The sequence below is a fragment of the Ruminococcus sp. 8Y-12 genome, from assembly GCF_058119865.1.
The window spans coordinates 2,210,515-3,133,260 of sequence record NZ_CM176623.1; the positions used below are offsets into that span (position 1 = coordinate 2,210,515).

The 922,746-nt window shown below is 46.3% G+C and carries 766 protein-coding genes, 7 tRNA genes, 16 pseudogenes, 1 CRISPR repeat array, 4 riboswitches and 2 other annotated features (2 of these 796 cut by a window edge); of the genes and pseudogenes, 650 read left to right on the forward strand and 139 right to left on the reverse strand.

Going from position 1 to position 922,746, the window contains the following annotated elements; genetic code table 11:
- Together AC0THY_RS08125 and AC0THY_RS08130 are read left to right on the forward strand one after the other, a co-directional pair.
- A protein-coding gene (locus AC0THY_RS08125; protein ID WP_489993924.1) for a polysaccharide pyruvyl transferase family protein crosses the window boundary here: on the forward strand, positions 1-912 show its 3' portion. The gene continues 279 nt to the left of window position 1, outside the view; only the last 912 of its 1,191 coding nucleotides appear in the window; the start codon falls outside the window, past its left edge; its stop codon occupies positions 910-912.
- Positions 913-925: 13 nt separating this feature from the next.
- On the forward strand, positions 926-2,635 hold the full coding sequence (locus AC0THY_RS08130; RefSeq protein ID WP_489993925.1) for an ArnT family glycosyltransferase: 1,710 nt from the start codon (positions 926-928) through the stop codon (positions 2,633-2,635).
- Between the two features lie 83 nt (positions 2,636-2,718).
- Here AC0THY_RS08130 and AC0THY_RS08135 read toward each other — a convergent pair whose 3' ends face one another.
- Both AC0THY_RS08135 and AC0THY_RS08140 read right to left on the reverse strand, forming a co-directional pair.
- Positions 2,719-3,309 carry a sugar O-acetyltransferase gene (locus tag AC0THY_RS08135; protein ID WP_489993926.1) on the reverse strand — a complete coding sequence of 197 codons (591 nt, stop codon included), beginning with the start codon at positions 3,307-3,309 and terminating at the stop codon, positions 2,719-2,721.
- Positions 3,310-3,428: 119 nt separating this feature from the next.
- The gene (locus AC0THY_RS08140; RefSeq protein WP_489993927.1) at positions 3,429-5,285 is read right to left on the reverse strand and encodes a hypothetical protein; all 1,857 of its coding nucleotides are present in this window, start codon (positions 5,283-5,285) and stop codon (positions 3,429-3,431) included.
- Positions 5,286-5,591: 306 nt separating this feature from the next.
- Between AC0THY_RS08140 and AC0THY_RS08145 the strand changes: the two genes are divergently transcribed.
- From AC0THY_RS08145 to AC0THY_RS08200, 12 genes are all read left to right on the forward strand, one after another.
- Positions 5,592-6,572: a glycosyltransferase family 2 protein gene (locus AC0THY_RS08145; protein ID WP_489993928.1), complete on the forward strand. Its 981-nt coding sequence runs from the start codon at positions 5,592-5,594 to the stop codon at positions 6,570-6,572.
- Positions 6,569-8,929, forward strand: a complete 2,361-nt coding sequence (locus tag AC0THY_RS08150) for a polysaccharide pyruvyl transferase family protein (protein ID WP_489993929.1) — start codon at positions 6,569-6,571, stop codon at positions 8,927-8,929. The genes AC0THY_RS08145 and AC0THY_RS08150 overlap by 4 nt, the downstream gene beginning before the upstream one ends.
- A 14-nt stretch (positions 8,930-8,943) precedes the next feature.
- Positions 8,944-9,975 (forward strand): lysylphosphatidylglycerol synthase transmembrane domain-containing protein, encoded by a 1,032-nt coding sequence (locus AC0THY_RS08155; RefSeq protein WP_489993930.1) that lies wholly within the window; start codon positions 8,944-8,946, stop codon positions 9,973-9,975.
- A 23-nt stretch (positions 9,976-9,998) separates the two neighbouring features.
- Positions 9,999-11,123 (forward strand): glycosyltransferase, encoded by a 1,125-nt coding sequence (locus tag AC0THY_RS08160; protein ID WP_489993931.1) that lies wholly within the window; start codon positions 9,999-10,001, stop codon positions 11,121-11,123.
- Positions 11,124-11,258: 135 nt separating this feature from the next.
- Positions 11,259-12,572 carry a nucleotide sugar dehydrogenase gene (locus tag AC0THY_RS08165; RefSeq protein ID WP_489993932.1) on the forward strand — a complete coding sequence of 438 codons (1,314 nt, stop codon included), beginning with the start codon at positions 11,259-11,261 and terminating at the stop codon, positions 12,570-12,572.
- A gap of 18 nt (positions 12,573-12,590) precedes the next feature.
- Positions 12,591-14,477, forward strand: a complete 1,887-nt coding sequence (locus tag AC0THY_RS08170; protein ID WP_489993933.1) for a hypothetical protein — start codon at positions 12,591-12,593, stop codon at positions 14,475-14,477.
- 21 nt (positions 14,478-14,498) lie between these two features.
- The gene (locus AC0THY_RS08175; protein WP_489993934.1) at positions 14,499-15,524 is read left to right on the forward strand and encodes a glycosyltransferase family 2 protein; all 1,026 of its coding nucleotides are present in this window, start codon (positions 14,499-14,501) and stop codon (positions 15,522-15,524) included.
- A gap of 10 nt (positions 15,525-15,534) precedes the next feature.
- Entirely contained in the window at positions 15,535-16,437 is a 903-nt protein-coding gene (locus AC0THY_RS08180; protein WP_489993935.1) for a glycosyltransferase, read from the forward strand.
- Between the two features lie 8 nt (positions 16,438-16,445).
- Entirely contained in the window at positions 16,446-17,579 is a 1,134-nt protein-coding gene (locus AC0THY_RS08185; protein ID WP_489993936.1) for a glycosyltransferase, read from the forward strand.
- A gap of 25 nt (positions 17,580-17,604) precedes the next feature.
- Positions 17,605-18,678: a Gfo/Idh/MocA family protein gene (locus AC0THY_RS08190; RefSeq protein WP_489993937.1), complete on the forward strand. Its 1,074-nt coding sequence runs from the start codon at positions 17,605-17,607 to the stop codon at positions 18,676-18,678.
- On the forward strand, positions 18,678-19,244 hold the full coding sequence (locus AC0THY_RS08195; RefSeq protein WP_489993938.1) for an acyltransferase: 567 nt from the start codon (positions 18,678-18,680) through the stop codon (positions 19,242-19,244). The genes AC0THY_RS08190 and AC0THY_RS08195 overlap by 1 nt, the downstream gene beginning before the upstream one ends.
- Positions 19,245-19,263: 19 nt before the next feature.
- Entirely contained in the window at positions 19,264-20,394 is a 1,131-nt protein-coding gene (locus AC0THY_RS08200; protein WP_489993939.1) for a DegT/DnrJ/EryC1/StrS family aminotransferase, read from the forward strand.
- A gap of 119 nt (positions 20,395-20,513) precedes the next feature.
- Here AC0THY_RS08200 and AC0THY_RS08205 read toward each other — a convergent pair whose 3' ends face one another.
- Positions 20,514-21,770 carry a hypothetical protein gene (locus AC0THY_RS08205; RefSeq protein WP_489993940.1) on the reverse strand — a complete coding sequence of 419 codons (1,257 nt, stop codon included), beginning with the start codon at positions 21,768-21,770 and terminating at the stop codon, positions 20,514-20,516.
- A gap of 326 nt (positions 21,771-22,096) precedes the next feature.
- Here AC0THY_RS08205 and AC0THY_RS08210 point away from each other — a divergent pair, with 326 nt between their 5' ends.
- The 5 genes from AC0THY_RS08210 to AC0THY_RS08230 all read left to right on the forward strand — a co-directional run bounded on the left by AC0THY_RS08210 (position 22,097) and on the right by AC0THY_RS08230 (position 27,383).
- Entirely contained in the window at positions 22,097-23,398 is a 1,302-nt protein-coding gene (locus AC0THY_RS08210; RefSeq protein ID WP_489993941.1) for an oligosaccharide flippase family protein, read from the forward strand.
- Positions 23,399-23,401: 3 nt separating this feature from the next.
- Positions 23,402-25,333 (forward strand): hypothetical protein, encoded by a 1,932-nt coding sequence (locus AC0THY_RS08215; protein ID WP_489993942.1) that lies wholly within the window; start codon positions 23,402-23,404, stop codon positions 25,331-25,333.
- Between the two features lie 154 nt (positions 25,334-25,487).
- Positions 25,488-26,279 (forward strand): glycosyltransferase, encoded by a 792-nt coding sequence (locus AC0THY_RS08220; RefSeq protein WP_489993943.1) that lies wholly within the window; start codon positions 25,488-25,490, stop codon positions 26,277-26,279.
- 54 nt (positions 26,280-26,333) lie between these two features.
- Entirely contained in the window at positions 26,334-27,020 is a 687-nt protein-coding gene (locus AC0THY_RS08225; RefSeq protein ID WP_489993944.1) for a glycosyltransferase family 2 protein, read from the forward strand.
- A gap of 9 nt (positions 27,021-27,029) precedes the next feature.
- Complete coding sequence (locus AC0THY_RS08230; RefSeq protein ID WP_489993945.1) at positions 27,030-27,383, forward strand: DUF2304 domain-containing protein; 354 nt, start codon at positions 27,030-27,032, stop codon at positions 27,381-27,383.
- On the opposite strand, the gene AC0THY_RS08235 is transcribed toward AC0THY_RS08230, so the two are convergent.
- Positions 27,384-28,400, reverse strand: a complete 1,017-nt coding sequence (locus AC0THY_RS08235) for an acyltransferase family protein (RefSeq protein WP_489993946.1) — start codon at positions 28,398-28,400, stop codon at positions 27,384-27,386.
- Between the two features lie 225 nt (positions 28,401-28,625).
- On the opposite strand from AC0THY_RS08235, the gene AC0THY_RS08240 reads away from it, so the two are divergent.
- The 3 genes from AC0THY_RS08240 to AC0THY_RS08250 all read left to right on the forward strand — a co-directional run bounded on the left by AC0THY_RS08240 (position 28,626) and on the right by AC0THY_RS08250 (position 31,276).
- Positions 28,626-29,543 carry a glycosyltransferase family 2 protein gene (locus AC0THY_RS08240; protein ID WP_489993947.1) on the forward strand — a complete coding sequence of 306 codons (918 nt, stop codon included), beginning with the start codon at positions 28,626-28,628 and terminating at the stop codon, positions 29,541-29,543.
- Between the two features lie 32 nt (positions 29,544-29,575).
- Entirely contained in the window at positions 29,576-30,673 is a 1,098-nt protein-coding gene (locus AC0THY_RS08245) for an acyltransferase (protein ID WP_489993948.1), read from the forward strand.
- A gap of 174 nt (positions 30,674-30,847) precedes the next feature.
- The gene (locus AC0THY_RS08250) at positions 30,848-31,276 is read left to right on the forward strand and encodes a hypothetical protein (protein ID WP_489993949.1); all 429 of its coding nucleotides are present in this window, start codon (positions 30,848-30,850) and stop codon (positions 31,274-31,276) included.
- A gap of 286 nt (positions 31,277-31,562) precedes the next feature.
- Here AC0THY_RS08250 and AC0THY_RS08255 read toward each other — a convergent pair whose 3' ends face one another.
- The gene (locus AC0THY_RS08255; protein WP_489993950.1) at positions 31,563-33,755 is read right to left on the reverse strand and encodes a C1 family peptidase; all 2,193 of its coding nucleotides are present in this window, start codon (positions 33,753-33,755) and stop codon (positions 31,563-31,565) included.
- A gap of 17 nt (positions 33,756-33,772) precedes the next feature.
- Positions 33,773-34,693 (reverse strand): nucleotidyltransferase family protein, encoded by a 921-nt coding sequence (locus tag AC0THY_RS08260; RefSeq protein WP_489993951.1) that lies wholly within the window; start codon positions 34,691-34,693, stop codon positions 33,773-33,775.
- 147 nt (positions 34,694-34,840) lie between these two features.
- Here AC0THY_RS08260 and rfbB point away from each other — a divergent pair, with 147 nt between their 5' ends.
- The 7 genes from rfbB to AC0THY_RS08295 all read left to right on the forward strand — a co-directional run bounded on the left by rfbB (position 34,841) and on the right by AC0THY_RS08295 (position 44,530).
- Positions 34,841-35,923 (forward strand): dTDP-glucose 4,6-dehydratase, encoded by a 1,083-nt coding sequence (rfbB, locus tag AC0THY_RS08265; RefSeq protein WP_489993952.1) that lies wholly within the window; start codon positions 34,841-34,843, stop codon positions 35,921-35,923.
- A gap of 75 nt (positions 35,924-35,998) precedes the next feature.
- Positions 35,999-36,868, forward strand: coding sequence for a glucose-1-phosphate thymidylyltransferase RfbA (gene rfbA, locus AC0THY_RS08270; protein ID WP_489993953.1), 870 nt, complete (start codon positions 35,999-36,001; stop codon positions 36,866-36,868).
- Between the two features lie 143 nt (positions 36,869-37,011).
- Positions 37,012-37,566 carry a dTDP-4-dehydrorhamnose 3,5-epimerase gene (gene rfbC, locus AC0THY_RS08275; protein ID WP_489993954.1) on the forward strand — a complete coding sequence of 185 codons (555 nt, stop codon included), beginning with the start codon at positions 37,012-37,014 and terminating at the stop codon, positions 37,564-37,566.
- Between the two features lie 37 nt (positions 37,567-37,603).
- A complete protein-coding gene (locus tag AC0THY_RS08280) occupies positions 37,604-38,401 on the forward strand; it encodes an ABC transporter permease (protein WP_489993955.1) in 798 nt (265 codons plus the stop codon).
- Positions 38,402-38,430: 29 nt separating this feature from the next.
- Complete coding sequence (locus AC0THY_RS08285) at positions 38,431-39,720, forward strand: ABC transporter ATP-binding protein (RefSeq protein ID WP_489993956.1); 1,290 nt, start codon at positions 38,431-38,433, stop codon at positions 39,718-39,720.
- 18 nt (positions 39,721-39,738) lie between these two features.
- Positions 39,739-41,820 carry an SAM-dependent methyltransferase gene (locus tag AC0THY_RS08290; RefSeq protein WP_489993957.1) on the forward strand — a complete coding sequence of 694 codons (2,082 nt, stop codon included), beginning with the start codon at positions 39,739-39,741 and terminating at the stop codon, positions 41,818-41,820.
- Between the two features lie 43 nt (positions 41,821-41,863).
- Positions 41,864-44,530, forward strand: a complete 2,667-nt coding sequence (locus AC0THY_RS08295; protein ID WP_489993958.1) for a glycosyltransferase — start codon at positions 41,864-41,866, stop codon at positions 44,528-44,530.
- A gap of 55 nt (positions 44,531-44,585) precedes the next feature.
- Here AC0THY_RS08295 and AC0THY_RS08300 read toward each other — a convergent pair whose 3' ends face one another.
- Complete coding sequence (locus AC0THY_RS08300; protein WP_489993959.1) at positions 44,586-47,261, reverse strand: YfhO family protein; 2,676 nt, start codon at positions 47,259-47,261, stop codon at positions 44,586-44,588.
- 230 nt (positions 47,262-47,491) lie between these two features.
- Between AC0THY_RS08300 and AC0THY_RS08305 the strand changes: the two genes are divergently transcribed.
- The 12 genes from AC0THY_RS08305 (at position 47,492) to rpoD (ending at position 64,357) form a co-directional block, all read left to right on the forward strand.
- Complete coding sequence (locus AC0THY_RS08305; RefSeq protein WP_489993960.1) at positions 47,492-49,291, forward strand: glycosyltransferase family 2 protein; 1,800 nt, start codon at positions 47,492-47,494, stop codon at positions 49,289-49,291.
- 11 nt (positions 49,292-49,302) lie between these two features.
- Positions 49,303-50,436, forward strand: a complete 1,134-nt coding sequence (rffA, locus tag AC0THY_RS08310; protein ID WP_489993961.1) for a dTDP-4-amino-4,6-dideoxygalactose transaminase — start codon at positions 49,303-49,305, stop codon at positions 50,434-50,436.
- A 29-nt stretch (positions 50,437-50,465) separates the two neighbouring features.
- Entirely contained in the window at positions 50,466-52,289 is a 1,824-nt protein-coding gene (locus tag AC0THY_RS08315) for a glycosyltransferase family 2 protein (RefSeq protein ID WP_489993962.1), read from the forward strand.
- Between the two features lie 10 nt (positions 52,290-52,299).
- Entirely contained in the window at positions 52,300-53,259 is a 960-nt protein-coding gene (locus AC0THY_RS08320) for a glycosyltransferase family 2 protein (RefSeq protein WP_489993963.1), read from the forward strand.
- Positions 53,260-53,505: 246 nt separating this feature from the next.
- The gene (locus tag AC0THY_RS08325) at positions 53,506-54,906 is read left to right on the forward strand and encodes an undecaprenyl-phosphate glucose phosphotransferase (protein ID WP_489993964.1); all 1,401 of its coding nucleotides are present in this window, start codon (positions 53,506-53,508) and stop codon (positions 54,904-54,906) included.
- Between the two features lie 23 nt (positions 54,907-54,929).
- Positions 54,930-56,153 (forward strand): LCP family protein, encoded by a 1,224-nt coding sequence (locus AC0THY_RS08330; RefSeq protein ID WP_489993965.1) that lies wholly within the window; start codon positions 54,930-54,932, stop codon positions 56,151-56,153.
- Between the two features lie 5 nt (positions 56,154-56,158).
- Positions 56,159-57,076 carry a glycosyltransferase family 2 protein gene (locus tag AC0THY_RS08335; protein WP_489993966.1) on the forward strand — a complete coding sequence of 306 codons (918 nt, stop codon included), beginning with the start codon at positions 56,159-56,161 and terminating at the stop codon, positions 57,074-57,076.
- A gap of 13 nt (positions 57,077-57,089) precedes the next feature.
- On the forward strand, positions 57,090-58,916 hold the full coding sequence (gene glmS / locus AC0THY_RS08340) for a glutamine--fructose-6-phosphate transaminase (isomerizing) (RefSeq protein ID WP_489993967.1): 1,827 nt from the start codon (positions 57,090-57,092) through the stop codon (positions 58,914-58,916).
- A gap of 111 nt (positions 58,917-59,027) precedes the next feature.
- Positions 59,028-61,004, forward strand: coding sequence for a S1C family serine protease (locus AC0THY_RS08345; protein WP_489993968.1), 1,977 nt, complete (start codon positions 59,028-59,030; stop codon positions 61,002-61,004).
- Positions 61,005-61,258: 254 nt separating this feature from the next.
- Complete coding sequence (gene clpX / locus AC0THY_RS08350) at positions 61,259-62,701, forward strand: ATP-dependent Clp protease ATP-binding subunit ClpX (protein WP_489993969.1); 1,443 nt, start codon at positions 61,259-61,261, stop codon at positions 62,699-62,701.
- Positions 62,702-62,703: 2 nt separating this feature from the next.
- Positions 62,704-63,162, forward strand: a complete 459-nt coding sequence (locus AC0THY_RS08355) for a signal peptidase II (protein WP_489993970.1) — start codon at positions 62,704-62,706, stop codon at positions 63,160-63,162.
- 61 nt (positions 63,163-63,223) lie between these two features.
- Positions 63,224-64,357, forward strand: a complete 1,134-nt coding sequence (rpoD, locus tag AC0THY_RS08360; RefSeq protein WP_489993971.1) for an RNA polymerase sigma factor RpoD — start codon at positions 63,224-63,226, stop codon at positions 64,355-64,357.
- A 173-nt stretch (positions 64,358-64,530) separates the two neighbouring features.
- Here the strand turns inward: rpoD and AC0THY_RS08365 are convergent, their stop codons facing one another.
- From AC0THY_RS08365 to AC0THY_RS08385, 5 genes are read right to left on the reverse strand one after another with little or no spacing between them, the layout of a single operon-like run.
- On the reverse strand, positions 64,531-64,869 hold the full coding sequence (locus AC0THY_RS08365; protein WP_489993972.1) for an EamA family transporter: 339 nt from the start codon (positions 64,867-64,869) through the stop codon (positions 64,531-64,533).
- Entirely contained in the window at positions 64,862-65,212 is a 351-nt protein-coding gene (locus tag AC0THY_RS08370; RefSeq protein ID WP_489993973.1) for an EamA family transporter, read from the reverse strand. Before AC0THY_RS08370 ends, AC0THY_RS08365 begins: the two co-directional genes overlap by 8 nt.
- Positions 65,200-66,408, reverse strand: a complete 1,209-nt coding sequence (locus AC0THY_RS08375; protein WP_489993974.1) for an ATP-grasp domain-containing protein — start codon at positions 66,406-66,408, stop codon at positions 65,200-65,202. Before AC0THY_RS08375 ends, AC0THY_RS08370 begins: the two co-directional genes overlap by 13 nt.
- A 9-nt stretch (positions 66,409-66,417) precedes the next feature.
- Positions 66,418-67,356, reverse strand: coding sequence for a glycosyltransferase family 2 protein (locus AC0THY_RS08380; RefSeq protein WP_489993975.1), 939 nt, complete (start codon positions 67,354-67,356; stop codon positions 66,418-66,420).
- Between the two features lie 46 nt (positions 67,357-67,402).
- Positions 67,403-68,314: a S66 family peptidase gene (locus AC0THY_RS08385; RefSeq protein ID WP_489993976.1), complete on the reverse strand. Its 912-nt coding sequence runs from the start codon at positions 68,312-68,314 to the stop codon at positions 67,403-67,405.
- A 294-nt stretch (positions 68,315-68,608) separates the two neighbouring features.
- On the opposite strand from AC0THY_RS08385, the gene AC0THY_RS08390 reads away from it, so the two are divergent.
- From AC0THY_RS08390 to AC0THY_RS08440, 11 genes are all read left to right on the forward strand, one after another.
- Complete coding sequence (locus AC0THY_RS08390; RefSeq protein ID WP_489993977.1) at positions 68,609-68,848, forward strand: IS110 family transposase; 240 nt, start codon at positions 68,609-68,611, stop codon at positions 68,846-68,848.
- 243 nt (positions 68,849-69,091) lie between these two features.
- The gene (locus AC0THY_RS08395; RefSeq protein WP_489993978.1) at positions 69,092-69,484 is read left to right on the forward strand and encodes a VOC family protein; all 393 of its coding nucleotides are present in this window, start codon (positions 69,092-69,094) and stop codon (positions 69,482-69,484) included.
- A gap of 30 nt (positions 69,485-69,514) precedes the next feature.
- Positions 69,515-70,633, forward strand: a complete 1,119-nt coding sequence (locus tag AC0THY_RS08400; RefSeq protein ID WP_489993979.1) for an ROK family transcriptional regulator — start codon at positions 69,515-69,517, stop codon at positions 70,631-70,633.
- A gap of 19 nt (positions 70,634-70,652) precedes the next feature.
- Positions 70,653-70,982 carry a hypothetical protein gene (locus AC0THY_RS08405; protein ID WP_489993980.1) on the forward strand — a complete coding sequence of 110 codons (330 nt, stop codon included), beginning with the start codon at positions 70,653-70,655 and terminating at the stop codon, positions 70,980-70,982.
- Positions 70,983-70,986: 4 nt separating this feature from the next.
- Positions 70,987-71,184 carry a hypothetical protein gene (locus tag AC0THY_RS08410; RefSeq protein ID WP_489993981.1) on the forward strand — a complete coding sequence of 66 codons (198 nt, stop codon included), beginning with the start codon at positions 70,987-70,989 and terminating at the stop codon, positions 71,182-71,184.
- A complete protein-coding gene (locus AC0THY_RS08415; protein ID WP_489993982.1) occupies positions 71,181-72,224 on the forward strand; it encodes an NAD(P)-dependent alcohol dehydrogenase in 1,044 nt (347 codons plus the stop codon). The genes AC0THY_RS08410 and AC0THY_RS08415 overlap by 4 nt, the downstream gene beginning before the upstream one ends.
- A 15-nt stretch (positions 72,225-72,239) precedes the next feature.
- Positions 72,240-73,172: a class II fructose-bisphosphate aldolase gene (locus AC0THY_RS08420; RefSeq protein ID WP_489993983.1), complete on the forward strand. Its 933-nt coding sequence runs from the start codon at positions 72,240-72,242 to the stop codon at positions 73,170-73,172.
- Between the two features lie 67 nt (positions 73,173-73,239).
- Complete coding sequence (locus tag AC0THY_RS08425) at positions 73,240-74,361, forward strand: carbohydrate kinase family protein (RefSeq protein WP_489993984.1); 1,122 nt, start codon at positions 73,240-73,242, stop codon at positions 74,359-74,361.
- Between the two features lie 190 nt (positions 74,362-74,551).
- On the forward strand, positions 74,552-75,466 hold the full coding sequence (locus tag AC0THY_RS08430; protein WP_489993985.1) for a DMT family transporter: 915 nt from the start codon (positions 74,552-74,554) through the stop codon (positions 75,464-75,466).
- Positions 75,459-76,502, forward strand: coding sequence for a hypothetical protein (locus AC0THY_RS08435; RefSeq protein WP_489993986.1), 1,044 nt, complete (start codon positions 75,459-75,461; stop codon positions 76,500-76,502). Before AC0THY_RS08430 ends, AC0THY_RS08435 begins: the two co-directional genes overlap by 8 nt.
- A 14-nt stretch (positions 76,503-76,516) precedes the next feature.
- A complete protein-coding gene (locus AC0THY_RS08440; protein WP_489993987.1) occupies positions 76,517-76,672 on the forward strand; it encodes a hypothetical protein in 156 nt (51 codons plus the stop codon).
- A 77-nt stretch (positions 76,673-76,749) separates the two neighbouring features.
- On the opposite strand, the gene AC0THY_RS08445 is transcribed toward AC0THY_RS08440, so the two are convergent.
- Entirely contained in the window at positions 76,750-77,493 is a 744-nt protein-coding gene (locus AC0THY_RS08445) for a Sir2 family NAD-dependent protein deacetylase (protein WP_489993988.1), read from the reverse strand.
- Between the two features lie 242 nt (positions 77,494-77,735).
- Between AC0THY_RS08445 and AC0THY_RS08450 the strand changes: the two genes are divergently transcribed.
- From AC0THY_RS08450 to asnB, 3 genes are all read left to right on the forward strand, one after another.
- A complete protein-coding gene (locus AC0THY_RS08450) occupies positions 77,736-78,395 on the forward strand; it encodes a response regulator transcription factor (RefSeq protein WP_489993989.1) in 660 nt (219 codons plus the stop codon).
- Positions 78,392-79,762 (forward strand): sensor histidine kinase, encoded by a 1,371-nt coding sequence (locus tag AC0THY_RS08455; protein WP_489993990.1) that lies wholly within the window; start codon positions 78,392-78,394, stop codon positions 79,760-79,762. Before AC0THY_RS08450 ends, AC0THY_RS08455 begins: the two co-directional genes overlap by 4 nt.
- Positions 79,763-79,850: 88 nt before the next feature.
- Complete coding sequence (asnB, locus tag AC0THY_RS08460; protein WP_489993991.1) at positions 79,851-81,695, forward strand: asparagine synthase (glutamine-hydrolyzing); 1,845 nt, start codon at positions 79,851-79,853, stop codon at positions 81,693-81,695.
- Here asnB and AC0THY_RS08465 read toward each other — a convergent pair.
- Positions 81,665-82,903 (reverse strand): sensor histidine kinase, encoded by a 1,239-nt coding sequence (locus AC0THY_RS08465; protein ID WP_489993992.1) that lies wholly within the window; start codon positions 82,901-82,903, stop codon positions 81,665-81,667. The genes asnB and AC0THY_RS08465 overlap by 31 nt on opposite strands.
- Positions 82,884-83,573, reverse strand: coding sequence for a response regulator transcription factor (locus AC0THY_RS08470; RefSeq protein ID WP_489993993.1), 690 nt, complete (start codon positions 83,571-83,573; stop codon positions 82,884-82,886). The genes AC0THY_RS08465 and AC0THY_RS08470 overlap by 20 nt, the downstream gene beginning before the upstream one ends.
- Positions 83,574-83,783: 210 nt before the next feature.
- Here AC0THY_RS08470 and AC0THY_RS08475 point away from each other — a divergent pair, with 210 nt between their 5' ends.
- The 8 genes from AC0THY_RS08475 to AC0THY_RS08510 all read left to right on the forward strand — a co-directional run bounded on the left by AC0THY_RS08475 (position 83,784) and on the right by AC0THY_RS08510 (position 92,712).
- On the forward strand, positions 83,784-85,985 hold the full coding sequence (locus tag AC0THY_RS08475; RefSeq protein WP_489993994.1) for a DNA topoisomerase 3: 2,202 nt from the start codon (positions 83,784-83,786) through the stop codon (positions 85,983-85,985).
- A 193-nt stretch (positions 85,986-86,178) separates the two neighbouring features.
- Positions 86,179-86,874: a UMP kinase gene (pyrH, locus tag AC0THY_RS08480; protein WP_489993995.1), complete on the forward strand. Its 696-nt coding sequence runs from the start codon at positions 86,179-86,181 to the stop codon at positions 86,872-86,874.
- Positions 86,875-86,896: 22 nt separating this feature from the next.
- A complete protein-coding gene (gene frr / locus AC0THY_RS08485) occupies positions 86,897-87,451 on the forward strand; it encodes a ribosome recycling factor (protein ID WP_489993996.1) in 555 nt (184 codons plus the stop codon).
- Between the two features lie 66 nt (positions 87,452-87,517).
- Positions 87,518-88,225: an undecaprenyl pyrophosphate synthase gene (gene uppS, locus AC0THY_RS08490; protein ID WP_489993997.1), complete on the forward strand. Its 708-nt coding sequence runs from the start codon at positions 87,518-87,520 to the stop codon at positions 88,223-88,225.
- Between the two features lie 3 nt (positions 88,226-88,228).
- The gene (locus AC0THY_RS08495; RefSeq protein ID WP_489993998.1) at positions 88,229-89,035 is read left to right on the forward strand and encodes a phosphatidate cytidylyltransferase; all 807 of its coding nucleotides are present in this window, start codon (positions 88,229-88,231) and stop codon (positions 89,033-89,035) included.
- A gap of 83 nt (positions 89,036-89,118) precedes the next feature.
- Positions 89,119-90,270, forward strand: coding sequence for a 1-deoxy-D-xylulose-5-phosphate reductoisomerase (locus tag AC0THY_RS08500; protein ID WP_489993999.1), 1,152 nt, complete (start codon positions 89,119-89,121; stop codon positions 90,268-90,270).
- Between the two features lies 1 nt (position 90,271).
- Entirely contained in the window at positions 90,272-91,303 is a 1,032-nt protein-coding gene (gene rseP, locus AC0THY_RS08505; RefSeq protein WP_489994000.1) for an RIP metalloprotease RseP, read from the forward strand.
- Between the two features lie 140 nt (positions 91,304-91,443).
- A complete protein-coding gene (locus AC0THY_RS08510; protein ID WP_489994001.1) occupies positions 91,444-92,712 on the forward strand; it encodes a peptidoglycan-binding protein in 1,269 nt (422 codons plus the stop codon).
- A gap of 75 nt (positions 92,713-92,787) precedes the next feature.
- Here the strand turns inward: AC0THY_RS08510 and AC0THY_RS08515 are convergent, their stop codons facing one another.
- From AC0THY_RS08515 to AC0THY_RS08540, 6 genes are all read right to left on the reverse strand, one after another.
- Positions 92,788-93,702: a DMT family transporter gene (locus AC0THY_RS08515; protein WP_489994002.1), complete on the reverse strand. Its 915-nt coding sequence runs from the start codon at positions 93,700-93,702 to the stop codon at positions 92,788-92,790.
- On the reverse strand, positions 93,689-94,534 hold the full coding sequence (locus AC0THY_RS08520) for an AraC family transcriptional regulator (RefSeq protein ID WP_489994003.1): 846 nt from the start codon (positions 94,532-94,534) through the stop codon (positions 93,689-93,691). The genes AC0THY_RS08515 and AC0THY_RS08520 overlap by 14 nt, the downstream gene beginning before the upstream one ends.
- 134 nt (positions 94,535-94,668) lie before the next feature.
- Positions 94,669-94,741: transfer RNA gene (locus AC0THY_RS08525), tRNA-Ala, on the reverse strand.
- A gap of 183 nt (positions 94,742-94,924) precedes the next feature.
- Complete coding sequence (locus AC0THY_RS08530) at positions 94,925-95,389, reverse strand: hypothetical protein (protein WP_489994004.1); 465 nt, start codon at positions 95,387-95,389, stop codon at positions 94,925-94,927.
- Positions 95,390-95,404: 15 nt separating this feature from the next.
- Positions 95,405-95,965 carry a chromate transporter gene (locus AC0THY_RS08535; protein ID WP_489994005.1) on the reverse strand — a complete coding sequence of 187 codons (561 nt, stop codon included), beginning with the start codon at positions 95,963-95,965 and terminating at the stop codon, positions 95,405-95,407.
- Positions 95,962-96,549, reverse strand: coding sequence for a chromate transporter (locus AC0THY_RS08540; RefSeq protein WP_489994006.1), 588 nt, complete (start codon positions 96,547-96,549; stop codon positions 95,962-95,964). The genes AC0THY_RS08535 and AC0THY_RS08540 overlap by 4 nt, the downstream gene beginning before the upstream one ends.
- A 101-nt stretch (positions 96,550-96,650) precedes the next feature.
- Here AC0THY_RS08540 and AC0THY_RS08545 point away from each other — a divergent pair, with 101 nt between their 5' ends.
- The gene (locus AC0THY_RS08545) at positions 96,651-97,541 is read left to right on the forward strand and encodes a LysR family transcriptional regulator (protein WP_489994007.1); all 891 of its coding nucleotides are present in this window, start codon (positions 96,651-96,653) and stop codon (positions 97,539-97,541) included.
- Positions 97,542-97,621: 80 nt separating this feature from the next.
- Here AC0THY_RS08545 and AC0THY_RS08550 read toward each other — a convergent pair.
- Together AC0THY_RS08550 and AC0THY_RS08555 are read right to left on the reverse strand one after the other, a co-directional pair.
- Positions 97,622-97,695, reverse strand: a tRNA-Val gene (locus AC0THY_RS08550).
- A gap of 65 nt (positions 97,696-97,760) precedes the next feature.
- Positions 97,761-98,279, reverse strand: a complete 519-nt coding sequence (locus AC0THY_RS08555; protein WP_489994008.1) for a ferritin-like domain-containing protein — start codon at positions 98,277-98,279, stop codon at positions 97,761-97,763.
- A 310-nt stretch (positions 98,280-98,589) separates the two neighbouring features.
- On the opposite strand from AC0THY_RS08555, the gene AC0THY_RS08560 reads away from it, so the two are divergent.
- The 7 genes from AC0THY_RS08560 to AC0THY_RS08590 all read left to right on the forward strand — a co-directional run bounded on the left by AC0THY_RS08560 (position 98,590) and on the right by AC0THY_RS08590 (position 124,970).
- Positions 98,590-99,663, forward strand: a complete 1,074-nt coding sequence (locus AC0THY_RS08560; RefSeq protein WP_489994009.1) for a carbamoyl phosphate synthase small subunit — start codon at positions 98,590-98,592, stop codon at positions 99,661-99,663.
- Positions 99,663-102,869, forward strand: a complete 3,207-nt coding sequence (gene carB, locus AC0THY_RS08565; RefSeq protein ID WP_489994010.1) for a carbamoyl-phosphate synthase large subunit — start codon at positions 99,663-99,665, stop codon at positions 102,867-102,869. The genes AC0THY_RS08560 and carB overlap by 1 nt, the downstream gene beginning before the upstream one ends.
- A 406-nt stretch (positions 102,870-103,275) precedes the next feature.
- A complete protein-coding gene (locus AC0THY_RS08570) occupies positions 103,276-107,622 on the forward strand; it encodes an endo-alpha-N-acetylgalactosaminidase family protein (RefSeq protein ID WP_489994011.1) in 4,347 nt (1,448 codons plus the stop codon).
- 138 nt (positions 107,623-107,760) lie between these two features.
- A complete protein-coding gene (locus AC0THY_RS08575; protein ID WP_489992825.1) occupies positions 107,761-109,002 on the forward strand; it encodes an IS4 family transposase in 1,242 nt (413 codons plus the stop codon).
- 151 nt (positions 109,003-109,153) lie between these two features.
- Positions 109,154-111,802 (forward strand): fibronectin type III domain-containing protein, encoded by a 2,649-nt coding sequence (locus AC0THY_RS08580; protein WP_489994160.1) that lies wholly within the window; start codon positions 109,154-109,156, stop codon positions 111,800-111,802.
- Positions 111,803-112,170: 368 nt separating this feature from the next.
- Positions 112,171-118,644 (forward strand): endo-alpha-N-acetylgalactosaminidase family protein, encoded by a 6,474-nt coding sequence (locus tag AC0THY_RS08585; protein ID WP_489994012.1) that lies wholly within the window; start codon positions 112,171-112,173, stop codon positions 118,642-118,644.
- 347 nt (positions 118,645-118,991) lie between these two features.
- Complete coding sequence (locus tag AC0THY_RS08590) at positions 118,992-124,970, forward strand: endo-alpha-N-acetylgalactosaminidase family protein (RefSeq protein WP_489994013.1); 5,979 nt, start codon at positions 118,992-118,994, stop codon at positions 124,968-124,970.
- Positions 124,971-125,053: 83 nt separating this feature from the next.
- Here the strand turns inward: AC0THY_RS08590 and AC0THY_RS08595 are convergent, their stop codons facing one another.
- On the reverse strand, positions 125,054-125,923 hold the full coding sequence (locus AC0THY_RS08595; RefSeq protein WP_489994014.1) for a shikimate dehydrogenase: 870 nt from the start codon (positions 125,921-125,923) through the stop codon (positions 125,054-125,056).
- A gap of 287 nt (positions 125,924-126,210) precedes the next feature.
- Here AC0THY_RS08595 and aroD point away from each other — a divergent pair, with 287 nt between their 5' ends.
- From aroD to AC0THY_RS08645, 10 genes are all read left to right on the forward strand, one after another.
- Complete coding sequence (gene aroD / locus AC0THY_RS08600) at positions 126,211-126,963, forward strand: type I 3-dehydroquinate dehydratase (protein WP_489994015.1); 753 nt, start codon at positions 126,211-126,213, stop codon at positions 126,961-126,963.
- A gap of 210 nt (positions 126,964-127,173) precedes the next feature.
- Positions 127,174-127,953 (forward strand): sigma-E processing peptidase SpoIIGA, encoded by a 780-nt coding sequence (locus tag AC0THY_RS08605; RefSeq protein WP_489994016.1) that lies wholly within the window; start codon positions 127,174-127,176, stop codon positions 127,951-127,953.
- 12 nt (positions 127,954-127,965) lie between these two features.
- Positions 127,966-128,706 carry an RNA polymerase sporulation sigma factor SigE gene (sigE, locus tag AC0THY_RS08610; RefSeq protein ID WP_489994017.1) on the forward strand — a complete coding sequence of 247 codons (741 nt, stop codon included), beginning with the start codon at positions 127,966-127,968 and terminating at the stop codon, positions 128,704-128,706.
- A 236-nt stretch (positions 128,707-128,942) separates the two neighbouring features.
- Entirely contained in the window at positions 128,943-130,148 is a 1,206-nt protein-coding gene (locus AC0THY_RS08615; protein WP_489994018.1) for a response regulator transcription factor, read from the forward strand.
- 209 nt (positions 130,149-130,357) lie between these two features.
- Entirely contained in the window at positions 130,358-131,467 is a 1,110-nt protein-coding gene (locus AC0THY_RS08620) for an ABC transporter substrate-binding protein (protein ID WP_489994019.1), read from the forward strand.
- Between the two features lie 68 nt (positions 131,468-131,535).
- Entirely contained in the window at positions 131,536-133,065 is a 1,530-nt protein-coding gene (locus AC0THY_RS08625; protein ID WP_489994020.1) for a sugar ABC transporter ATP-binding protein, read from the forward strand.
- Positions 133,062-134,099, forward strand: coding sequence for an ABC transporter permease (locus AC0THY_RS08630; RefSeq protein WP_489994021.1), 1,038 nt, complete (start codon positions 133,062-133,064; stop codon positions 134,097-134,099). Before AC0THY_RS08625 ends, AC0THY_RS08630 begins: the two co-directional genes overlap by 4 nt.
- Entirely contained in the window at positions 134,099-135,112 is a 1,014-nt protein-coding gene (yjfF, locus tag AC0THY_RS08635) for a galactofuranose ABC transporter, permease protein YjfF (protein ID WP_489994022.1), read from the forward strand. Before AC0THY_RS08630 ends, yjfF begins: the two co-directional genes overlap by 1 nt.
- Before the next feature lie 129 nt (positions 135,113-135,241).
- On the forward strand, positions 135,242-137,014 hold the full coding sequence (locus AC0THY_RS08640; protein WP_489994023.1) for a sensor histidine kinase: 1,773 nt from the start codon (positions 135,242-135,244) through the stop codon (positions 137,012-137,014).
- Entirely contained in the window at positions 137,011-138,885 is a 1,875-nt protein-coding gene (locus AC0THY_RS08645; RefSeq protein WP_489994024.1) for a substrate-binding domain-containing protein, read from the forward strand. Before AC0THY_RS08640 ends, AC0THY_RS08645 begins: the two co-directional genes overlap by 4 nt.
- A 182-nt stretch (positions 138,886-139,067) precedes the next feature.
- Here AC0THY_RS08645 and AC0THY_RS08650 read toward each other — a convergent pair whose 3' ends face one another.
- The 4 genes from AC0THY_RS08650 to AC0THY_RS08665 form a co-directional block, all read right to left on the reverse strand.
- Positions 139,068-139,364: an IS3 family transposase gene (locus AC0THY_RS08650; RefSeq protein WP_489994025.1), complete on the reverse strand. Its 297-nt coding sequence runs from the start codon at positions 139,362-139,364 to the stop codon at positions 139,068-139,070.
- The gene (locus AC0THY_RS08655; RefSeq protein WP_489994161.1) at positions 139,327-139,785 is read right to left on the reverse strand and encodes an IS3 family transposase; all 459 of its coding nucleotides are present in this window, start codon (positions 139,783-139,785) and stop codon (positions 139,327-139,329) included. Before AC0THY_RS08655 ends, AC0THY_RS08650 begins: the two co-directional genes overlap by 38 nt.
- Complete coding sequence (locus tag AC0THY_RS08660) at positions 139,736-140,197, reverse strand: helix-turn-helix domain-containing protein (RefSeq protein ID WP_489994026.1); 462 nt, start codon at positions 140,195-140,197, stop codon at positions 139,736-139,738. Before AC0THY_RS08660 ends, AC0THY_RS08655 begins: the two co-directional genes overlap by 50 nt.
- Positions 140,198-140,292: 95 nt before the next feature.
- Positions 140,293-140,679 carry a hypothetical protein gene (locus tag AC0THY_RS08665; protein ID WP_489994027.1) on the reverse strand — a complete coding sequence of 129 codons (387 nt, stop codon included), beginning with the start codon at positions 140,677-140,679 and terminating at the stop codon, positions 140,293-140,295.
- A gap of 177 nt (positions 140,680-140,856) precedes the next feature.
- Between AC0THY_RS08665 and AC0THY_RS08670 the strand changes: the two genes are divergently transcribed.
- The 6 genes from AC0THY_RS08670 to AC0THY_RS08695 all read left to right on the forward strand — a co-directional run bounded on the left by AC0THY_RS08670 (position 140,857) and on the right by AC0THY_RS08695 (position 166,019).
- Positions 140,857-146,430, forward strand: a complete 5,574-nt coding sequence (locus AC0THY_RS08670) for a leucine-rich repeat protein (protein WP_489994028.1) — start codon at positions 140,857-140,859, stop codon at positions 146,428-146,430.
- Between the two features lie 224 nt (positions 146,431-146,654).
- Positions 146,655-153,032, forward strand: coding sequence for a PA14 domain-containing protein (locus AC0THY_RS08675; protein WP_489994029.1), 6,378 nt, complete (start codon positions 146,655-146,657; stop codon positions 153,030-153,032).
- A gap of 374 nt (positions 153,033-153,406) precedes the next feature.
- Positions 153,407-161,554: a family 43 glycosylhydrolase gene (locus AC0THY_RS08680; protein WP_489994030.1), complete on the forward strand. Its 8,148-nt coding sequence runs from the start codon at positions 153,407-153,409 to the stop codon at positions 161,552-161,554.
- Between the two features lie 171 nt (positions 161,555-161,725).
- Positions 161,726-164,827, forward strand: coding sequence for a family 43 glycosylhydrolase (locus AC0THY_RS08685; RefSeq protein ID WP_489994031.1), 3,102 nt, complete (start codon positions 161,726-161,728; stop codon positions 164,825-164,827).
- Positions 164,828-164,969: 142 nt separating this feature from the next.
- Positions 164,970-165,512: a Uma2 family endonuclease gene (locus AC0THY_RS08690; protein WP_489994032.1), complete on the forward strand. Its 543-nt coding sequence runs from the start codon at positions 164,970-164,972 to the stop codon at positions 165,510-165,512.
- A 189-nt stretch (positions 165,513-165,701) separates the two neighbouring features.
- Entirely contained in the window at positions 165,702-166,019 is a 318-nt protein-coding gene (locus AC0THY_RS08695; protein ID WP_489994033.1) for a hypothetical protein, read from the forward strand.
- Between the two features lie 596 nt (positions 166,020-166,615).
- Here AC0THY_RS08695 and AC0THY_RS08700 read toward each other — a convergent pair.
- Together AC0THY_RS08700 and AC0THY_RS08705 are read right to left on the reverse strand one after the other, a co-directional pair.
- Positions 166,616-166,999 carry a transposase gene (locus tag AC0THY_RS08700; RefSeq protein ID WP_489994034.1) on the reverse strand — a complete coding sequence of 128 codons (384 nt, stop codon included), beginning with the start codon at positions 166,997-166,999 and terminating at the stop codon, positions 166,616-166,618.
- A gap of 111 nt (positions 167,000-167,110) precedes the next feature.
- The gene (locus tag AC0THY_RS08705) at positions 167,111-168,493 is read right to left on the reverse strand and encodes a hypothetical protein (protein ID WP_489994035.1); all 1,383 of its coding nucleotides are present in this window, start codon (positions 168,491-168,493) and stop codon (positions 167,111-167,113) included.
- 462 nt (positions 168,494-168,955) lie between these two features.
- Between AC0THY_RS08705 and AC0THY_RS08710 the strand changes: the two are divergent.
- Positions 168,956-169,165 (forward strand): annotated as a pseudogene (locus tag AC0THY_RS08710) (Uma2 family endonuclease); the annotation flags it as partial.
- Positions 169,166-169,295: 130 nt separating this feature from the next.
- Positions 169,296-169,616, forward strand: coding sequence for a hypothetical protein (locus AC0THY_RS08715; RefSeq protein WP_489994036.1), 321 nt, complete (start codon positions 169,296-169,298; stop codon positions 169,614-169,616).
- A 201-nt stretch (positions 169,617-169,817) separates the two neighbouring features.
- Here the strand turns inward: AC0THY_RS08715 and AC0THY_RS08720 are convergent.
- Positions 169,818-169,890 (reverse strand) — tRNA-Ala (locus AC0THY_RS08720).
- 182 nt (positions 169,891-170,072) lie between these two features.
- The gene (locus AC0THY_RS08725) at positions 170,073-171,449 is read right to left on the reverse strand and encodes a TrpB-like pyridoxal phosphate-dependent enzyme (RefSeq protein WP_489994037.1); all 1,377 of its coding nucleotides are present in this window, start codon (positions 171,447-171,449) and stop codon (positions 170,073-170,075) included.
- Positions 171,450-171,492: 43 nt separating this feature from the next.
- Positions 171,493-171,736 (reverse strand) — a binding site (T-box leader).
- A 233-nt stretch (positions 171,737-171,969) separates the two neighbouring features.
- Between AC0THY_RS08725 and AC0THY_RS08730 the strand changes: the two genes are divergently transcribed.
- On the forward strand, positions 171,970-172,551 hold the full coding sequence (locus AC0THY_RS08730; protein ID WP_489994038.1) for a CDP-alcohol phosphatidyltransferase family protein: 582 nt from the start codon (positions 171,970-171,972) through the stop codon (positions 172,549-172,551).
- Between the two features lie 120 nt (positions 172,552-172,671).
- Positions 172,672-173,451, forward strand: a complete 780-nt coding sequence (sigG, locus tag AC0THY_RS08735; protein ID WP_489994039.1) for an RNA polymerase sporulation sigma factor SigG — start codon at positions 172,672-172,674, stop codon at positions 173,449-173,451.
- A gap of 11 nt (positions 173,452-173,462) precedes the next feature.
- On the opposite strand, the gene AC0THY_RS08740 is transcribed toward sigG, so the two are convergent.
- On the reverse strand, positions 173,463-173,726 hold the full coding sequence (locus AC0THY_RS08740; RefSeq protein WP_489994040.1) for a hypothetical protein: 264 nt from the start codon (positions 173,724-173,726) through the stop codon (positions 173,463-173,465).
- 173 nt (positions 173,727-173,899) lie between these two features.
- Positions 173,900-174,556: a phosphatase PAP2 family protein gene (locus tag AC0THY_RS08745; RefSeq protein WP_489994041.1), complete on the reverse strand. Its 657-nt coding sequence runs from the start codon at positions 174,554-174,556 to the stop codon at positions 173,900-173,902.
- Positions 174,557-175,038: 482 nt separating this feature from the next.
- On the opposite strand from AC0THY_RS08745, the gene AC0THY_RS08750 reads away from it, so the two are divergent.
- The 6 genes from AC0THY_RS08750 to AC0THY_RS08775 all read left to right on the forward strand — a co-directional run bounded on the left by AC0THY_RS08750 (position 175,039) and on the right by AC0THY_RS08775 (position 182,569).
- On the forward strand, positions 175,039-176,547 hold the full coding sequence (locus tag AC0THY_RS08750) for a 4Fe-4S dicluster domain-containing protein (RefSeq protein ID WP_489994042.1): 1,509 nt from the start codon (positions 175,039-175,041) through the stop codon (positions 176,545-176,547).
- Positions 176,548-176,731: 184 nt separating this feature from the next.
- Positions 176,732-178,222 (forward strand): hypothetical protein, encoded by a 1,491-nt coding sequence (locus AC0THY_RS08755; protein WP_489994043.1) that lies wholly within the window; start codon positions 176,732-176,734, stop codon positions 178,220-178,222.
- 183 nt (positions 178,223-178,405) lie between these two features.
- Positions 178,406-178,645, forward strand: coding sequence for an HPr family phosphocarrier protein (locus tag AC0THY_RS08760; protein WP_489994044.1), 240 nt, complete (start codon positions 178,406-178,408; stop codon positions 178,643-178,645).
- A 154-nt stretch (positions 178,646-178,799) separates the two neighbouring features.
- Entirely contained in the window at positions 178,800-179,522 is a 723-nt protein-coding gene (locus AC0THY_RS08765) for a DNA alkylation repair protein (RefSeq protein WP_489994045.1), read from the forward strand.
- A gap of 100 nt (positions 179,523-179,622) precedes the next feature.
- Positions 179,623-180,198: an HD domain-containing protein gene (locus tag AC0THY_RS08770; RefSeq protein WP_489994046.1), complete on the forward strand. Its 576-nt coding sequence runs from the start codon at positions 179,623-179,625 to the stop codon at positions 180,196-180,198.
- Positions 180,199-180,334: 136 nt separating this feature from the next.
- Positions 180,335-182,569, forward strand: a complete 2,235-nt coding sequence (locus AC0THY_RS08775; RefSeq protein WP_489994047.1) for an alpha-galactosidase — start codon at positions 180,335-180,337, stop codon at positions 182,567-182,569.
- On the opposite strand, the gene AC0THY_RS08780 is transcribed toward AC0THY_RS08775, so the two are convergent.
- Together AC0THY_RS08780 and galT are read right to left on the reverse strand one after the other, a co-directional pair.
- Positions 182,532-183,434 carry an AraC family transcriptional regulator gene (locus AC0THY_RS08780; RefSeq protein ID WP_489994048.1) on the reverse strand — a complete coding sequence of 301 codons (903 nt, stop codon included), beginning with the start codon at positions 183,432-183,434 and terminating at the stop codon, positions 182,532-182,534. The genes AC0THY_RS08775 and AC0THY_RS08780 overlap by 38 nt on opposite strands.
- A 59-nt stretch (positions 183,435-183,493) precedes the next feature.
- The gene (gene galT, locus AC0THY_RS08785) at positions 183,494-184,987 is read right to left on the reverse strand and encodes a UDP-glucose--hexose-1-phosphate uridylyltransferase (RefSeq protein ID WP_489994049.1); all 1,494 of its coding nucleotides are present in this window, start codon (positions 184,985-184,987) and stop codon (positions 183,494-183,496) included.
- A 486-nt stretch (positions 184,988-185,473) separates the two neighbouring features.
- Between galT and AC0THY_RS08790 the strand changes: the two genes are divergently transcribed.
- Together AC0THY_RS08790 and AC0THY_RS08795 are read left to right on the forward strand one after the other, a co-directional pair.
- Entirely contained in the window at positions 185,474-189,223 is a 3,750-nt protein-coding gene (locus AC0THY_RS08790; protein ID WP_489994050.1) for a diguanylate cyclase domain-containing protein, read from the forward strand.
- 66 nt (positions 189,224-189,289) lie between these two features.
- Positions 189,290-190,585, forward strand: a complete 1,296-nt coding sequence (locus AC0THY_RS08795; RefSeq protein WP_489994051.1) for a M18 family aminopeptidase — start codon at positions 189,290-189,292, stop codon at positions 190,583-190,585.
- 1 nt (position 190,586) lies between these two features.
- Here the strand turns inward: AC0THY_RS08795 and AC0THY_RS08800 are convergent, their stop codons facing one another.
- A complete protein-coding gene (locus AC0THY_RS08800; protein WP_489994052.1) occupies positions 190,587-190,844 on the reverse strand; it encodes a YlmC/YmxH family sporulation protein in 258 nt (85 codons plus the stop codon).
- Between the two features lie 234 nt (positions 190,845-191,078).
- Here AC0THY_RS08800 and nrdR point away from each other — a divergent pair, with 234 nt between their 5' ends.
- The 12 genes from nrdR to AC0THY_RS08860 all read left to right on the forward strand — a co-directional run bounded on the left by nrdR (position 191,079) and on the right by AC0THY_RS08860 (position 206,072).
- Complete coding sequence (gene nrdR, locus AC0THY_RS08805) at positions 191,079-191,528, forward strand: transcriptional regulator NrdR (RefSeq protein WP_489994053.1); 450 nt, start codon at positions 191,079-191,081, stop codon at positions 191,526-191,528.
- 257 nt (positions 191,529-191,785) lie between these two features.
- The gene (locus tag AC0THY_RS08810; RefSeq protein WP_489994054.1) at positions 191,786-195,337 is read left to right on the forward strand and encodes a DUF5717 family protein; all 3,552 of its coding nucleotides are present in this window, start codon (positions 191,786-191,788) and stop codon (positions 195,335-195,337) included.
- Positions 195,338-195,352: 15 nt separating this feature from the next.
- Positions 195,353-196,516 (forward strand): DUF5716 family protein, encoded by a 1,164-nt coding sequence (locus tag AC0THY_RS08815; protein WP_489994055.1) that lies wholly within the window; start codon positions 195,353-195,355, stop codon positions 196,514-196,516.
- A 24-nt stretch (positions 196,517-196,540) separates the two neighbouring features.
- Positions 196,541-197,332 carry a hypothetical protein gene (locus AC0THY_RS08820; RefSeq protein ID WP_489994056.1) on the forward strand — a complete coding sequence of 264 codons (792 nt, stop codon included), beginning with the start codon at positions 196,541-196,543 and terminating at the stop codon, positions 197,330-197,332.
- 100 nt (positions 197,333-197,432) lie between these two features.
- Positions 197,433-198,326 (forward strand): amino acid ABC transporter substrate-binding protein, encoded by an 894-nt coding sequence (locus AC0THY_RS08825; RefSeq protein ID WP_489994057.1) that lies wholly within the window; start codon positions 197,433-197,435, stop codon positions 198,324-198,326.
- A 77-nt stretch (positions 198,327-198,403) separates the two neighbouring features.
- Positions 198,404-199,054, forward strand: a complete 651-nt coding sequence (locus AC0THY_RS08830) for an amino acid ABC transporter permease (protein ID WP_489994058.1) — start codon at positions 198,404-198,406, stop codon at positions 199,052-199,054.
- Positions 199,055-199,065: 11 nt separating this feature from the next.
- Entirely contained in the window at positions 199,066-199,818 is a 753-nt protein-coding gene (locus AC0THY_RS08835) for an amino acid ABC transporter ATP-binding protein (RefSeq protein ID WP_489994059.1), read from the forward strand.
- Between the two features lie 165 nt (positions 199,819-199,983).
- Positions 199,984-200,688 carry a phosphoribosylaminoimidazolesuccinocarboxamide synthase gene (gene purC, locus AC0THY_RS08840; RefSeq protein ID WP_489994060.1) on the forward strand — a complete coding sequence of 235 codons (705 nt, stop codon included), beginning with the start codon at positions 199,984-199,986 and terminating at the stop codon, positions 200,686-200,688.
- Positions 200,689-200,753: 65 nt separating this feature from the next.
- A complete protein-coding gene (purF, locus tag AC0THY_RS08845) occupies positions 200,754-202,199 on the forward strand; it encodes an amidophosphoribosyltransferase (protein ID WP_489994061.1) in 1,446 nt (481 codons plus the stop codon).
- 52 nt (positions 202,200-202,251) lie between these two features.
- Positions 202,252-203,685: an adenylosuccinate lyase gene (gene purB / locus AC0THY_RS08850; protein ID WP_489994062.1), complete on the forward strand. Its 1,434-nt coding sequence runs from the start codon at positions 202,252-202,254 to the stop codon at positions 203,683-203,685.
- Between the two features lie 80 nt (positions 203,686-203,765).
- Entirely contained in the window at positions 203,766-204,650 is an 885-nt protein-coding gene (locus tag AC0THY_RS08855) for a LysR family transcriptional regulator (protein WP_489994063.1), read from the forward strand.
- Between the two features lie 147 nt (positions 204,651-204,797).
- The gene (locus AC0THY_RS08860) at positions 204,798-206,072 is read left to right on the forward strand and encodes an adenylosuccinate synthase (protein WP_489994064.1); all 1,275 of its coding nucleotides are present in this window, start codon (positions 204,798-204,800) and stop codon (positions 206,070-206,072) included.
- A gap of 104 nt (positions 206,073-206,176) precedes the next feature.
- Here the strand turns inward: AC0THY_RS08860 and AC0THY_RS08865 are convergent, their stop codons facing one another.
- A complete protein-coding gene (locus AC0THY_RS08865) occupies positions 206,177-206,776 on the reverse strand; it encodes an HAD-IA family hydrolase (RefSeq protein WP_489994065.1) in 600 nt (199 codons plus the stop codon).
- Positions 206,777-207,017: 241 nt separating this feature from the next.
- Here AC0THY_RS08865 and AC0THY_RS08870 point away from each other — a divergent pair, with 241 nt between their 5' ends.
- Positions 207,018-207,644, forward strand: coding sequence for a VTC domain-containing protein (locus AC0THY_RS08870; RefSeq protein WP_489994066.1), 627 nt, complete (start codon positions 207,018-207,020; stop codon positions 207,642-207,644).
- Positions 207,645-207,744: 100 nt separating this feature from the next.
- On the opposite strand, the gene AC0THY_RS08875 is transcribed toward AC0THY_RS08870, so the two are convergent.
- On the reverse strand, positions 207,745-207,957 hold the full coding sequence (locus tag AC0THY_RS08875; protein ID WP_489994067.1) for a hypothetical protein: 213 nt from the start codon (positions 207,955-207,957) through the stop codon (positions 207,745-207,747).
- A 243-nt stretch (positions 207,958-208,200) separates the two neighbouring features.
- Here AC0THY_RS08875 and AC0THY_RS08880 point away from each other — a divergent pair, with 243 nt between their 5' ends.
- From AC0THY_RS08880 to AC0THY_RS08890, 3 genes are all read left to right on the forward strand, one after another.
- Positions 208,201-209,244, forward strand: coding sequence for a threonine aldolase family protein (locus AC0THY_RS08880; RefSeq protein ID WP_489994068.1), 1,044 nt, complete (start codon positions 208,201-208,203; stop codon positions 209,242-209,244).
- Positions 209,245-209,361: 117 nt separating this feature from the next.
- Entirely contained in the window at positions 209,362-209,850 is a 489-nt protein-coding gene (locus AC0THY_RS08885) for a MarR family winged helix-turn-helix transcriptional regulator (protein ID WP_489994069.1), read from the forward strand.
- 22 nt (positions 209,851-209,872) lie between these two features.
- Positions 209,873-211,231 carry a citrate/2-methylcitrate synthase gene (locus AC0THY_RS08890; RefSeq protein WP_489994070.1) on the forward strand — a complete coding sequence of 453 codons (1,359 nt, stop codon included), beginning with the start codon at positions 209,873-209,875 and terminating at the stop codon, positions 211,229-211,231.
- Positions 211,232-211,256: 25 nt separating this feature from the next.
- Here AC0THY_RS08890 and AC0THY_RS08895 read toward each other — a convergent pair whose 3' ends face one another.
- The gene (locus tag AC0THY_RS08895; protein ID WP_489994071.1) at positions 211,257-212,198 is read right to left on the reverse strand and encodes a helix-turn-helix domain-containing protein; all 942 of its coding nucleotides are present in this window, start codon (positions 212,196-212,198) and stop codon (positions 211,257-211,259) included.
- Positions 212,199-212,391: 193 nt separating this feature from the next.
- Here AC0THY_RS08895 and AC0THY_RS08900 point away from each other — a divergent pair, with 193 nt between their 5' ends.
- From AC0THY_RS08900 to AC0THY_RS08915, 4 genes are read left to right on the forward strand one after another with little or no spacing between them, the layout of a single operon-like run.
- On the forward strand, positions 212,392-212,841 hold the full coding sequence (locus AC0THY_RS08900; protein WP_489994072.1) for a MarR family winged helix-turn-helix transcriptional regulator: 450 nt from the start codon (positions 212,392-212,394) through the stop codon (positions 212,839-212,841).
- Positions 212,835-215,000, forward strand: a complete 2,166-nt coding sequence (locus AC0THY_RS08905; RefSeq protein WP_489994073.1) for an ABC transporter ATP-binding protein — start codon at positions 212,835-212,837, stop codon at positions 214,998-215,000. The genes AC0THY_RS08900 and AC0THY_RS08905 overlap by 7 nt, the downstream gene beginning before the upstream one ends.
- The gene (locus AC0THY_RS08910) at positions 214,993-216,843 is read left to right on the forward strand and encodes an ABC transporter ATP-binding protein (protein WP_489994074.1); all 1,851 of its coding nucleotides are present in this window, start codon (positions 214,993-214,995) and stop codon (positions 216,841-216,843) included. The genes AC0THY_RS08905 and AC0THY_RS08910 overlap by 8 nt, the downstream gene beginning before the upstream one ends.
- The gene (locus AC0THY_RS08915) at positions 216,843-217,442 is read left to right on the forward strand and encodes a cytidylate kinase-like family protein (RefSeq protein WP_489994075.1); all 600 of its coding nucleotides are present in this window, start codon (positions 216,843-216,845) and stop codon (positions 217,440-217,442) included. The genes AC0THY_RS08910 and AC0THY_RS08915 overlap by 1 nt, the downstream gene beginning before the upstream one ends.
- Positions 217,443-217,453: 11 nt before the next feature.
- Here the strand turns inward: AC0THY_RS08915 and AC0THY_RS08920 are convergent, their stop codons facing one another.
- Complete coding sequence (locus tag AC0THY_RS08920; RefSeq protein WP_489994076.1) at positions 217,454-218,329, reverse strand: YitT family protein; 876 nt, start codon at positions 218,327-218,329, stop codon at positions 217,454-217,456.
- Positions 218,330-218,683: 354 nt separating this feature from the next.
- Between AC0THY_RS08920 and larC2 the strand changes: the two genes are divergently transcribed.
- The 5 genes from larC2 (at position 218,684) to AC0THY_RS08945 (ending at position 222,969) form a co-directional block, all read left to right on the forward strand.
- Complete coding sequence (gene larC2 / locus AC0THY_RS08925) at positions 218,684-219,889, forward strand: nickel pincer cofactor biosynthesis protein LarC2 (protein WP_489994077.1); 1,206 nt, start codon at positions 218,684-218,686, stop codon at positions 219,887-219,889.
- A complete protein-coding gene (locus tag AC0THY_RS08930) occupies positions 219,889-220,095 on the forward strand; it encodes a hypothetical protein (RefSeq protein ID WP_489994078.1) in 207 nt (68 codons plus the stop codon). The genes larC2 and AC0THY_RS08930 overlap by 1 nt, the downstream gene beginning before the upstream one ends.
- Positions 220,096-220,370: 275 nt before the next feature.
- Positions 220,371-221,171 carry an ATP-dependent sacrificial sulfur transferase LarE gene (gene larE, locus AC0THY_RS08935; protein WP_489994079.1) on the forward strand — a complete coding sequence of 267 codons (801 nt, stop codon included), beginning with the start codon at positions 220,371-220,373 and terminating at the stop codon, positions 221,169-221,171.
- On the forward strand, positions 221,168-221,434 hold the full coding sequence (locus tag AC0THY_RS08940) for an acylphosphatase (RefSeq protein ID WP_489994080.1): 267 nt from the start codon (positions 221,168-221,170) through the stop codon (positions 221,432-221,434). Before larE ends, AC0THY_RS08940 begins: the two co-directional genes overlap by 4 nt.
- Positions 221,435-221,454: 20 nt before the next feature.
- A complete protein-coding gene (locus tag AC0THY_RS08945; RefSeq protein ID WP_489994081.1) occupies positions 221,455-222,969 on the forward strand; it encodes an amino acid adenylation domain-containing protein in 1,515 nt (504 codons plus the stop codon).
- A gap of 88 nt (positions 222,970-223,057) precedes the next feature.
- Here AC0THY_RS08945 and AC0THY_RS08950 read toward each other — a convergent pair whose 3' ends face one another.
- Positions 223,058-223,276 carry a helix-turn-helix domain-containing protein gene (locus tag AC0THY_RS08950; protein ID WP_489994082.1) on the reverse strand — a complete coding sequence of 73 codons (219 nt, stop codon included), beginning with the start codon at positions 223,274-223,276 and terminating at the stop codon, positions 223,058-223,060.
- A gap of 160 nt (positions 223,277-223,436) precedes the next feature.
- Here AC0THY_RS08950 and AC0THY_RS08955 point away from each other — a divergent pair, with 160 nt between their 5' ends.
- From AC0THY_RS08955 to AC0THY_RS09005, 11 genes are all read left to right on the forward strand, one after another.
- Positions 223,437-223,673 carry a hypothetical protein gene (locus AC0THY_RS08955; protein WP_489994083.1) on the forward strand — a complete coding sequence of 79 codons (237 nt, stop codon included), beginning with the start codon at positions 223,437-223,439 and terminating at the stop codon, positions 223,671-223,673.
- A 484-nt stretch (positions 223,674-224,157) separates the two neighbouring features.
- Complete coding sequence (locus AC0THY_RS08960; RefSeq protein ID WP_489994084.1) at positions 224,158-225,360, forward strand: Ig-like domain-containing protein; 1,203 nt, start codon at positions 224,158-224,160, stop codon at positions 225,358-225,360.
- 34 nt (positions 225,361-225,394) lie between these two features.
- Positions 225,395-227,974 (forward strand): family 43 glycosylhydrolase, encoded by a 2,580-nt coding sequence (locus AC0THY_RS08965; protein ID WP_489994085.1) that lies wholly within the window; start codon positions 225,395-225,397, stop codon positions 227,972-227,974.
- Between the two features lie 571 nt (positions 227,975-228,545).
- The gene (locus tag AC0THY_RS08970) at positions 228,546-229,052 is read left to right on the forward strand and encodes an SEC-C metal-binding domain-containing protein (RefSeq protein ID WP_489994086.1); all 507 of its coding nucleotides are present in this window, start codon (positions 228,546-228,548) and stop codon (positions 229,050-229,052) included.
- Positions 229,053-229,123: 71 nt separating this feature from the next.
- Entirely contained in the window at positions 229,124-229,858 is a 735-nt protein-coding gene (locus AC0THY_RS08975) for a YdcF family protein (protein WP_489994087.1), read from the forward strand.
- Between the two features lie 16 nt (positions 229,859-229,874).
- Positions 229,875-230,426, forward strand: coding sequence for a TIGR01440 family protein (locus AC0THY_RS08980; protein ID WP_489994088.1), 552 nt, complete (start codon positions 229,875-229,877; stop codon positions 230,424-230,426).
- A gap of 12 nt (positions 230,427-230,438) precedes the next feature.
- Complete coding sequence (locus tag AC0THY_RS08985) at positions 230,439-231,551, forward strand: M20/M25/M40 family metallo-hydrolase (protein ID WP_489994089.1); 1,113 nt, start codon at positions 230,439-230,441, stop codon at positions 231,549-231,551.
- A gap of 2 nt (positions 231,552-231,553) precedes the next feature.
- Complete coding sequence (locus AC0THY_RS08990; protein WP_489994090.1) at positions 231,554-232,732, forward strand: MalY/PatB family protein; 1,179 nt, start codon at positions 231,554-231,556, stop codon at positions 232,730-232,732.
- 169 nt (positions 232,733-232,901) lie between these two features.
- On the forward strand, positions 232,902-233,795 hold the full coding sequence (gene cysD / locus AC0THY_RS08995) for a sulfate adenylyltransferase subunit CysD (protein ID WP_489994091.1): 894 nt from the start codon (positions 232,902-232,904) through the stop codon (positions 233,793-233,795).
- 2 nt (positions 233,796-233,797) lie between these two features.
- The gene (gene cysC / locus AC0THY_RS09000; RefSeq protein WP_489994092.1) at positions 233,798-235,624 is read left to right on the forward strand and encodes an adenylyl-sulfate kinase; all 1,827 of its coding nucleotides are present in this window, start codon (positions 233,798-233,800) and stop codon (positions 235,622-235,624) included.
- Between the two features lie 10 nt (positions 235,625-235,634).
- Positions 235,635-236,765: a hypothetical protein gene (locus AC0THY_RS09005; RefSeq protein WP_489994093.1), complete on the forward strand. Its 1,131-nt coding sequence runs from the start codon at positions 235,635-235,637 to the stop codon at positions 236,763-236,765.
- Positions 236,766-236,980: 215 nt separating this feature from the next.
- On the opposite strand, the gene AC0THY_RS09010 is transcribed toward AC0THY_RS09005, so the two are convergent.
- From AC0THY_RS09010 to AC0THY_RS09025, 4 genes are all read right to left on the reverse strand, one after another.
- Positions 236,981-238,588 (reverse strand): transposase, encoded by a 1,608-nt coding sequence (locus AC0THY_RS09010; protein ID WP_489993113.1) that lies wholly within the window; start codon positions 238,586-238,588, stop codon positions 236,981-236,983.
- A gap of 201 nt (positions 238,589-238,789) precedes the next feature.
- Positions 238,790-239,371 carry a hypothetical protein gene (locus AC0THY_RS09015; RefSeq protein WP_489994094.1) on the reverse strand — a complete coding sequence of 194 codons (582 nt, stop codon included), beginning with the start codon at positions 239,369-239,371 and terminating at the stop codon, positions 238,790-238,792.
- A gap of 73 nt (positions 239,372-239,444) precedes the next feature.
- Positions 239,445-240,413: a YbjQ family protein gene (locus AC0THY_RS09020; protein ID WP_489994095.1), complete on the reverse strand. Its 969-nt coding sequence runs from the start codon at positions 240,411-240,413 to the stop codon at positions 239,445-239,447.
- Entirely contained in the window at positions 240,406-240,528 is a 123-nt protein-coding gene (locus AC0THY_RS09025; protein ID WP_489994096.1) for a hypothetical protein, read from the reverse strand. Before AC0THY_RS09025 ends, AC0THY_RS09020 begins: the two co-directional genes overlap by 8 nt.
- 112 nt (positions 240,529-240,640) lie before the next feature.
- Between AC0THY_RS09025 and AC0THY_RS09030 the strand changes: the two genes are divergently transcribed.
- The 13 genes from AC0THY_RS09030 to AC0THY_RS09090 all read left to right on the forward strand — a co-directional run bounded on the left by AC0THY_RS09030 (position 240,641) and on the right by AC0THY_RS09090 (position 261,048).
- The gene (locus AC0THY_RS09030) at positions 240,641-241,015 is read left to right on the forward strand and encodes a GntR family transcriptional regulator (RefSeq protein ID WP_489994097.1); all 375 of its coding nucleotides are present in this window, start codon (positions 240,641-240,643) and stop codon (positions 241,013-241,015) included.
- A complete protein-coding gene (locus AC0THY_RS09035) occupies positions 241,012-241,914 on the forward strand; it encodes an ABC transporter ATP-binding protein (RefSeq protein ID WP_489994098.1) in 903 nt (300 codons plus the stop codon). Before AC0THY_RS09030 ends, AC0THY_RS09035 begins: the two co-directional genes overlap by 4 nt.
- Positions 241,889-243,952: a DUF6449 domain-containing protein gene (locus AC0THY_RS09040; RefSeq protein ID WP_489994099.1), complete on the forward strand. Its 2,064-nt coding sequence runs from the start codon at positions 241,889-241,891 to the stop codon at positions 243,950-243,952. Before AC0THY_RS09035 ends, AC0THY_RS09040 begins: the two co-directional genes overlap by 26 nt.
- 46 nt (positions 243,953-243,998) lie before the next feature.
- Positions 243,999-244,193 (forward strand) — a binding site (T-box leader).
- Between the two features lie 104 nt (positions 244,194-244,297).
- Positions 244,298-246,223, forward strand: coding sequence for a threonine--tRNA ligase (thrS, locus tag AC0THY_RS09045; protein ID WP_489994100.1), 1,926 nt, complete (start codon positions 244,298-244,300; stop codon positions 246,221-246,223).
- Between the two features lie 53 nt (positions 246,224-246,276).
- Entirely contained in the window at positions 246,277-246,591 is a 315-nt protein-coding gene (locus tag AC0THY_RS09050; protein WP_489994101.1) for a DUF1540 domain-containing protein, read from the forward strand.
- 612 nt (positions 246,592-247,203) lie between these two features.
- Positions 247,204-248,286 (forward strand): FtsH protease activity modulator HflK, encoded by a 1,083-nt coding sequence (hflK, locus tag AC0THY_RS09055; protein ID WP_489994102.1) that lies wholly within the window; start codon positions 247,204-247,206, stop codon positions 248,284-248,286.
- A 17-nt stretch (positions 248,287-248,303) separates the two neighbouring features.
- Positions 248,304-249,203: a protease modulator HflC gene (gene hflC, locus AC0THY_RS09060; protein WP_489994103.1), complete on the forward strand. Its 900-nt coding sequence runs from the start codon at positions 248,304-248,306 to the stop codon at positions 249,201-249,203.
- Between the two features lie 252 nt (positions 249,204-249,455).
- The gene (locus tag AC0THY_RS09065; RefSeq protein ID WP_489994104.1) at positions 249,456-255,080 is read left to right on the forward strand and encodes a discoidin domain-containing protein; all 5,625 of its coding nucleotides are present in this window, start codon (positions 249,456-249,458) and stop codon (positions 255,078-255,080) included.
- A gap of 250 nt (positions 255,081-255,330) precedes the next feature.
- Positions 255,331-255,828: a translation initiation factor IF-3 gene (infC, locus tag AC0THY_RS09070; protein ID WP_489994105.1), complete on the forward strand. Its 498-nt coding sequence runs from the start codon at positions 255,331-255,333 to the stop codon at positions 255,826-255,828.
- 52 nt (positions 255,829-255,880) lie between these two features.
- On the forward strand, positions 255,881-256,078 hold the full coding sequence (gene rpmI, locus AC0THY_RS09075) for a 50S ribosomal protein L35 (protein WP_489994106.1): 198 nt from the start codon (positions 255,881-255,883) through the stop codon (positions 256,076-256,078).
- 24 nt (positions 256,079-256,102) lie between these two features.
- Entirely contained in the window at positions 256,103-256,459 is a 357-nt protein-coding gene (rplT, locus tag AC0THY_RS09080) for a 50S ribosomal protein L20 (RefSeq protein WP_489994107.1), read from the forward strand.
- A gap of 156 nt (positions 256,460-256,615) precedes the next feature.
- Positions 256,616-257,542 carry an ArsR/SmtB family transcription factor gene (locus AC0THY_RS09085; RefSeq protein WP_489994108.1) on the forward strand — a complete coding sequence of 309 codons (927 nt, stop codon included), beginning with the start codon at positions 256,616-256,618 and terminating at the stop codon, positions 257,540-257,542.
- A gap of 50 nt (positions 257,543-257,592) precedes the next feature.
- Positions 257,593-261,048 carry a family 43 glycosylhydrolase gene (locus tag AC0THY_RS09090; RefSeq protein WP_489994109.1) on the forward strand — a complete coding sequence of 1,152 codons (3,456 nt, stop codon included), beginning with the start codon at positions 257,593-257,595 and terminating at the stop codon, positions 261,046-261,048.
- Positions 261,049-261,126: 78 nt separating this feature from the next.
- Here AC0THY_RS09090 and AC0THY_RS09095 read toward each other — a convergent pair.
- A tRNA-Leu gene (locus tag AC0THY_RS09095) sits at positions 261,127-261,210 on the reverse strand.
- Positions 261,211-261,375: 165 nt separating this feature from the next.
- Here AC0THY_RS09095 and AC0THY_RS09100 point away from each other — a divergent pair.
- The 3 genes from AC0THY_RS09100 to AC0THY_RS09110 are packed head-to-tail and all read left to right on the forward strand — an operon-like array spanning position 261,376 to position 265,249.
- Positions 261,376-261,891, forward strand: a complete 516-nt coding sequence (locus AC0THY_RS09100; RefSeq protein ID WP_489994110.1) for a ferritin — start codon at positions 261,376-261,378, stop codon at positions 261,889-261,891.
- A gap of 14 nt (positions 261,892-261,905) precedes the next feature.
- Complete coding sequence (locus AC0THY_RS09105) at positions 261,906-263,021, forward strand: 2-oxoacid:acceptor oxidoreductase family protein (protein WP_489994111.1); 1,116 nt, start codon at positions 261,906-261,908, stop codon at positions 263,019-263,021.
- The gene (locus tag AC0THY_RS09110; RefSeq protein ID WP_489994112.1) at positions 263,021-265,249 is read left to right on the forward strand and encodes a thiamine pyrophosphate-dependent enzyme; all 2,229 of its coding nucleotides are present in this window, start codon (positions 263,021-263,023) and stop codon (positions 265,247-265,249) included. Before AC0THY_RS09105 ends, AC0THY_RS09110 begins: the two co-directional genes overlap by 1 nt.
- A 290-nt stretch (positions 265,250-265,539) precedes the next feature.
- Here AC0THY_RS09110 and AC0THY_RS09115 read toward each other — a convergent pair whose 3' ends face one another.
- The gene (locus AC0THY_RS09115) at positions 265,540-265,818 is read right to left on the reverse strand and encodes a GNAT family N-acetyltransferase (RefSeq protein ID WP_489994113.1); all 279 of its coding nucleotides are present in this window, start codon (positions 265,816-265,818) and stop codon (positions 265,540-265,542) included.
- Between the two features lie 243 nt (positions 265,819-266,061).
- A tRNA-Leu gene (locus tag AC0THY_RS09120) sits at positions 266,062-266,145 on the reverse strand.
- Positions 266,146-266,302: 157 nt separating this feature from the next.
- Here AC0THY_RS09120 and AC0THY_RS09125 point away from each other — a divergent pair.
- The 8 genes from AC0THY_RS09125 (at position 266,303) to aspS (AC0THY_RS09160) (ending at position 275,322) form a co-directional block, all read left to right on the forward strand.
- A tRNA-Leu gene (locus AC0THY_RS09125) sits at positions 266,303-266,386 on the forward strand.
- Between the two features lie 200 nt (positions 266,387-266,586).
- Positions 266,587-267,111 carry an adenine phosphoribosyltransferase gene (locus AC0THY_RS09130; RefSeq protein ID WP_489994114.1) on the forward strand — a complete coding sequence of 175 codons (525 nt, stop codon included), beginning with the start codon at positions 266,587-266,589 and terminating at the stop codon, positions 267,109-267,111.
- A 25-nt stretch (positions 267,112-267,136) separates the two neighbouring features.
- The gene (locus AC0THY_RS09135) at positions 267,137-269,431 is read left to right on the forward strand and encodes a RelA/SpoT family protein (RefSeq protein ID WP_489994162.1); all 2,295 of its coding nucleotides are present in this window, start codon (positions 267,137-267,139) and stop codon (positions 269,429-269,431) included.
- A gap of 46 nt (positions 269,432-269,477) precedes the next feature.
- The gene (locus AC0THY_RS09140) at positions 269,478-270,110 is read left to right on the forward strand and encodes an MBL fold metallo-hydrolase (RefSeq protein WP_489994115.1); all 633 of its coding nucleotides are present in this window, start codon (positions 269,478-269,480) and stop codon (positions 270,108-270,110) included.
- Positions 270,111-270,194: 84 nt separating this feature from the next.
- Complete coding sequence (gene hemZ, locus AC0THY_RS09145; RefSeq protein WP_489994116.1) at positions 270,195-271,655, forward strand: coproporphyrinogen dehydrogenase HemZ; 1,461 nt, start codon at positions 270,195-270,197, stop codon at positions 271,653-271,655.
- Positions 271,645-272,250, forward strand: coding sequence for an HD-GYP domain-containing protein (locus AC0THY_RS09150; protein WP_489994117.1), 606 nt, complete (start codon positions 271,645-271,647; stop codon positions 272,248-272,250). The genes hemZ and AC0THY_RS09150 overlap by 11 nt, the downstream gene beginning before the upstream one ends.
- On the forward strand, positions 272,247-273,500 hold the full coding sequence (gene hisS, locus AC0THY_RS09155) for a histidine--tRNA ligase (protein ID WP_489994118.1): 1,254 nt from the start codon (positions 272,247-272,249) through the stop codon (positions 273,498-273,500). Before AC0THY_RS09150 ends, hisS begins: the two co-directional genes overlap by 4 nt.
- 16 nt (positions 273,501-273,516) lie before the next feature.
- The gene (aspS, locus tag AC0THY_RS09160) at positions 273,517-275,322 is read left to right on the forward strand and encodes an aspartate--tRNA ligase (protein ID WP_489994119.1); all 1,806 of its coding nucleotides are present in this window, start codon (positions 273,517-273,519) and stop codon (positions 275,320-275,322) included.
- A gap of 95 nt (positions 275,323-275,417) precedes the next feature.
- Here the strand turns inward: aspS (AC0THY_RS09160) and AC0THY_RS09165 are convergent, their stop codons facing one another.
- Positions 275,418-276,512 (reverse strand): hypothetical protein, encoded by a 1,095-nt coding sequence (locus AC0THY_RS09165; RefSeq protein ID WP_489994120.1) that lies wholly within the window; start codon positions 276,510-276,512, stop codon positions 275,418-275,420.
- A gap of 10 nt (positions 276,513-276,522) precedes the next feature.
- A complete protein-coding gene (locus tag AC0THY_RS09170) occupies positions 276,523-276,804 on the reverse strand; it encodes a DUF1294 domain-containing protein (RefSeq protein ID WP_489994121.1) in 282 nt (93 codons plus the stop codon).
- A 207-nt stretch (positions 276,805-277,011) separates the two neighbouring features.
- Here AC0THY_RS09170 and glyA point away from each other — a divergent pair, with 207 nt between their 5' ends.
- The 40 genes and pseudogenes from glyA (at position 277,012) to AC0THY_RS09370 (ending at position 323,907) form a co-directional block, all read left to right on the forward strand.
- The gene (gene glyA / locus AC0THY_RS09175; RefSeq protein WP_489994122.1) at positions 277,012-278,250 is read left to right on the forward strand and encodes a serine hydroxymethyltransferase; all 1,239 of its coding nucleotides are present in this window, start codon (positions 277,012-277,014) and stop codon (positions 278,248-278,250) included.
- Positions 278,251-278,533: 283 nt separating this feature from the next.
- Complete coding sequence (locus AC0THY_RS09180; RefSeq protein WP_489994123.1) at positions 278,534-279,994, forward strand: efflux RND transporter periplasmic adaptor subunit; 1,461 nt, start codon at positions 278,534-278,536, stop codon at positions 279,992-279,994.
- A complete protein-coding gene (locus tag AC0THY_RS09185) occupies positions 279,991-280,680 on the forward strand; it encodes an ABC transporter ATP-binding protein (RefSeq protein WP_489994124.1) in 690 nt (229 codons plus the stop codon). Before AC0THY_RS09180 ends, AC0THY_RS09185 begins: the two co-directional genes overlap by 4 nt.
- Positions 280,677-282,668, forward strand: a complete 1,992-nt coding sequence (locus AC0THY_RS09190; protein ID WP_489994125.1) for an efflux RND transporter periplasmic adaptor subunit — start codon at positions 280,677-280,679, stop codon at positions 282,666-282,668. The genes AC0THY_RS09185 and AC0THY_RS09190 overlap by 4 nt, the downstream gene beginning before the upstream one ends.
- Before the next feature lie 11 nt (positions 282,669-282,679).
- The gene (locus AC0THY_RS09195; protein ID WP_489990332.1) at positions 282,680-283,939 is read left to right on the forward strand and encodes an ABC transporter permease; all 1,260 of its coding nucleotides are present in this window, start codon (positions 282,680-282,682) and stop codon (positions 283,937-283,939) included.
- Positions 283,940-284,220: 281 nt separating this feature from the next.
- On the forward strand, positions 284,221-284,964 hold the full coding sequence (gene rpsB / locus AC0THY_RS09200; protein ID WP_489990333.1) for a 30S ribosomal protein S2: 744 nt from the start codon (positions 284,221-284,223) through the stop codon (positions 284,962-284,964).
- A 165-nt stretch (positions 284,965-285,129) separates the two neighbouring features.
- A complete protein-coding gene (gene tsf, locus AC0THY_RS09205; protein ID WP_489990334.1) occupies positions 285,130-286,062 on the forward strand; it encodes a translation elongation factor Ts in 933 nt (310 codons plus the stop codon).
- Positions 286,063-286,661: 599 nt separating this feature from the next.
- Entirely contained in the window at positions 286,662-287,474 is an 813-nt protein-coding gene (locus tag AC0THY_RS09210) for a hypothetical protein (RefSeq protein WP_489990335.1), read from the forward strand.
- A 132-nt stretch (positions 287,475-287,606) separates the two neighbouring features.
- On the forward strand, positions 287,607-288,428 hold the full coding sequence (locus AC0THY_RS09215; RefSeq protein ID WP_489990336.1) for a ParA family protein: 822 nt from the start codon (positions 287,607-287,609) through the stop codon (positions 288,426-288,428).
- Complete coding sequence (locus tag AC0THY_RS09220) at positions 288,406-289,320, forward strand: ParB/RepB/Spo0J family partition protein (protein ID WP_489994163.1); 915 nt, start codon at positions 288,406-288,408, stop codon at positions 289,318-289,320. The genes AC0THY_RS09215 and AC0THY_RS09220 overlap by 23 nt, the downstream gene beginning before the upstream one ends.
- Before the next feature lie 398 nt (positions 289,321-289,718).
- Complete coding sequence (locus AC0THY_RS09225) at positions 289,719-293,882, forward strand: SpaA isopeptide-forming pilin-related protein (RefSeq protein WP_489994164.1); 4,164 nt, start codon at positions 289,719-289,721, stop codon at positions 293,880-293,882.
- Positions 293,883-294,073: 191 nt separating this feature from the next.
- The gene (locus tag AC0THY_RS09230; RefSeq protein WP_489990337.1) at positions 294,074-294,415 is read left to right on the forward strand and encodes a hypothetical protein; all 342 of its coding nucleotides are present in this window, start codon (positions 294,074-294,076) and stop codon (positions 294,413-294,415) included.
- Positions 294,405-295,028, forward strand: a complete 624-nt coding sequence (locus AC0THY_RS09235) for a hypothetical protein (RefSeq protein WP_489990338.1) — start codon at positions 294,405-294,407, stop codon at positions 295,026-295,028. Before AC0THY_RS09230 ends, AC0THY_RS09235 begins: the two co-directional genes overlap by 11 nt.
- Positions 295,029-295,700 carry a hypothetical protein gene (locus AC0THY_RS09240; protein ID WP_489990339.1) on the forward strand — a complete coding sequence of 224 codons (672 nt, stop codon included), beginning with the start codon at positions 295,029-295,031 and terminating at the stop codon, positions 295,698-295,700.
- A gap of 1 nt (position 295,701) precedes the next feature.
- Positions 295,702-296,433 (forward strand): hypothetical protein, encoded by a 732-nt coding sequence (locus AC0THY_RS09245; RefSeq protein WP_489990340.1) that lies wholly within the window; start codon positions 295,702-295,704, stop codon positions 296,431-296,433.
- 8 nt (positions 296,434-296,441) lie between these two features.
- Entirely contained in the window at positions 296,442-296,651 is a 210-nt protein-coding gene (locus AC0THY_RS09250; protein WP_103241281.1) for a hypothetical protein, read from the forward strand.
- 885 nt (positions 296,652-297,536) lie between these two features.
- The gene (locus tag AC0THY_RS09255; protein ID WP_489994165.1) at positions 297,537-297,890 is read left to right on the forward strand and encodes a TnpV protein; all 354 of its coding nucleotides are present in this window, start codon (positions 297,537-297,539) and stop codon (positions 297,888-297,890) included.
- Between the two features lie 1,613 nt (positions 297,891-299,503).
- A pseudogene (locus tag AC0THY_RS09260) lies at positions 299,504-304,987 on the forward strand (DUF6908 domain-containing protein).
- A gap of 181 nt (positions 304,988-305,168) precedes the next feature.
- A pseudogene (locus tag AC0THY_RS09265) lies at positions 305,169-305,443 on the forward strand (DUF6664 family protein).
- A 142-nt stretch (positions 305,444-305,585) separates the two neighbouring features.
- Entirely contained in the window at positions 305,586-306,365 is a 780-nt protein-coding gene (locus AC0THY_RS09270) for a GIY-YIG nuclease family protein (RefSeq protein WP_489990341.1), read from the forward strand.
- Between the two features lie 84 nt (positions 306,366-306,449).
- Positions 306,450-307,703 (forward strand): HEPN/Toprim-associated domain-containing protein, encoded by a 1,254-nt coding sequence (locus AC0THY_RS09275; RefSeq protein ID WP_489990342.1) that lies wholly within the window; start codon positions 306,450-306,452, stop codon positions 307,701-307,703.
- Between the two features lie 171 nt (positions 307,704-307,874).
- On the forward strand, positions 307,875-308,846 hold the full coding sequence (locus AC0THY_RS09280) for a toprim domain-containing protein (RefSeq protein ID WP_489990343.1): 972 nt from the start codon (positions 307,875-307,877) through the stop codon (positions 308,844-308,846).
- On the forward strand, positions 308,843-309,037 hold the full coding sequence (locus AC0THY_RS09285; protein WP_489990344.1) for a DpnD/PcfM family protein: 195 nt from the start codon (positions 308,843-308,845) through the stop codon (positions 309,035-309,037). Before AC0THY_RS09280 ends, AC0THY_RS09285 begins: the two co-directional genes overlap by 4 nt.
- Before the next feature lie 17 nt (positions 309,038-309,054).
- Complete coding sequence (locus tag AC0THY_RS09290) at positions 309,055-309,540, forward strand: hypothetical protein (RefSeq protein ID WP_489990345.1); 486 nt, start codon at positions 309,055-309,057, stop codon at positions 309,538-309,540.
- A gap of 168 nt (positions 309,541-309,708) precedes the next feature.
- The gene (locus AC0THY_RS09295) at positions 309,709-309,819 is read left to right on the forward strand and encodes a DUF3789 domain-containing protein (RefSeq protein ID WP_103241242.1); all 111 of its coding nucleotides are present in this window, start codon (positions 309,709-309,711) and stop codon (positions 309,817-309,819) included.
- Positions 309,816-310,238 (forward strand): plasmid mobilization protein, encoded by a 423-nt coding sequence (locus AC0THY_RS09300; RefSeq protein ID WP_489990346.1) that lies wholly within the window; start codon positions 309,816-309,818, stop codon positions 310,236-310,238. Before AC0THY_RS09295 ends, AC0THY_RS09300 begins: the two co-directional genes overlap by 4 nt.
- A 1-nt stretch (position 310,239) precedes the next feature.
- Positions 310,240-311,712 carry a relaxase/mobilization nuclease domain-containing protein gene (locus tag AC0THY_RS09305; RefSeq protein WP_489990347.1) on the forward strand — a complete coding sequence of 491 codons (1,473 nt, stop codon included), beginning with the start codon at positions 310,240-310,242 and terminating at the stop codon, positions 311,710-311,712.
- Positions 311,687-312,616, forward strand: coding sequence for a PcfB family protein (locus AC0THY_RS09310; RefSeq protein ID WP_489990348.1), 930 nt, complete (start codon positions 311,687-311,689; stop codon positions 312,614-312,616). Before AC0THY_RS09305 ends, AC0THY_RS09310 begins: the two co-directional genes overlap by 26 nt.
- 6 nt (positions 312,617-312,622) lie before the next feature.
- The gene (locus tag AC0THY_RS09315) at positions 312,623-313,555 is read left to right on the forward strand and encodes a hypothetical protein (RefSeq protein WP_489990349.1); all 933 of its coding nucleotides are present in this window, start codon (positions 312,623-312,625) and stop codon (positions 313,553-313,555) included.
- A complete protein-coding gene (locus tag AC0THY_RS09320; RefSeq protein ID WP_172508492.1) occupies positions 313,552-313,779 on the forward strand; it encodes a hypothetical protein in 228 nt (75 codons plus the stop codon). Before AC0THY_RS09315 ends, AC0THY_RS09320 begins: the two co-directional genes overlap by 4 nt.
- Positions 313,780-313,794: 15 nt before the next feature.
- On the forward strand, positions 313,795-313,998 hold the full coding sequence (locus AC0THY_RS09325) for a hypothetical protein (RefSeq protein ID WP_120479941.1): 204 nt from the start codon (positions 313,795-313,797) through the stop codon (positions 313,996-313,998).
- A complete protein-coding gene (locus tag AC0THY_RS09330; protein WP_489990350.1) occupies positions 313,985-315,802 on the forward strand; it encodes a VirD4-like conjugal transfer protein, CD1115 family in 1,818 nt (605 codons plus the stop codon). The genes AC0THY_RS09325 and AC0THY_RS09330 overlap by 14 nt, the downstream gene beginning before the upstream one ends.
- On the forward strand, positions 315,802-316,143 hold the full coding sequence (locus AC0THY_RS09335; protein WP_489994166.1) for a glutamyl-tRNA amidotransferase: 342 nt from the start codon (positions 315,802-315,804) through the stop codon (positions 316,141-316,143). Before AC0THY_RS09330 ends, AC0THY_RS09335 begins: the two co-directional genes overlap by 1 nt.
- Positions 316,144-316,236: 93 nt before the next feature.
- Positions 316,237-317,076, forward strand: coding sequence for a VirB6/TrbL-like conjugal transfer protein, CD1112 family (locus AC0THY_RS09340; protein ID WP_489990351.1), 840 nt, complete (start codon positions 316,237-316,239; stop codon positions 317,074-317,076).
- Positions 317,077-317,093: 17 nt separating this feature from the next.
- Positions 317,094-317,459, forward strand: coding sequence for a PrgI family protein (locus AC0THY_RS09345; protein ID WP_103241232.1), 366 nt, complete (start codon positions 317,094-317,096; stop codon positions 317,457-317,459).
- Positions 317,452-319,788 carry a VirB4-like conjugal transfer ATPase, CD1110 family gene (locus AC0THY_RS09350; protein WP_489990352.1) on the forward strand — a complete coding sequence of 779 codons (2,337 nt, stop codon included), beginning with the start codon at positions 317,452-317,454 and terminating at the stop codon, positions 319,786-319,788. Before AC0THY_RS09345 ends, AC0THY_RS09350 begins: the two co-directional genes overlap by 8 nt.
- Before the next feature lie 116 nt (positions 319,789-319,904).
- Positions 319,905-320,321, forward strand: coding sequence for a DUF6075 family protein (locus AC0THY_RS09355; protein WP_489990353.1), 417 nt, complete (start codon positions 319,905-319,907; stop codon positions 320,319-320,321).
- Between the two features lie 2 nt (positions 320,322-320,323).
- The gene (locus AC0THY_RS09360) at positions 320,324-321,091 is read left to right on the forward strand and encodes a DUF6674 family protein (RefSeq protein WP_489990354.1); all 768 of its coding nucleotides are present in this window, start codon (positions 320,324-320,326) and stop codon (positions 321,089-321,091) included.
- Positions 321,092-321,189: 98 nt separating this feature from the next.
- Positions 321,190-321,984, forward strand: coding sequence for a class B sortase (gene srtB, locus AC0THY_RS09365; RefSeq protein WP_489990355.1), 795 nt, complete (start codon positions 321,190-321,192; stop codon positions 321,982-321,984).
- A 30-nt stretch (positions 321,985-322,014) separates the two neighbouring features.
- Positions 322,015-323,907 (forward strand): lysozyme family protein, encoded by a 1,893-nt coding sequence (locus tag AC0THY_RS09370; RefSeq protein ID WP_489990356.1) that lies wholly within the window; start codon positions 322,015-322,017, stop codon positions 323,905-323,907.
- Between the two features lie 236 nt (positions 323,908-324,143).
- On the opposite strand, the gene AC0THY_RS09375 is transcribed toward AC0THY_RS09370, so the two are convergent.
- Positions 324,144-325,028 (reverse strand): LysR family transcriptional regulator, encoded by an 885-nt coding sequence (locus tag AC0THY_RS09375; protein WP_489990357.1) that lies wholly within the window; start codon positions 325,026-325,028, stop codon positions 324,144-324,146.
- A gap of 428 nt (positions 325,029-325,456) precedes the next feature.
- On the opposite strand from AC0THY_RS09375, the gene AC0THY_RS09380 reads away from it, so the two are divergent.
- The 14 genes from AC0THY_RS09380 to AC0THY_RS09445 all read left to right on the forward strand — a co-directional run bounded on the left by AC0THY_RS09380 (position 325,457) and on the right by AC0THY_RS09445 (position 337,719).
- Positions 325,457-326,647, forward strand: a complete 1,191-nt coding sequence (locus tag AC0THY_RS09380) for an iron-containing alcohol dehydrogenase (RefSeq protein WP_489994167.1) — start codon at positions 325,457-325,459, stop codon at positions 326,645-326,647.
- Between the two features lie 22 nt (positions 326,648-326,669).
- Positions 326,670-327,149, forward strand: a complete 480-nt coding sequence (locus AC0THY_RS09385) for a flavodoxin (RefSeq protein ID WP_489990358.1) — start codon at positions 326,670-326,672, stop codon at positions 327,147-327,149.
- Positions 327,150-327,210: 61 nt separating this feature from the next.
- Positions 327,211-327,810: a hypothetical protein gene (locus tag AC0THY_RS09390; protein ID WP_489990359.1), complete on the forward strand. Its 600-nt coding sequence runs from the start codon at positions 327,211-327,213 to the stop codon at positions 327,808-327,810.
- A gap of 47 nt (positions 327,811-327,857) precedes the next feature.
- Positions 327,858-329,213, forward strand: coding sequence for an MATE family efflux transporter (locus AC0THY_RS09395; protein WP_489990360.1), 1,356 nt, complete (start codon positions 327,858-327,860; stop codon positions 329,211-329,213).
- 30 nt (positions 329,214-329,243) lie between these two features.
- Positions 329,244-330,011 (forward strand): NADPH-dependent oxidoreductase, encoded by a 768-nt coding sequence (locus tag AC0THY_RS09400; protein ID WP_489990361.1) that lies wholly within the window; start codon positions 329,244-329,246, stop codon positions 330,009-330,011.
- Positions 330,012-330,013: 2 nt separating this feature from the next.
- Positions 330,014-331,030, forward strand: coding sequence for an aldo/keto reductase (locus AC0THY_RS09405; RefSeq protein ID WP_489990362.1), 1,017 nt, complete (start codon positions 330,014-330,016; stop codon positions 331,028-331,030).
- Positions 331,017-331,853, forward strand: coding sequence for an aldo/keto reductase (locus AC0THY_RS09410; protein WP_489990363.1), 837 nt, complete (start codon positions 331,017-331,019; stop codon positions 331,851-331,853). The genes AC0THY_RS09405 and AC0THY_RS09410 overlap by 14 nt, the downstream gene beginning before the upstream one ends.
- 88 nt (positions 331,854-331,941) lie before the next feature.
- Entirely contained in the window at positions 331,942-332,709 is a 768-nt protein-coding gene (locus AC0THY_RS09415; protein ID WP_489990364.1) for a flavodoxin, read from the forward strand.
- A gap of 36 nt (positions 332,710-332,745) precedes the next feature.
- The gene (locus tag AC0THY_RS09420) at positions 332,746-333,426 is read left to right on the forward strand and encodes a DUF4405 domain-containing protein (protein ID WP_489990365.1); all 681 of its coding nucleotides are present in this window, start codon (positions 332,746-332,748) and stop codon (positions 333,424-333,426) included.
- Positions 333,427-333,535: 109 nt separating this feature from the next.
- Positions 333,536-333,946, forward strand: a complete 411-nt coding sequence (locus AC0THY_RS09425) for a winged helix-turn-helix domain-containing protein (protein ID WP_489990366.1) — start codon at positions 333,536-333,538, stop codon at positions 333,944-333,946.
- A 190-nt stretch (positions 333,947-334,136) separates the two neighbouring features.
- Entirely contained in the window at positions 334,137-334,901 is a 765-nt protein-coding gene (locus AC0THY_RS09430) for a sigma-70 family RNA polymerase sigma factor (RefSeq protein WP_489990367.1), read from the forward strand.
- 706 nt (positions 334,902-335,607) lie between these two features.
- Complete coding sequence (locus AC0THY_RS09435) at positions 335,608-336,150, forward strand: type II toxin-antitoxin system PemK/MazF family toxin (protein WP_489990368.1); 543 nt, start codon at positions 335,608-335,610, stop codon at positions 336,148-336,150.
- A gap of 25 nt (positions 336,151-336,175) precedes the next feature.
- Positions 336,176-336,358: a MerR family transcriptional regulator gene (locus AC0THY_RS09440; protein ID WP_159750662.1), complete on the forward strand. Its 183-nt coding sequence runs from the start codon at positions 336,176-336,178 to the stop codon at positions 336,356-336,358.
- A gap of 110 nt (positions 336,359-336,468) precedes the next feature.
- Positions 336,469-337,719, forward strand: a complete 1,251-nt coding sequence (locus AC0THY_RS09445; RefSeq protein WP_489990369.1) for a tyrosine-type recombinase/integrase — start codon at positions 336,469-336,471, stop codon at positions 337,717-337,719.
- Positions 337,720-338,202: 483 nt separating this feature from the next.
- On the opposite strand, the gene AC0THY_RS09450 is transcribed toward AC0THY_RS09445, so the two are convergent.
- Positions 338,203-338,631 carry a transposase gene (locus AC0THY_RS09450; protein ID WP_489990370.1) on the reverse strand — a complete coding sequence of 143 codons (429 nt, stop codon included), beginning with the start codon at positions 338,629-338,631 and terminating at the stop codon, positions 338,203-338,205.
- Positions 338,564-339,310 carry a transposase gene (locus AC0THY_RS09455; protein WP_489990371.1) on the reverse strand — a complete coding sequence of 249 codons (747 nt, stop codon included), beginning with the start codon at positions 339,308-339,310 and terminating at the stop codon, positions 338,564-338,566. Before AC0THY_RS09455 ends, AC0THY_RS09450 begins: the two co-directional genes overlap by 68 nt.
- A gap of 476 nt (positions 339,311-339,786) precedes the next feature.
- Here AC0THY_RS09455 and AC0THY_RS09460 point away from each other — a divergent pair, with 476 nt between their 5' ends.
- The 9 genes from AC0THY_RS09460 (at position 339,787) to AC0THY_RS09500 (ending at position 348,058) form a co-directional block, all read left to right on the forward strand.
- Positions 339,787-340,056 carry a YrrC family ATP-dependent DNA helicase gene (locus AC0THY_RS09460; RefSeq protein WP_489990372.1) on the forward strand — a complete coding sequence of 90 codons (270 nt, stop codon included), beginning with the start codon at positions 339,787-339,789 and terminating at the stop codon, positions 340,054-340,056.
- On the forward strand, positions 340,053-341,507 hold the full coding sequence (locus tag AC0THY_RS09465) for an AAA family ATPase (RefSeq protein WP_489990373.1): 1,455 nt from the start codon (positions 340,053-340,055) through the stop codon (positions 341,505-341,507). Before AC0THY_RS09460 ends, AC0THY_RS09465 begins: the two co-directional genes overlap by 4 nt.
- A 3-nt stretch (positions 341,508-341,510) precedes the next feature.
- Positions 341,511-341,789: an ATP-binding domain-containing protein gene (locus tag AC0THY_RS09470; RefSeq protein WP_489990374.1), complete on the forward strand. Its 279-nt coding sequence runs from the start codon at positions 341,511-341,513 to the stop codon at positions 341,787-341,789.
- Between the two features lie 432 nt (positions 341,790-342,221).
- Positions 342,222-342,350 carry a hypothetical protein gene (locus AC0THY_RS09475; RefSeq protein ID WP_489990375.1) on the forward strand — a complete coding sequence of 43 codons (129 nt, stop codon included), beginning with the start codon at positions 342,222-342,224 and terminating at the stop codon, positions 342,348-342,350.
- A 309-nt stretch (positions 342,351-342,659) separates the two neighbouring features.
- Positions 342,660-342,929, forward strand: a complete 270-nt coding sequence (locus AC0THY_RS09480) for a hypothetical protein (RefSeq protein ID WP_489990376.1) — start codon at positions 342,660-342,662, stop codon at positions 342,927-342,929.
- 144 nt (positions 342,930-343,073) lie between these two features.
- On the forward strand, positions 343,074-343,382 hold the full coding sequence (locus tag AC0THY_RS09485; protein WP_489990377.1) for a hypothetical protein: 309 nt from the start codon (positions 343,074-343,076) through the stop codon (positions 343,380-343,382).
- Between the two features lie 223 nt (positions 343,383-343,605).
- Positions 343,606-344,292 (forward strand): response regulator transcription factor, encoded by a 687-nt coding sequence (locus tag AC0THY_RS09490; RefSeq protein WP_489990378.1) that lies wholly within the window; start codon positions 343,606-343,608, stop codon positions 344,290-344,292.
- A complete protein-coding gene (locus tag AC0THY_RS09495; protein ID WP_489990379.1) occupies positions 344,289-345,383 on the forward strand; it encodes a sensor histidine kinase in 1,095 nt (364 codons plus the stop codon). The genes AC0THY_RS09490 and AC0THY_RS09495 overlap by 4 nt, the downstream gene beginning before the upstream one ends.
- A gap of 164 nt (positions 345,384-345,547) precedes the next feature.
- Positions 345,548-348,058, forward strand: a complete 2,511-nt coding sequence (locus AC0THY_RS09500) for a M13-type metalloendopeptidase (RefSeq protein WP_489990380.1) — start codon at positions 345,548-345,550, stop codon at positions 348,056-348,058.
- Positions 348,059-348,381: 323 nt separating this feature from the next.
- Here the strand turns inward: AC0THY_RS09500 and AC0THY_RS09505 are convergent, their stop codons facing one another.
- The 5 genes from AC0THY_RS09505 to AC0THY_RS09525 all read right to left on the reverse strand — a co-directional run bounded on the left by AC0THY_RS09505 (position 348,382) and on the right by AC0THY_RS09525 (position 363,206).
- The gene (locus tag AC0THY_RS09505) at positions 348,382-351,576 is read right to left on the reverse strand and encodes an ATP-binding protein (RefSeq protein WP_489990381.1); all 3,195 of its coding nucleotides are present in this window, start codon (positions 351,574-351,576) and stop codon (positions 348,382-348,384) included.
- A gap of 57 nt (positions 351,577-351,633) precedes the next feature.
- Positions 351,634-351,987: an Hpt domain-containing protein gene (locus AC0THY_RS09510; protein WP_489990382.1), complete on the reverse strand. Its 354-nt coding sequence runs from the start codon at positions 351,985-351,987 to the stop codon at positions 351,634-351,636.
- 3 nt (positions 351,988-351,990) lie between these two features.
- On the reverse strand, positions 351,991-355,578 hold the full coding sequence (locus AC0THY_RS09515) for a response regulator (protein ID WP_489990383.1): 3,588 nt from the start codon (positions 355,576-355,578) through the stop codon (positions 351,991-351,993).
- Positions 355,579-355,648: 70 nt separating this feature from the next.
- Positions 355,649-360,649, reverse strand: a complete 5,001-nt coding sequence (locus tag AC0THY_RS09520) for an ATP-binding protein (protein WP_489990384.1) — start codon at positions 360,647-360,649, stop codon at positions 355,649-355,651.
- A 4-nt stretch (positions 360,650-360,653) separates the two neighbouring features.
- Positions 360,654-363,206 (reverse strand): EAL domain-containing protein, encoded by a 2,553-nt coding sequence (locus AC0THY_RS09525; protein ID WP_489990385.1) that lies wholly within the window; start codon positions 363,204-363,206, stop codon positions 360,654-360,656.
- Between the two features lie 292 nt (positions 363,207-363,498).
- On the opposite strand from AC0THY_RS09525, the gene AC0THY_RS09530 reads away from it, so the two are divergent.
- From AC0THY_RS09530 to AC0THY_RS09590, 13 genes and pseudogenes are all read left to right on the forward strand, one after another.
- Positions 363,499-365,001, forward strand: coding sequence for a hypothetical protein (locus tag AC0THY_RS09530; RefSeq protein WP_489990386.1), 1,503 nt, complete (start codon positions 363,499-363,501; stop codon positions 364,999-365,001).
- Positions 365,002-365,072: 71 nt separating this feature from the next.
- Positions 365,073-367,331, forward strand: coding sequence for an ATP-binding protein (locus AC0THY_RS09535; protein ID WP_489990387.1), 2,259 nt, complete (start codon positions 365,073-365,075; stop codon positions 367,329-367,331).
- A 32-nt stretch (positions 367,332-367,363) separates the two neighbouring features.
- Positions 367,364-369,199: an extracellular solute-binding protein gene (locus tag AC0THY_RS09540; RefSeq protein ID WP_489990388.1), complete on the forward strand. Its 1,836-nt coding sequence runs from the start codon at positions 367,364-367,366 to the stop codon at positions 369,197-369,199.
- 98 nt (positions 369,200-369,297) lie between these two features.
- The gene (locus AC0THY_RS09545) at positions 369,298-371,442 is read left to right on the forward strand and encodes an ATP-binding protein (protein WP_489990389.1); all 2,145 of its coding nucleotides are present in this window, start codon (positions 369,298-369,300) and stop codon (positions 371,440-371,442) included.
- A complete protein-coding gene (locus AC0THY_RS09550; RefSeq protein WP_489990390.1) occupies positions 371,439-372,350 on the forward strand; it encodes a PDC sensor domain-containing protein in 912 nt (303 codons plus the stop codon). The genes AC0THY_RS09545 and AC0THY_RS09550 overlap by 4 nt, the downstream gene beginning before the upstream one ends.
- 253 nt (positions 372,351-372,603) lie before the next feature.
- Positions 372,604-373,170, forward strand: coding sequence for a transglutaminase-like domain-containing protein (locus AC0THY_RS09555; RefSeq protein WP_489990391.1), 567 nt, complete (start codon positions 372,604-372,606; stop codon positions 373,168-373,170).
- Positions 373,171-373,488: 318 nt separating this feature from the next.
- A complete protein-coding gene (locus tag AC0THY_RS09560) occupies positions 373,489-373,740 on the forward strand; it encodes a hypothetical protein (RefSeq protein WP_489990392.1) in 252 nt (83 codons plus the stop codon).
- Positions 373,728-373,955 carry a group II intron maturase-specific domain-containing protein gene (locus tag AC0THY_RS09565; protein ID WP_489990393.1) on the forward strand — a complete coding sequence of 76 codons (228 nt, stop codon included), beginning with the start codon at positions 373,728-373,730 and terminating at the stop codon, positions 373,953-373,955. The genes AC0THY_RS09560 and AC0THY_RS09565 overlap by 13 nt, the downstream gene beginning before the upstream one ends.
- A gap of 180 nt (positions 373,956-374,135) precedes the next feature.
- The gene (locus AC0THY_RS09570; protein WP_489990394.1) at positions 374,136-374,921 is read left to right on the forward strand and encodes an alpha/beta fold hydrolase; all 786 of its coding nucleotides are present in this window, start codon (positions 374,136-374,138) and stop codon (positions 374,919-374,921) included.
- Positions 374,922-375,135: 214 nt separating this feature from the next.
- Positions 375,136-375,243 (forward strand): annotated as a pseudogene (locus tag AC0THY_RS09575) (transposase); the annotation flags it as partial.
- A gap of 284 nt (positions 375,244-375,527) precedes the next feature.
- The gene (locus AC0THY_RS09580; protein WP_489994168.1) at positions 375,528-375,920 is read left to right on the forward strand and encodes a tyrosine-type recombinase/integrase; all 393 of its coding nucleotides are present in this window, start codon (positions 375,528-375,530) and stop codon (positions 375,918-375,920) included.
- Between the two features lie 779 nt (positions 375,921-376,699).
- Entirely contained in the window at positions 376,700-377,161 is a 462-nt protein-coding gene (locus AC0THY_RS09585; protein ID WP_489990395.1) for a ParA family protein, read from the forward strand.
- Positions 377,151-377,597 (forward strand): ParB N-terminal domain-containing protein, encoded by a 447-nt coding sequence (locus AC0THY_RS09590; protein ID WP_489990396.1) that lies wholly within the window; start codon positions 377,151-377,153, stop codon positions 377,595-377,597. Before AC0THY_RS09585 ends, AC0THY_RS09590 begins: the two co-directional genes overlap by 11 nt.
- A 2-nt stretch (positions 377,598-377,599) precedes the next feature.
- On the opposite strand, the gene AC0THY_RS09595 is transcribed toward AC0THY_RS09590, so the two are convergent.
- The gene (locus tag AC0THY_RS09595) at positions 377,600-378,487 is read right to left on the reverse strand and encodes a LysR family transcriptional regulator (protein ID WP_489990397.1); all 888 of its coding nucleotides are present in this window, start codon (positions 378,485-378,487) and stop codon (positions 377,600-377,602) included.
- Between the two features lie 111 nt (positions 378,488-378,598).
- Between AC0THY_RS09595 and AC0THY_RS09600 the strand changes: the two genes are divergently transcribed.
- From AC0THY_RS09600 to AC0THY_RS09620, 5 genes and pseudogenes are all read left to right on the forward strand, one after another.
- Positions 378,599-379,111 (forward strand): flavodoxin, encoded by a 513-nt coding sequence (locus tag AC0THY_RS09600; RefSeq protein WP_489990398.1) that lies wholly within the window; start codon positions 378,599-378,601, stop codon positions 379,109-379,111.
- Between the two features lie 4 nt (positions 379,112-379,115).
- Positions 379,116-379,526, forward strand: a complete 411-nt coding sequence (locus AC0THY_RS09605; RefSeq protein ID WP_489990399.1) for a cupin domain-containing protein — start codon at positions 379,116-379,118, stop codon at positions 379,524-379,526.
- A 40-nt stretch (positions 379,527-379,566) separates the two neighbouring features.
- On the forward strand, positions 379,567-379,884 hold the full coding sequence (locus AC0THY_RS09610) for a carboxymuconolactone decarboxylase family protein (RefSeq protein ID WP_256281999.1): 318 nt from the start codon (positions 379,567-379,569) through the stop codon (positions 379,882-379,884).
- 43 nt (positions 379,885-379,927) lie between these two features.
- Positions 379,928-380,539, forward strand: a pseudogene (locus AC0THY_RS09615) (aldo/keto reductase); the annotation flags it as partial.
- A gap of 6 nt (positions 380,540-380,545) precedes the next feature.
- Positions 380,546-381,145, forward strand: a pseudogene (locus tag AC0THY_RS09620) (SDR family oxidoreductase); the annotation flags it as partial.
- Between the two features lies 1 nt (position 381,146).
- Here the strand turns inward: AC0THY_RS09620 and AC0THY_RS09625 are convergent.
- Positions 381,147-381,545 carry a MerR family transcriptional regulator gene (locus tag AC0THY_RS09625; RefSeq protein WP_489990400.1) on the reverse strand — a complete coding sequence of 133 codons (399 nt, stop codon included), beginning with the start codon at positions 381,543-381,545 and terminating at the stop codon, positions 381,147-381,149.
- Positions 381,546-381,667: 122 nt separating this feature from the next.
- On the opposite strand from AC0THY_RS09625, the gene AC0THY_RS09630 reads away from it, so the two are divergent.
- The 5 genes from AC0THY_RS09630 (at position 381,668) to AC0THY_RS09650 (ending at position 384,674) form a co-directional block, all read left to right on the forward strand.
- Entirely contained in the window at positions 381,668-382,285 is a 618-nt protein-coding gene (locus AC0THY_RS09630) for a flavodoxin family protein (protein ID WP_489990401.1), read from the forward strand.
- A gap of 87 nt (positions 382,286-382,372) precedes the next feature.
- Complete coding sequence (locus AC0THY_RS09635; RefSeq protein ID WP_489990402.1) at positions 382,373-383,080, forward strand: flavodoxin; 708 nt, start codon at positions 382,373-382,375, stop codon at positions 383,078-383,080.
- Positions 383,081-383,226: 146 nt separating this feature from the next.
- Complete coding sequence (locus tag AC0THY_RS09640; protein WP_489990403.1) at positions 383,227-383,784, forward strand: aldo/keto reductase; 558 nt, start codon at positions 383,227-383,229, stop codon at positions 383,782-383,784.
- A gap of 45 nt (positions 383,785-383,829) precedes the next feature.
- Positions 383,830-384,318: an IS3 family transposase gene (locus AC0THY_RS09645; protein WP_489990404.1), complete on the forward strand. Its 489-nt coding sequence runs from the start codon at positions 383,830-383,832 to the stop codon at positions 384,316-384,318.
- Positions 384,219-384,674: a transposase gene (locus AC0THY_RS09650; RefSeq protein ID WP_489994169.1), complete on the forward strand. Its 456-nt coding sequence runs from the start codon at positions 384,219-384,221 to the stop codon at positions 384,672-384,674. The genes AC0THY_RS09645 and AC0THY_RS09650 overlap by 100 nt, the downstream gene beginning before the upstream one ends.
- Here AC0THY_RS09650 and AC0THY_RS09655 read toward each other — a convergent pair.
- On the reverse strand, positions 384,671-384,925 hold the full coding sequence (locus AC0THY_RS09655) for a hypothetical protein (RefSeq protein ID WP_489990405.1): 255 nt from the start codon (positions 384,923-384,925) through the stop codon (positions 384,671-384,673). The two genes, AC0THY_RS09650 and AC0THY_RS09655, sit on opposite strands and share 4 nt — an antisense overlap.
- Before the next feature lie 702 nt (positions 384,926-385,627).
- Between AC0THY_RS09655 and AC0THY_RS09660 the strand changes: the two genes are divergently transcribed.
- The 10 genes and pseudogenes from AC0THY_RS09660 (at position 385,628) to AC0THY_RS09705 (ending at position 391,767) form a co-directional block, all read left to right on the forward strand.
- Positions 385,628-386,497 (forward strand): AraC family transcriptional regulator, encoded by an 870-nt coding sequence (locus AC0THY_RS09660; protein WP_489990406.1) that lies wholly within the window; start codon positions 385,628-385,630, stop codon positions 386,495-386,497.
- 829 nt (positions 386,498-387,326) lie between these two features.
- Positions 387,327-387,509, forward strand: a pseudogene (locus AC0THY_RS09665) (DUF3795 domain-containing protein); the annotation flags it as partial.
- Positions 387,510-387,524: 15 nt separating this feature from the next.
- Positions 387,525-387,707 (forward strand): hypothetical protein, encoded by a 183-nt coding sequence (locus AC0THY_RS09670; RefSeq protein ID WP_489994228.1) that lies wholly within the window; start codon positions 387,525-387,527, stop codon positions 387,705-387,707.
- Positions 387,708-387,720: 13 nt separating this feature from the next.
- Positions 387,721-388,011, forward strand: a complete 291-nt coding sequence (locus AC0THY_RS09675) for a DUF3795 domain-containing protein (RefSeq protein ID WP_489990407.1) — start codon at positions 387,721-387,723, stop codon at positions 388,009-388,011.
- Between the two features lie 311 nt (positions 388,012-388,322).
- The gene (locus tag AC0THY_RS09680) at positions 388,323-388,523 is read left to right on the forward strand and encodes a hypothetical protein (RefSeq protein WP_489990408.1); all 201 of its coding nucleotides are present in this window, start codon (positions 388,323-388,325) and stop codon (positions 388,521-388,523) included.
- A 612-nt stretch (positions 388,524-389,135) separates the two neighbouring features.
- Positions 389,136-389,435 carry an ArsR/SmtB family transcription factor gene (locus AC0THY_RS09685; RefSeq protein ID WP_489990409.1) on the forward strand — a complete coding sequence of 100 codons (300 nt, stop codon included), beginning with the start codon at positions 389,136-389,138 and terminating at the stop codon, positions 389,433-389,435.
- Entirely contained in the window at positions 389,432-390,430 is a 999-nt protein-coding gene (locus AC0THY_RS09690) for a permease (RefSeq protein ID WP_489990410.1), read from the forward strand. The genes AC0THY_RS09685 and AC0THY_RS09690 overlap by 4 nt, the downstream gene beginning before the upstream one ends.
- 12 nt (positions 390,431-390,442) lie before the next feature.
- Entirely contained in the window at positions 390,443-390,793 is a 351-nt protein-coding gene (locus tag AC0THY_RS09695; RefSeq protein WP_489990411.1) for a thioredoxin family protein, read from the forward strand.
- Positions 390,794-390,799: 6 nt separating this feature from the next.
- Positions 390,800-391,117: an arsenate reductase/protein-tyrosine-phosphatase family protein gene (locus AC0THY_RS09700; RefSeq protein WP_489990412.1), complete on the forward strand. Its 318-nt coding sequence runs from the start codon at positions 390,800-390,802 to the stop codon at positions 391,115-391,117.
- A 35-nt stretch (positions 391,118-391,152) separates the two neighbouring features.
- On the forward strand, positions 391,153-391,767 hold the full coding sequence (locus AC0THY_RS09705; RefSeq protein ID WP_489990413.1) for a hypothetical protein: 615 nt from the start codon (positions 391,153-391,155) through the stop codon (positions 391,765-391,767).
- Here the strand turns inward: AC0THY_RS09705 and AC0THY_RS09710 are convergent.
- Positions 391,729-391,959 carry an ATP-binding protein gene (locus tag AC0THY_RS09710; RefSeq protein ID WP_489994170.1) on the reverse strand — a complete coding sequence of 77 codons (231 nt, stop codon included), beginning with the start codon at positions 391,957-391,959 and terminating at the stop codon, positions 391,729-391,731. The genes AC0THY_RS09705 and AC0THY_RS09710 overlap by 39 nt on opposite strands.
- Before the next feature lie 8 nt (positions 391,960-391,967).
- Here AC0THY_RS09710 and AC0THY_RS09715 point away from each other — a divergent pair, with 8 nt between their 5' ends.
- The 10 genes and pseudogenes from AC0THY_RS09715 to AC0THY_RS09760 all read left to right on the forward strand — a co-directional run bounded on the left by AC0THY_RS09715 (position 391,968) and on the right by AC0THY_RS09760 (position 417,134).
- Positions 391,968-393,290, forward strand: coding sequence for a zinc ribbon domain-containing protein (locus AC0THY_RS09715; protein WP_489990414.1), 1,323 nt, complete (start codon positions 391,968-391,970; stop codon positions 393,288-393,290).
- A 225-nt stretch (positions 393,291-393,515) separates the two neighbouring features.
- Positions 393,516-400,466: a S8 family serine peptidase gene (locus tag AC0THY_RS09720; RefSeq protein WP_489990415.1), complete on the forward strand. Its 6,951-nt coding sequence runs from the start codon at positions 393,516-393,518 to the stop codon at positions 400,464-400,466.
- A 9-nt stretch (positions 400,467-400,475) separates the two neighbouring features.
- On the forward strand, positions 400,476-404,006 hold the full coding sequence (locus tag AC0THY_RS09725) for a bacterial Ig-like domain-containing protein (RefSeq protein WP_489990416.1): 3,531 nt from the start codon (positions 400,476-400,478) through the stop codon (positions 404,004-404,006).
- Between the two features lie 479 nt (positions 404,007-404,485).
- Positions 404,486-404,865, forward strand: a pseudogene (locus tag AC0THY_RS09730) (TraM recognition domain-containing protein); the annotation flags it as partial.
- Between the two features lie 326 nt (positions 404,866-405,191).
- Positions 405,192-405,797, forward strand: coding sequence for a helix-turn-helix domain-containing protein (locus AC0THY_RS09735; RefSeq protein ID WP_489990417.1), 606 nt, complete (start codon positions 405,192-405,194; stop codon positions 405,795-405,797).
- 111 nt (positions 405,798-405,908) lie between these two features.
- Positions 405,909-406,691 carry a phosphatase PAP2 family protein gene (locus AC0THY_RS09740; RefSeq protein ID WP_489990418.1) on the forward strand — a complete coding sequence of 261 codons (783 nt, stop codon included), beginning with the start codon at positions 405,909-405,911 and terminating at the stop codon, positions 406,689-406,691.
- Complete coding sequence (locus AC0THY_RS09745; RefSeq protein WP_489990419.1) at positions 406,657-406,863, forward strand: Ig-like domain-containing protein; 207 nt, start codon at positions 406,657-406,659, stop codon at positions 406,861-406,863. The genes AC0THY_RS09740 and AC0THY_RS09745 overlap by 35 nt, the downstream gene beginning before the upstream one ends.
- A gap of 586 nt (positions 406,864-407,449) precedes the next feature.
- Positions 407,450-410,353: an InlB B-repeat-containing protein gene (locus AC0THY_RS09750; RefSeq protein ID WP_489990420.1), complete on the forward strand. Its 2,904-nt coding sequence runs from the start codon at positions 407,450-407,452 to the stop codon at positions 410,351-410,353.
- Between the two features lie 35 nt (positions 410,354-410,388).
- Complete coding sequence (locus tag AC0THY_RS09755) at positions 410,389-412,368, forward strand: InlB B-repeat-containing protein (protein WP_489990421.1); 1,980 nt, start codon at positions 410,389-410,391, stop codon at positions 412,366-412,368.
- Between the two features lie 131 nt (positions 412,369-412,499).
- Positions 412,500-417,134, forward strand: a complete 4,635-nt coding sequence (locus AC0THY_RS09760) for a bacterial Ig-like domain-containing protein (protein ID WP_489990422.1) — start codon at positions 412,500-412,502, stop codon at positions 417,132-417,134.
- Positions 417,135-417,342: 208 nt separating this feature from the next.
- Here AC0THY_RS09760 and AC0THY_RS09765 read toward each other — a convergent pair whose 3' ends face one another.
- Positions 417,343-418,101, reverse strand: coding sequence for a response regulator transcription factor (locus AC0THY_RS09765; RefSeq protein WP_418623121.1), 759 nt, complete (start codon positions 418,099-418,101; stop codon positions 417,343-417,345).
- Complete coding sequence (locus AC0THY_RS09770; protein ID WP_489990423.1) at positions 418,098-419,915, reverse strand: sensor histidine kinase; 1,818 nt, start codon at positions 419,913-419,915, stop codon at positions 418,098-418,100. The genes AC0THY_RS09765 and AC0THY_RS09770 overlap by 4 nt, the downstream gene beginning before the upstream one ends.
- Before the next feature lie 133 nt (positions 419,916-420,048).
- On the opposite strand from AC0THY_RS09770, the gene AC0THY_RS09775 reads away from it, so the two are divergent.
- From AC0THY_RS09775 to AC0THY_RS09850, 16 genes are all read left to right on the forward strand, one after another.
- The gene (locus AC0THY_RS09775) at positions 420,049-421,470 is read left to right on the forward strand and encodes an ABC transporter substrate-binding protein (RefSeq protein ID WP_418623123.1); all 1,422 of its coding nucleotides are present in this window, start codon (positions 420,049-420,051) and stop codon (positions 421,468-421,470) included.
- Between the two features lie 59 nt (positions 421,471-421,529).
- Positions 421,530-422,408, forward strand: a complete 879-nt coding sequence (locus AC0THY_RS09780; RefSeq protein ID WP_489990424.1) for a carbohydrate ABC transporter permease — start codon at positions 421,530-421,532, stop codon at positions 422,406-422,408.
- On the forward strand, positions 422,408-423,235 hold the full coding sequence (locus AC0THY_RS09785; RefSeq protein WP_418623126.1) for a carbohydrate ABC transporter permease: 828 nt from the start codon (positions 422,408-422,410) through the stop codon (positions 423,233-423,235). The genes AC0THY_RS09780 and AC0THY_RS09785 overlap by 1 nt, the downstream gene beginning before the upstream one ends.
- Before the next feature lie 4 nt (positions 423,236-423,239).
- Positions 423,240-425,690, forward strand: coding sequence for a glycoside hydrolase family 31 protein (locus AC0THY_RS09790; RefSeq protein WP_418623127.1), 2,451 nt, complete (start codon positions 423,240-423,242; stop codon positions 425,688-425,690).
- Positions 425,687-431,551, forward strand: a complete 5,865-nt coding sequence (locus tag AC0THY_RS09795) for a bacterial Ig-like domain-containing protein (RefSeq protein WP_489990425.1) — start codon at positions 425,687-425,689, stop codon at positions 431,549-431,551. The genes AC0THY_RS09790 and AC0THY_RS09795 overlap by 4 nt, the downstream gene beginning before the upstream one ends.
- 120 nt (positions 431,552-431,671) lie before the next feature.
- Positions 431,672-435,796 (forward strand): InlB B-repeat-containing protein, encoded by a 4,125-nt coding sequence (locus tag AC0THY_RS09800; RefSeq protein ID WP_489990426.1) that lies wholly within the window; start codon positions 431,672-431,674, stop codon positions 435,794-435,796.
- A gap of 87 nt (positions 435,797-435,883) precedes the next feature.
- On the forward strand, positions 435,884-440,266 hold the full coding sequence (locus tag AC0THY_RS09805; RefSeq protein WP_489990427.1) for a bacterial Ig-like domain-containing protein: 4,383 nt from the start codon (positions 435,884-435,886) through the stop codon (positions 440,264-440,266).
- 87 nt (positions 440,267-440,353) lie between these two features.
- The gene (locus AC0THY_RS09810; RefSeq protein ID WP_489990428.1) at positions 440,354-445,405 is read left to right on the forward strand and encodes a leucine-rich repeat protein; all 5,052 of its coding nucleotides are present in this window, start codon (positions 440,354-440,356) and stop codon (positions 445,403-445,405) included.
- A 571-nt stretch (positions 445,406-445,976) separates the two neighbouring features.
- Positions 445,977-446,051, forward strand: a complete 75-nt coding sequence (locus AC0THY_RS09815; RefSeq protein ID WP_489994171.1) for a hypothetical protein — start codon at positions 445,977-445,979, stop codon at positions 446,049-446,051.
- A gap of 178 nt (positions 446,052-446,229) precedes the next feature.
- The gene (locus tag AC0THY_RS09820) at positions 446,230-446,886 is read left to right on the forward strand and encodes a DUF1905 domain-containing protein (RefSeq protein ID WP_489990429.1); all 657 of its coding nucleotides are present in this window, start codon (positions 446,230-446,232) and stop codon (positions 446,884-446,886) included.
- Between the two features lie 64 nt (positions 446,887-446,950).
- Positions 446,951-447,289, forward strand: a complete 339-nt coding sequence (locus AC0THY_RS09825) for a hypothetical protein (protein WP_489990430.1) — start codon at positions 446,951-446,953, stop codon at positions 447,287-447,289.
- Between the two features lie 74 nt (positions 447,290-447,363).
- The gene (locus AC0THY_RS09830) at positions 447,364-447,822 is read left to right on the forward strand and encodes a GNAT family N-acetyltransferase (RefSeq protein WP_489990431.1); all 459 of its coding nucleotides are present in this window, start codon (positions 447,364-447,366) and stop codon (positions 447,820-447,822) included.
- 82 nt (positions 447,823-447,904) lie between these two features.
- On the forward strand, positions 447,905-448,609 hold the full coding sequence (locus AC0THY_RS09835; protein WP_489990432.1) for a response regulator transcription factor: 705 nt from the start codon (positions 447,905-447,907) through the stop codon (positions 448,607-448,609).
- Positions 448,599-450,011 carry a sensor histidine kinase gene (locus AC0THY_RS09840; RefSeq protein ID WP_489990433.1) on the forward strand — a complete coding sequence of 471 codons (1,413 nt, stop codon included), beginning with the start codon at positions 448,599-448,601 and terminating at the stop codon, positions 450,009-450,011. Before AC0THY_RS09835 ends, AC0THY_RS09840 begins: the two co-directional genes overlap by 11 nt.
- A gap of 128 nt (positions 450,012-450,139) precedes the next feature.
- Positions 450,140-451,024 (forward strand): ABC transporter ATP-binding protein, encoded by an 885-nt coding sequence (locus tag AC0THY_RS09845; RefSeq protein WP_489990434.1) that lies wholly within the window; start codon positions 450,140-450,142, stop codon positions 451,022-451,024.
- Position 451,025: 1 nt separating this feature from the next.
- Positions 451,026-452,252, forward strand: coding sequence for an ABC transporter permease (locus tag AC0THY_RS09850; RefSeq protein WP_489990435.1), 1,227 nt, complete (start codon positions 451,026-451,028; stop codon positions 452,250-452,252).
- Positions 452,253-453,109: 857 nt separating this feature from the next.
- On the opposite strand, the gene AC0THY_RS09855 is transcribed toward AC0THY_RS09850, so the two are convergent.
- Entirely contained in the window at positions 453,110-453,235 is a 126-nt protein-coding gene (locus tag AC0THY_RS09855; RefSeq protein WP_489990436.1) for a cyclic lactone autoinducer peptide, read from the reverse strand.
- A gap of 284 nt (positions 453,236-453,519) precedes the next feature.
- Here AC0THY_RS09855 and AC0THY_RS09860 point away from each other — a divergent pair, with 284 nt between their 5' ends.
- From AC0THY_RS09860 to AC0THY_RS09940, 17 genes are all read left to right on the forward strand, one after another.
- Entirely contained in the window at positions 453,520-454,257 is a 738-nt protein-coding gene (locus tag AC0THY_RS09860; protein WP_489990437.1) for a LytR/AlgR family response regulator transcription factor, read from the forward strand.
- Positions 454,254-455,546, forward strand: a complete 1,293-nt coding sequence (locus tag AC0THY_RS09865; protein WP_489990438.1) for a sensor histidine kinase — start codon at positions 454,254-454,256, stop codon at positions 455,544-455,546. The genes AC0THY_RS09860 and AC0THY_RS09865 overlap by 4 nt, the downstream gene beginning before the upstream one ends.
- 301 nt (positions 455,547-455,847) lie before the next feature.
- Positions 455,848-458,889, forward strand: coding sequence for an ABC transporter permease family protein (locus AC0THY_RS09870; protein WP_489990439.1), 3,042 nt, complete (start codon positions 455,848-455,850; stop codon positions 458,887-458,889).
- A gap of 4 nt (positions 458,890-458,893) precedes the next feature.
- Positions 458,894-459,550 (forward strand): ABC transporter ATP-binding protein, encoded by a 657-nt coding sequence (locus tag AC0THY_RS09875; protein ID WP_489990440.1) that lies wholly within the window; start codon positions 458,894-458,896, stop codon positions 459,548-459,550.
- Positions 459,551-460,029: 479 nt separating this feature from the next.
- Entirely contained in the window at positions 460,030-460,560 is a 531-nt protein-coding gene (locus AC0THY_RS09880; protein ID WP_489994172.1) for a DUF6431 domain-containing protein, read from the forward strand.
- Positions 460,463-461,893 (forward strand): DDE-type integrase/transposase/recombinase, encoded by a 1,431-nt coding sequence (locus AC0THY_RS09885; RefSeq protein WP_489990441.1) that lies wholly within the window; start codon positions 460,463-460,465, stop codon positions 461,891-461,893. Before AC0THY_RS09880 ends, AC0THY_RS09885 begins: the two co-directional genes overlap by 98 nt.
- On the forward strand, positions 461,886-462,128 hold the full coding sequence (locus AC0THY_RS09890; protein WP_489990442.1) for a hypothetical protein: 243 nt from the start codon (positions 461,886-461,888) through the stop codon (positions 462,126-462,128). Before AC0THY_RS09885 ends, AC0THY_RS09890 begins: the two co-directional genes overlap by 8 nt.
- Entirely contained in the window at positions 462,125-463,015 is an 891-nt protein-coding gene (locus AC0THY_RS09895; protein ID WP_489994173.1) for a DUF6618 family protein, read from the forward strand. Before AC0THY_RS09890 ends, AC0THY_RS09895 begins: the two co-directional genes overlap by 4 nt.
- Before the next feature lie 998 nt (positions 463,016-464,013).
- Positions 464,014-465,633 (forward strand): ABC transporter ATP-binding protein, encoded by a 1,620-nt coding sequence (locus AC0THY_RS09900; RefSeq protein ID WP_489990443.1) that lies wholly within the window; start codon positions 464,014-464,016, stop codon positions 465,631-465,633.
- Between the two features lie 40 nt (positions 465,634-465,673).
- Positions 465,674-466,804: a S8 family serine peptidase gene (locus AC0THY_RS09905; protein ID WP_489990444.1), complete on the forward strand. Its 1,131-nt coding sequence runs from the start codon at positions 465,674-465,676 to the stop codon at positions 466,802-466,804.
- A gap of 589 nt (positions 466,805-467,393) precedes the next feature.
- On the forward strand, positions 467,394-467,579 hold the full coding sequence (locus tag AC0THY_RS09910) for a CLI_3235 family bacteriocin precursor (RefSeq protein ID WP_489990445.1): 186 nt from the start codon (positions 467,394-467,396) through the stop codon (positions 467,577-467,579).
- Between the two features lie 110 nt (positions 467,580-467,689).
- Positions 467,690-468,955, forward strand: a complete 1,266-nt coding sequence (locus tag AC0THY_RS09915) for an acyl-CoA synthetase family protein (protein WP_489990446.1) — start codon at positions 467,690-467,692, stop codon at positions 468,953-468,955.
- 2 nt (positions 468,956-468,957) lie between these two features.
- The gene (locus AC0THY_RS09920) at positions 468,958-470,397 is read left to right on the forward strand and encodes a radical SAM protein (protein ID WP_489990447.1); all 1,440 of its coding nucleotides are present in this window, start codon (positions 468,958-468,960) and stop codon (positions 470,395-470,397) included.
- 4 nt (positions 470,398-470,401) lie between these two features.
- Complete coding sequence (locus AC0THY_RS09925) at positions 470,402-471,532, forward strand: TIGR04066 family peptide maturation system protein (protein ID WP_489990448.1); 1,131 nt, start codon at positions 470,402-470,404, stop codon at positions 471,530-471,532.
- Positions 471,533-471,552: 20 nt separating this feature from the next.
- Positions 471,553-471,843, forward strand: coding sequence for a hypothetical protein (locus tag AC0THY_RS09930; RefSeq protein ID WP_489990449.1), 291 nt, complete (start codon positions 471,553-471,555; stop codon positions 471,841-471,843).
- Between the two features lie 16 nt (positions 471,844-471,859).
- Positions 471,860-474,901 (forward strand): ABC transporter permease family protein, encoded by a 3,042-nt coding sequence (locus AC0THY_RS09935; protein ID WP_489990450.1) that lies wholly within the window; start codon positions 471,860-471,862, stop codon positions 474,899-474,901.
- A gap of 4 nt (positions 474,902-474,905) precedes the next feature.
- A complete protein-coding gene (locus tag AC0THY_RS09940; protein WP_489990451.1) occupies positions 474,906-475,562 on the forward strand; it encodes an ABC transporter ATP-binding protein in 657 nt (218 codons plus the stop codon).
- Between the two features lie 177 nt (positions 475,563-475,739).
- On the opposite strand, the gene glnA (AC0THY_RS09945) is transcribed toward AC0THY_RS09940, so the two are convergent.
- Positions 475,740-477,155: a type I glutamate--ammonia ligase gene (glnA, locus tag AC0THY_RS09945; RefSeq protein WP_489994174.1), complete on the reverse strand. Its 1,416-nt coding sequence runs from the start codon at positions 477,153-477,155 to the stop codon at positions 475,740-475,742.
- A gap of 235 nt (positions 477,156-477,390) precedes the next feature.
- On the opposite strand from glnA (AC0THY_RS09945), the gene cas6 reads away from it, so the two are divergent.
- The 11 genes from cas6 to AC0THY_RS10000 all read left to right on the forward strand — a co-directional run bounded on the left by cas6 (position 477,391) and on the right by AC0THY_RS10000 (position 496,411).
- Positions 477,391-478,299: a CRISPR system precrRNA processing endoribonuclease RAMP protein Cas6 gene (gene cas6 / locus AC0THY_RS09950; protein WP_489990452.1), complete on the forward strand. Its 909-nt coding sequence runs from the start codon at positions 477,391-477,393 to the stop codon at positions 478,297-478,299.
- A 17-nt stretch (positions 478,300-478,316) separates the two neighbouring features.
- Entirely contained in the window at positions 478,317-479,276 is a 960-nt protein-coding gene (locus AC0THY_RS09955) for a DUF6602 domain-containing protein (protein ID WP_489990453.1), read from the forward strand.
- Complete coding sequence (locus AC0THY_RS09960) at positions 479,266-480,942, forward strand: Cas10/Cmr2 second palm domain-containing protein (RefSeq protein ID WP_489990454.1); 1,677 nt, start codon at positions 479,266-479,268, stop codon at positions 480,940-480,942. The genes AC0THY_RS09955 and AC0THY_RS09960 overlap by 11 nt, the downstream gene beginning before the upstream one ends.
- Positions 480,905-483,013, forward strand: coding sequence for an RAMP superfamily CRISPR-associated protein (locus tag AC0THY_RS09965; protein WP_489990455.1), 2,109 nt, complete (start codon positions 480,905-480,907; stop codon positions 483,011-483,013). The genes AC0THY_RS09960 and AC0THY_RS09965 overlap by 38 nt, the downstream gene beginning before the upstream one ends.
- Positions 483,014-483,056: 43 nt before the next feature.
- Entirely contained in the window at positions 483,057-484,454 is a 1,398-nt protein-coding gene (locus tag AC0THY_RS09970) for an RAMP superfamily CRISPR-associated protein (protein WP_489990456.1), read from the forward strand.
- The gene (csx19, locus tag AC0THY_RS09975; RefSeq protein ID WP_489990457.1) at positions 484,426-485,043 is read left to right on the forward strand and encodes a type III-D CRISPR-associated protein Csx19; all 618 of its coding nucleotides are present in this window, start codon (positions 484,426-484,428) and stop codon (positions 485,041-485,043) included. The genes AC0THY_RS09970 and csx19 overlap by 29 nt, the downstream gene beginning before the upstream one ends.
- Positions 485,036-487,078: a TIGR03986 family type III CRISPR-associated RAMP protein gene (locus tag AC0THY_RS09980; protein WP_489990458.1), complete on the forward strand. Its 2,043-nt coding sequence runs from the start codon at positions 485,036-485,038 to the stop codon at positions 487,076-487,078. The genes csx19 and AC0THY_RS09980 overlap by 8 nt, the downstream gene beginning before the upstream one ends.
- Positions 487,079-487,255: 177 nt before the next feature.
- Positions 487,256-491,039: a CRISPR direct-repeat array (repeat unit 33 nt; unit sequence GTCACTTCCTTCGCGGGAAGTGTGGATTGAAAT).
- Positions 491,040-491,518: 479 nt separating this feature from the next.
- Positions 491,519-492,403, forward strand: coding sequence for a helix-turn-helix transcriptional regulator (locus AC0THY_RS09985; protein WP_489990459.1), 885 nt, complete (start codon positions 491,519-491,521; stop codon positions 492,401-492,403).
- Between the two features lie 200 nt (positions 492,404-492,603).
- The gene (locus AC0THY_RS09990) at positions 492,604-494,658 is read left to right on the forward strand and encodes an oxidoreductase (protein ID WP_489990460.1); all 2,055 of its coding nucleotides are present in this window, start codon (positions 492,604-492,606) and stop codon (positions 494,656-494,658) included.
- 14 nt (positions 494,659-494,672) lie between these two features.
- Positions 494,673-495,962 carry an aconitase X gene (locus AC0THY_RS09995; protein WP_489990461.1) on the forward strand — a complete coding sequence of 430 codons (1,290 nt, stop codon included), beginning with the start codon at positions 494,673-494,675 and terminating at the stop codon, positions 495,960-495,962.
- Complete coding sequence (locus AC0THY_RS10000; RefSeq protein ID WP_489990462.1) at positions 495,959-496,411, forward strand: aconitase X swivel domain-containing protein; 453 nt, start codon at positions 495,959-495,961, stop codon at positions 496,409-496,411. The genes AC0THY_RS09995 and AC0THY_RS10000 overlap by 4 nt, the downstream gene beginning before the upstream one ends.
- A gap of 207 nt (positions 496,412-496,618) precedes the next feature.
- Here AC0THY_RS10000 and AC0THY_RS10005 read toward each other — a convergent pair whose 3' ends face one another.
- Entirely contained in the window at positions 496,619-496,978 is a 360-nt protein-coding gene (locus AC0THY_RS10005; RefSeq protein ID WP_489990463.1) for a metal-dependent transcriptional regulator, read from the reverse strand.
- A gap of 203 nt (positions 496,979-497,181) precedes the next feature.
- On the opposite strand from AC0THY_RS10005, the gene AC0THY_RS10010 reads away from it, so the two are divergent.
- The 14 genes from AC0THY_RS10010 to AC0THY_RS10075 all read left to right on the forward strand — a co-directional run bounded on the left by AC0THY_RS10010 (position 497,182) and on the right by AC0THY_RS10075 (position 510,601).
- Complete coding sequence (locus AC0THY_RS10010; RefSeq protein ID WP_489990464.1) at positions 497,182-497,670, forward strand: Fur family transcriptional regulator; 489 nt, start codon at positions 497,182-497,184, stop codon at positions 497,668-497,670.
- 184 nt (positions 497,671-497,854) lie between these two features.
- The gene (locus AC0THY_RS10015; protein ID WP_489990465.1) at positions 497,855-499,225 is read left to right on the forward strand and encodes an MATE family efflux transporter; all 1,371 of its coding nucleotides are present in this window, start codon (positions 497,855-497,857) and stop codon (positions 499,223-499,225) included.
- A 32-nt stretch (positions 499,226-499,257) separates the two neighbouring features.
- Positions 499,258-500,196: a radical SAM protein gene (locus AC0THY_RS10020; RefSeq protein ID WP_489990466.1), complete on the forward strand. Its 939-nt coding sequence runs from the start codon at positions 499,258-499,260 to the stop codon at positions 500,194-500,196.
- Between the two features lie 141 nt (positions 500,197-500,337).
- Positions 500,338-500,550, forward strand: coding sequence for a FeoA family protein (locus tag AC0THY_RS10025; RefSeq protein ID WP_489990467.1), 213 nt, complete (start codon positions 500,338-500,340; stop codon positions 500,548-500,550).
- Positions 500,551-500,563: 13 nt separating this feature from the next.
- Complete coding sequence (locus AC0THY_RS10030) at positions 500,564-500,785, forward strand: FeoA family protein (RefSeq protein WP_489990468.1); 222 nt, start codon at positions 500,564-500,566, stop codon at positions 500,783-500,785.
- A gap of 118 nt (positions 500,786-500,903) precedes the next feature.
- Positions 500,904-503,087 (forward strand): ferrous iron transport protein B, encoded by a 2,184-nt coding sequence (gene feoB, locus AC0THY_RS10035; RefSeq protein ID WP_489990469.1) that lies wholly within the window; start codon positions 500,904-500,906, stop codon positions 503,085-503,087.
- Between the two features lie 54 nt (positions 503,088-503,141).
- Positions 503,142-503,279 (forward strand): FeoB-associated Cys-rich membrane protein, encoded by a 138-nt coding sequence (locus AC0THY_RS10040; protein WP_489990470.1) that lies wholly within the window; start codon positions 503,142-503,144, stop codon positions 503,277-503,279.
- A 378-nt stretch (positions 503,280-503,657) separates the two neighbouring features.
- The gene (locus AC0THY_RS10045; RefSeq protein WP_489990471.1) at positions 503,658-504,347 is read left to right on the forward strand and encodes a YkgJ family cysteine cluster protein; all 690 of its coding nucleotides are present in this window, start codon (positions 503,658-503,660) and stop codon (positions 504,345-504,347) included.
- Positions 504,344-505,288 carry a tRNA dihydrouridine synthase gene (locus tag AC0THY_RS10050; RefSeq protein ID WP_489990472.1) on the forward strand — a complete coding sequence of 315 codons (945 nt, stop codon included), beginning with the start codon at positions 504,344-504,346 and terminating at the stop codon, positions 505,286-505,288. The genes AC0THY_RS10045 and AC0THY_RS10050 overlap by 4 nt, the downstream gene beginning before the upstream one ends.
- A 40-nt stretch (positions 505,289-505,328) precedes the next feature.
- Positions 505,329-505,712 carry a hypothetical protein gene (locus tag AC0THY_RS10055; RefSeq protein ID WP_489990473.1) on the forward strand — a complete coding sequence of 128 codons (384 nt, stop codon included), beginning with the start codon at positions 505,329-505,331 and terminating at the stop codon, positions 505,710-505,712.
- 9 nt (positions 505,713-505,721) lie between these two features.
- Positions 505,722-507,425, forward strand: a complete 1,704-nt coding sequence (locus AC0THY_RS10060; RefSeq protein ID WP_489990474.1) for an ABC transporter ATP-binding protein — start codon at positions 505,722-505,724, stop codon at positions 507,423-507,425.
- Between the two features lie 5 nt (positions 507,426-507,430).
- Positions 507,431-509,269, forward strand: a complete 1,839-nt coding sequence (locus AC0THY_RS10065; protein ID WP_489990475.1) for an ABC transporter ATP-binding protein — start codon at positions 507,431-507,433, stop codon at positions 509,267-509,269.
- Positions 509,235-509,861, forward strand: a complete 627-nt coding sequence (locus tag AC0THY_RS10070; protein ID WP_489990476.1) for a DUF3786 domain-containing protein — start codon at positions 509,235-509,237, stop codon at positions 509,859-509,861. The genes AC0THY_RS10065 and AC0THY_RS10070 overlap by 35 nt, the downstream gene beginning before the upstream one ends.
- A 254-nt stretch (positions 509,862-510,115) precedes the next feature.
- Complete coding sequence (locus AC0THY_RS10075; RefSeq protein WP_489990477.1) at positions 510,116-510,601, forward strand: cytidylate kinase-like family protein; 486 nt, start codon at positions 510,116-510,118, stop codon at positions 510,599-510,601.
- 29 nt (positions 510,602-510,630) lie between these two features.
- Here the strand turns inward: AC0THY_RS10075 and AC0THY_RS10080 are convergent, their stop codons facing one another.
- Complete coding sequence (locus tag AC0THY_RS10080) at positions 510,631-511,656, reverse strand: PfkB family carbohydrate kinase (RefSeq protein WP_489990478.1); 1,026 nt, start codon at positions 511,654-511,656, stop codon at positions 510,631-510,633.
- A 257-nt stretch (positions 511,657-511,913) separates the two neighbouring features.
- Between AC0THY_RS10080 and AC0THY_RS10085 the strand changes: the two genes are divergently transcribed.
- From AC0THY_RS10085 to AC0THY_RS10165, 17 genes are all read left to right on the forward strand, one after another.
- Positions 511,914-512,876, forward strand: coding sequence for a beta-ketoacyl-ACP synthase III (locus tag AC0THY_RS10085; RefSeq protein WP_489990479.1), 963 nt, complete (start codon positions 511,914-511,916; stop codon positions 512,874-512,876).
- A 101-nt stretch (positions 512,877-512,977) separates the two neighbouring features.
- A complete protein-coding gene (mscL, locus tag AC0THY_RS10090; protein WP_489990480.1) occupies positions 512,978-513,412 on the forward strand; it encodes a large conductance mechanosensitive channel protein MscL in 435 nt (144 codons plus the stop codon).
- 88 nt (positions 513,413-513,500) lie between these two features.
- Positions 513,501-514,703, forward strand: a complete 1,203-nt coding sequence (locus AC0THY_RS10095) for an FprA family A-type flavoprotein (RefSeq protein ID WP_489990481.1) — start codon at positions 513,501-513,503, stop codon at positions 514,701-514,703.
- Between the two features lie 336 nt (positions 514,704-515,039).
- Positions 515,040-516,920 carry an ATP-dependent nuclease gene (locus AC0THY_RS10100; protein WP_489990482.1) on the forward strand — a complete coding sequence of 627 codons (1,881 nt, stop codon included), beginning with the start codon at positions 515,040-515,042 and terminating at the stop codon, positions 516,918-516,920.
- Positions 516,921-517,019: 99 nt separating this feature from the next.
- Positions 517,020-518,345, forward strand: coding sequence for an L-cysteine desulfidase family protein (locus AC0THY_RS10105; protein WP_489990483.1), 1,326 nt, complete (start codon positions 517,020-517,022; stop codon positions 518,343-518,345).
- Positions 518,346-518,388: 43 nt separating this feature from the next.
- Positions 518,389-518,997: an SOS response-associated peptidase gene (locus tag AC0THY_RS10110; protein ID WP_489990484.1), complete on the forward strand. Its 609-nt coding sequence runs from the start codon at positions 518,389-518,391 to the stop codon at positions 518,995-518,997.
- A gap of 77 nt (positions 518,998-519,074) precedes the next feature.
- On the forward strand, positions 519,075-520,313 hold the full coding sequence (locus AC0THY_RS10115; RefSeq protein WP_489990485.1) for a DNA polymerase Y family protein: 1,239 nt from the start codon (positions 519,075-519,077) through the stop codon (positions 520,311-520,313).
- Between the two features lie 19 nt (positions 520,314-520,332).
- Positions 520,333-520,647, forward strand: coding sequence for a hypothetical protein (locus tag AC0THY_RS10120; protein WP_489990486.1), 315 nt, complete (start codon positions 520,333-520,335; stop codon positions 520,645-520,647).
- Positions 520,648-520,842: 195 nt separating this feature from the next.
- The gene (locus AC0THY_RS10125) at positions 520,843-521,586 is read left to right on the forward strand and encodes an SDR family NAD(P)-dependent oxidoreductase (RefSeq protein ID WP_489990487.1); all 744 of its coding nucleotides are present in this window, start codon (positions 520,843-520,845) and stop codon (positions 521,584-521,586) included.
- Between the two features lie 132 nt (positions 521,587-521,718).
- A complete protein-coding gene (locus AC0THY_RS10130) occupies positions 521,719-522,579 on the forward strand; it encodes a polysaccharide deacetylase family protein (protein ID WP_489990488.1) in 861 nt (286 codons plus the stop codon).
- A gap of 149 nt (positions 522,580-522,728) precedes the next feature.
- Positions 522,729-523,052, forward strand: a complete 324-nt coding sequence (locus AC0THY_RS10135) for a PadR family transcriptional regulator (RefSeq protein ID WP_489990489.1) — start codon at positions 522,729-522,731, stop codon at positions 523,050-523,052.
- A gap of 63 nt (positions 523,053-523,115) precedes the next feature.
- Entirely contained in the window at positions 523,116-524,147 is a 1,032-nt protein-coding gene (locus AC0THY_RS10140; RefSeq protein WP_489990490.1) for a permease prefix domain 1-containing protein, read from the forward strand.
- A gap of 149 nt (positions 524,148-524,296) precedes the next feature.
- Complete coding sequence (locus tag AC0THY_RS10145; RefSeq protein ID WP_489990491.1) at positions 524,297-525,742, forward strand: NlpC/P60 family protein; 1,446 nt, start codon at positions 524,297-524,299, stop codon at positions 525,740-525,742.
- 179 nt (positions 525,743-525,921) lie between these two features.
- Positions 525,922-527,250: a type I glutamate--ammonia ligase gene (glnA, locus tag AC0THY_RS10150; protein WP_489990492.1), complete on the forward strand. Its 1,329-nt coding sequence runs from the start codon at positions 525,922-525,924 to the stop codon at positions 527,248-527,250.
- A gap of 311 nt (positions 527,251-527,561) precedes the next feature.
- Complete coding sequence (locus AC0THY_RS10155) at positions 527,562-528,110, forward strand: ANTAR domain-containing response regulator (protein ID WP_489990493.1); 549 nt, start codon at positions 527,562-527,564, stop codon at positions 528,108-528,110.
- 59 nt (positions 528,111-528,169) lie between these two features.
- A complete protein-coding gene (gene dapF, locus AC0THY_RS10160) occupies positions 528,170-529,003 on the forward strand; it encodes a diaminopimelate epimerase (RefSeq protein ID WP_489990494.1) in 834 nt (277 codons plus the stop codon).
- A 19-nt stretch (positions 529,004-529,022) separates the two neighbouring features.
- Positions 529,023-530,237, forward strand: coding sequence for an LL-diaminopimelate aminotransferase (locus AC0THY_RS10165; protein WP_489990495.1), 1,215 nt, complete (start codon positions 529,023-529,025; stop codon positions 530,235-530,237).
- Positions 530,238-530,312: 75 nt separating this feature from the next.
- Here AC0THY_RS10165 and asnA read toward each other — a convergent pair whose 3' ends face one another.
- Positions 530,313-531,323, reverse strand: coding sequence for an aspartate--ammonia ligase (gene asnA / locus AC0THY_RS10170; protein WP_489990496.1), 1,011 nt, complete (start codon positions 531,321-531,323; stop codon positions 530,313-530,315).
- Between the two features lie 586 nt (positions 531,324-531,909).
- Here asnA and aspS (AC0THY_RS10175) point away from each other — a divergent pair.
- The 4 genes from aspS (AC0THY_RS10175) to gatB are packed head-to-tail and all read left to right on the forward strand — an operon-like array spanning position 531,910 to position 536,480.
- Positions 531,910-533,241, forward strand: coding sequence for an aspartate--tRNA(Asn) ligase (gene aspS / locus AC0THY_RS10175; protein ID WP_489990497.1), 1,332 nt, complete (start codon positions 531,910-531,912; stop codon positions 533,239-533,241).
- A 21-nt stretch (positions 533,242-533,262) separates the two neighbouring features.
- Positions 533,263-533,556 (forward strand): Asp-tRNA(Asn)/Glu-tRNA(Gln) amidotransferase subunit GatC, encoded by a 294-nt coding sequence (gene gatC, locus AC0THY_RS10180; RefSeq protein ID WP_489990498.1) that lies wholly within the window; start codon positions 533,263-533,265, stop codon positions 533,554-533,556.
- A 13-nt stretch (positions 533,557-533,569) separates the two neighbouring features.
- A complete protein-coding gene (gene gatA / locus AC0THY_RS10185) occupies positions 533,570-535,045 on the forward strand; it encodes an Asp-tRNA(Asn)/Glu-tRNA(Gln) amidotransferase subunit GatA (RefSeq protein ID WP_489990499.1) in 1,476 nt (491 codons plus the stop codon).
- Between the two features lies 1 nt (position 535,046).
- Complete coding sequence (gene gatB, locus AC0THY_RS10190; protein WP_489990500.1) at positions 535,047-536,480, forward strand: Asp-tRNA(Asn)/Glu-tRNA(Gln) amidotransferase subunit GatB; 1,434 nt, start codon at positions 535,047-535,049, stop codon at positions 536,478-536,480.
- 990 nt (positions 536,481-537,470) lie between these two features.
- On the opposite strand, the gene AC0THY_RS10195 is transcribed toward gatB, so the two are convergent.
- On the reverse strand, positions 537,471-537,764 hold the full coding sequence (locus tag AC0THY_RS10195; protein ID WP_489990501.1) for a hypothetical protein: 294 nt from the start codon (positions 537,762-537,764) through the stop codon (positions 537,471-537,473).
- A gap of 1,085 nt (positions 537,765-538,849) precedes the next feature.
- Between AC0THY_RS10195 and AC0THY_RS10200 the strand changes: the two genes are divergently transcribed.
- The 10 genes from AC0THY_RS10200 to AC0THY_RS10245 all read left to right on the forward strand — a co-directional run bounded on the left by AC0THY_RS10200 (position 538,850) and on the right by AC0THY_RS10245 (position 549,060).
- Complete coding sequence (locus AC0THY_RS10200) at positions 538,850-540,211, forward strand: MATE family efflux transporter (protein WP_489990502.1); 1,362 nt, start codon at positions 538,850-538,852, stop codon at positions 540,209-540,211.
- Positions 540,212-540,324: 113 nt separating this feature from the next.
- Positions 540,325-542,457 carry an anaerobic ribonucleoside-triphosphate reductase gene (nrdD, locus tag AC0THY_RS10205; protein WP_489990503.1) on the forward strand — a complete coding sequence of 711 codons (2,133 nt, stop codon included), beginning with the start codon at positions 540,325-540,327 and terminating at the stop codon, positions 542,455-542,457.
- Between the two features lie 15 nt (positions 542,458-542,472).
- Entirely contained in the window at positions 542,473-542,880 is a 408-nt protein-coding gene (locus tag AC0THY_RS10210) for a C-GCAxxG-C-C family protein (RefSeq protein WP_489990504.1), read from the forward strand.
- Between the two features lies 1 nt (position 542,881).
- Positions 542,882-543,628, forward strand: a complete 747-nt coding sequence (locus AC0THY_RS10215; RefSeq protein WP_489994175.1) for a tRNA threonylcarbamoyladenosine dehydratase — start codon at positions 542,882-542,884, stop codon at positions 543,626-543,628.
- A 240-nt stretch (positions 543,629-543,868) separates the two neighbouring features.
- A complete protein-coding gene (gene trkA / locus AC0THY_RS10220) occupies positions 543,869-545,227 on the forward strand; it encodes a Trk system potassium transporter TrkA (RefSeq protein WP_489990505.1) in 1,359 nt (452 codons plus the stop codon).
- 15 nt (positions 545,228-545,242) lie between these two features.
- Complete coding sequence (locus AC0THY_RS10225; protein ID WP_489990506.1) at positions 545,243-546,682, forward strand: TrkH family potassium uptake protein; 1,440 nt, start codon at positions 545,243-545,245, stop codon at positions 546,680-546,682.
- 13 nt (positions 546,683-546,695) lie between these two features.
- Positions 546,696-547,574: an amidohydrolase family protein gene (locus AC0THY_RS10230; protein ID WP_489990507.1), complete on the forward strand. Its 879-nt coding sequence runs from the start codon at positions 546,696-546,698 to the stop codon at positions 547,572-547,574.
- Between the two features lie 135 nt (positions 547,575-547,709).
- Complete coding sequence (locus tag AC0THY_RS10235) at positions 547,710-547,997, forward strand: DUF2325 domain-containing protein (protein ID WP_489990508.1); 288 nt, start codon at positions 547,710-547,712, stop codon at positions 547,995-547,997.
- Between the two features lie 37 nt (positions 547,998-548,034).
- Positions 548,035-548,622 carry a DUF3793 family protein gene (locus AC0THY_RS10240; RefSeq protein WP_489990509.1) on the forward strand — a complete coding sequence of 196 codons (588 nt, stop codon included), beginning with the start codon at positions 548,035-548,037 and terminating at the stop codon, positions 548,620-548,622.
- Positions 548,623-548,631: 9 nt separating this feature from the next.
- Positions 548,632-549,060 (forward strand): flavodoxin, encoded by a 429-nt coding sequence (locus AC0THY_RS10245; protein ID WP_489990510.1) that lies wholly within the window; start codon positions 548,632-548,634, stop codon positions 549,058-549,060.
- A 7-nt stretch (positions 549,061-549,067) separates the two neighbouring features.
- On the opposite strand, the gene AC0THY_RS10250 is transcribed toward AC0THY_RS10245, so the two are convergent.
- Positions 549,068-549,457, reverse strand: a complete 390-nt coding sequence (locus AC0THY_RS10250) for a hypothetical protein (protein WP_489990511.1) — start codon at positions 549,455-549,457, stop codon at positions 549,068-549,070.
- 352 nt (positions 549,458-549,809) lie between these two features.
- Positions 549,810-550,799 (reverse strand): ABC transporter substrate-binding protein, encoded by a 990-nt coding sequence (locus AC0THY_RS10255; protein WP_489990512.1) that lies wholly within the window; start codon positions 550,797-550,799, stop codon positions 549,810-549,812.
- 544 nt (positions 550,800-551,343) lie between these two features.
- Here AC0THY_RS10255 and AC0THY_RS10260 point away from each other — a divergent pair.
- The 6 genes from AC0THY_RS10260 to AC0THY_RS10285 all read left to right on the forward strand — a co-directional run bounded on the left by AC0THY_RS10260 (position 551,344) and on the right by AC0THY_RS10285 (position 560,625).
- The gene (locus AC0THY_RS10260) at positions 551,344-554,715 is read left to right on the forward strand and encodes an immunoglobulin-like domain-containing protein (RefSeq protein WP_489990513.1); all 3,372 of its coding nucleotides are present in this window, start codon (positions 551,344-551,346) and stop codon (positions 554,713-554,715) included.
- A 321-nt stretch (positions 554,716-555,036) separates the two neighbouring features.
- A complete protein-coding gene (locus AC0THY_RS10265; RefSeq protein WP_489990514.1) occupies positions 555,037-556,950 on the forward strand; it encodes an OPT family oligopeptide transporter in 1,914 nt (637 codons plus the stop codon).
- 3 nt (positions 556,951-556,953) lie between these two features.
- Entirely contained in the window at positions 556,954-557,310 is a 357-nt protein-coding gene (locus AC0THY_RS10270) for a PqqD family protein (RefSeq protein ID WP_489990515.1), read from the forward strand.
- A gap of 176 nt (positions 557,311-557,486) precedes the next feature.
- Positions 557,487-558,209 carry a phosphatase gene (locus AC0THY_RS10275; RefSeq protein WP_489990516.1) on the forward strand — a complete coding sequence of 241 codons (723 nt, stop codon included), beginning with the start codon at positions 557,487-557,489 and terminating at the stop codon, positions 558,207-558,209.
- Positions 558,210-558,283: 74 nt separating this feature from the next.
- On the forward strand, positions 558,284-558,580 hold the full coding sequence (locus tag AC0THY_RS10280) for a YerC/YecD family TrpR-related protein (protein WP_489990517.1): 297 nt from the start codon (positions 558,284-558,286) through the stop codon (positions 558,578-558,580).
- Between the two features lie 113 nt (positions 558,581-558,693).
- Complete coding sequence (locus tag AC0THY_RS10285) at positions 558,694-560,625, forward strand: sensor domain-containing diguanylate cyclase (protein ID WP_489990518.1); 1,932 nt, start codon at positions 558,694-558,696, stop codon at positions 560,623-560,625.
- Between the two features lie 100 nt (positions 560,626-560,725).
- On the opposite strand, the gene AC0THY_RS10290 is transcribed toward AC0THY_RS10285, so the two are convergent.
- On the reverse strand, positions 560,726-561,352 hold the full coding sequence (locus AC0THY_RS10290) for a DUF1836 domain-containing protein (protein WP_489990519.1): 627 nt from the start codon (positions 561,350-561,352) through the stop codon (positions 560,726-560,728).
- A 214-nt stretch (positions 561,353-561,566) separates the two neighbouring features.
- Between AC0THY_RS10290 and pcrA the strand changes: the two genes are divergently transcribed.
- The 3 genes from pcrA (at position 561,567) to rlmD (ending at position 566,085) form a co-directional block, all read left to right on the forward strand.
- Positions 561,567-563,774, forward strand: coding sequence for a DNA helicase PcrA (pcrA, locus tag AC0THY_RS10295; protein WP_489990520.1), 2,208 nt, complete (start codon positions 561,567-561,569; stop codon positions 563,772-563,774).
- A gap of 92 nt (positions 563,775-563,866) precedes the next feature.
- The gene (locus AC0THY_RS10300; protein ID WP_489990521.1) at positions 563,867-564,112 is read left to right on the forward strand and encodes a hypothetical protein; all 246 of its coding nucleotides are present in this window, start codon (positions 563,867-563,869) and stop codon (positions 564,110-564,112) included.
- 341 nt (positions 564,113-564,453) lie between these two features.
- The gene (gene rlmD, locus AC0THY_RS10305) at positions 564,454-566,085 is read left to right on the forward strand and encodes a 23S rRNA (uracil(1939)-C(5))-methyltransferase RlmD (RefSeq protein ID WP_489990522.1); all 1,632 of its coding nucleotides are present in this window, start codon (positions 564,454-564,456) and stop codon (positions 566,083-566,085) included.
- 114 nt (positions 566,086-566,199) lie between these two features.
- On the opposite strand, the gene AC0THY_RS10310 is transcribed toward rlmD, so the two are convergent.
- Entirely contained in the window at positions 566,200-566,388 is a 189-nt protein-coding gene (locus AC0THY_RS10310) for a helix-turn-helix domain-containing protein (RefSeq protein WP_489990523.1), read from the reverse strand.
- A gap of 210 nt (positions 566,389-566,598) precedes the next feature.
- On the opposite strand from AC0THY_RS10310, the pseudogene AC0THY_RS10315 reads away from it, so the two are divergent.
- From AC0THY_RS10315 to AC0THY_RS10360, 10 genes and pseudogenes are all read left to right on the forward strand, one after another.
- Positions 566,599-567,895: pseudogene (locus AC0THY_RS10315) on the forward strand (IS30 family transposase).
- A gap of 457 nt (positions 567,896-568,352) precedes the next feature.
- The gene (locus AC0THY_RS10320; protein ID WP_489990524.1) at positions 568,353-568,574 is read left to right on the forward strand and encodes a helix-turn-helix domain-containing protein; all 222 of its coding nucleotides are present in this window, start codon (positions 568,353-568,355) and stop codon (positions 568,572-568,574) included.
- Between the two features lie 73 nt (positions 568,575-568,647).
- Entirely contained in the window at positions 568,648-570,453 is a 1,806-nt protein-coding gene (locus AC0THY_RS10325; protein WP_489990525.1) for a phosphoadenosine phosphosulfate reductase domain-containing protein, read from the forward strand.
- A gap of 11 nt (positions 570,454-570,464) precedes the next feature.
- Positions 570,465-571,349, forward strand: a complete 885-nt coding sequence (locus tag AC0THY_RS10330) for a DUF4007 family protein (RefSeq protein WP_489990526.1) — start codon at positions 570,465-570,467, stop codon at positions 571,347-571,349.
- Positions 571,350-571,366: 17 nt separating this feature from the next.
- Positions 571,367-574,966, forward strand: coding sequence for a restriction endonuclease subunit S (locus AC0THY_RS10335; RefSeq protein WP_489990527.1), 3,600 nt, complete (start codon positions 571,367-571,369; stop codon positions 574,964-574,966).
- Positions 574,967-574,976: 10 nt separating this feature from the next.
- Positions 574,977-576,122 (forward strand): aminotransferase class V-fold PLP-dependent enzyme, encoded by a 1,146-nt coding sequence (locus AC0THY_RS10340; RefSeq protein ID WP_489990528.1) that lies wholly within the window; start codon positions 574,977-574,979, stop codon positions 576,120-576,122.
- Between the two features lie 96 nt (positions 576,123-576,218).
- The gene (locus AC0THY_RS10345; protein ID WP_489990529.1) at positions 576,219-577,943 is read left to right on the forward strand and encodes a DEAD/DEAH box helicase; all 1,725 of its coding nucleotides are present in this window, start codon (positions 576,219-576,221) and stop codon (positions 577,941-577,943) included.
- Between the two features lie 11 nt (positions 577,944-577,954).
- On the forward strand, positions 577,955-579,748 hold the full coding sequence (locus tag AC0THY_RS10350; RefSeq protein ID WP_489990530.1) for an ATP-binding protein: 1,794 nt from the start codon (positions 577,955-577,957) through the stop codon (positions 579,746-579,748).
- 24 nt (positions 579,749-579,772) lie between these two features.
- A complete protein-coding gene (locus tag AC0THY_RS10355; protein ID WP_489990531.1) occupies positions 579,773-580,669 on the forward strand; it encodes a phospholipase D-like domain-containing protein in 897 nt (298 codons plus the stop codon).
- A 298-nt stretch (positions 580,670-580,967) separates the two neighbouring features.
- Positions 580,968-582,173: an IS256 family transposase gene (locus tag AC0THY_RS10360; RefSeq protein ID WP_489994127.1), complete on the forward strand. Its 1,206-nt coding sequence runs from the start codon at positions 580,968-580,970 to the stop codon at positions 582,171-582,173.
- 599 nt (positions 582,174-582,772) lie between these two features.
- Here AC0THY_RS10360 and AC0THY_RS10365 read toward each other — a convergent pair.
- On the reverse strand, positions 582,773-583,432 hold the full coding sequence (locus AC0THY_RS10365) for a transposase (protein WP_489990532.1): 660 nt from the start codon (positions 583,430-583,432) through the stop codon (positions 582,773-582,775).
- A gap of 438 nt (positions 583,433-583,870) precedes the next feature.
- On the opposite strand from AC0THY_RS10365, the gene AC0THY_RS10370 reads away from it, so the two are divergent.
- The 10 genes and pseudogenes from AC0THY_RS10370 (at position 583,871) to AC0THY_RS10415 (ending at position 590,085) form a co-directional block, all read left to right on the forward strand.
- The gene (locus AC0THY_RS10370; protein ID WP_489990533.1) at positions 583,871-584,464 is read left to right on the forward strand and encodes a tyrosine-type recombinase/integrase; all 594 of its coding nucleotides are present in this window, start codon (positions 583,871-583,873) and stop codon (positions 584,462-584,464) included.
- Positions 584,465-584,466: 2 nt separating this feature from the next.
- A pseudogene (locus AC0THY_RS10375) lies at positions 584,467-585,545 on the forward strand (IS91 family transposase).
- A 340-nt stretch (positions 585,546-585,885) separates the two neighbouring features.
- Positions 585,886-586,896: a hypothetical protein gene (locus AC0THY_RS10380; protein WP_489990534.1), complete on the forward strand. Its 1,011-nt coding sequence runs from the start codon at positions 585,886-585,888 to the stop codon at positions 586,894-586,896.
- Positions 586,886-587,080 carry a hypothetical protein gene (locus AC0THY_RS10385; protein ID WP_489990535.1) on the forward strand — a complete coding sequence of 65 codons (195 nt, stop codon included), beginning with the start codon at positions 586,886-586,888 and terminating at the stop codon, positions 587,078-587,080. The genes AC0THY_RS10380 and AC0THY_RS10385 overlap by 11 nt, the downstream gene beginning before the upstream one ends.
- A 26-nt stretch (positions 587,081-587,106) precedes the next feature.
- Positions 587,107-587,301 (forward strand): hypothetical protein, encoded by a 195-nt coding sequence (locus AC0THY_RS10390; protein WP_489990536.1) that lies wholly within the window; start codon positions 587,107-587,109, stop codon positions 587,299-587,301.
- A 371-nt stretch (positions 587,302-587,672) separates the two neighbouring features.
- Positions 587,673-588,020, forward strand: a complete 348-nt coding sequence (locus AC0THY_RS10395) for a DUF3795 domain-containing protein (protein ID WP_489990537.1) — start codon at positions 587,673-587,675, stop codon at positions 588,018-588,020.
- A 62-nt stretch (positions 588,021-588,082) separates the two neighbouring features.
- Positions 588,083-588,540: pseudogene (locus AC0THY_RS10400) on the forward strand (DUF1697 domain-containing protein).
- Between the two features lie 119 nt (positions 588,541-588,659).
- Entirely contained in the window at positions 588,660-588,974 is a 315-nt protein-coding gene (locus tag AC0THY_RS10405; RefSeq protein WP_489990538.1) for a GNAT family N-acetyltransferase, read from the forward strand.
- 57 nt (positions 588,975-589,031) lie between these two features.
- Positions 589,032-589,457 (forward strand): DUF3795 domain-containing protein, encoded by a 426-nt coding sequence (locus tag AC0THY_RS10410; RefSeq protein WP_489990539.1) that lies wholly within the window; start codon positions 589,032-589,034, stop codon positions 589,455-589,457.
- A gap of 64 nt (positions 589,458-589,521) precedes the next feature.
- A complete protein-coding gene (locus AC0THY_RS10415) occupies positions 589,522-590,085 on the forward strand; it encodes a YdeI/OmpD-associated family protein (protein ID WP_489990540.1) in 564 nt (187 codons plus the stop codon).
- A 370-nt stretch (positions 590,086-590,455) separates the two neighbouring features.
- Here the strand turns inward: AC0THY_RS10415 and AC0THY_RS10420 are convergent, their stop codons facing one another.
- Complete coding sequence (locus AC0THY_RS10420) at positions 590,456-591,067, reverse strand: TetR/AcrR family transcriptional regulator (protein WP_489990541.1); 612 nt, start codon at positions 591,065-591,067, stop codon at positions 590,456-590,458.
- A gap of 148 nt (positions 591,068-591,215) precedes the next feature.
- Here AC0THY_RS10420 and AC0THY_RS10425 point away from each other — a divergent pair, with 148 nt between their 5' ends.
- From AC0THY_RS10425 to AC0THY_RS10500, 16 genes are all read left to right on the forward strand, one after another.
- Entirely contained in the window at positions 591,216-591,689 is a 474-nt protein-coding gene (locus tag AC0THY_RS10425) for a GNAT family N-acetyltransferase (protein ID WP_489990542.1), read from the forward strand.
- Positions 591,690-591,871: 182 nt separating this feature from the next.
- The gene (locus tag AC0THY_RS10430) at positions 591,872-592,450 is read left to right on the forward strand and encodes a DUF1989 domain-containing protein (RefSeq protein ID WP_489990543.1); all 579 of its coding nucleotides are present in this window, start codon (positions 591,872-591,874) and stop codon (positions 592,448-592,450) included.
- 33 nt (positions 592,451-592,483) lie between these two features.
- Complete coding sequence (locus tag AC0THY_RS10435; protein ID WP_489990544.1) at positions 592,484-593,008, forward strand: GNAT family N-acetyltransferase; 525 nt, start codon at positions 592,484-592,486, stop codon at positions 593,006-593,008.
- Between the two features lie 384 nt (positions 593,009-593,392).
- Positions 593,393-593,590 (forward strand): hypothetical protein, encoded by a 198-nt coding sequence (locus tag AC0THY_RS10440; RefSeq protein WP_489990545.1) that lies wholly within the window; start codon positions 593,393-593,395, stop codon positions 593,588-593,590.
- A 91-nt stretch (positions 593,591-593,681) separates the two neighbouring features.
- The gene (locus tag AC0THY_RS10445) at positions 593,682-594,221 is read left to right on the forward strand and encodes a DUF1697 domain-containing protein (protein WP_489990546.1); all 540 of its coding nucleotides are present in this window, start codon (positions 593,682-593,684) and stop codon (positions 594,219-594,221) included.
- A gap of 26 nt (positions 594,222-594,247) precedes the next feature.
- Entirely contained in the window at positions 594,248-595,120 is an 873-nt protein-coding gene (locus tag AC0THY_RS10450) for a YwqG family protein (RefSeq protein WP_489990547.1), read from the forward strand.
- 331 nt (positions 595,121-595,451) lie between these two features.
- Positions 595,452-598,799, forward strand: a complete 3,348-nt coding sequence (locus AC0THY_RS10455) for a UvrD-helicase domain-containing protein (RefSeq protein ID WP_489990548.1) — start codon at positions 595,452-595,454, stop codon at positions 598,797-598,799.
- Entirely contained in the window at positions 598,799-599,965 is a 1,167-nt protein-coding gene (locus tag AC0THY_RS10460) for an HNH endonuclease domain-containing protein (protein ID WP_489994176.1), read from the forward strand. The genes AC0THY_RS10455 and AC0THY_RS10460 overlap by 1 nt, the downstream gene beginning before the upstream one ends.
- 102 nt (positions 599,966-600,067) lie before the next feature.
- Positions 600,068-601,501: an FAD-dependent oxidoreductase gene (locus tag AC0THY_RS10465; RefSeq protein WP_489990549.1), complete on the forward strand. Its 1,434-nt coding sequence runs from the start codon at positions 600,068-600,070 to the stop codon at positions 601,499-601,501.
- Complete coding sequence (locus AC0THY_RS10470; RefSeq protein ID WP_489990550.1) at positions 601,494-602,414, forward strand: hypothetical protein; 921 nt, start codon at positions 601,494-601,496, stop codon at positions 602,412-602,414. Before AC0THY_RS10465 ends, AC0THY_RS10470 begins: the two co-directional genes overlap by 8 nt.
- Positions 602,415-602,722: 308 nt before the next feature.
- On the forward strand, positions 602,723-604,141 hold the full coding sequence (locus tag AC0THY_RS10475) for an arabinose isomerase (protein WP_489990551.1): 1,419 nt from the start codon (positions 602,723-602,725) through the stop codon (positions 604,139-604,141).
- Positions 604,142-604,365: 224 nt separating this feature from the next.
- Complete coding sequence (locus AC0THY_RS10480; RefSeq protein ID WP_489990552.1) at positions 604,366-605,181, forward strand: MerR family transcriptional regulator; 816 nt, start codon at positions 604,366-604,368, stop codon at positions 605,179-605,181.
- Between the two features lie 221 nt (positions 605,182-605,402).
- Entirely contained in the window at positions 605,403-605,753 is a 351-nt protein-coding gene (locus AC0THY_RS10485; RefSeq protein ID WP_489990553.1) for a DUF2200 domain-containing protein, read from the forward strand.
- A gap of 103 nt (positions 605,754-605,856) precedes the next feature.
- Complete coding sequence (locus AC0THY_RS10490; RefSeq protein ID WP_489990554.1) at positions 605,857-606,438, forward strand: helix-turn-helix domain-containing protein; 582 nt, start codon at positions 605,857-605,859, stop codon at positions 606,436-606,438.
- Positions 606,439-606,561: 123 nt separating this feature from the next.
- Complete coding sequence (locus AC0THY_RS10495; RefSeq protein WP_489990555.1) at positions 606,562-607,017, forward strand: helix-turn-helix transcriptional regulator; 456 nt, start codon at positions 606,562-606,564, stop codon at positions 607,015-607,017.
- Positions 607,018-607,243: 226 nt separating this feature from the next.
- Positions 607,244-608,968 (forward strand): phospho-sugar mutase, encoded by a 1,725-nt coding sequence (locus AC0THY_RS10500; protein ID WP_489990556.1) that lies wholly within the window; start codon positions 607,244-607,246, stop codon positions 608,966-608,968.
- Between the two features lie 77 nt (positions 608,969-609,045).
- On the opposite strand, the gene AC0THY_RS10505 is transcribed toward AC0THY_RS10500, so the two are convergent.
- A complete protein-coding gene (locus AC0THY_RS10505) occupies positions 609,046-609,513 on the reverse strand; it encodes a TspO/MBR family protein (protein WP_489990557.1) in 468 nt (155 codons plus the stop codon).
- Positions 609,514-609,678: 165 nt separating this feature from the next.
- Here AC0THY_RS10505 and AC0THY_RS10510 point away from each other — a divergent pair, with 165 nt between their 5' ends.
- From AC0THY_RS10510 to AC0THY_RS10520, 3 genes are read left to right on the forward strand one after another with little or no spacing between them, the layout of a single operon-like run.
- On the forward strand, positions 609,679-609,894 hold the full coding sequence (locus tag AC0THY_RS10510) for a hypothetical protein (protein WP_489990558.1): 216 nt from the start codon (positions 609,679-609,681) through the stop codon (positions 609,892-609,894).
- A 32-nt stretch (positions 609,895-609,926) separates the two neighbouring features.
- Positions 609,927-610,538 carry a DNA-3-methyladenine glycosylase I gene (locus AC0THY_RS10515; RefSeq protein WP_489990559.1) on the forward strand — a complete coding sequence of 204 codons (612 nt, stop codon included), beginning with the start codon at positions 609,927-609,929 and terminating at the stop codon, positions 610,536-610,538.
- Positions 610,539-610,556: 18 nt separating this feature from the next.
- On the forward strand, positions 610,557-610,892 hold the full coding sequence (locus AC0THY_RS10520) for an MmcQ/YjbR family DNA-binding protein (RefSeq protein WP_489990560.1): 336 nt from the start codon (positions 610,557-610,559) through the stop codon (positions 610,890-610,892).
- 13 nt (positions 610,893-610,905) lie between these two features.
- Here AC0THY_RS10520 and AC0THY_RS10525 read toward each other — a convergent pair whose 3' ends face one another.
- The gene (locus AC0THY_RS10525) at positions 610,906-611,991 is read right to left on the reverse strand and encodes a CdaR family transcriptional regulator (protein ID WP_489990561.1); all 1,086 of its coding nucleotides are present in this window, start codon (positions 611,989-611,991) and stop codon (positions 610,906-610,908) included.
- Positions 611,992-612,197: 206 nt separating this feature from the next.
- Here AC0THY_RS10525 and AC0THY_RS10530 point away from each other — a divergent pair, with 206 nt between their 5' ends.
- Positions 612,198-613,346, forward strand: coding sequence for a glycerate kinase family protein (locus tag AC0THY_RS10530; RefSeq protein ID WP_489990562.1), 1,149 nt, complete (start codon positions 612,198-612,200; stop codon positions 613,344-613,346).
- Positions 613,347-613,580: 234 nt separating this feature from the next.
- Here the strand turns inward: AC0THY_RS10530 and AC0THY_RS10535 are convergent, their stop codons facing one another.
- The 3 genes from AC0THY_RS10535 to AC0THY_RS10545 all read right to left on the reverse strand — a co-directional run bounded on the left by AC0THY_RS10535 (position 613,581) and on the right by AC0THY_RS10545 (position 615,449).
- Entirely contained in the window at positions 613,581-613,988 is a 408-nt protein-coding gene (locus AC0THY_RS10535) for a VOC family protein (protein WP_489990563.1), read from the reverse strand.
- 48 nt (positions 613,989-614,036) lie between these two features.
- Positions 614,037-614,870 (reverse strand): helix-turn-helix domain-containing protein, encoded by an 834-nt coding sequence (locus AC0THY_RS10540; RefSeq protein WP_489990564.1) that lies wholly within the window; start codon positions 614,868-614,870, stop codon positions 614,037-614,039.
- 102 nt (positions 614,871-614,972) lie between these two features.
- Positions 614,973-615,449 carry an MGMT family protein gene (locus AC0THY_RS10545; protein WP_489990565.1) on the reverse strand — a complete coding sequence of 159 codons (477 nt, stop codon included), beginning with the start codon at positions 615,447-615,449 and terminating at the stop codon, positions 614,973-614,975.
- Between the two features lie 427 nt (positions 615,450-615,876).
- Here AC0THY_RS10545 and AC0THY_RS10550 point away from each other — a divergent pair, with 427 nt between their 5' ends.
- Positions 615,877-616,644 (forward strand): alpha/beta fold hydrolase, encoded by a 768-nt coding sequence (locus tag AC0THY_RS10550; protein ID WP_489990566.1) that lies wholly within the window; start codon positions 615,877-615,879, stop codon positions 616,642-616,644.
- Positions 616,645-616,776: 132 nt separating this feature from the next.
- On the opposite strand, the pseudogene AC0THY_RS10555 reads toward AC0THY_RS10550, so the two are convergent.
- A pseudogene (locus AC0THY_RS10555) lies at positions 616,777-616,872 on the reverse strand (winged helix-turn-helix transcriptional regulator); the annotation flags it as partial.
- A gap of 53 nt (positions 616,873-616,925) precedes the next feature.
- Between AC0THY_RS10555 and AC0THY_RS10560 the strand changes: the two are divergent.
- Together AC0THY_RS10560 and AC0THY_RS10565 are read left to right on the forward strand one after the other, a co-directional pair.
- Positions 616,926-617,219 carry a hypothetical protein gene (locus AC0THY_RS10560; protein WP_489990567.1) on the forward strand — a complete coding sequence of 98 codons (294 nt, stop codon included), beginning with the start codon at positions 616,926-616,928 and terminating at the stop codon, positions 617,217-617,219.
- Between the two features lie 327 nt (positions 617,220-617,546).
- Positions 617,547-618,032: a GNAT family N-acetyltransferase gene (locus tag AC0THY_RS10565; protein WP_489990568.1), complete on the forward strand. Its 486-nt coding sequence runs from the start codon at positions 617,547-617,549 to the stop codon at positions 618,030-618,032.
- Between the two features lie 66 nt (positions 618,033-618,098).
- On the opposite strand, the gene feoB (AC0THY_RS10570) is transcribed toward AC0THY_RS10565, so the two are convergent.
- Together feoB (AC0THY_RS10570) and AC0THY_RS10575 are read right to left on the reverse strand one after the other, a co-directional pair.
- A complete protein-coding gene (gene feoB / locus AC0THY_RS10570; RefSeq protein ID WP_489990569.1) occupies positions 618,099-620,255 on the reverse strand; it encodes a ferrous iron transport protein B in 2,157 nt (718 codons plus the stop codon).
- Entirely contained in the window at positions 620,246-620,503 is a 258-nt protein-coding gene (locus AC0THY_RS10575) for a FeoA family protein (RefSeq protein WP_489990570.1), read from the reverse strand. Before AC0THY_RS10575 ends, feoB (AC0THY_RS10570) begins: the two co-directional genes overlap by 10 nt.
- Positions 620,504-620,610: 107 nt before the next feature.
- On the opposite strand from AC0THY_RS10575, the gene AC0THY_RS10580 reads away from it, so the two are divergent.
- From AC0THY_RS10580 to AC0THY_RS10610, 7 genes are all read left to right on the forward strand, one after another.
- Positions 620,611-621,084 (forward strand): metal-dependent transcriptional regulator, encoded by a 474-nt coding sequence (locus AC0THY_RS10580; RefSeq protein WP_489990571.1) that lies wholly within the window; start codon positions 620,611-620,613, stop codon positions 621,082-621,084.
- A 66-nt stretch (positions 621,085-621,150) separates the two neighbouring features.
- Entirely contained in the window at positions 621,151-623,412 is a 2,262-nt protein-coding gene (locus AC0THY_RS10585) for a ribonucleoside-diphosphate reductase subunit alpha (RefSeq protein ID WP_489990572.1), read from the forward strand.
- Positions 623,413-623,428: 16 nt separating this feature from the next.
- Positions 623,429-624,472 (forward strand): ribonucleotide-diphosphate reductase subunit beta, encoded by a 1,044-nt coding sequence (locus tag AC0THY_RS10590; RefSeq protein ID WP_489990573.1) that lies wholly within the window; start codon positions 623,429-623,431, stop codon positions 624,470-624,472.
- Positions 624,473-624,575: 103 nt separating this feature from the next.
- Positions 624,576-625,337 (forward strand): nickel pincer cofactor biosynthesis protein LarB, encoded by a 762-nt coding sequence (larB, locus tag AC0THY_RS10595; RefSeq protein ID WP_489990574.1) that lies wholly within the window; start codon positions 624,576-624,578, stop codon positions 625,335-625,337.
- Positions 625,334-626,152, forward strand: a complete 819-nt coding sequence (gene larC, locus AC0THY_RS10600) for a nickel pincer cofactor biosynthesis protein LarC (protein ID WP_489990575.1) — start codon at positions 625,334-625,336, stop codon at positions 626,150-626,152. Before larB ends, larC begins: the two co-directional genes overlap by 4 nt.
- Before the next feature lie 79 nt (positions 626,153-626,231).
- Positions 626,232-626,325, forward strand: a riboswitch (NiCo riboswitch).
- A gap of 84 nt (positions 626,326-626,409) precedes the next feature.
- A complete protein-coding gene (locus tag AC0THY_RS10605) occupies positions 626,410-627,318 on the forward strand; it encodes a cation diffusion facilitator family transporter (RefSeq protein ID WP_489990576.1) in 909 nt (302 codons plus the stop codon).
- Between the two features lie 3 nt (positions 627,319-627,321).
- On the forward strand, positions 627,322-627,678 hold the full coding sequence (locus AC0THY_RS10610) for an MGMT family protein (protein WP_489990577.1): 357 nt from the start codon (positions 627,322-627,324) through the stop codon (positions 627,676-627,678).
- A gap of 37 nt (positions 627,679-627,715) precedes the next feature.
- Here AC0THY_RS10610 and AC0THY_RS10615 read toward each other — a convergent pair whose 3' ends face one another.
- Complete coding sequence (locus AC0THY_RS10615; RefSeq protein WP_489990578.1) at positions 627,716-629,077, reverse strand: MATE family efflux transporter; 1,362 nt, start codon at positions 629,075-629,077, stop codon at positions 627,716-627,718.
- Between the two features lie 193 nt (positions 629,078-629,270).
- Here AC0THY_RS10615 and AC0THY_RS10620 point away from each other — a divergent pair, with 193 nt between their 5' ends.
- Together AC0THY_RS10620 and AC0THY_RS10625 are read left to right on the forward strand one after the other, a co-directional pair.
- Positions 629,271-630,083, forward strand: coding sequence for a DUF368 domain-containing protein (locus tag AC0THY_RS10620; RefSeq protein ID WP_489990579.1), 813 nt, complete (start codon positions 629,271-629,273; stop codon positions 630,081-630,083).
- 68 nt (positions 630,084-630,151) lie between these two features.
- Entirely contained in the window at positions 630,152-630,721 is a 570-nt protein-coding gene (locus AC0THY_RS10625; protein WP_489990580.1) for an HdeD family acid-resistance protein, read from the forward strand.
- Positions 630,722-630,762: 41 nt separating this feature from the next.
- Here the strand turns inward: AC0THY_RS10625 and AC0THY_RS10630 are convergent, their stop codons facing one another.
- Positions 630,763-630,990: a hypothetical protein gene (locus tag AC0THY_RS10630; RefSeq protein WP_489990581.1), complete on the reverse strand. Its 228-nt coding sequence runs from the start codon at positions 630,988-630,990 to the stop codon at positions 630,763-630,765.
- A gap of 261 nt (positions 630,991-631,251) precedes the next feature.
- On the opposite strand from AC0THY_RS10630, the gene AC0THY_RS10635 reads away from it, so the two are divergent.
- From AC0THY_RS10635 to AC0THY_RS10685, 11 genes are all read left to right on the forward strand, one after another.
- Entirely contained in the window at positions 631,252-632,058 is an 807-nt protein-coding gene (locus AC0THY_RS10635) for a ZIP family metal transporter (RefSeq protein WP_489990582.1), read from the forward strand.
- A 17-nt stretch (positions 632,059-632,075) separates the two neighbouring features.
- A complete protein-coding gene (locus AC0THY_RS10640; RefSeq protein ID WP_489990583.1) occupies positions 632,076-633,053 on the forward strand; it encodes a leucine-rich repeat protein in 978 nt (325 codons plus the stop codon).
- Between the two features lie 13 nt (positions 633,054-633,066).
- Positions 633,067-634,419 (forward strand): vWA domain-containing protein, encoded by a 1,353-nt coding sequence (locus AC0THY_RS10645; protein WP_489990584.1) that lies wholly within the window; start codon positions 633,067-633,069, stop codon positions 634,417-634,419.
- On the forward strand, positions 634,416-635,924 hold the full coding sequence (locus AC0THY_RS10650) for an ATP-binding protein (protein ID WP_489990585.1): 1,509 nt from the start codon (positions 634,416-634,418) through the stop codon (positions 635,922-635,924). The genes AC0THY_RS10645 and AC0THY_RS10650 overlap by 4 nt, the downstream gene beginning before the upstream one ends.
- A 177-nt stretch (positions 635,925-636,101) precedes the next feature.
- A complete protein-coding gene (locus AC0THY_RS10655; RefSeq protein WP_489990586.1) occupies positions 636,102-636,710 on the forward strand; it encodes a hypothetical protein in 609 nt (202 codons plus the stop codon).
- A gap of 445 nt (positions 636,711-637,155) precedes the next feature.
- Positions 637,156-639,630: a hypothetical protein gene (locus AC0THY_RS10660; RefSeq protein ID WP_489990587.1), complete on the forward strand. Its 2,475-nt coding sequence runs from the start codon at positions 637,156-637,158 to the stop codon at positions 639,628-639,630.
- Positions 639,631-639,641: 11 nt separating this feature from the next.
- Positions 639,642-640,313, forward strand: a complete 672-nt coding sequence (locus AC0THY_RS10665) for an ABC transporter ATP-binding protein (protein ID WP_489990588.1) — start codon at positions 639,642-639,644, stop codon at positions 640,311-640,313.
- Positions 640,310-641,491 carry an ABC transporter permease gene (locus AC0THY_RS10670; protein ID WP_489990589.1) on the forward strand — a complete coding sequence of 394 codons (1,182 nt, stop codon included), beginning with the start codon at positions 640,310-640,312 and terminating at the stop codon, positions 641,489-641,491. The genes AC0THY_RS10665 and AC0THY_RS10670 overlap by 4 nt, the downstream gene beginning before the upstream one ends.
- Positions 641,492-641,604: 113 nt before the next feature.
- The gene (locus AC0THY_RS10675) at positions 641,605-642,447 is read left to right on the forward strand and encodes a basic amino acid ABC transporter substrate-binding protein (protein ID WP_489990590.1); all 843 of its coding nucleotides are present in this window, start codon (positions 641,605-641,607) and stop codon (positions 642,445-642,447) included.
- A gap of 20 nt (positions 642,448-642,467) precedes the next feature.
- Entirely contained in the window at positions 642,468-643,148 is a 681-nt protein-coding gene (locus AC0THY_RS10680; protein WP_489990591.1) for an amino acid ABC transporter permease, read from the forward strand.
- Between the two features lie 7 nt (positions 643,149-643,155).
- A complete protein-coding gene (locus AC0THY_RS10685; protein WP_489994177.1) occupies positions 643,156-643,881 on the forward strand; it encodes an amino acid ABC transporter ATP-binding protein in 726 nt (241 codons plus the stop codon).
- An 82-nt stretch (positions 643,882-643,963) separates the two neighbouring features.
- On the opposite strand, the gene AC0THY_RS10690 is transcribed toward AC0THY_RS10685, so the two are convergent.
- The 4 genes from AC0THY_RS10690 to AC0THY_RS10705 all read right to left on the reverse strand — a co-directional run bounded on the left by AC0THY_RS10690 (position 643,964) and on the right by AC0THY_RS10705 (position 647,427).
- Complete coding sequence (locus AC0THY_RS10690; protein ID WP_489990592.1) at positions 643,964-644,941, reverse strand: sensor histidine kinase; 978 nt, start codon at positions 644,939-644,941, stop codon at positions 643,964-643,966.
- Positions 644,938-645,702 (reverse strand): ABC-2 transporter permease, encoded by a 765-nt coding sequence (locus AC0THY_RS10695; RefSeq protein WP_489990593.1) that lies wholly within the window; start codon positions 645,700-645,702, stop codon positions 644,938-644,940. The genes AC0THY_RS10690 and AC0THY_RS10695 overlap by 4 nt, the downstream gene beginning before the upstream one ends.
- On the reverse strand, positions 645,699-646,622 hold the full coding sequence (locus AC0THY_RS10700) for an ABC transporter ATP-binding protein (RefSeq protein ID WP_489990594.1): 924 nt from the start codon (positions 646,620-646,622) through the stop codon (positions 645,699-645,701). The genes AC0THY_RS10695 and AC0THY_RS10700 overlap by 4 nt, the downstream gene beginning before the upstream one ends.
- 121 nt (positions 646,623-646,743) lie before the next feature.
- The gene (locus AC0THY_RS10705) at positions 646,744-647,427 is read right to left on the reverse strand and encodes a response regulator transcription factor (RefSeq protein ID WP_489990595.1); all 684 of its coding nucleotides are present in this window, start codon (positions 647,425-647,427) and stop codon (positions 646,744-646,746) included.
- Positions 647,428-647,725: 298 nt separating this feature from the next.
- On the opposite strand from AC0THY_RS10705, the gene cooS reads away from it, so the two are divergent.
- The 15 genes from cooS (at position 647,726) to AC0THY_RS10780 (ending at position 659,738) form a co-directional block, all read left to right on the forward strand.
- Positions 647,726-649,609 (forward strand): anaerobic carbon-monoxide dehydrogenase catalytic subunit, encoded by a 1,884-nt coding sequence (gene cooS, locus AC0THY_RS10710; protein ID WP_489990596.1) that lies wholly within the window; start codon positions 647,726-647,728, stop codon positions 649,607-649,609.
- 14 nt (positions 649,610-649,623) lie between these two features.
- Complete coding sequence (locus tag AC0THY_RS10715) at positions 649,624-650,070, forward strand: 4Fe-4S dicluster domain-containing protein (protein ID WP_489990597.1); 447 nt, start codon at positions 649,624-649,626, stop codon at positions 650,068-650,070.
- Positions 650,071-650,072: 2 nt separating this feature from the next.
- Positions 650,073-651,311: an NAD(P)/FAD-dependent oxidoreductase gene (locus AC0THY_RS10720; RefSeq protein ID WP_489990598.1), complete on the forward strand. Its 1,239-nt coding sequence runs from the start codon at positions 650,073-650,075 to the stop codon at positions 651,309-651,311.
- A gap of 258 nt (positions 651,312-651,569) precedes the next feature.
- The gene (locus AC0THY_RS10725) at positions 651,570-652,865 is read left to right on the forward strand and encodes a bifunctional folylpolyglutamate synthase/dihydrofolate synthase (protein ID WP_489990599.1); all 1,296 of its coding nucleotides are present in this window, start codon (positions 651,570-651,572) and stop codon (positions 652,863-652,865) included.
- Positions 652,862-653,029 carry a hypothetical protein gene (locus AC0THY_RS10730; protein ID WP_489990600.1) on the forward strand — a complete coding sequence of 56 codons (168 nt, stop codon included), beginning with the start codon at positions 652,862-652,864 and terminating at the stop codon, positions 653,027-653,029. Before AC0THY_RS10725 ends, AC0THY_RS10730 begins: the two co-directional genes overlap by 4 nt.
- 1 nt (position 653,030) lies before the next feature.
- Entirely contained in the window at positions 653,031-654,650 is a 1,620-nt protein-coding gene (locus AC0THY_RS10735; RefSeq protein WP_489990601.1) for a tetratricopeptide repeat protein, read from the forward strand.
- Positions 654,651-654,769: 119 nt separating this feature from the next.
- Complete coding sequence (locus AC0THY_RS10740; protein ID WP_489990602.1) at positions 654,770-655,105, forward strand: STAS domain-containing protein; 336 nt, start codon at positions 654,770-654,772, stop codon at positions 655,103-655,105.
- Between the two features lie 12 nt (positions 655,106-655,117).
- A complete protein-coding gene (gene spoIIAB / locus AC0THY_RS10745; RefSeq protein WP_489994178.1) occupies positions 655,118-655,564 on the forward strand; it encodes an anti-sigma F factor in 447 nt (148 codons plus the stop codon).
- Between the two features lie 12 nt (positions 655,565-655,576).
- Complete coding sequence (locus AC0THY_RS10750; RefSeq protein ID WP_489990603.1) at positions 655,577-656,293, forward strand: SigF/SigG family RNA polymerase sporulation sigma factor; 717 nt, start codon at positions 655,577-655,579, stop codon at positions 656,291-656,293.
- Positions 656,294-656,375: 82 nt separating this feature from the next.
- On the forward strand, positions 656,376-656,537 hold the full coding sequence (locus tag AC0THY_RS10755; RefSeq protein ID WP_489990604.1) for a hypothetical protein: 162 nt from the start codon (positions 656,376-656,378) through the stop codon (positions 656,535-656,537).
- Between the two features lie 19 nt (positions 656,538-656,556).
- Positions 656,557-657,183, forward strand: coding sequence for a stage V sporulation protein AA (locus AC0THY_RS10760; RefSeq protein ID WP_489990605.1), 627 nt, complete (start codon positions 656,557-656,559; stop codon positions 657,181-657,183).
- 64 nt (positions 657,184-657,247) lie between these two features.
- Positions 657,248-657,661: a stage V sporulation protein AB gene (locus AC0THY_RS10765; protein WP_489990606.1), complete on the forward strand. Its 414-nt coding sequence runs from the start codon at positions 657,248-657,250 to the stop codon at positions 657,659-657,661.
- Positions 657,662-657,833: 172 nt separating this feature from the next.
- The gene (locus AC0THY_RS10770) at positions 657,834-658,301 is read left to right on the forward strand and encodes a SpoVA/SpoVAEb family sporulation membrane protein (RefSeq protein ID WP_489990607.1); all 468 of its coding nucleotides are present in this window, start codon (positions 657,834-657,836) and stop codon (positions 658,299-658,301) included.
- Positions 658,302-658,368: 67 nt separating this feature from the next.
- Entirely contained in the window at positions 658,369-659,193 is an 825-nt protein-coding gene (locus tag AC0THY_RS10775; RefSeq protein WP_489990608.1) for an MBL fold metallo-hydrolase, read from the forward strand.
- Positions 659,194-659,225: 32 nt separating this feature from the next.
- A complete protein-coding gene (locus tag AC0THY_RS10780) occupies positions 659,226-659,738 on the forward strand; it encodes a nitroreductase family protein (protein WP_489990609.1) in 513 nt (170 codons plus the stop codon).
- A 39-nt stretch (positions 659,739-659,777) separates the two neighbouring features.
- On the opposite strand, the gene pdaA is transcribed toward AC0THY_RS10780, so the two are convergent.
- On the reverse strand, positions 659,778-660,590 hold the full coding sequence (gene pdaA / locus AC0THY_RS10785) for a delta-lactam-biosynthetic de-N-acetylase (protein WP_489994179.1): 813 nt from the start codon (positions 660,588-660,590) through the stop codon (positions 659,778-659,780).
- 168 nt (positions 660,591-660,758) lie between these two features.
- On the opposite strand from pdaA, the gene spoVAD reads away from it, so the two are divergent.
- The 12 genes from spoVAD to AC0THY_RS10845 all read left to right on the forward strand — a co-directional run bounded on the left by spoVAD (position 660,759) and on the right by AC0THY_RS10845 (position 671,349).
- Positions 660,759-661,769, forward strand: coding sequence for a stage V sporulation protein AD (gene spoVAD / locus AC0THY_RS10790; protein WP_489990610.1), 1,011 nt, complete (start codon positions 660,759-660,761; stop codon positions 661,767-661,769).
- Between the two features lie 45 nt (positions 661,770-661,814).
- Complete coding sequence (locus AC0THY_RS10795) at positions 661,815-662,171, forward strand: SpoVA/SpoVAEb family sporulation membrane protein (protein WP_489990611.1); 357 nt, start codon at positions 661,815-661,817, stop codon at positions 662,169-662,171.
- Positions 662,172-662,332: 161 nt separating this feature from the next.
- Positions 662,333-662,815, forward strand: a complete 483-nt coding sequence (locus AC0THY_RS10800; RefSeq protein WP_489990612.1) for an NUDIX hydrolase — start codon at positions 662,333-662,335, stop codon at positions 662,813-662,815.
- Complete coding sequence (locus tag AC0THY_RS10805; RefSeq protein WP_489990613.1) at positions 662,815-663,777, forward strand: RluA family pseudouridine synthase; 963 nt, start codon at positions 662,815-662,817, stop codon at positions 663,775-663,777. Before AC0THY_RS10800 ends, AC0THY_RS10805 begins: the two co-directional genes overlap by 1 nt.
- Positions 663,758-664,702 (forward strand): AEC family transporter, encoded by a 945-nt coding sequence (locus AC0THY_RS10810; protein ID WP_489990614.1) that lies wholly within the window; start codon positions 663,758-663,760, stop codon positions 664,700-664,702. The genes AC0THY_RS10805 and AC0THY_RS10810 overlap by 20 nt, the downstream gene beginning before the upstream one ends.
- Before the next feature lie 84 nt (positions 664,703-664,786).
- Entirely contained in the window at positions 664,787-665,356 is a 570-nt protein-coding gene (locus AC0THY_RS10815; protein WP_489990615.1) for a glycerol-3-phosphate responsive antiterminator, read from the forward strand.
- 216 nt (positions 665,357-665,572) lie between these two features.
- On the forward strand, positions 665,573-667,051 hold the full coding sequence (locus AC0THY_RS10820) for an NAD(P)/FAD-dependent oxidoreductase (protein WP_489990616.1): 1,479 nt from the start codon (positions 665,573-665,575) through the stop codon (positions 667,049-667,051).
- A gap of 2 nt (positions 667,052-667,053) precedes the next feature.
- A complete protein-coding gene (locus AC0THY_RS10825; RefSeq protein ID WP_489990617.1) occupies positions 667,054-668,358 on the forward strand; it encodes an NAD(P)/FAD-dependent oxidoreductase in 1,305 nt (434 codons plus the stop codon).
- Positions 668,359-668,360: 2 nt separating this feature from the next.
- A complete protein-coding gene (locus tag AC0THY_RS10830; protein WP_489990618.1) occupies positions 668,361-668,744 on the forward strand; it encodes a DUF1667 domain-containing protein in 384 nt (127 codons plus the stop codon).
- 27 nt (positions 668,745-668,771) lie between these two features.
- On the forward strand, positions 668,772-670,268 hold the full coding sequence (glpK, locus tag AC0THY_RS10835; RefSeq protein ID WP_489990619.1) for a glycerol kinase GlpK: 1,497 nt from the start codon (positions 668,772-668,774) through the stop codon (positions 670,266-670,268).
- Positions 670,269-670,439: 171 nt separating this feature from the next.
- Positions 670,440-670,820 (forward strand): BMC domain-containing protein, encoded by a 381-nt coding sequence (locus AC0THY_RS10840; protein WP_489990620.1) that lies wholly within the window; start codon positions 670,440-670,442, stop codon positions 670,818-670,820.
- A gap of 7 nt (positions 670,821-670,827) precedes the next feature.
- Complete coding sequence (locus AC0THY_RS10845) at positions 670,828-671,349, forward strand: EutP/PduV family microcompartment system protein (protein ID WP_489990621.1); 522 nt, start codon at positions 670,828-670,830, stop codon at positions 671,347-671,349.
- A gap of 112 nt (positions 671,350-671,461) precedes the next feature.
- Here AC0THY_RS10845 and AC0THY_RS10850 read toward each other — a convergent pair whose 3' ends face one another.
- The gene (locus AC0THY_RS10850; protein ID WP_489990622.1) at positions 671,462-672,361 is read right to left on the reverse strand and encodes a LysR family transcriptional regulator; all 900 of its coding nucleotides are present in this window, start codon (positions 672,359-672,361) and stop codon (positions 671,462-671,464) included.
- A 184-nt stretch (positions 672,362-672,545) separates the two neighbouring features.
- Here AC0THY_RS10850 and AC0THY_RS10855 point away from each other — a divergent pair, with 184 nt between their 5' ends.
- The 11 genes from AC0THY_RS10855 (at position 672,546) to AC0THY_RS10905 (ending at position 683,846) form a co-directional block, all read left to right on the forward strand.
- On the forward strand, positions 672,546-672,767 hold the full coding sequence (locus tag AC0THY_RS10855) for a MerR family transcriptional regulator (RefSeq protein ID WP_489990623.1): 222 nt from the start codon (positions 672,546-672,548) through the stop codon (positions 672,765-672,767).
- Positions 672,768-673,284: 517 nt separating this feature from the next.
- A complete protein-coding gene (locus AC0THY_RS10860; RefSeq protein WP_489990624.1) occupies positions 673,285-673,821 on the forward strand; it encodes a hypothetical protein in 537 nt (178 codons plus the stop codon).
- Between the two features lie 154 nt (positions 673,822-673,975).
- Positions 673,976-675,070, forward strand: a complete 1,095-nt coding sequence (locus AC0THY_RS10865) for a carcinine hydrolase/isopenicillin-N N-acyltransferase family protein (protein ID WP_489990625.1) — start codon at positions 673,976-673,978, stop codon at positions 675,068-675,070.
- A gap of 19 nt (positions 675,071-675,089) precedes the next feature.
- Positions 675,090-676,475 carry a phenylacetate--CoA ligase family protein gene (locus tag AC0THY_RS10870; protein WP_489990626.1) on the forward strand — a complete coding sequence of 462 codons (1,386 nt, stop codon included), beginning with the start codon at positions 675,090-675,092 and terminating at the stop codon, positions 676,473-676,475.
- A complete protein-coding gene (locus tag AC0THY_RS10875) occupies positions 676,450-677,205 on the forward strand; it encodes an ABC transporter ATP-binding protein (RefSeq protein ID WP_489990627.1) in 756 nt (251 codons plus the stop codon). Before AC0THY_RS10870 ends, AC0THY_RS10875 begins: the two co-directional genes overlap by 26 nt.
- A 12-nt stretch (positions 677,206-677,217) precedes the next feature.
- Entirely contained in the window at positions 677,218-679,566 is a 2,349-nt protein-coding gene (locus AC0THY_RS10880) for an ABC transporter permease (protein WP_489990628.1), read from the forward strand.
- Positions 679,567-679,614: 48 nt separating this feature from the next.
- On the forward strand, positions 679,615-680,226 hold the full coding sequence (locus AC0THY_RS10885) for a cyclophilin-like fold protein (protein WP_489990629.1): 612 nt from the start codon (positions 679,615-679,617) through the stop codon (positions 680,224-680,226).
- A gap of 177 nt (positions 680,227-680,403) precedes the next feature.
- A complete protein-coding gene (locus AC0THY_RS10890) occupies positions 680,404-681,270 on the forward strand; it encodes a DUF3737 family protein (RefSeq protein ID WP_489994180.1) in 867 nt (288 codons plus the stop codon).
- Between the two features lie 269 nt (positions 681,271-681,539).
- Entirely contained in the window at positions 681,540-682,154 is a 615-nt protein-coding gene (locus AC0THY_RS10895) for a LysE family translocator (protein ID WP_489990630.1), read from the forward strand.
- 19 nt (positions 682,155-682,173) lie between these two features.
- Positions 682,174-682,656, forward strand: coding sequence for a cyclophilin-like fold protein (locus tag AC0THY_RS10900; protein ID WP_489990631.1), 483 nt, complete (start codon positions 682,174-682,176; stop codon positions 682,654-682,656).
- 11 nt (positions 682,657-682,667) lie between these two features.
- The gene (locus tag AC0THY_RS10905) at positions 682,668-683,846 is read left to right on the forward strand and encodes a MalY/PatB family protein (protein WP_489990632.1); all 1,179 of its coding nucleotides are present in this window, start codon (positions 682,668-682,670) and stop codon (positions 683,844-683,846) included.
- A gap of 79 nt (positions 683,847-683,925) precedes the next feature.
- Here the strand turns inward: AC0THY_RS10905 and AC0THY_RS10910 are convergent, their stop codons facing one another.
- Positions 683,926-688,680, reverse strand: a complete 4,755-nt coding sequence (locus tag AC0THY_RS10910; RefSeq protein ID WP_489990633.1) for an EAL domain-containing protein — start codon at positions 688,678-688,680, stop codon at positions 683,926-683,928.
- A 562-nt stretch (positions 688,681-689,242) separates the two neighbouring features.
- Here AC0THY_RS10910 and cbiD point away from each other — a divergent pair.
- The 13 genes from cbiD to AC0THY_RS10975 all read left to right on the forward strand — a co-directional run bounded on the left by cbiD (position 689,243) and on the right by AC0THY_RS10975 (position 702,889).
- The gene (gene cbiD, locus AC0THY_RS10915; protein ID WP_489990634.1) at positions 689,243-690,403 is read left to right on the forward strand and encodes a cobalt-precorrin-5B (C(1))-methyltransferase CbiD; all 1,161 of its coding nucleotides are present in this window, start codon (positions 689,243-689,245) and stop codon (positions 690,401-690,403) included.
- Positions 690,404-690,435: 32 nt separating this feature from the next.
- Complete coding sequence (cobI, locus tag AC0THY_RS10920; protein ID WP_489990635.1) at positions 690,436-691,119, forward strand: precorrin-2 C(20)-methyltransferase; 684 nt, start codon at positions 690,436-690,438, stop codon at positions 691,117-691,119.
- Positions 691,120-691,878 carry a precorrin-4 C(11)-methyltransferase gene (gene cobM, locus AC0THY_RS10925; protein ID WP_489990636.1) on the forward strand — a complete coding sequence of 253 codons (759 nt, stop codon included), beginning with the start codon at positions 691,120-691,122 and terminating at the stop codon, positions 691,876-691,878.
- Entirely contained in the window at positions 691,879-692,934 is a 1,056-nt protein-coding gene (locus tag AC0THY_RS10930; protein ID WP_489990637.1) for a cobalt-precorrin 5A hydrolase, read from the forward strand.
- Positions 692,927-693,658 (forward strand): precorrin-3B C(17)-methyltransferase, encoded by a 732-nt coding sequence (gene cobJ / locus AC0THY_RS10935; protein ID WP_489990638.1) that lies wholly within the window; start codon positions 692,927-692,929, stop codon positions 693,656-693,658. Before AC0THY_RS10930 ends, cobJ begins: the two co-directional genes overlap by 8 nt.
- A complete protein-coding gene (gene cobK / locus AC0THY_RS10940) occupies positions 693,651-695,651 on the forward strand; it encodes a precorrin-6A reductase (RefSeq protein WP_489990639.1) in 2,001 nt (666 codons plus the stop codon). Before cobJ ends, cobK begins: the two co-directional genes overlap by 8 nt.
- Positions 695,651-697,063: a cobyrinic acid a,c-diamide synthase CobB gene (locus AC0THY_RS10945; protein ID WP_489990640.1), complete on the forward strand. Its 1,413-nt coding sequence runs from the start codon at positions 695,651-695,653 to the stop codon at positions 697,061-697,063. The genes cobK and AC0THY_RS10945 overlap by 1 nt, the downstream gene beginning before the upstream one ends.
- Positions 697,063-698,043, forward strand: a complete 981-nt coding sequence (gene cbiB / locus AC0THY_RS10950) for an adenosylcobinamide-phosphate synthase CbiB (RefSeq protein WP_489994181.1) — start codon at positions 697,063-697,065, stop codon at positions 698,041-698,043. Before AC0THY_RS10945 ends, cbiB begins: the two co-directional genes overlap by 1 nt.
- A gap of 25 nt (positions 698,044-698,068) precedes the next feature.
- Positions 698,069-699,211, forward strand: a complete 1,143-nt coding sequence (locus AC0THY_RS10955; RefSeq protein ID WP_489990641.1) for a pyridoxal phosphate-dependent aminotransferase — start codon at positions 698,069-698,071, stop codon at positions 699,209-699,211.
- Positions 699,138-700,658, forward strand: coding sequence for a cobyric acid synthase (locus tag AC0THY_RS10960; RefSeq protein ID WP_489990642.1), 1,521 nt, complete (start codon positions 699,138-699,140; stop codon positions 700,656-700,658). The genes AC0THY_RS10955 and AC0THY_RS10960 overlap by 74 nt, the downstream gene beginning before the upstream one ends.
- Complete coding sequence (locus AC0THY_RS10965; protein WP_489990643.1) at positions 700,655-701,293, forward strand: precorrin-8X methylmutase; 639 nt, start codon at positions 700,655-700,657, stop codon at positions 701,291-701,293. The genes AC0THY_RS10960 and AC0THY_RS10965 overlap by 4 nt, the downstream gene beginning before the upstream one ends.
- Positions 701,294-701,460: 167 nt before the next feature.
- Positions 701,461-701,637, forward strand: a riboswitch (cobalamin riboswitch).
- Positions 701,638-701,820: 183 nt separating this feature from the next.
- A complete protein-coding gene (locus AC0THY_RS10970) occupies positions 701,821-702,570 on the forward strand; it encodes an energy-coupling factor ABC transporter permease (protein ID WP_489990644.1) in 750 nt (249 codons plus the stop codon).
- 1 nt (position 702,571) lies between these two features.
- Entirely contained in the window at positions 702,572-702,889 is a 318-nt protein-coding gene (locus AC0THY_RS10975) for an energy-coupling factor ABC transporter substrate-binding protein (protein WP_489990645.1), read from the forward strand.
- 101 nt (positions 702,890-702,990) lie between these two features.
- On the opposite strand, the gene AC0THY_RS10980 is transcribed toward AC0THY_RS10975, so the two are convergent.
- On the reverse strand, positions 702,991-704,643 hold the full coding sequence (locus AC0THY_RS10980; RefSeq protein ID WP_489990646.1) for a sirohydrochlorin cobaltochelatase: 1,653 nt from the start codon (positions 704,641-704,643) through the stop codon (positions 702,991-702,993).
- Positions 704,644-704,804: 161 nt separating this feature from the next.
- On the reverse strand, positions 704,805-705,590 hold the full coding sequence (gene cbiQ / locus AC0THY_RS10985; protein ID WP_489990647.1) for a cobalt ECF transporter T component CbiQ: 786 nt from the start codon (positions 705,588-705,590) through the stop codon (positions 704,805-704,807).
- Between the two features lie 170 nt (positions 705,591-705,760).
- Positions 705,761-705,944, reverse strand: a riboswitch (cobalamin riboswitch).
- 86 nt (positions 705,945-706,030) lie between these two features.
- Here cbiQ and hemA point away from each other — a divergent pair.
- The 9 genes from hemA (at position 706,031) to hemL (ending at position 715,805) form a co-directional block, all read left to right on the forward strand.
- Positions 706,031-707,302, forward strand: a complete 1,272-nt coding sequence (gene hemA / locus AC0THY_RS10990) for a glutamyl-tRNA reductase (protein WP_489990648.1) — start codon at positions 706,031-706,033, stop codon at positions 707,300-707,302.
- Complete coding sequence (gene hemC / locus AC0THY_RS10995) at positions 707,292-708,194, forward strand: hydroxymethylbilane synthase (protein ID WP_489990649.1); 903 nt, start codon at positions 707,292-707,294, stop codon at positions 708,192-708,194. The genes hemA and hemC overlap by 11 nt, the downstream gene beginning before the upstream one ends.
- A gap of 180 nt (positions 708,195-708,374) precedes the next feature.
- Positions 708,375-709,367, forward strand: a complete 993-nt coding sequence (locus AC0THY_RS11000; protein ID WP_489990650.1) for a biotin synthase BioB — start codon at positions 708,375-708,377, stop codon at positions 709,365-709,367.
- A 9-nt stretch (positions 709,368-709,376) separates the two neighbouring features.
- Positions 709,377-710,330 (forward strand): ABC transporter substrate-binding protein, encoded by a 954-nt coding sequence (locus tag AC0THY_RS11005; protein ID WP_489990651.1) that lies wholly within the window; start codon positions 709,377-709,379, stop codon positions 710,328-710,330.
- A complete protein-coding gene (locus AC0THY_RS11010; RefSeq protein WP_489990652.1) occupies positions 710,320-711,114 on the forward strand; it encodes an ABC transporter permease in 795 nt (264 codons plus the stop codon). The genes AC0THY_RS11005 and AC0THY_RS11010 overlap by 11 nt, the downstream gene beginning before the upstream one ends.
- Positions 711,115-711,125: 11 nt before the next feature.
- Entirely contained in the window at positions 711,126-711,908 is a 783-nt protein-coding gene (locus AC0THY_RS11015) for an ABC transporter ATP-binding protein (RefSeq protein ID WP_489990653.1), read from the forward strand.
- Between the two features lie 107 nt (positions 711,909-712,015).
- On the forward strand, positions 712,016-713,563 hold the full coding sequence (gene cobA, locus AC0THY_RS11020; RefSeq protein WP_489990654.1) for a uroporphyrinogen-III C-methyltransferase: 1,548 nt from the start codon (positions 712,016-712,018) through the stop codon (positions 713,561-713,563).
- Positions 713,551-714,534, forward strand: coding sequence for a porphobilinogen synthase (gene hemB, locus AC0THY_RS11025; RefSeq protein ID WP_489990655.1), 984 nt, complete (start codon positions 713,551-713,553; stop codon positions 714,532-714,534). Before cobA ends, hemB begins: the two co-directional genes overlap by 13 nt.
- Positions 714,534-715,805 (forward strand): glutamate-1-semialdehyde 2,1-aminomutase, encoded by a 1,272-nt coding sequence (hemL, locus tag AC0THY_RS11030; protein ID WP_489990656.1) that lies wholly within the window; start codon positions 714,534-714,536, stop codon positions 715,803-715,805. The genes hemB and hemL overlap by 1 nt, the downstream gene beginning before the upstream one ends.
- Here hemL and AC0THY_RS11035 read toward each other — a convergent pair.
- From AC0THY_RS11035 to AC0THY_RS11050, 4 genes are all read right to left on the reverse strand, one after another.
- Positions 715,800-716,402 carry a LuxR C-terminal-related transcriptional regulator gene (locus AC0THY_RS11035; protein WP_489990657.1) on the reverse strand — a complete coding sequence of 201 codons (603 nt, stop codon included), beginning with the start codon at positions 716,400-716,402 and terminating at the stop codon, positions 715,800-715,802. The genes hemL and AC0THY_RS11035 overlap by 6 nt on opposite strands.
- Positions 716,380-717,951, reverse strand: a complete 1,572-nt coding sequence (locus tag AC0THY_RS11040; protein WP_489990658.1) for a sensor histidine kinase — start codon at positions 717,949-717,951, stop codon at positions 716,380-716,382. Before AC0THY_RS11040 ends, AC0THY_RS11035 begins: the two co-directional genes overlap by 23 nt.
- Positions 717,952-718,090: 139 nt before the next feature.
- Positions 718,091-720,064, reverse strand: a complete 1,974-nt coding sequence (locus AC0THY_RS11045; RefSeq protein ID WP_489990659.1) for an FtsX-like permease family protein — start codon at positions 720,062-720,064, stop codon at positions 718,091-718,093.
- Positions 720,061-720,828: an ABC transporter ATP-binding protein gene (locus AC0THY_RS11050; protein WP_489990660.1), complete on the reverse strand. Its 768-nt coding sequence runs from the start codon at positions 720,826-720,828 to the stop codon at positions 720,061-720,063. The genes AC0THY_RS11045 and AC0THY_RS11050 overlap by 4 nt, the downstream gene beginning before the upstream one ends.
- Positions 720,829-720,994: 166 nt before the next feature.
- On the opposite strand from AC0THY_RS11050, the gene AC0THY_RS11055 reads away from it, so the two are divergent.
- The 24 genes and pseudogenes from AC0THY_RS11055 (at position 720,995) to AC0THY_RS11170 (ending at position 750,887) form a co-directional block, all read left to right on the forward strand.
- Positions 720,995-721,666: a response regulator transcription factor gene (locus tag AC0THY_RS11055; RefSeq protein ID WP_489990661.1), complete on the forward strand. Its 672-nt coding sequence runs from the start codon at positions 720,995-720,997 to the stop codon at positions 721,664-721,666.
- Entirely contained in the window at positions 721,663-722,862 is a 1,200-nt protein-coding gene (locus tag AC0THY_RS11060) for a sensor histidine kinase (RefSeq protein WP_489990662.1), read from the forward strand. The genes AC0THY_RS11055 and AC0THY_RS11060 overlap by 4 nt, the downstream gene beginning before the upstream one ends.
- A 97-nt stretch (positions 722,863-722,959) precedes the next feature.
- Positions 722,960-723,643: an ABC transporter ATP-binding protein gene (locus tag AC0THY_RS11065; protein ID WP_489990663.1), complete on the forward strand. Its 684-nt coding sequence runs from the start codon at positions 722,960-722,962 to the stop codon at positions 723,641-723,643.
- 5 nt (positions 723,644-723,648) lie between these two features.
- Positions 723,649-725,859 (forward strand): ABC transporter permease, encoded by a 2,211-nt coding sequence (locus tag AC0THY_RS11070; protein ID WP_489990664.1) that lies wholly within the window; start codon positions 723,649-723,651, stop codon positions 725,857-725,859.
- A gap of 974 nt (positions 725,860-726,833) precedes the next feature.
- On the forward strand, positions 726,834-728,978 hold the full coding sequence (locus AC0THY_RS11075; protein ID WP_489990665.1) for a recombinase family protein: 2,145 nt from the start codon (positions 726,834-726,836) through the stop codon (positions 728,976-728,978).
- 277 nt (positions 728,979-729,255) lie between these two features.
- Positions 729,256-731,538 (forward strand): recombinase family protein, encoded by a 2,283-nt coding sequence (locus AC0THY_RS11080; protein WP_489990666.1) that lies wholly within the window; start codon positions 729,256-729,258, stop codon positions 731,536-731,538.
- Between the two features lie 778 nt (positions 731,539-732,316).
- The gene (locus AC0THY_RS11085; RefSeq protein WP_489990667.1) at positions 732,317-732,472 is read left to right on the forward strand and encodes a hypothetical protein; all 156 of its coding nucleotides are present in this window, start codon (positions 732,317-732,319) and stop codon (positions 732,470-732,472) included.
- Positions 732,473-732,760: 288 nt separating this feature from the next.
- A pseudogene (locus AC0THY_RS11090) lies at positions 732,761-734,010 on the forward strand (nucleotide sugar dehydrogenase).
- Positions 734,011-734,051: 41 nt separating this feature from the next.
- Positions 734,052-734,192: a hypothetical protein gene (locus AC0THY_RS11095; RefSeq protein ID WP_489990668.1), complete on the forward strand. Its 141-nt coding sequence runs from the start codon at positions 734,052-734,054 to the stop codon at positions 734,190-734,192.
- A 114-nt stretch (positions 734,193-734,306) separates the two neighbouring features.
- Positions 734,307-734,678: a hypothetical protein gene (locus AC0THY_RS11100; protein ID WP_489990669.1), complete on the forward strand. Its 372-nt coding sequence runs from the start codon at positions 734,307-734,309 to the stop codon at positions 734,676-734,678.
- Positions 734,679-734,708: 30 nt separating this feature from the next.
- A complete protein-coding gene (locus tag AC0THY_RS11105; RefSeq protein WP_489990670.1) occupies positions 734,709-735,119 on the forward strand; it encodes a glycosyltransferase in 411 nt (136 codons plus the stop codon).
- Positions 735,120-735,407: 288 nt separating this feature from the next.
- Complete coding sequence (locus AC0THY_RS11110) at positions 735,408-736,685, forward strand: glycosyltransferase family 4 protein (RefSeq protein ID WP_489990671.1); 1,278 nt, start codon at positions 735,408-735,410, stop codon at positions 736,683-736,685.
- A 9-nt stretch (positions 736,686-736,694) separates the two neighbouring features.
- Positions 736,695-737,270, forward strand: a complete 576-nt coding sequence (locus AC0THY_RS11115) for an acyltransferase (protein WP_489990672.1) — start codon at positions 736,695-736,697, stop codon at positions 737,268-737,270.
- A 5-nt stretch (positions 737,271-737,275) separates the two neighbouring features.
- On the forward strand, positions 737,276-738,313 hold the full coding sequence (locus tag AC0THY_RS11120) for an acyltransferase family protein (protein ID WP_489990673.1): 1,038 nt from the start codon (positions 737,276-737,278) through the stop codon (positions 738,311-738,313).
- Positions 738,276-739,181, forward strand: coding sequence for a glycosyltransferase family 2 protein (locus AC0THY_RS11125; RefSeq protein WP_489990674.1), 906 nt, complete (start codon positions 738,276-738,278; stop codon positions 739,179-739,181). The genes AC0THY_RS11120 and AC0THY_RS11125 overlap by 38 nt, the downstream gene beginning before the upstream one ends.
- A gap of 9 nt (positions 739,182-739,190) precedes the next feature.
- Positions 739,191-740,381 carry a glycosyltransferase gene (locus AC0THY_RS11130; protein WP_489990675.1) on the forward strand — a complete coding sequence of 397 codons (1,191 nt, stop codon included), beginning with the start codon at positions 739,191-739,193 and terminating at the stop codon, positions 740,379-740,381.
- A 2-nt stretch (positions 740,382-740,383) separates the two neighbouring features.
- On the forward strand, positions 740,384-741,352 hold the full coding sequence (locus AC0THY_RS11135) for a polysaccharide pyruvyl transferase family protein (protein ID WP_489990676.1): 969 nt from the start codon (positions 740,384-740,386) through the stop codon (positions 741,350-741,352).
- A 4-nt stretch (positions 741,353-741,356) separates the two neighbouring features.
- Positions 741,357-742,631, forward strand: a complete 1,275-nt coding sequence (locus AC0THY_RS11140; protein ID WP_489990677.1) for a glycosyltransferase family 4 protein — start codon at positions 741,357-741,359, stop codon at positions 742,629-742,631.
- On the forward strand, positions 742,618-743,910 hold the full coding sequence (locus AC0THY_RS11145; RefSeq protein WP_489990678.1) for a hypothetical protein: 1,293 nt from the start codon (positions 742,618-742,620) through the stop codon (positions 743,908-743,910). The genes AC0THY_RS11140 and AC0THY_RS11145 overlap by 14 nt, the downstream gene beginning before the upstream one ends.
- Positions 743,885-744,898 (forward strand): acyltransferase family protein, encoded by a 1,014-nt coding sequence (locus AC0THY_RS11150; protein ID WP_489990679.1) that lies wholly within the window; start codon positions 743,885-743,887, stop codon positions 744,896-744,898. Before AC0THY_RS11145 ends, AC0THY_RS11150 begins: the two co-directional genes overlap by 26 nt.
- A gap of 5 nt (positions 744,899-744,903) precedes the next feature.
- Complete coding sequence (locus AC0THY_RS11155; RefSeq protein WP_489990680.1) at positions 744,904-746,352, forward strand: flippase; 1,449 nt, start codon at positions 744,904-744,906, stop codon at positions 746,350-746,352.
- The gene (locus tag AC0THY_RS11160) at positions 746,352-747,440 is read left to right on the forward strand and encodes an acyltransferase family protein (RefSeq protein ID WP_489990681.1); all 1,089 of its coding nucleotides are present in this window, start codon (positions 746,352-746,354) and stop codon (positions 747,438-747,440) included. The genes AC0THY_RS11155 and AC0THY_RS11160 overlap by 1 nt, the downstream gene beginning before the upstream one ends.
- Before the next feature lie 438 nt (positions 747,441-747,878).
- Positions 747,879-749,171: an IS110 family RNA-guided transposase gene (locus AC0THY_RS11165; RefSeq protein WP_489990682.1), complete on the forward strand. Its 1,293-nt coding sequence runs from the start codon at positions 747,879-747,881 to the stop codon at positions 749,169-749,171.
- Positions 749,172-749,681: 510 nt separating this feature from the next.
- Positions 749,682-750,887, forward strand: coding sequence for an IS256 family transposase (locus AC0THY_RS11170; protein ID WP_489994182.1), 1,206 nt, complete (start codon positions 749,682-749,684; stop codon positions 750,885-750,887).
- A gap of 118 nt (positions 750,888-751,005) precedes the next feature.
- Here AC0THY_RS11170 and AC0THY_RS11175 read toward each other — a convergent pair whose 3' ends face one another.
- The 4 genes and pseudogenes from AC0THY_RS11175 to istA form a co-directional block, all read right to left on the reverse strand.
- The gene (locus AC0THY_RS11175; RefSeq protein WP_489990683.1) at positions 751,006-751,623 is read right to left on the reverse strand and encodes a transposase; all 618 of its coding nucleotides are present in this window, start codon (positions 751,621-751,623) and stop codon (positions 751,006-751,008) included.
- A gap of 162 nt (positions 751,624-751,785) precedes the next feature.
- A complete protein-coding gene (locus AC0THY_RS11180; RefSeq protein WP_489994183.1) occupies positions 751,786-752,133 on the reverse strand; it encodes a transposase in 348 nt (115 codons plus the stop codon).
- A gap of 203 nt (positions 752,134-752,336) precedes the next feature.
- Positions 752,337-753,113, reverse strand: a complete 777-nt coding sequence (locus AC0THY_RS11185) for an ATP-binding protein (RefSeq protein ID WP_489990684.1) — start codon at positions 753,111-753,113, stop codon at positions 752,337-752,339.
- Positions 753,114-753,158: 45 nt separating this feature from the next.
- Positions 753,159-754,067 (reverse strand): annotated as a pseudogene (gene istA / locus AC0THY_RS11190) (IS21 family transposase); the annotation flags it as partial.
- A gap of 352 nt (positions 754,068-754,419) precedes the next feature.
- Between istA and AC0THY_RS11195 the strand changes: the two are divergent.
- The 4 genes from AC0THY_RS11195 (at position 754,420) to AC0THY_RS11210 (ending at position 759,818) form a co-directional block, all read left to right on the forward strand.
- Positions 754,420-754,818, forward strand: coding sequence for an ATP-binding cassette domain-containing protein (locus tag AC0THY_RS11195; RefSeq protein ID WP_489990685.1), 399 nt, complete (start codon positions 754,420-754,422; stop codon positions 754,816-754,818).
- Positions 754,819-754,902: 84 nt separating this feature from the next.
- A complete protein-coding gene (locus AC0THY_RS11200; protein ID WP_489990686.1) occupies positions 754,903-755,538 on the forward strand; it encodes a CPBP family intramembrane glutamic endopeptidase in 636 nt (211 codons plus the stop codon).
- A 178-nt stretch (positions 755,539-755,716) separates the two neighbouring features.
- Positions 755,717-757,417, forward strand: coding sequence for a glycosyl hydrolase (locus AC0THY_RS11205; RefSeq protein WP_489990687.1), 1,701 nt, complete (start codon positions 755,717-755,719; stop codon positions 757,415-757,417).
- Positions 757,404-759,818 (forward strand): sugar-binding domain-containing protein, encoded by a 2,415-nt coding sequence (locus tag AC0THY_RS11210; protein WP_489990688.1) that lies wholly within the window; start codon positions 757,404-757,406, stop codon positions 759,816-759,818. Before AC0THY_RS11205 ends, AC0THY_RS11210 begins: the two co-directional genes overlap by 14 nt.
- Positions 759,819-759,906: 88 nt before the next feature.
- On the opposite strand, the gene AC0THY_RS11215 is transcribed toward AC0THY_RS11210, so the two are convergent.
- The gene (locus tag AC0THY_RS11215; RefSeq protein ID WP_489990689.1) at positions 759,907-760,386 is read right to left on the reverse strand and encodes a hypothetical protein; all 480 of its coding nucleotides are present in this window, start codon (positions 760,384-760,386) and stop codon (positions 759,907-759,909) included.
- Positions 760,383-760,592: a helix-turn-helix transcriptional regulator gene (locus tag AC0THY_RS11220; RefSeq protein ID WP_489990690.1), complete on the reverse strand. Its 210-nt coding sequence runs from the start codon at positions 760,590-760,592 to the stop codon at positions 760,383-760,385. The genes AC0THY_RS11215 and AC0THY_RS11220 overlap by 4 nt, the downstream gene beginning before the upstream one ends.
- Positions 760,593-761,007: 415 nt before the next feature.
- Between AC0THY_RS11220 and AC0THY_RS11225 the strand changes: the two genes are divergently transcribed.
- The 5 genes from AC0THY_RS11225 (at position 761,008) to AC0THY_RS11245 (ending at position 763,376) form a co-directional block, all read left to right on the forward strand.
- Entirely contained in the window at positions 761,008-761,328 is a 321-nt protein-coding gene (locus AC0THY_RS11225) for a PadR family transcriptional regulator (RefSeq protein ID WP_489990691.1), read from the forward strand.
- Positions 761,328-762,059: a DUF1700 domain-containing protein gene (locus AC0THY_RS11230; protein ID WP_489990692.1), complete on the forward strand. Its 732-nt coding sequence runs from the start codon at positions 761,328-761,330 to the stop codon at positions 762,057-762,059. Before AC0THY_RS11225 ends, AC0THY_RS11230 begins: the two co-directional genes overlap by 1 nt.
- Positions 762,056-762,802: a hypothetical protein gene (locus tag AC0THY_RS11235; RefSeq protein WP_489990693.1), complete on the forward strand. Its 747-nt coding sequence runs from the start codon at positions 762,056-762,058 to the stop codon at positions 762,800-762,802. The genes AC0THY_RS11230 and AC0THY_RS11235 overlap by 4 nt, the downstream gene beginning before the upstream one ends.
- Positions 762,803-762,821: 19 nt before the next feature.
- On the forward strand, positions 762,822-763,004 hold the full coding sequence (locus tag AC0THY_RS11240; protein WP_489990694.1) for a PspC domain-containing protein: 183 nt from the start codon (positions 762,822-762,824) through the stop codon (positions 763,002-763,004).
- A gap of 162 nt (positions 763,005-763,166) precedes the next feature.
- Positions 763,167-763,376 (forward strand): alpha/beta-type small acid-soluble spore protein, encoded by a 210-nt coding sequence (locus AC0THY_RS11245; RefSeq protein WP_489990695.1) that lies wholly within the window; start codon positions 763,167-763,169, stop codon positions 763,374-763,376.
- 66 nt (positions 763,377-763,442) lie between these two features.
- Here the strand turns inward: AC0THY_RS11245 and AC0THY_RS11250 are convergent, their stop codons facing one another.
- Positions 763,443-764,141: an ABC transporter permease gene (locus AC0THY_RS11250; protein ID WP_489990696.1), complete on the reverse strand. Its 699-nt coding sequence runs from the start codon at positions 764,139-764,141 to the stop codon at positions 763,443-763,445.
- Positions 764,138-764,869, reverse strand: coding sequence for an ABC transporter ATP-binding protein (locus AC0THY_RS11255; RefSeq protein WP_489990697.1), 732 nt, complete (start codon positions 764,867-764,869; stop codon positions 764,138-764,140). Before AC0THY_RS11255 ends, AC0THY_RS11250 begins: the two co-directional genes overlap by 4 nt.
- Before the next feature lie 306 nt (positions 764,870-765,175).
- On the opposite strand from AC0THY_RS11255, the gene holA reads away from it, so the two are divergent.
- On the forward strand, positions 765,176-766,153 hold the full coding sequence (gene holA, locus AC0THY_RS11260) for a DNA polymerase III subunit delta (RefSeq protein ID WP_489990698.1): 978 nt from the start codon (positions 765,176-765,178) through the stop codon (positions 766,151-766,153).
- A gap of 116 nt (positions 766,154-766,269) precedes the next feature.
- Here holA and rpsT read toward each other — a convergent pair whose 3' ends face one another.
- Entirely contained in the window at positions 766,270-766,533 is a 264-nt protein-coding gene (gene rpsT / locus AC0THY_RS11265) for a 30S ribosomal protein S20 (protein WP_489990699.1), read from the reverse strand.
- A gap of 219 nt (positions 766,534-766,752) precedes the next feature.
- Between rpsT and gpr the strand changes: the two genes are divergently transcribed.
- The 3 genes from gpr (at position 766,753) to lepA (ending at position 770,911) form a co-directional block, all read left to right on the forward strand.
- On the forward strand, positions 766,753-767,706 hold the full coding sequence (gpr, locus tag AC0THY_RS11270) for a GPR endopeptidase (RefSeq protein WP_489990700.1): 954 nt from the start codon (positions 766,753-766,755) through the stop codon (positions 767,704-767,706).
- Between the two features lie 80 nt (positions 767,707-767,786).
- A complete protein-coding gene (gene spoIIP / locus AC0THY_RS11275) occupies positions 767,787-769,040 on the forward strand; it encodes a stage II sporulation protein P (protein WP_489990701.1) in 1,254 nt (417 codons plus the stop codon).
- 65 nt (positions 769,041-769,105) lie between these two features.
- On the forward strand, positions 769,106-770,911 hold the full coding sequence (gene lepA, locus AC0THY_RS11280) for a translation elongation factor 4 (RefSeq protein WP_489994184.1): 1,806 nt from the start codon (positions 769,106-769,108) through the stop codon (positions 770,909-770,911).
- Positions 770,912-770,989: 78 nt separating this feature from the next.
- Here lepA and AC0THY_RS11285 read toward each other — a convergent pair whose 3' ends face one another.
- The 3 genes from AC0THY_RS11285 to AC0THY_RS11295 all read right to left on the reverse strand — a co-directional run bounded on the left by AC0THY_RS11285 (position 770,990) and on the right by AC0THY_RS11295 (position 772,897).
- Positions 770,990-771,169 carry a type II toxin-antitoxin system antitoxin gene (locus AC0THY_RS11285; protein WP_489990702.1) on the reverse strand — a complete coding sequence of 60 codons (180 nt, stop codon included), beginning with the start codon at positions 771,167-771,169 and terminating at the stop codon, positions 770,990-770,992.
- Between the two features lie 24 nt (positions 771,170-771,193).
- On the reverse strand, positions 771,194-772,174 hold the full coding sequence (locus AC0THY_RS11290) for an SPFH domain-containing protein (protein WP_489990703.1): 981 nt from the start codon (positions 772,172-772,174) through the stop codon (positions 771,194-771,196).
- A gap of 75 nt (positions 772,175-772,249) precedes the next feature.
- A complete protein-coding gene (locus AC0THY_RS11295; protein WP_489990704.1) occupies positions 772,250-772,897 on the reverse strand; it encodes a lysoplasmalogenase family protein in 648 nt (215 codons plus the stop codon).
- Between the two features lie 253 nt (positions 772,898-773,150).
- Between AC0THY_RS11295 and hemW the strand changes: the two genes are divergently transcribed.
- Genes hemW through AC0THY_RS11310 form a run of 3 tightly spaced genes read left to right on the forward strand, consistent with a single transcriptional unit; the run spans position 773,151 to position 775,900 of the window.
- Positions 773,151-774,287, forward strand: a complete 1,137-nt coding sequence (gene hemW / locus AC0THY_RS11300) for a radical SAM family heme chaperone HemW (RefSeq protein WP_489994185.1) — start codon at positions 773,151-773,153, stop codon at positions 774,285-774,287.
- Positions 774,284-774,499: a hypothetical protein gene (locus AC0THY_RS11305; protein WP_489990705.1), complete on the forward strand. Its 216-nt coding sequence runs from the start codon at positions 774,284-774,286 to the stop codon at positions 774,497-774,499. Before hemW ends, AC0THY_RS11305 begins: the two co-directional genes overlap by 4 nt.
- Positions 774,500-774,514: 15 nt before the next feature.
- The gene (locus tag AC0THY_RS11310) at positions 774,515-775,900 is read left to right on the forward strand and encodes an MATE family efflux transporter (RefSeq protein WP_489990706.1); all 1,386 of its coding nucleotides are present in this window, start codon (positions 774,515-774,517) and stop codon (positions 775,898-775,900) included.
- 91 nt (positions 775,901-775,991) lie between these two features.
- Here the strand turns inward: AC0THY_RS11310 and AC0THY_RS11315 are convergent, their stop codons facing one another.
- Together AC0THY_RS11315 and AC0THY_RS11320 are read right to left on the reverse strand one after the other, a co-directional pair.
- Positions 775,992-776,711 (reverse strand): SGNH/GDSL hydrolase family protein, encoded by a 720-nt coding sequence (locus AC0THY_RS11315; protein WP_489990707.1) that lies wholly within the window; start codon positions 776,709-776,711, stop codon positions 775,992-775,994.
- A gap of 127 nt (positions 776,712-776,838) precedes the next feature.
- Positions 776,839-777,972 carry a hypothetical protein gene (locus tag AC0THY_RS11320; RefSeq protein ID WP_489990708.1) on the reverse strand — a complete coding sequence of 378 codons (1,134 nt, stop codon included), beginning with the start codon at positions 777,970-777,972 and terminating at the stop codon, positions 776,839-776,841.
- A gap of 339 nt (positions 777,973-778,311) precedes the next feature.
- Here AC0THY_RS11320 and hrcA point away from each other — a divergent pair, with 339 nt between their 5' ends.
- The 10 genes from hrcA to thiI all read left to right on the forward strand — a co-directional run bounded on the left by hrcA (position 778,312) and on the right by thiI (position 791,524).
- Positions 778,312-779,397, forward strand: a complete 1,086-nt coding sequence (gene hrcA, locus AC0THY_RS11325) for a heat-inducible transcriptional repressor HrcA (RefSeq protein ID WP_489990709.1) — start codon at positions 778,312-778,314, stop codon at positions 779,395-779,397.
- A 58-nt stretch (positions 779,398-779,455) separates the two neighbouring features.
- Positions 779,456-780,139 (forward strand): nucleotide exchange factor GrpE, encoded by a 684-nt coding sequence (grpE, locus tag AC0THY_RS11330; RefSeq protein WP_489994186.1) that lies wholly within the window; start codon positions 779,456-779,458, stop codon positions 780,137-780,139.
- A 66-nt stretch (positions 780,140-780,205) separates the two neighbouring features.
- Positions 780,206-782,065 carry a molecular chaperone DnaK gene (dnaK, locus tag AC0THY_RS11335; protein ID WP_489990710.1) on the forward strand — a complete coding sequence of 620 codons (1,860 nt, stop codon included), beginning with the start codon at positions 780,206-780,208 and terminating at the stop codon, positions 782,063-782,065.
- A gap of 103 nt (positions 782,066-782,168) precedes the next feature.
- Complete coding sequence (gene dnaJ, locus AC0THY_RS11340; protein ID WP_489990711.1) at positions 782,169-783,341, forward strand: molecular chaperone DnaJ; 1,173 nt, start codon at positions 782,169-782,171, stop codon at positions 783,339-783,341.
- 318 nt (positions 783,342-783,659) lie between these two features.
- The gene (locus AC0THY_RS11345; RefSeq protein ID WP_489990712.1) at positions 783,660-786,215 is read left to right on the forward strand and encodes a hypothetical protein; all 2,556 of its coding nucleotides are present in this window, start codon (positions 783,660-783,662) and stop codon (positions 786,213-786,215) included.
- A gap of 128 nt (positions 786,216-786,343) precedes the next feature.
- Entirely contained in the window at positions 786,344-786,808 is a 465-nt protein-coding gene (locus AC0THY_RS11350) for a hypothetical protein (protein ID WP_489990713.1), read from the forward strand.
- 497 nt (positions 786,809-787,305) lie between these two features.
- Positions 787,306-788,259 carry a 50S ribosomal protein L11 methyltransferase gene (prmA, locus tag AC0THY_RS11355; RefSeq protein WP_489990714.1) on the forward strand — a complete coding sequence of 318 codons (954 nt, stop codon included), beginning with the start codon at positions 787,306-787,308 and terminating at the stop codon, positions 788,257-788,259.
- A gap of 11 nt (positions 788,260-788,270) precedes the next feature.
- Positions 788,271-789,014 (forward strand): 16S rRNA (uracil(1498)-N(3))-methyltransferase, encoded by a 744-nt coding sequence (locus AC0THY_RS11360; protein WP_489990715.1) that lies wholly within the window; start codon positions 788,271-788,273, stop codon positions 789,012-789,014.
- A 77-nt stretch (positions 789,015-789,091) separates the two neighbouring features.
- Complete coding sequence (locus AC0THY_RS11365; RefSeq protein WP_489990716.1) at positions 789,092-790,249, forward strand: cysteine desulfurase family protein; 1,158 nt, start codon at positions 789,092-789,094, stop codon at positions 790,247-790,249.
- 96 nt (positions 790,250-790,345) lie between these two features.
- Positions 790,346-791,524 (forward strand): tRNA uracil 4-sulfurtransferase ThiI, encoded by a 1,179-nt coding sequence (thiI, locus tag AC0THY_RS11370; RefSeq protein WP_489990717.1) that lies wholly within the window; start codon positions 790,346-790,348, stop codon positions 791,522-791,524.
- A 111-nt stretch (positions 791,525-791,635) separates the two neighbouring features.
- On the opposite strand, the gene AC0THY_RS11375 is transcribed toward thiI, so the two are convergent.
- The gene (locus tag AC0THY_RS11375) at positions 791,636-791,869 is read right to left on the reverse strand and encodes an HPr family phosphocarrier protein (protein WP_489990718.1); all 234 of its coding nucleotides are present in this window, start codon (positions 791,867-791,869) and stop codon (positions 791,636-791,638) included.
- Between the two features lie 169 nt (positions 791,870-792,038).
- Here AC0THY_RS11375 and mtaB point away from each other — a divergent pair, with 169 nt between their 5' ends.
- The 9 genes from mtaB to AC0THY_RS11420 all read left to right on the forward strand — a co-directional run bounded on the left by mtaB (position 792,039) and on the right by AC0THY_RS11420 (position 798,944).
- The gene (gene mtaB, locus AC0THY_RS11380; protein ID WP_489990719.1) at positions 792,039-793,373 is read left to right on the forward strand and encodes a tRNA (N(6)-L-threonylcarbamoyladenosine(37)-C(2))-methylthiotransferase MtaB; all 1,335 of its coding nucleotides are present in this window, start codon (positions 792,039-792,041) and stop codon (positions 793,371-793,373) included.
- Between the two features lie 47 nt (positions 793,374-793,420).
- Positions 793,421-793,684 (forward strand): IreB family regulatory phosphoprotein, encoded by a 264-nt coding sequence (locus AC0THY_RS11385; RefSeq protein WP_489990720.1) that lies wholly within the window; start codon positions 793,421-793,423, stop codon positions 793,682-793,684.
- Between the two features lie 8 nt (positions 793,685-793,692).
- Complete coding sequence (gene ruvX, locus AC0THY_RS11390; protein ID WP_489994187.1) at positions 793,693-794,130, forward strand: Holliday junction resolvase RuvX; 438 nt, start codon at positions 793,693-793,695, stop codon at positions 794,128-794,130.
- Positions 794,117-794,377 carry a DUF1292 domain-containing protein gene (locus tag AC0THY_RS11395; protein WP_489990721.1) on the forward strand — a complete coding sequence of 87 codons (261 nt, stop codon included), beginning with the start codon at positions 794,117-794,119 and terminating at the stop codon, positions 794,375-794,377. The genes ruvX and AC0THY_RS11395 overlap by 14 nt, the downstream gene beginning before the upstream one ends.
- A 132-nt stretch (positions 794,378-794,509) precedes the next feature.
- Complete coding sequence (locus tag AC0THY_RS11400) at positions 794,510-796,174, forward strand: ribonuclease J (protein WP_489990722.1); 1,665 nt, start codon at positions 794,510-794,512, stop codon at positions 796,172-796,174.
- 100 nt (positions 796,175-796,274) lie between these two features.
- Positions 796,275-796,631 (forward strand): YlbF/YmcA family competence regulator, encoded by a 357-nt coding sequence (locus AC0THY_RS11405; protein ID WP_489990723.1) that lies wholly within the window; start codon positions 796,275-796,277, stop codon positions 796,629-796,631.
- A gap of 17 nt (positions 796,632-796,648) precedes the next feature.
- Complete coding sequence (locus tag AC0THY_RS11410) at positions 796,649-797,038, forward strand: endolytic transglycosylase MltG (protein WP_489990724.1); 390 nt, start codon at positions 796,649-796,651, stop codon at positions 797,036-797,038.
- A gap of 16 nt (positions 797,039-797,054) precedes the next feature.
- A complete protein-coding gene (locus AC0THY_RS11415; protein WP_489990725.1) occupies positions 797,055-797,699 on the forward strand; it encodes an O-methyltransferase in 645 nt (214 codons plus the stop codon).
- A 12-nt stretch (positions 797,700-797,711) separates the two neighbouring features.
- Positions 797,712-798,944 carry a peptidase U32 family protein gene (locus AC0THY_RS11420; protein WP_489990726.1) on the forward strand — a complete coding sequence of 411 codons (1,233 nt, stop codon included), beginning with the start codon at positions 797,712-797,714 and terminating at the stop codon, positions 798,942-798,944.
- Here AC0THY_RS11420 and AC0THY_RS11425 read toward each other — a convergent pair.
- The gene (locus tag AC0THY_RS11425) at positions 798,941-800,140 is read right to left on the reverse strand and encodes a metallophosphoesterase (RefSeq protein ID WP_489990727.1); all 1,200 of its coding nucleotides are present in this window, start codon (positions 800,138-800,140) and stop codon (positions 798,941-798,943) included. The two genes, AC0THY_RS11420 and AC0THY_RS11425, sit on opposite strands and share 4 nt — an antisense overlap.
- A gap of 91 nt (positions 800,141-800,231) precedes the next feature.
- Between AC0THY_RS11425 and AC0THY_RS11430 the strand changes: the two genes are divergently transcribed.
- Complete coding sequence (locus AC0THY_RS11430; protein ID WP_489990728.1) at positions 800,232-801,602, forward strand: glycoside-pentoside-hexuronide (GPH):cation symporter; 1,371 nt, start codon at positions 800,232-800,234, stop codon at positions 801,600-801,602.
- 48 nt (positions 801,603-801,650) lie between these two features.
- Positions 801,651-803,468: a beta-glucuronidase gene (uidA, locus tag AC0THY_RS11435; protein WP_489990729.1), complete on the forward strand. Its 1,818-nt coding sequence runs from the start codon at positions 801,651-801,653 to the stop codon at positions 803,466-803,468.
- A gap of 39 nt (positions 803,469-803,507) precedes the next feature.
- Here the strand turns inward: uidA and AC0THY_RS11440 are convergent, their stop codons facing one another.
- Complete coding sequence (locus AC0THY_RS11440; protein ID WP_489990730.1) at positions 803,508-804,812, reverse strand: alanine/glycine:cation symporter family protein; 1,305 nt, start codon at positions 804,810-804,812, stop codon at positions 803,508-803,510.
- A gap of 205 nt (positions 804,813-805,017) precedes the next feature.
- Here AC0THY_RS11440 and sigK point away from each other — a divergent pair, with 205 nt between their 5' ends.
- The 5 genes from sigK to AC0THY_RS11465 all read left to right on the forward strand — a co-directional run bounded on the left by sigK (position 805,018) and on the right by AC0THY_RS11465 (position 808,113).
- Positions 805,018-805,599: an RNA polymerase sporulation sigma factor SigK gene (gene sigK, locus AC0THY_RS11445; protein WP_489990731.1), complete on the forward strand. Its 582-nt coding sequence runs from the start codon at positions 805,018-805,020 to the stop codon at positions 805,597-805,599.
- 498 nt (positions 805,600-806,097) lie between these two features.
- Complete coding sequence (locus tag AC0THY_RS11450) at positions 806,098-806,508, forward strand: VOC family protein (RefSeq protein WP_489990732.1); 411 nt, start codon at positions 806,098-806,100, stop codon at positions 806,506-806,508.
- A gap of 85 nt (positions 806,509-806,593) precedes the next feature.
- Entirely contained in the window at positions 806,594-807,112 is a 519-nt protein-coding gene (locus AC0THY_RS11455) for a hypothetical protein (protein WP_489990733.1), read from the forward strand.
- A 121-nt stretch (positions 807,113-807,233) separates the two neighbouring features.
- Positions 807,234-807,473, forward strand: coding sequence for a hypothetical protein (locus AC0THY_RS11460; RefSeq protein WP_489990734.1), 240 nt, complete (start codon positions 807,234-807,236; stop codon positions 807,471-807,473).
- A 286-nt stretch (positions 807,474-807,759) separates the two neighbouring features.
- The gene (locus AC0THY_RS11465; protein WP_489990735.1) at positions 807,760-808,113 is read left to right on the forward strand and encodes a TnpV protein; all 354 of its coding nucleotides are present in this window, start codon (positions 807,760-807,762) and stop codon (positions 808,111-808,113) included.
- A 69-nt stretch (positions 808,114-808,182) separates the two neighbouring features.
- Here the strand turns inward: AC0THY_RS11465 and AC0THY_RS11470 are convergent, their stop codons facing one another.
- The gene (locus tag AC0THY_RS11470) at positions 808,183-809,073 is read right to left on the reverse strand and encodes a hypothetical protein (RefSeq protein WP_489990736.1); all 891 of its coding nucleotides are present in this window, start codon (positions 809,071-809,073) and stop codon (positions 808,183-808,185) included.
- Positions 809,074-809,126: 53 nt separating this feature from the next.
- Positions 809,127-809,741 (reverse strand): hypothetical protein, encoded by a 615-nt coding sequence (locus tag AC0THY_RS11475; RefSeq protein WP_489990737.1) that lies wholly within the window; start codon positions 809,739-809,741, stop codon positions 809,127-809,129.
- Between the two features lie 131 nt (positions 809,742-809,872).
- On the opposite strand from AC0THY_RS11475, the gene AC0THY_RS11480 reads away from it, so the two are divergent.
- From AC0THY_RS11480 to AC0THY_RS11495, 4 genes are all read left to right on the forward strand, one after another.
- On the forward strand, positions 809,873-810,187 hold the full coding sequence (locus AC0THY_RS11480) for a transposon-encoded TnpW family protein (protein ID WP_489990738.1): 315 nt from the start codon (positions 809,873-809,875) through the stop codon (positions 810,185-810,187).
- Entirely contained in the window at positions 810,187-811,980 is a 1,794-nt protein-coding gene (locus tag AC0THY_RS11485; protein WP_489990739.1) for a DUF4368 domain-containing protein, read from the forward strand. Before AC0THY_RS11480 ends, AC0THY_RS11485 begins: the two co-directional genes overlap by 1 nt.
- A 213-nt stretch (positions 811,981-812,193) precedes the next feature.
- A complete protein-coding gene (locus AC0THY_RS11490) occupies positions 812,194-813,102 on the forward strand; it encodes a helix-turn-helix domain-containing protein (protein WP_489990740.1) in 909 nt (302 codons plus the stop codon).
- Positions 813,103-814,191: 1,089 nt separating this feature from the next.
- Positions 814,192-815,601 carry a relaxase/mobilization nuclease domain-containing protein gene (locus tag AC0THY_RS11495; protein ID WP_489990741.1) on the forward strand — a complete coding sequence of 470 codons (1,410 nt, stop codon included), beginning with the start codon at positions 814,192-814,194 and terminating at the stop codon, positions 815,599-815,601.
- Between the two features lie 209 nt (positions 815,602-815,810).
- Here the strand turns inward: AC0THY_RS11495 and AC0THY_RS11500 are convergent, their stop codons facing one another.
- On the reverse strand, positions 815,811-817,331 hold the full coding sequence (locus tag AC0THY_RS11500) for a GntR family transcriptional regulator (protein WP_489990742.1): 1,521 nt from the start codon (positions 817,329-817,331) through the stop codon (positions 815,811-815,813).
- 483 nt (positions 817,332-817,814) lie between these two features.
- On the opposite strand from AC0THY_RS11500, the gene AC0THY_RS11505 reads away from it, so the two are divergent.
- The 14 genes from AC0THY_RS11505 to AC0THY_RS11570 all read left to right on the forward strand — a co-directional run bounded on the left by AC0THY_RS11505 (position 817,815) and on the right by AC0THY_RS11570 (position 832,453).
- A complete protein-coding gene (locus AC0THY_RS11505) occupies positions 817,815-818,492 on the forward strand; it encodes an MCP four helix bundle domain-containing protein (RefSeq protein WP_489990743.1) in 678 nt (225 codons plus the stop codon).
- An 89-nt stretch (positions 818,493-818,581) separates the two neighbouring features.
- On the forward strand, positions 818,582-820,807 hold the full coding sequence (locus tag AC0THY_RS11510) for a response regulator (protein ID WP_489990744.1): 2,226 nt from the start codon (positions 818,582-818,584) through the stop codon (positions 820,805-820,807).
- A gap of 82 nt (positions 820,808-820,889) precedes the next feature.
- Positions 820,890-822,635 carry a methyl-accepting chemotaxis protein gene (locus AC0THY_RS11515; protein ID WP_489990745.1) on the forward strand — a complete coding sequence of 582 codons (1,746 nt, stop codon included), beginning with the start codon at positions 820,890-820,892 and terminating at the stop codon, positions 822,633-822,635.
- Positions 822,636-822,653: 18 nt separating this feature from the next.
- Entirely contained in the window at positions 822,654-823,166 is a 513-nt protein-coding gene (locus tag AC0THY_RS11520) for a chemotaxis protein CheW (protein ID WP_489990746.1), read from the forward strand.
- A gap of 140 nt (positions 823,167-823,306) precedes the next feature.
- Positions 823,307-823,621 (forward strand): response regulator transcription factor, encoded by a 315-nt coding sequence (locus AC0THY_RS11525; protein WP_489990747.1) that lies wholly within the window; start codon positions 823,307-823,309, stop codon positions 823,619-823,621.
- 128 nt (positions 823,622-823,749) lie between these two features.
- Entirely contained in the window at positions 823,750-824,004 is a 255-nt protein-coding gene (locus AC0THY_RS11530; RefSeq protein WP_489990748.1) for a winged helix-turn-helix domain-containing protein, read from the forward strand.
- Between the two features lie 134 nt (positions 824,005-824,138).
- Positions 824,139-824,456, forward strand: a complete 318-nt coding sequence (locus AC0THY_RS11535) for a recombinase family protein (RefSeq protein WP_489990749.1) — start codon at positions 824,139-824,141, stop codon at positions 824,454-824,456.
- Positions 824,457-824,925: 469 nt separating this feature from the next.
- Complete coding sequence (locus AC0THY_RS11540; protein WP_489990750.1) at positions 824,926-825,474, forward strand: 4'-phosphopantetheinyl transferase family protein; 549 nt, start codon at positions 824,926-824,928, stop codon at positions 825,472-825,474.
- Positions 825,475-825,657: 183 nt separating this feature from the next.
- A complete protein-coding gene (locus AC0THY_RS11545; RefSeq protein WP_489990751.1) occupies positions 825,658-826,755 on the forward strand; it encodes a YifB family Mg chelatase-like AAA ATPase in 1,098 nt (365 codons plus the stop codon).
- A 179-nt stretch (positions 826,756-826,934) separates the two neighbouring features.
- Entirely contained in the window at positions 826,935-827,126 is a 192-nt protein-coding gene (locus tag AC0THY_RS11550) for a SymE family type I addiction module toxin (protein ID WP_489990752.1), read from the forward strand.
- Positions 827,127-827,334: 208 nt separating this feature from the next.
- Positions 827,335-828,264, forward strand: coding sequence for a DpnII family type II restriction endonuclease (locus tag AC0THY_RS11555; RefSeq protein ID WP_489990753.1), 930 nt, complete (start codon positions 827,335-827,337; stop codon positions 828,262-828,264).
- A gap of 18 nt (positions 828,265-828,282) precedes the next feature.
- Complete coding sequence (locus AC0THY_RS11560; protein WP_489990754.1) at positions 828,283-829,569, forward strand: hypothetical protein; 1,287 nt, start codon at positions 828,283-828,285, stop codon at positions 829,567-829,569.
- 15 nt (positions 829,570-829,584) lie between these two features.
- The gene (locus AC0THY_RS11565) at positions 829,585-831,543 is read left to right on the forward strand and encodes a DEAD/DEAH box helicase (protein WP_489990755.1); all 1,959 of its coding nucleotides are present in this window, start codon (positions 829,585-829,587) and stop codon (positions 831,541-831,543) included.
- The gene (locus AC0THY_RS11570; RefSeq protein WP_489990756.1) at positions 831,518-832,453 is read left to right on the forward strand and encodes a protein NO VEIN domain-containing protein; all 936 of its coding nucleotides are present in this window, start codon (positions 831,518-831,520) and stop codon (positions 832,451-832,453) included. Before AC0THY_RS11565 ends, AC0THY_RS11570 begins: the two co-directional genes overlap by 26 nt.
- Before the next feature lie 47 nt (positions 832,454-832,500).
- Here AC0THY_RS11570 and dcm read toward each other — a convergent pair whose 3' ends face one another.
- Positions 832,501-833,958: a DNA (cytosine-5-)-methyltransferase gene (gene dcm / locus AC0THY_RS11575; RefSeq protein ID WP_489990757.1), complete on the reverse strand. Its 1,458-nt coding sequence runs from the start codon at positions 833,956-833,958 to the stop codon at positions 832,501-832,503.
- A 193-nt stretch (positions 833,959-834,151) separates the two neighbouring features.
- On the opposite strand from dcm, the gene AC0THY_RS11580 reads away from it, so the two are divergent.
- The 5 genes from AC0THY_RS11580 (at position 834,152) to AC0THY_RS11600 (ending at position 837,521) form a co-directional block, all read left to right on the forward strand.
- Positions 834,152-834,529: a helix-turn-helix domain-containing protein gene (locus AC0THY_RS11580; protein WP_489990758.1), complete on the forward strand. Its 378-nt coding sequence runs from the start codon at positions 834,152-834,154 to the stop codon at positions 834,527-834,529.
- Positions 834,529-835,191 (forward strand): ImmA/IrrE family metallo-endopeptidase, encoded by a 663-nt coding sequence (locus AC0THY_RS11585; protein ID WP_489990759.1) that lies wholly within the window; start codon positions 834,529-834,531, stop codon positions 835,189-835,191. The genes AC0THY_RS11580 and AC0THY_RS11585 overlap by 1 nt, the downstream gene beginning before the upstream one ends.
- Positions 835,192-835,358: 167 nt before the next feature.
- Positions 835,359-836,279 carry a hypothetical protein gene (locus tag AC0THY_RS11590; protein WP_489990760.1) on the forward strand — a complete coding sequence of 307 codons (921 nt, stop codon included), beginning with the start codon at positions 835,359-835,361 and terminating at the stop codon, positions 836,277-836,279.
- A gap of 12 nt (positions 836,280-836,291) precedes the next feature.
- Positions 836,292-836,429, forward strand: coding sequence for a hypothetical protein (locus tag AC0THY_RS11595; RefSeq protein WP_489990761.1), 138 nt, complete (start codon positions 836,292-836,294; stop codon positions 836,427-836,429).
- 441 nt (positions 836,430-836,870) lie between these two features.
- A complete protein-coding gene (locus AC0THY_RS11600; RefSeq protein ID WP_489990762.1) occupies positions 836,871-837,521 on the forward strand; it encodes a hypothetical protein in 651 nt (216 codons plus the stop codon).
- 46 nt (positions 837,522-837,567) lie between these two features.
- Here the strand turns inward: AC0THY_RS11600 and AC0THY_RS11605 are convergent, their stop codons facing one another.
- The 8 genes from AC0THY_RS11605 to AC0THY_RS11640 all read right to left on the reverse strand — a co-directional run bounded on the left by AC0THY_RS11605 (position 837,568) and on the right by AC0THY_RS11640 (position 843,711).
- Entirely contained in the window at positions 837,568-839,547 is a 1,980-nt protein-coding gene (locus AC0THY_RS11605; RefSeq protein WP_489994188.1) for a DNA polymerase, read from the reverse strand.
- Positions 839,544-840,071 (reverse strand): NUMOD4 motif-containing HNH endonuclease, encoded by a 528-nt coding sequence (locus AC0THY_RS11610; RefSeq protein ID WP_489990763.1) that lies wholly within the window; start codon positions 840,069-840,071, stop codon positions 839,544-839,546. The genes AC0THY_RS11605 and AC0THY_RS11610 overlap by 4 nt, the downstream gene beginning before the upstream one ends.
- Positions 840,072-840,131: 60 nt before the next feature.
- Complete coding sequence (gene metK, locus AC0THY_RS11615; RefSeq protein WP_489990764.1) at positions 840,132-841,274, reverse strand: methionine adenosyltransferase; 1,143 nt, start codon at positions 841,272-841,274, stop codon at positions 840,132-840,134.
- Positions 841,222-841,419 (reverse strand): hypothetical protein, encoded by a 198-nt coding sequence (locus AC0THY_RS11620; protein WP_489990765.1) that lies wholly within the window; start codon positions 841,417-841,419, stop codon positions 841,222-841,224. The genes metK and AC0THY_RS11620 overlap by 53 nt, the downstream gene beginning before the upstream one ends.
- Before the next feature lie 65 nt (positions 841,420-841,484).
- Complete coding sequence (locus tag AC0THY_RS11625) at positions 841,485-842,048, reverse strand: DUF2815 family protein (protein WP_489990766.1); 564 nt, start codon at positions 842,046-842,048, stop codon at positions 841,485-841,487.
- Between the two features lie 13 nt (positions 842,049-842,061).
- Complete coding sequence (locus AC0THY_RS11630; RefSeq protein WP_489990767.1) at positions 842,062-843,198, reverse strand: DUF2800 domain-containing protein; 1,137 nt, start codon at positions 843,196-843,198, stop codon at positions 842,062-842,064.
- Positions 843,195-843,563 (reverse strand): hypothetical protein, encoded by a 369-nt coding sequence (locus AC0THY_RS11635; RefSeq protein WP_489990768.1) that lies wholly within the window; start codon positions 843,561-843,563, stop codon positions 843,195-843,197. Before AC0THY_RS11635 ends, AC0THY_RS11630 begins: the two co-directional genes overlap by 4 nt.
- On the reverse strand, positions 843,547-843,711 hold the full coding sequence (locus tag AC0THY_RS11640; RefSeq protein ID WP_489990769.1) for a hypothetical protein: 165 nt from the start codon (positions 843,709-843,711) through the stop codon (positions 843,547-843,549). Before AC0THY_RS11640 ends, AC0THY_RS11635 begins: the two co-directional genes overlap by 17 nt.
- A gap of 346 nt (positions 843,712-844,057) precedes the next feature.
- On the opposite strand from AC0THY_RS11640, the gene AC0THY_RS11645 reads away from it, so the two are divergent.
- The 30 genes and pseudogenes from AC0THY_RS11645 (at position 844,058) to AC0THY_RS11790 (ending at position 865,461) form a co-directional block, all read left to right on the forward strand.
- Positions 844,058-844,471 carry a DUF7768 domain-containing protein gene (locus AC0THY_RS11645; RefSeq protein WP_489990770.1) on the forward strand — a complete coding sequence of 138 codons (414 nt, stop codon included), beginning with the start codon at positions 844,058-844,060 and terminating at the stop codon, positions 844,469-844,471.
- Between the two features lie 3 nt (positions 844,472-844,474).
- A complete protein-coding gene (locus AC0THY_RS11650; protein WP_489990771.1) occupies positions 844,475-846,763 on the forward strand; it encodes a phage/plasmid primase, P4 family in 2,289 nt (762 codons plus the stop codon).
- 232 nt (positions 846,764-846,995) lie between these two features.
- A complete protein-coding gene (locus AC0THY_RS11655) occupies positions 846,996-847,277 on the forward strand; it encodes a PDDEXK family nuclease (RefSeq protein ID WP_489990772.1) in 282 nt (93 codons plus the stop codon).
- The gene (locus tag AC0THY_RS11660; RefSeq protein ID WP_489990773.1) at positions 847,255-847,758 is read left to right on the forward strand and encodes an HNH endonuclease; all 504 of its coding nucleotides are present in this window, start codon (positions 847,255-847,257) and stop codon (positions 847,756-847,758) included. The genes AC0THY_RS11655 and AC0THY_RS11660 overlap by 23 nt, the downstream gene beginning before the upstream one ends.
- Positions 847,755-849,114: pseudogene (locus AC0THY_RS11665) on the forward strand (SNF2-related protein). Before AC0THY_RS11660 ends, AC0THY_RS11665 begins: the two are co-directional and overlap by 4 nt.
- 59 nt (positions 849,115-849,173) lie before the next feature.
- A complete protein-coding gene (locus tag AC0THY_RS11670; protein WP_489990774.1) occupies positions 849,174-849,410 on the forward strand; it encodes a hypothetical protein in 237 nt (78 codons plus the stop codon).
- Entirely contained in the window at positions 849,400-849,846 is a 447-nt protein-coding gene (locus tag AC0THY_RS11675; protein WP_489990775.1) for a DUF722 domain-containing protein, read from the forward strand. Before AC0THY_RS11670 ends, AC0THY_RS11675 begins: the two co-directional genes overlap by 11 nt.
- A 111-nt stretch (positions 849,847-849,957) precedes the next feature.
- On the forward strand, positions 849,958-850,317 hold the full coding sequence (locus AC0THY_RS11680; protein ID WP_489990776.1) for an HNH endonuclease: 360 nt from the start codon (positions 849,958-849,960) through the stop codon (positions 850,315-850,317).
- Between the two features lie 177 nt (positions 850,318-850,494).
- On the forward strand, positions 850,495-851,046 hold the full coding sequence (locus AC0THY_RS11685; RefSeq protein WP_489990777.1) for a P27 family phage terminase small subunit: 552 nt from the start codon (positions 850,495-850,497) through the stop codon (positions 851,044-851,046).
- Positions 851,047-851,163: 117 nt separating this feature from the next.
- The gene (locus AC0THY_RS11690) at positions 851,164-852,426 is read left to right on the forward strand and encodes a site-specific DNA-methyltransferase (protein ID WP_489990778.1); all 1,263 of its coding nucleotides are present in this window, start codon (positions 851,164-851,166) and stop codon (positions 852,424-852,426) included.
- A complete protein-coding gene (locus AC0THY_RS11695; protein WP_489990779.1) occupies positions 852,419-854,257 on the forward strand; it encodes a DNA cytosine methyltransferase in 1,839 nt (612 codons plus the stop codon). Before AC0THY_RS11690 ends, AC0THY_RS11695 begins: the two co-directional genes overlap by 8 nt.
- 87 nt (positions 854,258-854,344) lie before the next feature.
- Positions 854,345-855,100, forward strand: a complete 756-nt coding sequence (locus AC0THY_RS11700) for a virulence protein (protein ID WP_489990780.1) — start codon at positions 854,345-854,347, stop codon at positions 855,098-855,100.
- Positions 855,084-855,494 carry a DUF4314 domain-containing protein gene (locus tag AC0THY_RS11705; RefSeq protein WP_489990781.1) on the forward strand — a complete coding sequence of 137 codons (411 nt, stop codon included), beginning with the start codon at positions 855,084-855,086 and terminating at the stop codon, positions 855,492-855,494. The genes AC0THY_RS11700 and AC0THY_RS11705 overlap by 17 nt, the downstream gene beginning before the upstream one ends.
- Positions 855,478-855,654 (forward strand): DUF5049 domain-containing protein, encoded by a 177-nt coding sequence (locus tag AC0THY_RS11710; RefSeq protein ID WP_489990782.1) that lies wholly within the window; start codon positions 855,478-855,480, stop codon positions 855,652-855,654. Before AC0THY_RS11705 ends, AC0THY_RS11710 begins: the two co-directional genes overlap by 17 nt.
- Before the next feature lie 129 nt (positions 855,655-855,783).
- The gene (locus AC0THY_RS11715; RefSeq protein ID WP_489990783.1) at positions 855,784-856,731 is read left to right on the forward strand and encodes an amidoligase family protein; all 948 of its coding nucleotides are present in this window, start codon (positions 855,784-855,786) and stop codon (positions 856,729-856,731) included.
- Positions 856,732-856,830: 99 nt separating this feature from the next.
- Positions 856,831-857,316, forward strand: a complete 486-nt coding sequence (locus AC0THY_RS11720) for a gamma-glutamylcyclotransferase family protein (RefSeq protein WP_489990784.1) — start codon at positions 856,831-856,833, stop codon at positions 857,314-857,316.
- Positions 857,294-857,497 carry a hypothetical protein gene (locus tag AC0THY_RS11725; RefSeq protein WP_489990785.1) on the forward strand — a complete coding sequence of 68 codons (204 nt, stop codon included), beginning with the start codon at positions 857,294-857,296 and terminating at the stop codon, positions 857,495-857,497. Before AC0THY_RS11720 ends, AC0THY_RS11725 begins: the two co-directional genes overlap by 23 nt.
- Positions 857,498-857,620: 123 nt before the next feature.
- A complete protein-coding gene (locus AC0THY_RS11730; protein WP_489990786.1) occupies positions 857,621-857,863 on the forward strand; it encodes a DUF7678 domain-containing protein in 243 nt (80 codons plus the stop codon).
- 95 nt (positions 857,864-857,958) lie between these two features.
- Complete coding sequence (locus AC0THY_RS11735) at positions 857,959-858,120, forward strand: hypothetical protein (protein ID WP_489990787.1); 162 nt, start codon at positions 857,959-857,961, stop codon at positions 858,118-858,120.
- Complete coding sequence (locus AC0THY_RS11740) at positions 858,062-859,663, forward strand: terminase large subunit (protein ID WP_489990788.1); 1,602 nt, start codon at positions 858,062-858,064, stop codon at positions 859,661-859,663. Before AC0THY_RS11735 ends, AC0THY_RS11740 begins: the two co-directional genes overlap by 59 nt.
- 18 nt (positions 859,664-859,681) lie before the next feature.
- Positions 859,682-861,046 (forward strand): phage portal protein, encoded by a 1,365-nt coding sequence (locus tag AC0THY_RS11745; protein WP_489990789.1) that lies wholly within the window; start codon positions 859,682-859,684, stop codon positions 861,044-861,046.
- Positions 860,931-861,686 (forward strand): head maturation protease, ClpP-related, encoded by a 756-nt coding sequence (locus AC0THY_RS11750; protein WP_489990790.1) that lies wholly within the window; start codon positions 860,931-860,933, stop codon positions 861,684-861,686. Before AC0THY_RS11745 ends, AC0THY_RS11750 begins: the two co-directional genes overlap by 116 nt.
- A gap of 15 nt (positions 861,687-861,701) precedes the next feature.
- Positions 861,702-862,877, forward strand: coding sequence for a phage major capsid protein (locus tag AC0THY_RS11755; RefSeq protein ID WP_489990791.1), 1,176 nt, complete (start codon positions 861,702-861,704; stop codon positions 862,875-862,877).
- A 67-nt stretch (positions 862,878-862,944) separates the two neighbouring features.
- The gene (locus tag AC0THY_RS11760; protein WP_489990792.1) at positions 862,945-863,220 is read left to right on the forward strand and encodes a head-tail connector protein; all 276 of its coding nucleotides are present in this window, start codon (positions 862,945-862,947) and stop codon (positions 863,218-863,220) included.
- Entirely contained in the window at positions 863,220-863,552 is a 333-nt protein-coding gene (locus tag AC0THY_RS11765) for a phage head closure protein (protein ID WP_489990793.1), read from the forward strand. The genes AC0THY_RS11760 and AC0THY_RS11765 overlap by 1 nt, the downstream gene beginning before the upstream one ends.
- 2 nt (positions 863,553-863,554) lie before the next feature.
- The gene (locus AC0THY_RS11770) at positions 863,555-863,938 is read left to right on the forward strand and encodes an HK97 gp10 family phage protein (RefSeq protein ID WP_489990794.1); all 384 of its coding nucleotides are present in this window, start codon (positions 863,555-863,557) and stop codon (positions 863,936-863,938) included.
- 2 nt (positions 863,939-863,940) lie between these two features.
- Positions 863,941-864,270: a hypothetical protein gene (locus tag AC0THY_RS11775; protein WP_489990795.1), complete on the forward strand. Its 330-nt coding sequence runs from the start codon at positions 863,941-863,943 to the stop codon at positions 864,268-864,270.
- Positions 864,263-864,919, forward strand: a complete 657-nt coding sequence (locus tag AC0THY_RS11780; RefSeq protein WP_489990796.1) for a major tail protein — start codon at positions 864,263-864,265, stop codon at positions 864,917-864,919. Before AC0THY_RS11775 ends, AC0THY_RS11780 begins: the two co-directional genes overlap by 8 nt.
- Before the next feature lie 3 nt (positions 864,920-864,922).
- The gene (locus tag AC0THY_RS11785; RefSeq protein WP_489990797.1) at positions 864,923-865,300 is read left to right on the forward strand and encodes a hypothetical protein; all 378 of its coding nucleotides are present in this window, start codon (positions 864,923-864,925) and stop codon (positions 865,298-865,300) included.
- The gene (locus tag AC0THY_RS11790) at positions 865,297-865,461 is read left to right on the forward strand and encodes a hypothetical protein (protein WP_489990798.1); all 165 of its coding nucleotides are present in this window, start codon (positions 865,297-865,299) and stop codon (positions 865,459-865,461) included. Before AC0THY_RS11785 ends, AC0THY_RS11790 begins: the two co-directional genes overlap by 4 nt.
- A gap of 7 nt (positions 865,462-865,468) precedes the next feature.
- On the opposite strand, the gene AC0THY_RS11795 is transcribed toward AC0THY_RS11790, so the two are convergent.
- The gene (locus AC0THY_RS11795; protein ID WP_489990799.1) at positions 865,469-865,702 is read right to left on the reverse strand and encodes a hypothetical protein; all 234 of its coding nucleotides are present in this window, start codon (positions 865,700-865,702) and stop codon (positions 865,469-865,471) included.
- 135 nt (positions 865,703-865,837) lie between these two features.
- Between AC0THY_RS11795 and AC0THY_RS11800 the strand changes: the two genes are divergently transcribed.
- From AC0THY_RS11800 to AC0THY_RS11835, 8 genes are all read left to right on the forward strand, one after another.
- Positions 865,838-866,416 carry a hypothetical protein gene (locus AC0THY_RS11800; RefSeq protein WP_489990800.1) on the forward strand — a complete coding sequence of 193 codons (579 nt, stop codon included), beginning with the start codon at positions 865,838-865,840 and terminating at the stop codon, positions 866,414-866,416.
- A gap of 115 nt (positions 866,417-866,531) precedes the next feature.
- Complete coding sequence (locus AC0THY_RS11805) at positions 866,532-869,528, forward strand: phage tail tape measure protein (protein ID WP_489990801.1); 2,997 nt, start codon at positions 866,532-866,534, stop codon at positions 869,526-869,528.
- Positions 869,529-869,530: 2 nt separating this feature from the next.
- Complete coding sequence (locus tag AC0THY_RS11810) at positions 869,531-869,893, forward strand: hypothetical protein (RefSeq protein ID WP_489990802.1); 363 nt, start codon at positions 869,531-869,533, stop codon at positions 869,891-869,893.
- A gap of 14 nt (positions 869,894-869,907) precedes the next feature.
- Entirely contained in the window at positions 869,908-871,950 is a 2,043-nt protein-coding gene (locus AC0THY_RS11815; protein WP_489990803.1) for a hypothetical protein, read from the forward strand.
- Complete coding sequence (locus AC0THY_RS11820; protein WP_489990804.1) at positions 871,944-873,473, forward strand: hypothetical protein; 1,530 nt, start codon at positions 871,944-871,946, stop codon at positions 873,471-873,473. The genes AC0THY_RS11815 and AC0THY_RS11820 overlap by 7 nt, the downstream gene beginning before the upstream one ends.
- A 10-nt stretch (positions 873,474-873,483) precedes the next feature.
- Positions 873,484-874,890, forward strand: coding sequence for a hypothetical protein (locus tag AC0THY_RS11825; protein WP_489990805.1), 1,407 nt, complete (start codon positions 873,484-873,486; stop codon positions 874,888-874,890).
- An 86-nt stretch (positions 874,891-874,976) separates the two neighbouring features.
- The gene (locus AC0THY_RS11830; RefSeq protein ID WP_489990806.1) at positions 874,977-875,393 is read left to right on the forward strand and encodes a phage holin family protein; all 417 of its coding nucleotides are present in this window, start codon (positions 874,977-874,979) and stop codon (positions 875,391-875,393) included.
- A 2-nt stretch (positions 875,394-875,395) separates the two neighbouring features.
- Positions 875,396-876,325, forward strand: a complete 930-nt coding sequence (locus tag AC0THY_RS11835; protein WP_489990807.1) for an N-acetylmuramoyl-L-alanine amidase — start codon at positions 875,396-875,398, stop codon at positions 876,323-876,325.
- A 50-nt stretch (positions 876,326-876,375) separates the two neighbouring features.
- Here the strand turns inward: AC0THY_RS11835 and AC0THY_RS11840 are convergent, their stop codons facing one another.
- From AC0THY_RS11840 to AC0THY_RS11850, 3 genes are all read right to left on the reverse strand, one after another.
- Positions 876,376-876,789 (reverse strand): hypothetical protein, encoded by a 414-nt coding sequence (locus tag AC0THY_RS11840; protein WP_489990808.1) that lies wholly within the window; start codon positions 876,787-876,789, stop codon positions 876,376-876,378.
- Positions 876,790-876,835: 46 nt separating this feature from the next.
- Complete coding sequence (locus tag AC0THY_RS11845; protein ID WP_489990809.1) at positions 876,836-877,066, reverse strand: hypothetical protein; 231 nt, start codon at positions 877,064-877,066, stop codon at positions 876,836-876,838.
- A gap of 136 nt (positions 877,067-877,202) precedes the next feature.
- Positions 877,203-877,517 (reverse strand): helix-turn-helix domain-containing protein, encoded by a 315-nt coding sequence (locus AC0THY_RS11850; protein WP_489990810.1) that lies wholly within the window; start codon positions 877,515-877,517, stop codon positions 877,203-877,205.
- A gap of 199 nt (positions 877,518-877,716) precedes the next feature.
- On the opposite strand from AC0THY_RS11850, the gene AC0THY_RS11855 reads away from it, so the two are divergent.
- From AC0THY_RS11855 to AC0THY_RS11965, 23 genes and pseudogenes are all read left to right on the forward strand, one after another.
- Positions 877,717-878,121 (forward strand): helix-turn-helix domain-containing protein, encoded by a 405-nt coding sequence (locus AC0THY_RS11855; RefSeq protein WP_489990811.1) that lies wholly within the window; start codon positions 877,717-877,719, stop codon positions 878,119-878,121.
- The gene (locus AC0THY_RS11860) at positions 878,118-878,294 is read left to right on the forward strand and encodes an SHOCT domain-containing protein (RefSeq protein ID WP_489990812.1); all 177 of its coding nucleotides are present in this window, start codon (positions 878,118-878,120) and stop codon (positions 878,292-878,294) included. Before AC0THY_RS11855 ends, AC0THY_RS11860 begins: the two co-directional genes overlap by 4 nt.
- Positions 878,295-878,338: 44 nt before the next feature.
- Entirely contained in the window at positions 878,339-879,841 is a 1,503-nt protein-coding gene (locus tag AC0THY_RS11865; RefSeq protein ID WP_489990813.1) for a recombinase family protein, read from the forward strand.
- Complete coding sequence (locus AC0THY_RS11870) at positions 879,826-881,391, forward strand: recombinase family protein (RefSeq protein ID WP_489990814.1); 1,566 nt, start codon at positions 879,826-879,828, stop codon at positions 881,389-881,391. Before AC0THY_RS11865 ends, AC0THY_RS11870 begins: the two co-directional genes overlap by 16 nt.
- Before the next feature lie 156 nt (positions 881,392-881,547).
- Positions 881,548-881,868 (forward strand): ArsR/SmtB family transcription factor, encoded by a 321-nt coding sequence (locus AC0THY_RS11875; protein WP_489990815.1) that lies wholly within the window; start codon positions 881,548-881,550, stop codon positions 881,866-881,868.
- A gap of 84 nt (positions 881,869-881,952) precedes the next feature.
- Positions 881,953-882,966, forward strand: coding sequence for a permease (locus tag AC0THY_RS11880; RefSeq protein ID WP_489990816.1), 1,014 nt, complete (start codon positions 881,953-881,955; stop codon positions 882,964-882,966).
- Positions 882,967-882,999: 33 nt separating this feature from the next.
- Complete coding sequence (locus AC0THY_RS11885) at positions 883,000-883,401, forward strand: thioredoxin family protein (protein WP_489990817.1); 402 nt, start codon at positions 883,000-883,002, stop codon at positions 883,399-883,401.
- Between the two features lie 20 nt (positions 883,402-883,421).
- Positions 883,422-884,483, forward strand: coding sequence for an ACR3 family arsenite efflux transporter (gene arsB / locus AC0THY_RS11890; protein ID WP_489990818.1), 1,062 nt, complete (start codon positions 883,422-883,424; stop codon positions 884,481-884,483).
- Positions 884,476-884,553, forward strand: a pseudogene (locus AC0THY_RS11895) (4Fe-4S binding protein); the annotation flags it as partial. The gene arsB and the pseudogene AC0THY_RS11895, both read left to right, overlap by 8 nt.
- A gap of 171 nt (positions 884,554-884,724) precedes the next feature.
- Complete coding sequence (locus tag AC0THY_RS11900; RefSeq protein WP_489994189.1) at positions 884,725-885,135, forward strand: arsenate reductase ArsC; 411 nt, start codon at positions 884,725-884,727, stop codon at positions 885,133-885,135.
- A gap of 133 nt (positions 885,136-885,268) precedes the next feature.
- Positions 885,269-885,763, forward strand: a complete 495-nt coding sequence (locus AC0THY_RS11905; RefSeq protein ID WP_489994190.1) for a magnesium chelatase subunit ChlI family protein — start codon at positions 885,269-885,271, stop codon at positions 885,761-885,763.
- 10 nt (positions 885,764-885,773) lie between these two features.
- Entirely contained in the window at positions 885,774-886,865 is a 1,092-nt protein-coding gene (dprA, locus tag AC0THY_RS11910; RefSeq protein ID WP_489990819.1) for a DNA-processing protein DprA, read from the forward strand.
- A 23-nt stretch (positions 886,866-886,888) separates the two neighbouring features.
- Entirely contained in the window at positions 886,889-888,958 is a 2,070-nt protein-coding gene (topA, locus tag AC0THY_RS11915) for a type I DNA topoisomerase (protein ID WP_489990820.1), read from the forward strand.
- 130 nt (positions 888,959-889,088) lie between these two features.
- Positions 889,089-889,871: a GTP-sensing pleiotropic transcriptional regulator CodY gene (gene codY / locus AC0THY_RS11920; protein WP_489990821.1), complete on the forward strand. Its 783-nt coding sequence runs from the start codon at positions 889,089-889,091 to the stop codon at positions 889,869-889,871.
- Positions 889,872-890,136: 265 nt separating this feature from the next.
- The gene (locus AC0THY_RS11925; protein ID WP_489990822.1) at positions 890,137-890,421 is read left to right on the forward strand and encodes a co-chaperone GroES; all 285 of its coding nucleotides are present in this window, start codon (positions 890,137-890,139) and stop codon (positions 890,419-890,421) included.
- A gap of 19 nt (positions 890,422-890,440) precedes the next feature.
- Positions 890,441-892,066, forward strand: coding sequence for a chaperonin GroEL (groL, locus tag AC0THY_RS11930; protein WP_489990823.1), 1,626 nt, complete (start codon positions 890,441-890,443; stop codon positions 892,064-892,066).
- 102 nt (positions 892,067-892,168) lie between these two features.
- The gene (locus AC0THY_RS11935; protein ID WP_489990824.1) at positions 892,169-892,843 is read left to right on the forward strand and encodes a hypothetical protein; all 675 of its coding nucleotides are present in this window, start codon (positions 892,169-892,171) and stop codon (positions 892,841-892,843) included.
- A gap of 57 nt (positions 892,844-892,900) precedes the next feature.
- Positions 892,901-893,404: a DUF6106 family protein gene (locus AC0THY_RS11940; RefSeq protein ID WP_489990825.1), complete on the forward strand. Its 504-nt coding sequence runs from the start codon at positions 892,901-892,903 to the stop codon at positions 893,402-893,404.
- 94 nt (positions 893,405-893,498) lie between these two features.
- Complete coding sequence (guaB, locus tag AC0THY_RS11945) at positions 893,499-894,953, forward strand: IMP dehydrogenase (RefSeq protein ID WP_489990826.1); 1,455 nt, start codon at positions 893,499-893,501, stop codon at positions 894,951-894,953.
- Between the two features lie 106 nt (positions 894,954-895,059).
- Positions 895,060-895,809 carry a peptidoglycan recognition protein family protein gene (locus tag AC0THY_RS11950; protein WP_489990827.1) on the forward strand — a complete coding sequence of 250 codons (750 nt, stop codon included), beginning with the start codon at positions 895,060-895,062 and terminating at the stop codon, positions 895,807-895,809.
- A gap of 6 nt (positions 895,810-895,815) precedes the next feature.
- The gene (locus tag AC0THY_RS11955) at positions 895,816-897,339 is read left to right on the forward strand and encodes a methyltransferase domain-containing protein (RefSeq protein WP_489990828.1); all 1,524 of its coding nucleotides are present in this window, start codon (positions 895,816-895,818) and stop codon (positions 897,337-897,339) included.
- Between the two features lie 3 nt (positions 897,340-897,342).
- A riboswitch (ZMP/ZTP riboswitch) is annotated at positions 897,343-897,427 on the forward strand.
- A gap of 85 nt (positions 897,428-897,512) precedes the next feature.
- The gene (locus AC0THY_RS11960) at positions 897,513-898,226 is read left to right on the forward strand and encodes an IMP cyclohydrolase (protein WP_489990829.1); all 714 of its coding nucleotides are present in this window, start codon (positions 897,513-897,515) and stop codon (positions 898,224-898,226) included.
- 9 nt (positions 898,227-898,235) lie between these two features.
- On the forward strand, positions 898,236-899,414 hold the full coding sequence (locus AC0THY_RS11965; RefSeq protein ID WP_489990830.1) for a phosphoribosylaminoimidazolecarboxamide formyltransferase: 1,179 nt from the start codon (positions 898,236-898,238) through the stop codon (positions 899,412-899,414).
- A 104-nt stretch (positions 899,415-899,518) separates the two neighbouring features.
- Here the strand turns inward: AC0THY_RS11965 and AC0THY_RS11970 are convergent, their stop codons facing one another.
- The 3 genes from AC0THY_RS11970 to AC0THY_RS11980 are packed head-to-tail and all read right to left on the reverse strand — an operon-like array spanning position 899,519 to position 901,400.
- Complete coding sequence (locus AC0THY_RS11970) at positions 899,519-900,319, reverse strand: hypothetical protein (RefSeq protein ID WP_489990831.1); 801 nt, start codon at positions 900,317-900,319, stop codon at positions 899,519-899,521.
- The gene (locus tag AC0THY_RS11975) at positions 900,313-901,011 is read right to left on the reverse strand and encodes an ABC transporter ATP-binding protein (protein ID WP_489990832.1); all 699 of its coding nucleotides are present in this window, start codon (positions 901,009-901,011) and stop codon (positions 900,313-900,315) included. The genes AC0THY_RS11970 and AC0THY_RS11975 overlap by 7 nt, the downstream gene beginning before the upstream one ends.
- The gene (locus tag AC0THY_RS11980) at positions 901,008-901,400 is read right to left on the reverse strand and encodes a GntR family transcriptional regulator (RefSeq protein ID WP_489990833.1); all 393 of its coding nucleotides are present in this window, start codon (positions 901,398-901,400) and stop codon (positions 901,008-901,010) included. The genes AC0THY_RS11975 and AC0THY_RS11980 overlap by 4 nt, the downstream gene beginning before the upstream one ends.
- 193 nt (positions 901,401-901,593) lie before the next feature.
- Between AC0THY_RS11980 and pepF the strand changes: the two genes are divergently transcribed.
- The 5 genes from pepF to AC0THY_RS12005 all read left to right on the forward strand — a co-directional run bounded on the left by pepF (position 901,594) and on the right by AC0THY_RS12005 (position 906,681).
- On the forward strand, positions 901,594-903,390 hold the full coding sequence (gene pepF, locus AC0THY_RS11985; protein ID WP_489990834.1) for an oligoendopeptidase F: 1,797 nt from the start codon (positions 901,594-901,596) through the stop codon (positions 903,388-903,390).
- 204 nt (positions 903,391-903,594) lie between these two features.
- Positions 903,595-904,959 (forward strand): uroporphyrinogen decarboxylase family protein, encoded by a 1,365-nt coding sequence (locus tag AC0THY_RS11990; RefSeq protein WP_489990835.1) that lies wholly within the window; start codon positions 903,595-903,597, stop codon positions 904,957-904,959.
- Positions 904,960-905,021: 62 nt separating this feature from the next.
- Positions 905,022-905,942, forward strand: coding sequence for a CobW family GTP-binding protein (locus AC0THY_RS11995; protein ID WP_489990836.1), 921 nt, complete (start codon positions 905,022-905,024; stop codon positions 905,940-905,942).
- Positions 905,943-905,954: 12 nt separating this feature from the next.
- Entirely contained in the window at positions 905,955-906,281 is a 327-nt protein-coding gene (locus tag AC0THY_RS12000) for a DUF6951 family protein (protein ID WP_489990837.1), read from the forward strand.
- A gap of 22 nt (positions 906,282-906,303) precedes the next feature.
- Positions 906,304-906,681, forward strand: coding sequence for a PadR family transcriptional regulator (locus AC0THY_RS12005; RefSeq protein WP_489990838.1), 378 nt, complete (start codon positions 906,304-906,306; stop codon positions 906,679-906,681).
- Between the two features lie 44 nt (positions 906,682-906,725).
- Here the strand turns inward: AC0THY_RS12005 and AC0THY_RS12010 are convergent, their stop codons facing one another.
- A complete protein-coding gene (locus AC0THY_RS12010; protein WP_489990839.1) occupies positions 906,726-907,976 on the reverse strand; it encodes a PocR ligand-binding domain-containing protein in 1,251 nt (416 codons plus the stop codon).
- Between the two features lie 173 nt (positions 907,977-908,149).
- Between AC0THY_RS12010 and AC0THY_RS12015 the strand changes: the two genes are divergently transcribed.
- From AC0THY_RS12015 to AC0THY_RS12035, 5 genes are all read left to right on the forward strand, one after another.
- Positions 908,150-908,803 carry a corrinoid protein gene (locus AC0THY_RS12015; RefSeq protein WP_489990840.1) on the forward strand — a complete coding sequence of 218 codons (654 nt, stop codon included), beginning with the start codon at positions 908,150-908,152 and terminating at the stop codon, positions 908,801-908,803.
- Between the two features lie 107 nt (positions 908,804-908,910).
- Complete coding sequence (locus AC0THY_RS12020) at positions 908,911-911,106, forward strand: ASKHA domain-containing protein (RefSeq protein ID WP_489990841.1); 2,196 nt, start codon at positions 908,911-908,913, stop codon at positions 911,104-911,106.
- 192 nt (positions 911,107-911,298) lie between these two features.
- Positions 911,299-912,069, forward strand: a complete 771-nt coding sequence (locus AC0THY_RS12025) for a nitroreductase family protein (RefSeq protein WP_489990842.1) — start codon at positions 911,299-911,301, stop codon at positions 912,067-912,069.
- An 85-nt stretch (positions 912,070-912,154) separates the two neighbouring features.
- Positions 912,155-912,227, forward strand: a tRNA-Gly gene (locus tag AC0THY_RS12030).
- 469 nt (positions 912,228-912,696) lie between these two features.
- Positions 912,697-916,404: a glycoside hydrolase family 3 C-terminal domain-containing protein gene (locus AC0THY_RS12035; protein ID WP_489990843.1), complete on the forward strand. Its 3,708-nt coding sequence runs from the start codon at positions 912,697-912,699 to the stop codon at positions 916,402-916,404.
- 81 nt (positions 916,405-916,485) lie between these two features.
- Here the strand turns inward: AC0THY_RS12035 and AC0THY_RS12040 are convergent, their stop codons facing one another.
- Positions 916,486-917,655: an MFS transporter gene (locus AC0THY_RS12040; RefSeq protein ID WP_489990844.1), complete on the reverse strand. Its 1,170-nt coding sequence runs from the start codon at positions 917,653-917,655 to the stop codon at positions 916,486-916,488.
- A gap of 152 nt (positions 917,656-917,807) precedes the next feature.
- On the opposite strand from AC0THY_RS12040, the gene AC0THY_RS12045 reads away from it, so the two are divergent.
- The 3 genes from AC0THY_RS12045 to AC0THY_RS12055 are packed head-to-tail and all read left to right on the forward strand — an operon-like array spanning position 917,808 to position 919,790.
- Complete coding sequence (locus AC0THY_RS12045; protein WP_489990845.1) at positions 917,808-918,713, forward strand: helix-turn-helix domain-containing protein; 906 nt, start codon at positions 917,808-917,810, stop codon at positions 918,711-918,713.
- Positions 918,714-918,734: 21 nt separating this feature from the next.
- Positions 918,735-919,097 (forward strand): CidA/LrgA family protein, encoded by a 363-nt coding sequence (locus AC0THY_RS12050; RefSeq protein WP_489990846.1) that lies wholly within the window; start codon positions 918,735-918,737, stop codon positions 919,095-919,097.
- Positions 919,098-919,790 (forward strand): LrgB family protein, encoded by a 693-nt coding sequence (locus AC0THY_RS12055; RefSeq protein ID WP_489990847.1) that lies wholly within the window; start codon positions 919,098-919,100, stop codon positions 919,788-919,790.
- 92 nt (positions 919,791-919,882) lie between these two features.
- Here AC0THY_RS12055 and gdhA read toward each other — a convergent pair whose 3' ends face one another.
- Entirely contained in the window at positions 919,883-921,217 is a 1,335-nt protein-coding gene (gdhA, locus tag AC0THY_RS12060) for an NADP-specific glutamate dehydrogenase (protein ID WP_489990848.1), read from the reverse strand.
- A gap of 197 nt (positions 921,218-921,414) precedes the next feature.
- Between gdhA and AC0THY_RS12065 the strand changes: the two genes are divergently transcribed.
- Positions 921,415-922,746, forward strand: the 5' portion of a protein-coding gene (locus AC0THY_RS12065; protein WP_489990849.1) for an HAD-IC family P-type ATPase. It continues 1,095 nt past the right edge of the window; only the first 1,332 of its 2,427 coding nucleotides appear in the window; its start codon is at positions 921,415-921,417; its stop codon lies off the right edge, out of view.

Consider the following 922,746-nt stretch of genomic DNA (forward strand, 5'->3'; position numbering starts at 1 on the left):
TGGAACTATGGAATCACCAGAATTTTTGGACACAGCTATTTTCTAGATTTTGCAGATGATAAAAAGAGAAAGATTGCCTATGCCACCTCCTTTGGCTCAGGCAGTTTTTTGGCGCCCAGGGGCTTTGCAAAGGAGGCGGTTCGCTGTATGCGCCGTATGGACGCAGTGTCCGTGCGGGAAGCGGAGGGCGTGGAAATATGCAGGGATACCTTTGGCGTAAAGGCAACTCATGTGTTGGACCCTGTGCTCATGTGCAATCCCCAGGTGCTTGGAGAATTGGCGGACGGAATCGGGAGAAAAGAGAAGGAGGCGTATATTGCCACCTATATTTTAGATCCTACGGATGAGAAGAGGGAGGCGCTATTGCATGTATCCGTGCAGCTTGGGAAAAAGCTGGTGAATATGCTGGACGGATGGCCAGGTAAATTTGCTGCGAACAAAAAGAAGCTGAATCTGGAGAATACGATGGAGAATCTGCAGGTGGAAGAGTGGCTTTCTTATTTTAAGAACAGCGATTTTGTAATTACGGATTCCTTTCACGGAACTTGTATGGCGATTTTGTTTGGAAAACCATTTATCGCCATCGGTAACCCTGGAAGAGGAACCTCCAGATTTGAATCCCTCCTGGGCAGTCTGGGGCTTACCGGGCGCTATGTCCAGGAGGCAGAGCAGATCAAAAGCAGAATAGAGCTCCTGGAGGCAGTGGACTATGCGTCTGTGAACCGGATTCTGGAGGAACAGAGGGCCGTCTCCAGACAGTGGCTTTTGGACGCTTTAGACGGAAAGATACAAAATGAAAAGCCGCGAATAGGGGCAAAGGCCCGAAGCTTGGCTGGCTGCGAGCTTTCCTGTGCGAAGTACGGGATTCGGGAAAAGATAAAGCCAGCAGTCAAAAAGCTGTTGAGACGATGAGAGAGGTAAGATCATGGAGCGTGTGACCAGTAAACGAGAAAAGCGGTATGATATCTGGATTCCAGCCGTACTTTTTGCGGTACTATTTTTGTTTAAGCTGATTTTTGCGGTTAATGCCAGGAGTATGCCGCAAGTGTCCGATGAGTTTTTATATGCCAGGTTCAGCCGAATGCTGCTGGAAAATGGTACCTATGACAGTGTACAGTATCCGCTTCTCTATCCGCTGTATTTAATTCCTGCTCTGTTTTTTGGTGACAATTTTTACGTTGCGATGAAGATCCTGGGAGCGTTCTCCTCATCCTTTGTACTCATCGTCGTTTATGCCATTGCAAGGCTGTATCTGGGACAGAGGGAGAGTACCCTCTGCGCGGGATTTTCTATGGTGATTCCCTTCCACTATGTGACAACTATGACATTGATGAGTGAGAATCTGTATTTTCCCATGTTTTTGCTTGCCGTTTATGTCGTGCTGAGGGATTTTAAGCATAAGATTGCGGGGGATATATTCCTTGGGGTACTTCTGGGGCTGATGTTTATGACCCGTCACATTACTTTTGTGAGTATTCCGGTCTTTCTTTTTGGCTGGCTGCTGAAACAGTTGGATCACAAGGAAAGTCTTAAAAGTATTTTGCTGCGCGGCATTTTAGTGGTGGCCGCACTGCTGGCAGCCTACTCGCCCTGGTTTTTCATGTGCCGGAGCTATGGGCACGGGATCAAGGAGATTGTGGGATTTAAGATCGCATCCAAGACGAATCCGGAGCAGCTGACTTTGAGGCGCCTGGTTATGAGCGCCGGATTCTATGCCGCGTACTTTTCACTGATCTTGGCTCCGGTGCTGGGGCTGATGTTTAAGTCAATCAGGGCCCTTGAGCTAAAGAAGAAAAAATGGTTCTGCGCATACAACCGCCTTTGGGTTATGGTTTGCGGGCTTGCAGCGGCGTTTTTTGTGGCAGTCACAAGACATTCCTGGAGGGCCTACTACAATTATCCGGAGTTCGCAAAGATCAAGGGAAGATACCTTATTTACTTCCCCATCCTGTTTGTAATTCTTGGAGCTGTGGTACTCTTTCAGAAAAAGCCCAGATTTAAGCACGCCTGGATCAATGTGGCAGCGACCTACGTGCTTCCGGCAGCCATGATTGTGGGAGCTTATCTGGTGGATATACAGGGAGTTCTCTATCCTCTGCATCCCACCAAATTTATCGGTTCTATTGAGTCCACAGACGGGCAGAAGATTAAGCTGGTGGGGGCCGCGTTTATGGTGGTTCTTCCTCTGTTTATCTGGATATTCCAGTTTCTGTATGATTTTTCCAGGGAAAAATGGCGGAAGTATCTCTTTCCTGTGTTTGCGGCAGGGCTGCTCCTGACAGAAATTTGGGGAATGCGCCCCTATATGCAGTACCTGGAGGAGGTGGACGCGGACCACAGGGATACCAATTATAAATATGCGGATGAATTTGTGGAAGCAATTCAGGGCATCGGTCAGGAGGGTACCATTTACGTGTATGTGGATAAAATGCCCCAGTATACCTACATCTCCAGATATGCAGATTTCTGGCAGGTGAATAATCTTACACTGACAGACCAGATGGAGGCCATAGGAAGCGGGACTTACTATGTGTTTACTAATAAATTAGATAAATATAAGGACGTGATGACGGAGCAGACCGCAGAGTTTACCTGGGCTGACAAGACGTATTATTTGATCAAAGTACAGGAGTAAAGCTGAAGCATTCATTTTTCCATTTTTTTTAAGCCTCCAAGTTTGAGGTTTAGCTGTTATACCCATTTATCTGAAAATACATTTTATCCGTTTATCTTTCGGATTACACGACAAGGGTTGCCTACTCCTAGTGAGTTTGCCGGTATATTTTTCGTGACAACGCTTCCAGCACCTATAACAGAGCCTTCACCTATTGTTACTCCCGGAAGAACTATAACACCTCCTCCCAGCCAGCAGCCACTTCCGATTTTTATGGGTAATGCATAGGTACGGCAAAAATATTGTTCTGTCTCCATATTCCAATTTGGTGTAAGCCTTTCTGACAACTCAACGGGGTGCGTTGCTGTATAGAGCTGCACATTCGAGGCGATCAATACATTGTCACCAATCGTTATTCTATTACAGTCTACGAATGTACAGTTCATATTTACAGACACGTTGTCTCCTACATAGATATTTCTTCCATAATCACAGATAAAGGGAAGGCCAACCGATACATTTGTGCCAATTTCTCCAAACAACTGTTTTAGAATACTTATTTTTTTCTCTTTCTGATCATATGCAAGGGTATTATATTCTTGCAGCAACTTTCGTGCATGATTTTTAATATCCAAAAAAATTTTGTCATGGCAGTTATAATTTTCTCCGGCCATACATTTTTCTAATTCAGTCATAGTATCACCTCCATGTTTCTTGACAGAAAAAAACTTATTAACAGTGTACTGTACCCTTGACAACCAGCAGATAACGCCATATTCAGCACAGATATACGAAAGTCTTGATTACATATTTTTTATTCATCTCCAAGGAAAGTCACCCCAACGCCCTCAAAGGCCTGCACCAGTTCCGGCCCCTTTACATAGAGATACTCGTTCTCATCCAGGTTTGCGCACAGGAAACCCGCGCTTTTTAAGGTTTTATTTTTACGGCTTTTGGCCAGGACGATGCCCGGGGCCGTCAGATCTTCAGGGAGTGTTGGCTGAATCTCTATGGATGGAAGCAGGAACTGGTACGTGTATGGGCGGTTTCCCATATCCGCCATGTATACGGTGTGTGGGCCATCCGGGTTTTCTGTGTAGTAGGCATTTAGAATCCGGGTTCCTCCGTCTGTGCGGGAGTCACTCTGTGCGCTGGTGGTTCCGTCCACCATTATACCATTGTAAAAATACTGGTATGGCATCAAAAGGCAGAGAAGCAGCAGGGGCAGGAGGAGTTTTTGGCGCAGGTATGCGGCGTACATCAGGAAAAAGGAGAGGGAGCAGATCAGGACTCCGGCCAGGTAAACTCTTGTGCGGACTTGATCACTTAAGGCAAGTCCAAAGGGAAGATAGACTGAGGCTGCTACCGGGGCATTTCCGATGTGGGGCAGGATAAAGCAGACAAATACAGTCTGAAGTACCAGAAAAAGAACCAGGATCTTTCCCCAGTGGGCCTTAATCAGTTCCCGGCAGTGGTACAAGAGAGCAAGACCGGACAGAATAAAGGGACCAAGGCAGATCACATAGTAACGGATGTAGGTAAATGCTTTATAGCCATATGGATTTTCATTGTAAGGAGAACTGCCAAGCGCAGGTATGGTCTGGTTAAGCCAGGTAAAACTCTGCGCAAAGATCATGGCTCCGATGAACAGCAGGGAAAAGACACCTGTCACCAGAATATAGGGGCGCACCTCATGCTCGTTTTCGGAACAGGAGAGGTAAGACACACTTTTTCCAAGTGATAGTCTGCCGCAGCGCCAATAATAGGCAATGGCAGCCGGCAGGAGGATGGCGGTGATTCCCCCGGTAAAGATCAGACTTATGTGTATCTGACTGAGCGCTGTCGACATCCACGCCTGCCAGGCAATGGGGGATTTCAGAGTGTCCAGGGAAAGATTCAGGGATATGGAGGCATTTTTTAAAAATTCCCCCTCTGTCCACAGCCACACGCTTGTCTTTGCCCAATAGATGAATTTTCCTGCCGCAAAATAGCCCAGTCCGCCAGCCATAATAGCGGGAATCAGGGAGAGTATCATCCGTTTAAAAAAGATGCGGTATCCGATTACCACCAGAACCAGAGCAATCCACAATGCCTTTGAGCGGGTGTGGAGAGTGAGACAGTATGATAGCGACAGCATCAAAAGTACACTGTCCAAAATGCGCTGACGCCGGTTGTCCGTGTTGGCGATCAGACGGCAGAGCAGCAGTATGCAGACCCACACAATCAATACCAGCATGTGTTCATTATAGACCATCATGGAGCGGATGATCTGCATGTAGGATAGGGCAACTCCAGCAAGGACACAAAAAATGCGGTTTTCCACCTTCATGTACTTGTATAGGAGGTGATAAGCGATCAGGCCAACCAAGCTTTGAAGCAGGGCAGAGACTGCGAGCATCACCTGGTAGATGACCACTGGATCGGAAATTAGCTTCCAGAGCGGGGCAAATAGAATCGAATATCCCCCACCGTAATAGCGCCCGCCAAAACTGGCTGCAGTACTCCAGTCAAGACCGACCGCATAGGCACCCGTGGCTATGGTGGACATCTCATCCAGAGGAGTGCGAAGGGGGGCTGCGCAGAAGAACATCATGAGCAGTCTGGGCAGGAAGGTGGCGAGAAGGATTATAGAAAAGTCTGTCAGCAGACGTTTCTTAGGGGTGGTGGACATTGTAACGGTCTCCTTTTTTCTATTATGATGGTATTTATTATATCTGGTGAGCATGGGCACGTCAAGGATACTGTTCATCCTGTAAGAAAATAAGCTTTAGGTTGACTTTAAAGAGCATTGATAGTAAGATAAATTGTAACTATTCGATAGGTCTGCGCATTTACTGCGCTGACCGTGAGAAAATGATTCAGGGTTGCAAAAACCCCATCACCGAAGGTGATCTCAAATGGATTTTTGCATGTATTTGCTCCAAGGGATATCCGGCGGAGATTGAGCCAAGAAAGATACAGGAGAGAAAAGATAGAGATGAAGCTAATAATACAGATTCCCTGCTACAACGAAGCAGAAACACTGGAAATTGCTTTGAATGACCTTCCAAAGCATATTGAAGGAATAGATGAGATCGAGTACCTGATTATCAATGACGGCAGCAAGGATGAGACGGTTGCAGTGGCAAAAAGGTGGGGAGTCCATTATGTTGTCAATTTTAAGAAAAACAGAGGTTTGGCCAAGGGCTTTATGGCAGGACTGGATGCCTGTCTGCGAAACGGGGCGGATATTATAGTCAATACGGATGCGGACAACCAGTACTGTGGTGAGGATATTGAAAAACTGGTGCGCCCTATCCTGGAGGAGAAGGCGGATATTGTAATCGGAGAGCGGCCCATTGATGATACAGAGCACTTTTCACCCCTCAAGAAAAGGCTGCAGCATTTCGGCAGCTGGACCGTTCGTGTGGCATCTAAGTCAGACATTCCGGATGCGCCCAGCGGATTTCGGGCCTACAGCCGGGATGCGGCTATGCGTTTGAATGTGACAAATGAGTACACATATACCCTGGAGACCATCATCCAAGCTGGGAGGAACAAGACAGCCATGGAGTCTGTGCCCATCCGTACAAATCCGGAGCTGCGCAAATCCAGGCTTTTTTCCAGTATGTTTGGGTATGTAAAGCGTTCCATGGTGACCATTATACGGTCCTTTATGATGTACAAACCCCTGCGGTTCTTTACATTGGTGGGAAGCATTTTCCTGCTTCTGGGAACAGCGCTGGGAGTTCGGTTCATCGTTTATTTTGCGCTGGGAGCGGGGGCGGGACATATACAGTCCCTGATTCTTGCCAGTACGCTTCTGATGATGGGCTTTATGACTGTGATCATCGGCCTGCAGGCAGATGTGATTGCAGGCAACCGAAAGCTGCTGGAAGATATCCAATACCACGTGCGCAAACTGGATTACGATGGAAAAGTAGCATCTGATACAGAAAACAAAGGTGAGAATAGATGAGAGATGTTGTAATAGCCATCACTGCCGCCAGCTACAGCGGAAATAAAGGCGCGGCAGCGATGCTTCAAAGCTCAATCAAACAATTGCATGATCGATATGGAGAAAGGCTGAACATCAACCTGATGTCAGTCTATCCATCTGAAGACAGAAAGCAGATTCCGTGGGACTTTATTAAAATAGTTCCCTGTAAACCGGAACAACTGCTTTTTGTTGCATTTCCGCTGGCAATCCTTTACAAGTTATTTTCCTGGTGTCCGCCAGTGAAAAAGCTGCTGCTGAAAAACAAGATACTGAAGGCGTACTCCCAGACAGATGCAGTTCTGGATGAAGCGGGGATCTCCTTTGTGGACAGCCGAGGGTTTGTGATGAACACCTATGCCTTTGTGTGCGCGGCCGTGCCCATGCTGGTGGGGACTCCGGTTATGAAGTACTCTCAGGCAATGGGGACCTTTAAATCCTTTACAAACCGTTTCCTGGCAAAATGGATCCTGCCCAAAATGAAGCTGATCTGCGCCAGAGGCCTGGGCACACTGGATAACTTGAAATCTATCGGAGTGAAAGAGAATGTGAAGCTCTGTGCAGACGGTGCGTTTACTATGGCGGACAGTCCCAGGTGTGATGCCATGGTGGACGAGGTATGCCTGGCTGATCCCTTTTATGAGGGATGCTATAGTTCACGCCGGGACGACAACAGGCTGGTAGGCCTGTCCATCAGTTCAGTGGTGGAGAAGAAGTGTACCAAGATGAAGATTGATTATAAACAGATCATGATTGACTTCATTGAGAAGCTGAACGAGTCCGGCTACAAAGTGCTGATCATTGCAAATGGGGCCAGAATCAACAGCCAGAAGTCCAGAAACAATGATCTAATGATCTGCGACGCTGTCTACGAAGGGGTAAAACGCAAGGATATGGTCCGCTGGTATCACGAGGAGATGGAGGCGGAGCAGATCCGGGCCTTTCTGGGAAAATGCCGTTTTCTGGTAGCATCCCGCTTTCACGCCATGATCGGGGCCTTGGAACAGAAGGTACCCGTGCTTCTGGTTGGTTGGAGCCACAAATATCAGGAGGTATTGGACTTCTTTAAGCTGGGTCAGTATGCTATTGATTTCTCAGAGCTGACAGCACAGTCCCTGAATGAGGAGTTTGTAAAATTTGCGTCAGCGGAGAAGGAAATTCTGAAAAACATTGAAGAAAATTACGATGCCGTGATGGAAAGCTCCAGGCAGAACATTGTCTATGCCAGCCAGGTAATCGATGAGATTGTGTCAAAACCTTCTGCAAAAAAGAAAATACTGGACTATTCAGATCCAGACAAATATATCGGTGCGCATGCGGCCTGCAGAAAAGGATATGCGTCTGACGAGAGTATCCGCGAAAATGCGGCCTCCGGGGGCATGGTAACAGCCCTTCTGTGCCATCTTTTGAAGACCAGGCAGATTGACGGCGCCTGGGTTACAAGATCTGCCATCCGGGATGGAAAGCTGGGATATGACACCTTTATCGCAACCACGGAGGAAGAGTTAAGAAGTGCATCCTCCAGTATCTATATGAATATGCCCCTGCTAAAGCATGTGAATGTGGTCAAAGAGTTTGACGGAAAAGTGGCGGTGGTGATGACACCCTGTATGCTAAAGGGCTTGACAAAGATGATGGATAGGGATCAGGATCTGAAGAGCAAGATTGTTCTGAAGCTGGGACTCTACTGCAGCGGCAACCATTCGGAAAAGGCAACCCTGCTTTCCCTGGAACAGTCGGGGCTTACCTTGGAGAATGCCAAGCGGCTTTACTACCGAAGGGGCCACTGGAGAGGCCTCTCCTCTGTGATTTACAAGGATGGAACCGAGAAAACCTTTTCTTACACAAAGACCATTTGTGCTTATAAGAATGCATACTTCTTTGAAAAAGGCAGTTGTATGACCTGCCAGGATCACTTTGCCTTTGATGCGGATATCAGCTTTGGAGACATCTGGCTGAAAGAGATGAAGGGAAATCCCATTAAGCATACCAGCTGCGTGATCCGAAATGAAAAGGCATGGGAGATGTACCGGTCAGCAGTGGATGCGGGGGCGATTGTGGATTCTCATATCAGCGACCAGGACATGGTGCGAAGCCAAAAAAGAGCTCTTGTGTTTAAATTCACCTGTGCTCCCGCAAAGCTTAAATACTTTGAGCAAAGTGGGAAGTGCGTGGAGCTGACAGCAAACGACAAGTGTAAATGGAACCACAGGCTGGCATTTTACCTGGCCAGAAAGAATAAAGCTTATTCAGAGGAGCATTACGAAAAGCTGAGAAAGAAACCGTATCTGCTGATTTATTATTATATGTGCTTCATACGGGTGCTTTTAAGCTTTTAGGGGATAATAAAAATATGAAAAATAATACGAAAAACAACGACAAGGAAAAAGCACAGGATGTTATTGGACAGGATGCAGAGCTGAATGAGATCCTTACAGAGAAAGCAGAAGAAAAGCAGTCGAAGAAGAAAAAATGGATGAGGCTTGCCAAGTATGGATTCCTGATTTTGGTGGTCGTTTTTCTCGCCAGATACTTCTATAAGAATTTTGATACCTACAAAAATTTGGATGTAAATATCAACTGGTGGGTATTTGCAGGAGCTGTGTTTTTTTATTTCCTGTATAAGATTACCCTTGCTTCTCTGTGGCATTATATGACAAAGCTGAACCATTGTGGGATAGGTTATTTTAAGGCCATCACTGCTTACCTCTACTCTATTTTGGGGAAATATATTCCCGGAAAAGTATTTATGCTTCTGGCCAGAATACCGGCCTACGAGGAGGAGGGGGCCCCTATCCGCAAGGTGACGATCTGCTTCTTCCTGGAGAATATCTGCACCTTGCTGGGAGCAGCCTTTCTATTTCTGGTTTCACTGCTGTTCTTTCCAAATGACATATTGGCGGACTACAAGTGGGCCACAGTGTCGCTGGTGATCGTGTTCTTCATTTGCATCAATCCAAAAATCATAAATTTTTTCCTGAAGTTTTTGGAGAAGCTCATAAAGAAGAAAGATCTGGTTATCCCGATTACCTATGCACAAATGATCAAGGTGGTGCTGTTGTTTATCGGGAATTGGATCATTGTCGGAATCGGGTTTTATATGCTGACCTGCTCCATCTATCCACTCCCTATGTCGGAGATGCTGTACACAGCTGGAATCTTCGGCTTGTCCTGTATCATCGGCATCCTGGCAGTCTTTGCACCCTCGGGACTTGGAGTGAGAGAGGGGATTTTGGTGCTGGGATTGAGCCTGATCATGCCCGAGGAGTATGCGGTGATTATTTCCATTGTGTCAAGGCTTTGGATGACGGTGTCGGAACTGGCTTTGATTGGGATTGCGTTTGTGGTGAATAAGGTGATGGGGAGAAAGAGCCTGAAAGGGTGAGGAGAAAGTGTGGTATTAAAAGTATGGAAGAGAAGATAAAGGTTTCTGTGATTGTACCTATGTATAATGTGGAAAACTATATAGCGGAGTGTATAGAAAGCGTATTAGGACAAAGTCTGACCCAGATAGAACTCATCTGCGTTAACGATGGGTCAATAGATCAAACTTTAACAATATGTAACAATTATTCCGCGCAGGATGAACGTCTGAAAATTATTGATAAAAAAAATGAGGGGGTATCTGCAGCAAGAAATGCCGGACTGGAAGCGGCAGTAGGAGAATATATTTCCTTTATTGATAGTGATGACTTTTTGTTGAGAGATGCTTTAGAAAATCTATATAATTGTGCATCCGGGGAACAATTGGATGAGTTGTTTTTCACCGCTGTTTCCTTTTTCGATTCAGAAGATTTAAAAAAGTCGCAAAAAAATTATGATACGTATTATGAGAGAAAAGGTAATTATGAAGGTGTTCTGTCCGGACAAACTATGTTTATAGAAATGCATAAAAATAGTGAGTTCAAACCATCCGTATGTCTTCAGCTTTGGAGGAGAGCGTTTATTGAGGAACACAAGATTCGCTTTTTGGAAGGAATCATACATGAGGACAATTTGTTTACGATCCAGAGCATGGCTTTAGCGAGGCGAACAATGTATTTAAACAAAGCATACTATATGCGAAGGCTACGCGATGGATCCATTATGACAAAAGAAAAAGGAATACAAAATGCATATGGGTATTTTAAAGTTATATGTGAGCTTATAAAATACTCTAAAAAGGAAGATTTAAGTAAAAATAAAGAATTTTGGCGGGTTTACCTATCACGATTAAAAATATTAAGTGATATGGGTGTTCGATGTATAAAGGAGTTAAAAGAAGAAGCAGATACCTTTATAGACAGTTTAGGAGAGGAAGAAGGCGCCATGTTTTCCCTGATCCTTTTAAACGGGGTTGAGGTCAGAGAAAGATTAAAAAAAGACAAAGATAAGCAGCTTCAGGCAGTGAGGAGCAAAATGGGAGCTATAGAAGAAGAGAAAAAGAGTTTGGAGGAGGAGCTAAACCAAATTAGAGAAAGTAAATCCTATAAAATAGGCAAATGGATAACATGTATCCCACGCAAAATTATACTATGGAGAAATAAAAAATAGGTAAGTGTGTAATGATCTATTTGGAGGTAAGTAAAGTTGACTTTCCTAATTCAGTATACTATAATTGGTGAGATGTTAACGATGCAGCAGAAATGTCCATTATATTATCAAGCAAATTTAGTCGGAGGAGACGCAATGAAAGAAGAATTGCTGAAAAAGATTGAGAGCAGAGAAATAAAGGTTGGTGTTGTTGGTTTGGGATATGTAGGATTGCCTCTAGCGGTTGAAAAAGCAAAGGCAGGCTTCCAAACAATAGGGTTTGATGTTCAGCCGCAAAAGGTTGAGATGGTAAACGCAGGTAAAAATTATATCGGAGATGTAGTGGACAGTGATTTGAAGAAACTGGTGGAGGAAGGAAAATTATCAGCAACTATAGATTTCAGTTTTGTCAGGGATATGGATTTTATTGCAATTTGTGTTCCCACACCGTTAGACCTCCATCAACAGCCGGATATCAGCTATGTTAAGTCTTCCGCAATGGAGATTGCAAAATATCTTACAAAAGGAACAATGGTAGTTTTAGAGTCAACCACTTATCCAGGCACCACAGAAGAACTTATCAAACCTATATTAGAAGAAGGGTCCGGTTTAAAATGCAGTCAAGATTTTTATCTGGGATTTTCACCGGAAAGAGTTGATCCGGGCAACCTTATTTATAAGACTAAGAATACTCCCAAAGTAGTCGGGGCTATAGGGAAAGACGCGACAGAAGTAATCGCTTCTATGTACAGGACTGTTTTAGAGGGTGAGGTATGTGAAGTATCCTCCCCGGCTATTGCCGAGATGGAAAAAATTCTGGAAAATACCTATCGTAATATAAATATTGGTTTAGTGAATGAGTTGACAATGCTTTGTAATGAAATGGGAATCAGCATGTGGGAAGTGATCGATGCCGCCAAGACAAAGCCCTATGGATTTCAGGCGTTTTATCCCGGACCCGGCCTTGGAGGGCATTGTATTCCGTTAGATCCTTACTATCTGTCGTGGAAGGCAAGAGAATATGGATTCCACACTTCAATGATTGAAAGCTCTATGATGATCAATGATCGAATGCCGGAATATTGTGTTGACAGGGCAGGAAAGATTCTAAACCGGTTTAAGACCGCATTAAACGGAGCAAAGGTTTTAGTCCTGGGAGTAGCGTATAAACAGGATATAGATGACTATAGGGAGAGCCCTGCTTTGAGAGTGGTAAAAGAGCTGGAGAAAGTAGGCGCAGAGGTTTCTTACTATGATCCGTGGGTAAAAAGTTATCGCTATGATGGGAAGACCTATACAAGTGAGAAGGAACTTACGGAGAGCTTACTTCAAAGTGTTGATATAGTAATGGTAACAGCAGCACATACAAATGTTGATTACGATATGGTACAGAAATATGCAAAGGTTATCTTTGATACCAAGAATGCTATGAAAAACGTGAAAGAACGATGCAATATCGAATTATTGTAGAGTGTAAAGGAGAAGTCCATGAGTAATGCGGTGGGTATGGCGATTATATTCATATTTTTTCTGTTAATCGTTGCCTTTTGGTACCAGATAGCAGGCATTTCCGTTGAGGAGAGTATGGTGATGACAGCAGTTTTGATTATGCTTTCCGTTTTAGGAGCGGGCCTGTTTGGAAATGCAAAATATTCTTATATAATATTGGCCATATTTGCCGCTGTGGGACTTTTTGCCTTTCTTGCTAATATGGGGGCAAGAAGGCATAATAGAATGTGTTTGAAAACTAGAATGGCAGGTTTTTTTTCACCATCGCTTATCATAATAGCAGGTGTTTTTCTGTATGCATTGATTTTTTTCAGAAAGGGATTGTATACCTATCCTGATGAGGTATATCAATGGGGAAATTCCCTGAAATATATGGCGGAATCCGGAAGGCTGCCATTTGGCAATGAATTTACCGGGGCATCCATAACGTTGTCTGCGTGTACGATGTTTCAGTACTTTTGGATAGGCCTGTTTCCATTTGTAGAAAGCAACAGTTTTGTAGGGAACTTTCTTCTGATATTCATTCCAATTATGCTTTTGATGAAAGATGTTGGCTGGAAGGATTGGAAAACCGTTTTTTTATATGCAGTGAGCATCTTTTTTGCAATGAACTTATTTAGCTACGTAAAGTACTATTCTCTGTTACAGGATTGGGTATTGCCAATGTGGACAGGGAGTATCATTGCGTGGCTTTTATGGCGTTGTGAAAAAAAAATAAACTGGATACTGCTTATTGGCAGCCTTGTGTGCATTGGATCAATGAAAAGCCTTGTGGGACCTTTATTTGGACTCATGATATTTCTGGTAGCCGCTGTCAAAAGCTTCGTTGAAAATGGTTTTACGGAAAAGCCGCTTCAGACATTAAAGAACATGGCCCATAAAGGTTATATTTTCTTAGGTATTGCAGGAATCGTGTCTGTTTTTAGCATTAATATTGTATGGTCCTCTGTTCTGCGTGACAATGTTCTAAGCAGAGGCGGAAATATTTCCGGGAAATCACCAGGGAATATTCTGTCCTTGATGATTAAGAAAATATTTATGACTCTGGGAAACGCGGATGCAGGAGCACCTTTCTTTAGTTATGTAATCTTTGCAGCAGTTTTTGCAGCAGGGTTTTATTTTTTAAGAGGCATGATAAAGAATATATCACAAAAAAAAGTTATGACGGTAGTTTTTAGTCTGTACTTGTTTGGATTTGTGGCATATTTCTTTATTATGTATTATGCGTATTTAAACATTTTTGGAGTGGGTGACAGCCGCAGTGTGGCTGGATTGGAACGGTATTTGTCTTATTACATGCTGGTTGGACTTGTACCACTGATAGCGCCGCTATTCTGCAAAAATATTGCGGTAAAGAATAGGAAACTGTTGAAAAATGTAAGCATAGGTATACTAGTGTTCTGCATGTTTGGGACTGGGAATGGATTTATATCGAAAGCGACAACGATTAACCGTAAGGATGAATCAAGCTGGAAACTTCGAACAAAAGTATCTAAGGAAATTAATAGGCTAAATAAATTGATAGATACAGACGGCCCAATTTTAATAGTTGGTAAACTGAAAGAAAATACGGTAAAAATGTATACGTATGAGTTGGGAACACAGTATAGGTGGGATAAAGACAGTTATACTGTTTACAACAAGGAGAGTGGAACCAGAATGATATTGGATGTTGTACAAAATCCCAAATTAGTAGAGGATGAGGGATATGAATATATTTGGTTCATAGATCCAGAAGAAGAAAATGATGAGTATCATAAGTTAAAAGACACCTATGGACTTAAAAGCATAGAAAATGGTGATTTGTATAAGCTCATCCCGAAAGATGAAGGCAGTGAGAGTGTATATTTGGGAAATACAAAATGAGATAAACGGTGGGTGAAATGTATGTGTAAAGCGAGTATAGTCGTACCCTTGTATAATGGAGAACATACGATTGACAGATGTCTTGACAGTTTAACGAACCAAAGCTTAAAAGATATTGAAATAGTAGTAATAGATGATGGGTCTACCGATCAAGGGGCCGCTGTAGTACAGAGACGGATGGAACAGGATAAGCGAATCCGCCTAATTTCACAAATGAATTCTGGATCAGCTGCTGCAAGAAACAGAGGGGTTCAGGCGGCTAGGGGTAAGTATATAGGATTTGTAGATTGTGATGATTTTGTGGAAGATAGAATGTATGAAGTGATGACGGAAGCTTTAGAACGCACAAAAGCATCCATTGCTATCTGCCAGGAAAAAAATGTTTATATAGAGGAAGAAAGTATTCAACTGATAAACGAGACAAGTTTTCATCTGAGTCAAGAAGTATATTCCAGTACAGAGGTATTAAAATGGCTGCTCAATTATACGTATATGTCTTTAAACAGCTTGTGCTATAAGGTTATAAGGAGAGATTTGTTTGAGAACTTTAGCATTAAGATGCCCGAGCAGTATAAGCAGGCGGAAGACTTAGTGGCAAGCGTAGGATTATTGGCATGCGCGGACCGGGTTGTCATTATACCTGAGAGTTTATACTACTATGTGCATACAAAAGGATCTCTTTCGAATACGTACTCTGTAAGGAATGCAGAAGATATCTATTTAGGCCTTAAGGATGTTTATCATTATCTGCAAAAATATCAGAATAATCTAAAACTGGACAATTTTTCTCTTGGAATGTACTTTTCTTCCATGAAACAAATTTACTGGTCAGTAGATAAAAGGGAAAACAAGTCGGAAGCAGCAAGGATTGAAACTTGTTGGAAAGAAATGCGGACGAAGCATAAGTGGCACCCAGGGTTTCATAATATTCAAACGCCATTCTCCCATAAGCTAAAAATATATGTTGCATATTTTCATATGGTGAGACCCATGTGTACCGTTATAAAATCGTTGAGTTGGATTCCGTTTTTTAAATATATGGCGTAGGAGAAATGCAATGAGGAAAACACAACCAAAGGTAAATATCATTCTATCTTCCTATAATGGAGAGAAATATATACGTGAACAGATAGAAAGTTTATTAGCACAAGATTATCCAAACATTGAGATTCACATCAGAGATGACGGTTCCACTGACCGGACAATGGATATACTGAAGGAATATGAAGAAAAGGGAAAAATTTATTTATATACAGGGGAAAACAAAGGATTTTGCGGAAGCTTTTTTGAGTTATTAAAATTAGCAGATAAGGGAGAATACTGGAGCTTTTGTGATCAGGACGATATCTGGCTGCCTGAAAAGGTGCGTCTCGCGGTTGAGTGGCTGGAGCAGCAAAAGCAGACAGAACCGCTTTTATATTACAGTTTGAGTGAAATGATGGATGACAGCGGGAACAGCCTTGGGCTGCAAAAGCCTCCAAATGGAAGCCTATGTTTCCGGAGGGCGCTGACAGGAACTTTTGGGGTGGGCTTTTCCATGGTGATAAATAAAGCACTTCGGGATGAAATGCTGAGATGTAACCCGCAACAAGTTCACTCACATGATTGGTTAGCAGGAGCAATTGCGTTAGGCTTTGGAACCGTACATGTTAATAACCAAGTTTGCGCTAAGTACCGTCGGCTAGATACCAGTGTGACAAAGATTTCTTTAGGAAAGAAAATAAAATGGTTTGGCCATGCAATAAAAGGAAACAGTGATGTGAAAGATAGAAATATGGAGTTTTCAAAACAGTATAAGGAGAAGCTGAGCAGCAGTAACCAGGCACTCCTCTCTTTATTTGACAGTAAGAAGTATTCCTTCCTAAAAAGTCTGGGAAAAACATTCTATCTAAAGCCATGGAGACCCAATTTAAGCAGTGAAATAGTTATGCGGCTTTTGATGCTTACAGGAAAGGTGTAAAAGAGTAAATGAAGAAAATACTATATTATACAGTAAGGGACATGACGATAGCTGGTCAGGGCATTAATAAAAAAATATCCACACAGATAAAAACATTGCGAAGTTATGGTTACCAAGTTGACGCTGTATATCGAAAAAACGACACAGAGTTAGTGATGGATACCGGAGATGGCACGGATCATATTATAAAATCGGGAATGAAAAGGCCATATAAGGTTTCAGCGAGTAAATATTTAACGGAATATTTAAAGGAAAAGAAATATGATGGGGTTTATATCCGTTATGTGTTTGCTGATGGTCAATTCTACAGATTATTGAAATTATTACACGCAAAAAATACCAAGGTCATTATAGAAATCCCAACGTACCCGTACGATGCGGAATTTCATGATTCATTAGAAAACAGGATTGTACTTTTGCTGGACAAACTGTATCGTAACCGGATGAAAAGGTATGTGGATCAAATCGTTACTTTTTCCAGGGACAAGTCAATATATGGGATTCCAACGATCCAATCCTGCAACGGGATAGATTTCTCAGAAGTTCGTATTGCAGATCATTCTAATCAGCAAAAGGATACGATCTCTTTAATCGGAGTTGCCGACCTGGCGCCCTGGCATGGGTATGACAGATTAATTGAAGGGTTAGGAAGATACTATAATAATGGAGGAAAGAGAAAGATACTGTTTTATTTGGTAGGGGAAGGGACGGAATTAAAGCGGTATCAGGACTTAGTTGAACAGTATAACATAAAGGATTGTGTGATTCTGTGCAGGTCTAAATTTGGCAAAGAGCTGGATAAAATATATGATAAATGTGATATAGCGGTAGAATGCCTGGGGCTGCACAGGAAAGGATTGACGCTGTCCAGTTCTCTAAAAAGCAGGGAGTATGCAGCAAAGGGGCTGCCGATGATCACCTCCACAGACATAGATATTTTTAACGCCGATAAATATCCCTATATATGCCAGTTCCCTTCGGATGAAACAGCAATAGATATTGACAGGCTGGTTAAATTTTACGATACTATTTATGGTGGTAAAAACAAAAATGAAATAGCATCCTCGATTCGGGAATATGCCAAAGAATTGGGAGATATTAAAGTAGTAATGGAACCAATTCATAGATTCTTTGAAAATTAGTAACTATTTAGAGAAAGGAAAAAATATGAAGTATGCATTAATTGGATGTGGCAGGATCTCTACAAACCACGTAAAGGCAGCATTAAATAATCAACTGGAAATCGTTGCAGTTTGTGATCTCGTTCCGGAACACATGGAGTCAGTTCTGGAAAAAAATGGCGTGAAAGAGGATAAGAGCATAAAACGATATACTGATTATAAGAAGATGATCAGTGAAAATGAGATAGAGCTTGTAGGCATAGCAACAGAGAGCGGAAGACATGCCCAGATAGCATTAGACTGCATTGACAAAGGGATTCATGTGATTATCGAAAAACCTATGGCCATGAGTATTGCAGATGCCGATGAAATCATACGCAGATCGGAAAGAAAGGGCGTAAAGGTTTGTGCATGTCATCAAAACCGGTTTAATATTGCTGTGCAGGAAATGCGCAATGCATTAGAGAGCGGAAGATTTGGCAAGTTGTCCCACGGGTCCATTCATGTACGTTGGAACAGAAATCAGGGTTACTACACTCAGGCGCCTTGGAGAGGAACCTGGATGCAGGATGGTGGAGCCTTGATGAATCAGTGTATTCATGGCATTGATTTATTGCGCTGGATGATGGGGGAAGAGATCGAGGAGGTTTATGGAGTGACGCGCCAACAATTCCATCATTATCTGGAGGCAGAGGATATAGGCATGGCGGTTGTCAAATTCAAAAACGGAGCAGTTGCTACCGTAGAGGGGACAACAAATGTATATCCTCAGAATCTGGAGGAGACACTGTATTTATTTGGTGAAAACGGAACAGTGAAACTGGGTGGAAAATCCACAAATAATATTGATGTCTGGAATTTTGCAGACGAGAGCGATGAAGATCAAAGAAATAAAGGCTTGGAAGAACCCACCAGTAATGTATATGGGAATGGACATACTAGTCTGTATGCTGATATGATTGATGCCATTCAAACAGACAGGAAACCATACGTAGATGCATATGCCGGAAAGAATGCACTGGAACTTGTCCTGGCAATTTACAAAAGTCAAAAGGAAGGAAAACCGGTAAAGTTTCCTCTGGAGGACTTTGCAAGCAGCGATATGCAGGGGGAATTTTAATGGAAGATTTCTTTGTTCATGAAAGCAGCTTTGTAGATGATGGGGTTACCATTGGAAAAGACACAAAGATATGGCATTTTTCCCATGTGCAAAAGGGTGCTGTTATTGGAGAAAGGTGTTCTTTTGGACAAAATGTCAATATCGGACAAAATGTAAAAATTGGGAATGGAGTTAAAGTACAAAATAACGTATCGATCTATGAAGGGGTAGAACTGGAAGATAATGTCTTTTGCGGTCCGGCTATGGTATTTACCAATGATTTAACACCACGGGCGAGTTATCCAAAAGGAAGCGCAGGGTATAAGAAAACGGTGGTCAAAGAGGGGGCAACCATAGGGGCGAATGCAACGGTAGTGTGTGGAAACACCTTAGGAAACTGGTGTATGATAGCGGCAGGAGCGGTCGTTACACGGGATGTGAAGGACTATGCTCTTGTAGCAGGAACCCCGGCAAGGCAGATTGGATGGGTCTGCGAGTGCGGGGAAAAGCTGCAAGAGGATATGAAGTGTTCCAAATGTGGAAGAAGCTATATGGAAAATGATGGTGAGTTAAAGAAGATTGATTAGAAAACAATGGAGAAAACAAATGCAGTTTAGAGATTTAAAAGCACAATATGTGGCTCTGAAAGAGGATATTGACCTTGCAATAAGCCAAGTAATGGAAGAATGCAGTTTTATAAGCGGCAGACAAGTCAGGGAATTGGAGAGAGAATTGGCAGAGTATGTGGGAGTGAAGCATTGCATTACCTGTGCTAATGGCACAGACGCTCTTGCATTAGCTTTAATGGCCTGGGAGATAGGCCCCGGAGACGCTGTATTTGTTCCGGATTTCACATTCTTTTCGTCAGGGGAGGTAGTTCCCTTTCTGGGAGCTCAACCAATATTTGTTGATGTGGATGCAACGACTTTTAACATATCCTGTGACAGTTTGGAAAAAATGATAGTGAAAACATTAGAGGAGGGAAAACTTCGACCCAGAGTGATCGTAGCGGTTGATTTGTTTGGCCAACCGGCGGAGTATGATCAACTGAGAAGGATAGCTGAAAAATACGATCTGAAGATATTGGAGGACGCCGCACAGGGATTTGGTGGAAGGATCGGAGAACAAAAAGCATGCAGCTTTGGGGACATTGCAACGACGTCATTTTTCCCTGCCAAGCCATTGGGTTGCTATGGGGATGGCGGCGCCATTTTCACAGACGATGATTCTACTGCAGAATATCTGCGCTCCCTGTGCATTCATGGAAAAGGGAAGAGTAAATATGATAATATCCATATTGGCATGAATTCCAGACTGGACACCTTACAGGCCGCAATTTTGCAGCCCAAACTGCAGGCCTTCAGGGACTATGAGTTAGACAATGTAAATAAAGTAGCTTCTTGGTATACAGAAAAATTGAAAAAGCTTGTCAGAGTACCAGTGATTAAGGAAGGATTCTATTCAAGCTGGGCTCAATATACTATTGTTTTAGAAAACAAGGAGCAGCGGGATGGTTTACAGGAATTTTTGAGGGAACTGGAAATACCGAGTATGGTTTATTATTTTAAACCTATGCACAAACAAAAAGCATTTGGAAAGTTTAATTATGATGACAACAGCCTGAAAAATACAATTGGTTTATGTGACACAGTATTGTCGTTGCCTTTGCATCCATATATGGATGTGGAAGATGTGGAGTATATTGCAAATGCAATATCAAAGTTTATGAAAAATTAATTGTTATGTTCATTATCATCACGGTTACATGGGAGTGTCGGGAATAGACAGACCTAAACAGGGGAGCCGATGACTTGTATAAGTCATCGGCTCCCCTGAAATTTTCTAAAAAGGGCTGATTATTCTATAGTGAAATCCGTGGCCTTAATATAAGGGTAAAACTCATACGCAGAACTTTTATTTTCAATTATTGGACGGTCCGTTTTAAAGAGTTTATAATTTCCCCGCAAAGTTCCTTTAACAGAAAGTTGATCACCTGGCGCGGGTAAAGTACTTTCATCATCTAGGCTGACACCAACAAAATATATATTATTATTTAGCACGGTATCCTGGCTTGATTCACGAATCTTTAGTACACATGTATCAGAATCAGAAATTAGTAAAACCTCCTGTACTACCCCGCTTATTTTTGTATTCTGCCAGGAATACATATAGGGATTTTGAGCAATCTCTTCATAGGAATAGGTTGCATCTTTTAGACTGAATTTGTTACCATCTGCTAATTCAGCATAGACAGGTTCTATTTTAGGATAAGAGTAACTCATGGGAGTCACCGCTTCTTCTGAATCAGTAGTTGATAATGTATCTAAGCCAATAAAGAAACCATAAAGAAGAATAGTATCTCCCTTTTTTAATGAAGGAATTATTGCCTGGTCATATCGTGCTGTAATGGTATTTTTATACTCTGATAAATAAATGTTATTATTTACGTCCACTAATTCTAGTAAACAAGTGGTTTTTGTTTGAAGTATTCGAGACACGGTACACTGCACTTTAAATACATTATTTGTCAAGTCAGCAGTATTATGATAAAATTCTGCATATTTTGGCAATGAGGCCATATCCATTAAATCTGAGATAAGTTCCTGCTTATAGAACCAATCATAGGAGATTAGCTCATCTTCTGCAGAATATTTACTTAACAACCCATGAGGACGTCCTTTATAAAAATCTACAATATAATAAGTGGAATCGCTGGTTGTATATTTACAGGAACCAGTTGGTAGATTTGCCTTAAATTTACCGGTCAAGGTGGAGCCATCTGTGTATTCGATCTGCCCTTTACCGTTGAACATCCCTTCTTTAAATAAACCAGTATAAGTAAACGAAGTCCTATTTTCATCCTCTTCTAAGGTTGTAAAAGAACCGCTGCCATCGGGTAAACCATTTTTCATTTCTCCATCATAAATTCCTGAATATAAATGAAATCCTATTTCTATGCTAAGAGGTAGGTTAGAAGATGGAGCGGCAGTTTCCGAACTGGCAACGGTTTCTGAGATTGATGAGACCATTTTTTTAGTTGAGCATCCAACCCCCATCACTGTTATAAAAGACAATAAGATAATAGGGATACATGTATATTTAAATTTATTCATTCTAAACTCCTTTTGTTTGAAAGTCATATGAATACATTTTATTATAGTTAAACATTATCGTCAAGAGGTATTATAGTTCGGACCTATATGAGTAACAGTTCAGGCAAGTCGGTTCCCCAGAGCGGTGCACGTGTTTGCGTGAGAGATGCCAACGCCCGGGTGACGTCCGGGTGGTAACGCGAGTAAAAGACCTGAGTGAACAGAAACGGTATCGCGGTATTGCAAAACGGATCATCGAACTTAGTCTTGAATTATAGAATGATGTGATATATAATCATGAAAGAGTGCAGAATATAAAGAATAGAAAGAAAAATGGTTAAATAAGTATGAATAAAACGACGGGAATCTTTTCCGCTATATCACGTTTAAAGACAAAGGGCTTTTTTCAAATTTTTAGTGCTACGATTATCAACAGCATGATTTCATTTGTATATGGTATATTTATTGTAAGATTACTGACCAAAAGCGAATACGGTCTTTTTTCATATACACAAAGTATTTCGAATTTTGGTTTGCTTTTTTGTAGTTTGGGACTCAATTTGGGTATTTTACAGTATTGTACGGAAAATAGAAAATTGGAACAGAAATACAGTTTAAGTAAGTTTGCTTTTTTGGGGGGGCTGCTGACAAGCGTTATCACTTGCATTATCTTGCTTGGATATTCAGGGATAGACGGGTCTAATTTGGAAGGAGTAGTCGGAGGTATTATTGCCTTTAGTTTTTTGCCTATAGCTTATTGGCTAAAGGACTGGATCATTTCAAATTTAAGATGGCAGCTCAAAAACCGGGAATACGCCATTGTGATGAATGTTCATTCCATTTTAAATGCAGTACTGGTAGTTCTGGGAGCGTATTTAAATGGGATTTATGCTGCTATTTTGGGGATTTACTTAGCTTACCTTATTAGCATCATAGTTGGGTTGTATTATCTAAGAGAGGATGGCAAGAAAATAATACACGCAAGTCGTGTGGAGAAGGAAATCGTACCTGATTTTGTCAAATACTCCGTAACTATGTGCATAGTCAATGCAATGATTTCCGTATTGTTTACGATTGACACTTTTGTTATTGGAAACGTTTTGCAAAATGCAGAAGAGATAGCTTCCTATAGAACGGCAAGTGTCATTCCATTCGCTTTAAATATGATCCCAAATGCGGTTATGACATTTATGTATCCTTATATTTCAAGAAATAAACATGATAAAGAATGGCTAAAGAGAGAGTTGAAAAAGGTTTATATAGCAAATGGTGTATTAAATATTGGAATAGGGATATGTTTATTGATCATTGCAGAGCCTTTGATCAGGATCTTGTTTGGATCTTCCTATGAGGGGACAGTTCAAATTTTCAGACTGCTGACTATATCTTATATGGTTAGTGCAAGTTTAAGAACTCCATCTGCCAATATCTTAGGAATGTTAAAAATGACGAAGAGTGCTTTTGTAGTATCGACTGCTACTGTACTTTTGAGTGCGTTTCTAAGCTATAATCTTGTAAAGGCGTATGGGATTACCGGAGCAGCATATGGGTCTTGTATTACATTTACTGTGGTCGGGATAGGTTCTTTTATAATCATTATAAAGTATTTGTATAAAAAGCAGTTAAAAAAACCGGAGGCTGAGGTATAAGCAATGAATATTATAATTTTAGGTGTTACCATACTGATTCTGCTGGCAGTAGCATTCTTTTTTCACAAATCAATGAGATTTACGCCGGAGGAAAGTATCGCTGCAGCAATTATGAGCATATTGGTATTGATTTATATCACAGGCCTTGCAGGGAATACCAGAGTTGGATTAATCTTTGTATACATTGTTGCTCTATTAGGTGTAATTCAACTTATATTCAATCGTAGAGTAATATGGATTAAAGAGAGAAATAATACGTTAAGGCGTGAATTTTTCTCACCGGGAATCATTATATTTTTAGCTGTCTGTATATATGCTATCGTTGCATTTGGCGGAATTTTGCTTCACAATTGGGATGAGCTGGCGCAGTGGGGGAAAGCTGCAAACTATATGGTGGATCATAACAAACTGGCTTACGGCAGTTCTTTTGATGGAGCAGAGATATTGATCTCTTCTACAACTTTTTTCCACTATTTTATGGCAAAGCTTACAAGCACTGTAACAGGCATAATTGATGAAAGCCAATACTATGTGTCAAACTTTATTTTATGGTTTGCGGCTGTTTTACTGCCATTAAGTGGGTGCAAATGGAAGGATGTAAAGCGTGTTATCATCTATTCCTTTGTTATGTTTGCTTCAATGACCTTGTTATTTGTCCAGCCTTATTACAATATATATTGTGATCAGGCTTGTGCAATGTGGGCGGGGGGCCTGATTGCCTGGCAGTTATTTGGAAAGAAAAGTAAATATGCACCGATTCTGACTTTACTTATACTATGGAATGTCAGTTTATTTAAAAGTATGGTTGGCCCAATGTTTGCGGTAATTGCAGTTATCGTCATCGGAATCAACACATACATGAATCTGGGGGATAGTTTTAAAGAACGCGTCAAGATATTCAGGACCACATATAAAATTAAGCAGTATTTATATGGAGCGCTGGTGTTTATAATGCCATTTCTTGCTACAATCATTTGGTCTGTCTTTGTAAAGGATAATGCATTAATACGAGGGGGCGTTATCAAGGCACAAGATAATAGAATTGCATTGACGCTGATGAGTGGACTGCAGAAGATCTTTGTGTCTGTAAATTTGAGTGACGTGTTTCCAAGGGTCTCTTTCTTTACTTTCTTTGTTTTCGCGGTTATAATAAGTTTTATAATATGTAAATACCTTTTGAAAGATAGAATGCAGCAATCCTGTAAAGCTATTTTTAGACTGTACTGTATTGGGTTTGGAATTTATTGGCTGGTATTAATTTATGCATATCTCACAATTTTCGGCTATGCGGACAGCATTTCAACGGGTTCTATTGACAGATATTTTTCTGATTATATTATGCTGGGATTTGTACCGCTGATTTTTCCGTTTTTTATGGGGGAACGACTTGGAAAAGTATCCCATAGCACTGTAAAGATCAGGAGATATACGGTTGGATTTTTAGTTATTTTTATATGTATCACATTAAATTCCGGATTTGTGGGACGCGCTACTACTTGGTATTTATGGGACAACGACACCTATTTATTGAGAGAGAAGTTTCAGGTCTATAAGGAAAAACTACTGGATGTAACCCATGGAAATGGAAAGATTTATATGATAAATCAAGATGAGAATGGCTTCCCGGTTGTTATCGGTGATTATGAGATGGGAACCCAGCTAAAACGGGATGGAATGCCATACTATTTTCAAGACAGCAGTGAGCCAAAAGATATAGCAGGTTTGCATGAGACTAGTATTAGTAATTTTGCAGAGATATTGGAATCTGAAAATTATGAATATTTATGGATTTATAAAACAGATGATTATTTTAGTAAGTATCTAGAGACAAATTATTATTTGGATCGTGTTAAAAATGGCAATGTATACAAGATCATTCGATTGAGAGAAGGAAAATATAAACTTCAATTTATTGAAAACATTAAAAATAAGTAACTGTTCAGTACCTTCACAGTTACATGCTAAAATCCATTTAAAATCACCTTCGGTGATGGGATTTTTGCACGCTTGAATCATTTTCTTACGGTCAGCGCAGTAAATGCGCAGACCTGTTGAATAGTTACAAAAATACGAAATGGGAAAAGAGCTTATGCAGAATCATACCTTTGTTATATGTGCTTATAAGAAAAGCAAATATCTAGATGCATGTATTCAGTCACTAAAAAAACAAACTTTACAGAGCAAAATTATCATGGTTACTTCCACACCAAATAGTTTTATTGAAAACAAAGCAAAACAGCATGATATACCGCTTTATATCAATGAGGGGGAAGGTGGAATTACACAAGACTGGAATTTTGGTTATGCCTGTGCTGATTCACAGTATGTAACCATAGCACACCAAGATGATATTTATAGAAAAGACTATTTGGAAAAGGCTTTTCAGGATATTGAGAGAGCTAACAAACCTCTTATATTTTTTAGTGATTATAATGAACTTCGGGACGGGCAGATTATCAAATCCAATACACTGCTGAATGTCAAAAGATTCATGTTATTGCCTTTAAGGATCAGGATATTTCAGAAGAGTGTGTGGATAAGGCGGCGGATTCTTTCATTTGGATCTCCCATTTGTTGTCCTTCGGTATTATACGCTAAGAATAATCTTCCTAAGATAATATTTAAAAATGGCTTTCGGAGCTGTGAAGACTGGGAAGCTTGGGAGATGCTTTCAAAATTAACAGGAGAATTTATTTATAGAAATGAACCGTTGATGTATCATCGAATACATGAGGAATCAGAGACTTCTGCGATTATTGGTGACAATGCCAGAAGTCAGGAAGAATATGTTATGTACTGCAAATTCTGGCCCCGGTTTATTGCAAAGCTGCTGAATAAGCAGTATGCCAAAGGTCAGAGATCCAATAAGCTGGCAGAATAGTTTATTGTTAACGGAAATCTGACACTTGTAGTAAACGATAGATAAGGAAAAAGTATGAAAAAAATAGCGATTATTCCAGCGTACAATGAAAGAGATAGTATAGTAGAAACAATAAGAAATCTAAAGGAAAATGCTCCCGACTTTGATTATATCATTATTAATGACTGCTCAAGGGATGATACAATGGATATTTGCAAGTATCATGATTTAAACGTAATTAATCTCCCTGTCAATTTAGGAATCGGAGGAGCTGTTCAAACAGGCTATCTATATGCATTTAATCATAATTATGATGTGGCTGTGCAGTTTGATGGCGATGGCCAGCATGATGCCAGCTATTTGGAGCGGATGGTTGATTTACTTGTAGAAAAAGAATTGGATATGGTTATAGGGTCTCGCTTTATTGAAAACAAAGGATTCCAGAGCAGCGGCATACGGAGAATAGGGATAAAGTATTTTACCTTTTTAATTCATTTGCTTTTTGGGCAAAGGATTACAGATGCAACCTCTGGTATGCGATTATGTAATCGAAAGACCATGTCATTATTTATGAAAGAGTATCCGAGAGATTATCCCGAACCTGAAAGTGTGGCCAGACTACTGCGCCATAAGTATAAAGTGGAGGAAATTCCTGTCATAATGCACGAACGCGTCGCAGGGGTATCTTCGATTTCACTGAGTAAGTCAGCATATTATATGATTAAAGTGAGCCTTGCAATTTTCATAGAGCGTTTGCGCTAGGAGGGAAAAATGTCTTTTAAAGCACAGTGTATTTTAGGAATCATACTATTATTTGTTTTGGCACTGATTATTAATATGGTGCGCAAAAGAAAATTAGAGTTAAAGTATGTTTTGGCATGGATGATATGCGATATTGCATTGCTGATACTTGTCTTTGTTCCAGGATTGATGACATGGCTGGCGGAGACACTTGGCATCTATTCGCCTGTTAATATGGTTTTTTTCCTTGGGTTTGTATTTTCTCTGCTTATTATTTTTTCCTTAACAGTTGCCTTATCCAGAGTAACTGCTAAAGTCAGACGCTTAGCGCAGATTCTAGCGCTAGAGTCCAGAATCCGAGAAGAGGAAGAACAGGAAAACTAATTAGTTTGGCTTCTTGCGGTACTCTGCTATATAGTATAGAAGCGCACCAGTTAGGACTGCAAGTGGAATGCTAAACAGGGCGTTGTAAAGTGGAGATATTTTATTGTTAAAAAGATAAATAATTGTCTGTTGAACCGGAAATCCCAAAAGATAAATACCATATGAAAAGTTTCCGATGTAAGCTAGTTTTCTAGGAAGCTGCCTTGCACCAAACCAAAATGTAAACATAATATAGGGAAAGCAAAGGAACATTCCCAAACGGTGCAAATGAAACACGGAGAAGAGAACGAATAAACAAACTGACATGAGGAAGTACTTTTTGTTCAGTATTATTTTGTCGTGGTAAACATAATAGGTCATACCAATATAAAAAAACAGACAAGGACTTAATGCTGTAAACAGCGTAGGTATTTTATCACTAACGTAAAAGGAAAATAAGGTAGTTATCACAGCTAACGGAATTGTCAAACAGAATTTTCCTTTACGAAGAAAGCCTGTTTTGTAAAATATAAAGCAAGCAATATAGCAAAGAAATTCTACTGGGAGTGTCCAAAGAGACCCGTTTACTGTGGAATTGTATGGTGCATTCGCAAACACTCCCGGGAGTTCGTGCTGCGGAATGAGGAGTGCATTTAAAAGGTAACGCCAAGTTTGCGGAGCTGTCCAATATTGTTTAGGGGGTAATTGCGTTAAAAACAAACCTCCAATGACGATACACAAAATTACAGTAAAGAATAATGGAGGGAAAATCCGTAATGCTCGAGTTTTCCAATAAGAAGAAAAAGTAGATAGCCGCTCCGCACTTTTTGCGATTAAAAATCCACCGCATAGGAAAAAGATTGACACTGCCACATAGCCCATGGTTAATTGACCATCACTGATTCTATAAATCCAGTCCCCTGAAACAGAGCCTGTACATAGAACAAAAGAGTGAGATATAATTACCATAATGGCGGCTATAAATTTAGTCAATTGTAAGTTTGAACTTCTAATGTGTTGTGCATCAATTAGTCTCATTCTATTCTCCATATCTATTTCAGCTTAATGTAGTAATAATAAACTAGTTTGAACTTTTAGTCAATTGGTTTGGAACTGAAATATAATGATGCCAGGGGCACAAAGTGCAGGGAAAACCATAGGTATCAAGGATCAAAGTACATTCTGAACCTAATATAATTGCAGCGAACAGCAAGAACATTATGCTTCGTCATAAAAGGTGGTTCATAAAGAAAGGGTGGTAATATGCTATCAGTTATCTTACCAGCATACAATGAAGAAAAAATGATAAGGAAGACAGCTCAGGTAATCAGTGGTATTTTAGAGGAACAAGCCATCCCTTATGAACTTGTCTTTGTAAATGACGGCTCTAAAGACAATACATGGTCAGAAATTGAAAAGATAGCTTCAGATAATCCTCATGTAGTGGGTATTCACTTTTCTAGAAATTTTGGAAAAGAATCTGCATTATTTGCAGGCTTGGCAAATGCAAGGGGGGAATGCTGTGCGGTGATGGACTGTGATTTACAGCATCCGCCGGAGGTGTTGGTGGAGATGTATCATCTTTGGAAAAAGGGATATGAAGTAGTTGAGGGAGTAAAAAGGAGCAGAGGTAAAGAGAGTGTCTTGCATAAAGCAAGTGCCGGCTTATTTTATAAAATCATATCTAAGGCAGTAAAAATAGACATGTCCAGGGCCTCTGATTTTAAGTTAATGGACCGCAAGGCAGTAGATGCGTTGTTAGAGATGCCGGAGCGCAATGCATTTTTCAGAGCACTTTCCTCCTGGATAGGATATCGTACTATTTCTGTGGAGTTTGATGTGCAGGAGAGAGAAGCTGGAGAATCAAAATGGTCAACTTGGTCCTTGGTTAAATACGCAATTACAAATATTGTGGCTTTTTCGGCAGCACCCATGCAAATAGTCACCGTAGCCGGAGTGTTCATGCTGTTTATGGCATTCGTCTTGGGCATACAGACATTAGTAAAGTTTTTCATGGGACATGCTGTTGTCGGCTTCACCACTGTTATTCTATTATTATTAATAATAGGAAGCATCGTAATGATCAGTCTGGGAATAATCGGTTACTATATCTCGAAAATTTATGAAGAGGTAAAAGGAAGGCCTAAGTATCTGGTATCTAAAAAAATCGGAGGCAAATGAGTAGTTTTAGTGAAAATAAAAGGACATATATAATGAAGGATAAAACGAGTAGTAATAGCCGGTTCGTATGGATCGACTACACCAGGGTATACGCAATTCTCTTCGTAGTTCTCTGTCATGCCACAGAGAGTTACTATGGAGCAGTCGTCCGGGGAGAACAAACAATAAACTTTATCCCGTGGATTGTGGAAAATTCCCTCTTTACAGTGGGGAGATTGGGGGTTCCTCTTTTTTTGGCAATTACAGGTGCACTGATGTTATCCCGTGAATTAGACCCCATACGGTTTTATAAAAAGTCACTCTTACCGCTGGTCATTACCACAGAGATCTGGATTGTATTCAATTATTTTTTTGCCTGTGCTTTCCAAGGCGTTTTGTTTCAGCCTGTTGATTTAATTACAGAGATGCTCTTTTTAAAAAGTCCGGAGCTTTCACATATGTGGTATATGCCAATGATTATTGGAGTTTATGTTGCGCTGCCCTTTTTAGCAAAGCTTACGAGTGCCTTTGGAAATGGCAGGTGCTTTATTGTACCAGGTGTCTTGGCAGCAGTATCCTGTATCGTGGTACCTACGGTTAATGTATTCCTCAAAGAAGCGCTGCCTCTTAATCTTTCTTTGGATTCTAAGCTGGACCTCTCATTTTTGGGTGGAACGTATGGTATTTATCTCTTTGGAGGGTATTTTATAGGTAACCGAAAGGTGTTGGCGAAAGTACATACACTCTGGATTACGCTGGGAATCTGTGTGGCTCTGGCTTTGAATACAGCAGGGCAATATTTTTTGTATAGCAACCATTACTATAAATCAAACAGACTGTTATGGTATACCAGTCTTGGAGTCTGTATAGCAGGGCTTCTATTTTTTGAGCTGCTCCGTCGTATGTATGATAAACCAGAGAGGCAGGAAAACAGAGTGATTCGTATGCTGGCCAGATGCAGCTTTGGAATTTATCTGCTTCATAAACCGCTCATGGTATTGGCTATAGAGTTTCTTCCTCTAAACTCTTTAAATGTGATGGCTCGCATTGGATGTTTGGTATTCATAGGCGCAGTTATCAGTTTTTTAATATTACTTCCATTTTACCTGTTTTTAAAAAGAACAGGTAAAGTACTATTCCATATCAAGTAAAAACGTAATGATTTAACGGGCCCGCGTAAGTGCGCAGATCTGTTGAATAGTCGCGGCGAAACAATATGTGACCATCCTATAAACAATAAAATATGTGCAAAATGCTAATGTACAGATTGCATTTGATGGCTTATAATGTGCTTTATAAAATACCATTGGAGGTGTCATAAAAACATGACGGATAGTCAGAAACTGGATTTGATTTTAAAAAGCACGAAGATGATAGAGTCAGATGTAGGTACGTTGAAGCAGGATGTATCTATGCTGAAGGATAAGACAAACTTATTGGAGGACAAGCTTGACTCGCTGCAAGGCAGTGTAGAACGGCTGGAAGGCAGAGTAAGTGGCTTAGAATCAAACGCTGAAAAGACGGAAAGCAGACTACTTTTGCTGGAAGAAGGAGTGGCAAGAATGGAAAATCGGTTGATCAGTGTGGAGAGCTCTGTTTCGGAGTTGAGATTGCAGCAGCAGAGGCTGGAGAGAGGGAATGAGGAGATTCGCTCCAGTCTGAACGCACTGGAAGAATGTGCCGCAGGAATGGAGAGAAGGCTGGAAGGTTTGAGCTGCAAGATGACCAGTATGGAGATTACTCTGGAGACGTAGACTAATCGTAATATTAGGATTGTAGCAGAGAATCATGTGGATTTATATCGAAGATTCCACCAAGCTTCTGAAATCACTACAGAGGAGGAATTAATGAAGATCAATATTAACCGACATGAAAATGAGATACGCAGATTAAAGGAAATTATGAGGATTGCCTCATAAGTCAACAACCCCGCGGGAATAAACGAGCTTGTCTGCCAGCGCGAATATCAGCATAAAAAACCGGCAGATCTCTCACCTGCCGGTTTCTCAACAAGAAATTGCCTGACGTGGATTGAACAAACTATTTTATGTGGATCCTCTTTGCAGCGGAGAAGTCTCCATACACCTTCCTACCATTTACCAGTCGGTAAGCCCGGACTTTATAGTAGTAGTTCCGCTTTTTAGGAGCCTTGTTGGTATAAGTAACAATAGAACCTTTTGTCAATACCTTTACCCGTCTATAAGCTCTGCTCTTGGAGGTGGATCGATGGAGCTCATATCCGCTGGCGCCGGAAACCTTTTTCCATTTCAGCTTTGCGCGGTATTTTCCAACAGCTTTGGCACTGGTAATGAGGGCCTTTGCAGGGCGGGCGGTCGTGGCCTTGACATTGGAGAAGTAGGTATAGCAGGTCTTTCCGCCAATCTTCCGGGTGGCTCTTATCTTATAGTAATAGGTGGTGCCGGATGCCCGTTTCCCGTCGGTAAATGACAATTTTGACGTGGTTTTAATACGTTTGTAGGTGCCATATCTGGAGGTGCTCCGGTATATCTGATAGCTCTTCGCCTTGGCAATCTTTTTCCACTTAATCTGTATCTTATTGTAGGCTACAGATGTCAGGGAGGAGATGGATGGCGTCTTGATGGATGTTGTGATGGTATCTGTTTTTGTGGCTGCTGAACCGGTGTTTGTGGTGAAGGCTTTGATCCGGGTGCTGGCCCCATCACTCCAGGAATCCATGTCATGCCAGGTGCTGCCGCTCTCATAGAAGCTCTGTCCTGCGGAACCGCTGGATATAAAGGTGAGACCGGCATTGTTGGTGGAACAGTCCACAAAATAGTACACGGAGGAGTCATTCACTGCGGACAGGGTGATCACTACAGAGAATACATCTCCCTTTTGAAACACCAGCTTTTTATTCAGGGGTATTGTGTAATACCCGCCGTAGGTGGTGCGCCCAGTCTGAGGAGTTGAAAACATGGGTATACCGCTGGTAGGATTCTTAGAGGACGGGGATTTATACACCTGAATGCTATAGTTTACATTTGGGGTGTATACGGAAAAGCCTACTGCATCCAGCCTTTCGTTTGTCCCGGAGATTCCCTTGACTGTGTAGCGGCTGGCCACGGAACTGCCGTTTGTCAACGAACGGATGGTAGAGCCGTAAGAACCATCATACTGGTAGTTGTGGTCATAGTTTTCAGCGGATTCCATATCAAAAGCGTAAGACAGGAAATCGGTTTTCTTATCGCTCATAGTTACATCTGCGTAAGAGATGTAGATATATCCGTTATCTCCCTCTCCCGTACCATAGCTGTTTTTTGCAATCCAGGCGCCGTTTGCAGAGGGTTTGATTGACCGTCCGTTGTAGACAGCTGTGAAGTTATCGCGTGAGTAATTGTCATCCCAGCCCACAATCGAAACAATATGGTTTGTGGTGGTATTGGTTACTCTGCCATAACTATCCAGGTAAGAACGGTACGGGAAATAGTAGGCTCCGTTGTCACTTTGAAAACCGGAGTGATAAAACAGCGAGGTGGAAACAGCACCATACTGCATGATCAGTTCCTTTACGCTGTTTCTGTCACAGGTGTTGACGAAGCGGGCATTCTGCAGGTGAGCGATATCTGCATAGGCCAGAGATTCATTGACATAATTAAGATGTCCCCCATAAGGAACGGTCTCCTCCGCTGCCGCACCCACCCATCTGGAGAGCGCAAACATGGTGAAAAGATTATTCCCACCGGTGTCCAGATACTTACTTCCTGTTTGGTTGATTACCTTGTCTCCGCTGGTCAATTTCATAGGATCTGCCACTGAGTGAAAGAAAAAGTAAGACAGATGCATTTCCGACAAATCAACGCTGTTGTTTGCAGCCCCATTTTTTATCAGACTGCTTTCCCCGGCTGCCAGAGCACCAAATGCCCAGCAGGTTCCCCAGGGGTCCTGGTCTTTCACAGAGGTTACATATCCCTTACTCCTGGAATCGTAGGAGGATGGGAGTACTCCCCTGGAGAGCCGGGGGGAATCGGACGTATCCTCGTAATCCGACAGAACCGGGAGGCCGGATTCTGGCAGTGCAGGCGCTGCCGTATCGTCTTCAATGACAGGCAGACCCACGGAACCATCTTCCTCCTGCATCGGCAGCTCTGCGTCCTGGTCATCCTCAATTAAAATCAGGTCTGCTGCCTGTGCTTTGAAAGAGGGTGCAGCAGCAAAGGTGAAGATCAGAAGGAAGACGGTCAGCCATTTTGTTAAACTAGTGCATTTTTTCATGCAGAACTCCTTTACAATCATTGAAATAATTTTTTGGGGTACACTCCTTTGGCAACCAATTCCTTGAAGGATTCAACAACCACTTCTTTGTCCTCTTTGTAGGTTACACCAAACCATTTGTCCGCGGACTCTAAAACCGTTACCTGGGCAGTCCCATTTTTAATTAGGCTATCTACTACCGAAGGAATCAGGTACTCTGATTTGATATCTCCCTCCGCCAGGGAGGACAGAAACTCAGCGAAGCCCTTCTCCAGGATATCCAGTAGCTCAGGGGTGAAGCCCCACATGTTCATGGATACATGGCTGGCAGGATCAATTCGGGTGTAGCCGCCTTTGCCGTCCGGCACTCCGGCTCCGTCCGGCAGTTTGTAGATATCGTGGGTTTCTGTCACATCCACCAGGTATCCATCCTCATTTACGTGGCAGACACCCCTTGTCACAGCCCCGTTCTCGCTCAGGGTATTGCCCAGTATAAACCCTGCCATGCAGAAATTCAGCTTTCCGGGAGTTGGGTCTGTATTTACCAGATAATCGTGGATCTTTGCAAAGCCCTCTTTCCCGTAGTAGTCATCTGCATTGATGACAGCAAATGGTTCTGTGACAACGCCTTTGCAGCTTAAAATCGCATGTCCTGTTCCCCAGGGCTTTGTGCGTTCTTCCGGTTTTGCAAAGCCATCCGGCAGGTTGTCCAGTTCCTGATAGGCATAAGATACATCTGCTATTTTCTCAATACGGTTTCCAATGACTTCTTTAAAATCTTTTTCCAGATCCCTTCGGATAATGAATACAATCTTGTTGAATCCGGCTTCCAGAGCATCATGGATGGAATAGTCCATAATAATCTCCCCACTGGGGCCAACCGGGGCCAGCTGCTTGATACCTCCTCCAAACCGGCTGCCAATTCCTGCAGCCATGATCACCAGTGCTGTTTTTTTCATAAATTTTCTCCTTACATCGTGTATTTTTGGATATTATACCATGAAAAACCCGGCTTGTCACCGCTCCCGGGGAAAAATCGGCTTGAAGTAGCGTGGCTTTTTTGCTATAATGAACCAAAAGTATGCTTAAAAGCACAGGAGGAAGAAATGAGAACTTATCTGGTAACAGGAGGGGCGGGATTCATTGGCTCCAACTACATTCATTATATGTTTAAAAAGTATGGAAATGACATCCGCATCATCAATGTGGACTGCCTCACCTATGCGGGAAATCTGGAGAACCTTAAAGATGTGGAGGACCGTGAGAACTACACCTTTATAAAGGCGGATATCTGCGATGGGGATGCCATAATCAGGATTTTTGAAGAGAATGAGATAGACAGAGTGGTTCACTTTGCTGCGGAGAGCCATGTGGACAGAAGCATTAAAAATCCGGATGTGTTTGTCAAGACCAATGTTCTGGGTACTCTGAATATGTTAAACGCAGCCAAAGCGGCCTGGGAGCTTCCAGACGGCAGCTTTAAAGAGGGGAAAAAGTTTCTCCATGTATCCACGGACGAGGTATATGGCTCACTGGAGAAGGAAGGTGAGTTCTTTTATGAGACAACCCCCTATGATCCCCACAGCCCGTACTCGGCCAGCAAGGCTTCCTCTGATATGCTTGTGAAGGCTTATATGGATACCTACCGTTTTCCAGCCAATATTACCAACTGCAGCAACAATTACGGGCCTTACCAGTTTCCGGAAAAATTGATTCCCCTGATTATAAACAATGCACTGCACGGAAAAAAGCTGCCAGTTTACGGGGACGGAAAGAATGTCCGCGACTGGCTCTATGTGGAGGACCATGCCAAGGGAATCGATATGGTGCAGGAGAAGGGGCGGCTTTTCGAAACGTACAATATCGGTGGCCACAATGAGAAGCAGAATATAGAGATTATCCATATTATCTTAGATACCTTAAGGGACATGCTGCCTGAGGGTGATCCCAGAAAAGAGCTGGTGAGTGAGAAGTTGATCACCTATGTGGAGGACCGGAAAGGCCATGACAGGCGTTACGCCATTGCCCCGGATAAGATCAAAGCGGAGGTGGGCTGGTATCCGGAGACAAAGTTTGAGGACGGCATCCGCATGACCATCCAGTGGTTCTTTGAGCACGAAGATTGGATGAAGAACGTGACCAGCGGCGATTATCAAAAATACTACGAGGATATGTACAGAGAAAAATAAGCAGAACAGGGAAAGAAGGATTATCGCGTTAGACACGGATAAGCCTTCTTTCTTGTGCAAATATAGGAGGAAGAGATGAAAGGTATTATATTAGCAGGCGGTTCCGGAACCAGATTATATCCATTGACCAAGGCCATTTCCAAACAGATCATGCCCGTGTATGACAAGCCTATGATTTACTATCCCTTGTCGATTCTGATGCTGGCAGACATCAGAGAGGTGCTGGTGATTTCCACACCGAGGGATCTGCCGGTTTTTCAGGATCTGCTGGGAAGCGGGGAACAGTTGGGGATGGAGATCTCCTATGCAGTTCAGGAGAGTCCCAGAGGCTTGGCGGACGCATTTCTCGTGGGTGAGAAGTTTATCGGAAATGACAGAGTTGCACTGGTTTTAGGGGACAATATTTTTTATGGACAGAGTTTTTCACAGATTTTGCGCAGAACCGCGTCCAGAGAAAAGGGAGCTACGATTTTTGGATATTATGTAAAAGATCCGAGAGAATATGGGGTAGTGGAGTTTGATGATACCGGGAAGGCGCTTTCCATTGAGGAGAAGCCGGAGCATCCCAAGTCTAACTATGCGGTACCGGGGCTGTATTTCTATGACAATGATGTGGTGGAGATTGCAAAGAATGTGAAGCCGTCCGCCAGAGGTGAAATAGAAATCACCAGCGTGAACAACGAGTATTTGAGGAGGGGAACCCTGCAGGTGGAGACACTCGGAAGAGGATTTGCCTGGCTGGACACCGGAAATCATGATGCGCTTCTGGATGCCGCTGATTTCGTGGCTGCTTTCCAGAAAAGACAGGGGCTTTATATCTCCTGTATAGAGGAGATTGCTTACCGAAGAGGCTTTATTGACAGGGATCAGCTTCTGAAACTGGCAGAGCCGCTGATGAAGACTGCTTATGGGCAGTATCTGACAGACATCGCCAACGGTCTGTAGGAGACTGGACAGCATAAAAAATGGCCGGTGTACCTGTAACTGCAATGGTGCAGGGCAGATACAATTAAATCAAGGGAACTGTACCATAGGTCAGTGCGTAAACCGGACAGTTCTAAATATAAGATAGAAAGAGGCAATAAAAGATGGGAAAGATAACAGTAGAGACATGCAATATAGAAGGCCTGAGAGTCATTACCCCCGCAGTCTTTGGGGATGAGCGCGGTTACTTTATGGAGACCTACAACTATAATGACTATAGAGAAGCAGGCATTGACATGGAGTTCGTGCAGGATAACCAGTCCATGTCCAAAAAGGGGGTGCTGCGCGGGCTGCATTTCCAGATAAACTATCCCCAGGATAAGCTGGTGCGTGTGGTATCCGGGGAAGTGTTTGATGTGGCAGTGGACTTGAGGGAAGGGTCCCCCACCTACGGACAGTGGTACGGGGTGATTCTCTCAGCGGAGAATAAGAAACAGTTTTTTATTCCTAAGAATTTTGCCCACGGTTTTTTGGTCCTCTCTGACACTGCGGAGTTTGCCTATAAATGTACGGACTTTTACCATCCCAATGACGAGGGCGGCCTGGCGTGGAATGATCCGGCCATTGGGGTTGACTGGCCTATACCGGAGGGAATGGAGCTGATCATCTCTGAGAAGGACCAGAAATGGGGAGGTCTCACAGGTTACTGTGAACAGTAAGCCTCACAGAGCTTAGAAAATAGACGGGAGCGTTTTCATGCTGAAATATTTAGTGACAGAGCACAAGCTGATCTGGACTCTGGCAAAGAATGATTTTAAAACAAAGTTTGCAGGATCTTACCTGGGAATTGTGTGGGCGCTGGTACAGCCCATCGTGACCGTACTGGTGTACTGGTTTGTTTTCCAGGTGGGACTGCGTCAGACAGCCGATTTCAACGGCTGTCCTTTTGTGTTGTGGATGCTGGCCGGCCTGGTTCCCTGGTTTTATTTTCAAGAGGCCATGGTGGGGGGGACCAATGTGCTCATGGAGTACAGCTATTTGGTGAAAAAGGTGGTCTTTAAGATTGAGATACTGCCTATGATCAAGATGATATCCGCGCTCTTTATCCACCTGTTTTTTGTGTGCGTGGCAGTTGCCCTGTTCTGCATAAACGGAAAGTTTTCGGGTCCTTATGCCCTGCAGGTCATCTACTACTCTTTTTGCATGTTTGCGCTTGCCCTGGGACTTTGCTATGTCACCAGTGCGGTTGCCGTATTCTTTCGGGACCTGCTGCAGATCGTGAATATTATTCTCCAGGTGGGAGTTTGGGCTACGCCTATTATGTGGAACCTGACAGACCCGGGACTCGGGCTGCCGAATCTGCTTGTGATGGTCTTTAAACTAAATCCCATGTACTATATTGTCTACGGTTACCGTGACGCTTTGGTGTACAAGGTGTGGTTCTGGGAGCATCCTGGACTGACCCTCTACTTTTGGGCGTTTACGATTATCATGTTCCTTCTGGGGAGCAGGATATTTAAGCGTTTGCGGGTACATTTTGCGGATGTGCTTTAAAAAACAGCAAAGGATGAGAGGACTGCAGTATGAGTAAAACGGCGATTCAGGTGACGGATGTCACAAAAATATATAAACTATATGACAGACCCAAGGATCGTCTGAAGGAATCCTTGGGCCTCACCAGAAAAAAATGCTATCAGGAACACTATGCTCTGAACCACATCAACTTTGAGGTGGAAAAGGGGGAGACGGTGGGGATTATCGGTACCAACGGGTCCGGAAAATCCACCATGCTCAAGCTGATTACCGGGGTACTCACGCCCACTGAGGGCAAGATTGAGGTGGATGGAAGGATCTCTGCGCTTCTGGAGCTGGGAGCAGGCTTCAATATGGAATACACAGGCATTGAAAATGTGTACTTAAATGGCAGTATGATCGGCTTTTCCAAAAGTGAGATCGACGCCAAGCTGCAGGACATCCTGGATTTTGCGGATATCGGAGAATTTGTGCACCAGCCTGTGAAGTCCTATTCCAGCGGTATGTTTGTGCGTCTGGCTTTTGCGGTGGCTATCAACATTGACCCGGAGATTTTGATCGTGGATGAGGCACTCTCAGTAGGGGACGTGTTTTTTCAGGCCAAGTGCTACCGGAAGTTTGAGGAATTTAAAAAGCAGGGCAGGACCATTCTGTTTGTTAGCCATGATCTGGGGAGCATCACCAAATACTGTGACAGGGCCATTCTGCTGAACCGGGGGGAAAAGATTTTTGAGGGAACCCCAAAGGAGACGGTGGACATCTACAAAAAAGTGCTGGTGGGACAGTTTGACCCCAGCGAGCTGGAGCAGGATATGGATGCCAATGACATCACAAAGCTCTCCACAGACAAAGAGTGGAAGGAAAAGATACAGGTTAACCCTGAGCTCATTGAGTACGGGGAAAAGAGCGCTGAGATCACGGACTATGCCCTTTTGGATGACAATGGTCTCATCACCAATACCTTTATGAAGGGCAGCACATTTTCCGTCCGTATGAAAATCACATTCCACGAGGAGATTAAAGAACCGATCTTTGCGTTTACCATCAAAAACCTGCAGGGAATTGAGCTGACAGGGACAAATACCATGTATGAAAAGGTGGATGTGCCGCCTATGAAGGCGGGGGAGACGAAGGAAGTCACCTTCACGCAGCGGCTGGATCTGCAGGGGGGAGAGTATCTGATTTCCCTGGGGTGTACCGGATACCGGGACGGAGATTTCCAGGTGTACCACAGACTGTACGATGTATGCAGCCTGACGGTCATTTCTGATAAAAATACCGTGGGATATTTTGACATGAACTCTGCAGTGACTCTGGGAGAAAGCCGTCATCAGGAGTGAATGGGAAAGGAAGGCAGGATGGCAAAATTAAATTTGGACTATTACAGTGGCGATAATCAGTATTCGGATGGGGATATTGAAGAGGAGATTCTGAGGATAGCCAGTAATGGACTCTCACTGGATGAGCTGGAAAAGGCAAAGTTCCCCGTTCTCTACCATCTGTCCCCAGTGCGGGAGAACATTCTCAACTGGTATCCCTTTCGGCAGGATGCCTGCTGTCTGGAGATTGGATCAGGGTGCGGGGCCATCAGCGGCCTTCTCTGCCGGAAAATGAAAAAGGTGGTGTCTGTGGAACTGTCCAAGCGCAGGGCAGACATTAATTTTGCAAGGCACGGGCATCTGGACAATCTGGAGATTATGGTGGGAAACCTGAATGATATGCAGTTTTCCCAGAGCTTTGACTACATTGTTTTAAACGGCGTCTTTGAGTACGCCATGAGCTTTACAGAAGGAGAGAATCCCTACCGGGACTTCCTGTCCTATGTGGCAGGTTTTTTAAAGCCGGATGGGATTCTGCTGGTGGCTATTGAGAACAGGCTGGGGCTTAAATATTTCGCGGGGGCTCCGGAGGATCACACCAACGCCTATATGGACGGACTCAGAGGATATCCGGAAAACCTGTCAGTGCGCACCTTTTCCAAGGAAGAGTGGAAGGAACTGCTGGGGGATTGCGGTCTTGGCTATTATCGGTTTTATTACCCTTATCCGGATTACAAGTTTCCATGTGAAATCTTTACGGATGAAACGCTGAAGAGCCAGAAGTACGGGAGAAAGACATGGAATTTTACGGAGGAGCGTTTTGAGCTCTTTCCGGAGCAGGAGATGGCCGCCGCCTTCTGTAAGGAAGGGATCATGGACCGGTTTGCCAACTCTTTTTTGATTGAAATGAGCAATCGTCCCATTTTGCGGGAGAAGGAAGTCCTGTATGCAAAGCTGAATATGGACCGCCACAGGGAGTTTGCGATCTGTACCACCATTGAATGCGCACGGGATGAGATGGAGGCTGTGAAAAAGCCGCTCACAGAGGAGGCACAGGAGCACATAGAACGAATGGCCCGGACACTGAGGCAGGAGTCAGGCGCAGCGAAAGGGCAGGCAGGAGCTTTTTGCCTTCTTCCGGGGCGGCAGGACCAGGAGGGAATCCACTACCCGTGGATGGCAGGAAAGAGTCTGGGATATCAGGCGGAGCAGGCGATATTGAAAAAGGACGCATCTGCGGTGAAGCGGATGGTAAGCCATGTGTTTGAACAGCTCATTGAGCCTGCAATCACCCAGGCGGACTACGGAACGGCGGAGTTTTGCCGGGTGTTTGGAGAGGCACGTTTGGTTCAGGAGAGGACAGACTGTCTCTGCCCGGCCAATGTGGATCTGATTTTGGACAACATCTTTCCGGATGGAGAACAGAATTATATTATTGACGGTGAGTGGATTTTTGACTTTCCGATTCCATCCTCCTTTGTAATCTGGAGGACCATCAATGAGCTCTATGCCAACTGTCCCTGGTTTGAAAAGCAGCTTGCGAGGGCCTCTTTTATGGGGGAATATGGAATTACATCTGACATGGAAGAGGTTTTTTGGAGCTGGGCAACGCACTTTGCTGAAGAGTATGTGGGGGCAAACAGTCTGGCAGCCTATGCGGTGCCTGAGGTGGGAGTACGCCTGGAGGAGATACGGACCAGAAGGCTTGAAGAGCGCTATCTGGACAGTACACTCTATATTGACACTGGAAAGGGATTTTCGGAGGAGGAGTCATTGAAGGTCAGGACAGAGCTGCGCAGGGGCGGAAGTCTCAAGCTGGAGTTTGACTTGCAAAGCTTTAGGGAGGTAAAGGCTCTGCGCTTTGATCCCCTGGAGGGTAGGCCTTGTCTATGCAGGATCATGGCGCCGGAGGCGCGCCTGATACCGGAGAATGCCTCGGGAAAAGAGGGGGATAAGGATTTGTTTTTGACTACAGATCCCTCCTACAGGGTGGTATTAAAAGGGATGAAACCTGAGAAACTGAGAATAGAGGGAACGGTGGATGTGATGGAAAAGGACTGGGCGCTGCAAAGATATGCCGCCCTGTCACAGACAGGAAGACACCGTCTGAAATTTTGGTAACAGTTCAGCTTGGCTGAACTGTTACCAATTCTGGAGGTAGCTTATGAACAGACAAGGAGATGCCATTGACATTGTCATACCAGTGTACAATGGATATGAAGATATACAGCTGTGCATGGACAGCATCAGAAGGCACACAGATCTGAATAAGCACCGGGTGCTGCTGATCAACGACTGCAGCCCGGATGAACGGATTGCCCCTTATCTGGACGCACAGGCAGGGGAGAACATCATAGTCTTACACAATGAGGTGAACCAGGGATTTTCCGCCAATGTGAACAAAGGCATGACCTACTCGGATCGGGATGTGGTCCTTTTAAATGCAGATACTATTGTGACAAAGGGGTGGGTGGACAAGATTCAGACGTGCGCCTACCACTCAGTGCGCAATGCCACCGTGACGCCTCTGTCCAACAGCGCTACGCTCTGTTCTGTACCCGTCATGTGCCAGGACAATCCGGTGCCGGAGCATGTGACCATTGACGAGTATGCAGCCCTGATTGAGCGGTGCAGCCTGAGGCGTTATTCCAGAATCACTGTGGCTGTGGGCTTCTGTATGTATATTAAGAGGCAGGTTATCAAGGAAGTGGGCTTCTTTGACGCAGAAACCTTTGGGCGGGGTTACGGGGAGGAGAATGACTTCTGTAACCGCGCGGAGCAAATGGGATATCAGCATGTGATGTGTGATGACACCTTTATCTATCACAGGGGAACAGCCTCCTTTGACACCGCTGAAAAACAGGCGCTCTGCGATGCCCACAACAAAATTTTGGAGGAGCGCTATCCTCTGCAGATGAAGAAAAATCACCTTTACTGTATGGAAAACCCCGACCAGGAGATTCGGGATAATATAAATCTGTACACCAGGCTTGCCAATGGAAAAAAGAATTTATTGTTTTTACTGCATTTGGATTTTCAAACAGAATCCTTCAACAACATTGGCGGTACCCAGCTGCATGTAAAGGATTTGGTGGAGGCTTTTGCCGGGGAGTACAATGTATTTGTGGCAGCCAGGGATGTGGATACTTTGCGCGTTACCATTTACTCAGGGGAGGGCGTCAATACCCTGAAGTTTGATATCGGGGAGCCCGAGGATTTCCCTGTATTCCATGATGAGAAGATGGAAAAGATTTACACAGAGCTGCTTCGGGCATTTGCTATTGATCTGATTCATGTGCACCACACCCAGGATCTGACGCTGGATATTTACTATGTGGCCAATGAGCTTAACATACCCATTGTGGCCACTATCCACGACTACTACTATGCCTGTCCCACTATCAAGCTTTTAAACGAGCAAAATGAGTTCTGTCTGGGCAAGGAAGAGAAAAACTGCAGATCCTGCCTGAACGCTTGCTGCGGCTTTGCTTTGCAGGTTTCCTATTTGGATAAATGGAAGAAGGAGAATGAAAAGGCTCTGCTGCTATGTGACAAGCTGATCTTTCCCTCCGAGAGTGCGAGGGAGGTGATGGTCTCCATCTTTCCTTCTATAGAGGAGAAAACCGTGGTGATTCCCCACGGTTCCGATTTGGTGAAGAGTGGAAGGTCTGACGCCGCGCTGCAAGGTCCTTTTGAGAAATCCAGGAGGGTTCACACCCATTTGGACCAGGTGCCAGGGACAAGGAGAGGCTTTAACTATGTGACTGGGTGGGCTTATCTGGAGGGGGCTGACAATGCTCAGGTAAAGCTCTACATGGAAGTTACGGACAGTAGGGGGAAGGTGGTGTATGTGCCCCTGCAGAAAAAAGCCAGACCGGATGTGGTAAACAGTATGGGACTGCCGGAGGTGCTTTGGTGTGGAATTCACAGCGTATTTTCTATTCCGGATATGGCTGAGGGAAGCTGCAGGATCAAGCTGATTCTGGAGTGGCGGGGCCATTTCTACACTGACGGACACAGCTACAGCGGAAACTACCGGGCGGAACAGGGAGACCCGGGGAGGCTGAATGTGGCCTTTATCGGAGGCATGGTTCCGGCAAAGGGGAGCGGGCTGGTGTACGAGATTCTTCAAATGGAAAATAAGGAGATCAACTGGTTCATAATGGGGGCTATAGGAGATGAGAGACTCAACACCCTGGGTGATCTCCCCAATGTGTATTTCAGCAATGTCTATGAGAAGGATGACATCTTTGAGCTGCTGAGCACCAGCCGGATCGATGTGGTGTGCGTGATGTCAACCTGGGCAGAGACTTTTTGCTATACAGTGTCCGAGGCGTGGCTGTCCGGAATACCGGTGATCGGAACCGACATCGGAGCCATTGGAGAGCGTATACGGGCGACGGGCGCAGGCTGGACAGTGGACGTGAATGTGACTCCGGATGAGCTTTTTAGACTCCTGCGCCATATCAAAGAGCACCCTGAGGAGCTTGCTGAGAAGCAGAAGGTGGTCAGAGATATGCACGTGCGGACAATACCGGAGATGTGTGAGGATTACCGCGAATTTTACCGGGATCTCATTTCAGGACATCCGGTTACGCATATAGAGGAAGGAATTGACTTTGAGTTTATCTTCCAGGGACTGGCAATGGGAGAGCCGAATGTGAGCGGGAGAGGGGCGGTGGCATCCCTGAACAGACTGAAGCAGGAGAACAAGAGGCTGAAGTTTGCAATGGAGGCCCTAAAAGGTACCACATCCTACAAAGTGGCCAGAAAAATCTCCAAAGCAAATATTCCCTTTAAAGAAACCCTCAAGAAAATGGTGAAGAAATAAAAGAATATTAAAAAGGGACTGTCCGGAAATAAAATTTTCCAGTCAGTCCTTTTGTCTATACATTCTTTTTGCTCTCATGAATCAGGCGGAAGGCCAGGAGGATGAGAAACACAATGATACAGAGTGCACTGATATAGAGTCCGGCAGTGAGACCAGGCGCGTGGTATTTAAAATACACTGTATGTTCACCAGCAGGCATATCCAGGGCAGCGAAGCCATAGTCCCCCCTGAGAAGGGGAACCTGCTTCCCGTCCAGGTAAGCGCTCCAGCCTTCCTCAAAGGGGATGCTGACCATCAGCACTCCATCGGATTTGGCGCTGACTCTTCCCTCCACATGGGTATCTCTGACCGGCATGTCAAAGTCCACATCCGCCTCTGAGTTCCGGGAAAGAGGAACCTTTGAGCCATAGAAATATATGTTTTTCATTACTCCTTTGATGGCTCCGGAGGTGGAGGTGACTGTGATCTGATCACAGCCTTTGGGAAGGCGAAGACGCACATGCACGGTTTCCTTTCTTTTTCCAGACACATAATATATGGAAGAGTCACTTGATTTAATGGACACCACAGCGTCATTGTGAAATTTCAGGTCAAAGTCTATATAGACCCGCTCGTACCCGGAGATCCTTTCCAAGTCCAGGAGGAGGGAAAAATCCGTCACACCTGAGAACTTATAGTTGCCAATTTCGTAGTCCAGCTTGTCAAGGGTGTATTCTCTGAGGGGGACAAGATTTTCTTCTGTGCCGGTCCGTGCCTCTGACGAAGTGCTCCTCTGGCTGGAGTCCAGGATCAGTATATCACTTAAAAGCCGGTCCATATCCAGACCGGAGGTGTCCTCCGGGAGCTGGTCCTCTGACAGGGTTTTCGTGTAAAATTTTCCGATGGAATCTGTGTTTTCGTTTTTGTAGATGCAGATACTGCCAAATTGCTCCAGGAGAGTGAAGCCGTCCACATCCAGTGAGGGATTGTGCGACAGCAGATATTTTACATTCAGCAGGGATGCCATTCCGGAATCATACACAGTCTGACGGTAGCTGAACATGGACGGGCTCATGCGTAATAGGCCCGGCCACAGCTTATTTACAAATTCCTGGATGTTTTTGTTGGGGGCGGAATTGTAGGTACTGACTCCAAAGTAATTCTGGGTCAGAGCATCCATGCAATAGCTGCCCCCGTCAAAGTCCTTCTCAACACGGTAGAAGGAGGTGTCAATGGAGCGCAGATATTCAAGTGCAGCAGTTACGTCCTGGCCGTAGAGCTGTTCAAAGTAGTTTCCGTCATCCTTTTTCAAGGTGGCGCGGTTATTGCAGGTGTTATAGCTGTCGTAAGACATATTCACCATCACCAGGCCGAGCAGGAAAGCAGAGAGCAGTACAGGGGGCACTAGCTTCTTTTTCCGGCAGCCCAGCACCAGCACTGCGGCCATCAGAACGCCCAGGATGCAGATAAACAGAGTGGAGGACTGGACTGTCCCGGGATTTTTCACGTAAAGGATTACAAAAAGCAGTCCGGAGATGCAAAGCCCCGTCCAGGAGAGCCTGCGCCGGCAAAAAATCTGGTCCAGGGTAAATGCCATGAGGAGGACGGCGAAAGGCATAAGCACAAAGGAATGCCTTGAAAATGCATAGGCAAAGGCATTGTAGACCATGCTTCCGGCCTTTATAAACAGAACAAAGAGGGCCAGGACAATACTGACGTACTGCAGAACCTTCCATTTTCGGGAGGTATCCTGCTTATGTATGGTAAAGAGGTACTGGACAAACAGTATTACAAACAGGACGGACACAAACAGGACAGGGGCCTCGTAGTAATTGATCACCCCTGTATAGTTATCCGATATTCCGCTGAGGTTGGATGAGAACAGGCGGTAGAAGGCAGTCTCATAGAACCGCGGGGAATAGGGCACTAGGTTTTCTAAGAAATGCGTCAGTATAGAACCGGAATTGTCCAGTCTGGAGGAGACATTCATGATATAGAAGGCGGAGGGAAGAAAGACAGCCATAATCATGCCAATGCCCAGCAGTATGGAACCACAGTTCTGGAAAAACAGCTTCGCTCTTGTTTTGAAAGGTCCATCCATAGACAGCAGACGAATCAGCAGATAGATACCTACAGTCAAGAGTGTCATATAAGACATATAGACACTGGCCAGCACTGTAAAGCTCACAGCCAGAGCCAGGGAAAAGCTGAATTTCTTTTTCTTTAGCGCCTTCTCCACCAGCAGAAGTAGGAAGGGCAGCAAAATGACATAGAGGCCGAATTGGTAATGCTGTCCCCAGACCAGCAGATATCCGTTAAAGCCGTACATGTAAGCGGAGATTACCCTGGTTTTTACGGTGATCGGAAACTCCTTTAAATAGAAATAAAATACAGTGACAGCCAGAAAGATCTGACCGATCTCCAGATAGACCATTAGGTAGGGCACGCGCATGGGTCCGATCACAGTACCTGCCAGATAGAGCAAAAACAATAGAGGATGAAAAAGGTTCAGCGCATACAGGCTGGTTCCCAGTCCGTTTGTAAAGTCCCACAGGGACAGGCTTTTGTCGCGCATGGCATTGATGATGGAATTGTACTGCATGAGGTACTGCTGAAGTGTGTCAGAGCCCACATCGGTGAAAACAAAAAATTCGTCTCCAAACAGGAAACGGTGGAAAACGATCAGACAGCTTGCCAGAGTTACACCCCAGACCAGCAGTAACGCCCGTGTATTTTTATTCAATTTATTCATATTATCTCCTTAGAATAATATCGCAGCCCCTTGGAGCCTGTATTTAATGGAATTATGCATGTTGTTGGTCATTAAGTGAACAATAACTCTAGACCGTGTATCGGAGCTATTATAGCATCTTGTGACTTGACATGCAATTTGATTTTGACTATAGTGTAATAGGTAAACCTATGCATGTTACTGTGAACGTGTGAACAGTAATTTATGTGCTGCGGAAAGTAAGGAACAAAATGAAAAAAATTGTAGGTAAAATCAAAAATTACTATAGAGAACACGGGGTTGCAGGTGTGGCCCTGCGGACAGTGGAGAAGCTTACAGGCATACGCCCCGGGGCCATCTCCTATGAAAAGTGGTATCGCATCCACCAGCCGGATCTGCGGGAATTGGAGCGGCAGAGGGGGGAAGTGTTTCCCGCACAGCCGCTTTTTAGCATACTGGTCCCGCTTTTTTGGACTCCGGAAAACTATCTGAGGGAACTGATTGCCTCTGTGCAGGCACAGACTTATGCCCACTGGGAACTCTGTTTATCAGACGGAAGCGGGGTGGGGGGAGAGCTGGAGGAAATACTTTCCCCTATCCTGAAGGCAGATTCCAGAATACATTATAGAAGAAGCCAGAGCAGTCTCGGAATCTCAGAGAATACCAACAATGCCATGGACATGGCTCAAGGGGATTTTCTGGTATTCGCGGATCATGACGATCTGCTTGCGCCGGATGCTTTGTATGAGTGCGCCCGCTGTATCCGAAATCATCCGGAAACGGACGTGATCTACACGGATGAGGATAAGATCTCCATGGATGGCAAAAAGCACTTTGACCCTCAGCTAAAGCCGGATTTCAATCCAGATCTGCTGCGCAGCATGAATTATATCTGCCATCTTTTTGTGGTAAAAAGGACTCTGGGAACACAGGTGGGGGAACTAAACCCGGAATTTGACGGGGCACAGGACTATGACTATGTGTTCCGATGTGTGGAAAAAGCCAAGTGTATCCGGCACATTCCCAGGGTGCTCTACCACTGGAGATGTCATGAGGACTCCACTGCTGTAAATCAGGAGAGCAAGAAATATGCCTTTGAGGCCGGGAAGCGGGCAATACAGGCGCACTGTGACCGGATAAACTTGCCGGCAAAGGTTTCGCACGGCCCATATCTTGGACTGTACCGCACTCTCTATTATGTAAAGGGCAGGCCTCTCGTTTCCGTGATTATTCCCAACAAGGATCATACCAAGGATCTTGAGCGGTGCATCCGGGCAGTGGAGGAAAAGTCCACATACCGGAATGTGGAGTATATTATTATAGAAAATAACAGCCAGGATAAGGAGACCTTTGCATTCTATCAGGAGCTGATGCAGAGGAACCCAAAAGTAAAGGTAGTTACCTACCAGGGGCATTTCAACTACTCATCCATCAACAATTTTGGGGAAAGGTCTGCCAGGGGAGAGTACCTGCTGTTTTTAAATAACGATACGGAAATGATCAGTGAGGATTGTCTGGAGGAAATGCTTGGGATCTGCTGCCGCCCGGAGGTGGGGGCAGTGGGAGCAAGGCTTTACTACGGAGATGATACCATTCAGCACGCTGGTGTGATCGTGGGTCTGGGAGGGATCGCGGGACATGCCTTTGCGGGAGAGAGGGGCAGTGCCACGGGATACTGCCGCAGGATTATCTGCACCCAGGATCTGAGCGCTGTGACAGCGGCCTGTATGATGGTTAAGAAAAGGGATTTTGAGCGGGCAGGCGGCTTTGATGAAGAGCTGGAGGTGGCGTTCAACGATGTGGACCTCTGCCTGAAGCTGCGCAGCATGGGGCTTTTGGTGGTCTACACACCCTATGCCCAGCTTTATCACTACGAGTCCAAATCCAGGGGAGCGGAGGACACACCCGAAAAGGTGGAGCGGTTCCATCGGGAGATCGCTCTCTTTGAGCAAAAGTGGCCTGAGATTTTAAGGAACGGTGATCCCTACTACAATTCCAACCTGACGCTTAAGCGCCAGGATTTTACATTGAAACGTTTTGAGAAAGAATGAGGTCATTACAAATGATTCACTTTAATGTGCCCCCCTTTACGGGAAGGGAACTGGAATATATAAAAGAAGCAATTGACAGCGGAAAAATCAGCGGTGACGGCATGTTTACCCAAAAGTGCAGCCGGTGGCTGGAGAGAGAGATGCAGCTTAAGCATGTTCTGCTCACCACTTCCTGTACGCATGCCCTGGAAATGGCGGCAGTGTTGTGCAAGGTACAACCCGGCGATGAGGTGATTCTGCCCTCCTACACCTTTGTCTCAACAGCGGATGCCTTTGTTCAGAGGGGAGCCAGACTGGTCTTTGTGGATATCCGTCCAGAGACTATGAATATGGACGAAAGGCTCATCGAGGACGCAGTCACGGAAAAGACAAAGGTGATTGTGCCCGTGCACTACGCAGGGGTTGGTTGTGCTATGGATGAAATCATGGAAATTGCGGAAAAATACCAACTAAAGGTGGTGGAGGATGCAGCCCAGGGCGTGGGAGCCAGCTATAAGGGAAGACCTCTGGGCAGCATTGGCCACTTTGGATGCTACAGCTTTCATGAGACAAAGAATTACTCCATGGGAGAGGGAGGCGCCATTGGATTTCAGAGGGATGAGATGGTGGATGAAGCTGAGATCCTCAGGGAGAAGGGCACAAATCGCAGCAAGTTTTTTAGGGGACAGATTGACAAATACCGCTGGGTGGATTACGGCTCCTCCTATCTCCCAAGCGATATGAATGCGGCCTATCTCTGGGCCCAGCTGGAAGTGGCCCAAAAAATCAAAACAGACCGGATGGAGAGCTTTGATTATTATCAGGAGGCGCTTAAACCTCTGGCGGAGGCGGGATATATTGAGCAGCCCTTTATCCCGTCCTATGCCATGCACAACGCCCACATGTATTACATAAAGACAGCGGATCTTAAGACCAGGACTGCCCTGATCCAATACCTGAAAGAAAAGGAGATCAACACGGTATTCCACTATGTTCCCCTCCACTCTGCACCGGCTGGTCAGAAATTTGGAAGATTTCACGGGGAGGACCGATATACCACAAAAGAGAGCGATCGGCTGCTGCGTCTGCCTATGTACTATGGGTTGAAAGAAGAGGACAGGGAGAAGGTGACTTTGGCCATCACTTCCTTTTATAAAGGAAGATAGGGACTGGCTGTCTGCGAAAAGGAGAGTTCATGAATATTAAAGATCTGGCCAAACGGCTGACTTTCTACAATATAAAAAAAGGGGCGCTTTATCTGAAACGCTACGGCATAAAAGATTTCCTGGTACGTTTAACCGAGCGGTTTGCAGACCAGGAGGTGGAGTATCAGGTTTGGCTGGAAAAAGCCGCCCTCACGGAGGAGGAGCGTGAAACCCAGAGAAAAAGAGTATGGGAGAACCCGCCGCTGATCAGCATTGCAGTACCGGTGTACCGGACACCAGAGCCTTTCCTGCGGCAGATGATGGATTCTGTCCTAGCCCAAACCTACCCCAACTGGGAACTTTGTATCGTGGATGGGAGTGGGGACGATGGAAAGACCGCAGAGATAATCCGGTCATACCAGAAGGAAGATGCACGCATTGTGCTGCGGATACTGAAGGAGAATCTGGGTATAGCCAGGAATACCAATGAGGCCTTTGCTTTGTGCAGGGGAGAGTATGTGGCGCTCTTTGACCACGATGACCTGCTGGCGGAGGATGCCCTCTATGAGATCGCTCTTGCCGTACAGGAACAGGGAGAACCGGATATGATATACACGGATGAGGACAAGGTGAGCGCAGATTTGAACGAGTACTTTCAACCCCACTTTAAACCGGATTTCAACCTGGATCTGCTGCGGTGCAACAACTATATCTGCCATCTGCTGGTCATGAAGAGAAAACTGCTGGAACAGGCAGGCGGTGAGGACGAGGCCTTTGACGGCGCCCAGGACTATGACTTGATTTTCCGGTGTGCGGAGAAGGCGGAGAAAATCGTTCATATTCCCAGAGTACTCTATCACTGGAGGATACACAAGGCATCCACAGCGGACAATCCTCTTGGAAAGGACTATGCCCTGGAAGCGGGGAAGCGGGCGATTGAAGCACATCTGAGCAGGTGCGGGGAGCGGGCATTGGTGACTATGACGAAAGACCGGGGATTCTACAGGGTCAACTATCAGGTTCAGGGGGAACCGCTGGTGTCCATTGTGATTCCAAACAAAGATGAGACGGAAACCCTGAAACGCTGTCTGGACTCCATTCGGGAGAAGTCTACTTATGTGAACTATGAGATACTGGTGGTGGAGAACAACAGTACAGATGAGCAGACCTTTGCCTTTTACAAGTCGATTGACGGAAAAAATAAGGTGCGGGTGGTATACTGGGACAGAGCGTTTAATTACTCCGCGATTAATAATTTTGGGGTATCCCATGCAGAGGGGGATTATTTAATCTTGCTCAACAATGACGTGACGGTCATTACACCGGACTGGATTCAGGAACTGCTGGCCAACTGCCAGCGCAAAGAGGTGGGGATCGTGGGAGCCAGGCTCTACTTTCCGGATGACACCATTCAGCACGCGGGAATCGTGGTGGGAATCGGTGAGTGTGCGGGAAGCCTGTTTGTGGGCATGAAACGGGGAAGAACCGGCTATATGCACAAGGCCGTGCTGCAGCAGGATCTGAGCGCTGTGACCGCCGCCTGCCTTATGGTGAAAAGAGAAGCATTTGAGGCAGTGGGAGGGCTGGAGGAGAGCCTTGCAGTGGCTTTCAATGACGTGGATTTCTGCCTGAAGGTGCGCAAAAAGGGATGGCTGGTAGTTTACAATCCCCAGGTTGAGATGTATCATTTTGAGTCAAAGACAAGAGGGTATGAGGATACGGAAGAAAAGAGACAGCGCTTTGAGCTGGAAAAGTGCCGGCTGCGGAAACGATGGAAGCAGATTTTCGAACAGGGAGATCCCTGCTACAATCCGAATCTCTCCCTGAAGACCTGCGACTATTCCATGGATTCCCAGCCCTATAAGAAAAAATGAGGAGAACGATATGAGAGAACTATCGGTGGTGATACCGAACTGGAATGGTATGGCTTATCTGAAAGCATGTCTGGATTCCCTGGAGAATCAAAGTTTTCAGAACTTTGAAATTCTGATGGTTGACAACGGTTCTAAGGATGGAAGTACAGCTTTTGTGAGAAAGCATTACCCCCAGGTCCGCATCCTGGAGCTGGATCAAAACTATGGATTCTGCAGGGCAGTGAATCTGGGAATCCGCTCGGCCAGGGCTCCCTATATCGTGCTGCTGAATAACGACGTGGAAGCGGACAGGGAATGTTTGGCAGAGCTGCTGCGTGGAATGAAAAAAAAGCCCTCCTGCTTCTCCTGCGCCGCCAAAATGATCCGGATGGATGACAGAGAGCGGATGGACGACGGAGGAGACTACTACTGTGCCCTGGGCTGGGCGTTTGCCCTGGGCAAGGACGGACCTGTGGATGCCTGCGATGAAGAGCGGGAGATTTTCGCCTCCTGTGCGGGAGCAGCTATCTACCGCAGGGAGGTGTTTGAAGAGATCGGAATGTTTGACGAAAAACATTTTGCCTATCTGGAGGATATCGATATCGGGTATCGGTCCAAGATCTATGGATACCGCAACTGGTACCTGCCGGGGGCCAAAGTGTACCATGCGGGCAGCGGAAGCTCAGGCTCACGGTACAATGAATTTAAAGTCCGTCTCTCCTCCAGAAATAATGTGTATCTGATATACAAGAATATGCCTTTTTTGCAGATACTATTGAATAGTCCCTTTTTGATTGCCGGATTTCTGGCAAAAGCCCTGTTTTTTGCGAGACAGGGATATGCCCGGATTTACTTAAAAGGACTGGTTAAGGGCGTGCGCATGGCCATTCAGGGAAGAAAGGTGGCTTTTCGGAGAGAACATCTGAAAAATTATGCAAAAATTCAGTGGGAACTTTGGGTGAATATGTTCCGCAGGATGGGATGGCGATGAGGAAGCTGTTTCCAGTAGGCGGGAGATGGTGCTACCCAGACGATTTTCTAACAAGCTTTAGGGAAGTCCTAGGTTCCAGAAAACAGTCACCCGGGCGGCGTCCGGATGGAAACACCAGTAACAAACCGTTATGTGCTTAGTTTAAGAAAAAATTATGTTGCCCTTTAACGGGAGTTATTGTATTATTATACGGATAGAGTCAACAATTCCGCGAAAATAAAGAAAAAGTACGAAGGAGGGATAGGGGTGATCAAAGACAATCAGCAGTTTTTGAACCGAATGCATGTGTTCATCGACGCAGCAGTCATTGCCGTCTCCTATCTGCTGGCGTGGCTGATTCAGTTTGGGCTGTTTGTGGATGATGAGATCGGTGTCCTGCCGTTTCAGACCTACATGTTTGCTCTCGTCTTTCTGATACCAGGCCTCTTGATTTTATACTACGCGTTTAACCTTTACACTCCAAAGCGCGTCCAGGGGAGAAGACTGGAGGCAGGGAATATTGTAAAGGCGAATGTGGTTGCGCTTCTTGTATTTATTTTTATACTTTACAATATTCACCAGGATAATTTTTCCCGAAGCATGATCTGTATGTTTGCCGCTTTGAATGTTGCGCTGGAGACGGTTGTGCGCAATGCCATCCGCGTATTTTTAATGAATCTGCGCAAAAAGGGCATGAACTTAAAGCATGTGCTTTTGGTGGGGTACAGCAGGGCTGCGGAGGAGTATATTGACCGTGTCAAAGAGAATCCCCAGTGGGGCTATTTGATCCGGGGTGTTCTGGATGACAATGTGGCAAGAGGCACCAGATACAAGGATATCAAGGTGATCGGCCGGATTGACAATCTGATGGTGATACTGCCGGAGAACAGACTGGATGAGATTGTCATTACATTGGGACTGAATGAGTATTTTAAATTGGAACATATTGTATCCCTGTGTGAGAAATCCGGAGTGCATACAAAGTTTGTACCTGATTATAATAAGATTATACCAACCAAACCCTATACTGAGGACTTGCTGGGACTTCCGGTGATCAATATCCGCCATGTGCCCCTTACCAATACCTTCAACATGATGGTGAAGCGTATAACCGATGTGATCGGTTCCCTTTTGTGCATAATTTTGTTCTCTCCTGTTATGCTTTTTGCGGTGGTGATGATCAAGGTAACCTCACCGGGACCGCTGATCTTTAAACAGGAGCGCGTGGGGCTGCACAACCGTTCATTCTTTATGTACAAGTTCCGGTCCATGGAGGTTCAGAAGGAAACGGAGGAGAAATCCTGCTGGACCAAGAAGAATGATCCCAGGGTCACGGGTTTTGGTAAATTTATGCGTAAGACAAGCATAGATGAACTTCCGCAGCTATTCAATGTGCTGAAAGGGGACATGAGTTTGGTCGGCCCCAGGCCTGAAAGACCGCAGTTTGTAGAAAAGTTCAGAGAGGAAATTCCCCGCTATATGGTAAAGCACCAGGTGCGCCCGGGAATGACGGGATGGGCCCAGGTGAATGGATACCGGGGGGATACCTCCATTAAAAAACGAATTGAATATGATCTCTACTATATTGAAAACTGGACCATTGGGTTTGACTTTAAAATTTTGTTTTTAACCGTTTTCAAGGGATTTATTAATAAAAATGCATATTAGCAGATTCACGAGAGGAGGAAACTATGTCAGAGAGAAGGAACAGCAGGGGCGGCAGAGACGGCCGTCAGAATCCATATAACCAGGGACCGTATAATCAGGGACCTTATGGGCAAGGCCCATACAACCAGGGACCATATAACCAGGGGCCTTACAATCAGGGACCCTATGGGCAGGGAGGTCCGGATGGTTACTATGAGGATGAAAACAAAAAGAGAAACAGAAGCCAGAAGCGCAAAAAGAGAAAAAGAATCATTTTTGCCGTGGAAATTCTGGTTTTGGTGCTCCTGGCGGCAGGACTGTTTGTGTTTGCAAAGTTGAATAAGGTTCAGCGGCAGGAGATTTCAAAGGGAGATATCATCATCAATAAAGAGATTGACCCTGCGGAGGAGGAGGTGCTCTCCGGATATACCAACATTGCACTTTACGGTGTGGATTCCCGTGAGGGCAAACTGGATATCGAGGCTCACAGCGATGCCCTGATGATTGCCAGCATCAATAATAAGACAAAGGACATGAAACTGGTCTCTGTATACAGAGATACCTACCTGGACAACACCAATGGAGAGTACCGCAAGGCCACGGAGTGCTACTATTTCGGAGGACCGGAGCGCTCTATGAATATGCTGAATAAAAACCTGGACTTGAATATTACGGACTTTGTCACCGTAGACTTTAATGTGGTGGCAGATGTCATTGACCTTTTGGGCGGTATTGAGATTGATGTCCAGGAGGACGAGATCCAGTGGATCAACGGATATCAGGAGGAGGGGTCCCAGGTTACCGGCAAGGATATTGTTCCTGTGGAGTATGCGGGAACACAGACCTTAAACGGTCTTCAGGCACTGTCCTACTGCCGTATCCGCTATACGACAGGAAGTGATTTCAAGCGTACGGAACGTCAGAGAACGGTATTGGAAAAGATGATGGAGAAGGCCAAGGGTATGGATCTGCTCACTTTGAACTCCATTATCGACCAGGTATTCCCGAACATTTTAACCAGTATGAGCAATGCAGAGCTCATAGGACTTGCCAAGGACGTGGCCTCCTACAATCTGGTGGATACCACAGGATTCCCGTTTGAACTTCAGGCGGCTAATATTAGCGCAGGGGACTGTGTGGTTCCGGTGAACCTGTCACAGAACGTGCTGGAACTTCACCAGTGGCTTTTCGGAAGCGACGGTTACACTCCTTCCGCCACAGTACAGGAGATAAGCAATACGATTATCAATAATACAGGAATACAGTAGAGGATATGAGAGAATACAAGGTCGATGTCATAATACCCACCTTAGGGCCGGGTGAAAAATTTCATAAGCTGATGCAGATGCTCGGGCGGCAAACTTACCCTATAGAGCGCATACTGATCATGAATACAGAGAAGTCTCTATTCCCTGATCAGGGATACGGGAAACTGCCTGGTGCAGAGGTGCGTCATCTGAGCAGAGAGGAGTTCGACCATGGCGGCACTAGAGATAGGGCCGCCTCTCTTTGTGATGGAGAGCTTCTACTGTTCATGACGCAGGATGCAGTGCCTTTGGATACCTATCTGATAGAGCGGCTTGTGGCGGCCTTCGCTGACCCTGATGTGGCGGCGTCCTACGCCAGACAGCTTCCTGATGGAGACTGCGGCGTGGTAGAACAGTACACCAGAAGATTCAACTATCCGGACAGGAGCAGTGTGAAGTCTAAGGAGGATCTGCCTGTTTATGGGATTAAGACTTTTTTCTGTTCAAACGTATGCGCCATGTACCGCAAAAGTGTGTATGACCGTCTGGGCGGCTTTGAGAAACATACCATTTTTAACGAGGACATGATCTTTGCAGGAAAAATCATACAGGACGGAGGAAGTATTGCCTACGTGGCCGAGGCCCAGGTGATCCACTCTCACAATTATGGAAATATGGAGCAGCTGCGCAGAAACTTTGACCTGGCTGTTTCCCAGGCTCAGCACCCGGAAATTTTCTCCATGGCAAAGTCTGAGAGTGAGGGCATGAAGCTTGTTAAACAGACAGCCGCCTATCTGGTCAAAAAGCGCAGGCCATGGCTGATTGCAGGCTTAATAGTAAAGAGCGGTTTTAAACTGATCGGATACCGATTGGGAAAAACATATAAGAAATTGCCGAGATGGCTAATCATGAAACTGACTATGAATCGAGCATACTGGAAATAAGAGGAGGTTTACTATGTGTGGAATTGTTGGTTACATTGGAACAGAACAGGCGGCTCCGATCCTGCTGGACGGACTGTCAAAGCTGGAATACCGGGGGTATGATTCCGCGGGAATCGCAGTGTACGACGGTGAAAACATTGAGATGAAAAAGTCTACCGGAAGATTGAAGGTGCTGACGGAGCTGACCCATGGGGGAGCAACCATGCCTGGCACCATCGGTATTGGACATACAAGATGGGCGACCCATGGCTCACCATCTGATGTAAACGCACATCCCCATTTTAACAAGGATGCGTCCATTGTGGTTGTGCACAATGGAATCATTGAAAATTATTTGAAGCTGAAGAAAAAACTGGAGTCTAAGGGATATGAATTCCTCTCAGAGACAGACACAGAGGTGGTGGCCCACCTGTTAGATTACTATTACAAGGGAGATCCCCTGGAGGCGATCACAAAGATCATGCACCGGGTGGAGGGGTCCTATGCCCTGGGAATTATGTTTAAAGCCCATCCGGGCGAAGTCTACGCAGTGCGCAAAGACAGCCCGCTGATTGTGGGACACAGCGAGAACGGCAACTTCATCGCCTCAGATGTCCCGGCGATCTTAAAATACACCAGGGATGTTTATTTTATCGAAAATGAGGAGATTGTAAAACTGTCAACAACGGATATGAAGTTTTACAATATCGACGAGGAAGAGATTGAGAAGGAATCTGTGACCATACAGTGGGATATCAGTGCTGCGGAGAAGGGTGGATATGAGCATTTTATGCTCAAGGAAATGTATGAGCAGCCCAAGGCAGTGGCGGACACCTTAAATCCCAGGATCAAGGACAATCGCATTGAAATTGAGGAGCTGGGGATGACCGATGAGGAGATCCGGGCAGTGAAAAAGATTTATATCGTAGCCTGCGGCTCCGCCTATCATACAGGTGTCACAGCCAAGTATGTGTTTGAGGGGCTGGCCAGAATTCCCGTGGAGGTGGACTTAGCCAGCGAGTTCCGATACCGTGATCCCATTTATGAGGAAAATACCATGGCCATCATTGTCAGCCAGTCTGGAGAGACGGCGGACTCCCTGGCAGCCCTGAGGGATGCCAAGGCCCACGGGGTGAGGGTGCTGGGGATTGTCAATGTGGTGGGGAGTTCCATCGCCAGGGAAGCGGACAATGTCATGTACACCTGGGCAGGGCCTGAGATCGCGGTTGCCACCACAAAGGCCTACAGCACCCAGCTGATCGCTGAATATCTGCTGGCTCTGAAGTTTGCCCATGTGAGGGGACAAATAGACAATGCACAGCTTGCGGAGTACATCCGTGATTTGAAACGCCTGCCCCAGCAGATAGAGATGCTGTTGAACAACAAATCGAGGATACAGCGTTTTGCAAACCGCTATCTGGCTGCCAGGGACGTGTTTTTTATTGGAAGGGGCATAGACTATGCCATCTCCCTGGAGGGCTCGCTCAAACTGAAGGAAATTTCATACATTCACTCCGAGGCCTACGCAGCAGGGGAACTGAAGCATGGAACCATCTCTCTGATCGAGGAGGGAACCCTGGTTGCTGCAGTGGCAACCCAGGACGCGCTGTACAAAAAAATGCTCAGTAACATGGTGGAGGTAAAGACAAGGGGGGCTTTTATCCTTGCAGTGACCAATACGGACAACACAGAAGTGGAAAAAAACGCGGACTATGTGGTATATATCCCAAAGACAAACAAGTATTTCACCAATTCCCTGGCCGTGATTCCCCTTCAGCTGTTTGGATACTACGTGGCACTGGGCAAAGGCTGTGATGTGGATAAACCTCGCAATCTGGCAAAATCAGTGACGGTGGAATAGAGGAACCGTTTCAACCTTTTTTTATTAATTTATCACAGATTAAACACAATTCGCTGTTAAACTGTTCTCATAGGGAAAAAGAGATGAGAACAACAGAGGAGGTCGTTCGCAATGTATGATGAATTTGATGATAAAGAAAATGAGAGCCTAAACACGGGATTTGGCCCGGCAAACGGTTCGGACCCATCCGGGAATCCGGCTTACCAGCCAGAGGGTATGCCAGATTCAAATCACACATACCGTCCGGAAAACAGGGAAGGTTTCGGGAACGTATACCGCGGGGAGAATCAGAGCGACACAGAGACAGCATACCGCCAGGAAAGCCAGGCGGATTCAGAAAATGCAAACCGCGGAGAAAGCCAGACTGATACCAATGTATATGGGCAGGCGCCTCAGGCAGATTCAGGCAGCGTATACCCCCAGGAGCCGCAGGCAGAATCAGAAAATGTTTACCGCCAGGAGCCTCTGGCGGATTCAGGGAACGTATATCGCCAGGAAAGCCAGGCAGAGCCAGATCATATCTCAGATCAGGCGGAGCAGCCTCATGAAGATAGGTATGGTCATCAGGGAGTGGTTCAGCACAGCCAGGAAGGACAGGATCAGTCCGGTTTTTACCACTATAGTTATAACAGAGATCAGGGCAGCGGGCAAAATCCCAACAGCTATCAGCAGACAGCTGTTCCCGGGCCGGAAAAACCACGCAAACTTCATGGGGATAAGAAAAAAGGCCAGCTGTGGAAGAAATTTGCAGTGTGCGCAGGCTTAGCTCTAGTCTTTGGAGTGGTGGGAAGTGCGGCTTTCCAGGTGACAGGCTATATTGGCAATAAGCTGGCACCCCAGGAGACACAGGCCAAGATTGAGACCGCGGGTACGGTTTCCGGCGCGGATACCCCTTCCGCAGAAAAGTCAGGAAGCGAATCCGGTGTCAAGACAGTGGCTGCAGTGGATATTTCCCAGGTAGCGGAAAATGCCATGCCTTCGATTGTCGCCATTACAAATAAGGGCGTGCAGGAGGTACAGGGGCTTTTCTTTGGTCAATCCTACACCCAGGAGACAGAAAGCGCAGGTTCCGGTGTAATTATCTCTCAGAACGACTCAGAGCTTTTAATAGCAACCAACAATCACGTGGTGGATGCGGCAGAGGAGTTGAGCGTATGCTTTACAGTAACCACCAGCAATCCGGAGGATGCGGTGGTAAAGGCACAGGTTAAGGGAACAGATCCGGATCATGATCTGGCAGTAGTGGCAGTATCTCTTTCCGATATCCCGGATGATGTGAAGGCAAAGATCAAGGTATTGCCGATTGGAGATTCCGAAAGCCTGAAGGTAGGCCAGCAGGTAGTGGCAATCGGAAATGCGCTGGGATACGGACAGTCCGTAACGGTTGGATACATCAGCGCCTTGGATAGGGAGGTCACGGTTGACAATATGACAAACAGCCTGATCCAGACAGACGCAGCGATCAACTTTGGCAACAGCGGAGGAGCGCTTCTGAATACTTCAGGGGAGCTGATCGGTATCAACTCTGTGAAGGCGGCTTCCACCGGTGTGGAGGGTATGGGATACGCCATCCCCATGAAGACAGCGGAGCCCATTTTAAGTGATCTTATGAACCGCACAACCAGATCTAAAGTAGACGAAAATAAAAAAGGATATATGGGTCTGACCCCGGTAGATGTTTCTGAGGAGGCCAGACAGGTATACAACATGCCGGCAGGAGCTTTTGTGTATGAAGTGTCTGAGGGATCAGCGGCACAGGAGGCAGGCATCAAAAAGGGTGACATTATTGTTAAAATAGACGGTATATCCATTTCCTCTAAGCAGGAACTGTTTAACCGCATGGACTACTACAAAGCTGGGGAAACCATCGATGTGGTACTATCCGCAGCAGAAAACGGAGAGTACAAAGAGAGAACCGTCAGTGTGACGCTGGGAAAGAGACCGGCTGACAGCAGCAGTGAAACCTCTGAGTCCCAGCAGAGTCAGGATCAGGAAGCCAATCCCCAGGAGGGACAGAATGGCCAGGGATTTGGATGGGACCAGGAAAATCCTTATGGCAGTAATGGCATGGATGACTTCTTTCCCTAATTAGTTAACAAGATATAGACGGCAGACGACAGCTGCTGTTCCATAACAGAGATAGGTTATGGAACAGCAGTTGTTTTGCACATCCCTGTAAATAAGGGTTTAGAAAAACTTCACTTGTGTCAGAATGCATTCTGGGATATAATCAACCCATAGCAGTCTGCAGTTACACTGAGAATTCCTACAGAACATTGTCCTTGGGATAGGAGACAGTACAGGGAGTTTGCAGACCGCAATATATAGAGAGAGGTAAGAACATGACGGACGAAAAGAACACTTATATAGATGACGAAGTTCTGAAGGAAGTAGCGGAGGGGGATGTCAAAAACGACAAGAAGGAGGATGACAGCGAGGAGTACGAGGATGTCTGCTTTATCTGCCGCAGGCCTGAGAGCAAGGCGGGAAAGATGGTGAATCTTCCCAACAAAATCCATATCTGCTCAGAGTGCATGCAGAAGGCTTTTGACTCCATGAACAATGGAAATATTCCATACAGTGACCTGATGAACATGACCAACATGTCCAATATCAGCATGATCAACTTGTCAGATCTCGCGGACCAGATTCCTCAGAAGCAGAAGGTGAAAAAGAAGAAACCAAAGGAGGAAACCCCTGAGAAAGCCTTTGACATAAAATCCATTCCCGCGCCCCATAAGATTAAGGCAAGTCTGGATGACTATGTGATAGGTCAGGAGCATGCCAAAAAAGTGATTTCCGTGGCAGTGTACAACCACTATAAGAGAGTAATTACAGGAACCATGGATGACATAGAGATCGAGAAGTCCAACATGCTGATGATCGGACCCACTGGCAGCGGAAAGACCTATCTGGTTAAGACACTGGCCCGTCTCTTGGATGTGCCTTTGGCAATTGCGGATGCCACCTCACTGACAGAGGCAGGGTATATAGGAGATGATATCGAGAGTGTGGTATCTAAGCTTTTGGCAGCAGCGGATAATGATGTGGAGAAGGCGGAGCAGGGGATCATTTTCATTGACGAGATAGACAAGATCGCAAAGAAAAAGAATACCAACCAGAGGGATGTGAGCGGAGAGTCCGTCCAGCAGGGGATGTTGAAACTGCTGGAGGGAAGCGATGTGGAGGTGCCTGTGGGGGCCACCAGCAAGAATGCCATGGTTCCCATGGTCACAGTAAATACCCGTAATATCCTCTTCATCTGCGGAGGTGCCTTCCCGGGACTTGAGGATATTATAAAAGAGAGGCTCAATAAACAGGCGTCCATTGGCTTTCGGGCAGACCTGAAGGATAAGTATGACAATGACCCCACGCTGTTGCAGAAGGTGAACCTGGATGATATACGGAACTTTGGAATGATACCGGAATTTATCGGACGACTCCCCATTGTATTCACCCTTCAGGGGCTCTCAGAAGAGATGCTGGTTAAGATCTTAAAAGAGCCCAAAAACGCCATTTTGAAGCAGTACCAGAAGCTGCTGGCCCTGGATGAGGTAAAGTTGGAGTTCGAAGACGAGGCATTAGGGGCAATTGCAAGGAAGGCCCTGGAAAAAAAGACAGGCGCCAGAGCGCTGCGGGCCATTATTGAGGAGTTTATGCTGGATATCATGTATGAGATTCCAAAGGATGACAATATCGGGAAAGTGACAATCACAAGAGAGTATATTGAGCACAAGGGTGGACCGCGTATTGAGATGCGGGGAATACCGGCACTGGAGGGATAAGCATGCTGTATATATTGATACCAATTATTATATTTGGTGCTGATTGGTTTCTGAAGCGATATGTGGAGGAAACTAAGGATGAGGGATGCCGGGAGGAGATTCTGGGTGGGAAGATCCTCCTTAGAAAATCCCACAACAAGGGGGCTATGCTGAACTTTCTGGAAAAACGTCAGGAGCTGGTAGCCGGTTTTTCCCTGGGGTTGTCCGCAGCGGTTTTCGTTGCATATCTGTATATCCTTGGAAAAAAGGGAATGATTCTCATAAAACTGGGACTTAGTTTTGTAGTGGGAGGCGCGTTCAGCAATGTCTATGACCGCCTGGTGCGCAGATATGTGGTGGACTATTTCAGCTTCAATGTAAAATGGGAAAGGTTGAGGAGGATTGTCTTTAATATTTCGGATCTCTTTATCTTTCTGGGTTCATTTTTTGTAATTTTATGGAATACACGTGCCAAAAGTTGACAGGGATTGTCAAAAATGGTATGCTACAATGTACGAGAAAATCTTTAGGAGATAAGAGAGTATGGATGAATTACAGCAGGAACAATTTACCAAGGCGCTTCTTGGGCTGGTAGACCTGGCAAAGACCAAGAAAAACGTGTTGGAGTACAGTGAGGTCAACGATGCGTTCGCTGGCCTGGAGCTGGATGAAGACAAGATGGATCTCGTTTTGGAGTACCTGGAAAAGAATAATGTGGATATTTTGCAGGGGAGTGTCAAAGAAGACAGTAATGTGGAGGACCTGCTGCTTGAGAGCGAAGATGACATTATTCTGGACGAGGAAGACGAAGTTGAGATTATTGACGATGTGGACGTGCTGGAGGGAGTGAGTACAGAGGACCCTGTCCGTATGTACTTGAAGGAGATCGGCAATGTTCCGCTTCTGAGTACAGAAGAAGAGGTAGCTCTGGCAAAGAGAGTAGAAGAAGGTGACGAGGAGGCCAAGAAGGCCCTGACGGAAGCTAATTTAAGACTCGTTGTCAGTATTGCTAAGAAATATGTGGGCCGCGGTATGCCCTTTTTGGACCTGATCCAGGAGGGAAATATGGGGCTTATGAAAGCGGTGGACAAGTTTGACTACACCAAAGGCTACAAGTTTAGTACCTACGCAACCTGGTGGATCAGACAGGCCATTACAAGAGGAATCGCGGATACGGGAAGAACGATCCGTGTGCCGGTACATATGGTGGAAACCATAAACAAGACACTACGCATGACCAGGACGCTTCTGCAGGAACTGGGACGTGAGCCTACCCCGGAGGAGGTGGCTGACAGGCTGGGGGTTCCGGTGGCGAGAGTCAGGGAAGTGCTGAAGATCTCCAGAGATCCGGTATCTTTGGATACGCCCATCGGTGAGGAGGATGACAGCCATTTGGGAGATTTTATCGAGGATGATTCTGCGCTGTCACCAGCGGATTCCGCGGCATTTTCCATGCTGCGTGCCGAGTTGGGAACTGCTCTGGAGTCCCTGACGGACCGGGAGCGTCAGGTAGTACGCCTGCGCTTCGGACTGGAGGACGGACGTGCCCGCACCCTTGAGGAGGTGGGCAAGGAATTCAATGTAACCCGCGAGCGTATTCGCCAGATTGAGGCAAAGGCCCTCAGAAAACTGAGGCACCCCTCCAGAAGTAAGAGACTGAAGGATTTCCTGATATAAAGCTGCATGGACAGTTGGGTAAGGATGGAAAATGAGAACTGCCGGGCTGGCAGTTCTCTTATAAAAAGCGACCAAGTCATTTTAAAAAATGATATGGTCGCTTTTGACATTTAGGGCAGGTATGGCCGTCACTTTACAGGAATGCTAATTGCAAAGCTATCCTGAACTACTGTCTACAGAGAGTAAATCAGAATCCCTGCAATAATAATCAGGTTGCCCACAAGTTTTCCGCGGGATATTTTTTCTTTCAGAAGAACCGCGGAGAGTATCAGGACAAACACATAGGTAAAGGTGTCGATGATGGAACCATACTTATAGGGCACCCTGGTGTAGGCATAGGTGTTTAACAGAAGCACACCGAAAAAGATACCGTACGCTGTGATCACACGCCAGTTCAGATACTCATAGATGGGATGCTTATACTCCCTGCCGGCGCTCTGTTTCAAAAGAATCTGCGAGGCAGCGGAGAAGAAGGTCCCCGCAAACATCAACAACATAAAAATTCTACTCATATTTCTGCACCACCAATACTCCGATTAATACCACCAGCATTCCCAACACATTATTCCAGGACAGGGATTCCCCGAAAATCAGGACTGCCCAGATTTGGGACCAGATCAGATACACGCTTCGATGGGCGTAAGCTGTGGAAAGGGAAAACTTCTTGATTATTTTCTGCCAGACGATTGCATAGATCCCACAGTTTGCTATCATTAAAAATAGAAAGAGGTACAGCGGCAACGCCTTGAGGCCGTTTTCATTGTACTGGATGGAAGCCAGCTTTGAAAAAATCCCTGTGAAAGAAAATAACATAATATTCAAATGAAGCGGCAGATACTTCTTTACTCGTTCCATATTGTCTCCAAACTGACCTGGTCGATATGGACTGCGCTTCGCACCTTCGACATGGCGCGATCCAATTTTTTGACGTCATCGGTCTCCATAATTACCTGGCCAATGCGGCTGGTTCCATTCTGAACCGCCTCCACCTGTGTCCCTACCGGATAATCCAATGACACCTGTATACCCTCAGCGCCCAGTTCCTCCAGGACATCCTTTTTGATCTGCGTTATAGTTCCCTGCCTCTTGCTGAACAGCAGTTTCGCCATGCAGGGTGTTTTTGAGTGGGGGGTAAAATCGGCCTTTTCGCCCATAGCATGTAGGATCATCTGCTCATAGTAATTAAATCCGCAGTGGCAGGAGATCAGTTCCGGGATACATGTGGCCCCTGCCCTTCCGCCTGCTTCCAGTATCCAAGCCTTGCTGCCGGATACAAGCACATCAGCGTTCACAGCACAGTTGTTCATCCCGGTTGCGCGGATTACCAGTTCCATCTGGCGAAGAATCTCACGGTGAAGGGCTTCGCTGCAGTGAAAGGGAAAATGGTGTCCCTCCGGAAGGGTAGTACCGCCAGTGGTAAGTGTAAACTTGTCATGGGGAAGCATAAACTGAATGCTCCCATCTGCGATAAATCCATCCACGCCAATCTCATGAGCTGTGATAAATTCTTCCACAAGCACATAGTCTTTCCGTGTAACTTTCACTGCGGCCTTCCATGCAGTCCTGACCGCCTCTTCGGAGTCAGCTCTGGTAATACCGCGGCTTCCGGAACTGTCTACAGCCTTTACAATCACGGGAGAGCCGAGTGCATGGAAGGCTTCCAGCGTCTCTTCCAGTGTGGATGCCCTGCGAAACCGCGGGGTGGAGACGCCCCCGTGTTTAAAAGCTTCCTTCATGGCTGCTTTGTCAGTGACGGTCTTCGCGCAGGGCAGGGAGAGACCGCAGAGAGACAGGTTTTCACAGACAGCTCCCAGGGAAAGGATAGCAACATCTGTACCTGAGGTACAGATTCCGTCAATGCCGGACTTCCTGGAGAGTCTGATCAGGCGCTGGTAATCTCTGGTATCCACATTCCACACCTCATGGGCGATGGAGAGTCCCGGGTAGCTGCCTGCATAGCTGGCAGCGATGGTATACAGACCCATGCTCCTGGCTTTTTTAATTAAGGGCACCTGGTAGATACCGGCGCCCAGAATCAGTATTTTTTTCATAATAAGAACCTATTCCTTTTCCCCATTCTCCACATTTATGGTTTCGCGGATAATATACTGGGGAGTGTTGTTGATGCATAGCATGATTTTCCCAAGGTATTCCCCCATGATTCCCAGCACCAGAAGCACGAAGCCAAAGAACAAAAAGAGGGCGCACATGATAGATGCCCAGCCTGTCTGCGTGCTGGGGTCAAGCAGCTGACGGATGAAAGTAATGACAAACCCCACAAATCCGGCTGCGGAGAAAAGTATCCCCAGCAGGGAGGAGATGCGCAGGGGAATGACAGAGAAGTTCCAGTATGCCATCCACAGCTTGACCAGCTTTCGGAAGGTGTAATTGGAAGAGCCCTGCTCCCGCTGATGATGTTCAATGGTGACATCCGCAATATTGCTGGTAACGCGGTAAAAGATCGCGTCTATGTAGGGATTGTAGTTGGTATATTTAATCACTTCATCCCGTACCAGTTTTGTTATCACCCAGTAGTTGCTGGATACAATATCCTTGGGACGTCCCAGCAGAATGCGGGAGGTCACTTTGTTGAATTTACTGGTTAGATTTTTTAAAAAGGAATTTTTTCTCTTGGCGTAATTACCGTACACCAGGTCATATCCTTCCTGAGCTTTGTCTAAAAGCTTGTACATCTGGGAGGGATGAGTCTGAAGATCATCATCCATTCCCACGATCAAGTCTCCCTGAGCATAGTTCAGAGCAGCCATCAGGGCGTTGTGCTGTCCGAAGTTCCGGGCCAGATTGATGCCACGGACAAAGGGGTATTTTGCAGCCAATTCTTTGATTTTGGCGAAGGTGGCGTCCTTGGAATAGTCGTTGACCAATACAAACTCATAGGTATATTGAGGCAGTTTTTTGAATTCCGCTGCTGTCAGGTTTACTACCTTTTCGATAGAGTCCTGGGAGTTGTAGCAGGGAATCACCACTGTTACTAACATAATGTTCTCCTTTGTTATCCATAGTCCAAAGAGAGTATAGCACAGTTTAGTCCCCTGGACAATAAAAATCCTGGACTGTCTGGCAGGATGAGATTTTAGTGTTTTTCATAAGGCACAGCTTTCTGCCGAGGATGAGGCAGCGGGAGTCAGGGCCGTGTCCGATCAGTCTGGTCTTTGCTACTGCAAGATCTGGGAAGGGAAGAGCTTCCAAAAGCAATTCCTCTGCAGAGGGGGTGAGTCCTTCCGATTCCGCCTGGGTGAAGGTTCCCAGCAGCACGCCCTTTATCCTGGAGAATGCACCCATCTGCCGAAGCTGTGTAAAGCAGGAAGCTAGAAAAGAAGGTTTTCCGCTCCGGCTCTCCAGAAATAAGAGCTTATCCTGCAGATCAGGCAGGTAAGGGGTGCCCGCAAGCTTCAGAAAACAACGGATATTTCCACCCACAACCGTACCCTCCATCTTCTCTCCTCTCAGAAAGTGATAAGAAAAGTGGAAGAGTTCAGGTCTGTTGTGAAACAGGGAGGCTGAGAATGCGTTCCTCTGCCACGAGGATTCCTGGCGAATCAGGTTTCGAAGCTGGTACAGACAGGAGGGAGTGCCGGCTTTTGCGTAGAGCGCATTTAGCAGAACAGTCAGATCACTGTAGCCAAAGAAAGGTTTTCGATTCTTTTGAATACAGGCAAAGTCCAGTTCATCTAAAATCTGATTTGCCAGATCTCCTCCGGAGAGGTCAAAAATAGCTCTGATGGAGGAATCGGCATAGAAATCCATCAACGATTGGGCCCGCAGTGCGGGGGAAGCACTGTTCCCAAACTCGTCTGCAAACAGACAGGGGCTGCAGACGGGTACCAGGCCCATCTCTGAGAGGAGCTGCAATAGATGATTGATCTGGGAACTCAGGGCGTCTGGGAGTCCGTTGGAACAGCAGATCAAACCAATTTTATCATTTGGCTGAAACATAGGCGGATATCCTTTCTACTACAATATATTTATGGTTAATATCCCTTACAACCAGTAAGGAATTCTCCATCTTGTTACTTAAGCTGTTAGAATAATGGTAGCAATGGTATATCTGCTCCTTTCTTGGACTTCGCGTCCGTTAAATAGACTGATAACCAGCTCCTCATTCGCAGCCTTCGTTTTATGCAGGTTGAACTGCTTTTGGTACGTTCGTGTCATCCCACAGTAGATTGAATAAGTAATGAGTAAAACTGGTGCTTATCCATTGTAATAATCTGAAGGAGTGACAAATGTATGAACGCAGTTGGTATCGATGTTTCTAAAGGTAAAAGTATGGTTGCAATTCTCCGCCCATATGGAGAGATCATTTCCACATCATTTGAAATCAAGCATACTTCAAGTGATATCAATGCTCTTGTGCAACAAATCAAATCTGTTGAAGGTGAATCACGTATTGTCATGGAACATACTGGACGTTACTATGAGGTCCTTGCTCATCAGCTGTCACGGGCAGATCTTTTCGTCTATTTATAACTATTCAATAGGTAAGTGCATTTATTGCGCTGACCGGAAGGAAATAATACAGGAGTGAAAAAATTCCATTACCAGTTATTATATCAATTATGGAAATCAGATTCCAGAAGTTACTGTAAAAAGTACTAAAATTATGATGTCATAAATGTGAATATTTTCTATAGACATTCTGCTGGAGGAAAGGTATAATACACTTATTAAAATTGATTTGCAAAAGAATTTAAAGAAGAGAAGGAGAGGAGTATGAAAGAGTACATAACAGGAATCCAGCACATTGGACTGCCAACCCAAAAGCTGGAGGAGACTCTGTGTTTCTATGAGGCTTTAGGATTTGAGAGGAGCTTTCAGACCTCACTTTGTTTGGCTGAGAGGCAGCAGAGAGTGTGTTTCCTGAGGAGAGCGAATCTGGTGATGGAAGTCTATGAGGAGAAGGTAACGGCAGGCGCTCCGGGCGCAATTGACCACATTGCCCTGGATGTGACGGATATAGATAAAGTGTTTGATGAGGTACAGGCGCTTGGATACAAGAGTCTGGAGGGGGAGGTCAAAGAGCTTCCTTTCTGGGAGAAGGGCGTGCGTTTCTTTACAATATCGGGACCCAACGGTGAGAAGGTAGAGTTTAGCCAGATGTTGTAGGGCAAATTACAGGACAGGAGTTATGAAAGCGTGAAGGGCAGTAGTATTGAATTAAAGAAAATTAACCGCAATAATATTTATCAGCTTGTATATACAGAGGAACGGATTTCAAAGGCGGAAATTGCCAAGCGGCTGGATATCAGTTTTCCCACGGTGACGCAGAATTTAAGAGAATTGATGGAGGAAGGCCTGGTGATGGAGAAGGGAAGTTTTGAATCCACCGGAGGACGCAAGGCAAAGGGGATCTGCGTGGATTCAGATGCCAGAAAGGCTCTGGGAATCGATATCACCAAGAATCATATCAGTGCAGTGCTGGTAAATTTAAAGGGGGATATAACTCATTACCGCAGGATGAGGGTTCCCTTTGAGGATACGGACGAGTACTATGAAAAGCTAGGGGGCTTGGCCCGGGAGCTTTTGTTGGAGAGCGGCATAGAAAAGGAAAAGATTCTGGGGGCCGGCATTTCGGTTCCGGCAATTGTCTCAGCCAACAGAAAGGACATCGATTTTGTAGTATTGGCGGATATCCCCAGGGATTTTCACGCAAAGATCACCGCGCATATTCCGTTTCCATGTGCCATCTGTAACGATTCCAATGCCGGAGGGTTTGCGGAGCAGTGGAGGAGCCGTCAGAAGGGAAGTATGATCTATCTCTCCCTGAGCAACACAGTGGGGGGAGCCGTTGTCTCCGGACACCGGATCGTGTCTGGGGATAATCAGAGATGCGGAGAATTCGGACATATGCTTCTGGTACCCGGGGGCAGGCCGTGCTACTGCGGCAAGAAGGGATGCGTGGACGCATACTGTGCGGCCCATCTGCTCTCTGATGAGACGGGGGGAAATCTGGCTGCGTTTTTCGAGCATCTGGATGCCGGAGAAAAGGCGTTCGCAGTGGTCTGGGAGGAGTATTTGGAGCACCTCTCCGTAGCTATACATAATATCCGCATGTGCTTTGACTATGAAATCGTGCTGGGGGGATACCTGGGGCAGTACATTGAACCTCGCATGGGCCATCTTCGCAGACTTTTGCAGGAAAAGAACATGTTTGAGGAAAAGGCGGACTATGTGCGGGCATGTCACTACACAATGGAGGCTGCTGCGGTTGGAAGCGCGCTGTACTATATCGAGCCTTTCATTAAAAGTATTTAGAAGAGAGGGGCGGTGTACCATGGATAGTACAATTAAGGATGTGGCCAGGAAGGCCAATGTGCCCAACCGTGTTGCCAAAGGGCAGCGCATGAACCAGACACAGATTGTGGGATTGATTGTGCCGGACATCAACAATGTATATTATTCCGAAGTGATTCAGAGAGCGGAGGAGATTCTGGAAAAGAATGGATACACCTCCATGCTCTGTACTACCCGTAACAGCATTGAGCGGAAGAAAAAATATATTACGACTTTGTTTGAGCAGCATGTCGCGGGAATGATTTTCATCGGTACCAGACAGGAGGACATACGCAACAGCGAGCATCTGATCGATGTGCATAGGAAATGAAGAAGTGTACGGATCTTACATGGCGGCCAAGTACCTCCATAGACTGGGACACACCAAGGAGGGGATTGTGAGAGTGGATGACCTGATTTCCCACCACTACAGTCTGGAAGATTTCCCGGCTGCAATGGATCAGATGTTAAATGGGCGCGGACAGTTAAAAATTGTAGTTCATCCCAACATTGCTAAGGAGGAGGCAGAATGACAAACAGAGCAGCATATATGGACCAGACTTATTCCATGAAATTTATGGACGTGGATATGCCAAAGCCCAGAGAGGATGAGGTGGTTGTAAAGATTGAGTACTGCGGTATCTGCGGATCGGATGTCCATTTTTATGAAAATGGAAGGATCGGAGACTTTATAGTGGACGGGCACTTTATTCTGGGCCATGAGACAGCCGGGACCGTCATCCAGACCGGGAGCGGCGTATCGGGCTTAAAGCCCGGGGACCGGGTAGCTCTGGAGCCTGGAATCACCTGCGGAAAATGTGAGTACTGCAAACAAGGCCTCTACAACCTGTGTCCCGATGTGGTATTCTTTGCCACACCTCCGGTGCAGGGAGCGCTTCAGAATTATGTGGCTCATCCGGCGGATATGTGCTTTAAGCTTCCGGAGAATGTCTCCACAAAGGCAGGGGCTTTGGTAGAGCCTCTGGCAGTTGGACTCCACGCAGCAAAGCAGGGCGGGGTGACGCTGGGAGATTCTGTGGTGATCCTGGGGGCCGGATGCATCGGCTTGGTGACTCTTCTGGCATGTAAGGCATTTGGAGCAGCCAATGTGATTGTGGTGGACCTGTTTGAAAAGCGCCTGGAGTTTGCCAAAAGGATGGGGGCAAACCATGTGATTCATGCCAGAGAAGAGAATGTAGAGGAACGAATAAAAGAGCTGCTGGGAGACCGGGGCGCGGATGTAGTGCTGGAGACAGCGGGGGCCGCCAAAACCATCCAGCAGACCCCTCTGTTTGCCAAACCAGGCGGAACCATTGTGCTGGTGGGAATGGCTCCCCAGGATGTAATTGACTATGACTTTTCCAAGGTGATGGCAAAGGAGCTGACCATCAAGTCCGTATTCCGGTACCGGAACCTCTACCCTGTGGCCATCGCTGCCATAGCGGATGGAACTATTGATGTGGAACAGATTGTCACACACGAATTTGCCTTTGAGGACGCAAAGCTGGCCTTTGACACAGTGATTAAGGATGCCGAAAACGTGGTAAAGGGGATCATCCGGCTGAAGGAGTGAAAGGAGGAGAAAATTATGCTTGTAAATATGAATGATGTGCTGTATTCTGCTAAAAAGGGGAAGTATGCAGTGGGACTCTTTAATGCAGTGAACCTGGAACTGGCCAGGGGAATCATTGCCGGAGCGGAGGAGACTGGTTCGCCGGTAATCATGGGGACAGCGGAGGTGCTGCTCCCCTACGGCCCGCTGGAGGAGGTATCCTACTATCTGATCCCTATGGCGAAAAAAGCAAGTGTGCCGGTGGTGGTGCACCTGGACCACGGATTGAAAAAGGAGACCTGTATCAAGGCCCTGGAGCTGGGTTTTACCTCAATTATGTATGACTGTTCCACAGCTCCCTACGAGGAAAATGTGAGGCGGGTTAAGGAGATGGCAGATATTGCCCACTCCTACGGAGCTACCATTGAGGGGGAACTGGGGCATGTGGGGGATAATGAGGGATCTGCGGAGGGCAGCTCTCGTCTGCTGGACCCCTCAGCCTTTTACACAGACCCCAGGCAGGCAAAGGACTTTGTGGAGAAGACAGGAGTGGACGCTCTGGCTATCGCGGTGGGAACGGCCCACGGCGCTTACAAGCTGCCGCCGAAGCTGGACTTTGACCGGATCCGTACCATAGCGCGGACTGTGGACGTACCGCTGGTGCTGCACGGGGGGTCCGGGCTGACGGACTCAGACTTTAAGCGGGCGGTCAGTGAGGGGATCAGCAAGGTGAATATCTTTACGGATATCAATATCGCAGCAGTGGAGGCAGAATTCAAAGCGTTCGAACATATGAATAAAGGAATCATTGACCTGATACCTGCGGCAGTGGAAGCAATTAAAAAGTCTGTCATCGGAAAACTGGAGCTTTTCGGCTGCACAGGGGTGGTGCCCAGAAAGCCGGGCCGGGAGCAGCTGGCTGAGCTGATTGCCAGGGAGGTAGTGAAGTATCTGAGAGAGGGCAGGTAGGAAGATCACACGGGCTGGACAAAGGCAGGCTGGGGGTCATCTGTCCGATGAGGTAAGGAGACAAGACATGGAGAGAGAAGGTATCGTAGCAGCAGGACATATTTGTCTGGATATTACGCCTACATTTCAGAATAAGAAGGCAGAATCCATCGGGAAACTGCTGGTTCCGGGGCATCTTCTGGCAATGGGGGCAGCGGATGTGCACGTGGGCGGTTCTGTGGCAAACACGGGACTGGGACTGAAGGTTTTGGGGGCTGATGTGAGACTCATGGGAAAAGTGGGAAAGGATGCTTTTGGGGAGCTTGTGAGGATGCAGCTGGCAGCATATCAGGCGGATGAGGGTATGATTGTATCAGAGGATGAGGATACCTCATACTCCATCGTGGTGGCGCCCCCCGGAACGGACCGGATTTTTCTGCACCACTCAGGGGCAAATGACAGCTTTTCCTGCGAAGACCTGGACTATGGGATGGTGCGGAAGGCGCAGCTGTTCCATTTCGGCTACCCGCCCCTGATGAGGAGGATGTATGAGGATCATGGGAAGGAACTGGCAGAGATGTTCCGCAGAGTCCATTCTGCCGGATGCGCCACCTCCCTGGATATGGCTGCCGTGGATGAGGATGCGCCGGCCGGAAAGGCTGATTGGGGGAAGATACTGGAGCAGGTGCTGCCCTATGTTGATTTCTTTGTGCCAAGTGTGGAAGAGCTGGCCTATATGATAGACCGAAAGAGGTATGAGGATTGGATTAAAAGAGCTGAAGGAGGGGATGTGACGCGCATCCTACATGCGGAGGAAGACATCCGGCCTCTGGCAGAGCAGTTGATTAAGATGGGTACCAAGGTGGTCCTGATTAAGTGCGGAACACCGGGCATGTATTTTGCATCGGGAAACAGAGAGACTGTGCAGAGAATAGGGGGCGGACTGGGCATACGGATGGAAGGGTGGGAGGAGCAGCGGCACTTTGAAGCCAGCTACCGCCCTGACAAGGTACTCTCCGGCACAGGAGCGGGGGATACCAGCATTGCGGCATTTCTGTATGCAGTGACTAAGGGATATACCTGGGATAGGTGCCTGAGGCTGGCGACGGCCACGGGAGCTTCCTGTGTGGAGGCCTATGATGGGCTTAGCGGATTGAAGTCCTTTGAAGAGTTGGAGAGAAAGATTACAGTGGGATGGGATAAGGTATAAAAATTACCTGGTCATTTCCGGAAATGACCAGGTAATTTTTGCAGATATAGTATGAGACATTAGTTTGACGTTCGTTTTTCATGCAAGCTTGAGTATAGAGAATTGGGTATTGCAAATTCTCAGCATTCCCCTATATAATAGACTATACTAGAAAGTCGGGTTTTCCCGGTAGAAAGAGACGAAAAGAAGCATGAACAAATTACAGTTTAGAAACTCATTGCTACTGTTTTTGACCGCAGCAATCTGGGGAGTGGCCTTTGTGGCCCAGAGTGTGGGAATGGAGTATGTGGGCCCCTTTACCTTTAATTTTGTCAGGAGTATCCTAGGAGGAGTGTTTCTGATTCCGTGCATATGGATATTAGGTAAAATCAACCCAGCAGGTAGGAAAGTTTCAGATAACAGGCAGAGCACAGGGAGAAGAAATCTCGTTAAAGGAGGAGTTCTCTGCGGCATCTTCCTCTTTGCAGCCAGCAACTTTCAGCAATTTGGGATTTCCTATACCACGGTGGGAAAAGCCGGATTTATCACAGCATGTTACATTGTGATTGTACCTATTATCAGCCTTTTTTTTAAGAAAAAATGCAGTCCGCTCATCTGGGTGTCGGTATTTTTAGCAGCAGCAGGCTTGTATTTACTGTGTATGACGGAGTCCTTTTCCCTTGGACATGGGGATTCTCTTGTGTTTATCAGCGCAATCCTGTTTTCCGTACATATACTGGTTATTGACCACTATTCTCCCCTGGCAGATGGAGTGAAGATGTCCTGTATACAGTTTTTTGTGTGCGGGATACTCTCAGGAATTGCCATGCTCTTGACTGAGACACCCAGGGTGGAAGACATTCTTTTGGCATGGATACCCATTCTGTATGCGGGTGTTATGTCCTGTGGAGTGGCCTACACACTTCAGATTGTGGGTCAGAAGAATATGAATCCCACAGTGGCGTCGTTGATCCTGAGCCTGGAATCCTGTATTTCGGTACTGGCGGGCTGGGTGATCCTGGGGCAAAAGCTGACAGCCAGGGAACTGTCAGGGTGCCTTGTTATGTTTGTGGCCATTATCCTGGCCCAGCTTCCGTCCAAAAAGGGAAAGGAATTGTATGATTAAATTTTTAAAGAGAGCGGCAGTCTGTCTCCTCATCGCAGCCTGTGTATTGGGGAGCAGCAGCCCGGACGTTTTCGCGGCGAAAGCTGTCCCGGTCGGGAAAAGTCCGCGGATTCTGTTTATTGGAAACAGCTTTACCTACAGCAACGATTTTCCGGACATGGTGAAAAAAATGGCGGAGCAGGCAGGATATAAGCCCAGGATCGAAACTATTGCCCAGGGCGGGTATACCCTTGCGTGGTATGCGGACCGGAAGAATACCTATGGGGCTCAGGTATACCGGAAATTGACGAAAAAGAAGTGGGATTATGTAGTGCTGCAGGAGCGGAGTTATTCTTCTGTGACGGAAATAAAGTCCATGAAAAAGTCTCTTAACAAGCTGATTCCCTATGTACGGGCTGCAGGAGCTCAGCCAGTGCTGCTCATGACCTGGGCCCCGAAGGAGGGGCATATGGAGTATAAGCAGGGGCATTATAAGGGAATGTCACGCAGGCAGTGTCAAAAAAAGATTGCCAGGACGTATAAAAAGCTGGGAAAGAAAAAAAGTGCCCTGGTCTCACCGGCAGGGCTTGCCTTCTGGCGATACAGCCAGAGCGATACAGGTGTGGATCTGTATTCCCTGGATGGTAAACATCCCAGCAGAGCGGGGAGTTATCTCTCAGCCTGTGTCTTTTACGCAACCGTATTTCAGCAGTCGCCTGTTGGGTTAAAGGACGGCATTTTAAAGGAGAGCATAGCTCTGGGATTGCAGAAGATAGCGGGCAAGGTGGTACTGGGAACGGACGCTGTTTCTCTGCCGCATGAAGTTTCAACAAAGAAGCTGGAAAATGTGGTGCTGGGAGTGGGGGAATCCTGTCATCTATCGGAAGAGGGGGCCCTTGTGTGGAAAAGTTCAGACGAAAAGACAGCAGTTGTGTACAACGGAAAGATCACAGCCAGAGCCGTAGGTCAGACAGTTCTCACGGCCTATGACAAGAAACAGAATGTTAACCTTACCTGCAATGTAAGAGTCAAAAAGGCCCTGCCTGGATTAAGATAGATGGAAAAAGGAAGATGCGCCGGGGAACAGAAAGTGTGCTGACTGTGGACGCAGCCGGAAAGGTGAAAGCAAGACGTGTTGGGAGAGCGGTCATTACAGCTGCTGTCTACAATGAAGTGAGTGAGAATGTGGAGATTCAGGTGAAGCCATCGAAAAAGGAACCAAAGTGAGGAAAGTAAAAAAGTCAAAGACGACCGGGTCATTTTCGGAAATGACCCGGTCGTTTTTGACATTTTATGAATTGGTGCTAGAAACAACTCGGGGGGAGAGGATATACCTGAGGCAGCAGATCCCGGGGCTTTGCATAGTAGATATGGGTAGCCAGGCTGTCCGCGTAATGAGGTGGTTCATTAATAAGAATTATATTATCCCCGTGAAAGAACTGAAGAGACATATCGGGCAGAACCGATTTCATGTTACAGCCAAGGATCAAAAGCGTGTCCGCATGGGAGATCAGATCCGCTGCCTCACTCAATTTGTGGTTACTTAAGGACTCCCCCACAAGGGCGACTCCTGGCCGGATCACCGTCTGGCAGTCCTGGCAAAGGGGTACACCTTTTGCACCCAGAATATCCCGGATTCCATAGGCTTTTTGGCAGCGGGGGCAGTAATACTCATACACGTTACCGTGCAGTTCAATTACATTCCTGCATCCGGCTCTTTTCGCCAGGGAGTAAAGTTCACGGGTAATGATACACCTGAGAAGGCCGTCAGACTCCATTTTTTGAAGTACCTTTATACAGTCATCAGGTGCGCCTAGAGAAGAGAGCATCTCGTTACGGAAAAAAGTGTAGAATTGGTCAGGGCGTGTGTTAAAAAAGGCGGCATTAAAGATTTCTTCCGGTGAACACGAATACTTTTCTTCAATGTTGTAAGCGTTTGCTTCATCGCGGTAGTTCATACATCCACAGTCCTCGCTGATGTGAATGCCTTCCAGACAAACTAAAAAGCGGCTGGTTTTAATCAGGTTCTGTAGGGTGTCGTATTTCATAATATTTTTCCTCCCGCTGCAGGTGCAGCTGTTTACACTCCTGTAAACAAAAACATTAACCTGTAACCGCTATATTATACTTCAGGTTATAAAATATTTCAACCCTGCGCTGCTTTAGCGTGGAAAAATAATTGGACAAGTCAAAAAAACCCCTTCTAGGCAGAGGAATGCGTGGTATGCTATAATGTAACGAGACAATAAGAAAAGGAGCGGCAGGCAGGTCGCAGAAGGATGAGCAGAAGATGGCTGATATATTAATCGTAGACGACGAAGAGATGATAAATGACCTGATCTCCATGAATCTTCAGATGGTAGGTCACAATACTATGCAGGTGTACAGCGGAAGTCAGGTGCTGGAAGCGCTGGAAAAGCAGAGGTTTGATCTGATTCTGCTGGATATCATGCTTCCGGAGATGGATGGCTTTGAGCTGCTGCCATATATTGTAGAGAGAGGCATTCCGGTGATTTATCTGACCGCAAAGGCATCTCTTACGGATAAGGTGAAGGGGCTGAAGCTGGGGGCGGATGACTATATCACAAAGCCCTTTGAGGCGGTGGAGCTTCTGGCACGTATTGAGGCAGTGCTTCGCAGGAACGGCCGACAGAGAGAAGAGTTTACGCTAAAGGGAGTGCAGGTGAGACTGCAGGAGCGGAGCGTATTGAGGGATGGAGAGCCGGTTGAACTGACTGCCCAGGAATTCTCCCTGCTGGAGGTGCTGATCCACCACTGCAATATCGCGCTTACCAGGGAACAGCTTTTGGAGAAAGCCTGGGGTTACACGTACAATGGAGAATCCCGGACAGTGGACATTCATATTCAGAGACTGCGAAAGAAACTGGACTGGGAGGATGTGATTCAGACGGTGTATAAATACGGATATCGATTGGAGAAAAAGGAATGAAGCTGTGGCATAAAATATTTATCTCATCCGTTGTGATTACCATTGTGGGCATGCTGGCTTTCAGCATTGGAATGATAAGCAGGACACATAAGAACAGCCTGGAGAGGGAGTCAGACCGTTGTGTAAGCGAGCTGGAACTGCTTGCTCAGAGGGCAAAGGAATCCATTGAAAACGGAGAGAATATTTTTCAGACCATAACCAGACTCAGTAAAGACCAAAAGGGGGGAAGAAAGGGAAAAGGGCATTTCGTCATTTTTAAGGGGAATACCTGTGTGTATAAGGAGACGAGCCTTGATCCCGAAAAGATTGCACAGGCATTGCAAAAAAACCAGGATAAGGAGAAGGCAGTGGTCATTGCCAAGGAGGAGAACCACTATGCCGTGGCAGAAAGGACACTTGATGAGGAGTACACACTGGTATATGTGCGTTCTATCAACTGGGTCTTTACTAATTTAAATGACAATATCCGGCAGTTTTTGATCAGCACGCTGGTTCTGGTGGCAGCACTCAGTATCATGAGCTCCTGGATCGCAAAGCGGATCACCAGGCCTTTAGAGGAACTGGAGCGAAGCGCCAAGCTGCTGAACCAGGGAGCAGCGGCATTCCGGCTTAAGGAGGGACCGGACGAGATGGGGCAGCTGGGAGCAGTGTTTAACTCCATGTCCCAGGCTGTGCAGGAGCGGGAGGAGGAGCTGAAGCGGGAGGCCGTCAGCCGTCAGCAGTTTATTGAATCCATGTCCCATGAGATGAATACTCCCCTAACCTCCATTCAGGGGTATGCCCAATTTCTCCAATACGCCAACTGCACACAGGAGCAGAGGGCGAAGGCCCTGGAAAACATCCAGAAGGAGACCCGCCGGATGCAGGCGATGCAGAGAAAGCTCATGGATATCCACTCTATCAAGGAGGATATGCTTCTCGTAGAATCCTTAGATACGGAGGAGATCATAGAGGCAGTGGAGGAGGAGTTGAAGCCCAAAATACTGGAGAAAAACATCACAGTGGTGGAACAGACAGAGCTACCGGTCATCGAGGGGGACCGTCTGATCGTACACATTCTACTCTCCAACTTTCTGAGAAACAGCATTGCCTATTCCGAGGCCGGAAGCAAGGTGGAAATTCATATTTATGCTGACGAGAAGGGCAGAACCTGCCTGCAGGTAAAAGACCACGGCTGCGGCATCCCCAAGGAGCATCTGGACAAGGTAACACGGGCCTTTTACCGGGTGGATAAGTCGAGAAGCCGGGCCACAGGAGGCTCCGGAATCGGACTCTATCTGTGCCAGCATATCGTGGATGTGATGGGGGGGAGCCTGAAGATCCGTTCCCAGGAGGGAAAAGGAACGACAATAACCGTCATTTTTTGATTTTTTACAACTCTGTTACAAGTTGGAGCTGTTTTTGATATCCGAGCATAGTACAATGGTTTCTGAGAGCAAAAAAGGAGCTATAAGTATGTGCGGAATCAGTGGATTTATTGGAAAAGAGATCATAGACAGAGAAAATATATTAAAAGAAATGATGGAAGTCATGCGTCACAGGGGGCCTGATTCTGAGGGAACCTACTTTTCAGAGGAGGCGGCGCTGGGGTTTTGCAGGCTGAGCATCATTGATCTTCAGGAGGGCGGACAGCCCATGTTCAATGAGACAGGGGAACTGGTCCTGATTTTTAATGGCGAGATCTATAATTATCAGGAGCTCAGGGAAGAATTGGTGAAAAAAGGCCATGTGTTTGCCAACCACTCTGACTCAGAGGTACTGCTGCATGGATATGAGGAGTACGGAGAAAAGCTTTTGGACAGGTTGAGGGGCATGTTTGCCTTTGTAATCTGGGACAGCCACAGGAAAAAGCTGTTTGCAGCCAGGGATTTTTTTGGTATCAAGCCTTTTTATTACGGAATCATAAACGGAAGTTTTGTATTTGCCTCTGAGATTAAGAGCATTCTGGCATTTCCGGGGTATGAGAAGAAGGTAAATGAGGAGGCTTTGGAGCAATATCTATCCTTTCAGTACTCGGCGTTGGAGGAAACTTTCTTTGAGGGGATTTTTAAACTGCAGCCAGGGCACTATCTCACCTATGAGGATCAGATTGTAAAAATACGCAGCTATTTTGACCCTATGCTCACCCCTGAGAAGGAAGGGGATGAGGAGAGATTGATTGATGAGCTGGATGAGGTGATTCAAGGCTCCATAAAACAGCATATGGTCAGCGACGTGGAAGTGGGCAGTTTTCTGTCCGGTGGAGTGGATTCCAGCCTGATTGCAGCCTGCTTTACCGGGGACAGGTCTTTTACCGTGGGATTTCCCAAGGAGGGAGACCATTATACAGAGTGTGACCAGGCAGATTCCCTGGCGAAAAAGTTGAAGCTGAACCACACCAGCAGAACCATAGAGGAGGATGAATACTGGGAGGCAGTGCCAAAGGTGATGTACCATCTGGATGAACCCAGCGGGGATGCTGCGGCTGTGGCACTCTACTTTGTGGCAGGGGAGGCTGCAAAGCATGTGAAGGTGGTAACCTCAGGGGAGGGTGCGGATGAGCTCTTCGGAGGCTACAATATTTATCTGGAGCCCCAGGCACTGCGCTGGATCAGCTGGCTGCCAGGGGGCATGAGACGCAGACTGGGAGAATGGGCAGAGCGGATGCCCAGACATATGAAGGGGCGGAGCTATCTGATCCGTGCCAGCAAAGATGTGGAGGAGCGGTTTATCGGAAATGCCAATATTTTTTCCAAAGAGGAGAGGGAGAAAATATTGAAACATCCGGGGAAAGCAGTCTCGCCCGCAGAGCTATTGGAAAAGAAATACCGCAAGGCAGCAGGCTTGAGTGATATGGATAAGATGCAGTATATTGATCTCACCAGCTGGCTGCCAGGGGATATTCTGCAGAAGGCAGACAAGATGAGCATGGCCCACTCCCTGGAACTGCGCGTGCCGTTTCTGGACCGGAATGTTTTTGAGACAGCCAGAAGGCTGCCTTCCAGAGAGAAGACAAAGCACTACACCAGCAAGTATCTGTTCCGCAAAGCTGCGGAGCGCCATCTGCCCAAGGAGAACACAGAGCGCAGGAAACTGGGGTTCCCGGTTCCCATTAGAGTGTGGATCAGGCAGGAGAAGGGCTACGAAAAGATAAAGGAGCGGTTCACCAGCTCCGCTGCCCAACAGTATTTCTGCAGCGATCAGCTCTTAAAACTTTTGGAAGAACACAAAAGCGGGCAGGAGGACAACAGCAGGAAGATATGGACTGTGTATGCTTTTCTGGTCTGGCATCAGGTCTTTTTTGAACAGAGCGGCAGATAAACCGCAAAACAAGTGCCGTTTTCAGCATCACTGGTCACCCGGATTTTTCCGTGGTGGCCTTTTATTATGCGAAGGGCAATGGAGAGGCCGAGACCGTAACCGCCCTCTTTTCTGGAGCGGGATTTGTCCGTCCGGTAAAAACGATCAAACAGGCGGGGGAGCTCTTCCTGGGGAATCGGCTCCCCGGTGTTGCTCACCCTCAGGCAGACCTTGTCCTGGGAGGAGGAGAGTACTGCGCGCACCTTTTTTTCCAATCCCGCGTATTTACATGCATTGTCCAGGAGAATGAGCGCGAGCTGGCGAAGCTGCTGGGCATCCCCCAGAACCCACAGGTCCGGGGCAATGTCTTCTGAGAGGGTGACGCCCTGCTCAAAGGCCAGGGACTCGAAGGGGAGCAGGCTGCTCCAGAGCAGGTCACTGAAGTTTACAGGGGAGGTGGACTGGGGAAGAGGTTCCTCCTCTGAGCGGGCCAGAAAGAGCAGATTTTTCACCAGTTTCTGCATGCGGGAAGCCTCCTCCTGGGTATTTTGTATCCAGCGCTGCTGGCTTTTTATGGTCTCATCAGGGTGTGAAAGAAGGATTTTCAGATTGGCCAGGATGACCGTGAGCGGGGTTTTCAGCTCATGGGAGGCATCGGCCACAAAGCGGTTTTGCTCCTCCCAGGCCTTTCTGGCCGGTCCAAGGGCCCACCCTGCCAGGAACCAGCTGATGATAAAGAGCAGGCACATGCTTCCAAGTAGAATGAGGCATGAGGTAAGAATCAAATTTTGCATAGAACTCTCCTCCCGGATGGTGTCCACAAAAGCGATACAAAGCGTTCCCTCCTTCTCTTCCATTAAATAGCGCAGCGAAAGATTTTTCAGTTTCCCGGAATTTTCACCGTAGGCGAGGGCCGCATCCACCGCCTCCTGCGCCAGCTCTAAGGTTACCTCCTGACTGCTCTGGAGGATCTGAGTGACATGGTTATCCCCATCCAGGACGGTGATAAACACAGGAATCAGATCAAAGGGCGCCCTTTTCTCCTTCTGCCCGGGTTCTATGGGTGGAGGTATGGGGCCCATCTCCAGAGAGCGGTTCAAGGCATTGAAGCTCTCAGTTAAAAATCTGCGGTAGCTGGAAAAGCAGAGCAAAAAAAGTACGCTTGCCAGCACCAGTGTGACGATGGACATATTAATCAAAATAAATTTTCTACGGAGTTTCTGAAACATGATCTGCCTCCAGTCGGTAGCCCACTTTTCGGATGGTAACGATTTTGGTGTTGGATTTTAAGTACGACAGCTTTTTGCGGAGAAAGGAGATATAGGCCTCCACATTGTTGTCCTCTGCATTGGACTCGCTGCCCCAGACTTTTGTGATGAGCATTTCCTTGGAAAGGATCGCTCTCGGGCTGGAAAGTAGGATTTTCATGATCTCAAACTCCTTAAAGCCCAGGTGGACAGACCGGTCCAGGCAGCAGAGGTCATTGGCGGAGAGCTTCAGCGTGAGGTCTGCATAGGAGAGTTCCTCCAGCATGATTTCTCCCTGGCGTCTGGAGAGAGCACGGATGCGGGCCAGCAGCTCTTCTGGTACAAAGGGCTTAGTCATATAATCATCCGCACCCTCATCCAGACCATTAATTTTATCCCGGATATCATCCTTGGCGGTGAGCATCAGCACAGGGGTGGAGACTTTGGCCTCCCTGAGCTGGCGTACCACCTCAAAGCCGTCCTTCCCCGGCAGCATCACATCCAGGACAATCACATCATAGAGGCTGCAGAGTCCGTAAGCCAGCCCGTCGTCCCCGTTATAGACAATATCTGTTATATATTTAGCTTCTCTCATCAGCTGGCCGAGGGCATCGGCCAGTCTGGGTTCATCTTCTACGATTAGTATGTGCAAGAGTTTCATTTCCTTTCTTTGGGTTAAGGGTAGTATAGCGCAGGAAAAGGGTTGAGGCAATGGTTAAACTTACGATCAGCGCAGTAAATGCACTGACCTGTTGAAGAGTTTCAAAATTTCTATAGTCTCCCGTAACATTTCCTGCTATAATAAAGAGCGTCAGAGAAGCAAAAATGCTGAAAAATTAACATATAGAACAGGAGAATCGAAATGAAGTCTTTAGTAATCGCAGAAAAGCCCTCTGTGGCAAGGGACATTGCCCGTGTGCTTCACTGCTCCAAAAAGCTTCCGGGGGCCATGGAGGGGAAGGACTATGTGGTGACCTGGGCTTTGGGGCATCTGGTGACGCTGGCTGACCCGGAGGAGTACGATAAAAAATACATTCAGTGGAATCTGGAAACCCTGCCTATGATGCCAAAGAAAATGCAGCTTGTGGTGATCAAACAGACGGCAAAGCAATTTAAGGATGTGAAGACCCAGCTCTACCGCAAGGACGTGGACAAGGTGGTCATTGCCACGGACGCGGGCCGTGAGGGGGAGCTGGTGGCAAGATGGATTCTGGAGAAATCGGATTGCAGAAAACCCATCAAAAGGCTGTGGATCTCCTCCGTGACGGACAAGGCCATCCGCGAAGGCTTTGCCAATTTAAAGGACGGCAGGGAATATAACAATCTCTACGCAGCAGCGGTGGCCAGGGCGGAGGCGGACTGGCTGGTGGGTATCAACGCCACACGGGCGCTGACCTGTAAGTATAACGCGCAGCTCTCCTGCGGCCGCGTTCAGACGCCCACCCTGGCCATGATTGCAAAGCGGGAGGAGGAGATACGCAAGTTCCGCCCGGAGCCGTATTTTGGCCTCACGCTGACGGCGGGAGGGGTGAAATGGACCTGGCAGGACGGCAAGAGCGGCAGCATGCGCACCTTTCAGAGAGAGCGTATTGATCAGATCCATCAAAAACTGAAGGGGCAGAAACTGCAGATCGTCTCTGTGGAGCGGGCGGCAAAGAAAAAGCACGCTCCCGGTCTCTACGACCTGACAGAGCTGCAGAGAGATGCCAATAAGCGGTTCGGCTATTCCGCCAAGGAGACGCTAAACATCATGCAGCGCCTCTATGAAAACCATAAGGTGCTCACTTACCCCAGGACGGACTCCAGATATCTGAGCACAGATGTGGCGGACACCATAAGGGAGAGGCTGCAGGCATGTGCGGTGGGGCCTTACCGGAAGCTGGCCGGAACTCTGGCGTCAAAGCCCATACGCACCAACAGTTCCTTTGTGGACAATAAGAAGGTGAGTGACCACCATGCCATCATTCCCACTGAGCAATTTGTACAGCTGGACCATATGACAGTGGAGGAGAGGAAAATCTATGATCTGGTGGTGCGTCGTTTCCTGGCTGTTCTGTATCCACCTTTTGAGTACGAGCAGACAACCCTGAAAGGCAGGGCTGCGGGGGAGATCTTTGCCGCAAAAGGAAAGATCGTAAAGAGCCAGGGATGGAAGGCAGTCTATGAGAATCCGGAGGATGCGGATACGGAGGAGGAAGAGGCAGCGGAGCCGGATCTGCGGGAGCAGAGCCTTCCGGATCTGAAAAAGGGCGAGACGCTTTCCGTGCTGGGAATGGACATCACCAGCGGAAAGACAAAGCCGCCTGCTCCGTTTAATGAGGCCACCCTGCTCTCCGCTATGGAAAATCCGGTGAAATATATGGAGTCCAAAGATGCAGCAGCTGCAAAGACCCTGGGGGAAACAGGGGGGCTCGGAACCGTGGCCACCAGAGCGGACATTATTGAAAAGCTGTTCCACACCTTCCTGATGGAGAAGAGGGGAAATGACATCTTCATTACCTCAAAGGCAAAGCAGCTGCTGGAGTTGGTTCCCGCAGACTTGAAAAAGCCGGAGCTGACTGCCTCCTGGGAGATGAAGCTGGCTGGAATTTCCAAGGGGAAGATCAAAAAAGAGGACTTTCTGGGGGACATCCGCAGCTACACCCAGGAGATTGTGGGGGAGATCAAGACAGGAGACGGGACCTTCCGGCATGATAATCTGACCAACAAAAAATGCCCGGAATGCGGTAAGCGGATGCTGGCTGTGAACGGTAAAAACAGCAAGATGCTGGTATGCCAGGATCGGGAATGCGGCCACAGGGAGACCATTTCCAGAACCACCAATGCCCGCTGTCCCAAATGCCACAAGCGCATGGAGATGTATGTTAAGGGGGAGGAGGAGATATTTATCTGTCCCTGCGGATACAAAGAGAAGCTCTCCAGCTTTAAAGCGCGCCGGGAAAAGGAGGGGGCAGGGGTAAACAAGCGGGATGTGCAGAACTATTTAAACCAGCAGAAAAAAGAGGCCCGGGAACCCATCAACAATGCTTTTGCGGATGCGCTGTCAAAGCTGAATCTGAAGTAGTGGGTTACTGCTCACTCAGGTCTGAGCATTAACTGCGCAGACCGTGGGAACAGTAACAATAGTGGAAAAGTTACTGTAATGCAGGTTGAAAAAAGTTGTAGTTTATTTTTAGATATGCTATACTAAAAAAAATGTAACTGCCATAGTACCGAGTGGTTACAAAAAATGAATAAAAGCGAGCAGAGGTGCAAACATGAAAAGAGTACTTTTGAAATTGAGCGGGGAAGCGCTGGCCGGAGATAAAAAGATGGGTTTTGACGAACCGACTGTCACCATGGTTGCAAAGCAGGTAAAGCAGCTGGTGGACGATGGGATCGATGTGGGGATAGTCATCGGCGGGGGTAATTTCTGGAGAGGACGCTCCAGCGAGAACATTGACCGCACCAAGGCAGACCAGATCGGAATGCTGGCAACCGTGATGAACTGTATCTATGTATCTGAGATTTTCCGCTCTGTGGGTATTATGACACAGATCCTGACTCCCTTTGCCTGTGGTTCCTTTACCAAGCTGTTTGCGAAGGACCGGGTAAATAAGTATTTTGAAAAAGGCGTGGTATCCTTTTTCGCAGGCGGGACAGGCCACCCCTATTTTTCCACGGACACAGCCACCGTGCTGCGGGCTATTGAGATCGAAGCAGATGTGATTCTGCTGGCCAAGTCCATTGACGGAGTCTACGACAGCGATCCCAAGGATAATCCGGATGCCAAGAAGTACGATGAGATCACTATTCAGGAAGTGATTGACAAGAAGCTGGGCGTAGTGGATATGGCAGCCTCCATTCTGTGTATGGAAAACAAGATGCCCATGCTGGTGTTTGGGCTGAATGAGGAAAATAGTATAGTAAATTCTGTAAAAGGAAACTTTAACGGCACAAAAGTGACTGTTTAAAAAATAGCAGGAGGAAAAAAACATGGATGAAAGAATTCAGATTTACGACACAAAAATGACAAAATCTTATGATAATCTGTTAGCAGAGTTTGGAGCAATCCGTGCGGGACGGGCGAACCCTCATGTGCTGGACAGAATCGTGGTAGATTACTACGGTACGCCAACTCCCATCCAGCAGGTAGGAAATGTGACTGTTCCAGAGCCTCGCATGATTCAGATTCAGCCCTGGGATGCTTCCCTGGTGAAGGCCATTGAGAAGGCGATCCAGGTTTCCGACCTGGGAATCAACCCCAACAATGACGGCAAAGTGATACGTCTGGTATTCCCTGAGCTGACAGAGGAGAGAAGAAAAGAGCTTGTTAAGGATGTAAAGAAAAAGGGAGAGAGTGCAAAAGTGGCTGTCCGGAACATACGCCGGGATGCAAACGACCACTTTAAGAAGCTTGGCAAGAGTTCCGACGTTTCTGAGGACGAGATCAAAGAGCTGGAAGAAAAGGTACAGAAGATGACGGACAAGTACATCAAAGAGATTGACAAGGCAGTGGAAGAGAAATCCCAGGAGATCTTAAAGGTCTGATGAAAAAATAGAGAAAAGGGGGCGGGGAGGCCCCCTTTTTTACCTTGCGAAGAAAGGAAGAAAACTATGGTTATTCCCCAGCATGTTGCAATCATATTGGACGGGAATGGGAGATGGGCAAAGAGCAAAGGGATGCCCAGAAACTACGGACATGTGAGAGGCGCCAAGAATCTGGAAGTGATCTGCCGGGACGCCTACAATATGGGTATCAAATACCTCACCGTATACCTGTTTTCCACTGAGAACTGGAAGCGGTCCAAGGACGAGGTGGACGGCCTGATGAAGCTGTTTCGCAGCTACACCAAAACCTGTATCAAGACCGCAGCGGAGAACAACATGAAAGTCCGCACCCTGGGTGATCCCAGTGCTTTGGCTAAGGACCTGCAGGAGAGCCTGAGACGGTTAGTGGATTCCTCCAAGGACAACACGGGACTAAACTTTCAGATTGCCATCAACTACGGAAGCCGGGATGAGATCATCCGGGCGGTGCAGAGGGTGGCGGCGGACTGTGCCGAGGGTAAGATAGAGGCCGACTCCATTGATGAGGAATTGTTTTCCGGTTATCTGGACACGGCTGAAATCCCGGACCCGGATCTGCTGATCCGTACAAGCGGAGAGCAAAGGCTCTCCAACTATCTGCTATGGCAGTTGGCCTACACAGAATTCTACTTTACGGATGTTCCCTGGCCTGCTTTTACAAAGGATGAAATGTGGAAGGCAATCGAAAAATACAATGGACGGGAACGCAGATTCGGAGGCGTGAAGGAGGAGTAAGTTATGTTTAAGACCAGGCTGATCAGTGGGATCGTACTGGTGGTGGTAGCACTGGTGACCATCATATCCGGGGGACCCATACTTTACGGAACCCTGCTGCTCACCTCCCTTGTCGGGGTGCGCGAGTTGTACAGAGCGGTAAAAGTAGAGGAAGGGAGCACGGGCATATTAGCGGTTGTAGGATACGTAGGTGTAATTTCCTATTATATCCTATTAATTTTGGAGCTGAATGCATATATTATGATAGATGTCATTTTTATCCTGGTAGCGCTGATGGCGGTTTACGTCTTTTCCTACCCTAAATACCGCAGTGAGCAGGTGATGGCAGCCTTCTTCGGCATTCTCTATGTAGCAGTGATGCTCTCCTATATTTACCAGACCAGGAATCTTCAGGACGGTGCATTTGTGGTCTGGCTGATCTTTCTGTGTTCCTGGGGATGCGATACCTGCGCTTACTGCGTGGGGATGCTCATTGGGAAACACAAGATGTCACCCAGATTGAGCCCTAAAAAATCCATAGAGGGCGCAGTTGGAGGAGTTGTGGGAGCTGCTCTTCTGGGGGGAATCTATGCGGCTGTGGCAGGCCCTCACATGCAGGGCAGCAGTCCGGTGGTGCAGTATGCCCTGATCTGTGCTGTGGGAGCCCTGATTTCCATGGTGGGAGACCTGGCTGCTTCGGCAATCAAGAGAAATCACGGCATCAAGGATTACGGAAAACTGATACCTGGGCATGGAGGAATCCTGGACCGGTTTGACAGTGTCATTTTTACCGCTCCGGTGATTTATTTTCTGGCACTTGTCATGATCTAGGAAGCAAATAAAATACTTCTACTTTTATAGTTGCCAAAAGAGACATAGAATACCGCTAATAAAGCGGTGAAGTGGAGACTTATATGAAGAATAAAAGAGAGATTGCCATTCTTGGGTCAACGGGTTCTATCGGAACCCAGACTTTGGATGTGGTGAGAGCAAACGGCGATCTCGCCGTTGCAGCTCTGGCGGCGGGAAGCAATGTAAAGCTTATGGAGGAGCAGATACGAGAATTTCATCCTCATACAGCTGCCCTTTGGGATGAAAATGCAGCATCGGATTTGAGAGACCGGGTGCGGGATTTGGATGTGCGCATCCTCTCCGGGATGGACGGGATGCTGGAGATCGCGGCAATGCCAGGTCCGGAGATTCTGGTGACCGCCATTGTGGGAATGATCGGAATCCTCCCCACCATAGAGGCCATCAAGGCAGGGAAAGACATTGCGCTGGCCAACAAGGAGACTCTGGTGACCGCAGGGCATCTGATCATGCCCATGGCAAAGGAACATAAAGTACGCATCCTGCCGGTGGACAGTGAACATAGCGCCGTCTTCCAATGCCTGCACGGGGAGCAGGGACGGGAGGTGAGTAAACTATTGCTCACCGCATCCGGGGGACCCTTCCGGGGAAGAAAGAGATCAGATCTGGAAAACATACAGGTGGAGGATGCCCTGAAGCACCCTAACTGGGCTATGGGACAGAAAATTACCATTGACTCGGCCACCCTGGTGAACAAGGGATTGGAAGTGATGGAAGCCAGATGGCTATTTGGTGTGGAGCTGGATCAGATTCAAGTGGTGGTTCAGCCTCAGAGTGTGATTCACTCCATGGTGGAGTTTGCAGACGGGGCAGTGATGGCCCAGCTTGGTACGCCGGATATGAAACTGCCCATTCAGTATGCACTTTATCACCCCCAGCGCCGGTATCTGGCAGGGGAACGGCTGGACTTTGGCTGTTTGAAACAGATAACTTTTGAAGATCCGGATATTGAGACCTTTCTGGGTCTTCCCCTGGCTTTTCAGGCGGCAAGGGCGGGAGGTACCATGCCCACAGTTTACAACGCTGCCAATGAGCGGGCAGTGAGCAGATTTTTACATAAGCAGATACGCTTTTTGGATATTTACGAAATCATAGCGGAGTGTATGGAACATCACAAGGTGATCAGCCATCCTACCGTGGAGGAGATTTTAGCCACAGAGCAGGCGACTTATGAATTGATTGGGAATAGGTGGTAGTATGAGTATAATTTTAGCTTTAATAATATTCAGTTTGATAATCCTCATCCACGAGCTGGGACATTTCCTTCTGGCAAAGCGGGGAGGCATTGTTGTGGAGGAGTTTTCCCTGGGTATGGGTCCCAGGCTGATCAGCACAGTAAAGGGAGGAACCAGGTATTCCCTGAAGCTGCTGCCCTTTGGAGGCTCCTGTATGATGCTGGGTGAGGATGAAAACACAATGGAAGAAGGCTCCTTTGCCAGCAAATCAGTGTGGACCAGGATCTCAGTGATTGCGGCAGGTCCGATCTTTAACTTTATTCTGGCCTTTCTGTTGTCTCTGTTTATCATAGGAAGTATTGGTGTAGACCGCCCTGTGGTGATAGAGGTGAACGAAGGATCACCGGCAGCAGAGGCCGGATTACAGGCTGGAGACAAGATACTGAAGATGAACAACAAGCCAATCCGGTTAAGCAGGGAGGTCTCCAACTATGTGACCTTCCATCAGGGCCAGGAAGTCACCATGGTATATGAACATGAGGGCCAGGAGAAAACCGTTGTGATGGAGCCCAAGCAGAATGAGGGCGGCAGATATGTGTTCGGCATCTCTATGAATGCCAATTACAGGGAAAAGGTGGGCTCCTGGGAGACCATCAAGTACAGCGCCTATGAGGTCAAGTACTGGATCAGTGCTACCTTGGAGAGCCTGAAAATGCTTTTCCAGGGCAAGGTGGGGATCAATGACATGGCTGGTCCGGTGGGCGTGGTGTCCATCATCGGCGATACCTATGAGCAGAGCATTCCGTCAGGAGGATTCTATGTCTGGCTGAATATGTTGAACATTTCCATTCTGCTGACTGCCAACCTGGGAGTGATGAATCTGCTCCCACTTCCGGCGCTGGATGGGGGAAGACTGGTATTTTTGATTTTGGAGGCCATACGCGGAAAGCGGATCAATCCGGAAAAAGAGGGACTGGTACACTTTATCGGTTTGATGGCCTTGATGGTGCTCATGGTTGTGGTGATGTTTAATGATGTGAGAAAGTTATTTTAAATAAAGTTTCAAAGCCGACCGGGTCATTTCCGAAAATGACCCGGTCGTTTTTGGCATTTTTGGCACCGGAAAGCGGATGGTGCGCGCTTTCTGGTTTTGTGCATATACTGGTAGTGACGATAATATATTCGAGGTTAGACATGCAGAATAATACAGTCAGGGCCATGCAGGAGGAGGCGGTAGACCGGGGCAGGCTTCAGGTTCAGGTGATCAACTACGGGAGAGCAGTCCCTGTGGAGGACGCGGTGGTTGATATTGCCTACACAGGAGATCCGGACAGTACCATAGAGGAAGTGAATACAAATGCAAACGGACAGACAGAAATTCTGGAGTTGGCAGCGCCGCCCCTGGAGTACAGCATGCAGCCGTCCGGAAACCAGCCCTATTCCGAATATACCCTGCAGATCACTGCTCCAGGATATGAGACGGTGACCATCTCGGGAACAGAGATTCTGCCGGAACAGACAGCCATTCAGACAGTGGAGCTGCGTCCGCTGGTCCAGCCAGAGGAATATCAGAACATTGTAATACCCGCCCACACCCTGTATGGGGAGTATCCCCCCAAGATCGCGGAGGCGGAGATCAAGCCTGTGAGCCAGATGGGGGAGATCGTGTTGAGCAGAGTGGTGATTCCTGAGTTTGTGGTAGTGCATGACGGATCGCCAAATGACACCACAGCCACAGACTATTATATCCGTTACCGCGATTACATTAAAAATGTGGCGTCCAGTGAAATCTATGCAACATGGCCAAGAGCTACTATCATGGCCAATGTGCTGGCTATTATGTCTTTTACGCTGAACCGGGTTTATACAGAGTGGTATCGGAATAAGGGATTTGACTTTACAATCACCTCTTCCACAGCCTTTGACCATAAGTGGATACATGGCAGAAATTTCTTTGAAAGCATATCTGAGGTGGTGGATGAGATCTTCAGCAACTATCTGTCCAGGCCCAATGTAAAGCAGCCCATTCTCACACAGTATTGCGACGGACAGAGAGTAACCTGCCCCAACTGGATGAGCCAGTGGGGATCAAAGAGCCTGGGGGACCAGGGGTATGCGGCTATTGAAATACTAAGATATTACTACGGGGACAGCATGTATATCAATACTGCTGAGGAGATCTCCGGAATTCCGTCCTCCTGGCCTGGATACAGCCTGGATATCGGAGCCAGCGGCGCCAAGGTGGAACAGATTCAGGAACAGCTGAATGCGATTTCCAATGCCTATCCCCTGATTCCAAAGATTGATGCGGACGGGATTTATGGGGAGAGGACGCAGGATGCAGTTAGGGTATTTCAAAGTGTATTCGGGCTGCCGCAGACTGGGGTTGTAGATTACCGAACCTGGTATAAGATCCAGGAAATCTTTGTGGGGGTTACCCGGATTGCAGAGCTGAATCCCTGAGTCAGAGTGAGAGTACAAATATAGCTTACAGCAAGCTGTTTTTGTCTCCCTGCGGGGGCAGGGAGACAAAATCCTCTAATCAATACATTCATTGGCTGACAGCGCCTTCTTCTGTTTGCTCTCTGACAGAAACAGGCCTGCCAGTGTGAGCCCCATGCCGCACAGAGCCACGGTGGTGATATGCTCATGCAGAATGAGTGCGGAGGTCACGGTTGTAATGACAGGAACCATGTAGATGTACACGCTGGTCTTTACAGATCCCAGGATGCGCACGGCCAGGTTCCAGGTGACAAAGCAGAGGGCGGACGCGCCCAGTCCCAGAAACAGGAGGTTCAGCAGATTTGTGGTATCTGTAAACTGGCTTAAAGTCACATGAAAACCCATGCTGATGAGAGTGGGAATCATGAATACCAGGCCGTAGAAAAAGGTTCTCCGGGTGGTATGTATGGTGGGATAGCCAAAGGAGCTAATCTTTTTAGTCAGGGTGGAGTAGGCAGCCCACACCACTGCCGCAGCGGCAGCCAGCAGATCTCCCAGGGGATTGATGGAAATGGCATCCCCGCTGCCGAAGCTGATCAGGCAGATGCCGGTAATCGCCAGAATAAAGCCTGCAAAAAAGCGGAATCCTGGTCGTTTCCCTTTGAGAAAGAGACATTCAAAGAGGGCTGTAAAAAAGGGGGCGATGGAGATGATCACTCCCACGTTTGACGCCAAGGTATAGGTCAATGCAATATTTTCCAGCAAATAATACAGGGATACCCCGCACAGCCCTGCCAGAAGAAAATATACTTCATGAGAGCGTGAGCGGGGAGTGAGCTTCTTTCTGGATACTATCCACAGGGCAGCATATCCGATGAGAAAACGGATAAACAGGATTTCAATAGGGGAAAAGCTTTTTAGCAGTACCTTAGTCGAGATAAAGGTGGTTCCCCAGATCAGTATGGTCATAAGAGCGGACAGATGTCCGGTGAGCGTGTTATTCTTCGTCATTTGGAAGCTCCTTTGTCTGAAATATTTTTTGGTACTGCTTTGGCGTCAGGCCGATGAACTGTTTAAAGAAGTTGGTGAAGTGGCTCTGGTCGGAAAAGCCAGCCAGGGCTGAGGCTTCAATGGGCGGGATGCCCTGCTCCAGAAATTTCTTGGCTTTTTCTAAGCGCACGGTCTGAAGGTAGCGGTAGGGAGAGACGCCCACTTGCTTTGTGAAGGAGCGCAGTAGGTAGGATTTTCCGAAGTCTGTCATGGACAACAGGTCATCCAGGGTGATGTTTTCGGAAAAATGTTCCTCCATGTACCTGCACAGGTCCTGGGTCTGGGCAGTGGGCTGTGAGATCTGTGCCTCCTCAAAGGGAGTTGCATATTCCCGAAGCACTTGTTCCAAAAGAAAGAAAAGCAGCTCTTCCTTCTCAAGCTTCGGGGCATCCACGAGAATAGAGTTGTACAAGTCTCCCAGAGACTGGGGGATGTCGCTTCCATAGACCACGTTTTGGGAGAAGTAGGGGGAGAAGGACTGGCCGGTGATTTCTTTCACAGCCCGGCACATGACATCTGGGTTAATGTTCACAGCCCGGTAGTCCAGAATCTCTCCGTTCATCGGGGCACAGTAGTGGTTATCCCTGGGATTAAAGAGAATCAGGTCTCCCACAGTGAGATCGTATTCGTTGCCCTTGCACCAGAGATGACGGCTTCCTCCCTCCACAAATCCAATGACATAGTAATCGTGAAAGTGGTTGGGAAATTTCTGGACAATTCCGCTTAAGTTGTAGGCTTCTATCTGAAGATCACGGTCATAGTAGACGTGACGCTGTTCCTGTTCGTTGAGCATGGCGTGTCCTCCTTGTAATTTTCTCTATTGTAACATTTAGAATCCCGGATTTCTTGAAAGATATTACACCTTTTGAGCACATCAAAAATGACCAGGTCATTTTCTGCAAATGACCTGGCCGTAATTGGGTGGAATGGAGATAGCGAGACTCGAACTCGTGACCTATACGTTGCGAACGTATCGCTCTCCCAACTGAGCTATATCCCCGTAATAGTGCTTGCTTGAATTTCTGTTAAAGGAGTTACGATCCACCCATGTAATATATTATACTCCAAAATACGATAAACGCAAGAGAAGATGCCAAAATACTTCGTGGAATTTTAACATCTTTTCTTGCGAAACCTATGGCTTTCAGAGGCATTCTTGAACCCATATTGATATGAGATGGCTTCAGACTAAGTTTACGTCGTCTTCGTGATACATAAACAGGGACAGCACATAAAGCAGAGCAGCAAAATCAGGAGGCCAATTTTTATTTAAACTTATCTTTACTGTGTGTTTAAACATACCTGTTATGCTGCCCATAGTGGTTTCGCCGGAAAACAGTAAGAAATCTCGCTTTTCAGATTGTTTTATGGTGATAACAGCATCTTCCCATAACATAGTAAGCTGCTCTGCCCGGGGCGGACGCATTAGAAAATCACTTTCTCCATATACGATTATAGCTGTCCCTTCCTTTGCGCTTCCTTGAATATGCAGTGATTGAGGTGATAGTCTGCTGACTTTGAACTGCTGTTTTCCATCCGCGTCGGAGATCAAGTAGTCTCCTTCGTGCCAGCGGATATAGGACATGGGCAAATGATCTTCATGATAGAGTACACTTTTTACCAATCCTTTTTTTACATACCATAACATAATGATTCCCTCCCTTTAAACGAAAAGTAAGTTTATGACAAGTCCGGCTGCACCGCAAAGGCTCATAACCAGAATGGGATTCCATTTAAATTTTTTCAGGAGAAAGAAAGCTCCGGCAAATAGCAGGAGACCGACACGATTTAGATTACCCCATCCAAAGGCTGTTCCCTGAAAAGCCACCTGCAGCAGGATCGACAGTCCGGCCGATGCAATCAGAGCAACCACAGCGGGACGAAGGCTGGCAAGCACGCTCTGTATAATTGAGACATTTTTGTAGCGATAATAGATAAATGCCAAAAGAGATACGATGATACAGGACGGCAGAATGCAGCCCAATGTGGCTATAACCGCTCCAGGTGCTCCTGCAATGCGGATTCCGACAAAGGTAGCCGAGTTTACTGCAATCGGCCCGGGAGTCATCTCCGCAATCGTAATCAGATCCGTAAATTCATTCATGGTAAGCCAGGCATGCTGTTCTACGACCTGACTTTGGATCAGAGGCATAGCCGCATAACCTCCCCCGATACTGAAGAGACCAACCTGAAGGAAGCTGAGAAACAACTGCCAATAAATCATAATTTCTCCCCCTTTCTGTATTTCCACAGCTCTGTTCCAATCCCTACGAAAGAAGCAGCCAGAATGATGTAGATGACATTACAGTGCAAAAAGAAAGTGGCAAGGAAGGCTAGGACCATAACAGCGATGTGGATGACGGAACGGTTGTTAATAACTTTAAATCCAAGATCCGAAACCACATTCAAGATAACAGCAGCTACTCCTGCCTGCATTCCTTTTAGTACCAGAGCTACATATGTATTTGAGGCAAAGGCTGTATAGAAAAAGGAAATGATTGAAAGAATGACCATGGGCGGAATAATGGTTCCCAGAACTGCAGTAAGCATTCCGCTAAATCCGGCTACGCGCCAGCCAACCAGGATGGAAGCATTTACAGCAATAGCCCCTGGGGAGGATTGTGCCAATGCGGCCAAATCAAGCATCTCCTGTTCATCAATCCAGTGCAGTTCATCCACAAACTTGCGTTTCATAAATGTAATGATTACAAATCCCCCACCGAAAGTAAAAGAACTAATATAAAGAGTGCTGAAAAATAAACTTCGCAGGGTTTTCCAACTGATTTTTTTGCCTTCTTTTGATTTCATGTGCACCCCTCCTTACTCTAAAAATACACCTTGCAATCTGATATGTAAAATGCTATTATCGGATTAAGAAGATGCCGATATGGGCATGATTGGAGGGGGATATGACATTACGCCATTTAAAAGTATTTATAGCTGTTTATCAGGAAGAGAGCGTTACCCGCGCGGCTGAACTTTTGCACATGACACAGCCTACGGTGACACGAGCCGTACAGGAAATAGAACAGTATTATGGCATTCATCTCTTCGAGCGCTTTAAACATAGGCTGTATGTGACAGAAAGCGGGAGACAGTTTTACACACACGCTCTACAGCTCGTAAATTCATTTGATACAATGGAAATGGAATTTCGCAATTGGGATGAATTTGGCATTCTCAGGGTGGGAGCCAGCATCAGGCTGGGAAATCTGCTGATGCCTAAGGTAGTGGCAAGTTTCCAAAACGAGCATCCTGATCTGAAGATAAAAGTCACTATTTCAAACGGGGAGCAGCTCAAGCAAAAACTGCTGAACAATCAGCTGGATTTGGCTATGATTGACGGAAGCATAGCTGAGGAACATCTGCATAAAGAAAAATTCGCTGAGGACCGTCTTGTTCTGATTCTGCCACCGGACGACCCTCTCTGCAAGGTAGATACACTTAGGCTGCATGATTTAAGACGCTCTCGTTTTCTGCTTCGGGAAAACGGGAGCGTTTGCAGGTCTTATTTAAACCACATATTCGCTGTACATGGCCTTTCACTGGAGCCTGCCTGGGAGAGTACCAGTACACAGGCAATTATTCAGGCAGTCAGTGCGGGAGTTGGCATATCATTTTTGCCGGAACAGCTTGTTAGAAAGGATATTCAGGCGGGAACGGTTGCCACACGGGAGATAATAGATGAATCCTTTGTCCGGGAAAACTATATCGTATGGCACAAAAACAAGTTTCTGGCAAAATCAGCCAGGGAGCTTATGCAGATTTGCCGTTCTGTGGCAGAAAAGATAGATAAATAGCATGAAAAAAGGTAACCAATTGCTTGATTACCTTTTTAAACCTCATATTGCGAAAACACTGCCACATGCACGGTTCTCGATGGAAGCAAGGAGGCTCGAACTCCTGACCTTTCGCGTGTGAGGCGAACGCTCATCCCAGCTGAGCTATGCTTCCGTTTCCATGAGGATATTATACCACTTTGAAGAGAAAATGCAACAACAATTTAAAGTGTGTTGCTGCTAAAGATCATAAATAGCAATGATTTCTTTAAAAAGTTCTACATGTATCTGTTCATCCGCCACAATGCGCTTTAGATTTTCCACAATGCAGGGGTCATCAATAGAACGAATCTGGTTTTCATACTTTTCAATGGCAGCTAATTCTCCGGACAAGGCATTGCGGACGAGAGGAGAAAGTACAGTGGGATATTGGTTATAGCCTGGAGTCCAGTAGACCTTGCGGCTGCGGCAGCGGGTCCAAAGTCTGGGGTCCTCCCCCAATTCAAGTGCCAGCTTTCCAAAAATCTCCAGGTGGTGCATTTCCACAATACTGATCTTGTGAAAAATAGCGGCGATATCCTCAAAATGGCAGTCTGTTATAAGGTTGTTGTAAAGATAAAGGCTGACGGCAGACATTTCGGAATTAGAGCCGCCTACATTGTCCAGCATCCAGCCTGCATAGCGGTAATTCTGTCCGCATACTTTTATTTCTGGATAGGGGGCTGAATCAGAGTAAGTGAGTTTATTAATATCTAACATGTAAAACCTCTCTATAATTGTAGAAGATATAATAAAGTCTATGCAGAAAAATTAAAGGATATGAGAAGACCAAACGTGCAGAAAGAGAGTCAGGAAATAGAATTCTAAGAAAAAAGTCTTGAAAAGTTCTTTCAGATATGTTAGAATCTTAACAATTTGAGAACCTATAGGTCAAGGGAGAGCAATAGGCAAACGGAAGTGCGCCTATAGGTAGCCTCTGACCGGCGTTCTCTTTTTTTTTGCGCAAATCCTACCATACTACTTTACACGACCATCTTTACTATAAAATACTGAAAGGAGCAGGCAGCACATGAAAGCTTTTCTAATATTGGAAGACGGCACTGTTTTCACAGGCACCAGCATTGGAGCAGAGAAAGAAATCATCAGCGAAATCGTATTTAACACGTCCATGACAGGATATTTGGAGGTGCTGACCGACCCATCTTACGCTGGGCAGGCAGTTGTCATGACCTATCCGCTCATCGGTAACTATGGTATTTGCCATGAGGATATGGAGTCTGCAAGGCCATGGCCGGACGGCTATATTGTGAGAGAGCTTTCACGTGTCCCCAGCAATTTTAGGAGCCAAGGGAGCATTCAGGACTTTCTTGTTAAGCACGATATTCCGGGAATCTGCGGGATTGACACCAGAGCGCTCACCAAGATTCTGCGTGAGAAGGGAACCATGAACGGGATGATCACCACAAACGCAGACTACAGTCTGAGGGAGGTTCTTTCCAGCCTGAAGGCCTACGCCACCGGAAAAGTGGTGGAAAAAGTGACCTGTGAAGAGAAATATGTGCTGGATGGAGAGGGGCCTAAGGTGGCGCTTTTGGACCTGGGAGCAAAGAAAAATATTGCCCGCAGTCTGAACCAGAGAGGCTGCCAGGTGACCGTGTATCCCGCACTCACCACAGCAGAAGAGATCATAGCCTCCAAACCGGACGGCATCATGCTCTCCAATGGACCTGGAGATCCAAAGGAGTGTACATCTATAATAGAAGAAATTAGGAAACTCTATCAAACAGACATTCCCATATTTGCAATCTGCCTGGGGCATCAGCTCATGGCTCTGGCAAACGGTGCGGACACCCACAAGATGAAATACGGCCACCGCGGAGGAAATCACCCGGTAAAGGATCTAGAGACCAGCAGAGTCTACATCTCATCCCAGAACCATGGCTATGTGGTGGATACTCAGAATCTGGACCCATCCGTAGCTGTCCCGGCCTTTGTCAATGTGAATGACGGGACAAACGAAGGGCTGAAGTACACTGGAAAGAATATCTTTACGGTACAGTTTCACCCGGAAGCATGTCCTGGGCCTCTGGATTCGGGATATCTCTTTGACCGCTTTATGAAAATGATGGAGGTGACAAAATAATGCCCAAGAACCCGGATATCAAAAAAGTACTAGTAATTGGCTCAGGTCCAATCGTGATCGGACAGGCAGCAGAATTTGACTATGCTGGAACCCAGGCCTGCCGCTCCCTGAAGGAGGAGGGCATTGAGGTAGTTCTGCTGAACTCCAATCCCGCTACCATCATGACAGATAAGGACATTGCGGATAAGGTATACATTGAGCCTCTGACTGTGGAGGTTGTGGAACAGCTGATTTTAAAGGAGAGACCGGACAGTGTGCTTCCCACCCTGGGAGGCCAGGCAGGGCTGAATCTGGCCATGGAGCTGGAGGAGGCAGGATTTTTAAGGGAGAATGGTGTGCGTCTTATTGGAACCACCTCTGAGACCATCAAGAAGGCCGAGGACCGCTTAGAGTTCAAAAGTACCATGGAGAAGATTGGAGAGCCGGTGGCGCCCTCCCTGGTAGTGGAAAACGTGGAAGATGGTGTGGAATTTGCCAAAAAGATCGGCTATCCGGTGGTGCTGAGGCCTGCATATACGCTGGGCGGAAGCGGCGGGGGTATTGCAGAAAGCTATGAGGAGCTGGTAGAAATCCTGGAAAACGGCCTTCGCCTGTCCAGGGTAGGTCAGGTGCTTGTAGAGCGCTGCATTGCCGGATGGAAAGAGATCGAGTACGAGGTGATGAGGGATGGCAATGGAAACTGTATCACTGTCTGCAACATGGAGAATATTGATCCGGTGGGCGTGCACACCGGGGACAGCATAGTGGTGGCGCCCTCTCAGACACTGGGGGACAAGGAATACCAGATGCTGCGCACCTCAGCCCTGAATATCATCAGCGAACTGAACATTACCGGGGGCTGCAACGTGCAGTATGCATTAAACCCGGACAGCTTTGAGTACTGTGTCATTGAGGTGAATCCCCGCGTGAGCCGTTCCTCGGCCCTGGCATCCAAGGCAACCGGATACCCGATTGCCAAGGTTGCTGCGAAAATCGCTCTGGGGTATACTTTAGACGAGATTAAAAATGCCATCACGGGAAAGACGTATGCCAGCTTTGAGCCCATGCTGGACTACTGTGTAGTTAAAATACCGAGACTTCCCTTTGATAAATTTATCAGCGCTAAGCGAACCCTGACCACACAGATGAAGGCCACCGGCGAGGTTATGAGTATCTGCGATAACTTTGAGGGCGCTTTGATGAAAGCGATCCGCTCCCTGGAGCAGCATGTGGACTCCCTGATGTCCTATGACTTTACGCATCTGGATGGGGATGGACTGCGCAAGCAGCTGAAGGTTGTGGATGACCGGAGGATCTGGGTGATCGCAGAAGCTGTGAGAAAAGGACTTTCCTATGAAGAAATCCATGAGATCACCAAGATTGACCTGTGGTTTATCGATAAAATAGCCATTCTGGTGGAGATGGAGCAGGATTTAAAGGACCGGGAGCTAACTCCTGAGCTTTTAAAGGAGGCCAAGCGCATTGAATTTCCGGACAGCGTCATTGCAAAGCTATCCGGAAAGACAGAGGAATCCGTCAAGGAAATGCGCTATAAAAACGGCATCACAGCCGCCTACAAAATGGTAGATACCTGCGCGGCGGAGTTTGCCGCGGAGACACCCTACTACTATTCCGTATTTGGAAGTGAGAACGAGGCAGTGCAGACAAGCGGCCGCAAAAAGGTCCTGGTCTTGGGGTCTGGTCCTATACGGATTGGTCAGGGAATCGAGTTTGACTTCTGTTCCGTGCACTGTACCTGGGCTTTCGCGAAAGAAGGATATGAAACCATCATTGTGAACAACAATCCGGAGACGGTTTCCACGGACTTTGACATAGCGGATAAACTGTATTTTGAGCCGCTGACCCCGGAGGATGTGGAGAGCATCGTAAATTTGGAGAAACCTGACGGAGCGGTGGTGCAGTTCGGAGGACAGACAGCCATCAAGCTGACGGAGGCTCTGATGAAGATGGGAGTGCCCATTCTGGGGACCTCCGCGGAAAATGTGGACGCGGCGGAGGACCGGGAGCTGTTTGACGGTATTTTGGAAAAATGCGGGATACCAAGACCGGCCGGACATACGGTATTTACGGCTGAGGAGGCCAAAAAGGCTGCCAATGAGCTGGGCTACCCTGTTCTGGTGCGCCCCTCCTATGTGCTGGGCGGCCAGGGAATGCAGATCGCGATCAGTGACGAGGACGTGGATGAGTTTATCGGAATCATCAACCGGATTGCGCAGGAGCATCCCATACTGGTGGATAAATACCTGGTGGGCAAGGAAATCGAAGTGGATGCAGTTTGCGACGGGGAGGATATACTCATACCCGGCATCATGGAGCACATTGAGCGGGCGGGAATCCACTCCGGAGACAGTATCTCCGTGTATCCGGCCCAGAGCCTGAACGAGGGAGTGAAGGCCACCATAGTGGACTATACCAGAAAACTGGCCAGGTCACTGAATGTAATCGGTCTGATCAACATCCAGTTCATCGTCTCCGACAACCAGGTATACGTGATAGAGGTGAATCCAAGATCCAGCCGTACGGTTCCCTATATCAGCAAGGTTACCGGAATCCCTATCGTGCCCCTGGCCACCAAGGTGATCCTGGGACACAAGATAAAGGAACTGGGGTATCCTACCGGGCTTGCTCCGGAGGCGGAGTACATTGCCATCAAGATGCCGGTGTTCTCTTTTGAGAAAATACGCGGCGCGGACATTAGCCTGGGACCAGAAATGAAATCCACAGGCGAATGCCTCGGAATCGCAAAAACCTTTAATGAGGCCCTCTACAAGGCATTTTTGGGAGCAGGAATCAACCTTCCCAGGCACAAAAAGATGATTATGACGGTAAAGGATGCGGATAAGCCGGAGGCTGTGGAGATTGCGAGACGCTTTGAGGCCATAGGCTACCGGATCTATGCCACCCGAAGCACTGCAAAGGCCCTGCAGGCCGGGGGAGTCCATGCGGTACGAACAAATAAAATCGAGCAGGAGGCCCCGAACCTCATGGACCTTATCCTGGGACATGAGATAGACCTTGTTATCGATACCCCCTCCCAGGGAGTGGAGCGGGCGAAAGACGGCTTTTTGATCCGCAGAAATGCCATAGAGACCGGCGTGAATGTGCTGACTGCTATGGATACGGCCAAGGCACTGATTACCAGCCTGGAGAATACGGATATCAAGAAATTGACCCTGGTGGATATTGCTGCGGTGAAGAATTTGTAAATATAGAGATATGATCTTGTATAGCCATTGCCTTTAACTGGAGACAGTTGGGCAATGGCTTTATGTCGGTAAAAATAATTTGGGAGAAAAAACAGTTTTTAGGAAGCACCTCTTGAGTAAAAATTTATTTTGTTTATAAAAAACAGATAAAAATGGAATGCATAAATTTTGCAAAATAAAGAAAGTAACCATTGCGGAAAAAGTGTTGCACAAAATAATATATAATTTGCACAGAAATGTATAAATTATCCAGCGATATTGATGAAAAATGTTAACTATGCGATAATGAAAGAACCTTAAGGTTGTTTGATGCACGTAAATAATGTGGGGCTTTTTTTTGCTGGTCATCGCCGGCACATGACTCGGCAAAAGAGATCCCCGCATTAGAAAAATGGAGGTATAGGTTATGAAGAAGCGTAGTGTAACGAAGCTGCTGAGTATCGTGTTGGCGGCCAGTATGATTGCAACTTCCGCGGCCCCTATGACTGCCTCTGCGGCAGAGATTTCAGTTGCGGATGAGACGCAGGATGTAAACAGTGCAGCAGTTGAAGAGGAAGAACTCTTGGATACTGAGGAGGCAGAGGCTAAAGGAGAGAGCGAGGCTAATGAACTTCAGACAGTAAGTGTTCCTGAGGTACCGACACAGGCAGAGGGAAGGGCCGCAAGGGTTCTTTCAAATGGAATTTATGACAAATGGGAACTGGACCCTGCTACTAACTTAAGCGATGACGCGGTTAACGAAATATACAGTAATACGTTTCTGCATTTAGTGGCTGGCTCTTCCAATGACAATGTACATAATAACCCTGCAAAATATCCGGCAATGTTTGTAAATCCAACAACCTTTGACTTTACGAAAGAGGGATATTTTGAGTTTACACTTTTCCCTGGAACAACTCCGGCAAATACCAGATTTGGAATCATGCTCGGATATAAAGATCCTGGGAATGGCATGTTTTTAGGTTATGATGCGTCAGGCTGGTTCTGGCAGAAATATACAGGCGGCGGTGGTGCTTGGTACACAGGTGGCAGAGTTGCGGCACCAGCACAGAGCAGCTACACAAATGTTCGGATTGAGTGGACAGCAGACCATAAAGCCACACTGAAGATTCAGGCTGCCACCAGCGGCAGCGGTGCAGTTGCCGGCGGTTCAGAGCAAATTACGGTATTTGAGAATGAGGATTTCAGCGGCATCGCAGACAGCCTGGGGAATCGGATTGCGATTAAATGTGGTGCATTTGGAAGCAATTTGACAAATGTATACCTGAGTAATATCCATTATTCCGGGCAGAAAGAAGTCAAAACCTTTCAAGTGGAAGGAACCGTGACAGACGCAGAGGGAAATCCTTTGGAAAATGCCCAGGTCTCGCTTGAAGGGACAACGGCAAAGACAGATGCCAGCGGAAAAGTCAGCATGGTGTACGAAGGTGTTTCCGGAGACCATACTGTGACTGTACGCAAATCTGGTTATGTGACGAATGAAATTCCAGTGACGGTGGATGACGATGAGACGAAGGTCACTTCGTTCACAGCAAAACTGGAGAAGCTTGCCACAAAGAAAATCTCATCAGATCAGATGGATGTTGTGATAGCAGAGAAATTCCCATCCGTTGCATGGTATGAGATGAAGGGAGATCTGGCAGGAAAGATATTCTACGGACAGCCGGAGAGCGTTAACATCATTAAGATCAATGGGAAACCAATAAAGGTTACTGATCAAAATCTGCAGGCTACTTTCGAAGCGGATAAAGCTACCTATGAGATGACCTTAAAAAATGAGGTGGCTCATATTGACTGTGTCATTACTGCGGTATTGAAAGTAGAGAAAAATATAGTTTCCTTTGATATTACAAAAATTGAGAATAATTTGAAAGATACCGAGGACGTAGCACAGGCTGACGGGACGACGAAAACCCAGGAAAAATATCCCGTTCAGACAATCGAGATCCCGAACCACAGTCTGATCTCAGTGAACAGCGCTCAGAAGGGGGCAAACCTGAAAGGTGCTTTGACATCCAGTGATACCGGAGTGAGTGGAGATACCTATGTTGATGTAAAAGAGGATATGACATTCACAGGCAAAGATTTCGTATATGCATTTGTTTCCAATGAGGAGATGAGTGCAGGTCTGTGGAGCAATTCAGAGAATACAGGCTCTTATGCAGCATCACCGGTAGGAGCAGCCGGAGGAGCCGGCAATACACGAGTTCTTGCAAATGTTTCAGTTGGGGATGAAAGCAAGTCAGTAGGACTGTCCAGTGCAGTTTGGTATTATGACAGGAAGATTACAACCAAGCTGAACCAGAAGACAGGACAATCCATCAGCTATGTAGTGGAACATACCGACATGCCCAGCGCCAAGATAGCCATTGCATCAGACATGAATGACGACCAAATGGTTGACTGGCAGGACGGAGCAATCGCGTTCCGCGAAATTATGCATACACCCCAGGGAGCAGAAGAAGTTCCGGAGTTGGTAAACCAGCGTATTGCTATGAACTTTGGAAGCCAGGCAGCGAACCCATTCCTGACAACCCTGGATGGGGTTAAAAAAGTATATCTGAGCACGGATGGACTGGGACAGGCTATCATCCTAAAAGGATATGGCTCTGAGGGACATGACTCCGGACATCCGGACTATGGTGATATTGGTAAGCGTATCGGTGGAGCCGATGACATGAACACTTTGATTGCGGAAGGCCAGAAGCTTGGAGCTGAATTCGGTGTACATATCAATGCCAGTGAAATGTATCCGGAGGCAAAAGCATTCAGCTACGATCTGTCCGCAGGAAACTATGGTTGGAACTGGCTGGATCAGGGTATTGGTATCAATTCCTACTATGATTTGGGCAGCGGTGCGAGAGCGAACCGTCTGCAGGAGTTATATGATCAGGTGGGAGCTGGAAATCTTACCTCTGCGACACCAGGCTTGAACTATATTTACCTGGATGTATGGGGCAATTACACTACTACAAACCCAGAGGATTCCTGGGAATCCAGACAGATAGCAAAACAGATCAATGATCTTGGATGGCGCTTTACCACAGAGTGGGGTTCCACTATGGAGTATGATTCCACTTTGCAGCACTGGGCAGCGGATTTAAAATATGGCCATGCTGCGGCAAAAGGTCAGAACAGTGAAGTGATGAGATTCCTCCGCAACCATCAGAAAGATTCATGGATTGGAGATTATGCCAGCTACGGCGGCGAAGCGGATGCACCTCTTCTGGGTGGTTTAACCATGATAGACTTTGAGGGTTGGTCAGGCCGTACAGATTATGACAGCTACATCACAAAGATGTTCCGTCACAACATTGTTACGAAATTCCTGCAGCACTACCAGGTGGTTAAGTGGGTGGATGCTCCGGAATCTGACAGGTATCAGTTTACCCATAAGATAAATCAAGATACACATACACATACCTGGCTGCCGACAAAACAGATTACATTGAAAAATACAGAGGATGCAACAGATGATACCGAGATCGTAGTCACCAGGGACTCTACAGACCACAGTGATCTGTCTAACTACAGAAGCAGAACGATCACAATGGATGGTGTGGAGATTGCGAAAGGTTCTGTGACAAGCGGTGACGATTCTATCAAAGGAAATGAGACTTACTTGGTTCCGTGGTATTGGGATATTGCTGGAGAGAGACTGGCAGACGATGAGATGAAACTGTACCACTGGAACACACTGGGCGGAACTACCACCTGGACACTTCCCAAAGAGTGGTCAGATCTTTCAAATGTCGTAGTTTATAAGCTTACACAGGACGGCAAGACAGATAAGAAGGTTGTAAATGTGACAGACAATCAGATTACACTGGAAGATGTGGAAGCTGAGACCGCATACGTAATCTATAAAGGAGAAGCAGCCCAGTTGTCCGTAGATTGGCAGTCCTCTGAATATATTTACGATATGGGATTCAATGATCCGGAAGTATTGTCAAACTACTGGACAAAAGCTGGAGAAGGAACTGCTGAGATCGCAGAAAACACCAGTGCAAACAGAATGCTGAAGCTGGATGGGGAAGTGTCTGTTACAAGTAAGGCACTGACTGGTCTGGAAAAAGGAAAGAAGTATGCAATATATATAGGAGTGGATAACCGAAGCGATGCGAAGGCACACATGACCATCGAAAACGGTGGAAAGGTGCTGGGCACTAACTATACAGAGCGGTCCTTTGTCCACAATATGGTATCCTCTGACCAGCATCACATGGGAAGCGGCGCAACGGTATCAGGCAGTAACGCAAGCTACTTCCAGAATATGTACGTATTCTTCACAGCACCTGAAGAGGGAGAGACAACACTGACCCTGAGCCGTGAGGCAGGAGCAGGTGCAACCTACTTTGACGATGTGCGTGTAGTGGAAACAGATATGGACGCTGTGCTCTCAACCGATGAGGACGGAATTATTACAGCAGTCCACAATGATTTCGAGAATAATGTGCAGGGTATCTGGCCATTTGTAATTTCAGGACCGAATAACGGATATGCAGGATGGGTTACCGACAACCGGATTCATCTGTCAGAGGCACATGAGCCGTTTTCAAACGCAGGATACAAAGATAAACAAGTGAATGATGTACTGGATGGAAACTGGTCAGTGAAGATCAACGGACTGACCCAGAATAATTCCATGATATACCAGACAATACCGCAGAACTTCCACTTTGAAGCAGGAAAGACCTACTATGTATCCTTTGACTATCAGCTGGGAAGCGAAGGGCAATGTCATCAACTTTAGATATTACGCACCTTGACAACTAAATAATGCACAAATAACGAGTGATATTTTTGTTGGTTTTATTTCTGCTTTAGGTATTGACATGGCAGCCAAGATGTGCAATGCATCTTATATAACCATCTATTAGGAGGTGTGCCTATGTTTGATACTTTAAATCAGACCTTTGGATTATTGGACCAGTTACTTGACGACCCTCAGTTCATTAAGGACAACCGGACTTCTGAAAAAGCTTTCTCCAGAAAACGCATTCTGGACTTTAAGACGGTTTTCTATTGTATCTGTTCTTCGCAAAAACGTTCGCTCCATACAGAACTGTCTTCCTTTCTTATGAAAGCTTCCCGCGACATACCTGTATTTTCACCACAGGCCTTTTCGAAAGCCCGTTATAAGATCCATCCAGGGGCTTTTTATGCAGCGTTTCGGCAGTCGGCAAAACGCTTCTGCATAGAAAAAGATCTGATCACCCTGCATGGATACCGCGTTTTTGCTGTTGACGGCACCTCCCTCCTTCTTCCGGATACTCCCCAAAACAGGGATACCTTTGGCTCCTGTGGAAATGCTCAAAAGACTTATGCCTCTGCTTCTGCCTCTATTTTCTATGATGTTTTAAATGATATCGTTATAGATGCAGTGATCGGACGGCGGTTTTCTTCTGAACGAAAGGACTGCTATGACATGATTGAAAAAACAGATGACGCTTCTTTCACCAGTTCCAAAAAATTAATTCTTTTGGACCGCGGATACCCATCCAGGGAAATGTACCTGTTCCTGAAAAACCATGGATATCAATATCTAGTCCGTTTACAGAGCGCCGTCCCCAAGGCAGTGCTGGATATGGAAGGAGACGATAACATCATTATAGACAGCAGGAACCACTCCATTGTAAAAAGAATCCTAAAAATCCATCTCCCCTCCGGGGAAACAGAGTATCTGGCCACCAACCTGTTCGATCCCAGATACACAGTGGAAGACTTCTATCATTTATATCATCTGCGCTGGAGTATTGAGACAAAATACCTAGACATCAAACATAAAACAGAGCTGGAAAAGTTTACCGGATACCGTCCGGATGGGATACGCCAGGATTTTTACGTCTGCCTGCTTTTATTAAACCTTTCTGCAATGCTAAAAAGAGAAGCAGAAAAAAGAAGGACAAAAAAGAAAGCGAGTAAGTGGGTATACCAGATATCCATAACTGCGGTGATAAACCTAATGCGTGAAAATATGGTAGTGCTGTTGTATGGTGCTGTCCCCAGGATACCTATACTGGAAAAGATGTCGGAAGTCCTAAAAAATAAGCGCTCAGCGATTCGTCCCGGACGACATTCTGAGCGCAAGAGACCAAGAACAGTGAAAAGATACATTCTTAATCATAAATAAAACCACACGCTAATATGAATTTTATTTAGGCCTTGTGTATTTTTCGCTTGGTCTCTTTAAGTTTACCTTAAATTATTAGATTTGTCATTCGAAATTTTTTGTACATTATTTAGTTGTCAAGGTACTCTTTAAATTTGGTTAAGTTGATGACATTGGAAGCGAAGGGACCTATGAAGTCCGTGTAGGAGATGGAACAAGGACAAATGTGGAGTCATTTGCTATGCCGGCAGCTATCGGGAAGACAAGTAAGTACTCATTCAGCTTTACAGCAAGTGAGTCTGGGCAGAGCTGGGTAGGAATCTATTCCACAAGCACCGCACCGGATCTTCATGATTTAGCGAGTGCTGGTGACGGACCTAAAAACTTTAGCGGATATAAGGATTTCATTCTGGATAACCTGACAATTAGCGAAGCCGGCATGGAAATTTCCGAAACGAATATTGAGACAACCACAGCAAAGGATAAATTCCCGCTGTCAGTAGAGTTTTTAAATGAAAAAGATAAAGACACCAAGGTGACATGGGAGTCTTCAGATGAAAGTGTAGCCTATGTGGATCAGAACGGAACCGTTAGCTTTGTGGGATTCGGTACAGCCCTGATTACGGCAACTGCAACTTTCAACGGAGTAGAACAATACTTATGCTGCACTGTGAAATTAGAGAAGGATTACGAACAAGTAGCCACCTTTGACGGTGTGTGGGCAAACACCCAGGAAACTGCTGGCGAAGATGGGAAAGCAATCAATGTAGCAGACAGAAACTCCGGCACTATATGGCATTCCCAATGGTCTGGAGCAGGATTTGCAGTATCGGAAAGCAATCCGGCAATCATCACGGTAAAGACAAAAGAGGATATCGCAGGATTTGATAATGTTGCATTTAGACAGAGATCAGGGGCCAATGGATTGGTTTCAAAATACGAATTGGTTATTGGCGACACATTTGATCAGTCAACCCATACAATAACAGATGGAAAATCAACAGGAGTGGTTGTTGCTGAAAACAACAAAAGTGGGTCATTGGAAACATTAACACTGCCGGAGGGTGGAAGCGGACACTATCTGCAGATTCGAGTTCTGCAGGGAAGCGGCGGCTTTGCATCTATTGCAGATATCCTGATCGATACTATTTCATCGTATGACACGCCCCAGGAGAGAGCATACCTGTACAGCAACCAGGCTGATGCAAAGGAAGACCAGAAAAAGGCAGCAGAAAAGATTCTGAATTCGGCAGATGCAACAGAGGAAGAAAAGGCAGCTGCCCAAAATAAGATCAATCAGCTCAATGATGAACTTTTAGACGTCTATGCAAAAAGTGCTGAGGTTCATACAGGGTTAAAAGCAGAAGCTTTGGAAAAACTGGGAGCGGCCACCACAGAGGAAGAAAAAGCAGCAGCCCAGGCAGAACTCAGCGAAAACAACAGAGGTCTCTTTAATGCTATGACTGGTATCGTTAAAATCCAGACAGAGCAAAAAGCAGCGGCACAAGAGAAATTAGATGCTGCGATTACAGAGGAGGACAGGGCAGCAGCTCAGGCAGAACTTGACAAGATCACGGAAAGCTTGAAAGCCAGCCAGGATGATTTAAGAGAAATTCAGGTAGAAGTATCAAACGATGCAGCCGAAGCAGCTAAGGCAGCTCAGGCGGCAGCAGAGAAAGCCCAGGCAGCGGCAGAGGCAGCTCAGACCACAGCGGAAACTGCAGCCGAGGAAGCTACAGCAGCCAAGACAGCAGCGGAGAGCGCAAAAGCGGACGCTGAGGCAGCCCAGGCAAAAGCCGAGGCGGCACAGACAGCAGCTGAAACTGCACAGAAGGCAGCAGAGGATGCCAAGGATACAGCAGGTGCAAATGCACAGGAAGCCAAGGATGCCCAGGCAAAAGCTGAGGCAGCGAAGACCGCGGCGGAAACTGCAAAAGATGAAGCAGCAGCAGCTCAGGCAAAGGCAGAGACCGCCGCGACAGCAGCTAAGGATGCCCAGACAAAGGCAGAGGCAGCCAAAGACGCAGCAGTGACAGCTGAAACAAATGCAAAAGCAGCCGAGACCGCTGCGAAAGCAGCCCAGAAAGCAGCTGAGACGGCCAAGGATGACGCTGTAAAAGCAGCTACGGATGCAAACAAGGCTCTGGGAGAAGCTCAGAAAGCTCAGAAAGCAGCCGAGACTGCCAAGGGAGCAGCTGAGACCGCCAAGAATGAAGCTGTGACAGCTAAAAATGCAGCGGAAGCAGCAGCTCAGGCAGCAGAAGCAGCGAGAGACTCCGCAGCAGCTCAGGCAGATGTAGCTGAGAAAGCCGCAGAGGCCGCCAAGGCAGCTCAGGCAGCAGCAGAAGCAGCCCAGAAGAAGGCAGAAGAGGCACAGAAGAAAGCAGAAGAAGTTCTGAAGAAGGCAGAGGAAATCCTGAAGAAAGCGAAAGAGGAGGCAGATGCTAAGTTAGAAGAAGCCAAGAAAGCACTTCAGAGAGCAGAAGAACTTCAGAAACAGATGGAAGAACTCTTTGCTAAGAAGGAATTCACCTCCAGCAAAACAGCCATCAAGTCTGTAAAGAGCCCGAAGAAAAAACAGGCGAAAGTGAGCTGGAAGAAGGTGGAGGGAGCCGAGGGATATGTTATCCAGTACGCGGCTAATTCCAAGTTTAAGAAAGCAAAGACAACCACTGTGAAGGGCGGCGATACAACACAGAGAATAATTAAGAAACTGAAGAGCAAAGGAAAATATTACTTCCGCGTGAGGGCTTACAGAACAATAGACGGTAAGAAGATTTATACCAGCTATAGCAGTAAGAAACCCGTGAGAGTAAAATAGCGAAGTTTTAAACGGGAGGATGCCCCAGAACTGTGGTTTTAAACCATAGGGAGGAGGGGTATCCTCCTGTTTTTTCTGCTTTGAGCACAAATGGATTAAAATGATGGCTTGTCTTGTGCATTTAGCGGAAAGAAAGTAAATAATCGTAGAGTTTATTTGGGGAGAAGTTGCACAAAATAGTATATAATTTACACGAAAATGTATAAATTAACCAGGAACATTGATGGGAAAAGTTAAATGTGCGATAATAAAAGAACCTTAAGGTTGTATGATGCAAAGAAATAATGCGGGAAGGTATTTGTTGTCCATAGCCGGCAAATGTCACAGCAGTTATGATTTCTGCATTAGGGATTATGGAGGTAAAAGTTATGAAGAAACGTTGTGTAACAAAGTATCTCAGTATCGTTTTGGCAGCCAGTATGATTGCAACTTCTGCAGTGCCAGCAACGGCATTAGCAGCAGAAGTTTCTGTAACTGCAGATGAGGAGACTACCGGGGAAGACCTTGGAATTGAAGAAGATGCCACGGAAGAGACAGAAGTAACTGAGCCCGTCACAGAGACTGCAGCTGAGTCAGCTCTGTCAGAGGCCTCTGCAAGTCTCGTTGGAGCCAGCAGAGCTGTCTATGAAGACGGGGCCAAGGATAATTGGACACAGGATGAGGGTACTGTATTGGGTGAAGATGCAGTGAATGAGCTTGTGGATGGCAAGCGTCATCTGAAAGCAGGAAGCGTGAATGGAAATGCGCATAATAACCCCGCACAGTGGCCGGCTGTTTTTGTCAATCCCAATGAGTTTGATTTTACAGCGGAAGGATTTTTTGAGTTCACTGTACACACCAAAGAAAATCCAGAACATAACCGGTTTGGAATTTTTTTGGGATACAGTGATCCCGGAAATGGGATGTTTATCGGATACGACAACTATTCTAAGTGGTATTGGCAGCAATACAAGGATGGCGGCGGAACATATACTCCCATCGGCGGAACGAATTACCCGAAAGAAAATTCCTCTGTACATGTAAAGGTATCCTGGACAGCGGATAAAAAGGTGTCTGTGACAGTAGATGACCAGAAGATAATTGATGCCTTAGACTGTGCAGACTTTATCGTTACGAACAAGATAGGCTTTAAGTGCTCTACCTTTAACGCTTCAAGCGGTAAAGAGATTACAGAAGTATGGCTTTCCGATATACACTATACCGGTCAGAAGGAGGCAGCAGCCTATGCTGTGTCAGGAAAAGTAAAAGATAGTAAGGGTAACGCAGTAGCAGGGGCAGCGGTTAAGCTGGGGAATCTCAGCGCTACTACTGACAATGAAGGCGCCTATTCCTTCCCGCAAGTAGCAGATGGAAGCTATACGATCCAGGTGACCAAGTATGGTTATGAGCCGGCTTCAACAAATGTTGAAGTAAGTGGAGCAGCAGTCAGTGTTCCGGACATTACGCTCACCGAAACAGCTCCCATCGAAACGGAGATACTGTCAACCAATGACATGGATGTCTACGTTGCAAAACATTTCCCGAGTGTTGTAAAATACCAGATGAAGGGAAATTTAGATGGTAAAACATTTTACGGACAGCAGGAGGAGTTGAACACCATTGTAGTAAATGGAGTTTCTTTTTCCATAGATAAGGCAGATCTGACGGCAGTGGTAGATAAAACAAATAAGACGGCTACCTATGTGATGAACTTGAAAAAAGAAGACGCTACGAACCCCGTGGATTGCGTCATCACAGCTGTGCTCACTGCTGTTGACAACACAGTATCCTTCGATATTACAGAAGTTAAGAACAACTTGACGGAAACTGAACTGGTAGCACAGGCCACAGGTGATTCCATAGAGCAGGAAAAATATCCGGTTCAAAAGATTGAGATTCCCAATCACAGTTTGATTTCTGTAAACAGCACACAGACAAATGCGAATCTGAAGGGAGCAGTGACTTCCAGTGACACAGGTGTCAGCGGTGACTCATACTATGACGTGACAGATGATATGACATTTAAGAGCGGCGATTATATGTACGCGTTTGTCTCCAACGATGAATTAAGTGCAGGTTTGTGGAGTAACTCTGAGCACACTGGTTCTTATGCGGCCTCACCTGTGAGAGCTGCCGGTGGAGCTGGAAATACACGCATTATGGCCACTGTCACATCCAATGGCGATGTAAATACCCTGGGACTTGCCAGCACAGAGTGGTATTATAACAGAAAGATAACAACCAGACTCAATCAGAAAACCGGCGACCAGATAAGCTATGTCATAGAGCATACGGATATGCCCAATGCTAAAGTAGCGATTGCGGGAGATCTGAATGGGGATAAGAGCATCGACTGGCAGGACGGAGCAATTGCTTACCGCGATATTATGAAGGTACCGCAAGGCTCTGAGGATGTGCCCAATCTGGTGAATCAGCGTATTGCTGAGAACTTTGCAAGCCATGCAGCGGAACCATTCCTGATGACTCTGGATGGAGTAAAGAAAGTAAATCTGAATACCGACGGTCTTGGACAGAGCATTATCCTGAAGGGGTATGCTTCGGAGGGACATGACTCGGGGCATCCTGATTATGGACATGTAGGCGAACGCATCGGCGGTGTGGAGGACATGAATACTCTGATTGCCGAAGGACAAAAATTAGGCGCTTTGTTTGGCGTACATATCAATGCCAGCGAAATGTATACGGAGGCAAAGGCATTTAGCAACGATCTTTCCGCAGGTAATTACGGCTGGAACTGGCTGGATCAGGGAATTGGAATCAATTCCTACTATGATCTGGGCAGTGGCGCAAGATGGACGCGTTTGAATGAATTAAAAGACGCTGTGGGAGCAGGTGACTTCAAGACAGAGCCTGGCCTGAACTACATTTATCTGGATGTATGGGGCAATAACACTACTACTAACCCGGAGGATTCCTGGGAATCCAGACAGATAGCAAAACAGATCAATGATCTTGGCTGGCGTTTTACCACAGAGTGGGGTTCCACTATGGAGTATGATTCCACCCTGCAGCATTGGGCAGCGGATCTTACATACGGAGATGCGTCCGCAAAAGGACAGAACAGTCAAGTCATAAGATTCCTTCGCAACCATTTAAAAGACTCCTGGATCGCAGATTACCAGGCATATGGCGGTGAGGCAGAGGCACCTCTTCTGGGCGGCCTGACCATGACGGATTTTGAAGGATGGTCTGGACGTACGGATTACGACAATTATATCACCAAAATGTTCCGCCACAATGTTATCACCAAATTCCTACAGCACTATCAGGTTGTAAAATGGGAAAATGCACCGGAAAGTGACAGATATACATTTAATCATACTTTGAGCGGCGGCGGAGTGCATACGCATACCTGGTTACCATCAAAGGAGATTACGCTTAGAAACACAGAGGATACAAGTGATGATACAGAACTGGTTGTAACCAGAAAAACCACTGATCACAGCAACCTGGCAGATTACAGAACCAGAATCATTACCATGAACGGTGTGGAAATCTCCAAGGGCTCTGTGACAAGTGGCGACGATACCAATCCTGGCACGGAGACTTATCTGATTCCCTGGAACTGGGCTGCAGACGGCACGGAATTGTCAGAAGCGGACCAGAAGTTGTATCACTGGAATACAAAGGGCGGAACAACTACATGGACGCTGACAGATGACTGGCAGAATCAGGCAAGTGTAGTCGTTTATAGACTCACGGAGGATGGAAAGACAGACAAACAGACCGTAAATGTTGTGGATAAAAAGATCACTCTTACAGCTGAAGCTGAGACACCGTATGTAATTTACAGGGGTGAGAAGGCAAACACAGAAATGAACTGGAAGTCCACAAAATATATCACAGATACCGGATTCAATGACAGTGCGGCTCTTACAAAGTATTGGACAAAGACCGGTACAGGTACTGCAGGGATCGCAGAAAACATGGATGCAAACAGAATGCTGAAGCTGGACGGAGAAGTGGCTGTTACCAGTGAAAAGCTGACCAATCTGGAGGCAGGCGAAAAATATGCGGTATATGTGGGAGTAGACAACCGAAGTGACGCCAGGGCTTATATGTCCATCAAGTCTGGGAATAAGACGCTGGCCTACAACTACACCGGAAAATCCATTGTACAGAATATTGTTGCCACAGACCAGCATCACAGGGCATCCTGGTCAAATGAAGGTGGAACAACAGGAGATGGTTACAGCTATTTCCAGAATATGTACGTGTTCTTTACAGCCCCTGAGGATACGTCCAATGTCACGTTAGTATTGGGACGCGAGGCTGGCAAAGACGGCGATAAAGGATCTTCTTACCTGGATGACATCCGTGTTGTACCTACGGCTATGGATGCAGATGTTGAGAAAGACGAAAATGGCATTATCACAAGGCTTAACCAGGATTTTGAGAACAGCGTTCAGGGTATCTGGCCGTTTGTAATTTCGGGACCAGGAACACCGATTTATGCAGTGGCAGATAACAGAATCCATTTGTCAGAGTACAATGGCGAATTCACGAAAGCTGGTTATAGAGATAAGAGAGTAGATGATGTGCTAGATGGAAACTGGTCAGTGAAGATTAACGGACTGTCATCAAGCGACAGCATGATCTATCAGACAATTCCTCAGAACTTTCACTTTGAGCCAGGCGTTACCTATCATGTGTCTTTTGACTATCAGACAGGAAGTGACGGAGCCTATGCCGTAAAGGTGGGCGAGGGAAGCGAGATTGTAGATACCCTGAATATGAGGGGAACGACCAATCTGGATGAGAGCACAGGAGAATATGTTGCGAAAACCGCACGCTACGGGTTCACATTTACAGCAGGTGAATCAGGGCAGGGCTGGTTTGGTATTTATTCCACAGATGTGGCTCCGGATATGAAAGATGCCAAAGCGAAACCGGATGATGCTCAGAACTTCAGTGGTTACAGGGATTTCATTCTGGATAACCTGGTCATTGAAAAAGCAGATTTTGAGCTCTCAGACACAGAAATCAGTGTTACATCAGCAAAAGATACGGTAGAGCTGAAAGCTACGGTTGTAAATGATGTGACACTAGATGGACCGATTGAGTGGACTTCTGACGATGAAAGTATAGCTGGAGTAGATGAGAATGGTATCGTAACATTCTATGGATATGGGACGACTATGATTAAAGCAACGGCTTCCGTAAATGGAGTGAAACAGAGCTTAGGATGCACAGTGACTCTTGTAAAAGAGGTACAGAGCAGCGGCAAATTTGTAGATGTATGGGCTAACACAGAAGAACCGTCTGGCGAACCGAACGGAAACGGAGTTGCAAAAACCATTATTGACGGAAGCGGAGCTACCTACTGGCACAGCAATTGGGCTAGTACAGGATTTGAGGTATCAGAGTCCAATCCTGCCATTGTTACAGTAGCCCTCAGCGAAGGAGATGATATCTCCAACTATGATACTTTAACCTTCCAGCAGAGACCGTCAGGAAAAAATGGTATTATTCAGAAGTATGAGTGTGTGGTTGGAGACACATTTGATCAGGCTAAGAATACGATCACAGGCGGTACTGCAACGGGTGCAGTTACTGTATCTGATGAAGGAGCAAAAGCAGGTTCCGTTGTACCTGTTGTACTTCCTGAGGGAACTACGGGCAGATATGTACAGATTCGTGTACTGCAAGGATCTGGTGGCTTTGCGGCTATGGCAGAGATCACTGCGTCTTACTCATTATCCTATGAGACACCAGAGGAAAAAGTTTACCTGGAGAAAAACAGACTGACAAAACAGGTAAAGGAACAAACCGCGAAGGCTGAGGAATTGCAGGCAATTATTGACAATCCTGAAGCCACTGAGGCCGAAAAGGAAAAAGCCCAGGAGGAGCTGAGTACCTTAACTCCTGAGCTGGAGGCAGCGAAAACAAAACTGGAAGAGTATACAGAGTACGCGAACCTGTATCAAGAGCTTGAGGAAGCAAAGGCAGACTTAGAGAAGGCGGAAGGAGAAAAGGCTGAACTGAATAAGCAGCTTCAGCAGGCACAGGAGAGGCTAGATAAGCTAACCGGTGAGAAGGCTGCTCTTGAGGAAGAGCTGAACAAGGTGAAACAGGAACTTCAGGATGCAAAAGATCAGATAGCGTCCCTGAAGAAAGAAGCGGAAGATGCAAAGAAAGATGCAGAGGACGCTAAGAAAGAGGCGGAAGAAGCAGAACAAGCTAAAAAAGAAGCGGAAGAGGCTCTAAAGAAGAAAGAAGAGGAGCAGAAAGCTCTGGAAGAAGCTCTGAAGAGGAAAGAAGAAGAGCAGAAACTTCAGGCAGAAGAGCTGAAAAAGAAAGAGGCTGAGAAGAAAGCGGCAGAAGAAGCTGCTAAGAAAGCCGAGGCTGATGCGGAACAGCTTAAAAAACAGCTGCAGGATGCACAGGACAAACTGGATAAGCTGAATAAAGGTGACAATGCCATCCAAAAAGGCGATTCGGTTGTATACAAGAACGTAACTTACAAAGTACTGGATGCTGATAAAAAGACAGTTGCAGCTGTTAAGGCAAAAAATGTTGCATCTATCACCATCTATGGAACGGTTAAGGTAAATGGAGTAACTTGCAGCGTGACAGAGATTGCATCTAATGCTTTTAAGGGCGCTAAGAAGCTGAAAAAGGCAGTCATCGGCGCGAATGTCACCAAGATCGGCAAGAGAGCATTCTATGGTGCCAAGAAGCTGAGAACGGTATCCATCAAGACGACAAAGCTGAAATCAGTGGGAAGCCAGGCATTTGGAAAAATCTATGTAAAAGCAAAGATCACAGTGCCGAAATCTAAGAAAGCAGCTTACAAGAAGCTTTTGAAGAACAAAGTTCTGAAAAAGGCAGTAGTAAAATAAATTTTTGGCATCAAACAACCTAAAATAGGACTGTAGTGAAACAGACAGTCCCAATATGGGGCGTTATGGTTTTTAAATCATAACGCCCCATATGCATTGAGGTATTCTGTTTTTATCTAGTTACATAGAGATGACCGGTATCAGAGATTTGTACAAATACGTATATAATTTGTATGAAAAAGTATATATAGGATAGGAATATTGATGTAAATTGACGGATATGAGATAATGAAAATACCTTAAGGTTGTTATGATGCATAAAGATAGGGTGAGGACTTTTACACAGAATAGCCGGCAAAAATCTGTGTAAATATTGCTCTGCATTAGAAATTATGGAGGTAAAGGTTATGAAGAAGCGTAGTGTAACAAAACTGCTCAGTATTGTTTTGGCAGCCAGTATGATCGCAACTTCTGCTGCGCCTGCTACGGCATTGGCGGCGGAAGTTTCTGTAACGTCGGACGATGAAAATCCCGGGGAAGGCCTTGGAGTTGCAGAAGAGACAACAGTAGAAACGGAACCAGCTGCAGAGATTGCAGAGGAACAAAATGTGTCAGAACCCTCTGAAAGAATAGACAGGGCCAGCAGGGCAGTGTATGAAGATGGGGTTATCGATAATTGGACCCAGGATAAAAACACTGTAATCGGTGATGAGGCTGTAAATGAACTGGTTGACGGCACCCGATACCTGAAAGCAGGAGCCCAAAACGGCAATAATCATGGAAACTCCGAAGAGTGGCCTGCTGTATTTGTCAATCCGAATGAGTTTGATTTTGCGGCGGAAGGATTTTTTGAGTTCACTGTAAACACAAAAGAGAATCCAAAGAATAATAGATTTGGTATCTTTTTGGGATATAAAGATCCGGGAAATGGAATGTTTATCGGATATGATGACTATTCACAGTGGTATTGGCAGCAGTATAAAGACGGTACGGGAACTTATACTCCCATAAGCGGGACCAGCTATCCTAAAGAAAATACCTCTGTACATGTGAGAGTGTCCTGGACAGCGGATAAAAAGGTAACCGTGACAGTGGATGAGAACAAGATCGTTGATGCCCTGGAGTGCGCTGATTTTATTTATACAAATAAGATAGGCTTTAAATGCTCAGGCTTTGGTTCCGGAAGCAGTAAACAACTTACGGAAGTATGGCTCTCTGATATACATTATACTGGACAAAAGGAGGTTGCTACATATGCTGTGTCAGGAAAGGTAACGGATGCCGCAGGTGCTGCAATCGCAGGCGCAACAGTAGAGCTGAATGGAAATAAAGCAACGACTGCAGCCGATGGATCTTATACCCTGTTGGAAGTGCCAGCTGGAACACATACGGTTAAAGTGTACAAAGATGGCTATGAGACGGCTTCACAGTCTATTACTGTCCAGAATGCCCCGCTGGGGAATGTTGTCATTAGTCTTGCGGAGGAATCATCTGTAGGAGTACAGAAATTGTCTACGGCCGAAATGGATGTCTTTGTTGCCGAGGATTTCCCCAGTGTAGTAAAATACTTGATGAAAAAGGGCGATTTAAAGGACAAAGTCTTCTATGGACAAACGGAGAAGATTGACACCATTAAAATTAATGGCGAGGCTATCAAAGTAACCTCTGACAATCTGAAGGCAACGTTTGACGCAGCGACAGGTACTTACGTGATGAGTCTGAAAAAGGACAGCGCGGATAATCCGATAGACTGTGTAATCACAGCAGTGATTACGGCAAAAGATAATACAGCTTCCTTTGACATCACGAAAGTAGAGAATAAGCTGACTGAGACGGAAGAGGTTGCACAGGCTGACGGGTCAACAAAGAAGCAGGAGAAATATCCGGTTCAGAGGATAGAAATCCCGAATCACAGCCTGCTCTCAGTGAACAGTGCTCAGAATAATGCAAATATGAAGGGGGCAAGGACCTCCAGTGATACCGGAGTCAGCGGTGATTCCTACGTGGATGTAACAGACAGTATGACATTTAAAACAGGGGATTACGTGTATGCATTTGTATCCAACGATTCTATGAGTGCTGGCCTGTGGAGTAACTCTGAGCATACAGGTTCCTATGTGGCGTCTCCTGTAGGAGCAGCGGGAGGAGCCGGAAATACACGTGTACAGGCAACCGTTACAGATAAGGGAACTGCCAAAACCCTGGGACTCGCCAGCGCAGAGTGGTACTATGACAGAAAGATCTCAACCCGCCTTAATCAGAAAACGGGTGAGTCTGTCAGCTATGTGGTGGAGCATACGGATATGCCAAGCGCGAAAGTAGCTCTTGCAGGAGAAATGAATGGCGATGATACGGTAAACTGGCAGGATGGAGCAATTGCTTTTCGTGACATTATGAATACCCCTCAAGGGTCGGAAGAAGTTCCGGAACTTGTAAACCAGAGAATTGCAATGAACTTTGGAAGCCAGGCGGCAAATCCATTCCTCAGCACTTTGGATGGCGTGAAGAGAGTATACTTAAATACAGAAGGTCTGGGACAGGCCATTATCTTAAAAGGTTACGGCTCAGAAGGGCATGACTCAGGACATCCCGATTACGGTGATATCGGTAAACGTATCGGCGGAGCGGATGACATGAACACTTTGATAGCGGAAGGGCAGAAATTAGGTGCTATCTTTGGCGTACATATCAATGCAAGTGAGATGTACACTGAGGCGAAAGCCTTTAACAATGATCTCTCAGCTGGAAACTACGGCTGGAACTGGCTGGATCAGGGAATTGGAATCAACTCTTATTATGATTTAGGCAGCGGAGCGAGAGCAAGCCGTCTGAAATCTTTACATGACCAGGTGGGGGATGGAAATCTGACCTCTGAAACACCGGGCCTGAACTACATTTACCTGGATGTTTGGGGAAATGGTACAACCACAAATGGCGAGGATTCCTGGGAGTCCAGACAGATTGCAAAACAGATTAATGATCTGGGGTGGCGTTTTACTACAGAGTGGGGCTCAACCATGGAGTATGATTCGACCTTGCAGCACTGGGCTGCTGACCTTAAGTACGGAAATGCGGCAGCAAAAGGACAGAACAGTGAGGTTATGAGATTCCTGCGCAACCATCAAAAAGATTCCTGGATTGGTGATTATGGGTCTTACGGCGGTGAGGCGGAAGCACCTCTTCTCGGCGGATTGACGATGACCGATTTCGAAGGATGGTCAAGCCGTACAGATTATGATGAATACATCACAAAAATGTTCCGTCATAATGTGATAACTAAATTTTTACAGCATTATCAGGTGGTAAAATGGGAGGATGCACCAGAATCTGATGCATATTCATTTACACATCAAATAAATGAAAATACTCATACACATTCATGGGTACCCACAAAAGAGATTACTCTGGAGAATACAGAGGATGCAGCGGATGATACGAAGATTGTGGTAACAAGAAAATCTACGGACCACAGTAATCTAAATGATTACAGAAGCAGAACTATAACCATGAATGGTGTTGAGATCTCCAAGGGAGCTGTGACGAGCGGTGATGACGGAATTGTCGGCAACGCATTCCAGGGAGATGAGACTTATCTGATTCCATGGAATTGGGCAACAGACGGCAGTGAATTGTCTCAGAATGACCAGAAGCTATATCACTGGAATACCAAGGGCGGAACGACTACATGGACACTTACGGATGATTGGAAGGGCCTGAGCAATGTAGTGGTTTATAAGCTTACGGCAGATGGAAAGACAGACAAGCAGACCGTAAATGTTGTAAATAACAAGATTACTTTAAAGGCTGAGGCGGAAGTTCCGTATGTAGTATATAAGGGCGAGAAGGCAAACTTGACAGTAGATTGGCAGTCCACCCAGTATATCTATGATACAGGGTTCAATGACAGCGCGGTTTTGACCAACTACTGGACAACAACTGGTTCAGGTAAAGCGGAGATTGCAGAAAACATCAGTGCAAACAGAATGCTGAAGCTGAACGGTGAGGTAGCTGTTTCCAGTAAAGCATTGACCGGACTGACACCAAAACAGAGATATGCAGTCTACGTTGGAGTGGATAACCGCAGCAGTGCGGATGCATACATGGAAATAAAATCAGGTGGCAAGAGAATTGCTTATAACTATACGGGAACATCTTATATTGCGAACATGGTTTCCTCTGATCAGCATCACACAGGTTCAGGTGGAGTGGAGGGAAGAATAAGCTACTTCCAGAATATGTTTGTATTCTTTACTGCACCCGAGACCGGCGAGGTAACGCTGACGCTGGGACGCAGGGCAGGTGGAGACGAAGGAGCAGTTTATTTTGACGACATTCGAGTAGTGCCGACAGAGATGGATGCAGATGTTGAGACAAACGCAGACGGTATAATTACAAAACTGAACCAGAACTTTGAAAATAACGTGCAAGGAATCTGGCCGTTTGTAATCTCAGGACCTCAGCAGACAGAAGGCTGGGTGACAGATAATCGGATTCATCTGTCCGAGTATAATGGAGAATATACAAAGGCGGGATACAAAGATAAGAGAGTGGATGATGTTCTTGACGGAAACTGGTCAGTGAAGATCAACGGACTTACCGGCAATAGAAGTATGATTTATCAGACCATACCGCAAAACTTCCGCTTTGAACCTGGTGTAACATACAATGTTTCCTTTGATTACCAGGCAGGAAGCGACGGAACGTATGAGCTTCGCGTTGGCGATGGGAAAAACAATAATGTTACTGCTCTGAATATGCCGGGTACATCACAAGGACAGGGTGAGGATGCTGTCACAAAGACGACACGCTGCTCGTTTACTGTTACAGGAAGTGCTTCAGGAGAGAGCTGGTTTGGTATATATTCTACAGGTAATGCGGCAGATCTCAAAGAGTTTACTGGTTTAGATGATCCTAAATATAATGGTAAGTATAATGGACAAATCAATTTCAGCGGCTACAAAGATTTTATTTTGGATAATCTGACAATTGAGAAGGCAGGATTTACACTCTCTGAGGATAAGGTTATCGCAAGGACTGCAAAAGATCCGATTTATTTGTCTGTGAAAGCGTTACCTGGTGTAGAACTGGGAAAAGTTACCTGGTCATCTGAGAATGAAGATGTGGCGGTTGTAGACGAAGACGGAAAGGTTCTTTTCTATAATTTCGGTACAACACTGATCAAAGCGACAGCTATTGTGAATGGGCAGAAACAGACAGTAAGCTGTCCTGTTACCCTGCTGGAAGAAGAGACACGTGAAGCACGGTTTGAAAAGGCATGGGCAAATACAGGAGCAGAGAGCGTTGCGAATATTATTGACGGAGAACTGAGTACAAATTGGCAGAGTGAGTACAAAACTGAGGATGCAGTTGATGCGGATCAGTTTATGGTCTCAACGGAAAATCCTGCAGTTGTGACAGTTCAGCTGCCCGAGGGGGAGGACTTCTCAAATTATAACAAACTTGTATTCCATGAGAGGTCAGACGGACTGAAGGGAATTGTTCTGTATTATGAGTGTGTATTCGGATCGGAATTTGATGAAAATACACATACCATTAAAAATGGCGTTACTACTGGGCGGAGACAGGTAGAGTCATATGCACAAAGTGGAGTGGAAAAGGTGGAAATTCCTGAGGGTGCAAATGGCAGATATGCGCAGATTCGCGTTTCTGGTGCATACTTGGAGGCAGCTGTAATTGCAGAAGTCTATGCAACTGGAGAGTTTTATTATAAAACTGAGGAAGAAGAGAAGAATCTGATCAGAAACCAGATGCAGAGGCAGCTCGACGATCTGCAGAAGCAGTTAGATGCCGCCAAGAAAGAGCAAGAGGAAGCAAAAGCTGAACTGGAAAGACTGAAAAATGCGTCAGAAGCAGAAAAAGCTGCCGCCCAATTGCAGCTCAAAAAAGCTCAGGAGGAGGCTGAGAAGCTGAGAAAAGAGCTGAATGATCTGAAGAATAAAGATATGCTTAAAAAGGGTGACACGGTAGTTTATAAGAATGTAACCTATAAGGTACTGGACCCTGTAAAGAAGACAGCAGCGGCTGTAAAAGCTAAAAATGTTACCTCAATCGCCATTGCGAAAACCGTTAAGGTGAATGGAGTAACCTGCAGCGTGACAGAGATTGCATCTAATGCCTTTAAGGGCGCTAAGAAGCTGAAAAAGGCAGTCATCGGCGCGAATGTCACCAAGATCGGCAAGAGAGCATTCTATGGTGCCAAGAAGCTGAGAACGGTATCCATCAAGACGACAAAGCTGAAATCAGTGGGAAGCCAGGCATTTGGAAAAATCTATGTAAAAGCAAAGATCACAGTGCCGAAATCCAAGAAAGCAGCATACAAGAAACTATTAAAAAATAAAGTTCCAAAAAAGGCAATCATTAAATAAGTAAAAAGCATCAAGCAACCTATGCGGGCAGGTGAATTATTCACCTGCCCGCTGACAATTCCTTTGCCACAAATATGTCTCCATTAGGAGGAAAAGTATAATTTTTTGATCTCCTGCACAGGCATTTCCTGGCCTGTCCAAAGACGAAATGCCTCAGCACCCTGAAAAAGCAGCATATAGAGACCGTTAAAAGTATTACAGCCGACTTCTTGTGCAAGTTCCATCAGCCTGGTTTTTCTGGGATTGTAAATGACATCTGAAACGATTAATCCAGGATGAAGCATAGAAGAGGAGGGAAGAATACATTCTTTATCCAGAGGGGACATTCCAATAGAAGTCCCGTTTGTAAGAATATCACTCACATCCAGGCAGGATTTCAGTGCAGACATATCTTCTATATCATAGAGGGAAACACGGCAGGCGGTTTGTGCATTGATGGCATCGGCCAATTTTAACGCGTGTGCCCAGGAGCGTCCCCTGCGATTAAAGATATTTATGCGTGCGACACCGTCCAAAGCCGCCTGAACTGCGATGGCAGTGGAGGCGCCGCCTGCGCCCAGCAGTGTCATGGCTTTACCAGTGATATCAAATCCAGCCTCACGGACTGCCATCATGTACCCTGTTCCATCTGTGTTGTGCCCTGTAAGAAGCCCATTGTCATTGACCACAGTGTTGACTGCCCCGATCATCTCTGCGGCAGGAGAGAGATGATCGCAGAGCTCGCACATCTTTTGTTTATCCGGCATTGTACAGTTCCAGCCCCTGGCGCCCAAGGTACGCAGACCTTCCACGGCAGATTTTAAATCTCTTTCTGCCACATCAAAGCATAGGTAGGCATAATCAAGCCCTAAAATGCCAAAAGCTTTGTTGTGCATCAGGGGCGAAATGCTGTGTGAGACCGGGCTCCCTAAAAGACCGGTGAGCTTGGTGTGGCCAGTAATCTTTGCATACATATAAGCTACCTCCGAGTATTATAGATTGTTAGTAACTATTCAGCAGGTCTGCACATTTACTGTGCAGAGCGTGAGATAATGATTCAAGAGTGCAAAATTATATCACCGAAGGTGATTCTAAATGAATTTTTGCATGTAACTGTGAAGGTACTGAACAGTTACGATTGTTAAACCTATCTTACGACATAAAAGGGAAAAATGTCAATGTATGATAGACTTTGATCATTCAATGTGATAAAATGGTGACGTAAAAAAGGATATTTTGCCAAATAGAGGAGAAAAGATATATGAATGCCACAGTTCAGTTAAGAAATCTGGTCATCGGAGAAGGTGCCCCTAAGATTTGTGTGCCTGTTTTAGGAACCACGCAGGAGAGTATTCGTGAAGCAGTTGAGGCTTTGAAGGGGCACCCATTCGATATGGTAGAATGGAGAGCTGATTATTTTGAACACATTCGACAGCCTAAAGAGGTGGAAGCGGTATTGGGAATGCTCAGGGAAATTTTGCAGGAAGTCCCGATTCTGTTCACGGTCCGCACCAGAGAAGAGGGTGGGTACCAGAGTGTCCAGACAGATGATTATATAGCCATCAATGCACATGCAGCGGCAACCGGACGGATTGACATGATTGATGTAGAGAGTTTTGCCGGGGATGATATTGCCTTTGTGGTAATTGAGGCTGCGCATAGCGCTGGTGTAAAAGTGATTGCATCCAACCATCATTTTGATAGAACCCCCAAGAAGGAAGAAATGATCATGCGCCTTTGCAAGATGCAGGAGATGGAAGCGGATATCGTCAAAATGGCAGTGATGCCCAGGGAGGAGAGAGATGTGCTGACTCTGTTGGATGCTACCTTGACTATGAAGGAACTGCATGCAGTGACCCCAGTAGTAACCATGGCAATGGGAGAGCTAGGACTGGTCAGCCGTCTGACGGGTAAAATCTTTGGGTCAGCCATCACTTTCGGAAGCGTGGGGATGGCCTCCGCTCCGGGGCAGATTCCGACAGAGAGATTGAAGGCAGCACTGGAACTGATCTGAGATATTCCTCAATATCAGGGAAAATAGTAAAAGAAACGCAGTATACGGTAAATACAGTGGCAAAAAAAGTCGGATGGGCAGGAATCATCCGGCTTTTTGTTGTGAAAAAATTTTATTGTCATGACGCGGTTTGACAAATTTTGCACCTCTTGTCCCCTATAATGGATAGTGCTTAGTCCAAGTGCTCCATATAGGCACGGGAGGTGTTTTGTGTATTATGAGTTCTACATAGATGTATTTTTTATGGAAAATATGATATTGGATTATGTAGCGCTTTTGTTTGCGGGCATAGTGCTAAAACGGAAAATTGCACCAAGGCGCATCTTTTTGGCCAGTTTTCTGGGGGCGCTGGGGGCCTGTATACTCATCATCAGCCCTGTAAAAAATGCGGCAGTCACTCTGATTCTTGGGTATGGAGTGCTGACCGGATGTATGGTGAAAATTGGCTACAGTATCTCACAAAAGCGAACACTGGCAAAAGGAATCATCACTCTTTTGGGGATCACCTTTTTGCTGGGTGGAATATATCAGGCGCTAATCTCACAGTTCACACTCCCCGTGATACCGATGGGTATTCTAAGTGCGCTTGTTCTCACCTTGTTTCTTAAGGGATATCAAAGTTTGAGATACAAAACACAAAATATATTTGACGTTACCATCGCATACCATGGGAAAACTCTGTGTGTCCGTGGCCTGCGGGATACGGGAAATCAGCTTACAGATCCGGTGAGCAAACGACCGGTATGCATTATCTTTTATGATGCGGTCAAAGAGCTGCTGGATAAGGATGTAAAGATGTATTACATTCCCTATCATTCCATCGGAAAGAGCAGTGGACTGCTGCCTGGAATGACATTAGACTACATGATTATAAAAAGAGAAGAAGATTCACAGAGGGTGGAACATCCCTTGATAGCTGTGAGCAAAGAGCCCGTTAACAAGGAGGGCAGATATCAGATGATACTGCATCCCTTGGTGGTGGATAATTAGGAGGAAGGTATTATGGTTATAAAAGTGGCGATGCCCCGTCGTTTTCAATTTCGAGTGGTTTCCACACTGCCCGGCCTGCTTAAGGGGAAGGGAAACGATATTCATTATATAGGGGGAAGCGAGGTGCTCCCCGCACCGCTGGAGCCTTACGAGGAGGCAAAGGTAATTAGTGACCTGGGAACAGAATATGACAGCGATGCAAAATCTATGCTTATTGAACACAACCTAAGATTAGTAGTATACATAGCGAAAAAATTTGACAATACAGGTGTGGGAGTGGAAGATCTGATTTCCATAGGGACAATCGGATTGATTAAGGCAATCAACACCTTTAATCCGAATAAAAATATTAAACTGGCTACCTATGCGTCCAGGTGCATTGAGAATGAGATTCTGATGTATCTTAGAAGGAACAATAAGACAAAGATGGAGGTGTCCATCGACGAGCCTTTGAATGTGGATTGGGATGGCAATGAACTGCTGCTGTCGGATATCCTGGGAACGGATGAGGATGTCATTTACAAGGACATGGAGACAGAGGTGGAGCACAAGCTTTTGTCAAAAGCCATTAACAAGCTCACAGACAGGGAGCAGACTATTGTAAAGCTTCGATTTGGCATCAACACCCGTGATGGGGAGGAGAAGACGCAGAAGGAGGTTGCTGAGCTTTTGGGTATATCACAGTCTTACATTTCCAGGTTGGAGAAAAAGATAATGAAGAGATTGAAGAAGGAAATTGTAAGGTTTGAATAGCACTGAATAAGGGTTAAAATATGGGGATCGGGTCATTTTTAGAAATGGCCCGGTCCCTTTTGAGATTTCAGAAAACGGTTACCTCTTATTTATATAATAATTTGTCCGAAAATTGTAAAGACATATCCCAAAATCAGACATACAATGATTATAAAAGGAATTTTTTTCTAAATTAAATTGGAAAAACAGACAGCGGATAGTATAATAAGTTATAATGCGCAAAGGGGGAAGGGTACATGGGATTTAGAGCTTTGGTAGCGGATGATGAGTATATGATCCGCCGTGGAATTATCAGCTTTCTAAACAAATACGAAGACTTTGAAGTGGTAGCAGAAGCGGAGGATGGGGAGATGGCATTGGAGCTGGCCATGGAGGTTCCCGTGGATGTGTATTTTGTAGATATCAATATGCCGTTCTTAAATGGACTGCAGTTTATTAAGAAGCTTAAAGAGGTGAGGCCCAAGGCGCTTGTTGTGGTGATTACCGGGTATGACCGGTTTGAATATGCCAGGGAAGCTTTGAAGATGGGCACCTTTGAATATCTGCTGAAGCCTATTATGGAGGATACCTTTGACGAGATGATTCAAAATGTGCGCAATAAGCTTTTGCAGGACTGCAGTGAAAATAAATATTTGGAGTGGGCCAGGAATACGCTTCTTCAGAACAGGGACCATCTGGTATCCAACTTCTTGCAAAAAGCCATGGAAGGCCATTTTACAGAGGAAGAGATTCAGGAACGGTCCCGATATCTGATGATGGAAATACCAGAGGAGTTTGCCGTCACAGTCATCAGGCTGGAATACCAGAAAGCTTCTGATGTCAGAGGGGAATGGAATGAGGATCTGATCTTCTTTGTGGCCAGGAATGTGGCAAACGAGATCTTCAATGATCTGGATCACGCCAACAGCTGTCAGGATGACTATGGAAATCTGGTGGTCTTATCCCAAAAGATTCCAGAGCCTGAGGCCAGACGGCAGTTGTCAGCCTACTGCAAGCTGGTGGAAGGGTATGTGCCGGGAAAGTGTACGTCTGTCCAGAAAACAGGCTCCGGATATGGCGAGCTGTCCGCAGTATACCAGGAAGCGGTCCAGGGGATAAAAGAAGTAAACGGAGTTTCCAATGTCATTAAAGAGGTGAAAGCTTTTGTGGAGGAGAATTACTGGAAAGAGGATTTCTCCCTCCAGGATGCCTCGGATTATGTAAATCTGTCCATACAGTATATGAGCAAACTGTTCCGAAAGGAGATGGGCATCACTTTTATCGATTATCTCACAAGCGTAAGAATTCGGAAATCCATAGACCTGTTTCAGGATGAAGAACTGAAAATCTATGAAATTGCGGAACGGGTGGGATATGCCACCCAGCATTATTTCAGCAATGTCTTTAAGAAAAATCTGGGAGTGAGCCCTGCAGAGTACCGGAAAATGATGAAGAAAAATTAATGTAACTGTGAAGGTACTGAACAATTACAAACTAATTTGTAATAATTTAAAATGAATTTGCAATTCCTTAGCATCGTATCCAGACAGGCGGGTACGATGCTAAAATTTTGTATTTTTCCATCTGATTATTACAAAGACTTATGTCTTTTGAGCAGATATAATTGAGGCATAACAAAGATAAGAAAGCCGAAAAAAGGAGGATATTTAAAATGAAAAGAAAGGTTTTAAGTGCGTTGTTATGTGTATCAATGGTAGCTGCTATGGCAGCAGGATGTGGATCGTCCAGTGGAAATACTGAGGCAAATGCCACAGAGGCGAAAACAGAGGCTAAGACAGAGGCTATAACAGAGGCAAAGGATGACGCCGCAGAAGCTAAGACGGAAGCAAACGATAATGCCACGGATGCTCCGGAGGCAGATGGGGCAGAGGATACAGCAGATGGCGGAAAATTGGTGGTAGGATTTGCGCAGATCGGTCAGGAATCCGGCTGGAGAGATGCAGAGACCATGTCCATCCAGACATACGCAGAAGAAAATTCAGATACCATTGAGCTTCACTTCGCAGATGCACAGCAAAAGCAGGAAAACCAGATTAAGGCCATCAAGAGTTTTATTGAGCAGGGTGTGGATGTAATCGGTCTTGCACCGGTAGTTGAGACCGGATGGGATCAGGTATTTGCAGAGGCTCAGGACGCGGGAATCCCCGTGGTACTTCTGGACAGAAGAGCGGATGTGAGCGAGGATCTCTACACCACCTTTATTGGGTCAGACTTCATAGAAGAAGGAAAAATGGCTGCCCAGGAAATGGCAAAATTGATCGGCGAGGAAGGCAAGATCGTAGAGCTGGAGGGAACGGTTGGCGCATCCGCAGCTACAGACAGAAAGACTGGCTTTGACGAGGAGATGGCGGCAAATTATCCGAACATCGAGATCGTGGCATCCCAGACCGGTGACTTTACAAGAGCACAGGGCAAAGAAGTTATGGAATCCTTCCTGAAATCAAATGAGGACATCAAGGGCGTTTACGCTCACAACGATGACATGGCTTTAGGAGCAATCGAGGCCATCAAAGAAGCAGGCTTGAAGCCGGGCGAGGACATCAAGGTTGTCTCTGTGGACGGCGTAAAGGGTATCTTTGAAGCAATGGCAGCAGGGGAAGCAAACTGTACGGTAGAGTGCAATCCGCTGTTAGGGCCTCTGTTCTTTGAGACAGCAGCCAAATTAAAAGCAGGCGAAGAAGTAGAAAAATGGGTAAAATCTGTTGACGGCGTGTACACATCTGACACAGCGGCAGAAGAACTTCCAAACCGCAAATATTAATTATCAAATAAAAATCCGCTCCATGAAAAGTGGAGCGGATTTTAGAAGGTAAAGAGGAGGTATGATTGATGGGTAATGAGAACCAGTTATTGAAAGCCAGACATATATCCAAGTCATTTGGAAAAGCGGTAATTGCCCTGGACGATGTGCAGTTTGACCTGCGAAGCGGTGAAATACATGCCCTGCTCGGAGAAAATGGGGCAGGAAAATCTACATTGATTAAGGTACTCACAGGAGTAGAAGAGCGGGACTGTGGAACCGTGGAACTCAACGGTAAAGAGATTCATCCAAAATCCACACAGGAAGCACAGCACGAGGGAATTGCCACTGTATATCAGGAAGTAAATCTCTGCCCCAACTTATCGGTGGCAGAAAACATTTATATTGGTCGTGAGCCGAGAAATAAATTTGGGAAAATCAACTGGAAAAAAGTGAATGCGGATGCGAAAGAACTGTTGAAAAAATTTGACTTGAATATAAATGTAACGAAAAACCTGGATAACTATTCCGTGGCTGTTCAGCAGATGATTGCCATTGCAAGGGCCTGTGACATTGATGCCAAGGTGCTGATCCTGGATGAGCCCACCAGCAGTCTTTCCGCGATTGAGGTTGAAAAGCTGTTTGAAATCATGAGAAAGCTGCGGGGAGAGGGGATGGGTATTCTCTTTGTCACTCATTTCCTGGATCAGGTATATGAGGTGACAGACCGGATCACTGTGTTTAGAAACGGTGGTTATGTGGGCACTTACGATACAGCGGAACTGCCCAGGGTGGAACTGGTTGGCAAGATGATCGGTAAGGATTATGCCAGCCTGAATGAGACTATGGTTGCAGGGCAGATGGAAGAGGAACAAAGGACGAAAGGGGAAGAGCTGATTGAGCTGATTAATGTCAGCAGCCCGGGAACCATTGAGAAGTTTAATCTGACCGTCAGCAAGGGTGAGGTTTTGGGATTGTCAGGCCTTCTGGGTTCAGGTAGATCTGAGACAGCCCGCGTACTGTTTGGCGTGGATTCCATCGGCAAAGGCGAAATGAAGCTGAAAAAGCAAAGTGTTCATTTTAAAAGCCCTCTGGATGCCATCCGAAAAGGCATTGCATTCTGTCCGGAGAACCGCAAGACAGAAGGAATCATAGGAGATCTGACCATCCGGGAAAATATCGTTCTCGCTCTTCAGACGAAAAAAGGCCTGTTTAACAAGATTTCCAGAAAGGAAGCTGAAAAGCTGGCAGATGAGTATATTGAAAAGCTGGAGATCAAGACCCCGGATGCAGAACAGTTGATCCGAAATTTAAGCGGTGGAAATCAGCAGAAAGTAATCCTGGCCAGATGGCTGGCCACGGAACCGGAATTTTTGATGCTGGATGAGCCCACCAGGGGAATTGATATCGGGACGAAGGCGGAGCTTCAGAAAATCGTGATTGACCTTGCAAAACAGGGGATGGCAGTGCTGTTTATCTCTTCTGAGATTGATGAGATGCTTCGCTGCTGTAAGAGGATGATCGTACTTAGAGATATGAAACAGGTGGGAGAGCTGAACGGAAGAGAAATTTCCGAGGAGGCAATCATGCACATTATGGCCGGAGGTGAGGAGTCATGAAAGAAAAGTGGAATAAATTATCCCAAAAGCAGGCATTCTGGCCGGTGATTATCTTTCTCGCCATTCTGCTGTTTAATGGGATTGTAAGCAAAGGGGAATTTTTCAGCCTTTCTTTTGTAGACGGGCATTTGTATGGTAGAATCATTGATATCTTCCGAAATGGAAGCAAACTGATGATTTTGGCCGCAGGTATGACAATGGTATTGGCTACCGGAGGAACCGATATCTCCGTGGGTTCTGTCATGGCTATCAGCGGAGCCATTGCCTGCAGCGTGATTAACGGGAATATACTTCCCGGTTTAAACGGAAACGTGGGGGCGGCGATCTGTCTGGCGGTTTTGGCGGGAACGCTCTGCGGTATCTGGAATGGCTTTTTGGTGGCAAAGGTAAAGATCCAGCCCATCGTTGCCACTATGATTCTGCTGGTAGCCGGGCGCGGCATTGCGCAGCTGATTACCAACGGAAAGATCGTCACCATCACATCCGATGCTTATTATTTTCTCAACGGAGGGTACATACTGGGATTGCCGTTCCCGATGTTTATCGTGATCTTCCTGGTAGGACTGCTGATTCTTTTTGTAGGGAAAACGGCATTCGGCCTGTTTTTGGAATCTGTGGGGTGCAATCCCAAAGCTTCCAAATTTGCGGGTATCCAGGTAGACAAGATGCTGCTTGTGATTTACACAATTTCCGGAGCGTTCGCGGCAGTGGCCGGACTGATTGAGAGCTCTGGTATCAAAGGGGCGGACTGTAACAATGCGGGGCTGAATATTGAGCTGGATGCCATCCTGGCAGTGGCTATCGGCGGTACAAATCTGATGGGTGGACGCTTTTCTATACCAGCCAGCATCGCAGGGGCCCTGATTGTTCAGAGTATCACCACAACCGTGTTGGCGCTGGGGGTTCCGGCAGCTTACATCCGCGTACTGAAAGCGGTTCTGATTATCGTGATCTGCCTGTCACAGTCCAAAGAATTAAAAGCAATGTTCACAGCCAGAAAAGCGGCAAAGAAGAGAAAGGTGGTTGGAGAATAATGGGTAATACGAAAAGCAAAAAGAAATTTCAAATTAATAATGTCTCCCTGCTGATTACCATCGTGCTGTTTATCCTGATGTTTATCTTTGGGTCTGTGAAATACGACAATTTCCTGTCTGTTTCCACATTCCTGAATCTGTTTAACGACAATGCATATCTTATGATTGCTGGCATCGGGGTTACCTTTGTATTGATTACCGGTGGAATTGATATTTCTATATCCTCCACCATCGCATTTACCGGAGTTTTTTCTGCCTATTTGCTGGAAAAGGGAGCTCCTGCCTTCGTGGTAATTGCCCTTGTACTTATAATCGGGATTGTCATCGGTGCTGCCCAGGGGGCTCTGATCCACTACTTCAAAATGCAGCCGTTTATTGTTACGCTGGCGGGACAATTCCTAATGCGAGGCTTGTGTGTGGTCATCAGTGAGGCGTCTATTCCCATCAGCAATCCGTTTTTCAAATCCATGGCTCTTGGAAAAGTAGCTGTTAAGTTGGGTGAGGCCAAGGCTTTAAACGGAAAGATTTATTACTATGTATTTATACTGGTGGCAGTATTGTTGATTTCCGCATACGTGCTGAAGTGTACAAAGTTTGGAAGGAGCGTTTACGCCCTGGGCGGAAATGAAACTTCAGCGGATCTTATGGGACTGAACGTGGCAAGGACGAAGATCAGTGCCTATGCGATTAGCAGCTTCTGCGCGGCTTTAGGCGGTGTAGTATTTAGCTTTTACACGCTGGCCGGATATGGCCTGCAGAATATGGGAATGGAACTGGACGCCCTGTCCTCTGCGGTAATCGGTGGTACGTTGCTCACAGGAGGAGTGGGAACTGTGGTGGGAACCACGGTAGGAGCGATGATTCAGGGAATTATCCAGACCATCGTGACATACCAGAATCTGAATACCTGGTGGACAAAGGTGACAATTGCGGCATTGCTTTGCTTCTTTATTGTAATTCAAAGAATCATAGCAATTCGCGCAGAAAAATTAAAAGGAAAGGAAGAGGCATAAAAGCCAGTTGTAAGCAGGCCAAAAATCCGGTATACTCATATTTACAGTAAGCCTGTCAAAAGCAGATTTGCAGCATACCGAGGTATAAAGATAGGGGTGAGAGCAATGGAGCAAATAAAGAGAAGATTCATGAATATCAAGATACGCGGTAAGATGATCTATTCTCATATTCTCATTGCGCTCATCCCTTTCTGCCTGGTGGGGATGCTGGGCGTGATCATTTCCACCAGGGAAGCGGAAAAAAATGTAACCCAGCACACCACCCAGATGGTGGGGCAGGTCTGCCAGACCGTGGATGTCTATATCAGCAGTATTGAGAAGATAGCCAATATGCTGATTCAGACCATGGAGCCCATGGGGATAGATGACTTCTGGTTCGATGGGGACGACAGATGGAGAGAATGCCAGGAGGAACTGACCAGCAATTTTCAGGCAGTGGCCCAGACTCACAATGAGATCGCGGGAATCTTTTTTGCCACAGAGCATGATCTGTACGCAAGCACCCGAATGTCCAGGATTTCCAGGGATTCTTTCTTTGAGGAGGGATGGTATCAAAGGGCAAAGGAAAATCCGGACGAGATGCAGATCATCAGTAATGTGACAGGCAGAAATATTGTGACGGATGCGGCCTACAGCATTGACGATGTGTTTTCTGTGGTGAAGGCAGTGGTGGACAGAGACACAGGGAAACTGACAGGGGTGCTGCTCTTTGATATCAAACATGATATCATCTCCTCTGCGATCCAGGAGGCCATCATTGGCGATAATGGGTTCGTCTGTGTCTTAGACAGCGATGACCACATGGTGTACACCCCCGCCAATGAGATTGTCTACCGTATCCGGCCGGAGTGGATTCAGGAACAGAATGAGCCAGTTACCGCCAAGGTCAAGGGGGAAAAGTATCAGATCCGCTACCAGCAGTCCAAATATACGGGATGGAAGATTGTCAGTGTGTCATCCTATAAAGAGATTATGAGCGGGGTGAACATGATGTTTGCTATGTTTAGCTCCGTACTGGTGCTCACGCTTATCCTTGTGTTGGTGGTGGCAGTGAAGCTGTCAGAGACGATCACCAAACCGATCGTGAAGCTGCGCAACCTGATGAATCAGACGGAGAAAGGGGATCTTTCCGTCCGCTTTGAGGGGGACTACAAGGATGAAGTCAGCGAGCTTGGACGGAAGTTCAATCATATGATTATCCGCATCCAGGAACTATTGGACCGGGTGTATCAGGAACAGGAGAATAAAAGGCAGGCGGAGTTGAAGGTAGTGCAGGAGCAGTTTAAGCCTCACTTTCTCTACAATACTCTGGACACCATTGGGTGGATGGCCAGGGAACATTCAGCGGACGATATCGTGCATCTGGTAGATGCCCTGACCAACGTTTTCCGCATCAGCCTGAGCAAGGGAAAGGACTATATCACCCTAGAAGAAGAGATCCGGTATATCTCCAATTACCTTTATATTCAGAAGATCCGTTATGGTCCCAAGGTAATGTATGAGGTCACCCTGGATCCGGAATGCGAAAAGGTGCTGGTTCCCAAGCTGATCCTTCAGCCTCTGGTGGAAAATGCCATTTACCACGGGGTGAAGATGAAGCGGGGGGACGGTCATCTGAATGTGAGCGTGGAAAAGGATGGGGAAGAGAGGGTGCGCCTGGAAGTGCGGGACGATGGAAAGGGGATGCCAGAGGAGAAGGCAGAGGAGCTTGAGCGCCTACTCAATGAGCCCAGCAGGCCGGAGGAGAATCAGAGCTTTGGTCTCTTTTATATCAAGGAGCGGCTTCGAATCCGCTATGGAGACCAGTACTGCGTCCAGGTGAGAAGCGTGGAAAATGAAGGCACAACTATTACGATTTCTGTGCCGATGGAATACCAATACGGAAGAGGGCAACAGTTATGAGAAAGAAGACAATATTGGCTGTTCTTGCTGCGGTGTGTCTGTTTTTTTTCCTGTGCTGTATTATATATCAGACGAATGGCATGGCTGCGGACTACGAGGATGAAATAGAGTATGTGATTGGCGTATCCCAGGCTAACATGAGGGAGGCATGGCGCCTTGCCCTGATCAATGAGATTGAGGAGGAGGCCGCAAAATATAAGAATATTCGTATCATCACCGCGGATGCCACATCTACTGTGAAAAAGCAGGAGCAGGATGTGGATAAGCTTTTGAAATTTGGAATAGACCTGTTGATTATTTCCCCCTGTGATACTGCAAAGCTGACCGGGAAGGTAGAGGAGGTTTATAAGAGCGGCATCCCTGTTATCGTGATGGACAGAGGGGTTGAGGGATTTGAGTACAGCCTCTTTATCGGACCGGACAATACCCTGATCGGCAAACAGGCCGGGGAATGCGTAGTGGAACTTCTGGATGGCAAGGAAGGCACGGTGCTGGAGCTGTGCGGAAGTGCGGCGTCTATACAGAGCCAGGAACGAAGCGCGGGATTTGAATCTGTACTGAAGGGGTATCCTAAGATAGAGAAAAGAGTATGCCGTCTGGAGACCGAAATGAAAGATCAGGCCTATGACACCGTAAAGGATATGCGCAGAGAGCTGAGGGATGTGGATGTCATTTTCGCAAACAACGATTATGTGGCTTTGGGGGCATATGAGGCACTGAAGAGTATGCGGATGCATCAAAAGATTCAGATTGTTGGCAGCGATGGATTTACCGGGAAGGACGAAGGGGTGGATCTGGTTCTGGAAGAAAAAATTGCAGCCACAATTTCCTGCCCCACCGGAGGGCGGGAGGCCATTCAGTATGCAATGAATATACTGAAGGAGGAGAGCGGAGTTCCCAAGCAGGTGATTTTGAGAAGTCATACGATTACGAAGGATAATGCTGCCCAATACCTGGAAAGCCTGGACAGGGAGTGCGTGGATGACGGAAAGCCTATTACTGTGGGATATGCCCAGGTGGGGCAGGAGAGCCAGTGGCGGCTGGCCAATACACGCTCCATTCAGGAGGCAGCGCTTGAATTTAATGTAGACCTGCTCTTTGAAGATGCCAATCAGTCTCAGGAAAGACAGATTGCTGCAATCCGGCGTTTCATTAAGCAAGATGTGGATGTCATTGTGGTCTCACCGGTAGTGGAAACCGGTTGGGACGAGGTACTCGGGGAAGCCAAGGAGGCCGGAATCCCGGTGGTGATGTCAGACCGTAAAATTGAAACGGACCAGGAAGACCTGACTACCACATACATAGGGGCGGATTTCATTGAGGAAGGCCGCAGAGCCATGCGGTGGGTTAAGGACAATGTAAAACCCGGCAAAGGCAGGGTGAACATTCTGGAACTTAAGGGAAACAAAGGGGCATCCCCTACCGAAGAGAGGGGACTGGGATTCGATGAAGTCATGAAGGAGCATCCGGAGTATCAGATCGTATACTCTGATTATGGTGATTATACGTACGATGGCGGAAGAGAGATCATAGAGGAATATTTAGAAGCAGAGCAGTGGGACGTGGATGTGATTTATTCCCAGAACGATGATATGGCCCTGGGAGCCATAAAGGCTTTGGAGAACCATGGGATTTCCCCCGGTGTTGATGTGAAGATTGTATCCGTGGACGGAACCAGGGATGCATTCCAGGCCATGGTGGATGGAAAATTAAACTGTGCGGTAGAGTGCAATCCACTGCTGGGGGCTCCGCTTATGAAGGCGATTAGAGATATGGTGGCTGGGAAGGAGATGCCTCTTCGGATTATTACCGAAGAAAAAATCTATGACCAGTCTGTGGCGGAGGATTTGATAAAAACAAGAGCTTACTAATACCAACGGCAGCAGGGTTTTTGTATGCCTTTGTATGCAGGGAAGCTTCCTGTGGCAGGTTTTCAGTATGCGGATGAAAAATAAAGCTCCTGAGAAAACGATATGCCCCCCTGTCAAGTAGACAGGTCAAATATCTAAAATGAAGTGCTGATGAACGACCACGCATTTGTGTGGTCGTTTTTCTATGCACACCATCTCTCTTTGTATTTCTTTATTCGCTTGTTCTCTGGAATAGGGTACTCTATTGGAATGTTTGTTAATAGAGCTTCTGTTCTGACTTCTAAAGGTGTTTTGCAATTGTATCGGTTCGGAGGACATTCTTCACTATAAAACCTTATATAATCTTTGATTGCCAAGGGTAAGGATGCTTCATCTGTGATTTTATATAGTTGATACATTTCTGTCTTAATAATTCCCCAGAAGCCTTCTGTTGGGCCATTGTCAATACAATGACCAACTCTTGACATGGATTCTGTCATATAAATCAAGTATAGCGCTTAAATAAAGCTTCTTCTTTTCAACGAGTATTTTGAATTCTGTTACATCCGTAGCCCACTTCTGGTTAGGAGCTGTTGCATAAAAATCTCTTTGCAGCATATTCTCAGCAACTGTTTCAGGTGTACAAGGATTGTATTTCTTCTTTGTCTTTCTGATCACAGAATGAATATTTAGTTTCTTCATAATTCTGTGAACTCTTTTCTGGTTATAATTCGTATGATTGAAATGGTTGATCCATGAGGTCATTCTGCGATAACCTAAGATATGATTAAATTGTTCATCATACTCTTTAATAAGCCCTGCCAGTTTCCTATTTTCCTTTTTATCCTCAGGGATTACTCTATGAAGCCATTTATAGACTTGCGGTTTCTTTATAATTATGATTATGTTTGATGCAGTAATCTACGATTTCTTTGCGTTCAGCAATCGTTGTTTTTCTCCTTGCTCCTGCCATATAGACCTCCCGTTTCGGATTATAATCCGTAAGTTCTCTATTGGCATAATAGCGCTTAATCCAACTGTATAGAACATAACGGGCAGAAATATTATATTTTGCAACGATTTCATCTACTGACATTTCTCCGCTAATATATACTTCAACACATTTTGTTTTAAAATCAGATGTATATTTCGTATTTCCTGCCCCTCTAATAAATGCAGATATTCCTTGTTCTTTATATCGTTGAGCCCAACATCGAACAGTTTTCGGATCTACTCCGTATTTAATTCCAATGTCATTGGATGAGGCTGTTCCATTCATATATTCCTGTGCAACCAGGGCTTTCCATTCTGGAGTGTGTGGTGATTTAGCCATAAAAAATTCCCCTTAAGTAGATTTTGGTTATTTACCATGTCTACTTAAGGGGAATCATATCAAAAAAGACTCAGAGAGCTTTATTTTTATGCACTTCAGATAATACTTTTTAGCTTGGATTCATACTGATTTAAGTAAATGTCTTGTATTTCTTGTCTGGATTTAATATCGCTAGCGATATGAATGGCTTCATTTAATTTGCGTGATAAATCAAGATGTCCTTCTGCAATGATCTTTATATTACGGTTTGTTTCATTTTCAAGAGTTAGTTCAATGGAAACGACATTGCTTTCCAAGGAATCGACTTTACCTTCCAAGGAAACGACTTTACCTTCCAAGGAAACCACATCGTTTTCCAGTGAATCCATTTTACCTTCAATGGAGGTCATTCTACATTCAATCATGTTCAGACATTCATTAATAGGTTCTAATTTTTCTTCCAATAAACCGCCTATGGCTTTTAATAATCCTTCCTGATCCATAAGACACCTCCTTCTATAAATTTGTATAGGTAGTATACCACAATCAAAATACAAAGTCCAATGAATTATGAGTGCTGTCATGATTGATATTTATAAATAAATGTACGATATTTGTAAATACATTCCACATTCCCCGCGCTAGAATAAACGTATTAAACAGCGGGAAAGGGGATCATTATGAGGAACAGGAAAATCAAAAAATGGTTTGCTCTTGCTCTGGCGCTATGTATGACAGCCGGGTCGCTAAACAGCTATCAGGTACAGGCTGCGCCGGAAGTGCCGAAAACGGCAAGACTGCAAACGGATTCTGCAGCGGCAGAAAACTATCTAAACAACCAGGGGGAATTAAAGGAAAATCCTTTCATCCAACTCCCGCTCGGCGCTGTCCGGGCAGAGAGCTGGCTGGAAAATCAGCTTCTGCTGATGAAGAACGGCATCACTGGAAATATGAAATATTTTCATGATTACAATGACCAGGGAAGCGCATGGCTTGGTTCTACTGGCCCGGGAGCCAACACCTGGGAGAATGGCCCGTATTTCATCCGGGGACTGACGGCATTGGCCTACGCTTTAAATGACCAGGACCTGATCAATGAGACTCTGCAATGGCTGGAATGGGCAGTGGGAAGCCAGCAGGACAGTGGATATTTTGGGCCTGCAAATGACGATTCCTGGTGGTCCAGGATGCCCATGCTCTGCGCAATCCGGGACTTCTACGAGGCTGTGGAGCAGAAGCCGGCACTGGAGAGAAGTGAACGTGAAGTAACCCTCCAGGGAAAAATACTGGACTTTTTTGAGCGCTATTTCCGGTATCAGGCAGAGGAGCTTCCGAGGCGTCCCCTTTCCAACTGGGCTGATGCCAGAGGAGGAGACAATCTGGAAATCGTATATTGGCTGTATAACCAGATCTACGAGGAAGCTCACCCGGAAAGGACAGCATGGCTGCTGGATCTGGGTGAGCTGATATACAGGCAGACAAATAACTGGGAAGATATTTACAATAACTCCACGGTTCGCACCCATGTGGTAAACACCAGCCAAGGCATGAAGACCCCGGCTGTCTATTCTCAGTACAAAGACGGAGAACAGTACCGGAGCGCCCTATCAAACGGACTGGACCATATGAGCATAGACCATGGGCGTATCGATGGGCTTCCAAACTCAGATGAGGCAGCCAGGGAAAATCGTTCAACCAGGGGATCGGAGACCTGCGGTACGGTGGAAGGGCTTCTCTCCACGGAGATTGCTATGAGGATCCAGGGAGAAGCCTGGATGGGGGACCGTCTGGAGCTTTTGGCCTACAATGCTCTTCCGGCTGCATACCCTTCCGATTATTCTGGACATGCCTATTACATACTGCAAAACCAGGTGATGAACACTCTGGGCAATCATGAATTTGACTGTGACCACGGGGACAGCTCCGCGTTTGGTGCGCCCTTGGGATTTGACTGCTGCTTTGCCAACAATCACATGGGATGGGCTAAGTTTGTCCAGAATATGTGGATGGCAAAGGCGAACGGCGGGCTTGCGTTGGCCGCGTACGGGCCAAACCGGGTGACCGCGAAGGTGGCGGATGGGAAGACCGCCAAATTTGTCCAGAAGACGGACTATCCTTTTAGAGATACCGTGAATCTGGAGTATTGCGGAGATACCGCTGCCTTTGATCTGGATCTGAGAATACCGGAGTGGGCAAAGGATGCTCAGGTTACGGTAAACGGAGAAAGCCTAAAGGGTGTTAAAACAGGCGCTTTCTATACTGTGAACCGGACGTGGAAATCGGGTGACAAAGTATGCGTAGTCTTTAAAAGTGAGATTGAACTGACTACCTGGTACAACAATTCCACAGCTGTACAAAAAGGCGCTCTGATTTACGGCCTGAAAATAGAAGAAGACTGGCGCACCTATGAGGAGAACGACGCCAGGGAGCTGAAGGTGGAGCATAAAGAGGAGCTTCCTCTGAGGGAGGTATATCCCGCCAGTCCCTGGAATTACGGTCTGGTCACGGATGAAAATGCGTCCTTTGAGTTAAAGGAGACCGATGAGGTGGCCCTGCAGCCCTTCGCATCTGACAGCGCTCCGGTTGAAATCATTGCAAACGGCGTGGCTTTGCCAGAGTGGACACTGGATGGGAACATCGCGGGTCCCCAGCCCTTTGGACCGATAGATTACAGTGCTGAGGAAATGCAGAAAATCACCCTGGTACCATACGGATGCCAAAGGCTGCGCATCACCCATTTCCCCACCATGAATAATGAAGCAGATACCGAAGCCGTGGTGCGCACAGAAGGCAGCCTTATCACCAGAAATGGCATTACCTATCAGGATTTTGACAATATTGTTGTGCCAAAAGCTCAAAATTATAAATTGAAGGTAAAAGCCGAAGGAAGCGGAACCGTAATCATTAACAGCAAGTACCGCCAGGAAGTGACGGGTGACTTTGAGATCGCAGGCTTAAAGAATCTCTTATCCGGGGGCTTTCAGTTCAAAGACGGACAATACAATAACATCCGTTTTACCGGAGACATCCGTGTAAAAGAAGTAAAGGTGGAATTCTTGAACAGGGAAATAACGGAAATTTCCGTGGTAAATGCCATCCGAAACGGTTCTACAGGAAAGATTCTCACAAATCTGGATGCCCAGGAGACTCCTTATAAAGTACTGTATGGTACAGAACCAGGTATCTATACGAAAACGGTACGGGGATTTTCATCCGGAACCGCTACTCTTCAGGGTCTGGAAAAAGAGAAAAACTATTATGCAAAAGTTGTCGCTACCATCTGCGGGGAAGAGATGGAGAGCCGTGAAATTGTACTGGAAGTGTCTGAGGATCAGGGTGGTTTAAAGCCAAATCCCAATGTGCCGGCTGCTTCTTATGAAGGATTCAGCACACTGAATTACATGACCGGACCGGATGGTCTTTGGAATGCGCTGGGAGGAGCTGTGGTACAGGCTCAAGCTCATGAAAACACCACCAGGGCATCAGAAATCAGGTTTGGAACCTCAGAAGGACAAAAAGCTGTCCTGGATGCCCAGGGAGCACTAAACTGGGTGGACTATGTAGCGGAGGCAGACCTTACTCTGGATGAGGTAAAGGGAAACAATGCAGGAATCATGTTCCGGTGTACCGATATCGGAGAAGGTCCGGATGCTTACCATGGATATTATGCAGGTGTGGGCATGGCCAACGGAAAGCCCGGTGTTATGATCGGGTATGCGGACGGAGGCTGGCACGATCTGCAGGTTATCCCGAAGGACGATATTCAGGCCGGGGTGAAATATACCATCAAAGCAGTGGTATACAGCAATATGTTCGCAATCTATTTAAACGAGGAGCTTGTGGCTGTTATCCGGGATGATAAATTTTCACTGGGAACCGTGGGGCTGCGCTCTTATAAAGTACCATTTACAGGCCATGACATGAGAGTGAGACCTGTGACAGAGGAAGATCTAAAGGTATTTGAGTCACTGGTCCCCGATGAGCCGGAGGAGATGGTTCCGCACAAGTCACACCAGGTGACGGAATATACCGGATTTGCGGCAACGGAGGATGGGACAAAATCTCACTTCCAGTTCTATGACCCGCAGCAGAAAATTAATGAAGCATTTTCTGTCTATGATTTTACGATCCAAAATATTGCACAGGAAGATTTAACAGTATTTGAAGAAAACCAGGAAGAAGAGCCTGCCATTGTACCTGATTTTGCGGATACCTTTGACTCAGATGCCAACTGGACCAAAGTGGGGGACACAGCACTCATCGGAGTTTCAGACGGGCAGATGCAGCTTGGACGCAGCAATAACGTCAAGGCTGTGGCCGGGAACGAGGGCTGGAGCGACATGGTCTGCACAGCAGATATCACATTAAAAGAGGGAGATGGAAATGCAGGCCTTCTGGTGAGAACCACAAGGGAAGGATCCGGAGCAGACAACTACTATGGATATTACTTTGGTATCAATGGCGCTGGATATGAAATCGGGAAATCCAGCAATACATGGAAACAGCTGGAAACCGGAGCGCTAAAGCTGGATACCTCAGTATCCCATCAGCTTCAGGTAACTGCATATAAAGACAAGCTTTTATTCAGCGTTGACGGAGAAGCAATAACTTTGATCCAGGACTCAGACCACGCAAAAGGCAAGATCGGACTGAGAGGTTATGGTAGGAGTTTTGTGGCGGACCAGGTGCAGGTGCGGGGATTGACCGACGAGGACAAGGAAGCTATCGTAAAACTGGAAGAATTGAAAAAGCAGATGGAAATCACAGGGTATTCTGCAAATGACAGCATACAGGTGAAATTTCCCAGGATTTCCAATGCCACCTCCTACCGAATACTTTTTGGTGAGGAGAGCGGCGTTTATACAAATGAGTTTACAGAAATCTATTTTAATGGATACAAGGGGTCCGGCATCTTTACCCATGATAAAGCAGCATTTTCCACCCTGAAACCGGGCCGGTGGTATGTAAAAGTACTTGCAATGAATGGTAATACGGAAGTGGCTTATTCCAATGAAATTGCTGTAGATACCGGCGAGCGGGAATCTGCCGAGATGGAATACAAAAAATTTGCGGCTGTTTTAGCAAAAGCGGAAGGACTTGATGACAATAGCTTTACCCCAGTAAGCAAAAAAAGGCTGGCGCGGGCGAAAGACTACGCATCAAAAGTAAATGCATACACGGAGGCAAACCAGATAGAATTTGCAACAGCAGCAGACTTGCTGAGTATTGCCATGAACACCCCGGATTCAGAGGAATTTACCCAGACAGATGAGCCGGGAGGAGTGACGGAAGAGGAACTAAAAGAAGCACTGGCCAGAGCAGAAGCAGCCTGGAAAGCGGCAGAAGAATTGAGAGACCAGGCTGTGAAGGCAAAAGACCAGGCAAAAGCCCTGGCAAGGGAAGCACAAGCGGCAAAGCAGGCTGCTCTGGAGGCCCAGAAGAAGGCGGAGGATCTGGCAAATGCGTCAGAGACAGAGAAGATAGAGGCGCAGAAAAAAGCAGAGGAGGCTGCAAAAGCGGCAGAACTTGCGGGGCAGAAAGCAGAGAAGGCGCAGCAGGCTGTAAAAACGGCGCTGGAAGCCCAGAGAAGGGCAGAGGAGGCAGCAGACTTGGCTGGAAAAGAAGTAGAAGCCCTGCGTGGGGAATGCGATTCGGCCAGGGAGGAACTGGAAAGGGAGAAGGAAGCAGCACAGAAAGCCAAAGAGGAGGCGGAGGCCTCCCAAAAAGCAGCAGTCGAGTCAGCCAAGAGAGCAGAAAAAGCGCTGCAAGACCTGGAAGAGCTGCTGAAAAAGAATAAGACACAGAAAGACGAAGAGAAGGTGAAGGCGGGAAACATCGTTACAGACGGCAAACTAAAATACCGGATTTTGAATACCGGGAAAAGGACAGCGGCTGTGGTAGGGGCAAAGAATAAGAGCATAAAAAGCGTCAAAGTTTCCGCACTCGTGACTGTGGAGGGTGTGAAGTACCGTGTGACGGAAGTGGCGTCAAAGGCGTTCCAGAACTGCAAAAAGCTCACAGGAGTTACTTTGGGAAGCAACATTGAAAAGATCGGCAGTAAGGCGTTTTACAAAGATCGTAAGCTGAGCAGGATCACCATAAAATCCGGCAAGCTGAAAAAGGTTGGAAAGTACTGCCTGAAGGGAATTAACGGAAAAACGGTCATTGATGTACCAAATAAAAAAGAAAGGGCGTATCGAAAACTCTTGAAGAAAGGGAAGGCGGGACAGCCCCGCAGCGTGACAATCAAATAACAGCGGGCAGCGGCTCCGTTCTGTGTTCAGGCACAGAACGGAGTCTTTTATATTTAAATAATATAGGATAAAAAAACATAAAAAGAGATCCGATTACTATAAATACTATAAATATACAAAGTGTTATGATAAAACCGAACATAGATGAGGCCAATCTACGCAACGAAAGATGTAGGTGTACTCTATTAAATTACCGTGCGTGGATTGAAACAAGGAGGTAGAACATGAAAAAAAGAAGAGCTCAACTGCTCAGCATGGCACTGGCGGCAGGCATGGCAGTAACCGGGATCGCTCCGGGGATGCAGGTAATGGCTTCTAATGCACAGGAAGAACTGACAGAGACATTGGATGACCCAAATAGCACGGATGTACCCAAAGACCAGGAGATGGCGCCCCAGAACACTGCACTCGGAGAAACCCGGGGTGAGGCATATAATGGGCTGTCGGCAGAGTATTATACTACAAAAGGAGCAGGAACAGGGGTAGTATTTGACCAGCTGAAATCCAAAAGCATTGACTACAATATCAACTATGGGGACATGGACGGAAAATTAAAGGAACAAACAGGGAAGGAAGATGCAGCCGGGGTCCGCTGGACAGGGCGTATCAAAGTCCCGGAGACAGGGAACTACACATTTTACGGGTTTGCTGACAATGGAATCCGTCTCTGGATAAACGGGGAACAGTTGATCAACTACTGGGACGGAAATTCCTGGGATAAGCTGCAGACAACCAAAGAGGTTTACCTGGAAGCGGGCAGATACTATACTTTCCAGACCGATTATTTTGAGTTTGAGGGCGGATCGCATGTAACACTGTCCTGGAGCAATGACAAAGGCATGGAAAAGAGAATCGTGCCTTCAACGGCATTCTATCTGCCGGAAGATTACTCAGAGGTATATATTTCAGACTTTGATATCAGTAGCGCCAACCTGACCGAGGGAGAGGAGTTTGACGGACATATCACGGTAAACGGGGCGGCATTCACACAGGATACCACCTTTGAGCTGGTTAAAGCCAACGGGCAGCCTATGAATCCCCCTGTGATGCCTGAGGTGCTCTCCGTCTCAAAGGGAGAAGTCAGCTTGAATCTGCCCGGCCTGAAGGCGGGCTCCTACAAAATTAAGGCCGTATCTGGGGATAGAAACATTGTCTCCAAAGGAATGCTGGTCGTACAGCCGGCATCTGCAACAGAGCAGACGAGATCTGAACGGCCCAGGGCAGATTGGGAGAGAACCGGATTTGTCAATCTGAACGGATGGTGGGATTTTTCCTTTGATCCCAATGAAGAGGGGATGGAGAACGGCTGGTATCAGGCGGATGCCAGGATGGAACGCATGATCAACGTCCCGTTCTGCTGGGAGTCTTCCCTGAGCGGGGTGGAAGATCCCAACTATATGGGCCAGGCCTGGTATCAGAAAAAGGTAACCGTAGATAAGAACTGGGACGGACAGAAGGTGTTCCTGAAATTCGGCGCCGTTGACTGGAAGTGTAAACTGTGGGTAAATGGTCAGGAAGTTGGGGAACACATCGGCGGCTACAATGCGTTTGAATTTGACGTAACCGAGTACTTAAAGGCCGGGGAAGTAAATACCATTACCCTTTGGGTAGAGGACAAGGGAAGCTATGGAGATGACAGCTATCCCGCCCTGATCGGAAAACAGGGAAGAAATGCCCCCTGCGGTTATATTCATACCAGTGGAATCTGGCAGACGGTGGGATTGGAAGCCAGAAGTGCAACATACCTGGATCATGCGAAGGCCTCCACAGATGTGGATCACTCCACAGTAACCTACACCATGGATATTTCTTCCGATACAGCCCAGGAGCTGACGGTAGAGTATGATTTTGAGAGCAAAATCTATGATGTGGAGAACGAGAAAGATGTTTCCACCGGGTCTGTCATGAAGGGCTCCCAGAAGATTCAGGTGGAGGCTGGAGAGAATACCGTGGATTTGAATGCCATCACTATAGAAAATCCAAAGCTGTGGAACTACGATGACCCAAACCTGTATTACGGAACACTGACAGTTAAGGACAGCCAGGGAGCTGTGCTGGATACGGTGGATACCTACTTTGGTATGAGAAAGGTAGAGCAAAAATATTTTGATGAAAATCTGGGTGTGAAATATATTTATATAAATAACAAGCCTGTTTACATGTCAGGACTTCTGGATCAGGGCTTCTGGGAGGACGGTATTTACACAGCACCATCGGAGGAGGCATTGAAATACGACATTCTTCAGATGAAGGAAGCTGGCTTTAATATGATCCGTAAGCATCTGAAGGTGGAAGATCCTCTGCAGTATTACTGGTGTGATAAGCTGGGCATGATGGTTTGGCAGGACATGCCTCACGCCACAGCCATGGTACCTGATGAGACAGGGGATGCGACTCCGGGACGTCAATACTATGAAGAGTGCCTGGAAGCCATGATGCAGCAGAACTACAACCATCCCTCCATTGTGGCCGTGATGCTCTTTAATGAAACCTGGGGACTTCAGAAAGCCTATTTTGACGGAAAACGCGATGTGGTGGCAGCGGACGGGAAGAGTACAAAGGATTGGGTAGAGGAGCTTTTCCACAAGACAAAATCCCTGAATCCCAACCTGCTGGTGGAGGATATGAGCGCCTGCAACGGAGATCACGTACAGCCCACCGAGCTGAATACCTACCATATGTATCCGGACAGTTATCAGGGAACCTTAGACACCGTGGAGCGCTGGACAAACAGTGCCTTTGTGGGATCTACAGATAACTTTAAATTCGGGGAGGTCCAGGACGGCGACCCGCTTCTGAATAGTGAATACGGCGGTGTGGGAGCTTATGCAGGTGACTTTGACGTATCCTATTGCTTCAAATATATGACAGATATCCAGAGACGCTATGAGAAACAGAGCGGTTTTGTTTACACGGAGCCCTTCGATGTTGAGTATGAACGAAATGGTATCATGACTTATGATAGAAAGATGAAGGTCTTCGGATATGATGAAATTGCATACGGCGGGGATATGACAATGAAGGATCTGACCCAGGAAGTGTATGTGGGTGTAGTAGACCAGCCAATCAGAAATGTAGCGCCGGGACAGAAGATGAAAACAAAGGCCATGGCCATTGGCTGGACAGATGAGCTTCCGGATAAGGTGGTAATGAAATGGCGGTTTGATGGGACGGACATCTATGGCAACAGCATCAGCACGGGAAAATCAGGGGAAAAGGTGCTCAATCTAAGCCCTTACCGGAAATCTACAGCCACCATCAGCTACACAGCCCCGGCTCAGGCCTGCGTAGGCACGCTCACCGTATGGCTGGAAGATGAAAATGGAGCCAAGCTGGCGAAAAACTTTACGAACGTAGTGGTTGCGGATGAAACCACAGGAAACAAGGAATACACCCAGCAGAACAAAGACGGCTCTGTGGTAATGAAAGCCAAAGTCGGAAATGGGAAGATGATGTCCACGGAGGGAACGGGTGCACAGACATACAGCTACACACTTCCGGAGGGATTCAACTTACAGGATTTGAAGGGAATGCGTGTACTGGCGGAGGCTTCCTCCTATAAAACACAGATTGGAACAGATAAATTCCTCTCCTCCTTCTCCTCCCAGTGGGGTCAGACAGCGGAGGGAAGAGAACGCGCGTCAGATCTGACTGTCTCAATCAACGGGGTGGAGGTTGACACTGTATATCTGCCGGATAACCCCCGCGACATGAGGGGGACCCTGACACTGAACAGTCCATACAACGGACAGACCAGCGCAGGCGATTTCGGATACCTGGTAAACTTAAATATTTCGGATGAAAAGCTGGAAGAAATCAAGGCGGCTATGGGAGAAGGCCAGGCACTGAACGTTACCTATGAGGTAAAAGAGGACGCAGAGAACCAGAACGGCCTTCGCATCTATACCTCCACATACGGGCGCTATGCTGTGAATCCTACATTGATTTTGAACCCTGCTGACGAGACACTAAACGGCGTCATTGACCAGGATAAAGTAATCAGGACAGAGGAGGACAACTACAGCGTAGAAGCAAAACTGGAGAAAAAAGAAGGCTACGTGGTCAGAAATGACAACCAGGGCGGATACCGGGTGGAGGTATCTGAGGATGGAAACAGTGTTACCCTCATGAATGTAAAGACCGGAGAAACACTGGCCAGTGCGCAGATGGAAGAGCCTGCAGCGGAATATGACATAAAAACCACCCTGTTTGATGAACAGATCCGTGTCTATGTGGACAATGATCCCAAGCCTGCCATTAATGTATATGACAGAAGCGGATTTAGCGGTGATGTGACAGTACTAAAAGGGGCAGAGGACGTGGTAGTGGCTCCTGAATCCTATGAGGCAGTGCAGGCTGAGGCAGGAGAAGGCCAGAAAGATGTGGATTATACCGATGATTTTTCAGACACGGATCTGGACAACCGCTATGAAAAAATGGGAAAAGACATTACGGCAAACGTTACGGATGGAGCGCTGAAGCTTCACGCAAGATCCGGGGATAAGCTGATCATGAGAGACATGCGTATGGCAGACGGTATCTACGAGGCGGATATTACCCTGGATAACCTGTATGACAACAACGGAAATGCAGGATTTACCTTCCGATCTGCCAATTATCTGGTGGGTTCGGACGGCCTGGACGGTTACTATGCGGGAATCGGCAACGGCTATGTACAGGTGGGCAGGATGAACAATAACTGGAAGGAACTGGCCAATGTAAAGGTACCGGAGCTGAAAAAGGGAACTACCCACAGGCTTAGGGTTGCCGTATTTGGATCGCGCATTCAGGTATATGTAGATGATGTGAAGACGCCCTATGTGGACATTGTGGATTCCACCTACACGGAAGGAGGAGCGTCCATCCGCGGATTCCAGAGCGATTCCACCATTGACAATATCCGTATAGCAAGCATTCCAAACTACAGCAGCGATTTTGCCCACGGCACAGGAGAATGGGACGTAAACGGCATATGGAAAAACGAAGAGGGCAGCTATCAGGCAAACGGGAAATCCTCTGCCTTTATCGATGCCAATGCTCTGAAGGATTTCAGAATAAGCGCTGATCTTTTGGCAGAGGAGGAAGATTCCTGTCCGGCACTTGCATTGCGTGCTTCCGAAAGCGCAGACGGTGTGGATGGTTACAGAGTGGTATTGAATGTAAAGGAAGACAAAATACAGCTAATAAAATCCCAAAAGGGGGCAGACACAGTTCTTGCTGAGCGCGCATGGAAGCTGGAAACAGGGACAGCGTATCCGGTATCCGCAGAGGTCAGGGGCAGCAGCCTGAGGGTTTATCTGAACAATGCCCCAAAGGCAATGTTTGCGGTCACGGATGATACCTTTGAGAAAGGAAAAGTGGGATTCTGCAGCCAGGCTGGAACCTCCGTATTTGACAACCTGAGTATCAATACCAGATTTGTGGACGGGGAAGTACTGGAGCAGGCGGATAAGGCGAAACTGGATAACCTGATATCACAGGCAGAGAAGCTGGAAAAAGATAAGTATACGGAAAAATCCTATGCGAGAGTAGAAACCGCTCTGGCAGCGGCTAAAGAGATCAATCCATATGACCAGGCTGAGATTGATAAAGCGGCAGCAGGTCTTCAGGAAGCCTTAGATCTTCTGATTGAGAACGGGTCAGGTGGGATTACGCAGGAGGAACTCGCAGAGGCAATCAAAAAGGCGGAGGCAGCCCAGAAGGCCGCAGAAGATGCAAAAGCTTTGGCAGAGCAGGCCAAGAAGGATGCGGAGAAGCTTGCAGAGGAGGCCAGAGCCTTAAAAGATGCAGCTGAAGCAGCACAGAAAAAAGCCGAAGAGATGGCGAATGCCTCCAAAGAAGAGAAAGAGGCCGCAGAAAAAGCAGCAAAAGAGGCGGCAGAAAAGGCAGCAGAGGCCCAGAAGCAGGCTGAGGCAGCTCAGAGGGCAGTTGATACAGCAAAAGCAGCCCAAGCGGCAGCGGAGGAGGCGGCAGCCAAATCCATGGCAGAGGCAGAGTCGCTTAAGAAGGAGCTAAGTGCGGCCAAGGAAGAAATAGAGAAGGCCAGAGAAGAAGCCCAAAGAGCCAAAGAGGAGGCGGAAAAAGCCAGACAGGAGGCAGCGGCAGCGGCCAAAAGGGCAGAGGATGCAGCAGCAGCCCTCAAGAAAGCCCTGGAGGAGCCGGACACTAAGAAGGTGGAAAAAGGCCAGACTTACAGCGATGGTATACTGAACTATAAAGTGACCAGTGTACAAGCCAGGACTGTGAGCGTTTCCGGTCCGGTAAAGAAAAATGTGACATCTGTGACTATCCCCTCCGCTATGAAGATAGAGGGAAGCAGCTATAAGGTGACAGCAGTGGAGAAAAACGCGTTTAAGAGCTGTAAGAAGCTGTCTAAGGTTACCATAGGAAAGAATGTGAAAACCATAGGAAGCAGCGCGTTCTACAAGAATAGCCGTCTAAAGAGCGTAGCGGTAAAGACCAATGTGCTGAAAACAGTTGGAAAGAATGCATTTAAGGGAATCTGCAAAAAGGCATATATTAATGTGCCGAATAGTAAGGCCAGAGCCTACCGCAAGCTGATGAAAAAAGCAGGCCAGGGCAAAGGTGTAAAAATCAAATAGTGTAAGTATGATAAGATATACGGGCCGGTGTTTCCAATTTGGAAGCACTGGCCTTTTGCGTGAGGTAAACGGGGATGTGTGAGAAGAAGGAACAGAAGAAGGAAATATTGGGGGACATTATAAATCTACAAATTCCCGTTAAATTATTCTAAAGATTCCATCCCGGCAAAATCTTATAATGAAGATGAAACGTAACTGTTTAACAGGTCTGCGCATTTACTGCGCTGACCGTAAGAAAAAGATTCAGGAGTGCAAAAATCCCATCACCGAAGGTGATTTTAAATAAATTTTTGCATGTAACTGTGAAGGTACTGAACAGTTGCGATGAAACAATAGGTATGAGAAAACCACAAGGAAAAGGAGAAGGTAGACTTATGAAGAAAAGGATTATTTCATTCTTGCTGTCAATAACGATGATAGCAGGAGCCTGTTTTCCGTCTATGCCCCCTGTCCATGCTGCCGCCAGTACGCAGCAGGTACAGCAGGTGCAGGAAACAGGCAATCTGAACTATTTTTCTAATCAGGGAAAGCTGAATGAAAACGCATTTGTCCAACTGCCGATGGGGGCGGTGGAGGCAAAGGACTGGTTAAAGCAACAGCTTTACCTACAGAAAAACGGCCTTACAGGTGCCATTCATGACCAGTACAGCCTTTATGGACCGGATAATGGATGGCGAGGGGGTAAAGGAGACGGCTGGGAAAAGGGTGCCTACTATCTGAGAGGACTGACCTCCCTGGCCTGGGTTCTGGGGGATGAGGAACTAAAGGGCAAGGCCATGGAATGGATCGACTTCATTCTGGACAGCCAGAGAGAGAACGGCTTTATGGGACCTGTAAATGACGGGGACGGGAGTTCTGACAACTGGGACTGGTGGCCCCGCATGGTCATACTTCAGGTTATCCGGGATTATTATGAGGCTACGGAGCAGGAGGGAAAACCGGATGAGCGGGTTCTTCCGTTTTTTGAAAAGTATTTTCGTTATCAGCTGCAGCGCCTGCCTGGGAAGCCTCTAAACTCCTGGGCAGCATCCAGAGGCGGTGACAATATTGAAGTGCTGTTATGGTATTATAACAGAGTGTACGACGAAAGTGATCCCACAGCAACGGACTGGATCATAGACCTGGCGTCTGTGCTCGCCAGCCAGACAAAGTCCCAGGACAGTGGTCTGGACTGGAATGCAGTTTTTAATGACACCACTGTGCGTGAACACGTGGTAAACACCACTCAGGCGATGAAGACACCGGCTGTGCTGAGTCAGCTGCCCGGTCATGAGGGAGACGTGAACTCTCTGAAGCAGGGAATCTTCAACATGGGGCTGGATCACGGGAGAGTGGACAACCTGGCCAATGCAGACGAGGGGGCCAGGGAAAACTATCCGTACAGGGGAGCAGAGCTCTGTTCGGTAGTGGAGAGCCTTCTGTCAAATGAGATGTCTATCCGAATCACGGGGGAGAGCTGGCTGGGAGACCAGATTGAGCAGACAGCTTACAATAACCTTCCGGCCGGTTATGCACCCGATTACACGGGACACAACTATTTCCAGGCACAAAACCAGGTGTTGGGAACGCATGGAAACCATGAGTTTGACTGCGATCACGGAGATGACAGCGCTTACGGCGCCCTAACGGGATTTGAATGCTGTTTCCCCAACATGCATATGGGGTGGCCGAAATTTGTCCAGAGCATGTGGATGGCCACAAAGGACAATGGCCTGGCAGTGGTGGCCTATGGCCCGAATCAAGTTACCGCAAAAGTGGCGGACGGAAAAACAGCCGTCTTTGAGGAAGTGACAGACTATCCCTTTAAGGACACCATAGCCTTAAACTATTCCGGTGACACAGCCAAATTCCCGTTAAAGCTGCGTCTTCCCGCCTGGTGTGAGAAGCCGGAGGTGACCATAAACGGAGTAACAGCAGACCTGAGTGTGCAGGAAAAGGGATTTGCTGTCTTAAACAGGGAGTGGAAACCGGGAGACCAGGTAAGCGTGACCTTCCCCATGAAGGTGAGAACCTCCACCTGGTTCAACAATTCCCAGGCGGTAGAGTATGGACCTCTTATCTTTGCGGTAAAAGTGGAAGAGGACTGGAGAATCGGAACCGATGATGCAGCCAAAGAGATTCAGTATGATCCTGTGGGAGAATTTGACCGCAAGGAAGTGTATCCTGCCAGTGACTGGAATTACGGCCTGGTGTTAAATGAGGCAGATCCGGAGGGCTCATTTGAGATAACTGCAGAAGATGAAATCTCTCTTCAGCCCTTTATTTTGGACAATGCGCCGATTACCATGAAGGTGAAAGGCCAGCTCATTCCTCAGTGGAAGCTGAAAGGAAACGTGGTTCCTGAGCCGCCCTATTCACCCATCGCACCGGATGAGAGCCTCCAGAGAGAAATTGAATTGGTGCCTTATGGATGTACCCGTATCCGCATTACGCAGATTCCGGTGATCGGAGAGCCGTGTTCTGATGGAGTAACGGAAAGAACCCTGGAAGATGCACAAATCTATGAAGAAAATGGTACAAGGGTAACGGAGTTTGACAATATCGTGATGCCTTTTGCGGAGGACTATACCCTGCGTATCTCTTACGAGGGCTCAGGCTCTATGGAGATGAACATTAACCAAAAATACAGCGAGTCTGTCCGGTTTGACGGAAGCGGCACCATGACTGCGGAGAATCTCTGTGAGATCGTACCCGGAACCAACAGGTATTTCCACTTTGGATATGGAAAATACAATAATATCCGCTTTTTTGGAAAGGACGTAACCATCACAAAGCTGGAGATTCTTCCGGTAGATTTGTTTACTCAGCCGGAGATCTACAGCGCGGTGATTAGCAAAGACGGAACCAGTGTGACCCTGAACACAAACATTGACCGCGCCGATGGTTTCTATACCGTGCACTATGGCACTGAGAGCGGCAATTATACCAGGACAGCAGAAAATTTCTTTGATAAAAAAGCGGTTCTGACCGGACTGACACCGGGAGAGGACTATTACTTTCAAATTTCAATGCTGGTCAATGGAGTGGAGAAGGTCACAGAGGAAGTCAAGGCTGTAGCAGCAAAAGAGCAGCCTCTTTCCTTTAAAGACGATTTTAGTGACCCTGCTGCGAGCAAAAAGCAGTGGACTTTGTATGACCCGAAAAATGTTGTCACCTTTGAAGAGGGCAAAATGTCTGTGGGCAGCAGTGATAACATAAAGGCTATGACCGGTGAGCAGCAGTGGAAAGACTATGCGGTCGTAGCCAGGCTGACAGGCACTGGTAAGGCAGAACGGGACTTCGGCATTATCTTGAGGGCCTCCGATATCGGGGATGGTTCGGACGGATACAAGGGGTATTATGTGGGAATCAACGCCATTGCAGAAGGTTTGAATATAGGCTATGCAGACGGAGGCTGGAACGGAATCGCAGCGCCTGGCGGCATTACCTACGAAGAGGGAAAAACATACGAACTGAAGACCATCATAGCAGGTGAGCGCCTGGCAGTCTATGTGGATGGCGTTAAACTTTACGATGAGCTGATTTCCAATATGAGAAGCGGTGACAGACCGGTTCCGCTCTATGAGTCAGGAAGCGCCGGGGTCCGTTCCTGGAACCAATCCTTTGATGTCAACTCTTTTGAGGTGAGAGAGATCTCACAGGAGGAATACGCGGAGCTTGGAATCGAAAATCATTTGTTCGAGGATGATTTTTCAAGCGCCGAAAACAGCAGGACAAAATGGACGGTGTATGATCCGGATGGAGCCGTGGAATTTACAGACGGCGGCCTGAAGGTAGGCAACAGCAAAAACCTGAAAATCATGGCAGGAACCGGCGAGGAAGAGTGGGAGAACTATGCAGTAGAAACCAAGCTGAAAGGACCACAAAATCCTCAGAGAGACTTCGGAGTGATGTTCCGCTGCACGGATGTGACAGAGGAAGGCGCGGACAGCTATTTCGGATACTATGTGGGGATTGATGCAATCGGAGGCGGCCTGAACGTGGGATATGCCAACGGTGGCTGGAATGATATTGAAAAAGTGCGGGCATTCCAATATGAACCCGGGAAGGTTTATGATTTAAAGATTCTGGTCTGCGGAAATCAGTTTAAAGTTTATGTGGACGGCCAGCAGTATTATGAGTTTACGGATGATAAATTTCCGTATGGTTCCGTAGGGTTACGCTCCTGGAACCAACCCTTTGAAGCCGGTTATTTTAAAGTGCGCAGGCTAACCGCTGAGGAGGAGGGGCAGTTTGACCAGAAAACGGACCCGAATGTGCCGGAAGAAGTTGTGCCACAGTTTTCAGATGATTTTGAAGATACGGCTGCATCTGCTGAAAAATGGCGTCTCTGCGGGGACAAGAGCAGAATGAAATTTGAGGCAGGCAAACTGTCCATGGGCTCCAGTGACAATGTAAAAGCGGTCGCAGGGGACGAGAACTGGAAAGACTATGTGGCCGAAGTATCGGTAGCGCTGGATGCCAAAGGAGAACAGAATGCAGGCCTAATGTATCGTGTTACAGGTGTGGAGGAAAATGGTTCTGACGGCTATAATGGATATTACTATGGAATCGGAAACAATCGGGATGGTACCGGATATTTTATCATCGGTTATGCGGATGGTGACTGGCATCAGACCATGCGGAAGAATCTGCCGGCATTTGAGGCGGGAACGGAGTATGTTCTAAAGGCAGTGGTTTACGGGGACCGCATTGCACTGTATCTGGATGATCAGATGATAACCAGGTTTGTGGATGCCAGATATGCCAGCGGGATGATTGGCTTGCGATCCTATGACAAGGCATTTACCGCGGACAATGTAACCGTGCGCTCCCTTACGGATGCGGATAAAGCCGGATTTGATGGCATGTCCCGTTATATTGAGGAGACATTTGGAGCATACAAAACGATTCAACTGAAGTTCCCGAAATTCAGCAGTTCTAAAAACTATAAGATCATTTACGGAACAGAGCCGGGAAATTATACAAATGAAGTTTACAATTTAAATCACTGGAAGAGCGGTTCCAGGTCTGATAAACAGGGACTGACCCTTCCTGAAAATGATCAGGCATACTATTTAAAGCTCATCGCTCTGGATGGAAAAGAAGAGACTACGGTATCTGATGAAGTCATGGTGCATACGGGAGACAAACCGGATCTTTCGGAGGAGCTGGAAAAACTCTCAGTTGTGCTGAAGGATGCAGAGCAGACTTCTCAGGATGGCATGACAGAAGAGTCCAGTGAACGGCTGAACTGGGCGATTGCATATGCAAAAGAAGTTGCAGGTGCACCGGACAGGAATCTGATGGAGGTGCGCCTGGCCAAGAATTCTCTGCTGGTGGGCAAAAACGAGTTGGAGGAGGATACCAATGCGGAGGTACTTCCGGTAAAAGTCAAGCTGGAGGCGGAAAACGCTCAGCTCGCGGGAGTAGCTAAATTAGTCGAGAGAGGGGATGCGTCCGGGGGATACAAGGTAGGGATGATCGATAACCAGGATGCAACGGTAACCTATACTCTCAAGGCTCCAAAAGACGGAAGCTACCGGATCGAGCTGGCAACGGGAAGCGGAGCGGACCAGCCGAATGCATCCCATATGTATTATGTAAATGGACAGAAGGATCAGGCGAAGATTGTCACCTACCAGCCAAACGGATGGGACAACTGGTCTCTGTATCCAGTGGAGGTAGAACTGAAGAAGGGTGAAAATACCTTTACCGTGACTCATTCCGGTCGTGAAAACAGCTTCTCAGAGCTGGATTACATCATTTTCTATACCAGCAACCCGAAGGTGGATAAGATAACACTGGACGGAGAGGCCCTGGAAGGGTTTGAACGGGATACCTTAACATATCAGATAAAAGTACAAGATTTAGAGAAGTTGCCCAAAGTGGCTGCAGAATTATCCCCGGATGCGGCAGAAGAGTTTGAAGTTACAGTGATCCAGGGTAGGGAAGCCAGCGTGACCCTGACCCACAAGAAAGACAAGACCTTTACACTTACTTACCAGGTGAGGTTCTACGATGACCGGGCCTTTGACAGCTCTATCGTAAACTTTGGGGCAGACCCCTACGTCACCTACCAGGACGGCTATTACTATTACTGCCGGGTTCTGCAGGATAAGGCCATTTATGTATCGAAAGCGAAAGAACTAAACCGTATCGCGGCAACCGAGCCTCAGTTGGTCTATACTCCGGCTGCCGGAGAACCGAACCGCGAGCTGTGGGCTCCGGAGATGCATTACATGAATGGAAAATGGTACATTTACTACACAGCAGGAGCAGGAGCGGACCACCGGATGTACGTGCTGGAGAGCAAGACGGGGGATGCCCTTGGAGAGTATGAATTTAAAGGAAAGCTGGCTCCGGAGACGGATCGCTGGGCCATTGACCAGACTGTTCTGGAGTACGGCGGAAAACTTTATGCCGTGTGGTCCGGATGGGAGGGCACCACAAATGTATCCCAGAGAATCTATATAGCAGAAATGTCTGATCCCCTGACTATCACCGGGGAGCGAGCAGAACTCTCCAGGCCGGAATACAGCTGGGAGCTGGACGGGACGCCCACCATCAATGAGGGTGCCCAGATCGCAGTGTCACCGGAAGGTGTGGTAAATATCATTTACTCAGCCAGCGGAAGCTGGACAGACAACTACTGTCTGGGCAGGCTGACTCTGCGCGGTGAGAACCCCATGAATCCGGAGGACTGGGAGAAAGGGACAGAGTCCGTATTCCACAAGAGCGCTCCCTCCACTTACTCCACAGGACATGCCTGCTTTACGAAATCTCCGGATGGTACAGAGGACTATATTGTGTATCATGCAACCAGGGGGGCCGGACAGGGCTGGAATGGAAGAGGCGTGCGTACGCAGATGTTTACCTGGAATGAAGACGGGACCCCTCACTTTGGAACCGCCTTGGCCTATGATGGAAAAGTAAATATGCCTTCCGGAACGGAAACTGCTAAGCGAAGCCGTTATGAGGCGGAGGAAGGAACCCTGCTGGGAGGAGCTGCTGTGGAAGAAACCTACAATTCCTCCGGCAAAAAGAAAGTGACCGGTCTTCGCAGTGACGGTGACGGCGTATCCTTTACAGTGGAAGCCCAAACTGCAGGAATTTATCATCTGTATCTGGGAGCTGCCACAAAAGAAGAGGGGGCTGGACTAGAGCTTCAGGTAAATGGAGCACAGTCTGTGAAGAAAAATGTTCTGCCTTTTAACGCAGCATCAGGCGGCGGGCTTTGTCCGGATAACTGGATTGGTTATGAGTTTAGCGTCACCTTGGCAAAAGGGGAGAATAACATAGATGTGAGAAAAATGGACGGACAGCCCATGCCGGATCTGGATTATTTGGATATGGAACTGGAGGAAGAGATCAAGGCGGACAAGACAGAGCTGCAGGAAGTGTATGATCTTCATAAAGGAAAACAGGAAACAGACTACACTCCCAAGAGCTGGAAGGCATTCGGGGAAGCACTGGATCAGGCCAAGACGCTGTTAGAAGACGAACATGCAGATCAGAGCCAGGTAGACCTTGCCGTAAAGGCATTGGTGGAAGCTGCCAGAAAGCTGGTGAGAAAGGATGGCCAGGTAACGGAAGAAGACTTACAGGAAGCAGTAAAGAAGGCTGAGGAGGCCAGAGAAGCTGCTGAGGAGGCAAAGAAGCTGGCAGAACAGGCCCAGGCAGAGGCCAAAAAGCAAAAGGAGGAGGCAGAGGCTGCGAAGAAGGCAGCGCTGGAAGCACAGAAGAGAGCAGAAGAGATGGCAGACGCCTCCAAAGAGGAGCGGGAAAAAGCCCAAGCGGAGGCTGAGGAAGCCAGGAAGCAGGCCGAAGCAGCCGAAAAGTTGGTAAAAGAGGCAGAGAAAGCCGTCCAGGCTGCAGAAAAGGCCAGGAAAGCCGCAGAGGAAGCCGCAGAGGTATCAAGCCGGGAGGCGGAAGCTGTACGGGCGGAACTTACGGCAGCAAAAGAGGAGATAGAAAAAGCCAGAGAAGAGGCTCAAAAAGCCAGGGAAGAAGCAGACAGGCTGAGAAGAGCGGCGGAAGCATCCGCAAAGGAGGCAGAGGAAGCCTTAAAAGCCCTTCAGGAAAAGCAAAAGGAGCAGGAGACGGTAAATTCTGTGAAGGTGGGAGAAATCTACCCATCCGGAAACCTGAAGTACCTTGTTACAAGTGTGAGCGAAAAGACTGTGAGCGTAACCGGGGCGTCCAGGAAGAACTTAAAAGCGATTACAGTTCCCGCCTCCATCACCATAGAGGGTGACACCTACCGGGTAACTGCAATTTCTAAAAATGCGTTTTTCAGATACAAAAGGCTTCAGAAAATCACCATAGGTAAAAATGTCACATCCATAGGCAGCAAGGCCTTTTACAGAGATGCTAAGTTGAAGACCATTGTGGTGAGGGCGGAAAAACTTGTAAAGATAGGGAAAAATGCGTGGAAAGGGATTTATAAAAAAGCGGTCATCCGCACCCCTCAAAAGAAGAAAAAAGCATATGCCAAGCTTCTGAAAAAGAGCGGTATCGCAAAGACAGTAAAAATCAAATAGGTATTTTAACCCCAGGGGGCAGTGTTTGAGGAAAACACTGCCCCCGATGCAATTCGGTACCTATAAATTTACAAATTCCAGTTAAAATTTTGTAAAGCCCTGGGAGTAGGACAACGTTATAATGAAGTTGGCAAAGTTAAGACAGGAATATCAGAAAATAAGGAGGTTACCATGTTTAAAAAAGTAAGAAATATAGTGATGTCAGTTGTTTTGGCAGCATCCATGTTCCTGCCCGGGGCAGTTCCGGCAACAGCGGTGGCGGCTGCCCCCACCCAGGAGGGGCACGGACTGACAGGGGCCTGGTATCGGGCAAAGGACGGTTCGGACAGGAATGATATTACAAGATTTACCTTTGAAGAAAGTAACTTTTTGGGAAGTGTGAGAACCGGAAATCTGAATGGAGAAAATTTACGTCCTATGATTGCGGATCTAATCGGGAGCGGGGACGACAGTCAGTTTGTTCTGGCCCAGTTTACAGGAGAACTAGAAGTCCCCAGGGAAGAGGCATACACCTTCTATATGACGGGAGACGATGGGTTCCGCCTGTACATTGACGGGGAGCTGATCATCGACTTTTGGTGCCAGAAATGGGAACTGGAACAAAAGAGCCAGCCTGTCACGCTGAAAGAAGGGCGTCATGATATCAGAGTGGAGTATCTGCAGGGCTGGGGAGGGGCCTGGCTGAAGATGGAATGGGAGAGCCCCGCGATCGCCCGTGAGATACTCCCTGAGTCCGCTCTGTTCCAGTCCAAGGAAAACTATTACAGAGACGCAAAGGCAGCTCTGGGAGCAGAGATCGAAAAGTGCGAAAGAGCATATCAGAATATAGACGGAAGCGCGCAGGTGAAAGCGAAACTGGAGGATGCAATCCACAGAGCAAAGGAAGTCAGGGATCAGGACTATTCGGATGTGGAAGAGGTAGATGAGATCATACTGGCTATGAACCAGGCGGCAGCCGAGCTCTCAGAGATAAAGACAGAGCTGTATCTGAGCGTGGGAACCCAGAAGTCAGATTATTTCACAGAATTTTCCAACCCGCTTTATCAGGGGCAGGACCCGTTTGTGGCTCAGAAAGATGGCTTTTATTATATGTCCGCATCCAGCAATGATGACAGTGAATGCAAAATCTATGTCTCCAAGTCCAGAACCCTGACAGACCAGGGTGAGAAGAAGCTGGTAATGGATATGACCGGAAAGCAGAGAAGGATCTTTGCACCGGAGATGTTTTTTGTAGACGATAAGGACGGCGGGCACTGGTACATATACTATTGTGCGGATGTACTGAATTATGAAAAAGACTATCCGGAGACCGCAGCTCAGTATCGGAGAGGAGATGAAATGCACATTGCCTGCTGTATCCGCTCGAAAACAGATGATCCCATGGGAGAGTATGAGGACGTTGGACCTCTCTACTGTGGTGAAGACGGCGTGATCCTGGGGGCGAATGATATTACCATGATGGAGTATGACGGTTCACTGTTTCTGGTATGGGGGACGCTCGGAGCAAATCAGCCGGCAGGCCCGGCTATCGTAGAGATGGATACGCCGGACAGCGTTACAAAAGACAGGGATATGCTTCCCATCGGCGGCGGAGAAGGACCCAGAGCATTGAAAAATGCAGACGGAGACCTGTTTATCACCATGTCTGAGGGAGGGTATTCCACAGACGGCTATCGCTTATCAACCTTATGCTTTACGGGGGAGACCAAAGAGGAACTTTTGGATGAAACAAAATGGTATGCCCAGAGAAATGTCTTTACTTCCACAAGCAGCGTATCCGGCCCGGCAAGAGCTTCCTTTGTCAAGTCAGCGGATGGAACAGAAGACTGGATGGTGTATCACTCCAGAGTATATAAAGAGGTAAGCGATAACTGGTGGCGTCAGGTAAACATCAAAAAGTTTGACTGGAATGAAGATGGAACTCCGAACTTTGGAACACCCGCATCCACAAACAAAAAATTCGCGCTTCCCTCCGGTGATCCCGGACAGGGGGACATGTATCAGGCAGAGGACGCTATTTTGGAAGGCGGAGCTGTAAAACAGGAGGAGAACAGTAACTATCAGGGCGAAGGCTACATCCACGTGCCTAACACAAAAGGGGCGGCAGTGAGCTTTATTGTAGATGCGCCGGAGGAAGGGGACTATATAACAGGAATCCGCTATGCATACGGTGTACAGAAGGATGGGGAGACCACGAACAGACCCACAAGTCAGCTTCCGGCCAGAGCCAGCATGAACATCTACGTGAACGGGAAAAAAGCAGAAACCATACACATGGACAAAACCTCCATCACCTGGAACGAATGGTTTACCGGTTCAAAACGGTTATCCCTGAAAAAGGGCGCCAACTTGATTACATACAGTGTAGACAGTGATTCTACAGGCAATGTGAACCTGGATTACCTGACCATGTATCAGGCGGATGTACCTTATACAAAGGCGGAGATTCGACCGGATTCTGTAAAACTGGACAGAGCCTATGCAGTGCTGGAAATGGGCGCGTCTACACAGATCCAGGCTTCTATCGTACCGGAAAATGCTGCAGTCCGGGAAATGATCTATACCTCGGATAACACTGAAGTCGCATCCGTAGATGGCGCTGGAAAGGTGAACGCCATCTCAGAAGGAAAAGCAGTCATCACCGCAGCGGCAAAAGGCAACTCCAGGGCCAGAGCAGAATTTACTGTAATTGTGACAAAGCCCCGGAATGATGGAAATACAGAAAAACCAACGGAAATCCGTCCTGCTTATATCGAACTGGCGGGGAAAGAAGTGACTCTGACGCCGGGAAAAAGAAAAGCGCTTACAGGAAAGGTTTATCCAGCCTACGCACAGGATATCAGCTTGTCCTGGACATCCTCCAAACCAGAAGTCGCGGCAGTAGACGCAAAGGGGAATGTGACGGCAAAAGCTCCGGGAACCGCAGTGATCACAGCCATGGCAAACGCTGACAAGACGGTCACTCAGACCTGTAAGGTTACAGTAAACCCTGCTAAGACAGCCAATCTGAAGATCACCCGTGCGAAGAGCAAGGCGGCAATCAAGCTGAAATGGAAAAAGCAAAGCGGTGTGGACGGCTACCAGGTATGGCGTTCTGAGAAAAAGAAGGGAAGTTATAAGCAGATCAAGAACCTGAAAAAAGCATCCAGCGTTACCTATACTGATAAAAAGGCCAAAAAAGGTAAGAGATATTACTATAAAGTAAGGGCATATAAAAAAGCAGACAAAAAGACACTTTACGGAGCCTATTCCGTCATAAGAAAATCGAAATAATGAATAACAGGCCCCCTTGAACAACTCTAACGGAGTTATTCAAGGGGGATTGCTTGTTAATACAGACATTAACATTATTTTACTCAAACGTTGAATATGCCAGATAAATCAGGTACAATAGTAATAGATTGGAGGAGATAAAATGGCATTAGTAAAAGAAAAGATTTATACGATTGATGATATCTATACTTTACCGGAAGGGAAACGAGCGGAACTTATAGATGGACAGCTCTATTACATGGCGCCACCAAGTACAAAACATCAGCGCATCACTGGAAAGCTATTTAATGTAATCAGCAATCATATTTCCGAAACAGGAGGAGACTGTGAACCATTTATATCTCCATTTGCAGTTTTTCTCAATGAAAATGATAAAAATTACGTTGAGCCAGATATCAGCGTAATATGCGACTGTAACAAGATTACAGATAAGGGTTGCACAGGCGCACCTGACTGGATTGTTGAAGTAGTATCTCCTGGCAGTAGGCGTATGGATTATCTAATTAAATTATTTAAGTACCGCTCAGCCGGTGTCCGGGAATACTGGATAGTAGATCCTGATAAGAATAGAATTACGGTGTATTATTTTGAAAATGAGTTTATAGAAGAATATACAATGAGTGACAAAGTTAAAGTAAATCTTTATGACGATTTAGAAATTAATTTTTCTATATTAGATTTCTAGTGCCCTATATACTTGTCTGAAAAACCGAGAATACTATCGTGGCGGTATAGTTATACCTATAACAATTTTGGATATATGCTTTCGGGTTGGTGCAAAGTTCTGGGGAAGGCTTTTCTGTATACGCCAAGGCAACAAGGGAAACTAAAACAATAAGTGTGCATCCGTATTAAATGAAAGGATGAGATGAAAGTGAGTAAACATAAATTCAAAATATGGAAAGTAGTTTTATTAATATTAATAATTGTTTTTATAGTTTCGGCGTGTGCTGTTTTCTTCCGTTTTAAGGACTATTATATAAGTGGAATAGTAGTAATGCAAATTAATGATAAATTGTTAGTAGACATAGACAAATCAACTTTTTCACTTATCGATGGGTCTGGAGATAGAATATTATTATATTATAAGGACATAAGTAAATTTAAAGAAGGAGATAGGGTAAGAGCTATAACCAGACCAACTATAGCAGTATCAGATCCTCCGATTGTAGACGTCTATTGGATTTTTTGATAAAAATTTACCTTTAGTCATGATATAATTAAAACATCACCAAATAGCTTTGGAAAAGGCGAAATTTTTTCTGTGTCTAAAGAAAAAAGAATTTTTTGGATTGAGTTATATATAAGATTTTATTATTAAAATCTTATATAGGGAGTATCCCAAAGAGGACCTGTTGACAAATCCATTTTTTGAGGGATTTTTGTATGCTTTCTATCCCGGAACGAAATAGAAAGACTGGTAAATCCGGGTTACTCACACCGCTTTTATCAGTCTTTTAAGGTTTCATGCTGTTGCCGATAAGAGGCATTCTTCCATCGCTTTTTGGAGGCCCCTTTTCTGTATCTTATTCCGTTTGTGTTTCGTTTTAGAACAGCAAATGTCCCTTCCGCCCATATCTGTCTGAGCCGCATGATTATCAGATATCACTGGTTATCACTTTCTGATTATTCCGATAAAAAGATGGGTAATAGGCGCTGGCATTGATCCTCACGGTACCCATATCGGTTGCACAGGCGGCAAACCATGGACATTTTTAACATTGTTTTTTTGAACGGCTATTTAAACGGTAATAGTTTTGCGTTGCTTTTTTGTAGATCAAATGCACTTCATAACAATCTCATTAAAAATTTCCCAAAATATACTGGCATCTTTAAAACGCCGTCTTCTATTCTGACTAAAAGTCGAATGAACCGGTACCTATGCAGGAGATCAAGCCCACAAAACCAGCGGTAGGCAAGGTTAAGCGACACTTCCTCTGCAAGCCTTCGTTCTGATTTGATTCCATAAAGATAGCCAATGAGCAGCATTTTTATCAGGATAACCGGATCTATAGATTTTCTTCCAACCTTGGAATAATAGGGGGCTGTCTTTTCATATATGAAATCAAAGTTTACACAGTTTTTAATCTGTCTCAGGAGATGGGGCTCTGGAATCATAGAATCTATGTCAAGAATTACCATCTGAATCTGCCCAGTCTGTTTTCCCATCATAAAAATGACCTCCCGCAATTGATATGATAATTATACCATAATGAAGGTCATTTTTCTTTAGTTTGTCAACAGGTCCTCTTTGAAACGGTCTCGTTAATACAGACATTAATATTATTTTAACAAGACGCTTTTCTTTGTACTGAAGTTTGTGTATACTTTTTTACCGTCCATAATCCTATAGGCCTTTATCCGTACAAAATATTTTTTTGGACTTTTAACTTTTTTGATGGTTTTGGAAGTAATGTTTCCCTTTTTAACGGATACCGATTTTGCATTTTTAAAGTTTGATTTTACAGAGTATTGTATTACATATCCATCCGCCGCAGATACTTTCTTCCAGTTCACCTGAAAGGTTTTCTTCTTGAAACTTTTCGCTTTCTTTAAGGATACTTTTTGTGTCTGAAACTTTAGTTTTTCCAGTTCTCTGTTAGTGTCTTCCGCGGCTTTTTGAGCTGCGGCCCTCTGAGCTTTTAGTGCAGCCCTCTCAGCTTCTTGGAGTGCTCTTTCAGCAGCTTTTAGAGCCTGCTCTCTATCTTTCAGAGCTTTTTCTGCGGCTCTCTGACTCTCCTCCAGAGCTTTATCAGATTGATCAACAGCTTTTAAGTATTCCAAGAGCGCTTCCGCTGTGCTTAGCACATTCTGTTCTTCAGAATCAACTAAATTTTTTTGTTTTTCTGTCAGAGCATTAAAGGCATTTCTAGCTTCTGCAATGAGTTCTTCAGAATCCAAAGTAACACTTCCTATATCGTGGATCTTTTTTATTACTTCTTCAGCGGCTTGTTGGTCACTAATTATAGGTATTATTACTTCACTGCCGGGTTGTACAACATCACAAATATTACAATGTATAGACTTTATACCTTCCTCGAAATAGGACGCTTCTTTGTCAATGGTATAATCTGAATTCCATGTGTGTCCTAATGGGTATATTACTTTTGTCTCGGTTTTGTTACACCTTGAACACGTATATGTCATAATACCTGTTTCCGTACAGGTAGGCTCTTTCGTCAGTTCTTCTTGCCAGGAGTGTCCATTTTCACATGACTCATCCGGATCAGTTTCCGGAATGGATATGCCTAAGAAACTATCATTAACGTTCATGTTAAGTGTTTTAAGCCTACCATAGGTGTAAACATAGCCATAATTATAATTACCAGCAGACATGAATATTCCGCCTATTTTACAATTTAGGCAGTTTAAAGTATCACTTACCGTTAGAGAACCATAAATTTCAACTGTCCCAAAAACATATATATTTCCTTCAACGGAAACGTTACCATATATTGTGAGTGTAGAATCACGTAATATATATACATCTCCCGGAATGTTTTTATTATCATTCCATGTCAAGGAAGTATTGTCTACAATAGTATTTTCAATAGTATTACTTGAAATATCCTCGTTTTCATTAAATGATTCAGATGCATGTACAATGCTGAAAGGCTGCATGAGCAATGCTATACATGCAATAAATGCCAAAAGTTTTTTCTTCATTCACTTTTCCTCCACAGAAAATCTAAGATTCCTCTCTTCACCCTTTAGGACGCCATTGAAAAAAGCTTGTAACGTAAAATCCGTTTCGCCCAAGAATTTTGCATTGGCGGTACCTACAGTTACATTATAGCATGGAACAGGAAAAAGATGGTGGATATTAGTGTTAATTTTTTACTTCTGAAGATGTATTTACGTTACTGTTCACTCAGGTTTGAGCATTTAGTGCTCAGAACGTGAGAAAATGATTCAGGGGTGTATAAATCCCATTGCAAAAGCAATTTTGCATGGATTTATGCATGTTACTTTGAATGTGTGTACAGTAACGAAAGAGTCTCTTTTAGATATACATAAGTAACAAAACGTTGAATAAGCCAAATAAATCAGGTACAATAGATAGAATAGAGGAGATAAAATGGCATTAGTAAAAGAAAAGATTTATACGATTGATGATATCATAATTTACCGGAAGGGAAACGAGCTAAACTTATTGATGGACAACTCTATTACATGGCGCCACCAAGTACAAAACATCAGCGCCTCACTGAAAAGTTATTTAATGTAATCAGCAATCATATTTCCCAAAAAGGAGGAGACTGTGAACCATTTATATCTCCATTTGCAGTTTTTCTCATGAAAATGAAAAACATAACGTTGAGCCGGATATCAGCGTAATATGCGACTGTGACAAGCCTTGTGGTTTGGTTACTGGCGGAACTGGTACATATACAGCTTATACGAAAGCATCCAGGGCATTAGAAACAATAAGCAGATATCCTTACTGGAAGAAAGAGGTATAGTCAAAATGAATACACACAAAATTAAATTGTGGAAAATAATTTTATTGGTTTTAATAAGTGTTTTGCTAATCTCATCAGGTTTTATTTTTTTTCGCTTTAAAGATTATTATATGAGTGGGACAGTTATAGGGAAACTTAACGATTACCTAAGAATAACAATAAATGAAACAACCACTTTTAAAGCACTAGGAGATCCCGGAAACGAAATATGTTTATATTATAAGGACATTAGCAAATTTAAAGAAGGGGATACAATAAGAGCTATTTGCAGGCCATTTATAGCTCTTTCAGACCCTCCAGTTGTAGACGCTTATTGGATTTTTTGATTAAGATCTACCACTAGTCATGATATAATTAAAATATCACCAAAATAGCTTTGGAGCCTATCACCTCTATAAACAAAGTTAGGGTTTGTCAACAGGTCCAACATGAAGTGTAAACAAATCAGTATTCATTCCTATAATGAGAAAAGTCCCTAAAACCTTGATTTTAAGCGCCTTTTGACAGAAATTTTCGGCAACAAAAAATGGAGCATACGGGATTCGAACCCGTGACCTCCACACTGCCAGTGTGGCGCGCTCCCAGCTGCGCCAATGCCCCATGAGAAGATTATATAAGAAACCGTAAAAATAATCAAGACTAAATTTCGGGAATTTGCACGAAATTTAGTCTTGATGAGATACTATTCAATAGGACTGCGCATTTACTGCGCTGACCGTGAGTGTGAGTATTGGAAGGCAAGCGTACCCTACCTTACATAAAATAGACATCAAGCAGCAGTCTTACAAATCTACCTTAGGAAGTCCCGCAAAGCCTACAGCCAGATCCTCATCCGTAGGAATATAATCTGCCATTACCCCATCATTATATTTTTCATAGGCAACCATATCAAAATAACCCGTTCCGGTCAGGCCGAACACAATAGTCTTTTCCTCACCGGTTTCTTTGCATTTGAGCGCCTCGTCAATGGCTACACGGATGGCATGGCTGCTCTCCGGTGCGGGGAGGATGCCCTCCACTCTTGCAAACTGCTCGGCAGCCTCAAAGACAGAGGTCTGCTCCACTGAGGTTGCCTCCAGCAGGCCATCGTGATACAGCTGGGAAACCACAGAACTCATGCCATGGTAGCGCAGTCCGCCCGCATGGTTTGCGGATGGGATGAAGCCGCTGCCCAGGGTGTACATCTTTGCAAGAGGGGTAACCATACCTGTATCGCAGAAATCGTATACATATTTTCCTCTCGTAAGGCTGGGACAGGAGGCAGGCTCCACGGCGATGATCCGGTAATTGGCTTCTCCGCGCAGCATCTCGCCCGCAAACGGGGAGATCAGTCCGCCTAAGTTGGAGCCGCCCCCGGCACATCCGATGATGATATCCGGCTTGATGCTATACTTGTCCAGAGCAGCCTTGGTCTCCAGGCCAATGACTGACTGATGCAGAAGTACCTGGGAGAGCACGGAGCCCAGCACATAGCGGTAGCCCTCTGTGGTGGTGGCAGCTTCCACTGCCTCTGAGATGGCACAGCCAAGACTTCCGGAAGTACCCGGATGGTCTGCCAGAATCTTCTTTCCGATCTGGGTGGTTTCTGAGGGGGAGGGGGTAACTGAGGCGCCGTAGGTCCTCATTACCTCTCTGCGGAAGGGTTTCTGCTCATAGGATACCTTCACCATATAAACCCTGCAGTCCAGATCAAAGTAGGAGCAGGCCATGGAGAGGGCAGTGCCCCACTGCCCGGCGCCGGTCTCTGTTGTCACGCCTTTGAGACCTTGCTTTTTTGCATAATAGGCCTGAGCAATGGCAGAGTTCAGTTTGTGGCTGCCGGAAGTATTATTTCCTTCAAATTTATAGTATATCTTTGCCGGGGTATCCAGCTTCTTTTCCAAGCAGTAGGCGCGTACCAGAGGTGACGGGCGGTACATTTTGTAAAAATCCCGAATCTCTTCAGGAATATCAAAGTAGGGTGTAGTATCGTCCAGCTCCTGAGCAGCCAGCTCATCGCAGAAAACCGGGCGCAGTTCATCTAGTGTCATGGGCTTTAAGGTGCCTGGATTTAAGAGAGGAGCGGGCTTGTTTTTCATATCTGCACGCACGTTGTACCACTGCTTCGGCATCTCGCTCTCTTCCAGATAGATTTTGTAAGGTATTTTTTCTGTTGGCATTTTTATCATCCTTTCTTTTAAATAAAAAAATCCTGTCCTAAATTCATAGGACAGGAATCATATACCTGCGGTGCCACCTAAATTCATTCCGGGGGAATGCACTTATCTGTGTACTGACATACACTTCCTGCTGTAACGGTCAGGTTCCGTCTTGCCTATTCCGCACTGCGGATTCAGCTCGCCCTCATGAGTCCATTCCTCCGCTCCAGCAATACCGCAATCCCACCGCCTGCGGCTCTCTGCATTGCATCTTAAGTAAGAGTACTACTCTCATTCACAGGTTTTCTATATGCCCCCACTATACAATAGTAAATTGTGAAAGTCAATAGAAAATTTGCATTTTTTAGCGGAAAATGGTAAGATAGTTACTATTCACAGCCACTGTTGCGCGAGGTGTTTTTATGCGCTTGCGCATGAAAATCCCGAGGCAGCCAGCGTGATATGGGAAAAAGCAGAGAGCACATAATTTGCAGTATTGTTACAGAGAGGGAAGATTTCAGAAGGAAGGCAGAAGAAAAACATGAATGAGAAAAGAGAACTTGTGATACCCTTAAAGGAGGATGAGGACGTCAGTAAAAGAGTGATGACCATTCCCAATGCGCTCAGCATGCTGAGAATCGTCCTGATTCCCTTTTTCGTCTGGTTTTATCTGAAGGAATGCTACACAGGAGCCACGGTGGTGATCATTGTATCCGGCGTATCTGATTTTCTGGATGGAAAGATCGCCAGGAAGTTTCACTTGATAACAAAAGTGGGAAAGATACTGGACCCGGTCTCTGACAAGCTGACCCAGTGTGCTATGATATTTTGCCTGGCTGCCAGATATCCGCTTATGGTGCCGGTTATTGTGCTGTTTGTGTGCAAAGAAGGGTTTATGGGAATTATGGGAGCTATACTGTTAAAAAGCGGCAGAATGCTCAATGGCGCCATGTGGTATGGAAAAGTCTGCACAGCAGTTTTGTATGTGGTGTTGATTATTTTGATTGTGTTTCCTCAGATTCCTTTAACAGCAGCCAATGCCATGCTTGCGGTCTGTGCCGCATTTATGCTCTATTCGGTAGCGCGGTACATAGGTGTTTACTGGAGAATTTTCCATTCCTGAGAGTAGGCGTCTGATTTTTTGTCAAGGGCCAAAACTTTCTAAAATTTCAAACCGGGTCGTATATTCAAGAGCCATAATGTGAATCATTTTACTATACAAAGCGATAGGAGGATGAACATTATGGCTCTTAATAAAGTTGAAATATGCGGCGTCAATACTTCCAAGCTTCCGCTCTTGAAAAATGAAGAGAAGGAGGCTCTTTTTGCGAGGATCAAAGAGGGTGACCAGGAAGCCAGGGAGCTTTATATTAAAGGGAACCTGCGCCTTGTGCTGAGTGTAATCAAACGTTTTGGAAGCAGCAATGAGAATGCGGATGATTTGTTTCAAATCGGCTGCATTGGGCTGATAAAGGCGATTGACAATTTTGATTCTACGCTGAATGTGAAGTTTTCTACTTATGCGGTACCCATGATTATAGGGGAGATCCGCAGGTATCTGCGGGACAACAACAGCATCCGGGTGAGCCGCTCGCTGAGAGACACGGCATACAAGGCGATCTATGCAAAAGAGGGGTATATGAAAAAGCATCTTAAAGAGCCCACCATAAATGAAATTTCTGAGGAGATCGGAATTGCCAAAGAGGATATTGTGTTTGCCATGGATGCGATACAGACTCCGGTGAGTCTCTATGACCCGGTTTACACAGAAGGCGGAGACACTCTCTATGTAATGGACCAGATCAGTGATAAGAAGAATAAAGAGGAGAACTGGGTGGAGGTGATCTCTCTGAACGAAGCCATCAGCAAGCTGAATGAGAGGGAGCGCAATATCATCGAACTGCGGTTTTATGAGGGCAAGACCCAGATGGAGGTGGCCAGGGAGATCAATATCTCCCAGGCGCAGGTGAGCAGACTGGAGAAAAATGCTCTGAAGACAATGAAAAGCTACTTGAGACAGTAGATGATGGGAAGTTATAGGAGTAAGCGTTTGGCGGTTTCGTAGTCAGCATCGGATACGTAGATGGTATAAGCAGCCGCATGTTCTGAGGACAGGCCAAGGCTGCCGACTCCTGTGAGGATGAGACGGTACAGGAAGGAGAGAAAATTTTCTTTGGGTTTACTCCCCTCCTCATATGCAATTCCGTTTGTGTCTAATTTGGACTTGATGCTCAAGAAAATATCCAGGGAATCGCTGCTGTAAAGGAGCTTGTCATAGGGAGATGACGTTTTACGCATATGATTTACCTCCGTTTGTTATAATGTGGGTTCATTAGTAATTATTCTATATAGAATAATATACAACATTAGCAGTGAGGGTTCAATGATAAAATTTTGTGACAACGATTGAGAACATGCAAAAGGCGTGGAGATGAAGTTTGGATAAGACTTCATTTCCACGCCTTTAGAAATCAGCGGGGTTCGATGACGCGTTTTCGCTCCAGAACGTATCTTGGCCGATATATCAGTCGGTAGCAAATCCAGTTTAAGGCCAGGGCTCCCATAACATCAATGAGGGAGTGCTGCTTTAAAAATACGGTTGAGCACACGATCAGGACAGCCAGCAGTGTGGAGGCATGCACGATCAGAGGATGCCTGCGCAGCGTGGGATGTGCTGCGATGGCGATAGCAACAGCCACGGAGTTAAATACGTGTATGCTGGGAAAGACATTGGTGGAGGTGTCAATGGAGTACAGGTATCGGACCATGTCCACGAAAATGTTGTCCCGCGCAAAATAGGAAGGGCGCAGATTAAGCCCATTGGGAAAGATAAGGGAAATGATCAAAAACAAGGTCATTCCAATTCCAAGGGTGGTGATCAGGCAGTAGTAATCCGTGCGGTCTTTGCTGAATATTCCAAAATAGACCACTGCAGCCGCTATATAGAAGAACCACAGAAAGTAAGGGACAATGAAATATTCACAGAAGGGAACATACTGGTCAGGACCAAAGGAGATCTTATGGATGTGCACTCCTGTACGGTTTTCTACATAATAAAATACCGACATGTAAAATAGAAAAAAGATCGGTACAATAATAAAATGTTTATATTTCTTCAATAGCTTCATAGGTTTCATCTCCATAAGCGGGCGGGAACGGTTATTTTATCTTTTAAGCAGATAAGTCTCCCACCTCTGCAGGTAGTGAGAAATAGCAAATTAGTCTTGGTGTGCGCTATTACACTAAGCTCGAAAACACCTCGCTAAGTGTAAATTGTGTCCGGAGGTATTGCAGAGCCGCACAGATGTATTATGTCATGCAGGGCACACCGAAGGCGTCCAGTGGATGGCGTGTGGCTCGCAGCAAGTACGCCGGGGCGCACTTGAACTCTATAAGCAGGTAAATTATAGCATGGTGATATTTCAAAGACAACAGAGTTAGGATTTATTTAAGAAAGTTTATGAAAGATATAGGTTTTTGGGGGTGTACTGCGGGAAAAACTTGTTTTCTGAGGAATGGGATGGTAATATTTTGGTAATGGGTATGCAGGCAGCTTGAAAAGATGTTCTGTGGTGAAAGCAGAAAGGTCAGAAGAAAAGGAGAAAAGAGTATGAGAGGAATCTATACGTCAGTGAACAAGATCAGACGCCAGGTATTTACCGAGGTGGCCAGGCTTGGATATGAGGGTGGGGATTATGCCAGAATTGAGGATATTCCCTATAAGATTATTCCCGGGGAAATCGCCTCCTACCGGGACAGCGTGTTTTTGGAGAGAGCAATTGTGGGGGAGAGAATACGGCTGACCATGGGGCTGCCACTGCGCAAGGCAAATGAGCATGCGCCCATATCGGACGGAATTGGGGAGAGCATCAAGCCTGAGAAGTACTACGAGCCGCCCCTGATCAATATTATCAAGTTTGCCTGTCATTCCTGTCCGGACAATAAGGTGCATGTGACAGATGCCTGCCAGGGATGCCTGGCTCATCCATGCAAGGAGGTCTGTCCAAAGGACGCCATAGAGATCCAAAATGGGCGCTCTGTGATTGATGAGACAAAATGCATTAAGTGCGGCAGATGTATACAGGAATGTCCCTACGGTGCAATTGTGAAGCTGGAGAGGCCCTGCGCAAAAGCCTGCGGAATGGATGCTATTGCCAGCGATGAGTTTGGCAGGGCGGATATTGACTATGATAAATGTGTCTCATGCGGAATGTGCCTTGTAAACTGTCCGTTTGGGGCTATTGCGGATAAAAGTCAAATCTTTCAAACCATCCAGGCCATTAAGAGCGAGATTCCGGTCTATGCCATAGTGGCGCCTGCAGTGGCAGGGCAGTTTGGCCCAAAGCTGACCCCGGATAAGATCAAGGCGGCATTCAGGGAACTGGGGTTTGCGGATGTGTTTGAGGTGGCTGTAGGGGCGGATCTGTGTACCATAGAGGAGGCGAAGGAGTTTATCAAGGATGTGCCTGAGAAACAGCCGTTTATGGCAACCTCCTGCTGCCCTGCTTGGTCAATGATGGCAAAAAAACTGTTTCCACAGTTTTCTCCCTACATTTCCATGGCACTTACACCTATGGTGCTTACAGGACGTCTGGTGAAGAAGGAACATCCGGACTGCAAGATTGCATTCATCGGTCCCTGTGCAGCCAAGAAGCTGGAGGCCAGCCGCAAAACCATCCGCAGCGATGTGGACTTTGTGCTCACGTTTGAGGAAGTCATGGGCATGTTTAACGCAAAAGAGATCGATTTTGAGAACCTGCCGTCTGAGGAGTTCTTTACAAAGGCCAGCGGTGACGGAAAGGGGTTTGCGGTTAGTGCAGGGGTGGCTTCCGCTGTGGTAAACTGCATCCAGAGGCTGGAGCCGAACAGGGAGGTAAAGGTGCAGAGCGCAGAGGGTCTGCGGGAGTGCCGTAAAATGCTGACCATGGCCAGGACAGGAAAGCTAAATGGCTATCTGCTGGAGGGAATGGCCTGTCCGGGCGGCTGTGTGGCAGGCGCAGGCACCCAGCAGCCCATTAACCGTTCCAGAACGGCAGTGGTCAATGATAAAAAGAATGCCAAATTTCAGAACGCGCTGGACAGCGGTTTTAAAGCATACTTAAAGGAGCTGGAGGAGTAGCTCGGAATATGGACTGCTATTGTTCCGCAGTTATGTATGTTGCTGGACAGAGTGAACCGCAACGCTGGATGTGACAAAAATGTGAAAGTTTGGAAATAAAATGGAAACTTTGGGGGAACTGTGCTATAATAATCGTTAAATCTGAAAAACGTGGATGTTATGGACAGAAATAAAGGAGAATTATATGCAGCTAAAAAAATTGTGCAAAATCCTGACCGCAGCGCTGATTTTCTCACTGGCAGTACCGGCAGCGTCTACAGCAGCGCAGGCCCAGAAAACGGAGGTTAAGAAGCAGGAGTCCGACACCTCTGCGTCTGCGGAGAGCACAAGCACAGAGCAGGATGACACGGAGGCTCCCGCTACGGAAGCTCCTGCCACAGAGACCCCGGCTACCGAGGAGCCGGCTACAGATACGCCGCAGAGCGAGACACCGGGAAGTGAGGCACCGGGGAGCAGTACCCCAGATACAGAAGAACCCGTCACGGAGGAACCGGGGGCGGAAATTGAAGATCCGGATGATGTAAAGCCGGGGGTCGCAGATACAGAGGACCCGGATGACGGCAAAGACAGAAAGAGGAATAAAAAGAAAAAAGTACAGAATACGGAGGATCAGGAACCCTATGTCCCGGATGAGCGGTTTACACAAGTTGCAGAGCCGGAAAAGGTGGAGACATCCTTCCGGTTTACAACTGTGGATAAGGTCTATGCCATAGCCAAAGAAAATCGTACCAGGGTTTACGGGAATGTTGGCGGAACCGGAAAAGCAGTGGGGATACTGGACAAGGATGCACTTTGCTTTATTCTCCAGGACGAGGAGGGCGGATGGTCCTACATAGAATCCGGAAATGTGAGAGGATTTGTGAAGACCTCCTCTCTGGAGACAGGGGAAATCGCAGAAAAGAGGGTTCGCCTCCAGGGAGAGCTGATCTTCAAAAGGGCAGCAGCCCTGGTAAAATCTGAGGAGAATCCGGCCTGGACCTACACAAAGACGACCACAGGTGCAACGGTGGTGGACAAGGAGTATGCTCTTTCCAATACAGAGGGACTCAATGTGCGAGAGGAAAAGGACACAGAATCCCGCATAGTGGGCAAGCTGAATAAGGATGGCATCTGTTTTGTGCTGGCTGACCGGGATGAGGAATGGACGTTTGTGGAGTCCGGTGATGTGCGGGGATTTGTAAAAAGCGAGTACCTGATACAGGGAAGGGAAGCAAAAGAAGCAGTGAAGGAGAAGGGAGAGGCAACCTTTCCACTGGCCAGCGAGCTGATTGAGCCAAAAGATAATAAATCTTGCTATTATACCTTCACCTCTGTGACCGAGGCAGACGCGGACACCATGAAGTACCTTGGCAATTTCACCCTCACAGCATACTGCAGTTGTCCGCTCTGCTGCGGAAAGTGGTCTGGGGGCATGGCAGCCGGCGGAGTTTATCCTGTGCAGGGAAGAACCGTTGCCATGGCAGGTGTGGAGTTTGGCACCAAGCTGGTAATCGGGGACCAGGTTTACACAGTGGAAGATCGTGGAACCCCCTATGGTCATGTGGATATCTATCTGGTAAACCATTCGGATGCCGTCCTGTTCGGCAGACAGAATGCGGATGTATATCTTCTGAAGGAAGCGGATGACTCCGGGGAGGATGAGAAGATTCCAGAGACAGAGAAAACGGTATCCTAAAAAAGAAGCAGTGAAAAAAGTCCCTATGATAATGAGAAAAGACGCGGGTGGCGTCCGTACTAAGACATCTGTACGGCAGAATAAGACAAAAATCGAAAAATTTTACCCTAAATAAGTAAAATTTCCTATTTGAATTTTACGGATAGACGAGTATAATGTCTATAACAAAGAAAGAAAGGGGTGATGAAAGCCATGGTAAGTGTACCGGTTGAATTTAGAAGTCCGGAGGATATCGTTGCTTTTGTGGATATTGTCAGTAAGTTTGACTACGATGTGGATTTAAGATGTGGGCGTTACGTTGTGGATGCAAAGTCTATGATGAGTGCTTTTACGCTGAGCTCTTCCAAAAATGTGGAGATGCAAATTCACGCCAGTGAGTGCAGCCAGTTGATATCAGATGTCGCTCAGTACATCTGTGCTTAATAATAGGACCGCTAAAATGATAGAGACAACAGGATAGAAGGAAAGTTTTCGGAGATATGTTCGGAAGCTTTCTTTCTTTTTTCATTGAAGACAGACATGCCTACTGTATCAAACTCCAGTCAACAACCCCGCTGCAAGCAACGGGGCATCAAAAATGAAAGAGAGGAATGTGCAGAGCAAGATGGATAACAGAGAACTGAGAGCAAAATTGGAATCCTTTGCGGAACCTGAATTCTGGGACTTTTCCAGCCGTCTGATTCCGGATCTGGGTCCGGGTGAGATGCTGGGAGTGAGGCTTCCAAGGCTCAGAAAGATAGCGGCAAAGATTGCTGGGGAAGACTGGCGTGACTATCTTACAACTGCTGAGGATAACTCATTTGAGGAGATCATGCTGCAGGGGATGGTGATCGGCTGTGCTAAAATGCCGTTGGAGGAGAGACTTCAGTGGGTGAGATGGTTTTTGCCGAAAATTGGCAATTGGTCCATATGCGACAGCTTCTGTGCAGGACTGAAGGCGGCAAGAGAGGAGCCGGTGAAGATTTGGGAGTTTTTGCAGCCGTGCTTCGTGAGCGGCCGCACGTATGAGATACGCTTTGGCGTGGTCATGCTGATCAATTACTTTGTGGGTGAAGAGTGGATTGGCCAGGCGCTTGCGCTTTTGGACGGCATCTGCCATGAGGATTACTATGTGAAAATGGCCGTGGCCTGGGCAGTATCCATGTATTATGTGAAATTTCCGGAGAGAACCCTGGTATTTTTAAGGGACAATCATCTGGATACCTTTACCTACAATAAAGCACTGCAGAAGATCACAGAGTCCCGCCAGGTAGATGCAGCTGTCAGGGAACGGATACGCGCTATGAAAAGGAAAGTGTAAGGAAGTATTGACAATCTCTGCCAGTGGAATAAAATAGAAAGAAAATAACTATTTGGCAGGTCTGCGCATTTACTGCGCTGACCGTAAGAGGAGGAGAGACATGGAGACAAAAGTGACCAGAGAGCAGGCAATGGATTTGCTGAAAAAATACAACCAGGAGCCGTTTCACATTCAGCATTCGCTGACTGTGGAGGGGGTGATGCGGTGGTATGCAAGGGAGCTGGGCTACGCGGACGAAGAGGAATTTTGGGGGCTGGCAGGACTGCTTCACGATGTGGACTTTGAAAAGTATCCTGAGCAGCACTGCGTAAAGGCGCCTGAACTCTTGGCAGAGATCGGGGCAGAGGAGGAACTGGTACATGCAGTCTGCAGCCATGGATATGGGATTGTATCCGAGGTGGAGCCGGAGCATGAGATGGAAAAGGTCATGTTCGCTGCGGATGAGCTGACCGGGCTGATCGGGGCTGCTGCCCGGATGCGTCCCTCAAAGAGTGTGATGGATATGGAGGTTTCCAGCCTGAAAAAGAAGTTTAAGGACAAGCGTTTCGCAGCCGGATGTTCCAGGGATGTGATACGCCAGGGGGCGGAACGACTGGGATGGGATCTGAATAAGCTGTTTGAAATGACGATTCTTGCCATGCGGGACTGCGAGGAGGAGATTCAGGCGAGTGAATAGACCGAACCTGTGCAGTGACATTTTTCACATAATCCCATGTTTTAACTGCCATAATTCCATGTATTTAAAAGGAGATGTATGGTAGGATTAGGGCAGAGAGATAGTGAAAAATACCTGTAAAAGGAGGAACGCACAGATGGGAATTGCAGTTGAGGAACCGAAAGGGTTATTCACATTACAGACCAGAAACGGAACCTATCAGATGAAAGTGAACACTTATGGGTTTCTGATTCATCAGTATTATGGGAAGAAAGTGGAAGCGCAGGATATGGGATACCTGCTGACGGAACAGGATATTGGATTTTCCGGAAATCCCTGGGATGTGGGAGAAAATAGGGAATTTTCCCTGGATGTGATGCCCCAGGAATACACTGGAGATGAAAATGGGGATTTCAGAATACCCAGCATTGCGGTGGAGTATGAGGACGGAAGCAGAGGGCTGGATCTGCGGTATGACTCATACCGCATCATGCCTGGGAAATATGCCCTGAAAGGACTTCCGGCAATGTATGGGGACAGCCAGGATGCAAACACACTGGAGATTGTGCTCAGGGATAGGGTTGCGGCGATAGAGATAGCGCTGCTATACAGCGTCTGGGAGGATTATGATATCATCACCCGATCCGTAAGAGTCATAAACCGGGGAGAGTCATCCGTGTGTCTTCAAAGAGCGGCTTCTATCTGCCTGGATTTTCCCAGGGGGGAATGGAATCTGATGCATTTTTACGGCCGCCATGCCATGGAGCGCCTGGCAGAGCGAAGGCCTCTGGGGCATGGTATTTTTTCTGTGGAGAGTGTGAGAGGAACCTCCAGCCACCATCACAACCCTTTCATAGTACTCTGTGACCAGAAGGCGAATGAGGACTGGGGAGACTGTTATGGGATGGCTTTAGTGTACAGCGGAAATTTTGAAGCCAAAGTGGAAGTAGACCAGCAGAACCAGGCCAGGGTTGTGATGGGAATTCATAGCAGGAAGTTTAACTGGGTGCTGGAGGGGGGACAGGAATTCACTGCTCCTGAGGTGATCCTCTCCTACAGTCCCAACGGGTTTGGAGCCATGTCCAGGAACCTGCACAGAGCCATGCGCACTCATCTTTGCAGGGGGAAATACCGGGATATGAGAAGGCCCATACTGATCAATAACTGGGAGGCCACTTACTTTGACTTTGACCAGGACAAAATTCTCAAGATTGCGCAGGGAGCGGCAGAACTCGGTGTAGAAATGCTGGTATTAGATGACGGGTGGTTTGGAAAGAGGGACAGCGACGGTACCGGATTGGGAGACTGGGAGGTCAATATCGGGAAGCTAAAGGGAGGACTGAAACCTCTGGTAGATAAGGTGAATGTACTGGGCATGAAGTTTGGACTTTGGTTTGAACCGGAAATGATATCAGAGGACAGTGACCTCTACCGCAGGCACCCGGACTGGGTTTTAAGAATGCCCGGGAGAGAGCCCGTGCGCTCCAGAAGCCAGCTGGTTCTGGATATGTCCAGGACAGAGGTGCGGGATTACATTTTTGAAAAGATGTGCCTGGTATTGGACAGCGCCAACATAGAGTATATTAAGTGGGATATGAACCGAAGTATCAATGAGGTATACTCCGATAAGCTGCCAGCCAGCCGCCAGGGAGAGGCGGCGCACCGCTATGTGCTTGGAATCTATGAATTTTTGGAAAAACTCATTCACCGTTATCCGGAACTTTTGTTGGAGGGATGCAGCGGCGGGGGAGGGCGGTTCGACGCAGGAATGCTGTATTACTCACCTCAGATCTGGTGCAGCGACAACACGGATGCCATAGACCGCATTAAGATACAGTATGGTACCTCCTTCGGGTATCCCATATCAGCAATGGGTAGTCATGTTTCCGCAGTTCCCAACCATCAGACGGGGAGAATCACTCCTCTTTCCACAAGGGCTGTTGTGGCTATGGCCGGAAGCTTTGGCTATGAGCTGGACTTGAATAAGCTCACTGAGGAGGAGAAGCACCAAGTTAAGCAGCAGATACAGACCTGCAAAAAATACTGGAAGTTGATTCATCAGGGGGATTACTACCGGCTGACAGATCCCTTTAGGGAAACCCGATTTGCGCTCTGGCAATTTGTATCTCCGGATAAGGGGGAGGCCCTGGTGCAGGGGGCGGTGATAGAGCCAAAGGCAAATATGCTGCCCTGCCACATCTGCCTGAGAGGCCTGGATGGGCAGAAAAGATACCGCGTTAACGGGGACAGAGTATATACAGGTGCAGCGCTTATGAATGGGGGAATTCTCCTACCTCAGATGCAGGGCGACTATCAGCCTGTGGAGCTGTATCTGGAGGAAATGCGGGACCATTTCACATCCCGTCAGTCTCTCTCTTTTTCGTGCCGGTGATCAGCAATTCCGGTGTCTCGCGGTAGGTTTTGGGACTGAGACCGTACTTCTGCTTAAAGATTTTGGAGAAGGCCAAAGGGTCCTCATAGCCCACATGGGACGCAATGGCGCCCACCGAAAGATCAGTCTGGGATAGGAGGGAAACAGCCTTTTCCATTCTAAGATTCACCAGAAATTCCTGTGGAGAAACTTTCATGACCTTTTTAAAGCTGTTCGTCAGGTAACTGCGGTTGATTCCGATATACTTTGCAAGGTCGTTAATCTTTATACGCTGTGAATAGTTGAGAGAGAGATAGTTGACCGCCTGCTTCACGTAGACGGAGCCAGGGTAGTCGTAATTAAAGGCATCCTGGGAAGCGGATTGGTGGTCTTCAATTAGAGCTGCAAAAAAGAGCAGCATACAGCTGTTTCGCTTCAACTCATTGGCATAGGTGAGCTGATGAGCCTCCAGCATCTGGTCCACATAGCCCACCAGCGCTTCTGTACAGGAGAAGGTGCCCGTGGGCGCCTCCTTAGTAAAGCCTGCACCTGCTGCGCATTCGTTTGCCTTCAGACCATTAAAGCCAACCCAAATGTACGACCAGGGTTCCCGCTTATCCGCCTCATAGTAGGTTTCCTCTCCGGGGAATATGAGGAACGCCTGTCCGGCTTTCAGGGGAAAGGTTTTCTGACCAGTTTGAAAGATCCCCTTTCCCTTGGTGACCACGTGCAGTACATACTCGGTACGTGCCTGAGGCCCAAAGCCAAATCCCGGAAAACAGTTTTCCGTACCGCAGTAGCTCAGATACAGATCCACATAATCCCTGCGGAGATCTTCCAGACATTTAAAATGAGCGGAACTTGTGTAGCCAGCCTGTAAGTTCATAGAGCACTCTCTTTCTATCTGTTTTTACAGTTTCTCGCAGCTGTTCAGTGCCTTCACAGTTACAGTTTTTCTATAAAGCGAAGGAAACCTTCCCTGCCCTGTGCAGTACATTTGTACACGCCTGCGTGCTCCAAAACCTGCATAAAGACAGTCCCAACCTCCTGTTGAAGGATCTGCATCACATTGTCCTTCGTGACGGCATCGTACTTGGGAAGAAATTCCTCCACCCAATCTGCATGTTTTTCCAGAACCTCATTGGAGCGGGGATCGGCTCCAGTTACCAGGCAGTCTGCAAGCTGTTCCAGTTCGGATTTCAGTCTGGCGGGAAGCACTGCCAGTCCCATAACTTCTATCAAACCGATGTTTTCCTTCTTAATGTGGTGCAGCTCTGCATGTGGATGATAAACGCCCAGGGGATGTTCCTCTGTGGTGATATTGTTGCGCAGCACCAGGTCCAGTTCATAGGCATCTCCCCGTCTTCTGGCGATGGGAGTGATGGTGTTGTGGGGTTCCCCTTCTGTGTATGCATAGACAAAAGACTCCTCATCCGTATATTCTCTCCAGACAGTCAGAATGTGGTCAGCCAGATCAATGAGTCTTGCCGGGTCACAGGATTTCAGACGGATCACCGACATAGGCCATTTTACAATGCCGGACTTTACATCCTCATAGCCGGGAATGGTAAAAGTACTCTCCAGAGGGGCTTTTGCCATTGCGAACTCATAGTGTCCCCCCTGGAAGTGGTCGTGGCTTAAGATGGAGCCTCCCACTATGGGCAGATCTGCGTTGGAACCCACGAAATAGTGAGGGAACTGGCGCACAAAGTCCAGCAGTTTGGCAAAAGTGTCCCTCTCAATCTTCATGGGGATATGCTCGTAGTTAAACACAATGCAGTGCTCATTGTAGTAGACGTAGGGAGAATATTGGAATCCCCACTGGCTGCCGTTTACCGTGACAGGAATCACACGGTGGTTCTGTCTTGCTGGGTGGTTGGTGCGCCCTGCATATCCCACATTCTCAATACAGAGCTGACATTTGGGGTAGCCGCTCTGTTTGGCCAGTTTGGCGGCAGCGATAGCCTTTGGGTCCTTTTCCGGTTTGGAGAGGTTGACTGTGATATCCAGATCGCCATAGGGGGTGGACGTCACCCACTTTTGATCCTTACAGATGCGGTAACGGCGAATGTAATCCGTGTCCTGGCTGAATCGGTAATAGTAGTCTGTGGCCTCCTGTGGGGAATGCGTAAAAAGCTGCTGGAATTTTTCAATAACCTCGTGGGGGCGGGGAGTCAGAAGGCCCATCACTTTTGTGTCAAAAAGATCACGGTAGGTAACGCTGTCCTCCGGCAAAAGTCCGTTGGCAGCGGCATAGTCCAGAATTTCCGCCAGCGTTTCTTCTAAATTGACGTTTATGTATTCTTCAGCAGGCTCTTCGTAATCCTCCAGCTTGAGCAATTCCAAAATTGCATTGGTAGTGAAAACAGCATCCTCCTGCCGAATCAGTCCGGTTTCCAGACCATAGCTTACCAGTTTTTTAATACTCTCATTTATCATAGCTTTTCTCCCTTCTTTGATCTGCGTCAGCAGTTCATATCGGGTTACTGTTCACACGTTCACAGTAACATGCATAAATCCATGCAAAATCGCCTGCGGCAATGGGATTTATGTACCCTTGAATCATTTTCTTAGGGCCTGAGCAGTAAATGCTCAGACCTGAGTGAACTGTAACCATATTGGTTCTTTTTTATGTTTTATAACAAAAATATTGTTTTATAACATAAAAAATGTGATAAAGTTATTATACCATATTTAGGTGGTTTGTAAAGAGAAATCAGGAAAAATATAGAAGGAAATGCTTTCTCCCAAAAGGGGGATGCTTGACAGAAGGTATGCAATGAAATATACTAAAATCAATAATGTTTGCGCAGAACAGGCCTGATTGTACTGCCTTCAAGAGGGGAAACTGGAAGGAGGAGTAATGGGTGCTGCATATGCGTGCAGCTCCCGGTAAGGCTGACCGGGGGCGGAGGGGAGAGCGAGATGGAGAAAAGGGATACCCTTCTTCTGGTGGATGATATGGAAGTCAACCGTGCGATTCTCCGCAGCCTTTTTGAACAGGAATACAATCTGCTGGAGGCTGAGAATGGTGCCCAGGCGTTCATGCTGATTCAGCAGTACAGAAGCTCCTTGGCGGCAGTACTCCTGGATGTGGTTATGCCGGTAAAAAATGGTTACCAGGTTATGGAGGAGATGACCAGGGCAGGTCTCATGGCATACATACCAGTAATTGTCATAACCTCTGAGAACTCCATAGAGAATGAGGTGCGGGCTTTTGATCTGGGAGCGGCGGATATAATTATTAAGCCCTTTGAGCCCCATGTGGTGAGAAGGCGTGTTCAGAATGCCGTGGATCTGAACCGGCATAAAATGCATCTGGAAGAGATGGTGGGGGAGCAGGCGGCAAAGCTGAGAGAATCCAGGGATGTCATTATGGATACGCTTTCTTCCGTCATTGAACACCGCAGCATGGAGACAGGGCAGCATGTCCTGCGTATCCGGATGTTCACAAAGCTGTTGCTGGAGAATGTGATGCGCTACTGTCCGGAGTATGAATTAAACGAGAGAGCAGTGGGGGTTATTGCGGAGGCTGCCGCGCTGCATGATATTGGAAAGATCTCTATCGCGGACACCATACTCAATAAACCGGGGAGGCTGAATCAGGAAGAATTTGAAGTGATGAAAACCCACACGTTAAAAGGGTGTGAAATTCTGACAGGCCTTGACCGGATGGGGGACAAAGAGTATCTTCGCTATGCTTACAATATCTGCCGTTATCATCATGAACGCTGGGATGGGGGCGGTTATCCGGACAGGCTGAAGGGGGACAATATCCCGGTATGTGCCCAGGCAGTGGGAATCGCGGACGCTTATGATGCCCTCACCACAGATCGCGTTTATAAAAAGGCAATACCTCCCCAGCGGGCCCTGACAATGATTTTAAATGGTGAGTGCGGCAGTTTTTCACCAAAGTTGCTGGAGTGTCTGAAAAACGTAAGGGAATCCTTTTTTGAGCTGACAAGAGAGTATGCGGATGGACAGCAGCCAAAAGCAGAGATCGTACAAACAGCTTCCATGTCAGTGCCGTCCCATGTGGAAAGTATTCCGGAAATCGGGCAGATGAAATATTTTGCATTGCTGCGCTACATTGAGTCCACTGTTTTGGAGGTAGATATTGACAGCGGGATTTACCATCTGGTTTATCAGCAGAATGAAGACTTTGCGGATCTTAGATCAGGCGGCACATTTGAGGAATCATACCAGGCTTTCGTGGAAAATGCGGTGCACCCCGAAGACCGTGAGGTGGTACTGGAGACTATAGAGAATTATATAGAAGAATTTTTCAGCAGAGGTATCATCAAGCGCACTTACTCGTACAGAGTTCTCCACCGTACCAGCGGAGAGTACATCTGGTATGAGTCCACAGCGCTGCGGGTGGATATAGACAGTCCCAGACGCCATAAGGTGCTGATTATCTGGAGGCAAAAAGCCCCGGATTCTGGCCGGGCATTGGAGGATGGGATTCCTCCCATTCAGAATATACTTGCCGGTGTCCGTCAATGTATCAATGATCAATGGCTGACGCTCAGGTATATGAATGAGGGATTTCTCACCCTGCTTGGTTACCGGCGCAAAGAGATAGAGGAGAGGTTCCACAACCGCTATATGGAGATAATCCACCCGGATGACAGAATGTCTGTTCGCAGCCGTCTCCGTCAGGGATTTAACGCCGGAAAAACACAGGAACAGGAATACCGCCTGATTGCTAAGGATGGAAGAACGGTGTGGGTACTGGACAAATGTTATTTGGAGACAGAGAAGGACGGAGTGGAGTGCCTGAACGGTGTTCTTACAGACGTCACCCAGATCAAGCGGGTCCAGGAGGAACTGCGCCTTACTATGGAGCGCTACCGGGTGATACAGGATCAGACAAATGATATCATTTTTGAGGGAGATCTGAGGACGGGTGAGGTGTTTTACTCCTCAAATTGGGAGAAGAAATTTGGATATAAGCCTTTAAATAACAAGATTTTTTCCAGGCTGCAGTGGGATTCCCATCTGTTTCCGGAGGATATCCAGGGCTTGAGGAAGTGGATGGACGAGATCGCATCCGGGATACCCTATGGGGAGACAGAACTGCGGATTGCGGATGCCCAGGGAAAATACCGCTGGTGCAGGGTCCGCGCTACCACCCAGTTTAATGATGAGAATGAACCGGTAAAAGCGGTGGGCGTCATTCTGGACATTGATAAAGAGAAAAAGAGAATTCAGGCCCTTACGGATATGGCGCAGCAGGATGCGCTGACCAGGCTGTACAATAAAAACACCGCCCGTGAGAAGATTCAGCTCAGGCTGGACCGCAGAAGAGACGGGGAGAGGCTCGCAATGATGATCATTGATCTGGACAATTTTAAGCAGGTTAATGACCTGCATGGCCACATGTTTGGGGATGCGGTGCTGGCGGAGGCGGCCTTTCGTCTCCGAGAGCTCTTTGGGGCGTGGGACATTGTCTCCAGGTTTGGAGGGGACGAATTTTTGGTCTTTCTCCAGTACAATTTTGGGGAGGATTATCTAGAGAAAAAGGCGTCAGAGGTGGTCAAAGCCTTTCGGAGTGTACATATGGATGAGCTGCAGAAGTTCAGCCTGTCCTGCAGCATTGGGGTTTCCAGGTGTCCCCAGGACGGAATGGATTTCCAGAATCTTTTTCAGAGATGTGACAGGGCGCTTTACCAAGCTAAACAGAGAGGGAAGGACTGTTACGAAATTTATAATGGAGAGAAAATGTCAGGGGCTTTTGGGAGAAATGTGGATATGGCTTTTACAGCAGGTACCCGTATAGAATCGGACGAGGTGAAGGGAGTCAGTGTCGACAGCTTTGTGCTTCAGGCTTTTCAAAAGCTGTATGAGACGGAAGATGTGGAGAAAGCAATTAATGGAATCCTGGAGATTGTGGGGCGTAAGTACAATGTAAGCAGAGTTTATATCTATGAGGATGCAAAGGACGGCATGCATACCCGAAATACCTTTGAGTGGTGCAATCAGGGAATTCCCTCCCAGATGTATCGGCTGCAAAATGTGAACTATAAAAAGATGGGTGGAAAATACCGGGAGAATTTTGACGAGAATGGGATCTTCTACTGCCAGGACATAGCAGCACTGCCCCAAGAGCACCGCTCCATGCTCCGCCGACAGAATGTCCGCTCCATGCTTCAGTGTGCGGTGCGCGATGGAGGTAGGTTCATCGGTTTTGTGGGCTTTGATGACTGCACGGTACTGCGCAGGTGGACACAGAACCAAATCGATGCGTTGATCTTTGTCTCAGAGCTGTTATCCACTTTTCTGCTGAAAAAGCGGGCTCAGGACCAGGCGGTGTCCATCGCTGAGAATCTCAGGATGATACTTGATAATCAGGATTCCTGGATTTATGTGATTGATCCTGACACCTATGCGCTTCTCTATATCAATGCGAAAACCCTGCGCACAGTGCCGGATGCAAAGGTCGGTATGAGCTGTCACGGAGCGTTTTTTCATAGAGATCATCCCTGTGAACATTGTCCGGTAAGGGATATTAAAAGAGTGGGCAACAGGACTTTGGAGGTGTACAATCCTTTCCTGAACATTTGGACCATGGCGGACGCCAGTGTGATTCGGTGGGGAAAAGAAGAGGCATGTCTCATTTCCTGTCATGATATCACAAGATATAAGCAGGAATCCTATCAAAAAGATGAATAACAGAGGGACATTGGGGGAGGATGTAATAGATTAGATATAATAAAGGAAGAAAAGGAAGCGTATCCCATGATGAAAGAAACGACAGTAATGCGTTTAATGAATACCATATCCAAATCAACCTCCCCGTTTCATGCGGCCGGGGAGGCTGAAGCACAACTTCAGCAGGCTGGGTACACAAAACTGGGCTGGAGGGAGAGCTGGAACCTGAAAAGGGGTGGAAAATACTATGTCTGTCCCTTCGGTACCACGGTCATTGCCTTTCGGGTCAACCCGGAGGGAGGTTCCACGCAGTCAGTGAGGATCTCCTCCGCTCATATTGACAGTCCGGGGCTGCGCATCAAAGCCGGAAAGGATATGGAATCTGACTACTATCTGAAGATCAATGTGGAAGAGTATGGCGGAGGAATCTGGAATACCTGGATGGACAGACCCCTGTCTGTGGCAGGCAGAGTGATTCTGAGGGGAGATAATCCCTTTGAAACCAATACCCGCCTGATCGATTTTCAGGAGCCCATCTTTGTGATTCCCAATCTGGCGATTCATTTAAACCGTTCGGTCAATGAGGGGATTGCAGTGAAACCCCAGACGGACCTGATTCCCATAGCCGGATGCGGAGAGTATCAAAAAGGTGCCTTTCAAAAAGAGATGGCCAGGCGGCTAAAAGTGAGGGAGGAGGATATCCTCAGCTATGAAATGTGCCTGTACAACCAGGAACAGGGAACCGCAGCAGGCCTGAATGGGGAACTTCTGCTTGCGCCCAGACTGGACAATCTGACATCCATGCAGGCTTGTCTGACGGGCTTAGCGGAGGGCAGCCGTGCAGAGGGGATGGATGTGATTGCCCTGTTTGATCACGAGGAGATCGGAAGCAGAAGCAGAAACGGAGCTGCTTCAAACCTTCTGGAAAGTGTTTTGGAGAGAGCTTTTTACGGCCTGGGATACACCAGACAGGCATTTTTGGAGAGTATGGCTTCGGGCTGCTATCTGTCCCTGGATGTGGCGCACGCAGACCACCCCAACCACAGAGATGAGACAGATCCTACCACGGGAATTCGTCTTAATGAGGGCGTGGCAGTCAAGACCACTGCAAGGCAGAGTTACTGCACGGACGGCGAGATGACAGGAGTGCTTATGCAGCTGGCCGGAATAGCCGGGGTACCCTGCAGAGTCAATTATCCCCGGTCCGGCTCCAAAGGGGGAAGCACCGTGGGACCCATGGTTGCGTCCGGGCTTTTGCCTAACAGTGCGGATATCGGTATCCCCATCCTGGCAATGCATTCCGCTATGGAGACGGCCGGGGCTTTGGATCAGTGTTACTTAGAAGAATTGATGAAGGTATACTATGGCACAGAGGCAGTGTAGCCTATTCACACTTCTTTTTGCACTCGTCCTCGTTTATTTCCACTAGTATGATATCTGAGCCGATCTGGGTAATACATTTCCACGGAATGACGTATTCCGAGTCTCTGCCCAGAAAGGAACAGAGCTTTCCGGGCCCCGGGACGATAAGGAAGAGGATGCAGCCGGTGCGCGGGTCAATATCCACGTCCACGGCACAACCCAGAGACCGGCAGGTACAGATGTTGATTACTTCTTTTTGGCGTAAATCACACAGGCGCATGACAGCTCCTTTGGCATAGTATGCTTGTTATAATATATGCATAGACTTGCCGAATCGTTACCGCTGTTCTTTCAACTAGTGTACTGTAACAATCTATTCTTGACAGGAGGGGATGGATTGACTATACTCTAGTTAACATAAATTGTAAATGCGCAGACCTGTTGAATAGTTGCCATAAATTCCGGAAAATAAGGTACGCAGAGACAGTCAGGGAAAGAACAGAGGAGGAGCAGTATGAAATGCCCATTTTGTAATCAGGACAATACAAGAGTTGTGGATTCCAGGCCAGCGGATGACAACAGTTCCATCAGAAGAAGGAGACTGTGCGATGAGTGTGGAAAGCGGTTTACTACCTATGAAAAGGTGGAGACGATTCCACTGATCGTAATTAAGAAGGATGAGAGCAGGGAGCAGTATGATCGTTCTAAGATTGAGGCCGGAGTGCTGAGGGCCTGTTACAAACGGCCGATACCGGTTCAGGAGATCAATAAGTTGATTGATGAGGTGGAGACAGAACTGTTCAACCGGGAAGAGCGTGAGATTGCCAGCAAACTGATCGGTGAGATAGTGATGGACAAGCTCAAGGATCTGGAGGCAGTGGCCTATGTGAGGTTTGCCTCTGTGTATCGGGAGTTTAAAGATGTAAATACCTTTATGGATGAGCTCAAAAAGATTTTGAATTAGGAAAACTTGTTTATGGAATGGTCAAATACCCCGCAGCTTGCTGTGGGGTATTTTAATGTCTGTGTATACAAAAAAGGCCAGTTTACAGCTGATATGCGCACCCAAAGGAGGCGAACAGTAACGGTTATTCGCTGATTTTGGAGAAAAATGCTGGAGAAAAATGTCGGGAATAGTTGCACCAAAAGGGCACAAGGTGATATACTGATCAAAGAAATATGCCGTCAGCTATGAGAGGCATATTTGAAAGGTGAAGCGTTTTGAAGAGAAGAATTGATCAATTAATAAATGAAATTTTTGAATATGAAGCGCCTGGAATACAGATATCTGAGACAGAAATCAGCGTCTCTGTTAAAAAAGGGGAAATTTACCGTGGAAGTTTTCAGGTGGAAAGCCCGATTCAGAAGAAGATAAAGGGATTTATCTATTCCTCCAGTGCAAGAGTCGGTTATGAACCGGATGCATTTTACGGCATAAGTGAGAAGGTTGTGTATGAGGTGGACACGGCCGGCATGGAGGAAGGGGAGGTGCTTTCGGGCGTCTTTACTATCTGTACGGATGCCGGCGAGTATCGCATTCCCTACAGAGTAGAGATTGAGCGCAGTGCAATAAAGACCTCTACAGCCGTGATTGGAAACATGGAGGATTTCATTAAGCTCGCCCAGGAGGATTTTCAGAAAGCGTACCTGATTTTTGTTTCACCTGGGTTTTCACGGCTGGTCTATGAGGAAAACCCACAGTGGATTTCCCTGTATGAGGGGCTGACCGCTCAGTCTGTCAATTACAGCAGTCTGGAGGAATTTCTGATCGGGCTGAATAAAAAGAGCGCAATCTGGCTGCAGGCGGACAAAGAGGAAGCGGTTTACAGGGACGTTAAGCAGCAGGTGCAGGAGTCATTGGTTTTGAGTAAAAGTACCTGGGGCTTTATGCGCTTGGAGATTTCCTCAGATGCTCCGTTTCTCAAAGTGGAGCGTCCGCTGGTCACTACGGATGAGTTTATAGGCAGTACTTACCAGATGGAGTATCTGATTGATCCCGGGCTGCTTCATCCGGGCAGAAACTGGGGCAGAATAGCAGTAAAAACACCGTTTCAGACATTGGAGTTCCAGGTGCTTGTGCATTGCACAGAAAATGGGCAGGTGATACGCGCACATCTGGCGCAGCAGAGGCAGGTGGCAAATCTCCTCTCACTCTACATTGACTTCAGGCTTAGGCGCATCCATATTAACGCCTGGATTACCAGATCCCAGGAGGCTCTGGAAGAATACCGCCAGGCCGGAGGCACACATACCATGCTGGACTTGTTTCAGGCACAGCTCTTTTTTGCTGCGGACAAACAGGATGCGGCCTGCATGATTTTGGAAAACCTGGACCAGCACAAGGAACGGCTGAATACCCCAGAGATTTTGGGATACTATCTGTATCTGACCACCTTCTACCACAAAGACAAGGAGTATATCGACTATGTGGAGGAGCAGGTATCCAGCCTGTTTTTACAGAATCCGGAGAACTGGAAGCTTCAGTGGTTTTTACTGTATCTGCAGGAGAATCTCATGGTTCATCCCGCAGAGAAGCTGGAGGCGATCTTGCAGCAGTATGTGCGGGGCTGCCGCAGCCGGATTATGTATCTGGAGGCTTACCACACCATAGAGAAGTCTCCCCTGCTCTTGAAAAAGCTGGGGGATTTTGAAATACAGGTGTTGAAATTTATATGCCGGGAAAAGCTGTTAAGCGGGGAGATCATCATGCAGATCAGCGATCTGGCAGGCAGACATAAGGAGTACTCAAAAGAGCTCTACGAAATCTTGAGGACCTGTTACCAGGTGCGTCCCTCCAATGGTCTGCTCCATGTGATCTGCAGTCTGCTGATCAAGGGACACAAAACCGGCAGCGAGTATTTTACATGGTATGAAAGAGGTGTGGATGCGGATCTGCGCATCACAGGTCTGTATGAATACTATGTGGATTCCCTGGGAGGACAGGAGGGGAAACCCCTTCCCAAAATGATCCGCATGTATTTTTCCTATAATAATGCTCTGGATTACCGCAAGAAGGCCCAGGTATATGCCAATGTGGTAAAAAACAGGGAAAGAGATCCCCAGACCTATCAGAGTTACCGTCCAATGATTGAAAAGTTTATGGTGGACCAGCTTACCGCTGGTAAGATCAGCAAAGATCTGGCTTTCTTGTACGGGACCTTTCTCACAAGATCTGTTCTGAACCGGAAAATGGCGCAGCACCTCACAAAGGCATTGTTCACCTATGAACTGCAGTGTGACCAGAGAGACATCCACAGCGTGATCGTGATGCACAAGCAGTTGAAGAAAGAGCAGAGAACCTCCGTCTCAGAGGGGCGTGCCTATATTCAGCTGTACACTCCGGATTACCAGATCTTTCTGGAGGATGGGGAGGGGATACGCCATGCCCGTTCCATTTCGTTTACCCTGACCAGGATTCTGGAGAACAGTGATTTTATGGAATACTGCAGGGAACTGGCTCCTGAGAGCCCTGGTCTGGTGCTCTACACCTGCGGGATGGCGGATGGGGAGAATCCGGTGAACAGCTCGAATGCGGAGCAGTTCGGCAGACTTCTGGACATGGAGGAGGTAAAGGATACCTACAAGGAGGAAGTACGCCGGAATATTCTGGACTATTACTATGACAACCAGGGAGACGAAAGCCTCTACGAATATCTCCACAACATTGACTATGACATTTTTATCCGCACGGATAAGAAAAAGCTGGTGGAGCTGCTGACTGCGGAGGGAATGTGCAGAGAAGCCTTTGAACTGGTTTCGAAGTATGGGCCGGAAAAGGTGAGCCCCATATCCCTGGTGCGCATGTGCAGCAGAAACATCCTGAGCAGGGAGTATGAGGCGGACGAAATGCTGGTGTCCATCTGCTATTTCTGCTTTGAACAGGGGAAATACGATGAGACAGTGCTGGCCTATCTGCTGAGATACTATGACGGTCCCGTGGAGTCCATGAAGACCTTGTGGAAGGCAGGCAGAAAATTTGAACTGGACACCATGGCCCTGGAGGAAAAGATACTCATGGTCCTGCTGTTCGTGAGATGCGGAGCGCAGGATACGGAGGAGATTTTTGACTCCTACAGGAGAAAGCTGGGCAGAAAGAAATTGCTGCTGGCCTATGTGATTTACCGTTCCTACGACTATTTTGTGAAAGAGATTCCGGTGAAGAACCAGGTGTTTGAATACATTGAGCGGGGTTACGAGAAAGGAAAAATCACCCAGGATATCTGCCTGCTGGCTATGCTGCTTTGGTATACCAGGCGTCCGACGCTGGAAAAATATCAGCAGGAGAACGCGCAGGAGTTGGTGGAAGGTTTCCTGTACCGGGGGCTGCGCTTTGCCTTCTACAAAAAATTTGAGCCTGCATTGATACGTGCCTTCCAGCTCCAGGACAAGAGCTTTATTGAGTACCGCACAAATCCCAGGGCAGCGGTAAGCATTACCTATTATAAAGAGGACCGCAAAGGGGAAAAGTCGGCTCAGAAGACAGAACTCATGAAGCCGGCCTACGAGGGCGTGTTTGAAAGGGAGTTTACCCTGTTTTACGGTGAGAAAATCGTCTACCATATTGATGAGGAATTGAACGGTGTGGTAAAGAACGGGGAAGAGCTGGTATGTGCCTGGAGTGAGAAGAACAGCACACAGGACAAGACCCGCTATGACCTGATCAATCAGATCGCGGAGCATCTGAAGAAAAAAGAGGAGCAGGCGGCCAGAACTGCGATGAGAACCTATCTGGAGCAGGAATGTCTGGTAGACCGTCTGTTTACTTTGACATAGGCAATGGAGGCATATATGACCAGTGAATTGAATGAGGTGTTGATAGGGTTTGATCTGTGTTATGATTTTTCACAGATGACCTTTTATCATCAGAATAATACAGAGCCGATGACTGTGAGCTCTGTACCGGGAGAGGAGAAGCATCAGTTTCCCACGCCCAGGGACCTGTTTCCTCTGATTGAGCAGAGGGCGGAGCTGGGAATTGCCCTGCTCTCCAATTTTTTCAAAAATTCTTTTGAAAAGCTGTCTTCCATCGGGCCGGTAAAGAGGATGATTGTCATGGTTACCATGGAGAAAATGAAGCCGGTCTGGGCCAGAGCTATTGTACAGGCTTTGGAAATGCTGGACATAGACAGGGAGAATGTATACCTTCAGGATCATATGGAGAGCTTTTTTTATTATACGTTGAGTCAGAAAAAAGAGTTTTGGCATTACAATGTAGCTCTTTTTGAGTATGGCAGAGAGGGAATCACTGCCTATGAATTGCGAATTGACTACAGTACAAAACCGGCGTTTGTGAATGTGGAGAAGAGGTCCAGGCTTCATCTGGATAAGAAGGCCAGAGGCGGCCAGGAGAATGAGGAGTGGAACAGAAACAGGGACCGCTTGTTTCTGAACCAGGCCCAGAAGATGATGGGAAATGAGCCGTATTCATCCGTATATCTCATAGGAGATGATTTCAGCAAAGAATGGATGCAGAAATCGCTGCTCTTTCTATGCCGAAAGCGCCATGTGTTCATGGGGAAAAACCTTTATACAAGAGGGGCTTGCTACGGAGTGATGGACCAGACAGGGATACAGCCCATAGGTGCGTTTTTGTACAACGGTCCAGATATGATTGAGTTTAACATCGGCATGCGCATGCAGGTGAGAGGGCAGGAGACTTACCACAATATGATCACAGCAGGCGTCAGCTACTACATGGCGCATTATGAATGTGAGTTTCTCCTGGACAATACCCATGAGATAGAGCTTTATTCCAGAAGTATGAAGGGAGAGCAGATGATTCACACCGTGCAGCTGACAAACCTGCCCGAACGGCCGGGCAAGGCTACCAGAATCCGGATGAGCCTGGAATTTACTGCCAGGAACAGGTGCAGTGTGAAGCTGGATGACCTGGGGCTGGGGGATCTCTATCCTACAGCCGGGAAAAAGTGGGAGGCCTTGCTTGAATTATAAGGAAATATGGAAGGGAGAACCAATATGGGCCGATATCATCTGTGCCAGGTGAAGAGGGCAGAGCGCCCCTACTACATTACCAGTATCAGTACAAAAATATATACAATAGAAGAGCTATGCTTCTATCTGCAGCAGAATGTATACCTGATTGACCAGTCCATCGTCAATGAGGAGCTTTGCCTTTGGATTCGGGATGAGCTGGGATTGAAACGGCTGTACCGAAAGCTGCATGAACAGTTGGAGAGGGAGGACGAGAGCATTGTCAAGTTTATCATGCCCATCTTTAAAGAGATCAGTTATCTGACGCCCGGGGAGTACAGGGAAATACAGGATCAGATTATGAAAATCGAGATACAGCCGGAGGATCTGAGAAGAAAAATGAAAGCGGACTATCTGGTAAAGTATGAGATGTACAGCAATGCGGTCAATGAGTACTACCAGATCTTAAAGGAGAGAAATCCGGGTAACCTGGGAATCCAGTTCTATGCCTCCATACTCAACAATATGGCTGTGGCTTACGCAAAGCTGTTTCTCTTTGAGGAAGCTGCGGACTGCCTGTGGCAGTCCTACGGGATCGTCCGCTCTAATGAGACCTGGAAGCGTTATCTGTCTCTCCTGCCACTGTACCTGAGCAGGGAAGAGTACGCCAGGAAGCTTAAAGATCTGTCCGTACCCAAGGAACAGATACGGAGGATTGAGGAGCAGAACAGGGAAATTGTAAAAAAAGCCATGGCAAAAAAGATGTCAGGCATTGATCCGGAAGAATTTCTGCAGGAGGCCATGGATAAATATGGCAAGAGTTCGGGTTCCTGTTGACAGTTCCTTCAGAATATGCTAGTATGATTTTGCTGATTTACCATAGTAGAGTGATCCATTGGTGAAGAACGAAAAAGAGCATATGTATGGAGGAAAGTATATGAAAAAGAAAGCACTGAGCATGATTTTAGCGGCAGCCATGGTAGCAGCCATGACAGCCGGGTGCGGATCAAAGGCAGCAGAGGCGCCGGCGACGGAGGCGGGACAGGCTGAAACCACAGCTGTGTCTGAGGCACAGACAGAGGAAACAAAGGAAACCGGAAGCGAGGCAGCAGGAGATGAGGGCAGCGCGGATGGGGATAATACATTTATCGTAGGATTTGACCAGGACTTCCCGCCCATGGGATTTGTAGGTGAGGATGGAGAGTTTACCGGGTTTGACCTGGATCTGGCAGCAGAGGCTGCGAGCCGGATGGGTCTGGAAGTAAAGTACCAGCCTATTGCCTGGGACGCAAAGGACATGGAGCTGGAATCCGGAACCATTGACTGTATCTGGAACGGTTTTACTATGACCGGGCGTGAGGATTCCTACACCTGGAGTGAGCCGTATATGAAAAACAGCCAGGTATTTGTGGTGAAGGCAGATTCCGGGATCGCATCAAAGGCGGATTTGGCAGGTAAGGTAGTGGATGTTCAGACAGATTCCAGCGCGGAAGCGGCCTTAAACGAGGACGCAGAGCTGAGCGGCTCCTTTGGACAGCTGATCCCAGTGGCTGACTACAACACCGCATTTATGGATCTGGAGTCAGGAGCTGTGGACGCCATTGCCATGGATGATGTGGTGGCAAGCTATCAGATTGAACAGCGTCAGGCGGATTTCGTAGTGCTGGAGGAAACGCTGGCTGCTGAGGAATATGGAATTGGCTTCAAAAAGGGCAATGAGGAGCTGAGAGATAAGGTACAGGCAACACTGGAGGAGATGGCAGCTGACGGAACACTGGAGGAGATCTCCACAAAGTGGTTTGGCAAGGACATAACAACCATCGGCAAATAAGTCAGAACAGTTAGGCAGGGCTGTTGCATTGGAGGCAACGGCCCTGTTTTTGGTTACATAGGAAAGGAGGAAGAAAAATGGAATATTGGATGATGTTATCAAAACTATCGGGAGGAATGCTTACTACCATTGCAATATTTGGACTGACCTTGTTGTTTTCCATGCCGCTTGGTATGGTGATCACCTTTGGCAGGATGTCAAAAAATAAATTGATTCGAAGTATTTCAAAAGTGTACATATCTATCATGCGGGGAACTCCTCTGATGCTGCAGGTTATGGTGGTATATTTTGGCCCCTATTATCTGCTGAAGCTGCAGATTTCCTCAACGTACCGCTTTACTGCGGTGATCATTGGATTTGTGCTGAACTATGCAGCCTATTTTGCGGAGATCTACAGGGGAGGAATTGAGTCCATGCCTGTGGGACAGTATGAGGCAGCGAAACTGCTGGGCTATTCCAGGACACAGACATTTTTCCGCATTATTCTTCCGCAGGTGATCAAGAGGATACTCCCCTCCGTGACCAATGAAGTAATTACGCTGGTAAAGGATACCTCCCTGGCTATGGTGATTGCGGTGTCCGAGATGTTTACCATTGCCAAGGCGCTGGCTTCCTCCACAACCAGCATGGCTCCCTATGTGGCTGCCGGTATCTTTTACTATGTGTTTAACTTCCTGGTGGCCTGGGGTATGGAAAAAATTGAGCATAAGATGAACTATTACAGATAGGAGGGAAGAGGATGCATTTACTGGAAATGAATCATGTAAAAAAACAGTTTGACGAGCTGGAGGTGCTCAAGGATATTTCCCTGACTGTGGACCAGGGGGAGGTACTGGCGATTATTGGCCCTTCCGGTTCCGGAAAGTCCACCCTGCTGCGGTGCGCTACTCTCCTGGAGACTATGGATGACGGGGAGCTGTTCTACCTGGGAGAACCGGCGGCGGTCAGTGAAGAAGGCAGGTCTGTGTATGCAAAAACTGCACAGCTGAGGCAGATTCAGGGTTACTTTGGATTGGTATTCCAGAACTTTAACCTATTCCCACATTTTTCAGTGCTGAAGAATATTATGGATGCCCCCCTGCATATCCAGAAGAGGGACCGGGTAGAGGTCGAAAAGCACGCGTTGGAACTGCTTGCCAAGATGGGGCTCTCGGACAAGGCAGATGCCTATCCCTTCCAGCTCTCGGGCGGACAGCAGCAGAGGGTTTCCATAGCCAGGGCCTTGGCTATGAATCCTAAAATCCTGTTTTTTGACGAGCCCACGTCCGCTCTGGACCCAGAGCTGACAGGGGAGATTTTAAAGGTGATTAAGGATCTGGCTGCGGAGCATATGACCATGGTGATCGTGACCCATGAGATGAACTTCGCTAAAAATGTGGCGGACCACATCATCTTTATGGAACAGGGCGTCATTGCGGAACAGGGAACCCCTGATGAACTATTTAACTCAAATAATCAGAGGATGAAAGACTTTTTAGGTAAATTTGAATAAAGTAAAAAAATGTAGAAACTTGTAACTTGCTTTATAGATTACATTGGTATATACTTTTTACGTAGTTTTACAAAAACGTGTAACTATCAACAGGTCTGCGTATTTACTTCGCTGACCGTAAAAAATGTTTCGGGAAAACTTAAGAAAAGGATAGGTGGAATTCAGATGGAAAAAAAGGAATTACTTTACGAAGGAAAAGCGAAAAAGGTCTACACAACGGAAGATCCTGATGTGCTGATCGTGGATTACAAAGATGATGCGACCGCTTTTAACGGCCAGAAAAAGGGAACCATTGTGGGCAAGGGCGTTGTAAACAACCGTATGTCAAACCACGTTTTTAAGATCCTGGAAGAGCAGGGCGTTCCCACCCATTTGATCGAGGAGCTCAGCGACAGAGAGACAGCTGTGAAAAAGGTAGAGATCGTTCCGCTGGAAGTAATTATCAGAAATGTTGCTGCAGGCAGCTTTTCAAAGAGACTGGGTGTGGAAGAGGGAACCAAATTCTCAGCACCTACCATCGAATTCAGTTATAAAAATGATGATCTGGGCGACCCGCTTATCAACGACTATTTTGCAATAGCTCTGAACCTGGCTACCAGAGAAGAGATTGAGACCATCACCAAATATGCTTTTAAAGTAAATGAGGTGTTAAAAGAGTACTTTATGAAGGCCAATATTGAGCTGGTTGACTTTAAGATTGAGTTTGGCCGCTACCATGGACAGATTATCCTGGCGGACGAGACTTCACCGGACACCTGCAGACTGTGGGATGCCACCACACATGAGAAATTGGACAAGGACCGTTTCCGCAGAGATATGGGAAATGTAGAAGAAGCATACAACGAGGTATTTAAGCGTCTGGGATTATAATAGCATTTGCGGGTATGGGGACAGGAAGGAAATGACGGACATCATCCTACAGAAAGGTAACGTAAATGCAGAATAGAATACATGAACAGAGTATCGAATCGGACAAGCTGAGGGAAGAGTGCGGCGTTTTTGGCATCTATGACTTTGACGGGAATGACGTAGCTTCCACAATCTACTATGGCCTGTTTGCGCTTCAGCACAGAGGTCAGGAGAGCTGCGGTATCGCGGTAAGCGATACCGCGGGCCCCAAGGGGAAGGTACGGTCATACAAAGGGATGGGCCTGGTAAACGAAGTGTTTACTGAGGATGCCTTTGAGAGCATGAAGGGTGATATCGGAGTGGGGCATGTGCGCTATTCCACCGCGGGAGAGAGTACCAGAGAGAACGCGCAGCCGCTGGTTTTGAACTATATCAAGGGAACCCTGGCGCTGGCGCACAATGGGAATCTAATCAACGCACCTGAGCTTAGGGAAGAGCTGGCCTATGGAGGAGCTATTTTTCAGACCACCATTGACTCTGAGGTGATGGCCTATCATATTGCCAGGGAGCGTGTGCAGGCGAAAACCGCGGAGGAGGCAGTGGCGCGCGCCATGCGTAAGATAAAAGGTGCCTACTCTCTGGTTGTCATGTCTCCCAGAAAGCTGATGGGCGCCAGGGACCCCTATGGGTTTAAGCCCCTGTGCATCGGAAAGAGGGACAATGCCTATATTTTAGCCTCAGAGACTTGCGCTCTGGACACCATTGGGGCAGAGTTTGTGCGGGATGTGCTTCCGGGCGAAATTGTCACTATCACCAGGCAGGGAATCCAATCTGATACCAGCATGTGCCTTCCGGGTAACCAGGAAGCCAGATGTATTTTTGAATATATTTATTTCGCAAGGCCAGACAGCCGGATTGACGGCGTGGGAGTTTACAATTCCCGCCTTCAGGCCGGCAGGTTTCTGGCCATGGACTCCCCGGTGGAGGCAGACCTGGTGGTGGGCGTGCCCGAATCCGGGAATGCGGCTGCACTTGGATATTCCCAGCAGTCGAACATTCCCTACGGAACCGCTTTTGTGAAGAACGGCTATGTGGGCAGGACTTTTATCAAGCCTAAGCAGAGCAGCCGGGAATCCAGCGTTCGCGTGAAGCTGAATGTCTTAAAGGAAGCGGTTGAGGGAAAGCGGGTGATTATGATCGATGACTCCATTGTCCGGGGAACCACCAGCGACCGGATTGTCAGCATGCTTAAGGAGGCTGGGGCCAGGGAAGTGCATATGCGCGTCAGCTCCCCCCCGTTTTTATGGCCATGCTATTTTGGAACGGATGTGCCGGCCAGGGAGCAGCTGATTGCCTACAATAAGACCGTGGAGGAGATCTGTCAAATCATTGGAGCGGATTCACTGGGATATCTGAAACCAGAGCGGCTGAGCCAGCTGGTGGACGGACTGCCCATATGTAAGGGCTGTTTTACCGGTGTTTATCCCATGGACCCTCCCACTGAGGATATACGCGGAGCTTATGAAAAATAGTAACTGTGAAGGTTCGACACAGTTATGAAAACAGACCATAAGGAGAATACAGATGAGTACAGATAAATATCAGAGTCCTCTGTCAGAGCGCTATGCCAGCAAGGAGATGCAGTATATTTTTTCTCCGGACATGAAATTCCGTACCTGGAGAAAGCTTTGGATTGCCCTGGCTGAGACAGAGAGGGAACTGGGACTGAATATTACCCAGGAGCAGATTGACGAGCTGAAAGAGCACGCGGAGGACATCAACTACGATGTGGCAAAGGAGCGGGAAAAGATTGTCCGCCACGATGTCATGTCCCACGTGTACGCCTATGGCGTACAGTGCCCGAAGGCAAAGGGGATCATCCATTTGGGTGCAACCTCCTGCTATGTGGGGGACAACACGGATATTATCGTAATGACCGAGGCTCTGAAACTGGTGAAGAAAAAGCTGGTCAACGTAATTGCAGAGCTTTCCGGTTTTGCCGATGAGTATAAGGCACAGCCAACGCTGGCATTTACCCATTTCCAGCCGGCACAGCCCACAACAGTTGGGAAGAGGGCTACACTGTGGATGCAGGAGTTTCTTCTGGATCTGGAGGATCTGGACCATGTGCTTGCGAATATGAAACTTCTGGGCTCCAAGGGGACCACAGGCACCCAGGCCAGTTTCCTGGAGCTGTTTGACGGGGACCAGGAGACCATTGACAAAATTGATCCTACGATAGCAGAGAAGATGGGATTCCGGGAGTGCTATCCTGTTTCCGGACAGACCTACTCCCGCAAGGTGGATACCAGGGTTGCAAATGTCCTGGCCGGAATTGCGGCCAGCGCCCACAAGTTTTCCAATGATATCCGTCTTTTGCAGCATTTGAAAGAGGTGGAGGAGCCCTTTGAGAAGACCCAGATCGGATCTTCCGCCATGGCTTACAAGAGAAATCCCATGAGAAGCGAGCGCATCGCATCCCTGTCCAGATATGTGATGGTGGATGCTTTAAACCCGGCGATCACCTCAGCGACCCAGTGGTTTGAGCGGACTCTGGATGACTCAGCCAACAAGAGGCTCTCCATACCGGAGGGATTCCTGGCCATTGACGGCATTCTGGATCTCTGTCTGAATGTGGTGGACGGACTGGTGGTGTATCCTAAGGTTATCGAGAAGCGCCTGATGTCCGAGCTGCCGTTTATGGCAACTGAGAACATTATGATGGACGCTGTAAAGGCAGGGGGCGACCGTCAGGAGCTGCATGAGAGAATCCGTGAGCTGTCCATGGAGGCAGGGCGTAATGTAAAGGTGGAGGGAAAAGAGAACAATCTACTGGAGCTGATCGCGGCAGATCCGGCCTTTAACCTCACATTGGATGAGCTAAGAAAAACCATGGACCCCAATAAGTATGTGGGGCGCGCTCCACTTCAGGTGGAGAACTTTCTGAGCAAGGTGGTTAAGCCCATCTTGGAGGAAAACAAAGGCCTTTTGGGATTGAAGGCGGAAATCAACGTATAAATTCTGACCGGGTCATTTTATGGCCCGGTTTTTGTAACCCAGGCAGATTTTTAAATCACAGCAGAGCGGGAAGGTGCAGTATGAATATCAATCTGGAATACTACAAGATTTTTTATTATGTGGCAAAGCTGGGCGGCATCACCTTGGCGGCTGAGGAGCTGTCCATCACCCAGCCTGCTGTGAGCCAGGCCATCAAACACCTGGAGGAGGCGGTGAAAATCTCTCTGTTTGTGCGAACAGGCAAAGGAGTCCGCCTGACAGCAGCCGGAGAAATGCTTTATGTGTATGTGAAGAGAGGGTATGAATCCATACGGATGGGGGAGCAGAAGCTGAGAGATATAGCCGATCCCGAGTCCGGAGAGATTCGCATCGGGGCCAGTGATATGACGCTTCAGTTTTTCCTGCTGCCCTTTCTTCAGCATTTTCATGAAGAGTACCCCCGGGTAAGGCTGACCGTGACAAACGGACCGACTCCGGAGACACTCCGGTATATGCAGGAGGGGAAGATTGACTTTGGGGTGGTCACAGGACCTCTGCAGGTGAAGGGGGACATGGAACTGCGCCCTGTGAGAAAGGTGCGGGATGTGTTTGTGGCGGGCAGCAAGTTTGAGCAGCTTAAGGGTAAAATACTACCCCTCAGGGTGTTGGAGGAACTTCCCATTATCTGCCTGGAGAAAAACACCAGCACCCGTCGCTATATAAATGAGTTTCTGCGGGAGAACCAGGTAGTATTAAACCCTGAAATTGAGCTGGCGACCAGCGATATGCTGGTGCAGTTTGCCAGGCGGAATCTAGGTGTGGCCAGTGTGGTGGAGGACTTCGCCATGCCCAGTCTCACCGGCGGAGAGCTGTTCCGGCTTGTGTTTGATTGCCCTATTCCGGAACGTTTTATGTATTTGATGCTGGATAAAAAAAATCCCCTGTCCGCAGCAGCCAGGCAGCTGATATCGGTTATCCAGGAGTGAACCATAACCATTACTTGCGCTAATGCAAAATATAATGAATATTAATTTTACTTATATACGGTTATCGTGTATACTGAAAAGGCAGGGTCGCTTGGCGATACTGTCAAAAGACAATAGGTAAAGAGTAAAACTACAGGAGGAATTCACATGGTACAGGCAGTTGTTGGAGCAAACTGGGGAGATGAAGGAAAAGGTAAGATTACGGATATGCTTGCCGAGAAGGCGGATATTATCGTAAGGTTTCAGGGCGGAGCCAATGCAGGGCATACGATTGTCAATAATTACGGTAAATTTGCACTGCATACACTTCCGTCAGGTGTGTTTTATGACCATACCACCAGTATCATCGGCAACGGCGTGGCTCTGAACATTCCTGTTTTATTTAAAGAAGTCAAGAGTATTGTGGACAGAGGGGTTCCGGCGCCAAAGATTCTGGTTTCCGACCGGGCCCAGATGGTGATGTCCTATCATATACTGTTTGATCAGTATGAGGAAGAGCGCCTGGGTGGAAAATCCTTTGGCTCCACCAAATCAGGAATCGCCCCATTCTACTCAGATAAATACGCTAAGATCGGTTTTCAGGTGAGTGAGCTGTTCGACCAGGAGCTCCTAAAGGAAAAGGTGGTGCGTATCTGTGACCAGAAGAATGTTATTTTGGAGCATCTCTACCACAAGCCTTTGCTGAAGCCGGAGGAATTGCTGGCAGAGCTTAGAGAATACCGCGAAATGGTAGAGCCCTTTGTGTGTGACACCTCCGCTTATCTTTGGAATGCCATTCAGGAGGGAAAGAACATTCTTTTGGAGGGGCAGCTTGGATCTTTGAAAGACCCAGATCACGGTATTTACCCCATGGTGACCTCTTCCTCCACTCTGGCTGCATACGGAGCCATCGGCGCAGGAATACCGCCCTATGAGATCAAGAAGATTGTGACGGTTGTAAAGGCTTACTCCAGCGCTGTGGGGGCAGGTGCCTTTGTCAGTGAAATCTTTGGAGAAGAGGCAGATGAACTGAGACGCCGGGGAGGTGACGGAGGCGAGTACGGTGCAACTACAGGGCGTCCCAGGAGAATGGGATGGTTTGACTGTGTGGCAAGCAAATATGGCTGCCGGATTCAGGGAACCACGGATGTGGCCTTTACTGTGCTGGATGTGCTGGGATACCTGGATGAGATCCCCGTGTGCGTGGGATATGAGATCGACGGAAACGTGACTACAGACTTCCCCACCACTGCGATGCTTGAAAAGGCAAAGCCGGTACTGGAGGTACTGCCGGGCTGGAAAGCGGATATCCGCGGAATTGGCAAGTATGAAGATCTTCCTGAAAACTGCAGAAAGTATGTGGAGTTTGTGGAGAAGCAGATCGGTTTCCCCATCACCATGGTTTCAAACGGTCCGGGTAGAGATGACATTATTTATAGATAAGCAGTAACTATCAAACAGGTGAAGATCCACAGGATGGATTTTCACCTGTTTGCTGTACAGGTCTGTTCTCATTACTTTCATCGAAACAATAGGGCCTGTCATATTCAGCCCAGAAGAGATTCTAACTTTTCTGAGGCTGTGGCATAGTCCTCAAACAGAACTGTGTGAAGTCCCAGTTTCCTGGCAGTATCCCTGTTCACGGGGGAGTCATCAATAAAGACCGCGTGTTTCGGGTCAATGGAATAACGGGCAAAGAGAGCCTCAAATATGGCTGGGTCCGGTTTGACCTCGTGGATTTCGTAGGACATAAGGCCCCCGTCCATAAGATCCAGAAAACGCAGTTCCCAAGCGGACTTTTCGCGGGTGGTTTTGGCATAGTTGGAGAGATAGAAAAGCCGGTATCCCCTGTCCTTTAAATTGGTCAGCCATGGGATCGTGTAGGGAAACATCTTTAGAGAGCTGGGAAAGTTATCAAATACCATGCGGATTTCATTCTCATATTCTGGGGCCTCTTGAATAAAGAGGGACAGCACCTCCTGGTCCGTAACCGCACTGCGGTCAAACTCAATCCAGTTAGGGCTGGCAAATACCACCCTGGCTACTGCGTCGTAGGTCTTGTCATCAAAAGAAAAGCCGGACAGGTACTCTGGCCAATCAAAGCGCAGAAGTACTCTTCCGATATCAAAAATTATAGTGTCAATCATAGGACAACCTCCTGGTAGTTTTGTCTGTTTCATCATAATACGTTTTCTTCCTATTTGTCAATTATTTACATATTTTAGAAAGATTTCAGAACTTTGTCACCTGAAATTCATAAATCTTTGATATAGTAAAATTGTAATTTGGAACAGATTAAAATATATGCATGAACTGAGGGGAACGTGCATATATTGTATTTGGCAAAGCCACAAAGGCCTGCCGCAGATGGAAGAATGGGGGATGTTCATGAGATACGTGACTTACTATGAAGAGTGTAATACGCTGACTGCAGACAGATACCAGCAGGCTAAACAGATGATACTAGCGGAGGAACCAAAGAAAAAGCTGGAAAAGTATACACTCAGAAAACTGCAGTTCATAGGAAACAGTTCGCAGAAAGCAATACCAAATTACTATTTATGCCTGAGGGATAAGGATGAGAACCAGATCTATCTGGAAAAGAAATACATACAGGGCGGGATTTATTATAAAAGATGCCTGAAGCTCTCAAAGGAGGAGTGCAGCCGGATTCTCATGGGGGATCTGGAATGGATGAAGAACCACAAGAAGGCTCTGTTAGCGGAGTTTTATCTGCAGGTGACTTTAAACCACTTAAGTCCCGGCTATATGACAGAGTATGAGCGTGAAATGGTTCACTGCAAGAAGGAAGGATATGTAACCTTCTTTAAGAGTATCAAGAGAGCGGTGGGAACCACAAATCATTTGTTTGAAGATCCGGAATTTTTCATATCCTGCCTGGATCATGGCAAGGTACTTGTGACCTACAAAAAGGCTGCGAAGCTTCCGGATGTGATCAGCAGTATGATTCAGGTTCCGGAGGAACCTGCAGAAGATTATCTGTTTGCTTATTAATACAGGAACTGCAATAAAATAGACAAAGAAACGTAACTGTGAAGGCACTGAACAGTTACAAAGATATAAAGACAAGTGGGAGGACTCAAAGGGAGTCTTCTCACTTGTCTTTATTTAGTACCCGGTAAATCAGTATATACCCATAGAGAAGTACTGGAATTATGATGGTACATGCAACAGAAACCTTTAGAAGGTCGTCTGCCAGCTCATTTTTCATCAGTGCAAATACCAGGGTTGACAAGTAGAGCAAAAGCAGAAGAATAGCGCCTATCAGGGCCAGAATCCGCTTTGGTTTATCGTGCTTTTTATTCATGGACACGCTCCTATTTCTTTTTTGCAACCACTTTGTGCTTTGGCAGTTACAAATGACTTTTTTACATTATAAAAGCTTTTTATGGAAAATGCAATAAAAATATGCTAGAGTGTGTAAAAGAATGTAACCGTTCAGCTTGGCTGGACGGTTACAAAAGAATCGTCATAATGTTGCTGGTTACAGGTGAGCAGTTACTCAAAATTTGGTTTTACAGAACAGTAACTGTATTAGAAGGGGGATAAAATGATAAGATTTGAGAGTGATTATCTGGAAGGAACTCATGAGCGCATTCTGAGGCGGCTGATGGATACCAATCTGGAGCAGACATGCGGTTATGGGGAAGATGTGTACTGTGAAATGGCCCGCGGGAGGATACAGGAGGCATGTGGGACTTCGGAGGCATATGTACAGTTTTTAGTGGGTGGAACACAGACAAATACGGTGGTGATTGCTGCTGCGCTGCGGCCTCACCAGGGAGTCATTGCTGCCCAAAGTGGTCATATCAATACTCATGAGAGCGGGGCTATTGAGGCAGCGGGACACAAGGTGTTGGTGGCACCGGGAATCGACGGCAAGCTTACTGAGGAAGAAGTGAAGCGCATCTGGATGGAACATGCAGAGGATAGCAACAGGGAACATACAGTACAGCCTAAAATGGTGTACATATCGAACCCGACGGAGATCGGGACCATCTATTCCAAAAAGGAGTTGGAGGCGCTGAGCCATGTTTGCCGGGAGTGCGGTCTCTATCTGTATATGGACGGTGCGCGTCTGGGATATGGTTTGACGGCGAGGGGAAATGATCTGACCCTGGAGGATATTGCCCGCTGCTGCCATGTCTTTTATATAGGCGGAACGAAGGTTGGAGCCCTGTTTGGGGAGGCTGTGGTGATTACAGACAAGTCGCTTATGAGTGATTTCCGCTATCTGATCAAGCAACGGGGAGGAATGCTGGCAAAAGGTAGGCTTCTGGGGGTGCAGTTTGATGAACTCTTTACCAACGGTCTCTATTTTGAACTGGGGGCCCGCGGGAACCGGATGGCAGAGATTTTGCGGAACGCATTTTTGCAGCATGGCTGTGGCTTTTTAGTGGAGACAGAGACAAATCAGCTTTTCCCGATTTTGGAAGACCGAGAGCTTGAACGTCTGAAGGAAACGTACAGCTTCAGTTACTGGGAGAGGGTGGATGAGTGTCACAGCGCAGTCCGCTTCTGTACCAGTTGGGCAACGAGAGAGGAAGATATAGAGACATTTGCAAAGGATTTGACACAGCTTGGAAGAGGATAATTGTAATGTTATCAAAAAGTTCATATTTTTTTAATTGTTTTTTGTTGAGAATTGCTGTATAATTCAAACATAAATAGTTTAATATTGAATAGTTCAGAATGAAAAGGTGGTGATGGAATGGACGGCGTTGACGGGCGACGGGACTCTATTAGCGAGGAGTTCAGTTCCGGTGAGGCTTTTTCCATATCTTCTCAGAAGATCAGAAAAATCTATGAGAAAATGTGGATGAAGACCAGAAAGGCCTATGGGCTGACCCAAAATGAGATAGATGTACTGCTTTTTTTAAAAAAGCATCCAAACATTGATACAGCGGCGGACATTGCCAGCTGCTGTTCTCTGTCCCGTTCCCTGGTATGTAAATCTGTTGAGGCACTTTTGAGAATTGAGTATCTGGTGGTTCAGACAGACAAGCAAGACAGGAGATATTTACATTTGAAACTTACAGACCAGGCCATACAGGTGCTGAGAGAGCTGGAGACGAGGCATACACAGTTCTGGGAAGCACTGATGAGAGACATTTCCCAGGAGGAGATCCTTCTCTTTAAGCAAGTTCTTTGCAAAATGAGAAGAAATCTGGAAAGGGTGGAAGAAGACATGGCTCAATAAAGAGAAAAGGAGAAGTGTGTATATGATGAGACAGAAAGAGTATGCAGAGCAGGTAAAAACACTGGCGGACAACTGTGTTTCGTTTGGAAAGATTGATGTGGATCTTTATGCAAAATACGATGTTCAGAGAGGACTGCGCGACAAAAACGGCAACGGCGTTCTGGCAGGCCTGACAAAGGTTTCCAAGATCGAATCCTTTCAGGTGGTGGACGGACAGAAGCAGCCCTGTGACGGCAGACTTTTTTACCGCGGGTACAGCATTCAGGATCTGATCAAAGGTGTTGTGAAGGATAAGCGTTTTGGATTTGAAGAAGTTGCCTATCTGCTTTTGTTTGGCAAGCTTCCGAATGAAGAGGAGCTGGAGGAGTTTAAGGCGCTTTTGGCTTTCAGCCGTAAGCTGCCCACCAATTTTGTGAGGGACGTCATTATGAAGGCCCCCAGCAAGGATATCATGAATTCCCTGTCGAAAAGTATTTTGACATTGGCATCCTATGACAAGGAAGCTTCTGATATTTCTGTTGAGAACGTACTTCGCCAGTGCTTGTTCTTAATCAGTGCAATGCCAGTGCTGGCTGTTTACAGCTATCACGCATACAATCACTACGAGAGAGATGACAGCATGTATATACACCGTCCGGACCCCAAACTGTCCACAGCGGAGAATATCCTGAGGCTTCTCAGACCGGACATGAAGTACTCGGCAGTGGAGGCGCATGTGCTGGATATGTGCCTGATTCTGCACATGGAGCACGGTGGAGGAAATAACTCCACCTTTACTACCCACGTGGTAACCTCCTCGGGAACAGATACTTACGCAGCCATTGCATCCGCCCTCTCTTCCCTGAAGGGACCGAAACACGGCGGAGCCAACATTAAGGTTGTGGAGATGATGGCTGACCTTCGTAAAAATGTAAAGGATGTGACAGACGAAGCTCAGGTGGAGGAGTATTTGAGAAAGCTGCTTCACAAGGAAGCTTTCGACAAAAAGGGACTGATTTATGGAATGGGACACGCTATCTACTCCAAGTCAGACCCCAGAGCCGAAGTTTTCAAGGGATTTGTTAAGGAACTGTCTGAGGAGAAGCACAGGGAGAAAGACTTTGCACTGTACTCTATGGTGGAGCGACTTGGTCCCAAGATTATCTCCGATGAGCGCAAGATGTACAAAGGCGTCAGCGCAAATGTGGACTTCTACAGCGGATTTGTTTACAGCATGCTGGATATTCCGGAGGAACTGTTCACACCAATCTTTGCGATTGCAAGAATCGTGGGATGGAGTGCACACCGCATTGAAGAGCTGATCAACGTGGATAAAATTATCAGACCGGCATATAAGAGCGTGATGGATGAATCTGACTATGTGCCTTTGGACGAGAGATAAAGAAAAGTTGTCAATTTTGACCGGGTCATTTCTGAAAAGTGACCCGGTCATTTCTGGCATGTTGGGTTTTACGGTACTGGAGAGGCGTCATGTCTGTAGATTTTCTAAATGCCCTGAGAAAGTTTCCCAAATTGTTGAAGCCACAGTCCAGGCAGATTTCCAATACAGGACGGTCCGTTTCCCTCAAAAGGGAGACGGATTTTTTGATGCGCACTTCGTTGACGTATGCCATGGGGGACTTGCCTATGGCCTGTTTGAAGAAACGGCAGAAATACTGCTCATTCACATTAATCAGTTCTGCCAGATCACGGACATAGATTTTTTCCGTATAATTTTCATGAATATAGGACAGGACTTTCTTAATAGACTCTATACGGTGGTCCGGACTTCGCTCACACTGGGAGAGGAGGCCAAAATCGCTGAGGATGGCCAGTATCCGAAGCAGGGAGGTTTTGACGCGCAGTTGGGAAGAGAGGAGGTAGGTACTTAAAAACGTTTTCTCTCCCTTGGCATCGGGTATCTTTGACATCAGAGACTGTATCTCCAGATACTCCCTGTAGACCAACTGGTAGGCTGGGTGGCTATGAGGGAGAAGCAGGGGCAGGGAGAGGTCACCGGAGCAGAGTGGACCCAGCAGCTCTGCCTGCACATGATCGTAGAAATCAAAACTCAGCATGCGGGGATGGAATACTATGGCTGTTTCCAGACAGGGAGCCTGTGCCACTATGCTGTGCAGATCCCCCTGGTTTAAAAAGCAAAGGCATTTTTCCTCTATGGAAAACCTCTCCATGTTTACCTCCAGAAAAAAATGCCCCTCCTCAAAGTGCATGATCTCGAGCTCCTCATGCCAGTGATGCTTTACGGTTAAGCTGTCTCCACGACCCTGGTTGCAGTAAAGGGCGCAGGGAAAGGCAAGACTGCCGTGTGCACGGTCCTCCCGCAAAACCTGAGTATTTGTCTGATCCATAAATGCCTCCCATGAAAGCTGTTTGTCTTGACTATAGGAGATATCAGGGGAAAAGTCAATTATGTTTAGACGACTAATAAAAAATTTGTCTATTTTTTCTAAACAAATTCTTAAAAAATAAAGATACAGTTGATTTTTTGTTAATATGGTACTAATATAGATTAGTCGACTAATTAAATGGGAGGTGAAGAAAATGAAGATAGAAGGTGCGATTGACAGCGACAGCACCCAAACACTGCTGCTTAAGATGTCGCATTTATATTTTAGAAACAGTTTTGAACAACTGTCCAATTTGGGTGTACATCCGGGACAGCTTCCCATGATCAAGCTTCTGGGAAGAGAGGGAGGCCTGAGTCAGAGAGAGATCTCCGATAAACTGCGTGTAAAGCCACCCTCAGTGGCTGTATCAATCAAAAGAATGGAGAGCGCGGGCTTGCTGGAGAAGAGCCCGGACAAAAAGGACCAGAGAGTCACCAGAATCTATTTGAGTCCCAAAGGCCGGGAGATGAACCAGGAAATCGAGGCAATTGTAAAGCGCAATGAAAAGGTACTGTTCCAGGGCTTTACCGAGAGTGAACAGTGTCTGATGCGCCGCTTTCTGCTGCAAATCATAAAGAATCTGGAGGAATTAAAGACATGTTAAAAATGTTTCGCTATGTGAAAGAAAAGTGGTACTATATCGTACTGATTATCGCACTGCTTTTCCTGCAGGCATACTGCGACCTTTCCCTTCCCGATTACACATCCAAGATTGTCAATGTGGGCATTCAGCAAAAAGGTGTGGAGGATGGAGTGCCGGACCAGATCCGCCAGGAGTCCATGGATAAACTCTTTTTGTTTATGGAAGACCGGGAGATGGGGCAGGTGAAGGAGGCCTACACTTTAAAAGACGGGATTTATCGTCTAAATGAGATCAAGGAAGAGAAACGGGAGGAGCTGAACCGCATTTTTGGCGTTCCCATGCTGGTGGTTTCCAGCCTGTCCGGGGACAGCGAGGAGACTGCAGCCATGAAGCAGAAGATGGGTCTGCCCGAGGATGGGGATATGTTTGCTGTGCTGGAGCAGATTCCACGGGAACAGCTGCATGAAATGTTTGCACAGCAGTCAGAAAAATTCGAGCAGATGCCGGAGTCCATTGTAACGCAGACAGCTGTGAGCTATGTGCAGGGGGAATACGCTGCCATGGGGCTTGATGTGGATGCGATTCAGAGCAATTATGTCAAGACATCCGGTGTGCGGATGCTGGGTATGGCGCTGTTGGTGATGATAGCAGCAGTCTGTGTAACCTTTCTCTCCTGCCGGCTGGCAGCTACACTGGGAAGGAATCTGAGAAACCGGGTGTACCGCAAAGTCATCTCCTTTTCCGGAGAGGAGTTGAATCACTTTTCCACAGCCTCTCTGATTACCAGGAGTACCAATGACATTCAGCAGATCCAGATGCTTGCCACCATGGTCTTTCGTATGGTACTCTATGCCCCCATTCTGGGAATCGGCGGTGTGATTCGGGTATTTCAGACAGAGGCGTCTATGACCTGGATACTGGCCCTGGCAGTAGTGGTGATTATGGTGATCGTTGGAACCCTTTTTAAAGTGGCGATGCCCAAATTCACACTGCTGCAGACATTGATTGACAAGCTGAATCTGGTGACAAGGGAGATTTTGACCGGTATCCCGGTAATCCGCGCGTTCAGCACGGAAAAGCATGAGGAGGAGCGGTTCGAGGATGCCAACCGGGATCTGACAAAGACCACTCTGTTTGTCAACCGGGTCATGACGGTGATGATGCCTACCATGATGCTGGTGATGAATGGAATTACTGTGCTGATCGTGTACACAGGCGCTCGCTCTGTGGATGCGGGAAATATGCAGGTGGGAAATATTATGGCATTTATGCAGTACGCCATGCAGATTATCATGTCCTTCCTGATGATTACCATGATGTCCATCATGATCCCAAGAGCAAATGTGTCCGCAAAGCGAATTAACGAAGTGTTAAACACAGAGATTTCTATAAGAGACGCGGTATCTCCGGCACAGGAAGACGGTTCTGTCAAGGGCCTGGTGGAGTTTGAGCATGTCTCCTTCCAGTATCCGGGAGCGGAGGAGAAAGTGCTTGATGATATCTCTTTCACAGCCAGAAAGGGGCAGACCGTTGCCTTTATCGGAAGTACCGGTAGCGGAAAGAGTACGCTGGTGAATCTGATCCCGAGGCTTTTTGATGTCACAGAAGGAAAAGTCAAGGTGGACGGCATTGACGTGCGCGACATGAAGTTAAAGGACCTGCGGGACAGACTGGGCTATGTGCCTCAAAAGGGTGTGCTTTTCTCCGGAACCATAGATTCCAACATCCGGTACGGATATGAGGAAGCCACAGAGGATGAGGTGAAAAAGGCGGCTCAGATTGCCCAGGCCTGGGATTTTATCAGCGAAAAGGAAGAGGGACTTGCATCGCCCATTGCACAGGGCGGAAGCAATGTGTCCGGAGGGCAGAAGCAGAGACTTTCTATCGCAAGAGCCATTGCCAAGAAACCGGAGATCTATATCTTTGACGACAGCTTTTCTGCACTGGACTACAAAACGGATGTGGTGCTGCGAAGAACCTTAAAGCAGGAGACAAAGGAGGCCACCACCCTGATCGTGGCACAGAGAATCAGCACCATCCTGCATGCGGACAATATCATCGTGCTGGATGAGGGATGTGTGGCAGGACAGGGTACTCATAAGGAACTGCTTGCAAACTGTGAAGTCTATCGGCAAATCGCTATGTCTCAGCTGTCAGAGGAGGAATTAGCCAATGAGTAATACAAACAAAAGGCCAAGGGGACCAATGGGACACGGACCTGGAGGAAAGATGATGCCCGGCGAGAAGGCAAAGGATTTTAAGGGAACCATGCGCAAGCTGTTCCGATACATGGCAAAATATAAAGTAAAGCTGTTTTTTATGTTTCTGTTTGCAGTGGGAGGAACCATTTTCAGTATTGTAGGTCCCAAGATTTTGGGAAAGGCCACCACGGAGTTGTTTAACGGACTAGTGTCCAAGATCAACGGGCTTGGGGGGATTGACTTTGAAAAAATCACCACGATCCTGCTGACCGTGCTGGGGCTCTACCTGGTGAGCGCAGTTTTCACCTACATCCAGGGATTTATCATGACGGGAATATCCAATGATGTCACCTATTCCCTGAGAAAAGACATCTCCCAAAAGATTAACCGTATACCGCTGAAATATTATGAGAGCAGGACCCACGGTGAGGTACTCTCCAGGGTGACCAATGATGTGGACACTCTGCAGCAGAGCTTGAACCAGAGCTTGACCCAGCTGATTACCTCTGTTACCACCCTGGTGGGTGTACTGATCATGATGTTTTCCATCAATGTGTGGATGACGCTGGCAGCCCTCTTGATTTTACCGGTATCCATGGGGATCATAGGGACAGTAATGAAACACTCCCAGAAGTTTTTCAAGGCCCAGCAGAGATACTTGGGTGAAGTAAACGGACAGGTGGAGGAGGTCTACGGCGGACATAATATTGTAAAGGTGTTCAACAAAGAAGATGCCGTTGTGGAGGAATTTGAGAACACCAATGAGAAGCTGTACGAATCCGCATGGAAATCCCAGTTCTTTTCCGGCATCATGATGCCGGTTATGCAGTTTGTGGGAAACATCGGCTATGTGATGGTGGCGATTTTAGGCGGTTTTCTGACCATCAAGGGTTCCATCGAAGTGGGAGATATACAGTCCTTTTTCCAGTATATCCGAAACTTTACCCAGCCCATCCAGCAGATCGCCCAGGTTACAAATATGCTCCAGTCCTCAGCCGCGGCTTCTGAGCGTGTGTTTGAGTTTTTAGAGGAGGAAGAGGAGGAGCAGCAGGTGGAGAAGCCTGTGGATATCAGCAGTATCGAAGGAAATGTATCCTTTGACCACGTGGCCTTTGGTTACAATCCGGAGCAGATCATCATCCATGATTTCTCCTCAGAGGTAAAAACCGGTCAGAAGGTGGCTATTGTCGGTCCCACAGGAGCGGGGAAGACCACCATGGTGAAGCTGCTGATGCGCTTTTACGATGTGAATGCAGGCGCCATTTTGGTAGACGGGCACAATATCAAAGAGTTCAACCGAAGTGAGCTGCGAGAGCTGTTCGGCATGGTGCTTCAGGATACCTGGCTGTTCCACGGCACTATTATGGAGAATATCCGTTACGGGCGTCTGGACGCCACAGATGAGGAGGTAATCCAGGCAGCCAAGGCAGCCCATGCTCACCGGTTTATCATGGCCCAGCCAGGGGGATACAATATGGTCCTCAATGAGGAGACCAGCAATATTTCCCAGGGACAGAAACAGCTGCTGACCATTGCACGGGCCATCCTGGCGGACAATAAGATTCTGATCCTGGATGAGGCCACCTCCTCTGTGGATACCCGCACAGAGGTACAGATACAGAAAGCCATGGATAACCTGATGAGGGGCAGAACCAGCTTTGTGATTGCTCACAGGCTTTCCACGATCCGCGATGCGGACTTGATTCTGGTGATGAAGGATGGAGATATCATTGAACAGGGAACCCACGAGGAGCTGCTGGCAGCCAAAGGCTTCTACGAGAACCTGTACAACAGTCAGTTTGAGAAAGCGGAGGCAGTGTGATGAGATACAATATTATTACAATTGAGCGGGAATATGCCAGCGGAGGCACAGAGATCGGAAACAGACTTGCGGAGGTGCTGAATATCCCCTGCTATGGTCAGGAGATTTTGGAAATGGTTGCCAGAAAGCGGGGGACGACCCCGCAGCAGCTGGTCCATATGGAGGAGACGGCAACAGGCAGCCTTCTGTATTCCATCGCCATGGCAGCGAGAATGGTATCCGGCCAGAGTGACGGGCTCAGCGAGGAGAATGAGCTTTACCTGGAGGAATCCCGGGTGATACACGATCTGGTGAACCAGGGGCCTTGCATCATCGTAGGACGCTGTGCCGGGTGGGTGCTGAGAGAGCGCAGGGATGTGCTTAATGTATTTATCCATGCGGACAGGGATTTCCGCAGGAGACGCGCTGTGGAAGTGTACAAAGATCAGCCGGAAAAGATTGACGGGTATCTGAAGCGCTGTGACAGGCGCCGGGATAACTTTTACGGCGCCAACACAGGAAAACGCTGGGATGACAAGGGAGGATACCATCTGATGCTGGACAGCGGACGTCTGGGCATTGAGCGGTGTGTGGACATCATCTGTACCAGCGCAAGATAGCATAAAACGGGTTATTGGACCTTCTCCCCCAACTGGAGGGGAGAGAATCCTTCCCCGTGAACTTCATTAGACTCCAAAATGATGAGAAATGAGTCAGGGTCAGCGGATTTCACCGCTTTCTGCACATAATACATCTGTTTATTGTTGCAGGCGCACATGACCACGGATTTCTCATCTTTTTTGTATCCTCCCATACCGCTTAATATAGTGGAGCCTCTGCCACAGCACTCCTCTATGGTGTCTGTGATCAGGTGGGCGTGGTCCGTGACCACCAGGGCCAGCTTCCCGGCATTTACACCGTACATCAGCTTATCCACCACCAGGGCAAAGAGGTAGTTGACAATCATACCGTAGATGATGCCGTCAACATCCCTGAAAATCAAGCCGCCGGCCAGAATAATGCCTACATCGGAGAGAAAAGCGATCTTCCCCACCGAGAGATGGGGCTTTAATGCTTTGACGGACATGATGATAAAGTCTGTGCCTCCGGTGGAGGAGTTCTGCATATAGATGATGGAGTATCCTGCGCCTGCGATGACGCCTGTACACACAGCGGAGAGCAGGCGGCTTCCGCTGTATACGGGAAGCAGAGGGGCAATATAGTCGATCATCACAGAAGAGATAACCATACAGCGCAGGGAGCGCAGGAAAAATATGCGTCCCAGCAGGCGGTAACACAGGATAGCCACCGGAATATTCAGAACAATGGTGGTAATACCGATGGGAAGATCAAACAGACGGTACAGGATTATGGAAACACCCGAAAAACCGGTCATGGGAAACTTGGCGTGGAGGGCAAAGTTGTAAATCCCGATGGCAATCAGAAAGCTTCCCAGAAACTCCATAAAAATGTTTGTAAAGGGCAATTTTTTAAAATGTGAAATCATAGTAATCCTCCTTTTTTATAGTTTGCTCACAACGGTTCTTTTCTTTCACAGTTAACTGCAAAATAACACAACAAAAAAGAGCAGGTGCAAATTATAGGAATATAATTCGCAATTGCTCTTTTCGCAAATCAGTATAGCACAGTAATTGAAATTGTGCAAGCTACTGTTTAGTCAGTCCTGTGCATTTAATGAACAGAACGTGAGTAAGTGATTCAGGAGTACACAAACCTTAATTCTCTTTCAGATAAAAAATGAGTTGCCTTAACCAAAAGGATGAAATATAATGAATGCAGTATTTACCAAGAAATGTTGCAGCCTGGGCGGCTGTACGGCGAAGGAGAAATGGTGGAGTGAATGGGCAGTCATAGCTTGTATTTGGAGTGCTGTTCCGGTATCCGGGGGGAGATGGCAGCTGCCGCCCTGTTGGATTTGGGAGCAGATCAGGAGGAGTTGCAGCGTATGCTTCATACTCTTCCACTCAAGGAGTTTCAGGTGGAAATTGGCAGAGCGAGCAGCTGCGGTGTGATGGGATGCTGTTTTCAGGTGACCGTGGCGGGGGGCAGTTGTGAGCGGCTGAATTATGCAGAGATTCGCTCTGTCATTGGACAAATGAGGGCGGCAGCAGGTGTCAGAGATCGGGCAGCGAAGGTTTATCAGATCCTGGAGGAAGAAACAAAGCGGATGGGGACTTTTGCAGAGCCCCCCGGGCCTGGTGAAGCGGGGACTTTGGAGTCCCTGGTTTCTGTATTGAGCACAGCATTCTGTCTGGAGAGCATAAATGTAAAAGAGGTTACTATAACCAGCCTGTGGGAGGGACAGGGATTTACAAAAGGGCAGTCCGGTCTTCATCCGCTACCCGTTCCATCGGTCTTAAATATCGTACAGTCTTGTGGCCTGCCGCTTCATCAGATCCGGCATTTTGGCATAGATACTGTAAACAGGAGCCTGATCACTCCGACTGGGGCGGCTATAGCGGCTGCCATACGTACACGGACACAGCTTCCGGAACAGTGGGAGGTATCTAAGACCGGTGTTGGGATCGGAGGAATGGAACTGCCCCATGCGGATATCCTGCGGGCAATGATGATCCGGGATACAGCGCCGGATGAAGAACTCTGGATGCTGGAGACCAATATAGATGACGCTACCGGGGAGGCCCTGGGATATGCGGTGTCCATCCTGATGGAGGAGGGGGCCAGGGATGCGTTCTTTACCCCTGTTTTTATGAAAAAAGGACGTCCGGCCTACACTTTGAGCGTGCTCACAGCAGGGGAACGGATGGACAGGATGGAGGAGTTGATTTTTCTGCACACCAGCACCATAGGAATACGGAAATATCCGGTGAGCAGAACAGTTCTGAAACGGGAGATTCATACAATCCAGACCCACCTAGGACCAGCAGATGTGAAATACATAGACCGGCTGGGAACCATATGCCCCATGCCGGAATACGAGAGTGTAAACAGGCTGTGCAGGGAGAGTGGGCTTGGGTTTTTAGCGGTGTATGACCAGGTAAAAGAAGAGGCGGCAAGGGCCTGGAAACGGAAGGAGAAAAAATAATGAAAAAGAATTGTAAGGCAGTTTCTTACACTAGTGACAGCAGCAGCGCTGGCAGTCACTGGTATTCCGTCCAGTGCCTTTGCACAGACAAGTACAAATTTACTTTTGATGACATGGAAACTGGATTTGCGGGCGGCGGAGCGCAAGCATCCTACGGAGCTGAGCCGTCCCTCACAGGTGATGAAAGGAACAGATTAAACCAGTGACCAAGTCGGCTGCCGCAGGCGGAACTGTGGCAGTTGTGAAACCAACGAAGAAGACCTGGAAGAGTGTGATTGTACCAAAAAGCATCCTCTGGAATGGCTACAAAAGCATTTGCAAAAATATACAGCAGGGCGGTTGTGGACGTGTCCAATAAGAAAGTGAAGAGATATAAGAAACTGTTAAAAAAGCAGGCTTGCCCAAGACAGCAAAAGTGAAATAAAAGCCTGCTGATCTGATTATCACGAAATGATAGTAAATTGGAGGGAGGTAAGATAATATGCAGCAGATGCTGGAGCGTTTGCTGGACACGATGAGGGAGATCACAAAACATGACGTGTGTGTGGCTTTCTCAGGAGGGGTGGACAGCAGCCTGCTTCTTCGCACTGCCAGTATGGCTGCGGAGGAAAATGGAACAAAAGTATATGCCGTCACCATCTCCACCAGGCTTCAGCCCTGGAAGGACATGGAGATAGCAAGAAAGGTGGCTCAGGAGTGCGGATGTGAGCACCATGTTCTGGCCATTGATGAGAGCAAGAATGAAAAGATATTAAACAATTCCGTGGACCGGTGCTATTGGTGTAAACGTTTCCTCTTTGAATCTCTTTTAAAGTGGGGCAGCCTGCACGGGGTAGCCGCTACACTGGAGGGCTCCAATGCGGATGATCTGGATATGTACCGGCCCGGATGGAAGGCGGTGAAAGAGCTGGGGGTGAGAAGCCCTTTGGCGGAGCTGGGAGTTACCAAGGAGGAGGTGCGCCGGATGGCTGCCCAGTTAAACCTTTCTGTGGCAAAGAGGCCCTCCACACCCTGCATGGCAACAAGAATTCCTTATGACACCCCTCTTGATTTTGCTGCACTCAGAAAGCTGGAGGAGGGGGAACAGCAGATGCAGGATCTGGGATTTGAAGTTGTTCGTCTAAGGCTTCACGGGGAGAGTGTGCGGGTAGAAGTCGACAAAGAAAAATTTGAGGAATTTCTCTTAAAGAGAGAACATATTGTAGAAATTTTAAAAGGGCTGGGATTTCGTTATATAACCCTGGACTTGGAGGGTTTCCGTACCGGAAGCATGGATCTATGACTCGAAAGCATTTTTATTTTACCGGAAGAGTGCAGGGAGTTGGTTTCCGCTACCGCGCCACCTATCTGGCACAGAGCCTTGGCTTGACCGGGTGGGTGAGCAATCTGTGGGACGGACGCGTTGAAATGGAACTTCAGGGTACGAGGGAAGCGGTTGACCAAATGGTAGCCAGGTTATATGAGCAGCGTTTTATTGAAATTGAAGACATTGAGATTAAGGAAATTCCCGCCATCGGGGAGGAGAGGCGGTTCAGAGTCCGCTGACCAGACAATGGAGGCGTAGAATGAAAAACATTTTAGAATATCTGGAGCACAGCGCAGAGGTATATCCTCAAAAGAGAGCATTTGGAGATAGAGACAGCAGTTGTACCTTTGAGGAGCTGAGAGGGCGCTCCAGGCGTGCAGGAACCCTTCTTGCAGGAAGAGTGCTGCCCAGAAGTCCCATACCAGTTTTGGCGGATAAGAGCATACAGACTGTGGTTGTTTTTATGGGGAGTGTTTATGCCGGGTGCTTTTATACGCTTCTGGACCCTAAACATCCCACAAGCCGACTGCAGAGCATTTTAAACACTTTGGAAGCCAGCGTGCTGGTGGCAGACTGGACATACGAAAGGGAGCTGAATGCACTGGGATTTGCAGGGACGGTCATTTTTATGGATGAGTTGGAGGCAGGGGAGGCAGATGAGGAGCTCCTGGGCCAGATCCGCAAGCAGGCAATGGACATGGACCCTCTCTATGGGATATTCACCTCAGGCTCAACCGGGGTGCCCAAGGGGGTGGTGGTTAGCCACCGCTCAGTGATTGATTTTATAGACTGCTTCACCAGCCTGTTTGACATCACAGAGCAGGATGTAATAGGAAACCAGGCGCCCTTTGACTTCGACGTATCTGTGAAAGACATCTATTCCGGACTGAAGACAGGGGCCTGCGTGGAGCTGATTCCTAAGCAGTTTTTTTCCTTTCCCAAAAAGCTGTTGGACTTTCTGTGCGAGAGGCAGGTGACCACTCTGGTATGGGCAGTTTCCGCACTGTGTATTCTGACTACCTTAAAGGGCTTTGCGTACAAGGTGCCTGAGCAGATCAGACGGGTAATGTTCAGCGGGGAGGTGATGCCAATCAAACATCTGAGGGAGTGGCAGCAGTATCTGCCAAAAGCGGAGTTTGTGAATCTCTACGGTCCCACCGAGATTACCTGCAACTGCACCTATTATCGAGTGGAGAGAATGTATGAACCAGGGGAGAGCCTTCCCATTGGGAGAGCCTTTCCAAATGAAAAGGTCTTTTTGCTGGATGATCAGGACGATCTGGTGGAGGAGCCGCAAAAACTGGGCGAGATCTGTGTTTCCGGCACGGCGCTGGCACTGGGATATTACAACAATCCCCAGCAGACTGCCAGAGCGTTTGTGCAGAACCCTTTGAATACCAGATATATGGAGACTATCTACCGCACGGGTGACCTGGGTTACTATAATGAAAAGCATGAGCTGTGTTTTTCCTCCAGAAAAGATTTTCAAATCAAGCATATGGGACACAGGATTGAACTGGGTGAGATTGAGGCATCCATTGAGCAAATTCAGGAGATTGACAGAGCCTGCTGCATCTTTGATGACAGAAAGAATAAAATCATTGCTTTTTACAGGGGACCGGTTGAGCGCAGGGAGATAATTGAACAGATTGGAAAAGTATTGCCTCCTTATATGGTACCAAATGTATTCTGCAGGGTGGAGGAAATGCCCCTCACAAAAAATGGCAAGATAGACCGAGGTAAACTGATGGAGATTTACAGGGGAAATATGTAAAGAGCGTATAACTAAACGTAGTAATTCAGATGCCTTGAGACATGCAGCATTGCGGGGAGATGATATCCCTCTCCCCGCAATATGCCTTTTACAGTTTTTGATCTCTATCAGAGGGGACATACTCCGCTATATCCTGAATCTGGCAGCTCAATATGCGGCACAGATCATTTAAAGTGGTGGTGTTCAGCGGTTTGTTTTTGCGAAGTTTGTCTATTGTTGCGGCAGAAATATGGTACTTATGTATCAGGGTATAGGTCGTTTCATCTGATAGCTTGAGAGTATTCCAGAAAGAGTCATATTTGATCATAGGCATCTCCTTTCCGACTGAAGGATGGATATAAAAAGTGTATAACTTTTAACAGCTTCACAGTTATACTATAAATGTTGTTCTGTGTTTAGAATAGAAGATAGTTTTCTTGTTGACTATAATCGCTATAATGACTATAATGAAACAAAAGGGTGGTGAGATGATGAAAGAAGAGAAAAAAGAGTTAACAAAAGAGCAGCTTCTTCGAATTCAGAAGTTGTGCTTTGAGAGCGATGAGAAGTTTTTCTGGGAACAAATGCCGGAGGGAATGGATGTGGAAGAACTGGCTGAGTTTTTGAATGAGTTCCCGGATTTTATGAAAGAAGAGAAAGAAAGCGGAGATTTAAGCAAGGATACCTTGTATCAAAAAATAATAAAAGCAATCGGTGAGGAATAGTGCCGGACAGTGTCAAAATGTTAGTTTTGGCACTTTTTTTATGCAAAAATTTGTTTGGTATCCTAAAAGTCGGATTTTTACAAGCCCCTTAGCTCTTTTTTTCATTTTGTGAAAAGGAGCTTTTCCTTATTAATGGAGAGGCAGCTCAGAAAATAAATCATAAGGATTATTCAAACAGCATCTTAACAAGGAGGAAAAGAGATGGAGAAAAAGATGCTCAATGGGTGAAAAAAACTGGTAAATACTTTCGAGGATAAGATGCAGACAAATTTAAAGAGGGGACCATCGTATTTTGTCAGACAAGTGGCGAGATCGGTTTGTTCACGGTCTGAGCACTGATAGGACAGTGCTTTTTTTATGACAAAAAAGTACTATTTAATTTTCTTAAAAAAAATACAAACACAAAAAAGTACAGACAGTAACATGATTTTTTAGTCGTAGAAGTGATATAGTTTTGTTATAAAACAAATATGACGCTTATAATGTGACATGGAGTACATCGGACCCCTCTGTGGCAACGGTTAACAACGGAATGGTAACCCCGGTAGCAGCGGGAAGTGCTATCATCACCGTAACCTCAGTAGCTGATGATACGAAGATGGCACAGTGTACCGTAACGGTGATACCGGCAACGATAGCCGTAACAGGAGTCAGCTTGAATAAAACCGAGATTTGGATGACCGAAGGAAAGACCGAGACACTGACAGCATCGGTTGCGCCGGAGGACGCAACGGACAAGGATCTGATTTGGGATTCTTCAGATGAATCCGTGGCAACCGTAAACGACGGGGTGGTAACCGCAGTGGCACCAGGAATCGCCACCGTCACAGTGACCTCGGCTGCTGATGGTTCGAAGCAAGCAGAATGTACCGTAATGGTCAGCAGGGAAACCGTACTGGTAACCGGAGTTAAGATGGATAAATCGACTCTCTCTCTGGCAATTGGAGAAGCAGGGACAATAGCGGCGGCTGTCGAGCCGGCGAATGCATGGAATACAGATCTGATCTGGATAACGTCAAATGCATCCGTAGCATCCGCAATTAATGGCAGAGTGACCGCAGTGGGCGGGGGAACAGCAAAAATCACCGCGATCTCAGTCGCTGACAATACAAAAAGAGCGGAATGTACGGTAACGGTAACAGTACCAGTACCAGTACCTAAGACAATCGTTAAAGTAGGTGATAAAATCCAATCCGGTAGCTTGACTTATATCGTATCAGCGGTGGATACGGCGAAGAAGAGCGGTACAATGCAGGTAGCAGCAGCACCAGGCAATAAGAAATTAAAGACTATTGTAATTAAGGATACCATTTCATATTTAGGTATTACCTTTAAAGTTGAAAGTATTGCGGCCAATGCATTTAAGAACAATAATGCAGCCAGTTCGGTAAAGATAGGAAAATATGTAAAAGAGATTAAAAACGGCGCATTCAGCGGCTGTAAAAAACTGAAAAAGGTTACTACCGGGGCGGCTCTTACAAAAATCGGTAAACAGGTATTCTTCAATGATAAGCAATTGAAAACAGTTGACCTCAGAAAGAGTAAAAAACTGAAAACAGTTGGAAGCAGGACATTCAAGGGTATTTATAAAAAAGCGGTTATAAGAGTACCTTCTGCGAAATATAAAGCGTACAAAAAGCTGCTGAATGGAAAAGGGCTGAGTAAATCAGCTAAAATTAAAAAGTAGATGAACAAAATCCAATACAAGGAGGGAAAGATTTATGAATAGATTATCAAGGTATTTGATAAAGATGATCACAGGTCTGGCATTTTTCTGCATGACTATGATGTTGAGTTCACTCATAGTATTAGCGGACAATCCAATCATACAGACAAGTTATACCGCCGATCCGGCACCGATGCTTTATAACGATACGGTTTATCTGTATACTACCCATGATGCGGATGAGACACGATATGGTTTTTTTAGTATGATTGACTGGAAATGTTATTCAACAAAGGATATGGTAAACTGGACGGATCATGGTACGGTATTTCACTTGAATGACATATCATGGTCGCACAAGGGAACCGAGGAGAAACCTTGGGACGGTTCCAGGGCTTGGGCGGCACAGTGCATTGAAAGAGATGGAAAGTTTTACCTGTATGTTCCTGTTAGAAAGAATAACGGCGGCATGGTCATAGGTGTAGGCGTGGCAGACCGCCCGGAAGGGCCATTCACGGATCCTCTGGACCGACCGCTGGTAGATTTGGGAACCTGGGATGAAATTGACCCTACGGTTTATGTTGATGATGACGGTACCGCTTATTTGTATTGGGGCAATCCCACCTTAAAATGCGCGGTGTTAGGCGATGATATGATTTCCATCGTACCGGAGGAAAACCCGGAATTTAAAGCATTGAATGAGGAATATGATATATATACCTTTAACCGCAATGATCCTAACAGATTTACGCCAGGAGTCTATACATTCAAGATGAAGACTTCAGCCTTTGGTGAAAGGGAAAATACTGACCGTCCCACATCCTATGAGGAAGGCCCTTGGTTTACCAAGCGCAATGGGTTATATTATATGATATTCGCCGCTGGCCCTCTGAATCCCAACGAACATCTCGGATACTCAACAAGTAATACTCCGATCGGGCCTTGGGAATATCGTGGCAGGCTTATGGAGCCGGGAGGTGCTTTTACGATCCATCCGGGAATCGTTGATTACAAAGGACGTTCCTTCCTGTTTTACCATAATAATGCATTACCCGGAGGCGGTGGTTTTAAACGTTCTGTCTGCCTGGATGAATTTACCTATAATGAAGACGGAACCATTCCACCCGGTGCAGAGCAAACCACTGAGGGTCCTGCAGGTGTAGCAACGCTGAATCCCTATGTCAGGACAGAAGCGGAAACCATTGCCTGGACTGCCAGTACGAGGCCAGGGAGCGGATCTGCGGCATATAAATCTCATATTAAAACAGAAGTCTGTGACCAGGGTGGAATGAATATCCGCAATGTCAGAGACGGGAATTACATTAAGGTAAAAGATGTCGACTTTGGGGAACGTGGAGCAGATGTATTTGAGGCCTCTGTCTCATGTGACGGAAGTGCAAGCAAGGGAGGAACCGTTGAAATTTATCTGGACAGTCTGGATGGACAGCTGATTGGGGAACTCTCGGTATCTGCTACAGGCGGATGGAATGATTGGAAGATAGAAACGACAGAGCTTGATTACAATGCCAAGGGTGTCCATGATTTATTCTTTATGTTTAAAGGCGGAAACGAAGAAGATCTGTTTAAGATGGATTATTGGCAGTTTAAAGAAGTTGTCATACCTGCTGCAGAAGTTCGTGTAACGCCAGAGACTCTTGCCCTCAGAGCTGGACAGAGCAGAGTTTTAAATGCAGTTGCGATGCCTTCTGATACCACTAACAGCGGATTTGTCTGGACGTCAAGTGATCCGGCAGTGGCAGAAGTAGATACAAATGGTAAAGTACGGGCAAAAGCACCGGGAACGGCAGTTATAACAGCCGAAGCACAAGACGGGAGTACAAATCCGGAAAAAGGTACCTGCACGGTTACCGTCATAAATCCAGCGACAGGAATCACAATCAGTCCGCAACAACTCAACCTTGTGGTGGGAGATCAGAAGAAGCTCAGTGTAGTCCTGAGCCCTGCAGATGTGACAGACAAAGACGTGGCATGGACTTCAGGAGATCCATCCGTAGCAACCGTGTCTGAGGATGGAACTGTAACAGCGCGGGGAGCAGGTGCGGCATCAATCTTCGCACGGACTCAGGACGGCAGCGAAATGTGTGATATCTGTATCGTAATGGTGGCCGAGGCCGAGAAGGAATATAAAATCACCTACCAATTAAACGGCGGCAAAAACAACGAGGCCAATCCGGATACGTATCATTCAGGTATTTCAGTATCCCTTAAATCGCCCACCAAAGCGAAATATGTGTTTGCAGGCTGGTATTCTGACAGCTCTTATAAGAATAAAGTTACAGTGGCATCCGGCGGGAATATTACATTATATGCGAAATGGCAAAAGATAACGGTTCCCCAGGCAAAAATCAAGAGCCTTAAGAATTACAAGTCAAAGACAGTGAAATTAGTTGTTAAAAAGGTTACAGGGGTAAAATATGAAGTGCTATATGCCAGAGATGCTAAATTTAAAAAAGGGAAAAAGAAGACGGCATTTAATGGCACGTCAAAAACGATAAAAAATCTGAAGAAGAGACAGGCTTATTACTTTAAGGTAAGGGCATATAAGCTGGATTCCACCAACAAAAAAGTTTATGGAAAATACAGTAAGAGAATGAAGGTTATAATCAAAAAATAGCGGTTTAATAGGATCGTGGCGGAAACGGGTGGGGCAGTATTCAGGAGTATTACTTCCTGGGAAATGAAAAGAACGATGCAGTAAAATTAAGGACAGATCAAAGAATTACTTGTAATACAAGAGATTCCGCGAGCTGTCCTTAATTTATTTTCGCCGCAGTGCGATCCCGCCCGGAGGGCTTTTTATATCATAGGGAATTCCGAAGGACTTTACTATGATATAAAAAGCACCCCGCCTGCCACGCATGTGCAGCAAACGGGATGCCTAAGGGGAGGATAAGTATTCTAAATTTATCTTTTGTACTTGTCGGTTATTGGAGGGGGATCCAATAATCAAGCATACGCATAATCTGATAGAAGCACCGGCTTGCTGCCGGTTTGTTTTCTATTAGATTAATCATAGTATGAACGAAAGGAGACCACTTTATACAAAAAAATTAAAATATTTCTGTTTTTTTAAATGCCGCCTGTGATAAATTTGTGATCCAAATTTCTTATCGTTGAAAAATCCGGACAAGTAGTATATAATGATAGCTATTACAACTATTTTTGAAACAAAGGATGGTAAAAAAATGGGATTATTACAAGAATGGAGAGATAAGGCTTACTCTCAGGAAACAGATAAAAAGGTACTTCAGAAATTCTGGACAGACTATTTTTTGATTGAAAAAGGCATTTACGAGAAACTTTTGGCTAACCCGGATGAGGTGGTCAGGGGAACCGTAAAAGAGCTGGCGGATAGATATGAGATCCCAGTGATGACTATGGTAGGTTTTCTGGATGGAATTGATGAGAGCTTAAAAGTGCAAAATCCCATCGAGGAGATGGATGAGAACACTGAGGTAAACCTGAATTTTGATAAAGAAAAGCTTTACAAAAATATGGTAGACGCCAAAGCGGATTGGCTGTACGAACTTCCCATGTGGGATGAGATCTTTGACGAAGAAAAGAAAAAAGAGCTGTACCGCGAAGCTAAGAAGGCAAATACCATCGTAAAAGGGCCCAAAATCGGACGCAACGATCCCTGTCCCTGCGGCAGCGGCAAGAAGTATAAGAAGTGCTGCGGTAAAAATGCATAAAATAATGAGGTGTCTGTCATGGGATAGGCACCTTGTTTTAAGTGAACGATAGGGGTAGAAAGGGGAAGTCTATGAGCACTGGATTAGTCATTTTGGGCGCCTTGTTTTTGGCGTATTATGCGGTAATGCTGCTGGCTGGGATGGATTTCTCCTTTGTCTGGCTGGCTGGGGCAGTGGTGTGCATCGGCGGTGGAATCTTGTGGAAATACTTAAGGACCCACGGCCAGCATCTGCCCCCTGCAGTAAAGGTGACAGGAATTGCTGCCATAGCAGTTCTGCTGCTGCTATTTCTGGCAGTGGAAGGGCTGATTGCCGGCAGCATGGGAGAAAAGGGGGAGGAGGACCTGGACTATGTGATCGTGCTGGGGGCCCAGGTGAGGGGAACAAAGCCCAGCAAGGCCCTTCGCAAGCGCATAGACAAGGCAGCGGAGTATTTAAAGGATAATCCCAGGACAAAGGCAGTCGTCTCAGGAGGACAGGGAAATGGGGAGGATTTGTCGGAAGCCCGGGTCATGTATGATTGTCTGCTAAATGCCGGAATCTCCAAGGACAGGCTGATGATGGAGGATAAGTCCACCTCCACGGTGGAGAATTTAAAGTTCAGTGCCAAGTTGACGGGAAAAAGCGCCAGAATCGGGCTGATATCCCAGAATTTTCATATTTACCGGGCAGTGCATTTAGCCAGGCATCAGGGCTTTGCAAATGTGTGTGGAATAGCGGCTCCGTCGGAATGGATTTACCAGCCGCATTTCCTGGTGCGGGAATTTTTTGCAGTGATAAAGGAAAAGCTGACAGGGAACATGTGAGAGGAAGGTGAAAAAAATGTTGGACAAAATCAGAGAAGAGGCCGCGGAAACGGCAAGGGAACTGCTGGAGCAGGCGAATTTGAAGAGAGGGGATATCCTGGTTGCGGGATGTTCCACCAGCGAGATCACAGCCCATAAAATCGGTTCCTACTCGAATGTAGAGATCGGTGCTGCGGTGTTTGATGGGATCTATGGGGAACTGAAAAAGAGGGGGATTTACCTGGCTGCCCAGTGCTGTGAGCATCTGAACAGGACCCTGATTGTGGAGGAAGAGGCTGCGCAGGCCTATGGACTGGAGAGGGTAAATGTGGTTCCCCAGCCTAAAGCAGGCGGCTCTTTTGGCACAGCGGCTTACCATGGCTTTGCGGATCCTGTGGCCGTAGAAGAGGTGAGAGCACAGGCTGGGATTGATATTGGTGATACTCTGATCGGTATGCACCTAAAAAAGGTGGCTGTTCCTGTCCGCATTCAGCAGAAGACAGTGGGGGAAGCGCATGTAGTGTGCGCCAGAACCAGGCTGAAGTTTGTGGGCGGAGAGAGGGCGCATTATGATGAAGAGCTGCTCTGAGGGAATTGCAAAATGAGTACGGATAGAATGATTCAGGAATTCTGCCATCTTGTAGAGATTGACTCCCCGTCCTTTGGAGAGCGGGCTATGGCGGACTATCTGACAGGCCGGCTGACGGAGCTTGGGTTTGTGGTGGAGGAGGATCAGGCAGGGGCCTTTTACGGCGGCACTGCCGGAAACCTCTATGCCCACAGGGAAGGCAGCAGACGGGGAGATCCCCTTCTGTTCTCCATGCATATGGATACTGTGGAGCCTTCCCGGCACAAGAGGGCAATCGTGCATTGGGACGGGCGTATCACCTCACAGGGAGATACGGTGCTGGGGGCGGATGATTTGTCTGCAGTTGCTGCCTTTTTGGAGGCTCTGGAGGGTATGCGCAGGGACAATGAACCCTGCAGAGAACTGGAGGCCTTGATTACAATCGGGGAGGAACAGCACCTGAGAGGCTCCGCTGTCTTTGATTATTCAAAGCTGCGTTCCTGCCAGTCCTATGTTTTGGATTTGAGCGGCAGTGTGGGAACGGCGGCCAATAAAGCTCCAAGCCTGGCCGTCTTTCGGGCAAAGGTGATTGGAAGGGCCGCCCACGCCGGCTTTGCACCGGAGGAGGGCATCCACGCCATTGTCATCGCTTCGAGGGCTGTCCTTGGGATTCCGCAGGGACATGTGGGGGATGAGATGACCGTAAATGTAGGCAGAATAGACGGAGGCAGTGCCACAAACGTTGTGCCTGACCAGTGCATTGTTACCGGGGAGGTGAGGGGATTTGTACACTCCCATGTACTGAAAGAGCTGGACAGGATAAGGCAGGTGTTTGAACAGGAGGCAGAAGCGGCGGGAGGATGTGTGGAGTATGAGACAGAGATCTGCTTTTGCGCATATGAGACTCCGGACACACATCCCGTGGTCAAACGATTTGAGCGCGCCTGTGAGAGGGCAGGGATTTGTCCGGTATTGACAGCTACTTTTGGGGGAAGCGATCAGCACCACCTGTCTGAGCACGGCATCGCAGGAATGGTGCTGGCTTCTGCTATGCATCACGTTCATTCCTGCGGAGAGTACACTACGACTTCTGAGATGGAACAGGTGAGAAACATTGTGCGAGAGATTATAGTAAGCGAGGAATAGGGATGTATGATTTTGACCAGATTATAGAGAGAAGGGGCACCGGCTGCGAAAAATATGATTTTGCCCTGGAAAATGGGAAACCCGAGGGTCTTTTGCCGCTGTGGGTGGCAGATATGGATTTCTGTGTGCCGCAGGAAGTGATGGACAGCCTGCATAGCGTGGTAGAACACGGTATCTTTGGGTATACGGAGGCAAAAGGGAGTTACTATAAGGCAGCTGCGGGATGGCTTGAAAAGCATTTTGGGTGGAGGCCCATGCAGGAGTGGCTGGTACGGACACCCGGCGTCGTGTTTGCGATTGCGGCAGCCATACGAGCCTTTACCTCTGAGGGGGAGAGCGTGCTGATTCAACAGCCAGTCTACTACCCGTTTGCAGGAATGGTACGGAAAAACAAGAGGAATCTGGTAGTCAGTCCTTTGGTTTACACAGAGGGTCGATATCAGATGGATTTTGAGGATTTTGAACAAAAGATTATTAGAAATCAAGTAAAACTCTTCGTACTGTGCAGCCCCCACAATCCTGTAGGGCGTGTGTGGAGCAGGGAGGAGCTGAAACGGGTGGGGGACATCTGTCTGCGGCATCATGTGCTGGTGGTATCGGATGAGATTCACTGTGACTTCACATATCCGGGGTATACCCACACTATTTTCGCTTCCTTGGGCAAGGATTTTGCGGACAATTCCATTATTTGCACAGCCCCCAGCAAGACCTTCAACCTGGCAGGTCTTCAGGCCTCCAACATCTGGATTGCAGATGCCAATATAAGGAGGGCGTTTGCAGATGAGGTGGAGAAATGCGGATATTTCAGTCTGAATCTGATGGCCATCGCTGCGTGTGAAGCAGCTTACCGGTACGGAGAGCAATGGCTTAATGAGCTCAAGACATATCTGAAAGAGAATCTGGATTTTGTGCGGGAATATTTAAGGACACAGCTTCCCCAGATACACCTGGTGGAACCGGAGGGAACCTATCTGGTGTGGCTTAACTGCAAGGGCCTTGGCCTGACAAGTGAGGAGCTGGATCAGTTTATTGTGGAGAAAGCCGGACTCTGGCTTGATGGGGGAACCATGTTCGGGAGCGGAGGAGAACAGTTTCAGAGACTCAACATTGCCTGTCCGCGAAGTGTCCTGAAGCAGGCATTTGATCAGCTTAAATCAGCTGTGGGTAATTTGAGACCATAAAATAAGGATGTAATTTAGGGAAAATTGTAATATTCACACATTTTCATCGTATTTGACTGCTATAATCAACTGGTTAAAATAGGAGGTTTTCTGCTTAAAAATAGAAAGCTTTATGAAAAAACGGATCAGAAAATCGTGTGAATAAACCATGTGAAAGGAACAGAGATACATGAATCATTTGGATGAGTTAGAAGCAGAAGCGATTTATATTATGCGGGAAGTAGCTGCAGAGTGTGAGAAGCCGGTTATGTTGTATTCGATAGGAAAGGATTCCTCCGTAATGCTGCATTTGGCGATGAAAGCATTCTATCCGGAAAAGCCGCCCTTCCCCTTTTTGCATGTAAATACCACCTGGAAATTTAAAGAAATGATTGAATTTCGGAACAGAAGAGCAGAGGAGCTGGGGATCGAGATGCTGGAGTACATCAACGAAGATGGAGTGCGCCAGGGCATCAACCCCTTTGACCATGGGGCTTCCTATACGGATATCATGAAGACCCAGGCCTTAAAGCAGGCTTTGAACAAATACGGTTTTACTGCTGCGTTTGGAGGCGGCAGAAGGGATGAGGAAAAGTCAAGGGCCAAGGAGAGGATCTTCTCCTTCCGAAACGAGGAACATGCGTGGGACCCCAAGAATCAGAGGCCTGAAATGTGGAAGCTGTTCAATACCAGGATTAAGCAGGGGGAGAGTATCCGTGTCTTTCCGCTGTCCAACTGGACGGAAAAGGATATCTGGCAATATATCAAGAGGGAAAATATTCCCATCGTATCTCTCTACTTTGCCAAGGAGAGGCCTGTGGTCTGCCGGAATGGTCAGCTCATTATGGTGGATGATGACCGGATGAAGCTCAAACCGGAAGAGAAAGTAGAGATGAAAAAGGTGCGTTTCCGTACTCTTGGCTGCTATCCTCTTACAGGGGGAATGGAGTCTGAGGCAGTAACTTTAGATGAAATCGTGGATGAGACGCTGGCTGCTGTGGAGTCGGAGAGGACCAGCCGCATCATTGACTCAGACGGCGGCTCTGCCAGTATGGAAAAAAGAAAGCGGGAGGGGTATTTCTAGAGATGAGAGACGATTTATTGAAATTTATAACATGCGGAAGTGTGGATGATGGGAAATCTACCCTGATAGGTCATATGCTCTATGACGCAAAACTGCTTTTTGCTGACCAAAAGAGAGCGCTGGAGTTGGACTCCAAGGTTGGCTCCAGAGATGGAAACATTGATTACTCCCTGCTGCTGGACGGCCTGATGGCTGAGCGGGAACAGGGAATTACCATAGATGTGGCGTACCGTTACTTTACCACAGACAACAGGAGCTTTATTGTTGCGGATACCCCGGGACATGAAGAGTACACAAGAAACATGGCAGTGGGGGCCTCCTTTGCTTCTCTGGCCGTGATATTAGTGGATGCAAGCCAGGGGGTACTGGTGCAAACAAGGCGCCACTCCAGGATCTGTTCCCTTATGGGCATTAAGCATTTCGTGTTTGCAGTGAATAAGATGGATTTAGTACACTATGACCGTCAGAAATTTAAAAAGATTGAGAAGGACATTAAGGTATTGATGGCGGAGTTTGACTACCGCAGCTTAAAGGTGATTCCAGTCTCAGCCACAGAGGGGGACAACATCACATACACATCGGACAGCATGCCCTGGTATCACGGGGAATCACTGCTCACTTATCTGGAAAACGTGGATGTTACGGAGGAGGAAAATGACCGGGAATTTTCCCTTCCGGTACAGAGAGTATGCCGCCCCAACCACAGCTTCAGGGGATTCCAGGGACAAATCGCTTCCGGACAGGTTGCGGTGGGAGATGTGATCACCGTAATGCCAAGCCGGGAGAGCGCCAGAGTGACCAATATTCTGGAGGGAGACAGGAAAGTAGAAAAGAGCGGAAAGGGACATGCAGTTACCATTCAGCTGGATACAGAGATTGATGTGTCCAGGGGGTGTGTACTGTCAAAAAATTACCAGCTCAATGTAGGCTCCATGTTTACCGCATCTATTCTTTGGATGGATGACACCAGCCTGGTTGCGGGACGCAACTTTTGGCTGAAGATCGGGACACAGCAGGTTCCCGCAACTGTCATGAAAATCAAATACAAGGTAGATGTAAATACAGGTGCAGAGGTCTATGCAGATACTATCTATAAAAATGAGATTGCCTACTGCGAGATTTCCGTGGGAACAAACATTGTATTTGACCGGTTTGAAAACAACCGGGAATTGGGTTCTTTGATTTTGATTGACCGCATTACTAATATGACATCTGCCTGCGGCGTAGTTGTTGAAGCTCTGGCAAGGGGAAAGAGCCTTACTTGGCACAACATGGATATCACCAAAGAGCTGCGAGAGAGCCAGCTGGGACAGAAGGCAGTCACGATTTGGATGACAGGACTGTCAGGCTCTGGGAAGTCTTCCCTCGCAAATGCGCTGGAGAAGAGGTTGTTTTCCATGGGAAAACACACCATGCTGCTGGATGGGGACAATATCCGTATGGGCCTGAATAAGAACCTGGGATTTGAGGACAATGACCGGATCGAAAATATTCGTAGAATTGCGGAAGTATCAAAGCTTATGAACGACGCGGGACTGATTGTAATGACATCCTTTATCTCTCCTTTCAGGCAAGACAGAAGAAATGCCAGGGAGATCATTGGCGAGAGCTTTGTGGAGGTGTATGTGAGCACACCCCTTGAAGAATGTGAGAGACGAGATGTAAAGGGACTTTACCGGGAGGCCAGAAAAGGAAACATCCAGAACTTCACAGGTGTGAACAGCCCTTATGAAGCGCCGGAGCATCCGGATATCGAGATAGACACCACACAGCGCAGTATAGAGGAATGCGTGGACATTCTGCTGGAAGGATTAAAAAAGTATCTGTAAGGAGAACACTATGACAACCGTTTATATCAGTATCGGAACGCCTAAAACAGGAACCACTGCTCTTCAGAGCTTTATGCGTGAGAACGAAAAAAGGATGGAGAAGCAGGGATACTGCTATCCCCTCATGCGGCTTGGAATTTCCGGTATTTATAAAAATAGAAATGCGCAATTTCTGATCAACCGGTCTTCCAAAGGGAGCCAACAGGAAAAGAAGGAACAAGAGGCGCAGGTGCGCGCCAAGGGGTATGCGATCCTGGGAGAATTGGCCCGGAAATATCCCAACATCGTGCTGTCGGATGAGCAAATCTGGTACCGCTGCAACCAGATTGAAAACTTCTGGCCGGATCTTCTGGAGAACTTTCGCAGGATCAACTGCAGAGTAAAAGTGATCGTATACCTGAGAAGGCAGGATCAGGTCATCCAGTCCCTCTGGAACCAACTTGTAAAAATGTTCCGGAAAATGACAAAGGACTTTAAAAGTACCCTGGAGGACCATGATTTTGACTATTTCCCTCTGGACTATTACAAACAGTTGGAGGAAATCACGAAGTATGTGAATAAAGAGGATTTGATTGTGCGTCCTTTTGAGCGGGGACAGTTCGAGGGGGAGGATCACTCCATCTTCTCGGACTTCTTCGGGAACATAGGCTTGGAGCTGAACGATGAGTTTACTCATGACACTGTGGCCAAAAATGTGGGACTGGAAGGAAATTATATTGAAATTAAGCGGATTCTGAATGAGATACCGGAATACCGTGAGATGTACGATTTTATGTGCAGGCCGATCCTGAATGCAAGCACCTACGAGAGCAGGGCAGGCAGAATAGGCAAGAGCAGTATGTTCACCTTTGAGGAACAGAAGGCGTTTGTGGATAAGTATGAGGAGAGTAACCAGAAGGTGGCTGTGGAATATCTGGGGAGAGAGGACGGCGTGCTGTTCTTTGAACCGGTAAAAGAATTGCCGGTATGGGAGGTTAACCAGGATACCATGTACCGGGATATTCTGGTGTCTATGGGAGAACTTTTCTGTGCACAGGAAAAGCGAATTCAAGAGCTGGAAAAGGAAGTAAAGGCAATCCGTACCAGTTTAATTTTCCGAATATATTGGAAAATACACAGGATTTTTAAAGGGGACAAGTAGAGAAATTAAATGGAGAACGCCGCAGGAGAGATTCCGCGGCGTTTATTTATGTCATAGGAAAGTCCTTCGGAATTCCCTATGATGATTAGGGTGTCAAAAGCCACTTAAATAATAATCGATATTTACTTGTACCTTGAAAATTTAACACGAAATGGTTTTAGACAATAAAAGATGGTAGTTAGAGGTTACCTGATGAAGTATCTTCCTATGACTTTTTATACTACTTTTAATTTTGGGTCACAGTTAGCCAGGCTATTAGTGTAATTTAATAGCTTTTGAAAATTTAGTGCCGCTATTTTGAACCCAAAATGAAAACGGGTTCTGTACTTTCCATGCGTTGGTATTTTATCTACGTGGTATCTTCTCCTAAGAAGAGACGGAATTGCTTCTACACCATTGCGAAAGCGGGCATACTGGCTGAATTCTTCCGTTTTCATATACTGTAATTGTTTTGCTCTTCCAACCGATTTCCATGAGACCTCTTTCCGGACTCTTGTTTTTAAGAAGCGGGGCAGACATTTTTCTTTGTAGGGACATGAGTTGCAGGTCTCAATTTTAAAATATGCAACCGAACGATCCTTACTCGGATCGTATATGCATTCTTCTGGAGCACACTTATTTATACATTCTATCAAATACTGTCCGTCCTGCGTAAACTTGAATTCAGCATAGATTTCATCTGGTTTGCGTCCTGTAAAGTTTGTAGTTACAAGCTTAAGATTATGATCTTTTGCCAGCCTGGAATTCTCTTCACCACTGTAAGCACCATCAGCGACTATAAATGCTTCCTCTTCAAAAGTCTGCTGGTTGTGAAGATAATCTTTCATGAATTGATTGTCAGCATAGACATTTTTTTCATATGAATAATCAGTGATAAGACTGCCTGTTTCACCGACAGATTCTACTACGTTACCAACATACCCGAGATTTTTCCCACCAGCTTTATAGCGAAACGTCGCCTCTGGATCTGAAGGATTTAACAAAACTTCAGAAGTATTTTTAATCTCTTTTTTTTCAAGAAGGCGGCGGGAACCATCATCGTCGATAATCGTTCTTTCTTTTAGCAAGCGAATTAGAAGTTGGTACTCACTTGTATCATCAAAGTCACCTGTATTATCACACAGTTGAATAAGCACTTCGGCATCGTGCATTACAGCAATGGTTCTTTCTGCAGCATCCATATCCCTTTTATGGTAGATGCAACGATTATAATCATCTTTTTCGATGTAATGATGTTGTTTCTCAGGGATTTCTTTTTCACGTTGATTCATAATCTTTGCTAAATTTGCAACGCAAGTATAGAAAAGCTCCAGTAATGAAAGATTTCTAATATTAGCTGCAATCATAAGACTGTCCATTCGCTGCATATTTGGAGTGATTTTCATAAATTCTGACAGTTCCTTCGCCATTTTTACAGTGCATTCATGAATGAGGTCAACATCATGCTCTGTTTCATAAGCCAGCACACGTGCTCTGAACCGGCTGAGCGTTCTATCGCTAAGGGGCTGTTCCTCAAAACTTGTTGTATGAAGTGCATACTGATAACGAACATCAAACATAAGCGCTTCTACCAATTCATCATCCGTATCTCCAAGAGCTTCTTTTAGAATAAGAGCACCTACAATAACATTTACCGGAGTATTTGGACGTGACGCTTTACTGCTATACAATTCTGAAAAAATAGTTTCATCGATAGCAGGAAAAACATACTCAGCAAAAGCTTTTGCCCATGATTTTTCCAATACGCGTTTTTCTCTTTCAGTAAGATTGAAAGTACTATCCATTAAAGATAATTGTTGATTATTATTAGCAACAAAAGCCATTTCATCACCTCCATATTTGATAACTTAATTATAACAAATATCAGGTATTTACGATATATATCGTGTTAAATTTTCAAGGTACAAATTTATATCAAAGGTCACTGACCTTTTGACACCCTAATCCTATGATATAAAAAGCCCTCCGGGCGGGATTCTTTTTCACAAGGATATCTGCGTTGCATTAGCAGCCATGACCGTCTGTTATAGGTATATTTTCCGATTTGCGCTAGTGTTTTGTTGGAAATTAATCATTTTGTAGGCGTAATGGTTATACCACTTATTGATTTTTTTATAGGAAACTTTTTTATTGTCAATTAATCTTCGCTCATGATACCAGAAGAAATTATGAAGATGGACAAGTTTGCTTCCTTTGAGGCGGTAAGAATCACCCATCCACGCAGAGGCCCCAGAGTAATCAAAATAGATTGACTTGGACTTGGGATTGTACGCCATGCTGGTTGTATAACTGTCCCCTTTAGAGGGAATAGACACTCGGCGCATTTTTCCCTTTCGGTAGGTGTAAATTCTCCAGTCTTTATTTAACACAGTAGATCCCATACAGATCAATTCAGGATATCCGTCCTTATTTAGATCCAGAACCGCAAAGCGAAAATAAGGCTTTTCATGTCTCTTTAGAAACTTAGAATATGTCCTTTTGATTTTTTTGACCTGTGTTTTTTTCGATGCAGCCTGACTCTGCACCGGGGTGTTGCGTATATAGCCGAATGACAGGACAAGGGTTAATAGAATAGCCAGGTACTGGAACTTTCGATTTTTTTTCATAATTTCCTCCTAATTAGTAGGTTTCCTCATTATTAGCGTCTTCTGCTGTTTAAGAGCCTGCTCAATTCTGTTATTATTCAAAAAAGTTACGAATCACGCGAATACAGGAATCTTTCATGCCGCCATACGTTCGATCTGCTGCAATCATTTTTTTAACTTCTTCTATCAATGCGGGTTCAAATATTTCAGCATGCGTTTTGTTATATTCATTCATCAAAGCATAGATTTCTTTCACAGACTTTAGAGTTTCTGTTTCTTTTAGAAAAGAGTCAAGTGAAAAACGGAACTCATTTCCATTATCATCTACCATGGGATCTAGGGGTGATTTAAGGTCATCTGAGGGTAATTCGATTACATTATTATTAACAACATATTTCTTTACTTTGAAATCCACGCTTTTTACGGTACGTATTATTTTTAGTGGAATTTCAAAGGAAGTCTGGGAACTGACAAGATGGTTAATCTTACCGTCTACAAAGTCGAGAAATTCTATGTCATCAATAATATACGTATAATCAAATATAGTGTTGATTATTATGTCAGCTAATACTGCAGATATATCGCATGGATTCGGACAAAAAATATCAAGTGAAAAAGCGCATAAAGGCGGTTTATAGTTAAACATCAACGCTACAGGACGAAAAGATATCCCACAATTTATTTTTTCAATTAAAAATTTCTTACTTCCAATCATTGTTTGAATATCATTATTGTTTTTCTTTACATTAACTGCAGTCCCATTGGCAACAACAATCATGATTTCATTAGAAAAGATATTGTAATCAAAATTTGTGCCAATAATAGCATTTCCCCCCGCATATCCCACCTGGACTATTAATTTCTCAAGAGCTTTATCTTTTGCAATCTTTAAATTGTCACAATAAATATTTTTTTTAGAGTTCCAAAAATCATTAATTTTTGTACCCGCAGAAGTTGAATAATTTATATCCAGAGCGCATTCTCCAGAAAATACTCCCAGGTATTCTGTAATAGAATACCCTTCGAAATTGTATCCGGATGTCAATAAAATATCATTATTCATTGCAAAACTCCTTTTTAGGCTCAATAATTACAATGTTTCCTGCTAATACTACTATGATTAATTTACCATATTTTGGCCTATTTAACAATGCAAAAGGGTATCTTTTTCTTACCATTTCTTAACATTCCCTTAAACACCTTGAATCACCCCATACATTGTGCTATAAATATAGCGTACTACGACCAATAGTACACTAAATACACGAAAAAGTAGGAAACGGAGGAACTATGATAGTGATTGATTATCAAAATCGAAAGCCGATCTATGAGCAGATCGTGGAGAAGTTCCAGACACTGATCATTACCGGCGCAATCGAACCGGATAGTCAGATGCCTTCTGTCAGGTCGCTGGCAGTAGACCTGTCGATCAATCCCAATACCATTCAAAAGGCATATTCCGTTTTGGAACAGGAGGGGTTTATCTATCCGGTCAAGGGACGGGGAAACTTTGTATCCGGAAATAGTGATCTGAAGATGAAGAAACAGGAGGCCTTCTTCCAGTCATTGCGTCAGATGGTATACAAAGGGAAGGAGCTGGATGTAAAGAGGGAGATCTTTTTGCAGAAGGCGGATGAATATTACAAGGAGGGCGCAAACGTATGATAGAGATTAATGGAGTGAATAAATCCTTTGGAGATATCAAAGCTCTGGACAATATCATCGCGACCATTCAGGATGGGAGTATTTTCGGACTGGTGGGGACCAATGGCGCTGGAAAAAGTACTCTGCTGCGCGTGCTCTGCGGCGTTTTGAAAGCAGATGCAGGCATGGCCCTGGTGGATGGTGAAGATATCTATGAAAATCCTTCTGCGAAGGAAAAAGTCTGCTTTCTTTCAGACACAGCTTATTTTTTTCCAAACGCAACCATAAAGACAATGGCTGACTATTACGGCATTGTTTATCCTAATTTTAATCAGGAAAGGTTTGGGGAACTGACAGAAAAGTTCGGACTGGACATGAAGCGGAAGATCAACACATTTTCCAAGGGAATGAAAAAGCAGGTATCCGTTCTTTTGGGTGTATGCACAGGAACCAAGTATCTGCTCTGCGATGAAACCTTCGATGGACTAGATCCCGTGATGCGCCAGGCGGTAAAGAGTATCTTTGCTTTAGAGCTGATGAACCGGGATTTTACACCCGTCATTGCATCTCACAGCCTGAGGGAGTTGGAAGATATCTGTGATCATGTGGGACTTTTGCACAGGGGAGGCATCCTGCTCTCCAAGGATCTGGAGGATATGAAGTTCCATATCCACAAGGTACAGTGTGTGATTCAGGATCCTGTGAAGGAGGAGGAACTTCTCACAGAACTTCATGTCCTGCAGCACGATAAGAGAGGCTCTCTGCTTACTGTTGTGGCCAGAGGCACCAAGCAGGAGATCATGATGAGTATTGAAGATAAAAATCCTCTGTTTTCAGAGGTTCTTCCGCTGACGCTGGAAGAAATCTTTATCAGTGAAACGGAGGTGGCAGGATATGACGTCAAAAATCTCGTTTTCTAAATTGATGAAAGAAGATTTTAAGAGGAGAAGCTGGCTGTTTGCAATTATCTCTCTGATTCTGTTTGTGACTCAGCCGGTTGCCCTGCTGATACAGATCGATGGCCTGATGGCCTCTGTGAGTGAGGGAAGCGCAAGTTTCAGGGATGTCCAGAATTTCTATCAGAATTTTATGGGATCAGGTGGCCAGGCGGTTCTGCTGGTACTGATTATGATCTTTGCCATTATCTGTGCAATGAGCGGGTACTCCTATCTTCACTCTAAGGTGAAACTGGATTTTTATCACAGCCTGGCTATTAAGAGGAAGAAGCTGTTTTTTGTTCAGTATGTGTCCGGACTTTTGATCTTTGCGCTCCCCCTTTTGTTCAGCACAGTTATTTGTGTGGCAATCGGAGGGCTGAATGGACTTTTGACCGGGGCGGGTATGATTATCCTACTGAAGGCTATGCTCTACCGAATTCTGTGCTTTCTTTTAATCTACGGTATTGCAATTCTGGCTGTGATGCTGACAGGAAAAACCATTGTATCCATCCTGGGTACAGGTGTATTTCTTCTATATGGCAGCATTATTGTCCTAACTATTGTCGGAATGGCTGCTACATTTTTCTCTACTTACATGGAGACAAGAAATCTGCAAGTTTTGGTTTACTATTTTTCACCGGCAATCCTGTGCGGTTATATCGACGGATTGACCAATTATGGGGACAATTTCAGCCTTAGGATCTGCGTCGGTATCGTTATCATGGTTTTAGAGACGGCAGCGGCAACCGGAATCTCTGTGTGGCTGCATGGAATCCGAAAGAGTGAGGCAGCCGACAAGGCCATTGCCTTTCCTAAGATTGAGGGAATCATCAAGGTACTCCTGGTAATTCCACTGTCTCTGATGGTGGGCCTGTACCTGTCTATGATGATGTCCAACAACCGTACGATCTGGTTCTTTGGCGGAATTGTGGTTGGAGTGATTGTCCTAAGTGCTGTGATTGAGTTTATTTACCATGTAAACATGAGGGAAATATTCGCCCATAAGCTTCAAATAGTGATTGTGGGTGCGGTAACGCTGCTCATTGCCTGTGTATTCAGGTTTGACTGGATCGGATATGATTCCTATATCCCCAGAAAAGAGGATATCAAGCAGATGGCGGTGTACAATTCCTATTTAAACGGAGCCATGGTATACCGCGTTACCCAGGAGGGCATTGCAACCAGTTATGATCAAATTACAGCCCTAAATGCCACACTTACAGAGAATATTGATCCTCTCTATGAGCTGGCCCAGGAGGGAGTTGAGTTTGCGGATAAGGCCACAGAGGGGGAACGGATGTCAATCAGTGTGGAATATCTGATGGACAGCGGGAAGAAGGTATACAGGAACTACTATATAAGCCTTGAGACTGCCCGTAGAACAATGGAAACTGTCTTGAGTGATGAGGCTTACAGAGAGAAACTGTTCCCAATTCTCAGCAAATCTGCTGACCAGGTTCGATCCTTTGCATTGGATAACATTCGGGGAAGTGAGTATCTGGACATGACCCAAGAAGAGAGGGATAAACTCCTGGAAATTTATACACAGGAACTCAGAAATGCAGAGGGCACAGAACTTACAGGAGAAGTAGTTGCTACGCTCAGTGTTGATTATGCAGTTGCCGATGGCATCATTTACGGTGAGAGCGGTTATCCGGTTTGCAGCAGTTTTAAGGAAACGTTGGCTTTTCTGAAAGAGGTTTTGGGATACGAGGTTACGAAAAATGTTAATGTCAGTGAGGTAGAGGCAATTCTGGTGTACAGCGAGGAGCAGGGAAACTATGATCCGGATGATCCGCGCAACAGATTTGACAAAACAGAGGACATCCAGGAGATTCTATCCAAGATGAAGGTGACTAACTACAATGGCTGGAGCTTTGAGTCCATGAGTTCCGGAGTGCAGGAACGCGCGCCGTACACCATTGAGATTCTGATGAAGAATCAAAACAGTATTTATGGCAACTGTAATTTTGATGTAAACGATATACCTGCCTGTGTGGGGGAAAGAAATTATAATTGAGGTGTTGACAAATCCGGGCTGGGTGTTATAATCAAGCGTAGATAGAGACAACACGCTGAAGAGACGAGTAGGGTGTGGAAGTATCCAGAGAGGGATGTGTTTGGTGGAAGCATCCTATATGGGAAACATCTGAAGACTACCTCTGAGTGGCCCCAATCCGGCCCGGTGACTCCGTTATCGTCCAATGAGAAGCCCAACAGGGCTAAACTAGGGTGGAACCGCGGTAAATATCGCCCCTTTCTGTACATTTGTGCAGAGAGGGGCTTTTTGTAGTACAAAGAGTTCTACTGTGTACGACCGAAAGGGCCAAACAGCTATAAATATCACGAGAAGAGGAGAAATGGCATGATTATTACTTTAAAAGATGGAAGTAAAAAAGAATATGCCCAGGCTATGTCCGTGTATGAGATAGCCAGGGATATCAGTGAGGGACTTGCGCGCATGGCATGCGCAGGGGAAGTGGACGGGGAAATTGTGGATCTGCGCACTGTGATTGACAAGGACTGCGGACTGAATATCTGCACTGCCTCAGACCCCAGCGGTCTGGCTGCTTACCGCCATACGGTATCCCATATTATGGCGCAGGCGGTAAAGCGCTTGTATCCGGATACAAAGCTGGCGATCGGGCCGTCCATTGCGGATGGATTTTACTATGATCTGGACCGAGAGACTCCGTTTACTGCACAGGATCTGGAGAAGATTGAGGCGGAGATGAAAAAGATCATCAAGGAGGCACTGCCGATTGAGCGCTTTACAAAACCCAGGGAAGAGGCCATTGCCTATATGAAAGAGCGTCAGGAGCCGTACAAGGTAGAACTGATCGAGGATCTGCCAGAAGATGCCGAGATCAGCTTTTATCAGCAGGGAGAGTTTGTTGATCTGTGCGCAGGTCCCCACCTTATGAGTACAAAGCCTGTAAAAGCTTTCAAACTCACAAGCCTGGCGGGGGCTTATTGGAGAGGTGATGAACACAACAAGATGCTCACCAGAATCTATGGTACGGCGTTTGGCAAAAAAGCAGAGCTGGAGGAATACCTGACGATGCTGGAGGAGGCCAAAAAGCGCGACCACAGAAAATTAGGGCGGGAGCTGGGTTTGTTTATGATGCACGATGCGGGTCCCGGATTCCCATTCTTTTTGCCAAAAGGTATGGTGCTGAAAAATACACTGCTGGATTACTGGCATGAAATCCACAGAGAAAACGGTTACCAGGAGATTGCTTCCCCGATCATTTTAAATAGAACGCTATGGGAGACATCCGGCCACTGGGATCACTACAAAGACAATATGTACACTACTGTAATCGATGAGCAGGACTATGCAATCAAGCCCATGAACTGTCCAGGCGGAATCTTGGTATACCAGGCAGAGCCCCGCTCTTACCGGGATCTGCCGCTGCGTCTTGGTGAGCTGGGTCTGGTGCATAGACATGAGAAGTCCGGACAGCTGCACGGACTCATGAGAGTTCGCTGCTTTACCCAAGACGATGCCCATATTTTTATGATGCCGGAGCAGATCCGCGATGAGATCAAAGGGGTGGCACGCCTGATTGATGAGGTTTACAATCTCTTTGGCTTTAAGTATCATGTGGAGCTGTCCACCAGACCTGAGGACAGCATGGGAAGCGATGAGGACTGGGAGATGGCCACAGAGGCGCTCAGGGGTGCCCTGGATGACCTTGGGCTCAACTATGTTGTGAATGAAGGGGATGGCGCTTTCTACGGTCCCAAAATTGATTTCCACCTGGAGGATTCCATTGGAAGGACCTGGCAGTGCGGAACCATTCAGCTGGATTTCCAGCTGCCCTTGAGGTTTAACCTGGAATACACAGGAGCTGACGGGGAGAAACACAGACCCATCATGATTCACCGGGTGGCCTTTGGCTCCATTGAACGGTTCATTGGTATCCTGATTGAACACTTTGCCGGTGCATTCCCCACTTGGCTGGCGCCGGAACAGGTGCGTGTGCTTCCCATTTCCGAGAAATACATGGACTACGCTAAAAAAGTAGAGAAGCAGCTGCAGGATAGCAAAATCCGTGCAGAGATTGACAACCGAAGTGAGAAGATTGGATATAAAATCCGCGAAGCCAGACTTGCAAAGGTTCCCTATATGCTGGTTGTGGGAGCAAAAGAGGAAGAAGAAGGCCTAGTGTCTGTGAGAAGCCGTTTTGCGGGTGATGAAGGTCAGAAAACTTTAGATGCATTTATACAGGACATCACAGAAGAAATCGTAAAAAAAGAAATTAGAAAAATCGAAACAGAAGAATAGTTTTCACAATAATGGCAGATACTATCCTGACTAAATAAAAAGGAGGTAGTATCATGCCATTATTAGTTTGTGCCGCGCAGAAATGCGTATATAACGACGGAATGTACTGCAGTAAGGGTGACATCAAGGTGGGCGGCGAGAGCGCAAGCACTCCCCAGGAGACCTGCTGTGCAAGCTTCAAAGAGCGTACCAGTGAGGGTGCAAAGAGCTCTATGGGAACTCCTTCCCAGCACATTGATGTAGACTGCGAAGCATGCAGATGTAAGTACAACGAAGACTGTAAATGTCATGCGGACAAGATCGGCATTACCGGCGCTGCTGCCTGTCACTGTGAGCAGACAGAGTGCGGTACTTTTGATCAACAGTAAAAATTATTTACAATATTTAGCACAGATGCTATTTTACACCAGAAATCCCCGCGTGGGGGTGCGACAGGCAAAGATGTCTTTTAAGATGTCTTTGCCTATTTTTTTCTTGTACTGCAGTGCAGCATCTACAGGAAAGCCTTCATCTATAATCACCAACTATGTCAAGAACATTCAGGAAATGTAAAAGTTCTACGATTTTGCTTGCATTTTAAGTGAGAGTGTGATAATATTTTGTCAAAGAAAAGGGAGTAGCTGCCATCGTTTTTTAATTAATGAGATGGTACATGAAGGCGTCAGAACGATAGCGATATCCGCATCATGTAAGTGAACAGCAAGACTTTTATTCCAGGCAACTGGGGTAAAGGTCTTTTTTTTATATCATAGGAAAGTCCTTCGGAATTCCCTATGATATAAAGAGCCCTCCGGGCGGGATCGCACTGCGGCGGAGTGGAAGATGGCTGCCGGGGCAGCCCCGCCGCAGGCGGAGAATCCTTTTCTTTCAACCTTGAGCGGAGCGTGCACATTCGCTGAAACAAGGATAGGACTGCCACTTTTATGGGGTCCAAAATGATACAATCAGGCATGGTAAGAAGAAAAAACAGGAGGACCATTATGTGGAAACTGAGGAGAAACCGTAATGAGGATTATTTCGAAGAGGCAAAGAAGCGGTCGGGCAGGATGAAAAAAATAGGGCTGGCTGCAGTGGGAGTGATCATAGCAGCAGGGCTGATCTACGATTCCTTTTATCAGATACAGGAGCAGGAGCAAGCAGTGCTTGTGACCTTCGGACAGCCCAAGGCAGTGCAGAGTACAGGACTGCATTTTAAGATCCCTGTGATTCAGAGAGTGAAAAAGGTGAATACCACCATTCAGGGATTTCCCATTGGATATACTGTGGAGGAGAATCAGACAATCGATGATGAGAGCATCATGATCACCAAGGATTACAATTTTATCAACGTGGATTTTTTTGTGGAGTACCGGATTGCGGAACCAGTCCAATATCTGTACGCCTCCAGGCAGCCGGAAGATATCCTGAGGAATATTTCTCAGGGTAGCATAAGGACTGTCATCGGGAGCTACGGGGTGGATGATGTGCTGACCACTGGAAAGGGTGAGATCCAGGCCAGGATCAAAGAGATGATTACCGCCAAGTTGGAGGAACAAGACATTGGAATCCAGTTGGTGAATATCACGATTCAGGACTCAGAGCCGCCCACAGCAGAGGTCATGAAAGCTTTTAAGATGGTGGAAACAGCAAAGCAGGGGAAGGAGACAGCCCTGAACAACGCCAACAAATACCGCAACGAAAAGCTACCGGAGGCAGAGGCAAAGGTGGATCAGATCATCAAGGATGCGGAGGCCAGAAAACAGACCAGGATCAATGAGGCGCAGGCCCAGGTTGCCCGTTTTAATGCACTGTATGCGGAGTACGAGAAAAATCCGGCAGTAACAAAACAGAGAATGTTCTATGAGACAATGGAGAATGTGCTTCCGGGAGTTAAACTGATCATTGACAGCGGGGATGGCGTACAGAAGATGTTGCCTTTGGAACCGTTTGCAGGTAACGGAACGGAAGAAGACAGCAAAGGCAAGGACGCGGATGCGGAACAAGAGACAGGACAGAGTGAAACTGAAGGGAAAGCAGGGGCCCAGGGTGGAGAAACTCAGGCTCAGACAGATGCACAGGAGTAGGAGAGGAGAGTACAAATATGAAGATAAAAAAGGTAGTGGTATGTCTGGCGGCAGCGGCAGCGGTGGTGACCCTGTTGTCCTCAGTGGTTGTGACCAATAAAAACGAGTATAAACTAATCCGTCAGTTTGGAAAGGTAAACCGCGTCATAGATAAAGAAGGGCTGAGTATCAAGATTCCATTTCTGCAGACTGCAGATACCCTGCCCAGGGAGACTCTGATCTATGATCTGGTTCCGTCCGATGTGATTACCAAAGACAAGAAGACTATGATCAGTGACAGCTATGTACTATGGAAGATCAGCGATCCGCTGAAATTTGCCCAGACACTAAACTCTTCTGTCACCAATGCGGAGAGCAGGATCAATACCTCTGTGTATAATGCCACGAAAAATGTGATCAGCAGCATGGGGCAGGATGAGGTGATCACCAGCAGAGATGGGGAATTGTCAAAAAAGGTGATTGAAAACATTGGAGGAAACCTGGGGCAGTACGGAATTGAACTGATCAGTTTTGACACAAAACAGCTGGATCTGCCGGAGGATAACAAGGCGGCTGTGTATGAGCGGATGATCTCTGAGCGCAGCAATATAGCAGCCACCTACACCGCGGAAGGTAATTCAGAGGCGAAGGTGATTCGAAACACCACAGACAAAGAAGTGGCGATCCAGATCTCGGAGGCAGAGAAGAAGGCGGAAATCCTGGTGGCTGAAGGTGAGGCGCAGTATATGCGAATCCTCTCAGAAGCTTATGCAGATGAAAGCAAGACCGATTTTTACGCCTATGTGAGAAGTTTGGATGCGCTTAAAAAATCCATGACAGGCGGAAATAAGACGGTGGTGCTCCCCGCGGATTCCTCTATAGCACAGCTTTTTTTCGGTCAAGATAGCGTGAGTAAACAGGCAGATGGTATGGAGTAAAAGGTTTTGATATTCATAAGTTATGGAAAAGGGCGGGATCTTGTGGGATTTTCGCCCCTTTTCTTTTGTCTGTTTGCTCCAAATATCTAATATCTGTGAAATTATAGGAAAGATCAGAAAAGTCCACACAAGAGTTCATGATTGTGCATTATCAAAAAAAGACTGTTTGGTATAATAAAATAAGCAAAAGACCCCTGAAAAATTTTGGGGGGATACACATGATGCAGAACGTAAATAGAAGGGAGCAGGGATATGTATTTGAGAAAAAAAGTAAAGAGGTTTATTGCATCAATGCTTACGGTTATAGTGACAGCTTCAGGGCTTTCAACGGAAGCAATTCAAGTGAGGGCATCACAGCCCGAAAAGGACAACTGGGAAGAGGTGCAAGAGATTCTGTCGGGAATTGTAGGGCGTTATACAGAGGCACCTGAGAAAAATCTGGTGGAATCCAATGCTTTTACTGACGGAATGCTGCTCGGGAATGGAAAGTTTGGGGTTGTCTCAGACGCCCGTGAAGATGAACAGAGTTTCTATTTGTCCGGACAGGATGTATGGGATAGCAGCAAGAACCAGAAGATTATGAATGCTCAGCTTCAAATTACACCAGCAGAAAAGAAAGAATTAAAAATCACCGCCAATGACGAGAAAAAAAGTGAATCAAAAGGGGTAAATGCTGTAATCGACGGGAATCCTCTCACGTATTGGATCACCAATGCCCAGAGCGATAAGCCGGGGGATAAATGGCTGTTATTTGATTTTGGGAAAGATGTGACGATTGACTGCTGGAGTTCCACGCACCGGGGATATATGGACGTAAATGAGGAAGGAGTACATAACGTCCGCTATAACACAAGGAATTTCAGCCTTCAGATCAGTGAGGACAAGGAGAACTGGATAGATATTGATACCATTACAGATAATGAAGACTATCAGGTGGACCGCAATTTGGATCAACCAGTGAAATCCAGATATTTTCGGATTTATATTACAAAACCAGTACAGCCCGGAGCGGAAACAGCAAAAGTAGAGAATGACAGGGCCACGGCCAGAATTTCAGAAGTAGATTTTTCATATCAGGGAAAATCAGTGATTCATGAGGAAGAACAGAAGGCGGCTGGTTTTCGGTATAACAACTCAGATGGCAGTGGCTTTCACGGTTCTGCACAGAAGGCTTTTGATGATAATGAAGTTACTATGTGGCGCTCCGATACACAGGCAATCCGTGTGGATGGCAAGACAATTCCGCATGACAAGTGGGTTTCTATTTCCAGAGAAGATGCGTTTACATTTGACAAAATTGAGATTAAACATAATGGGGTGAACTTTCCGGATGAAACCATGTACAACACTTACGATTATGAACTGCAGATATCGGATGATGGGAGTACCTGGAACTCGATTCAGGAAGTGAACGGAAATACAGAGAGTGTAAATGCGTTCACCTTTGAAACTCCAGTAACTGCTAAGCATCTGAGAATGTTCATAACGACTCCGGTTCATCCGGACGCAGCAAGTAAACATTTTGAAAACGATATGACAAATGCCAGAATCAGTGATATCAACCTCTACTATAAGGGGAAAAATGTGGTAGTACCAGAGAGGGAATCAGGGGAATACTATCATGAACAGGATATCTTAAATGCAGAGGTCAGAAGCAGGCAGGAATTTAATGGTGAGTGGGTTACTTTTAAATCCTGGGTTGCAGATGACAGAAATTATCTGATCACGAATGTGACATTGGATGAAACAGCAGCAGAGCAGTTAAAACTAAAGCTGCTTCTCACATCTCCAAAAGGTTATAGTCCCAAAACTGGAACCTCAGAGAATTTGATTTACCTTACAAGAGAAAGCGGAAACACTTATAAATCTAAAACAGCCACTGTGGTTCGCGTACTAAAGGGTGAGAGTGAAGTGGTTGAGAACAGTCAGATTTTATCACTGCATCCGGGGGAGACAGCCCAGATTTTGACTTATGCGCATTCCAGCAGCGGATTTACCGATGGGAATGGAATTGCAGTCATGCCCCTGGATGAGCTAAAGGAACAGGCATTTACCAGAATTACGTCTGTGGAAGAAACAGATGTGGATGCCATGCATGAGGAACATCTTGCATGGTGGAAAAACTATTGGCAGAAGTCCTATGTAGATATTGATGACGATGTATTGCAGCGTTATTATTTTGGAGCGCTGTATGGGCTGGGGTGTACCATGCGTCAAACCGGTAAAGGTGCGGATCAGCCAAATGTCCCCGCATCCATGATGGGAGTATGGCAAACGAATGATACCTGCAGTTCCTATGGACGGGGGTACACTAACTATAATTATGAGGCTCCTTATTACGGGATCTATTCCGCCAACCGTGGAGAATTGATGGAACCGTATTATGAAGAGTGTGTTGCCCGGCTGACAGATGCCCAGAACAAGGCAGCCAGCGCAGGATATCAGGGGGTTCAGTTTGAACGCTCCATTACACCGGTTTATCATTACTACAACAAAAAAAGTCCAAAAGCGGTGGCAGGTACGAAAAATCCGTCAAAACTGCCTACAGACCAGAAGTCAAATGTAATGCTTTACACCCAGGCTCTGATTTGGGAGTGGATGTACCAGCGGAATGAAGAGACGCTTAAAAAATATGTGTACCCTTCCATCAAACAAACTGTAGAATTTTACCTGGACTTTCTGGTAAAAAAGGAGGACGGGAAGTATTGGGTTGAAAATAGTGCCAATAATGAGCTAAATGCAAGCAGTAGTTATGATATTAATCCGGTACTTGATATTGGTTATGTAAAATCCCATTTTAAGGCATTTCAGGAGATGAGCGAATATCTGGGAGAAAATTTGGACATGATCCCCCAGATCCGGGAGGTACTGGAGAATCTCTCTCCATATCCTACCAGTGAAAATGCAGCTATTGCAAAACAGATGTTAGCAGAACAGGGATTTGATCATGATAAGGAAGTGGTGGTTTCCGGATATTATTCAGATAATTATGATCAGATCAAAGCCTCTAACTGTCCTTGGGGAAGTTATATTTATGAAGGAAACCAACCGGTAATTCTGGAAGGATTGGTACACCCTGCTGAAAATATTAGCTTATCTTCCAATTCGGACGAACTGAAATTGGCGAAGGATACCTTTAACTATCTGAATCCCCTGAATCCATATTATCGGGGCGGAGGCTACAATGGATTTCCTAAATCTTTTACGATTGGGGCCAGACTTGGTTTAGATGGAGACTATCTTTTGCAGAGGCTGGACACAACCATACAGACGATATGGAGAGAAAATCTGACCTGCAACAATGGCGGCGCTCACGGAATTGAGTCTTTTGGAACTATCGAGGCTGTCAATTCCATGCTTTTGCAAAATGAAAATGAAGAAATGAGACTCTTTCCGTCATGGGCAAAAAATACTAGTGCTAAATTTGTGGATCTAAGAGCAAAAGGGGCTTTTCTGGTATCTTCTGAATACAATGCAGCTACGCAAAAAGTGTCATATATTAATTTGACAAGTCAAAAAGGAAATGACGTAAATCTGGTATCTCCTTGGGAGAATGGGGTGGTTATCAGAGATTCAAGCGGTAACACAGTGGATGCAGAGATGCAGATGACAGAAAATACGGGAGAATTATTATTCCATTTTAAAACTGTTGCAGGAGAAACCTACCAGATTACTGAGAACAGCCATTCTCTTGGGGAAGTAGAAAAAATCCACATTGAGCTGGAAGAGAAAGAACTTTATGTCAATGGGACAATTCAGGCAAAAGTAATTGTAGAGCCGGAAACAGCCGGTGGGCTAATAAAATGGAGCAGTTCGGAACCTGGAATTGCCACTGTAAATCAAAAGGGTGTGATTACAGCAGTTGCTGAGGGAAGCACTGTGATTACAGCAGAATCGCTGCTTATACCAGGGAAAAAAGATAGTGTTACAGTGTTGGTAAAAGAAAAACGTCCAGAAAGTATATACATTACCGGTATAGGTGACGGTACACTTCAGACACAGGAAGAGAAAAAACTAGCTGTCACCTTTACGCCGGAACAGGTGACAAATCAAGAAGTTATCTGGGAGAGCAGCAATCCGGACGTTCTGTCTGTGCAGGATTCCGGGATGATCAAAGGGATCTCATATGGAACAGCAACAGTCACAGCCACCAGTAAAGCAGACGAGTCTGTTAAGGCATCTGTGGACCTGCAGGTTTTGGTGGACTCCAACGGTTACGCCGCACTACTCTGTGATTTAAAGGAAGCCACAATTGAGAATGGAAGTACCTTAAAAAGGAGTTATGTCATGGGATATAATTTCAAGGTAAGAAACCCAATCACAATTTCAGCACTGGGATTTTATGATCAGAATAAAGATGGTGTATTCAGCAATGCGGAGTCTCAAATCGCTATTTGGAATCAGGAAAACGGGGAAATGGTGGCGGAGGGATTCGTCACAAAGGGAACAGTATCTGACCAAAACGGTTATTGTTACGCTACATTAAAAGAACCGGTGACGATCAATCAGGGTACTTACGTGATTGCTGGTATTTATCATCTAAACTCAAAAGACTCCTGGTTCCACTCCTTTAAAGAAAAACCGTTTACTACAGGAAAACAGGTAGAATATTTATTTGGAGGCTATTTTTCATCTGAATTAAATCAGGAAGCGGAATTTGATATGCCATCTCCGTCAGAAGATAAAAACTATTTCTACTGTTTGAATTTTAAATATTTGGATAAAAATGCTTTGAGGGACTGCATTACAGAAATAGAGGGATATCAACCGGACAACTATACGGAGGAGGATTGGAATCTGCTTCAGCTTAAGAAGGAGAAAGCCAGAAGTATTGTGGAAAATAAAGTGTCCGATCAAAATAAAATTGAGGAAGCCTTATTTAATTTACAGATGGCAGTTAAAGGTCTGATAGAATTATCAACGGATACCTCAACTCTTAGTGCATTTTATGAAACTGTGACACAGATGGACTTATCCGGATATACCAAAGAGAGTGTAGAAAAGCTGCAGCTGGCAATGAAAGCAGTAGCAGAGGTTTTAAATGATGAGAAACCAACGGGCAGAGAACTTGAGCGGGTCCAGAAAGAAATGTTAGTGTCTATGGTGAACTTAGAGAAGGCGGTTCAGGAAGTATTTGCGGACACTTTTATGTTGGAGATTCTCTGTGAGGAATATGGTGGACTGGATTTCACATTATATACAGAGGAAAGTCTTTCTCCACTTATAGAATCCATCCAGAAGGCGGAGGCATTGCTGAGGGAAGAAGATGCAACCCAAGACGCAGTGAATCAGGCATCCGCAAATCTGATTCTGGCTGCAGCAGGGCTTAGAGAAAAGATCCGGGAAAAGATTGTAGTGGAAGAAAAGGTAATTGAGAAAGTAATTGAGAAAGTGGTGGAAAAGATTGTGGAAAAACCGGCAGATTCCCCATTGAAAAAGAATGAAATAATCACGAAAGGCGGCTTAAAGTATAAAGTAACAACTATAGGGGAGGGAAAAGAAACGGTTTCTGTTGTAGGAGCAGCTAAAAAGAGTGTTACAAGAGTAAATATTCCGTCCACCGTGACATTAATGAACATAAAATGCAAAGTAACAGCAGTGAAAGAAAAAGCATTTTATAAATACCGAAAACTTAAAAAGGTGACAGTAGGAAGTAATGTGACTCGGATTGGCAGGCAGGCGTTTTTTGGAGCCTCTAAATTAAAAACAGTGACTCTGAGGACTAAGAAATTAAAGATTGTTGGGAGTAAAGCATTTAAAGGAATCTATAAAACGGCAGTCATTTATGTTCCGAAAGGAAAGAGGAGCGACTACGTGAGGCTGCTGAAGAACAAAGGACAGAAAAAGGAAGTAAAAATAATAGTTGACGCAGGCTGAAATCTGTGGTAAAGTAACAAAGGTTATTGAGACAACAAAGCAGAGTATCCACTCTCACCATAGCGCAAGCAGGCGACTATTGGTTAATATGATACGTAGATATTATATTTTCTATGGAGATATTATGGGTGGATAGTCTGACTATCCACCTTTTTTTGCCGGGTGTGCAGCATATGCACAGAGCGGTATTATAGAGGGAACAGTGAGTTATTTCAAGCATTTATGGAGGTGCACAGCTATTAGTGAATTAATGATTAACGAGCAGATCAGAGACAGAGAAATCCGTTTGGTTGGAGAAAACGGAGAGCAGCTAGGAATTATGTCTACAAGAGAGGCAATGAAAATCGCCCAGGAGGCAGAACTGGATCTCGTAAAGATCGCTCCCACAGCAAAACCCCCGGTTTGTAAAATTATCGACTATGGTAAGTACCGTTACGAACTGGCCAGAAAAGAGAAAGAAGCAAAGAAAAAACAGAAGGTCATAGAGGTAAAGGAGATCCGCCTTTCCCCAAATATTGACTCAAACGATTTGAATACCAAAGTTGGCGCTGCAAGAAAGTTTATCCAGAAGGGCAATAAAGTGAAGGTGACACTTCGCTTCCGCGGCCGTGAGATGGCCCATATGCATGCAAGCCGTCACATCCTGGATGATTTTGCAGAGCAATTGAAAGACATCGCAGTGGTTGATAAGCCTGCAAAAGTGGAAGGCAGAAGCATTATGATGTTTTTAACTGAGAAACGTTCCTAAAGACGTTGAGATAGTTAAAATAGAAAATGAAAAATAAGGAGGAACATATACAATGCCAAAGATCAAAACAAGCAGAGCAGCTGCAAAACGTTTTAAAAAGACAGGTACAGGAAAATTAAAGAGAAATAAAGCTTATAAGAGCCATATCTTAACAAAGAAATCCACAAAGAGAAAGAGAAACCTGAGAAAACCGGCAATTGTGGATGCTAGTAACTTCAAGAATATGAAGAAGATTTTACCGTATTTATAAGATCAGGCGAAGGAGGATTAAGACATGGCAAGAATTAAAGGCGGAATGAACGCTAGAAAAAAACATAACAGAACATTAAAGCTGGCAAAGGGATATAGAGATGCCCGCTCCAAACAGTACAGAGTGGCAAAACAGTCTGTAATGAGAGCTCTCACAAGCGCTTATTCAGGAAGAAAAGAGAGAAAGCGTCAGTTCAGACAGCTCTGGATCGCACGTATTAACGCTGCAGCGCGCATCAACGGTTTATCCTACAGCAGATTTATGTATGGACTGAAGCTGGCAGGCGTTGAGATGAACAGAAAAGTGCTGGCAGATATGGCAGTAAATGACGCAGAGGGATTTGCAACCTTAGCAGAGTTGGCAAAGAGCAAAATTGCATAGTATAGATCATTTGAAAGGGAAGCTGGTGACAGCTTCTCTTTTTTTTCACCTCTTTTCCCGGCTCTAAATCTGTGGTATAGTGAAACCAACAATAATTTTGCAATGTAATAAAAAAACTGTTGTATTGACGGGAGGATTGGAGGCTGGAAAGAGAGAATGGAAGCAAAAAAGACGATATTGCTGAATCTGGGGGATGAGGCGAGGCTGATGGCGGTGGGGAAGGGGCTGTCCTCTCCAAAGCGCCTGGCGTTGCTGGCACTTTTGGAGAGGGAGCCGCTGAACATCAATGAGATAGCGGAACGGATGAAAATCCCGCCCTCTTCAGCTGCAATGCATGTAAAGACTTTGGAGGAGGCGGGGCTGATTGAGACAATACTGATGCCCGGCATACGCGGTTCCATGAAGGTCTGTAAAAAAACGGCCGGCAGACTTATTGTTTCCTTGGAACTGCCAAAGGATGAACGGAAGCGGACTGAGACAGTTAGTATGCCGGTGGGGAATTTTGTGGATTACCATGTGGAACCCACCTGCGGCATTGTGGGGAGTGACGGCCCTATCGATGAGGAGGATGAGCCCCGTTGCTTTTACAATCCAAGACGGACCCAGGCCCAGCTCATCTGGTTCGGTAAGGGGTACGTGGAATACCGCTTTCCCAATTCCGGGCTGGACGAGAGGGTGCTTAAGAGGTTAGAGGTATCCGCGGAGCTTTGTTCCGAAACAGCAGACTATGACCTGGACTATCCCTCTGACATCACCCTCTGGATCAATGGGCTGGAGGCTGGAACCTGGCACTGTCCCAGTGATTTTGGCGGACGGAGGGGGAAATTGAATCCTGACTGGTGGCCGGAGAAAAACACTCAGTATGGTATGCTGAAAACCTGGAGCGTGGATAAAAGGGGAACGAAACTGGATGGGAGGATGGTGTCAGGAACAAAACTTAAAGATCTTCATTTGGGGGAGAAGCCCTACATTTCAGTGAAGATAGGAATTCGGGAGGATGCCGCCTGCACAGGCGGGGTGAACCTGTTTGGGGAAGGATTTGGCGATTACCCTCAGAATATTTTAATGAAATTTTGCTATTAGCTGTGAGGCATCATGCTTGAGGCTATGAAGCAAGTTAGGAGGCAGAAAAGATGAAGTTGAAAAGTGCAGGGGCTATAATTCTTAGTGGCGCGATAGCGGTTAGTCTGGCGTTACCGTATCCAATTACGCAGGCTATGGCGGCAGAACTTTCCAATCAGAAGATGAGGGGCGGAGAGGCTAAATATGTGAGGGAGGCCGATGGAATGGACACAAGGGCTGTGGAGGATGAACGGATCAGCCAGTCTGAACTGTCTGCATCCGCAGACAGCTATCAGACTGGCAATGAGGCTGCAAAGGCCATAGATGGAAATGAGGGGACTTGGTGGCACACCTCATGGAGCAATCGCCAGGATCTGCCGCAGTCAATCACATTGACACTGAAGCAAGCGGTGGACGGACTGTATCAGTTGAGGTACAAGCCCAGGAATGATAAGGACTGGAATGGAACTATCCAGAAATTTGAAATCTCTGTGAGCCGGGATGGAACAAAGTTTGTCAATGTGGCTGAGGGAGTCTGGGATGCCACAAGGGGTGAGAAGAGCGCCAGCTTTGATGTACAAAACGGGGTGATAGCAGTCCGGCTGACTGCGTTTACCACAAAGGGAAACAGCGCCGGGGAGGACAGTCAATATGCATCCGCGGCAGAGCTGAATCTGGTCAGAAACCCGGGATTTGTAAAAGATACTGAGAAGCTCAGTCAGGCTGTTAGAAGGGCAAAGAGCTTTATAGAGCAGAATCCATCCCTGAACCTTCAGAGCATTGACGCTATTTTGGAGGAGGCGGGGGTTGCTCTGGCCCAGGGCTCTTTGGCAACCCAGGAGATGCTGGATTCCCTGGCCGTTAGACTGGACGCTGAGGTGGAGGTGAGAAAGCCTAAGACCAGCATAACGGGATCTGCCGGGGAACGGATGTATGACACAGACGGCGCATTAATTCAGGCGCACGGAGGCCAGATCACAAAGTGGGGTGACACTTACTATTGGTACGGGGAGGATAAAACAGACCAGTACAAACCAACGGGCGTACATCTCTACACTTCACAGGATCTCTACAACTGGGAGGATCAGGGCCTGGTACTAAAGACCATGACCAGCAAAGACCAGTTTAAGGAAGACGCCTATTTCAATGGGCTATACGGGAGCCTGAGCCCCGCCGAGCAGGATGAGATTTACACACATATTGATAAGAACACCGCTGTGGTGGAGCGGCCAAAGGTAATTTACAACGAGAAAAATGAAAACTATGTTATGTGGTACCACGCGGATGGGCCTCTGAATGGCCAGGGAGGCGCCCAGTCCTACGGGAAGGCAATGGCTGCGGTAGCTGTCTCTGACAAGCCGGAGGGACCCTTTAAGCTGATAAAAGCCAGCCGTCTGAATACCTCCGGGGATTACAAGGGGGAGAGCAGAGGGATGGCCAGGGATATGAACCTCTTTGTGGACGCAGATGGTGCGGGGTACATACTATATGCCAGCGAGGAGAACGCCACCATGTACATATCCAGGCTGAATGAGGACTATACGGATATCGCGGCCAGGGATGAGGAAGCTGTGGAGGGCAGGGATTTTACCAGAAACATGGTGGGAGAGTCCAGGGAAGCGCCGGCCATATTCCGGTACAAAGACAGATACTACCTGATGACATCCGGATGTACCGGCTGGAAGCCAAATCAGGCCAGGTACTATATAGCAGACTCGCCCATGGGGCCATGGACATCTATGGGAGATCCCTGTGTGGAGGATGTTAATAAAAATACCTTCCAGACACAGAGCACCTGTATTTTTCCGGTGGATGCTGCAAAGGGCAAATTTATCTACATGGGGGACCGCTGGCTGACGCCGGATATGGGTGGAGAACTGGGGGATTCCAGATATGTCTGGTTGCCTGTTGAGTTCGGTGAAAACTATTTGATGACTCTGAGAGAATATTCCAACTGGACACTGGACGAGCTGGAGGGAAAAAGCGGCTTCGAGGTGGACCGCATGAACCTTACCGACATGGAGATACTTGTGTCAGACAGGGTAAATATGGATGAACTTGAGGGGAAAACCGTCATGGTTATAAGCGGTGACGGAACCACCTTGAAGACACCAATCTGCGATTGGAGAAAAGAAAACCTGTTTGACTCATACGCAATCGGAAAGGAAAAGCTTACCGGTATTATGAAGGACTTCCTGGGAAAAGAGATTTCTGTCAACGTGACAAAATATCAGGATGCCATGGTTTACTTTGTGGACTGTAATGGGGTAGCAGCGGATTACTATGATGGGTTCAAACGATTGGGTATTGAACTGCTCAACAACAAACCAGACCAGATGTATGACGGAGAGTGGGGGTTGGTGAGTAAGCTTTCAGAGGATGTGGGAACCCATTCAGGCGCAGATTTATTTGGTACGGGATATTGGGCGGAGAAAGACAAATCCATTACTTACCGGTTTGCGCTTCCGGCGGGAACATACACTGCCTATGCGGGATTTAGTGAGTGGTGGACTGCAAGCCGCCAGGCGCAGCTCAACGCAAAGCTGGTGGAAGAAGGGGGCAAGCTGACGCAGCTATCACAGGCCACCGCAATGAATACCAACTCCTGGGACAAACAGAGCATTTTTGAGAATACGTTTGAATTAAAAGAAGACGGGGTGGTTCAGGTGAGTGTAGATAAGGTTTCCGGCGGAGACCCTCTTCTGGCATGGCTCGGCATCACCCAAAAAGCGGATACGGAAGCGCTCAGTGAGACCATTGAGAGTATACATGGGGAGATGTCCGGTATGAATGCAGAGGAGTATTCAGAACAGCTCTGGACAGAACTGGAGCAGGAGTTGGCGGACGCAGAGAAAGCATTGTCCCTGGAAGGGATTTCTCAGAAAAAATGCGATGCGCTTCAGGCAAAGCTTATGTCCACTTTGCAGAAGTTAAAGGACTCCCAAAAAGAACCCCTTCCAGACCCTAAGCCTAGTCCCAAGCCAGATCCGGAACCTGCACCCAAGCCGGACCCTGCGCCTGCGCCTCTTCCCAAAGAGGAGTACAAGATTCAGTATGTGCTGAAGAAAGGAAAAAATAATCCGGCGAATCCGTCAACCTATATGGACGGGACCGTTGAGCTTAAGTCCCCTTCACGCAGAGGTTATACCTTCAAAGGCTGGTATACGGATGAGAAATGCAAGAGAAAAATTACAAGTGTGAGTCAGAAAAGCGTCACGGTGTACGCAAAGTGGTCAAAAATGAAAGTTCCAAAAACAGCAGCCCCAATTTTAAAATCAGGGAGCAAAAAATTGACGGTGCGCATCAAAAAGGTTTCCGGCTGCAAAGGGTATGAAATCCGCTGTGCACTGGACAGGAAACTCAAAAAAGGCGGCAAAACCAGGCTTGCCGGCAAGCAGTCTGTTGTCATTCGGGGATTGAAGCCAGGGCGGATCTATTATGTAAAAGTAAGGGCATACAAAATAGACTCTGCAGGCAAAAAGGTATATGGAAAGTACAGCGCAGTCAAACGTATAAAGGTCAAATAGGAAAAATCCAAGGAGCAGCAGTTTTCCGCATTAAAAAAGAGATACATCTATGCATTATAGATGTATCTCTTTTTCTAATGCGGAAAGCGGGACTTGAACCCGCACGATATTGCTACCACAGGCACCTGAAGCCTGCGCGTCTGCCAATTCCGCCATTTCCGCGTTCACGTGAAGCCGCCTGCGCGACTCACAAGTGATATAATACAAGATATTTAAAATTCTGTCAAGAACTTTTTGGAAAAATATTCGTATAACTTTTTGGGTTTTATGGATAATAGATAATGAAATTCCGGCAGATGGCGACTGTGGCCGGAGAAGGAGGACAAAATGGAAGAAGAAATGATTGAACTGCTGAACCGGCAGATTAACTTGGAGTTTTTCTCTGCTTATTTTTATCTGAATGTCTCAAATTATTATGTGGAACAGAATCTGGACGGGTTTGCCAGTTGGTTTCGTGTACAGGAGCAGGAAGAACGGGATCACGCTTTTGTGATTCTGAATTACCTGCAGGATAATGACTGTGAGGTGCGCCTGGATAAGATCGCATCCCCACAGAAGCAGTTTGAGGATGCACAGGAAGCTCTGCTCTACGCATCTGAGCATGAAAAGTCCGTGACAAGAAGTATTCACAGGCTTTACGAAAAGGCGCTGACACTCAAGGATTTCCGTACCCTGCAGCTTTTAGACTGGTTTGTGAAGGAGCAGATGGAGGAGGAGAAGAGCATTCGGGATATTATTGACAAATACCGGCTCTTTGTGGAGGATCAGAAAAGTCTCTATCTTCTGGACAGTGAGCTGAAGTCCAGGGTTTACACACCTGTGGGCCCGGTAATGGCAGTCTGAAGGAGGAGATGATCATGGATAAAGCGATTAAAGAGAAACACAAGGAAATAAAGCTCCCTATTGTCAATGAGGAGGGATGCTATGAGATAAGACTGGAGAGTATCGGTGGGCTGGGCGCCAACCTGTGCGGTAAGCTGCTGGGTGATCTGGGGGCCTGCCATCTGGGGCTCAACGCTGCCAGTTTCTCCAGCTATGGCTCGGAGAAAAGGGGATCACCTGTGAAGGCATTTATACGCTGGTGCGCTCCGGACAGGGAGATAAGGATCAACAGCCCCATTGAGCATCCCCATATCCTTGGACTCTTTCACGAAGCCCTGGCCGGAAAGCTTCCGGTGACGGCGGGGGTGGATGAGCAGACCAAACTGGTAATCAACTCACCTGAAAAACCCCAGGTACTGAGGGATAAGCTGAAACTCTGTGCAGGAGATATGTACGTGGTGGATGCTCTGCACATTGCCATGGAATCCAAGAGCAGGGTCAATATGGTGATGCTGGGAGCAATCACAAAGGCTGCCGGTTTTATACCCTTTGAACAGATCTGTGAATTGGTGGAGAACACTGTGGGGAGAAAGTACCCTGCCCTGCTGGAGCGGAACTTGGAAGGGCTGAGAAGAGGATATGAGGCAGCCGAATGTGTTCATTTTGAGCAGGACGGCAAATATGAACCGTTGGAGTATCAGGAAGCGCAGACCTCATGGGGATACGAAAATGCACCCATAGGCGGGGTAAATCCGCGTTTTGGAAGCACGGTGTCCAATGATCTGTCCGCATCCAGAGAAGGGTACATTCCACTGTTTATTCAGGAGAAGTGCATAAACTGCGGGCTCTGTGATTCCACCTGCCCGGATATGGTGTTCCAGTTTAAAAAGGGCGAGTACAAGGGCAGGGAGGCAATGGTGAATACCGGACTTGATTACCATCACTGCAAGGGCTGTCTGCGGTGCGTGGATGTCTGTCCCACCAATGCCCTGGTACAGGGACTGGAGAGGGAGCATCCGGAACTGAAGTGGTTTGTGAGGAATAAGGATTTGATCGTAGACAAACTGGAATTTGAGGACGTGGGTGCAAACTCCTGGGTGACAAGCGAATCTTATCTGGAGGAGCGAAGAATTGACGGAGGGCTGGTGTGATGGAAAAACAAAAGCTTTTATTTGAGAGCGGCAACGAGTTGGCCGCCTACGCGGCAAAACAGATCAACTATCATGTGATGGGCTATTACCCCATCACCCCTTCCACACAGATCGCGGAGTTTCTGGATCTTATGAAAGCGGAGGGGGAGCATGAGATTTCACTCATTGCAGCAGAGGGAGAGCACAGCGCCGCCGGGATCTGCTATGGAGCCTCAGCGGCGGGAGCAAGGGTATTTAATGCCACCAGCGCCAATGGCTTGCTCTATGCCCTGGAACAGCTTCCGGTACAGTCCGGAACACGCTTTCCCATGGTTCTGAATATTGCCTGCCGCACCGTATCCGGTCCCCTGTCCATCAAGGGGGATCACAGCGATGTGATGTATACCCTGAATACAGGCTGGATCATTCTGTTTGCGGACACGCCCCAAGCAGTCTATGATATGAACCTGTGTGCTCTGAAGATCGCGGAGTCAGTGAGGCTTCCGGTTATTGTGGCCTTTGACGGATTCTTTACCAGCCATCAGAAAAAGAAAAGCTATGTATTCGAGGAGGATGAGACGGTCACTGGATTTCTGGGTAAACAGGATACAAAGTACTCTGTCCTGGACCTGGAACATCCGGTTTCCATCGGCTCCTACATGAATGAACCGGACATCTTAAATAATAAATACCAGCTGCATCAGGCAATGGAGCAGGCCAGAGTGGTCATCCCCCAGGTGTTCCGGGAGTATGCCGAACTTTCGGGCAGGGACATGAATCTGGCGGAGGGTTATCGGAACCAGGACGCGCAGGTGATACTGTTTCTTTTAGGGTCATCCTATCACACGGCCAAGACCGCTGCTGACCGCCTCAGGGAGCAGGGAGTGAGGGCTGGGGTTGTGACACTTCACACACTCCGGCCGTTTCCGGCAAAGGAGCTCTCCGCGCTTTGCAAGAGCGCGGAGACGATTTTGGTGGGAGACAGGCAGGACAGCTATGGGGCAGGCGGCGGAAATATGACTCTGGAGCTCAAAGCAGCTCTGAAGGATCACAATAGCCAGGCCAGAGTCCTCAGCCGCATCTATGGACTGGGAGGCAGGGACTTCTATTTAAAAGATGCCCAGGAGCTTTTTGAACAGTGCCTGAATCCAAATGCGAAGGAATTTGACTATCTGGGGATTTATCCAGGTGAAAAAGACCTGGAGGTAAAACAATATTTTGATCCAATCACCAAGGAGCAGGCAAGTCCGGGCTACATCACAGTCAATGTGGATAAGCAGGCGCAGAATGTGAAGGTAACCGGAGGGCAGATTAGCCAGAGCACAGCCATGCCGAAACGGCTGGCACCGGGACACGGGGCCTGTCCGGGCTGTGGGATTCCGGTGAACGTAAATCTGCTCTTAAAAGGAATTGAGGGGAACGTAGTGCTATTGTTCCAGACTGGTTGCGGAATGGTGGTCACAACCTCATATCCCAAAACAGCCTTTCGTGTTCCTTACATTCACAATCTGTTTCAGAACGGCGCAGCTACGCTGGCGGGTGTGGTGGAGGCGTTTCGCCAGAAACGCAGAAGAGGAGAGCTGCCGGATGAGGACATCACCTTTGTGATGGTCAGCGGAGACGGTGGTCTGGATATTGGTATGGGATCTGCTCTGGGCACAGCCCTGCGCGGCGACCACCTGATCATTTTTGAGTATGACAACGGGGGATATATGAATACCGGGTACCAGCTATCCTACTCCACCCCCAGAGGCGCAAAGAGTTCCACCTCCCATTTGGGAAAAGATCAGTACGGGAAAACCTTTGCAAACAAGGATATGCCTCTGATTATGGCTGCCACCAACCTGCCTTATGTGGCCACTGTAGCGGAATCAAACCCTGCTGATTTCATTAAAAAAGCCGCCAAGGCCAAGACCTATGCGGCTGAGTACGGGACAGCTTATGTAAAAGCGCTCTCTGCATGTCCTCTGAACTGGGGGGACAAACCCAATACAGAGCGTCGGGTAATAGGGGCTGCCGTGGACTGCTGCTATTTCCCTCTCTATGAGATCGAGAACGGAGTTACTGCCCTGAGTTATGACCCTGAGAAGAAAAATAAAAAGATTCCTGTCACAGATTGGCTTGAGATGATGGGAAGGACAAGGCATCTGGCCAGGGAGGAATATCGTAATGTGGCAGCCGAGATTCAGGCTGAGGTGGACAGGCGCTGGGAGAGGCTGAAAGCGCGCGCGGAACATCCCCTTCTATAGTTAGTCAACCTCATCAGAGCCGAATGCAAAAGGAGAGCCAGCATCCCGCGGGATGCTGGCTTGGATTATGAAAAACTCTATGTAAACTATCCCATTGGGATAGAGGGTTGTTTGTCGAAGTTCAACGGCAGATCATACGGCCTGTACCGTATGAAACCGCTGTCCTTCATTTGATGTTATCAGTATACTGGAAAATTGTGTCTGGAGTATGATAGCAAACATAAGAATCTCTTAAAGAGATAAAGAGAATATTAATTTTGTAAAAATGAAATTTAAAACCTGATTCTCCATCAGGGAGCCAGGATATCGCTGTACTCTTCCTTGCGCTTCTCAAACCAATTGACTGCGTAAGGACAGGTGAGAATTGCCTTTTTATTCTGAAACCGCAGCTCTGCGGCAAGTTCCCTCATCAGCTCTCCTGCGATCCCCTGACCCCGCAGGGAATCATCCACAAAAGTGTGGTTTACATCCACGGTGGAAACGTCAATGCAGGGGAAGGTGACCTGGGCTATAGTGTTCTTGTCAGCATCGTAAACGTTGATCTCGTTTTTATTGTGTATAAATTGCATGAAAGTACCTCCTTTTGTTTCCTGCATTTTAACACAGGTGGGGAGGCAGCGCAAGTGATGGGAATATGTGTAATAAAAAAGAATCCTGCGCGCAGGATTCTCCGCCTGCAGCGGGGCTGCCCCGGCAGCCATCTTCCGCTTTGCCGCAGTGCGATCCCGCCCGGAGGGCATTTTATATCATAGGGAATTCCGAAGGATTTTCCTATGATATAAAAAAACAGGCCCATGGCCTGTCCTTAAGAGTGCGGAAAGCGGGACTTGAACCCGCACGATATTGCTACCACAGGCACCTGAAGCCTGCGCGTCTGCCAATTCCGCCATTTCCGCTCATTTTGTTGAGCTGTATAACTCACGAAGATAATAATACAAGAAATCCTAAAATTTGTCAACAATTTTTTTGTCAAAAAAATTTAAAAATTCATATTGACGAATTGGAAATGAGATGTTATAATTCCTTTTGTTGCAGCAAGATACGCAGCAATTTGCGGGAGTGCTGGAATTGGCAGACAGGCTAGACTAAGGATCTAGTGATGGCAACGTCGTGTGGGTTCAAGTCCCATCTCCCGCATCATATAAGAAATGATAGAGTGAAAAAACCAAAAAAACTGGCTTTTTTCACTTTTTTTGTATCATTTTGTCATCAGAAAAACCGTTGCAAAGGCCGTCACCGAATGATATACTAATCGTTAGGTATATTATAGGCGGAGAGGGTGTTTAGTGTTACTGTGAACAGTAACCGTTTTCCAGCTTTTTGGAGGTACAGGAAAGATGAAAAGAATTGAAGAATATGTTTTGAGTATCCCGGATTTTCCGGAGCCGGGTATTATTTTCCGGGATGTAACCAGCGTGCTGCAGGATGCCGACGGACTGCAGTTAGCCATTGACTCCATGAAAAAATTGATTGGCGACACGGAGTTTGACGTGATTGCCGGTACGGAGTCCAGAGGATTTATTTTTGGTGTGCCGATTGCATACAGCATGCATAAGGCCTTTGTACCTGTGAGAAAAAAAGGAAAACTGCCCAGGGAGACGGTATCCAAAACGTATGATCTGGAGTACGGCAGTGCGACCATAGAGATGCACAAGGATTCCATCAAGCCGGGCCAGAGGGTTGTCATCGTGGACGATCTGATTGCCACAGGCGGAACCGTGGAGGCGAGCGTAAAGATGATTGAGGAACTGGGCGGCGAGGTTGTGAAGATTATTTTCCTGATGGAGCTTGGCGGGTTAAAGGGCCGCGAGAAGCTGAAGGGATACAATGTGGATTCAGTCATCTGTTACGAAGGAAAATAAAGAAAAGACGGTGATGCGTATGCCAATGAGAGATAAGACAAAGACGGACAAAATCGAAGAGATCAAGAAAGCGGATGCCAGTGTAAAAAACATGGCTGACTTTACGAGCCCGGATCTTTTATATCAGGAACTGATAGACAGTGTGAGAAAGTACCATCCTTCCACAGATATTTCTATGATTGAGAAGGCCTATAAGATTGCCTATGAAGCGCATGAGGGCCAGTGCCGTAAGTCGGGGGAACCCTACATCATTCATCCCCTCTGCGTTGGTATTATCCTGGCTGATCTGGAGCTGGATAAGGAGACCATTGTGGCTGGACTTCTGCACGATGTGGTGGAGGACACGGTGATGACTTCTGAGGAGATTACCCAGGAGTTTGGCGCAGAGGTGGCGCTTCTGGTGGATGGGGTTACCAAACTGGGACAGTTGTCCTATTCTGCCGATAAAGTGGAAGTACAGGCGGAGAATCTCCGGAAGATGTTTCTGGCCATGGCAAAGGATATCCGGGTAATTTTGATCAAACTGGCCGACCGCCTTCACAATATGCGTACGCTAAAATATATGAGACCCGAAAAGCAGAAGGAGAAAGCCAGGGAGACTATGGATATCTATGCGCCTATCGCACAGCGGCTGGGTATCTCCAAGATCAAGATCGAACTGGATGATCTCTCATTAAAATATCTGGAGCCGGAGGTCTACTATGATCTGGTGGAGAAGATCGCGCTGCGCAAGAGCGCCAGGGAGGCCTTTGTCCAGAGTATTGTGGATGAGGTGAGCAAGCACATCGAGGCAGCGGGGATCAAGGCCCAGATTGACGGCAGAGTCAAGCATTTCTTTAGTATCTACAAAAAAATGGTGAACCAGGAGAAGACCCTGGATCAGATCTACGACTTGTTTGCGGTCCGCATCATTGTGGACACGGTGAAGGACTGTTATGCGGCTTTGGGCGTGATTCATGAGATGTATAAGCCCATACCAGGCAGGTTCAAAGACTATATAGCCATGCCAAAGCAGAACATGTACCAGTCTCTGCACACCACACTGATTGGTCCAACAGGCCAGCCCTTTGAGATCCAGATCCGCACCTTTGAGATGCACAGGACAGCAGAGTACGGCATCGCTGCCCACTGGAAATACAAGGAGACTTCAGACGGCAAGAAGCCAATGGCAGAGCAGGAGGAGGAGAAGCTCAGCTGGCTGCGCCAGATTCTGGAATGGCAGAGGGATATGTCCGACAACAAGGAGTTCATGAGTCTGCTAAAGAGCGACCTGGATCTCTTTGCAGAGAACGTGTACTGCTTTACTCCGGCAGGGGATGTGAAAAATCTGCCCAACGGCTCTACCCCCATTGACTTTGCCTACAGCATCCACAGCGCAGTGGGCAACAAGATGATCGGAGCCAGGGTAAACGGAAAACTGGTAAACATTGATTATGTTATCCAGAACGGGGATAGGATAGAGATCATCACTTCCCAGAACTCCAAGGGACCCAGCCGGGACTGGCTGAAGATTGTCAAGAGTACCCAGGCGAAGAATAAAATCAACCAGTGGTTTAAGAATGAGCGCAAGGAAGACAACATCATTAAGGGAAAAGAGATGCTGTCCACCTACTGTAAGTCGAAAACTATTGTGCTCAGCGATATCTTAAAGCCCTCCTACATGGAGAGCGTGATGCGCAAATACGGGTTCCGGGATTGGGAGTCCGCCCTGGCGGCCATAGGCCATGGAGGTCTTAAGGAGGGCCAGGTAGTCAACAAGCTTTTAGAGGAGTACGATAAGCAGCACAAGAAAGAGATTACGGATGAAAATATCATAGAGGCAGCCGGCGCAAAGGAGAAAGTGCGCATTGCCAAATCTAAGGGCGGTATTGTGGTAAAGGGAATCCATGATGTGGCTGTGCGGTTTTCTAAGTGCTGTTCCCCTGTGCCCGGAGATGAGATCGTAGGGTTTGTCACCAGGGGAAGGGGTGTTTCCATTCACCGCACGGACTGCGTCAATGTCATTAACCTGACAGAGGAAGACCGCGTTCGATTGATTGACGCAGAGTGGCAGGCGCCGGATTCACCGGGAGAACGGGAGCTCTACACAGCGGAAATTAAGATTTTCGGAAACAACAGGACCGGGCTTTTAGTAGATATTTCCAGGATCTTTACGGAGAGAAAGATTGATGTGACCAGCGTCAACTCCAGAACCAGCAAGCAGGGGACAGCCACCATTGCCATGAGTTTTGATGTGCCCAGCAAGGAGGAGTTGAACCGCCTGATTGAAAAGATCCGGCAGGTGGAGAGCGTGATAGATATTGAACGTACAACAGGGTGACAGAAGGGCTGTAAAGTTTTACGCAGAGAGGAAAGGAAGGATCACGATGGACAGAATGCAGATAGAGAGACGGGTTCTGGGAATGGTGCGCACAAACTGTTACCTGGTGGTTAACCGTGAGACGATGGAGGCGGTGATCATTGACCCCGCAGACAGCGCGGGTGTCCTGATTGCGGATCTGGATGCACTGGGGGCAAGGCCTGCGGGTATTTTACTTACACACGGACATTTTGACCATATCGGGGCGGCCAGAGAGTTGTCGGACCGCTACCAAATTCCCATCTGTGCGGGCAGGGAGGAAGCGGATATTATGGAAGATGCCGGTATGAATCTCTCCATACAGTTCGGAAACCCAATCAGTGTGAAAGCAGACCGTCTGCTGGAAGACGGGGAGACGCTTTCAATGGCGGGATTTGATTTCCGGGTGCTGTTTACACCAGGACACACAAAAGGGGGTGTGTGCTACTATGTGGCTGAGGAACAGGCCCTGTTTTCCGGGGATACTCTGTTTTGCGAAAGCGTGGGGCGTTCCGACTTTCCAACCGGCAGCATGTCTGTGCTGGTGCATTCCGTCCAGGGTCTGCTTCAGGAGCTTCCGGAGGAGACTGCGGTGTATCCGGGACATGAGGGGGAGACCAGCATAGCCCATGAAAAGAGGAACAATCCTTATATTTTCTAAAGATGAGGAGGCGGCAGTGTAAGGAGCGTTACTGTGAACAGTAACTAAGGAGCCGCAAGACAGAAAACATAGGAGTGCACAAAGATGATAGCAGTACAGCTGAATAAGAGGGATTTTGAGTATGATATCCACTCCCTGGTGAGGGCGTTCTATCCGGGGGTGGAAGTTTCTGTTTTTTGCGGAGAAAATGTGGAGACAGAGTACTCTCTGAAGATAGATATAATTTACGGGGAAGAGGAGATACACGCTTTTTTGAGATCCCCGGAGGGCAGGCTGATTCGGGAGGACGGAGTCGAGACAGGGGACAGCCGGCAGCGAAAAGAGAGGAAAAACCGTCTGAAATCCATGCTCTACCGTCTGTTGTCCGATTATACAGGCCAGACGCTTCCATGGGGAAATCTGACGGGAATCCGTCCAACCAAGATTCCCATGGCAATGCTGGATGAGGGAATGTCCAATGTCCAGATTGCCGGTTATATGAGGGAAACTTATTATACCAGCAGGGAGAAGACAGCTCTTGCCATAGCCATAGCCAACAGAGAGAGGAAGATACTGGAGAACATCCATTATGAAGAGGGGTACAGTCTCTATGTGGGAATCCCCTTCTGCCCCAGCATCTGCCTGTACTGCTCCTTCAGTTCCAGTCCCATCAGTGTCTGGCGTGACAAGGTGGACGCCTATCTGGACGCCCTGTGCAGGGAGATTTCATTTGGAGCCGGGGAATACAGGGACAGAACACTGGATACGGTTTATATAGGAGGCGGAACGCCCACCACACTGGAACCGGAACAGTTGGATAGGCTGCTCACCGCCCTGGAGTCCTCCTTTGACATGAAAAACGTTCAGGAGTTTACGGTGGAGGCTGGCAGGCCGGACAGCATTACCAGGGAGAAGCTTGAGGTACTGGCAAGACACAAGGTGACACGGATTTCCATCAATCCTCAGACTATGAATCAGAAGACTCTGGAGGTGATCGGACGCCAGCATACGGTGGAACAGACCAGGGAAGCCTTTTTGCTGGCGCGCAGTCTGGGATTTGACAATATAAATATGGATCTGATCGTAGGCCTTCCGGGAGAGGAAAAGCCGGAGGTGGAGCATACCCTGAGGGAAGTGGCAGCTCTGAATCCGGACAGCATTACGGTGCATTCTCTGGCGGTCAAGCGGGCAGCCAGGCTGAATATGTTCCGTGATCAGTATAAGGAGATGACCTTTACCAACAACCAGGAAATTATGGATATGGCCTATTCCTATGCCGTACAGACGCAGATGTCTCCCTATTATCTTTACCGCCAGAAGAATATGGCGGGTAATTTGGAAAATGTGGGGTACGCCAGAGAGGGAAAGGCAGGTATCTACAATATCCTGATTATGGAGGAAAAACAGTCCATTTTGGCCCTCGGAGCAGGAGCTTCCACGAAGGTGGTGCGCCGTGCAGACCGCATCGACCGTATTGAAAATGTAAAGGATATAAAAAATTACATAGAACGGATCGATGAGATGATAGAACGGAAAAGACAGGGATTTTTAAAGTATGGAAAATAAGAGCAATTGTAAGATCATCGAACTGAATGTGGCAAAAGAGCTGGCTCACGGCATTTGTGTCAGCAATCTGGCGTGCCGGGTGGCAAGGGAACTGGGATTGCCGCCGGAGGTCTGCTATGAGCTGGCAGTGGCCGGGCTTCTGCACGATCTGGGTAAGCTGGAGGTGGCAAAGTACATCTATGCCAGGGAGGAGGACACCCTGCACATTGAGGAGATGAAATATGTGAGAACCCACTCCACCTTAAGCTATACCATGCTGGTCAAGAGGGGGTATTCCAAATTCATTCTGGAGAGCATTCTCTACCACCATGAAAACTTTGACGGCTCGGGATATCCCTCCAATCTGGTGGGGGAAGAAATCCCCCTGGGAGCCAGAATCATCAGAGTCTGTGACGTGTTTGCAGCCCTGACTACTGACCGTCCCTACCGCCGGTCCTTTGATATGGATACGGCAGTGGAGCTGATGATTGAGGAAGTGAAAAATTTTGATATGAAAATCTTTCTGGCTTTTCTAAATGTCATCCACCAGGAGGATATTGAAGATATATTAGACAAAAAAGAATTGCAAATCGATTTAGAGGAGGAAATGTTATGAGCTTGAAGAAAAAGCCGGTGACCGGTATGAAGGATATCTCCCCCAGGGAGATGGAGATCCGGGACTATGTGATACGTCTGATCAAGGAGACCTACGGGTCTTTCGGGTTTTCATCCATTGAGACGCCATGTGTGGAGCACATTGAAAATTTGTCCAGCAAGCAGGGCGGGGAGAATGAGAAGCTTATTTTTAAAATCCTGAAAAGGGGAGAGAAGCTAAAGCTGGAGACCGCGCAGACAGAGAGTGATTTGGTGGACGGAGGTCTCCGCTATGACTTGACCGTACCTCTTACCAGGTATTATGCAAACAATGCCAATGACCTTCCGGCTCCCTTTAAAGCGCTCCAGATGGGCAATGTATGGCGTGCGGACAGGCCTCAGAGAGGACGTTACCGCCAGTTTATGCAGTGCGACATCGATATCCTGGGTGAGCCGTCCATCCTGGCGGAGATTGAGCTGATTCTGGCAACCTCCACCCTGGTGGGAAAGCTGGACTTTGAAAACTTTACTATCCGCATCAATGACCGGAAGATTTTGAAAGCTATGGCTGCCTACAGCGGTTTCCCGGTGGAGAGCTATGACCTGGTTTTCATTATTTTGGACAAGATGGATAAGATCGGCCCTGAGGGTGTGGCCGCAGAGCTTGAGAAGGAAGGGTTTACGAAGGAGTGCGTGGAAACTTATCTGAATCTGTTTCGGGAGGTCACGCAGGATCTGCAGGGAGTTTGCTATCTGAGGAATAAACTGGCAGGGGTGCTGGATGAAAAAGTTGCTTCTGATCTGGCCACGATCATTGAGAGCGTGGATGCGGTGAAGAGCGCGAACTTTAAAATCGTCTTTGACCCCACCCTGGTGCGGGGAATGTCTTACTATACGGGCCCCATCTTTGAGATCAGCATTGACGGGTTCGGCGGCTCTGTGGGCGGCGGCGGCCGCTATGATGAGATGGTGGGTAAGTTTACGGGCAACCAGACGTGTGCCTGCGGATTTTCCATCGGATTTGAGCGCATTGTGATGCTGCTCTTGGAAAAGGACTATCAGATTCCCGCAAAGAGCCTCAAAAAGGCATATTTGGTGGAAAAAAATATGCCGGGAGAAGAACTGCTCGCCATCTTTAAGGAGGCGGAAGCGGAGCGCAGCCAGGGAATGCAGGTCAGTGTTGCAGTGATGAAGAAAAACAAGAAATTCCAGAAGGAACAACTGATGGCAGAGGGATACACAGAGTTTAAGGAATTTTTCAGAAGATCATAGGTAGGAGGAAGGATTCATGGCAGAATCAATGAAGGGACTGAAAAGGTCCCACAGATGTACGGAACTGAGCAAGGAAAATGCGGGCACCCAGGTTACGGTTATGGGATGGGTACAGAAGAGAAGAAATCTGGGAAGTCTGATATTTGTGGACTTGAGAGACCGTTCCGGTCTTTTGCAGATCGTGTTTGACGAAAAGGATATCGGCACACAGGGGTTTGAGAAGGCGGGAAAACTCAGGAGTGAGTTTGTCATTGCGGTTGTGGGGAGAGTGGAACCCAGGGCAGGGGCGGTAAATGAGAATCTGGCCACCGGAGAGATTGAAATCCGCGCCACAGAGCTTCGCATTCTGTCTGAGTCGGAGACACCTCCTTTCCCTATTGAGGAGGGAATCCAGACAAAGGATGAGCTGCGCCTGAAACACCGCTATCTGGATCTGCGCCGTCCAAATCTGCAGAGAAATCTGATGCTGCGCAGCAAGGTAGCTACCTCAGCCCGTCAGTTCCTGGCGGAGGAAGGGTTTCTGGAGATCGAGACTCCGATCCTGATCAAGAGCACACCGGAGGGAGCTAGGGATTATCTGGTGCCCAGCCGTATCCATCCGGGCAATTTTTACGCATTACCCCAGTCCCCGCAGCTCTTTAAGCAGCTGCTCATGTGCTCCGGCTATGACCGGTACTTTCAGATTGCGAAGTGCTTCCGGGATGAGGATCTGAGAGCGGACAGGCAGCCTGAATTTACGCAGATCGATATGGAGCTGTCCTTTGTGGATATCGATGATGTGATTGATGTGAATGAGAGACTTTTGGCTCATATTTTTAAGGAGGCCATTGGAATAGAGGTACCCCTTCCCATTCCCAGGATGACCTGGCAGGAGGCCATGGACCGGTATGGTTCCGACAAGCCGGATACCCGGTTTGGGATGGAGCTTAAGAATGTGTCCGAAGAGGTGAAGGACTGCGGATTCGGTGTGTTTACCGGCGCTCTGGCAGCAGGCGGAAGCGTGCGGGGAATCAATGCCCAGGGACAGGGTCACATGCCCAGGAAAAAGATTGATGCTCTGGTAGAGTTTGCCAAGGGCTACGGCGCCAAGGGGCTGGCTTACCTGGTGATCAATGAGGACGGGTCTTACAAGTCTTCCTTTGCGAAATTTTTGACAGAGGAGACCTTAAAAGAGCTGGTGGATGCACTGGAAGGAAAACCGGGTGACCTGCTTCTCTTTGCAGCAGATAAGAACAAGGTGGTATGGGATGTGCTGGGGGCACTCAGACTGGAGATAGCTAAGAATCTGGGACTGTTGAACAAAGATGAGTATAAGTTCCTGTGGATTACAGAATTCCCCCTCCTGGAATACTCTGAGGAGCAGGGGCGCTTTGTGGCCATGCATCATCCGTTTACCATGCCCATGGAGGAGGATTTGGACAAGTTGGATACAGATCCCGGGGCTGTTCGCGCCAAGGCTTATGACATCACCCTCAATGGAAATGAGATCGGGGGAGGGAGCGTCAGAATTTTCCAGAATGATGTACAGTCAAAAATGTTTGAGGTGCTGGGCTTTACCAAAGAGCAGGCCCAGGAGCGCTTCGGCTTCCTGCTGAATGCCTTTAAGTACGGAGTTCCACCTCACGCCGGACTGGCTTATGGCCTGGACCGCCTTATTATGCTTATGGCAAAGGAGGACAGCATCCGTGAGGTTATCGCATTCCCCAAGGTTAAGGATGCATCCTGTCTGATGACCGGCGCGCCCGGTCCAGTAGACCAGGAACAGCTCAATGAACTGGAGCTGGCCATTGAGGTGCAGGAAGAGGAGTTGGCACAGGAGTAAAAGGATTGTCAATATATGATATGAAATAAGAGAGAGGGAGCCGCAAAACAGTTGTGATTTGACTGTTTTGCGGCTCCCTCTCCGGTATGCTCCAATCAGGAGCCTGTTGTTTTGCTTTGAAAAGTCTCCACTGCCGCATTCATGTTTCCCAGAATAACGTCCGTAAAGTCATCTCCCAGCTGCATCTCCCAATTTTTCCCGTTGTTTGTAAAGTGAATTTTTATGGTATTTGAGGTGGTCTTTGTGTTGTTGTTCAAGGTGTCAATTAAAAGCTCAGAGGTTTTGTCCGCCAGCTCAGTGTCCGTAGCTCTTACGGCCTCGGTGGTGGAGGCATATTCCATCAGCTTATCCAGATATACATCCAGCACACTTTCCATATCCAGGCTGGTGATTTCCACGGTGGCGGCGGCATTGTCCTCCTCCTGGGTCACTTTTTTTATTTTATAGTCAAAGCATTTGGCAATCTGTTTGGCCAGAGCCAGGTCCACATCCTGGTAGAGACTGCTGTAGGTGGAGAAAATATCGTTCATGCCAAGGTAAGACACCCATTCCTTTGGACTCTGTTCCTTGAACATATCAAACGCTAAAGCGGCGGTCTCCTCCGGCGTGATCAGATAGGGATCATGAAGGCAGGAGATAAAGCCTCCTACAATCTCATCCTCCAGCTTTTCCGTGCTCTGTATGGTCCAGGAACCGTCCGTGTTTACCAGTTCAAAGTGAGCGGAGGTGGACACCTGCTGGTATTCGTGGGAATTTAAAATATCCCTAAGTAAGGTAAAGTAAGAGTTCATAGAAAGCAGGGAATCATCCGTACTGTCCGGTGAGATGGAACGGCGGATGAGTTCCTTGCATAAATCCTTTGCCAGTGCTTTTGCGTCTAAGTTTGTGATCTCCACATTTACTGTGGCAGTCCGCTCAGTGGCGCTGGAAGAGAGGATTCGGTAGCTGAAGTTCTCAAAGAACAGCTGAACCGCCTCCGTTGTCTCCTTGCCGATATCACTGCCCGAGGACTGGGAGTGCATCATATCTTCATAGGATACAAAGGCTTTTATGGTGTTCTCGTCCAGATTTTGGATTTGATCCAGCTCGGAACGGACCATCTTCTCAGGCTTGGAATCTCCGCATCCGGTCAAAAAGAGGACAGAGAACAATAGTATGCTGCAAATAATCGTAAGACCGTACTTTCTCATAAAGGCTCCTTCAATCAAGAAAATTAGGCAGGGAGAAGCGCACAAAAAGGACAAGTGCCACTTGAAGAATAAAGATGACAGGAATCCCTGCAGCAAATTTCAAATGTTTTGTTTTGTGATGAAACAGGTGCATTCCTAAAAAGGAACCCACTGATCCGCCCAGAATAGCGATTGAAAGCAGAGTATGCTCCGGGATGCGCCACTTTCTTCGCTGGGCTTTTTTCTTATCTGCCCACATGGAAAGTATTCCTATGAAATTGATAATTATCCAATAAATTACCAGAATGTACATGTGGAACCCCTCCTGTTTGCCAGATTCTGCAATGGTAACTGTTTAGTGCATTCACAGTTACCTGCAATGAACAATTTCTTACAGTTTATATGAAAATAAACATCTTGTCAAATTGCTTGACATTGTGTGGTAAAACGGCTATATTATTAATACTGTAATGTGATAATGTATCAGTGCCAATATCGTTATTTTAGGAGGATTATATCAATGTATTCACTGGATGAAGTAAAGGCAGTCGACCCGGAGATAGCCCAGGCGATTGTGGATGAAGAGGAACGACAGAACAGTCATATTGAGCTGATTGCTTCAGAAAACTGGGTATCCAAGGCTGTGATGGCAGCAATGGGAAGTCCCCTGACCAACAAGTATGCGGAAGGATATCCGGGAAAGAGATACTACGGCGGCTGCGAGTGCGTAGACGAGGTGGAACGTCTTGCAATGGAGCGTGCAAAGGAGATCTTTGGCTGCACCTATGCTAATGTACAGCCTCATTCAGGAGCCCAGGCAAACATGGCGGTATTTTTTGCAATGTTAAAGCCCGGGGATACTGTGATGGGAATGAACCTGGCACATGGTGGTCATCTGACGCACGGCAGTCCTGCCAACTTTTCCGGTTCTTATTTTAATATAGTACCCTATGGGGTGAATGATGACGGTGTGATTGACTACGACAAGGTGAGAGAGCTTGCACTGGAGTGCAGGCCGAAACTGATCGTGGCCGGCGCCAGTGCCTATGCGCGTGTCATTGATTTCAAAAGATTCAGAGAGATTGCCGATGAGGTGGGCGCATACCTGATGGTGGATATGGCGCATATTGCCGGCCTGGTGGCTGCAGGCGTGCATCCCAGTCCCATTCCCTACGCGGATGTGACAACGACCACAACACACAAGACCCTGCGCGGACCCAGAGGAGGAATGATCCTCTGCAGCCAGGAGACGGCAAAGAAGTTTAATTTCAACAAAGCGGTATTCCCCGGAATCCAGGGTGGTCCTTTGATGCACGTGATCGCTGCAAAGGCGGTTTGCTTCAAGGAGGTGCTTTCCGATGAATACAAGGTATACCAGCAAAATATCGTGAAAAATGCCAAGGCGCTCTGCGAGGGGCTGATGAGCAGAGGCATTAAAATCGTTTCAGGCGGCACGGATAATCACCTGATGCTGGTGGACCTGGTGGATACCGGAAGAACAGGTAAGGAAGTGGAGAATCTGCTGGACAGCGTAAACATTACCTGCAATAAGAATACGATTCCTAATGATCCTCAGTCCGCTTTCGTGACCAGCGGTGTACGTCTGGGTACTCCGGCTGTGACAGCCAGAGGGATGAACGAGGAAGACATGGATGTGATTGCGGATGCGATCGCCATGATGATCCAGGACCCGGAGAAAAATCAGGAGAAGGCCAAAGAGCTGGTTAAGAGTCTGACGGAAAAATATCCTCTGATCTGATAGTTGTTTCTGAACTAAAAAGAGTATCGTGGATGTATAAATACAACTGCTGCTGCGTCATAGAATTGGCCGGCAGCAGTTTTTTCATGCGAAAGCGTCCTCGGCTGGCGGAGAATCCCTCTTGTGGGATTCTGATTTACAACATAGAAATAACTGTCTTACAAATTCGGGGACTTGTGACGAAAATTTCACACTTTAAGAGAAAATTAAGTATGTACATACTTTGCAGACATGCTATACTGTTACATGAATAAAACTGTTCACAGAAATTTGGAGGGTGACAATGAAGATAAAAAAGAAACGGATGATCATCATAGGTATTGTATTGGCAGTTATCGTGATTGCAGGAGTGGTTATCTGGCTGGTAAGGGGAGAAGATTCCTCCGAAACCACTAAGGAGAATACGGTCTATGTGGACTCAGTGGCCGAGTTGTGCGGTCTTGGAAGCGGAAACGGTTTGAATGACCGGTTCAGCGGTGTGGTAGAGCCACAGAAAACCTGGAATATTGAACTTCCATCGGACAAAAAGGTGGATAAAATCTTAGTAAAAGAAGGCGACGAGGTCAAAACCGGTGACAAACTCTTTACATACAGTACGGAAGAGATGGAGGAGAGTCTGGCACAGGCTGAGATTGACCTGGACCGTCTGGGAAATGAGATTGAACAGACAAAGGCTCAGATTACCCAGTTGAAAAAGGAGAAGGCGGAGGCATCCTCCGACGCCCAGCTCAGCTATACAACTCAGATAAACTCTGCGGAGAATACAATCAAGAAAAATGAGTATGAACAAAAGAGCAAAAAAGTTGAGATCAATAAGCTGAAAAACAGTATCGCAAACGCAACAGTCATCAGCGAGATGGATGGTGTGGTGAAAACAATAAATGCAACAGATAATGATTCCAGCGCGGGAGGATTGAATGGTGAGACAGAGGCGTTTATGACAATCCTGGCGGTTGGAGACTTCAGAATAAAAGGGACTGTCAATGAGCAGAATATGTCAGCCATTGTTGAGGGACAGCCTGTCATTGTACATTCCCGTGTGAATGACACAACCTGGAAGGGCACACTGACAGCAGTGGACCTTGAAAATCCGGAGAAGGATGAGAACGCGGGCTATTATGTTTCTTCCAGCAGTTCCGATTCCTCAGCGACCAATTCCAGCAATTATCCATTTTATGTGGAGCTGGAGTCTGTGGACGGGTTAATGCTGGGGCAGCATGTGTACATTGAGATGGACTACGGCCAGGGTGAGGAGAAGGAAGGCATTTGGCTGGACAGCTACTATATCATGCAGGAGGAGGACAAGGCCTATGTCTGGGCGGCCACCTCTAAAGATAAGATTGAAAAGAGAGAGATTACTCTTGGAGAATTTGACGAGGAGCTTCAGAAGTATCAGGTTACGGATGGGCTGACAGAGGATGACTACATTGCGTTCCCTGATGAGACAATCACAGAGGGAGCCAAAGCTGAAAAGAATGTAAATCAGGTTCCGGGCGGAGGAATGCCCGGCTCTTCGGACGGTATGAGTGATAATTCCATCCCCTCCTTTGACGGTACGGACGGTATGCTGGGAGGAATGGACGGCCAGGAGTATGAAGGCGGCGAAGAGTACGGCGGCGAAGAAGACTACGGGGACGAAGAGAACTACGAAGACGAGGAAGATTATGGGGATGAGGATGACGGAAGCGTAGGAGAAGCCGGAGGACTTGCCGGTAGCCTAAGTGGAATGGAGGACGCAGAGTGATACTTGAATTAGACCATATTTATAAAGATTATATTCAGGGGAGTATGGTGGTTCCGGTATTAAAGGATGTGACGCTGCATGTGGAAGAAGGAGAGTATGTCGCGATCATGGGACCATCCGGTTCCGGAAAATCCACGCTGATGAATATTATTGGCTGTCTGGACCGCCCCACCCAGGGCACATACAGTTTGGATGGAATGGATGTTCTGGCGGAGAAAGACGGGGATTTGGCGGAAGTGAGACTGCGAAAGCTGGGGTTTGTATTTCAGACCTTTCAGCTTCTGCCAAGACAGAGCGCTCTTGAAAATGTGGCACTCCCGTTAATTTATGCAGGGATTCCTAAAAAAGAGAGAAACAAAAAGGCAGCAGAGGCCCTGGACCGTGTAGGACTGTCTGACCGTCTGGAATTTGTGCCAAACCAGCTATCAGGAGGACAAAAGCAGAGAGTTGCCATTGCCAGGGCTATGGTGAACCATCCCAAGATTTTGCTTGCCGACGAGCCCACGGGTGCTCTGGACTCCAAATCAGGAAAACAGGTTATGGAGTTGTTTAAATCCCTGAATGAGGATGGGGTGACCGTGATCATGATTACCCATGACAGGGCTATTGCGGGAAACGCCAAGAGAATAGTAGATATTTTTGATGGAGAAATTTCCGAACATAAGGAACAGGAGGTGTCTCTGTGAAAAAAAGAGTAATTGCAGGCATCTGTGCCGCCGTGGTGTTGGTGGTGACAGGAGCAGGCTTTGGTATCTATAAGCTGGTGCAGAACAGTGCGGACCCAGTGGAGGTAATGCCGGTGTCCAATCTGAGCACAGGATGGTTTGGAGAGAGCATGCCCACCTATGGAGTCATCACCTCCAATGCCACTCAGGATGTATTCCTGGATTCAGATGAATTGGTTGACAAGGTGTTTGTAAAGGAAGGAGATAAAGTCAAAATCGGCGATAAGCTCCTGGCATACGACACAACCTTGCTGGAGCTGGATTTGGAGTCTGAAAAACTGGATGCACAGGCCATTGATTTGCAGATAAAGGCGGCGGAACAGGAGCTGGAAAGGCTAAAGAAAATATCACCCGTTCCCGATAATTACGGCGGACCGTCCGGCGGCGGAGGCGGCTTTGATTTTCCGGACGATGACGATGATGACGATGATGAGGCAAGCGCAAAACAAGCCGGACTCATTCAAAATACATCTGTAATGGTAGCGGCAAGCCAGGAGGGACAGGCGCTAAACCAGTCCTCTGAACAGGCGGTTAACGGAAATGGGGATTCAGAGAGCGTACCGGGGACAGAAAGTGAGTCTGAGACAACCGGGGCTTCCGGAGAACCTGAGACACCTGTAACAGAAAAGCCCAATGCGGGGCCGGATTCCACAGAGAGTGAGAAGAATACGGAGGACAACAAGCCGGTAGAGTCGCCTTTGGCGGAGATTAAAGCCCATAAGACGCTGAAATACGATTCCAAACCCTATCAGGGAAGCGGAACAAAGGAAGATCCCTATCTGTTTTTCTGTAAAGACGGAGTAGTGATTCAGGCTTCCTTTATGAACAAAATGCTGGGCTTTAATGAGGCGGGGACCTCCAAGAAAAATGGGGGAATGCGCGGGGATGGCACAGGAAGCTATGCAGTGCTGGAGATCCGTGAGGGAGATTCCATAACCGGAGGATTTGTAAAATCTATCAGCATCAATGGAACCGTGAAGGCAGACAAAGCTTATGAGCCGGGAGTTACCTGGACATTTACAAGTGAAGGGGTCACCAAGGACGTACCGGATGTCAGTGAACCCGTGGATAAAGATGACGATGGCGGAGATGACGATATTTTTGGAGACGGATTCGGGGATGATGTCTATACCGTCACAGAGCTGAAAGAGGCAATCCAGCAAAAAGAGGACGATATCAAAGACCTGAAACTGGATAAGAGGGAATCAGCCATCAGGGTCACACAGGCCCAGAGAAAACTGGATGAAGCTACGATCATCGCCACGATCAACGGAGTTGTGAAGAGTGTAGGTGATCCTGAGATGGGACAAGTTGGGGACGAGGCTTTTCTGTCTGTAACCAGCAACGAGGGGCTTTATGTGAAGGGAACCATCAGTGAACTGAAGCTGGGCAAGGTAAAGGTGGGAAGTACCATGACTGGGATGTCCTATGAAAGCGGCACCAATTTTACAGCCAGTATCACAGAGATTTCCGAGTATCCTGACAGCTCAGATTATTTTGGAGGGGATGGCAATACGAACTCCTCACAGTATCCGTTTTTGGCCTATATAGAGGAATCTGACGGATTGAGCAACAATGAGTCCGTAGAACTGTCTATTCAGGACGAGAGCGCATTGAGTGGAGATTCCATCTACCTGGAGAAGGCTTATATCCGTTCTGAGAACGGGCAGAGCTATGTGTATAAAGCAGATGATTCAAATCGCCTGGTGAAACAGTATGTGAAGACAGGGGCTACGGCGTACTCTACCTCCACAGAGATTCTGGAAGGACTGACCATGGAAGACCGCATCGCGTTTCCTTACGGCAAAAATGTCAAAGAGGGCGCAAGGGTTATAAACCACGGGGAAGAGGACTCAGAGGACAGCCAAGATGAGGATGACGAAGCTGATCCGGACGGTGATATGGGGATCAATATGGATGGAGCAGTCCCAATGGGTATGGAGGAATAGGAGGAAAAACTATGTTAGAAAATATACGCCTGTCGCTACAGGGGATATGGTCCCACAAGATGCGCTCCTTCCTGACTATGCTGGGTATTATTATTGGTATTGCGTCTATTATCTCCATTGTATCTACGATTCAGGGAACCAATGAGCAGATTAAAGAGAACCTGATCGGATCAGGAAACAATACAGTGGACGTAAAGCTCTACCAGGGGGATTGGACTTATGACATCTCCGATTACCAGCCAGCGCCCAAGGGTGTGCCTGTGATCAGCGAGGAAGTCCGTCAGAAGATCGAGGATTTGGACGAGGTAGAGAGTGTAGCCCTGTACAACAGCAGGAACTATGCGGAGGGAGTTTATTACCGGGATGTGAATCTCCAGGGAGCCAATGTACTTGGGGTGGACAACAACTATTTTGACACCTGCGGTTATGTGGTGCGCACAGGAAGAAAGTTCATGGAGGAAGACTTCACCAAGTTTCATAAGGTGGTGATTCTGGACCAGACGGCAGCCAGCAGTCTGTTTCAGGAGGAAGACCCTCTGGGAAAGGTAATTGAGATCAGCGGGGAACCCTTTACCGTGATCGGAATCGCCCAAAAAAGTGAGGAGTTTGAGCCTGTCATCAACAGCATGGATGACTACTATACTTATCTGGGCGATGAGGCCAGCGGCATTGTATATATGCCATCCGCCGCATGGCCGATTGTCTACAAGTATGATGAGCCGCAGAACGTGGTTGTGAAAGCCGCGTCCACAGATGATATGAGTGCAGCGGGCAAAAAGTGTGCGGATATTGTAAATGAATCCCTGAGCGTATCCAACACAGACATTAAATACAAATCTAAAAATGCTCTGGAATCCGAGGCTGCCAAGCAGAAGCTCAGCGAGTCCACAAACGTACAGCTGATCTGGATCGCCAGTATTTCACTTCTGGTAGGCGGTATTGGTGTTATGAATATCATGCTTGTGACTGTCACAGAGCGTACCAGCGAGATTGGTCTGAAAAAGGCAATTGGAGCGAAAAAGAAGAGTATCCTGGGACAGTTTTTAACAGAGGCAGCGGTGCTTACCAGTCTCGGGGGAGTCATTGGTGTGATAGCCGGGATTGTCCTGGCGGAGGTGATATCCAGAGTAGCAGAAATACCGGTGGCGATCAGTGTTCCGGCGATCTTTATCTCCGTAATCTTCTCCATGCTGATTGGTATTGTATTTGGACTCCTGCCCTCCATTCAGGCAGCCAATCTGAATCCGATCGATGCATTGCGGCATGAGTAAGATACGCGTAGTACAATGGTAAATACAGCTATAGATTGATCAGTAAAGAGAGTATAGAAGAGCAGCACAGAAACCCTGAGGGCGGATGTGCTGCATTTTGCTGTATAAATGCGGTAAAATGCGGTGAAATCGCAGAAAATGCTTGCATCCCGCGGTTTGCTGTGATATACTGCTAGAGGCAAAAATAAATCACGCATGTGGATTCCAAAGATGGTGCCAGAATCTGGTCTCAGAGGAAGTTTTAAGCATGCGGAAGAAATTAACCAAAAAGGAGAAAAACAATGAGTGTAATTTCAATGAAACAGTTACTCGAGGCAGGTGTACATTTCGGACATCAGACAAGAAGATGGAACCCCAAAATGGCTCCCTATATCTATACAGAGAGAAATGGCATCTACATCATCGACTTACAGAAATCTGTAGGAATGGTTGACACAGCTTACAAGGCAGTATCTGACATCGTGGCAGAGGGCGGGACCATTCTTTTTGTTGGTACAAAAAAGCAGGCGCAGGATGCAATCAAAACAGAATCTGAGCGCTGCAACATGTTCTATGTAAATGAGAGATGGCTGGGCGGTATGCTGACAAACTTTAAGACCATCCAGAGCAGAATTAAACGTTTAAAAGAGATTGAGGCAATGCAGGAGGACGGCACTTTCGATGTACTTCCCAAGAAAGAAGTAATCGCATTAAAGAAAGAGCTGGAGAAACTTCAGAAAAACCTTGGCGGTATCAAGGAAATGAAGAGAATTCCGGATGCAATCTTTGTAGTAGACCCGAAGAAAGAGAGAATCTGTGTTCAGGAAGCGCATACTCTGGGTATTCCCCTGATCGGAATTGCAGATACAAACTGTGATCCCGAGGAGCTGGATTATGTAATTCCGGGCAATGATGATGCTATCAGAGCAGTTAAACTGATTGTATCCAAGATGGCAGACGCTGTTATCGAGGCAAACCAGGGTGCAGAGGCAGATGTTGCTGAGGAAGAGTTTGTAGGGGAAGAGGAAGTAGCAACAGAAGAATAGTCGTAACTATTCAGCAGGTCTGTGTTCATTTACTGCACAGACCGTAAGAAAGTAATTCAAGTGTGCAAAATCCAATTGCCGAAGGCGGTTTTAAATGGGATTTTGCATGTAACTGTGAAGGTACAGAACAGTTACGAATAATCATCGATTTCGGAGGAAAATAAAATGGCTATCACAGCAGGAATGGTAAAAGAATTACGTGAAATGACAGGCGCTGGAATGATGGACTGCAAGAAAGCGCTGACCGCTACAGAAGGCGATATGGACAAGGCTGTAGAGTTTTTAAGAGAAAAAGGACTTACAACTGCTCAGAGAAAAGCGGACAGAATCGCAGCAGAAGGTATTGTTATGAATATGGTTTCTGAGGACGGAAAGAAAGCAGTATCCGTTGAAGTAAACGCAGAGACTGACTTTGTTGCAAAGAATGAAAAATTCCAGGGATATGTAAAACAGGTTGCAGAGCAGGCATTGGTTACCACTGCAGCTGACATCGACGCTTTCCTGGCAGAGCCGTGGGCAGCAGACACCTCCAAGACAGTAAAAGAGGAGCTGGCTTCCCAGATCGCGGTAATCGGCGAGAATATGAACATCAGAAGATTCCAGCAGGTTGTGGAGGAGAACGGGTTTGTGGCTTCCTACATCCATGCAGGCGGAAAAATCGGCGTTCTGGTAGATGTTGAGACAGATGTAGTAAATGATGACGTCAAAGGGATGGCAAAGAATGTAGCTATGCAGGCTGCAGCTATGAAGCCGCTGTACACCAACAGAGGTGAGGTAGACCAGGATTACATTGAGAAAGAGAAAGAAATTCTCACTGTACAGGCCAAGAACGAGAAACCGGATGCAAATGATAAGATCATCAGCGGTATGGTTATGGGACGTATCAACAAAGAGCTGAAAGAAATCTGCCTGATGGATCAGGTTTATGTAAAGGCTGAGGATGGAAAGCAGAGCGTACAGCAGTATGTGGATTCCGTAGCTAAGGCTGTTGGTGCTAAGATTACTGTAAAGAGCTTCGTTCGCTTCGAAACCGGAGAAGGTATTGAGAAGAAGGAAGAGGATTTTGCGGCTGAAGTGGCAAAGCAGATGAATCAGTAAACTTCTGAGAAGAATTGATTTACGAACCCCTGAAAATCCCATAGAATGGGCATTTTCAGGGGTTTTTTGCGTTCTTGGGAGAGATTCATAACTTATCGTAAATTACCGTATTTTGAGTGCCGATTTGGGGGATTTTTGGGGGAAGAGTTGGGGGAAGGGATATCCCCCAAATGGTGTGTGAAAGTTTGCCTCGTTCTTTTCGTAAAAGGGGAGAAGTTTGCTTGGTGTTTCTTTTTGGGGGATAGCACTATCTTCCAAATTTGAATGTAAAATGGTGTATCTTCCCTTAAATTATTATAAGTTATCATATGGAAAATATGGATTGATGAAAAATATGAAATAATTTATAATGTAGGAAGGGTAAAATGAATACTCGATAGAGTATTTTGTGTCCTAGAGTGTTTGAGGGCAAAAATGAATGATATTTGGTGCTGTTTTGTACTGGAAAGTACGGATTTTGCGGACAAAATGGGTGATTGCGGACTAGATGGTATTAGGCGGATAAATAGAATTTGTGACTTTTTGCGGTAAAAGTTCGTAATGAGAATAGGGGTATATATTTTTGACAGAATTATTGTATAGAGGGGAGAGAAATGGTCTTGGAATTTTATAGAGAATATTATAATTATTCAAGAAAGAAGGCTTCAGATTTTAAGATTGTTTATTTGAAATCTTTTATAGAAAAAAATAAGATTTATAAGTTTATAGCATTTGATGACAATGAAAAATCGAATTTGAGAAAACTAGAATGTTTAAGGAGAGATATGCTATGGTTCTCTCATTATATATATTTGAACGATAAAACAGAATTTGAGATTAAATATGATAGTAAAAAAGTTTCAAGAGAAACTGGAATAAGAGAAGAAAATATAAAGTTTATGGTTGAAACAATGAAAGAGATATATGATGTATGTTCTTTTTCATATAAAAAGGAAGAGTATATGTGGGAAGCATATGCGAATCATAAAAATGGAATCTGTATCGTATTTAATGTGGAAAATTATGATATGCTGTATCCTGTTGAATACTTCAATAAGGATGAGATAGATTATACTTCAATTTTGATAAATGACTATTCCAGACCAAAACAAGAGTTATTGGAAAATGGTTCGCCTATGGCAGAATTACCTTTTGTAACAAAAAATCCAATGAATGGTGATATGAAATCTTATGAAGAAAAAGAAGTAAGGATATTGAAGGAACCATATGAAGATAGTAGTTTTAATAATGGAGTTGTTAGACCGTATATCAAAGAAGATTTAGGATATAAAGGGCAAAACATAAGCTATACAGATTGTGGATTGTCAGTATCAAGAGTAATAATTGGGGTAAATTGTAATGAAAAAATTGCAAATGAAATAATTACAGACTGCAATCAAAAAGGATATATGGTTGAAAAAACTACAAATTGAAAATTAGCTACATAGCCGATTGATTTTCAAAACGAGAATCAGTCGGTTTTTTTATTGCCCAAAACCCATACATAGCCATTCTGCTTTATACAGAGTGGCTATTAAATTTTTCAGGAAAGGAGGTAAACCGTGATGTCTAAATGTAAGGTAATCGCCCTTGCAAACCAGAAAGGCGGAACGGGCAAAACCACGACTGCTGTAAACTTAGGGATAGGGCTTGCAAAAGAAGGAAAGAGAGTGTTGCTTGTGGATGCCGATCCGCAGGGGGACTTGACAACCTCTTTGGGCTGGGCAGACCAGGACAATCTTTCTGTCACGCTGGCAACGCAGATGGAAAAGATTATCCGTGATGAACCGATGGAGGCGGGCGAAGGGATTTTACACCATGATGAGGGTGTAGACCTGATTCCGGCGAATATCGAGCTGTCCGGCATGGAAATCATGCTTGTAAACGCCATGAGCAGGGAGTTCACCATGAAATCCTATCTTAGCGGGTTGAAAAAGGATTATGACTATATCCTGATTGACTGTATGCCGAGTCTGGGTATGCTCACCATCAATGCGCTTGCGGCGGCAGACAGCGTGATTGTCCCGGTGCAGGCGCATTATCTGCCCTTAAAGGGAATGACACAGCTTATGAAAACCATAGGAAAGGTACAGCGGCAGATTAACCCCGGATTAAAGGTAGATGGCGTGTTATTGACGCTGGCAGATATGCGGACAAACCTTGCCCGTGCCACAGCCGACAATCTAAGGCAGAATTACGGGAGGGTAATCAAAGTGTACCAGACGGTCATCCCCGTTGCGGTGAAAGCGGCGGAAACCAGCGCCGCAGGGCAGAGCATTTACAGCTATGACAAGAACGGTGCGGCGGCAAAGGCGTATGGAGCATTTACGAGGGAGGTGATACGCAGTGGCGAAAGAGATAAAAATGCCGCTTCCCTCAGCCGCTGACCTGTTCAGCACGCAGGAGGAACGGGACAACGAAAGCCGGGAATCCGTCAGGGAAATCCCATTAGAGGAAATCAGCGATTTTCCCAACCACCCGTTTAAGGTGAAGATGGACGAAAGCATGGCGGATATGGCGGAGAGCGTAAAGCAGTATGGCGTTCTGGTGCCTGCCCTTGTCAGGGAAAAGCCGGAGGGTGGTTATGAAATGATAGCCGGACACAGGCGTAAAATGGCGAGTGAGCTTGCAGAGAAAAAAGAGATACCCTGCATTGTCCGTAACTTGACAGATGATGAAGCCATTATAATTATGGTAGATTCAAACCTGCAAAGGGAGCAGATATTGCCGTCAGAGAAAGCGTTTGCCTACAAGATGAAATTAGCGGCTATGAATAGGCAGGGACAGCGTACTGATTTAACTTCTACCCCAGTGGGGCAGAAGTTAGGAAAATATTCTGTTGAAGTGTTGGGAGAATCAGTGGGCGAAAGTAGAAGTCAAATTCAGCGATATATCCGCTTGACCGAGCTAATCACACCGATACTGGATATGGTTGACAGCGGTAAAATCGCCATACGTCCAGCGGTAGAGTTGTCTTACCTGCCGAAAGAGCAACAGACAATCCTGCTTGACACCATGCAGTTAGAGGACTGCACACCGAGCCATGCGCAGGCAATTAAAATGCGTAAATTTGCAGACGAGGGGAGGCTGAATGAGGACGTCATCCTCTCTATTTTATCAGAGGAAAAGGGGAACCAGAAGGAACAGTTTCGTATGCCAAAAGAGCGTATCAGTAAATATTTTTCACCGGGGACGCCTGCGAAACAGATGGAAGATACGATTGTAAAGGCATTGGAGCTGTACCGGAAACGGGAGCGGAGCAAGGACAGGGAACGGTGACAATAAGGCTTTCCACCGTGGGGCAACTATGCCCTTTTGCGGATAGCCTTTTTCACCGTTTCCCCCTTCCCACACCCTACCCCTTTTCGTTACCAGCCGAATACCAGCCGAAAAAACAATAAGGAGCCGGTGGCTATCCTTTTTCTGGCTGGCACAACAGAACCAACAGTTTACCAACCCTGCACATTGCAGGGATTTTTTTCGTACAGGAAACAGCGTTCCCTGCACGAAAACCCTCCGGGGGATTGCACTGCGGCGGAGCGGAATTATGTTGCTGGCGCAACCCGCCGCAGGCAGGGAATCCTGCCGGAGCAGGATTCTAATATAAGTCAAAAAATAAAATGGAGGTAAGTAGATTGAAGAAGTTAAAAGAAAGATTGAAAAGAGGGCTTGCCCTGATGATGGCGGCGGCATCCATTGTTTCCGTGCTTCCGTCCATGAACGTGTTGGCGGCGTCGCAAACAGCGAAGATTACCTTTGCGTACTGCCATGACGGGGCAGGCAATGCCATCCGTTACCAGCAGACCGTCACCCACGACGGGAGGGTATGCGGAGAGGCGGGGGAGGCAAGAACCCGTATCTATGCGGACGGGGAGCCTGCCTTCTGTATCCAGCCGGGCGTGTCGCTGCACACCGGGAACACATTGCAGGCAAATGCGTCGGAAACATGGAACGCTTTGAGCGGGAGCCAGAGGGACGCCGTGAACCTTGCGCTTCTGTACGGTTCGCAGGGCAGCATGGGGAGCCTTCCCGGTTCCGAGGATGAAAAGGTGGTTGCCACGCAGATGGTCATATGGGAGATTGTGACCGGGTGCAGGAACGCCAATGCCCCGTATAACCAGACAGACGGAAAGTTTTATAACAGCATCTGCGCAAACGGGGCAAACGGCGGTGTGTCCGCAGCGTACAGCCAGATTGTGGCGGGTATGCAGGAACACGGGACAATCCCCAGCTTTGCGTCTACCGACAGGAACGCAGTCATGAAGGAGCTTTCATGGGACGGGGATAAATACGTTGTGAAATTGACGGATACGAACGGGGTTTTATCAAAATATAACTTCACCTCATCCAACAGCAGCGTGTCCGTGAGTGCGTCCGGGAATACCTTAACCATCACTTCAAAAAAGGCGGTGACGGAGGACGTGCTTTTGTCCGCAACCAAGAGAAGCCCGGCAGTCAGCGGCACACTGGTAGCCTATGGCGATGCGTCTTTGCAGGATGTCGTGGTGGGCGTGGAGAGCGCAGCCGACATCACGGTGTACCTGAGTGTGAAAATCCCTTACGGCCATGTGCAGATTGTGAAAACGTCCGAGGATGGGATCGTGGAGGGTTTCAGGTTCCTGATTACGGGCAACGGAATCAACAAGACGGTGGTTACGGGGAAGAACGGAAAGATTAAGGTGGAGAACCTGAATCCGGGAACCTACACCGTGACTGAACTGACAGAGGATCGCTATGAACCGCAGAAATCGCAGAAAGTGACCGTTGCAGGCGGGCAGACCGCAAAGGTGGAATTCTCCAACATCTTAAAGCGTGGGGATTTGAAAGTAATCAAAGGCTCCGAGGACAATCTGGTGGAGGGCGTGAGGTTCCATTTATACGGGACTTCCCTCTCCGGCGCAACAGTAGATGAGTATGCAGTGACCGACAAAAACGGTGTCGCTATGTTCTCTAACATCCTCATTTCCGGCTCCACACCATATACCCTTGAGGAAGTGGACACCGCAGTCCGCTATGTCATCCCGGAGAAGCAGAGCGTCACAATCAAGTGGAAGGAAGTCACCAGCGCAACCGTGGCCAACATCTTAAAGAAGTTCCGTGTCAACGTGACAAAAACAGATAAGGAAACCGGGGAGCCGCAGGGTGACGCAACGCTGGCGGGCGCAGTGTATGGCATTTATGACGGGGACACCCTGATTGACACCTATACTACCGACAGCGAGGGGAAATTTACTACAAAGTATTATATCTGCGGCAATAACTGGAGCGTCCGGGAGATTACGCCGTCCGAGGGTTATCTTTTGGATGAAACCGTACACCATGTAGGGGCGGAGCCGGAGAATTACACCATTGAGCTGAACACCACGTCCAATGACGTGCAGGAGCAGGTCATCAAAGGGCGCATTTCCATCATCAAGCACACCGATGACGGAAGCACACAGATTGAAACGCCGGAGGAGGGCGCAGAATTTCAGGTGTATCTGAAGCGTTCCGGAAGTTTTGACAATGCAAAAGAGAGCGAGCGGGACACACTGGTATGCGATGAGTACGGCTATGCGGAAACAAAAGACCTGCCTTATGGCGTTTACACCGTCCACCAGACCAAAGGGTGGGAAGGCAGCGAGCGGATGAAGGACTTTGACGTGTATGTCAGCAAAGACGGGGAGGTTTACCGTTACCTGATCAACAACAGGCCGTTTGCGTCCTATATCAAGATTGTGAAGAAAGACGCTGAAACCGGGAACACCATCCCCCTTGCAGGCGCAGGCTACCAGATTTATGACAGCGCAGGGGAGCTTGTCACCATGAAGTACACCTACCCGGAAGTGACAACGCTGGATACGTTCTACACCGGGGCAGATGGATACCTGATTACGCCGGAGGAGCTGCCTTTTGGGGAGTACACAATGGTTGAGGTGCAGGCTCCCTATGGCTATGTGCTGGATTCCACGCCCATCCCGTTCACCGTGGCGCAGGAAAACTCCACCGAGGAAAGCGGCGTCACCGTTGTGGTGACGGAGCAGAAGAACGTGCCGCAGAAAGGAAAAATCCTTGTGTCAAAGACCGCCGAGGAGTTTGCGGGCGTGCAGGTTTCCGGTGACGGCTTCATCGACAAAGACGGGGATTTAACCGAGGACGGCAGCATCTATACCCCGGTCTATGAAGTGGCCGGGAAAGCGGGGGCGGTATATGAAATCATCGCCGCAGAGGACATTGTGACGCAGGACGGAACTGTGCGGGCAGGCGCAGGGGAAGTCGTGGACACCGTCACCACCGATGAGGACGGGAACGCAGAGACGAAAGAGCTGTATCTGGGAAAATATAAAGTCGTGGAAGTGGCTGCGCCCGATGGATGTGTGCTGAATATCGAAGCCCATGAAATCGAGCTGGTCTATGCGGGGCAGGAAGTTTCCGTGACGGAAACCGACACCGCCTTTTACAATGAGCGCCAGAAAGTGACGATTGACTTAACAAAAGCGCTGGAGCAGGACGAAGCCTTTGGCATCGGGAACAAAGGGGAAATCCAGAACGTAGCCTTTGGGCTGTATGCCGCAGAGGACTTGACCGCTTCCAATGGTGACGTCATCCCGGCAGACGGACTCATTGAGATTGTGTTCTGCAGCACGGACAGCATGGCATTTTTTGCCAGCGACCTGCCTTTTGGCAGTTACTATGTGAAAGAGGTATGCACCGACCAGCACTATATCCTTTCCGATGAGAAGTACCCGGTGGAGTTCTCCTATCAGGGGCAGGATGCGGCGCTTGTAAGCATTCATGCAAATGACGGGGAACCCATTGAAAATGAGCTGCTCCGTGGAAGAATCGAGGGAATCAAAGTGGACACGGAGGATCAGCCGCTGGAAAATGCCACCATCGGACTGTTTTCGGCAGGCACGGAGGAATTTACCGAAGATACCGCACTGCTGGTGTCCGTAACAGACGCAGACGGGGCGTTTGCCTTTGAGGACGTGCCGTTTGGAACCTATATCGTGCGGGAGATTGCGGCACCGGAGGGGTATGTGCTGAACGAAGCACTGCATTATGTTTCTGTTACGGTAAACGAAGAAGTGATTGAGATTAAAATCACGGATAAGCTGATTATCGGCAGCGTCCGTCTGACAAAGGTTGACGCAGACTACCCGGCAAACAAGCTGACAGGCGCAGTCTTTGAACTGTATCAGGACACAGACGGAAACCAGAAATTCAACCCGAAGAAAGACGCACTGGTTGCTGAAATCCCGGAAATCTCCGAAGGCATTTACCAGACGGACGGGTTATTGTATGGAGGTTATTTTGTAAAAGAAAAGACTGCACCAAAAGGGTTCGTACTGGATGAAAATGCTTATTTCTTTGAGATAAACGAGGATGGGAAGATTGTGGACGTGGAGAACGAGGCAGGCGTTGGGTTCATCAACAAGCCGATTACCGGAAAGCTGGAGCTGACAAAGACGGACGTATCCGACGGGAAGCTGCTCCCCAATGCAAAGTTCCGTATCAAAGACAAGGACGGGAATGTAGTTGCGACAGGCGTGACTGATAAGGACGGGCTTGCCACCTTTACGCTCCGCTATGGCAAGTACACCTATCAGGAATATGACGCACCGGAAGGCTACCTGATTGACGAAAGGGAGTTCCCGTTTGAAATCAGAGAGGACGGGCAGGTTGTGAAAGCGGCCATGACCAATGAGAAAAAGCCAGTGGAGATTATCACCACGCCAAAGACGGGCGATGAGAGCAACGTGGGGTTGTGGATTGCCTTATCCGCTTTATCCGTGGCGGGAATCGGCGTGTTCAGTGTTTTGGCGGCAATGAGCAGAAAAAGAGAAGAACAGGAGGACTAAGCGTATGAAAGTGAAGACAGGAATCAGCATTGCACTGGTGGCGTTTATCGTGGGTACGGCGGTATTCTTGAGAATCCGCAGGAAGAAAGGGTAAAACAAACCCATGCGGTAATTCAGGCAAATCTATGCAGGAAGTGTTACGGGGCGGCGGTAAGCCGCCCTTTACATACCGGAGGAAAGGAGGTTTTCGAATGGCAGAGAGATTTAATTCCGGGATGGCAGAGAGGTTCGGCATAACCGCCGCCCTGCTTTTGGAGCATATCTGGAGGGAAGTGAAAGAAAACGAGTTCCACCATAGACATTGCTATGAGGGGAACACATGGATGAGATGCAGCAAAAAGGCGTTTACCGTCCATATGCCCTATCTCAGCAGGGGCATGATAACGTGTGGGATTGGGAGGCTGAAAAATGCCGGGATTCTGGTGCAGGGCGAACACAATGGGAGCCGCTTTGACCGGACGGCATGGTATGCCTTTACCGAATACGGAAAGAAAGTCATGGAAGAAAGCGAGGATGAGGAGCATGGGCGATGAAAAAGAGAAGCGGATGGTAGAAAGCTATGAGATTACGCAGGGAATCCAGATCGGGGACAAGGAAGTCATATTCGGCGTGGATGAAAAGGCAGAAATGCCGTATTTCTGTGCTTTTTATGTCAGCAACAGCATTATGGAATCCTATCAGGAGTGCATGGTGGGCGATGATTACGCCGAGATTATGGAGCTGTTTGCCGACCGGGTGAAGGCACAGTGCGTAAAGGTGCATGGGGAGCAGGAAAAAGTGGACGTGCCGAGGGAAAAAATCACAGCGGACAGGTGTATCCCCACGTTTCAGTGCGGGGACATCGTAGGAAAAGTAATGGCGGTCAAGCCGGAGGCGTTAAGGCCGGAGTACCGTTCTGCGGAACACCAGTTAATCTTAGTGACAGGCGGGAACGGTGCGAGGGAGCGTTCCTTTGGGAGCGCCTGCTATTGCATTACCCTTTATTCGGGCGAGCATGAGAGGTGGGAGCGGTATGACCTTGCGGGCGAGGTAAAGCCGGAGTGCCTGCCGGAATGGGCAAAGGAACGCTTTGCCGAAATTCAGAAACAGGAGGCGGCGAAAGCTGCCCCGAACCAGAATCAGAATAAGGATATGGAGGTGCGCTAAATGGACAGTTTCAGAACCAATGCGGGGTTTGTTATCACAACATCTATCCTCGTGGGAAATGCTGAGTTTGTTTTGGGTGTAAACATGAAGAACCCCAATTCTTTCGTCACATGGGAGTGCAAGGGACAGACGGATTACTTTTGGGGGCATTATACGGACAGCCTGCTGAAAGCTACAAAAGACTTATGCCAGCGGGCAATGGATGAAATTCTGTATCTGGAGCAGAGGGAGGAAAAAGCGGCGCAGAGGAACCCGGACAGAGGGTATCATCTGGAAGCATTCGTAAAATATGGGGACAGCAGTGCGGTGATCCAGTTCCCAACGCCGGAATTGGCGGATGTGCTGGGGAGCATTGGAATCACACAGCCACCGGAAAAGGTATATCTCAAAGCGTATTCCGACATAGAAGTGCAGTTACAGAATGGCGGGAATAAAGTGTCCGACGCACTGGTGCGGCTGTTCCGGGACGACAATTCGCTCCGCATGGTGAACGAGGTTGCAAAGGCGGTGTTCCATTCTGATTGCCGGGTATATGAATGGGTGGAAAAGAACCTGCGGGATGACCGCTATAAATCCGTGGAGGACGTATTGCGTGACGCAGTGGACTATGGGAAATATTTAAAGGACGTCTCCCATAAACAGAAAAAGGCAGGCGGAAGGGAGGAACGCTGATATGGAAATCCGGGCAATGGGGCAGGAAGAACAGAAATACACTTACAGGCAGAGTATGCAGATTCAGGGGCAGACCGGGAGCATCGGGTATCTCCGTGGCGATTTTGGGAGCCGGGGGAATGAGTTTCACACCACATGGAACGACCACAGGCAGTCATTGAAAACGGAAGAATTTCAGACGGAATTTGGGGTTATCAATGCGTTGCGTTCTGAAGAATACGGGCTTTTAGAGAGCCGGAGCAAAATGAGAAGTTATGCAGGAAGTTACCCCGACAGTGCATTTTCAGGGAATTGCGGCACAGAGTACGGCTTCCGGGTGGATACAGAGAAACACGCTTACCTGATACGGTGCAACCCCGTAAAAGGGGACTATAATTTCTACTGTTTCTGCTATGTAAAAGAATGGCTGGACAGCCATATGAAAAAGGCAAGGCAGGGCATACGCTTCATTGATCCGCATTACAAAGAGCTGTTCCGCATCCCGGATGGGGAAAAGATTCTCATTACGACCGGGTGGGGCGAAAAGAATGAGCGGGTTTGCAGGTTCATTGACGAGTGCCACAGCGAGATTGGCAGCAACTTATACCATATCTGCGAATTTGCCGAGCGCATGGAGCGGAGCGGGGCAACTTGTGAGCCAGTGCAGGCAGAGCCGCAGAAAAATAGAAATATGGAAACACCCACCGGGTATCCCTCTATGTGCAAAAAGACGCACAATCATAAGGAAAGGTAGGTAATTATATGGCGCAGATAAACAACAAATATGTCCGTTCCCTCTCAAAGCTGATGGAGGCGGGATTTAGCGATGAGAAAGCAATCCTTGCCATGACGATGGACGATATTCTGGCACTGCCGGGTATTTCCGTGGCGGAGATTGTGATGATAAACGGGATTCAGAAAGCGGTGAAGGCAAACAAGGTCATCACATTTTTGGGCGGCGGCGAGGTATAGCGGGAAAGGCAGGTGCAGACACATTGGCAAAAAAGAGATTTGACATTATCACGGAGCTGTATGCGGAAGCCGTAAAGGAAGTGGCCGCAACGCCGGAAAACTGGATGACTTTCTTAAACTCCGCCTGCCGCAATTACCGCCTGCCCTTTGACGAGCAGTTGTTAGTCCATGTGCAGCGTCCGGACGCTACCGCAGTCTTACAGATGGAGGACTGGAACAGGAAGTTTGGGCGTTGGGTGAAGCGGGATTCCAAAGGGATTGTGGTCATTGACAAAAATGCGAAAACCATGCGCTTAAAGCACTACTTTGACATTTCCGACACGCAGGAGGGACGCTACCGCCGTCTGGTGCGCCCCGTGCCTTTGTGGGAGGTAGGGGAGAAATACAGGCAGGACGTGCAGGAAACCCTTGCAAATGCCTTCGGCGTGTCCGGGGAAAGCTTAGATTTTGCGGGAACCATACTGGAGGCGGCGGAAAACGCAGCCGATGACAACATCGCAGATTATTTAAAGGATATTTTGGCTTACCGCACGGGCAGCTTTTTAGAGGAACTGGACGAGTACAGCGTGGAGGTGCAGGCAAAGAGCCTTTTATCAAGCAGCATAGCCTACATGGTAATGGTGCGGTGCGGCATAGACACGGAAACCTATCTGGATGCAGATGATTTCCGAAACATCACGGATTTCAACACGCAGGAGCTTGTAAACCTGTTCGGCACAGCCACCAGCGACGTGGCGGAAATGGCGTTGGGGGAAATCTCCGACACCATCCTGAAACTGCAAAAAGAGGAAAAAAGAAGGAGCCGCACATTTGCCGGGGAAAATGCAGGCAGGTATAATGAAAGCGAGAAAGACAAAAACAGCACTTCGGAAAGGGGTTTTGATGATGAGAGAGATAGCTTACAGCAAACAGGGCGATTACCTTCTGCCGGACATCACCGTACCGGACGAACCGGAAGTACACCTTGGGAAGTACGGCTCACTGCGCCGGAATTACCTGAAGGAGCAGCATTACGGGATATTCTTAAGCCTGCTGACGCAAGGGAAGCTGAACCAGCACCTGAAGGAAACGCAGGAGGAGGCGCAGGGCAGGATGGAGCAGATCGTGTCGCAGATGACACAGTCGCAGGAGGTGACGGAGGAACTGAAAGCGAAAGACCAGATGTTGTGGCTTTCGATGATGAACAACATCCGGCAGGCGGCGGAGGAAATCGTGATGAACGAACTGGTTTACGCATAACGTCCAAAGAACCGGAGCCGCAGGCAGAAGGCGGTTTGTCGGCGGAAGGGATGCCAGAGGCACGGGAGCCGGAGCCGCAGGCGGACGGTGGCTTGCCCACAGAAGATAAGCCAGCGGAAGTTTTAGCGGTTTATGACAGAAGCAGCGAGGACAGCTCTTTTCCTTTTTTCGGGGAGGATGAGGACATCAAATCGCTGCTTTTGTCTACCCCGCATTTGAAAGCGAACAAAGGGGAAATCCGGGCATTTTTTGAAAGCCATGAGGATAAGAAAGAGCGCACGGAGTATATCAAAGGGATATTCAACAATGAGTACACGGAAATCACGCTGGAGGACGGCAGGCGTGTAGGATATAAAACCTACCAGAACGTGCTCCATATGTGGGAGGGGAGCTATCTTTCCCGCACTTCACAGTCCTATTTTGACTGGGGAAAAATCGCAGGGTATTTTGAGGGTATGCGGCTTTTGGGGGAACTGAAAGATAAGATGAACCCGCTCCCGACCGTGGAAGGGCAGCTTAGCCTGATGGAAGATTTAGCAGAGGAAAAGACCTCTGCTTTTTCTTTTTCCCAGGAAATCATTGATACCGTCATCAAGACCAGCGCTGATTTGAAGCCGGGGAAATACGGCATTTATGTCTATTTCCTGAAAAACCGCACGAACCAGCAGAAGGCGGACTATCTCAAAAATGCCTATGGATTTGTCGGCGCTTATCCGGTAATTACGGGAACCGGGATTGATATGCTTGCCAGCAGTGAAGGGATGCAGATTATAAAGGGTGAAACGGAAATCCTGCTGAAATGGGGAAAGGTTGCAAAGCGCATTGACGAGCTGATTGCCGCAGGGCGGTATATGACGGAAAAAGAAATGGAGTACCTGCCGGAGTATGAAAAAAGCGTCCTTACGGCTGAAATCTACCATTTTTATAAGAACCAGCCGGAGGAAGTGGCGCGCCCCTATCCGTTTGGTTCGGAGTACCGTGCAGGCGTGAAGGCAATCCGGCCGCAGCTTGACATCCCGGAGCGTGTGGAAGAAATCTTGACCGTAATGGCGGAAGTGCTTAATAATACCGCAGATTATGACAACCGTTATCCATTCATGCAGAAGGTGTACCGTGACCTTATGGACTACCGGGACGGGAAATTCAGTCTGATTTCGCCCATACCAACCGAAACAGAAACACCGTCCCTGCCGGAACCGGAGCCGCCCATTCCCCCGGAGGGGAAAAAGGCAGAGCCGGACAGCCTTGCAAAAAGGCTCAATGAGCTTTATAAGGAAACCGACCTGCGGGCATATGAGGCGAATATAGAGCAGGGGGAATCCGAGCAGGAGGCGATAGCGCAGATTGAAAAGCAGCTCTCAAATCCAGACGAGGTTGGGGCGATTTTAGATTACCTTATCAGCGTCCAGCAGGCAACGGAGCCGGATGTGGAGGCGTATCAGGAGCTTGCGGGACTGATTGAGGAAGTGCAGGGGCTTCCGGCCATGAACCAGCCCTATGACCTTCAGCCGGAAACCGTGGTGTATATCGGCATGGAGAAATATGAAATCCTTACCATGACCGACAGCATGGTAGTATTGCATGACCTCACCTACCCGCTGTTCACGAAAGATATGCCCCGTGAGGAATTTGACTGCAAGCTGCGTGAAAACCCGGCAAATGACCATTTGAAAACCAAACGGCCATTGCCGGAACCACCAGCCGAAAAGAAAAACACGGAACCCCTTCCCGCAGGGGACGGGCAGGGAACCGCTTCACCAAAGACGGAAAAAGAGGAAATCCCGGAAGAAAACCTTACCGTGGCACAGAAAAATTACCGTGCCCTCATGGAGCTTGCGCCGGAGGTGCTGCGTGGGGAAACGGAATCAAAATCGTTTGAAGCGGGGCAGTCCTTTATGCCGCTTACCGTGGAAAGCATCGGGGAGAACCGCATTGCAATCTCCCATTATTACACGCAGAACGGGGATTCCCTTGCCGACCCGGATATGGAGTTTGTGTTCGACCATGAGGCTAAGACCTTAAATGCAAGGACATTCCAGCAGGACAATTTAAACCGTTTTGAGCAGGTAGTGATAGATGGCGTTGTGGACGAGGCACTGGAGAACGAATTAAATGATTTTGCAAGCCAGTGGTTTAAAAATATCCGGGAACAGGGATATTTGCCGATCAGAGAGGAAAAGCAGCTATCGGAAAGCGACGTCCCAATCGGCACGGAAAAAGAAAGCAGTGAACCGGCAGACCTTGCGCCGGCGTGGGAGAAGAAAAAGCCAGCGGGCAGGATACGGGGCTTTGACCTGCACCCGGAAATCCCAAAGGAGCAGCGGAGCCAGTACCGGATTACCAATGACGAGCTGGGGCATGGGACGCCAAAAGAGAAGTTCCGGGCGAACATTGCCGCCATCCAGCTATTGAAGAAGTGCGAGGAAGAGGACAGGTACGCAACGCCGGATGAGCAGGAAATCTTATCAAAGTATGTGGGCTGGGGCGGCTTGTCGGACGCATTTGACGAAACCAAATCCGCATGGGGATATGAGTACCTGGAACTGAAAACCGTATTGACGCAGGAGGAATACGCCGCCGCAAGGCAGTCAACTTTGACCGCATTTTACACGCCGCCCGTTGTCATCCGTGCCATGTATCAGGCATTGGAGAACATGGGCTTAAAATCCGGCAACATCTTAGAGCCGTCCTGTGCGGTGGGCAACTTCATCGGCATGAAGCCGGAGAGCTTATCAGACTGCAAGATATACGGGGTGGAGATTGACAGCATGTCGGGCAGGATTGCAGGGCAGCTTTACCAGAAATCCACGGTTGCCTTGCAGGGGTACGAAGAAGCAGAGCTGCCGGACAGCTTTTTTGACGTGGCAATCGGCAATGTCCCATTCGGCCAGTTTAAATTATCCGACAGGCGGTATGACAAAAACAACTTCCTTGTGCATGACTATTTTTTTGCAAAGACGCTGGATAAAGTCAGGCCGGGCGGAGTGATTGCGTTTATCACGTCATCGGGGACGATGGACAAGAAGAACCCGGCGATACGCAAATATATCGCACAGCGGGCGGAGCTTTTGGGAGCCATAAGGCTTCCCAACGATACGTTTAAGAAAAATGCGGGGACGGAAGTAACCTCTGATATTTTATTTTTGCAGAAGCGTGACCGCATGGTGGAAACGGAGCCGGACTGGTTATACCTTGATGTTGATGAAAACGGGATTACGCAGAACCGCTATTTTGTGGAACACCCGGAGATGGTGTTGGGCGAGATGGTAATGGAGAGTACGAAATACGGCATGGACAGCGTCTGCCGCCCGTATGAGGACGCCAGCCTTGAAACCCTGCTTGCAGGGGCGGTGGAAAACATTCAGGCGGAGATTGCGGAACAGGAAACGGACGAATTAGTGGAGGAAGAAGATAACTCTATCCCCGCCGATCCGTCCGTTGCCAATTTCTCCTTCACCGTTTATGACGGGAAAATCTACTACCGGGAGAACAGCCGCATGAAGCCCGTGGAGCTGTCCGTGACCGCCGCAAACCGGGTAAAAGGCATGGCTGCCATCCGTGACTGTGTGCGGGAGCTGATTGCTTACCAGACGGAAGGGTACGCCGATACGGTCATCGAAGAACAGCAGAGGAAGTTAAACCAACTGTACGATGCGTTCCAGAAGAAATACGGGATACTGAATGCTAGGGCGAACAGCATGGTCTTTTCGGACGATAACAGCTATCCGCTGCTCTGCTCTTTAGAGATTGTGGCGGAGGACGGCATACACGCACGGAAAGCCGATATGTTCCATAAGCGCACCATCAAGCCGCATCAGGCGGTGACAAAGGTGGATACCGCCAGCGAAGCGTTGTCGTTATCTTTATCTGAGAAAGCCAGAGTGGACATGGATTATATGTGTTCCCTGACCGGGAAAAGTGCGGAGGAAATCGAGCGGGAGCTGTCCGGCGTGATTTTCCGTCTGCCCAATGTAACGGGAGGGGAGCCTGAGTTTGTTTCGGAAGATGAATATTTATCCGGCAATGTCCGGGAAAAACTGAAAGAGGCGAAGCTGGCGGCATTGGCGTCCGAAGCCTATCAAAGCAACGTGGAGGCACTGGAAAAGGTACAGCCGAAGGATTTGACCGCATCGGAAATCAGTGTGCGGCTGGGAGCCACATGGATTCCCATCAGCGACGTGTCGGAATTTATGTTCCAACTGCTGGATACGCCCAACTACAACCGATGGAATATCAAAATCCATTTCTCCAAATTCACCGGGGAATGGAACATTGAGGGAAAGAGCAATGACAAGGGGAACCCGAAGGCGAACAACGCATACGGGACGCACCGTGCCAACGCCTATAAGATTATCGAGGATACGTTAAACCTGCGTGACACCCGTGTCTATGACTATATCCCCACCGAGGACGGGAAGAAAAAGGCAGTCTTAAACAAAGAGGAAACCGCCATAGCGCAGGGCAAGCAGGACTTAATCAAGCAGGCGTTCCAGGACTGGATCTGGCAGAACCCGGAGCGCAGGCAGAGATTGACGGCGTATTACAATGAGAATTTCAACGCCATCCGGCCGAGGGAATATGACGGGAGCCATTTGAATTTCTATGGCATGAACCCGGAAATTAAGTTAAGGCAGCACCAGAAAAACGGGGCTGCCCGCATCATTTACGGAGGGAACAGCCTGCTTGCCTATGTGGTGGGAGCCGGGAAAACCTATACGATGGTTGCGGCGGCGATGGAGTGCAAGCGGTTGGGACTCTGCAACAAATCCATGATTGTGGTTCCAAACCACATCATAGAGCAGTTTGCCGCCGAGTGGCTCTAGCTTTACCCTGCCGCCAACCTGCTTGTGGCCACCAAAAAGGATTTTGAAACCAAGAACCGGAAGAAATTCTGTGCGAGGATTGCGACCAGCGACATTGACGCAGTTATCATTGGCCACAGCCAATTTGAGAAAGTGCCGCTCAGCACAGAGAGGCAGCAGCGTATGCTGGAGGAGCAGATTGATGAAATCATAGATGGGATTGCGGAGGCAAAGCGCAACGGAGGGAGCAGGTTCACCATCAAGCAGATGGAGAAATCAAAGAAATCCCTGCAAACCAAACTGTCAAAATTAAACGACCAGAGCCGGAAAGATGACGTTGTTTTCTTTGAAGAACTGGGCGTTGACCGCCTGTTTGTGGACGAGGCGGACGGCTACAAAAACCTTTACCTTTACACAAAAATGCGGAACGTGGGCGGCATTGCACAGACGGAGGCGCAGAAATCCTCTGATATGTTCATGAAGTGCCGCTATCTGGACGGGATAACGGGCGGGAAAGGCGTGATATTTGCCACCGGAACCCCCGTGAGCAACTCAATGGTGGAGCTTTACACCATGCAGAGGTATTTGCAGTACAACACCCTTGTGCGGAACCATTTGCAGCATTTTGACGCATGGGCGTCCACCTTCGGGGAAACCGTTTCTGCAATAGAATTAGCCCCGGAGGGCAGCGGCTACCGGATGAAAACGAGGTTTGCAAGGTTCTACAACCTGCCGGAGCTTATGATGATGTTCCGGGAGGTTGCGGACATCCAGACCGCCGATATGCTGAACCTGCCCGTGCCGGAAGCGGAATACAAGGTGGTGGCGGTAAAGCCCAGCGAGATACAAAAGGATATGGTACAGACGTTAGGGGAGCGGGCGGAGCGTGTGCGAAACGGCATGGTGAACCCCATGCAGGACAATATGCTGCTGATTACCAATGACGGGCGCAAGCTGGCGTTAGACCAGCGGCTTACAAATGAAATGCTGCCGGACGAGCCGGAGAGCAAAGTCAATGCCTGCGTCAACGAAGTCTACCAATTTTGGGAGGAGGGGAAGGAGCAGAAATTGACACAGTTATTGTTCTGCGATTTGTCCACGCCGAAGAATGACGGGACATTCAGCGTCTACAATGACGTGCGGGATAAGCTGATTGCAAAAGGAATCCCACCGCAGGAGATTGAATTTATCCATGACGCCAACACGGAGGTGAGGAAAAAAGAGTTATTTTCAAAGGTACGCAGGGGAGCCGTCCGCATCCTAATGGGCAGCACGTTTAAGATGGGCGCAGGCACAAACGTCCAGAATTTAATCATTGCCAGCCATGATTTAGACTGCCCGTGGCGTCCCAGAGATTTGGAACAAAGGGGCGGTCGAACCATCCGACAGGGCAACCAGAACAAGAAAGTATTTATCGTGCGGTATGTGACCGAGGGGACATTTGACGCTTATATGTACCAGATGATTGAGAACAAGCAGAAATTTATCAGCCAGATCATGACGTCCAAAAGCCCGGCACGCACCATCGAGGACATTGACGAGGTGGCTTTATCCTATGCGGAAATCAAAGCCCTTGCCACCGGGAACCCGTATATAAAGGAAAAGATGGACTTAGACATCCAGGTGTCGAAGCTGCAACTCTTAAAGCAGAGTTTTTTAAGCCAGCGTTACGAAATGGAGGATAAGGTGACGAAATATTATCCAATGGAGATAAAAAGGCAGAGCCAGTGGATTGTAGAGTACCAGCAGGACATTGAGCAGGTGAAGGCGCACACGCCGCCAGACCGGGATACCTTCCCGCCCATGCAGATAAACGGCGTGACCTATGGGGAGAAAAAGGAGGCGGGACAGGCGATTATTGCAGCCTGCAAAGCTATGACTTCCCCTAATCTGGTTCCGCTGGGAGCCTACCGTGGGCTTGCGATGGAGCTTTCTTACAGCACCTTCAGCAAGGATTTTGTCATCACCCTGCAAGGGAAACGGGCGTACCATGTGACGCTAGGGACGGACATCCACGGGAACATCACCCGTCTGGATAATGAGATAGAGAAGTTTGGCGATAACCTCTCCCGGTGTGAGGAACATCTGGAAACTTTAAAAGCGCAGCTTGAAAATGCAAAAATAGAGGCAGTCAAGGAGTTCCCGAAAGAGCAGGAATTAGCAGAAAAGACCGCCCGGCTGGGGGAGTTAAATGCCCTGCTTGATATGGACAAGAAAGAAAATATCGTGCTGGACGTTGAGCCGGAGGAAGAAGAAACGGAGCCGGAGAAAGGAAGTAAAGACCGGGAACGGTGAAAAAAGCGGTATTGGGAAACCAGTGCCGCCTACATAGCGGACGGGCAAAACGAAGGGCGGTTCGCATATTTGTTGTTGCAGTGAAAAATGGGTATATTATAATAAAAACGAAAGGGTGATTGAAATGAACGCAGCAACAGAGGAATACAATGATTTAGTCAAGTGTATGGAACATGGATTTATGGAGATAGACAACGATATAATCGTGGATTTGCGGAAGCAGGATGAAAGCTATCTGGCACTTTGCAGGCAGATCGGGGATATGGAAAGGGACTATCCGTTCATACTGAATGTGACGGAGGGCGAGGGAGATATATTTTAACAGCGGAAGAACACAGGGTATTGGTGGAGTATTTCAGGTTTAGTCTGAAAAAAGATAACATTGAGAGAAAGCAGATTTATTTCCGGGGGCATACGGACGGGTATGCTTATTTGAAGAAAATAGGGGTGGTTTAGTAGATGGCGTGTAGACAGTATCGAGTGATGATACTGTCTTTCTTATAGCCAACTGGTTCTCAAAACGAAGATAAGGCTGCTTTAGTTATAACCCCAAATATGATATACTAATATATATTGGAGTTGGACAAGGAGATATGTAATGTTTGGAACTGTTATTATAGATGCATATAGGAAAGAAGAAATTGAGGAAATGGCAAATGCGATTGATGATTTATGTTCGCCAACAGATAGTTGTGGGTGGGCTTCAGCAGGAATATATTGTTTTTGGGATTACTATGCAGAGGCAATTCTGTATATCGGATTAGCGGGCGACTTGGCAGAGAGATTTAAGCAACATAATGGGATTCTGCCAGTTAAAGAGGGTTCAAAGCAAAAACAAATTGAAGAATATTTTTCGAAAAATGAGCGTTTGGGTTATACGATATTTGTACAGTCACCGTTATCCCAACCATTAGTGCATAGAAATAGAGGGATGTATGAGAAATTTGCAAAGCAACAGAATTCTCCGGTGGAAGATATGTTAAGTGAGCAAGGACGAGATGATATAAAAAGAGTAGAAGGTATTCTAATAGAATCATTTCGGAGAAAATACGGACATTTTCCACCTTGGAATAGTATAGGTGGTTCTTCGGCAGGCCAAACAAAAGTGATGGAAAACAATATCAATATTGTTAAGAGTTTTTGCAGACCAGATGATTATAAAATAAATCCTATAGTATCACGTTGTACAATTCGGGAATTATCTACGAATCCTACATGGGAATGGTATGAGAATTATTTACATGCTGTGAGAATGAATTTGCTTATACTTGGGATGGATTATGATAAATCATTGGAACTTGTAAATAAAAATGATACATTAGGTACTTATGAACGAATGAAAAAAAGTGGATATTTAAGAAAACGGCTGATAGTTTAGTTTTGGTAAATAGTCAAAGATAGAATTTAAGGTTATATTCCAAATTTGAGTTTTTAAGGAAGAAATTATTGACAAGGAGATAGCATGGGAGAGATTGTTGGACTATGTGTTGGAAATTATGATTTTTTATCATTTAAAAATACTTTTGGGGATTTATTGTCAATTTTTAGTAAAGAAAATTTGACGATAGAAGAAGTATTTGACGAGGAATTACAAGAAAGTATTACAAGACGATATTTTTCTATGAATGTCAGTAAAGCAAAAATGTGTTTAGATGTAATGGGGCATACAATTTCGAAGGCAAGAAGTGTATTTGAATACCATAAGAAGAACTATGTAGACAACCTAAAAGATTATCCAGACGAAAAAATTGATGTTGATAGTGTTGAAAAAGAGTACACTTTTGAAAATTGGTCTAAAGCAGTAGTAAAGTATTCTGCAATATTAGCAGTGGACACTTGGGAGGAAGGTGATTATAAGTTATTAAGGCAATGCAGATGTGAGAATAATTCTATGTGTGAGAAAATGGTATTAGATTCGTTGCCACATTGGAAAGATGATACCTATTTCGGCATTGATTTATGCTATACAGATGAAGAAATAGGATCGCCTTGGGATGTATTACGAATTATTTTAGAGGCGTTTGAATCGGATGAAAAGATTACACTTGACTATACAAATCTATTTGAAGGTGGATGGTGTGACGAGGTTCCGGAGGAAAAAGAGTATTCAGTATCTAAAACAGTTATTCTTACAGAGGGCAGTACAGATGCAAGTGTTATATCTGAAGCAATGAAGTTGTTGTATCCTCATATGGTAAAATTTTATTCTTTCATTGATTTTTCAACTTATGTTGTGCAAGGAAGTACAAATTACTTGACTCACTATTTAAAAGCATTTATTGCAGCAGGAATTGAAAATAGAATTATTGCATTATACGATAATGATTCGGCTGGATTAAGCGAAATAGAGTCCTTGAAAAGAATTCCAATTCCACCAAATGTAAGAATTATGCATTTGCCAGACTTAGAGATGTGCTACAATTATCCAACCATCGGCCCGGCAGGAAAATCAGTAGATAATATTAATGGTCGTGCCTGTTCAATAGAAATGTTTCTCGGTAAAGATATTTTAAAACAAAATGGAGAATATGAGCCTATCCGTTGGAAGTCTTATATTGATAAAGTTGCTGCATATCAAGGAGAAATAATTTCTAAATCCGAAGTGCTGAAACAATTTAAATTGAAAGTTAAAAGAAGTAAGGAGCAAATTATTTTAGAAGAATGGGAAGAATGTGATTTATTACTTAGAGAAATCTTTGCTGTCTTTGAAAAATAGGACTATTTAGGATGAGTGAAGTATAAATTGGGATTTGCGCTTAAAATAGAAATCCTATTATTACATAGCCGATTGATTTTCAAAACGAGAATCAATCGGCTATTTTTATGCCCGGATATTCAAAAACAGACAGCAAATATCCAATCAAGGGCAGGAAAGGAGCTGAGATTTATGCCATATATCGCACCGGAAGTCGTGCAGGAGGCAAAGCGGATGGACTTGCTGACGTACCTGAAAAACTATGAGCCTTATGAGCTTGTGCATTTTTCGGGCAACACCTACACCACGAAAAGCCATGACAGCCTGAAAATTTCCAACGGGAAATGGATGTGGTGGAGCCGTGGAATCGGGGGCAGGTCAGCGGTTGACTACCTGATAAAAGTCAGGGACTATACTTTTGTGGAGGCGGTACAGACGATTGCAGGGCAGGCGGCGATTGCGCCGCCTGTTTCCCTACCAGCCGAAAAGACAACAGAAAAGAAACTGCTCTTACCCAAACCCAACCGATACCAGACGCAGGTTGTTTCCTACCTGAACAGGCGTGGGATTGACACGGACATCATTGGATTCTGTCTGCAAAAGGGAATGGTTTTTGAGAGCGAGAACCACCACAACGCTGTATTTGTGGGCATGGACAAGGGAGGAACACCCCGGTATGCCGCCCTGCGTGGAATCGGGACGGACTTTATCGGGGATGCAAACGGGAGCGACAAAAACTATTCATTCTCTATCCCGGCAGAGGGAAACAGCGTAAAAGTCCACCTGTTTGAATCCGCTATCGACCTGCTGTCCTATGCCACCCTGCAAAAAATGGACGGCCAGGACTGGAGGGCGGAACATCTTTTATCCCTTGCAGGCGTGTACCAGCCAGCAAAGGAAATCGAACGCAGCAAGGTTCCGGCAGCGCTCACACGGTTTTTAAAAGAGTACCCGGAGGTTGAGGAAGTGGAGCTGCACCTGGACAATGACCGGGCAGGCAGGCTGGCGTCAGAGGCGATCAAGGCCGTGCTTCCGAAACAGTACCGGACACGGGATAAGCCGCCGCCAAAGGGCAAGGACTGCAACGATTTTCTCTGTATCCGGTTAGGAATCGGGATAACGGAACGGGTAAAAAAGAATCACGGAAGGAGCCATGAGAGATGAAAACGTATGACGTAACAATAACGGAAACCCTGCAAATGACTGTACCCATTGAGGCGGAGAGCCTTGCGGAAGCGGAACAGACAGCAGAGGATAACTGGAACAGAAGCCAGTATATTCTGGACGCAGACCATTTTGTGGGAGCTGATTTTAAAGCGAAAGAGAGCGTCCGGGACAAAGGCATAGGGCGGTAGGAAAGGAGGCGTTTGCCATGAGGCAGTATGAAATGACGCTGGTTGCCATCTCTGAAAAGAGGGTGAAAATCTCTGCGGAGAGTGCGGAAGCTGCCGCACAGATGGTGGAAAAGATATACAGCGAAACCAATATCTTAGATTTTTCCAACCGGGACGTGACGGATGTTTCTGTCCTTGCGAAAGCGGCGGACGGAAAAGAAAGCGTCTGTAACGCATACCCGGAGGGATGTGCAAGATGCCCGTATTCCTGCCCGATGGATGGGAAATGTATGCGGGATGATCCGGAAAACCGCTGTCAGGAGTGTGTGAACCATTGCAAAGTGTGCGGCAGGTGTGAGGCGAAGGAGTCCGGGGACTGCGGGCAGGAGTGCATAGAGTGCGGGCATTGCTGTCCGGAATGTGCGTGCTGCACCCATCCGATTAAGGAGCAGCAGCCGGGGAAGCATCTGTTTTCGGCGGGTAATGATACCAAAACAAAAGGCGGTACGCAGTCGCAGGGGTGATACACAATACCAGCAAGCAACGCCTTTGGATTGCCATGCGGCAACCCGAAGGCAGCTTGTTAGGGGAAAATCCCCTAATACCCCTTTTTAGCGGAGCCGGGAGGTTCCGCCAGATATAACAAGTTGCATGGTGACAGCGCACCATGACGGAAAGGTGAGTGGAGCAGTATGTTGGCATTTTTAAGTGGAACTTTTGTAGGCGGCATTGTGGGCGTGGTGATGATGTGCCTGTTGCAGATTAACCGCCTGCACGGGGGAGATACGGAGGTAGGCAGATGAGAAAGAGGGACGTCCCGTTTCTGTTCCGTTTGAATAAGGAGGAGGCGGACGCATTCAGGGAGCGGGTAAAGCGGAGTGGAATCAGCCAGGAAGCCTATGTGCGTCAGGCAATCACGGGAAAGACGCCGAGGGAGGCTCCGCCGCCCGACTATTATTCCATGATGCGGGAGCTGCATAAGATTGGGAACAACTTAAACCAGATCGCACAGAAGGCGCACACGTTGAACGTGATTGACGTGCAGAGGTATGACAGCGACATGAGGAAGTTTGATGAAGCGGTCAGGCTGATTACCGAGGCGGTCATCCTGCCGGAACAATCGGGAACCCCGCAAAGCCTGATTTGCGGGGAAAAGGAGCAGCCACAAAGCGGTAAGCCTTTGCCCGTCAGGGATAAAGGCGGCAAGCGGAGTGGGCTGTGACGTGGCAGCAACATCTATCTGGAGCGTCAAAGGGTGGCTGGGGAAAGTCGTCATCTATGTGCAGAACCCGGATAAGACAAAAAATCCTGAAATCGCAAAGCTGTCTGGCATGGAGGAAACAGAAACGCAGGGGCTGTCCGACGTCATCGCCTATGCGGTCAATGCGGAAAAGACCAGAAAGAGGGGGAAACCAGAGGCAGCGGAGGATGTCATAGATGATGAAAACGAGAAGGTCATGGAGCAGTATGTGTCCGGCGTCAACTGCGCCCCGACCACCGCCCGGTCAGAAATGATGGCGGTCAAAAAGAGGTACGGGAAAGACGAGGGCATTATGGCGTTCCACGGCTACCAGTCCTTTGCGCCGGGGGAATGTACCCCGGCGATGGCGCATGAGATTGGCGTGAAGCTGGCGGAGGAATTGTGGGGGAGCCGCTTTCAGGTGATAGTCGCTACCCACTTAGATAAGGCGCACCACCTGCATAACCATTTCGTGGTGAACTCCGTTTCCTTTGCGGACGGCCTGCGGTATCACCGCAGCAAGCAGGATTACCGGGATATGCGTAACGCTTCCGACAGGTTATGCCGGGAATACGGATTGTCCGTCATAGAGAACCCAAAGCAGAAAGCAAAGCATTATGGGGAGTGGCTGGCAGAGCAGGAGGGCAGGCCAACCTATTTAGGGATGATAAAGGCGGACGTGGACGAAGCCATTGCAAAGGCGAGGACGGAAAAGCAGTTTTTCCATTACCTGAAAGAGAAAGGCTATTCCATCAAATTCGGGAAGGACGTCACGGTACGGGCGGAGGGCAGGGAGCGGGGGATGAAGCTGGCAAGGAACTTAGGGGAGGAATACACCTTAGAAGCCATCCGCAGGCGGATACTCACGCAGAAGATAGAAAAGCCTGCGCCGCCTGTTATTCTGTCACAGAAGAAGACCTATGTCATAAAAGTGCATGGGAATATACAAAAGGCAAGGAAAATCGGCGGACTCCGTGGCCTGTACCTGCATTATTGTTACCTGTTGGGAATTCTGCCGGAGAACCGACCGCCTGTAAGCCCGAAGCAGGTACACATGATGTTCCGGGAGGACTTGATAAAACTGGATAAGATTTCAAAGGAAACAAGGCTGCTCTGCCATTATCGCATAGATACCACGGAGCAGCTTTTTTCATTGAAAGAAGAGTTGCAGGGGAAGATGGCGGAGCTTGCGGACAAAAGGAAACACCTGCGGTATCAGATCCGCAGCGTCAAAGACGGTGAAAAGCTGTCAGAGGTAAAAACAGAAATCTCCGGTCTTTCAAAGCAGATCGGGGAACTGCGGAAGGAGGTGGGACTCTGCGACGGGATAGCCGCACGTTCCGGCGCAATGAAAGAAAAATTAGAAACCGTGCGGCAGGAAAATAGTGTGGAGGAAAAGAACATCCACACGGAGAAGGAGGGAACAATCCATGAACACATCAGGCGAAGCCGCTGACCAGGTGGTGCGTATGTCGATGGAAGTGGGGGAAGCGGCCTTAAAAATCTCCGGCGAGGGGGCAAAGCAGCTTGCAGTGCTGTTGTACGCCATCTTAAAGGAGCAGAAAAAGACCAGAGGCAGGGCAAGGCTGGAAACCTTAGTGCGCTCCGGGAAACCGCTCACCGTATTTTCCGTAAAGGAAAGCGACCTGAAGAAATTTGTGCAGGAGGCGAAGCGGTATGGAATCCTCTACTGCGCCGTCCGTGATCCGAAGGGGAGCAGCGACGGGATGGTGGACATTATGGTGAAGGAGGAAGATGCGCCCCGCATCAACCGTATCGTGGAACGCTTCAAGTTTGCGTCCGTCACGGAGGCGGCACAGATTAAGACGGAAATCCAGAAGTCGAGGGAAGAAAAATCGCAGGCGAAGGAGAAAAAGGCGGCTCCCGGAAAGGAGAAAACGAAGGAACCGCCAAAAGAGAAAGCGTCACCGGAAAAAACACCAACGGAGAAACCGTCACCGGGAAAGCCGCAGGCACAGCCAGAACCGGAGAAAGACAGGCCGGGAAAGTCACAGGAAGATTTGCTGGTAGAAGAGCTTTTAGGCAGCCCCACGCAGAAAGAGGAGGGGCAGCAGAAAAACCCCTCTTTGGGCAAGACTGCGAAATCCCGTCAGTCCGAGCCTACCTTAAAGAAGCAAAGGACAACCGCCGAGGGTACTTCTAAGCTGTACCAGCCAGCCACGCCGGAGAAACCGTCCGTGCGGGAGGAGCTGAAAGAGATTCAGGCAGCGAGGAAGAAAGAAGCGGAGGCAGGGAGCCGGAGTGAGCCTGCAAAGGACACCAAAGCGAAAAACCAGAAGCCATTGCAGCATAGACAGCCGCAGACAAAAACAAAACCGAAAAAATCGAAAGAGAGGTAAGTATGTATGGACAACAATTTCAGCCTTGATTCTTTACTGAACGTCTCCGCCGTGCCGCAGGATGACCGGGTGGCGGCATTTATCGCAGAGAGCAGGAACAACCGGAGCCGCTGTTATGAAATGTCGGAGCAGATGACGGCGGCGGTGGCCACGGACGGGCAGGCGTTTCAACAGTACCTTGACGTGCAGAGCCGCTTTGACCGCTACACCGCCAACAATGCCCTGCTGATTATGGCGCAGAAGCCGGAGGCGCAGAAGATTGGCGATTACGGCTACTGGCGGGATCAGGGAGCCTATGTGAAAAGGCAGGAGCGGAACAACCCCATCCTGATTATGGAGCCGGGGAAGGAGTATGAGCGTGAGGACGGGAGCACCGGAACCTATTACAATGCGAAAAAGGTGTATGACATTTCACAGACCAACGCAAGGGACAGGTTACAGCAGGCGCAGCCGGAAATCACGGACGCACAGCTTGTGCGGGCGGTGGTGAACAACCCGCCCGTTGCCATTGTTGCGGCGGAGCCGGATCAGATGCCGGAGGACAAAGGGGCATTGTTCGAGCCGGAGGAGAGCTGCATTTATGTGCGAAAAGGCATGAGCGCACAGGTAATCTTCCGGAGCGTGACGCCGGAGCTTGCCCTTGCCGGGTTTGCGGACGGGGATAAGAATTACGACCGCAACGAGGACGCCTTCCATGCCTATTGTGCGTCCTACCTGCTCTGCAAAAAATATGGCGTGGACACGCAGGGGTTTGATTTCACCCATGCGCCGGAATTTTTCGAGGGCATGGAGCCGCAGGAAGTCCGTGGGGAGCTGTCCAAAGTCCGTGACGCAGCGGGCGATATATCTTCCCGCATGGCGAAAGTGCTGGAGCCGAACCGGAGCCAGAACCAGAGGCAGCAACCGCAGGCGCAGCATAACCGGGAGGACGCAAGATGAGGGCAGTGAAGGCAGGATATAACTTTAACCTTTTCCCGGAAGAAAATCTGTGCGGCATTGACCTTGAGCCGACAGGCGGAAAAGTATGCGTGGAGGGCGTGACGTACCCGCTGTACCGTGGAACCACCTATGCGGAATCGGAGAAAGTTGACCGCCTGCTTGACGCATACGGGGAAATGCCAATCCGGGATTATAAGGTAAAGAACAGAGAACAGGAAAGGTAGACGGAGGTGGTGAATTTGAGCGGGGAAAAGAAAACCCTTGAGCTGGACAAATATGAGTATGGCGTAATCTTCCATGCCCTGAAAGACGAGCGCAACCAGATGATAAAGGAGGGCAGGCCGACAGACGCAGTGGACGATGTGCTTCTGAAAGTCATCGAGCTGATTGAGGAGCCGCCGGAGAAAGAGAAAAGGGGGCGGAAATGCCATGAGGAGCGGTGAGAAGCAGGCGGCGTGGATATTTGCGGCTTTCGGCATCCTTCCCGTTGTCTGGCTTGCCCTTTTGACAGCGCCATACCTTGCGGGGGGACTGCCTGAAATCATACGGGGATTCCCGGACGCCATGAACCATCCGTTTTCTATCCGCTTATGTGGGGACAGCTTGCGGGCTGTCCTCATTTTCCTGCTGATATACGGGATGGGGATTGGCATTTATGTATCCACACGCAGGAACTACCGGAGGGGCGAGGAACACGGCTCTGCCGCATGGGGCAACGCACGGGCGGTCAACCAGAAGTACAGCGAGAAAGATTTTGGAGCCAACAAGATTATGACGTCCAACGTGCGTATCAGCTATGACAGCCGCAGGCACCGCCGCAACCTGCTCACCATTGTGGTGGGTGGGAGCGGAGCCGGAAAGACAAGGTTTTATGCAAAGCCGAATCTTATGCAGGCGAACACGTCATTTGTCGTGCTTGATCCTAAGGGAGAGAACCTGCGGGACACCGGGCATCTTCTGGAGGAAAAAGGGTATGAAGTGCGTGTGCTTGACTTAATCAACATGGAAAAGAGCCATTGTTATAATCCGTTTATGTATTTAAAGGATGACAACGACGTGCAGCGGCTTGTGACGAATCTTTTTAAGGCAACCACCCCAAAGGGGAGCCAGTCAAACGATCCCTTCTGGGACACAGCGGCGTCCATGTTACTCTTAGCACTGATATTTTATTTAAAGTACGAGGCACCAAAGGACGAGCAGAATTTCCCGATGGTGATGGAGCTGTTACGGGCAGGGGAAGTCCGGGAGGACAACGATGAATACCAGTCCCCGTTGGATGAGCTGTTTGAACGTCTGGAAATGCGGGAACCGGAGCATATCGCAGTGAAATATTATAAGGACTACCATTCAGGGAGTGCGAAAACACTGAAATCCATCCAGATCACGCTTGCGGCGAGGTTGGAGAAATTCAACCTTTCCAGCCTTGCGGCTTTGACAGCCACAGACGATTTAGACCTGTCATCACTGGGGGAGAAGAAAGTGGCGTTGTTTGCGCTGATACCCGACAACGATACCAGCTACAACTTTCTGGTATCCATCCTGTACACGCAGTTATTCCAGCAGCTATTTTACCTTGCCGACCATAAGCACGGCGGCAGGCTCCCCGTCCATGTGCATTTTTTGATGGATGAATTTGCGAACGTCAGTTTGCCTGATGATTTTGACAAAATCCTGTCCGTCATGCGGTCGAGGGAAGTCAGCGTATCCATCATCCTGCAAAACATGGCGCAGCTAAAGGCGCTGTTTGAGAAGCAGTGGGAAAGCATTGTGGGCAACTGCGACCAGTTTTTATATCTGGGCGGCAACGAGCAGGGAAACCATAAGTACGTCAGCGAGCTGCTGGGGAAAGCCACCATTGATATGAACACTTACGGGAAGTCAACCGGGCATTCGGGCAACTATTCCACAAACTACCAAATATCGGGGCGTGAGCTTCTGACGCCGGATGAAGTGCGTATGCTGGACAACCGCTATGCACTTTTATTTATCCGTGGGGAACGCCCGGTGATGGATGAAAAATTTGATATTTTAAAACACCCCAATGTGGCACTGTCCACGGACGGGAAGGGGAAGTCCTACCGCCACGGGGAAGTGACGCAGGCGGTGGGCAGCATTGCATTGGGGGACAGTCTGGAAGGCGAAGTGTCGCAGGAGCAGGCGGGAACCGATTCCTATGAGCTTTTATCCGAGGAGGATTTAGAGGCTATTATAAACCAATCTCAAAACAAGGAGGAAACAGAACAATGATGAAGAAAAACGAGAACAGCAAGGAAACCAGCAGACAGCCGATGGGCAGAAAGACAAAAAGGGCGATGGCAGTGTATGCCGCACTGGTGCTGATGATGACAGCCGGGGCAACGACTGTGTATGCCGCAAACGATCCGCTTGCAGTCATCAACAACCTGTCTGATTTCATTTTCGGCTTAATCCGTGCAGTCGGATTGATTCTGTTAGGGTGGGGCATCGTGCAGGTGGGATTGTCCTTGCAGTCCCACGACCCCAGCCAGCGTTCCAACGGGTTCTTAACCCTTGCGGGCGGCGTCATCATTACTTTTGCAAAGGAAATCTTAACCCTTATCACTGGCTGATGGAGGCTGCCGGAAAACCATGTAAAAAGAGCAACTGCAGAGGGGCAGGCGTTGGCAGGCCCCTCTGCAAAATCCAGAAGCGAGGTGAAATGAGTGGATTCAGATAACTGGGTAGTGCAGAACTTAGTCAATGCACTGGAAACATGGAATGAGAAACTGGCGGAGATATGGCAGCTTCTCACGCAGTCCCCGGAACAGTTTAAGGGAGGGGGAATCTGGAGCGCGATTGTGAACATCCACGGGGCGTTGCAGGCGGTAGCCTATGCCCTTTTGGTGCTGTTCTTTGTTGTCGGCGTGGTAAAGACGTGCGGCAGCTTTGTGGAAGTGAAAAAGCCGGAACACGCATTAAAGCTGTTTGTCCGGTTTGCCATAGCAAAGGGTGTCATATCCCACGGGCTGGAGCTGATGATGGCGTTATTCAATATCGTGCAGGGGATAGTCAGCACGATTATGCGAACCGCAGGCTTTGGAGCCGCACAGCAGACCGTATTGCCAAATGAGATTGTGGAGGCGGTGGAGGACTGCGGCTTTTTCGAGAGCATTCCTTTGTGGGCGGTGACGTTAATCGGCGGGCTGTTTATCACGGTGTTGAGCTTTATTATGATAATGAGCGTGTACGGGCGGTTTTTCCGTCTGTACCTTTACACAGCGATTGCGCCCATTCCCTTATCGACTTTTGCAGGGGAGCCGTCACAGAACGTGGGCAGGAGCTTTATCAAGTCCTATGCGGCGGTATGCTTAGAAGGGGCGATTATCGTGCTTGCCTGCATCATATTTTCGCTGTTTGCGGCGTCCCCGCCCGCAGTCGATCCGGATGCGGCGGCAGTCACAATGGTATGGAGTTATATCGGGGAGCTGATTTTCAATATGCTTGTGCTTGTAGGGGCAGTGAAGATGGCAGACCGGGTTGTGCGTGAAATGATGGGATTATAAGGAGGAGGTGTTGAATTTTGGAAGTAAAAATAAACCGGGAAATCCGTAATTACACGGAATCCATGTTTTTCGGGCTGTCCATGCGGCAGTTCGTTTTTTCTGTCTTAGCCTGCGGCGTTGCCGTCGGGCTTTATTTTTTACTCAGTCCTTATGTGGGAACGGAAACCGTGAGCTGGATGTGCATTTTGGGGGCGGCTCCCTTTGCGGCGTTAGGCTTTATCCGCTACCACGGGATGAACGCAGAGCAGTTTTTATGGGCGTGGATAAAGTCGGAGTTCCTTATCCCGAAACGCCTGCTGTTTAACCCGGAAAACATCTATTACGAAGCAGTGAAGCCATGTATTGAGAATCATGAAAGGGAGGAGCGGAAACGGAATGATTAAGACATTGAGCAATATTTTCAAGCAGGACAAGGAGAAATTTGTCATCCCCAAAGGCGTCCAGCAGGCAATCCCCATCCAGGCAATATGGGCGGACGGGATATTCCAGATCGGGCGGAACAAATTTGCCAGAACCTATAAATTTGTGGACATCAACTATGCGGTGGCGAGCCGGGAGGACAAGGAAGCCATGTTCCTTGAGTACAGCGAGCTTCTCAATTCCTTCGACAGCGGCGCAACCACGAAAATCACCATCAACAACCGCCGCCTGAACAAGCAGGATTTTGAGAAGGCAATCTTAATCCCCATGCAGGAGGACGGGCTTGATTTATACCGGAAAGAGTACAATGCCATGCTCTTAGAGAAAGCCACGGGAGCCAACAGCATTGTGCAGGAAAAATATGTGACGGTATCCGTGTATAAAAAATCTATCGAGGAGGCGAGGACGTATTTTGCCCGTATCGGCACGGACTTAGTGAGCCATTTTTCACGGTTAGGCTCCAAATGCGTGGAGATGGACGCAACGGATAAACTGCGGGCGTTGCATGACTTTTACCGTACCGGGGAGGAAACCAGCTTCCGGTTTGATTTGCCGGAAACCATGAAAAAAGGGCATAGCTTTAAGGACTTTATCTGCCCGGACAGCCTTGAGTTTGAAAAAGACCATTTCCGCATGGGGAACCGTTACGGGCGTGTGCTTTTCCTCAGAGAGTATGCGTCCTATATCAAAGACAACATGATTGCGGAGCTTACGGATTTGAGCTGCAACCTGATGATGAGCATTGACGTGATACCCATCCCCACGGATGAAGCGGTGCGGGAGGTGGAAAACCGTCTTTTGGGTGTGGAAACCAACATCACCAACTGGCAGAGGAAACAGAACGCCAACAACAATTTCTCCGCAGTCGTCCCCTATGACATGGAGCAGCAGCGGAAGGAAAGCAAGGAGTTTCTGGACGATTTGACCACCCGTGACCAGCGGATGATGTTTGCAGTCTTGACGCTGGTGCATACCGCCGACACGAAAGAACAGCTTGACGCAGATACGGATATCATATTGACCGTGGCAAGAAAGCATTTATGCCAGTTTTCCACCCTGAAATACCAGCAGATGGACGGCCTGAATACCGCCCTGCCCATCGGACACCGGAAAATCAATGCGCTCAGAACCCTCACCACGGAAAGCCTTGCGGTGCTTATGCCTTTCCGGGTACAGGAAATCATGGACGAGGGCGGCATTTATTGTGGGGAGAACGCAATCTCCCATAACCTTATCATGTGCAACAAAGCGAAATTGCTGAATCCTAATTCCTTTTTGTTAGGCGTGCCGGGGAGCGGCAAATCCTTCAGCGCAAAAATGCTGATTGTGTTCCTTGCCCTTGCCACCGGGGACGATATTCTCATATGCGATCCCGAACGAGAGTACGGCTCCCTGATTGAAGCGATGGGCGGCGAAGTCATCCGCATTGCGGCGGGGAGCCGTGACCACATCAATGCAATGGACATGGTGGAGGGGTATGGCGATGGCGGGAACCCGGTCATTGACAAGTCCGAGTTTGTGCTGTCCTTATTTGAACAGCTTGACAAAAAAGGCGTCAGCGCAAAGGAGAAGTCCATTATTGACCGCTGTACCGCCGCAGTTTACGAAGATTATCAGGCAGGCGGCAACGTGCCGACTTTGTGCAGGCTCCGGGAGAAAATGCTGGAGCAGCCGGAGAGGGAGGCGAAAGACCTTGCACTGGCGTTGGAGCTTTTCACAAGCGGCAGTTTGGACGCATTTGCTCATGAGAGCAACGTGGATGTAAATAACCGCATGATTGTCTATGACATCATGGACTTAGGGAAGCAGCTGAAAACAATGGGGCTTTTGGTTATCACGGACGCCATGTTAAACCGTGTCACGGAAAACTGGAAGAAGGGGAAACGTACCCATATCTTTCTGGACGAGTTCCATGTGGTGTTTGAGAACGAGTATTCCGGGGCGTTTTTCAATTCTGCATGGAGGCGGTTCCGGAAAAGAAATGCGTTCCCCAACGCCATCACGCAGAACGTGGAATATCTGTTAGATTCTGTCCTTGCCAGCACGATGTTATCCAACAGCGAGTATATCGTCATGCTGAACCAGGCGGCGTCCGACAGACAGAAACTTGCGGATTTACTGAATATCTCAAACGAGCAGATGAGCTATATCACCAATGCGGACGCAGGGTGCGGCTTGATAAAATACGGGAGTTCCCTTGTGCCGTTTACCAATAAATTCCCGAAGAATACCCGCCTTTACAGACTGATGACAACGAAGCCGGGCGAGGACAGTGCAAACCGGAGCAGGTAAAAATTCATAACCGGGACAGATAAAAGTCTATAACAGGAGCAGATAAAAATATTCAGGCGGCTTTTAAACAGTGGAATATCTGTCATAGAGCCGCCTTTTTCTATGGAGGGATCAGAATGTCAGAAATCAGGTTTTCATCTAAGGAGCATGAAAAGTTTTTTTACACGATGATGGCGAAATCCCGTGTCAATGACTGCTACCACAGAGCCTTTTTCTACTGCGTGGGAATTTCCGACACAGCTAGGAACAACGTGGGCAGGATGTTTGACTTCAAGCAGGACTGCATCAAGCCGGAGGGACTGCATGAGGGGTGGCAGACCGGAGGGACGGTGCGGCTTACCCGCCTTGCCTTCAACCTCTGGAATGGTTATGCGGAGCAGGGGGACGAGCGGATGTCAACACCCTATGAAATCTTTGACTGCGGCTATGCGCCCTATTTTTACGAAGCCATAAAAATGCGGTATCCCGAATATTGCAGGGATTTACCCGCAGTTAAGACAAGAGCGGACAGTGCAGAGAGGGGAGGGCGTTAAGCATGGAAGCGGTGGTTGCGTTAAGGGAACAGCCGGAAATCCGGGAGCTGTTTCAGGTTCTGGAAGGGAACGGGCTGAAAAAAGAGCGGCAGGAAGTGGAAACCCTTGTCAATTATCTGGAAGGCATGGAAAGCCAGTTCGGGCAGGTAATGAAAGAATTAAAAGAGGTGCGGGGGCAGTTGGAGCAGATTCAGGACAGGGGGATAAAAGCGACTGCCGCCCGGCTTCTGGACAGCGCAGAGGGCAAAGTGCAGGAGATTGGCGGCCAGATTGCCCTTGTAAAGACAAACCTTGTCCGTTCCGCTAAAAATGCGGTGCATGATTTTAAAGAGAAAGGCGTGGACGCATTGCGGAGGGCAGTATCCGCCATGAAAATTCCTGCCGCCCTGTCTGCTTTAAAAGAAAGCCTGCACAGCGGCATGGAAAGCATGGAGCGGAATGCGGCGAAAATCGGCATTGTCGGAGGAGAGCTGAATAAAGCGGCGCAGCACACGAAAAATGCGAGGCGGGCGTTGATCGGCAGGCGTACCAAAGAGCCGACAGAGCCGAAAGGGGATAAAGGCGTCCTTGCGAAAATCCAGAAAGCATTTCTGTCTTTCGGCAGGTCATTCGCCGCAATGGAAAAAGCGGCGGGGAACGCACAAAAGCGGATGGAGCAGTTTTGCCGGGGAGAGGATAAAAAGCCATCGGTGAAAGCGGAGCTAAGGCAGATAAAAAGAGGGAGGAACGAAAGCCAGAAAATACAGCCAGCCAGAGAGCAGGCAAGGTAACCAGTGACACGCAGGCGCAACGCCTGTTATTTTTATGAAAATATCCGGCAAAATGTCAAAGGAAAGCGTTTTGCCGGGACTTTATGGAGGATTATTGAATGAAGAAAAAAATTTATATCTATACCGCAGGGGCGGCGCTCTGTACCCTGCTTTTCTGCATTTCCATGTTTCAGGTCATCACCCATTATGCCAGCGCAGGGAAGTCAACCAATGAATTTGCACAGTTGGCGGAGATTGTGGAGCAGGCGGAGGAATCGGAAGAAACCGGGGAAACCAAAGAAACGCCGGAGGAGCCAGCAGAGGGAGAAAACCAGTCCCCGCTTGCCAAATATCAGGAGCTTTTCAACCAGAATAACGATATGGCGGGGTGGATTTCCATTGACGGGACAAACATCAATTATCCGGTGATGTTCACGCCGGACAATCCCGACTTCTACCTGAAGCGCAGCTTTGAAAAGGAATACAGCGCATACGGGGTGCCTTATATTGCGGAGCATTGCAATCCCTTTGAACCCAGCGACAACGTGATTATTTACGGACACCACATGAAGAACGGGACAATGTTCACCGGATTGATGGACTATGAGAGCCGGAAATTTTACGAGGGACACAAAATCATCCGCTTTGACACGCTCACGAAAACAGCGGACTATGAAGTGATTGCAGTATTCAAGACCACGGTATACGACGATACGGGGTTCAAGTATTATCTGTTCGCCAATGCGGAAACCGAGGAAGAGTTTCAGGCGTATGTGGATGAGTGTAAAGCGTTATCTCTCTATGATACGGGAGTGACTGCCGAATACGGGGACAAGCTGATTACGCTTTCCACCTGTGAGTATTCCCGGACAAACGGGCGGCTTGTGGTAGTGGCGAAAAAGATTGCGGAGTAATGGCAGGTTTATCCCAAAGGAGGGCGGGCGATGAGCAAAGAAATCAAGACACGCCAAGTCCATAAGGATGTAAAGGCACTGGACAAGACCGTGACGGGCATGGAACGAGTGAAACAAGCCTATGTCCGCACAAAGGAAACCGTGGAAAAGGCACAGCCGCAGGAAAAGAGGTATGCTTCCCCCACGGAATATGCCGAGGATAAAACGGAGCGGGGAGCCGACCGAGCCGTCCATGAAGCCGCACATCAGGCGAGGAAGCAGGGCGGCAGGCTTGCAGATAAGGCAAAGGAAAAACACCGGATTTCCAAAGAAACGAAAGAAACCAGAGAGGCAGCCCGTGAGGGGAGAAGTCCTACACACGGGGAGCCTTCTCAGTCTCCCCGGCCTTCCGTACCGTCAGGCAGGGGAGAGCCTTACCAGCCGAAAGAGCAGATGAGGAAAAAGGCGCAGGAGCAGGCGGCAAAACAGGCGGCACAGAAGAAAGCCGCAGGGCAGAGAGCCATGCAGAGGGCGTCACAGCAGAGAATCTCACAGCAAAATGCCAAACAGCAGGCGGCACAAATCCGGGAGCTTCCCAAGCAGACCATCAAGACCATAGACCGGGGCGAAAAAACGGTCAAGACCGCAGGGAAAACGGGGCAGACCGTGAAGAACACCGGGAAAGGGACAATCAAATCTGCTGCAAAATCCGTGAAAACCGCCGAGCAGACCGCAGGGAAAACCGTAAAAACCACAAAGGAGGCGGCAAAGACCGCAAAAGCAGCGGCGAAAGCGTCCGTAAAGACAGCGGAAAAAACAGCACGGGCAGCAAGGCAGGCGGCAAGGGCGGCGGAACAGGCAGTGAGGGCAGCGGCAAAAGCCACAGCAAGCGCAGTAAAAGCGATCATTGCCGGGACAAAAGCACTCATATCCGCCATTGCTGCAGGGGGCTGGGTGGCCGTCCTTATCTTAATCATCGTCCTTCTGTTCGGCGGAATCCTCTGCATGGTGGGCGGCGGCAATTCCAGTACGGTAAGCCCGGTCAGTGCGGAGGTGGAAGCCTATGAGCCAGTCATCCGCATTTATGCGAAGCAGTATGGCATTGAGGAATATGTGGAGCTGATTAAGGCGGTGATGATGCAGGAAAGCGGCGGGCAGGGCAGCGATCCCATGCAAAGCTCCGAGAGCGGCTACAATACCAGATACCCAAGAGAGCCAAATGGAATCACCGATCCGGAATATTCCATTGAGTGCGGCGTTCAGGCACTGAAAGACTGCCTGCAAAGCGCAGGGGTGGAGAACCCAGTGGATATGGAGCATATCAGGCTGGCGTTGCAAGGGTATAATTTCGGGAATGGATATATCGCATGGGCGCAGAGTAACTATGGAGGATACACCGCCGCCAATGCCGCAGAATTTTCCGATATGATGGCGGAGCGGATGGGCTGGAGCAGTTACGGGGATAAGCAGTATGTCCCCCATGTACTCCAGTATTATATTTTCGGCAGAATCCCCACCGGAATCGGCAGTCAGGCAATCGTGCAGGTGGCATTGACGCAGGAAGGCAATAACGGGGACACCTACTGGAGCTGGTACGGGTTTGAAAGCCGGGTGGAATGGTGCGCCTGTTTTGTGTCGTGGTGTGCCCAGCAGTGCGGCTATCTGGAAAGCGGCGTGATACCGAAATTCTCCTTGTGTTCGGATGGTGTGGATTGGTTCCATGCCCGTGGGCAGTTCCAGGACGCAAGCTATGTCCCGGCAGCAGGGGACATTATTTTCTTTGATTGGGGGAATGACGGGACAATCGACCATGTGGGGATTGTGGAGAGCGTGACGAATGGCGTTGTGAATACCATAGAGGGAAACAGCGGCGATAAAGTTGCAAGAAGAAGCTATAATATGGGCAGCGATTCTATATATGGGTATGGTGTTCCGGCGTATTAAATTTGGGGCCGTCGCACTAATATATTCACTTGTTCAAAAGGTCTTGCCGCTTATGCGGCAAAGACAGAATGCACAAAATTTTTCTGGGAAGCTAGCTTCCCAAGATAATTCTTGTGCATTTTGTTTGCATTGCTTTGCAATGTAAACCTTTTGAACAAATTTATGTCTTATAATTTATGTTAGTGCGACAGCCCCAATACATATTTTATGGAAAAGCAAAGTTTTTGAAGTGGTATTTATAGTAATTTTTGAAATTCTTCGAATAGCTTTTCCGCAGGTGCAGAAAATACCTGATATTTTTTCCACACAATAGCCAGACCAGCCTCCACTATGGGCGAAAGAGGGCGAAAACAAAGATCAGGATTGACGGTGGTATTTGCAAGGTTATCAACTGTTACCATGTATCCCATTCCCTGTTGAACCATAAACATAGCATTATAGACAAGACTGAATGTTGCAATAATATTCATTTGTTCCAGTTTTTCACCAAACCAGTCTGTAAATGTATTTCCTGCTATTTTCTGAATAGACTGCCTTGAAAAGATAAGAGGAAGCCCAATCAAATCTTCACATGTAATGGAATCCTTTTTGGCAAGAGAGCTGTCTTTTCTCATAACAACTCCCCATATATCCTTTTCTGGCAGGTTGATGTAGTTATATTTTGTAATATCTGCAGGCTGCATTAAAAGCCCGAAGTCAAGAAGTCCTTTATCAAGGCGCTCTGTAACTTCGGCTGCATTTCCACTATAAAGGTGGTAGTGAATGTTTGGATAATCCTTTTGCAGATTTTTTAATATATCCACAATATAACGAAAAATATAGGTTTCGCCACCGCCTATATGAATATCTCCGCTGACAGATTCTCCCATTGTATAAAATTCATCTTCAATTTTATCAATCATGGCAATCACATCTTCTGCGCGTTTACGGAGGATCATACCTTCCGGTGTGAGAGAAACACTGTGGCTGCCGCGGGTAAAAAGTTTCTGTCCCAATTCGTCCTCTAAATTCTTAATCTGTCTTGACAAACTTGGCTGTGCAATATGGATGTGATTTGCAGCATTTGTAATATTCCCTTCTCTTGCAACAGCAAGAAAATTTCTCAAAACCTGAATTTCCAATATTCGCTCCTCCTTCGGTTTCCGCTTTTGGTTTTATTATAGCACAGCATGTTATGAAATGCAAATAAGCTATTTCATGTAATAGGTTATTGATATTTGCTATTTGAGCGCGGCAGAATTATAATGTGTCCAGAAGGGAGGAAAGCAGAATGTCCCAAAACGGATTAGATGAACGGTTTATGCTTTTGCGGAATCTTAAAGACGCAGGATGTAATGAAATATTAATCGAAGAATTTCTGCAATGTGATGATGAAAAAAATACGTCCAGACAGATTAGGCTATTAAAAACGCATAAGCGGCATTTGTTGAGCAGCCTTCATGTATGCCAGTCTCAAATTGACAGTCTGGATTATCTGCTTCATCAAATCCAGAAATAGAACAAATAAAAATCTTAAATTATATCAATCAAGGAGGAGTTTGCTATGAACATGACTTTTAACTTTAACAATCCCACAAACCTGATTTTCGGGAATGGGAAACTGGATGAACTTGGAGGACAGATTGCCGCCAGACGTAAAGCTGGTACACTTGGGAAGAAAGCTCTGCTGCTGATTTCCAACGGGAATTCCACAAAAACCAACGGCTCCTTTGACCGGGTAATGGCACAGCTTAAGGAGGCCGGCGTGGAGGTAGCCGTATTCGACAAGATTATGGAAAACCCTCTGAAAAGCGTTGTAATGGAGGGAGCCGCTTTCGCTAAGGAAAACGGATGTGATTTCATCGTGGCTCTTGGAGGCGGCGCGGTGCTGGATTCTTCGATTGCGGTTTCCGCAATGGCAACAAATCTCGGCGATCTGTGGGACTATGTGAATGGCGGAACGGGAAAAGGGAAGCCCCTTGTAAATCCCGGACTTCCGATTGTCACCATTGCAACTTCATCAGGTACGGGTTCTGAGGTTAACTGCTGGGGCGTGGTTTCCAATCCCGATACAAATGAGAAAATCGGTTTTGGTTATCCCGAACTGGTTCCCGTCCTCGCCATTGTTGACCCGGAGCTGATGAAAACGGTTCCTGCAAAGTACACGGCATATCAAGGATTTGATGCGCTGTTCCATAATACTGAGGTTATGATCTCCAATGGCGTGAATATCCTGAGTGAAACCATTGCACTCTCTGCGATTGAAAGCATTGCGAAGTATTTGCCCCGTGCAGTAAGGGACGGGAATGATCTGGAAGCCCGTGAGCAGGTGGCCTATGGCAGCACAATCGCCGGTATTACCATGCAGCTTACCAATACCACCGCCCAGCACTCAATGGAACACGCCATGAGCGCCTATCATCACAATCTGCCCCACGGCGCTGGCCTTATTATGATTTCAAAGGCGTTTGCAGAGTTTTTCATTGAAAGACACGCCTGTGATGAACAGTTTGTCAAGATGGCACGGGTGATGGGAATCCCGGACGCAGATAAACCGGAGGATTTTATTACGGCTCTTGTACAGCTTCAAAAGGACTGCGGCGTGGATGACCTGAAAATGAGCGATTACGGTTTTACCCCAGAGGAATCTATGACGCTGGCTGTCAATGCACGGGAAACAATGGGCGGTCTGTTCCTTTCCAATCCCTGCGAGATGACGGACGCAGATTGTGCAGGTATATTTGATAAATCATATCGTTAAAAACAAAAAGGAGGTTTTTTTCATGAATACATTGATTGCTTATTTCTCTTATACAGGGCATACAAAAGGGATTGCCCAACAGCTTCAGGGGCTGACTGGCGGGACTTTATTTGAGATTAAACCTGCTGCTCCCTATTCAGAGGATTATGACACCACTGAGCGTCAGGGACGCAAAGAAACCAGGGACGGGTATCGTCCGCCTTTGGCAGAAATGCCTGCGAATCTGGCTTCTTACGATACGGTCTTATTGGGAACGCCGAACTGGTTCAATACGGTGGCTCCGCCCGTAGCTTCCTTTCTGGCAGACAGTGATATGTCTGGCAAGAGGATTGCGCTATTCTGCACCAACGGCGGAGGCGGACTTGGTCACACGGTAGCTGACATTCAGGCTGCCTGCAAGGATGCGGAGATTCTTGACAGCATCAATATTTATGAGGACGGTGGTTCAAAAGCAAAAGGGCAGCTTGCCAACTGGTTAAAAAAGATTGGCGTAACACAGTAATTATTTTAGCGGGTTCCGGCGGCGGAAATGATTTCGCCGCCGGAAGCCCTAAAAGAACGATATGAAAAAAGAATTGGATTATTTTTACATTGGAAATGCTTTAGGATGGAATCAGGAGTGGTTTCAGGACTGGTCTATGTATGATGGGGGCTGTGCGGCGGTAACAGCCTGCGACCTTTGCATTTATCTGGCAAGGGAAAAGGGGGTAAAAACGCTCTATCCCTACCATACAGATACCCTTAACAAAACAGATTATCTTGCTTTTTCTGCTATTATGAAGCAGTATCTCCATCCGAGCTGGCAGGGGATAGATACATTAGAGCGTTATATTTCAGGTATTGCGGCCTATTGGCATAATGCAGGAATGGGTGCTTTGCGGGCAGACGGACTTCCCGGAGCAGTTACTTGGGAAAAAGCGGCAATGCAGATCAGAGAACAGATTGACAGTGGAATCCTTGTTCCGTTCCTGCTTTTATACCATAAAAACAATGTGTTTAAAGATTTTCAATGGCACTGGTTTAATTTGGCCGGATATGAGGAATTTGAAGATGAATTTTATGTGAAAGCAGTGACCTATGGAGGGTTTTATTGGCTGAATCTTAAAGAATTGTGGAATACGGGTTATCGCAGAAAAGGCGGGATTATACGCATTTTCCTGTGAATGGGTATGCTTTTATTTTATGATAAATGGTGAGAAGGGATTGAAAAATGGAGGATACAGCTACACAAAAACGAGCATTTTATCATACTCTGTCGGCTATGGTAATACCGATTGCGTTTCAGAATTTAATGACTGCGTTGGTAAGCGCGTCGGATGCTGTTATGCTTGGCTTTTTGGAGCAAGAGGCATTGTCGGCGGTGTCGTTGGCAGGGCAGGTGACATTTGTATTTAACCTCTGCGTGACGGTCTTAGTGCAGGGCACGACCATGCTGGCAGCACAGTATTGGGGGAAGGGAGAGCGGGATACGGTTGAAAGGATACTTGCTTTTGCAATGCGGTATATGGCTTTGGTGACGGTTGCTTTCCTGATAGGAACCTCGCTTTTTCCAGAACATATCATGTCCTTATTGACAAATGAGGCTGCACTGATAATCCGTGGAGCCAAGTATCTACGGATAGCCGGAATTTCTTATGTGCCGTTTGGATTGTCGCAGATGTATCTCTGCATTATGAAAAATAGCGGGAAAACAGCAAAAAGTACGGTCATTGGTTCTTCGTCCATGATATTAAATTTATGTTTTAATGCGGTATTTATTTTTGGATTTTTGGGCTTTCCGGCTATGGGGATTCAAGGGGCAGCAGTGGCTACTGTTCTTGCCACAACGATTCAGTTTGTTTGGACGCTGGCAGAGGCAAAGAAAGGGGACAGCATAAAGATTAGGTTCTCTTATATTGTATCAGTGGATCAGAAAATCAGGCAGGATTTTAACCGTTATACGTTGCCCGTGGTGGGAAATTATTTTTTCTGGGGAGGAGGCGTGACTATATTTTCCGTCATTATCGGGCATTTGGGAAATGACGCGGTAGCGGCAAATTCCCTCGCTAATATTGTGAGAAATATCTTAGGCTGTGTATCGAAAGGCGTGGGAACGGCGGGAGCAATTCTGGTGGGAAATGAACTTGGCAAAAACCAGATTGAGCTGGCAAAAAAGTATGCGAAGCACTCTACGGTTTTAGCTGGAATGATTGGGATTGTTACCTGCCTGATTATTGTGGTGATGCGCCCGCTGATTCTGGATTTTTCACACCTGACAGAAACAGCTACTGCTTATCTTTCCGGGATGCTGCTGATTTCCAGTTATTATGCTATCGCCGGTTCGGTCAATAACATGGTAATCGGCGGAATATTCTGCGCAGGTGGTAAATCAAAATTTGGCTGTATTTGTGACGGGATTGTGTTGTGGCTGATTGTGATTCCGGCAGCTTCAATGGCAGCGTTTTATTTTCATCTGCCGGTTTTGACGGTATATTTTATTCTCTGCCTTGATGAATGTATCAAAGTACCGGTGGTTTTCTGGTACTACCGGAAATATACATGGGCGCAGAACCTTACGGAACAATAAGAAAAAATTTGAGAACAAGGAGGAAAAACGATGAATGAAGTGGTGAATACCTTGCTGTCCCACCGGTCAATCCGTAAATATGAGGAAAGGCCGGTGGAGGAAGAAATTTTAGATCAGATTGTAAAGGCGGTGCAGGCTGCGCCGAACTGGGTAAACCTCCAGCACGTTTCAATCATTGCGGTAAAGGATGAAACCCGCAGAGAGAAGTTTTCCGAGCTTTGCGGAGGACAGAAGCATATTGCGCAGGCTCCGGTCTTTCTGGTATTCTGTGCTGATTTTTACCGGACATGGATAGCCTGTCAGAAGAATGGGCAGTCCTTTGAGGATACAGCGAGGCAGATTGATAATCTGATTGTAGGTGCAAATGAGGTCGGAATTGCCCTTGGAACCGCTGTCGTCGCTGCGGAATCTTTCGGGCTTGGTACTGTACCGATTGGGGATATACGGCTTCATGCTTTGGAGGCGGTACGGGAATTAAACCTCCCTAAGTATGTGCTTCCTCTGCTTGGTTTATGTATCGGCTATGCGGCAGAAAATCCCGGTATCAAGCCCCGGCTTCCGAAAGAAGCGGTTTATTTTGAAGAACAGTATAGACAGAATTTGGAGCCACTGATCGCAGAATATGATGAGATTTATGCGCATTATCTGAAAGAGCGTCCGTGGAATAGCCGTGTTGGTAACTGGTCGCAGCTTGCCGCTGATTTTTACCAGTCGCCGTATGACCATTACCCGGAGGTTTCGGAAATGCTCCGGCAGCAGGGCTTTGGGGACGGAAATAAACAGATACAGGAGGATTGATTATGAGAATGATTAAAAAAGTACCTTTGCTGTTGGCGGCATTGACGGCTGTGTTGTGCCTGATTGCCTGCGGCAGCGCACAGGGAGACGAGAGGCAGCCGGAAACTTCTGGAGAGCCGCAGGTGCAGGACGGTGAGCAAATCACGGAGACAGAGGTTGCGGAAGAAAAGGAATCTGAAAATGAGCCTGAAACAGAAAATATTGCTGCGTTTGATTTGGAAAACGGGATTGTCCGGTTAAACAGCGGATACGATATGCCGATTGCAGGGCTTGGCACTTATGCGTTATCCCATGACGAATGTGTGGCTTCTGTGACAGCTTTGTTTGAGAATGGAGGAAGGCTAATTGATACGGCTTCTTTCTATGGAACAGAAAAAAGTGTGGGTGAGGCGGTAAGGAACAGTAATGTACCACGGGAAGAAATCTTCGTAACCACAAAGCTCTATCCGAATCAGTTTTCCGATGCGGAGGCGGCTATTGATGAAGCACTTGAAATATTGGATATAGAGTATATTGATTTAATGCTGCTGCACCATCCAGGAACGGGAGACGTGGAAGCCTATAAAGCATTGGAGCAGGCTGTCCGAGATGGAAAGATTCGCTCTATCGGATTATCAAACTGGTATATTGAGGAATTGGAAGAATTTCTCCCGCAGGTTACAATTACGCCTGCTGTTGTCCAGAATGAAATTCATCCCTACTATCAGGAACAGGAAGTAGTCCCATATATTCAGGATTTGGGGATTGTCGTGGAGGGCTGGTTTCCGTTTGGCGGCAGGGGACATACCGCAGAACTGTTCGGGGATGAAGTAATCGCCGCGATTGCAAAGGCGCATAATGTTACACCGGCGCAGGTGATCCTCCGCTGGAATCTGCAAAGGGGCATTGTTGTTATTCCCGGTTCCAGTAATCCCGACCATATCAGAGAGAATCTGGATATTTTCGGTTTTGAATTGACAGAGGAAGAAACAGGACAGATTGCGGAATTAGACAGAGGTGAGAAACATGAGTGGTATTGATCTGAAAAGTGGAAGAAACGGGAAGGCTCCGGTAATCACTTTAAGCAGCGGATATGATATGCCCGTGGCGGGACTTGGAACCTACAGCTTGCGTGGCAGCGTTTGTGTTAATTCAGTATCTGTCGCTGTTCAGAATGGTTATCGGCTGATTGATACAGCTTCTTTTTACGGCAATGAAAGGGAAGTCGGTGAAGGTATCCGCAAGTCTGGCATATCCCGTGATGAAGTCTTTGTGACTACCAAGCTGTATCCGAATCAATATGGCTATGCAGACAAAGCCATAGACGAGGCTTTGAGCAAACTGGATATTGGCTATATTGATATGATGCTTTTGCACCATCCGGCTTCCAATGACGTGGTTGCTTATAAAGCAATCGATAAAGCGATACAGGACGGCAAGGTTCGGTCTGCCGGGGTATCCTGTTATTATATCCGGGAAATCAATGCTTTTCTGCCGAAGGTAATGATAAAACCTGCTCTGGTGCAAAATGAAATACATCCATATTATCAGGACAGCAATGTGGTGAAGCATATACAGAGCCTTGGTATCGTCATGCAGGGGTGGTATCCGCTTGGAGGCCGTGGATATACAGAAGCCTTATTGAACCATAAAACGCTTCGTGAGATTGGGGCGGTACATAGGAAATCCCCTGCGCAGATTATTCTTCGTTGGAATTTGCAAAAAGGGGTGGCAGTGATTCCGGGATCAAGTAACGAAAAGCATATCTGTGAGAATATTTCTATTTTTGATTTTGAGCTTTCAAGTGAGGAAATGGAGAAAATTGCCGCGTTGAATAAAGATGAAAAGCATGACTGGTATTGAAAACTGCAACAGTATTTGTTGCCTCTTGATTTGAGGGACAAGTAAAGCAGGTTTTCATAAATGAAAAATTGAAAGGATGATGAATAAGATGAAAAAGAGAATTTTTACCCTGATGTTAAGTGTACTTTTTGTATTAGGTCTTGTGGCATGTGGTAATAAGCAGGAGGAAAGGCCTGCCGGAAATACGGAGTCGGAACCTGCTGTTTCCGCACAGCCAGAGGAAAATGTGGAAACGGAAAAAACTGCGGAACCGGAGGACGGGGAATCTTCTGAGGCGGCTGGAAACCCGCAGACGGAAGATGGGAAAACGCTTGTGGTTTATTTCTCCATGCCGGAAACTACGAATCCGGAAAACATGAACGCCGAGGAAGAATACAGTACGGTTGTAATTGATGGAGAGGTTTTGGGAAATACCCAGTATGTGGCGTATGTGATTCAGGAGAATACGGGGGCAGATATTTTCCGCATTGAACCGGTAACGCCGTATCCTATGAATCATGCAGAGTTGGAGGAAGTGGCGACAGAGGAAAAGAGAAACGATGCCATGCCGGAGATTGTTGCGGAAGTGGAAAATATAGAGCAGTATGACACAATCTTTTTAGGCTACCCCAACTGGTATGCAGATATGCCGAGGATTATTTACAGCTTCTTAGATCAGTACGATTTATCCGGCAAGACTATAGTGCCTTTTGTAACTTCCGGTGGCAGCGGATTTTCCAATACAATCAGCACGATTGCAGATTTGGAACCGGATGCCAACGTGATAACAGACGGTTTATCCATATCCCGGAATGTGGTGCAGGATGCCGAGGCGGATATTATTGAATGGGTAGAGGGATTAGGGCTTTCTAAGTAGAATAAGAAAACGTGCAGGCAGATTGGAGATGATAGAGTGACAACAAAGAGAAAAATTCAAATCATGGTGGACTTGTGTATGATACTGCTTCTTCCGCTGCTCATGGCTTACAATTTGATTGGCGAGGTTGCTCACGAGTATTTTGGTATTGCAATGGTATTGCTGTTTCTTTGTCACCATCTGCTGAACAGACATTGGTACAAGTCTCTTGCAAAAGGAAAATATTCAAAAACAAGGGTTTTGAGTATTGCTGTTAATTTTCTGTTACTTATCATCATGGCAGCCTTGGCAATGAGCGGGATTGCGGCCTCAAAACATTTATTTACATTTTTCCCGATAAGGGGAAGGCAGACTGCGGCCCGGACAATTCATCTTGTTTCGTCTTATTGGGGATTTGTGTTGATGTCATTTCATACGGGGCTTCATGGGAGAATGCTACTGAAAATGGCTAAGAAGGCATTTTGTGTGCCAAGTCTGCCGAGATATGGGGCTATTATTATAAGAATGGTAATTTTCTGTATTTCGGTGTATGGCGTTTATGCTTTTATACATAGGCAGCTTGGAGAATATATGTTACTGAAAACACAATATGTATTTTTTGATTTTAGTGAATCGTTGTTGTTTTTTATGATGGATTACATTGCCATTATGCTGCTGGGTGTCTTTGGAGGATATTATTTCTTGAAAATTTTGGATGAGAAGAAACAAAAAGCGTAATGATTACAAACAAGGCAACCTCAGATTGCCCAGAAAGGTCAATCTGTTTTGTGTGGAATGACCTTTTTATTGGATGAAAGGTGGCGGTGATATAGGACGATTACTTATTATGGAATTTAGGGATGATGAAAGTTCTACATTTGATGAAGTGATGGGAGTGTTGAAAAAACATCCAGATTTACAAAAATTTGAAATGCAAAATGAATCTATATTATCTTTTCCTGGAATTGAAATTTATCCTGAGCGCAGAAAAGTATATTGTAATAGCAAGCAAATTCATTTAACAGTAAAAGAATATAAACTGCTTTGGCTGTTGGTAGTAAATAAGGGACAGGTACTTACTTATCAGCAGATTTATGAAAAAGTTTGGGGAGACTTTTCTTCAGGTGGTGAAAGCACTGCTATTGGATACCATATCTGCAATTTAAGAGATAAATTATATGAAGCTTTTCCTGACGCACCATTTGAAATCCGATGTGTCAGGAAAATCGGATATTGTTTTGAGGTTCAGTCTATATAATCTACATACACAGTCTGATTATTATATCAGGCTGTTTTTCTTTGTCTAAACTTGCGATATTCCTTGACAAAAACCAGTCTGATATCCGGTGATTCCCAAAATACATACAGTATAATTCTTTTATTGCCTAAAAATAAGGGAATTATAGAATGTGTTGCCGATATTTGTATTCCCCGTAAAGAACGAGGATATGAGTATAGGAATGCGAAAAGGGATTTACATATTAAAAAAGAAACAGTGTAGATATAGATTTATAGTCTTTCCAAGAGCAAATGCAGAGCTTTTATATTCGGCAAATACTTTTTTATTCCTGCGAACTCTAACAAATAAATATATGAAATCTCAAAAGGGTGTATCCAGCCAAGAGCGGATACGCCCTTTTCTTGTCTTATTAAGGCGGTATTTGCCGTTTGGTGGCGGACGTTCACCACCTTCCAATCTGGAGTTTAACAAAAAATTCAGATTGGAGGAAAGGAATATGGAGGGTAACCGCCCAAAAAGAAGAAAGGATAAGTATAATCCTTATAATATATACGAAAAGGACAAGCATTATTACATTTCATTTAAAGACGGACAAGGAGCTTTACATAAACTGGAAATCAGCAGGGCATTGTATGACACGTTTGATTCATTTGAATTAGATGATCTGGTGTATCTCAACGTAGTGGACAGGCATATTGAGCAGTCCGAGGTATGGGATGCGACTTTGAATGTGAGGGCAGTAGAAAAGCCGGAGAGCATAGAAGAAGTCGTGCTGAAAAAGATTCAGATTGAAGCATTACATACAGCAATGAAAACATTGCCGGAAATGCAGCGTCGCAGGATGCAGTTATATTATTTTGAGGGCATGACCTATGAGCAGATAGCAAAAAAGGAAGGCTGTACGAAAATGCCAGTCAAGCGTTCTATTGAAGCTGCTGTTGAACGTCTGAAAAAAGAATTGAAAAAAATTTAAAATCAGGTAGCTACTTTTTGCGTTTAAGTGAGGAAACAGGTGAGGGAGATAAAAAATCCCTTGCCTGTTTTCCGTTTTGCGGTGAATGGGTTTGTACCATGAAAATTTCATACCCATTCACCAAGCACATTCCTGTTGTTATCGTGATGAGCGTAAGCCACGTTAGCAGGTACGCCATGAGCTGGATGGGGATAAAAGCAGCGGAATCGCACAGACAGAAAGAAAATGGTTTGCGGCTGTCCTATCCCCATCTAAGGAGCGGGAAATACCGGGCTATAACTACCAGTTTGCTACTGATAGGGCGATAACAGGCAGCAGGGACAATGATACTCCCGTCCAGTCACAAGTCGAGCGTTAGAAGCGTCGCAACAAATGAGGGCGGCTCCGGGCGATCCCCGGAGGGGTGCGAATCCCGTGGAACTGGCCAGCAGCCAGTCGTTTGGTGACTTCCCTATGTTTGCCGTGAAAGCGGTAGATATGAAAGCTGGGGCGTCGAGGACAAATAGGCTTATAAGGCTAAAAATGGCAGCTGGACACGGAGCATGAAAATATTCTGAGGAATAATCAAAAAGCTATGCGTTTGTGTTCGGCTGATACATACCTGAAATGGAGAGGTATTTTATTTTTCGGCAGACAAGGTGTATTTTGTAAATTTGTATTTTTGCCATAAAAGAAAAAAACAGACTGGATTCAGGAAGTAAAGATTATGGAGGATATTTTTATTATGGAAGAAAGAGAAATCAGGCGTGGAGATATTTATCGTGCGAATTTAAATCCTGTTGTGGGAAGTGAGCAGGGAGGATACCGTCCAGTATTAGTGATTCAGAATAACAGAGGGAATAAACATAGCCCAACGATTGTTGTCGCTGCGATTACAAGTAGGCCAAAGCATAAGATGTCTACCCATGTACCGCTAAAAGGGATTGTAGGATTAGAAAAAGATTCCGTAGTGTTGTTGGAGCAGTTGAGAACCATTGATAAAAAGCGTTTGGATGCTTATGTGGGAGTATTGGACAGGCAGCAGATGTTAAAAGTTGAGAAAGCATTATGTTCCAGCACAGGGATGAGAAAATTAGATAAGCCAATTTTGATGTGTCTTTGCCCGGTATGTGCAAAGCCGTTTTTTGAATCCACAGAGCATTTCATCCAGAGAAAAGATAAAAATCAGAAATTGAAGGAAACCTGTATGTTCTGTAATGTCAGACAAGGGTATGACTATTATATAAGGAAGAAATACAACAATCAGTAGCGGTAGCAGGCAAGGAGATATATAAATGGAAGATAGTAAAATTTTATTGAATGTGGAGGAAACAGCGGCATACTTAAATATAGGAAAGACAAAGACAAGGGAAATAATGAAAGACAATGAAAAAATATTTGTTGTCCGAATTGGCAACCGGAATTATGCGCATAAGACACTGCTTGATAAATGGCTTCTTGCCCAGATAAAAAATTAGAGAAATGTCAAGGGTACAAATTTTGATTTTGTACCTTTGTTTTGTTAAATGAAAAATGTTATTTTCATGGGGAAGCCAGCAAATATTTCAATTTCAAGGAGGACGGCATTATGGCAAAGGTAAAATTACCCAGAGGAATAAGGGAAAATAAAGGAACATACGAGGCACGGGCAATGGTAAACGGGGTGAAAATCTGTTTATATAATTCCGACCTGAATCAACTGAAAGAAGAATTTGAACAGGCGAAACAGCAGGCGAGGAACAACCTTGATTACAAAAGGACACAGATGACCTTAAATGAATGGTTTGAAGAATGGTTCACCGATGTGAAAGCGCATAAAGTAAAAGAAACAAGTATCAGTCCCATGAGAAATAATTTTAAAAGGACATTTGGATTTTACATTGGTACAATGAAAATCAAGAATATAAGACCGATGGACGTACAGCAGGCAATCAATGCAATGGAAAAAGATGGAATGTCTAACAGTGCAATGCGAGAGGCGTTAGGCAGGCTTCGGGAATGTATGGAGTTTGCAGTGGGCAGTCAGTTGATTCCCACAAATCCGTGCTTGATTGTGGAAGTTCCCTGGACATATAAGAAATCAAAGGAGGAGATAGCACTGACGCAGGAAGAACAGAACGCACTGCTTGACGAGGTGGAGGATAGTTGGTATAAAGAAATGTTTTATTTCATGTGCTTAACCGGAGTGCGAGTGGGAGAACTTGGAGGGCTAAAATGGTCGGATATTGATTTTGAGAAGAAAGTCATCTGTATCAATCGGTCATTAAGCTGTAGCTACTGTAATGGGGTGAAAAGAGAAATTTTGGTAAGTCCTAAGACAGTAAATTCAATCAGACAGGTTCCTTTCCTTGGTGAAATGGAAGAAATATTAGAGTCACAGAGAGAAAAGCAAATCAAGCTGAAAAAAGAGTTGGGGGCAAGGTGGCGGAGCGGAGATGAATTTGACGATTTAGTGTTCACTACGGGAATGGGAAGTCCGTGCAGTAGATATATCGTGCAAAAGGAAATTAAGAAAGCGGTCAAGCGGATGAGAGAAAAAGAGGCAGTGGCAGCAGTGCAGGAAAAGAGGGAACCAAATGTTGTCAGGGACTTTCATCCACATACATTAAGACACACCTTTGCCACCCGTTGCTTTGAGAATAAGATGGAGCCAAAAGTAGTACAGGCATTGTTAGGGCATTCCAGTATCAGTATCACTCTGAATATTTACACTCATGTATTGGATAAGAAAATGGAGGAGGAGCTTCAGAAGTTCGGTTCGGCGAAAACGCAGGAACGGGAGGCATATGCCGGACTTGATGTAAAAAAGGTAAAAATCACAGCTTTGAGCCATTGCTGAGTAAATTTGGGGGAAGAACCTTACCCCCAAATTCCCCCAAATGGAGAATGGCTATCCCCCAAATTTGAAAAATCAGAATTCGGAAATTTTAGAAAGCAAAATGAATTTTCCCCCAAAATAAAATTTGGGGGATACGGTTGAAAAGCCGCTGGCTTAGAGCAGTCAAAAATCACAGAAAAGCCAGTAAAATACATAGTTCCGGGGATATGCGACCAGAACACAAAAAGAGGAAAGTTCGCAAAACAGATGGGAAGCAACTAGATTTTTGAAAACGTTCTTGACAGGGCTGAGAAATCCAGTATTTATGCAGGCCAATGGCATTAAGTTAAGAGATTTAAAGAGAAGTTAATATTGTTCGTGATATTAACTTCTCTTTTCTTTTTCCTTTGATTTATGCTAATCAATTGTTTTTGTGGATTTAAGGACGCCACAAATGGACAAGAGCCTTCCCTTGTCAAAAAAATGATGTATCCATTCAAAAATCTATGCTATTCTATACATGAAACTTATTGCTTGTTTGACTTTCATTTCACGAGGTCTCGAACGTCCCGGCCGAATGGGCGTTATATATCTTGCAATAAGTGATTCAATATCAGGTGGAATATTTATACCAGGTAGAAATTCACGGCATATATGTACTGCGACAGTAGAATTGACTTTACATTCATATTTTCTGCCTTTCTTTTCAATGACTACAATTTCTTGAAGTATGTATTCCATCTTCTTTGAGTGAAAATGAAGTAATCCTACTGTATATTTCAAATCTCTAAATGAAGTTTCAATTCCCCATCGCATACCATACAGTTGTTTCAGACTATCCGCAGGAAATTCATCAGTATCCAGATTAGTTACTACAACTTCGTAAGAATCCTCTGATATTGGAAAACGTACTATCCGGCAACTCCAGGCCATGCAGAATACCAGATGAATACCGGTTAAAATCTTTCACTCGTATTAGATAAAACCATACTTTTTCCTGGATATGAGCCATGTTGTTGTATGCCTCATATCCTCGATCTGCAATCACAATTACATTTCCCCGCAAAGTGGATCTGTCAACCATTTCCATTAGTGCTTTATTTTCACCAGCTTCTTTGTGTTTGAAAATGACTGCATCCTCATAAGTGTGAGATTTCAGATTATATAAAGCATTCAAATGCAGCAGGTTATAAGGTTTTATACCTTCTGCTGTTTGAAAAAGAGAGTCTTTAGCATGTAGATTGGTTGGGATTTGAATATCTGAACCATCAACAGCTAAGAGTTTATATCCTTTATAAGTATCATTGCTATAAGTTGCTGCAATAAAATCACGGAAAAGCAACGCAAATGCTTTAGGGAGTAATTTCTTACATTGCTGAACAAAAGCCGATGATGTTGCTGTATTTAAGCCATAGCCAAACTGCCGTAAAAGTTCATTTGATAAAGATGCTCCTTTCATTGTCAATAACGAAAGAATCATTTTCTCATATGGTATTTTTGTGTTTCTGGAAAATTCTGTTTTGGGATTAGAAACAAGGCCTGTTAAATCCTGCTTTTGCTTATTAATAATGTCCATAATCAAATTTTTTAGTTCCAGTGAAGTCTTATTCATGCGGTATCCTCCTTGTAAAAAAATGTTTTCTAATTACAAGGGCCGCTTTAGCTACTTCAAAAATATTCAGTAGCTAAAGCGGCTGCATTTTTTTGCTCATTTGTCAATGCTTATTCTCAAAAAAATCTCACACCACATTTTCTGTGATGTGAGATTTTCTTAACTTAATGCCATTGGGATAACAGCAGTTTGGATGAGGAATCTTATGCAGCCCTTTCATGGTATCAAATGGAAGGAAGGGAACGCATCCTGGGGCTGATAAAAAAACTGGAAACCGAAAGAATATATGCGCTTTCCATAACTCCTGAAGGCATCTGTACGGTTCGGGAAGACAACAGATTCCGAAGAGTTGGATTTTTGTGCTCTTTTCCCCGGCGGAGGATACGGGTCATTGAAGAGGAACTTAATAAAGATGGTATCCGGACAAATATGAGTGGGAAATACTTGTGGATGTCTTGGGGAAAGGGAAAGCGCAGATGATACATTGTAAGCCAATCAGCAGGATATATTATAATGCGGGGAACGGGTACACGGTAGCTTATTATGCGACGACAGATGAACTGCCTCCGCAAGTAGAACGTCAAAACAAAGGTATCAGGGGAAGCTTTACTGTAGTAGGAATTGAGATTCCTATGGGTGAGGGACTGGAATTAGAAATAGATGGAGAATGGAAAAACAACAAAAAGTTTGGCCTGCAATATGAGGTTTCATACTATCAATGGTCTATTTGGGGCCTATGGGTGTGACACCTAAAAGACTGGCAAAGATTCACGAACATTTCGGGAATGCTGCCCTCAGTATCGTGAAGGAAGATCCGTTCCGTTTATGTGAGATAAAAGGTTTCGGCTTCATCAGCGTGGATCCTATTGCTGTCAAAAGTAAAGGCTTCAGACTGGATACTCCGTTACGGATAAAAGCGGCAATCGCACATGTGCTTCAAAAAGCACAAGAAGATGGCCATCTATATTTAACCAGTGAAGAAATCGTAGTCAACGCCAGCAGGCTGTTAAATCATGGCTTAGATACAGAAGAGGTCACAGCACGTGCCATCAAGGATGCTGGGAATGAGATGATAAATAAGGACCACCAGTTAGTAGGAAATGCAGGTGGTATTTATACTAAGCGAAGCTTCGATGCTGAGATGGGGGCGGCGGCAGTGATCGCCAGACTTCTCTTGCAGCAAAAGATGCACGTTAAGGTAGTTCATCTGCTGGACCGTGTTCAAAAAGAAGAAAGAATTATTTTGAATAAACGGCAGAAAGAGGCTATCTGTATGGTGTTCGCTCATCCGTTTTCCATTATCACGGGCGGATCGGGGTGCGGGAAAACCACGATCATTCGTTTCATTATCCGCATACAGGAGATATTGGATAAGGAGGCCATGATACTCTTATGTGCTCCGACTGGGAGGGCAAGAAGAAGGATGTATGAAAGTACCGGCTATCCTGCCGTGACGATTCAAAAGGCAGTTGGGATGACCGGACAGGAAGGCGAGGAAGCGTGGAATATGCCGGAACAGCTGCCAGATGACTTGGTCATTGCAGATGAGTGCAGCATGATTGACATGTTCCTTGCCAATATCTTTTTTGGCAGCATTAAATTGGGGACAAGAGTAGTCCTGCTTGGTGACAAGAATCAGCTTGAAAGCGCAGGACCAGGAAATGTTTTCAGAGAAATGATAGAATCAGGAGTAATCCCGGTAACTGTCCTGACAGAATGTTTTCGGCAAGAAGAGGATGGTACTATCATTAATAATGCACGTAAGGTCAATGATAATCGGACAGATTTAGTATATGACCATACTTTCCGATATTATCCGGCTAAAAGTCCGGAAGATGCAGCCAGAGTCATAAAGAGAATTTATGAAGAGCGGTGGCGGATGCTTGGAAACGATGCGGATGCAGTCCAGGTCCTTTCCCCATTGCGGAAGGATACGGCAGCTGGGTCTGATGCCTTAAATGAGGTGCTGAGAGAGGTTGTCAACCCGAAGCGGAGGGGACTGCAGGAAACGAGAAATGGGAAGACACTTTTTCGTGAAGGGGACAAGGTTATGCAGACAAAAAACAATGATGAGGTTGCGAACGGTGACATAGGCGAGGTCCTTAATATCTACAGGGGCGGTGAGAATAACGATATGACCGTCCGTGTGGATTTTAGAGACAATCGCGTTGTCGAATATAACGACGAAGATTATTAGCCATTGACGCATGCTTATGCCACGTCTATTCACAAGGCCCAAGGCAGCGACTATCCTATTGTCATTATACCGATGCTCGGCTGTTTTAAGCGTATGCTACGTAGGAATATTCTGTACACAGGCATCACCCGTGCGATCAAAGAAGTTATTATTGTAGGCAGTAAAGCAGCAACAGCTCAGGCAATACATAACAATAATACGGCTAAAAGAAATACAAGATTTGCTTTCCGCCTGCGGCTGCTGATGAAGGAAATGCAGCAGGAGCCGCGCAAGAGCGCATAAGGAATATGATGGATAAAATAATTGGGATATCAATACTGATACAGTGCATTTATGCGAGGCTAGATATTACGAGGAGGGGATGGATGATCTATGGGATAAGGTCAGCCCGGTCTTTTTCATGGAAGGAAAAACTTGCGGATGGCCTGTGAACAGGGAAGCGTCTACTATTGCAGTGAAATCGGACAATGGGTAGCGGTTGACAGCTACTGCGTTGTCTGCGGCAATGAAGTTGAAACAAGAAAGTTATCAAAAGAGTCAGATGCCTTGCGGTATGCGGCAGTACGGAGGATGCTGGAAGTTCCCCCCACAGTACACAACATGCCCAAAGTGTTATCAGAATTATCTGGATCAGTGTGCATAAAATATCAGTTAATAGTTGAAGACGTTCCTTCCCTCAGATAGTGGGGGAAGGGGATTGAAAAGGAGATATCAGTGATAAATGAAAACAATCAGAATTGGTTCACTGAAAAAGAGCCGGAAATGCTGTCAGACGCTCTGCTGTGCCAGATTAATTGTATTAAGTGTATGAAGCCAATGGCCGCAAGTATGGATATCACCTAGATCGTGGATGATCACATAAAGAGCATTCAGCAGTTACATTATAAAATATGCACTTATATGGAAGATAAGTGATAACGCAGTGAGCGGGAAATCCTTTACTGTATTTCTGATTTGTTATTTTGCGCCGAGGATGCAGATAGAAAACAAAGTTGAAAAGTTCTTTTGTCGGTCTGTAAATGTTCAGGAAAGAATATGAGGCAGTCCAAAAGATAAACAGATTTTATATCATTTCAGACCATGCTGCATCTTAGGCAAATATAGATATTAGCCTGTACATGAATACAACGAAAATAGAAAGCGTGAGTAGATATGGATGTAAATAAAAGAATGATTCGGTTGGTCTTTGGAAATATCGGTGATGAAATCGCTTTAAAAAATATCTGTGAAGCACAATATGAAGATATGGAGGGACTGACAGAAAAGGATCGTGATTTTCTGATACATACAAACCAGTTTTATTATAGTATGGAAGATTTTTGTGAGCTGCATGAAGCGTCCCCCGAGGACTTCCAAGAACTCATGAAGGATGGAGACATAGTTAAGACAACGGACGGATATGTATATAAAAACGGTGTATGATGCTTCGCCTGGTAGAATGGCCGTCCATGAACTGGCGTGCATGACAGAGGAAAATCTGTACACCTTTCTCTGTTAAAATATTGTAGCGAGATGATTCGGAATATGGCAGAGTTCACCCGATGGATCACAGTTGTGGAGGTTATAATGATAGAATATTCAAATAAAACCACCCAAAAGGAGTTTGAAAAATATTTGGTATCCAGTGCTATAAAAATGGAAGCAATAGAAAATGATATCAAGACTTGGCAGGTTTCTAATGGTTTTCATAATTGGAGAATTGTCAGTACTGAAAACAGCAATAATTTCTCAATTTATTACATATCAAAATACGATTGCGATCAACCATATCGTGTTGATATTATATCAAAAGGAAATCGTGTGCAAATCCATAAGGCGGAAATAGCTGGCAGAGAAATCAAAGCAGATAGACTTCTGAGAAATTTTTCGAGATAACGGGCCTAAATAGCGAGTTGAATTTTTATGCATAGGCGAAAGAGCGCTTCGAAATCAAGGGCGGATCAATCGTTTATGCCAAACGATCGACAAAATAAAAAGAATTGTTGCTTTCAACGCTTATCTAATCTTTATCTAACACATGATATGGTATAATGACCCCTATAAATGTAAAAAACAGGCATTGTTTGCTATAAAAACGATGAAACGTAAGGAGGCAGGAATGAAGCTGCTACTAGTAGAGGATGAAGTTCTTTTATCTGCGGCCATGACCAAGGGGCTGAGAAAACGCGGTTATGCGGTGGACTGCGCTTATGACGGTGAGGAGGCACTGGAGCTTTACGGCTTAAATGAATACGACCTGATGATTTTAGATCTGAACCTGCCTAAACTGGACGGGCTGGAGGTACTGCGCCGGATACGGGAGCAGGATGCCGGTCTGCGCATTCTGATCCTCTCCGCACGGAGTTCTGTTCCGGACAAGATTGCAGGACTGGACGGGGGAAGCAACGACTATCTGACCAAGCCCTTCGACTTTGCCGAGCTGGAAGCCCGCATCCGCGCTTTGCTGCGGCAGGAGCTTCGGATACGGGACGTTAATCTGACTTGCGGCTGCCTCCGGATGGACACGGCTGCCAGGCGAGTCTATTGGGAAGAGATTCCCGTTGAACTAACTAAGAAGGAATACACCATTTTGGAATATCTGATGACACATCAAGGGAAGGTGATATCTCCGGAAGAGCTGATCGAACATGTGTGGGACAGCGAGCGAAATATCTTCTCTAATGCTTTCCGGTTTCAAATATCTTCTTTGCGCAAAAAACTGGAAGCGGCCTGCGGAACCGACGGCCTGATCCTTACGGTGAGGGGTCAGGGCTACCGGATGGCCGATGGGGAGGGACAGAAATGAAAAAATGGTCCCTGCGCATCCAAATTACGCTGTTGGTGGGTCTGGTACTCACCTTAGCCTGCATTCTGCTTACCGCCAACTCCATCTATTCAGCCCGGGGATATTACGGTGTGCTGGACGGCGAAACCCAGATAGAAGATGTGCCGGAAGGTGAGGTAATCGTACCAGGCCGGGCCTCGCCCTACGCCATCGCCACCCGGCAGTTTTCCATGCAGAGCGTCGTTGTCATGTTGGCGGCGGTCTTACTGTCCGTGACGCTGACCTACTGGCTCACCGGGCATCTGCTGCGCCCCCTCACCGGCCTGACCGGTTCCATCCGTGCCATTGATCAAGAGCAGCTCCATCAGCGCGTGGAACTGCCGCAGGCCAACGGAGAGGTCCGGGAGCTGACGGAGTCCTTCAATGGAATGCTGGCCCGGCTGGAGAACTCTTTCGAAATACAGAAGAACTTTGCTGCTAACGCTGCCCATGAATTGAAAACACCCCTCGCAGTGCTCAAGACCTCTCTTCAGGTACTGGAGATGGACGCTGAGCCGGATCGAGAGGATTATCAAGAGTTTACCGCCGCGGCCAAGGCCAGCATAGACCGGCTGGCCGGTACTGTGGACGCGCTTATGACCCTCGCATGGGGCGACGGCGGCGATACCACAGAGGATGTCGCCATACGCCCGCTGCTGGACTTGATATTTTCTGAGCTTAAGCTCAGGGCGGAGGCAGGCGGAGTTTTGTGTACCCTTTCTGGTGACTGCCTGCCGGTGCGTGGCGATCCTATGCTGATATACAGGGCCCTGTTCAATCTGATAGAAAACGCGGTCAAATACACTCGGTCCGGAGGGAGAGTGGAGGTTACCGTTTCCCAACGGGAGAGCGGAGCCCGGATCCAGGTGACCGATACCGGGATTGGAATGTCCAAAGAAAATACCAGCCATGCTTTCGAACCCTTTTACAGGGCTGACCGCTCCCGCTCCCAGGAGATTCCGGGTTCCGGCCTGGGGCTCTCTGTTGTGAAAAATATCGTGGAACGTCTGGGCGGAAACATTGTACTGGAGAGTACGGAAGGTGTGGGCACTACTGTCATACTGAATATATAGGGAAAATAATCCGCCTGAAAAATGGCGGATTATTTTTATATCATAGGAAAGTCCTTCGGAATTCACTATGATATAAAAAGCCCTCTGGCCGGAAATCTAAACTTCTTCTAACACAGTATTTGTTATAATGAAATCATACCAAATAGGAAAGGATTAGAGAGCCGATGAAGAATAGACATTTCTTACGGGCGGCGGCCCTGTGCCTCGCTCTATTAACCATGCTGACTGCCTGTACATCCAAGAAAGAAGATGAGTCCTCCCCGCCTGCGCAAGTCGGTGCCAAAACCGATACTCCCGCCAATCTGGGACAGATTGCGGACTATCTGGTGGGCGCCGCGGATGACTACAACAAGATTAACCGGGCCGCTTTACTGGACGGTCTGGAGGGCGGCGAGGGCGCCCAGGCGACCCGGGTGCAGGCCCTTGTGATGGTGAGCCGGGCTTTTGGCGACCTGCCGGAACCCAAGGGAAATAATGCCCGACTGTCACCCGAAGCGGCTGATTTGAGCGGTGTGCCCGGCTGGGCCAAATCCGACCTGGAAAACCTGAACAGGGGCGGTGTGCTGACAGGCAGCGATCTGACCGGCATACCATCTCAGACTGAGGGCAGCGCCTACGGTGATCTAATGATGCCGGAAGGGGCGGCTGAAGACGGGGCTGGGCAACGAGCAGAAGACCAGAAGGCCGATGATAACATAATGCTTCCTGAGGGAGAAGGATTTGAGGCTGCGGATGGCTATGGCATCGCCGGCGGTGAAGAAGGAAATCAGGGAACTTCCGAAGATATGGCGGACAGGATCACCCTCTCCGAGACGGAGACTGTGGTACGCAGAATTTGGAATTTGTTTGGAGCCAATCTGAAGGATGACTTCTACGCAAATGTCAATAAGACCGATTTGGAAAACACCTCCATCTCCCAGGGAGAGACCGAGGCGGGCGGCTCCAGCACTGTGGCTGAAAAAACAAATGAGAAGGTGCGCGGTTTGATCCGGGAAATCGTGGAGAGCGGCGCGGATTATGCTCCCGGCAGCAACGAGCAGAAAGTCCGTGATTTCTACCGCAGCATCCTGGCGCCCCGCCCAGGCGGTATAGAGCCCCTGCAATCCTGGTTTGAAGAGATCGACAGGGCCGGAAGTCTGCCCGAGCTGCGGGATGTGCAGCTGGCGCTGATCGAAAAGCTTGGACTGAGCGGAAATGGCCTGCTGCCCTTTTCGTTGTCGGCCGACCTGACGGACGCGGATAAAAAGGTACTGAACCTCACCAGCGGGTTCATGGCCATGACCGTAGAGGACTATGAGAATACGGAAAGCAAAGCGCACAAGGAGTACCGCGCAGGCCTGATTCAAAACTTAGTAGAAGTGGGGGAAACTGAGGCGGCGGCCAATCAGCTGGCGGACGCTATCATCGCACTGGAGCTGGATCAGCTCAAAAACGGCATGACTTCCGAAGAAGCCGCCGATCTTAAGAACTACAACAATATTCTCACGATGGACGAACTGGATGACCTGATGCCGGACTTGGGCCCCAAAGCGCTTCTGACTGCGCTTGGCTTTGATCCCTCCATGAACCTTCAGACCTATGATATCAAGGGGCTTAAAATCCTGGCGGCCCATATGACGGAGGAAGAGCTCCCCCGCATAAAGGCGCAGATGAAGCTGAATCTACTGTCCGGCACACAGTCTCTGCTGACTGGAGAGACGACAAAGGACGATGCTTTAGACGAGGTATCCAGCTATCTCTCCAATGAAGTGGGTCAGCTCTATGTACAGCGATATTTTCCACCCGAAGCCAAAGCCGGGGTGGAGGAGCTGGTTGACAAGCTGATTCAAGCTTTTAAGAAGCGTATTACCGCTCTGGACTGGATGGAAGAAGCCACCAAGCAGGAGGCGCTGCGCAAGCTGGATACCCTTACCGTACACATTGGCTATCCGGACGAGTGGCCCGTAAACAGCGCAGAGATCAAGGCGCCTGAGGATGGCGGCAGCTACTTTGAGAATATGGCGGCCATCGAACGGGAGAGGCTGCTCCAGAGCGTGGCGAATCAAAGTGCCGGCGGGGACTCCTTTGGTCTCCCGGCCTTTATGGTGAACGCCGCGGCCAATCGCCAGTCCAATACTCTGGTGTTTCCGGCCGGCATCCTCCAGCCGCCCTTCTACGATCCGAATGTCTCCCTGGAGGAAAATTTGGGCGGAATCGGTGCTATTATCGCCCATGAAATCACCCATACGTTTGATGACCAGGGCGCTCAGTACGACGCGGACGGCGTGGTGCGGGACTGGTGGAGCGAAAAGGACTATGCCCGCTTCCGGGAGCTGTGTCAAAAAGCCCAGGACTTTTATGATGGCGCCGAGGCGGCGCCCGGCATCATAGTCAGCGGGAAGATGACCCTCAGTGAAAATATAGCCGACATCGGCGGCGTGGCCTGTGCGCTGGAAGTTCTCTCCGGCACGAAAAACCCGGATTACGATGCCTTTTTCCGGGCCTTTGCAAAAAGCTGGCTGTTGGTAACCGACCGGAACAATACCGCTATGATGGCGGCCAGCGATGAACATGCACCCAAAAAGCTGCGTGTCAACGAGGTGCTCAAGCAGTTCCAGGCATTTTATGACACGTATGACATCCAGCCGGGGGATGGGATGTATGTGCCGTCTGATCAAAGAATTTCCATCTGGTAAAGCGCAGCGATTTCATTTATCCGTTTAGTACCGGTTTAAAAATATTAGCAGCTTTGTTGGAGCTGCTGAAAGAAATGAAAAATAGAACCCTCTTTTCGATAGCTTTATTGAAAAGAGGGTTCTATTCCGTGAAAATCCGCCAGCTTGATAAGAGCATAGCGGCTGTCTGACAACATGGCGCGTTCCATCCAAAAAGCGCCGTTCTGTAAGTGCATGGTAAACCCGTCCACCAGCAATCTTCAAAATAGAGTATTACTTCTTAGTTAACTCAACGAGAACCTCTTCCAGCGTCTATATCTACCCGAAGGCCGCAGCAAGTCAGATTAACACTCATTGCGCTCTGTTTTCAGAGTCGGCGTTTCCGTACCCATCAACTTGCCCAGCGTTGAACAGAGGATACCAATATCCACAGGCTTTGCAATATGGGCATCCATTCCTGCCTCCAGTGCGGCCTCAACATCCTCCTCAAAGGCATTTGCGGTCATGGCGATAATAGGAATGGTTTTGGCGTCGGGCCTTTTGTTTGACCGGATGATCTGAGTGGCCTCATAACCGTCCATTTCCGGCATCTGAATATCCATCAGAATGGCGTCAAAAGTTCCAGGGGCAGCTGAGAGGAAAGCCTGCACAGTCAATGCGCCATTGCCCCGGACCTCGGTCTTGGCCCCATACATCCGCAGGATCTCGCTAATAATCTCGGCGTTGATTCCATTGTCCTCGGCCACAAGGAATCGTCGCCCCGAAAAGAGGGTTGCGTTCACAGGAGCCAATAGCGACTGACCGCATTCAGTCTGACCAACATCGGCGGAAGCCGCCTTAACCTTTAATTCTATCTGAAAGGAAGTGCCCTCACCCGGCTTGCTTCGAACGCATATTTTGCCCTCCATCAGCTCTACCAACCCCTTGACGATGCTCAGACCCAGTCCGGAACCCTCCACACGGGATACCGCGCTGCCGCGTACAAAGGGCTCGAAGAGATGCGCCAGAGTATCTTCACCCATTCCGATCCCTGTATCGCTGATCGTAAATTGGTAGCGGATCCACCGGGGCGTCTCCGCCGGGGGGAGTTCGTTCACCTCTAAATGCACACTCCCTCCCCGGGGTGTAAATTTGACCGCATTACCCAAAAGATTGATCAGAATCTGACTGATGCGCAAAGCGTCTCCATAAAAATAGGGATTAGGAATCACGCCGATTTGTATATCGTATTGCAAGTCCGCCTGCTCCGCCTGGGGCATAATAATCTCTCCGACCTGCTTGATCAAGTCCGGCAGATAGAGCTGCTCCTGGTTCAATTTTATCCGTGATCTCTCAATCCGGTTCATATCCAAAACATCGTTGATCAGGTTTAGAAGATGATTGGAGGCAGAGGCTATTTTTTGCAGACAGTCCCGGATTCGGCCGGGGTTTCCAATGTTGGCCTTCGCCAGCGTAGTCATTCCCATGATAGCATTCATAGGAGTGCGGATATCATGACTCATGGCCGATAAGAAGTCACTTTTCGCACGGCTGGCCTCCCGGGACAGCTCCAGCGCCCGCTCTAACTCCACCTTCGCCGTCCGCTCTGTGGCAAGCATATCAGTTACATCGACCCGTACCAGGCAGACCGTCTTATGGTGCTGGTCACCCCATAAGACATTGACCTGCTTGTACCGCAGGCTGTCCGCTGTTTGATAAGGAAGCACAAAATCATATCCGCCCGGCTTTTGTTTCAAGTTGCGGAGCAAAGTCTCCAGATGAAATAGCTGTCTGACTTCCTCACGCTCCGCTGCTGATTCGTAGTAGCCTACCAGGTTATCCAATGCCGCAAGATAGTCCCGGGCGGTGTGTGGGGGGAGATTTTCCAGCACCATCTGTCTGGTATACATGACAATGCTCCCTGTGGCGGTATCTATAAAGCCGGCCAGTTCACAGGTATATGCGATGACCCGGAGCAGGCGCTGTTGCTCCCGTATGGAATCGGTGATGTCCGTTCTGGACAGGCACACCCGGCCCAGCCTCAAATCAATGGGGAAGACCGTCATATTCTTGGTCCGAATACCTCCGGCGTCATCTGTGATTGAAAAAGCAAACGTATAGGATTGCGTATCCTGCAAACGCGCCAGCATACGCCGGCCGTTCAGCGCATCCCTGTACTGCTCCCGGTCCTTGGGTACGACCCTCGACTCCAGCATATGTTCCACCCAGGCCGAGTGGACGCCCTGAGGCGGTGGAACCCAAAAGGCATCTTCATTTTGGGACAGTACCTGATATGTGTCATGCTTCAGATTTACCTCTGCTACAAATTCATATCCCTTGACAGACAGCTGACGGGCAATTTTTTCGGCAACGACCTGTTCTGTGATATCGGTGATCGTCAGAACCCCAATGGTGTCGCCGCTGTCAGGCGCAGATAATAAATTCATTTCTATTGTAACATAGCGGCCGATATCCTCATTGAGAAGTTGCACAAAAAAGCTCTTTACCCGCTTAGTCTCTCCCCGTGCAAAAGCGGCCAGCGCGGGAGAGCGCAGATAAGTGTTTAGAAATTCCTGACGCTCAGTATCGTCTGTAATCAAGGAAGAAAGACCTATGAAAAATTTCTCCCGGTCAGAACCGAAAGCCTCTAAAAGCCCGGCGCCGGCCATACCGCTGATCTGTATGATTTGATTCCGGGTGATATTGCAGTGGCCCATTACCAGTACGTTGGGGTCTGCCTTTTCATGATGCTGTAAAAGGAGGTCGTTATACTGCTGCCGGACACGGGCGCGCTCCTCCCGCTCCTTTGTCATATCGTTGAAGACGGAATAAATTTTCCGCGCTCCGCCCTCATGTTCGATGAGGGAGAGCGTATTCTTGACCCATACATAGTCCCCTGAGCCTTTCAAAAGCCGGTATTCGATCTCCCAGTGGCTTTTCCCGCTGGTAAGGTACCTCCCCAGCTCCGTCCGGACACGCTCCAGGTCCTCCGGATGGACCCCTGTCAGGGCATCTTCACGATACAGCTTCCACGTTTCTTCCAGCGGCATCTCCGTGGTCGCCGCAAGTCCTTCCGATATATACTCAGGGATGATGCACCCATCCGTTTCATAGCGAACCACCGCCACGCCGCCGGGGAGGTTTTTCAGGGTGTTTTGAAAGTATTGCTCCAATCGGCGCTGTTCGGTCACGTCACTGTATGCCACGTACAGGAACTCGTTCCCATCAGGCTGTGCCCTCCGGGAACCCTCTATTTGGATCCACCGGTATTCTCCCAGCCCGTCGTGGAAGATCCGGCAGGTATGCCGCACCATCTCCCCGCCGTTCAGCAGGTCGTTCAGCTTTTCCAGCAGCGTAGCGCGATCATCCTCATGGATGCCGATAAAGGCTACCTGCTCCTTGACCTGCGTAATATGCGTATTGTTATACCCAAGCACTCTATAAAAGGCGGGGTTATGATACAGCGGATAAAGCCACCCCTGTTCCACACGATAAACACACATGCCGCTGGGAATACAGTCCAGAACATCCTTAATCTCATTGGTTATCACTATTTTCATCAACCCTCCTTAGCAGAAGCGGCAAATCCACGCTCTGTTCAGACTTCTTTCCTGCATTTATTTCAGCAGCTCCAACAAAGCTGCGGCCTGTTCATATTCCTCCTGAACAGATAGATAAAGGGGAGAGTAATCCAGCTTTTTCCCGGCGCGCAGAGGCTCTACGATGGCGCAAACCGCCTGATAAAGCGGCGTAAGACCGAGGTTGCCGGCCATACCCTTTAATGTGTGGGCCGCGTCAAAAGCAGCGGGGTAGTCGCCGGCCTGTAATGCCTGGCCCAGTTTATGTAGATTCTCATCCCGTGGCAGCATGGAGAGTATCCTCAAATACATCTGTTCGTTGCCCATAAATCGGGCCATTGTGGTTTCATAGTCCCCACCGTATTTCTGAAAGACTTCTCTTAGATTTGCCATTTTCTATTCCTCCTCCCGGCCCAAAATAAAATCGTAGAGAACCTGATACAGCCGCTCCGGTTCAATGGGTTTGGCCAAATGCGCGTTCATGCCGGCCGCTTTACTCTTTTCCATGTCATCGTCAAACGCATTTGCGGTCATGGCGATGATGGGGATGGTTTTGGCGTCGGCGTTGCTCATGTGGCGGATATTATTGGCTGCCGTCAGCCCATCCATCTGCGGCATCCGGATGTCCATCAAAATGGCGTCATAAAAGCCAGCCTCGGTTTTGCTGAACAGCTCGATTGCCCGCAGCCCGTTTTCCGCTGTGTCCACGGCAAAGCCCTTGCTCACAAGCAGGGCCACCGCCACCTCGGTGTTGATGGCGTTATCCTCAACCAGAAGAATCCGGCGCCCGGTAAAATCATAGACTGCGGGCTTATTCCCTGCACTGATTTCCTCTTTTTCACCCAGCGCCTTGGAGAAGGCGGAGATCAGAGAGGACTTGAACATAGGCTTGCTCATCAGCAGATTGACGCCCGCCAGCGTGGCCTCGTGCTCGATGGAAGCCCAGTCGTAGGCCGTCATAATAATGATGGTGACATCCGGCCCCACGATAGCGCGGATGCGCCGGGCGGTCTCGATTCCATCGATATCCGGCATCTTCCAGTCGATGAGGATCATGTCGTAATGCTTTCCTGTGTCCCACATCGATTGTACCCGTTCGATGGCCTTGCGTCCGCTGTCCACCCATTCGGCGGTGATCCCCATTTCCTTGAGCGTGGCCACGGCGCTTTCACATACCGCCACGTCGTCGTCCACCACCAGAGTTTTCAGAGCGGAAAAATTGGGGAGCGCCTTTTTCCTGTTGTGACGGAGCAGCTCCTCCTCCGTGATGCCCAACTGCACATCCACCGTGAACTCAGACCCAATGCCTTTGATGGAGCGCACCGTGATTTTGCCGCCCATTATATCAATGATGTTTTTTGAGATGGACAGGCCAAGACCGGTGCCGCCGTACTGGGCGGTGGTACCGATGGATTCCTGGGAGAACGGCTCAAACAGGTGAAGGAGGAAGCCGTCACTGATGCCCACGCCGGTATCGTTGACGATAAAGCGCAGCGTGGCGCCGTTCTTGCTCTTCCTGTGCAGTGCTGCAGAGAAGGTGACCTTGCCGCCCTCGCCAGTGAATTTAATCGCGTTGGACAAGATGTTGAGCAGCACCTGCTGCAGCTTCATGGCGTCCCCGACATAAAAATCGTCCAGGGTGGGATCCACGATACACTCGTATTCCACGCCCTTTGCCGCGGCTTGGCTGTAACAAATAGTATTGAGACCGTTTATAAAGTCCTCTGTGGGGATCTTTTCGTTTTTGAGCAGCATTTTTCCGCTTTCGATCCGGCTCATGTCCAGGATATCGTTGATGAGGGAGAGCAGGAACCGGGAGGAGATGCCGATCTTTGAGATGCACTCGGCCACCCGCTCGTCGTCTCCCACGGCCTGGGCCGCGATGGCGCTCATGCCGATGATAGCGTTCATGGGAGTGCGGATCTCATGGCTCATGCGGGAGAGAAAGTCCGTTTTCGCGGCGTTGGCCTGCTCTGCCGCGGCAAGGGCGGCAGCCAGGGCCTCCTTTTGCTGTTGTTCCTGCCGGACGATGGTCGTCACATCGGCCCGGGTCATGCACACCCGTCCCAGCTCCTCGCCGATGTAGAAAACCTGGAATCGTTTGACCCGTTTTTCGCCGTCCTGCCGCAGCTCCAGCACGAAGGTGTAGGAGTTTTGCCGGGCAAGCTCCCGCCGCATGTACTCAGGATCCAGCTTCTCCAAAAACTCCCGCTGCTCCGCCTCATCCATACAACGGGCCGCCACACGGCGAATTTCCTCCTGGAAATCCCCCTCCAGAGGGACGGCAGGGCTCCACTCGTTGCCGCGGACCACCAGACGATAGGCGCCGCTCGCCAGATCGATCTCCGTAATGACGTCGTAATCCAGGCTGGAAACCCGCTCCAGCATCCGTTCCAGCATTCTCTGCCCGGTCACATCAAGGGTATAGAAAAAGGCGATGACGTCGCCGCTTTCCGGGTTGGTGTGCAGGCGAAAGCTGGTGCTGCATACAAATGCGCCGCCGTTCCTCCTTTTACGCAGAAATTCAAAGCGGTAATCGGCTTTTCCATTGGAAAAATCGTTTAATACGCATGTCCGGTCAAGCACGGTGCGAATGTGATGGCCATATTCGGGGTCCACAGCGGATTCGGCCAGACGTTCCACGGCAGACCCATAGGAATCCCCCCGCCGGAAGAGTGCCAGACCTGCGGTGGACTGGTAGCTCTCTACATAGTCCTGCGTAATGTTGAGCCGACCCTGATTACTCCCCTCCGCCGAGGCGGCCTGGGCAAAATAGGACATCTCCTTCTCGTATAGTTCCCTGACCCGCGCCTGAACCTGCTTTTCCTCTGTAATGTCCACAAAGACGCCATAGAAATATTGATTACCGTCGTCCTCTGTGAGCCGTTGGGCCTTCAGAGACACCCATCTAACGCTTCCGTCCCTGCAGACCAGCCGGTGCTCGTCCTGAACTGTACCGTCGCGATCCTGATCCAGCTCAAGCTTAGCCTGTACAGAACCCTGATCCTCCGGGTGGACCACCTTGGACATCCGGTTTCCCAGAGCGGCGAACTCCTGCCTGGTATAGCCCAGGAACTTGTAAAGGCCGTCGTTGGCGCTTACAACGGAAAAACCTTCGTCATACCGGCAGCGGAACACCGCACCGGGGACGTTGTTGTACAGGTGCATGACCTCTGCCTGGGCCATTTTCTGCGCGGTGATGTCAATGCACACCGAAATAATGGCGGGCTTGCCGTCTTCCGCCGTGATCCTGCGCCCCATGTCATGGACCCAGATGTAGGAGCCGTCTTGCTTCTTCATACGGTATTCCACCACATATTGGCCGCCCTCGGCCATCTGGCTGTCCACCTCGGCATCCACCATGGCCCGGTCGTCCGGGTGCATGCAGTTGGTGACCAGCCCCCTGATGTCGGCCACAAAATCCGCCTCGTTGGCATAGCCCAGATGCTCCAGCATCCGATTGTTGACGAAATAAAAGGGGAAACCCTCTTCAATATATCCGCCCATCATGCCTCCGGGCAGGGAGTCATTCAGCAGCTCCTGCCGCTGCCTGGCCATGTTTTCCATCACCAGGGTTTTGGGATAGTGCTCTTCGCCCCGTTGGCTGCTGCTGGGCTCGGAAAACCACAGGGTGCGCAGCCGCCAGGACGTTTGCCGCCGGACCAGAGTAAAGAATCCCCGCAGCCGCCAGCGGTACTGGGTGTTCTTGAGGACCATTCCCACGGACAGGTTGCGGATGTCTGCGGCGATCTCCTGCTCCTGAAAGAGCGTAAGCTCCACCGTGAAGGGTTCGGGGAGCTCCCGGATGTCCCGGACCAGGTATTCTCTCATCTCCTGGGGGCTGTGGGCAAATTCGTCCTCCCCGGTGCCCACAAAACAGAACTCATCGCCTAAAAAGCCATAGACCTCCTCTGCGTTTCTCCGCTCGAACCAGGCGCTGCAAAAAGCCTGAAACGTCTCCCAGGCCGTCATTGTTTTTTCCATCGATCTCATCCTTTCCATGACCAACAATGGTCTTGCTCACGCCGGCCGCTGCTGGGTATGGTATTTTCTTTTAAGGCTTCTCCTTCGCTTCAGAAAGAGGCTTTGTAAACGTGTAATAGTTTTTGTCACTTTTTTTGATCCTGTACATGGCTTGGTCGGCGCGGGAGAGAAGTTCCTTTTCGTCCTGACCATCTCTGGGATAGACGCTGACTCCAATACTTGCAGTCATTTCAACAAACAGGTCCTCTGAGAGCCGGAAAGGCTGCCTGATCTCAGAGAGAATCCGTTCGCAGACGTCCCGGATCTCTTCGTCCACTATGATTCGGCCCAGCAGCAGAACGAACTCGTCGCCCCCCATACGGGACACGATATCGCTGCCGCGCACGGCACGGATCAGCCGTCTGGCCGTCTCCTCCAATACCAGGTCGCCCTTTTCGTGGCCATAGGTATCGTTGACCTCTTTGAATCCATCCAAATCCATGTAGAGGACTGCAAGCAGCTGCCCGCTGGCTTCTGCCTCCAGGAGCAGCCGGGAGAGGATTTTATGAAACAGTCTGCGGTTGGGAAGTCCGGTGAGCGCATCGTAGTTTGCCATATGCGCCAACTTTTCTTCCGCCCGCTTGCGCACCTTGATCTCCTCCTGCAGTGCCTTCGTCCGCTCGTCTACTAGGAAGCGCAGATGCTCATATAAATAGGCGTTTTCGAGAGAAATTGCCAGCTGTGCCGCGATGGGCATGAGGTTTTCTTTTCTTCGCTGGTCAAAGACGCCTGCGGCCAGGTTGTTTTCCAAGTAGAGGATGCCCTTTAGCTCCCCTTTACTGAGGATGGGCATGCACAGGACCGATTTGCAGTGGTTCTCTTTGATATGGATGTCCTTTCCATAGACTCTGGAGTTCTCTCCGTCTTCCAGGATTACGGCCTCCAGTGTTCTCTCCACATACGATACGATGCTCAACGGAATATCCCGGTCCTTTGCCGGCCGCTTTAATACGATGCATACGTCCTTGGCCCCGGAATGGCCCTCCGACTGGATCTCATAGCCGGAATCCGTCTGACTTAAATAATAGATATGCTGTGCTCCCGCACATTCCAGGAGGCTGTAGATCAGCTTTTTCAGGATGCCTTCCAGCTCCAATTCCTCCGAAATGGCCTGGGACGCCTTCAGGACAGAGCGCATATCCAACGATGCGGTGGTGCGGATGGAATCTTCAGAGAGGAGCGCCTGCCGGTTATCGTTCTTCCATAAGCCCGCCAGCTCCGGGTAGTCCTGCCGCATCTGGGCGCACTTACCCTCCGCCCCCCAATGACCATACAGCCGGTAGGTGTCCGTCAGGTAATGCCTGGCCGCCGACTTGATTCCCAGCCGCTCATAGCGCAGAGCGGCCACATCACTGAGGATGGCGTGATGGAGGCTGCGGTCATGATTATCCGCGGCTTCCAGTGCTTCTTCATAGAGCCGCAGAGCCTCTCCGATACAGCCCTTTGCTGCTTTCCGCTCCGCCTCGATTACAAGATAAAGGTGGCCGTAATTACAGAACGCGTCGCTGCTGCGTTCCTTCAGCCAATCCTGGTTATCCTCCAGGGTACGCTGAAGTATCGGCTTTGCCTCCGGCTCATAGTCCCCAATCTCCAGAACCTGGCAGATGGACAGGGAATACAGGAAATTGTGAAGCGCCACGTTGTAAAAGCTTGAGACATACGGGAGCAGAGGCACAGCGTCCCTGCACAGCCGGCAGGCCGTGGAATAATCCCGGTAGATCACTGCCGACAGGGCCCGAATGACATGGTAATAGCTGATTGCCTGCAGATTGTGGGAAAACTGCTCAAGATGGGCCTGTTCGGAAAATCCGTCCCCATCAAAGCTTCCGGTGAGGGAGAGCTCCCCGCGGATACTCCTGCACAACTGCTGATAGCTCAAAAAGCTGCCCAAAGCATGGTCGCTGCCAGTCTTCTCCGCAAACTTGACTCCGGCCTGTACCTCGTTCCACAGCTCCTCCACATGAACCGCGCTTTCCAGGACCGCCATCATGAGCCCATAATAGCCGTAGCAGGCGTACTCAAAGTCTCCCATCTGGGCGTTGCCCTTGATGGACTCCTTTGCATAGGGAATCTCATTGACCACATCTTCGAACCAATGGCCGGTATGGAGGGCAAACATACAGTAGATGGAGTGGATCACCTCCCTGTACTGGTGCTTTTCGGCCAGACGCATCGCCGACCTGCTGGCCGCGTAAGACGTCCGGTAATCTCTGCGCAGTTCCCCCAGGGGCATCATAAGATTGGAATACATCTGCAAGGCATGAGGAGTATAGCCATGCCGGAACATGCGCCGCACAGCCGTAAATACCGTCCAGTAGGAATAGTCGGGATGAAAGAAAAAGGTCGGGCCGCACAGGCGGCAGAGCAATTTGCTGATCCCGGCTTCCATCGGGTCTTCGGCTTCTTTGAGATTCAGGATATCTTCCGGTCCAAGGGCCTCCCGCTCCCGATAAAAGGATGCGATCTCCCGCTCCAGAGTCAGCTTAATATTTTCGCCGGGGAAGGTGACTCCCAGTTGTCCAAGCAGGGCGAGTCCGATCTCAAAGGCGTCCTCATACCGGCCCCGGTTGGAGAAGCTGGATATCTGCAGGCGGCAGCTATCTACCAGCTCGGTGGGCTCCGTCACCAGATTACAGAGCATCCCGTAGATCCGGTCGCTTTCCTCCTCTTTCACCAGATTGCACAGCGCCGCATGATATTCCATGTAGACTTTGGTTAGGAACGGGCGGTTTTCCGGGCGCTTAGGCTCCGGCTGGGAGAGCAGGAGGTTCAGGTACCGCTCCGCTGTGTCGAAGGCGGATACCAGCCCGCATCGGTGCGCCGTATACAGCAGGAACTCCTGAATCCGGCGCCGTTCTTCCGGATCCTCCGCCTCCCCAAGCCCCATTGCATAGTGGTCCGCGATTTCAAACGCCCGTTCGTCCAGATCGCCTGCGGCGCGCGAGCATTCCTCATACCGCTTTCCAAGCCGGTAATGGACATCTGATCGCTCTTTCTCAGACAAAACTGTATAGAACACCTGCTGGAACCGGTCGTGGGCAAACTGATACATGGTTTGCCGGCCGGTTTTCCCATCCTTTCCAATGGGATACACCGCCTCCTGTCCCACCGCCGTGATCAGCCTGCGGTTGATTTCCTGTTCCGGCAGGCCGCAGACAGCGGACAGATCCTCCACAGAAAAGCTCTGCCCAATGCAGGCGCCAAAGGACAGCAGGGATATTGTCTCTTCCGAAAATTGGTTTAAATTTTCTGTCAGGAATTCCACTACATTCTCTTGGGCGGGGCAGGCCCGTATCTCAGCCTCCTCCCAATCCCAGCTTCCTGTGTCCATATCCAGCTTCAGATAGCCTTTTGAATGGCACAGGCGCAGAAACTGCTTGATGTAAAATGGATTTCCCTTGGTCTTCCTATAGATGATCTCTGCCAGCCCGGAAGTCGTGCCCGCTTCCGTTTTGAATATGTCTCCCAGCATTTGTTCGGTGCTCTCCGGATCCAGCCCTTTCAGATTCAGCTGCGTGACCCGGCCGCCCCGCTGTATGATTTTATTCAGGCTGAGGATGAGCGGATGATCGCTGCTTACTTCGTTGTCGCGGTAGCATATGACGATCATTAAATCGTGGATATCCTCATTTTTGAACAGCTCTTCCAGCATTTCCAGGGAGCCCATATCCGTCCGGTGCACATCGTCCAAAAACAGAGTCAGGGGATGCTCCGGCGCAGCCAGCAGGGACAGGAGCTTTTCCAACACCGATTTGAACCTGGTCCGCTCCTCCAGCGGCCCCATGTCCTCCGGAGTTGGATGATCGCCGGTCAGCAGGGCCAGCTCCGCCACCTTACCGGTCAGCAAAGCCGCATTGTCACCCAAGTGTTCCGACAGTGTCTGCTTCCATTTATGGATGACCTCCTCTGGTTCCAAAAAGACCATGCTGCAAAATTGTTTGATGGCCTCGAAAAAGGCAAAATAGGGTACATTGGCGTGATACTGGTCAAACTTCCCCTGCAAAAACATGCCGCTGGTCCGCAGAGCCTCCTCCTGAAGCTGATTGACCAGCGAGGTCTTTCCAATGCCGGAATAGCCGCTGATGGAGACAAGAATCCTGGAACCTGCCGCCACTTCCTTAAAGTCACTCTTCAACTGGGAGATTTCTTCTTCCCGCCCATACAGCCGGTGGGTGAATTCAAAGCGCCGGCTGAAATCCTTTTCGCCAAGGACGAATTCCTTTTCCCTCTGGCACCGTGTCAGATCATAAAGAAGGCCCTCGCTGCTTAAATAGCGGTCTTTCGCCATCTTGGACAAGAGCTTGTCTATGACGGCGGCAAGCATGGGCGGCACATTGGGTAAAATCACGCGAAGATCCGGCGGCGTCTTCGCAATATGAGAAAAAACCAGCTCTGTGGGGGTCTCCGCGTCAAATGGATGCCGCCCCGTCAGCATCTGATACAGTGTTATGCCCAAGGAATAAAAATCTGCACGGTAATCCAGCTCCGTGTTCATTCGTCCAGTCTGTTCCGGAGCGATGTAGCGGAGGGTCCCTTCAATATTTTCAAGCCTGATCCTCGATATCTGTTCATGCATAAACACGGAGGAGATACCGAAGTCCAGCAGTACCACCCGGCCGGAGTCCGCGTCATATATGATATTGGAGGGGTTCACATCTTTGTGGATGACGCCTGCCTTGTGTATGTCCCGCAGGGCCATCACCAGCTGTGTAGCGATCCGGTAGAAATCCGACATCTCCAGAGCGCCCTGTTTCAGCAGCCTGCTCAGCGTGATCCCCGGACAGAATTCCTCCACCAAATAGCAGCGCCCGTCCAGCGTGACTTCGCCAAGAGCCTTTACCACATGGGGGCTGTCTATCCGCTGCATGATCTGATATTCCCGCCGCAGCCGCGCTGTGGCCTCCTGAGTCATATGTTCCTGGCCTCCGGTCTTAAGTACCACCCGGCTGCCGGTGCAGCCGTCCTTTCCGCGCAGCAGCTTGCTGGACGGAGAGAGATATAGCACTTCTAAATTTGTATATTGACACATCATGCGATCACCCCTTCCGTGAAAAGCACTCGTCCTTGCCGCCGGCCTTTGCAGCATACAAGGTTTCGCGTGCCTGGCGTATGATTTCATCCAATGGTTCCTCTGCATTCCAGAGCGTTATGCCGGCAAAGCAAGTCACCGAATCCGGGTCCGCGTAACGGCTCTCATAATAAGCCCGGAGAATAGCCGTTTCTTTTTTATGGGCGACTTCCATGGAGCCTATGCGGCGCATCACAACCAGAAATTCATCCCCGCCCATTCGGACCAGCACATCGTCCACCCGGGTGTGGGCACGCAGAAGAGAGGCGAAGTGGAAAATCAAATGATCGCCCTCCACATAGCCATACTTCTCGTTGAACTTTTTCAAGTCGTCCAGTTCAAACAGATAAACAGCGGAGGATGGCTCATGCCGCAGTGATTCGGCGATGGTGTACAGCCCCCGGCGGTTGAGAAGACCGGTCATGGTGTCTCTGCATGCCTCATCCTGCAGAGACCGCATCTGTAACTGAAGAGTGTGGATGCTCATCGCCCGCAGGACCCTCCTGCGCAGCGACTCCTGGTTGTGGGGCTTAGCCGCATAGTCGGCGGCGCCCAACTCCATGGCACTGCGCTCCAGTTCCATGTAAAGCGGTCCCGTGGCGATGCACGGTGTTTCCCAGGCGCCCCGCTCCTTTTGAATCGCAGTCAGGATATCAGCGCTGCCTTGGAGTGTTAAGCTAAGAATCACAGCCGACATCTGATACAGACGGTTTCCCAGGATTTTAACTGTCTCCTCATAGCTGTCCGCCTCCAGTACCTTAAAGCAGTCGGAGAAGGTCCTTTGCACTTGAGTGCGATATTCCTCGTCCTCATCGGCCACCAGCAGAACCCTGTTCATGCGGTCCACAGAACCGACAGACCGGCTGTTTTCCATGTCTGCGTGAGGGGCCTGCGCTGTCAAGACGGAAACAAAATTATCCACAGGCATGGGTTTGGCAAAATAATAGCCCTGGGCGTAGTCACACCCATCGTTTTGAAGCCTCTCCAACTGCTCCCGGGTCTCCACTCCCTCCGCCACCACGCTCAATTTCATCCATCGGGCCAGGTCCACGATAAAGCGCAGGATGCCCTGTCCGGCGGGCCTGATGCCATCCGTCTGGAGAAACTTCATATCCAGCTTCAGTACGTCGACGGGCATTTCCGTGAGCATATTCAGCGAAGAGTATCCGCTTCCAAAATCATCCATTTCAATGACGAAGCCCAGCTTGCGCAGAGCGCCCAAGGTTTCGATGAGCTGTCTTGAGGTATCTGTATACGCGCTTTCCGTGATCTCCAAATGCAGGCGGGAGGGGGAAAGTCCGTGCCGCCGGACGAGACCCGTCAGGACTTCAGCCAGATCCGCGTTGTAGATATCCATCCGGGAGACGTTGACAGATATGTTGATGCTGGGATAGCCCTTCCGGTCCCATTCCTGGAGCAGAGCGCAGACCCGCTCCCAGACATATTGGTCCAGCTTGGTGATAAAGCCGCTGCGCTCAAAAATGGGGATGAACTCCCCAGGCGGCTGCAGGCCCCACTCCGGGTGGTTCCAGCGCACCAGCGCCTCGGCCCCCGCCAGCCGGCCGTCCCGGAGCTGGTACTTGGGCTGTAAGTAGACCTCAAACTGCCCCGTGGCCAGGGCCGTTTCCATGCCGTCCGTGATGGCCTGCCTGCGCAGCAGAGTGCCCCGCAGCTTATCGTCGTAGAGTGCAAAGTGCTTGCCGTACTTTCCCTTGATGCTGTGCGCCGCCAGCAGCGCCCGGTCACACATCTGTTCTACGGAGATCTCCCGGTCCTCCACCGCGTAGATGCCGTATTTCATGATCACGTTCTGATTGCCGAAGCCGCTGTTGATCCTGCTGTCCGACTGGGTGAACATCTCGTCCGAATAGTCCTCGCGGTGCTCCAGAAGACAGGCGAACTGGTCGGCGCTCAGGCGGCCGCAGATCCCGTGATCCCCCAGACGCTGGGTGCAGAGCTTGGCCACCTGCCGCAGCAGGCGGTCGCCCGCGTCCATGCCGAAGGTGTCGTTGATCAGTTTGAAGTCCTCAATGTCGGAACAGAGGATATCATATTTCACATCCGGATTCCGAAACAGGATATCCCGGACCTGCTGGCAGAAATATTCCTTGCTGAACACCCCGGTGACCCGGTCATACTGGATCTGATGGATAAGGGCGGAGGTCTCCCGCAGGCGGATGATGCCGGCTGCCCGGTGTAAGATGACCTGGGCGCGGTAGGGCTTGGTGATGAAGTCCGTGGCCCCGTTGGAAAGTGCAGCCACCTCATCCGCCTCACTGTTGTTGGATGTTGTGACAATGACCGGGATCGAATTCAGCCTGTGATCTGCTTTCAGATGCTTTAGGAAGGTGTAGCCATCCATGACCGGCATAACAATATCCAACAGGATCAGAGAGATTCCCTCTCGGTATTTCTCCAGCAGCGACAGGGCCTGCGCCCCGTTTTCTGCCTCCAGAACCGTATATTGAGAAGACAGGATGGCGCACAGCGCCGCCCGGTTGATCTCATTGTCTTCAACCATTAAAACTTTTCTCTCGAATAACATTGCTCACACTCAATCCTTTACTTTATTCATGCATATATTATATGTATATAACTTCAATTGCAAATGACATATATTTGTCATTTTAAATGACAAACAATGAATTTAAATACTCTTAAACTATAGAATACCTTATTTTTAGGCAAAGTTCAAGAGAATGTCTGTATTTAACAATGATACTTGAGTGTCATTTTAAATGACAAACGATGCGATTTTTGTTGCAAACTTAATCGCTTTACGGTATACTGGTATGAAAAAGGGGGATGAAACTGTGCAGTTCTATGAAAAGCTAATTTTTGTCATGAATTTGACTCAAACAACGAACCGGGAGCTGGCTCTGGCAGCGCAGGTAGACCCCTCCATCATCAGCCGCTTCCGCAGCGGAAAGAGAGGGATCCCGCGCAATCTGGAGCCGCTGCGCAGCATGGCGGATTTTCTTGCCGAACGCTGTACCGGCGAATATCAGAGAAGAGCCCTGTCGGAGATGGCGGGGGTCAGACGGGTCCTAATGGACAAGCAGGATCAGCTGTCAGAATTTTTATTTTGCTGGTTGTGCGGTGACGCGGACGGAGTGGAGCGCTTCATGCGCAGCTTTGAATCGCTGACCATTAAGGGGGTTGCGCCCAACTCCACCTTGGAGGGCGCAACAATCAGCCGTAAAGGGAATTTTATTCATTTTGGAAATGAGGGGAAGCGTGCCGCGGTGCGTGCCATGTACCAACACCTGTTGGCCCGTCAGGAACCGGGCACGATCTGCATCCTTGCCGATGAAACCGACGATTGGCTGATGGAAGATTATGATTTTACCTCCCAAATGCAGGCCTGGCTGCTGGACTGCATCCGTCGGGGCTTTCAGATCTGCCACATCATACCGCCGATTTACTCGGGCGATCAGATTCTGGAATCCCTGGCCCGCTGGATCCCGCTCTATATGACCGGCAAGGTAAAAGCCTATTTTTATCCCCATATCCGCGACCGCCTTTACCGGCACACCATCATCATGCAGCCCGGACAAATCGCGATTGCATCCCATTCCATGGCGGGCCAGTCCAACAGCTACGCCACGATACTGACCACAGACCCGGGGGTGCTCCGGGCGACGGAATCGGAGTTTCAAGCCTATCTCGCCCTGTGCCGGCCTATGCTGAATACCTACTCAGAACCCCAAAAGCTGTTCCAGTGCTTTATGAAATTCTTATCGCCTCAGGGCTTCCGCATTCAAAAGCAGATCTCCTTGTCCGCGGTGACCGCACCCTTTGAACTTGTTGCGGACTCCATCGAAAAAAGGGAAGACCCCGAGCAGAAACGCCTGGGCGAGATTTACCTCCAGGAGATGAAGCGGCTGGAACAGGAGCAGGACCAGTACAACCTGATCGATATCGTTCACCTGGACAGCGCTGACCAGGTCCGTGCGGGCAAAGTACCCATCACCGCCACCTGCTGGCCGGGCGGCGCCCTTTACTACACCCCGGAGACCTATGTTCTGCACTTAAAGAAGATCCTGCATATTTTGGACACCCATGAAAATTATCACTTTGTCCCTCTGGAAGGGCCTGATGAACAGGAGAGCTCCCTTTTGGTCAAGGAGAATCACAGAGCTCTTCTGGTGCATACCTCAGAGCCCTTTACCGTCTTTGAGATCTCCCAGCCTGAAATCGTGGCACTATACCGGGAGTACCTGCTTCGCCTGGCGGAGAAAGTGGGATACAAGGGTATCCATCGAACGAAGATTAAGTCCCGGCTTCGGGAGCTGATCCGGGAGCTGGAGGAGTGACACATGAAAACATGTCGTTAATACCAGCCTCTATTGGCTGCGGCCAAAGCAGTAAGGGGTAAAAGATTGATATGAAAAACAACGATCATTTAATGAACTCCGGACAGGAGCATAAAGCGCGCCGAGCGGTCCGTTTCCCGATGCTGCTTATGGGCTGTATCGCGATTTTTTTCATTGTTATCCTGTTGACGGTTTTGTTCTACCGTTCTCTGGAGAGGGAAATCTACAAGGAGCGGGCCGCTTACATGACAGAGATCTCGGCGCAGGTGGTTTCCACGACAGACACGGTTGCAAACGCACAGTGGAATCTTGCGGCGTTCTTGTCAAACCGCATGAAAGCATCCCAGATATCCGACACGGCGGAACTGACGGAGTGGATTACCTCTGAGAACGAGATCCACGACCAGGATGAGTTGAGTTTTCTCGTGTTTGACAATGCAGGCAATTATTATGACGCCGCTGGAATCCGGGTACGGTGGCAGGGAAGCCTGATGTCAATCCAGGAAGATTCACCAAAACGGCAGGTGGAGGTCCTAACCCTGTCCACAACGCCCAAGAATTCCGATGAGATGGTGTTTCTTCTGCGCATGGAAACCCCGGTCGTGTTAAAGGCCGAAGGCGTGACTCTCACACACGTTGCAGTGGTGCGGGATATGGATATATTTTACGAACAGTTTCAGGTACCCTCCTTTGAGGGCTCAGGAGAGAATTTTTTTGTGAGCAGCGTGGGGACGCGGGTTTATCGGGGCAAATCGTACAGCGAAGTGATCGGGGACGTTTACAACGTGCTCAAGCCTCTGGAGAAGATGTCTTTTTGCTTTGGGGGCTCTTATGAGAAGCTGAAGGAAACCATCGCAAGCAAGGAAAAATGCTGTATGGAATTTTCGGATGCAGAGAATACGCACTATTATGTTACCAGTGTGCCCATGGGGATAAACGATTGGTCCATCTTGAGCGTGGTGCCATCCTCTGTGGTCAGCGCGCAGATGCAGCATTTTCTGAATATGACGCTCTTTGGCATGGGCGCCATCGCTTTGCTGGTGCTTGCAGCAATATCCACGGCAATTCTGCTGATTGTCCGCTACCGGACCAGCCAGCAGCTGCTGCACCGGCAGGCGGAGATGAATACCGCTCTGCAGGAGGCGGCGCAGACCGCGGAGGAGGCCAGCCGTGCCAAGACGGTATTTCTCTCGCACATGTCGCACGACATCCGCACTCCGATCAACGGCATCATGGGCATGACCGACATTGCGGTGCGCAACCTTGGCGATACCGGCCGGGTAGCGGATTGCCTGGGGAAAATCACAATGTCCTCCAAGCATCTCTTGAGTCTGGTGAATGACGTACTTGATATGTCACGGATTGAGAGCGGAAAAGTCAAGCTGGAACACAAACCGTTTTATGTGGAGGCGCTGCTGGATGCCTGCTACAGTCTGGTGGCAGGTCAGGTACAGGAACGCGGCCTCACGATGAAAAGGGAGTTCTCCGGAGTTGGACAACTGGTGCTGTCGGGTGACGAGCTGCGCCTGCGGCAGATCATAATCAACATTCTGGGGAATGCCGTCAAATTCACGCCGGATGACGGGGAGGTTGTATTCACCGCCTGCGGCAAGGACGTGGGCGGCGGAATGTCCGAACTCACGCTGATCATTCAGGACAACGGGATCGGCATGAGCGAAGACTTCCAGCAAAAGATTTTCGAGCCTTTTACGCAGGCGGAGGACGGCCCGAAGAGCCACTATAAAGGAACCGGGTTAGGCATGTCCATTGTCAAGCAGTTTCTGGATCTGATGGGGGGCAGCATTGAACTGCAAAGCGCGCCGGGCCAGGGAAGCAAATTTACCGTGAAACTGCGCCTGCCCAACGTGACAGTGACAGCCCCACTCCGTCAGGATTACGCGCCGGACGATGATACGTTTTTACTGAAAGGACTGCGGGTGCTTCTGGTGGAGGACAATGAAATGAACATGGAGATCGCCCGCTACATTCTGGAGGAGTGCGGCATGGAGGTAACGGCTGCGGAGAACGGCCTGAAGGCCGTTGAAATTTTTAAGGACCGCCCGGAAGGAAGCTTCGATGTGATTCTGATGGACGTGATGATGCCTGTGATGGACGGTCTGGAAGCTACGAGAACCATCCGTGCCGGCAATCAGAGCGATGCAAAGACCATACCTATCATCGCCATGACTGCCAATGCCTACGCCGAGGACCGGAGGGCTGTGCTTGAGGCCGGGATGAACCGGCATCTGGCAAAGCCAATCGAACGCGAAGAACTGCTTCATGCTTTAGTTGAAGTGCGTACCAGAACAAATAACCAGTGTAAGGAGTAAAAATAAAAAGGAAATACAGGAGGATTTGAGAAATGAAAATAAAAAGGCCGATTGCACTGCTCACGGCCGCAATCATAATGTTATGTCTTGGTCTGACCGGCTGCCGGTCCGCTGACGAAACCACTTCCGGTGACGAGCATGAGCCGCTGACGCTGCTTTCTCTCAATATAGATCGGTCGGCCTTCCTGGCGGCGTTGGAGGAGAACTGTCCCGGTGTCCGGATAGAATTTATAAGTTATACCGGCGGCAGCGGCACCGGTTACTCACAGTATCTGCTGGACAAAGGGCATCCCCCGGACATTTATACGATATCGGTATTCGGGATGCAGGATAAGCAGAAGGAGTATCTGCTGGACCTGTCGGGATACGAATTTTTGAACAACTACAATACGGTCGATATCAATCAGGTCACACTGGACGGCGCAGTTTATATGCTCCCGTCCAGCGCCGCAATCATGGGTTTATACTACAACAAGACGATGTTTGCGGAGCACGGCTGGGAGGTGCCGCAAAATTTTGAAGAGCTCAAGGCGTTAGTTGAGGTCATCAGGGAGGCTGGAATCGACCCGGTATCGGCCCAGTTCAAACTGCCCGGCAACGGCTTCTTCGACGTATTTACAATGGCAAAGACAGGATTCCTGTCCACGCCGGAAGGCCGCCGGTGGGAGCAGGACTTTAAGAACGGAGACGCAACGGCGGCGGAGGGACTGTCGGCGGCGGTGGAAGCGATCCAGGAACTGATCGACTGTGGATTCCTGGATGCGGAGGACACAAAGCGCAGCAGCAGTGAGGCAACCAATTACTTTTATGACCGCGGGGCGGCTATGTATCTGAATGCCGGCACCATTCCCAGGTATACCCAAAACGAAGACGGTACAGGCGATGTATATGGCATTATGCCGTTCTATGGCCCGGGGACGGATAATATGGTGCTGATTCAACAGCCCTATAGATATTTCGGCCTGTCAAAGGAACTGGCGGAGCCGGGCAATGAGCAGAAGCTTGAGGATGCGCTGCGTGTCATGGAGTTTTTCTCCACGCAGGAGGGGCAGACAGCGCTTCTGTCGAAAAAGGATAACTATGTACCGCCGTTGAAAAACAGTGAGATTCCGGAGGACTCTCCGTTTTATGAGGTGGAACAGGTCATACGGCAGAGATATGTCTCTACCCTTGCCTATGCAGGGTATGAGCCCATCATTATAGGAGCCGGGAATAAGGTGCGTGACTGGGTGCAGGGAAAATGTACCGGAGCCGATGTGCTCGCCTGCATCGATCAGCTCCAGGCCGAATATCTCAGTACCGGCATGCCGGTTGAAGGTACCGCAGCTTGTGATTTTACCCATGAGGAAACCGTGCAGCTTCAGGCGGAGGCAATCCGGCTTGCGGCAGGGACGGATTTCGCCATGATCTCGATGGGCGTGATACGCGGCGGCGAGGAGAATATGGGGGGCGCCTGCGGGCAGATCTTCGAGGGGGATATCAATGAGGATGCGCTCATATCGCTGCTGCCAAATTATTGTACGGATCCGCTCTATGTGCTGACACTGTCCGGCGCCGAAGTCCGGGGCCTTTTAGAAACCGGATTGGTGGCCGCCGAGGGGGCGGAGGGCTACCCCTACATCCCCTCGGGACTGACGGCTGAGATGAATGAGGACGGGACGGTAAAAGCGGTTACGCTGGCGGACGGCTCACTGCTTGACGAAAATGCCGGCTATACCGTGGCCTTCAACAAGAAAGGCTTTAACGATGAGATCCGACAGATTGGGAATGCACGGGAGACAGATATCCCCATCATAGACGCCGTGCGCGAGTACATGAGCGCTCACTCTCCCCTCATCCCTCTGGAGCCGTCTGTTATAAAGCCGTAAATAGTGACTTTGAGCCAGTCCGATGGCATCTTCGATAGAATACAAACATTTTATATGCATGCAGATCAGTCACTGATTGCGGGAAAGAGAGGATGAATATGAACATTGCCAAAGCAAAAAAGTCCTTACTTCGTTTCGGCAAATACATATTGGCCGCAGTTGTTCTGGTTTGTATGTTTTTTGCTTTTGCGAATACGTATCGGCTGAATCATTCCATCGATGAGGGAAATCGTAAAATTATCTTGAACTATGCAAATCAAGTCGCCTATCGGCTGCACGACATGTTTGAACGAGTGGATATCAGTTTGAATGAATTAAGCAGCAAGTTTGAGGAAACGAGCGGCCACCTGACGCAGGAGGAATTGCTGGAACAATTAAAACACTACGATGAAACCTGGAGCATGGATGCCAGCGGATTGATGTATGAGAACGGTGAGAACTGCCTGTCTGACGGAGCGCCGGTGCTGCTGGAAAGTGAAATATCCCTGCGGGATGTGCTCAGCTATTCCGAGAAACTCAATATTTCAAGGCAAAACATCGATGGTAAGGATATGCTTGTGTTTGCAAAACCCTGCCGGACACAGGTGGGCGGCCAGACGGTAAGCGGCATCTTTTCCGCTGTAAAGCTGGAGCGTCTGGAGGAGTTTCTGGGAGATTACGGATACGGCGCAGGCAGTTTTTTGGCGGTGACGCAAAGCGATGGGAACAATATTTGGAGGCAGGGAGAAGACTTGCCTTACGGCACGGGCAACTGCCTATTAGATTTGGAACAGATGGATGTGAGCGGGCAGGATTCCGTTTTGCAAATGAAGACGCGCATGAGTGTGTCTATGGACGGAACCATTTCTTATGAGCGCGACGCTCAAAAGTATTATATGGCCTATGTGCCCTTAGGCGTAAACTACTGGTATCTTCTTGTCAGCGCCCGCTCTGACTCCATCGACCTTACGGAGCTGTCGCAGCAGCATTTTTTCATTTCCGCGATGTTGGTGGCGGTGATCTTGGTGATGGGGCTGGTTGGAATCGTATATTTGTTCCAGCGCAACCGCAGCATTTCCTACCATAATAAACAGCTTCAGATCGCCACAGATCTGGCCAATCAGGCAAATGCTGCGAAGCGGGATTTTCTCGCCAAGGTCTCCCATGAAATCCGTACGCCGCTTAACGGCGTGATAGGGATGATTTCCCTTGCCCAAAATGACTGCGCAAAGCGGGATAAATGTCTGGAGCACTTGGAGAAGGCAGCCGACTCCGCTCAATATCTGCTGGCACTGATTAACGATGTGCTGGATATGTCGCAAATTGAGAGTGGGAAACAAAGGCTGTCGGAAGAAACGGTGGATATGACCGCGCTGCTGGAGGAAGTCAAATTCCAGATGGAAATCAGCGCCCGGGAGAAAGGGCTGTCTGCCGAAACCAACGCCCAAACACTGAAGCACCGCTATTTCAAAGGGGATTACCTGCGGCTGAAGCAGATTTTAACCAATCTGACCACCAACGCGGTGAAATACACGCCAGCCGGCGGAACCATCCGTCTGGAGATCGGAGAGGCCGAGAAGGACGACGGCTCCAAGGTCGTCTTCCGTGTGGAGGACAACGGCGAGGGCATCGCCCCGGAGCGGATTGAAGCGATTTTTAAGCCCTTTGAGCAGGCAAGCCTGGAGCGCAAAGGCGGCGTGGGGCTGGGGTTGTCCATTGTCCGCAGCTTTGTGGAGCTGATGGGTGGGACAATTTCAGTAGACAGCGCGCCGGGTGTGGGCAGCGCCTTTCAAGTCACGCTGCCGCTGCCCGTAGCATCGCCGCCGGGGAATTCTCCCGAGCAGCAGAAGGAATCCTATGATCTGACGGGCCTCTCCGTCCTGCTGGCGGAGGACAATGAGATCAATGCAGAAATCGCAATTGCGCTTTTGGAGAGCTTAGGGGCTGAGGTGACCCTTGTCAACGATGGGAACGAGGCGGTAAAAGCATTTCAAGAGGCTGCTCCGGGAACCTATCAGGTGATCCTGATGGATATTCAGATGCCCAACATGAACGGGATTGAGGCCACGAAAGCGATTCGGGCCTTGGAGCGCGAGGACGCGGCTAAAATTCTGATTTTTGCCATGACTGCAAATGCTTTCAAAGAGCAGCAGGATGAGATGCTTCAGGCGGGAATGAATGAGTGTATGTACAAACCTATCGACATTGAAAAAGTGTGTGCCTGTATTAGAAGGTGGATATATGAGGAAGGAGGGAATGTATGAAGAAATTTCTGATAAGTTTGGGATTGGCGGCCTTATTTGTGGGAGGAACCCTATTTGCCGGTAAGACTGCCCTTCATACAGTAAGCGATTTTGCAAACCGGGAAAACTTAGAGAAGACCACATTGGTCCAGGAACGTGTTCAGGAAACCATATCCCTTCTGGAGGATCTGAGCGAGGACCCATACATCCGCTCAAAGGAACACAGTTATCAGGAAAAGGCGGCGTACCTCACGGATAAGAACCAGCAGGAGAATCTGGGCTACATGATGCTGCGTATCTTGGACGAAGAAATAGGCGTTTACCGGGAGGACGCCGAGTCGTCTGTCTCCAATTTAGGCAGCCGCGATTATATGCAGAAGCTCTACAAAACAGGAGAGGTTCAGGTGACCGACGCTTTCCTTGCCGGGGCTGACGGAAAAACGATCAACTACACGGTGGCGGTGGCCATCGAGGAGGATAGCCGGGTGACCGGCGCGCTGTTTGCTGCCATTTATGGGGAGGAAATCGACGGATATTTGCAGGATGATCGCTATGCGGCCCATGTACTGGTTGGCAGTCAGCTGCAGTACATGGGCGGTGTCACCAATGACCGCTTCGGTCTGTCCGTGGCGCAGGTGTTGGAGGGAGAATACAAAACAAGCCGTCCGGTGGAAAATATTCTTTTGGATTTTAATGACAAAAAAAGTGGTTCCTTTTGGAGTTTGGAGAGCCCTCTTGAATATATCGTCTATTCCCCGGTGGATGGGGCGGATTGGGTTGTGATGACCCAAGTCCGGGCGATTCCACTTATTCAAAGTATACTGGTCACCTATGGATGCGGTGTGGCGGTTCTTCTGATATCGGGGTGCCTGCTGTTACGGGGGAAAAACAGGGGCAAAGAAGCTAAAGACATATCATCACATATTTGATGGGGAGGAAGCGTGCACTTGCCCCTTACCCGGCTTTTTCACTGCATTTGCCCTTCTCTCTTACTGTGGATGAGGCTTTCGCTTTGTCAGTACCGAAGCCTTTCAGATTGCAGCAAAAAAACGGTGAGCGATGTAATAAGTCTCTCCCTGTTTCAGACTGTAGACAAAGTCTGCTTTATAGTATAGTAATGCATATTTATGTTCTGACTTCTTGTATAATAAAATAAATTAGAAATTGCAAGGTAAACAGTAGATGGAACAATATTTAAGAGAAACGCCGATGTTAAATTATTCGGCTACAAATATACAACGATTGATAAATGATAGACTTTGGAAAAAAGTCGATGAATATAATCGTATAAAGCAAATATACAATTTTGTTCGAGATGAAATTCTATTTGGCTACAATGTAGATGATAATATTACGGCGTCAAAGGTTTTGGCTGATGGATATGGGCAATGTAATACAAAGGGAACTTTGTTCATGGCATTGCTTGGTGGGGTAAATATCCCCTGTCGAATACATGGTTTTACGATTGATAAGCAGTTACAAAAAATAAATGAAACCTGTTCGGGTGCTTTTTGTGGGTATGGCGTTGCTGTAAAGGACTTTCATAATCCGATTATTGACTTTGAGCGAAACAATACCTATATTCAAAGTGAGGGCATTACCCAAGATTTTGGAGCTTTTGATTGTCCGGACGATTTGCTTAAAAAACATCATCAAGAAATGTCATTCTTTAAAGCCTTTCTGTATAGTAATTTTGGTAGGCACTTAATGAATTACAATATCAGCAAAATAAGAAAAGGCGAGCGATAAATTCCAGTTGTGCGCCCAGCAAAGGGCAATTAACCTAACAGGTGCAAATCCTGTCTGACTAAGGTCTAGCCAACCATCAGTAGCGAGTCTTGCGTGATAATCAGTAATGATTATTGCGAAGCGTAGACAGCGAGCAAGTAGGGTTGCAATGCGATTGAGCCTCGAAAAGTTGAATTTCAGAGGGCTGACGTCTTAACTGGTGCGGAAAGCAACATCGGGTAACTCGATATGGCGAGAGTTGGTCGGCACTGCGGGGTCAAAGAGCCAATCATGCTTGACACAGTGGTTAATTGTCAACTGGGGAGAGCCTGTTGCTTCTTGGAAACAAGTACGCTTCATCAACTAGAAGATGGAGATGGGTGGACGAGCGGCAGGCAGGCTGTTTATGCGGATGATTTCATTGCGGGATTCCAATATAAGGCGGACGCAGAAAGATACTATGCCATGCTGAAAGAGAGACTGCGGAAATTTAATCTTGAACTTGAAGAAAGTAAGAGCCGTCTGATTGAGTTTGGAAGATATGCCGAAAGTAATCGCAAGCGAAAAGAGGGAAGAACATGCAGAAATTAACAGCCATGATAGAATGGCTGTATGAGAATAATGACCTGCCTGTGAAAGAACGGATTGCAAAGCTGAATAAGAAACTGATAGGACACTATCGTTACTATGGGGTTACGTTCAATGGAAAGAAGATAACTGCTTTTCTCCACTACACGCAGAGATATTTGTGCAAAGCATTAAACAGACGAAGTCAGATGAAAGCTACACATGGGATGGATATATAGATATGCTGAAAGTATATCTGCTAGCCAAACCAAAGATATATGTTAGTTTATTCTAAAAGTGAATGTTACTATGAGGAGCCGTATGCGTGAAAGGCGCACGTACGGATCTGTGAGGGGCTCGCGGCGTGAGCCACTTGTCTACTCGACTGTAGAGCAGTGAAAATTTAAGGAGGTATGGCTATGAGCTATTTTCTATTCGATAACAAGAAGGTTTTTTACAATGAGTTTGGCATGGGTACACCTTTGCTTTTTCTTCACGGAAATACAGCGTCCTCTATGATGTTTTTTGAAATTGTTGAAAAATACAAGGATAATTTCAAAGTAATTTTGATTGACTTTTTGGGGCACGGAAAATCAGACAGACTAAGTGAATTTCCCGCCGATTTATGGTTCTATGAAGCACAACAGGTTATTGCTTTTCTGAAAGAAAAACAATACTCAAATGTAAATATTATTGGAAGTAGCGGCGGTGCTTTAGTTGCTATCAATGTAGCTCTGGAAGCACCACAACTTGTATCAAAAGTGATCGCGGATAGTTTCGAGGGAGAAAGACCTTTAAAAGAATTTACAAAAAATGTTAAGGCAGATAGGGAGTTTTCCAAACACGATGATAATGTAAGATTGTTTTATCAGTATATGCAAGGCGACGACTGGGAACCGGTTGTTGACAATGACACTTCTGCTATTATCAGGCACGAAAAGGAAATAGGTAAATTCTTTCATAGCGAACTAAATAACTTTCAGCCCGATATTCTTTTGACTGGAAGTAAAGAAGATGAATTTGTTAGTAGTATTTCTCCCATTTATTTTGAAAAGACATATGGAGAAATACTTAATAAAATAGGGCATGGAAAAATGTACCTTTTTGGTACAGGTGGACATCCTGCTATGCTTACCAATCCCGATGAGTTTTACAAAATAAGTATAAAATTTTTTCAAGCACAAGTATTTGCAGAACCAAATTAATTACACTTTGTTACATCAATTCCAGTTTAATTACAAAGGTAACAGGATATCAGATATGATAAATTATCTGGTGTCCTGTATTTTTGTGTCACAGCAAAAATACCCCCCTGCTATGCAGGGGGAGGGCAGTTCTTTAGATATAAGCATGAACTCCTGTGCTAGAATAAAAGTGGGTCTGCAAAACCACAAATAAAAAGCACAGGAGGTCCAAAGAATGGACGTAAATAGTTTAGCTCATACAAAATGGGAATGCAAGTATCATATCGTATTTTCACCAAAATATCGTCGTCAGGTAATCTACAAAGACATAAAAGGGGATGTGGTGCAGTTGGCAGACCTTCAGTGCGCCTTCCGGGTGCAAGCAGGAAATAGCCCCTTATAGGGGCAGTGCAAGCCACCGGCTAAGCCGGTGGTCTTGACTGGAGAAATATCTGCAGGAAAGGAGAGGAAAGAAAATAATTATGTTGATGGAATAAAGAGTATGGGATTTACTTCATTGAAAACACCAAATTCTTATCGTACAATACCATTTATGGGTGGTGTAGAAGATATACTCAAAACACAAAGGGAAAAACAGATAAAAGAGAAGAAACGATTAAAGCATCGCTGCGTGGTCAGGGTCAATTTGACGATTTGGTATTTACCACTACGATGGGTTCTCCAATAACCAGATATATTGGAGAAAAAGAGGTAAATAAGATAGTAAAGACTATTAATTTACAGGAGGCGTTTGATTCAGTACGTGAAGGCAGAGAACCTGTTGAATTTGAACATGCTTACCCATATGCTATAAGACATTTATTCTGTACGCATTGTTTTGAATGCGGGATGAAACCTAAGGTGGTACAAGCTCTTATGGGACATGCCAGATATTCTACAACAATAGATATTTATACTCATGTTATGGGCGTTACCTTTGAAGAAGCTGATAAGTTTGCAGCCCCAGTTGTTGATTGTGCAACAGAATTTCCGGATTTGACGAAAATAAAAAGTGCTTGACGAAAGACTAAAATCAGTCAACAAAAGAAAGAGTAATATTCAAATGAAAAATGTACGAAAAAATTATTTTCGTCAAAATGCAAATGGAACCTCAAAAGATGGCTATTTTACAGGGGTTGAGAATAAAAGGTTGCAAAACAGATGGGCGGCAACTAATATAAACTGCTCTATCCTGTTTGATACCGGAAACCTTGATTTTTCAAGGGAAACCGGGTGTGTAAAGTCAATTGGAAACTATCGTAACTTAGTGTAAAATATCATAAGAAATCGCCGGAATTTGGGACTATTTTGAGACTAAATTGGGATTGAAAACCGTCTCGGTTGCTTAAGGGGATTTTGCCTGATGTTTAAAGGTTAGCGAGAGACAGTGACTGGGTACACGTAATAAGAATGTTGATGGCACACTATTGAGAAATCGGTGGTGTGTCATTTTGCGTTCAGGGGAAAGATTACTTTGAAAATGTTATTTCCAACGAGTAAACTGTAAAGATACATAGACATTTTATATCATGAGGTTTTATGCAAAGAAAAATTGAATACGTGGATATCAAAAATCCAGTGATATAACAGTTAATGCGGTTGTATCACTGGCCTTATTTTTATATTGTTTCTCCGGTATCCCTCATTTTAAATTGTCCTATAAAGTCACAATCCAAGGCATTTCCTGTTTCGATTAGTTCCTTCTCGGAAAAATTATCACGTTTCATTTTATTATATATATTGGTCGAAGAGCAGCCAAAACGACAACTACGCTGAATCTTGCGTACTGTCTGCAGAAGATGGGGAAAAAGGTGCTGGCTGTGGATTTTGACAGCCAGGCGAACCTGACTACCTGTTTTGGGATTGAGGATACGAGGGAGTTGGAGAATACCATCGGGCATCTGATGATGGCGGAGATGGAGGATGCAAAGCTGAGGCTGGAAATGGGAACAGAGAAGATGCTGTCTGGCATCCTGGAGCCATTGCGTGAGAAGTATGACTATATTTTAATTGATACCTGTCCGTCCCTGGGGACGCTGACCATGTGTGAGACCAGGTCGAAGCTGTGCAGGGTGCTGACGGAAGAAGTGGAGGAAAATTTCCAGGAACAGATACGGGTTTTTGAAACGAAGATTCCTAATACGGTGAAAGTCGGTAAGAGCATTTATTATAACCTGCCGGTGGTGCAGTACAGCCCAAAAACGAGCGCAGGTGTGGCTTACCGGAAATTTGCAAAGGAGTTGATTTCGTATGAAGGCTAACGGGACAAAGCGGAAGATTTTTAATGATGCCGTGAATTTGCTGAATGGGGCAGGGGATATGGTGGAGAGCATCCGGGAGTATGGTATTTTGAATCCGGTGATTGTATGGCAGAATTCAGATGGGTATGAGATGCTTGCCGGGCATAACCGGCAGAATGCGGGAAAACTGGCCAAGCAGGCGAAGATTAAGCTGGATGCCAATACGGCCAAGTGTCTAAAGGGTATGGCAGGAGATGTGACGGTCCAGTCAAAGAATACGGGACATTACTGGTATATCCACAATCCGGAGCATCCGGAGGAGGATGCCTGCGTTATTTTCCATAAACACAGGGCATCCCACCCGTATCACCAGCATGGAAAAACAAGGAATTTACGTCAGGCAATAAAGAAGATTAAAGGACATGACGAGTTTCAGATGAATGGGAAAATAGTTTAAATCTATACAATCTTACTAACCGTTTCAACAAATTTCAGCACATCTTTTGGTGCATCCAGGCTGTACAGCAGGCCATAGGGGATGCTGTAATCCCAATCCACGGGAATTGACACCAGGCCAGGATGGACCTCCTGCCAGCATTCCAGGGTGAGAAGGACATTTCCGGTCTCGGCACAGCGGTTGAAAACCGATAAGTCATAAAACTGCGGTGTATCCTCTATATGGATTTTGGGATGGTGCTTTTCCAGGTCATTGCGGAGGAAATCATTGACGCCGGAATCTCCCTGTTCTACCATCATTAGCGTTTCTCCATATAAATCTTCAATCACAATAGATTTTTTCCCGGCAAGGCGGTGCTCCCTCGACACTGCAATCATTTTTTTATATGTGCCAAGGGCAAGGAAATTGCAGCGGCGGAGCCATTGCCTGGAATCACATACTCCAATCAGAAAATCAAATTTCTTTCCCAACTGTTCAATCTCTGCCAAAATCCCTTCATGGTTATCCTCAAAGGGTACAAGGTGCAGTTTATATTCGGAAAAATCCTGATTCACACGGTACCATAAGTCCATGAAAGGCTTCGCGGGATTCAGCAGTGAGGTGCCGATGCAGAAGGTGGTGTCATTCAGGTGCATGGCGGCCCTGGCGCTTGCAATGGATTTCCGGGAATAATCGATGATAAATTTGGCGTCCTGATAGATCAGGGTACCGGCCGCTGTCAGGCGGACACCGGAGGTTGTGCGCTCGATCAGTTTCAAATCCAGATGGCTTTCCAGCGCATTCATCTGTTTCATGACGGCCGTGGGGGAAATGTACAGGCGCTCGGCGGCTTTTGTAAAGCTGCCGCAGTCGGTGACGGCGATAAACGTATCCAGCATATGATTGTACATGCAGCACCTCCAACATAAACTAAAAGTTAATACTATAATAACATTTTGGAGATTCCGGTTCAAGAAGAATTTCGGTAGACTATAAGAAAAAGAAAAGAAGAGGTTTTTGAGATGGCTGAGTTAATTGCGTTTTTTTCACGCCGGGATGAGAACTATGTGAACGGAATGCTGAAAAAGCTGGATATTGGAAATACGGAGGCAGCTGCCCGTATCATTCAGGAGTTGACAGGAGGGGAGCTGTTCCGGATTGATCCGGTGCAGGCGTATTCCAAAGATTATAACGAGTGTATCGCCCAGGCCCGGGCAGACCAGAAACGGGGTGCCCGCCCGGAGTTGAAAACCTGGCCGGAAAACATTGAGCCTTATGACGTGGTGTACCTTGGGTATCCCAATTACTGGGGAACCATGCCCATGGCGGTCTTTACGTTCCTGGAGCATTTTGATTTCAGCGGAAAAACCATCCGTCCCTTCTGCACCCACGAGGGGAGCGGAATAGGCGGAAGCATAAGTGATATCAGGAAGCTGTGCCCCGGCGCGAGGGTGGAGACGGGGCTTTCTATCCGGGGAGGAAGTGTAGGCAGGTCGAAGAAGGATATTGAGAAATGGATAGGGAAGGAAAGGTGAAAATATGAAGGCAGAGAAAATGAGTGTATTCCAGGCTGGAGAACCTAATGAGGCTTTTAAAGAGTATTTTGTGGGGCAGAGTTACCTGAACATGCTCTCCACTGAGCAGGTAGTGATTGGAAATGTGACCTTTGAACCGGGATGCCGCAATAACTGGCATATACACCATGCTACGTCCCGCGGCGGACAGCTTCTGCTGGTGACTGCCGGGCGGGGATATTACCAGGAATGGGGGAGCGAAGCCCGGGAACTGCACCCCGGGGATGTGGTACACATTCCGGCGGGGGTAAAGCACTGGCACGGAGCGGCCCCGGACTCCTGGTTCCAGCATCTGGCTGTAGAGGTTCCTGGGGATAATTGCAGGAACGAGTGGTGTGAGGCTGTTTCTGACGAGGCATATAGAAAATTGAAATAGAGTAACTGGTTTTGAGGAAAGAATGGAAGGGATAGATATCATGGAGAAAGTAACAGCAGGGAAAGAACAATTGGGAGCCTTTGCCCCGAAGTTTGCAGAATTAAATGATGAGGTACTGTTTGGCCAGGTGTGGTCGAGAGAAGAGCAATTGTCAGCGAGGGACCGCTGTATCGTCACGGTTACTGCACTGATGGCCAGCGGGATTTTGGACAGTTCCTTAAAGTTTCATCTGGCCAATGCGAAGAAGAATGGCGTTACAAAGGAAGAAATCGCAGAGATTCTTACCCATGCCGCTTTTTATGCGGGCTGGCCGAAAGCATGGGCGGCATTTCATATGGCAAAGGAAGTATGGGAATAAATGCAGATGATAAGCGATAGTTTTAGGAAGAAAGGATGAAAAAATGGAATATACAAAATTAGGAAATTCTGATATTCAGGTTTCCCGCCTGTGCGTTGGCTGTATGAGCTTTGGCGATCCTGCCAGTAAGATGCACGCATGGACGCTGGATCCGCAGGAGAGCGGGGAAATCGTCAAACATGCGCTGGGGCTGGGGATTAATTTTTTCGATACTGCCAATACCTATTCGGCAGGAACCAGTGAGGAATACCTTGGCAGGGCGATAAAGAATAGCATAGGGAGAGACAGGGTGGTCCTTGCAACAAAGGTTTATTTTAATGAGGGTAAACTTTCTAAGGAAGCCATTCCGCGGGAGGTGGAAGGTTCTCTCAGGCGTCTCGGCACAGATTATATTGACTTGCTGATCATCCACCGCTTTGATTATGATACACCAATTGAAGAGACATTGGAGGCGCTGCATGAGGTCGTACAGTCAGGGAAAGTCCGCGCCATCGGCGCTTCTGCCATGTATGGATACCAGTTTATGAAAATGCAGTATGCAGCGGAAAAGAATGGATGGACGAAATTTGTTTCCATGCAGAACCATTACAATCTGCTTTACAGGGAGGACGAGCGGGAACTGATCCCCATCTGCAATGAGCTGAACGTGGCAAGGACGCCGTACAGAGATATCAAAATGCTGGTCAATGCTGCGGGAGTATCGCCAAGCCAGGCGCCGGTTGAAACCATTTTAAAGGTGGACTTATATGGCACGGCTGTATTGCTTGAGGAGGTTGGGAAAGTGATCAGTGATAGAGGAACTGGTGTGACGATTTCCAGCCAGTCTGGTTTTCGTATGCCCGCATTAACTGCAAAGGAAGATGAGCTTCTTGCTTGTACTCCCACGGAAGAACTTCTGGAACTTTCCTTATTACAGCCGGAAAACATCAGGGACACACTCCATGCCTATCAGCTGGCAAAGCGCTGTAATGAAAAAAGAGTGATGGCGCAGTCCGTGGTGTGGGGGAAACGGGGTGCAAGGCTGAATGCGATTGCCCCGGGCATTATTGTGACTCCTCTGGCAGTGGATGAGTTCCATGGGCCAAGAGGAGATTTTTATAAAAATATGTTTGCACAATGTGCTGCCGGCCGTCCAGGCACTGCGGATGAGGTTGCCGGTGTGGCAGAACTTCTAATGGACGGCAGGGGGGCCTTTATTTCAGGTGCTACGTTTTTGATTGATGGCGGCGCCACTGCATCTTACTACTATGGGGAAAAGTAAATCATTCTTTAACATGGATGAGGTTACTGATATATGGACGTTTGCCGGATAGTACATCGTCATAAAAAGACTGCTTCCAGTCAATAAAGGAAATGCATTCATTCAGCTCTGTGATAGAAGCCAGGAGAGCTTCCCGTTTGCGGACAAGAATCTCCTGCCTTGCAGGAATTGTGGATTCTCCCTGAAGACATAAATCCAGATAGATTTTCATCTCCTGGATGCTCATGCCGCATTTTTTCAAGCAGGTAAGGTCCTTGATCCACTTTATATCCCGCTCATCAAATACGCGGCGGTTATTTTTATCACGCTTTACATTGGGAACAAGCCCTTCATTGCAGTAGTATTTGAGTGTCTGGTACGTCATATTTGTTTCCTGGCAGACCTGCATCATAGTATACATATGGAGTTCCTCCTAATAAAAATGTGAAAGTTTTGTGAATCGCTTGACCGGTAGTAACAATCGGTTGTTACAATTTCATTGTAAGTCAGGTTATTAGAAAAATCAATAAGGAGTGAGTGCAAATGAAAGTATTAATGATTAACGGAAGTCCTCAAAGTAGCGGGAATACTGCGATTGCGTTAAGAGAGATGGAGAAAATTTTTACAGAAGAGGGTATCCGGACAGAGACAATCCATGTTGGAAATAAGAATATCAGAGGCTGTATTGCCTGCCGTTCCTGCTTGGAGAAAGGCAAATGCGTATTTGATGACCTGGTAAATGAAGCAGCGCCTAAGTTCGAGGAATGTGATGGCTTGGTAATAGGCAGTCCGGTATATTATGCATCTGCAAATGCGACTTTGGTTGCTTTTCTGACAAGGCTGTTTTACAGTACAAATTTTGACAAAACCATGAAAGTAGGAGCTGCCATAGCAGTGGCTAGGCGGGGAGGATGTTCCGCAACCTTTGATGAACTGAATAAATTTTTCACAATAGCGGGTATGCCGGTGGCTTCCAGCCAATATTGGAACAGCGTTCATGGAAGAGAGCCCGGGGAGGCAGCGCAGGATGAGGAAGGACTGCAGATTATGAGGACTCTGGCAAGAAATATGACATTTTTGATGAAGAGCATCGCCCTGGGGAAAGAAGCATACGGTCTTCCAAAGAAAGAAGCATTTAGTCCGACAAATTTCATCCGGTAGGGAAGTCGGTGTCGGAACATGCAGGAATGGCAGCGGACAGAAGGGGGAGTTGTCAAAAAACTGTAAATTAAGAAGGGAGCATTCAGAATGAGAGCAAAAAAAATAATAGCGATCCTGTTAACGGCAGTAACTGCGGCGAGCCTGCTTGCCGGGTGTGGTGCGGCTGTAAAGAATAATCAGACAGAAACGGCAGAACAGACAACACAGGTCGAAGCAAGAGAGCCGGAGGATATACCGGATGATTCGGAAATGGAAAATTCCGACAGTGAGGAAGAAACTGCCAGAACAGAAACAGCAGGAACGGGCGGTAATACTCTGGTCGTATATTTTTCCGCAACAGGAAATACAGGAGCTGTTGCGAATGTGATTGCCGGAGCAGTAGGCGGGGATACTTTTGAACTGAAACCGGTGCAGCCTTACAGTGACGATGACCTGGATTGGACAGACGATAACAGCCGTGTAACCAGAGAGCATGAAAATGAGAATGAAAGAAATGTGGAACTTACGGCAGAGACGGTAGATAACTGGGATTCTTACGGCACCGTATTTATCGGGTATCCCATCTGGTGGGGCATTGCAGCATGGCCGGTGGATGGATTTATAGAAGCAAATGATTTTACAGGAAAGACCGTGATTCCGTTTGCCACTTCCTCCTCGTCCGGTATGGGAGAAAGCGGGGAACTGTTAGCAGAGCTGGCAGGCACGGGAGAATGGCAGGAAGGCCAGCGGTTCCGCTCCGGAGTGTCAGAAGAGGATGTGCAGACGTGGGTGGAAGAATTAGGGCTTTCCCAGTAGTAGATTTTCGTATCCTATTATGTTCAGCAGTTTCTGAAATATCATTGACATGGGTAAATGTGAAACTTGGAATATAGGTCCGCAGCAGATATTTTGAGGCAGAAGAAACTGCACAGGAAAATTACGATGAAACTAAGCAGCAAGCCATGAAATGGCTGGAGGAACTATATGAGGCAGGGAAGCTGCGTGCAATCGGAATTTCTAATTTTTATCCGGACAGATTGATAGACCTTGCATCTTTTGCCCGTATCCGCCCAATGGTGAACCAGGTGGGAACGCATCCTTATAACCAACAGGTTCTTGCAAAGGAGTATATGGATAAATATGGTGTACAGATAGAAGCATGGGCGCCTTTTGGAGAGGGGAGAGGTGGTTTATTTGAAGATCCCGCTCTTCTGGAAATTGGTGCGAAATACCAAAAGACTGCGGCGCAGGTAATGCTCCGGTGGCATATTGAACGTGGGGTGGCCGTTATCCCCAAGTCTACGCATTATGAGCGTATGATGGAAAATTTCAATGTGTTTGATTTTACGTTAAGTGCGGAAGATATGGAGAAAATAGCGGGCCTTGATAAAAAAGAAAGTTCATTTTTTCCCATTATGACCCGGCGATGGTCGAGTGGTTCGTTCAGATTGTGGAAGAACGTAAAACGAATCATGACAGCAGGAAAGAGCGTAAAAATTGGTAAAGGAAGGGAACGCTAAAAACCGACTGCTGAAATCAATCAACTACGGGCGCAGATGCAGAATATGCAGCTGGAAATCGATCTGTTAAAGGAAACAATCAGCGTATTAAAAAAAGACCCCGGCATCGACCAGACAGCCCTGAAAGATAGGTACTCACTGTCCGTTCTTCTAGAGAAACTTTCGTTTCCTAAAAGCAGTTATTATTATCAGGAAGCCTCTCTCAAACAGGAAGACAAGTACAACGACATCCGAAAGAAGATTACGAAATTATTTTATGAAAACAAGGGCTGTTACGGATACCGCAGAATCTATGGTCTACTGAAGCGAAAGGGGATTCTTATCTATGAAAAGATAGTCCTGAGGCTCATGCACGAAGAGGACTTTGTGGTAAAAAATAAAAGACGCAGAAAATACCAAACAAGAAATGGCTTACGGACATCACCGAATTTGCCATTCCTGCGGGGAAAGTCTACCTGTCTTCGATTTTGGACTGCTTTGATGGTATACTGTTTGTCTGGACAATTAGCACAAGCCCGGATGCTAATTTGGTAAACAGTATGCTTGAACAGGCAGTATCTGGTTTGAAGGAAGAAGAACATCCGATTGTACATTCGGACAGAGGCTGTCATTACAGGTGGTCCGGCTGGATCGAGCGAATGAAGCAGGCAGGACTTGAGCGCTCCATGTCAAAGAAAGGTTGTTCTCCCGAAAATTCTGCCTGTAAAGGGTTATTTGGCTGTATAAAGAATGAAATGTTCTATAACCTGGACTTTACAGGAGTCAGCATTCAGGAATTTATTGACACCCTAAACGATTATCTGATATGGTATAACAGAAAAAGAATTAAAATATCACTTGGATATATGAGGCCATGGGAGTACAGACAGAGTCTTGGATTGGCAATTTAAGCAGTCCAGAAAATGTCCGCACCCCCACTCTTGTCTAGAAACGAGTCCCTGGTCCCTGCTTTAAGGGAAGTAGCTCTTCTGACATCTAGCTCCTTATCTCTTTTATATACTTTACCATTTTCCCATTCTATTCCTAAAGAGGTAATTGCGCCTTCCAAATCAAAACAGGCAGTTACAGCGATATATACCTTGCTGATTTGCACCCGTTCTGGATCGTGCGATTGCTCTTTTGAGTAAAATCTTTCTGACATATACACACCGCATTTTTGAAATAAACAGTTACCGATGATAGAGCCTACTATCCTTATTTCTATTACGAAGCGGATTATCCACGATTTTTAAGAAAAAGTCCGGGGTATATGGAATGCTATGCTAGCGGATCAAGATTGGAAAGCTCTTTATCAAGAAGCATGATTCCCCTTTGGATAGAAAAATGTACAAACCTTTTGCGGATAGAATCTATTGCAAGTTTCAGGGTATCTGTCATCAGATCCAGGGGGCGGTCGTGCTGTTTCCAATTGTTTTATAACAGGGAGGGAATGAATATGGCTCACTGGAGTTGAGTCCAGGCCATTTGCTAAACACCAGAGCATAATGTCGTTCTTTCCTAAGAGCCGTTACAAATAAGACAGGTCTGTCTGAGCCAAATCACCAATTGTCTGAATGCCATATTTGAGAAGCTTGGAATATGTGGCTTTACCACATAGAGCAGCATGTCGGCTGGGAAGTGCCAAATTTTTTCATGATAATCAGAACCGATGACAGTGGTTGCGTCAGGCTTTTTCAGGTCACTACTAAATTTAGCAAAAATGTTATTATAGAAGACATCTACACTTGCGGTAATGCCGAGTTCGGAACCTTAACTTATCAGCAGAATAGCTGAAGAAAATCAGCAAGAATTGTGAAAACTTTTTCCGGCGATAAATTACAATAGGTTTAGGGAGGTTTGGTTGATGAGTACAAATATAGATGTCATCTACGAGATTGTAGACTATATTGATGGGCACTTAGAGGAACGGCTGGATCTGGACAGCATCTGCAGGAGGTCAGGTTATTCCAAATATCATCTTAGCCGGATTTTTTTAGGAATTGTAGGGTTGCCCTTACACAATTATATTAAACGGCGGAGGCTGACCGAAGCCGCCAGATTATTGGTATTTACAAATAAGCCAATCTTAGAGATTGCGTTTTTTTCCGGCTATGAAACGCAGCAATCCTTCACGGTTGGATTTAAAGCGCTATTCAAATGCAGTCCGCAGGCTTTCAGGAAAAAAAGAGAGTTCTATCCATTCCAATTAAAATTTACTGTTGATGGCAAAAAAAGATTAAGGGGTGATAAGATTATGGAAATCAGAACGATTGAAAGTGACAAAATCAGATTGGTGGGTTATAGAAAAAGCACCCGTTTCGGCTTTTTTGTAATCGGGCAATGCTGGCGGAAATTACATGCAAAGAAGAATAAGATTCCTTTCCGGAAAAATACAAATTTTCTTATAGGGCTGAATGATTATAAAAAATGGGATTTGGAAGCGGACACACAGCCATCCTTTGACTATTATGCGGTATCAGAGGTGGAACAGATTGAAGCAGTTCCAAAAGGGATGGAGACAATGGAACTTCCTGCCACAAAGTATATTGTTTTTAGCTTTCGTGCAAAAAATGAGGACAGCCTTCAGCCAGTGGCAGATTACATCTACAAGGAATGGTTTCCTCAATCCACCTGCCGGTTAAACGAAAACGCAAAATACGATTTTGCGCGGTATGGAGAGTCAGTAGATGAGGAAGGGAAAAGCATCATTGAGTATTGGGTGCCCATTTTATAAATATGCCAAAGGTTGCATTTTGATTTACAATTGAGGCAAATATAATTCAAAACTCACATGTAAGACGAGACGAACCCTTTTGAATGGAAAACTGTTGATAACATATTATACCGACAATATTTTGCATGACAAGGGGATAAAACCATTACCCCACTTAAATAAACCATTGCATACGTTTGCTATGCAGCATAAAGTAAGTGTTCAGGGCAATGAATACCCCGATAACCAGACATCATAAGCGAGGTATCGTGTCACGTTAAAACAGTGGTGTTGTTAATTTACAAACCTGATTCTACAAGCGTTGGCAAACCCCTTACTATTTGGCAAAAGCAGTTTTAAAACAGGTGGAATATGTTTGGTTTTATGGTATACTAGGAAAAACGAACGGAGGTTGTGGAATATGGGGATTTGGACAAGAAAGCAAAACAAGTAAAGATTAGGAAGCAGACAATGTCATATTTTTATTATGAGTCAAAAAAGATTTACTACACAGAAACTGGATGCGAAAAAGCCAGTGTTGTTCTAACACGGCAACACAGCATCTTCCAGAATGTTTGAACCATTACAGCCCCTATATGCGGATAGGATTCCTGGAATAGGATAAAGAAAAACATGACATATAGTTGTCATATATAAAGTATTACAATAAGAAAACCAAAGCGGTTTAGGGGAAAGGTATGAGTCGATGCTCAGGAGGACCGATGCCAGCTTTATGTGTTCCGTTGTGCGGTATATTATGAGGAAGACAGGGAGCATGACCCGGAAAAGTTTGAGAGGTGCAGACAGGAGTTGATTGAAAATGAGGATGCCAGAAAGAATAGAGCCGGACATGTTTGCCCCTTGTGGGATGAACTGTTTGGTTTGTTATAAGCATTGTTATCATAAAAGGCCATGCGCGGGTTGCCTGAAAAGTGATCAGGGAAAACCGGAGCATTGTAGGAAGTGCAGGATAAAGGATTGTGTGACGGAGCGGCAGATTACATATTGTTTTGAATGCCCTGAATATCCCTGTAAGCAGATAAAACGGTTGGAAAAAAGCTATAATGTCCGTTACCATTCCAGCTTGAAGGAAAACAGCCATACAGTAAAAGAGCAGGGAATGGCTGGATTTCTGGCACAGCAAAAAGAAAAATATACCTGCCCGGAATGTGGAGGAATCATTTCTATCCATGATGCAGAATGCAGTGAGTGCCAGTGGAAAATGAGATAAGGAGAAAATGCCCATGGAGAAGAAGATGAGCTGTTGCGGTACTATATGCTCGGATTGTGAGTATTATCCAGTGGAGTGCCGGGGATGCGGGGAAATAAAAGGCAAAGTATTCTGGTTGAAATACACAGGAGAAAGCTGCTGTGATATTTATGATTGCTGTGTCAATCAAAGAAAATACGGGCATTGCGGGCAATGTGTAGAATTGCCATGTGGCCGTTATGACCGTGATGACCCGACAAAAACGAAGGAAGAAAATGAAGCCGACCACGCTATGCAGATAAAGAATCTGAAATATTGTGGGTGAATAAAGATGAAAAGAGAATTAGAGAAAGCGCGATGCGGGCTTGCCTGTTGCTTATGTTCAGAAAATACAAGCTGTGCAGGCTGTAATTCTGGGGAATGTCCGGATAAAAACTGGTGTGAGAACAGCTTTTAGACTGTTTGGAAGCAAATGAGAAGGCGGGAGTCGTTTATCACCGTGAAGGGATAGGCGGGGCTTATAATGATTTTGAGGATGTGAAGAAACTGATTCTATTTATCAGAACAGGCAGCCGCACTTGATTTTGGAGGAAGGGAATATTAAGGAAACTGTATCTCATCGGAGGAATCATGGGTGTGGAGAAGACAAGTACCTGCCAGATACTGAAAACAAATCTGCCGGACAGTGTTTTTCTGGATGGGGACTGGTGCTGGGACATGCATCCGTTTCAGGTAACTCCGGATTGGAAATACCTGTTTTGCATATTCGGAGTTAGTGGCTTATATGGGAGTATCTGTTCAGTTGGTTGGGGCGGTGGCATTGGGACAGCCGATTAAAAAACCTTTGCCAAGGCCAAGAAAAAAGTAGGGGGTAATTGCAAAGTATAGAATCTGAATGAGTATGATGGAATGATATTTAAAATTGAAAATGATGTAATATCAGAAGAGACAGTTGGAAATAGTAATCTGATTGTTTCTTTTTTTGAACAATTTTTCATGCATAAATTTAGTTTCAGTATCAAAAACCAGGGAAAATAAGAAATAGTGTTGGAATACATATTGCTGGACAGATTGTTTCCTAAATAAATGCGAAAGGAGAAGCGTATGTGCAGGATCTTTTGCCCGCTGTGTGAACGGCGTCTGTGTGAGATTACGGCAGATTTGCATAAAAGGGAAGTGCGTATCATGGTGGAAATGAAATGCCTGCAGGGTTATTACGATTATATCGGGCAAGGAAGAGTTTCATATGGAGGAACTTATGGAGAAGAAAATACAGGTCCTAACGCAGCTGATTGAACTGTTATTGTGAGCTTAGGACGCAGGAGGATATGGATTATCCTAATTTGAAAATGGATGTAGGATGTCGGGGAAAAATTGAAAAATACATTGACAATCATCTATGTATATCATATAATAACACATAGACAAATATCTATATGAGGTGATTGGATGAATGCGATTGATGTGGCGCTGATTTGTAAGGCGCTGGGAGATTCCAACCGTCTGCAGATTGTACAGATGCTTTCGGGTGGGGAAAAATGTGGCTGTAAACTGTTGGAGAAATTTGAGATTACCCAGCCTACCCTTTCCCACCATATGAAGATTCTCTGTGAATGCGGCCTTGTGGAAGCGAGGAAAGAGGGGAAATGGTCTCACTATTCTTTGAATTGCGAGACTTTCATGGAATTCCAGCAGTTTATTGGCGGGCTTACCAACAATGGGAAAGAAGGGGAGTGTGGCTGTAAATGATATGGGATTTTATACAGGATGAGATTTTAGGCATGAAGTGGCTGAATGCCTTGATTGGAAATTTGTTTTCTTTGGCTGGGCTCGATATGGATTCACGGCTGGGTAGCAGTGTTCAGTTTTTTCTCTATGATGCCATAAAGATTACGGTGCTTTTGTGCGTTCTGATTTTTGTGATTTCTTATATCCAGAGTTATTTTCCGCCGGAGCGGAGTAAGAAGATTCTGGGGCGCTTTGATGGAATATGGGCAAACTGTATAGCGGCGCTTCTGGGAACGGTGACGCCTTTTTGTTCCTGCTCCTCCATTCCGCTGTTTATCGGTTTTACCAGTGCGGGACTGCCCCTTGGGGTGACCTTTTCTTTTCTGATTTCTTCCCCCATGATTGATCTTGGGAGCCTTGTCCTGCTGATGAGCATTTTTGGTACGAAGGTGGCGGTTGTTTATGTGGCGGTTGGGCTTGTGATTGCAGTGGCTGGCGGGACTTTGATTGAAAAGCTGCGAATGGAGTCCTATGTGGAGGAGTTTATCCGAAATGCCAGCGCTGTGGATATTGAGTCTCCTGCATTGTCAAGGAAGGATAGGGTGGTTTATGCGAAAGATCAGGTGGCTGCTACTTTCAAGAAGGTGTTCCCCTATATTCTGGTAGGTGTCGGCATCGGAGCGGTCATCCACAACTGGATACCGGAGAGCTGGATAGAGGCTGTTCTTGGAAGCAATAATCCTTTCGGGGTTGTACTGGCAACGCTGATCGGGGTTCCCATGTATGCGGATATTTTCGGAACGATTCCGGTTGCAGAGGCCCTGCTTTTTAAGGGGGCGCAGCTTGGAACGATCCTGGCATTTATGATGGCAGTTACTACGCTGTCACTGCCTTCCATGATTATGCTGAGAAAGGCAGTAAAGCCAAAGCTACTGGCTTTGTTTATTGCGATCTGTACGCTGGGCATTATTGTTGTTGGGTACTTGTTTAATGGTTTTCAATTTCTGCTTATTTAGCGGAGGTATGACATGGGATTATATGGAAAGAAGAAGGATGTAAAAGAATCGGGCTGCTGCTGTGGAGGGAACTGCAATGCGGATACCATGGCGCAGGCAGAAGCGGCAAAGCAGATCCGAGGAAATGTGATGGTGCTAGGCTCCGGATGTGCTAAATGTAATGAGCTGGAGGCGATTGTGAAATCTGCTCTGGAAGAATTGGGTATGGATACGGATATTAATCATGTGACGGACTTTACGCAGATTGCTGCTTATGGGGTGATGACTACCCCGGCTCTGGTAGTGGATGGCAGGGTGGTGTCTTATGGCAAAGTCCTGAAGAAAGAGGAAGTGGTTGTTGTTTTGCGGAAAGCAAGAGGATAATCGGGGATGAATAAAATAAAAGTAGCTTTTATCTGTGAACATAATTCCTGCCGCAGCCAGATGGCGGAGGCTCTGGGAAAACGGTTTGCATATGGCATTGATATGGAACAGAGCCAGTATTCTAAACTGATTGCGGATATTCCTTCTGTGGATGTGGCAGTGACCATGGGATGTAACGTGCAGTGCCCGTTTCTTCCATGTAAGCACAGGGAGGACTGGGGATTAGAAGACCCTACAGGGAAGGATGAGGAAACTTTTGCGTCTACGGCAAAAGAGATTGAATCTAAGGTACAGGGGCTGAGAAAGCGACTGTTAGAACAGTAAATTGATTTACAAATATAAGGAGGTTGTGTAGGCATTTGTCACAAATGGCAGGTGCCTTTTTCTATATCTTTGAGGGGCCAGAAAGGCTCTTTTTTAGTGTCGGAAAGACGGTGGGGAGTGTGGCATCCAGGGTTCAGGACATTACAGTTGAAATCGGCGGGGACACTACGAAGTTGTCCACCGCTCTGTCTAAAGTGAATAAGGAAATCTGGGATACGCAGTCGCAGGACGTGAATAAACTCTTGAAGTTTGACCCCGGGAATGCGGAACTGATTACGCAGAAGCAGAAGCTGCTGGCACAGGCTGTCAGTGAGACGATGGAGAAGCTTGATGCCTTGAAACTGCCGGGAAAGCATGCCAATGACGCACATGCTAGAGGAGAAATTTCACAGAAACATTATGATGCCCTGCAGCGGGAAATTGAGGAGACTGTGATGAATTCCATCCAGTCAGTGGGGTTCGGGGTGTGGAACAACGTGAAGTCTGTAACATCTTTTGTACTGAATGCAGTCAGGTCTGGGGTGCCCAATGTGTTCAATAACGAGGTTTCCGGCATCCGTATAAATTGTCAAGTAAAAGTGCCCACTTTGGATCATATAATAAAGGACACTCTATTTACTCTGTTTGGCGTGATCCTTGATCCGATATGATTTTCCAGTTATGGTTACAACTATGGCATGATGCAGAACTCGGTCCAGGATTGCATTGGTCACCACTAGATCATAAAAGATCGCCTCCCAGCCACCAAAGTTGATATTTGTAGTTATGATTGTACTCTTCTTCTCGTATATAGTCCCAATCTTTAGGTCAATTTTAACGTTATATAAATATTGATATGGGATTTTAGAATGTGAAAATTATAAAGTTATTGCCTTATAAAGAATATTATGGTAAAATTATACTAAATAAAGAAGTGCAACAAGGAAAAAATAGTGAAATATTCCAAAAAACACGCGTTAGAATAAAAGAAAACTCAAAGACAGGACGGGGGCTTGGAAAAAGGAGGAAAGAGATTATGGCGTTGATTAATTGTCCAGAGTGTGGAGGAATGATTTCGGACAAAGCCAAGAGATGCCCTAAGTGTGGTTATCCGATGCTTAAAGAAGCAAATGATGTATTTCACGCATCTGATGAAACGAATAAACGCAGCGACGTATCAAAAGAAAAGGAAATTAGTTATTCTATTCCGCAAGGGAGCAAACAAGATGGTCCAGCAATAAGTAAACTTACGAAAATAGGTTTTATTAGCGGAGGGCTTATTCTAGCTATCGTTATTATCGCTGTAATTATATTATTAAATGACGCTAAAGTGATTGTAGAAAGGATTGATATAGGAGATTGGAAAAAAATTGAAGAAGGAGCAAGATTAGATACATATGAAGGCATAGTGACATCAGAAACTACAGATCCATTTGTTGCAGTGGTTCAGAATTTAGAAATACCTACTTTTGTATGCATGGAGAAGGGAAAAGGAAGGATTAAGTCATATGTTAATGAGGATAACGATTCTTTAACGAGCATAAAACCAGTAGGTTATATTAATAGTAAGGTAATTAAAGATTCAGATATTGAAAATATGGAATATAGCAGTATAAGTTATTATGACTCTGAGACTACAGGTTGCTCCGTAACGATTGATATTGAATTAAAAAGGCAATACAGTGGGCTTATGTTCTTTGAGATCAGCAACAATACTACTCCGGATATTGAGTATAACTATCAAGTAGTAATCGTTGATGGCATTGGGCAAATTGTGTACAACATCTTTGACCTTCCTTTCAAGACCCGGGGAGTGGATATTGTAGCAACCCCTAAAATGTTTTGTGAGGTCAACTACCTAAAGAATGACGACTATTCAATTGAAAAAGAGTTTTCGATAGAAAAGAAGGGCGGAGTTTTCGGAAGCTCCAGGTCCTATAGGTGGACAGAGAAACTTAAATTTGATGATATAAAAGACGGGGTTTTAGTGTTATCTTCAGAAGTTGTGTCAGGAGGAAGTAAAAAAGATATTGGAAAAATAGTAAGAAAATCATTCCATATAAAAGAAAGCTTATGTTCACTTTTTGTAGATACGATGATTGATGATGAACAAAATATAACAGAACCCGAATTTGATGTGAATATAAAAGGATATATTGATTGGATAAAATTAGGACAAAATGGTGGAGTGTAATGATTAAGAACTAATTGTATAGTCGTATTCCTGAGTTTACATAGTGGTTTACTGATATTTCATTCTCATATATCCTAAGCGATATAATAGTGGTTGTTGGACCCAAGGGGCGGGAAAATCTACATTACTGAAGATTATTGCAAATGTATTAATGACTTACACAGGAATAGACCGAATAGGAAGAAACTTATTATTAAATAAAAAGGTGAATGTGAGGGAAGAGCTATGAAATGGAGAAGAAAAGTATTAGCAGGTTTATTGGTACTTTCACTTTTGGCAGCATCTACAAGATTAGGAGTTCATTTTGAGATGCAAGAAGAAGCTGCTTCAAAAAGCAACAACCAATCAGTGGTTCACTCGGAAATCAATACCGGGTTTATTTCCGAAAATCAGGAAGATATTCTCACCGAGACAACTTTCGTTAGCGGAGGGCAAAAGAATAAAGAGAAAACTGCTGAGAGAACAGGATCACAGGGGTTTAAAAGTGTAGAGAACAAGAAAAACTTGGAGGCGGAGAATGCTTTTCAAACAATTCCGACGAAAGGATATGAAGAGAACGCGGCAATTTCCAGTAAAAAAGTTGGAGATGGCCATTTACGGCCAGAAGACGAAGAACTTTTAGAGAGTTTCATGGACAAAAATGATTTTGAAGACAGCCAGGAGAATGAAAATATTGGAGATGACGGGGAGCTTTTGAAACCATTTGATGAAGTTTATCCCGAGATTTTTGAAAGTGACGCGGTGGAATATGCCTCCAATTCGATACTAATAAAGTCAGAGAAAAGCTTAACAGAAGGGACAATCGCTCAATTAAAAGAGGCAGGAATCGGGAAAGCAGAACTTTTATTTGAGATGGAGGATTTTAATTGGTATACGGCTTATCTTTATAAAGATAGAAATATAAAGGAGACCATGGAAAAAGTCCGTAATCTTTCAAGCGTTATCCTTGCAGAATATAACTATAAATATGAAACAGCAGTTTATGATGAAGAAGCAGTTGGGGATGAAGTGATTGAAAACCCCATGGCGAAAGATCAGAAACTATTAAAAGCTTGTGGAATCCAAAAGACCTGGAAGGCAGAAATGGATGGAAAACCGCTGGGGGGCGGCAGCAGTGGTGTGACAGTAGCAGTTATAGATACAGGGGTAGATTATACACATAAAGATTTAAGAGCCAATATCTGGACAAATACCGGTGAAATTCCTGACAACGGGATAGACGATGATGGAGACGGCTATACGGATGATTATTATGGCGTGGATCTTGTCGCAGGTATGGGTTCCGGGATGGATGATCAGGGGCATGGCACTCATGTGGCTGGAATAATAGGGGCATCCAATAACAAAGAGGGGATTGTCGGAATTGCCTATAATACAAAGATCATGCCTATTAAAGCAGGAGATGCTTCCGGGTATTTTCTGCAGAGCAATATTGCAAAAGCAGTGATCTATGCCTATGAACATGGAGCGGACGTGATAAATATGTCATTTGGCGGAAGTGCCTGTACGATTGCGGTACAGGATGCTTTAAGTATGGCTTATTCCAGATGTGTTCTTGTGGCAAGCGCTGGAAATGATGCGTATCCAAATGAAAACACTAGATTATACGATGCTCTGCCCTTTTATCCGGCGGCACTGAGTTATGTGATTGGTGTTATGAGTATAGACTGGACGGGAATGGAATCTAATTATACAAACTGGGATTGTAAACTAAATAACAGTGTGGAGTATGAGGTTTACGCGCCAGGGGAAGGGATCTTAAGCACCATACCAGGGGATAATTATATGACCATGAGCGGGACCTCTATGGCAGCTCCCGTAGTAGCAGCTGAGGCTGCGCTGTTACGCAGCTACTATACAGACACAAATGCTTATTCCACAAAGTTTATTTACGGACAGATCATAGGAACAGCAAATGGTGAAGTAGAGTGTTGCAATGAGAACAGCCATATGGTAAGTGAGGATAAGCATAATTTACCAGGATATATAAATTGTTATGATGCGTTGGTAAAGATGCCTGTCCCAAGTATTGGCGTAAGCTCTTACAATCTTTTTGATACCCCGGGATATACGCAGGATACAGAAGGAATCACTGCGGGCTGTGAAGCAATCAATAATGGGGATGGGGTGATTGATGCAGGCGAGACGGTTGCACTGGGATTTACCTTAAAGAACCGGTGGGGAATCGGGAAAAACACGATAGTGCATTTAGATGTGACATCAGATGCAGGAGTTGCGAATCCTTATGTTTCTATATTAAATAATGATATAAGCTATGGAGATATTGGCACTTATTCCGAGACAAACTGCGGAAAGGTATATGAAAACGATAAATGGACAGCCTGGGAACGACCATTTTATTTGAAAATAGCAGATGACTCTCCAAATGATATGACGGTAACCGTGAATGTAACAATTAACAGTGAGAATGGTTTAGATGAAGAAAAAGGTGTGGTAAGCAGCCGTGATTATATTCAATTTCAGGTGAGGAAAGGAGTTATTCTTCCCAACAGAGTGACGGAGGATCTGGTACTCACGAAAGAGAATTATTATATCCTGCCCAATGCTATGACCATAGCAGAGGGGGCGACTGTTACTGCCGAAGCCGGTACAAAAATTCAATTCTGGTGCAGTGATTCTGAGGATGTATATACGGATTCGTCAATTGTCTATATGGACGTAAAAGGGAGATTTATCTGCAAGGGGACAGCAGAAGAACCTGTGGAAATATTTCCAAGCGATTGGATGGGGGCTTACGCAGTGCAGATTACTAGCTCTGGTAATGGACTGGTACATATGGAATATACAGATGTTGTTAATCCGCTGCTAATAATTGACGATGCGATTCACTGTAAATTTCGGCAAAATTATAGAAAAAGGCTTTATTATCGTGAACTATCGCAGGGCCAGATCATTATTAGATATACCGAAGCCAAAGCGACTATTAAAAATGCCCAATATTGTGCTTTTTATAAAGTAGGAGGGGAAACAAGTTATTTTCATGCAGGGGGAAATCAGTATAGAAAATGTTTGTTTACTGGGAGTGCGATCCAATATGATAATTCTACCATATATAAAGATTGTATCTTTTATGGAAACAATAACTATTCAGACAGTGAATTGGGAATGGCAAGTTCTTTTCAAGTATCTAATAAACCTCAAGGAAACGTGAAAATCAAGGATATAATCTACAATGAAGATACAGGAACAACCTATCTGGTTTTTGACACCAACGAGACTCGTTGGGAGCTTCTGAGCAGAGCAGAAAATAAGGTTGCACAGACTAGTGAGTTATACAATGATTTCGCAAAGCTTTTTGGAGGAGCATTAGCTAACTTTGAGACAAAGGAAGAACTTGCCTATGTCTCAGAAAATTTAAATGGGAAATATTTTTGTGGCCTGCACAAAGACAGATTTACCGGAAAATATTATGGAACAGATGGGCAGGAGTTATCGAAGAGCCTTTCGATTGAAGATAGTGGTGAGGTAGGAGTTGGCTATGTTTATAATAACAAGGTTTGGTTTAAAGATGGAGATGGTGAGTGGCAGTATTTTTTGATTGAGATACCTGGAAAGGTTTATGTGAAAGAGATTTATTTGGAGGATTATGTGGTAGACTTGGATATCGAATCTAAGTATGCCATTTATGCAACAACTTCACCGGCAGTTGATACTGAAAAAGATTTGATCTATGAGAGTGAAGATGAATCTGTGGCAATCGTAGATGAAAAGGGAATGGTAACACCAACGGGAATAGGCACGGTAAATATTCGGGTATATTCGGAAGATCTGGCCGTTTATAATTATCTTACCGTCAATGTAAAGGAACAGATTCCACTGCAGGGATTAAAAATTAAGCAGGGGGATTTTGATCTGAGTATTGGAACACAAAAAAGGATCACATTGGAGTTAGTACCTGTTGATACCACCCAAACAGCTGTCACATTCGTTAGCTCTGATCCAGAAATAGCCAGCGTAAGTGACAGAGGGATAGTAAGTGCCCTAACAGAAGGTGATGTTATGATTACCGCTGTCAGTGCGGATGGAAAGAGTGACAGCATCGTGGTACATTGCGTAATACCAGTGGAGTCCATTACATTTGAGGAGCAAATGTATGTGACAACTTTTGAGCAGGAAGATGAATCAGTATTTTATCCTAAGATGATGCCGGAAAATGCAACGAAACAGGAATTAGAATGGGAATCTTCCAACCCTGAAATTTGCTATGTAAATGAAGAGGGTAAGTTAGTTAAAGAAAAAGAAGGAATAGCCACTTTGCGGGCAAAAGTGAAAGGCAGTGGTTTGAAAGCGGATATTCAGGTGGCGGTGACAAATGGTATTTCTGAAGCTCATATAGTGAAAATGCAGAATTACAATCCCATTCAGTCTTATGACTATTTATATCATTTTGCACTTCTGGACAATGGGACTTTATGGATTTGGGGCGGGCAATATAAGACACCACGCAGATTAAATATAGAGGGAGTAAAGGATTTTACTATAGTTAACAACAATAGTCTTTATATTCTTGACACAGCTGGTACGGTAAAACTATATGGGGTAGATAGCAGTTTTTCAGGAACATTTGAAGAAGAGGGTTATTTTAATCCATTAAAGAATATAACAGCACTGGCAGAAGGAAACGTTGGGAGAAGTTTTTATGCTATTTCAGAGGATGGAAGTGTCTGGGCCTGGGGAGATAACCAATGTGGACAATTAGGCGTTGGAATGGAGGAGGAAAAGATTTACACCCCAATGCAAATGGAGTTGGATGCCGATATTGTAAAGGCAGTGTCCTTCAATTGTTCTGTTGCGCTGTTAGATGAAACAGGAAATGTGTATGCTGCGGGGGGATGGGTAAGCAATGCGAGATCTCCTGAATTAGTAACATCTGGCGCTAAGGATATTCGGGCAGACTTTGATAATTTTAATCAAGCGTGGATGGAAAAAGATGAAAAAAATTTAATGTTATTTTCACACCGAGAAAATAATACAGATATAAGTGAAAAATATTTAAAGACAGTAAGCGGAGAAATACATAACAACAGGCACGATTATTATATTCAAGAAGGAATCGTATATGCAAGAGATAACTGCTTACGTGTATCCAATGCCTATGGACAACTTGGAACAGGCATCTTTTCAGAGTTTGCAGAATACTATCTGCCAATGCTGAAAGTACAAAATGCAGTGAAGGTTTACGACTTTGGGAATAATCTCTATGTGCAGACCAGTGACGGTGCTTTTTATGCGACTGGAAAGGGTGATGATTATAGCTTGGGCAATGCGGATGCAAATCATTCCAGTGTACCGGTAAGAGTTTATTTTGGCTTGACGCAAAATGAAGCTCCTCTTGTGCTGCAGGGGTTCAATGGCACGGAACAGGAAAACGGAACCATTAGGGTATCTGGAAAATCACTGGTACTGGATTACAGTGAAGTCTTAGAAAAGAATAGTAACTTTGGTAGTATTACACTGACCAACACTAACGGTGATATAATTACGATAAAAAAAGAGCTGGATATGGATAAGATGATTCTTACACCCAGAGCAGAGTTAAAGAATGGCGAAGCGTATACTTTGACGATCCCAGTGGGTGCACTTATGAGCAAGTTTTCTTCTTCAAATGAAGAGGCTGTACTGGAGTTTACTTATGTAGCAGAGTCAGCCGAGGGAGGCAGCCAGCCAGAAGAGAGTCCCGTCATTCATGAGACCATAATAGACAATGATAAAATAGACGAACGGCATAAATGGGACAGAAATGAAGTTTTAAAGCTTTGGGAAACTTATAATGAGGAGGGGCGTCATACAACATTCAGCGGAAATGTGATCTTAAACCGAATCCATACCGAAGCCCTGGAACGGTGGATGAGATTCTATGCAGGGAATTCGGCTAACTATAAGTTTATCGGACTTTCCGGGAATTACTGGGGGACACAGAGCAGTGAGATGATTAATAAGCAGATCGTAGACTTTGATGACTATCAGAGTCTCATAGATATCCGGGAGGGAGAAATCCTTACGAACCCACCAACCGATACGTTTCCATATGTAGTGGATGCATATCTGCAGGTGGACGGTGAGCAGACAGAGGTAGTGGGGAATGATCTCGTAACTTTCGTGGTGGAATTTAACCGGGATATGGATACAGAAGGGAAACTTCAGGTGGCCTTTGGTAGCAGTTATCCATATGGGGATTACATTGTGGAGGGGGCTTACGTTTCTCCCACCAGATGGGAAGGAACTTTACAGCTAACCACCTTGATTGAGGGTGGAACCCAGTATTTGTCCATACGAAATGGTACGACTGCGGACGGCACGCTGCCTTTTTATGAAGATCTGGGCAGATTCTCCTTCAAAATTGACACTACATCCGCTCAATCCATGAGTATGCAGGCGGATGTAAAAGCAGAGGGGATTCAACTGTACTGGCAGCAGGATGACTTTGACACCTTGGCGGGATATAACGTTTACCGTGCAACCAAGGAGGATGGATTCTACAGTAAATTAAACAGAACCGTAATACCTGCAAATACGAAGGAGTGGTTTGACGACGGAGTAGAACCGGGACAGAGATATTATTACAATTTTACGGTGGTCAAATCTGATATGACGGAATCAGAACCATCCGGGAAAATCGTGGTGACAGCGATGGATACGATGGCGCCTAATATCTACCATACACCTGTATATCAGGCGTTTACAGGAAGTAATCTGGTCATTTCAGCAGTGATTATTGATAATGTGTCGGTAAACAAAGCTGTGTTATATTACCGGGTAAAAGGGGATGATACATGGAAACGTCTGAATATGAATGCAAACAATGATAAATTCTCAGCAGTGATTCCAGCTGTATCTATTGTAGAGGAAGGACTCCAGTATTATATAGAAGCAGATGACGGAGGTTTAAGAACATATAAGGGATCTGCTGAGGAGCCTTTTGAAGTTGTAGTGCAGGCTGCAGTTTCGGATAATGCTCTGGGCGATGTGGATGGCAATGGCGTGATCGAGTTAAAGGATGCTATGATGGTTTTGTTGGCAGTGAATGACAGACTGAATCTGACAGAGGAAGAGTTCAGGAGAGCGGATTTGGATAAGAATGGAGAGTTATCCGCAAAAGAAGCCCTTAGAATCTTACAGTATGTAAATGGTAAGATCACCAGTATTTTGCCATAGGAGAGGGATATGAGAAAAAGAGAAGAAGTGAAAAGTATACTGAGGAGATGGACCGCGATTTTAATAAGCATAGCCGTATTATTTACGGCTATGCCTGTTTTGAATGCGTATGCATCTGAGGTAACACAACCTCAAATGCAAGTCTTAGCATCAAGTGCTGTTGCAGTGTCAGGAAGTCTTGTATCAATCGGTGTAAATGCCCACGATTTTGAAAAAGTGGCAGGGTTAGAGGTATCTCTGTATTATGATCCACAAATTATGACATATCGGAGTGTTTCAGCGGGCAGTATGACAGAAAATGCGATTGTGGACATCAACCCTGGAACAGAGGGTGAAGTGAAAGAATCTATGATATGTTTGGACGGCATGAACGGTACAGGCGATTTGATGACAGTGGTATTTGAAATTAAGGACACTGTACAAGCGGGAGTATATTCTATTCTGCTCACAGTAGGGGATGCATATGATACGGAATTTAATAAATTAGAGATTTCAAAAACTTATGGACAATTAGAAGTGAAGAGTCCTTCTGAGGGAAAAAAGGAAGCAATATTTGATGCTCAGATAGACAAGGGAACCGTGGAGGAAGGAGATTCTCTTAACTATACATTGTCTGGACTGGATAGTGGAGATATGGCTGGAGGTAGTTTTATATTTTATTATGACGCATCGTTATTACAATTGCAGGATGTGAAAACAGGCAGCTCTTTGCAAACGGCCAGCTCACTCTGTCTGATCAACAAAGATGCCCCTGGTTATGTAAAAGTTAGTTATGCCGATATCAATTCGATAAGCAGCATTGGAGGAAACGAATATATTACATTGCAATTTCAGGTGAAATCCGGTGCTCAGGGGCACACTTCCATACTCTTTTCTCCGGAAGGATTAGTGGATATTAACTTAAATAGTATAAAAGCAGCAAAGTCAGAAATATTTGTGGATGTCACAAAAAAGGAGATCCCAAAGGAATATCCCAGATTTTGGCTGGAGACAGAGGGAGAAACATCGGACAACGGATTTTGTGTGGTTGCGAAGGCGGAGGGTGAAAGCAATATTGCCGCCGGAGATTTTGTGATCAACTACAATTCTGATCATGTCATTTGTACTTCTGTGGAGGTGGACGAAAGTGTTCAAAGCAATGGAGGTTATATTGTAACCAACGAAAATATCAGTGAAGGAAAAATTTCTTTTTCTTTTTTAAATATGGAAGGAATTACTACGGATCAGTCACTTGTAAAAATGCATTTTAAAGTTCTGGATTCGGTGCTAATGGAAACTGTCTTAACATGCGAAGGAAAAGATGTGGTAAATGCAGCATATGAAGAGGTGTTACTCTCCTATGAGCATAAAAGTATCAAGATTCCAAGAGTGACAGGCATACAGATTAAAAAGGAACCCACAAAGGTTCATTATTTTGAGGGGGAAAGATTTTGCCCGGATGGGTTAGTGATAACGGTATATTACAGCGATGGTTCTCAGAAAGAGATTGTCTACAGTGAAGAGACAGCGGGCCAGTTTGCTATTGATAAAATGGAGCCATTGACAGCAAATGATGATACTATAATGATATATTGCAGTGGACTTAGTGTGGAACAAAGTATTACTGTTGAAGAAGAAAAGGCAGTTGCTTTGGAGATCAAGCAGTCACCCTCAAAGGTAGAATATTATGAGGGAGATGACTTCTCAGCGGAAGGATTGGTTTTGACGGTAACTTACAACAGTGGGAAAATCGAGGAAGTATCCTATAATCAGGACATATGTGAGGCATTTACTTTTAACAAGACAGAGGATCTGAGATGTACAGATGAAGGAATCACGATTGGGTATGAAGGTTTTGAAACGATCCAAACCATTAAGGTTAATAAAGTAGAGGCGGTCAGAATACAGATCGGGAGTTCCCCAGCGCAAGTGGTATATTACGCAGGAGATTATTTTAAACCGGAAGGATTGACAGTAGTATTGAATTATAATAATGGTACTATAAAGGAGATTGCTTACAGCGAAGAGACAGCTGGCCAATTCATCTTTGATAAAACAGGGCCGCTTCATGCAGGGGATAAAGGTATAATGATCGGCTATGGAGGACTCCATACACAACAGGAAATCATTGTAGAAGAGGAAAAATGTGTCAATATTGAGATCAAGCAGGCACCGGAGAGGTTAGAGTATTACGAGGGAGATGATTTTGCAGCCGAAGGTCTGGTTTTGAAGATAACATACAATAGTGGGAAAACCAGAGAAATCATTTACAGCAGAGACATTATGAATGCATTCTCATTTAGTAAAACGGAAAATCTGACTTGTGCGGATAAAGAGATCACGATAGGTTATGAAGGACTGGAAGTTGTACAGCCCATTGTAATCAGAGAGGTCGAAACAGTAGGGCTGCAAATCAAGACATTCCCGGCAAAGGTATCTTATTATGAGGGAGAAAGTTTTGATGCAGAAGGTTTGGTTGTTATATTGAACTATACTAATGGAACCAGCAAAGAGATCGCCTATACTGAGGAGACTGCTGTCCTGTTTTATTTTGATACAATGAGGCCATTGACTGTAGAGGATAACACCATAACCATCTATTACGATGGATTTAGTATTGAACAGAGAATTACAGTGGAGGAAGAAAAGGCGATCAAGTTGGCGATCAAGCGTTCACCAACCCAAGTAGAATACTATGAAGGAGATAACTTTGCAGCGGAAGGCCTGGTTTTTGCCGTAACTTATAACAGTGGTAAAACGGAAGAGGTAGTATATAGCCAGAATATGAAAGATGCATTCTCGTTTAGTAAAACAGAGAATTTAAGCTGTGCAGATGAAAAAATTACTCTTGGTTATGCAGGGCTGAATGTAGTGCAGTCTATTGTTGTCAAGAAGTTGGAGGCAGTCAGTCTGCAGATTGTAAAATCCCCGGTAAAAGTAACCTATTACGAGGGGGAAAGCTTTCAGCCGGAGGGGCTGGTTGTGATGCTTTCCTACAATAACGGCTCACAAAAACAAATTGTCTATACGAAAGAGCGGGATTCAGAATTTACTTTTAGTAAAGTAGCAAAGCTTGTATCATCAGATAATAGTATTCGGATAACCTATGCTGATGTAACGGCTATGCTGGCTATAACAGTAAGAAAAGTAGTGGCACCTAATAATCCTGTGGATAATGGAAAAAAACCATTAAGAGTTGGAAGTGTTATAAAATTTAAGCAGGCATTCTATAAAGTTACAAAGCGGTCAAAATCAAGAAAAGAAGTAGTTTTGTATAAAATGGAATCTAAGAATATAAAAACATTTACAATTCCTAAATCTGTTAAGGCAAACGGAGAAACTTACAAAGTGACGTCTATTGGTTCGAAAGCTTTTATCGGATGCAAAAAATTAAAAAAAATAATGATAAAGTCTGAGAGAATTAAAAAGATCGGAAAGTCAGCTTTAAAGGGAATCTATAAAAGAGCAGTCTTTATATGCCCAAAGAAAAAAAGGAAAACATATAAAAAGTTGGTTATGAAAAAAACAACGGGTTATTTAAAGACAATGAGAGTTAAATAATAGTACGTACCGTATGATCTCATCCATAGCTTTATTCAAGAAGATATCTTTCAAACTGGCTGTATATTTCAAATGTGCCTTTAAATACTCTTTGCTTTGCGATCGATAATAGTTGTGAAATTTCATATTTGGTAAACAAAGAATAATGCAGATGCTGCATAATAAAAAACTTTTGTAAGTGGTATATATACGTCATTTACAGAAGTTTTTTGATCCTTGTAAGGGTATCAATAAAGTTTATCGTTAAGTCCCGAAGTTGCTGCGAGAATATTAGAAAAATGATAAGGAGAGAGACCGTAGAAATGAAGAAAACGCGTTGTTTCAAAAATGCAGCTGGAAACTACGGCAAATTTAGATGTATAATCTGGTGATATTTCGGGTGGATACCGGATATGGTATTTGCCCTTGAAAGAAAACAGGTCAGGAAGAAAGTAACGCATCAAAAGCCAGGGAGAATGATAAAGAGTTTAAGAATCCAGGATATTAAGGAGTTAAGAGATTTGGCGGTTTGCGATGAGCTAGATCTGGACCTACTGGGAGACAGAAAGACTGCATTGTTTGTCATTATCTCCGATACGGATGACACCTTTGATTTTGTCGTATTCATCATTTACACGTAGTTTTTTAACCTGCTGTGTGACCGGGCGGATGATGCTTATGACGGGGGGCTGCCGATTCACGTCCGATGCCTTTGGATGAATTTGCGAACATTGGCCAGATACAAAAGTCTGAAAAGCTGATTGCTGGTATCCGCAGCAGGGAAATGTCAGCTTCTATTATTTAGCAGTCCAAGAGCCGTCTTAAGGCGATATATAAGGACAAGCAGTACAGATTCCTGTCTGACAATGACAAAAAAATCGCTTCGACATCGAACAGTATGTAATCTGTTGATTAGGCACTTCACTACAAGTTGTCAAAAAGCAGAGGAAAGAAACGATAAGGTCTGGACGGAAAAAGAAAAACCGATACCCTATGGTAGAAAATGAGAGTATCGGCTGCCGCATGGGGGGCAATCTCTTAGAAGGTTATGGGAATGACACTCCGGTAGCAAATGCTCATATGCAGTAGAGTAACACAATAATTTAATAGGCAACCGCCCCGATTCCGTAATTTGAAAGGCCAGCTATAAAAAGTTGTATCCTTATGGTAAAATAAAAACAAAAAATATCAAGGTGGTAAACGCTTATGGAATTTCACGAGAAGCTGCAAGAACTTAGAAAACAAAAAAAATTAACGCAAGAAGAACTTTCTGAAGTACTGTTTGTTTCACGAACAGCCATTTCAAAATGGGAATCAGGGCGTGGCTATCCAAGTATTGATTCCTTAAAAGCTATTGCAGAATATTTCGGGATAACAATAGATGAACTGCTATCCAATAGGGAGCTGATTTGTATTGCCGAAAAAGATAGTCACAAAAAAACACAGCATATGCGTGATTTAGTGTTTGGCTTGATTGATTGTTCTGTTGGGATGATGTTTTTTATCCCTCTTTTTGGACAGCAAGAGGGCGGGATAATTCGTCAAGTGTCTTTGCTATCCTTACAAGAAACACCCTTGTTCACAAAAGCCGCATACTTTGCAATTATTTTATTAACAGTTGCTTGTGGCATTGCTACATTAGCTTTGCAAAATTATTCCAGCATTATTTGGATAAAAGCAAAGACTGTCTTATCTATGATATTGACTACCATTAACGTTGTTATCTTTATCGCAAGCATTCAAGCTTATGCTGCCTTTTTTACATTTGTTCTGTTGATTATCAAGGGAGCTTTGCTGCTAAAACGCCCATGACACGGAGCGTATCAAAGATGTGACCGTCAAATTCTTTTGTTTTTTGCCCTCTGAAGTTAAAGTGTGATTAGGCAAAAGCCATACACAAAAAACAAAACAAAGGAGCAGGAAATGAAAGAAGCAAAGAAAAAAATTCAAAAAGATTTTGGTGTAACTGCTGGGCTGCTGGTTTTATCCATTCTCTACACTGTGGTGATTATGTTTATTGATGTGCGTCCAATCGGCCCACAAGGTTCGGTTGTCGGGTTTGCAGCGGTCAATCAATATTTTCATACACTAATTGGTACGAACATGTTGTTATATAACATAACAGACTGGTTGAGTATTCCTATACTGTTTGTTATGTTGGGTTTTACAATAGTAGGTCTTGTGCAACTTATAAAAAGAAAAGGCTTATTGGGTGTAGATAGCAGTATTTTGATATTGGGCGGTTTCTATGTGTTTGTATTTTTGATATATCTTTTTTTTGAGTTTTTTGTTGTGAACTACCGACCAGTTTTGATTAAGGGGGTTTTGGAAGCCTCTTATCCGTCCTCTACAACAATGCTTATGATGTGCATTATACCTACGGCTATCATGCAATTTCATCGATTGATTTCAAGCAAAAGATTAAGAAACATCGTAAATACCCTTTGTGGTATCTATGCAGGGTTTATGGTCATTGGAAGGGTTTTATCAGGTGTGCATTGGATTACCGATATTGTCGGCGGGATATTGTTTAGTGCTACATTTGTTATGCTGTACTATTCCATAAATCATTGGGTAAATAGCAAAGCCAGCCGAGCCAGTCAACGGTCAAGATGTAGTAGCAAAGTGTGCCAAGGTGAAGGCTGTCAGCGCATCAGGAATACCGAAGAGTATGAAGGTTGGGAAGGTAAAATATATCACCGGTAAGTACAGTCCTTTAAAGGCTACCGGTGTGAAGGTTACATTTAAATCCAGCAAAAAGAAAATTGTATCGGTAGATCAGAGAGGCCGCATGAAAGCGTTAAAGGCAGGAAAGGCCGTCATTACAGTGAAAGCGGGAGGTAAGTCTAAAAAGTATAAGATTACTGTTAAGAAGTAGTTGCATGGTGCTTGCTTTTCTATCGAAGAACACTACGGACAAAGCGGTTCACACTTAAATGAGCATTAAACTCGGGGTTGTTTCTGAATTACATTTTCAGGACAGCCCCTTTTTAATTTTAGATAATAATAGTTTGATGTGCTTTTCCGTCAAGCCCTAAAGTATTGTCTAATGGGGGATGCCCCAACTCTCGGAAATATATTGGTGAAGGTTGGATTCGCTTTGATGAATGCCGGAACCAACGACATTTTAGAAGTATAATCTGTGATATTTTAAACTGATACAAAATTCTAGTCGATTATACATTTTTTGTAATTGAGGAAAATACCAAAAGAGTCTAGTATAGAAGGTAAGTGACATGTCTAGTGTAGCGAGACCGGCGATTCATATCATAAGCGGAGAAGCAGCCAGGTGATTTGTAGATGCACATCTTTTTCGACACGCTGTATTTAGCGGCGGGTGAGTCAGTAAAATTTTTATACATTAAAATAAATATGTACATTTATTTGCTATACTATTCTTGTTATGATTAATATAGTCTTATAAGTAACTAAAAGTTTGAATAGGAAGAGAAAGGAGTGTTTTTGTGAAAAAAAGAATTGTTTCATTACTGACGATACTGTCATTGCTATGTGGTATGATACCCAGCGATGTTTTGGCAAATGACATTAAGGGAAGCAGCGTACCTGAAATCATGTTTTTCGTGTCACCGGATGGGAGCGACAGCAATTCCGGTTCGTTCCGGCAGCCTTTTGAAACGTTAGAAAGGGCAAAAGAAGAGGTCTCCAAATACAATCGCCATATGAGCAGTGACATATATGTGTATCTGCGCGGCGGAACATACTGGTTGGATGAAACCTTAAAGTTTACGGAACGTGATTCCGGCAGTAATGGTTTTCAAGTTAAATATGCAGCTTTTGAGGACGAGGTGCCGGTTATCAGCGGTGGAAAACAGATCGATGGCTGGCAGCTTCACGATTCGGAAAAAAATATCTACAAAGCATCAGGAATTGATTTTGACTTTCGTCAGCTATATGTGGATGGTCATAAGGCTATCCGGGCCCAGACCGGTGTACCGGGAGAATACAGCACCAGGATTGTGGGTGCGGACCGCCTGGATGCACAAGGGGTAATGCCGGAATGGGTAACCGGCAGTTCCACTGACGGCAGAGTCGGGGATCAGGCTACAAGCGGTCAGATACATATAAAAAACAGCGATGAAGGTGTTATGGGATTGTCGGAGTACGGTAACATAGATGACCTTTCCAATCCGGTGGAGATATGTGTTCTTACGGCCTGGGCTGAAAATATTCTTCGGATTGATTCACTTGAAAAGGGTTCTGTTAACTCGACTCTGAAGATCATGGAGCCGGAGGCCCAGCGGGTATTCAACCGTCCTCATCCCAATATTGACCTCTACAGCCATGTGCATACCAGGGAATTTGCCTATCATCTCGAAAATGCCTATGAGTTTATCACCGATGACAATGAATGGTTTCTCGATAAATCGGCAGAAACGCTTTACTATAAAGCACCGGCCGGAAAGGATATGGAACAGGCTGAAATGATTGCTCCTGCTCTTGAGACCCTCCTGAGTGTTGAGGGATCACTTGACGCTCCGGTGAGGGATATTCAGTTTCATGGACTCACCTTTCAGCACTCTAACTGGACGGCGCCGAGCCAGGAAGGACTTGTAGGGGGGCAGGCGCAGCAGAATGTCGTCAGCTCCATATTCCGAACCAATTATGTTGTGGTAAAGCGTCCTCCGGCAGGAGTCTGCGTCAGTGGTGCCCACAATCTTCGTTTTGAGGGAAATACCTTCAGAAATATGGGGGCGACCGCATTTGACCTGCACTGGGGCACCAAGAATACGGTGTTTATCAACAATACGGTTAAGGATATTTCCGGTAATGGAATTTCCGTAGGCAAGTTTGCGATTAATGATACCGATGCAGATTACCATGAACTATACAATCCGGAAGATGTCCGGGATATTTGTACGGACGATAAGATCCTTAACAACTATGTATGCTGGATCGGAACCGATTATGAAGGTGCTGTTGCAATCGGAGCGGGGTTACCAAAGAATGTCATGATTGCCGACAACACGGTAGCATATGTGCCATATAGCGGCATTTCGGTAGGTTTTGGATGGAGGAATGAGCCGAATGCAATGAGCGGCAACCAGATTTTGCGTAATGAAATCCACCATAACAGCCAGATCATGTGTGACGCCGGTGCGATCTATACGCTTTCCAGGCAGCCGGGCTCTTACTGTATGGGCAATTATATACATGATGTTATTGAACCGGCATGGAAGGATTATGGGAACAATGCGATGTATTTTGACGAGGGTACACAGGGCTACACGATACGTAATAATGTAATTACAGGAAATCAAACCTGGATAGGCTTTAATCAGACCGGATCCAATACAGTGGACTCAAATCATGTTAACCCGGATAATTCCAACTGGGAGGCACAGCAAATTATAAAAAATGCCGGTGTCAAGGAGGACTATACAGAAACAGGCACTCCGCAGCCCGCACCTTCTGTTCCTGAAAAACGCGGACTGAAGCAGGCAATTGATTCAGCAGGGCGAAAGGTTCAGGCAGTATATGATACGAAGTCATGGAACCATCTGCAGCAGGTATTGACAAATGCCAGAGATATCTATGAGAAGGTCTCATTTACTCAGGAAGAACTTGATAAAGTGGAGAATGATTTAAAAACAGCGATCGCTCATCTGGCATATCTGGCATCGGAGCCGGAAACATTTCGGGTCACATTTGCAAATGGCGGTGGAAGCGGATCATTGCCGGGTAATATCACAGCAAAAGCAGGAACCAGAATAAACTTACCGGACAGTACCCTGAGCAGGAGTGGTTTTTCGTTTGCCGGATGGAGTGACGGATTAAGGGTGTATCAGGCACAAGCTCACTTTGTGATGCCGAAAAGGGATGTTTTGCTGACGGCGCAGTGGCAGGAAGTCGGGGCGAGGTCATTTACGGTTCAGTTTGACACAAACGGCGGGACGAAAATTGCGAATCAGCAGATTGCCGAAGGCGGTAAAGTGGCAAAACCAGCCGATCCGGCTAAAAAGGGATATGTTTTTACCGGCTGGAAAAACGGCAGTAGTCAATATGATTTTTCCTCAAAGGTAGCCGGCGATCTTAAATTGAGCGCGGTATGGGAGAAAGTAAAGGTAGCAAAAGCGGCTATTTTAAAAATAAGCAACAAAAAGAACGGCCGGGCCCAGGTGAAGATAAAAAAAATAGCAAAGGCAGAAGGTTATCAAATTCAATATGCTCTGGACCGTAAGTTCAAAAAAGGTAAGAAACAAGTCGTAACGCAAAGTTGTATCAAGATTATTAAGAGACTAAAAAAGGGTAAAACCTATTACTTTAAAGTGAGGTCTTACAAACGGGATTCGCTTGGGTATAAGGTATACGGCATTTACAGTAAACCAAAGAAGATCAGAATGAAATAAAAACGCAGATAACCCAGAGGAAGGAGTTGTTTTTTGTGAGAAGAAAAGTTGTTTCAATGCTGATTGTTATTTCATTACTATTTGGCATGATACCCATGGGGGTCTTGGCAAACGATAAGCAAACCGATGCTGCGATCGCATATTTTGTCGATGCAGGGGACCAAAATCCACTTACGGTAAATGCGGGAGACAAACTTGGCGTCTATAACAGTGTTACCGATCAGGACTACGGACCTGACCCGATAACTGGTAAGCTGTGGGGGGTGAATGGAGCGCAGACCGAAGCTACCGCATTGAGTGAATATGTTGACGGAATGGACAAGAAACAAAGCTTTCGGTGCGGCAGGACTGACAGAAATGTAATATATAAATTTGAATTACCGGCCGGGATCTATGAAATAGAAATAGGTATTCCACACTACCCCAATTATGGCAGTCCCCGGGTTGTGGATATCACCGTAACAAATGGCCACAGCACAAAGAGAATTGCTACTGGTATCAATACGTTAAATATTCCCCAAAACGAGGTAGAAGTAGTGAACGCTGAATTCGTGGCGCCGGGAACAGAAGTGACTCTGGAATTCTCAAAGAATCAGAATGGCAATTGGGATCCGATCGTTTCCTATATCATCATCAGAAAAGGAGATGTTGAGGCCGCGCTTTCAGATTTCAGGGATTTCATTTCCAAGGCTAAAAGGTATTCCTCGGCAGACTATACCACGGAGAGCTATCAGGCTTTACAGAATGCTGTTCAGGCGGCAGAAGCTGCAGTGAATGGAAGTTATAATACGGCGATGAGTGTTTATGCGGAAAGGGCTAAACTGGAGGAAGCGATTGCGAATCTGAGAGGCATAAATGATTACCTGGTAAGCTTTGCAAATGGGGGCGGTGGCGGCTCACTTCCGGAAGAGAGCTACCAGGAATCCGGAACCACATTTAAGCTGCCTGAAAGCAATTTAACGAAAGAAAATCATACGTTTGCCGGTTGGAACGATGGGACAACTACTTATCCGGCAGGAGCAGATTATCTAATGCCGGATAGTGCAGTTGTATTTACGGCGCAATGGGCAGCCGATCGTTACACCATAAGCTTTACCGATGGGGGCGGTACTGGAGATCTTCCGGCGGATATGGTGGGGGAGCTCGGAGAGACGATCACGCTTCCGGAATGCAGCCTGAGAAGAGATGGTTATGTATTTGCGGGCTGGCTGCATGGACCAAAGCTATACGCTGCGGGAGATACCTATGTGATGCCGCCATCTGACGTTACCTTTAAGGCACAGTGGACAGCGACGGATACTTATCGGATTGTTTTCCGCGCCGGCGGCGGAACCGGAGCATTGCCGGATGAGATGACCGGAGAAGCTGGCAGTGCTATGACCCTTCCGGGGTGTGCTTTATCAAGGACGGGCTGCATATTTTCCGGTTGGAACGACGGAACAGCGATATACCAGCCGGGAACTGTGTATACGATGCCAGCGGAAACAGTCACGCTAACCGCGGAATGGATGGTGACTCCTCAGCAGTCTTATTTCGTCCGCTTTGATTCGTCCGGTGGCACCTCGGTTATGCAGCAGGTAATCCGCGCAGGCGGTAGGGTGATACGGCCGGACGATCCGGCTCGAACAGGGTATATGTTTACCGGCTGGAAGAGCGGCAGTGAATATTATGATTTTACAAAAGCAGTGGCGAGAGATATTACTTTGACCGCTGAATGGAAGAAGGTGTCGGTACCGCGCTCGGTTATTTCCAAAATCACCAGTAAGAAACGCGGACAGGTAGTCGTAAGAATGAAAAAGGTTACAGGAGCAAAAGGATATCACATTGTCTATTCTCCTGACAAAAGAATAAAAAAGAGTAAAAGACAAGTTACGGTGTCGACCTTAAAAAGTACCATTAAAAAATTGAAAAAACATCGGACGTATTATTTTAAGGTAAGGGCCTATAAGATGGATTCTACCGATGAGAAAGTATATGGCAGGTATAGTAAGGTCCGGAAAATCAGAGTAAAGTAAGTACATTATGGAGTATAGCAACCTTTTCATCACCGGTACGGCGGGGAGTGGCAAGGTATATATTGTATGCACATTAAAATTGTCGAAGCGGGTGCACCGATACGGAATGCAGTAGAAAGGGGAAGTAATTCATGAAAAAACGGATTAGTGTATTGTTGGTGGTTATTATGATCTGCAGTGCGATCCCGGCAGCGGCCTATGCGCAGGGAACTGAGACACAAGGCGTGCATAGAAATGCTGCTTATACGTTGTATGTAAGTACGGACGGAAGGGATGACGGCCATGGAACGGAACAGAATCCATTTCGTACCATTGAGCAAGCGAGGGATGCGGTTCGGGATTTAGACAAGACAAACGGTGATATCGTAGTAAAAATAGCAGGCGGCACCTACTATTTAGACAGCACGATTGCATTTACAGAAGCAGATTCAGGAAATGAAAACTGTACCATCTATTATGAAGCAGCGGATGGCGAAAATCCGGTGATCAGCGGCGGCGAGAGAGTGACGGGAGATTGGCGGGAGGAGGGAAACGGGACCTACAGCATTCCATATAACCGTGACACCAAGCTGCGTTCCCTTTATGTAAATGGCGAACGTGCTTATATGACCCAAAAAGAAAGTCAGGGCAGAGGTAACTATGGTTCTTATACGGTCGATACCTCAAAAGACTGGGCCTGGATTCCGGGGACAACAGCAGCAGGGACCCAGCTGGATAACGGTGCGATTCCTCTGGATACCCGTAATCAGGATGACATTGAACTAATGACACAGACGACCTGGAATACCGCTATCGTATGTGTAGATAATCTGCAGGATATCGGGAACGGATGCATCAGCGCCAATTACCAGATGCCCTATGGAGCGGTAGCGCAACAGCCGAAATGGGATAACTATTACAAATCAGGCGGCTGGCAGACGATGTATAATGTATTTGAATGGCTGCCGGATTCAAAAGGGCACTTCTATTTTGATAAAACCACTAAGAGATTGTATTACTGTCCCAGAGACGGCGAGGATATGACGGATCTGGAGGTGATCGTTCCAAAACTGGAAACCCTGGTGGATCTGAGCGGAAGTAGTACGACATCCAGAATCGGCTATATCACATTTTCAGGTCTGGAGTTTGCCCATTCAGACTGGAATCTCTATGAACTGGCAGGCTCCTATGGAAGGGCAACCGTACAAGGTGCTGCAGGTATGATCTATTTTGCCGATGGAGACTGGCATCCGTCGATTTACCGGGCATATGATGTGGGACCGGGTGCCGTGATGGTCAACTCCGCACAGCATATTGCTTTTTATGGAAATACGATCTGCCACACCGGCAATGACGGGCTATCCTTTGTAAATGACGTAGTAGATTCCATAGCCTCCGGAAACCTGATTTATGATATCGCCGGCGCTGGTTTCCTATTGGGACATCCCCAGCATGTATACATAGGCGATAAGGGCAGTGATTACGGCCTGCTCAGTGAAAAAGAAAAATATGATGTCGGTGTGGAAGGCGCTTGTAAGCGTATCAAACTGACGAATAATTTTATTTCAGACACATGCCTGATGTTCTGGGGAGATTCCGGCGTGATGGTGTTTATGGCAGAAGAGTTTGAGATGAAATACAATCATCTGCAGAATACACCGTATTCAGGAGTCAGCATCGGCTGGAGCTGGTGGAATATGGACGGAAGCCCCGAATCGGTGGTGCCGGGTGTACCGACGGAAACCACAAAAAATAATACAATTATGTATAACACCTTCAAAAACACCATTACAAAGCTCGGCGATACCGGGGCGATTTACACGATTGGTAACATGCCGGGGACCGTGATCAGCGAGAACTATATCTGGAGTATTGGGACGCCGGGAGTTGACCCTTCTTATCATATCAGAGGAATTCATCCCGATGAAGGAACCAGGCACGTATATGGAGAGAAAAATGTCATTGAAATCTCGTCCTGGTTCACCTGTATTGATTGTTCAAGCTGGGGGAAAAACGGCTACAACACCTGGGACAATAACTATGCAACCTCATCAAGCTATAGTATCAATGAAACATGGGAGGAGGGAACTGTGGTAACCAACGCCCATACCAGCTTAGATGGCATATGGGGAACGGATGTATTTGATATAGTGAAAAATGCCGGCATTCAAAGTGATTACTATTCCATCATCCCGGAGTCAATGTTTGGTCTGCAGGACAGGCTGCTGCCAAATAAAATCTATGCTGCAAGGCAGGAACTGGACTGGGGCGCAGCTGTAGAAAACATTGAAGGTGAGATCTGGCTGGCACCGGAAGGTACCGAAGAATTTGTTGCGAGCGATGTTGTTGTTCAGGTAAAGGACGGCAAGGTCACGGTACCTGCTGTGAGTGGCATATATAATTTATACATTGTAAATGGCAAAGAGGTTTCAGCCCCGTCATCCGGGCAGGTAATTGTAGAAGCCTGCGGTCCGATACGGAATGTGGTAGAAGGCGAGCGCAAGAAAACAAGCAGCCAGAAGCCGTTTGCAATAGAGCTGGAGACAAGATATCATAAAGATTTTGAGTTACGGAATGCTGAAACTCCGGATGTCCCGGGTGAAAAAATTTCAGATGGTCATAAAATAACAGAAGCGGGTAGTTTTATTCTGCAGGCAAAAGATTTAAATAATACGGAAGTCAAGGTGAACTTTCATGTGTATGTAAATCTTGCAGATAACGTATTTCCAAAGAATATTCAATTAAAGCCGGGGAACAGCGTAAGACTGGATACGAACGGAATGGATGGGGAAACTGCTTGGTTTGTACCGGAAGGCATGGCGATCCATAATGTTTCACAGCTGATAGAAAGTGAAAAGATGACCAAGGCAGAATCGGATGCATCAAAGATCACAGCTCCTGCGGAGGCCGGCAATTACCGGCTATATCTCGTCAAAGATGACTTGGTAAGTGAGGCTTCAGATGCACTGTTAACGGTATTTGAAGGAGACTTGCCGATAACCGATGGTTTACTGGTGCGGTTTGATGCAGAAGATATTGAAAGTGGAACCGGAACAGCTGTTTCTGAATGGCAGGATACCACTAAACAGTACAGTTTGGTTCAAACAGAAGCCGGAAGACGACCAGCTATTCGTAAGACAGAGAATAATATGGCATACCTTTCATTTGATGGATCCGATGATTATCTGCAGCTAAGAGAGGATCAGGAGATTGATTTGAATCGGAAAAGCAATCTGACCATTATTACACTCAGTGCATATAAAGGATCAGATCCTCCTACCGGAACCTATGGTGATGAAAGGACAACGGTATTCTTTGCTCAGGACGGAGACTGGGGATCACTATATATGTCAAACTATGCCGGATTTATGGTATCGCGATTCGGAAGCGGTCAGTCAGGCAACTATAACAAATATATGAGACCTGCATCAACCAGCCGCTTTACAACCGCCGCGATGGTGAAGGATGGTAAAATGGAATATCTGTACGATGATGGAAAAAAGGTCTATACAAATACAAACAGATACGAACAGACCGGCAGTCTCCAAAAGTCTATGATGGTTGGAATAACGAAACAAATTGATCAGCATTCTTATGCAAATATAGATATATCAGAAATATTGATATATGACAGAACCCTGTCGGATGAAGAGATTGAGAAAATCTACGATTATACAAGACTTAAACAACAGGCGTCTTTAGAGTCCATATCAGTAAAGCTTCCGGCCAAAACGGTTTATACAGTGGGAGAGGAATTGGAACTGACCGAAATGAAAGTAACCGCCAGGTATAAGAATGGAAGGACCAAAGTGATTGCTGAAGGTTACACTGTTACCGGATACGATAAAGACCGGTTGGGAGAACAGACGATCACGATCAGTTATACGGAAAAAGGAGTGGTAAAAACTGCAGCATTTACAGTAACCGTACGCAGTGCTGTTGACCTAAAAGTGACAAATGTGGAGGACCTGATTGGTCGCATTGGCGTGGTAGCTTACAATAATACATCAGAAGCCAAAATTGAAGCTGCAGAAAATGCTTACAAGAAACTCACACCACAGCAGCAGGCATCGGTATCCAATTATGACGTACTAAAAAATGCCCGTGCAAAATACGACGCTCTGAAAGCTGACGCAGAAAAAAAAGCGGCAGATCAGGAAGCGGCTAATAGAGTAAGCAGCGTGATCAGTGGAATTGGAACAGTAGGTACAGGCAGCAAGTCTAAAATCGATGCGGCAGAGAAAGCCTACAATGCACTAACGGCTGATCAGAAAAAGCTTGTTAAGAATTATAGTGTATTGACATCAGCCAAAGCAGCCTATCAAAAAATAACCGCGCTCCCAAAGAAAGGTGAGAAATTCTTAGTAGGAAGCCTCTGGTATCAGGTTACCAAATCAGATGCGAAAAATGGTACGGTTTCAGTTATAAAAGAAAAGAGTAAGGAACGAAAGAGCATCAACATTAAGTCAACCGTAAAAATAAAAGGCTATACTTTTAAGATCACTGCAATCGGGAAAAAAGCATTTTATAAGAATAAAGGCCTGACCAGTATTAAAGTAGGAAAGAATATAGTAAAAATTGATTCCTATGCGTTCTATGGGTGTACAAAGCTTAAGAGTGTCAAAATCTATTCAACGAAGCTTAAAACGGTCGGTAAAAAGGCTTTTGGAAAGACTGAAAAAAATATTGTTGTCCAGGTACCAAAAAAAACAAAGAAATTGCTGAAAAAATATAAGAGTTTGTTAAGGAAAAAGGGAATTAGTAAATATACAGTCTTCCGGTATTAGTGTGTATAAGGCAACCGAATAGAGAGTTGGATCTGGAATTAGCAGTTGATAAAGTATCGAGTCAGGCTTTTCATGGGGTAGCTAAAAAATAGACATTAAAAAATCGGATGGCATGATGTTGCCCAAATAATATAGGTGATAAAGAAATAGGATAGATATTACTCACATGAGCGATATCTATCCTATAAATTATTTAAAAGAAAACATATTACAGCTTTTCAATATGAATTCCACGATATTCCGTGGGAGTAAATCCAGTTACAGTTTTAAACGTCTTGCTAAAATGAAAAGGGTCTGTAAAGCCTGTCTCCTGGCTTACTGCTGCGATTGTGACATCCGGATTCAGAAGGAGTTGTTTCGCCATCTTGATCCGGTAATCCTTTATGTATTTTGATGGTGTAATATCAACATATTTCAAGAAAATTTTGCTGAGATAAGCAGAAGAGAATCCAAATTTATCTGCCAGTTCCGTAAGATTCAAAGCATCTTTGTAGTGTTGGTGGATATACTCCTTTGTAAGCTCTACAATCTCTTCCGGCTTCCGCCCATCCTTATCTTGTTCGTTCAGATTTACTAAATCGTTGTGATTGGCATTTAGCCGGGTTTCGATGGCAGCCAGACAGATGCGCAGTTCTTCTTTATCAATAGGCTTTAACAAATAATCCTTAACCCTGTATTTTAGTGCAGATTTTGCATAACTAAAGTCGCTGTATCCGCTGACAATCACACATTCAATAAAAGGGAATTCTTCGAACAGATGTTTTGTAAGTACAATGCCATCCATTTCCGGCATCCGGATGTCTGTAAACACCAGATGAGGCGGAGCGGTACGGATGTACTCTAAAGCCTCGGTTCCATAAGAGAACGTCTTTATTACTTCAAAGGCTGGGTTGACCCGTTCGATATTCTTTGCGATATTTTTCGCAATTAAACTTTCGTCGTCCACGACGATTACCTGATATTTCATACAGTCGTACCTCCTATTGTAACAATCGCACCGTTTGGAACGGCATTGCTTAGACGAAATATATGTCTGCCGTTATAGAGCAATTTAAAACGGATATAGATATTCATCAGTCCCATCCCATTGATCTCCAGGTTGGGCAGTACTTCGGTCTGATCGATTTCTCTGATTTTATCCTCTAAATAGTTTAAATCCTCAGCGGAAAATCCGGGGCCGTTATCCTTTATCTGAACCTCCCAGTGGGTGGTTTTTTTATTACCGGTAATGGATATGTTCCAGGGACTTCTTTTTTGGGTGGTAAATTTAATGGCATTCTCCACGATTAATTGGATGCATAATTTGGGAAGCTTTATCTCATTTAATTCTTCGGGAAGCGAGATGTTATAGAATAGCTGTCCGTCATAGCGTACCTGCATGGTATCCAGATATGCTCTGGTATGTTTGATTTCCTCTTTTAAACTTACCAGCTGCTGGGAATCGGATGAAATATACCTTAGGATATCGGACATATTCTGACACATCATCTGAATCTCATCATTCATACCCTCCTCTGCCATGGCCTGCAGGGTGGACAGGGAATTATATAAAAAATGTGGATTCATCTGTGCCTGCAGTGCTAACATACGGGACTGCATCTCTCTTTTTTGAAGCTGCAGCTCGTTGTTCATAGAATGCTTTGCAGCTGTCTGCATGGCAATGAGCGCTTGATATAGTGCATCCAGCTCCAGAATAGGAGTCTGAATCTCCGGAAGTGGTGCAAGATCTTTGGACTCCAGCTTAAATTGACTCACGTTGGTATACATTTCACCAAGCGGTGTACTGATGCGCTTAGAGATAATATAACTCACTCCTATGATGGCAAAACATACAAAAAGCAAAATGAAAAGATGTGTTTCGACGTAATCATAAATCGGCCGCATGAAATTGGATTTATCAACCGCCGCGATTACAGTGAAACCGCTGTAAGAAGAAGTCTGATGAAAGATATACTGGCCATCCGAATAATTATTTGGAACATCCTCAGACAATGATGAAGCAGTCCGGTCATCCTTAATAACCCTTAAGTATTTGTGGGCAACTGCATTATGCTCAAACGGATAGATCACATCCCCCTCCTGGCTTAATACATATAATTTCTCCCCATAGGAATAGTTGGTTGAATGGATCATGTTAATAAAATCATTCATGGACTTCTTGACCTCAATTATCCCTTGAGGAGCATTGACCGGACTATTGTAATACTTACGGACAAGTGACAAAAAGTAGCGTCCCTCTTTGTATGAAAAAAAAGGAGCCAGATCCTCATCCTGATCTAAGAAAATATACTTTTCACTGTTATTGTCATTGAGCTTCTGATACCAGGGCTTTGATTTCACACTTTCGTAGTTGGTCTTATTGTTCAGTCCCACACTAAATGTTCCAGTATCAAGACCGTACAGGTTAATCTGATCAACCGGTGCGTTCGGCCCAATCATGGTCGTAATCAGGTCGTACAGGGTACTGATATTTTGCAGACTGCTATACTGATTTTTAGGTGATGTTTCCGGTTCCGTATGTACATAGGTGTAGAAATGATCTTTGATAAGATTGGAGTAAATGACATTTTGTGAAACGGTCTCCAGCGAAGTAACCATCTGATCCAGACGTTCGATGGTACTGCTCAGTGTGTTTTCAATGGATGCAACCGAATTCAATCGTATTTTTCGGCTCTGATCAGATACAAAAAAGACAATCAATACGATGAAAGAGAGGATAAATAGGATGCTATATGGGATGAAAAGTGTGGACATAAGTGTCCTGCGGGATTGTCTAGCCATACTAAAGTCCTTTCCGACAGGTTAAAAACAGACATTAAGGCGGCGTGTTTTACCCATTCAATTCTGTCAGATTTACCTGTATTATATAGCTATCAAATTAATTAGTCAATAGAGATTAAAGAAGGAGGAAAACATGAGAAAAAAATTAGTTGCGCTATTCATGTGCGCTGCCATGGCAGCATCAATAGCAGGGTGTGGTAACAGCAGTGAGGGGACAGACACTACAACAAAAGCATCTGCCGAAGAAGGGGAGGATACGACTACAGCAAAAGCATCTGCCGAAGAAGAGGAAAATACGGCTGCTGCAACAGCATCTGCTGATGAAGAGGGTACAGGGAGCCAGGAGAAAAAAGATGTGACGATCTCCTTCATGGCAAGTCAGGACTGGATTCAGGAAGCGGAGATGGAGCTGGCAGAGAAATTTACGGAAGAGACCGGGATTAAGGTGGATTATCAAATCGTACCTTCCGATCAGTATGTGAATCTGCTGACAACCAAGCTTAACACGGGTGAAGCAACGGACATCTTTGCAGCGCAGAGCGGCAAGTTTGACATTGTAGCACAATTCAATGTCGAAAAGAATGCCATGGACTTAAGCGGTGAGAGCTGGGCGGCAAATGTGGAAGAATTGGCAGCAGCAGAATTAACCGTAGACGGTAAGCTCTATGGGCAGCCGATTCAGGATGTGTCAGCCGTATGGGCAGTGGGTTACAATAAAAAGATATTTGCAGATTTAAATCTCGAAGTACCCGCGGACTATGCAAGCTTTATGGATGTCTGCCAAAAAATTAAAGACTCTGGGGTGACACCAATTTACGAAGCGGTATCAGATGGATGGCATCATACTCTGTGGTTCCCCGAAACATGTATTGCAGCGGAAAAGGCAGAGCCTGGTTTGGCAGAAAAGCTAAACAACAATGAAGCGGTTTTTGCAGAAAACGAAACAATGACAACAATTTTAGAGCAGATTAAAGAGATGGCTGACAAAGGTTACTGGGGTGAGAATTATATGTCAAACGAGTATGCAAATGCAGCTAAGAACATCGCCTCCGGTGAATATGCAATGGCAATTGTAAACCAGGGATTCGGTGAGGAAGTAGAAGCAGTTGGCGGAGATCTGAAAAAAGACGACATCGGATACTTCGTAATGCCCTTGGCAGATAATCAGGTTAAAAATGTAAACCCGGCCGGACCGTCCAGATTTGTCTTTTCAGGTTCCCAACATCCGGAAGAGGCAAAACAATTCCTGGAATATCTGGCATCAGAAGAAAGTCTGAAATACCTGACCGAAAATGTTCCGAAATTCAATAAACTGCCATATAAAAATGCACCTGATACATATGAAGGATCCGTTAAGGAATTCTACGATGCGTACACGGAAGAATCAACGGTATATCAGACTGCTGTTAAGTATGTCAATCCGCAGTGGGGGGAAATAGGAGCCGACCTGTCTGCAATGCTGGTAGGTGACATTGAACCAAAAGATGTTCTCGCAGATATTGACAAATTACGTGCGGAACAGGCCCAGGCAGCTTCAGACGAGGCATGGAAATAATTAAATGATACCAGCGGCCGGCAGAATTTTGTCGGCTGCTTTTAGAAAGAGGAGTGGACATGAATAAGAAAAAATTATACCCCTTGTGGTTTGCGGGTGGGGCGCTGATTATTTATACCGTGCTCTTTGTAGTTCCAAGCATCATCGGAATCGGGTATTCCTTTACCAACTGGTCGGCATACACCGATGAGATCAAGTTTGTAGGTTTGGATAATTTCAAGGCCATATTTTCCGCAGATGAAAACTATACGAAGATCATTGGAAATACATTGCAGTTTACCTTTGTGACAACTGTTTTAAAAAATGTGATTGGGCTTGCCTTAGCGGTATTGCTTACAAAATCCATTAAACTACTGAACCTTCACAGAGGTATTATGTTTATGCCATCGGTACTTTCCACACTGATTATCGGTATGGTATTCACCTCTATTCTGGACCCGGCATCCGGTATTGTAAATTCGTTTTTCCGTTTCATCGGACTGGATGGTCTGGCACTTCCATGGCTTACCAGTCCTAAGTATGCATTTGGAACGGTCATGGGAGTGGATATCTGGCGGGGGGGTGGGTATATCATGACGATCCTGATTGCCGGGATTCTATCCATTTCTTCAGAATACTATGAGGCGGCCAGTATTGACGGGGCGACGGGATGGCAAAAGTTCCGGTATATTACATTTCCTCTGCTGTTGCCAACTCTTGCAACCACAACCGTCCTTAACGTCATTTATGGGCTTAAGGTATTTGACATGATCTATGCAATGACAAATGGAGGTCCCGGAAAAGCCACAACAGAAGTGCTTTATACGGCAGTATTTAAAAAGTTTGGTACCGGCCAGTATGCAATTGGAACCGCACTGTCATCGGTTATGTTTGTGTTTATGGTGATTATCGGATTTTTCATGATACGTGTTATGACCAGAAATGAGGTGAAGGAATAATGAAAGCAAAACAGACAATAAGAGCGATATTTTCAAATGCCATTGCCTGGATCATATCGGCTATTTGTTTGATTCCGTTGCTTCTGATCATCTTCAATTCCGTAAAAGATAAACTGGCAGCATCCGATATGAATTTAAAACTGCCGGACTTTCCATTGGCTTGGGAAAATTTTACAACGGTAATTGAAAAAGGCAAGTTAATGACTTCCTTTTTAAACAGCCTGACGTATTCCGTAGGAAGCGTATTTTTATGTGTAATCTTCGCGTCACTGGCAGCTTATGTGTTGTCCAGAAATGCCAGCAAACTGAACGGGATACTTTACATGTTCCTGGTACTGGGTATTACGATGCCGATCAATTATGTAGCACTCACCAAGGTGATGGTATTTTTGCACCTGAATAATACAAAGCTTGGTATTATCCTTTTATATACCGCGATGCAGCTTCCGTTTTCTGTATTTCTGCTGCATGGATTTGTAGCGAGAATTCCCACGGACCTGGATGAAGCTGCAGTGATAGACGGATGTGGTCCGGCGAGGCTGTTCTTTACCATTATTATGCCGCTGCTAAAGCCGGCACTGGCGACAGTTGTAGTTCTGACTTTTTTAAATACCTGGAATGAATTTGTTTCACCTCTTTACTTTTTGAGCAGTTCGGAGAAATGGCCGATGCCTCTTTCCGTTTATAATTTCTTTGGTATGTACTATAAAGACTGGAATCTGGTGTGTGCGGACATTCTGCTGACAAGCCTGCCGGTAATCATCGTTTACCTGCTGGGACAAAAGTATATTGTATCAGGAATGACTGCCGGAGCTGTTAAGGGATAGAACTATGGTGAATAATAAAACGATAACATTTAATACACAAGACGGAACCTATAGACTGATGGGAATCCGGGAAAATATATTCCGCTGTGTTTACAGTCAGCGTAAGATCGACGCAAAATATTCCCCGCTTGGTATTCATACAGATGCATTGGTGGAATTAGAAGTGAAAGAGACCCAGGAATTGTGTACCATATCTTCCTCAAAGCTGGTACTGCAGATTATAAAAGAGGACGGAAGATTTATTTGGAAAGAAAAAGAGACTGACAAGCTGCTGCTACAAGAAGAACCGAAAGAGTTGACGCAGCAGCCTTTTATCAAACACAAAATCGATGGTGAGCGGCCGATCATTCACCGGGTTAAGACGGTTGATGGGGAACGAAACTTTATAGAGAATTTAAAACCCGTAGAGGACCATATGGCTTATCGGGGGAAACTGGCTTTTCGTTTTCAGGATGAAGAGCAGATTCACGGACTGGGCCAGGGGGAAGAGGGGATTTATGATTACAGAGGACATGTGCAGTATCTGTATCAGCATAATATGAGAATCCCGATCCCGTTTTTCCTGTCTACAAGAGGATACGGAATCCTGATCGATAACGGTTCTTTGATGACCTGGGGGGATGACGAAAGAGGGTCCTATATTTATATTGACAGCTGTGAGCAGTTGGATTATTACGTGATCACCGGAGACCGGTTGGATAAAATTATCGACGGTTATCGGGAACTGACAGGAAAAGCGGTGATGCTGCCGAAATGGGCATTTGGCTATATCCAGTCAAAAGAAGTTTATCATGATCAGGATGAGTTTTTGGAGACGGCAAGGAGGTACAGAGAAAAAAACATTCCCATTGACTGTCTGGTTCAGGACTGGGACACCTGGGAAGCGGATTGCTGGGGCAACAAAATCGTAGATAAATCCAGGTATCCGGATTTGGCAGCCATGAACCGGGAGCTTCATGAGATGAATATACATACGATGATATCTATATGGCCGAACATGAATGCAGGTACGAAAAACTACAATCAGATGTCTGAAAAGGGATTTTTATTAAAGGATGATACTACCTATGATGCTTTTTCAGAACCAGCCCGGGCCTGTTACTGGGAGCAGATAGAGGAAGAGTTATTTTCAGGTGGATATGATGCATGGTGGTGTGACTCCACCGAACCGTTTTCCGGTCCTGACTGGAACGGTGCTCATATGAGAGAACCTTGGGAGCGCTTTTTATTGGTTGGCAATGAACACAAGAAATTTTTGAATCCGGACAGGGCGAATCTCTATGCGGTTGCACATGCAAGAGGGATCTATGAGAATCAGAGACGTTCGGCGCCGGATAAAAGGGTAGTGAATCTGACCCGGTCCGGCTATGCGAAAAGTCAGGCATATGGAACGATTCTGTGGTCAGGTGATATTACCGCCACATGGGATACTTTAAAAAAGCAGATTACCGAGGGACTCAACATGTGTATGAGCGGAATGCCGTACTGGACATTGGATATCGGTGGATTTTTTACTGTGCATAGGAAATGGCAGAATCGGGGATGTTTTTGCAGCGATGATCCGACCCCGAAATGGTTCTGGAAGGGGGGCTATGAGGACGGAGTGGCGGACTGCCGCTATCGTGAACTGTATGTGAGATGGTTCCAATATGGAGTTTTCCTGCCGGTATTCCGTTCCCATGGAACAGATACGCCAAGAGAGGTCTGGCAGTTTGGAAATCCCGGCGATATGTGCTATGATGCTCTTGTAGCTGCAATACAGCTGCGGTATCGTCTGCTTCCCTATATTTATACCTGGGCGGCAAAAGTATATTTTGAGAACCAGACGATGATGCGAAGCCTGTTATTTGATTATCAGCAGGATTCCCGCGCCGCTGCTCTTGACAGCCAGTTCATGTTCGGTACATCCATATTGGTTTGTCCGGTGACAGAACCGATGTATCTTGATCAGGCAGGAAATATGGACGATGAAGTGAAAACCACCGCATGTTATCTGCCGGCGGGAGACAGGTGGTATGATTTTTATACATCTGACTGTTATGAGGGCGGGCAGGAAATTGCGGTCACATGCCCGTTACAACGGATTCCGTTGTTTGTCAAAGCGGGCTCCATCCTGCCCATGGAAAACGGGCTTATGTATGCCCGGCAGGAAGTGGAAACACCCTTTGAAATTCACATCTACTCAGGGAAGGATGCAGAATTTACTCTGTATGAGGACGATGGGGAGGGATATGGGTATGAGCAGGGCAGGTACAACCAGATTCTGATGAAATGGGAAGAAAAGACAAAAGAATTTGTAATACATGAATCCGATCATGATTTTTTACAGAGTATCCGGGGCAGACGCTGTGTCTTATGGGTAGATAATAGGAGGGATCAGGAGTTTACTTACACCGGAAAGCGGATTTGTGTGAAACAGAGAACCAGGCTTTGGGAAGGAGAAGGGATTTTATGAAGAGACTGTGTAGTGTATTGTTGGCGGTGGTTTTGCTTTGCAGCGGTATTCCGACTGTTACCTTTGCGCAGGGAACCGGGACATCTGGTGCGCAGAGAAAGGTTGCCCATACGTTGTATGTAAGTACGGACGGAAGGGATAATGGGGATGGAACGGAACAGAATCCATTTCGGACCATTGAGCGGGCGCGAAATGCTGTCCGCACTTTGGATAAGACAAAAGGTGATATTGTAGTAAAAATAGCAGGCGGCACCTATTATCTAGACAACACGATTGCGTTTACAGAGGCAGATTCAGGCAATGAAAACTGCACCATCTATTATGAAGCAGTGGATGGGGAAAGACCTGTGATCAGCGGCGGCGAGAAGGTGACGGGAGACTGGCGTGATGAAGGTGACGGGACCTACAGCATTCCTTATGAGCGGGACATCAAGCTGCGTTCCCTTTATGTAAATGGGGAACGTGCCTATATGACACAAAGGGACAGTCAGGGCAGAGGTGACTATGGTTCTTATACCGTCGACAGCTCAAAAGACTGGGCCTGGATTTCCGGAACAAGAGCAGCCGGAACACAGCTGGATGCCGGTGCGATTCCTCTGGATACCCGCAATCAGGATGACATCGAACTAATGACACAGACCACCTGGAATACCGCTATCGTGTGTGTAGACAAGCTGCAGGATATCGGGAACGGACGCATCAGCGCCAATTACCAGATGCCCTATGGAGCGGTAGCGCAGCAGCCAAGCTGGAATAACAATTACAAATCCGGAGGCTGGCAGATGATGTATAATGTATTTGAATGGCTGCCGGGCGCAAAGGGGCACTTCTATTTTGATAAAACGGAAAAGAGATTGTACTACTGTCCCAGAGATGGGGAGGATATGAATGATCTTGAAGTGATAGCTCCCAAATTGGAGACTCTCATAGATCTGAGTGGAAGCAGTACGACATCCAGAATTGGGTACATCACCTTTTCAGGCCTGGAGTTTGCCCATTCGGACTGGAATCTCTATGAACTGGAAGGCTCCTACGGACGGGTAACCGTACAGGGGGCTGCAGGCCTTATCTATTTTGCCGACGGCAACTGGCATCCGTCGATTTACCGTGCATATGATGTGGGACCGGGTGCTGTAATGGTCAATTCCGCACAGCACATCGCATTTTATGGAAACACGATCTGCCACACCGGCAATGACGGACTATCCTTTGTAAATGATGTGGTGGACTCCACCGTCTCCGGCAACCTGATCTATGATACCGCCGGTTCCGCATTCTTGCTGGGACATCCGCAGCATGTATACATAGGAGATAAAGGCAGTAATTATGGAGCCTTCAGTGAAAAAGAAAAATATGATGTTGGTGTCGAAGGCGCTTGCAAGCGCATCAAACTGACGAATAATTTTATTTCAGATACAAGCCTGATGTTCTGGGGCGATGCCGGCGTGATGGTGTTCCTGGCAGAAGAATTTGAGATGAAATACAATCATCTGCAGAATACACCATATTCAGGACTCAGCCTGGGCTGGGGCTGGTGGAATATGGACGGAAGCAATGGTGCGGTGGTGCCGGGTGTACCGATGGAAACCACAAAAAATAATACAATCATGTATAATACCTTCAAAAATACCATTACAAAGCTGGGTGATGCCGGAGCGATCTATACACTTGGTGACATGCCGGGGACAAAGATCAGCGAAAACTATATCTGGAGTATTGGCACACCGGGAATTGATCCTTATCATATCAGAGGGATTCATGTTGACGAAGGGACCAAGCACGTATACGGAGAGAAAAATGTCATTGAGATCCTGCCCAAGCTAACCTGCGTGGACTGTGGAAACTGGGGATGGAAGGGCAATAACACCTGGGATAACAACTATGCAACAACGGAGAGCTATACGACCACAGGAACATGGGAGCCGGGGACCGTGGTAACCAATGCCCATACCAGCTTAGAGGGGATTTGGGGGACGGAAGTATTTGACATCCTGAAAAATGTGGGCATTCAAAGTGATTACTATTCCATTATTCCGGAGTCAATGTTTGGTCTGCAGGACAGACTGCTGCCAAATAAAATTTATGCTGCAAGGCAGGAACTGGACTGGGGAACGGCAGCACAAAACATTAAGGGTGAGATCTGGCTGGCACCGGAAGGTACCGAAGAATTTGTTGAGAGTGATGCTGTTGTCCAGGTAAAGGATGGCAAAGTGGTGGTACCTGACGTGAACGGGATTTATAAGTTATATATTGTAAATGGCACAGAGGTTTCGGCTCCGTCATCCGGGCAGATAATTGTAGAAGCGGGCGCACCCATACGAAATGCAGCGGAAGGGGAGCGTAAGAAAACAAGCACACAGAAGCCGTTTGCATTGGAATTGAATACAAAATATTATAAAGATTTTGTGTTGCGGAAGGCAGAAGCTCCGGATATCCCGGGCGAAAATGTTACAGATGGTTACAAGATAACAGAAGCGGGAAGTTATATTCTGCAGGCAAAAGACCTGAATAATTTGAAAGCTGAAGTGAGCTTTGAAGTGTATGAAAATCTTGTGGACCAGGTATTTTCAAAGAATATACAGTCAAAGCCCGGGAACAGCGTAAGACTGGATACGACCGGAATGGATGGAGAAACGGCATGGTTTGTGCCGGAAGGCATGGAGATCAATAAGGTTTCACAGCTGACGGAAAGCGAACAGATGACCAAAGCGGAATCTGGTGCATCGGAGATCGCAGCACCCAGGGCAGTTGGCAATTACCAAATGTATCTTGTGATGGATGACGTGATAAGTGAGCCCTCAGATGCGGTGCTGACCGTATTTATGGGAGGTTTGCCTATAACGGATGGATTGTTGGCCCGATTTGATGCAGAAGACATTGAAAACGGAGACGGAAAGGCTGTTTCTGAATGGCAGGATAGCACCAAGCAGTACAGTTTAGTTCAGACGGAAGCCGGCAGACAGCCAATTATTCAGAACACAGAGAATGATATGGCATACCTTTCATTTGACGGATCCGATGATTATCTGCAGCTAAAAGAGGATCAGGAGATTGACTTGAACCAGAAAAGCAATCTTACAATCATTACACTCAGTGCTTATAAAGAAACAGATCCGCCTACCGGCACCTATGGTGATGAAAAAACGACGGTATTCTTTCCGGAATCCGGAAGCTGGGGATCTTTATATATGTCGAACTATGCCGGTTTTATGGTATCCCGATTCGGAAGCGGTCAGTCAAACAACTATAACAAATATATGAGACCTGCAGCAACCAGCCGCTTTACAACCGCGGCAATGGTGAAAGACGGCAAAACGGAATACATGTATGATGATGGAGAAAAAGTCTATACAAATACTGACAGATATGAACAGACCAACAATCTCCAAAAATCTATGATGGTTGGGGTTACGAAAGCTAGTAATAAAGATTCGTATGCAAATATTGAAGTATCAGAAATATTAATCTATGACAGAAGCCTGTCGGATGACGAGATTGAGAAGATCTACAACTATACAAGCCGCAAACAGTATCTGAAGAGCTTAGAAGCACAGATGGAAGCAGCAGAGGAAGTATTTGCTGATCCGGATGCAGAGACAAAGTATAGTGAAGCTTCCAGGAACAATTTGAAACACGTTTATAATGGGGCGATGGAATTTGCAGCAAATTTCACAACAGCGATCGAAAATCCGGAAGCGGCAGCAGCAGAGTGGACCAATAAGCTGACGAATGCGATCAATGCATTGGTTCCTCCAGTTACAACAGTACCATCGGAAGGTCTTGCTCTGTGGCTGAAAGCGGATGAAGGCATCACACTGGATGAGGATGGCGGAGTAAGTGTATGGAATGACTATTCCGGCCTGGGCCGCAATGCAGTAAAAGCACAAAATGCGCAGCCAAATGAAACAGTTACATCTCCTAAGGTGATTGAAGATCTGTACAATGGCAAACCGGCAGTACGATTCAACGGTTCGTCAGACGGTATGCAGTTCCCGTTTGCTGGCTTAAATAACCAAAGCGAGGCTACCGTCGTCCTGGTGAGTGCAAATCAGGTTAAAACCGATGTAGTAGGAACTGGAGATAACAGACCGCTGTTATGTTTTGATGAAAGCGGCGGCTGGGGAAAATTTATCATCACACCGACCCAGGATGAAGTGAATGCCAGAATCGGCAGCGGCCAGGAAAGTGATAAAGGCGGATATAAAAAATACACTTATCCCGAGAGCATCGGAAACAGACTGAGTGCCTCCGTAGTCTGGAAAAATGGTTCCGAAGAAACAATATATGTGGGTGATCAGGAAGTGATGAGAGTCACGGATGCACAGTCAACCATTAAAAATGTCAAGGATGATATTGGATATCTGGGCAGATTCCCGACAGGAGGGGATAGTGCGTACTGGTATAATCAGAGTGATGTGGCAGAAGTTTTGATTTATAACCGGGCACTTACTCTGGCGGAGATTCAGCAGATCAATTCCTATTTAGAGGACAAATATCAGATTTCTGCACAGGTTGTCTTAGAGTCCATAACGGTAACGCCTCCTGCCAATACCGTTTACACAGTGGGTGAGGAATTGGATTTGACCGGAATGGAAGTAACCGCCAGGTATACGGATGGAAGTATCAAAGCGATTACCGAAGGGTTCAAGGTAACAGGATACGATAAAGATAGGCCGGGAGAACAGACGATCACAATCAGCTATACGGAACAAGGATTAGAGAAAACCGCAACATTTACGGTTACTGTACGCAGTGCCGTGGAGCCGGAAGTTTTAGAGTCCATAACGGTAACGCCACCGGCCAAAACTGCTTATATAGTGGGCGAGGAATTGGAGCTGACCGGAATGGAAGTAACCGCCAGGTATACAGACGGCAGTACAAAGGTGATTACCAAAGGCTACACGGTAACAGGATACGATAAAGACGTGCCGGGAGAACAGACGATCACAATCAGCTATACGGAACAAGGAGTGGAGAAAACCGCAGCGTTTACAGTTACCGTACGCAGTACTGTTGATCCGGAAGTGACAAATGTGGAGGGTCTGATTAGTCAGATTGGAGCGGTAGCTTACAACAATACATCAAAAGCCCAAATTGAAGCTGCAGAAAATGCTTACAAAAAACTCACACCACAGCAGCAGGCATCGGTATCCAATTATGACGTACTAAAAAATGCCCGTGCAAAATACGACGCTCTGAAAGCTGACGCAGAAAAAAGAGCGGCAGATCAGGAAGCGGCTAATAGAGTAAGCAGCCTGATCAGTGGAATTGGAACAGTGAGCGCAGGCAGCAAGGCTAAAATCGATTCGGCAGAGAAAGCCTATAATGCACTGACGGCTGATCAGAAAAAGCTTGTTAAGAATTATAGTGTATTGACATCAGCCAAAGCAGCCTATCAAAAAATAACCGCGCTGCCAAAGAAAGGTGAGAAATTCTTAGTAGGAGGCCTCTGGTATCAGGTTACCAAATCAGATGCGAAAAATGGTACGGTTTCAGTTATAAAAGAAAAGAGTAAGAAACGAAAGAGCATCAACATTAAGTCAACCGTAAAAATAAAAGGCTATACTTTTAAGATCACTGCAATCGGGAAAAAAGCATTTTATAAGAATAAAGGGCTGACCAGTATTAAAGTAGGAAAGAATATAGTAAAAATAGATTCCTATGCGTTCTATGGGTGTACAAAGCTAAAGAGTGTGAGAATCTATTCAACGAAGCTTAAAACGGTCGGGAAAAATGCTTTTGGAAAGACCGCAAAGAAAATTGAGGTCCGAGTACCGAAAAGCCCGAAAAAATTACTGAAAAAGTATCAGAATCTGTTAAAGAAAAAGGGAATCAGTAAAACGGCAAAATATAAGAGATAAGTAAGGTGAAGGGGGAACCGCTTGTTGATGTTCGTATAGTTTTCAGTGTTAGTTTGTACTGGGAAACAGAATATCGCATTGCAAGCGGTACTCCTTTTCCTGTAAATGGAAAGGGGATTTATGAAGAAACTGTGTAGTGTATTGTTGGCGGTGGTTTTGCTTTGCAGCGGTATTCCGGCTGCTGCCTTTGCGCAGGGAACCGAGACCTCTGGCGTGCAGAGAAAGGCGGCCCATACGTTGTATGTAAGTACGGACGGAAGGGATAATGGGGATGGAACGGAACAGAATCCGTTTCAAACTATTGAGCAGGCGCGGGATGCTGTCCGCACTTTGGATAAGACAAAAGGTGATATTGTAGTAAAAATAGCAGGCGGTACTTATTATCTGGACAACACGATTGTGTTTACAGAGGCAGATTCAGGGAATGAAGACTGTACCATCTATTATGAAGCAATGGATGTGGAAAAACCTGTGATCAGCGGCGGTGAGAAGGTGACGGGAGATTGGAAGGATGAAGGAAACGGGACCTACAGCATTCCTTATGAGCGTGATATCAAGCTGCGTTCTCTTTATGTAAATGGTGAACGTGCTTATATGACACAAAAAGAAAGTCAGGGCAGAGGTAATTATGGTTCTTACACGGTCGATGGCAAAGCTGACTGGGCCTGGATCTCCGGAACAACAGCAGCAGGTACACAACTGGATGCCGGTGCAATTCCTCTGGATACCCGTAATCAGGATGACATTGAACTGATGACACAGACCACCTGGAATACCGCTATCGTATGTGTAGATAATCTGCAGGATATCGGGAACGGACGCATCAGCGCCAATTACCAGATGCCCTATGGAGCGGTAGCGCAGCAGCCAAGTTGGAATAACAATTACAAATCCGATGGCTGGCAGATGATGTATAATGTATTTGAATGGCTGCCGGGCGCAAAAGGGCACTTCTATTTTGATAAAACCGCAAAGAGATTATATTACTGTCCCAGAGACGGCGAGGATATGTCGAATCTGGAAGTGATCGCTCCAAAACTGGAAACCCTGGTGGATCTGAGCGGAAGCAGTACGACATCCAGAATCGGATATATCACATTTTCAGGTCTGGAGTTTGCCCATTCGGACTGGAATCTCTATGAACTGGAAGGCTCCTATGGACGGGTGACCGTACAGGGCGCTGCAGGCCTTATCTATTTTGCCGACGGCAACTGGCACCCGTCGATTTACCGTGCATATGATGTGGGACCGGGTGCTGTAATGGTCAATTCCGCACAGCACATCGCATTTTATGGAAACACGATCTGCCACACCGGCAATGACGGACTATCCTTTGTAAATGATGTGGTGGATTCCGCCGCCTCCGGAAACCTGATCTATGATACTGCCGGTTCTGGTTTCCTATTGGGACATCCCCAGCATGTATACATAGGCGATAAGGGCAGTGATTACGGCCTGCTCAGTGAAAAAGAAAAATATGATGTCGGTGTGGAAGGCGCATGTAAGCGTATCAAACTGACGAATAATTTTATTTCAGACACATGTCTGATGTTCTGGGGAGATTCCGGCGTGATGGTGTTCCTGGCAGAAGAGTTTGAGATGAAATACAATCATCTGCAGAATACGCCGTATTCAGGAATCAGCATTGGCTGGGGCTGGTGGAATATGGACGGAAGCGCCGAAGCGGTGGTGCCGGGTGTACCGATGGAAACCACAAAAAACAATACAATTATGTATAACACCTTCAAAAATACCATTACAAAGCTCGGCGATACCGGAGCAATTTACACCCTTGGTGACATGCCGGGAACCGTGATCAGTGAGAACTATATCTGGAGTATTGGGACGCCGGGAGTTGACCCTTCTTATCATATCAGAGGAATTCATCCTGATGAAGGAACCAGGCACGTATATGGAGAGAAAAATGTCATTGAAATCTCATCCTGGTTCACCTGTATTGATTGTTCAAGCTGGGGGAAAAACGGTTACAACACCTGGGACAATAACTATGCAACCTCATCGAGCTATAGTATCAATGAAACATGGGAGGAGGGAACTGTGGCAACCAACGCCCATACCAGCTTAGATGGCATATGGGGAACGGATGTATTTGATATAGTGAAAAATGCCGGTATTCAAAGTGATTACTATTCCATCATCCCGGAGTCAATGTTTGGTCTGCAGGACAGACTGCTGCCAAATAAAATTCGTGCCACAGGACAGGAACTGGATTGGGGTACAGCCGCTGATAATATTGAAGGTGAGATCTGGCTGGCACCAGAGAATACCGAAAACTTTGTTGAGAGTGATACGATTGTTAAAGTGGTAAATGGTAAAGTTAAGGTACCTGATGCGGAAGGAATATATAAAGTGTATATTGTTAATGGTAGTAAAATATCAGCTCCGTCATCTGGTCAGATAATAGTAGAAACAGATAATTCAGAAGAGCCAAAAGACCTGGAAGAATATATGTCGGTTGACTTGGAAGACAAACCAATTGGTGAAGTGACGCAGGATGATGCGCAACTTGGTACTTTTAAGAATGGAGGTGTGTATGTAGAGGCGGAAGATGGCAATAAGGTGTTGAGAGTACGCGCTGCGGATGGTGGAACCGGACATCACGGTTTCTACTTAAAAGATGCGGAATACAGCGAAGCTGTGATAAATCTTGATATGAAGTTTAATGCTGACAATAACTTTACACACGATTGGGAATCCGTCTCCGTACAAGGATTTGCATCGACGCAAGGCGGAAAAGAACAACTGTCACAAAAAGAGAGCTTGTTTGCCGGCAGCTATCTGGATAGAAGAAATCAGCATACCTGCCACTATAACATAGGAAACGAGGGGGCTCATACAAATGGAAGCTTTTTACCTCAGCAGATTAACAAGAATGTATGGTACCATATGAAAATCATGATCCGTGGCGGTGATTATTTTGTTAAATTGTGGGAAAAGAATGGAAGTGAGCCGGAAGAATGGCAGTTGTATCAGGAATTGCCGAAGGAATTAGGTGCGGATGGAACACTGAGGGTAATCACTTACAAACATAATCAGGACTCGGTGATAGATGTTTCATTTGACAATATTGTAGTCTCGGTACCGGCAGCAAAGAAATATGAAGTACGTTATCATGCAAACGGAGGCAGTTATGCGCCGGAGAATCAGCAAAAAGTCCATGGGAGCGATTTAACGCTTACAGAGAATCAGGCGGTTCGGAATGGTTACATTTTTGAGGGGTGGAATACATCAAAAGACGGCTTGGGAACGAACTATCAGGCAGGAGCAGTTTATAGTGCAGATGAAGATATTACACTTTATGCCAAGTGGCGGGCGGTTCCGGCAGTGTCCCCGAAACTAAGCGGATGTATAAACAACACAACCATGACAATAACGGTGGATAATCTTTCAGCGGAGTATACTTATACCTATGAATGGCATCGCGGTTCAGTCAATGGAGAAAAAGTTGGTTCGTCTTCCGCATCTTATACAGCACCAGAGCCTAAAGCGGGCGAAAAAATAGATTATATTGCTAAGGTGACTGCTGTCCGAAAGGATAATGGGGAATTGGCTTTTGGGGTGTATACATTTACGTTAGCCGTACGCAGCGCTGATGACTCGGAAGTGACATATGTGGAGAACCTGATTCGCCAGATCGGAAAGGTGAGTAAAAGCAGCAAGGCGAAGATCGATGCGGCGGAGAAAGCCTACAATGCACTGACGGCTGACCAGAAAAAGCTTGTTAAAAATTACAGTGTATTGACATCAGCCAAGGAAGCATACCAAAAAATAACTGCACTGCCCAGGAAAGGTGCGAAATTCTTAGTAGGAAACCTTTGGTATCAGGTTACCAAATCAGATGTGAAAAATGGTACGGTCACCGTTGTAAAAGCAAAGAATAAGAATTATAAGAGCATCAACATTAAGTCAACGGTAAAGATAAAAGGCCATACTTTTAAGATCACTGCAATCGGGAAAAAAGCATTCTATAAGAATAGAGGGCTGACCAGTATTAAAGTAGGAAAGAATATAGTAAAAATAGATTCCTATGCGTTCTACGGGTGTACGAAGCTAAAGAGTGTGAGAATCTATTCAACGAAGCTTAAAACGGTAGGCAAAAAGGCTTTTGGAAAGACTGCAAAAAATATTGAGGTTCGGGTACCGAAAAATCCCAAAAAATTACTGAAAAAGTATCAGAACCTGTTAAAGAAGGGGGGCAGTAAAAAGGCTAAATATAATAGATAAATAAGAGCATTGTTGAAATGTTTTACAGACATCCAATGCAGCATAAATCTTATGAGAGAAAGTGAGGAAAACATGGAGAGGTATTTTGTGAAACACACGACATTTTTTAGGGGAAAGATAAAAAGAGTGCTTGCACTTATTATGATTACTGTTATGATGTTTAGCATGAATTCGGTATCCGTATTGGCAAGTGGAACAGATAGTTCCGAGGATATTGCACAGGATAATTTAAAATTATGGTTAAAGGCAGATGACGGGGTAACAGAGTCAAACGGTGTGGTTTCTTCGTGGAAGAACCAGGTGGATTCCAGTGAATTTTTGCCTGTAAATGATACGGCTGGAGTTACTTTAAATGCGGACGGGGAAACAGGTTACAAATATTTAAAGTTTGACGGGACGGAGGCACTGAAAGGGATCGCCGGCAACTATAATGATAAAGAGGAAATTACAATCATTGTTGTTGGGGAATACGAGGGTACAGATCCACGCAAAGATTCCTACGCGGATGTCAATACTGCGCTGTTCTGGGAAGAGAGTGGCGACTGGGGCTCTATGAGTCTGGCGCCATTTAAAGAGCAAGTATTGATGCGCTTTGGTGTTGGAAGCTCGGCAGGTGTATCGAGATATAACAGAGTTGAGACAGCGGAACTGTCAGTCAGTACAGCAATAAAAAATAAGGGTACGCATACTCTCTTGGTAAATGGGGCAGAAGTCCTTAGTGAAGCAGGAAAAAGAGAAACGACATCCGGTATCAGCGAAAATATGTACATTGGGATGGGAAAATCTGCAGGACAAAATAACTATTTCTCAGGTAAAATTGCAGAGGTTTTGGTGTATGACCGGGCGCTTAGTGCAGAAGAGTCTGAAAAGGTGCACAATTATCTGTTAAAGAAGTATGAATTGAGACAAGAGACAGGTGAAAACGAAGAACCAAAAAATCTGGAAGAATGTGTGGCCCTTGATTTGGAAGACAGACAAGTCGGTGAAGTGACGCAGGACGATACGCAGCTTGGCATTTTTAAGTATGGTGGTGCATCTGTAGAGAATGAAGATGGAAATAAGGTGCTGAGAGTACGCGCTGTAGACGGTGAGAGCCGCCACTATGGTTTTTATCTAAAAGATGTGGAATACAGCGAAGCTGTGGTTGAAATGGATATGAAGTACAATAATGACAATAACTTTACGCACGATTGGGAATCCGTTTCTATTCAGGGATTTGCCTCTACGAAAGGCGGAGAGGCGCAGTTGTCACAAAAAGAAAGCTTGTTTGCCGGAAGCTTCCTGGATAAAGCAAATCAGCATACATATCATTATAATATTGGGGAAGAGGGGGCTCATGTAAATGGAAGCTCTGTAAACCAGCTGATTGACAAAAATGAATGGTATCATATAAAGCTTATGATTCTTCATGGTGATTATTTTGTGAAGATGTGGAAAAAGAATGGATCTGAGCCGCAGGAATGGCAGCTGCATCAGGGATTGCCTAAAGAATTAGGTTCCAATGGAACATTGAGAATAGAAACATATAAACACAATGCAGGCTCCGTGATTGATATTTCATTTGATAATATTGTAGTCTCTGTTCCGGCAGTAAACGCACCGGAAGTATTAGAGACCCTTTCAGTAACGCCTCCAACCAAAACATCTTATACAGTGGGAGAAGAGTTGGATCTGACCGGAATGGAAGTAACCGCTGGGTATGCGGATGGCAGTACAAAGGAGATTACCGAAGGTTACACGGTAACAGGATATGATAAAGCTGTGCAAGGAGAACAGACGGTCACAATCAGCTACACGGAAAATGGAGTGGAGAAAATCGCAACATTTAAGGTTAACGTGAATGCATTGATTCCTCCTGTTACATCAGTACCATCAGAAGGACTCGGTTTATGGCTGAAAGCGGATGAAGGTATTATCCTGGATGATGAAGGGGGAGTAAGCTTATGGAATGACTATTCCGGCCAAGGCCGCAATGCGGTAAAAGCACAAAATGCTCAGCCAAACGAAACAGTTACATCTCCTAAGGTAATTGAAAATCTGTACAATGGCAAACCGGCAGTACGATTCAATGGCTCATCGGACGGTATGCAGTTCCCGTTTGCAAACCTGAATGAGCAAAGCGAGGTTACCGTGGTACTGGTGAGCGCAAATCAGGTTAAAACCAATGTGGTAGGAAGTGGAGATAACAGGCCTCTGTTATGTTTTGATGAAAACGGCGGCTGGGGAAAATTTATCATCACACCGACTCAGGATGAAGTGAATGCCAGAATCGGCAGTGGTCAGGGAAGTGATAATGGCGGATATAAAAAATATACTTATCCCGAGAGCATCGGAAACAAGCTGAGTGCATCGGTAGTCTGGAAAAATGGTTCGGAAGAAGCAATTTATGTGGGTGATCAGGAAGTGATGAGAGTCACGAATGCACAGTCAACCATTAAAAATGTCAAGGATGATATTGGCTATCTGGGCAGATTCCCGACAGGAAGTGATAGAGCGTACTGGTATAATCAAAGCGACGTGGCAGAAGTTTTGATTTATAACCGGGCACTTACTCTGACGGAGATTCAGCAGATCAATTCCTATTTGGAAGAAAAATATCAGATTTCGGAACGGCTTGCCTTAGAGACCCTTTCAGTAACGCCGCCAACCAAAACGGATTATACAGTGGGAGAAGAGTTGGATCTGACCGGAATGGAAGTAACCGCCAGGTATACGGATGGCAGTACAAAGGAGATTACCGAAGGATATATGGTAACAGGATACGATAAAGATGTGCCGGGAGAACAGACGATCACAATCAGCTACACGGAAAAAGGAGTGGAGAAAACCGCAACATTTGAGGTAACCGTAAGCAGTGCTGTGGAACCGGAAGTCTTAGAGTCCATATCAGTAACGCCTCCAGCCAAAACGGATTACACAGTGGGAGAGGAACTGGAACTGACCGGAATGGAAGTAACCGCTGGTTATACAGACGGCAGTACAAAGGTGATTACCGAAGGATACACGGTAACAGGATACGATAAAGATGTGCCGGGAGAACAGACGATCACAATTAGCTACACGGAAAAAGGAGTGGAGAAAACCGCAACATTTGAGGTAACCGTAAGCAGTGCTGTGGAACCGGAAGTCTTAGAGTCCATATCAGTAACGCCTCCAGCCAAAACGGATTACACAGTGGGAGAGGAACTGGAACTGACCGGAATGGAAGTAACCGCCAGGTATACGGATGGAAGTACCAAAGCGGTTACCGAAGGGTTCAAGGTAACAGGATACGATAAAGATAGGCCGGGAGAACAGACGATCACAATCAGCTATACGGAACAAGGATTAGAGAAAACCGCAACATTTACGGTTACCGTACGCAGTGCCGTGGAGCCGGAAGTTTTAGAGTCTATAATGGTAACGCCACCGGCCAAAACTGCTTATACAGTGGGCGAGGAATTGGAACTGACCGGAATGGAAGTAACCGCCAGGTATACAGACGGCAGTAAGAAGGATATTACGGAAGGCTACACGGTAACAGGATACGATAAAGACGTGCCGGGAGAACAGACGATCACAATCAGCTATACGGAAAAAGGAGTGGAGAAAACCGCAGCATTTACGGTTACTGTACGCAGTGCTGTTGATCCGGAAGTGACAAATGTGGAGGGTCTGATTGGTCAGATTGGAGCGGTAGCTTACAATAATACAACAAAAGCTAAAATTGAAGCTGCAGAAAATGCTTATAAAAAACTCACACCACAGCAGCAGGCATTGGTATCAAATTATGACGCACTAAAAAGCGCCCGTGCAAACTACGACGCTCTGAAAGCTGATGCAGAAAAAAGAGCGGCAGATCAGGAGGCGGCTGACAGAGTAAGCAGCCTGATCAGTGGAATTGGAACAGTGAGCGCAGGCAGCAAAGCAAAAATTGATGCGGCGGAGAAAGCCTACAATGCACTGACGGCTGACCAGAAAAAGCTTGTTAAAAATTACAGTGTATTGACATCAGCCAAGGAAGCATACCAAAAAATAACTGCACTGCCCAGGAAAGGTGCGAAATTCTTAGTAGGAAACCTTTGGTATCAGGTTACCAGATCAGATGTGAAAAATGGTACGGTCACCGTTGTAAAAGCAAAGAATAAGAATTATAAGAGCATCAACATTAAGTCAACGGTAAAGATAAAAGGCTATACTTTTAAGATCACTGCAATCGGGAAAAAAGCATTCTATAAGAATAGAGGGCTGACCAGTATTAAAGTAGGAAAGAATATAGTAAAAATAGATTCCTATGCGTTCTACGGGTGTACGAAGCTAAAGAGTGTGAGAATCTATTCAACGAAGCTTAAAACGGTCGGGAAAAATGCTTTTGGAAAGACTGCAAAAAATATTGAGGTTCGGGTACCGAAAAATCCCAAAAAGTTACTGAAAAAGTATCAGAACCTGTTAAAGAAGGGGGGCAGTAAAAAGGCTAAATATAAGAGATAAATAAGAGCATTGTTGAAAGGTTTTATGGACATCCAATGCAGCATAAATCTTATGAGAGAAAGTGAGGAAAACATGGAGAGGTATTTTGTGAAACACACGACATTTTTTAGGGGAAAGATAAAAAGAGTGCTTGCACTTATTATGATTACTGTTATGATGCTTAGCATGAATTCGGTATCCGTATTGGCAAGTGGAACAGATAGTTCCGAGGATATTGCACAGGATAATTTAAAATTATGGTTAAAGGCAGATGACGGGGTAACAGAGTCAAACGGTGTGGTTTCTTCGTGGAAAAACCAGGTGGATTCCAGTGAATTTTTGCCTGTAAATGATACAGCTGGAATTACTGTAAATGTGGACGGGGAAACAGGCTACAAATATCTAAAGTTTGACGGGACGGAGGCACTGAAAGGGATCGCCGGCAACTATAATGATAAAGAGGGAATTACGATCATTACAGTAGGGGAATATGAAGGTGTAGATCCGCGTAAAGATTCCAATGCGGATGTCAGTACTGCTCTGTTCTGGGAAGAGAGTGGCGACTGGGGCTCTATGAGTCTGGCGCCATTTAAAGAGCAGGTATTGATGCGCTTTGGCATTGGAAGTTCAGCAGGTGTATCGAGATATAACAGATTGGGGACTGCGGAACTGTCAGTCAGTACAGCAATAAAAAATAAGGGTACGCATACTCTCTTGGTGGATGGGGAAGAAGTTCTCAGCGAAACAGGAAAAAGAGAAAAGACATCCGGTATCAGTGAAAATATGTACATCGGGAGAGGAAAATCAGCAGGACAATATAGCTATTTCACAGGTAAAATCGCAGAGGTTTTGGTGTATGACCGGGCGCTTAGCGCAGAAGAGTCTGAAAAGGTGCATAAGTATTTGCTAGAAAAGTATAACATAGTAGTCAAAGAACCTGAGACAAATTCCATTATATCAGCCGATGCAGGGGAATTCAGTGTACCAAAGGGAACAGCGGCTGATAAGTTAGTGCTTCCATTCAACATTGATGTGACATTAGAAAAAGAATTTTCAAACATTACCCAGCCAACACCATCAAACAAGACAAAGGTTTCGGTAAATTGGGATACATCGGGCTTTGATCCCAATTTACTGGATCAGCCTCAGACCATAACAGGGGAACTGGATATAAGCCTTGGAAAATCCACAAGAGATGGTGTGACAAAGACGATAGTGCCAGTTACCAATCCCAATCAGGTCAAGGCACAGATACAGGTTACAGTACGTGATGTGCAGCGTGAAGTCTATGTATCACCAACGGCAGCAAAGGGCGGGGATGGCTCAAAAGCGGCACCGTTTCAGTCGATCCAGGACGCAAAGTCGGCAATTGTAAAGAATGAGTGGAATAAAGACATGACAGGAGATCTGCTGGTGTGGCTGGCAGGTGGGGAATATTCAGTTAAAGAGCCCATTCAATTCGGAACAAAAGACTCAGGAAGCAATGGCTATTCCATTATTTATCAGGCGGTGCCCGGAGAGGTTCCAAATATAAATGGAGGTACAAAGGTTGAAAATTGGAAAAAGTGGGACAAGAATCCTGAGGTATATGTAACGGATTTGGATCGCGATATAAAACTGCGCAATCTGTTTGTGGATGGTCAGGAGGCGAAACTGACATCTACAAGTGGGAATACCTGCGGACCTTATGGTTCGGTAACGATTAGCGGAGATGAAGCATGGGCATTAGATGGCGGAACGGAAACAGCCGGAGTGCTGCTGAAATGGGATGAATTAGGGTTTACCGTTGACCAACCGGAAAAACTGACAAATCCGGAGGATATTGAAATTGTCCAGAAAAAGATCTGGAATGTCGTTACGATTGGCTTAAGTGAGATCAAGAGTGTCTCACCTGGAGATGACGGCGGTGCGCCGCCCGCAAAAGCAGTAAATATCAATACAGATCCCTCGAAAGAGCAGAGAAACCGGGAGGCACTTGATGCGATAGCAGAGAAATATGCCGGCCGTCAGCAAGAAGGCGATACCGCATTTGTTTTACAGCAGCCGTATGGTGCAATTGCGGCATGTCTCGCTTGGCAATGCAACTTCGAGCCATATTTTGGATATGTGAATTTCGTGGGCGACCCCATTGAGAATGCGGAGTACAAAACATTTGAAATCCGGAATTCTTTGGAACTCTTGAAAAATCCGGGTGAATTTTATTTTGACAGAGCAGCTAAAAAATTATATTATTACCCGGAACCGGATAAGGATATTTTTGAGTCAGAAATCGTTGTCCCCCAGAGTGAAGGGTTAATACGCATTAAGGGAAACAGCAGCTCCGACCGGGTACAGAACCTGCAGTTTAGCGGTATCAAGTTCACATATGATGATAAAGGGCTGGAAGTGGTAGAACAATCGGAAGGATTTGCAAGTGTTCAAAACATGGCAGCCTACACTAAATATATCAGTAATGGCGATTGGCATTCTTGGTTATATAATAATACGGATATACCAAAAGGAACGGTTGATGTGGAAAATGCCAGCGGTATTGTATTTAGCGGCAACGTATTCACCACTTTATCCAGCGGTACCTGCATTGGTTATATTAATGACGTGGTAAATTCAGAGATATCAGGAAATGTATTTATGAATACAGCAGGAAATGCGGCGACAATCGGACATACACAACATGTACATATCGGGGAAGAAGGGCCGCCGGAAACAACAAAGGACAATAAATATCCGGTAGGAATAGAAGGTGTATGCAAGAATATTATCGTCACCAACAATTATATCGAAAATACTTGTACAATGTTTACACAGGCTGATGCATTGACCGCTCTTTTTGTTGAAAATGTGGAGTTTTCCCATAACCGAATTACCAACGTCCCCTATTCTGGCATCAATTTCGGATGGGGATGGCAGAATCAGGATGACAGACAAGAGTTCTCGGGTACACATTATCCGGATTATCCTTCAAAAACTGCCAGGAAAAACACAATTGTCTACAATGATATAGACAAAACGAATCAAGTGTTGCCAAAGGACGGAGGTGCTTTGTATCTTTTGGGGCAGCAAGAGGATTCCGTACTCGCCTACAACAATGTGCACGGCGTACGGAGTATCTATACGGATGAGGGGACTGCATATTTTGAACTATACTATAATGATATTGACGCCCGAAATCAAAACCGTTCTTATGATGAACTGTGGTATGGCAATAATTCGTGGAATGCGTCCCATTCATTTGTCACAAAACGGGGAGATGCTTCTACCGGTTGGCGTCAATGGGAGGAGGATGTGCCCTCTATAAATGAAAGTAACTTAAAGAAACCTGAAAATATTCCGGCGGGAGCAGGGATCGAACCTGAGTGGATGGACGGCATCGAAGAACTGCAAAAACAGGTTAAGGCTACAGGTAAAAACAGAACAGAAGAGCCCAAAGACCTGGAAGAATATGCGGCGGTTGATTTGGAAGACAAACCAATCGGTGAAGTGGCGCAGGAGGATACGCAGCTTGGTACTTTTAAGTATGGGGGTGCATACGTAGAAGAGGAAGACGGCAATAAGGTGCTTAGGGTACACGCTGTAGACGGTGAAAGCCGACACCATGGTTTTTACTTAAAAGATGTGGAATACAGCGAAGCTGTGATCGAGATGGATTTGAAGTATAATACTGACCACAACTTTACACACGATTGGGAATCTGTTTCCATACAAGGATTTGCCTCAACGAAAGGCGGAGAGGAACAGCTGTCACAAAAAGAGAGCCTGTTTGCCGGAAGCTACCTGAATGAATCAAATCAGCATACATATCATTTTAACACTGGGGAAGAGGGAGTTCATATGAACGGAAACTCTGTAAACCAAAAAATTGACAAGAATGTATGGTATCATGTAAAAATTATGATTCTTCGTGGTGATTATTTTGTGAAGCTATGGGATAAGAATGGACGTGAGCCGCTGGAATGGCAGTTGTATCAGGAATTGCCGAAGGAATTAGGTTCCAATGGAACGCTGAGGATAGCCACATATAAAAATAATGCGGACTCAGTGATTGATGTTTCATTTGACAATATTGTAGTCTCTGTTCCGGCAGTAAAAACATATGAGGTGCGTTATGATGCAAATGGAGGCAGCTCTGCGCCGGAGAAACAGGAAAAAGTCCATGGAAACGATTTGATTCTTACAGAGGAACAGCCAGTTCGAAAAGGTTACATTTTTGAGGGATGGAATACCTCAGCAGACGGTTCGGGAACGGACTACCAAGCAGGAGCAGCCTACAGTGCTAATGAGGCTGTAACACTTTTTGCCAAGTGGCGGGCAATTCCGGCAGTGTCCCCGAAACTAACCGGAAGTGTAAACAACACTACCATGACAGTAGAGGTGGATAATCCGTCATCGGAGTATACTTATTCCTATGAATGGCATTTAAGTACAATCGATGGGGAAAAGGTTGGTTCGTCTTCTGCAACCTATACCGCGCCAGAGCCTGAAGCAGACGAAAAAACAAATTATGTTGTTAAGGTGACTGCTGTTAGAAAGGATAATGGGAAAGCTGCTTTTGGGATGTATACATTTACGTTAACCGGGGAGCCAAAACCGCCAGTGGATAAGCCTCCAGTAGAGAAGCCTCCAGTAGAGAAACCGCCAGTGGATAAACCTCCGGTAGAAAAACCAGTGCTTGGAAAAACCTATACGGTAGGTAATTACAGGTATAAAGTTACAAGTATTTCGAAAGCGCAGGTTTCTGTCACAGGTATTGTGAAGAAAACGGCAAAGTCCATTGTTGTTAAGGATACGGTTAAAATCAAAGGACAGAATTTTAAAATTACTGCGATAGGAAATAATGCTTTTAAAAAATGCAAAGCAAAAACAGCATCAATCGGCAAAAATGTGACGTCAATCGGTAAAACAGCATTTTATAGCTGTAAAGCATTGACTAGTGTAATGATTAAAGCAAAATACCTTAAGAAAATTGATAAGCAAGCTTTTGCTAATTGCGGGAAATTAAAGAAAGTTACCATTAAAAGCATGTATCTAAAATCTGTGGGTAAAAATGCATTTACAGGCGTTCACAAAAAAGTAGTGTTTAAAGTGCCCAAAAAGAAGGTAACAGCATATAAGAAAATCCTAAAGAAAGGAAATCCGCCTAAGACAATGGTTGTAAAGAAATAGAGACAGGCCATTTGCCAGAGAAAGAATCCGGACAGTTTTAAGAAAGATACTCGTTAACAGTTCAGACAAAACGCTGCAACCGCACTGTTTATGCGGGGTGCAGCGTTTTGTATACCAGTTGGGAAGTCTACTCGAAAACTTCAGGCTTCAGCAGGGCATCGGTAAGTTTTATGCCTCTGTAAAGTAGAGTTTACCAGGGACTACACTAGGTAACTGAACACATAAAGACGCCTTCATATCGGTTTACGCTTTAGACGGCGGAGAGTCCAATTTCTTCCATAATGCACTAGAAGATACCATCGCTTGAAACATTGATCTTCTCAGCCTGTTTGAGCATTAAGTCCTGATACATACGGTTGGAAATACCGCTCATAAACGCGCTATTTCCACGCTCTCGGAAATGTGGTAAAATAAAAATATAAAGCGGGAAATCGGAACTTGTAAGGGAGAAATCGCATGAGCAGAAAAGAGATTACAACAAAAGAGGATTTAACGGCGGTTGGGGCGTTGATCTATTGGCAGGAAAACAAACAAGAGTTCACAGGGCTGTATAACTGTAAAGGGGCAAAAAATCTTTCATTCAGGCTATGATTTAAGAGATAAGGATAAGCACGATATTTTACTTCTTGAAAGTATATCAAAATAATTTGTAGTATTTCAGCTTCTCATTTGATGAGTAGTCAAGGTAAGGGGGTAAAGCATGGCTCCCTCTCCGGAGGCAACGGCATTTTCACGGCAACGCCGACCGAGCATAATTACAAGGATAATTAAATTTGTTAGTACAAAAGTGAATGTAAGTTGGGACGAAAAGGAGATAAAGTATAATGACATATACATTTGAAGAAAAAATATTTAAACAGGGAAATCGGTATTTTGTCAAAATACCCTTTAATGTTTGGGAAGAATGCGGTCAAAAAGGATTAGTTCCAGTACAGGTTTCCATAAAAAACTGTACATTTGAATGCAGACTCATTCCAAAAGGAGAGGGGATTTATTACATACCAATTACAAAGAAGAACGTAAATCAGATAAATTGTGACGATGAGATAAATATTTCCTTTCAGATCAAGAACGGCTTAACCCGAATAAATCATGATAGTCCATATTCAAAGGAAAATCCGATACGAAAAATTGACGATATCCAAGATATTACTTATCCAAAAGCTGGATATTGTGGTCAAATATGTATTGCTATGTTAACAGGTCTTAGTGTAGATGAAGTAGTAGATATTATGCATGCAAAAGCATGGCAGTGTTCTTTCTCAAAGCTAATTGAAGCATTAGACTATTTTGGAATTTTACATGATGATAAGATCACTTACACCAAAGGGAAAGAAATTGTTTTACCAGAGTGTTGTATCATTAATGTCAAAGAAGAGCAAATGAGTCACCTTGTTTTGTATTATAAAGGTCATTTTTATGATAGGAAAGACATAGCGTTTGAGAATATAATAGGCTACTTAAAAATCATTGTTGAGTAGAAAAAATGAGGGTTTTGGTTACGATAGGGACTTGTTCAAATCCAATAGATTCAGGAGGACTGCAATGAAGAAAAAACTATTTGCAATAGCAGCCATTTGCCTGATGTTTTTCATTGGCTGCAGAGAAAATGAGGTTATGAAAACCTACGACCAATCAGAGAACAACGGAGTGATGAGGACATACTATGAAATGAAGGATGGCACATGGAAATGTGATAATATCATATACAGGTATAGGCTGGAGTTAAGCGGGAGAATGCCTAACGCTGAAAAAGACAGCTGTTTCATTGTGTTAACAGACGATAAAAACCTGAGTTTTGAAACAGTATCGAAAAGCCTGTACAGCAGTTCAATGGAAGATATAAACACAATGAAGGGGTCCATTATTGTTGAAATGAATTAATTATAACCTTTCAGCCTGTATTTTTAGCGGAGAAGGCATATTTGATAATGTTTAAAATTTAAGGAGACATAAGAATGAGTATAAAGCGTGCTGTTTTATCGGATCTAAATATAGTGAAAAGTATTTCAGAGATCACAATATCTGAAGTATATCCACATTATTACCCTAAGGGAGCTGTAGAATTTTTCCTTGAACATCACAGTAACACGAATATAGTCAATGATATCAAACAAAACAGAGTTTTTCTTTGCTCCGACACCGAACAGAATATCGTAGGTACAGTTACTATAAAGGATAAAGAGATCTGCCGGCTATTTGTCTTACCAACATATCAGGGGAAGGGATATGGTACAGAAATGCTGGATTATGCTGAAAAAATCATTGCACATCAGCATTCAGAAATCATAATAGATGCTTCCCTGCCAGCAAAAGGGATATATCATAAGCGAGGATACAAAGAAATAGAATTCAAGCTCCTTCCCACATATCATAATGATTTTTTATGCTACGACATTATGGTAAAGCAAATGTAAGTACCAGCTTCAGGGAGGTGGGAGGCGTTGACATAGAGTGGCGGGATGCTATGTAAGACTTGAAAGAAGGTGAGGTCAATTTGTGAAGGAATATAAAATAATGATTGTGGATGACGAGCCGGATATATTGAGATTGCTTGAAAAGGCTTTAAAGATAGAAGGATTTGATAATATCCTCAAAATTGATAATGGACTTTCAGCAGTTGAAGTCTGCCAAAAAGTGCAGCCAGATGTGATTATTTTGGATGTTATGCTCCCGGATATAGATGGGTTTGAAGTCTGTAAAAAAATTCGTATGTTTTCGCATTGCCCAATCCTGTTTCTATCTTCTAAAAATGATGAACTGGATAAGATACTGGGTCTGTCTGTAGGAGGGGATGACTATGTGACAAAGCCATTCAGTCCGAAAGAAATTGCATACAGAGTGAAGGCCCAATTACGCCGGGCCACGTATGGGCAAAGTCCATCTGGAAATAAACCGATTGAAATAGGGGAGCTAAAGATCGATACAGAGGGATGCAGGGTGATGAAGGGTGCAAGAACCGTTGAGCTAACAGCGCGGGAGTTTGAAATACTACAGCATCTGGCAGAAAATCAAGGCCGGGTCATCAGCCGGGAACGCCTATATGAGACAATTTGGAGGGAAGACAGTTACGGGTGTAATAATACCATAATGGTTCATATCCGGCATCTTCGTGAAAAGCTGGAGGACAATCCTTCAGCTCCTCAATATATTATTACAATGAAGGGTCTAGGATATAAACTGGTGAATCCGTATGAGAAATAAAAGCGACTTAAATCCATTTTTCTGCATGCTTCGTATCGTAATTGCTTTAATTATAGTGGCATTTGTAGCAGGGATTGGATTCTTTTATTATGTTTTTGCGATTCCGGAACCGGAAGGACTTAGTTTAGCTTCCTGGCCAGACACATTTACAGAGAATTTTTCTGCCTGGTTAGAATACGAGAATGGAGAAATCAAAGTAAAAGAAAAAGGGGTTCAAAATCTGGATGAATATGGCCTGTGGCTGCAGGTTGTTGACGGAAATGGACGGGAGGTTTATTCTTATCGTAAACCGGACGCTTATCCTATGGTCTACTCAGCTGCGGAGCTAATGGCATTGAATACAAGCAATTATGAGAATGGAAATACCGTTTTTACAGGAACATATGAAGACTCAGGACATGCATTTGGCTATCTGGTTGGTTTCCCATATGCGATTGGTAAGCACATGCTCTATTATAACGGAGAAAATGTCAGCAGGCTTTCGCCTGTATTCCGTAAAGGTATTGTGCTCCTGTTGGGCGCTGTCTTTATATTTACTTTTGTTTACGGATTCTGGCTTTCAAAACATCTTGGAAGGATTACAAAAAGTATCAGAGACATCCGTTTACGTGCCTATACACCGCTGGCAGGGAAGGGATTATTCAGCAATATCTATACTGCTCTGAACGAAATGGATAGAGAAATCCGCAACAGTGATAAACTGCAAAAAGATACCGAGAGGGTGCGCAGGGAGTGGATTACAAATATAACCCATGATGTGAAAACGCCCCTGTCACCTATTAAAGGATTTGCGGAACTGCTCGCCAAAAATCCAATCCCGGAAAGCAAGACGGTAAAGGAATATGGAGAAATCATTTTAAAAAATGCAGAATATACGGAAGAGCTGATCAATGATCTGAAAATGACTTATCAGTTTGAGGCCGGCGTTATCCCTTTGTCTCTGCAGGAAATACCGATTGTACGCTATATCAGGGAATTTGTCATAGAAATTATCAATGACCCCGCTTTTTCAAACCGTGAAATAGAGTTTGAGAGTACAATAGAGGATATGTCCGTCTCTCTTGATGTCAATCTATTCCGCCGTGCGTTGGGAAATATTATCATCAATGCATTGACACATAACCCGCCGGAAACAAGGGTAGCGATCCGGGTCGACCTGGACAGGAGAGATGAGGTGCTAATCATTGTGAAGGATAACGGAAGAGGTTTGAGCGAAGCGGAATTTTCGGAGCTGTTTGAGAGATATTACAGAGGCAAAAGCACAAAGGAAAAGCCGGAGGGCAGTGGTCTCGGCCTTGCGATTGCAAAGCAGATCATTACACTCCACGGCGGAACCATTGAAGTTAAGAGTAAAAAAAATGAGGGGACGGCATTTACGATTTCCCTGCCGCTTACAAAATAAATTAAGGTCAAATTAAGATACAGAAAAGCCACGCCTAAGATAGATGATTTATGCTATAAGCAAGCATAGATCATCTTTTTTTGAGCAGCTGTGAAATATCCATAAAAACAGAGCAGGAGGTTTTCTGTATGAATTTACAATTACAGGGTTTAAGCAAACAATATGGCACAAAATCTGCAGTTAAAAATGTGAACGCTAATTTCGTGCCCGGAGTATATGGGCTGCTCGGGGCAAACGGTGCAGGAAAGACAACACTGATGAGAATGATCTGCGGTGTCCTGAAACCAACTTCCGGCCATATCCGTATCAATGGAAAAACGGCGGAGGAGCTTGGTGAACAGTATTATACCCATTTGGGTTACATGCCCCAGGATTTCGGTTTTTATCCCAATTTTACTGCCCGTGAATTTATGCTGTATATGGCGGCCGTAAAAGGGCTTGAAAAGAATCTGGCAAAAAGGCGGACCGGGGACTTACTTCATCTGGTAAACCTGTCTGATGCGGCAGATAAAAAAATAAAGTCCTATTCCGGGGGAATGAAGCAGCGTTTAGGGATTGCACAGGCAGAACTGAATGATCCTTCTATTCTGATATTAGATGAACCGACTGCCGGGCTTGACCCAAAAGAACGTGTGCGTTTCCGCAACCTCATTTCCGATTTTGCAAAGGAGAAGATTGTGATTCTGTCCACTCATATCGTTTCCGACGTCTCTTACATTGCAGACACAATCTTAATGATGAAGGAGGGGAGTTTTTTGATGCAGGAGCCAATGGTCACGATAACAGACAGCATCAAAGGGATGGTGTGGGAGATATCGGCTGATACACGGGATGCAGACGCATATAGCCGGAAGTATTCTGTTGTCAACCTGCATCATGAAAACGGTAAAGTCAGGCTGAGAATAATACATGCAACAGCACCCACAGAAGATGCAGTTGCAGTGGAGCCGGGGCTGGAAGATTTATTTTTGTACCATTTTGGAGAAGAAACAGAAGAACAGGGGGAAATGTGATATGCTGGTAAGATTTGAATTCTTAAAGATACTGCGAAAAAAGTCTACGTTAATCATTATGGCAGTCAGTTTGCTTGTTACCGGATTCTTTTTCGGACTGCCCATTCTACAGTTCCAAACCTATAATCAGGATGGCATCATAAAGGGAGCGGAGGGGATTGCCTATGAAAAGGAACAGTATGCGCGTTTCTCTGTTCCATTGACAGAGGAATATATACAAAGCACGATCCGGGAAGTGCAGGAGCTTTTTAAGAATCCGGAAAATGTGGGGAATGACGGAAATGAACAATTTTTGATTGGGGATGCCTATTGGAATGAAATTGCTCCCAGGGAGAAGCTGCTGAATCTGATCGCCACCACTTACGGCAAACCAGAAGAATATTCCGGTTATAATAGTCTCCCAGGCTTAGACGTAACAAACGGCGCTTCCTTCTACCCGACGATGAAGGAGAGAATGGGAACCCTGCTAAACACACCGTCCCGCAGTTTATCCCAGGAGCAGAAAGAGTATTGGAGCAGCAAGGCAGACCGTGTAGTTACTCCGCTGCAATATGGATATTACGAAGGATGGGAAGTGATTATCAGCAGCTTTGAGCTTCTGATGTTTGCGATACTGGCTGTCTGCATCGTGATTGCCCCTGTATTTTCCGGTGAATATCAGGCAGGAACGGATGCGGTGATTCTTTCAGGTAAATACGGAAAAACAAAACTGATAACCGCCAAAATAGCAGCATCATTTTTATTTGGAACAGTTGCATTTGTACTTCATATGGTTGTTGCCTGCGGGATACCGTTTTTAGCCTTTGGTACAGACGGCTGGAATTTACCCATTCAGATTGCAAACACGAAAATACCATACCCATATACATTCCTGCAGGCCACGCTTATCAATATCGGCATTATTTATCTGGTACTGCTCGCCATGATTGGGCTGACCCTCTTTTTGTCTTCGAAAATGAAAAGTCCTTATCTGGTATTAATGATCCTTGTCCCTGTACTCTTTATTCCCATGTTTCTGGCTCCAAACGGAACGACGGGAGCATATAATTTAATATTATTTTTGCTGCCCTATCGTTCCACTGTGCCGGAATTTGGCAAGTATATATCATACCAATTTGGTGGATTCGTTTTTGATGCGCTCTCGATGAGAGCAGTCCTATATTCTGTGTTAACCGTAATGATGCTGCCGTTGGCAAGATTGGGATTTAAAAAACATCAAGTTTCTTAAGTAGAGGTAGAGATGAAAAAAGATTGGTATGAACTTTATGATTTTATTATTATGTGGAACTTTAAAAGTCAGTTGAACCTTTATAAATGGTACGAATACATCATTTGCAGGGCTTCTTAGAAGGACTTACGCTATACAAGTTTGTGTGGATATAGCCTGTGAAAGACTGTAAAAAATCTTCTAATAAAATTTGAAATCTGATTATTGTTTTGGTTGTCTTGTGTTATACTTTTATTTATAGCATGAGCCTCCGGATATATGACTGTTTCTAGACATGGAGTAAGGCGAAGTGAGTAATGATTAAAAACTAGCAAAGATATAGTGCATTTTGAGAGAACAAACCCCTTTGTAAATATATTATTTACAGGGGGGAATTTTGCTAAAGATTATAGCCAATGCTTCTTTATCTGCCTCTGTTTTTGAAGACTAGTTGTTTTAGTATAAATAACCATGTTAAATTTCATGTTAATTGACGCACTATTTGTCCTTTTTTGGAGTGATACCTTCAGAATTAAAATCTTTTATCTTAATGAATACATCATAAACAAAATTTCATCGCTATCTTTTCTAATTAATTTTTATAAAAGTTCACTTCTCATCTTATTTTCATTAGCTACATAAAAAATCTCCATTATTTCATAAAATTTCTTACAAAAAATAATGAAAGTGTATTTTTCATAAAAAAATATATATAAAACAAAAGAATACAACTTGTTCTTTTATTGAAAATCTTTAAAATAGAGTATGAAGGAAAAATAAAAGCATTATTTTGCCTAGAGCTTATACGTATGGCTGCAACAGGTAAATTTAGTGGACTGGGCCTGTATTATTCAAAGATACCCTGTGCAAAGAAATTATTACTTACTGCGGAGTTGCTTTGGAACTTTGGGTTGAAATACTCTCCAATCACAAACAGCGCTGGATGATTTCTTAGCGATTTTATGTACGGTGGTAGAAATAAGTTTGGTAGGATTAAATTTCATATATTGTACCTCCTCGTATAATAATAATTTTAATTAAAAATTTAGAAATAACAAGGGGGTAAACGTGAAATGCATGTTCAGGACGTAGATAGCAAATTTATGGATATTGCCAAATAAAAATATTACAAAATAAACTGTAAAGTTGTATTAATACGTATTTTATATATGGTATCTAATTAAACAATGAAACTAATTTTTTTCTGTTCTGAGTAAGTCTTTCTATAATAGTAAATTCTTGGGATCAATTTTTTGTCAAAGTTGAGAAATTAGGGGGGAAGAGCGTTATGAATATTGCAATATGTGATGATGATGTATACTGGGTAAAAGCTTTGCAAGAATCCGTTAGACAATGGGCAACAACACGAAAAGTTGAGTATAAATGTCACAAATTTTCTTTGCCACAAGCATTAATTCAATATATTGTAAGAGGGGAAACAAATATAGATGTTGTATTTCTCGACATATCTTTCGGGAAAGATAAAGTCGATGGCGTAGATGCAGCTAAATACATAAGAAAGATGGGGGCTAACGTTCCAATAATATTTGTGACGGTTGACTCTATCAGAGCAGTTGATGGATATATAGTAGAGGCAATGGGTTTTTTAAGTAAACCCATTGACATCAATAGAATGTCCTTATTTTTAGATAGGATAATAGACAACCAAAAAGCTGAAAAAAGCGTAACTATATATATGGGAAATGAGATTATGAAATTAAGGCTGCGTGACATTATTTACGTTGAAGTTATTAATCACACGCTTATATATCATACAGTAGATTCCAAAGTAGAGAGTAGGGGGACTCTCAGTGAACTGCTCAGTCTATGGGATAGTAGCCATTTTATTCAAATTCATAGATCTTATGTTATTGCAAAAGAAAAAATTTATAATATCAAAACAACATATCCATATTCTGTAAATCTTTTAAAGGGAGCAGAAATAGTAAACTTAAATGTAAGTAGGAAACACATAAGCAAGTTATTAGAGGAATACTCCAATGATGTATTCGGGAGAATAATATGAATACATTAGAGATTATTGTCGAAAGATTAGGTCAAGTTACATCAATACTACTAAGCATGTTTTTTCTTTATCGTACATTGGAAACGAAAATGGATAAGAAAAAGCAAATATTTGCTGGAATTATTTTTGTATGTGTTCGAGTTGCTTACTATATAGTTAACTTTGGATTTCGTCCATATTTCTCAATTGCTGCCTGTTTAATATATGCACATTTTGTTTTCAGCGGAAAATTTAGAATGCATTTGACCTGGAGTGTTATTGCTATTGTATTGGATGGTGTTGTTGATTCTTTAGTAACAGGTTTGTATTTGTTCATTACTAATACTTCTACAATGCAGACAGTATTGCCAGGGATTGATAGGATGCTGTTTATCATATTTACACGAATCCTATTATTAGTGATCTACTATTTGATAACTATAAACATTGATAAGAGTATTAATCCAAAATGGAAGGATTGTATTTTTTTGTTGCTTATATCTGTGGGGTGTTGGGCGATGTTGGAGGTATTATTCCAATGTTGCGACTTATTACCAGTAAACATGGCTAAGTCGGTTATGACCGTCGGCAGTCTTGCACTCACAGTAATAGCTGCAAGTTTTGTGGCTTTTTATAACAGAATTACGGCAAATATAAAGGAACTTACAAATTCAAAATTGCAGTTACGCACGGCTGAAATGGTTAAGGAGCATATTGGGGAAATTAAAGAAATTAATTCCCGAATATCTGCAATTTATCACGATTGGCATAATCAGATTATTGCTATCGCGGGATATATTAAAGCAAAGGAGTATATTGAATTAGAAAACTACGTTGATGATCTGGCTGATGAGGACATGATGATTTCTGGTGTTGTGAAGCATCCGGTATTAGATGTACTTATTAGTACCAGAGCCAAGACTGCCAGGAAAAAGCGGATAGATTTTATAGCTAATATAGAATTACCTGAGGTTTTACCAATCAGTGATGTAGATTTATGTATCTTGGTTGGCAACATCTTGGATAACGCTTTTGAATCGAATGAGAAAGTAAGAGAATTACGCTTTATAGAGCTAAATACTCGTATCATTAACTCATATTGGGTGATAGCATGCAAAAATGCAACAAAGGAGAATGGAGATGTAAAGTCCTTTGAGACAATCGAAAGTTTAAAATCTACTAAAAGAAACGCAGGAGTACATGGAATCGGTACAAGGCAAATTAAAGCAATTGCCGAAAAAACTGGTGGTTACGTAATGTTTAAGCACGATAATAATGAATTTTCTATTCTTGTACAACTGAAATTGTAGATGAGAATGACAGAGATATTTATGATTATGGTTTTCACGCTGCAATATATAATAGTTTATTTTGCATTGGTTTATCTTTTTTTCAACATTACTTATCTGGATTAAAGTTCCAATAAGCAATTGTAATATGCTATCTGCGTCTTGAATAAGTAACTCACGACAAGTATATTGAAAAAAATAATGCTTTTGATATAATTTATTGAAATAATAACTATACTGTTGTTTTTTCACACAGTGGCTCTTGTCTCCCCAGGAGGATGGGGGAAGCTGGTAGAAAAGTCCAACGCAGGGGGGTGAAACCATGCGCAAATCCATTTCTATAAAAACATTATTGCGATCGCCACTGAAGACCATTCTAACCTTTACATTAATAGCTGCTGCCTCGTTTGCATTATTTTCCCGTGTTATCGGCTATGCCGTTACAGAGCGGGAGATGGGGCGTGCCGAAAGTTACTACTGCGGCGTTGCAGCACTTGACAATTCTGTGCCGGATATTACAACGAGTGTGCAGATTGAGGAGGGAGTAACTATTGGCAGTATTTATGGTACAGAGGATAAACCCTGGCCGACGGATAAACAGATTGAAGAGTTTTCATCCCTGCCTGGTGTGACTGTGGCCGACACAAGATATATGACAGCCGGTCTGGTGGAGGATTATATGCGGCTGGTAGACGATAGCTCCGGATATGGTATGAACCGCTTTATAATCGAGGGAACCTACATTGGGTATGACAAGGATGAAGTTTTTGATGGTATGTTAGATTTAAAGTTTGATGAAGTGAGACCGCTTGCCGGTGATCTTGAGTTTGATCAACAGGAACCGACTGTTATAAAAGCTTGGGCGGCTGAAGAGCAAGAGTTAGTGGAAACACCTTTTCAGGCATCTTACTTTAAACAGTTGGAAGGGGGAAGCAGATGTCTTATTCTGGGAACTTATAATGCATTGACCGGCGGCGAGCTGCAATTGGATAATGCCACTGGCAGAGAAGCCTTCCGGGTTTTGGACGATGCAACGGACGAATACCTTGAAACGGAGGCATTTGCATTTTATAAGGGAGTGATCGATGCGGTCAATCAGGCGGTTTATACCTATGATATTGTGTATACGTCAGACATGCGCACTATCCCGCGCTTCAATGAACGCAATATAGTAATGGACGAAGGACGTCCGCTGGTTTCCGGGGATACAGAGGGGTGCGTAGTAAGTTCCCTGTTTATGGAGACGCATAACCTATCCCTGGGAGATAAGATCAGTGTCCAGCTGGGTGACAAGTTGTTTCGGCAAGATGGGATAGACGGCGCAAAGGCAAGGGATGGGGAGCGCATGTCAAAGTTTGTGGATAACGTTGATTTGGAAATCATTGGTGCATACCGATTTACCGACATCCCTTCGATGCGCATGGCGGAGGAGCAATGGAGTTACTCGTCAAGTACAATTTTTGTGCCGAGTTCCCTGCTTCCTGTCGAAGTCCCTGACGATTATGAAAGTACCAAAGGTGAATTCAGCGTATTTATAGAGAATGCCCGTGACATTGAAGCATTTTATGAAGCTGCTGAACCGCTTGCCCGGGAAATGGATTTAGCATTGCGTTTCTCAGACAGGGGCTGGCTGTCTATGAAGGACAGTTTTGAAGCAGGTTCACGGACCTCGTTTCTGACCACGGTACTGTACATCTCCGGAACGGCGCTGGCACTATTGCTTGCAGTGTATCTTTACATCAGCCGCGATAAAAAGACCTATGCGATTATGCGTACGCAAGGAGTATCCACCGGGAAAGCGCGCAGTGCTGTTGTACTGCCATTAGGGGTTTTGGCGGTGCCGGCAATAATAGGTGGGGGCATGACAGGGATTTTTCATGCGTCTGCCACGACAGCGGAGACGCTTGACAATATAGTTGCCAGTACTGCTGGGACAATCCAGGACTATACCTTGGATGCATCGATCCCAATGGGCCTGGTATTACTGACTCTGTTCTGCGAACTACTGTTTATCACGCTCATCATTGTGGTTCTTCTGCGAAAAATAGGACGGATGCCACTGTTGGAGTTACTGCAGGATAACGTGGTGCGTGCCGGGGCAGATACAAAAGTGGGATCGGATTTTGCAAGATCAGAATCTATTCCAGTAAGTCAAGAAAATACCAAAACTTCTGTCTCTGGCGAACTGCCTTTGAGGGGAAAATACGGTGCTCTGCGTCAAGTAACAGCTTATATCCTGCGCCATATGCGAAGAGGAACAGGAAAAACTGCAATATCTCTGATACTAACGGTTGTAATGACTGCCGGTGTTGGACTGTTTGCGTTGGCCAGACTTACGTATCAGGACGCTTTTCGTGAGACGAATGTGAATGGCAGGGCGCTGGAGTTTTCGTCCGCTTCCATAATCAAACTGGCAAAATCTAGTTTGATAACGGACTTCTATTGCTACGGCAATATACAGATGCTTATAAACGATCAGGAACATAATCAAACCATCACGGTTACAAACGATCTTAAGCGTTGTCTGCAAAATGATTTCACAGTTTCGTATGCATCAGGATATGACGATTCCCTCTTCACAAGCAGCGGTCAGGTGTGCCTGCTTGGCGAGATTGCAGCAGAAACGTACGGTGTTCGTCCGGGAGATGAAATATCTGTGGTTCCATATGATTTGTATCGTTCCCTGTCCCATGCGATCAATAGTGAGGAAAAGCTTAAGGCAGCTGTGGAGCAGGCAACTACGAAGTACAAGGTGGCTGGGCTTATAGAGTCAGAAGATGAAAGTATCCGCAATGGTATTTTTGCTGCGGCAAACAGTGAAACCGAGGACGCATATGGCCAGGCTTTTCCTTTTGAGTATAGTGAATTCACACTGGCAGATAATGAAAGACTTGACGATTTAAACCGCTTACTGGATACTCAGAAGAGGGCTGAAGAGGATAACGCCCCCATGGCGTCATTTTATATTGATTCCGGAGGCCTGGAAAATGTCGGGCGTGTTCGTGATCTGCTGAACCTGCTTTTCCCAGTAGCTTTGATTGCAGCGGTACTGATCGGGGCATTTGGGCAGGGTCTGATGATCATTCAATTGTCCAGAGAAGCGGCATTCATGCGCATCCTTGGCGTTACAAAAAAACGCGTAAGATGCATATTAGTGTTTGAGCAGGTTGTACTATGCTTCGCAGGATTATTTATTGTGACTGAGGGACTGCTTCTATATAATTTAGAGTTGATGATCCGAAGTACCAGCACACTTGTCGTTTGTGGGCTGTTGTATCTGACCGGAAGCTTGTGTGGGGCGACCGGGGCATCGGTCCTGGTAACCAGACGAAAAGCATTGGAACTTTTACAGGTAAAGGAGTAGAATTATGGCGTGTTTAACTTTGGATAAGGTAACGTATACGTATAAAAATGCTAAGAAACCCGCCGTTTCAGGGATTTCCTTTATGTTTGAAGCGGGCCAGGTTTATGCAATTGTGGGTCCATCCGGATCGGGAAAGTCCACCCTGCTTTCCTTACTGGCAGGCCTGGATTTGCCTACAGAAGGGGAAATCGCCTTAAACGGTGATAGTTTGAGTGAGATTGATCTTGATTATTATCGCCGCGAATGTATCTCCATGATCTTCCAGGCGTTTCATCTTCTCCCTTTGCTGACAGTCATAGAAAATGTCTGTTTTCCAATGGAGCTATGTGGGGTCAGCCCCAAAGCAGCCAAGCCCAAAGCTGCGGAACTGCTTGAAAGCGTGGGAATTACAAAAGAACAAATGAACCGTTTTCCATCCAAACTTTCCGGAGGGGAGCAGCAGCGCGTTGCGATCGCGAGAAGCTTAGCATGCAATGCAAAAATAATACTAGCGGACGAGCCAACCGGCAGCCTTGACGGTGCCAATACACAAAACATTGTTGAAATACTGAGCGGCCTTGCACATAAGAAAGGGTATTGTGTTATTTTAGTTACGCACGACCTGGAAGTCGCTGAAATGGCGGATGTAGCACTCGGGCTGAGAGACGGGGAACTGCTATGAGTAATACATGGCAGGTCATATATTGAAATAATAAGGGGGCCGTAATGTGTAATTTAAATTGATGAAATCCATATCCTTCATAAAAATAGAGTGTGTAGGTTCACAATGAAAGAACCACACACTCTATTTTTTTTAATTCTTCAGTAAGGACACGATTTGATAATTAAGTCATACTACTGAGGCTAATTCTATTCTATGACTGTTATTGCCCGCCTAAATTGACGTGTTTTTAAATTTTTTGCTTGTCACTGATTAGACCTTTATACTGTCAATAAAGTATAAAAAGAAAGAGGTCCCAGTGACACCCTCCTGCAAGTTGTGTGATCACTGAGACCATTGGTATAAAACCATGGTTATTATAACAGATTACACGGTCTCCTACAATGAGGAAGAACATATTTTTAATTGAAAGCAGTGAAAATTCCATCTGCCCGGTCTGCGGCCATCCCCTGAAACACCATGACTACGTAAAACGCATCATGAAAGGCAAAGAGGGTAAAGTCCGGTGGCTCCGTATCCACCGCCTGGTTTGCACCAATGGATCCTGTCACTCCATACACCGTGAACTCCCGGATATGCTGGCTCCACATAAGCATTTCGAAATAGATATCATTTCCGGTGTTTTGGATGAACTAATCACCCCTGATACGAAAGGCTTTGAGGATCATCCAAGCGAGGAGACCATACATCAGTGGCATCACTGGTTTGGGCTTAACAAAGATACGATGGAAGGGACTTTACGATCCAAAGGATATCAGCTTCTTGGCTTTTCTGAGAAGCTCCTGACAACCAGCGTTTTACTGCTTGATAAACTACGTGAGAGCAACTGTGACTGGCTGCGCATCGTGCTCCGTCTTTCGTTGTACTGTCAATCTGTTTCCATGTATGATCGTCTCATAGGAGGTAATCAGTATGACAACAAACGAATTAAAAACGGAAGGACAGGCAGCAAAAGCATGGCAGGAAGACCAGGCACTGGCAAGGTTCCAGATGATCTCCCCACTGCTTGACGAATCCCTTGACCAGGCAAAGCGCGTAGAACTCAGAGAGCAGATTTCCCAGCAGTATCAGGTTTCCACCAGAAGTCTCTACCGGTATGAGAACTACTACCGTGAGAATGGATTTTCCGGGTTAAAACCAAGGAACAGAGAATCACACAGGACACAATCGCTGCCAGAAAACTTTGACGAACTGGTAAACGAAGCAATCCAGCTGAAAAGAGAAGTCCCATCCAGATCCGTTGCCCAGATCATCCTGATACTGGAGATGGAAGGTCTGGTGCCGCCCGGGATCTTAAAACGTTCTACGATGCAGCGTTACCTTTATAAAAGCGGCTTTGGCAAGAAGCAGATGAAGAAATACACGGATGCAAGAAAAAGCTCATCCAAACGCTTCTGTAAGCCCCACCGCATGATGCTGGTCGAATCCGATATCAAGTATGGGTTAAAACTTCCCATCGGACCGAAAGGCTCCAGAGTCCAGACTTATCTCGTGGTGATCATTGATAATCATTCCCGGTATGTTCTGGAAGCCAAGTGGTACGACCATAAACGCGAAAGTATTGTGGAAGACTGCTATCATAGAGCGATTCTAAAGCATGGAAAAAATCGTTCCTGCTACCACGATAATGGGAAGCAGTTCGTATCCAGACAGCTGATCCAGTCGCTTTCCATGCTTGGTATTCGCGTACTGAAAGCAAAGCCATACTCCCCACAGTCCAAAGGCGGTGTGGAAGTATTCAACCGCTTTGTCAATGCATTTCTGGCGGAAACTTCTGCCCAGAAAATCAAGACACTGGAGGAATTGAACCAGTTCTGGGACATCTGGCTGGAGGAGTATTATCACAACAAACCACACGAAGGGATTGGGGAATACTACAAAAGTCTTCGTTCTCCCGTTCCAGCAGGTGGGATCAGTCCGCTCCAGGAATGGAACCGGGATTCCCATCCGCTTATATTTCTGGATGCAGATGTTGTAGGAAATGTCTTCCTGCACCATGAAGATCGCGAAGTAGATAAAGGCGGATGCATCCGTGTTGCTGATCAAATATATGAAACCAGCACATCACTGATTGGCGAAAAAGTAAAGATTTCCTATGATCCGCTGAAACCAGAAATCATTACCGTTTCCTATGACGGAATAAAGCCATTTCTGGCAAAACCGCTTCAGATTAACGAATACTGTGATCCAAAACCGGAAATACCGGTAAGCATGCTTCCGGCGGATCCTGAATCCTCACGCTTCCTGGAAGGGCTCAAACGCCGGCGTGAACAGTCACTGAAGATGCAGGCAAATGCCCTTTCTTTCAGCAGCTATGGAAAGGGGGATGCTGGCCATGTATGAAGCCTTTTTTGAAATGGCGCATACCCCTTTTACCAGAGACATCCCACCGGAATTGCTTTATGAATCCCCTTATGTTGCAGATGCCATCGGGCGTCTTGCTTATGCCGCTGACCGCCAGCTTTTTGCCGTGGTCACTGCGGATGCAGGCTGTGGGAAGTCCACGCTGATCCGAAGGTTTGTGGATCCCTTCCAAAGGACAGATATATATTTCTGTATCTGTCAGACTCGAAGCTGACACCAAGATGGTTTTATAAGGGGCTGCTTGACCAGTTTGGGATTGAATCAAAGTTTTACCGTGGAGATGCAAAACGCCAGCTCCAGAACCAGATTGAGATCATCCGTGGTGTGCAGAATAAAAAAGTGGTCTGTATTCTGGATGAAGCCCATCTTCTGGAGCGTGAAACGATTGAAGAATTTCGCTTCCTTTTGAATTATAAATTCGACTCTTTGAGCCCCATGACACTGGTTCTCGTGGGCCAGACGGAGCTCTGGGACAAGCTGAAGCTGCAGCGATATGCGGCAGTACGCCAACGCATCGACATCAACTGCGTCCTTCCGCATCTGGATCGTTCTGAAACGGAGCGGTATATTCAATCCCACTTAAAGTATGCGGATGGCCGCCAGGATCTTTTTACTGCTAAGGCATTAGATGATATTTACCGGGAATCAGCAGGGATCCCAAGAAGCATCAACCGTATCAGCGAAAAATGTTTAATGTATGCCTTCCAGCAAAACAAGCGTCTGATTGATGAGCATATGGTCCGCTACGTGGTAGACCAAGATGCTGAAAGGAGGTGCAGATTCATGAACATAACCTTTCAGGCAAAACTCCCGGCAGGATCTAAAACATCATGGCCGGGGGAGATCATCCCCATACGCCTGGATTCAGAACCCTATGAAATAGAAGTAACCGCCAGAGGAAGCTATTTTCATCTTCTTGTAGGGCATCATGCCTATGGAAATTATATCTGTATTCCGAACTGGGACATCGGGATTGAGCTGTCATTTTTCTCTGATATTTTTTGGAATCTTGAGCGGCTAAGCAATACAAAACTAAAAAAGGTAGATGCATGCAGTGTGGCATATGCACTTGTTGAATTATCAAAGTACATAAATATATGATTAATCCTTCGGGCGGTTATACCGCCCGAGAAATATCAGCAATGACAAAAACTTGAGCAGGTCAATGACAGTGTAAGAAATCAGTTCAATGACAGCTCATGAAATCAGTAACACTATGACTGATGAGAAAGCGTACAGGAATATATTAAAAAACTATACAATAAATATATCTTTTGCCTTAACAATATTTGGTATCACAAATTATTAATATTACATTTTTAATTATATATAAAATTATTTTTTCACATTTTAATGTAAAATTGCTAAGTATTATATAGTATTATATAGATATATTAACGAAAAATTTATAAAGTATTGTACTGAATTAAAAACAGGTATATTATATATTTAGAATATAAAATTTTAAAATACGAATTAATAGAAAATATTGAAAACTATGATGGAAATGGGAAGGAAATTTATCTTATTAACAGTGATACAACTATTGGGTATTAAGCAAGTAGGGTTTATAATAAAAAATATTTTAATTGCTATTGCTGTGTCAGTGTTTCATACATTAATTGTTAATGCATAAAATGAAAAACCGACCTAGTTACGGAGAAAACAATAACATATACAATGCTTGTCAATACAGATAAATGGTCTTGTTACCCGTAGTTCAGGCAAGCACTAGGGTCAGACTAAGATCAGTTCCAAAGGATGCAAATAGCTGAGATACTAATTGTTCCTGGTGATTAAAATAAGGATAAATTACTTTTACAATGCCTGTACTAACAAAGAGAAAAAACAAAATATGTTGAATAGGGAATGAGGTTATCTAAAGAATGGTATTGAGCATATTAAGGAAAAGAATGAATAGTATAATAGAATTTTATAAAATATTACTTTATTGTTTTAAGACATTATGGGTGACTTCCAAAAAGTATTTTATTATAAGAAATACTTTAAATATTATTTCATTAGCAGTCCCTTTTATTATTATTTTAGTTACCAGGTCGCTTATGAATCTTCTTGTGAATTATAATACGGATGTGAAGGTGACAGATACAATTATACAAACATTTTTAATACTGTCATTATTATTGCTTAGTCTGAATGTACTCAAAAAAGTAGTTGAAACGGTAAATGAGTATTATGCCGGATTATATCGGGAAACGATGAATACCACCACGAAACATCTAATCATGAAAAAGGCTGCAGAACTGGATTTGTCGTTTTTTGATTCGACTGAATTTTACAATGAGATGTGCGATGCAAATTCAAACAGCTATCTTATTACGCAGTCCGCCTTTCAAGCATTGGATATTATTCAGTATATTGTTCAGTTTATTATAGCTTTTGGTTACCTTTTTCAGTTTGATTTTATTTTGCCGATTATTTTTGTGATTTCGGTTATTCCATGTACAATTGCTGAACTTAAGCAAGTGGAGGCGGTATATGGTTTCCAGAGACATCATTTGAAAGAAGAACGAAAAATGCAATATGCTGCTGATGTGCTATTGTCACGAGAATTTGCCAAAGATGTAAGGCTATATAATATCTACTCATTTATCAGTCAAAAGTTCCTAAATACATGGAAAGTACTGTTTTCAAAAAAAAGAAAGATATCTCTTCGGTATACAAAACTTCTGCTGGCACTCTCAACAATGCCTGAAATTGTTGCAGCAACGTTCCTTGTTTTATTAGGATTGTCAGTTATTCAAGGTATACGTACGATCGGTGACTATACTTTTTTACAAGGGATAATGACACAAATTTTGGGGAGTGTTTATATGTTGATTTCCAGTTATTCACAGTTGATAGACGGGAAGATGCGCATCCTAAATTTTATGAATTTTATAGAGCTTAACAATAGTATGCGTGAAGAGGGATCTCAATCACTTAATAAAACTTGTTTTACTATTGAGTTTAAAAATGTCAGTTTCAGATATGATGACGAGTTGCCTTGGGTTTTGAAAAACGTTAGTTTTTCTTTTTACAGTCAGGAAAAAATTGCTTTAGTTGGAGCGAATGGAAGCGGTAAGACAACTATTGTAAAACTTTTACTTCGATTTTATGATCCGGTAGAGGGGCAGATCCTGATGGACGGTAAGGATATTAGGGAGTATACACTGCAAAGCATTCGTAGCCATTTTAGTACTGTTTTTCAGGACTATTGCAATTATGCTTTTAATATAAAGGAATCAGTTACGCTGTCAGACATTAGCCAAGCAGATGATGATAGGAGAGTCATTGCTGCTTTGGTACAAAGTGGGGCGAATTCTTTTACAGAGCAATTCCCCCAAGGACTTAATACCTATCTGACAAGAAGATACGATGAGAGTGGGCAGGAACTGTCAGTTGGACAGTGGCAGAAAATAGCAATTGCTCGTGGCTTTTTTCGAGAGGCTGATATTTATATATTAGACGAACCCTCCGCCTCTTTAGATGCACAGTCAGAAGATGAAGTGTTTCACATGTTTGAAACCTTATATGACGGAAAAGGTGCTGTACTCATATCACACCGCTTGTCAAATATACACATGTGTGATCTAATTATTGTCATCAAAAATGGTCATTTGGTCGAGAAGGGATCGCATGAGGAATTGATAAAGGCAAATGGCGTATATGCTTATATGTATCGCTTACAGGCTGATAAATATAATTGTACTTGGTAGTTCACTGAAGCATTTATAACAGGAAGGATTAAGATTTAACATGTCTGATAAACATATTCGTATGGCGATTTTAGATGATGGCGTTCATCCAGAAGTATGTACTCTAGCAGGAAACTATTTGATCGATGAGAAATTACATGTTAGGACTTTGAAAAAGAACACGGTTACACCATATAGCCATGGAACTATGTGCGCTCGCATTGTACGGCTATATACAGATTTTAATAATGTAGATGTATTTAGCATACAAATTTTGGAGAAGGAAACCTGGAGGGGAAGTATCGAAGGACTTTTAAAGGCGTTTGAATTGTGCGTCTCTTTGGACATTAGGCTAATTAACCTTAGTGCCGGGACTTATGCGTATGAAGACTTTGCAAGAATAGAAGAGGCTGTGCGCTATTTATTGGATTCAGACAGAATTCTGGTAGCTGCTACTGGCAATCGTGGGACAGTCACATATCCTGCCTATTTACCAGATGTCATAGGTGTAGAGTATCGTCAGGAACTTATAGATGATGCATATATATATTGCCAAGATTTATTAACAAGAATTGACTTTCAAGCTTCATCCAGACATAAAATAGTGTTAGGGGGGCATGAAATAGACACCCCAATATCCAATAGCTATGCAGCACCATTGATTACAGCAAAAATACTTACGATTCTTAGAAGTAATCAAAAAGCAAATAAAAATGAGATACTGAGATTACTTAAAAACAATGCTTCAGGTTGTGTTTTCCAAAATAGTGTTTTAACATGTTCCTACCCACTTGTTGAGATACCTGTGGTAGTGTTGACTGGATTTTCGAATAATCGGTTGTCATATCTGCTTACATTGCTGATGAAATATTTGCAGCAGGATGACTACAATGCACGAGTAGCTACGAACTTGCCTGGACCTCGTCCTTGGTATGAAACAAGCTTTCAAGAAGGAGTTGATATAGATTCTTTTATAGCGCGCATGTCTTGGTATTTTTCTTGTGAAATTATTCTGTTAGGCATTACATCTTTCATACTGCCTGACAAGTACAAAAATGTCAGTCTTTGGATATATGGTGAAGAAAGTATTAGCACCCCAATAATAGATAGATTAATTGCTGGTCAGGTATTACGTGTATCAGGATTGTCCGCTATCAGGGTGTATGAGCTTATGAAAGCTGTGATGACATGAATGTTTTATAGATATTCACTATGAGAATTTATAGTAAAGAAGATACAAGTTTCGTTTGTATAGAAAGTAAAAGATCTATTAAAAAGGATTTAGTAGGACTTAGACAAAACGTTAAAACACACTTGATTCAATGACATTTGTTATTGCACATGCAACATTAGTTATGGTACTTCATTTATAAGCTGCGAAATAGTCTGAGATTTTACGAGTTTCTAAACATAATTATGAAGCATTAACAAGCGGATGGGCAATGAGAGCGTTTAGATTGCAGAATCAGAATTTTCTAAAGTGTGTTTGGAAAGGCATTTCCTTGACTGATGTAATTCACTTTGAGCTTTATTAACTTATATTCAGTAGGCATAGCCCGTTGCATTACACTCATTTTAACTTAACTATTCCAGAATGTAACCTATGCTCACAGAAAGTAACATTTAAATATACGCTAATTGAAGCTTTAATAAAAAGAAAATAGAGATTACGTTGGCAAAAGCATACTAGTGTTCATGGGTGGCCACAGGACACATGTGTGTTTAGCATAGTTTCCCATAAAATGAATTTGTGTAAAATTTGTTAGAAAGGAGAAAATCCAATGAATAACAAAAAATTAACCAAGACACGGTCGAGCCGGATGAATACGCTTGAGGCAATGGCTTGTAATTGTTATTGTTCATGCGACTGTAGGATTTGTAGCGGTGGCGGATCCCTTACCGAGTCAGAGAACAAGGGTAGAAAAAGTATCAATACAACAAACTTACATAAAGACATTCGCGGTTAAGTAAATTCCTAATCCCCAATGGTGAAACTTGGCCACAGTTTCATCATTGAGGAGTTAAACTTGCTTGAGAAAAAATAATTCTGAGACTTATAGAAAGATTAGGTGATTTGATGTACATTCTAGGACAGCAGACGGACATTGGACTTAGGGAGAAGTTGGTATATGCCGCTCAGGAGGTAGACTATTATAGAGTATTTTTGCACTCACATAAACAACAAACAAAATCAGTTCCCCAATTATCTAGTTTCCCGTTACTGACTCGGCAAAGTGTTCAAAAGGAACATAGTCGTTTTCTCAATAATCGGTATCAACGTTATCCGGACATTGACTACCTGCTTATTAAACGTAGCTTTGGTTCCGCAGGTGTTCCGTTGGAAATTTATTGGGATAGCCGTGATAATAAACGCTCAGAGGAAAGGATGTGGGCTATTAGAAAAGAGCGGTACGGCGTTAATGTAAATGATAAACGTTGTGTATTTCGTACTGCGGAATATGAGGGCAATAAGATTTTAGACTATATGCCAATCCGTTTGAGTTGGAATGAGAAAACATTATCGTTTCTCATTTCTAACCAATCACAAGAGCAGTTGCAGGAGTATATGGATGCTATGCTTGAGTTTGATCCGGTGTGGTTGCAACTACCGCCTAGTGTTGCACAATTGATGGCCGAGATTGTTACAACGAGTGGTAAACCGACACCGCCAAGTCTGCATTATATTGAGTTGTACGGTGAGACATATGATGAACAAACTGAAGAATTAATCCAGAATGTTTTTCATGCTCGGACAGCCAATGTATACTCAACAGCAGCGGCAGGTACTGTGGCTGTTTCATGCCCATACGGGCATCTGCATGTTATTTCGGAAAATGTGTTAGTTGAAATTATGCGCGATGGTAAGCAAGTCTTGGATGAGGAGGGAGATATTATTATTACTCCTCTAAATAATACAGCTATGCCGCTAATTCGTCTGGAAACCGGTGACCGGGGAATGCTACTAGAAGAGACATGTCCTTGCGGTCAGTCGGCACCTGTACTCCGACTGACAAAGGCAAGAAAACGGGATTTTGTAATCACCACGTCCGGCCGAAAAATTAGCACTTTCGTGCTAATAAGTTTGGCGGAGTTTACACATGAAGAAGTGTCACGTTGTTTGGCACATATTCGTTTCAGGCAGACTAGCCGTGAATGCATTGATGTTATTCTGGGTGTTAAACCGGCATTTTCTGGCTGGGAGGAAGAGGTAGCGCGGGTCTTCCGTGAACAGATCCGTGATCCTGAGCTAAAACAGATGCAATGGAATTTTATCTTTATAAGCCCGCATGATTTAACAGAAACTGTTGAACATCCATTTTTTGAACTGAGGGAGGGAGTGTAGTAATGGGAATAGAAAAACCTTTTATTCATGCGCTCAAAACTCCATTGCGCAATTATATATACGATGTAAATACAAACTCTTTTGCAGCTGTGGATGAGGATACATATAAATATCTTAAAGAAACTGAACAACAGGATGAAATTTTGATCCCCCCAACTGATGTACGGGTAAAGAAGAATATTGAAATCCTGCATAATCAAGGATTTTTGTCCACAAAACATCCCCAAAAGATTCGTCACAGTCATAGTGATCTTATAGCCTACCATCTGAATGAGAATATTATGCAGATGGCATTGCAAGTCACTCAGCAATGTAACTTTAGATGTGCTTACTGCGCTTATTGTGCGAATGATTTTGATTTTCAGAGGAGTCACTCTTCCAAGAGAATGTCTTTAGAAACAGCACTGGCGGGCATTGACTTTTTTGCTCAACGCTGTGGTAATCAGGAGCAGCCAACTATCGGTTTTTACGGTGGGGAGCCATTAATGGAATTTCCACTGATAAAAAAAGTGACAGCTTATGCAGAAGAGAAGTTTATAGGAAAAAGTTTGAAGTTTACTATTACGACCAATGCTTCCCTGCTTACACCAGATATTGCTCGATTTTTAGTTGAACATGATTTTATGATAACTGTCAGTTTAGATGGAACTCCAGAGACTCATGATCGATCACGACGCTTCGCAAGCAATGGACAGGGCAGTTTTGCTGTGATTAGAGATAACTTGAAAGCTGCAATAGAACAATGCCCTAATTTTAAATGCAATTTCAACATCGTGATCGATCCGAGATTTCCTTGTGATTCGCTGCACCACATGTTCAGTAAGGAAGAGTTTTTTCGTGATGCGCAGATCATGTCTACTCTTATCGACGATAAATTTTCAGTAGAAAAGACGGTGCCTAGTGAGGTGTATATGCAGCAGAACACTCGCCATATTTTTAAAAGCTACTTAGCCCTTCGGGGAGTATATGATCGGGATAGTGTTTCTCGTGTAGCATACGTATCGGTGTCAGGGGAGTTTTCTCGTTTTGAATCCAGTATGAAACCAGCATTGACACTCCCTGACGAAATAGCGCCTGGCGGTCCATGTGTTTCAGGAGAGCGGCGTTTGTTTATCAATGCAGACGGCAATCTGTATCCGTGCGAGCGGGTTAGCGAGACTTCAGAGATTATGAATATAGGAAATATATGGGACGGTTTTGACTTTGAAAAGGTTGACAGGATTTTAAATGTTGCTCAAACTACGGCTGAAGATTGTAAAAATTGCTGGGCATTTCGGCATTGCATGCTTTGTTGCCAACATAGTGATAATTGTGGAGAGTTGTCCGCGGAACTGAGGCGTTCTCAATGTGATGGGGTCCGTGCTCAGGTAGAAGATACATTTAAAGACTATCTTTGGATGAGAGAATTTGGCGTCTCATATGAGGCCAGTCAGGAGGTTTGATGTTATGCGAATGCTTGTATTTCCCTATGGACATGATTGTGAACCCATTATCCGACACGCTAATCTGCTAGATCCTTGCTATGAAATTGCGGCCATAGTCTCTCCGGGAGGATGGGGACTGGATGGGAAGAACGTAACATTAGGTCGTAATGAAGTTGTTTTACCTGTATATGATTCGATTAAAAAGGTGCCCGAAGAGTTTGATAGTCTTTTTATCCCTGCTTTTGAGGTGTCAAATGAGGTGGTAGAAAATCGTCTAATAGATGAAATAATTAAGATAATTCCGCTTTTGGATTTTGTTATATGTACTGCTAGGGTGACTGATACAAATCGCAAAAAACTTGAAGAAGCTTGTAGCAACGCTGATCCGACATGCGTTTTTAAAGATTTAACTAAGCATGATGGGCCGGAAGCATACGCACTTGTAGCACCTAGTGAGAAATATCCCTCTTTGCATATGCCAAATGTTCCAATGGTAGTTGTGGCTGGGTGCTGGGAAAAGACTGATAAATTTGAGGTTTCTTTAGCACTGCGGGAGCGGTTTATAGAGAATGGCTATCGACTGCTTCAGATTGGATCGCGTGATGGCTGTGAGATGCTAGGGTTTCACTCTTTCCCTGGATTTATGCTTCGGCGAGATGTGGATGCTACTGATAAGATTTTCTACTTCAACCGTTGGATTCTTAAGAGGGTTAAGGAAGAACAGCCAGACCTGATACTACTTACCATACCTGGAGCAACGCAGGACTTCAATGAGCAGTTTACGAGAGGATCTGGTCTGCTACACCATCAGGTTTTTCAGGCCATAACTCCAGACGTTCTTTTATTGTGCACTTTTTATATGCCAGATTCACTAAAGATTTTGGAGGATCTGGCCCTATCGTGTAAATATAGATTTGGAGCATCAGTAGATGCTTTTCATATGTCCAACCTTTTTGTTGATATCATTGATTCTCAGCAGTTTAATCATGTCATTACCAACAGTATTTATAGAGAGACAGTTTCGGATGCTATCAGAGGCTTAACTGCAAGCTCTATCCCTGTTTTTAATATGTTGGATTCGACTGACTGTGATAGAATGTTTGATAATATAATAGAAAAACTGAGCCCAAAAGATGTCCAATTTGTTATTTGAAATTTTATTGAGGTGATGCTATGAATGTTGAGAAAAACGAAGTTACTGCCCCAGAAGAAATTAGAAAAGAAATAGTAAACTTATTACATGTCTATTTTGGCTATTTTGATAATATCGAATTTAATGATAAAGATTATAACTTCTTTGGTCTGCACGGTGTGCTAGGACCGCGTGAGTTAACCTATTTGACATACATGCTTGAAATGCGGTATGATATTCAATTTAATATGAAGGAGTACGATGAACCGGAGTTTTATAGCTTAAACGGGTTGTCAGAGATTATTGCAAGGATGTTGACTGAAAAATACTAAACTAGGGGGTGAAGGTGTGCGCAAGTCCATTGCTTTAAAAACAATTCTGCGTTCTCCGCTGAAAACGATACTGACTTTTGCGTTTATAGCTGCTGCTTCATTTGCACTGTTTTCCCGCGTCATAGGCTACGCCGTTACAGTGCGGGAAACAGCGCGAGCAGAAAGTTTCTATAGTGGCGTTGCTGCACTGGATAATGCAGTGCCGGATGTTACCTTGGATGAGGATAATGGATCTGCAATATCTTATGGTGTCATTTATGATACCGAAGATAAACCATGGCCCACGAAAGAGCAATTAGAAAAGTTCTCGTCCCTGCCAGGTGTTACGCTGGCAGATACAAGATATATGACAGCCGGATTGGTAGAGGATTACAGACGTTTAGCAGAGGAAGGGTCTGGACAAGAAACGAACCGCTGTCTATTTGAAGGAACTTATGCGGGATATGACAAAGATGAATACAGTGAAGATTTTATCAATTTAAAATTTGAGGACATTACACTGCTTGCTGGTGACATTGACCTTGATCTTGAAAAGCCTACGATAATAAGTGCATTAGCGATAGAAGATACCACTTTTTTTGAAACTCCTTTTAAACCTTCATTTTTTGAACAATTGGATAAAGGAAGCAGATGCCTTGTTTTAGGAAACTATAATGCATTGTCTGGAGATGAGCTTAAACTGGATGATCAGAGTGGAAAAGAGGCTTTGCGTGTTATAGACGGATTACCGGATGGATATCTTGAAACAGAGGCATTCGCTTTTCATAAAGGAGTGCTCCAGGCAATTAACCAGAGTGTAGATACCTTTGACATTGTGTATACAAAGGACACTCGCGCCATTCCGCGTTTTAATGAGCGCAATATGGTTTTAGCAGAAGGTCGTCCGCTGATGACAGGGGATACAGAGGGCTGTGTAGTAAGTAAACTTTTTATGGAAACATACAATCTGACTTTGGGGGATAAGGTTAGTATTCAACTCGGTGACCGGTTATTCAGGCAAAATGGGAGATCTGGTGCAAAACCCCGGGACGCAGAGAAAATTTCAAATTTTGTTGATACCGTAGAACTGGAAATCATCGGTGTGTACCAGTTTACCGACACTCCTTCCATGCGTATGTTGGAGGATAGATGGAGCTACACGTCAAGTACAATTTTCGTGCCGGTCTCACTTTTGCCGGTTGAAGTCCCTGATGATTATGAAAGTCCACAGGGGGAATTTAGTGTCTTTATTGAGAATGCATATGACATTGAAGCATTTTATGCAGCCGCAGAACCTCTGGCACAGGAAATGGATGTAGCCCTGCGCTTTTCCGATGGTGGATGGTTGTCTGTGAAGGACAGCTTTGGAGCAGGAGCACGGACAATGCTGCTAACCACTATACTTTATTTGGCTGGGGCGGTGTTGGCTCTGTTATTGGCAGTATATCTTTATATCAGCCGGAATAAAAAGGTGTATGCTATAATGCGGTCACAGGGAGTTCCTGCGGTTAAAGCATGTTGTACGATTGCGCTGCCGCTGGGTGTACTGGCAGTACCAGCTATAATTGTAGGTGGTGTGGCGGGAATTCTTCATGCGTCAACCACGACCATGGAGGCCCTAGAGAGTATAGCAGCCGTGACGGCGGATACAGTCCAGGGCTATACCCTGAATAAGTCATTACCCATTGAAGTAGTCCTTTTAAGCTTATTTAGTGAACTGCTTTTCATCACATTTATTACACTGATTTTCTTGATGAGAGTAGTGCGGATGCCACTGCTGGAACTTCTGCAGGATAATGTAGTAAAGGCAGGTGCAGATTCAAAGGCGCCGCCAACTCCTACAAGATCAAAATCCGTTTTGGAAACGCGGGCAAACATGGAAGTTTATGATAGGAGCGAAACAGCCCAGCGCGGTAAATATGGTGCATTGCGCCAAGTAACCGCATACATCCTGCGTCATATAAGGCGTGGAACCGGAAAAACGTCAATATCCCTGATTTTGACGATTGTGTTGACCGCAGGTATCGGACTTTTTGTCTTGGCAAGACTTACGTATCAGGATGCTTTTAGGGAGACAGAGGTAAATGGAAAGGCGCTGGAGTTTTCATCTTCTTCTATAATTAACTTTTCAAAGTCAAAATTAATGGATAACTTTTACTGTTATGGCAATGTTATGATGCTTATAAATGGACAGGAGCTCAATTATAGTATCACAGTTACAAACAATCTTGAGCGTTATTTGTCAGAAGATTACACAGTCACGTATGCAAATGGATTTGATGATACCTTATTCACTGGCAGTGGGCAGGTGTGTCTGCTCGGTCAGAAAGCGGCGGAAATTTTCGGTGTGCGTCCGGGTGACGAGATTTCTGTGCTGCCATATGATTTGTATCTTGTACTTACACGGACAAACGACAATTCAGATACCCTTCAGGCGGCTGTGGAGCAGGCAACGTCCATGTACGAAGTTGCAGGTATTATACTCTCTGACCAGGAGAGCATCAATAATGGAATCTTTGCGGCAGTAAACAGTGATGCTGAGGCCGCAAATGGACAGCCTTTTCCCATTGAGTACAGCGAATTTACGCTCTCTGATAACGAAAAGCTGGATGAGTTAAGTGACTTGCTCAATGATCAGAAAGTATCAGATAAAAAAGATGCACCAATGGCGTCCTTCTACCTTAATTCCGCGGGTCTGGAAAATATCAGGCGGGTCCGTGATCTGCTGAACCTGCTTTTCCCAGTTGCCGTGACAGCAGCGGTATTGATTGGAGTGCTGGGGCCAGGTTTACTGATTATGCAATCAGCACGTGAGGCTGCATACCTGCGCATCCTTGGTGTCACAAAAAAACGTGTTCGCTGTATGTTGGTATTTGAGCAGATTGTGCTGTGCGCTGTTGGAATTGCTGTTGTGTCAGGTGGACTTGCCCTGTACGATCATGAGCGGCTAATAAGAAGTGCTGATACACTTGCTGTCTGCGGTGTCTTGTATTTGCTGGGGTGTGTCTGTGGTGCACTAGGGGCGTCCATATTGGTTACCAGACGCAGAGCATTAGAACTTTTACAGGTAAAGGAGTAGAATTATGGCGTGTTTAACTTTGGATAAGGTAATGTATACGTATAAAAATGCTAAGAAACCCGCCGTTTCAGGGATTTCCTTTATGTTTGAAGCGGGCCAGGTTTATGCAATTGTGGGTCCATCCGGATCGGGAAAGTCCACCCTGCTTTCCTTACTGGCAGGCCTGGATTTACCTACAGAAGGGGAAATTGCCTTAAACGGTGATAGTTTGAGTGAGATTGATCTTGATTATTACCGCCGCGAATGTATTTCCATGATCTTCCAGGCGTTTCATCTTTTCCCTTTGCTGACGGTCATAGAAAATGTCTGTTTTCCAATGGAGCTGTGTGGGGTCAGCCCCAAAGCAGCCAAGCCCAAAGCTGCGGAACTGCTTGAAAGCGTGGGAATTACAAAAGAACAAATGAACCGTTTTCCATCCAAACTTTCCGGAGGGGAGCAGCAGCGCGTTGCGATCGCGAGAAGCTTAGCATCCAATGCAAAAATAATACTAGCGGACGAGCCAACCGGCAGCCTTGACGGTGCCAATACACAAAACATTGTTGAAATACTGAGCGGCCTTGCACATAAGAAAGGGTATTGTGTTATCTTAGTTACGCACGACCTGGAAGTCGCTGAAATGGCGGATGTAGCACTCAGGCTGAGAGACGGAGCACTGCTATGAATAAAATACGGTAGGTCATATATTGAAGTAATAGGGGCTTATCCATAAATTGTAATTTAAATCGATGTATATCCATATTCTTCATAAAAATAGAGTGTGTAGCTCACAACAACGAAAGAACTACACACTCTATTTTTTTAATTCATCTTTTTATGCCATGTCAATAGTATTTAGATTTTACAAGTCATAATACTTCTGAAATTCCGCAGGATGTGGTATCTGTGAAATCTCCAGGCTTTCTCTGCGTTTACGCTTCAGCCAGATCTCAATCAGGCGTTTGGGGAAGACTTCGCCGGCCATCAGATAATCATGGTCTGCTTCCAGTGCATCCAGAGCCTCATCCAGAGTCTTGGGCAGGGACTGGATTTTCTCTTTTTCCGTATCCGAAAGATCATACAGATTACAGTCGTAAGGTCCCCAGCCATTAGCCACAGGATCGATCTTGTTCTTTATGCCGTCTAATCCCGCCATCAGAATCGCGGCGTAGGCATAATAGGGGTTTGCGGTGGCATCCGGGTTTCTCAGCTCAAAGCGTTTGGCTTTCGGTGATTTTGCATAGGCGGGGATTCGGATGACAGCGCTTCGGTTGGAGGTTGCATACCCGATGGTTACAGGTGCTTCATATCCCGGAACCAGCCGTTTGAAGGAGTTGGTGGAGGGATTTGTAAAGGCGCACAGGGATGCTACGTGCTTCAGCAGCCCGCCGATAAAGTAATGGGCAGTCTGGCTGAGTCCGGAGTATCCCTCTTCGTCGTAAAATATAGGTTCCCCGCCCTTCATGAGCAGCATATGTACATGCATTCCGTTCCCTGCTTCCCCATAGATTGGCTTTGGCATAAAAGTGGCTGTCCTGCCATCCTGCACAGCGGTGTTTTTGATAATATATTTGATAATCATAGTCTTATCAGCCATATCTACCATATCACCCAGCTCCACTTCAATCTCCATCTGACCGGAGCCTCCCACTTCATGATGGTGATACTTGACATCCACACCCCAGTCCTCCATGTACATGCACATTTTACTTCTCAGGTTGTAAGCCACATCATGGGGCGCCGCTACGTGGTATCCGCCTCCCTTGGGCACCTGGAAGCCGGTATTGTCAGGACGCTCCTTCCCGCTGTTCCAGGAAGCCTGCCTTGTATCTACGGTAAAACCCGTTTTCTGAGGTTCCACCATATAGCTCACATTGTCAAATAGGTGGAACTCAAATTCCGGTCCAATGAGCATCTCATCCGCGATTCCCTCAGATCTCATGTATTCCACTGCACGCAGGCTAACATTCCTGGGATACTGGTCAAAGGGGGTGTTTTCTTTCCCGATCACACACACATTTCCGCACATGGTCAATGTGGGAATCTCTGTAAAAGGGTCAATCACTGCGGTAGCCGGGTCAGGGATAAATACCATATCACTTTTCTCAACCGGGGCATATCCATAATTAGAACCGTCAAATCCGATCCCGTAGACAAAAATATCGTCATTGAACCTCTCTACCGGAATGGTAATGTGACGCCACCTTCCATCTAAATCCGTCATTTTAAAATCAATCATCCGGATTCCCTTTTCATTGCATAAAGTTCTGATATCCATACTATTCAAAATACATTCCCTCCAAATTTAATATATGTGGTGATTTTATTTTATCATAATTTGACAATAAAAAGGGGGAAAATAGATGAAATATGTGGATAAAGTTATGGAAAGTCCTAAATTATTTGATGGATGAAGGTGAAATGTATGAAAAACCTGCAAAATTAGGGTTTGAATATGGTAAAAAATGGGATATAATGTAAGAAAATCATTTGTATTTAGACCAGGAGGATTTATGTTTGAGTTTATAAAGATTTTGACACTGCGTGCAACATATGAATGTCAGGAGGGAGGCAGACTTCCTTCTTATTTGGGTTCTACCATAAGAGGAGTATTGGGACACTGCATCCGGGAGTTTTGCTGCTCATATCCTTCCCAAAGATGCTTTCGATGTGAGAGGAAGAGCACATGCCTCTATGTTCAATGCTTCAGTAACACTGGCGGGGAGGCCGGAGCAGTCAACCCCTATGTGCTGTATGTTCATGGAGAGGGCAGAGAGAGATGGAATAAGGGAGATATCTGCGTCTTTGATATTACTGTACTTGGAACAGGCACAGAAAGAGCAGGGGCATACTTGGATGCACTGCAGGCAGCAGAACATAAAGGATGGGGGGCAGAAAGGCTATCCTTTCGCCTGATGCAGGTGATTGATCCGGATTCTGGAAAGCTCATTTATGCAGGAGGGAAAAGCTGGATTCGAAATCTATCACCAAGGCCACTGCAGATAACAGAGAGGAAAGCCTCTTATGCCAGCCTGTTTTTTAACACGCCCCTTAGGATTGTCTCCGGAGGTAAACTGTTTGAGGAGTTGTCTTTTCGTATGCTCATGCAGTTTCTAATCCGTAGGATATCTCTGCTCACAAAAGCCTATACGGAGTTTCAACTGGAGTGGGATGAGGAAGAATTGCTGAATCAGGCCGGAGAAGTCAGAACACGGAATGAATCTTGGAGAGAAATTCCGTTTTCCAGGTATTCCATGAATCAGGAGAAGGGAAAGCTAAACCTTCCGGCCAGGGCAGGGTGGGTTCTGTATGAAGGGGATATATCGAGGTTTGTGCCAATTTTGGAGGTGGGGAAATATCTGAGGGTTGGAAAGGACGCTACCATAGGATTTGGGCACTATGAAGTTTTTTATGATAAATAACAGGGAGGACAAGAGATATGTCAGAATCAGTTAGCTATGAAAAGATTATCAAGATGCTCGGTGATAATTATAGAAAGATTGAACAGTCTATCGTAAATCAGATATTATTGAACGTATCGAATCATTATCCGACACAGGGATCTTACAGAGAAAATGTATGGAAGTCTTTGTTTGAGATGATTGTGCCAAAAAAATACTGTATTGATCAGGGTGTATTTATTATAGATTCTTACGGACATAAGTCCAGGGAAGTTGATCTGGTGATTTTTGATGAAATGTATACGCCTTATATTTTTAATTATGGGGAGATAAAGTTTATACCGATTGAAGCGGTGGCGGCGGTGGTTCAGTGTAAAAGCAAGGAGGTAACGTATGAGAATGTTTCAGAGTGGAGAAAGTCCATAGAGACATTAGTTACCTCTATGGATTCGGTGGCGCGTATGGCTCAATCTATGGTGGATAATTATGAAATTGGAGGAAAGCCTGTAACACAGACTGCGACCAGGCCAGTTATGATCTTCTGTGCAATAAAACCAAATGCTAAAAAAATTAATAGAGAGTCGGACTTGAAAAAGGATTTTGACATTATACTATCCGTAGACGAAAAGAATAAAAAATTACATAAATACATAAGGGGAGAGGAGAATTCTCTGGAAGAATGGAATAACTCGCTTAACCATGCGCTGGAAAATGATACTGGCAGTGATCCAATTATCAAAGAAGAGAAAGAGAAAAGAAGTAAGATGAAAGCAAAGATATCATCTGAACAGCGGGGAAACATTCTACAGGAACTGAAGGTCGAACAGCAGAATGATAAAGGAGAAATAGAAGAAAACGTTCTACTCTCACTGATTTTTCAGCTAAACCAGCTACTTATGATCTTAAACAACCCCATGCTCTTCCCCCATCGGGCCTATGCGAGATGTTTTGATAAAATTTTGAGAGAACATAAGGAGAGCGAAAAAGATGGAAAGTAAAAGGAATACCTATATTCTGGCAAAGTTTGATGTGAGCGGTATCCAGCAATATATCTTTGCCACGAACCGGCTGAAAGAAAATGTGGGAGCTTCTTCACAGGTGACGAAAATATTAGAGGAGTACCTCCCGTTAGCGATTGAGGAAGCAACAGATTCACACAAGAGAACGATCCTGGAATGGGAAAAAGAAAATAAACTGAGAATATTGGATGATGAGCAGATTGAAGCAGAGATTGTCTATATTGGCGGCGGAAATGCTATGGTAATATTACGAGACAAAGAGGTTTTCCAAAGTGTGTGCCAAAATCTGGGGATAAGGGTAGCACAAAGCTGTCAAGGGCTTTATCTGGCTGTTGCATATGTTGCGGACACTCAGTTACAGAGCTTTAGAAGAGATGTTGATGAGTTAGACAAAAAAATGGCAGAAAAAAAAGCAAATATGGTTCGTCAGCCCATTTATTCTCCATTCCCAGTAGTAGAACAAGATAACTCCAATCACCAGCCCATAACTCGCTGTTATTGTTATAAGATGGGTGAAGATAAGCTTTCCCCATCTTCTCATGAAGTGGAAAACATGACAGAGATGAAATATCAAAAGTGGATGGCTTACAAGGAGTTAAAGCTGGATAGAGCAGTAAAAAATGAACATGGAAAAAATGAGATTAAAAAAAGAAAGGATATGAAATTATATCCGGATATTGAAGAATTGAAAGATTATGATTACCCGGTAGAGATGGAGGACCTCTGCCGGGAACCTGGAGAAAACAGCTATATTGCAGTGGTTCACATTGATGGAAACGGGATGGGAGAGCAGATTAGGGAGATCATGCATACTGATGAAGAGTACGAAAAAGCAGCTCCCTTGCTCAGAGAAAAGTCAAAAGAAATATCCAGCATGTTTCGAAATACATATAAAGCTCTGCTTTTAAAAATGGTTGAGAATATAGAGTTCTTGGACAAAGGCAAGAAAAAGACAGTTTTTCGTATTAGGCCAATTGTATTGGACGGAGATGACTTCACCTTTTTGTGTACTGCTGATCTGGCGATCCCCATGACAGCAGGCTTTTTGTCAGAGCTTACGAAAAGTCAAAAAGGAAAGGCAAAGATGATTACAGCATGTGCAGGCATTGCGTTTGTTCACAGCCATTTTCCTTTTTATGAAGCTTATAACATAGCGGAAGAGTCCTGTGCCAGAGCAAAAGGAAAATGGTATGAGGAAAGAGGGAATGGCAGACTGGAGAACGGTTTTCTTGATTTTCAGGTGATAAAGGGGAGCGAAGTGGGGGGTATTCAAAGACACGAGGACTGGCAGGTTCGTCCCTATTTCGTAGGCGCCCAGGATGAGGAATCCAGACCCGATTCTCTGATGCACTTATATGAAACGATAAAGAGAATGGAAGAGGAATGGCCGTCCAACAGACTTCACAAAATACAGCGCGCCATGCTGGCAGGGGAGGAGCAGGTAACGCTTTTGAATAGTGAATTTTCATCCCGCAGCTACTCGATAAAAAAGTTGGCGCAGACGGACAAATGGAAGGATTCTCTGCTATATGATGCGCTGGAAATACGGGGATTGTGCAATGTGAAACTAATGACAAAGCTTTTAAATATGCAGGAGAAGCAGGGTAATGAATACATGGAAGTTGATAATAAAATTAAAAAGTGACCTTTGTACTGCCACTGGAGAGGACGCGCCAGGTATAACCAATATAAAGACTGCGCTGGAACATGGGATTCCCTATATACCGGCAAAGCGTATCAAAGGGTGTCTGTTGGAAGCCGGCAGAGAGATGAGGGATAATGGGCTGATTAAGCAGGAGATATTAAATCAGCTTTTTGGAAAAACAGGATCTCAAAAGACAGAGGGGATGTGTGTAGGTGATGCGAGTCTATACTCTTTTCCTAGGTTTCTTTATGGAGGAGAAAAGGGAGAATCCATAAAAATAGAAAACTATGAGCAATTTCAAAAGGAAATACAGGGATGCCAGGAAGAGGAAAAGGCTTTTTTTGAGGATTTTTTCACCAGGAGGCGTACCCGCACAGCAATCAGTGCTGGGAATCAGACAGCAAAGGAACATTCTCTGCGTACTATGCAGGTGGTTCCTGCGGGAATTCAGTTTATGAGCATTATTGAAGGTGAGTTAAGGGAAGAAGAGGTGGAAGCCCTGCAGCTATGTGCCAAGGGACTTCGCCATATGGGAATGGGTGTTACCAGAGGTTTGGGCGAGATTCAATGTACCTTAGAAGCAGCAGCTGCAAGGAAACTGAGAGCTGCATATTCAGAGGGGATTTCAGGCAAAGATGCAGAGCTGCTCAGTAGTTGTAGTCCGCAAGAGGAAGTGATCTTATCCTATGAAATCAATCTAAAATCCCCGGTCGTTATTGACGGGAAAGGGGAATGTCTGCCGGCCAGTACCTTGCTGGGAGCATTGGCAGGGATGTATATCCGAAAGTTTTCGTTAGGATTAGATGCACATAAAGATGAAAATTTCCGCAGAATATTTTTACAGAACGGTGTACAGTTTGGAAATGGGTTTCTGAAAAATCAGGAGAAGGTTTATTATCCTTGTCCAAAAGGAATTGCTGAAGTGAAAGAAGATAAGGGCAAATGGTTCTGTATAGCGGGGCAAGAAGAACGAAAAAGAAAAGAGATTCATGGACAGGTATTCTGGGAAGGCAAGGAGCTGCATGTACTGTCTGCACAGAAGGAAATTCATTTTCATCATTCCCGTCCTGCTGACCGGGGGATCGGTCATGCCTTAAATGACGCTGCCATGGATATAAGTGTTCCCACCGGAGAATTTTTCCAGTATACGGCACTGTCAAAGGGGCAGACCTATGCAGGTATGTGGAGTGGAAAAGCAAAGGATATCAGGCTCTTGACGGAATGTCTGCAGGATCATGACTATAGGCTGAGGCTTGGCAGGTCAAGGACTGCCGAGTATGGAAATTGTACGGTTAGGATTAGAGAGGTGTCTCTGAAGGAAAAGGTACAGAAAACAACTTTAAGAGGAAAAAAATGGCTGCTGTGGCTGCTGTCTCCCATGGTTATCTGCGACGAGGAGACTGGGGAGTATGTACTGAAAGACGAAGGCTTTAAGGAGCAGTTAAAGAAGAGGCTGTGCTGTAGTGAAGTTCAGTTAAATAAAATTGCATGCGGTTACACCACCTATAGTGGATATAACAGCAGATGGAGGCTGCCGTCCGTTTCCTGTCCGGCAATGGCAGCGGGCAGTTCCTTTTATCTGGAAACAAACAGGGAGGTTTCCGCGTGGGAGATTGAAGGAAACAGATGGGGAGAGTTGACGGGAAGAGGCTGTGGCCAGGTGGCAGTCAGACTTTTGGAGGAGAAAGAAGAAGGAAAAATCATCTTAGATACAGTAGAGGAGGATGGTACAAAATCCAATAATCACTGTGTTGTCGAGAGTCTGCTTCACTATCGGAATGAGCAAATAGAGTGTGAGAAGGTGACTATAGAGAACGTAGACAAAATTGATAAAGAGAAACTTCCGCCTTCTTCCGCAATCTCAATGGCAGCACAGCTGTTGCGAAACTACTCACATGAAAAAGATTTTTATGAACGAATCAAAAATGAGGTAGCCTATATTCATAAAAAAGAAAAGAGAGACAGGCTTTTAGAACTATTAAAGCCATGTGAAGATAAAACTTATACGTTTATGAAACTCTATCTGGAAAATGCGAAATGGAAAGCGAGGTGCAGGGGTAAGAATGAATGATAATAGTGCAGTGTCATTTAATAAAATATGCGGGAGACTGTGTGTGGAAGTAGAAGGATACCTGGCATCTCCCCTGTCCATTGGGTCTGGGGAGCAGGAGGATACGGATGCAGATGTCATCCTGGATGCCAGCGGTACGCCTTTTATTCCGGGCAGTGCATTAGCGGGCGTATTGCGCTCTTACAGTAAAGAATTGGGGCTGGGAAAAGAGGCGGATCAGCTCTTTGGCACTCCGGAAGGGGAGACTCTTGGATCTGGCAGCGACAGACAGAGCAGAATTTTTTGTTATGACACAAGGCTGGAAAATGTGGTGCTGGGTATTCGTGATGGCGTCAAGCTGGGCGAGCATAAAACCCCGGAACAGGGATCTAAATATGAGATGCAGATTATTGAACGGGGAGCAACTTTTCGGATGCGCATTGAAATTATAGAACGAAAAGACTGCGTGGATAGGTGGAAAAGCATTGATCAAGTCTGGGAGATAGAGGAGTCCTGGATTCGGCAGTGGCTTCTGGGATTTTCAGTAGGGGAACTTCGTATGGGTGCCAAGACCAGCAGAGGATTTGGAAAGCTGAAGATAGAAAGCGCCAGAGTTAAAAAATTTAATATGGAACTGAGAGAAGATTATCTCAAGTGGCTGGACTGGTCCTGGGAGGATAAAGATGCATTTAAGAAGGCAGAATGTATAGACATAAGGAGTGATACAGAAAATGTGAATCCACGGACAGAGCATGTCTTGGAGGTTCCATTACAGATTCCCTATACTTTGATGGTGAGGACTTACAGTGAGGCTTTTCGAAAAGGTGAGGAAATCCCCGATTATGGACAGCTGACCGTAGGCGGAAGAGGGGAGGCGGCTGTGATACCTGGCAGCAGTTTCGCAGGGGCCTTCCGCAGTCACATTGCCAAGATTGTGAAGAGATTAGCACACCTGCAAAGCTGGGAGGAAGCGCAAAGGAAGCTGGAGCCATTCTTCGGTACTTGGACAGACGGGAAAAAGGGGAGAGAAGATTTATGCTCCTCGAAAGTAATATTTGAGGAAGTGGTGGTGAACGGAGGACACGGATTGCCCACAGTCCGCAACGCGATAGACCGATTTACAGGAGGAACAGTGGAAGGAGCACTCTTTGAAGGAAGACCCTGGGTCGGGGGAACAGCACTCCTGGGTATACGGTGGAAAAAAGACTGCGGTGGGCAAAGCGACGAAATTTGCGGAATGCTCCTCTGGGCAATCGCAGATCTACAGTCTGGGATTTTGCCAATCGGAGGGGAGACTGCAGTGGGCAGAGGAATCTTCTGTAAGCCCAATAATAGGCTGGAGGCAAAGATTCAGTTGGATGGAGATGCGCTGGATGAGAAGAAGGTAAAAGACTATATGCAGAAAGCAGCGTTGTGGTGTAAGGGGGGAAAGGATGGGAGAGCGGGAAATGGAGACGTATGAAAAATATAAACAAAAAGATAAGGAATCGGTAGATGATGTACTAAAACAAGTGAATAAATATTTTAATCAAGATAAGGCCTGGATTTATGCAGTGCTGGATTACGCAGTTGGATTCGGAGTTTATGAAAATAACTGCTTTTTTGTCAGAGTGGGAGAAAAAAAGGAACTTGTACCATTGGAGTGGGACTATTTGCAGGAGCTTAGAGTTTTCAACAGTAAAGGGGAGATACGCCTGAATAAACGAAATGAAAAGTGGGTAGGAAGATACCGGGGAGAAAAATCTGGTTTGGAGGATGGTGAGCGAATAGAGGAAGAATATTTTATAGACGAATATCAAAAACTTTGGGGAAGCGCTCAAAATGTTGAGAACATGAATATACAGGACTGGAGTCTGCTGACTTCTGGCAGGGGTACAAGAATATGGGTCCCAATAAAAATAGAGGAGAATCAGGGAGCATCCATCTTAGTGAGAAAGTTTATGCGCATTCCCAAAGAAGAACATCTTGAGCTGGTGTATCAGACTGATATACGTATGGTGGAGATTTGTCCTTGGAAAGAGGAGGGCGAAAAAGGAGGGCAGTATGAATAAGGATAAAACGACAATTATAAAAGAAACGGATGAAAGATTTGTAAACCCTTATAATTTTATACCCCTTAGAAAAAAGTGTAAAAGAGAGGTTCCCGTAATAAGTGAAGAAGATAGTTATACGGGTTATTTTGAATGCAGCATGAGATTGCTGACGCCACTGTTTATCCCAAATACCTCCTCATCTGTAAGATTAATTGAACAGAAGGAGTGGGAAGAGGGGGAGAGAGAAAAAAAGAAATATATCGGATATGACTTCTTTTCATATGAGGATTTGTCAGAGGCACAGCCCTATATAGATCAGTCACCGGCACCGCCCTGCAATCCTGTAATCCCTGGAAGTGAAATCAGAGGTGCAGTCAGAAGCGTGTATGAGGCGGCTTTTAATGGATGCATGTCAACCGTAGATATGGACAGGGCGTTATCCAGAAAGTGTGGAGAGGTGAAGAAGCCTGGGGTTTTAAAGTGGAATAGCAGGAGTAATAAATGGTATCTGCATCCATGTGAGAAAGCAAGGCTGTTAGTAGAGCAGAGAGACGGGACGACAGATTTTAGTAAAAAAGGGGAATTGGTGCGCAGGAAAAAATATGACCAATGGAAGGAAGGACAGGAAATATGGGTTAAGGCTGATAAGATGAAGATTGTAGACAAGTACGAAGTAGTCACAGATGCAAATAAAAGGAAATTTGAAGGTAGTAATATATACAGTAAAGGATATCTTCATAAGGGGGAGCACATAGATAGAAAAAATTATGAAGCTGTGTTTTATAAGATAGCTCCTAAGGGTAACATAGTTTTTGATGAGGATATTGAGCTTTTAAAAAGAGTGCTGAAGGAATATAATGACGATAAAAAAAATTGTAAGTTGCAGGAGAATGGATGGTACTCAGAACTTAATATATCAAAAGAGCATGCTCCGATTTTGGTATATTACGCGGAGGATTCCGCTAGGCGTAAATATATATGTCCAGCTTGTATCGGGAGAGAGGCATTTAAGAAAACAATTGGAAATTTACTAAAAAATAACGGTGGGTATCAGCCTTGCAGTAATATAAAGCTGTGTCCATCATGCCAGATATTTGGTATGATGGAAAAGGCTGAGGAGTCTGGAACGAATGCATATGGATCTAAGATACGGATAACAGATGCTTTACTGAGAGACCAGGTAGAGAATAGCCGTACACTGTTTGAGGAACCTGTTGTATTACCAGAGTTGGGCGAACCGCAACCGAGTGCGGTTGAGTTTTATACAGATTCTCCTTACGGTCCAAAGGAAAATAAGGGGGGAAGTAAAAAGCAAGGGTATTGGACCTACGATTATAAGTACACATATAAAGATAAGTGGGGGAACAAGAACAAAAATAGAGAGGCATTGAATAATAATCTGCCCCAAATTCGGGGACGAAAATATTATTGGCATAAAGAAGTGGAAATGAGTGAATTTAAGGATAATAAAGTTAGCCCTATGCGACAAAGAATACGGCCTATGAAACCTAATGGGGAGTCAGACCCACAGCCAATGTTTCAGTTTCGTGTGTATTATGAACAGTTGGGAAAAAAGCAATTGGAACAATTAAAATGGGCTTTTGATTTTGGTAGTCCAGAATGTGCCCACAAAATCGGAAGAGGGAAACCACTGGGATTCGGAAGTGTCCAGATTATAGTTGACAAGCTGCATATACGGGACATTGATGAAAAAACTGGATGCTGGAAGATTAAAACGATAGGGGAAAAGGAAAAAATAAATTTTGAAGACTTTTTTAAAGACTCAGGGAGTCTTCTGAGCGAGATTCCAGAGTCACTAAAAATAATGGCTAATTGGGAAAAAAGGCCGTCAAATGTGGATTATCCCAGGGGAGAAGATAAGACGAATAAGGGGGAAAATGAAGAGGCTGCACATCAATGGTTTACATTAAATAAAGGGACAAATAATTTTAACCCTGTTTTTGACAAACTTCTACCAGTGGCAGAAGAAGATGTGAATAAGAAGCTGGAGAATGGGAAAGCATTATACAAATTAGTTAAGAAGAAAGTATAAAAGTCAGGTGCGAATATGAGGTGAACATAAATTATCCGAGAGATTCGCACCTGTAAAGTTATAGTGTTTAGGATAACTTTTTAGTGTTTTATAAATGGGGGTTGATTTTGGAGAGGGAATAAGTTAAAATTTAGTTGAAATATACAATTTATTTATAGAATATTGTATAATTTTGCTGTCACTTCCTTCGCGGGAAGTGTGGATTGAAATTCCTTTGCTGGCAATGCAAAAAATGGATTATATGTCACTTCCTTCGCGGGAAGTGTGGATTGAAATATCGGTGTTGACCTCTATGGTTTCGTAGGCCTTTGTCACTTCCTTCGCGGGAAGTGTGGATTGAAATTGTTCCGTCCAGGGTGGTGACCACCACTTTTAAGTCACTTCCTTCGCGGGAAGTGTGGATTGAAATTTTTTACTTTTTGGGAGAGGAGGTGTAGAGATGGTCACTTCCTTCGCGGGAAGTGTGGATTGAAATGGCACGGCATCTGGAAATTCGGGGAATGTATCCCGTCACTTCCTTCGCGGGAAGTGTGGATTGAAATCGTTTTAGTCGGAAAGGTCGTTATACAATACAATTGTCACTTCCTTCGCGGGAAGTGTGGATTGAAATTTGTGTTTTGGTCATTTTTCGCGCCCTTTCCAGCAGTCACTTCCTTCGCGGGAAGTGTGGATTGAAATTAAGCAGTAACATTGAGCTTGTTTTTAACCAGGGTCACTTCCTTCGCGGGAAGTGTGGATTGAAATTTTTTGTTACTCTACTCTCTATGATAATGTTTAAGTCACTTCCTTCGCGGGAAGTGTGGATTGAAATACTGCATGTGCCTGTGACTGACAGTATTGGTAGAGTCACTTCCTTCGCGGGAAGTGTGGATTGAAATGAAATCTCACAATATCTCATCAAATCCTACCAGAGTCACTTCCTTCGCGGGAAGTGTGGATTGAAATCTCTCAGAACAAAGTCATATCGTTCCATAATATCGTCACTTCCTTCGCGGGAAGTGTGGATTGAAATTTCCACGGGTTGTTTGCTGGTTGTGATGGGATAGAGAGTCACTTCCTTCGCGGGAAGTGTGGATTGAAATATTAAGTCCTTGTACGTCCTTTTTAAGTCCGGTGTCACTTCCTTCGCGGGAAGTGTGGATTGAAATAGCCCATTTATACCAGGGGCGGGCACCAGGCCATGTCACTTCCTTCGCGGGAAGTGTGGATTGAAATCGGATCGTGTGGTACAAGGCAATCCGGAATATAGGGTCACTTCCTTCGCGGGAAGTGTGGATTGAAATTGTATCGGTTCCCACATTCAGATAATCTGCAATGGTCACTTCCTTCGCGGGAAGTGTGGATTGAAATGTTGTCTGTGATTTTATAATATCTATTTGGGCAGTCACTTCCTTCGCGGGAAGTGTGGATTGAAATCTTATACTGCTTTGCCGCCGGAGTTGCCCGCTGTGTCACTTCCTTCGCGGGAAGTGTGGATTGAAATCCGAGTTCCGCAGCGTCTTTAAGGCCCTGCTTTGGTCACTTCCTTCGCGGGAAGTGTGGATTGAAATCGACCTCCGGGAGTAGGAGAAATATTATGGCGGTGTCACTTCCTTCGCGGGAAGTGTGGATTGAAATGCGAAAGTGGATGTTATATACGCAGACACAAATGGTCACTTCCTTCGCGGGAAGTGTGGATTGAAATATACTATGTTGATTATTGCCAGTATACCACACGGGTCACTTCCTTCGCGGGAAGTGTGGATTGAAATCCCCGATCCGGGCGTACCGCTATATAAGACAATCGTCACTTCCTTCGCGGGAAGTGTGGATTGAAATAGCCTTATAGGCATTCATTTCCTGTTGGGCAGCAGTCACTTCCTTCGCGGGAAGTGTGGATTGAAATCGGTTAAATCAGGCGGCAACTATACAGATACAAAGTCACTTCCTTCGCGGGAAGTGTGGATTGAAATTCTGGCATCGGCGGCCTGGATCTGGCAGCAGTTTGTCACTTCCTTCGCGGGAAGTGTGGATTGAAATATTAATGTTCATTTACTTTTCCTCCTATTCAGCAGTCACTTCCTTCGCGGGAAGTGTGGATTGAAATCGGTTAAATCAGGCGGCAACTATACAGATACAAAGTCACTTCCTTCGCGGGAAGTGTGGATTGAAATGCTACTTTTAAAGCTTTTTCGCATGATGGAGAATGTCACTTCCTTCGCGGGAAGTGTGGATTGAAATTACCGGTCCATGCAGCAGTATTTTGCGATCCCGAAGTCACTTCCTTCGCGGGAAGTGTGGATTGAAATGCTTTAAGTCCTTCCTGGTATCTTTTTTCATCTAAGTCACTTCCTTCGCGGGAAGTGTGGATTGAAATACTATCAATTATATAATTTTCTTCTACGCCTAAGTGTCACTTCCTTCGCGGGAAGTGTGGATTGAAATCATCTGATGGGCGGACTCCATCCCCGTCATAAAGTCACTTCCTTCGCGGGAAGTGTGGATTGAAATAAGCCATTCCCACCAATCGCAACAAAAGAGCGCTGTCACTTCCTTCGCGGGAAGTGTGGATTGAAATTTTCTAATTCTTTTATTGTTTTTTGTTCCTTCCGTCACTTCCTTCGCGGGAAGTGTGGATTGAAATGCCCCCATAGAAAAGAGAACGAAAAGAAACCAAGTCACTTCCTTCGCGGGAAGTGTGGATTGAAATATGTCGGAATATGTGGTGTCCTGCGCCGGAATACGTCACTTCCTTCGCGGGAAGTGTGGATTGAAATCCGGGTAATCAACACGCCAAGGCGTGTTCACGGGAAGTCACTTCCTTCGCGGGAAGTGTGGATTGAAATCCATAATTATTCTCGCTTGCATACTTTTGAATGAGTCACTTCCTTCGCGGGAAGTGTGGATTGAAATTAACTAGTGGCTTGTTACTCTTTGCCGGAAAAAGTCACTTCCTTCGCGGGAAGTGTGGATTGAAATTTCTACTGGACGAAAGAAAAAATCGTATCCCTAAAGTCACTTCCTTCGCGGGAAGTGTGGATTGAAATACTGTCTTGGAAAGCTGCTCCCAAAAATGCTTCTCAGTCACTTCCTTCGCGGGAAGTGTGGATTGAAATCCGCACAGTATCCCAGTACTCCACTTCCGCTTTCGTCACTTCCTTCGCGGGAAGTGTGGATTGAAATTCAACCGGAACGCCGCATAATTCTGAAAATTCTGTCACTTCCTTCGCGGGAAGTGTGGATTGAAATATCTTTAGTAAGTGGAGTTTGTTCTTTAGCTTCGTCACTTCCTTCGCGGGAAGTGTGGATTGAAATAGGTTCCGGCTTCTGTGTTCCCGATCCTCCCAGCGGTCACTTCCTTCGCGGGAAGTGTGGATTGAAATTCCGCCGCATCTGTCACAACGCCAGATTGATTTGGTCACTTCCTTCGCGGGAAGTGTGGATTGAAATAATTTCCATATCTTCACTATGAAACAACCCTGCAGTCACTTCCTTCGCGGGAAGTGTGGATTGAAATTCTTTTGGCCCAGGGCTATGTGGAACTGGAACAGTCACTTCCTTCGCGGGAAGTGTGGATTGAAATCGATACCTCCGCATGTATGAGGGCTACAAAATCGTCACTTCCTTCGCGGGAAGTGTGGATTGAAATTATTAAAGTAACGAAACCATTTATCTTCATCCTTGTCACTTCCTTCGCGGGAAGTGTGGATTGAAATCATCATAATACAATTATGACTAGCGGCCTTCGCCGTCACTTCCTTTGCGGGAAGTGTGGATTGAAATACTAGTTATTTAAAAGCAGAATCAACTATAGAAGTCACTTCCTTCGCGGGAAGTGTGGATTGAAATTTTTTCATGCACTTCTTTGTTAAACCATTCCGGGTCACTTCCTTCGCGGGAAGTGTGGATTGAAATATATTCAGGCTTCCTCGGCCCACATCACTGCTGTGTCACTTCCTTTGCAGGAAGTGTGGATTTAAACTTTTATAGATGCCGCCCATTTTTCCGCCAGATAGGTCACTTCCTTCGCAGGAAGTACAAATTAAACTCAGAGACAACTTTAACGTTTTTCATCACGAAAATAGTTGTTGCTTATACATGTGATTTAAAGATATTTTTTTAGCAATAACTATTATCCAATAAGAGCATTTGTAGCCAGGCTAACAGATGCTTTTTCTTTTAGCCAAGTCCTAGAGAATACAAACCTAACAGGTAAATAAAAAATGTGTTACAAGCCTTTCAAGTCAATATACAGTTAATAAATGATAGATTGTATAGAAACGGTATTTTTATATAATGACCTGACAATAATTATTGAAAACAAGCAATATAAGGTAAACGGATATACCTGCCTACGCAGACAACAACAATCATACAAACCAACAGTTCCAGAAATAGCAAAGAAAGTCGAGAAGCATTTTTTCATTTGAGATAGAATGATACGTGTAAGGGGGGAACGGTATGAAAGAGCAAACATTGGCTGTCCAGAGAATGCAGGATTACATCGAAAAACATCTGGAAAGCGAGATTACACTGTCAGATTTGTCCAAGGTATCCTTTTTTTCACCTTGGTATTCCTATAGGTTGTTTCGGGAATACATTGGACTGACGCCTGCAGAATACATCCGCAGACTGCGCCTGTCACGATCGGCTCTTCGGCTGAAGAAGGAAAACTGCCGCGTTATAGATGTGGCAATTGATCTTGGGTTTGGAAGTGCAGACGGTTATACCAGGGCTTTTAACCGGGAGTTCGGATGCAATCCCAGCGAGTATATGAGACAGCCTGTTCCCATTACGCTTTTCGTCCCTTACGGTGTGAAATTCAGAGAACTCAGAAAGGATAAGGTGGATATGGAAAATTTACAAAATGTTTTTTTACAGATTATTCGGAAACCGGAACGAAAAGTGATTGTCAAACGGGCGGAAAACGCAGATGATTATTTTTCGTACTGTGAGCAGGTTGGATGTGATGTGTGGGGGATGCTTCTGAGCATGGATTCCCTGTGCGGTGAGCCAGTTTGTCTGTGGTTGCCCAAACGGTATAAAAAGCCTAATACCTCTGCTTACGTTCAAGGAGTGGAGGTTGATAATGCGTTTCATGGTGAAATCCCGGAGGGATTTGATATCATCCAACTGCCGGAAGCAGAATATCTTATGGGGCAGGGGGAGCCATTTAAAGAGGAAGACTACTGTGAGGCGATTCTTGCAGTGCAGAACGCGATGGACCGTTACGATCCCTCCATCATAAGATATGAGTGGGACGACAGCAATCCGCGTATTCAGCTTGAACCTTTAGGGGAACGTGGGTATATAGAGCTAAGAGCTGTGAAACCCATAAATAAGTAAAATCCAGCAAAGGCTTGCAGTCGTAAGTAGTAAAATATTGTACAGTGATAAAAGCGGAAGGCAAAGGGCTATCCGCTTTTTGCTTACATGGAAACCTTTCACCGGAATGATTGGCGTATAAGAGCAGCATATGATAAAATATATTATAGTATCAGGTAATGAGAAATTACACCAATCAAAGCGGAAAAGGGGGAATGAGGATGGATGCAAGGTTAGAACCATTATTCACGCCATGGACCATCGGAAACTGCAAAATTAAGAATCGTATTGTGCTGACATCCATGGGAGGAACGAATCTTTTAGGATGGATGGAGAAGAACCATTTTGACAAAGAGGGAGCTCGTTTTATTATGGAGGTGGCAAAGAATCATGCAGGGCTTGTGCTGCCGGGGTGCCAGCCGGTCTATAATCCTATGTTTGGCCAGTGGCTCTACAAGAATAAGAAGATGTATGAGGATTTAAAGAGTTGGCTTCCCTCCTTTCACAGGACGGGAGCGAAATTGTTTGTTCAGCTGACGGCAGGGTTTGGGCGGTCTTTCACTATCAGTGAGATGATGGAGAATCTTTACACAAACAAGTTTTTGAGAGTGGTTTCCAAACCTTTTATGAATCTGGATAAAATCACAGCCTCTGCAAGCCCTTCTCCTAACCGCTGGTCCGATAAGGTTCCTTCCAGAGAGATGACAGTGGAAGAAATACACGAATTCGTGGAGGCCTTTGCGAAATGTGCGAAACTGCTTCAGGATGCAGGGGTAGACGGTGTTGAAATCCATGCGGTTCACGAGGGATATCTGCTGGATCAGTTTACCCTGCCCTATGTCAATCAGCGCACAGACCAGTATGGCGGCTCATTTGAAAACCGCTATCGCTTTGCGGTAGAGATTGTGCAGGCAATTAAGCGGGAGTGCGGGAAAGAGTTTCCGGTTTCCCTAAGATACAGCGTCCGGTCCATGACAAAGGGATTCCGAAAGGGAGCTCTGCCGGGGGAAGATTTTGCGGAGGCAGGAAGGGATATGAAGGAGTCCGAAAAGGCTGCGAAGTATCTACAGGATGCTGGTTATGACATGTTAAACTGCGACAATGGTACCTATGATGCGTGGTATTGGGCACATCCCCCAATCTATATGCCGGAAAACTGTAATCTGCAGGATGTGGAGCATATCAGGCAGTTTGTAGATATTCCAGTTGTGTGTGCCGGACGTATGGACCCCAGGATAGCGGCGGATTCCATCGCAGCGGGAAAAATAGACGGTGCTGGATTTGCCCGTCAGTTTCTGGCGGATCAGGCATGGGTCACCAAGATGAGGGAGGGAAGAGAAGAGGACATACGCCCATGTATTCTATGCCACAACGGCTGTTTCAACATGTGCCATTATAAGGGCGTACCAAATGATCAGGACCTCTCGGACAGCCTGCATTTGGCACGGTGTGCGGTAAATGCGGAAACGATGCAGTGGGATAAGCACTATATCGAAAAGACAGCGTCACCGAAGCGAGTACATATTGTGGGGGGCGGCATCGGTGGTATGGAAGCGGCCAGGATTCTGAAATTGAGAGGCCATGAGCCGGTAATCCATGAAAAGCGCGGTATATTGGGGGGCACCTTTATTCCCGCAAGCGCAGAATCCTATAAAGAGAAGCTGCGCGATCTGCTGGCATGGTACAGACGGCAGATGGAAGTTCTAAATATAGAAGTGTGTCTAAACCAAGAAGTCAAGGACATCTCTGCGTTTGGAGGGGAACATGTCATTATCGCCACAGGAGCGGCCCCGAGAGTTTTATTGAATGTGCCGGGGTATGGGCGGATGATTGAGGCGTGTGAATACTTAAACGGCGCAGAAGTTGGGGATGTGGTCGCTGTGGTCGGCGGCGGACTGACTGGGTGTGAGATCGCATATGAACTGGCACTGAAAGGAAAGAAGCCGGTCATTGTAGAGATGAAAGATGATTTGATTTCCCAAAAGGGTGTCTGTCTGGCCAACAGTTCTTATCTGCGGGAATGGTTTGAACTTCATCATGTTCCGGTGTATCTGGAGACTACCCTAAAAGAGGTTAGGGGAAATTCCATTCTCTGCCGGACCAGGGAGGGCAGAGATGTGGAGATTCCATGTGATACAGTGATCAGCTCCGCCGGTTATATTTCCACGCCGCTGTCGGAGAAAAAGAGAGGCGTATATCTGGTTGGCGACTGTCTGCAGGTAGGGAATTTAAGATCCGTTATCTGGAGTGCATATGAAGCTGCTATGAAAATCTGACAGGGGGTGAAAAGATGGTAAAGGATAGGATGATGCTGTCAACTGAACAGGAAGAGATCTTAAACGGCAGCAAGGGTCAGGTTATGGCAAAGGTGATGGAGACCATGATTCGTTACGGCGAGCTGTTTGGAGCAGAGTCAATGGTTCCGATTACAAGTAAATGTAATCATCTGGTGACTTCCTTTGGGCTAAAGGCGCTGGGACCGGTCTATGACCTGATGGAGAAGCTGATTGACACGGGATGCACTTCTGTTCAAAAATTTACGGCAGATCCAAGACCTTTGGACAAAAATGTGCCGAGTTCTTTTATACAGAATATGGTATTCCGGCATTTTATGTACAGCAAACAGGATTACTATGAAAACCAGCTGGATAAGCTGGGGCTGCTGGACAGGGATGCATTTACCTGCACCTGTTATCTGGATGAAGTGGGAAACACACCGGGACAGGGAGAGGTTCTTTCGTGGTCGGAGTCCTCTGCCGTGGTATACGCAAACTCCGTGCTTGGGGCAAGGTGTAACCGAAATTCGGGTATTATAGACCTGATGGGATCAATCGTGGGTTATGTCCCTTACTTCGGTCTATTGACAGACGAAGGGAGAAAAGCCAGCTGGATTGTGGAGATTAAGACCTCCGGAAAGCCGGAGGCTCAGTTACTTGGTTCCGCTGTGGGTATGAAGGTAATGGAAGATGTACCGTATATTGCCGGTCTGGACAGATGGCTTGGAACAATGGATGAGGAAGCCAAAACCTATCTGAAGGATTTTGGCGCAGCGACTGCCTCCAACGGTGCGGTTGGACTCTACCATGTAGAAGGGATTACGCCGGAGGCTGTACAGCAGGGGAGATCTCTGCTGAGGGCGGATGCAAAGAGATACGTCATTGATGATGCGGAGTTGAAGCGTGTCTATGACAGCTATCCTGTTATTTGGAAAAACAAAAACGCCAGGCCCAAACTATGCTTTATGGGATGCCCCCACATGAGCCTGAATCAGCTTGTTGACTGGACGAAAAAGGTGGAGCAGGGCTTAAAAAATGCAGGCAATGATCAGGTTGTGATCCCCACCGTATTTACAGCTGCTCCGGCAGTTCAGAAGAAGTTTGAGGGCACACCCTACGCCGCGCGGCTTGCTAAGACAGGTGTGATTCTATCCTATATCTGTCCGCTGATGTATATGAATAATCCACTCAGCTCCAGCATGCCGGTCATCACATCCAGCAATAAGCTGCGCACTTATACAAGTGCGAGATATTATACAGATGAGGAGATTTTGGAACAGATTACAAAGGGAGGGGAACGATGATGAAGCATTTTCAGGGAAGAGTTGTCACACCGGGGAGTATTACTGCCCAGGCGCTGGTATCACATGAGGGCTTAAATACATTGGCCTCTTTTCAAAAAGCACTGCAGTTTGGGGATAAGAAAGCAACCTGCGGGGACCAGAATAACACGGATCTGTATGGAAAACAGATGGCGGGAAAAGCGCTCTGCCTTCCCAGGACCATCGGTTCCACCACGGGTGGGCTGGTACTGTACTGCGCCTGTTCCATGAAGCGGCAGCCCGCATGTATGCTGTTTTCTGAACCAATTGACTCTCTGGCGGCCGCAGGCGCTATATTGGCTGATGTGTGGCTTGAGGATGTCTCCATGCCGGTGGTGGACTCTCTGGGAGAGGAGTTTTTGGAATATGTGAAGGACGATATGACCATTGCTGTTGGAGAGAATGGGATGGTGGAAGTGTCTGAACAATAGACTGCTTATGTTTTATAATCTATTTGTGCACTCAGCGCTATGATGGGCAGCCCGATACCCTGTGTCTGATTTTTGAGGAGAGGTATCGGGCTCCTTTTAGGTTTTCGCTCATACATACCTTAACTGCAGTTACAGACCCGGATTTCCACCAGAAACCAGGGACTTTCGCAGAAAGTAAAATGAGGAGTCAGCACCTGCTATTAAAATTTACCGGATATGTTTTTTCAACGCCTCAAAGCTTTCCTTGCTGATGACATGTTCAATTTTACAGGCATCCTCAGAGGCAATCTTCTGGTCCACACCCAGTCGGATCAGCCAGGTAGTCAGGAGCTGATGGCGCTCATAGATCATCTCTGCGATCTCCTTTCCGGTTTCCGTCAGGTAGATGTAGCCTTCCTTTGTCACTGTGATGTGACCTTTCTCGCGAAGGTTTTTCATAGCCACGCTGACACTGGACTTTTTGAATCCCAGCTCTTCCGCAATATCCACAGAGCGCACCACGGGATGTGATTTGCCCAAAATTAAGATCGTCTCCAAATAATTTTCAGCAGATTCATTTACGTGCATATATAGTACCACCTTATTTTCCTTTATTATATCAAGATGCCAGGACCCAAATACGTTTTGCCCCCAACATTTATCAAAAGTATAGCATACATCTGAGGGAACATCAAACAAAAATAGTAGCTATTGACAACTTACGATAGTTAGCTTATACTAACTTGTAAAATGAAAATACTTTTCATCAATTTAGTAAAGGATGATGTCTCATGTCAGAAGATATTAAGATAAAAGAGAATAAAAACCCTCTTTCGTCCGCTCATTATGAGAGGACAAAAATGCAGAAGGAGATGATAATTAAGCGACTCAGGGAGAAGGGATGCAGGATTACCAGACAGCGTCTTTTGATTTTGGATACCATACTGGAAAACCAGTGTTCCAGCTGCAAAGAGATTTTTTACAGAGTCTCCGGGGAAAACAGCGGTATCGGAGCCGCCACTGTTTATCGAATGATTAATACACTGGAAGAGATCGGCGCCATCAGCAGGAAAAACATGTATCGGATTGCCTGCTCTGAGCACTGCATTATGGAAGACGCATGTACCGTGGTGCTGGAGGACAATACCACCTTCCACCTCTCCGCTAAGACCTGGAACCTGGTGGTTCAGGCGGGGCTGGGAGCCTGCGGCTTTTTGGACGGACAGAAGGTGGCGTCTATTTCGGTAAAGCCCTGTAGCTGCAGCCAGACAAAATGTTGAGAAATCAACCTTCTCTTTTTACATAAACTGCGTTAAAATAATATACAGGTGATGTCTGTGCAGGCAGCTTTGTACTTCTTCACAGACACAGTTTGGGACTTTCATAATATATATAGTATATAGAAGTTGGGGAGAAAAGATATTTTGACCCTGGCATCCGTATATATGTAAAAAGGAATGGAAAATGACGCAGGTAGAAAATAAAAATGATTTCTCCACAGGAAGTGTGTGGAGGCACATCGCGTCGCTGGCAGTGCCTATGACAGTGGCGCAGTTGGTGCAGGTTTTATACAATATTGTTGACCGGATTTACATAGGACATCTGCCAGGGACTTCTTCCCTGGCGCTCACAGGTCTTGGGCTGACCTTTCCGGTGATTACCCTGATTGTGGCTTTTACAAATCTGTTCGGAATGGGAGGAGCGCCTCTGTGCTCCATTGCCAGGGGAAAGAATGACAGCGAGAGGGCAGAGCGAATTATGGGAAATACGTTTTTCATGCTCCTGGTCACCAGCGCTTTGATGGTGGCCTGCGGTTATCTTTTTATGAAACCCATTCTCTATCTGTTTGGGGCAAGTGATGTCACCTTTCCGTTTGCCCGGCAGTATCTGAGAATTTATCTGATCGGTACCCCTTTTGTGATGATTGGAACAGGGATGAATGGATTTATCAATTCCCAGGGCTTTGCCCGGGTGGGAATGATGACCATTCTTTTGGGCGCTGTCACCAATATTGCGCTGGACCCTGTATTTATCTTTGTATTTCATATGGGTGTGGCGGGGGCTGCTGCCGCCACCATTCTGTCACAGCTTCTTTCCGCTGTGTGGGTTATGCGCTTTTTGACAGGAAAGAAGACGCTTCTGCACGTGAAGAAAAAGTATATGCGTCCGGAGGCGGGGCTTTTAAAGGAGATTACAGGCCTTGGAATGGCAGGTTTTATCATGTCAGCCACAAATGGGGCGGTGCAGATCGCGTGCAATGCCACCCTGAGGGATCACGGGGGCGACCTCTACGTGGGAATTATGACTGTGCTAAATTCTGTGCGGGATGTGATCATGCTGCCAACACAGGGCATTACCCAGGCAGCCCAGCCAGTCCTGGGATTTAACTACGGCGCTAAGCGGTTTGACAGAATCAGGAAGGGAATTTCCTTTACCACTGTGACCTGCATTGTCTATACTTCTCTGGCCTGGCTGGCAGTCTTTTTGTTTCCCGAAGCACTGATCCGTATTTTTAATTCCGATCCCCAGCTTTTAGCAAAGGGAGCGCCTGCCATGCATATTTACTTTTTTGGCTTTTTTATGATGGCTCTCCAGTTTTCCGGACAATCCACATTCGTAGGTCTGGGGCAGTCAAAGCAGGCGGTCTTCTTTTCAATTTTTCGCAAAGTGATTATTGTGGTGCCTTTGACCCTGCTGTTTCCCGGAATAGCGGGACTGGGAGTTAACGGCGTCTTTCTGGCAGAACCCATCTCTAATTTTGTGGGAGGAACCGCGAGCTTTGTGACCATGCTGTTTACTGTGAAAAGACTGCTGAGGGAGGATACGCCCTCTTGAAGAGGGAATGAGTAAGAGAGGAGTTGCCAAGGATGGACCAAGAAAAGTTTCATGAAATAGAAAAAATAAAAACACAGGACAGCAAAGGCGGCTGCGTGCTCTGTCCCAGGCAGTGCCATGCCCTCAGAGGAGAAGGCCGGGCAGGCGTCTGCCATGGGACGGAACAGGTTCGTGTTGCCAGAGCAGCCCTCCATATGTGGGAGGAACCATGTATTTCGGGGGATTCTGGCTCGGGGACCGTATTTTTTACAGGCTGTGCCCTGGGGTGCGTCTACTGCCAGAACAGACCCATTGCCTCCGGGGAGGTGGGAAAAGAAGTTTCTGTGGAGCGGTTGGCAGAGATTTTTTTGGAGCTTCAGCACAAGGGAGCGAAAAATATTAATCTGGTGACAGCAGGACATTTTGTCCCACAGATTGTGCAGTCCCTGAGCCTGGCAAAGCAGCAGGGAATGCATCTTACTGTGGTGTACAATTCAAGCGGCTATGAAAAACGAGAGACTCTTCGGATGCTGGAGGGTCTGGTTGACGTCTATCTTCCGGACTTTAAGTATATGGATGTGGAACTGGCCGAAAGATATTCCGGCGCGCCGGATTACAGCCGATGGGCAACAGAGGCATTGGAGGAGATGGTGAGGCAGACAGGGGAGCCGATATTTGACCGGGAGGGAATGATGGTGCGCGGTGTGATCGTACGTCATCTGATTCTGCCGGGACATACCAAAGATTCTATGGATGTGCTGCGCTATCTTTACGAGACCTATGGGGACAGGATTTATATCAGTATAATGAACCAGTACACTCCCATGAAGTGGATTGGAGAAGATCAGGAGTTGTCCCGAAGGGTGACCAGACGTGAATATGAGAGGGTGGTAAGCTATGCCTTAGAGCTTGGGATTGCCAATGGGTTTATCCAGGAGGGCAGCGCCGCACAGGAGAGTTTTATTCCCGCTTTTGACTGTGAAGGCGTTTAGCAGAGAAAATTTGTAACTGCTCAGACTTGTTGAATAGTTACGAAAATTTTGTAAAATGGTTATTGACAACTTATGGAAGTTAGAATATACTAACATTAATGAAAAATGAAAGTCAATAATAAAGAAAAGAGGATGAGTGTGATGCCTTTGACAATGGCGCGAACAGGAGAAAAGAATGTAATTCACAGGATTGGAGGCAGGGAGGAAGTCAGACGATTTCTGGAGAATCTGGGCTTTGTAACCGGCGGAACCGTCACCGTAGTGGCCCAGATGGGCGGTAACATGATTGTGAATATAAAGGATTCCAGGGTTGCCATAGGAAAAGATATGGCAAATAAAATCATAGTGGGATAAAGAGGAGGATAAAATGAAGACATTGCGAGAGATTCCATGCGGGCTGACTGTAAAAGTGAAAAAACTGAGCGGTGAGGGACCCGTTAAGAGGCGCATCATGGACATGGGAATTACAAAAGGTGTGGATATTTTTGTGCGCAAGGTGGCTCCTTTTGGAGATCCGGTTGAGGTGACTGTCCGAGGATATGAGTTGTCCCTCCGTAAGCAGGATGCGGAAATGATCATGGTGGAATAATTTTTTTTGATTTGCGGTTAGACAAAACTAATTGAAGGTAGAGCCTGAAACTAATTTTATTTGCAGAAAAGATGGAAACAACCGAATAAAATTGCCGTTTGGCAGAAAGAGGTAAGAGATGTCAATAAAAATTGCATTAGCAGGGAATCCAAACAGTGGAAAGACCACGCTGTTCAATGCCCTGACGGGATCAAATCAGTTTGTGGGAAACTGGCCCGGTGTTACGGTAGAGAAAAAGGAGGGGAAACTGAAAGGGCACAAAGATGTTGTCATCATGGATCTTCCGGGTATTTACTCACTCTCCCCCTACACTCTGGAGGAAGTGGTGGCGAGGAACTATCTGATTAATGAGAGGCCGGATGCCATCCTGAATATTGTGGACGGAACCAACATTGAGCGCAACCTTTATCTGTCCACACAGTTGATGGAGCTGGGAATTCCGGTTATCATGGCAGTGAACATGATGGATATTGTGGAGAAAAGCGGAGACAGGATACATATTGAAAAGCTGAGCAAAAAATTGGGGTGTCAGGTGGTGGAGATTTCAGCCCTGAAAGGCACGGGAGTGCAGAAAGCTGCTGAAAAAGCAGTGGCTGCGGCCAGCGGGAAAGCGCTCTCTTTACCGGTTCATACCTTTGCGTCTGAAGTGGAAAGTGTGCTGGACGCGGTGGAGAGAAAGCTGGGCAGCGATATCCCCCAGGAACAGAGAAGATTCTTTGCCATCAAACTGCTGGAAAAGGATGACAAGATTCCCCAACTGATGAAGAGCGTTCCGGATATATCGGAGGAGATCAGCCACATTGAAAAGGCAATGGACGATGACACAGAGAGTATTATCACTAATGAGCGGTATATGTATATCTCCTCCATTATCGGGCAGTGCTGTACAAAGAATAAACAGAGGACTATGACAACCTCTGATAAGATTGACCGGATTGTTACAAACCGTTTCCTGGCCCTGCCTATCTTTGCGGTTGTGATGTTTATTGTCTACTATGTCTCAGTTACCACAGTAGGAACCTGGGCTACGGACTGGGCCAATGACGGCCTGTTCGGGGACGGATGGAGCCTGTTCGGTTTGGACGTTCCGGGCATTCCGGTGCTGATTGAGTCCGGTCTGACGGCAATCGGGTGCGCGGGATGGCTGCAGGGGCTGATTTTGGATGGTATTGTAGCCGGTGTGGGCGCGGTTCTGGGATTTGTCCCTCAGATGCTGGTACTCTTTATCTTCCTGGCTTTCCTGGAATCCTGCGGATATATGGCTAGAATCGCCTTTATCATGGACCGTATTTTCCGAAAGTTCGGACTCTCGGGTAAGTCCTTTATCCCCATGCTGATCGGAAGCGGCTGCGGCGTTCCGGGAATCATGGCGTCCAGAACCATTGAGAACGACAGGGACCGAAAGATGACCATCATGACCACCACCTTTATTCCCTGCGGGGCCAAGCTTCCCATTATCGCCCTGATTGCAGGGGCCTTGTTCGGTGGCGCGTGGTGGGTGGCGCCCAGCGCATACTTTGTGGGAATTGCGGCCATCATCTGCTCCGGTATTATTTTGAAAAAAACAAAGATGTTCGCGGGAGACCCTGCGCCTTTTGTCATGGAACTTCCCGCTTATCATATGCCCACTGTGGGAAATGTACTGAGAAGCATGTGGGAGAGGGGCTGGTCCTTCATCAAAAAAGCCGGTACCATTATCCTCCTCTCCACAATCCTGGTTTGGTTTACATCTTACTTCGGATGGGTGGACGGACAGTTCAGAATGCTGGAGGATATGGAGCTGGATCACAGTATCCTGGCGGCAATCGGAAATGCAATCAGCTGGATTTTCATCCCGCTTGGCTGGGGCGACTGGAGGTCAGCCGTGGCGGCTATCACGGGATTGGTTGCAAAGGAGAACGTGGTGGGTACCTTCGGTATTCTCTATGGCTTTGCCGAGGTGGCTGAGGACGGAACGGAGATCTGGGGAAGCCTTGCGGGCAGTATGACCACGATTGCCGCGTATTCATTCCTGGTATTCAACCTCTTGTGCGCGCCATGCTTTGCTGCAATGGGAGCAATCAAGAGAGAGATGAACAATGCCAAGTGGTTTTGGTTTGCGATCGGATATCAGACCATCCTGGCGTACATCGTCTCCATGTGCATCTATCAGATTGGCTCTCTGATCACAGCCGGGGCATTTGGAATCGGCACAGTGGCCTCACTGGTGGCAGTCATTGGTTTACTCTACCTGCTGTTTAGGCCTTACAGGGTAAGTAATACTTTGAAAGTAGATGCAAAAGGAATTGTTGGTGCAAAATAGACGTTAATTTGAGAGCCTGCACAATTGCGCAGGCTCTGGATACAGGAGGTATATATGGGAACGTGGATTGTAGGACTCATCCTGAGTGCAGCAGTTGTCTTTATTGTGCGGGGAATGGTCCGTGATAAAAAACAGGGGAAATCCATTCAGTGCGGCGGGGACTGCAAACATTGCGGGGGGCATTGCCACTGAGAAGAAAATGTGTAGCGATTTAAGGGGGGACGCTTCCTCCGGCGTTGGCAGCTCTCTAAGCAAACAATTTACGTGCGTTTTTAGCGGCGGGGAAATAAACGTTTACGGAAACTTGGACGCGAAGGCTTTCATGAGCTATTATGCCTCAGTATGCAGAAAAGCTTCCAGTGGCAGGTTTTTTGTAGTTGCAGTTAACGGTCAGTTCCCCAGAGCATTGCACGTGTTTGCGTGAGAGCTGCCAACGCCCGGGTGAGGTCCGGATAGCTATGCAAGTAACAGCCCAACCCCGTCTAAACAGTTACGAAAATACATTGTATGTCCTGTTTGCCTGTGTTAAAATAAAAGGAACTATTTGCACAGGAGGAATGGGAAGAAACTATGAAGAGAGAAGTTTCATTAGAGGATCTAAAAAAATTGTACAGCTCCAACGATATGGTGAAAGCGGACTGCCAGGGATGTCCCGGATGTTCCGACTGCTGCCAGGGAATGGGAGAGTCGATTATTTTAGATCCTTTTGATGTTTACCGCCTGCGTAAGAACCTGAATGTTTCCTTTGAAGAGCTGCTGGACGGGCAGATAGAATTGAATGTGGTGGATGGAGTGATTCTGCCCAACTTAAAGATGGATGTGGAGAGGGAGGCTTGCACGTTTTTAGATGCGGGGGGCCGGTGTTCTATCCATTCATTCCGGCCGGGACTGTGCCGGCTTTTCCCTCTGGGGAGGTATTATGAGAAAGAGGGATTCCGTTACTTCCTGCAGAGGGGGGAGTGCCCAAAAGCCAATAAGTCTAAGGTCAAAGTGAGCAAGTGGCTGGATATGCCAAACCTGAAGCAGTATGAGGGGTATATAAACAGATGGCATTATTTTCTGGACAAGGTGGAGTCTTTGTTTGAAGAGGCGGGGGATGAACAGTTGAAAAGGGACCTGAATATGTATCTTTTGGAGCAGTTTTTCATAAAATCTTATTCAGGGGAAAAGGAATTTTACGCAGAGTTTGAGGAGCGCATTATCCAGGCGGAGAAGCTGCTTAGCGTGTTGAAAACCACAGAGGGGGAAAAGCGGAGATGAAGCTTTATTTTGCACCCATGGAGGGAATCACGGGATATATTTACCGGAATGCCCATCATACCTTTTTTCACAGTGTAGATAAGTACTTTACCCCCTTTATCCTGCCCAACCAAAAAGGGCATTTCAATGCCAGGGAGAAGCAGGATATGGATCCTCGGCACAATGAGGGGATACGTGTGGTTCCACAGATCCTGACAAACTGCGCGGAGGATTTTGTGAAAACGGCCCGAAAACTGGCTGATATGGGATACCAGGAGCTCAATCTAAACCTGGGCTGTCCCTCCAGGACGGTGGTCACTAAGTACAGAGGATCTGGTTTTCTGGCGCTGCCGGAAAAGCTGGATCTGTTTTTGGACAGCATTTTTTCAGAGGTGGGGATGGCAGTCTCCATAAAAACCAGAATCGGCAGGGATGATCCCGGGGAGTTCGAGAGGCTGATGGAAATCTTTAATCAGTATCCGGTCAGTGAACTGATCATTCACCCCAGGACTCAGCAGGACTATTACCGAAACAAACCCAACCTGGAAAAGTATGGACAGGGACTTCAGATGAGTAAAAATCCGGTGTGCTATAACGGGGATATCTGTACCCCCCAGGATTATCACAATCTGGTCAGGGGATTTCCGAATACAACGGCAGTCATGATGGGAAGAGGGCTTCTTAAAAATCCAGGCCTGGCAGAACAGATCAATGGGGAAAGCGGTCTGGACAAAGAACGGCTGAGGGCATTTCACGACCGGCTCTATGAGGACTATCAGCGGGTGATGCCAGGGGCAAAAAATGTGCTTTTTAAAATGAAGGAAGTCTGGGTCTATATGGCTGGCCTTTTTCACAATTGGGAAAAATATGGGAAAAAGATCCGAAAGGCCGAGCGGCTCCTGGCCTATGAAAAGGCTGTAAATGACCTGTTCGCAGAGCAGGAGCTGAACATACCAAAATAAGGCAAAGAGGAAACGATGAGCAAAGACAAGGAGGAGAAGGATGAAACTGAGATTAAAGAATGCACAGCAAAAGAGCAGCAGTTATTACTGTGGATATGTGGATTTGAATGCATTGGCGGAGCAGCTAAAGGATTATCCCTTTGAGGAGGAGACACTTGAAAAGGCCAGGATACACAAAAGAAACATGGAGGGCGGCATTTCCCCCTTTACAGTAACACTTCGGCTTGAGCCTGAGTGCCGGCGCTGGGAGGAAGAGGGGGATCTAATTCTGGAAAGCCTGGATTCTCAAGTGTGGGATGGCAAGAGTAGGGCAGCGGCAGTCTGTATGCTGGAGGGACCATTGCCAAAGGATGCTGTGGCAATGGTCAAGGTCTTTTTAGCCACTGAGGAAAAGATGAAAAAGCTGGAACAGAATCTGCTTTAGAGGTAATGTATGAAGTTTATTGTGGGTCTGATACGCCGCCATCTGGGAATGTTTATGGCAGGTATCTGTTTTTTGGCAGTGGAGGCCATGGCGGATCTGATGCAGCCGGCCTTGATGTCTAGGATTGTGGATGAGGGCGTTAAATATCAGGATACCCGGAGAATCTGGATGTATGGAGGGTTCATGCTTTTGGTGGCGGGGGTGGGTGCGTTTGGAGCTGTCATGAGAAACCGGTATGCCAGCAGGACTTCCCAGATGATTGGCAGGGAGCTGCGCAGTGAACTTTACGAAAAAGTTCAGAGCCTTTCCTTTGAAAATATTGACCGTCTCAAGCCCTCCTCCCTGATTATCCGGATTACCAATGATGTGACACAGATACAAAACTTTATCAATGGGTGTATGCGGATTATGGTAAAAGCGCCTGTCACCTGTGTGGGAGCCATTGCATTGATTATCATCCAGACCCCGGCCCAGGTACCCATTATGGCGGTGATTCTTGTGATCGCCGGGGGACTGATTCTGGGCAACATGAGGCTTGGGTATCCCAGATTCGGGAGACTCCAGAAAAAGCTGGACCGCCTAAACCAGGTAAGTCAGGAGTTTCTGGTCTCTGTGCGGGTGGTTAAGGCTTTCGGGGCAGAGGAGCAGGAGGAGGGAAAGTTTGCTGAGGCGGCGGATGAGCTTGCTGCCGCTGGTACCTCTGCTATGCAGGTGATGGCTGTCTTTTCGCCTTTGATTAACCTGACGGTGAACATGGGAATAGTGGTGCTGCTCTGGCTTTCCGGTTATCAGGGCGAGGTTGCCATTGGGAAGCTGATGGCTTCCGTGAATTATATGACCCAGGTGCTGTTTGCATTGGGGATGGTTTCCGGCATCCTGAATATGGCGGTGCGGGCCAGTGCCTCAGCGGGGAGGGTGCAGGAGATTATGGATGAAGTTCCCGCGCAAAAGAAGGCTGTCTGTCCTCAGCGTGAGGGGATTGACGGGAGCATAGAGTTTGAACATGTATCCTTTTCCTATGCTGGTTCGCCCAGGGAGGCTCTCAAGGATATCAGTGTGAAGGTGGAGGCGGGAGAGACCATTGGGATAATCGGCCCTACCGGGTCTGGAAAAACCACTTTGGTCAATATGATTCCCCGCTTCTATGATGTGACAGGAGGGCGGATGCTGGCAGGGGGAAGGGATGTGAAGGAGTTTGATGAGGCTTATCTGAGAAGCAGGATAGCCATTGTCCCCCAGAAGGCTCTGCTTTTCTCCGGAACCATAGAGTATAATTTAAGCTGGGGGAAAGAGAATGCCTCGCAGGAAGAGATCCGATGGGCTGCCAGGATTGCCTGTGCAGACGAATTTGTTGAACAGCTCCCGCAGAAGTATGAGACCATGCTGGGCCAGGAGGGGGTCAATCTCTCCGGAGGTCAGAAGCAGCGCCTCTGTCTGGCGAGAGCTCTGCTTCGAAATCCTGAGATCCTAATCCTGGATGACTGTACCAGCGCGCTGGACGCCAACACGGAGGCCAGAGTACTGAGCGGGCTGAGGCAGGAGGTGGCCGGGATGACGGTTATGCTCATCAGCCAGAGGATATCCACTGTGCGAAGGGCGGACCGCATCCTGTGCATGGACAACGGGCAGAGTGTGGGATTTGGCACGCATGAGGAGCTGATGGAGCGTTGTGCGCTATACAGGGATATCTACAGCTCCCAGATCGGGGGGTGAATAGGATGCCGGATACTCAGAGACCTCTTCCGCCGCCGGGAAAAATAGGGCGCAGACAGCAGGGTATGATTGTGGTAAAGCCCAGGAACATGAGGGGGACCCTTCGCCGCCTGTGGGTGCTCACAAAGGGGCAGCGGCAGGGATTGGCGTGGATCTTTTTTTTCTCAGCTCTGGCCTCTTGCTCTGCGGTTTTGTCTCCGTATTTGATAGGAAAGACAGTGAACAGTATTGACACAGGCAGCCTGGGATGGCTTTTCCCAGCGCTGTTGGCAGGAGTATATGTATGCGACTGGCTCAGCAGATTTTTGCAGCAGTTTCTCATGGCAGCCGTGGGACAGAGAGTTGTGGGTCATCTGAGAAAAGAAATTTTTTCTGCTATGAGGAAGCTGCCCCTGGCTTTTTTTGACCAGAGCAGCCATGGGGATCTGATGAGCCGCCTCACAAATGATGTGGACAATATCAGCATCACCATTTCTGATTCCCTGACCCAGTTGATGATGCTGGGATTTACCATTGTGGGGGTGCTGGGAATCATGCTGTCGCTGAATCCTTTTTTGACTGGGGTTTCTCTGATCTCTGTGGTGCTGGTATTTCTACTGACAAAGGTAATTACAGGCCATACCAGTAAATTGTTTAAAGAACAGCAGCAGATTCTGGGAAGACTGAACGGGCAGATTGAGGAAGGGATAGCCGGGCTTGCCATGGTCAAGGCGTTCGGAAGAGAAGCGGCAATGTTTGTGCAGTTTGAGGAGGAAAACCTAAGGCTTCAGAAGGTGGGAACCCAGGCGCTCATCTGGTCCGGATACCTGATGCCGATTATGAATGTCATCAACAATTTAAGTTTCCTGGCAGTGGCCACCATCAGCGGTGTCATGGCGGCCAGGGGAATGATCCCTGTGGGGGTAATCTCCAGTTTTGTACTCTATTCCAGACAGCTGGGACGCCCCTTTATGGAGATCGCCAATATCTACAATACCTTTCAGACCGCAGTGGCGGGGGCAGAGCGTATTTTTGAGATCTTTGATGAGACCGGAGAGCCGGAGGACGTAAGAGCGGCTCAGCCGCTTGTGTCACCCAGGGGAGAGATCCGCTTTGAGCATGTGAGCTTCGGATATGAAGCGGGCAGGCCGATTTTAAGAGATCTCAGCTTTGCGATTCCGGCCGGAACCAAGGCGGCAATTGTAGGACCGACGGGAGCCGGAAAGACAACGATTATAAATCTGCTTCCGCGGTTTTATGATATCTGGGAGGGAAGCATTCTTCTGGACGGGCGGGATTTAAAGCAGTATCAAAAGAGGGATTTAAGAAATGCATTTGGAATTGTCCTGCAGGACCCATCTCTGTTTGGGGTGAGCGTATTGGAAAACATCCGCTACGGCTATCCGGAGGCTTCAGAGGAGCAGGTAAGAGCCGCGGCCCAAGCGGCGGGAGCGGACAGCTTTATCAAACGGCTCCCCAGGGGGTATGACACTGTGCTGGGACCGGAGGGAAGCGCGCTCAGCCAGGGAGAGCGGCAGCTGCTTACCATAGCCAGGGCGATCTTGGGAGATTCGCCCATCATGATCCTGGATGAGGCAACCAGCTCTGTGGATACTGTGACCGAGCAGAGGATTCGAAAGGCCATGCTGAAACTGACAGAGGGGCGGACTTCGTTTATCATTGCTCACAGATTGTCCACGATCCGGGATTCGGATGTAATCATTCTGCTGGAGGATGGCCGGATTGCGGAGATGGGGAGTCATGAACAGCTGATGAAGAGGAAGGGAAAGTATGCGGATCTGTATCATACGCAGACAGGAGGAATGGAAGATGGGAAAACAACCGGAGTTTCAGGGCAACTATGAAAGGGTGCTGGATGAGTGGAGAGAAAAGTCCAGGACCTGGGATTTGAGAAAAAAGTGGGGAGAACTGGGCCTCCCCGAATATGCTGGAGAGAATCCCCGGCTTGCCTGCTATGGGGTGATGTATGAGTGGAATCCCCGGGACGGCAGAATCTATGAGGCCGGGCACCCAGAGCGGGAGGCCCAGTTTACCACAGCTATGAACATCTATTCCCTGTTATATTATTCAAGGACAGCGCCTGCCCTCTCCGGTATCTGGGTGCCCCTGCGGGAAGTGAAGCGGGCCTATCCCTTTGCCGCAGCTTTTCAAAACAGAGCGCTGGGCCCATTCGCCCGCTGTTTTGACGGAAGGAAGGAAGCACTTATAAGGGCTGGGGAACAGTTGGGATTTCGGAGAATTCCTTTCTCAGATGCGGGATTTGAGGCAATGGCATTTCCATGCCTGCCGGTGCGCTTCCTCTTCTGGGATGGTGACGAAGAGTTCCCGGCGCAGGCCAATATCCTGTTTGACTCCAATATCACGGATTTTGTCCATGAAGAGACCGTGGTAATGCTGGGGGAGGACGGGGTGCGCAGGCTGATGGAAGCAGTTTAGATGTTACTGTTCACAGTAACATGCATAAATCTATGCAAAATCGCCTTTGGCGATGGGATTTATACACCCTTGAATCATTTTCTCACGGTCTGCGCAGTAAATGCTCAGACCTGAGTGAACAGTAACGTTTAGATGGCGTTTTTATTCCATTCCCTTTGGAATCCACTAGGATTATTGGATACTTGGTGTTATAATGTAAGCTATCAACCGACAATCAACCGCAAACGCGGAGGAAATACCAAGGAGGAGTGCATATGAATTTAGTGATTACCATAAGCCGGAGGTTTGGAACAGGCGCCAGCATTATTGCAAAAGGGCTTTCTGAGAAGCTCCAGGTGCCGGTCTACGACAAGGCATTTATTGAGGAACAGATCCATGACAATGCCTTTGATTCAGAAGCGGAGGCTATCCGCAAGCTGGCTGAAAAGCCGTGCATCATCCTTGGACGCTGTGCCTCGGAAATCCTGAAGGACCAGAGAAATGCCTTCAATATCTATGTGTGTGCAGATAAGGAGGACCGGATTAAACGCATCATGAATCTGGAGAATCTTTCCTACGACGAAGCGGAGGAAAAGGTGACCAGGACGGATGAAAAGAGAGCGGATTATTATTTTGAACACACCGGAAAAGCCTGGGGGGATGTGAATAACTATCACATGATTCTGGACACCTCCAGGCTTGGGGTGGAGAACTGTGCGGATATCTTGATCCGCTATTTTGAACGTCAGGAGTACATCTAGTACATCGTGTTTCGTTTATGCTGTACTAGTCAACGCTGTACGCGGCCGGATGCATTGCCCGCTGCCAGACTGCGCACCTCATCCGGGGATACCAGATTGAAGTCTCCCTCAATGGTGTGTTTCAGGCAGCTGGCCGCCACTGCGTAATCCACAGCTTCCTGGGGTGGAACATTTTCCAGAAGGGAGAAGATCAGGCCTCCGCCAAAGGAGTCGCCTCCTCCCACCCTGTCCACGATGTGCATGGAGTATTTTTGGCTGAAGTAATATTCATTTCCGTCGTAGAGCATAGCTGCCCAGAGGTTGTCACTGGCGGAGAGAGATTCCCTGAGGGTGATGGCTACCATGCGAAAGCCGAAACGCTCTGCCAGCTGGGATGCCACCTCTTTGTAGCCCTCGTGGCTGACCTGGCCTGCATTTACGTCTGTATTTGACGCGTGAATGCCGAACACATCCTGTGCGTCCTCCTCATTCGCAATGCACACGTCCACATATTGGCAGAGCCGTCCCATCACCTGGCTGGCCTCTTCCCTGGACCAGAGCTTTTTTCGGTAATTTAAATCACAGCTGACCGTCAGCTGTTTTTCTTTTGCCTTTTTGCAGGCAGTCAGGCAAATATCAGCCATCTCACCGCCCAGGGCAGGGGTAATCCCTGTAAAGTGAAACCAGGAAGCTCCCTCAAAGATTGCATCCCAGTCAAAGTCTGTCTCCGATGCTGTGGCGATGGAGGATGCGCTTCGGTCGTAGATGACCTTTGAGGGACGCTGGCTGGCTCCCTTTTCCAGAAAATAGATTCCCACGCGGCTGCCGCCTCTTGCGATGAAGGAGGTGTCCACTCCGTACCGGCGCAGGGCATTGATGGCGGACTGTCCGATTTCGTGTTCCGGGAGTCTGGTGACAAAACGGGCGTCCATACCATAGTTGGCCAGGGATACCGCCACATTTGCCTCGCCTCCGCCGTAGGAGGCATGAAAGCACTCAGACTGTACAAACCGTTCATATCCATCCGGTGCCAGCCTCAGCATAATCTCTCCAAATGTAACAATTCTTTTTTTCATGGGTTGCCTCCTTTGATACCTGTATATTTGTAATAAGTAGTAACTATTCAACAGATCTGCACAATTACTGCGCTGACCGTGAGAAAATGATTGGATTTTTGCATGTAACTGTGAGGATCTGAGCAGTTACAACTAGTATGCACTATAAAGAAAAAAATATGAGAATATTTTCTTGACAAAGGGAGGGGTTTTTAATAAAATTATTTTGAATATCAAAATAATTGCAAGACAAAATAAATATTAGATAGGAAAAGTATATGACAACGAGAATAATAGGGACCGGTTCCTATGTGCCGGAGAAGATAGTGACCAATGAAGACCTGAGCAAAATTGTGGATACAAGCGATGAGTGGATCAGGACACGCACAGGGATCGAGAGCAGAAGGATTGCAGAAGGGATGGGAACATCCCAGGTGGCGGTGATGGCGGCACTAAGGGCTCTTGAGAGTTCCGGGACTGTTGCGGAGGATCTGGATATTATCATCCTTGCCACTTCCTCGCCGGATAAGTGCTTTCCCAGCGGGGCCTGTGAGGTGCAGGCAGCCATAGGCGCAGTCAATGCAGTGGCTTTTGATATCAGTGCCGCTTGCTCCGGATTTATTTTTGCCATGAATACTGTACACAGCTTCTTTCAAGCCGGAATTTATAAGACAGGGCTGATTATCGGAGCAGATACCCTAAGCAAGCTAATCGACTGGTCCGACAGGGGGACCTGTGTGCTCTTTGGGGACGGGGCTGGCGCTGCGGTTGTCCAGGCACAGGAACACGGGATTTTGCACACGATTATGAGATCCGACGGGTGCAAGGGGCCGGCTCTGGAGTGCGGGGCAAGGACTGCCGAGAATTTTCTGACCGGCAAAAAACCTGAGGTGGGTTATATGACCATGGACGGCCAGGAGATCTTCAAGTTTGCGGTAAAAAAGGTTCCGGAGTGTATCCGGCAGCTTTTGGAGGAGAGCAAGACAGAGACGGAAGAGATCAAATACTTTATTATGCACCAGGCAAATTACAGGATTTTTGAGGCCATAGCCAGGCGCATGAAGGTTTCGCTGGACCGGATTCCAATGAACATCCAAAAGTACGGAAACACCTCCGCTGCCTCCGTCCCCCTGCTTTTAGACGAGCTGAACCGGGGAGGAAAGCTGGAGAGGGGAGATAAGTTGGTGTTTGCCGGCTTTGGGGCAGGACTTACCTGGGGCGCTGCGCTGATGGAATGGTAGATAGAATGTTAGGGTAAGAAAAGGATTGAAGAATACCCTTCTCTTTTGTATAATAGGAATGACGGCAGAAAGCCAAATACAAAAGAGAGAGGGTATGTATTTTGAAGAAATTTATGAGGGAATTCAGAGAATTCATCGGCCGTGGAAACGTGATGGATATGGCCGTGGGCGTCATCATCGGCGGGGCGTTCTCCGCCATTGTGTCCTCCCTGGTGGATGACATTATCTCTCCGCTTCTGGGGCTGTTCGGAGGCTTAAACTTTGACCAGCTTAGCGTGAACCTTATGGGGGAGGTGACTCTGAATTACGGAAAATTTATTACTGCAGTAATTAACTTCCTGATTATGGCAGTGATTATTTTTGCCTTGATCAAGGCGCTGAATGCAGCGGCGGCAAAGCTGGCGAAAAAGAATGAGGAGGAGCCCATTGCTCCTGCCACAAAGACCTGCCCATACTGCAGAAGTGAGATTTCCGTGGAGGCTGTGAGATGCCCTCACTGTACATCTCAGCTGGAGCAGGCTGCGGCGAATAATTGACCACAGAAATAAACTCTGATATAATAGCGGTGATTTAGATATACTAGCTTTTAAATACCATTTGAAGTGAGGAAGGAGCATACGGATTATGCAGTGTGTAAGAAAGATAACAGAAGATTTGTTCTGGATTGGAGGCAATGACAGAAGGCTTGCCCTCTTTGAAAATATTTACCCTATTCCCAGAGGCGTTTCCTACAATGCCTACCTAATGATGGATGATAAGACCGTGCTTTTGGACACGGTGGACCACTCTGTGAGCGGTCAGTTTTTTGAAAATCTGGAATATGCACTGGATGGACGGGCTCTGGATTATATGATTATCAACCATATGGAGCCGGATCACTGTGCCATGATCGAGGAGGTGGTGCGCAGACACCCGGGTGTACAGATCGTGTGCAATGCCAAAATTGCGGGGATGATCAAACAGTTTTTCCGCTTTGACATTGATTCCAGGGTAGTTCTGGTAAAGGAGATGGATACACTCTGTACCGGAAGGCATACCTTTACCTTCGTGTTTGCGCCGATGGTTCACTGGCCTGAGGTTATGGTGAGTTATGATACTACAGATAAGATTTTGTTCTCTGCAGATGCGTTCGGCACCTTTGGGGCCTTAAACGGAAATATCTTTGCAGATGAGCTGGATTTTGAGGGGCAATGGCTGGAGGACGCCAGGAGATATTTTACCAATATTGTGGGGAAATACGGCATGCAGGTCCAGAACCTGCTCAAAAAAGCAGCTACCATTGAGATCGCCATGCTCTGCCCTCTGCACGGACCTGTATGGAGAGAAAACATTGGCTGGTTCGTGGAAAAATATCAGAGGTGGAGCAGCTACACTCCGGAGGATAAGACTGTGATGATTGCCTACGCCTCCATCTACGGGAATACGGAAAATGCGGCGGAAATCCTGGCAGGTAAACTGGCAGATAAGGGAATAAAGGGGATTGTGATGTATGATGTGTCCAACACCCATCCCTCAGTGCTGGTGTCGGAAGCCTTCCGGTGCAGCCATCTGGTATTTGCCTGCCCTACCTACAATGCAGGGCTGTTTCCAAACATGGAGACCGTACTGCTTGATTTAAAGGCGCACAATCTCCAAAACCGCAAGGTCGCTTTGATCCAGAACGGGACCTGGGCTGCGTCTGCTGGAAAGCAGATGAAAGAGATCCTTTCCGGAATGAAAAATGTGGAGATTTTGGAAAATGAGATCACTCTGAAGTCCTCCCTGAGGGAAGAGCAGTTGGGTGAACTCCAGGCAATGGCCGACCAACTGGCAGAGGATTTGGTATAGAGAATAAGCAGCTGTGTATGCGCTGCCGGGACAGAGGAAAGAACAGTCCCGGCAGCGCTTTTTTATATCATAGGATTAGGGTGTCAAAAGGTCACTGACCTTTTGACACCCTAATCCTATGATATAAAAAGCCCTCCGGGCGGGATCGCATTGCGGCGGAATGGAAGATGGCTGCCGGGGAAAAGCTGTTACTGTGAACAGTAACGAAAAGCTGTCTGCATAAATGGCGGCACTTGACAGTAGAGTATAATGAAACTAAAATGAATGAAAGAAAAGACAGGTCCTATGAAACAGCCAGCAACAGGGCAGCAGCACGTTTGCCAAAGAGGAGCATTTATGCAGTTTACCAGCCTTCATATCAAAAACTTTAAATATATCCGGGATATGAGGATTTCGGATATTGAAAATGCACTGATTCTCGTGGGAAAGAACAACACTGGAAAGACGGCTGTGCTGGAGGCAGTGCGGGCGGTTGCCGGTGCATACAAGTTCAGGGAAGAGGATTTTAATGAAAAGAGACAGAAAGTGGAGATCGATGTAACCCTGTCTGTGACAGAGGAGGATCTTCTGCGAATGCACCGCTATGGGATTGTAAGCCAGTATAAGCGCTATGAAGCGTGGTATGAGGACTTCTGCCGTAAGCTGCCCTCCTGCCATGACGGGGAACTGCAGTTTACCTATATGGCAAATGCCCAGGGGAAGGTCCGCTACAGCGACGGAATCAAGAAAAACAACCCGTACATACCAAAGGTGCTTCCAAAGATCTACTTTATCAGTACAGACCGCAAGCTTAAGCAGCTTCAGGAGAATCTGCTCTCCTTTGAGGAGGACAGACAGCTAAAACAGATCCGCTCAGATACCTGTATGTTTGAGCAGGGAAAGCGGTGCAACAGATGCTTTCAGTGTGTTGGCCTGATCAATCAAAAGAGTCCTGCCCAGATGAGTGCGGTGGAGACGGCCAAGCTGCTGGAATACAAGCTGGCCCAATTGAATTTGAGAGAGTTTTCAGCCCGCCTGAACCGCAGCTTTAGAAGGAATGGGGGTTTTGACGAGATTCATTATGAGATGCGCTGCGACATGGGGAAAGCCTGCACCGTGAAGGCGGAGGCATTTAACCAGGAGAGAAACACTGCCACGCCCATAGAGCGCATGGGAAAAGGCATGAGAAGTATCTATATGCTTTCCCTTCTTGAGACCTACGCGGAGGGGGAGGACCGGGTGCCCAGCGTAATCCTGGTGGAAGACCCTGAGACGTTTCTGCATCCCCAGTTGCAGAAAAATGCGGAGGACATCCTGTACCGCCTCTCAAAAAAGAACCAGGTCATGTTTTCCACTCACTCTCCTAATATGATCTTTAACTTTAGCAGCCGGCAGATCCGGCAGGTGGTGCTGGATGAACAGTACTACACCACTGTGCGGGAGAAGGTGGACATGGATGAGATCCTGGACGATTTAGGGTTTAACGCCAGTGACCTGATGAATGTCAGTTTTGTGTTTATTGTGGAGGGAAAACAGGATAAGAGCCGTCTGCCGCTTCTTCTGGAGAAGAACTACTCTGAAATGTATGATGGCAGGGGAAAGCTGTCCCGGATTGCCATCATCACCACCAATAGCTGCACGAATATCAAAACCTATGCGAACCTGAAATATATGAACCAGATTTATCTGAGAGACCAGTTTCTTATGATCCGGGACGGAGATGGGGAGGACCCCGGGGAGCTGGCTGCAAGGCTGTGCAAATACTATGAGGAGCGAAGTCTGGAGGATGTGGACCGCCTGCCCCGGGTGACGGGAAAGAATGTGCTGATTTTAAAGTACTACTCCTTTGAAAATTACTTTTTGAATCCTGAAATTATGGTGAAGGTGGGGGTCCTGGAAAAGGAGGATGATTTTTACCATATCTTTTTGGAGAAGTGGAAGGAATATCTGTACCGGATACGCAGCGGCCGCCATTTGACGGAAATGCTGGGATTTCAGTTGCAGACAGAGAACCAGGTGAGGGAGCATATGGAAGAGATCAAAAGATACATGAGAGGGCATAATCTTTTTGATATCTTCTATGGTCCATTCCGAAAACGGGAGCAGGAGATTTTAAAGAGGTACATTGAGCTGGCACCCAGGCAGGAATTCCAGGACATTTTTGAAGCTGTGGAGCGGTTCGCTTATTTTGAGAGCAGGAAGAGGCAGGAGGATACTAGTATAACTCCCGGTAAATAATCATACAGTTCGGTGAGGATGATTTACTTTGCGTTATACTAGCGGATTGAACTGAATGGGGGATTGTGATATTCTGAAAGAAAAAAGGGGAGAGGCGCAATGGAGAAAAATAGTCTGAAATACCAAACCTATGTGGAGATCTTAAAGAAGGAATTGGTTCCGGCCATGGGCTGTACAGAACCCATCGCTCTGGCCTACTGTGCGGCAAAGGCCAGGGAAGTCCTGGGAGAGCTGCCAGGGCGCATAGAGGTGGAGGCCAGCGGAAATATTATTAAAAATGTCAAGAGTGTAGTGGTACCCAACACCGGAGGCCAGAGAGGAATCGAGGCCGCTGTGGGGATTGGAATCCTGGCGGGGGATGCCGCAAAAGAGCTGGAAGTGCTCTCGTCTGTGACACGGGAGAAAAAGGAACAGCTGCCGGCCTATCTGAATCAGGTAAAGATTCAGGTGGAGCCTGCACAGAGCGGGTACCTGCTGGATATTCAGGTCCGCGTATATGGGGCGGAGGCAAAGGCCTCTGTGCGCATTGCGGGAAAGCATACCAATATTATCCGGGTGGAAAAAAACGGAGAAGTGCTGTTGGACAGAGAAGCGGAAAGCACTGATAAAAGGGAGGAAGCTGCAGAAGGAGAGATGTCACAGAGGGAGAAAAGATGTGGGGAACCGGATTACAGCCTGCTGAATGTGGAGGATATCTGCGCTTTTGCACAGTGTGCTGATCTGGAGGACGTGAGGGAGATTCTGGAACGCCAGATCTCCTACAATACGGCCATCTCGGAGGAGGGATTTCAGGGGGACTACGGAGCGAATATTGGGTCAGTCCTGCTGAAATCCTACGGTGACAGTGTGAAAAACCGCGCAAAGGCCCGGGCAGCCGCCGGGTCAGATGCCAGGATGAATGGCTGCGAGCTGCCAGTGGTGATCAACTCCGGCAGCGGCAACCAGGGGATGACAGTTTCCCTTCCCGTACTGGAGTTTGCAAAAGAGCTGGGCAGCAGCCAGGAGGACATTCTGCGCGCTCTGATTATCTCTAATCTGACTGCCATTCACCAGAAAACAGGGATCGGGTCACTCTCCGCCTACTGCGGAGCGGTCAGCGCGGGAGCCGGAGCAGGAGCTGGGATTGCCTATCTGAGAGGCGGAAGGTACAGGGAGATCGCCCACACCATTGTAAATACACTGGCAATTACATCTGGTATCATCTGTGACGGGGCCAAGGCTTCCTGTGCGGCCAAGATCGCCACCGCAGTGGACGCCGGGATCTTGGGATATGATATGTATCTGGAGGGGCAGCAGTTCTACGGAGGAGACGGCGTGGTCTCAAAGGGCGTGGAGAATACCATTAAAAATATTGGCCGCCTGGGCAGAGATGGTATGCGGGAGACAGACAGGGAAATACTACATATTATGACGTGTGTGGACTAAACCAAACATGGAGAATGTAGAATAGCCACGAAGAAGAAAGGGTGTGCCAGAGAAGATGTGCGGCAGATATTATATTGATGATGAGACAGCCAGAGAGATGGAAAGAATTGTAAGGGGCTTAGATACCAGGCTTCCGGAACTGTCTCCCTCACCAAAGGCGGATGTGTATCCTGCTCAGAGAGGGACGGTGATAAGAGCCAGGGAGGGAAAATGTGAGGTTCAAAGCATGAAGTGGGGATTTCCGGGGTTTCAGAAAAAGGGAGTCATCTTTAACGCCCGTTCTGAGGGAGTTCTGGAAAAGAGAATGTTTCAGGAGAGTGCAAGAAACAGGCGGTGCATTGTGCCGGCCAGAGGATTTTACGAGTGGGACAGGGCAAAGAATAAGGTGAGCTATGAACGAAGAGACGGACAGCTGCTCTACATGGGTGGAATTTGGAACTGTTACGGAGAGGAGGACTGTTTTGTCATACTGACCACCCAGGCAAATGATTCCGTTTCTGATGTGCATGACCGGATGCCTCTGGTGCTGGAGGAAGGGGAAGTTTCGCCCTGGCTTTTGGATGAGGGGAGCCTGAAATTTTTGCTGCACAAGGTTCCGGCACCTCTTCAGAGAGTTTCCGGATTTGTCCAGCAGACACTGCCGTTTCTGTAGGAGCGGGCAGATAACCAGATTTTACCGGTTGAAAACGAGAACGTGTGTTCTATAATAAAAATATGGAGGAAGAACATATGTTTGAAAATATTGTATTTCATGTGGATGTCAATTCCGCCTTCCTTTCCTGGGAGGCGGTTTTTCGTTTGGAGAGGATGGGGGAGCTCCGTGATTTGAGACAGATTCCATCGGCAGTCTCCGGGGATGTGGCCATGAGAAGGGGAATTATTTTGGCAAAGTCTATCCCCGCAAAGCGGTACGGGATAAAGACAGGGGAGAGCATTGGGGAGGCCAGACAGAAGTGCCCCGGTCTGGTGCTGGTTCCCCCCAGATATCAGCTGTATGAGAGATGCTCCAAAGCCATGATGGCAATTCTGAGAGAATACTCCCCGGCAGTGGAGCAGTACTCTGTGGATGAAGCCTATATGGATATGACAGGGGTAGCAGGCTTGGGAGAAAAACCGGAGAAGGCTGCGGAAGAAGTAAAGAGAAGGATCAGGGAGGAGCTGGGATTCACAGTGAATATCGGGATTTCTTCCAATAAGCTGCTTGCAAAGATGGCCTCGGACTTTCGCAAGCCGGATCAGGTGCACACCCTGTTCCCGGAAGAGATGCAGGAAAAAATGTGGAGGCTGCCTGTGGGGGAGTTATTTTTTGTGGGCAGGGCAGCGCGCAGGAAACTGTTTCAACTGGGAATACGCACCATCGGAGAGCTGGCAGAGGCAGATCCGCAGATTTTGAAGGCTCACTTGAAAAAACAGGGGGAGATCATCTGGCAGTTTGCCAACGGAAGGGACTTCTCACTGGTGGAACCAGTACCACCCAGGAACAAGGGATATGGAAACAGCACCACCATCCCCTTTGATGTGAGGGACGAAAGGACAGCGCAGATTGTCTTGATGGCCCTGTCAGAGACTCTGGGCACCAGGCTGCGCAGGGATGGGGTGAAGGCCAAGGTGGTGAGCGTTTCTGTGAAAGACTGGGAGTTTCATGTCATCTCCCACCAGAGAGTGTTGGAACACGCCACAGATATCACAAACGAGATCTGCAGGGCAGCGTTTCAACTGTTTCAGGAGGTGTGGGATGGAAGCCCCATACGTCATCTGGGGATTCATACTGGGAAGATCAGTGAACAGGACGGTATACGCCAGAGGGGGTTGTTTGAGGAATGGAATTATGAAAAGGAGGAGATGGCAGACCGGGCAGCAGACAACATTAGGGACAGGTTTGGGAGAGATGCACTGCAGCGGGCCGTCTTTTTGGAATACACTGCTATTGACCATATGAGCGGAGGGGTTCCCAGACAGGCCAGATAGCGGAAAGGAGGAGGTGACTTTGGGGTTTCGCATAGAATATGGGTTAAAAGAAGCGGATGAGGGAAAATTAAAAAGGGAGCAAAGAGATGTGGCCTGTGACTGCTGGTTTACCAGCGGAGGAAAAATGATTCCACGTTTTCTGAAGTACTGCGACGAGGAGGGAATTATCCGCCAGATTTGGGATATTAGGGTAATCTATACCCAGGAAAGGCGATACTGTGGCATCCCCGCTAGAGAATACCGGTGTGAGGCCGAAATAGGAGGAAGGCTCAGGGAATTTATCCTGCGCTTTTGGATGGAGGAGTGCCGGTGGCAGATGGAGTTGTGTGGGTAAGTGACAGTTCAGACGAAGCATAGCCCTGCGCCGGAGGAAGCGTCCGCCTTAGCCTGTAACGGACCGGACCCGTCTGAGCTGTTACGATTCAAGAGTGGATAGATATTCCTTGCCTGGTTGGTATTGACAAAAAGAAAAAGTGTGATATAATAATAGTAACAATTACTAGTATTATAAGTAAAAGGAGGAAAGACTATGCTGAGAGGTAAAGTTGCGGTGGTGACAGGAGGAACAAGGGGAATCGGTTATGCCGTTGTAAAAAAATATATAGAGCAGGGAGCCAGAGTGGCGCTGTTTGGCTCCAGAAAAGAGACTGTGGATCAGGCTTTGGAGCAGTTAAAGGAAGAGGCGGCACAGGGAAAGGTCATAGGAATGCATCCGAATCTGCTGAACGAACAGGAAGTGAGGGAGGCATTTGAACAGGTGAGGCAGCAGTGGGGAAGAGTGGATATTCTGGTGAATAATGCAGGCGTCTCCGCCAGAGACAGTGTGTATGATTACCGGGTGGAAGACTTTGAGCGGACTATTGACCTGAATATCAATGCAGTGTTTATATGCGCGCAGGCAGCAGCCAGGATCATGAGGGAGCAGGGGGGAGGCGTGATTTTAAACACCAGTTCTGTGGTGAGCCTGTATGGTCAGTCAGCGGGAAGCGCCTATCCTGCCTCTAAGTTTGCGGTAAACGGTTTGACGAAGTCCTTGGCAAAGGAGCTGGGAAGAGATCATATTCGTGTAAACGCAGTTGCACCGGGTGTAATAAGGACCGACATGGTGGCAGCCCTTCCGGATGAGATTATCAAGCCATTGATTGCCACTATCCCGTTGGGAAGGGTGGGAGAGCCGGAGGATGTCGCTAACGCGTTTCTGTTCTTGGCAAGCGATATGGCATCCTATGTGACAGGAGAGATTCTCTCCGTGGATGGAGCTGCAATGACCTAAAACTGTAGAATGGCGAAAACGTAGGTGGCAGTATCCATGGATCAGATGCCAATGAAAACAAAACAGGAGGGCAAGAAGCAGCCTTCTCTGCATATACTATAGAAACCATAAAACGGGAACGGAATGGGAGCTATGGAAAAAAGAAAACAGAATCAGGAACCGGAACAGAGGACGTATTACCTTAGGGGTATGGGCGTCCTCTGTTTGGCTGCGCTTTTATTTGCAGCCGGCCTTTGGAGGTTTGGCACAGGGAGTATACCAGCCAGCAGTCGTGCCGGGGAACGTGAACTTCCCATTTACTGTGTGGATACGCCCAAAAAGCAGGTAGCGCTCTCCTTTGACGCGGCCTGGGGAAACGAGGATACACAGGCTATTTTGGATATTTTAGAAAAAAATCAGGTAAAAGCCACATTTTTTATGACCGGAGGCTGGGTGGACAGCTATCCGGAGGATGTAAAGCGGATCTATGCCGCAGGACATGATCTGGGTAACCACAGCCAGAACCATAAAAATATGAGCCAGCTCAGTGACCAGGAAAAAACGGAGGAGATCATGGGGGTACATGAGAAGGTAAAGGCATTGACTGGCGTGGAGATGGAGCTTTTCCGCCCGCCCTACGGGGACTATGACAATGCGGTGGTTTTAAACGCCAGGGAAAATGGATATTATCCAATTCAGTGGTCTGTGGACAGTCTGGACTGGAAAGATTACGGGGTGGAGAGTATCATTCAGACCGTGTGTGAGAATGAGGCCCTGGACGGAGGGGCTATCATTTTGATGCATAATGGGGCCAAATACACGGCCAAGGCACTGGAGACTGTCATAATAACACTGCGGGAAAAGGGATATGAACTGGTCCCAATCTCCCAGTTGATCTATAAGGAAAACTATCACATGGATCATACCGGAAAGCAGATTTTGGATGAGAGAGAAACAAACGGTAACAGTTCAGCCAAGCTGAACTGCTACAACAAATGGGATTCCGGAACATAAATTACTTGACCTGTCGTAGTAATCGTGCTATAGTATGATTACTACGACAGACATAGTACGACAGACGTAATACTGGAAAGGTATTCAGTAAGTTTAGATTTACTGCGCATCTGTTCTGTCGGAAAATAGCGGAAGGAAGGGGAGATACGTTGATCAGTAGTGATGTAATGCGGGGTTATAATGATACCATCATCCTCTGTCTTCTTATAGGCGGCCCGTCCTATGGCTATGAGATATCCAAGAAGATCAGGGAGATGACAGCGGAAAAATATGTCATCAAGGAAACCACCCTGTACTCCGCGTTTACCAGGCTGGAGAAAAACGGCTTTATTGAGTCCCTTTTTGGAAATGAGACAAATGGAAAAAGACGGACTTACTACCGTCTCACAGAGAAGGGCAGAGAGTACTACAGGGAAAAATGTGAAGAATGGCAGCTCACAAAAGAAGTGGTGGAGCATTTCATTCTGAAATGATAGCTGGCCGGGAAGCCTGCCGCCGGGAGGGCGGGCAGCCAGCAGAGTAAAAGGAGGAGAAGTATGGAGACAATCAAAATTTATCTAGAAAATATGTTTATGAATCTGCCGAGGACGCCGGAGGTGGAGCGTGCAAAAGAGGAGCTGTTCCAGATGATGGAAGACAAATACAATGAACTGAAAGCGTCCGGCAGAACGGAAAATGAAGCCATTGGGATCGTGATTTCTGAGTTCGGCAATCTGGAAGAGGTGGCTGAGAGTCTGGGGATATCTTCCTATGTGCATAAGGAGAGACAGGGAGAGAGAGAGGAGCCCGGAGAAGCCAGACGGATAGGCATTGAGGAGGCCAGGCGCTATCTGGATGGCCAGTATGCCTTTGGCACCAGGATTGGCATAGGCGTCGCGCTGTGCATATGGTCGCCTATTGTGTTGATCATTCTGGGAGGTATTGCGGACGGCACACCTATAGAAGACGTGGCAGGTGGGGTGGGACTTTTGATATTGTTTCTGATGGTTGCCCCCGCAGTGGCTATTTTTATCTACAATGGAATGAAATCAGAAAAGTTTAAATATTTACAGGAAGAACTTTTCAGTCTGGACTATGAGGCGGAAAATTATGTGCGGACAGAGGAGGAAGAATTTCAGGGAGTCTTTACAGCCTGCATTACTGTTGGAGTGGTTCTGTGCATCATCAGTGTGATGCCCATATTCGCTGTGGAAGTGCTTTTTGGGGGAAGTGAACTGGCTGCGGCTGTGGCCATCGGAATTCTCCTGTTTGTGGTCAGCATCGGCGTGTTCTTATTCATCTTTGGGGGAATCAGGAAGAGCGCCTACTCTGTTTTACTTCAGAAGGGAGAGTATAATCGGGAAAAAAAAGTGCAAAAAGAGCGTGAAAAGAAGGCTGAAAAGGTAATCGGAGCCATTGGTGGGGTATACTGGTCTGTTGTGACCTGTATTTATCTGCTGTGGAGTTTTCTGACTATGAAATGGGGATCTACATGGATTATCTGGCCTATTGCCGGCGTTCTCTTCGGGGCAATCGCATCCATCTGTAATGCAGTCGCGGGCGTGACCGGAAGTAATGACAATCGTTAACTCCTGGTAACAGGGCAGCTTGGCTGAACTGTTACAACTCCTGTGAAAAGTTTGTGGCCTGCCTTGCAAATTCTGGAAGAACTGCTATAATGGAAGGGAAAGTGAAGACAACCAGCATTAGCTGCAGGACATACAGTAAGGAGTAATAAATGAGCTTAAAGAAATTAAGAAAGATTATGGGATGTCTGATGCTCACATCAGCCATGGTGATGTCCCTCCCGCAGATGGCATTTGCCGCTCAGTCGAAGCCGGAAGTACAGAGCACCAGCGAGAAGGAAAGCGCAAGGGAGCCCCAGGAATCCGCCACTGAAAAGGCGACGGAGGCTCAGACTGAGAGTCAGTCGGAAACACAGGGGGAATCCCAGACAGAGTCACAGTCGGAGAGCCAGTCCGAGTCTGGGAGTGAAACCCAGACGGAGAGCGAGACTCAGACAGCTTCGGAGAGCAGTACCCAGACAGACTCGGAATCTGAGACAGATACGCAGACAGATACGGAGCTGCAGATTGAAGAGCCGGATAAGGATAAACTGGATGAGGAAGAGCTGCATCCAAATGAGAATATTAAGAAGGGCAAAGAAGATAAAGAACCGGAAGATCACTCAGATGCCAATGCGAACCTGACTACCAATATTATTGCAGGAAATGAGGTTTATCTGGAGAAGCTCTCCAGTACATATGGATTGAAATTTGCAGATGGTTTTGAGGAAGTGATGGAGGAGATCGAGGCGGATTACAAAGAGTGGCTGGATACTCCGGAGGACTTTTTGGCAACCAATTGGCAGGAGGTTCTGGCAGTTTATGTGCTTCGCCACCAGACGGAATATGGGTCCGGAAAGATCACTATGGATAAGAATGCTAAGGAGGAACTGGAAAAGGTCTTTTTCCTGATGAACATCCGCAGTTCCTCCAGTATAGCAAATAAGCTCGCCAAAGAGATTGACCTGGAGAATGAGAACTGCGCCCTGACGGTTGAGGATTATGCACAGCTCCGCAATCTGGGCAGGGAGGAAACGGAAGTTCTGGAGAAATACACTTCCGAGGAGTGTAAGCAGCTCTGTGCCATTGTGACCGCAGCCAAGGGCTTTGTGCGCGAGGAAGTGGGAGAAGGTATCTCTGAGGAGCGTATTGCGATTGTAGCAGCGGCCTGCAGCCTGGTGGGGAAGGTAGGCTACTTCTGGGGAGGAAAATCCTACACCATAGGATGGGACTCTATGTGGGGGTCTCCGATGCAGGTGACAGCAGCGGGGAGTCAGTCCACAGGCACCAGCAGAGGGTATGGACTGGACTGCAGCGGTTTTGTGTGCTGGTCTTATTACAATGGACTGGGCGGCACAGACGGCGGCATAGGAAACCACACCACCACACAGTGGAATTCCACTGAGATGGTGGACAGCGACAAGGCACAGCCCGGCGACCTGGTATTCTACAATTCACCCGCAGCAGGGGATCAGAACCATGTAGGCGTGGTGATCGGCAAGAACGAGGACGGAAGCCTTGCAGTGGCTCACTGTTCCTCCAGCAAGAACGGGGTAGTGGTAGGCGAGGCGTGGTCTGCAGGCTTTAAATATGTGAGAAGTCCTTTGTCATTGAAATAAAAAGGGTGAACAGTAACAACTATTACATAAAAGAAGAATAGGCAGTGAGTTTTTTGTTGACAAAAGAAAAACTCACTGCTATTATTTTGTTTAGAGCAAAGGCGTTCTTAGTGGGTTAAGAGCGCCTTTTTATATTATGACAAAAGTCGAGAATATTTAATTGAAAAGGAGAAATGACTATGAAGTATACAAAACAGGATGTAATGAGGCTTGTGCAGGAGGAGGATGTGGAGTTTATCCGCCTTCAGTTTACGGATATGTTCGGCACTTTGAAAAACGTGGCTATCACCTCCAGTCAGCTGGAGAAGGCCCTTGACAACCAGTGCATGTTTGACGGTTCCTCCATTGAGGGATTTGTCCGGATTGAAGAGTCTGACATGTATCTCTACCCGGATTTGAATACTCTGGCAATTTTTCCGTGGCGTCCTCAGCAGGGAAAGGTGGCCAGACTGATCTGCGATGTGCACCGCCCGGGCGGGGAACCCTTTGAGGGAGATCCCAGATATATTTTAAAAAAGGTTTTAGGGGAAGCAAAACGGATGGGATATGGATTTGACGTGGGGCCAGAGTGTGAATTCTTTCTGTATCACACGGATGACAACGGACAGCCCACGACCATTACCCACGAAAAGGCTGGGTATTTTGACTTAGGACCTGTGGACTTAGGGGAAAATGCCCGCAGGGACATGGTGCTCACACTGGAGGATATGGGGTTTGAGATAGAGGCTTCCCACCACGAGGTCGCGCCGGCCCAGCATGAGATTGATTTCCGCTACGATGAGGCGCTGGCAACTGCGGACAATATCATGACCTTTAAGCTGGCGGTCAAGACCATTGCCAAACGCCACGGACTGCACGCTAGCTTTATGCCCAAACCTAAAGAAGGGATCAATGGATCAGGGATGCACACAAACATGTCTCTTACCAAGGATGGAAAAAACGCATTCTCAGATGTAAACGACCCCTTGGGCCTGAGCAGGGATGCCTATTATTTTATCGGTGGTTTGATGAGACATATCAAGGGAATGACTGCGATCACCAATCCCCTGGTAAATTCCTATAAACGTCTTGTGCCTGGATTTGAGGCTCCGGTGTACATTGCGTGGTCATCCACCAACCGCAGCCCGCTGATACGGATTCCGGCTGCCCGTGGGGAGGGCACACGCGTAGAGCTGCGCTGCCCGGACGCCTCCGCGAACCCTTATCTGGTGCTTGCCGTGTGCCTGGCTGCGGGAATGGATGGAATCAAAAATCAGATCATGCCTCCGGCCAGTGTGGATAAAAATATTTTTGAGATGACAGCGGCCCAGAAGGAAGAGGAGGGGATCGACTCCCTGCCCAACAATCTTCTGGAGGCAATTCACGCCCTGGAAAATGACCCGTTTATCCAAAATGTACTGGGAGAGCATGTGAGCCAGCGCTATATCCGCGCGAAAAAGCAGGAATGGGCCCAGTACTGCCGGCATGTATCCAGCTGGGAGATTGAGCAGTATCTCTATAAGATATGATTTCTGTTTTATCTTGCATCATAGGAAAGTCCTTCGGGATTCCCTATGATATAAAAAGCCCTCCGGGCGGGATCGCCCTGCGCGCAGGATTCTTTTTTAAAAGAAGATAAGACTCTCACCTCTATAGGGGGTGGGTAAAAAGAAATCCGTCTTGGTGGGAGTCCAATCCCCTTCCAAGATAAAGCCTCCGGCGGATGGCAGAAGCGCGCAGGTAATTTATGCCATGCGTAGCATGACACGCGCTTCGCCGCAAATACGCGGAGGCGTATTTGAATCTAAGGAAGCTTATTGACAAGACAGGAGGTGGTTCTGTGACAAACGTGATTGTGGTCTTTCCCAGAACGGAGGATGCACAGAATATAAAGAATCTGCTGGTGCGCCACGGCTATGAGGTGGCTGGAACTTGTACCAGCGGCGCCCAGGCTATTCAGACGATGGACCGCCTGGGGGAGGGGATTGTGCTGTGCGGGTATAAGTTTAATGATATGATCTATTCACAGCTTTACGAGTGTCTGCCACCGCAGTTTCAGATGCTCCTGGCAGCTTCTCCCCACATCCTGTCAGAATGCAGAGACAATGATATTGTCTGTCTGTCCCTGCCTCTGAAGGTACATGACCTGATTAACACACTGGAGATGATGGCCGGCTCTTTGATGCGGCGCAGAAGGAGGCAAAATGCCAAGCCGAGGGCGCGAAACGGGGAGGAAAAAAAGATCATTGAGGAGGCCAAGAAGCTGCTGATCGAGCGGAACAATATGACGGAGGAGGAGGCGCACCGATATATTCAAAAGTGCAGTATGGACAGTGGCAACAATATGGTGGAGACCGCCCGAATGGTGTTCAGCCTGATGAAATTTTAGGTTTTCTTTTCCGGGGGTGTATGGTATCATATGGATAATTTAGGCGATTGGAGGATATTATGAAGTTTACGAAAATGCAGGGAATCGGAAATGATTATGTATATGTCAACTGTTTTGAGGAGGATGTGAAGCATCCGGGGAAAGTTTCCGCTCTGGTCAGTGACCGGCATTTTGGAGTTGGTTCGGACGGCCTCATTCTGATTAAGCCCTCTCTGAAGGCAGATTTTAAGATGGAGATGTACAACGCGGATGGCTCAGAGGGAGCCATGTGCGGAAACGGCATCCGCTGCGTGGCCAAGTATGTCTATGATTACGGGTTAACGGATCAGACCAGGATCAGCATTGAGACAAAGAGCGGCATAAAATATGTGGATCTGACCGTGCAAAACGGCAAGGTGTCCCTGGTGAGAGTAAATATGGGCTCTCCTGTCCTTGAGGCGGCACAGATCCCCATTGTCTCTGAAAAGGAGAAGGTCATAAACGAGCCGATTGTGGCAGCGGGGACAGAATACCGGATGACCGGCGTATCTATGGGGAATCCCCACGCTGTGGTCTATATAGAGGATGTGAGAGGGCTGGAGATTGAAAAGATCGGCCCTGCATTTGAAAACCATCCCAGGTTTCCGGACCGGGTCAACACAGAATTTGTCCGCGTGATGGATGAGCACACTGTGGAGATGCGCGTCTGGGAGAGGGGGTCCGGGGAAACCCTGGCCTGCGGTACAGGCGCCTGCGCGGTGGCTGTGGCTTCCATATTGAACGGGTATGTAAAGGGGGAAGTGACGGTAAAGCTGCTGGGAGGGGATTTGCAGATTGAATGGGACCGGGAAGAGAATACGGTCTATATGACCGGACCTGCCCAGGTAGTATTTGACGGTGAGATTAGCCTGTAAGAGAGTTAAGGAGGAAGAGATGTTTAAGATCAATGATAATTATCTGAAACTACCGGGAAGCTATCTGTTTTCCAATATAGCAAAAAAGGTTGCCGCCTACACAGAGGCAAATCCTGACAGAGAGATTATCCGTCTGGGTATCGGCGACGTGACACAGCCTTTGGCTCCCGCTATCATTGAATCCCTGCACACAGCGGTGGATGAGATGTCCAGGGCCGAGACTTTCCGCGGATACGCGCCGGATCTGGGATATGAATTTTTGCGCAGCGTCATTGCCAGGAATGACTATGCGGACAGAGAATGTGAGATAGGGGCGGACGAGATATTTATCTCCGACGGCGCAAAGTGCGACTCCGGAAATATCCAGGAGATTTTCAGCGTGGACAATAAGATTGCAGTGTGCGATCCGGTTTACCCTGTCTATGTGGATACGAATGTGATGGCAGGGCGGACGGGAACGTATGACTCTTTAAGCGAGACCTGGAGTGATGTGATCTACATGCCCTGCACTGCGGAAAATCAATTTGTGCCGGAGCTGCCGGGGGAGACGCCGGACATTATCTATCTGTGCTTTCCCAATAACCCAACGGGTACCACGATCACAAAGGATCAGCTTCAGGTTTGGGTGGACTATGCCAATAAGGTGGGGGCTGTGATCATCTACGATGCGGCTTATGAGGCTTATATCTCAGAAAAAGACGTACCTCACTCCGTCTACGAGTGCGAGGGCGCCAGAACATGTGCCATAGAGCTTCGCAGCTTTTCCAAAAACGCGGGCTTTACCGGGACGCGTCTGGGTTTTACCGTGGTTCCTAAGGATTTAAAATGCGGGGATGTTATGCTTCACTCCCTCTGGGCCAGACGGCATGGCACCAAGTACAACGGGGCGCCCTACATTATACAGAGAGCCGGTGAGGCAGTGTACTCAGAGGCTGGGAAAGCCCAGCTGAGGAAGCAGGTGGCATACTACATGGACAATGCCAAAGTGATCTTTAATGGCTTGAAGGATGCGGGATACACCGTGTTTGGAGGTGTGAATGCCCCCTATATTTGGCTGAAGACACCGGATAAGATGACCTCCTGGGAATTTTTCGACTATCTTCTGGAGAATGCCAATGTGGTGGGGACACCAGGCTCAGGCTTTGGACCCAGCGGAGAGGGGTATTTCAGACTCACTGCGTTTGGAAGCCGGGAAAACACAGCAGCAGCCATCGAACGAATCAAAAAGCTCTAAATGTTCAGTTTGGACCGGGTCATTTTTCAAAAATGACCCGGTCCAAACTGATATAAAATCTAAACAGATTTAAATTTAGAGAAGCTGGATTCCACTGGCCATCGCTTTTTCTGCTATGTGGTCGGGCCAGAGGGAGGCCTGCACTTCACCGATATGGGCTTTCCGGAGATAGAACATGCAGATACGTGACTGACCGATGCCGCCTCCTATGGTATAGGGCACTTCCTGGTTCAGGATTGCCTTTTGGAAAGGCAGGTCAGCCCGTTCCGGACAGCCTGCAGCGGCCAGCTGGCGTAAAAGGGCATCTTCATCTACGCGGATTCCCATGGAGGAAAGCTCCAGGGCGATATCCAGGACAGGGTAATATACTATAATATCTCCGTTTAAGGCCCAGTCATCGTAGTCCGGGGCGCGTCCGTCGTGTTTTTCTCCGGATGCCAGGGTTCCTCCGATCTGCATGATGAACACGGCGCCTTTGAGTTTGGCGATGTTGTACTCCCTCTCCTTGGGTGTGCAGTTCGGGTATAGATCCTCCAGCTCCTGGGTCGTTATAAAAAAGATTTCCTTTGGCAGGATCTCCTCAATGTAGTCATATTCTATGGACATATATTTCTCAGTCTTTTTCAGTGCCTTGTAGACTGTGCGGACCACACTTTGAAGCGTCTCCATGGTGCGCTCCTCTTTTTTAATGATTTTCTCCCAGTCCCACTGATCCACATAAATGGAGTGGATATTGTCCGTATCCTCGTCCCTGCGGATGGCGCTCATGTCTGTGTAAAGCCCCTCACCGTAGGAAAAACCGTATTTTTTCAGAGCAAAACGTTTCCACTTAGCCAGAGAGTGGACGATCTCCGCAGGAGCGTCCCCCTGCTCTTTGATCCCAAAACTTACGGGGCGTTCCACTCCGTTTAAATTGTCGTTTAGCCCGGACTGGGGCGTGACAAACAGGGGGGCGGATACACGCAGCAGGTTCAGGCGCTCTGCCAGGGTCTTTTGAAAAAAGTCCTTCACGGTCTTAATGGCAACCTGAGTATCGTGTAGATTCAACTCCGACTTATATTGCTCAGGGATAATCAAATGTTCCATAATAAACTCCTTTTCTTGCTTGGGCTTAAAGATTCGTAACTGTTCAGTACCTTTACAGTTACATGCAAAAATCCATATAAAAGATTCAATGTCTAGTATAACATCATTTTCAGGGATTGTGCAAAAAGAAAATAAAAAACCCTTGCAATTGAAAAATAACTGTGCTAGTATGTGCTACATAAAAGAAAATGCAGTGAAGGAGACTCTTGCTTTGAAACTTGACAGGAATACGGCGTCACCGACTGAGAGCGCTGTTTAAGGGAAGGGGCAGACAGGGAACACTCCGGAGCAGACTGGCTGAAAACAGGAGTAGGTCAGTACGTAGCACGCGTTAAGTGTAATGAGAGGCAGGGACTTTCGGTTTCTGCAATGCGGGTGGTACCGCGGATATGATAAATGATCCGTCCCGGAATAGTAAATATTCCGGGACTTTTTGTGCACAAAAAAGTCTCCGGAATCAAAACTGCCGCAAAGGCGCGGAAGAAGATGTAGGGATACGTCTGTCTTCGTCAGCTCTTTGTGGCGGTTTTTTTACTCATATCTGTTGCAACAATATTGGAAAAATGATGATGAGAGGAGAAGAACCATGGATGTTTTAAAAGGCGTAATCGAAAAAGAGACAAGGGAAATCTGTGAACTGGCAGAGCCGCATATGGCTGGCAAGACCGTGAGGGTAAACGGTGCGGTCCACACCATTCGGGATATGGGAGAGGTGGCTTTTGTGGTATTGAGAAAGCGGGAAGGCCTGCTGCAGTGTGTGTTTGAGGAGGGCATTACAAAATTTGACTTGAAAGAGCTGCAGGAAGCGGATACCATAGAGGTAACGGGGGTTGTAAAACCGGAAGAGCGGGCGCCCCACGGCGTGGAGGTGCGTATGGAGAAGATACGTGTACTCAGCCGGTCAGCAGAGCCTCTGCCACTGGCAGTCTCCAAGTGGAGGCTGAACACCTCCCTGGAGGCAAAGCTGAACATGCGATCCATTGCTCTTAGAAACATCAGGGAGAGGGCTAAGTTTAAGGTTCAGGAGGGCATTGTCAGAGGATTCCGGGACTTTCTTTATCAAAAAGGATTTACGGAAATACGCACGCCGAAGATCGGGGCTAAGGGGGCGGAGGGAGGCTCCAATGTCTTTAAACTGGACTATTTCCACCGCCCGGCTGTCCTGGCCCAGAGTCCCCAGTTTTACAAACAGATGATGGTGGGGGTCTTTGACAGGGTGTTTGAGACCGCACCCGTGTTCCGGGCGGAGAAGCACAATACCAAAAGACATCTGAACGAATACACCAGTCTGGACTTTGAGATGGGGTATATCGATGGATTTGAGGATATTATGGGGATGGAGACGGGATTCCTCCAGTACACAATGGAGCTTCTGAGAAAGGAGTATGCAAAGGAACTGAGCATACTGAAGGTGGAACTTCCAAAGACAGAGGAGATTCCGGCGGTCCGCTTTGACCAGGCCAAAGAGATGGCAGCTGAGAAATATAAGAGAAAGATAAAGAACCCCTACGATCTGGAGCCGGAGGAGGAGGTCTTGATCAGTCGGCTGTTTCAGGAGGACTATGGGGCAGACTTTGTGTTTGTGACACATTACCCCGCCAAAAAGCGCCCCTTCTATGCAATGGATGACCCCGAAGACAGCCGGTTTACCTTGAGCTTTGACCTGCTGTTTCGTGGAATGGAGATCACCACAGGGGGACAGCGCATCCATGATTATCACCTGCTGCTTGACAAAATCGCAGCCAGGGGCATGACCGAGGAGAGGATGGAGCAATATCTGGATGCCTTTAAATACGGCATGCCGCCCCACGGAGGTCTGGGCATTGGTCTGGAACGCCTGACGATGAAGCTGTTGGGGGAGGAGAATGTGAGGGAAACTACCCTGTTCCCGAGAGATCTGGGAAGACTGGAACCATAAAAATGAGAGGAGAATGTTGAGATGGCAAATATCATAAGTGATGAGATAATAGAGTATGTGGGAATCCTTGCGAAGCTGGAACTATCCGGGGAGGAAAAGGAGCAGGCAAAGCGGGATATGGGAAAGATGCTGGACTATATTGACAAACTTGGTGAGCTGGATACAAGCGGCGTGGAGCCAATGTCCCACATTTTTCCGGTAACCAATGTGTTTCGGGAGGATGTGGTGACCTGTAAAGAGGACAGAGAAAACATGCTGAAAAATGCGCCGGAGTGCAAAAACGGTTCCTACAAGGTTCCGAAAACGGTAGAGTGAGGAGGAACTTAGCATGAATATAATAGAAATGACAGCCACAGAGCTGGGAAAAAAGATCAGGGCTGGGGAGGTTTCAGCAGTGGAGGCCACAAAAGAGGTTCTGGAGCAGATTCAGGCTGTGGAAGGCCAAATCCACGCATTTGTGACCGTGGACGAGGAGGGAGCCTTAAAGAGAGCAAAGGCTGTGCAGCAGCGGATTATGTCAGGGGAACTTGAGGGCCCGCTGGCGGGAGTTCCCGTTGCGATCAAAGACAATATGTGTACAGAAGGCCTTTTGACCACCTGCAGCTCCAAGATTTTGAGTGATTTTAAACCTACTTACACTGCGGAGGCTGTCCGGAACCTGGAGAAAGCCGGAGCGGTCATCCTGGGAAAAACCAACATGGATGAATTTGCCATGGGAAGTACCACCGAGACATCCGCCTGTGGAGTAACCCGGAATCCGTGGAATACAGAGCATGTGCCCGGGGGCTCCTCCGGGGGCTCCTGCGCGGCTGTGGCGGCAGGGGAGTGCTTTTATGCCCTGGGGTCTGACACGGGCGGTTCCATCCGGCAGCCCAGCTCATTCTGCGGGGTGACAGGGCTGAAACCCACCTATGGCACGGTGTCCAGGTACGGCCTGATCGCGTACGGTTCCTCCCTGGATCAGATCGGGCCTGTGGCCAGGGACGTGGCGGACTGTGCGGCCGCATTGGAAGTGATTTCCTCTTATGATAAAAAGGACAGTACATCCCTGGCAAGGGAGGACTGCCGCTTTACTGAGGCATTAAAGGAGGATGTAAGGGGGATGAGGATCGGAATTCCCCGTGACTATCTGGGGGAGGGGCTTGACCCTGAGGTAAGGGCCGCTGTGCTGGAGGCGGCAAAGGTTCTGGAGGAAAAGGGAGCCTGCGTGGAGGAGTTTGACCTGAGCCTAGTGGAATACGCTATCCCCGCATACTATGTCATTGCATCTGCTGAGGCCAGCTCCAACCTCTCCAGGTTTGACGGCGTCAAGTACGGCTACCGGGCCGGGGACTGCGAGGGACTTCACAGCATGTACAAAAAGAGCCGCTCCGAGGGCTTTGGGGCTGAGGTGAAGCGCAGGATTATGCTGGGTTCCTTTGTGCTCAGCTCCGGCTATTACGATGCCTACTATCTGAAGGCCCTCCGCACAAAAGCGTTGATTAAGAAGGCATTTGAAAGGGCGTTTGCAAAATACGACGTAATCCTGGGGCCTGCGGCGCCCACGACCGCTCCAAGGCTGGGAGAGTCCTTAAACGATCCGCTGAAAATGTATCTGGGCGATATCTATACCGTTTCCGTAAACCTGGCAGGGCTGCCGGGAATGGTTCTGCCCTGCGGAAAGGACTCCGGGGGATTGCCCATCGGCCTGCAGCTGATCGGGGACTGCTTTCAGGAGAAAAAGATCCTGCAGGCAGCCTACAGCTATGAGTGTACCAAAGCGTATGAAGCGCCGGGGATGGCGGTGAGAGGAGGGGGAAAATAGGATGAACAGACAATATGAAACCGTAATCGGCCTGGAGGTCCATGTGGAGCTGGCCACAAAGACAAAGATCTTCTGCGGGTGTTCCACAGAGTTCGGGGGCGCTCCAAATACGCATACCTGCCCGGTGTGCACCGGGATGCCGGGAGCCCTGCCTGTGCTGAACAGACAGGTGGTGGAGTATGCCCTGGCAGTGGGACTTGCCACAAACTGTCAGATCAACCAGTACTGCAAGTTTGACCGAAAGAACTATTTTTATCCGGACAATCCCCAGAACTATCAGATTTCCCAGCTGTATTTGCCCATCTGTCATGACGGCAGCATAGAGATTGAGACAGGGGCCGGAAAGAAGGTTGTGGGGATACATGAAATTCACATGGAGGAGGATGCCGGAAAGCTCATCCACGACCAGTGGGAGGACTGCTCTTTGGTGGACTACAACCGCAGCGGCGTGCCCCTGATTGAGATTGTCTCCGAGCCGGATATGAGAAGTGCAGAGGAGGTCATTTCCTACCTGGATAAGCTTCGAACCATCATTCAGTATCTGGGAGCCTCGGACTGCAAGCTACAGGAGGGCTCCATGCGGGCGGACGTGAATCTGTCCGTGAGGGAAGCGGGCTCTTTGCAGCTTGGCACCAGGACGGAGATGAAAAACCTGAATTCCTTTAAAGCCATCGCCAGAGCCATTGAGGGGGAGCGGACAAGGCAGATAGAGCTTTTGGAGGAGGGCAGAAGGGTCATACAGGAGACGCGCAGATGGGATGACAACAAGGAATCTTCGTATGCTATGCGCTCCAAGGAGGATGCCCAGGATTACCGTTATTTCCCGGACCCCGATCTTGTGCCCGTGGTGATCAGCGGCGAGTGGATTGACAGTGTCCGCAGACGCCAGCCTGAGCTGCGCACAGAGAAGCTGGAGCGGTACAAAAGGGAGTTTGATATACCGGAGTATGATGCCGGGATACTCACAGGCTCCAAAAAGCTGGCGGACCTGTTTGAGGCAGCCACAGCGCTCTGCCACAGCCCAAAGAAGGTGTCCAACTGGCTGATGGTGGAGACCCTGCGTTTGCTGAAGGAGAGGGGGATGGAGCCGGAGGATCTTAGCTTCTCACCCAAAAACCTGGCCAGGCTGGTCACGATGACAGAGGATGGGATCATAAACAGTACGGTGGCAAAGGAGGTCTTTGAACAGATCTTTGAACACGATCTGGACCCGGAGAAGTATGTGGAGGAAAACGGGCTGAGGACCGTGAGCGACGAGGGGGCTCTGCGCAGTGTGGCAGAAAAGGTCGTGGAAGCGAATCCCCAGTCCGTGCAGGATTACAGGAGCGGAAAGAAAAAGGCTATTGGATTCCTGGTGGGGCAGACTATGAAGGCCATGCAAGGAAAGGCGGACCCGGCCTCAGTCAACAGGATACTGGAGGAGATTCTGAAATAAAATTATTGTAACTGGTAACAGTTCAGATGGGACGCGGCTGGCTGAGGGGGACGCATCCCCCGGCGCAGGGCTATGCTTCGTGGACGCGTGCAACATTCCGATGAGCTATCTGCTAACTACAACTACAGAAAACCTGCCACTGGCAGCTTTTCTGCATACTGAGGCATAAGCCGCTCAGGAAAGCCTTCGCGTTCAATGTCATCAACTTTAGATAGTACGCACCTTGACAACTAAATAATGCACAAATAACAAATGATATTTTTGTTGGTAACCGTTTGGCATAATTCGTTACGACGGACGCAGCAGAGGAGCGTGTCATAACTCCCGTCGACGAGGACAACGTTCCGGCGAGCTAAGCACTAACTGCAACTACAGAAAACCTGCCACTGGCAGCTTTTCTGAATACTGAGGCATAAGACGCTCGAGAATTCTCTCGCGCCTAAGTTTACGTAAGTGCTGGATCTCGCCTCCACTAAGAACGTCCTCTGATTGTCGACAGGAGTTATAACACGCTCCTCCGCCGCTGGCTTTCTAATGAGGGAGGGAGAAAATAGCTGAACTGTAACTAAAAAGGGTTACAGTTCAGCCTTCGGCTGAACCAACTGACTGTACACCAGCTAAAAATAGCTGGTGTGCCTGAAAATAATCTCTTGTTGTTTTTAAGCATTGACCATTTTCTTATTTTTAATGTTTCTAAGAACCGCAGATGGTTGTAACGGTACTTGTCCATTCTGTTCCGTAAAGACAGTTTATCTGATTTTGCATATTTTTGTTTTGTTTTTTTAATAATGATACACCGCAGTCTCATAGTCATGGATTCGTGTTCCCGTGAATTTTTCCGGGAAACGGCTCCTGTTATGCTGAAAATGCGAATATAGCACGCACTCCATTATTCGTTATAACGGCTGCATCTGCAGCAGCTATTCTTTGGTTAAGCAGTTCTTCTTCCAAATGTTCAATACTGCGTTTTGCGTTGCCTGCAAGTGCTTTTCAGAACTGGTCAACGCTTCCAGTGGAAAGATTTCGTTCACCATTGCCTGCGGCATTTAAAAAGTCTGCAATCCGGTCGTTGGACATTACACCTTCGCTATACAGCATTGTGGCTAGAACTTTGACATTTTCACCATAAACAACATCACTGCGGTTTTCCTTTTTCAGAACCTTGATTTCTTCCTTTCGTTCAGCTGTGCCCTGTTTGTATTTTTCTTCAAAGGAATCCAGACGGGACATAACATCCATCAACTGGTTGTACATACTTTTTTCGTAATTTCCCGCTATATCCACCGGACTCCTTCCACATTTTTGCTATAAAAGCATATCATAAATACGGGGGAAATGCGAAGCTGCCAGGTCTGGCTGTTCGTCAGAATGATTCCAGCTTTTCTATCCACAAGGCATGTTTATATGGAACAAGGATCCCCATTAACACGGATATAAAACAATCCGGTGGATAACCAGATGCCACACACTCCTATAATTTCAGTACTTTTACAATCATTTTTTTCATTGCTGGTTCCGCTGTTTTCTCCCTCCCTCATTAAAAAGCCAGCGGCAGAGGAGCGTGTCATAACTCCAGTCGACAATCAGAGGACGATCTTAGTGGAGGCGAGATCCAGCACTTACGTAAACTTAGACGCGAGAGCATTCTCGAGCGTCTTATGCCTCAGTATGCAGAAAAGCTGCCAGTGGCAGGTTTTCTGTAGTTGGAGTTAGTGCTTAGCTTGCCGGAACGTTGTCCTCGCCGACGGGAGTTATGACACGCTCCTCTGCCGCGTCCGTCGTAAGGAGTTATGCTGAACTGATACCAACAAAAATATCATTCGTTATTTGTGCATTATTTAGTTGTCAAGGTGCGTAATATCTAAAGTTGATGACATTGGCCTTCGCGTCTAAGTTTCCGTAACCAGAGGATTTCATCTTCATTAAAAACGCACGCCAATTGTCCACGAAGCATAGCCCTGCGCCGGAGGAAGCTGTTTCTTTTAGCCGGAAAATGGTATCAGCCAGGCAATTTACAAACTCTCGATTCCAGAATGCAGTCACTCGGGCGTTGGCAGTTCTCTAAGCAAACAATTTACGTGCGTTTTTAGCGGCGGGGAAATCCACCGTTTACGGAAACTTGGACGTGAAGGTTTTCCTGAGCGTACTAGTTGTAGTTAACGGTTAGTTCCCCAGAGCGCTGCACGTGTTTGCGTGAGAGTTGCCAACGCCCGAGTGACGTCCGGGTGGTAACACAAGTAACAGACCTACCCCGTCTGAACTGTTCAGTACCTTCACAGTTCAAATTATTCCCTTGTGTTTTTCCGGCGCTTTCGATATAATAAAAGACCGGTAATTATATAATATGACCTATTCTAAGGAGGAGAAAGATGACGCAGTTGAACACCAGGGCTGAAAAAAAGCAATTTTATATGTTAGTAGTCTCGCTTGTCCTGCCTATGGCAGCCCAGAATCTCATAAATGTGGCAGTGACATCTGCGGATGTGATTATGCTGGGAAAGGTGGGGGAGACGGTCCTTTCCGCGTCATCACTGGCAGGGCAGGTACTCTTTATCCTGACACTGGTGCTCTTTGGTCTGACCTCCGGGGCTGCAGTGCTCACGGCACAGTACTGGGGGAAAAAGGACATCGGGGCAATTGAGAAGGTGCTTGGCATTTCCATGCGGATCGCGCTGATTGTGGCCGCTGTGTTTACCGTAGCTGTGATGGCATTCCCACGACAGATCATGTACCTGTTTACCAGTGAGGAGCCGGTGATTGCGGAGGGGATTGCCTACCTGCGTATTGTGGGATTTTCCTATGTTTTTATCGGCATCACGGTTGTGTATTTGAACATAATGCGCAGTGTGGAGAGAGTAATCATCTCTACGGTGGTCTACCTGGTTTCCCTCTGTGTGAATGTAGTCCTGAATGCGATTTTTATCTTTGGACTGCTGGGCTTTCCGGCTATGGGGATCAAGGGCGCTGCTCTGGCCACGCTGATCGCCAGGATCACGGAGTTTGTCATTGTAGTGATCTATGCCGGGAAAATGAACAGACAGGTGTGCCTGCGCATCAAAAATATATTTGTCCGGGATAAGATGATGATGCGGGATTTTTGCTTGTATGCGGTGCCGGTCCTGCTCAATGAGATGATGTGGGGGTTGGGGATATCCACAGTGACTGCCATTATCGGTCACATGGGAAGTACGATGGTGGCGGGAAACTCCGTGGCACAGGTAGTGCGTCAGTTGGCTATGGTGGTCACCTTCGGCGTGTCCAACGCAACGGCCATTATTATCGGCAAGGCCATTGGTGAGGGGAAAGAGGACTATGCCAGAGTTTACAGCAAGAGACTGATCCGGCTCTCCATTGTGGTGGGGATTTTGGGGGCAGGACTCATTCTTTTGATCTCACCCATTGTGAAGGCCAATCTTACACTGACGGCACAGGCACAGTCTTATTTGGAGATGATGCTGGTGGTAATGGCATTCTATGTAATGTTTCAGTCCTACAATTGTCCCATGATTGTGGGAGTATTCCGGGCAGGAGGAGATACCAGGTTCGGGCTGCTTGTGGATGTGGGAAGCCTGTGGGCAGTGTCCATCGTGTTTGGCGCTTTGGCCGCGTTTGTGTGGAAGCTGCCGCCCACGATTGTGTACATTATTCTCACCTGCGATGAGGCGGTTAAAATCCCTCTGTCTTTCTGGCGGTATCACACTTACAAGTGGATCAAAAACATCACCCGTTAAAATACCCCTTTACGGAGAGTGGATTTTGGTATATACTTGAGAAACAAGATGTTGTTAATAAATGAGACAAATGACCATATGAAGCACTAGATATGGTGAGGAGGATGCGATTCATGTATGTGATAAAGAAAGACGGGACCAGAGAAGAGTTTCATGTAGACAAGATTATCGCGGCAGTCAACAAATCTGCGGGCCGGATCATGTACCAGTTTACGGAGGAAGAGATCGGATTTATCTGCCAGTTTGCCAGAGAGCGGGCCGATTCTCTAAATAAGGAAGAGATCACCATTCAGGATATGCACAATATCGTGGAGGGAGCCCTTGAAAAGGTGAATCCTGCAGTGGCTAAGAGTTACCGGGATTATCGCAATTATAAACAGGACTTTATCCATATGATGGATGACGTCTATACAAAGAGCCAGTCCATACGATATATTGGCGACAAGAGCAACGCCAACACGGACAGCGCTCTGGTAGCCACAAAGAGAAGTCTGATATTTAATGAGCTGAACAAGGAGCTGTACCGGAAGTTCTTTATGAACCGCAGTGAGCTTCAGGCCTGTAAGGACGGATATATCTATATACACGACCAGTCAGCCAGACTGGATACCATGAACTGCTGTCTCTTTGATGTGGCTACTGTGTTAAAAAGTGGATTTGAGATGGGAAATGTGTGGTACAATGAGCCAAAAACCCTGGATACCGCCTTTGACGTGATGGGGGATATCATTTTAAGCACTGCGGCGCAGCAGTACGGCGGCTTTACTGTCCCGGAGGTGGATAAGGTGCTTGCACCCTACGCACAGAAGAGCTATCAGAAATACAAAGAGGAGTTTTTGCGCTACGGGGACCCGTCCTGGGATGGATACGGGGAAAAGGCCAAGAGATATGCCCTGGACAAGGTGAAAAGAGATTTTGAACAGGGATGGCAGGGAATTGAGTATAAGCTCAACACCGTGGGTTCATCCAGGGGAGATTATCCATTTGTAACCGTAACGCTGGGGCTGGGTACAGAGCCCTTTGAAAAGCTGGCAAGCATTTCACTGCTTCAGGTTCACCGCAAAGGACAGGGGAAGCCGGGGAGCCGCAAGCCGGTTCTCTTTCCCAAGATTGTATTTCTCTATGACGAAAACATCCATGGACCGGGAAAAGAGTGTGAGGATGTGTTTGAGGAGGGTATTGCGTGCTCCGCAAAAACCATGTATCCAGATTGGCTGTCCATGACCGGGAAGGGGTATATATCCAGCATGTACAAGCAGTATGGAAGGGTGATCAGCCCCATGGGATGCCGGGCATTTTTAAGCCCCTGGTACGAGCGCGGAGGAATGCATCCCGCGGACAAGGATGACAAGCCTGTGTTTGTGGGAAGGTTCAATGTGGGGGCTGTGAGCCTGCATCTGCCCATGATTTTGGCAAAGTCCAGATCCGAGAGCAGGGATTTTTACGAGGTACTTGATTATTATCTGGAGATGATCAGGGGGCTTCACAGGCGTACGTACGAGTACCTGGGAAATATGAAGGCCTCCACTAATCCCCTGGGCTACTGTGAGGGTGGATTTTATGGCGGGCATCTGCGCCCCCAGGATAAAATCAAACCATTGTTAAAGCCCATGACCTCCTCCTTCGGCATTACGGCTCTGAACGAACTGCAGGAGCTTTACAACGGAAAGTCCATTGCCGAGGATGGAGCCTTTGCCCTGGAGGTTCTGGAGTATATTAATAAAAAGGTGACTCAGTTTAAAGAGGAGGACGGCTGGCTGTATGCAATTTACGGAACGCCGGCGGAGAGCCTCTGCGGCCTTCAGGTGGAACAGTTCAGAAAGATGTACGGAATTGTGGAGAATGTCTCTGACAGGCCCTATGTGAGCAACAGTTTTCACTGCCATGTAACAGAGGACATTACACCCATAGAGAAACAGGATTTGGAAGGAAGGTTCTGGGAGCTGTGCAATGGGGGGAAGATTCAGTACGTGCGATATCCCATTGACTACAATACCGAAGCCATAAAAAGCCTGATACGCAGGGCTATGCGTCTGGGGTACTATGAGGGTGTCAACTTATCCCTGGCCTACTGTGACGACTGCGGACACCAGGAGCTGGAGATGGATGTGTGTCCCAAATGCGGGTCCCAAAACCTGACCAAGATTGACCGGATGAATGGCTATCTTTCCTACAGCCGTGTACACGGGGATACCAGGCTGAACGATGCAAAGATGGCTGAGATTGCTGAGAGAAAGTCCATGTGAGAAGGGGAATGTAAAATGTCAGAGAGAATACAAAAAGCACTGGAAAATCACAAAAAAGGAATGAACTGCTGTCAGGCGGTAGCCTGTGCGTTCGCGGACGTGATGGATGTGGACGAAAACACAATTTTCAAGCTGGGCGAGGGATTCGGAGCCGGAATGGGCGGGATGCAGTGTACCTGCGGTGCTGTCTCCGGGGCGGTGCTGGTGGCCGGCATGAAGAACAGCAGCGGAGATGTAACCAATCCCACTACCAAGGGTAAGACGTATACCTATGCAAAAAAAATAGTGCAGGATTTTAAGGAAAAAAACGGGACAGTAATCTGCAAGGAGCTAAAAGGCGTGGAGACGAAGAAAATGATCCGCACCTGTGACGGCTGCATAGAGGATGCGGCCAGGATTGCGGAAGAAGTGCTGGGACTGTAGCATGGAGCGGGAACAGCTGGAACGGACAGAGATGCTTCTTGGCGGGGAAGCGGTCCAAAGATTGAGAAGCGCCAGGGTTGCTGTGTTTGGCATAGGCGGTGTGGGCGGCTATGCCGCCGAAGCACTGGCCAGAAGCGGAGTGGGAACCCTTGACCTGATTGACAAGGACGTGGTGTCCGTAAGCAATATAAACCGCCAGATTATCGCTCTGCATTCCACTGTGGGCAGGCCAAAGACCCAGGTGATGATGGAACGGATTGGGGACATCAGCCCGGACACGGTGGTAAATACTTATGAGTGCTTTTTTTTGCCTGAAAATGCAGATTCGTTTGACTTTACACAGTATGACTATGTGCTGGATGCCGTGGATACGGTGAGCGCTAAGCTGGAGCTGGCAGTGCGCTGCGCCAAGGCCAGGGTGCCTGTTATTAGTTGTATGGGCGCTGGCAATAAGCTGGACCCCACCCGGTTTGAGGTGGCTGATGTGTACAAGACCTCGGTTTGTCCCCTGGCGAAGGTGATGCGCAGGGAATTAAAAGCAAGGGGGATCAAGAGACTAAAGGTGGTCTATTCCAAAGAGGAGGTCAAAAAACCCCTCAAAACTGTGACTGAGGAGCATCGGCGTGCGATTCCTGGCAGCATTGCCTTTGTGCCCTCTGTGGCGGGGTTGATCATGGCAGGGGAAGCCATAAAAGATATTGTTGATTACTGTTCACTCAGGTCTGAGCATTTACTGCGCAGACCGTGAGAAAATGATTCAGGGGTGCATAAATCCCATCGCCGAAGGCGATTTTGCATGGATTTATGCATGTAACTGTGAGCATGTGAACAGTAACTATTGTTGGAATTCATGAAAATAGGTATTGATTATTTCACAGTCTTTGAGTACAATGTGCTATAGAATCATTTGGTGTAACTGTGAAAGTACTGAACAGTTATCATTTGGTTATTGAAAAATGACACAGAAAAGATACTACTGGAGGAAATAATGAAAATTATCATAGTTGGCTGTGGAAAAGTCGGCGCCACTCTTGCAGAACAGCTGAGCAGGGAAGGAAACGACATCACAGTCATAGACCGCCGTTTCACGGTGGTTCAGGGATTGTCAAATAAATTGGATATTATGGGCATTGTGGGCAGCGGAACAAACCACAGTGTATTGGAGGATGCAGGTGTCGAGCAATCGGACCTGCTGATTGCCGTTACGGGGTCCGATGAGCTGAATCTGCTCTGCTGTCTGATCGCCAAAAAGGCCGGTAACTGCCAGACCATCGCACGCGTGCGAAATCCGGAGTTTCACAAGGAAATACGCTATATTAAGGAGGAACTGGGGCTGGCGATGGTGATTAACCCCGAGATGGCCGCGGCTGCGGAGATTGCCAGGATACTCAGATTCCCGTCTGCCATCAAAATTGAGACCTTCGCAAAGGGAAGAGTGGAGGTGCTCAAGTTTAAAGTCCATCCAGGGTCTGTGCTGCACAATATGGAGATCAGGGATATCAGCACAAAATTGCGCTGTCAGGTTCTGGTCTGCACAGTGGAGCGGGGGGAGGAGGCTGTCATTCCCAGCGGTACCTTTGTGCTGAAAGAGCGGGATATCGTCTCCATAGTAGCTCCTCCTAAGGATGCCAGCCAGTTTTTCAGGAAGATTAAGGTGCAGACAAACCAGGTTAAAGATACGATTATCGTGGGTGGGGGCAAGGTGACCTTTTACCTGGCCAGCCAGCTTTTGAACATGGGAATCAACGTGAAAATCATAGAGAGGGACCAGAAGCGATGTGAGGAACTCAGTGAGCTGCTTCCCAGAGCAACCTTGATTTGTGGGGATGGAATTGACAAGAATCTGCTGATGGAAGAAGGTCTGATGCACACGGACTCCTTTGTGACGCTGACGAACATGGACGAAGAAAATATTCTGCTCTCCATGTATGCCAGGAACAAAGCAGATCTGAAGGTAATCACAAAGATCAACAGCATAGATTTTGATGAGGTTATCAATAAGCTGGACCTGGATAGTATCATCTATCCCAAGTATGTGACAGCGGAATATATTGTTCGTTTTGTGCGGGCCATGAAAAATTCTATTGGGAGTAATGTGGAGACGCTTCATCATCTGGTGGAGTCCAAAGTGGAAGCGCTGGAGTTCTGTATTCGGGAAAATGCCCCCATGCTGAATACTCCTTTACAGGAATTGAGGCTGAAGGACAATCTGCTGATTGGGTGCATCAACCGCTGCGGTAAGATTATTACCCCAAAAGGGCAGGATATGTTAAAGCTTGGCGACACTGTGGTGGTGATCACTACAAATACCGGACTGAATGATATCAGTGATATCCTGAAGGATTAGGGAAAGTGTGGAAAAATGAATTATGGAATGATTATACATATGCTGGGATGGGTGTGCTATTTTGAATCCATGTTCCTGGCACTTCCTGTGGTGGTTTCTCTCATCTACAGAGAGGATAGCGGAACAGCATTTCTGGCAGTGATGCTGCTCTGTGCACTGGTTGGATTTTTGATGATCCGAAAGAAACCTCAGAACCGTACCATATATGTGCGGGAAGGACTGGTAGTAGTTGCATTGAGCTGGATTGTACTCAGTATATTTGGAGCCCTGCCATTTGTGATTTCAGGAGAGATTCCCAGCTTAGTAGATGCGCTATTTGAGACGATATCTGGTTTTACAACCACAGGAGCCAGTATTCTGACGGACGTGGAGGCGCTTTCCCACGCTAGTCTGTTTTGGCGCAGCTTTACTCACTGGGTGGGAGGAATGGGTGTTCTGGTCTTTATTCTTGCCATTCTGCCGTTGAAGGGCGGGGGTGCGGGGATGCATATCATGCGGGCGGAGAGCCCGGGCCCAAGTGTGAGCAAGCTGGTTCCGCGCATCCGCACGACTGCGTTGATCCTTTATTCGATTTACTTTGGGATGACTGTATTGGAAATCGTTATCCTCCTGGCAGGGGGAATGCCCTTGTTTGACGCTCTTACCATATCCTTTGGAACTGCTGGTACGGGTGGATTTGCCATTAAAAATAGCAGCCTGGGGGACTATTCCGCCTTTATACAGGTGGTGGTGACCATATTTATGATACTCTTTGGAGTGAATTTCAATGTCTACTACCTGCTGCTGAAGAAGAAGGCAGGGCAGGCGCTGCGCTCCGCAGAGCTCTGGGGATATCTGGGCATCATCGGGGCATCCACTCTGGTGATTACCATCAGCATTCTGCCTATGTTTCCCAATGCGCAGGAGGCCTTGCGGCATGCATTTTTCCAGGTGGGGTCCATTATTACCACAACGGGGTTTGCCACCGCGGACTTTAACCAGTGGCCGGAGATTGCCCGGACTATATTGGTGATGATTATGTTTGTCGGGGCCTGTGCGGGAAGTACGGGAGGAGGCATCAAGGTCTCCAGAGTGATCATTCTGCTTAAAGGAGTTAAGAAGGAGATTTCCATGGTCTGCCATCCCAGAGCGGTCAAGAAGGTGAAGATGGACGGACGGGCTCTGGAACACGGGGTGGTGCGTTCGATCAATGCGTTTATCGTGCTGTACGTGGTCATTTTTGCGGCCTCCCTGCTGGTGATTTCTCTGGACAACAAGGATATGATTACTAACTTTACAGCTGTGGCGGCAACCATGAACAACATTGGACCGGGCCTGGAAATTGTGGGGCCAACCGGGAATTTCAGCAGCTTTTCAGACCTTTCTAAATTTGTGATGATGTTTGACATGCTGGCCGGGAGGCTGGAGCTGCTGCCTATGATGATCCTGTTTGTACCTGCTACCTGGAAACGTTAGGGGGAGGATTTTCATGTTCGGAGAGTGCCACGCACACATTTTTATGAATGGTTATAATTACATGGAAGCAGTGGAGCTTCACAGGGGCCATGTCTGCGCCGAAGACATCCGCAGATGGTTTCGGGAGTACCAAAAGAGAGGCGTCACCTTTGTCCGGGATGGAGGTGACGCTCTCGGCGTTTCCGCCGCAGCCAGGAATATGGCGCCGGATTTCGGAATAGATTACCGAACGCCTCTGTTTGCCATACACAAGAAGGGCCACTACGGGGGGATTGTGGGATTTGCCTTTGAGGATATGAGAGGTTATCGAAAACTGGTTCAGAGAGTGAAAACGGAGAGGGGCGACTTTATCAAAATTATGGTCTCCGGAATCATGCGGTATGAGCAGTTCGGGGCAGTGACCGGGACGCCTCTGGAACAGAGGGAGATTAAGGAGATGGTGCACATTGCCCATGAGGAAGGATTTGCAGTGATGGTGCACGCCAACACCGCCTCTGCTGTGCGAAACGCCGTTCTCTCCGGGGCGGACAGCATTGAACATGGAAACTATATTGACAGGGACTGTATACAGGCAATGGCGGAGTATGGCACAATTTGGGTCCCCACCCTTGCTACCATACGCAACCTTTTGGGATGCGGCAGGTATCCCGAGGAAGCGCTTAGGCAAATATACAGGTCTGTCTCAGAGAATGTCAGATGTGCATTTAAAGAGGGGGTAGTGTTGGCTCTGGGAAGTGATGCGGGAGCATACCTGGTTCCGCACGGGCAGGGCATTTTGGATGAGCAGGAGGCCTTTGCGGAGATACTGGGGGAGAGCCAGGCTGTGGAGGAAAGACTGCAGGCGGGAGAAAAAAGAATCCGGACCCTGTTTCAATCTCGCAGAAGTGATTAGCCAAGGTTGGCAGCTTCTGCGAGATTTTCTCATTTAAACCTCTTGTTTTTCAGGGGGAAATAGATTATGATAATGAAAAGTTAGTTTAAACTAACTATAAAAACACGAAATAAAAACACAGGAATGGAGGATACTATGAGTGTAGTGATAATCGGCGGAAATGAGAGAATGGTATGCCAATATAAGCAGATCTGCAAAGCTCACAACTGCAAGGCTAAGGTCTTTGCAAAGATGGCAGCAGATCTGAGGAGCAAGATCGGATGTCCGGATCTGATCATTCTCTTTACTTCCACAGTTTCGCACAAAATGGTTCACTGCGCGGTTCAGGAAGCCAGCAAAAATAACATTGCGGTAGAGCGTTCCCATTCCAGCAGTGCAAACGCGTTAAAAGAAATTTTAGGAAACTATTGTTTAAAAGCGTAAAGCTTTCGATAAGTGGCAGAAAAAAGAGGAGGCAGGCATGCCGGCGGAAATATTATTGGACTATCTGGCAAAGAGCAGTGTGTTTCGAAAAATGCAGTTTCAGGTTGTGTTTCAATGTGCCCCTGTTCTGAAAGGCGTAAAGGCATCCAATCTGATCACCATCCCTAAAGGGTTCTGGAGTAAGCTAAAGCGGGAGTGGGAAAACAGTAAGATCAGGTGGATATGTCTGGCTTCCGGGAGGGAGAACGATGTGGTACTGCTGTACCGGGAAAAATGGCTTATCAATTTGCTGGGAAAGGCGGAGGTGATGGCCTTCCTGGAAAAGTATGGCTACACGGTTTTTAATTTGGAGCCAGTGCTTAGCAGACTGGCTTGCAGGTATGCCGCTTACAGCATGGGGGAGAGCGGGTTCCCACATGAACTGGGGATCTTTTTGCAGTACCCACTCCGGGATGTGGAGGCTTTTATTGAAAACGAAGGAAAAAACAGTCTCTTTACAGGATACTGGAAGGTATACCACAACCCCGGCGAGGCCAGAAGAGTGTTTGGCATGTATGACCGCGTGCGGGAGAAGGCTGCCAGAGAGTTTATGAGTGGATTCGCAGTGGAGCAGATTATAGTTTAGGAGGAAAATATGAGCGAAATTAAGGTTGTATATTGGAGCGGAACAGGAAATACTCAGACCATGGCTGAGGCGGTGGCTGAGGGCATAAAGGAGGCAGGTGCCGAGGGGAAGGTGTATGAGGTAACGGAAGTATCCCCGAAGGACCTGACAGGGGACAAAGTGGTTGCCCTGGGCTGCCCGGCAATGGGTAGTGAGGTGTTAGAAGAAGACCTTTTTGAGCCCTTTATGGAAGAGCTGGAAAAGAGTCTGGAGGGAAAAGTGGTTGGACTCTTCGGCGCTTACGGCTGGGGAGATGGCGAATGGATGAGAGACTGGGAGGAGCGTATTAAGTCACACGGGGGCAAGCTGATCTGTGACGGTGTCATGTCAAATGAGGAACCGGATGATGATGTGCTTAGACAGTGCAGAGACCTGGGGGAAAAGCTGGCCAAAGCCTGACAGCCGGTTAACGGCTGCCCTCACCTGCACCTGCATGTATGCTTACAGGATGTACAATATTCAGAAAATCCGATTGCAGAGCCATGATCAGCTGAGACGGTACATACAAAACCCAGATGACAATGGGAGCTATTTTACACCACAGGGCCAGCGGCGTCCCAGGGGAGATGGAAAGATAGGCTGGAAGGGCTGAGAGTCCCACATGGATATCACACAGAAGCATGAGCGTGAGACCAAGAGAGAGCCACGCGCCGGATCTCTGCCATGCCAAAAAGACATTTGTAGCCAGGCAGAAAAAATAAAAAAATGCCAGAAGCGCAGTGATATCCAAAGGAAAATGCAGGATAAGACTGACGATCCATACAAGGGTTGCACCCAGCAGACCGTTTTCTGCCAAAAACAGGAGAGAATAGTCAAAGATGCGGCAATAGCAAAATTGAACAATGCAGAATAAGAGAATGCCAGGTATAAAATTGTATGTGAAAACCAGAAAGTAGTCAGCTAAAACGGTAAAAAATAAGCCGGCTAAAAGGCAGCGCACAGAAGTAAGTCTGAGTTTTCTAATATTTTTAATAAGACACATGGAAAAACAAAGGATAATGAAAGTATATTTAACAGCAGGATTCACATTACACCTCAAATTATGACGTTTATGTATAGTGTTTCCCGCTGGTCCAAAATGATTCATAGAGAAAAAGACAAAGACAGAAAAAGGCAGAACCAGGGGTGACGGTTCTGCCTTTTTCTTGTTATTTAGCTGCTTTTTCGGCGAAAGTGGTGTTTACCAGATTATCATAGGGAGCCCGCTTGGTCAGTTCCCCTGCGCTTTCCAGGATATCCTGCAGAAGATCAAAGCTCTTCTGTTCATAAACCAGATTGTCGTTCCAGGTATCCTGCTCATAATAACGCTGTACAATGGTGGTGATGGTGTCCAGATCGGTCTCCTTAAACTGAGGCTGGATGACCTTGGCAATCTCCTCCGGAGTGTGGGAATTTACATAGTCCATACCTTTTTGCAGAGCATTGGTAAAGCCCTGTATAATCTCCGGATTTTTCTTAATAAAGCTGTTTTTTGCACTGTAGGCAGTGTAGGGAACATAACCCGAGTCCACACCCAGGGAAGCCACCACATAGCCTGCGCCTTCTTTTTCCAGTGAGGTGGCGCCTGGCTCAAACTCTACCGTGTATTCCCCCTGGCCTCCTGAGAAGGCAGCAGCAGTGGAGCCGAAGTCAATGCTCTGGTCAATATTCAAATCAGCTGCGGGGTCGATCCCGTTTTGCTTTAGAATATACTCAAACACCATTTCAGGCATTCCTCCCTTGCGTCCTCCCAATACGTTTTTTCCCCGAAGATCATCCCAGGAAAAGTCTGGCATTTCCTGACGGGCAACCAGGAAGTTGCCGGCTCTCTGGGTGAGCTGCGCAAAGTTTACCGCATAGTCCGCAGCCCCCTCGTTGTACGCGTAGATGGAAGCCTCGGAACCCATAAAACCGATATCAGCATCCCCGGAGACAACGGCGGTCATAGTTTTATCCGCCCCAAATCCGGTTACAAGTTCCAGGTCAATTCCCTCCTCAGCAAAATACCCTTCCTCAATGGCTACATACTGTGGAGCGTAGAAAATAGAGTGGGCCACCTCATTGAGTGTGACTTTTGTCAGCTCAGTGTCCTTTTTGCAGCCGCCCAGCATGGCGGCGCAGAGGGCGAGAGCCAGTGCGCAGACAAGATACTTTTTCATAAACATCCTCCTTTTTGCTAGTGGTATATTGTATGATATTTCTGCAAAAAGGTGCAAAAAAGGACTGGCCGTCGCCAGTCCAAAGGAAAGAGAAAAAATGTATGTGAAAAAGCTCTTCGCTTCATCTGTCTATTAGTATACGGAATAGATATGAAAAAGATGTGGCAGGCGGCTAAATTGTTTGTGAAGACAATAAAAAAAATATAAAGAGAAAGCAAACAAATTCCGCAAGAACATGGGAATCTTAAAAGGGGTTAAGATAATGTTAAAATTTACCAAGGACAAATTGCACAATTTAATTTGAGGATGCAATATTATTAAATAAATAATTTGTAATACTTATCCAAAAATTCCTGTAAAAAACAAGTTATTTATGGAGTTAAATTCATAAATGAAAAGTAAGAATAAAAAACTTTTGTAACAAAAATAAATTAATCTATAAATTACATAAAATTTCATACAAAAAGAGAAAGAAAACATATGTATTTAGAAATAAAATTTGTTATGATAATCATATACCATAATGTATTAAGGAGGGAAAAGAATGAAGGTATTGAAAAGGTATCTGGCAATTACATTAGCAGTGGTACTTGCTCTTACGGCTGTGCCGATGGGTGCAGCAGCGGCCAAAAAGGCGCCGCTTGCTATGAGCAGGAAAAGTGTTTCTGTAGTTGAAGGGAAAAAAACAACCATTAAACTGAAACGTGCAACGAAAAACACAAAGGTTACCTGGAAGACCAGCAACAAAAAAGTCGTGAAAATCACCAAAAAGGTCAGCAAAGGCAAGAATGTCTCTGCAACCATTCAGGGTGTAAAGCCAGGTAAAGCAAGCATCACCGCTACATATAAGGCTGGTGGAAAAAAGACCAGGCTTATATGCAAAGTAACAGTTAAGCTAAACAAGAACATTTCCGTAACGGAGGGAAAAACAGCAAAAATTAAAGTAGCTAACGCAACTAAAAAGACGAAAGCTACGTTTGCCACCAGTAATGCAAAAGTTGTCAGGATTGTCAAACAGGTAAAAAAAGGCCAAAAGGCGGCAGTGACCATTAAGGGTTTAAAAGCTGGTAAGGCTAAGCTTACAATAACCAATAAGATTGGTAAGAAGAAAACCAAGATTGTGTACAGAGTGACTGTCCGGCCTAAGGCATCAGGCGGTGATCAGCCTATAGTACCTGAAGAGCCTGTAGTACCTGAAGGACCATCATCGGATATGCAGGCGACCTTAAATGCAATTGTAATTCCGAATGCCAATGATATTCGCGGAAATATTACTCTTCCAACAGAAGTAAATGGTGCAGCGATTACATGGAAGAGCAGCAATCCGGCAGTTGTAACTGACAAGGACGCAAACGGCAAGGCAGCCGGTGTGGTAACCAGAGGAACAGCAGACCAGAAGATTACGCTGACCGCAACCGTGAAAAAGGGAACAGAGACAGCAACCAAGACCATTCAAATTACAGTAAAAGCAGCTCCGAAGGCGCTTACTCCGGAAGCTTATGCCGGATATCTGTTCGGACACTTCATTGGTGAAGGCGGAGCTGACCAGGAACAGATTTACTTTGCATTAAGTGAAGACGGACTGAATTTTACCGATATGAACAACGCAAAGCCGGTACTCACCAGTACTGTAGGCGAGTTGGGTGTGAGAGACCCGTACATTTACCGTTCACCGGAAGGCGACAGATTCTTCCTCATTGCAACCGACCTGAGTATCTATCACAGAGGCGGATGGAAGAAGAATGAGCAGGGCTACTATGACCCAAGTACCACGGGAAGCCACTACTTAGTGCTGTGGGAGTCTACCGACCTTGTAAACTGGGGAACTCCAAAACACATCAAGGTAGCGCCTGAGAACGCAGGAATGGCATGGGCTCCGGAAATGATTTACAACGACAAGACTGGGGAGTACATCATTTTCTTTGCATCCAGTATCATGAATCCGGAGACAAAATACAAAGCAAAACCAAACGCTATTTACTATGTGGCAACCAGAGATTTCGTGAACTTCTCTGACACCAGGCTTCTGATTGATAACCAGATGGACAATCAGGAAGGTGACAAGGGAAGAGAGATCATCGACACCACCATCATTAAGATTGGTGATATGTATTACAGCGCATCCAAAGATGGCGACAATGCGGAAGCTAACGGCGGAATCCGCGTGATGAAGAACGATGACCTTATGGATACGGCAGGCTGGGAAAAGGTATATGACCTTGACGAGCTGAACCTTGACCTGAGCGGACTTAGAATCAACAAGCTAGATAACAGCACTCTGGAAGGACCGGAATTCTTCCTGTTTAACCAAAAAGACTGGGCAGACCCGAACGTACCGGAATACGGACTGTTCGCAGACCAGTACAGCGTAGGCGCAGGATATCTTCCAATCGTAACCACCAATATTGAAGATGTTGAGAATGCCAACAACTCCTGGAAGATTCTGAAGTCTGACGACTACTCTTTCGACCTGTTGAAGAAACGTCACGGAACCATTCTCAGTCTGACCCAGGAAGAGTTAGACCGTGTGAAGGCAGCGTTCCCCAACAGCGAGGAGCATCTGGCAGAAAAAGAAGTACAGAAGATTGCCAATAAACTTACCATTCCAAACTCAAACAATGTACGCGGAAACATCACATTGCTTGAAGAGCTGGATGGGGCAACCATTACCTGGAAGAGCAGCAACCCTGCAGTGGTTACCGATCAAGAAGCAGACGGCATGGCAGCCGGTGTGGTAACCAGAGGCGAAAAAGATCAGAGAGTTACCCTAACAGCAACCATTACCAGGGGCGAAATCAGCATAGAAAAAAATATCCGTGTAACCGTGAAAGCAGCTCCGAAGGAAATCACGGAAGATGATTATGCCGGATATCTGTTTGGACACTTCATTGGTGAACGCGGAGCTGACCAGGAGCAGATTTACTTCGCACTAAGTGAAGACAGACTGAACTTTACCGATATGAACAATGCAAAGCCGGTACTCAACAGTACCGTAGGAGAGTTGGGCGTGAGAGACCCATATCTCTACCGTTCACCGGAAGGAGACAGATTCTTCCTGATTGCAACTGACCTGAGTATCTATCACAGAGGCGGATGGAAGAAAAACGAGCAGGGCTACTATGACCCAAGCACCACCGGAAGCCACTACTTAGTGCTGTGGGAGTCTGCCGACCTTGTAAACTGGGGAACACCAAAACACATCAAGGTAGCACCTGAGAATGCGGGAATGGCATGGGCGCCGGAGATGATTTACAACGACAAGACTGGGGAGTACATCATTTTCTTTGCATCCAGTATCATGAACCCGGAGACAAAATACAAAGCAAAACCAAACGCTATTTACTATGTGGCGACCAGAGATTTCGTGAACTTCTCTGACACCAGGCTTCTGATTGATAACCAGATGGACAATCTGGAGGGCGACAAGGGAAGAGAAATCATTGACACCACGATCATTAAGATTGGTGATATGTATTACAGCGCGTCCAAGGACGGTGACAACGCAGAGAAAAACGGCGGAATCCGTATCATGAAGAATGATGATCTTATGGATACGGCAGGCTGGGAAAAGGTATATGACCTTGACGAGCTGAACCTTGACCTGAGCGGACTTAGAATCAACAAGCTGGACAACAGCACTCTTGAGGGACCGGAATTTTTCCAGCTCAATAAGAAAGACTGGGCAAACCCGAACGTACCGGAATACGGACTGTTCGCAGACCAGTACAGCGTAGGCGCAGGATATCTTCCTATCGTAACCACCAATATCGAAGATGCTGACAATGCCAACAATTCCTGGAAGATTTTAAAGAGCGGTGAGTATTCCTTCGACAAACTGAAAAAACGTCATGGAACCATTCTGCGCCTGACCCAGGAAGAGTTAGACCGTGTAAAGGAAGCATACCCTAACGAATAAGGCTAATGAGAAATTGAATCAGCAATCATAAGACAAGGCCGTCGCTTCCCTGTTGAAAAAACGGGAGGAGGCGGCCTTTTCCTATGTACAGGACGGTGTGTTTTTTTGTTGTTTGTTGTGCAAAATAAATCTGTTCATTCTGTTTTTTAGAAAAATCGATTCTGTAAATGATGTTTCAAACTCCCGTGTATATGGGGATCTTAAAAGGGAGTTAAGAAAATGTTAAAATTTTCTGATGACATAATGCACAATTCAATTGCCATATATAGGCGCATTATGTTATAATAAGACGGACAAATATTATGTAAGGAGAAAGAAGAAATGAGTGAAAACAAAAACTTCAAACCCTTCGTTCCGGCAGAGAAGAATATGCCAGAGTTTACAGGCACCTCGATTATCTTAGGTATTCTGTTGGCAGTTCTCTTTGGCGGAGCAAACGCGTATTTGGGACTTCGTGTAGGTATGACGGTATCTGCATCCATTCCCGCAGCCGTAATTTCCATGGGCGTTATACGCGTTATCCTGAAAAAGGATTCCGTGTTGGAAAACAACATGGTACAGACCATCGGTTCAGCCGGTGAGTCCGTTGCAGCAGGCGCTATCTTTACTATGCCTGCACTGTTCCTCTGGGCAACTGAGTGGGGAACAGAGGCACCTTCCCTGGTGGAGATCGCGATCATCGCAGCCATCGGCGGATGCCTTGGTGTACTCTTTATGGTACCTCTCCGTAAAGCTCTCATCGTACAGGAGCACGGTGTGCTTCCGTATCCGGAAGGACAGGCATGTGCTGAAGTGCTTCTGGCAGGAGAAGAGGGCGGTGCAAAGGCCGGTATCGTATTTAAAGGCTTGGGCCTTGCAGCCGGCTACAAGTTTATTGCAGATGGAATCAAACTGTTCCCAAGTGAAGTACACTGGGAGATTCCTGCATATGCAGGCTCCGGCGTTGGTATGGACGTGCTTCCGGCTCTGCTGGGTGTAGGTTATATCTGTGGAACAAAGATTTCCTCTTACCTGTTTGCAGGTGGTATCATGGGCTGGTTTGTACTTATGCCTTTGATTTTACTGTTTGGTAAAGATATCGTACTCTTTCCCGCTACGGTTACGGTAGGAGAATTGTATGCGGACGGAGGCTCCTTCGCTATCTGGACAAACTTTATCAAATACATCGGTGCCGGAGCAGTGGCAGCCGGTGGTGTGATCAGTCTGATTAAGTCTCTGCCTCTGATTATCAAAACTTTCCGTGATGCCATGAAGGGATACGGAAAAGGCGGAGCCAGCACAGGACTCAGAACAGACAAGGATCTTCCTATGAATGTGATCCTGATCAGTGTTCTGGCACTGGCTATTATTATATGGCTGGTACCGGTTGTACCGGTAAACCTGTTCAGTGCAGTACTGATCGTTATCTTTGGTTTCTTCTTTGCAACGGTTTCCTCCAGAATGGTTGGCCTGATCGGAAGCAGCAACAACCCTGTATCCGGTATGGCAATTGCAACCCTTTTGATTTCAACCTTTGCATTAAAGGCAACCGGTCAGGTGGGACAGGGCGGAATGACAGCAGCCATCGCTATCGGTTCTGTTATCTGTATCATTGCAGCCATAGCTGGTGATACCTCTCAGGATTTGAAGACTGGTTATATCGTGGGTGCTACACCAATGAAACAGCAGATCGGTGAGATCATCGGTGTCATCGCTTCTGCAATCGCCATCGGTGCCATTCTGTACCTGTTGAACGCGGCATGGGGTTATGGCTCCGCGGAGCTTCCCGCACCGCAGGCTACTCTGATGAAGATGATCGTAGAGGGCGTTATGGGTGGAAACCTGCCCTGGAATCTGGTATTCGCAGGTGCTTTCATTGGTATCATTGTAGAGGTTCTGGGAATTCCGGTACTGCCCTTCGCAGTAGGTCTCTATCTGCCTATCCATCTGAGTACACCGATGATGGCTGGTGGTGTGATCCGCTGGTTCCTTGAGAAGAGAAAGAACATGGAAGAGAAAAAGAAGAAGAGAATGGTTGAAAACGGTGTTCTCTACTGCTCCGGCTTGATTGCGGGTGAAGGCCTTGTAGGTATCCTTTTGGCCGTGTTTGCGCTTATTCCACTGGGAGCAGGCACTCTGGGCGATTTCCTGGGCGGCATTGGAAACGGTGTGCTTGGAAATATCGGCGGACTGGTCTTCTTTGTCCTTTTAGCTCTTACACTGTTAAAAGTTACACTCTGGAGAAAAGAAAAATAAACTATGAAGAATAAGAAAAAAGAAAACTATTTGGACTACGTACCAGTTTGTGCACCGGAGTTTTCCTGGAAGCTGGATAAAAAGGGCATCGTAGTGATTGAGATGGAAAACAAAGGATTCTATAACTGGCTGGCACAGAAGCTTTTCAAGCGGCCCAGATTCAGCCATATCAGCCTGGATGAGTACGGAAGCTTCATCTGGCAGCAGATGGACGGAAAGAAGTCTATCTACGAGATTTCAAAGCTTGTGAAAGAAAAGTTCGGGGATGCGGCGGAACCTCTGATCGAGCGCCTGACCAAATATTTTCAGATTCTTTATAGGAATCATTTTATTGGCTATGTGAAAGAAGAAAATAAATAGACATAGATGGAATCTGGCCTGGAGCAGCGCTCCAGGCTGTTTTCATTTTTTGGGTAAATGGATCTTATGAAATAACAAGTCTCCGTGTGGGATGTACTCTTTATTTTGTGCCCGCTTTACATTTTTTGCAAAAGAACGTATAATAGGAGACAACAGGCGAAAGGAAGGATACACAGATGAGAGACGTATTGGATTCGCACACCCATACCATAGCCAGCGGACATGCCTACAGTACCATGCATGAGATGGCAGCAGCGGCTGCGGAGAAAGGACTGGAGCTTTTGGCAATTACGGATCACGCTATGGCTATGCCCGGTACCTGCCATGAATACCATTTTATGAACCTGCGCATTCTGGAAAGAGAGATGTCAGGGGTGGAAGTGCTGTTCGGGGTAGAGGCGAATATTATAGATTATGATGGAAAACTGGATATGGATGAGTATCTGTTGAAGAAGATGGATGTGGTGATTGCCAGTTTGCATACCCCCTGCATAGCCAGAGGAACCAGGGAGCAGAACACAGCAGCCTATATTGGGGCAATGCAGAATCCTTATGTGAATATTATCGGGCATCCGGATGACAGCAGATTTCCAGTGGACTATGAAAAACTGGTGCTTGCAGCAAAGGAACATCACGTGCTTCTGGAGCTCAACAACAACTCTCTGCACCCGGAAGGCGCCAGAGAAGATCCCCTGCCCAATGATGTGGTGATGCTGCAATATTGTATGAAATATCAGGTTCCGGTGATTTTGGCAAGCGATGCCCACACTCAGGAGGATGTGGGAAACCATTGTTTCTTAAAACCCCTCCTGGAATGTATGAATTTTCCGGAGGAACTGGTTGTAAACCGGTCTGTGGAAGAGTATAAGAAGTATACCAACCGGTACAGGCGCCTGTAATTATCTCTTTACAGTAAAACTTTACTGTGCTAAAATAGAGAGGTATTAAATATGCTTGTATGAAGGGGTAGCTTATGAGTAAGAAGATAAGAACAGAGTCGGTGGATCATCTTTTTGAGGCGATTCTGAATTTGGAAAATAAAGAGGAATGTTATCTTTTCTTTGAGGATGTATGTACAGTAAATGAATTGCTCTCTCTTTCCCAAAGGTTTGAGGTAGCTAAGATGTTGAGGGAGAAAAAGACCTACCTGGAGATAGCGGAAAAAACCGGAGCATCCACTGCCACCATCAGCAGGGTAAACAGATCCTTGAACTATGGAAATGACGGCTATGAGATGGTGTTTACCAGGATGGAAGCAAAAGAAGAATAAGGGATATTATAAAGCAGTATATGCTCCTCTTGTAACAGACAGTCCATACTAGGAACTGACGTTACAGAGGGGCATATTTTATTATACAGAAAGAATATCCTTGGGAGAATTTTATGAAGAAAAACATCTTACTTCGAACGAATGTGCTTATATGTTTGATCATTGTTGTGGGTTTTGCACTGACTGCTGCACTGAGCTATCGGGCAAATTACAGTTCTTCTCTTAAAAATATTGAGCAGGTGTCAACTTTGACTTCTGAGGGCATTTACTATCAGATGTCCTCCACATTTACTAAGCCGGTAAATGTATCCCTTACAATAGCCAACGATAGTCTGCTAAAGGACCTGCTTTCACAGGAGGAAGCGCGTGAAGAGGATGAGGACTATATTAAGACAATAAAAGAATATCTGAGAAGCTATCAAAAAAAGTATGACTACGATTCCGTTTTTCTCGTCTCTGACGCAACAAAAAGATATTATAATTATAATGGGCTGGACCGTGTACTTACGTCGGACAACGAGGAAAACACATGGTATTACGATCTTTTAAAAAGTGATGTGGAATATGCCATGAATGTGGACAATGATGAAGTGGTGGGCGCAGAGAATCAGATAACCGTGTTTGTCAACTGTAAGATTAAAGACAAAGAGGACCGGATAATGGGAGTTGTGGGAGTGGGACTTAGGATTGGCACACTGCAGCAGCTGCTTAAGGGGTATCTGGATGAGTATGGAGTGCAGGCTTATTTTATTGATGAACAGGGAACCATACAGATTTCCGGCAGCTACACAGGCCATGAGGCTGTGCACCTGATGGCTCTGGACCAATATAGCGATAAGGTGATGGGTGAAATACTTGGCTGGCGGGAAGCAGAGAGAGCGCATGGATTTTGGACCAATGATTTGGAAGGCGGGGGGAAAAATAATTACATTATGACCAGGTACCTGCCAGAGCTGGACTGGCATCTGGTGGTGGAGCGCGATTCGGACTCCTTTGTGAGAGAACTTCATCTGCAGATGGTTGTCACAACAGGTGTGATTGCTGCGATCATTGTGGTGATTTTAATTGTGATAACAAATGTGATACGAAATTTCAACCGACAGATTGTCTCGCTGACTCAGTCAATCGAACAGGATCGCAGAAGTATGTTTGAGAAGGCCACGGAACAACTGTTTGAGAATATCTATGAGCTGGATATCACGCACAACTGTCCTGCGGACAGAGTCACAGCCCAATATTTTGAAAGCCTGGGGGCGCCGCCGGATACGCCCTATGATAAATCACTGCATATCGTTGCCGAGAAACAGATCAAAGAGGAATTTCGCCAGGGGTACATTGAGACCTTTACCCCGGAGAATGTTTTGAAAGCATACAGAGAGGGAAAAGAGACCCTGCGCTATGATTTTATGATCGCGAATGGTGGAGACTATTACTGGATGCGCATCATTGCACGAATCGTTCCATTTGAGGGTGATGGATCGATCCATATGCTGGTTTACCGGCAGAATATTGATGCGGAGAAAAGGCAGGAGAAACGCATGCTGTTTCTGGCTCAGACGGACGAGATGACAGGCATCCTTACAAAGACTGCGACACAGCATGGCATAGAGCGTATTCTGAGAAAAGAACCGGAACAAGCCTACGCTTTTTTTATCTTTGACATTGACAATTTTAAGCAGGTGAATGATCAGAGAGGGCATGCGTTTGGTGATCAGGTGATAATGGAATTTGTAAGTACAATCCTGAAGCATTTCCGAAAGGAGGATCTGTTGGGGCGCATAGGGGGAGATGAATTTGCAGCCTTTGTACCCATTTTAGAGGATGGTCAGATAAAACAGAAGGCGGAAGAATTGTCTGTTGCGCTGGACCGGCAGTATGGATGTGATGGAGATAGCTGGCATATTACAGCCAGCATCGGTATCTCGCTGGCTCCAAGAGATGGGAATGATTTTGAGAGCCTGTATAAGAAGGCGGACAAAGCTCTGTATAAGACCAAAAAACATGGAAAAAACGGATATACAGTATATGGGGAACAGATGACGTAAGATAAGAGGGATTAAAAAACAGGAACTGTGAGACAAAGGATTGATGATATATAGAATCCTTTCTCCCACAGTCCCTATATTTTTAAGATTTGGCAGACAATTATTCGGAGGCTTTCGTATCTTTTGGCTTTGTGCCCAAATTATTGGGGAGCTGGTCAACGAGTTTTTCAATTAGCTGTTTCTTAATATATACATCAAAACTCAGCAGACAGATAAACGAAAAGGTCTGCAAAAACTCCTGCTCAGCCTGGGGGAGTTCCTGAAACGTAGACCGGGAAGTGTTATACTTCTCCAGTATATCCTCCTTTAACTTGTCCACCTGGGTTTTCTCTAGACTGAAAACTTCATTGTAGAGTGCCTCCATATCAAAGCCGGACTTGGCTTGGAAATACGTTTGGGTAATTGGGTTTAAGAGCGCCTGGATGTCAGTAATCGAGAGAATCCCTTTAAAATAATAGATAAAAATCATCACCAGCAGGTGCTCCTTGGAATACTTTTTCTTTAAAGGAGGCGGAAGCAGGTCATTCTTTGCATAATTGTTTATCATGGTCTTTGTCAGAATCTTGTCATCCGGATACCTTTTGGAAGCGGATAGATGGGCATCCATGAAGGTAGTAACCTGATCCATATATAAATCAATATTGGGAATGTCTTCCGACTTAATATAATCAATACGTGATAGACTGTTCAATATACTTTCTATCATGTTGTCTTTATCAATCGTCATCTTGTTCACCTCTTATTACATTATATAGTTTTTAAAACTAGATGGCAAGTGTTTTCATGCAGAAATAGGAGAATACAATCTCAAACTAGTGTACAGAGAGAAAATCCAATTCAGGGTAGATATCCTTTTCGAGATATAGTATAATGTCCACAGGCGGAAAATGGGAACACATGTATGCCCAAGTCAGCAGACAGAAAGATTAGGTGGGAAACAGATGAGTATTTATGATACCTTAAATGAAAAACAGCAGGAGGCCGTATTCTGTACGGAAGGGCCTCTTTTAATTTTGGCCGGGGCCGGCTCCGGAAAAACGAGAGTATTGACGCACAGAATTGCGTATCTGATTGATGAGCTGGGTGTGAACCCCTGGAATATCCTGGCTATTACATTTACGAATAAAGCGGCAGGGGAGATGCGGGAGAGGGTGGACAGTTTAGTTGGATTCGGGGCAGAGAGTATCTGGGTATCCACCTTTCACTCCACCTGTGTGCGCATCCTGAGGCGCTACATTGACCGGATTGGATTTGACAACAACTTCACGATTTATGACAGCGATGATCAGAAATCAGTGATGAAGGATGTGTGCAAGCGTCTCCAGATCGACACAAAGGTTTACAAGGAAAAGGCTATCCTGGGGGCAATTTCATCGGCCAAGGATGAACTGATCAGCCCCGAGGAGTATACTCTGAATACCATGGGGGATTTTGGAAAGAAGAAGATTGCGGACGCTTACCGGGAGTATCAGCAGCAGCTAAAGAGCAGCAATGCTCTGGACTTTGATGATCTGATCGTGAAGGCCGTAGAGCTGTTTCAGAATTGTCCGGATGTGCTGGAGTACTACCAGGAGCGGTTCAAATACATCATGGTGGACGAGTACCAGGACACAAACACGGCACAGTTTAAGCTGATCAGTCTTCTGGCATCCAAGTATAAAAATCTCTGTGTAGTGGGGGATGATGACCAGTCCATCTACAAGTTCAGAGGCGCCAATATCGGAAATATCCTAAATTTCGAGCAGGTATTTCCAGATGCCAGGACCATCAAGCTGGAGCAGAACTACCGCTCCACCCAGACCATTCTGGATGCGGCAAATGTTGTGATTAAGAATAATGTGGGGCGAAAGGCAAAGACACTCTGGACAGCCAACGGAGAGGGTGATCCCATTGAATTCCAGCAGTTTCTGACTGCCTACGAGGAAGCGGAGTACATAGTAGGAGATATCTCCAAAAAGGTGCGAAGCGGAGAGTACACTTACAATGACTGCGCGATTCTCTACAGAACGAACGCCCAGTCGCGTCTCTTTGAAGAAAAATTCCTGATGTCCAATATTCCTTACAAAATTATTGGCGGCATCAACTTCTATGCTAGAAAAGAAATCAAGGATCTGCTGTCCTATTTAAAAACAGTAGACAATGCCAGAGATGATTTGGCAGTGCGCAGGATTATCAATGTGCCTAAGCGAGGGATCGGGGCAACTACGCTCACTAGGGTGCAGGACTATGCGGTGGTCAATGGAATCAGTTTTTACGAGGCATTAAAGAGGGCGGATGATATCCCGGCTCTGGGGCGAAGCGCTGCAAAGATAAAGCCGTTTGTAACCTTTATCCAGACTCTGCGCAGCCAGGCTGAATTTTTATCCGTTCATGAACTGCTTTCCGAGATTATAGAGCAGACAGGTTATGTCAAAGAGCTGGAGGCGGAGGACACGGATGAGGCCACGGCGCGTATCGAGAATATTGACGAGCTGATTACCAAGGTGGTTAGCTATGAGGAGGAAGAACAGGAGCCAACGCTTGGCGGATTTTTGGAGGAGGTTGCTCTGGTCGCTGATATCGACAGCCTGGAGGAGGAGAGCAACCATGTGGTGCTGATGACCCTCCACAGCGCGAAGGGGCTGGAATTTCCCAATGTGTATCTGGCAGGTTTGGAGGACGGAGTTTTTCCCAGCTATATGACCATCATGTCGGATGATCCTACTGATATAGAGGAGGAGCGCAGGCTCTGCTATGTGGGGATCACAAGAGCCATGCAGCACCTGACACTGACCAGTGCAAGGCAGCGCATGATCCGCGGGGAGACACAGTACAATCGGGTTTCACGGTTCATACAGGAGATCCCCAGGGACCTGGTGAGTATAGGGATTCCTCTGGAGCCCAAGGTCAAGGAGCTACCCAAGCAGACCGCGTACATACAGGCAAAAAATGCCTTTAAAGCAAAAGCCTTTGAACCCAAGGACTTTAAGGTCACAAAATCCGACTCCCTGGACTATGAAGTGGGCGATACCGTCAAACACATCAAGTTCGGAGTGGGCATTGTGGAAAAGATAGTAGAGGGCGGAAAGGACTATGAGGTCACCGTGAACTTTGAAAAGGCGGGTGTGAAGAAGATGTTTGCCGCCTTTGCGAAACTTAAAAAAATTTAAAAATTATTTCTATAGTAATCTTGACCGAATAGTGATATACTATTAAAAAGTATTAAATATTAAGATGGTATTACAGAAAGGACGTGTAGAATATGAATAAGTTTGAAGATCTCTTAGCTACTTTACAAAAAAAGGACGAAGAGAAACAGAAAAATACGGTACTCTGGGTGTTAGCAATCATAGGTGCAGTAGCAGCAGTGGCAGCCATAGCATATGGGGTATATCGTTATTTTACACCGGATTATCTGGAAGACTTTGAGGATGATTTCGATGATGATTTTGACGATTACTTTGACGATGCGGACGAGGATGCAGATGAAAGTGGAGATGCAGAGTAAGGAATCAGGTCTGCAGCTAACAAAGTTTTGTGTAGGAGAGATGTAAAGCAGTGATGCGGAAAGCCTGCCATGGGCAGCCTTTCAATAAGATAAGCGGAGATCCTCCCACCGTCATGGGTACAGAGGAATTCCCCAAAACAAGAGGAAGGGCAGTGGTCTCGGATATTCAGACAAGTATATGGGGTATTTATTTAGCGGAAAATGTACTAGATAAAAGTCATACTCTGTGAAATGGATGAGCGTAGATTGAAACAAATACTGAGGCTTTAAAAGGGCAGATGTCAGCAGACACCTGCCTTCTTTCACTCTTATAGAAAATTACAAAGGCAGAGGAGAGGAATATGAAAAAAGGACAAATTCTGGAAGGGCAGATTCAGAAAGTAATTTTTCCAAACAAAGGGATTGTGAAGGTAGAGGGAGAAGAAAAACAGGTCATTGTAAAAAATGGCATTGCTGGTCAGAAAGTGCGTTTTTCCATCAACAAGATCCGGAAGGGAAAAGGTGAGGGACGTCTTCTGGAAGTACTTGAAAAGGCACCTGGAGAGGTGGAGCCGGCCTGTATCCATTTCGGGGAATGCGGGGGTTGTACCTACCAGAATTTATCGTATGAAGACCAGCTGCGCATGAAAGAGAACCAGGTTAAAGAGCTGCTTAATAGCGTGTGTACAGACTTCGAGTTCGAGGAAATTAAAGGAAGCCCAAGGCCGGAGGCCTACCGCAATAAGATGGAGTTTTCCTTTGGGGATGAGGTTAAGGACGGTCCTCTTGCACTGGGGATGCATAAGAGAGGAAGCTTTTATGATATCGTAAATGTACCGGGCTGCCGTATTGTGGACGATGATTTTGGAAAAATCCTGACCTGTGTGCTGGAATACTGTAAGGAGGAGGGACTTACCTACTACCGCAAGCTGAGCCACGAGGGGTACCTGCGCCATCTGTTGGTTCGAAAAGGCGCTAAAACCGGCGAAATTCTGGTGGATATTGTGACCAGCACGCAGCAGGAGCACTCATTTAAAAAACTGGCAGACGGTCTTCTTGGACTTGCCCTGACCGGGAAGATTACAGGGATACTGCATACCTATAATGACAGTCTGGCAGACATAGTACAAAATGACTGCACAGACATCCTCTACGGACAGGACTTTTTTTACGAGGAGCTGTTGGGACTGAAGTTTAAGATTTCGCCATTCTCCTTTTTTCAGACAAATTCCTTGGGGGCAGAGGTGCTCTACGAGCTGGCCCGCTCCTATGTGGGAGAGACAAAGGATAAAGTGATCTTTGACTTGTACAGCGGAACCGGAACCATAGCACAGATGCTGGCCCCTGTTGCCAGAAAAGTGGTGGGTATTGAGATCGTGGAGGAGGCGGTGGAAGCAGCCAGGGAGAATGCTGCAATGAATGGGCTGGAGAACTGCGAATTTATAGCAGGAGATGTACTGAAGGCCATTGATCTGGTGGAGGAGCAGCCGGATCTGATTGTGCTCGATCCACCCAGGGATGGGATACATCCCAGGGCTTTGGAAAAGATCATTGGATTTGGGGTGGAGAAAATGGTGTATATTTCTTGTAAGCCTACAAGTTTGGTAAGAGACTTAGCGGTGTTGCAGGAAGGCGGGTACCGGGTGGTGAAGGGTGGGTGTGTTGATATGTTTCCTGGGACGCCGCATGTGGAAACGGTTGTCCTTTTGTCCAAACTAAAGTCGGCCAAATCTATTGAGGTTAAAATTGAGCTTGATGAGATGGATTTGACATCGGCAGAGAGTAAGGCAACCTATGATGAAATAAAGCAATATGTGCTTGAACATACAGGGATGAAGGTGTCACAATTATATGTGGCACAGGTTAAAAGAAAGCATGGTTTAATTGAACGGATTAATTATAATGTTGGCGATGGGAAATCTAAAGTTCCGCAAGTGCCATTGGATAAGGAAAAAGCGATTGAAGATGCATTGAGGCATTTTAAGATGATTTGATTAAATGTAATAGGTTGAAATTTCTAATGGACTCAAAGGTTTTGCGTAGAAAAGTGTTTTGTAAATAAAAATCCGGTGATGTAGGATAACTGTATTCCTACATTACCGGATTTTTTATTTGATGTATTCCATGATATCTCCTGGCTGACAATTTAAAAATGCACAAATTTTACAAAGCACATCCGTTGTCACACTTTCTCCTTTTGACAACTTTGCAAGTGTGGGAGCAGAAATCACTACTAATAAATCAGTTTTCTTCATGTCACGGCGTGAGAGTAAATCAAAAAGCTTATAATATCTCATCACCTCAATTGTAAATCGAAATGCAACCCTTCCAATTCCAGATTGAGTTAAAATCTAAAAATAAATATAGATGCCAGAAGGTTGCATTCTGGCTTACAAAAAAGATTGGTATAGTTTCATTACTTAATGAGATTACCAGTCTTTTCCGTTCCCATAGCACTATCGATTCCTTTATCCTATAAGAGTTGGCGGCCGAACGGAGGATATCGGATGTCTAAATTTTTTACTTACGAAGACAGGCACAGCCTGCAAAAATATCTAAAGGCTTCTTTGTCATTTAAGGAGATTGCGCGCCGCATAGATAAAAATCCAACTACCATCTCCAGAGAAGTTCGTAACTATAGCTCGCTCATTGCCACGGGTTATCCAGGTTTCACTTTCAATGCCTGTAAAAGCAGATTTGACTGCAGGAAGAAAAAGGTCTGTGGAAAAGAGTGTACCCGTAAATCAGATTCTATTGTAAGCTTTGCCAATCCTGTAATTCAAACTGTATAGAATTTCTGGAAGAAATATGCATGGCAAGATTTCGAGTGCCTTATGTTTGCAATGGTTGCGAAACCATTGGTAAGTGCACGCTTCTGAAAAACATTTATAATGCGGAACAAGCCCACCTCCATGCACATGAAAAGATTTCTGTATCAAGGAGCGGTCTTTGTGTTTCAGAGGAGGAAGTCAGCAGACTCAATCAAATCATTTCGCCTCTTGTGGAACAGGGGCAGTCCGTAAATCAGATTTATATCAATCATCAGGATGAACTGATGTGCAGTGAAAAGACCCTCTATAATTACATTGATACATGTTTGTTTGACATCAGAAATATTGACCTGCCTCGCAAAGTAAAATTCCGGGAACGGTACAAAAAGCCAGAATTCAAAGTTGATAAAGGCTGCCGTATAAATCGCAATTACAAAAATTTCTGTGAGTTCCTCGAAAAGAATTCTGACACAAACATTGTGCAGATGGATTCAGTTATTGGAGAAAAAGGAGCAAATGCCTTCTTGCCATTCACTTTGTGGAATGCAGTTTCATGCTTGCTTTTTTACGAGATGCGAATACTTCAAAATCAGTAACTGATATATTTGAAAGACTGCATCAAACACTTGGACATGAGATGTTTAAAAAGTTGTGTCCAGTGATTTTGACTGACAACGGAAGTGAATTCTCAAATCCTAAAGCAATTGAGTACGGGCCAGAGCGTTTTACAAGCCTAAGGACCAAAGTGTTTTACTGTGATGCCGCAAGTCCATACCAAAAAGGAGCGATTGAGGTAAACCATGAGCTGATACGCAGAATCCTTCCAAAAGGGACAAGCTTTCAAGGCCTTACACAGGCAGACATCAGCCTGATGATGAATCACATTAATTCATACAAAAGAAAAAAGCTGAACAATCGTAGCCTCTACGAAACCTTCAGCTTTTATCATGGAGAAGAGGTTTTACAAAAACTTGGATGTGATCTGGTAGCCGCCAGAGACATCCTGTTAAAACCAGCCCTTCTCAAAAAATAATACATTAGTGTGTCGCCAACGTCTAATCTGTCTAAGGAATTAGGGGTGGATTCTCCGATTAGAAAAAAATCGAGAGGGAGTCGACCTCCCTTTGGCATACTTTATATTATTATCATACGACAATAAAAGTAAAAAATCAAACTGCATTTCGCTTACAAAAGTGGCTTCTGGTTCACAAAACAAGCATATCGATTACAAAAGTGGCGTTTCGTTTACAAATATTCAATTGTCAATTACAAAGATGGCTTTTCAAATTACAAAGTGGCATCTAGTCTTACATGTGAGTTTAGTTTCTTAGTGTATTCTAAATGAGCATATATTAAACAGAAGATTAATTATGAGATATGAACAAAAAGGTATCGTTCTCAAACTTGCTTGTTTGACTTTTTTCGACGCTAGAGTTATACTAAAAAAGATATTCCGTAATAGGATAGCTACTTGACAGGGAGGTGAGCACATGGCTTCGAGTTATAAAAAACTCTGGAAATTACTGATTGATAAAGTATGGAAAAAGAAAGACTTGGAGGAAAGAGCACAGATAAGCCATTATACTATGAATAAGTTAAACCATGGGCGAAATGTGACTACTGATGTTTTGGAAAGAATTTGTTGTGCCCTTGAGTGTTCACCCAGTGATATAATGGAATTTATTTCTGAACGAGAAGAAGTTGATAAGTGATATAATTAATGCGGTATGCTTTTTACAGTTGCTGTGTGTAATTAAGATAAAAGGTAGGTGTGGATGAAGCATTATGTGGTGCAGAGATTGTGATATTGAGATAAAAGAAAAAATTTGTCCGATTTGCGGAGCCCATACTGTAGAGGACTCACCAGTGAAAGAGCATTGGTGTACTCGTTGCAACATCAAAACAAATGAAGATATCTGCCCTGTCTGTGGCGATTCTACAGTTGAGGATAAGCCGGTGGAGGTCTATTGGTGTAGTCATTGTAAAGTACCAATAATTAACGAGGTGAATCAAGCAGATAAGGGTATATGTCCTATTTGTGAGAGTGAGACAAAATATATGTCTAAAGACTTGCGGCCGGTATTCCCAGAAGAACGTTTACTGGTGGAAATTTTGTCAGAAAAAGGGCCTTTTGAATATATGAATTGTTCGGTATGGGCAGCAAATAATAGGTATTATGTTAATGGAAAATCAATTGTACTTTCAAACAAACTTTTTCGGTTTGCAGATGTTGACAGGGTGCGAGCGGTAATGGCAAAACATAGGGATGAAAACTCCTATGCTACGTTTAATACATATATTATGAGGTTTGTGGAAGCAAATAAGAATCGTTTGAATTATTTGATAGATGAGGCTGGACAGTTTGTCCGCTCTAAAGCAGTAGAATTCAAGAGAGAAAATTTGGTGATTTCATTTTCTGGTGGAAAGGATTCTACAGTAACAGCAGAGGTGGTAATTAGAGCATTAAGTGATTCAAGCTTAGTTCATATCTTTGGTGATACCACATTGGAGTTTCCACTGACGATGGAATATGCAGAAAGATATCGGCAAGAACATCCCTATGCTATTTTTCAGATAGCTCGAAATTATGAGCAAAATTTTGAGGAAGTTTGTGAAGATATCGGACCTCCCGCACGAATGATGCGGTGGTGCTGTTCAATGTTCAAGACGGGGCCGATTACAAGAGTAATCAATAGCCTTTACGGAAATGAACAAATATTGACCTTTTATGGGATAAGAAAAGCTGAATCTGTTAGCCGGAGTAAGTATAATAGATTTGAGGATGCTGCTGAATCAGTAAAAATACAGCAGCAGGCAGTAGCTTCTCCCATTTTCTTTTGGCGAGATATTGATATATGGCTTTACTTGCTATCTACAAAGATTGATTTTAATGATGCCTATCGTTTGGGATATGAAAGAGTAGGGTGTTGGTGTTGTCCCAACAACAATCAAAGAGCACAATTCCTTGCAAGGCTTTATATGCCAGAGAAAGCTACAAAATGGCGCAGTTTTCTTATAGCGTTTGCAAACAAAATTGGTAAACCGGATCCGGAAGTCTATGTGGATGAAGGATGGTGGAAAGCACGACAAGGTGGAAATGGTTTGAAGGCTGCAAATGATGTTAAAATAAAATTTGCAAACTGCACAGCAGAGAACCATGCGAAGATTTATCGCTTGGCTAGACCGTTTGATGATGAGCTTGTTGGGATGCTTGTGCCGTTTGGAAAGTTAGCACCAGAGCTAGGAAGTAAATTATTGAACGAGACCATCGTTTTAGATACTAGAACGAGTGTGCCGATTATATCTGTCCAGCCATTTGGACAAGAAGATTACGATTACGCCGTAAAAATTAGGACGATGAATGTAGTTGACCATGATGATTTGCAACGAATGATTGGTTATCAGATTCGTAAGTTTAATGCTTGTAGAAAGTGCTTGAAATGCGAGTCTCTATGCCGGTCAGGGGCTATTTCTATAGTTGGTGGTAGTTATTACATTAATCCCGAAAAATGCGTACACTGTAAGATGTGTGTAACAGCGAAATATCTTGAAGGCGGTTGCATGATGGATAAATATTTAAGAACGAAATGAGGTAATGAAATATGGCTGTGAAGTTTCGAGCCCATGACACATTTTTTATAAGAAAGGGTTGGCTAAATAAGGGGATGAAACATGTGGACCATAAGCCGAACGTGTTTGTAGATCGCACAGAGAACCCTATGGATGTTCTAGGAATTGGTGCAAATATGGTAAAAGCCTTACGATACTGGCTGCAGGCGGTGGGGTTAACCGAAGAACCACCTAGCGGTACTAGAACACAAAGCTTTACGGAGTTTGGTCAGTTGGTTTTTGATAACGACAAATTTATTGAGGAAATAGGAACCTTGTATTTACTTCATTATAAAATGGTTTCAAATGAGAAATTTGCCACTGCATGGTATATTTTTTTTAACGAATTTAATATGACAGAAATTACCAAAGAAGATTTTGTTATTGCCGTTAATAGCTATCTCTCGAAGATAGGAGAGACCGTTGCATCTCGTTCAATAGAAGATGATTTTGCGTGTATTATAAATACGTATCTTCCGCGGTTTAAATCAAATCCGAATAAAGTTTCTCCAGAGAATAACATAGATTGTCCTTTTGGTGAACTTGGGCTGATAGATTTTATGAATAAAAATAAGAAGATATATCGAAAATCTAAGCCTTCTGTTAATTCATTTGATCCTTGGGTAATTTTGGCGGTTATTTTTGACAGGGCTAATGGAAATACAGAGGTTCCACTCAATGATTTACTTACAACACCATCTAATATTGGGAAGGTGTTTAACCTTGATGCGATTAGTATGTTAGACATATTACACAGAGTTGAAAAGACAGGAATGATAAAGATAATCAGAACAGCTGGTTTGGATATTATACAGATAAAGGAACAAATGTCATTTGAGCAATGTGTTAAAAAATATTATCAAAGTATACAAAAATAGGACGAGGAGAAGCAAGGATGAGCAAAATGATTTCCGTCGCTTCTGGGTTTCAATATTCTGTGAATATTGCTTACGACCTGAACAGTGATGATAAATTAAAGAATTTTATACCAACTAAATCGGCATTAGACCTGTTAGAGGATGTTTTGTTGAGTACCATTCCAGCTTCTACGAATCGCTCACGGGTACTGGTTGGTGCATATGGCAAGGGGAAGTCACATATTGTCTTAACGATACTTTCTATATTAATAAAGAAAGATTTGAATCTATTTGCAAAATTGCTTCCTAAGGTTCAAGAAAACTCTCAATTATATCAGCTGCTTTTGAACTATTATGATAGTGACACAAAACTATTGCCAGTAATTATTACAGGTAGTAACACAAGCTTACCCCAGGCATTTCTATTAGCCTTGCAGAGAACGCTTGCAGAGAATAATCTTATCGATGTGATGCCTGAGACAAACTATAAAGCAGCCATTGCTACTATAAAACGTTGGGAGAAGGAATTTCCTGATACATATAAGAAATTTTGTGATAGCATTGGAATTTCGGTTGAATCGTTTATTTGTGAACTAGAGGATTATAAGATTGAAACATATGAGCGTTTTGAACGGGTTTATCCCCAATTAACATCTGGAAGTGTGTTTAATCCATTTATAGGATTTGATATTATAGATCTATATGAGAGTGTGGTTGAGGCAATCAGACCACGAGGATATTCAGGTGTTTATGTTGTATACGATGAATTTAGTAAATTTCTTGAGGCAAATATTACTGCTGCATCAGTTAGTGACACAAAGATGCTTCAGGACTTTGCAGAAAAGTGTAATCGAAGTAATGATAAGCAAATGCATCTTCTGTTGATTTCACATAAGGAAATTGCCAATTATATAGATAAGCTGCCAAAACAGAAGGTTGATGGTTGGCGTGGAGTTTCGGAGAGGTTTACCCATGTCCATATGAATAATAATTTTGCACAAACGTATGAAATAATAGCATCAGTTATTCAGAAAGATACTAATATTTGGCAATCGTTTTGCAAGAGTAAAAGTGCAGAATTTGAAAGCTTAAAGGCGACATATACAAAGCATGCCCTTTTTTCAGATGTTGCGGATGAAGACTTGGATAAAATAAGCCAAGGTTGTTATCCGCTGCATTTGGTGTCTACATTTATTTTACCAAGATTATCAGAACGCGTAGCTCAGAATGAACGTACATTATTTACGTTTCTTTCTGCTGAGGGAAAATCTACATTGCCAGCATTTTTGCAAAAGTATGAGGATGAATCCTTTGATGTAATTACTCCAGATATGATTTACGATTATTTTGAACCCCTTTTTATAAAGGAGGTTTACTCTGGTGATCTTCATAAAAATTACATTTTGGCAAGCACAATACTGGAAAAGCTTGAGCCAGAATCCTTGGAATCAAAAATTATTAAAGCTTTGGGTTTGATCTATATACTTGAGCAGTTTGATAAACTTAAACCTACTGTTGGTGAGATTGCTGATATGTTTAAGATAAGTTATCCGGTGGGTGTTATTAAAGAGGCAATCAATAATCTAATTGAGAAGAAGTATGTGATTTATTTGAAACGCAGTAATGATTATCTGCGTTTGAAACAGACATCCGGGGTGGATATTAGGGAGAAGATTAGTAATTTGATGGAAATTCAGCAGAGGACAGTAACGCTAAGGGATACGCTGAACTCTGTAAATTTTGATAATTATATTTATCCATACCGTTATAATGATGATAAAGAAATGATAAGATATTTTTCTTTTGAATTTATTGAGTCCTCAGAGATAGTTGATGATATCGATTGGAATGTAAAGAGTGAAGCTGTTGATGCGGATGGCATCATTTATGGAATCATACCTAAAGATGAAGAAGATATAATCAGGTTAAGTGAGAAGCTTCTAGGAGTTAATAGGGATATTTTACGACTTATGTTTATTATCCCGAAATATTATACAGAAATTGAAAATATTGTGCGTGAGTTTAATGCTGTGGTAACATTACGTGATTTATCTGTGGATGACAAGATTCTTTTTGAAGAATATGATGTTGTTTATGAGGATTTACGAGAAGTTTTAAGTAAGTTTATTAGTGCATATACGCATCCCGAGGAAATGAAGTCATCATACATTTACCGTGGGGAAATCTTACCAATAACAAGGAAAGCAGCATTGACAAGTCAGATATCATTGATTTGTGATGAGATATTTCCAGACACACCAGTAATCAATAACGAAGCTCTTAACAAGAATGAACCTACAGTTGCTGCTGTAAACAGCCGCAATAAGATTACCACAGCACTACTTAGGACGGAATTAGAGCCGAATTTAGGGTTTGCGGGTACTAGTCAGGAAGTTTCTATTATGAGGAACACTTTAGTACGTACTGGTATAGTTGTGGAAGACAATGATATGGTGCATATTAATATGCACCCAGAAGATGAACTGATAAGAAATATGCTTACGAAAATTGAAAGTTTTGTTATGCAGGCAAAAAGAGATGGCAGTGTGAATTTTGCAAAGATTTATGAGGTACTTACTTCTCCAGAAAATAGCATTGGACTGAGAAGAGGATTAATTCCATTATATATCGCAGTTGTATTTCATACCTATAAGCACGAAATCATTATATATGATAGATTTGGACAGATTTCTACTACAACGGATGCACTCCTTCAAATTAATGCAAATCCAGAAGGTTATACACTTCATTATTTGGATTGGAATCCAGAAAAGGAACAATATATAGAAGGGCTTAGCAAGGTGTTTGAGGATTTCATTATTCCAGCGGAGAAAAGTGCTAGCTCGTATGAATTTGTTGTTTCTGCAATTCGACGTTGGTTTATGTCACTCCCTAAGTATACTAAAGAGATAAATACATCTAAAAATAAACGTTATACTCCTTTTTTGAGAGTACTTAAAAGAAATGTTAGTGGCAACGAATTACTATTTAAGAGTTTACCAAAAGCATTTGATTTAGATGAAGTCTATATTGGAGTTGTTGATGAAATAGCTAGTGCAAAAAAGTATTATGATAATATACTTGATGAATTAAAAAAAGAGTTAATAAAAGAAGTAAAAATGTTATTTGTTTCAGAAACAAGTAGGGAAAATATAAAAAAAATGTCACTTGCATCTATAATAAATGATTGGTGTGAATCCTTAGAACCGGGTGCTTTTGAACAGATATTTAGTGATGGAACAGAGAGAATGCTTGGATTATTTCAAACGATTAGTAATGATGAAGGTGCTTTCATTGAACGGTTAGCAAAGCTCGCTACCGATTTGCGCATGGAGGATTGGGATAACGATACTCGAACGAAATTTGATGAAAATATCAAGATGTACAAAGTTACTGCCGAGGAGTATCACTTTGATAAAGTAAATAGTATTGATAAATCAGAGACGACAGGGTTCCAAGTTAGCTTTGTAGATGAAAAAAATGGTACCGTAACAAAGCGTTTTAATCCTGTGGAAACAAGTCCGCGAGGCAAATTACTCTATAACTCCCTATCCTCTACACTCGAAGGCATGGGTCAATCTATTACGGAGCAGGAAAAGAGACAAATTCTAATGGATTTGTTGAAAAGATTACTTTAGGGGGGGAAGCATGGGGTATTTTGACAATGCAGCAACGACATTTCCGAAACCGGAAAGTGTCTATACATTCATGAATGAATTTTATAAACAAAAAGGAGCCAATGCGGGCCGGGGGCAATATCAGCTCTCGCAGAGTGCAAGCAGTTTGATTTCAGATACTCGAATTAAAGTACAGAAATTGTTGCATTGTTCAGCAAAACAGGTTGTGTTTACCCCGACAGCAACAGTTGCATTAAATATTATTATTCAGGGATTGATTAAATCAGGATGTTGCAATATATACATTAGTCCATTTGAACATAATGCTGTAACAAGAATTCTGCATCATTATGAACAAGAGAATGTAATAAAAGTACATCAGCTTCAAGTATCCACAGGTATGGAATATGATTTGCAAAGGATACACTATCAATTCGATTTAGTTTCACCTGACATTGTGATTGTTAGTCATGCTAGTAATGTTTGTGGTTTGGTGGCTCCAGTAGAAGAAATCTTTTTCCTAGCTAAAGAGTATGGATCCATAACGGTGGTGGATATGGCGCAAACTGCTGGTCTTATTGATTGTAATGTTGGACTTTCTACATTTGATTTTTCTGTTTTTGCTGGTCATAAGACCTTATACGGGCCAACAGGAATTGCCGGTTTTGTAATGAATCCAGAGATAAAACTTCCGGCTGTTATTTTCGGAGGAACAGGGTATGAATCAGCAAATCAGAATATGCCAGATAGTATTCCAGAGAGATATGAAATGGGAACTACTAATATTATTGGAGTGGCTGGATTGTATGCTGCTTTGTCCTGGATTGAAGAAACAGGACTTACAAAAATTGTTGCGAAGGAAAAAGAAAACAGAAAACAGTTGCTGGGATTGCTGACAGAATATGATTTTATAAAGATTATTGGAAATAACGAAAAAAGAAATTATGTGGGCATTGTTTCTTGTTTGATAGATGGAATTAGTAGTGATAGCGCAGGTGTGATTTTTAATAGGTGTGGTATTGCTGTTCGAACAGGTTTACAGTGTGCTCCTTTAGCACATGAATTTTTGGGAACATTTCCAGCTGGAACAATAAGGTTAAGTGTAAATTACTTTACGTCTGAGAAGGACTATGAGGAATTACGAAAAGCTCTAGATTATATTCAGGATAATCTTTAGGCAGAATATACCAGCATAGTTTTGTAACATACACAAGATGAACTACAGAATGTTGAGAACTTAATACATAATGTAGCATAGGCAATAGGGGGAGCAATGTCAGATTATAAAGATGTGATGTTTAATTTCAGTGAACAGCAATTAAGAGATTATTTAGGAACGGAAGTAATTAACACTTTGGTGGAATGGATGCCTTCTGGAAAGTTACTCCTAACAAAAGCACGCCTAATTTCATATATCGACAAAATACATGGACTTGAAATATTCAAGAAAGATAATTTTAGGAAAGATTTACTTTTGGCCGGGACGGAAAAAGAAATAGAGGACATTAGCATTCAATGTCTCACCAAGTCCGAGAGATATGGTGCATCACCGAGAGAATTGGTTGAGGTTATATCCAAAAAGCCATGGGGGCAAAATAAAGTTACTGTATATTTGATAAAACTATGGAATTTACCAGTAGATATTCTTGAATCTGAAAAAGGCGATGATATCTTTAAGAATTCTTTAACTGCTGGGGAGAGGTTTTATGAATTATTAGATTACCAATATTTCATTAAACAACAGGCAATGAATGTATTGACCTCTGGGAATATATTGCAAAGAATGCTGGTTCATATGCCTACAGGTACCGGGAAAACAAAAACTTCAATGCACATTATTGTGGATTATATCAATTTTCATTTACATAAGAGTGGCATTGTTATATGGGTTGCACACACGAAAGAACTACTTCTTCAGGCGTTTTCGACATTTGAGGAAATATGGGGGCACTTAGGGGATGGAGAAATTAACGCATATAAGTTTTGGGGGAGTTTAAATTCAGAGGATGATGAGATATCAGATGGCATTGTCTTTTGTGGATTACAGAAGCTTATGTCAATAGCAAAAAACAATCCTGTTATGATGGAAAAATTGAAACTTAATTGCCGTCTCATAGTTTTTGATGAAGCGCACAAAGCGGCAGCTAATGAAACTAAAAAAGTTATCGAAGAGCTGATGCAGATGAAAGTCGGTTATCCAGATAGGCATTTGATAGGTTTGTCAGCAACACCAGGAAGAACAACAGAGTTTTCCTATGATAATGATCTTCTTGTTCATATGTTCGGTAATAGATTGATTAGAATAGACGCAAATATCTTAAACCAAGTTAATTTGGGAAGACTCCAGGCATTAAATACTATTGCTGAGACTAATATTATTAAATATTTTCAACAGAGACAAATTCTATCGAAATTAACCGTGGAACGATTAGAATATGAAAAAAATTATACAGAAGAAGAAATAAAAAAAATAAAAAGGGAATTGGCTTATATTAGAAATAGCGATACCGATTTTTCTGCAAAGCAATTGGAAGTACTTGCTAATAACAAAAACAGAAATTTAGGGATATTAAAACGATTGCGCATATTAAATCATGAACAAATGCCAACCATTGTATTTGCCTGTAATGTTTTGCATGCCAAAATGCTTGCAGCAATGCTTACAGTAGATGATATACCAAATAGTTTAGTGCTTGGAGATATGGATCCAGTAAAGCGGAAAGCGGCAATAGATAATTTTAAGGATAGAACATCTAAAGTTAATATCATTATCAATTATGATGTTCTTACTACGGGTTTTGATTCAACCAATATTGGATGTGTATTTATTACCAGACCTACAAAATCAGTTGTATTGTATAGTCAGATGATAGGAAGAGGACTTCGTGGACCAATGATGGGTGGTAATAAGGAATGCCTTCTCATAGATGTAAAAGATAATATTGAAGCATTTGATAGTGAAGAAGCTTTTCAACATTTTGATGATTATTGGAATTAAGGAGGATGACAATGAGTCATAGTATAGTAGATGTTCGTCATATAGGAGATGCATTAAGGAATACCGGATATAAGAATATTGAAAGTGCAGTTGCCGAAATTATTGATAATGCAGTAGAAGCAGATGCAGATGATATTTTTGTGATTATCAGTGAGGAATTAAATCTTAGCACGGGAAGAAAACAAGTTAGTGAAATAGGGTTCTTAGACAACGGTTATGGAATGACTTCACAAATCCTGGGGAGTTGTCTAGGGCTTGGCTCTACAACAAGGGCACAGCGTCGAGGAATGGGTAGATTTGGTGTAGGATTACCCCAATCATCTTTATACGCTTGCCCAGAAGTAGAGGTGTTTTCTTGGCAGTCAGGTGTGGATAGTGTACAAAAGGTGTTCCTTAACATTGAAAAAGTGAAAGAAGGTATTCAGAAAGAAATTGAGGATCCTATTGCTGAAGCATTGCCGGAGAAATATATTAAATACATTAGCTATATCACACCAGGGAGAACATATGATTTTTCGAAAAGTGGAACACTGGTTATTTGGAAACATTGTGATAGAATTCAACCCAAAACTTGTGGGCCCCTATCGGAGCGACTTGAATTTGCTTTAGGGCAAAAATTTAGGTATTTTATAAGTAAAGGAATATCGTCAATCCGCATTATTCCGGATGAAAACCAAGAGAGTGCTATTGACGTATGCCCGAATGACCCACTTTTCCTTATGGAAAATAATCTTGTTCTTGGCGATCCCTCACACCCTACAGAATTAAATAAAAGAAAACATGGTGCACCATATGTTCCTGTGTTTGAGTCTTATAATGGAAAAGACCATCAGATTAATAATGGCACGATTGAGGTTCCAGTTAAATACTATGATAAAACAGGAGAAGTTGCTGAATCTATAGTAATTGTCAGATTCTCAATTGTAAGACAGGAGTTTTATGATGAAACAGCTTGTAAATCTAATCCAGGGCAACAACCTTTTGGTAAGTATGCAAAAAAATTAGAAGGTATCTCTGTTGTAAGAGCTAACCGAGAAATAGATTTCAGACAGTTTGATTTTTATGAGAATATTAATGAGCCTGAACACCGTTGGTGGGGATGTGAAATAATCTTTCAGCCTGAACTTGATGAGTTATTTGGTGTGTCAAATAATAAGCAATATGTAGAACTAAAGAGAATAGATCAGAATGATGTTGATCCCGACGATGATGTTAAACCTATTTGGTATCAGCTCTATGGAACGGTATATGACACAATAAAAAGCATGTATGCTAGGAATAAAGCTATTCGAAAAATGACCAGGTCTACAAATGATATTGAAACAGCAGCAGTTGATATTATTAATAATGTAGAGCAGGATTCTGATGATGAAGAGCCATCTGTAACAAAAGAAGTGCGCTCAATGGCTAATGAGCAGGAGCTGATTGAAAAGGGAAAAGATGAGTTAAAGCAGCAAGGAATAGCCAATCCTACAGACGAAGATGCTCAACGTTTTATTAATAACTTTGTGAACATAAAGTATGCACAAATAGGGCAATTTGGTCCATTATTTGATTTTAACTTCGAACTTTCATGCGTTATGCTTACAATTAATACCGATCATAAGTTCTATACTGAGTTTTTGAGTGAGATATTTGATAGTGGAGAAGTAAAGACATCTTTTGAACTACTTATTGCTTCTTTTGTGCAGGCAATAAATAAAACTAATCGCTATCAGAAAGAAGAGAATGATAGATTGGTTACATTATGGCAACAGAGATTACTTCAATATATTAATGAACAGTTAAATCCAAGAAAGCGTTGATTGGTGTGATATATGAGTTTACTTATGTCGGATGAAATAAAACGGATAGTTTTTGAAGAATTAGAATCTGCCACGCAGTCCATTCATATTATTTCTGCTTTCTGTAAATATAATGCATTTGATGAACTTTTAAAGCATATCCCATTAAGTGTAACCTCAAAGAAATTGTTATTACGTTTTAGATTGGATGATTTAATTAATGGAAGTACAGATTTTGAGGTTGTGGAACGATGCCGTCAGAAGAATTGGAAAGTTTATATTAGATTGGATTTGCATGCAAAGACTTACATAATTGATAAAAAGCGTGGAATTATTGGAAGTGCTAATGCAACTGGTAGAGGGTTGTCATTTGGTAGAAATGGAAACCTTGAAATTGCTACACTTATTGATATAAGTGACAGTGATAAGCGCAAAATAGATATGCTGTTTTGGGAGGCAGTTGAAATAGAAGATGAACTGTTTGAAAAGTTACAACAACAGTATTATTCCATATCAGATAGTTGCAATTTGGATTTAGTACAAAAAAAATGGAGCAGAGATATTGAAGGACTCATAACTCCAGATATAACTACACTTTTTTCATATGATTTTCCGGATGAAGATGATGTAAATGGAAACAGTGTGTATCGTTTTCTTGGCTTGCCGGTAGAAACAAAGAGAGAGGTTATTGTTGAAACTTTTAAGTGGTGTCGTTGTAATGTATGGTTGCGAAAAGTCTTAAGAGAACACGGTGGTGAAATATATTATGGTGAACTTTCGTCACTACTTCATAAAGCTATTGTAGAAGATCCCAGACCATATAGGAAAGATATCAAAAAGCTTTTATCAAATCAAATTAGGTGGATTGAATTACTTGCATCAGACGATATAGTTATTGAACGCCCGAATTATTCACAGCGTATACGATTAAGGGATTACTGATGTTATTGATAATATTTCTGATGAAGAATACAAGATTAATTCTAATGCGTAATGATTTATAATGATATGAGACCGTTTCAAAGTGGACCTGTTGACAAATCCATTTTTTGAGGGATTTTTGTAGGCTTTCTCTCCCGGAACGAAATAGAAAGACTGGTAAATCTGGGTTACTCACACCGCGAGTCTGTGAAAGTTTTTCTGTAAATAAAGATTCTAAGGGTCTTCTATGATAAAATAAAATCATAGGAGGCCTTTTATTATGGCAAAAAGAGAAAAGAAACCAGTACACAGAGTACAAATGACAGAAGGAAAACGCAACATCATCCATCAGCTCTTGGAGGAGTATGACATTGAGTCTGCACAGGATATTCAGGATGCACTCAAAGATTTACTTGGCGGAACCATCAAGGAAATGATGGAAGCTGAAATGGATGACCACCTTGGATACGAAAAATCCGAGCGTTCAGACAGTGATGATTATCGTAATGGCTACAAATCCAAACGTGTTAACAGCAGCTATGGCTGCATGGATATCGATGTTCCTCAGGATCGTAAGTCAACCTTTGAACCTCAGGTTGTAAGAAAACGCCAGAAGGATATCTCTGATATTGATCAGAAAATCATCTCCATGTATGCAAAAGGAATGACTACCCGACAAATATCTGAAACGATGGAGGATATTTATGGTTTTGAAGCATCAGAAGGATTTATTTCAGATGTAACAGATAAGATTCTTCCACAGATTGAAGACTGGCAGAACCGTCCATTGGATGAGATTTATCCAATCCTGTACATAGATGCCATTCATTATTCTGTCCGGGATAATGGCGTGATTCGAAAATTAGCCGCATACGTTATTCTTGGGATCAACACAGAAGGAAAGAAGGAAGTTCTGACAATCAATGTCGGAGATAATGAAAGTTCTAAGTATTGGCTCTCTGTGCTGAATGAACTAAAAAATCGTGGAGTAAAAGATATCCTCATCATCTGTGCCGATGGGCTTAGCGGAATCAAAGAAGCTATTGCTGCTGCATTCCCTAAAACAGAATACCAGCGTTGCATTGTCCATCAGGTTAGAAATACTCTAAAATACGTACCTGACAAAGACCGTAAAGCATTTGCAACAGACCTTAAAACCATCTACCATGCACCAGATGAGAAGAAAGCGCTGGAAGCCCAGGAACGGGTCAGCGAAAAATGGACACCTAAATATCCCAATTCCATGAAACGCTGGAGTGATAACTGGGAGGCCATATCCCCGATTTTTAAGTTTTCTTCACAGGTTAGAAAGGTCATTTACACGACGAATGCGATTGAAAGCCTGAACGGCACCTATCGCAAGCTGAATCGTCAGAGAAGTGTATTTCCGAGCGATACCGCTCTGTTAAAAGCACTTTATCTGTCCACATTTGAAGCCACGAAGGGTTGGACAACAACAATTCGGAACTGGGCTCAGGTCTATGGGGAACTGAGTATCATGTATTCGGACCGACTGCCAGAATAAGAAGTACAGTCCTGAAAAAGGCGGGAATCACTCGCCTTCTCTTGACATGCAAGGATATCTAAAGTATATATATAACAAGAGCTGGAAGCTAATTCCTTAACTTACCAGCTCAAACTTATCATAGAAGAACTGTATTTACAGACTTTTCTTCACACACTCCACACCGCTTTTACCAGTCTTTTAAGGTTTCATGCTGTTGCCGATAAGAGGCATTCTTCCTCGCTTTTTGAAGGCCCCTTTTCTGTATCTTATTCCGTTTGTGTTCTCGCTTTAGAACAGTAAATGTCCCTTCCACCCATATCTGTCTTAGCCGCATGATTCTCAGATAATCACTGGTTCTCACTTTCTGATTATTCCGATAAAAAGATGGGTAATAGGCGCTGGCATTGATCATCACGGTACCCATATCGGTTGCACAGGCGACAAACCATGGTCATTTTTTACATTGTTTTTTGAACGGCTATTTAAACGGTAATAGTTTTGCGTTGATTTTTTGTAGATCAGTTTCTGAAACTCCAGCCCTCTGTGTACTGCTCCTATATCATATCCTCCGTCTAAGCCAATTTCCTGATACTCGCAAGGCTGTCTTTTCAAATAATTCAGGATAATATCACTTTCCCGTTGGTTCGCTGGAAATAACCGCATTCCGGATCTGTGTGGCTCTTTATGGAGTCTTTCTCTATTTCCACATTTTCTGGTTTCTTATAACCCGGCATGGAAGAAAGTTCGGTCTCCAATTCCTCCATATATTTTATGGTGGAACGATTAATTAGCTCAACTGTTTCGTAACGGCTGTTCCACGATACATTGGATGGAAGAAACGAACCATCCGTAACACCTGTTTCTCCAGATACGATCCCAAGCTGGATGCACTTCAAAACAATCTCATTAAAAATTTCCCGAAATATACTGGCATCTTTGAAACGCCGTCTTCTATTCTGACTAAAAGTCGAATGATCCGGTACCCTATGCATGAGATCAAGCCCACAAAACCAGTGGTAGGCAGGGTTAAGCGACACTTCCTCTTCAAGCCTTCGTTCTGATTTGATTCCATAAAGATAGCCAATGAGCAGCATTTTTATCAGGATAACCGGATCAATAGATTTTCTTCCAACCTTAGAATAATAGGGGGCTGTCTTTTCATATATGAAATCAAAGTTTACACAGTTTTTAATCTGTCTCAGGAGATGGGTCTCTGGAATCATAGAATCTATGTTAAAAATTACCATCTGAATTTGCCCAGTCTGTTTTTCCATCATAAAAATGACCTCCCGCAATTGATATGATAATTATACCATACAGAAGGTCATTTTTCTTTAGTTTGTCAACAGGTCCTTTTTGGGATACTCCTGCAGTTTCTTTTTCTTCTAAAAAAGCAGTGACAGGAATGTCCCAAGATAGTATTGTTTAAGTACGACCAAAAACAATCTTCAAATACGGGCTTGTCCCGGTCACTGCCTATGAAAATAATACTATCTATTCGCTTGTTTTACAAGCACTTTTTTGATGCAAATGTACCTCCATGCATACTGTACGAGCGTTGCCCACTTTTTGAACTATACTGGTAAGACAGTGGATTCTCTAAATACAGATGATGTTGATGTCGTCCTGACTGAAAAGAGACTTTCCGGGTTTTTCCTGAGACCTACAATCACTATCATTCCGGTATTCGCTTCTTTTACAAGAAAGTCTTGAAGATGAACTGGGATGATGATATCCCACGCATGAAAAGAGACCGCAGATTACCAACTGTGCTTACAAAAACAGAAATATCAGCCATTCTTGATGCAACGCAAAATCTCAAGCACAAAGCCATGATTGCTGCCATGTATTCAGGCGGCTTGCGTGTGTCAGAGGTTATACACCTTCATTATGATGATATTTCACGCACGAATAAAACAATACACATCAGTGATGGCAAGAGCCGCTTTGACAGTTATACCCTGCTCACTGACCGAACCCTTGAAATTCTGACGGAATACTGGTTTGACTGCGGCAAACCCAGGGGAATCCTGTTCCCAAGTTCTTGGACTGGTGATTATCTCGTAAGGGACAGTGTCATTCAATTTTTTCGCGAAAGTGCCAAAAGAGCAGGGATTCAAAAGCATGTCTCCACACACTGCTTACGCCACAGTTTTGCAAGCCATCTGTTTGAATCAGGGTGTGATGTAAGATATATCCAGGCCCTTTTGGGACATCGCGGTCCAAGGTCAATCGAGATTTATCTTCATGTAAGCAATAAAACCTTATTTGGCATTAAAAGCCCATTTGACGAGATGGGTGGTGAATGATGGTGGAAAAATCATGTACGGTACAAGATGTGTTTGACCGCTTTTATCCTGCTTATGAAAAAGCGCACATCCTTCCTGCCCATAACAGAAAAGCGGCCTTTCACATCATGAACTGTAAAACAGGAGCTTTTGGTGTAAATATCAGTGTCTGTGAGGACTGCGGATGTATCTGTGTTCACAATAATTCATGCAGAAGCCGCTGCTTCCCATGTGCCAGGAGTTTCCAAAAGAAAAGTGGATTGATGCACAAAAAGAGAATGTTCTGGATGCACCTTATTATCATGTTGTGTTTACTGTGCCGGAGGAATTGAATTCTATTATCTACAGTAATCAGAAACTTCTGTATGATGTGCTATATCATGCTGCATCCGCAACCCTGAATAAACTGTCAAAGGATTTAAAGTATCTTGGAGCCAATATAGGATATATTTGTATTCTTCATACCTGGGGCTCAGCGATGAATTATCATCCCCATATTCATACCGTTGTCCTTGGTGGAGGTCTTGATAATAAGAATAAATGGAAAGATACAGGTGGAAAGTTCTTCCTTCCATACGGTGTCATATCAAAAGTATTCTGAGGTAAATATCTGGAGGAATTGAAAAGTCTATGGAATGATTCAAAGCTGGAGTTTCACGGAACAGCAGAAAAGTATCAAAACCGATATTTATTTAGGGAACTTCTGCATGACTGCTATAAAAAGAACTGGTTCACTTACTGCAAAGAGACCTTCACCGGGGCGCAGTACGTTATGAACTATCTTGGGAAATACACGCATAGGATAGCAATTAGTAATCACAGAATCAAATCCATGACGGAAACAACTGTAACATATGCAGTGAAGGACCATAAGAATGAAGGACACTGGAAAGACGAAACGATTCCCGATGACGAATTCATACGTCGCTTTTTGATGCATGTACCGACCAAACGGTTCGTCAGAATCCGTCACTATGGTTTGTTATACTGCCGGAACAAGAGTAAAAAAATGACGCAATGTAGGAATTTAATTGGTGGGAAAATGGTATCATCCCGGCCAGATACGTGTGCCCCTCCTGCATCAGTACATATGAGATGTTAAAATCTGTAACGAAATATTTTAAAAAGCTTCCACTATGAAAGTTTATTTGTCATACTCAAAAATGACTTTTAGCAGAAATAAGCTATTCTTAAAATATGTGATATGTTAAACTTAAGGGAAAGAACAAATATTGAATCCCCATGTTACTGGCTAAAGGGACGCGACTTTGTTCACTAAGGAAAAATCGAAATTGATGTAAACAAAAGGGCAGTTACTTGCAAGCTAAAACTGCTTTTTCGTTTACAACAACTCCGATTGTTTCCTTAACAATTTGGCGAGGTGATTTCTTCACAAAATTTACAAGTGTAGTTATAGAGAACAGCAGAAAAGAGCACGCTTAATGGAAGAAACAATTGATATATCACCAGAATACATTGAAATAATTGCTGATGAAGATTACAGTTATGAAGTTGTTGAACATTTTTCTGATACGCCCGAAGTGGCAAAACCACTGTTAAAAGGTGCTAAAACCGCATTTAAGAAAATTGAGGAGATGTTATACAAAGCACCAGCTTTTATCAATTTGGTAAAAGTCAGTGTTCCGGAGCAGGCTTTCCAAGCAATTTTGACTGATGAACAGAAAACACAGATAGCCAATGGGGCCTTAAAGCTCATGACAAAAAAAGATGGCACGTTAATGGCAATTTTGGTAAACACGGAAACGAATAAAATTGTATCAACAATTTCTCTTAAGAGTATTGACCTATCGCTTGCATTAACTGAAGCAATGTCCAGTTATGCAGCTCAAATGCAGATGGCTCAGATTGCAGAAGAAATTCATACGGTTCAACTTGCAATTGAAGAAGTAAGGCAGGGACAAGAATACGACAGATTGGCAATAGCATATAGCTGTCAGCAAAAACTATTGCAAGCCACGCAGATTAAAAATCCTGAATTGATAGCAATAGCACTTATGAGAATTGCTTCTGATGCGGAAGATAGCAGAATATTTTTGATGCAAAGTCAAAATGCTAATTTGACCTTTATAAAGGAACAACCGGAGTCTTTCTGGGGCAAACTCATATCTGGTGCAAATCCTGAAAAGATAAGTCAAAGGATGAATGAAATCCGAGAAAGTTTGTCCGCTGTGAATATGGTTTCATTGGCAGAGGCGATAGCATATCAGGAATTGGGAGAAAGTGCGGCAGCGCGTCAAAGCCTTCAATATTATGCGGGATACTTACAGAAGGCATACTTATCTACTGACGGCTTGATACAGAGATTGGATTTGATTGACCCAGCACCTGAAAATTACTGGTCTAAAACACTACCGGATATCAATATAAAAATACAGGCACTTCCCTGCATAGAAAATGTGTCTTTCTTAGAAGGTGATGACGATGGAGAATAAGGTATATAAGAAGTGTCAAAAACCACTTTCAGACGGATATAAGCATAAAAAATGCGAATCCTGCAGAAATGAACAAGTGCAGAGTGTAAAAAATGGATTGAAGGCAACAGTGGGTGTAGCTGGTGCAGTTGCAAGTTTTGCGATTGTAGTTGTGACTAAAGGCAAAATCAATCCTAAAAAGTAGGTGATTATTTGGAAAGGAACTATATTATGAGTGATTTGATATCTTACGGTGAGCAATTTGAAAAGATTGTCGATATTATCGAGTCTGCCAAAGAACGTGCGTACCGCAAAGTGAATGAGGAACTGATTTTAATGTATCGTGATATAGGCGTATATATTAGTGTACAGTCTGAAAATGCTGAATATATCGAATTGGCAGGAACGATTTATGATGAGGAGTAAAAAAGGATCTGGCGATAATAAATACAGGCGGTGTGCCACGGTAGTAGAAGGTAGATTTATCTCGAACATTTCATACCAATGTTGTGAAACATATATTTAAAGCGAAGGTGTGTTTGATTAAAATTCAACCTGTCAGAAATTCCGACGGGTTCTAAAAGAGGGGAATCGTGAAGTGGCAAGAGGGACTATTTGGATAGCATAAAGCTTATGAAACAAAAAGAAAATAGCCTAAATAAGCCATTCTAAAAATTGGAATAACCGCTTCAATGAATGATTCGGAATTTCCCAATATTTTATTATCAGAAAGATTTTAAATTTTTTGAAAAACTTTTTGGTATCAATGAAAATAGAAATTAAACGGAGGAAATCGAATGAATGAGTTAATTGCGTATTGTGGACTGGATTGTGAAAAATGTGATGCCCGTATTGCAACACTTAATAATGATAATGATTTGCGAGAAAAAACGGCTGAACTGTGGACAAAACTAAACGGAGCTAAGATTACAGCAGAAATGATTAATTGTGTTGGATGCCGAGTAGACGGAGCGAAAACACCATTTTGTGATGCTATATGTCCTATTAGAAAATGTGCTGTGTGCAGGAAGTTAACTACTTGTGGGGATTGTGATAAAATGAATCAATGCGACAGGCTTGCAACGATAACTTCGAATAATGCACAAGCATTGGAAAATATCAGTAGCAATAGAAGCGGAGACTAATTTTGAAAAGATATATTGCTTTATTAAGAGGTATCAATATAAGTGGGAAAAATAAAATTCCTATGGCAGAGTTGAAATCATGTTTTATAGAACTTGGCTGTATAGATGTTTTTACATATCAGGGTAGCGGAAATGTTATTTTTCGGCTGACGAACGAAGTGGAATTGTTCTTACAGATAAAAACAAGGTAATGATACAAGAACGGTTTGAATTGGATATTCCAGCCTTTGTTATTTCACAAGAAGAATTGAAGGATTTATTAAGTGAAGCCCCTGTTTGGTGGGGAAATGATAACAAAGAAATATATGATAATCTGATTTTTGTTATGTTTTCTGCTATCGCTGAAATAATAGCTGAGAAAATAGGCAAGCCAACAAAAGAACTGGAACAGATATGTATCTGTAAGAATGCAATTTTCTGGTCTTTTGACAGAAAGAAATATGCGAAAGCAAACTGGTGGAAAAAAACAGCAAGCGCAGGAATTGGTGAAATGATTACAATTAGAACAGCCGTCCTTTGAAAAAAATAGTTGCAATGTGATTTTTAATAAATCAGTAGTTACGGAGATACAAATGATAGAATATTAAGTAGACGATAAAAAATTAGTGCTTCATTTTTTATCCGTTTTGTTAATCAGATATGGCAAGGCGATTATGGCATGGAAAAACGCAGATTGCGTTATCCAAAACAATAAAGATTACTGCTTATGACGGTAACGTACTTGTAGGCTGTTTGCGTATTCTTTCAGATGGTTATTATTTTGGGACAATTACAGAATTGCTCGTTCTTCCAGAAAATCAAAATCAAGGGATTGGAAGTAAACTTCTTCAACTGGCAAGGGACAATACCCCAACCATGTTATATTTTGGCGCACAGCCGGGAATAGAAGCATTTTATGAAAAGAATGGCAGCCAGAAAAGCCTGCAATCTTACATAATAAAAAAAGAAAGATAATTACAGTTTCCAGTTTATCAGGGAGTTAAAAATGGAAAGGGTCAATGAGCTATGAAAATGCCAACAGAAAATATGGATACTATCATGTTTGCCCCTTGTGAAATGAATTGCAAGGTCTGCTATAAACATTGCTATCATAAAACGCCATGTGCAGGGTGTTTGAACAGTGACAAAGGCAAGCCGGAACATTGTCGTAAATGCAAGTTAAAAGACTGTATTAAAGACAAAGGATTGTCTTATTGTTTCGAGTGTTCTGATTATCCATGCAAGCTGATAAAGAGTCTTGAAAAAAGTTATAATAAGAGATATCAAGCAAGCCTTATGAAAAATAGTGAGTTTGTTCGTCAATATGGGTTGGATGCATTTATGGAACAGCAGGAAGAAAAATATATCTGTTCAAAATGTGGCGGCATTATTTCTATTCATGACAGGGAATGCAGCGAGTGTCAAGAGAAGATGGATGATGAAACGTCTGGTTTATAGGATTTGAAAAATTTAAAATAGTACTCTTTTAATAAATGAAGTAAACGATAAGGAGAGATATATTATGAGTGAAATAATGGAATTCCCCAACAGAGAAGAATTTCGTGAATGGCTCTGCGAGCATTGTGTATCAAAGGATGGGATTTGGCTTTTGTTCGGCAAGGCTGGTGGGCCAAAAACTATAAAAGCGGGAGAAGCCTTGGAAGAAGCACTCTGTTTTGGCTGGATTGACGGACAGATGGAAAAGATAGATGATAAGACTTATAAGAAGTATTTTTCTCTGCGCAGAAAGAATAGCAAATGGTCAGAGAAGAATAAGGCATTGGTAAAAAATCTTGAGGAAAGAGGACTTATGACTGATTTTGGCAGGAAGAAGATAGATGAGGCCAAGAAGAACGGACAGTGGTATGTTTCAAATCCTTTGGCAGCCATTACAGAGGAGCAGATTGCCCACCTGTCCGCACTGCTGGAAGGGTATGAACCCGCTTATACAAATTTTCAAGCCATGTCTTTGTCCGTAAAGAAAACTTATACACGGGCATATCTTGATGCAAAGACAGATGCCGGACGGGACAAGCGTATTGCCTGGATGGTGGATAGGCTCAATAAAAATCTAAAACCTATGTAACTGTCATATATGACTTAATTAGTATGAGAGACAGTCAGAATCTCCAGTTTGCTAAGATATTTATGGGAATAAAACCCGTTGCCTGTTCCCCCATGAACAGACCTGTACTTTGAAAGTGCTGTTGACCAATTACCAAAGGGAGAACGTCCAAAACCGTGAAAAAGCGATAAATCGCCTTTGACCTATTTACTGAAATACAGGCATTTTCTACGCCGCTCAAGCCATATAGAGACTTGTGTGTTGCTACAACGACAAATTATGTAGAAATCCTTAATTTTAGGCACTTTTTCAAGCATATAGTGTTTACAAGTGAGGTCGATAAAATCCGAAATAAAGAGATTAAAAACTATATGCATTAGAATATTTTTTATTACTGGTTTTCTGTAAACAGATAAGTAATCATGGTTGTTATTTGTCGGCGCAACACCTCTAAATCTATGTTTTTATGATAATGGAAAGCGTGCTCTTGTCCTAAAATATCTGCCAAAGTATAGAGTAGATACATCTTTTCAGATAGATTTTTCTTAGCCACATTAGGGTTGTCACAGGCTTTTACAAGTGCCGATAAAATCATATCCTCATATGCTGCAAACTGTTGCATAATTTCCGGGTTTGATTGTTGCATAAGGCCTAACTCATTTACGGTTTGCCTAGAATTTACATAGAGATTGATAAATAAGTCAATACACTTATCAACAAGTACATGCGTATCAACGGGTTTCGGGAGGGATTCTAATTCATTTAGTAATGGTCTAAGGTAACTATCGAGGAAATATTTAAAAGAAGCAATGTAAATATCTTCTTTGTCTTTGAAATAACTGTATACTGTTCCGGTGGAAACACCTGCTGTCTTTGCAATTTCAACAGTGTTTGTATTGTAAAACCCTTTTTTACAAAACAAATCTAAGCCAGCTTTTATTATTTTTATTTTTTTTTCAATGGAGCGTTTTTGCATTGGTTTACGGATAGATAAATTACTCAAATCATACACCACCTCTCATAAGATCAAGTATATAGTATAACCTTCCATTAGTCAATGAATGTGAAGTATTATTCATATTGACAAAAAAATCAACAATGTTATAATAAAAATATGAAATATTATTCATGTTTAGAAAGGAGAAGGTCGCTTGGATAAATTAAAACTTCGACTGTTTCGCAATGAGGACGTTGCTCTATTTGAGAAATGGCTATATATGCCCCATGTAGCCCAATGGTATCACGACCCACTGGATTGGATGGATGAAGTCAAACAAAGGAAAGATAAATTTTCATTTTTACATCACTTTATTGTAGAATCAGAGGGTAAGCCTATTGGCTTCTGCCAGTATTATGAATACTATCACAGTGGAGAGGAGTGGCATGGTGATACGGATATAGACGGTACTTACAGCATAGACTATCTGATTGGTGATACAAAATATATTGGTAAGGGATATGGCAAAGGAATTGTACAATTGCTGATTCAAGAAATAAAATTGCAGTATAACGCTAAACGCATCATTGTGCAGCCTGAGCAGGAAAATAAGGCTTCTTGTAATACACTATTATCCTGCGGATTTTTCTTTGATACAAGTAATGAGATTTATGTCATGGAAATTTAATTTGCACCACGAATGAGAGGGTATTTACTTAGTGCGTAAATGTGGCTATTATGCCTTGTGTGTAATAAAAAACCCGTTAAAGCGAAATATATTACCTTTGATTGTCCGGCTGTTTCCTGCTATACTGGTAGGGAAACAGCTGGCTTTGTTTGTATAAAATTGAAAATCGGGAGGTGAATATAATGAGTAAAGAATATATAATTCCGGCGTGTTCGGGAACGAAAATTGATGTTAAGCAAGGTCAAAGCATTACAGTGATTGATATTGAAGGCGGTCAAGTGGTGGATTTTTTTGCCGAAGTGAAGGGAAATACAAATGAATTTCTTTCAACCGGTGTTACGATTGACTGTAACGAGTCTTTGAAATTAAATATTGGTGATACTATTTTTACAAACCTATACCGGCCCATGATGAAGGTGCTTTCTGATGATGTTGGAGAACATGATTTGCTCCACCCATGCTGCCGGCCGGAAATGTATGAGTTCTTCTACCATAACGGCGAAAAACACCCGAACTGCTTTGAAAATATTAATAAGGTGCTTAGAGAACAGCGTGCAATTATCACACCGGTCAACTTATTTATGCACACGAAAATTAACACGAACGGTAGTATTTCAGTAGAAGAACCGCTTTCCAAAGCAGGGGATAAAATTATATTAAAAGCATTGATAGATCTTGTATTGGGAGTAGCCGCTTGTAGTGTTTCAGAAAGCAAATGCAATAGTGGAAAGTGTTCCTCTATTAAAATTATTATCGATTAATGCATTTTCAAAATTTATCATGGAGGTGGGAAAGTGATTTGTAAAATAAGAAAATGGGAGTGGTCGGATGCAATATATTTACCAACGACTCTTTCCAATAAAAAAGTACAAGATAATCTTCGGGATGGATTGCCGTACCCTTACACTGAGCAGGACGGAAAAGATTATATCTCTGCGATGCTTTCTGCGGATGAAAATGAAACTTTTGCTTTTGCTATTACAGTAGAAGATAAAGTGATTGGCAGTATCGGAATTTTTCGCCAGGGTAACATTCATAGGCAGACTGCCGAATTGGGGTATTACATCGCAGAAGAATATTGGGGCAAAGGTATTATGACGGAAGCCGTAAAACAAATCTGCAGGTATGTTTTTGACAAGAGCGATATTATCCGTATCTATGCAGAACCATTTGCGTACAATGTCGCATCTTGCCGTGTACTTGAAAAAGCAGGTTTTCAATACGAAGGTACATTAAGAAGTAACGCTGTAAAGAACGGCGAAGTTATTGATATGAAGATGTATTCGTTGCTGAAAACAGAAATGACGGGTATACAGTAGCAAATAGGCGCTGTCGAGCATTGCAGATTAAAGGAGAAAGAATTTGCAGCAAGAATCCAAGGAAAGAAACAAGCAAGAAAATATTTAGCAATATTAAAACAGTTGAGAAGGGAGATATTATAAATTCTTAGTTTTACTCTGATGCTGACGGAAATAGGTAGTCCTAGACATTCTTTTCCAGAGGCTTGGAGACAAAATAGGATTGTTTACAGCCATATTTTTCGCTTTCTTCCCGGTGTAGGGGAGAATACATACGGATCGCGGTGTATGATAGAAATAACAGATATAGAGAGTGTACATAGCAGAACTTATGGGATATAATTATGGCGTATAGGAGTTTGCCTGACCAGGCGTCAATATTTCAATAGTGGAAATGGGGTAAAGATGGAAATTTCACAAGATGAATTAGCAGAAGCGAAAAGACAAATTGATTCAACATTGCATAAGCTGCAGGAAACAATAAAGACTTTTGAATCAAAAGAAAATGCAGAGAGATATAAGTCGCAAATCACATTGGCAAAGAGACGGGTAAAAGCTTTCGAAATTGCGAACTATTTTATTGAAAAAGAAATTGATAGATAAAGTATGGACTTTTACGAAGCATTAAGCGAGAGAGGCATCGAAATGGAGTATACACCTGTTCACCAAGTCAGACCAGGGAGGAAACGATTGTATGAAAAAATATATTGCCTTGTTAAGGGGAATAAACATAAGCGGAAAAAACAAGATATCTATGTCTGAATTAAAAATGGGCTTTGCAAAATTAGGCTTTCCAGGGGCTGCAACCTATTTGAACAGTGGCAATGTAGTCTTTTTAAGTGCCATTGATGATAGAAACGTTCTTTCGAATAAAATAGAATTGTTTATAAAAGACAGCTTTGATTTGGACATACCGGTTTTGGTTGTCTCGCAGGATGATTTAAAAGATATATTAAACAATGCTCCTTGCGGATGGGGAGATGACAATAAAGAAATATATGATAATCTTATCTTTATGATGCCTTCTTTATCTTATGAGGAGTTTTGTAATGAGATCGGCGATCCGAAAGGGGAATATGAGAAGGTGCACCACTATAAGAACACTATTTTCTGGTCATTCAGCCGGAAGGATTACCGAAAGACAAATTGGTGGTCAAAGACTGCCAACTCGAAGGTGAGTGACAAGATTACAATTCGAACAGCAAATACAGTAAGAAAAATAGCAGGTATGTGACATACAAAGATGTTAGGGAGAGTGACATGAGTAAATATAAGAGAGAGAAACTAAAAAAATTATTGATAATGCTGGCAAAAAATGAAATTCGTATTACTTATGAAATGGCAGACGAACCACTTCCTGTCTGTAAAAGTAAAATTGGCGGCAAGCCGGCAGTACCGCATGATTTTGTGTGGCCCAGATATTTGGGCGAGTCCTATGATAACATTACAAAAGAACGTCCCTTATCCTTTATGGCCCAGGTTAATCTTGAAGATGTGAAACACTATGATACGGAAAAGCTTTTACCCAAGACTGGAATATTAAGTTTCTTTTATGAAACGGTCAGTATGCCATGGGGTTTTGCTCCTGAAGATAACGGTTCAGCAAAGGTGTATTATTTTCCAGGGACAGAGGGTCTGGTCCCAATGGATATTCCAGATGATATGGATGAAGAAGCGATTGTGCCAGAACTTGACGTTACGTTTGAAAAACATATCAGTATTCCGGCGGTGGAAGATTTTCCGGATGGGGTTACGGATATGGATTTTGAATGGGATGACTACGAGGAATGTCGTGAGGAATGCGGCTACTCTTGTGATGAATGGGGCGAGGTAACGAAACTCCTCGGGTATCCTGACACGGTTCAGTCATCCATGGAAGAAGAATGTGAATCATTATCAAGGGGGTATCGTCAGGGCTCCCCTGAAGACTTAGCGGCGGTTCCGGGGAGCGTATTGGAAGAAATAAAAGAGAAAAGTAAAGAGTGGATATTGCTGTTCCAAATGGGAACAGTTGAAAGTGACGATGGAGAGATTATGTTTGGGGACTGTGGACATATCTATTTTTGGATACGAAAACAGGATCTAAAAAATCAAAATTTTGATAATATATGGTTGATTTTGCAGTGTAGTTAAGATGATTTTTTAGTATAAGGAATATTCTATAATAAGCATCTGTCAGCAATGACGGGTGCTTTTCTTTGCAGAAATATGTCTTTTTATAGATAGAAAAAAGCGGTATGCTATGGTAAAATATGGTCATGCGTATCTGGGAATACAAAAATATAAAAGTGATGGTAACTGTTCAGCAGGTCTGCGCATTCAATGCGCAGAACGTGAGAAAATCACATCGCCGAAGGCGGAGAATCCCGCGCGCAGGATTCTTTTTCATGGATTTTCGAATGTAATTATGAAGGTACTGAATAATTACAAGTGATATAACATAATCATAAGGAGGCCATGGCAAGTGGGATTTCTTCAACGGATATTTGGTCTTAGAAAAACGAGCGAGAGTGTGGAGTCGGTGAATTCTGCCAAATCGGAAATGCAGGCAGCATCTCCAAACAAGAATGTTGTAAAACTTCTGGAATTTAAGCAAATGATGGAAGACTATATAAAGGAGAACAGATACATAGCAAAAAGCGACTATGTGGATAAAATACAGAAATATGCCCCCGTACTTGAGGTCTTTGACGCACTGAAGAGCACTGGTATGACCGAAGATTTCTGTACACGTAACGGCATCTCAGAAAGAGATGTCCATTTTGCTATGGATTTATATACAAATGCGGATGCATACATGGAAAAGCATAATGAAGAGTATATAGCGCAGGCAATGGAAAATGAGAAGGAATACCTGGATCATGTATTAAAGGCGGTAGACCCTGCTGTTGTTCTTGATGAAGACCAGCGCAAAGTAGTACTCACAGATGAAGACTATTGTCTTGTGATAGCTGGCGCTGGGGCCGGAAAGACAACGACGGTTGCGGCCAAGGTGAAATATTTAGTGGACAAAAAGGGGGTGAAACCCTCCCAGATTCTGGTGGTATCCTTTACGAATAAGGCAGTAAAGGAATTGAAAGAAAAAATACAGGGCTCTTTGGGGATAGAATGCCCGATTGCCACATTTCATTCTACGGGCAATGCAATTCTTCACAAACATTCGCCGGAGGAAAAACGGAAGATTGTGGACAATGCAAGCCTTTATTTTGTGATAAGGGATTATTTCAGGGGTTCTATTTTGCAGAATGAGAGCGTGGTAAATAAATTGATTATGTTCTTTGCATCATACTTTGATGCGCCGTATGAGGGCGATGATCTGAATGGATTTTTCAACGATATTGCAAAGGCAAATTATTCCACAATGCGAAGTGATCTGGAGGACTTTAAGAGGGAAGTGATTGATGCCAGAACCAAGAAGTCCGTAACGATCCAGAATGAAGTACTAAGGTCACATCAGGAGGTGGAGATTGCTAACTTCCTATATTTGAACAATATTGACTATGAGTATGAACCGATTTATCCGTACAATATACTCTATGCCAGGAAACCATACACTCCTGATTTTATTATTTCTCAGAACGGGAAAATTGCCTATATTGAGCATTTTGGGATATCTGAAAACGGGGAAAACGACAGATACAGCCAGGATGAGTTAAGCAGATATAAACAGGCTGTGAATGATAAGGTTCGTCTGCATAAGCAGCATGGTACGACTCTTATCTATACCTTTTCCAGGTATAAAGACCGCAAACCATTGTTAACGCATCTGCGGGAGGAATTAGAGTCCAAGGGTTTTGCGCTTTATCCAAGATCCAATAAAGAAGTGATGGAAATGCTGGTGGCAGGTGAGGAGAACAGGTACATAAGAAAGCTAATTAACCTCATCTGCAGATTTATCTCAAACTTCAAGGTGAATGGATATACAGCAGAAGAATTCAGCAGAATGTATCATTCCACACAGAATGTTCGAAGTAAACTGTTTTTGGATATCTGTAATGACTGTTATCTGGAGTATGAGCGCTGGCTAAATGAAAATAAAGCGGTCGACTTTGAAGATATGATTAATGAATCTGCCAGAATTCTTCGCGAAGTCAAAGAAATGAAGCAGAAGCTGGATTTCAAATATATTATTGTGGATGAGTATCAGGATATTTCCAGACAGAGATTTGATCTGACGAAAGCGCTATCTGAAGTGACGGACGCAAAGATTATTGCGGTAGGCGATGACTGGCAGTCCATTTATGCTTTCAGCGGCTCTGATATTACGTTGTTTACAAAGTTTGAGGAGAAGATGGGTTATGCCAGACTGCTGAAGATTGTAAAGACCTATCGGAACTCCCAGGATGTCATTGACATAGCAGGGAATTTTATTCAGAAAAACACGGAGCAGATAAGTAAGAGATTGATATCCCCGAAGCATATTGAAGATCCTGTGATTATCTATACTTATGACAGTACCTCAAAGGGTAAGAACGGCAATAGAAGAAGTGGTGAAAACTATGCTATAGCGCACGCTGTAGAAACAGCTTTAGCGCAGCTTCTGGAGTATAAGAAAAAGGAAGGCAAGAAACCGGGAAGCATACTTCTTCTTGGTCGCTTTGGATTTGACGGGGACAAACTGGAGCGGTCCGGACTCTTCGAATATATCAATCGGGGAAACAAACTGAAAAGTGTTAAGTTTCCAAGCCTTGATATCACATTTATGACAGCACATTCTTCTAAGGGCCTTGGATATGATGACGTCATTATTGTAAATGGAAAAAATGAAACCTACGGTTTTCCTTCCAAGATAGAGGATGACCCTGTTCTGGCCTTTGTTATTAAGGGGGACCGCTCCATTGATTATGCAGAGGAGAGAAGGCTTTTCTATGTGGCTATGACAAGAACAAAGAACAGGGTATTCTTTATTGCCCCGGAGCAGAACCCATCAGAGTTTTTGCTGGAGCTGAAGCATGACTACAAGAATGTCCTGCTGCATGGAAGCTGGAATGAGCAGGAAAGTGAGGGCAAAGCGAAAAAAGTTTGTCCAATATGTGGCTATCCCATGCAGCTGAAATATAAAAGAGCATATGGATTAAGGCTATATATCTGTACCAATGAGCCTGAGGTATGTGGGTTTATGACGAACTATTGCCAAGCGGGAAAGCTGTCCATTCAAAAGTGTGACAGCTGCCGTGACGGATATCTCATTGTGAAACCTGGCAAGCCTGATGGATACTTTTTGGGCTGTACCAATTATAAACCAAATGGAACCGGCTGCCAAAAAACAATTGGAAAGAAATATTATTATGATTTGATGGGATATGAGTTGGAAGAGAAAGAAAAACCGTCTGTGGTAAAGCAGCAGCCAGTGAAACGGGAGGGAAGGGAGAAGCCTGATTTTGCTGCTGAGAGACAGGAAGATGATTATATTCAGATTCAGAGAGCAGATTTGAAACCAGTTTGGTATAATGAGTTTGATCTCAATGAATTGATTTTTACGGTAGTGAAGGCGCTTCAGAATGTGAGTCGTGTGAGATTTTACGGAGTAAGAATGCTGATGGATATTCTCATGGGCACAAATACCAAGCGCGTGTTGGACAACAATCTGCATAAGATACCGGAATTTGGAGCGTTAAAGGAGCTGCATTATGATACCGTGCAGTCGATTATTGAATGGATGATTTCAGAGCATTTGATCTTAAAGACCAAGGAGCGTTATCCGGTCCTGCATTCAACCTATGAGGGACTTCATTACTCCGAGGTGATAACTGAAGGAAAACTGAAAAAGCTTAAGGCCTACTTAGAGGAAGAAGGGAGTATGTGGAAGTGATGGACTCTGGAAATATTGGATACTCCTTAAACATTGACGGGAAGTATTATAATACATTGGATATTGAGGGATTTTCCCACATGATGAAGGACCCGTCCTACTGCTACAAGTTCTATTGGCTGGAAGCCATTGTACAGCTAATTTCCGAGGGAGTGAGGGAGACCACCTTTGATGCTGTCATTGATGAAATGATCTGTAATGCATGGTACTCGGTCCGGGAATTTCATATTCATCTGAGCGGGCTTCCCGCAAGCGGTGAAGTAAGAGATGGACTGGAGCGGGCTGTGATACGTCTCACAGAGCTGAGTGGTCTGTCAGCCAATGCTTCTAAGGTGGAAATCAAAAATGCGATTCGGGAACACGGTTTGGAGTTGAAGGCAGCAAAAGAACAGCTGACAAATATGGTTCCCTATCGTGCCCTGGCGGGGTTCTTTTCGAAAGCAGATACGAAAGCTGAGTGGAACAGCGTAAAGCGAATGACGGCATATATTGAGAAGATTAACCGAGATGTGGTCTTGCTTCCCTATACATTGGGGAGCGGGGGCAAGCTGGCGAAGGAAATGTATTTCCAGCCTGATTGGATCAAAATGATACAGGATAACACCGTATCCATTTTAGGCTGGATACAGTTTGAAAAAGTGAAGTGGCTGCAGAACAATAACCCGGAAGTGCCGGGGCTGGTGTACAAGCTGGCGCCCATGGATGAAAAGATGCGCAAGCTGAATCATGTGAGGAAGCTCTGGGAGGGGATACTGGAACTTCAGGAGGTAAGAGATGTATTTACACAGGAGCCGGTTGTGCCCAGGCAGTACGATGTGGATCATTTTATTCCATGGTCATTTGTGATGAACGATGAACTCTGGAATCTGATGCCAATGGATTCTTCCCTCAATTCTTCTAAAAACAACCGCCTTCCCTATTGGGAGCCGTATTTTCATCGGTTTGCAGGGAACCAATTTATTTTGTATGGATTGATTCATGAAAAAGCAGGCATTCGAAAACTGTATGAGCGATGTTATAAGGACAATCTTCATTCCCTGTGGGCAGGACAGGAGTTGTACCGTAAGGGAAACAGCAGGGAGGAGTTCTTTCATATCCTGCAAAAGAATATGCAGCCAGTTTATGATTCGGCCAGACGGCAGGGGTATGAGATCTGGAATTCTTAAAAACGGATGCCACAGAACAATGAATATAAGTAAGAAGAAAGAACTGGTATAAACCGTCTCCAGTGGGAAATGTTATATATAAAAGGACATGGGAGGCGGAAAATGGAATCTATATGGAGTAAAACGTGCCACAGAAAGAAAAGCCCAGCTCTGGATCGTCATATTGAGGCAGATGCGGCGGTTATTGGAGGAGGTATGGCAGGAATCTTGACCGCATGGCAGCTTGAGCAAGCCGGAGTACACGCTGTTGTCCTGGAGGCTGATCAGATCGGTGGAGGACAGACGAAGAACACTACTGCTAAGATCACAGCACAGCATGGGATGTTTTGCCACTCATTTATTGAGAAAAAGGGAGAGGAAACGGCGAGAAAATATGTGCAGGCCAATCAGGCTGCAGTGGAGGAGTACAGAAAAATCATTCGAAAGGAGTGCATCGACTGCGATCTGACACAGAGTGACGCTTACGTCTACTCCGCAGACGGGGAGAAGTTAAAACAGGAGACAGAGGCAGCGCGGAGACTGGGGATCAATGCCTCCTATGAGAGACAGATCGAGATTCCAATCTCCTGTGCCGGTGCGGTGCGTTTTCCCTGCCAGGCTGAATTTCACCCTCTGAAATTTATCAATGCACTGGCAGAGCAGTTGACAATATATGAGGATACGCAGGTAACGGAAGTGGAAGATAATCTGGTCAAAACAGCTTGTGGAACGGTGGGAGCCGGTAAGATCATTTTTGCCACACATTACCCTTTTGTTAATTTCCCTGGTATGTACTTTACAAGAATGCATCAGGAGCGTTCCTACGTGCTGGCACTTGAGAATGCGGGAAGACTGGACGGAATGTATATAGGAGACGGAAAAAATACGCTCTCTTTCCGGCAGTATGAAAAGTATATCCTGCTTGGCGGACAGGAACACAGAACAGGGGAGAACCGGGAGGGCGGATGCTATGAGAAACTAAAAGAATCGGCCAAAGAACTGTATCCTCAAAGCCGTGTAGCAGCCTGTTGGTCCGCACAGGACTGTATCACAACAGACAAGATTCCTTTTATTGGACAGTACGCGTCTGACCATCCGGACTGGCTTGTGGCAACGGGGTTTCAGAAGTGGGGTATGAGTTCCTCAATGGTTTCCGCGATGCTGCTCAGGGACATGATCTGTGGAATCGAGAACCCTTATGCAGAAGTATTTGCCCCGTCCAGGTTCTCGGCGGAGGAGATCCCTCAGCTTATGAAGGAGGGCGGGGAGGCTGTAAAAGGACTGGCGAAACGGTTCTTCCATATTCCGGATGAGACAATAACCGGACTTGCGCGGGGACATGGGGCAATCGTCGAGACGCCCCAGGGGAAAGCAGGTGTATTTAAGACAGAGGAGGATAGGATCTGTCAGGTAGATATCGTTTGTCCGCACCTGGGATGCGAACTGTCATGGAACCCGGATGAGCGCTCCTGGGACTGCCCTTGCCATGGCTCCCGGTTTGACTGTGAGGGAAACCTGATAGACGGACCAGCACAGGAGGGAATAAGGTATGAGTGATTATTTCTATGGGTGGTACTTTCGGTGCCAGGGACAACAAGGGAGTGCCGCAGTGATCTCAGCAGTGCATCTGTCTTCAGGAAAATGTTCCTGCTCTATTCAGGTGATCACACAGGGCGGAAGTCTGTACAGAGAGTTTCCGGTCTCCCAGTTTCGGATCAACCGGCTTAAAGGAATTATGCAGATCGGGGAGAACTTGTTTTCCAGGAAAGGAATCCGCCTGCGGCTGGAAGCGTTCAGGGCAGGGGAGTCCAGTGACAGCGGACAGAGAGACGGTGGCGGAGACTGTAGGAAAAAGAGCGTGACGGTCAGCGGGATTCTGCGCTTTGGAGAATTTTCAGAACCTAAGTATGATATTATGGGCCCGTTTTCATATATTCCCGGAATGGAATGCAGACATGCGGTCTACAGTATGAAACATACAGTGAACGGTGAACTGAGACTGGACAATGGGAAAATATCATTTAAAGACGGAGCGGGATATATGGAGGGCGACAGTGGAACTTCCTTTCCCGAACGCTATATCTGGACCCAGCATTTTCTGGAGGAAGGATCAATCATGCTTGCGGCGGCGACGATCCCGCTGGCGGGGATGCGCTTTACGGGAACCATAGGTTTACTCTTCACAGAGAACAGAGAGTACCGCTTCGCAACGTATCTGGGCGCTTCCGTTACAAGGATGGGAGACCGGGAAGTGCTGATCCGCCAGGGGCGATACCGGCTCCGTGTGCGCTTCTTTGAGCCTGGCGGAAGTGTGCTGAAAGCTCCGGACAGGGGGAAGATGACAAGGAAAATACGGGAAGACATCGCCTGTGGAGCAGAGTACACATTGACGCATGGAAATCAGGTATTGCTGCATGTGGTGACAGATAAGGCTGCGGCAGAGTACGATGTAAAAGAAGAGAATAAATAAAATAGGATTAAGGAGGTCCGGTTTTATGCCCTTAAATGTGGCAGAGCGCGGAATGAATTAAATATTTTGGAAATGTAAAAATGGTGTTAGGATACAGCTTAAAACCTGTGGCTTAACATCTTTTTTATATGTACACAGCTGGAGTTGGTGAGCATTTACTGTTTTTATAAATAGCTTGACTTAGAGTAAGGTTCATGTATTATAATGTAACTACTATAGCCTGGTAAGAAAGTCAAATTCTATGAAATAGTTAGATTTATTTAGTAACAGAAAAATCATACAGTACATTTTTGAAAGGAGTAGAAATTATGTTAGTTGATACAAAAGCAAAGATAGGTGTGTTTTCCATTGCATTGGGGGCATATCTGCCGCAGTTCCCATCACTGGTTCCTGAATTTGAGGCTCAGTATGATGCGTTTAAAAAGACACTTCCCGACACGGTGGAAATTATTGATGGCGGAATGGTAACCACGAAAGAACAAGCTCAGGTTGCCGGGGATTTGTTCCGTTCCGCAGACGTTGACCTGGTTTTTCTGCAGCTTCTGACGTATGCCACATCCTACAATATGATTCCGGCTGTGAAGGATCTGGATGTTCCGGTAGTTCTTGTTAATCTTCAGAAACTGAAAGCGCTTGATTATGATCATACAGATATCGCGTCATGGCTCGGTGAGGGCTATGCCTGCGGTGCTGTTGGGGAAATGGTAGCTGACCTTGAGCGTTACGGCAAACGGCATGCTGTAATTACCGGTGTCGTTGAAGGCGGCGATCCCGGTGTCCAGACGGAAATAGATCAATGGTGCCGTGCAGCCCAGACCAGAAGAAGATTCCGTGATACCAATATTGCCCAGATTGGAAGGCCATACCCTGGTATGATGGACCTTTATATTGATGAATCGAATCTGTACAGAAGAATGCACCTGTATACCAAGCAATTTGACTGGGAGAAAATGTGGGCGATTGCCGATGATATTACGGATGAAGAAGCAATTCGTACCAAGGCACAGGATATTCTTGATACGTTCGATATAGAGGGCGGAGGAAGTATTGAAGAAGTCTGGGAGATGGCGAAATACGTTGTCGCTTTCGAGCAGTGGGTTATCAGTGAAAAACTTGGTTTGGTTGCTTCTCATTATGACGGATTTGCAACAGGTAAGGCTGGTGTACTTGACAGTATGCTTATTCCTGCATTCTCAATGTTAATCAAACAGGGGACAGCATGCGCGGTAGAGGGTGATATCAAAGTTGCCATGGCAATGAGCATATTAAAGACAATCTCAGGAACAGGGCAGCTTGCTGAAATGTATTCTATAGATTTTAACGATGATATTGCAATTATTGGACACAGTGGTTCCGGTGATGCGGATATCTCTGATAAGAAACCAACCATGAAGATTGTAAAGGTATTTCACGGAAAAACGGGCGGCGGTTATTTGACACAGTTTTATCCGCACACAGGACCGGTTACCTATCTTGCCATTACACAGGATGGTGACGGACACTTTAAATTCATTGTAGCTGAGGGCGTTAATGAAGAGGGAACGATCCTTTCCTTTGGTGATACCAATATGAGAACCCGTTTTACCTGCGGAGCAAGAGAGTTTGTGAACCGGTGGAGTGAATGCGGGCCGACACATCACTTTGCTGCAGCGACAGGCAGACATATCGACACAATTCTTAAGGTTGCCAAAATATTTAATGTACCAGTTGATATCGTAACCAGATAAAGATGTGTGACCTCTAAATAGATAATAATCCGAGCGCACTATATTCAGAACCTTATGCCGCCTTGTAACATTGCAGTTATGCAGGGCGGCATTTTTATTTCTTGCAGGAAGGACTTAAAATGGGTGCTTGTTCTGTAAGTATCAGCTCTTATAAAATTTTTAAATTTGTTCTTGACATTACCCCTAACTGGAACGTGTATAGTGGAATACGAAGGGAGGGAACCATGTATTCAATAGGAGAATTCTCAAAGATTGGAAGTGTTTCAACAAAAACGTTGCGTTACTATGATGAGATTGGTCTTTTGCACCCGGCCAGTGTAGATAAAGACAATCGTTACCGATATTACGCAGAAGAACAGGTTGATGAAATATTATATATTTCAGAACTGAAAACCTTTGATCTGCGCCTGGAACAGATTAAAGCGGTTATGGAAAGCAACGATAAATCCCTTTTGGAACATTTCCTCAAAGAGCGTATCGGGCAGTTGAATGTCCAGATACAGGAAAATATTCGGTTACGGCAATGCATTGAAAGAAAAGTGCAGGAAATCCAGTTAGGAGGAACAGTGATGAAAGAAATGACAAATTTAGCAGTAGAGGTGAAGAATTTTGAGCCAGTTTGTGTTATGAGCAAAAAGGCAACAATTGAAATCAATCAGATCAGTACCGTAATTGGCAGTGTATTTGAAGAAATTTTCAAAAATGGTTTTAAGCCCCAGGGCCCGGTTATGACGTTTTATTTGGATGAGGAATTCCAGCATGAGCATTCCAATATAGAAGTGTGTATACCGATTGCGCCCGGCGGAAAAACGGAGGGAATCAATGGGGTAAAGACGATCAATCCAGGTCTTTGTGCAATGTGCACCTATGTTGGCGAATACTCCAAACTTGGTAAGGCATATGCTGCGGTTCTCAAATGGATCGAGGAAAATCAGTATCATCTTGCTTTTGCCCCGTTTGACATTTATATCAACAATCCCCAGGAAATCAGTAATCCGCAGGAATTGATAACTGAGGTGTGGTTTCCGATTAAAAAATAAATCATGCCTATGACTAATTTTATATTCAAGTGTGTACAGTTCCCTCCTGCTAAAAGCAGGGGGAATTGTACGTTACTGTTCACACGTTCACAGTAACAATTGTACATTATAAAGTTAATCAATGGGGCATGGGATGTTGATATAATTACCGTTCCTTGCTATACTTAATAACAGAAGAAAAAGACACTGGTCAATAGATGATTTTAGAAGGGTATTGAATAATGGAAAATGAAAAAGTCTATCTTATGAGTTTCGCAAAAATCTATCCTCTTTTGTTGAACAAGGCAGTGAGAAAAGGGCGTACTGTGAATGAGGTAAACGAAGTCATATGCTGGCTGACAGGTTACAGTGTGGAAGAAATCGAGAAGGCAATAAGTAATGCGGTCAGTTATAAAGATTTTTTTCAGAATGCACCTGAGTTGAATCCGAATAGAAAATTGATTAAAGGTCTTATCTGTGGGGTACGCATTGAGGATATTGAGGAACCTCTGATGCAAGAAATAAGATACCTGGATAAGTTGATTGAGGAGTTGGCAAAAGGCAGGAAAATGGAGAAAATTCTGCGCAATTAATGAAATATTCTGGCCTGTCAGGAAATATTCTACGCTTCGTAGGTTGATGAAAGATGCGAAAGCAAATAAGATATACTCATCAACAAGAAAAGAGGTATATGTTATGGGATATGTGACAGGAGACACAGTAAAGATTTTGCGGGAAAAGAAGAAGATCACGCAGAGGGAGCTGGCAGACACCATTCATGTGAGTGATAAGACGGTTTCGAAATGGGAAACCGGCAAGGGGCTTCCTGATATCAGTATGATAGACGAATTAGCAAGAGCCCTGGGAGTGTCGATTGCAGAATTATTGACCGGTGACCTGAGAGCAAATGAGAACCAGTCGGCAAACATGAAAAAAACACATTTTTATATCTGCCCCATCTGCGGGAATATTATCACTGCTGTGGGGCAGGGCAGTTTTTCCTGCTGCGGGATTACTCTGCCTGAGCAGGAGGCGGAAAAATGTAGTGGAAATCACTTGATTGGCGTAGAGACAGTGGATGACGAGTATTCCGTGACAATACAGCACCCAATGGAGAAGGGACATTATATATCGTTTATCGCATATGTGACATCCGGCTCTCTTGAGCTGGCAAAATTATATCCGGAACAGGATATTTCCGTGAGATTCAGAAAAAAAGGGCATGGGATTCTCTATGCATTCTGCAACAAACATGGAATGTTTCAGAAATTGTTATGATTTGTACCAGACTTCCACACCAAATAATGTTAGGATAAAGTGCATAATTGCAAGATAGAATTGGTAGATTCTTTTTCTCTTTGCAGCTATACTGGTATCATACTTAATTTGGAGGTGGAACCTATGGATCTGGGAAACAGTTTATTTAATGCAAGAAAAAAGAGTGGATTGTCACAGGAGGAGGTTGCGGAGAAACTGGGGGTGAGCAGACAGACGATTTCCAAGTGGGAGACGGATGAGACACTTCCTGATATACGCCAGTCCAAAAAATTAGCGGTTTTGTATCACGTGTCTTTGGATGAGCTGATCGATTTTGACGTGGACTTAAAAGAGATCGAGCGGGTCATAGAAAATACCAGTGAAGAGAAGCAGAAAAATATTGATTGGACAAAGGTCTGGGGGAAGAAATATCCGGTCCTGACAACTTACCAGAAGGAGGTAAAAGTCAGTGATTTCGCTGGCAGACTGCGGGAACTGCTGGATCGTCTAAAAAGGGAGTACGGGTACAGCCAGATGGATGCACTTTTAGTTTTAAAAGATATACTGGCCCATGTTTGGAATGAGGAAGGAAATCGTTGACTTCCGAATAATGTCCTGATGGGATAGGGAAAAGTCAGCCGGATGGCTGACTTTTCCCGTCTTACTTAAAATTTCATTTATCCGGATGAAAATGGTTCTGCAGACGTTGATTTTTCGTTAAAATAATGTTAAATTTAACAAGAAAAACAGCAGTGTCGGGCACAGAGAAATCAGTATCCCTCACTGACATCAGGTCAAACGACACATCTATATGAGGAGGAATACAATGGGGTACATGGAAGTTTATAAAAAGTGGTGTACAGATTCTTATTTTGATAAAGACACACAGGCAGAGCTGAGAGCACTGGAGGGAAATGAAAAGGAGATTGAGGACCGTTTCTACCGCCAGCTGGAGTTTGGAACAGGGGGCTTAAGAGGGATCATCGGCGCCGGAACCAACCGCATGAACATCTATACCGTGCGCAAGGCTACCCAGGGGCTGGCAAACTATATCCTTTCCCAAAATGGACAGGAGAAAGGTGTTGCAATTGCATACGATTCCAGAAGAATGTCACCGGAATTTGCCAGGGAGGCAGCGCTCTGCCTGAATGCAAACGGAATCAGGACTTTTTTGTTTGAGACTTTACGACCCACACCGGAATTGTCCTTTGCGGTCAGGGAACTGGGGTGCATTGCCGGGATTGTGATCACAGCCAGCCACAATCCCAGGGAGTATAATGGATATAAGGTTTATTGGGAGGACGGCGCTCAGATTACGCCGCCCCATGATAAAAATATCCTGGCAGAGGTGGAAAAGGTGACAGACTTTCATCAGGTAAAGACCATGTCTGAGGACGAGGCGCGTGTACAAGGACGGTTTGGGATAATTGGAACTGATTTTGACAGAAAGTATCTGGAGCAGCTCAAAGCACAGAGCATTCACCCGGAGATGATAAAAGAGGCTGCCAGGGATATGAAAATAGTCTATACACCCCTCCACGGAACAGGAAATATTCCGGTGCGGAGAGTCCTGAGGGAACTTGGGTTTGAGCATGTTTATGTTGTGGAGGAGCAGAAGCTGCCGGATGGAAATTTTCCAACAGTGGCTTACCCAAACCCGGAGGATGAGAAAGCGTGGACATGTGCGCTGAAGCTGGCCAGGGAGGTGGAGGCGGATTTGGTTCTGGCCACAGACCCGGATGCGGACCGTCTGGGGGTTTACGTAAAAGATGCAAAGAGCGGAGAATATATAAGCTTTACCGGAAATATGTCAGGTATGCTGATTGCTGAGTATATTTTGCGGGAGAGAACAAAAACCGGAACTATGCCGCAAAATCCGGTGCTGGTGGAGACCATCGTGACCACGGATATGGCAAAAGCCATTGCCAGGGAGTACCATACGCAGTTGAGAGAGGTACTCACCGGATTTAAGTATATCGGGGAGCAGATCAAGCTCTTTGAGCAGAGCGGCTCCGGCCAGTATGTGTTTGGGTTGGAGGAGAGCTACGGATGCCTGGCTGGGACCTATGCCCGGGACAAGGATGCCTGCGTAGCTGTCATGATGCTCTGCGAGGCTGCCGCTTACTATCGGATGCAGGGAAAGACCCTCTGGGATGCCATGCTGGACATGTACAATAAGTACGGATACTATAAGGAGGGGCTGGCAACCCTGACCCTTAAGGGGATTGACGGCGCACGGCAGATTCAGGAGATGATGGCGGATAAGAGGAGCAATCCACCCATAGAGCTGGGAGGTTTTAAAGTACTTGCGTTCCGTGATTATCAGGACGATGTCAGAAAAGACCTGGTATCTGGCGAGACACGCCCCACAGGGCTTCCAAAGTCAAATGTACTCTATTTTGAACTGGAAGACAATGCATGGTGCTGTGTAAGGCCGTCGGGAACAGAGCCTAAGATTAAGTTTTATTTTGGCGTGAAAGGAAGTTCCCTTGAGGATGCAGAGGGGAAGCTGGAGTATCTGAAAAGAGAGATGCTGGGGGAATCGAATTAAATGACGATGTGGCAGTGGGGGCGGAGAGAAATCGGTATCCCCCACTGACAAGAAGTCAATCAACGCATCGAGAGATGTTATCGGTTCAGAAACCAAACGCCCAGATTAAGGTAAGCGGCAAATATCAGCCAAAGCAGGTAAGGAATCTGCAGGTAGCCTGCAAGGGGATTGATGCTGCTAAATTGGCGGATCATCAGAAGAACCAGTACAATCAGCAGAAGAATCCAAAAGAAAGAGAACAGTCTCCAATCCAACCCGAAGAAGAAAATGGTCCAGAAAAAGTTAACTGCAAGCTGAGCAGCATAGATTTTTAAGGCATCCTCCTTTCGTGCATCCTTGGATTGGTAGATGAGTGCAGAGCTGATACCCATGAGCACATACAAAATAGGCCACACAATACCGAAAACAAATCCCGGAGGGGATAGGGGCGGTTTTGCAAGCTCTGTATATTGAGCCATGCCATTCATACCCAGTAAAGCAGACAGAGCACCTACTGCCAATGGAATTAATATGGAAATAATAAATACCTTTTTCGAACTGCGCATGTGAGAGCAACCTCCATTGCTTTAATTATACTAATTATATGCATCAGGTAGACTATTTATATGTTTAACCAGAATAAGGGAGGATTCTCAACGCATCGAAAGATGTAGTCGCACTCGGTTAAATTACCGAGCGTGGACTGAAACAGCATATCATAAGGGGGACAGATGAAAAAAGAAAATTATTACAAATTATTTTACGGGGTGAGTATTTTATTTGCTGTGGGGTTTGCGATAGGATTACTGGCAGATTACGTTGTCTATGATGAAAGGGCCTACTCTGCACCTTTTTATGTCTTTGCGCTGGCCAGAGGCATAGAGTTTTTGATTCCTGGTATGATTGCACTGGGAGCTGCTATTTTCATGAAGAAAAAATACAGATAGGCGAACTTAGTACAGCAGAGGAGGAAATACAGATGGAACAGCAAGATACAAGAAACCGTTGTGAATGGTGTCTTTGCAATGAGAAGATGAAGAAATACCATGATGAGGAGTGGGGAGTTCCTCTTTTTGACGACCGCAAACAGTTCGAATTTCTGATGATGGAGGTTATGCAGTGCGGTTTAAATTGGAACATGATGATACAAAAGAAGGAAATTTTCCGCAGCTGTTTCGACGGATTTGCCTTTGACCTGGTGGCAGACTACGGGGAGGAGGACATTGTGCGCATTCTGGAGACAGAGGGGATGATAAGGTCGCGCCGCAAAATTGAGGCAGTGATCCACAATGCAAAATGTTTTCAGGAAGTCCGCAGGGAGTTTGGAAGTTTCAGCGAATATCTGTGGGGATTTTCCAAAGGGAAACCCATCATCTATGCTGCACATCATAGGGGGCATATGCCCTCCAGCAACGTATTTTCGGACAGGGTCAGCAAGGATCTGAAAAAGCGTGGATTTAAATACCTGGGTTCTGTGACTGTATACTCGCACCTTCAGGCCTGCGGTATCATCAATGATCACTTTAAGGACTGCTTCCGTTTTCAGGAGATACTGGACCAGTATCCGATTATACATAGACGGAAAGACTAGTTGGCAGGGAGAGAGCTTATGGTTAAGAGAGAAGAAGTGCTGGAGTATGGATTGACTTTTAAAGATGTATACTTGGATACTCCCTTTCATGACGACAACTGGGTACTTATACGGTCCAGGAAAAATAAAAAGGCATTTGTCTGGACCTATGAGCGGGAAGGACACATTTGGGTGAATGTGAAGGTTGATCCCCAGTGGAGAGACTTCTGGAGGGAAGCGTACGCCTCGGTGCTGCCTGGATACCACCAGAATAAAGAGCACTGGAACTCCATCATCCTGGATGGAACCATCCCGGATGAGGAGATCAGGAGGATGATTGGGGAGAGCTATGATCTGGTGGTAAAGAAAAGGTAAGCTTTTGCTGAAACTACCGGCGCAGCTTTACCGCCAGATACAAAAGCACGCCGTCCCGGAACTTTCTGGGATTGAACCCAGACTTCCGGTATATCCGGTCAAGCTTATTTTGAACCGTATTCTTGTGGAGAAAGAGTTTTTTACAAGTTCCAAGCAAAGATGCATCCTCCTCAAAGTAGGTTAACAGCAGAGTGACTTCTTCTTCGGTGAGCGAGGAGAGCATTTTCTCCAAAAAAGTATCCCGGCTTCCTGCATCTACACAGGAGAGAATCACTTCCAGGGCCAATTTGTCGAAAACGCTATAGTTCTCCTCAGAATCCGACAGACTTTTTAGAGCCCTTTCAGAGGAGGCATAGGAATCAGCAAGTTGGGGGAGATAGGTGCTTTTTCCCACTGCGATCTTCACATGACCGCTGTGGGAGGAGGCAAACTGTTTTAAAAGATATTCGGATTCTATAAAACACTGTTCATCCACTATGGCCAGGTGCTCATCCGGATAGTCGTAAGTGTGCAGCTTGATATCCGCCCGTCCGAACATTTGAAGGATCTGGGGACGTAAGGCAGACATATCTGTCAGATAGTTTTGACCAATCAGGTGGATGAGAACGACCCGGTATCTCAGAGCAGGGGCGATTCCCCAGCGGCTCTGCAGGTCTTCCAGGTGCTTGGTATCCAAGGCGCCTGGGGTGAGGAGGTTATGTATCAGGTAGTGGCGTTCTTCCTCCTGGGTACGGCGGAAGGCATTCAGTTCCTTCTCACGTATCAGCAGGAGCGTTATCCTCTCAGCCAGATGGGCATATTTTCGAACTGCTTCGGGTGCACCTGTGATACCAATGACTGCAATGACAGAGTCATGATAGTAGACAGGCAAATTTACTCCCTGCTGTGTTCCCGCAAAACAGTCGTTTTCTTTTACCTCTATAGTACGTCTCTCCATGGCCGCCTTTTTTCCAATCTCATGAAAACCGCCAATCCTTTTTTCATCTGTGCTTGCAAAAATAATCCCGGAACAGTCTATAAAATTAACATTCTGGCCGCAGACATCTTTTACGGTATAAACGATCTGCTGGCCAAGTTTTTTGTCTATATGAAATTTCAAGAGGCCCTCCTTTATAGTGCACAAGAATGACTCATCGTTCTTGCCGATCAGCGTGCGTTAAGTTTAGCTTCTCTTTTTAAGTATACCAGAAAAAGAGTATAAGTACTATAAAAAATAACAATTAGCAATAATTAATAGTAAAGAGAACATTTCTTTTTGATGTCAGATACATTATATTTAAAGAAAAAGGAAAGGTAGGGAAGGAAATGAGAGTAGTCATAGCGATTGATTCATTAAAAGGAAGTCTGACATCTTTACAGGCTGGAGAAGCAGTTTCAAGAGGAATCCGGCGTGTAGATCCGGAAGCGGATATTCAGGTTAGGCCTCTGGCTGATGGTGGAGAAGGCACTGTTGACGCGCTGGTAAGCGGTATGAACGGGAGAAAGAGGAGGCTTACAGTGACGGGGCCGCTGGGGCACCCTGTTGAATGTGAATACGGAATAATCGAAACGAGTAACACGGCGGTTATCGAAATGTCCGGGGCAGCAGGAATCACCTTGGTTGCGGAAAAGGACAGAAATCCACTGTATACCACCACCTATGGAGTGGGGGAAGTGATAAGAGATGCCATTACAAATGGATGCAGAACCTTTATTGTAGGAATCGGCGGAAGTGCCACAAACGATGGAGGAGTCGGAATGCTGCAGGCATTGGGATATGAATTTCGAAATGCAGAAGGCAGGGCGGTATCCCCCGGAGCCATAGGACTGGAGGAGTTATACAGCATTACAGATGAAAATGTACTGCCGGAATTAAAAGAGTGTGTATTTAAAATTGCATGTGACGTAACCAATCCCCTTTGCGGTCCCGCAGGGTGCAGCGCGGTATACGGACCGCAGAAAGGAGCAACCCCTTCCATGATCCGGGAGATGGACGGGTGGCTGCACAATTACGCGAATCTTGCCAAGAAACAATATGATAAAGCTGATCCCGAATATCCGGGTGCAGGCGCAGCAGGAGGCCTGGGATTTGCGTTTCTCACTTTTACAAACGCAGTACTCGAGTCAGGGATTCAAATCATTTTAGAAGAGACGAAGCTGGAATCCTATATTCAAAGCGCAGATGTGGTCATCACCGGTGAAGGGCGTCTGGATGGACAGACTGCCATGGGAAAAGCCCCGGTTGGCGTGGCAAAAATGGCGAAAAAATATGGGAAACCAGTTATCGCATTTGCGGGCAGTGTTACACAGGATGCAGGAGCGTGCAATCAAAACGGCATCGATGCATTTTTTCCCATCCTCAGAAAAATAGTAACTTTACAGGAGGCCATGAACCCGCAAAATGCACAAAACAATATGGCGGACACAGCAGAACAAGTAATGCGCTTATGGAATATTTCTTTCAACTTAAAATAAGTTAATATTAAATAACTGTCCAAACCAGTGTGCTGTACCGTTGACAATTCGCATATCTGAACTGCCTATGACGTTATCTGATGCGTTGTCATCAATCGACGCAGCGACCGCTACGTCTCTTTTGTCGGCTTTGCAGAATAACGCCATATTCAGCACAGATACACGAAAGGTCAATGGTACAGTACACTTGCCAACCGGAAACAGGGCTCTGGTTGGCAGTCCGGCACGGTTAAATTATACATTACCGGCATCATTTAATTCAAAAAGATTACCTTCCGGGTCTCTAAAATAGGTGCAACGCATACCCCATGCTTCAATGTATTGGGGCTCTCCCAGAAAAATCACGCCCGCTTTTTTCAGACGGGAATAGTCTGCATCTAAGTCTAGCGTGGGGATAACCGCCACAATAGTATCAGGCTGTGTGGTAACATTTGGCTGTTTATATCCCCGAAACATAGGCATGGCCTCTCCTGTAAAAATAGCAAAGCAAGGTGTTGTATTTTCACTTACAGCAAAAGAAGTGTAAGGTCCGTTTCTGTCACCCCAAACTACAGTTAAGCCAAGCTTCTCTGTATAAAAATCAAAGCATTCTCCATAATCTCTGCGCACTAAAACACGAATGGTTGTTTCATTGAATTTCATCTCTATTAACCTCTCCTTCTGTTTTATCATTACAGAGGTATTATAGCTTTAGAATTTTGCTATTTCACTGTAAAAATCGGACATGTGGGTTCTATATTGTTGAGGTGTAATATTACATACAATTTTAAAATCCTTTACAAAGTGTGAGACATCATAATACCCTAGCTTTTCACATACCATATCCAGTGTATTAGCATTTTCATTTAGAAGTTGAAAAGATTTATTTATTCTTACCAATCTGGAAAAAGATTTTATACTCATGCCAATATGCAGATTAAACAGTCTGTTTAAATGTCTTGGACAGTAAAAAGTCTTTTCTGAAAGGTCAGCAGAAGTAATAACGCCCTCCATTTGAATGATTGTTTTAATGGCAAGAGCAAGCTCCTTAGGATATTGGAACAGAATGCTTTGAAGAATGACTTCTTCAAATTGAAACAATAACTCATCTACAGATAAAGAAGTTTTAAAAATCTCTTCCATTGCTGTATTCAAGGAATGGTCAATCATTGAAAAGGGGATGATCTTATCAGTCAAATCATTTTGTGTGATTTTTTTTAAAGGGTAAAATCCTGCAGGCTGAAATTCGATAATGAATATGGTATTACATTTATTCGCAATATTTCCTACTTTGACTGATTTTGTGGTTGGTCCAAACAATAGACTGTGAAGTTCAGTGTTATAATAGAATAATACAAGTGTTACGCTGCCATGAGGCATAATGGTGTAATCATCTGAGATAATTGTACTGTTAGGAAATGTAATTGTAAAATTCGATATAATATTTTTCAGCTTTTCACACGGAAGCAAGTAGGCAAAATTTTCATCGTGAATAAGTAGTTCTCTATTTTCAGATATATGCATTAAACTGCTTTTATTTATCATTCAAAGCCCCATCCTTTTGGCATTTCTATTCTGTGAAAAAAATCTAGGGATATTTCAACACCAATATCACCGCCCGATGCTCACGGGACAAATGTCTTACCACTACAGCGTATAGAGTGCATCTTCGTAATCTTTTACATAATACCGAAAGTTTTTCCTACCCCTGCAGACAATCACATGCCCTTCTGACTCCAGCAATCTTCTCTGTTCCCCAACCCCGCCGGGGTATTTCGGGTTCAGTTCTCCATGAACCTTCAGAGTCCGCCAGTAAGGGGTTTTCTCCATTGTTCTCTGATAGCTTGCCCAGGCTGCAATGGATGTAAAAATACCAGCAGTGATCGGGTCTGTAAAATCTGCATTATTATTCCTGGCAAAATATTCCCGGATCATTCCAACGGTAATCAACTGCCCATAAGGAACGCACTTCATTACCTCATCATAAGCGATGGGGGGAGCAAAGTACATTTTTTCACCCCCATATTTCTGAATGCTGGCCGGGTCCGTAATAATCTGAATCTTTGGCATTCCGGTATCTTTGTGCAACATAGCGTTAAAGTCTTTCTTATCTTCATTTTCCATAGCTCAATATCTCCTTCTTCGCATATAGGTTTTAGATAACTATTTATCAGGTGTGTAGAGTTACTGCTCAGCTGAGGCGTGCAGGGGTCGAATAATTATTCAGTTAAGATTTACCTACAGCATAATATATTGATGCAAATTATGCAATGAGACAGTTTAAATAATATATCGTAATCGAAAAAGAAAAGTATTCACCACAAAAATTAAGTAGTATTCATAAATATATATGATATACTGGAATATAGCAAAAGAAGAGGAGGTTGAGAAGTATGGGGATTTGGATAAAAATGCGTTAAGGGCAGGGCTTTTGAAATTTCCAGAGGCCTTGCTAATCACTAGTGTACTGTACCGCTGATAATTAGCACCGATATATTTAAAATCAATGGTACTTACGAGCAGATAAATACAGAACGATTAGGAGGCTTATATGGCATATTTTAGCTATCAAAATAAAAAAATATATTATGAGGAAACTGGGACAGGCAAGCCAGTTGTACTACTGCATGGAAACACGGCATCATCAAAAATGTTTGAACTGTTGATGCCTCTGTATGAGAGACACTATAAGGTTATTCGCATTGATTTCCTGGGCCATGGAAAATCGGACAGGCTGAAGTGGTTTCCACCGGATCTGTGGCTGGAGGAAGCCAGGCAGACAATCGCACTTCTAGAGTATTTGAATTACGGTCCTGCTGCGCTTATCGGGACCAGCGGCGGAGCCTATGTGGCTGTCAACGTGGGGCTTGTCCGGCCTGATCTGACCGCGGCTGTTGTGGCGGACAGCTTTGACGGCAGGACTCTGGAAGATGATTTTGCAGAGAAACTGCTAAAGGAGCGAAAAGAAGCCAGGACAGATGAGCAGGCGCTTATGTTTTATGAATGGTGCCAGGGAGAGGATTGGGAATCAGTGGTTGATTTGGATACAGAGTCGCTGGTTCGCTGCGCACGGGAGAAATGGCCGCTGTTCTTTCGAACCTTCCGGGAATTAAAGGTGCCTCTGCTGCTCATGGGAAGCAGACAGGATGAGATGTCAAGAGGGGACCTGATGGAAGAATATGAAGCAATTTCCAAAGAGACGGGAGGAGAAATTTGTATGTTTGACAGCGGCTTTCATCCCGCAATTGTATCCAATGCGGAAAAAGCGGCAGAGGTGATAATAAAATTTTTGAGCCAGGCATGCATTCCAGAGAAGTAGTATACCAGGGCACTTTTTCGTGCTTATACCACTGCAAGGTGCGTACTTTTTCTTTTTGAAAACAGATCTATAATACAAATAGAGAGTTCCCCACTTATATGCTTTCGGAGCTAAAGAGGGGAACTTTCTCTTAAGCAGGTCACGGATAATGAGTACCTTCCATTTATCCCCAATATGCTGCAGGGTCATTTCAACCGGACAGTCAGGGATTTTTTTAAAGTTTTCCATAAATAAGGCTTCCCGGCGGCTTTTACTGTCCGGTCTGCGGCAGGCCAATGAGTATGAACCTCAGAATGGATCACACTTTTGTGGAGGATGAGGGATGGCATCAGGCGGCAGAACGGTATTCGGAATTTCTTGAGCAGCATAAGAGGCAAAAGACGCTGTTCCTTGATTTGGGCACGGGCATGAACACGCCGGGGATCATAAAATATCCTTTTTGGAAAATGACGGCGGAAAATCCGCGGGCAATGTATGCCTGTATCAACAAAGGGGAAGCCTATTGTCCAAAAGACATCGAGAAACAGTCAATCTGTATTGATGAGGATATTGAGGCAGTTTTTAGGTTACTGTGAACCAGGCAGGTAACATGCAAACAACAGAGAATCAAAAAGAGGTGTGAAAGATGAGAGAAGATGAACAAAATTGTGGAGTGGACGGGGAGCCGAATACCCAGGAGGAGCGCTTGAGCTATCTGCTGTATCTCTACAGGAGAGTTCCATTTTCCAAATGATTTGGCAGCTCGGATAGCTGTGGACACAGTGGAAGAATATCTGGAGCACAGCAATTTTAAGAGGATTGTCTTTAATGTGTTTAAGGACTGCGACTGGAGGCTGTACAGTGCGCTGCTGGGTTTCTAACCGGATAGGAAAGCACTAAAGCAATAAAGGGGAGAGCAGAACATGGCGAAAACGGAGATCAGAAAATATCGGACAGACGACCTTGAGGAGATTATGGAGCTGTTTTACAATACAGTGCATACCGTCAACAGAAGGGATTACAACTCCCGTCAGCTAAATGCCTGGGCCGGAGCACACCCTGATCCAGTTATATGGGATCAATCGCTGAGGGAACATTATAGTCTGGTGGCATGGAGGGATGGAGTGATCACAGGCTTTGGGGACATGGATTTTACAGGCTATTTGGACCGACTCTATGTGCACCGGGAGTATCAGGGGCAGGGGATTGCCACGCTGCTCTGCGGTGAACTGGAGAGCTGGGCAGGGAAAAAACAGATAACGGTCCATGCATCCATAACAGCTAAGACATTCTTTGAGCGCAGGGGTTATCAGGTGGTGCGAGAGCAGCAGGTGGAGAGAAGCGGTGTTTTTCTCACAAACTATGTTATGATTAAAGGACATGTCCGCTGTCCGGGACTTTCACAGTAAGAGGATTTAGGCTTATGCCGGTAAAGTGCATCTATTTAAGAGCAGTTTACCGGCATAAGCTTTTGTCTATCTGAACAAAAAGCTGACAAACCGGGCAGCGCCTGCAAAGAGAATGCAGGAAGCCATTCCGATGACAGTGGGAAGCGCGGCCGCCAGAGCAGTCCATTTGAGGCTTCCGGTCTCTTTTTTGATGGTCAGCAGCGTAGTGGAACAGGGCCAGTGGAACAGGGAGAACAGCATGGTACAGGCGGCGGTAATCCAGGTCCATCCGTTTGACACAAACAGCTGTTTCATCTGTGCCATATCCTGGAGTTCCAAAATACTGCCCTGAGACAGATAGGCCATGATGATAATGGGTATCACGATTTCATTTGCCGGGAAACCTAAAATGAAGGCTATTAATATTACGCCATCCAGCCCCATCAGTCTGGCAAAGGGGTCTAAAAAGGCGGCACAATGGGTTAATATGTTTGCTCCGCCCACAGTGATATTGGCCATCAGCCAGATGATCATACCGGCGGGAGCTGCCACCACGGCGGCCCTTCCCAGCACAAACAGGGTTCGGTCAAAAACAGACCTCATAATCACTTTTCCAATCTGTGGCCTGCGGTAGGGCGGCAGTTCCAAAGTGAAGGAGGATGGAACCCCCTTTAGGACAGTTTTGGAGAGCAGCTTTGTGACTGTAAATGTTAGTACAACTCCAAGTAGTATTACGCCTGTCAACAGTAGGGCTGAGGCTATGGAGGAAAGCATTCCTCCGGCGGTTCCGATAAAAAACATCGTGATAATCGCGATCAATGTGGGAAACCTACCATTACAGGGAACAAAGCTGTTTGTCAAAATTGCCAGCAGGCGTTCCCGCGGGGAATCAATAATACGGCAGCCCACAACGCCTGCCGCGTTGCAGCCAAAACCCATGCACATGGTGAGGGCCTGTTTGCCGCAGGCACAGCACCGCTTAAAGGGTTTATCCAGGTTGTAGGCAATTCGGGGAAGGTATCCTGTATCTTCCAGGAGGGTAAACAGCGGGAAAAAAATGGCCATTGGGGGGAGCATTACGGAAACAACCCAAGCCAATACCCGGTAGATTCCAAGTACCAGTATACCGTGAAGCCAGGAGGGAGCATGCAGATATTGAAAAAGCGCAGTCAGCCGGTCCTGGATATCAAAAAGGAAACCGGAGAGAAGCTGGGAGGGATAGTTGGCACCGGTCATGGTCAGCCAGAATACCAGGGCCAGCAAGAGCAGCATAACCGGGTAGCCAGTGCGCCGGCTGGTCAATATTCGGTCCACCTTGAGATCCAGATGACGGTACCCTTTCTTCTCATATGTAACAGCTCCACGGCAAACTGTCTCCGCGGTATTTACAAGGGAAGTTACTACCAGATCCTTTAAGCGGTCCTGGTCAATTCCCTCACCGGCCAGATATGCCTTTGCGGTCTCCAGCGCCGATCTTAACTCCTCCTGGTTTAAGAATGCCTCCCCCAGGTACGCTTTTACTTCGGTGAGGAGGGAGGGGTCCGCATCCAGCAGCCGCAGGCTCAGCCAACGGCTGTCAAGGTCTCGGAAGCCTATGGTTTGTATTACTGGCTCTACCATAGCCACTGCGTTTTCCAGAACTTGAGGATAGTGTACTTCAAAGGTGGGGGAAGACTGCGCTTCCTCCACGGTGTGGTCTAAGGTATCCATGAGATTGGAAAGACTTTTTTTCTTTCTGGCAGTTGTACCCACCACAGGTACATCCAGCCTCTTTTCCAGCAGAGGCAGATTGACATGAATGCCCTTGCGTTTGGCCTCATCCATCAGGTTTATACACACCACGACTTTTGAGGAGATCTCCAGGGTTTGCAGAACCAGATTCAGGCTGCGCTCCAGACATGTGGCGTCACAGACCACCACAACGGCATCCGGCTGCCCGAAGCAGATAAAATTTCTGGCTACTTCTTCCTCTGCGGAGTGTGCCAGAAGAGAATAAGTGCCAGGAATATCCACCATCACATAGGAATGTCCTTTGGTCTGGCAGTATCCCTGGGCACTGGCCACCGTTTTGCCAGGCCAGTTCCCTGTGTGCTGATTCATTCCGGTGAGGCCGTTAAAGACCGTGCTTTTTCCCACATTCGGGTTTCCTGCGATGGCAACGACCAGATCACTTTCAGAATGCTTTTTCAGCTCCAGACCGGAATCCGCAGCATGGATTCCCACGGAACGGTTGGTCAGGCCCATTCTGACACCTCCCTGACAGGATCAACAATAATATTCTCACAATCCTCCGAACGTATGGCTATGACGGCACCCCGGATCAAATATGCACTGGGATCGCCGCCGGGACTTCTGCCAAGACATCTGACAGGCGTATGCTCCACAAGGCCAATGTCCAGCAGGCGGCGGCGCATACTTCCGGTAGAGTACAGTGCGCGGACAGACGCACACTGACCGGGCTGAATATCCTTCAATGAAAATTGCTTTTTCATAAGGGAAACTCCTTCCGAATAGATTTTAGGATAAGGAAACTTTATATCATTAAGGTATTCAGGGGATTGACAATTGGTTACCTCGGAATGCCGGTTATGGGGTGTGAATGGGCAAAACAGAAGGATTTTATACAATGAAGGGGTATCAAATGAACAAGAGTTCTGAGATGTCCAGTGCCATGGAAGACTACCTGGAGATGATCATGCGGCTTGGAAGGGAGGGGAACGAGGTGAGAGTGGGTGACTTGTCCAGAATGCTGCATGTAAAGCCATCTTCTGTGACAAAGATGATTCAGCAGCTTGACAGAAACGGCTATCTCATCTCCAGAAAGTATGGGGAAATTTCCCTCACAGAGAAAGGGCGGCAGGCTGGGAACTACCTTCTCTACCGCCATGATGTGCTTCACCGTTTTTTGTGTGCGTTGAATCACACGGACAATGAGTTGGAGGAAGTGGAAAAACTGGAACATTTTGTGGGATACAATACGGTTGAGAACCTGGACCGGCTGACAAAACGCCTCTCGGAGATGGGAATCTTTCCAATGTGTATACCAAGGATTTCGGAGAGGAAAGAGTCTTGAATAAAACTATATATTGTGGTATTCTGGATAACGGACACCATAAATTGTAGAAAGGGCAGATGAGAGATGGAAAGCAGCAGGATAGAGTACACAGGCTGCCCGGAAAAACTTCTTGAGATTCCGGGAATGGGCTGTGTACTTGAGAAAATAGAGAGAGATTTTCCCCAGAGGGAATATGAACCAGGCATCCTATATACAAAGTTCTCGGATTTTGTTAAATCCGGGGAAAGTCGGGAGGAACTTTTTGGACCGCTCATCCGGGCAGCCGCAGAGCTGACGACGCAGGAGGCGCCCCAGTGGGAGAGGATAGCAGCCAGGCTGTCCATGGCTGAATTTGAGTACAAGCTGGCACTGAATATGGAGAAATATCAAATCCACAGTTTTTATGATAAGCTAACATACCTGACCGGTGAAGAACTCTACGGGAAATATATCCTGGAACACTATTCAAAGGCTGAGATTGACCGGTATGAGTCATGGATAGATGGGAGCAGGAATGAGCTTTTTCACTACGCAGGACTTTCCCTTCTCTTGGAACGCTATGTGATTAAGACCAGACAGGGAGTACCTATGGAGACACCCCAGGAAATGTTTATGGGGATTGCTATGCATTTAGCCATGCAGGAAAAGGAGAACAGGGATGAGTGGGTGAGGCGTTTTTATGATATGCTGAGTCTTTTGAAGGTCACTATGGCGACTCCCACCCTGTCCAATGCCCGCAAGCCTTACCATCAGCTGTCCTCCTGCTTTATTGACACGGTTCCGGACAGCCTGGACGGCATTTACCGCAGCCTTGACAACTTTGCGAAGGTCAGCAAGTACGGGGGCGGTATGGGCATGTACTTTGGAAAGGTAAGGGCAAGCGGGAGCGCGATTCGGGGATTTGAGGGAGCCGCGGGGGGCGTTATCCGGTGGATACGTCTGGCAAACGATACGGCAGTGGCTGTAGACCAGCTGGGGATGCGCCAGGGAGCTGTGGCTGTGTACCTGGATGTGTGGCACAGGGATCTGCCGGAGTTTTTGAACCTGCGCACCAACAATGGGGATGACCGCATGAAAGCCCATGATGTGTTTCCGGGAGTATGTTTTCCGGATTATTTCTGGGAGCAGGCCAGGGACAATATAGAGGGGAATTGGTATCTGATGTGTCCCCACGAAATTTTGACAAAAAAAGGATATGCTCTGGAGGATTGTTGGGGAGATGAGTGGAAGGACAAGTATCTGGAATGTGTGAAGGATGTGGACATTGCCAAGAGAGTGCTGCCCATAAAGGACATCATCCGGCTTATTATCAAAAGCGCAGTGGAAACCGGCACGCCTTTTATCTTCAATCGTGACCATGTAAACCGGGCAAATCCCAACAAACATCGGGGGATGATCTACTGCAGTAATCTCTGCACGGAGATTGCCCAGAATATGAGCGGTATCCAGGAGGTGGAGCAGAGAATAGAGCAGATTCACGGGGAAAACGTGGTGGTCAATGTAACCAAACCGGGAGAGTTTGTAGTCTGCAATCTGGCCAGCCTCTGCCTTGGAAATATTTGTCTGGAGGATCAGAAGGAAGTGGCCTATGTGACAGAGAGCGCCATCAGAGCCCTGGACAATGTGATCGATTTAAACTTCTTTCCTCTTCCGTATGCTGAGATAAACAATAAAAATTACCGTCCCATTGGGTTGGGAGTCAGCGGTTACCATCATATGCTGGCAAAGCGGAAGATTGCCTGGGAGAGTGAGGCACATCTGGAGTTTACAGAGAAGGTCTTCTCTCAAATTCACTACAGCGCTATTCAGGCCAGCAGCAGGATTGCAGCGGAGAAGGGGAGCTATACTTATTTTGGGGGGAGCACATGGCAGAGCGGAGCCTATTTTGAGGAACGCGGGCTGACCACAGGCCGCTGGGAGCAGCTGCAAAGACAGGTACAGGCGCAGGGACTGCGCAACGGTTACCTGCTGGCTGTGGCGCCTACCAGCAGCACCAGTATCATAGCCGGAACCTCCGCTGGCCTGGACCCGGTGATGAACCGGTATTTTCTGGAGGAGAAGAAAAATGGGTTGATCCCCAGGGTCGCTCCGGAACTTACCATGGAGAATTTTTGGTACTATAAAAATGCCCATTCCATTGACCAGACCTGGTCTGTGCGGGCGTGCGGCGTCCGCCAGAGGCATATTGACCAGGCACAGAGCATGAACCTGTACATTACCAATGAATATACCTTCCGAAAGGTGCTGGATCTGTATCTTCTGGCATGGGAGGAGGGGGTAAAGACCATCTATTATATCCGCTCCAGGAGCCTAGAGGTGGAGGAGTGTGAGGTTTGTTCCGCTTAGAAAGAAAGGAAGAGATATGTCAGAACTAATGAAGCGCCCTCTGTTTAATCCCGGGGGAGACACAGAGGTGCAAAGACGCAGGATGATTGGGGGAAACACCACCAATCTTAATGATTTTAACAATATGAAATATGGCTGGGTCAGCAGCTGGTACAGGCAGGCCATGAATAACTTCTGGATACCTGAGGAGATCAACCTGGGTGTGGATGTGCGGGACTACCGGAACCTGCCGGAGGCGGAACGGAGAGCCTATGACAAAATTCTCTCCTTCCTGATTTTCCTGGACAGCATCCAGACTGCTAATCTGCCCAATATCAGTGAATACATTACTGCAAATGAGGTGAATCTGTGCCTCTCTATCCAGGGGTTTCAGGAAGCGGTGCACAGTCAGAGCTACAGCTATATGCTGGATACCATCTGTGAACCCCAGGAGCGCAATCAGGTGCTCTACCAGTGGAAGGAGGACGCGCACCTGCTGAAGAGAAACGAGTTTATCGGAAACCTCTACAATGAGTTTCAGCAAAAGAAGGATTCTCAAATGCTGGTTAAGACACTGGTGGCCAATTATATCCTGGAGGGTATCTATTTCTACAGCGGTTTCATGTTTTTTTATAATCTGGGAAGAAACCGCCGCATGCCTGGTTCCGTGCAGGAGATCCGGTACATCAACCGGGATGAGAATACCCATCTCTGGCTCTTTCGGAATATTCTTCTGGAGCTGAAGCAGGAGGAGCCGGACCTGTTTGACCGGGATTCTATAGAGATATACCGTGAAATGATAAGGGAGGGCTGTGAGCAGGAGATACTCTGGGGACAGTATGCAGTCGGGGATGAGGTGCAGGGGCTGACCAAAGCGATGATCTCCGATTACATTCAGTACCTGGGAAATCTCCGGTGCCAGAATCTGGGCTTTGCGCCAATCTATGAGGGGCATAGGCAGGAGCCGGCATCTATGAACTGGGTGAGCCAGTTTTCCAACGCAAATATGATAAAAACCGATTTTTTTGAGGCCAGAAGTACCGCCTATGCAAAGAGCAGCGCTTTGATCGATGACCTGTAGAATAAATCAAATTGGAGAAAAGTGTTGACTTTGAGTTCACTCCAGGGCTTATGATGTGTGTATAAAATCTAAAGCGAAGAAAAAGACTTAAGGAGATGAAGAGGTGGATAAAAGAGAATTGCAGCAGCTGCTCACACAGGTTGCCCAGGGCGAAGTGAAACCGGATGAGGCGCTGCTTCAGATAAAGACAGAGCCCTACCGGGAGATGGGGTTTGCGAAGCTGGATACACACCGGGGCATCCGGCAGGGGATGGCAGAAGTAATCTACGGAGCAGGAAAGACCAGGGAACAGATTTGCCAGATTGCGGCAGCAATGGTGGAGGAGCACGAAAAGACGGTGCTGATTACAAGGATGTCCCAGGAGGCGGCAGACTATGTGTCCAAAAGATTGGACCTCCGGTATGACGCCCTGTCCAGGATTGGAATCGTGGGGGAGAAGCCCAGGCCTGATGGTATCGGCAAAATCGTTGTGGCCACTGGAGGAACCAGCGATATGCCAGTTGCAGAGGAGGCAGCCCAGACAGCCGAGGTCTACGGCAATGAGGTGGTAAGGCTGTACGACGTGGGCGTGGCGGGTATGCACAGACTGATGAGCCATGCAAAAGAGATCATGAGCGCAAGGGTAATCATTGCCATTGCGGGAATGGAGGGAGCCCTGGCAAGCGTCATTGGAGGGATGGCGGAATGTCCGGTGATCGCAGTTCCCACAAGCGTGGGATACGGAGCCAGCTTTGGAGGCCTTGCAGCCCTTTTGTCCATGCTGAATTCCTGTGCCAGCGGGGTCAGTGTGGTCAACATTGACAATGGATTTGGCGCCGGTTATCTTGCAAGTATGATCAACCATATGGAGGGCGTAAGAGAATGAAGCTGTTGTATTTGGAATGTAATATGGGAATTGCGGGCGATATGCTAATGGGCGCCCTTTTGGAGCTGCTGCCGGATAAGGAGGCTTTCATCCGGCAGATGAATGGAATGGGGCTTTTGGATGTACATATTGGCTGTGAACAGGCAGTGAAATGCGGGATAGCCGGTACCCATGTGTCTGTAAAGATCCGGGGCCGGGAGGAAGAGAGCAAGGAACACCAGGGACAGCATGAGGATCTCCACGCAGCAGAGCATAGCCGCGGGCATGGCCATTCTCACGGTGCTTCACACGCAGACCTGCATAGGGGACTGGAAGATATTTTTCAGATCATTGACGGACTGTCCGTACCGGAAAAAGTGCGCGATGATGCTAAGAATATCTATAAAATCATAGCGGACGCTGAGGGGCAGGTGCACGGCAGAGCGGTGGCAGACATTCATTTTCATGAGGTGGGTACCATGGATGCAGTAGCGGATATTGTTGGTTGTGCATTGCTGTTTGATGAGCTTGGCCCTGACCGGGTGGCAGCTTCAGCAGTCAATACGGGGTATGGTCAGGTGCAGTGTGCTCACGGCATTCTGCCGGTCCCGGCTCCGGCCACAGCGCGGATACTCCAGGGCATCCCCTGCTACGCGGGGGAGATCAGAGGGGAACTTTGCACTCCCACAGGGGCTGCACTGCTTAAATATTTTGTGCAGGACTATACCGTTCTTCCCAGGATGACTATAGAAAAGACAGGTTACGGTATGGGGAAAAAGGATTTTCCGGCAGCCAACTGCGTCCGGGCGTTTTGGGGACAGGAAAGTGAAATATAAGTTCTATGAAGATTAGTATTGACAAATGAAATAGATTTGCATATTATAAAGTAACACTCTTTGCACTGCATCTATATCTACAGTACAAACTGAGCAGGCAGTGGACACATCGTCCATGTGCCGGGTTACCTTATGGTGGCAGCAGATGAAAAGCTAACATCTGCGGGACAGTAGATTACTCGTATTGTTCCGCAGGTGTTTTTTGTTACATGGAAATTTCTTTAGAGTTCAATTGAAAAATGTGGAGGTGATTTTTTATGAAGGGAAAAGAGCGTATGATCCAGTCCGCAGAAGATAAGAATATTGCTATGGAAGTGTCTAAAATCAGTGTGGCAGTCAACCTGGTCTTATCACTTTTTAAGCTGGTGGCAGGTGTGGTGGCCCATTCCGGGGCTATGATCTCTGATGCAGTACACTCCGCGTCAGATGTGTTCAGCACATTTATTGTGATGATTGGGGTAACCATGGCAAACAAAAAGTCCGATAAAGAACACCCCTACGGGCATGAGCGCATGGAGTGCGTGGCATCCATTATACTTGCAGTTGTCCTGGCAGCCACGGGAATCGGAATTGGGGTGGAAGGGATTCAAAAGATAGCAGGGGGAGAATTCAAGACCATGGAGATTCCGGGAATGCTGGCGCTGGCTGCTGCTGTGATTTCCATTGTGACCAAGGAGTGGATGTACTGGTATACCAGAGCCGCTGCAAAAAAGATCAACTCTGGGGCATTGATGGCTGACGCGTGGCATCATCGTTCTGATGCACTCTCCTCCATCGGGGCATTTGCGGGTATCCTGGGGGCCAGACTGGGGTTTCCGGTGCTGGACCCGGCCGCCAGTGTAGTAATCTGCATTTTTATTGAAAAGGCAGCTCTGGATGTGTTTAAGGATGCCATGGATAAGATGGTGGATAAGGCATGTGATGACCAGACGATTCAGCGGATGAGAAATGTAGTGCTAAGCCGGGAGGGCGTCAAGGAGATCGACAATATGAAGACCAGGATGTTTGGAGCAAAAGTGTATGTGGATATTGAGATCGCAGCGGATGAAAACATTACTCTCATAGAAGCACACAAAATTGCGGAGAATGTTCACGGAGCGATAGAAAAAGAGTTTACGGAGGTAAAACACTGTATGGTTCATGTGAACCCATACGGTGCAGGATAACAGATGGATTTTAACAGACGCGTATATGAAGTGTGCAGGTCCGTTCCGAGAGGAAAGGTGGCAACCTACGGACAGATAGCCCTGCTCTGCGGGAAACCGAAAAATGCCAGACAGGCCGGATATGCCCTGGGACATATGCCCAGCGGAGAGGAAGCCCCGGCGTACCGGGTGGTCAATGCCAAAGGCCATTTGAGCGGAGCCGCCGCCTTTGCCGTTTCAGGGCTGCAGAGGCGGCTTTTGGAGTCAGAGGGTGTGATTGTGGACAGTGAGGAGAATGTGGATCTTGGGCGTTTTGGATGGCACAATACTATGGAGGATGCACTGAGGCTTTTGGAACTTTTTGAAGCTATGGGGATATGAGGGCAATAATCTTTATCTTCTACTGGCTTTTTCATAGTTAAGATTTGACATTGACCGACAGACTCTTCTGGCGGTACCAATAATACAGGATAAAGAGCACTGCAGATAAAATCCAGGTGACCGGATAGCTGTAGATAATCGTAGCTACTGAGGGGCTGAGAGGAACAATAAAGAACACCCAGGCAATTCGCAGCAGACAAACACCGCACATGGTCAGCAGCATGGGGATCAGCACATCGCCTATGCCTCTGAGCGCGCCGGAGAGGATCTCTATAAATACGAAGAATATGTAGCAGGGAGTGATCATCTCTAGCATGCGGGTTCCCGCACGGATCACACTAGTATCCGCGGTGAAGATCCGAAACAGCGGGACGCGTGCCAGGATCAAAAAGAGGATCAGCGCTGCGGCAGCTACCAGATCCATGCCCAGACATATCTTGACACTGCGCTTGATTCTGTCTGTTTTCCCAGCCCCGTAGTTTTGTCCCACAAAGGTTGTGATGGCGATCCCGAAGGCACCGCTGATCATCCAGTAGATAGCATCCAGCTTGCCGTAGGCCGCCCAGGCTGCCACGGTATCTGTCCCATAGGAGTTCAGGGCTGCCTGTATTACAATGTTGGAAAAACTGTACATTACGGACTGCAGTCCTCCCGGAAACCCGATACGCAGCTGGGAGCGGAGCACCTGGGGGTAAAAACGGATTTCTTTTATATTGAGGCGCAGCATTTCATCTGATTTTATCAGGGCGCGCGTGACTAGGATGGCGCTGGCTGCCTGAGCAATCAAAGTGGCAATAGCCGCCCCTGCAACACCCATGTCCAGAAAAACAACCATAACAATATCCAGAATAATGTTTACCACACAGCAAACGATCAGATAGTAGAGCGGCCGCTTAGAATCTCCCGCGGCTCTCAGGATGCTGGCTCCCATGTTGTATATGAAAACAAAGAGAATACCTCCGAAGTAGATGCGCAGATAGAGTGTGGAATCTGCCATGAGTTCCGGTGCTGTGTTCATCATGCGAAGAAACATGGGGGAGAGCGCAATGCCCAGCACAGTGATGATTACGCTCCCGGCAATGGAAAAAGCATAGGAGGTATGTATGCTGTAGTTCAGTCCTCTTTTATCGCGCGCTCCATAAAACTGGGAGATGACAACAGAGGCGCCGGCAGCCAGCCCGGTGAAAAAACCTACCACCAAAGCAATGATCTGCCCGGCAGATCCGCCTACGCTTGCCAGAGCTTCTTTTCCCACAAAGCGCCCGACGATGACTGCGTCAATTGTATTGTAAAACTGCTGAAAAAAAGTACCCAACACAATGGGAAAGAAAAAGAGCAGCAGTTGTTTCCATATCACGCCTTCTGTGATTTGGTTTTTTATTTCCCTTTCCTGATTCATAGATACAAATCCTACCCTTTCCATTTTTATATGAAGTCAAAACGTAACAATTCAGCAGGTCTGCGCATTTACGTCAAAACATCATTACTATATCACGAAAGTTGAAAAAAGTCGATAGATTCTGAGGGTTTTTCGGTATGTCAGACCCTTCTGGGGAATAAGCTGGTATGAGAGTGAAACCGGGAGGTTAGGGATGGCAGATTCAATGATTCGTACAGCGTTCAAGGGAGTATGTGTGGGAGGTACTATGCTGGTTCCGGGAGTGAGCGGCGGGTCTATGGCCATGCTGCTGGGATGCTACGACAGACTTATTTCTTCTGTGAGCTCTTTTACGAAAAACAAGAAGGCGAATTTTGTCTATCTTTCTGTATTTGGCATGGGCGGTATCCTGGGGATGATGCTGTTCGCAGGGCCGGTTTCCGCTCTCCTGGAAGCCTACCCGATGCCGATGATGTATTTTTTTATAGGGGCGGTTGCAGGGGGAATCCCAATGATCTACCAAAAGTCCGGGGTTAAGCAGATGGACTGGCGGCTTATTCTTTATCCGCTGGTTGGGGCAGCCGCTGTGATTTTGCTGGGAGCCCTTCCGGCGGGAATACTGGGCGGGGGTCAGAGCGGTGGGGGAGTGGTTCTTTTTTTAGCGGGTCTGCTGGCAGCAGTGGCATTGGTGCTGCCCGGAATCAGCGTCTCTTACATGTTTTTACTGCTTGGAATGTATGGGCGCATCATGGAAGCCATTGCCAGGGTTCAGATTCTCTATTTGCTGCCCCTTGGAGGAGGACTGCTGCTGGGGACAGTGCTGACTGCAAAGATCCTGGAGACAGCCATGAGCCGCCATCCCATGCCGGTATATCTGGTTATTCTGGGCTTTATTCTGGGATCATTAGGCCAGGTATTCCCCGGCTTTCCAGACCAGCCGCAGATCCTCTGGTGTGCTCTGGGAGCAGCGGCGGGGTTTGCTGCCATTCGTCTGCTCTCCTGGCACGAACAGGGGAGTGAAGTGTAAAATACCTTTTGACCACAACGAAATATTGTAGTAAAATGGAAAAAAGCACTGGGAGAGGGAGTCTGCATATGATGAATTTTTGGAAAAGTGTGAAAAAGAGTTTTGTATTGTCCTCGGTTGTGTCCATTCTGTTGGGAATCGTCCTGCTTTTGTATCCTGGTATAACCAGCAAGCTCATCTGTTATTTTGTAGGCGCCATGATTTTGATCCACGGGGTGACGGATGTTGTGCGATATTATAAGAGCAAAGAGGCGGAGTTTTTCTTTCGCTATGATTTGATTATAGGCCTGATTCTGTGCGGGGCGGGAATCTTCATGCTGCTTCAGGCCGAGGTAGTGGTGATGATCATCCCCTTGGTTCTGGGTATCTTCATCATGGTAGATGGCTGTGTAAATATAAAGCGGGCCTTTGAGATGAAAAATTTTGGCTTCCGTAGATGGTGGGCGGCCCTTGTGGCGGCAGTGCTGATGGCTGTCCTGGGTGCGGTGATGCTGTGGAATCCTTTTGAGGCAGCGGAGGTTACCATTGCTTTTATAGGAATTGTCCTTTTGTATGAAGGTATTTCGGATCTGGTGATCGCTTTTTTCATGGGAATGATGCGAAGGAAGATGAAGAAGGCTTTGGAAGAAGACAATTGATTACAGATCAGGCAGGTGTGCGCATTTACTGCGCATCCCGTCTATTCCGAAAGGTCTTTTAACTCCCGGATTAACTCCTCATCTTCGGGGCGGACTTTGAGATTGGATGTGAAGGTTTTGCCCTGGGCAGTGGTAACCTTTATTTCCACGATGCTCCCCGTATCAAGTCCCTCCCTGGAAACCGCATTGAGAAACAGAGGGAATTTCGGATGATTGCGCTGGAATTTTTCCCAGGAAGATTTGAGTTGTAACAGATTCATTGGATTCATAGTAATTGTCCTTTCATGGTAACTATTCAACAGGTCTGAGCATTTACTGCCCAGACTGTGAGTAAATGATTCAGGAGGCAAAATACCTTTTGCACTCAACATCACATTAATATTTAGCGTCCAAGTCATGCGTTTTCGTACCATTCTGAAACGCATGACTTTTTGATTCGGTGTTACTGTGAACAGTAACACCGAATCATATTATACCATAATTCACGGAGTTGTTGTAGAAAACATACAAAAATGGTATACTCTATCCATATGAAGAGAAAGGAGCAAACTACTGTGAATACAAACATAATAATTGGAATTTTGATTCCATTTGCAGGCACCATACTTGGGGCCGCTATGGTATTTTTTATGAAAAATGAGATGGGCACCAGGCTTCAGAAGTCTCTGCTGGGATTTGCATCAGGAGTGATGATTGCGGCCTCCGTGTGGTCTTTGATCGTGCCGTCTATAGATATGGCTGAGGAACAGGGGGTCATTCCATGGCTTCCGGCGGCAGTCGGTTTTGTTTTGGGAATCTTCTTCCTGCTGGGGCTGGACAGCCTGATTCCCCACCTTCATCTGGACAGCGCAAAGCCAGAAGGCATTCAGTCCAGCTTAAAAAAATCAACTATGCTGGTGCTGGCTGTTACACTGCACAATATCCCTGAGGGAATGGCTGTGGGTGTGGTTTTTGCAGGGCTTTTATCTGAGAACGCCCTTATTTCTGGAGCGGGAGCCCTGGCTTTGTCCATTGGCATCGCAATCCAAAATTTTCCGGAGGGCGCGATTATTTCTATGCCCCTAAAGAGCGAGGGCATGGGGCGGTTCAGGTCCTTTTTATACGGAACGGCATCTGGAATTGTGGAGCCCATTGCCGCTCTGCTCACCATCTTACTCACCGGGATTATCACACCGGCGCTTCCCTACCTGCTGTCTTTTGCAGCCGGCGCAATGATCTACGTGGTAGTGGAGGAACTGATACCTGAGTCTCAGGCGGGCGCACATTCCAATATAGGTACCATCGGGGTTGCCGTTGGATTTGTGCTTATGATGATTTTAGATGTGGCACTTGGCTAGAGAAGGAGTGGAAAAAGGTGCAGACATTTGCATATGAAACAACCGAAAACGGCGCAAGGATATTGCGCTGTTTTTCCTGTGACAAGAGAGTGGAAATTCCTGAGCGGTTAGAGGGACTTATAGTCCGGGAGATTGGAGATTACGCATTTTCCGTACATTTTGATGAAGCTGCCTTTAAACTGGGCCAAGCCAGGGGGCGTATCCGGATTGCACAGGGGAGTTTTGGTGGAGACATGCCGCTTGAAGGAGAAGAGGTGGAGGAAGTGATTCTGCCGCCCTCTGTGGAAAAAGTGGGGGCTTACTGTTTCTACAACTGCAGTAACTTAAGGCTTTTGGGATTTACAGGAAGTGTGCGGGACTGGGGCCAAGGGGCGTTTACCGGATGCCACAGGGTACGGGAGCTGGACTACCGGATTATGCCGGGGCAGGTTTCTTGTATGAAAGAGGTGCTTTCTGAACTCCATGAACAATTGCTGGTAACTTACCGGGATGAAGGGGGATATGCCAGACTCCTGTTTCCAGAATATTTTGAGGAGGGAGTGGAGAATACCCCTGCCCGTATCCTGATGACCCGGGTACATGGAAGCGGTCTGTACTACCGGAATTGTTTTGATCAGAAGAATTTTAACTTCGCGGAGTATGACAGGCGCTTTCGGGATGCCAAACCTGTGGAGAGCGGGGCTTTTCTGGCAGATCTGGCGCTGGGAAGGCGAATGTTCCCATATAAGCTGGCGGACACAGCCAGGAGGGAGTATGATCAGTATCTGGAAGAGCACTTTAAACCGATTGTGCAGGAGTTGGTCAGAAGACGGGAGGAGGAGTCTCTTAAGTGGCTGGCCGGAGAGTGGAAAGGACTGGAGGGAGAGTCAACGCCTAAACATCTGGAAGTGATACTGGAGGAGGCAAACAGAGCAGGAATGCTGGAGATGATGAGTTTTCTGATGGAGCTGCACCGCAGAACAGGCAGGAGGCAGAGAAAGGTATTCGAGCTGTAGGAAGGAACGAAATATGGAAAAGAATGTAGTATACACACAGCAGGAACGGGAGCAGGAATTTGCCCGGATCGGGGAGGAGATTCTTACAAATGCCAGGAATGAACTTTATCTCTCAATGCGTTTTCTGGATGTGGCGCTCAGTCAGCTTAGGCTTACGCCGGACTGGGATATTTGCGGACTAGGGACAGACGGGACCTGTCTGTATTTTAAGCCGGATTCCCTGGCACAGCTGTACAGCAGAGGGAGGAGGAATGTGAACAGAGCTTATCTGCACATGGTAATTCACTGCCTTTTCGGCCACATGTACCGGAGAAAAGAACGGGATGTGCGTTACTGGAATCTGGCCTGTGATATTGCGGCAGAATATGTGATAGATGGCCTGTATCAGAGCTGTGTCCATGCGCCGGGTTCTCACCTGCGTAGGGAGTGCTGCCGGAAGATGAAAGAGGATCTTAAGGTGGTGACCGCCCAGGCTGTATACCACTGGCTGTGTTCACAGAGTATGCCGCCTGCCAGGTTGGAGCAGATGGAGAGGGAATTTTTGGCGGATGACCACAGCCGGTGGCAGTCAGAAGCCCCAAAGAGTCAGCAGCAGATGCCAAACCGTTGGGAGGATATCCGGGAAAAGATGCAGACGGAGATGGAGACCTTTGGCAGGGAGGCGGCGGAGGACTCCAGAAGTCTGCTGGAGCACGTTCAGGTGGAAAACAGACAGCGGTATGACTACCGGGATTTTTTAAGAAAATTTGCAGTGCTCAAGGAAGAGATGCAGGTGGATATGGACACCTTTGATTATATTTTCTACAACTATGGAATGGAACTATATGGGAATATGCCGCTGATCGAACCCCAGGAGACCAGGGAAGTGCCCAGAGTGGAGGATTTTGTCATTGTCATCGACACTTCCATGTCCTGCAAGGGAGAGCTGGTAAAGCGTTTTCTGGAGGAGACGTACAGTGTGCTGAGTGAGTCCGAGAGCTTTTTTCGAAAACTCAATATCCATATCATTCAGTGCGATGACCAGATTCAGTCGGATACGAAGATTACGGGCAGGGAGCAGTTAAAGGAGTATATGGGAAGCTTTACGGTGAGGGGCCAGGGAGGTACAGACTTCAGGCCCGCCTTTGCCTATGTGGAGGAGTTGCTGGCAAACGGGGCTTTTGGGAGACTGAGGGGTTTGATCTATTTTACGGACGGGTACGGCATCTTCCCTGGGAAGAAGCCTTCCTATGAGACAGCCTTTGTCTTTATGAGAGGGGAGTACAGGGATGTGGATGTACCTCCTTGGGCCATGAAGCTAATTTTAGATCCCAGTGAAGAGGAACCTTTTTCAGCAGGGAACGATAGAATGAGGAGAACAAAATGAACATCAAGAGAGCAAAACAGGAAATCAAAGACGCCATAGAGGCTTATCTTGCCAGGGATGCGTACGGGGAATACCAGATACCGTCTTTCCGGCAAAGACCCGTGCTTCTGATCGGAGCGCCGGGAATCGGAAAAACGCAGATTATGGAACAGATTGCAAAGGAGTGCGGGGTTGGACTGGTGGCGTATACCATCACCCACCACACCAGGCAAAGCGCCATCGGGCTTCCCTTTATCTCACAGAAGGAGTTTGGCGGCAGAACCTGCGCGGTGACGGAATATACCATGAGTGAGATTGTAGCCTCTGTGTATGAAAAGATAGAGAAGACAGGGCTTAAGGAGGGAATACTGTTCATCGATGAGATCAACTGTGTATCTGAGACCCTGGCTCCGGCCATGCTGCAGTTTCTGCAGTGTAAAACGTTTGGGAACCATGCGGTTCCGGAGGGATGGATCATTGTGGCAGCTGGGAATCCTCCGGAGTACAACAAGTCTGTGCGGGAGTTTGACGTGGTGACAATGGACCGGGTAAAAAGGATAGAGGTGGAGCCGGACTATGAGGTGTGGAAGGAGTACGCCTATCAGGAGGAGATCCACCCTGCGGTGATTTCCTACCTGAACACAAAACCCAGGTATTTTTACCGTATGGAGAGTACGGTTGACGGCAAGTTCTTTGCCACACCCAGAGGATGGGAGGATTTGTCCCGTCTGATCAGCGTTTATGAGAAGTTGGGAAAGCAGGTGGATCGTGAAGTGACCATACAGTATATCCAGTATCCCAAGGCAGCCAAAGATTTTGCAAATTATCTGGAGCTTTATTATAAATACCAGACAGACTATCAGATTGATGCAGTGCTGGGTGGAAAAATTGACGAGATTCTGCTGAAAAAGACAGCACACGCCTCCTTTGATGAAAAGCTGAGTGTGATCGGCCTTCTGACTGCGCGCTGTGTGGAACATTTCCGGCAAGTCTGCAGGCAGGAGGAGACGCTGGAAAAGGTGTTCGCGTGTCTGAAGGAGGGAAAGGAGCGCTTGTTTTCGGGGGCTGCTTCCGATATGGCTGTATGTCTGAAGGAAGAATCGGACAAGCTTGCGTATGAATGTGAACGGAAGCGGGAGGCTGAGCTCTTAACCAGGACGGAGAGGGAGACATTCAGGCGTGCTGGCGCGCTCCTGGAAACCTATGAGAGGGCGTTTGCGGGAGAGCATTTGCAGGATAAAGAGGAGGCATTTGGGAAACTGAAAAGTCTGTTTGTACGGGATCAGGACACTTATGAAGAGCTTATTTGTAAAGCTGGGAGGGCCCTGGAACATGCCTTTGACTTTATGGAAGCAGCCTTTGGGGACAGTCAGGAGATGGTGGTTTTTGTCACAGAGCTGACGGCAAATTATTACTGTGTGAAGTTTCTGCAGAGCTATGACTGCCCCAGGTATTACCGGTATAACGAACGTCTTCTATTTGAAAAAAATCAGCAGAATATTTTGGAGAAACTGGAACGACTGTAAAAGCCAAAAAAGTTTCAGTCAACTGACACAGGGTTTTCACAGATCAACCATAAAAAGAACATATTTCCATTGTAAAGTAAATTTAACGAGTAACTGTGAAAGTATTGAACAGTTACATGTACGAAATATGGTAATGTCTGCGTCCTTAGACATGCCTGTTTAGAAAGGAAATGGGATATGGTTCGAAAAAAGGTTATTACAGTTATATGCATAGTGATAACAGCAGTGAGTGTGATAGGGTGTCAGAGCAGCGGGAACAATACATCCACAGTGGGAAGTTCTGATACATCCCAGGCGGCCTCCTCAGAGACAGGTGAGAGTGCCTCTGGTTGGGAGGAGGATGGCAGTATTGTAGGACAGGTGACAGCGGTTGAGGGAAATGAGATTACTTTAGCGCTGGGAACAATGGAAGGTCCGGGAGGCCAGGCACCGGGCGGAGAAATGCCGGATGGAGAGATGCCGGATGGAGAAATGCCGGATGGAGAGATGCCGGAGAAGATGACCGGAGATGAAAACGGTATAGAGGGAATGGAACCGCCCCAAAACGGAGACGGGGAAGCTCCGCCGGAAATGCCGGGAGGGCTTAATCTGACAGGTGAGGAACAGACCATTACTGTTTCCGATGAAACAGCCTATACTGTGGATGAAAGGGGGGAGAGCACAGAAGGCTCTCTTGCGGACATTGAGGCTGACAGTATTCTGAGAGTTGTGATGGATGGGGATACGGTCACTTCTATTACCATAATGAAAATGGGAAAGGGTTTACCGGGGCAGCCAGAGGTATAACAGCCAACAAAGCTGACGAACCGCTCACAGCGGGGGGATATAACACTCGCGGCAGCCGCCGGATCGCCATACAGGCACGGACCCTTGGCTTGTTACTCGCGGGAATCAATTTGAGAAGCCACATGCTTTTATGTCATAGAGACATAAGCGTGTGGCTTCTCTGCTTTTATTAAGAAACCTTAAAAAAATTTGGGGTTTTATCACACAAAGATCATGGAAATTCGTGCCTTTTTACACAGAATGAACACAAAGGTTATCTATGATAAAAAAGATAATACGTAGCTGTTCAGTACCTTCACGGGTACATGCAAAATTCTATTAAAATTACCTTCGGTGATGGAATTTTTGCGCCCATGAATTATATTCTTACAGTCAGCGCAGTAAATGCAAAGACCTGTTGAATAGTTACGATAAAATGACAGTATAGGTGTGAGGAGGAACAAATATGAAGCGGAAGAAAAGAGGAAAAAGGGGCAAAATTATAATCCTGGGCATTGCCGTGGTGGTTTTGCTCGCAGCAGGGATATTCTTTTTTGTATTCAGGGGAAGGCGTGCAAAGGCCATGGCTATGGCCCCAGCACAAGCAGTCTCCACGGCGGCTGAAACAGGAAATATTTCTACCACTGTGGTAGGCACAGGGACGCTGCAGAGTGATACGGCAGAGGATATAGAAATTCCTGAGGGGATCAAAATCAAAGAAGTTCTGGTGGAGAGCGGCGACAAAGTAAAACAGGGAGACGTGCTGGCTACCCTGGATGAGGCCTCCCTGGCCCGGCAGATGGCCCAGGTGCAGGAGGAGATTGCGGATCTGGATGAGGAAATCAATGAGGCGAAGGATGACTCCTCATCGAAATACGTAAAAACCCAGGTAGCGGGCCGCGTTAAAAAGATCTATGCCCAGGAGGACACAGCAGTAGCCGCGACCATGGGAGAAAAGGGAGCGCTGATTTTGCTCTCCATTGACGGAAAGATGGCGGTAAAGCTTGAGAGCGTCTCCAATGTGGCAGCGGGGGACGAGGTAACGGTCACTCTGACAGACGGGGATACTGTGGATGGAACGATTGAGAGTGTGGATTCGGACGGCTGCATTATTACCATGAGTGACAAGGGGCCGGAATATGAAGAGAAAGTTACCGTAGCGGATGCAGAGGGAAAGAAATTGGGAAGCGGCCAGCTTTATATCCATCAGCAGCTTCCAATTACAGGAGCAGGCGGAACCGTGTCCAGCATTAAAGTGGAGGAAAATGAGAGTGTCAGCGCAGGTCAGTCCCTGATTAAGTTAAAGGATGTGCCTGCATCTGCAGAGTACCAGCAGCTCATGGCAGAGAGGGGACAGTTGACCAATGAGCTGCAGGAACTGACAAATCTGTCCCTTACCAATGCGGTCACAGCAGAGTTCAATGGAACCGTGTCCAGCGTCAATGTGACAAGTGACAGCACGGTAAAGAACAGCACCGCCAACGGAAGTACAGCCGGAAGCAGTTCAGGAAATGCAATGGGGGTGAGTGCGGCAGCGAATGTAAATACACAGAACGTTCAGATGGTAAGCACAAGTACTGCCGTAAAGCAGACTTCTGGGTTTACATTTGCCAGCACTAAGACGGAAAAGAAGGATACAAAAACAGAAGCCTCTGTTATCAATATTTCCGATCTGGGACAGATTCTTCAGGAATTAAAGGTGACCGTTCCTGTTACAGGCAACATTCCCCAGACTAATATTGAAGCAAAGGAGGGGTATTCGGGAGCCATTTCCTGGTCACCGGCAGACAGTACTTTTTCTCCTGCCACTGTGTATACGGCAGTAGTGGAGCTGAGGGCAAAAGCGGGTTATCAATTTTTGATTTCAGATCAGACAAATGCCGTCTACGCAGGAGCCAGTCAGACAGCATGGGAAGTGGCCGAGAACTGTGAGGCCAATACGCTGAAGCTTACCCTGGTTTTTCCTGCAACACAGCAGCCAGAGTCTGAGAGTGAAACCACAGGACAATCGGAGACGCAGCCTCAGTCTGAAACCCAGCCTCAGTCCGAGACGCAGCCTCAGTCCGAAACCCAGCCTCAATCTGAAACCCAGCCCCAGTCCGAGACACAGGGGGGGACAAAGGGCACGGATAAAAAAACAGCAGGAAACCCGGCGGGAAGTAGTTCACCAGGAACAACAGGAAACGCAGGCGGCAGTTCAGGTATATCAGGCGTATCCGGAGGAGCAGGCATTTCCGGAGCATCAGGGGGGAATACCACAGCCTCAACGGGCACATCCTCTGACAGCAGTACTTCCTCTACAGAGACCAGTGAGGACTCAAATTATGTGACAGCCTTCACGGTAACAGAGGACGAGAATATGATTCTCTCCGTTAACATCGATGAATTAGACATTCTGTCTATTCAAAAGGGGCAGAAGGCAGTTATAACTCTGGACGCCCTGGAGGGGCAGGAGTTTGAAGGGGAATTGACTGGGATTTCTGACACCGCCAGCAACAGCGGCGGAGTGTCAAAGTACAGTGTGGAGATCACGATACCGAAAGAGGAATCGATGATGACAGGTATGAATGCCTCTGCAACCATCACCATTGAGAGCAAAGAAAATGTGATTCTGCTTCCCGCAGATGCGATTCAGGAGCGGGGAGATAAGCAATTTGTCTATACTGAACAGGACAGCGAGGAGGGGACTCTCTCCGGTGAAGTGGAGATAGAGACGGGAATCTCTGACGGAAGCAAGGTGGAGATCACCAGCGGATTGAGTGATGGGCAGACCGTCTATTACAACCCGGTGGTCAGCGAGGACAGCAGCACCATGGAAGACATGATGATGGGTGGACCGATGATGGGCGGCCAGATGCCGGATATGCCCTCCGGAGGATTTGAAGGACAGAAAGGCGGCGGAGGCGGTGAGCGCCCAAGCGGCTTCCCAGGTGGTCAGTGAGGTGACGGAAAATGATTAGATTTCAGGATGTATCAAAGGTATACAGCATTGGCGGTGAGGAAGTGAGGGCTTTGGATCATGCCAATATGCATATCTCCCAGGGAGAGTTTGTGAGTATTATCGGCCCTTCCGGCAGCGGAAAATCGACCATGATGAATATTATAGGCTGTCTGGATGTGGCAGACGAGGGGGAGTATGTACTGGACGGCCAGTCCATTGAACAGTATTCAGAGGGGGAGCTGACCAAAATCCGCAACCGGAAAATAGGATTTATATTCCAGAATTTTAATCTTATCGCCAAGATGACGGCAGAGGAAAATGTGGAACTTCCATTGATTTACCAGGGAATCAAGGCACATGAGAGAAAGCGCCGTGTAACGGAAGCCCTGGAGCGGGTAGAGCTTATAAAACGGAGGCACCACAGGCCCACGGAGCTATCAGGGGGCCAGCAGCAGCGTGTGGCAATCGCAAGGGCCATCGTTACGCAGCCTTCCCTGTTTTTGGCGGATGAACCCACCGGAAACCTGGATACTAAGACAGGGAACGAGATTATGAGCCTGTTTCACGAGCTGCACGAGAGCGGCAACACCATTGTACTGATTACCCATGACGAGAAGGTGGCGCTTCAGGCCAAGAGAAGGATTCGTATCCTGGACGGTCATGTAGAGGAGGTAAAAGAATGATTTTTCAATCTCTGAAAATGGCCTGGAGTGCCATAATATCCAACAAAATGCGTTCCTTTTTAACGATGTTGGGAATCATAATCGGTGTTGTATCCCTGGTTGTACTGGTCTCCATTGTAAGCGGGGCCACGAACTCTGTGACCGATCAGATTAACAGCATCGGAACCAATACGCTGACGGTCAGTGTTGTGGACGATAAGGAAAATCCATTGAGGCTTTCTGAAATGTCCAAATTTGCTGAGGATGAGGAAATCGATGAGGTTGCCCCCTATGCGCAGACCAGTTTGACTGCTAAAAATGGTTACAACAGCGAGTCCATAACTGTGTACGGCACAACGGGTTCCTACTATAATATACAAGGGCTGTCCTTGGCAGAGGGACGGTTTATCAAAAAGACGGATGTTGACAACCATACCTATGTGGCTGTGATCAATCAGACCGCAGCGGAGGAGATTTTCGAGACAACGGATGTGGTGGGGAAGAGCATCTCTCTAAACGGAAAGAGTTTCCTGGTGATCGGGTTGATGGCGGAGGAGGAATCCCTCACCTCCTCTATGAAGTCAGAAGTGCTGGAGGCCTATATCCCCTATAGCACCATTATGCGCATGGCGGACAATATATCGAATGTAACTACTTTTTATGCCTCCTCAACCAATGAGGAGAGCATGGATGAGGCGGAGAGTGCGCTTAAAAATATGATGATGGAGAGGTTCCAGCAGGATGAGGATGCCTTTAGCATTATTAACCAGTCCGCATTAATGGATACCATGAGCAGCGTCACGGACACACTTGCCCTGATGCTGGGGGGAATCGCAGGGATATCCCTGATTGTGGGAGGCATTGGTATCATGAACATTATGCTGGTGTCTGTCACAGAGAGGACAAAGGAAATCGGTATCCGCAAGGCAATTGGAGCGGGCAGGGGAAGCATTATGATGCAGTTTCTGATCGAAGCGCTGATGGTAAGTCTGCTGGGGTGTATGCTGGGAATTGGGTTGTCCTGGGGAATTCTCAAAATAGCCACCGCTGTGGTGGAAGATATGACCTTCCAGCTGTCCATGAATGTGGTCTGGGTATCCGTAGGATTTTCCGTCCTGATCGGAGTTCTATTTGGAATTTATCCGGCAAATAAGGCAGCCAAAAAGCATCCCATAGAGGCCCTGAGATATTCCGGATAATTTTCCTGTATTTTTATGAAAAGAATTGCTGTTTTATGCAGAACTGCAGTTGACAATCTGTAAAATAGATGATAAATTTAGCAGGAATACTAAGTTTATCAGGAGGATAAAAGATGAAAAAGTTAATTGCAGCTGCATTGACAGCGACGATGGTATTTTCTTTAAGTGCATGTGGAAGTAAGCCCAGTTCCTCAACCGAGGCGCCTGCAGAGTCAGGTGCAGCTACCGAGGCAGCTCAGACAGAAGCAACAGGTGAGCTGGAAGTGACGGATACAGAGGAAGGGGCTGAGGCAGCAGGCGGCACTCTGGTAATGGCCACCAACGCGGAGTTCCCTCCCTATGAGTACTATGAGGGCGACCAGGTGATCGGCATTGACGCAGAGATAGCTGGAGCCGTGGCAGCGGATATGGGTATGGAGCTGAAAATTGAGGATATGGCATTTGACTCCATCATTGCAGCCGTTCAGGCAGGTAAGGCTGACATCGGCGTAGCCGGTATGACTGTGACAGAAGACCGTCTTGCAAATGTTGCATTTTCCGATACCTATGCCCAGGCAAAGCAGGTTATTATTGTAAAAGAAGGCAGCGAGATTAAGTCCGCAGACGACCTCACCGGCAAAAAAGTGGGTGTTCAGTTGGGAACAACAGGAGATATCCTGGCAGATGACATCGAAGATGGGGAAGTAGAGCGTTACAATAAAGGATTTGAGGCAGTTCAGGCCCTGACACAGGATAAGCTGGACGCAGTGATCATTGACAATGAGCCGGCCAAGGTTTTCGTATCTGAGAATGAGGGACTTACCACAATTGACGATGCATACGAGGTAGAGGAGTATGCGATTGCTGTGGCAAAGGACAACACAGAGCTTTTGGATAAGATCAATGCGTCTCTGGCAAGTTTGAAGGAGTCCGGAAAACTTCAGGAGATCATTGATAAGTATATCAGCGCAGAATAATTCGAGGGGAATGTCAGGCCATGGCAGAGAGATTCTATAATAATTTTATCAAAGACGACAGGTGGAGATATATCACAGACGGTCTGGGCGTGACGCTCAAGGTTACGATTGTGGCAGTGCTCATCGGCATTGTCCTGGGCTTTCTGGTGGCAATCGTGCGTTCTACCTACGACAAGACACATAAACTGAAGGTTTTAAATTTCATATGTAATGTTTATCTGACTGTAATCCGCGGAACGCCTGTGGTTGTACAGCTGTTGATTATCTACTTTGTTATCTTCGGATCTTTTGATATCGATAAGGTGATTGTGGCCTTCCTGGCCTTTGGTATCAATTCCGGTGCCTATGTGGCGGAGATCATACGAAGCGGTATCATGTCCATTGATGACGGACAGTTTGAGGCAGGGCGCAGTCTGGGTTTTAACTACATTCAGACCATGCGCTACATCATTCTCCCCCAGGCGCTGAAGAATGTTCTGCCCGCCCTGGCAAATGAATTTATCGTTCTTCTGAAGGAAACCTCTGTGGCAGGCTATATCGCACTGCAGGACCTGACAAAGGGCGGAGACATTATCCGTAGCCGTACCTACGATGCTTTTATGCCATTGATTGCTGTAGCCCTGATCTATCTGGCTATGGTAATGCTGTTTACAAAACTGGTAGAGTTACTGGAGAGGAGGCTGCGAAACAGTGAGCGGTAGTGAAGCTTTGATTCAGGTGCAGGATCTGGTAAAGACCTTCGGGGGACAGGTTCATGCGCTAAACGGAGTCACCACAGACATTCACAGAGGAGAAGTGGTCTGTATCATTGGCCCTTCCGGCTCCGGCAAGAGTACTTTTTTGAGATGTCTAAACCGTTTGGAGGACCCGACAGGCGGGCACATCATTTTTGACGGCGTGGACCTGATGGATCGTAAGACAAATATTGACAAGCACCGTCAGAAGATGGGTATGGTATTTCAGCATTTTAACCTGTTTCCCCATATGACGATTTTAAAGAATATGACCATAGCTCCCATCAAACTGCAGGGCAAGAGTAAGGAAGAGGCAGAGAGGGATGCCAGAGTCCTTTTGGAGAGAGTGGGGCTGGCGGACAGGGCAGAAGCATTCCCAAGTCAGCTCTCGGGCGGACAAAAGCAGAGGATCGCCATTGTCCGCGCCCTTTGTATGAAGCCGGAGGTGATGCTTTTTGATGAACCCACCTCAGCCCTGGACCCGGAGATGGTTGGAGAGGTGCTGAGCGTTATGGGAGATCTGGCAAAGGAACACATGACAATGGCAGTGGTAACCCATGAGATGGGATTTGCAAAGGAAGTGGCAGACCGGGTGATCTTTATGGCGGAAGGCAAGATTGTGGAAGAGAATACTCCAAAGGAATTGTTTGAGAACCCTCAGACGGAGAGACTGCAGAATTTCCTGAGCAAGGTGATATAAGATGTGGAACGAAAAGCCCTGTGCTATGTTTTATTGCACAGGGCTTTTTCAGCAAATCTAATTAAATTCTTAAAACCGGTATTCAAACGCGTTTCAATTGCAGTTCAAAACAGACATTGAATTGATTCGCGGAGGAGTTTTTATCCATCCTTTTTGTATGGAGCTCTGCTCCCATCTCCTCTGCCAATAGTTTAGCGACGGTCAGACCTAAACCAGTCCCGCCCCGGCTGCGGGAATCGTCCTGCATATAGAATCGTTCAAGCAAATGGGGGATATCGTCTTCTGAGAGTAACTGTGTATCGTTGACAAATGTAATAACAATCCTATTTGAACATTCTTTGATTGAAATAGAAAGATATACATCCGCATACCTGCCAGCATTTTGAAAAAGGTTGAAGAAGATTCGCTCCAGGGAGGCCTCTTCTCCCAATACCCATACGGGGTGATCCGGAATATCTGTATTTATCTCTAAGCGGGCCTGCTCCAGAATTTGATAATTCCCCATAAGAGATTCCCTTAATGTTCTTGCGGCATCCACCCTGCCCAACCGCAGTTCATAGTCGCAGGCTTTTAAGCGGGAATAATCATAAAACTGTGTCACTAAGTGGTTCATTATCTCCGCTTTATGTTCAACGATATTTATGGTTTCTGACAACTCCTTATTCTGTGAAATCTGCTCCCCTGCAGATTTTTTGAAAATTTTCAAATATCCTAAAATGACGGTTAAAGGCGTGCGGAGATCGTGGCTTATGTTCTCTATCTGTCTTTGAAACGCCTTTTCCCTGGCCGCATACTCTTTGCGTTCACTCTGGATTTTATTCAATGTTCCATTCATAGCGCACAGCAGTTTTTTTAAATGTGTGTTTGGAAGCGGTAAGTGCAAAATTTGATTCTGGGTGAGGTCCTGCTGTATATCGTTTAAATCTTTTGTTACTTTTTTTATTGCATGTATAAGCGAAAGATAGCGAAAAGCAAAATATCCGCCTGCAGTTACAGCTACAATCAATAATACGATACACACCATTTCTACAGCCTCCAATCTGCCGGTTTTATCAATCACAAATCCCTTTTTCTCAATGACACTAGACCGGCTAAGAGGAAAACAACAACTCCTATTGTGCCGGAAACAATGCATTTTATCCATCCGTCTGCGGTATCCCATATTGTGATACATTTGCTCATATTTACATTTAAACCGTTGATAGTTCCAAAGAAGTTATTCGGAAGCCACATGGCAATTTTATAAACTGCATCAAAGCGCATACCCAGATACATTAGAAAGTTTGGAAACAGAAACCAAATGAAAATCCAGGCAAGGATTCCCACGGTATTTTTTTCAAAGCGTTCCAGGAAAAAAATACCCGAAATCAAACCAGCCAGGGCGATCAAATACACGGCAGGAACTTCTAAGAGTAAATCTTTTAATGCCACCGGACCCGTTCTTTCCAGGAGAAGCTCTGCGCTGATAATCCAAGCACCCAAAGCCAATATCATAATAAACGTAGCTGTGAGAATGCTTACAATACATTCTCCGATGAATATTTTCGTCCGGGGTATACCGCTTGCTACTGTGTTTTTTAAATTGCCATTTTTACGGTTTCCTTCATACAGAAGGTAAGCTGTCACTGTTCCCATTATAACAAAGATAATCGGGTTGGCAACAAAATTTGAATAGGAGAACGAGGTGATGGCATATTGGTTACCCCAAAAATGAATTCCTGTATTCAATAAAACTGCAATGAATATTAAGATGCCCGTGAAAGAATACACTCCATGCGTATGTGATACCCGGTAAAGCTCACTTTTTATATAATTCATCATTTACGAACACCTCTTTTCTTCAATTCCATATAATAATCTTCCAGCGAAGTTTGGATGGTCTGCATACCGGTAATATAAATTCCATTATCAGAAGCTAATTTACCAAATGTATCAGCAGCAGCCAGGGGCTTATATATGCGTACATTGTTTTCATGCAGAACCTTATAAGTCTCTTTTGGGCATTCTTTTTCCAAAAGAGCGGAATACTTTGCAATATCAGATACTGTGATTTCGATACAGTCAGAGCATTTCTCACAGAGAGTATTTGCTGTAATCTCCTCAATCAGGATACCTTTGCTCAGGAAACCATACACGGCAGCAATCTGCTGAAGCTCCGGCAGGATGTGGCTGGAGAGCAGAATTGTAATGTTTTTTTCTTCGTTTAAGCGATGGAACAGATTGCGAAATTCGATAATTCCACTGGGGTCAAGACCATTGATCGGCTCATCCAGTATTAAAAGCTGAGGTTCTCCCAGCATGGCAATTGCAAGTCCCAGTCGTTGTTTTTGACCAAGGGAGAGACTACTGCATTTGCATTTTGACTTTTCAGCAATGCCTGTCAAATCCAGCAAATCCGCAACTTTTTTTGTGTCGGGAACTCCCTTTTGGATACAGTAGTATTTTAATGTCTGCTCTACGGTCATATTTGGAAAAAATCCCGGCTGTTCAACCATACAGCCTATTTTTCTACGGGCGTTTTCTAATTCTCTCTGGCCGAATTTACCCAGAAGGCGGATCTCCCCCTCGGTTGCAAAACTATGGCCAGCCAATAATTTTAATAATGTGCTTTTTCCAGCGCCGTTATCGCCCACAAGGCCATAGATGGCTCCTTTTCTCACATGAATATCCACATGATCTAAGGCAAAAAAAGAGCCATAAGCTTTTGTAACCTGCTTTGTCTCTATGACATAATCATTCATCTCATTTCCTCCGTTTTCTAAAATACGTCTGCCGGAATAAGGTTTCCCCTACTGGCAAACGTATTGTACAGCTTAGGCTATTAATAAGTCATAAAGAACTTTTAAAGAAGTTATAAAGATTTTATAGGAGCTTGAATCCGATTCCATAGACAGTCTGAATATATTCCTCTTTCGGATCTGCCTCTTTTAATTTCTTTCTTAAATTGCTCACATGAACATTTACCGTATTATTTTCGCCGTAATACCCTCCATTCCAGATCTGCTCATATATAGATTCCCTGGAGTATACTCTTTCGGGATTTTTCATAAGCAGGGACAGGATATCAAATTCATGTGCTGTCAACAGTAGTTCTTTCCCATAAAGCATTACGGTTCGGGAATCTGGATAAAGCCTCAGGTTTTTGTGAGTGAACGTTTGAGCAGTGCCATTTTTCTTTCCGCTGCGCCGGATTGCTGCCTGTACTCTCGCGAGCACTTCCTCCGGTTCGAATGGTTTTGTAATATAATCATCAGCCCCGTTTTTTAGAAGGCTTACTTTATCGTCAAGAGAATTTTTAGCGGAAATGACCAGCACCGGCACATTGCACTGTTTATTATACCGTATCTCCCGCAGCAGTTTTTCCCCGGGGATGCCCGGAAGCATGAGGTCAAGTAAAATAAGATCCGGTATTTCTCTTTCTAAGAGTAGTTTTGCTTCTGTCCCTGAAAAGGCCTGAGTCGTCTGATAGTCAGCCCCACTCAATAGTTTGACAAGAAGTCCGTTTATATCTGTCTCATCTTCTACAATTAATATTTTGTACTGCATTGAACCCTTCTCCCTGAATGCTATATTTCTAGTTCATTATAAAGTCAACCTTAGGAGATTACAAGAAGGATTATATTTCCTGCTAAATCCATAGCCGCAATTAGCAGATAATTTATGTCATACATAGCACACCGTAGGCGTCCAGTGGATGACACACGCTTTGCCGCAAATACGCCAAGAGTGGTTTTCTTAAATGGGGAAGATTGGTAAAATTCCTTCTTGCTTTTTCGACATATTTCTGTTAAAATAATAACAAACAGTAATGATAATTATTATTAACAATAAGGAGGATAAAATCATGAACCAGTGTTACAGCTGCAACACTTGCAAAAGCGCTGATAAATGCCTGGAGGGCTACATTGCAAACCTGCCTGTGGAGACTTCCCATCACAGAGTGGAGGGGCAGAGCACGAAATGTGGATTTGGGCTGAAGGGAGTCTGCTGCCGGCTCTGTTCCAACGGGCCCTGCCGGATTACACCCACCAGCCCCAGAGGAATCTGTGGAGCCACCGCGGATGTGATCGTTGCCAGAAACTTTTTGCGGGCAGTAGCTGCCGGGAGCGGCTGCTATATCCACGTGGTAGAAAATACAGCCCTGAATTTAAAGAACGCAGCCAAAGACCGGACACCGCTCAAGAGTGAGAAGGCTCTGGAAAAGCTGGCGGATGCCTTTGGCATTCAGGGGGAGGATGTCTATGACACAGCTTATCAGGTGGCGGACGCTGTGCTGAGAGACCTGTATAAGCCAGAGTATGAAAAGATGGAGCTGGTGGAAAAGCTGGCCTACAAGCCCAGGTATGAGAAATGGAAAGAGTTGGGGATTCTTCCGGGCGGGGCAAAGTCGGAAGTGTTTGCAGGTGTGGTGAAATGCTCCACAAACTTAAATTCAGATCCAGCGGATATGTTCGTGAACTGCTTAAAGCTGGGTATCTCCACAGGACTTTACGGTCTTACACTCACCAACCTTTTAAACGACGTGCTTTTGGGACAGCCCAAGCTTCGTATGGCGCCGGTTGGACTGAACGTGATTGATCCGGATTATATTAATATCATGATCACGGGACATCAGCACTCTCTGTTTGTCCATATTCAGGAGCGTCTGACCCAGGAGGATGTAGTTGCCAAGGCGAAAGCAGTGGGGGCTAAGGGCTTTAAGCTGGTGGGATGTACCTGTGTGGGACAGGATCTGCAGTTGAGAGGTGCCCACTATACGGAGATCTTCGACGGACACGCTGGGAACAACTATACAAGTGAAGCGGTTTTGGCCACAGGAGCCATTGACGCTGTGCTCTCTGAGTTTAACTGCACACTGCCGGGGATTGAGCCCATCTGCGATGAACTGAAGATCAAACAGATCTGTCTGGATGACGTTGCCAAAAAGGCAAATGCGGAGCTGATGGAGTATGCTTACGAAACCAGAGTGGAGCAGACAGAGGAGATCATCGATAAGATTCTTGGGGCTTACCAGGAGCGTAGGGGTACAGTACCCATGAATCTGTTGCCGAAGCATGGGAACAAAAACACCCTTACAGGCGTAAGTGAAGGTTCTCTCAAGGAGTTCCTGGGCGGAAACTGGAAGCCCCTGATCGACCTGATTGTATCCGGTAAGATCAAGGGGGTGGCCGGGGTGGTAGGCTGTTCCAACCTGACAGCTTTGGGACATGATGTCTGTACCGTGGAGCTCACCAAGGAATTGATTAAGAGGGATATTCTTGTGCTCTCCGCCGGATGTTCTTCAGGAGGGATCGAGAACTGTGGTCTCATGACTCCGGAGGCAGCAGAACTGGCAGGAGATAATTTAAAAGAGGTGTGTAAATCCCTGGGTATCCCCCCTGTGTTGAATTTTGGTCCCTGTCTGGCTATCGGACGTCTGGAGATTGTGGCTACGGAGCTGGCTGAGGCCATTGGCATTGATCTGCCGCAGCTTCCGCTTGTTCTGTCCGCTCCTCAGTGGCTGGAGGAGCAGGCACTGGCAGACGGCTGTTTTGGACTGGCTCTGGGTCTTCCTCTGCATCTGGGTCAGCAGCCCTTTATTGCGGGCAGTGAACTGGCAGTGAAACTGCTGACAGAAGATATGAAGGGGATCACCGGTGGACAGGTGATTGTTGAACTGGACCCCGTAAAAGCGGCCGAGAAGCTGGAGGCGGTTATTGCGGAAAAAAGAGCGGGACTGAATATCTAACAGGGAGGATTGCCATGAAAAGGATAAAGATTGAAGCCTCCAAATGTGACGGCTGCAAGAGCTGTACCCTGGCGTGCATGAACAGCCACCGCACAGACGGAGGAGAGGATATCATTACACTGGATCTGCTGGACATTGAAAATATAGCCAGGAATGAGATTGTGAACGACGGGTGCGGGGGATACCTTCCCATGTTCTGCCGTCACTGCAGTGATCCCAAGTGTGAAGCCAGCTGTATGAGCGGAGCGCTCTACCGGGATGAAGAGAGCGGACATATCCGATACCAGGAAGAAAAGTGCGGAGCCTGCTTTATGTGCGTGATGAACTGTCCCTATGGAATACCCAAGGTAGATCCAGGGCGAACCAGAATTATAAAGTGTGATTTCTGCAATGACAGGGAGGAGGGCCCCGCCTGTGTGGCGGCCTGTCCCAAGAATGCCATCTACGTAGAGGAGGTGTAGGCATGGAACAGTATATCATTATCGGATGCGGGGCTGCGGGGATGGCAGCAGCCGAGAGACTGCGGTCAGTAAAGCCGGATGCCTCCATCACAATGGTGTCATCGGATGAGCACTCCCATTCCCGTTGTATGCTCCACAAGTATCTGAGCAAAGAGCGCAGCGAAGAGGGGATTGCTTTTCGTGATACAGATTTTTTCGAGAAAAACAGGATTACCTGGGCGTCTGGAATGCAGGTGACAGGTGTAGATTCAGAGAAAAAGAAGGTGTTGTTTACTCAGGGTTCTATGCCTTATGATAAGCTCTTAATCGCCACAGGAGCCGTGTACGGGGTTCCGCCTATTCCGAATTTCCGCACAGCCGGGAATGTATTCGGATTTCGGGATTTAAGCGATGCCAGGAAGATCAGGGAGGCTATTGTACAAAAGAGGGCTAAGCATGTCTTTATCGTAGGTTCCGGACTGGTGGGGCTGGATGTGGCCTATGCCCTTCTGGAACAGGGAATCGGTGTCACTATTGCCGAGATGGCAAAGCGCATCCTGCCCCTGCAGACAGATGAGACCAGCGCCGCTGCCTACCAGGAGCTGTTTGAGCGGGCGGGGGCCAGGTTTAAGCTGGGAATCGGTGCCAGCGGTTCTGAGGTAGATGAGAACAATGAGATCACCCATGTAATTCTCTCAAATGGGGAGAAGATTGCCTGTGATTTTGTGGTGGTGGCAGCAGGTGTACGGCCCAATATTGAATTTTTGAAGGACAGCGGCCTTGAGATGGAACGGGCGCTTACAGTAAATGAATACCTGCAGACCTCAGACCAGAATATCTATGGGGCGGGGGATGTGACCGGACTCTCCGGAATCTGGCCCAATGCCATGGACCAGGGAAGGAAGGCTGCTATGAATATGGCAGGCATGCAGGTGGCCTATACGGACCGGTTCTGTATCAAAAATACCATTAATTTCTTTGGACTTTCCATGCTCTCAGTGGGGTGGATCGAACCGAAGGAGGAGGGATGCCAAATCTACACCAGGGAGAGCAGGGATACCTACCAAAAGGCGATCGTAAAAGACGGCGTTTTAAAGGGGATTCAGCTCCAGGGAGAGATCTCAGGCAGTGGATTCTGGCAGTATCTGATTAAAAACGAGGTGGATCTCACCGCGCTTCTTGCCAAAAAGGATATTTTTTCCATCGGTTACGCAGATTTTTACGGAATGGATGAGACGGGAGAATACATTTACTCTTATTGAGAGGATATAGCGAATGGGGGCTGTACTGGGATAAAGTGCAGCCCCCATTCGTTTCTTTTGCCCGGATTTGGCGTTACTGTTCACACGTTCTCAGTAACGATTTGTCCTTTTCAACCGAATTTTGCGAAAAAATTTGCTTGCATATTATGCCTGCTATATTATAATAAGTTAGGTAGCTGTTCAGTACCTTCACAGCTACATGCAAAAATAAGGTACAAAGGCCTTGATGGCCAAAACAAAAGCAAAGCGGTGAATGAGATGAACTATACAGAAGCAGTGGAATACATACTGAGTGTACCTAAGTTTACAAAAAAAAATAAAGTGGAAAATACAGTGGAGCTAATGGAGCGCTTGGGAAGGCCGGAGCGGGAAATGAAGATTATCCATGTGGCGGGCACCAACGGGAAGGGGTCTGTATGTGCTTTCCTTTCAGCTATTCTGGTGGCTGCAGGGAAGCAGACAGGGCTGTTTACCTCCCCCCATCTGGTCCGGATCAATGAGCGGTTTCAGATAAACAATGAGCCTGTGGAGGACGAAGTATTTCTGAGAGCATACATAAAGGTGCAGGAGGCCATAGACTCCATGCAGAGAGATGGATTTCCCCATCCCACTTATTTTGAGCTGCTCTTTGCGCTTTCCATGGTCTTATTCAGAGAGAAGAAGGTGGAGTATGTGGTGCTGGAGACAGGGCTTGGGGGCAGGCTGGACGCTACAAATATGGTGGAGCGTCCCATTGTCACCATTCTGACATCCATCAGCCTGGACCACACGGAGATACTGGGAGATACCATTGAAAAGATAGCCTGGGAGAAGGCGGGTATCATTAAGCCAGGAGTGCCTGTGATCTATGACGGACACTGTGAGAAGGCTGAGAGGGTGATTCAAAAGAGGGCTGAAGAGCTTGGCTCACCGGCTTACCCGTTAAAGCCTTCAATGTATGAAATTTTGGTAAATACGGAGAAAAGCATTGATTTTTCCCTGAATTGTGGGTATTATGAACATACTAAAGTGACGGTGCCATACCTGGCCCAGTATCAGGTAAACAACAGTGCACTGGCGCTGTTAGCTATGGATGTAATTGACAGAAATAGAGAGATACCGGTGGAACTGCGGGTGCAGGCCATAGGGGATACAAAGTGGCAGGGGCGAATGGAGACCGTGCTGCCCGGCGTGGTCTTTGACGGAGCACACAATGCGGACGGTGTCAGGGAATTTGTGAAGACCGTGCAGCGGGTGCAGAGAGATCACAGGATTGTGCTTCTGTTTTCTGCAGTGGTGGAGAAGAACTTTGAACAGATGATTGAAACCATCTGCCGTCAGACCAGACTGGATGGGGTGGTGGTGACAGAGATTCACAATGACCGGATTGTTTCGGCCGGGGATCTGGCGGGGATTTTTCGGAAGTATACAGATGCTCCGGTGACAGCAATACCGAAGATCGCAGAGGCGTTTGAGGAAGCGCTTGTAGAAAAAGAGGACGGACTCTTGTTCTGTGTCGGTTCTCTGTATCTGATAGGGGAGTTAAAGAGCATAGTAAAGGAGAAACATGGATGATCAACTACGATGAAGAGTTAAAGAAGTTTCATCCCAGCCTGGATGTTAATGAGGCGGAGGATGCCATTTACAATAGGGATCTGACGGATGTAACGGATATTTTAAAAGAGCTGATGATGGACGAAAAAGAGAAACGCAAAATGAGAGAGTCAATAAGGGGATAATATGAACTGTATTTATTGTGGCACACCTCTGTCGGCGATTGATTACTGCACTGGCTGCGGGGCGGATATCACTCTTCAAAAGAGAATCATCCGCATATCAAACCTGCTGTACAATCAGGGCCTGGAAAAGGCCACGGTGCGCGATCTGTCAGGGGCAATCGTCTGTCTGAAGAGGAGTCTGAAATTTAATAAGGAAAACATAGATGCCAGAAACCTTTTGGGGCTGGTGTATTTTGAGACCGGGGAGGTGGTCTCAGCCCTGAGCGAGTGGGTAATCAGCAAAAATATGAATGTGCAGGGCAATCCTGCGGACGGGTACATTGACAAACTGCAGGCCAACAAGAACAAGCTGGATGTGATCAATCAGACCATCCGAAAGTATAATCAGGCCCTCCTGTACTGCAGGCAGGACAATGAGGATATGGCAATTATCCAGCTGAAAAAGGTGCTGATACAAAATCCCAGGTTGATCAAAGCATACCATCTGCTCTCCCTGCTGTATCTGAAGCGGCAAGAGTATGAGAAGGCTAGGAAGCTGTTAAAGAAGGCGGCGTTTATTGACGCTACCAACACCACGACCCTGCGCTACCTGCAGGAGGTGGAGCTGGCCACCGGGATCAGCACCAGTCTGGATGTGAAGCGCAAGAAAAGGTATGCCAAAGAAAAGGTGAACAAGCTCACCGGCACCACCACCTATATGAGTGGGAATGAGATGATCATCCAGCCCACCACCTTTCGGGACAGCTCAGCGGTGGCCACCTTTATCAATATCTGTCTGGGTTTGATTCTGGGCGGTGCGATCGTGTGGTTCCTGGTGGTTCCCGGAACCAAGCAGAATATCTATCAGGAAGCCAACAAACAGGTGACGGACGCCAACACCAAGATGGCTTCGGAGGTCTCTAGAGTACAGGGACTGGAGCAGGAGATCGAGGACTACAAGGCGAAAGTGGAGGAGGCCAATGCAACCATGGAGGAGGCCAATGCCAAGGCCGATTCCTACGAGGAGCTTCTGGGAGCAGCGGATTTGTTTGTGACCAATCCCAACAGTCAGGCCCAGGCAGCGGAGGCCCTGGCGGAGATTGACGCGGGCAGCCTTAGCGGATCTGCAAAAGATTTGTATGATCACCTTATGGAGGCAATCAGCGACTATGTATACAGCGATGCGGTAGGTGCAGGAGATACGGCTTACATGTCCGGAGATTACAGGGCTGCGATAGAACACTACGAGAAAGCAGTGGAGGCGAAGCCAGATGATGCCCATGCGTTGCAGTATCTGGGTATCTCCTATTATCAGATCAAAGACACCACCAATGCGGACAGGGTTTTGAATGAGTTTATTCAAAAGTTCCCGGCCAGGGCAGCTGAGGTACAGGCGTACATAAGCGGCAACGGAGGCGGTACCCGGCAGGGAAACGCAGGAAACAGCGGCGGTACTGGTGAAAGCGGTGCCCCCGGTGAAAATCCCCAGGGAAGTTCTGAAAGTGACAGTCAGGATGAAAACACAGGCAATCCAGATGAGACGGGGAATGGCGGCACTTCCGGCGATAACCCATCCGGGGGAAGTACAGACCGGGAGAGCGGCGGGATTTCCGGGCCGGACCGTTTGGGACTTACACAGTAGAGAGAAACCTCTGATTCGGGGACGTGTGCAGATAACTGCACACGTCCCTTCATTGTATCACAGGAAAGGGCATGCCATAGGCATGTTAGGGTAAACTTGGAATAGAAAGGAGATATGAGATGGAGGAGTGTTTTAAAATCAGCGGGACAAATCTGACAATTGTGGTGCCCAGGGAGTTGGATCATCACAATGCGGAGTATATCAGGCAGGCAGCGGACAAAATACTGCAGAGTAAAAATATAAGGAGCATTGTGTTTGACTTTGGAAAGACAAGCTTTATGGACAGCTCAGGCATCGGAATGATCATGGGGAGATATAAAAATATCCGTTTTACCGGGGGCACGGTGATTGCCGTGAGGGTAAATGAGCGTATCCGCAGGATTCTCACCCTGTCAGGGGTTTACAAGGTAATTGACATATACGAGGGGCTGCCCAAACAGTCCAAATTGATATAGAGGGGGAGCATGATGAGCAGTTCTAATGAAATGAAGCTGGAGTTTGACAGCAGATCCTGCAATGAGGGATTTGCCAGGGTAGCGGTTGCGTCTTTTATGACGCAGCTCAATCCCACCCTTGAGGAGGTGGCGGATGTAAAAACCGCTTTGTCTGAGGCAGTAACCAACTGCGTGGTTCACGGATATGAGGGGGAAATTCAGAAAATCATAGTAAAATGCCGCATTGAGGGGGATGAGCTCTTTATAGAAGTGATTGATCACGGCTGCGGAATCGAAAATGTGGAGAAGGCAATGGAGCCGCTCTTCACCACCAAGCCGGATTCAGAGCGCTCGGGGATGGGATTTGCCTTTATGGAGGCCTTTATGGATGAGATTCAGGTGGAATCCAGACCAGGAGAGGGAACCAAGGTTTTTATGAGGAAAAAGATCGGACAGACTGTCAATAAATTCGACCGGTGAAAGGAATAGCCTATGGAGCGTACCCTGGAGTTAATTAAACGGGCTCACGAGGGGGATAAAGAGGCAAGAGAGACACTGGTAGAAGAAAATATGGGTCTGGTCTATACCATTGTGAAGCGTTTTGCAGGGCGGGGACATGAGATGGAGGATTTGGTGCAGATCGGGAGCATTGGCCTGATCAAAGCCATTGACAAGTTCGATACCTCCTTTGATGTCAGGTTTTCCACCTATGCGGTCCCTATGATCGCCGGAGAGATCAAGCGTTTTTTGCGGGATGACGGCATGATAAAGGTCAGCCGAACGCTGAAGGAGACGGCCACAAAGGCATACATGACCAGGGAGGCTTTGGAAAAAAAGCACGGAAGGGAGCCTACGCTGGAGGAGATCTCCGCAGAGATCGGAGCCACCAGGGAGGATATTATCCTGGCTATGGAGTCATCGGCGGAGGTGGAATCACTCTACAAGACGATATACCAGGGGGATGGAAACGCGATCTTTCTGATGGATAAGCTGGTGGAAAAGCAGAATCCCCATGAGGATCTGCTGAACCATATGGTGCTCAACGAGCTTATCGGCGGTCTCACGGAGGAGGAGAGAACTCTGATCCGAATGCGCTATTTTGAGGACAAGACTCAGGTACAGGTGGCGCAGGTGATGGGCATGTCCCAGGTACAGGTTTCCAGATTTGAAAAAAAAATATTAAACAAATTGCGGGGAAGATTTTTTTGACTTCTCCGTATATTTTTGCCTGAAAATAAGATACTGGTATTAGAACCTCAAAATACCTGCATAGAAAGGGAAGGTGATTGCTATGTACAAAAAGAGAATTCTTACCTGTCTGACATTGGTAGTTATGGTCGCTGCGCTGGCGGGGATTTTTTTCTATATGTCCCACATTAAGGACAATCAGCCCAGGATGGACGGGACTTTTGTGAAGGCATTTTCACAGGACGTAAAGGAATACTGTCTGTGAGGAAAGGACACGGTAGACTATGACCAATGACACATTATATCTGAAGATAGACCAGAATGTGCAGGTGCACGATGAGCGGGTTACATTGGGCGACATTGCACAGCTGGAGTGCAGCAACAAAGAGATTGAGAACAGAGTGAAGACTCTGCGGCTTCCGAATGCCACGGAGAACAAGCCGGGGCGCCATGTAGTCTCAGTGATGGAAGTGATCATGGAGATACACAAGGAATATCCCAGTCTGGAGGTCAACAATATTGGGGAGTCTGACTTTATTATTACTTATGAGAAGACCACCCAGCCTAGCCAGACCTGGGCATGGATTAAGACGATTTTTGTTTGTCTGCTGGCGTTTTTCGGCGCAGCCTTTACCATCATGACATTCAACAATGATGTGGATCTTCCCAAACTGTTTTCCCAGCTCTATGAGCAGCTGACAGGGAACACATCTGACGGATTTACGATTCTGGAGCTGACCTACTCCATTGGCGTGGGAATAGGAATCCTGCTCTTTTTCAACCACTTTGCCGGGCGCAAGATTACGTCTGACCCCACTCCCATGGAGGTGGAGATGCGGCTCTACGAGGATGATGTGAACACCACCCTGATCGAGTCCAGCAGCCGGGACCCGAAGAAGAAAAAGAAGTAACTATTCTACAGGGATGTACTGAACAGTTACAAAAAGAATAAGAAAAAACAGTGAGGATGAGAGGATGGCAGCACATATATTACTGGGTGTGATTGGAATCAGCAGCGGATTTATTGTGGCGGGTGGTGTGATCGCCTTAATTATAGGACTGGGAATAATCACCCGCTACGCAGGAATTACCCATACGGGAAAGCGGGTGTGGCTCTATGAGGACTGTGTCCTCCTGGGAGGTGTTTTCGGAAATCTTCTGACCATTAACCGCATCACCGTACCCCTTGGCAGTATCGGACTGGCCGTTATGGGAATTTTTTCCGGCATTTTCGTGGGAAGCTGGATACTGGCTCTCGCAGAGATTGTTAATATTTTTCCTGTATTTTCAAGGAGGGCCGGCATTGTCAAAGGCATGAGCTTTGTGGTGATCTGTGTGGCTGTGGGAAAAGTAGTGGGCAGTCTTGTGCATTTTTACCTGCGCTGGTAAGGGTGGGGGCAGAGTGTCGGCAAAGTCGCCGCTCTGTGAAATTCATGGCTGGAGCACCCAGCACAAAAATGTAGTTTGTCTACAGTCTGACCCTCGCGGCAGTCGCCAAATAGCCGTGCAAGCATGACTGCTTGGCTCGTTGCTCGCGGGAATCGAAAAGGAGAGAACAAATATGGCAGATGTATTAAAAGAGCAAAAAAATCAAAAGTATAACGAGTATGTAAAGCAGATGACACCAACCCACAGTCTGCCCCTGAATATGGCAAAGGCATTTTTGGTGGGAGGAATCATCTGTGTGATTGGACAGTTTATTCTCAACTACTGTGAAAAACTGGGTCTGGACAAGGATACCTCAGGGGGCTGGTGCTCTATGATCTTGGTGCTTTTAAGCGTGATTCTCACAGGCTTCAATATCTACCCTAAGCTTGCAAAATTTGCTGGTGCCGGGACGCTGGTTCCGATTACCGGGTTTGCAAACTCTGTGGCAGCCCCGGCCATTGAGTTCCAGAAGGAGGGGCAGGTGTTTGGCATCGGATGCAAGATCTTTACCATTGCAGGACCTGTCATTCTCTACGGCATATTTTCCAGCTGGGTCCTGGGCTTTATCTATTGGATTTTAAAGGTAACCGGGGTGGTTTAAAGGTTTGCAAGATTTTTCTGAATATGATAAAGTGTAGGGGAAGCGAGAGAAGGGGGAGGGATAATCTGTGAGAGTAACCGTTATTGTTGAAAATACGTCACCTGGACAGGAGCTTGCGGCAAAGCATGGTCTGAGCCTGATGGTGGACACAGGAAGACACCGTATCCTGTTTGATTTTGGCCCGGATGGGGCAGTGCTGGAGCAAAATGCAGAGGCTCTTGGGATTGATTTGAGGGAGGCGGACATTGGAATCCTTTCCCACGGCCACTCGGACCACGGCGGGGGAATGGAGGCGTTTCTCGAAAAAAACAAACAGGCCAGGGTGTATATGAGACCGGATGTTTTTCAACCGCATTTTTCCATAGACCAGAATAAATCGCATTTTATCGGTGTGCCAAAGAAGCTGAGAGGGAATCCAAGAGTGGTGCTTACTCCGCCGCTTATGCGTATTGATGAGGAGATGCTGCTCTTTACCAGTCCCTGCGGTAGTGAACTGGCACCGCTTTTCAACGGCCGTCTGATGACGCAGGCTGGGGAGAGGATGGTACCCGATGACTTTGCACATGAGCAGAGCATGATACTTCATGTGGATGGAAAATGGGTGCTGGTGGGCGGATGTGCCCACGGAGGGATTTTAAATCTGTTAAACAGGGCGGAGGAGCTGGCTGGGACATACATGGATGCTGTGATTTCCGGCTTTCATCTCTATGCCCCAAGATCCGGACAGACAGAGCCCCGGGATAGAATCCTGCAGCTGTCGGTGGAGCTAAAAAAACGCCCCACCAACTATTTTACCTGTCATTGTACCGGGGAGGAGGCTTACCGGGGGCTGAGAGAGGCCATGGGTGAGCAGATTCAGTACATATCAACAGGGGATACTTTTGAAATTTAGCTTGTATAAACTTGAAACAAGGAGGATGAGAGATGGATTTCCTGACATTGGCAAAAAAAAGGTATTCTGTGCGGGCATATAAGGATCAGCCTGTGGAGGAGGAAAAGCTTCGAAAGATTCTGGAAGCAGGGCGGGTGGCGCCTACAGGCGCCAATAAACAGCCCCAGCACCTGATTGTGGTGACAAGTCAACAGGGAAGGAAAAAGCTGGACAAGGCAGCCAGGACGTATGGGGCACCGGTGGTGATTATTGTGTGCAGCCAGCCTGAGAAGACATGGACAAGACCCTATGACGGCAAAAAACTGACAGATATTGACGCTAGTATTGTGACAGACCACATGATGCTGGAGGCCACGGATCTGGGACTGGGTAGTCTCTGGGTGTGCTGGTTCAAGGAGGATGTCATTCGTCAAGAGTTTTCCATCCCGGATGGAATGGTGCCTGTAAACCTGCTGGCAATCGGATACGCTCAGGGGGAGCCGGCCTCTCCGGACAGGCACGAAGATCTTCGCAGGCCTTTGGAGGAGCTCGTAACCTTTCAGTAGAAAAGGGGCCGCTGCATTATGCAGCGGCCCTGTCGACTCCTATACAAGCTGGTCCAGGGACTGGAAGGTATATCCCATTTCTTCCCATTTTGTCAGCAGTTCATCTAAAATTGCAGCGTTAGTGCTGGAGGTATTGTGAAGGAGTACAATAGCGCCGGGGTGGATTCTGCCCAACAGTTTTTTGAAGGCTTCCTCTTTGGTGGGCTGCTGGTCCTGATACCAGTCTACATAGGCAAGACTCCAGAAAAAGGTCTTATACCCCAGATCCTTGGCCATCTGCAGATTTTCCGTGCTGTACTTTCCCTGTGGAGGGCGGTAGTATTTGACCATATCTTTGCCTGTGATCTCTTTATAAAGAGTCTCCACATCCTTCATCTCTTTGGAAAAAGCGTCCGAGGAGGAGATTTGGGACATGTCCGGGTGGTGGAAGGTGTGGTTGCCCACGATGTGTCCTTCTTCCACCATGCGTTTAACCAAGTCCGGACTGGTGTCCAAATAATTTCCCACTACGAAAAAGGTGGCAGGTACCTGATGTTTTTTAAGAGCATCCAGGATGGCTGGGGTATTTCCATTTTCAAATCCGCAGTCAAAGGTGAGATAGATCACCTTCTCCTCAGTATCTTTGGCATAGTAGGCATCGTACTGCTTTAATTCTTCAAAGGTGGCATTGGCTACAGGAGGTTTCCCCTCCTCCGGAAAGCTAAGGCCCCAGTTTCCGTCTGAGTTCTGCACAGTGGCAGAGGCGGGGCGGTAGGTTTCCACTGCCTTTGCAAGGAAGCGGCCGGCCAGGAAGGCAGCCAGAAGGATGAGGGCGGCCGCTGTCCATTTTTTTAGGTTGGGTTTTGGAATCATAGATCCACCGTAGATTGTATTATTGTTATAAGTATATTTTTGCATGGGTTGACCCATTCCACCTTTTGGGGAATGCAAGGGGGGGAAGAAAATACTTAAAGGAAATCTGCATAGTTTTGTGCAAGTGAGGGACACTAACTGTAAAAATCAGTGAAGTGAGGAAACGCGATGAATCAGATGATGGGACAACAGAGTATACAGTTTGAAAAAGCCCCCCACATTGTCAGTTATGCATCCATAGTAGGAAAGAAGGAGGGGGAGGGCCCCCTTGGCAATCACTTTGACCTGGTGTGTGAGGAGCCCATGCTTGGAGAAAAGACCTGGGAGGAGGCTGAGAGCACCCTGCAGAAAGAGGCAGCCCAGACCGCTTTGGGAAAGGCCAAATTACTTCCCACCCAGATCCGGTATCTGTTCGGCGGGGACCTGCTGGGACAACTGATCGCCACATCTTTTGGAGTCACAGACTTCAATATTCCCTTGTTTGGCCTCTACGGGGCCTGTTCCACCTGTGGGGAATCCCTGGCATTGGGGGCCATGGCGGTCAGCGCCGGGTATGCGGACTATACTATGGCTCTCACCTCCAGCCATTTTGCCAGTGCGGAGAAACAGTTTCGCTTTCCCCTGGGATATGGAAACCAGCGTCCCCTTGCAGCTACCTGGACAGTCACAGGAAGTGGTGCCTTTGTACTTGCCCCCAAGGGAGGACACGCCCGCATTACAGGTGTTACCCCGGGTAAAATCGTAGATTTCGGAGTGAAGGATTCCATGAATATGGGAGCCTGCATGGCTCCGGCGGCCTGTGATACCATTTACCAGAATCTGATGGACTTTAACCGCCAGCCGGAGGATTACGATAAGATCATTACCGGGGACCTGGGGTACGTGGGAAAGAATATCCTGATAGATTTGCTCAAAGAGAAGGGATTTGACATCAGTAAGGTCCACATGGACTGTGGGATGGAAATTTTTGATCAGAAGACCCAGGATACACATGCGGGCGGCAGCGGATGCGCCTGCTCTGCGGTGACTTTGGCGGCCAGTATTTTGCCGAAACTGGAAAAGGGGAGCTACAGAAGGGTTCTGTTTGTACCCACAGGGGCCCTGCTGTCCACCATCAGTTTTAACGAGGGACAGAGCATTCCGGGAATCGCCCACGGAGTAGTCATTGAGCACTGCTGAGGGCGTTAAAAAAGAGATCAGAAGGAAAAAGAGCAGGAGGCAAATATGGACTATATCAATGCATTTTGGGTAGGCGGGCTGATCTGTGCCCTGGTACAGATACTGTTGGAAAAGACAAAGCTGATGCCGGGAAGAGTCATGGTGATTTTGGTCTGCGCAGGGGCTTTATTGGGTGCAGTCAATCTTTACGGACCATTTCAGGAGTTTGCGGGAGCGGGAGCCAGTGTACCGCTGCTGGGATTTGGCAATACGCTGTGGAAGGGCGTAAAAAAGGCCATAGAGACGGACGGTTTCATTGGAATCTTTATGGGGGGATTTACCGCTAGCGCGGTGGGAATATCCGCGGCCCTGGTGTTCTCATACCTGGCCAGTTTGATATTCAAACCTAAGATGAAAGAATAAAAAGGGTGTGCACAGCAACCGAATCTGCCGTATCAGGAGAGTGGTACGGCAGCTTTTCTTGTGATTTTATACGATTTCCGTTATAATAGGGAAAGTAAGAAATATAGTAACTGTGAAGGCACTGAACCGTTACGAAATAGAGAAGAAAGAGGAGACACATAATGGTATTGACTACACTTTGCTACATAGAAAAGGATGACAGCTATCTGATGCTTCACCGCGTTAAAAAAAAGGTAGATGTAAATAAAGACAAATGGATCGGCATCGGCGGAAAGTTAGAGGCAAATGAGAGTCCGGAGGAATGCCTGGTTCGGGAGGCATTTGAGGAGACGGGGCTAAAACTGACCTCTTACAGGATGAGAGGGATACTTACCTTCCTCTGCGACGGCTGGGAGACGGAGTATATCTTTCTCTACACAGCAGACGGCTATGAGGGAGAGCTGACAGAATGCAGGGAGGGGACTCTTGAGTGGGTTGCCAAGAGGGATATCGGAACGTTAAATCTGTGGGAGGGGGACCGGATATTTTTTGAGCTGCTGGAGCAGCAGCGCCCTTTCTTCTCACTGAAGCTTCAATATCAGGGGGATAGCCTGGTCTATGCGGCTTTGGACGGTGAGACCATACGGGAGAAAATGCGGGGCTGATGGAGAAAAAGATATTTTTTCAGATTGGGAAAGACTGCGGAGAAATGACCCTGAGGGATGTGCTGAGAAAAGAGATGGGGTTGTCGGCCAGGGAGATCAGCAGGGCAAAATTCCGTGAAAATGGAATCTGTGTCAATCAGGTCCGCAGACGGATTGACAGTAGGGTGAAGGGGGACGACTGCATTGAAGTAATCCTTGAGGAGGCTGGCAGTGACTCCAGGCATCTGCTTCCACTGGAAGGAGAACCTGTGATTCTGTATCAGGATGAGGATCTGTGCGCTGTAAATAAGCCTGCAGGTATGCCGGTACATCCGTCACACGGGCATTACCGGGATACACTGGCAAACTTGATACATACCTATTACCAGAGCAGAGGTGTAGAAGGAGTCGTGCGGTCTGTGGGCAGGCTGGATCTGGACACCTCCGGGGTGGTACTTTTTGCAAGAAACCGGGTGGCTGCGGCCCGTCTGGCACAGCAGAGGGCGGAAGGTTTGTTTTACAAGGAATATCTGGCAGTCTGCAAGGGCAGTTTTTCGAAAACACAGGGAGTGATTGAACAGTCCATCGGAAAGCAGGAAGACAGCCTGATAAAAATGCAGGTGTGCCAGGAGGGGAAGAGGGCACTTACTAAGTACCAGGTGGTTGCGCAGAGGGATCAAAAGGCTCTGGTAAGGCTTCGGATCGCTACAGGACGCACCCATCAGATTCGGGTACATATGGCTTGGATGGGCCATCCGCTTTTGGGGGACAAACTTTACGGTGAGGCTTCAGCGGAGATTGGCAGAACGGCACTGCATGCCTGGAGAGCTAAGCTGCACCAGCCTTTTACAGGGAAGGTGCTTCAGATACAGGCACCCATGCCCCCAGATATGTACACGTTGGTGGAGGGATGGCCGGAAATTGGGGTGAACAGTAACAACGATCAATCTAAGGAGTTTAGTTATGGAAAATTTGATTTTTAGCCTGAATGCCACGCTTCCCATCTTCTTTATCATGATTTTGGGGTGGCTTTTTCGAAAAGTGGGGCTGATGGACGCGGTATTTGTAAAAAAAATGAACCGGTTTGTCTTTCAGGCAGCGCTTCCCGCGCTGGTGTTTCAGGATTTAGCCACTGCGGACTTTTTTCAGGTATGGGATACTAGATTTGTTATCTTTTGTTTTACTGCCACCCTGGTGAGTATTCTGGCTGTCACGGCAGTTTCCTTTCTCCTCAGGGACAAAGGGGATCAGGGAGAATTTATTCAGGCCTCCTACCGCAGCAGTGCGGCCATACTGGGAATTGCTTTTATCCAAAATATATATGGGGATGCCGGGATGGCTCCTTTGATGATCATTGCTACGGTACCGCTCTACAATGTGATGGCGGTGGTGGTACTCTCTGTGGCGAAGCCCGGGAGGGAGAGGATGAGTGTAGCTCTCCTGACAGACACGCTGAGAGGGATTGCAACCAATCCCATTATATTGGGAATAGCGGCAGGTATGATCTGGTCCTTGCTGAAGCTGCCCATGCCCCATGCTCTGGAGAAAACGGTGGGATACGTGGCTGTCTTGGCAACCCCCTTGGGCTTGATGGCAATGGGGGCTTCCTTCGAATGGAAGCAGGCCACCTCCAAGCTGGGACCTGCGGCGGCAGCCAGTACTATTAAGCTGGTGGCCTTGGCAGCCATCTTTCTTCCCATAGCGGTAAAGATGGGATTCACCAATGAAAAACTGGTGGCAATACTGGTCATGTTGGGGTCCGCAACCACTGTGAGCTGTTATGTTATGGCGAAAAATATGGGGCATGAGGGAACATTAACCTCCAGTACAGTGATGCTCACCACACTTTTCAGCGCATTTACGCTCACCGGATGGCTTTTTCTGCTTCGCACCCTGTCGCTTATTTAGAGGAGTCTCATATATAAGAACTGCAAAATTCCATTGTGAATTTGCCGCAAAGGTGGTAGAATAAATCCATAGAAGGTACCGGATATGAAGAGCAGATTATTGGAAATACTGGAGGACTGTCCGATTATCACGGCAGTCAAAGAGGAAAGAGGGCTGGAACAGTGCCTGACCCTGGACAACAGCATTGTATTTGTGCTGTTCGGGGATGTCTGTTCCATTCCTGGTATTGTACGCAGGGCCAGGGAAGCCGGGAAATTGGTATTTGTCCATATTGACCTAATTGCAGGGCTGAGTGGAAAAGAGGCGGCTGTGGACTATATAAAGCAAAATACTGCTGCAGATGGAATTCTCACCACAAAGCCGTCCATAGTAAAGAGGGCCGGGGAACTGGGACTCTACACGGTTTTGAGGTTCTTTGTCATTGATTCTAAGGCTTATGATCAGATTGAGCGTCAGGTACAGGCTGTTCACCCGGACGCGGTGGAGTTGATGCCCGGGGTACTGCCGCCGAAGATTATATCAAAGATCTGCCGGATTTCCAAAAGACCTGTGATTGCGGGTGGTCTGGTTTCCGACAAGGAGGACATTATGGCAGCTTTGGGAGCCGGAGCGGTTTCCATATCCACCACCAATGAGATTGTATGGCTGCTATAGTTAAAACAGAATAGAGCTGCTGGAGAGAAGAGATAAGCAAGGGACGTGTGCAGAGGCATGCGCTGTTTGCTTATCTTTTTATCTTTAAAAAAAGATAAAGCCTCCGGCGGAGGGCAGAAGCGCGCAGATGATTTTTGTTATGCGTAGCATGACGCGCGATTTGCTGCAAATACACGTAGGCGTATTTGAATTTTTAACACAGAGAGGAGGAGCAAGATGTATGATGTGGTAATTATCGGTGCGGGAGTGATCGGGAGTGCTATTGCCAGGGAGTTGTCCAGGTATGAGCTGGACACGGCAGTTTTGGAGAGGGAGGAGGATGTCTGCTGCGGCACTTCAAAGGCCAACAGCGGCATTGTCCACGCAGGCCATGACGCAACCCCGGGCTCTCTGAAGGCCAAGCTGAATGTGAGAGGAAACCGGATGATGGAATCCCTTTCACGGGAACTGGATTTCCCATTTCGCAGAAACGGATCTGTGGTGCTGTGCTTTCATGAGGAGGAGATACCCAGACTGGAGGGCCTGCGCAGACAGGGGATGAAAAATGGGGTTGAGGGGCTTCGCATCCTCCGGGGTGATGAGATGAGGCGGATTGAGCCGGGAATTTCCAGGGAGGCAAAAGCCATGCTTTACGCACCTTCCGGGGGGATCGTATGCCCCTTTAAGCTGAATATCGCATTGGCGGAAAACGCTTGTGTGAATGGTACGAGTTTTTTCTTTGACACCTGCGTCAATGAGATTTGCAGGACAGGAGGGATAGAGGCGGGGAAGGAGGGAACAGCAGAGAAGGCAGGATTTATTCTGAACACCGACAGGGGAACCTTTCGGACGCGGGCGGTAGTCAATGCAGCGGGTGTATATGCGGATGTATTCAATAACATGGTCAGCAGCCGAAAGCTTCATATTACACCCAGAAAAGGGGAATATGTACTGCTGGATAAAAAGGCTGGGCATTTGGTGGATAAGACAGTATTTCAATTGCCCACATCGCTTGGAAAGGGGGTTTTGGTAACCCCCACCGTCCATGGTAACCTGATGGTGGGACCCACGGCGAATGATATTGAGGACCGGGAGGGGACGGATACAACTGCCAGCGGAATGGAGGAGGTAATCAGGAAAGCTGCCCACAGTGTGGGAAAGGTGCCGGTTAAGCAGACCATCACCTCCTTTGCAGGACTGCGGGCCCACGAGGATGGGGACGACTTTGTGATCGGGGAGGCAGAGGATGTTCCCGGATTTTTCAATGCAGCCGGAATCGAATCCCCCGGACTGACCAGCGCCCCGGCAGTGGGAGAGATGCTGGCCGGAATGATTGCTAAGAGACTGAAGGCGGAAAAGAAGGAGGACTTTACTGCTGTCAGAAAAGATATTGTCCGGGTTTGGGATGCGGACCCGGAAACAGTGCAGAGAATGATTCAGAAAAATCCCGCCTATGGAAATGTGGTCTGCAGGTGCGAGACCGTGACAGAGGGGGAGATTCTGGATGCTATACAAAGACCCCTGGGAGCCAGATCCCTGGACGGCATTAAGCGCAGAACCAGGGCTGGAATGGGCAGGTGCCAGGCGGGCTTTTGCTCCCCCAAGGTCATGGAGATCCTGGCCAGGGAGCTTGGAGTTCCCATCACGGAGATTACGAAATGCGGGCCGGGATCTCAACTGGTTACCGGGTATGACAAGGAAGCATTGGAGGGATAGGCATGGATAAAGACAGGATTTATGATATTGTGGTGATCGGGGGAGGTCCAGCCGGAATGGCGGCAGCCCTTACGGCCAGGAGAACAGGGTGTGAAGAGATCCTGATTTTGGAGCGGGAGAGGGAATTGGGCGGGATATTAAATCAGTGCATTCACAGTGGCTTCGGGCTGCACACCTTTGGAGAGGAGCTTACCGGGCCGGAGTATGCGGGCAGGTTTACAAAGGAGGTTCTGGAGGAGAAGATTCCCTTTCTCCTGGAGACCATGGTGCTGGATATTGGCGCGTGTAAAAAGAACGGAGAGGATTCCTCTTCTGAGACATACAAGAGGGTGACTGCGATCAATAAACGCATGGGGATCTTTACCGTACTGGCTAGGGCGGTTATCCTGGCTATGGGCTGCCGGGAGCGGCCCAGGGGGGCCCTGAACATTCCGGGATATCGGCCGGCTGGGATTTATTCAGCGGGAACAGCCCAGAGGATGGTGAATATTGAGGGGATAATGCCCGGAAGGGAAGCGGTGATTTTAGGGTCCGGGGACATTGGGCTGATCATGGCCAGAAGGATGACCCTGGAGGGGGCAAAGGTTCACGCGGTGGCAGAGCTCATGCCTTACTCAGGCGGCCTCAAGAGAAACATTGTCCAGTGTCTGGAGGATTATGAAATTCCTCTGAAACTCAGTCATACGGTTGTGGAGATCCATGGACAGAAAAGGCTAACGGGAGTGACTCTGGCCCGAGTAGATAATGAGAAAAAGCCCATTCCCGGGACAGAGGAGTATATTCCCTGTGACACACTGCTGCTGTCTGTGGGACTGATTCCGGAGAATGAGCTCTCCCAGAGCCTGGATCTGGCCATGTCCGATGCCTCCCAGGGGCCTTTGGTCAGTGAGAATATGGAAACCAGTGTGCCGGGAGTCTTTGCCTGCGGCAACGTGCTGCACGTACACGACCTGGTGGATTTTGTAACCCAGGAGGCTTGTGCGGCGGGAAGGGGCGCTGCACAATACGTAGCTGAGGGAAAAGACGGCGGGCGTGTCATAGAGGTGATTGCGGGGAATGGCGTGCGCTACACGGTTCCGGCCTGGATACATCCGGAGCGCATGGAGGAAAATTTGACGGTCCGCTTTCGGGTGGGAGATGTTTACAAGAACTGCCGTCTTGGTGTATATTATAAAAAAGAGCAGGTGCTCTCCAGAAAGAGGAGGATCATGACCCCAGGCGAGATGGAGCAGGTAGTGCTGAAGCGGGAGGAGCTGCTAAAGCATCCGGAACTTACAGAGATCACAATCTGCGTGGAGGAGGCGTGAAAATGGAAAAACGAGAACTGACCTGTATTGGCTGTCCGCTGGGCTGCAGCCTGACCGTGACATTGGAGGGCGGCCATGTGAGGAAAGTGGAGGGGAATACCTGTAAAAAGGGCGAGGAGTATGGAAAGAAAGAGTGCACGAATCCTACCCGCGTGGTGACCTCCACGGTCCGGGTGAAAGACGGGACTCTGCCGGTGGTCTCGGTGAAGACGGCAGAAGATATCCCAAAGGGAAAAATCAGGGAGATCATGCTGGCCCTAAGGGGGGCAACCGCACAGGCGCCGGTGGCAGAAGGAGAGGTTTTGCTTGAAAATGCGGCTGGCACAGGCGTACCGGTGGTGGCTACAAAAAGCATATTTAAGAAAGGTACGACGGAGCGTGCTTAAATTGAACGGAAAAAATGGAGGATAAGTATGGGAAAATACGTGATGGCACTGGATCAGGGAACCACCAGCTCCAGATGCATTTTGTTTGACAAAGAGGGAGGAATCCGCAGTGTGGTTCAGAGGGAATTTGAGCAGATTTTCCCAAAACCAGGCTGGGTGGAGCATGATCCCATGGAAATATGGGCATCCCAAATCGGTGTGGCCACGGAGGCCATGAGCAAGATCGGGGCCTCGTCCGAGGAGATCGCGGCCATTGGAATCACGAATCAGAGGGAGACCACGATTGTGTGGGAGAAGGCCACAGGAAGACCTGTGTACAATGCCATAGTGTGGCAGTGCAGGCGTACATCCGACATTATAGACAAACTCAAGGCAGAGGGATTTGACCAGGTCATCAGAGAGAAGACAGGTCTGATTCCGGACGCCTATTTTTCGGGAAGCAAGCTGAAATGGATTCTGGATCACGTGGAGGGGGCCAGAGAGAGGGCCAGAAGAGGAGAACTGCTCTTTGGAACTGTGGATACCTGGCTGATTTGGAATCTGACCAGCAAAAAAGTCCATGTCACTGACTATACCAATGCCTCCCGCACCATGATGTATGATATCCATCGTCTCAGGTGGGATGAGGAAATTCTGGAAAAGCTGGACATTCCGGTACAGATGTTGCCAAAGGTGGTTCCCTCCAGCTGTATTTATGGATACACGGAGGAGAGTATGCTGGGGCATGGAATTCCCATAGCCGGCGCTGCCGGGGACCAGCAGGCAGCTCTGTTCGGCCAGTGCTGTTTTGAGGCGGGAGAGGTAAAAAATACTTACGGGACAGGCTGCTTTCTACTGATGAATACCGGAGAAAAGGCGGTGCGTTCGGAAAACGGACTGCTTACCACCATTGCCGCCAGTGTGGAAGAGCAGGTCCAGTACGCCCTGGAGGGAAGCGTCTTTGTGGCTGGAGCTGCTATCCAGTGGCTTCGGGATGAGCTGCGCATGCTTAAGACAGCGGCTCAGAGTGAGGAATACTGCCGGGCAGTTGAGGACACGGGAGGTGTCTATGTGGTGCCAGCATTTACCGGACTTGGGGCTCCCTACTGGGACCAGTACGCGAGAGGGGCAGTGGTGGGCATTACCAGAGGGACCAGCAAGGAGCATCTGATCCGCGCCACGGTAGAATCTTTGGCTTATCAGGTATGGGACCTGACTGCAGCCATGGAACAGGATTCAGGAATTCCTCTGAGAGGGTTGAAGGTGGACGGCGGAGCCTGCGCCAACGACTTCCTGATGCAGTTTCAGGCAGATCTGCTGAACACCAGAGTGGAGCGCCCCAGATGTATTGAGACCACGGCTATGGGAGCGGCCTATCTGGCAGGCTTGGCTGTGGGGTACTGGAAGAACAAGGAGGATGTGAAGCAAAACTGGGCATTGGAGCGCACATTTGTGCCTGAGATGGAGGAGGAGTACCGCCGAAAGCTCCAAAAGGGCTGGAGAAGGGCGGTGGCTTGCTCGTTTGAATGGGCGAAAGAGGAATAGAGTTACTGTGAATAGAAGTAACACATTAGAAGAAAAACAAATGAATTTGATCTTGTATTATGTGGGGTTTTGTTGTATTATTATGGTATATACATAGACGAACCTTTGCAAGGAAGAAAATAGAGAAATATAAGCAGATGTATTTCCCCTTAGATAAGGAGCAGAAACCATATGAATCTGAATGATTTAAACATGTCCGGTGAGCAGAAGATGCGCATTGTCCAGGAGCTGGTGCCAGGAAAACAGGTGACGCTGGCCCATATCATTGCCAGTCCAGACCCTATTGTGTACAGAAAGCTGGGACTGGACCCCCAGTTGGATTATCAGAGGGCAGCCATTGGCATACTGAGCATGAGTCCGGCGGAGATATCCGTCATAGCCGGAGATATGGCGGTAAAGAGCGCAAATATTGACTTGGGATTTATCGACCGCTTCAGCGGAACTTTGATTTTTACCGGAAGGGTAGCGGAGGTGGAGGCAGCGATCCAGGTGATCAACCGCTATCTGGAGGAAAAGCTGGACTTTACCATCTGTCCTGTAACCAGAACGTAGGTGTGCTATGAAGAAAATTATTTTGATGGGGCGCAGTGAATGCGGGAAAACTACCCTGCGCCAAGCTTTGAAGGGGGATACCATCCATTATCACAAGACCCAGTATATCAATCATTTTGATGTAGTCATTGACACCCCGGGAGAGTATGCGGAGACAAACCGGCTGGGCAGGGCCCTTGCCCTCTACTCCTATGAGGCAGATGTGGTGGGGCTTTTGATCAGCTCAGAGGAACCCTATTCCCTGTATCCGCCATGTGTGACTGCCAGTTCCTGCAGACCTGTGGTGGGTATAGTGACCCAGATAGATTCGCCCAGGGGGAACCCTGACCAGGCGGAGCGGTGGCTCAGGCTGGCCGGGTGTGAGAAGGTCTTTCGGGTCAGCTCCTACACAGGGGACGGTATATGGGAGATTCTGGAGTATTTGCGGGAACCTGGAGATGTGCTGCCTTGGGATAAAGATCAGGCGGAAAGGCCAAGACAGGTCTTGTCCACAAAGTTTGGGAAGAGTGAGAAGACAGATATCGCTTGATTGCGGCAGCTGTCTTTTTTTATGTCTAAAGTATCTCCACGTTCGCAGGAATACCAATGGGCTGCAAGAGAAGCAGCCCACCTTGGGGAGAGTGTAGATTCTGCAACAATATCTAATTACTGTCTAAGTATAGTTGTTCCTGCAGTGCCTCAATGAATTTTTCAGCAGGCTTTGGCAGTACCTGATATTTCTTCCAGATAATGCTCATCTCATTTTCAAGCTGTGGGTTTAGTGGACGGAAACAAAGATTGCTGTCACCAGTCGTATTGATAATTCTGTCAAAGGTAATTGCATACCCCAGACCTTCATCCACCATTAAGGAGGCATTAAATATAAGATTATAAGTGGCTACAATGTTTAAATCAGAGGCTTTTCGTTTTATCCACTGTGTGACACTTCCCCCTTTATCCTCCTGCTGTGAAAAAATCAAAGGCTTGTCCCATAAATCCTTTGGAGTAATGGATTCTTTCTGTGCCAGAGCTGAATCTTTCCGCATGAGAACACCCCAAACATCTCTGTCAGGCATTTTCAGTGCATCAAATCTTGTTAAATCTATGTTGGTAAATACCAGACCAAAATCAATCAGTCCTTTTTCCAGACGTTCTGTGACAAATTCAGAATTTCCGCTTGATATATGATAATGGATGCCGGGATAGGATTGTTGTAATTTTTTTGCAGTTTTGGCAATCAGGCGTATTGCATCTGTCTCGCCGGCTCCGATATAGATATCACCTACAGTGATATCGTCGGCGATGGTTATTTCTTTCTCTGTCTTTTTAACCAGATCCAATATTTCTTCTGCGCGTTTCCGCAGAATCATTCCCTCTTCAGTCAGTGTAACTTTCCGTGATCCTTTGGTTCCGCGAATCAAGAGCTGTTTTCCTAATTCTTTTTCCATATTTTTAATCTGGGTTGAAAGAGTGGGTTGGGAAAGGTGCAGTGATTCTGCTGCCCGCACAATGCTCTGCTCCCTGGCAATTGCCAAAAAATACTGAAGTACCCGTAATTCCATATGACGTCCCCTTAATTTTATATAATATTGTTATGACTCTTCATATCCGTTTAGGTTAAGTTTAACATAAAAACAAATAGGTTTCAACTATACACAACGATTAAATATAAGTATTTGTTATTATTTGGCGTCGGAATTATACTATACACAGAGCAGAAATAATATGGGAGGTGCTGCACAATCGATGATGAATTTAGGATCCAAAGAAGAGGTCGTCCAAAATCTGAAGGATGCCGGGTGCGGGATAGAAACCATTCAGGATTTTCTTTTATACCTGGATGAAAATCAGAAAGAGAAACAACTGGAACTGTTGGAAAAACACAGGAGACTGCTTCTGAGCAACGTGCATAGAGAAGAGAAAAAGATTTACTGTCTGGACTATTTAGTATACCAAATTAAAAAATGAGGAGAAGAAATATTTTAATCATATCAACCAGTCTGCGAAAAGGGCGCATTTATGTAAGCAACAGAACAAATCAGAGGAGAAGTAAATGAACTCAGGGAATTTGGGCAGAGCTGTCCGTGGACAGGTGCTGCAGGTCTGCAATGGTGCGTTTCTTTAAAAATACGATTTCCCTATGATATACAGCCATTAGTTTATTAATTGTTTATCTTTTTGTGAGAAATCCTTTATCCACATATGCTAATCTGTCAGTCTGAGTGAAAGCGGGTATTCATAATGCGCTTTACAGTTTGCTTGATGAGGTTAAACCCTAGTAGAAAACGAGCGGAGGGGCGTGGCCTATGGAGAAAAACTGGATTCTATGGCTTATGTGACACGGAAGGTTCTGTTACTGAAACCAAAACAGGGATTTAATATGATAGAAGCAAAAACATAAGAAGAATACTGGGAAAAAGTTTATATACTGCTTGAGACAGGATACCGGATTCAGTAAAAATACGGGATAGAGGAGAGTACTGCATTGACAATCAAGAAAAAAATCAGGCTGTCCAATATTATGATGGTTCTGATACCAATTATATTTACAGCAATCGTAATCAATGTCTGCCTGCACACATCCCTTGGCAGTTTCTGGTACACATTGGAAGCTATGTACAGTGATGAGAATAGTATACAGTTTGCCCAGAGCATGATCTATACATACCAGCAGGAGCTGTGGGAGAACAACTGGGGGCAGGGGAAACATGCGGATGCATCAAAAGAAATCAAGAGAAGTGATGAAATGTACCATCTGGAAAACAAACTGTCCAAAATGGGATACCAGTTTATGATTACCAAAAATGAAAAACTGATTTATACGAACCTGTCGGAAGAGGATATGCAGGCTGCCCGGTCGGTGGCCGGGGATGCCATTGATACGGCAAAGACACTGACTGCCAGCAGGCATGAAGTCTCTGTCATTAAAAATACATTTTACCACGGGGAAAAGGCGTTCTGCATCACAGCAGTCCACCGACAGCAGACGGATCAGGGGGTGGTGAATTACCTGAAGAATTAGCTTGTAAATGGGATCACTATGACGTTATTTTTCTGGATTATGATAAAAGCAGTTAAAGAATACGAAAGAATCAGTTTAGAAATAGTTTATCTTTTTGTTAGCGGCATGTTATTCCTGGGGCTTACAGTATTAACAGATGAAAGGAGTGCAAAAAATGAAGAGAAAACTATACATGGTATGCATGATGTCTCTGGTGTTTAGTACTTTAACCGGGTGTGCACAAAATAGAAATACACTTGAAAATATGGTACAAACAAAAACAGCAGAGGGAGAAAACATGGCGAAGAATATCATCACACCAGATACCAAGATTACAGAACTGGAGGATGGCTTATCTGTTGTCCGCTATGAAGGAAACTACGGATTTGACGAGTTCCTTCGGCAGGGCGGCGCATCCTCCGATGAAGGAGTGGTAGAGTATGTGGCAGGCCAGTTGTCCTCTAATATACCGGAACTTCTTTTTGGGGGCAATCCCTTCGGATGCAGCACCCTGTCTGTGGCAAATTCAGAAGGAGGGAACCTGTTTGGAAGGAACTTTGACTGGAATACCTGTAACGGACTGATTATCAGTGCCCGGCCGGACAACGGATATGCCTCTGTTTCTACAGTCAACATGGACTTTATACAGGCAGGCGGCTTGGATATTTCCAGGCTCCCGGACACAGCGCAGACGGTCATCGGGATGTACGCGCCGCTGGACGGCATGAACGAAGAGGGATTCGCGGTATCCGTCAATATGATTGAAGACACCGACACTATAGAGCAGGATACAGAAAAGCCCGACATTACCACCACTACAGCCATCCGCCTGCTTCTGGATCAGGCGGCAAATGTGGAGGAAGCATTGAGTCTGCTGGAGCAATACGACTTTCATGCATCCATGGGAATGATGATCCATCTGGCCCTTTCCGATGCGGCTGGAAACAGCGTTGTTGTGGAATATGTTGACAATGAAATGATTGTTACAGACACCCCTGTTGTCACAAATTTCTATCTGGCAGAGGGGGATAAAAACGGAATCGGAAGTTCCCAGTCCCATGAAAGATTCGACATTCTGAATAAGACGCTGGCAGAAAAGGAAACCATGACTGAGGCAGACGTAAGGGACGCACTGGACAGTGTGAGTAAGGATAACTTCGATGAATTTGAATCTACGGAATGGAGCATTGTCATGAACCAGGAGACAAAGGAACTGACGTATTACCACAGAGAAAATTATGGACAGGGATATACCATTCCTTTTGAGTAGGGAAGGAAGGGAGAAAACAATGAAGTATTTTAAAATGTTGATAGATTTATACTGCTTGAAGAGACAGGCAAAGTTCACTGCAAAACAGATGTGCGCCCTGCAGGAGAAAAAATTGAGGAAAATGCTGCACTATGCATGGGAACATTCTGCTTATTATAGGAGAACCTTCGAAGCAGCAGGAATTACAGAGAAACAGTTGGATGAGCTGCCGCTTTCCTGTTTCCCGACAATAGACAAAAGAGAGCTTTTAGAGCATTTTGATGAGCTGGTGGTGCCGAAGGACCTGCGCCAGAGGGAACTATGTGAATTCGATGCCAAGGAATCCCCGGACCGCAGGCCATATAAAGGAAAATACCATGTAGTACATTCCTCCGGAAGCACCGGAAAGCCGGGATACTTTGTCTATGACGAAGCAGCATGGTCTGACATGCTCCTTGGTATGCTCCGGGCAGCCCTCTGGGATATGTCCATGCTGCAGATACTGACCCTTCTGGCAAAACGTCCAAGAATTGTGTATATTGCCGCAACAGACGGAAGATACGGCGGAGCCATGGCAGTGGGGGATGGCATTGATGGAGTGGGGGCGAAGCAGATTTATCTGGATATTAAGACGCCGCTTAAAGAGTGGATAAGACAGATTAAAGAATTCCAGCCTAATATCATCATCGGTTATCCGTCAGCGATAAAGATCCTTGCTGAACTTGTGGAAAAGGGAAGTCTGGAAGTACATGCAGTCCGGGTCATTTCCTGTGGGGAACCACTTGGAGCGTCTCTCCGAAACTATCTGGAAAAGAGCTTTCGGACAGAATTGGTCAATTTCTATGGCGCCAGCGAATCCCTGACCATGGGGGTAGAGATGAATCCGGAGGATGGAATGATTCTCTTCGACGACATGAACCTGATTGAGGTGGAAAGCGGCGCAATGTACCTGACCTGCCTGTATAATTTTGCACAGCCGTTAATCCGTTACCGCATTTCCGACAGCCTGACCTTAAAGGCGGCAGGAGAAAACAGCCCGTGTCCCTTTTCGACAGCCTGCGGGCTTTTGGGAAGAAATGAAGATATCCTCTGGTTTGAAGATTTTGACGGGACACGGGAGTTTTTGCACCCTCTTGCTATTGAAGGCTTTTGTATCAAAGGACTTTTAGATTACCAGTTCCGGCAGATTGCGAAAGACGCATTTGAAATGTATGCAGAAACTTCGGAAAATGCCGATGAAACGCACATACGGACAGAGATGATGGGACAGATGAAAAAAATACTTGCCGAAAAAAAATTAAACTATGTACAGTTCTATCTAATCTTCGTGCCGGAGATTCTTCCAGATCCAAGGACAGGCAAGAAACCCTTAATCCTTCAGAAAAAGGAGGCAGTGCGGGATGAAAAAAGTGTTATTGCAGGGTAGAAAGGTGAGCAAGGTATTTGCTAAGGGTTCAATGAAAAATGAAGTATTAAGCCAAGTGGATGTGGACATTTACGAGAAAGACTTTACGATCATTATGGGGTCTTCCGGGGCGGGAAAATCCACACTTTTATATACACTCAGCGGAATGGATGCCGTTACGGACGGAACGGTAATCTATAAAGAGAAAGAAATCAGCCGTCTGAAAGAAAAAGAGATGGCAAGGATACGGGCAGAAGAATTTGGCTTTGTATTCCAGCAGACCCATCTGGTCAGCAATCTGACGCTTTTTGAGAATATAGTGGTTGCAGGCTTTGTAAGCAAAAAGGGGAATACCGGAGAAATACAGGACCGGGCCAAGCACATGGTTTCCCAGATGGGAATTGAGAAGGCAAAGAACCGCCTGCCTTCCGAAGTTTCAGGAGGAGAGGCACAGCGCGCAGCCATCGCAAGGGCAATGATAGGCATCCCTGGTCTATTGTTCGCGGACGAACCCACCGGAGCTTTAAACCGGTCGCATACGGAAGAGGTCTTAAACCTGCTGACGGCGATCAATGATTCCGGGCAGAGCATCCTGATGGTGACTCATGATTTAAAGGCCGCTGTCCGGGGGAACCGGATTCTATATCTGGAGGATGGGAAAATCGTAGATGAACTGAAGCTGCCCCGCTACCAGGGAGTGCAGGAACGGGAAAACAAGCTTCAGAACTGGCTTTCTGAATTACAGTGGTAGGAGGAGAGAGATATGGTAAACAAAATCATATGTTTGGCGGGGGTAAAACGCCATAAAGGAAGCCTTTTGGGCATTTCCGTACTCCTATTTCTGGCTGCCCTCTCCCTGGCTTCTGTTCTCACCATCTATCTGGGAGGCGGAAACGATATCCGTCAGGAAATGGAGCGGGCAGGGTTCGGGAACCTTACCGCATGGGTATCCGATGTTCCGGATATGGACGCACTTACAGACAGTATTGAATGGCAGGAGGGTGTTGAGAAAACAGAAGTCCAGAATATTATATTTTCCGAATATGAAGCAAACGGTGTGGAGTCGGACAGCGAGGGTCAGCTGATTCCCTGGATGAGCCGGGAGGAAACTTACCGCTTCTTTCAGGACAGCTTATCAGGCTATGAGGAACCTCCGGAAGCAATTGCTGCCGGAACCGTTTATGCCTCCCCCTCCATGGTTTCTGTTATGGGGCTTGAAATAGGGGACACCATCACATTTCCGGTGGCAAGGGGCAGGATCAGCAGGCAGTTTACCGTTGCCGGATATTATGAGGATCCTTTCATGGGAAGTTCCATGATTGGCATGAAAGGGTTCCTGATTTCGGAGGAGGATTATGAGGAAATCCTTCAGACTGCTCGGGGAGCGGGCATGGACAGCCTGGTAAGAGATGGCGCTATGATCCATATTTTTACGGATGACAGCAGTGACAGCGTATCCGGCATCAGCAGGCTCCTGAATGAAAACACCCCGATTTCCCAATATACGGACTTTATACATAGTAAGGAAGCTATCCTGGGCTTTATGAGTATTCTGCAAAATGCCTTCTGTGCGCTTCTGGCGGCCTTTGTGTTGATTCTTCTGGCAGCGTCCATGGCAGTACTGGGGCACAGTATTACAGGTATGATGGAACAGGAATATAAGAACCTGGGGATTCTCAAGACGGTAGGGCTTACAGGAAGCCAGCTAATCCGGCTTACGCTTGTGCAATACGGCCTAAGCATGGCGGCTGGAATCCTGCTTGGACTGGCAGCGGCATTTCCAGCAGTCAGGACGGTTGGAAAGATGACCGTTACCGCCACAGGAGTCCTCCTCCCGGCTGTTATACCAGTTCTCCCATGCTTAGCGTCTTTCGCGGTAATCTTACTTTTATTGATAGGATTTACGGTTATGAAACTAAGAAACATCCTCTCAGTTACACCCATGTGGGCAATCCGGGGTGAAGCTGCAGACGTGACATGGAAACCGGGCAGAATATTTCAAATGAAGGCTGAAGCGCTTCCTTTACGGTTGGCGGTGCGCCAGTTCCTGTCCGGGAAGAAATGGTATGCAAGCGCATTCCTGATTACGGTTCTGCTTGTATTCTTCGCATCGCTGGCAGGAAGGATGAATGTCTGGTTGGGACCACAGGGCAAGGGAATGATGGATGCGTTTAATCCGGCAGATCTGGACATCGGCGTACAGTCTCTGGGAGAACTGGAAGCCGGAGAATTAGAGGAAACGGTGCGGTCTTATACAGACATTACGGACGAATATCTCCTTGCCATGCCCAGCGTATCGGTAAACGGAAGCAATTATACGGCAAATGTAATTACAGAGCCGGAAAGGTTCCATATCAGCAAAGGGAAGACCAGCTTAAGGGCAGATGAGGTTGTCTTGACCGAAACAGTAAGCTTCGATTTAGGGGTATCCATGGGTGATAAAGTAACCATCCGGGGCGATATGGGGAGCAGTGAATTTACCGTTTCCGGAATATACCACTGCGCCAATGACATGGGAGCCAATCTGGGGATGAACCGGGAGGGGTATCTTACCATAGGAAAGGATGATCCGCAGATCTGGTGCCATCACTATTTCCTTGCAGACACGTCTGCGAAAGCGGCGATTACAGAAGCACTGGAAGGAACTTACGGAGGTGATGTGCATGTACATGAAAATACCTGGCCGGGACTTTTTGGAATCATCTCGGCAATGCACGGACTGATTGCATTTATGTATGGGATTATTGCAGTATTTATCCTGATTGTAACCGTCATGACCGGAAGCCGGATTCTGACGGCGGAGCAAAAAGACCTAGGCATCTACAAATCCATTGGATGTTCTGCGAGGATGCTTCGTATCTCCTTTTCCCTCCGATTCGGGATTGTTGCAGCTATAGGGGCCGCGGTGGGAACGGCTTTGGCAGCTATGATTACAGACCCCATAGTATCCGCTGTCATGCGGCTTGCGGGAATCAGTAATTTTTCATCCCGCCCCGATACCGTTCACATACTTATCCCCGGGCTGGCAGTCGTCTTCCTGTTCCTTGGATTTTCGTATCTCTCGGCGGGCAGGATGAAGAAGTCGGACATGACGATATTGACGGCAGACTAGTGTATTTACAATTTTCGCATTGCGCAAAAAGCGCAGAAAGGACAAATTATGAAGTACAAAACAGTAAAAAAAGTAAAAGGAATGGCAGCCGTTATTATGGTATCCGCAGCAATCCTTGCAGGCTGTGGGCAGGAGGAAGAACCCCAGACTACAGGAGACGTAAGCCAGAGTGCTATAGATGCAGGAGAGGATACAGAGGAAGAATCCGGCACAGAATCGGAAACCATGGCAGTCAGTCAGGCAGTAAGCAATGTATCCGAACTGGAGGTACGGTTCGGGGATGATGGGGAACCTTTCATGATGCAGCTTCTTGATAATGAGACAGCAGCAGCGATTGCCCGCCATGTGGGAACCTCAGACTGGAGGCTGCCGATTTATGAAAATGATGCGGATGCAGACTATGATGTAATGCAGTATTATGATGTATCCAGCAGATATGACATTCCCTCTAACCCTGAAACAGTAACATCTGAAAGGGCAGGGGAAGTATACTATTCAGACCCGAACCGTATCGTGCTCTTCTACCACGATGCAGAGATTACCGGGGAATATACCAAAATAGGAACCTTTGATGCAACAGAAGAATTTGTGACAGCGGTAGAGGAGAACCCGGTTTTAGAAGGATGGGGCAACAAAATCGTGCAGATTGCCCAACCATAAAGTATATTCATTGAACTTCTCGATTTTTGAAGGAGCCAGCGTAGCGTAGCTTACACATTTCCATCAGGATGGAAAACGCATCTGGGCAATCGCTGACAATTTGAGAACGAACATAAAGAAACCGACACAGAAGTAGAAAAATATAAATCATAAAAAAGGAGATTAATTATGAGTGAAATGAAAGATATCAGACAGGAATATTTAACAGGGGAGCGCCCGCTTTTCAAAGGAGAAAACTTAAAAATATATGATACCATATTTGCAGAAGGAGAATCTCCGCTGAAAGAAAGCAGCAATGTTGAACTGTATGGCAGCATGTTTAAATGGAAATATCCGCTGTGGTACGCAAAAAACATTTTGGCCTGCGACTGTACCTGGTTTGAGATGGGTCGTGCCGGAGTGTGGTATACAGATAACATTACAGTAAAAAATGCAGTCATTGAAGCGCCAAAGAATTTCCGGCGGTGTCATAGCGTCACACTTCAGAATGTTCATTTTTCCAATGCCGCAGAAACACTCTGGAACTGCGATGGGGTAATTATGGAGCAGGTGACAGCAAAAGGTGATTACTTTGCCATGAACAGCCGGGATATGAAGCTGAAGGATTTTGAACTGGTGGGGAATTACTCCTTTGACGGAGTGAAAAATATAGAAATCCGGAATGCAAAGATGCTTTCCAAAGATGCCTTCTGGAACAGTGAGAACGTGACGGTATATGATTCTTTTATATCCGGTGAATACCTTGGCTGGAATGCAAAGAATCTGACACTGATCAACTGTACCATCGAGAGCCTGCAGGGAATGTGCTATATTGAGAACCTTGTCATGAAAAACTGCCGTTTGCTGAACACCACACTTGCTTTTGAATATTCCACAGTAGATGCGGAGATTAAGGGTAAGATTGACAGTGTAATGAATCCGTCCGGAGGAACGATTCAGGCAGACTACATTGAAGAATTGATTATCGAAAAAGACAAGGTAGACCCTGATAAGACAGTTATCACCTGTCAAATGGGCGGCAGTACAGAAAAAATGGCGGGATAGGAGGCGTTTCATGAAAAAAATACCATCTCTTATCCTTAGTATGATACTCCTGCTTTCTCTTTCAGCATGCAGCGGCAATCCAAGACAGGAGACAGGATACAGAAACTGGAGGCGAAAGTGGTCTGTACGCACTTGGAGAGTCGGTGTCGGGGACAGAACAGATTGAAACGCTGACTGGTGAAATACGGATAGAGGAGGTAAGTGAAAAAGAATGAAAGAATGGTGCGTATGATACAACAGATAAATAGGGAGCAGAAGGAGAATATCAGTTGGGCTTGTTTTTAATAAAGGGAATCCTTATCGGCCTTCTCTTCGGCGTACCTGCCGGGGCAGTTGGAGCAATGACCGCACAGAGAACCTTGAATTACGGTGTGAAAGCCGGCCTGTTAACCGGTCTGGGTTCGTCTGTTGCTGATTGCCTATATGCCTGTATCGGAGCCTTTGGACTCACTCTTATTTCCGATTTTCTGCTAAAGTACCAAAACATCGTCAATCTGGCCGGGGGCTGCCTGATTCTGGGCATGGGAATCCGGATGCTTATGATGAAAAGCAGTAAAGCGAAAGATACACAGGATTCCACCGAGGGAATCCGGATGTTCGTTTCTTCCTTTGCGGTGGGAATTACCAACCCGGCAGCGATTCTCACCTTCGTGTTTGCATTTTCCTGGTTTGGGATTTATGGGCAGACAGGTTTGGCAGAAGGAATCGGTTTGGTTTGCGGCGTTTTTATTGGAACGTACATCTGGTGGGGAACTCTTTCCGGTGCAGCGGTCATGTTCAAGAAAAAATCAAAAAAGGATTACCTGCCTGTTGTGAACCGGATATTTGGGCTCATATTAATTCTATTTGGAACGGTGATTTTGGTTCGGAGTTTTCTAAATTAAACAAAGAGGGTGAACTATCATGAAAAAAAGATATTGCAGCGTGTTGCCGGTACTTTTTTCTGTAATAGTACTGTCTGCCTGTGGAAACAGTGCAGACGAAAATCAATCGGTTCGTCCATCAATTGAGGAAGAAACACGAGGGGCACAGATGCAGGAAATGACAGTGGAAGTAGGCGGGCAGAAATTTCAGGCGTCCTTATATGATAATGAAACAGTACGTGCGCTTCAGGAGAGACTTCCTATGACATTTGAGATGGAGGAATTGAACGGAAACGAGAAATTCCATTATCTGAAAGAGGGACTGCCCGCCAATTCTGAAAATGTAGGAAATATCGAGGCTGGGGATATTATGCTGTTTGGTTCGGATTGCCTTGTTCTGTTCTTCGAGGATTTCACCACTTCATTCAATTATACCCGAATTGGCCATATCGAAGAGGAAGAGGCGTTTGTAAGTGTACTGCCAGGAGGAACTGTGGAAATAACCTTTGAGGCAGGAGAATAGGAGGGGACACAATGGAATTTCAATTTGATAACATTATTGACCGGAGAAATACAGGTTCTATGAAATGGGATGTGAAGCCAAACGAACTGCCCATGTGGGTGGCGGACATGGACTTTCAGACGGCCCCGCAAATCAGGTCATGTATGATTGAAAGGGCAAAACATGGTGTGTTTGGGTATACGCAGGTATCGGATGAATGGTATCAGGCTTATCAGACATGGCTGGGGAAACGCCATGGTTTTGAGATTCAAAAAGACTGGCTGGTTTTCTGTACCGGGGTTGTGCCTGCCATCTCCAGTGTTGTCAGGAAGATGACCGCAGTGGGAGAAAATGTTGTGGTTATGACACCTGTGTACAATATATTTTTTAATTCTATATTAAACAACGGGAGACATGTGCTGGAAAGCGGGCTGGAATACGATGGAAAGGAGTATCATATTGACTTTGACGATTTGGAAGAGAAGCTGTCAAATATCCAGACTACCCTTTTAATTTTATGCAATCCCCATAATCCAATCGGTAAGATATGGGACAGAGAAACATTAGAGAGAATTGGGGATTTATGCAGGAAATACCACGTACTGGTACTATCGGATGAAATCCATTGTGATCTGACAGAACCGGGATGCGAATATACGCCCTTTGCCAGTGTTTCCGAAAACTGCAGAAAAAACAGCATTACCTGTGTGTCACCGACAAAAGCATTTAATCTGGCTGGAATCCAGTCAGCTGCGGTAATCGTCCCGGACAATAACCTGCGGTACAAGGTCAGCAGGGGGCTGAACACAGATGAGGTGGCAGAGCCAAATGTATTTGCTGCTATCGCACCAATCGCCGCATTTACCTGCGGCGGAGAATGGCTGGATGCCCTGCGGGAATATCTATGGGAAAACAGGAGATTTGCAGAGGATTATATCAGAAGGGAAATCAAAGGAATATCTGCTGTTCCCGCTAAAGCTACTTATCTGCTTTGGCTTGACTGCAGGAATATAATTGGAAATGGGACAGAATTTTGCCGTTTTGTTCGCAGCCACAGTGGTCTTTACCTTTCTGACGGAAACGAGTACCGGAATGGAGAAGGGTTTCTGCGCATGAACCTTGCCTGCCCCAGAAAACAGGTGGAAGATGGGCTGAAGCGCCTGAAAGAAAGCGTGCCAGCTTATGAGGCATGGGTATGCAGAGAGTGCTAAAAGAAGGAGGATATCTGTCAGTAATAGATATCCTCCTGTATAGTGTCATAAGTATCCAGTCCTAAGTTTGTTGTTAGGCTTATTTGTGGGTGTCTCTCAGCATTTCATAGCGGACAGATTTCATGGAGTCATCATATATCATATAGGACTTTTTGCCGTTTAATTTGGCTTGAAAGAGAGCCACATCCGCTTTGTGATAGAGCTCTTCAAAATCCGTACCGTGAATCGGCACTACAGCGCAGCCGGCGGAGACGGAAAAGGCCATCTCTCTGTCTTTGGAGCAAAAGACAGTCTGCATATTCTTTACTATCCTCTCCAGCTTTTTCTGAATGATCTCAGGGGTGATATTTCGGCAGAAGACCATAAACTCATCACCGCCGATCCGGCATACAATATCCTTTTCACGGAAGGAATTCTGCAGCTTTTTGGCATTTTCAACGATCACCCTGTCACCGTATACATGGCCAAAGACATCATTGACCTGCTTGAAGTTATCTAAATCAAACATAATCAATGCGCCTCTTGGCTGGACAGCGGTCTGCAGATAGTCCCTTATCATGGGAATGGCTGTATGGCGGTTGTAAAGTCCGGTGAGATCATCCGTCTCCGCCCTCTGACGCAGTGTCTGTTCCCTGTGTTTTTGGGCAGTGATATCCATCATGAAGACGTAGGCATAGACATCCGGATCTTCTTCATAAGATACCAGGTGGACCACCAGCTTAATCCAGCGCTCATCCCCATGGTGTCTGCGATTGTATTCTAAAGAATCCGTAAGAACACCTTTTTTATAGCAGGCAATTAAACGTTCCCGGTCCATAAAGCGAAGAACTGCGCTTTGATATTCCGGTAAAACCATCTGACTGCAGGAGGTGTTCAAAAATTTCGTGTAGGAGGAACCCTCCACAGACATTAAGTTCTGGGGCCATGCCTCTTTGCTGTTAGTATGCTTGATGGCATCCTGAGAAAGATTTACCATAAAATCGCAGATAGCCTGGTTTCTGAGAATCTCCAAAGCTTTGGAGTTCTCCAGATTCTGCCGCTCATGCATTTTGTAGAGAGTGATGTCCTCCAGATACCCAACCGCTTTCAAAGGGGTATGAGAGTGGTCAAAAATGGTTTCACAGGAGGCATTCACCCAGAAGACTTCCTGTTCCTTAACGGAGATGGGCAGTTGACAGGCAGCAGTACTGCTGCTTTTGGCCTTCTCCAGAAAACTTTTGAGTACACGGTGATAACTCTTTGGAACCGCGGAAACAGTACCTTTAAGTATGCACTCGGGATAGTCTCTCAATATATATTCCGATTTTGGAGAACCGGGGAGCAGCTTTTGGAAAAAACTGTCCTTTCTCACATTGGAGAGTGTCAGTGTATGGGATGCAATATCCCAGTCCCAGAGTGTCAGCCCTGCCTGGCGCAGTATACTCTCCATCTTCTTGCCGGAAATCCAGAGTTGTTCCTCCTGCCGTTTCAGTGAGTCCACGTCATTATAGACAAAGAGGTAGGTGATTTCATCGCTGTTTTCCTCCAAAAAGGTAGCCTTAAAATCAATCCAGAGTGCTTTCCCGTTAGGGAGAGCCAGGCGGAAAAGTTCGGAAACATGATCCCGCCTCTTTAAAGCGGATGAAATCAGAGGACGGATTCGGGAACGGTCTTCCTCATGGATCAGATTGAAAAATGCTCCGTCATTTAGGTATTTTTCATACTGCTGGGAAGAATACCCAAGGTTCTGCAAAAGTCTGTTGGCTATGACACGGTAATAAAAATGACCGGGACCACAGTGAAGAAGCAGGATTTCCTCCGGAATGTTGTCCAAAATATGCTTGAGTTCATTTTTCAGAGTAACGGTCTCCGTAATATCCAGGATTACACCGTGGAAAAATTCATTGCTTCCGAGGCTCATAGGTTTGGTCTGGTCTACGACCCAGATATACCCCCTGGAGGAGAGCATACGGTACTGCAGGTTGAAGACAGAGGAACTTTTGCCTGTGTAAAATATGGTATCTAAAAGTACGCAGCGGTCCTCGGGATGTACCATGTTGATAAATTTGTCATCAAATTTATCGCGGATTTCTTCACGGGTAAAGCCGAAGATTTCCAAAAAACGGTTGCTCATGTAGAGAAGGTCAAAATCCGGAGTCCTGGCACAGCGGTGGTAGCCACCCGGCATATTGTTGTTCAGGAAATGGAGCTCCTCATTCTTCCGTAGCAAAGTCTCATTGGATGCCCTGAGCTGTTCCAGGGATTTGATGATTTCCGTTATATCTGTACAGGCGCTGACGATGGCAAGACGTCCATCGTCAGTCTCAATAACCCTTCCTTTGTCCAGGGTCCAGAACCAGGTGCCATCCTTTTTGGGCATGCGGTAGCTGACGGTGTATTCCATACCGGGATAGTAGTGATTGCTAAGTTCCATTTTCACACGGTCAAGGTCCTCAGGATGGATCGTGTTGGCAACCATTCCATGAATGCCTTCAGATAATTCCTCATAGGAGTCATATCCCAGGAGGGAGACCATCTCATTATTGGCAAAGTAGAGCGGAAAACCTTCCTCACAGTAACCGCCAATCATTCCTCCGGGCGTCATCTGGGAGAATATAGACGCAGCCGTCTTTCTGTTCTCTTCTGTCAGCTTCATAAAGCCCGGATCATGGGCAGAAATTCCCACAATAGCATTGAGGGATTCCTGGGATGCAGCCAGCTGCTGCTCTTTCATTTTCTGATCCGTCACATTCCGGATTGCACCATAGTACAGCTGATGCCCATCCTGCTCACGCAAAAAAAAGACATGCAGATGCAGCCAGAGCATCGTCTTATCCAACCGAAATCGGCGCAGTATACCGTGGGCCCCGGATATGGGAAGGTTTCTGGATTTATGAAAGAGTTCCATCGCGCTTTTTCGGTCCTCAGGATGGATCAATTCCAAAATCCGGCTGCGGTATGCCTCCAAATCCACAGGGTTGTCCCCGGTCACTCGATAGTACTGCTCATTGACGCTGGAAAGCTCCAGGATGTCATCATGGAAATCATAGAAGGCCACCCCGCCCAGCATATTGCCCAGCATGGCCTCGCTGGTGAGGTTATTTTGAAACAGATCCTGAAGCTTTAGCTGTTCAATCCGCTCGGAACAGATACCCCGGTAATCCAAATTCTCCTCATTGGCCAGCAGAGGCTCAAAGACATGGATGGGCATAGGGCGATAAAAATGGTACCCCTGGGCATAGATACAGCCGATGCTCAGCAGAAAATCAACCTGCTCCTGTGTCTCCACACCCTCCGCAATCACACGAAGTCCCATCAGGCGGCTCATATGGACAACGGATTCCAGAATCTGAGACCCTCTCTGGATACTATTCTCATCCAGATCTAAGAACTTAGTATCAATTTTTAAAATATCTACATTGACATTTTTCAGCATATTGAGGGAGGAGTAGCCGCTGCCAAAGTCATCCATCAGCACAGTGAAGCCGGCTTTTCGAAGCTTGTCCACTACGTCAGAGATGATATTGTAATCCTTTACGTAGGCACTCTCCGTGATCTCAATCTCAATGAGATTGGTATCCAGAGAATATTTGTCCGTCAGCTGCGTAAAGATTTCCACTACATTTAAAGCGTAGATATCCACTCTGGACACATTTACGGAGATGGGAATCGGGCGGTTTCCCCGATCAATCCAGCTGCGTACGCACTGACAGACCATTTCCCACACGTACAGATCCAGACTGGTGATGAACCCATTTCGCTCCAACAGGGGGATAAACTCACCGGGAGATACGATCCCACGTACGGGATGACGCCAACGCACCAGGGATTCCAGGCCGATTATTTTACCGGAAATCATATTGCACTTAGGCTGTGCATAAAAGACAAACTCCCTGTTCTCAAGGGCTCTCTGTACTTCGGAGAGAAGAACCTGATCCTCCTCCATCCGCTCCTTCATGGCAGAGTCATACCAGGCAAAACGGCGGGCATAGTTACCCTTGACAGAGGACATAGCTATGGTCGCGCGGTCATACATCTGACGTATGTTTACCTCAATATCCGTGACAGGGTAGATACCAAAGGCAGGAAGGAAGCCAGCATTGTTTCCGTGCTGTCTGGTATACTGCATAATCTCATCCTGCAGCTGCGTGAGTACACTGAGATTATTGGGAAGCAAAATCACAAAATCATCTTGTCCCATATATCCGGCCACGCAGTCATATTGTTCCTCAGCAGCCGTTAAACGGTCAGCAATGTTTCTCAAAAACTGGTCGCCCACGGACTGTCCATACCACTCATTAAAAATCTTGAAATGTTCGATATCAATGGACATGACACAGAACTGGCGGTTCGGACTGGAGTAGAGCATTTGGGCAGCGTGTGTGAAAAACGCTTGTCTGTTGTACAGCCCTGTCATCTCATTTATCTCAGACTGCACATGTACAAAGGGCTGCTGAGGTCTCTCCGCAGTGGGCATATCCTTGTCAGAGCAAGGCGGAGCACCGTTTGAAGCAGCAGTACATTCAGTTGGGATAAGAGAGCTGTTTTTAAAGCTTGCCTTGTTGGATACCAGGATGTAGCAATGACCTGCGCCTGGCCATTCGATTTCTCCCCAGGTAATGTTCAGCCAATTCTTCAAAGAGGGCTGGTAAATAAGAAATTCAGACGTATCCACGCTCTTTAGAGGGCATCTGGAGCAGGGAGACGCTTCTTTGAAAAGGGTCTGGTAACAGAGATCTCCCGGCAGCAGGTCAGGGAAATCCTTTTTCATTCGATCGTTGAAAAATACGATTCTATATTGGGAATCCACGACGTAAACATTGGAAATGCCGCCGCTGTCTGTTGATTGTCTCATATTACCCCCAGATCTGTGAAACGTAATTAAGTTTAAACATATACCAATTTATACCAATTAGTATAAACTGTCGACAAAATTTCGTCAATATATACAGAAAACTTTCTTGTTTGAAAAGACAGGGCAGCAGTTGACAGGAACATGGAAGAAGAATATAATAAGTAACAGTGAGTAACTATTCAGCAGGTCTGCGCATTTACTGCGCAGACCGTGAGTAAATGATTCAGGAGTGCAAAAATCCCATCACCGAAGGTACTGAACAGTTACAACAGTGAATATAAAAAGCATAAGTACTGCCAATAGGCAGTCAGAGGGAAGCCAGGTGGAAATCCTGCACAAGTCCGTTACTGTGAGAGTCAGATACCTGCTTATGCTTTGAAACAAGGTGGATACTGCGGCAACCGGTATTCTCTTAGGGGAAAAGTCCGTTGTCTTTTAAAGACAGCGGTTTTTTATATCATATCATAGGAAAGTCCTTTGGAATTCCCTATGATATAAAAAGCCCTCCGGGCGGGATCGCACAGCGGCGGAGTGGAAGATGGCTGCTAAAGGGAAAACTTTAATGAAAAACGGGTTAGAAAATCACTACATTATCAAAGATAATAAAAAACTGTATTTTGGGTATACAACAGGGTCCTGCGCTGCAGGGGCTGCGAAGGCGGCGGCAGTGATGCTGTTTACAGGTCAGGATATACGGCAGGCGGACCTAATGACTCCCAGAGGAATACTACTGCACCTGGAGGTAGAGGACATCAGGAGGGAGCAGGGACAAGTATCCTGCGCTATCCGAAAGGACGGAGGGGACGACCCGGACGCCACCCACGGAATGCTCGTGTATGCATCCGTAAAAAAGTCCCAAGGTACAGGTATCTCCATTGACGGTGGAGCGGGCGTGGGACGTGTTACCAGAAAGGGGCTGGAACAGCCTGTGGGAGCTGCTGCCATCAACCGTGTGCCTAGACAGATGATCCGTGAGTCAGTGGAGGAGGTCTGCCAAGAGCACGGATATCAGGGAGGCGTTGAGGTGGTTATCTCCATACCCGGAGGGGAGGAGAGGGCTCAAAAGACCTTTAACCCGAGGCTGGGGATTGAGGGAGGGCTCTCTGTCCTGGGAACCAGCGGAATCGTTGTGCCCATGAGTGAGGAGGCATTGATTGCCAGCATACGCCTGGAGATGGAGATGCACCATGCACAGGGAAGAGAATACCTTTTGATCACCCCCGGAAATTACGGGGAGGAGTTTGTGAGGGAAAATATGAAGCTGGATCTGGAAAATTCCATGAAGTGCAGCAACTATGTGGGGGAGACTCTGGACATGGCTGCCGGTATGGGGATTCGGGGAATCCTGTTTGTAGCTCACATAGGAAAGTTTATCAAAGTGTCCGGCGGGATCATGAACACCCACTCCAGAAGCGCGGACTGCAGGGCGGAGCTGATGGCAGCCGCAGCGCTTCGGGCAGGTGCGGATGCAGGGCTGGCCGGGCGGATTCTGGGTACGGTGACAACCGAGGAGGCGGTGAAGCTTTTAAAGGATGAGAAAATGCTGGAACAGACTGTGGGGGAGGTTTGTGCGAAAGTGCATTTTTATCTCCAAAACCGATGCCAGGGTACCATGGAGACAGAAGCAGTGCTGTTTTCCAACAGCCTGGGATATCTGGGGGAGACACAGGGCGCCCGGAAGCTGATGGCACGGCTCACAAAAAGAGCGCCTGTCAAGGAATAGACACTTACAATACATGACAAAGGAGAAACGAGATGAGCGGAAAATTATACGGACTTGGAATCGGTCCCGGAGATCCGGAGCTGCTGACGCTGAAGGCAGTGCGCCTGATCCGGGAAAACCAGGTGATTGCCCTGCCGGGGGTACAGGCTGAGGATACAGTGGCCTTCCGCATTGCCGTACAGGCAGTGCCGGAACTTGCGGGGAAGGAGCTGATTCCCATCCCGATGCCCATGACAAAGGACCCACTGCTTTTGAATACCAGCCATGAACAGGCGGCAGACCGGTTGGAGACATACCTTAAAGAAGGGAAAAATGTAGTGTTTCTCACATTGGGGGACCCCAGCGTGTATTCTACCTATTTATATGTACATAAACGGATTTTGGATAGAGGATACGAGGCGGAGATTGTGAGCGGCATCACCTCTTTTTGTGCAGTTGCGGCCAGACTGAATATGGGACTTGTGGAGCGATCGGAGGAACTCCACGTGATACCGGCCTCCTACCAGATTGAGGAAGCGCTGAAAATGCCCGGTACCAAGGTTTTAATGAAAGCGGGAAAAAAGATGGGAAGGGTAAAGGCCATGCTCAGGGAGGCAGGGGCCTCTGCCGTGATGATCGAGAACTGCGGGATGCCGGGGGAGAAGATCTATACCTCCCTGGAGGAGATTCCGGAGGATGCGGGTTACTATTCACTGATCATTGTAAAGGAGAGCTAAATGGTACATTTCGTAGGAGCAGGTTCGGGAGCGCCGGACTTGATTACACTGAGAGGGAAGAGGCTGCTGGAAAATGCAGATATCATAATCTATGCAGGCTCACTGGTGAATCCCCAGCTTTTGGACTATAAAAGGGAAGGATGCCAGGTGTACAACAGCGCGAAGATGACGCTGGAGGAGGTGCTTCAGGTCATGTTTGACAGTGAGGCAAAAGGGCTGAACACCGTCCGCCTGCATACCGGAGATCCCTGCCTTTACGGGGCCATTCGTGAACAGATGGACGTGCTGGATGAGAGAGGGATCGCCTATGACTACTGCCCTGGGGTAAGTTCCTTTTCAGGGGCAGCCTCTGCGCTGAACCTGGAATACACGCTGCCGGATGTATCCCAGAGTGTGATCATCACCCGCATGGCCGGGAGGACACCAGTTCCGGAAAAGGAGGAGATCGCATCCTTTGCGGCGCATCAGGCTACTATGGTGGTGTTTTTGAGTACCGGTATGCTGGAAAAACTCTCAGATAGGCTTATTGCAGGGGGATATAAAGAGGATACTCCCGCTGCGATTGTGTACAAGGCTACCTGGGAGGATGAGAAGGCTTTTGTGTGCACTGTGGGTACACTGGCCAAGACCGCCAGAGAGAACCACATCACAAAAACCGCCTTGATGATCATCGGGGATGTGGTGAGCCACAGCCACTACCGCCGGTCCGATCTCTACAATCCGGCCTTTGCCACAGAGTTTCGGGAGGCAAGCGAATAGATGAGGCTGGCTATGATTAGCTTTACGGACAACGGGAGCAGTCTCTGCGCCAGGCTGACAGGGCTGCTGACGGACCGGGGATGGGACTGTGAGGGCTATGGAGTCAAAAAGTATGCGGGGAAATACGGTCTGGAAGAGATTGATAATCCCCTGAGCGAGTGGACAGGAGAAATGTTTGAGCGCAAAGACGCCCTTGTGTTCATTGGCGCTTCCGGGATAGCGGTGCGGGCCATAGCGCCGTGGGTGCGGGACAAAAAGAGAGATCCCGCTGTGGTGGTGATGGATGAGAGGGGGATTTTTGCGATTTCCCTGTTGTCCGGCCATCTGGGGGGTGCAAATGAGCTGGCTGGTATGCTGGCAAACCTGACGGGGGCCATACCGGTGATCACAACAGCTACGGATGTAAACGGACGCTTTGCGGTGGATGTGTTTGCAAAGAAAAACAAACTGCATATCAGCAGTATGGAATATGCCAAAGAGGTGACTGCGGATATCCTGGATGAGAAGCCCGTGGGGCTGGTGTGTGAGCTCCCTATTGCCGGAAAGGTGCCCGAGGAACTTGTACAGGTTTCCCACACAGAGCCTTTTGAGGGGGAGTGCGGGATCGTCATTTCGCTCAATGAGGAGAGAAGCCCCTTTTTAAAAACACTTCATCTGATCCCCAGATGTGTGACAGTAGGAGTGGGATGCAGAAGAGGGACGCCTGCAGAAGCTTTGGAGGAGTCCGTCTTAAAAGCGCTTGCAGCCAATCATCTCTCCATTTACAGCGTGGAACAGGTGGCCAGCATTGAGCTAAAGAAGGATGAGAGAGCCATAACAGAGCTATGCGGAAAATTTAGCCTTCCTTTATGCACCTATACAGCCCAGGAGCTAAAGGACGTTCCGGGGGATTTTGAATCCTCTGCATTTGTAGAGCAGGTGACAGGTGTGGACAATGTGTGCGGGCGCAGTGCAGTGCTGGGCAGTGCGAACGGGCGGCTGATACAGAAAAAAAGGGCAGGCGGCGGTGTGACTGTGGCCATAGCCATCAGAGATAGGAGTGTTGATTTTGGGTAAAATCTTTGTAGTAGGAATTGGACCCGGAGAATATGAACAGATGACCATTAAGGCGGCAAATGTGCTGAGAGAGTGTGATGTGATCATTGGCTACACGGTCTATGTGGATCTGGTTAAAGCGCATTTTGCGGATAAAGAGTTTATGACTACCCCCATGAAGAAGGAGGTGGACCGGTGCATTATGGCCTTTGAGGAGGCGGGTAAGGAGAAGACCGTGGCAATGATCTGCAGCGGTGACGCGGGTGTTTACGGGATGGCTGGGCTTATGCTGGAGATTGGCCAGAGATACCCTGAAATACAGGTGGAAATCGTGCCGGGAGTCACAGCCGCCACAGGAGGAGGCGCGGTGCTTGGAGCGCCTCTGATTCACGACTTTGCCCTCATCAGCTTGAGCGACCTCCTGACTCCCTGGGAGAAAATTGAGAGGAGGCTGCTTTGCGCATCAGAGGCGGACTTCGTGATCTGCCTGTACAACCCTTCAAGCAGGAAACGCCATGATTACCTGCAGAGAGCCTGCGGCCTTGTGATGAAATATAAGAGTCCGGAAACTGTCTGCGGTATTGTGTGGAACATCGGCAGGGAGGGGGAGCAGATGACGGTGCTCACTCTTAAAGAGCTCGAAAAGACAGAGGTGGACATGTTTACCACAGTGTTTATCGGAAATTCCCAGACAAAAGAGATCAGTGGCAGGATGGTTACACCGAGAGGATATCTGCATGGATAGGATTTTAATATTTGCCGGTACCACAGAGGGACGAAGCTTGGCTGAATATTTGAGGGACCACAACATAGCGTCCCAGGTTTGTGTTGCTACGGAGTACGGGCAGCAGCTGATGGAGGAAGGACCTCTTGTGAAACTGCACACGGGCAGGCTTACAGAGCGGGAAATGGAAGCGCTTATGGAAAGAGAAAAGATAACTCTTACTGTGGACGCCACGCATCCCTATGCCACAGAGGTCACAAAAAACATTTTAAGAGCATGTCAAAATACAGGCGCAGAGTATCTGCGTCTGCTTCGGGATGTGGGATATGATACAGATGAAAAGTGCGGATGCAAAACAGAGGAAAAAGATATCCACTGTGTGGAAAATGTAAAGGAAGCAGCGGATTTTCTGAGGGGGACCAGGGGAAATATTCTGGTCACCACAGGAAGCAAGGAGTTGTCTGCATTTACCTGTATAGAAGATTTTCGTGAACGGGTCTATGCCAGAGTGCTGCCCTCGCCGGAGGCGGTTCAGTCCTGCACAGAGATGGGATTTAGCGGCAGGCATCTGATCTGTATGCAGGGACCTTTTACAAAAGAGATGAACATAGCCATGATGAGGCAGTATGGGATCAACTGGCTGGTGACCAAAGAATCCGGAAAAAGTGGCGGGTTTGAGGAAAAGCTTTATGCTGCCCGGGATGTTGGAGCCCGGGTGGTGCTGATCGGGCGGCCTCCCCAGATCGCAGGGGCCATGAGCCAGGAGGAGATTCGAAACCTGCTGCGGGGCCGCCTGTGTATTAAGCCAAATCGGCAGATCAGCCTGGTGGGCATTGGCATGGGCAGGCATGAAAATATGACTATGGAGGCCAGGAAAGCCTGCATACAGGCCCAGGTTCTCATCGGAGCCCGGCGTATGCTGGAAACTGTACAGGAGCTTGGGAAGCCAACGTTTATCTCTTACAAGCCGGATGAGATCAAAGAGTATATTGAAAGCCATCCGGAATACGAGCGCATCGCAATACTGCTCTCAGGGGATGTGGGATTTTACAGCGGAGCCAAAAAACTGTTGGAGCTGTTTCCAAGGGAGGAGGTAAGCCTGTTCTGTGGAATTTCCTCTGTGGTTTATCTCTGCGCAAAGCTGGGCATGTCCTGGGAGGACGTAAAGCTATTGAGTCTCCACGGGCGGAAACAGAATATCGTCCGGGCTGTGGACTGCCATGGCAAGGTATTTGCATTGGTGGGGCAAAAAGGCGGAGTGGGTATGCTTTGCAGAAAGCTGTGCGGCTACGGTTTGGGCAAGGTAACCCTTTTCGTGGGGCAGAATCTATCCTACCAGAATGAGAGTATCGTGCGGGGTACGGCGGAGGAACTGCAAAACCAGGAGTTTGAGGCCCTGTGTGTGGTGCTCATTGAGAATAAAAGTCCTCATAAAAGAGTTGCCCACGGCCTCGCGGATGAGGAATTTCTGCGGGGAAAGGTGCCTATGACCAAGAGCGAGGTGCGCAGCATTTCCATCTCAAAGCTTGGACTTAAAAGGGATTCGGTCGTCTATGACGTGGGAGCCGGAACTGGGTCTGTGGCTGTTGAGATGGCTCTTGTGGCCTGTGAAGGACAGGTGTACGCGGTGGAGAAAAAGCCGGAGGCCGTGGAGCTGATCCGGAAAAACCAGGTAAAGTTCCGGGCGGACAACCTAACTGTGGTGGAGGGGCTGGCGCCGGAGGCTTTGGAGGGACTGCCCGCGCCCACCCATGTGTTCATCGGTGGATCTTCGGGTAATATGAGACGGATCTTAGATGTGGTTTTTGCTAAAAATCCCCTGACCAGGGTGGTGGTAAACGCCATTGCACTTGAGACAGTGGCAGAGACGGCTGCCTGCATGAGAGAGCTGGGGGTAAGGGAGCGGGATATTGTGTGCGTTTCCTCTGCCAGGGCCAGGGAGGTGGGCGATTATCACATGATGATGGGGATGAATCCTGTCTATATCCTTTCATTTACTGGAGGTGAGGACTAATGCAGTCACCCAGATTTATGCTCAGCGCCGCCTCAAGCGGCAGTGGAAAGACTATGATCACCTGTGGGATTCTGCAGGCTTTACTGGAACGGGGAAGAAGGCCTGTGGCATTTAAATGCGGTCCTGACTATATTGATCCCATGTTTCACGCAAGGGTGCTGGGAACAACCTCCAGAAACCTGGACACTTTTTTTACGGATGAGGTGATGACCAGATATCTCTTCGCCAGAGGGGCACAGGAGGGAGAACTCTCAGTGATGGAGGGGGTCATGGGCTTCTATGACGGCCTGGGCGGTATCAGCACCAGGGGAAGCGCCTATGACTTGGCCAGAGTGACAAAGACACCGGTGATTTTGATCGCGGACGCAAGAGGGATGAGCGTATCTGCGCTGGCACTTCTTAAAGGATTTCTGACCTACCAAAGTGACAGCGGGATAGAGGGCGTGATCTTCAATCAGACAAGTCAGGGGATGTACCGGGAACTGGCAGAAATGGTCAAAGAGGAACTGGGTATCCGTCCCCTTGGATATGTGCCGAGAGTGCCGGATATGGCCATCGAGAGCCGCCACCTGGGGCTGGTGCTTCCAGATGAGGTGGAGGACCTGAAAGGGAGGCTGAAAAGGCTTGCCGCCATTTTTGAGGAGACGTTGGATCTGGAGGGCATAGTTAACGTGGCTGAGAGCGCTCCTGATCTGTGCTGTGAAAGACCCGTCTGCCTTGACTCCCTGTACAAGGAGGCCAAGACAGACGGGATAAGGGCGGCAGCGCCGGTGGTTGCCGTGGCAAAGGATGATGCTTTCTGCTTTATCTATGAAGACAATCTAAAGCTGTTGGAAGACCTGGGAGCCAGGATCGCCTATTTCTCGCCGCTGTGTGACAGTAGTCTGCCGGAGGGCAGTCAGGGTTTGCTGCTTAGCGGCGGGTACCCGGAGCTGTTCGCAGAACAGTTGGAGAAGAATACTTCCATGCGGCAGGAGATCCTCAGAGCGGTTAAGAGTAAGATGCCGGTGATGGCAGAGTGCGGAGGGTTTATGTACCTTCATGAGACCATGGAGGATATGGAGGGCAGAAAGTTTGCAGGTGTGGGAGCTGTGGAAGGAAGTGCTTACTATACAGGAAAACTCACCAGGTTTGGGTATATCGGTCTGAAAGCCAACCGGGAAGGAATCCTGGGCAGCGGCTGTACAGCTCTGAAGGGCCATGAGTTCCACTATTTTGACAGCACCAGCTGCGGGGAGAGCTTTACGGCAAAGAAACCCCTTCGCAGCCGGAGCTGGAAGTGCATACATGCAAGCGATAGGACTCTGATGGGATTTCCTCATCTGTATTACCATGCAGACCCAAGGCTTGCCGCTGACTTTTTAAAGGAATGTGTAAAGTTTGCAGAAGAATCAGGAGGAGAGACGGAATGATGCTTTCACTGGGAGCGCTTATACTTGGTTTTCTGTTGGATCTGGTCATCGGAGATCCCCATTTCCTCTACCATCCTATCCGCCTGGTGGGAAATCTGATTGGAGCGGCGGAAAAAGCCCTGCGCCGTGTGTTCCCTGGGACAAAGCGCGGGGAGCTGGCAGCCGGGATTTTTCTGGTGGTGGCTGTGACGGCCATTACCACATCAGTTCCGGCGCTGCTGTTATATGGGGCTGGAAAGCTGGGATGGGGATTTCGGTTTGTTCTTGAGACAGTGATGTGCTATCAGCTGCTGGCCACAAAGGCTCTGAGGGATGAGAGCATGAAGGTGTATGAGCGTCTGAAGGAAGGGGATCTTAAGGGGAGCCGCTTTGCGGTCTCTATGATTGTGGGAAGGGATACCCAGGTGCTGGATGAAGCTGGCGTGACCAAGGCGGCTGTGGAGACGGTGGCGGAGAATGCGTCCGACGGAGTGATTGCCCCCATGATCTTTTTGGCCATCGGAGGTCCTGCCCTGGGATATTTCTATAAGGCCATCAACACCATGGATTCCATGGTGGGGTATAAAAATGAGAAGTACCTCTATTTTGGAAGGGCAGCAGCCAAGCTGGATGATGCGGTGAACTATCTTCCGGCCAGACTCTCGGGGCTGTTCATGATACTGGCCTGCAGTTTCACCGGTTTGGACCGCAAGCGGGCCTTCGCTGTCTGGAAACGGGACAGATTTAATCATGCCAGTCCCAATTCCGCGCAGACAGAGGCAGTGATGGCAGGAGCTCTGGGGATACAGCTTGCCGGGGATGCGTGGTATTTTGGTACTCTTTATAAGAAAAAGACAATCGGAGATGCAGTGCGGCCGGTAGAGTTTGAGGATATTCGAAGAGCAAACAGGCTGCTTTACGGGACAGCAGTTCTGTCCATGGTGATTCTGGGGGTGGCAAAAGTACTTGCTGTGCTCTGGATAGGGAGTGGTTTAGTTTAGCATAAGGGAAGAGAGGACAGAAGGCATGGCAAAACATAAACACGGGGGAGATGTGTATTCACAGAAGTATATAGCCGACTATTCTGCGAATATCAATCCCCTGGGGCCCCCCCCGGGTGTTTTAAAAGCAGTGCAGGAGAGCGCGGGGAGGATTGCAAACTATCCGGATGTGGAGCATCGGGAATTAAAAAAGACATTGGTCAATAAGACAGGAACAGAGCCGGAACAGTTGATTTTCGGAAATGGGGCAGCAGAGCTGATTTTTGCGCTGGCTCTGGGGTTGAAGCCAAAGAAGGCGCTTTTGGCAGCTCCCGGGTTTGCGGAGTATGAGGAGGCGCTCTTGGCAGCAGGGTGCCAGGTGGAGTATTACCTCCTGCGGGGGGATAAGGACTTTGTGATCCAAGCGGACTACCTGGAGTATATCTCATCGGATGTGGACATGCTGTTTCTGTGCAATCCAAACAATCCCACGGGCAGCCTCACGGATCGGAAACTGTTGCTTCAGATTGCAGAGAAGTGTACGCAGTGCCGGGTTACTATGGTGGTGGATGAGTGCTTCAACGGCTTTCTGGATGAGCCGCGGGAGTACACGCTGAAAGACTGGACAGGCCGGTACCCCAGTCTTTTTCTGCTGAATGCATTTACGAAGATCTATGCCATGCCCGGGCTGCGCCTGGGCTATGGAATCTGTTCAGACCCTCAGGTGCTGGAAAAAATGCGGCGGGTGATGCAGCCGTGGAGTGTTTCCCTGCCGGCCCAGAGAGCAGGTGTGGCCGCGCTCTCGGAGGATGTCTATGTACAGACGGCCAGAGCCCTGATCTCGGAGGAAAAGCAGTATCTGGCCGGGGAATTGAAAAATATGGGATGTTCTGTCTGGAGACCTGCTGCAAACTACATATTTTTCAAGGGACCTTTGGGGCTTGCTGAGGCATGTCAGAGAAAAGGCTACCTGATACGCGACTGCGGGAACTATCGGAACCTGTGCGCGGGGTACTATCGGATTGCGGTTCGGACCAGGGAGGAGAACGCGGCCTTTGCAGCAGCCTTAAGGGAGATTATTTGGGAAGCCGGCAGTGAAACGGAGGAGAAAGCAGATGGCAAAAGTAATTATGATACAGGGAACCATGTCCAATGCGGGAAAGAGCCTGATCGCAGCAGGGCTGTGTAGGATCTTTCACCAGGACGGCTATAAGACGGCGCCCTTTAAGTCCCAGAATATGGCTCTGAATTCGTTTATCACAGAGGATGGGCTGGAAATGGGAAGGGCCCAGGTGATGCAGGCTGAGGCAGCGGGAATAAAGCCCAGGGTGGAGATGAACCCCATACTTTTAAAGCCCACTAATGACACGGGCTCCCAGGTGATCGTAAACGGTGAAGTCTTGGGAAATATGAGTGCAAGAGAGTATTTTGCATACAAGAAAAAGCTGGTACCACAGGTGATGGAGGCCTTTGAGACGCTGAATCAGGAGTATGACATCATAGTCATCGAGGGCGCGGGCAGCCCTGCTGAGATCAATCTGCGACAGGAGGATATTGTCAACATGGGGCTTGCCAAGCGGGTAAAGGCGCCGGTTTTGCTGGTGGGTGATATTGACAGGGGCGGTGTCTTTGCGCAGTTGATCGGGACTGTGATGCTGCTTGAGGAGGACGAGAGGGCTTTGGTCAAAGGCCTGATTGTGAATAAATTCCGGGGGGACAAGACCATTCTGGAGCCGGGACTGGAGCAGTTGGAAGTAAGATCTGGGGTACCGGTGGTGGGAGTAGCTCCCTATTTAAACATTGAGGTGGAGGATGAGGACAGCCTCACCACACGCTTTGAAGGGCAGGGGGAAGTGGGAGTGATCGACATTGCGGTGATACGGGTACCACGGATCTCCAACTTTACGGACTTTAACCCCTTTGAGAGCATGGACGGAGTATCCCTGCGCTATATCCGTCATGCGGGAGAACTAAAAAATCCGGATATGATCATACTTCCCGGAACCAAAAATACCATGGAAGATCTGCTCTGGATGCGTCAAAATGGCCTGGAGGCCGCGGTCTTAAAGGCAGCGTCAGCCGGAACGGTGATCTTCGGGGTGTGCGGTGGGTTTCAGATGCTGGGGGATACGCTAAGTGATCCCCAGGGCGTTGAGGCCGGAGGCCAGATCAAAGGCATGGGGCTGCTGCCCATAGACACTGTGTTTGAGGGAAGCAAGACGAGAACCCGGGTAAGGGGCCGGTTCAGCGGTGCGGCTGGCGCTCTGCGGGGATTGAATGGAATTGAACTGGAGGGTTATGAGATCCACATGGGAGCCAGTGCTCTAAAGGAGGGGGCGGCTGCGCTCACCAGCATTGAGGACTTTGTAAAAAGAGAGGGAGCAAAGGCAGATGGAGCCAGCAGGGACAATGTCTACGGCACCTATGTGCACGGCGTGTTTGACAAAGAGGGAGTGGCCAGGGAAGTTGTCATGGCACTTGGACGCAGAAAGGGGATTGACGCCAGTGACATTGCCTCAGTTGATTTTAGGGAGTTTAAGGAGACCCAGTACAATATTTTGGCGAAAGAGCTGAGAGAGCATTTGGATATGAAAAGGATCTATGAGATCCTGGAGAACGGAGTGGAGGGGTCATGAAGATAGAACTGGAAAATGTAAAACCAATGGATATAGAAAAGAGAAGCTTTGAGATCATCTCCCGGGAACTGGGCAGAGAGTTGCCTGGGGATCAGGAGCCGATCATCAAGAGGTGCATTCACACCAGCGCAGACTTTGACTATGCGGATAACCTATATTTTTCAAAGGGGGCTGTAGAACAGGCTGTGGCTGCGATCAGGAACGGGGCTTGTATTGTCACAGACACACAGATGGCAAAAGCCGGAATCAACAAAAGGGCCTTAGCCAGATACAAAGGAGAGGTGTTCTGCTTTATATCTGATGAGGATGTGGCCGCGGAGGCAAAGAGTCGAGGGATCACCAGGGCTGCTGTGAGTATGGAGAAAGCTGTGCAGCTTAATAAGCCTCTGATTTTTGCAATTGGAAATGCACCTACTGCGCTTGTGCGCCTGTATGAGCTGGTAAAGGAAAAAAATCTGCAGCCGGAACTGATCATTGGGGTCCCTGTTGGATTTGTCAATGTGGTGCAGTCCAAGGAGCTGATCATACAGACAGACGTTCCCTGTATTGTAGCCAGAGGGCGTAAAGGGGGCAGCAACATTGCGGCGTGTATCTGTAATGCTCTACTTTATATGATCAATAACGATAGATTATGATTGACGAAATATGGAAGAAAAGGTATAATAATTTTTGAAAACCATATCTGCATAGATAGAAATACCGTAACTATTCAGCAGGTCTGCGTATTTGCTGCGCAGACCGTATGAAAATGATTCAGGAGTGCAAAAATCCCATCACCGAAGGTGATTTTAAATGGATTTTTGCATGTAATTGTGAAGGTACTGAACAGTTACGAAATATCGCACAAGGAACACGGAGAAACCGGGCAGTCACCACTACTGTATTGCGGACGAATAAGCAAATGCCACTGGCGAAAGCTGGGAAGGCGCTTAGGAGGAGGAAGCAGAGCCAGGATACTTGGTGCAGAGAGATGGAGAATTATATTTCTGGGCTGAAGAAATATTCATTCTATTGAACTTGACTAGGATGGAAGGTGTTCCCGGAAGGAGCGCCTTTTTGTTTTCTATGTTCTTTGAATGCCCTGAAAAGAGGGGGTGGGAGAGGAGTACAAAGGTTTTGTAATTCTAATAACCATATATAAAAATAAGGAAGGGGATCAAGAATGTCAAAGACAGAGAAAAAACTTTTGAAAATTGCAATCGCATTTGCCTGCATATTTTCCGTTGCGCCGGTGGCCAACGCGATGCACATCATGGAGGGATATCTTCCGCCTGCGTTCTGCGTAGGATGGGGAGTTGTCTGCATCCCGTTTTTAGCAGCCGGATTTTTATCCATCAAAAAGACCTTAAAGGAAAACCGTAAGGCGATTACCCTGATTGCCATGTCAGGCGCTTTCATTTTTGTGATTTCTTCACTGAAGATTCCGTCCGTTACTGGAAGCTGTTCCCATATGACCGGCACAGGACTTGGAGCTATCCTTTTTGGTCCCGCTGCAGTCAGTATCCTGGGTATTATCGTATTGTTATTCCAGGCTATTTTGCTGGCACACGGCGGATTGACCACCCTTGGGGCAAACACTTTTTCCATGGCGGTCGCAGGGCCTCTGGTGTCCTTTGGAATCTACAAGCTGCTCTCTAAGACAAAGATTAACCGAAAGGTAAACATCTTTCTGGCAGCAGCGCTCGGAGACCTGTTTACTTACTGTGTGACAAGTGTGCAGCTTGCTATGGCAAACCCCTCCGCGGAGGGCGGCGTGGGCGCCTCCATTGTGAAGTTCCTGGGCGTGTTTGCACCGACACAGCTTCCCCTGGCAGTCATTGAGGGCATCTTAACCGTAGTGATTATCATCGGACTGGAATCCTTCGCTATGCCGGAGCTGAAATCCATCGGTTTTGTAAAGGAGGCAAAATAATATGACAAAGAATACAAAGACGGTAATTGTACTGCTTGTTCTCGTTCTCGTAATCGCAATCGTACCTCTGTTTGCGATGAAGGGAGCGGAGTTTGGCGGATCGGACGATGCGGGAAGCGTGATGGTGGAGGAGATCAGCGGTGAGTATGAGCCCTGGTTCACACCAGTGCTGGAGACGATGCTGGACGGAGAACTGCCGGGAGAGGTGGAGAGCCTGATCTTCTGCATCCAGACGGGAATCGGAGTCGGAATCATCGCCTTTTTCATGGGCAGGTTCGTAGAGCGCAAAAAACAGATGAAGCTCCACGGCGAGGCGTAAGAAAGACAAGCTGAGAAAACTGAAGTTGATGGGGTGTCACTCAATCATCTGTTTTGATGATTTTGCGGCACCCCCTATTTTTATACAAAACGTTAGATTGATCAGCAGCTTTCCTGAATATGCCGCAGAAAAATTTTGCGCACGCCTGGGTATTCGCCTAAGCCCTTGAGATGGCATTCCACCTCAAATCCGGACTCTCTGAATTGGTTTACCCAGGAATCTTCCTCTTTTCCAGCCATATCATTGTGGGCGTGATCACCAGCCACGATCATGAAGGGGGCCAGATGTACTTTTTGGGGCCCGTATTCCTTTATCTGGCGGAGCAGGGAAGCCATGGTAGGGTAGGCCTCCACGGTTCCCAGGAAGACATTGCTGTAGCCCATATCCTTAAACTTGTAATCAAGGGCAGCATAGACCGCATTTGCATAGTGGGTGGTTCCATGTCCCATGAGCACAAGCACTTCATCGCCGGGCAGGGCCCCCCACTCTTCCATCAGCGCTAAGATGGTCTCCTCACTGTCCTGCTCGGAAGTGAGAAGGGGAGTGCCAAAGGAGATTGTGGTGAAGCGGTCCGCGTAAGAGAGTACGTCCTCTTTCATCAGATCATTCTCAATACCATTGATTACATGGGTGGGCTGTACAATCACTTCTGTGACCCCATCTGAGATCATTTCCTCCATAGCCTCCCTGACATTGTTGATATGGAGGTTGTCACGCCTCTTCAGTTTTTTTAAGATCATCTTGCTGGTCCAGGCCCGGTAAAGAGTGTGGTCGGAGCAGGCTTTACGGATGTCCTCCTCAATCCGGTCAATATTCTTCTCTCTGGTCTCGGCATAGCTGGTGCCGAAGCTGACAGCCAGGATTGCCTTTTTGGATGTTTTGGGCATAGTGTTACTTCCTCCATAGTATTTTTTGATCTGTATTCCTTCTATGTACTTTTCCAGCATTCCCAGTGTGCGCGGGAGTGCAAGGGAAGGGTTTAGGATTTCTTTTTTGCACAGGTCCTCAAAGAGAAGGACAACGGCAGGGGGCTCCAGGTTTGTCTGGGACAGAATGCTTTTGTTTACAAAGATATCCTCCGGGGAGCCCTCTGCCAGAATCTTCCCGTCCTTAAAGAGGACCACATCATCAGCCCAGCGAAGTGCAAAATCTACATCGTGGGTAGAAATGATCACAGTGATGCCGGCATCTGTCAAAGTGTCAATCAGACGGTTTACCAGTGTGGTATGTTTGGGGTCCAGTGCCGCAGCCGGTTCATCGAAGATGATTACATCCGGGTTCATCACCAGGATATCCGCGATGGAGACCTGTTTTTTCTGCCCGCCGCTTAAGGCGTGGGTAGGTTTGCTGCGAAAGGGGGTGATCTCCAGCTGAGAGATCACCTTCTCCACCTCATTTCTGGCCTTTTCTTCAGAGGCTCCCAGATTCAGGATACCAAAGGAGATCTCCTGATAGACGCTGGCGGAAAAGAGCTGATTATCCGGGTCCTGGAATACAATTCCAATCTTGCTGCGAAGCTTCAAAAGACCTTTTCTGCTGTAATCGTAGGGTTCTCCGTTGTAATAAAGAGTGCCCTCCTGGGGCTTGTGGATTCCGTTCAGACAGAGAAAAAAGGTGGACTTTCCGGAGCCGTTGGCCCCCATAAATGCAATTTTGCGCCCCTTGCGGATGGAAAGGTCAATTCCGTGAAGTGCCTTTGTCCCATCCTCATAGGCAAAGTGTAAGTTTTGCGCCTGGATAATGATATCGTTCATAGTTCCTCCTCATAGGATGCATCAGTGTAACTATTTAGCAGGTCTGCGCATTTACTGCGCGGATCGTAAGAAAATGACTCAGGAGTGCAAAAATCCCATCACCGAGGGAGATTTGAAATGGAATTTTACATGTAACTGTGAAGGGACTGAACAGTTACGAATCAGTAATGTATTCCAAAGCTTCTAAGTAGAATAGAGATAGAGATCAAAGCTGCCTCCAAAGCAATGATATATATAATATGCCGCTTCTTATATGTAAAACTCTCATTCAGAACCCTCAGCTTTCCGTCGTAGCACCGGGACTCCATCGCATCGTAGAGAATATTGGACTTTTTAAAGGACCGCACAAAAAGGGCGGACGCCAGACTTCCAAAGGACTGGCAGGAGGTCTTAAAGTTTACGTTGCCGAGCCTGGAATGCTGGGCAGTGCTCAGTGAATCCGCAATATCAAAGAGCACGAAGATAAACCGGTAGATCAGAAGCATCAGCTCGATTAAAAGATCCGGGCAGTGTATTCTCTTAAAGACACTCAGAATATCTGTGATGGGGGTGGACAGCGATAAAAAATACAGGCAGGACACACTGGCCAGCGCCGTCAAAATCAGCTGGGCCGCCCGCAGAAGGGAGGCTTTGGTACTTGTAATATAGATCCCGCCTATGGGAATGGCAAAGGCATCCATGGGAGTTTTTGAAAAGTTTGCGATAATGGCCAGGGTGCTCAGAAACAGGAAGATTAAAGGCAGCCGCATCAGATACAGATACCTGGAAAAAGGGATGCCTCCCCTACAGACCGTGACATAGCCCATAATTCCCAATACCAGCAGGGAGAGCACAATGGACCTGTCCGCAATACAGAAAATCAGGGTCAGGATACTAAACGCACACTTCGTCTCCGCGTTCACGTAGCGGAGTTTGGAATTATAACAGAGTTTGTCTATGATAATCATAATGCATTCCTTTCAGGAGAACTTACCACTACAATGCTCTCCCCTCGGAGCATTTTTTGATTCACAGGAGTTATTTTCCTGAAATTAAAAAATGCCTGCTTTTTTATTAAGACAGGCACGTAATTTTCCCAATAGAGAAATACAGCACCTAGTCATCGTTCGTAACTATGTGAATTTCCAAGCGTCAGGCAGGTCTTCTGACTTTGAGCCATCACACACCGTTTTGTCTTCCCGCTTTCGCAGTGACTTGTAAAACGGCGCGGCTCATTACAGCGGCGTGACCGTGCGGGCATCTCACCCGGCTTTCCTATTCTCCCCTCCAAGACAAGAGGCACCTGAGGCAATTTAGTTTTGTTTTATTCTATCACCGGGGTTTAGGAATGTCAATGAAGGCCGGCGGTTTTTTACAAAAATCCCTTGATTTTGACAAGTGATGTGCTATGATAAAACAGAGTATACGGGGGAAAGGACAGACACCAGATATGAGTATTCGAATGATAGGTATTGATCACAGCACCGCTGAGATTGATATAAGAACAATTTTCTCTTTTACAAAGACGAAGTGTGCGGATGCTGTGGAGCAGATCAGCCGTAAGGAGCGGATAAACGGCTGTGTGCTCCTGTCCACCTGCAACCGGATGGAGCTCTATGTGAGTTGTGAGGAGGAGTATCAGGGGTCCCTCTATGAGCTGGTCTGCAGCATAAGGGAGCTAAATTCTGAACTCTATCGGAACTATTTTGTGTACCGGGAGGAAGAGGAGGCGGTGAGCCACCTTTTCCACCTGGCCAGCGGACTGAAGTCCAGAATACTGGGTGAGGATCAGATCCTTACCCAGGTGAAGGATGCCCTTACACTGGCCAGGGAGCACTATGCCGCCGACAATGTGCTGGAAACTCTATTCCGCACGGCAGTCACGGCTGCCAAGAAGGTCAAGACAGAGGTGGTGCTCTCCATTGCTAACCGGTCTGTGATACACCAGGCCCTTGCTACGCTTGCCCAGGAGGGGTACCAGGTGGAGGGCAGGACCTGCATGGTGATCGGAAACGGAGAGATGGGAAAACTGGCGGCAACGGTGCTCCAGCAGGCTGGAGCGGACGTTACGGTGACGGTGCGACAGTACCGCAGTGGTATTGTGGATATTCCAAGGAACTGTAAGAGAATCGATTACGGGGAGCGGATGACGCTGTTTCCAAGATGTGACTTTGTAATCAGCGCCACGGCGAGTCCCAACTATACCTTAAAGGAGCACTGCGTCCGGGAGGCAGGGCTCACCCACCCTATTGTCCTGGTGGATTTGGCAGTGCCCAGAGACATCGATCCCCTGGCGGGCCGGCTGCCGTTTGTGAAGCTGTATGATATTGATTATTTCCATGCAGATGTAGAGAACGAAAAGCTGAAGAAAAGTATTGAGTGCGCAGAAAATATCCTAAAGGAGCAGATGGAGGAATTCTATGTGTGGTATGAGTGCAGAGATATGATTCCAAAGATTCAGGGGATCAAAAAGAACGCGGTGGTGGATCTGGATCTGAGAATTCAAAAGATCATCAGGGATCTTCCAATGGAGGAACAGCAGCAGAAAGCGTTGCAGCAGAGTATAGAGACTGCGGCCAGCAAGGTGGTCAACAAAATGATGTTCGGCCTTCGGGATACAATCAGCCGGAAGGCATTTCGAGAATGTGTGGAAGGATTAGAGAAGGTTTATGAAAAATAAGATATGTATAGGCAGCAGGGAGAGCAGGCTGGCGGTGATCCAGTCTGAGATGGTCATGGACTTTATCAGAGAGAACTGTCCGGAGACGGAGCTTGAACTGCTCACCATGAAGACAACCGGGGATCTGATTTTGGACCGCACTCTCGATAAGGTGGGCGGCAAGGGACTTTTTGTGAAGGAGCTGGACCGGGCACTCATGGACAGAAGAAGTGATTTGTCGGTACACAGCCTGAAGGATATGCCCATGGAGGTGCCGAAAGAGCTTCCGATTGTGGCATTTTCCAGGCGGGAGGACCCGAGGGATGTACTGGTACTTCCAGAGGGGTGTGGCGAATGGTCACCCGGGAAACCCATCGGGTGCTCCAGCTTAAGAAGGATGATTCAGCTAAAGGAGCTGCTTCCGGAGGCGGAATTTAAGCCTGTCAGGGGGAATGTGATCACCCGTTTGGCAAAGCTGGATGCGGGAGAGTACAGTGCGCTGATATTGGCGGCAGCTGGTTTGAAGCGCCTGGGACTGGAGGAGAGGATCTCCAGATATTTTGAGCCTGAGGAAATGATCCCATCTGCCGGACAGGGGATACTGGCAGTACAGGGCCGGGCTGGCGGGGACTATGATTACCTGGAGGGATACCGGGATCGGGAGGCTTCTCTGGCGGCTGTGTGTGAGAGGGCTTTTGTGGCGGAGCTGAACGGAGGCTGCAGTTCTCCGGTTGCCGCCCACGCCCGCATTCATGGTGACAGGATAAAGCTGATCGGGCTGTACTACAATGAAGCAGACCAGGGATGGCTTCGGGGCAGCGCAGAGGACTGTGTGGAAAATGCGGAGGAACTGGGCCGCAGGCTGGCCAGGGAGCTGAGAGAAGAATATACCAGTGAGGGCGGATCACATTAGAAAGTAGAATATAAAAATTCCGAAAAGGGTTGTCTTCTTTTCGGAATTTTTTTGTACTATCAAAGGAGATCTTAAAAAGTTACAAAAAATCTATAGATTTTTTCCAATACAAAATAAACATAGTGATATAATTTTATTAGATTTAGTCTAGTAAAATTTGTCAAAGAGAGGTCTTTAGGGATGAAAGAGAAAATTCATAAGTGGAAAGAAGAAATTTTGGCAGGAAGGAAGCTGGAGAGGGAAGCTGTATTAGAGCTGCTGGCATTGGACCCGGAGTCTGAGGAGTGCAAAGCGCTGGGACACGCTGCAGGGGAAGTAGCAAAGATAGTCTCCGGAAACAGGGCCTACCTCTGGGGAGCCATGGGGATCGATTATAAGACCTGTCCTATGAACTGCGATTTTTGCTCCCTGGGGGAAAAGTGGGGAATTGTACAGCAGGAAAAAGAATTCTCTATGGAGGAAATCATAGAAAATGTACGGTGGTATGCAAAAAACAAAGTGCGCTGGATCGTACTTCGGACAACAGAGTTTTACAGCTTAGACCAGTTGGAGGAGCTGATTGGGCGGATTCGAAACGCCGTTCCAGGAGCATACGAGATAGGGCTCAACGTGGGTGAATTTGACGAAAAGAAAGCTGTAAAGCTCTATGAGAGGGGGGTGCAATTTATCTATCACTCGCTGAGGCTGGGTGAGGGAAAGGATACTCTCTTTGATCCCCAGGTGAGAAAAAACACGCTAAACGCGGTGAAGAATTCACCTCTGAAGCTGGTCTTTTTGGTAGAACCCATTGGTGTGGAACACACAAATGAGGAGATTGCGGACATCTGCCAGATGACCATTGACTATGGTGCCATCGTGTCCGGTGCTATGGCCAGGGTTCCGGTTCCCGGAACACCTCTGGGCAGATATCCGCAGATCAGCCAAAAGAGGCTTGCCCAGATCATTGCTGTGATCCGACTGGCTTGCGGATGGCAGGTAAAAGATATATGTGTTCACCCGGCCAGTGAGACAGCGGTGGCCTGGGGCGCCAATGTGGTTGTGGTGGAGACAGGTTCCGTGCCAAGGGACAGGTGCTGTTTCCCTAAAGAAAAATGGAACAGCTTTGATGTGGAACAGGCGGCGGGTTGGTTTCAGACAGAGGGATTTAAGGTGTGCAGCATGGCAGAGGATTAGGAGGAGCGTATGAAGCGATTTTTAACTGTTTTACTGGCAACTGCGATATTGACCTTAGGAATTGCAGCATGCGGGAAGAAGGAAGACACAAGTGCAGCTGTGGGGTCCTGGCAGACAGCACAGACGATTCAGCCATTTTTCTATGGGGAGTACCTGGAGGACGGTTACGAGGTTGAGGTACTGCCTTTTACCAATCCGGGTGATCAGAAGACTGCCCTGCTGGCTGGGGAACTGGACATGACAGGAACTACGATGGTAACTGCCATTACCGCTGCCGAAAAGGGGGAACCCATCCGGATCGTCGCCGGACTGTGTAATAAGTGTTCAGCCCTGGTGGTAAAAAAGGATTCCGGCATAAAAAAGCCGGAGGATTTAAAAGGAAAGCACATTGCCTATGTTCCCGGAACCATGCACCATGCCCTTCTGCTGGAGGTGCTTAAGAGAGCCGGATTGGATGCTGATAAGGATGTGGAGCTGCTTCAGATTGACTTCTTTGACATGGGCCAGGCATTGAGGGAGGGCAGCATCGATGCCTTTCTGAGCGGGGAGCCATACCCCTCGGAGGCGCTTTTGGACGGATATGGAGAGATATTAGAGTATCCATATTTTGACGACAGCATAGGAACCATTAATGCAGCCATGATTGTCAGGGAAGAGACCATCCGGGAGGAGCCTGGAAAAGTACAGGCCCTGGTCAACGCCCATGTAAAGGCCACCAGGGCCCTTCAGGAGGATGAACAAAAGTGGCTGGACGCTGCCTATAAGTTCGGAACTTCAAAGGAGGTTATGGATATCGCGAAAGAAAATATGGAACTGGGGTGGGACATTGACCAGGACTTTATTACCCATACAAAGGCTCTTGCAAAAAAGATGAAGGAGCTGGGAATTATCCGGGAGGTACCGGATGTAGACGCGATGTTTGACCTGTCATTTTTAGAGAAGGCAGAGCAAGATGAAAAATAGTTTAAAATATTGGGTGAGCTGGCTGCTGCCGGCCCTCCTGTGCGCGGTATGGATACTGGCCGCTGAGGCAGGGGGGAAGGAGAGCTATGCGCTCCCCTCACCCAGACAGCTGTTACTGGTGGTATATGATTTTTTGACGGGAACTTTGGAGCTGACCCCCTATTCAGGACAGCTGCCGGAGCATTTGGGCAGAAGCGCATTTCGGGTACTCAAGGGTTTTTTGCTGGCAGGAGGTCTGGGAATCACTATGGGTTTTCTGACGGGCAGACTTCCTTTTTTCAGGAGAATGACCGATCCGCTGGTTCAGGCAGTGAGGGCAATCCCGGGGATAGGCTTTCTGCCGATTTCTATTGTATGGTTCGGCGTGGGAGAGAAAAACACCCTGTTTCTGATCACACTGGCTGCTTTTTTTCCGATCTACTTAAATACCCAGGAGGGGGCTGCCTCTATTCCGGAGGATTATTTGAGAAGCGGAAGGATGCTGGGAGCAAGAAAGGCCTCCCTGTTTTGGCATGTCATCCTTCCGGCAGCGGTTCCCCAGGTATTTGTGGGGCTGAGACTGGGTCTGGGAGTGGCCTGGGCTTATCTGGTGCTGGGGGAGATGACCGGTGTGTCCAAGGGCATCGGAGCAGTGATGATGAATGGAAGAATGCTGGGAAATGTGGAGCTGGTCATGACCGGAATGATCGTCATCGCAGCTGCAGGGAAACTGACGGATTATCTGCTGCTCAAAGTGTATGAACTGGCCTATCCGGGGCCGAAGAGAACGGGTATCAAAGGATAGGAGGGGAGATTATGGTGAAGAGAGCAGAATGTCTGCTGGAACTTAAAAATGTGGGAAAGCGTTTTCTCTCTCCCGGCAGCAAAACCCTTCAGGTGCTTGAACACGTGGATCTGAACGTAGGGAGGGGGGAACTCATTGCCATACTGGGGCCAAGCGGCTGTGGAAAGAGCACCCTGCTGAATATCATAGCGGGATTTGAGAAAGCGGACCAGGGCGAAGTCCTCCTGGAGGAGAAACCTGTGCAAGGACCGTCCAGCCAGAGAGGAGTGGTTTTCCAAAATGCAGTTCTGTTTCCGTGGCTGACGGTGGAGGAGAACATTGCCTTTGGACTCAGAGAGAACAGGATACCCAAGGAGGAACGGGAAAAGAGAATCCGCAGATATCTCAGGCTGATGCATCTTGAGGGGTATGAAAACTACTATGGGGATCAGCTCTCAGGCGGGATGCAGCAGCGCGCATCCATGGCCAGGGTCCTTGTGCTACAACCCCAGATTTTGCTGATGGATGAGCCATTTTCCGCGCTGGATGTGGTTCTGCGGCACAGTATGCAGAAGCTGGTGGCAGAGATCCGCAGGGAATTGTCCCAGACCATCCTGCTTGTGACGCACGACATTGAGGAGGCCCTTCTTCTGGCTGACCGTATTTACGTGATGGGACCCTGCCCCAGAGGTATTCTTCAGGAGATTGAAGTGCCAAGGGGGGAGGAGCTGAAGCTTTCGAGAGAGCTCTTTTCGTTAAAAAACTACATCATGGAGCTTTTTATAGAAAATTATGAAAATGACTTTCCCAAATAGGCGGCAGCGTTTATAATAATATATAGAAAATACAGTCCCCCTTGTTTTGGAGAAGAAAACAAGGGGGAAAATAGTGCGGTGTCTGAATCGAGAAAGGAAGGAAAAGCATGACAGGAAAAGTATGGCTGATAGGGGCAGGGCCTTCAGATCCCGGTCTTTTTACATTAAAGGGAAAGAAGGTACTAAGCGAAGCGCAAGTGGTTGTTTATGATGCCCTGGTAGGCCAGGGGGTATTGAATATGATTCCGGAGGGTGCCCAGCTCATTGATGTGGGAAAACGGGCCAGCCGCCACACCATGCCCCAGGAGGAGATCAACCGAGTGCTGGTTGACAAGGCCAAGGAGGGAAAGCGGGTGGTACGTTTAAAAGGGGGCGACCCCTTTCTGTTTGGACGGGGAGGGGAAGAGCTGGAGCTGCTGACACAGGAGCAGATTCCCTTTGAAGTAATCCCGGGCGTGACCTCTGCCCTGGCAGTTCCCGCATACAACGGGATTCCGGTAACGCACAGGGATTTTTGTTCTTCCCTGCACATCATCACCGGACATAAGAAGCAGGGGGAGTGCTATGACATTGATTTTGAGGCCCTGGTCCGCACAGAGGGGACCCTGGTATTTTTGATGGGAGTTACCGCACTCAGAGATATCTGTGACGGCCTGATTGCCAATGGGATGGACCCGGATATGCCTGCTGCAATATTGCAGAAAGGGACTACCGCGGACCAGAAACGGGTGGTTGCTACTGTGGCCACCCTGAAAGAGGAGTCAGACCGCCAGGGGGTGGAGACGCCGGCCATTATTGTAGTCGGAAAAGTGTGCGCCCTGGCGGACAAGTTCGCATGGTATGAACATCTGCCTCTGGCAGGGAAAAAGATTCTGGTGACAAGACCCAGGGAGTTGATTTCTTCCATGGCGGCAAAGCTAAGGGAAAAGGGGGCGGAGGTGCTGGAGCTTCCCGCAATCCGTACAATACCAATCCGTCCGAATCCTGCATTGGAGGCATGTTTTGAGAAGCTGGGCAGATATCACTGGGTAGTCTTTACCAGTCCGACGGGAGTTAATATATTTTTTGACGCATTGAAACAGGCGGGAAGGGATATCCGCGTGCTGGCAGGGGCAAAGCTGGCAGCCATCGGCAGCGGAACCGGGAAGGCGCTGGAGGCCAGAGGCCTGTTTGCGGATCTGATACCGGATATCTATGATGGGGAGGCGTTGGGACGAGCCCTTGCACAGGTGTGCAGGCCGGGAGAGCGGATACTGATCCCCCGGGCAGCCATCGGAAACCGGGAGCTGACGGAGGAACTGAGTAAAGTGGAGCATTTGGAGGTGGAGGATATCGCCACCTATGACACTTGTTACGAGTCCCAGGAGCTGATTGATGAGCGTATGGAGTTTGAGCAGGGCAGGATTGATTACGCGGTGTTTACCAGCGCATCCACGGTAAAAGGATTTGCCCGGGCAGTAGAGGGCCTTGATTACAGCAAGGTGAAGGCAGTGTGCATTGGAAAACAGACGAAAGCCGCAGCAGATGCTCTGGGGATGGAAACTTACATGGCCAGACAGGCTACCATGGACAGCGTAGCAGCGTGTGTGGAGTCTCTGTGCGGGGACAGAAAAAATAAAGTTGAACAGGAAGGTGACGGACAATGGATATGTTAATCAGACCCAGAAGGATCAGAGGCAGTGAGGTGCTGCGCAGGATGGTGCGGGAGACCAGAGTGGACAAGTCTTCTCTGATCTATCCCATGTTTGTGCGCGAGGGCAGCAATGTGGAGGAGGAGATTCCCTCCATGGAAGGACAGTACCGCTACAGTGTGGATCGGATGGGGTTTGAGCTGGAGCGCCTGGAAAAGGCGGGAGTCAGCAGTGTGATGCTCTTTGGAATCCCTGAGCACAAGGATGAGGCAGGCAGCGGAGCCTATGCAGAGGACGGAATTGTGCAGCGGGCGCTTAAAGAGGCAAAAAAGAACTTTCCACAGATGTATCTGGTTACAGATGTATGTATGTGTGAGTACACCTCACACGGACACTGCGGGGTGCTCACAGGCTGCGATGTGGAAAATGATGAGACCCTGAAGCTTTTGGCAAAGACGGCTCTCTCCCATGTGGAGGCCGGAGCGGATATGGTGGCGCCCTCTGATATGATGGACGGCCGGGTGAAAGCCATCCGTCAGTGCCTGGATCAGGCAGGGCACAAGGAGACGCCCATCATGTCCTATGCGGTCAAATATGCATCCGCATTCTACGGTCCCTTTAGAGATGCAGCGGGGTCTGCCCCTGCCTTTGGAGACCGAAAGACTTATCAGATGGATTTCCACAACCGAAGGGAGGGCATCAAGGAAGCCCTGCTGGATGTGGAAGAGGGGGCTGATATCATTATGGTGAAGCCAGCTCTGTCATATCTGGATGTGATCCGGGAGGTGGCGGACACGGTTCACACACCTGTAGCTGCATACAGTGTGAGCGGTGAGTACGCGATGGTGAAAGCAGGGGCAAAGATGGGATGGATTGAGGAAGACCGCATCATCTGTGAGATGGCAGCGAGCGCGTACCGGGCCGGCACGGACATCTACATCACCTATTTCGCAAAAGAGCTTGCAGGATTTATGAGGGAAGGGAGAATCGGATAATGACCAGATCAGAGACACTTTTTCAGGAGGCAGTTCAGTACATTCCGGGAGGAGTCAACAGCCCGGTGCGGGCTTTTGGAAGCGTGGGGGAGACGCCACGCTTTATCGAACGGGCCGATGGCTCCCATATCTTTGACGCAGATGGAAGGGAGTATATTGATTTTATTGGCTCCTGGGGTCCCATGATTTTGGGACATAACCATCCAGCAGTGAGGCAGAGTGTGGCAGAGGCCTGCAAAAATGGGCTGAGCTTCGGAGCTGCCACAGAGCGGGAAGTGGAGATGGCAAAGCTGATCTGCCAGATTGTACCTTCCGTTGAGATGGTCCGCATGGTCAACTCCGGGACAGAGGCTGTGATGAGCGCTGTCCGGGCGGCGAGGGGGTACACGGGGAGAAGCAAAATTGTAAAATTTATGGGATGCTATCATGGACATTCTGATGCCATGCTGGTGAAAGCAGGATCAGGAGTTATGACTGCAGGAGTGCCCGACAGCGCGGGCGTTCCTGCAGGATGCACTCAGGATACCCTCTCGGCAGTGTACAACGACCTGTCCAGCGTGGAGAGTCTGTTTCAACAGTTCGGCGGGGAGATCGCCGCAGTGATCGTGGAGCCTGTGGGAGCGAACATGGGCGTGGTGCCCCCCGAAAAGGGCTTTCTGGAAGGCCTTCGCTCCATCTGCGACCAATATAAGAGCGTATTGATTTTCGACGAGGTGATCACCGGGTTCCGTTTGGGAATCGATGGGGCACAGGGATACTTTGGAGTGAAGGCTGACCTGACCACATTTGGGAAAATCATAGGAGCAGGAATGCCGGTGGGCGCTTATGGAGGCAGACGCGAGATTATGGAGATGGTTGCACCGGTGGGAACCGTTTACCAGGCAGGAACCCTCAGCGGGAACCCGGTGGCTATGGCGGCAGGCCTGACCCAGCTTCAGATTCTGAGGGATCAGCCGGAAATATACAGAGAGCTGAATGCAGCTGGGGATTGGTTTTTCGAACAGATAAAAAACCAGCTGAGGGAAAAGGGGCTGAGATGGCAGGTAAATCATGTTGGTTCCCTGGGATGTATATTCTTTACAGAGCTTCCTGTCACAAACTATGCCTCTGCCAAGACATCCGACACAGGAAAATATGCCTCTTATTTCAGAAAGATGCTGGAGCAGGGAATCTATTTGGCTCCGGCTCAGTTCGAGGCAATGTTCCTCTCGGCTGCACATACCAGGGAAGAACTGGAAATCACATTAGAATGTATCAAAAAGGTATTATAGGGGCGGTATATAGCCTGACTGAAGCCCTTTTGTGACAGCCTCCACGGCAGAATTGACCTGTAATTTCTCAAAAATATGCTGCAGATGATTGGATACGGTGCGTTCGCTCATATAAAGACGGGCGGCAATCTCCTTTCTCCTGATCCCCGCAGCTACCAATGTGAGCACTTGCTTTTCCGTTTCTGTCAGATCCTCGATGACACCAGGATCTGCGGGAAAGCAGGTGCTTCCTCTTTGTACGGCCAGCAGGAGACGGACAAGTTCCTCCGGTTCCACCTCCTTGCTGATGAATCCCCGGGCACCGATTTTTCTGGCTTCCTTGCGGTAAGCAGGAAGGTCATAACCAGACAGGATGACGATTTTCAGATCCGGAAACTGTCCCAGAAGCCGTTTTGCCAGTACCAGCCCATCTTCCTGGGTAAGACGGCCCAGATTGATATCCACCAGCAGGATGTCCGGCGGCTGTGTTAAAAGCAGAGCATTCAGGTGCTCCACATCCTTAGTGCTGTAAAAACGTTCAATCTCAGGAAAGTCTGACAGCGCGATGGATAGGCTTGATGCAAATAGGGTATGGTCATCGAGCAATAAAATTTTCATAGGAATTTTCTCCTTTCATTGGCATGGACACGGTAATCCTGGTTCCGGTTTCCGGTGTGGAACAGATCGTGAAGCGTCCACCCAGCAGCCGGACCTGCTCCTGTATGGAGTTCAGTCCCCTGTGCTCGGAGTGATTACAGGAATAAGCCTCAAATCCATGTCCATTGTCCGAAACTTCCAAGAAAATTTGCCCGTTTTTTTGAAGAAGTGTCACCTGGATGTTGTCCGCGCATGAATGTTTTCCTGCATTCGTAACCAGCTCTTTTATCATCCGGTAGAGGAGCATTGTATAGGGTTCTACCAAAAAGAGAGAGTCGTCACAGTCCAGAGATATTGACGTGGAGGAATGTTCTGACAGCGTATCCAGCAGATTGCGGAGATTTTCCTTTAAAGTCAGGCTCTGGGGCAGAGTGGGATGGCAGGACTGCATCTCCTGGCGGATGGAGTCACATCGTTTAGAAAGCGTTTCCTGCAATAGCTGCTGCACCTGTGGCTGGTCAGCCTTTTTTAATAAATTTTTCACAGAGAGAAGATCCTGCAGGACATCATCGTGCAGATAGTTGGAAAAATCCTTTCTCAAATCCTCCTCCCGCTTAATCTGCTGCAGCGAATACTCATAGAAATGCTGCCTGTCAATGGGACCGCAGGGATTTTCCGTTTGTCTGCAGACCTGCCTGTACAAGAGCAGATTGGACAGCATTGCCAGAAGTATGGCACATTGATATAGCAAGAGAATCCCGGCAAAAGGAATGCGAAAAACAAAAATTACAGGGACAGCTAAGAGGAGTCCGACTGAGGCTAAAAAGATGGCGTTTGTGCCTGTGAGCTCCAGAGAACTTGCCTGTTTTGGATGGCTTTTGCAGACAATCACATGAATGCTGAAAAATGCCGGCAAAAACAAAAGACAGCTTCCCATATTTTCCATATATCCAGGATATTTAAAAAAGGCGGCTGTATAGCAGGCAAAAGGTAATGCTACAAAGATGAGAGAAAGCAGCAATTCACTGCGGTGGTTTTTCAGTACAAACCAGATACGCCGCCGGTGGACCAGACCTACAAGGAGTACAAGGACCAGCGAAATAAGGGCTTGACCCAGGTAGGCAAAGGCAAATGCGCGGGGCGATATAAAATAGCATATCAGCGCGCCAATACCGAAAAGTCTGGTCAGGTACAGCAGTGCACTCCGGTACCGGTACGCGGATGCCTGAAACAGAAACATCTGGACGAAATAAACCGTCTGACACAGACATACGGGGAGCAGCAGAACAGAAAGCGCATCAGCAGCCGGAAACGGGTGAAACGCTGAGAGCAGAAACTGCCAGCCTGAAAGTAACAGTAAAAATGTAAAATGGTTCAGAGTCTGATTGTTCTGTATGTTTTTGTATGAGATATAGGCCGCGTCCGTAAAGAAGAGCGATACAATGATCAGATGCGCATAGTGTTCCGGCAAAATTACAGTTTTGCAAAAATGCAGGGCAAACAAATATGCAATGACTGACAGCTGATGGATCAGTAGTAGTATCTGTCTTGAAAAATAGTTATGCTTCATAAGTTTTCTTCAACCTCAACTTTGTATATACTAGGTACGTAACTGTTCAGGAACTTCACAGCTACATGCAAAAATCCATTTAAAATCAAATATATTGTACCCCTCTCTATCCGTAAGCGCAAGTGCAGGGATTCCCCTCTCAATTCCCAGTAATTTTATAACAGGACCTCTTTGTCAACTGATAATAAATAAAGTATATCAGAGAAAACATTGCCATTGCGAACAGGATGGGAGCAAAGACCGCACTTCCCTTTCCAAGTAAATCGTCCATCAGCGCAGACTTGTAGCAGATGATGGCAAAGGTACTGTGCAGCATTCCAAGTAAATAAGGGAGCAGGAAATAAATCTGGATCTGCCGGCGCACAGCCCGCTTTATCATTTTACTGCTGTATCCCATCCTGCTCATAATCTCATAGTCTGGTTTATCATAGTGTGCGGCAGAGATATTCTGAAAGTAGAGAATGCTTCCGGTCGCGATCAGAAAGATGACAGTGGCAAAGCAGACCAGCAGCATTGTCGGGCTGTTTAGTGTGAGCATCTCATCCCAGCGGTACCATGCGGAAACCAGATAGGGATTGTCCGGCATGATCTCTTTTAGCGCGCGGTATGCAGTCTCACTTTGCCGCATCCCCTCTCCGTCAATACTGATGACCTGAATCGTTTCAGGCTGCAGTTTACTCAGCCTTTGATACAGACTGTCCGATATCACCAATGTGCCGACGCTGTTGCCAAAACCAATGGGATTGTGCAAGGTAACGTCTTTTACTGTAACACTTTCGACCAGGGATTCTCCTGAGGACAGATTATATACAGCTCCCACGTCACTCACGGAAGAATCCGGCCGGTACTTGACCAAAACACATTCGTCTATGTCCAGTGGGGAAAGCCGGGAAACAGCGCCCTGCATCGCTGTCAGTGTGTTGTAATCTGACTGGCGGATACACTCAAATCCGGGAACGCGTCCTTTTTCTGCACTGATATTATATTCTGGCGGAAGACGGTCTGACTGGGCAGAGACTTTTAAGAGCACGGTCTCGTGGCTTGCGTATGCATCAGCGCCAACGGCCTGGTTCAATGCATTCAGTGACGCCTGCTTTTGCCAGGCCTTGGTCACCCTAAACTCGAGCGCGGACGGAATGACCCGCTTAAGGGCTGCCATAGGATACCAGACAGAGAGGGTGGAAGACCCTAAGATGGACAGTGTTGCCGCGGACAGCAGGATGAGCAGAATCAATGACTTGGCGTTGGAGCGAATCCGGTGCATGAATTTTGGAACTACAATGATTGTATTCTCGCGGTAAAGAAATCCACTCCTTTGTTTCATCCTTTTGCAGGCACAGGGCAGAAAAGAATAAATAAAAAATAGAGTGCCCACCACCACACAAAAGAGTGTGAGGAGTGCAATAGGAGAAAAACCGATGGTATTCCACAGGGAACTTTTTCCTCGCGTTATATCCAGGGCAAGGCCATAGCCAAGCAGCAAAAGGACAGCTCCCAAAATGGCGGTACACCAATGTAACCGTATGGGTTTTTCCGCATTCTTCTCCAGGCGTACCATATCAAACAGCGAGGTCTTCCAAAGCAGCTTTGCATTGGAGAACGCAAGCGACAGCAGAATGACAAGGACAAATACTGCGCTGAATTTCACTGCACTGGGATTGACCAGGGGAATCCGGGTTTGGTCAACGCTTAGATCTAAAAGTGCTGTGATACCAGCAGTTAACCCCTTATGAAGCAGACTTCCGGTCAAGATCCCCACAAATAAGCCGCCTGTACTGACCAGTATATTTTCAATGGTCAAAAGCTTCAGCATTGCAGCTTTGCGATATCCCAGAAGAGCATAGATGCCCAGTTCTCTCGTGCGGCGCAGCATAAAAAACTTGTTGGAATATGACATATAGAAGATTACAAAAGCCATAATAAAGAGAGACACGGTTTTACTCATGGTTTCCACCCTGCCATCAGATGAAATTTTTTCCATGATAACCTCATTCATAGAGAACGAGAGAAAGCAGAAAAAAACCATCAGGACAAAGGAGACGGAAAAGAGATAGAGGGTGTAAAAAGAATAGTTTTGTTTTAGGTTTTTCCAGGCGATCGTGTATAATTTCATCGTGAATCCTCCCGTTTTTTGTTCTGACGTGAGGTCTCCTTTAAGATCTCCTCATAAAAATCCCGCCGGGTGCCTGAACAGCGGCTGGCCTCTAGCTCTGAGATAATCCGACCATCCTTAAAATAAAGAATACGGTCTGTATAGCTCGCAGCATAAGGATCGTGGGTGACCATGAGTATGGTTGTGCCAAGGGTACGGTTGGCTTCTGAGAGTGCCAAGAGCAGCTCTGTGGTAGAACTGGAGTCCAGCGCACCGGTCGGTTCATCCGCAAAGATGAGAGGCGGACGTTTTACAATAGCGCGGGCTGCGGCAACGCGCTGGCGCTGGCCCCCGGACAATTCACATGGATATTTGCCCAGCTGTGAGCCAATGCCGAACAGATCAGCCAATTCTTTTACATTCTTTTCTATTTCAGGGGCAGGCCTGTTTAACAGAGTCAGGGGCACGGCTATATTTTCCTGTACCGTCAGGCTGTCCAGCAGAAAATATTCCTGAAAGATAAAGCCCAGATTATTTTTCCTGAAATCGGCAGCCGCTGTCTGTCTCAGCTTCTGAATCTGGATATTACCCATGGAAATATTTCCATGGGTGGGCGCATCAATGGTGGACAGCACGTTTAAGAGGGTAGTTTTCCCGGAACCGGACGCTCCCATAATTCCCAGAAATTCGCCTTTTTTTACGCTGAAGGATACGTGGTCCAGCCCTGGCCTGGTTTGGTTTTTATACAGCTTGCTTATCTCTGTAACCTGCAATAGTATTGACATTTGATTCACTCCTAACTTTTTGGGATATCTAAAGTATAGAGAACATACAGGTACAAGACATGAGTAATTTGCGCAAATATACAAATCCACCGGCCTCTTTTTTCGGTTGACTTATATACGTTAAGAGGGTATCCTAAGATAAAAATTTGGAGTGAGGGGCAGAAAATTGAGAGATATATACTATATTGAAGATGACCAGAATATTGCGCAGATTGTCGCTGAATATCTGGAACAAAGAGCGTTCTCTGTTACTATCTTTTCTACAATCGCCCAGGCCCGGCGGGGTTTGCAAAAGCAAAAACCAGATATGTGCCTGGTTGACTGGAATATGCCGGATGGTCAGGGCGACATGCTCTGCCGTTTTATCCGTTCCAGGTGGAGTGATCTGCCGGTGATCTTCCTGACAGTGCGTGGAGACGCAGCCGATATTGTAGCTGGTTTTCAATATGGGGCGGATGATTATGTGGTAAAGCCCTTTGAACTGGAGGTATTATATTCCAGGATTCTGGCGTTGCTCCGCCGTGCCGGGAATGTTTCGGACCAGGTTCTTTCCTGCGGCAGCATCTCCATCAACGAGAGCAGAATGGCGGTATTCTGCGGGGATGATGAGATTGTTGTGAGCCAGGCCGAATACCAGCTGCTTTTGATCCTGCTGCGCAATAAGGGAAAAACAGTCAGGAGAGAAAAGCTTTTGCAGGAGGTCTGGGACAGCAGTGGCAGTTACGTAAATGATAACACGCTGACTGTGACCATGAAACGTCTGCGTGAAAAACTGCATCAGCCGTTGTGCCTGAAAACCATCCGCAGCTTTGGCTACCGTATGGAGGAGACGGAATGAGCGGCAGAAAAAATAGCACGGTTACCATTTTGTTGGTTGTTGCTGTAAGCTTGATTACAACCACACTGACTGTGCTTTTCATGTCAAAATACCATGAAGATATCCAGTTTCAAATGATTGGCGGGATCTGCCAAATGTTGACAGAGGCAGACGCCGTTGACACAGATGCACTTTTAAAAGCAGTCAAGGGTAACAGGGATAGGGTACAGGTATCCTCCGCAAAAAACTTTCTGGAGAGTTACGGATATAAGTCCTCAGATTTTACAGACAACCGATGGGAGCTTGTATATCTGATAGCCGCAATATGCTTTTGCGTGGGCATCCTGGTATTTCTGTGGTCCTTTAGGTATTGGAAAAAGAAGGAAAGTGAACGCATTCAGGGTTTGACGGATTACTTGGAGAGAGTCAATATGGGGGGACAGGAAATTTTACTTGAAGCAGAGGAGGACGATCACTCCAGGCTGCAGGATGAAATTTACAAAACCGTCACCACCCTGTATCACACCAGGGATGCCGCGCTTACGGCAAAGAGCAATTTTGCAGATAATCTGTACAATATAGCCCATCAGCTGAAGACACCCATCACTGCGATTTCACTGTCAGCCCAGATGATGGAGGAAAAGTTTGTTTCGGAGTATCCAAGGCAGATACAAAAGCAAGTGGCACGGCTGACGCATTTAGAGGAGGCGCTGTTGCTGCTATCACGCATCGACGCCGGCACACTCCCTTTTGAAAAGACAAGCATAGATGTGTTTACGCTGTTGGAACTGGCGGCAGATCATTTGCAGGAGCATTTTGTGCGCTCCGGTGTGGCGATCGATATTCCAGAGGTGAGCCCAGCGGGAGATAGCTCTGTACGAGTACTGGCTGATATGGAATGGACAATGGAAGCCATCATGAACCTGCTCAAAAATTGTATGGAGCACAGCCCGGCAGGGACAACCGTACACTGCTCTTACAGCCAAAATCCCCTGTATGTCCAGATACGGATGTGGGATGAGGGGCCTGGTTTTGAAAAAGAAGATATTCCTCATTTGTTTGAACGGTTCTACCGGGGGCAAAATGCTGTCAGAGGAGGCATCGGGATTGGCCTATCTCTTTCAAAGGCAATAATTGAGATGCAGAATGGAATCATCAGAGCCGGAAATCTGAACGAAGGCGGCGCTTATTTTGAAGTCCGTATGTACAGTCACTGAGATGTAACTTTAGCCTGTTATAATAAAAATGTACCAATAAATGTATTCGTACATATGGAAATACCATTTTCATTGTAATGGGAAAGGAGAAAAAGATATGGACATTTTAAAATGTGAAGGTGTCAGGAAGGTATACGGATTAGGAGACAATCAAGTGACGGCATTGGACGGCATTGATCTCTCTGTCAGTAAAGGTGAATTTGCAGCAATTGTGGGGGCTTCGGGTTCGGGAAAATCCACATTGCTTCATATTCTTGGAAGTGTGGACAAACCCTCCTCAGGGAAAGTTTTGATAGAGGGGAAAGATATCTCCACGTTAAATCAAACGCAGGCAGCAATCTTCCGGCGCAGAAAGGTGGGCTTGATTTATCAGTTCTATAATCTGATCCCTACGCTTACAGTGCAGAAAAATATACTTATGCCGCTTTTTTTGGATAAAAAGGCAGTAAATAAGGAATATTTTGATCAGGTAATAGACTCTCTCGGCATTGGGGATAAGCTGGAGGCTTTGCCAAGCCAGCTTTCCGGAGGACAGCAGCAGAGGGTGGCAATTGCCAGGTCTTTAATTTACCGCCCGGCTCTGCTTTTAGCAGATGAACCAACCGGTAATTTGGACCAAAAGAATTCCAGGGAAATCATTGATATGCTGAAATTGTCCAACCGCAATCTGAACCAGACCATTATACTGATCACGCACGATGAAAAGATTGCTCTGGAGGCAGAGCGTATCATAACAATTGAAGATGGCCGTATTATCAGTGATCAAAGGCAGCGGGGGTGATTTGTATGTGGAAAGATTATTCCTGGAGTTATATAAAGAATAACCGTGCTTCCAGCCTGTCCGTGACCGTGGCAGCCTTTATCTCTGCTTTACTTCTGTCTTTGCTGTGCAGCTTGTTTTACAACTTTTGGCACTATGATATTGAGGGGTTCAAATTAAAGGAAGGCGCCTGGCAGGCCAGAATTACAGGAGAGATGGATGCAAAAGATATGGCCTTAATACAGAATTTCGCCAATGTGGACCAGGCTCTCGTCAACGAAGAACTGTCCGTTAAAGAGGCAACGGTGGTAGATATTTATTTTAAAAATATGAGGACGATTTTTGATGATATGCCGCAGATTGCTGAAAATGTGGGTTTGGAGCCGGACGCAATTACATACCATTACACACTCTTGAACATGTATCTGATCCGTGACCCCGATGACCCTGCACCACGGATGATTTTCCCTTTAAATTTAGGAATAACGATCATGGCATGTTTCTCTCTGGTTATGATTATCCACAATTCCTTTGCGGTAAGTATGAATGCGCGGATTCATCAATTTGGTATTTTCTCCAGTGTGGGAGCAACACCAAGGCAGATACGGACCTGCCTGCTGCAGGAGGCAGCTTCGCTATGTGCAATACCGATTGCAGCAGGCAATCTACTCGGCATTGCACTCAGCATGGGGGTTATGGAACTGACAAACACGATAGCAAAAGATGTAGACGGGCGCCATGAGGCTGTCTGGGTGTATCATCCGCTGGTTTTCGTGTTTACCCTTGCCATCACCATTATTACTGTATGGATTTCCGCCTGGCTGCCGGCAAGGAAGATGAGCAGACTCACCCCGCTGGAAGCAATAAAAAATACAGGTGAACTTCAACTAAAAAGAAAGAAAAGTTCCCCAATATTAAATTTACTGTTTGGCACAAAGGGCGAGCTTGCCGGAAACGCATTGAAGGCACAGAAAAAGGCTTTGCGGACAGCTACACTGTCTCTGCTGTTTTCTTTTCTGGCGTTTACCCTCATGCAATGCTTTTTTACCCTTTCTAAAATCAGCCAGAGAATGACCTATTATGAAAAGTACCAGGATGCCTGGGATATCATGGTGACACTGAAGGATACGCAGATCGAATCCTTTGAAGAAACAGACGAATTGCAAAGGCTTACAGGAGTGCAAAGCGGTGTTGTATACCAGAGGGCAAAGGCGAAAAGGATTCTCACGCAGGAGGAGATAAGTGAAGATTTAACAGCCTTAAACGGTATGCGGAATGCTCCAGAAAAGTATGTGACGGATTTGGGGGACGAGTGGTTGGTGAGTGCTCCGATTGTCATACTGGACGATGCCAGTTTTCAGGCATATTGTGAGCAGATCGGCGTGACGCCACGGCTGGACGGGGCGGTAATCTTAAATCAAATTCGGGATAGTACGAACCCTGATTTCCGCAATACCGAGTATTTTTCATATGTAAAGGAAAACCAAAGTACAAGTGTCCTGCGGCAATCCGGGCAGGAGGAGATTACGGCTGAGATACCGGTGATATCTTACACCCGTGAAGTCCCGCTGCTGCGGGAGGAATACGCTACATTGGATTACTATGAACTGGTTCATTTTCTGCCGTTGTCTGTGTGGAAGGAAATAAAAGGGCAGATAGGTGGTGAGCAGGAAGATTCCTATATCCGGATTTTGGCGGATGAAAATGTGACATTGGAGGAACTGACCGCATTACAGGAAGAGGTTGGAAAGATAGTTGATGGGAAGTATGAAGTGGAAAGTGAGAACCGTATCCAGGATAAAAAATCAAATGACCAAATGATACAGGGAATGATGCTGATCATAGGAGGCTTTTGCGTGCTGCTTGCTGTTATTGGAATTGGCAATGTATTCTCCAATACCTTGGGATTTGTACGCCAGAGAAGACGGGAATTTGCCCGGTATATGTCCGTGGGGCTGACTCCGGGAGATATGAAAAAAATGTTCTGTATAGAAGCTTTAGTACTTGCAGGGCGCCCGGTGCTCATAACATTGCCGCTGACTGTGACTGCGGTTGGAATAATGATAAAGGCAAGTTATCTGGACCCTATGATCTTTATCAGGGAGGCGCCTGTGATGCCCATATTTATCTTTTTTCTGGCTGTTTTTGGGTTTGTGGCATTGGCTTATGGCATTAGCTGGAAAAGGGTGGCCAGGATAAGCTTGACGGATGCCCTGCGGGATGACACCATGATGTGACCGGCATGGCTTTATGCTGACAGCATAAAAGAAAAACAGGAGTCGGGATATATGGATAGGAAAGAGCTTGTCAATCAAAGCATTGATTACATTATGCGGCATTTAGCTGTAAAGTCGATCAAAGTGCTATAGATATAAAATTAAACCCGGCAAAAACAATCACAGACTTATCACAATGCATTTGCGATTTCTGCTTGAAGGCAGACCAGGATTGCGGTTTAGATAATGTGATGTGGATCAAATATCTATCGCTACATTGACCGGGACAATCAAAGAGTTGTAATGGACTTCTGTATTCCCGTTTCATAAGAGCAAGAATACAGAAGTCAGAACAATGACTTTCTTTCTATACTGAAGAAGTGTTTAAATTACTTCGATAGAAAGGAGGTCATTCTCTATGCTATTAAGCAAAGAAGTGAACCCTGTCATTTGGATCATACAGTACAGCGCACCGCCGGCTCTTATACACTACTGTAAAAAGTTCGGTAAGAAAAAGAGGATGCAAGCATAAAGATCGAAAGCCAATATGTTTTACCAGTGAAGATATCTTCCATTTTACGCGCAAAACGTAGCATTTTCCAGCGAGAATCTGAGGCCCTGATTTTAACGTAATAGAATTCAAAGTAACACTGAACAAGACCTTAGAAAAAGCAAATTAGCATCGTCATCATATTCTTGTGCGGCCATTGCACGGTCTGAACAGAAAAGATGAAATGTTGCTGTGAGCGTGTGAACAGTAACGATAAAATCCAACAGCAATCAAGCCAATTGTAAAATGTATTGAATGCTTCCTGGTAAATAAAGTATAATGTCTATGAGTAATGTCTACTTTTGTATAAAGATGGTTTGGAAATCAAGATTATACAAAAAGGTGGTCATTCCTCATTTTTTTGCAAACTCCCATAAAAACAAAGTTTAACAATAAAATAAGACAGTAAATGGACACTACCATAAAAAGAAAGGGGAGCTAAGATATGACAGAAAACGCACAAGAATATCTGGCGGGTTTGCAGAAGACGGTCGCGGTCAGCGCCTTAATTGAGAAAGCGATGGCGGCAAAGAAGGCGCTGGAAAGTCAGAACGCCATTGTGGAGCGTGTGGCACATCAGCGGAGCGAATTTGCCAAAGCCTTTGGCACAACGTCTATTGACACGGCACCGGTATTATCTCACCTGTGTCCTCAACGGAATCCAGGAGATTTTGTCTCCATCGCTGAAATGAATCGCACAGTATCTAAAAACGGTTCGCTCCGTGTGGCGGCTTACATCCGGGTTTCCACAGACTCCGCCGATCAGGAGAATTCCTATGAAACCCAGGATAAATACTTCAAACAGCTGTTATCGCTCAACCCGAAATGGGTTTGCGCCGGGGTTTACTCGGACTACGGTATTTCTGGCACCAGCAAACAGAAACGTACCGGTTATCAGCGTATCCTCCGGCATTGTCTGGAGGGCAAGATTGACCGGATCGTATGCAAATCCATTTCCAGATTCGCCAGGAACACCAGTGACTTCATAGCTGCGCTGGATATCCTGCATGAGTCACATGTGACCATCCTGTTTGAAAAGGAAGGCTTGGACACCGCAGACTCCACCAGCGATTTTATCCTCACGACGCTGGCTGCCATCGCCCAGGAAGAGTCACGCTCTATCTCCAGCAATATCCTCTGGGGGATACAGAAGCGTTATCCGAAAGGGCAGGTTCGGAATTATGGTATCTACGGCTATCGGTTTGCAAAAGGCGAGGGGGCGATGGAAACGCTGGAGGACGGCTACCAGATTCACCGCGTGGAGGTTGTGGAGAAGGAAGCGAAGGTGGTCCGGCGTATTTTCCATGCTGTGGATGATGGCATGTCTTACGCGGATGTCGCCCGTATGCTAAACTTTGAGCATATCAAGGCCCCTAACCACGGGAAGCCGCCAAAGAAAATACAGGGGAGGAGTACGGTTAAGCCGGGCGTGGAGACCGGCTGGACGGTGGATATGATCTCACGTATGGTTTCTCTGGAACGCTACTGTGGGGATGCGCTCCTGCAGAAAACCTACACGCCGGATTTCCTGACCCATAAGAGCAGGAAAAATAAAGGAGAGAAGCCACAGTACATGGTGCGGGACCATCATCCGGCAATCATTGACCGGGAACTGTTTGAGAGCGTGCAGATTGCAAGGAAGATTAACGCGGCAAGATGCGGAACCAGAGGCGGGGAGCGCAGAAAAAGGGCTTTTTCCGGCAGGCTGTCCTGCCCGCACTGCGGCAGAAATTACAATGTCAGGAACACCGGCCGCTATCCGATCTGGTTCTGCCCGACCATGGCGCTGAACAATGGGAAATCTATTTGCCACGCGGAGAAGATATATGAAGAACAGATCGTGCGGATGTTCCGTAAGGCGTTTATTGACCGGTTCCGGCTGCTTGCCCAGGTGGTGATGGATGATGTGAAGGTAGCAGACATCATGAGCGGACGCTATGGGGAGGATGAAGAGCAGTTCTGCCAGTTTTCCCCCCGGGCGGATGATTTTGTATCGCAGATTAGCCAGCGGCTGGAAAATATCCAAAAGACGGACTTCATGGAGCGTGACCGTGGGTTCCTGAAACGGCAGATGGATGCGCGGGAGGCTGCCATGACAGAATCCATCTGCAGAGCAAGGATGTTGCGGATGCAGAAAAATGCGCTGGAAACCCGTAGGAGACTGCAAACTGACAGTTCCGTGAAGGAGGAGGACCTCCTTTCTTGCACTAAGAGGCTGGAAGCTGAGTGCACCCATCTTACAGAAGTACAGGAGGAAAAAAGGCATCTGGAGGAGCGGCTGGCTTACCTGGAAAGGTACTGGGAGCAGGTAGAATATGACTATGAGGAGAGGGAACGGGCTCTGGCGTGGATAAAGACACTGCCAAGAGGGCAGGAAGGGACAGTGTCGTTTTTAAATGGACTTACCAGCGAGTATGTGAAGGCATTTGCCTTATCGATCACCGTCCACGACCCCTTCCATTATACGGTACACTGGTTTGACGATACGAAAACAAATGTGGAGATGTACTCCAATTTAGTAGATTACCGATATACCTCGGATTATTTTGATGGGCATCGGATGCGGCAGAAATGCAAAAGGAAAACGTGAGGCAGCTGATGGAGGCTGTCTTTTTTATCTTGAAAGAAGATAAAGCCTACGGTGTGCACTAATACATTAAGCTTGAAAACACCTCGCTAAGTGTAATATGTGTCCGGCAGATGGCAGAAGCGCGCAGATGAATTATATTATGCATAGTACACAGAAGGCGTCTTGTGGATGACGCGCGCTCTGCCGCAAATACGCCGAGGCATATTCAAAAAGAAGAAAGCTATGAAAAAATCAGATATTAGTAAGACGGCTGTGGGCCGTAGAAAGAGAGGAAATTATGACACAGACGGTACAAACAGCGCCAGCGGTATCAAGGAGCCAGATGGTATCTACCGCGTCGGCGGAGCAGAAAGTACAAAGGGTATACGCAAGGAAACCGGAAGTATGCGTCATTCCGGCAACAAAACGCTCCGCAGAGGGCGGCGGTCAGATCAAGAAACAGAAATCCCTGCGGGTTGCGGCGTACTGCCGTGTCTCCACGGAGGATGAGAGTCAGCAGACTTCCTATACAACGCAGAAAGCATTTTACACAAGGATGATCACCGGGCATATGGAATGGACGCTGGCTGATATCTATGCAGACGAGGCCATTTCCGGAACCTCCAGGGCGAAAAGAAAGGGCTTCAACCGCATGATGGACGATGCCCAGGCAGGGAAGATGGATTACATTGTGACTAAATCCATCAGCCGGTTCGCCCGGAATACGGTGGATACGCTGAACTGTGTAAGGCAACTCCGCCAGTTGAACCCGCCAGTGGGCATTTTCTTTGAGAAGGAGAACATTGATACACTGGATGCCACCGGTGAGCTGATACTCACAATCTTATCCGCGCTGGCGCAGGACGAGTCACGTTCCATTTCCGACAATATCCGCTGGTCCATTCAAAAAAAATTCCAGCGCGGCGAGGCGATGGTGGACTTAAACCGGATGCTGGGTTATGATAAAGGACCTGATGGGGAATGGTTAATCAACCCAGTGCAGGCCGAAATCGTGCGGTACATATTCGAGCGGTTTGTCTGCGGCGTTTCCAGTAACTCCATCGCAAAGGAGCTGAACGCGATGGGAAAGAAAACAGCCAGGGGAAGCATCTGGAGGGCGGATGCGGTGCTGTACATTCTGCGGAATGAGAAATATGTGGGGGATTGCGAGAGCCAGAAGACAGTGACGAAGAACTTCCTGACCCATGAGGCAAGTATCAACAACGGAGAAGCGCCTAAATATTATGTGGCAGACCACCATGTGGGTATTATTGACCGCCTGACCTGGGACAAGGTGCAGGCCATGCTCCTTAACCGTTGCAGCCGCTCCAACGAGAGGGGGGCAAAGCCGAAGCAGCGCAGAGGCAACAATGCCTCTCCATTCACGAATCTGATCTGCAGTGTGGACGGCTGCGGGGAGAAAATGTTCCGGCTGGGGTACAATACACCTCTCCACACCTATACAGACAGCCGGTCAGCGGCGGCAGAGGGGCTGGACCCGGCAATGTATAAGGAGCGGTATTATTTTTACTATCCAGTATGGAGATGTACGAGGAACGCACAGAAGACAAAGAACCACCCAAAGGGAAGATGCGCCTCCGGCTCCATCTACGAAGCCGTGCTGGAGCAAAGCTTTATGGAGATGCTGTACAAACTCAAGCGCGATCATGATGCCAACGGTGACGCCAGCCAGCTGACGCGGCTTTTCCGGAAAGCCTGTGAGCGTGTAGATCGCCTTACCAGTGGTAACCTTTATTCGGTACAGCGGCTAGAAATGCTGGAGCTGCAGATCGAAGAGCTGGAAGAAAACCTGCACAAGACAGTGGGAAAACAGGCGTATGCTCTGCGGTACGCGGCAATAGAAAAGGATGAGCTCCTGAAACAGAGCATTGAGGATGAGAAGATCACAATGAACGAGATCGAGGTTGAACTGCATAACGACATTTTAGCCGCCAGTCTTGAAACTCAAAGGACTTCTGAAGAGGCAGAGGAAGGTAGCGAGGCTGCGATCTATGCAAATTTGGCGGAGGATATCCGAAAGCGTATGGAGGAGCTAAAAAAAGAGCGGGCTGCTTTAGAAGCGGAGCAGGGGGCGACCACGGCCATGCGCAAGAATTTTGATTTCTTCCTGCGCTGTCTGAGACAACTGCCCGAGGAGAACCACGCCGGCATGAAAATGAACGTCAACGGCCTGGATGTGGAAGGCAGCCTGTTCAGAGATATCGAGGGAAAAGCAAAGGCCGGGAAAAGGAGCAGTGCGAAGAGCGGACATATTCGGATTACGGAGGAAAAGATTAAAGCGGCACCTGATTACCTGAATTTTGAAAAGGGAATTTATATTGCTTTCATCAAGAGTGGATTGGTTAAAGGAGATGAGGTGGAGTATACGACGAACTTTGGGGTAAGATTTACGAGTAAGGGAAATAGACGGACGCTGGGAAGCTTCCTGGGCTTCCGCAGGGCGCAACCAGATGGCACAGTGGAATTCCTGGATGAAATTTGGAAGGTCAGCAATAGGGGGGTGTGCTATACGCGGAAGGAAATTAAGGATAGTGACAGGATGTATAACAATCGGGTATAGTTGTTACGGAGTGAAAAAATTTGTGGATTTTTCAGAGCGTACACTATTTTATACGGAGATTTGATCTAATATTGGCATTCTAGAATATGGAGAAGAGGGAAACGAGTATTTATGGGGTAAACCAGAGCGCGATAATGTAAAAGATTGGTAACTGAAGATTAACAATTGATTTGAGAAATATGAGTTTACTTCAGTTCTATGAAATAATGAGACAAAACAGATGTAGATTGTATAGTTTTATTTCTGCTATGAACGAGTTATATAGGGACAAGAATGAGAATTGATTCTGGCTCCGATGGTTGCCACCCACTTCACGATGATTTGTGAAGCAGGATAGTGACCTTCGGGGCTTCTCTTTTTGCCTTTGTTTCTGAGTATTTTCCTTATTATATAACGCTTTTTTGGATGTTATTATTATTTGCTTATCTACAACGGAATTTCTATGAATGTACATTTTAAGAAAAGAATCTATTTCGACCGCTGATATTTAGTCAGTGGTCTTTTCGTTTGTCTGCAAAGAACGAAGAAGCTCATTACACCATTAGAATGTAGCTACATACGGTTACTTTCTTGGAAATTAGCTATGCGTTGATTTGGCTGTTTTAATTATGAATTTAGGGTAGGGGAATGTCTACCTCAAACTTTCAGTGGCGGTGTAATGGCTGAGAGTGGAGTCAAATTATCATTTAAATTTCCCCATTACAATCATGCTTTATTGTAGAGCTACTGTTGATGATGATACTTACATTTTTCCGGCGAATTAGAGGTGCGGTGAAAAATGTTGAAAACCGTGGAAATCTATTTTTCTGGAAAAGTTTATTGCAGACGAGAGCTGGACATGATAACTGCATTTTTTGGGGGAATTAGAGGTAGAGAGTGGCAGATGATTGTTCATATTGCAATAAGCGAGAGACATGAACTTGTACAGTTTTAACAAAATGTGCTGGGCGAGAGGTAATGACAATAAGAGTCAGCACTTTGAAAAATAGGGATGCGGGACTACGAGGTATGACAATAAGACCTAACACTTTGATGAGATGTTGTCCATAAGGTGTATACCTCAAAGTTTCAGTAGTAGTCGAAAAGCGGCTGGAATAGAACTGCAAGGATGACCACTGTGAAAAAAATGATAACTACAGTTGTGATGACCACACTGTTTTATATAGCATGATCGGCTCAATATGAGCCTTACATAAAAGATACAAATGGAGGATATAGGTTTATGAAAAAGGACTATAAAATTACGGTTGCGGGTACTGGTTATGTTGGTTTGTCGATTGCCACTCTGCTCTCCCAGCATCATCAGGTGACGGCTGTGGATATCATCCCGGAAAAGGTGGACTTGATTAACAACCGTAAGTCCCCAATTCAGGATGACTATATCGAAAAATATCTGGCTGAGAAAGAACTGAACCTGACCGCAACACTGGATGCAAGGCTGCATACTCTGATGCGGACTTTGATGTAATTGCGGCTCCTACAAAATACGACAGCCACACGCAGCACTTCGACACAAACGCAGTCGAGGCTGTGATTAAGCTGGTCATGGAGTATAACCCGAACGTCATCATGGTCATCAAGTCCACGATCCCTGTAGGCTACACTGCATCCGTGCGTCAGAAGTTCAACAGCAAAAACATCATCTTCAGCCCGGAATTTTTAAGAGAAAGCAAGGCTCTGCATGATAACCTGTATCCTTCCCGGATCATTGTTGGTACTGACCTGAGCAATGAGCGTTTGGTTGAGGCAGCACATGAGTTTGCTGGTCTGCTGCAGGAAGGTGCCATCAAGGAGAACATCGATACTTTGTTCATGGGCTTCACTGAGGCAGAGGCAGTCAAGTTGTTCGCCAATACATATCTGGCTCTGCGTGTGGCTAACTTCAACGAGCTGGACACTTACGCAGAAAGCAAGGGTCTGAACACCCAACAGATCATTGACGGCGTTTGCCTTGATCCTCGTATTGGCAGCTATTACAACAACCCGTCCTTTGTCTACGGCGGATATTGCCTGCCCAAGGATACCAAGCAGCAGCTGGCTAACTATTCAGATGTGCCAGAGAACCTGATTGAAGCAATTGTGGAATCTAACCGCACTCGCAAAGGCTTTATCGCTGACCGTGTTTTGAAACTGGCCGGTTACTACGGCTATGACGAGGACAACGAATATGACAAGGCACAGGAGAAGTCGGTTACAATCGGTGTATATCGTTTGACCATGAAGTCTAATTCCGATAATTTCCGCCAGAGCTCTATTCAGGGTGTTATGAAGCGCATCAAGGCCAAGGGTGTCACTGTGGTCATCTACGAGCCGCCCCTGAAAGACGGTGACACTTTCTTTGGCTCTGTCGTTGTCAATGATCTGGCTAAGTTCAAGGAAATGGGTAACGCCATTATTGGGAATCGGTATAGTAGAGAGCTTGATGACGTGAAGGATAAGGTTTATACACGCGACATTTTCCAGCGTGACTAAAGAGTAAGCAGAGAAAGAAGTACATAGAGGGGAGATGCAGGATGGCAAAAAAGAAATTGCTGATTTATGCACATTACTACATACCTGATACTACATCCACAGGCCAGATTCTCCGTGAACTGGCAGAAGGCATGTTGGATCAGTTTGATATTACAGTAATTTGTGTGGTTCCAAGCTACTAGGGAACCATTGAAGATAAATATAAGACACAGAAGTATTACGAAGAAGAAATCAATGGAGTAAAAGTTTTAAGGATAAGAGTTCCGGAGTTCAGCAAGACCAACAGGAAGAGCCGTGTGAAGAACATTGTTTCCTATTTCTTCGGGGTAATGGGTGCGACCTTTAAGGTTGGCAATATGGATTATGTGCTCTCCATTTCTCAGCCTCTGATTCTCGGTGGTCTGCTGGGCGTATGGGGCAAGTGGGTAAAACACGCTAAATACATCTACAACATTCAGGATTTTAACCCGGAGCAGGTGCTTGCCGTTGGCTACACTAAGAGCAAGCTGATCACGGACGCTATGATGTGGTATGACAAGTTCAGCTGCAAGCGTAGTGACCTTGTAATCACAGTCGGCCGCGATCTGGTAGAGACGGTCGAAGAAAGATTTAAAGGTAAGAAAGTTCCGAAAACCGTCATGATCAACAACTGGATTAATGAGAACTAGATCTACCCGCTGGATCAGAATAACGAGAAAGTGGTTGCTTTCAAGAAAAAGTACAGACTGGATGGAAAGTTTGTCATCATGTATTCCGGTAATATCGGTCTGTACTACGATCTTGAAAAATTGATTGAAGTAGTAGAACGGTTCAAACCAGGTACTAATACTACAGATGGTCGAGAGGTTATATTTGCTTTCGTTGGTGCTGGTTCCGTACTGGAGAAGCTGAAGAACTATATGAAAGAGCATCATATCGACAATGTTGTTTTCATTCCGTATCAGGATGAAGCTGACCTGATTTATAGCCTGAACGCCGGCGATGTTCAGTGGTGTGCGAACGCAAAAGGCATTAAAGGCGTAAGTTGCCCATCGAATGTTTACAAAACAGAATTAGTTTTGGAGAGCCACTACATAGCTCATAATACATGGGCGAAAAAGCCCGTTTAATGGGAAAGAAATGTACGGATTTATGTAAATAAATGATATTGTTTTGTAAACTTATGTATCTACATATAGATTAAAACTACATTTGTGATGTTTCCGCTTATTGATTGACAGACTAAGATTTGGGGAAGAAATCACATGGTTGAGATACATTTATATTAGGATAGAAAGTTTACTCCGGGGCAAGGGCGCTATGTTTGCAGCCCGCGTGTCGGGGTTTTGAATATATAGAAATAATTAAAATTGGTAAGTAATTGTCTTAAACAAGAATAATCAGGAGGACATAAAAGAATGGGCAAAAATAATATGAAGAAAAATTTGTTAATTTACGCTCATTATTATATCCCTGATACGGCATCCACAGGACAGATCCTGAGGGAGCTGGCAGAGGGGATGCTAAATGAATTTGATATCACAGTTATTTGCGTTGTTCCTAGTTACTTAGGGACTGTGGAAGATAAATACAAATCTCAGATGTTCTATCGTGAGAACATCAATGGTGTTGATATTCTTCGCATTCGTGTACCAGAATTTAGTAAGGCCAACACTATGAGCCGAATTAAGAACATTTTAACCTATTTCTATGGTGCGATGATTGCAACCTTTAAGGTTGGTAAGCAGGATTATGTATTTTCTATTTCCCAGCCGCCGATTCTTGGAGGACTTTTGGGTGTTTGGGGTAAGTGGATGAAGAGAGCAAAATTCATTTATAATATACAGGACTTTAATCCAGAGCAAGTACTTGCTGTCAATTTCAGTAAGAATAAACTGATTACTGGAGCAATGATGTTTTTTGATAAGTTTAGTTGCCGTCAGAGTAATCTAATTATCACAGTTGGCCGCGATCTTGTTCAAACTGTATATAAGCGTTTTAAAGGAAAAAAAGTTCCGAAGACGGTGATGATTAATAACTGGATTGATGAAAAGGAAATATATCCAGTAGAAGCAGACAATTCAAAAGTTGTGGCGTTCAAAGAGAAGTATGGCCTGAAGGATAAGTTCGTCATTATGTATTCCGGTAATATTGGTCTTTATTACGATCTTGAGAACCTGATGAAGGTTGTTGAACAGGTCAAGCCTGGAACAAAAACTGCAGATGGTAGAGAAGTTGCATTTGCATTTGTTGGAGCGGGATCTGTACTAGATAAATTGGTGAACTATAAGGAAGAAAAACACATGGATAATGTAGTTTTCATTCCTTATCAGGATAAGGCTGATTTGATTTATAGCCTCAATGCTGGTGATGTTCACTGGTGTGTGAATGCAAAGGGAATAAAGGGAGTTTCATGCCTTTCAAAATATTATGGTATTGCAGCAGTTGGGAAGAGTAGTTTAGCAGTTTTGGAAAAAGATAGTGAAATTCGTTGCATAATTGAAGAAACAAATGGTGGTTTGTGCTCTGAACCAGGAGATTATGAATCTGTAGCACGGAATCTTAAGTGGTTTATTGAAAATGCAGGCACTGGTGAAGTGGTAGCGATGGGTAAAAGAAGCAGAGAAAATCTGGTTCAGAATCTGACTCGTGATGTATCCGTGAAAAAATATGCAGAAGAGATATTAAAACTGTAAGGAGGAGAGATGATGAATAGTAACTGGTTTAAGATTCTGATGAAGATGACTAAAGTAGAATATGGCAAGGATCTTCTTCTGAAGGGAATGCCGGTCATCTTTAATAAAGGTGGAGCAAAGCTGAAGATTGGTGATAACGTTACTGTCAAGAGTAGTTTTTTGAGTAATTTAGTAGGTTTGTATAGTAGGACAATTATTGTGACCCGAGCTCCAGGTGCTGTGGTTGAGATTGGTGATAACGTCGGTATTTCAGGTGCGACCATTTATGCAAGAAAGGGTATCTATATTGGAGAGAATACCTGTATCGGCGGTAACTGCAAGATACTGGATAATGACTTTCACCCAATTGATATGGAAAATCGTATTAAGCTACTTAGTGATATTCATGGTGGAGACAGCGATTTGATTCCTACTCGTGAAATTCGCATTGGTAAAAATTGTTTTATTGGTTGTAATAGTATTATATTGAAAGGAACAGTCTTAGGAGACGGATGTGTTGTTGGTGCTGGAGCTGTTGTTGCAGGGAAGTTTGAATATAACTGTGTGATTGTTGGAAATCCGGCAAAAGTTATTAAGAAATTGTGAGGTGTATGATGAAATATTTTTTATTTCTTACCATTATTGTCTTTGCTTTTTATTTATTGGGTTTTATGAAAAAATCTGATGAGAGTAAGTGGTTGGATAAAAACTATACAACGGCAATTAAAGGCTTTTCAATTTTGACTGTTGTATGGGCTCATGTGGGGGGAATGCTTGGAGTTGGTGGCATTCAGTTTATAGCTGGTATTGGTGTAGCATTATTTTTAATATGTTCTGGATATGGGTTGGAAATATCCTATGAACGTAATGGCCTTAAAGAATTCTGGAAAAAACGTTTACTCGGAGTTTGTATGCCTTTTTGGGTAGTAGAACTTGTAGGAATTTTAATTACAGAGAAGTTTTCAATCAAGACATATTTACTTGATAGCTTTTTCTTAAAACCAGCAACTAGTTATGGTTGGTTTATCGGTTACATTATCATATGTTATTTGATTTTTTTTGCAGTGAAAAGAATTATTAGAGACGAAAAAATACAAATGTTGGCTTTATTTGCTGTTTTTATTGTATGGTTTGTGATAGATTCTGTCTGTTTTGCAAACCCAGATATGCCTGCTCTCCGAGCAAGACAAATGTTGTCATTTCCATGTGGTGTAGCGTTGGCATTGAATAAGAGCAGAATAGAATATATGCTATCAAAACTAAGAAATATGAGTATAATAACTCTATTCGGGGGGGGGACATTATGTATACTCTTCATGGCAATAACACAATTAGGTATTGTAAAAAGTTTGCCGTATTTATTCTCAAACATAATGGCATTACCAACTTGTTTACCAATGGCAGTCGGGATTATTGTGTTTGGAAAACAATATAGAATATTTTTTGAAAATAAAATGTTGAAAATAATAGGAACACTATCATATGAAATTTATCTTGTTCATGCATTTACGTTGAATATTATAAAGCCAGGAGTGCTACCTATTGGGAAATTTATAATTATTACGCTTGTAGTGGCAGGAATATTACATATAATAATTGAGGAAAGAAAAAATGACAGATTTAACAGTCGTAATTTTAACAAAAAATGAAGAAAAGAATCTTCGAAAATGTATTGAGTCATTTCGAGGTATAGCAAAAAGATTTGTTATTGTGGATAGTTTTAGCACAGACGGGACAGAGAAATTGTGTGCGGAACTAAATAAAGAGCTTAATGAAATTGGCTCCAGTCTAGAATTCTATCAGAATAAATGGATCTCTTATGCAGATCAACTGAATTGGGGGCTAAAAAATACAAATATAACAACTACTTGGTCTATGCGAATGGATGCAGACGAAGAGATTATGGAAGAACTTGCCAATGAAATAGAAGAAAAACTACCTAAAATTGAAAGCTCAGTTAATGGAGTTATTCTTAGAAGACGTGTGTATTTTATGGGGCGTTGGATTAAACATGGAGGTAGATATCCAGAGTTATTACTTCGTATTTTTAGAACCGGCATGGCGACTTGTGAAATGAAAATTATGGATGAACACATGATTCTTACAGAAGGAACTACAGTGGAGTTTAAACATGATTTCATTGATAATAATCAGAAAGATTTGGAATGGTGGACTGCAAAGCATAACTGGTATAGTAATCGAGAAGTTTTGGACCATCAAATAACGCTGGAAAATGAGATGGATGAAAGCTTAGAGCAAAACGGAAAGTCTTCCGGCCAAGCAAAGATGAAAAGAATAGTCAAAAATGGAGGATATTATCGTCTGCCGAAATTTTTTAGGGCGCATTTATATTTTTTCTATCGATATTATATTAAGTTGGGTTTCTTAGACGGCCCAGAAGGAAAGATATTCCATTTTTTACAGGCGTATTGGTATCGTTTTCTCGTTGATGCGAAGATATATGAATGTGAAAAAAAGGGAATAAAGATGAAACCGCAGGAGGATTTAAAAGCCTAGGGAGGATATATGAGAGTATTACAAATTACTGCTTTTAGCGGATGGGGTTGTACTGGAAGAATCGCAGTTGGAATTCATGATGCATTAGTGAAAAAAGGTCATGAGTGCGCCATCGCATGGGGAAGAACGAATACCGCACCTGAGAATGTAAAAACAATTAAAATAGGTTCCAAAATTGATCAAAATATTCACGGTCTTTTTACTCGTGTTACTGATAGATGTGGATTGGCATCGAAAAAAGCAACAGAGAAATTTATTTTAGAGATAGAAAAGTACAATCCAGATATAATTCAAATGCATATTATGCATGGATACTATATTAATATAGAAATCCTCTTTAAATACATAAAAAAAAAGAATATTCCAGTAGTATGGACTTTTCATGATTGCTGGGCTTTTACTGGGCATTGTCCGTATTTTGATTTAGTTGCTTGCAATAAATGGAAAAATGGGTGTCATCATTGCACTCAAAAAAGACATCATCCAACAAGTTGGGGGCTCGATTCGTCAAAGTGGAATTGGGAGAAAAAGATGGAACTCTATGGAAACTATTCTAATATGACAATTGTAACTCCTTCAGTTTGGTTGAGTGGACTTGTCAAAGAATCTTTTCTGAAAAATCTCCAGGTTGAAATTATCAATAATGGCATTGATTTAAATGTCTTTAAACCGACTTTTGGAAAGTATTTTGATAAATTTAATATTGCAAACAAAAAGATTATTCTCGGAGTTTCATCTACATGGGTACCTTCAAAAGGTATTTACGATTTTTATAAGATCGCCAATCAGTTAGGAAGTGACTATCAAGTTGTTCTAGTTGGACTTACGCAGGAGCAAATAAAACAGTTGCCTGATAATATATTAGGAATTGCTCGTACAGATAGTGTTCAGGAGTTGGCTGAGATTTATACTGCTGCATCTGTTTTTGTTAATCCAACATATGAAGATAATTATCCAACAACAAATCTTGAAGCTTTAGCGTGCGGTACACCAGTTATTACTTACAAAACGGGTGGTAGCATCGAAGCTGTTTTAGAATCGGGATACGGTAAGGTTGTCAAACAAGGGAATGTAGAAGAAATGGTCAGCGCAATCATCTCACAATGCTTAAAACTTCCGGCAAAGGAAAGACTGTTTAATTGTGATGCTACGGAAAATTATGAAAAATATGTAGAATTATACGAAAAATTGGAGTTTTAATAATGAGTAAAATTGTATTATACGAACCCTCAATGGGTTCTGATAATTTAGGGGATCAGATTATTGTTGATGGCGTAAAAACTGCACTTAATAATATAGTATCAAAAGCTTTTGTTGTTGAGTTGCCTACGCACACCCCTGCAAATTGGAGATATCTGAGATATTTGGAAAAATATAAATCGAATTATAAATTTGTATGTGGAAGCAATATAATAGTAGGAAAGGTTTATGATTTGGTTCATTTGAGACAGTGGGCAGTACCTGCGCTTTCTTTGCCGTGGTATGGTCCTTTGGTTCTGGTTGGCGTGGGATCACAGCAGTATAATCAGAAAATCAATTGGATTACAAGAATGGTATATAAGTTTTTATTTAGAAAAGACATAATTCATTCAGTTAGAGATAGTTATACTGAACGAGCATTAAAAGAAATTGGAATTTCAAATGTAATGAACACTGCGTGTCCAACAATGTGGGGATTAACTGAAGATCATTGTAGGCATATTCCAGCAGCAAAGGCAAAATATTGCATTTGTACGTTGACGGACTATAAAGAAAATGCTTCTAGAGACAATTTATTTCTTAAAATATTGAATAATAGTTATGAAAAGGTTTATTTTTGGGCACAAGGTAATGGAGATGAAAAGTATTTTCGTAGTTTAATGGAAAGTAAAGATATTGAAGAATTATCTCCAACATTAGATGCTTATAATAAATACCTAGATGAGAATGACACGGACTATGTTGGTACGAGACTTCATGGTGGTATGCGTGCTTTGCAAAAAATGAGAAGAACTATAATTATTGGTGTTGATAACCGTGCTGCTGAGCTTCATAAGGATTTTGGTATTCCGGTTGTTTTACAAGAGGACATTGTTCAGTTAGAGAATATAATTGCATCTGAGTTTTCTACGAAAATTAAATTGCCAAACGAAAATATAAAAGTTTTCTTAGATCAATTTAGAAAGGAATAATATAATGAAAATTATTGTTGGTCATCCATTTAAGCAACATTCGTTTGAGCTAGCAACTGCATTAGAAAAAAAAGAGATGTTATATGCATATTGTACAACAGTATATGATAAACCTGGAACAGTTGTATTTAGTGCTAAAAAAATGCTAAAAGGATCAAATTTAAAAAAAGCTAATAGCAGAAAATGTTCCAAAATTCCAGATGAAAAAATTCATATATTTGCAGAGTTAAGAGGGTTGGGAGTTCTTGCTACGAATAGGCTTTCAAGTTTTCCAAATGCAGTTCGTGTTTTTCAGCGATCACTTTATAAGGTGTTTGGTAAAAAAATAGCAAACTATGCTATAAAGGAAAATGTTGATATTATTGTTATGTATGATTCCACTGCAACGAAATGCTTCGAAGTATTGAGTAAGAAACTGCCATCTTGCACGAGAGTGTTAGATATGTCCACATGCACTAGGGCATACGCTAAAAAAATATATGAATATGATATGGAACTCACAGGTAGAGATGATTTCAAAACTGTACAGGGGTATTTGTGGAAAAAAGGTACTATTGAATACTTAAACCGTGAATTGGAATTGACTGATTATTTTGTTGTTGCATCGGAATTTGTTAGAAAAAGTTTGCTTTATTGCGGAATCAAAAACGAACAAATTATTAAAGTTCCATATGGTGTAGATACTTCTACTTTTAAGTATGTAGAAAAGAGTAAAGAATCTATAAAAAATGCCCCATTAAAAATGGTATTTGTAGGACAGGTGGATTATAGAAAAGGAATTATGCATTTATTTAGTGCAATGAAGAAATTTGATGTCGGAGATATTTCCTTAAAATTGGTTGGCGGATATGATTCTACATCAGACTTATATAAATGTGGATCTGAAATGGAAAATGTTGAATTTCTTGGGTTTGTAACTAAAGACAGATTATCAGAGATATATAACGAAGCAGATGTATTTGTTTTCCCAACACTATGTGAGGGCTTTGGCTTGGTGGTATTGGAAGCAATGGCATGCGGTGTACCTGTAATATGTTCAGAAAATGCTGGGGGAAATGATACTATTATTGAGGGAGATAATGGATTCCATATTCCAGCATGTAGTGTTGAAGCTATCGAGGATAAATTAAATTGGTGCTTAAATAATAGGGAATCGTTGTATAATATGCGTGCAAAGGCATATGAGACATCTCAAATTTATACATGGGACAAATATTATGAGGGAATAGGCGGCGCCTTTGAATTCATTACAAGGAGAAAGAAAGATGCAAGTATCTAAAAAACAAATAGCAAATATTCTTTTTTTCACCCTACTTATATCATCTAGCTTACCGTATATTTATCAAGCAATTTCAGTAATATTTAGTGGGCAATATGTTTTGTGGACCTATGATGGAGCAACTAGAACAGGAGGAGGATTAGGCAGTATAATTCCATATATTAAAGATATTAGCTGTATGTTGTTATTTATTGTTCTGCCATATTGTTATCCATATAGACGAAATAATATATATCTACACTTCTTTTCTCTGATTGCTTGGGGAACGTTTATTTTGATTTTCAGTTCAATAGCTAAAGGTTATTCTATGAACGGAATGATACAGTATCTGATATCCGGTATAAGAGGGTATATCTTCTTTGTTGTTTCGATGTCATTTTGCGATAGATATTTCACAGTCGAAGAATCGGAACATAAATTAAATAGTGCGGCATTAAAAATTCATAATTTAGTATTGCTTATTCAGTTTGTTGTATCTCTGTTATTTATTTTAAGAAGCGGTTCAATCACAAACTTTGGATCTGGAGGTATGAGAATCCCAGGGGCTTTTGCAAATTCTGGTACTTTGGGGTGTTACACTATAAGTGCAGCTATATTTATTTGTGTCCAGTACTGCGCGCAAAAATCAATCGGAAAAATAATGACTATTGTGCAAATGATATGTGTTACAATGCTATCATTTGCATCAGGAATGAGAAGCGCTCAGTTGATAGTACTTATGTTTGTTGCTATTGCATTTTCAAATATTATGTTTGATGTCGCTAAAATAGGTAAAAAGCATATTTTCGGCTTTACACTTGGCATGATTGGTTTTTCGGCTCCGTTTGCAGTAAGCTATATTTTGGAGAGAACAAATCGTGGTAGCTTTGGAGACTCAGCTGTTGGACGACTAGATACAGTGGATTTATTATTGAATCAAAAATTATTACCTTTATTATTCGGCAATGGTTTAGGTGTAGGAACAAATGCAGCTGTCAATTTTCAGACAGCTGATGCTCGAATTTTTGATGGTACATTAAATACAATTGTTGGACAATTCGGTATAATTGGGTTAGGAATCCTTGTTTTTTCCACTTTATTTGTTTTCAACAGATTGATTCGATGTTCTTATCCAAATCAGATAATTGCATACGGTATATGCATTAGTGTAATGCTTATTTTTATCACAGGTAATTTTTTTGAACAGTTTACGATGGTCATATGGATTGTTGTAAGCGCATACCTAAATATGCATAGGACAGAGGAGGAAGTGGATGAGTGGTCGAATAACCTGGGTTGATCGAATCAAGGGTATTATGATTATATTGGTTGTTTTGGGACATAGTTGTACCCCAGCATTATGTCAGTTAAGTGGATTTGCAGAAGTTATTTATTTAGTAATAAATTCATTTAACATGCCAGTATTTTTTGTATTATCTGGTATGATTGAATTAAACAAGGATGAAAAAAAGAAGTTATCTCTTCAAATTGTTAGAAGAGCTCATCGATTAATGCTTCCTTATGCAATATATCTAACAGGTGTATATGCTATATTTCTTATTACTTCGATTGTTCCTTATTTAAGTAAACTACTATCTGCAGCAACTCAAAGTTCAGAGATATATTTAACATCGTATATTGCTGACCTTGTTTTTTGTAAAGGGCTGATCGATAAACACTTATGGTTTTTATATGTACTATTTGTAGTATCCGTGGTCGTTGCAATAGCAAGAAAAGTAAGATTAAATACAGATATTTTGATGTTTTTAGGCTTAATAGTGGTAATTCTTATGAAAACGATTAATCCCAAAATAGATGAAAGTTCTTATCATGTGCTTTATTTTGTATTCTACTATTTATTCTTTTATTGTGCAGGAAAATATGGCGTTGCAGCAGTAAAATGGAATAGATGCGTAGTATTAATATCTGGTGTCGCATTTGCTGTTTTGGAAATTATGTTGGTAGTTTGTTTTGATTTTTTTAGAAATCATGGACTGGCAATTTTTGTTATTAAGTTAATTATTGGTGTTGTATCTTCTGCATTTTTGATTAGCATATTTTCTTGTTTTTCAAATATGAAAACATGTATTCTGGATTATATTGGGAAGAATTCATTTTCGATTTATTTAATACATCAGCCATTTCTTGTAAGTGGAGTTGTCTTTTTGTTATTAAAATTAGAGTTGCCGATAGCAGTGATTATAATAATTGCATCTATAATAGGTGTTTTTATTCCGCTGATTTTGAACAGTATTTATAATCAGTTTGTTAGAAAGAGAGGTGCTTAGAATCAATGAGTAAATTGTTTAAGAACTATTCTTATAATCTTGCATATCAATTGTTTTCAATAATTGTACCTCTTATTACTGCGCCATATTTAACTAGAACTTTAGGGGCAACTGGAACGGGTATATACAGCTATGTTAATTCAACAGCAGTGTTGATTACAACGGTTGTAATGCTAGGAATATATAATTATGGTAATAGACAAGTTGCGTATGTAAGAGATTCAAGACAACAATTATCAAATACTTTTTGGTCTATAATGACGACACGTTTAGTTCTAGGTATATTGGGAACAATATTTTATATTGCTTTAATCCTAATATCTGGTCGATATGTGAGCTATTTTTTTATATACTACACTTATGTACTTGCATATTTTTTAGATTGCACATGGCTATATGTGGGTGTAGAAGATATGAAGTGGGCTGTTATTAAAAATTTTATAACAAAGGTCTTGAGCGTTGTCGGTATTTTCATATTTGTGAAAACCCCAGATGATACATCAAAATATGTATTATTGTTAGGATGTTCTGTATTGATTTCCAATATACTAGCATATTCACAGCTGTTTAGATATGTTGATAAGCCACGATTTATAATATCAAATCTTATAAATAATATCAAAGGTTCAGCATATTTGTTTTTGCCAAGTTTAGCGGCAACAGTATATCTTCAATGTGATAAGGTTATGATTGAGATGATAACAGGTGAAACATCCCAAGTATCATATTACGACTATTCAGAAAAAATTGTTACAATCCCGTTGACATTTATTACTGTATTAAATGCTGTTGTTATGCCAAGATTAGCCAATGAATACGCTAAAAAGAACAAGAATGAGGTGAATGCATTAGTAAATAAAACATTGTCAATTGGTTTGTTTTTTGCGTTTCCAATGATGTTTGGATTGATGTCTGTGGCGTCTAAACTTATTCCGTGGTATTTAGGAAACAATTTTATTCCAACTGTTGCGGCGATTATTGTAATTTCGCCGATTGTTGTATTGAATACCATATCAGGTGTATTCGGAACACAATATTTTACTGCAACAAACCAAGTTCAGATTTTATTAAAGTCTCAATTAAGCGCGGTAGTTGTTAATATTATCATAAATGCGTTTTTAATTCCAAACTATGGTTTCTATGGTGCAGGTATCGCAACTGTTGCTAGTAGTTTAATATGTGCCATTGTTCAATATATTTATATCAGAAAGCAATTAGTTCTAAATAAATTTAGTGTAATGGTTATTAAATATTTTATATGTGGGGCTATTATGGCTGGAAGCATATACTTGTTAACCAATACTAAACTTCCTACTCCGGCTACAAATTTTTATCAAGTAATGATTGGTGTAGTCGTGTATTTGTTTTTATTAGGATGTTGCAAAGATCAAAATATAGTGATTGGCTTAAATATCATAAAAAGCAAAGTGTTTAAAAAGGAAGGAAAGGTATAGTGGTAACAGAAGAGATTTTGAGATTTAGCAAAAGAGATACTACTTTGATTAAGGGAATCGCTATAATTTTAATGGTGTGTAATCACCTGTACCCAATTGCAGAGTGGATTTATCCAGAAAATCAATATATTAGTGTTTCATTGGGGACTAAGACATTAGCAGCGTATTGGGGAGGTTTTTCAAAAATATGTGTTGCAATGTTTGCTTTGCTAACTGGGATGGCAATGTTCTATACATACTCCAACAAAAAACTAATTAATGCGTATCAGCATACATTGAAAAAACTGCCTAGTTTCTATACGACATATTGGATAATATTGATTACAGTATTTCTTCCTGTAATTGCTATTGTGTGGGGGAGAGATGCAATAATTAGTGCATCATCCTTAATTGGGAATTTTACTGGATATATGACAACATTTTGTAAGATAGCTTGGTATGTACGTTTTTATTTTGAACTGGTACTAACTTTTCCTATAATAGTAATATGTTATAGATACCTTATAAGCTTGTTTAGGTTTGATAAGACAAATTTAATTGCTTTAATTGCTTTGTTGGTGTTTATTTGTATTTTAGGCGAAGCGTCCAATTATCTTCCAGATAAAATCGAATATTTTGCAAGTGAATATCTGAATTACATTTCAGTTGTTGTTGTTGGCTATTGGATTGCAGAAAAGCAAATGTTTACAAGATTGGCAGATAAAATTAAAAATTTAAAACTTGTGTATCAGAATGGTTTGTGTTTTTTTATTTTTGTATTATGCTTTTTAGGTAGAGGTGCTTTGAAAAATATCGGATTCATTAATTTCGATTGTTTATACGCACCAGCTGTCATATTTTCTATTTGGAGTGTTATTAGAAAATATGAATTTTCTGTATTTAATAAGATTCTTGGTTTTATGGGAAAATATAGTTTAGAATTATGGTTTTTGCACGCTATTTTCTTTATAGGAAATTCTACGGTGCAAAGAATCGCGTACTGGCCCAAAATATCCGTTCTAATATTAGTTTGGGTTTTACTTATATTATCTCCAATTGCTATAATAGAACAAAAAATTGTGAATTTTCTTATAAGAAGATTTGCTTAAAGATAGCCACCTGAAAAGGTGGTAGTCGTTCATCCTGACAGCCTCTACGCGGCGAACGATAGACGATTTTGATTAAAATTGACCAATTGTCGGGTTATAATGTGGGGTAAATAATGCGAGTTATTATAGATGTGATGGAAGCCGCTCGTGAATTGTATATTACGGTGAAAATGTACCCCTGTTCCGGAGGAACGGGGTTCTTCCGCACTTTTCCGTTATCCTATCCTCTTGAGTACATCAGTTTTGCTGCTAACAAGGAGTCTGTGAAAGTTTTTCTGTAAATAAAGATACTAAGGGTCTTCTATGATAAAATAAAATCATAGGAGCTTCCTGTATAATTTAAAATGTGGACGTTGAAAATTGAAAATACCTCAGAGTACAATAAGACTACTGACTGGCAGGTTAGTAAAAATCTTATTGAACAGAGAGGTATCTACAATGAAGTCTAACACACAGAACAAAAAAATTGAAGCAATAACAGAAAAAACTTTGGTAATCGGAATTGATGTCGGAAGTGAAACACACTATGCAAGAGCTTTTGATTACAGAGGTATTGAGTTTTCTAAGAAGCCGTTTAAATTCAGCAACAGTGAAGCAGGCTTTGAAATGTTCAAGGCATGGATACTGGATATCAAAGAAAAGCATGAGAAGGACAAGGTAGTTCCGGGAATGGAACCCACCGGGCATTATTGGTTTAATCTTGGGAAATTCCTTCAGGATAATGAGATGAAGCCGGTACTGGTAAATCCTCATCATGTAAAGAAATCAAAAGAACTCGACGACAATAATCCAACGAAAAATGACCGTAAGGATCCCAAAGTCATTGCAGGATTGGTAAAAGAGGGGCGATATATGATCCCATACCTGCCGGACGGTATTTACGCAGATCTGAGAACAGCATCCAATATGCGGTTTCAGATCCAGTCGGAACTTACGAGAGTTCAGAATCGGATCAGTCGTTGGTTCCATATATATTTTCCTGAATACAAAACAGTGTATGGGAAACCGGACGCAATAAGCGGAATGATGATCCTGAAACAAGCGCCACTGCCGGAAGACATCCTGACGTTGGGTGTCGAGGGAGTGAACCAGATCTGGCGGGATGCCAAAATAAGAGCAGTCGGGAAAAAGAGGGTACAGACCCTGATGGAAGCTGCAAGGCACAGTGTCGGAACGAAAGAAGGAGCAACCGCCGCAAGGCTGGAAATCCGTATGCTGCTGGAGGATTATGAATCCAGAAATCATCGTCTTCAGGAAGTAATGACCTTGATCGAGGAACTGGTAAAACAGATCCCAATGGCTGAAAAGCTGATGGAGATCAAGGGTGTAGGAATCAAGACAGTGTCGGGATTCCTGGCTGAAGTAGGTGATATCAGCCGCTTCAGCAATCCAAAGGAACTGCAGAAACTTGCAGGATTGGCATTGGTTGAGAATAGTTCCGGAAAGCATAAAGGGCAGACAACAATCAGCAGGCGTGGCCGGAAAAGGCTGAGGTATCTGTTATTCGAGGTTGCAATGTCCCTTGTAGGAAAGAATCCGGAGTTTAGAGAATTGCATCACTATTACACAACCAGAAAAATCAATCCATTAAAGAAGATGCAGTCGCTGATGGCAGTTGCAGCAAAACTGATCCGAGTCTTTTATGCCATGCTGACAAAGGGCGTGGAGTATGATCCAGTAAAGATGCTTGTAGACATTAAACGACCAACAGGATATATGCAGGCTGCATAAGAAATATCAAGTAACTATACAGCAGGCTGTCATAAGGACAGCCACAGAAAAGGCAGAATGTAGCAGACAACGTCCACTGGAAGCAGTGCTGATACAGGAAGCAGGTCAGTAATCAGAACTACAAAGAATGAGCCAGTAGTCGGCAGGAATTCAGTCCATGGGGCATGACCCCGGATAGGAGCAAAGCTGACACCCTGGTTATGGATAGGCAGAACGAAGGAAGTGAGGAACTCTGGAGACAGAGATGATCCTGGTGGACATAGGAGGTTAGCTGCCATAGAGGGATGGGTATACACAAGGCCATGTAGAGCAGAAAAGAGGACGTTCTATTTCGTGTACCCAATAACCGCTATTTCAGTACCTGATACATCGAAATATCCATGACTGTGGCTTATTCACTGAGATATGAAAGGTTGAAAGACCTTGAGCTTTCAATAAAAAACACTTGATTATATGAGGAGGCCTTTTATTATGGCAAAAAGAGAAAAGAAACCAGTACACAGAGTACAAATGACAGAAGGAAAACGCAACATCATCCATCAGCTCTTGGAGGAGTATGACATTGAGTCTGCACAGGATATTCAGGATGCACTCAAAGATTTACTTGGCGGAACCATCAAGGAAATGATGGAAGCTGAAATGGATGACCACCTTGGATACGAAAAATCCGAGCGTTCAGACAGTGATGATTATCGTAATGGCTACAAATCCAAACGTGTTAACAGCAGCTATGGCTGCATGGATATCGATGTTCCTCAGGATCGTAAGTCAACCTTTGAACCTCAGGTTGTAAGAAAACGCCAGAAGGATATCTCTGATATTGATCAGAAAATCATCTCCATGTATGCAAAAGGAATGACTACCCGACAAATATCTGAAACGATGGAGGATATTTATGGTTTTGAAGCATCAGAAGGATTTATTTCAGATGTAACAGATAAGATTCTTCCACAGATTGAAGACTGGCAGAACCGTCCATTGGATGAGATTTATCCAATCCTGTACATAGATGCCATTCATTATTCTGTCCGGGATAATGGCGTGATTCGAAAATTAGCCGCATACGTTATTCTTGGGATCAACACAGAAGGAAAGAAGGAAGTTCTGACAATCAATGTCGGAGATAATGAAAGTTCTAAGTATTGGCTCTCTGTGCTGAATGAACTAAAAAATCGTGGAGTAAAAGATATCCTCATCATCTGTGCCGATGGGCTTAGCGGAATCAAAGAAGCTATTGCTGCTGCATTCCCTAAAACAGAATACCAGCGTTGCATTGTCCATCAGGTTAGAAATACTCTAAAATACGTACCTGACAAAGACCGTAAAGCATTTGCAACAGACCTTAAAACCATCTACCATGCACCAGATGAGAAGAAAGCGCTGGAAGCCCAGGAACGGGTCAGCGAAAAATGGACACCTAAATATCCCAATTCCATGAAACGCTGGAGTGATAACTTGGAGGCCATATCCCCGATTTTTAAGTTTTCTTCACAGGTTAGAAAGGTCATTTACACGACGAATGCGATTGAAAGCCTGAACGGCACCTATCGCAAGCTGAATCGTCAGAGAAGTGTATTTCCGAGCGATACCGCTCTGTTAAAAGCACTTTATCTGTCCACATTTGAAGCCACGAAGCGTTGGACAACAACAATTCGGAACTGGGCTCAGGTCTATGGGGAACTGAGTATCATGTATTCGGACCGACTGCCAGAATAAGAAGTACAGTCCTGAAAAAGGCGGGAATCACTCGCCTTCTCTTGACATGCAAGGATATCTAAAGTATATATAAAACAAGAGCTGGAAGCTAATTCCTTAACTTACCAGCTCAAACTTATCATAGAAGAACTGTATTTACAGACTTTTCTTCACACACTCCTAACAAGGGCTTGTTACAACGCCCATACATGGTTCGCTTTACCATTTTTAATTTACTATTTGTACCTTCAACAAACCCGTTTGATAATGGACTGGCTACTGAATTCTCTACAGCGGAAAGATCCTTTTCCAGACCTTTTGCAAAACGGGCAATCTCTTTTAAGTTTGAGTTTTTGTATTTCTCAATGAAAAGATAGAGCGGTGGCATACTTTTGCGTTGATATATTTTCCGGAATTCACGTATACAGGCGAGCATTTCATTTAGTTGAGGGTAGTTATCCATTAAATATGCTTTGTGCTTTGCCGTAATCTCTGTATTCATCCATAGGAAACGGAACACTCCGCTCTTTGACAGATGATCATACCCTTGGAGTTGCTTTTTCTTCTGGACTGATTCTGCCGAAGTGCTTTTATAAACTGCAACATCTATATGGAGCCGTTCTATTATTTTATTCATGTAGTCATATGCCGTTGTCTGTCCGCCCTGATAGCCTTTCGTGAGCAGATCGCGGTATACGTCTTTTCTACTGGTGCCGGCAGATAGTTCACTGATGATATGATTATAAAATTGGTCCATCCCACTACGGAAATCTTTACGGCACAGTGATTCATAATCTCCATTCAGATACTTTGTGACTGTGTTCTTTCCGCAATGCACCATTTTAGCTATTGCCCTTTTACTGTATCCAGCATCATCATATTCATGGATGGCATTGTATAACTGTACACTTTTTTCGTTTTATTCAGCAAAGTTATCCACACCACATGGTATTTTTTTACTCTCGTTATTTCTCTGGGGTTCTGCTTTCTGGCAGTCTTTATCATAATCTTTTGGGATTTTTATGTCCACTGGCACTAAGGAGTTTACCGTGTTTTTAATTGCTTCCAGAAGATTCTGATGCAGATGGAACCTGTCAGCTACCTGTATGGCATCCGGGAGTATTTCCTGTATTGCCGATGCATAAGCACTGGCACGGCCACGTGTCACAGTTTTTACATGCTTGTTTTTAGCAAGCCATTCCTTCAGGGTGCTGCCATCCCGTCCGTCTAATATGGCAACTGGTTTAAGGTATAGCGCTTTTTGAATGCAAAATCATCAACACCGATAACACTGCCGCATTTGCTCTCTTCCTGCAATTTATACCGCTTTATGAGCAGACGGGTCACACTGTTGTATATTACGGTGAAAATGTACCCCTGTGCCGGAGGAACGGATACCGTAAGTCCGGGACTAAGATACTGCGAGTCCGGAACAGGGATACCTCACTTAAGTGATTGCTACTTGCGAGTTTACACGCTTAATGCAGGATCTAATCCATATACTTCCCGCATGGATCTGTAATTCGCAGGATCAGTCGAGATGATGTTGATCTTGTATGCATCATGCTTGATGCGGTCCAGGATTGCTTCTGAGAGGGGAATATTATCACCACCAAGCTGATCATACCAGCCATTGGAATCATACTGGGAGCAGAAGATGGTAGATGACTTCCTGCGTCTCCTATGGAGAAGCTCCAGAATGTCATGCTGTTCGGATTCGGTGGGCTTTAACAGAAGCCATTCATCGATGATCAGCAGGACTGGATTGGCATATTTCCCTTGGACTTTCTTATATGTACCGTCATTACGTGCCATCTCCAGTTCAAGGAGCAGATCCGGAAGCCGGACATATTTTGTCTTGTAACGCTGCTTACATGCTTCCATCCCGAACGCACAGGCCAGATAAGTCTTTCCACTTCCGGTAGCCCCGGTGATAAAGAGATTCCTGTGCTCTGTGATATATTCACAGGTTGCAAGCCGCTTAATCAAAGAACGGTTCAGCTTGCGCCCTGAAGTATAATTAATATCTCCAATGTATGCATCCGGCTGGTCGAACCCGGCATTGCGGATCAGGCGTTTCAGACTGTTGCTTTTACGATTGCTGTATTCGATGTCCACCAGCATCCCAAAACGGTCCTCAAAAGGAATCCCCTTCATCTTGGGATCCTCCATCTGGGTGCGGAATGCATCTGACATGGAAGTCAGGCGCATTTCAATGAGTTTATCTATAGTGCTTTGTGTACTCATAGTTCCTTACCTCCTGTAGTAATCTGCGCCTCTTGTAAGCGCATGGCTGCCCTCTTTCTTTTGGAAAGGGCGACGACTGAAATCTTCCAGTTTCTGTCGGATTGCCTGGTTTAACTCACTAAGGGAGAAGAACTGCTCATTACGCAGGGCTGCGGTGATCCATGTGGAAATATTACCTACACTGCCCTCGGCATTGGGTTTGTCCTTTGGAGCCCGGACGCGGGCTGGGATAATCGCAGTGCCATAGTGCTCTGCCATCTCCTGATAGACGGCATTGATGCGCTGATCTTTCCATCCCTTATTGTGATCTACAGCAGTACGGCAGTTGTCCGGCACGAGAATCCTGGCGACACCGCCAAAGTACTCGTACATATGAACATGAGCAGTGATCCATGACGGCTGCTTTTCATCCATGAATGCCTCTACATATGGATACTGGCTGTAGGTCATGACTCCTACGAAAATGTAAGCATCCAGGGTTTCGCCGGTGTCCGGATCTATGATGTGTGCCGGATCTCCGGCCCAATCTACTTCAACCTGTTCCGCAGGTTTTCGATGGATATGCATAGTGGCACGGCGCTTCTGCTCATCCTGCTGGATGTAATAGCAGAACTGAGAATACATAAGCGGCTCATCTCCGGAGAGGCGGCATTCCTCAAGGTACTCTGTCCAGAGAAGCTTTTTATTTACTCCATTGCGGAGAAGTTCCTTGCGGATATGCTCGTAATCAGGCATCCGCTTTGATGTGGCAGGTTTTGCTTTCGAATCAGGAAAAAGCAACTTACCAAGGACGGGATCTGTTAGCTTAGGATCCAGCGGCCATGAAAGCTTCTGCTCCCTTGCTGCCTTGAGCACCTTGTTAACTGTTGTTTTGGATGCATTGCAGCTGAGGGCAATGTTAGTTTGACTAAGACCTAATCCGGATAGCCGGATGATCTGGCGATACTTGGTCATAAACGATGACCTCCTTTGTAATGTATTTACGCTTCAAAGCGTATGGATACATTATAAAGAAAATCGGTATCATTTGACCGGAATCACAGTATTCAATGCCCAGAATTGCGGTATCCATCAAAGCGGATTCACGGTACTGTGCTTCCGGAATGACGGTTCAGAATCGCCCGGAATACTCAGCCGAATCCAGGAATGCAGGATCAGTAACCAAACGGTTGCCTCCTGGTGTTCTGAGAATGATATTTGACGCTAATGTTCTTTTTGGGTGCTATTTATGTGAATGCCGATATTCCATTTATGTAGCTCAGCAATATGTACTGCATGATTCGTACTGAAAGGAAAAAGAGGGGTATTGCTAAGCTATGTGTTCTTTTTTATGCGCTCTTTTGCACTTATGGTACCCGCATTCCTCTGTTATGTTTTAGAGAAAGTAGGTCTAAATTCTTATCCCAAAAGAGCTGTGTGTAAGTATTCTTTGGGAATGAGACAAAGGATGGCCATCGCTCAGGCAATTATGGAAGAGCCTGATATTTTGATTTTAGACGAGCCATTGAATGGCTTGGACAAAAAGGGAGTTCGGGAGATGAGAGAGTTATTCCTGCAGATGAAAATAGAAAGGAAAACGATTCTTTTAGTCAGTCACAACAGAGAGGATATTGACGTCCTAAATGATAAGGTGTGTGAAATGGAAGACGATGTCTTAAAAGTTCTACTAAAACACAAAATAACGGTAACCTTTAGAAAAAAATGAGTACTAATTTATATATAAGCAATCCTGAGCATGATTAATGGGGACTGCAGACGAATCTCAGGAATTTCGGAGGATATGAGGATCATGAGAAAGTTAAAAAGGGGAACAATTGTATTAACTTACATAATCTTTTTGTGTGGATGGACTTTTCGCGTGGTATTTATAGATTTGGCGCATATGAATGAGTATCTGTCCTGGACAATAGGATTTCTCATTCAAGCGGCATGGTGGCCTCTGTATGCTGTGTTTTTTATTAAAAGATATAATAAAGCTCTAAAGGTTTCGTGGAAGGAGATGACAAACACAAAGCCAGACCTGAAAATGTTATTGCCGCTTCTCCTATTTGCTGTCATATACCATATCGGCATATTTTTCTTTGACAGTCAGGGCTTTGAATTGGAAATGAAACCATATGATTTTATTATTACAGTACTGACTGTGGGGATTTTTGAAGAGAGTGTATTCAGAGGGTGGTTTTTAAATGCGATTGCCCGTTTTACAAGTGAGCGCAGGGCAAATCTTATTTCATCCGCAATGTTTGTCTTGATTCATTACCCTTCATGGATTTATCATGGCCAGGATATTAGGGCTATTATAAGTACTAGCATACCCATGTTTGGGCTTAGTTTGATATTTGGATGGGCTTTCAGAAAAAGTAAATCCATATGGACCGGAGCTATTTTCCATTCTTTTTGGGATATGCTTTCCTTTATCATGTAAAAGCTGTTGCAAGACCAGATGAAGACAACTGGTCTTACAGCAGCTTTTTGCATGTGCGGAAAAATCTTTGAGGGAGTTAAAAAACTAACCCCAACAATCGTTCAATGAACTTTTAACAATACTTCAATGGGTGAAATTTATAATTATACTATTAAAGGAAAGAAGGGAGATTCAATTTATGAAACGAAAGAAGATTGCTTCAGTGATGTTGGCCTCAGCCATGCTTGCGGCAACGGTTTTGGGAAGCACGGTTCAGGGCGCGGCACCGGGGGAAAACGCAGGGCTTACAGAGTTTGAACAGGCTTTTTTGGAGCCGGATACGGATGCAAAGCCCTTTATGCGCTGGTGGATTGCTCCAGGGCGTATGACTGAGGAGGAAGTGCGCAGGGAGGTAAAGAATTTTGCTGACGGGGGCTATGCAGGAGTGGAATTGCAGTGCCTGGAGCTGGCAAAAAATTGTGTCATTAATGACGCAACCTGGAATCAAACCATGAAATGGATCTTACAGGCAGGCTTGGACTTTGGGGTTCAGGTGGATTTTACCGTGGGCCAGATGTGGCCGGTGGCAACGCCGGAGATTACGGATGCAGACGATCCCCGCGCGGAACAGCAGATCTGGGAGGCCGGTGTGGACTTTGAAGCATCCGGTCAGGAGGGAAGCTCCATGATTTATACGAGCGAATCGTTGGCACTCCCGGCGTCTGGCAGTGCATGGCGTCCGGGCTTTGACTCTAAGCGTGCGTATTCGTTGATCGGTATCACGGCGGCAAAGGTGCTGGAGGACAAAAGCTATGATCCTGACAGCGTAGTGGATGTATTAGCTGATGCAAATACGGAATTTGATGCGTCCACGGGGGAGATAAGCTGGACGGCTCCGTCGGAGGGGGCTTGGAAGATCTTTTATTTCTATAGTCAGACTGCGAACCATACCCTGGGCTATGGCATGGAGCAATATGTGATTGACCATATGAGCGCTGAAGGCACGCAGGCTGTGATTGACAATTGGGAGAAGGCTATGGACAGTGATCCGGAACTGAAATCCCTCTATGAGCAAAACGGCGGCAGTATTTTCGGGGATTCCTTTGAATTGAGAAGCAGCCTATGGACGCCTAAGATGCTAGAGGAATTTAAGACCCGCAGGGGGTATGACCTGACTCCTTATCTTCCGGCAATTAATAATAATCTCGGCGCTGTAGGGGATAGGGTACGCGATGACCTGTACACCACCATGACAGAATTGATGTCTGAGAATCACATGGGCGCTCTGCAGACATGGGCGAAGACCCACAATATGACTGTGAGATACCAGGCGTACAGCAGCGCCGGCAGCAGTATGTTTGAGTTGACGTATCCGGCCTTAAATATTGACATCGTTGAGGCGGAATCCTATGCCATGAGCGGTACGGTCCCGGATTCCTACCGTCAGCTCAGCGGCATTGTGCACATGAAAAAGGATTCCATCTATTCCGCGGAGGCTGCGGAGATAGGGCAGGATGACTGGCGTGAAACCTGGACAGACACCCAGCTTAAAAATGGCGGAGACAGACGCCATATGGGCCTTATGTACTATGCAAACCGGTTGTTTGCGGGAGGTGTAAATAAGCTGGTGTTCCACGGTTCCACCTATAAGTTCAGCGATACGGAAAATACGTATTTTCCGGTAACCCAGACCTGGCCGGGGTATTCGGCTATGTCAGCCCTGAGCTACGGAAATGAGTGGGATGATAAGACTCCCATGTGGGAGAATGTGGATATTATGACAGATGCGCTGGCACGGTATCAGATGGTGCTTCAGCAGGGGCAGGGAGATATTGACCTGGCGGTTTACCGTTCCCTTTTATGGGAAGGGGAATGTACGCTCCCAAATGACGGACATTGAAAAAGCAGGATATACCTATGATTATGTGACGCCCACGGTTCTGAATCTGGAAAATGCGGTGGTGGGAGAGCAGGATGGACAGGTGGTTCTGGCAGCGGATGGACCTTCCTACAAGGCGCTTGTCATTGAACCAATGAATGACGGAACCGTGCCGCCCATGCCTCTGGATACAGCGAAAAAGGTATTGGATGCTGCAAAGGCAGGACTGCCGGTTGTGATCATCGGGGATGCTCCCAGCAGAGCCAATACGTATCCCAGCGCGGAGGCGGACGGGAATGCATTGGTTTCCAATGAGGACGCGCAGTTGGCTGAGTATATGGATCAGCTGGGGAAACTTGACAGTGTTAAGAGCGTGGCCAACCGCACCGAGGCAGTGGAGGCTTTGAGAGAGCTTGGGGTTGCACCCGATGCCCGGCCCCAGAAGGCTGCACAGGTTTACTTCCAGCACAGGGATACGGGAAATGCTGACCTGTACTATATCTACAATGACGGGACAGAGGACTGTGCCCAGAGTCTGACACTGAAAGGTCAGGGAGTACCCTATCTTCTGGACCCCTGGAGCGGTGAGATTACCCCTATTGCGGAGTATACCACAGACGGCAGTTCCGTGACCGTCCGGATGGATCTGGAAGCCCAGGATGCCATGGTGGTAGCTGTTGCCGGGGAGGGATGGAGCAGTAAAACCGTCAAAAAGGCTGTTGCCGGGACAAATGCGGACCGTGCAGTGTATGATGAAACATCAGATTACAGCCTGGCAGTGCAGTCCGCCAAGGGAGGAAACGTGGATGTGAAATTTGCAGATGGCTCATCCAGAAGCTTAACCCTGGACAAGGCCCAGGATACGATCAGGCTGACAGACTGGACCATGATTTTGAAACAGTGGACTGAGGGGGCCAGTGTGTTTGAGACAAAAGTAGTGCCTACAGAGGAATTTGATTTGTCACAGACAGGACTTGTGCCGTGGTATGAAATCAGCACTGACCTGACGAATGTGGCAGGTGTTGCAAAATATACAACCACCTTTGACCTGGAAAAGGGGTGGGAGGAAGGACAGGGGGCATATTTAGAGTTCACCCGCGTATCGGATGTGGGACGTTTGTCTGTAAATGGAGTGGAGGTGCCCATGAATCAGCTTTCCCTGCGGACGGATGTGGGAGCGTATCTAGTTGCAGGCGTTAATAAGATTGAAGTAGAAGTATCCAGCAATATGTCCAATGTAAAATACGGGAAAAATGACGGCAATACCTACAGCTTTGGAGTGATTGGAGAGGTAACCCTGACGCCTTACACCTATGCTAAAGTGGAAAGTGAGGCAAAAGTGGCTGCAGAGGCAGCAAAAGCGGCAGAGACAGCAAGAAAGGCTGCCGAGGATGCCAAGAAGGTTGCCGAGGATGCTCAGGGAGCAGCGCAGGATGCTCAAACGGAAGCAGAAAAGGCCCAGAAAAGGGCAGAGGATGCCAAGACAGAGGCGAAGAATGCCCAAACAGCTGCAGAGGCAGCCAGGAATGAATCCGGTGAGCACAGTGAAGCGGCTAAATTAGCCCAGAAGGCTGCCGAGGATGCTTGGACAGAAGCGAAGAATGCCCAGAAACTGGCTGAGGATGCCCGGACAGCAGCCGAACAGGCTCAGACAGAGGCGGTAAGTGCCAAGAACTTAGCCCAGAATGCCCAGGGAGCTGCAGAGATTGCGAAAAAGGCGGCGGAGGATGCTCAGGCCGGAGCCACAGACGCTCAGAAAGCAGCCGAGAGAGCAAAGGATGATGCAGTGAAAGCCCAGGGGGCAGCAGAGACAGCCAGGGACGCGGCAGTACAGGCAAAGGATACAGCCAAGAGCTATAAGGAAGCCCCGGAGAAATCAGCAGAGTCTGCAAAGGCACAAGCAAAACTGGCAGAAGCGGCCAAAATAGCAGCGATTGCCGCCAAAGAGGATGCGGAAAAAGCCCGCTCAGAAGCCCAGGCAGCTCAGAAGATAGCGGAGGAAAGGGCAGCTGCAGCCGAAAAGGCCAGGAAGGCAGCACAGGAGGCCCGAGTTGCACCCGAAAAGGCTCTGAAGGAAGCGCAGGAAGCCAGAATGGCAGCACAAAAAGCTCAGAGAGAGGCTGAAAAATCTGCATTTGAGGCTCGCAGGGCTGTACTGAGGAATGCCGTCGGCGCTGAGAAGAGAAAGGCAAAAATTACCTGGAAGAGAGTAGCAGGCGCACAAGGGTATCAGATCCAGTATGCTTTAAAGCCCAGCTTCAAAGGCAAAAAGACTATAACAGTGAAAAATGTGACGGCAAAGAGCTTAAAGAAGCTGAAAAGCGGTAAAAAATACTTTGTACGCATGAGAGCCTTTAAGACTTTTGATGGGAAAGAAGTGTACACAGATTACAGCAATGTAAAGAAAGTGAAAGTAAAATAGCAGACATGAATTGGGGACACCGCCCGGCTAAATATTTTTAGCCCGTGTGGTGTCCCCTGAATTTGTATTGGTTTATAGATTTATGGATTCACATTCTGTGTTCTAAAACTTTATAAGAGATAAAATAACCCAGCACATACACCCATGCAAGCCCGGCCAGCAGTTTGATCAGCTCCGGATAAAAAAAGCCGCCGATCAGACAGGACAGATATAGTCCAACCAATAGGATAATGCCGGCGTATCCCAAGGATTTACGGCTGATTTCCTGCAGACGCTCATCTGAATTGGAAAGACGGCTTTCTTTCAGCTTCTCTTCATTATTTAAGAGTAAACGGTGTTTAATCCAAATGAATGCCCCAGCCACCGACAGTCCGGTGCCAATCCCGCAGTAAAAACCCATCATATGGGAATTGACATTCACTTTCCAGACATATTCCATCAAAAGAGTAATGATAATCGTGCAAAGGCCCAGCAGAAAGACCATCATCATAAGATTCATTCTTGCTTTAATCGTTTTTCTGTATTCATCGTTGGTTTTTGCGTTTGTGGTGCATAAGAGTCCCCTCATATGTTTTCCTCCTCCAGATCAAAAATAAAAATATCTTCAATAGTTACTTGAAAAAACTGTGCGATTTTGTGGGCTAAAATCAGAGAAGCTTTATATTTCCCATTCTCAAGTGAAATAATTGTCTGTCTGGTTACACCCACCGCATCCGCTAATTCATTTTGGGTTACTTTCACGGCCTTGCGGAGTTCCTGTATTTTTGTCACCAAATGATCTCTCCTTTCTGAAATGAATTTTGTTAAGTTAACTTTACAATAGAAGTATAGTACACTTTACAATAAATGTCAAGCGAATTTTACATTTTTTATTAAGCTTTTGCAACTATTCAACAGGTCTGCGCGTTTACTGCGCAGAACGTAAGAAAATGATTCAGGAGTGATCCTATCACAGAAGGTGATTTTTGCATGTAACTGTGTACTGAACCGTTACAAGTTTTTATCAATGAACCGCCTCTCACAATTTTGCGCCGTGAATGCGCAGAGTCGAATGAATTGTAACGGATTCCCTAACTTTTGAAAAGAAATAGAAATAGTGGTTGACAAATCATATTATACATCATATAATATTAACAACAAAACAATATAAACTAAAAAATAATATTATATTTTAAGAGGAGTTGATAAGATGGTATTTAACACAGGCGCGGCCCTGCTGGATGCAATCGTACTTGCCGTTGTCTCCAAGGAAGAGGAGGGGACCTACGGGTATCGTATAACGCAGGATGTGCGCATGGCCCTGGAGGTATCGGAGTCTACGCTCTATCCGGTGCTTCGCAGACTGCAGAAGGATGACTGTCTGGAGGTCTATGACAGGGAGTTCGGCGGAAGAAACAGACGGTACTATAAGATTACGGAAAAAGGACATATACAGCTAAACCTGTATATGACAGAGTGGAAAGAGTATTCATCTAGAATTACCAAGATATTTACGGGAGGGACAGAGTAATGAGCCGTGAGGAATATATGAAACAGCTAAGCTTTCTGCTTCAGGACATTCCTGAGAATGAGAGGGAGGAAGCGCTGGCCTATTATGAGGATTACTTTGAGGAGGCCGGAGAGGGTCAGGAGCGGCAGGTTGCCGCAACACTTGGAAGCCCCGAGAAGGTGGCTGCCATGATTAAAGAGGGATTGGCCGGGGGAAATCCGGATGCCGGTGAATATACGGAATCCGGCTACCGGGACGAACGGTTCAGTGAGTACAATAAAGTACCTCAGCCCAGAGATTCCTATAAAGACAGGAGCACCTATGATGACGCAAAAGACCATTTTAGGGACAGAATGGGACGGGAGGAGACTCCCAGGAGCGCAGGGGCAGTGATATTGATTGTCATTCTCTGTATTTTTGCAATTCCAGTAGGGATTCCGATTATAGGAGCATTGTTTGGAGTAATCGTGTCCTTGATTGCAGCAATTTTTGGTATCGGTATTACAGCCGCAGGCCTGACTTTTGCAGGAGTGGTAGCAGGTGTAGTGCTGATCGGGGTTGGGATCGCCCAGATGTTCGCAGGACCGGCTCTTGGCCTATTGATGATAGGGCTTGGGATGCTGAGTCTTGCAGTAGGGATACTGTTTTTGTTGGCATGTATCTTAATTATCGGTAGATTTATTCCCTGGGCAGTTCGCGGGATCGCGGACCTGTGCGGAAGGCTATTTCGAAGAGGAGGGCGCAGCGCATGAAAAAGTTTACAAAAGTATGTCTGATCATCGCAGCCGTACTGGCTGTGCTGGGAATATCCTTATCCATTGCAGGGGCTGTCAGCGGCGCTACACTGGAACAGTTTCAAGACATGGTCTACTGGGACGACGGTGACCATACCTTTGTCACCAGGGACGGAAAAAAGAATGATTTTGAAAAATCCTACAGGGATATTGACTCTCTGTATCTGGATCTTGGAAACACGGAGATGGTGGTGAAAGCTGCAGAGGGGGATGAGTTCAAAGTCTATGCGCAGAACATTGGCAGTTCCTTCCTGTGTGAGGATGAGAACGGAACACTCCGCATTGAAAATGAATATTACCGGAAGGGGCTGTTCAGGCGGGATAAGACAGCGTATGTGACACTGGAGGTTCCCAAGGGAACGGTATTTAAGAGTGCGGACATTGAAGTGGGGGTTGGCAGTTTGGAGGCCTATGACTTTCTCTGCGAGGACGTTGTGATTGAATGCGGCGTTGGAAGGACCTATATCAGCGGGCAGATACAGGGGAACTGTAACATTGAATGTGGGATAGGAGAAGTAAGCCTGGTGCTCACAAACCAGGAGGAGGACTTTGATTACGAAGTGGAATGTGGAATCGGCGAGGTACGGATTGGGGGAAGCAGTTATTCTGGCTTGTCACGTACGCAGGAGATCGACAATGATGCGGATAGAGAGATGGATATTAACTGTGGAATCGGAAAAGTTGAGGTAACTTTTGAATAATAGTAGGAGGAAGGATAACATGAAAAAATTATATAAGTCCAGACAAAACAGAATGATTTGTGGCGTGTGTGGAGGGATCGGTGAATATTTAGGGATAGATCCCACTTTGGTTCGGCTCTTGATGGTCCTGCTGGGATGCACTACTACCGGATTTATCATCTATCTGGTGGCAGCGATCATCATCCCCTATGAGTATGATTGACCTGTGCAGGTAATACGTGCAGGAAAGAGCAAAAATCCCTTCACCGGAGGTGATTTTAAATGGATTATTGCATGTAACTGTGAAGGTACTGAATAGTTACGTATAAAACTTAAAAAACAGGCCATACTCCAGACAAAGAACAGAAAGGGGTATGGCTTGTTTATGGCTAAGAAGGAAAAGAAAATTGATTTAGACAATCTGACACCAGAGGAAGAATTGAAATATGAAATTGCGGAGGAGCTGGGGCTGTTGGACCAGGTATTGGAAAACGGCTGGAGATCCCTCTCAGCAAAAGAAACGGGAAGAATCGGAGGCCTTATGACAAAGCGTAAAAGGAAGCTAAAAGACGAGGCCATTCAGGAAATATCATAAAGAAAAGAGATGCTGAAAGAATGTAGAAGTCACCATTCTTTCAGCATCTTAGTTTTTATTTACGTTCTATTTTGCTTCCATCTGATTGATTTTATTTGACAACAAAATAAGAACGACTACTACTGCAATGAGCGAAACACCCACAACAGATAACATAGTTGGTATATGGCCGCTTGTGCCTATGACAAGATTTCCATAGATACATAAGAAAACAATAACGCTGATCAAGGTGACCGTAATAGATTTTCTGATAAACCCCATTCCCATAGCGAGCAGTCCGGCTGCGCTGACAGATAAAGCGGAAAAAATAATCATTTGAATTGTCTCTGTTAATAAGTCGGCGGAGATGGTGTCTGAGACAATCGGTAAAACAGTTTCAGTAACTGAGAAGATTGCAATCGGTATTGAGGTACAGAACAGTGTTGACAGAAAAGAAAACAGGAGAATAATCCATACTTTTCCCATGAATATTTTCCTGCGGCTGACAGGATAGGAAAAGAGCAGAGCTAACCGCTTGCCGGAATATTCTTTTATTACCAGGTTATTGGACATCACGGCCGATAAAGTCCCAAAAAGTAGAAGCCCTATCACACAAGAGAACTGATAAATGTTCCCATAATTCATAAACTCGGCTTCATTTTCAATTTGTGCTACATTCGCCACAAAATAAGTGAATAACAGGATGAAGCAGCTCAAAATAAGGTCTGCAATTAAGTAGGTTCGCAGGTTCACACGCTGTAATTCCAGCTTCATCAGTTTTATCATAGCTGTTTTCCTCCACTCATTAACATAAAAAAATAATCCTCTAAACTCCCCGGGTAATTTTCCTTTATTTGATATAAATCAGCTTCATGTAAAATTTTTCCTTGTGAAAGGATACCGACGGTGTCTGCTACATGTTCTATTTCACTCAAAATATGGCTGGATAGCACAATGGTCATATGACTCTCCCGAACAAGATATAGAAACAATTCACGAATTTGTTTGATTCCAATTGGGTCGAGTCCGTTAATTGGCTCATCTAAAATAAGCAACTTAGGACCATGGACGATAGCTCTCGCAATACCTAAGCGCTGACGCATTCCTAAGGAAAATGTTGAAACCGCTTTTTCACCTGTATAGGATAAACCAACCATCTGTAAGGCTTTCTCAATACCGATACCAGAGGTATTCATATAAGCAAGATGAAGTTCCAAATTTTTTCGTGCAGAAAGATGTTCATAAAAGGAAGGAACTTCGATTAGGCTCCCTATTTGGGAGAGAATGCGGTTGCGATTTTTCGTTATATCAGATCCTAAAATTTCAATGCTGCCGCATTCAGGGGTTAATAGTCCCGTCAATAATTTAAACAGCGTAGTCTTGCCAGCTCCATTTTCGCCAAGAAGCCCATAGATGCTACCTTGCTGAATCTGTATGGTACAGTCATTAAGTACTGCGTTCGTTTCAAAACATTTTGTTAAATGAATCGCGTTTACAGCTTTTTGTGTTGTCATATTTATAATCCTTTCTAAAACCTACTTTCGGTATGTAAAACAATAAGAAAAATGGCTGTATTTAAACAGCCTAAATTATGTGATAACGGTAGACATATTTTTGAAACCGACGTTTGGTATGTAATCATGATAGCAGAATAAACTGTGTCTGTCAAGGATGTATTATTCGACTTTAAAGCGGCCGTACTTGAAAAAAGGCCTTGTGGATGGTAGAATAATCGTAATTGTCAAGGTACTTACCAGTGTCAGACGTCAAAGGATAAGTATGCTGAGACGTTTATAAAGTAAGGAGGGGCATGAGATAGTATGAAGAGTTTGATTGAAGATATCAGCAGCAAGCAGTTTAAGAGCGTCTACCTTCTCTATGGGGAGGAGGCTTATCTGAAGACCTTGTATAAAAATAAACTGAAGTCAGCCATAATGGATACCGAGGATACTATGAATCTGAATATCTATGGGGGAAAGGGAATCAACGTAAAAGAAGTGATCGACCAGGCTGAAACCATGCCATTTTTTGCGGATAAACGCCTTATTTTAATAGAAAACAGCGGCTTTTTTAAAAATGCATCTCCTGAGCTGGCGGAGTATATTCCACAGATTCCATCCGAGACGTGCATGGTATTTGTGGAAGATGAGGTGGACAAGAGAGGAAAGCTTTACAAGGCGGTAAAATCCTCCGGCAGGGTGGTGGAGATGGGCAGACAGAATGAGAAGGCGCTGATGAACTGGGTCCTGACAGCGCTGCGCAGAGAAAAGAAAAATATTACCTCATCCACCATGGAGCTCTTTCTCACCAGGACGGGAAATGACATGGAAAATATTTCAAAGGAACTGGAAAAGCTGCTCTGCTATACCATGGGCAGAGATGTGATCACCTCAGAGGATGTGAAGGCCATATGCACGGAGCAGACCGAAAATAAGATTTTTGAGATGATCAATGCCATTGCAGAGAAGAGACAGAAAAAGGCATTGGATTTATACTATGACCTGCTGGCTTTGAAGGAGCCTCCCATGAGAATACTCTATCTGATCACCAGACAGTTCAATTTGCTGATGCAGGTGAAAGATCTTCAGAACCAGGGATTTGATCAGAATACCATAGCAGGGAAAATGAAGATGCAGAGCTTCATCATTCGCAACTATCTGAGGCAGACCGGTAAATTTTCTCTTGAGGAGCTGAAAAGTGCGGTGAAAGAGTGTGTGGACACGGAGGAGGCAGTGAAGACCGGGAGAATGAATGATGTGATGAGCGTGGAACTGCTGATTGTCAAGTACAGCGGATAACCCGGGGTGTCAAATATGACCGGGTCATTTCCGAAAATGACCCGGTCATATTTGACATAAAAACCCCGCCGGAATGACGGAACCGGCGGGGGGTTATGTTTAAGATCTTCAGTCGATTAAGCGATGCTGTTTACCGCTTTTGACAAACGGGAAACTTTTCTGGCGGATGTGTTTTTGTGATAAACACCCTTTGTGGTCGCTTTGTCAATTACAGATGTTGCATTCAATAAAGCAGCAGCCGCAGCTTCTTTATCTTTTGCAGCAACAGCAGCCTCAACCTTTTTGACAGCAGTCTTTACACTGGATCTGATCGCTTTGTTGCGCTCTGCCTTTGTTCTGTTTACTAAAATACGTTTTTTTGCAGATTTGATGTTAGCCAATCTGTACACCTCCAAAATATTTTATCATGATCATGTTTGTTATTTCATTATGATGCTGCATTGATGCCGGACACGGACGTGCTCAATGTAAACATACTCATATATTTTAGACTAACATTCTCCCTATGTCAATACATAATTCAGAAAAAAATGTAAAAAATAGTACAAAAAGTTATTGTTCACAGTAACTATAAAAAAGTGGCATAGAAGGAGGAAATTATGCTGGGTAAATTTAATATCCGGACGGATCTTGCCCTGGAGGCGAAAGAGAGTTATGAAGAGGACAACGTAGAGATCCGCGGTGTGCGGATTGATGAGGAGGAGGATCAGGAGAATGAGATCACCACCACAACGGTTGTCATTGAAACGGAAAACGGGGCGAAAGCTATGGGGAAGCCGGTGGGAACTTATATCACAATGGAAGCACCCAACATGTCCGTACCGGATGAGGACTATCACAGGGAGATTTCCAAAGCGCTGGCAGGCCATTTGAGACGCCTGATGGGTGAGGAGGAGCAGTCTGTGCTGATAGTCGGCTTGGGCAACCGGGAGGTGACGCCGGATGCGCTGGGACCCAATGTGGTGAATAATGCGAACATCACCCGCCATGTCGTAAAGGAGTACGGAAAAGCTTCTATGGGCTGTGACAGGGTGAATCTGATCAGCGCCATTGTACCGGGAGTGATGGCCCAGACAGGAATGGAGACCCTGGAAATTATCCGGGGTGTAGTGGAGGAGACAAAACCGGACTTGGTCATTGCCATTGACGCACTGGCGGCCAGGAGCACCAGAAGGCTGAACCGGACCATTCAGATCACAGACACAGGGATCAATCCCGGGTCCGGGGTGGGAAACCACAGAAACGGGATCAATGAAAAAATGCTGGGAATCCCTGTCATTGCCATTGGTGTTCCCACTGTGGTGGATGCGGCCACTATTGTCAATGATACCATGGAGAGCCTGATTGAAACCATGGACTCCACAGAGCATATCCGCAACTTAGGCGGAGCTCTGGGAACTCTGAGTAAGAGTGAGAAGCACCAAATGATCCGGGAGCTCATCTCCCCGCATTTAAATACCATGTTTGTCACCCCTAAAGATATTGACGAGACCGTGAAACGGATCAGCTATACCATCTCTGAGGGAATCAACATTGCCCTGGATTTATCATAAATCTATATCCAGCCTCATATAATAACTTAAGAACCTTATACGGGGTTCCGGACAGGATGGAAGATATGGGGTGAGGGCATTTGAATCATTTGCAGAAATGGATACAGACGGTACTGTGGATTCTGATTTTTATGCTGGGCCTCTATATTTTATATAGAGGTCTTGCTATTGCGGGGGATAATGGATTTCTGCAGAAGATTCCGGTGGTTTCAGGGATTTGGCGGAATCTGGAGAACTCAGCTGTGGATGCCTACATGCCGGGGTTGACGTACCAAAAAGAGGAGACAAGCCAGAACCAGGGATGGATGCACTATGTGATCGGTGAGAGTTTTCCGCTCTACGGCTATGCCCAGTCTGAGGCGGATGAAATGCCCAAAATTGAGAGCAGTCTGGAGTACGAGCTCTTAGTGGAGGCAGAAAAGGAATCCCAGTCACAGACCGAGATGCAGACAGAGACACCCGAGACGGAGACAGAGACGGCTGCCCAGGAGGAGACCCAGACCGAGGCGGAGACGAAACATCAGGAGACGCAGGCTGCCCAGGCAGCAGCCAGGGAGCCGGTACAGGAAATATCTATGGAAAAGCTGCAGGACTTTAATTACCTTCTGGGAAATTTCTATGCAGTAGACCCATCCACAACAGCGGACAGCAGTCAGATCAACGTGGATACTCTCATGTCTAAAGATATGAAATTGAGCTCTGACAGCTCAAAGCCGCAGATTCTGATTTACCACACACATTCCCAGGAGGCTTTTGCGGACTCTGTGGAGGGGGACGTGAGTACCACCATTGTGGGTGTGGGAGACCGTCTCACAGAAATTTTAAGAGACACCTATGGATTTAATGTGATTCATCACACACAGGTTTATGACATGATTGACGGGGAGTTAGACCGAAATAAGGCATACACACTTGCGGCGCCGGATATCCAGCAGATCCTGGATGAGAATCCCTCCATAGAGGTTGTGATAGACCTGCACAGGGATGGGGTGGACGGACAGAAATTCGTGAAAGATATCAATGGAAAACCCACTGCCCAAATCATGTTCTTTAACGGCCTCAGCCGCACAGCCAGGAACGGTGCGATTGATTATCTACCCAATCCCTACATAGAGGATAATCTGGCATTTTCCTTCCAGCTGCAGCTAAAGGCAGCCCAGTATTATCCTGGATGGACCAGGAATATTTACCTCCAGAGCCTGAGATATAATCTCCACCTGAGGCCCAAAGCCCTGCTGATTGAATCCGGCACTCAGTTAAATACCGTGCAGGAGGAGCTTAATGCCATGGAGCCTCTGGCGGATATTCTCAATCAGGTATTGCGTGGGGAGTGAAAAGTGTGGTACACTGTTCCGGAAGTAATTGGGAGAAATGTCAGGAGGAATAGGAAGTGGCAGCAATGGACCAAAGCAAAATCAGAAATTTCTGCATCATTGCACATATAGATCATGGAAAATCAACCCTTGCGGACCGGATCATTGAGATGACCGGTCTGCTCACCAGCCGGGAGATGCAGGCTCAGGTGCTGGATAATATGGAGCTGGAGAGAGAGCGTGGGATTACCATCAAGTCCCAGGCTGTGCGTACAGTGTACAAAGCCCAAAATGGGGAGGAGTACATCTTCAATCTGATTGATACCCCGGGGCATGTGGACTTTAACTATGAGGTGTCCAGAAGTCTGGCTGCCTGTGACGGGGCCATTCTGGTGGTGGATGCTGCCCAGGGCATTGAGGCGCAGACCCTGGCGAACGTGTACCTGGCGCTGGATCACGACCTGGATGTTATGCCGGTGATTAATAAAATTGATCTTCCCAGTGCCGAACCGGAGCGGGTGATCAGCGAGATAGAGGATGTGATCGGGCTGGAAGCTCAGGACGCGCCCCAGATTTCCGCAAAGACGGGAATGAATGTAGAGCAGGTGCTGGAGCAGATTATTGAGAAGATTCCCGCACCGGGCGGCGACCCGAACGCACCCCTGCAGGCATTAATCTTTGACTCTCTCTACGATTCTTATAAAGGAGTTATTGTCTTTAGCAGAATTATGGAGGGAACTGTAAAAAAGGGAACCCCTATCCGCATGATGGCCACGGAGGCGTCGGCGGAGGTGGTGGAGGTGGGATACTTTGGCGCCGGTCAATTTATTCCCTGCGATGAACTGAGCGCAGGCATGGTGGGATATATCACTGCCAGCCTGAAAAATGTGAAGGATACCAGGGTGGGAGATACCATCACCAATGCGGAGGAGCCCTGTAAGGCCCCGCTTCCGGGATATAAAAAGGTAAATCCAATGGTGTACTGCGGCATGTATCCCGCGGACGGTGCAAAGTATCCGGATTTGAGGGATGCACTTGAGAAACTTCAGCTCAATGACGCATCCCTGCAATTTGAGCCGGAAACCTCCATTGCCCTGGGTTTTGGTTTCCGCTGCGGCTTCTTGGGGCTGCTTCACCTGGAAATTATCCAGGAGCGTCTGGAGAGGGAGTACAACCTGGATCTGGTGACCACAGCTCCTGGTGTAATCTATAAAGTGTACAAGACAAATGAGGAGGTCATAGAGCTGACCAATCCCTCAAACTTACCGGACCCCTCAGAGATTGAGTATATGGAGGAGCCCATGGTGAGCGCTGAGATCATGGTGACCACAGAGTTTATCGGGTCTATTATGCAGCTCTGCGAGGAGCGCAGGGGCATCTATCTGGGTATGGAGTACATGGAGGAGACCAGAGCGCTTCTGAAATACGATCTTCCGCTGAATGAGATTATCTATGACTTCTTTGATGCTTTAAAGTCCAGGTCCAGGGGATACGCCTCCTTTGACTATGAGATGAAGGGATATGCCAGATCAGAGCTTGTGAAGCTGGATATTTTGGTAAATAGGGAGGAAGTAGACGCCCTTTCCTTTATCGTTCACGCAGGGACAGCCTATGAGCGGGGAAGAAAGATGTGTGAGAAGCTGAAGGAAGAGATTCCGAGGCAGCTGTTTGAGATTCCCATTCAGGCAGCTATCGGCAGCAAGATCATAGCCAGGGAGACGGTTAAGGCTATGAGAAAGGATGTGCTTGCCAAATGCTACGGCGGCGATATCAGCCGCAAGCGTAAGCTTTTGGAAAAGCAGAAGGAAGGCAAAAAGCGGATGCGCCAGATCGGAAATGTAGAGATTCCACAGAAGGCGTTTATGAGTGTATTAAAGCTGGATGATAAATAAGAACAGAGGAGAGGCCGCCGCATGGTTTGATGCGGCGGCCTCGTTGTGATAAACATAAGAAAGCGGGATTCTCTTATATCACAGGTTTTGGTCCTGCTTCTTTTTCCGATACTTTACGCACTCGGTCAAAAGATATTCTATTTGTCCGTTGATGGATCGGAAGTCATCCTCTGCCCATTGGGCCAGTTCATTCCAGAGGCTGGCTGACAGCCGCAGAGGAACCTGCTTTTTACTCTTGTCTTTCGGCGTATTGGCCACAGGCCTCAGTCCTTTCTATCTGTTTTAGTAGAGGGTGCCGCTGTTTACAATGGGCTGTGCGTCTTTATTACCGCACAGTACAACCAGAAGGTTGCTGACCATGGCTGCTTTCCGCTCCTCGTCCAGCTCTACAATATCATTTTCACTGAGCTTTTCCAAAGCCATTTCTACCATGCTGACTGCGCCCTCCACAATTTTCTGCCGTGCATCTATGATCGCAGCAGCCTGCTGGCGCTGAAGCATCGCGGAGGCAATCTCAGGCGCGTAGGAGAGATGGGTGATGCGCACCTCCAGGATGCGAATGCCTGCATCCGCTACCTTTTCCTGGAGTTCTCCCTTCATGATGTCAGCAACCTCCTGGCTGCTGCCGCGAAGAGAGCGCTCGTCTCCTCCTTCGCTGGTGTCATAGGGGTGGAGCCTGGCAGCATTTCTTGTGATGGCGTCACACTGTATGGAGAGATACCTCTTGTAATTCTCCACATTCAGCACTGCCTTTGTGGGATTCTCCACCTTCCAAATCACAACAGTCCCGATTTCGATGGGATTTCCAAGCTCATCATTTACTTTTTGTTTTTCATTGTTCAGAGTCATGGTCTTTAAGGAAACCTTCTTGCTGGTCTCGCCGCCCAGCTTCAGGTTAGTGCCCCCTGAGGAAGGGGAAGCCTGGACAAAGGACTTGGCAGTGGGATTGATCCCGGTACAGAAGGGGTTTACGAAGAAATAGCCCGGTCTTTTCAGTGTACCGTAGTAGTTTCCAAAAAGAGCCAGCACCAAAGCTTCGTTTGGGTCAATGACTTTCAGGCCACCGAAACCGATGCAGGCCGCAGTAAAGACCACAATGCCTGCGGTTACAAATACTCCGGTCACCACACCCTCGAATAAGGCAACCCCAAGGATGAAAAGAATGACGCCTGCTGCCAGCCCGAAGATACAGAGGAAGAGTGCCGCGAATCCATTCAGCGGATTCAGAACTTTTTCTTCGTCGATCTGATTTTTTAGTTTCATAGTGTTATCCCCCTTTGAATGTTGTGGAATGATATTAATTTGATATCACAATAATACTATAACCGACAGCTGTTGTCAAGAGGCAGTCCAGACAAAGGAGGCCATACTATAGAGAGCTAAATAATAGAGTGCCATCAGTATCTTTCGGCGCCGGTGCGTTGGTGTACCCAGGGTATTTTTGCCCAGTAGAAGGTCAGAGGCCTGAAAGCTGAGGAATCCCAGAAAAAGGGGCCAATAGGGGGAACCTTTGGTGAATGCCAGCACTGCCGCCCCGGAGACGTTTATAGTCAGCAAAGCTGCATATAGGGACAACGGAAACAATAGCTCTTTCGCGAAAGACAATTCGGGCTGAAAAAGAAGAAAGACAGCCAGCAAATCCAGCGCCCAGAGAAGAAGAACGGCTGGAAAAAAAGACACCTGGTTAAGCAGCCAGAAGAGCAGCACCGCCTGACCGGCAGCGAAGGCGGCACCTCCTGCCAGCGGGTGATAGACGATGAGAAAATCCCCTGCCAGGAAAAAGGACAGTGCCAGGGCAATGGAGATGTAAGAGAGATCCTGCTGTGAGCTGAAAAGGGGGATGGCGGCTGTGCAGAGGCAGATCAGGCTTCCGGCACATTTGGGGAGTACATAGTATTTCTTTGGTACTGTAAAGTTTAGAATGTAACAGAGAAGCAGCACTGGAAGTGCCAGAAGTGACCAGTTGCTGAGGGTGAGATTGTTCATAAAATACCTGCCTTTCGTGGGTAGCAATTTAACTGAGAGGGTGATAAAATAAAATTTGATTTAAAAATTAATGTAAAGGACAACCCCGGGATATCAAGAATAAAGAAGGGATATCCCAGGGGTAGTGCATCGTAAACTAAATAAGTGCTGCATATATGCGGTATGAATATTCAGGCAAGTATATGGGATGCTTATTTAGTAGACGATGTACTAGGTATATAAGGAGTAAGGATTAGTGGAAACAGACAGAGAGATGGAGTTATATATTCATATTCCTTTCTGCAGGAAAAAATGTAACTACTGCGATTTTCTTTCCTTTCCGGCAGGACAGGAGACCATGGATGTGTATGTGCAGATGCTGATTAAGGAAATTCGGGAGGCGGAAAAGAGGGAGGAGAAGGTCACTTCCGTATTCTTGGGTGGTGGTACCCCTTCCATCCTTTCAGGACAGCAGATGCAGGGGATACTGGATACCTGCCGGGAAAAATTCAGCTTTTCAAAGGAGGCGGAAATCACTCTGGAGGCTAACCCGGGAACCCTTGACCAGGGAAAACTGAAGGCTCTTAGGCAGGCTGGTATCAACCGGCTGAGCCTTGGGCTTCAGTCTGCCCACAATGGGGAGTTGAGGGAATTGGGGCGTATCCATACCTGGGAAGACTTTGTGGAGAGCTATCATATGGCCAGGAAAGCGGGATTTAGGAACATTAACGTGGACCTGATGTCCGCGCTCCCGGCGCAGACTCCCGAGAGCTTTAGGGATACTCTAAAACAGGTAACGGCGCTCGAGCCTGAGCATATCTCAGCCTACAGTCTTATCATAGAGGAGGGGACTCCCTTTTATGAGAAGTATGCATGCGATGAGAGGGACAGACAGAAGGATGGGGAGTGTGCCCAGCTTCCATCAGAAGAAGAAGAGCGCAGTATGTACGCGGATACGGCCCGTATTCTAAGGCAGGCGGGATATCGCAGGTATGAAATTTCCAACTATGCCAGGGAGGGATTCGAATGCCGCCACAACTGCGGTTACTGGACCAGAAAAAGTTACAGGGGATTCGGACTCGGGGCAGCTTCCCTGATGGACGAGACACGTTATCATGGAACGGAGGATTTGCAGGAGTATTTGAGGGGGAGCTTCCCAAGACTTGACCAGGAACGTCTCAGCTTGCAGGCCCGAATGGAGGAGACCATGTTTTTGGGGCTGCGTCTGACCAGAGGGGTCAGTATTAAGGAGTTTAATATACAATTCGGATGCTCTATTTGGGATGTCTATGGAAAAGTATCCGCAAAGCTGACAAGGGAAGGGCTGCTGCAGGAGAGGGAGGGGTGGCTGTCCCTGACGGAGAAAGGGATTGATGTGAGTAATTACGTGCTCTCAGAGTTTTTGCTGTGACGCTGACAGCAGAGCTCACTGCTTTTGAGCTTAACCAAAAGAAGAATGAAGAAAAACATAATGAAAAAAGAAGTGAGTGTAACGATTCAACAGGTCTGCGCATTTACTGCGCTAACCGTAAGAAAATGATTCAGGAGTGCAAAAATCCCATCACCGAAGGTAATTTTATAAGGATTTTTGCATGTAACTATGAAGGTACTGAACAGGTATAAGTGGAGGAAGGTTAGATGAAACCAGTGCAACAGGACACAGAAAACCCGCTGGGGTATGAGAAGGAATCAAAATTGCTGATTAATTTTGCGATTCCCTGTATTATTTCCATGCTGGTGACAGCGCTTTACAATATAGTGGATCAGATCTTTATCGGTCAGGGGGTGGGAATGCTGGGAAATGCGGCCACAAACATTGCATTTCCGCTCTCCACCACCTGTACCGCGATTGCCCTTCTTTTGGGAATCGGAGGAGCATCCAATTTTTCACTGAAGCTGGGGGCAGGTGAGGAGAGGGAGGCAGCTAAATATTCAGGCAATGCCCTGACACTCATCCTGATTTTCGGGATTTGTCTCTTTGCGGTAACAGAAATCTTTTTGACGCCAATGCTGAGAGGGTTTGGGGCCACCGAGGAGGTGCTTCCCTTTGCCCAGATGTATACACGAATCACTGCAATTGGTTTTCCGTTTTTGATTGCCAACACAGCAATCAGCAAGCAAATACTGGCGGATGGAAGTCCCAAATATTCTATGATGTCTATGCTGGTGGGAGCTGTGATCAACACCATTCTGGACCCTATTTTCATTTTTGGTTTTCACATGGGTATGGCAGGGGCTGCACTGGCCACGATCATTGGTCAGATCATCTCCTTTTGTATTAGTCTCAGATATCTCTTCCATTTCAAGCACATTGTGCTGAACAGGGAGTGCTTTTGTCTGGATGGGATATTTGTAAAGAATATCTTTGCCCTTGGCGCCAGTGCATGTTTCAATCAGATAGCTATGACCATTGTACAGATTGTAATGAACAATACCCTCTCTTACTATGGCGCCAGATCCGTGTATGGAGGGGAGATACCGCTCGCCTGCGCTGGGATTATTACAAAAGTAAACATGGTATTTATGGCAGTGATTATTGGAATATCCCAGGGTACGCAGCCAATCGTTGGATTTAACTACGGCGCTCAGAAATACGGAAGGGTAAAGAAGACTTATCTGCAGGCTGTGGGGACTGCATCGGTTCTGTCCTTTGCTGCGTTTGTCTGCTTCCAGGTATTTCCGCGGCAGATTATCTCTATATTTGGTCAGGGAAGTGAACTTTACTTTACGTTTTCTGAGCGGTATTTCAAGATATTTCTGTTTTTGACTATCATAAACGGTATCCAGCCGGTAACCTCAAATTTCTTTACATCCATAGGAAAGTCTAGACTGGGTATCTTCATGTCACTCACCAGACAGATCCTCTTCCTGCTGCCCCTCATCATTATCTTCCCCTTGATTATGGGAATTGACGGTGTGATGTACGCAGGTCCCATAGCGGACGGGGCGGCTGCGATTGTCTGTGGGTATTTTATGGTGAGGGAGATTCGGGAACTGACAGCGAAGCAGGCGGCGGTCTGCTAGTATATGTTAGATGGAAGTAGAAGCAAAAATGAGGCAGGACTCTGCAGATATATGCAGGGTGTCTGTCTCATTTTTAAGTGGTTTATAAATGCTATGCTGTCAGGATCATTACAGCAAAATGATGAATTCTGCGGTAGGTGTTCTTGGTGTAGTGCAGACCGTCAACGGTGGACCAATCCTCAGACAGCAGATAATTGAAGCAGTCCATATATTGATCCGGAAAAGCCTCCTGCATTGCCTGGTTAAAAGCCTGTATTTCTGCATTGCTGGCTCCCTTACAAAGCTCATCATTCACAGGGTTCACAGACATGATATAGAAAGCGGGATCATGATAAGTTTGAAACAGCTCCTGATAAAATGAAATATACTTGTCTACCTCCTTTAAATCATTGACCCCCAGATTAAAAATAACGGTGGCATCCGGGTTTTCTTTCAGTGCAGCTTCCAGCTGTACGATTCCGTCATTGTAAAGCCAGTGAAATCCCTCCCCTTCCTTTGCGATATAGGTGCAGGTATCAGCCGGATCATATTCCTGTACCGCATCCCGCATTCCTACTGTTCGTGAATCACCCACGAAAATATAAGAATGCTCCAGCTCCACATATCCATCCTGTCCGTAACTGGGAGAGGAATTGCTCTTGGTGGTGTCAGATGGCTCCAGTTCCACCAGAGCAGCGTCTGTCTGGACAGCAGCAGATTTGGGGGAGGCAGAGTCCTCATTTATATAGACTGTCAGGTAACCGGCAAGTCCAAGCAGGCAGACAATCGCTGCAAAGGCCAGGACGAGCATAATTGTTGATCCTTTTTTCATCACTCTCTACCGATAAGTTATCCTTTCCTAAAGCTTAGCTTCAGAATATTTTACGGCTATCATATCACATTTTATTGAAATGTCAATGCCAGCTCTTCGTTGTACAGACAGAAGGTTTTCCTTTGTTTTAATGAAAGCCTTCAAAATTAACGCCTCTTCCATACGTCCATTTTCCGCGTAAATATGCCTGATTATTGGAATAATAGATGATTGCTTTTTTATACTTTTTGAGAAGACTGCTCCCGCCATATTTTTTAACCATGGTGTAGAGATCCCAATGATATCGTGTTGCCCCCGTCTTTTTCAGACTTTTCATTAGATTTGTATATTCTTTCATCTTTACCACAGTGGAGGATTGGGGAATCTTATTTTTTTTCATATATTTTTTCCCGTAGGGCCACATTTTTTTGTGCTGGCCTCCCAGCCGCAGGGCGGCTTTCCGAATGGTTTCTCCCTTTCGGAACATCCTGGAATAAACCTCATCGCTGTCCACCTTGCGGTAAATGTCATAATTCCATTTATCCCACTCCCATCCGCCAAAATCCAATTGTGATACAACCATATAATCTGTATAAGATTTGTAAAAATTCAGTACGCTGGTCGTTCCTGAGACACAGTTTGTTCCGTAATCAATGATCGCAAATTTCTGCCCAAATACCTTCAGTCCATAATTCATAACCTTTTTGGTATCACTCAAATTTAAGCAGCCGCAGAAGGAGCTTCCTCCTCCATGGCCAGAATACTTGATGACGATGTGCCGGGAGGGAGAGCGCTTATGGATTATATTGAAAAAAGCTTTGTATGCGGCTAAACGCTTACTGCTATCTTTCTCCACATCTCCTTCCAGGTTCTTACACTTGACAGATTTTATGAGATAAGACTCTCGAAAGTCCAATCCTGCCTTTAGGTATTGGCTTTCTGTCATGCTGTCCACATTGTTTTTTTGGGCATATTCACTCCATTTATCGTCCAGATTATTGTCAAATTTATAGAGACTTATGCGATCTTCCCAGATAATTACATCGTATAATAGATAGCAGTCCGTATCTTTGACAGGAACCGCAGAATAGACGCCACCCAACCCTCCATCCTCAAATTTATCGGTGGCATAAGAGGTTCTGATGACCACCACCGGGTCCTTTGCAGATATTTTTACCGAATCATAAGACTTTGCCGCGCAAACATCTGTTTTTGCGAAGCCCAGCAGTACAATTGCCGAAAGAAAAAGTAAAACCCGATTTAACTTGTTCTTATTATTCATGTTTCCCTCCTGTTTTTTCTGAATCCCCGTTTTTTCGGACCCGGGAAAAGCGCCGGTATCTCTTTTAATTAGATCAAACTTGCTCATTTTTTTAAAATATAGCATCATTAAAAAACCATGTCAACGGTAGATTTCCTTGAATTTCCATGGTTTTGTCCAAATAGCCCTTTAAAGTGAGGAACTGGTATCAATCTAATGAACCTATAAATGAAAAATAATTTCTAAAAAATACATAAATACTATTGACAAAGAAAATTAAGAGTGCTATCTTAGGAACATAGATGTTAGCACTCTACCAAGATGAGTGCTAATAACAAAAAAGGGAGGGAGGATTTAAAGATGCAGTTGGATGAACGCAAGACGAAAATCTTGTACGCTATCATTAAAACTTATCTGGAAACCGGGGAACCGGTTGGCTCCAGAACCATATCCAAGTATGCGGATTTAAATCTGAGTTCCGCTACAATCCGCAATGAGATGTCTGATCTGGAAGATATGGGTTATATCCTCCAACCCCACACCTCAGCCGGAAGGATTCCCTCTGATATGGGATACCGTTTTTATGTGGACCATCTCATGGAGGAGAAGGAAAAAGAAGTCACGGAGATGAAGGAGCTGATGATCCAGAAGCAGGATAAGATGGATCTGGTTCTGAAGCAGGTGGCAAAGGTGCTGGCCAACAATACCAACTATGCAACCATGATCACCTCTCCTCAGTATCACCGGACAAAGCTGAAATTTATACAGCTCTCGGTCATTGCGGAAAACCAGCTGCTGGCGGTTGTAGTGACAGAGGGGAATGTGGTTAAGAACAAGATGCTCCGCATTGACCATCAGCTGGACAATGAGACGATTCTGAAACTGAATATTCTGCTGAACACCAGCTTAAACGGCCTGACCATGGAACAGATCAATCTGGTTACCATCGCGAAGCTCAAGGAGCAGGCAGGGATACACAGTGAGGTGGTCAACAGTGTATTGGATGCGGTAGCAGAGGCCATTCAGATGGATGATGAGGACTTAGAGATCTATACCAGCGGCACAACCAATATTTTCAAATATCCGGAGTTGAGCGACAGTGAAAAGGCCAGTGAGTTGATCAGTGCATTTGAGGAGAAACAGCAGTTGGCAAATCTGGTGGCAGAGACTATGACAGCGGAGGAGAACACGGGCATTCAGGTCTATATAGGAAATGAATCTCCGGTACAGACCATGCGGGATTGCAGTGTGGTGACAGCAACCTATGAATTAGGTGAGGGAATGAAGGGAACGATAGGAATTATCGGGCCGAAAAGGATGGATTACGACAAAGTAGTCAGCACACTGAAAACTTTGACAACGCAGTTGGATAAGATATTTAACAAGACGAGTGAGGACTCTTCCGTCTCGGTAGGCAGAGAGAGGAATCACCAAAAACAAGAGTAACGAAAAAGGATGAAGAAGGGCGGTAGAGAGCGTGTCTGAGGAAAAGCTGCAAAAGGATATGGAGATAGATGAGAACAAGGACGCTGTTTCCGATGCGGAAAATGAGACTGGTGAGACGGTTGGGGAAGTGACCGAGGAGGAAACGGATACAGAAGCTGTGGAGGAAGATTCACAGGATGAGGAAAATGCCGGGGAAGCCTCTGAGAATGAGGATGGCAGCGGTCAGGAATCCAAGGGAAAGGAGCCTGAGGGAAGCGGTCCGGGAGAGAAGAAAGGCTTCTTTGGTAAGAAGAAGGATAAGAAAGACAAGAAGGATCAGCAGATCGAAGATCTTACTGACAGGCTGAAACGCCAGATGGCAGAGTTTGATAACTTCCGCAAGAGGACGGAGAAGGAGAAGGCCTCCATGTATGAGGTCGGCGCAAAGAGTGTGATCGAAAAGATGCTCCCTGTGGTTGACAATTTTGAGAGAGGCTTGGCGCAGGTTCCGGATGAGAGCAGGAATGATCCCTTTGTGGAGGGCATGGATAAGATCTACAAACAGCTGATGTCTACTTTGGAGGAATTGGAAGTAAAGCCGATTGAGGCTGTGGGTCAGGAATTTGACCCCAATTTTCACAATGCAGTGATGCATGTGGAGGATGAGGAACTGGGTGAGAATATCATTGCCGAGGAGTTCCAGAAGGGTTACACTTACCGGGATACCGTGGTAAGGCACAGTATGGTAAAAGTAGCCAATTAAACGGACACGTCTGCCAACGCAGACATTACAATAAAATGAAAACATTGCAATGAGGAGGAAATGACAATGGGTAAAATCATAGGAATCGATTTAGGAACAACAAACAGCTGTGTGGCAGTTATGGAAGGTGGAAAACCCACCGTTATCGCAAATGCAGAGGGAGCCAGAACAACACCGTCCGTAGTGGCTTTCACAAAGACAGGTGAGAGACTTGTAGGCGAGCCTGCAAAGCGCCAGGCAGTAACCAACGCGGATAAGACGATCTCTTCCATTAAGAGACATATGGGTACAGACTACAAAGTGGATATTGATGGAAAGAAGTACTCTCCCCAGGAGATTTCAGCCATGATTCTGCAGAAGATGAAAGGCGATGCAGAAAACTATCTGGGCGAGAAAGTGACGGAGGCTGTAATCACAGTGCCCGCATATTTCAATGACGCTCAGCGCCAGGCCACCAAGGATGCCGGAAAGATCGCAGGACTGGATGTTAAGCGAATCATCAACGAGCCTACAGCAGCAGCTCTGGCATACGGACTGGATAATGAAAAAGAGCAGAAGATCATGGTTTATGACTTGGGCGGCGGTACCTTCGATGTTTCCATTATCGAGATCGGAGAGGGCGTTATCGAAGTGCTCTCCACAGCAGGCGACAACAGACTGGGCGGCGATGATTTTGACCAGAAGATCACGGACTACATGCTGTCTGAGTTTAAAAAGAATGAGGGTGTAGACTTATCAGGCGATAAGATGGCACTTCAGAGATTAAAAGAGGCAGCGGAGAAGGCCAAAAAAGAGCTCTCCAGCGCCACTACAACCAACATCAACCTTCCGTTCATCACTGCAACGGCAGATGGACCGAAGCACTTTGATATGAACCTGACAAGAGCGAAATTTGATGAGCTGACACATGATCTGGTGGAGAGAACCGCTACACCTGTGACCACAGCTCTGAAGGATGCAGGGCTGACAGCAAGCGAGATCTCCAAGGTTCTGCTGGTAGGTGGTTCCACACGTATCCCGGCTGTACAGGATAAGGTGAAAGCTCTGACCGGTCATGAGCCCAGCAAGAGCTTAAACCCGGATGAGTGTGTTGCACTGGGAGCTTCCGTACAGGGCGGTAAGCTGGCAGGCGATGCAGGTGCAGGAGATATCCTTCTGCTGGATGTCACTCCACTGTCGCTGTCCATAGAGACTATGGGCGGTGTAGCAACCAGGCTGATTGAGAGAAACACGACCATTCCCACAAAGAAGAGCCAGATTTTCTCAACAGCAGCAGACAACCAGACCGCGGTTGACATCCACGTAGTACAGGGCGAGAGACAGTTCGCAAAGGACAACAAGTCCTTAGGACAGTTCCGCCTGGATGGAATTCCTCCTGCAAGAAGAGGCGTTCCTCAGATCGAAGTTACTTTTGACATTGATGCCAACGGTATCGTGAATGTATCTGCAAAAGATTTGGGAACCGGAAAAGAGCAGCATATCACCATCACCTCAGGTTCCAACATGTCTGACAGTGATATCGAGAAGGCAGTGAAAGAGGCTGCTGAGTTCGAGTCTCAGGATAAGAAGAGAAAAGAGGCCATTGACACCCGCAATGATGCGGACTCCATGGTATTCCAGACGGAAAAGGCTCTGGAGGAAGTGGGCGATAAAGTGGATGCCAATGACAAGACAGCGGTGGAGGCAGATCTGACTGCGCTGAAGGATCTGATTGCAAAATCAAATCCGGAGGAGATGACAGAGGCTCAGGTAGCGGAGATCAAAGCTGCGAAAGAGAAATTGATGGAGAGTGCTCAGAAAGTATTTGCGAAAGTGTATGAGCAGGCGCAGGCTTCCCAGGGTGCAGCAGGGGAAGATCCTCAGGCAGGAGCAGATACTTCCTATCAGGCTGACGATGTAGTTGACGGGGATTACAAAGAGGTATAAGATAAATAACAGCGCAGGGGACAGACAGGGGGGCCGCAAGTCCGGTCCCCGGCACATGCCCCCTTAAACTGCGTTTTGATAAATTTAGGAAAAGGTGAACATAATGGCAGAGAGTAAACGTGATTATTATGAGGTCTTGGGCGTTGACCGAAACGCTGATGATGCCACCATAAAAAAAGCATACAGACAGCTGGCCAAGAAGTATCACCCGGATATGAACCCCGGAGACACGGAGGCTGAGAAGCGTTTTAAAGAGGCGTCTGAGGCATATGCCGTGCTGAGCGATAAAGAGAAGAGAGCGCAGTACGACCAGTTCGGCCATGCTGCGTTTGAACAGGGCGGCCCGGGCGGCGGCTTTAGCGGCTTTGACTTCGGCGGAGATATGGGTGACATTTTCGGTGATATTTTTGGCGACCTATTTGGAGGTGGGAGCCGCAGGAGGGCTAACAATGGCCCCATGAAGGGGGCCAACATCCGGACCAGCGTGCGGGTTACCTTTGAGGAGGCTGTATTTGGCTGTGAAAAAGAGTTGGAGCTGAACTTAAAGGATGAGTGCACCACCTGCCACGGATCAGGTGCAAAACCTGGTACAAGTCCCGAAACCTGTCAGAAGTGCGGTGGTAAGGGACAGGTGGTGTTTACCCAGCAGTCCCTCTTTGGTGTGGTGAGAAATGTCCAGACTTGTCCGGAATGTAACGGAACTGGCAAGGTGATTAAGGATAAATGTACTGCTTGCCACGGAACCGGATACACATCCAGCAAAAAGAAGATTGCTGTCACGATCCCGGCGGGAATTGATGATGGACAGAGCATTCGGATAAGGGACAAAGGGGAGCCGGGAAGCAACGGCGGACCCAGGGGCGATCTCCTAGTGGAAGTGAATGTAATGCGTCATCCTATCTTCCAGAGACAGGATATGAATATCTTCTCCACCGCGCCCATCAGCTTTGCCCAGGCAGCTCTGGGGGGTGAAGTGCGCATCAGCACTGTGGATGGAGATGTGCTCTACGACGTAAAACCGGGAACACAGACGGACACAAAAGTGCGTCTGAAAGGCAAGGGAGTGCCGTCACTGCGCAACAAGTCTGTGCGTGGCGACCACTATGTGACCCTTGTGGTGCAGGTGCCCACTAAGCTAAATGAAGAGGCAAAGGAGGCTCTGCGCAAGTTTGACGCAGCAAACGGCGGCTCTCTCGGACAGAGCAAAGAGGGGGCGGAAAAACCCAAGAAAAAGGGATTTATGGATAAACTGAAAGAGACTTTTGAGGATAATTAATAGGAATTAAGAGAAACGGCGGAAGTTGCAGCGAAAGAAACTATTTTGTCTGCTGATTTTCGTCGTTTTCGCGTTTTACAACTTATTTACAAGACCTGGACAATCTTAATATTTCTTAAGGGAATAGGCGTTGACATAAAAAGCGAAAGGAATTAAAATAATACTATTATATACATAATTAACGGCAGTGGCGGGTACAGAGAAACTGGTATCATCCACTGACATAAGGTAAATCAACGCATCAATAAAATAATAAGATGTAGTCGTACTCTGTGAAATTACCGAGTGTAGATTGAAACAAGGAAAATGAGGACAGCTATGAAGAACAAAGTATTGAGAAAACTTATGATTATGGGATTGACATGCAGTATGACACTGACTATGGCGCCCGTTCCTGTGATAGCAGCCGCAGGGGAGCCGCAGACGCAAGCCGCTTCCGGGGAAAGACAGTCAGAGAGTGGGAAGTCTGGGGAAGGTGAGACGAAGCAGGATGATACTCAGAAAACTGCAGAGAAAAAAAAGTCTCAAAAGAAAGATAAAACGAAGGCCAAAGAGAGTCAGACGGACTCTGAAAAGAATTCAAGGCAGCAGAACGATTCAACGGATAGTCAGAAAGAAAATGATGAAAATGATACTAAAGAAAAAGTAGCAAAAGCGTCAGATTTGATCATAGGTGGCTTAACATTAAAATGTGAAGAAGATTTAACAAGCGGAGTTGACTATACATATAGTGAAAGTACCAAAATTCTTTCAATTAAATCTGACAAAAAGATTCTTATAGACGGCAATAGTAGTCTGAGTAATACAAAACTTGTGCTTGAAAGCGATGCAAACATTACACTGTCTGATGTAAGAATAAAGACAGAAGATGGCATAGCATTAAATTTGAATGGTAAAAAGCTATCACTGACACTTAATGGAAGCAACAGCTTTGTAACAGATTTTGATGATACTTCAGCAGTGAACATTCCTAATGAAGCAGAATTAACAATTGCCGGTAGTGGAAAATTGACAGTTTCAGGAAAAGGAACAGGTAAGGATATAACTCTTGGAATGAAATCTGGAAAATTAAAAATTGAAAGTGGAACGGTGGTTGCTAAATCTGGCATTGTTCTAAAAGCTACCACCAGTACAACAGTGGGCGCACAGGTCTCGGTTACAGGTGGAAGCGTAAATTTAGGTGCTATTTCACCGGCAAATAAGCTAGAGATCAAAGGAAAAGATAATGTAAATGTTTATCCTGCGACGATAGTTGTAGACAGTGGATCTACGGAGATTACAGATTTAGCTGTAAAAAAAGATGGGACCACCTTTTCATATGGTAATACAGGTGTTTTTTCAGATGAAGATAAAAAGATTTATCTCTATCTTCCAAGAGGACAAATGGAGGTAACGGCAAGCAAGTTAGTGTATTCGGGTGAAGTTAAAGAATCCGGAAGTAATATACTTGTGAATAAGCAGACTGAAAAAGTAGAACTTAGAGCTGCAGATATAAGTTTTTCTTCTGCAACATATGGATCCCCAGCAGATGCAAAGGCTATTACTATTACAAATCCCTCGGAGAGCAGCGTGAAATTCGATATACAGTTATCAGGAAGTGATGCCGATAGTTTTGTATTGACAAAACCAACAGATAGCAGTAGCTTTATTGTTTCAGGCAGGACTGGTGGAAAAGATGGCATAAATGAATCATTTAAAGTTCAGCCTGCAAAGAAAGCTACGGCGGGGACGCATATGGCTACTATAAAAGTTAGTTATGGTGATAATTTATTTTTTGAATCAAAAGTAAGCTGTACTGTAGAAAAAGCAAACCTTACTCCTGTTGTAGAACTTGATGAAAAAAAATATGACGGATCACAAGACGGATCTGGAAAAGTAATCTTCGAAGGAGCTGTAGAGGGAGACACACCTAAGGAAAAGCTGTTGGAGATTACCTATAATAGCGCAAATGTTGCAGAAGCTGACAAAGTAGAAATTAAGGTTACGTTGGATGAAGCGACTTCTGTAAACTATAAGCTTACGAAAGATAGTTGGGAAGAGACAGATAATGTCAAAATTTTGAAAGCAGATTATGAGAAATCTCCAAAAAAACCGTCTGTATCTGAAATTACCTATAGTTCATTTCAATATAAAGCCTTAAAAGGGCAGCAGTATTGTATTAAGTCAGGAACAAGTAAGCCGAAAGAGTCTGAATGGAAAAATGATACACGTACAACAACAGGTACGATAAAGGCTTCAGGGGCAACAGAAAATACCACCTATACAGTATGGACGCGTTATGGGGAAGATGAAAATCATAATGCTGGTACAAAGTTGACTAGTACCAAGGTTAAGACTTTGGATAAACCGGATCAAGTTACTTCCACAGATAATAAGATAACAGGCATAGTAGAAGGAACTACATACAAAAATGGTTCAACGCTTAGCTTTAAGGCAATTGGAGCAGGTATGGACAATACCAGCCCGAATGAAGGGGATGAGAGATACCTTCCCACAAGTTGGAAGGTGACGGAAGAACACAGCTTCGTGAGTGGAAAGTACGAGGCGTCCTTTACGATAAATACCACTGGCTCCCATACACTTCAGGTTACTTTTAAAAAGCAGAAATATGAAGGCAGCAGTTGGGTGGATGTCAACATGACCTCCTATAAAAAAGTTTCCTTTAAAACCGCTACGTCCGGGGTTAACGGAACAGGATCAGGCACCAATGGGTCGGGTACCAACGGATCAGGTACCAACGGTTCCGGTTCTGGCAAGAATAACACGGCGGCAAAGACAGCAGATAACGCACCGATTCTGCCGCTGGGCGTGGTATTTGCAGGGTCTGGGCTTCTTCTCGCGGGATATACTTTAAAAAGAAGACGCAGGGCATAAATGAAATAAACAGAATAATTGTTATATGAGTGTAAACTGCCGCACCGGTGATGGAAAGATTGCCGGTGCGGCAGTGTTTTTCGTATTATGAGTACATTGTAAAAAAAGATGGAACAGATACTTCTGGCTTGAAGGTATCTGAAGATTTAGGTACGCCTTCCACTTCTTTGCTGTATACAGTATTACCCCTTACTTCTGCTGCGGATGAAATCACTGTTCAATATGAGAATACAGGCAGAGAAGCACTTAGCTATGAAAACGAAATACAAATTGACCGGCTTATAGATGGTACCTGGTATTTCTGGGGAGAAACTGGAAATACCCTTGAAGGGGAAACTGGTGTTTGGCCGGGAGAAACGGTAAAGGAAACGTATGCCTTTACTACAGATAAAATGCAGGACGGAGACTTTTTCACTCCATATGATGAAAAGCTGGTTATTAAAAATGGCATCGATGCATCACTTTTCGATGGACGTGTGGTCATTGTACTGTTCCCCGGAACTTATCGGGCCCGCACACAGTTTTATACGTTAGACGAAACTGAGGACATAAATAAATATGAGAACATTGCAGAATTCGTTGTCACAGAATAGATATCCACGAGGTCTGGTCCGTTACTGGCTAAGGGGACGCTTCCTGTGCCGGAGGAAGCTGGTTTTTTGCCGGAAGATGGCACTACCCAGACGATTTTTAAACAAGCTTTGGGGAAAGTATAGGTTACAGAATACAGTCACTTGGGCGTTGGCGGCTCTCTAAGTAAACATTTAACGTGCGTTTTTAGCGGCGGGGAAATCCACCGTTTACGGAAACTTGGACGCGAAGGTTTTCCTGAGCGTCTTAGTTGTAGTTAACGGTTAGTTCCCCAGAGCGTTGCACGTGTTTGCGTGAGAGCCGCCAACGCCCGGGTGACGTCCGGTTGGTAACGCACGTAACAGACCTGCCCCGTCTGGACTGTTGCACAAGATTGCCGATGCGGCAGTATTTTCATTTTATACCGTATTGCAGACAGTCAGGAACTATGTTAAACTATCAGATAGTGGGTTTTTGTGCCCTGAGAACGGAAATGGTGAAGAAAGTGAGGGATAACCCTATGAGATGGAATAAATTTACGCTAAAGACCAGATCTGAGGTGGAGGATATCGTGATCTCCACTTTGGCGGAGGCTGGAGTCGAAGGGGTGGAGATAGAGGATAAGGTGCCTTTGACTGAGGAGGACAAACAGCAGATGTTTGTGGACATCCTTCCGGATGGACCAGCGGATGACGGGATTGCCTACCTGAATTTTTATCTGGAGGAGGATGCGGATAAGGAGGAGCTGTTGTCCAGGGTGAAAGAGGAGCTTGAGGAGCTGCGGATGTTTGTGGATATCGGGGAGGGAACCATCACGGAATCCCAGACAGAGGATAAAGACTGGATAAACAATTGGAAACAGTATTTTCATCAATTTTATGTGGATGACATCCTGATCATTCCCTCCTGGGAGGAAGTGAAGCCTGAGGATAAGGGTAAGATGATCATCCATATTGACCCGGGGACCGCCTTTGGCACTGGGATGCATGAGACGACTCAGCTGTGTATGCGCCAGCTGAAGAAGTATGTTACGCCGGACACGGAGCTTTTGGATGTGGGCACGGGCAGCGGAATACTCTCCATCGTGGCTCTGAAGATGGGGGCAAAGCATGCTGTGGGGACGGATCTGGACCCCTGCGCCATCTCTGCAACCAGGGAGAATATGGAGGCAAATGGTATTCCGGACAATAAAATGGATGTGATGATCGGAAACATTATTGATGATACCCAGGTTCAGGACAAGGTGGGGTATGGCAGATACGATATCGTGGCAGCAAATATTCTGGCAGATGTGCTTGTGCCGCTGACACCAGTGATTGTGAACCAGTTGAGAGAGGGCGGAATCTATATCACATCAGGAATTATTGATAAAAAGGAAGAGACTGTGGTTGCAGCGGTAAAGGCTGCAGGTCTGCAGGTCCTGGAGGTTACTCATCAGGGTGAGTGGGTATCTGTGACTGCAAGGAAGAATTAGGAGCATATATTATGCATCATTTTTTTGTGTCCCCGGAGCAGATCGGGGAGAAGAGGATAAGGATAGAGGGGCCGGATGTAAATCACATCAAAAATGTGCTCCGCATGCTGCCCGGGGAACAGGTCTGCATCAGCAGCGGCCGGGATAACAAAGAGTACCGATGTGAATTGGAAGAGCTGGAAGAATGCTGGATTACTGCAAAGATTATGTGGGTGGAGGAGGCCGGCATGGAGCTGCCCTCCAAAATTTACCTGTTTCAGGGACTTCCCAAGGGCGATAAAATGGAATTGGTCATCCAAAAGGCAGTGGAGCTTGGGGCCTATGAGATCATACCTGTGGCCACCAGGAGAGCTGTGGTAAAGCTGGATGCAAAGAAGGAACAGAATAAGCAAAAGAGGTGGAACGCCATCTCTGAGAGCGCGGCTAAGCAGTCCAAACGGAACGTGATTCCAAGAGTGACAGGGGTTATGCGATTTGAAGAGGCGGTGGCGTATGCCTCCGGCATGGATGTGAAACTTATCCCCTACGAGCTGCAGGAGGGCATGGAGGCGACAAGGAAGCTTTTCCAGTCCATTGTTCCGGGCCAGTCAGTGGCAGTCTTTATTGGGCCGGAGGGGGGCTTTGCGGAGGAAGAGATCGACCTGGCCAGGGAGAACGGGATAGAGCCTGTCTCACTGGGCAGACGCATTCTGCGCACGGAGACGGCTGGCCTGGCGGTACTGTCAGTTTTGATGTTTAACCTGGAAAACATGTAACTGTTCAGAATGTGCAGTAAATGCACAGACTTGTTGAATAGTTACAAAAACGGATGATTTGATGACCTGGAGGAGAAATGGAAGCATATTTAGACAATTCAGCCACAACCAGATGTCTGGAGAGAGTGAGGGATATTGTGGTGAAAACCATGATGGAGGATTTTGGGAACCCCTCATCCAGACACAGAAAAGGGGTGGAGGCTGAGAGATATATAAAAGAGGCAAGGGAAAGGATTGCCAAAACCCTGAAAGTAAATGAGAAGGAAATCTATTTCACCTCAGGGGGGACGGAGTCCAACAACTGGGCCTTGATCGGTGCAGCCATGGCAAACCGCAGAGCCGGGATGCATGTGATCACCACTGCTATTGAACATCCGGCAGTGATACAGCCCATGCTCTACCTGGAGGAACATGGCTTCCGGATCACCTATCTGCCGGTGGATCGATATGGCAGGATTGACATGGAAGAGCTGAGGGAAGCGGTCTGTGAAGACACGATACTCGTGTCCACTATGTATGTAAATAACGAGATTGGGGCAGTGGAGCCTGTAGAGAATATCGGAAGATACTTAAAGGAAGAGCATCCCCAGATCCTGTACCATGTGGATGCTATTCAGGCTTACGGAAAATACAGGATATACCCTTCAAAATGCGGGATAGATATGCTCTCAGTGAGCGGGCATAAAATTCACGGGCCAAAGGGCGTGGGATTTCTCTATGTGAATGAGCGGGTGAAGATCCATCCGCTGATTTTGGGCGGCGGCCAGCAGAGGGGAATGCGTTCCGGAACAGATAATGTACCTGGAATCGCAGGACTGGGTGTGGCGGCCATGGAGGCGTATCAGAGTTTTGAGGGAAAGAGGGAACACCTAAGTGCATTGAAGGCGCATTTCCTGAAGCAATTGGAGGAGATCCCGGACATTGTGGTAAACAGTCTGCCATGGGATCTGGGAGCGCCCCATATAGTGAGTGTGAGCTTTTGCGGAGTGCGCAGCGAAGTGCTCCTGCACGCGCTGGAGGATCGGGACATCAGTGTTTCCTCCGGTTCCGCGTGTTCCTCCAACAAAAAGCTTCCAGTGAGTCCTGTGCTTAAAGAGATCGGGCTTAAGCAGAGCCTGCTGGATGCAACCCTGCGGTTCAGTTTCAGCACCTTTACTACAGAGGGGGAACTGGATTACTGTGTGGATACATTAAAAGAACTGCTGCCTTTGCTCAGGCGGTATTCCAGGCATTGACAGGCCGGAAGTAATGGAGAAGGTCTATGCATGACGGTATTGTAACTGCAAAGGTACTGAACAGTTACCTTGCGGGATATAGAAAAGGAGAAAAATATGTTTAAAGCATTTTTGATAAAGTACGGAGAGATCGGTATAAAGGGAAAAAACAGGCATCTGTTTGAGGATGCGCTGATGAAGCAGATCCGCCATGCCCTGAGGCCCATAGACGGGGAATTTCTGGTGCGAAAGGAGCAGGGGCGTATCTTTGTGGAGGCCAGGAGCCTGTTTGACTATGAGGAGACTGTGGAGGCCCTGCAGAGGGTATTCGGCATTGTGGGAATCTGTCCCATGATCCAGACGGAGGATGAGGGCTTCGAGGCCCTGGCAGACACTGTGATTGCCTACTTTAAGAGCGTTTACGGGGAACGCGAGATGACCTTTAAGGTAAATGCCAGGAGGGCCAGAAAGAATTATCCCAAGACCTCCATGGAGATCAACTGTGACCTGGGAGAGCGGATTCTGGAGGCATTTCAAAATATGAAAGTGGATGTGCACCACCCGGACATTATGCTGAATGTGGAAATCAGGGAGCAGATCTATATCTATTCCCAGATCATTCCGGGTCCGGGAGGTATGCCAGTGGGAACAAACGGAAAGGCCATGCTGCTGCTATCCGGAGGAATTGACAGCCCTGTGGCCGGATATATGATTGCAAAGAGGGGGGTTAAGATTGACGCCGTTTATTTTCATGCGCCGCCCTACACAAGTGAGCGCGCAAAGCAGAAGGTGATGGATCTCGCCCATCTGGTAGCCCGCTATTCGGGGCCTGTCAATCTGCACGTGGTGAATTTTACGGACATTCAGCTATATATTTACGATAAGTGTCCCCACGATGAGCTGACCATTATTATGCGAAGGTACATGATGCGCATTGCGGAACATTTTGCCCGTGAGACCGGCAGCCTGGGGCTGATTACAGGGGAGAGCATCGGGCAGGTGGCCAGCCAGACCATGCAGAGCCTGGCAGCTACAAACGAGGTGTGTACCATGCCGGTGTTCCGCCCGGTTATTGGGTTTGACAAGCAGGATATTGTGGACATTGCACTGAAGATCGGAACTTATGAGACTTCAATCCTGCCCTTTGAGGACTGCTGTACCATCTTTGTGGCAAAGCACCCTGTGACAAAGCCGAATATCAACATCATAAAGCGAAGTGAGACCCACTTGGAGGAAAAGATCGATGAACTGATGAAAACAGCCATTGAGACTACAGAGACGATCTGGGTGGAATAAGCGCACAAAAAGAGTCCGGAAAACCGGACTCTCAAATATGTTTAGAAAAGTAACTATACTTAAAAAAAAACAAATCCAGCTGCATGCAGTGGATTTGCCTTTGAGCAAATATCAGTCAATGATGTACGGCTGAAGAACGTTAAGAATTTCGTCAACATCGTTGTTGGCATGGATATTTAAGTCAATCGGCTTGGAGAGATCCAGGCTGAAAATACCCATAATGGACTTTGCATCAATTACGTATCTGCCGGATACTAAGTCAAAGTCATAATCAAATTTCGTAATATCATTTACGAAAGACTTTACTTTATCAATAGAATTTAAAGAAATCTTTACTGTTTTCATTGGAAAAACCTCCCTTATTTTTTATACTCTCATCTTACCTATGAGGGCTTAAAAAGTCAAGGCGAAAATTTACAAAGTTATCAGGCGTTATTCGTCAAAAGTTATAAAATTAACGGTCTAATTGCGAAAGAAAAGCAAAAAGATTGTGCAGAATGGAAAGGAATAGCCCATGAACAAGAGAAAAGCCGCCCTTCACAACTTAGGATGCAAGGTAAATGCATATGAGACGGAAGCGATGCAGCAGATGCTGGAGCAGGCCGGATATGAAATCGTACCCTTTGGACCGGGCGCGGATGTGTATGTGATCAACACGTGTACTGTGACCAATATCGCGGACAGAAAGTCCAGACAGATGCTCCACAGGGCGAAGAAGATGAACCCTCATGCACTGGTGGTGGCCGCCGGATGTTATGTCCAGGCAGCAAAGGAAGACCTGGAGGTGGACGAGGCAATTGACATTGTGATTGGCAACAATAAGAAAAAGGACCTGGTGAAGATACTGGAAGAGTATGAAAAGACCCGGGATGAGGAGTTTGTCATTGACGTGAACCACACCAGCGAGTATGAGTCCCTGACCATCAGCCGCACGGCAGAGCACACCAGAGCTTATATCAAGGTGCAGGATGGATGTAATCAATTCTGCAGCTACTGTATCATTCCCTATGCCAGAGGGAGGGTGAGGAGCCGCCGGATGCCGGATGTGCTGGATGAGGTGCACAGCCTGGCTGCAAATGGGTATCAGGAGGTAGTGCTCACTGGCATTCATCTGAGCTCCTACGGGGTAGACCTGGACACCAACCTGCTGGAGCTGATCAAAGCCGTTTATCAGGTTGAGGGAATCAGGAGAATCCGCCTGGGGTCCCTGGAACCCAGGATCATCACGGAGGAGTTTGCACACACACTGGCAGGGCTTAATAAAGTGTGCCCCCATTTCCACCTGTCTCTGCAGAGCGGATGCGGGGAGACCTTAAAACGGATGAACCGCCGTTACAGCCCTGAGGAATACTATGAGAAATGCTGCCTTCTTAGGCAGGTGTATAATGATCCCGCCCTAACCACGGATGTGATCGTGGGATTTCCCGGGGAGACGGACGAAGAGTTTGAAGAGACAAGGAAATTTTTGGAAAAAATTGAATTTTATGAGACGCATATTTTTAAATATTCCCGCAGAAAGGGAACAAAGGCTGCCGGGATGGAGCATCAGGTTTTAGATGAGATCAAGACCAGGAGAAGCAATATACTGCTGGCTTTGAACGAAAATATGAAAAAAAGGTTTGAAAACCGGAGGCAGGACAGAGAGGATGAGGTACTCTTTGAGGAAAGATGTAAGCTGGACGGGGAAGAATACTATACGGGCCATACCAGGGAATATATCCGGATGGCAATGCCTGCGGACGCGGATTATGGAAATAAAATCGTGTCGGTAAAGGTGGAAAAAGCCCGTAAACACAACATTTTGTTGTGCAGTAAAAAAATGATACAAAAAATTGATTGTATTTTGTGAAAATTTATATTAGAATAGAGACAAAGTTTAATTAAGGACGTGATAAAATGGGTAACATAAGTAATACACAGTATTTTAGAGTGAATTCAGAGACAGAGGTAAGTGTAAAGGAAATCTTAGACACTGTATACAATGCTATGACAGAGAAGGGGTACAACCCTGTCAATCAGATCGTAGGGTATATTATGTCCGGAGATCCCACCTACATCACCAGCCACAAAAATGCCAGAAGTATGATTATGAAGGTGGAGAGGGACGAGCTGGTGGAGGAACTTCTCAAGGAATACATCAAAAATAAGGCTTGGCAGTAGGTATGAGCATGCGGGTTATGGGACTTGATTATGGCTCCAAGACAGTTGGCGTGGCCGTCAGTGACGGCCTTGGTCTTACTGCCCAGGGAGTGGAAATTATCAGAAGAACGTCTGAAAATAAGCTTCGCCAGACATTGGCACGGATAGAAGCCTTGGTTCAAGAGTATGAAGTGGGAACTATAGTCCTTGGGTTTCCCAAAAATATGAATAATACCATCGGTGACAGGGCTGAGAAGTCGCTGGCATTTAAAGAGATGCTGGAGAGACGGACAGGCCTGCCTGTTGTGATGTGGGATGAACGGCTGACTACAGTAGAGGCAAACCGGACCCTGATTGAGGGAAAAGTGCGCCGTGAGAACAGAAAAGATTACGTTGATAAATTGGCGGCCGTATATATCCTTCAGGGATATCTAGATTGCGAGGGCATGAAAAATGGAAAAGATTAAATTTACATTTGCAGATACGGAAGAGACAGTGGAGTTTTTTGTGCTGGAACAGACCAGAATCGGCGGGATCAGCTATATCCTGGTGACAGAGTCCGAGGAGGAAGATGCCGAAGCGTTGATTCTTAAAGATTTGTCAAAGGACGGAGAACAGGAAGCACTCTACGAGATTGTGGAGAGCGACGAGGAATTGGAAGCAGTGTCCAGGATTTTTTCGGAAATGCTGGAGGATGTGGATATTACGCTGTAAACAACAGTAGAAAATCGTTTTGGCAGAGGCGGAAAAAGCAGAGGATGACATCTGCTTTTCTAATTGTGTGCAGAATGGGAGAAACAAAGGAATACAAGGACGGACAAATAAAATTATGGAGGTGCTATTTTTTTGAAAAATGCAAATAACTCAAAACTGAAAATTATTCCCCTGGGAGGTTTGGAGCAGATTGGACTGAACATTACTGCTTTTGAATTTGAAAACAGTATTGTCGTGGTGGACTGCGGCCTGTCTTTCCCGGAGGACGACATGCTGGGAATCGATCTGGTGATACCGGATATCACGTACTTGAAAAATAATGTGGAGAAAGTCAAAGGGTTTGTCATCACCCACGGACATGAGGACCACATTGGGGCCCTGCCTTATATCCTAAAGGAACTGGCAGCGCCGATCTACGCTACCAAGCTGACCATGGGCCTTATTGAAAATAAGCTGAAAGAGCACAATCTGATGAAGGCGTGCAAGAGAAAAGTCGTGCGCCATGGACAGTCCATCAATCTGGGGGCTTTCCGCATTGAGTTTATCAAGACCAACCACAGTATCCAGGATGCGGCAGCTCTGGCCATTTACTCACCGGCCGGAACCGTCATCCACACAGGTGACTTTAAAGTGGATTACACGCCTGTATTTGGGGATGCCATTGATCTGCAGCGGTTTGCTGAGATCGGAAAAAAGGGCGTACTGGCCCTTATGAGCGACAGCACCAACGCGGAGCGCGTGGGATTTACCATGTCCGAGCGCACAGTGGGAAAGACCTTTGACAATATTTTTTCAGAGCACAGGGACACCAGGATTATCATTGCTACCTTTGCCTCAAATGTAGACCGTGTACAGCAGATTATCAACTCTGCATACAAGTTTGGACGCAAGGTAGTGGTGGAGGGACGCAGTATGGTGACAGTTATCTCCACGGCGTCGGAGCTTGGGTATCTGAACATACCTGAGAACACCCTGATTGATATTGAACAGATGAAAAACTATCCGGATGAGCAGATGGTGCTGATCACAACAGGAAGCCAGGGAGAGTCCATGGCTGCCCTGTCCAGAATGGCGGCAAACATGCACAGAAGGATTTCCATAAAGCCGGGTGACACGGTGATCTTCAGCTCCAACCCCATTCCCGGCAATGAGAAAGCGGTATCCAAGGTGATCAATGAACTCTCCGCTAAGGGGGCAGATGTGATTTTCCAGGATGCGCATGTGTCGGGCCATGCCTGCCAGGAGGAACTGAAGCTGATCTACTCTCTGGTGCATCCCAAATACGCGATACCTGTCCACGGGGAATACCGCCATCTGAAAGCCAACGCAGGGATTGCCAAAAGCCTCGGGATACCGAAGGACAATATCTATATCCTTCAATCCGGGGACGTGCTGGAGCTGGATGACCAGCAGGCCAAGGTGGTTGACCATGTACACACAGGGGCGATTCTGGTGGATGGACTTGGAGTGGGCGATGTGGGAAATATCGTGCTTAGGGACCGCCAGCATTTGGCGGAGGATGGCATTTTGATCGTGGTGCTCACTCTGGAGCGTTTCAGCAACCAGCTGCTGGCAGGACCGGATATTGTTTCCAGAGGGTTTGTGTACGTGCGTGAGTCCGAGGGACTTATGGACGAGGCTCGCAGAGTGGTGGAAAATGCATTAGACAACTGTATGGATAAACACATCACGGACTGGGGCAAGATTAAGAATGTAACAAAGGATGCGCTCAGCGACTTCCTGTGGAAGAAGACAAAGCGCAATCCGATGATCCTGCCGATCATCATGGAAGTATAGGCAGTGTGATTGCATGTTACTGGGGACATGTGAACAGTAACGATTATAGCTGTGAAGGTACAAAGCGGTTACGTGTAATGAAAGATAAGGATGATGCAGTATGGACAAAGTGAATAGATGCACAGAAGAACTGACGGCGGCGATCCAGACATGCAGGGCTTATGTACAGTTTGATGAGGCTAAAGAGAGGCTGAAGGAACATCCGGAGCTGTATAGGCAGGTGAACCAGTTCCGCAGGAAAAACTACGAGATGCAGAGCCGAAAGGATGACATTGACTGGTTTCTGGAAATGGAGAATTTTGAGCGGGAGCACGAAGAGCTCCGCAGAAATCCCCTGGTATCCGATTTTCTGCGGACGGAGCTACAGATGTGCAGGATGCTTCAAAGAATCAATGAGGCGGTGGCTGCTTCCGTAGATCTGGAGATCCAGGACTTTGCGGAAATTATTGAGTGGTAAGTGACAGGAGGACCCGGATGAGACAAAAGAGTATGGCAAAAACCCTTTTATTTGCGCTGCTGAAAGTAGTGGTCTTTGTACTTGTGATTGTGGCCCTGGTTTCTGTGGGGAAGAAGGCGTACTCATTTGGCTATAAAGTCTTTGCGGAGGAGGCAGTTTCTAAGCCTCCGGGCAAGAATGTGGCAGTGACCATCGAGGATGACACCTCCTCCGGAGAACTGGGGGAATTGTTGGAGGACAAGGGCCTGATCAGAGATGCTAAGGTATTCCAGGTACAGTATTTGCTTTCCGGGTATAAGGGTAAGCTCAAAAAAGGCAGTTATATTTTAAATACCTCCCAGACAGCGGAGGAGATGCTGGCTGTCCTTTCCGGGGAGCAGGAGACTGAGTCTGAGACTTCAGAGTAGAATGAGAGGTTATGGTTTGATTGTAAATGAACGGATGATTGCCTATATCAATTCTTTGGATATGGGCAATACTCCTCTGTTGGATGAGATAGAGCGGGAGGCCAGGCGGGATTATGTACCCATCATACGCCGGGAGATGCAGAGCTTTCTAAAGGTGATGTTGGCTATGAGGCAGCCTGTGAACATATTGGAGGTAGGGACAGCAGTGGGTTTTTCGACACTGCTGTTTTGTGAGTATGCCCCTTGGGATGTCAGGATTACCACCATTGAGAAGTACGAAAAGCGGATTCCGGTGGCAAGGGAAAATTTCAGACGCGCGGGCAGAGAGAACCAGATTTGTCTTCTGGAGGGAGATGCCGCGCAGATACTGGCAAAACTGGACGGGTCCTATGATTTTATTTTTATGGACGCGGCTAAAGGGCAGTACATTCATTTTCTGCCCCATATCATGCGTCTTTTGGAGGTGGGCGGCGTGCTCATCTCAGACAATGTGCTCCAGGACGGTGACATTATAGAATCCCACTATGCAGTGGAGCGCAGAAACCGCACCATATATAAGCGTATGCGGGAATATCTGTATGAACTGAAACACGATGACAGACTGACCACTAGTATTGTGCCCATCGGAGACGGGGCGACGGTCAGCGTACGCAGGAAATAGAAAGGCACTAAAATGAGAACACCGGAATTACTGATACCAGCCAGCAGCCTGGAGGTGCTGAAAACGGCCGTGATATTCGGCGCGGATGCCGTATACATCGGTGGGGAGGCATTTGGGCTGCGTGCTAAGGCGAAGAATTTTACCAAAGAGGATATGCAGGAGGGCATTGACTTTGCCCATAAACACGGGGTAAAGGTCTATGTGACTGCCAATATCCTGGCACACAACCATGATCTGGAGGGTGTGGAGGTGTATTTTAAGGAGCTTCAGGAAATGAAGCCGGACGCACTGATCATTGCAGACCCGGGGGTATTTGCAATAGCGAAGAGCGTATGTCCGGAAATTGAGCGCCACATCAGCACTCAGGCCAACAACACCAATTATGCAACCTACCGTTTCTGGTATGAGCAGGGGGCTAAGCGGGTGGTCTCAGCCAGGGAGCTGTCCCTGGCTGAGATCCGGGAAATCCGGGACAAGATTCCGGAAGACATGGAGATCGAAACTTTTGTACACGGAGCCATGTGCATTTCTTACTCCGGAAGATGCCTGCTGAGCAACTATTTTACCGGGAGAGACGCCAACAGGGGGGCCTGTACGCATCCCTGCCGGTGGAAATATTCAGTTGTTGAGGAGACCAGGCCGGGAGAGTACATGCCGGTCTATGAGAATGAGAGAGGCACCTTTATATTTAATTCCAAGGATCTGTGCATGATTGAACATATTCCGGAGCTTTTGGACGCCGGAATAGACAGTCTGAAGGTGGAGGGAAGGATGAAGACAGCCCTCTATGTGGCCACTGTGGCCCGCACCTACCGCAGAGCCATTGACGATTACCAAAAGGACCCGGAGCTTTACAGGAAGAATCTGTTGTGGTATCGTGAGCAAATTTCCAACTGTACTTACCGGCAGTTTACCACAGGCTTCTTTTTTGGAAGGCCGGATGAGCATACGCAGATTTATGACAGCAATACGTATGTGAAGGAGTACACTTATCTGGGGATAGTTGGTGAAAAAAATGCCCGTGGCCTGTACCGGATTGAGCAGAGAAATAAATTTTTCGTGGGGGAGACCATTGAGGTGATGAAACCGGATGGACGCAATCTGGAAGTCCGTGTGAAATGTATCACAGATGAGGAGGGGCAGGAGCAAGAGAGCGCGCCCCATCCCAAGCAGGTGCTCTATATTGACCTGGGAATTGAGATGGAGCAGTATGATATTCTGAGAAGAAAAGAGATGGAAAGCTAATCCGCGGCGGAAAACTTCACGGTGACGGAGGCGATTTCGCTTTTTGTGCACACCCTCATATTCGGACCCCAGACACCCACACCCGAGGTGACAAAGGTGTGAAGCCCGCCCTCTTTTTGGTATCCGTAAGAATTATCCCATATCAGCGCAGTCACCAGATTTCCGGGAAAGAGCTGACCATCGTGAGTGTGGCCTGAAAAATCTATGTCCGCTCCAGCCTCATCCAGCGCCTGATAATCCCTGGGCTGGTGGTCAATCACAAATATGGGCTTGGTCTGATCCAGACTGCCCAGAAGTTCTGCAGGGGTGAGACGCCCATTATCCACTTTTTTTGCTCTGGAATAGTCCTTACGGCCTGCCAGGTAAAAGAGGTTGTCTATGAGAACTGCCTCATCCTGCAAAAGAGTGATGCCTGCCTCCTCAAAAAAATGAGTCATCCGGGAGTCATCGTTTTCCTTTTCCTGGGAGGAGAAGGTGAATCCGGCAAGAATGGGTTCGTCCAGGTCATGATTCCCGTAACAGGCATAGACACCGTAAGTGCTTTTTATACTTTTTAGAATCCCGGCAATTTTGCCGGGGTTTTTTACTGCGCTAAATTCATTATCAAACACATCTCCCGCCAGGACCACCAGGTCCGGATCTTCCGCATTGATCTTTTCTACCATATTTTTCATGGACCATTCCCCAATACTGTAGCCAAGATGCAGATCTGCTGCCAGCACCACCTTCATGGAAGCTCTGTCCCCACCGGGTTTATCCACCTTTACCTCATAGGAGGTGGTGTACAAATGTCTGGCATGGACAATGCCGTAGGCGCTCAGTGAAATGACAGCAGTCACTGTAAATATGCCACAGACCACAAGAAGACGTCTGGACTCATAAATTTCTTTCTTTAAAAGTTTTGCGCATTTTACGATCAGCCGAATCAGATCCACAGCAGCAATGCATAATATAGCGTAAAGAAACACGCCAAACCAGACATTGCTGACCACCTTTAAAAAGCGGTGCAGAGGCTCTGCTTTTATGAGAAAGGCAGAGAGCGGCGTGGTGGAGATGAGAAAAAACAGTACTACAAAACCAATCCGGAAATATCTGGATTTAAAACAGCGGTGGCAGGCGCCCATCCAGTGCAGAGTCCAGCGCAGTACATAAAAATTGATGATCAGATAAATCGGAGCCAGCAGTAATGCAGCCATTGTGTCAACACTTCCTTTCGTATTCAGAAAGTATAACATAAAAAAACAGGATCTGGCAATACTACCAGAAAAGCTTCAGGAGGTAAGACATGTGAAACAGATAACATTTAAAAATAAGTTTGGCTATTTCCTGGGGGATTTCGCAAACTGTATGACCTTTGCAATGTCATCCGGATTTTTGCTGAAATTCTACACGGATGTGGCGGGCATCACAGCAGCGGCGGCCGGAACCCTGTTTTTGGTGGCAAGGATCTGGGATGCGGTGAATGATCCCCTGATGGGTGGTTTGACAGATAAGATGTTTGCCGCCAGAATGAAGAAGCATAAGGGCAGGACCGTGGACAAATTTAAGCCTTTTTTGCTGACAGGGTCCTGGCTAGTGGTAGCGGCGGCGATACTCATGTTCTTTATGCCTTCCGGACTGAGTGGATGGCAGCGTTTGCTGTGGGCCTACATCACCTATATTCTCTGGGGAATGTGCTACACTTTTGTGAACATTCCTTATGGCTCCCTGGCGGCAGTGATGACAAAAGATCCGGGAGAGAGGGCCTCCCTGTCCGTTGCCAGGGGGATTGGGGGGACGGTAGGTAATATTCTGCCGCGAATCCTGGTACCCATGGTACTCACCTATTTTGGAACGGATCAGGCGGCGAAGGGATATCTGAGCGCCATGGTATTGATGGGAATCTTAGGCTTGGTGGGGTATGTGATCACTTACTTTACGGTCCAGGAAAATATTCGTGATGAGTCACTGCACACGGCGGAAAAGGGTGGCGGAAGTTATCTGAGAGTGCTGGGCAAGAACAAGCCCTTTATCAGCGTATGTCTGGCCTCCCTGGGGATGCTGCTGGGAAATATGACAAGTATGGCCATGATGGTCTATTACTTTGAAGAGAACCTGAATAATCTGGCGGCTATGGGGATTGCCTCTGTGCTGGGTCTGATTCCGGCGCTGCTGATCGCTCCGTTTCTTTCCAGGCTGGTAAAGCGCTATTCGCTTAAAAAGGTGGTTTCCATCAGTTCCCTGTTGTCAGCCGCTGCTTTTGGAGTGGTGCTGGTGCTCCCATCCACTGTGGGAATCTACATTGTGGGTACTCTGATTGCCAATGTGTTTTTGAACGTGCCCATGACCCTGATCTGGGGAATGGTTTCAGAGTGTATAGACTACAATCAGCAGATGAACGGACAGAGGCAGGAGGGGATTATTTACGGTTCCTACAGCTTTATCCGTAAGATTGGCCAGGCTTTGGCAGGGTTCATCTCAGGAGTGGGACTGAGTGTGATTGGGTATCAGGCAGGAGCGGCCCAGAGCACAGGTACGCTGTTTGGCATCAAGTTTTTGACCCTGGGATTTCCGGCGCTGGGGATGGTAATTGCATTTATCAGCTTTCTGTTTTTATGGAACATTGACACCGGGCTTCCCAAAGAAAAGACTGTTAAGATAGATGATAAGATCAGCTGATTGAATAGCAAACCGATAATGTAATGGATTTTAAAGGAGGAAATGACAATGCTTTATCCAATTTTGACAGAGTCCAGATTGCTGGTGAATTTAGACGGGGTTTGGGACTTTAAAACAGACAATGGAAACGGAATCAAGGAGGGATGGTATGCCAAAAAATTGGAAAACCCCATGTACATGCCAGTTCCATCTTCTTATAATGACCTGAGTGAGTCCGCTGCCCTGAGGGATCACTACGGATGGGTATTTTACCAGAGGTGTTTTTCACTGCCCGAACATGCCAGGGGACAGCGGGTAGTTCTGCGGTTTGCGGCAGTGACCCATAGCGCCAGGGTGTGGCTGAACGGGAGTGAAATCGGTTCCCATAAGGGAGGTTTTCTGCCCTTTGAAATTGAAATTTCAGACAAACTGAGAGACGGGGACAATCTGCTGACCGTGGGAGTGGACAATCGGATTGACTACAGCACCCTTCCGGTGGGGAATCCGCCGGAGAAGGGAGGGGACTTTATCATGGGAGGTGCATTTGGCGGAGGAAACCGCAAAGAGCCTAAGAATAACCCAAACTTCGACTTTTTTAATTACTGCGGAATCACCAGGCCCGTAAAGATTTATACAACGCCCACAGCGTATATAAAAGATATTACCCTCACAACAGAGATAAAGAGAAAAGATGCTATTCTCAGATATCAGGTAGATACAGAGGGCGCAGGTGAGGCGCAGATAGAGATCTTTGATGAGACGGGGGAGAAGGTTGGCAGCAGTGACGGAAAAGCTGGGGAAATTCTTATAAAGGATGTCCATCTCTGGCAACCGATGAATGCCTATCTCTACCGGGTCAGGGTAACTTATGGCGAGGACTGTTATGAGGTTCCGTACGGAATCCGCAGCGTGGAGGTTAAGGGGCAGCAGTTCTTAATCAACGGCAAACCCTTTTATTTCAAAGGCTACGGCAAGCACGAGGACACCTTTCCGGCAGGCAGGGGGTTGAATATGCCAATGAATGTCAAGGATCTCTCCCTCCTGAAGTGGCAGCATGCAAACAGCTTCCGCACTAGCCACTATCCTTACAGTGAGGAGATGATGCGTCTGTGTGACAGGGAGGGGATTGTGGTGATTGATGAGACTCCTGCAGTGGGCATTCATCTGAACTTCGGAGGAGGCGCCCAGTTCCAGGGAGGAGAAAAGGTGGATACCTATGATCCCAAGAAGGGAATACAGACAGGGGAGCACCACAGGGAGGTTATCCGGGATATGATTGACAGGGATAAAAACCATGCCTGTGTGGTAATGTGGAGCATAGCCAATGAGCCAGACTCCTGCGTTCCCACTGCTCACGATTATTTTAAGCCCCTCTTTGATCTGGCAAGGGAACTGGACCCGCAGAAGCGTCCCTGTACCCTGGTGAGTATGATGAATCCCAACTTCCGCGAGGACTGCAGTCTGAAGCTCTCAGACGTGATCTGCCTGAACCGGTACTATGGTTGGTACATGGCAGGTGGAGATCTTGAGCAGGCTGAGGAGGTACTGAAAGGGGAGCTGGATTTCTGGCAGAGCACAGGAAAACCCGTAATGTTTACGGAGTACGGGGCGGATACCATCCTAGGTATGCGTGATACCCTTCCCACCCTGTACTCAGAGGAGTACCAGATTGCCTATTATAAGATGAATCATAAAGTGTTTGACGAGCACTCCTGCGTTGTTGGAGAGCAGGTGTGGAATTTTGCAGATTTTGCCACCAGTCAGAGTCTGCTGCGTGTTCAGGGGAACCACAAGGGCATCTTTACCAGGGATAGAAAGCCTAAGATGGCAGCCTACTATCTAAAAAGCAGATGGAAAAAAATCCCTGATTTTGATTACAAATCCTAACACGCGCTTCGCCGCATAAACGTCAAGACGTGCTTGAAATCAAGAGGGCGGATGAATCTGTCTTCGAAGCAGGAACAGAGCAATAATATTGGGGAATACCATAATTCCATTGATCAAGTCTGTAAATCCCCACACCAGACCCATGGGAATCACAGCGCCCAGATAGGCCATGACAATGTACAGGAAATGATATACAGGGATACCTCTTCCTCCGAAGAGGTACTCTGCACCCTTTTCTCCAAAATAACACCATCCGATCATAGTGGTGAGGGCAAAGGCGGCCAAGGCAATGGAGAGCAGCATCTCGCCGCCGGGAAGCACCCCAAAGGCGGCCAGAGTAAGGTTGCCGGCAGTTACACCCTGGACGGAGGCGGGACGATTGATAATGTTTGCAACTACCACAATACCGCTCAGGGCGCACATGACCACGGTATCCCAGAAAACGGCGGTCATGGAGATGAGACCCTGGCGTCTGGGGGAGGAGTTGCTGGCAGCGGCTGCGATGGCGGCGGTACCGATTCCGGACTCATTGGTAAAAAGGCCTCTGGCGATTCCAAAGCGCAGAGTGCTCTGAAGGGTACTGCCCACAAAGCCGCCGATGGCAGCTCCGGGGTGAAAGGCTCTGTCTAAGATCAGGCTGATGGCGGCAGGCAGGGCATTTCGGTTCAGAAAAAGCAGAAGGATACAGCAGCCTATGTAGAAAAATCCTAAAACAGGGACAATTTTCACGCAGAAATTTCCGATGGATCGGATTCCTCCCACTACCACAATTCCTGCAAAGGTAGCTGCCGCGATGCCCACGATATGGGGGGAGAGATGCCAGCAGGAGGCCGCAGCCTCGGCAATGGCATTTGCCTGGGTAGTGCACCCCACTCCAAAAGCGGCAAAGAGGGTACAGAAGGCATAGACCACTGCCAGTGACTTCTTTCCCAGTCCATGCTCCAGCACGTACATGGGTCCGCCCACAGTGGTACCGTCGGGGCGGACTTTTTTGTACAGTCCGCTTAAATAACACTCCGCGTAGGAGGTGGCCATTCCGAAGATGCCTGTCACCCAGCACCAAAAGAGGGCACCTGGCCCGCCAAGGGCAATGGCAGTGGAGACACCGACAATATTGCCGGTTCCCAGCGTGGCGGCCAGGGTGGTGGCCAGGGTGGCAAATCCGCTCAGTCCCTTTTCGGACCCAGAGGCGTCCTCAGGGGTGACTGAAAGGCGGATGGCGCGGAAGGTGAGGCGCTGCGGAAAATGAAGGCGAAGAGTAAACAGCAGATGGGTTCCGGAGAGCAGGAGCAGTACCGGGCCGCTCCACAGGAAGGTATTAAAAGACTCAAGAAAAGCAAGCATTGGATACCTCAATAGGATGTACAATATTATTACACTATATGAACAGGGTGGGCCGGACATACATAGGAAATGAAAAAAATAAAAGTATTCTGAGTTGGAAAGGCACTAATGGGCACCTTCTCTCATAAAATGAAGAAAGATACTTAGAGGTGCTTTTTTGAAGACATTTCCCAAGCCGCTTACAGCCGAGGAAGAAAAGCTATATTTGAAGAGGTACAAAGAAGGCGACATGGAAGCGCGCAGGATACTCATAGAGCGCAATCTAAGGCTGGTAGCTCATGTGGCAAAGAAATATCAGGGTCCTGACGAGGATTCGGATGATTTGATTTCCATAGGAACAATAGGGCTGATAAAAGCGGTTTCCACCTTTGACCATTCAAAAAACAACAGGCTTGCCACTTACGCAGCCAGATGTATTGACAATGAGCTGTTGATGATGCTCAGAATGCGGAAAAAGACCTCCAAGGAGGTCTCTCTTTATGAACCCATCGGTATGGATAAAGAAGGAAATGAGATCAGTCTTCTGGATATTATTGAGGGAGCCAATGTGGATATCGCAGAAATCATGGATCTGGAGGCAGATACCAGGCGGCTCTATGAGATTCTGCAGATGGCGCTCACAGAGAGGGAGCGGGAGGTGCTGAAGCTGCGCTATGGTCTGTTTGGAGAGAATGAGACCACCCAGAGGGAGATCGCGAGAGAACTGGGAATTTCCAGATCCTATGTGAGCAGGATTGAGAAGAAGACACTGGAGAAATTGCGGGAGGAGTTTGAGAAAAATGGATAACTGGAAAATTTGAATTACGTCTGAGGAGAATGGGTGATTCCAAGGTTGGCGGATCACCAGATTTGTGTTATAGAGAATAAAAAAAGCTGCTGTTTTAAATGATTTTTAATCATTAAAATGACAGCTTTTTTCATAAACGAAAAATCTAAAATTTCAATCCACAATTGTTATAATATCAAAAGCTATATAGAAATCTACCATAAAAAAATGGAAAAGTAAAATGTTTTTTGAAAGAGTTGAATTACGTGTTGATTTTTTTATATAAGAGATACAATTAAACTAAAATTCTAAAGAAGACAAGGGGCAGACGTTGACTGGTTCATCAAGGCAGATGATATTGTCTTGAAAGGCAGCCCTACACAGACAGCAGGAAACCCACAGAACCATAACAACCAGCAGACACAAGGCAAGAAATAAACTACTGTTTTGAGTTGCTAGTGGTGTTGAATAGCTGTATACTATCCCTATAAATTAGAATATGTAGAGGAGGTATTGATAATGAACGGAAAAGATGTACGTATCGGTGTGAGTCTGCTGGTCGGTGACATAGAAAATATGGTTCGATTTTATAGAGATACACTAGGCTTTCAAACTCAATGGAGTGGTGGACCTTTTGCGGATTTTGAAACTGCAAGTGGGGAACTGTCCTTATTTATGTATAGCAGGAAAGAATTTGTAAAGGCAATAGGAGAAGACTATGTACTTCCAAAGGGTATCAATCAGACATTTGAAATTGCCCTTTGGCTATCCAATTTTGCTGAGGTAGATTTGGAGTATGAGCGTCTGTCAAAGCTGGGTGTGCAGTTTCCTACGGGAGAACCTATCACTTATCCTTTCGGTATCCGCAATTTTTATGTAGCTGACCCAGAGGGGAATTTGCTTGAAATTGGAAGTACAAATGAAACATAGGCTAGAAACTCTACAAATTCCAGTTTGCAGTATTGATTAAAAATTAGATTTTGTATAAGAAATTTTTATAGGAGGGATAAATTTGATGAATGATTTATTAAGAAGCGAAGAATACAATTTCGTTAATTCTAAGGATAAGCAGTTTATAGTGGCTTTCGATTCTGAAATGTTAAAGTTAGGCTATACTTGTAACCAAACAATAGGAGAGGGATATTGTTGGGGAAGGAAAATGATTATTTACACAAAAGCAGGTGTAAAAAGCAAAAAATCATATGCTCGAATTTATTTACGTGATAGTGACCTGATTCTCCGTATGTATTTCAGCAATGTAGAAAAACATAAGCAGGCAATTGAACAAGCTCCTGACTATATTCAGCAGGCATTTACTGGTGAGTATGGAGCTTGTAAGCATTGCCATAATATGAAAGAGGATGGGACATGCAATCATAGAAAAAGCTATACGGTTCACAATCAACAGTATGAATTCTGTGACGGTTTTGCTTTTTGGTTCTTTTCTCCTGACCTTGCAAGAATACCAGATTACATCAAGTTGTTTCTAGACTTTTATCCTGATAAAAAGCGAAAAGTAAAAGTTATGTCATAATGGACTAAGGGGATTTATTAAATTTCAGTTTGTCTATAACTCTATATTCAATACCACAAGCAAACTACAAGCAGTTAGTCTATATGATTGACTGCTTTTTTATACCCAGAAAGGACGATTTATGGCGTTTTACAAATATAAAGGAAAGCGAATCAGAGCCAGCGACAAGTCCATTGTGTACCGTTTCTGTTGCGGTTCACTCCTGCTCTTGTTCGTGGCGGTCATACTGCTTCTGAATTTGGGACAGCTCATGCATACCGATCGGGACAAATTTACCCTAATCAGCAATGACGGGCCGGCTTTCACGCTCTCCCCCTGCAATTTCATAACGATTATTGTGACGACTGGTATCTGTATATAGTAAAAAGAGATTTGTTTGCTGTTGGAAAGGAGCAGAAATGTTAAGACAGCAGACAAAATTGCCAGTAAGATTATATGCACGTTTATCCAAAGATGATGGGGATACTGATAAGGAAAGCAACAGTATCAGTAACCAAGAGTTATGTTGTAAAGGGTGGATTACCCCACCAAATACAACATGACTGGCGGCTCATTTGTGGCGAATGAAAAGGCAGTTATGGGAAAGGAGCAGAATGTTAGCAAACCCTGTCGTAACTGCTATTTTACCACAAAGGAAGGAGCCAGATATGGAACTGACTTATAGAAAATGCGGAGATTATTATATCCCCGACATCGCCCTGAACGATACGGAGGACTACCAGCTTGGCAGATATAGCCGGATGCGGCAACGCTACCTAAAGGAACACCACCCCGGCGTCTACTCCCACATGCTCTTGTCGGAAACGCTTTGGACGCACCTGGCGGAGATAGACGCGGCATGTAGCGAGCGGCTGGACAGCCTTATCCGCGCTATGGCGGCGCGGGAAGGCGTGACGGAAGCCCTGAAAGCGTCAAACCAGATGGAATGGGTGGGCCGCATGAACAGCATAAGAAACCGCGCTGAGGAAATGGTTCTGGACGAGCTGGTCTATACACGATAATGAATCCACAAAAATGGGCGCAGTCATTGTAAAAGATGGCTGCGCCCGTTTTTGTGGATTCCGTTATGTTCAATCCTTCGCCCGGCTCTTGTAGACGTTGTGCTTGTTCTTGCATTGTGGGCTACAAAAGACGGCGCTGGGCCGGGAGGCGATAAACGCCTTGTTACAGTGCTTACAGCAGCGCAGGGTGGTCTTGTCGTCCGTCAGCAGGAAGCTGAACATCATCTGGACGGCCAACATCAGGGAATGGAAATCCCACACGATGGTCGGCCTGTCCAGTAGCGCGATGTGGTAGGTGGGCGCGACGCCGCCGAAGGCCGCCATGCCCTGCCGGTACAGGTCGCGGGTGGTTTCGTCTATTTTATCGTAGTCCTCATAATAGAGGAAGCTGGAGCAGAAAGTGAACGCCCAGTCCTTGAACTGCCGCGCCAGCCAGTCGTACCGCTCTGCGTACTCCCGCTGAAAGCCCATGCCCACCGCCATCGGCTTGTCCTGCATGGTCATCATTAGCGCCATCATTGTGCGGTCGGTGGTGCCCCACCGGGATTCCTTCCTCCGGTTGTTCATATCCAGCTTCTGAAACGGATAGAACAGGGCCGTGTACTCGTCCGTGGACATGGATTCTTCCTTGATAAAATGATTGGTCGGCAGATACACCGCCTCATAATCCATGAACTGCGGCGTGGTGGGAAGCGCCGTCATAAAGCCCAGGAGCCCATAACGGGACACAAAATCCATGACGCCCCTCTGCACCGCGTCCTCACCGGCCCTGTTCATAGCGAGCATCCCCACGTTTAGCGCGTCCAGCACCATCTGTTCCGCTTCCTTCAGCGGGTCGTAAATCTTCGGCGTCGCCTTTGCCGCTGGTATAACGTATCGGACACCATCCGCCCCTTCCTTCAACTCATATTCACTGTACCGCACCCAATGGGAGCTGGAATTTTGAAACAGGTTCTTCATGCTATACGCTCCATTCTGTAACCTAATATTATCTAATTTATATTACTACCATATCATCCGCCCTTGCTTTCGTCAAGGGCGGACTTTTTTCGCGCTTCTAGAAACGCCCTCTCGGTGGTTGTTAGGGATAGGCTCCTTTGCTCCCGCAGGTTGAGCCGTTCCAGCAGCTTCCGTTGCAGATTATATACCAGCAGAGCGCGCACCTTGCGGATATTGCGGTCGCTCTGTCCCCGGAGTGCCGCAATCCAGGCGCAGTCGTACAGATGGACAGCACTATAAAACAAGACTTCCTTGTGGTTCTCGGACAGCTTATGTATTAACTCCGACAAGTCGGCGTCCTCGACCAGCTCGTGCATCTCATAGGGGCAGTTAAAGAGGGTATCAATGAAGTCCCCCATCATCGCCAGCCGTCGGAAGGGGTTCATATACAGCCGGGGGAAAATCGCACCCGCCTGGGGGTCTTCCCACTCCTGTGGTTCGTCTTTAATCTCACACCCGATTTCATAGTAGCGTTCTTTTCTCTCCCGGTTCGCGTCCAGCCTGTCCCACCACTTTGTCACATTCTCAAAATCTTCCGGCGTCCTGGCGGCGTCTTCAATACGGGCCAGCGCCTCACGCTCCAGTTCCCTTTTCAGCTTCTCTTTTGCCACCGTTTCACCGCCTTCCAAATTTTTTTTGCATTTCCCTGAAAAACCGTTCCGCTATACCCCCTGTTTTTCTCCTATTAGTGAGGGAAGTAATCTGTTTGTTGTTTTAATAGGTTACTCCCCTCTGAAACCTCATAGGGGGACTGATCGCTATGCTTGATTCATCGCCCACACAAGAGAAAGGCTTTAACAGCTTACAGCCAGCGGAACGCTTTTACCAACATTATACAGGGGTTGCGGCCATAACGCAAGAAAGAGAGGCACACTTGACAGAAAAGGGATTTACATATCTGACCCGCCGGATTGGGTCCACCGTCTACAAGGTGAAGGTCTGCTTCAGCGCGGACGGGGAAACGATGGAGGACAAAATCATGCGGATGATTCAAAATGAGGCGCTGACAAACGGCCCGGACTGTGGTACAATAAAAGCGCCACAAATGAGCCGTCGGTCTGAAAGGAGCGCCTAATGGCAGCCAGACAGACGGAAACAGAACTTATTACAGCGCTTTATGAGCGCCTGTCCCGCGACGACGAGCTTTCGGGGGACAGTAACTCCATTGTGAATCAGAAAAAACGGTTGGAGGACTACGCAAGGCAGAACGGTTTTGCCAATCCCCGCCACTATACGGACGACGGATTTTCGGGCGGAAACTTTGAACGGCCCGACTGGAAACGGCTGATCGCCGACATCGAGGCGGGCAGAGTAGGCTGCGTCATCGCCTGCGATATGAGCCGGGTAGGACGCAACTATCTCCAGACCGGTTTCTATACGGAGGTCTTGTTCCGCCAGCGGGGTGTGCGTTTCATCGCCATCGGCAACGGCGTGGACAGCGCCGACCAGAACAGCGGCGAGTTTGCCCCGTTTTTGAACATCATGAACGAGTGGTATCTGCGTGATTGCAGCCGGAAACAGAAAGCGGCCTATCAGGTGCGTGGCAAGTCCGGCAAGCCTACCACCAACAGCGTGATTTACGGATACAAAAAAGACCGGTCGGACAAGCACCACTGGCTCCTCGACGAGGAAGCCGCCGCTATTGTGCGGCGCATCTTCCGGCTGAGTATCGAGGGGCATGGCGGTTACGAGATTGCCAAAATTCTTCGTGAGGAGCAGGTGGAGTGTCCTTCCTATTACATGGCCGCGAAAGGCTATGGGCGCTGGAAGAAAGCGTTAGAGAAAGCGGAGCCATATAACTGGTACGGCAACACCGTCTGTACGATTCTCTCCAAACCGGAATATATGGGGCACACGGTCAATTTCCGTTCCCACAAGGAATCCTATAAGGACAAAAGGGCGGTGCGCCACCCGCCGGAGGATTGGCTGGTATTTGAGAACACCCACGAGGCGATTGTAGACCCGGAAACGTGGCGGCTTGCCCAGCAGGTGAAAAGGACGGTGCGGCGCACGGACACCACCGGCGAGGCCAATCCCCTCACGGGGCTGGTGTTCTGCGCGGACTGCGGCGCGAAGATGTATAACCACCGGGGCGGGCGCAAAAAGTACCCGGACAAGGGGCCAGACCCCGCCACCGGCCTTTACCCCGCCGACAGCTACGACTGCTCCACCTATACCCTGACGTTCCAGAACATGACAAACAAGTGCTTTTCTCATCATATCAGCACAAAGGCGCTGCGGGCCTTGATACTGGAAACCATCCGCATGGTGAGCCGTTATGCAATCTCCAATGAGACGGAGTTTACAAAACGGGTGCGGGAAGCGTCCCAGCTCCGGCAGGCGGAGGCTGCAAAAGACCGCAAGCGGAAGTTGAACCGCGACAGGAAACGCAGCGCGGAGCTGGACGGCCTCATTAAAAAGCTCTATGAAGCCTTTGCCACCGGCAAGCTCACGGAGAAGCGGTTCGAGCTGCTGTCCGCCGAGTATGAGCGGGAACAGGCAGAGCTGGACGTTGCCATTGAGCAGGCGCAGGTAGAACTGGACGCTTTTAATGAGGACACCGCGCGGGCAGAACAGTTCCTCGCGCTGGCGAGGAAGTATACGGATTTTACCGAGCTTACCACGCCGATGCTCCATGAGTTTATTGAAAAAATTCTTGTCCACGCGCCGGACCGCTCCAGCGGGGAGCGCGTACAGGAGGTGGAGATTCACCTGAAATTCATCGGCAGGTTTGACGTGCCGATGCCGGAGCCGACGCCGGAGGAACTGGCAGAGGAAGAACGGCGGCGCAAGCGCCGGGAGGCTAACCACCGGAAGTATCTGCGGAAGAAAGAGCGGGAGCGGCAAAAGAAGCTGGCCGCCGGATAGGAAGCTGAAACATAAATCGCATAATGAACAAATGCCAGGTGGCCCGTGATTTTTCACGGGCCTTTTTTGCGCCCTGCCAGCCTCTTTCCCGCTGGTAAAAATCAGAACGAAGTTGTTTCATTCTGATTTTGAGACGGGCGACAATTTAAAATCAACCCAAAAGGCGGATACTCCCGCCGCGTATCAATGACGCGGCGAGGGTATCCGCCTTTTTTGTGTTTTGAAAGAGGAACCAACATGAATCAGGATCACTTTTCCGTGCGGTTTGGAAAACGCTTTATTATGGTGAATTACGACGTAATCATGAGCGGTCTGCTGACCGCCTATGAGATCGCCGTCTATGTGACGCTGTGCGCCTACGCCAGCAACACGGACAGGAGCTGCTTCCCGTCCTACTCCACCCTGGCACGCCGGGCCGGGTGCTGCCGCAGCACGGCTATCCGCGCCATCGCCCGGCTGGAGGAACTGGGCTTCATTGAAAAACAGAACCAGTCCAGCAAGGCCGGTGACAGCACCAGCAATCTCTATACCATCAAAACCGCCGTGACCATGCAGAAAGAGGAACCCTCCAACGAGCCGTTTCCTTCAGAACAATCGGAGACTGTGGAAAAGTCTGTGGATAACCTTCCCGCAACTGCCAAAGAAGTCACCGATTCGGAGGGGATGGTGTGTGATACGGACCAGGGTGGTGTATCTGATACACTACCCCCGGTGTACGACATACACCACCCTGGTGTACCAGATACACCCGAACTATACTTAGATAACTATAAAGATTTTTATAACTATCCTCACTCTATCTATCCGCGCGCGGGCGCGCAAACCGGCGCGGAGCGGGAGGAATTGAAGGAAGCAATCGAATACGATTATTTTGAGCAGGAGTTACCGGACAGGCTTGCCTTTGTGGATTTGCTGGTCGAGGTGATTCTGTCCCTGCGCCATGATGACAAGCCGGAGAACCGGCGTCTGCTGGCCGACCTGGATTCGCTGGCGGTTATAGAGTTTAGGGAGGATATCAAGGGTAAGGACTTGTCCGAGGTGCGCAACACCTTTGCCTGGTCACGCACGGTGTTCATGGAATTTCTGCGCAGGCGCGACCTGCTGCTGAAGGACTTCTGGTAAGCCACGATGATAAAACGGAAACCGTTTCTGTTTTAGGAATCTTCGATAGCAGCCATCACCACCGAAGATAGCGCGTCCAGAAAATCAGACGGCAGAAATGGTCATTTGATTTCGAGAAAGCAAACAGCTTAGACAAACAGATTTGACGGCAGACAGCTTATCCTTCCGCTGGTAACACAAACAACGTGAGGGAGCCCAATTCCTCCACGTTAAAGCTGTTTTTGGAAAATCACAACTGCATTTTGCAAATTTGATTTACGGTTTCGTCCAAAATCAGAAGTGCATTTTGCACTTCTGATTCAGGTCATGTGCTAACTGAAGTATCCTCATTTACCACAATCTAGCTCAACGTGGCGGACAATTTGCCCATCACGTCGGCAAAGCGAAGAATCGCGGCTATCTATGCCGGTTCTTCGCCGGACAGTGCCGTACCCGTCAGCGTACCCGGCGCGCTGCTCCGCTGGTTTTTTCACCGCCCCGCGATACTTCATGCAGAACAGCGAAACCGCAAAACAGCCTCGATGAACAGGGCATGGCTGACGGCGATTCTGTCGCGTGAGGACTACTGTGAAAACCATGTAGAACAGCGAATCGGCTTACCCATTCAGCGGGCCGGGTTTGCCGGACAGCGTATCAGATTATTCCCAAAATCAGAACGTCAAAATGTCGTTTTGATGAATCCCTTTCCAAAAACGTCAATTTGACGTTTTTAAGCGCAATGGCCTTGACGTGGTGAACGAAAAAATTCGGCCACCCGAAATCAAACCGACAAAAAGTCGTTTTGATTGGGAAAGCTTTGTAAAACCGAAGCCGCTTCGTTTTTACAACAATAATCAACGTGAACGACACAATGTCGTCCACGTGAGATGCAAAATGCAATTCACGTCAGCCACCACAAAAGGTATAACGTGAGGTGCAAAATGTGCTTCACATAATATCTGCTGATTTTTGGAATCTGGTGACCGACAAAATGACGCTGACCACAACGGAATCAAATGGGCAAAATGCCCATTTGATTTTGGGATTACATTTGAACGTGGCGGCAAATAGTTCCGCCACGCTGCGAACCGAAATCATGAACTATGGGAGGTGCAAACTTTGGCAACCACACGGATTATATCCCTGCATGGGCATAAGGGGCAGACCATCGACCAAACGCTCCATGACAGGATTGACTATGCGAAAAATCCAGACAAGACACAGGGCGGGCGGCTCGTCAGCTCCTATGAGTGCCTGCCGAACACAGCGGCGGACGAATTTGCCATGAGCAAATATCTTTACGGAGCATTGACCGGAAAGGAGCGTCCGCCGTCACAGGACGTTCTCGCTTACATGATACGCCAGTCGTTCAAGCCCGATGAGGTTACGCCGGAGCAAGCCAACGAAATCGGCTATGCTCTGGCGATGGAGTTTACAAAGGGCGAACATCAATTTATCGTAGCGACACATACGGACAAACAGCATATTCACTCGCACATCATTTTTAATTCCACCACACTGGACTGTGAGCGGAAATTTGCCAATCCGCATCAATGCGGGCGGGACGTTGCGAGAATCAGCGACCGGCTGTGCCGGGAGCATGGGCTATCCGTTGTGGAGAACCCGAAGCAGAAAGGCAAATCCTACAAGGAATGGGACGAGCGGCGCAAGGGCCAAAGCTGGAAGGGCAAGTTACAGGAAGCCATTGACCGCGTGCTGCCGGACAGCCGGGATTTTGGCGACTTTCTTGCCCGTATGCGCTCCGAGGGGTATGAGGTGAAGCTGGGCAAAAACATCTCCTTTCGCGCCCCCGGCCAGGAGCGTTTCACGCGCTCGAAAACCTTGGGGCCGGAGTATACGCCGGAAGCTCTGCGGGAGCGTCTGAGCGGCCCGCGCGGGCGTTCTGCGGCAGGAAAAACAGCACCGCAGAACCACAGCAGCAAGGTGAATCTGCTCATTGATATTCAGGCGAAGTTGCAGGCTGGAAAGGGCGTTGGATATGAAAAGTGGGCTAAAGTTTTTAACCTCAAGGAAGCTGCAAAGACGTTAAATTTTCTCACCGACAACGGCCTGACTGACTACGATGAACTGGCGGCGCGGGCCGAGGAAGCCGGACAGAAATTTGACGCCGCTTCCGCCCGTATAAAGCAGATTGAAGCGCGTTTGTCCGAGCTGTCCGAACTGCGGACGCATATCACCAGCTATTCCAAAACGCGCGCCGTTTACGCCGCGTTCCGTAAGACAAAGGACAAAAAAGAATACCGTCTGGCGCATGAAAGTGAACTTGCCATGCACGAGGCGGCGAAGAAAGCGTTTGACAAATTGGGCGGCACGAAAATTCCAACGGTGGCGCAGATACAGAAGGAATTTTCCGGCCTGCTGGCAGAGAAAAAGGAGCTGTACGAAACCTACAAGGCCGCCCGTAAAGAGATGCTTGAGTACCAGACGGCGAAGCAGAATATTGACCGTCTGCTAAGTATCCAGCCGCCCCAGGAAACGCGCCGGGAAACGGAACGCTGACCGCCGTTCTATCCGCTCTGTGCCGCGTGCCACGGGGCTTTTTACTGCCCCGCGCGAAGCGCCGGGGCCAGCGACCGAAGGGAGCGAAAGCCGCACCGCCAGGTGCGTTCTACGGGTTTGGGTGTCCCAACAAGCAGGCTGGCATATCCGAAAAGGATATCGCCAGCCCCTGCTTGCCGCTATTCCTAGAACCCCATTCCGTTTCCGAGCTATTCCCGCTTTTCCCCGCTCGGCAGGCTAATACCTTCTCCGCCTTGGTTATTTCTTGGGGCCATTACCGGCCTAATAGAAGATGTTGGATGTAATTCATCCGGCCTCAGCCCAAGCTGATATAGGCATTGCTCCGTTTTTGCCAGTTCGTCTACGATAAAATTCTTTGTCACGTCAGCAAAACTTTCATAGTCCTTTTTTTCCAAAAACCGTACAATTTTTTGTGTGAAGATATAGGCCCTACGATCAAACTCCACCGCATTTTTCGCGGAGACCTTAAGAGGGTACCCCCACAGAAAGAGAGCATACATCCTCCCATAAATCTCCCGGATCGCCATAAGCGGACAATGCTTGTAGATATGAAACAGATAACACAATATAACGCAACCGCAATCCCCGGTTTTTAAATCCTGTTTCAGTGTCGAGATGAATTCCTTTTCAGCCTCTTCCGAAAAGAGTGGAAAAATCGCGTGTGTGACCGCTTCGCAGGTATAGGCAAGGATTTCAAAAGCATGAAAATATAGCGTGAAATTTCGCCTGATGTCCGATTCTCCAAATTGTGCCGTTACATCGGGGGCTCCTTTTGGTAAAATACGAACGCCCGTTCCGTTGATCGGTTTTACCATGCCGAGGCGATGAAGCAAATCCACCGTCCGCCGAATCGTCATAAGGGATACCTGGAAGGAATCCGCCAGTTTCTTATAGGAAGGAAGAAATTCTTCATCTTGGTATTTGCCCCTTAAAATCTCATGTAAAAACCATGGTACCAAATCGTAACAGAGTTGGGGGCGCTCCCGGTAAATGCGCCAGACAAAGGGAAACTGAGACTCTTCCCTTGGAAAAAATAAATTGCGTGGTCTCTTGTAATTTGCAAAAGTTTTTAAAACTTCCTCGCCGGATGTATATATTAATTGTGGTATACGTTTTCTGTCTCTTTGCTTTCCAGCCAGTAGGATTTCCCGTAAACCTTGCCGGACGACATCCGGCGCAAGATTTTGACAATCACTTTCCTGGCAGAGCATGGAGGTGCCTTGAAACAAAATAATTTCCCAGAATAGATTCATTGCCAGAGGATTATTAAGTTTTCTTAAAATAGCAGAGTAAAACTGTGTATAATTGCCAAGCTTTATCTGATTAATCAGGCTGGATAGGTATGCGAAATCCTTGTCATCTATCCGACAAAGTCCCTCTGTTATCAGCGAAACCATAATCGGCGGAGCTGATTTGTTTAGGTCAGGCAATGTAGAATGGCGCTGGAAAAAAAACCGTTCAACATATGCGTTACGTTCCTCCTCGCTCTGTGAAAAGGCAACCTGAATACCTTTCCTACCTTGTGTGATAACATATCCTTCGTTGCGCAGACGCTTTAAAACGGTTTTCACGGTGTCAAGCGAGACAAAACAACCCTGGCTTAATTGTTCAATCGTGGGTAGCATATCCCCATATCTGTAAAACCGGGAATGAAAATGCATCACAAAATATTCATATATCAAGTCCGGCAAAAGCTGTTCATGCCGCATTTCAATGTCCCTTACTTTCTAAATTTTATTTTTGTGTCTATTATATCATTTATCTTGGAAAATTGCTAGAAAGTATTGTTTTTTTTGCAAATACAGTTTATAATGAAGATGTTTATGAACATGGCGAAAGTGAACATGGCGAAAGTGAACATGGCGAAAGTGAACATGCTGAGTTTATACAACATGACATACTGTCATTATTATGCAGTCTATATTATCAACAATACGAACAGTATATGCATGTAAAAATTGGTTATATTGCCCAAGCTATAGATATGACCCAATAGAGGCGTGCAACCAGAGAGAGGCGAATGGAGGAGGTACCTCCTCCATTCGTTTATCAATATTGATAAACGAAATTCTTCCTATTTAAAATGAAATAAGAAATTTTTAGGGGGAGGTATGAAGTAGTAGATAGACAAACATCAGCTTCACAAATACTTTTTATGATAAATTGTATTGAAAAGAGGTAGAATCAGCGTGATGAAAAATTTCAAAGATAGTATTAAATTATTTCGGCTGCATATTGTCGTTTTGCTGTTTCTGGTGGTAGGAATCATTATTGGCATAGTTAGTTTAAAAATCATGAACAAGCAAATGGAGATTCTCTATAATGAGACGTATACTGTCAATCATGCAGCTCACTCAATGAATGCAGCCTTTGAAGAAATTCAGAAGTCGATTTTTTCGGTTGCTGTAATTGATTCCCAGGACGCCGCCAATCAAGAAATTGCAAATGTCAAAGAGAATGCAACTATCCTTCAAGAGCAGATCTCCCTAATTAAACATAACTTTTCTGGAGATTCAATCATTGTAGCGAGGCTGGAAAACAATTTGGCAGAGTTAGCTCCAATGCGAGATCATGTTTTAAATTTGGCTGTCCAACGTAATCATGGCGACGCCGTTGAGTATATGGAGAACAACAATATGCCTGTTATAAAAGAAGCACGGGGGGAATTGGAACTGTTGATTGAGTCAACGGATGCTATGGGAAATAATGCATTTGCTTCGATTCATGCAACGCAACGAATTTCCATGCTCCTGCTGGTTTTCCTTGCAATCATCTGCGTGTTGTTTAGCATTGTTGTCATATCCAAACGAGCGATTTCAAAAGGAAAACAGAAAGTAGAAAATACTGATAGGTCTATTGACATTACATAAGAAAGCTTGAGAATTCTGCCTTTTGAAAGCAAACGTCTACTTCAAAATTTCATGAACGAATTTATATTGGACAAAGGAGGTCTTGCGATGTGACGCTACAGAAGAAGCTGTCAAAGGCTACAATCGTTATTTGCTTGATAGCGATTTTGTTTGCAGTAGCCAGCATTTATTCCGCAAACAGCATGAGAGCAACTGCTCAAAGCATGTACGAGCATCCCTATACGGTGACAAATACGGCCAGAGGGATGCGTTCACGTTTACTTGATATGAAACGATTCGTTAGCATATTCCTGACAACAGGTTTTGATAACGAGGAAAATGCCCGCGAACTTTTTGAAGAACGCTATAAGATGCAGAATGAAGCGATTGATTGCATCAAGGAATGCTATTTGGGCACGCAGGAAGATGTAACGGCTCTCCGTGAGGCGATGGATGATTTAATAGCGATTCAAGATGAAGCATTACAGTTTGTCGGCCAGCAGCATACGGAGGGGGAAATCCTGGATTTCATTGAAGCGCGTGTTTTTCCATACTATGATGCGGTCAATGAGAGTCTGGAAATAATAATCGTTTCATCAGATCAGAGAATATACAACCTGACTAAAACCTCCACGCATACAGCGATGGTTTCTATCGGAACCTCACTCGTGCTTACGATCATTATTATACTTCTAACGGTTTACTCAAACATGGTTGAACGGAAGAATATAAAGAAATTGAAAACGCGGGAATACGAGTTGCAGGACGCACTACTGCTTGCACAAAAAGCCAACAATGCGAAAAAGGATTTTCTTTCCCGCATGTCTCACGAGATTCGCACACCAATGAACGCAATCATTGGTATGGCCACGATTGCAGGCGCCCACCTGGATGACCGCAGCAGGCTGGAGGACTGTCTTACTAAAATTGCGTTTTCTTCCCGCCATTTGCTCTCGCTCATCAATGATGTCTTAGATATGTCAAAAATTGATGCGGGGAAATTAACAGTCCATCATGATCTGTTTCAAATACAACAGTTGACAGATTCTGTGATTTCGGTTGTCTATTCCCAAGCAAAGGCGCAGGAGAAAATCTTTACATGTGATGTTTCGGGTGTAAAACAAGATAGCTTCATCGGAGACTACTTGCGGGTTAATCAAGTCTTGCTGAATCTTCTATCCAACGCGGTCAAGTTTACCCCCAAGGGAGGGAGCATCCAGTTAAGAATCCGGCAGATGGAAAATCGAAACAGTAAAACTTTTCTCCAATTTGTTGTCAGTGATACAGGAATCGGTATGAGCGAAGAATTTATGAAGAGGATTTATCTCCCCTTTGAACAAGCCGACACGCAGATTTCACAAAAGTATGGCGGAACCGGCTTGGGTATGGCTATTACATATAATCTGGTGGATTTGCTTGGTGGAAACATTCATGTTGAAAGTAAACTGGGCGAAGGAACCACCTTTACGGTGGAATTGCCGTTTGATCTCCCTCAAGGTGTTCCGAAACACAAAACGTGGCAGTTGGATGCACTTAGTGTGTTGATCGTTGATGACGAAGAAGATGCTTGTACCCACACAAGCCTTTTGTTGAAACGGATGGGTATTATCGCACAATGCGCAATGTCTGGACACGAGGCAGTAAGGGCTGTTCTGGAGGCGCACGAAGCGGACACAGGCTACGATGTGTGCATTATTGACTGGCGGATGCTGGACATGGATGGTGTGGAAGTAACGAAGAAAATCCGTGAGAAGCTGGGGCCGGATACTTTGGTTATTGTGATCTCGGCCTATGACTGGAGCGAGATCGAGGAAGAAGCGCGCCGGGCGGGTGTCAACGCATTTATTGCAAAGCCATTGTTTGAATCCTCTCTTTATAACCTTTTGGTTTCAGTATTTGGCACAAAGCCTTCTCCCCAAAAGTCAGAAATTCCGCAAAATGATTACACGGGAAGGAGGTTTCTTATAGTAGAGGATAATGCGCTGAATATGGAGATAGCTGTTGAATTGCTTCATATGACTGGGGCATCAATAGAAAGTGCTGTCAACGGGCAGGAAGCGCAGGAAAAGTTTGAGTCTTCTCCTGCCGGATTCTATGACGCAATTTTGATGGACGTGCAAATGCCGGTAATGGATGGCTATACCGCGACAAGAAAAATTCGTGCCAGCGGCCACCCTGACGCGAAAACCATACCAATCATTGCGATGACTGCCAATACCTTTACAGAGGACATCGATGCCGCTCTTGTTTCTGGAATGAATGGACACATCACAAAGCCGGTTGACGTAAAAGCATTTTATCAAATAATCGAGGAGTTTCTTAAACCACGCAAATGATTCATTGGAGGAATGGTTTCAAAGGAATTTGACGCACTATCATTTATTTCGCAATAGTAAAAAGAAAGAGGAGAATGAGGAAATGTTAAAGAATTTGAAGATGGCAGCAAAGCTAATCTTTGGGTTTGGTACTATGTTGGTATTATCCGCGATTATGATGATCGTTGCAATTGTGAACCTGCAAAGCGTGGGAACACTGACGAATACGCTCTATCAAAGCCCTTTTACTGTATCGACGCAGAGCATTATGCTGCAAAGTGAATTGCAGTGTATGGGACGGGAAATCCGGGGGATGGTGGTGTACAAGGATACCTCCTACGGCGATTCAACATTGTCCTCTGTAAGCAGAGCCAGAGAGAACCTTGCTGTTGTGGAAAAGTGGTTTCTCGGTGATAAGCAGATGGTCGCGGATGTGAAACAGACCCTGGACAAAATTGAGAACATAGCAAAAGAGGTGAAACAGCTTGTAGCTGATGGGAAAATTGATGAAGCAACTGATAAGCTGACCTATGAGTTTAAGGACACCTTAGAATTCGGGCTGCAATCATCTCAGGGTATCGTAGACTTTGCGTTAAATAGGGCTTCGGAGTTTAATAACAGTGCCAGCGCAACATTAAAAAGCGCGACCATTTTGCTGATTGTCTTACTCGTGGCGATGGTTCTTCTTTGCGTTGTCATTGCCACGACACTTTCCAGATCTATCAGCCGCCCGGTATCTCAAATAACGGAAGCCGCGGGAAAACTTGCTGCCGGAACCTTGGATATTGAAGTTGCATACCAAGCAAAGGATGAATTGGGGTCTTTGGCTCAGGCGTTCCGAGAAATGAGCATGGTATTGAAGTCTGTGGTTAAAGACGTTGACTTACAGCTCGGTGCTATGGGTCGAGGTGATTTTACTGTCTCCCCTCAAGCAGAATACATAGGGGATTACGTTTCCATCAAAAATGCCATCACAAATATCAGTGAAAGCCTGTCGAATACCCTCAATCAGATTAATCAATCCGCCGACCAGGTTTCCAGCGGCTCCGATCAAGTTTCCAGCGGTGCTCAGGCACTCTCTCAGGGTGCGACAGAGCAGGCAAGCTCGGTGGAAGAACTTGCGGCCACGATCAATGAAATTTCTTCCCAGGTAAAAGAAACTGCGGAGAATGCCAATGAAGCCCGTAATAGAACTGACCTGACGGGAGAACAGGTGGCGTCCAGCAACCAGCAAATGCAGGAAATGATTTCTTCCATGCAGGAAATCAGTGAGAAATCCGGCCAAATCAGCAAAATTATTAAAACAATAGAGGATATTGCGTTCCAGACAAACATTTTGGCACTGAACGCTGCCGTGGAAGCGGCACGCGCTGGCGTGGCTGGCAAAGGCTTCGCCGTGGTTGCCGATGAGGTACGCAGTCTTGCCAGCAAATCCTCTGAAGCGTCCAAAAGTACCGCAGCCCTGATTGAAGGCACCGTACAAGCTGTGGAAAAGGGTACGGGAATCGCCAATGCCACAGCAGAATCGCTTCTTTCGGTTGTGGAAGGTACGAAAGAAGCGATCGCTTCCGTGGAAAAGATTGCTTCAGCCGCACAGCAACAGGCCAATTCTATCACACAGGTAACGCAAGGCATTGATCAGATTTCGAGTGTGGTGCAGACAAATTCCGCGACCGCCGAGGAGAGTGCCGCCGCCAGCGAGGAGCTGTCGGGTCAGGCTCAGATGTTAAAAAATCTTGTCAGTCAATTCAAACTTTCTACGATGCATTCCATAGGTGTAGGCTACCAAACGGAACGGAGTGCTTTGCCAGAGGCTACCGCTTCGTTCCTAAGCGATGTAAAATATTAAAGTTTGGGGGACTGTTTCTTGGAAAACAAAATAGAACAGGCTGTTTCTGTGTTAGAGGAAAACAAGGAAAATTCAGAATTGAAGTGGCTGACTTTTTTTCTGGATAAGCAGCTCTTTGGAGTTTCCATCACCAATGTGGAGCAAATCGTCAGTATGCAGCCAGTGACCGAAGTTCCAGAGTACCCCCTATTTGCGAAGGGGATTATCAACCTGCGCGGGGCGATTATTCCCGTCATTGATTTACGGGTGCGTATGGGCAAGGCGGAAATGCAATATACCGATCATACCTGTATTATCATCAACCGCGTGGACAACGAGCAAATGGGGTTTATTGTGGATGAAGTGGACGCAGTGATTGATATTCCGGGTGAGGTGATTTCGTCACCGCCCAAAATGGGCGACGATGGTGTCAACAGGTATTTGACGGGTATTGCGCGGGTGTCGGAAGATGGTTTAAAGGAAAAAATCGTCCTGTGCTTGAATGTTGCAAAAGTATTGCGGGATGATGAATTTCAAGCATTAAATGTGTAAAAAGAGAAAGAGATATTTGATGTAAAATTATTAAGGCCTTGTTATAAAAACTTAATTACTATTTTGGCAAGAGCCGTTATCCATTTATTGGACAACGGCTCTTTGCTTTTCTGCGGAAAGGTTTAGATAAGGTGAACATTATGCATATTCAAATAATAATTATTCATCCTGATTTAGACAGTGCTAAACAGTTAAAGTATGCCTTACAAAACGATATAATAAGAGCCTATTATACGCTTTCTGTCACGGAAGGAATAAGGCACCTTGTGCAGTTTCACTATCAGCTTGTCATTATTGACGTATCTTCAGGGAAAAATGATGAATTCCGGGCACTGAGAAAAGTAAGAGAGCTTTCAGCCATACCAATTTTAGCTATTTCAACCAACAGTGAAAGCGATCATATTGTACAAGCTCTTGCCATTGCTAACGATTATCGCCAAAACCCTATGCCATAGAGGTTTGCCGTGTCCATATAGCGGCGCTCCTGCGTCGTTTTGTCTATGACAGTCAGCAAGACGCGCTCGCTGTGCTCTCCAGGGAGGGCAGTTTAATGATTGACTCCCGGTGCAGGAGGGTCTACGTTTTGGAAAAGGAAATTATACTGCCCCGCAAACCGTATGACTTGATCAATCTGATGGCCTCTCATGAGGGATGGGTATTTACGCATAAACAGCTTTATCGGAATATATGGGGAGAAGATTATATAAGCTGCTCTAATGCGCCGTTGAATTGTCAAATACGAAAGCTGCGGCGCCAATTAGAAAGTGTACCGGGAGCGCCGCAATATATCAATACCATACGCGGCGTGGGATACCGATTTGACAGTAGCAAGCATTAAGCAACAGAATCTTTCAAACACCGCAGCCCTTTTTCAGAAGCTACATTTTTTATGTGGCCACCTTTTGTCATTATAAATGACAAAATTTCTAAAACAGAAGAAAATACCCTTGACAAATGCTCTCTCAGTTACAGATGTTAAGGTATCATGCAAAGGAAAAAGGCTTTGAAGTGATTGGGGAATATGTGGACGACGGTTTTTCGGGGACAACATTCAACCGCCCCGACCTAAACCGAGTGATTGAGGACGCTATGGCAGATACAGAGCCTAGCGGAATTATGGTAAAGGATATGTCCCGTTTCGGACGTAACAATGCCATAAACTGTTCTATGCTGGCTGAATTGATTGATAGTATCTATGTATATCAAGCCGAGGGGACAGGCAAAGTACGAAAACAAAAAGTAGAAATCAATTACCGATTTCTTGCAGGGTCTCAATGTGGTATTGCCTGACGGAAATGGCCGGACGGGACGGCTGCTGGTGAATCTGGAATTGATGAAAGCAGGATATCCGCCAATTGATATTAAATTTACAGATCGGATTGCCTATTATAATACTTTTGACGAATATTATGTAAAACACAATTTGGAAGTGTTAGAAGTTATTTGCAGGATATGTGAATGAAAGGCTGGATAGTTATTTGACTATGCTGGAAGATAATTCGCTTAATTTAAGTTAATTATTTTTTTGCTCTATCTGACAGGAGAGTATGTGGGCAGGATTGAGAAGAAAATGCTGGAGAAGATCAGAAAAAAGTTTGAAAAGAAAGAGAAATGAGAAGAGGTTGCTGATCACGGAGAGAACAGTTACAAGGTAAGCCCTGAGCAGCAGGTAAGCGGCTTTGGGGATTGCCTTGCCGCTTCCGGTCTTGTATAATGGAGACAAAGCAGAGAATAAGGAAGCGGCGAAAGGAGAAGGGACATGCTGTATTTGCTGGAACATCCAGATCCAAACAGGCAGCGGGAGTTGGCAAGACAGCTCCTGTTTTTCGGCCTTGCGCAGGAGTACGCTATTTCAGGGGAGGTTTGCATCTGCCGGAAGGAGGGGGGCAAGCCCTTTTTAAGGGATTATGCGGATATCCACTTTAATTACAGCCACAGCAGGCAGGGAATCCTCTGTGGGATCGACAGCATGGAGATAGGGGTGGATATTGAGCGCATCATTCCCTACCGGGAACGCCTGGCCAGACGCATCTGCCATCCGGGCGAGCTTAAGCTGCTGGAGTCTGCGCAGAATAAGGATGAGATGATGACACTCATATGGACTGCAAAGGAGAGCTATCTGAAATATCTGGGGACAGGCATACGCAGCGATTTGAGGGAATACGATCTGTCAGGGTGCTGCGAGAAGCATTTTCAAATGCAGGGCTGTCATTTCCAGATGAGTCTTCGGGAGAACTTTGGGATGGCTGTCTGCGGAGAGCGGGAGTACTGGCCTGTCAGAAAAATAGAAATATGGGAAATTACTTGAAAAATAATAAATAATAAGATATAATTAAAATCAAAAAGAGATCTAATATCTTTGATCTATATTCAAGAGTGTTCCGGCATTCTTGAACCATCAGGCGTTTCAGCCATTATTCACAAAAAGTTTTATTTAACCAGACAAGTGAGGATTTTTACACCTCTGTCTTTGATCACAGGAGGAACGTTCATGTTCAGCAGTGTGTTATCCGCAGTAATCTGCGGTATGGAATGCCGGGAAGTCCAGGTGGAGGCAGATGTCAGCGATGGGCTGCCGGGATTTGCCATGGTAGGATATCTGGGCTCACAGGTGAGGGAGGCTCAGGAGAGAGTGAGGACTGCTATGAAAAACAGCGGGATCAGCCTGAGGCCAAAAAGGATTACAGTAAACCTTTCCCCAGCGGATCTGAGAAAGGATGGGACCGCCTTTGACCTGCCCATCGCGCTTGCAGTTCTCTCAGCGTACGGATATCTGCCAAAGGAGCAGCTAAAAGGAGTGCTGGCTGTGGGAGAACTGAGCTTAAACGGAGAGCTGAAAGGGGTTCCTGGAGTCTTACCGGCGGCCAGGCAGGCCGCTCTTTTGGGATGCCGTCTCTGCCTGGTTCCAGGGGCCAATGAGAAGGAAGGCGGACTCATTGAGGGGGTCAGGGTGGTTGGAGCAGAGAGTCTGTCAGAGGTGCTAAATTTTCTTACAGGGCGGTGTGATATTGCGGCGGCAGTCACTAATATAGAAGAAATTGAGAGGAGATCCTGCGAGGGGGCGGAAGACTTTCAAAACATCATGGGACAGCAGGCTGTCAAGCGTGCGGCTGAGGTGGCGGCGGCTGGTATGCACAATCTGCTTCTGGTTGGTCCGCCGGGCACCGGAAAGTCCATGGTTGCCAGCTGTATTCCCGGGATTTTACCCAAACTGACCTTGGAGGAGAGTATGGAAATATCAGAAATATACAGCGTGGCAGGTCTTTTGGACAATGACAGGCCTCTGATCTTATCCCGGCCTTTCAGGGCGCCGCACCACACAATCACAGCGCAGGCCCTTGCCGGAGGGGGAAGGATTCCAAGGCCCGGGGAGATCAGTCTGGCCCACCGGGGTGTTCTGTTTTTGGATGAACTGCCGGAATTTAGCAATTCCGCGCTGGAAGTTTTGCGCCAGCCTGCTGAGGAGGGGATGGTGCGCATTTCCAGGGCAAGCGGCAACTATAGTTTCCCGGCCAGATGTATGCTGGTGGCTGCCATGAACGAAGGGACACGCTTATTGATACAACGGAATAGGCCAATGGTTGCGTAGAACGCTTACTATAAGGCTTTTTAAGTTACCGTGGATAAATTTGGTTATGTTAGTGAGCGGATTGTTCCGTATGAGTTCGGCTGAAAATATTAAAAATTGCATACCCCATTAACGATACTGCCTTGGTATCGTTATAATTTATAATCGTTAAATTATTGAAGTGAGAAAGGATTATACATATGGCATTTAAAGAAAAAAGAGAATTGAAGGTTTATGAAATGAGTGGACGGGATTATAAACCGACTCCAACAATAATGCTGAAAGGACAGTGGCTCAAGGAACTTGGCTTTGTACCTGAAGAAAAGATGGATGTACATTGTGAAGGCGGTAAATTAACCATCACACTCAAGAACGAATGTGTTCTTGAATAAAATCATATCCCCATTCTTTAATGGAGGGGATATTTTTATATCAATATATTCGCTAAAAAGCGTAAAAGCGTATTATGAGGCCCCGAGATTATCTGAAATTCATTTTTTACGGTTCTCTAAAAAATCCGCAAAAAAGTGTAATTTACATATTGCCATTTGCACACCCAAGTGTTATAATGTGTACATGAATAAGATAGGAGGGCTTGAAATGCCAGATATTAAAGCAACAAAACTTAGTTATGATGAACTGTTCAATTCGACCACAATGTTTTACATGAACCCCGATTATGAAGCCGAAATAGGGAAAGTTGTCGAAGCGAAGACGGCTGACATTTCTGTCGGCCTACGAACTATTAAAGATAAAGAAAGTCTTAAGCAGTATATTATTGACCATAAAGATGCTCTGGACAATCTTACATCAATAGCAGAGATTTCTGTAGAACGTTTTAAACGCATGGTTTCAATGATTCGTAAAGATCGTGGATTTGTGTTTGGCACAGAGTGGGGGCTTAGCAAAATCAGAACAGCCATGATGGACAGCCCAGCTATGATGGAAAGCATTCTGAATCTTCTTTGGGATGGCAGAAATGATGAAAAAATGCAGTCTTGTATTCCTGCTTTTTACTTGGAAAATATGGCAATGGATCCTGTTACTTTAAGCATGTTGCAGGATGAGAATACAGTACGCAGACTTGTTAAACGCGGTTTGGAAGGTAAATATAGTAATGGTATTGGCGATGCAGTTCTGAGTGATATTGAAAAAGAACTTAAGCGTGTATGTGCGAAGCATGGACTTGAGTTCCAAAATAATGTAAGGGTGCCATTACTTGATCGTGCCGTAAGTTTCGTACTGGAATCTCCTACGAATCCACGAGTAATAATAGATGTATCGTACAGTGTTACTACTTCAAGCAGCCAGGGCAGTAAAAAAGAGGCAGCTCGAAAAACGGTCGAGGTACTTAACAGTGAAAAAGCATCCGGACGTAATATTGTGTATATCAACTTCTTAGATGGTGCCGGCTGGATTGGTCGTCAATCGGACATGAAGGAAATTCACAGGTGTTCGGATTATGTTCTTAATTTCCAGAATATCGGTTTGTTGGAAGATATCATTGATACACACATTGACGAAATATAAAGATGGAGGACAACTAATATGAACGTTGCTGAAAGAAAAGCGAAACTGAAAGAATTTACCGATCATCCCGAGAATGCCTGTCGTACAGGCATTCCTATCACATATCATGGGCAGATTATTACATTGAATGCGTATGCCATTCCGCTGGATTACCTTGTTTATAATCCGTATAATGGACGAATTGGTAGCGTGGTTAAGTCCTATGAACGTCAGAACCATACGCTCGATCCGGAAGATGCAGCGGATAAGATTCTGATTGAAAAATTTTTGTGGGAATCTAAGCCGGATGCCAATAAGAAAACGAAAGATCGTTTATTGAAAGAACATCAGCAGAAACATGGTATTGTGACTGCTGATGGTATGATTATTGATGGTAATCGCCGTGCAAGTTTGCTGAATAATATTATGGCTGACACTAACATTCCGTTTAACGAAAAGAGTCATTGCCAGTTCTTTATTGCAATCATTCTCCCGGAAGATGCAGATAAAAAGGAAATTCTGGCACTTGAGACAACCTATCAGATGGGTGAAGACGCCAAAGTTGATTACAATCCTATCGAGAAGTACTTGAAATGTAAAGACTTGAAGGATGCAGGATTTACGGATGATGATATTGCTGGGATGATGGATAGCAAGCCAGGAGAAATCAGAACAATGTTATCCGCATTGAAATTAATGGACGAATATTTGGATGAGTATGATTATTCCGGTATGTATACACAGTTGGATAAACGTGAGGATCAATTCTTAAAACTAGATCCTGCCTTGAGAAAATATAAAGCTGGGGTAGCATCAATGTGGCCGTACGATCCAGATGCAGATGTTTCTGATTTGAAGCTTATTGCCTTTGATTATATCCGAGCAAATTTTGAACAGACTCTATTCAGAAATATCATTTCGGTCCCAACCGCTAAAAAGCCTGCGGCCAGCTTCTTTGCAAAGGAAGAAGTGTGGAAGGCATTTAAGGATGCACATTTTGCAGCCACTGATGATGTTCAGGAAGATACCGTGCAAGCCATCATGGATACTAATCCACCGGACTTAGGTCGCGCCCTAAAAGCACGTGATCAGAAGTGGCAGCAGAAAGTTTGTGATGAATTTGATGATAACTATGTTCAGAGTTTAGATAAACTTAACAATCATGCCAATGCGGCAAAGCCATTACAGCAGTTAATTAAGGCTTGCCAGGCATTGGAGGTAGTAGATGTGAATCAGCCAAGCTTTATCAGCGATGCCAGTGTTCGTGGCTGCGTGGAATCTTTGGATGAACTGGTAGCAAGGTTTAAAGGAATATTAAATATGTAAAGGAAGCGCCACTGTATGAAGAAACTATGTCTTGAATCAAATGAAAATAGTACAATTTTTACCGTGACTGGGGACATAGCATCTATCTTCAGCAATAGACGGGCATCGCGTTACCTGAAAGACAATCTACAATTTAGCTTGATCGATGATAGTATAATCATAGAAACTTGTGATGATATCAACAAATGCATCGATCGTGTTAAAAAGATATGTGAATACATATCAGCAGAACTTGTCTTCTCAGGGCGTGTTTCTGAAGCTGTAAATAACTACGCTTTAGAAGAGGAGAAGTTTTTAGAATTTGCGGAAAAAGCAAGACTAATCAGGGATAATCACTGCGATAAAAAAGATTTTACCGATTTTGTTAATTCGGTCAGTGAAAACTTGTCAAATCGAAGTTTATATGAGTTGCAGCTTTTATCCGCGTATCACCTTGCTTTTTCACAAAATGCCTGTAATTTTTCCGTACCAGGTGCGGGAAAGACTAGTGTTGTTTATGGTGCGTTTGCGTATTTATCAAGTCTCCCAAAAGACGATAAGAAATATGTCGATAAACTTTTGATTATTTCCCCACTGAGTGCTTTTGGTCCGTGGGAATTGGAATATGAAGAGTGTTTTGGTCAAAAGCCATCGACTAAGCGATTGAATGGAAAGGTGTCTGTTGAGGACAAAAAGCAGTATCTTTATTCACTTGACCCTGCGAAAATCACATTACTATCGTATGCTTCTGTACCATCACTGCGTGAAGAATTAATATACTTCCTGAAAAACAACCAAGTTATGGTTGTTTTAGATGAGGCACACAAGATAAAGAATACGAATGGCGGTATTACTGCAAATGGAGTGCTGGATATTGCAAGTTATTGTTCAGCGCGAGTTGTTTTGACAGGTACACCGGCACCTAATGGATACGAGGATCTTTACAACCTCTACAAATTTATCTGGCCGACCAAGAAAGTAATTCCTTTTGAAGTATATCAGCTCAAAGATATGAGCAAAGCGGAGTCGGATGCACGTGTAGATACATTGCTTCATGCTATCGAGCCGTTCTTTATAAGAGTCAGAAAGAGTGATCTTGGAATTCCGCCTGCAACAGAGCATGAGCCTATTATTGTGCCTATGGGCGAAACTCAACGAAGAATATATGATGTTATCGAAAAGAAATATATGAGTGATATCGTGAGTAATAGGGATAGTAGTTTTAGACAGGATCTTGTTAAAGCTCGATTATTACGAATGATGCAAGCTGCAACCAATCCTAATTTACTTAGTGTACCGTTAAGAAATTTTGCATCTTTTGAAGATTTTGATGCAGATGTCGTTACAGAAGACACTTCTTTGATACACGATATTTTACAGTATTCAGCGACAGAAACACCAGCTAAATTTGTAAAGGCAAAGGAGATAATTGAAGGTATCATTTCTAACGGGGGCAAGGTTGTTGTATGGGCAATTTATGTCAAAAATATTCTGGATTTTGAAGAGTATCTCAACTCATGTGGAATTTCATGCAAGACGCTGTATGGTGCAACCCCGGTAGCTACTGGTGATGATGATGACGATGAAGTTGAAACTCGTGAAAAAATTATTGAAGAGTTTCATAAACCGGATTCTTCCTTCAATGTAATTATTGCCAATCCATTTGCCGTATCTGAATCTATATCGCTCCATAAGGTTTGTCATAATGCCATTTATATAGAGAGAAGTTTTAATGCGGCCCACTTTATTCAATCCAAAGATAGAATTCATCGTTATGGATTAAAGCCAGGTGTGGAAACCAATTATTATTATCTTTTGTCGGAAGATTCTGTCGATAGTGTCATCAATGAGAGATTAAATGCAAAGGAGAGAAGGCTTCGAGAAATTATTGAAAGTATGCCAATTCCGCTGTTTGACAATGCTGATTTGGAGACCGGAGATGATGATATTAAGGCCTTGATAGCAGAATATGTTAATAGAACTAAGAAGATGTAATTCTATAGGTAATATTGATGGTCTGCTGTTTCTCATCTCGATCATTACGAAAAAGGAAAAAATCAGCAGAACTGAGATCCGCAATCGGTGTGCACTGGAGAATGGAATATCCGTCAACTGTCCAGGAGCTGTTGCGTTTTTAGAATATTTAGGTTTGGTGGAAACGAGCGAAGAAAATGTGATTCCTTCTGAAATGCTAAATGATTTGTCGGAAAAAGAACGGGAACATATTTTAAAGGAACTCGTGAAACTTTGTATGAAGCATTTGATTGAGGATGGTATATTTGATGCAGATGCGACTGGTTTTGATGCAGAAAAAGGACACCTTAGTATAAAACGTTCGGCTTTTCCTTTGGCATACGCAGCTATAAGAAATTTCATGACAGTTGCAGGGGCATTAGATAAAGAGGAACATGGGGAAATATGTGTTTCTGATTATTACGAAAATGATTTCACAGCACAGATTCGCTCAAGAAGAAAGAAATTCACATTAGAACAATTATTAAAGCGGCAGGAAGACCAGAGCAGACGTGGTTTGGAAGCCGAAGAGTATGTCTTGAATTTAGAACGTAACAGACTGCCAGGCAAAGTTACTAAAATCAAACGGATATCAGATTTTGATGTAGCTGCGGGGTATGATATCGTTTCTTTCCAAGGTGAACAAAGTCAGGTATATGATCGTTTCATTGAGGTGAAATGCTATATTGGAAGTCCGCATTTCTACTGGTCTGAAAATGAGAGTGATGTGGCTCAAATTAAAGGCGATAAATACTTTTTGTGCCTAGTTGATTATAATAGAATAGGTGAGCCGGGATATCAGCCGGAATACATTCAAAATCCATATGAGGTTATTTTTTCGGATGAACATTGGCTAGTAAATGCAGCTTCTTATAAAATACAAAGAATATAAAAATACAGGGCATAGTCTTATAAACTATACCCTGTATTATAAAAGTATTAGTTGCTATACATATCAGCTAATCGTTCTGCTATTGCCTCAATTACCGGGACGCAGACAGTATTGCCTAATAGGTCAAAGGCTTCACTTTCTTTTAAGAATGATAAATCATAATCCTCTGGGAATCCACATAAGCGTTGCCCCTCTCTAATAGATAAGCGGCGAAGGCCACCATTATCAACAATGCCTAGATGGGAGACATCCATTGCAACCAGTGTGGGAGCAAGATCATCTGGATTTAGAATTTTAGTAAATTCAAAGGATAATTTACCAGCAACAATATTGTATCCTTTTGGTTTACTTTCATCCGGAACACGTCTCTTTTTTTCATTGAGCTTTCGTGGGTATTCTAAAGTTAAATATCCCATTTTTACTAGTTCATCTAAAAACTTTTTGAGATCCTTATGTTCGAAGAAGGTTGAAATTTGTTTCACTGTCAGAGGCATTCCATCCATCCAATCTATGCCGATGTCTTCTGCCCAGTGGCGTTTACGGCGCTCTCTTAATAAGAGGTTTAAAAAAGCAGCCTGTTCCTCTGTTGTCTCACCTTTAAGACCAAGTTCCCAACTATGGATATTATCCTCGCCGCCGCGCTTATCTTTGATTGCCTTACCGATTACTTGTTCCGGTGTAAAGTGGGCAAACAATTTTTGAGTGAAAGGTGAATCTACAGTTGGCAAGTTGTGTTCCAAAATATCACCTAATACAACACGCTTCTCTGCAAAGTTGTCGAGGGAGATATGAACTTCTCTGGTACCAACAATGTACACACGTTTTCTGGATTGTGCAAGTCCATGATATTGACTGTCAATTAAACGGTAAGATACATAGTATCCAAGTTTCTGAAGGTGGGTAACGATAATCTTTAAGGTTCGTCCTCCATCATGATTGACTAAACCTTCAACATTTTCCAAAAGAAAACCATATGGCTTCTTTTCCTCTAAAATACGCTCTATTTCAAAAAATAAGGTACCTCGTGTATCCTCGAAACCAAGCCCAAGTCCGGCTGCCGAGAATGGTTGGCAAGGGAAACCTGCTAGAAGAAAGTCAAAATCTGGAATGTCTTTGGCTTTTACTTGGGTAATATCTCCTGCAACACTTTCTTCGTTATAATACTTTTTATATGCTTTGATGGCATAATCTTTTATTTCACTACTAAATACGCATTTGGGGTCGAAACCATGCTTTTTGAATGCTGTTTCAAAGCCAAGACGTATGCCGCCCAGACCTGCGAATAAATCGATGAATTTAACTTCCTTATTAGCAGTGCGTTTTCGCCGATCTATTTGTGCGCTAATTAGGTCTATACATTTTTCAGAGAAACTGTTTCCCTGGGCATATTGCTCAATTTCATCATGCTGGGTAGGAGTGATATAAATTGTAGTTGCCATTTTTTTCTGGTCTTCAGGAAGCGGTGTTCGTCCGGATCCCTCTCTTTTTCCTCCGTGCTTAGGCATACATAAACTCCTCTCTCAATCATAATCGTACAGCGTATATCTTACCATAAAAGACTTGATTTTGCAATGCCTAAAATCAAAAGATGAGACTTTATTTTTTTGAAGAAATTTCTATAATAACATTGACATTCGCACATTTGCGTAATATAATAAAAGTACGCAATAAAGCGTAAAAGCGTAAGGAGGAATAATCATGGCAGGAGAATTTGGAGCATATATCGCTCGAAAGAGAATTGAGAAAGACGTAAAATTAAAACCAATAGCAGAAAAACTTGGAGTTTCAGTAACATATCTTTCAGATATTATTAAAGGACGCCGCAATCCGCCGGACAAAGAAGGATTAGATGCATTAGCTGTATCTTTAGATTTAGACGAGAATGAACGTAATGAAATGTTCGATTTGGCAGGAAGAGAGAGAAGCCAGGTGTCCCCAGATTTACCAGAGTACATTATGGATGAAAATATTCCAAGTGCAAGAGTTGCTTTACGAAGAGCAAAGAATGGTGGTCTTGGAGATGACTTCTGGCAGGAGGTAAACCAGATTATTGACAAACGAAACGGAGGCAACTGATGGACTATAATATGAGCAACTTGATTCCATATATTCCTGCATCCGAATATGATAAGGTTGCAGAGGATTTTTTGGGATTATATTATCCGGAGGCACTTGTCAAACCAACGCCAGTTCCAATTGAACGTATTGCTAAAGAGGAACTTGGTCTTGACATTCAGTACGTGTGTCTTTCCGAGGAATTAGATATTTACGGAATGACAATTTTTTCAGAAGGGTCAGTTGAGATATATGATCCAGAAGAAGGACTGTATGACTCGAAGATCTTTAAAAGGAAAACGGTTCTGATAGATCCAGAGGCGGTTAAGAAAACGAATATAGGTTGTCGGAATAATACTATAGCACATGAATGTGTTCACTGGTACAAGCATCGTCTTTATTTTAAGATGCAGCATTTTACACTGCCACGACAAGCAAAATATTGTAAATGTGGTGTAGAGCAATTACCATATGCAACAGAGGAAGAAAATATTATGGAAAGCCAGGCTGTTGCGATTGCACCTAGAATATTAATGCCTAAAACACCTTTTGTTGAGGCTGCGACACAGTTGAATATTGGATATGGAAAGGATAACTGGAAAGCAATCTGTCAGTTGGCCGATTTCTATGATGTATCTAAACAATCAGTTAAAATCAGACTTGAAGAGTGTCAACTTATGTAACTCTTGCTGATCATAAAGCAGGAGTTATATTTTTTACGAAAAACATTCGCACAAAAGCGTAATTGTGTAATAACCCGAGGATTTGATTTGCATGATTTGAGTTCCTCGATAGGAAAAAATTGATGTGATATCATAAAGGCATAGATTTTCAAAAGGAGGTTGTTCTAATGGAAGAGGCAACAAATATGACAAGTATCAATACAGTATACGATTCTATCATCAAACATTATGGGTGGGAGAAGTACGAGAATTCGAAAAAGCGTCTATTGAGGAAGAAGTATGCGTTTCTTCAGAAGCATCTTGTTCTCTGTAATTCTAAAGAATTTGTGGACGCTTCGGGTAATTTTCCTAAAAATATGATACCAATATGTGATGCCCCTATTATCCGAAACTTACTGATCGAAGCAGTAAATGATGCCGAAGAGGATAATTTAGTTTATGAATGGTTTAACGGAAATGTTGACACTGACGATTCGCTTAAATCCATTCTGCTATATGCACAGTTGCAGCCATTAATTAGAGAACCGGAGTTTTCGGATGGTGTTGATGATGTAACTGTTGATGAATGGCTGAATACAGTTGCAGCTGCAATTAATTTTAATACAGCAAAGAAAACCTTGGAATTGAAAAACAATCTGGAACGATTTCGTAATAATTCCCTTGCGCTAGATTCTAATGTGGGATTTGGTGATGTTATTGTAAACAACGGGAATGGAAGGCGTTTTTATGGATTGAAAGGTAAGAAAAATCGTATTGATGTTCATGGAAAAACGGTGGAAGAGTTGTTGGACTCAGTCTGCACTCAAAACGATTATTTTGAAATTTTGAACCAGATGCTGGAATTGTTTGCTGAAAATGCTAAGGAACGTGTAAGGCATAATATTGAAACATATGCAATGGCGAAGGAGGTATTTGAAGCAGAAAGTGCAGATGATGCTTGTGAACATGATTCGATTGCATCAGAATACACTATCTGGTATCAGCGAATCTATGAGTTTTTAATAGCAAATCCAGAAGTATGTCAAGATATTGAGAAAAAAGCTAAAACAACAAATTTGGCGGATTTCTTTAAGATGAAAGACCGATGAGGAGGGTATTGGATGGATGATAAAGATTCAAAAATGGTTGCAGAGGTAAAGAGTATCTCTGCCCGTGGTAACAATGCAGAAGTCAAGCAAGATAAAAATGGCGAATGGATTGTTTATGAAGTGCAAAAAAAGAAAAAGAAGGTCGGATAAAGTGGTATCCGATAACGACTAAGAGGAGTCAAAGAGTAACGATAATCGTTGCTCTTTGACTCTTTTTTTTTCAAAAACACTTAACCCAATTATTTTTCTACCAGCATTTGAGAATTTTATCAAAAAACAAAATCAAAACGGAGAAGTAATAGATAGAAACAAATATCAGAGAAATAAATTATCAAAGTTCGACACCGAGATGGAAGCATAGTATCTGTGTTTCCATCTGAGTGCCAAACACTCAAAAAAAATTGTATACGGCCGGAGTGACGTCCGAAGGCAGGATACTACATACCACAAATCATGATAGCCAACAGGCTTTAGTGAGGAGTGGGATTGGTACCCCTGACTTTGTGCGTTCATTTTCGGTCAAGGGGTATTGCCCCACTGGTATTTGTCAGTTTTCTGCCTTCAGACCAAGCGGTCAGAAAGGTGGAAAACATGACAAAGAAGGTCAAAAAAGGTTTTACAGCGAATTACAATGGAGAGGCAATCAGACCGGATGAGGTGATGATTCCCTTCGAGTACACGGATGGAGATGCAGAAAACTGCACAAACACAGAATGCATTAAGACCGTGAAGATGGGTGGCAGAAATTTCAAGGTCATTTATAAGGCAGTACCACAGGCGTGGGAGAAGGATGCAAAGTCAGCATTCAATCTGGTACAGAACGAAGCCCTGGGTCATTATGATGTACCTAATTCAGTATCAATGGACGGCTTGATGGATGATTATGAATTGGAACTTGGCAGAACCCCATCTGTGGAAGATACCGTGATGGAAGAGGAAGATATGAAGGAAACTCTGAAGACTTTTGTTGAATTGATGCAGACACTGATTGATAAATCAGCGAAGGTCGGGTATGCAGTATTGCTCATGCACACAGGGGTTAAGGGAGAGGAATTCTATGGAAGAATGAAGCTGTCCCGCAATCCGGCAAATCTGTTACAGCAGCAGGCTCAAAGTATTCTTCGCGGAGGACTTGCAAATATCAACGTAAGTGACCTCAAGGGTTACAAAAATCAATATGAAGAAGAATACAGAGCAGAGGCATACAAGTTGCTTGATGAAATCGTAAAAATGTATAGATAATATGAATGGCACTACCTGGAAGGACGCATCCGGGCAGTGCCATTTTTTAATCTTTTTTATAAAAGCTGCATTCATATCCGTCTGCCCGCAGGAGCAAACCATTTATCCACGGTGGAGTCCGTCCCATTTGTTTACAGAGTTCTTCCAGGGATACCCCAGGACTGCACTCAATAATAAGTTCATCATGGACATGGCCAACTATCTGGCAATGGGAGAGTGTCCGCATCGCATAAGCCAGGATGTCACGGCTGACCGCCTGAACGATGTTCTCCACGAATTTGGGGCCATAACTTTCAATACGAGTCCACTTCCCTGTGTTGATACCTTCATAGGTAACACTGTCTGAACCGAATTGGTTAACGCCCATGCGAGGCTTTACATAGCAGAGCCGTCTGCCGGATGGAAGATCGATAAAGAGCATACCGCCCTGGTAGTAGATATGAAAACCGTGTGTTTCGGTGCTTGTCTTATAGATTACTGCCTGCTTGACAGCAGCATCTATCGCCCACCAGAAGCTAGTGATGCACTGGTTGGAAGTCCGCCATGCGTCTACCAATGGCTGTAATTCTGATTCTTCCAATCCCATATCAAGGGCACCCATTGATTTTAAGGCACCGACCGAGCCGCCGTAGCCGAGTGCGAGTTCTGCAATCTTTCCCTTCTGACGGAGATGCCCATTGATACCATGCTTTTCCACGGGAACTTTGAACATCTGACTGGCACTGGCACAGTAGATGTCTTTCCCCTCTTTGAATACTTCCATACGCCACTGTTCTCCGGCAAGGAATGAAAGCACCCTGGCTTCAATAGCTGAGAAGTCGCTGACAATGTATTTGTATCCAGGCTTTGGCACGAATGCCGTGCGGATCAGTTCTGAGAGGACTTCCGGCACATTGTCATAGAGAAGTTCCAAGGCATCGAAGTTTCCGTCACGCACCAGGTTGCGGGCTTCCTCCAGATCGTCCATGTGATTTTGCGGAAGGTTCTGCAGCTGAATGCCACGGCCGGCCCATCTGCCGGAGCGGTTGGCACCATAGAACATGAAGCATCCCCTGGCACGGCTGTCGGCACATACCATATTAGACATGGCGGCATATTTGCTTACCGATGATTTGGCAAGCTGCTGGCGGCAGGAGAGGACTTCGGCTACATCTTTATCAGCATCCGGGAGCAGACCCTTCACAGCCTTTTTATCTAGGGACTCCGTCTCAATGCCACGTTCAGAAAGCCAAGTCTTCATCTGCTGTACACTGTTTGGGTTTTCCAGTCCAGTTTTCTTTTGCATCTGATGAAGGAGTGCCTGCTTGGTCTTCGCATCGATATCAATGGCATTGGCTACAAGCTGCATATCAACACCGATTCCACGGTCATTGATTTCCTGGTCGAGATGATATTCCTCCCAGATGAAGTCCGGCACGGGGTATTTGGTCAGTCGTTCTTTGATAGCAAGTTCCACTTCCACATCACGCTTATTATAGGATTTGAAGGTTGCCCATTTTTCTAGGTCATGCTTCGGCAGATTTCTGGTGCGGCCACCGTTTACTTTTGTGGCTTTGCAAGGAGTACAGAAGTATTTGATGAGGTCTTTGCCTTCTTTCATCTTCTGGTCGGACAGCTTCAGCACAGCACCGATACCTTCCAGGCTGAGTGGCAGTCCCATGTAGGCACCCCAGATGCGAGAGCATTTCCAGGATGCCGGGTCGAGATAATTGCTGACCGTATCTTCCGGGATGCTGTAACTGTAGAAGTGTTCTGGATAATTCTTTTTCAGCCAGTAGGACAGGCAGACTCGTTCAAATTGAGAATTATATGCCCATTTGGTTATTGTATCATCGGAGAGTGCCGCAAGGATATCATCTGGCACACACTCCCCCTGTGCAATATCGACCACGATGACAGGACCGTTATCAACAGAATATGCGAACAACAGGATTTCAAAATTCGGTGATTCCGCATAGCGATAGACACCGCTTTTCTTAAGGTCAACATCGCTATATGTTTCTAAATCCAGAGATAAAGACATTATTTTAACCATGTATAAATCCTCCCGCATTTTATTCCACTTATTATAGTTTGGGATACACCATACATTTTTGATAATTCAACTCCTGAATATCCGCATGAGAGTGCAAAGCGTATTTCCTGAACATCCTCAATATCTAATTTTCTCCATTTCTTACCTTGTCTGTAAACATCGAGGATATTATCGGTTCTTGATCCATATCGTAGATTACACAATCGGTTATCCGTTGGATCACCATTATTATGCAAGACCTCCATATTGTCTGGTGGCTCGCCTATAAATGTTCTCAATATCAATTGGTGAACGGGACTGCCTGCCGCACCCTTGCGTAGTACAACTGAAAGATGTCCTGATTTACAAAAACGTCCAGGTTTTAGAATTCGTTCAGGAACAGTTCGTAAAAAGGGTTTATTTGTGTACCAATTGATACTTCTTACTTTACGTTCCAGACTTTTGATGCGGCCTTGGTTACTCGCTTGATACCTACCTTCATAGCCGGGAATGTCTTTCCATATTTCTTTTTCCATGTTTGCCTCCAATCAAAAAACCGGGGCGGGACAGTAACATCCACACCCCGGAAGTTTCAGTTATTCTTCATTACCATACAGGTCATTTGCCATTTCATCGTCCATTTCCCACGGCAGCCATTTCTTTCCGAAGTGACCACCTGCAGATACGTCATTGTAATTCACATCCAAAAGATGCAGATATTCGATGATGCCTTTGGGAGTCAGATTATAGTTGTCGTGGATGTATTTCTGGAGAACAGGACTGCATACAGCACTCGTTCCGAAGGTTTCCACCACAACGGATACCGGATCAGCCTTACCGATGGCATAACCAATCTGCACTTCGCATTTGTCACAGTACCCGGCTTTTACGAGGTCGATGGCAATTTTTCGGGCCATGTAGGCAGCCGAGCGGTCAACCTTGGATGGGTCCTTACCGGATAATGCACCGCCGCCGATTCTGCCGATACCACCATAGGTATCACAGGCGAGTTTTCTTCCGGTGACACCGCAGTCGGCTTTTGAACCGCCGATGACGAATCTGCCAGTAGGATTGATGAGCTTCTCAAAGTCTGTATTCAGACCATATTCCGCAGCAGTCAATGCCATCAAAGGTTCGATGATGGAGCGGATTTCTTCCACGGTGGTTTCTTCCCTATGCTGTACAGAACAGAGGAAGGTAGTGATGCGTCCACTGTCATAATCGTAGGACACCTGCGCCTTGGCATCTGCCAGGAGCATAGGGCAGTTCAACGATTCGAGATGCTCGATGAAGCGGGTGGCCACTGCAAAAGGAATCGGCAGCAGCTCCGGTGTTTCGTTTGTGGCATAGCCGAACATGATGCCTTGATCTCCGGCACCGCCCTTATCGACACCAAGTGCAATGTCGGCAGACTGCGACGTAATCATTCCTCTGACATCGATGCAGTCGTAGCCAAGTTTGTCGATGCCGATACGGTCAAGCACCTCATATACCAGGGTGGCATAATCCGGTTCATAGGAACTGGTAATTTCTCCTGCAATGATAACGGTGCTGTTCTTGATAAGGCATTCAACAGCAACACGGCTGTCCTTATCATGTGCCAGGCAGTCAGTTACGATGGCATCTGCAATCTGGTCACAGATTTTATCTACATGGCCACGGGATACCTGTTCTGATGTATAAATCTTACTCATTGGTAGTTTCCTCCTTGCTTTCGTCTTTCTTTTTGATCTTCGCAATCAATCTTTTGCTTTTCGTTACCACCCATTTTACGAAGGTGCATACCAGATAACTGATCCACCAACAGTCAAACATAATCAAAAGCATATATGCGGTGAGTACCAGGGTGTGTTTCATTGTTTCATAATTAAAGAATGTTTCCATATTTTGTCTCCTTTTCAAATGTGGGGCAGCGGTGTTACGCCGCCGCCCCGATATGGTTTATGTGATTAGTCCAGGAAGTCCTCTTCGTCCTCGGTTGCGAAGTCATCCTCTGCACGGGACTTGCCGCCAAGAGGTGTGCCATCAGAAATCTTCTGAAGGTTATTCAAGCCACACGCAATCCCACGGTTGCCATTCACGTTGTAAGCGTAAAGGTTGATGGATGCACGGCCTTTTACACCAGAGTACATTTCAGAACGGTCGATGATCGGGTTACGGTCGGCATCAACCACACCAGGTGCAGTGCCGGAATTGGCATTGATGAAGTAGCTGTTCTTGTAAGCCTCATCGTCCGGACGTTCCATATCGCCGTCACGCAGAGGAGTCTTAAGAGTGGAAAGTGCAGGTACGGACTTGCCGTTGCCTTTCAGTTTGGACTGACCCTCTTCATAGGCAGCCTGAACTGCTGCATTGATCTTGTCGATAGTCTTGGTATCGGACTTCGGAATGATGAGGGAAACAGAAAACTTAGGTGTACCTCCCTGGATGGCTTTGGCATCCCAGCAGTTGAGGTAGCTGAAAATAGTAGTAGGGCCTGTGATAACTTTGGTTGGATTCGTAAACTTTGTCATGATATTTTTCTCCTTATTCTTTGAAATCTTCTTGTGCTGTATTTTTCATAACCGGACGTTTGTCCGACTTTGAAACAAGTGTTGGTTTTCCCGGCGGTTTGAAGGTGAGGCTGCCAAGCAGCTCATCGAACTTCTTCTTGCCGAGGAGTTTGGACATTGCCGTGATACCGAGAATGGATTTCTCATATGGATCGTATCCGGCTTCGGTGACAGTCTTTGCGACATCGTCCTCGTTTGTGTATTTGCGGTTGCTGCGGCCTTCGACCACTTTGAAGTGACCGTAGTCAGTGCCTTGCAGAGCCTGGTTCAGTGCGTATTCCTTTACATCGGATGCCCAGGAAGTCAGCTGGTCCACTTTCATGAGGATGGCATCAATTTCGTGTTCCTCCAGTGTGGCAGGCATCTCGAAATCGTACTTTGCAAGTTCCAGATTGTATTCAGCTCGTTTCCTGCAGGTGGCTTTTACTTTGCAGAACTGGCAGTGGCTTCCGGCATTAAAATCGCCTTTGCCTTCCATTGCCAGAAGAGCAGTGGGAGCAAGAACTTCATCTGCCCATTTGATAAGGTCAGACTTGCTCATGGTATAGATGCTGACGTTTTCCCGGCGGGGCTGGAAGATTGCCATCTTGATGGTGTCGATATCATAAATGCCATCGAACATTTCAAGAACTCCCAGGCAGTAGCACATCAACTGTGGATTGCCACCAAATTCTTCTGATTCAGAGCTGACCATGATTCCAAGACCATGCTTGTAGTCAATGACCTCCGCCGTTCCATCGGAAAGAAGGATACAGTCGGCTGTTCCGGTACCACCTTCCACCCATTTGGAGAAGTCCACCTTCTGTTCAATCAGAACATCGGTGTCAGGACAGGTCTGTTTTGCCTTTTCATATTCCTCCATAACAAAGGCTGCATAGCCTTCGGCACAGGACTGCATTTCGGAATCGTAATATTCCAGGTTCTCTGTCGGGTCAGTGCTTTCACGGCCGAGTTCCTTTTCTACAAGGTAAGCACACAAGCTGTGGGCATCTGTCCCCTGCTGTGCATAGGAACTGGACTGCTCTGGTACTGCGGCACACAGTTTTGCACTGGGCGGACAGTTCAGCCATCGGTGCGATGCGGATGGCGAGAGATAGGCATGTTTGCTCATCCAATCACCTCCAGGTCAGCCATCAGTGCCGGATAGTCAGTTTCCTTTACTTCGGATAACTTCTCTGCACCATATTTGGTGATGAGTGCTTTTACCTGGTCGGTATAGCCTTCATGGGATTTTGCGGAGAATGCTTTTCTGACATCTGCGAAAGCATAAGTCTTAGCAGCGGGTTCTTCCTTTTTCTCCGGCAATGCAGCAGGAGCAGCATCGGGTTTGGCAATCTGTTCTGCCTTGGTCTTCTGAGGAATGGCATCGGCAAATTCCGGGATGAACTCTTTGAGGAGTTTTCCAATCTTCGCCATGCTTTCTCCACAGGTGATGATGTTGTCGAGCAGCTGGGTAATTTCATTCATGTGGTTCATTCTGTTTGTCTCCTTCGTCTTTTATTTTTCTGAGTTTTGTTGCAATCCGCTTGGACACGACACTGATGGCAATCAGCGTATCGATGAGTTCCTCATCCAGGGCTTCATCTTCCAAGGGTTTTGTGTTTACACACATCGCTTTCTGCATCTGCAGCACCTCCATTTCCGAAAGGTTCTTTGTCCTTCCTGAGAGCTATGTAATGGAATCCGGCATAAATCCCAATTTCAATAAAACTTTTTGAAATTTTGTTTTTGCCTGTTCCCTTGACAACAGCTATGTACTGGCGGCAGTCAAAACTCCCAATTTCATAAAAAATAAAATCCCTCTTCCGGGCAGATGATGTTTCTGACCAGGAGAGGGATTTTCGCCTTTATAAGGAAGAAAAAAGAAATTTGAAATACCGAGGCTGAAATTGGGAGTTTGGTGTTCTCTCAATACATAACCCTTGGAAAGGCATACCAACCTTTACCTTCTAACGAAAGGAGAGCGACCTATGGGAATCAGTAAGTATAACAGCGAAGGCTACGCTGACCCGACTGCACACGAAGCAGTCCGAAATGTAGAAAAGGAACTGAAGAAGTGGAGACCTCTGGTCTACATCTGTTCTGCGTATTCCGGGGATATCGAAGCCAACACACAGAAAGCCAGGCATTACAGCCGATTTGCAGTAGACCGTGGTGCGATACCACTGGCAGCACATCTGCTCCTGCCACAGTTCATGTCAGAGAAGAACGAACGTGATCTTGCGTTGTTTATGGATATGGTGCTGATGAGTAAATGCGAAGAAGTGTGGGTATTTGGAACAACCATCACATCCGGCATGGCAGCAGAGATAGCAAAGGCAAAAAGGAAGAACATGACCATCCGCTATTTTGCGGAAGACTGCAAAGAAATCACGGAGGAATAAGAAATGAAGCTAACTTTGTACACTGCCGACTGTACCGGGGATGCAAAAAACTGTGTGTACCCGAATAAGGCAGAAATCTCAAATAAGGAAGAACTGGTAAAAGCGGTAGCCCGTGACCAGGTCTTCGCAAGATATAAGAACAGCTACCGCAATATCAGTAATTTCCTGGAATCCGATGTGATTCCAATGGATTGTGATAATGACCATTCGGAGAATCCGGATGAATGGCTCAGCGCATCTGCACTGGAAGATGTTTTCTCGGATGTTGACCATATCACCATTCCAAGCCGACACCATATGCTCGAAAAAAATGGGAAGGCTGCAAGGCCCCGTTATCACATTCTGTTTCCTATTCAGAACTGTTCCGATGCGGCGATGTATGCAGCAGTGAAAACAGCCATCCAGAAAAAGTATGAGTTTTTTGATGACAATGCCCTGGATGCAGCACGTTTCTTCTTTGGTTCAGCCTGTGAGCCGGATGATATTTCCTGGCACGAGGGTTTCCTTTCTATTGATGAAACATTGGATGAGTCAGATTATCTGGAATCAGAGGTCGATAAGGCAGAACAGTTAAATCCTTCCGGCGGTCCCATTTTAGAAGGCAGCCGCAACAATACCATGAGCCGTTTTGCCGGGAGAGTCTTGAAGAAATATGGTGTATGCGACAAAGCACACCAGGTATTCCTGCAGAGAGCGGAGCAGTGCGACCCACCTCTTGATGCAAGCGAACTTAATACAATCTGGAATAGTGCCGTAAAGTTTGCAAAAAAGGTACAGAGCCAGGATGGTTACATTCCCCCGGAACAGTTCAATTCCGATTTTGATGGAGAAGGACTCAAGCCAGAGGATTATTCCGATTTGGGAGAAGCGAAGGTTCTCGCCAGGGAATTTGGCAATGAACTGAAATACACCAGTGCGACTGACCTTCTTCGTTATGACGGGGAGTGCTGGCGGGAGGACAAGCAGATGGCACTTGGAGCATCCCTGGATTTTATGGATTTACAGCTGCAGGATGCAAAGGATGCAGTAGAAGCAGCCGAAGAGAATCTGTTATCCGCCGGACTGGATGAAGCCACGGTCAAAGGCCGGGGCAAGAACCTGGAGAAAGCCTGTGCTGCCATGATGGGTCTGTATTACAAATTGATGGGAGCAGATACCTATCTGAAATTCGTCATGAAATACCGCAATTACCGCAACATCATCAATGTCCAGAATACGGTCAAGCCGATGGTGGCTCTTGATGTGTCCATGCTCGACCTTGACCCTGATCTTTTGAATACTCCATATGCAACTTATGACCTGTCGCAGGGAATCACAGGCGAACAGCCGCATGACCCGGCTGACCTTATTACAAAGATTACGAATGTTGCCCCAGGAGATGCCGGAAAGGATATCTGGGAGGATGCCCTTAATACCTTTTTCTGCGGTGACCAGAAACTGATTGACTATGTGCAGGAAACGGTCGGCATGGCAGCTATCGGAAAGGTCTACCAGGAACACATGATCATCGCTTATGGCGGTGGTGCCAATGGTAAGTCCACCTTCTGGAATACCATCTTCAGAGTCCTTGGCTCTTATGCCGGGAAGATTTCTGCGGACACATTGACCATGAACTGCAAGCACAACACCCGCCCGGAGGCTGCCGAACTTAAAGGCAAGCGTCTCATCATTGCATCCGAGATGGAAGAAGGCATGAGACTGAATACCGCAATGGTAAAGCAGCTCTGTTCCACAGATGAAATCCAGGCGGAGAAGAAGTACAAGGACCCGTTCCATTTCGTGCCGTCACATACACTGGTGCTGTATACCAACCACCTGCCGAAGGTCGGTGCCAATGATGATGGTATCTGGAGACGTCTTATCGTTATCCCCTTCAATGCCAAGATTACGGGAAAATCCGACATCAAGAACTATGCAGATTACCTGTTTGAGAAGGCCGGCCCTTACATCATGTCATGGATCATCAATGGAGCGAAGAAAGCCATCGATGCCAATTTCCACACAGACCTTCCGAAAATCGTGCAGGATGCAATCGACAAGTACCGTGAGTCCAGTGACTGGCTCGGACAGTTCATTGAGGAACGCTGCGATGTTGACCCTTCCTATTCCGAGAAGTCTGGCGAGTTGTATCAGCAGTATCGCTTTCAGTGTGTGCAGAACGGCGAGTTCGTGAGAAGCACTTCTGATTTCTACGGAGCATTGGAGAAGGCTGGGTACGTTCGCAGAAAGACCAATAAGGGCAATCGTATCAGTGGACTTCAACTGAAGGACGGTCAGGACTTCCTGGAGTAAGGTGTAGGTCGTGGAAGTCAAACATTGAAACTATTACAGGAAAAGTGTATGGAGTGACGGTCGTTGAGGTCATTTCCATAAACTGTTCTACAAAAATAATCATAAAAGTGGAAGTCGTGAACCTCTCTATATAAAAGTCCTATCGACAGAAAAATATATAAAAATCTTTATATAGGGGTTTTAAGAAATGAGAGTCACGACATCCACCATTTAAGAATGATGGAGGACTCGCATGAGAGAAAAATACATTGAACAGCAGTTAACGAGGGCAGTGAAAAGCCGTGGCGGTCTGTGTGAGAAGTGGAACTCTGGCACAGCGGGGTGGCCCGACCGCATTATCTTATTGCCTGATGGAAAGTTCGGCTTTGTGGAAGTAAAGGCTCCAGGCAAAGAACCCAGACCCTTGCAGATACACAGGCACGAGCAGCTGAGAGCATTGGGCTATCCGGTATTCGTCCTGGATCGTCCCGGACAGATTGGAGGTATTCTTGATGGAATTGCAAGTCAGATGTGATTGGTGCGGTAAGGAATTTTATAAGATTCCGGCAAGGATACGTCCCCACAATTTCTGTTGCAGACAGTGCCTTGCCGATTTTAGCAACAAAACCAAAAATCCAGAAGGTTATAATACGTTGAAGGATTTTACAAATATCGCAGCAACACTTTCAAAACAGAACAAGGAATTAAACAAAACCAGAATGACACCTGCAGTTAGGGAAAAGTTAAGGCAGGCACGGCTGAATACAGGCGAAGGAAAAACTTATGCGAAATTATATGGCAGACATGAACACCGTGTGGTAGCAGAACAGATGCTTGGCAGACCATTATTGCCAGGAGAGGTGGTTCACCATATTGATGGAGATAAGAGAAACAACAATTCTGCAAATATCCGTGTGTTTGCATCACAGAGTGATCATGCAAAATTCCATGCGGAATTCAACTGGTTCATAAAAGAACTTGAAAAACTGGAAATGGAAGGAGGTGATGCCCTATGAAGTTCATTCCACACGACTATCAGAAATTTGCTACAGAATTTATCGAAAGTAATCCGATTTCATGTCTGCTGTTGGATATGGGCTTGGGTTGACAAAACTATAGTGACCCTTACCGCAATCGACAGATTGATAAATGACCATTTTGAAGTCAGAAAAGTCCTGGTGGTTGCACCGCTTCGTGTGGCAAGAACCACGTGGCCGGATGAACTGAAAAAGTGGGATCATCTGTCAGCACTCAGCCATTCCGTAGTCATTGGCACTCCGGCAGAAAGGCTGTCGGCTCTGAGAACGGATGCAGACATTTATATCATCAATCGTGAGAACCTGGTGTGGCTCATGAACCAGGACAGAAAATATCTGAACTTTGATATGGCAGTTCTGGATGAGCTGTCATCCTTCAAGGCAAATTCCCAGAGGACAAAGGCTTTCATGAAACTTCGTCCCCGGCTGAAAAGAGTGGTAGGTCTTACCGGAACGCCAAGCAGTAATGGCTTGATGGATTTATTCTATGAGTTCCGTTGTCTGGATATGGGAGAGCGACTGTTCCGGTTCATCGGGCAGTACCGCACCACATTCTTTCGACCAGACCGCTGCAATGGAAATATCGTGTATTCCTATAAAGCACTTCCCGGTGCGGAAAAAGCAATCTATGACCGCATTGGCGATATCACGATTTCCATGAAAGCAGTCGACCATTTGAAAATGCCGGAACTGATCAGTACCGAATACACAGTTACCTTGGATGAAAAGGAACGGCAGCGATATGAGGATATGAAAAAAGATCTCATCCTGGCATTGCCAGAACATGACATCACTGCTGCCAATGCCGCATCGCTTTCCAACAAGTTGTCACAGATGGCAAATGGAGCGGTGTATGCAGACGATGAATCCGTGGTGCATATTCATGACAGGAAGTTAGATGCCTTGGAAGATATCATAGAATCAGCAAATGGCAGACCGATCCTTGTGGCTTACAGGTACAAGCATGATGTGGAACGCATCACGAAGCTGCTTGAGAAACTGAAGGTCGAATATGCAAGGATTTCTTCTCCCGGAAGTATTGAGATGTGGAATAAGGGAGAGTTCGCCGTGGGTCTTATCCATCCGGCATCCGCAGGACACGGCTTGAACTTACAGGCCGGTGGCGATCATCTCGTTTGGTTCGGACTTACCTGGTCTTTGGAATTATACCAGCAGACCAACGCCCGTCTATTCAGACAGGGACAGAAGGCAGGAACCGTTGTGGTACAGCACATTATTGCAAAAGACAGCATTGACGAAAGAGTCATGAAGGCATTGGAGAAAAAGGACTCCACGCAGACGGCTTTAATCGATGCGGTCAGAGCAGAACTGTAAATCAGAGACAATCAGAGTCAATCCGGGAACCTATAAACCATTTTTCGGAGGAACTCTATATGAACAATTATTTGGACCCATATGACAGTCTGGCCAATGGCATCATCCTGCAGGCTGTCAAGGATTATAGGGATGCGAACAAGAAACTGGCAAGAGGCAGAAAGAATGCGGCGGCACAGCAGATGAAAGACGAATGCCAGCGGTTCTTTCGGTCTAAGTGGTTTACCGCCCTTACCGAGGTTGAACCGGAGTTCCTTATCCGGAAACTCGATGCGGAGGTAGAACATGACAGTTAAAGAATATTTAGGACAGGCATATCTATTAGACCAGCGTATCAAGTCAGACACCCTGGAGTGTGAGGAATTGCGGCAGATGGCTCAGAGCATATCAAGTCCAGGCTTTGAGGAACATTTCAACGCAAGCAAGAATACGGACGCACCGTACATTCATACTTTGGAAAAGCTGTGGGACATGGAAGAGCAGGTCATGACGGAGCTGGCACAGCTGGTAAATCTGAAAGGCCAGATTCAGGACGTTGTGAGGCAGGTGGATAAGCCGGAGCAGCAGTCGGTATTGAAGTACCGCTACATCCACAATTACACATGGCCCATGATTGGCGAGATGCTGAATGCAGACCGTGGTACCGTGCAGCGTTGGCACAACAAAGCAATCAGTAAAATCAAACTGCCGGAAAATGCCATTGATTTAAAAGATGCAGCGGTTTGCAACTAAATGCAACGGTGCCCTATGTGATATTGTTAAGATGCGAAAATGAAATAAAGGTCACAGCCTCATGGGAGAAATCCTGTGGGGCTTTCCTTTTGTCGCAAAGGAGGTGCAGTGGTGCCAAGAAAACCAAAACGACCGTGTTCCTTCCCCGGCTGTCCCAACCTAACTGACGGACGGTTCTGTGAGGAGCATCAGAAACAAGAGAACAAACGCTACGAGAAGTACGACAGAGATCCTGCTGTACGCCGTAGGTATGGACGGGCATGGAAGAGAATCCGTGACAGCTATGTAGCACAGCACCCGTTCTGTGAGCAGTGCTACAACAAGGGAATCCTGGTGGAGACCGAAGAGGTACACCACAAGAAACCTTTGTCCCAGGGTGGAACTCATGACAGGAGTAACCTCATTGCTTTGTGCAAGGAGTGTCATGCAAGGATCCATGCCAAAAGCGGTGACCGATGGCACAACCATTGATGGTGGAAGTCGTGAAGGTCACGGAAGAAACTATTTATATTTTTTGTGCGAGTGGAAGTCGTGACACCCGGTAGGGGCGGTTCACTTCTCTACAGTAAAGTCCCCGTGGAACGGGCGTGGGGTCATACGCGCAAAAAGGGCGATTTCAAAAGGGTAATAAAGGAGGGTCATAAAATCATGCCTACAAAATCGAATAACACAGGCGGTAGAGGCGGTGCCAGACCGGGTGCCGGACGAAAGAGAACCGCCGTAAAGGAAAAGGCCGACAACGGAAATCCAGGCGGCAGACCATTAGAAGTCCTGGACATTCCAGAAATCGAAGGTGTGGATATGCCAAAGCCACATGACTTCCTGTCAGCCGAACAGCGTGACGGCAGTGAGCTACAGGCCGCTGATATCTACAAGGAAACATGGGAGTGGCTGAAAAGAGTAGGATGCAGTTCAAAGGTATCCAGTCAGCTGCTTGAGCGGTATGCGATGGCATCTGCCCGTTGGATTCAGTGTGAGGAGATGACCAGCAAACTGGGATTCCTCTCCAAGCATCCGACCACGCAGAAGCCTATCCCTTCCCCTTTCATCAATATCGGAATCAACTATATGAACCAGGCGGTTCGGTTGTGGAATGAGATATTCCAGATCGTGAAGGAAAATTGCAGCACGGAATACTCGGATGCAGCTCCGCAGGATGATGTGATGGAGCGTCTGCTCCGTGCAAGGAAAGGAATGTAATATGGCGAAGAAAAAGTATCCAAATCAGAAAAAGAATAACAGGCAGGTCTTTCCCAAGGGGAAACTGCTTGATACCAGAAAAGACCTGCATAAGGTTGTGAAAAGGAGGAACGGCTGATGGCGAGAACAACTACGCAGATGGAGATGGTCTCCATCGACAAGTTAATACCGTATGTGAATAATGCCCGGACTCATTCGGCAGAGCAGGTCAACAAACTCCGCTCCAGCCTTCGTGAGTTCGGGTTTGTCAATCCGGTCATCGTGGACAAGGACTATGGCATCATTGCCGGACACGGCAGAGTGCTTGCGGCAAAAGAGGAAGGCATTGATGAAGTACCCTGTGTCCTGGTGGACTATCTGACCGAGGCACAGAAGAAAGCCTACATCATTGCAGACAACCGATTCGCTCAGGATGCCGGATGGGATGAGGAGCTTCTGCGTATCGAAATCGAATCTCTCCAGGGAGAGGACTTTGATATTTCTCTTACCGGATTTGAAGCAGATGAGATTGCGGACTTGTTCAAGGATGGAAATGACAAAGAAGTCCAGGACGATGATTATGATCTGTCCGCAGCTTTGGAGAAAGCAGCCTTTGTGGAAAAGGGAGATGTGTGGACGGTAGGCAGACATCGACTTATGTGTGGTGATGCGACTTCCGCTGATGACGTATCAAAATTGATGGATGGCAGAAAAGCAAATCTGGTTCTGACGGACCCTCCGTATGGCGTGTCCTTCCAGAGTTCAGACGGACTTTCCATTCAGAACGATTCCATTAAGGGTGAGGAGTTTTATCAGTTCCTGCTATCTGCTATGCAGAATATGGCTGCTGTCCTTGAAAACGGTGGTGCGGCTTATGTGTTCCATGCAGATACGGAAGGACTGAATTTCCGTAAGGCATTTGTGGATGCCGGATTTCATCTTGCCGGATGCTGTATCTGGGTCAAGAATTCCCTGGTATTGGGTCGCAGTGATTACCAGTGGCAGCACGAACCTGTACTGTACGGATTTTTGCAGAATGGCAAGCATCCGTGGTACTCCGACCGCAAGCAGACCACCATCTGGAATTTTGATAAGCCGAAACGCAATAAGAATCATCCGACTTCCAAGCCGCTTGACCTTCTGGCTTATCCAATCAGTAATTCCACCCAGGCCAATGCCATCGTAATTGATACATTCGGCGGGAGTGGTTCGACCCTTATGGCGTGTGAGCAGAGCAACCGCATCTGCTGCACGATGGAACTGGATGAAAAATATGCATCTGTTATCCTCCGCAGATATGTAGAGGACGGAGGAAATCCCGATGATGTGTATGTGGAACGAAACGGAGAGAAACTCATGTACTCCGACCTGGTGAAACAGGTGGAGGGAGAAAATGAATAAAGAAATGAACCTTACCCTCGGCAGTCTTTTTGATGGTTCCGGGGGTTTTCCATTGGGCGGACTGCTTTCCGGCATCACTCCTTTGTGGGCATCGGAAATCGAGCCGTTCCCAATCCGTGTTACAACAAAGCGATTTCCCCAGGTACAGCACCTGGGTGACATTTCCAAAGTGAGCGGTGCTGACATTGCTCCGGTGGATATCATTACCTTTGGTTCTCCATGCACCGATATGTCGGTGGCAGGAAAGAGAGCCGGCCTTGATGGCAGACAGTCCGTTCTGTTCTATCAGGCAATCCGAATCATAAAAGAAATGAGGTGTGCAACTAATGGCAACTATCCAAGATACATCGTGTGGGAAAATGTCCCCGGAGCATTCTCCAGTAACAAGGGCGAAGACTTCCGGGCAGTCCTCGAAGAAATCTGCAAAGTCAAAGACGAGAGCATTTCAGTTCCTCAGTCTGGAAAATGGGCAAACGCAGGAGAAATCATGGCAGATGGATTTTCACTTGCATGGCGAGTGTTCGATGCACAGTTTTGGGGAGTGCCCCAACGAAGAAAACGCATCTATCTTGTCGCAGATTTTGCAGGCGGGAGTGCCGGAAAAATACTATTTGAGTCAGAGGGCTTGTCTGGGTATTCTGCGGAGAGCTTCCGCTCGTGGCAAGGAACTGCCTGCCATGCTGAAGGTGGCACTGGAGAAACAGGCACAATCTGCCTGAACGACCAAGGCGGCAACCGCATGGATGTGACGGAAGACATCACTTGTACCCTCCGTGCAGAAAGCCATCATCCGCCTCTTGTGTTTGAGAATCATTCACAGGATGCCAGATATACGGGGCCACAGGATACAGCACAGACGGTGCTTGCCACGTTTGGGACCGGCGGTAACAATCAGCCGTTCGTACTGGAAACACCAAAGACCCTCAAAATCCGCAGTGGATGTGAGGGCGGAGGTAAAGGTGCGCTGATCCAGGATAACAAATCAGCAACCCTGTCCTGCAACAATGACCAGACCTTATTCGTGCCAAAAGCATATGGCATCTGCTCCAAAGACAGCAATTCCATGAAGTCGGATAATCCGAACAGCGGATTCTATGAAGCAGATACTTCAAGATGTCTGGATGGAAATGGCGGCAATCCCGCCTGCAACCAGGGTGGGATTGCGGTGGTCGCATTACAGGGTTCGATGATCGGCAGAGCCGATAAGAATGGCCCACAGGGAGACGGCATCAATGAAGATGTTTCCTTTACTCTGAATACAGTTGACCACCATGCGGTTGCCTATGGGATTGATCGTGCGGCTTTCAATCAGGGAAAGAATGCCAAGTTTGGGTTTGCGGTGGAAGAGGAAGTCGAGCCTACTATGGTAGCAAAAGGTCCAGGGGCAGTTGCCCATCCGACTTTCAGCAGCAGTAAGGCATCGTTCTTTACATCCGCAGAGGAAGAACTGGCAAACACCCTGGTTGCAACGGATTATAAAGACCCTCCGCTTGTTAATGATACAGATGAGGGAATGGAGTACATCGTCCGCAGGCTGACCCCAACGGAATGTGCAAGGCTGCAGGGATTCCCGGACTGGTGGTGCAGTGATCTTGGTGTGGAAGAACCTATCGAGGATGACATTGCTTTTTGGAGTGACGTCTTTGAAACTCACAGGAAGATTGTGGGCAATTCCACCAAGCCGAAGACAGAAAAACAGATCAGGAAGTGGCTGATGAATCCCCATTCGGATGCTGCTGAATATAAGATGTGGGGCAATGGCGTGGCTCTGCCATGCGTATATTTTGTGTTGTCCGGCATTGTGTATTACTCACAGTTTCCTACAGAATAATTCGGTGACTATTCTACAGCAAATGACTTGCTATAAATTGGCTTTAGAGTGATATATGTAGTACCGAAAGAAAAGGAGGTACTTCACATGGAAGTCAAATTTAATGTAACAGGAAAAGAACGCAAGGCACTGGTTACTGCCATTGCAGAAATCACAGGGGCAACAGCCACCTACAAGGGAGTCCCAAGTTGTGCATACGAGGTCGATTACTTTATCATTGACCGATTCGGCACACTTTCCTTTAACGACATGGCAGACAGCGAGGAAATCGAAGGACTGCTTGAGAAACTTGAGCAGAAGGGTTTTCATTCTGAAAGTGCAGAGTATGATGAGCCACAGCCGGATATCGACTGCGAGGAACCTTTGGAAGACTGCCCACCCGCCTACGGAGTGCCGGAAGAAACCGGACACAGCGAAACAGTGGGGCTTACGGTGGCAATGCCGCTCGACAAGGTGGCAGTCGGCAACCTTACCAATCTTTTAGAAGCAAAGGGCAGCCTTATCAAAAAGGCACTGGGAATCAGCGAACTGCCGATTGAAATCACGGAGGAGCAGATTTCCTTCCACTGGTTTGCGGATGGATTGGATGCCGATGCAGTCAAAGCCTACACCGATTTCATTGCAGCCCTGTGCAAAATGAGCAAGGAACAGAAGCGTATCTCCAACATGGAAAAACCTGTGGAAAATGAAAAGTACGCATTCCGATGCCTGCTCCTTCGACTGGGATTTGTGGGAGCGGAGTACAAGGCAGATAGAAAAATCCTGCTGAAGAATCTGACAGGCAGCAGTGCATTCAAGAGCGGTGCGAAGAAGGAGGTAGCTGACGATGAAGTTTCCGAGTAAAGAGATTGTCGAGCGGGTACGCAGTCAGTACCCTGCCGGAGCAAGAGTAGAACTGGTGCAGATGGATGATTTGCAGGCACCGCCGATGGGGACAAAAGGCACCGTGATCGGGGTGGATGATACCGCCTCCATCATGGTCAAGTGGGACAACGGTTCACACCTCAATGTAGTCTATGGCGAGGATGTCTGCCGGAAACTGGATACAGTCACTACCATCTGCTATGGAAAAAAGGATGTGTGGGACAGCCGGAACGAAGCGAGGGAATTTTTCCTTCGGGCGATCATGGGCTCCGAAGGCAGCGAGTGCGACCGCTACACTAAAATCTATGCGGAACTTGTGATGGGAAAAGCAGTATGCACAGATGAGGAGGAAGAACATGACAGAACAGATTAAACAGCAGATTTTCAAGGTGCGGGATACTTCCCTTACCAATATGTTTGATTTTCAGCAGGTACGCTGCATTGCTGAGAACATGGAACTGCTGGAACTGGTGGATTTTCTTGATAATCACACGGATGAATATGCTGATTTCATCTTGAAAGGAGCGTCATAAAATACACAAATTTCTTTAAAATCTTTGTGTAGATTATGCTCCGAATTGAGTGGATATAGTCCGCACTCAGAGGTAATATGTGTACTACCGAAAGGGAAAACACATTAAGCCAAACGGAGGAAAACACGGATGAACGAGAAAATCACAAGCCAAATCGAAGAAATGAAGAAACAGACCATCGGCGTTGAGGTCGAGATGAACAGCATCACAAGGGATAAGGCAGCGAGAATTGCAGCTACCTACTTCGGAACAGGAAGATACGAAAACACAGCCGGACGAAACGGCTACTGCACCTGGTCAGCTTGGGACAGGGACGGAAGAGAATGGAAATTCCAGAAGGATGTCAGCATCGCAGGATGCGACAGCGAGAAATGCGAACTGGTCACCCCGATTCTTCACTACAATGACATTGAGACATTGCAGGAACTTATCCGGAAACTTCGCCACGCAGGAGCAAAGAGCGATGCCACAAGAGGATGCGGAGTCCATATCCACATCGGGGCGAACGGACATACCCCACAGACTATGAGAAACCTAGCCAACATCATGGCAAGCCACGAAAGCCTCATAGCCGATGCCCTTGCCCTTGACAGAGACAGGATGCACCGTTACTGCCGGACGGTAGACCCAAGATTTTTAGAGCAGGTCAACAAGAAAAAGCCAAAGACGATGGCAGCCCTTGCGGACATTTGGTACACCTCCAACGGAGCCAACTACGGCAGAAGCCACCATTACAATGACAGCCGCTACCATATGCTAAACTACCATGCGACCTTCACAAAAGGGACCATCGAGTTTCGGCTTTTCCAATTCGATGCTCCGGCAGACGGCAAGCTGAACGGACTTCATGCCGGGCAGCTGAAAAGCTACATTCAACTTTGCCTTGCACTGAGCCAGATGGCAAAGACGGTAAAGAGTGCCAGCCCAAAGCCACAGCAGAATGAGAATCCGAAATATGCCATGAGGACTTGGCTCCTCCGACTTGGCTTCATTGGAGAGGAATTCAAGACGGCAAGAGAAATCCTTACCAAGAGACTGGAAGGAGATACAGCCTTTAGAAACGGCAGAGCCGCTTGAAGGCCACGCAGGGGTTAGCCTCCTGCCACCTTTCCCCGACCGCTTCGGCGGTCTTAAGGTGGTAGAAGGGTGATCCCTTCGGAAAGGATGGATACCATTATGAATAAAAGATACTACCTAGCCTACGGCAGCAATCTGAACATCCGGCAGATGCGGATGCGATGCTCATCGGCACGAATCATCGGAACAGCGGAAATCAAGGATTATGAATTGCTTTTCAAAGGAAGTCAGACAGGTGCTTACCTTACCATCGAACCAAAGGCGGGGGCAAGGGTTCCCGTGGCCGTCTGGTCAGTGACCGCTGAGGATGAAGAGGCACTTGACCGCTACGAGGGATTCCCCACCTTCTACTACAAGAAGGAAATGCGGCTGCCGATTAAGGGCATCAAGTCAGGAAAGACGAGAGTCAGAGACTGCTTCGTGTACATCATGCACGAGGAGCGAAGCATCGGCATTCCTTCCTACGCTTATGTGAGCATCTGCCTGGAGGGATACATCAGCTTTGGCTTTGATGAACATTTCCTTGCAGAAGCACAGATTAAATCAGAGGAGGCATTCGCACATGGAAAAAAGAGAAGTCGCTGAAATTAGAATCTGCCCACGCTGTGGGAAAGCCTATCATGGTTCGCCTGCCCTTTCGAGGGCAGACAACAGAACCCTTATCTGCCCGGACTGCGGGACCAGAGAAGCCTTGGATAGTATTGGAGTACAGCCTTCCGAACAGGAAGAAATCCTTAATACCATTCACCGTTCCATGCAGTCATAAAATGCATAGATTCCTTCGCAAATGATTGTGCAGTATATGTTCCTAAATGAGTTGCTATTATGTGCTTTTAGAGCGAATATGTACATACCGAAAGGGAAAACAACACAAACGGAGGCAAAGATTATGTGGAGCGAAGGAACGATTGGAATTCCGGCAGCGGATAAGAAATACACGGCGGTTCATTACTGGGTCAAGCATTACGAAGAGCCGAGTGAAGAATACGGCATCAACGGGGGCAAGATTTCCAAGCTGATGCTTAAGGCAGGAGGCGAGGTTATCTGTAACTACGATAGGGGTTGGGACATTGAACCGACCTGCGAGGCAGCAGGACTTGCACTTGCCATCCTTCTGAAAAGTCACAACTAAGAAAACAATACCGCAAAGGACGGTCCCGGAAGGGGCTGTTCCTCGTACAGTCGCTATCACAGCGGCTATTTTTTATGCCATTTGGAGGTGAGAACATGGATGAGCGTTTGAAAGAAAGACAGCGACTTCCCTATGATGCGATGGTTCCTGATCCTTCGTGGCTTGGAGAAACAGATACAGAAACGGAGGTGGCAGAGAATGAGGAAACTGAAGAAATACAAACCGACAAAATTCAAGGCGAAGGACTCGGTCTATAGTGAAGAAATGGCGGACTATGCTGTGGATTTTATTGAGGCTCTATGCCACACCAAGGGTACATGGGCAGGAAAGCCATTTGAACTGATCGATTGGCAGGAGCAGATCATCCGTGACATCTTCGGGACAATCAAACCGAATGGATATCGCCAGTTCAATACCGCTTATATAGAAATTCCAAAGAAACAGGGCAAATCAGAACTTGCCGCTGCGGTAGCCCTTCTTCTGACCTGTGGGGATGGAGAAGAACGTGCTGAAGTATACGGCTGTGCCGCTGACCGCCAACAGGCAACCATCGTATTTGATGTGGCTGCCGATATGGTGCGTATGTGTCCGGCGCTAAACAAGAGAGTCAAAATCCTGGCTTCGCAAAAGAGGATCATCTATCAGCCGACCAACAGCTTCTACCAGGTGCTGTCGGCGGAGGCTTATTCCAAACACGGCTTCAATATCCACGGAGTGGTGTTTGATGAACTGCATACCCAGCCGAACCGGAAACTGTTTGATGTTATGACCAAGGGCTCCGGTGATGCACGAATGCAGCCGCTGTATTTCCTTATCACAACAGCCGGGACGGATACCAACAGCATCTGCTATGAAACACACCAGAAAGCCAAGGACATCCTGGAAGGTCGGAAACATGACTCAACATTTTATCCTGTGATTTATGGAGCGAATGAATCAGATGATTGGACTGACCCAAAAGTGTGGAAGAAAGCAAATCCATCCTTGGATATTACAGTGGGGATTGATAAGGTCGAAGCGGCCTGTGAGTCAGCAAAACAGAACCCAGGAGAGGAGAACTCCTTCCGGCAATTAAGGCTCAATCAGTGGGTTAAGCAGGCTATCCGATGGATGCCAATGGACAAGTGGGATAAATGTGCGTTTCCCGCCCGTGCAGAGGATTTGGAAGGACGGGTCTGCTATGGCGGACTTGACCTTTCATCCACAACGGATATCACAGCATTCGTTTTGGTGTTCCCGCCGGAAGATGAGGATGATAAATACAGCATCCTTCCATTCTTCTGGGTGCCGGAGGATACCTTGGATTTACGAGTCAAGCGGGATCATGTCCCCTATGATGTGTGGGAGCGGCAGGGTTTTTTGCAGACCACGGAAGGAAATGTAGTGCATTACGGTTACATCGAAAAGTTCATCGAGAGCCTGGGTGAGCGGTACAACATCCGTGAGATTGCATTCGACCGTTGGGGTGCTGTGCAGATGGTGCAGAACCTGGAGGGGATGGGATTTACCGTTGTTCCTTTCGGACAGGGATTTAAGGATATGTCCCCACCGACAAAGGAACTCATGAAACTGACCCTGGAAGAAAGACTGGCACACGGCGGGCATCCGGTTCTTCGGTGGATGATGGATAACATCTTCATCCGTACTGATCCTGCCGGGAACATCAAGGCAGACAAAGAAAAATCAACAGAGAAGATTGACGGTGCCATTGCAACGATCATGGGTCTGGACAGAGCCATTCGCTGCGGTAACGATGCAGGAGCTTCGGTCTATGATGACCGGGGCATTTTGTTTATTTAGGAAGGAGCGTGAAGGTATATGAGTATTTTAAGTGGATTGTTTCGGTCAAGGGATAAGCCTACCGACAGCACCACGGGCAGTGCTTACCGATTTTTATTTGGTGGCAGCACATCCGGCAAGATGGTAACGGAGCGTTCCTCTATGCAGATGACGGCGGTGTATTCCTGCGTCCGTATCTTAGCGGAGGCAGTAGCAGGACTGCCATTGCAGTTCTACCGATATACGGAGGACGGCATCAAGGAGAAGGCAATCGACCATCCGCTGTATTTTCTTTTGCATGATGAGCCAAATCCGGAAATGACATCCTTTGTCTTTCGGGAAACCCTTATGACCCATCTGCTGTTGTGGGGTAATGCCTACGCACAGATTATCCGTAATGGCAAGGGCGAGGTGGTGGCTCTTTATCCGCTGATGCCGAACCGCATGACGGTTGACCGGGATGATAAGGGACATCTGTATTACGAATATCAGACTTCTTCCGATGAAGCCAAGACCACGAAAGGTGGCACGGTTCGACTAAAGCCGACCGATGTCCTCCATGTTCCCGGTCTTGGCTTTGATGGCCTTGTGGGATATTCGCCAATCGCTATGGCAAAGAATGCCATCGGTATGGCAATCGCCTGTGAGGAATATGGAGCCAAGTTCTTTGCAAATGGTGCGACTCCTGGCGGCATCCTGGAATATCCGGGTGCAGTAAAAGACCCGGAGCGTGTCCGAGAGAGTTGGAATAAAGGCTTCGGAGGCAGTTCCAATGCCAACAAGGTAGCCATCCTGGAAGAAGGAATGAAGTACACACCGATTTCCATCTCCCCGGAACAGGCACAGTTTTTGGAAACACGAAAATTTCAAATCAATGAAATCGCTCGAATTTTCCGAGTACCACCGCATATGGTCGGTGATCTGGAGAAGTCGAGCTTTTCTAATATTGAGCAGCAGTCCCTGGAATTCGTGAAATACACACTGGACCCTTGGGTGTCCAGATGGGAACAGGCTATGATGCGTTCCCTGCTTTCCCAGGAGGAAAAGACACAATACTTCGTCAAGTTTAATGTGGACGGGCTTCTCCGTGGAGATTATCAGAGCCGTATGAATGGCTACTCCATCGGAAGACAGAACGGCTGGATGAGTGCAAACGACATCCGGGAACTTGAAAACTTAGACCGTATCCCTGCCGAGCAAGGCGGTGATTTATATCTCATCAATGGAAACATGACCAAGCTGGCGGATGCGGGCATCTTTGCAGCAAGCGGAAAGGAGGAAGAATCCAATGAAGAAGTTTTGGAAGTGGAAGAACCAGATGGTTCTGAATCAGGAGACACAGGAACAGGTGCCGGAGAGGACGCTGTTTCTAAACGGCACAATCGCAGAGGACAGTTGGTTTGATGATGATGTCACTCCGCAGCTGTTCAAGGATGAACTGTTTGCAGAAAGTGGTGATGTCACAATCTGGATCAACAGCCCAGGCGGTGACTGTGTGGCGGCAGCACAAATCTACAATATGCTGATGGATTACAAAGGCAACATCACCATCAAGATTGACGGTATTGCAGCTTCGGCAGCATCCGTGATTGCAATGGCAGGCACGAAAGTGCTGATGAGTCCGGTATCCATGATGATGATCCATAATCCGGCAACGATGGCATGGGGTGATTCTGCTGAGATGCAGAAAGCCATTGATATGCTTTCCGAAGTCAAGGAATCCATCATCAATGCCTATGAGATCAAGACCGGAATGAACCGCGTCAAGCTGTCCCATCTCATGGATGCGGAGAGCTGGATGAATGCGAACAAAGCTGTGGAACTTGGCTTTGCTGATGATATCCTGCATCGCCCCGGCGAGACAGAAGATAACGAACAGCCACAGATTGCCATGATGTTCGACAAGGCCGCAGTGACCAATTCACTGATGGATAAGATTGCGAAAAAGTGTCATATCCAGTCCAAGCCAGAGAAACCAGAAATCAATGAAAGAAGTGTTGATTCGCTCATGGAGCGTCTTGACCTTATCAAACAACACATTTAATGGAGGTATTAAATTATGACTATTTTAGAAATGAGAGAAAAGCGTAACAAAGCATGGAATGCAGCAAAGGCATTCCTGGATTCCCACCGTACCGAGAAAGGTACGCTTTCTGCCGAGGACGATGCTACTTACACCAAGATGGAGCAGGACATCAATGACCTCGGCAAAGAAATCGCCCGCATGGAGCGTCAGGAGCAGATGGAGGCAGAACTGAATATGCCTGTGAATACTCCGCTGACTTCCAAGCCTTCTGCAAACGGCAATGAGCCGGAGAAAAAGACCGGACGTGCATCTGACGAATACCGCAAGGCAATGGTCGATGCGTTCCGTTCCAACTTCAAACGCGTGAGCAATGTTCTGCAGGAAGGTGTGGATGCCGATGGTGGCTACCTCGTACCAGAGGAATATGACCATCGTCTGATTGACACTCTTTCCGAGGAGAACATCATGCGTTCCCTTGCAACTACCATTACCACAAGTGGTGAACACAAAATCAACATCGCAGCTACCAAGCCGGCCGCTGCATGGATTGAAGAGGGCGGTGCGCTCACTTTCGGTGATGCGACCTTCAGTCAGATCCTTTTGGATGCACACAAACTCCATGTTGCTATCAAAGTGACCGAGGAGCTTCTGTATGACAATGCATTCAATCTGGAGAACTACATCCTTACCCAGTTCGGTAAGGCTCTGGCCAATGCAGAAGAGGATGCGTTCTTAAACGGCGATGGCACTGGCAAGCCTCTCGGTCTGTTCGCAGCTACTGGTGGCGGTACCATTGCACAGACTCTTACTGCGGCAATCAAATCCGATGATGTTCTGGATCTGGTGTATGCCCTTAAGCGTCCTTATCGTAAGAGTGCGTCCTTCATCATGAATGACCAGACCCTTTCTTCCCTTCGTAAGCTGAAGGATAACAATGGTGCTTATATCTGGCAGCCTTCTTACCAGGCAGGAGAGCCTGACCGTCTGCTTGGCTATGCGGTACACACTTCTGCATATGCACCGACCGATGCGATTTCCTTCGGTGACTACAGCTACTACAACATCGGTGACCGTGGCAGCCGTTCTTTCTCCGAACTGCGTGAACTCTTCGCAGGCAACGGTATGATCGGTTATGTTGCGAAAGAGCGTGTGGATGGCAAGCTGATTCTTCCTGAAGCAGTGCAGATCATGAAAATGAAATCTGAGTAAGCATCCGGCGGTGTCGTTTTTTGTCGAAACGGCATCGCCTAATATTTTGAGTGAGGTGGTGACAGATATGATTGTATCCCTTGAGGAGATGAAGCAATATCTCCGTGTGGATTTTGACGATGATGATGCCCTTCTGGAGCACTTGATAGAAGCCGGAGAAAATCTGTGCATGGACATTGCCAGGATGGATGATAAAGATAAATTCGCAGAAGAAAAAAACGCCAGGATAGCAGTGATGTATGCGGTGGCGTATCAGTACGAACACCGGGAAGATGCAGATCATCATGCACTGGTGCTTTCTCTGCGGTCTTTGCTGTTCGGCATCCGGAAGGAGGGATTCTAATGGAGGTAGCTTTACTGAATGTAAGGGTCACTTTTCAGAAGAATACCGTGACCGTGGATGCCATTGGCAATCACAAGAATGAATGGACAGATGAATATTCCTGTTATGCAACCGTCAGCGGCGAAGGCGGGACAGAGACACAGACAGCCGGAACCACGGTGGACAATGCAGACCTGGCTTTTACCGTCCGGTATTGCAGAGCTGCTTCGGGGATTACCACCGAGGGATACCGGGTGCTGTTTGGTGGAGAAATCTACAATATTCTGTCGATTGACCATCTGAACTACAAAAAGAATGCTTTGAAATTCAAGTGTCAGAAAGTGAGGAGATAGCCATGAGCAGTGACAGAGTGAGGATTGATGGGATGGCAGCTGCCATTATGGAAGGTCTGACAGAATATGCAGATCTTGCGACCGATGATCTGAAAGCTGCAGTCAAGAAGGCCGGTACGACCGCCAGGAAAGAAATCCAGGCAAATGCACCGAGCGATACCGGAACTTATGCAAAGAGCTGGTCTGTGAAGAATACGAAGGAAACATCCAATACCCTGGAAATTACCGTATATTCGAGAACTCGCTATCAGCTGGCACATCTTTTAGAATTCGGTCATGCCAAGCGTGGCGGTGGCAGGGTTTCCGGGAAAAGCCATATTGCTCCGGCAGAAAAAAAAGCAGTATCCGAACTGGAGCAGGAAATCACAAGGAAACTGGGAGGTTAGGAATGGAAGAACTGCTTACTATCATCAAAGAAACAGGTATCCCCTTTGCTTATGACCACTTCGCAGAGGGGGAATCGCCTGCCCCACCTTTTATCTGTTACCTTCTTCCAGGTAGTGATAACTTTGCTGCAGATGGGAGAGTGTATTTCAAGATAAATGATGTGCGGATAGAACTGTACACCGATTCGAAGGACTTAGCGGTGGAACAGAAACTGGAAGATGTGCTTGATGCACATGAAGTCTTTTATAACAAGTCCGAAACCTGGATCGACAGCGAAAAGCTGTATGAGGTCCTTTATCAATTTGAACAGGAGGGTTTGAATCATGCCTAAGAAAAATAAAGTAAAATTCAATATCTGCAATGTGCATTATGCCTTGCAGACAATTACTGAGGATGGGACGGTATCCTTTGGAACACCGTTTGCCATGCCTGGTGCAGTTTCCCTGGCACTGGATGCCAATGGTGAGCCATCTAACTTTTATGCGGATGGATATGCGTACTACACCATTTCCAACAACATGGGTTATGAAGGTGATCTGGAACTCGCAATGGTACCGGAGAAATTCCGTACTGAGATTCTGAAAGAGGAACTGGATGGCAATAAGGTACTGGTGGAGAATGCCAATGTGGAAACAGCCAACTTTGCATTGCTCTTTGAGTTTGATGGTGATGTGAAGAAAATCCGTCATGTGCTGTATAACTGTGCAGCAAGCCGTCCAAGCATTGAGTCCCAGACCAATGAGGACGAAATCGAAGTACAGACTGAAACACTTGCTCTGACTGCGACTCCACTTGCCAACGGATATGTCAAAGCTAAAACTGGGGACGATACCACAGATACGGTATATCAGAACTGGTACAGTGCAGTATATATGCCTAGTGCGGAAGAAACACAGCCTGCTGAACCTGTCGTGCAATCCACATCAACTGCTGTGAAAGCAAGCACATCTGCCAAGACCGCAGCTGTGAAGGAGGGGTAAGCCATGAGCATGAAACAGAATATTGAAATCGATGGTAAGCAGGTGTCGTTTAAGGCATCTGCAGCCATTCCCCGTATCTACAGAATGAAGTTCCATCGTGATATCTATAAAGACCTGCGTTCCCTGGAACAATCGGTCGGTGATGGTAGTGAGGAAAGTTCCAATCTGGATATGTTCTCCCTTGAGATGTTCGAGAATATCGCCTATATCATGGCGAAACACGCTGACCCGACTATCCCGGATTCCCCGGAGGACTGGTTGGATGGTTTTAATACATTTTCTATCTACCAGGTATTGCCTCAGCTGATTCAGCTTTGGGGACTGAATACTCAGACGGATGTCCAGTCTAAAAAAAACTTCGCTCAACTGAGCGGGAAATGACAACCCCATTATTTCTGCTCCGCTGCGTACAGCTTGGTCTTTCCATCCGTGATTTAGATTTGCTTACGATTGGCATGGTCAATGATATGTTCGCAGAGAGCAGGAATGATGAGTATAAGTACAGAGAAGTTGCAACACAGAAAGACTTCGATAATTTCTAATTGCAGATTAATTCAGTCTTTGTGCCGCAGGGGTAATCTGGGAACTAATTTCTTTCGTCAGAGCTTGAAGAGGAGCGAAATGGTTGCTAATCATTTCATCAGAGATTCCCCTCTGATTTAGTTCCTGATGCACCCCATTAAAAATGTGTGTAAATAAAAATGTTGTTCCAACACCTGCTACAGAAACAAATAGAAGAGCGTTGGGTCCTAAATCTGCAATTTTTTCAATTAAAGTATTCATATGTCATTCCCTTCTTTTTGTCCGCATAATAAGCGGTTGATAATTGATTTGTATTGATTATATAACGTGTTTTTGATATAATCAATTGCGAGATATAAGTTATTTTTGTCCGCACTGAAAGGAAGAAACTCACATATGGGAAGAAAAGAGAATGCAGGAAAGATAAATGCAAAACGATTAGATGAGGCAATGGCCTATGCGGGAACTAGTTTCAGAAAGCTTAATAATGATCCGATTATAAGAGTTAATGAACGTACATTACGGCGAGCCAAGGAAACTGGAAAAATTGACCCAAAAGTGTTGGACAGACTGGGTAAGCGATTAAATGTAAGTCCAGTATGGCTATCTGTTTCGGACGAACTTCTGGAAATCCTTAAAATTGATAATCCCATGATTTATAAAAACTGGATGAACATAGAGAGACATCCATACACCGAGGATGAATTAGGGTTAAATCAAATCAATCAACAGAAGCATCTTAGAGACACACTTGCATTAAGTGATATTTCCCATGAACAGTTTCTGGGATTGTCGGAAGACCGTCAACTGGAATATCAGATTGAATTAGATACATTGATTAGAATTTTGAATCTGAAATATTTTAATAAAGACAAAAAAGGACATCCTCGATATTGGACACCAGAAGTGGTTGCTTTAGCAGAAACGGCTTTATCTGGTGCGGCCTACGATGCCCTCTTTAGGTTGTTAAGGTAAAAGATTAATTTATAGTATTCAGAAGGAGCATCAGTCAGAAATGATTGGTGCTTTTCATTTGCTCGGAGAAATCCGGGCTGTTTTTATGTTCATTTGCCGGGAGGAGGTGCTTTGGATGGCAAACAGAATCAAGGGTATCACTATAGAAATTGGCGGTGATACCACCAAACTTCAGACTGCCTTAAAGGGTGTCAATGGAGAAATCAAGAATACGCAGGCACAGCTGAAGGATGTGGAGAAACTTCTGAAACTGGACCCCGGCAATACAGAACTCCTTGCACAAAAGCATAAACTTCTCGGACAGGCAGTGGAAGAAACCAAGGGCAAGCTGACCACTCTGAAAACGGCAGCAGAACAGGCCAATGCAGCACTTGCCAACGGAGAAATTTCCCAGGAGCAGTATGATGCCCTTCAGCGTGAAATCATCGAAACAGAAAATGACCTGAAAAAACTGGAGACACAGGCCAACCAGTCCGCAACGGCTGTACAGAAGATTGCAGCCAGTGGCGAAAAACTGAAGACTGTTGGAAATAATATCTCAAGTGCTGGAGAAAAACTTCTTCCGGTTACGGCAGGAGTAACAGCACTGGGAACTGCTGCGGTAACCACAGCAGCGAACTTTGAATCATCTATGTCCCAGGTGCAGGCAACGATGGGAATTACCAAAGATTCCATGTCCACGGTAAACGGAGAATCTGTGAATACGATGGACACGCTTGGGAAACTTGCAAAAAAGATGGGTTCAGAAACAGCCTTCTCTGCAAGTGAGTGTGCTGAGGCTTTGAATTACCTGGCACTTGCCGGATATGACACACAGGAAATGTGCGATACACTGCCTACAGTTCTGAACCTGGCAGCGGCCGGTGATATTGAGTTGGCTTCTGCATCGGATATGGTTACGGATGCCATGTCTGCTTTAGGTATGGGAGTCAGTGAAGCCGGAACAATGGTAGACCAGATGGCAAAGACTGCATCTACCACCAACACCTCCGTAGCACAGCTTGGCGAAGGTATCCTTACCATTGGTGCAACAGCCAAATCTGTCAAAGGTGGTACAGCAGAACTGAACACGGCTCTTGGTATTCTTGCCAATAATGGTATCAAGGGTGCAGAGGGTGGTACGCATCTTCGTAATATCATCCTTGCATTACAAAATCCAATGGACAAGGCCGCAGATACGATGAACGAACTGGGAGTTCAGACCTATGATTCCGAAGGCAATATGCGGAGCATGAATGACATCCTGGGTGATTTAAATAAGAGTATGGATGGCATGACGGCGGCAGAAAAGTCCAATATCATCTCTACTATTTTTAATAAAACGGATCTTGCAGCAGTCAACTCCTTGCTTGCGAATACGGGAGAGACGTGGGATGGTTTGCAAACATCCATTGCAGACAGCGGTGGAGCGGCACAGCAGATGGCAGATACACAGTTGGATAACCTCCAGGGTCAGTTGACCATCTTAAAATCCGCTTTGGAGGGACTTGCCATATCTTTTGGTGAACTTCTGATGCCAGCAATCAAACAGATCGTTGGTTGGATTCAGAAATTTGTGGACTGGCTTAACGGTATGGATGATGGAACAAAGAAGGTGGTCGTTACAGTTGCACTTCTAGCCGCCGCCCTTGGTCCCGTTTTGATTGTTGTAGGAAAGGTCATCTCGGCAGTTGGTACGATCATGACGGTTGTTCCAAAGATTGCAGGGGTAATCAATGTGGTAAAAGGTGCATTTGCTGCCCTTAATGCTACGATGCTTGCAAATCCAATTATACTTATCATAGCAGCGATTGCCGCATTGGTAGCTGCCTTTATCTATCTGTGGAATACCAATGAGGACTTCCGGCAGTTCTGGATTGACCTCTGGAACAATATCAAAGAGGTTGCTGTTGCTGTGTGGGAGGCTCTGAAAGAGTTCTTTGCAGCGGCATGGCAGGCTATCGTGACTACAGCAACGACTATCTGGAATGGACTGGTATCATTCTTTACCGGATTGTGGGAAGGAATCAAGCTGGTCTTTACTACGGTGGTAACAGCCATCGGCACATTCCTTTCAACAGCATGGACAGCCATTACCACAACCATCACAACGGTATTCACGGCAATTCAGACCTTCTTCCAGACAGTATGGACAGCAATTTCCACGATTGTCACGACAGTGGTTACGGCGATTCAGACCTTTATCACGACAGCTTGGAACACAATCTGCACAGTAATTACCACAGTATTGACGGCAATCCAGACGGTTATTACTACGGTGTGGACAGCAATTTCCACCTTTATCACAACGATTGTAACAGCAATCCAGACATTCCTTACTACGGCATGGAATACCATAAAGACTGTGATTTCAACAGTTCTGACGGCAATTCAGACGGTATTCACTACCATTTGGAATGCTATTAAGTCGGTCATTACCACAGTGGTCAACGGTATCAAATCTACGATTACCAGTGTATGGAACGGCATCAAGTCCACGATTACATCGGTGGTCAATGGTATCAAGTCTGCGGTGTCCACTGCATTTAGTGCTATGTGGAATGGAATCAAGACAACGGTGTCTGGAATCTATAACACCATCAAGACCGGATTTGACAATGCTGTGAATTTCATCAAGAACCTGGCATCCTCAGCCTTTAACTGGGGTGCTGATATCATCAATGGAATCGTCAATGGTATCAAGAGCTGCATCGGAAAAATCAAGGATGCAGTCTGCAACGTGGCAGATACCATCAAGTCCTTCCTGCACTTTTCCGTGCCGGATGAGGGACCTTTGACAGACTATGAATCCTGGATGCCTGACTTTATGGGAGGATTGGCAAAGGGAATCGAGCAGAGCCGTGGTCTGGTAGAAAAAGCTGTGAACGGTGTGGCTGCGGATATGATGCTGACTCCAAAAGTAGGGGCTGTTGATTTTGCCGGAGCAGGTAGTGCAGACAGTCTTTCTGCCGATACCGGAACAAGCATCGTTGGTGCTATCCGTGAGGCAGTCAGCGGTATGACGAACCAGGGCGGAGATATTGTGATTCCGGTATACCTTGGTGGCACAATGCTTGATGAAGTAATTGTCACTGCACAGCAGAGAACTAATTTAAGAAGTGGAGGGAGATAAGCATGGCCTTTATACAGTATTTAAGACTTAATGGCGAGGCACTTCCTCTGCCAACTAACTATGACTGTGAACTGTCTGCGGTAGAAGCAGACACCTCCGGGGAAACGGAGGCAGGCACAACGCAGAGGGATGTCATCAGACAGGGAGTCGTATCGATTTCGGTTGAATTTGCGGTATCCCCTGTCTGGCTGAAAAAACTGACAGTCTATTCCAAACAGGATAAGCTGGCAGTGCAGTATTTTGATACGGAAACACTGGAAACAAAAGAAACAGAAATGTATGTGAACGGCTTTAAAGCAAAGCTGCAGAAGGACACCTCTTACAAGGGATTGTGGACGGTTTCCTTTACACTGCATGAATTTTAGGGAGGTGGATCACGATGTATCCGGTATCGGATGAATTTCTAACAGCAATCGAAAGCAATGCAAGAAAATATTACTGGACGGGTTCTATCGTGACCAAGAACCATGTGACCTATAACTTTGGAAACGAAGATATCGTGAAAGGCAGCGGTTATATCAATCGTTCTGCCTGTGGCAGCAGTGAGATAGAACTAGGCTCGGTGTATGCAGCTGAACTTGGAATCACACTGCTGTCTGCGATTGACCGTTATACCCTGGAAGGAGCGGAAATTAGATTATTCTTTCACTTGGTTCTGCCGGATGAAACGGTAGAGACGATTCCTATGGGAGTATTTGAGGTCAGCGAAGCAAACCGCTCTGCCAAATGTCTGGAACTGAAAGCCTATGATTATATGCTGCGGTTCGACAAACCTTTGAACATCGAGTCTTCCAGTGGTACGCCCTATAATTTTCTCTACACCATATGCACCGCTTGCAAAGTGGAGATGGGACAGACACAGGCAGAGATTGATGCTCTGCCAAATGGAAAGGAAACGCTAGGTATCTATTCTGATAATGATATCGAAACCTTCCGTGACCTTTTGTTTTATGTTGGACAGGTCTTAGGCTGTGTGTGCCAGATCGATAGGCTAGGAAAACTGGTGCTGATTCCGTATGGAAAGACATCGGCAGAAGAAATCAAGCAAGTGCATCGCTATGACAGCACCTATTCAGATTTTGTAACAAGATATACGGCCGTGTCCTCTACCAATAAAATTACAGAAGAGTCTGAGTATTATGCATTGACTGTGGATGATGGGCTGACCATGAACCTTGGCGTAAATCCGCTTTTACAGTTTGGTTTGAAGACAACCAGGGCAAGACTGATCAATAATATCCTGAATGCTATCTCCGTGGTGGAATATGTACCCTTTGATAGTAACACCATTGGTAATCCGGCTCTTGATCCGATGGACTGCCTTACCTTTTCCGGCGGTCATGCAGATGCCACAAAGGTGTCCTGTATTACGAGCATTACCTATAAAATCAACGGAAAGCACACACTGAAATGTGTGGGAAAGAATCCAAAACTGGCAGAAGCCAAGAGTAAGAATGATAAAAACATCACGGGATTGTTGAACCAGGTGGAAGAGAACAAGACCGTTGTATATGATTTTGTGAATGTTTCGCCCTATGAAATCGGCAATTCCCCTACCGAGGTTCTAACCATTACCTTTGTTGCAAAGGAAAGTACCAGTGCCATGTTCCTGGCAGAAGTTCTGCTTGATATTACCGCTGATGAGGAACAGAGAAAGATATCTGGCACAGCAGCCTATGAGGAGGAGTCACAAACAGAAGATGGAAGTATCACAACGGAACAGGTGGAAAAAGCGGTTGTCTATAGTTTCACAGATAAAACGCATCCAATCCTGCAGGTAACATATAAGCAAAACGGAGAGGAAATTGAAAACTTCTATCCAACAGATATCTGCCATGATGGAAAGCATATCCTTACCCTGTTCTTTCCCATCAGCAGTGTTGAAGCTAACAGTGAGAACACCTTTTCTATGTATCTGAAAATGACTGGCGGAAGAGCAAGTATCGGAGAAACACAGCTTCGTGCCACAATCAGTGGACAGGGACTTGTGGCCGGCATCGGAGATTGGAATGGTCGCATCAGTGTGACGGATTCCTTTGACCCGATTCCTCTTAATACCGCAGACTTTGGCTATAACAGTTTTGCTGATTCAGTGGCTGTTGTATTCCCTAGAATTATTCTGCCGGATATTATCGAACGGTTTACCTTCGTTCCGATTCCGAACAGTGGATTTACCTTTGATGCATTGAATGAAAGGGTGACCGCAGTAGAGGTTATCAAGACATTCACGATGGATGCGAAACGTCCAGGTCAGTATGATGTGACAGTGATTGAAATCACAGAAGAAGGCATCTTCCGTATGATCTGCGATTACACCTATGTATCGGCAGAGGAAGAAATCAACAGTGGTCAGATGCAGCACCTTGCTGTGGATACTACACCATTTGAAAGAGTAGAAAGTCAGGAGGTGGCAGAGTGTTAGTCGATGAAAGCAAATATATCTGGAAGAAATGGCAGCAGCCTGTCTTTGAAGATAACAGCACATGGGGCGAAGTTTCTGCTAACTCTATCCATGAGGTGGAAGGAGCTGATTATTCCCCTTACCACGCCCTTGATGAAAAGGAGGATACCCATTGGGAAGGTGCAGAAGGAGTAACGAATGCCAAGTTTACATGGGTGTTTGATAAGCCCTTAAAAATATATCGGATTGAGTTAGTCAATAAGCCGACAGGAAATATCCATCTCACAAAAACGGTAGAGGTCTATGTGGATGAAGAAATGACAGAACCACTGCTTTCCGGGGAATTCCCCGCTGTATCGAAAAGCCGATGTGACCTTGAACCGGAGCAGCCGTTTTCCTGCGACCGTCTGATTTTGAACCTTACATCAGATGCAGAAGCTGGAGTGAAGTATGTGGGGCTAACACAGATTTCTATCATTGCAGAGATCGGAGAAGAAAAGACAGTTCTGTTGCCGTTCCTAAATACTACAGAGAATATGGAATCCATTCATAGCGGATATAGTGATGACAATACTTATCAAACCGATGGATTGGACGGGTTTATGTTCAATGGCATCCTCGCCAATCCTATGTATATCTCAAGCAATCACTGGTTCGGTTTTGGCACAAATGGCGAACAGTTGCGTATCTGCCGGAGGGACGGATGCTCCACAGAAATCTATCGTCAGTTAGGAGAAACAGAAAATGGACTGCAATTCCTCAAAATCCGTTTTGAAGGATATACGGTCTATAACAACCGGGTTGATGCCAATCGACTGATTTTTGAGTTATTTCTGCTGTCCAATAACGATATGTTCCTCAATGTGATACAGACTCCGACCAGTGGAAACACGGGAACTTCGGATATGATCTGCAACAATACTACAACGGCTCTGACTCTTACAGATGGCAGTGGAGGTGGGACAATGATAAGTTTTTATCATCTGGATGAGGAAGGACGTACATGGAACGTGGTGTATGCCATGTATGAAACCATTGATTATTTTTCTTTTGCCTATCTGATGAAAGCAGAAGATATCTGGTACACGATTGCAAATGATGCACTTGTGCCTGTACCGATTGAAACTTTGACAGCTGCTATGTTCTTAAAGTATGGATGTGAAGTGCTGCCGTCAAAGGAACTACTGACTTCCATTGCGAATCCACATATCTATTCTTGGAAAGCCGGAGGAGAGCAGAAACTGTTAAAGGATACCGTCAAGGCATATCCTTACCCGCAGACCATCACATCTGTGGTGGACATGAGCCATATTTCTATTCTTGGGATTGTCCTTATGACGGCCCAGTATTCCGGTGATGTGGGACTACTGTTTTCTCTGGATAACGGTGAGTCTTTTTCCGAGGAGATGCCACTGGCGGACTGGCTGAATACGGACCCACAGGAGTTATGGGAAAGCCTGCATGAGGATAAAACACTGATTTTGCAGTTTATCCTTCATGATAATGCGACCATCACACACTTCAAAATAACCTATCAGAATTAGGAGGGATTTCATGATTAAAGGAACGATGAAAATAGAACTGACGGATGTGCATACCGGAGAAACGCAGACCGTCCTGGAACACAACATGGTGACCAATGCTCTGCGTGAGATTTTCAAGCCGTTAGGTCTTGTGAAATCCCCAAGCAATGCCATGAATAACTGGGCACCGTATTATCAGAAACTGCTCGGCGGTATCCTGCTCTTTGATACCAATATTGAAGAGAATGCAGCCAATCTGTATCCACCGGCAAGTGCAAAGCTGATCGGCTGTGGGACTTATGGCTTGCAGAATAATACCACCGGAACATACAGGGGTGGCTACAACCAGACGGAGAGTGAACTGAATTTGCAGAACCGTTATATGAAGTATGTTTATGATTTTGCGACTTCCCAGGCGAATGGCACGATTGCCTGTGTCTGCCTGACGCATCTGAATGGAGGTTTCACTTCCTATGGCAGTGAGGATGCTGTGTTCACTAACAGTTATCCCCTTGCCCTTCGTGTGGATGATGGACAGCTGCAGTATGTATACACCAATTACACAGGGGCAACGACTGGAGACAAGTATTCTGGCATGAGCATCGGCACTACGCAGTGCCTATTTGCTATTGACCGGGAGCGAGACATTGCCTATTACTTCTGTATCGATAATGCTACAACTGTTCGCATTATTAAGCGGAGAGCCTATTTGCAGAGCGTGTCGGTATTGGAAAATCCATATAACCAAAAGGCACTGATCGAGGAAACAGATGTATCAATCGGAACAGCACTGGCAACAAACTACATTGCTTATAATTTTGATACCGCAGATAACGCTCTTTATGTGTTTACAAGTAGCGCCCATTATATCAAACCAAATGAAACCTTCATGGTTACAAAGATTGATTTCAACACATGGGCAGTGCATCAGTTTTCTATGACCAATACCACGGATGTAAATATATCTACGAATGGTATGCGATTTGCCTTTGCCCATCAAGGTTTTGTCTATCTGAAAAATTATAGCAGTCCCTATGATGTTTATAAGTTTGAGATTGGGAATGCAGCGAATGTAACGAAACTGAAACGTTCTGGAATGTCTACGATTCCTGGATTACCGCAGATGGCTATCAATGGGAGAATCTACTATGAGGATTCCCAAGGAAATAGCAATTATTATGATATGTACATTGCAAATGCATCCACGGATGAACTTTTGCGTTCTGAAACGTGTCGCATCTACAATGGTGGTAATTATTACTGTTATACACCAGTTATTAATGAACCGATGCTTTTTTATTGCAGTGGTGGAAACTGGTCAACAGCAGGATTCTTTGTGATGGCGAACTATTTGGCAACCATCAACAACCTGTCTGAACCCGTCACGAAGACTGCGGACAAGACCATGAAGATTACCTATATCATTCAGGAACAATAACAATTTCATATTCGGAATCAAGCGACTGCCTAATAATGGGTGGCCGCTTTTTTCATACAAAAATCAAAGAAAGAGAGGAATTTTACATGAAAGAATTCTGGAACACAATTCAATTTGTCTTTGCAGGCATCGGGGGCTGGCTTGGGTATTTCCTGGGCGGTTGTGATGGCCTGCTCTATGCACTGCTTGCTTTTGTGGTGGCAGATTACCTTACCGGGGTGATGTGCGCCATCTCTGACAAGACCTTATCGAGCGAGGTGGGCTTCCGTGGCATCTGTCGCAAGGTACTGATTTTCGTTTTGGTAGGGATTGCGAACATCCTGGATGTCCAGGTGGTTGGGACCGGCAGTGTACTGCGTACAGCAATCATTTTCTTTTACATCTCCAATGAGGGTGTATCCCTTCTGGAAAATGCAGGACACCTTGGTCTGCCTATCCCAGTGAAGCTGAAAGCAGTATTGGAACAGTTACATGATCGAGCAGAAGAAAAGGAGGAAGAATAATTATGAGTTATACAAACAGTCCATTAGTATCTTACACAGGGTTAAGCCCGAACCATTCCGGGCAGAGAACCCATTCCATTGACCGCATCACACCTCATTGCGTGGTCGGTCAGTTATCCGCAGAGACCATCTGTGCTTGCTTTCCGGCAGGCAGAGAGGCAAGCTGCAATTATGGTATCGGCACAGACGGACGAGTGTCCCTGTGCGTGGAGGAGAAGAACCGCTCCTGGTGTTCTTCAAGCAGTGCCAATGACCAGAGAGCCGTCACAATCGAATGTGCCAGTGACAGGACAGAACCGTATGCGCTGAACGGTACAGTTTATGATACACTCATCAAACTCTGCACAGACATTTGCAGGAGAAATGGCAAGAAGAAACTCTTGTGGTTTGGGGATAAGAACAAGTCCTTAAACTACGCACCGAAGTCTGATGAGATGGTATTGACCGTGCATCGGTGGTTTGCCAATAAAAGCTGTCCGGGTAACTGGCTGTATGCAAGACTTGGTGATCTGGCGGCAAAGGTTACGGCAGCACTTGGCGGTACGGCACAGGCCCCGACTTCCAATAGCACATGGTATCGTGTGCGTAAGACATGGGCAGACAGTAAGGGGCAGATTGGTGCATTCAAAGATCTTTCAAATGCGAAGACCTGTGCAGATAAGAATCCGGGTTATTTTGTATTTGATGATGCGGGAAAACAGATTTATCCGGTATCCGTTCCTACAACGGCATCATCCTACATGGTAAAGGTCGCAATTCCCGACCTTAATATTCGCCGTGGTCCCGGCACAAATTATGCTAAGACCGGACGTTACACTGGCATTGGCTCCTTTACCATTGTGGAAGAGAGTGCCGGACAGGGTGCGTCAAAATGGGGCAAGCTGAAGAGTGGTGCAGGGTGGATTTCCCTGGATTACTGTAAGAGAGTGTAATATAAAGGCTCTGCATTACGATTGATTTCGTAGTGCAGAGCCTTATTTTTTTACCCTTTTATATCTTCCCCATCTATGGTCAATTCAAATTCTTCTGGATTGTCGATGATGTTATAGCCTTTGGTATAGTCACTTGGCTGATAATCAATCACCATTAGTGGAGAATTTCCTTCTATTTCATCTTTCCAATTATAAACACGCATGGTCAGACTGGTTGGATATCCGTTGTCATAGGACATCTTGATGGTTTGGAACGTGTTCTCTTGGCACATAGTCAGCAGTTCGTCAGCAAAATCCGCTGGATCATCAATGCTATCTCTGTTTGCAACAATGGTCAAAGTTACATCTTGATTGGTGGAAATGCTGCTTACGGCATCCGGTGTTCCTGTCTTATGGTTATTTCCGCATCCCTGGCAGAGTAAAAGAAATGCCAGTGTGCATAGTATGTATTTAGCTTTTTTCATGGTCATCCTTATCGAAATCAATGAACAGTTACAGTATTATTCTTGATTAACTCGCCTTATGTCTCGAATTCGAAAGTGTAAGAGCAAGATGGTTAATCACTTCTTCCGCTGTTGGCCGCTCACCTTTATGCGGTATGGTACTCCATTTGGCCTGAACATCCGGATCGGGATTGTTATATCCAGCATCTATGGCTATCTGCATATCCCTTAATATATTTTCGGGTGTGGTGTTGTTCTGTCTGGCAATTACATTTAGTACATCATTAAATCTTTTCATCTGAATACCTCCGTGTATTTATGGAACGATAACTAATTCCTTTAGAACTACCATACCATATCCATAATGTCGAAAAAAAGAGGTTTTTTGTCGAACGCAAAAAAAAAGAAAGGTATTTTGCAACCTTTCTTTCTGATTATTCGATGAGTGCATCCAGTGCTTTTAATATGCGTTGCTGTTCTTTCTGCGGCATTGCTAAAATTTTTGAAGAAATATCATTTGCCATACCCTCTATGGAGTGATCTACAACATCAAGCAGGAGAGCGTCTGCGGATACCTCCAGTGCATTAGCAATGGATACGAAAGTTTCCAGTTTTGGTGCTTTTATGCCACGTTCAATAACGCTTATGTGAGTTGTACTTAAATCGATGATGGCAGCCAGGTCTTCCTGTGTTAAATTTTTTGCTTCTCGTGCTGCTTTTATTCTTGCACCTATGGATTTTGTGTCCACCGTAACACCTCCTTTTAGAACGACTTGTAATTCTAAAAGTAGTATATCGGAAAGGATAAAAATCATACAGAAGTCAATAGAACCATAACTAGTTCTAAAAGAACTATATAATATTTCTGTGTCAAATTGGGAGGTTTACTGTTTTCAAATACATAGCTGTCAGAAGGAATGACCCTTCAACGATAAGGAGGACACCCCAATGACAGATGAACAGAAGATGCAGATTATTTCCCTTCGTGAGGAAGGAAACGGATATAAGAAAATAGCACAGATACTTGGCGTATCCACCAATACGGTAAAGAGTTTCTGTCAGCGAAAGAACATAAGCGGAGCAGTTGTTCCGGTTACTGGCAGTGAGTCACAGTGCCAATGCTGTGGGAAAGCCATCAAGCAGAATCCAGGCAGAAAGCCGAAGAAGTTCTGCTCTGACCAGTGCCGGATGAAGTGGTGGAACAGCCATCTCGACAAGGTACAGCGAAAAGCTAACTATGATTTTATCTGCCCAGTCTGTAAAAAACCATTTACCTCATATGGGAATGCCAATCGAAAATACTGCAGCCACGAATGCTACATCGAGGATAGATTCGGGGGTGGCAGACGATGATGAAACAAGAAGGAAGAAGAGAAATCGTCTATCAGATGACCATGAGTGCTGCCAGGCAGATGCTCGAAAAAGGGCTGATTTCCAGGGAAGAGTACGTGCAATTTGATACAAATATGCGGGCAAAATACCGACCTATAATCGGCACTTTATTCTCCAATATTGACTTGCTATAGTGCGGTTATTACGGGAATATGGTACTGCGAAAGGAGGCGGTGTTATGCCAAGAATTACACAAATCGCACCGAGTCTGCCGAGGATAAAGCCAAAGCTGAGGGTCGCAGCCTATGCCCGTGTTTCAATGGAAACAGAGATGCTGCATCATTCTCTTTCGGCACAGGTCAGTTACTACAGTTCATTGATTCAGAAAAATCCGGAATGGAGTTTTGCCGGAATCTATGCGGATGAGGGCATCACGGGAACAAGCACCATACACCGTGATGAATTCAACCGACTGCTGGCAGATTGCGAAAATGGAAAAATCGACATGGTGATTGTTAAGAGCATCAGCCGATTTGCAAGAGATACCGTGGACTGCCTGAATACTACCAGGCACTTAAAAGAACTGGGGATTGCGGTCTATTTTGAAAGAGAGAAAATCAATTCCCTATCCGATGATGGAGAGTTGCTTTTGACCCTGTTGGCATCTTTTGCACAGGAAGAGAGCCGGAGCATTTCAGAAAATGTGAAATGGGGAATCCGAAAGCGGTTTGAAAAAGGTATCCCAAATGGCCACAAAGCACCATACGGTTATGAGTGGGATGGCGAGATGTTCCGCATTATTTCAGAACAGGGCGAGGTCGTAAAAGAAATCTATCAGAGATACCTTGCCGGAGAACCTGCTTATAGCATTGCAAAGGTTCTTGCAGAATGTGGTTTTACCGGGCAGATGGGACGGCCAATCGAGCAGACCACAGTGAAGGAGATTCTTTCCAACCGTTCCTACACAGGAACAATGGTGCTGCAGAAGAACTTTTTTACCGAAAACAAGGTGCGGAAACAGAACAAGGGCGAGTTGCCAATGTACCTGGTTGAAGAGATGTACGAGCCACTGGTCACAGAAGCAGATTTTGAACAGGCACAGGTCATCCGGCAGCAGAGAGCCGATGAAATGCCGAACAAGAATCCAGTCCTCACACCTTTTTCCGGCAGAGTCAAATGCGGCAACTGCGGATGCGGTTTCAGCCGGAGGACTTCGGGAAAGAAAAAACGCTGGGTCTGCAACACCAGGGAACGAAAAGGCATGGATATTTGTGAATGCAGACCAATTGATGAACAGGAACTGATCGATGCAACTATGAAGGTTATGGGAGACAGAATCCTTGATGAGGAGAAATTCAAAAAGGAAGTTAAGCGGATAACCATTCACGGTGACTGCATCATGTTCGCCTTTGAAAATGGACGAACTCGCGAGGTCAACCGAACCTACAGTGGCAGCAGAGGACAGAACGCTTTTACCAATAAGGTAAGATGCGGTATCTGCGGAGAAAAATGTGAACGTGACAACTGGGGCAACAAGAAAGTCTGGTCTTGCTCACAGCCACGGACAGGATGCCAGTTGAGACGGTTGGCAGAGCCGGAACTGCTCCAGGCAGCAGAACATATCCTTGGAGATAACTTCGAGGGCAAAGTAGTACAGCATATAGAGTCGGTCATGATTTACGATGATAGACTGGGTTTTATATTTAAAGATGGGACGGTAAAAACATGGCAAAGAAAGTAAGAGCGATACCGGCCACGTTGAACAGATTCAATTCTGAACCCGTGGCAGAGGTCAGAAAAAGAAGGGTTGCCGGATATGCCCGTGTATCGACAGATCACGAGGAACAGGCAACCAGCTATGAGGCTCAGATGTCATATTATAAGAATTACATTGAAAGCCGAGAGGACTGGGAGTTCGTAGGGATGTACTCTGATGAGGGTATTTCCGCAACGAACACCAAGCACCGTGATGGATTTAATCAGATGATTGAGGATGCCCTTGCCAGGAAGATTGACCTCATCATCACCAAGTCGGTCAGCCGATTTGCACGAAACACGGTGGATTCCCTTTCCAATGTCAGAAAGCTGCGTGAAAAGGGCGTGGAGATTTATTTTGAGAAGGAGAATATTTGGACCCTTGATGCCAAGGGCGAGTTGATGATTACCATCATGAGTTCCCTTGCACAGGAAGAGAGCCGGAGCATTTCAGAGAACACCACCTGGGGAAAGAGAAAACAATTTGCAGATGGCAAAGGCAGTGTGGGCTTCAAATGTTTTCTTGGGTATGATAAGGATTTCAAAATCAACCTGGAACAGGCAAACACCGTCAAGCTGATTTATAAACTTTTTGTCAGCGGACTTTCCTTTTATGCCATCACGAAGGAACTGGGAGAACGGAATATCAAGGCTCCGGCAGGCGGAGATAAGTGGCACATTAGCACGGTTCGCTCCATTCTCACGAATGAAAAGTACCGAGGGGATGCACTTCTTCAGAAAGAATACACTGCCGACTTCCTGGAAAAGACCAGAAAAAAGAACCACGGGGAAATCCCACAGTATTATGTGGAAGAACATCACGAGGCAATCATACCGCCGGAACAATTCGATTTTGTCCAGGCAGAGATTGCCCGCAGGGATAAGGATGGGAAGTACAGCGGAGTGAGCATTTTCTCCAACAAGATCAAATGCGGATGCTGCGGTGGATGGTATGGCTCAAAGGTATGGCATTCGAGGGATAAGTACCGAAAGGTCATTTACCGCTGCAACAGGAAGTACGGCAAAGGTATCGAGCCATGTAGCAGTCCACACTTTACGGAAGATCAGATAAAAGAAATCTTCCTTAAGGCACTGAACACCTTAATCGGGGAGAAGGATGAAGCCATAGCCAATTTACTGGAACTGATTGACACGGTATGCGATACAGGCAGCCTTGCCTTGGAACGTGACGGCATCGAACAGGAACTTATCATGATGGCAGAGCACATCGAAAACCTCATCCGAGAAAATGCCAGGGTCGCACAGGACCAGGAGGAGTACGCAAAGAAAGAAGAGAAACTCCGGATTCTTTATGGGGAGAAGCATTCGAGGTTTGAAGAACTGGAATCAGCCATCCAGGAGAAGAACGATACAAGGGAAATTCTGATGAACTTCATCAAGAGCCTGCAGGGACTTGATGGAGAGCAGACGGAATTTCGAGAGGAACTTTGGGGCGGACTGGTAGACCATATCCGGGCAGAGAATGAGAAAACAGTAACAGTAGTGTTCCGAGGGGGAATCGAAATTACTGTATAATATAGAAAGAACAGGAATTAAAAGACGGTCAACGAGAATATCAGTTGGCCGTTTTCTGATTTCGCAATGGGAAATCAAAATAATACATCTAAATATTGACAACTATCTATGCGTGTGATATAATTTCTACAGTTAAGAGAGGAAGTGTGATAAAGAATGAGCTATAAAGACGATGTGAGATTGATAAAAGCCTTAGCAGATGAAAACAGACTTGCTATTCTGGAACTTCTACAAGGTGGAGAAAAATGCGGATGTGTTTTGTTAGAGGAACTCCGTATCACGCAACCAACATTATCACACCATATGAAAATACTTTGTGATACAGGCATTGTTGATAGCTGTAAGGATGGGAAGTGGATGCACTATTCACTTTCTTTAGAAGGCAGCAATACACTTCGTGAAATGGTAGAGAGATATTCCATTGGTGAAGCAGATTACAAAAACTACAAAAAATGTGATTCCTGCAGAACGGAATAAAATATAGGGCAATCTTCGGATTGCCTATATCATAAGACTAAACATAGATACATATAAATGTATAAATGAATCGAGGAGGATATTATGGAAGTATTAAAAGCAGTAGGAGAATTTATCCAGAATCAGATCCTGGGAATGAAATGGCTGAATGAATTGATAGGAAATCTTTTGGATGCCACTGGACTTGATGTGTCGGGCAGATTAGGTGGGAGCATACAGTTCTTTATTTATGATGTAGTGAAAATTACGATATTATTATGCTTTTTGATTTATCTTATATCCTATATTCAAAGTTTCTTTCCGCCTGAAAGAAGTAAAAAAATCATGGGAAGATTTCATGGAGTAGGAGCTAATATTATAGGAGCATTGCTTGGAACAGTAACTCCATTCTGCTCATGTTCATCAATCCCCTTATTTATCGGATTTACAAGTGCCGGATTACCATTAGGAGTTACTTTTTCGTTCTTGATATCTTCGCCTATGGTGGATTTGGGGTCACTGGTTCTTCTTATGAGTATTTTTGGCTGGAAGATAGCAGTGATCTATGTGATAGTCGGACTATTCGTAGCTGTCATTGGTGGAACAATTATTGAAAAACTTCACATGGAAAATCAAGTGGAGGAATTTATCAGAAATGCATCAAGCATTGATTTGGAAGCAGATGAACTTACTATTCATGATAGACTGGTTTATGCAAAAGACCAAGTGATATCTACATTTAAAAAAGTGTTCCCATATATTTTAGTCGGAGTAGGTATTGGCGCAGTCATTCACAACTGGATACCGGAAGAATGGATTGAAATGGTACTTGGTTCAAATAATCCATTTGGCGTTATTTTAGCAACGGCTTTGGGTGTTCCTATGTACGCAGATATTTTTGGCACAATACCTGTTGCAGAAGCATTGCTTGCAAAGGGGGCACAGCTTGGTACAGTGCTTTCATTCATGATGGCAGTAACTACGTTGTCGCTTCCGTCTATGATTATGCTTCGTAAAGCCGTGAAGCCGAAACTGTTAGGAACTTTTATTGCAATCTGTACATTAGGAATAATTATTGTAGGATATGGCTTTAATATCTTCCAATTCTTATTTATATAACAAATTCAAACAAATTATAGGAGGAAAAGAATCATGGGATTATTTGGAAAAAAGAAAGAGGAAAAGGCAGCACCAGCGTGTGCTTGTAACGGAAATGCGCCAGAGATGGAAGCAGAGAATATGTCAGAAGGATGTGGATGTGGTAATGCAGAAGGAATCAGTGCTTGCTGTGAAGAGGCTAAGAATGGAATCTGCTGTATGAAGGTACTTGGCTCTGGTTGTAAATCATGCCATGAACTGTATGAAAATGCACAGAAAGCAGTAAGTAACATGGGTATTTCAGTGGAAGTAGAATATGTGACAGATATGGAAAAAGTAGTAAGCTATGGTGTGATGAGTACGCCTGCTTTAGTCGTAAATGAAAAAGTGGTTTCTATGGGAAAAACGCTAAAAACTGCTGATGTAGAGAAATTACTTCACAAACTGGGATTTTAATAAAAGGAGCATTAAGGCATATGAGCAGACAGAAAAGTGACATTAGTTTTTTTAACCGATATCTGACAGTATGGGTGTTCTTGTGTATGGTGGCAGGTGTGCTGATTGGAAAACTTCTGCCTACCATCCCATCATTTCTTAATAAATTAAATATTGCCGAAATTTCAATTCCTATTGCTATCCTTATCTGGGTTATGATTTATCCAATGATGATGAAAGTTGATTTTCAGAGTGTAAAACAGGTAGGAAAGAATCCAAAAGGACTGATTGTAACATGGGTGGTAAACTGGCTGATTAAGCCGTTTACCATGTATGGAATTGCAAGTTTCTTCTTGTTTGTAGTTTTCAAAACGCTTATTACACCGGAACTGGCAACACAGTATTTGGCAGGAGCAGTTCTTCTTGGAGCGGCACCATGCACAGCGATGGTATTTGTTTGGAGTACACTGACAAAAGGAAATCCGGCATATACAGTTGTACAGGTGGCAACCAATGATCTGATTATCTTGATTGCCTTTGTACCTATTGTCAAATTTCTTTTGGGTGTATCCAATGTCACGGTGCCTTACAGCACATTGATTATAAGTGTTGTGCTTTTTGTTGTGATCCCTCTTTTGGGTGGTGTGCTGACCAGGATGAATATGATCAAGAAGAAAGGGCAGGAATATTTTGAACAGAAGTTTCTGCACAAATTTGATAATGTGACCACAGTTGGACTGCTGTTAACATTGGTACTGATCTTTGCATCACAGACCGAAGTGATTCTATCCAATCCGCTTCACATTGTTTTGATTGCAATTCCACTTACAATTCAGACATTCCTGATTTTCTTTATCGCATACTTTGCAGGTAAAGTTTTGAAATTGCCGCATGATGTAGCAGCACCGGCAGGTATGATTGGTGCATCTAATTTCTTTGAATTATCTGTGGCAGTGGCCATTGCGCTATTTGGAACGACAAGTCCGGCCGCATTGGCAACAACAGTAGGTGTCTTGACTGAAGTTCCGGTCATGCTGACTTTAGTAAAAATAGCGAATAAGACAAAAAGTTCATTTGTTCACGGAGGAAGTGAAAATGAGTAAAGGATGGTATCCTGAGATTGATTATGATAAGTGTGTAGGGTGCATGGCTTGCAATGATATGTGCAGGCATGGTGTATATAAGCCAAATGATGAAATTGGAAAACCAAAGGTTGTATATGGAACGGGATGTGTACACGGCTGTCACGGCTGTGAGAAGAAGTGCCCAGTAGGTGCGATTCATTACTTTGGAGATGATGGTACTTTGGATATTGATTATGATTTTGATTCCTATAAACCAGAAATAGAATGCGAGGGAAAGCCGAAGGTAGCCTTTGTTTGCGTTCATAATTCATGTAGAAGCCAGATAGCAGAAGCACTTGGAAAGAAACTGGCATCCGATGTTTTCGAGAGTTATTCTGCTGGAACAGAATTGAAGGATCATATTAATCCGGATGCTGTCAGAATGATGAAAAAGATGTATGGAATTAATATGGAAGAAACGCAGCACAATAAACTGATTGAGGATATCCCATCACCGGATGTGGTAATTTTTATGGGTTGTAATGTGAGTTGCCCAAATGTTCCGAGCCAGTATGCAGAGAACTGGGGACTGGATGACCCATCTGGAAAATCTGACGAAGAATTTGAAAAAACGATTCAGGCAATTGAGGAAAAGATGCGTCAACTAAAGAAAAAATTGAATACTGTATAAAAATGCAGAGCAGTCAACTTTTAATAGAGTTGGCTGCTTTCTTTCATATTAAATAGGGGGGGTGCATTTTCCTCTTTTAGGGGGGTGCAAAGGGGGTGCAAATTAAAGAGCATCGTTACATTGTATCAATATCATTGTCCCGATGAACCCGTGTAAGTGCGGCTACTATCCGGATCTGCTGCGGTGTACGTGTACGGAGGCGGAGATCCACCGGTATCTGCGCAAGATCAGCCGTCCCTTAGTAGACCGCATGGATATCAGCATAGAGGCGTCCCCCATCGCATACAAAGAACTGCGGAACACTGGGAAGGAGGAGTCCTCCCGGATGATTCGAGACAGGGTGGTACAGGCGCAGGAAATCCAGCAGGAGAGATATCGGGAAACAGGGTATCAGTTCAACAGGGATCTGGATGCGGAGGGGATTCGCAGATACTGCAGCTTGGGTTTAGATGAGGACCGGCTGCTGGAGAGCGCTTACGCGAAGTTTGGGATGAGTGCAAGAGCCTGCCACAGGATTCTGAAGGTAGCCAGGACCATTGCGGATCTGGAGGCCTCTGAGCGCATACAGGCACATCATCTGGGGGAAGCTGTGTGCTACCGCTCGGCGGAGCAAAAATACTGGCAGTAGGAGGAGAAAAATGGAAAATATAATGGAGCCCTATTGGCTTTGGCTCTGCCAAAATAAGGAGATTTACCGGCCCCATCTGGGAGTTCTCATACAGGTGTTCGGCAATCCGAAAGCAGTCTTTGAAGGGACTGAGAGGGAGATTTGGGAATGCCGGGGACTCAATGAGAGTCAGAAATCCGCACTGCTCAGGAGCAGGAGATTCTTTGATTATGAGAAAAGCGTTCATGAACTGGGGAAAGCCGGAATAAGATTTATCAGCTGTGAGCACCCGGATTATCCAAAGAGACTAAAAAATATCTGTGATTTCCCCTTTGGTATTTTTCTAAAAGGAGCACTTCCCGATGAAGATCAAACCACGGTTGCTGTGGTGGGGGCACGCAGGTGCAGCTCTTATGGAAAACATCAGGCTGAGGCCATCGGTGAGGTCTTAGCCATGGCTGGGGCTCAGATAGTCAGCGGAATGGCCATGGGGATTGACGGTTATGCCCAGTGGGCGGCCGTAAGGGCAGGAGGACAGAGCTTTGGCGTGCTGGGGTGCGGTGTGGATGTCTGCTATCCGGCCAGAAACCGGCAATTGTACGAGAGCCTCTGTGCCCAGGGAGGGGTACTTTCAGAATACCCGCCGGGGAGAGAGCCTCTGGCCTTGCACTTTCCTATGCGAAACCGTCTGATCAGCGGTATGGCGGACTGCCTGGTGGTTGTGGAGGCTCGAGAGCGCAGCGGCTCCCTGATCACAGCAGATTTGGCCCTGGAACAGGGCGTGGATGTCATTGCGGTTCCCGGGAAAACAGATGACCCTTTAAGCGTGGGCTGTAACCGCCTGATCAGCCAGGGGGCAGGGATTTTTTTGAATTGTGAAGAGCTGCTGGAGAGCCTTAATCTGCGTCTGAAAAAGAAAAAGAAAAACAAAAAAAGTGAGATTCTACTTGAAACGAAAGAAATTTTGTTGTATAGTTGTGTGGATTTCGTACCCAAAAGCCTTCATGAGTTAACGGCGAAGGCAGGCCTGCCTCCCCAGGAGGTTATGGCGGTCCTCACCTCGTTAGAAATGAAGGGCCTGATCGAAGAACCAATGAAAAATTATTATACAAGATTAAACTGATGCATATGCATGGGGGTATATACATGGCAAAGTATTTAGTGATAGTAGAATCACCGACCAAAGTAAAAACCATAAAGAAGTTTTTGGGGGCCAACTATGAGGTTGCAGCTTCCAACGGACATGTGCGGGACCTGCCCAAGAGCCAGATGGGTGTGGACCTGCAGCATGACTATGAACCGAAATATATTACCATCCGCGGCAAGGGGGACATTCTTGCAGCCCTGAGAAAGTCAGCCAAGAAGTCTGATAAAATCTTTCTGGCAACGGACCCTGACCGGGAGGGGGAGGCCATATCCTGGCACCTGGCCACAGCTCTCAAGCTGGATGACAAAAATATCCACAGGATCACCTTTAACGAGATAACCAAAAATGCGGTAAAGGAGTCTTTAAAGAAGCCTCGGAGTATTGACATGGATTTGGTGGATGCCCAGCAGGCAAGGCGAATCTTGGACCGCATGGTGGGATACTCCATCAGTCCGCTATTGTGGGCTAAGGTAAAGAGGGGGCTGAGCGCAGGGCGGGTGCAGTCCGTGGCGCTGCGCATTATTGCAGACAGGGAGGAAGAGATCAACGCTTTCATCCCGGAGGAATACTGGACTCTGGATGCCAGCTTTGCGGTGAAGGGGGAGAAGAAGCCCCTGATCGCTAAATTTTATGGTACAGAAAAGAAAAAAGTTACGATTCGTTCCAGGGAGGAACTGGATAAGATATTAGATGATTTAAAGGATGCCTCTTACCAGGTTGCGGAGGTGAAAAAGGGAGAACGGACGAAAAAGGCTCCGGTTCCTTTTACCACCAGTACTCTTCAGCAGGAGGCTTCCAAGGTGCTGAACTTTTCCACACAAAAAACCATGCGGATTGCGCAGCAGCTGTACGAAGGAATTGACATCAAAGGAAACGGCACGGTTGGTCTGATCACCTATCTGAGAACAGACTCAACGCGTATCTCTGAGGAGGCTGATGCAGCTGCCAGGGGATATGTGGAGCAGCAGTATGGGAAGGAGTATGTCTCCGGCCTGCAGCAGGAGAAGAAGAGCGGTAAGAAGATTCAGGATGCCCACGAGGCTATCAGGCCCTCTGATGTGGCCAGGACCCCCATATCCATAAAGGAGTCTCTGAGCAGAGATCAGTACAGGCTGTATCAGTTGATTTGGAAACGGTTCGTTGCCAGCAGAATGGAAAATGCCAAATATGAAACTACCTCTGTAAAGATTGGCGCGGGCAGCTACCGGTTTACGGTGTCAGCATCCAAGCTTATGTTTGACGGCTTTATGGCAGTCTATGTGCAGGAGGGGGACGATATTGCAGAGAACAACTTGATGCTCAAGGGAATTGACAAGGATTCCCAGATCTCCCTGAATGAATTTGACAGCAAGCAGCACTTCACACAGCCGCCGGCCCACTATACGGAGGCTGCGCTGGTTAAGACGCTGGAGGAGCTGGGGATCGGACGCCCCAGTACCTATGCTCCCACTATTACCACGATCATCAACAGGCGTTATGTGGCAAAGGAGAACAAGAATCTCTATCTCACGGAACTGGGAGAAGTGGTCAACAATATCATGAAGCAGGCATTTCCCAGCATCGTGGATGTGAACTTTACTGCCAATATGGAGTCTTTGCTGGACAAGGTGGAAGAGGGAGTCGTAAATTGGAAGACCGTGGTGCGCAACTTCTACCCGGATCTGGAGGAGGCAGTGCAGACTGCTGAGAAAGAGCTCGAGCAGGTGAAGATCGAGGATGAGGTGACGGATGTCATCTGTGAAGAGTGCGGACGCAATATGGTGGTAAAATACGGTCCACATGGGCGTTTCCTGGCCTGCCCCGGATTTCCGGACTGCAGGAATACCAAACCGTATCTGGAAAAGATCGGGGTCGCCTGCCCCAAGTGCGGCAAGGAGGTTGTGCTGCGTAAAACGAAAAAAGGAAGAAAGTACTACGGGTGTGAGGACAATCCGGATTGCGATTTTATGTCCTGGCAGAAGCCGTCCGGTCAAAAGTGTCCCAAATGTGGAAATATTTTACTGGAAAAGGGCAATAAGCTGGTGTGCATGGATGAAACCTGCGGTTATGTAGAAAACAGAAAGAAATAATTTAAATTTTTCGACTTTTTTGAGATTTTGGTTGAAAATCAGACAATTGTGTGCTAGAATGATATTTGGCATAAAATAACTATGTGATGTATGTCAACTTTGGGGTGGAGTGGACAGGACAGGAGGAAGTATGAGCGTACAATTGCTAGATAAGACCAGAAAGATCAATAAGCTCTTACACAACAACAATTCCAGCAAGGTGGTATTTAATGACATCTGCGAGGTACTCACAGAGATTTTGAATTCCAACATACTGGTAATCAGTAAAAAGGGCAAAGTCCTTGGTGTAAGCTTATGTGAAGGCGTGGAGGAGATCAAAGAGCTGATCGACGATGAGGTCGGGGGCTTTATTGATCCAATGCTGAATGAGAGACTTTTGGGTGTATTATCGACCAAGGAAAACGTAAACTTGGAAACACTTGGATTTATGGGAGATGGAGTTAAGAAATATCAAGCGATTATCAATCCCATTGATATCGCAGGAGAGCGGCTTGGCACGGTGTTTATGTACAAGTGCGACAGCCAATATGAGATTGACGACATTATCTTGAGCGAGTACGGCACAACAGTGGTGGGACTGGAAATGATGCGTTCCGTTCATGAAGAGAATGCGGAGGAAAACCGGAAAGTGCAGATTGTGAAATCAGCCATCAGCACACTGTCGTTTTCCGAGCTGGAGGCTATCATTCATATTTTTGATGAGCTGGAAGGCACAGAGGGGATATTGGTAGCCAGCAAGATAGCGGACAGGGTGGGAATCACCCGTTCGGTGATCGTCAATGCTCTGCGCAAATTTGAGAGCGCAGGGGTCATAGAGTCACGTTCGTCCGGAATGAAGGGTACCTACATTAAGGTAATCAATGATGTGGTATTTGACGAACTGGCAGAGCTGAAAAAGGAAAAGAAGAGCTGAGAAAATCCTGCCGGAAACGGCAGGATTTTCCTATACAAAAAACGCCGCAGAGAAATCTAAAAAAAATCTAAAAAAATAAAATGTGAGAAAATAGGAGATTAAAAGAGAAAACAAGAGAAAAAGTGGATATAGATCCAAATACGCGGCAATAATGATGCTTGCACAAATCAAGGATTTTCACTAATATAATGCTAACGGTTAGCACTCGACAAAAGTGAGTGCTAATAACAGAAAAACTGACAAATATCTAAGGAGGCGTCGTACAATGAAATTAGTACCATTGGGAGACAGAGTTGTATTAAAGCAGTTTGAAGCAGAAGAGACTACAAAATCAGGTATTATTTTAGCAAGCAAAGCCCAGGAGAAACCACAGGAAGCAGAGGTTGTAGCTGTTGGACCGGGCGGAGTGGTAGATGGAAAAGAAGTTACCATGCAGGTAAAGGCAGGGGATAAAGTAATTTATTCTAAATATGCAGGCAACGAAGTGAAACTGGATGATGTAGAGTATATTATCGTAAAACAGAGCGATATCTTGGCAATTGTAGAATAATCGAGGAGGCAGAGAAATCATGGCAAAGGAAATCAAATACGGAGCAGACGCCAGAGCAGCACTGGAAGCTGGTGTAAACAAATTAGCAGACACAGTTAGAGTAACCTTAGGACCCAAAGGCAGAAATGTAGTTCTGGATAAGCAGTTTGGCACTCCGCTGATCACAAACGATGGTGTCACCATCGCAAAAGAGATTGAGCTGGAAGATGCATTTGAGAATATGGGCGCACAGCTGGTAAAAGAGGTTGCCACAAAGACAAATGACGTGGCAGGTGACGGTACCACAACCGCAACAGTTCTGGCACAGTCCATGATCCAGGAGGGAATGAAGAACCTTGCAGCAGGTGCAAATCCCATTGTACTGCGCAAGGGAATGAAGAAAGCTACCGACATTGCAGTGGATGCTATTGCAGCTATGAGCCGCAAGGTTGACGGAAAAGACCAGATGGCCAGAGTGGCAGCTATCTCCGCAGGTGATGATGAAGTGGGAAATATGGTAGCGGATGCGATGGAGAAGGTTTCCAATGACGGAGTTATCACAATCGAAGAATCCAAGACCATGAAGACAGAGCTGGACCTGGTAGAAGGTATGCAGTTTGACAGAGGGTATATCTCTGCATACATGGCAACGGATATGGAGAAGATGGAAGCTGTTCTGGATGATCCATATATCCTGATCACAGACAAGAAAATTTCCAATATTCAGGAGATTCTGCCTCTGTTGGAGCAGATCGTACAGTCCGGCAAGAAGCTTCTGATCATAGCTGAGGATATCGAGGGTGAAGCACTCACCACTCTGATTGTAAATAAGCTGCGCGGAACCTTCCAGGTAGTAGGTGTGAAAGCTCCGGGATACGGCGACAGAAGAAAAGCTATGCTGGAGGATATCGCAATCCTCACAGGCGGACAGGTGATTTCCGAGGAAGTTGGTCTGGACCTGAAAGATACAACCATTGACCAGCTGGGACGTGCAAAATCTGTAAAGGTACAGAAGGAAAACACAGTTATCGTAGATGGCTTGGGAGACAAAGAGGCTATTCAGGCCAGAATTGGACAGATCAAAGCCTCCATTGAGGAGACCACATCTGAATTTGACAAAGAAAAACTGCAGGAGAGACTTGCAAAGCTGGCAGGCGGCGTGGCAGTGATCCGTGTAGGTGCGGCTACTGAGACAGAGATGAAAGAAGCTAAACTGCGTATGGAGGATGCTTTAAATGCCACAAGAGCAGCTGTTGAGGAGGGTATTGTAGCAGGAGGCGGTTCCGCTTACATCCATGCTTCTAAGGAAGTTGCCAAGCTGGTAGAGTCCATGGAAGGCGATGAGAAGACAGGAGCAGCTGTGATCTTAAAAGCTCTGGAGTCTCCGCTGTATCACATCGCGGCAAACGCAGGCCTGGAGGGTGCTGTGATTATCAATAAAGTAAAAGAGTCAGAGGAAGGCATCGGCTTTGACGCATACAAAGAAGAGTATGTAAACATGGTAAAAGCCGGTATCCTGGACCCGGCAAAGGTTACGAGAAGTGCGCTGCAGAATGCGACAAGTGTGGCAGCAACCTTCCTGACCACAGAGTCCTGTGTGGCAAACATCAAGGAAGAGACACCTGCAATGCCAGCAGGCGGTGCCGGCGGCATGGGAATGATGTAAAACAGAAAAACGAACCATTATGGGCGGACGTCTTGGACATCCGCCCATTGTTTTGGCATATGGCTGGTTAGCATGGCGGATAAAGGCAGGATAAGATAGCTTATGGAAGATACAAACAAAAGAGGGAAGGTGAAGGAGGAGATTTCCAAGCTGAAACAGCTCACCTTTCGAAAAAAACTAGAATATATATGGGATTACTATAAACCTCTGCTGGCGGGAATCATTGGGATCGTGATACTGGTCTGCGTTGTTGTCCAGATCGTCAGGGGCAGCCAAATGGTAACGGAGCTGTCGGTGGCCCTTGTTAACAGCCAGGACATGGGGGAGGGCAGTGAAGCGCTAAAGAGGGAATTTACGGCTTACAGCGGTTTGAATGGCAAGAATCAGGAGGTGGAACTTGACTCCTCTTATGTGATCAATTTAAACGGCGGGGATCAGATGACAGCTGGTTCTCAGGCAAAGCTGATGGCTGTCATCAGCGCGGAGGCTTTAGATGTGACGGTGATGCCGGAAAATATCTACGAGAACTATTTGAATGCAGGCATGTATCAGGATCTTGCTCAGGCGCTGGGAGAGGAATTCCTGGAAGCCAACAGACAGATATGCGTCACCGGAAACCAGGAGGATGGCGGCGGAGAAAAGGTGTATGGACTTAGGCTTTTGGGCAACGAAAAGCTGGAATCTCTCTACGGGACAGAGCCAGTAGTGCTTTCCATTGTTGCGAACACAAAAAATACAAAGAACGCGGCAAAATTTGTGCAATATTTACTTTCCTAACGGCAAAAATTTCGGTATACTGGTAGATAAGAAAAAGTAAGCGACAGGAGGAACAACATGAGTGATTTGTACACAGAGCTTTTAGTGCCGCGCAGGGCGACAGCTGGAGATCAGGTTTTGAAGGCAGTGCTGATTGCAGTTACCGTACTTTCGGGTATTGTTGGGTTGTTTATCACACCCATTGGATTTCTTTTTCTGATTGGGTTTGCGGTGCTGGATTATTTTAAACTTCCGGCCCTGAATCTGGAATTTGAGTATCTCTATGTGAACGGTGAGCTGGACGTAGATAAGATTATGTCCAAACAGAAGCGCAAAAGGGCAGGTTCCTATGAGATCGAAAAGGCTGAGCTGATTGCCCTCTGGAAATCACACGATATGGATTATTATCGTCAGGGAAACAAGGGGAAGGTGGTGGACTACACTTCCAGGACAGACGAATCCAAGGTGTACGCAATGGTTTACAATGGTGATAAGGGGATGGAGATTATCCTTCTGGAGCTCAACGATGTGATGCTAAAGGATATCCGTAGAATTGCACCGAGAAAAGTAAAATTGGGTTGACATGCGTTTATGAATTTGTTAGACTAAGGAAACTTACAATATTTCAGAAAGTTACCATCTGACGAACACATTAGAGAAAGAGAGGATACGGAAAATGGGTAGTATTATTGGTGAAGGTATTACATTTGATGATGTGCTTTTAGTGCCGGCATATTCTGAAGTGATACCAAATCAAGTAGATTTGTCAACAAATCTTACCAAGACAGTTAAGTTAAACATTCCGATGATGAGTGCCGGAATGGACACCGTTACAGAACATCGTATGGCGATTGCCATGGCTAGACAGGGCGGCATCGGCATCATTCATAAAAATATGACCATCGAAGCCCAGGCGGATGAGGTGGACAAGGTAAAACGTTCTGAAAATGGTGTTATAACGGACCCATTTTATTTGTCACCTGAACATACTCTGGCAGACGCAAATGAGCTGATGGCCAAATTCCGCATCTCCGGTGTCCCAATTACGGAGAACGGGAAATTGGTAGGCATTATCACAAACCGTGACTTGAAATTTGAGGAAGATTTTTCTAAGAAAATCAAAGAGTCCATGACCAGTGAGGAACTGATCACCGCCAAAGTGGGAATTACACTGGAGGGGGCCAAGAAGATTCTTGCCAAGGCCAGAAAAGAAAAACTACCCATCGTGGATGATGATAACAACTTGAGAGGTCTGATCACCATCAAGGATATAGAAAAACAGATCAAATATCCTCTGTCAGCAAAGGACGCACAGGGAAGACTTCTGTGCGGAGCAGCTGTGGGAATTACTGCAAATGTACTGGATCGTGTGACTGCTCTGGTGAATGCCCATGTGGATGTGGTTGTGTTGGATAGCGCACACGGACATTCTGCAAATGTAATCAACTGTGTAAAGATGATCAAAGAGAAATATCCTGATTTGTCTGTGGTTGCAGGTAATGTGGCAACCGGTGAGGCAACGAGGGCACTGATTGAAGCCGGCGTGGATGCTGTGAAGGTGGGTATTGGACCCGGATCTATCTGTACGACACGCGTGGTTGCGGGGATTGGTGTACCCCAGATCACAGCCATCATGGACTGCTATGCGGTTGCCAAGGAATATGATATCCCCATCATCGCTGACGGCGGCATAAAGTATTCCGGAGATATGACAAAAGCCATCGCAGCGGGAGCAAATGTTTGTATGATGGGAAGTATTTTCGCAGGATGTGACGAGAGCCCGGGAACTTTTGAGTTGTTCCAGGGAAGAAAATATAAGGTATACCGCGGTATGGGCTCCATTGCGGCTATGGAGAACGGAAGCAAAGACCGTTATTTCCAGACGGATGCCAAGAAATTGGTTCCTGAAGGCGTGGAAGGGCGTGTGGCCTATAAGGGAAGTGTGGAGGATACCGTATTCCAGCTTATGGGCGGCCTGCGCTCCGGTATGGGATACTGCGGAGCGCCGAATGTGGAGACATTAAAACAGACCGGAAAGTTTGTGAAGATCTCTGCGGCGTCTCTGAAAGAGTCCCATCCGCATGATATCCATATCACAAAGGAAGCGCCGAACTACAGCGTAGACGAGTAAAAGCTTAGAGTGGGACAGGCCTTTTGGCCTGTCCTGCTTTCATTGCATAGAGTGGTTCTAAAAAGGCAAGAACACGAAAGCGTTCTTGAAGGGAGCAATGAGCAAAATGAACAGAAGAGCACATTCCCGGGACAGACGGGAAGAGGAACATACCGGAACAAAAAAGAGAAAGACAAAAAAGCAGAGGGAAAAAGAAATTCTGCTGCACACGGTTCTGTTGGGGGTTGGGATTTTAGCGGGTATCCTCTTAATCCTGCTCTTTTTTAAGTTTATAAACAACTCTCCTAAACAGGTGAGCAGCAAAGTGGAAAATGAACGTTATGATATCGGCGACCCCACAAAGCAGATTCCCATGCCGGAGCTGGATGTACAGCTTTTGACTGTAAATGAGTTCTCCAGACCCGGAACACCTACGGATAAGATAACCGGAGTGGTGGTGCACTATACGGCCAATCCGGGGAGTACGGCGCAGAACAACCGGGATTACTTTGAAAATCTAAAGGACACCCAGGATAATAAAGTGAGCAGTAATTTTGTGATCGGACTGGATGGAGAGATCATTCAATGCATCCCCACCTCAGAGGTGGCGTATGCATCCAACAGCAGGAATATTGACACCGTATCCATTGAGTGCTGCCACCCTGACGAGAGCGGAGAGTTTACGGATGCCACCTACCAGTCGCTGGTGGAACTGGTAGCTTTTCTGTGTGGTAAATTTGATTTGAGCATGGATGACGTAATACGCCATTATGATGTGACCGGTAAAGACTGTCCCAAATATTTTGTGGAAAATGAAAATCAATGGCAGGAGTTTAAGAGCGACGTGGCCAAATACATTGAGGAAAATGGTGAGTAGAACGCAATGGTAAGAGATCTGTATGAACGTATCTGTGCGGGGGAGGATACCCGCGCCAATTTAATTCAGCTGAAAAAAGAGATCAAGGCAGGGGATCAGAAGCGTGCTTTTGCCTATCTGCTGGGAGGGGATTTCTCACGGCTGGGAGCACTTCTTGACCACGAAGACCCTAAGGTAAGAAAAAACGCGGCTCTGATTCTGGGGGAGATGGAATGTGAGGATATGCTGCCCAGCCTGTGGGATGCATACGAGAGGGAGGAACAGCTCTTTGTAAAGCCGGCCTATCTGCAGGCAATGAGAAAGTATGATTACAGCGCCTATCTGCCTGAGATCAAACAATATCTGGAGCGCGCAGCTACACTTAGCATGGAGCCGGAAAACCAGAAGCATTATCTGGATGAGATGGCGGAGCTGACAAGAATGGTGCTGAAATACGAAAAGCCCTCTGCGCATACCTACCTGGATGGAACAAAAGAGCGGGAGGTGATATTGATGACAAACCGCAACCACAGGGAGATTACCAGGGAACAGCTGGATGAGGAAAAGCATGTGCTCTTAGCCGGAGGTGTGAGGCTTAGGTCCAAAGAGGTCAAAGGACTGATGAAAATCCGCACCTTTACGGAGCTTCTCTTCCCCCTTCCAAAGCTGACCACAGTGGATGCACAGCCCCAGGAGGCTGCAAAACAGTTAGCTGGGTGGGGAATTGCTGCATTTATTCGATCCATGCACAGGGAGAACGGCCCCTTCTGTTTCCGAGTGGAGTACCGTGGGCGCCTGGCAATGGACAAAAAGAGTGATTTTCTGCGCAAGTTTACCCGGACTCTGGAGGCGATGACGGGAAGGCAGCTGATCAATTCCACGTCCGACTATGAGGTGGAACTGCGTCTGCTGGAGAAAAAGGATGGGGGCTATGTACCCCTTCTGAAGCTGTATACCCTGCCGGATGAGCGCTTTTCCTACCGTAAAAACGCACTTTCCTCCTCCATTGCCCCGGCGAACGCGGCGCTTGTGATGCAGCTGGCCAAACCCTGGCTGAAGGAGAACGCCCAGGTGCTGGACCCCTTCTGCGGAGTGGGGACAATGTTGATTGAGCGAAATTTTCTGAAGCCTGCAAATCCCATGTACGGAGTGGATATCTTTCGTGAGGCTATCGAAAAGGGCAGGGAAAACGCGGAGGCAGCCGGCGTGTTGATTAATTATATAAACCGTGACTTCCTGGACTTCCGACACGAATATCTGTTTGATGAGATTGTCAGTAATCTGCCCGGGGTTACCAGGACCAAAGATATGGAGCAGATCACCAGACTGTATGAAGGCTTTTTTAAGAAAGTTCCGGAGGTACTCAAAGAGAATGGCATTCTGGTGCTGTACACACCGGAGGAGAGTATTCTATTGTACTGCCTGAAAAAGTTTTCCTATCTGGAGCGTCTGGGACGGTGGGTAATAAACGAACGGGAGGGCAGCGTACTCTTTGTTTTAAAATTAATTGAAATTCCCACTTGCCAAACGGAGACAAATGGTGTAATATGACGATAGAGGTTGTACGACTGGCGGAAAAGTAGGAGTACCTACGGGGAGTACAACGTGAAAAGAAATGCCGACCGCCTGGGCGACCACTGAGGTCCTCAGGTGGTTTTTTGTTGTTTCGAAATATATATTAGTATTAGTTAATGGTAATTTTTCACACCGAAAGGAGAAAGGAAATGGAAATGATGTCTTTGGAGCAGGAATTAAAAAGCAATGCCTATCCGGGCAGGGGAATCGTAATCGGTAAATCCGCTGACGGGACAAAAGCTGTGACCGCATATTTTATTATGGGCAGAAGTGAGAACAGCCGCAACCGTATCTTTGTGGAAGACAAAGAGGGAATCCGTACCCAGGCATTTGACCCGTCCAAGCTGACTGACCCGAGCCTGATCATCTACGCGCCGGTGCGTGTGCTGGGGAACAAGACAATTGTGACCAATGGAGATCAGACTGACACCATCTATGAGGGAATGGACAAGCAGATGACTTTTGAACAGTCTTTAAGAACCAGAGAGTTTGAGCCGGACGGCCCCAACTACACGCCGCGTATTTCCGGAATCATGCATATTGAAGACGGACTGTACAACTATGCACTGTCCATCTTAAAGAGCAACAATGGCAATCCGGAGGCCTGCAACCGCTACACCTTTGCCTATGAAAATCCGGTTGCCGGAGAAGGACATTTCATCCATACATATAAATGCGACGGAAATCCTCTTCCCAGCTTTGAGGGAGAACCCAAATTAGTTGAAATTCCGGATGACATGGAAGCATTTACAGAGATGCTCTGGAACAGTTTAGATAAAGACAATAAAGTTTCTCTTTTTGTAAGGTATATTGATATAGCAACAGGAAACTATGAGACCAAAATAGTGAATAAGAATCAATAAGGAGACGCCATGAAAGAATTAGAGTTAAAATACGGATGCAACCCAAATCAGAAACCCTCCAAGATCTATGTGGCGGATGGTAATGAACTTCCCATCCAGGTACTCTCCGGAAAACCCGGATATATCAATTTCCTGGACGCCTTCAACGGCTGGCAGCTGGTGCGTGAGCTGAAAGCAGCCACCGGCCTTCCGGCAGCCACCTCCTTTAAGCATGTATCCCCAGCTGGTGCAGCCATCGGCCTTCCGCTGGACGAGACCCTGGCAAAGATTTACTGGGTGGACGACATGGGAGAGCTCTCCCCTCTGGCCTGCGCCTATGCAAGGGCAAGGGGAGCGGACAGAATGTCCTCCTTCGGTGATTTTATCGCCCTGTCCGATGAGTGCGATAAGGATACGGCCAGCATCATCAAACGCGAGGTGTCGGATGGCGTGATCGCTCCGGGGTACACGGAGGAAGCGCTGGCTATCTTAAAGGCAAAGAAAAACGGAAATTATAATGTGATTCAGATTGACGAGAACTACAGGCCGGCTCCCATTGAGCACAAAGAAGTATTTGGCATTACTTTTGAACAGGGAAGACAGGAACTGCCTATTGACGATGCGCTTCTCTCTAACATTGTGACAGAGAATAAGGAACTTTCAGCAGATGCCCTGAGAGACATGAAGATTGCCCTGATTACGCTGAAATATACGCAGTCCAATTCCGTATGCTTTGTAAAGGATGGACAGGCCATCGGCATCGGAGCCGGACAGCAGTCACGTGTCCACTGTACACGTTTGGCTGGACAGAAGGCTGACAACTGGCTGCTTCGTCAGTGCCCCAAGGTGATGAACCTGAAGTTTGTGGACGGTATCCGCCGTGCGGACAGGGACAATGCCATTGATGTTTATATCGGAGAGGAATACATGGATGTGCTGGCTGACGGCGCATGGGAGAAGATATTTAAGGAGAAGCCGGAAGTATTTACCAGGGAGGAAAAACGAGCTTGGCTGGATCAGATGACAGGCGTAACTCTGGGATCCGATGCATTCTTCCCCTTCAGTGACAATATAGAACGCGCCCGTAAGAGCGGCGTGCAGTATATCGCAGAGCCGGGAGGATCTGTGAGAGATGATCTGGTGATTGACTGCTGCAACAAGTACAACATGGTTATGGCATTTACCGGAATCCGTCTGTTCCACCACTAATCGTGAGAACGCGCAGTTCTCAGAACTTCGTTTTTTTATAATTGTTTGTGTGAGAAAGAGCACCCTGGTCGCGGGGGTGCTCTTTCTGCGCAAATCTATATTTACTAGTCAAGATTCAGATGTTTCGCCACAATTAGTCTGGAAACACTGTAGAAGCAAGTGCCCAACACAACTGCTAATACGATAATGCCCAGGATCATGACCCGCAGGGAAAATGCTGAGGGATTAAAATTTTGGGAGAAAATCATGGGTCCGAAAGCTACAAATACCATGAAGATTCCATAGACCATCTGCACAGCCATATAAAAGATACCGCAGAATACCACAGAGAGCAGGACCTTATGCTTTGAAAACAGGCTTCCAACGCAGATACCGCAGTAAGCCAGATTGATCCACTGGAAAATCAGGGTGAGCAACATAGTGAGTACAAGCAGGACTGCCAGGGGCCAGAGATTCCCGAAGGCGCCCTTTAGCTGCTCAAAGGCCGTTTTTAAGCTGGCTATCAGGTTGGCAGAGCCGTTATCCTGGAATCCCATGACTATGATTAGGATGCTCAGAATACATACAAGCACATCCAGAATGATCCAGGCCAGAAAAACCAGGGACTTAGACCAGATCAGTTCATAGGGCTTCACCGGCAGGGTATGGGTTAAATATCCCTGATCTGTAAACATATTCCGGTAAAAGCGCAGTATCAGGTAAAAACAAGTTCCAAGAGCCACTGCCCCCAGCGCAAATACATAGACCATGGAGTAAAATACAGCCACCGTACCACTGATCCTGCTGGGTATGGGCAAAAGAAGGAGTGTTCTTCCTGCCACAACGAACAGCAGCAGAATTCCGTGAATAAGTAACAGAAAACGGGACACAGCCATCCACTCATGCTTTAACAATTTTCCTAACATTTGAACACCTCCCGAAAAAGTCCGTCCAGGGATTTTCCCTGTTGATATCTGATATCGTCTACTGGGGAAAAGAGCCGGATCTGTCCGTTTTGAAGAAAGATCACGTCATCCAGTATGTTTTCCACATCTGCGATAAGGTGCGTGGAGATCAGAATGGTTGCATCCTGTGCATAATTATTTAAGATGGTTGTCATAATAAAATCTCTGGCTGCCGGGTCTACACCTGCGATAGGCTCATCCAGGCAGTACAGCCTTGCCCTGCGGCTCATGACCAGAATCAGCTGCACCTTCTCCCTGGTGCCCTTGGACAGGGTCTTGATCTGATCATGGGGATTGATCTTCAGCTTCTGAAGCATATCCTCCGCTCTGCCCATGTCAAAGTCCTCGTAAAAATCCTGAAATAGGGTCAGGGTATCCGCCACGTGAAGGCTCTCGTCCAGGTATGTGCGCTCAGGAAGATAGGATACCAGTTTCTTTGACTCAATGCCAGGGACAAATCCGCCCACCAGCAGTTCGCCGGAGGTGGGTTTCAGAAGGCCGTTGATCATCTTGATCAGCGTAGTCTTCCCGCTTCCGTTGGGACCCAAAAGGCCCACAATTTTTCCTTCAGGCAGTGTTAAGTTTAAATTACAGACAGCCTTGTGTCCATCGAAATCCTTTGTCAGATCTCTGCATTCTAATATGCTGCTCATTTTTCTCTCTCCTTTTCTGGTTGGGGTTGGGCTTGCGTCAATTTTTCAATAAGACGGAAGATATCTTCTGTTTGAAATCCCAGCTGTGTCATTTTCTCTAAAAAATCCATTGCCTGGCCTGCAGCCAGTTCTTCTTTTACCTGTGTAATCAACGCTGTGTCCTCCGTGATAAAGCGTCCACTGGTGCGGACGGAATAAACCAGCTCCGTGCGTTCCAATTCTGTCAATGCCTTCTGCATAGTGTTGGGGTTGACTGAAGCTTCCGCCGCCAGTTCCCGAACAGAGGGCAGCCTGTCACCCGGTGCGTAGACACCGGATATGATATCCATCTGTATCTTTTCCACAATCTGAGCATAGATCGGGCGTTCTGAATTTAGGGTCCATGGCATGTTCTCACCTCTTCTTGTATTATTGTATTAATTGATTAATACAATAATACATCGGTGCGGATGAAATGTCAAGGGGATTTATGCATGTTACTGCGAACGTGTGAACAGTAACGATTTCTGAATACTGACAAAAGATTCCGTATATGATATCATAAAAAGAAATCAGGTAACGATAGACATTGGAGGCAGGATTATGATAAAGCAAAAAAAACGCAGTGAAATGGAGAGAGAGACAACCTGGGCTTTGGAGGACCTCTATGAGTCAGAGGCGGCATTTGCAGAGGATGTCCGGATTTTGGACAGAGAGATAGAGTCTTTTGGGGATTATCAGGGCAGACTTGGGGAGAGCAGTGAGCTGTTTTTAGAAATGCTAAGGAGCTATTGCCAGATGAGCCAAAGGTTTGAGAAGGTATATGTGTACGCAAACCAACTGCTGCATCAGGATATGGGAGACAGCAAAAGCCAGAAGATGGCAGGGGAGATGGAGATTGTGATGAATCAGCTGAACGCGGCATCCTCTTTTATGGTACCGGAAATACTTACTCTTGAGGATGAGAAGATCCGGGAATATTTGGAAGAGGAACCTGCTCTTTTGGAATTCAGAAGGTTTCTTGACAATATACTGCGCCAGAAGGAGCATACACTGGATGCGCGGATGGAGGAAGTGCTCGCCAAGGCCGGGGATATGGCGAAAGGACCCTCAAATATCTATGCCATGTTCAATAATGCGGACATTACTTTTCAGCCTGTAGTTACAGAAGAGGGGGAGGAGCTTGCCCTAACCCAGGGAAGATACGTAACGTTTTTGGAGTCTGACAACCGTGGGATCAGAAAACAGGCTTTTGAGAACCTCTATGCCGGTTACGCGGGGTTTAAAAACACACTGGCTGCTGTGTATGAGGCGAACGCAAAGCAGGCAGACTTCTACGCCAGGATGAGGAAATATCCATCCGCTCTGGAGGCATCCCTGGATGAAGGAAATATCCCCATTTCTGTGTATGACAATCTGATTGCCAGTGTGCATGAGCATTTGGAGCCTATGCACCGCTATCTGAAGCTGCGCAAAAAAGTACTGGGTCTGGAAGAACTTCACATGTACGATATCTATGTGCCCATGGTGAGTCAGGCCAAGAGAAAGCTCTCTTTTGAGGAAGCTAAGGAGACCGTAAAGAGAGGACTTGCACCTCTGGGAGAGCAATATCTGGCGCTCCTGCAGAAAGGGTTTGACAACCGTTGGATTGATGTGTACGAAAATGAGGGCAAGCGGACAGGGGCTTACTCTTGGGGAGCATACGGCACCCATCCCTATGTGCTCTTAAATTATCAGGATAACTTAAATAATGTCTTTACCCTGGCACATGAGATGGGACACGCACTGCATTCCTGGTATTCGGACGAGGCACAGCCTTATCTGTATGCAGGGTACCGGATCTTTGTGGCTGAGGTGGCTTCCACCTGCAATGAAGCGCTTCTGATCCATGATCTGATGGAACATGCCAAGAGTAAAAGTGAGAAAGCCTACCTGGTAAACTATTTTCTGGAACAGTTCCGCACCACTCTTTACCGCCAGACCATGTTCGCTGAGTTTGAGAAGTATACCCACAGGGTGGTGAATGAGGGAGGCACGCTTAATGCGGAGTTTTTGTGTGATTTTTATTATCAGCTGAACCAGAATTATTTTGGGCCGGATGTGACGCTGGATGAGCAGATACGATATGAGTGGTCCAGAATTCCCCATTTTTACACTCCCTTTTATGTGTATCAGTACGCGACCGGATTTTCAGCGGCCATTGCCATCAGTTCCAGAATTTTAAAAGGGGATGAGCAGGCGCGAAAGGGCTACTTTAAGTTTTTGAGCGGGGGCAGTTCCATGGACCCCATTGACCTGCTGAAGCTGTGCGGGGTAGATATGACCACAAAGGAGCCTGTGGAGAACGCCCTGCAGGTATTCTCGGAATATGTGGGCAAGTTTGAGGAGCTATTAGACTAGATCTAATACATTTTCTCCTTTTTGGAATTTTTATTGATTTTTTTTATTTAATTTGTCACTTGGCCCGGAACGATTGACGGGAATTTTGAATGAATCTATAATGGGTATATACAGAAGCGGGATGCATCGCAAAGTTATGTTAAGCAGAGCTAGGTGAAAAAAGTTAAATAAAATGAAAAATCAAAAAGAGGAGGAAATTTTGATATGACGCCGAAAGAGACAATATTTGCAACACTGAGACACGAGGAAACGGACCAGGTACCTTGGGTGCCCTTTGCAGGAGTGCACGCAGGCAAGCTCACAGGATACAATGCCACAGAAATCCTTTCTGACGGGGAGAAATTATTGGAGTCCCTGCGGGAGGTACACAAGCTGTATAAGCCCTTTGGCCTTCCGGTGATTTTTGACCTTCAAGTGGAAGCGGAGTGCCTGGGGTGTGAACTGACCTGGTCTGACGATGCGCCGCCATCTGTCTCGAAACATCCCCTGGAGGGGGCAGAGGAACTGGAGGTGCCCTGCAGATGCACAATCCCCACCAAAGAGGACGGACGTATTCCCATGATTTTAGATGTGATGAGGAAGATCAAAGGGGAAGTGGGGGACACCGTAGCCCTCTATGGACTGATCTGTGGTCCCTTTACCCTGGCAGCCCATTTGAGGGGAAATGATATTTTTATGGATATGTTTGATGATCCGGAGGCTGTGGAAGACTTTTTGGATTACACCTGTGCGGTGGCAAAGAACATGGCCGGATACTATATCGAGGCTGGTATGGATGTGATAGCGGTTGTGGACCCTCTGATTTCCCAGATTTCTTCTGACCATTTTGAGGAATTTATGAGCAAGCCCTTCACAGAGCTGTTCGCCCATATCCGTGGGCTGGGAGCCTATTCTTCCTTCTTTGTATGCGGTGATGCCACCAGGAATATTGAAGTCATGTGCCAGACCAAACCGGATGCCATCTCCATCGATGAGAATGTGAACCTGATGGCAGCCAAAGAGATTACCGATAAATATAATGTAACCATAGGTGGAAACATCCCTCTGACCACTATCATGCTGCATGGCACACAGCAGGATAACATGAAGTTTGTAGTGGACCTGTTAGACAGCCTTCCAAGCAAAAAGAATTTCATCCTCTCACCAGGCTGTGATATGCCCTACGCAGTTCCGGTAGAAAATACCATTGGAGCAGTACAGGCAGTGCTGCAGACCGATGAGATACGTGAGATGGTGAAGAATTATGTGGCTGAGGACAGTGACATTGAGGTGGACATTCCGGACTATGAGCATCTTACGAAACCTCTGGTGGAGGTTTTTACTCTGGATTCCGCCACATGTGCTGCCTGTACTTACATGATGGGTGCTGCCAATGAGGCAAAGACTGTGTTTAACGATAAGATTGACATGATAGAGTATAAATTTACTATAAAAGAAAACATTGCCAGGTGTAAGAAAATGGGGGTAAAGAATCTTCCATCCATCTATATTAATGGGCAGCTAAAATTCAGTTCCATAGTGCCCTCAAAAGAGGAGTTGGAAGCCGCCATTAAGGAAGTGTTAAAGTAGAAACCAGATCCCGGCCTTTTGGCCGGGATAACTGGCATTTGAGCAAAAGGGAAGGAGGCAGTATGACGGACTTATATCTGGTAACCGGCTTTCTAGGTGCTGGGAAAACGACCTTCTTAAAGAAATTCCTCCGGCTTTTTGAAGACAAAAAAATGCATGTGATTGTCAATGAATTTGGCAAGGAGGGGATTGACGGACAGCTTTTGAAAGAGGTGGGAACTGTTTTGGACGAGATCAACAACGGTTCCATCTTTTGTTCATGCCGTCTGGACATGTTTGAGAATGTACTGCAAAAAACCTTGCGGGAACAGCCGGATATGATCATTATTGAGGCCTCCGGACTGTCCAATCCCACCAATATCCGAAAGATTTTGGCCCAACAGGCTTACGGGGAAATCAACTATATGGGAAGCATCTGCCTGGCGGATGCCGCAAACTTCCAAAAAGTCTATCGAACCGCCACGGTTGTGAAAAAACAGATCAGCATCAGCGATGTGGTTCTGCTAAACAAGACGGATCTGGTCAGTGAGGAGGTCCTTGGGGAAACAGAGCGATTGATCTGGGAGCACAGGCCGGATATGAAGATTTACCGCACTACCTACGGCGCGATACGGCCGGAGTGGATTCAAGATATGAAAAGTCCGGCGGGGGAAGGGGAAGACAGAAAGATTCAGTCCAAAGACATCACCCTGCGCAGCTATCTGTTGGAGGTTGGGGAAAACTTTACCTGCTATGAGTTTCAGAAGTTTGTGGAGATGTTTTTAGAGGATACCTACCGGGTCAAGGGATTTGTGAAGGTGGAGGGAGAAATTTACCTTTTGGATTGTGTAGGTCCTATGTTTAAGATGGTTCCCTTTGAGGGGGAGGCACAGAGTGTCAACCGGGTGGTGATTCTCTCAGGAAGCGGTCTTCCCGCTAAGAAAAGCGTGGAAAAGGCTATGGAGTGGTATCCGGGAAAAATAACAAAGTTTACAAGAAGTTAGGGGGATAGCAGTATGACAAAAGTAAAAATTGAGCCAGGCATATGCGGCCTGGTGACATCAGTGGAGGCAGAGTCTGAGGACCAAATGGAGGTGAGGGTGAAAGTGAGCTCCGGCTGCGAGAGTGTGCGCAGGATGTTTGAAGAGTTGGGAGACACCTTTGATGCTTTTGAGGTCTGTCTTGAAAAACCGGGTCAGGGACCTCTCTATGAGTATGCGGGGGAACATTTTCCTGGGCATACCTCATGTCCGGTCATTGCGGGAATCACCAAATGTATTGAGGTGGAATGCAGGCTGGCCCTGCCTGGTAATGCAAAGATCCTGTTTGAGAAAGAGGAGTAGTCTGGGAGATTGGAGGTAAGACATGGGAAGCCCGGTCAAAGTGGATTTTAAGAAAAAATGTGCCTGTAAGGGAAGTAATCTGGACCGATTTATCCAGCCTATCATTTTGTTAATATTGTACAGCCAGGAGTGTACAGGGTACAGCATTATCAAGCAGATGGGAGAGTATGCCATGTTCAGGGGAGGGAAACCGGATGCCACAGGCGTGTATCGCTATCTAAAGCTGATGGAGGAACGGGGGTTGATCGCTTCAAAGCTCTACAACAGTGAGCAGAAGGAAATCCGTAAGTACGCAATCACCGGAGAAGGCACAGAGTGTCTGAACAATTGGCGAAGGACGCTGTTGGAATACCGGGCAGCTATCAATGAACTGATTGGTGAGATGGAGGGAATCTTTTGACACTGCTGTGAAGCATAATCAGAATTCAATGCATAGCGCTGCGGTCAGCGGTACTGTTTTGGGGTGAGTCCCGTATATTTTTTAAATACTTTTGAGAAGTAGCTCTGATCCTCAAATCCAGTGGCTACGGCGATGTCAATGACCGAGTAGTCTGTGTTGGACAGGAGCCTTTTGCTCTCCTCAATGCGTACCATATTCAGGTATTCTTTGAAGGAGGAACCCGTGGACTGCTTGAACATGGTGGAAAAATAGGCGGGGTTTAAGTGCACCTCGCCGGCCACTTCTTCCAGAGTGAGGGGAGAGGCAAAGTTGCGGGATATGTAACGGATGGCTTTTTTAATGATTTCATTGTTCTTGGAGGGTATCCGTTCGAACATACATTCTGTAAATACATCAATGGTCTCCTGCAGCTTGTAACACAGATCATCCAGGCTGCACACAGATTGCAGAGTCTTCAGAAACTGATTGTTGATCTTTAAGATACTGTCACTAGTGGCGCCTCCTTCTATGGCAGCTCTGGAGAGCAGAGAGCACAGTTCAATGGAACGGGATTTTACAATCTCCAGATTGCTTCCCTCAGAAAAGAAAACATATCCCAGCAAATCATTGAGCAGAGCCTTGGCTTCCAGAGCGTTCCCTGTCTTTACCTTAGTGATCAACTGCTTCTCTTTGTCGTAGGGATAATTGTTTTTTTTCAGTGCTCCGGAATTTTTGTACATTTGAATGGACTCATTGATACGTGACTGCTGCAGCAGCTTGCCCTGGTTGGTGAGCAGCTGTTCCTTACTGTCTGCAATCAGCCCGGAAAAGAGGTAGTACAGTAAGCGGCTCAGATAAGTGACCTTTGAGGGAGGCAGGACCACCAGCTCGCCGGATTCATCGTACATTTCCAGAAGGTCCTCTGTGGGTATGGGGTATCGCTTGGCAATTTCGCTGATCAGCAGGGAATCGGGTTTGTCCATCAAAAAAGGTCCTGCCAGGATAGAGCCAAAGAGTGAGTTGCGGTTGATCAGGGGGAAAACCACGTGGTTCAGGTTTGCATGGCAGGAGAAAATATAAGTCTCCCCCAGCTCCATGGCTTTTTTGCTGGCATTGGCGTGGAGCTTTACGCAGCTCTCCTCCTTGGGCAGGTACTGCTTAAAGAGGCTGCAGAAGGTAGTCGTATCCCCGTAGGACTGTAGGATTTCTCCCTGTTCGTCCAGCACCTGAATGGGGATAGCCATACATTCGTTAAAAGTTCTCAGCATATCCCTCAATTTTTCTTCATTCACAACAGTATATAAATAAGGTTTCATTCGTATAAACACCTCCATGAATAGTCTATCATAAATAATCTAAAAAAAATACCTGCGATCTAAAAAAAGTACCAAAAAAGATTTTGTGTTTCACTATAATATAGATATATTAACCTTGCGGAGGGTTAGAACAAAGGAAAAATTTATTGAAAATATTTAAGGAGGTATTTATTATGTCAGAGGCAATTGTACAGGAGATTTCAGGATTTCTTCAGAAGGGACGCGCTAAAAATGTGAAGGCACTTGTTCAGCAGGCTTTGGATGAGGGCGTGGACGCTAAGACAATTTTAAATGAAGGTCTTCTGGACGGAATGATGATCATCGGAGGAAAGTTCAAGAGAAACGAAGTGTTTGTACCCGAGGTTCTGGTGGCTGCCAGAGCGATGAACGCAGGTATTGCTATCCTGGAACCTAAGCTGGTTGAGATGGGAAATGAACCCATTGGAAAAGCAGTAGTAGGGACGGTAAAAGGGGATTTGCACGATATCGGAAAAAACTTGGTAGTCATGATGTTAAAGGGCGCCGGGCTTGAGATCCACGACCTTGGGGTTGATGTGGAGCCGAGTGTGTTCCTGGAGAAAGCAGAGGAGATCGGAGCGGATGTGATCGGTATGTCAGCGCTTCTGACCACCACAATGCCGAATATGAAGGATGTCGTTGACCTGTTGAATGAAAAAGGTGTGAGAGATAAATATATTGTTATGGTGGGCGGCGCTCCGGTAAATGAGAGCTTTGCGGAGGAGATCGGTGCAGATTACTATACACCGGATGCAGCAACAGCTGCTGAAGTTGCCAAAAAAGCAGTTCTTGAGAAAAAGGCTTTATAGAGACAAGAACCCAGGGAGGCATGCCAAAGGAGGCAGCCTCTTTTGCGTTATAAAAAGGTCAGGGGATAGCAAAAATGGCACTTTGTGCGGAAGGTGAAGGTAAGAAAATGGAAAAAGTGATCGTGATAGAACATGCCAAAACCTTGTTGAATCGGGAGGAGGTGCTGCGCCAGATAGACTGTTATGAAGGAAGCCCCATTTATGAGGAGGTTATAGAGGAATATGAACAGATAAGGGAGCAGATTTTACAGATGTGCACCCCAGTGATCTTGTTTCAGTTTGGAGAGATTGAGGAGAGCCTTGTCTCAGAGAAGGTTCCTTTCGGCAGTCAGGTGGTCTATGCGCTGTACAGTGTAGGCGGAAAAATCAGCCGATACAGTACGAAAGCTTTTGAACAGGGAGATTATTTAAAGGGGATGCTGGCAGATGCCATGGCTGACTGCCTGCTCTTCTCCATGCAGCGGGAGGTGGATGGCCTGCTGCGCCAGGAATGCGCCAGGAGGCATATGGGTATTTCCGGCAGGCTGGAGGCGCCCCAGGACATCCCCATGGTAGCCCAGAAAGTCATTCACAGAAGGACACAGGCTCAGGAACTCAAAGGGATTGAGATCTCTTCCGGGTATATGTTTGATCCGGTGAAGAGCAATGGGATCATTTACCTTCTGACAGAGGATGAGCGTGTATTTAAAAGCCAGCACGACTGCAGAAGATGCAACCGGGTGGACTGTAAGATGAGAAAGGTTCCGGATACAGAGGTAATCGTAAAGGAGAGGGATAAAACGTATACCCTGATGCTGAAGGAGAGACGAAGTATTTTGGAAGGTCTTTTGGAGCATGGCACATATCTGAGCGCTGTGTGCGGAGGAAAGGGAAGCTGTGGAAAATGTAAGATCCGGTTGTTGGAGGGAGAACTTGGGGTAACGGAGTCTGATAAAAAAGTCTTCTCCCAAAGGGAACTGGATATGGGATACCGTTTATCCTGCAAAGCTTATCCCTCTGAAAGGATAGTTATTGAGGCTGCTTTTCAGAGTGAGGAGGAGTTTGAGATTTTAAGCGCCTACGGCAGCGCGGAGGAGGGAAGATCTCTGGCAGATGAGGAGGCAGTGATTGCCATAGACATAGGAACCACCACCATTGCCCTGCAGCTTCTGGGAAAAAATAGCGCAAGGGTGATGAATACCTATGCGGCTATCAACCGGCAGAGGGCCTATGGGGCGGATGTGATCTCAAGAATCAAGGCATCTTCTGAGGGAAAGAGGGAAGAACTGAAAAAGAGCATTCGGGAGGACTTGACTCAGGGCATCCGGCATCTGGTGGAGGGCTCCAAAATAGACAAAGGGCTTGTGAAAGAGATTGCAATCGCGGGAAATACCACAATGGGGCATCTGCTGATGGGATATGACTGTCAGGGCCTGGGGGTGTATCCATTTACTCCGGTCAATATAGGGCGGATTGAGGGCAGGTACTCAGAAATCCTGGAGGATGACTACCTGGATGCTTCAGTCACCATTCTGCCCGGCATTTCCACCTATGTGGGGGGAGATATCGCTGCGGGTATGCTCCGGTGCGGATTCGACCGCAGAGACAAATGCGCAGTGCTCATTGACCTGGGGACAAACGGGGAGATGGCCATGGGAAAAAAGGACAAAATCCTGGTGACCTCCACAGCAGCAGGACCTGCCTTTGAGGGCGGAAATATACAATGGGGGATGGGAAGCGTCCCGGGGGCCATCAGTGGCGTGCAGATAGAAAACGGAAAAGCAGTTCTGCGCACCATAGGCGATAAGCTGCCCATCGGTCTGTGCGGAACGGGAGTCATCGAGACCGTGGCGGAGCTGGTAAAAGGGGGACTTGTGGATGATTCCGGACTTTTGGACGAAGATTACTTTGAGGAGGGCTACCCCCTTGCCCGGACGGAGCAGGGGGAAACCATCGTGTTTACCCAAAAAGATGTGCGAGAGATTCAATTGGCCAAGTCTGCGGTGCGGGCAGGGCTTGAGACACTAATCTTACGGTATGGGGTGCCAAGGGAGGAGATTGAAACCGTATACCTTGCGGGAGGTTTTGGATTTAAGCTGGATATCGCAAAAGCCATTGCCATCGGCATGCTGCCGGAGGAGTTCTCAGACCGGATCAAGACTGTGGGAAACAGTTCACTGGGAGGGGCTGCAGAATTTCTCACAGATCCCAGGGGAAGAGATAGAATCGAAGAGATTGTTCAGGTTTCCAGGGAGGTCAATCTGTCCAGCGATAAAGAGTTTAATGAGTTTTATATGGATGCAATGTTTTTTGAAGCAGACTAGAGAAACATTTAATGATGGGATGCCGTACACCGGAAACCAATCCAAGTCTACCTGACAGAGGGCCGGTTTTTGAGGTACGGCATTTTAAATTGGGAGAAATGAAAGTTTATTGAGAAAATTAAATAAAATTTTAGTTGCAAATCCTAATAGATATGTTACAATAATGTTACAAAAAAGTAAACGGGTGAGAGCATGAATCTATATGAAGCAATTTATGTGCGGCGTTCCGTGCGAAAATTCCGCATGGAGCCGTTGGATGATAAAACAATGCAGGGGATTGCAGCTTTTATTAAAGATATGGAACCTCTGTTTCCGGAGATAAAGACAAGTATCGGGATGATCGACAATCTTGCGGGCAAAAGTAAGTTTCAGGGAGTGGCCAATGTTTCGGCTCCCTATTATCTTGCTGTATACACAGAAGAGAAAGAAAAATGTGAGATGAACGCTGGCTATATTATGCAGCAGTTGTCACTGTATCTGACCGCTCGGGGGATTGGAAGCTGTTACCAGGGAATGGCCCGCAAGCGGGACAGAAAGATGGAAGATGAGGGATTGTCCTGCGTGCTGGTCATGGCCTTTGGGTATCCCAAGTCCTCGGCAGTTCGACAAGACTATGAGGCCAGACGCCTCTCACTGGAGGAACTCTGCGCCTACAAGGAGCGCCCCAAAAGCCACATTAAGGAACTGTTGGAGACAGCCAGGTTGGCACCCTCCAGCTTTAACAGCCAGCCGTGGCGGTTTGTGGTCTATGAAAACAGGTTTCACATTTTTTCCAAAAAGCCGGTGGGGGGCCGCCATCTCTTTAACAAACACAATGAGATCAATTTTGGCATCATGCTGGCCAATATTATGGTGGCGGCAGAGGAGATTTGGGTTGATGTGGATTTGATTAAATTAAACAATATCACCCACAAGTCACTGCCCAACAACCAGTACGTGATCAGTGTACTGATGCGGCCTTGAGAACGATAGCAAGCAGAAAAAAGTTGTTGACAAAGAGAGAAAGGTATAGTAAAATATGGTTTGTGTCTGATAGAGACACAATCATGCGCGAGTGGCTCAGTTGGTGGAGCGCGACCTTGCCAAGGTCGAGGCCGCGGGTTCGAGTCCCGTCTCGCGCTTTTTTTATGCCCCGAAATTTGCAGTATTTATGCAGATTTCGGGGTATTTGTTATGTTTAGAATTTAGAAATTTTCCCCCATCGTTTCTGGCCAAGCCGGGCTGACAGCCTTGTACTGGCTGTAAACATTTCCATCACAATTTCCATATTGTTCTTCTTAAAAAGTTGTGCTATTTCCTCATGGCAATAACTTACGGTAACAAATTCATCGTCACATATAGCTGGTTTTGGCTAAAACCTTTCTGGTTTTCTGTGCAAAATATTTATATCTTATTGCAGACGAGTTTAAAAGAGATGTCAAATATTCGTGATTTGCGACTTTTGGGAACTATTTGCGCCTATATCTGCGATACACGACATGGACGTTGAAAGCGTAAAATTCATATGGTAAGTTTAAGCCAACAAAAAACGTTTTTTGAGAATAGGTAAAAGAATTAAATAAGATTTTAAAAATGGAGGATATAAGTATTATGAAGAGAAAAACCAGATACCGCATCACTGCTATGGCTATGGCAGTGATCATGGCGGCAGCTGCGTTTCAGACAGGCAGTGCTGGAAGTATTGTGAATGCTGCAGGCGTTCTAAAGGAAAATGTAAAATTTCCGGATGTCTATACCTTAGATCTGATCCAGCCTGAAGACAATGATGAGATTGTGAATAAAAAGGTGGAAGCTCTGATCAGGACAATGACTACAGAGGAAAAGTACACTTTCCTGGGAGGAAACGGCACGGGTGATAAAGAGGGAAATGCAGGATACCTAAAAGGGGTTCCAAGACTTGGAGTTCCTATGATTAAGATGTACGATGGCCCTGCAGGAGTTTTGTATACACAGGATACTACGAATCCTCCACAGGAACAAATGCTGGCGGCTACCTGGAACCAGGAAATGGCTCAGAAGTATGGAGAGGCAATCGGCCTGGAGAACCTTTCTATTGGAGGATGCTTTCTTTTAGGTGCCCAGGTTGACATACAGAGAATCCCACAGTTTCAGAGGACGAAGGATCAGATGGGGGAGGACTCCTACTTACTTTCCAGCATGGCAGACGATTTGACAGAGGGTATGCAGGAATACGGCGGGGTTGCAGTGCTTAAGCACTATACTGCGTTTACACAAAATGCTTCTCCAGCTACAAATACAAATGATGTTGTATCAGAGCAGGCACTCCACGAGACATATCTGCCAGGATTCGAGTCAGCCATCAAAGACGGAGGAGCTCTTGGTTTGATGTCCAGCTACTCAAAGGTAAATGGCACGGCAGTCTCCTCCAGCTCTTATCTGCTTGAAGATGTGCTGCGGGATATGTGGGGGTATGAGGGCTTCACTATTACAGACTGGGGAGCAAATACGGAGTATTCCCTAGATAAGGGCATGGAGATTGAAATGCCGTCCCTGAGCAAGAACAGTCAGAAAAATACAGAGGAAAAAGTAGCAAACGGGGAGATGACCCAGGCAGAGGCAGATGAAATGGTAGACACTGCCCTTAAGCATATCCTGTATGCATATGGAAAAGGCGGTTATCTTACACTTGTAGAGGTGGATAAAGATGGCTATGCAAAAGAGGAAGCTGGCCGTACAGATTTAATCAACCCCGGTACAGATAATGATGCGCTGGCTGATCTGTATGATTCCAGCAATGCGGCAGTTCAGGAAGTCGCAGAAGAAGGCGGAGTTTTACTGAAAAATGAAAAGGACACGCTTCCCTTAAATACAAAGGGAAACAATACAGTTGCTGTAGTAGGTCTGAACGGAATGCATTTGATACCCGGTGAGGGCGGAGAACGTTCCTATGGCAGCATCAAAGCTATGACAAGTCCCTATAAAGCATTGACGGAAATCTTAGGTGAAGATAAGGTGGAAGGTCAGGTATACGAAGATGTCTTAGGCACAATCATTCCAAAGGAAAACCTTTACACTAGTTTAGAAGGGAATGAGCACGGAGCCAAAAGAACATATGGGGTGCAGGGAGCATCAGGCGGTTCCGGTTGGGATCAGGGACAAATGTGGGGGTCCGGACTTGTGACTACCCCATATAAAGACTATGAGATCGGAACAGAATGTACTACAGATGATGAGATTAATTTTAACACAGGGACCGTAAACGGAGAGCCGAATAAAACATATTTCAATTCGGAAGACGGAACTGCTTTCTCCTATACGGACGATCCTTCTTATACCTGGACAACCTATGTAGAAGCAGCTGAAGATGGTACGCATGAACTGATCTTCCAATCCATTGGTGCAAACAGTCAGATGACAGTATACAGTGTGGCCGAGGATGGGACAGAGACAAAGATGGGGTCTGCATCCGGTCCAAGAGGAAGCCAGGGAGCGCAGTGGTACAGCAGCATTGTGCCCACTGAAACAGGAGAGAGCTTATCTTCTGTCAATGTAGACCTTGAAAAAGGAAAACGCTATAAAGTTGTTATTGCATCTTACAGCAATGTAGATAACAAGGACATGCAGGTAGGACTTGCATGGATTACACCTTCACAAAAACAGGCAAATATTGACAATGCTGTGAAAGCAGCAGAGGAGAATGACACAGTTGTTATTTTCGCATATGCGCAGGTCAGTGATCCGGACACTGGAAATTCTATGATGGGACAGGCCGGTGAGCCAGGAAAACGGGAAGACTGTACTCTGAAATTAGATGATGACCAGCAGGAAATGATTCTGAAGGTAGCCAAAGCTGCCCATGCAAAGGGTAATAAAGTGGCGGTTGTTCTTAACAATGATTCACAGGTTGTTATGGAGGACTGGATTGATGAGGCAGATGCGATTCTTGAGATGTATTTCCCGGGACAGCGCGGAGGTGTGGCTACAGCGAGACTTCTGACGGGTGAAGTAAACCCAAGCGGTAAGCTGGCATTTACCATTCCAAAGAAAGATACAGATACTATCATCACTTATTCCGATGAGGCGTGGAATAATTATATTGTAGCAGATGAAAATGGAAATACTACCACTTACGAGGAGGGCATCAACACAGGTTATCGTTGGTTTGATGAAATGGGAATCGAACCACAGTATGATTTTGGTTACGGGCTTTCCTATACAACCTTTGCATACGGAGATATGACTGTGGTTGAGAAGGCAGAAGAGGGTGAAAAGGTAGGCTTCGATGTCAGCTTTACCGTTACCAATACCGGTGATGTGACAGGAAGTGAGGTTGCACAGATCTACTTGGGCGAGGCTCAGGTGCCGGAAGGAATTCAGACATCCAAATACCAGCTGGCCGGTTATGAGAAGGTAAAAGATTTGAAACCCGGCGAGACCAGAAATGTGACGATTCATGTATCCGAGCGTTCCCTGTCCTACTGGAACTCCAACCTGGAGGCACTGAACGTCAACAGTGACGGAACAAAAGATAAGTGGACTGTGGCTGAAGGTTCCAGAACGATTTATGTGGGCGCAGCATCCGACAATCTTTTGCTGAATGCTACCGTAGAAGTAAAGGAAAAGGCAACCCAGGCAGATCTGGATAAGGCAACCGCAGAGGCGCAGGCAGCCAAAGAAAAGGCAGAGGCAGCTAAGAAGGAAGCAGAAAAAGCCCAGGCAGCGGCAAAAGAGGCAGAGGAAAAGGCCCAGGCGGCCAAGAAGGAAGCCGAAGCAGCCGAAGAGAGAGCCGAGGCTGCAAAGAAGGAGGCCCAGGCAGCGGCAGAGGAAGCCAGACAAATGGCAGCAGCTGAGCAGAAAAAAGCGGAGGAAGCTATTGCTAAGGCCCAGGCAGCCCAGGCAGCAGCCGACAAGGCCCAGGCAGCAGTGGAGGAACTGAAAAACAGCATAGGAAAACAAAAACCAGTTCCTGAAGTAGGAAAGACAGCAACCGTGGGCAGCCTGAAGTATCAGGTAACCAAATCGAATGCAACCACCGGAACAGTAAAGGTGACAGGTTTAAAATCAAAATCAATCAAGAGTGTTGTGATACCAAAGACAGTCAAGATAGGCGGTTACACATTTAAAGTGACAGCCATCGGGACCAATGCCTTTAAAAACTGTAAAAAGCTGAAAAAGGTGACTATAAAATCCACGGCCATAAAAACCGTAGGCAAGGGAGCATTTAAGAACATTTCGAAAAAAGCAACGATTAAGGTTCCGGCTTCCAAGTTCAGCTCCTATAAAAAGTTATTAAAGAAATCAGGGCTTGCATCAACAGTGAAAATTAAGAAAGCGTAAATAGCGGCCAGCTATCTGATTTCATAACTAAAAACCCCGAAATCCCCAGCGTCTATGCAGGATTTCGGGGTTTTTAAATTTTCAATGACTGGAAACTTTTTTTAAGAGCCTCTCATACATCACCACCATCAATAAAAGGACAACCAGCAGATAAAACGGAAACAGTACCACACTGATATGGTTGGCAATCAATCCGAACAGGGGAGGCATCAGACAGGTTCCCACATAAGCGGAAGCCATCTGAACGCCAATAACTGCCTGGGATCTGTCTGCGCCAAAGTGTGCCGGTGTAGAATGTATTATGGACGGATAAACCGGAGCACATCCCAGACCAATCAGAATCAGTCCCAAAAGGGAAGAAGGTCCTCCAAAAGGCAGTATCAGGGATATGAGCCCTGCCAATATAAAGCCCTGACCAATCCGTATCATCTGTGTATCACTCAGCTTGAATGTCAGAAAGCCGCTGAGAGCCCGGCCTATGGTAATTCCAATAAAAAACAGGCTTGCAAAGCCGGCCGCAGACTCTGGGGACACTCCCTGGTACAATACCAAATAACTGCTGGCCCATAAACCAGTTGTCTGTTCCAATGCACAGTAGCAGAAAAAAGTAACCATTACTTCTTTTGCACCGGGGATTTTTACAATTTGTTTTAATGTGAGCGGCTTTTCTGAAGAACTCTTTTTCGCATCGATGATACCGTTCGCTTTTTTTTGCCAAAGGGGCAGACTCAGCAATAGAATCACTGTCAAGCCAACTTGAAGGATTCCAATATAGAGGTATCCCATATTCCACTTCTGTTGGCCTCTTAATGCGTATCCCATGACATATGGTCCAAGGGAAGCGCCGACTCCCCACATACAGTGCAGCCAGCTCATATGGCGGCTTGCATAGTGAAGTGCCACATAATTATTCAGCGAGGCATCCACACTTCCCGCCCCCAGTCCGTATGGAACTGCCCACAGGCACAGCATCCAGAAAGAATCGCTTACAGAAAAACCGAACAGGGCAGACGCAGTCAGAAATACGCTGATAACGGTAACTTTCCCCGTACCCAGTTTTCTTGTCAGCCGGTCACTCATCAGGCTCGATACAATGGTTCCGACTGCTATGATCATAGAAATAATACCCGCATAGGAGACAGGTACTCCGAATTCCCTATACATAGTCGGCCAAGCGGACCCTAAAAGTGCGTCGGGCAAGCCCAGACTGATAAACGCCAGATAAATAACTGCCAATAATAACTGAAACATTTTACTTCTCCTCCAATTACGATTCCTGCATAAAAAATATGGCAGGTAAATTTAAATAATTTCTTTATCAAAATAATACCGCCATTTTAAGATTGATTCAATTCCATTACCGTCGTATAATATAACAAAAACGACTTTTGGGAGGGGAGAGTATGGCATTACAAAAATGTGGCCTAAACATAAACCAGGCGTCCAGGGAGCTTCAGCCCCACGGAACCTTGGATTTTCCATGTGCAGGTTATGCATCCCGGTATACAGACAGGCCGGAGGATGCGATTCTCTGGCACTGGCACGATGAATTGGAAATCATGTTTATTAAAGAGGGGGGACTGCGGGTTCGGGTACCCCAAATGTCCTTTGAACTGAAAAAAGGGGACTGCCTTGCTATAAATTCCAATGTTCTTCATTATGCCATCGCAGCTCCCTTTTGTGAACTGCATTCTATAGTCTTTGCTCCTGGGCTGATCACCGGAAATAATGAGACGGTATATGCCAAAAAATATATGGGTCCACTGCAATCCTGCACTTCCTTTCAAGGCTATTTATGGAAGGAGGACAGTAGTATGGCGGAGCTGTTTTGCAGCGCTTTTCAAGCACTGTCACAGGAAAACCCCGGTTATGAGTTTATAGTAAGGGAGATGCTGTCCAAGCTGTGTCTTCGGATTTATGAAAAATTTTTTCAGGATATGGAATTAGTGGACAGAGGCCAGGATCTGGACAGTCTCCGTGTACGTAAAATGCTTACGTTTATTCACTGCAATTTTGCAAAAAGCATAACCCTGCCGGAAATAGCAGAGACTGCCGGTATAGGGGAGCGCGAATGCCTGAGATGTTTTAAACGGACGATTCAGCTTTCTCCCATGCAGTACCTGCTGAAATACAGGATTATGTACGGTGCCAAGCAGCTATTGGAAAATCCGGCCAGCAGCATCTCCGAGATTGCCGCACAAAGCGGTTTTGACAGTCCAAGCAATTTTTCAAAAATGTTCCGGCGCTTTTATAACTGTGCACCAAGAGATTACATAAAAATACATCAACCGGATGCCGAATGGGAATAACAAAAGAAGAAGGAGATAAAAATGAAGCTCTTATATCAATTTGGGATTATTTTATTTGTGACGTTTTTGGGGGAAGTGCTAAACGCATTTATCCCTCTGCCTATACCTGCCAGCATTTACGGTCTGCTTCTGATGCTGTTCTGCCTGTGCACAAAGATAATTAAGCTCAATCAGGTCAAGATCGCTGCAGATTTTCTGCTGGATATTATGCCGCCCATGTTTATTCCGGCTGCTGTGGGACTTATCGTGGTTTGGAAGGAACTGCAGTCAGTTTTAATACCCATTCTGATAATCACTGCGGTTACCACCGTGGTTGTGATGGGAGTTACTGGGAGGACAGCCCAGGGGATTCTGCGCAGGAGCAGAAGAGGGGAGGACGATTAGATGAGAGACTTTTTATGCAATTCCCAATACTTTGGGGTGGCAGTCTGCATCATCGGTTATGGTCTTGGCATGTACTTAAGAAAAAAATTGAAATGGCCGTTCCTGAATCCTCTGCTGGTATCCATCCTGTTTGTGATAATGGTGGTGCAGGCGGCAGGTGTGGATTATGAGAGCTTTCATGAGTCCGCAAAATACTTGAGCTACCTTCTCACACCCGCTACAGTCTGCCTTGCAATTCCCCTGTATCAGCAGATACGCGTGCTGAGGGAGCATTTTGTAGCCGTGATTCTGGGAATTGTTGCGGGAGTATTGTCAAGCCTTGGAAGTGTTTTGGGGTTGGCTTACCTGTTTGGACTGAATCATACTTACTATGTAACTCTGCTCCCCAAATCCATCACAACAGCCATCGGCATGGGAATCTCCGAGGAGCTGGGAGGGATCACTACCATTACGGTGGCTGTGATAGTGGTGACCGGGGTGGTCGGAAATATTGTGGGAGAGCAGATATGCAAGCTTTTCCGCATCAGTGACCCGGTGGCTGTTGGGCTGGCACTGGGCACCTCCGCCCACGCCATAGGAACCACAAAGGCCCTGGAGCTGGGAGAGGTTCAGGGAGCCATGAGCAGTCTCTCCATTGCGGTGGCAGGTCTTCTGACTGTGATCGGCGCTTCCGTTTTCGCTAATTTTCTGTAGTGATAAAAGCCGCAGGGCTGTAAAAGAATTACACAGCTCTGCGGCCTTTGCCTGCGGAAAAATAATTATTTAAAGTGAGGAAATCTGGGAATTTAGCAGATGCCCTGAGCGTTCATAGCATTTACGACCTTCTCAAATCCCGCGATGTTTGCGCCAACAACATAGTTGCCGGGAGCTCCGTAACGCTCTGCGGCGTCTGCCATATTGTGACAGATATTTACCATAATGCCTCTGAGCTTTGAATCCACTTCCTCAAAGGACCAGCTCAGGCGCTCGCTGTTCTGAGACATCTCCAGAGCGGAGGTGGCGACACCGCCTGCATTTGCAGCCTTTCCGGGAGCAAAGAGCACACCGTTCTGCTGTAGGTATTCGGTTGCTTCCAGAGTGGTAGGCATGTTAGCACCCTCGGCAACCGCCATGCACCCATTGGCTACCAGAGCCTTGGCGTCATCTAAGAACAGCTCATTCTGTGTGGCGCAGGGAAGGGCAATGTCGCATTTTACGGTCCATACGCCTCTGCCTTCGTGGTACTCGGAGTTTGGCCTGTAGTTCTTGTATTCTGTCAGACGTGCGCGGTTTACTTCCTTGATCTCCTTAATTGCAGCTAAATCAATACCTTCCGAATCATAGATCCATCCGGTGGAGTCGCTCATAGTCACAACCTTTGCGCCCAGCTCCTGAGCCTTCTGGGTAGCATAGATAGCCACATTTCCTGAACCGGATACGCAGACGGTCTTGCCTGCAATCTCTTTGCCGTTGATCTTTAGCATCTCTTGCGTTAAGTATAACAGACCGTAGCCGGTAGCTTCTGTTCTGGCCAGAGATCCGCCGTAGGAGAGTCCTTTTCCTGTAAGCACGCCTTCGTACACGCCCCGGATTCTTTTGTACTGTCCGAACATGTAGCCGATTTCACGGGCGCCTGTTCCGATATCACCTGCAGGAACGTCTGTGTCAGCGCCAATGTACTTGCACAGCTCTGTCATAAAGCTCTGGCAGAAGGCCATCACTTCTCTGTCTGACTTGCCCTTGGGATCAAAGTCAGCGCCGCCTTTCCCGCCGCCGATAGGCAGACCGGTCAGGGAGTTTTTAAATACCTGCTCAAAGCCCAGGAATTTAATAATACCCAGATTTACGGATGGATGTAAGCGCAGACCGCCCTTGTAGGGACCAATGGCACTGTTGAACTGTACACGGTATCCTGTGTTTACCTGTACCTGTCCTTTGTCGTCCACCCACGGTACTCTGAACTTAAACTGCCTCTCCGGAATGACAAGTCTTTCCAGCAAAGCATCTTTTCTATACTTTTCCTCATTTGCTTCAATGACAACACGAAGAGACTCCAGCACCTCTTTCACTGCCTGGTGGAATTCCGGCTCTGCGGGATTCTGCTCAACTACTTTTGCAATTACCTCGTCAACGTATGACATTCTTTTTCCTCCTCACATTGTGTATCTTTCATCCTTTAGTTTGATAAAGTTTCCTTGCCCATTATAGCAAAAGAATCACCGTTCGTAAATAAAAAACTCAAAAAAACACGCGGTTTGTTCAGGATAAATAATAAATAAAAGTTAAATCTCTTAAGATTTCAAGAAGTTGGTGTACATTTTTTGGGAGATTTTGTATAATGAACCTAACAACGAAAAGAGGTGCATACAGGCATATGGAGAACGGCAAGTACAGAGGGTTGACTGGACCGGAAGTAGATAAAAGGGTCGAGACCGGCCTTATGAATGTGACAGACAACAACATGTTTAAGACCAAAAAAGAAATCATTATCACCCATACTGTGACTTATTTCAACTTTTTGAACTTATTTTTAGCTATCCTGATCATTATATCCGGACAGTTTAAAAATCTGACCTTTATGGGGGTTATTATCATAAACTCCGTAATCGGTATCATTCAGGAGATGAAGGTCAAAAAACTGGTGGATAAGCTTTCTGTGATTACAGCTTCAAAAGCCAGAGTAATCCGGGATGGGGCGGAGCAGGAGATCGCCATTGAGAAGGTGGTCCAGGACGATTTGGTGTCTGTGGCAAATGGAGATCAGGTCTGTTCTGACTGCGTGGTCCTGGAGTCTGACGGGATGGAGGTCAATGAGTCCATGCTCACAGGCGAATCCAAGCCAGTGAGGAAAAAGCCGGGGGACAAGCTGCTTTCCGGAAGTTACCTGGTAGCCGGCAGCGGTCTGGGAAGAGTGGAGCACGTGGGAGAGGAAAACTATGCCACTGTGCTTGCGCGCAAGGCCAAGACAAAGAAGAGGGCTTCCTCTGAGATGCAGAGAACAATCCGCCGGATCATAAAGGTAATCGGTGTCCTGATCATCCCCATTGGAATCCTGCTTTACATGTCACAGGGGAGAGTTGACGGCGCAACCGTATCCGACCGGTTGGTGGCAACCGTTGCGGGTGTGACCGGAATGATTCCGGAGGGGCTGGTGCTGCTCACCAGTATTTCGTTCATATTGGGCGTGGGAAGGCTGGCCAGGAAACGTGCCCTTGTGCAGGAGATGGAGGCCATAGAGGCCCTGGCCCGTGTAAATGTGCTGTGCCTGGATAAGACAGGAACCATCACCACCGGAGACCTTGAGGTGGTGGAAGTGCTCGGGGTAGGAGAAACCCAGAGCGAGCGGGTGGAGATGATTATGAATGAACTCTCCTTTGCCTTTGACGATGTAAACAACACCCAGGATGCGCTCATGAAGCGTTTCCGCAAGATGAATATCTGGACAGTGACGGAAAAGATTCCATTCTCCTCTGAGAGAAAATACAGGGCTATCCGCTTTGAGGGGGAGGGGTGCTTTGTCTTGGGCGCTCCTGAGTTTCTTCTGAAGGATGAGCCCGAGCTGAAGCAGAAGGTGGACGGTTACTCTGCGGAGGGATATCGCGTACTACTGTTGGGCAGTTGTAAGAATATATTTTCCGAGACAGGGGAGGTAGAGGATGTAACCCCGGTG

Bases quoted from the DNA above. Each gene is read 5' to 3' on its own strand.
- AC0THY_RS08130 (WP_489993925.1), top strand. From the start codon at position 926: ATGGAGCGTGTGACCAGTAAACGAGAAAAGCGGTATGATATCTGGATT.
- AC0THY_RS08135 (WP_489993926.1), bottom strand. From the start codon at position 3,309: ATGACTGAATTAGAAAAATGTATGGCCGGAGAAAATTATAACTGCCAT.
- AC0THY_RS08140 (WP_489993927.1), bottom strand. From the start codon at position 5,285: ATGTCCACCACCCCTAAGAAACGTCTGCTGACAGACTTTTCTATAATC.
- AC0THY_RS08145 (WP_489993928.1), top strand. From the start codon at position 5,592: ATGAAGCTAATAATACAGATTCCCTGCTACAACGAAGCAGAAACACTG.
- AC0THY_RS08150 (WP_489993929.1), top strand. From the start codon at position 6,569: ATGAGAGATGTTGTAATAGCCATCACTGCCGCCAGCTACAGCGGAAAT.
- AC0THY_RS08155 (WP_489993930.1), top strand. From the start codon at position 8,944: ATGAAAAATAATACGAAAAACAACGACAAGGAAAAAGCACAGGATGTT.
- AC0THY_RS08160 (WP_489993931.1), top strand. From the start codon at position 9,999: ATGGAAGAGAAGATAAAGGTTTCTGTGATTGTACCTATGTATAATGTG.
- AC0THY_RS08165 (WP_489993932.1), top strand. From the start codon at position 11,259: ATGAAAGAAGAATTGCTGAAAAAGATTGAGAGCAGAGAAATAAAGGTT.
- AC0THY_RS08170 (WP_489993933.1), top strand. From the start codon at position 12,591: ATGAGTAATGCGGTGGGTATGGCGATTATATTCATATTTTTTCTGTTA.
- AC0THY_RS08175 (WP_489993934.1), top strand. From the start codon at position 14,499: ATGTGTAAAGCGAGTATAGTCGTACCCTTGTATAATGGAGAACATACG.
- AC0THY_RS08180 (WP_489993935.1), top strand. From the start codon at position 15,535: ATGAGGAAAACACAACCAAAGGTAAATATCATTCTATCTTCCTATAAT.
- AC0THY_RS08185 (WP_489993936.1), top strand. From the start codon at position 16,446: ATGAAGAAAATACTATATTATACAGTAAGGGACATGACGATAGCTGGT.
- AC0THY_RS08190 (WP_489993937.1), top strand. From the start codon at position 17,605: ATGAAGTATGCATTAATTGGATGTGGCAGGATCTCTACAAACCACGTA.
- AC0THY_RS08195 (WP_489993938.1), top strand. From the start codon at position 18,678: ATGGAAGATTTCTTTGTTCATGAAAGCAGCTTTGTAGATGATGGGGTT.
- AC0THY_RS08200 (WP_489993939.1), top strand. From the start codon at position 19,264: ATGCAGTTTAGAGATTTAAAAGCACAATATGTGGCTCTGAAAGAGGAT.
- AC0THY_RS08205 (WP_489993940.1), bottom strand. From the start codon at position 21,770: ATGAATAAATTTAAATATACATGTATCCCTATTATCTTATTGTCTTTT.
- AC0THY_RS08210 (WP_489993941.1), top strand. From the start codon at position 22,097: ATGAATAAAACGACGGGAATCTTTTCCGCTATATCACGTTTAAAGACA.
- AC0THY_RS08215 (WP_489993942.1), top strand. From the start codon at position 23,402: ATGAATATTATAATTTTAGGTGTTACCATACTGATTCTGCTGGCAGTA.
- AC0THY_RS08220 (WP_489993943.1), top strand. From the start codon at position 25,488: ATGCAGAATCATACCTTTGTTATATGTGCTTATAAGAAAAGCAAATAT.
- AC0THY_RS08225 (WP_489993944.1), top strand. From the start codon at position 26,334: ATGAAAAAAATAGCGATTATTCCAGCGTACAATGAAAGAGATAGTATA.
- AC0THY_RS08230 (WP_489993945.1), top strand. From the start codon at position 27,030: ATGTCTTTTAAAGCACAGTGTATTTTAGGAATCATACTATTATTTGTT.
- AC0THY_RS08235 (WP_489993946.1), bottom strand. From the start codon at position 28,400: ATGAGACTAATTGATGCACAACACATTAGAAGTTCAAACTTACAATTG.
- AC0THY_RS08240 (WP_489993947.1), top strand. From the start codon at position 28,626: ATGCTATCAGTTATCTTACCAGCATACAATGAAGAAAAAATGATAAGG.
- AC0THY_RS08245 (WP_489993948.1), top strand. From the start codon at position 29,576: ATGAAGGATAAAACGAGTAGTAATAGCCGGTTCGTATGGATCGACTAC.
- AC0THY_RS08250 (WP_489993949.1), top strand. From the start codon at position 30,848: ATGACGGATAGTCAGAAACTGGATTTGATTTTAAAAAGCACGAAGATG.
- AC0THY_RS08255 (WP_489993950.1), bottom strand. From the start codon at position 33,755: ATGAAAAAATGCACTAGTTTAACAAAATGGCTGACCGTCTTCCTTCTG.
- AC0THY_RS08260 (WP_489993951.1), bottom strand. From the start codon at position 34,693: ATGAAAAAAACAGCACTGGTGATCATGGCTGCAGGAATTGGCAGCCGG.
- rfbB (WP_489993952.1), top strand. From the start codon at position 34,841: ATGAGAACTTATCTGGTAACAGGAGGGGCGGGATTCATTGGCTCCAAC.
- rfbA (WP_489993953.1), top strand. From the start codon at position 35,999: ATGAAAGGTATTATATTAGCAGGCGGTTCCGGAACCAGATTATATCCA.
- rfbC (WP_489993954.1), top strand. From the start codon at position 37,012: ATGGGAAAGATAACAGTAGAGACATGCAATATAGAAGGCCTGAGAGTC.
- AC0THY_RS08280 (WP_489993955.1), top strand. From the start codon at position 37,604: ATGCTGAAATATTTAGTGACAGAGCACAAGCTGATCTGGACTCTGGCA.
- AC0THY_RS08285 (WP_489993956.1), top strand. From the start codon at position 38,431: ATGAGTAAAACGGCGATTCAGGTGACGGATGTCACAAAAATATATAAA.
- AC0THY_RS08290 (WP_489993957.1), top strand. From the start codon at position 39,739: ATGGCAAAATTAAATTTGGACTATTACAGTGGCGATAATCAGTATTCG.
- AC0THY_RS08295 (WP_489993958.1), top strand. From the start codon at position 41,864: ATGAACAGACAAGGAGATGCCATTGACATTGTCATACCAGTGTACAAT.
- AC0THY_RS08300 (WP_489993959.1), bottom strand. From the start codon at position 47,261: ATGAATAAATTGAATAAAAATACACGGGCGTTACTGCTGGTCTGGGGT.
- AC0THY_RS08305 (WP_489993960.1), top strand. From the start codon at position 47,492: ATGAAAAAAATTGTAGGTAAAATCAAAAATTACTATAGAGAACACGGG.
- rffA (WP_489993961.1), top strand. From the start codon at position 49,303: ATGATTCACTTTAATGTGCCCCCCTTTACGGGAAGGGAACTGGAATAT.
- AC0THY_RS08315 (WP_489993962.1), top strand. From the start codon at position 50,466: ATGAATATTAAAGATCTGGCCAAACGGCTGACTTTCTACAATATAAAA.
- AC0THY_RS08320 (WP_489993963.1), top strand. From the start codon at position 52,300: ATGAGAGAACTATCGGTGGTGATACCGAACTGGAATGGTATGGCTTAT.
- AC0THY_RS08330 (WP_489993965.1), top strand. From the start codon at position 54,930: ATGTCAGAGAGAAGGAACAGCAGGGGCGGCAGAGACGGCCGTCAGAAT.
- AC0THY_RS08335 (WP_489993966.1), top strand. From the start codon at position 56,159: ATGAGAGAATACAAGGTCGATGTCATAATACCCACCTTAGGGCCGGGT.
- glmS (WP_489993967.1), top strand. From the start codon at position 57,090: ATGTGTGGAATTGTTGGTTACATTGGAACAGAACAGGCGGCTCCGATC.
- AC0THY_RS08345 (WP_489993968.1), top strand. From the start codon at position 59,028: ATGTATGATGAATTTGATGATAAAGAAAATGAGAGCCTAAACACGGGA.
- clpX (WP_489993969.1), top strand. From the start codon at position 61,259: ATGACGGACGAAAAGAACACTTATATAGATGACGAAGTTCTGAAGGAA.
- AC0THY_RS08355 (WP_489993970.1), top strand. From the start codon at position 62,704: ATGCTGTATATATTGATACCAATTATTATATTTGGTGCTGATTGGTTT.
- rpoD (WP_489993971.1), top strand. From the start codon at position 63,224: ATGGATGAATTACAGCAGGAACAATTTACCAAGGCGCTTCTTGGGCTG.
- AC0THY_RS08365 (WP_489993972.1), bottom strand. From the start codon at position 64,869: ATGAGTAGAATTTTTATGTTGTTGATGTTTGCGGGGACCTTCTTCTCC.
- AC0THY_RS08370 (WP_489993973.1), bottom strand. From the start codon at position 65,212: ATGGAACGAGTAAAGAAGTATCTGCCGCTTCATTTGAATATTATGTTA.
- AC0THY_RS08375 (WP_489993974.1), bottom strand. From the start codon at position 66,408: ATGAAAAAAATACTGATTCTGGGCGCCGGTATCTACCAGGTGCCCTTA.
- AC0THY_RS08380 (WP_489993975.1), bottom strand. From the start codon at position 67,356: ATGTTAGTAACAGTGGTGATTCCCTGCTACAACTCCCAGGACTCTATC.
- AC0THY_RS08385 (WP_489993976.1), bottom strand. From the start codon at position 68,314: ATGTTTCAGCCAAATGATAAAATTGGTTTGATCTGCTGTTCCAACGGA.
- AC0THY_RS08390 (WP_489993977.1), top strand. From the start codon at position 68,609: ATGAACGCAGTTGGTATCGATGTTTCTAAAGGTAAAAGTATGGTTGCA.
- AC0THY_RS08395 (WP_489993978.1), top strand. From the start codon at position 69,092: ATGAAAGAGTACATAACAGGAATCCAGCACATTGGACTGCCAACCCAA.
- AC0THY_RS08405 (WP_489993980.1), top strand. From the start codon at position 70,653: ATGGATAGTACAATTAAGGATGTGGCCAGGAAGGCCAATGTGCCCAAC.
- AC0THY_RS08415 (WP_489993982.1), top strand. From the start codon at position 71,181: ATGACAAACAGAGCAGCATATATGGACCAGACTTATTCCATGAAATTT.
- AC0THY_RS08420 (WP_489993983.1), top strand. From the start codon at position 72,240: ATGCTTGTAAATATGAATGATGTGCTGTATTCTGCTAAAAAGGGGAAG.
- AC0THY_RS08425 (WP_489993984.1), top strand. From the start codon at position 73,240: ATGGAGAGAGAAGGTATCGTAGCAGCAGGACATATTTGTCTGGATATT.
- AC0THY_RS08430 (WP_489993985.1), top strand. From the start codon at position 74,552: ATGAACAAATTACAGTTTAGAAACTCATTGCTACTGTTTTTGACCGCA.
- AC0THY_RS08435 (WP_489993986.1), top strand. From the start codon at position 75,459: ATGATTAAATTTTTAAAGAGAGCGGCAGTCTGTCTCCTCATCGCAGCC.
- AC0THY_RS08440 (WP_489993987.1), top strand. From the start codon at position 76,517: ATGCGCCGGGGAACAGAAAGTGTGCTGACTGTGGACGCAGCCGGAAAG.
- AC0THY_RS08445 (WP_489993988.1), bottom strand. From the start codon at position 77,493: ATGAAATACGACACCCTACAGAACCTGATTAAAACCAGCCGCTTTTTA.
- AC0THY_RS08450 (WP_489993989.1), top strand. From the start codon at position 77,736: ATGGCTGATATATTAATCGTAGACGACGAAGAGATGATAAATGACCTG.
- AC0THY_RS08455 (WP_489993990.1), top strand. From the start codon at position 78,392: ATGAAGCTGTGGCATAAAATATTTATCTCATCCGTTGTGATTACCATT.
- asnB (WP_489993991.1), top strand. From the start codon at position 79,851: ATGTGCGGAATCAGTGGATTTATTGGAAAAGAGATCATAGACAGAGAA.
- AC0THY_RS08465 (WP_489993992.1), bottom strand. From the start codon at position 82,903: ATGTTTCAGAAACTCCGTAGAAAATTTATTTTGATTAATATGTCCATC.
- AC0THY_RS08475 (WP_489993994.1), top strand. From the start codon at position 83,784: ATGAAGTCTTTAGTAATCGCAGAAAAGCCCTCTGTGGCAAGGGACATT.
- pyrH (WP_489993995.1), top strand. From the start codon at position 86,179: ATGAAAAGAGTACTTTTGAAATTGAGCGGGGAAGCGCTGGCCGGAGAT.
- frr (WP_489993996.1), top strand. From the start codon at position 86,897: ATGGATGAAAGAATTCAGATTTACGACACAAAAATGACAAAATCTTAT.
- uppS (WP_489993997.1), top strand. From the start codon at position 87,518: ATGGTTATTCCCCAGCATGTTGCAATCATATTGGACGGGAATGGGAGA.
- AC0THY_RS08495 (WP_489993998.1), top strand. From the start codon at position 88,229: ATGTTTAAGACCAGGCTGATCAGTGGGATCGTACTGGTGGTGGTAGCA.
- AC0THY_RS08500 (WP_489993999.1), top strand. From the start codon at position 89,119: ATGAAGAATAAAAGAGAGATTGCCATTCTTGGGTCAACGGGTTCTATC.
- rseP (WP_489994000.1), top strand. From the start codon at position 90,272: ATGAGTATAATTTTAGCTTTAATAATATTCAGTTTGATAATCCTCATC.
- AC0THY_RS08510 (WP_489994001.1), top strand. From the start codon at position 91,444: ATGCAGAATAATACAGTCAGGGCCATGCAGGAGGAGGCGGTAGACCGG.
- AC0THY_RS08515 (WP_489994002.1), bottom strand. From the start codon at position 93,702: ATGACGAAGAATAACACGCTCACCGGACATCTGTCCGCTCTTATGACC.
- AC0THY_RS08520 (WP_489994003.1), bottom strand. From the start codon at position 94,534: ATGCTCAACGAACAGGAACAGCGTCACGTCTACTATGACCGTGATCTT.
- AC0THY_RS08530 (WP_489994004.1), bottom strand. From the start codon at position 95,389: ATGTTATGGTATGTAAAAAAAGGATTGGTAAAAAGTGTACTCTATCAT.
- AC0THY_RS08535 (WP_489994005.1), bottom strand. From the start codon at position 95,965: ATGATTTATTGGCAGTTGTTTCTCAGCTTCCTTCAGGTTGGTCTCTTC.
- AC0THY_RS08540 (WP_489994006.1), bottom strand. From the start codon at position 96,549: ATGAAATCAAAAGAAGGCAAAAAAATCAGTTGGAAAACCCTGCGAAGT.
- AC0THY_RS08545 (WP_489994007.1), top strand. From the start codon at position 96,651: ATGACATTACGCCATTTAAAAGTATTTATAGCTGTTTATCAGGAAGAG.
- AC0THY_RS08555 (WP_489994008.1), bottom strand. From the start codon at position 98,279: ATGTTAGATATTAATAAACTCACTTACTCTGATTCAGCCCCCTATCCA.
- AC0THY_RS08560 (WP_489994009.1), top strand. From the start codon at position 98,590: ATGAAAGCTTTTCTAATATTGGAAGACGGCACTGTTTTCACAGGCACC.
- carB (WP_489994010.1), top strand. From the start codon at position 99,663: ATGCCCAAGAACCCGGATATCAAAAAAGTACTAGTAATTGGCTCAGGT.
- AC0THY_RS08570 (WP_489994011.1), top strand. From the start codon at position 103,276: ATGAAGAAGCGTAGTGTAACGAAGCTGCTGAGTATCGTGTTGGCGGCC.
- AC0THY_RS08575 (WP_489992825.1), top strand. From the start codon at position 107,761: ATGTTTGATACTTTAAATCAGACCTTTGGATTATTGGACCAGTTACTT.
- AC0THY_RS08585 (WP_489994012.1), top strand. From the start codon at position 112,171: ATGAAGAAACGTTGTGTAACAAAGTATCTCAGTATCGTTTTGGCAGCC.
- AC0THY_RS08590 (WP_489994013.1), top strand. From the start codon at position 118,992: ATGAAGAAGCGTAGTGTAACAAAACTGCTCAGTATTGTTTTGGCAGCC.
- AC0THY_RS08595 (WP_489994014.1), bottom strand. From the start codon at position 125,923: ATGTATGCAAAGATTACTGGCCACACCAAGCTCACCGGTCTTTTAGGG.
- aroD (WP_489994015.1), top strand. From the start codon at position 126,211: ATGAATGCCACAGTTCAGTTAAGAAATCTGGTCATCGGAGAAGGTGCC.
- sigE (WP_489994017.1), top strand. From the start codon at position 127,966: ATGGTTATAAAAGTGGCGATGCCCCGTCGTTTTCAATTTCGAGTGGTT.
- AC0THY_RS08615 (WP_489994018.1), top strand. From the start codon at position 128,943: ATGGGATTTAGAGCTTTGGTAGCGGATGATGAGTATATGATCCGCCGT.
- AC0THY_RS08620 (WP_489994019.1), top strand. From the start codon at position 130,358: ATGAAAAGAAAGGTTTTAAGTGCGTTGTTATGTGTATCAATGGTAGCT.
- AC0THY_RS08625 (WP_489994020.1), top strand. From the start codon at position 131,536: ATGGGTAATGAGAACCAGTTATTGAAAGCCAGACATATATCCAAGTCA.
- AC0THY_RS08630 (WP_489994021.1), top strand. From the start codon at position 133,062: ATGAAAGAAAAGTGGAATAAATTATCCCAAAAGCAGGCATTCTGGCCG.
- yjfF (WP_489994022.1), top strand. From the start codon at position 134,099: ATGGGTAATACGAAAAGCAAAAAGAAATTTCAAATTAATAATGTCTCC.
- AC0THY_RS08640 (WP_489994023.1), top strand. From the start codon at position 135,242: ATGAATATCAAGATACGCGGTAAGATGATCTATTCTCATATTCTCATT.
- AC0THY_RS08645 (WP_489994024.1), top strand. From the start codon at position 137,011: ATGAGAAAGAAGACAATATTGGCTGTTCTTGCTGCGGTGTGTCTGTTT.
- AC0THY_RS08650 (WP_489994025.1), bottom strand. From the start codon at position 139,364: ATGACAGAATCCATGTCAAGAGTTGGTCATTGTATTGACAATGGCCCA.
- AC0THY_RS08660 (WP_489994026.1), bottom strand. From the start codon at position 140,197: ATGGCTAAATCACCACACACTCCAGAATGGAAAGCCCTGGTTGCACAG.
- AC0THY_RS08665 (WP_489994027.1), bottom strand. From the start codon at position 140,679: ATGGATCAGGAAGGATTATTAAAAGCCATAGGCGGTTTATTGGAAGAA.
- AC0THY_RS08670 (WP_489994028.1), top strand. From the start codon at position 140,857: ATGAGGAACAGGAAAATCAAAAAATGGTTTGCTCTTGCTCTGGCGCTA.
- AC0THY_RS08675 (WP_489994029.1), top strand. From the start codon at position 146,655: ATGAAAAAAAGAAGAGCTCAACTGCTCAGCATGGCACTGGCGGCAGGC.
- AC0THY_RS08680 (WP_489994030.1), top strand. From the start codon at position 153,407: ATGAAGAAAAGGATTATTTCATTCTTGCTGTCAATAACGATGATAGCA.
- AC0THY_RS08685 (WP_489994031.1), top strand. From the start codon at position 161,726: ATGTTTAAAAAAGTAAGAAATATAGTGATGTCAGTTGTTTTGGCAGCA.
- AC0THY_RS08690 (WP_489994032.1), top strand. From the start codon at position 164,970: ATGGCATTAGTAAAAGAAAAGATTTATACGATTGATGATATCTATACT.
- AC0THY_RS08700 (WP_489994034.1), bottom strand. From the start codon at position 166,999: ATGATGGGAAAACAGACTGGGCAGATTCAGATGGTAATTCTTGACATA.
- AC0THY_RS08705 (WP_489994035.1), bottom strand. From the start codon at position 168,493: ATGAAGAAAAAACTTTTGGCATTTATTGCATGTATAGCATTGCTCATG.
- AC0THY_RS08715 (WP_489994036.1), top strand. From the start codon at position 169,296: ATGAATACACACAAAATTAAATTGTGGAAAATAATTTTATTGGTTTTA.
- AC0THY_RS08725 (WP_489994037.1), bottom strand. From the start codon at position 171,449: ATGCCAACAGAAAAAATACCTTACAAAATCTATCTGGAAGAGAGCGAG.
- AC0THY_RS08730 (WP_489994038.1), top strand. From the start codon at position 171,970: ATGAATGAGAAAAGAGAACTTGTGATACCCTTAAAGGAGGATGAGGAC.
- sigG (WP_489994039.1), top strand. From the start codon at position 172,672: ATGGCTCTTAATAAAGTTGAAATATGCGGCGTCAATACTTCCAAGCTT.
- AC0THY_RS08740 (WP_489994040.1), bottom strand. From the start codon at position 173,726: ATGCGTAAAACGTCATCTCCCTATGACAAGCTCCTTTACAGCAGCGAT.
- AC0THY_RS08745 (WP_489994041.1), bottom strand. From the start codon at position 174,556: ATGAAGCTATTGAAGAAATATAAACATTTTATTATTGTACCGATCTTT.
- AC0THY_RS08750 (WP_489994042.1), top strand. From the start codon at position 175,039: ATGAGAGGAATCTATACGTCAGTGAACAAGATCAGACGCCAGGTATTT.
- AC0THY_RS08755 (WP_489994043.1), top strand. From the start codon at position 176,732: ATGCAGCTAAAAAAATTGTGCAAAATCCTGACCGCAGCGCTGATTTTC.
- AC0THY_RS08760 (WP_489994044.1), top strand. From the start codon at position 178,406: ATGAAAGCCATGGTAAGTGTACCGGTTGAATTTAGAAGTCCGGAGGAT.
- AC0THY_RS08765 (WP_489994045.1), top strand. From the start codon at position 178,800: ATGAAAGAGAGGAATGTGCAGAGCAAGATGGATAACAGAGAACTGAGA.
- AC0THY_RS08770 (WP_489994046.1), top strand. From the start codon at position 179,623: ATGGAGACAAAAGTGACCAGAGAGCAGGCAATGGATTTGCTGAAAAAA.
- AC0THY_RS08775 (WP_489994047.1), top strand. From the start codon at position 180,335: ATGGGAATTGCAGTTGAGGAACCGAAAGGGTTATTCACATTACAGACC.
- AC0THY_RS08780 (WP_489994048.1), bottom strand. From the start codon at position 183,434: ATGAACTTACAGGCTGGCTACACAAGTTCCGCTCATTTTAAATGTCTG.
- galT (WP_489994049.1), bottom strand. From the start codon at position 184,987: ATGATAAATGAGAGTATTAAAAAACTGGTAAGCTATGGTCTGGAAACC.
- AC0THY_RS08790 (WP_489994050.1), top strand. From the start codon at position 185,474: ATGGAGAAAAGGGATACCCTTCTTCTGGTGGATGATATGGAAGTCAAC.
- AC0THY_RS08795 (WP_489994051.1), top strand. From the start codon at position 189,290: ATGATGAAAGAAACGACAGTAATGCGTTTAATGAATACCATATCCAAA.
- AC0THY_RS08800 (WP_489994052.1), bottom strand. From the start codon at position 190,844: ATGCGCCTGTGTGATTTACGCCAAAAAGAAGTAATCAACATCTGTACC.
- nrdR (WP_489994053.1), top strand. From the start codon at position 191,079: ATGAAATGCCCATTTTGTAATCAGGACAATACAAGAGTTGTGGATTCC.
- AC0THY_RS08815 (WP_489994055.1), top strand. From the start codon at position 195,353: ATGACCAGTGAATTGAATGAGGTGTTGATAGGGTTTGATCTGTGTTAT.
- AC0THY_RS08820 (WP_489994056.1), top strand. From the start codon at position 196,541: ATGGGCCGATATCATCTGTGCCAGGTGAAGAGGGCAGAGCGCCCCTAC.
- AC0THY_RS08825 (WP_489994057.1), top strand. From the start codon at position 197,433: ATGAAAAAGAAAGCACTGAGCATGATTTTAGCGGCAGCCATGGTAGCA.
- AC0THY_RS08830 (WP_489994058.1), top strand. From the start codon at position 198,404: ATGGAATATTGGATGATGTTATCAAAACTATCGGGAGGAATGCTTACT.
- AC0THY_RS08835 (WP_489994059.1), top strand. From the start codon at position 199,066: ATGCATTTACTGGAAATGAATCATGTAAAAAAACAGTTTGACGAGCTG.
- purC (WP_489994060.1), top strand. From the start codon at position 199,984: ATGGAAAAAAAGGAATTACTTTACGAAGGAAAAGCGAAAAAGGTCTAC.
- purF (WP_489994061.1), top strand. From the start codon at position 200,754: ATGCAGAATAGAATACATGAACAGAGTATCGAATCGGACAAGCTGAGG.
- purB (WP_489994062.1), top strand. From the start codon at position 202,252: ATGAGTACAGATAAATATCAGAGTCCTCTGTCAGAGCGCTATGCCAGC.
- AC0THY_RS08855 (WP_489994063.1), top strand. From the start codon at position 203,766: ATGAATATCAATCTGGAATACTACAAGATTTTTTATTATGTGGCAAAG.
- AC0THY_RS08860 (WP_489994064.1), top strand. From the start codon at position 204,798: ATGGTACAGGCAGTTGTTGGAGCAAACTGGGGAGATGAAGGAAAAGGT.
- AC0THY_RS08865 (WP_489994065.1), bottom strand. From the start codon at position 206,776: ATGATTGACACTATAATTTTTGATATCGGAAGAGTACTTCTGCGCTTT.
- AC0THY_RS08870 (WP_489994066.1), top strand. From the start codon at position 207,018: ATGAGATACGTGACTTACTATGAAGAGTGTAATACGCTGACTGCAGAC.
- AC0THY_RS08875 (WP_489994067.1), bottom strand. From the start codon at position 207,957: ATGAATAAAAAGCACGATAAACCAAAGCGGATTCTGGCCCTGATAGGC.
- AC0THY_RS08880 (WP_489994068.1), top strand. From the start codon at position 208,201: ATGATAAGATTTGAGAGTGATTATCTGGAAGGAACTCATGAGCGCATT.
- AC0THY_RS08885 (WP_489994069.1), top strand. From the start codon at position 209,362: ATGGACGGCGTTGACGGGCGACGGGACTCTATTAGCGAGGAGTTCAGT.
- AC0THY_RS08890 (WP_489994070.1), top strand. From the start codon at position 209,873: ATGATGAGACAGAAAGAGTATGCAGAGCAGGTAAAAACACTGGCGGAC.
- AC0THY_RS08895 (WP_489994071.1), bottom strand. From the start codon at position 212,198: ATGGATCAGACAAATACTCAGGTTTTGCGGGAGGACCGTGCACACGGC.
- AC0THY_RS08900 (WP_489994072.1), top strand. From the start codon at position 212,392: ATGAAGATAGAAGGTGCGATTGACAGCGACAGCACCCAAACACTGCTG.
- AC0THY_RS08905 (WP_489994073.1), top strand. From the start codon at position 212,835: ATGTTAAAAATGTTTCGCTATGTGAAAGAAAAGTGGTACTATATCGTA.
- AC0THY_RS08910 (WP_489994074.1), top strand. From the start codon at position 214,993: ATGAGTAATACAAACAAAAGGCCAAGGGGACCAATGGGACACGGACCT.
- AC0THY_RS08915 (WP_489994075.1), top strand. From the start codon at position 216,843: ATGAGATACAATATTATTACAATTGAGCGGGAATATGCCAGCGGAGGC.
- AC0THY_RS08920 (WP_489994076.1), bottom strand. From the start codon at position 218,329: ATGATTTCACATTTTAAAAAATTGCCCTTTACAAACATTTTTATGGAG.
- larC2 (WP_489994077.1), top strand. From the start codon at position 218,684: ATGGGCAGTCATAGCTTGTATTTGGAGTGCTGTTCCGGTATCCGGGGG.
- AC0THY_RS08930 (WP_489994078.1), top strand. From the start codon at position 219,889: ATGAAAAAGAATTGTAAGGCAGTTTCTTACACTAGTGACAGCAGCAGC.
- larE (WP_489994079.1), top strand. From the start codon at position 220,371: ATGCAGCAGATGCTGGAGCGTTTGCTGGACACGATGAGGGAGATCACA.
- AC0THY_RS08940 (WP_489994080.1), top strand. From the start codon at position 221,168: ATGACTCGAAAGCATTTTTATTTTACCGGAAGAGTGCAGGGAGTTGGT.
- AC0THY_RS08945 (WP_489994081.1), top strand. From the start codon at position 221,455: ATGAAAAACATTTTAGAATATCTGGAGCACAGCGCAGAGGTATATCCT.
- AC0THY_RS08950 (WP_489994082.1), bottom strand. From the start codon at position 223,276: ATGATCAAATATGACTCTTTCTGGAATACTCTCAAGCTATCAGATGAA.
- AC0THY_RS08955 (WP_489994083.1), top strand. From the start codon at position 223,437: ATGATGAAAGAAGAGAAAAAAGAGTTAACAAAAGAGCAGCTTCTTCGA.
- AC0THY_RS08965 (WP_489994085.1), top strand. From the start codon at position 225,395: ATGAATAGATTATCAAGGTATTTGATAAAGATGATCACAGGTCTGGCA.
- AC0THY_RS08970 (WP_489994086.1), top strand. From the start codon at position 228,546: ATGGGATTATTACAAGAATGGAGAGATAAGGCTTACTCTCAGGAAACA.
- AC0THY_RS08975 (WP_489994087.1), top strand. From the start codon at position 229,124: ATGAGCACTGGATTAGTCATTTTGGGCGCCTTGTTTTTGGCGTATTAT.
- AC0THY_RS08980 (WP_489994088.1), top strand. From the start codon at position 229,875: ATGTTGGACAAAATCAGAGAAGAGGCCGCGGAAACGGCAAGGGAACTG.
- AC0THY_RS08985 (WP_489994089.1), top strand. From the start codon at position 230,439: ATGAGTACGGATAGAATGATTCAGGAATTCTGCCATCTTGTAGAGATT.
- AC0THY_RS08990 (WP_489994090.1), top strand. From the start codon at position 231,554: ATGTATGATTTTGACCAGATTATAGAGAGAAGGGGCACCGGCTGCGAA.
- cysD (WP_489994091.1), top strand. From the start codon at position 232,902: ATGAATCATTTGGATGAGTTAGAAGCAGAAGCGATTTATATTATGCGG.
- cysC (WP_489994092.1), top strand. From the start codon at position 233,798: ATGAGAGACGATTTATTGAAATTTATAACATGCGGAAGTGTGGATGAT.
- AC0THY_RS09005 (WP_489994093.1), top strand. From the start codon at position 235,635: ATGACAACCGTTTATATCAGTATCGGAACGCCTAAAACAGGAACCACT.
- AC0THY_RS09010 (WP_489993113.1), bottom strand. From the start codon at position 238,588: ATGGCTTTTGTTGCTAATAATAATCAACAATTATCTTTAATGGATAGT.
- AC0THY_RS09015 (WP_489994094.1), bottom strand. From the start codon at position 239,371: ATGAAAAAAAATCGAAAGTTCCAGTACCTGGCTATTCTATTAACCCTT.
- AC0THY_RS09020 (WP_489994095.1), bottom strand. From the start codon at position 240,413: ATGAATAATGATATTTTATTGACATCCGGATACAATTTCGAAGGGTAT.
- AC0THY_RS09025 (WP_489994096.1), bottom strand. From the start codon at position 240,528: ATGGTAAGAAAAAGATACCCTTTTGCATTGTTAAATAGGCCAAAATAT.
- AC0THY_RS09030 (WP_489994097.1), top strand. From the start codon at position 240,641: ATGATAGTGATTGATTATCAAAATCGAAAGCCGATCTATGAGCAGATC.
- AC0THY_RS09035 (WP_489994098.1), top strand. From the start codon at position 241,012: ATGATAGAGATTAATGGAGTGAATAAATCCTTTGGAGATATCAAAGCT.
- AC0THY_RS09040 (WP_489994099.1), top strand. From the start codon at position 241,889: ATGACGTCAAAAATCTCGTTTTCTAAATTGATGAAAGAAGATTTTAAG.
- thrS (WP_489994100.1), top strand. From the start codon at position 244,298: ATGATTATTACTTTAAAAGATGGAAGTAAAAAAGAATATGCCCAGGCT.
- AC0THY_RS09050 (WP_489994101.1), top strand. From the start codon at position 246,277: ATGCCATTATTAGTTTGTGCCGCGCAGAAATGCGTATATAACGACGGA.
- hflK (WP_489994102.1), top strand. From the start codon at position 247,204: ATGTGGAAACTGAGGAGAAACCGTAATGAGGATTATTTCGAAGAGGCA.
- hflC (WP_489994103.1), top strand. From the start codon at position 248,304: ATGAAGATAAAAAAGGTAGTGGTATGTCTGGCGGCAGCGGCAGCGGTG.
- AC0THY_RS09065 (WP_489994104.1), top strand. From the start codon at position 249,456: ATGTATTTGAGAAAAAAAGTAAAGAGGTTTATTGCATCAATGCTTACG.
- infC (WP_489994105.1), top strand. From the start codon at position 255,331: ATGATTAACGAGCAGATCAGAGACAGAGAAATCCGTTTGGTTGGAGAA.
- rpmI (WP_489994106.1), top strand. From the start codon at position 255,881: ATGCCAAAGATCAAAACAAGCAGAGCAGCTGCAAAACGTTTTAAAAAG.
- rplT (WP_489994107.1), top strand. From the start codon at position 256,103: ATGGCAAGAATTAAAGGCGGAATGAACGCTAGAAAAAAACATAACAGA.
- AC0THY_RS09085 (WP_489994108.1), top strand. From the start codon at position 256,616: ATGGAAGCAAAAAAGACGATATTGCTGAATCTGGGGGATGAGGCGAGG.
- AC0THY_RS09090 (WP_489994109.1), top strand. From the start codon at position 257,593: ATGAAGTTGAAAAGTGCAGGGGCTATAATTCTTAGTGGCGCGATAGCG.
- AC0THY_RS09100 (WP_489994110.1), top strand. From the start codon at position 261,376: ATGGAAGAAGAAATGATTGAACTGCTGAACCGGCAGATTAACTTGGAG.
- AC0THY_RS09105 (WP_489994111.1), top strand. From the start codon at position 261,906: ATGGATAAAGCGATTAAAGAGAAACACAAGGAAATAAAGCTCCCTATT.
- AC0THY_RS09110 (WP_489994112.1), top strand. From the start codon at position 263,021: ATGGAAAAACAAAAGCTTTTATTTGAGAGCGGCAACGAGTTGGCCGCC.
- AC0THY_RS09115 (WP_489994113.1), bottom strand. From the start codon at position 265,818: ATGCAATTTATACACAATAAAAACGAGATCAACGTTTACGATGCTGAC.
- AC0THY_RS09130 (WP_489994114.1), top strand. From the start codon at position 266,587: ATGAAAAGAATTGAAGAATATGTTTTGAGTATCCCGGATTTTCCGGAG.
- AC0THY_RS09135 (WP_489994162.1), top strand. From the start codon at position 267,137: ATGAGAGATAAGACAAAGACGGACAAAATCGAAGAGATCAAGAAAGCG.
- AC0THY_RS09140 (WP_489994115.1), top strand. From the start codon at position 269,478: ATGGACAGAATGCAGATAGAGAGACGGGTTCTGGGAATGGTGCGCACA.
- hemZ (WP_489994116.1), top strand. From the start codon at position 270,195: ATGATAGCAGTACAGCTGAATAAGAGGGATTTTGAGTATGATATCCAC.
- AC0THY_RS09150 (WP_489994117.1), top strand. From the start codon at position 271,645: ATGGAAAATAAGAGCAATTGTAAGATCATCGAACTGAATGTGGCAAAA.
- hisS (WP_489994118.1), top strand. From the start codon at position 272,247: ATGAGCTTGAAGAAAAAGCCGGTGACCGGTATGAAGGATATCTCCCCC.
- aspS (WP_489994119.1), top strand. From the start codon at position 273,517: ATGGCAGAATCAATGAAGGGACTGAAAAGGTCCCACAGATGTACGGAA.
- AC0THY_RS09165 (WP_489994120.1), bottom strand. From the start codon at position 276,512: ATGAGAAAGTACGGTCTTACGATTATTTGCAGCATACTATTGTTCTCT.
- AC0THY_RS09170 (WP_489994121.1), bottom strand. From the start codon at position 276,804: ATGTACATTCTGGTAATTTATTGGATAATTATCAATTTCATAGGAATA.
- glyA (WP_489994122.1), top strand. From the start codon at position 277,012: ATGTATTCACTGGATGAAGTAAAGGCAGTCGACCCGGAGATAGCCCAG.
- AC0THY_RS09180 (WP_489994123.1), top strand. From the start codon at position 278,534: ATGAAGATAAAAAAGAAACGGATGATCATCATAGGTATTGTATTGGCA.
- AC0THY_RS09195 (WP_489990332.1), top strand. From the start codon at position 282,680: ATGTTAGAAAATATACGCCTGTCGCTACAGGGGATATGGTCCCACAAG.
- rpsB (WP_489990333.1), top strand. From the start codon at position 284,221: ATGAGTGTAATTTCAATGAAACAGTTACTCGAGGCAGGTGTACATTTC.
- tsf (WP_489990334.1), top strand. From the start codon at position 285,130: ATGGCTATCACAGCAGGAATGGTAAAAGAATTACGTGAAATGACAGGC.
- AC0THY_RS09215 (WP_489990336.1), top strand. From the start codon at position 287,607: ATGTCTAAATGTAAGGTAATCGCCCTTGCAAACCAGAAAGGCGGAACG.
- AC0THY_RS09220 (WP_489994163.1), top strand. From the start codon at position 288,406: ATGCCGCTTCCCTCAGCCGCTGACCTGTTCAGCACGCAGGAGGAACGG.
- AC0THY_RS09225 (WP_489994164.1), top strand. From the start codon at position 289,719: ATGATGGCGGCGGCATCCATTGTTTCCGTGCTTCCGTCCATGAACGTG.
- AC0THY_RS09230 (WP_489990337.1), top strand. From the start codon at position 294,074: ATGGCAGAGAGATTTAATTCCGGGATGGCAGAGAGGTTCGGCATAACC.
- AC0THY_RS09235 (WP_489990338.1), top strand. From the start codon at position 294,405: ATGGGCGATGAAAAAGAGAAGCGGATGGTAGAAAGCTATGAGATTACG.
- AC0THY_RS09240 (WP_489990339.1), top strand. From the start codon at position 295,029: ATGGACAGTTTCAGAACCAATGCGGGGTTTGTTATCACAACATCTATC.
- AC0THY_RS09245 (WP_489990340.1), top strand. From the start codon at position 295,702: ATGGAAATCCGGGCAATGGGGCAGGAAGAACAGAAATACACTTACAGG.
- AC0THY_RS09250 (WP_103241281.1), top strand. From the start codon at position 296,442: ATGGCGCAGATAAACAACAAATATGTCCGTTCCCTCTCAAAGCTGATG.
- AC0THY_RS09255 (WP_489994165.1), top strand. From the start codon at position 297,537: ATGAGAGAGATAGCTTACAGCAAACAGGGCGATTACCTTCTGCCGGAC.
- AC0THY_RS09270 (WP_489990341.1), top strand. From the start codon at position 305,586: ATGTTTGGAACTGTTATTATAGATGCATATAGGAAAGAAGAAATTGAG.
- AC0THY_RS09275 (WP_489990342.1), top strand. From the start codon at position 306,450: ATGGGAGAGATTGTTGGACTATGTGTTGGAAATTATGATTTTTTATCA.
- AC0THY_RS09280 (WP_489990343.1), top strand. From the start codon at position 307,875: ATGCCATATATCGCACCGGAAGTCGTGCAGGAGGCAAAGCGGATGGAC.
- AC0THY_RS09285 (WP_489990344.1), top strand. From the start codon at position 308,843: ATGAAAACGTATGACGTAACAATAACGGAAACCCTGCAAATGACTGTA.
- AC0THY_RS09290 (WP_489990345.1), top strand. From the start codon at position 309,055: ATGAGGCAGTATGAAATGACGCTGGTTGCCATCTCTGAAAAGAGGGTG.
- AC0THY_RS09295 (WP_103241242.1), top strand. From the start codon at position 309,709: ATGTTGGCATTTTTAAGTGGAACTTTTGTAGGCGGCATTGTGGGCGTG.
- AC0THY_RS09300 (WP_489990346.1), top strand. From the start codon at position 309,816: ATGAGAAAGAGGGACGTCCCGTTTCTGTTCCGTTTGAATAAGGAGGAG.
- AC0THY_RS09310 (WP_489990348.1), top strand. From the start codon at position 311,687: ATGAACACATCAGGCGAAGCCGCTGACCAGGTGGTGCGTATGTCGATG.
- AC0THY_RS09315 (WP_489990349.1), top strand. From the start codon at position 312,623: ATGGACAACAATTTCAGCCTTGATTCTTTACTGAACGTCTCCGCCGTG.
- AC0THY_RS09320 (WP_172508492.1), top strand. From the start codon at position 313,552: ATGAGGGCAGTGAAGGCAGGATATAACTTTAACCTTTTCCCGGAAGAA.
- AC0THY_RS09330 (WP_489990350.1), top strand. From the start codon at position 313,985: ATGAGGAGCGGTGAGAAGCAGGCGGCGTGGATATTTGCGGCTTTCGGC.
- AC0THY_RS09335 (WP_489994166.1), top strand. From the start codon at position 315,802: ATGAAGAAAAACGAGAACAGCAAGGAAACCAGCAGACAGCCGATGGGC.
- AC0THY_RS09350 (WP_489990352.1), top strand. From the start codon at position 317,452: ATGATTAAGACATTGAGCAATATTTTCAAGCAGGACAAGGAGAAATTT.
- AC0THY_RS09355 (WP_489990353.1), top strand. From the start codon at position 319,905: ATGTCAGAAATCAGGTTTTCATCTAAGGAGCATGAAAAGTTTTTTTAC.
- AC0THY_RS09360 (WP_489990354.1), top strand. From the start codon at position 320,324: ATGGAAGCGGTGGTTGCGTTAAGGGAACAGCCGGAAATCCGGGAGCTG.
- srtB (WP_489990355.1), top strand. From the start codon at position 321,190: ATGAAGAAAAAAATTTATATCTATACCGCAGGGGCGGCGCTCTGTACC.
- AC0THY_RS09370 (WP_489990356.1), top strand. From the start codon at position 322,015: ATGAGCAAAGAAATCAAGACACGCCAAGTCCATAAGGATGTAAAGGCA.
- AC0THY_RS09380 (WP_489994167.1), top strand. From the start codon at position 325,457: ATGACTTTTAACTTTAACAATCCCACAAACCTGATTTTCGGGAATGGG.
- AC0THY_RS09385 (WP_489990358.1), top strand. From the start codon at position 326,670: ATGAATACATTGATTGCTTATTTCTCTTATACAGGGCATACAAAAGGG.
- AC0THY_RS09390 (WP_489990359.1), top strand. From the start codon at position 327,211: ATGAAAAAAGAATTGGATTATTTTTACATTGGAAATGCTTTAGGATGG.
- AC0THY_RS09395 (WP_489990360.1), top strand. From the start codon at position 327,858: ATGGAGGATACAGCTACACAAAAACGAGCATTTTATCATACTCTGTCG.
- AC0THY_RS09400 (WP_489990361.1), top strand. From the start codon at position 329,244: ATGAATGAAGTGGTGAATACCTTGCTGTCCCACCGGTCAATCCGTAAA.
- AC0THY_RS09405 (WP_489990362.1), top strand. From the start codon at position 330,014: ATGAGAATGATTAAAAAAGTACCTTTGCTGTTGGCGGCATTGACGGCT.
- AC0THY_RS09410 (WP_489990363.1), top strand. From the start codon at position 331,017: ATGAGTGGTATTGATCTGAAAAGTGGAAGAAACGGGAAGGCTCCGGTA.
- AC0THY_RS09415 (WP_489990364.1), top strand. From the start codon at position 331,942: ATGAAAAAGAGAATTTTTACCCTGATGTTAAGTGTACTTTTTGTATTA.
- AC0THY_RS09425 (WP_489990366.1), top strand. From the start codon at position 333,536: ATGGAATTTAGGGATGATGAAAGTTCTACATTTGATGAAGTGATGGGA.
- AC0THY_RS09430 (WP_489990367.1), top strand. From the start codon at position 334,137: ATGAGTATAGGAATGCGAAAAGGGATTTACATATTAAAAAAGAAACAG.
- AC0THY_RS09435 (WP_489990368.1), top strand. From the start codon at position 335,608: ATGGAGGATATTTTTATTATGGAAGAAAGAGAAATCAGGCGTGGAGAT.
- AC0THY_RS09440 (WP_159750662.1), top strand. From the start codon at position 336,176: ATGGAAGATAGTAAAATTTTATTGAATGTGGAGGAAACAGCGGCATAC.
- AC0THY_RS09445 (WP_489990369.1), top strand. From the start codon at position 336,469: ATGGCAAAGGTAAAATTACCCAGAGGAATAAGGGAAAATAAAGGAACA.
- AC0THY_RS09450 (WP_489990370.1), bottom strand. From the start codon at position 338,631: ATGGCCTGGAGTTGCCGGATAGTACGTTTTCCAATATCAGAGGATTCT.
- AC0THY_RS09455 (WP_489990371.1), bottom strand. From the start codon at position 339,310: ATGAATAAGACTTCACTGGAACTAAAAAATTTGATTATGGACATTATT.
- AC0THY_RS09460 (WP_489990372.1), top strand. From the start codon at position 339,787: ATGATACATTGTAAGCCAATCAGCAGGATATATTATAATGCGGGGAAC.
- AC0THY_RS09480 (WP_489990376.1), top strand. From the start codon at position 342,660: ATGGATGTAAATAAAAGAATGATTCGGTTGGTCTTTGGAAATATCGGT.
- AC0THY_RS09485 (WP_489990377.1), top strand. From the start codon at position 343,074: ATGATAGAATATTCAAATAAAACCACCCAAAAGGAGTTTGAAAAATAT.
- AC0THY_RS09490 (WP_489990378.1), top strand. From the start codon at position 343,606: ATGAAGCTGCTACTAGTAGAGGATGAAGTTCTTTTATCTGCGGCCATG.
- AC0THY_RS09495 (WP_489990379.1), top strand. From the start codon at position 344,289: ATGAAAAAATGGTCCCTGCGCATCCAAATTACGCTGTTGGTGGGTCTG.
- AC0THY_RS09500 (WP_489990380.1), top strand. From the start codon at position 345,548: ATGAAGAATAGACATTTCTTACGGGCGGCGGCCCTGTGCCTCGCTCTA.
- AC0THY_RS09505 (WP_489990381.1), bottom strand. From the start codon at position 351,576: ATGAAAATAGTGATAACCAATGAGATTAAGGATGTTCTGGACTGTATT.
- AC0THY_RS09510 (WP_489990382.1), bottom strand. From the start codon at position 351,987: ATGGCAAATCTAAGAGAAGTCTTTCAGAAATACGGTGGGGACTATGAA.
- AC0THY_RS09515 (WP_489990383.1), bottom strand. From the start codon at position 355,578: ATGGAAAAAACAATGACGGCCTGGGAGACGTTTCAGGCTTTTTGCAGC.
- AC0THY_RS09520 (WP_489990384.1), bottom strand. From the start codon at position 360,649: ATGATGTGTCAATATACAAATTTAGAAGTGCTATATCTCTCTCCGTCC.
- AC0THY_RS09525 (WP_489990385.1), bottom strand. From the start codon at position 363,206: ATGGTTGAAGACAATGAGATCAACCGGGCGGCGCTGTGCGCCATCCTG.
- AC0THY_RS09535 (WP_489990387.1), top strand. From the start codon at position 365,073: ATGAAAAACAACGATCATTTAATGAACTCCGGACAGGAGCATAAAGCG.
- AC0THY_RS09540 (WP_489990388.1), top strand. From the start codon at position 367,364: ATGAAAATAAAAAGGCCGATTGCACTGCTCACGGCCGCAATCATAATG.
- AC0THY_RS09545 (WP_489990389.1), top strand. From the start codon at position 369,298: ATGAACATTGCCAAAGCAAAAAAGTCCTTACTTCGTTTCGGCAAATAC.
- AC0THY_RS09550 (WP_489990390.1), top strand. From the start codon at position 371,439: ATGAAGAAATTTCTGATAAGTTTGGGATTGGCGGCCTTATTTGTGGGA.
- AC0THY_RS09555 (WP_489990391.1), top strand. From the start codon at position 372,604: ATGGAACAATATTTAAGAGAAACGCCGATGTTAAATTATTCGGCTACA.
- AC0THY_RS09565 (WP_489990393.1), top strand. From the start codon at position 373,728: ATGCAGAAATTAACAGCCATGATAGAATGGCTGTATGAGAATAATGAC.
- AC0THY_RS09570 (WP_489990394.1), top strand. From the start codon at position 374,136: ATGAGCTATTTTCTATTCGATAACAAGAAGGTTTTTTACAATGAGTTT.
- AC0THY_RS09585 (WP_489990395.1), top strand. From the start codon at position 376,700: ATGGGGAAAAAGGTGCTGGCTGTGGATTTTGACAGCCAGGCGAACCTG.
- AC0THY_RS09590 (WP_489990396.1), top strand. From the start codon at position 377,151: ATGAAGGCTAACGGGACAAAGCGGAAGATTTTTAATGATGCCGTGAAT.
- AC0THY_RS09595 (WP_489990397.1), bottom strand. From the start codon at position 378,487: ATGTACAATCATATGCTGGATACGTTTATCGCCGTCACCGACTGCGGC.
- AC0THY_RS09600 (WP_489990398.1), top strand. From the start codon at position 378,599: ATGGCTGAGTTAATTGCGTTTTTTTCACGCCGGGATGAGAACTATGTG.
- AC0THY_RS09605 (WP_489990399.1), top strand. From the start codon at position 379,116: ATGAAGGCAGAGAAAATGAGTGTATTCCAGGCTGGAGAACCTAATGAG.
- AC0THY_RS09610 (WP_256281999.1), top strand. From the start codon at position 379,567: ATGGAGAAAGTAACAGCAGGGAAAGAACAATTGGGAGCCTTTGCCCCG.
- AC0THY_RS09625 (WP_489990400.1), bottom strand. From the start codon at position 381,545: ATGTATACTATGATGCAGGTCTGCCAGGAAACAAATATGACGTACCAG.
- AC0THY_RS09630 (WP_489990401.1), top strand. From the start codon at position 381,668: ATGAAAGTATTAATGATTAACGGAAGTCCTCAAAGTAGCGGGAATACT.
- AC0THY_RS09635 (WP_489990402.1), top strand. From the start codon at position 382,373: ATGAGAGCAAAAAAAATAATAGCGATCCTGTTAACGGCAGTAACTGCG.
- AC0THY_RS09640 (WP_489990403.1), top strand. From the start codon at position 383,227: ATGAAATGGCTGGAGGAACTATATGAGGCAGGGAAGCTGCGTGCAATC.
- AC0THY_RS09645 (WP_489990404.1), top strand. From the start codon at position 383,830: ATGCAGCTGGAAATCGATCTGTTAAAGGAAACAATCAGCGTATTAAAA.
- AC0THY_RS09655 (WP_489990405.1), bottom strand. From the start codon at position 384,925: ATGTCAGAAAGATTTTACTCAAAAGAGCAATCGCACGATCCAGAACGG.
- AC0THY_RS09660 (WP_489990406.1), top strand. From the start codon at position 385,628: ATGAGTACAAATATAGATGTCATCTACGAGATTGTAGACTATATTGAT.
- AC0THY_RS09675 (WP_489990407.1), top strand. From the start codon at position 387,721: ATGGAGAAGAAGATGAGCTGTTGCGGTACTATATGCTCGGATTGTGAG.
- AC0THY_RS09685 (WP_489990409.1), top strand. From the start codon at position 389,136: ATGAATGCGATTGATGTGGCGCTGATTTGTAAGGCGCTGGGAGATTCC.
- AC0THY_RS09690 (WP_489990410.1), top strand. From the start codon at position 389,432: ATGATATGGGATTTTATACAGGATGAGATTTTAGGCATGAAGTGGCTG.
- AC0THY_RS09695 (WP_489990411.1), top strand. From the start codon at position 390,443: ATGGGATTATATGGAAAGAAGAAGGATGTAAAAGAATCGGGCTGCTGC.
- AC0THY_RS09700 (WP_489990412.1), top strand. From the start codon at position 390,800: ATGAATAAAATAAAAGTAGCTTTTATCTGTGAACATAATTCCTGCCGC.
- AC0THY_RS09720 (WP_489990415.1), top strand. From the start codon at position 393,516: ATGAAATGGAGAAGAAAAGTATTAGCAGGTTTATTGGTACTTTCACTT.
- AC0THY_RS09725 (WP_489990416.1), top strand. From the start codon at position 400,476: ATGAGAAAAAGAGAAGAAGTGAAAAGTATACTGAGGAGATGGACCGCG.
- AC0THY_RS09735 (WP_489990417.1), top strand. From the start codon at position 405,192: ATGGAATTTCACGAGAAGCTGCAAGAACTTAGAAAACAAAAAAAATTA.
- AC0THY_RS09740 (WP_489990418.1), top strand. From the start codon at position 405,909: ATGAAAGAAGCAAAGAAAAAAATTCAAAAAGATTTTGGTGTAACTGCT.
- AC0THY_RS09745 (WP_489990419.1), top strand. From the start codon at position 406,657: ATGAAGGTTGGGAAGGTAAAATATATCACCGGTAAGTACAGTCCTTTA.
- AC0THY_RS09760 (WP_489990422.1), top strand. From the start codon at position 412,500: ATGAAAAAACGGATTAGTGTATTGTTGGTGGTTATTATGATCTGCAGT.
- AC0THY_RS09765 (WP_418623121.1), bottom strand. From the start codon at position 418,101: ATGAAATATCAGGTAATCGTCGTGGACGACGAAAGTTTAATTGCGAAA.
- AC0THY_RS09770 (WP_489990423.1), bottom strand. From the start codon at position 419,915: ATGGCTAGACAATCCCGCAGGACACTTATGTCCACACTTTTCATCCCA.
- AC0THY_RS09775 (WP_418623123.1), top strand. From the start codon at position 420,049: ATGAGAAAAAAATTAGTTGCGCTATTCATGTGCGCTGCCATGGCAGCA.
- AC0THY_RS09780 (WP_489990424.1), top strand. From the start codon at position 421,530: ATGAATAAGAAAAAATTATACCCCTTGTGGTTTGCGGGTGGGGCGCTG.
- AC0THY_RS09785 (WP_418623126.1), top strand. From the start codon at position 422,408: ATGAAAGCAAAACAGACAATAAGAGCGATATTTTCAAATGCCATTGCC.
- AC0THY_RS09790 (WP_418623127.1), top strand. From the start codon at position 423,240: ATGGTGAATAATAAAACGATAACATTTAATACACAAGACGGAACCTAT.
- AC0THY_RS09795 (WP_489990425.1), top strand. From the start codon at position 425,687: ATGAAGAGACTGTGTAGTGTATTGTTGGCGGTGGTTTTGCTTTGCAGC.
- AC0THY_RS09800 (WP_489990426.1), top strand. From the start codon at position 431,672: ATGAAGAAACTGTGTAGTGTATTGTTGGCGGTGGTTTTGCTTTGCAGC.
- AC0THY_RS09820 (WP_489990429.1), top strand. From the start codon at position 446,230: ATGACATATACATTTGAAGAAAAAATATTTAAACAGGGAAATCGGTAT.
- AC0THY_RS09825 (WP_489990430.1), top strand. From the start codon at position 446,951: ATGAAGAAAAAACTATTTGCAATAGCAGCCATTTGCCTGATGTTTTTC.
- AC0THY_RS09830 (WP_489990431.1), top strand. From the start codon at position 447,364: ATGAGTATAAAGCGTGCTGTTTTATCGGATCTAAATATAGTGAAAAGT.
- AC0THY_RS09840 (WP_489990433.1), top strand. From the start codon at position 448,599: ATGAGAAATAAAAGCGACTTAAATCCATTTTTCTGCATGCTTCGTATC.
- AC0THY_RS09845 (WP_489990434.1), top strand. From the start codon at position 450,140: ATGAATTTACAATTACAGGGTTTAAGCAAACAATATGGCACAAAATCT.
- AC0THY_RS09850 (WP_489990435.1), top strand. From the start codon at position 451,026: ATGCTGGTAAGATTTGAATTCTTAAAGATACTGCGAAAAAAGTCTACG.
- AC0THY_RS09855 (WP_489990436.1), bottom strand. From the start codon at position 453,235: ATGAAATTTAATCCTACCAAACTTATTTCTACCACCGTACATAAAATC.
- AC0THY_RS09860 (WP_489990437.1), top strand. From the start codon at position 453,520: ATGAATATTGCAATATGTGATGATGATGTATACTGGGTAAAAGCTTTG.
- AC0THY_RS09865 (WP_489990438.1), top strand. From the start codon at position 454,254: ATGAATACATTAGAGATTATTGTCGAAAGATTAGGTCAAGTTACATCA.
- AC0THY_RS09870 (WP_489990439.1), top strand. From the start codon at position 455,848: ATGCGCAAATCCATTTCTATAAAAACATTATTGCGATCGCCACTGAAG.
- AC0THY_RS09875 (WP_489990440.1), top strand. From the start codon at position 458,894: ATGGCGTGTTTAACTTTGGATAAGGTAACGTATACGTATAAAAATGCT.
- AC0THY_RS09880 (WP_489994172.1), top strand. From the start codon at position 460,030: ATGAAAGGCAAAGAGGGTAAAGTCCGGTGGCTCCGTATCCACCGCCTG.
- AC0THY_RS09885 (WP_489990441.1), top strand. From the start codon at position 460,463: ATGACAACAAACGAATTAAAAACGGAAGGACAGGCAGCAAAAGCATGG.
- AC0THY_RS09890 (WP_489990442.1), top strand. From the start codon at position 461,886: ATGTATGAAGCCTTTTTTGAAATGGCGCATACCCCTTTTACCAGAGAC.
- AC0THY_RS09905 (WP_489990444.1), top strand. From the start codon at position 465,674: ATGTCTGATAAACATATTCGTATGGCGATTTTAGATGATGGCGTTCAT.
- AC0THY_RS09910 (WP_489990445.1), top strand. From the start codon at position 467,394: ATGAATAACAAAAAATTAACCAAGACACGGTCGAGCCGGATGAATACG.
- AC0THY_RS09915 (WP_489990446.1), top strand. From the start codon at position 467,690: ATGTACATTCTAGGACAGCAGACGGACATTGGACTTAGGGAGAAGTTG.
- AC0THY_RS09920 (WP_489990447.1), top strand. From the start codon at position 468,958: ATGGGAATAGAAAAACCTTTTATTCATGCGCTCAAAACTCCATTGCGC.
- AC0THY_RS09925 (WP_489990448.1), top strand. From the start codon at position 470,402: ATGCGAATGCTTGTATTTCCCTATGGACATGATTGTGAACCCATTATC.
- AC0THY_RS09930 (WP_489990449.1), top strand. From the start codon at position 471,553: ATGAATGTTGAGAAAAACGAAGTTACTGCCCCAGAAGAAATTAGAAAA.
- AC0THY_RS09940 (WP_489990451.1), top strand. From the start codon at position 474,906: ATGGCGTGTTTAACTTTGGATAAGGTAATGTATACGTATAAAAATGCT.
- glnA (WP_489994174.1), bottom strand. From the start codon at position 477,155: ATGGATATCAGAACTTTATGCAATGAAAAGGGAATCCGGATGATTGAT.
- cas6 (WP_489990452.1), top strand. From the start codon at position 477,391: ATGTTTGAGTTTATAAAGATTTTGACACTGCGTGCAACATATGAATGT.
- AC0THY_RS09955 (WP_489990453.1), top strand. From the start codon at position 478,317: ATGTCAGAATCAGTTAGCTATGAAAAGATTATCAAGATGCTCGGTGAT.
- AC0THY_RS09960 (WP_489990454.1), top strand. From the start codon at position 479,266: ATGGAAAGTAAAAGGAATACCTATATTCTGGCAAAGTTTGATGTGAGC.
- AC0THY_RS09965 (WP_489990455.1), top strand. From the start codon at position 480,905: ATGAATACATGGAAGTTGATAATAAAATTAAAAAGTGACCTTTGTACT.
- csx19 (WP_489990457.1), top strand. From the start codon at position 484,426: ATGGGAGAGCGGGAAATGGAGACGTATGAAAAATATAAACAAAAAGAT.
- AC0THY_RS09980 (WP_489990458.1), top strand. From the start codon at position 485,036: ATGAATAAGGATAAAACGACAATTATAAAAGAAACGGATGAAAGATTT.
- AC0THY_RS09985 (WP_489990459.1), top strand. From the start codon at position 491,519: ATGAAAGAGCAAACATTGGCTGTCCAGAGAATGCAGGATTACATCGAA.
- AC0THY_RS09990 (WP_489990460.1), top strand. From the start codon at position 492,604: ATGGATGCAAGGTTAGAACCATTATTCACGCCATGGACCATCGGAAAC.
- AC0THY_RS09995 (WP_489990461.1), top strand. From the start codon at position 494,673: ATGGTAAAGGATAGGATGATGCTGTCAACTGAACAGGAAGAGATCTTA.
- AC0THY_RS10000 (WP_489990462.1), top strand. From the start codon at position 495,959: ATGATGAAGCATTTTCAGGGAAGAGTTGTCACACCGGGGAGTATTACT.
- AC0THY_RS10005 (WP_489990463.1), bottom strand. From the start codon at position 496,978: ATGCACGTAAATGAATCTGCTGAAAATTATTTGGAGACGATCTTAATT.
- AC0THY_RS10010 (WP_489990464.1), top strand. From the start codon at position 497,182: ATGTCAGAAGATATTAAGATAAAAGAGAATAAAAACCCTCTTTCGTCC.
- AC0THY_RS10015 (WP_489990465.1), top strand. From the start codon at position 497,855: ATGACGCAGGTAGAAAATAAAAATGATTTCTCCACAGGAAGTGTGTGG.
- AC0THY_RS10020 (WP_489990466.1), top strand. From the start codon at position 499,258: ATGGACCAAGAAAAGTTTCATGAAATAGAAAAAATAAAAACACAGGAC.
- AC0THY_RS10025 (WP_489990467.1), top strand. From the start codon at position 500,338: ATGCCTTTGACAATGGCGCGAACAGGAGAAAAGAATGTAATTCACAGG.
- AC0THY_RS10030 (WP_489990468.1), top strand. From the start codon at position 500,564: ATGAAGACATTGCGAGAGATTCCATGCGGGCTGACTGTAAAAGTGAAA.
- feoB (WP_489990469.1), top strand. From the start codon at position 500,904: ATGTCAATAAAAATTGCATTAGCAGGGAATCCAAACAGTGGAAAGACC.
- AC0THY_RS10040 (WP_489990470.1), top strand. From the start codon at position 503,142: ATGGGAACGTGGATTGTAGGACTCATCCTGAGTGCAGCAGTTGTCTTT.
- AC0THY_RS10045 (WP_489990471.1), top strand. From the start codon at position 503,658: ATGAAGAGAGAAGTTTCATTAGAGGATCTAAAAAAATTGTACAGCTCC.
- AC0THY_RS10050 (WP_489990472.1), top strand. From the start codon at position 504,344: ATGAAGCTTTATTTTGCACCCATGGAGGGAATCACGGGATATATTTAC.
- AC0THY_RS10055 (WP_489990473.1), top strand. From the start codon at position 505,329: ATGAAACTGAGATTAAAGAATGCACAGCAAAAGAGCAGCAGTTATTAC.
- AC0THY_RS10060 (WP_489990474.1), top strand. From the start codon at position 505,722: ATGAAGTTTATTGTGGGTCTGATACGCCGCCATCTGGGAATGTTTATG.
- AC0THY_RS10065 (WP_489990475.1), top strand. From the start codon at position 507,431: ATGCCGGATACTCAGAGACCTCTTCCGCCGCCGGGAAAAATAGGGCGC.
- AC0THY_RS10070 (WP_489990476.1), top strand. From the start codon at position 509,235: ATGGGAAAACAACCGGAGTTTCAGGGCAACTATGAAAGGGTGCTGGAT.
- AC0THY_RS10075 (WP_489990477.1), top strand. From the start codon at position 510,116: ATGAATTTAGTGATTACCATAAGCCGGAGGTTTGGAACAGGCGCCAGC.
- AC0THY_RS10080 (WP_489990478.1), bottom strand. From the start codon at position 511,656: ATGAAAAAAAGAATTGTTACATTTGGAGAGATTATGCTGAGGCTGGCA.
- AC0THY_RS10085 (WP_489990479.1), top strand. From the start codon at position 511,914: ATGACAACGAGAATAATAGGGACCGGTTCCTATGTGCCGGAGAAGATA.
- AC0THY_RS10095 (WP_489990481.1), top strand. From the start codon at position 513,501: ATGCAGTGTGTAAGAAAGATAACAGAAGATTTGTTCTGGATTGGAGGC.
- AC0THY_RS10100 (WP_489990482.1), top strand. From the start codon at position 515,040: ATGCAGTTTACCAGCCTTCATATCAAAAACTTTAAATATATCCGGGAT.
- AC0THY_RS10105 (WP_489990483.1), top strand. From the start codon at position 517,020: ATGGAGAAAAATAGTCTGAAATACCAAACCTATGTGGAGATCTTAAAG.
- AC0THY_RS10115 (WP_489990485.1), top strand. From the start codon at position 519,075: ATGTTTGAAAATATTGTATTTCATGTGGATGTCAATTCCGCCTTCCTT.
- AC0THY_RS10125 (WP_489990487.1), top strand. From the start codon at position 520,843: ATGCTGAGAGGTAAAGTTGCGGTGGTGACAGGAGGAACAAGGGGAATC.
- AC0THY_RS10130 (WP_489990488.1), top strand. From the start codon at position 521,719: ATGGAAAAAAGAAAACAGAATCAGGAACCGGAACAGAGGACGTATTAC.
- AC0THY_RS10140 (WP_489990490.1), top strand. From the start codon at position 523,116: ATGGAGACAATCAAAATTTATCTAGAAAATATGTTTATGAATCTGCCG.
- AC0THY_RS10145 (WP_489990491.1), top strand. From the start codon at position 524,297: ATGAGCTTAAAGAAATTAAGAAAGATTATGGGATGTCTGATGCTCACA.
- glnA (WP_489990492.1), top strand. From the start codon at position 525,922: ATGAAGTATACAAAACAGGATGTAATGAGGCTTGTGCAGGAGGAGGAT.
- dapF (WP_489990494.1), top strand. From the start codon at position 528,170: ATGAAGTTTACGAAAATGCAGGGAATCGGAAATGATTATGTATATGTC.
- AC0THY_RS10165 (WP_489990495.1), top strand. From the start codon at position 529,023: ATGTTTAAGATCAATGATAATTATCTGAAACTACCGGGAAGCTATCTG.
- asnA (WP_489990496.1), bottom strand. From the start codon at position 531,323: ATGGAACATTTGATTATCCCTGAGCAATATAAGTCGGAGTTGAATCTA.
- aspS (WP_489990497.1), top strand. From the start codon at position 531,910: ATGGATGTTTTAAAAGGCGTAATCGAAAAAGAGACAAGGGAAATCTGT.
- gatC (WP_489990498.1), top strand. From the start codon at position 533,263: ATGGCAAATATCATAAGTGATGAGATAATAGAGTATGTGGGAATCCTT.
- gatA (WP_489990499.1), top strand. From the start codon at position 533,570: ATGAATATAATAGAAATGACAGCCACAGAGCTGGGAAAAAAGATCAGG.
- gatB (WP_489990500.1), top strand. From the start codon at position 535,047: ATGAACAGACAATATGAAACCGTAATCGGCCTGGAGGTCCATGTGGAG.
- AC0THY_RS10200 (WP_489990502.1), top strand. From the start codon at position 538,850: ATGACGCAGTTGAACACCAGGGCTGAAAAAAAGCAATTTTATATGTTA.
- nrdD (WP_489990503.1), top strand. From the start codon at position 540,325: ATGTATGTGATAAAGAAAGACGGGACCAGAGAAGAGTTTCATGTAGAC.
- AC0THY_RS10210 (WP_489990504.1), top strand. From the start codon at position 542,473: ATGTCAGAGAGAATACAAAAAGCACTGGAAAATCACAAAAAAGGAATG.
- AC0THY_RS10215 (WP_489994175.1), top strand. From the start codon at position 542,882: ATGGAGCGGGAACAGCTGGAACGGACAGAGATGCTTCTTGGCGGGGAA.
- trkA (WP_489990505.1), top strand. From the start codon at position 543,869: ATGAAAATTATCATAGTTGGCTGTGGAAAAGTCGGCGCCACTCTTGCA.
- AC0THY_RS10225 (WP_489990506.1), top strand. From the start codon at position 545,243: ATGAATTATGGAATGATTATACATATGCTGGGATGGGTGTGCTATTTT.
- AC0THY_RS10230 (WP_489990507.1), top strand. From the start codon at position 546,696: ATGTTCGGAGAGTGCCACGCACACATTTTTATGAATGGTTATAATTAC.
- AC0THY_RS10235 (WP_489990508.1), top strand. From the start codon at position 547,710: ATGAGTGTAGTGATAATCGGCGGAAATGAGAGAATGGTATGCCAATAT.
- AC0THY_RS10240 (WP_489990509.1), top strand. From the start codon at position 548,035: ATGCCGGCGGAAATATTATTGGACTATCTGGCAAAGAGCAGTGTGTTT.
- AC0THY_RS10245 (WP_489990510.1), top strand. From the start codon at position 548,632: ATGAGCGAAATTAAGGTTGTATATTGGAGCGGAACAGGAAATACTCAG.
- AC0THY_RS10255 (WP_489990512.1), bottom strand. From the start codon at position 550,799: ATGAAAAAGTATCTTGTCTGCGCACTGGCTCTCGCCCTCTGCGCCGCC.
- AC0THY_RS10260 (WP_489990513.1), top strand. From the start codon at position 551,344: ATGAAGGTATTGAAAAGGTATCTGGCAATTACATTAGCAGTGGTACTT.
- AC0THY_RS10265 (WP_489990514.1), top strand. From the start codon at position 555,037: ATGAGTGAAAACAAAAACTTCAAACCCTTCGTTCCGGCAGAGAAGAAT.
- AC0THY_RS10270 (WP_489990515.1), top strand. From the start codon at position 556,954: ATGAAGAATAAGAAAAAAGAAAACTATTTGGACTACGTACCAGTTTGT.
- AC0THY_RS10275 (WP_489990516.1), top strand. From the start codon at position 557,487: ATGAGAGACGTATTGGATTCGCACACCCATACCATAGCCAGCGGACAT.
- AC0THY_RS10280 (WP_489990517.1), top strand. From the start codon at position 558,284: ATGAGTAAGAAGATAAGAACAGAGTCGGTGGATCATCTTTTTGAGGCG.
- AC0THY_RS10285 (WP_489990518.1), top strand. From the start codon at position 558,694: ATGAAGAAAAACATCTTACTTCGAACGAATGTGCTTATATGTTTGATC.
- AC0THY_RS10290 (WP_489990519.1), bottom strand. From the start codon at position 561,352: ATGACGATTGATAAAGACAACATGATAGAAAGTATATTGAACAGTCTA.
- pcrA (WP_489990520.1), top strand. From the start codon at position 561,567: ATGAGTATTTATGATACCTTAAATGAAAAACAGCAGGAGGCCGTATTC.
- AC0THY_RS10300 (WP_489990521.1), top strand. From the start codon at position 563,867: ATGAATAAGTTTGAAGATCTCTTAGCTACTTTACAAAAAAAGGACGAA.
- rlmD (WP_489990522.1), top strand. From the start codon at position 564,454: ATGAAAAAAGGACAAATTCTGGAAGGGCAGATTCAGAAAGTAATTTTT.
- AC0THY_RS10310 (WP_489990523.1), bottom strand. From the start codon at position 566,388: ATGAGATATTATAAGCTTTTTGATTTACTCTCACGCCGTGACATGAAG.
- AC0THY_RS10320 (WP_489990524.1), top strand. From the start codon at position 568,353: ATGGCTTCGAGTTATAAAAAACTCTGGAAATTACTGATTGATAAAGTA.
- AC0THY_RS10325 (WP_489990525.1), top strand. From the start codon at position 568,648: ATGTGGTGCAGAGATTGTGATATTGAGATAAAAGAAAAAATTTGTCCG.
- AC0THY_RS10330 (WP_489990526.1), top strand. From the start codon at position 570,465: ATGGCTGTGAAGTTTCGAGCCCATGACACATTTTTTATAAGAAAGGGT.
- AC0THY_RS10335 (WP_489990527.1), top strand. From the start codon at position 571,367: ATGAGCAAAATGATTTCCGTCGCTTCTGGGTTTCAATATTCTGTGAAT.
- AC0THY_RS10340 (WP_489990528.1), top strand. From the start codon at position 574,977: ATGGGGTATTTTGACAATGCAGCAACGACATTTCCGAAACCGGAAAGT.
- AC0THY_RS10345 (WP_489990529.1), top strand. From the start codon at position 576,219: ATGTCAGATTATAAAGATGTGATGTTTAATTTCAGTGAACAGCAATTA.
- AC0THY_RS10350 (WP_489990530.1), top strand. From the start codon at position 577,955: ATGAGTCATAGTATAGTAGATGTTCGTCATATAGGAGATGCATTAAGG.
- AC0THY_RS10355 (WP_489990531.1), top strand. From the start codon at position 579,773: ATGTCGGATGAAATAAAACGGATAGTTTTTGAAGAATTAGAATCTGCC.
- AC0THY_RS10360 (WP_489994127.1), top strand. From the start codon at position 580,968: ATGACAGAAGGAAAACGCAACATCATCCATCAGCTCTTGGAGGAGTAT.
- AC0THY_RS10365 (WP_489990532.1), bottom strand. From the start codon at position 583,432: ATGATGGAAAAACAGACTGGGCAAATTCAGATGGTAATTTTTAACATA.
- AC0THY_RS10370 (WP_489990533.1), top strand. From the start codon at position 583,871: ATGAACTGGGATGATGATATCCCACGCATGAAAAGAGACCGCAGATTA.
- AC0THY_RS10380 (WP_489990534.1), top strand. From the start codon at position 585,886: ATGGAAGAAACAATTGATATATCACCAGAATACATTGAAATAATTGCT.
- AC0THY_RS10385 (WP_489990535.1), top strand. From the start codon at position 586,886: ATGGAGAATAAGGTATATAAGAAGTGTCAAAAACCACTTTCAGACGGA.
- AC0THY_RS10390 (WP_489990536.1), top strand. From the start codon at position 587,107: ATGAGTGATTTGATATCTTACGGTGAGCAATTTGAAAAGATTGTCGAT.
- AC0THY_RS10395 (WP_489990537.1), top strand. From the start codon at position 587,673: ATGAATGAGTTAATTGCGTATTGTGGACTGGATTGTGAAAAATGTGAT.
- AC0THY_RS10405 (WP_489990538.1), top strand. From the start codon at position 588,660: ATGGCAAGGCGATTATGGCATGGAAAAACGCAGATTGCGTTATCCAAA.
- AC0THY_RS10410 (WP_489990539.1), top strand. From the start codon at position 589,032: ATGCCAACAGAAAATATGGATACTATCATGTTTGCCCCTTGTGAAATG.
- AC0THY_RS10415 (WP_489990540.1), top strand. From the start codon at position 589,522: ATGAGTGAAATAATGGAATTCCCCAACAGAGAAGAATTTCGTGAATGG.
- AC0THY_RS10430 (WP_489990543.1), top strand. From the start codon at position 591,872: ATGAGTAAAGAATATATAATTCCGGCGTGTTCGGGAACGAAAATTGAT.
- AC0THY_RS10440 (WP_489990545.1), top strand. From the start codon at position 593,393: ATGGAAATTTCACAAGATGAATTAGCAGAAGCGAAAAGACAAATTGAT.
- AC0THY_RS10445 (WP_489990546.1), top strand. From the start codon at position 593,682: ATGAAAAAATATATTGCCTTGTTAAGGGGAATAAACATAAGCGGAAAA.
- AC0THY_RS10450 (WP_489990547.1), top strand. From the start codon at position 594,248: ATGAGTAAATATAAGAGAGAGAAACTAAAAAAATTATTGATAATGCTG.
- AC0THY_RS10460 (WP_489994176.1), top strand. From the start codon at position 598,799: ATGGACTCTGGAAATATTGGATACTCCTTAAACATTGACGGGAAGTAT.
- AC0THY_RS10465 (WP_489990549.1), top strand. From the start codon at position 600,068: ATGGAATCTATATGGAGTAAAACGTGCCACAGAAAGAAAAGCCCAGCT.
- AC0THY_RS10470 (WP_489990550.1), top strand. From the start codon at position 601,494: ATGAGTGATTATTTCTATGGGTGGTACTTTCGGTGCCAGGGACAACAA.
- AC0THY_RS10475 (WP_489990551.1), top strand. From the start codon at position 602,723: ATGTTAGTTGATACAAAAGCAAAGATAGGTGTGTTTTCCATTGCATTG.
- AC0THY_RS10480 (WP_489990552.1), top strand. From the start codon at position 604,366: ATGTATTCAATAGGAGAATTCTCAAAGATTGGAAGTGTTTCAACAAAA.
- AC0THY_RS10485 (WP_489990553.1), top strand. From the start codon at position 605,403: ATGGAAAATGAAAAAGTCTATCTTATGAGTTTCGCAAAAATCTATCCT.
- AC0THY_RS10490 (WP_489990554.1), top strand. From the start codon at position 605,857: ATGGGATATGTGACAGGAGACACAGTAAAGATTTTGCGGGAAAAGAAG.
- AC0THY_RS10495 (WP_489990555.1), top strand. From the start codon at position 606,562: ATGGATCTGGGAAACAGTTTATTTAATGCAAGAAAAAAGAGTGGATTG.
- AC0THY_RS10500 (WP_489990556.1), top strand. From the start codon at position 607,244: ATGGGGTACATGGAAGTTTATAAAAAGTGGTGTACAGATTCTTATTTT.
- AC0THY_RS10505 (WP_489990557.1), bottom strand. From the start codon at position 609,513: ATGCGCAGTTCGAAAAAGGTATTTATTATTTCCATATTAATTCCATTG.
- AC0THY_RS10510 (WP_489990558.1), top strand. From the start codon at position 609,679: ATGAAAAAAGAAAATTATTACAAATTATTTTACGGGGTGAGTATTTTA.
- AC0THY_RS10515 (WP_489990559.1), top strand. From the start codon at position 609,927: ATGGAACAGCAAGATACAAGAAACCGTTGTGAATGGTGTCTTTGCAAT.
- AC0THY_RS10520 (WP_489990560.1), top strand. From the start codon at position 610,557: ATGGTTAAGAGAGAAGAAGTGCTGGAGTATGGATTGACTTTTAAAGAT.
- AC0THY_RS10530 (WP_489990562.1), top strand. From the start codon at position 612,198: ATGAGAGTAGTCATAGCGATTGATTCATTAAAAGGAAGTCTGACATCT.
- AC0THY_RS10535 (WP_489990563.1), bottom strand. From the start codon at position 613,988: ATGAAATTCAATGAAACAACCATTCGTGTTTTAGTGCGCAGAGATTAT.
- AC0THY_RS10540 (WP_489990564.1), bottom strand. From the start codon at position 614,870: ATGATAAATAAAAGCAGTTTAATGCATATATCTGAAAATAGAGAACTA.
- AC0THY_RS10545 (WP_489990565.1), bottom strand. From the start codon at position 615,449: ATGGAAAATGAAGATAAGAAAGACTTTAACGCTATGTTGCACAAAGAT.
- AC0THY_RS10550 (WP_489990566.1), top strand. From the start codon at position 615,877: ATGGCATATTTTAGCTATCAAAATAAAAAAATATATTATGAGGAAACT.
- AC0THY_RS10560 (WP_489990567.1), top strand. From the start codon at position 616,926: ATGAACCTCAGAATGGATCACACTTTTGTGGAGGATGAGGGATGGCAT.
- AC0THY_RS10565 (WP_489990568.1), top strand. From the start codon at position 617,547: ATGGCGAAAACGGAGATCAGAAAATATCGGACAGACGACCTTGAGGAG.
- feoB (WP_489990569.1), bottom strand. From the start codon at position 620,255: ATGGGCCTGACCAACCGTTCCGTGGGAATCCATGCTGCGGATTCCGGT.
- AC0THY_RS10575 (WP_489990570.1), bottom strand. From the start codon at position 620,503: ATGAAAAAGCAATTTTCATTGAAGGATATTCAGCCCGGTCAGTGTGCG.
- AC0THY_RS10580 (WP_489990571.1), top strand. From the start codon at position 620,611: ATGGGCAAAACAGAAGGATTTTATACAATGAAGGGGTATCAAATGAAC.
- AC0THY_RS10585 (WP_489990572.1), top strand. From the start codon at position 621,151: ATGGAAAGCAGCAGGATAGAGTACACAGGCTGCCCGGAAAAACTTCTT.
- AC0THY_RS10590 (WP_489990573.1), top strand. From the start codon at position 623,429: ATGTCAGAACTAATGAAGCGCCCTCTGTTTAATCCCGGGGGAGACACA.
- larC (WP_489990575.1), top strand. From the start codon at position 625,334: ATGAAGCTGTTGTATTTGGAATGTAATATGGGAATTGCGGGCGATATG.
- AC0THY_RS10605 (WP_489990576.1), top strand. From the start codon at position 626,410: ATGAAGGGAAAAGAGCGTATGATCCAGTCCGCAGAAGATAAGAATATT.
- AC0THY_RS10610 (WP_489990577.1), top strand. From the start codon at position 627,322: ATGGATTTTAACAGACGCGTATATGAAGTGTGCAGGTCCGTTCCGAGA.
- AC0THY_RS10615 (WP_489990578.1), bottom strand. From the start codon at position 629,077: ATGAATCAGGAAAGGGAAATAAAAAACCAAATCACAGAAGGCGTGATA.
- AC0THY_RS10620 (WP_489990579.1), top strand. From the start codon at position 629,271: ATGGCAGATTCAATGATTCGTACAGCGTTCAAGGGAGTATGTGTGGGA.
- AC0THY_RS10625 (WP_489990580.1), top strand. From the start codon at position 630,152: ATGATGAATTTTTGGAAAAGTGTGAAAAAGAGTTTTGTATTGTCCTCG.
- AC0THY_RS10630 (WP_489990581.1), bottom strand. From the start codon at position 630,990: ATGAATCCAATGAATCTGTTACAACTCAAATCTTCCTGGGAAAAATTC.
- AC0THY_RS10635 (WP_489990582.1), top strand. From the start codon at position 631,252: ATGAAGAGAAAGGAGCAAACTACTGTGAATACAAACATAATAATTGGA.
- AC0THY_RS10645 (WP_489990584.1), top strand. From the start codon at position 633,067: ATGGAAAAGAATGTAGTATACACACAGCAGGAACGGGAGCAGGAATTT.
- AC0THY_RS10650 (WP_489990585.1), top strand. From the start codon at position 634,416: ATGAACATCAAGAGAGCAAAACAGGAAATCAAAGACGCCATAGAGGCT.
- AC0THY_RS10655 (WP_489990586.1), top strand. From the start codon at position 636,102: ATGGTTCGAAAAAAGGTTATTACAGTTATATGCATAGTGATAACAGCA.
- AC0THY_RS10660 (WP_489990587.1), top strand. From the start codon at position 637,156: ATGAAGCGGAAGAAAAGAGGAAAAAGGGGCAAAATTATAATCCTGGGC.
- AC0THY_RS10665 (WP_489990588.1), top strand. From the start codon at position 639,642: ATGATTAGATTTCAGGATGTATCAAAGGTATACAGCATTGGCGGTGAG.
- AC0THY_RS10670 (WP_489990589.1), top strand. From the start codon at position 640,310: ATGATTTTTCAATCTCTGAAAATGGCCTGGAGTGCCATAATATCCAAC.
- AC0THY_RS10675 (WP_489990590.1), top strand. From the start codon at position 641,605: ATGAAAAAGTTAATTGCAGCTGCATTGACAGCGACGATGGTATTTTCT.
- AC0THY_RS10680 (WP_489990591.1), top strand. From the start codon at position 642,468: ATGGCAGAGAGATTCTATAATAATTTTATCAAAGACGACAGGTGGAGA.
- AC0THY_RS10695 (WP_489990593.1), bottom strand. From the start codon at position 645,702: ATGATGAATTATATAAAAAGTGAGCTTTACCGGGTATCACATACGCAT.
- AC0THY_RS10700 (WP_489990594.1), bottom strand. From the start codon at position 646,622: ATGAATGATTATGTCATAGAGACAAAGCAGGTTACAAAAGCTTATGGC.
- AC0THY_RS10705 (WP_489990595.1), bottom strand. From the start codon at position 647,427: ATGCAGTACAAAATATTAATTGTAGAAGATGAGACAGATATAAACGGA.
- cooS (WP_489990596.1), top strand. From the start codon at position 647,726: ATGAACCAGTGTTACAGCTGCAACACTTGCAAAAGCGCTGATAAATGC.
- AC0THY_RS10715 (WP_489990597.1), top strand. From the start codon at position 649,624: ATGAAAAGGATAAAGATTGAAGCCTCCAAATGTGACGGCTGCAAGAGC.
- AC0THY_RS10720 (WP_489990598.1), top strand. From the start codon at position 650,073: ATGGAACAGTATATCATTATCGGATGCGGGGCTGCGGGGATGGCAGCA.
- AC0THY_RS10725 (WP_489990599.1), top strand. From the start codon at position 651,570: ATGAACTATACAGAAGCAGTGGAATACATACTGAGTGTACCTAAGTTT.
- AC0THY_RS10730 (WP_489990600.1), top strand. From the start codon at position 652,862: ATGATCAACTACGATGAAGAGTTAAAGAAGTTTCATCCCAGCCTGGAT.
- AC0THY_RS10735 (WP_489990601.1), top strand. From the start codon at position 653,031: ATGAACTGTATTTATTGTGGCACACCTCTGTCGGCGATTGATTACTGC.
- AC0THY_RS10740 (WP_489990602.1), top strand. From the start codon at position 654,770: ATGGAGGAGTGTTTTAAAATCAGCGGGACAAATCTGACAATTGTGGTG.
- spoIIAB (WP_489994178.1), top strand. From the start codon at position 655,118: ATGAGCAGTTCTAATGAAATGAAGCTGGAGTTTGACAGCAGATCCTGC.
- AC0THY_RS10750 (WP_489990603.1), top strand. From the start codon at position 655,577: ATGGAGCGTACCCTGGAGTTAATTAAACGGGCTCACGAGGGGGATAAA.
- AC0THY_RS10755 (WP_489990604.1), top strand. From the start codon at position 656,376: ATGTACAAAAAGAGAATTCTTACCTGTCTGACATTGGTAGTTATGGTC.
- AC0THY_RS10760 (WP_489990605.1), top strand. From the start codon at position 656,557: ATGACCAATGACACATTATATCTGAAGATAGACCAGAATGTGCAGGTG.
- AC0THY_RS10765 (WP_489990606.1), top strand. From the start codon at position 657,248: ATGGCAGCACATATATTACTGGGTGTGATTGGAATCAGCAGCGGATTT.
- AC0THY_RS10770 (WP_489990607.1), top strand. From the start codon at position 657,834: ATGGCAGATGTATTAAAAGAGCAAAAAAATCAAAAGTATAACGAGTAT.
- AC0THY_RS10780 (WP_489990609.1), top strand. From the start codon at position 659,226: ATGGATTTCCTGACATTGGCAAAAAAAAGGTATTCTGTGCGGGCATAT.
- pdaA (WP_489994179.1), bottom strand. From the start codon at position 660,590: ATGATTCCAAAACCCAACCTAAAAAAATGGACAGCGGCCGCCCTCATC.
- spoVAD (WP_489990610.1), top strand. From the start codon at position 660,759: ATGAATCAGATGATGGGACAACAGAGTATACAGTTTGAAAAAGCCCCC.
- AC0THY_RS10795 (WP_489990611.1), top strand. From the start codon at position 661,815: ATGGACTATATCAATGCATTTTGGGTAGGCGGGCTGATCTGTGCCCTG.
- AC0THY_RS10800 (WP_489990612.1), top strand. From the start codon at position 662,333: ATGGTATTGACTACACTTTGCTACATAGAAAAGGATGACAGCTATCTG.
- AC0THY_RS10805 (WP_489990613.1), top strand. From the start codon at position 662,815: ATGGAGAAAAAGATATTTTTTCAGATTGGGAAAGACTGCGGAGAAATG.
- AC0THY_RS10810 (WP_489990614.1), top strand. From the start codon at position 663,758: ATGGAAAATTTGATTTTTAGCCTGAATGCCACGCTTCCCATCTTCTTT.
- AC0THY_RS10815 (WP_489990615.1), top strand. From the start codon at position 664,787: ATGAAGAGCAGATTATTGGAAATACTGGAGGACTGTCCGATTATCACG.
- AC0THY_RS10820 (WP_489990616.1), top strand. From the start codon at position 665,573: ATGTATGATGTGGTAATTATCGGTGCGGGAGTGATCGGGAGTGCTATT.
- AC0THY_RS10825 (WP_489990617.1), top strand. From the start codon at position 667,054: ATGGATAAAGACAGGATTTATGATATTGTGGTGATCGGGGGAGGTCCA.
- AC0THY_RS10830 (WP_489990618.1), top strand. From the start codon at position 668,361: ATGGAAAAACGAGAACTGACCTGTATTGGCTGTCCGCTGGGCTGCAGC.
- glpK (WP_489990619.1), top strand. From the start codon at position 668,772: ATGGGAAAATACGTGATGGCACTGGATCAGGGAACCACCAGCTCCAGA.
- AC0THY_RS10840 (WP_489990620.1), top strand. From the start codon at position 670,440: ATGAATCTGAATGATTTAAACATGTCCGGTGAGCAGAAGATGCGCATT.
- AC0THY_RS10845 (WP_489990621.1), top strand. From the start codon at position 670,828: ATGAAGAAAATTATTTTGATGGGGCGCAGTGAATGCGGGAAAACTACC.
- AC0THY_RS10850 (WP_489990622.1), bottom strand. From the start codon at position 672,361: ATGGAATTACGGGTACTTCAGTATTTTTTGGCAATTGCCAGGGAGCAG.
- AC0THY_RS10855 (WP_489990623.1), top strand. From the start codon at position 672,546: ATGATGAATTTAGGATCCAAAGAAGAGGTCGTCCAAAATCTGAAGGAT.
- AC0THY_RS10865 (WP_489990625.1), top strand. From the start codon at position 673,976: ATGAAGAGAAAACTATACATGGTATGCATGATGTCTCTGGTGTTTAGT.
- AC0THY_RS10870 (WP_489990626.1), top strand. From the start codon at position 675,090: ATGAAGTATTTTAAAATGTTGATAGATTTATACTGCTTGAAGAGACAG.
- AC0THY_RS10875 (WP_489990627.1), top strand. From the start codon at position 676,450: ATGAAAAAAGTGTTATTGCAGGGTAGAAAGGTGAGCAAGGTATTTGCT.
- AC0THY_RS10880 (WP_489990628.1), top strand. From the start codon at position 677,218: ATGGTAAACAAAATCATATGTTTGGCGGGGGTAAAACGCCATAAAGGA.
- AC0THY_RS10885 (WP_489990629.1), top strand. From the start codon at position 679,615: ATGAAGTACAAAACAGTAAAAAAAGTAAAAGGAATGGCAGCCGTTATT.
- AC0THY_RS10890 (WP_489994180.1), top strand. From the start codon at position 680,404: ATGAAAGATATCAGACAGGAATATTTAACAGGGGAGCGCCCGCTTTTC.
- AC0THY_RS10900 (WP_489990631.1), top strand. From the start codon at position 682,174: ATGAAAAAAAGATATTGCAGCGTGTTGCCGGTACTTTTTTCTGTAATA.
- AC0THY_RS10905 (WP_489990632.1), top strand. From the start codon at position 682,668: ATGGAATTTCAATTTGATAACATTATTGACCGGAGAAATACAGGTTCT.
- AC0THY_RS10910 (WP_489990633.1), bottom strand. From the start codon at position 688,680: ATGAGACAATCAACAGACAGCGGCGGCATTTCCAATGTTTACGTCGTG.
- cbiD (WP_489990634.1), top strand. From the start codon at position 689,243: ATGAAAAACGGGTTAGAAAATCACTACATTATCAAAGATAATAAAAAA.
- cobI (WP_489990635.1), top strand. From the start codon at position 690,436: ATGAGCGGAAAATTATACGGACTTGGAATCGGTCCCGGAGATCCGGAG.
- cobM (WP_489990636.1), top strand. From the start codon at position 691,120: ATGGTACATTTCGTAGGAGCAGGTTCGGGAGCGCCGGACTTGATTACA.
- AC0THY_RS10930 (WP_489990637.1), top strand. From the start codon at position 691,879: ATGAGGCTGGCTATGATTAGCTTTACGGACAACGGGAGCAGTCTCTGC.
- cobK (WP_489990639.1), top strand. From the start codon at position 693,651: ATGGATAGGATTTTAATATTTGCCGGTACCACAGAGGGACGAAGCTTG.
- AC0THY_RS10945 (WP_489990640.1), top strand. From the start codon at position 695,651: ATGCAGTCACCCAGATTTATGCTCAGCGCCGCCTCAAGCGGCAGTGGA.
- cbiB (WP_489994181.1), top strand. From the start codon at position 697,063: ATGCTTTCACTGGGAGCGCTTATACTTGGTTTTCTGTTGGATCTGGTC.
- AC0THY_RS10955 (WP_489990641.1), top strand. From the start codon at position 698,069: ATGGCAAAACATAAACACGGGGGAGATGTGTATTCACAGAAGTATATA.
- AC0THY_RS10960 (WP_489990642.1), top strand. From the start codon at position 699,138: ATGGCAAAAGTAATTATGATACAGGGAACCATGTCCAATGCGGGAAAG.
- AC0THY_RS10965 (WP_489990643.1), top strand. From the start codon at position 700,655: ATGAAGATAGAACTGGAAAATGTAAAACCAATGGATATAGAAAAGAGA.
- AC0THY_RS10970 (WP_489990644.1), top strand. From the start codon at position 701,821: ATGTCAAAGACAGAGAAAAAACTTTTGAAAATTGCAATCGCATTTGCC.
- AC0THY_RS10975 (WP_489990645.1), top strand. From the start codon at position 702,572: ATGACAAAGAATACAAAGACGGTAATTGTACTGCTTGTTCTCGTTCTC.
- AC0THY_RS10980 (WP_489990646.1), bottom strand. From the start codon at position 704,643: ATGAACGATATCATTATCCAGGCGCAAAACTTACACTTTGCCTATGAG.
- cbiQ (WP_489990647.1), bottom strand. From the start codon at position 705,590: ATGATTATCATAGACAAACTCTGTTATAATTCCAAACTCCGCTACGTG.
- hemA (WP_489990648.1), top strand. From the start codon at position 706,031: ATGATAAAACAGAGTATACGGGGGAAAGGACAGACACCAGATATGAGT.
- hemC (WP_489990649.1), top strand. From the start codon at position 707,292: ATGAAAAATAAGATATGTATAGGCAGCAGGGAGAGCAGGCTGGCGGTG.
- AC0THY_RS11000 (WP_489990650.1), top strand. From the start codon at position 708,375: ATGAAAGAGAAAATTCATAAGTGGAAAGAAGAAATTTTGGCAGGAAGG.
- AC0THY_RS11005 (WP_489990651.1), top strand. From the start codon at position 709,377: ATGAAGCGATTTTTAACTGTTTTACTGGCAACTGCGATATTGACCTTA.
- AC0THY_RS11010 (WP_489990652.1), top strand. From the start codon at position 710,320: ATGAAAAATAGTTTAAAATATTGGGTGAGCTGGCTGCTGCCGGCCCTC.
- AC0THY_RS11015 (WP_489990653.1), top strand. From the start codon at position 711,126: ATGGTGAAGAGAGCAGAATGTCTGCTGGAACTTAAAAATGTGGGAAAG.
- cobA (WP_489990654.1), top strand. From the start codon at position 712,016: ATGACAGGAAAAGTATGGCTGATAGGGGCAGGGCCTTCAGATCCCGGT.
- hemB (WP_489990655.1), top strand. From the start codon at position 713,551: ATGGATATGTTAATCAGACCCAGAAGGATCAGAGGCAGTGAGGTGCTG.
- hemL (WP_489990656.1), top strand. From the start codon at position 714,534: ATGACCAGATCAGAGACACTTTTTCAGGAGGCAGTTCAGTACATTCCG.
- AC0THY_RS11035 (WP_489990657.1), bottom strand. From the start codon at position 716,402: ATGAAAATTTTATTGCTCGATGACCATACCCTATTTGCATCAAGCCTA.
- AC0THY_RS11040 (WP_489990658.1), bottom strand. From the start codon at position 717,951: ATGAAGCATAACTATTTTTCAAGACAGATACTACTACTGATCCATCAG.
- AC0THY_RS11045 (WP_489990659.1), bottom strand. From the start codon at position 720,064: ATGAAATTATACACGATCGCCTGGAAAAACCTAAAACAAAACTATTCT.
- AC0THY_RS11050 (WP_489990660.1), bottom strand. From the start codon at position 720,828: ATGTCAATACTATTGCAGGTTACAGAGATAAGCAAGCTGTATAAAAAC.
- AC0THY_RS11060 (WP_489990662.1), top strand. From the start codon at position 721,663: ATGAGCGGCAGAAAAAATAGCACGGTTACCATTTTGTTGGTTGTTGCT.
- AC0THY_RS11065 (WP_489990663.1), top strand. From the start codon at position 722,960: ATGGACATTTTAAAATGTGAAGGTGTCAGGAAGGTATACGGATTAGGA.
- AC0THY_RS11070 (WP_489990664.1), top strand. From the start codon at position 723,649: ATGTGGAAAGATTATTCCTGGAGTTATATAAAGAATAACCGTGCTTCC.
- AC0THY_RS11075 (WP_489990665.1), top strand. From the start codon at position 726,834: ATGACAGAAAACGCACAAGAATATCTGGCGGGTTTGCAGAAGACGGTC.
- AC0THY_RS11080 (WP_489990666.1), top strand. From the start codon at position 729,256: ATGACACAGACGGTACAAACAGCGCCAGCGGTATCAAGGAGCCAGATG.
- AC0THY_RS11085 (WP_489990667.1), top strand. From the start codon at position 732,317: ATGTTGAAAACCGTGGAAATCTATTTTTCTGGAAAAGTTTATTGCAGA.
- AC0THY_RS11095 (WP_489990668.1), top strand. From the start codon at position 734,052: ATGGCAAAAAAGAAATTGCTGATTTATGCACATTACTACATACCTGAT.
- AC0THY_RS11110 (WP_489990671.1), top strand. From the start codon at position 735,408: ATGGGCAAAAATAATATGAAGAAAAATTTGTTAATTTACGCTCATTAT.
- AC0THY_RS11115 (WP_489990672.1), top strand. From the start codon at position 736,695: ATGATGAATAGTAACTGGTTTAAGATTCTGATGAAGATGACTAAAGTA.
- AC0THY_RS11120 (WP_489990673.1), top strand. From the start codon at position 737,276: ATGATGAAATATTTTTTATTTCTTACCATTATTGTCTTTGCTTTTTAT.
- AC0THY_RS11125 (WP_489990674.1), top strand. From the start codon at position 738,276: ATGACAGATTTAACAGTCGTAATTTTAACAAAAAATGAAGAAAAGAAT.
- AC0THY_RS11130 (WP_489990675.1), top strand. From the start codon at position 739,191: ATGAGAGTATTACAAATTACTGCTTTTAGCGGATGGGGTTGTACTGGA.
- AC0THY_RS11135 (WP_489990676.1), top strand. From the start codon at position 740,384: ATGAGTAAAATTGTATTATACGAACCCTCAATGGGTTCTGATAATTTA.
- AC0THY_RS11140 (WP_489990677.1), top strand. From the start codon at position 741,357: ATGAAAATTATTGTTGGTCATCCATTTAAGCAACATTCGTTTGAGCTA.
- AC0THY_RS11145 (WP_489990678.1), top strand. From the start codon at position 742,618: ATGCAAGTATCTAAAAAACAAATAGCAAATATTCTTTTTTTCACCCTA.
- AC0THY_RS11150 (WP_489990679.1), top strand. From the start codon at position 743,885: ATGAGTGGTCGAATAACCTGGGTTGATCGAATCAAGGGTATTATGATT.
- AC0THY_RS11155 (WP_489990680.1), top strand. From the start codon at position 744,904: ATGAGTAAATTGTTTAAGAACTATTCTTATAATCTTGCATATCAATTG.
- AC0THY_RS11165 (WP_489990682.1), top strand. From the start codon at position 747,879: ATGAAGTCTAACACACAGAACAAAAAAATTGAAGCAATAACAGAAAAA.
- AC0THY_RS11170 (WP_489994182.1), top strand. From the start codon at position 749,682: ATGACAGAAGGAAAACGCAACATCATCCATCAGCTCTTGGAGGAGTAT.
- AC0THY_RS11175 (WP_489990683.1), bottom strand. From the start codon at position 751,623: ATGGACCAATTTTATAATCATATCATCAGTGAACTATCTGCCGGCACC.
- AC0THY_RS11185 (WP_489990684.1), bottom strand. From the start codon at position 753,113: ATGAGTACACAAAGCACTATAGATAAACTCATTGAAATGCGCCTGACT.
- AC0THY_RS11200 (WP_489990686.1), top strand. From the start codon at position 754,903: ATGAGAAAGTTAAAAAGGGGAACAATTGTATTAACTTACATAATCTTT.
- AC0THY_RS11205 (WP_489990687.1), top strand. From the start codon at position 755,717: ATGAAACGAAAGAAGATTGCTTCAGTGATGTTGGCCTCAGCCATGCTT.
- AC0THY_RS11210 (WP_489990688.1), top strand. From the start codon at position 757,404: ATGACGGACATTGAAAAAGCAGGATATACCTATGATTATGTGACGCCC.
- AC0THY_RS11215 (WP_489990689.1), bottom strand. From the start codon at position 760,386: ATGAGGGGACTCTTATGCACCACAAACGCAAAAACCAACGATGAATAC.
- AC0THY_RS11225 (WP_489990691.1), top strand. From the start codon at position 761,008: ATGGTATTTAACACAGGCGCGGCCCTGCTGGATGCAATCGTACTTGCC.
- AC0THY_RS11230 (WP_489990692.1), top strand. From the start codon at position 761,328: ATGAGCCGTGAGGAATATATGAAACAGCTAAGCTTTCTGCTTCAGGAC.
- AC0THY_RS11235 (WP_489990693.1), top strand. From the start codon at position 762,056: ATGAAAAAGTTTACAAAAGTATGTCTGATCATCGCAGCCGTACTGGCT.
- AC0THY_RS11240 (WP_489990694.1), top strand. From the start codon at position 762,822: ATGAAAAAATTATATAAGTCCAGACAAAACAGAATGATTTGTGGCGTG.
- AC0THY_RS11245 (WP_489990695.1), top strand. From the start codon at position 763,167: ATGGCTAAGAAGGAAAAGAAAATTGATTTAGACAATCTGACACCAGAG.
- AC0THY_RS11250 (WP_489990696.1), bottom strand. From the start codon at position 764,141: ATGATAAAACTGATGAAGCTGGAATTACAGCGTGTGAACCTGCGAACC.
- AC0THY_RS11255 (WP_489990697.1), bottom strand. From the start codon at position 764,869: ATGACAACACAAAAAGCTGTAAACGCGATTCATTTAACAAAATGTTTT.
- holA (WP_489990698.1), top strand. From the start codon at position 765,176: ATGAAGAGTTTGATTGAAGATATCAGCAGCAAGCAGTTTAAGAGCGTC.
- gpr (WP_489990700.1), top strand. From the start codon at position 766,753: ATGCTGGGTAAATTTAATATCCGGACGGATCTTGCCCTGGAGGCGAAA.
- lepA (WP_489994184.1), top strand. From the start codon at position 769,106: ATGGACCAAAGCAAAATCAGAAATTTCTGCATCATTGCACATATAGAT.
- AC0THY_RS11290 (WP_489990703.1), bottom strand. From the start codon at position 772,174: ATGAAACTAAAAAATCAGATCGACGAAGAAAAAGTTCTGAATCCGCTG.
- AC0THY_RS11295 (WP_489990704.1), bottom strand. From the start codon at position 772,897: ATGAACAATCTCACCCTCAGCAACTGGTCACTTCTGGCACTTCCAGTG.
- hemW (WP_489994185.1), top strand. From the start codon at position 773,151: ATGGAGTTATATATTCATATTCCTTTCTGCAGGAAAAAATGTAACTAC.
- AC0THY_RS11310 (WP_489990706.1), top strand. From the start codon at position 774,515: ATGAAACCAGTGCAACAGGACACAGAAAACCCGCTGGGGTATGAGAAG.
- AC0THY_RS11315 (WP_489990707.1), bottom strand. From the start codon at position 776,711: ATGAAAAAAGGATCAACAATTATGCTCGTCCTGGCCTTTGCAGCGATT.
- AC0THY_RS11320 (WP_489990708.1), bottom strand. From the start codon at position 777,972: ATGAATAATAAGAACAAGTTAAATCGGGTTTTACTTTTTCTTTCGGCA.
- hrcA (WP_489990709.1), top strand. From the start codon at position 778,312: ATGCAGTTGGATGAACGCAAGACGAAAATCTTGTACGCTATCATTAAA.
- grpE (WP_489994186.1), top strand. From the start codon at position 779,456: ATGGAGATAGATGAGAACAAGGACGCTGTTTCCGATGCGGAAAATGAG.
- dnaK (WP_489990710.1), top strand. From the start codon at position 780,206: ATGGGTAAAATCATAGGAATCGATTTAGGAACAACAAACAGCTGTGTG.
- dnaJ (WP_489990711.1), top strand. From the start codon at position 782,169: ATGGCAGAGAGTAAACGTGATTATTATGAGGTCTTGGGCGTTGACCGA.
- AC0THY_RS11345 (WP_489990712.1), top strand. From the start codon at position 783,660: ATGAAGAACAAAGTATTGAGAAAACTTATGATTATGGGATTGACATGC.
- prmA (WP_489990714.1), top strand. From the start codon at position 787,306: ATGAGATGGAATAAATTTACGCTAAAGACCAGATCTGAGGTGGAGGAT.
- AC0THY_RS11360 (WP_489990715.1), top strand. From the start codon at position 788,271: ATGCATCATTTTTTTGTGTCCCCGGAGCAGATCGGGGAGAAGAGGATA.
- AC0THY_RS11365 (WP_489990716.1), top strand. From the start codon at position 789,092: ATGGAAGCATATTTAGACAATTCAGCCACAACCAGATGTCTGGAGAGA.
- thiI (WP_489990717.1), top strand. From the start codon at position 790,346: ATGTTTAAAGCATTTTTGATAAAGTACGGAGAGATCGGTATAAAGGGA.
- AC0THY_RS11375 (WP_489990718.1), bottom strand. From the start codon at position 791,869: ATGAAAACAGTAAAGATTTCTTTAAATTCTATTGATAAAGTAAAGTCT.
- mtaB (WP_489990719.1), top strand. From the start codon at position 792,039: ATGAACAAGAGAAAAGCCGCCCTTCACAACTTAGGATGCAAGGTAAAT.
- AC0THY_RS11385 (WP_489990720.1), top strand. From the start codon at position 793,421: ATGGGTAACATAAGTAATACACAGTATTTTAGAGTGAATTCAGAGACA.
- ruvX (WP_489994187.1), top strand. From the start codon at position 793,693: ATGCGGGTTATGGGACTTGATTATGGCTCCAAGACAGTTGGCGTGGCC.
- AC0THY_RS11395 (WP_489990721.1), top strand. From the start codon at position 794,117: ATGGAAAAGATTAAATTTACATTTGCAGATACGGAAGAGACAGTGGAG.
- AC0THY_RS11405 (WP_489990723.1), top strand. From the start codon at position 796,275: ATGGACAAAGTGAATAGATGCACAGAAGAACTGACGGCGGCGATCCAG.
- AC0THY_RS11410 (WP_489990724.1), top strand. From the start codon at position 796,649: ATGAGACAAAAGAGTATGGCAAAAACCCTTTTATTTGCGCTGCTGAAA.
- AC0THY_RS11420 (WP_489990726.1), top strand. From the start codon at position 797,712: ATGAGAACACCGGAATTACTGATACCAGCCAGCAGCCTGGAGGTGCTG.
- AC0THY_RS11425 (WP_489990727.1), bottom strand. From the start codon at position 800,140: ATGGCTGCATTACTGCTGGCTCCGATTTATCTGATCATCAATTTTTAT.
- uidA (WP_489990729.1), top strand. From the start codon at position 801,651: ATGCTTTATCCAATTTTGACAGAGTCCAGATTGCTGGTGAATTTAGAC.
- AC0THY_RS11440 (WP_489990730.1), bottom strand. From the start codon at position 804,812: ATGCTTGCTTTTCTTGAGTCTTTTAATACCTTCCTGTGGAGCGGCCCG.
- AC0THY_RS11450 (WP_489990732.1), top strand. From the start codon at position 806,098: ATGAACGGAAAAGATGTACGTATCGGTGTGAGTCTGCTGGTCGGTGAC.
- AC0THY_RS11455 (WP_489990733.1), top strand. From the start codon at position 806,594: ATGAATGATTTATTAAGAAGCGAAGAATACAATTTCGTTAATTCTAAG.
- AC0THY_RS11460 (WP_489990734.1), top strand. From the start codon at position 807,234: ATGGCGTTTTACAAATATAAAGGAAAGCGAATCAGAGCCAGCGACAAG.
- AC0THY_RS11465 (WP_489990735.1), top strand. From the start codon at position 807,760: ATGGAACTGACTTATAGAAAATGCGGAGATTATTATATCCCCGACATC.
- AC0THY_RS11470 (WP_489990736.1), bottom strand. From the start codon at position 809,073: ATGAAGAACCTGTTTCAAAATTCCAGCTCCCATTGGGTGCGGTACAGT.
- AC0THY_RS11480 (WP_489990738.1), top strand. From the start codon at position 809,873: ATGCTTGATTCATCGCCCACACAAGAGAAAGGCTTTAACAGCTTACAG.
- AC0THY_RS11485 (WP_489990739.1), top strand. From the start codon at position 810,187: ATGGCAGCCAGACAGACGGAAACAGAACTTATTACAGCGCTTTATGAG.
- AC0THY_RS11500 (WP_489990742.1), bottom strand. From the start codon at position 817,331: ATGCGGCATGAACAGCTTTTGCCGGACTTGATATATGAATATTTTGTG.
- AC0THY_RS11505 (WP_489990743.1), top strand. From the start codon at position 817,815: ATGAAAAATTTCAAAGATAGTATTAAATTATTTCGGCTGCATATTGTC.
- AC0THY_RS11515 (WP_489990745.1), top strand. From the start codon at position 820,890: ATGTTAAAGAATTTGAAGATGGCAGCAAAGCTAATCTTTGGGTTTGGT.
- AC0THY_RS11525 (WP_489990747.1), top strand. From the start codon at position 823,307: ATGCATATTCAAATAATAATTATTCATCCTGATTTAGACAGTGCTAAA.
- AC0THY_RS11535 (WP_489990749.1), top strand. From the start codon at position 824,139: ATGTTAAGGTATCATGCAAAGGAAAAAGGCTTTGAAGTGATTGGGGAA.
- AC0THY_RS11540 (WP_489990750.1), top strand. From the start codon at position 824,926: ATGCTGTATTTGCTGGAACATCCAGATCCAAACAGGCAGCGGGAGTTG.
- AC0THY_RS11545 (WP_489990751.1), top strand. From the start codon at position 825,658: ATGTTCAGCAGTGTGTTATCCGCAGTAATCTGCGGTATGGAATGCCGG.
- AC0THY_RS11550 (WP_489990752.1), top strand. From the start codon at position 826,935: ATGGCATTTAAAGAAAAAAGAGAATTGAAGGTTTATGAAATGAGTGGA.
- AC0THY_RS11555 (WP_489990753.1), top strand. From the start codon at position 827,335: ATGCCAGATATTAAAGCAACAAAACTTAGTTATGATGAACTGTTCAAT.
- AC0THY_RS11560 (WP_489990754.1), top strand. From the start codon at position 828,283: ATGAACGTTGCTGAAAGAAAAGCGAAACTGAAAGAATTTACCGATCAT.
- AC0THY_RS11565 (WP_489990755.1), top strand. From the start codon at position 829,585: ATGAAGAAACTATGTCTTGAATCAAATGAAAATAGTACAATTTTTACC.
- AC0THY_RS11570 (WP_489990756.1), top strand. From the start codon at position 831,518: ATGTTAATAGAACTAAGAAGATGTAATTCTATAGGTAATATTGATGGT.
- dcm (WP_489990757.1), bottom strand. From the start codon at position 833,958: ATGCCTAAGCACGGAGGAAAAAGAGAGGGATCCGGACGAACACCGCTT.
- AC0THY_RS11580 (WP_489990758.1), top strand. From the start codon at position 834,152: ATGGCAGGAGAATTTGGAGCATATATCGCTCGAAAGAGAATTGAGAAA.
- AC0THY_RS11585 (WP_489990759.1), top strand. From the start codon at position 834,529: ATGGACTATAATATGAGCAACTTGATTCCATATATTCCTGCATCCGAA.
- AC0THY_RS11590 (WP_489990760.1), top strand. From the start codon at position 835,359: ATGGAAGAGGCAACAAATATGACAAGTATCAATACAGTATACGATTCT.
- AC0THY_RS11595 (WP_489990761.1), top strand. From the start codon at position 836,292: ATGGATGATAAAGATTCAAAAATGGTTGCAGAGGTAAAGAGTATCTCT.
- AC0THY_RS11600 (WP_489990762.1), top strand. From the start codon at position 836,871: ATGACAAAGAAGGTCAAAAAAGGTTTTACAGCGAATTACAATGGAGAG.
- AC0THY_RS11610 (WP_489990763.1), bottom strand. From the start codon at position 840,071: ATGGAAAAAGAAATATGGAAAGACATTCCCGGCTATGAAGGTAGGTAT.
- AC0THY_RS11620 (WP_489990765.1), bottom strand. From the start codon at position 841,419: ATGGAAACATTCTTTAATTATGAAACAATGAAACACACCCTGGTACTC.
- AC0THY_RS11625 (WP_489990766.1), bottom strand. From the start codon at position 842,048: ATGACAAAGTTTACGAATCCAACCAAAGTTATCACAGGCCCTACTACT.
- AC0THY_RS11630 (WP_489990767.1), bottom strand. From the start codon at position 843,198: ATGAGCAAACATGCCTATCTCTCGCCATCCGCATCGCACCGATGGCTG.
- AC0THY_RS11635 (WP_489990768.1), bottom strand. From the start codon at position 843,563: ATGAACCACATGAATGAAATTACCCAGCTGCTCGACAACATCATCACC.
- AC0THY_RS11640 (WP_489990769.1), bottom strand. From the start codon at position 843,711: ATGCAGAAAGCGATGTGTGTAAACACAAAACCCTTGGAAGATGAAGCC.
- AC0THY_RS11645 (WP_489990770.1), top strand. From the start codon at position 844,058: ATGGGAATCAGTAAGTATAACAGCGAAGGCTACGCTGACCCGACTGCA.
- AC0THY_RS11650 (WP_489990771.1), top strand. From the start codon at position 844,475: ATGAAGCTAACTTTGTACACTGCCGACTGTACCGGGGATGCAAAAAAC.
- AC0THY_RS11655 (WP_489990772.1), top strand. From the start codon at position 846,996: ATGAGAGAAAAATACATTGAACAGCAGTTAACGAGGGCAGTGAAAAGC.
- AC0THY_RS11660 (WP_489990773.1), top strand. From the start codon at position 847,255: ATGGAATTGCAAGTCAGATGTGATTGGTGCGGTAAGGAATTTTATAAG.
- AC0THY_RS11670 (WP_489990774.1), top strand. From the start codon at position 849,174: ATGAACAATTATTTGGACCCATATGACAGTCTGGCCAATGGCATCATC.
- AC0THY_RS11675 (WP_489990775.1), top strand. From the start codon at position 849,400: ATGACAGTTAAAGAATATTTAGGACAGGCATATCTATTAGACCAGCGT.
- AC0THY_RS11685 (WP_489990777.1), top strand. From the start codon at position 850,495: ATGCCTACAAAATCGAATAACACAGGCGGTAGAGGCGGTGCCAGACCG.
- AC0THY_RS11690 (WP_489990778.1), top strand. From the start codon at position 851,164: ATGGCGAGAACAACTACGCAGATGGAGATGGTCTCCATCGACAAGTTA.
- AC0THY_RS11695 (WP_489990779.1), top strand. From the start codon at position 852,419: ATGAATAAAGAAATGAACCTTACCCTCGGCAGTCTTTTTGATGGTTCC.
- AC0THY_RS11700 (WP_489990780.1), top strand. From the start codon at position 854,345: ATGGAAGTCAAATTTAATGTAACAGGAAAAGAACGCAAGGCACTGGTT.
- AC0THY_RS11705 (WP_489990781.1), top strand. From the start codon at position 855,084: ATGAAGTTTCCGAGTAAAGAGATTGTCGAGCGGGTACGCAGTCAGTAC.
- AC0THY_RS11710 (WP_489990782.1), top strand. From the start codon at position 855,478: ATGACAGAACAGATTAAACAGCAGATTTTCAAGGTGCGGGATACTTCC.
- AC0THY_RS11715 (WP_489990783.1), top strand. From the start codon at position 855,784: ATGAACGAGAAAATCACAAGCCAAATCGAAGAAATGAAGAAACAGACC.
- AC0THY_RS11720 (WP_489990784.1), top strand. From the start codon at position 856,831: ATGAATAAAAGATACTACCTAGCCTACGGCAGCAATCTGAACATCCGG.
- AC0THY_RS11725 (WP_489990785.1), top strand. From the start codon at position 857,294: ATGGAAAAAAGAGAAGTCGCTGAAATTAGAATCTGCCCACGCTGTGGG.
- AC0THY_RS11730 (WP_489990786.1), top strand. From the start codon at position 857,621: ATGTGGAGCGAAGGAACGATTGGAATTCCGGCAGCGGATAAGAAATAC.
- AC0THY_RS11735 (WP_489990787.1), top strand. From the start codon at position 857,959: ATGGATGAGCGTTTGAAAGAAAGACAGCGACTTCCCTATGATGCGATG.
- AC0THY_RS11740 (WP_489990788.1), top strand. From the start codon at position 858,062: ATGAGGAAACTGAAGAAATACAAACCGACAAAATTCAAGGCGAAGGAC.
- AC0THY_RS11745 (WP_489990789.1), top strand. From the start codon at position 859,682: ATGAGTATTTTAAGTGGATTGTTTCGGTCAAGGGATAAGCCTACCGAC.
- AC0THY_RS11750 (WP_489990790.1), top strand. From the start codon at position 860,931: ATGAAGAAGTTTTGGAAGTGGAAGAACCAGATGGTTCTGAATCAGGAG.
- AC0THY_RS11755 (WP_489990791.1), top strand. From the start codon at position 861,702: ATGACTATTTTAGAAATGAGAGAAAAGCGTAACAAAGCATGGAATGCA.
- AC0THY_RS11760 (WP_489990792.1), top strand. From the start codon at position 862,945: ATGATTGTATCCCTTGAGGAGATGAAGCAATATCTCCGTGTGGATTTT.
- AC0THY_RS11765 (WP_489990793.1), top strand. From the start codon at position 863,220: ATGGAGGTAGCTTTACTGAATGTAAGGGTCACTTTTCAGAAGAATACC.
- AC0THY_RS11770 (WP_489990794.1), top strand. From the start codon at position 863,555: ATGAGCAGTGACAGAGTGAGGATTGATGGGATGGCAGCTGCCATTATG.
- AC0THY_RS11775 (WP_489990795.1), top strand. From the start codon at position 863,941: ATGGAAGAACTGCTTACTATCATCAAAGAAACAGGTATCCCCTTTGCT.
- AC0THY_RS11780 (WP_489990796.1), top strand. From the start codon at position 864,263: ATGCCTAAGAAAAATAAAGTAAAATTCAATATCTGCAATGTGCATTAT.
- AC0THY_RS11785 (WP_489990797.1), top strand. From the start codon at position 864,923: ATGAGCATGAAACAGAATATTGAAATCGATGGTAAGCAGGTGTCGTTT.
- AC0THY_RS11790 (WP_489990798.1), top strand. From the start codon at position 865,297: ATGACAACCCCATTATTTCTGCTCCGCTGCGTACAGCTTGGTCTTTCC.
- AC0THY_RS11795 (WP_489990799.1), bottom strand. From the start codon at position 865,702: ATGAATACTTTAATTGAAAAAATTGCAGATTTAGGACCCAACGCTCTT.
- AC0THY_RS11800 (WP_489990800.1), top strand. From the start codon at position 865,838: ATGGGAAGAAAAGAGAATGCAGGAAAGATAAATGCAAAACGATTAGAT.
- AC0THY_RS11805 (WP_489990801.1), top strand. From the start codon at position 866,532: ATGGCAAACAGAATCAAGGGTATCACTATAGAAATTGGCGGTGATACC.
- AC0THY_RS11810 (WP_489990802.1), top strand. From the start codon at position 869,531: ATGGCCTTTATACAGTATTTAAGACTTAATGGCGAGGCACTTCCTCTG.
- AC0THY_RS11815 (WP_489990803.1), top strand. From the start codon at position 869,908: ATGTATCCGGTATCGGATGAATTTCTAACAGCAATCGAAAGCAATGCA.
- AC0THY_RS11825 (WP_489990805.1), top strand. From the start codon at position 873,484: ATGATTAAAGGAACGATGAAAATAGAACTGACGGATGTGCATACCGGA.
- AC0THY_RS11830 (WP_489990806.1), top strand. From the start codon at position 874,977: ATGAAAGAATTCTGGAACACAATTCAATTTGTCTTTGCAGGCATCGGG.
- AC0THY_RS11835 (WP_489990807.1), top strand. From the start codon at position 875,396: ATGAGTTATACAAACAGTCCATTAGTATCTTACACAGGGTTAAGCCCG.
- AC0THY_RS11840 (WP_489990808.1), bottom strand. From the start codon at position 876,789: ATGAAAAAAGCTAAATACATACTATGCACACTGGCATTTCTTTTACTC.
- AC0THY_RS11845 (WP_489990809.1), bottom strand. From the start codon at position 877,066: ATGAAAAGATTTAATGATGTACTAAATGTAATTGCCAGACAGAACAAC.
- AC0THY_RS11855 (WP_489990811.1), top strand. From the start codon at position 877,717: ATGACAGATGAACAGAAGATGCAGATTATTTCCCTTCGTGAGGAAGGA.
- AC0THY_RS11860 (WP_489990812.1), top strand. From the start codon at position 878,118: ATGATGAAACAAGAAGGAAGAAGAGAAATCGTCTATCAGATGACCATG.
- AC0THY_RS11865 (WP_489990813.1), top strand. From the start codon at position 878,339: ATGCCAAGAATTACACAAATCGCACCGAGTCTGCCGAGGATAAAGCCA.
- AC0THY_RS11870 (WP_489990814.1), top strand. From the start codon at position 879,826: ATGGCAAAGAAAGTAAGAGCGATACCGGCCACGTTGAACAGATTCAAT.
- AC0THY_RS11875 (WP_489990815.1), top strand. From the start codon at position 881,548: ATGAGCTATAAAGACGATGTGAGATTGATAAAAGCCTTAGCAGATGAA.
- AC0THY_RS11880 (WP_489990816.1), top strand. From the start codon at position 881,953: ATGGAAGTATTAAAAGCAGTAGGAGAATTTATCCAGAATCAGATCCTG.
- AC0THY_RS11885 (WP_489990817.1), top strand. From the start codon at position 883,000: ATGGGATTATTTGGAAAAAAGAAAGAGGAAAAGGCAGCACCAGCGTGT.
- arsB (WP_489990818.1), top strand. From the start codon at position 883,422: ATGAGCAGACAGAAAAGTGACATTAGTTTTTTTAACCGATATCTGACA.
- dprA (WP_489990819.1), top strand. From the start codon at position 885,774: ATGGAAAATATAATGGAGCCCTATTGGCTTTGGCTCTGCCAAAATAAG.
- topA (WP_489990820.1), top strand. From the start codon at position 886,889: ATGGCAAAGTATTTAGTGATAGTAGAATCACCGACCAAAGTAAAAACC.
- codY (WP_489990821.1), top strand. From the start codon at position 889,089: ATGAGCGTACAATTGCTAGATAAGACCAGAAAGATCAATAAGCTCTTA.
- AC0THY_RS11925 (WP_489990822.1), top strand. From the start codon at position 890,137: ATGAAATTAGTACCATTGGGAGACAGAGTTGTATTAAAGCAGTTTGAA.
- groL (WP_489990823.1), top strand. From the start codon at position 890,441: ATGGCAAAGGAAATCAAATACGGAGCAGACGCCAGAGCAGCACTGGAA.
- AC0THY_RS11935 (WP_489990824.1), top strand. From the start codon at position 892,169: ATGGAAGATACAAACAAAAGAGGGAAGGTGAAGGAGGAGATTTCCAAG.
- AC0THY_RS11940 (WP_489990825.1), top strand. From the start codon at position 892,901: ATGAGTGATTTGTACACAGAGCTTTTAGTGCCGCGCAGGGCGACAGCT.
- guaB (WP_489990826.1), top strand. From the start codon at position 893,499: ATGGGTAGTATTATTGGTGAAGGTATTACATTTGATGATGTGCTTTTA.
- AC0THY_RS11950 (WP_489990827.1), top strand. From the start codon at position 895,060: ATGAACAGAAGAGCACATTCCCGGGACAGACGGGAAGAGGAACATACC.
- AC0THY_RS11955 (WP_489990828.1), top strand. From the start codon at position 895,816: ATGGTAAGAGATCTGTATGAACGTATCTGTGCGGGGGAGGATACCCGC.
- AC0THY_RS11960 (WP_489990829.1), top strand. From the start codon at position 897,513: ATGGAAATGATGTCTTTGGAGCAGGAATTAAAAAGCAATGCCTATCCG.
- AC0THY_RS11965 (WP_489990830.1), top strand. From the start codon at position 898,236: ATGAAAGAATTAGAGTTAAAATACGGATGCAACCCAAATCAGAAACCC.
- AC0THY_RS11970 (WP_489990831.1), bottom strand. From the start codon at position 900,319: ATGTTAGGAAAATTGTTAAAGCATGAGTGGATGGCTGTGTCCCGTTTT.
- AC0THY_RS11975 (WP_489990832.1), bottom strand. From the start codon at position 901,011: ATGAGCAGCATATTAGAATGCAGAGATCTGACAAAGGATTTCGATGGA.
- AC0THY_RS11980 (WP_489990833.1), bottom strand. From the start codon at position 901,400: ATGCCATGGACCCTAAATTCAGAACGCCCGATCTATGCTCAGATTGTG.
- pepF (WP_489990834.1), top strand. From the start codon at position 901,594: ATGATAAAGCAAAAAAAACGCAGTGAAATGGAGAGAGAGACAACCTGG.
- AC0THY_RS11990 (WP_489990835.1), top strand. From the start codon at position 903,595: ATGACGCCGAAAGAGACAATATTTGCAACACTGAGACACGAGGAAACG.
- AC0THY_RS11995 (WP_489990836.1), top strand. From the start codon at position 905,022: ATGACGGACTTATATCTGGTAACCGGCTTTCTAGGTGCTGGGAAAACG.
- AC0THY_RS12000 (WP_489990837.1), top strand. From the start codon at position 905,955: ATGACAAAAGTAAAAATTGAGCCAGGCATATGCGGCCTGGTGACATCA.
- AC0THY_RS12005 (WP_489990838.1), top strand. From the start codon at position 906,304: ATGGGAAGCCCGGTCAAAGTGGATTTTAAGAAAAAATGTGCCTGTAAG.
- AC0THY_RS12010 (WP_489990839.1), bottom strand. From the start codon at position 907,976: ATGAAACCTTATTTATATACTGTTGTGAATGAAGAAAAATTGAGGGAT.
- AC0THY_RS12015 (WP_489990840.1), top strand. From the start codon at position 908,150: ATGTCAGAGGCAATTGTACAGGAGATTTCAGGATTTCTTCAGAAGGGA.
- AC0THY_RS12020 (WP_489990841.1), top strand. From the start codon at position 908,911: ATGGAAAAAGTGATCGTGATAGAACATGCCAAAACCTTGTTGAATCGG.
- AC0THY_RS12025 (WP_489990842.1), top strand. From the start codon at position 911,299: ATGAATCTATATGAAGCAATTTATGTGCGGCGTTCCGTGCGAAAATTC.
- AC0THY_RS12035 (WP_489990843.1), top strand. From the start codon at position 912,697: ATGAAGAGAAAAACCAGATACCGCATCACTGCTATGGCTATGGCAGTG.
- AC0THY_RS12040 (WP_489990844.1), bottom strand. From the start codon at position 917,655: ATGTTTCAGTTATTATTGGCAGTTATTTATCTGGCGTTTATCAGTCTG.
- AC0THY_RS12045 (WP_489990845.1), top strand. From the start codon at position 917,808: ATGGCATTACAAAAATGTGGCCTAAACATAAACCAGGCGTCCAGGGAG.
- AC0THY_RS12050 (WP_489990846.1), top strand. From the start codon at position 918,735: ATGAAGCTCTTATATCAATTTGGGATTATTTTATTTGTGACGTTTTTG.
- AC0THY_RS12055 (WP_489990847.1), top strand. From the start codon at position 919,098: ATGAGAGACTTTTTATGCAATTCCCAATACTTTGGGGTGGCAGTCTGC.
- gdhA (WP_489990848.1), bottom strand. From the start codon at position 921,217: ATGTCATACGTTGACGAGGTAATTGCAAAAGTAGTTGAGCAGAATCCC.